Annotated in this window: 888 protein-coding genes, 6 tRNA genes and 11 pseudogenes (2 of these 905 only partly in view); 472 read left to right on the top strand and 433 right to left on the bottom strand. The window is 64.4% G+C overall.

Annotation, left to right across the window (positions count from 1 at the left end; translation table 11 throughout):
• From JQ603_RS07510 to JQ603_RS07470, 9 genes are all read right to left on the bottom strand, one after another.
• Positions 1-547, bottom strand: the 5' portion of a protein-coding gene (locus JQ603_RS07510; protein ID WP_212337789.1) for an NAD(P)-dependent oxidoreductase. 344 nt of this gene lie to the left of the window's left edge; only the first 547 of its 891 coding nucleotides appear in the window; its start codon is at positions 545-547; its stop codon lies beyond the left edge, outside the window.
• Between the two features lie 32 nt (positions 548-579).
• Positions 580-1287 carry an ABC transporter ATP-binding protein gene (locus tag JQ603_RS07505; RefSeq protein WP_212337788.1) on the bottom strand — a complete coding sequence of 236 codons (708 nt, stop codon included), beginning with the start codon at positions 1285-1287 and terminating at the stop codon, positions 580-582.
• Positions 1280-2041 carry an ABC transporter ATP-binding protein gene (locus JQ603_RS07500; RefSeq protein WP_212337787.1) on the bottom strand — a complete coding sequence of 254 codons (762 nt, stop codon included), beginning with the start codon at positions 2039-2041 and terminating at the stop codon, positions 1280-1282. The genes JQ603_RS07505 and JQ603_RS07500 overlap by 8 nt, the downstream gene beginning before the upstream one ends.
• Positions 2038-3024, bottom strand: coding sequence for a branched-chain amino acid ABC transporter permease (locus JQ603_RS07495; protein ID WP_212337786.1), 987 nt, complete (start codon positions 3022-3024; stop codon positions 2038-2040). Before JQ603_RS07495 ends, JQ603_RS07500 begins: the two co-directional genes overlap by 4 nt.
• Positions 3021-3890: a branched-chain amino acid ABC transporter permease gene (locus tag JQ603_RS07490; protein WP_245003501.1), complete on the bottom strand. Its 870-nt coding sequence runs from the start codon at positions 3888-3890 to the stop codon at positions 3021-3023. Before JQ603_RS07490 ends, JQ603_RS07495 begins: the two co-directional genes overlap by 4 nt.
• A gap of 68 nt (positions 3891-3958) precedes the next feature.
• On the bottom strand, positions 3959-5116 hold the full coding sequence (locus JQ603_RS07485; RefSeq protein ID WP_212337783.1) for an ABC transporter substrate-binding protein: 1158 nt from the start codon (positions 5114-5116) through the stop codon (positions 3959-3961).
• Positions 5117-5221: 105 nt separating this feature from the next.
• Positions 5222-6220 carry an MmgE/PrpD family protein gene (locus JQ603_RS07480; RefSeq protein ID WP_212337782.1) on the bottom strand — a complete coding sequence of 333 codons (999 nt, stop codon included), beginning with the start codon at positions 6218-6220 and terminating at the stop codon, positions 5222-5224.
• Positions 6217-7737 (bottom strand): FAD-dependent tricarballylate dehydrogenase TcuA, encoded by a 1521-nt coding sequence (tcuA, locus tag JQ603_RS07475; protein ID WP_212337781.1) that lies wholly within the window; start codon positions 7735-7737, stop codon positions 6217-6219. The genes JQ603_RS07480 and tcuA overlap by 4 nt, the downstream gene beginning before the upstream one ends.
• Before the next feature lie 204 nt (positions 7738-7941).
• A complete protein-coding gene (locus tag JQ603_RS07470; RefSeq protein ID WP_212337780.1) occupies positions 7942-8646 on the bottom strand; it encodes a GntR family transcriptional regulator in 705 nt (234 codons plus the stop codon).
• 239 nt (positions 8647-8885) lie between these two features.
• On the opposite strand from JQ603_RS07470, the gene JQ603_RS07465 reads away from it, so the two are divergent.
• Positions 8886-10064 (top strand): 2-methylaconitate cis-trans isomerase PrpF family protein, encoded by a 1179-nt coding sequence (locus tag JQ603_RS07465; RefSeq protein WP_212337779.1) that lies wholly within the window; start codon positions 8886-8888, stop codon positions 10062-10064.
• Positions 10065-10084: 20 nt separating this feature from the next.
• The gene (gene prpB, locus JQ603_RS07460) at positions 10085-11008 is read left to right on the top strand and encodes a methylisocitrate lyase (protein ID WP_212337778.1); all 924 of its coding nucleotides are present in this window, start codon (positions 10085-10087) and stop codon (positions 11006-11008) included.
• Between the two features lie 81 nt (positions 11009-11089).
• On the opposite strand, the gene JQ603_RS07455 is transcribed toward prpB, so the two are convergent.
• The 3 genes from JQ603_RS07455 to JQ603_RS07445 all read right to left on the bottom strand — a co-directional run bounded on the left by JQ603_RS07455 (position 11090) and on the right by JQ603_RS07445 (position 13870).
• Positions 11090-12076, bottom strand: a complete 987-nt coding sequence (locus JQ603_RS07455; RefSeq protein ID WP_212337777.1) for a peptidyl-alpha-hydroxyglycine alpha-amidating lyase family protein — start codon at positions 12074-12076, stop codon at positions 11090-11092.
• A gap of 39 nt (positions 12077-12115) precedes the next feature.
• Positions 12116-12787, bottom strand: coding sequence for a 4-carboxy-4-hydroxy-2-oxoadipate aldolase/oxaloacetate decarboxylase (locus JQ603_RS07450; protein WP_212337775.1), 672 nt, complete (start codon positions 12785-12787; stop codon positions 12116-12118).
• A gap of 96 nt (positions 12788-12883) precedes the next feature.
• Positions 12884-13870 carry a LysR substrate-binding domain-containing protein gene (locus JQ603_RS07445; protein WP_212337773.1) on the bottom strand — a complete coding sequence of 329 codons (987 nt, stop codon included), beginning with the start codon at positions 13868-13870 and terminating at the stop codon, positions 12884-12886.
• Positions 13871-14056: 186 nt separating this feature from the next.
• Between JQ603_RS07445 and JQ603_RS07440 the strand changes: the two genes are divergently transcribed.
• Genes JQ603_RS07440 through JQ603_RS07415 form a run of 6 tightly spaced genes read left to right on the top strand, consistent with a single transcriptional unit; the run spans position 14057 to position 18710 of the window.
• Positions 14057-14815: an SDR family oxidoreductase gene (locus JQ603_RS07440; RefSeq protein WP_212337771.1), complete on the top strand. Its 759-nt coding sequence runs from the start codon at positions 14057-14059 to the stop codon at positions 14813-14815.
• 47 nt (positions 14816-14862) lie between these two features.
• Positions 14863-15324, top strand: a complete 462-nt coding sequence (locus JQ603_RS38395) for an acetyl-CoA carboxylase biotin carboxyl carrier protein (protein ID WP_212337769.1) — start codon at positions 14863-14865, stop codon at positions 15322-15324.
• Positions 15324-16679 (top strand): acetyl-CoA carboxylase biotin carboxylase subunit, encoded by a 1356-nt coding sequence (gene accC / locus JQ603_RS07430; RefSeq protein ID WP_212337766.1) that lies wholly within the window; start codon positions 15324-15326, stop codon positions 16677-16679. Before JQ603_RS38395 ends, accC (JQ603_RS07430) begins: the two co-directional genes overlap by 1 nt.
• Positions 16676-17338, top strand: coding sequence for a 5-oxoprolinase subunit PxpB (gene pxpB, locus JQ603_RS07425; RefSeq protein WP_212337764.1), 663 nt, complete (start codon positions 16676-16678; stop codon positions 17336-17338). The genes accC (JQ603_RS07430) and pxpB (JQ603_RS07425) overlap by 4 nt, the downstream gene beginning before the upstream one ends.
• Positions 17335-18312, top strand: a complete 978-nt coding sequence (locus JQ603_RS07420; protein ID WP_212337762.1) for a biotin-dependent carboxyltransferase family protein — start codon at positions 17335-17337, stop codon at positions 18310-18312. The genes pxpB (JQ603_RS07425) and JQ603_RS07420 overlap by 4 nt, the downstream gene beginning before the upstream one ends.
• Positions 18303-18710: an acetyl-CoA carboxylase biotin carboxyl carrier protein gene (locus JQ603_RS07415; protein WP_212337761.1), complete on the top strand. Its 408-nt coding sequence runs from the start codon at positions 18303-18305 to the stop codon at positions 18708-18710. The genes JQ603_RS07420 and JQ603_RS07415 overlap by 10 nt, the downstream gene beginning before the upstream one ends.
• Here JQ603_RS07415 and JQ603_RS07410 read toward each other — a convergent pair.
• From JQ603_RS07410 to JQ603_RS07370, 9 genes are all read right to left on the bottom strand, one after another.
• Complete coding sequence (locus JQ603_RS07410; RefSeq protein ID WP_212337760.1) at positions 18703-19470, bottom strand: LamB/YcsF family protein; 768 nt, start codon at positions 19468-19470, stop codon at positions 18703-18705. The two genes, JQ603_RS07415 and JQ603_RS07410, sit on opposite strands and share 8 nt — an antisense overlap.
• 35 nt (positions 19471-19505) lie before the next feature.
• Entirely contained in the window at positions 19506-20483 is a 978-nt protein-coding gene (locus JQ603_RS07405; protein WP_212337759.1) for a biotin-dependent carboxyltransferase family protein, read from the bottom strand.
• The gene (gene pxpB / locus JQ603_RS07400; RefSeq protein ID WP_212337758.1) at positions 20480-21175 is read right to left on the bottom strand and encodes a 5-oxoprolinase subunit PxpB; all 696 of its coding nucleotides are present in this window, start codon (positions 21173-21175) and stop codon (positions 20480-20482) included. Before pxpB (JQ603_RS07400) ends, JQ603_RS07405 begins: the two co-directional genes overlap by 4 nt.
• Positions 21176-21413: 238 nt before the next feature.
• Positions 21414-22508 carry an ABC transporter ATP-binding protein gene (locus JQ603_RS07395; RefSeq protein ID WP_212337757.1) on the bottom strand — a complete coding sequence of 365 codons (1095 nt, stop codon included), beginning with the start codon at positions 22506-22508 and terminating at the stop codon, positions 21414-21416.
• A gap of 11 nt (positions 22509-22519) precedes the next feature.
• Entirely contained in the window at positions 22520-23584 is a 1065-nt protein-coding gene (locus tag JQ603_RS07390; protein ID WP_245003409.1) for an extracellular solute-binding protein, read from the bottom strand.
• A 29-nt stretch (positions 23585-23613) separates the two neighbouring features.
• A complete protein-coding gene (locus JQ603_RS07385) occupies positions 23614-24417 on the bottom strand; it encodes an ABC transporter permease (RefSeq protein WP_212337755.1) in 804 nt (267 codons plus the stop codon).
• The gene (locus JQ603_RS07380) at positions 24417-25349 is read right to left on the bottom strand and encodes an ABC transporter permease (RefSeq protein ID WP_212337754.1); all 933 of its coding nucleotides are present in this window, start codon (positions 25347-25349) and stop codon (positions 24417-24419) included. The genes JQ603_RS07385 and JQ603_RS07380 overlap by 1 nt, the downstream gene beginning before the upstream one ends.
• Positions 25350-25567: 218 nt before the next feature.
• The gene (locus JQ603_RS07375; protein WP_212337753.1) at positions 25568-26770 is read right to left on the bottom strand and encodes a pyridoxal phosphate-dependent aminotransferase; all 1203 of its coding nucleotides are present in this window, start codon (positions 26768-26770) and stop codon (positions 25568-25570) included.
• Positions 26763-27566, bottom strand: coding sequence for an SDR family oxidoreductase (locus JQ603_RS07370; protein ID WP_212337752.1), 804 nt, complete (start codon positions 27564-27566; stop codon positions 26763-26765). The genes JQ603_RS07375 and JQ603_RS07370 overlap by 8 nt, the downstream gene beginning before the upstream one ends.
• A 238-nt stretch (positions 27567-27804) precedes the next feature.
• Here JQ603_RS07370 and JQ603_RS07365 point away from each other — a divergent pair, with 238 nt between their 5' ends.
• A complete protein-coding gene (locus tag JQ603_RS07365) occupies positions 27805-28497 on the top strand; it encodes an SDR family NAD(P)-dependent oxidoreductase (protein WP_212337751.1) in 693 nt (230 codons plus the stop codon).
• A 460-nt stretch (positions 28498-28957) separates the two neighbouring features.
• The gene (locus tag JQ603_RS07360) at positions 28958-30313 is read left to right on the top strand and encodes a tyrosine-type recombinase/integrase (protein WP_212337750.1); all 1356 of its coding nucleotides are present in this window, start codon (positions 28958-28960) and stop codon (positions 30311-30313) included.
• A gap of 399 nt (positions 30314-30712) precedes the next feature.
• Here JQ603_RS07360 and JQ603_RS37985 read toward each other — a convergent pair whose 3' ends face one another.
• Positions 30713-31024, bottom strand: a complete 312-nt coding sequence (locus tag JQ603_RS37985) for a hypothetical protein (RefSeq protein WP_245003408.1) — start codon at positions 31022-31024, stop codon at positions 30713-30715.
• 180 nt (positions 31025-31204) lie between these two features.
• On the opposite strand from JQ603_RS37985, the gene JQ603_RS07350 reads away from it, so the two are divergent.
• The gene (locus JQ603_RS07350; RefSeq protein ID WP_212337748.1) at positions 31205-31357 is read left to right on the top strand and encodes a DUF6894 family protein; all 153 of its coding nucleotides are present in this window, start codon (positions 31205-31207) and stop codon (positions 31355-31357) included.
• A gap of 263 nt (positions 31358-31620) precedes the next feature.
• Here the strand turns inward: JQ603_RS07350 and JQ603_RS07345 are convergent, their stop codons facing one another.
• Positions 31621-31791 carry a hypothetical protein gene (locus JQ603_RS07345; protein ID WP_212337746.1) on the bottom strand — a complete coding sequence of 57 codons (171 nt, stop codon included), beginning with the start codon at positions 31789-31791 and terminating at the stop codon, positions 31621-31623.
• Positions 31792-32528: 737 nt separating this feature from the next.
• Here JQ603_RS07345 and JQ603_RS07340 point away from each other — a divergent pair.
• Entirely contained in the window at positions 32529-32738 is a 210-nt protein-coding gene (locus tag JQ603_RS07340; RefSeq protein WP_212337745.1) for a PRC-barrel domain-containing protein, read from the top strand.
• Positions 32739-33213: 475 nt separating this feature from the next.
• Here JQ603_RS07340 and JQ603_RS07335 read toward each other — a convergent pair whose 3' ends face one another.
• Both JQ603_RS07335 and JQ603_RS07330 read right to left on the bottom strand, forming a co-directional pair.
• Entirely contained in the window at positions 33214-33432 is a 219-nt protein-coding gene (locus JQ603_RS07335) for a hypothetical protein (protein WP_212337744.1), read from the bottom strand.
• Between the two features lie 53 nt (positions 33433-33485).
• Positions 33486-33683 (bottom strand): hypothetical protein, encoded by a 198-nt coding sequence (locus tag JQ603_RS07330; protein ID WP_212337743.1) that lies wholly within the window; start codon positions 33681-33683, stop codon positions 33486-33488.
• 830 nt (positions 33684-34513) lie between these two features.
• Here JQ603_RS07330 and JQ603_RS07325 point away from each other — a divergent pair.
• Entirely contained in the window at positions 34514-35266 is a 753-nt protein-coding gene (locus JQ603_RS07325; RefSeq protein ID WP_212337742.1) for an IS5 family transposase, read from the top strand.
• Here the strand turns inward: JQ603_RS07325 and JQ603_RS07320 are convergent.
• The 3 genes from JQ603_RS07320 to JQ603_RS07310 form a co-directional block, all read right to left on the bottom strand.
• Positions 35263-35409 (bottom strand): hypothetical protein, encoded by a 147-nt coding sequence (locus tag JQ603_RS07320; RefSeq protein WP_212337741.1) that lies wholly within the window; start codon positions 35407-35409, stop codon positions 35263-35265. The genes JQ603_RS07325 and JQ603_RS07320 overlap by 4 nt on opposite strands.
• A 40-nt stretch (positions 35410-35449) precedes the next feature.
• Complete coding sequence (locus JQ603_RS07315; protein ID WP_212337740.1) at positions 35450-35821, bottom strand: hypothetical protein; 372 nt, start codon at positions 35819-35821, stop codon at positions 35450-35452.
• A gap of 265 nt (positions 35822-36086) precedes the next feature.
• Positions 36087-36434 (bottom strand): hypothetical protein, encoded by a 348-nt coding sequence (locus tag JQ603_RS07310; protein ID WP_212338283.1) that lies wholly within the window; start codon positions 36432-36434, stop codon positions 36087-36089.
• A 352-nt stretch (positions 36435-36786) separates the two neighbouring features.
• Here JQ603_RS07310 and JQ603_RS07305 point away from each other — a divergent pair, with 352 nt between their 5' ends.
• The 3 genes from JQ603_RS07305 (at position 36787) to JQ603_RS07295 (ending at position 37695) form a co-directional block, all read left to right on the top strand.
• Positions 36787-37053 carry a hypothetical protein gene (locus JQ603_RS07305; protein ID WP_212337739.1) on the top strand — a complete coding sequence of 89 codons (267 nt, stop codon included), beginning with the start codon at positions 36787-36789 and terminating at the stop codon, positions 37051-37053.
• A complete protein-coding gene (locus JQ603_RS07300; protein ID WP_212337737.1) occupies positions 37046-37342 on the top strand; it encodes a hypothetical protein in 297 nt (98 codons plus the stop codon). The genes JQ603_RS07305 and JQ603_RS07300 overlap by 8 nt, the downstream gene beginning before the upstream one ends.
• Before the next feature lie 74 nt (positions 37343-37416).
• Positions 37417-37695: a DUF1488 family protein gene (locus JQ603_RS07295; protein WP_212337735.1), complete on the top strand. Its 279-nt coding sequence runs from the start codon at positions 37417-37419 to the stop codon at positions 37693-37695.
• Positions 37696-37771: 76 nt separating this feature from the next.
• On the opposite strand, the gene rpsU is transcribed toward JQ603_RS07295, so the two are convergent.
• Entirely contained in the window at positions 37772-38050 is a 279-nt protein-coding gene (rpsU, locus tag JQ603_RS07290) for a 30S ribosomal protein S21 (RefSeq protein ID WP_212337733.1), read from the bottom strand.
• Between the two features lie 425 nt (positions 38051-38475).
• On the opposite strand from rpsU, the gene JQ603_RS07285 reads away from it, so the two are divergent.
• From JQ603_RS07285 to JQ603_RS37975, 3 genes are all read left to right on the top strand, one after another.
• Positions 38476-38685, top strand: coding sequence for a cold-shock protein (locus tag JQ603_RS07285; protein ID WP_061019979.1), 210 nt, complete (start codon positions 38476-38478; stop codon positions 38683-38685).
• Positions 38686-38782: 97 nt separating this feature from the next.
• Positions 38783-39025: a transcriptional regulator gene (locus JQ603_RS37980; RefSeq protein WP_245003407.1), complete on the top strand. Its 243-nt coding sequence runs from the start codon at positions 38783-38785 to the stop codon at positions 39023-39025.
• A gap of 56 nt (positions 39026-39081) precedes the next feature.
• Positions 39082-39297, top strand: coding sequence for a hypothetical protein (locus tag JQ603_RS37975; protein WP_245003406.1), 216 nt, complete (start codon positions 39082-39084; stop codon positions 39295-39297).
• Between the two features lie 724 nt (positions 39298-40021).
• Here the strand turns inward: JQ603_RS37975 and JQ603_RS07280 are convergent.
• Complete coding sequence (locus tag JQ603_RS07280; RefSeq protein WP_212337731.1) at positions 40022-40192, bottom strand: hypothetical protein; 171 nt, start codon at positions 40190-40192, stop codon at positions 40022-40024.
• A gap of 522 nt (positions 40193-40714) precedes the next feature.
• Here JQ603_RS07280 and JQ603_RS37970 point away from each other — a divergent pair.
• The 5 genes and pseudogenes from JQ603_RS37970 to JQ603_RS07260 all read left to right on the top strand — a co-directional run.
• Positions 40715-40911, top strand: a pseudogene (locus JQ603_RS37970) (transglutaminase family protein); the annotation flags it as partial.
• A 302-nt stretch (positions 40912-41213) separates the two neighbouring features.
• Positions 41214-41408, top strand: a complete 195-nt coding sequence (locus JQ603_RS07275; protein WP_212337730.1) for a hypothetical protein — start codon at positions 41214-41216, stop codon at positions 41406-41408.
• Positions 41409-41424: 16 nt separating this feature from the next.
• Positions 41425-41697, top strand: a complete 273-nt coding sequence (locus JQ603_RS07270) for a type VI secretion protein (protein WP_245003405.1) — start codon at positions 41425-41427, stop codon at positions 41695-41697.
• Between the two features lie 320 nt (positions 41698-42017).
• Positions 42018-42212, top strand: coding sequence for a hypothetical protein (locus tag JQ603_RS07265; RefSeq protein ID WP_212337729.1), 195 nt, complete (start codon positions 42018-42020; stop codon positions 42210-42212).
• A 1456-nt stretch (positions 42213-43668) separates the two neighbouring features.
• Positions 43669-44633, top strand: a pseudogene (locus JQ603_RS07260) (IS110 family transposase); the annotation flags it as partial.
• Between the two features lie 565 nt (positions 44634-45198).
• Here the strand turns inward: JQ603_RS07260 and JQ603_RS07255 are convergent.
• Positions 45199-45408, bottom strand: coding sequence for a hypothetical protein (locus JQ603_RS07255; protein WP_212337728.1), 210 nt, complete (start codon positions 45406-45408; stop codon positions 45199-45201).
• A 1232-nt stretch (positions 45409-46640) separates the two neighbouring features.
• On the opposite strand from JQ603_RS07255, the gene JQ603_RS38265 reads away from it, so the two are divergent.
• The 3 genes and pseudogenes from JQ603_RS38265 to JQ603_RS07245 all read left to right on the top strand — a co-directional run.
• Positions 46641-46766 carry a hypothetical protein gene (locus JQ603_RS38265; protein ID WP_271581675.1) on the top strand — a complete coding sequence of 42 codons (126 nt, stop codon included), beginning with the start codon at positions 46641-46643 and terminating at the stop codon, positions 46764-46766.
• Positions 46767-47412: 646 nt separating this feature from the next.
• A complete protein-coding gene (locus JQ603_RS07250) occupies positions 47413-47580 on the top strand; it encodes a hypothetical protein (protein ID WP_212337727.1) in 168 nt (55 codons plus the stop codon).
• Positions 47581-47775: 195 nt separating this feature from the next.
• Positions 47776-48380 (top strand): annotated as a pseudogene (locus JQ603_RS07245) (MFS transporter); the annotation flags it as partial.
• Positions 48381-48788: 408 nt separating this feature from the next.
• Here JQ603_RS07245 and JQ603_RS07240 read toward each other — a convergent pair.
• The gene (locus tag JQ603_RS07240) at positions 48789-49013 is read right to left on the bottom strand and encodes a hypothetical protein (RefSeq protein ID WP_212337726.1); all 225 of its coding nucleotides are present in this window, start codon (positions 49011-49013) and stop codon (positions 48789-48791) included.
• Between the two features lie 361 nt (positions 49014-49374).
• On the opposite strand from JQ603_RS07240, the gene JQ603_RS07235 reads away from it, so the two are divergent.
• From JQ603_RS07235 to JQ603_RS07225, 3 genes are all read left to right on the top strand, one after another.
• Positions 49375-49836: an Hsp20 family protein gene (locus JQ603_RS07235; RefSeq protein ID WP_212337725.1), complete on the top strand. Its 462-nt coding sequence runs from the start codon at positions 49375-49377 to the stop codon at positions 49834-49836.
• Positions 49837-49920: 84 nt separating this feature from the next.
• Positions 49921-50412, top strand: a complete 492-nt coding sequence (locus JQ603_RS07230; protein WP_212337724.1) for an Hsp20/alpha crystallin family protein — start codon at positions 49921-49923, stop codon at positions 50410-50412.
• An 81-nt stretch (positions 50413-50493) separates the two neighbouring features.
• Positions 50494-50823 carry a hypothetical protein gene (locus JQ603_RS07225; protein WP_212337723.1) on the top strand — a complete coding sequence of 110 codons (330 nt, stop codon included), beginning with the start codon at positions 50494-50496 and terminating at the stop codon, positions 50821-50823.
• 136 nt (positions 50824-50959) lie between these two features.
• Here JQ603_RS07225 and JQ603_RS37945 read toward each other — a convergent pair whose 3' ends face one another.
• Complete coding sequence (locus JQ603_RS37945; RefSeq protein WP_245003402.1) at positions 50960-51184, bottom strand: hypothetical protein; 225 nt, start codon at positions 51182-51184, stop codon at positions 50960-50962.
• Between the two features lie 305 nt (positions 51185-51489).
• Complete coding sequence (locus JQ603_RS07215) at positions 51490-52329, bottom strand: efflux RND transporter permease subunit (protein ID WP_433996625.1); 840 nt, start codon at positions 52327-52329, stop codon at positions 51490-51492.
• Between the two features lie 147 nt (positions 52330-52476).
• On the opposite strand from JQ603_RS07215, the pseudogene JQ603_RS07210 reads away from it, so the two are divergent.
• From JQ603_RS07210 to JQ603_RS07200, 3 genes and pseudogenes are all read left to right on the top strand, one after another.
• Positions 52477-53108, top strand: a pseudogene (locus JQ603_RS07210) (3-hydroxybutyrate dehydrogenase); the annotation flags it as partial.
• Positions 53109-53186: 78 nt separating this feature from the next.
• On the top strand, positions 53187-53513 hold the full coding sequence (locus tag JQ603_RS07205) for a hypothetical protein (protein WP_212337719.1): 327 nt from the start codon (positions 53187-53189) through the stop codon (positions 53511-53513).
• Positions 53514-53904: 391 nt separating this feature from the next.
• Complete coding sequence (locus tag JQ603_RS07200; RefSeq protein ID WP_212337717.1) at positions 53905-55323, top strand: tyrosine-type recombinase/integrase; 1419 nt, start codon at positions 53905-53907, stop codon at positions 55321-55323.
• 429 nt (positions 55324-55752) lie between these two features.
• Here the strand turns inward: JQ603_RS07200 and JQ603_RS07195 are convergent, their stop codons facing one another.
• Complete coding sequence (locus tag JQ603_RS07195; RefSeq protein ID WP_349630709.1) at positions 55753-56187, bottom strand: ABC transporter permease; 435 nt, start codon at positions 56185-56187, stop codon at positions 55753-55755.
• Positions 56188-56340: 153 nt separating this feature from the next.
• On the opposite strand from JQ603_RS07195, the gene JQ603_RS07190 reads away from it, so the two are divergent.
• Both JQ603_RS07190 and JQ603_RS07185 read left to right on the top strand, forming a co-directional pair.
• The gene (locus JQ603_RS07190; RefSeq protein ID WP_212337716.1) at positions 56341-57660 is read left to right on the top strand and encodes an alpha/beta hydrolase; all 1320 of its coding nucleotides are present in this window, start codon (positions 56341-56343) and stop codon (positions 57658-57660) included.
• Positions 57661-57678: 18 nt separating this feature from the next.
• Positions 57679-61173 carry a trypsin-like peptidase domain-containing protein gene (locus JQ603_RS07185; protein ID WP_349630700.1) on the top strand — a complete coding sequence of 1165 codons (3495 nt, stop codon included), beginning with the start codon at positions 57679-57681 and terminating at the stop codon, positions 61171-61173.
• A 341-nt stretch (positions 61174-61514) separates the two neighbouring features.
• Here the strand turns inward: JQ603_RS07185 and JQ603_RS07180 are convergent, their stop codons facing one another.
• The 21 genes from JQ603_RS07180 to JQ603_RS07080 form a co-directional block, all read right to left on the bottom strand.
• Positions 61515-61703: a hypothetical protein gene (locus JQ603_RS07180; protein WP_212337714.1), complete on the bottom strand. Its 189-nt coding sequence runs from the start codon at positions 61701-61703 to the stop codon at positions 61515-61517.
• A gap of 72 nt (positions 61704-61775) precedes the next feature.
• Entirely contained in the window at positions 61776-61979 is a 204-nt protein-coding gene (locus JQ603_RS07175; protein ID WP_212337713.1) for a hypothetical protein, read from the bottom strand.
• A gap of 38 nt (positions 61980-62017) precedes the next feature.
• The gene (locus tag JQ603_RS07170) at positions 62018-62191 is read right to left on the bottom strand and encodes a hypothetical protein (RefSeq protein WP_212337712.1); all 174 of its coding nucleotides are present in this window, start codon (positions 62189-62191) and stop codon (positions 62018-62020) included.
• A 218-nt stretch (positions 62192-62409) separates the two neighbouring features.
• Positions 62410-62973 carry a cyclic nucleotide-binding domain-containing protein gene (locus JQ603_RS07165; protein WP_212337711.1) on the bottom strand — a complete coding sequence of 188 codons (564 nt, stop codon included), beginning with the start codon at positions 62971-62973 and terminating at the stop codon, positions 62410-62412.
• Between the two features lie 11 nt (positions 62974-62984).
• Positions 62985-65798 carry an NHLP bacteriocin export ABC transporter permease/ATPase subunit gene (locus tag JQ603_RS07160; RefSeq protein ID WP_212337710.1) on the bottom strand — a complete coding sequence of 938 codons (2814 nt, stop codon included), beginning with the start codon at positions 65796-65798 and terminating at the stop codon, positions 62985-62987.
• 89 nt (positions 65799-65887) lie between these two features.
• The gene (locus tag JQ603_RS07155; protein WP_212337709.1) at positions 65888-68113 is read right to left on the bottom strand and encodes an NHLP family bacteriocin export ABC transporter peptidase/permease/ATPase subunit; all 2226 of its coding nucleotides are present in this window, start codon (positions 68111-68113) and stop codon (positions 65888-65890) included.
• A gap of 12 nt (positions 68114-68125) precedes the next feature.
• A complete protein-coding gene (locus JQ603_RS07150; protein ID WP_212337708.1) occupies positions 68126-69394 on the bottom strand; it encodes an NHLP bacteriocin system secretion protein in 1269 nt (422 codons plus the stop codon).
• A 131-nt stretch (positions 69395-69525) separates the two neighbouring features.
• Complete coding sequence (locus tag JQ603_RS07145; protein ID WP_212337707.1) at positions 69526-70257, bottom strand: sulfite exporter TauE/SafE family protein; 732 nt, start codon at positions 70255-70257, stop codon at positions 69526-69528.
• An 87-nt stretch (positions 70258-70344) separates the two neighbouring features.
• On the bottom strand, positions 70345-70551 hold the full coding sequence (locus JQ603_RS07140; protein ID WP_212337706.1) for a hypothetical protein: 207 nt from the start codon (positions 70549-70551) through the stop codon (positions 70345-70347).
• 199 nt (positions 70552-70750) lie between these two features.
• Positions 70751-72514, bottom strand: a complete 1764-nt coding sequence (locus JQ603_RS07135; protein ID WP_212337705.1) for a hybrid sensor histidine kinase/response regulator — start codon at positions 72512-72514, stop codon at positions 70751-70753.
• Between the two features lie 57 nt (positions 72515-72571).
• Positions 72572-73222, bottom strand: coding sequence for a response regulator transcription factor (locus tag JQ603_RS38390; RefSeq protein ID WP_349630699.1), 651 nt, complete (start codon positions 73220-73222; stop codon positions 72572-72574).
• Positions 73223-74124: 902 nt separating this feature from the next.
• Complete coding sequence (locus JQ603_RS07125; RefSeq protein ID WP_212337704.1) at positions 74125-75135, bottom strand: VOC family protein; 1011 nt, start codon at positions 75133-75135, stop codon at positions 74125-74127.
• A 54-nt stretch (positions 75136-75189) separates the two neighbouring features.
• Entirely contained in the window at positions 75190-76266 is a 1077-nt protein-coding gene (locus tag JQ603_RS07120; RefSeq protein WP_212337703.1) for a branched-chain amino acid ABC transporter permease, read from the bottom strand.
• The gene (locus tag JQ603_RS07115) at positions 76263-77165 is read right to left on the bottom strand and encodes a branched-chain amino acid ABC transporter permease (RefSeq protein ID WP_212338248.1); all 903 of its coding nucleotides are present in this window, start codon (positions 77163-77165) and stop codon (positions 76263-76265) included. The genes JQ603_RS07120 and JQ603_RS07115 overlap by 4 nt, the downstream gene beginning before the upstream one ends.
• Entirely contained in the window at positions 77165-77887 is a 723-nt protein-coding gene (locus tag JQ603_RS07110) for an ABC transporter ATP-binding protein (RefSeq protein ID WP_212337701.1), read from the bottom strand. The genes JQ603_RS07115 and JQ603_RS07110 overlap by 1 nt, the downstream gene beginning before the upstream one ends.
• Positions 77884-78684, bottom strand: coding sequence for an ABC transporter ATP-binding protein (locus JQ603_RS07105; RefSeq protein ID WP_245003397.1), 801 nt, complete (start codon positions 78682-78684; stop codon positions 77884-77886). Before JQ603_RS07105 ends, JQ603_RS07110 begins: the two co-directional genes overlap by 4 nt.
• 53 nt (positions 78685-78737) lie before the next feature.
• Positions 78738-80045, bottom strand: coding sequence for an ABC transporter substrate-binding protein (locus tag JQ603_RS07100; protein WP_212337699.1), 1308 nt, complete (start codon positions 80043-80045; stop codon positions 78738-78740).
• A 181-nt stretch (positions 80046-80226) separates the two neighbouring features.
• Positions 80227-81900, bottom strand: a complete 1674-nt coding sequence (locus tag JQ603_RS07095) for a bifunctional 3-(3-hydroxy-phenyl)propionate/3-hydroxycinnamic acid hydroxylase (protein ID WP_212337697.1) — start codon at positions 81898-81900, stop codon at positions 80227-80229.
• Positions 81901-81931: 31 nt separating this feature from the next.
• Positions 81932-82975 (bottom strand): Ldh family oxidoreductase, encoded by a 1044-nt coding sequence (locus JQ603_RS07090; RefSeq protein ID WP_245003396.1) that lies wholly within the window; start codon positions 82973-82975, stop codon positions 81932-81934.
• Positions 82976-82983: 8 nt separating this feature from the next.
• Entirely contained in the window at positions 82984-83865 is an 882-nt protein-coding gene (locus JQ603_RS07085) for an alpha/beta hydrolase (protein ID WP_212337693.1), read from the bottom strand.
• Positions 83866-83931: 66 nt separating this feature from the next.
• Entirely contained in the window at positions 83932-84834 is a 903-nt protein-coding gene (locus JQ603_RS07080; RefSeq protein WP_212337691.1) for a VOC family protein, read from the bottom strand.
• A gap of 306 nt (positions 84835-85140) precedes the next feature.
• Here JQ603_RS07080 and JQ603_RS07075 point away from each other — a divergent pair, with 306 nt between their 5' ends.
• From JQ603_RS07075 to JQ603_RS07060, 4 genes are all read left to right on the top strand, one after another.
• A complete protein-coding gene (locus JQ603_RS07075; protein WP_212337689.1) occupies positions 85141-85869 on the top strand; it encodes a GntR family transcriptional regulator in 729 nt (242 codons plus the stop codon).
• 193 nt (positions 85870-86062) lie between these two features.
• Entirely contained in the window at positions 86063-87178 is a 1116-nt protein-coding gene (locus tag JQ603_RS07070; RefSeq protein ID WP_212337687.1) for an alcohol dehydrogenase catalytic domain-containing protein, read from the top strand.
• 45 nt (positions 87179-87223) lie between these two features.
• Positions 87224-87760, top strand: coding sequence for a cupin domain-containing protein (locus JQ603_RS07065; RefSeq protein WP_212337685.1), 537 nt, complete (start codon positions 87224-87226; stop codon positions 87758-87760).
• A gap of 20 nt (positions 87761-87780) precedes the next feature.
• Positions 87781-88785: a zinc-dependent alcohol dehydrogenase family protein gene (locus JQ603_RS07060; protein WP_245003395.1), complete on the top strand. Its 1005-nt coding sequence runs from the start codon at positions 87781-87783 to the stop codon at positions 88783-88785.
• 25 nt (positions 88786-88810) lie between these two features.
• Here the strand turns inward: JQ603_RS07060 and JQ603_RS07055 are convergent, their stop codons facing one another.
• The 10 genes from JQ603_RS07055 to JQ603_RS07010 form a co-directional block, all read right to left on the bottom strand.
• Positions 88811-89521 (bottom strand): ABC transporter ATP-binding protein, encoded by a 711-nt coding sequence (locus JQ603_RS07055; RefSeq protein WP_212337683.1) that lies wholly within the window; start codon positions 89519-89521, stop codon positions 88811-88813.
• A complete protein-coding gene (locus JQ603_RS07050) occupies positions 89518-91284 on the bottom strand; it encodes a branched-chain amino acid ABC transporter ATP-binding protein/permease (RefSeq protein ID WP_212337681.1) in 1767 nt (588 codons plus the stop codon). Before JQ603_RS07050 ends, JQ603_RS07055 begins: the two co-directional genes overlap by 4 nt.
• Before the next feature lie 4 nt (positions 91285-91288).
• Complete coding sequence (locus JQ603_RS07045) at positions 91289-92329, bottom strand: branched-chain amino acid ABC transporter permease (protein ID WP_212337679.1); 1041 nt, start codon at positions 92327-92329, stop codon at positions 91289-91291.
• 57 nt (positions 92330-92386) lie between these two features.
• Positions 92387-93538 (bottom strand): ABC transporter substrate-binding protein, encoded by a 1152-nt coding sequence (locus JQ603_RS07040; RefSeq protein ID WP_212337678.1) that lies wholly within the window; start codon positions 93536-93538, stop codon positions 92387-92389.
• A 210-nt stretch (positions 93539-93748) separates the two neighbouring features.
• A complete protein-coding gene (locus JQ603_RS07035) occupies positions 93749-94399 on the bottom strand; it encodes a fumarylacetoacetate hydrolase family protein (RefSeq protein WP_433996624.1) in 651 nt (216 codons plus the stop codon).
• A gap of 283 nt (positions 94400-94682) precedes the next feature.
• A complete protein-coding gene (locus JQ603_RS07030) occupies positions 94683-95888 on the bottom strand; it encodes a patatin-like phospholipase family protein (protein ID WP_212337674.1) in 1206 nt (401 codons plus the stop codon).
• Positions 95889-95937: 49 nt separating this feature from the next.
• Complete coding sequence (locus JQ603_RS07025; protein WP_212337672.1) at positions 95938-97908, bottom strand: MacB family efflux pump subunit; 1971 nt, start codon at positions 97906-97908, stop codon at positions 95938-95940.
• Positions 97909-97910: 2 nt separating this feature from the next.
• Positions 97911-99236 (bottom strand): efflux RND transporter periplasmic adaptor subunit, encoded by a 1326-nt coding sequence (locus tag JQ603_RS07020; protein WP_212337670.1) that lies wholly within the window; start codon positions 99234-99236, stop codon positions 97911-97913.
• Positions 99237-99282: 46 nt separating this feature from the next.
• Positions 99283-100767, bottom strand: coding sequence for an efflux transporter outer membrane subunit (locus tag JQ603_RS07015; protein WP_212337668.1), 1485 nt, complete (start codon positions 100765-100767; stop codon positions 99283-99285).
• A 22-nt stretch (positions 100768-100789) separates the two neighbouring features.
• On the bottom strand, positions 100790-101680 hold the full coding sequence (locus tag JQ603_RS07010) for a DUF3313 domain-containing protein (RefSeq protein WP_212337666.1): 891 nt from the start codon (positions 101678-101680) through the stop codon (positions 100790-100792).
• Positions 101681-102222: 542 nt separating this feature from the next.
• On the opposite strand from JQ603_RS07010, the gene JQ603_RS07005 reads away from it, so the two are divergent.
• Entirely contained in the window at positions 102223-103608 is a 1386-nt protein-coding gene (locus tag JQ603_RS07005; RefSeq protein WP_212337664.1) for an ATP-binding protein, read from the top strand.
• Positions 103609-104024: 416 nt separating this feature from the next.
• On the opposite strand, the gene JQ603_RS07000 is transcribed toward JQ603_RS07005, so the two are convergent.
• From JQ603_RS07000 to JQ603_RS06985, 4 genes are all read right to left on the bottom strand, one after another.
• Positions 104025-104216: a hypothetical protein gene (locus JQ603_RS07000; RefSeq protein ID WP_212337662.1), complete on the bottom strand. Its 192-nt coding sequence runs from the start codon at positions 104214-104216 to the stop codon at positions 104025-104027.
• A 164-nt stretch (positions 104217-104380) separates the two neighbouring features.
• Entirely contained in the window at positions 104381-105199 is an 819-nt protein-coding gene (locus JQ603_RS06995; RefSeq protein WP_245003394.1) for an ATP-binding cassette domain-containing protein, read from the bottom strand.
• Between the two features lie 3 nt (positions 105200-105202).
• Positions 105203-106384: an ABC transporter permease DevC gene (gene devC / locus JQ603_RS06990; RefSeq protein WP_212337660.1), complete on the bottom strand. Its 1182-nt coding sequence runs from the start codon at positions 106382-106384 to the stop codon at positions 105203-105205.
• Complete coding sequence (locus tag JQ603_RS06985) at positions 106381-107538, bottom strand: HlyD family efflux transporter periplasmic adaptor subunit (protein WP_212337658.1); 1158 nt, start codon at positions 107536-107538, stop codon at positions 106381-106383. Before JQ603_RS06985 ends, devC begins: the two co-directional genes overlap by 4 nt.
• Before the next feature lie 250 nt (positions 107539-107788).
• Here JQ603_RS06985 and JQ603_RS06980 point away from each other — a divergent pair, with 250 nt between their 5' ends.
• From JQ603_RS06980 to tnpC, 5 genes are all read left to right on the top strand, one after another.
• Positions 107789-108514 carry a response regulator gene (locus tag JQ603_RS06980; protein ID WP_212337656.1) on the top strand — a complete coding sequence of 242 codons (726 nt, stop codon included), beginning with the start codon at positions 107789-107791 and terminating at the stop codon, positions 108512-108514.
• A gap of 58 nt (positions 108515-108572) precedes the next feature.
• Positions 108573-109934, top strand: coding sequence for a sensor histidine kinase (locus tag JQ603_RS06975; protein WP_212337654.1), 1362 nt, complete (start codon positions 108573-108575; stop codon positions 109932-109934).
• Between the two features lie 113 nt (positions 109935-110047).
• Complete coding sequence (tnpA, locus tag JQ603_RS06970) at positions 110048-110410, top strand: IS66-like element accessory protein TnpA (RefSeq protein ID WP_349630698.1); 363 nt, start codon at positions 110048-110050, stop codon at positions 110408-110410.
• Positions 110407-110754 carry an IS66 family insertion sequence element accessory protein TnpB gene (tnpB, locus tag JQ603_RS06965; protein ID WP_212337653.1) on the top strand — a complete coding sequence of 116 codons (348 nt, stop codon included), beginning with the start codon at positions 110407-110409 and terminating at the stop codon, positions 110752-110754. Before tnpA ends, tnpB begins: the two co-directional genes overlap by 4 nt.
• 73 nt (positions 110755-110827) lie before the next feature.
• Complete coding sequence (gene tnpC, locus JQ603_RS06960) at positions 110828-112399, top strand: IS66 family transposase (protein WP_212337652.1); 1572 nt, start codon at positions 110828-110830, stop codon at positions 112397-112399.
• 235 nt (positions 112400-112634) lie between these two features.
• On the opposite strand, the gene JQ603_RS06955 is transcribed toward tnpC, so the two are convergent.
• The 6 genes from JQ603_RS06955 to JQ603_RS06930 form a co-directional block, all read right to left on the bottom strand.
• Positions 112635-113786: a hypothetical protein gene (locus JQ603_RS06955; RefSeq protein WP_212337651.1), complete on the bottom strand. Its 1152-nt coding sequence runs from the start codon at positions 113784-113786 to the stop codon at positions 112635-112637.
• Positions 113787-113842: 56 nt separating this feature from the next.
• Entirely contained in the window at positions 113843-115765 is a 1923-nt protein-coding gene (locus JQ603_RS06950; protein ID WP_212337650.1) for an ORC-CDC6 family AAA ATPase, read from the bottom strand.
• Positions 115765-116901 carry a phosphoribosyltransferase-like protein gene (locus tag JQ603_RS06945; protein ID WP_212337648.1) on the bottom strand — a complete coding sequence of 379 codons (1137 nt, stop codon included), beginning with the start codon at positions 116899-116901 and terminating at the stop codon, positions 115765-115767. Before JQ603_RS06945 ends, JQ603_RS06950 begins: the two co-directional genes overlap by 1 nt.
• Positions 116902-116903: 2 nt before the next feature.
• A complete protein-coding gene (locus JQ603_RS06940; RefSeq protein ID WP_212337646.1) occupies positions 116904-118838 on the bottom strand; it encodes a hypothetical protein in 1935 nt (644 codons plus the stop codon).
• A complete protein-coding gene (locus JQ603_RS06935; protein ID WP_212337644.1) occupies positions 118835-119464 on the bottom strand; it encodes an NADAR family protein in 630 nt (209 codons plus the stop codon). Before JQ603_RS06935 ends, JQ603_RS06940 begins: the two co-directional genes overlap by 4 nt.
• 187 nt (positions 119465-119651) lie before the next feature.
• The gene (locus JQ603_RS06930) at positions 119652-121040 is read right to left on the bottom strand and encodes a tyrosine-type recombinase/integrase (protein ID WP_212337642.1); all 1389 of its coding nucleotides are present in this window, start codon (positions 121038-121040) and stop codon (positions 119652-119654) included.
• A gap of 296 nt (positions 121041-121336) precedes the next feature.
• On the opposite strand from JQ603_RS06930, the gene JQ603_RS06925 reads away from it, so the two are divergent.
• From JQ603_RS06925 to JQ603_RS06895, 7 genes are all read left to right on the top strand, one after another.
• Positions 121337-121699: a DUF1428 domain-containing protein gene (locus tag JQ603_RS06925; protein WP_212337640.1), complete on the top strand. Its 363-nt coding sequence runs from the start codon at positions 121337-121339 to the stop codon at positions 121697-121699.
• Positions 121700-122052: 353 nt separating this feature from the next.
• Complete coding sequence (locus tag JQ603_RS06920; RefSeq protein WP_212337638.1) at positions 122053-123306, top strand: ABC transporter substrate-binding protein; 1254 nt, start codon at positions 122053-122055, stop codon at positions 123304-123306.
• Positions 123307-123369: 63 nt separating this feature from the next.
• The gene (locus JQ603_RS06915; RefSeq protein ID WP_212337636.1) at positions 123370-124233 is read left to right on the top strand and encodes a branched-chain amino acid ABC transporter permease; all 864 of its coding nucleotides are present in this window, start codon (positions 123370-123372) and stop codon (positions 124231-124233) included.
• The gene (locus JQ603_RS06910; RefSeq protein WP_212337634.1) at positions 124233-125204 is read left to right on the top strand and encodes a branched-chain amino acid ABC transporter permease; all 972 of its coding nucleotides are present in this window, start codon (positions 124233-124235) and stop codon (positions 125202-125204) included. The genes JQ603_RS06915 and JQ603_RS06910 overlap by 1 nt, the downstream gene beginning before the upstream one ends.
• Positions 125194-125961, top strand: a complete 768-nt coding sequence (locus JQ603_RS06905) for an ABC transporter ATP-binding protein (protein WP_212337632.1) — start codon at positions 125194-125196, stop codon at positions 125959-125961. The genes JQ603_RS06910 and JQ603_RS06905 overlap by 11 nt, the downstream gene beginning before the upstream one ends.
• On the top strand, positions 125958-126677 hold the full coding sequence (locus JQ603_RS06900; protein WP_212337630.1) for an ABC transporter ATP-binding protein: 720 nt from the start codon (positions 125958-125960) through the stop codon (positions 126675-126677). Before JQ603_RS06905 ends, JQ603_RS06900 begins: the two co-directional genes overlap by 4 nt.
• A 199-nt stretch (positions 126678-126876) precedes the next feature.
• Positions 126877-127257: a hypothetical protein gene (locus JQ603_RS06895; protein WP_212337628.1), complete on the top strand. Its 381-nt coding sequence runs from the start codon at positions 126877-126879 to the stop codon at positions 127255-127257.
• A 201-nt stretch (positions 127258-127458) separates the two neighbouring features.
• Here the strand turns inward: JQ603_RS06895 and JQ603_RS06890 are convergent, their stop codons facing one another.
• The 3 genes from JQ603_RS06890 to JQ603_RS06880 all read right to left on the bottom strand — a co-directional run bounded on the left by JQ603_RS06890 (position 127459) and on the right by JQ603_RS06880 (position 132399).
• Positions 127459-128019, bottom strand: a complete 561-nt coding sequence (locus tag JQ603_RS06890; protein ID WP_212337626.1) for an invasion associated locus B family protein — start codon at positions 128017-128019, stop codon at positions 127459-127461.
• Between the two features lie 64 nt (positions 128020-128083).
• On the bottom strand, positions 128084-131230 hold the full coding sequence (locus JQ603_RS06885) for a multidrug efflux RND transporter permease subunit (RefSeq protein ID WP_212337624.1): 3147 nt from the start codon (positions 131228-131230) through the stop codon (positions 128084-128086).
• Positions 131227-132399, bottom strand: coding sequence for an efflux RND transporter periplasmic adaptor subunit (locus JQ603_RS06880; protein WP_212337622.1), 1173 nt, complete (start codon positions 132397-132399; stop codon positions 131227-131229). Before JQ603_RS06880 ends, JQ603_RS06885 begins: the two co-directional genes overlap by 4 nt.
• A gap of 379 nt (positions 132400-132778) precedes the next feature.
• On the opposite strand from JQ603_RS06880, the gene JQ603_RS06875 reads away from it, so the two are divergent.
• From JQ603_RS06875 to JQ603_RS06850, 6 genes are all read left to right on the top strand, one after another.
• The gene (locus JQ603_RS06875) at positions 132779-133018 is read left to right on the top strand and encodes a hypothetical protein (RefSeq protein WP_025035676.1); all 240 of its coding nucleotides are present in this window, start codon (positions 132779-132781) and stop codon (positions 133016-133018) included.
• Between the two features lie 228 nt (positions 133019-133246).
• On the top strand, positions 133247-135649 hold the full coding sequence (locus JQ603_RS06870; RefSeq protein WP_212338239.1) for a TonB-dependent receptor: 2403 nt from the start codon (positions 133247-133249) through the stop codon (positions 135647-135649).
• A 2-nt stretch (positions 135650-135651) separates the two neighbouring features.
• A complete protein-coding gene (locus JQ603_RS06865; RefSeq protein ID WP_212337620.1) occupies positions 135652-136341 on the top strand; it encodes a Fe2+-dependent dioxygenase in 690 nt (229 codons plus the stop codon).
• Positions 136338-137339, top strand: coding sequence for a tonB-system energizer ExbB (gene exbB / locus JQ603_RS06860; protein WP_212337618.1), 1002 nt, complete (start codon positions 136338-136340; stop codon positions 137337-137339). The genes JQ603_RS06865 and exbB overlap by 4 nt, the downstream gene beginning before the upstream one ends.
• Positions 137340-137342: 3 nt before the next feature.
• Complete coding sequence (gene exbD, locus JQ603_RS06855; RefSeq protein WP_212337616.1) at positions 137343-137807, top strand: TonB system transport protein ExbD; 465 nt, start codon at positions 137343-137345, stop codon at positions 137805-137807.
• A gap of 8 nt (positions 137808-137815) precedes the next feature.
• Positions 137816-138643, top strand: coding sequence for an energy transducer TonB (locus JQ603_RS06850; RefSeq protein WP_212337615.1), 828 nt, complete (start codon positions 137816-137818; stop codon positions 138641-138643).
• Here the strand turns inward: JQ603_RS06850 and JQ603_RS06845 are convergent.
• From JQ603_RS06845 to JQ603_RS06835, 3 genes are all read right to left on the bottom strand, one after another.
• Complete coding sequence (locus JQ603_RS06845) at positions 138631-139053, bottom strand: hypothetical protein (protein WP_212338238.1); 423 nt, start codon at positions 139051-139053, stop codon at positions 138631-138633. The two genes, JQ603_RS06850 and JQ603_RS06845, sit on opposite strands and share 13 nt — an antisense overlap.
• Positions 139054-139115: 62 nt before the next feature.
• Positions 139116-139796 (bottom strand): site-2 protease family protein, encoded by a 681-nt coding sequence (locus tag JQ603_RS06840; protein ID WP_212337613.1) that lies wholly within the window; start codon positions 139794-139796, stop codon positions 139116-139118.
• Positions 139797-139870: 74 nt separating this feature from the next.
• Positions 139871-140740, bottom strand: coding sequence for a LysR family transcriptional regulator (locus JQ603_RS06835; protein WP_212337611.1), 870 nt, complete (start codon positions 140738-140740; stop codon positions 139871-139873).
• An 89-nt stretch (positions 140741-140829) separates the two neighbouring features.
• Between JQ603_RS06835 and JQ603_RS06830 the strand changes: the two genes are divergently transcribed.
• On the top strand, positions 140830-141741 hold the full coding sequence (locus tag JQ603_RS06830; RefSeq protein ID WP_212337609.1) for a DMT family transporter: 912 nt from the start codon (positions 140830-140832) through the stop codon (positions 141739-141741).
• A gap of 2 nt (positions 141742-141743) precedes the next feature.
• Here JQ603_RS06830 and JQ603_RS06825 read toward each other — a convergent pair whose 3' ends face one another.
• The 6 genes from JQ603_RS06825 to JQ603_RS06800 form a co-directional block, all read right to left on the bottom strand.
• The gene (locus JQ603_RS06825) at positions 141744-142136 is read right to left on the bottom strand and encodes a GFA family protein (RefSeq protein WP_212337607.1); all 393 of its coding nucleotides are present in this window, start codon (positions 142134-142136) and stop codon (positions 141744-141746) included.
• 3 nt (positions 142137-142139) lie between these two features.
• On the bottom strand, positions 142140-143297 hold the full coding sequence (locus tag JQ603_RS06820) for a serine hydrolase domain-containing protein (RefSeq protein ID WP_212337605.1): 1158 nt from the start codon (positions 143295-143297) through the stop codon (positions 142140-142142).
• Between the two features lie 26 nt (positions 143298-143323).
• Positions 143324-144070 (bottom strand): SDR family NAD(P)-dependent oxidoreductase, encoded by a 747-nt coding sequence (locus JQ603_RS06815; RefSeq protein WP_212337603.1) that lies wholly within the window; start codon positions 144068-144070, stop codon positions 143324-143326.
• Positions 144071-144191: 121 nt separating this feature from the next.
• Positions 144192-144923 carry an SDR family oxidoreductase gene (locus tag JQ603_RS06810; protein WP_212337601.1) on the bottom strand — a complete coding sequence of 244 codons (732 nt, stop codon included), beginning with the start codon at positions 144921-144923 and terminating at the stop codon, positions 144192-144194.
• 114 nt (positions 144924-145037) lie between these two features.
• The gene (locus JQ603_RS06805) at positions 145038-146864 is read right to left on the bottom strand and encodes an IlvD/Edd family dehydratase (RefSeq protein ID WP_212337599.1); all 1827 of its coding nucleotides are present in this window, start codon (positions 146862-146864) and stop codon (positions 145038-145040) included.
• Between the two features lie 135 nt (positions 146865-146999).
• On the bottom strand, positions 147000-148100 hold the full coding sequence (locus JQ603_RS06800; RefSeq protein ID WP_212337597.1) for a LacI family DNA-binding transcriptional regulator: 1101 nt from the start codon (positions 148098-148100) through the stop codon (positions 147000-147002).
• A gap of 204 nt (positions 148101-148304) precedes the next feature.
• Between JQ603_RS06800 and JQ603_RS06795 the strand changes: the two genes are divergently transcribed.
• From JQ603_RS06795 to JQ603_RS06730, 14 genes are all read left to right on the top strand, one after another.
• On the top strand, positions 148305-149372 hold the full coding sequence (locus JQ603_RS06795; protein ID WP_212337595.1) for an ABC transporter ATP-binding protein: 1068 nt from the start codon (positions 148305-148307) through the stop codon (positions 149370-149372).
• A gap of 52 nt (positions 149373-149424) precedes the next feature.
• Positions 149425-150744 carry an ABC transporter substrate-binding protein gene (locus JQ603_RS06790; protein WP_212337593.1) on the top strand — a complete coding sequence of 440 codons (1320 nt, stop codon included), beginning with the start codon at positions 149425-149427 and terminating at the stop codon, positions 150742-150744.
• A gap of 100 nt (positions 150745-150844) precedes the next feature.
• On the top strand, positions 150845-151762 hold the full coding sequence (locus tag JQ603_RS06785; RefSeq protein WP_433996632.1) for a carbohydrate ABC transporter permease: 918 nt from the start codon (positions 150845-150847) through the stop codon (positions 151760-151762).
• A 73-nt stretch (positions 151763-151835) separates the two neighbouring features.
• Positions 151836-152681, top strand: a complete 846-nt coding sequence (locus JQ603_RS06780) for a carbohydrate ABC transporter permease (protein WP_433996631.1) — start codon at positions 151836-151838, stop codon at positions 152679-152681.
• Positions 152682-152747: 66 nt separating this feature from the next.
• On the top strand, positions 152748-153734 hold the full coding sequence (gene denD / locus JQ603_RS06775) for a D-erythronate dehydrogenase (protein ID WP_212337587.1): 987 nt from the start codon (positions 152748-152750) through the stop codon (positions 153732-153734).
• A 29-nt stretch (positions 153735-153763) separates the two neighbouring features.
• On the top strand, positions 153764-154720 hold the full coding sequence (locus JQ603_RS06770; protein WP_212337585.1) for a sugar kinase: 957 nt from the start codon (positions 153764-153766) through the stop codon (positions 154718-154720).
• 26 nt (positions 154721-154746) lie between these two features.
• Positions 154747-155397 (top strand): bifunctional 4-hydroxy-2-oxoglutarate aldolase/2-dehydro-3-deoxy-phosphogluconate aldolase, encoded by a 651-nt coding sequence (gene eda, locus JQ603_RS06765; protein WP_212337584.1) that lies wholly within the window; start codon positions 154747-154749, stop codon positions 155395-155397.
• Between the two features lie 60 nt (positions 155398-155457).
• Positions 155458-156627, top strand: a complete 1170-nt coding sequence (locus JQ603_RS06760) for an acetyl-CoA acetyltransferase (protein WP_212337582.1) — start codon at positions 155458-155460, stop codon at positions 156625-156627.
• A 123-nt stretch (positions 156628-156750) separates the two neighbouring features.
• Positions 156751-156957: a hypothetical protein gene (locus JQ603_RS06755; RefSeq protein WP_212337580.1), complete on the top strand. Its 207-nt coding sequence runs from the start codon at positions 156751-156753 to the stop codon at positions 156955-156957.
• 127 nt (positions 156958-157084) lie between these two features.
• Entirely contained in the window at positions 157085-158284 is a 1200-nt protein-coding gene (locus JQ603_RS06750) for a CaiB/BaiF CoA transferase family protein (protein WP_212337578.1), read from the top strand.
• Positions 158285-158433: 149 nt separating this feature from the next.
• Positions 158434-159570 (top strand): thiolase family protein, encoded by a 1137-nt coding sequence (locus JQ603_RS06745; protein WP_212337576.1) that lies wholly within the window; start codon positions 158434-158436, stop codon positions 159568-159570.
• Positions 159567-159926 carry a Zn-ribbon domain-containing OB-fold protein gene (locus JQ603_RS06740; RefSeq protein WP_212337574.1) on the top strand — a complete coding sequence of 120 codons (360 nt, stop codon included), beginning with the start codon at positions 159567-159569 and terminating at the stop codon, positions 159924-159926. The genes JQ603_RS06745 and JQ603_RS06740 overlap by 4 nt, the downstream gene beginning before the upstream one ends.
• Before the next feature lie 485 nt (positions 159927-160411).
• Complete coding sequence (locus JQ603_RS06735; RefSeq protein WP_212337572.1) at positions 160412-160939, top strand: carboxymuconolactone decarboxylase family protein; 528 nt, start codon at positions 160412-160414, stop codon at positions 160937-160939.
• Between the two features lie 26 nt (positions 160940-160965).
• Complete coding sequence (locus JQ603_RS06730; RefSeq protein WP_211403189.1) at positions 160966-161268, top strand: nucleoside triphosphate pyrophosphohydrolase family protein; 303 nt, start codon at positions 160966-160968, stop codon at positions 161266-161268.
• Between the two features lie 5 nt (positions 161269-161273).
• Here JQ603_RS06730 and glsA read toward each other — a convergent pair whose 3' ends face one another.
• The 4 genes from glsA to JQ603_RS06710 form a co-directional block, all read right to left on the bottom strand.
• On the bottom strand, positions 161274-163115 hold the full coding sequence (gene glsA / locus JQ603_RS06725; RefSeq protein WP_212337571.1) for a glutaminase A: 1842 nt from the start codon (positions 163113-163115) through the stop codon (positions 161274-161276).
• A gap of 21 nt (positions 163116-163136) precedes the next feature.
• Positions 163137-165335 (bottom strand): TRAP transporter permease, encoded by a 2199-nt coding sequence (locus JQ603_RS06720; RefSeq protein ID WP_245003392.1) that lies wholly within the window; start codon positions 165333-165335, stop codon positions 163137-163139.
• 43 nt (positions 165336-165378) lie between these two features.
• The gene (locus tag JQ603_RS06715; RefSeq protein WP_212337569.1) at positions 165379-166542 is read right to left on the bottom strand and encodes a TAXI family TRAP transporter solute-binding subunit; all 1164 of its coding nucleotides are present in this window, start codon (positions 166540-166542) and stop codon (positions 165379-165381) included.
• 167 nt (positions 166543-166709) lie between these two features.
• A complete protein-coding gene (locus JQ603_RS06710) occupies positions 166710-166931 on the bottom strand; it encodes an acetyl-CoA carboxylase biotin carboxyl carrier protein subunit (protein WP_194387824.1) in 222 nt (73 codons plus the stop codon).
• A gap of 96 nt (positions 166932-167027) precedes the next feature.
• Between JQ603_RS06710 and JQ603_RS06705 the strand changes: the two genes are divergently transcribed.
• From JQ603_RS06705 to JQ603_RS06685, 5 genes are all read left to right on the top strand, one after another.
• Complete coding sequence (locus JQ603_RS06705; RefSeq protein WP_212337567.1) at positions 167028-168002, top strand: IclR family transcriptional regulator; 975 nt, start codon at positions 167028-167030, stop codon at positions 168000-168002.
• Entirely contained in the window at positions 167932-169491 is a 1560-nt protein-coding gene (locus JQ603_RS06700) for an acyl-CoA carboxylase subunit beta (RefSeq protein ID WP_212337565.1), read from the top strand. The genes JQ603_RS06705 and JQ603_RS06700 overlap by 71 nt, the downstream gene beginning before the upstream one ends.
• A 317-nt stretch (positions 169492-169808) precedes the next feature.
• A complete protein-coding gene (locus JQ603_RS06695; RefSeq protein ID WP_212337563.1) occupies positions 169809-171236 on the top strand; it encodes a TadE/TadG family type IV pilus assembly protein in 1428 nt (475 codons plus the stop codon).
• A gap of 11 nt (positions 171237-171247) precedes the next feature.
• Positions 171248-171808: a TadE/TadG family type IV pilus assembly protein gene (locus tag JQ603_RS06690; protein WP_212337561.1), complete on the top strand. Its 561-nt coding sequence runs from the start codon at positions 171248-171250 to the stop codon at positions 171806-171808.
• Positions 171808-172473 carry a TadE/TadG family type IV pilus assembly protein gene (locus JQ603_RS06685; protein ID WP_212337559.1) on the top strand — a complete coding sequence of 222 codons (666 nt, stop codon included), beginning with the start codon at positions 171808-171810 and terminating at the stop codon, positions 172471-172473. The genes JQ603_RS06690 and JQ603_RS06685 overlap by 1 nt, the downstream gene beginning before the upstream one ends.
• Positions 172474-172570: 97 nt before the next feature.
• Here JQ603_RS06685 and JQ603_RS06680 read toward each other — a convergent pair whose 3' ends face one another.
• On the bottom strand, positions 172571-173530 hold the full coding sequence (locus tag JQ603_RS06680; protein ID WP_212337557.1) for a LysR family transcriptional regulator: 960 nt from the start codon (positions 173528-173530) through the stop codon (positions 172571-172573).
• Positions 173531-173658: 128 nt separating this feature from the next.
• Between JQ603_RS06680 and JQ603_RS06675 the strand changes: the two genes are divergently transcribed.
• From JQ603_RS06675 to JQ603_RS06645, 8 genes are all read left to right on the top strand, one after another.
• Positions 173659-174618 (top strand): hydroxymethylglutaryl-CoA lyase, encoded by a 960-nt coding sequence (locus tag JQ603_RS06675; protein ID WP_212337555.1) that lies wholly within the window; start codon positions 173659-173661, stop codon positions 174616-174618.
• On the top strand, positions 174615-175829 hold the full coding sequence (locus JQ603_RS06670; RefSeq protein ID WP_212337552.1) for a CaiB/BaiF CoA transferase family protein: 1215 nt from the start codon (positions 174615-174617) through the stop codon (positions 175827-175829). The genes JQ603_RS06675 and JQ603_RS06670 overlap by 4 nt, the downstream gene beginning before the upstream one ends.
• 44 nt (positions 175830-175873) lie before the next feature.
• Positions 175874-176872 carry a Bug family tripartite tricarboxylate transporter substrate binding protein gene (locus JQ603_RS06665; RefSeq protein WP_212337551.1) on the top strand — a complete coding sequence of 333 codons (999 nt, stop codon included), beginning with the start codon at positions 175874-175876 and terminating at the stop codon, positions 176870-176872.
• Positions 176873-176875: 3 nt separating this feature from the next.
• The gene (gene leuC, locus JQ603_RS06660; protein ID WP_212337549.1) at positions 176876-178285 is read left to right on the top strand and encodes a 3-isopropylmalate dehydratase large subunit; all 1410 of its coding nucleotides are present in this window, start codon (positions 176876-176878) and stop codon (positions 178283-178285) included.
• The gene (gene leuD, locus JQ603_RS06655) at positions 178282-178905 is read left to right on the top strand and encodes a 3-isopropylmalate dehydratase small subunit (RefSeq protein WP_212337547.1); all 624 of its coding nucleotides are present in this window, start codon (positions 178282-178284) and stop codon (positions 178903-178905) included. The genes leuC and leuD overlap by 4 nt, the downstream gene beginning before the upstream one ends.
• A 176-nt stretch (positions 178906-179081) precedes the next feature.
• Entirely contained in the window at positions 179082-179573 is a 492-nt protein-coding gene (locus tag JQ603_RS06650; RefSeq protein WP_212337545.1) for a hypothetical protein, read from the top strand.
• An 80-nt stretch (positions 179574-179653) separates the two neighbouring features.
• On the top strand, positions 179654-179923 hold the full coding sequence (locus JQ603_RS38485) for a hypothetical protein (RefSeq protein ID WP_433996630.1): 270 nt from the start codon (positions 179654-179656) through the stop codon (positions 179921-179923).
• A complete protein-coding gene (locus JQ603_RS06645; protein ID WP_433996629.1) occupies positions 179824-180090 on the top strand; it encodes a carbohydrate porin in 267 nt (88 codons plus the stop codon). Before JQ603_RS38485 ends, JQ603_RS06645 begins: the two co-directional genes overlap by 100 nt.
• Here JQ603_RS06645 and JQ603_RS06640 read toward each other — a convergent pair.
• The 3 genes from JQ603_RS06640 to JQ603_RS06630 all read right to left on the bottom strand — a co-directional run bounded on the left by JQ603_RS06640 (position 180087) and on the right by JQ603_RS06630 (position 183746).
• Positions 180087-181382, bottom strand: coding sequence for an MFS transporter (locus JQ603_RS06640; protein ID WP_212337543.1), 1296 nt, complete (start codon positions 181380-181382; stop codon positions 180087-180089). The genes JQ603_RS06645 and JQ603_RS06640 overlap by 4 nt on opposite strands.
• Before the next feature lie 110 nt (positions 181383-181492).
• Complete coding sequence (locus JQ603_RS06635; protein WP_212337541.1) at positions 181493-182689, bottom strand: acetyl-CoA C-acyltransferase; 1197 nt, start codon at positions 182687-182689, stop codon at positions 181493-181495.
• A gap of 286 nt (positions 182690-182975) precedes the next feature.
• A complete protein-coding gene (locus JQ603_RS06630) occupies positions 182976-183746 on the bottom strand; it encodes an enoyl-CoA hydratase (protein ID WP_212337539.1) in 771 nt (256 codons plus the stop codon).
• A gap of 157 nt (positions 183747-183903) precedes the next feature.
• On the opposite strand from JQ603_RS06630, the gene JQ603_RS06625 reads away from it, so the two are divergent.
• Together JQ603_RS06625 and JQ603_RS06620 are read left to right on the top strand one after the other, a co-directional pair.
• Complete coding sequence (locus tag JQ603_RS06625; protein ID WP_212337537.1) at positions 183904-184431, top strand: PaaI family thioesterase; 528 nt, start codon at positions 183904-183906, stop codon at positions 184429-184431.
• 70 nt (positions 184432-184501) lie between these two features.
• Complete coding sequence (locus tag JQ603_RS06620) at positions 184502-185122, top strand: TetR/AcrR family transcriptional regulator (RefSeq protein WP_212337535.1); 621 nt, start codon at positions 184502-184504, stop codon at positions 185120-185122.
• 103 nt (positions 185123-185225) lie between these two features.
• Here the strand turns inward: JQ603_RS06620 and JQ603_RS06615 are convergent, their stop codons facing one another.
• Positions 185226-186140, bottom strand: coding sequence for a LysR family transcriptional regulator (locus tag JQ603_RS06615; RefSeq protein WP_212337533.1), 915 nt, complete (start codon positions 186138-186140; stop codon positions 185226-185228).
• Between the two features lie 102 nt (positions 186141-186242).
• Between JQ603_RS06615 and JQ603_RS06610 the strand changes: the two genes are divergently transcribed.
• The 8 genes from JQ603_RS06610 (at position 186243) to JQ603_RS06575 (ending at position 195675) form a co-directional block, all read left to right on the top strand.
• Positions 186243-187739, top strand: a complete 1497-nt coding sequence (locus tag JQ603_RS06610; RefSeq protein ID WP_212337531.1) for a CoA-acylating methylmalonate-semialdehyde dehydrogenase — start codon at positions 186243-186245, stop codon at positions 187737-187739.
• A gap of 121 nt (positions 187740-187860) precedes the next feature.
• Positions 187861-189006, top strand: a complete 1146-nt coding sequence (locus JQ603_RS06605) for an isobutyryl-CoA dehydrogenase (protein ID WP_212337530.1) — start codon at positions 187861-187863, stop codon at positions 189004-189006.
• Positions 189003-190070 (top strand): enoyl-CoA hydratase/isomerase family protein, encoded by a 1068-nt coding sequence (locus JQ603_RS06600; RefSeq protein WP_212337528.1) that lies wholly within the window; start codon positions 189003-189005, stop codon positions 190068-190070. Before JQ603_RS06605 ends, JQ603_RS06600 begins: the two co-directional genes overlap by 4 nt.
• A 26-nt stretch (positions 190071-190096) precedes the next feature.
• Positions 190097-190984 (top strand): 3-hydroxyisobutyrate dehydrogenase, encoded by an 888-nt coding sequence (gene mmsB / locus JQ603_RS06595; protein ID WP_212337526.1) that lies wholly within the window; start codon positions 190097-190099, stop codon positions 190982-190984.
• A gap of 129 nt (positions 190985-191113) precedes the next feature.
• Entirely contained in the window at positions 191114-192832 is a 1719-nt protein-coding gene (locus tag JQ603_RS06590) for an AMP-binding protein (RefSeq protein WP_212337523.1), read from the top strand.
• On the top strand, positions 192833-193312 hold the full coding sequence (locus JQ603_RS06585) for a MaoC family dehydratase (protein WP_027543107.1): 480 nt from the start codon (positions 192833-192835) through the stop codon (positions 193310-193312).
• A 228-nt stretch (positions 193313-193540) separates the two neighbouring features.
• On the top strand, positions 193541-194458 hold the full coding sequence (locus JQ603_RS06580) for an SDR family NAD(P)-dependent oxidoreductase (protein WP_212337521.1): 918 nt from the start codon (positions 193541-193543) through the stop codon (positions 194456-194458).
• Positions 194455-195675, top strand: coding sequence for an NAD(P)/FAD-dependent oxidoreductase (locus JQ603_RS06575; RefSeq protein ID WP_212338236.1), 1221 nt, complete (start codon positions 194455-194457; stop codon positions 195673-195675). Before JQ603_RS06580 ends, JQ603_RS06575 begins: the two co-directional genes overlap by 4 nt.
• 171 nt (positions 195676-195846) lie before the next feature.
• Here the strand turns inward: JQ603_RS06575 and JQ603_RS06570 are convergent, their stop codons facing one another.
• From JQ603_RS06570 to JQ603_RS06560, 3 genes are all read right to left on the bottom strand, one after another.
• The gene (locus tag JQ603_RS06570) at positions 195847-196926 is read right to left on the bottom strand and encodes a D-TA family PLP-dependent enzyme (RefSeq protein WP_212337520.1); all 1080 of its coding nucleotides are present in this window, start codon (positions 196924-196926) and stop codon (positions 195847-195849) included.
• Between the two features lie 109 nt (positions 196927-197035).
• A complete protein-coding gene (locus JQ603_RS06565; protein WP_212337518.1) occupies positions 197036-198847 on the bottom strand; it encodes an ABC-F family ATP-binding cassette domain-containing protein in 1812 nt (603 codons plus the stop codon).
• Between the two features lie 2 nt (positions 198848-198849).
• Entirely contained in the window at positions 198850-199353 is a 504-nt protein-coding gene (locus tag JQ603_RS06560; protein WP_212337516.1) for a YaiI/YqxD family protein, read from the bottom strand.
• Positions 199354-199458: 105 nt separating this feature from the next.
• Between JQ603_RS06560 and JQ603_RS06555 the strand changes: the two genes are divergently transcribed.
• Positions 199459-200259, top strand: coding sequence for a hypothetical protein (locus tag JQ603_RS06555; protein ID WP_212337514.1), 801 nt, complete (start codon positions 199459-199461; stop codon positions 200257-200259).
• Between the two features lie 272 nt (positions 200260-200531).
• Here JQ603_RS06555 and JQ603_RS06550 read toward each other — a convergent pair whose 3' ends face one another.
• A complete protein-coding gene (locus JQ603_RS06550; RefSeq protein ID WP_212337512.1) occupies positions 200532-201389 on the bottom strand; it encodes a tetratricopeptide repeat protein in 858 nt (285 codons plus the stop codon).
• 45 nt (positions 201390-201434) lie between these two features.
• Positions 201435-203807: a xanthine dehydrogenase family protein molybdopterin-binding subunit gene (locus JQ603_RS06545; RefSeq protein ID WP_212337510.1), complete on the bottom strand. Its 2373-nt coding sequence runs from the start codon at positions 203805-203807 to the stop codon at positions 201435-201437.
• Positions 203808-204021: 214 nt separating this feature from the next.
• Here JQ603_RS06545 and JQ603_RS06540 point away from each other — a divergent pair, with 214 nt between their 5' ends.
• Together JQ603_RS06540 and JQ603_RS06535 are read left to right on the top strand one after the other, a co-directional pair.
• On the top strand, positions 204022-205095 hold the full coding sequence (locus JQ603_RS06540) for a Ppx/GppA phosphatase family protein (RefSeq protein WP_212337508.1): 1074 nt from the start codon (positions 204022-204024) through the stop codon (positions 205093-205095).
• A 1-nt stretch (position 205096) separates the two neighbouring features.
• Entirely contained in the window at positions 205097-205777 is a 681-nt protein-coding gene (locus JQ603_RS06535) for an RlmE family RNA methyltransferase (RefSeq protein WP_212337506.1), read from the top strand.
• Positions 205778-205800: 23 nt separating this feature from the next.
• Here JQ603_RS06535 and JQ603_RS06530 read toward each other — a convergent pair whose 3' ends face one another.
• The 3 genes from JQ603_RS06530 to JQ603_RS06520 form a co-directional block, all read right to left on the bottom strand.
• The gene (locus tag JQ603_RS06530) at positions 205801-206739 is read right to left on the bottom strand and encodes a TorF family putative porin (protein ID WP_212337504.1); all 939 of its coding nucleotides are present in this window, start codon (positions 206737-206739) and stop codon (positions 205801-205803) included.
• Positions 206740-206744: 5 nt separating this feature from the next.
• Positions 206745-207446: a VIT1/CCC1 transporter family protein gene (locus JQ603_RS06525; protein WP_212337502.1), complete on the bottom strand. Its 702-nt coding sequence runs from the start codon at positions 207444-207446 to the stop codon at positions 206745-206747.
• Positions 207447-207600: 154 nt separating this feature from the next.
• Positions 207601-209091: an MFS transporter gene (locus JQ603_RS06520; protein ID WP_212337500.1), complete on the bottom strand. Its 1491-nt coding sequence runs from the start codon at positions 209089-209091 to the stop codon at positions 207601-207603.
• 456 nt (positions 209092-209547) lie between these two features.
• On the opposite strand from JQ603_RS06520, the gene guaB reads away from it, so the two are divergent.
• The 3 genes from guaB to JQ603_RS06505 all read left to right on the top strand — a co-directional run bounded on the left by guaB (position 209548) and on the right by JQ603_RS06505 (position 212812).
• Complete coding sequence (gene guaB / locus JQ603_RS06515) at positions 209548-211041, top strand: IMP dehydrogenase (RefSeq protein ID WP_212337498.1); 1494 nt, start codon at positions 209548-209550, stop codon at positions 211039-211041.
• Positions 211042-211310: 269 nt separating this feature from the next.
• Complete coding sequence (locus tag JQ603_RS06510; RefSeq protein ID WP_212337496.1) at positions 211311-212333, top strand: NADP-dependent oxidoreductase; 1023 nt, start codon at positions 211311-211313, stop codon at positions 212331-212333.
• A 170-nt stretch (positions 212334-212503) separates the two neighbouring features.
• Entirely contained in the window at positions 212504-212812 is a 309-nt protein-coding gene (locus JQ603_RS06505; RefSeq protein ID WP_212337494.1) for a hypothetical protein, read from the top strand.
• A gap of 9 nt (positions 212813-212821) precedes the next feature.
• On the opposite strand, the gene JQ603_RS06500 is transcribed toward JQ603_RS06505, so the two are convergent.
• The 10 genes from JQ603_RS06500 to JQ603_RS06455 all read right to left on the bottom strand — a co-directional run bounded on the left by JQ603_RS06500 (position 212822) and on the right by JQ603_RS06455 (position 221269).
• Complete coding sequence (locus tag JQ603_RS06500; RefSeq protein WP_212337492.1) at positions 212822-213886, bottom strand: LacI family DNA-binding transcriptional regulator; 1065 nt, start codon at positions 213884-213886, stop codon at positions 212822-212824.
• Positions 213887-213927: 41 nt separating this feature from the next.
• Complete coding sequence (locus tag JQ603_RS06495) at positions 213928-214956, bottom strand: succinylglutamate desuccinylase/aspartoacylase family protein (RefSeq protein WP_212337490.1); 1029 nt, start codon at positions 214954-214956, stop codon at positions 213928-213930.
• A gap of 62 nt (positions 214957-215018) precedes the next feature.
• Positions 215019-215363 (bottom strand): RidA family protein, encoded by a 345-nt coding sequence (locus tag JQ603_RS06490; RefSeq protein ID WP_018645782.1) that lies wholly within the window; start codon positions 215361-215363, stop codon positions 215019-215021.
• A gap of 59 nt (positions 215364-215422) precedes the next feature.
• Positions 215423-216220 (bottom strand): transporter substrate-binding domain-containing protein, encoded by a 798-nt coding sequence (locus JQ603_RS06485; RefSeq protein ID WP_212337489.1) that lies wholly within the window; start codon positions 216218-216220, stop codon positions 215423-215425.
• A gap of 40 nt (positions 216221-216260) precedes the next feature.
• A complete protein-coding gene (locus JQ603_RS06480) occupies positions 216261-216989 on the bottom strand; it encodes an amino acid ABC transporter ATP-binding protein (protein ID WP_212337487.1) in 729 nt (242 codons plus the stop codon).
• The gene (locus JQ603_RS06475; RefSeq protein ID WP_212337485.1) at positions 216976-217626 is read right to left on the bottom strand and encodes an amino acid ABC transporter permease; all 651 of its coding nucleotides are present in this window, start codon (positions 217624-217626) and stop codon (positions 216976-216978) included. Before JQ603_RS06475 ends, JQ603_RS06480 begins: the two co-directional genes overlap by 14 nt.
• A 10-nt stretch (positions 217627-217636) precedes the next feature.
• Entirely contained in the window at positions 217637-218296 is a 660-nt protein-coding gene (locus JQ603_RS06470) for an amino acid ABC transporter permease (RefSeq protein ID WP_212337483.1), read from the bottom strand.
• 8 nt (positions 218297-218304) lie between these two features.
• A complete protein-coding gene (locus tag JQ603_RS06465; protein ID WP_212337481.1) occupies positions 218305-219600 on the bottom strand; it encodes an amino acid deaminase in 1296 nt (431 codons plus the stop codon).
• 142 nt (positions 219601-219742) lie between these two features.
• Complete coding sequence (locus tag JQ603_RS06460) at positions 219743-220585, bottom strand: metallophosphoesterase family protein (RefSeq protein WP_212337479.1); 843 nt, start codon at positions 220583-220585, stop codon at positions 219743-219745.
• Positions 220586-220654: 69 nt separating this feature from the next.
• The gene (locus JQ603_RS06455; RefSeq protein WP_212337477.1) at positions 220655-221269 is read right to left on the bottom strand and encodes an acriflavin resistance protein; all 615 of its coding nucleotides are present in this window, start codon (positions 221267-221269) and stop codon (positions 220655-220657) included.
• Between the two features lie 156 nt (positions 221270-221425).
• Here JQ603_RS06455 and JQ603_RS06450 point away from each other — a divergent pair, with 156 nt between their 5' ends.
• Positions 221426-221848 (top strand): MAPEG family protein, encoded by a 423-nt coding sequence (locus JQ603_RS06450; RefSeq protein ID WP_026312432.1) that lies wholly within the window; start codon positions 221426-221428, stop codon positions 221846-221848.
• Positions 221849-221882: 34 nt separating this feature from the next.
• Positions 221883-223181, top strand: coding sequence for an RsmB/NOP family class I SAM-dependent RNA methyltransferase (locus JQ603_RS06445; protein WP_212337475.1), 1299 nt, complete (start codon positions 221883-221885; stop codon positions 223179-223181).
• Positions 223182-223451: 270 nt separating this feature from the next.
• Here the strand turns inward: JQ603_RS06445 and JQ603_RS06440 are convergent, their stop codons facing one another.
• The 3 genes from JQ603_RS06440 to JQ603_RS06430 all read right to left on the bottom strand — a co-directional run bounded on the left by JQ603_RS06440 (position 223452) and on the right by JQ603_RS06430 (position 225146).
• Positions 223452-223661: a cold-shock protein gene (locus JQ603_RS06440; protein ID WP_008141931.1), complete on the bottom strand. Its 210-nt coding sequence runs from the start codon at positions 223659-223661 to the stop codon at positions 223452-223454.
• A 268-nt stretch (positions 223662-223929) separates the two neighbouring features.
• The gene (locus JQ603_RS06435; RefSeq protein ID WP_212337473.1) at positions 223930-224262 is read right to left on the bottom strand and encodes a DHCW motif cupin fold protein; all 333 of its coding nucleotides are present in this window, start codon (positions 224260-224262) and stop codon (positions 223930-223932) included.
• Between the two features lie 512 nt (positions 224263-224774).
• Positions 224775-225146: a nuclear transport factor 2 family protein gene (locus JQ603_RS06430; protein ID WP_212337471.1), complete on the bottom strand. Its 372-nt coding sequence runs from the start codon at positions 225144-225146 to the stop codon at positions 224775-224777.
• A gap of 149 nt (positions 225147-225295) precedes the next feature.
• On the opposite strand from JQ603_RS06430, the gene guaA reads away from it, so the two are divergent.
• Together guaA and JQ603_RS06420 are read left to right on the top strand one after the other, a co-directional pair.
• Positions 225296-226894: a glutamine-hydrolyzing GMP synthase gene (guaA, locus tag JQ603_RS06425; RefSeq protein ID WP_212337469.1), complete on the top strand. Its 1599-nt coding sequence runs from the start codon at positions 225296-225298 to the stop codon at positions 226892-226894.
• 224 nt (positions 226895-227118) lie between these two features.
• Complete coding sequence (locus tag JQ603_RS06420; protein WP_212337467.1) at positions 227119-227838, top strand: DUF2971 domain-containing protein; 720 nt, start codon at positions 227119-227121, stop codon at positions 227836-227838.
• Positions 227839-228020: 182 nt separating this feature from the next.
• Here the strand turns inward: JQ603_RS06420 and JQ603_RS06415 are convergent, their stop codons facing one another.
• Positions 228021-229517 (bottom strand): ATP-dependent nuclease, encoded by a 1497-nt coding sequence (locus JQ603_RS06415; protein ID WP_212337465.1) that lies wholly within the window; start codon positions 229515-229517, stop codon positions 228021-228023.
• Between the two features lie 512 nt (positions 229518-230029).
• Between JQ603_RS06415 and JQ603_RS06410 the strand changes: the two genes are divergently transcribed.
• The 3 genes from JQ603_RS06410 (at position 230030) to JQ603_RS06400 (ending at position 234382) form a co-directional block, all read left to right on the top strand.
• On the top strand, positions 230030-231949 hold the full coding sequence (locus JQ603_RS06410) for a Vps62-related protein (RefSeq protein ID WP_212337463.1): 1920 nt from the start codon (positions 230030-230032) through the stop codon (positions 231947-231949).
• A gap of 101 nt (positions 231950-232050) precedes the next feature.
• Positions 232051-233301, top strand: coding sequence for a serine hydrolase domain-containing protein (locus tag JQ603_RS06405; RefSeq protein ID WP_212337461.1), 1251 nt, complete (start codon positions 232051-232053; stop codon positions 233299-233301).
• Positions 233302-233500: 199 nt separating this feature from the next.
• A complete protein-coding gene (locus tag JQ603_RS06400) occupies positions 233501-234382 on the top strand; it encodes an AraC family transcriptional regulator (protein ID WP_212337459.1) in 882 nt (293 codons plus the stop codon).
• A gap of 59 nt (positions 234383-234441) precedes the next feature.
• On the opposite strand, the gene JQ603_RS06395 is transcribed toward JQ603_RS06400, so the two are convergent.
• Positions 234442-235584: an FAD-dependent oxidoreductase gene (locus tag JQ603_RS06395; protein WP_212337457.1), complete on the bottom strand. Its 1143-nt coding sequence runs from the start codon at positions 235582-235584 to the stop codon at positions 234442-234444.
• A 78-nt stretch (positions 235585-235662) separates the two neighbouring features.
• Between JQ603_RS06395 and JQ603_RS06390 the strand changes: the two genes are divergently transcribed.
• The 6 genes from JQ603_RS06390 (at position 235663) to JQ603_RS06365 (ending at position 238958) form a co-directional block, all read left to right on the top strand.
• Positions 235663-236346 carry a TetR/AcrR family transcriptional regulator gene (locus JQ603_RS06390; RefSeq protein ID WP_212337455.1) on the top strand — a complete coding sequence of 228 codons (684 nt, stop codon included), beginning with the start codon at positions 235663-235665 and terminating at the stop codon, positions 236344-236346.
• A 165-nt stretch (positions 236347-236511) separates the two neighbouring features.
• On the top strand, positions 236512-236961 hold the full coding sequence (locus JQ603_RS06385; protein ID WP_212337453.1) for a GNAT family N-acetyltransferase: 450 nt from the start codon (positions 236512-236514) through the stop codon (positions 236959-236961).
• A 131-nt stretch (positions 236962-237092) separates the two neighbouring features.
• Positions 237093-237755, top strand: a complete 663-nt coding sequence (locus JQ603_RS06380) for an SRPBCC family protein (RefSeq protein WP_212337451.1) — start codon at positions 237093-237095, stop codon at positions 237753-237755.
• Positions 237755-238117: an ArsR/SmtB family transcription factor gene (locus JQ603_RS06375; RefSeq protein WP_212337449.1), complete on the top strand. Its 363-nt coding sequence runs from the start codon at positions 237755-237757 to the stop codon at positions 238115-238117. Before JQ603_RS06380 ends, JQ603_RS06375 begins: the two co-directional genes overlap by 1 nt.
• Positions 238118-238261: 144 nt before the next feature.
• The gene (locus JQ603_RS06370) at positions 238262-238690 is read left to right on the top strand and encodes a hypothetical protein (RefSeq protein ID WP_212337447.1); all 429 of its coding nucleotides are present in this window, start codon (positions 238262-238264) and stop codon (positions 238688-238690) included.
• On the top strand, positions 238668-238958 hold the full coding sequence (locus tag JQ603_RS06365; RefSeq protein ID WP_212337446.1) for a hypothetical protein: 291 nt from the start codon (positions 238668-238670) through the stop codon (positions 238956-238958). Before JQ603_RS06370 ends, JQ603_RS06365 begins: the two co-directional genes overlap by 23 nt.
• A gap of 33 nt (positions 238959-238991) precedes the next feature.
• On the opposite strand, the gene JQ603_RS06360 is transcribed toward JQ603_RS06365, so the two are convergent.
• Positions 238992-239489, bottom strand: a complete 498-nt coding sequence (locus tag JQ603_RS06360; RefSeq protein ID WP_212337444.1) for a peptide deformylase — start codon at positions 239487-239489, stop codon at positions 238992-238994.
• 80 nt (positions 239490-239569) lie between these two features.
• Here JQ603_RS06360 and JQ603_RS06355 point away from each other — a divergent pair, with 80 nt between their 5' ends.
• The 3 genes from JQ603_RS06355 to JQ603_RS06345 all read left to right on the top strand — a co-directional run bounded on the left by JQ603_RS06355 (position 239570) and on the right by JQ603_RS06345 (position 243012).
• Positions 239570-240154 (top strand): TetR/AcrR family transcriptional regulator, encoded by a 585-nt coding sequence (locus JQ603_RS06355; RefSeq protein ID WP_212337442.1) that lies wholly within the window; start codon positions 239570-239572, stop codon positions 240152-240154.
• Between the two features lie 100 nt (positions 240155-240254).
• Entirely contained in the window at positions 240255-240845 is a 591-nt protein-coding gene (locus tag JQ603_RS06350; RefSeq protein WP_212337440.1) for a DUF308 domain-containing protein, read from the top strand.
• Between the two features lie 379 nt (positions 240846-241224).
• Positions 241225-243012, top strand: a complete 1788-nt coding sequence (locus tag JQ603_RS06345; RefSeq protein ID WP_212337438.1) for a vanadium-dependent haloperoxidase — start codon at positions 241225-241227, stop codon at positions 243010-243012.
• 85 nt (positions 243013-243097) lie between these two features.
• Here JQ603_RS06345 and JQ603_RS06340 read toward each other — a convergent pair whose 3' ends face one another.
• Both JQ603_RS06340 and JQ603_RS06335 read right to left on the bottom strand, forming a co-directional pair.
• A complete protein-coding gene (locus tag JQ603_RS06340; protein ID WP_212337436.1) occupies positions 243098-243919 on the bottom strand; it encodes a phosphotransferase in 822 nt (273 codons plus the stop codon).
• 124 nt (positions 243920-244043) lie between these two features.
• Positions 244044-244289: a DUF1127 domain-containing protein gene (locus JQ603_RS06335; RefSeq protein ID WP_212337434.1), complete on the bottom strand. Its 246-nt coding sequence runs from the start codon at positions 244287-244289 to the stop codon at positions 244044-244046.
• 145 nt (positions 244290-244434) lie between these two features.
• Between JQ603_RS06335 and JQ603_RS06330 the strand changes: the two genes are divergently transcribed.
• The gene (locus tag JQ603_RS06330) at positions 244435-245988 is read left to right on the top strand and encodes a winged helix-turn-helix domain-containing tetratricopeptide repeat protein (protein ID WP_212337432.1); all 1554 of its coding nucleotides are present in this window, start codon (positions 244435-244437) and stop codon (positions 245986-245988) included.
• Positions 245989-246008: 20 nt separating this feature from the next.
• On the opposite strand, the pseudogene JQ603_RS06325 reads toward JQ603_RS06330, so the two are convergent.
• A pseudogene (locus JQ603_RS06325) lies at positions 246009-246466 on the bottom strand (cupin domain-containing protein).
• 332 nt (positions 246467-246798) lie between these two features.
• Between JQ603_RS06325 and JQ603_RS06320 the strand changes: the two are divergent.
• The gene (locus JQ603_RS06320; protein WP_212337430.1) at positions 246799-248019 is read left to right on the top strand and encodes an MFS transporter; all 1221 of its coding nucleotides are present in this window, start codon (positions 246799-246801) and stop codon (positions 248017-248019) included.
• Between the two features lie 21 nt (positions 248020-248040).
• Here the strand turns inward: JQ603_RS06320 and JQ603_RS06315 are convergent, their stop codons facing one another.
• Positions 248041-248427 (bottom strand): ester cyclase, encoded by a 387-nt coding sequence (locus JQ603_RS06315; protein ID WP_212337428.1) that lies wholly within the window; start codon positions 248425-248427, stop codon positions 248041-248043.
• A gap of 16 nt (positions 248428-248443) precedes the next feature.
• Positions 248444-249334 carry a LysR family transcriptional regulator gene (locus JQ603_RS06310; protein WP_212337426.1) on the bottom strand — a complete coding sequence of 297 codons (891 nt, stop codon included), beginning with the start codon at positions 249332-249334 and terminating at the stop codon, positions 248444-248446.
• Positions 249335-249435: 101 nt separating this feature from the next.
• On the opposite strand from JQ603_RS06310, the gene JQ603_RS06305 reads away from it, so the two are divergent.
• Positions 249436-250161, top strand: a complete 726-nt coding sequence (locus JQ603_RS06305; protein ID WP_212337424.1) for an SDR family oxidoreductase — start codon at positions 249436-249438, stop codon at positions 250159-250161.
• 15 nt (positions 250162-250176) lie between these two features.
• Here JQ603_RS06305 and JQ603_RS06300 read toward each other — a convergent pair whose 3' ends face one another.
• The 3 genes from JQ603_RS06300 to JQ603_RS06290 form a co-directional block, all read right to left on the bottom strand.
• Positions 250177-251049 carry a bifunctional helix-turn-helix transcriptional regulator/GNAT family N-acetyltransferase gene (locus JQ603_RS06300; RefSeq protein WP_212337422.1) on the bottom strand — a complete coding sequence of 291 codons (873 nt, stop codon included), beginning with the start codon at positions 251047-251049 and terminating at the stop codon, positions 250177-250179.
• 52 nt (positions 251050-251101) lie between these two features.
• Positions 251102-251515, bottom strand: a complete 414-nt coding sequence (locus JQ603_RS06295; RefSeq protein ID WP_212337420.1) for a cupin domain-containing protein — start codon at positions 251513-251515, stop codon at positions 251102-251104.
• 77 nt (positions 251516-251592) lie between these two features.
• Entirely contained in the window at positions 251593-251994 is a 402-nt protein-coding gene (locus JQ603_RS06290; protein WP_211403111.1) for an Ohr family peroxiredoxin, read from the bottom strand.
• 103 nt (positions 251995-252097) lie between these two features.
• Between JQ603_RS06290 and JQ603_RS06285 the strand changes: the two genes are divergently transcribed.
• Positions 252098-252601 carry a MarR family winged helix-turn-helix transcriptional regulator gene (locus JQ603_RS06285; RefSeq protein ID WP_433996623.1) on the top strand — a complete coding sequence of 168 codons (504 nt, stop codon included), beginning with the start codon at positions 252098-252100 and terminating at the stop codon, positions 252599-252601.
• A gap of 52 nt (positions 252602-252653) precedes the next feature.
• Here JQ603_RS06285 and JQ603_RS06280 read toward each other — a convergent pair whose 3' ends face one another.
• Genes JQ603_RS06280 through JQ603_RS06260 form a run of 5 tightly spaced genes read right to left on the bottom strand, consistent with a single transcriptional unit; the run spans position 252654 to position 256256 of the window.
• Positions 252654-253391, bottom strand: a complete 738-nt coding sequence (locus JQ603_RS06280; RefSeq protein WP_245003389.1) for an amino acid ABC transporter ATP-binding protein — start codon at positions 253389-253391, stop codon at positions 252654-252656.
• The gene (locus JQ603_RS06275; RefSeq protein ID WP_212337416.1) at positions 253375-254028 is read right to left on the bottom strand and encodes an amino acid ABC transporter permease; all 654 of its coding nucleotides are present in this window, start codon (positions 254026-254028) and stop codon (positions 253375-253377) included. Before JQ603_RS06275 ends, JQ603_RS06280 begins: the two co-directional genes overlap by 17 nt.
• A 4-nt stretch (positions 254029-254032) precedes the next feature.
• Positions 254033-254650 carry an amino acid ABC transporter permease gene (locus JQ603_RS06270; RefSeq protein ID WP_245003486.1) on the bottom strand — a complete coding sequence of 206 codons (618 nt, stop codon included), beginning with the start codon at positions 254648-254650 and terminating at the stop codon, positions 254033-254035.
• 50 nt (positions 254651-254700) lie between these two features.
• Positions 254701-255495, bottom strand: a complete 795-nt coding sequence (locus JQ603_RS06265) for a transporter substrate-binding domain-containing protein (RefSeq protein ID WP_212337412.1) — start codon at positions 255493-255495, stop codon at positions 254701-254703.
• Positions 255495-256256, bottom strand: coding sequence for a GntR family transcriptional regulator (locus tag JQ603_RS06260; RefSeq protein WP_212337410.1), 762 nt, complete (start codon positions 256254-256256; stop codon positions 255495-255497). The genes JQ603_RS06265 and JQ603_RS06260 overlap by 1 nt, the downstream gene beginning before the upstream one ends.
• 107 nt (positions 256257-256363) lie before the next feature.
• On the opposite strand from JQ603_RS06260, the gene JQ603_RS06255 reads away from it, so the two are divergent.
• Positions 256364-257779, top strand: a complete 1416-nt coding sequence (locus JQ603_RS06255; RefSeq protein WP_212337408.1) for an amidase — start codon at positions 256364-256366, stop codon at positions 257777-257779.
• Entirely contained in the window at positions 257776-258519 is a 744-nt protein-coding gene (locus JQ603_RS06250) for a 2-keto-4-pentenoate hydratase (protein WP_349630696.1), read from the top strand. The genes JQ603_RS06255 and JQ603_RS06250 overlap by 4 nt, the downstream gene beginning before the upstream one ends.
• 44 nt (positions 258520-258563) lie before the next feature.
• On the opposite strand, the gene JQ603_RS06245 is transcribed toward JQ603_RS06250, so the two are convergent.
• Genes JQ603_RS06245 through JQ603_RS06230 form a run of 4 tightly spaced genes read right to left on the bottom strand, consistent with a single transcriptional unit; the run spans position 258564 to position 261944 of the window.
• The gene (locus tag JQ603_RS06245) at positions 258564-258926 is read right to left on the bottom strand and encodes an MmcQ/YjbR family DNA-binding protein (protein ID WP_212337406.1); all 363 of its coding nucleotides are present in this window, start codon (positions 258924-258926) and stop codon (positions 258564-258566) included.
• Between the two features lie 44 nt (positions 258927-258970).
• A complete protein-coding gene (locus JQ603_RS06240; RefSeq protein WP_212337404.1) occupies positions 258971-260014 on the bottom strand; it encodes a low specificity L-threonine aldolase in 1044 nt (347 codons plus the stop codon).
• Positions 260014-261264: a dicarboxylate/amino acid:cation symporter gene (locus JQ603_RS06235; RefSeq protein ID WP_212337402.1), complete on the bottom strand. Its 1251-nt coding sequence runs from the start codon at positions 261262-261264 to the stop codon at positions 260014-260016. Before JQ603_RS06235 ends, JQ603_RS06240 begins: the two co-directional genes overlap by 1 nt.
• Positions 261261-261944 carry a GntR family transcriptional regulator gene (locus JQ603_RS06230; RefSeq protein WP_245003388.1) on the bottom strand — a complete coding sequence of 228 codons (684 nt, stop codon included), beginning with the start codon at positions 261942-261944 and terminating at the stop codon, positions 261261-261263. The genes JQ603_RS06235 and JQ603_RS06230 overlap by 4 nt, the downstream gene beginning before the upstream one ends.
• Positions 261945-262097: 153 nt before the next feature.
• Here JQ603_RS06230 and JQ603_RS06225 point away from each other — a divergent pair, with 153 nt between their 5' ends.
• Together JQ603_RS06225 and JQ603_RS06220 are read left to right on the top strand one after the other, a co-directional pair.
• Positions 262098-262733, top strand: a complete 636-nt coding sequence (locus JQ603_RS06225) for a PadR family transcriptional regulator (protein ID WP_245003387.1) — start codon at positions 262098-262100, stop codon at positions 262731-262733.
• Between the two features lie 15 nt (positions 262734-262748).
• Entirely contained in the window at positions 262749-263393 is a 645-nt protein-coding gene (locus tag JQ603_RS06220) for an O-methyltransferase (RefSeq protein ID WP_212337396.1), read from the top strand.
• Here JQ603_RS06220 and JQ603_RS06215 read toward each other — a convergent pair.
• Both JQ603_RS06215 and JQ603_RS06210 read right to left on the bottom strand, forming a co-directional pair.
• A complete protein-coding gene (locus JQ603_RS06215) occupies positions 263374-263607 on the bottom strand; it encodes a tautomerase family protein (protein WP_212337394.1) in 234 nt (77 codons plus the stop codon). The genes JQ603_RS06220 and JQ603_RS06215 overlap by 20 nt on opposite strands.
• Positions 263608-263641: 34 nt before the next feature.
• Positions 263642-264382 carry an SDR family oxidoreductase gene (locus tag JQ603_RS06210; protein ID WP_212337392.1) on the bottom strand — a complete coding sequence of 247 codons (741 nt, stop codon included), beginning with the start codon at positions 264380-264382 and terminating at the stop codon, positions 263642-263644.
• Positions 264383-264486: 104 nt separating this feature from the next.
• Here JQ603_RS06210 and JQ603_RS06205 point away from each other — a divergent pair, with 104 nt between their 5' ends.
• The 7 genes from JQ603_RS06205 (at position 264487) to JQ603_RS06175 (ending at position 270575) form a co-directional block, all read left to right on the top strand.
• Complete coding sequence (locus JQ603_RS06205) at positions 264487-265380, top strand: LysR family transcriptional regulator (RefSeq protein ID WP_212337390.1); 894 nt, start codon at positions 264487-264489, stop codon at positions 265378-265380.
• 159 nt (positions 265381-265539) lie between these two features.
• Complete coding sequence (locus JQ603_RS06200; protein ID WP_212337389.1) at positions 265540-267204, top strand: acetolactate synthase large subunit; 1665 nt, start codon at positions 265540-265542, stop codon at positions 267202-267204.
• Positions 267205-267433: 229 nt separating this feature from the next.
• Positions 267434-267781, top strand: a complete 348-nt coding sequence (locus tag JQ603_RS06195) for a Lin0512 family protein (protein WP_018646107.1) — start codon at positions 267434-267436, stop codon at positions 267779-267781.
• 4 nt (positions 267782-267785) lie between these two features.
• Entirely contained in the window at positions 267786-268478 is a 693-nt protein-coding gene (locus JQ603_RS06190) for a GNAT family N-acetyltransferase (protein WP_212337387.1), read from the top strand.
• Positions 268479-268550: 72 nt separating this feature from the next.
• Complete coding sequence (locus tag JQ603_RS06185) at positions 268551-269735, top strand: serine hydrolase domain-containing protein (protein WP_212337385.1); 1185 nt, start codon at positions 268551-268553, stop codon at positions 269733-269735.
• 112 nt (positions 269736-269847) lie between these two features.
• On the top strand, positions 269848-270057 hold the full coding sequence (locus JQ603_RS06180; RefSeq protein WP_212337383.1) for a YgaP family membrane protein: 210 nt from the start codon (positions 269848-269850) through the stop codon (positions 270055-270057).
• Positions 270054-270575, top strand: coding sequence for an RNA polymerase sigma factor (locus JQ603_RS06175; protein ID WP_212337381.1), 522 nt, complete (start codon positions 270054-270056; stop codon positions 270573-270575). The genes JQ603_RS06180 and JQ603_RS06175 overlap by 4 nt, the downstream gene beginning before the upstream one ends.
• Positions 270576-270648: 73 nt before the next feature.
• Here the strand turns inward: JQ603_RS06175 and JQ603_RS06170 are convergent, their stop codons facing one another.
• Both JQ603_RS06170 and JQ603_RS06165 read right to left on the bottom strand, forming a co-directional pair.
• Entirely contained in the window at positions 270649-271989 is a 1341-nt protein-coding gene (locus JQ603_RS06170; protein WP_212337379.1) for an RtcB family protein, read from the bottom strand.
• Between the two features lie 114 nt (positions 271990-272103).
• Positions 272104-273429 (bottom strand): TROVE domain-containing protein, encoded by a 1326-nt coding sequence (locus tag JQ603_RS06165; protein ID WP_212337377.1) that lies wholly within the window; start codon positions 273427-273429, stop codon positions 272104-272106.
• A 1130-nt stretch (positions 273430-274559) separates the two neighbouring features.
• Here JQ603_RS06165 and JQ603_RS06160 point away from each other — a divergent pair.
• Positions 274560-275225, top strand: a complete 666-nt coding sequence (locus JQ603_RS06160; protein WP_212337375.1) for a DUF429 domain-containing protein — start codon at positions 274560-274562, stop codon at positions 275223-275225.
• 6 nt (positions 275226-275231) lie between these two features.
• On the opposite strand, the gene JQ603_RS06155 is transcribed toward JQ603_RS06160, so the two are convergent.
• Positions 275232-275720 carry a hypothetical protein gene (locus tag JQ603_RS06155; RefSeq protein ID WP_212337373.1) on the bottom strand — a complete coding sequence of 163 codons (489 nt, stop codon included), beginning with the start codon at positions 275718-275720 and terminating at the stop codon, positions 275232-275234.
• A 135-nt stretch (positions 275721-275855) separates the two neighbouring features.
• Here JQ603_RS06155 and JQ603_RS06150 point away from each other — a divergent pair, with 135 nt between their 5' ends.
• A complete protein-coding gene (locus JQ603_RS06150; RefSeq protein WP_212337371.1) occupies positions 275856-276560 on the top strand; it encodes a glutathione S-transferase family protein in 705 nt (234 codons plus the stop codon).
• A 2-nt stretch (positions 276561-276562) separates the two neighbouring features.
• Here JQ603_RS06150 and JQ603_RS06145 read toward each other — a convergent pair whose 3' ends face one another.
• The 3 genes from JQ603_RS06145 to JQ603_RS06135 form a co-directional block, all read right to left on the bottom strand.
• The gene (locus JQ603_RS06145) at positions 276563-277345 is read right to left on the bottom strand and encodes a sulfite exporter TauE/SafE family protein (RefSeq protein WP_212337369.1); all 783 of its coding nucleotides are present in this window, start codon (positions 277343-277345) and stop codon (positions 276563-276565) included.
• 3 nt (positions 277346-277348) lie between these two features.
• Positions 277349-277981 carry a TetR/AcrR family transcriptional regulator gene (locus JQ603_RS06140; RefSeq protein WP_212337367.1) on the bottom strand — a complete coding sequence of 211 codons (633 nt, stop codon included), beginning with the start codon at positions 277979-277981 and terminating at the stop codon, positions 277349-277351.
• A gap of 219 nt (positions 277982-278200) precedes the next feature.
• A complete protein-coding gene (locus JQ603_RS06135; protein WP_212337365.1) occupies positions 278201-278572 on the bottom strand; it encodes a tRNA-binding protein in 372 nt (123 codons plus the stop codon).
• 105 nt (positions 278573-278677) lie between these two features.
• On the opposite strand from JQ603_RS06135, the gene JQ603_RS06130 reads away from it, so the two are divergent.
• The gene (locus JQ603_RS06130; protein ID WP_212337363.1) at positions 278678-279031 is read left to right on the top strand and encodes an ArsC family reductase; all 354 of its coding nucleotides are present in this window, start codon (positions 278678-278680) and stop codon (positions 279029-279031) included.
• Positions 279032-279066: 35 nt separating this feature from the next.
• Here the strand turns inward: JQ603_RS06130 and JQ603_RS06125 are convergent, their stop codons facing one another.
• Positions 279067-279729: a hypothetical protein gene (locus tag JQ603_RS06125; RefSeq protein ID WP_212337362.1), complete on the bottom strand. Its 663-nt coding sequence runs from the start codon at positions 279727-279729 to the stop codon at positions 279067-279069.
• A 328-nt stretch (positions 279730-280057) separates the two neighbouring features.
• Here JQ603_RS06125 and JQ603_RS06120 point away from each other — a divergent pair, with 328 nt between their 5' ends.
• The 7 genes from JQ603_RS06120 (at position 280058) to JQ603_RS06090 (ending at position 286600) form a co-directional block, all read left to right on the top strand.
• Positions 280058-280813, top strand: a complete 756-nt coding sequence (locus JQ603_RS06120) for an ABC transporter ATP-binding protein (RefSeq protein ID WP_008551999.1) — start codon at positions 280058-280060, stop codon at positions 280811-280813.
• Positions 280806-281552: an ABC transporter ATP-binding protein gene (locus JQ603_RS06115; RefSeq protein ID WP_212337360.1), complete on the top strand. Its 747-nt coding sequence runs from the start codon at positions 280806-280808 to the stop codon at positions 281550-281552. The genes JQ603_RS06120 and JQ603_RS06115 overlap by 8 nt, the downstream gene beginning before the upstream one ends.
• A 37-nt stretch (positions 281553-281589) precedes the next feature.
• Positions 281590-282813, top strand: a complete 1224-nt coding sequence (locus JQ603_RS06110) for an ABC transporter substrate-binding protein (RefSeq protein ID WP_212337358.1) — start codon at positions 281590-281592, stop codon at positions 282811-282813.
• Positions 282814-282885: 72 nt separating this feature from the next.
• Positions 282886-283749: a branched-chain amino acid ABC transporter permease gene (locus JQ603_RS06105; protein ID WP_008551982.1), complete on the top strand. Its 864-nt coding sequence runs from the start codon at positions 282886-282888 to the stop codon at positions 283747-283749.
• A 1-nt stretch (position 283750) separates the two neighbouring features.
• Positions 283751-284719 carry a branched-chain amino acid ABC transporter permease gene (locus tag JQ603_RS06100; RefSeq protein WP_212337356.1) on the top strand — a complete coding sequence of 323 codons (969 nt, stop codon included), beginning with the start codon at positions 283751-283753 and terminating at the stop codon, positions 284717-284719.
• Positions 284720-284875: 156 nt separating this feature from the next.
• Entirely contained in the window at positions 284876-285520 is a 645-nt protein-coding gene (locus JQ603_RS06095; RefSeq protein ID WP_212337354.1) for a DUF47 domain-containing protein, read from the top strand.
• Between the two features lie 72 nt (positions 285521-285592).
• Positions 285593-286600: an inorganic phosphate transporter gene (locus tag JQ603_RS06090; protein ID WP_212337352.1), complete on the top strand. Its 1008-nt coding sequence runs from the start codon at positions 285593-285595 to the stop codon at positions 286598-286600.
• Here JQ603_RS06090 and sugE read toward each other — a convergent pair.
• Positions 286593-286907 (bottom strand): quaternary ammonium compound efflux SMR transporter SugE, encoded by a 315-nt coding sequence (gene sugE / locus JQ603_RS06085; RefSeq protein WP_212337350.1) that lies wholly within the window; start codon positions 286905-286907, stop codon positions 286593-286595. The two genes, JQ603_RS06090 and sugE, sit on opposite strands and share 8 nt — an antisense overlap.
• A gap of 159 nt (positions 286908-287066) precedes the next feature.
• Here sugE and JQ603_RS06080 point away from each other — a divergent pair, with 159 nt between their 5' ends.
• The 8 genes from JQ603_RS06080 to JQ603_RS06045 all read left to right on the top strand — a co-directional run bounded on the left by JQ603_RS06080 (position 287067) and on the right by JQ603_RS06045 (position 295944).
• On the top strand, positions 287067-288689 hold the full coding sequence (locus JQ603_RS06080; protein WP_212337348.1) for a peptide chain release factor 3: 1623 nt from the start codon (positions 287067-287069) through the stop codon (positions 288687-288689).
• 255 nt (positions 288690-288944) lie between these two features.
• The gene (locus tag JQ603_RS06075) at positions 288945-289523 is read left to right on the top strand and encodes a hypothetical protein (protein ID WP_212337346.1); all 579 of its coding nucleotides are present in this window, start codon (positions 288945-288947) and stop codon (positions 289521-289523) included.
• A gap of 69 nt (positions 289524-289592) precedes the next feature.
• Positions 289593-290177 carry an NnrU family protein gene (locus JQ603_RS06070; RefSeq protein ID WP_212337342.1) on the top strand — a complete coding sequence of 195 codons (585 nt, stop codon included), beginning with the start codon at positions 289593-289595 and terminating at the stop codon, positions 290175-290177.
• Positions 290178-290250: 73 nt separating this feature from the next.
• Entirely contained in the window at positions 290251-291843 is a 1593-nt protein-coding gene (locus tag JQ603_RS06065) for a class I adenylate-forming enzyme family protein (protein WP_212337340.1), read from the top strand.
• A 169-nt stretch (positions 291844-292012) separates the two neighbouring features.
• Entirely contained in the window at positions 292013-292666 is a 654-nt protein-coding gene (locus tag JQ603_RS06060; protein ID WP_212337338.1) for a tetratricopeptide repeat protein, read from the top strand.
• A gap of 43 nt (positions 292667-292709) precedes the next feature.
• Positions 292710-293258 (top strand): hypothetical protein, encoded by a 549-nt coding sequence (locus JQ603_RS06055; protein ID WP_212337336.1) that lies wholly within the window; start codon positions 292710-292712, stop codon positions 293256-293258.
• A gap of 50 nt (positions 293259-293308) precedes the next feature.
• On the top strand, positions 293309-294691 hold the full coding sequence (der, locus tag JQ603_RS06050; RefSeq protein ID WP_212337335.1) for a ribosome biogenesis GTPase Der: 1383 nt from the start codon (positions 293309-293311) through the stop codon (positions 294689-294691).
• Positions 294688-295944: a TCR/Tet family MFS transporter gene (locus JQ603_RS06045; RefSeq protein ID WP_212337333.1), complete on the top strand. Its 1257-nt coding sequence runs from the start codon at positions 294688-294690 to the stop codon at positions 295942-295944. Before der ends, JQ603_RS06045 begins: the two co-directional genes overlap by 4 nt.
• Positions 295945-296148: 204 nt before the next feature.
• Here JQ603_RS06045 and JQ603_RS06040 read toward each other — a convergent pair whose 3' ends face one another.
• The 7 genes and pseudogenes from JQ603_RS06040 to radA all read right to left on the bottom strand — a co-directional run bounded on the left by JQ603_RS06040 (position 296149) and on the right by radA (position 303527).
• Positions 296149-297372, bottom strand: a complete 1224-nt coding sequence (locus JQ603_RS06040; protein ID WP_212337331.1) for an ABC transporter substrate-binding protein — start codon at positions 297370-297372, stop codon at positions 296149-296151.
• A gap of 167 nt (positions 297373-297539) precedes the next feature.
• Positions 297540-298687 (bottom strand): annotated as a pseudogene (locus tag JQ603_RS06035) (hypothetical protein).
• 80 nt (positions 298688-298767) lie between these two features.
• Complete coding sequence (locus tag JQ603_RS06030; RefSeq protein ID WP_212337329.1) at positions 298768-299508, bottom strand: SDR family NAD(P)-dependent oxidoreductase; 741 nt, start codon at positions 299506-299508, stop codon at positions 298768-298770.
• 67 nt (positions 299509-299575) lie between these two features.
• Positions 299576-299719: a hypothetical protein gene (locus JQ603_RS06025; protein WP_212337327.1), complete on the bottom strand. Its 144-nt coding sequence runs from the start codon at positions 299717-299719 to the stop codon at positions 299576-299578.
• Positions 299720-299734: 15 nt separating this feature from the next.
• Entirely contained in the window at positions 299735-301240 is a 1506-nt protein-coding gene (gene purF / locus JQ603_RS06020; RefSeq protein ID WP_212337326.1) for an amidophosphoribosyltransferase, read from the bottom strand.
• Between the two features lie 42 nt (positions 301241-301282).
• Positions 301283-301912 carry a CvpA family protein gene (locus JQ603_RS06015; RefSeq protein WP_212337324.1) on the bottom strand — a complete coding sequence of 210 codons (630 nt, stop codon included), beginning with the start codon at positions 301910-301912 and terminating at the stop codon, positions 301283-301285.
• A gap of 166 nt (positions 301913-302078) precedes the next feature.
• Positions 302079-303527 (bottom strand): DNA repair protein RadA, encoded by a 1449-nt coding sequence (gene radA, locus JQ603_RS06010; RefSeq protein WP_212337322.1) that lies wholly within the window; start codon positions 303525-303527, stop codon positions 302079-302081.
• A 207-nt stretch (positions 303528-303734) separates the two neighbouring features.
• Between radA and JQ603_RS06005 the strand changes: the two genes are divergently transcribed.
• Positions 303735-304892, top strand: a complete 1158-nt coding sequence (locus JQ603_RS06005; RefSeq protein ID WP_245003384.1) for an ABC transporter substrate-binding protein — start codon at positions 303735-303737, stop codon at positions 304890-304892.
• The gene (locus tag JQ603_RS06000) at positions 304892-306940 is read left to right on the top strand and encodes a putative bifunctional diguanylate cyclase/phosphodiesterase (RefSeq protein ID WP_212337318.1); all 2049 of its coding nucleotides are present in this window, start codon (positions 304892-304894) and stop codon (positions 306938-306940) included. The genes JQ603_RS06005 and JQ603_RS06000 overlap by 1 nt, the downstream gene beginning before the upstream one ends.
• Positions 306941-306950: 10 nt before the next feature.
• Here JQ603_RS06000 and JQ603_RS05995 read toward each other — a convergent pair whose 3' ends face one another.
• The 9 genes from JQ603_RS05995 to JQ603_RS05955 form a co-directional block, all read right to left on the bottom strand.
• Positions 306951-307676, bottom strand: a complete 726-nt coding sequence (locus tag JQ603_RS05995) for a sulfite exporter TauE/SafE family protein (protein WP_212337316.1) — start codon at positions 307674-307676, stop codon at positions 306951-306953.
• A gap of 220 nt (positions 307677-307896) precedes the next feature.
• Positions 307897-308814, bottom strand: a complete 918-nt coding sequence (locus JQ603_RS05990; RefSeq protein ID WP_212337314.1) for a ribokinase — start codon at positions 308812-308814, stop codon at positions 307897-307899.
• A 9-nt stretch (positions 308815-308823) separates the two neighbouring features.
• Positions 308824-309270 carry a ribose 5-phosphate isomerase B gene (rpiB, locus tag JQ603_RS05985; protein ID WP_212337312.1) on the bottom strand — a complete coding sequence of 149 codons (447 nt, stop codon included), beginning with the start codon at positions 309268-309270 and terminating at the stop codon, positions 308824-308826.
• A 68-nt stretch (positions 309271-309338) separates the two neighbouring features.
• Entirely contained in the window at positions 309339-310133 is a 795-nt protein-coding gene (locus tag JQ603_RS05980) for a transporter substrate-binding domain-containing protein (RefSeq protein WP_212337310.1), read from the bottom strand.
• 20 nt (positions 310134-310153) lie between these two features.
• On the bottom strand, positions 310154-310912 hold the full coding sequence (locus JQ603_RS05975) for an amino acid ABC transporter ATP-binding protein (protein WP_212337308.1): 759 nt from the start codon (positions 310910-310912) through the stop codon (positions 310154-310156).
• Position 310913: 1 nt separating this feature from the next.
• Positions 310914-311582 carry an amino acid ABC transporter permease gene (locus JQ603_RS05970; protein ID WP_212337306.1) on the bottom strand — a complete coding sequence of 223 codons (669 nt, stop codon included), beginning with the start codon at positions 311580-311582 and terminating at the stop codon, positions 310914-310916.
• A 7-nt stretch (positions 311583-311589) separates the two neighbouring features.
• A complete protein-coding gene (locus JQ603_RS05965; protein ID WP_212337304.1) occupies positions 311590-312273 on the bottom strand; it encodes an amino acid ABC transporter permease in 684 nt (227 codons plus the stop codon).
• A 10-nt stretch (positions 312274-312283) separates the two neighbouring features.
• Entirely contained in the window at positions 312284-313183 is a 900-nt protein-coding gene (locus JQ603_RS05960) for an NAD(P)-dependent oxidoreductase (RefSeq protein ID WP_212337302.1), read from the bottom strand.
• Positions 313184-313226: 43 nt separating this feature from the next.
• Positions 313227-313967 (bottom strand): FadR/GntR family transcriptional regulator, encoded by a 741-nt coding sequence (locus JQ603_RS05955; RefSeq protein ID WP_212337300.1) that lies wholly within the window; start codon positions 313965-313967, stop codon positions 313227-313229.
• Between the two features lie 272 nt (positions 313968-314239).
• Here JQ603_RS05955 and JQ603_RS05950 point away from each other — a divergent pair, with 272 nt between their 5' ends.
• Both JQ603_RS05950 and JQ603_RS05945 read left to right on the top strand, forming a co-directional pair.
• The gene (locus JQ603_RS05950; protein ID WP_212337299.1) at positions 314240-314608 is read left to right on the top strand and encodes a GFA family protein; all 369 of its coding nucleotides are present in this window, start codon (positions 314240-314242) and stop codon (positions 314606-314608) included.
• Between the two features lie 95 nt (positions 314609-314703).
• A complete protein-coding gene (locus JQ603_RS05945; RefSeq protein ID WP_212337297.1) occupies positions 314704-315519 on the top strand; it encodes a DUF4886 domain-containing protein in 816 nt (271 codons plus the stop codon).
• 138 nt (positions 315520-315657) lie between these two features.
• Here the strand turns inward: JQ603_RS05945 and JQ603_RS05940 are convergent, their stop codons facing one another.
• Positions 315658-316428 (bottom strand): exodeoxyribonuclease III, encoded by a 771-nt coding sequence (locus tag JQ603_RS05940; protein ID WP_212337294.1) that lies wholly within the window; start codon positions 316426-316428, stop codon positions 315658-315660.
• A gap of 40 nt (positions 316429-316468) precedes the next feature.
• On the opposite strand from JQ603_RS05940, the gene JQ603_RS05935 reads away from it, so the two are divergent.
• Positions 316469-316687 (top strand): hypothetical protein, encoded by a 219-nt coding sequence (locus JQ603_RS05935; RefSeq protein ID WP_211408389.1) that lies wholly within the window; start codon positions 316469-316471, stop codon positions 316685-316687.
• Between the two features lie 11 nt (positions 316688-316698).
• On the opposite strand, the gene alr is transcribed toward JQ603_RS05935, so the two are convergent.
• Entirely contained in the window at positions 316699-317958 is a 1260-nt protein-coding gene (gene alr / locus JQ603_RS05930; RefSeq protein ID WP_433996622.1) for an alanine racemase, read from the bottom strand.
• Positions 317959-318038: 80 nt separating this feature from the next.
• Positions 318039-319547 (bottom strand): replicative DNA helicase, encoded by a 1509-nt coding sequence (locus tag JQ603_RS05925; RefSeq protein ID WP_212337292.1) that lies wholly within the window; start codon positions 319545-319547, stop codon positions 318039-318041.
• A 550-nt stretch (positions 319548-320097) separates the two neighbouring features.
• Here JQ603_RS05925 and JQ603_RS05920 point away from each other — a divergent pair.
• Positions 320098-320304: a transcriptional regulator gene (locus JQ603_RS05920; RefSeq protein ID WP_212337290.1), complete on the top strand. Its 207-nt coding sequence runs from the start codon at positions 320098-320100 to the stop codon at positions 320302-320304.
• Positions 320305-320307: 3 nt separating this feature from the next.
• On the opposite strand, the gene JQ603_RS05915 is transcribed toward JQ603_RS05920, so the two are convergent.
• Positions 320308-321558: an SAM-dependent methyltransferase gene (locus JQ603_RS05915; RefSeq protein WP_212337288.1), complete on the bottom strand. Its 1251-nt coding sequence runs from the start codon at positions 321556-321558 to the stop codon at positions 320308-320310.
• Positions 321559-321835: 277 nt separating this feature from the next.
• Here JQ603_RS05915 and JQ603_RS05910 point away from each other — a divergent pair, with 277 nt between their 5' ends.
• From JQ603_RS05910 to JQ603_RS05900, 3 genes are all read left to right on the top strand, one after another.
• Positions 321836-322789: a hypothetical protein gene (locus JQ603_RS05910; RefSeq protein WP_212337286.1), complete on the top strand. Its 954-nt coding sequence runs from the start codon at positions 321836-321838 to the stop codon at positions 322787-322789.
• A gap of 105 nt (positions 322790-322894) precedes the next feature.
• On the top strand, positions 322895-323491 hold the full coding sequence (locus tag JQ603_RS05905; protein WP_212337284.1) for a TetR/AcrR family transcriptional regulator: 597 nt from the start codon (positions 322895-322897) through the stop codon (positions 323489-323491).
• An 11-nt stretch (positions 323492-323502) separates the two neighbouring features.
• Positions 323503-323970: a PaaI family thioesterase gene (locus JQ603_RS05900; protein ID WP_212337283.1), complete on the top strand. Its 468-nt coding sequence runs from the start codon at positions 323503-323505 to the stop codon at positions 323968-323970.
• A 114-nt stretch (positions 323971-324084) separates the two neighbouring features.
• Here JQ603_RS05900 and rplI read toward each other — a convergent pair whose 3' ends face one another.
• The 4 genes from rplI to rpsF all read right to left on the bottom strand — a co-directional run bounded on the left by rplI (position 324085) and on the right by rpsF (position 326585).
• Entirely contained in the window at positions 324085-324684 is a 600-nt protein-coding gene (rplI, locus tag JQ603_RS05895; protein ID WP_212337282.1) for a 50S ribosomal protein L9, read from the bottom strand.
• 46 nt (positions 324685-324730) lie between these two features.
• Positions 324731-325711, bottom strand: coding sequence for a DUF2232 domain-containing protein (locus JQ603_RS05890; RefSeq protein ID WP_212337281.1), 981 nt, complete (start codon positions 325709-325711; stop codon positions 324731-324733).
• A gap of 128 nt (positions 325712-325839) precedes the next feature.
• Positions 325840-326079 (bottom strand): 30S ribosomal protein S18, encoded by a 240-nt coding sequence (gene rpsR / locus JQ603_RS05885; RefSeq protein WP_007592020.1) that lies wholly within the window; start codon positions 326077-326079, stop codon positions 325840-325842.
• A gap of 5 nt (positions 326080-326084) precedes the next feature.
• On the bottom strand, positions 326085-326585 hold the full coding sequence (gene rpsF / locus JQ603_RS05880; RefSeq protein WP_028171082.1) for a 30S ribosomal protein S6: 501 nt from the start codon (positions 326583-326585) through the stop codon (positions 326085-326087).
• Between the two features lie 342 nt (positions 326586-326927).
• Between rpsF and JQ603_RS05875 the strand changes: the two genes are divergently transcribed.
• Entirely contained in the window at positions 326928-327635 is a 708-nt protein-coding gene (locus tag JQ603_RS05875; RefSeq protein WP_212337279.1) for a TetR/AcrR family transcriptional regulator C-terminal domain-containing protein, read from the top strand.
• Between the two features lie 3 nt (positions 327636-327638).
• The gene (locus tag JQ603_RS05870; protein ID WP_212337277.1) at positions 327639-328664 is read left to right on the top strand and encodes a fatty acid desaturase family protein; all 1026 of its coding nucleotides are present in this window, start codon (positions 327639-327641) and stop codon (positions 328662-328664) included.
• On the opposite strand, the gene JQ603_RS05865 is transcribed toward JQ603_RS05870, so the two are convergent.
• Together JQ603_RS05865 and JQ603_RS05860 are read right to left on the bottom strand one after the other, a co-directional pair.
• Positions 328661-329623: a GGDEF domain-containing protein gene (locus tag JQ603_RS05865; protein ID WP_212337275.1), complete on the bottom strand. Its 963-nt coding sequence runs from the start codon at positions 329621-329623 to the stop codon at positions 328661-328663. The genes JQ603_RS05870 and JQ603_RS05865 overlap by 4 nt on opposite strands.
• A gap of 92 nt (positions 329624-329715) precedes the next feature.
• On the bottom strand, positions 329716-329889 hold the full coding sequence (locus JQ603_RS05860) for a hypothetical protein (protein WP_212337273.1): 174 nt from the start codon (positions 329887-329889) through the stop codon (positions 329716-329718).
• A 317-nt stretch (positions 329890-330206) separates the two neighbouring features.
• Here JQ603_RS05860 and fabD point away from each other — a divergent pair, with 317 nt between their 5' ends.
• From fabD to gmk, 7 genes are all read left to right on the top strand, one after another.
• On the top strand, positions 330207-331166 hold the full coding sequence (gene fabD, locus JQ603_RS05855; protein ID WP_212337271.1) for an ACP S-malonyltransferase: 960 nt from the start codon (positions 330207-330209) through the stop codon (positions 331164-331166).
• 67 nt (positions 331167-331233) lie between these two features.
• Positions 331234-331971 carry a 3-oxoacyl-[acyl-carrier-protein] reductase gene (gene fabG, locus JQ603_RS05850; protein WP_211408377.1) on the top strand — a complete coding sequence of 246 codons (738 nt, stop codon included), beginning with the start codon at positions 331234-331236 and terminating at the stop codon, positions 331969-331971.
• A 315-nt stretch (positions 331972-332286) separates the two neighbouring features.
• Entirely contained in the window at positions 332287-332526 is a 240-nt protein-coding gene (locus JQ603_RS05845) for an acyl carrier protein (protein WP_008130699.1), read from the top strand.
• 109 nt (positions 332527-332635) lie between these two features.
• Positions 332636-333901: a beta-ketoacyl-ACP synthase II gene (gene fabF / locus JQ603_RS05840; RefSeq protein WP_212337270.1), complete on the top strand. Its 1266-nt coding sequence runs from the start codon at positions 332636-332638 to the stop codon at positions 333899-333901.
• 125 nt (positions 333902-334026) lie between these two features.
• On the top strand, positions 334027-335310 hold the full coding sequence (mltG, locus tag JQ603_RS05835; RefSeq protein ID WP_212337267.1) for an endolytic transglycosylase MltG: 1284 nt from the start codon (positions 334027-334029) through the stop codon (positions 335308-335310).
• Positions 335311-335424: 114 nt separating this feature from the next.
• Positions 335425-336312: a YicC/YloC family endoribonuclease gene (locus tag JQ603_RS05830; protein WP_212337265.1), complete on the top strand. Its 888-nt coding sequence runs from the start codon at positions 335425-335427 to the stop codon at positions 336310-336312.
• 3 nt (positions 336313-336315) lie between these two features.
• A complete protein-coding gene (gene gmk / locus JQ603_RS05825; RefSeq protein WP_212337263.1) occupies positions 336316-336975 on the top strand; it encodes a guanylate kinase in 660 nt (219 codons plus the stop codon).
• Here the strand turns inward: gmk and JQ603_RS05820 are convergent.
• The 3 genes from JQ603_RS05820 to JQ603_RS05810 all read right to left on the bottom strand — a co-directional run bounded on the left by JQ603_RS05820 (position 336908) and on the right by JQ603_RS05810 (position 340542).
• Positions 336908-338104: a hypothetical protein gene (locus JQ603_RS05820; RefSeq protein ID WP_212337261.1), complete on the bottom strand. Its 1197-nt coding sequence runs from the start codon at positions 338102-338104 to the stop codon at positions 336908-336910. The genes gmk and JQ603_RS05820 overlap by 68 nt on opposite strands.
• A gap of 932 nt (positions 338105-339036) precedes the next feature.
• The gene (locus JQ603_RS05815; RefSeq protein WP_212337259.1) at positions 339037-340254 is read right to left on the bottom strand and encodes an MFS transporter; all 1218 of its coding nucleotides are present in this window, start codon (positions 340252-340254) and stop codon (positions 339037-339039) included.
• A 108-nt stretch (positions 340255-340362) separates the two neighbouring features.
• Positions 340363-340542, bottom strand: a complete 180-nt coding sequence (locus JQ603_RS05810; RefSeq protein ID WP_212338280.1) for a hypothetical protein — start codon at positions 340540-340542, stop codon at positions 340363-340365.
• Between the two features lie 152 nt (positions 340543-340694).
• Between JQ603_RS05810 and JQ603_RS05805 the strand changes: the two genes are divergently transcribed.
• Complete coding sequence (locus tag JQ603_RS05805; protein WP_212337257.1) at positions 340695-341084, top strand: hypothetical protein; 390 nt, start codon at positions 340695-340697, stop codon at positions 341082-341084.
• Between the two features lie 235 nt (positions 341085-341319).
• Here the strand turns inward: JQ603_RS05805 and JQ603_RS05800 are convergent, their stop codons facing one another.
• The 11 genes from JQ603_RS05800 to lptF all read right to left on the bottom strand — a co-directional run bounded on the left by JQ603_RS05800 (position 341320) and on the right by lptF (position 351675).
• On the bottom strand, positions 341320-341541 hold the full coding sequence (locus JQ603_RS05800; RefSeq protein WP_212337255.1) for a hypothetical protein: 222 nt from the start codon (positions 341539-341541) through the stop codon (positions 341320-341322).
• 57 nt (positions 341542-341598) lie between these two features.
• A complete protein-coding gene (locus JQ603_RS05795) occupies positions 341599-341817 on the bottom strand; it encodes a hypothetical protein (protein WP_212338278.1) in 219 nt (72 codons plus the stop codon).
• Between the two features lie 158 nt (positions 341818-341975).
• Positions 341976-342392 carry a phosphonate metabolism protein PhnM gene (locus JQ603_RS05790; protein WP_212337253.1) on the bottom strand — a complete coding sequence of 139 codons (417 nt, stop codon included), beginning with the start codon at positions 342390-342392 and terminating at the stop codon, positions 341976-341978.
• A 203-nt stretch (positions 342393-342595) separates the two neighbouring features.
• Positions 342596-342823, bottom strand: a complete 228-nt coding sequence (locus JQ603_RS05785; RefSeq protein WP_212337251.1) for a hypothetical protein — start codon at positions 342821-342823, stop codon at positions 342596-342598.
• A gap of 82 nt (positions 342824-342905) precedes the next feature.
• Positions 342906-343964 carry an alcohol dehydrogenase gene (locus JQ603_RS05780; RefSeq protein ID WP_212337249.1) on the bottom strand — a complete coding sequence of 353 codons (1059 nt, stop codon included), beginning with the start codon at positions 343962-343964 and terminating at the stop codon, positions 342906-342908.
• Between the two features lie 72 nt (positions 343965-344036).
• The gene (rsmA, locus tag JQ603_RS05775; protein ID WP_212337247.1) at positions 344037-344894 is read right to left on the bottom strand and encodes a 16S rRNA (adenine(1518)-N(6)/adenine(1519)-N(6))-dimethyltransferase RsmA; all 858 of its coding nucleotides are present in this window, start codon (positions 344892-344894) and stop codon (positions 344037-344039) included.
• Complete coding sequence (gene pdxA / locus JQ603_RS05770) at positions 344894-345919, bottom strand: 4-hydroxythreonine-4-phosphate dehydrogenase PdxA (protein WP_212337245.1); 1026 nt, start codon at positions 345917-345919, stop codon at positions 344894-344896. Before pdxA ends, rsmA begins: the two co-directional genes overlap by 1 nt.
• A complete protein-coding gene (locus tag JQ603_RS05765; protein WP_212337244.1) occupies positions 345919-346854 on the bottom strand; it encodes a SurA N-terminal domain-containing protein in 936 nt (311 codons plus the stop codon). Before JQ603_RS05765 ends, pdxA begins: the two co-directional genes overlap by 1 nt.
• Positions 346855-346922: 68 nt before the next feature.
• Positions 346923-349412 (bottom strand): LPS-assembly protein LptD, encoded by a 2490-nt coding sequence (locus JQ603_RS05760; protein WP_212337242.1) that lies wholly within the window; start codon positions 349410-349412, stop codon positions 346923-346925.
• Positions 349412-350509, bottom strand: a complete 1098-nt coding sequence (gene lptG / locus JQ603_RS05755) for an LPS export ABC transporter permease LptG (protein WP_212337240.1) — start codon at positions 350507-350509, stop codon at positions 349412-349414. Before lptG ends, JQ603_RS05760 begins: the two co-directional genes overlap by 1 nt.
• Entirely contained in the window at positions 350506-351675 is a 1170-nt protein-coding gene (gene lptF / locus JQ603_RS05750) for an LPS export ABC transporter permease LptF (protein ID WP_212337239.1), read from the bottom strand. Before lptF ends, lptG begins: the two co-directional genes overlap by 4 nt.
• 338 nt (positions 351676-352013) lie before the next feature.
• On the opposite strand from lptF, the gene JQ603_RS05745 reads away from it, so the two are divergent.
• The 3 genes from JQ603_RS05745 (at position 352014) to JQ603_RS05735 (ending at position 354619) form a co-directional block, all read left to right on the top strand.
• Positions 352014-353513, top strand: coding sequence for a leucyl aminopeptidase (locus JQ603_RS05745; protein WP_212337237.1), 1500 nt, complete (start codon positions 352014-352016; stop codon positions 353511-353513).
• Between the two features lie 4 nt (positions 353514-353517).
• A complete protein-coding gene (locus JQ603_RS05740; RefSeq protein WP_212337235.1) occupies positions 353518-353970 on the top strand; it encodes a DNA polymerase III subunit chi in 453 nt (150 codons plus the stop codon).
• Between the two features lie 166 nt (positions 353971-354136).
• A complete protein-coding gene (locus JQ603_RS05735; RefSeq protein WP_212338225.1) occupies positions 354137-354619 on the top strand; it encodes a hypothetical protein in 483 nt (160 codons plus the stop codon).
• 66 nt (positions 354620-354685) lie between these two features.
• Here the strand turns inward: JQ603_RS05735 and JQ603_RS05730 are convergent, their stop codons facing one another.
• Positions 354686-355012 (bottom strand): hypothetical protein, encoded by a 327-nt coding sequence (locus tag JQ603_RS05730; RefSeq protein ID WP_212337233.1) that lies wholly within the window; start codon positions 355010-355012, stop codon positions 354686-354688.
• Positions 355013-355146: 134 nt separating this feature from the next.
• Between JQ603_RS05730 and JQ603_RS05725 the strand changes: the two genes are divergently transcribed.
• Entirely contained in the window at positions 355147-356112 is a 966-nt protein-coding gene (locus JQ603_RS05725; RefSeq protein ID WP_212337231.1) for a tripartite tricarboxylate transporter substrate-binding protein, read from the top strand.
• A gap of 83 nt (positions 356113-356195) precedes the next feature.
• Here the strand turns inward: JQ603_RS05725 and JQ603_RS05720 are convergent, their stop codons facing one another.
• The 3 genes from JQ603_RS05720 to JQ603_RS05710 form a co-directional block, all read right to left on the bottom strand.
• Entirely contained in the window at positions 356196-358058 is a 1863-nt protein-coding gene (locus JQ603_RS05720; protein ID WP_212337229.1) for an ABC-F family ATP-binding cassette domain-containing protein, read from the bottom strand.
• A gap of 128 nt (positions 358059-358186) precedes the next feature.
• The gene (locus JQ603_RS05715) at positions 358187-358360 is read right to left on the bottom strand and encodes a hypothetical protein (protein WP_212337227.1); all 174 of its coding nucleotides are present in this window, start codon (positions 358358-358360) and stop codon (positions 358187-358189) included.
• A 224-nt stretch (positions 358361-358584) separates the two neighbouring features.
• Complete coding sequence (locus JQ603_RS05710; RefSeq protein ID WP_212337225.1) at positions 358585-358836, bottom strand: sulfur globule protein precursor; 252 nt, start codon at positions 358834-358836, stop codon at positions 358585-358587.
• Between the two features lie 312 nt (positions 358837-359148).
• Between JQ603_RS05710 and ndk the strand changes: the two genes are divergently transcribed.
• Positions 359149-359571: a nucleoside-diphosphate kinase gene (gene ndk / locus JQ603_RS05705; RefSeq protein WP_018645406.1), complete on the top strand. Its 423-nt coding sequence runs from the start codon at positions 359149-359151 to the stop codon at positions 359569-359571.
• Between the two features lie 44 nt (positions 359572-359615).
• Complete coding sequence (locus JQ603_RS05700) at positions 359616-360476, top strand: TerC family protein (protein ID WP_212337223.1); 861 nt, start codon at positions 359616-359618, stop codon at positions 360474-360476.
• Positions 360477-360524: 48 nt separating this feature from the next.
• On the opposite strand, the gene ppx is transcribed toward JQ603_RS05700, so the two are convergent.
• The 4 genes from ppx to JQ603_RS05680 form a co-directional block, all read right to left on the bottom strand.
• Complete coding sequence (gene ppx / locus JQ603_RS05695) at positions 360525-362027, bottom strand: exopolyphosphatase (RefSeq protein WP_212337207.1); 1503 nt, start codon at positions 362025-362027, stop codon at positions 360525-360527.
• A 15-nt stretch (positions 362028-362042) separates the two neighbouring features.
• Complete coding sequence (locus JQ603_RS05690) at positions 362043-364235, bottom strand: RNA degradosome polyphosphate kinase (protein WP_212338222.1); 2193 nt, start codon at positions 364233-364235, stop codon at positions 362043-362045.
• A 142-nt stretch (positions 364236-364377) separates the two neighbouring features.
• Complete coding sequence (locus tag JQ603_RS05685; protein ID WP_212337205.1) at positions 364378-365055, bottom strand: DnaA ATPase domain-containing protein; 678 nt, start codon at positions 365053-365055, stop codon at positions 364378-364380.
• A 92-nt stretch (positions 365056-365147) separates the two neighbouring features.
• Positions 365148-365690 carry a CDP-alcohol phosphatidyltransferase family protein gene (locus JQ603_RS05680; RefSeq protein WP_018645412.1) on the bottom strand — a complete coding sequence of 181 codons (543 nt, stop codon included), beginning with the start codon at positions 365688-365690 and terminating at the stop codon, positions 365148-365150.
• 153 nt (positions 365691-365843) lie between these two features.
• Between JQ603_RS05680 and purM the strand changes: the two genes are divergently transcribed.
• Together purM and purN are read left to right on the top strand one after the other, a co-directional pair.
• Positions 365844-366917: a phosphoribosylformylglycinamidine cyclo-ligase gene (gene purM, locus JQ603_RS05675; protein WP_212337203.1), complete on the top strand. Its 1074-nt coding sequence runs from the start codon at positions 365844-365846 to the stop codon at positions 366915-366917.
• Positions 366917-367570 carry a phosphoribosylglycinamide formyltransferase gene (purN, locus tag JQ603_RS05670; protein ID WP_212337201.1) on the top strand — a complete coding sequence of 218 codons (654 nt, stop codon included), beginning with the start codon at positions 366917-366919 and terminating at the stop codon, positions 367568-367570. Before purM ends, purN begins: the two co-directional genes overlap by 1 nt.
• Before the next feature lie 88 nt (positions 367571-367658).
• Here purN and JQ603_RS05665 read toward each other — a convergent pair whose 3' ends face one another.
• Positions 367659-367865 (bottom strand): cold-shock protein, encoded by a 207-nt coding sequence (locus tag JQ603_RS05665; RefSeq protein ID WP_008551638.1) that lies wholly within the window; start codon positions 367863-367865, stop codon positions 367659-367661.
• Positions 367866-368237: 372 nt separating this feature from the next.
• Between JQ603_RS05665 and JQ603_RS05660 the strand changes: the two genes are divergently transcribed.
• Entirely contained in the window at positions 368238-369410 is a 1173-nt protein-coding gene (locus JQ603_RS05660) for an autotransporter outer membrane beta-barrel domain-containing protein (protein WP_212337199.1), read from the top strand.
• Here the strand turns inward: JQ603_RS05660 and JQ603_RS05655 are convergent, their stop codons facing one another.
• On the bottom strand, positions 369411-370451 hold the full coding sequence (locus JQ603_RS05655; protein WP_212337197.1) for a LysR family transcriptional regulator: 1041 nt from the start codon (positions 370449-370451) through the stop codon (positions 369411-369413).
• 74 nt (positions 370452-370525) lie between these two features.
• Between JQ603_RS05655 and JQ603_RS05650 the strand changes: the two genes are divergently transcribed.
• The 5 genes from JQ603_RS05650 (at position 370526) to JQ603_RS05630 (ending at position 374119) form a co-directional block, all read left to right on the top strand.
• Entirely contained in the window at positions 370526-371137 is a 612-nt protein-coding gene (locus JQ603_RS05650; RefSeq protein ID WP_212337195.1) for a hypothetical protein, read from the top strand.
• Entirely contained in the window at positions 371124-371744 is a 621-nt protein-coding gene (locus JQ603_RS05645) for a GNAT family N-acetyltransferase (protein WP_018645421.1), read from the top strand. Before JQ603_RS05650 ends, JQ603_RS05645 begins: the two co-directional genes overlap by 14 nt.
• Before the next feature lie 25 nt (positions 371745-371769).
• Positions 371770-372333, top strand: a complete 564-nt coding sequence (locus JQ603_RS05640) for an isochorismatase family protein (RefSeq protein WP_212337193.1) — start codon at positions 371770-371772, stop codon at positions 372331-372333.
• 27 nt (positions 372334-372360) lie between these two features.
• Positions 372361-372534: a hypothetical protein gene (locus JQ603_RS05635; protein WP_212337191.1), complete on the top strand. Its 174-nt coding sequence runs from the start codon at positions 372361-372363 to the stop codon at positions 372532-372534.
• A 202-nt stretch (positions 372535-372736) separates the two neighbouring features.
• The gene (locus JQ603_RS05630) at positions 372737-374119 is read left to right on the top strand and encodes an aspartate aminotransferase family protein (protein WP_212337189.1); all 1383 of its coding nucleotides are present in this window, start codon (positions 372737-372739) and stop codon (positions 374117-374119) included.
• Positions 374120-374313: 194 nt separating this feature from the next.
• On the opposite strand, the gene rnd is transcribed toward JQ603_RS05630, so the two are convergent.
• From rnd to JQ603_RS05605, 5 genes are all read right to left on the bottom strand, one after another.
• On the bottom strand, positions 374314-375462 hold the full coding sequence (gene rnd / locus JQ603_RS05625; RefSeq protein ID WP_212337187.1) for a ribonuclease D: 1149 nt from the start codon (positions 375460-375462) through the stop codon (positions 374314-374316).
• 484 nt (positions 375463-375946) lie between these two features.
• Positions 375947-377278, bottom strand: coding sequence for an ABC transporter substrate-binding protein (locus JQ603_RS05620; protein ID WP_212337185.1), 1332 nt, complete (start codon positions 377276-377278; stop codon positions 375947-375949).
• A gap of 11 nt (positions 377279-377289) precedes the next feature.
• On the bottom strand, positions 377290-378159 hold the full coding sequence (locus tag JQ603_RS05615) for a carbohydrate ABC transporter permease (RefSeq protein WP_212337183.1): 870 nt from the start codon (positions 378157-378159) through the stop codon (positions 377290-377292).
• Entirely contained in the window at positions 378156-379106 is a 951-nt protein-coding gene (locus JQ603_RS05610) for a carbohydrate ABC transporter permease (RefSeq protein WP_212337181.1), read from the bottom strand. Before JQ603_RS05610 ends, JQ603_RS05615 begins: the two co-directional genes overlap by 4 nt.
• A gap of 1 nt (position 379107) precedes the next feature.
• Complete coding sequence (locus JQ603_RS05605) at positions 379108-379959, bottom strand: phosphodiesterase (protein ID WP_212337179.1); 852 nt, start codon at positions 379957-379959, stop codon at positions 379108-379110.
• A gap of 193 nt (positions 379960-380152) precedes the next feature.
• On the opposite strand from JQ603_RS05605, the gene JQ603_RS05600 reads away from it, so the two are divergent.
• The gene (locus JQ603_RS05600; RefSeq protein WP_212337177.1) at positions 380153-380686 is read left to right on the top strand and encodes an REP-associated tyrosine transposase; all 534 of its coding nucleotides are present in this window, start codon (positions 380153-380155) and stop codon (positions 380684-380686) included.
• Positions 380687-380828: 142 nt separating this feature from the next.
• Here the strand turns inward: JQ603_RS05600 and JQ603_RS05595 are convergent, their stop codons facing one another.
• Positions 380829-382301: a protein adenylyltransferase SelO gene (locus JQ603_RS05595; RefSeq protein ID WP_212337175.1), complete on the bottom strand. Its 1473-nt coding sequence runs from the start codon at positions 382299-382301 to the stop codon at positions 380829-380831.
• A 197-nt stretch (positions 382302-382498) separates the two neighbouring features.
• Between JQ603_RS05595 and aspS the strand changes: the two genes are divergently transcribed.
• Positions 382499-384271 (top strand): aspartate--tRNA ligase, encoded by a 1773-nt coding sequence (aspS, locus tag JQ603_RS05590; protein WP_212337173.1) that lies wholly within the window; start codon positions 382499-382501, stop codon positions 384269-384271.
• 141 nt (positions 384272-384412) lie between these two features.
• Here aspS and JQ603_RS05585 read toward each other — a convergent pair whose 3' ends face one another.
• Positions 384413-386380: a hypothetical protein gene (locus JQ603_RS05585; protein ID WP_212337171.1), complete on the bottom strand. Its 1968-nt coding sequence runs from the start codon at positions 386378-386380 to the stop codon at positions 384413-384415.
• A 247-nt stretch (positions 386381-386627) separates the two neighbouring features.
• On the opposite strand from JQ603_RS05585, the gene JQ603_RS05580 reads away from it, so the two are divergent.
• On the top strand, positions 386628-388937 hold the full coding sequence (locus JQ603_RS05580) for an NADP-dependent malic enzyme (protein WP_212337169.1): 2310 nt from the start codon (positions 386628-386630) through the stop codon (positions 388935-388937).
• Between the two features lie 302 nt (positions 388938-389239).
• Positions 389240-389692, top strand: a complete 453-nt coding sequence (locus JQ603_RS05575; RefSeq protein WP_212337168.1) for a DoxX family membrane protein — start codon at positions 389240-389242, stop codon at positions 389690-389692.
• 2 nt (positions 389693-389694) lie between these two features.
• Here JQ603_RS05575 and JQ603_RS05570 read toward each other — a convergent pair whose 3' ends face one another.
• The 4 genes and pseudogenes from JQ603_RS05570 to JQ603_RS05555 form a co-directional block, all read right to left on the bottom strand.
• Positions 389695-390252 (bottom strand): dihydrofolate reductase, encoded by a 558-nt coding sequence (locus JQ603_RS05570; protein ID WP_212337166.1) that lies wholly within the window; start codon positions 390250-390252, stop codon positions 389695-389697.
• Between the two features lie 7 nt (positions 390253-390259).
• Positions 390260-391285: a polysaccharide deacetylase family protein gene (locus JQ603_RS05565; RefSeq protein ID WP_212337164.1), complete on the bottom strand. Its 1026-nt coding sequence runs from the start codon at positions 391283-391285 to the stop codon at positions 390260-390262.
• Between the two features lie 165 nt (positions 391286-391450).
• Positions 391451-392021: pseudogene (locus JQ603_RS05560) on the bottom strand (glutathione peroxidase).
• Positions 392022-392100: 79 nt separating this feature from the next.
• Entirely contained in the window at positions 392101-393732 is a 1632-nt protein-coding gene (locus tag JQ603_RS05555) for a L,D-transpeptidase (protein WP_212337162.1), read from the bottom strand.
• A 204-nt stretch (positions 393733-393936) separates the two neighbouring features.
• On the opposite strand from JQ603_RS05555, the gene JQ603_RS05550 reads away from it, so the two are divergent.
• The 3 genes from JQ603_RS05550 to JQ603_RS05535 all read left to right on the top strand — a co-directional run bounded on the left by JQ603_RS05550 (position 393937) and on the right by JQ603_RS05535 (position 395705).
• Positions 393937-394485 (top strand): CreA family protein, encoded by a 549-nt coding sequence (locus JQ603_RS05550; protein ID WP_212337160.1) that lies wholly within the window; start codon positions 393937-393939, stop codon positions 394483-394485.
• Positions 394486-395144: 659 nt separating this feature from the next.
• A complete protein-coding gene (locus JQ603_RS05540; protein ID WP_212337157.1) occupies positions 395145-395309 on the top strand; it encodes a hypothetical protein in 165 nt (54 codons plus the stop codon).
• 33 nt (positions 395310-395342) lie between these two features.
• Positions 395343-395705 (top strand): hypothetical protein, encoded by a 363-nt coding sequence (locus JQ603_RS05535; protein WP_026312261.1) that lies wholly within the window; start codon positions 395343-395345, stop codon positions 395703-395705.
• A 12-nt stretch (positions 395706-395717) separates the two neighbouring features.
• On the opposite strand, the gene JQ603_RS05530 is transcribed toward JQ603_RS05535, so the two are convergent.
• The gene (locus JQ603_RS05530) at positions 395718-395963 is read right to left on the bottom strand and encodes a DUF6719 family protein (protein WP_212337155.1); all 246 of its coding nucleotides are present in this window, start codon (positions 395961-395963) and stop codon (positions 395718-395720) included.
• Positions 395964-396030: 67 nt separating this feature from the next.
• Positions 396031-397500: a PLP-dependent aminotransferase family protein gene (locus JQ603_RS05525; RefSeq protein ID WP_212337153.1), complete on the bottom strand. Its 1470-nt coding sequence runs from the start codon at positions 397498-397500 to the stop codon at positions 396031-396033.
• A gap of 75 nt (positions 397501-397575) precedes the next feature.
• On the opposite strand from JQ603_RS05525, the gene JQ603_RS05520 reads away from it, so the two are divergent.
• The 5 genes from JQ603_RS05520 (at position 397576) to kynU (ending at position 402807) form a co-directional block, all read left to right on the top strand.
• Entirely contained in the window at positions 397576-398301 is a 726-nt protein-coding gene (locus tag JQ603_RS05520; RefSeq protein WP_212337151.1) for a pyridoxamine 5'-phosphate oxidase family protein, read from the top strand.
• 51 nt (positions 398302-398352) lie between these two features.
• Entirely contained in the window at positions 398353-399630 is a 1278-nt protein-coding gene (locus tag JQ603_RS05515; RefSeq protein ID WP_212337149.1) for an ArgE/DapE family deacylase, read from the top strand.
• Positions 399631-399913: 283 nt separating this feature from the next.
• Positions 399914-400723: an alpha/beta hydrolase gene (locus JQ603_RS05510; RefSeq protein ID WP_212337147.1), complete on the top strand. Its 810-nt coding sequence runs from the start codon at positions 399914-399916 to the stop codon at positions 400721-400723.
• A gap of 33 nt (positions 400724-400756) precedes the next feature.
• Positions 400757-401596 carry a tryptophan 2,3-dioxygenase gene (gene kynA, locus JQ603_RS05505; RefSeq protein ID WP_212337145.1) on the top strand — a complete coding sequence of 280 codons (840 nt, stop codon included), beginning with the start codon at positions 400757-400759 and terminating at the stop codon, positions 401594-401596.
• Between the two features lie 8 nt (positions 401597-401604).
• Entirely contained in the window at positions 401605-402807 is a 1203-nt protein-coding gene (kynU, locus tag JQ603_RS05500) for a kynureninase (RefSeq protein ID WP_212337143.1), read from the top strand.
• 24 nt (positions 402808-402831) lie between these two features.
• On the opposite strand, the gene JQ603_RS05495 is transcribed toward kynU, so the two are convergent.
• Complete coding sequence (locus JQ603_RS05495; RefSeq protein WP_212337142.1) at positions 402832-404085, bottom strand: acyl-CoA dehydrogenase family protein; 1254 nt, start codon at positions 404083-404085, stop codon at positions 402832-402834.
• A gap of 260 nt (positions 404086-404345) precedes the next feature.
• Between JQ603_RS05495 and JQ603_RS05490 the strand changes: the two genes are divergently transcribed.
• On the top strand, positions 404346-405296 hold the full coding sequence (locus JQ603_RS05490; RefSeq protein ID WP_212337140.1) for a helix-turn-helix domain-containing protein: 951 nt from the start codon (positions 404346-404348) through the stop codon (positions 405294-405296).
• A gap of 15 nt (positions 405297-405311) precedes the next feature.
• Here JQ603_RS05490 and JQ603_RS05485 read toward each other — a convergent pair whose 3' ends face one another.
• From JQ603_RS05485 to JQ603_RS05450, 8 genes are all read right to left on the bottom strand, one after another.
• Positions 405312-405830, bottom strand: a complete 519-nt coding sequence (locus tag JQ603_RS05485) for a flavin reductase family protein (RefSeq protein ID WP_245003381.1) — start codon at positions 405828-405830, stop codon at positions 405312-405314.
• 14 nt (positions 405831-405844) lie between these two features.
• Positions 405845-407263: an LLM class flavin-dependent oxidoreductase gene (locus tag JQ603_RS05480; protein WP_212337136.1), complete on the bottom strand. Its 1419-nt coding sequence runs from the start codon at positions 407261-407263 to the stop codon at positions 405845-405847.
• A gap of 156 nt (positions 407264-407419) precedes the next feature.
• Positions 407420-407968, bottom strand: a complete 549-nt coding sequence (locus JQ603_RS05475; RefSeq protein WP_212337135.1) for a hypothetical protein — start codon at positions 407966-407968, stop codon at positions 407420-407422.
• Complete coding sequence (locus JQ603_RS05470) at positions 407902-408096, bottom strand: hypothetical protein (protein WP_212337133.1); 195 nt, start codon at positions 408094-408096, stop codon at positions 407902-407904. Before JQ603_RS05470 ends, JQ603_RS05475 begins: the two co-directional genes overlap by 67 nt.
• Complete coding sequence (locus JQ603_RS05465) at positions 408093-409244, bottom strand: PepSY-associated TM helix domain-containing protein (protein WP_433996628.1); 1152 nt, start codon at positions 409242-409244, stop codon at positions 408093-408095. The genes JQ603_RS05470 and JQ603_RS05465 overlap by 4 nt, the downstream gene beginning before the upstream one ends.
• Positions 409245-409277: 33 nt before the next feature.
• On the bottom strand, positions 409278-411575 hold the full coding sequence (locus JQ603_RS05460) for a TonB-dependent siderophore receptor (protein WP_245003380.1): 2298 nt from the start codon (positions 411573-411575) through the stop codon (positions 409278-409280).
• 197 nt (positions 411576-411772) lie between these two features.
• Entirely contained in the window at positions 411773-412696 is a 924-nt protein-coding gene (locus tag JQ603_RS38385) for an AraC family transcriptional regulator (RefSeq protein WP_212337130.1), read from the bottom strand.
• Positions 412697-412765: 69 nt separating this feature from the next.
• A complete protein-coding gene (locus tag JQ603_RS05450; RefSeq protein ID WP_212337128.1) occupies positions 412766-413587 on the bottom strand; it encodes a cobalamin-binding protein in 822 nt (273 codons plus the stop codon).
• Between the two features lie 118 nt (positions 413588-413705).
• Between JQ603_RS05450 and JQ603_RS05445 the strand changes: the two genes are divergently transcribed.
• Both JQ603_RS05445 and JQ603_RS05440 read left to right on the top strand, forming a co-directional pair.
• Complete coding sequence (locus JQ603_RS05445) at positions 413706-414104, top strand: PaaI family thioesterase (RefSeq protein ID WP_212337126.1); 399 nt, start codon at positions 413706-413708, stop codon at positions 414102-414104.
• A 152-nt stretch (positions 414105-414256) separates the two neighbouring features.
• Positions 414257-414862 carry a GNAT family N-acetyltransferase gene (locus tag JQ603_RS05440; RefSeq protein ID WP_212337124.1) on the top strand — a complete coding sequence of 202 codons (606 nt, stop codon included), beginning with the start codon at positions 414257-414259 and terminating at the stop codon, positions 414860-414862.
• A gap of 77 nt (positions 414863-414939) precedes the next feature.
• Here the strand turns inward: JQ603_RS05440 and JQ603_RS05435 are convergent, their stop codons facing one another.
• From JQ603_RS05435 to JQ603_RS05420, 4 genes are all read right to left on the bottom strand, one after another.
• Complete coding sequence (locus JQ603_RS05435) at positions 414940-415245, bottom strand: hypothetical protein (RefSeq protein ID WP_063683963.1); 306 nt, start codon at positions 415243-415245, stop codon at positions 414940-414942.
• Between the two features lie 103 nt (positions 415246-415348).
• Complete coding sequence (locus JQ603_RS05430; RefSeq protein ID WP_212337123.1) at positions 415349-416035, bottom strand: DUF2161 domain-containing phosphodiesterase; 687 nt, start codon at positions 416033-416035, stop codon at positions 415349-415351.
• Between the two features lie 96 nt (positions 416036-416131).
• The gene (locus JQ603_RS05425) at positions 416132-416812 is read right to left on the bottom strand and encodes an SDR family oxidoreductase (RefSeq protein WP_212337121.1); all 681 of its coding nucleotides are present in this window, start codon (positions 416810-416812) and stop codon (positions 416132-416134) included.
• 22 nt (positions 416813-416834) lie between these two features.
• Positions 416835-417593, bottom strand: a complete 759-nt coding sequence (locus JQ603_RS05420; RefSeq protein WP_212337119.1) for a tyrosine-protein phosphatase — start codon at positions 417591-417593, stop codon at positions 416835-416837.
• 70 nt (positions 417594-417663) lie between these two features.
• Between JQ603_RS05420 and JQ603_RS05415 the strand changes: the two genes are divergently transcribed.
• Positions 417664-417990 carry an MliC family protein gene (locus JQ603_RS05415; protein WP_212337117.1) on the top strand — a complete coding sequence of 109 codons (327 nt, stop codon included), beginning with the start codon at positions 417664-417666 and terminating at the stop codon, positions 417988-417990.
• 111 nt (positions 417991-418101) lie between these two features.
• Here the strand turns inward: JQ603_RS05415 and JQ603_RS05410 are convergent, their stop codons facing one another.
• A complete protein-coding gene (locus tag JQ603_RS05410) occupies positions 418102-418305 on the bottom strand; it encodes a DUF2735 domain-containing protein (RefSeq protein WP_172788500.1) in 204 nt (67 codons plus the stop codon).
• A gap of 538 nt (positions 418306-418843) precedes the next feature.
• Between JQ603_RS05410 and JQ603_RS05405 the strand changes: the two genes are divergently transcribed.
• The 4 genes from JQ603_RS05405 to JQ603_RS05390 all read left to right on the top strand — a co-directional run bounded on the left by JQ603_RS05405 (position 418844) and on the right by JQ603_RS05390 (position 422333).
• Positions 418844-419878: a glutamine synthetase beta-grasp domain-containing protein gene (locus JQ603_RS05405; protein ID WP_212337115.1), complete on the top strand. Its 1035-nt coding sequence runs from the start codon at positions 418844-418846 to the stop codon at positions 419876-419878.
• Positions 419879-420075: 197 nt separating this feature from the next.
• Complete coding sequence (locus JQ603_RS05400) at positions 420076-420777, top strand: GrlR family regulatory protein (RefSeq protein ID WP_212337113.1); 702 nt, start codon at positions 420076-420078, stop codon at positions 420775-420777.
• A gap of 18 nt (positions 420778-420795) precedes the next feature.
• Positions 420796-421479 carry a substrate-binding domain-containing protein gene (locus tag JQ603_RS05395; protein WP_212337112.1) on the top strand — a complete coding sequence of 228 codons (684 nt, stop codon included), beginning with the start codon at positions 420796-420798 and terminating at the stop codon, positions 421477-421479.
• Between the two features lie 32 nt (positions 421480-421511).
• Positions 421512-422333 (top strand): tetratricopeptide repeat protein, encoded by an 822-nt coding sequence (locus JQ603_RS05390; protein WP_212337110.1) that lies wholly within the window; start codon positions 421512-421514, stop codon positions 422331-422333.
• 52 nt (positions 422334-422385) lie between these two features.
• Here JQ603_RS05390 and JQ603_RS05385 read toward each other — a convergent pair whose 3' ends face one another.
• Entirely contained in the window at positions 422386-422844 is a 459-nt protein-coding gene (locus JQ603_RS05385) for a hypothetical protein (protein WP_212337108.1), read from the bottom strand.
• A 102-nt stretch (positions 422845-422946) separates the two neighbouring features.
• Here JQ603_RS05385 and JQ603_RS05380 point away from each other — a divergent pair, with 102 nt between their 5' ends.
• Both JQ603_RS05380 and JQ603_RS05375 read left to right on the top strand, forming a co-directional pair.
• Positions 422947-423096 (top strand): hypothetical protein, encoded by a 150-nt coding sequence (locus JQ603_RS05380; protein WP_007591825.1) that lies wholly within the window; start codon positions 422947-422949, stop codon positions 423094-423096.
• A gap of 255 nt (positions 423097-423351) precedes the next feature.
• Positions 423352-424056: a hypothetical protein gene (locus JQ603_RS05375; RefSeq protein WP_212337106.1), complete on the top strand. Its 705-nt coding sequence runs from the start codon at positions 423352-423354 to the stop codon at positions 424054-424056.
• Between the two features lie 63 nt (positions 424057-424119).
• On the opposite strand, the gene JQ603_RS05370 is transcribed toward JQ603_RS05375, so the two are convergent.
• From JQ603_RS05370 to JQ603_RS05360, 3 genes are all read right to left on the bottom strand, one after another.
• On the bottom strand, positions 424120-424338 hold the full coding sequence (locus tag JQ603_RS05370) for a hypothetical protein (protein WP_143109132.1): 219 nt from the start codon (positions 424336-424338) through the stop codon (positions 424120-424122).
• 295 nt (positions 424339-424633) lie between these two features.
• On the bottom strand, positions 424634-424849 hold the full coding sequence (locus tag JQ603_RS05365) for a dodecin family protein (protein ID WP_212337104.1): 216 nt from the start codon (positions 424847-424849) through the stop codon (positions 424634-424636).
• A gap of 142 nt (positions 424850-424991) precedes the next feature.
• Positions 424992-425618, bottom strand: coding sequence for a tetratricopeptide repeat protein (locus JQ603_RS05360; protein WP_212337102.1), 627 nt, complete (start codon positions 425616-425618; stop codon positions 424992-424994).
• Between JQ603_RS05360 and JQ603_RS05355 the strand changes: the two genes are divergently transcribed.
• The 3 genes from JQ603_RS05355 to JQ603_RS05345 all read left to right on the top strand — a co-directional run bounded on the left by JQ603_RS05355 (position 425602) and on the right by JQ603_RS05345 (position 426417).
• Positions 425602-425844, top strand: coding sequence for a hypothetical protein (locus JQ603_RS05355; protein WP_212337100.1), 243 nt, complete (start codon positions 425602-425604; stop codon positions 425842-425844). The genes JQ603_RS05360 and JQ603_RS05355 overlap by 17 nt on opposite strands.
• A gap of 19 nt (positions 425845-425863) precedes the next feature.
• A complete protein-coding gene (locus JQ603_RS05350; protein ID WP_212337098.1) occupies positions 425864-426082 on the top strand; it encodes a hypothetical protein in 219 nt (72 codons plus the stop codon).
• A gap of 95 nt (positions 426083-426177) precedes the next feature.
• Positions 426178-426417: a hypothetical protein gene (locus JQ603_RS05345; protein ID WP_212337096.1), complete on the top strand. Its 240-nt coding sequence runs from the start codon at positions 426178-426180 to the stop codon at positions 426415-426417.
• A gap of 30 nt (positions 426418-426447) precedes the next feature.
• Here JQ603_RS05345 and JQ603_RS05340 read toward each other — a convergent pair whose 3' ends face one another.
• Positions 426448-427341, bottom strand: coding sequence for a LysR family transcriptional regulator (locus JQ603_RS05340; RefSeq protein ID WP_212337094.1), 894 nt, complete (start codon positions 427339-427341; stop codon positions 426448-426450).
• 23 nt (positions 427342-427364) lie between these two features.
• On the opposite strand from JQ603_RS05340, the gene JQ603_RS05335 reads away from it, so the two are divergent.
• Both JQ603_RS05335 and JQ603_RS05330 read left to right on the top strand, forming a co-directional pair.
• On the top strand, positions 427365-427652 hold the full coding sequence (locus JQ603_RS05335) for a GlcG/HbpS family heme-binding protein (RefSeq protein WP_349630707.1): 288 nt from the start codon (positions 427365-427367) through the stop codon (positions 427650-427652).
• Between the two features lie 137 nt (positions 427653-427789).
• On the top strand, positions 427790-429412 hold the full coding sequence (locus tag JQ603_RS05330; protein ID WP_212337093.1) for an ABC-F family ATP-binding cassette domain-containing protein: 1623 nt from the start codon (positions 427790-427792) through the stop codon (positions 429410-429412).
• 161 nt (positions 429413-429573) lie between these two features.
• Here the strand turns inward: JQ603_RS05330 and JQ603_RS37935 are convergent.
• The 5 genes and pseudogenes from JQ603_RS37935 to JQ603_RS05305 form a co-directional block, all read right to left on the bottom strand.
• Positions 429574-430107, bottom strand: a pseudogene (locus tag JQ603_RS37935) (REP-associated tyrosine transposase).
• A gap of 86 nt (positions 430108-430193) precedes the next feature.
• Complete coding sequence (locus tag JQ603_RS05320) at positions 430194-431603, bottom strand: S8 family serine peptidase (protein ID WP_212337089.1); 1410 nt, start codon at positions 431601-431603, stop codon at positions 430194-430196.
• A 37-nt stretch (positions 431604-431640) separates the two neighbouring features.
• Positions 431641-432486 (bottom strand): PA-phosphatase, encoded by an 846-nt coding sequence (locus tag JQ603_RS05315; RefSeq protein ID WP_245003379.1) that lies wholly within the window; start codon positions 432484-432486, stop codon positions 431641-431643.
• Between the two features lie 41 nt (positions 432487-432527).
• Positions 432528-434387, bottom strand: coding sequence for an adenylate/guanylate cyclase domain-containing protein (locus JQ603_RS05310; RefSeq protein ID WP_271583420.1), 1860 nt, complete (start codon positions 434385-434387; stop codon positions 432528-432530).
• 509 nt (positions 434388-434896) lie between these two features.
• Positions 434897-437092, bottom strand: coding sequence for an alkaline phosphatase family protein (locus JQ603_RS05305; RefSeq protein WP_212337087.1), 2196 nt, complete (start codon positions 437090-437092; stop codon positions 434897-434899).
• A gap of 255 nt (positions 437093-437347) precedes the next feature.
• Between JQ603_RS05305 and JQ603_RS05300 the strand changes: the two genes are divergently transcribed.
• Positions 437348-438223, top strand: coding sequence for an MBL fold metallo-hydrolase (locus JQ603_RS05300; protein WP_212337085.1), 876 nt, complete (start codon positions 437348-437350; stop codon positions 438221-438223).
• A 54-nt stretch (positions 438224-438277) separates the two neighbouring features.
• On the opposite strand, the gene JQ603_RS05295 is transcribed toward JQ603_RS05300, so the two are convergent.
• Complete coding sequence (locus tag JQ603_RS05295; RefSeq protein WP_097660813.1) at positions 438278-438526, bottom strand: hypothetical protein; 249 nt, start codon at positions 438524-438526, stop codon at positions 438278-438280.
• Positions 438527-438771: 245 nt separating this feature from the next.
• On the opposite strand from JQ603_RS05295, the gene JQ603_RS05290 reads away from it, so the two are divergent.
• Complete coding sequence (locus JQ603_RS05290; RefSeq protein ID WP_212337083.1) at positions 438772-439230, top strand: cupin domain-containing protein; 459 nt, start codon at positions 438772-438774, stop codon at positions 439228-439230.
• Positions 439231-439237: 7 nt separating this feature from the next.
• Here JQ603_RS05290 and JQ603_RS05285 read toward each other — a convergent pair whose 3' ends face one another.
• Positions 439238-440200 carry an alpha/beta hydrolase gene (locus JQ603_RS05285; RefSeq protein WP_212337081.1) on the bottom strand — a complete coding sequence of 321 codons (963 nt, stop codon included), beginning with the start codon at positions 440198-440200 and terminating at the stop codon, positions 439238-439240.
• Between the two features lie 117 nt (positions 440201-440317).
• On the opposite strand from JQ603_RS05285, the gene JQ603_RS05280 reads away from it, so the two are divergent.
• On the top strand, positions 440318-440995 hold the full coding sequence (locus JQ603_RS05280; RefSeq protein WP_212337080.1) for a nitroreductase: 678 nt from the start codon (positions 440318-440320) through the stop codon (positions 440993-440995).
• A gap of 134 nt (positions 440996-441129) precedes the next feature.
• Positions 441130-441333, top strand: coding sequence for a hypothetical protein (locus tag JQ603_RS05275; RefSeq protein WP_212337078.1), 204 nt, complete (start codon positions 441130-441132; stop codon positions 441331-441333).
• A gap of 28 nt (positions 441334-441361) precedes the next feature.
• Here JQ603_RS05275 and JQ603_RS05270 read toward each other — a convergent pair whose 3' ends face one another.
• From JQ603_RS05270 to JQ603_RS05260, 3 genes are read right to left on the bottom strand one after another with little or no spacing between them, the layout of a single operon-like run.
• Positions 441362-442543: an HD-GYP domain-containing protein gene (locus JQ603_RS05270; RefSeq protein WP_212338211.1), complete on the bottom strand. Its 1182-nt coding sequence runs from the start codon at positions 442541-442543 to the stop codon at positions 441362-441364.
• A complete protein-coding gene (locus tag JQ603_RS05265; RefSeq protein ID WP_212337076.1) occupies positions 442540-442872 on the bottom strand; it encodes a PilZ domain-containing protein in 333 nt (110 codons plus the stop codon). The genes JQ603_RS05270 and JQ603_RS05265 overlap by 4 nt, the downstream gene beginning before the upstream one ends.
• On the bottom strand, positions 442869-443999 hold the full coding sequence (locus JQ603_RS05260; protein WP_212337074.1) for a DUF2336 domain-containing protein: 1131 nt from the start codon (positions 443997-443999) through the stop codon (positions 442869-442871). Before JQ603_RS05260 ends, JQ603_RS05265 begins: the two co-directional genes overlap by 4 nt.
• A gap of 304 nt (positions 444000-444303) precedes the next feature.
• Here JQ603_RS05260 and JQ603_RS05255 point away from each other — a divergent pair, with 304 nt between their 5' ends.
• Positions 444304-445251, top strand: coding sequence for a helix-turn-helix domain-containing protein (locus JQ603_RS05255; RefSeq protein ID WP_212337073.1), 948 nt, complete (start codon positions 444304-444306; stop codon positions 445249-445251).
• 51 nt (positions 445252-445302) lie between these two features.
• Positions 445303-445893 carry an NADPH-dependent FMN reductase gene (locus JQ603_RS05250; protein ID WP_212337071.1) on the top strand — a complete coding sequence of 197 codons (591 nt, stop codon included), beginning with the start codon at positions 445303-445305 and terminating at the stop codon, positions 445891-445893.
• 102 nt (positions 445894-445995) lie between these two features.
• Here the strand turns inward: JQ603_RS05250 and JQ603_RS05245 are convergent, their stop codons facing one another.
• The 3 genes from JQ603_RS05245 to JQ603_RS05235 form a co-directional block, all read right to left on the bottom strand.
• On the bottom strand, positions 445996-448077 hold the full coding sequence (locus tag JQ603_RS05245) for a methyl-accepting chemotaxis protein (protein WP_212337069.1): 2082 nt from the start codon (positions 448075-448077) through the stop codon (positions 445996-445998).
• 216 nt (positions 448078-448293) lie between these two features.
• The gene (locus JQ603_RS05240) at positions 448294-449079 is read right to left on the bottom strand and encodes a 2-keto-4-pentenoate hydratase (RefSeq protein WP_212337067.1); all 786 of its coding nucleotides are present in this window, start codon (positions 449077-449079) and stop codon (positions 448294-448296) included.
• A 14-nt stretch (positions 449080-449093) separates the two neighbouring features.
• Positions 449094-449705 carry a TetR/AcrR family transcriptional regulator gene (locus JQ603_RS05235; RefSeq protein WP_212337066.1) on the bottom strand — a complete coding sequence of 204 codons (612 nt, stop codon included), beginning with the start codon at positions 449703-449705 and terminating at the stop codon, positions 449094-449096.
• Positions 449706-449762: 57 nt separating this feature from the next.
• On the opposite strand from JQ603_RS05235, the gene JQ603_RS05230 reads away from it, so the two are divergent.
• Both JQ603_RS05230 and JQ603_RS05225 read left to right on the top strand, forming a co-directional pair.
• Positions 449763-450290 (top strand): tautomerase family protein, encoded by a 528-nt coding sequence (locus JQ603_RS05230; RefSeq protein WP_349630695.1) that lies wholly within the window; start codon positions 449763-449765, stop codon positions 450288-450290.
• A 35-nt stretch (positions 450291-450325) separates the two neighbouring features.
• Positions 450326-451102 (top strand): crotonase/enoyl-CoA hydratase family protein, encoded by a 777-nt coding sequence (locus JQ603_RS05225; RefSeq protein ID WP_212337064.1) that lies wholly within the window; start codon positions 450326-450328, stop codon positions 451100-451102.
• A gap of 9 nt (positions 451103-451111) precedes the next feature.
• Here JQ603_RS05225 and JQ603_RS05220 read toward each other — a convergent pair whose 3' ends face one another.
• Entirely contained in the window at positions 451112-451546 is a 435-nt protein-coding gene (locus tag JQ603_RS05220; RefSeq protein ID WP_212337062.1) for a DUF1810 domain-containing protein, read from the bottom strand.
• 192 nt (positions 451547-451738) lie between these two features.
• Between JQ603_RS05220 and JQ603_RS05215 the strand changes: the two genes are divergently transcribed.
• From JQ603_RS05215 to JQ603_RS05205, 3 genes are all read left to right on the top strand, one after another.
• Positions 451739-452689: a DUF2778 domain-containing protein gene (locus JQ603_RS05215; RefSeq protein WP_212338207.1), complete on the top strand. Its 951-nt coding sequence runs from the start codon at positions 451739-451741 to the stop codon at positions 452687-452689.
• Between the two features lie 64 nt (positions 452690-452753).
• Complete coding sequence (locus tag JQ603_RS05210; protein WP_018644685.1) at positions 452754-453011, top strand: hypothetical protein; 258 nt, start codon at positions 452754-452756, stop codon at positions 453009-453011.
• Between the two features lie 90 nt (positions 453012-453101).
• Positions 453102-453605: an SMI1/KNR4 family protein gene (locus JQ603_RS05205; RefSeq protein WP_212337060.1), complete on the top strand. Its 504-nt coding sequence runs from the start codon at positions 453102-453104 to the stop codon at positions 453603-453605.
• Between the two features lie 160 nt (positions 453606-453765).
• Here JQ603_RS05205 and JQ603_RS05200 read toward each other — a convergent pair whose 3' ends face one another.
• A complete protein-coding gene (locus tag JQ603_RS05200; protein WP_212337058.1) occupies positions 453766-455622 on the bottom strand; it encodes a tannase/feruloyl esterase family alpha/beta hydrolase in 1857 nt (618 codons plus the stop codon).
• A 475-nt stretch (positions 455623-456097) separates the two neighbouring features.
• Between JQ603_RS05200 and JQ603_RS05195 the strand changes: the two genes are divergently transcribed.
• From JQ603_RS05195 to JQ603_RS05170, 6 genes are all read left to right on the top strand, one after another.
• A complete protein-coding gene (locus JQ603_RS05195) occupies positions 456098-456652 on the top strand; it encodes a MarR family winged helix-turn-helix transcriptional regulator (RefSeq protein ID WP_212337056.1) in 555 nt (184 codons plus the stop codon).
• 175 nt (positions 456653-456827) lie between these two features.
• Positions 456828-457919, top strand: coding sequence for a TRAP transporter substrate-binding protein (locus tag JQ603_RS05190; protein WP_212337054.1), 1092 nt, complete (start codon positions 456828-456830; stop codon positions 457917-457919).
• Between the two features lie 258 nt (positions 457920-458177).
• Positions 458178-458876: a septum site-determining protein MinC gene (gene minC / locus JQ603_RS05185; protein ID WP_212337051.1), complete on the top strand. Its 699-nt coding sequence runs from the start codon at positions 458178-458180 to the stop codon at positions 458874-458876.
• A 21-nt stretch (positions 458877-458897) separates the two neighbouring features.
• Positions 458898-459713 carry a septum site-determining protein MinD gene (minD, locus tag JQ603_RS05180; RefSeq protein WP_212337049.1) on the top strand — a complete coding sequence of 272 codons (816 nt, stop codon included), beginning with the start codon at positions 458898-458900 and terminating at the stop codon, positions 459711-459713.
• Positions 459710-459991 carry a cell division topological specificity factor MinE gene (gene minE / locus JQ603_RS05175; RefSeq protein WP_018644672.1) on the top strand — a complete coding sequence of 94 codons (282 nt, stop codon included), beginning with the start codon at positions 459710-459712 and terminating at the stop codon, positions 459989-459991. Before minD ends, minE begins: the two co-directional genes overlap by 4 nt.
• 179 nt (positions 459992-460170) lie before the next feature.
• Positions 460171-460356, top strand: a complete 186-nt coding sequence (locus tag JQ603_RS05170) for a hypothetical protein (RefSeq protein ID WP_212337047.1) — start codon at positions 460171-460173, stop codon at positions 460354-460356.
• Between the two features lie 18 nt (positions 460357-460374).
• Here JQ603_RS05170 and JQ603_RS05165 read toward each other — a convergent pair whose 3' ends face one another.
• A complete protein-coding gene (locus tag JQ603_RS05165; protein WP_212337045.1) occupies positions 460375-460626 on the bottom strand; it encodes a hypothetical protein in 252 nt (83 codons plus the stop codon).
• A gap of 205 nt (positions 460627-460831) precedes the next feature.
• Entirely contained in the window at positions 460832-461224 is a 393-nt protein-coding gene (locus JQ603_RS05160; RefSeq protein ID WP_212337043.1) for a hypothetical protein, read from the bottom strand.
• 128 nt (positions 461225-461352) lie between these two features.
• Between JQ603_RS05160 and JQ603_RS05155 the strand changes: the two genes are divergently transcribed.
• Positions 461353-462138, top strand: coding sequence for an SDR family NAD(P)-dependent oxidoreductase (locus tag JQ603_RS05155; RefSeq protein ID WP_212337041.1), 786 nt, complete (start codon positions 461353-461355; stop codon positions 462136-462138).
• On the opposite strand, the gene JQ603_RS05150 is transcribed toward JQ603_RS05155, so the two are convergent.
• Both JQ603_RS05150 and JQ603_RS05145 read right to left on the bottom strand, forming a co-directional pair.
• Complete coding sequence (locus JQ603_RS05150; protein ID WP_200494243.1) at positions 462139-462369, bottom strand: DUF6894 family protein; 231 nt, start codon at positions 462367-462369, stop codon at positions 462139-462141.
• Between the two features lie 399 nt (positions 462370-462768).
• Positions 462769-463812: a hypothetical protein gene (locus JQ603_RS05145; protein ID WP_212338205.1), complete on the bottom strand. Its 1044-nt coding sequence runs from the start codon at positions 463810-463812 to the stop codon at positions 462769-462771.
• A 330-nt stretch (positions 463813-464142) separates the two neighbouring features.
• Between JQ603_RS05145 and JQ603_RS05140 the strand changes: the two genes are divergently transcribed.
• The 4 genes from JQ603_RS05140 to JQ603_RS05125 all read left to right on the top strand — a co-directional run bounded on the left by JQ603_RS05140 (position 464143) and on the right by JQ603_RS05125 (position 466341).
• Positions 464143-464739 (top strand): L,D-transpeptidase, encoded by a 597-nt coding sequence (locus JQ603_RS05140; RefSeq protein ID WP_212337039.1) that lies wholly within the window; start codon positions 464143-464145, stop codon positions 464737-464739.
• A gap of 111 nt (positions 464740-464850) precedes the next feature.
• Positions 464851-465837: a hypothetical protein gene (locus tag JQ603_RS05135; RefSeq protein WP_212337037.1), complete on the top strand. Its 987-nt coding sequence runs from the start codon at positions 464851-464853 to the stop codon at positions 465835-465837.
• Between the two features lie 17 nt (positions 465838-465854).
• Positions 465855-466016, top strand: coding sequence for a hypothetical protein (locus JQ603_RS05130; RefSeq protein ID WP_212337035.1), 162 nt, complete (start codon positions 465855-465857; stop codon positions 466014-466016).
• Between the two features lie 109 nt (positions 466017-466125).
• Positions 466126-466341, top strand: coding sequence for a hypothetical protein (locus JQ603_RS05125; RefSeq protein ID WP_212337033.1), 216 nt, complete (start codon positions 466126-466128; stop codon positions 466339-466341).
• Here the strand turns inward: JQ603_RS05125 and JQ603_RS05120 are convergent.
• Together JQ603_RS05120 and JQ603_RS05115 are read right to left on the bottom strand one after the other, a co-directional pair.
• Positions 466338-466772: a COG4315 family predicted lipoprotein gene (locus JQ603_RS05120; RefSeq protein WP_212337032.1), complete on the bottom strand. Its 435-nt coding sequence runs from the start codon at positions 466770-466772 to the stop codon at positions 466338-466340. The two genes, JQ603_RS05125 and JQ603_RS05120, sit on opposite strands and share 4 nt — an antisense overlap.
• Before the next feature lie 116 nt (positions 466773-466888).
• A complete protein-coding gene (locus JQ603_RS05115) occupies positions 466889-467344 on the bottom strand; it encodes a MarR family winged helix-turn-helix transcriptional regulator (RefSeq protein WP_212337030.1) in 456 nt (151 codons plus the stop codon).
• 102 nt (positions 467345-467446) lie between these two features.
• On the opposite strand from JQ603_RS05115, the gene JQ603_RS05110 reads away from it, so the two are divergent.
• The 3 genes from JQ603_RS05110 (at position 467447) to JQ603_RS05100 (ending at position 471015) form a co-directional block, all read left to right on the top strand.
• The gene (locus JQ603_RS05110; protein ID WP_212337028.1) at positions 467447-469369 is read left to right on the top strand and encodes an FAD-binding monooxygenase; all 1923 of its coding nucleotides are present in this window, start codon (positions 467447-467449) and stop codon (positions 469367-469369) included.
• Between the two features lie 152 nt (positions 469370-469521).
• Positions 469522-470565 (top strand): SH3 domain-containing protein, encoded by a 1044-nt coding sequence (locus JQ603_RS05105; RefSeq protein WP_212337026.1) that lies wholly within the window; start codon positions 469522-469524, stop codon positions 470563-470565.
• 171 nt (positions 470566-470736) lie between these two features.
• The gene (locus tag JQ603_RS05100) at positions 470737-471015 is read left to right on the top strand and encodes a hypothetical protein (RefSeq protein ID WP_183239459.1); all 279 of its coding nucleotides are present in this window, start codon (positions 470737-470739) and stop codon (positions 471013-471015) included.
• Positions 471016-471117: 102 nt separating this feature from the next.
• On the opposite strand, the gene JQ603_RS05095 is transcribed toward JQ603_RS05100, so the two are convergent.
• Entirely contained in the window at positions 471118-471309 is a 192-nt protein-coding gene (locus JQ603_RS05095; protein ID WP_212337024.1) for a DUF3551 domain-containing protein, read from the bottom strand.
• Positions 471310-471421: 112 nt separating this feature from the next.
• Between JQ603_RS05095 and JQ603_RS05090 the strand changes: the two genes are divergently transcribed.
• The 3 genes from JQ603_RS05090 (at position 471422) to JQ603_RS05080 (ending at position 473450) form a co-directional block, all read left to right on the top strand.
• The gene (locus tag JQ603_RS05090; protein WP_212337022.1) at positions 471422-471628 is read left to right on the top strand and encodes a hypothetical protein; all 207 of its coding nucleotides are present in this window, start codon (positions 471422-471424) and stop codon (positions 471626-471628) included.
• A gap of 71 nt (positions 471629-471699) precedes the next feature.
• Positions 471700-472020 carry a hypothetical protein gene (locus JQ603_RS05085; RefSeq protein WP_212338204.1) on the top strand — a complete coding sequence of 107 codons (321 nt, stop codon included), beginning with the start codon at positions 471700-471702 and terminating at the stop codon, positions 472018-472020.
• A gap of 212 nt (positions 472021-472232) precedes the next feature.
• Positions 472233-473450, top strand: a complete 1218-nt coding sequence (locus JQ603_RS05080; protein WP_212337020.1) for a hypothetical protein — start codon at positions 472233-472235, stop codon at positions 473448-473450.
• A 105-nt stretch (positions 473451-473555) separates the two neighbouring features.
• Here JQ603_RS05080 and JQ603_RS05075 read toward each other — a convergent pair whose 3' ends face one another.
• The 3 genes from JQ603_RS05075 to JQ603_RS05065 all read right to left on the bottom strand — a co-directional run bounded on the left by JQ603_RS05075 (position 473556) and on the right by JQ603_RS05065 (position 475318).
• A complete protein-coding gene (locus tag JQ603_RS05075; RefSeq protein WP_212338201.1) occupies positions 473556-474125 on the bottom strand; it encodes a TetR family transcriptional regulator in 570 nt (189 codons plus the stop codon).
• Positions 474125-474469: a DMT family transporter gene (locus JQ603_RS05070; protein ID WP_018644652.1), complete on the bottom strand. Its 345-nt coding sequence runs from the start codon at positions 474467-474469 to the stop codon at positions 474125-474127. Before JQ603_RS05070 ends, JQ603_RS05075 begins: the two co-directional genes overlap by 1 nt.
• Positions 474470-474628: 159 nt before the next feature.
• On the bottom strand, positions 474629-475318 hold the full coding sequence (locus JQ603_RS05065) for an O-methyltransferase (protein ID WP_212337018.1): 690 nt from the start codon (positions 475316-475318) through the stop codon (positions 474629-474631).
• 97 nt (positions 475319-475415) lie between these two features.
• On the opposite strand from JQ603_RS05065, the gene JQ603_RS05060 reads away from it, so the two are divergent.
• The 3 genes from JQ603_RS05060 (at position 475416) to pdxY (ending at position 477658) form a co-directional block, all read left to right on the top strand.
• On the top strand, positions 475416-476060 hold the full coding sequence (locus JQ603_RS05060) for a TetR family transcriptional regulator (RefSeq protein ID WP_212337016.1): 645 nt from the start codon (positions 475416-475418) through the stop codon (positions 476058-476060).
• An 89-nt stretch (positions 476061-476149) separates the two neighbouring features.
• Positions 476150-476791 (top strand): FMN-binding negative transcriptional regulator, encoded by a 642-nt coding sequence (locus JQ603_RS05055; protein WP_212337014.1) that lies wholly within the window; start codon positions 476150-476152, stop codon positions 476789-476791.
• Positions 476792-476839: 48 nt separating this feature from the next.
• A complete protein-coding gene (gene pdxY / locus JQ603_RS05050; protein WP_212337012.1) occupies positions 476840-477658 on the top strand; it encodes a pyridoxal kinase in 819 nt (272 codons plus the stop codon).
• Positions 477659-477662: 4 nt separating this feature from the next.
• Here the strand turns inward: pdxY and JQ603_RS05045 are convergent, their stop codons facing one another.
• On the bottom strand, positions 477663-478961 hold the full coding sequence (locus JQ603_RS05045) for a hypothetical protein (RefSeq protein WP_212337010.1): 1299 nt from the start codon (positions 478959-478961) through the stop codon (positions 477663-477665).
• Between the two features lie 245 nt (positions 478962-479206).
• On the opposite strand from JQ603_RS05045, the gene JQ603_RS05040 reads away from it, so the two are divergent.
• The 4 genes from JQ603_RS05040 (at position 479207) to JQ603_RS05025 (ending at position 481301) form a co-directional block, all read left to right on the top strand.
• On the top strand, positions 479207-479410 hold the full coding sequence (locus tag JQ603_RS05040) for a hypothetical protein (RefSeq protein ID WP_212337009.1): 204 nt from the start codon (positions 479207-479209) through the stop codon (positions 479408-479410).
• 150 nt (positions 479411-479560) lie between these two features.
• Positions 479561-479809, top strand: coding sequence for a hypothetical protein (locus JQ603_RS05035; RefSeq protein ID WP_212337007.1), 249 nt, complete (start codon positions 479561-479563; stop codon positions 479807-479809).
• Between the two features lie 309 nt (positions 479810-480118).
• Complete coding sequence (locus JQ603_RS05030) at positions 480119-480265, top strand: hypothetical protein (protein ID WP_212337005.1); 147 nt, start codon at positions 480119-480121, stop codon at positions 480263-480265.
• Positions 480266-480380: 115 nt separating this feature from the next.
• Positions 480381-481301, top strand: coding sequence for a DMT family transporter (locus JQ603_RS05025; protein WP_212337002.1), 921 nt, complete (start codon positions 480381-480383; stop codon positions 481299-481301).
• Positions 481302-481537: 236 nt separating this feature from the next.
• Here JQ603_RS05025 and JQ603_RS05020 read toward each other — a convergent pair whose 3' ends face one another.
• Both JQ603_RS05020 and JQ603_RS05015 read right to left on the bottom strand, forming a co-directional pair.
• Complete coding sequence (locus JQ603_RS05020) at positions 481538-481888, bottom strand: zinc ribbon domain-containing protein YjdM (RefSeq protein WP_212337000.1); 351 nt, start codon at positions 481886-481888, stop codon at positions 481538-481540.
• A 98-nt stretch (positions 481889-481986) separates the two neighbouring features.
• Positions 481987-482181: a hypothetical protein gene (locus JQ603_RS05015; RefSeq protein ID WP_212338277.1), complete on the bottom strand. Its 195-nt coding sequence runs from the start codon at positions 482179-482181 to the stop codon at positions 481987-481989.
• A 167-nt stretch (positions 482182-482348) separates the two neighbouring features.
• Here JQ603_RS05015 and JQ603_RS05010 point away from each other — a divergent pair, with 167 nt between their 5' ends.
• The 6 genes from JQ603_RS05010 to JQ603_RS04985 all read left to right on the top strand — a co-directional run bounded on the left by JQ603_RS05010 (position 482349) and on the right by JQ603_RS04985 (position 486345).
• The gene (locus JQ603_RS05010; RefSeq protein WP_212336998.1) at positions 482349-482750 is read left to right on the top strand and encodes a VOC family protein; all 402 of its coding nucleotides are present in this window, start codon (positions 482349-482351) and stop codon (positions 482748-482750) included.
• A 293-nt stretch (positions 482751-483043) separates the two neighbouring features.
• The gene (locus JQ603_RS05005) at positions 483044-483679 is read left to right on the top strand and encodes a cell envelope biogenesis protein TolA (protein ID WP_212336997.1); all 636 of its coding nucleotides are present in this window, start codon (positions 483044-483046) and stop codon (positions 483677-483679) included.
• Positions 483680-483850: 171 nt separating this feature from the next.
• A complete protein-coding gene (locus JQ603_RS05000; RefSeq protein ID WP_212336996.1) occupies positions 483851-484438 on the top strand; it encodes a hypothetical protein in 588 nt (195 codons plus the stop codon).
• Between the two features lie 16 nt (positions 484439-484454).
• Positions 484455-484943 (top strand): hypothetical protein, encoded by a 489-nt coding sequence (locus JQ603_RS04995; protein WP_245003374.1) that lies wholly within the window; start codon positions 484455-484457, stop codon positions 484941-484943.
• 142 nt (positions 484944-485085) lie between these two features.
• Complete coding sequence (locus tag JQ603_RS04990) at positions 485086-485367, top strand: hypothetical protein (RefSeq protein ID WP_212336992.1); 282 nt, start codon at positions 485086-485088, stop codon at positions 485365-485367.
• A 471-nt stretch (positions 485368-485838) separates the two neighbouring features.
• Complete coding sequence (locus tag JQ603_RS04985) at positions 485839-486345, top strand: hypothetical protein (protein WP_212336990.1); 507 nt, start codon at positions 485839-485841, stop codon at positions 486343-486345.
• A 178-nt stretch (positions 486346-486523) separates the two neighbouring features.
• Here JQ603_RS04985 and JQ603_RS04980 read toward each other — a convergent pair whose 3' ends face one another.
• Positions 486524-487510, bottom strand: a complete 987-nt coding sequence (locus JQ603_RS04980) for a hypothetical protein (protein WP_212338200.1) — start codon at positions 487508-487510, stop codon at positions 486524-486526.
• A gap of 222 nt (positions 487511-487732) precedes the next feature.
• Between JQ603_RS04980 and JQ603_RS04975 the strand changes: the two genes are divergently transcribed.
• The 3 genes from JQ603_RS04975 (at position 487733) to JQ603_RS04965 (ending at position 488794) form a co-directional block, all read left to right on the top strand.
• Entirely contained in the window at positions 487733-488020 is a 288-nt protein-coding gene (locus tag JQ603_RS04975) for a hypothetical protein (protein WP_212336988.1), read from the top strand.
• 18 nt (positions 488021-488038) lie between these two features.
• Positions 488039-488335 (top strand): cytosolic protein, encoded by a 297-nt coding sequence (locus JQ603_RS04970; protein ID WP_211406704.1) that lies wholly within the window; start codon positions 488039-488041, stop codon positions 488333-488335.
• Between the two features lie 165 nt (positions 488336-488500).
• Positions 488501-488794, top strand: a complete 294-nt coding sequence (locus JQ603_RS04965; RefSeq protein WP_212336986.1) for a hypothetical protein — start codon at positions 488501-488503, stop codon at positions 488792-488794.
• Positions 488795-488899: 105 nt separating this feature from the next.
• Here the strand turns inward: JQ603_RS04965 and JQ603_RS04960 are convergent, their stop codons facing one another.
• The 3 genes from JQ603_RS04960 to JQ603_RS04950 all read right to left on the bottom strand — a co-directional run bounded on the left by JQ603_RS04960 (position 488900) and on the right by JQ603_RS04950 (position 495046).
• Complete coding sequence (locus JQ603_RS04960) at positions 488900-489496, bottom strand: phasin family protein (protein ID WP_212336984.1); 597 nt, start codon at positions 489494-489496, stop codon at positions 488900-488902.
• A gap of 267 nt (positions 489497-489763) precedes the next feature.
• Positions 489764-490558, bottom strand: coding sequence for a transglycosylase SLT domain-containing protein (locus JQ603_RS04955; RefSeq protein ID WP_212338197.1), 795 nt, complete (start codon positions 490556-490558; stop codon positions 489764-489766).
• A gap of 717 nt (positions 490559-491275) precedes the next feature.
• Positions 491276-495046 (bottom strand): vitamin B12-dependent ribonucleotide reductase, encoded by a 3771-nt coding sequence (locus JQ603_RS04950; RefSeq protein ID WP_212336982.1) that lies wholly within the window; start codon positions 495044-495046, stop codon positions 491276-491278.
• A 766-nt stretch (positions 495047-495812) separates the two neighbouring features.
• On the opposite strand from JQ603_RS04950, the gene JQ603_RS04945 reads away from it, so the two are divergent.
• Entirely contained in the window at positions 495813-496709 is an 897-nt protein-coding gene (locus JQ603_RS04945; protein ID WP_212336980.1) for a DMT family transporter, read from the top strand.
• A gap of 19 nt (positions 496710-496728) precedes the next feature.
• Here the strand turns inward: JQ603_RS04945 and JQ603_RS04940 are convergent, their stop codons facing one another.
• From JQ603_RS04940 to JQ603_RS04920, 5 genes are all read right to left on the bottom strand, one after another.
• Complete coding sequence (locus JQ603_RS04940; protein ID WP_212336978.1) at positions 496729-498528, bottom strand: cache domain-containing protein; 1800 nt, start codon at positions 498526-498528, stop codon at positions 496729-496731.
• Positions 498529-498536: 8 nt separating this feature from the next.
• Entirely contained in the window at positions 498537-499508 is a 972-nt protein-coding gene (locus tag JQ603_RS04935; protein ID WP_212336976.1) for an ABC transporter substrate-binding protein, read from the bottom strand.
• Between the two features lie 369 nt (positions 499509-499877).
• Positions 499878-502136, bottom strand: coding sequence for a CHASE3 domain-containing protein (locus JQ603_RS04930; protein ID WP_212336974.1), 2259 nt, complete (start codon positions 502134-502136; stop codon positions 499878-499880).
• The gene (locus JQ603_RS04925) at positions 502133-502546 is read right to left on the bottom strand and encodes a response regulator (RefSeq protein ID WP_212336972.1); all 414 of its coding nucleotides are present in this window, start codon (positions 502544-502546) and stop codon (positions 502133-502135) included. Before JQ603_RS04925 ends, JQ603_RS04930 begins: the two co-directional genes overlap by 4 nt.
• A 246-nt stretch (positions 502547-502792) precedes the next feature.
• Positions 502793-503467 (bottom strand): BA14K family protein, encoded by a 675-nt coding sequence (locus JQ603_RS04920; protein ID WP_212336970.1) that lies wholly within the window; start codon positions 503465-503467, stop codon positions 502793-502795.
• A gap of 245 nt (positions 503468-503712) precedes the next feature.
• On the opposite strand from JQ603_RS04920, the gene JQ603_RS04915 reads away from it, so the two are divergent.
• A complete protein-coding gene (locus tag JQ603_RS04915; RefSeq protein ID WP_026312721.1) occupies positions 503713-504120 on the top strand; it encodes an NADH:ubiquinone oxidoreductase subunit NDUFA12 in 408 nt (135 codons plus the stop codon).
• 355 nt (positions 504121-504475) lie between these two features.
• Here the strand turns inward: JQ603_RS04915 and JQ603_RS04910 are convergent, their stop codons facing one another.
• Positions 504476-505195 (bottom strand): DUF899 family protein, encoded by a 720-nt coding sequence (locus tag JQ603_RS04910; RefSeq protein ID WP_212336968.1) that lies wholly within the window; start codon positions 505193-505195, stop codon positions 504476-504478.
• Positions 505196-505276: 81 nt separating this feature from the next.
• Positions 505277-505963: a DJ-1/PfpI family protein gene (locus JQ603_RS04905; protein WP_212336966.1), complete on the bottom strand. Its 687-nt coding sequence runs from the start codon at positions 505961-505963 to the stop codon at positions 505277-505279.
• A 105-nt stretch (positions 505964-506068) separates the two neighbouring features.
• On the opposite strand from JQ603_RS04905, the gene JQ603_RS04900 reads away from it, so the two are divergent.
• From JQ603_RS04900 to JQ603_RS37925, 3 genes and pseudogenes are all read left to right on the top strand, one after another.
• Positions 506069-507007, top strand: a complete 939-nt coding sequence (locus tag JQ603_RS04900; protein WP_212336964.1) for a GlxA family transcriptional regulator — start codon at positions 506069-506071, stop codon at positions 507005-507007.
• Between the two features lie 23 nt (positions 507008-507030).
• Positions 507031-507540, top strand: a pseudogene (locus tag JQ603_RS37930) (methyltransferase domain-containing protein); the annotation flags it as partial.
• Complete coding sequence (locus tag JQ603_RS37925; RefSeq protein ID WP_245003519.1) at positions 507423-507809, top strand: hypothetical protein; 387 nt, start codon at positions 507423-507425, stop codon at positions 507807-507809. The pseudogene JQ603_RS37930 and the gene JQ603_RS37925, both read left to right, overlap by 118 nt.
• Before the next feature lie 7 nt (positions 507810-507816).
• Here JQ603_RS37925 and JQ603_RS04890 read toward each other — a convergent pair whose 3' ends face one another.
• A complete protein-coding gene (locus JQ603_RS04890; protein WP_212336962.1) occupies positions 507817-508824 on the bottom strand; it encodes a Na+-dependent transporter in 1008 nt (335 codons plus the stop codon).
• A 13-nt stretch (positions 508825-508837) separates the two neighbouring features.
• The gene (locus tag JQ603_RS04885; protein ID WP_212336960.1) at positions 508838-509785 is read right to left on the bottom strand and encodes an alpha/beta hydrolase; all 948 of its coding nucleotides are present in this window, start codon (positions 509783-509785) and stop codon (positions 508838-508840) included.
• Between the two features lie 223 nt (positions 509786-510008).
• Between JQ603_RS04885 and JQ603_RS04880 the strand changes: the two genes are divergently transcribed.
• Positions 510009-511037: a DUF2155 domain-containing protein gene (locus JQ603_RS04880; protein WP_212336958.1), complete on the top strand. Its 1029-nt coding sequence runs from the start codon at positions 510009-510011 to the stop codon at positions 511035-511037.
• Positions 511038-511044: 7 nt separating this feature from the next.
• Here the strand turns inward: JQ603_RS04880 and aat are convergent, their stop codons facing one another.
• From aat to JQ603_RS04830, 10 genes are all read right to left on the bottom strand, one after another.
• Positions 511045-511725 carry a leucyl/phenylalanyl-tRNA--protein transferase gene (aat, locus tag JQ603_RS04875; RefSeq protein WP_212336956.1) on the bottom strand — a complete coding sequence of 227 codons (681 nt, stop codon included), beginning with the start codon at positions 511723-511725 and terminating at the stop codon, positions 511045-511047.
• 58 nt (positions 511726-511783) lie between these two features.
• A complete protein-coding gene (locus JQ603_RS04870; RefSeq protein WP_212336954.1) occupies positions 511784-512899 on the bottom strand; it encodes a sensor histidine kinase in 1116 nt (371 codons plus the stop codon).
• Positions 512896-513336, bottom strand: coding sequence for a response regulator (locus JQ603_RS04865; RefSeq protein ID WP_212336952.1), 441 nt, complete (start codon positions 513334-513336; stop codon positions 512896-512898). Before JQ603_RS04865 ends, JQ603_RS04870 begins: the two co-directional genes overlap by 4 nt.
• Complete coding sequence (locus JQ603_RS04860) at positions 513333-514850, bottom strand: sensor histidine kinase (protein ID WP_212336950.1); 1518 nt, start codon at positions 514848-514850, stop codon at positions 513333-513335. Before JQ603_RS04860 ends, JQ603_RS04865 begins: the two co-directional genes overlap by 4 nt.
• A gap of 110 nt (positions 514851-514960) precedes the next feature.
• Complete coding sequence (gene accC / locus JQ603_RS04855; RefSeq protein WP_212336948.1) at positions 514961-516319, bottom strand: acetyl-CoA carboxylase biotin carboxylase subunit; 1359 nt, start codon at positions 516317-516319, stop codon at positions 514961-514963.
• A gap of 60 nt (positions 516320-516379) precedes the next feature.
• Positions 516380-516871: an acetyl-CoA carboxylase biotin carboxyl carrier protein gene (gene accB, locus JQ603_RS04850; protein ID WP_212336947.1), complete on the bottom strand. Its 492-nt coding sequence runs from the start codon at positions 516869-516871 to the stop codon at positions 516380-516382.
• Positions 516872-516906: 35 nt separating this feature from the next.
• Positions 516907-517374 (bottom strand): type II 3-dehydroquinate dehydratase, encoded by a 468-nt coding sequence (aroQ, locus tag JQ603_RS04845; protein ID WP_018646964.1) that lies wholly within the window; start codon positions 517372-517374, stop codon positions 516907-516909.
• Positions 517375-517599: 225 nt separating this feature from the next.
• The gene (locus JQ603_RS04840; RefSeq protein ID WP_212336945.1) at positions 517600-518430 is read right to left on the bottom strand and encodes a DUF1236 domain-containing protein; all 831 of its coding nucleotides are present in this window, start codon (positions 518428-518430) and stop codon (positions 517600-517602) included.
• Between the two features lie 211 nt (positions 518431-518641).
• Positions 518642-519409, bottom strand: a complete 768-nt coding sequence (locus JQ603_RS04835) for a DsbA family protein (RefSeq protein WP_212336943.1) — start codon at positions 519407-519409, stop codon at positions 518642-518644.
• A 95-nt stretch (positions 519410-519504) separates the two neighbouring features.
• On the bottom strand, positions 519505-520905 hold the full coding sequence (locus JQ603_RS04830; RefSeq protein ID WP_212336941.1) for a M48 family metalloprotease: 1401 nt from the start codon (positions 520903-520905) through the stop codon (positions 519505-519507).
• A gap of 206 nt (positions 520906-521111) precedes the next feature.
• Here JQ603_RS04830 and JQ603_RS04825 point away from each other — a divergent pair, with 206 nt between their 5' ends.
• From JQ603_RS04825 to JQ603_RS04815, 3 genes are all read left to right on the top strand, one after another.
• Positions 521112-522299 carry a pyridoxal phosphate-dependent aminotransferase gene (locus JQ603_RS04825; RefSeq protein ID WP_212336939.1) on the top strand — a complete coding sequence of 396 codons (1188 nt, stop codon included), beginning with the start codon at positions 521112-521114 and terminating at the stop codon, positions 522297-522299.
• Positions 522300-522387: 88 nt separating this feature from the next.
• The gene (locus tag JQ603_RS04820; protein WP_212338194.1) at positions 522388-522945 is read left to right on the top strand and encodes a biotin transporter BioY; all 558 of its coding nucleotides are present in this window, start codon (positions 522388-522390) and stop codon (positions 522943-522945) included.
• Positions 522946-523029: 84 nt separating this feature from the next.
• Positions 523030-524364 (top strand): dicarboxylate/amino acid:cation symporter, encoded by a 1335-nt coding sequence (locus tag JQ603_RS04815; RefSeq protein ID WP_212336937.1) that lies wholly within the window; start codon positions 523030-523032, stop codon positions 524362-524364.
• Positions 524365-524392: 28 nt separating this feature from the next.
• On the opposite strand, the gene JQ603_RS04810 is transcribed toward JQ603_RS04815, so the two are convergent.
• The gene (locus tag JQ603_RS04810) at positions 524393-525277 is read right to left on the bottom strand and encodes an SDR family oxidoreductase (protein ID WP_212336934.1); all 885 of its coding nucleotides are present in this window, start codon (positions 525275-525277) and stop codon (positions 524393-524395) included.
• Between the two features lie 92 nt (positions 525278-525369).
• Between JQ603_RS04810 and JQ603_RS04805 the strand changes: the two genes are divergently transcribed.
• Both JQ603_RS04805 and JQ603_RS04800 read left to right on the top strand, forming a co-directional pair.
• On the top strand, positions 525370-526206 hold the full coding sequence (locus JQ603_RS04805; protein ID WP_212336932.1) for a helix-turn-helix transcriptional regulator: 837 nt from the start codon (positions 525370-525372) through the stop codon (positions 526204-526206).
• 49 nt (positions 526207-526255) lie between these two features.
• On the top strand, positions 526256-528352 hold the full coding sequence (locus tag JQ603_RS04800) for a tetratricopeptide repeat protein (RefSeq protein ID WP_212336930.1): 2097 nt from the start codon (positions 526256-526258) through the stop codon (positions 528350-528352).
• Here the strand turns inward: JQ603_RS04800 and JQ603_RS04795 are convergent.
• Together JQ603_RS04795 and JQ603_RS04790 are read right to left on the bottom strand one after the other, a co-directional pair.
• Positions 528349-529581: an NAD(P)/FAD-dependent oxidoreductase gene (locus tag JQ603_RS04795; protein ID WP_212336928.1), complete on the bottom strand. Its 1233-nt coding sequence runs from the start codon at positions 529579-529581 to the stop codon at positions 528349-528351. The genes JQ603_RS04800 and JQ603_RS04795 overlap by 4 nt on opposite strands.
• A gap of 21 nt (positions 529582-529602) precedes the next feature.
• Positions 529603-531099, bottom strand: coding sequence for an amidase (locus JQ603_RS04790; protein WP_212336926.1), 1497 nt, complete (start codon positions 531097-531099; stop codon positions 529603-529605).
• A gap of 209 nt (positions 531100-531308) precedes the next feature.
• Here JQ603_RS04790 and JQ603_RS04785 point away from each other — a divergent pair, with 209 nt between their 5' ends.
• Positions 531309-531989: a helix-turn-helix domain-containing protein gene (locus JQ603_RS04785; RefSeq protein ID WP_212336924.1), complete on the top strand. Its 681-nt coding sequence runs from the start codon at positions 531309-531311 to the stop codon at positions 531987-531989.
• Positions 531990-532055: 66 nt separating this feature from the next.
• Here the strand turns inward: JQ603_RS04785 and JQ603_RS04780 are convergent, their stop codons facing one another.
• Positions 532056-535184 carry an Rne/Rng family ribonuclease gene (locus tag JQ603_RS04780; protein ID WP_212336922.1) on the bottom strand — a complete coding sequence of 1043 codons (3129 nt, stop codon included), beginning with the start codon at positions 535182-535184 and terminating at the stop codon, positions 532056-532058.
• A 702-nt stretch (positions 535185-535886) separates the two neighbouring features.
• On the opposite strand from JQ603_RS04780, the gene JQ603_RS04775 reads away from it, so the two are divergent.
• The 7 genes from JQ603_RS04775 to JQ603_RS04745 all read left to right on the top strand — a co-directional run bounded on the left by JQ603_RS04775 (position 535887) and on the right by JQ603_RS04745 (position 545375).
• A complete protein-coding gene (locus JQ603_RS04775) occupies positions 535887-537182 on the top strand; it encodes an N-acetylmuramoyl-L-alanine amidase (protein ID WP_212336920.1) in 1296 nt (431 codons plus the stop codon).
• 270 nt (positions 537183-537452) lie between these two features.
• Entirely contained in the window at positions 537453-539963 is a 2511-nt protein-coding gene (locus tag JQ603_RS04770) for a penicillin-binding protein 1A (RefSeq protein WP_212336918.1), read from the top strand.
• A 161-nt stretch (positions 539964-540124) separates the two neighbouring features.
• Positions 540125-541256, top strand: a protein-coding gene (gene prfB / locus JQ603_RS04765) for a peptide chain release factor 2 (RefSeq protein ID WP_100234372.1) whose coding sequence is annotated in 2 segments (ribosomal slippage) — positions 540125-540193 and positions 540195-541256 — 1131 coding nt in all. Because the reading frame shifts where the segments join, the coding sequence is not laid out codon by codon here.
• A gap of 2 nt (positions 541257-541258) precedes the next feature.
• The gene (locus tag JQ603_RS04760; protein WP_212336916.1) at positions 541259-542140 is read left to right on the top strand and encodes an NAD(P)-dependent oxidoreductase; all 882 of its coding nucleotides are present in this window, start codon (positions 541259-541261) and stop codon (positions 542138-542140) included.
• A 13-nt stretch (positions 542141-542153) separates the two neighbouring features.
• Positions 542154-543044 carry a DMT family transporter gene (locus JQ603_RS04755; RefSeq protein WP_212336914.1) on the top strand — a complete coding sequence of 297 codons (891 nt, stop codon included), beginning with the start codon at positions 542154-542156 and terminating at the stop codon, positions 543042-543044.
• A gap of 77 nt (positions 543045-543121) precedes the next feature.
• Positions 543122-544033, top strand: a complete 912-nt coding sequence (locus tag JQ603_RS04750) for a DMT family transporter (RefSeq protein WP_212336912.1) — start codon at positions 543122-543124, stop codon at positions 544031-544033.
• Positions 544034-544139: 106 nt separating this feature from the next.
• Positions 544140-545375: an ABC transporter substrate-binding protein gene (locus JQ603_RS04745; RefSeq protein ID WP_212336910.1), complete on the top strand. Its 1236-nt coding sequence runs from the start codon at positions 544140-544142 to the stop codon at positions 545373-545375.
• Here the strand turns inward: JQ603_RS04745 and JQ603_RS04740 are convergent, their stop codons facing one another.
• Genes JQ603_RS04740 through JQ603_RS04720 form a run of 5 tightly spaced genes read right to left on the bottom strand, consistent with a single transcriptional unit; the run spans position 545376 to position 550883 of the window.
• Positions 545376-546656 carry an O-antigen ligase family protein gene (locus JQ603_RS04740; RefSeq protein ID WP_212336908.1) on the bottom strand — a complete coding sequence of 427 codons (1281 nt, stop codon included), beginning with the start codon at positions 546654-546656 and terminating at the stop codon, positions 545376-545378.
• Positions 546653-548047 (bottom strand): glycosyltransferase family 4 protein, encoded by a 1395-nt coding sequence (locus JQ603_RS04735; protein ID WP_212336906.1) that lies wholly within the window; start codon positions 548045-548047, stop codon positions 546653-546655. The genes JQ603_RS04740 and JQ603_RS04735 overlap by 4 nt, the downstream gene beginning before the upstream one ends.
• Positions 548044-548784 carry an ABC transporter ATP-binding protein gene (locus tag JQ603_RS04730; RefSeq protein WP_212336904.1) on the bottom strand — a complete coding sequence of 247 codons (741 nt, stop codon included), beginning with the start codon at positions 548782-548784 and terminating at the stop codon, positions 548044-548046. Before JQ603_RS04730 ends, JQ603_RS04735 begins: the two co-directional genes overlap by 4 nt.
• Before the next feature lie 3 nt (positions 548785-548787).
• Positions 548788-550716, bottom strand: a complete 1929-nt coding sequence (locus tag JQ603_RS04725) for a glycosyltransferase (protein WP_212336902.1) — start codon at positions 550714-550716, stop codon at positions 548788-548790.
• A gap of 8 nt (positions 550717-550724) precedes the next feature.
• Positions 550725-550883, bottom strand: coding sequence for a hypothetical protein (locus JQ603_RS04720; protein WP_212336900.1), 159 nt, complete (start codon positions 550881-550883; stop codon positions 550725-550727).
• Positions 550884-551009: 126 nt separating this feature from the next.
• On the opposite strand from JQ603_RS04720, the gene JQ603_RS04715 reads away from it, so the two are divergent.
• Both JQ603_RS04715 and JQ603_RS04710 read left to right on the top strand, forming a co-directional pair.
• Complete coding sequence (locus JQ603_RS04715) at positions 551010-551906, top strand: DUF6502 family protein (RefSeq protein WP_212338191.1); 897 nt, start codon at positions 551010-551012, stop codon at positions 551904-551906.
• Entirely contained in the window at positions 551903-553099 is a 1197-nt protein-coding gene (locus tag JQ603_RS04710) for a DUF5666 domain-containing protein (protein WP_212336898.1), read from the top strand. Before JQ603_RS04715 ends, JQ603_RS04710 begins: the two co-directional genes overlap by 4 nt.
• Positions 553100-553154: 55 nt before the next feature.
• Here the strand turns inward: JQ603_RS04710 and JQ603_RS04705 are convergent, their stop codons facing one another.
• From JQ603_RS04705 to JQ603_RS04695, 3 genes are read right to left on the bottom strand one after another with little or no spacing between them, the layout of a single operon-like run.
• Positions 553155-556265 carry an efflux RND transporter permease subunit gene (locus JQ603_RS04705; RefSeq protein ID WP_212336897.1) on the bottom strand — a complete coding sequence of 1037 codons (3111 nt, stop codon included), beginning with the start codon at positions 556263-556265 and terminating at the stop codon, positions 553155-553157.
• 11 nt (positions 556266-556276) lie between these two features.
• The gene (locus tag JQ603_RS04700; protein WP_212338188.1) at positions 556277-557401 is read right to left on the bottom strand and encodes an efflux RND transporter periplasmic adaptor subunit; all 1125 of its coding nucleotides are present in this window, start codon (positions 557399-557401) and stop codon (positions 556277-556279) included.
• A gap of 17 nt (positions 557402-557418) precedes the next feature.
• Positions 557419-558918, bottom strand: a complete 1500-nt coding sequence (locus JQ603_RS04695; RefSeq protein ID WP_245003373.1) for an efflux transporter outer membrane subunit — start codon at positions 558916-558918, stop codon at positions 557419-557421.
• A gap of 279 nt (positions 558919-559197) precedes the next feature.
• On the opposite strand from JQ603_RS04695, the gene JQ603_RS04690 reads away from it, so the two are divergent.
• A complete protein-coding gene (locus JQ603_RS04690) occupies positions 559198-559836 on the top strand; it encodes a TetR/AcrR family transcriptional regulator (protein ID WP_212336895.1) in 639 nt (212 codons plus the stop codon).
• A 27-nt stretch (positions 559837-559863) separates the two neighbouring features.
• Here JQ603_RS04690 and JQ603_RS04685 read toward each other — a convergent pair whose 3' ends face one another.
• A complete protein-coding gene (locus JQ603_RS04685) occupies positions 559864-561231 on the bottom strand; it encodes a M23 family metallopeptidase (RefSeq protein ID WP_212336894.1) in 1368 nt (455 codons plus the stop codon).
• A gap of 112 nt (positions 561232-561343) precedes the next feature.
• Complete coding sequence (locus tag JQ603_RS04680) at positions 561344-562018, bottom strand: peroxiredoxin (protein ID WP_212336893.1); 675 nt, start codon at positions 562016-562018, stop codon at positions 561344-561346.
• Between the two features lie 195 nt (positions 562019-562213).
• On the opposite strand from JQ603_RS04680, the gene JQ603_RS04675 reads away from it, so the two are divergent.
• Positions 562214-566032, top strand: a complete 3819-nt coding sequence (locus JQ603_RS04675; protein ID WP_212336892.1) for a YhdP family protein — start codon at positions 562214-562216, stop codon at positions 566030-566032.
• Positions 566033-566058: 26 nt separating this feature from the next.
• Here the strand turns inward: JQ603_RS04675 and JQ603_RS04670 are convergent, their stop codons facing one another.
• The 5 genes from JQ603_RS04670 to tyrS form a co-directional block, all read right to left on the bottom strand.
• Positions 566059-567753, bottom strand: a complete 1695-nt coding sequence (locus JQ603_RS04670) for a methyl-accepting chemotaxis protein (protein ID WP_212336891.1) — start codon at positions 567751-567753, stop codon at positions 566059-566061.
• Positions 567754-568023: 270 nt separating this feature from the next.
• Positions 568024-569718 carry a methyl-accepting chemotaxis protein gene (locus JQ603_RS04665; protein WP_212336890.1) on the bottom strand — a complete coding sequence of 565 codons (1695 nt, stop codon included), beginning with the start codon at positions 569716-569718 and terminating at the stop codon, positions 568024-568026.
• Positions 569719-570081: 363 nt separating this feature from the next.
• The gene (locus JQ603_RS04660) at positions 570082-570525 is read right to left on the bottom strand and encodes a DoxX family protein (protein ID WP_212336889.1); all 444 of its coding nucleotides are present in this window, start codon (positions 570523-570525) and stop codon (positions 570082-570084) included.
• A 220-nt stretch (positions 570526-570745) separates the two neighbouring features.
• Positions 570746-572005 carry an MFS transporter gene (locus tag JQ603_RS04655; protein WP_212336888.1) on the bottom strand — a complete coding sequence of 420 codons (1260 nt, stop codon included), beginning with the start codon at positions 572003-572005 and terminating at the stop codon, positions 570746-570748.
• Between the two features lie 56 nt (positions 572006-572061).
• On the bottom strand, positions 572062-573315 hold the full coding sequence (gene tyrS, locus JQ603_RS04650; RefSeq protein ID WP_212336887.1) for a tyrosine--tRNA ligase: 1254 nt from the start codon (positions 573313-573315) through the stop codon (positions 572062-572064).
• Positions 573316-573480: 165 nt separating this feature from the next.
• On the opposite strand from tyrS, the gene JQ603_RS04645 reads away from it, so the two are divergent.
• From JQ603_RS04645 to JQ603_RS04635, 3 genes are all read left to right on the top strand, one after another.
• Positions 573481-574584, top strand: a complete 1104-nt coding sequence (locus tag JQ603_RS04645) for an anhydro-N-acetylmuramic acid kinase (RefSeq protein ID WP_212336886.1) — start codon at positions 573481-573483, stop codon at positions 574582-574584.
• 96 nt (positions 574585-574680) lie between these two features.
• Positions 574681-575358: a glutathione S-transferase family protein gene (locus JQ603_RS04640; protein ID WP_212336885.1), complete on the top strand. Its 678-nt coding sequence runs from the start codon at positions 574681-574683 to the stop codon at positions 575356-575358.
• A gap of 9 nt (positions 575359-575367) precedes the next feature.
• The gene (locus JQ603_RS04635) at positions 575368-575691 is read left to right on the top strand and encodes a DMT family transporter (RefSeq protein WP_212336884.1); all 324 of its coding nucleotides are present in this window, start codon (positions 575368-575370) and stop codon (positions 575689-575691) included.
• On the opposite strand, the gene JQ603_RS04630 is transcribed toward JQ603_RS04635, so the two are convergent.
• Together JQ603_RS04630 and JQ603_RS04625 are read right to left on the bottom strand one after the other, a co-directional pair.
• On the bottom strand, positions 575688-576335 hold the full coding sequence (locus tag JQ603_RS04630; RefSeq protein ID WP_008143006.1) for an alpha/beta hydrolase: 648 nt from the start codon (positions 576333-576335) through the stop codon (positions 575688-575690). The genes JQ603_RS04635 and JQ603_RS04630 overlap by 4 nt on opposite strands.
• A 332-nt stretch (positions 576336-576667) precedes the next feature.
• Positions 576668-577621 carry a LytTR family DNA-binding domain-containing protein gene (locus JQ603_RS04625; protein ID WP_212336883.1) on the bottom strand — a complete coding sequence of 318 codons (954 nt, stop codon included), beginning with the start codon at positions 577619-577621 and terminating at the stop codon, positions 576668-576670.
• A gap of 44 nt (positions 577622-577665) precedes the next feature.
• Between JQ603_RS04625 and JQ603_RS04620 the strand changes: the two genes are divergently transcribed.
• The 9 genes from JQ603_RS04620 (at position 577666) to JQ603_RS04580 (ending at position 586485) form a co-directional block, all read left to right on the top strand.
• Positions 577666-578877 carry an acyltransferase family protein gene (locus JQ603_RS04620; protein WP_212336882.1) on the top strand — a complete coding sequence of 404 codons (1212 nt, stop codon included), beginning with the start codon at positions 577666-577668 and terminating at the stop codon, positions 578875-578877.
• Between the two features lie 51 nt (positions 578878-578928).
• Positions 578929-580068, top strand: coding sequence for a cysteine desulfurase family protein (locus JQ603_RS04615; protein WP_212336881.1), 1140 nt, complete (start codon positions 578929-578931; stop codon positions 580066-580068).
• 114 nt (positions 580069-580182) lie between these two features.
• On the top strand, positions 580183-581679 hold the full coding sequence (gene sufB / locus JQ603_RS04610; protein WP_212336880.1) for a Fe-S cluster assembly protein SufB: 1497 nt from the start codon (positions 580183-580185) through the stop codon (positions 581677-581679).
• A gap of 61 nt (positions 581680-581740) precedes the next feature.
• Complete coding sequence (sufC, locus tag JQ603_RS04605) at positions 581741-582493, top strand: Fe-S cluster assembly ATPase SufC (protein ID WP_018641709.1); 753 nt, start codon at positions 581741-581743, stop codon at positions 582491-582493.
• Between the two features lie 11 nt (positions 582494-582504).
• Positions 582505-583827 carry a Fe-S cluster assembly protein SufD gene (sufD, locus tag JQ603_RS04600; RefSeq protein WP_212336879.1) on the top strand — a complete coding sequence of 441 codons (1323 nt, stop codon included), beginning with the start codon at positions 582505-582507 and terminating at the stop codon, positions 583825-583827.
• A complete protein-coding gene (locus JQ603_RS04595; RefSeq protein WP_212336877.1) occupies positions 583824-585071 on the top strand; it encodes a cysteine desulfurase in 1248 nt (415 codons plus the stop codon). The genes sufD and JQ603_RS04595 overlap by 4 nt, the downstream gene beginning before the upstream one ends.
• Complete coding sequence (locus JQ603_RS04590; RefSeq protein ID WP_018641712.1) at positions 585068-585439, top strand: SUF system Fe-S cluster assembly protein; 372 nt, start codon at positions 585068-585070, stop codon at positions 585437-585439. The genes JQ603_RS04595 and JQ603_RS04590 overlap by 4 nt, the downstream gene beginning before the upstream one ends.
• Before the next feature lie 49 nt (positions 585440-585488).
• Positions 585489-585887: a HesB/IscA family protein gene (locus JQ603_RS04585; RefSeq protein WP_026311794.1), complete on the top strand. Its 399-nt coding sequence runs from the start codon at positions 585489-585491 to the stop codon at positions 585885-585887.
• 160 nt (positions 585888-586047) lie between these two features.
• Positions 586048-586485 carry a TfoX/Sxy family protein gene (locus tag JQ603_RS04580; protein ID WP_212336875.1) on the top strand — a complete coding sequence of 146 codons (438 nt, stop codon included), beginning with the start codon at positions 586048-586050 and terminating at the stop codon, positions 586483-586485.
• 131 nt (positions 586486-586616) lie between these two features.
• Here the strand turns inward: JQ603_RS04580 and fabA are convergent, their stop codons facing one another.
• The 4 genes from fabA to JQ603_RS04560 form a co-directional block, all read right to left on the bottom strand.
• The gene (gene fabA, locus JQ603_RS04575; protein WP_212336872.1) at positions 586617-587147 is read right to left on the bottom strand and encodes a bifunctional 3-hydroxydecanoyl-ACP dehydratase/trans-2-decenoyl-ACP isomerase; all 531 of its coding nucleotides are present in this window, start codon (positions 587145-587147) and stop codon (positions 586617-586619) included.
• Positions 587148-587349: 202 nt separating this feature from the next.
• Positions 587350-588417, bottom strand: a complete 1068-nt coding sequence (locus JQ603_RS04570) for a GGDEF domain-containing protein (RefSeq protein ID WP_212336870.1) — start codon at positions 588415-588417, stop codon at positions 587350-587352.
• Positions 588418-588580: 163 nt separating this feature from the next.
• The gene (locus JQ603_RS04565) at positions 588581-590089 is read right to left on the bottom strand and encodes a DEAD/DEAH box helicase (RefSeq protein ID WP_212336868.1); all 1509 of its coding nucleotides are present in this window, start codon (positions 590087-590089) and stop codon (positions 588581-588583) included.
• 285 nt (positions 590090-590374) lie between these two features.
• Positions 590375-591367 carry a helix-turn-helix transcriptional regulator gene (locus JQ603_RS04560; RefSeq protein ID WP_212336867.1) on the bottom strand — a complete coding sequence of 331 codons (993 nt, stop codon included), beginning with the start codon at positions 591365-591367 and terminating at the stop codon, positions 590375-590377.
• A gap of 186 nt (positions 591368-591553) precedes the next feature.
• Between JQ603_RS04560 and JQ603_RS04555 the strand changes: the two genes are divergently transcribed.
• Entirely contained in the window at positions 591554-593068 is a 1515-nt protein-coding gene (locus tag JQ603_RS04555; RefSeq protein ID WP_212336865.1) for a caspase family protein, read from the top strand.
• A gap of 33 nt (positions 593069-593101) precedes the next feature.
• On the opposite strand, the gene JQ603_RS04550 is transcribed toward JQ603_RS04555, so the two are convergent.
• Positions 593102-593386, bottom strand: coding sequence for a hypothetical protein (locus JQ603_RS04550; RefSeq protein ID WP_212336863.1), 285 nt, complete (start codon positions 593384-593386; stop codon positions 593102-593104).
• A 106-nt stretch (positions 593387-593492) separates the two neighbouring features.
• Between JQ603_RS04550 and JQ603_RS04545 the strand changes: the two genes are divergently transcribed.
• Both JQ603_RS04545 and JQ603_RS04540 read left to right on the top strand, forming a co-directional pair.
• Entirely contained in the window at positions 593493-594773 is a 1281-nt protein-coding gene (locus tag JQ603_RS04545) for an FAD-dependent oxidoreductase (protein ID WP_212336861.1), read from the top strand.
• Positions 594774-594919: 146 nt separating this feature from the next.
• A complete protein-coding gene (locus JQ603_RS04540; RefSeq protein ID WP_212336859.1) occupies positions 594920-595690 on the top strand; it encodes an outer membrane protein in 771 nt (256 codons plus the stop codon).
• A gap of 93 nt (positions 595691-595783) precedes the next feature.
• Here the strand turns inward: JQ603_RS04540 and JQ603_RS04535 are convergent, their stop codons facing one another.
• The 5 genes from JQ603_RS04535 to parE all read right to left on the bottom strand — a co-directional run bounded on the left by JQ603_RS04535 (position 595784) and on the right by parE (position 601436).
• A complete protein-coding gene (locus tag JQ603_RS04535; protein ID WP_212336857.1) occupies positions 595784-596554 on the bottom strand; it encodes an SDR family NAD(P)-dependent oxidoreductase in 771 nt (256 codons plus the stop codon).
• A gap of 20 nt (positions 596555-596574) precedes the next feature.
• Complete coding sequence (locus tag JQ603_RS04530; RefSeq protein WP_027557870.1) at positions 596575-596760, bottom strand: hypothetical protein; 186 nt, start codon at positions 596758-596760, stop codon at positions 596575-596577.
• A 367-nt stretch (positions 596761-597127) separates the two neighbouring features.
• Positions 597128-597934, bottom strand: coding sequence for an outer membrane protein (locus JQ603_RS04525; RefSeq protein ID WP_245003372.1), 807 nt, complete (start codon positions 597932-597934; stop codon positions 597128-597130).
• 269 nt (positions 597935-598203) lie between these two features.
• Positions 598204-598986, bottom strand: coding sequence for an outer membrane protein (locus JQ603_RS04520; RefSeq protein ID WP_212336856.1), 783 nt, complete (start codon positions 598984-598986; stop codon positions 598204-598206).
• Between the two features lie 404 nt (positions 598987-599390).
• On the bottom strand, positions 599391-601436 hold the full coding sequence (gene parE, locus JQ603_RS04515; RefSeq protein ID WP_212336854.1) for a DNA topoisomerase IV subunit B: 2046 nt from the start codon (positions 601434-601436) through the stop codon (positions 599391-599393).
• Between the two features lie 275 nt (positions 601437-601711).
• Here parE and JQ603_RS04510 point away from each other — a divergent pair, with 275 nt between their 5' ends.
• Entirely contained in the window at positions 601712-602242 is a 531-nt protein-coding gene (locus JQ603_RS04510) for a DedA family protein (RefSeq protein ID WP_212336852.1), read from the top strand.
• Between the two features lie 40 nt (positions 602243-602282).
• Here the strand turns inward: JQ603_RS04510 and JQ603_RS04505 are convergent, their stop codons facing one another.
• Complete coding sequence (locus tag JQ603_RS04505) at positions 602283-603284, bottom strand: MBL fold metallo-hydrolase (RefSeq protein WP_212336850.1); 1002 nt, start codon at positions 603282-603284, stop codon at positions 602283-602285.
• 403 nt (positions 603285-603687) lie between these two features.
• On the opposite strand from JQ603_RS04505, the gene JQ603_RS04500 reads away from it, so the two are divergent.
• The 4 genes and pseudogenes from JQ603_RS04500 to JQ603_RS04485 all read left to right on the top strand — a co-directional run.
• Positions 603688-604356 carry an FMN-binding negative transcriptional regulator gene (locus tag JQ603_RS04500; protein ID WP_212336848.1) on the top strand — a complete coding sequence of 223 codons (669 nt, stop codon included), beginning with the start codon at positions 603688-603690 and terminating at the stop codon, positions 604354-604356.
• Positions 604353-605339: an N-acetyl-gamma-glutamyl-phosphate reductase gene (gene argC, locus JQ603_RS04495; RefSeq protein ID WP_212336846.1), complete on the top strand. Its 987-nt coding sequence runs from the start codon at positions 604353-604355 to the stop codon at positions 605337-605339. Before JQ603_RS04500 ends, argC (JQ603_RS04495) begins: the two co-directional genes overlap by 4 nt.
• 93 nt (positions 605340-605432) lie before the next feature.
• The gene (gene argC / locus JQ603_RS04490) at positions 605433-606482 is read left to right on the top strand and encodes an N-acetyl-gamma-glutamyl-phosphate reductase (RefSeq protein ID WP_212336844.1); all 1050 of its coding nucleotides are present in this window, start codon (positions 605433-605435) and stop codon (positions 606480-606482) included.
• A gap of 16 nt (positions 606483-606498) precedes the next feature.
• Positions 606499-606690, top strand: a pseudogene (locus JQ603_RS04485) (N-acetyl-gamma-glutamyl-phosphate reductase); the annotation flags it as partial.
• Between the two features lie 76 nt (positions 606691-606766).
• Here JQ603_RS04485 and JQ603_RS04480 read toward each other — a convergent pair.
• The 4 genes from JQ603_RS04480 to JQ603_RS04465 all read right to left on the bottom strand — a co-directional run bounded on the left by JQ603_RS04480 (position 606767) and on the right by JQ603_RS04465 (position 610396).
• On the bottom strand, positions 606767-607084 hold the full coding sequence (locus JQ603_RS04480; protein WP_212336842.1) for a hypothetical protein: 318 nt from the start codon (positions 607082-607084) through the stop codon (positions 606767-606769).
• Between the two features lie 138 nt (positions 607085-607222).
• Positions 607223-608089 (bottom strand): ornithine carbamoyltransferase, encoded by an 867-nt coding sequence (locus JQ603_RS04475; protein ID WP_212336840.1) that lies wholly within the window; start codon positions 608087-608089, stop codon positions 607223-607225.
• A 20-nt stretch (positions 608090-608109) separates the two neighbouring features.
• The gene (locus JQ603_RS04470; RefSeq protein ID WP_212336839.1) at positions 608110-608508 is read right to left on the bottom strand and encodes an MAPEG family protein; all 399 of its coding nucleotides are present in this window, start codon (positions 608506-608508) and stop codon (positions 608110-608112) included.
• A gap of 64 nt (positions 608509-608572) precedes the next feature.
• Positions 608573-610396, bottom strand: coding sequence for a PHA/PHB synthase family protein (locus tag JQ603_RS04465; RefSeq protein ID WP_212336837.1), 1824 nt, complete (start codon positions 610394-610396; stop codon positions 608573-608575).
• On the opposite strand from JQ603_RS04465, the gene JQ603_RS04460 reads away from it, so the two are divergent.
• The 8 genes from JQ603_RS04460 to JQ603_RS04425 all read left to right on the top strand — a co-directional run bounded on the left by JQ603_RS04460 (position 610374) and on the right by JQ603_RS04425 (position 617411).
• On the top strand, positions 610374-610586 hold the full coding sequence (locus tag JQ603_RS04460) for a hypothetical protein (protein ID WP_212336835.1): 213 nt from the start codon (positions 610374-610376) through the stop codon (positions 610584-610586). The two genes, JQ603_RS04465 and JQ603_RS04460, sit on opposite strands and share 23 nt — an antisense overlap.
• 65 nt (positions 610587-610651) lie before the next feature.
• On the top strand, positions 610652-610927 hold the full coding sequence (locus JQ603_RS04455) for a hypothetical protein (RefSeq protein WP_212336834.1): 276 nt from the start codon (positions 610652-610654) through the stop codon (positions 610925-610927).
• 214 nt (positions 610928-611141) lie between these two features.
• Positions 611142-612362, top strand: coding sequence for an LL-diaminopimelate aminotransferase (locus JQ603_RS04450; RefSeq protein ID WP_212336832.1), 1221 nt, complete (start codon positions 611142-611144; stop codon positions 612360-612362).
• 28 nt (positions 612363-612390) lie between these two features.
• Positions 612391-613707, top strand: a complete 1317-nt coding sequence (locus JQ603_RS04445) for a homoserine dehydrogenase (RefSeq protein ID WP_212336830.1) — start codon at positions 612391-612393, stop codon at positions 613705-613707.
• An 80-nt stretch (positions 613708-613787) separates the two neighbouring features.
• Positions 613788-614789 (top strand): class II fructose-bisphosphatase, encoded by a 1002-nt coding sequence (glpX, locus tag JQ603_RS04440; protein WP_212336828.1) that lies wholly within the window; start codon positions 613788-613790, stop codon positions 614787-614789.
• Between the two features lie 140 nt (positions 614790-614929).
• The gene (locus JQ603_RS04435; RefSeq protein WP_212336826.1) at positions 614930-615649 is read left to right on the top strand and encodes a haloacid dehalogenase type II; all 720 of its coding nucleotides are present in this window, start codon (positions 614930-614932) and stop codon (positions 615647-615649) included.
• Between the two features lie 21 nt (positions 615650-615670).
• Positions 615671-616222, top strand: a complete 552-nt coding sequence (locus tag JQ603_RS04430; protein WP_212336825.1) for a hypothetical protein — start codon at positions 615671-615673, stop codon at positions 616220-616222.
• 430 nt (positions 616223-616652) lie between these two features.
• Complete coding sequence (locus tag JQ603_RS04425) at positions 616653-617411, top strand: sulfite exporter TauE/SafE family protein (protein WP_212336823.1); 759 nt, start codon at positions 616653-616655, stop codon at positions 617409-617411.
• Here the strand turns inward: JQ603_RS04425 and JQ603_RS04420 are convergent.
• Positions 617399-617911 (bottom strand): TetR/AcrR family transcriptional regulator, encoded by a 513-nt coding sequence (locus JQ603_RS04420; RefSeq protein WP_245003371.1) that lies wholly within the window; start codon positions 617909-617911, stop codon positions 617399-617401. The two genes, JQ603_RS04425 and JQ603_RS04420, sit on opposite strands and share 13 nt — an antisense overlap.
• On the opposite strand from JQ603_RS04420, the gene JQ603_RS37920 reads away from it, so the two are divergent.
• From JQ603_RS37920 to JQ603_RS04410, 3 genes are all read left to right on the top strand, one after another.
• Positions 617901-618083 (top strand): hypothetical protein, encoded by a 183-nt coding sequence (locus tag JQ603_RS37920; RefSeq protein ID WP_245003370.1) that lies wholly within the window; start codon positions 617901-617903, stop codon positions 618081-618083. The two genes, JQ603_RS04420 and JQ603_RS37920, sit on opposite strands and share 11 nt — an antisense overlap.
• A gap of 175 nt (positions 618084-618258) precedes the next feature.
• Positions 618259-619464, top strand: a complete 1206-nt coding sequence (locus JQ603_RS04415) for an efflux RND transporter periplasmic adaptor subunit (protein ID WP_212336819.1) — start codon at positions 618259-618261, stop codon at positions 619462-619464.
• A 5-nt stretch (positions 619465-619469) separates the two neighbouring features.
• Positions 619470-622613 carry an efflux RND transporter permease subunit gene (locus tag JQ603_RS04410; protein ID WP_212336817.1) on the top strand — a complete coding sequence of 1048 codons (3144 nt, stop codon included), beginning with the start codon at positions 619470-619472 and terminating at the stop codon, positions 622611-622613.
• Between the two features lie 6 nt (positions 622614-622619).
• Here JQ603_RS04410 and JQ603_RS04405 read toward each other — a convergent pair whose 3' ends face one another.
• The 4 genes from JQ603_RS04405 to JQ603_RS04390 all read right to left on the bottom strand — a co-directional run bounded on the left by JQ603_RS04405 (position 622620) and on the right by JQ603_RS04390 (position 625899).
• Positions 622620-623042: a cupin domain-containing protein gene (locus JQ603_RS04405; protein ID WP_212336815.1), complete on the bottom strand. Its 423-nt coding sequence runs from the start codon at positions 623040-623042 to the stop codon at positions 622620-622622.
• A gap of 42 nt (positions 623043-623084) precedes the next feature.
• A complete protein-coding gene (locus tag JQ603_RS04400; protein ID WP_212336813.1) occupies positions 623085-623828 on the bottom strand; it encodes an SDR family oxidoreductase in 744 nt (247 codons plus the stop codon).
• Positions 623829-624070: 242 nt separating this feature from the next.
• Complete coding sequence (locus tag JQ603_RS04395; protein WP_212336811.1) at positions 624071-625042, bottom strand: MBL fold metallo-hydrolase; 972 nt, start codon at positions 625040-625042, stop codon at positions 624071-624073.
• Positions 625043-625233: 191 nt separating this feature from the next.
• Positions 625234-625899 (bottom strand): GntR family transcriptional regulator, encoded by a 666-nt coding sequence (locus JQ603_RS04390; protein ID WP_212336809.1) that lies wholly within the window; start codon positions 625897-625899, stop codon positions 625234-625236.
• Positions 625900-626017: 118 nt separating this feature from the next.
• Between JQ603_RS04390 and JQ603_RS04385 the strand changes: the two genes are divergently transcribed.
• The 8 genes from JQ603_RS04385 (at position 626018) to JQ603_RS04350 (ending at position 633808) form a co-directional block, all read left to right on the top strand.
• Entirely contained in the window at positions 626018-626812 is a 795-nt protein-coding gene (locus tag JQ603_RS04385; RefSeq protein ID WP_212336807.1) for an enoyl-CoA hydratase/isomerase family protein, read from the top strand.
• Positions 626813-626821: 9 nt separating this feature from the next.
• Positions 626822-628075, top strand: coding sequence for a CaiB/BaiF CoA transferase family protein (locus JQ603_RS04380; protein ID WP_212336805.1), 1254 nt, complete (start codon positions 626822-626824; stop codon positions 628073-628075).
• A 51-nt stretch (positions 628076-628126) separates the two neighbouring features.
• Positions 628127-629119, top strand: coding sequence for a Bug family tripartite tricarboxylate transporter substrate binding protein (locus tag JQ603_RS04375; protein WP_212336803.1), 993 nt, complete (start codon positions 628127-628129; stop codon positions 629117-629119).
• 14 nt (positions 629120-629133) lie between these two features.
• The gene (locus JQ603_RS04370; RefSeq protein ID WP_212336801.1) at positions 629134-629616 is read left to right on the top strand and encodes a tripartite tricarboxylate transporter TctB family protein; all 483 of its coding nucleotides are present in this window, start codon (positions 629134-629136) and stop codon (positions 629614-629616) included.
• A gap of 12 nt (positions 629617-629628) precedes the next feature.
• Complete coding sequence (locus tag JQ603_RS04365) at positions 629629-631191, top strand: tripartite tricarboxylate transporter permease (RefSeq protein WP_212336799.1); 1563 nt, start codon at positions 629629-629631, stop codon at positions 631189-631191.
• Entirely contained in the window at positions 631188-632186 is a 999-nt protein-coding gene (locus JQ603_RS04360) for a 4-hydroxythreonine-4-phosphate dehydrogenase PdxA (protein WP_212336797.1), read from the top strand. The genes JQ603_RS04365 and JQ603_RS04360 overlap by 4 nt, the downstream gene beginning before the upstream one ends.
• A gap of 136 nt (positions 632187-632322) precedes the next feature.
• Positions 632323-632538 carry a hypothetical protein gene (locus JQ603_RS04355; RefSeq protein WP_212336795.1) on the top strand — a complete coding sequence of 72 codons (216 nt, stop codon included), beginning with the start codon at positions 632323-632325 and terminating at the stop codon, positions 632536-632538.
• A 271-nt stretch (positions 632539-632809) separates the two neighbouring features.
• Positions 632810-633808: a L,D-transpeptidase family protein gene (locus JQ603_RS04350; RefSeq protein WP_212336793.1), complete on the top strand. Its 999-nt coding sequence runs from the start codon at positions 632810-632812 to the stop codon at positions 633806-633808.
• A gap of 3 nt (positions 633809-633811) precedes the next feature.
• Here the strand turns inward: JQ603_RS04350 and JQ603_RS04345 are convergent, their stop codons facing one another.
• Positions 633812-635179, bottom strand: coding sequence for a TAXI family TRAP transporter solute-binding subunit (locus JQ603_RS04345; protein ID WP_212336792.1), 1368 nt, complete (start codon positions 635177-635179; stop codon positions 633812-633814).
• Positions 635180-635397: 218 nt separating this feature from the next.
• Positions 635398-636474, bottom strand: coding sequence for a methyl-accepting chemotaxis protein (locus JQ603_RS04340; RefSeq protein WP_212336790.1), 1077 nt, complete (start codon positions 636472-636474; stop codon positions 635398-635400).
• A gap of 284 nt (positions 636475-636758) precedes the next feature.
• On the opposite strand from JQ603_RS04340, the gene recJ reads away from it, so the two are divergent.
• From recJ to JQ603_RS04325, 3 genes are all read left to right on the top strand, one after another.
• The gene (gene recJ / locus JQ603_RS04335) at positions 636759-638600 is read left to right on the top strand and encodes a single-stranded-DNA-specific exonuclease RecJ (RefSeq protein ID WP_212336788.1); all 1842 of its coding nucleotides are present in this window, start codon (positions 636759-636761) and stop codon (positions 638598-638600) included.
• Between the two features lie 89 nt (positions 638601-638689).
• Entirely contained in the window at positions 638690-639499 is an 810-nt protein-coding gene (locus JQ603_RS04330; RefSeq protein WP_212336786.1) for an SDR family NAD(P)-dependent oxidoreductase, read from the top strand.
• A gap of 96 nt (positions 639500-639595) precedes the next feature.
• Complete coding sequence (locus tag JQ603_RS04325) at positions 639596-640393, top strand: aldolase (RefSeq protein WP_212336784.1); 798 nt, start codon at positions 639596-639598, stop codon at positions 640391-640393.
• 104 nt (positions 640394-640497) lie between these two features.
• On the opposite strand, the gene JQ603_RS04320 is transcribed toward JQ603_RS04325, so the two are convergent.
• Positions 640498-641727: a lytic murein transglycosylase gene (locus JQ603_RS04320; protein ID WP_212336782.1), complete on the bottom strand. Its 1230-nt coding sequence runs from the start codon at positions 641725-641727 to the stop codon at positions 640498-640500.
• Positions 641728-641949: 222 nt separating this feature from the next.
• On the opposite strand from JQ603_RS04320, the gene JQ603_RS04315 reads away from it, so the two are divergent.
• On the top strand, positions 641950-642201 hold the full coding sequence (locus JQ603_RS04315; protein ID WP_212336780.1) for a hypothetical protein: 252 nt from the start codon (positions 641950-641952) through the stop codon (positions 642199-642201).
• An 85-nt stretch (positions 642202-642286) separates the two neighbouring features.
• Positions 642287-642469 carry a hypothetical protein gene (locus JQ603_RS04310; RefSeq protein ID WP_212336778.1) on the top strand — a complete coding sequence of 61 codons (183 nt, stop codon included), beginning with the start codon at positions 642287-642289 and terminating at the stop codon, positions 642467-642469.
• A 6-nt stretch (positions 642470-642475) separates the two neighbouring features.
• On the opposite strand, the gene JQ603_RS04305 is transcribed toward JQ603_RS04310, so the two are convergent.
• Complete coding sequence (locus JQ603_RS04305) at positions 642476-643000, bottom strand: MarR family winged helix-turn-helix transcriptional regulator (RefSeq protein WP_212336776.1); 525 nt, start codon at positions 642998-643000, stop codon at positions 642476-642478.
• Between the two features lie 54 nt (positions 643001-643054).
• Here JQ603_RS04305 and JQ603_RS04300 point away from each other — a divergent pair, with 54 nt between their 5' ends.
• Both JQ603_RS04300 and JQ603_RS04295 read left to right on the top strand, forming a co-directional pair.
• Positions 643055-643534 carry a carboxymuconolactone decarboxylase family protein gene (locus JQ603_RS04300; protein WP_212336774.1) on the top strand — a complete coding sequence of 160 codons (480 nt, stop codon included), beginning with the start codon at positions 643055-643057 and terminating at the stop codon, positions 643532-643534.
• Between the two features lie 19 nt (positions 643535-643553).
• A complete protein-coding gene (locus tag JQ603_RS04295) occupies positions 643554-644057 on the top strand; it encodes a cupin domain-containing protein (protein WP_212336772.1) in 504 nt (167 codons plus the stop codon).
• A gap of 105 nt (positions 644058-644162) precedes the next feature.
• On the opposite strand, the gene JQ603_RS04290 is transcribed toward JQ603_RS04295, so the two are convergent.
• The 3 genes from JQ603_RS04290 to efp form a co-directional block, all read right to left on the bottom strand.
• Positions 644163-645071: an amino acid ABC transporter substrate-binding protein gene (locus JQ603_RS04290; protein WP_212336770.1), complete on the bottom strand. Its 909-nt coding sequence runs from the start codon at positions 645069-645071 to the stop codon at positions 644163-644165.
• A gap of 146 nt (positions 645072-645217) precedes the next feature.
• Entirely contained in the window at positions 645218-646840 is a 1623-nt protein-coding gene (locus JQ603_RS04285) for a M23 family peptidase (RefSeq protein WP_212336768.1), read from the bottom strand.
• A 17-nt stretch (positions 646841-646857) separates the two neighbouring features.
• Positions 646858-647424 (bottom strand): elongation factor P, encoded by a 567-nt coding sequence (gene efp / locus JQ603_RS04280; protein WP_212336766.1) that lies wholly within the window; start codon positions 647422-647424, stop codon positions 646858-646860.
• A 162-nt stretch (positions 647425-647586) separates the two neighbouring features.
• Between efp and epmA the strand changes: the two genes are divergently transcribed.
• Genes epmA through JQ603_RS04265 form a run of 3 tightly spaced genes read left to right on the top strand, consistent with a single transcriptional unit; the run spans position 647587 to position 650025 of the window.
• Positions 647587-648639: an EF-P lysine aminoacylase EpmA gene (gene epmA, locus JQ603_RS04275; protein WP_212336764.1), complete on the top strand. Its 1053-nt coding sequence runs from the start codon at positions 647587-647589 to the stop codon at positions 648637-648639.
• Positions 648636-649730 carry a lysine-2,3-aminomutase-like protein gene (locus JQ603_RS04270; protein ID WP_212336762.1) on the top strand — a complete coding sequence of 365 codons (1095 nt, stop codon included), beginning with the start codon at positions 648636-648638 and terminating at the stop codon, positions 649728-649730. Before epmA ends, JQ603_RS04270 begins: the two co-directional genes overlap by 4 nt.
• A 40-nt stretch (positions 649731-649770) precedes the next feature.
• Positions 649771-650025 carry a hypothetical protein gene (locus JQ603_RS04265; protein ID WP_212336760.1) on the top strand — a complete coding sequence of 85 codons (255 nt, stop codon included), beginning with the start codon at positions 649771-649773 and terminating at the stop codon, positions 650023-650025.
• A gap of 54 nt (positions 650026-650079) precedes the next feature.
• Here the strand turns inward: JQ603_RS04265 and JQ603_RS04260 are convergent, their stop codons facing one another.
• The 9 genes from JQ603_RS04260 to JQ603_RS04220 form a co-directional block, all read right to left on the bottom strand.
• Positions 650080-651165, bottom strand: coding sequence for a 3-deoxy-7-phosphoheptulonate synthase (locus JQ603_RS04260; RefSeq protein WP_212336758.1), 1086 nt, complete (start codon positions 651163-651165; stop codon positions 650080-650082).
• Positions 651166-651396: 231 nt separating this feature from the next.
• Entirely contained in the window at positions 651397-651975 is a 579-nt protein-coding gene (locus JQ603_RS04255) for an HdeD family acid-resistance protein (RefSeq protein WP_212336755.1), read from the bottom strand.
• 68 nt (positions 651976-652043) lie between these two features.
• Positions 652044-653084 (bottom strand): PrsW family glutamic-type intramembrane protease, encoded by a 1041-nt coding sequence (locus tag JQ603_RS04250; protein WP_212336753.1) that lies wholly within the window; start codon positions 653082-653084, stop codon positions 652044-652046.
• A 323-nt stretch (positions 653085-653407) separates the two neighbouring features.
• A complete protein-coding gene (locus JQ603_RS04245; RefSeq protein ID WP_212336750.1) occupies positions 653408-653563 on the bottom strand; it encodes a hypothetical protein in 156 nt (51 codons plus the stop codon).
• A 100-nt stretch (positions 653564-653663) separates the two neighbouring features.
• Entirely contained in the window at positions 653664-653906 is a 243-nt protein-coding gene (locus JQ603_RS04240; protein ID WP_212336748.1) for a hypothetical protein, read from the bottom strand.
• Between the two features lie 138 nt (positions 653907-654044).
• Entirely contained in the window at positions 654045-655043 is a 999-nt protein-coding gene (locus tag JQ603_RS04235) for an acyl-CoA desaturase (RefSeq protein ID WP_212336746.1), read from the bottom strand.
• 122 nt (positions 655044-655165) lie between these two features.
• The gene (locus JQ603_RS04230; RefSeq protein WP_212336744.1) at positions 655166-655792 is read right to left on the bottom strand and encodes a PilZ domain-containing protein; all 627 of its coding nucleotides are present in this window, start codon (positions 655790-655792) and stop codon (positions 655166-655168) included.
• 178 nt (positions 655793-655970) lie between these two features.
• Complete coding sequence (locus JQ603_RS04225; protein WP_212336742.1) at positions 655971-656624, bottom strand: hypothetical protein; 654 nt, start codon at positions 656622-656624, stop codon at positions 655971-655973.
• Positions 656625-656729: 105 nt separating this feature from the next.
• Positions 656730-656804, bottom strand: a tRNA-Glu gene (locus tag JQ603_RS04220).
• A 225-nt stretch (positions 656805-657029) separates the two neighbouring features.
• Here JQ603_RS04220 and JQ603_RS04215 point away from each other — a divergent pair.
• From JQ603_RS04215 to JQ603_RS04205, 3 genes are read left to right on the top strand one after another with little or no spacing between them, the layout of a single operon-like run.
• The gene (locus tag JQ603_RS04215) at positions 657030-657284 is read left to right on the top strand and encodes a PilZ domain-containing protein (RefSeq protein ID WP_212336740.1); all 255 of its coding nucleotides are present in this window, start codon (positions 657030-657032) and stop codon (positions 657282-657284) included.
• 53 nt (positions 657285-657337) lie between these two features.
• Positions 657338-657577: a hypothetical protein gene (locus tag JQ603_RS04210; RefSeq protein WP_212336738.1), complete on the top strand. Its 240-nt coding sequence runs from the start codon at positions 657338-657340 to the stop codon at positions 657575-657577.
• 5 nt (positions 657578-657582) lie between these two features.
• The gene (locus tag JQ603_RS04205; protein WP_212336736.1) at positions 657583-657744 is read left to right on the top strand and encodes a hypothetical protein; all 162 of its coding nucleotides are present in this window, start codon (positions 657583-657585) and stop codon (positions 657742-657744) included.
• A 135-nt stretch (positions 657745-657879) separates the two neighbouring features.
• Here JQ603_RS04205 and JQ603_RS04200 read toward each other — a convergent pair whose 3' ends face one another.
• From JQ603_RS04200 to JQ603_RS04190, 3 genes are all read right to left on the bottom strand, one after another.
• Positions 657880-658518 carry a glutathione S-transferase family protein gene (locus JQ603_RS04200; RefSeq protein ID WP_212336734.1) on the bottom strand — a complete coding sequence of 213 codons (639 nt, stop codon included), beginning with the start codon at positions 658516-658518 and terminating at the stop codon, positions 657880-657882.
• A gap of 389 nt (positions 658519-658907) precedes the next feature.
• Positions 658908-659360, bottom strand: a complete 453-nt coding sequence (locus JQ603_RS04195; RefSeq protein WP_018641785.1) for a VOC family protein — start codon at positions 659358-659360, stop codon at positions 658908-658910.
• 138 nt (positions 659361-659498) lie between these two features.
• Entirely contained in the window at positions 659499-660158 is a 660-nt protein-coding gene (locus tag JQ603_RS04190; RefSeq protein WP_212336732.1) for an NAD-dependent epimerase/dehydratase family protein, read from the bottom strand.
• 469 nt (positions 660159-660627) lie between these two features.
• Between JQ603_RS04190 and JQ603_RS04185 the strand changes: the two genes are divergently transcribed.
• On the top strand, positions 660628-661047 hold the full coding sequence (locus JQ603_RS04185) for a RidA family protein (RefSeq protein WP_212336730.1): 420 nt from the start codon (positions 660628-660630) through the stop codon (positions 661045-661047).
• 62 nt (positions 661048-661109) lie between these two features.
• Here JQ603_RS04185 and JQ603_RS04180 read toward each other — a convergent pair whose 3' ends face one another.
• Entirely contained in the window at positions 661110-661577 is a 468-nt protein-coding gene (locus JQ603_RS04180; RefSeq protein ID WP_245003369.1) for a cupin domain-containing protein, read from the bottom strand.
• Positions 661578-661826: 249 nt separating this feature from the next.
• On the opposite strand from JQ603_RS04180, the gene JQ603_RS04175 reads away from it, so the two are divergent.
• From JQ603_RS04175 to JQ603_RS04165, 3 genes are read left to right on the top strand one after another with little or no spacing between them, the layout of a single operon-like run.
• Positions 661827-662336, top strand: a complete 510-nt coding sequence (locus JQ603_RS04175; protein ID WP_212336729.1) for a site-2 protease family protein — start codon at positions 661827-661829, stop codon at positions 662334-662336.
• A gap of 53 nt (positions 662337-662389) precedes the next feature.
• The gene (locus JQ603_RS04170; protein WP_212336727.1) at positions 662390-662590 is read left to right on the top strand and encodes a hypothetical protein; all 201 of its coding nucleotides are present in this window, start codon (positions 662390-662392) and stop codon (positions 662588-662590) included.
• Positions 662590-662853: a hypothetical protein gene (locus JQ603_RS04165; RefSeq protein ID WP_212336725.1), complete on the top strand. Its 264-nt coding sequence runs from the start codon at positions 662590-662592 to the stop codon at positions 662851-662853. Before JQ603_RS04170 ends, JQ603_RS04165 begins: the two co-directional genes overlap by 1 nt.
• 302 nt (positions 662854-663155) lie before the next feature.
• Here the strand turns inward: JQ603_RS04165 and JQ603_RS04160 are convergent, their stop codons facing one another.
• Together JQ603_RS04160 and JQ603_RS04155 are read right to left on the bottom strand one after the other, a co-directional pair.
• Positions 663156-663650: a hypothetical protein gene (locus tag JQ603_RS04160; protein ID WP_212338181.1), complete on the bottom strand. Its 495-nt coding sequence runs from the start codon at positions 663648-663650 to the stop codon at positions 663156-663158.
• 169 nt (positions 663651-663819) lie between these two features.
• Positions 663820-664092 (bottom strand): hypothetical protein, encoded by a 273-nt coding sequence (locus tag JQ603_RS04155; protein ID WP_212336723.1) that lies wholly within the window; start codon positions 664090-664092, stop codon positions 663820-663822.
• 312 nt (positions 664093-664404) lie between these two features.
• Between JQ603_RS04155 and JQ603_RS04150 the strand changes: the two genes are divergently transcribed.
• Positions 664405-664740, top strand: coding sequence for a GYD domain-containing protein (locus JQ603_RS04150; RefSeq protein ID WP_212336721.1), 336 nt, complete (start codon positions 664405-664407; stop codon positions 664738-664740).
• Between the two features lie 95 nt (positions 664741-664835).
• Here JQ603_RS04150 and JQ603_RS04145 read toward each other — a convergent pair whose 3' ends face one another.
• Entirely contained in the window at positions 664836-665138 is a 303-nt protein-coding gene (locus JQ603_RS04145) for a hypothetical protein (RefSeq protein WP_183239317.1), read from the bottom strand.
• 539 nt (positions 665139-665677) lie between these two features.
• On the opposite strand from JQ603_RS04145, the gene JQ603_RS04140 reads away from it, so the two are divergent.
• From JQ603_RS04140 to JQ603_RS04130, 3 genes are all read left to right on the top strand, one after another.
• The gene (locus tag JQ603_RS04140; RefSeq protein WP_063683643.1) at positions 665678-665974 is read left to right on the top strand and encodes an HU family DNA-binding protein; all 297 of its coding nucleotides are present in this window, start codon (positions 665678-665680) and stop codon (positions 665972-665974) included.
• 642 nt (positions 665975-666616) lie between these two features.
• Positions 666617-666754 carry a hypothetical protein gene (locus JQ603_RS04135; RefSeq protein ID WP_212336719.1) on the top strand — a complete coding sequence of 46 codons (138 nt, stop codon included), beginning with the start codon at positions 666617-666619 and terminating at the stop codon, positions 666752-666754.
• A gap of 845 nt (positions 666755-667599) precedes the next feature.
• Complete coding sequence (locus JQ603_RS04130; RefSeq protein WP_212336717.1) at positions 667600-667797, top strand: hypothetical protein; 198 nt, start codon at positions 667600-667602, stop codon at positions 667795-667797.
• A gap of 11 nt (positions 667798-667808) precedes the next feature.
• Here JQ603_RS04130 and JQ603_RS38250 read toward each other — a convergent pair whose 3' ends face one another.
• Positions 667809-667934 carry a hypothetical protein gene (locus JQ603_RS38250; protein ID WP_271581695.1) on the bottom strand — a complete coding sequence of 42 codons (126 nt, stop codon included), beginning with the start codon at positions 667932-667934 and terminating at the stop codon, positions 667809-667811.
• Positions 667935-668011: 77 nt separating this feature from the next.
• Entirely contained in the window at positions 668012-668242 is a 231-nt protein-coding gene (locus JQ603_RS04125) for a hypothetical protein (protein WP_212336715.1), read from the bottom strand.
• A gap of 295 nt (positions 668243-668537) precedes the next feature.
• Here JQ603_RS04125 and JQ603_RS04120 point away from each other — a divergent pair, with 295 nt between their 5' ends.
• Positions 668538-668822, top strand: a complete 285-nt coding sequence (locus JQ603_RS04120) for a hypothetical protein (protein ID WP_212336714.1) — start codon at positions 668538-668540, stop codon at positions 668820-668822.
• 68 nt (positions 668823-668890) lie between these two features.
• Here JQ603_RS04120 and JQ603_RS04115 read toward each other — a convergent pair whose 3' ends face one another.
• Positions 668891-669055, bottom strand: coding sequence for a hypothetical protein (locus JQ603_RS04115; RefSeq protein WP_164933808.1), 165 nt, complete (start codon positions 669053-669055; stop codon positions 668891-668893).
• Positions 669056-669451: 396 nt separating this feature from the next.
• Between JQ603_RS04115 and JQ603_RS04110 the strand changes: the two genes are divergently transcribed.
• From JQ603_RS04110 to JQ603_RS04095, 4 genes are all read left to right on the top strand, one after another.
• On the top strand, positions 669452-670213 hold the full coding sequence (locus JQ603_RS04110) for an SIR2 family NAD-dependent protein deacylase (RefSeq protein WP_212336712.1): 762 nt from the start codon (positions 669452-669454) through the stop codon (positions 670211-670213).
• A gap of 267 nt (positions 670214-670480) precedes the next feature.
• The gene (locus JQ603_RS04105; RefSeq protein ID WP_433996620.1) at positions 670481-671074 is read left to right on the top strand and encodes a cold-shock protein; all 594 of its coding nucleotides are present in this window, start codon (positions 670481-670483) and stop codon (positions 671072-671074) included.
• A 132-nt stretch (positions 671075-671206) separates the two neighbouring features.
• Positions 671207-671692: a DUF192 domain-containing protein gene (locus JQ603_RS04100; RefSeq protein ID WP_212336708.1), complete on the top strand. Its 486-nt coding sequence runs from the start codon at positions 671207-671209 to the stop codon at positions 671690-671692.
• Between the two features lie 96 nt (positions 671693-671788).
• A tRNA-Pro gene (locus JQ603_RS04095) sits at positions 671789-671865 on the top strand.
• Positions 671866-671917: 52 nt separating this feature from the next.
• Here the strand turns inward: JQ603_RS04095 and JQ603_RS04090 are convergent.
• The gene (locus tag JQ603_RS04090; protein ID WP_212336707.1) at positions 671918-672139 is read right to left on the bottom strand and encodes an RNA-binding protein; all 222 of its coding nucleotides are present in this window, start codon (positions 672137-672139) and stop codon (positions 671918-671920) included.
• A 268-nt stretch (positions 672140-672407) separates the two neighbouring features.
• Here JQ603_RS04090 and JQ603_RS04085 point away from each other — a divergent pair, with 268 nt between their 5' ends.
• Both JQ603_RS04085 and JQ603_RS04080 read left to right on the top strand, forming a co-directional pair.
• A complete protein-coding gene (locus tag JQ603_RS04085; RefSeq protein ID WP_212336706.1) occupies positions 672408-672821 on the top strand; it encodes a hypothetical protein in 414 nt (137 codons plus the stop codon).
• A 780-nt stretch (positions 672822-673601) separates the two neighbouring features.
• On the top strand, positions 673602-673796 hold the full coding sequence (locus tag JQ603_RS04080; RefSeq protein ID WP_212336705.1) for a hypothetical protein: 195 nt from the start codon (positions 673602-673604) through the stop codon (positions 673794-673796).
• 141 nt (positions 673797-673937) lie between these two features.
• Here JQ603_RS04080 and JQ603_RS04075 read toward each other — a convergent pair whose 3' ends face one another.
• Entirely contained in the window at positions 673938-675110 is a 1173-nt protein-coding gene (locus tag JQ603_RS04075) for an OpgC domain-containing protein (protein ID WP_212336704.1), read from the bottom strand.
• 258 nt (positions 675111-675368) lie between these two features.
• On the opposite strand from JQ603_RS04075, the gene JQ603_RS04070 reads away from it, so the two are divergent.
• The 3 genes from JQ603_RS04070 (at position 675369) to JQ603_RS04060 (ending at position 676989) form a co-directional block, all read left to right on the top strand.
• A complete protein-coding gene (locus JQ603_RS04070) occupies positions 675369-675674 on the top strand; it encodes an ETC complex I subunit (protein ID WP_212336703.1) in 306 nt (101 codons plus the stop codon).
• A 309-nt stretch (positions 675675-675983) separates the two neighbouring features.
• Positions 675984-676475 (top strand): Lrp/AsnC family transcriptional regulator, encoded by a 492-nt coding sequence (locus JQ603_RS04065; RefSeq protein ID WP_212338178.1) that lies wholly within the window; start codon positions 675984-675986, stop codon positions 676473-676475.
• Positions 676476-676692: 217 nt separating this feature from the next.
• Positions 676693-676989: a DUF3551 domain-containing protein gene (locus tag JQ603_RS04060; protein WP_212336702.1), complete on the top strand. Its 297-nt coding sequence runs from the start codon at positions 676693-676695 to the stop codon at positions 676987-676989.
• Positions 676990-677085: 96 nt separating this feature from the next.
• On the opposite strand, the gene JQ603_RS04055 is transcribed toward JQ603_RS04060, so the two are convergent.
• Positions 677086-678114: an AraC family transcriptional regulator gene (locus JQ603_RS04055; protein WP_212336701.1), complete on the bottom strand. Its 1029-nt coding sequence runs from the start codon at positions 678112-678114 to the stop codon at positions 677086-677088.
• Between the two features lie 156 nt (positions 678115-678270).
• Between JQ603_RS04055 and JQ603_RS04050 the strand changes: the two genes are divergently transcribed.
• Genes JQ603_RS04050 through JQ603_RS04035 form a run of 4 tightly spaced genes read left to right on the top strand, consistent with a single transcriptional unit; the run spans position 678271 to position 683948 of the window.
• A complete protein-coding gene (locus JQ603_RS04050) occupies positions 678271-679398 on the top strand; it encodes an isovaleryl-CoA dehydrogenase (RefSeq protein ID WP_283817409.1) in 1128 nt (375 codons plus the stop codon).
• A gap of 24 nt (positions 679399-679422) precedes the next feature.
• Positions 679423-681027 (top strand): carboxyl transferase domain-containing protein, encoded by a 1605-nt coding sequence (locus JQ603_RS04045; protein ID WP_212336699.1) that lies wholly within the window; start codon positions 679423-679425, stop codon positions 681025-681027.
• A 4-nt stretch (positions 681028-681031) separates the two neighbouring features.
• Complete coding sequence (locus JQ603_RS04040; RefSeq protein WP_212336698.1) at positions 681032-683035, top strand: acetyl/propionyl/methylcrotonyl-CoA carboxylase subunit alpha; 2004 nt, start codon at positions 681032-681034, stop codon at positions 683033-683035.
• Position 683036: 1 nt separating this feature from the next.
• Positions 683037-683948 carry a hydroxymethylglutaryl-CoA lyase gene (locus JQ603_RS04035; RefSeq protein WP_212336697.1) on the top strand — a complete coding sequence of 304 codons (912 nt, stop codon included), beginning with the start codon at positions 683037-683039 and terminating at the stop codon, positions 683946-683948.
• 128 nt (positions 683949-684076) lie between these two features.
• On the opposite strand, the gene JQ603_RS04030 is transcribed toward JQ603_RS04035, so the two are convergent.
• The 4 genes from JQ603_RS04030 to JQ603_RS04015 form a co-directional block, all read right to left on the bottom strand.
• Positions 684077-685003: a dihydrodipicolinate synthase family protein gene (locus JQ603_RS04030; RefSeq protein WP_212336696.1), complete on the bottom strand. Its 927-nt coding sequence runs from the start codon at positions 685001-685003 to the stop codon at positions 684077-684079.
• Positions 685004-685077: 74 nt separating this feature from the next.
• On the bottom strand, positions 685078-686061 hold the full coding sequence (locus JQ603_RS04025) for a TRAP transporter substrate-binding protein (RefSeq protein WP_212336695.1): 984 nt from the start codon (positions 686059-686061) through the stop codon (positions 685078-685080).
• A gap of 24 nt (positions 686062-686085) precedes the next feature.
• Positions 686086-687351, bottom strand: coding sequence for a TRAP transporter large permease (locus JQ603_RS04020; RefSeq protein WP_212336694.1), 1266 nt, complete (start codon positions 687349-687351; stop codon positions 686086-686088).
• The gene (locus JQ603_RS04015; RefSeq protein ID WP_433996619.1) at positions 687351-687974 is read right to left on the bottom strand and encodes a TRAP transporter small permease; all 624 of its coding nucleotides are present in this window, start codon (positions 687972-687974) and stop codon (positions 687351-687353) included. Before JQ603_RS04015 ends, JQ603_RS04020 begins: the two co-directional genes overlap by 1 nt.
• A 215-nt stretch (positions 687975-688189) precedes the next feature.
• On the opposite strand from JQ603_RS04015, the gene JQ603_RS04010 reads away from it, so the two are divergent.
• Positions 688190-688870, top strand: a complete 681-nt coding sequence (locus JQ603_RS04010) for a GntR family transcriptional regulator (protein WP_212336693.1) — start codon at positions 688190-688192, stop codon at positions 688868-688870.
• A gap of 161 nt (positions 688871-689031) precedes the next feature.
• On the opposite strand, the gene JQ603_RS04005 is transcribed toward JQ603_RS04010, so the two are convergent.
• From JQ603_RS04005 to dctP, 3 genes are read right to left on the bottom strand one after another with little or no spacing between them, the layout of a single operon-like run.
• Entirely contained in the window at positions 689032-690390 is a 1359-nt protein-coding gene (locus JQ603_RS04005; protein WP_212336692.1) for a TRAP transporter large permease, read from the bottom strand.
• Complete coding sequence (locus tag JQ603_RS04000) at positions 690387-690941, bottom strand: TRAP transporter small permease (protein WP_212336691.1); 555 nt, start codon at positions 690939-690941, stop codon at positions 690387-690389. Before JQ603_RS04000 ends, JQ603_RS04005 begins: the two co-directional genes overlap by 4 nt.
• Positions 690938-691960: a TRAP transporter substrate-binding protein gene (gene dctP / locus JQ603_RS03995; RefSeq protein ID WP_212336689.1), complete on the bottom strand. Its 1023-nt coding sequence runs from the start codon at positions 691958-691960 to the stop codon at positions 690938-690940. The genes JQ603_RS04000 and dctP overlap by 4 nt, the downstream gene beginning before the upstream one ends.
• A gap of 333 nt (positions 691961-692293) precedes the next feature.
• Between dctP and JQ603_RS03990 the strand changes: the two genes are divergently transcribed.
• Positions 692294-692536 carry a pentapeptide MXKDX repeat protein gene (locus JQ603_RS03990; protein ID WP_130367076.1) on the top strand — a complete coding sequence of 81 codons (243 nt, stop codon included), beginning with the start codon at positions 692294-692296 and terminating at the stop codon, positions 692534-692536.
• Positions 692537-692675: 139 nt separating this feature from the next.
• Here JQ603_RS03990 and JQ603_RS03985 read toward each other — a convergent pair whose 3' ends face one another.
• On the bottom strand, positions 692676-693023 hold the full coding sequence (locus JQ603_RS03985; protein WP_212336687.1) for a DUF6481 family protein: 348 nt from the start codon (positions 693021-693023) through the stop codon (positions 692676-692678).
• A gap of 267 nt (positions 693024-693290) precedes the next feature.
• On the opposite strand from JQ603_RS03985, the gene JQ603_RS03980 reads away from it, so the two are divergent.
• The 3 genes from JQ603_RS03980 to JQ603_RS03970 all read left to right on the top strand — a co-directional run bounded on the left by JQ603_RS03980 (position 693291) and on the right by JQ603_RS03970 (position 694785).
• Positions 693291-693527 carry a hypothetical protein gene (locus JQ603_RS03980; RefSeq protein WP_212336685.1) on the top strand — a complete coding sequence of 79 codons (237 nt, stop codon included), beginning with the start codon at positions 693291-693293 and terminating at the stop codon, positions 693525-693527.
• A 76-nt stretch (positions 693528-693603) separates the two neighbouring features.
• The gene (locus tag JQ603_RS03975; RefSeq protein WP_212336683.1) at positions 693604-693828 is read left to right on the top strand and encodes a hypothetical protein; all 225 of its coding nucleotides are present in this window, start codon (positions 693604-693606) and stop codon (positions 693826-693828) included.
• A gap of 174 nt (positions 693829-694002) precedes the next feature.
• Positions 694003-694785 carry a hypothetical protein gene (locus JQ603_RS03970; protein WP_212336681.1) on the top strand — a complete coding sequence of 261 codons (783 nt, stop codon included), beginning with the start codon at positions 694003-694005 and terminating at the stop codon, positions 694783-694785.
• Between the two features lie 109 nt (positions 694786-694894).
• Here JQ603_RS03970 and JQ603_RS03965 read toward each other — a convergent pair whose 3' ends face one another.
• A complete protein-coding gene (locus JQ603_RS03965; protein ID WP_212336680.1) occupies positions 694895-695056 on the bottom strand; it encodes a hypothetical protein in 162 nt (53 codons plus the stop codon).
• 284 nt (positions 695057-695340) lie between these two features.
• On the opposite strand from JQ603_RS03965, the gene JQ603_RS03960 reads away from it, so the two are divergent.
• On the top strand, positions 695341-695493 hold the full coding sequence (locus JQ603_RS03960; RefSeq protein WP_018641837.1) for a hypothetical protein: 153 nt from the start codon (positions 695341-695343) through the stop codon (positions 695491-695493).
• A 143-nt stretch (positions 695494-695636) separates the two neighbouring features.
• Here the strand turns inward: JQ603_RS03960 and JQ603_RS03955 are convergent, their stop codons facing one another.
• On the bottom strand, positions 695637-695864 hold the full coding sequence (locus JQ603_RS03955) for a DUF2171 domain-containing protein (protein WP_212336678.1): 228 nt from the start codon (positions 695862-695864) through the stop codon (positions 695637-695639).
• A 122-nt stretch (positions 695865-695986) separates the two neighbouring features.
• Here JQ603_RS03955 and JQ603_RS03950 point away from each other — a divergent pair, with 122 nt between their 5' ends.
• Positions 695987-697249 carry a hypothetical protein gene (locus tag JQ603_RS03950; protein WP_212336676.1) on the top strand — a complete coding sequence of 421 codons (1263 nt, stop codon included), beginning with the start codon at positions 695987-695989 and terminating at the stop codon, positions 697247-697249.
• Between the two features lie 38 nt (positions 697250-697287).
• On the opposite strand, the gene JQ603_RS03945 is transcribed toward JQ603_RS03950, so the two are convergent.
• Positions 697288-697524, bottom strand: coding sequence for a hypothetical protein (locus JQ603_RS03945; RefSeq protein WP_245003368.1), 237 nt, complete (start codon positions 697522-697524; stop codon positions 697288-697290).
• 325 nt (positions 697525-697849) lie between these two features.
• Here JQ603_RS03945 and JQ603_RS03940 point away from each other — a divergent pair, with 325 nt between their 5' ends.
• The gene (locus tag JQ603_RS03940) at positions 697850-698089 is read left to right on the top strand and encodes a hypothetical protein (protein ID WP_212336672.1); all 240 of its coding nucleotides are present in this window, start codon (positions 697850-697852) and stop codon (positions 698087-698089) included.
• A gap of 134 nt (positions 698090-698223) precedes the next feature.
• Here JQ603_RS03940 and JQ603_RS03935 read toward each other — a convergent pair.
• Positions 698224-698300 (bottom strand) — tRNA-Arg (locus tag JQ603_RS03935).
• A 405-nt stretch (positions 698301-698705) separates the two neighbouring features.
• Between JQ603_RS03935 and JQ603_RS03930 the strand changes: the two genes are divergently transcribed.
• The 7 genes from JQ603_RS03930 (at position 698706) to JQ603_RS03900 (ending at position 710395) form a co-directional block, all read left to right on the top strand.
• The gene (locus tag JQ603_RS03930; RefSeq protein ID WP_212336670.1) at positions 698706-703910 is read left to right on the top strand and encodes an alpha-2-macroglobulin family protein; all 5205 of its coding nucleotides are present in this window, start codon (positions 698706-698708) and stop codon (positions 703908-703910) included.
• A gap of 11 nt (positions 703911-703921) precedes the next feature.
• Positions 703922-706132, top strand: coding sequence for a penicillin-binding protein 1C (pbpC, locus tag JQ603_RS03925; RefSeq protein WP_245003367.1), 2211 nt, complete (start codon positions 703922-703924; stop codon positions 706130-706132).
• Positions 706133-706182: 50 nt separating this feature from the next.
• A complete protein-coding gene (locus JQ603_RS03920) occupies positions 706183-707925 on the top strand; it encodes an ArnT family glycosyltransferase (RefSeq protein WP_212336668.1) in 1743 nt (580 codons plus the stop codon).
• 1 nt (position 707926) lies between these two features.
• Positions 707927-708772: a phosphatase PAP2 family protein gene (locus tag JQ603_RS03915; RefSeq protein ID WP_212336666.1), complete on the top strand. Its 846-nt coding sequence runs from the start codon at positions 707927-707929 to the stop codon at positions 708770-708772.
• Between the two features lie 66 nt (positions 708773-708838).
• A complete protein-coding gene (locus JQ603_RS03910) occupies positions 708839-709576 on the top strand; it encodes a glycosyltransferase family 2 protein (protein ID WP_212336664.1) in 738 nt (245 codons plus the stop codon).
• Positions 709573-709911 carry a lipid-A-disaccharide synthase N-terminal domain-containing protein gene (locus tag JQ603_RS03905; protein ID WP_130367048.1) on the top strand — a complete coding sequence of 113 codons (339 nt, stop codon included), beginning with the start codon at positions 709573-709575 and terminating at the stop codon, positions 709909-709911. The genes JQ603_RS03910 and JQ603_RS03905 overlap by 4 nt, the downstream gene beginning before the upstream one ends.
• 43 nt (positions 709912-709954) lie before the next feature.
• Positions 709955-710395 (top strand): DUF3592 domain-containing protein, encoded by a 441-nt coding sequence (locus JQ603_RS03900; protein ID WP_212336662.1) that lies wholly within the window; start codon positions 709955-709957, stop codon positions 710393-710395.
• Here JQ603_RS03900 and JQ603_RS03895 read toward each other — a convergent pair.
• Both JQ603_RS03895 and metC read right to left on the bottom strand, forming a co-directional pair.
• The gene (locus JQ603_RS03895) at positions 710366-712057 is read right to left on the bottom strand and encodes a Na/Pi cotransporter family protein (protein ID WP_212336660.1); all 1692 of its coding nucleotides are present in this window, start codon (positions 712055-712057) and stop codon (positions 710366-710368) included. The two genes, JQ603_RS03900 and JQ603_RS03895, sit on opposite strands and share 30 nt — an antisense overlap.
• Before the next feature lie 133 nt (positions 712058-712190).
• Positions 712191-713375 (bottom strand): cystathionine beta-lyase, encoded by a 1185-nt coding sequence (gene metC / locus JQ603_RS03890; RefSeq protein ID WP_212336658.1) that lies wholly within the window; start codon positions 713373-713375, stop codon positions 712191-712193.
• Positions 713376-713756: 381 nt separating this feature from the next.
• Between metC and JQ603_RS03885 the strand changes: the two genes are divergently transcribed.
• The 6 genes from JQ603_RS03885 (at position 713757) to JQ603_RS03860 (ending at position 722987) form a co-directional block, all read left to right on the top strand.
• Complete coding sequence (locus tag JQ603_RS03885) at positions 713757-714773, top strand: amino acid ABC transporter substrate-binding protein (RefSeq protein WP_212336656.1); 1017 nt, start codon at positions 713757-713759, stop codon at positions 714771-714773.
• Positions 714774-714799: 26 nt separating this feature from the next.
• Positions 714800-716005, top strand: coding sequence for an amino acid ABC transporter permease (locus tag JQ603_RS03880; protein ID WP_212336654.1), 1206 nt, complete (start codon positions 714800-714802; stop codon positions 716003-716005).
• The gene (locus JQ603_RS03875; RefSeq protein WP_212336652.1) at positions 716002-717522 is read left to right on the top strand and encodes an amino acid ABC transporter permease; all 1521 of its coding nucleotides are present in this window, start codon (positions 716002-716004) and stop codon (positions 717520-717522) included. Before JQ603_RS03880 ends, JQ603_RS03875 begins: the two co-directional genes overlap by 4 nt.
• Positions 717523-717533: 11 nt before the next feature.
• Complete coding sequence (locus tag JQ603_RS03870) at positions 717534-718271, top strand: amino acid ABC transporter ATP-binding protein (protein ID WP_245003366.1); 738 nt, start codon at positions 717534-717536, stop codon at positions 718269-718271.
• A 100-nt stretch (positions 718272-718371) separates the two neighbouring features.
• Positions 718372-720612, top strand: coding sequence for a tetratricopeptide repeat protein (locus JQ603_RS03865; protein ID WP_212336651.1), 2241 nt, complete (start codon positions 718372-718374; stop codon positions 720610-720612).
• Between the two features lie 131 nt (positions 720613-720743).
• Complete coding sequence (locus JQ603_RS03860; RefSeq protein ID WP_212336649.1) at positions 720744-722987, top strand: tetratricopeptide repeat protein; 2244 nt, start codon at positions 720744-720746, stop codon at positions 722985-722987.
• 61 nt (positions 722988-723048) lie between these two features.
• On the opposite strand, the gene JQ603_RS03855 is transcribed toward JQ603_RS03860, so the two are convergent.
• The gene (locus tag JQ603_RS03855) at positions 723049-724083 is read right to left on the bottom strand and encodes a cysteine synthase A (protein ID WP_212336647.1); all 1035 of its coding nucleotides are present in this window, start codon (positions 724081-724083) and stop codon (positions 723049-723051) included.
• A gap of 749 nt (positions 724084-724832) precedes the next feature.
• Between JQ603_RS03855 and JQ603_RS03850 the strand changes: the two genes are divergently transcribed.
• The 7 genes from JQ603_RS03850 (at position 724833) to JQ603_RS03820 (ending at position 735276) form a co-directional block, all read left to right on the top strand.
• Complete coding sequence (locus tag JQ603_RS03850) at positions 724833-726317, top strand: efflux transporter outer membrane subunit (RefSeq protein ID WP_212336645.1); 1485 nt, start codon at positions 724833-724835, stop codon at positions 726315-726317.
• The gene (locus JQ603_RS03845; protein ID WP_212336643.1) at positions 726307-727710 is read left to right on the top strand and encodes an efflux RND transporter periplasmic adaptor subunit; all 1404 of its coding nucleotides are present in this window, start codon (positions 726307-726309) and stop codon (positions 727708-727710) included. The genes JQ603_RS03850 and JQ603_RS03845 overlap by 11 nt, the downstream gene beginning before the upstream one ends.
• A gap of 36 nt (positions 727711-727746) precedes the next feature.
• On the top strand, positions 727747-730896 hold the full coding sequence (locus tag JQ603_RS03840) for an efflux RND transporter permease subunit (protein ID WP_212336641.1): 3150 nt from the start codon (positions 727747-727749) through the stop codon (positions 730894-730896).
• Positions 730896-734003, top strand: a complete 3108-nt coding sequence (locus JQ603_RS03835) for an efflux RND transporter permease subunit (RefSeq protein WP_212336640.1) — start codon at positions 730896-730898, stop codon at positions 734001-734003. Before JQ603_RS03840 ends, JQ603_RS03835 begins: the two co-directional genes overlap by 1 nt.
• Positions 734004-734040: 37 nt before the next feature.
• Positions 734041-734784: a tRNA-uridine aminocarboxypropyltransferase gene (locus JQ603_RS03830; protein WP_212336638.1), complete on the top strand. Its 744-nt coding sequence runs from the start codon at positions 734041-734043 to the stop codon at positions 734782-734784.
• A gap of 84 nt (positions 734785-734868) precedes the next feature.
• Positions 734869-734942 (top strand) — tRNA-Cys (locus tag JQ603_RS03825).
• Positions 734943-735129: 187 nt separating this feature from the next.
• Positions 735130-735276, top strand: a complete 147-nt coding sequence (locus JQ603_RS03820; RefSeq protein WP_212336636.1) for a hypothetical protein — start codon at positions 735130-735132, stop codon at positions 735274-735276.
• A gap of 81 nt (positions 735277-735357) precedes the next feature.
• Here the strand turns inward: JQ603_RS03820 and JQ603_RS03815 are convergent, their stop codons facing one another.
• Positions 735358-735552 (bottom strand): hypothetical protein, encoded by a 195-nt coding sequence (locus tag JQ603_RS03815; protein ID WP_212336634.1) that lies wholly within the window; start codon positions 735550-735552, stop codon positions 735358-735360.
• A gap of 263 nt (positions 735553-735815) precedes the next feature.
• Between JQ603_RS03815 and JQ603_RS03810 the strand changes: the two genes are divergently transcribed.
• The 16 genes from JQ603_RS03810 to JQ603_RS03735 all read left to right on the top strand — a co-directional run bounded on the left by JQ603_RS03810 (position 735816) and on the right by JQ603_RS03735 (position 755650).
• Entirely contained in the window at positions 735816-736079 is a 264-nt protein-coding gene (locus tag JQ603_RS03810; RefSeq protein ID WP_212336632.1) for a hypothetical protein, read from the top strand.
• Between the two features lie 468 nt (positions 736080-736547).
• Positions 736548-737432, top strand: coding sequence for an ABC transporter substrate-binding protein (locus JQ603_RS03805; protein WP_212336630.1), 885 nt, complete (start codon positions 736548-736550; stop codon positions 737430-737432).
• Entirely contained in the window at positions 737432-739054 is a 1623-nt protein-coding gene (locus tag JQ603_RS03800) for an amino acid ABC transporter permease/ATP-binding protein (protein WP_212336626.1), read from the top strand. Before JQ603_RS03805 ends, JQ603_RS03800 begins: the two co-directional genes overlap by 1 nt.
• 43 nt (positions 739055-739097) lie before the next feature.
• The gene (locus JQ603_RS03795) at positions 739098-740339 is read left to right on the top strand and encodes an acetamidase/formamidase family protein (protein ID WP_212336625.1); all 1242 of its coding nucleotides are present in this window, start codon (positions 739098-739100) and stop codon (positions 740337-740339) included.
• Between the two features lie 134 nt (positions 740340-740473).
• The gene (locus tag JQ603_RS03790; RefSeq protein WP_212336623.1) at positions 740474-742804 is read left to right on the top strand and encodes an acetamidase/formamidase family protein; all 2331 of its coding nucleotides are present in this window, start codon (positions 740474-740476) and stop codon (positions 742802-742804) included.
• A gap of 13 nt (positions 742805-742817) precedes the next feature.
• The gene (locus tag JQ603_RS03785) at positions 742818-743201 is read left to right on the top strand and encodes a RidA family protein (protein WP_212336621.1); all 384 of its coding nucleotides are present in this window, start codon (positions 742818-742820) and stop codon (positions 743199-743201) included.
• Between the two features lie 1151 nt (positions 743202-744352).
• Entirely contained in the window at positions 744353-745516 is a 1164-nt protein-coding gene (locus JQ603_RS03780) for a PspA/IM30 family protein (protein ID WP_212336619.1), read from the top strand.
• Positions 745517-745526: 10 nt separating this feature from the next.
• A complete protein-coding gene (locus JQ603_RS03775) occupies positions 745527-746189 on the top strand; it encodes an OB-fold-containig protein (RefSeq protein WP_212336617.1) in 663 nt (220 codons plus the stop codon).
• Positions 746190-746209: 20 nt separating this feature from the next.
• Positions 746210-747910, top strand: a complete 1701-nt coding sequence (locus JQ603_RS03770) for a flotillin family protein (protein WP_212336615.1) — start codon at positions 746210-746212, stop codon at positions 747908-747910.
• A gap of 212 nt (positions 747911-748122) precedes the next feature.
• The gene (locus JQ603_RS03765; protein WP_212336613.1) at positions 748123-748491 is read left to right on the top strand and encodes a hypothetical protein; all 369 of its coding nucleotides are present in this window, start codon (positions 748123-748125) and stop codon (positions 748489-748491) included.
• 204 nt (positions 748492-748695) lie between these two features.
• Positions 748696-748770: transfer RNA gene (locus JQ603_RS03760), tRNA-Asn, on the top strand.
• A 213-nt stretch (positions 748771-748983) separates the two neighbouring features.
• Positions 748984-749163, top strand: coding sequence for a hypothetical protein (locus JQ603_RS03755; protein WP_212336611.1), 180 nt, complete (start codon positions 748984-748986; stop codon positions 749161-749163).
• Between the two features lie 141 nt (positions 749164-749304).
• Positions 749305-749967 (top strand): protein-L-isoaspartate O-methyltransferase family protein, encoded by a 663-nt coding sequence (locus tag JQ603_RS03750; RefSeq protein WP_212336609.1) that lies wholly within the window; start codon positions 749305-749307, stop codon positions 749965-749967.
• Between the two features lie 208 nt (positions 749968-750175).
• On the top strand, positions 750176-751561 hold the full coding sequence (locus tag JQ603_RS03745) for a TolC family outer membrane protein (protein WP_212336607.1): 1386 nt from the start codon (positions 750176-750178) through the stop codon (positions 751559-751561).
• Between the two features lie 304 nt (positions 751562-751865).
• The gene (locus JQ603_RS03740; RefSeq protein WP_212336605.1) at positions 751866-752636 is read left to right on the top strand and encodes a PopZ family protein; all 771 of its coding nucleotides are present in this window, start codon (positions 751866-751868) and stop codon (positions 752634-752636) included.
• 137 nt (positions 752637-752773) lie between these two features.
• On the top strand, positions 752774-755650 hold the full coding sequence (locus JQ603_RS03735) for a valine--tRNA ligase (protein WP_212336603.1): 2877 nt from the start codon (positions 752774-752776) through the stop codon (positions 755648-755650).
• 2 nt (positions 755651-755652) lie between these two features.
• Here JQ603_RS03735 and JQ603_RS03730 read toward each other — a convergent pair whose 3' ends face one another.
• On the bottom strand, positions 755653-756255 hold the full coding sequence (locus tag JQ603_RS03730) for a DNA-3-methyladenine glycosylase (RefSeq protein ID WP_212336602.1): 603 nt from the start codon (positions 756253-756255) through the stop codon (positions 755653-755655).
• Between the two features lie 130 nt (positions 756256-756385).
• Here JQ603_RS03730 and lipA point away from each other — a divergent pair, with 130 nt between their 5' ends.
• Together lipA and JQ603_RS03720 are read left to right on the top strand one after the other, a co-directional pair.
• Entirely contained in the window at positions 756386-757342 is a 957-nt protein-coding gene (gene lipA, locus JQ603_RS03725; protein ID WP_212336600.1) for a lipoyl synthase, read from the top strand.
• A gap of 6 nt (positions 757343-757348) precedes the next feature.
• On the top strand, positions 757349-757831 hold the full coding sequence (locus JQ603_RS03720; RefSeq protein ID WP_212336598.1) for a type II toxin-antitoxin system RatA family toxin: 483 nt from the start codon (positions 757349-757351) through the stop codon (positions 757829-757831).
• Here JQ603_RS03720 and JQ603_RS03715 read toward each other — a convergent pair whose 3' ends face one another.
• Genes JQ603_RS03715 through JQ603_RS03690 form a run of 6 tightly spaced genes read right to left on the bottom strand, consistent with a single transcriptional unit; the run spans position 757832 to position 762970 of the window.
• Complete coding sequence (locus JQ603_RS03715) at positions 757832-758647, bottom strand: c-type cytochrome (RefSeq protein WP_212336596.1); 816 nt, start codon at positions 758645-758647, stop codon at positions 757832-757834. It lies immediately after the preceding gene.
• Positions 758647-760269, bottom strand: coding sequence for a b(o/a)3-type cytochrome-c oxidase subunit 1 (locus JQ603_RS03710; protein ID WP_212336594.1), 1623 nt, complete (start codon positions 760267-760269; stop codon positions 758647-758649). Before JQ603_RS03710 ends, JQ603_RS03715 begins: the two co-directional genes overlap by 1 nt.
• Positions 760256-760831 carry a cytochrome C oxidase subunit II gene (locus tag JQ603_RS03705; protein ID WP_212336592.1) on the bottom strand — a complete coding sequence of 192 codons (576 nt, stop codon included), beginning with the start codon at positions 760829-760831 and terminating at the stop codon, positions 760256-760258. The genes JQ603_RS03710 and JQ603_RS03705 overlap by 14 nt, the downstream gene beginning before the upstream one ends.
• On the bottom strand, positions 760828-761004 hold the full coding sequence (locus JQ603_RS03700; RefSeq protein WP_198964245.1) for a hypothetical protein: 177 nt from the start codon (positions 761002-761004) through the stop codon (positions 760828-760830). Before JQ603_RS03700 ends, JQ603_RS03705 begins: the two co-directional genes overlap by 4 nt.
• 8 nt (positions 761005-761012) lie before the next feature.
• Positions 761013-762251, bottom strand: a complete 1239-nt coding sequence (locus tag JQ603_RS03695; protein WP_433996618.1) for a cytochrome c — start codon at positions 762249-762251, stop codon at positions 761013-761015.
• 11 nt (positions 762252-762262) lie between these two features.
• On the bottom strand, positions 762263-762970 hold the full coding sequence (locus tag JQ603_RS03690) for a c-type cytochrome (protein ID WP_212336588.1): 708 nt from the start codon (positions 762968-762970) through the stop codon (positions 762263-762265).
• Between the two features lie 987 nt (positions 762971-763957).
• On the opposite strand from JQ603_RS03690, the gene JQ603_RS03685 reads away from it, so the two are divergent.
• Both JQ603_RS03685 and JQ603_RS03680 read left to right on the top strand, forming a co-directional pair.
• Positions 763958-764137: a hypothetical protein gene (locus tag JQ603_RS03685; protein WP_080138622.1), complete on the top strand. Its 180-nt coding sequence runs from the start codon at positions 763958-763960 to the stop codon at positions 764135-764137.
• Positions 764138-764301: 164 nt separating this feature from the next.
• Positions 764302-765081: a mechanosensitive ion channel family protein gene (locus tag JQ603_RS03680; protein ID WP_212336586.1), complete on the top strand. Its 780-nt coding sequence runs from the start codon at positions 764302-764304 to the stop codon at positions 765079-765081.
• Positions 765082-765087: 6 nt separating this feature from the next.
• On the opposite strand, the gene JQ603_RS03675 is transcribed toward JQ603_RS03680, so the two are convergent.
• Both JQ603_RS03675 and JQ603_RS03670 read right to left on the bottom strand, forming a co-directional pair.
• Positions 765088-765696 carry a CinA family protein gene (locus tag JQ603_RS03675; protein ID WP_212336584.1) on the bottom strand — a complete coding sequence of 203 codons (609 nt, stop codon included), beginning with the start codon at positions 765694-765696 and terminating at the stop codon, positions 765088-765090.
• A gap of 4 nt (positions 765697-765700) precedes the next feature.
• Complete coding sequence (locus tag JQ603_RS03670) at positions 765701-766882, bottom strand: bifunctional 2-C-methyl-D-erythritol 4-phosphate cytidylyltransferase/2-C-methyl-D-erythritol 2,4-cyclodiphosphate synthase (protein ID WP_212336582.1); 1182 nt, start codon at positions 766880-766882, stop codon at positions 765701-765703.
• A gap of 277 nt (positions 766883-767159) precedes the next feature.
• Between JQ603_RS03670 and dusB the strand changes: the two genes are divergently transcribed.
• From dusB to JQ603_RS03635, 7 genes are all read left to right on the top strand, one after another.
• Entirely contained in the window at positions 767160-768161 is a 1002-nt protein-coding gene (dusB, locus tag JQ603_RS03665) for a tRNA dihydrouridine synthase DusB (protein WP_212336580.1), read from the top strand.
• Positions 768158-769333 (top strand): two-component system sensor histidine kinase NtrB, encoded by a 1176-nt coding sequence (locus tag JQ603_RS03660; protein WP_212336578.1) that lies wholly within the window; start codon positions 768158-768160, stop codon positions 769331-769333. The genes dusB and JQ603_RS03660 overlap by 4 nt, the downstream gene beginning before the upstream one ends.
• A 9-nt stretch (positions 769334-769342) precedes the next feature.
• The gene (gene ntrC / locus JQ603_RS03655) at positions 769343-770785 is read left to right on the top strand and encodes a nitrogen regulation protein NR(I) (protein ID WP_212336576.1); all 1443 of its coding nucleotides are present in this window, start codon (positions 769343-769345) and stop codon (positions 770783-770785) included.
• Positions 770786-770965: 180 nt separating this feature from the next.
• Positions 770966-772675 carry a S1 family peptidase gene (locus tag JQ603_RS03650; RefSeq protein WP_212336574.1) on the top strand — a complete coding sequence of 570 codons (1710 nt, stop codon included), beginning with the start codon at positions 770966-770968 and terminating at the stop codon, positions 772673-772675.
• Between the two features lie 122 nt (positions 772676-772797).
• Positions 772798-773571 carry a hypothetical protein gene (locus JQ603_RS03645; RefSeq protein WP_212336572.1) on the top strand — a complete coding sequence of 258 codons (774 nt, stop codon included), beginning with the start codon at positions 772798-772800 and terminating at the stop codon, positions 773569-773571.
• 34 nt (positions 773572-773605) lie between these two features.
• A complete protein-coding gene (locus JQ603_RS03640) occupies positions 773606-773893 on the top strand; it encodes a hypothetical protein (RefSeq protein ID WP_212336570.1) in 288 nt (95 codons plus the stop codon).
• A gap of 20 nt (positions 773894-773913) precedes the next feature.
• The gene (locus tag JQ603_RS03635; RefSeq protein WP_212336568.1) at positions 773914-774714 is read left to right on the top strand and encodes a YiiX/YebB-like N1pC/P60 family cysteine hydrolase; all 801 of its coding nucleotides are present in this window, start codon (positions 773914-773916) and stop codon (positions 774712-774714) included.
• 185 nt (positions 774715-774899) lie between these two features.
• Here JQ603_RS03635 and JQ603_RS03630 read toward each other — a convergent pair whose 3' ends face one another.
• Positions 774900-775046: a hypothetical protein gene (locus JQ603_RS03630; protein WP_212336566.1), complete on the bottom strand. Its 147-nt coding sequence runs from the start codon at positions 775044-775046 to the stop codon at positions 774900-774902.
• 354 nt (positions 775047-775400) lie between these two features.
• Between JQ603_RS03630 and JQ603_RS03625 the strand changes: the two genes are divergently transcribed.
• From JQ603_RS03625 to JQ603_RS03615, 3 genes are all read left to right on the top strand, one after another.
• A complete protein-coding gene (locus JQ603_RS03625) occupies positions 775401-776465 on the top strand; it encodes an AI-2E family transporter (RefSeq protein ID WP_212338167.1) in 1065 nt (354 codons plus the stop codon).
• Between the two features lie 88 nt (positions 776466-776553).
• Positions 776554-777006: a potassium channel family protein gene (locus JQ603_RS03620; RefSeq protein ID WP_212336564.1), complete on the top strand. Its 453-nt coding sequence runs from the start codon at positions 776554-776556 to the stop codon at positions 777004-777006.
• Positions 776999-777688: a MarC family protein gene (locus JQ603_RS03615; RefSeq protein ID WP_212336563.1), complete on the top strand. Its 690-nt coding sequence runs from the start codon at positions 776999-777001 to the stop codon at positions 777686-777688. The genes JQ603_RS03620 and JQ603_RS03615 overlap by 8 nt, the downstream gene beginning before the upstream one ends.
• 13 nt (positions 777689-777701) lie before the next feature.
• Here JQ603_RS03615 and JQ603_RS03610 read toward each other — a convergent pair whose 3' ends face one another.
• Positions 777702-778385: a helix-turn-helix domain-containing protein gene (locus JQ603_RS03610; RefSeq protein ID WP_212336561.1), complete on the bottom strand. Its 684-nt coding sequence runs from the start codon at positions 778383-778385 to the stop codon at positions 777702-777704.
• A 301-nt stretch (positions 778386-778686) separates the two neighbouring features.
• Here JQ603_RS03610 and JQ603_RS03605 point away from each other — a divergent pair, with 301 nt between their 5' ends.
• Together JQ603_RS03605 and JQ603_RS03600 are read left to right on the top strand one after the other, a co-directional pair.
• Positions 778687-779310 carry a response regulator transcription factor gene (locus JQ603_RS03605; protein WP_212338165.1) on the top strand — a complete coding sequence of 208 codons (624 nt, stop codon included), beginning with the start codon at positions 778687-778689 and terminating at the stop codon, positions 779308-779310.
• Between the two features lie 155 nt (positions 779311-779465).
• Positions 779466-779828 carry a response regulator transcription factor gene (locus JQ603_RS03600; RefSeq protein WP_349630692.1) on the top strand — a complete coding sequence of 121 codons (363 nt, stop codon included), beginning with the start codon at positions 779466-779468 and terminating at the stop codon, positions 779826-779828.
• 21 nt (positions 779829-779849) lie between these two features.
• On the opposite strand, the gene JQ603_RS03595 is transcribed toward JQ603_RS03600, so the two are convergent.
• The 3 genes from JQ603_RS03595 to JQ603_RS03585 are packed head-to-tail and all read right to left on the bottom strand — an operon-like array spanning position 779850 to position 783042.
• Positions 779850-780434, bottom strand: a complete 585-nt coding sequence (locus JQ603_RS03595) for an invasion associated locus B family protein (RefSeq protein ID WP_212336559.1) — start codon at positions 780432-780434, stop codon at positions 779850-779852.
• 21 nt (positions 780435-780455) lie between these two features.
• Positions 780456-781343, bottom strand: coding sequence for an alpha/beta hydrolase family protein (locus JQ603_RS03590; protein WP_212336557.1), 888 nt, complete (start codon positions 781341-781343; stop codon positions 780456-780458).
• Between the two features lie 10 nt (positions 781344-781353).
• Complete coding sequence (locus JQ603_RS03585) at positions 781354-783042, bottom strand: aspartate:alanine exchanger family transporter (RefSeq protein ID WP_212336555.1); 1689 nt, start codon at positions 783040-783042, stop codon at positions 781354-781356.
• 137 nt (positions 783043-783179) lie between these two features.
• Between JQ603_RS03585 and JQ603_RS03580 the strand changes: the two genes are divergently transcribed.
• From JQ603_RS03580 to JQ603_RS03560, 5 genes are all read left to right on the top strand, one after another.
• Entirely contained in the window at positions 783180-783860 is a 681-nt protein-coding gene (locus JQ603_RS03580; RefSeq protein WP_212336553.1) for a YoaK family protein, read from the top strand.
• Complete coding sequence (locus JQ603_RS03575) at positions 783857-785560, top strand: SulP family inorganic anion transporter (RefSeq protein ID WP_212336551.1); 1704 nt, start codon at positions 783857-783859, stop codon at positions 785558-785560. The genes JQ603_RS03580 and JQ603_RS03575 overlap by 4 nt, the downstream gene beginning before the upstream one ends.
• Before the next feature lie 150 nt (positions 785561-785710).
• Positions 785711-788464, top strand: coding sequence for a beta-eliminating lyase-related protein (locus JQ603_RS03570; RefSeq protein WP_212336549.1), 2754 nt, complete (start codon positions 785711-785713; stop codon positions 788462-788464).
• An 18-nt stretch (positions 788465-788482) separates the two neighbouring features.
• A complete protein-coding gene (locus JQ603_RS03565; protein ID WP_212336547.1) occupies positions 788483-790183 on the top strand; it encodes an aspartate:alanine exchanger family transporter in 1701 nt (566 codons plus the stop codon).
• 15 nt (positions 790184-790198) lie between these two features.
• Positions 790199-790633: a hypothetical protein gene (locus tag JQ603_RS03560; RefSeq protein WP_212336545.1), complete on the top strand. Its 435-nt coding sequence runs from the start codon at positions 790199-790201 to the stop codon at positions 790631-790633.
• A gap of 68 nt (positions 790634-790701) precedes the next feature.
• On the opposite strand, the gene ppk2 is transcribed toward JQ603_RS03560, so the two are convergent.
• Both ppk2 and JQ603_RS03550 read right to left on the bottom strand, forming a co-directional pair.
• The gene (ppk2, locus tag JQ603_RS03555; protein WP_212336543.1) at positions 790702-791502 is read right to left on the bottom strand and encodes a polyphosphate kinase 2; all 801 of its coding nucleotides are present in this window, start codon (positions 791500-791502) and stop codon (positions 790702-790704) included.
• Between the two features lie 25 nt (positions 791503-791527).
• Positions 791528-791983: a hypothetical protein gene (locus JQ603_RS03550; protein WP_212336541.1), complete on the bottom strand. Its 456-nt coding sequence runs from the start codon at positions 791981-791983 to the stop codon at positions 791528-791530.
• A gap of 166 nt (positions 791984-792149) precedes the next feature.
• Between JQ603_RS03550 and JQ603_RS03545 the strand changes: the two genes are divergently transcribed.
• From JQ603_RS03545 to hflX, 12 genes are all read left to right on the top strand, one after another.
• Positions 792150-792575 carry a hypothetical protein gene (locus tag JQ603_RS03545; RefSeq protein WP_212338159.1) on the top strand — a complete coding sequence of 142 codons (426 nt, stop codon included), beginning with the start codon at positions 792150-792152 and terminating at the stop codon, positions 792573-792575.
• On the top strand, positions 792568-793800 hold the full coding sequence (locus tag JQ603_RS03540; protein WP_212336539.1) for an HlyD family secretion protein: 1233 nt from the start codon (positions 792568-792570) through the stop codon (positions 793798-793800). The genes JQ603_RS03545 and JQ603_RS03540 overlap by 8 nt, the downstream gene beginning before the upstream one ends.
• A 23-nt stretch (positions 793801-793823) precedes the next feature.
• On the top strand, positions 793824-794234 hold the full coding sequence (locus JQ603_RS03535) for a hypothetical protein (protein WP_212336538.1): 411 nt from the start codon (positions 793824-793826) through the stop codon (positions 794232-794234).
• A gap of 236 nt (positions 794235-794470) precedes the next feature.
• On the top strand, positions 794471-796348 hold the full coding sequence (locus JQ603_RS03530) for a sensor histidine kinase (RefSeq protein ID WP_245003363.1): 1878 nt from the start codon (positions 794471-794473) through the stop codon (positions 796346-796348).
• A 110-nt stretch (positions 796349-796458) separates the two neighbouring features.
• The gene (locus JQ603_RS03525; RefSeq protein WP_212336534.1) at positions 796459-797454 is read left to right on the top strand and encodes an ABC transporter substrate-binding protein; all 996 of its coding nucleotides are present in this window, start codon (positions 796459-796461) and stop codon (positions 797452-797454) included.
• A 117-nt stretch (positions 797455-797571) separates the two neighbouring features.
• The gene (locus JQ603_RS03520) at positions 797572-799269 is read left to right on the top strand and encodes a DUF3300 domain-containing protein (protein ID WP_212336532.1); all 1698 of its coding nucleotides are present in this window, start codon (positions 797572-797574) and stop codon (positions 799267-799269) included.
• Positions 799266-800186 carry a DUF2950 domain-containing protein gene (locus JQ603_RS03515; RefSeq protein ID WP_212336530.1) on the top strand — a complete coding sequence of 307 codons (921 nt, stop codon included), beginning with the start codon at positions 799266-799268 and terminating at the stop codon, positions 800184-800186. The genes JQ603_RS03520 and JQ603_RS03515 overlap by 4 nt, the downstream gene beginning before the upstream one ends.
• On the top strand, positions 800170-800634 hold the full coding sequence (locus JQ603_RS03510) for a hypothetical protein (protein WP_212336528.1): 465 nt from the start codon (positions 800170-800172) through the stop codon (positions 800632-800634). The genes JQ603_RS03515 and JQ603_RS03510 overlap by 17 nt, the downstream gene beginning before the upstream one ends.
• Before the next feature lie 204 nt (positions 800635-800838).
• Positions 800839-803247 carry a sensor histidine kinase NtrY-like gene (locus JQ603_RS03505; protein ID WP_212336526.1) on the top strand — a complete coding sequence of 803 codons (2409 nt, stop codon included), beginning with the start codon at positions 800839-800841 and terminating at the stop codon, positions 803245-803247.
• Between the two features lie 17 nt (positions 803248-803264).
• On the top strand, positions 803265-804635 hold the full coding sequence (locus JQ603_RS03500) for a sigma-54-dependent transcriptional regulator (protein WP_212336524.1): 1371 nt from the start codon (positions 803265-803267) through the stop codon (positions 804633-804635).
• A gap of 248 nt (positions 804636-804883) precedes the next feature.
• On the top strand, positions 804884-805132 hold the full coding sequence (gene hfq / locus JQ603_RS03495) for an RNA chaperone Hfq (RefSeq protein ID WP_007591126.1): 249 nt from the start codon (positions 804884-804886) through the stop codon (positions 805130-805132).
• A gap of 11 nt (positions 805133-805143) precedes the next feature.
• The gene (hflX, locus tag JQ603_RS03490; protein ID WP_212336522.1) at positions 805144-806529 is read left to right on the top strand and encodes a GTPase HflX; all 1386 of its coding nucleotides are present in this window, start codon (positions 805144-805146) and stop codon (positions 806527-806529) included.
• 163 nt (positions 806530-806692) lie between these two features.
• Here the strand turns inward: hflX and JQ603_RS03485 are convergent, their stop codons facing one another.
• Positions 806693-807169, bottom strand: a complete 477-nt coding sequence (locus JQ603_RS03485) for a GNAT family N-acetyltransferase (protein WP_271582525.1) — start codon at positions 807167-807169, stop codon at positions 806693-806695.
• Entirely contained in the window at positions 807166-807984 is an 819-nt protein-coding gene (mazG, locus tag JQ603_RS03480; RefSeq protein ID WP_212336520.1) for a nucleoside triphosphate pyrophosphohydrolase, read from the bottom strand. The genes JQ603_RS03485 and mazG overlap by 4 nt, the downstream gene beginning before the upstream one ends.
• A gap of 126 nt (positions 807985-808110) precedes the next feature.
• Between mazG and queC the strand changes: the two genes are divergently transcribed.
• Positions 808111-808824 (top strand): 7-cyano-7-deazaguanine synthase QueC, encoded by a 714-nt coding sequence (queC, locus tag JQ603_RS03475; protein ID WP_212336518.1) that lies wholly within the window; start codon positions 808111-808113, stop codon positions 808822-808824.
• A gap of 104 nt (positions 808825-808928) precedes the next feature.
• Here the strand turns inward: queC and JQ603_RS03470 are convergent, their stop codons facing one another.
• From JQ603_RS03470 to nthA, 3 genes are read right to left on the bottom strand one after another with little or no spacing between them, the layout of a single operon-like run.
• On the bottom strand, positions 808929-809306 hold the full coding sequence (locus JQ603_RS03470; protein WP_212336516.1) for a nitrile hydratase accessory protein: 378 nt from the start codon (positions 809304-809306) through the stop codon (positions 808929-808931).
• Positions 809306-809965, bottom strand: coding sequence for a nitrile hydratase subunit beta (gene nthB / locus JQ603_RS03465; RefSeq protein ID WP_212336514.1), 660 nt, complete (start codon positions 809963-809965; stop codon positions 809306-809308). The genes JQ603_RS03470 and nthB overlap by 1 nt, the downstream gene beginning before the upstream one ends.
• Complete coding sequence (gene nthA / locus JQ603_RS03460; protein WP_212336512.1) at positions 809962-810594, bottom strand: nitrile hydratase subunit alpha; 633 nt, start codon at positions 810592-810594, stop codon at positions 809962-809964. Before nthA ends, nthB begins: the two co-directional genes overlap by 4 nt.
• A gap of 121 nt (positions 810595-810715) precedes the next feature.
• On the opposite strand from nthA, the gene JQ603_RS03455 reads away from it, so the two are divergent.
• From JQ603_RS03455 to JQ603_RS03435, 5 genes are all read left to right on the top strand, one after another.
• The gene (locus JQ603_RS03455; RefSeq protein ID WP_212336510.1) at positions 810716-811522 is read left to right on the top strand and encodes an enoyl-CoA hydratase/isomerase family protein; all 807 of its coding nucleotides are present in this window, start codon (positions 810716-810718) and stop codon (positions 811520-811522) included.
• A 112-nt stretch (positions 811523-811634) separates the two neighbouring features.
• Positions 811635-813107 carry a DASS family sodium-coupled anion symporter gene (locus JQ603_RS03450; protein ID WP_212336508.1) on the top strand — a complete coding sequence of 491 codons (1473 nt, stop codon included), beginning with the start codon at positions 811635-811637 and terminating at the stop codon, positions 813105-813107.
• A gap of 240 nt (positions 813108-813347) precedes the next feature.
• Complete coding sequence (locus JQ603_RS03445) at positions 813348-814487, top strand: methionine ABC transporter ATP-binding protein (RefSeq protein WP_212336506.1); 1140 nt, start codon at positions 813348-813350, stop codon at positions 814485-814487.
• Positions 814477-815142 carry a methionine ABC transporter permease gene (locus tag JQ603_RS03440; protein ID WP_212336504.1) on the top strand — a complete coding sequence of 222 codons (666 nt, stop codon included), beginning with the start codon at positions 814477-814479 and terminating at the stop codon, positions 815140-815142. The genes JQ603_RS03445 and JQ603_RS03440 overlap by 11 nt, the downstream gene beginning before the upstream one ends.
• A gap of 28 nt (positions 815143-815170) precedes the next feature.
• Positions 815171-815944, top strand: coding sequence for a MetQ/NlpA family ABC transporter substrate-binding protein (locus tag JQ603_RS03435; RefSeq protein WP_212336502.1), 774 nt, complete (start codon positions 815171-815173; stop codon positions 815942-815944).
• An 11-nt stretch (positions 815945-815955) separates the two neighbouring features.
• Here JQ603_RS03435 and JQ603_RS03430 read toward each other — a convergent pair whose 3' ends face one another.
• Positions 815956-816945 carry a helix-turn-helix domain-containing protein gene (locus JQ603_RS03430; protein ID WP_212336500.1) on the bottom strand — a complete coding sequence of 330 codons (990 nt, stop codon included), beginning with the start codon at positions 816943-816945 and terminating at the stop codon, positions 815956-815958.
• A gap of 184 nt (positions 816946-817129) precedes the next feature.
• Between JQ603_RS03430 and JQ603_RS03425 the strand changes: the two genes are divergently transcribed.
• Together JQ603_RS03425 and JQ603_RS03420 are read left to right on the top strand one after the other, a co-directional pair.
• Entirely contained in the window at positions 817130-818320 is a 1191-nt protein-coding gene (locus JQ603_RS03425; protein WP_212336498.1) for a serine hydrolase domain-containing protein, read from the top strand.
• A gap of 15 nt (positions 818321-818335) precedes the next feature.
• A complete protein-coding gene (locus tag JQ603_RS03420; RefSeq protein ID WP_212336496.1) occupies positions 818336-820324 on the top strand; it encodes a primary-amine oxidase in 1989 nt (662 codons plus the stop codon).
• Here JQ603_RS03420 and JQ603_RS03415 read toward each other — a convergent pair.
• Positions 820321-820713 (bottom strand): cupin domain-containing protein, encoded by a 393-nt coding sequence (locus JQ603_RS03415; RefSeq protein ID WP_212336495.1) that lies wholly within the window; start codon positions 820711-820713, stop codon positions 820321-820323. The genes JQ603_RS03420 and JQ603_RS03415 overlap by 4 nt on opposite strands.
• A gap of 109 nt (positions 820714-820822) precedes the next feature.
• Positions 820823-821377: a helix-turn-helix domain-containing protein gene (locus JQ603_RS03410; protein WP_212338155.1), complete on the bottom strand. Its 555-nt coding sequence runs from the start codon at positions 821375-821377 to the stop codon at positions 820823-820825.
• 631 nt (positions 821378-822008) lie between these two features.
• Between JQ603_RS03410 and JQ603_RS03405 the strand changes: the two genes are divergently transcribed.
• The 3 genes from JQ603_RS03405 to JQ603_RS03395 all read left to right on the top strand — a co-directional run bounded on the left by JQ603_RS03405 (position 822009) and on the right by JQ603_RS03395 (position 826306).
• A complete protein-coding gene (locus tag JQ603_RS03405) occupies positions 822009-824051 on the top strand; it encodes a TonB-dependent siderophore receptor (RefSeq protein WP_349630691.1) in 2043 nt (680 codons plus the stop codon).
• A 62-nt stretch (positions 824052-824113) separates the two neighbouring features.
• Complete coding sequence (fsrB, locus tag JQ603_RS03400; RefSeq protein WP_212336491.1) at positions 824114-825403, top strand: siderophore utilization protein FsrB; 1290 nt, start codon at positions 824114-824116, stop codon at positions 825401-825403.
• Positions 825404-825490: 87 nt separating this feature from the next.
• Positions 825491-826306, top strand: coding sequence for a hypothetical protein (locus tag JQ603_RS03395; RefSeq protein WP_212336490.1), 816 nt, complete (start codon positions 825491-825493; stop codon positions 826304-826306).
• A gap of 19 nt (positions 826307-826325) precedes the next feature.
• On the opposite strand, the gene JQ603_RS03390 is transcribed toward JQ603_RS03395, so the two are convergent.
• From JQ603_RS03390 to JQ603_RS03370, 5 genes are all read right to left on the bottom strand, one after another.
• Positions 826326-827777, bottom strand: coding sequence for an aldehyde dehydrogenase (locus tag JQ603_RS03390; protein WP_212336488.1), 1452 nt, complete (start codon positions 827775-827777; stop codon positions 826326-826328).
• A 28-nt stretch (positions 827778-827805) separates the two neighbouring features.
• Positions 827806-828537, bottom strand: a complete 732-nt coding sequence (locus JQ603_RS03385; RefSeq protein WP_212336486.1) for an ABC transporter ATP-binding protein — start codon at positions 828535-828537, stop codon at positions 827806-827808.
• Positions 828530-830200: a branched-chain amino acid ABC transporter ATP-binding protein/permease gene (locus tag JQ603_RS03380; protein ID WP_349630690.1), complete on the bottom strand. Its 1671-nt coding sequence runs from the start codon at positions 830198-830200 to the stop codon at positions 828530-828532. The genes JQ603_RS03385 and JQ603_RS03380 overlap by 8 nt, the downstream gene beginning before the upstream one ends.
• Positions 830197-831072, bottom strand: a complete 876-nt coding sequence (locus tag JQ603_RS03375) for a branched-chain amino acid ABC transporter permease (protein WP_212336484.1) — start codon at positions 831070-831072, stop codon at positions 830197-830199. The genes JQ603_RS03380 and JQ603_RS03375 overlap by 4 nt, the downstream gene beginning before the upstream one ends.
• Positions 831073-831133: 61 nt before the next feature.
• Entirely contained in the window at positions 831134-832354 is a 1221-nt protein-coding gene (locus JQ603_RS03370) for an amino acid ABC transporter substrate-binding protein (protein WP_212336482.1), read from the bottom strand.
• A gap of 171 nt (positions 832355-832525) precedes the next feature.
• On the opposite strand from JQ603_RS03370, the gene JQ603_RS03365 reads away from it, so the two are divergent.
• Together JQ603_RS03365 and JQ603_RS03360 are read left to right on the top strand one after the other, a co-directional pair.
• The gene (locus JQ603_RS03365; RefSeq protein WP_245003361.1) at positions 832526-833476 is read left to right on the top strand and encodes a helix-turn-helix domain-containing protein; all 951 of its coding nucleotides are present in this window, start codon (positions 832526-832528) and stop codon (positions 833474-833476) included.
• Between the two features lie 225 nt (positions 833477-833701).
• Positions 833702-836806, top strand: a complete 3105-nt coding sequence (locus JQ603_RS03360; protein ID WP_212336480.1) for an ATP-binding protein — start codon at positions 833702-833704, stop codon at positions 836804-836806.
• 87 nt (positions 836807-836893) lie between these two features.
• On the opposite strand, the gene JQ603_RS03355 is transcribed toward JQ603_RS03360, so the two are convergent.
• Positions 836894-840715 (bottom strand): Dyp-type peroxidase domain-containing protein, encoded by a 3822-nt coding sequence (locus tag JQ603_RS03355; RefSeq protein ID WP_212336478.1) that lies wholly within the window; start codon positions 840713-840715, stop codon positions 836894-836896.
• 969 nt (positions 840716-841684) lie between these two features.
• Between JQ603_RS03355 and JQ603_RS03350 the strand changes: the two genes are divergently transcribed.
• The 5 genes from JQ603_RS03350 to JQ603_RS03330 all read left to right on the top strand — a co-directional run bounded on the left by JQ603_RS03350 (position 841685) and on the right by JQ603_RS03330 (position 849578).
• Entirely contained in the window at positions 841685-842704 is a 1020-nt protein-coding gene (locus JQ603_RS03350) for a TRAP transporter substrate-binding protein (protein WP_212336476.1), read from the top strand.
• 15 nt (positions 842705-842719) lie between these two features.
• Positions 842720-844609 carry a TRAP transporter large permease gene (locus tag JQ603_RS03345; RefSeq protein ID WP_212336474.1) on the top strand — a complete coding sequence of 630 codons (1890 nt, stop codon included), beginning with the start codon at positions 842720-842722 and terminating at the stop codon, positions 844607-844609.
• A 21-nt stretch (positions 844610-844630) separates the two neighbouring features.
• Positions 844631-846292: an acyl-CoA synthetase gene (locus JQ603_RS03340; protein ID WP_212336472.1), complete on the top strand. Its 1662-nt coding sequence runs from the start codon at positions 844631-844633 to the stop codon at positions 846290-846292.
• A 381-nt stretch (positions 846293-846673) separates the two neighbouring features.
• Positions 846674-847921, top strand: a complete 1248-nt coding sequence (locus JQ603_RS03335) for an autotransporter outer membrane beta-barrel domain-containing protein (protein ID WP_212336470.1) — start codon at positions 846674-846676, stop codon at positions 847919-847921.
• Between the two features lie 283 nt (positions 847922-848204).
• Positions 848205-849578, top strand: a complete 1374-nt coding sequence (locus tag JQ603_RS03330) for an autotransporter outer membrane beta-barrel domain-containing protein (protein WP_212336468.1) — start codon at positions 848205-848207, stop codon at positions 849576-849578.
• A 14-nt stretch (positions 849579-849592) separates the two neighbouring features.
• Here JQ603_RS03330 and JQ603_RS03325 read toward each other — a convergent pair whose 3' ends face one another.
• The 6 genes from JQ603_RS03325 to JQ603_RS03300 all read right to left on the bottom strand — a co-directional run bounded on the left by JQ603_RS03325 (position 849593) and on the right by JQ603_RS03300 (position 856290).
• Positions 849593-850390 carry an MBL fold metallo-hydrolase gene (locus tag JQ603_RS03325; RefSeq protein ID WP_212336466.1) on the bottom strand — a complete coding sequence of 266 codons (798 nt, stop codon included), beginning with the start codon at positions 850388-850390 and terminating at the stop codon, positions 849593-849595.
• A 13-nt stretch (positions 850391-850403) separates the two neighbouring features.
• Entirely contained in the window at positions 850404-851180 is a 777-nt protein-coding gene (locus JQ603_RS03320; RefSeq protein WP_212336464.1) for a TatD family hydrolase, read from the bottom strand.
• A gap of 12 nt (positions 851181-851192) precedes the next feature.
• Positions 851193-853184: a methionine--tRNA ligase gene (gene metG, locus JQ603_RS03315; RefSeq protein WP_212336462.1), complete on the bottom strand. Its 1992-nt coding sequence runs from the start codon at positions 853182-853184 to the stop codon at positions 851193-851195.
• Between the two features lie 111 nt (positions 853185-853295).
• Complete coding sequence (locus tag JQ603_RS03310; RefSeq protein ID WP_212336460.1) at positions 853296-854342, bottom strand: DNA polymerase III subunit delta'; 1047 nt, start codon at positions 854340-854342, stop codon at positions 853296-853298.
• Positions 854339-855025, bottom strand: coding sequence for a dTMP kinase (tmk, locus tag JQ603_RS03305; RefSeq protein ID WP_212336458.1), 687 nt, complete (start codon positions 855023-855025; stop codon positions 854339-854341). Before tmk ends, JQ603_RS03310 begins: the two co-directional genes overlap by 4 nt.
• 2 nt (positions 855026-855027) lie before the next feature.
• Positions 855028-856290, bottom strand: coding sequence for a D-alanyl-D-alanine carboxypeptidase family protein (locus JQ603_RS03300; RefSeq protein WP_212336456.1), 1263 nt, complete (start codon positions 856288-856290; stop codon positions 855028-855030).
• 152 nt (positions 856291-856442) lie between these two features.
• Between JQ603_RS03300 and JQ603_RS03295 the strand changes: the two genes are divergently transcribed.
• Positions 856443-857396: an alpha/beta fold hydrolase gene (locus tag JQ603_RS03295; RefSeq protein ID WP_212336454.1), complete on the top strand. Its 954-nt coding sequence runs from the start codon at positions 856443-856445 to the stop codon at positions 857394-857396.
• A 36-nt stretch (positions 857397-857432) separates the two neighbouring features.
• On the opposite strand, the gene JQ603_RS03290 is transcribed toward JQ603_RS03295, so the two are convergent.
• The 4 genes from JQ603_RS03290 to JQ603_RS03275 all read right to left on the bottom strand — a co-directional run bounded on the left by JQ603_RS03290 (position 857433) and on the right by JQ603_RS03275 (position 859736).
• Positions 857433-857951, bottom strand: a complete 519-nt coding sequence (locus tag JQ603_RS03290; protein ID WP_212336452.1) for a GNAT family N-acetyltransferase — start codon at positions 857949-857951, stop codon at positions 857433-857435.
• A 23-nt stretch (positions 857952-857974) separates the two neighbouring features.
• Positions 857975-858523, bottom strand: coding sequence for a phage tail protein (locus tag JQ603_RS03285; RefSeq protein ID WP_212336450.1), 549 nt, complete (start codon positions 858521-858523; stop codon positions 857975-857977).
• Between the two features lie 37 nt (positions 858524-858560).
• A complete protein-coding gene (locus tag JQ603_RS03280) occupies positions 858561-859088 on the bottom strand; it encodes a phage tail protein (protein ID WP_212336448.1) in 528 nt (175 codons plus the stop codon).
• A gap of 105 nt (positions 859089-859193) precedes the next feature.
• On the bottom strand, positions 859194-859736 hold the full coding sequence (locus JQ603_RS03275) for a phage tail protein (RefSeq protein WP_212336446.1): 543 nt from the start codon (positions 859734-859736) through the stop codon (positions 859194-859196).
• A 518-nt stretch (positions 859737-860254) separates the two neighbouring features.
• On the opposite strand from JQ603_RS03275, the gene JQ603_RS03270 reads away from it, so the two are divergent.
• Positions 860255-864478: an IPT/TIG domain-containing protein gene (locus JQ603_RS03270; RefSeq protein ID WP_212338149.1), complete on the top strand. Its 4224-nt coding sequence runs from the start codon at positions 860255-860257 to the stop codon at positions 864476-864478.
• Positions 864479-864520: 42 nt separating this feature from the next.
• Here JQ603_RS03270 and JQ603_RS03265 read toward each other — a convergent pair whose 3' ends face one another.
• Entirely contained in the window at positions 864521-865456 is a 936-nt protein-coding gene (locus JQ603_RS03265) for a septal ring lytic transglycosylase RlpA family protein (protein WP_212336444.1), read from the bottom strand.
• An 807-nt stretch (positions 865457-866263) separates the two neighbouring features.
• Here JQ603_RS03265 and JQ603_RS38245 point away from each other — a divergent pair.
• Complete coding sequence (locus JQ603_RS38245; protein ID WP_271582494.1) at positions 866264-866392, top strand: hypothetical protein; 129 nt, start codon at positions 866264-866266, stop codon at positions 866390-866392.
• A gap of 22 nt (positions 866393-866414) precedes the next feature.
• Here the strand turns inward: JQ603_RS38245 and JQ603_RS03260 are convergent, their stop codons facing one another.
• Positions 866415-866648: a hypothetical protein gene (locus JQ603_RS03260; RefSeq protein ID WP_212338147.1), complete on the bottom strand. Its 234-nt coding sequence runs from the start codon at positions 866646-866648 to the stop codon at positions 866415-866417.
• A gap of 217 nt (positions 866649-866865) precedes the next feature.
• Here JQ603_RS03260 and JQ603_RS03255 point away from each other — a divergent pair, with 217 nt between their 5' ends.
• Together JQ603_RS03255 and JQ603_RS03250 are read left to right on the top strand one after the other, a co-directional pair.
• Positions 866866-867444 carry a TIGR00645 family protein gene (locus tag JQ603_RS03255; protein WP_018641972.1) on the top strand — a complete coding sequence of 193 codons (579 nt, stop codon included), beginning with the start codon at positions 866866-866868 and terminating at the stop codon, positions 867442-867444.
• A 41-nt stretch (positions 867445-867485) separates the two neighbouring features.
• A complete protein-coding gene (locus tag JQ603_RS03250) occupies positions 867486-867956 on the top strand; it encodes a GNAT family N-acetyltransferase (protein ID WP_212336442.1) in 471 nt (156 codons plus the stop codon).
• 19 nt (positions 867957-867975) lie between these two features.
• Here JQ603_RS03250 and JQ603_RS03245 read toward each other — a convergent pair whose 3' ends face one another.
• Complete coding sequence (locus JQ603_RS03245; RefSeq protein WP_212336440.1) at positions 867976-868293, bottom strand: DUF1476 domain-containing protein; 318 nt, start codon at positions 868291-868293, stop codon at positions 867976-867978.
• Between the two features lie 254 nt (positions 868294-868547).
• On the opposite strand from JQ603_RS03245, the gene JQ603_RS03240 reads away from it, so the two are divergent.
• A complete protein-coding gene (locus tag JQ603_RS03240) occupies positions 868548-868772 on the top strand; it encodes a hypothetical protein (protein WP_212336438.1) in 225 nt (74 codons plus the stop codon).
• 51 nt (positions 868773-868823) lie between these two features.
• On the opposite strand, the gene JQ603_RS03235 is transcribed toward JQ603_RS03240, so the two are convergent.
• Positions 868824-869015 carry a hypothetical protein gene (locus JQ603_RS03235; RefSeq protein WP_212336436.1) on the bottom strand — a complete coding sequence of 64 codons (192 nt, stop codon included), beginning with the start codon at positions 869013-869015 and terminating at the stop codon, positions 868824-868826.
• A 912-nt stretch (positions 869016-869927) separates the two neighbouring features.
• On the opposite strand from JQ603_RS03235, the gene JQ603_RS03230 reads away from it, so the two are divergent.
• Positions 869928-870227, top strand: coding sequence for a hypothetical protein (locus tag JQ603_RS03230; RefSeq protein ID WP_212336434.1), 300 nt, complete (start codon positions 869928-869930; stop codon positions 870225-870227).
• 613 nt (positions 870228-870840) lie between these two features.
• Positions 870841-871248 carry a cupin domain-containing protein gene (locus tag JQ603_RS03225; protein ID WP_212336432.1) on the top strand — a complete coding sequence of 136 codons (408 nt, stop codon included), beginning with the start codon at positions 870841-870843 and terminating at the stop codon, positions 871246-871248.
• A 335-nt stretch (positions 871249-871583) separates the two neighbouring features.
• Here the strand turns inward: JQ603_RS03225 and JQ603_RS03220 are convergent.
• The 4 genes from JQ603_RS03220 to JQ603_RS03205 all read right to left on the bottom strand — a co-directional run bounded on the left by JQ603_RS03220 (position 871584) and on the right by JQ603_RS03205 (position 875806).
• Positions 871584-871673, bottom strand: a tRNA-Ser gene (locus JQ603_RS03220).
• A gap of 668 nt (positions 871674-872341) precedes the next feature.
• A complete protein-coding gene (locus JQ603_RS03215) occupies positions 872342-872665 on the bottom strand; it encodes a hypothetical protein (protein WP_212336430.1) in 324 nt (107 codons plus the stop codon).
• A gap of 239 nt (positions 872666-872904) precedes the next feature.
• Positions 872905-874755 carry a dihydroxy-acid dehydratase gene (ilvD, locus tag JQ603_RS03210; protein WP_212336428.1) on the bottom strand — a complete coding sequence of 617 codons (1851 nt, stop codon included), beginning with the start codon at positions 874753-874755 and terminating at the stop codon, positions 872905-872907.
• 181 nt (positions 874756-874936) lie between these two features.
• The gene (locus JQ603_RS03205; protein WP_271582487.1) at positions 874937-875806 is read right to left on the bottom strand and encodes a VOC family protein; all 870 of its coding nucleotides are present in this window, start codon (positions 875804-875806) and stop codon (positions 874937-874939) included.
• 798 nt (positions 875807-876604) lie between these two features.
• Here JQ603_RS03205 and JQ603_RS03200 point away from each other — a divergent pair.
• Positions 876605-878851 carry a TOMM precursor leader peptide-binding protein gene (locus JQ603_RS03200; protein ID WP_212338144.1) on the top strand — a complete coding sequence of 749 codons (2247 nt, stop codon included), beginning with the start codon at positions 876605-876607 and terminating at the stop codon, positions 878849-878851.
• Between the two features lie 94 nt (positions 878852-878945).
• On the top strand, positions 878946-880322 hold the full coding sequence (locus tag JQ603_RS03195) for a SagB/ThcOx family dehydrogenase (RefSeq protein ID WP_212338141.1): 1377 nt from the start codon (positions 878946-878948) through the stop codon (positions 880320-880322).
• Between the two features lie 39 nt (positions 880323-880361).
• On the opposite strand, the pseudogene JQ603_RS03190 reads toward JQ603_RS03195, so the two are convergent.
• The 10 genes and pseudogenes from JQ603_RS03190 to pncA all read right to left on the bottom strand — a co-directional run bounded on the left by JQ603_RS03190 (position 880362) and on the right by pncA (position 891405).
• Positions 880362-881218: pseudogene (locus JQ603_RS03190) on the bottom strand (ABC transporter permease).
• On the bottom strand, positions 881215-882144 hold the full coding sequence (locus JQ603_RS03185) for an ABC transporter permease (protein ID WP_212336424.1): 930 nt from the start codon (positions 882142-882144) through the stop codon (positions 881215-881217). Before JQ603_RS03185 ends, JQ603_RS03190 begins: the two are co-directional and overlap by 4 nt.
• A complete protein-coding gene (locus JQ603_RS03180) occupies positions 882144-883136 on the bottom strand; it encodes an ABC transporter ATP-binding protein (RefSeq protein WP_212336422.1) in 993 nt (330 codons plus the stop codon). Before JQ603_RS03180 ends, JQ603_RS03185 begins: the two co-directional genes overlap by 1 nt.
• The gene (locus JQ603_RS03175; RefSeq protein WP_212336420.1) at positions 883133-884116 is read right to left on the bottom strand and encodes an ABC transporter ATP-binding protein; all 984 of its coding nucleotides are present in this window, start codon (positions 884114-884116) and stop codon (positions 883133-883135) included. Before JQ603_RS03175 ends, JQ603_RS03180 begins: the two co-directional genes overlap by 4 nt.
• A 2-nt stretch (positions 884117-884118) precedes the next feature.
• A complete protein-coding gene (locus JQ603_RS03170) occupies positions 884119-885756 on the bottom strand; it encodes an ABC transporter substrate-binding protein (protein WP_212336418.1) in 1638 nt (545 codons plus the stop codon).
• Between the two features lie 29 nt (positions 885757-885785).
• Positions 885786-886601: a sugar phosphate isomerase/epimerase family protein gene (locus JQ603_RS03165; RefSeq protein WP_212336417.1), complete on the bottom strand. Its 816-nt coding sequence runs from the start codon at positions 886599-886601 to the stop codon at positions 885786-885788.
• A 448-nt stretch (positions 886602-887049) separates the two neighbouring features.
• Positions 887050-887433, bottom strand: a complete 384-nt coding sequence (locus JQ603_RS03160; RefSeq protein ID WP_212336415.1) for a GrlR family regulatory protein — start codon at positions 887431-887433, stop codon at positions 887050-887052.
• Positions 887434-887469: 36 nt separating this feature from the next.
• Entirely contained in the window at positions 887470-889503 is a 2034-nt protein-coding gene (locus JQ603_RS03155; RefSeq protein ID WP_212336413.1) for an NAD(+) synthase, read from the bottom strand.
• Positions 889504-889646: 143 nt separating this feature from the next.
• Positions 889647-890762 (bottom strand): alpha/beta fold hydrolase, encoded by a 1116-nt coding sequence (locus tag JQ603_RS03150; protein ID WP_212336411.1) that lies wholly within the window; start codon positions 890760-890762, stop codon positions 889647-889649.
• A 16-nt stretch (positions 890763-890778) separates the two neighbouring features.
• On the bottom strand, positions 890779-891405 hold the full coding sequence (gene pncA / locus JQ603_RS03145; RefSeq protein WP_212336409.1) for a bifunctional nicotinamidase/pyrazinamidase: 627 nt from the start codon (positions 891403-891405) through the stop codon (positions 890779-890781).
• A 269-nt stretch (positions 891406-891674) separates the two neighbouring features.
• On the opposite strand from pncA, the gene glk reads away from it, so the two are divergent.
• The 3 genes from glk (at position 891675) to JQ603_RS03130 (ending at position 893289) form a co-directional block, all read left to right on the top strand.
• Positions 891675-892652 (top strand): glucokinase, encoded by a 978-nt coding sequence (gene glk, locus JQ603_RS03140; RefSeq protein WP_212336407.1) that lies wholly within the window; start codon positions 891675-891677, stop codon positions 892650-892652.
• Positions 892653-892785: 133 nt separating this feature from the next.
• On the top strand, positions 892786-892989 hold the full coding sequence (locus tag JQ603_RS03135; protein ID WP_212336405.1) for a hypothetical protein: 204 nt from the start codon (positions 892786-892788) through the stop codon (positions 892987-892989).
• Between the two features lie 144 nt (positions 892990-893133).
• Positions 893134-893289 (top strand): hypothetical protein, encoded by a 156-nt coding sequence (locus tag JQ603_RS03130; RefSeq protein WP_212336403.1) that lies wholly within the window; start codon positions 893134-893136, stop codon positions 893287-893289.
• A gap of 108 nt (positions 893290-893397) precedes the next feature.
• Here JQ603_RS03130 and JQ603_RS03125 read toward each other — a convergent pair whose 3' ends face one another.
• Positions 893398-893775 (bottom strand): response regulator, encoded by a 378-nt coding sequence (locus JQ603_RS03125; protein ID WP_212336401.1) that lies wholly within the window; start codon positions 893773-893775, stop codon positions 893398-893400.
• Positions 893776-893887: 112 nt separating this feature from the next.
• Positions 893888-894709, bottom strand: a complete 822-nt coding sequence (locus JQ603_RS03120) for a Spy/CpxP family protein refolding chaperone (protein ID WP_212336399.1) — start codon at positions 894707-894709, stop codon at positions 893888-893890.
• Positions 894710-895215: 506 nt separating this feature from the next.
• Here JQ603_RS03120 and JQ603_RS03115 point away from each other — a divergent pair.
• The 6 genes from JQ603_RS03115 to JQ603_RS03090 all read left to right on the top strand — a co-directional run bounded on the left by JQ603_RS03115 (position 895216) and on the right by JQ603_RS03090 (position 901338).
• Positions 895216-896556, top strand: coding sequence for an ABC transporter substrate-binding protein (locus JQ603_RS03115; RefSeq protein WP_018642027.1), 1341 nt, complete (start codon positions 895216-895218; stop codon positions 896554-896556).
• 142 nt (positions 896557-896698) lie between these two features.
• Entirely contained in the window at positions 896699-897637 is a 939-nt protein-coding gene (locus tag JQ603_RS03110) for a carbohydrate ABC transporter permease (RefSeq protein WP_212336397.1), read from the top strand.
• Positions 897637-898548, top strand: a complete 912-nt coding sequence (locus JQ603_RS03105; RefSeq protein ID WP_212336395.1) for a carbohydrate ABC transporter permease — start codon at positions 897637-897639, stop codon at positions 898546-898548. Before JQ603_RS03110 ends, JQ603_RS03105 begins: the two co-directional genes overlap by 1 nt.
• Before the next feature lie 6 nt (positions 898549-898554).
• Positions 898555-899655: an ABC transporter ATP-binding protein gene (locus JQ603_RS03100; RefSeq protein WP_212336393.1), complete on the top strand. Its 1101-nt coding sequence runs from the start codon at positions 898555-898557 to the stop codon at positions 899653-899655.
• A gap of 35 nt (positions 899656-899690) precedes the next feature.
• Positions 899691-900680, top strand: a complete 990-nt coding sequence (locus tag JQ603_RS03095) for a hydroxyacid dehydrogenase (RefSeq protein WP_212336392.1) — start codon at positions 899691-899693, stop codon at positions 900678-900680.
• A gap of 169 nt (positions 900681-900849) precedes the next feature.
• A complete protein-coding gene (locus JQ603_RS03090) occupies positions 900850-901338 on the top strand; it encodes a hypothetical protein (protein ID WP_212336390.1) in 489 nt (162 codons plus the stop codon).
• Positions 901339-901406: 68 nt separating this feature from the next.
• Here JQ603_RS03090 and JQ603_RS03085 read toward each other — a convergent pair whose 3' ends face one another.
• Positions 901407-901904 (bottom strand): DUF1993 domain-containing protein, encoded by a 498-nt coding sequence (locus JQ603_RS03085; RefSeq protein ID WP_212338138.1) that lies wholly within the window; start codon positions 901902-901904, stop codon positions 901407-901409.
• A 114-nt stretch (positions 901905-902018) separates the two neighbouring features.
• Here JQ603_RS03085 and JQ603_RS03080 point away from each other — a divergent pair, with 114 nt between their 5' ends.
• From JQ603_RS03080 to JQ603_RS03070, 3 genes are all read left to right on the top strand, one after another.
• Positions 902019-902813, top strand: coding sequence for a transporter substrate-binding domain-containing protein (locus JQ603_RS03080; RefSeq protein ID WP_212336388.1), 795 nt, complete (start codon positions 902019-902021; stop codon positions 902811-902813).
• A gap of 231 nt (positions 902814-903044) precedes the next feature.
• Positions 903045-903920 carry a DUF2147 domain-containing protein gene (locus tag JQ603_RS03075; protein WP_212336386.1) on the top strand — a complete coding sequence of 292 codons (876 nt, stop codon included), beginning with the start codon at positions 903045-903047 and terminating at the stop codon, positions 903918-903920.
• 104 nt (positions 903921-904024) lie between these two features.
• Positions 904025-904453, top strand: a complete 429-nt coding sequence (locus JQ603_RS03070; protein WP_349630688.1) for a hypothetical protein — start codon at positions 904025-904027, stop codon at positions 904451-904453.
• Positions 904454-904518: 65 nt separating this feature from the next.
• Here the strand turns inward: JQ603_RS03070 and JQ603_RS03065 are convergent, their stop codons facing one another.
• On the bottom strand, positions 904519-904923 hold the full coding sequence (locus JQ603_RS03065) for a (R)-mandelonitrile lyase (protein ID WP_027573427.1): 405 nt from the start codon (positions 904921-904923) through the stop codon (positions 904519-904521).
• Between the two features lie 17 nt (positions 904924-904940).
• Positions 904941-905639: a ribonuclease activity regulator RraA gene (locus JQ603_RS03060; RefSeq protein WP_212302315.1), complete on the bottom strand. Its 699-nt coding sequence runs from the start codon at positions 905637-905639 to the stop codon at positions 904941-904943.
• A 259-nt stretch (positions 905640-905898) separates the two neighbouring features.
• Between JQ603_RS03060 and pxpB (JQ603_RS03055) the strand changes: the two genes are divergently transcribed.
• The 3 genes from pxpB (JQ603_RS03055) to JQ603_RS03045 are packed head-to-tail and all read left to right on the top strand — an operon-like array spanning position 905899 to position 908467.
• Complete coding sequence (gene pxpB, locus JQ603_RS03055; RefSeq protein ID WP_212336384.1) at positions 905899-906630, top strand: 5-oxoprolinase subunit PxpB; 732 nt, start codon at positions 905899-905901, stop codon at positions 906628-906630.
• Positions 906627-907664 carry a biotin-dependent carboxyltransferase family protein gene (locus tag JQ603_RS03050; protein WP_212336382.1) on the top strand — a complete coding sequence of 346 codons (1038 nt, stop codon included), beginning with the start codon at positions 906627-906629 and terminating at the stop codon, positions 907662-907664. Before pxpB (JQ603_RS03055) ends, JQ603_RS03050 begins: the two co-directional genes overlap by 4 nt.
• A 32-nt stretch (positions 907665-907696) precedes the next feature.
• Positions 907697-908467, top strand: coding sequence for a LamB/YcsF family protein (locus JQ603_RS03045; protein WP_212336380.1), 771 nt, complete (start codon positions 907697-907699; stop codon positions 908465-908467).
• 112 nt (positions 908468-908579) lie between these two features.
• On the opposite strand, the gene JQ603_RS03040 is transcribed toward JQ603_RS03045, so the two are convergent.
• The 3 genes from JQ603_RS03040 to JQ603_RS03030 form a co-directional block, all read right to left on the bottom strand.
• Positions 908580-908732, bottom strand: a complete 153-nt coding sequence (locus tag JQ603_RS03040) for a hypothetical protein (protein ID WP_035666020.1) — start codon at positions 908730-908732, stop codon at positions 908580-908582.
• Positions 908733-909068: 336 nt separating this feature from the next.
• The gene (locus tag JQ603_RS03035; protein ID WP_212336378.1) at positions 909069-910676 is read right to left on the bottom strand and encodes a sulfite reductase subunit alpha; all 1608 of its coding nucleotides are present in this window, start codon (positions 910674-910676) and stop codon (positions 909069-909071) included.
• A protein-coding gene (locus JQ603_RS03030) for a NirA family protein (protein WP_212336376.1) crosses the window boundary here: on the bottom strand, positions 910673-912158 show its 3' portion. It continues 296 nt past the right edge of the window; 1486 of the gene's 1782 nt are visible here — the last part of the coding sequence; the start codon falls outside the window, past its right edge; its stop codon occupies positions 910673-910675. The genes JQ603_RS03035 and JQ603_RS03030 overlap by 4 nt, the downstream gene beginning before the upstream one ends.

The raw sequence follows: 912158 nt of genomic DNA, 5'->3' as shown, positions 1-912158 counted from the left end.
CGACCACGACCATGTTGTTGAGGATCTTCACCACCTGGCCCGATCCGACGTCGCCGCAATGGGTCACTTCGCTGGCAAAACAGCGCAGCAACGGCTCGATGCGCGCGAACACCTCCGCGGTCGCCCCCACTGAAATCGCAAGCGTCCCCGCTTCGGCCGCCGCCCGCGTCCGTGCAACGGGCGCATCGGCATAGTCGGCTCCCTTTGCGCCGAAGGCGCCGGCCAGCTCGCGGGTCAGTTTCAGCGGGCTGGTCGAGAGATCGACGATGGTCTGGCCGGCGCGGGCGAACTCCAGGAGCCCTCCCGGCATCTCGCATATCTTCTTCAGGTGCTCGCCGCTCGGCATGGAAATGAAGACGACATCGGCTTTGGCGAGTCCCGCGATCGAGCCGGCGTCGACCGCGCCGGCTTGAACCAGGCGCGCCACGGGCTCGGTGTTGATGTCGTGGATCAGGACCTTCTGCTTCGTCTTCTGCACGAGGTGCCGGCACATGGGTTCACCCATGACGCCCAAGCCGATGAAGCCGAAAGTCGAAGAGCCAGTCATAACAAAACTCCGGAATTTTTGGACAGACACATTCAGATGCCGAGATAGGCGCGCCGCACGTAATCGCTGGCCAGAAGATCCTTGCCCTTCCCGCTCAGCGCGACCGCGCCGGTCTCCAGCACATACGCATCGTTGCAGAGATTCAATGCAAGCTTTGCATTCTGCTCGACCAGGATGATCGACATGCCGATATCGCGGTTGATCTCGACGATGATGCGCGCGATCTCGTCGACAATGATCGGAGCCAACCCGAGCGACGGTTCATCCAGCAGCAACAGCCGCGGCCTGGCCATCAGCGCGCGGCCGATGGCCACCATCTGCTGCTCGCCGCCCGACAGCGAACCGGCCATCTGGCCCCTTCGCTCCACGAGGCGGGGAAAATATCCGTAAATCTGGTCCAGCGTCTTTCTCTGGTCCGCCTTGTCCCTCTGCGAATAGCCACCCACCAGAAGATTGTCGAGCACACTCATCTGCGGGAACACACGCCGTCCTTCGGGCGACAGTGCGATACCACGCCCAACGCGCTGCGGCGCGGAGGCCCCATCGATGCGCTTGCCGTCGAAATAGATCTCTCCGCCACTCACGGGCTTCAGGCCGATGATGGCCTTCATCGTGGTGGTCTTGCCCGCTCCGTTCGAACCGATGAGGGAGACGATCGCTCCGTCGGCGACGGACAGGCTCAAGTTGCGGACCGCCGTGAGCGGACCGTAGGCGACGTTTATTCCGCGAACGTCAAGCATGGACCGCTTCCTTGCCGAGATATGCCTCGATCACGACCGGGTTCGAGACGACTTCCGCAGGCGTTCCCTGTGCGATCAGCGTCCCGTGATCGAGCACCACGACGCGATTGCAGAGGCCCATGACGGTACGCATGTGATGCTCGACCATCACCATCGTGACGCCACGCTCGGACTTGACCCGGCGGAGAACCGAGGCGAGCTCGGCCGCCTCCTCCGGATTGAGGCCGGCGACCGGCTCATCGAGCATCAGGAGCCTGGGCTCGCTGGCAAGCGCGATTGCGACGCCGAGGCGGCGCTGCTCGCCATAGGACAGTTCGCGTGCCTTCAGGCCGGCGCGGCGTGTCAGCCCGAACAGATCGAGCACACGGTGCGCTTTTTCTTCGGCCGCCGCCCGCCATTTGTTCGAGAGAAACCCTCCCCACAGGCCGGTCAGCTTCGAGGCCAGCGTGCCACGCGCGACATTTTCGATGACCGTCGCCTCCGGGTAGATGGTCGCAGCCTGGAAGGTCCGCGAAAGCCCCTGGCGAACCGTTTGATTGGCCGGCTGCCCGGAAATGTCCCGCCCCAGGAACCGCACGATGCCCGCCGATGGACTGAGAACGCCCGAAATCACGTTGAACAGCGTGGTCTTGCCGGCGCCGTTCGGTCCGATGAGGCCGAGAAAGTCGCCCTCGTTGACCTCGAAGGATACGTTTCGAACGGCGACAAGACCGCCGAAGGAACGCTTCAAGCTATCGACTTCGAGCATGCTCATGGCACTTCCTCGGCCACGCGCGCAGCGCTGGTTGTCGTAGCCCGTTGGCGCGAACGCCAGGTCTGAATGAGGCTCGCGAGCCCGTTCGGAACGAACATCAGGCAGAGCACGAGCACGGCCCCGTAGATGATATGCTGCAGTCCTTCGGTGGAGCGGAGGAGCTCCGGCAGCGGCGTCAGCACGAGAACCCCGACGACCGGCCCCAGCACCCCGTCCCGTCCGCCCACGACCAGCATGGTCAGGTAGGAAACCGACTCCCAGAACGTATAAGAATCCGGCGAAATGAATCGGAGATAGTGCGTCGACAATGCACCGGCGAAGCCCGCGATGCCGGATCCGACCGTGAAGGCAATCACCTGGACGCGATGCGTATCGATGCCGCTCGATTCGGTGAGCCGCTGGTTCTCGGCGGTCGCCGCCATCATCGTACCAAGCGGCGAGCGATAGAGCAGCCAGGTCAACAGCAGCGTCGTCAGCGCACAAAAGAGCGCGAACGGATAGAATTGCGGCTTGGCGCGAAGGACGTAGCCGAAGATCGAAATCGGGGGCACGCCGACGAGGCCGTTTGCACCACCGGTGATCGAGCTCATGTCCAGCGCCAGCAGCACCGCGATCTGGCTGAACGCAAAGGCGACCAGCACGAAATACACGCCGCGCAAACGCAGGATGATCCAGCCAAGGGCCGCTGCGATGACGGCCGAGACGGCCGCAGCGATGAAGAGGGTCAGCAGGGGCGGCCAGCCCTTCATCGACAACAACGCCGAGACATATCCGCCGACCAGCGCAAAGCCGCCATGGCCCATGGACAGCTGCCCCGCCCGCGCGATGATGGCAAGGCCCAGCACGAGCATCAGGTTGATGCAGCCGACGGTCGCCAGATGGATATAGAACTGGTTCGGAGCGAACCAGGGCAGCAGCACGGCGAGACCGACGGCCACCGCAACTCCGACATAGGACATCGGCTTGGTTGTGGGAGGATTCACGCCTCACGCTCCTTTCGCCCCAGCAGGCCTTGCGGACGCAGCAACACGACGGCGATCACGACCAGGAATTGAAGGATCTCGGACAGCGAAGCGCTCACGAATGTGCCGGCGAAGCTCTCGATCAAGCCGATCAGCAATCCGCCCGCCACGGCGCCGGGAACGCTGCCGAGCCCACCGATGACGACGATCACGAAGGCTTTCAGCGTCGGCGCAAGTCCAATGAACGGAGAGACGGACAGGACCGGGGCCATGAGAACGCCAGCGAATGCCGCAAGGCTCACGCCCAGCACGAACGCGACGGGAAAGATGACGTCGACGCGGATGCCCTGCACCTGGGCGATCTCGGCGTCTTGGGCTACGGCGCGCATGGCCCGGCCAATCCTTGTATGGCCGATCAGCAGATTGAGCGACACGACGGCGACGATCGCTCCGATGATGACGACCAGTCGCGACCAGGGGAATACGATGCCGCCAACGGACAGCACCCCTGATACGACCGGCGGCACGGTGCGTGCGGACGATCCCCACATCAGCAGCGCGCTGTTCTGGAGGATGAGCGCGACGCCGACGGACGCGATCATCCCGTTCAGCTCGTTGCCGCGAAACTTGCGGAACACGATCCGCTCCATCAGCAGTCCCAGCAAGGCCGTGGCGCCGATGGCCAGCAGGACACTGATGGAGAACGGCAAACCGTTGCTGCCGTAAAGGATCGCGAACAGGAATGCGCCGGCCATGTAGAACTCGCCATGCGCGAAATTCACGATGCGCATGATGCCAAACACCATGGTGAATCCGATGGCCATCAGCACATAGATCATGCCGACCATAAGGCCGTTCACGATCGTCTGGACCAGGATGATATCCATGCTCACGGGATGACGACTCCAATCGTGTCAGTGAGGCGCAGGCGCACCTCACCTGTTCCAGCGGTCGCTTATTTGCACGCGTTGACGTCGCAGGTTGCCACCTTGGTCACGACGCCGTCTTTCATCTGCCCGACATAGAATGGGAGATCGATCTGGTGCTTGATCCCGTACTTCTGCTCGCCGGTCCAGCCCGCCTTGCCCATCGCCGTGGGTACGTCGGACAGTCCATCGAGCGTCGTCGCGATCTTGGTCGTGTCGTCAACGGTCCCGGCCTTCTTCATCGCCGTGAACAGCATCTGCAGGCCGGCATAGAAGAACGGACTGAACCCGTTCATGTTCGGCCCATACTTGGCCCTGAAGCGGGCGACATAGGCCGCCGTATCCGGCAGGCCGGTATCGATGGGCAGGTGCACGTAGACGCCTTCAGCCGCATCCTTGCCCGCCACCTTCAGCATCTCGGCGGCGACATCGCCGCCCGTGACGAACACCGGACCGCGGTAGCCCAGTTCGCGGGCCTGCTTGAGAATGAGCCCCGCGGTGGTCGGGGAATTGCCGCCAAGCTCTAGCCCGTCGGCCTTGGTCAGAAGGCGAGTCAGAATCGGCACGAAGTCGACGCGCTCACGCTCGAAATACTCGACCTGTAGCTTCGCGCCGGCCTTGGCATAGGAGTTGAAATTCGCCACGCCAATTTGCTGTCCGGTTTCGTCATTGGGAAGCAGCGACACGACCTGCTTGGCGGACGTGTTCTTCATGAGCCAGGCCACCTGCGGATCGGAGAATTCGCCGGTGGTGATGACCGGCCGGTACGCGAAAGGCGCATCAGCGCCAAGCGCCCGCGGCGTGAAGGCCAGCGTCATGGTGATGACTTTTCCGGACGTCGTCTGATCCTTGGTCGCCACGGCCGCAGCCGAGCCCATCGGTCCGACCACGAAGTGAATTCCGTCCTGGATCATCAGGCGATCCATCGCAGTGACCGCGTCGGCAGCGCGGTAGCGGTCGTCATACTGCTTGATCAGGATCTTGTAGCGCTTGCCGGCGACTTCGAGGCCGCCACCCTTGTTGACATCCTCGGCAGCAAAGTCGGTGGCGGCGAGCATGCCCTCCGCAAACGCGGCACCGGCACCGGAAAAACTGGCGTGCACGCCGATCGTGACACTGTCTTCGGCCCTGGCCGCAGAACACATGACCGATGCGGCGAGTACGGCAACCAACTCAAGACGCTTCATTCCAATCTCTCCCCAGATGATATTTTTGTCGGCCTTGCTCTTGTTGTCTCAGGTAAGGCTTTGTCGTTGCGACGCCGCCTGGCCGCGCCGCGTTCATGCGCGGGTTCAGGGAACCCAGGTCGTCTCCTCCGGCTCGTGCGTTCCTCGCGCGGCGAAGACGACTTTCTTCGGCGGCGCCTGAGTGCCGCGCGCTTGCAACAGACGCGAGACCGTCGTGAGGTCCTTGACCTTGTCGATCGTCTCGAGCCGTTCGAACAGCGGAGCGATATAGTCGCGTGGCAGGGCAGCGCCGGCTTGCCGCTCGAACTGCTCCCAGAGATCGGCTCCTGGCGGTGATTGAACTGCAAGAAGATCGAAAGCGGCCTCTCCTGGCGCTCCATCATTCGAGACCAGACCAGGAATCGCCTTTCCTTCGCTCCCGATCATCTCGGCGCAGGACGCTTCGTCCAAGGCTTCGGCGAGCAGAGCGGCCAGCAGGCCGCTGCGAAGGCTCAGACCAACCATGAGCGACGTTGCTCCGACCGGTCCGGCGGCAGGACTGTCGACACTCGCCATCCCTGCCATCAGCAGCGCGGCTGCAATCTTCGGGCGACTCAATTCGAGCACGCGCGCAGCGGCCGCGACGGCGCCGAACAAGGCGGCTCGGAGCTGGTCACCTTCCTTTGACAGCACCGGCACAAGAAGATGAGCGGCCTCCGCGCCCGATATCAGCGCATCCAGCAGGTCTTGCCCGGTTTTTCCGCGCTCCTCGCAAAGCCCGAAGAGCGCCACGATCCAGGCCGAATTCGCAGCATCGCGCGATGCTTCGGCTCCGGCCACCGCAGCTGCGGCATTGATCAACGCAGCATCGACCGCGCTCGTGCGTCGCTCGGTGCCGAAGACGAGCGACGCTCCCCCGCTCATCGCGACGCCGGAGGCACCCAGCAGCGCCTTCGTGATGGCGGCCGACGCGCCGGACAGCGCCCGACCGAACGCTGTGATGACCGCTGCCTTGGCCTTTGCTGCAGCTTTTGCATCTCGCTGCGCTGAATCGAAAGAGCTGATCTGCTCCGCCAGGCGTTCGGCCCAGGCATCAGGTCTCGACATCGTGGTGCCGGCGCTCATCGCGACGCCACCGCTGCGACCGGCGCAACGCCCTGCTGCGCAGCTGCGTTTCGGCCTGCGATCCTGCCGAATGTTGCGCCCGAGACGAGGCCGGTGCCCGCCGGATAGTTGTCGTAGAACAGACCGCCGACGAGTTCGCCGCAGCAGTACAATCCTTTGATCGGACGCCAGTCGGTGCCGATCACCTCGGCGTTCTCGTTGATCTTGAGGCCACCGAACGTGAAGGTGATTCCGCCCGTCGCGCTGTAGGCATAATAGGGCGGCTTGTCGAGCTTCAGGGCCCAGTTGGTCTTTTCGAGATCGAGACCCTTGGTCGAAACGCCGTCCTTCTTCGTGGGATCGAAGCCTTCGTCCGGCGCGCGGGCGTGATCGTTGAACTGCTGGACGGTCCTGAGCGCCTGCGCCTTGTCGTCGATATCGAGCTGCTCGATCAGATCTGCGAGGGAGTTCGCCTTGATGGGATCGCTGGTCGAATAGCGCGGCTCGAGCAGGTGGATCACCTTGCTGTCGAACAGCTGATACGCCTTGGCGCCCGGCTCGGCCAGAATGGCGCGGCCGAATTTGGCGTAGGTGAACAGCGCGCCGTCTTCGCCTTCATCGACGAAGCGCTTGCCCTTGCGATTGATCATCACCGAATAGACGTAGGACAGACGATTGCTGCGGTCGGTCATCTCGCGCGGCGCGAAGTCGCCCCAATCCGCGCTGATCGGCGTTGCATGGCAGCCACTCCACTGTCCCCACGGCATGGCGCCGATGGCGAGCGCCATCCGCAGACCGTCGCCCTGGTTGTGAGGCGTCCCGCGAACCTTCGCGGCGCCGACCAGCGGACCGATGTGCTGCGTGCGCATCTGAACGTTCGCCTCGAACCCGCCGCAGCCGAGCACGACGGCTTTCGCGCCGAGCGAGCGGACGCCTTCGTCGTCCTTGGTCTTGACGCCGACGACGCGGCCATTGTCGTCGACGAGCAGCTCCGAAACGGCGTTGCCGTAGCGAATCTCGATCCCCATGCGCTCGCAGGTCGAAAACCAGCTGCGCGACAGGCCGACACCCTCGTGCGCCGCGCGCACGACGAGGCCGCGCGCCCAGACCATCACGTTGTCCTTCTTGACGGCGGACAAGCTGATCGCCGGCTCCATCTTGATGCCGCCGGTATCCTTCATCCAGCGCACGGTCGCCTGCGAGTTCGACACGAGCAGACGAGACAAGGTCGGATCGGTGCGTCCGTTGGTGACGCGCACGAGATCGCCGTGAAAGTCTTCCTGCGTGTAGGGAGAAATGCCGTCGTAGAAATTCTCGAACTCGTCTTCGATGCCCGGCAGCAGAGCGCCGATCTCGCGCGGCTCGTCATAGGCGAAGCGCAGGACACCGCCGCTCCAATGCGTGTTGCCGCCTCGCATTTCGCGGGGAGCTTTCTCGAGAACGACGACACGATCCGCGCCGTTTTCTTTCGCTGAGACAGCCGCAGCCAGAGCGGCATTTCCCGCGCCAACGACGATCACGTCGAACTCTTCGTTCATTTCGGTTCCTTCCCGCCTACGTCTTCTGAACTTCTGTATTCTGATGGATACCAATGTATACAATGGAATGCAAGATAATTCGAGGCGATCTGGTTTTCCGGGAAAAACCTCGTAAAAACAGCCGGATATGGAAACTAATAAGAGTTAGGAGGCCGAACGAAGCGGCGCTGCAAGCAACAAGATCAGCCTCGCTCGCAGGCCGGTTCAGACACCGTCCTGTTCGCGGCGCGCCTCCAGCTCCCGCTCTTTCGTCAGGATCGCGCGACGGGTCTCGAGCGCATTCAGGACATGGGTGCGCGCCAGACGGTCAGCCTTCTCGCCGTCTCTCTGCGAAATCGCATGCACGATGGCGGCGTGCTCGGCCTGAGCGACAGCGAAACGGCCCTTGTCGGCCAACGTCGTCGGCCCCAGAAGCGCGATCGCATCTTGCAGGGCTGACAAGCTCTTTTCGAGATAGCGATTGTGGGCAGCGACCTGAATGGCGTCGTGCAATTCCCTGTTGTGCCGATAGAGCTTGACCGGCTCGCGATCGAGCTTTTCACCCCCGGCGACAAGTCTGGCCAGTGCGGCCAGATCTTTCGGACTCGCATGCTTTGCGGCCATCGCGGCCGCGGTACCTTCGAGCGCTGCGCGCATCTCGTAGAGTTCTTCGACCGCATCCAGGTCGAGAACGGACACGACAAGCCCGGTCCGCGGGCGAAGATCGAGCAAGCCCTCGAGCTCGAGCCGCGTCAGCGCCTGGCGCGTTGGCGTTCGGCTGATGCCGAGATGTTCCGCCAATTCGACTTCGCGCATGCGCCGCCCTGGAGCAAAGCGCCCTTCGACGATCTCACGCCGCAGCGCCGCGTAGGCGTAGTCGGCAGCAGATGCGAACTTCGTGCGGTCCGGCAACACCATCTCGTCGGTCATGAAGGCTTTCCGATCTCATTCGGCAGGAGCTGCTCGTAAGAGCGTAACGCGCCAAACCATCCATCAATGATCTGCGTCTGGTCCTACGAGGCACGCGAACGACGCAGGATATTCGGCGTCGCGCTGACTGTCTGGAACGAGGCAGCAGGCGTCCACCGAATAGAATAAGGGTAGCAGTCCCGCGCCTTAATGTATACAGTGGTATCCAAAGTATACAATGGTATGCAGAGAGCCACCCAATGCCACAAAGCAAACTCAAGGCGACCTTCATGCGCGGGGGCACGTCGAAAGCCGTCGTGTTCAACAGACAGGACCTGCCGGCAGATCCCGCGCAGTGGGACCCGATCTTCCTGTCCGTCATGGGATCGCCCGATCCCAATGGCCGTCAACTCGACGGAATGGGCGGCGGGCTGTCGTCTCTGTCGAAGGTTTGCGTCGTCGGCTCGCCGACGCGGCCGGATGCCGACATCGACTATACGTTCGCGCAGATTTCCGTGAAGAGCGCCGCGGTCGACTACAGCGCAAATTGCGGCAACATGTCTTCGGCGATGGGCCCGTTCGCCGTCAGCGAAGGCCTGGTGAAGGCGCCGGAGAACGGCGAGGCCGTCGTTCGCATTCACAACACCAACACCGGCAAGATCATCGTTGCACGTTTCCCCATGGCTGACGGGGAGGTCGAGACCGAAGGCGAGATGACGATCGATGGCGTCGGCGGACAGGGAGCACCGGTCCGGCTTGAATTCGTCGATCCGGGCGGCACCAGGACCGGTCGCCTGCTGCCGACCGGTCGCGCCTGCGATCATTTCGACATCCCCGGTCTTGGTTCGATCGAGGCCTCGCTCGTCGATGCCGCCAACCCCTGCGTCTTCGTCGCCGCCGGTTCGCTCGGCAAGGACGGCAGCGAGATGCCCGAGGCACTCGAGAGCGATCCGGTCTTTCTCGAACGGATGGAAGCGATTCGCTGCGCGGCCTCCGTGGCGATGGGCCTTGCGCCCGATGTCGCCGCAGCAGCCGAGATCCCGAGCGTGCCCAAGGTCGCGATGATCGTGGCGCCGCGCCAGATGACGACATTGTCGGGTCGGCGGCTTGAGCCTTCGGACATGTCGCTGGGCATCCGGATGATTTCGATCGGTCAGCCGCACCGCGCGGTCCCGATCACCGGCGCCACCTGCCTTGCCATTGCGGTACGCATCGAAGGCACGCTTGCGAACCGGCTGGCCCGCCCCGGCGATGGCCCGATCACCGTCGCCCATCCCTCCGGCACGACCGTGGTCGATGCAGCCGTGGAACATGCCGGTGATCCCGCAAAGGCGCGGGCCATTCATGGCGCGGTGTACCGCACCGCCAGACGGCTGTTCGAAGGCAACGTGCTCTATCGAACTGCCAAATCCACCGCGCAAGCACGACGCAGCGCGTAACGTTCCCGGAGCTCTCTTAGATGACTTATCTCGTTGCCGCCGACCTTCCCCGCGAATCCGCCGGCCGCCGCTTCCGCGAGCTGTTGAAGCGGCCCGGCATCCTGCAGCTGCCGGGCGCTCACAACGGCATGGCGGCGCTGCAGGCCAAAGCGGCCGGCTTCGACGCGCTTTATCTTTCGGGCGCCGCGATGACGGCGTCGATGGGCTTGCCTGATCTCGGCATCATCACCGTGGATGAAGTCGCCTTCTTCGTCCGCCAGATCGTCCGCGCCGCGGGATTGCCCCTCCTCGTCGACGCCGACACCGGCTATGGCGAGGCGCTGAACGTGATGCACGCAACCCGCGTTTTCGAGGACGCCGGCGCTGGCGCGCTTCACCTCGAAGACCAGATCCTGCCGAAGAAGTGCGGCCATCTGAACGACAAGAAGATCGCCGATGCGCACGATATGGCGGCCAAGATCGCGGCCGCATCGAAAGCGCGGCGCGATCTCGTGATCATCGCCAGGACCGACGCCGCCGCTAGCGAAGGCCTCGACGGAGCGGTCGCACGCGCCAGATTGTACATGGAAGCGGGCGCCGATGCGATCTTTCCGGAAGCGCTCAACACGGCCGAGATGTTCCGTGCCTTTGCGGAGCGCATGCCTGATGTCCCCCTGCTCGCAAACATGACCGAGTTCGGAAGGACGCCGTTCTTCACGGCCGCCGAGTTCGAGGCCATGGGCTACGCGATGGTGATCTGGCCGGTCTCTTCACTGCGCGTGGCGAACAAGGCCCAGGCGGAGCTTTACGCGGCGATTTCGCGTGACGGCGGTACGCATGGGGTCGTCGAGCGGATGCAGACGCGGGCGGAGCTCTACGCGACGATCGGCCTGCACGCCTATGAAGCTCTCGATTCGTCGATCGTACAGACAGTCGTTCCGGCCGGCATGCCACAACGCAACTAGCGTCGCGCGATCGACGTTCCTTCTCGTGATAGGGCAACCAGGCGCAGGGAGGTCGCTACCGGCCGGGGAGGTTCGCCTTACTTAGCGCGGACCGTCGGCCACCCGCTCCAGCTTCTGCAGGCAACGCGAGGTGCGGACCAATTCCGGCATGTCCTCGTCCGGAAAGTTCGTCTTCCAGTCGGTGACGCCGACCTCGCCGACATACATGTCGCCCCTGGAGTCCAGCGCGATACCATGCGGCGCGAGGAACTTGCCGCTCGCAAGACCGGGGCCGTCCTCGCCGCCGAGCCGCGCGATGCGCTTGCCCCTGGCGTCCACGATCGACAGCCGCGGGCCGAGATTGGGCACCTTGCGGTTGACCGGCATGGCGGGACCGAGCTCGCCGATGACGAAGGTGGGGTTCTTAGCCCCGCCGCAGCAGCACAGCGCACACGGCCGGTGCAGATTGTTCCACTGCGTCTCGTACTTGCCGTTGCCGTCGAACACCTGCACGCGATGGTTCTCGCGATCGGCGACATAGACCCAGCCATCGGCATCGGCGACGATATTGTGCACGATATTGAACTGGCCGGGATCGGTGCCAGGCGCGCCCCAGCTCCTGATCAGCTTGCCGTCCGGCGTGAATTTGTGGATGCGGGCGTTGCCGTAGCCGTCGGAGACATAGATCTCGCCCTTCGGCGACAAGGCCGTGTGGGTGCAGCGATGGAAGGGATCGCCGCTCATGAACGGTGCGGGCCTTTCGGGGACGCCGATCGTCAGCAGCACCTTGCCGTCCGTCGTGCATTTTCGCACGGTGTGGTCGCCGTCATCGGTGCAGTAGAGATTGTCGTCGGCATCGATGTGCAGGCCGTGGGCGCGGGAGAACAGCCCCTCGCCCCAGCTGCGCAGGAAATTGCCGTCGCGGTCGAACACCACCATCGGATGGGCGCCGCGGTTGAAGACGTAGATGCGATCCTTGCTGTCGACGGCGACGGAGGCGACGTCGGTGAGCTGCCAGCCATCCGGCAACTTCGCCCAGTTATCGACGACGCGGTAGCGATGCTCTCCAGAGCCGAGAATGGCTGACACCTGATCTCCCATCACTGCGTCCGTGCGGCGCTTGTCCCCTCAGGCGAAAGTGCAGCCCTTGGATTCGAGCACCTTGCCGATGCCGGAGAGCTCGAGAATGTCGCCGCCGGCCTTGAGCGCCTTCATCACGCCGGCTTCCTTGTCCTCGCGCGCCGCCGACTTGGCGCAGACATCGGCGATGTTCTCCTTCGGCACGATCACGACGCCGTCGTCATCGGCGCTGACGATGTCGCCGGGGCGGACGGCAATGCCGCCGATGACGATCGGCTGATTGATGGTGCCGAGGGTCTCCTTGACGGTGCCTTTCATGCAGAGGCCGTAGGAGAAGACGTTGAAGCCGGTGTCACGCACCGCAAGACCGTCGCGAACGCCGGCATCCGTGACCAGCCCGACGATGCCCTTGGCGACGCAGGCCGTCGCCAGCACCTCGCCGAAGCCGCCCTGCTCGGGATGATCGCCCGCGCTCACCACGAGCACGTCGCCGGGCTTGGCCAGCGAAATCGCCGTGATCAGCATGATGTTGTCGGCCGGATGGCAGCTCACCGTCAGCGCCGGTCCGCAGGCGCGCATGCCGGAATAGATTGGCTTGATGCGGGAGGTCAGCGCGCCCGAGCGCCCCTGCGCCTCGTGCAGGGTGGACGGAGGAAACTTCTTGATGCGCTCGACAAGCTCGGCGGCGGGCCGGTCGAATGTCCTGATCACATGCACCATGATAACCTCCTTGCAGTCGCGATCTCCGTTACACCTCCATAACCAACCGCCTTGGGGCGGCAAATTCAGATTTTAGGATTGCCGCATCGTGTTTCGTTATGGCTCGTCCTTCGGCCCATCCAGAGGCGACGTTGGGGCACCCGTGGCGATGGCGGTCGAGCCGAGATGGATACCGAGCGGTCCCCAGGTCTTGACGATGATCTCGAGCAGGATCTTGTAGACGGCGAATGCGGCATCGGACAAAGCAGCGTTATCGGAAATGCAGAGCGACATCTGTTGCGAGGCCGACGGCGCGTCGATCCTCCGAATGCAGAGTTCGTCGAGGTTCGGCAACTCCTTTGCGATCGACATCGGCAGCACTGCCGCCCCCACGCCGGCCGCAATCGCCGAAGAGAGGGTCGATTGGGAATGGATCTCGGCGACGATGCGCGGGCGGAGTCCGACCTCGGCGCAGACCCGCTCGACCGTCTGCCGCAGGAAGGATTCCCGATATGGCAGCAGCAGGTCGAATTGCGCGACCTCCGCCGCCGAAACGTCCTCCGGAGGCATCTGCACCGGATACATGCTGCGGGGTACGACAAGATAAAAGTACTCGCGCATCAGCGGCTTGTAATCGAGACCGGTCACCGGGCGCTCGCCATAGAGGACAGCCATATCCATGCTCCCCTTCAGCATCATCTCGCTGAGCATGACCCCGGAGCTGTCGTAGATGTGCGGCACGATGCCGGGATAGCGTTCGCGTACCTGCATCAGCAGCGGGGTCGCCAGCAATGCCGCCGAGCTGAGCGGGGCCAGGCCGATCGTGACGTTGCCGGTCAGCTCCGGCTTGTTGTCCAGAATGGTGCGCCTCGCCTCTTCGATCTGCCGCTGGATCGACTTGGCATAGCGGTAGAGGATTCGTCCGGCCTCGGTGGGCTTGACCCCGCGGGCGCTGCGGTCGAGCAGCTTGCACTTGAAATCAACCTCCAGGCTCGCAATGTGCTGGCTCAGGGCCGGCTGCGCGACATTCAGCACCTTCGCCGCGCTCGTCATGCTGCCGAGATCCACGACCTTGATGAAGGCCTCCAAGCGTTTCGTATCCAATACGGCGTCTCCGGATATCCCGTCAGGGAGCAATGCAGCAGCGATAGGCTGAAGCTATGGGATCAGAAGGAATTGTTCTTACCACTGGGAACCTGAGGGGCCTATAGCTAGTGCTGAACTCGTCCGCCGCTCGCGTTGCAGCCGACGCCACCAGCGGGTTGGACGGTAGCAGAGGAGCCCTCGCGGATGGGATTTTCGGACTATCGGACGGCCCTGGTGACGGGCGCATCCTCCGGAATAGGAGCTGCGACGGTTCGCCGCCTGAGTGCGGAAGGGCTCGAAGTCTACGCCGTCGCCCGCGACGCCGCTCGCCTGAGCGCCCTGTCGGCGGAGACCGGATGCCGCACCTGCGCCGTCGACATCAGCGACCTCGACGCGCTTGCCTCATTGGCGAAGTCGGCCGAGTTCGACGTCCTGGTCAACAATGCCGGCCAGTCCCGGCGCGGCAATATCCTGGACACCACGGCGGAGGATGTCGACGCCCTCATCGACGTCAATCTTCGCGCGGTCCTGCATCTGACGCGGCTGGTCGTGCCGGGCATGGCGCAACGCGACCGCGGCCATGTCGTCAACATCTCCTCGATCGCCGGCCACTACGCATTCGGCGGCGGCAACACCGTGTATCACGCCACGAAGGCGGGCATTCACTCGCTGTCGCAGCAGCTGCGTGTCGATCTCTACGGGACCAGGGTTCGCGTCACCGAGATATCGCCGGCCCGGGTCGAGACCGAGGTTTTCGGCCGGCTGCTCGGTGACCTCGCCGAAGCCAAGCGTCGCTTCTTCGACGACTATGATTCGCTTCAGCCCGAGGACATCGCCAATTCGATTGCGTTCGCGGTTGGATCGCCGGCGCGCATGAACGTCGCCTTCATGGAAGTCCTGCCGACCCAGCAGGTCGTCGGCGGCCTCAATTTTGCACAGAAGAGCCGGCCGCCTGCGGAGTGACGCATGAACGCCCCGAACTCGACAGGCCTGCAACGCGGAACGTGACTGTGGACCTCGCCAAAATCGAACAACTCGTCGATCTCGTTACGCGCTCCTCCATCGCGGAGCTGGATCTTACGCAAGACGGTACCCGCATCCGTATCCTCAAGCGCGCGTCTGCAGAAGCGCCCCCGGCCTCGGCGCACCATGCAAACCGGGTCACGGTTGAGGCCGCCCCCACGCTCGATCACCAGGAACGCGCTGCTCCCGAGGCCACCGCCGACATTGTCGTGCCCGCGCCGATGCATGGCATCTTCTACCGGGCTGCGGCGCCGGACGAGCCGCCGCTGGTCGAGGTCGGCGCACGGATCGAGGTCGGGCAGAAGATCTGCATCATCGAAGCGATGAAGACCTTCATCGATATTGCCGCCGAGGCGCCCGGCGTCGTGCTCGCGGTTCTCGCGGAGAACGGTGAGGAGATCGCAGCGGGTCAAGCCCTGTTCCGGATCGGTCCTGCGGGTTCATCCTGATGTTCGACAAGGTCCTGATCGCCAATCGCGGCGAGATCGCGCTTCGCATCCAGCGCGCCTGTCGGGCGATGGGTCTCAAGACAGTCGTCATTCACTCGGAGGCGGACCGCGACGCACGCTATGTCGCACTCGCCGATGAGGCACTCTGCGTCGGGCCGGCGCCGGCGAGCAGCACCTATCTCAACGTTGCGGCGATCCTGCTCGCAGCCGAGGTCAGCGGCGCCCAGGCAATTCACCCCGGCTACGGATTTCTCTCGGAGAGCGCGGAGTTCGCCGATCGGGTCGCGCGCGCCGGTCTCACCTTCATCGGCCCGCCTGCGGACTGTATCCGGACCATGGGCGACAAGGTCGCGGCCAAGCGCGCGATGCGGCTGGCGGGCGTGCCTTGCGTGCCGGGGCCGGACAGCGCCCTGCCCGATGATCCGGCCGAGGTGCGCGCGATCGCGCAGGACATCGGATATCCCGTCATCATCAAGGCTGCCGGCGGCGGCGGCGGACGCGGCATGCGGATCGTGCGCAGCGAAGGCGCACTGGACGAGGCGCTGGCGCTGACCCGCGCGGAAGCCAGCAAGGCCTTCAAGAACGCTGCTGTCTATATCGAGAAATTCCTCGAAAAACCCCGCCATATCGAGATCCAGGTGCTGTGCGACCAGCACGACAACCATCTCTGGCTCGGCGACCGCGACTGCTCGCTGCAGCGCAGGAACCAGAAGGTGGTCGAGGAGGCTCCCGCGCCCGGCATCGACCGCGCGCTGATCGAGCGGGTGGGCGCAAGCTGCGTCGAGGCCTGCCGGCGGATCGGCTATCGCGGCGCCGGCACCTTCGAATTCCTTTACGAGGACGGGCAGTTCTTCTTCATCGAGATGAACACGCGCGTCCAGGTCGAGCATCCCGTCACCGAGATGACGACGGGCATCGATATCGTCAAAGAGCAGATCCGGATCGCGCAAGGCGAGCCCTTGGGCATCGCGCAGGGCGACATCGCGCGTGTCGGCCATGCCATTGAATTCCGCATCAATGCCGAAGACCCCGCCAGTTTCGCGCCCTCGCCCGGCACGGTGACGCGCTGGGACGTTCCCGGCGGCATCGGCATCCGCGTCGATTCGCATATCACCGCCGGCGCCACAGTTCCCCGACACTATGACTCGCTGATCGGCAAGCTGATTGCCCACGGCCGCACCCGCGAGGAAGCTATGGCGCGTGCGCGTGTCGCCTTGTCCGAGCTGCGCGCCGAAGGCATCCGAACTAATGTGCCGTTGCATCAGGCGATCCTCGCCGATCCCACGTTCTGCCGTGGCGGCTACGACATCCACCATCTCGAGCACTGGATGAACGCGAAGGTTGCCGCGCCATGACGACGACGGACCGGCCGCGGATCAGCCTGCTCGGGACGTCGGCGCTCCTGTTCGAGGCGCCCGGCGCGTTCGACCTACCGCATCAGCGGCGCATCTGGGCGTTGGCGGCCACCGCGTCGAAATGGCCAGGAATCCGCGAGGCCATTCCCGGCATCACCAACATGATGCTGACTTTCGAGACCCCTCCGCGCGAGCTGGACGCCTTGATCGCCGCTCTCAACGACGGCTGGGACGCGGCGGACAGCCTCGCGATCGGCGGCCGCGAGATCAGGCTGCCCGTCACCTATGGCGGCGAGATCGGATCGTCGCTTCAGTCCGTCGCCGATCATTGCGGCCTGTCCGTCGACGACGTGGTCTCGATCCATGCCGCGCCGCTCTACACCGTGTTCGCGCTCGGCAGCCATCCCGGCTATTGCTATCTCGGCGGCATGGACCCGCGCATCACCATGCCGCGGCGACAGACGCCGCTGCAACGCTCCGCGGGCGGCTCGGTCTCCATCGGCGGATCGCAGACAGGTATCTCCGCATCGCCCGGCCCCAGCGGCTGGCACGCCATCGGGCACACGAGCTGGACGTTCTTCGATCCGTCCTGGCCGACGCCAGCCGCGCTCGCACCGGGCGACACGATCCGCTTCGAGATCGAACGGGTGATCCGGTGATCGAGATCTTGTCAGTCACGGGGCCCGCCAGCGTCCAGGATCTCGGCCGCTTCGACCAGTATCGCTTCGGGGTCGGCACGTCGGGTGCGATGGACGATGTCGCGCTGCGTGCCGGCAACATTCTTGTTGGCAACGACGAGAACGCCGCCGGCATCGAAATCCCGATGCTGCCGTTCAAGCTTCGTTTCGGCCGGGGCATGGCCTTTGCGCTCACGGGCGCCGATGTCGAGGCCGAGATCGCAGGACGCGTGATCCCGCCATGGTGGCGGTCGCACGCCCGTGCCGGCGATATCTTGACCATCAAGGCAATGCCCCGCGGCGCACGGCTCTATCTGACCGTTGGCGGCGGCATCGACGTGCCCATGGTGCTGGGCTCGCGCAGCACGCAGTTTCGCGGCGAGTTCGGCGGCTGGCGCGGACGGCCGCTCCAACCAGGCGACATCCTGCCCTGCGCCGTGTCGACTTCGACCATCGGCGAGCTCGGGGTCGAGCCGGCCGAGATCACGCTGGCGCGGCCGAACACCGGCGCGGACGAGACCATCGTCAGGGTCGTGATTGCCGGCGAGTATGACGGGTTCGACGCCGCCACGCAGGCGCTGTTCTGGTCCAGCAGCTGGAAGATCACGCCGCAGAGCAACCGTTACGGCTACCGCCTGCAAGGCCCCGCCGTGAAGCCGAAGGCACCGATCGAGAAACGCTCGCACGGCATCGTCCCCGGCGTCATCCAGATTCCGCCGAACGGACAGCCGATCATCCAGATGCGCGACGCGCAGACCTCCGGCGGCTACCCGAAGATCGCAACCGTGATCGGCGCCGATCTGTGGCGCGTCGGGCAGGCGCGGCTCGGCAGCAGACTGCGGTTCGAGCAAACCGCTTACGCCGACGCGCTGGCAGCCGAAGCCGAGATGTCGGTCTATCTCGACCGGCTCAGGACCAATGTGCGCCTTGTCGAGGAGAGCAGAACATGCCGATAGAGCTGACCGATATCGCGCGTCTGGCGCAGATCCTCGAAAGGTCCGGGGTCGACACGATCGAGATCGAGGAGCCCGGCCAGTCCTTGAAGCTCGTCGTCGACACGGGACCGCGAATGGCCGTGTCACCGACGCTCGCCGTCCCCGCCGATGATCATTCCGTCGTCGCCAAAGCAGACGTCGCGGGGCATTTCCTCGCGGCTCATCCCTGGCGGGATAAGCCGCTCGTCGCACAGGGCCAGTGCATCGAGGCCGGGGCGATCGTCGGCCTCGTCAAGATCGGGCTCTTGTATGCGCCCATCGTGGCGCCGGCCGCCGGCACCGTCGATGCCGTGATCGCGGAGCCTGGCGCTACGATCGGCTACGGCACACCGGTCGTGCGCATCCGCACGCTCAGTTGAGCAAGACGGTCGCGGGCGTGACTTCGCCGCCGCCCTGCTCGATCACGCGGCGCACGGTCGCGGCAAGGTTGACCGATCCGGGCGTGTCGCTGTGGATCAGGATCGAGCGCGCGTCGACCTTGATCGACTTGCCCTCGATGGTCTGCACGGTGCCGCTGTCCAGAAAACGCTTGACCCGCTCGGCCACCGCTTCGGTCGAGGTGATGACGGAGTTGGGAAGCTTGCGGGACACCAGATGGCCGTGCTCGTCATAGGCGCGGTCAGCCAGGAACAGAGTGAGGATGCGCAGGCCCACCTTGCGCGCGGCGCGCACGATCTCGGCGTCAGGCTGCGAGAACACGATGAAATCGCGGTTGATGGTCGCAATCGCACGGGCAACGACATCGGCCATGTCAGGGGCGGCATTGACCATGTTCCCCATCGCGGCGTGGAAGCTGACATGGGTCACGCGATAGTCCGCATTGGCCGCGATCGCCTGCAAGGCGCCGATCTGATAGACCATATGCTTCTCGAGCTCGGCGGCGTCCATCTGGATCACGCGGCGGCCGAATCCGAGCAGGTCGGGCAGGCCCGGATGGGCGCCGACCTCGACCCCCTTCTGCTTTGCCAGGCGAACCATGCGATCCATGATGATGGGATCGCCGGCGTGGAAACCGCACGCGACGTTGGCCGACGAGATGATACCCATCAGCGCCTCGTCGTCGCAGATGCGATAGTTGCCAAAACCTTCGCCCATGTCCGAATTGATGCCGATTTTCATGTTCGTACCCTGCTCTTGTTATTGTTGACGTCCACTCAAAGCGCTCGATAGAGATCTGCGGTCGCGCGCAGCTTCGCGAGATAGTCGTTGACGGGAGCCATGGCCGCGACCGCGTCCTGATAGCTCACCTCACTGAAGGCGATGACCGATCCCGGTGCCGCCTGGCCGAGGCGCCAGAGGTCGGCCTGGATCACGGCCGCCATCTTCGGATAGCCACCGGCCGTATTAGCATCGCTCATCTGGATGATCGGCTCGCCGGCCGGCGGCACCTGCACGACGCCGGCCACCACACCGTGTGAGCGCATCTCGACCGGCGCGTCCAATGTCAGCTTGCCGCCGGCGAGGCGGTAGCCGCCTCGATCGCTCTGAGCGCTGATCTTCCATCGCGTCGACCAGAACGTCGCCTGCATCGCCTCGGAAAACAGGTCGTACTCGCCTGCCCGCATGACGCGTATCCGCAGCACGCGATCATCCGCTGGAGCGGCGCCTTCGATCGCGACATCCGGCGGCACGACGCCGAAGTCGAAGCGGCCCTCGCCGCTGTGCGACGAACTCCCGATCGGCACGACGTCGCCCGCCTGCAAGGTACGGCCCTCGAGCCCGCCGAAGCCGCCGCGTACATGCGTGCTGCGCGAACCCAGCACGCGCGGAACATCGATACCGCCGCCGAACGTCGTGTAGACCCGCGCACCACGCCGCGGCGCGGTGATCGCGAGAACATCGCCCGCCTTCGCCCGCGTGCACCACCACGGCCGAACGGTTGATCCGGCCAGCGTCGCGTCGTGATCGGCGCCGGTGAGCGCAAATGCGGTCTCGGCCGAGAAGCGCAGGCGGAACGGAAAGGTCTGGATCTCGATGCCGGCCGCATTGTCGTCGTTGCCGAGCAGCGCATTGCCGGCGGCGAGCGCGACGGGATCCATGGCGCCCGAGGTGCTCACGCCGAAACGGCGCGCGCCGTGGCGGCCCAGGTCCTGGATCGTGTTGAAGGCGGGGCTGGTCAGGATCTCGATCACAGCTCGATCCGATCGATCCTGAATTTGACACGGTCGCCCGGCAGCATGAGCGAGGGCCGTTCGGACCGCGGATCGAACATGGCGATCGAGGCCCAGCCGATGGCATTCCATCCATTCGGACTTGTCAGCACCGCAACACCTGTCTGCATTCCGCCGATGGTCACCGAGCCTGCGCGCATGTTGAGCGACGGCACGGATTTGCGCGGCATGGTGATGCGTGGATCGAGGCCGTGGAGGTAGCCGAACCCCGGCGAGCTCGCGATCGCACAGACGGTGTATTCGCCTTCGCTGTGAATCCTGATGACGTCGCGCTCCGGCAGTCCGGCGCGGCTTGCGACTGCCGGCAAATCGAAGCCGAGCTCGCCGCCATAGACCACGGGAATCTCGATGAGCTTGCCGTCGGCCTTGCGGCCGGGCACACGATGCCACAGCTCGACGATCGAAGCGCTGAGCATGCCGATATCCGCCGGCGGCTGCTCGAATACGAGCATCACATTGGTGACGCCAATGACAGCCTCCTGGACGTTGGGCCAGGTGGAAACCGCATCCGCAAGGGCCCAGATGCGGCCCTGCTGCACCAGGTCGAAATCACCCGGTGCCTCGACCAGCATCGCAAGCGTGCCGATCAGGCTGATCTTCGGGCTTTTCTCGATCGTGCCGACAAAAGGAGCGTTGGGCTGATTAATCGACAAAAGGGCCTCGCTGGTCGAACGCCCGTGGCGCTGCCACCCCTAAAGCGCGATGAGATTTGGATGAATCGCCATCGCGCTCCAGGTTGTTGTTACGCATGATCTTTTCGGAAAACCGCTTCGCACTTTTCCGGATCATGCTTTAGATCTAGCCAAGCAGCGCAAGCCGATCCAAGACGATGTTCGTCTGCGGGTATAAGGGATGTCGATTGCCCGCAAGACGCTGCACTCGCCTCCGGCTTCAGTGACGCGCAATGACGTGATTGCTCGGCGACTCCCACCGCGCCACGACTTCCTCGCCCACCGCGTATCGGAGCCCGGCCTGCTGCGACTGGTTCTGCTCGAACACGATGATCTGGCCGCCACTCGGCGTCTTGAGATAGTAGTGACTGACGAACCCGCGATAGATGGCCTGGTCGACGCGCGCCGTCACGCTGTTGGCGCGTTGCGACGCCGGGCTTTGGCCAGCGCGCTCGACCACGATCGCCTCGGGCCTGATCGAAACCATCACGTCGCTGGCCGACGACGGGATCTGATCGACCTGAAGGCTCAATTCGGGCGAGACACGAATGACCGCTCCGCTTCCGTTGCGCTGCTCGACGGGCCCCTGAAACAGATTTGACGCGCCGATGAACTGCGCGACGAATTTCGAGGCCGGACGCTGGTAGATTTCCGTCGCCGAACCGACCTGCTCGAGCTTGCCGTCGCGCATGACCACGATCTTGTCGGCCATCGTCAGGGCCTCGTCCTGGTCGTGGGTCACCATGACGGTGGTCAGGCCGAGCCTGCGCTGAAGCGCGCGCAGCTCGACCTGCATGCTCTCGCGAAGCCCCTTGTCGAGCGCCCCGAGCGGCTCGTCGAGCAGCAGCATGGCCGGCTCGATCACGAGGGCCCGCCCCAATGCGACGCGCTGCTGCTGGCCGCCGGAGAGCTGCGCCGGATAGCGCTTGCCGAAGCTGGAGAGCTGCACGAGGCTGAGCGCCTCGCCCACCTTCCTTGCGGCATCGGCCTTGGATATGCCGCGCATCTCGAGGCCGAAGGCGATGTTCTCCTCGACGGTCAGATGAGGAAACAGCGCGTAGTTCTGGAACAGCATCCCGACATTGCGCCGATGCACGGGAACATCGGTCATCCTCTTGTCGTTCACGAAGACGTCGCCGGATGTCGGGCGGATCAGCCCCGCGATCATGCGCAGGCAGGTCGTCTTGCCGCATCCGCTCGGACCGAGCAGCGCCACCATATGGCCGGGCTCGATCGTGAGCGAGACGTCGTCGACCGCAACGGTGCGGTTATATTCCTTGCTGAGGCGGTCAAGCCTGACTTCGGAAGACCTCATGACAGCCTGTCCTAGCTCGTGAACACCTGATTATAGCGCTCCAGCCACGGACCGCGGCGCGGAACGATGAACTTCCAGTCCGGCGTGAACAGTCCGAGATCGGTTGCCTTGGTGTCGGGATAGGCCAGGAACTTGGCCGTCTCCGGCTTGAAGTCGATGCCGCCGACCGAGGGCGCGCTGAGTGTCTGCTCGGACAGCATCTTGGCGACCGAAGGCTCCAGAATGCGGTTGATCAGGGCACAGGCGAGCTCCGGCTCGGGTGCATTCTTGACCAGCGTCATGCTGTTGATGCCGGTGAAGGCGCCCTCCTTGGGGAAGGTCATGTCGATCGGCATGCCCTTGGCCGTATGCGGATAGATCGCCTTCGAATATTCGATGCCGCCGATCGTTGCCTGGCCCTGGGCCACCTGGAGCACCTGCGCCTCGCTATCGTAGATCGTCAGGACGTTGGGCTTGAGAGCCGCGAGCTTGTCCCAGCCGCTGTCGACCAGGTACTGCGCTTCCTGCAGCGGCTTGCCTGTCGTGAGCGCCGTCGCCACGATGAGCATCAACACGCTCTGGGTGTTCTTGGGCGTGTTCAGCAGGATCTGCTTGCGATATTTCGCGTCGAAGATCTGCTCATAGCTCTCGAGCGGCTTCGTCACCTGCGGATTGATGAACATGGCCGCGCTCGAGATCGAGAAGCCGACGCCGTAGCCATCCTCGAACAGATAGCGCTTATAGACCTTCTCGAGGTTGGGAATTTTCCCGGCATCGAGCTTGTCGATCAGCCCTTCCTGCTTGGCCTGGGGGATGCCGACATCGTCCATCATCATCATGCTGAAGCGCGGCGTATCTCGCGTGGCGCGCAGAGCGGCGATGTTGGAAAGCGTCGCGCCTTCGATCGTGAAGACGCGGCACTTGAACTCGGCCTCGAACTTCGGAATGACCTCCTTCTGGATCAGCTTGCCCAGCGCGGAGTTGTAGACGCCGACGTGCAGTTGCTTGGCGTCCTGCGCCCACGACCGGCTGATGATCGTCGGGAAAGCAACCGCGGATGCACCGGCCTTAATGAGAGTCCTACGTGTCAGCTTCATGGGTCCAATCTCCATCTAACCAATGCACATCAGGCAGCCAGCGCGCGGCGAAGGCCGACCAGTTTCTCCAGCAGCAGCACGCCGACCATCGCCATCAGGATGATGATCGTCGACATCGCCGGCACGGAAGGGTCAAAGACGTTGACCAGTTGCCGCATCAGGACGAGCGGCACGGGCGAGTACTCCGAGTTCGCCAGCCACATCGTGACCGGGTAATTGTCGAAGGACACCATGAAGGCGAACAGGCCGCCGGCGGCGACGCCCGAGGCGATCTGCGGCAGCGTCACGCGCCAGAAGGTCGTCAGCCGGTTTGCGCCGAGGGTGCGCGCGGCATCCTCCAGGTTCTCATCCACGAGCTGAAGGCTGGTGACGACGGTTCGGATGACATAAGGCGACGTCACGACCACGTGCCCGATCAGGAGGTTGAGCCGCGCATCCTGCGAACCGAGCTTGGTCAGCACCTGAAGCAGCGCCAGGCCCGTGACCAGCGCCGGAAAAATCAGCGGCGACAGCAGGAATCCCTTGATCGCCGCCAGACCGAAGAAATGGCCGCGCACCAGCGCGAAGGCCGCAGGCACGCCGAGCAGGAGCGAGCCCGCCGTGGTGCCGAGCGCGAGCAGGATGCTCAGCCGCATCGCCTCGAGGAAGTCGCGGTCCTGCAGAACTTTGGCGTACCATTTCAACGTGAAGCCCTGCGGCGGGAACGTCACGAAATAGGAATCGGAAACCGACACCGCCATGACGAGGAGCAGCGGCGCCAGGATGAACAGCATCATGCCGGCCGTGATGCTGTAGAGGATGAAGGCGCCGAAGCCGGAAAACCGCTCGTCCATCACTCGGGCCTCCTGAGCCGCCGGCCTTCCAGAAGCCACATCGAGACGCCGTTCACCGCAAGGACGAGGCCGACGAGAACGACGGCGATCGCGGCGCCGAACGGCCAGTCGTAGACGACGAAGATCTGCTGCTCGATCAGATTGCCGAGCATCACCGCCGAGGCACCGCCCAGGATCGCCGGAATGACGAAGGAGCCGGCGGTGAGCGAAAAGACCAGGGTAAAGCCCGCGACGAAGCCGGGCATGCTCAGTGGCAGCGTCACCCGAAGGAACACCTTCCACCATGGCGCGCCCAGCATCCGGGCTGCATCTTCGAGGTTGGGATCGATCTTGCCGAGCGCCGAGGCCAGCGGCAGAACCATCATCGGGAAGAACACGTGCAGCGATCCGATGACGACGGCGGCCTCGGTGTAGAGGACCGATATCGGCGCGTCGACGATGTGCAGCGACATCAGGATCCAGTTCAGCATTCCTTTCGGACCGTTCTGGAGCACCAATTGCCAGCCGTATCCGCGAACGACGACGCTGACGATCAGGGGCGCGATGACGATCAGGGTAATGATGCGCGTCACCATCGGACGGCTTTTGACCATCACCAGGGCGACCGGATAGGCGAGCACTGTCGCAAGCACCGAGGTGATGATGCTGATCCGCAGCGTGGTCCAGAGCACGCGCGCGTAGAGCTCGACGTTGACCAGACGGGCGTAGTGCGCCAGCGTAAACGGACGGCCGATGATGCCGCGGCTGTCCTGGGTCTGGATGCTCGAGAGCAGCAGCCCGAGCGCCGGATAGAAGAAGAAGTACGTCAGGAATGCCAGCATCGGGACGGCGAGAAGCCCGACCGGCAGAGCCAGGCGCCACCTCAGTGCCCGCCGGGTTGCCGGTGGAGCTTGAACACCTAAGACTGCCACCGCATCGTCGCTGGTGGTCATCGCTGGCCGTCCTCGACTGCTCGATACCAAGGCAACACCCCTCTTTGCACAAAGCTTATGCGTCGACATCCTACAGGACCAAGAACATCTTCGTTTAGGGGCATTAGGAAGGATTATGACAATTGGTTCGGCATCCTGCTCCGATCTTGGTCGACGAATGCCGCTGGCTGCATCTTTCGTTCTCCGCCGAGGGCCAAGCCTCCTGACATATTGACGCGTCAGCGCAGGCTTTCGCAGAAGCTCGCGATACGCCGGCAGCCCTCCTTCAGCGCTTCGGTATCGGTTGCGTAGGAGATCCGGAAGTACGGGCTCATGCCGTAGGCGCCGCCCGGTACGGCTGCGACATGCTGCTCTTCCAGCAGGGCCGAGATGAAGTCGGCATCGGTTTCCAGCCGCCGACCGCCCTTTGTGATCTTGCCGATGCAGCCGGCGATGTTCGGAAACACGTAGAAGGCCCCTTGGGGCTTGTGGCAGGTGATGCCCGGAATCTGATTGAGGAGCTTGACCACCAGATCGCGCCGATCGCGATAGATGTCGGCGCGCTCCTTCAGGTAGTCCTGCGGTCCATCCAGCACCGCGACGGCCGCTGCCTGGCTCACCGTGCAGATTCCGCCGGTCGCCTGACCGTGGACATTGTTCATCGCCGCAATCAGGTCCTTGGGACCGCCACAATAGCCGACCCGCCACCCGGTCATGGCGTAGGCCTTGGACGCGCCGTTCACGGTCACGACGCGATCCTTCAGCTTCGGCTCGACCTCCGCGATGGTGCAGAACTCGAAACCGTCATAGGTGAGATGTTCATAGATGTCGTCGGTGAGAATCCAGACGTCGGGGTGCTTCAGCATGACGTCGGCGATCGCGCGCATCTCCTCGCGCGTACAGGCAGCGCCCGTCGGATTGTTGGGAAAATTCAGGATCAGCCACTTCGTCCGGGACGTGATCGCCGCATCCAGGTCCGCCGGACGAAGCTTGAACTGGTTGTTCTCCGGGCAAGGCACCGCGATGGGCGTCGCCTCCGCAAGGAGAACGATGTCCGCATAGGTGATCCAGCCCGGCGCCGGAATGACGACCTCGTCGCCGGGATTGCAGGTCGCGAACAGCGCGTTGAAGATGATCTGCTTGCCGCCATTGGCGATCAGGATCTCGTCGAGGGCGTAGTCGAGATTGTTCTCGCGCTTGAACTTGCGCTGGACCGCGGTCCGCAGCGCAACGGTCCCCGGCTGCGCCGGGTACTTGGTATCGCCTGCGAGGGCAGCCCGATGTGCGGCCTCGATCGCATGCGGCGGCGTCGGAAAGTCGGGCTCGCCGGACGACAGGCCCACGATCTTGACGCCGGCATCCCGCAACTCGCGCGCCTTGTCCGTCATCGCCGCCGAGGCCGACACCTTCACGGTCTTGAGGCGGTTTGCGAGTTCAGGCATTGTCAGCTCCACTTCTCATGTCTTTCAAGCGCGCAGCCTCGGATCGGCTCGCAAATCGCAGTTCGCCGACGACCTGGAACGTGGGTACGACCTCGATCATCGCGACGTTCATCCGCGCCGGCGATCCCACCGCGAACGCAATGGCATCCGCGACGTCTTCGGACTGGAGCGTCTCGAAGCCGCCGACGAAGCGGGCATCCGGATTGTCGGCGGCGTTCTGGTTCTGGAAGATGCTCGTCGCCACGCGCCCGGGCGAGACTTCGGTAACGCGAACGCAGGTGCCGTAGAGATCGACGCGCAATTGCTGCGACAACGAATGAACGCCGGCCTTCGTCGCGTGATAGGCCACGGATGAATTGAATGTCGTGGCGTTCTCGCCGAAGGCATAGTGGCCGGCGATCGACGAGACATTGACCACGTGGCCGCGGTTGCGTCGCGCCATGCCTGGTGCGATCAGCCGCGTCAGGTGCAGGACCGCCCGCAGATTGACGTCGACCAGCGTGTCGACATCGTCGGGCGCTGTATCCAGGATATCGCCGCGCCGCGACTGGCCGGCATTGTTGACGAGAACATCGAATTCGGCCGAGCTCGCAAGGCGCTCCAAGGCGTCGCGATCGTTCACATCGACCGCACAGGCGTGACATCCCGTCTCGGCCGACAGGCTGGCCAGCCGGCGAACGTCGCGCGCCAGCGCATGAACCTCGAGCCCCTCGGCGCGGAGGCGCCGAACCGTCGCAGCCCCAATACCTGAGGACGCGCCCGTCACCAACGCCGTTCGGTAGTCCGAAAATCCCATCCGCAAGGCTCTCTTGCAGTCAGCCAGAGCGGCGGAAAGTTACGTGCGGAGATTGGCACGCGCATACAGCGGATTCGTTCTGCCCTCATAAGGACATCCAATATCCCGCCGAAACTCGTCGGGCGCGCGAGCCATAAGCACACCCGATGCAGGCAGAGTGAATTTCTCTTACTCGTCGCCGCGCGCATCCCCTTAGATTTCGCGATGCGCTTCGCTCAGCCATGGGAGACGGACTAGGATGTTGGAAGTCGGCAATCGGATCGTCATGGTCTCCGGGGCTTCGCGCGGCATCGGGCGCGCCGTCGTCGACCGGCTGCTGGCCTCGGGCTTCCGCGTATCGGCGGGGCTTCGCGATCCGAGCCGTCTCGCCGAAAGCGAGAGGCTCATGACCCACCGCTATGATGCCGAAGACGCCAAGAGCCCGATCGCCTGGGTCAACGCAACGGTCGCGCGGTGGGGCGGCGTCGACGCCATCGTCAATGCGGCCGGCATCAATCCGAAGGTCCGTGTCTCCGACGAGGGCGAGAACGAGCTGGATGAAATGTGGCGCGTGAACGTCAAGGGTCCCCTGCGCCTCGTCAGAGCCACCCTCCCTCATTTGGCCGTCTGCGGTCATGGCCGGGTCGTCAATCTGGGATCCCTCGCCGGCAAGCGCGTTGGAAGCAATGTCGGCTACGCCATGACCAAGTTCGCCGTGGTCGCACTCACCCACGGCATTCGCCGGGAAGGACGTGCGGCCGGCATTCGGGCGACGGTGATCTGCCCGGGCTATGTTGCCACCGACATGACGCTGAACGACGACGAGATTCCCCGCCACGAGATGAGCCAGCCCGGCGACATCGCCCGCCTGGTGGAAACTGCACTCATGCTGCCGAACAACGCCTCGGTCTCCGAGATGCTCGTGCACTGCCAGTTCGAGCCGACGCTTTAGGGCTTGGGCGGAAGGAATGCCAAATCACGACGAAGACTGACAGCGACACCGAATCTTCGTTTGCTGATTGAAGAGCTGCGAGATCGTGATGCCGGGTTGTGTCGGCGCGAACGGCCCGTCCACGAGCGCTCGACGTGTTTGGCAAGATCGAGGAGCTTCTGACGCAGCTGGACGTCGAAAACGACCCGTTGAAGAGCCCGTTCTGATACCCAATCGCTGCAAGCAATTGATTTATATGGTGGGCGCACCAGGGCTCGAACCTGGGACCCGCTGATTAAGAGTTCAACACGATCAATTCGCTGCTGTTTCTGAACGCGCGCCACACTACGACGATTTCTCAAATCCCCTTTTGTTTGCAGGCCTTTCTCGCATAGCTTCGCAGTCCTTCGCACTCAAACCTTCAAACACCTCAATTCATCATCACCGTTTGAGAACCGTTTTAGCGCCTCAGGACACTCATATGGCCGACATTCGCATTCTCCTGACCGACAAAACGATTGCCCAATTGCCTACTCCAAAAGATGGCTGGTATCTGGCGCGCGACACCGAGCTCAAGGGCTTCTTCGTCGTCGTCGGAAAGCGAAAACGGACATTTACGGTCCAGGGCGATCTCCGACAGAATGGAAAGCGCGCCTCATCTGTCAGGGTGTCTATCGGGGACACTTCGGAGATGTCGACCCGGACTGCGCGCGCGACAGCGAAGGAATACCTGGCCCAGATCAGTAAGGGGAAGCACCCAAAACCGGCGAAAGAAGAGGTTCGGCCCAACGCTGGTGAAACCGTCCCGAATAGTATGCCCGCGGCCGAAATAACGCTTCGGGAGGCCTGGCAACGATATCTGGAGGCCCATCTCATTAGGAAAGGTCGGAGCGAAAAGACGATAAGTGGCTATCGCGACCACGTCGAGCGGGTCTTTATTGACTGGCTGGACGCTCCGTTGCGGGAGCTCGGAATGGACCCGGCGCGAGTGGCCAAGAAACACGACGAGACCACTAAGAAGAATGGCCCGTACATGGCGAACGGCAGCATGCGAACGCTGCGCGCAATCTACAATCACGCCCGCAAGACTAACCGGTCTCTGCCCCCCGACAATCCCGCAGACGCTGTCGACTGGAACCGTGAGGAGCGCCGCGACACCGGAATGGGCAACCGCGATCTGAAGGGATGGTTCGCGGAGTTGGCTACCCTCGACAATCCAGTCCGCCGCGAATTCCACTTGTTCACGCTGCTTTCGGGGTCCAGACCAACCGCGTTGCAGGAGGTTAAGCCGGCTCACATTGATTTTCGGCGGCGAACGCTGCACATCTCAAAGCCCAAGGGTGGTAGGAAGCGGGCTTTCGACATTCCGCTGTCGCGGCAGATGATCCTGTGTCTCGTTCGCGCAATTCGGTTCGGTATGAAGATGTATCCGACCCAAGCGAAAGAATGGGTATTCCCCGCCGACAGCGAGTCAGGGCACATAGCAGAAACCAAGGAGGATCGAGACACGCTTTCGAAGTGGGGGAACGATCTACGTCAAACATTTCGAACCATCGCCACAGCCGCTGGTGTCTCCGAGTTCGATGCAAAGCTCTTGATGAACCATTCGATCCCCGGCGTTAATGCTGGCTACGTTACTCGACACAAGCTTCTTGAAGATCACCTACGCAGCCAGCAACAAGCGATCAGTAGCACAGTGTTCACCGCTCTAGGGGCATCGTTTACAAATGATCGCGCCCTGCGGAATTGGCTGGGATACGGAGCGGGTCGACGAGCAACCCAGGATTTCGAGACGTCAACCGATCTCGATCGAGAAGAATTTTGGCGGGCAGCCTAGCCTGAGCAGGGTTTATACTCCCGCACGCGATCTTATGGGAGGATTACGATACATCAAGCATCAGAATAGTGGCATGACCTGCGCCCGCCGTCTGCGCTCTCGCCAAACGATGTTTGTTGCCACGCCGGTTTCGTGGCTCGACGATGGCGTGAACGTTACGATCGCCTTGCCGCTACTCAGCCTCGCCCGATAGGCAGGCAAATTGCGTGTCGGCTGCATCGTTGCTTGTGCGCCCCCAAAACATCGCGACTTCAACTGTCAGCGTTTGGGCGCTGACGATGGCCCTCCTCTTCCACTGGAGTGCCTCTCCATTCCAGACGTCGAGTACCGCCGGCGCACGAACGGGTTCCTAATCAGGTCGACGACTCGGTTTGGCCTCGCGAGCCAATCGCTCCGCTTTCAACGCTCGCGGTTTTCATGAAATGACTGTTGCGCTTTTTCGTAGTCACTCACCTCTTTCGTCGCGTCGACCTGCTTGAACAGCTCGTTGGCCTGGCGCAAGGCCCGAGCCGCGTGTTCGTCCTTCATCATCTTGTTGCCCTCAAATTGCACGAACGCGCGCGACTCAAAAGCACCAGTACTGCGCCTGCCGGTCACGTTCGCAGCCTGATTTTCTGAGGCGAATAGCGCGTGCGAACAGATCGATCGATCGTAATGGCTGGCCACCATCACAGTTGCGTCCATTGCTTCGTCGGGCGCAGCTGCTCGCATGCCTGTCCAAATCAATCCGCTGTTCGATCACGAGTTCCCCAGGAAAGCTCTGAGCGAAAAGGAATTTAGCTTGGAACGTCGTCGCCTTACTCATATTGTCAGGCATCACCGACAACAGCCGACTATGGGCGTTGGTGACTGAGAGACAACGCGCGCTCCCGCCTGCAGAGGAGCGCTGTGATGACCCGGTACTACTTCGGCATCAGAGACGGCCAAGACCTCTATCCCGACGAAGAAGGACTCGAGCTCGCCGATCAGAAGGCGGCCGAGATCGAAGCTGCGAGAGCGTTAGGCGATCTAGGCTGTGTAATCATTAAGCGGCTGGCCGCCTGATGTCCGCTCACCCCCTAACAGCGGCGGGAAAGCGGACGTCTCCCGAGGTCGCTGAAGGGGCGGACGCGAAGCAGAAGCAGCGGAACTATTCTTGCGTTCAATCCGACAGAGCGCGAGTGAGGCAAAGGTGTTGCAACGTTCCTTGCACTGATCGTCGCACGCGCTGGGGGCCGTGAATTCGGAGCCGATCGCTCTGCCGAACGAGCGCGATGCCCCTCATGAGTGAGGCAGCCTTGCCAAGGCGTTTTGAGTTACGTTAGCCGCTAGCTACCGGACCGATGCAAAAAGGGATCCACAGACTCGACGAGCGCCAATTGGGCGGCAACGGGCGTGGACTGCTTCTCGGGCGGCAGCGAGCCGACAGAATGGACCGCAAGTCCAGTACCGGCGACAAAGGCCGCTATCGCAATTGCAGCAAGATATTCGATCCTCATGGCGATGGTTCCTCCGTCGACCCCCAGTAACTAACCGGACACGCCGAGAAATGGTTCCGAGAGCCCTATCTAACCCTCGCCTCGGAACGTCCGCTTGCGCGCCGTCCGAAAAGCATCCTCGTCAATCCGTTCGAGCGCGATGAAAGGTCTCCATCTATTCCACGCTGCAAGTTCCTCAATTCGTCGGCTCGGCCGCTCTAATCAATTCCCTCTTCCGCCCAACGCCGTCACGATCAGAAGTCGGGGAACGAAAGCTCCGGTCAATACTTTGGAATCATGAGACCGTCGCTCGCCGTTAAACTACACGGCGCATGTCGCGGATAGCCAAAGGTTCCTATCGCGGGACCCGCTGTTCTCAACAACAAGCGCTCGCACAGATAGCCAAAAGCGGCGGTCTCCGGTTCCATTCCAGAATTGCCAGCCGCGCTCGCGAGCGGGAGAGCTGCGTCAGGGGGGCGCCGATGCTGGCGCTTACCCGAACGAGGCCTCCTATGCGCAACCGCATTGACATAGATCCCAAGCACAGCCGAGCAATTGTTCAAGAGATTGGAGGGAGACTACGCGCGTTCCTGAAGGAAGAGACGGAATTACCGGGGAGCCTTAGAGCGCAAATCGACCGGCTGCGCGAATTGGACGAGCAGTCGCCATCAATCATTCCCAGTTCTGGGCACTGGGACAAGCTTCGCCGTTGAGCCGACCAGGACAGCACGGACGGCCCCACCGAATATGGAGGCGCAATGCCATCGGTGAAGCACCATGCCTCAAATATCTTGAATGAGTACGGTGCGGCGCAATGCGAATTGGTCGGCAAAGCCGTCGCCCTTACCGACGGACAGGCAGGCACCGTCGAGGACGTTTGGCTGGATGAATTGCACGGGCTTCGGATTTCGATCAAGGGCCACGACGGAAGATGGCCGGTCTCAACCATCAAGTTCAGGGAAAACTAGACCTCGGTTCAAATACGGACAGCCCCCCAAGAAGTAGGAACGAACCGCCACCCCGGTACAATTCAGGAACTGCCGCTTGCAGGTCGGCTGCGGGTCAATCTCGACATTCTTGAAGTTGGCCTGCCACGTCCAATCTACCCCCAACTTTCAGACATGTCGCTGCACTGCGCCAACTGAAGTGGCCAACAGGTGACCTCGCAGGCTGGGCCTCTCTTCGCCTACACCTAGACATCTAGTCAACGAACGCGGCCCAGTGGCGATCCTCGCGTATGGCTTTGAACTCCGTACGCAGCATCTGGATCTCGAAAACGCTGAGGCGCAACTTGGCGCGTGCGTCGTCAATCTGGTCCCTCAGCGAGTTGGCCTCGCGCCGCAAGGTGCGATTTTCCAAGATGGCCAATTGGGCCCGTGCAAGCAAGGGATCGAGCATTGGTCCAAGATGAAGTGGTCGCAACTTGGTTCGCCACCACACATGTTAATCAGTCGGATTTTTATCTTCCGATAGATTGAAACCTTGTCGACCGGGCCAAACCTTAGGAGCCGGCGTCGCCAGCAATACGCGCGATTTGGATAGCGCACGTTTGGAGCGCGCCAGCAACTCTTTGGTTAACAAATTGCCAGCCTCAAGTCGGCGCACCATTGAGCGGTATCGCGCAAGCGCCGCAACATAAGTTTCATCAGGGATGAACCTCATCTGCGCCTCACGAGCGCGAGCCGGCGTGGAGCTGTCGCGCGTCAAAGGTGATGCTATTCGGGTGGTTTCAAACCCGGCGATGTCAGCCACTCATTCATATGAGAGGCAGTTTCGGCATGTCGCGCTTTGCGGATGAGTTCGTCGCGGAGAGCGCCGGGCGGATGCAGCTTGGCTTTTTCGCGGAGGCGCTTCGCTTCTTCGGTAAGGCGGGTTTCAAGGGGAAGGGTCTGTTTGAAACGTCGACGCTGCATGACACAACCTCGTGCTTACGGGTCCTAATCCGTAGGGTTCAACAGTTCCAGTCCTAATATGCAGTTGGCTGGGCTTCAGTTCCCTGCGCGAAACGAAATTTTTGGGTATGTCCGTCCCGGGTTATGAGCGCCATTCGGACAGTCGGGCGTCCGCTTCCGGTCTACCCCGATGGAGCCGACAATTTGGCGCGTGGTCCGGACTTCGTCTTTGAGGCCAGCCTTCAGTCGTCCCAAGTAACATCGCAACACTCGCCGCATTGGAAAATGCGGACCGTCTTCCTTGTATGGGTGTCTAGTAGTGTGGCAAGCCAGTGTGCCGGCGCGTTGCAACGAAGGCAGCGGCGGTCCTCCTGGGACGGTTGTGGTGCCAACCTATCGCTGTTCAAAGAGTCCATCGTTCGCTCCATTGCGAACGAAACCGTCCGGTGAGCCTTAGTGGCGGTGTTGTTCCTGTAGTTTGCGCTCAAGGGTGTCAGCCATCTTGCGATACTCCTCGGCCATCTCCTCCATAGCTTTGCGAGCCTCATCATTACTGGTAGCGACGGCCTGTCGCTCGCATATTGACTGCAGGTGGCGATAGTCTGGAACCGTTCGATAGTCGGGAGCCATTAGGCCCAAAGCATCACCTGGCCAATCGTTCCCAACGTTTCAACGAAATTGGGCCGCACGCGATCTACCGATCGTCTGTTGTGGGTCAAACGCTACAAAACTCAATGTGAGCAGAATAGGTCCGCTGTCAGGCGGATAGTGTCCGAACGCCTAGACGGGAAGCTCACATTGAGCCCGCGCTCCGAGCTGTGATTCAAACTCCCAAACTGGGGGCTCGAATCATGCGCTACGAACTCACCGACGGGGAGTGGGCTGCCATAAGGCCAATGTTGCCGAACAAGCCGCGCGGCGTACCGCGGGTGAATGACCGCCGTGTACTCAACGGCATCTTCTGGGTGTTACGATCCGGGGCGCCATGGCGCGATCTACCAGAGGCCTTCCCGTATACGACTTGTTACAATCGCTTCGTTCGCTGGCGACGAGCAGGTGTGTGGGCGGCGATTATGAAGGCCTTGGCAGCCGCCCATGATCCCGCTCTGCAAATGATCGACACGTCGATTGCCCGCGTGCATCAACATGGAGCCTGCATCAACCGGAATAAAAGACAATGCATGGGACGGTCACGGGGCGGATTGACCAGCAAGATTCATGCGGTCGTGGATACAAACGGCCTACCGGTCCGACTTGCGCTGACGCCTGGCGAGGCCCACGACAATCGGCTCGCTGGAAAACTCCTGTCACGTATGAAGCCTGGATCTGCTGGCGGCCGTGGCTACGACGCCGATTGGATTGGAGAACTTGCGATCAAGAAAGGCGCATGGGCCAACATCCCGCCGAAAAGCAATCGCAGCGGACCGATCTGCTTCAGTCCTTACCTGTATCGCGCTCGCAATCGAGTTGAGCGGTTCTTCAACAGGATCAAGCAATGTCGTCGGGTAGCGACACGCTACGACAAACTTGCCGCCAATTACCTCGCCTTCGTCCAACTCGCGTCAATCAGGCTATGGCTCGGCGCTAATGAGTCCACGTCCTAGCCAAAGACCTTCCGCCGCTCGATGAGCGCCAGCACATGGCGATCGAGGTTCGAGCGCTGAGCGGACCACTCTTCCGGGCCGCCTTTGTATTTGAGACTGATCGGCTGAAGCAATGAGACCGGGCGTTTGTCCAGATGGATCAAGTCGTCTTGTCGCGGCAGGCCGGCTTGCCACACCTTTTGCTCAGCTCTTCGTCGCTGTCTTTGCGAGCTCGAGATCGATGGCGCTCACACAGGCCGTAGCCAATGCGTAATCCATGCTCGTGGAGGCCACGTTTTTCACGACCTCGCTAACAAGGCTTTCTTTGGAATAGACACTGGTGGTCTTGAACCTTGCGATCGCCCCGTCCGCGGCCGTGAACTGGGCAACGCACAGGGGTACGAGAACAGACATACGGCCACTGCTCTCCGCCGCGGCTCTCATGATTCTGACGCGCTCGCTCGTGACCCAACCGCCCCAGATGAAACCGACCGTCACGGTCGCGACGGCGCCAAGAGCGATCCCCTGAAGGAGACGGGTTCGCGACTCACCCTGCAACGGGGCGGGAAGTTTCATGCAGGTTGCCTTTCTTGAATGGCTGAATGCGCGTGCAGACGCGGGCTTCCGTCGACGACGCGCCAACCTGTCCAGCATCGAGCGACCGACGAGGAAGAGGTCAAGCGACATCCATAGGCTCAATGGTCAACTTGGACCGACCGCCATCAGGCTACAGACGACGCTACGGCGGCTCATAATCGCCTCACCAAAGCTCCCGGATGCGAAATCCTACCGACTTCGCCGCAAGCCTTGGAAGCCGGCAAGTAGAAGCTCCGATCCTTAGCTACCTCTTCTTCGCCGGCCCGAAATCCGGCTGCCAAGCAGCCTCTTTCCGGCTCGGCGCCGCCGCGATCACCTTGGTTTTTTCCTTCTTCGGCTTCTTGGCTTCGCGATTGCCGCGTTGCTGCCCCTTGGCCATCCCATCAATCTCCTGTTGGGGTTCGAGTTCGTCCAGTTCATCCGACTGCAGAACGCGCCCACGCGGCGTGCAGACGCGGACATCCATGTAGCCATCGCGAAGCAGCTTTCGCGCGAGGCGCAGCGCGACGGTGGCGCTGCCGCGACCGAGATTGGCGCTTCCATACTCGTTGGTCCCCGTGACCAGGTAAGGCACGCGCGTGCCCTTACCCATGGAGGACGGCCGCAGCACACACCAGAAGCAGAAGAAACAGTGGAACGATCACCGGCGGGACGATCCATTCCGAGGCGCGGAAACGCGGCATCGAATGCTCCTGCAGCTCTGTCGGCGGGAGCGCACGTGACCCTCAGTCACCGGTCGATGCCGTTGAGAAGAGCGGTGATCCGATCATCCTACGCCTGCGGCACACCAATAGCGAGAACTAAAACGACGCGCATGGACGACGGCCGCGCTGCCGCGTCAGCGCGCGCGGCAATGACGAATGTGCTGGCTATTGCCGCACGATGGGCGCATGGTCGTCGCCGCCGGTCGGTGGGGACTCCTCTTGCAAAAAAGGTAGGCGCGCATGACCATCCGCTCGCGGCGAGAGACCGTCACCTTCAGGCATCCGTTCCGAATCCGCGGCATCGAGAGGCTGCTGCCCGCGGGCGCTTACGAGGTCATCACCGATGAGGAGACGATCGAGGGTCTCACCTTTTCGGCCTTCCGCCGCATCGCTACGATGATCATGGTGCCCGCGGAAGACGTCCGCGACTCCATGGAGATGCTCTCGATCGGCTCGGTCGACCTTGCCAATGCGCAGGCTGCGGATGCGAGTGCCACCAATGACTGACCAGCCGGTCGATCTCGACAAGCATCGCGGCATGGCGGCGCAGAAGGCGACTGATCTGCGCCGCGCGCTGGCCGAAGTCGAGGCTCATGTAAGGGAACTGCGTGAGCGGGAAGCCGAACTCGAACACCGCATGATGACGGTGCCTGCCGCTTCGTGGCCAGAGGCCGCTGTCAAGGCGCGACATCTGCTCAACCTCTATGCCGCGAGCCTGCCTGTCGAGGACACGAGGCACCGCGCGCTGGTGGCGGCATTGCTCGACGATTTCGTGCGGCTCTCCGGCGAGGAGTAAAGCGATCCGGCGGCACGTAACGACGAGTTGAAAGAACAATTGTGCCAGGAAGCCACCATGCAGAGGAGTCCATCATGACGCTCACGAGCGGCCACTATATTGGTCACGAGTATGACCGGATGATCGTGCTGTTCTCGATGCGGGACGGCGGCAAGGAAATTCCTTGTGCAATCTCGACCTCCGCGATGGATTACCTCGAGCGCGGCCCGCAGGTCCGTCCCGAGCACCGCGAAGCCCAGTTCCTCCGCTTGCGCGACCGCATCGAGGCGCGCGCGGCCGGCAAGTATCGGGCGGCGGAACTTGAGGGCAATCCACGGGGTATTGTGCTGCGCGGCATCGACTTCACACTGTAGGACTATCGCCCCGTCAGCAAGACGCATCGCACGCTTCGGTCGGCGTTCACGTGTCCCGAAACCGACATTCCATTTGCTAAGCGCGTTCCTTGCTGGTGATCTCCGGCAAAGGCGGCTTGCGCTCCGGAAGCTTCTTCTTCGGGGGCGCTGGCAGCAACCCTTCCCTGATGGCCTGCTTCCGAGCGAGTTTGCGGGCCCGGCGAATGGCCTCTGATTTTTCGCGGGTCTTCCTCTCCGAAGGCTTTTCGTAGGAACGCCGCTGCTTCATTTCCCGGAAGACGCCTTCACGTTGCATCTTCTTCTTCAGAACACGAAGCGCCTGGTCGATATTGTTGTCGCGAACAAGTACCTGCAATTGAAATCCTCGCTTGGCTGCGAACGCGGCAAAACCTGCATGCAGCCGATGGCGCAGGAGTTCGACTGTGGTGATGAGAAAGTGAAGCCGGATTCTTTGCCGGCCTCAAACGAGCTGCGCGACCGGTCACGGAAGCCTAGTTAGGACACGCAGCCTGAGCCTCCCGGTCGGTCAAGTCAATCGACAAGGCCTTATCGTGACGTCGGAAGTTCGATACTGCTCGACGGGACCAAAACCAACCTTGCTGAAACAAATTGGCTGCGCTCCTTGTAAAAGGACAAATGGCGTGTATATTGACTTTATTCGATTAGCCGCTGTGCCTTGTTGAACGCGCCCGCGGGCTCCTTTTCCGAAGACATCGACGAAGTTGAAGGTTACCGCGTGATTGTCACGCGGCTCGCGCTCGTGCGCTTTGGAGAATGAAAATGACGACAGGTACTGTTAAGTGGTTCAACGGCCAAAAGGGCTTTGGATTCATCCAGCCGAACGACGGCAGCAATGATGTGTTCGTTCACATCAGCGCAGTCGAACGGGCTGGCCTCGCCGGTCTCGCCGAAGGCCAAAAGGTCAACTTCGAGGTCAAGACCGACAAGATGCGTGGCAAAGTGAGCGCTGAAAACCTCTCGCTGGCCTGATCTTGTGGCGCCGTTTCACGGATGTACTGAAACGGCCGCCCTGCCCGCTCGATTTCCGGATTGAGCGGGTCTTGTCCGTGGCAAAGCGGGAAGAAAAATGAGCGCCAGGAAATCAGCAGAGCCGTCCCCCGAAGTCACCGCACGCTCCAATCGTAGACGATTGGCTGTCGAAGAGGGCGCGCGGGCATTGGCGGATGTCGAGAGGCAGGCCATTGACGTTCGAACGAATATGGCGCGACTTCGGGAGCTCCGCGAGACGAAGGAAGCCGTCGACGCGGCTTTGCTCCCGTCCTTGCCGGCGGTCGCGCCGAAGAAACGCGGAAGTAAGTTGGCGCGATAGTCTATTCCAGCAACCGTCGATCCGTCGTGCGATCAATCACATTTGGTGGGCCAATCATGCGTAGGGCCAGATCAGACGGCGGCGGAACAATCACTTTTTCTCTTGCGCTCGGCGCAGCGCGGCAGATTTGCAGACTCCCAACGACGTTTCAGACGGATAAGCAAGCCTTTAGCTATCTTCATAAATATCGGACCGAGTTCGAGCAAATGGCGCGGGCACGCCTCGCTTCGGGAGAACTCGAAGACGGGATCGTCGTGCTCTCAATGCTCTAGGTTGAGCTGCTCAAGCACCAACGCTTCTAGCGCTCTCCGCTTTGGCGAAGATTGCTGTGCTGTGCCGCAGAGCTGATCGCCTTGCGAGCTGGTTGGATCCCGAGAGCGCTTGGGCATGATCACGGAATCGGCACCTGACATTTCGAGCATTCGAAGCTGCTAGTCTTTGGGTCATTGCAGATGAAGCCGTTCGGCACATGATCGGCGCGGGTAGCGGCGTCGCCCCTCTTGAAGTCGTAGCCATTCGCCTGTGAGAGGCTCGCCACATCGATCCTTCCACAGCGTGGGCACTGAAGGTCTACCGTCCATTTGTCGCGTCCGGTCACTACGGCGTATCCGGTTTGCCGGGCCAGTACTTCGACTTGGTCAAAATCCAATTCTTGGCGTCTTCGTTGGTTGCGAAGTCCCCGACATGCGAATCCGGCCCATGTCCAGTAACTACCGAAACGAACCAGCGACCGCTTGTCATCACCTTAGCTTCAAACCGAGGGAATATGTCCATAGGCGCAATATGTGCCATGGCTGGGCAAATCGCTAGCCGTAACTCTGGCGCGCGACATCATTCAAAATAGCGGGTTGGCGCTCAACATCGTGCGAGTGGCGGAGAAAGTGTCAGTCAATCCCTATTGAAAGGATAAAGCATTTTCTACCTTCCCAGACCAAAACTCACCGTTTGAACTACCGCCGGAAAATGGAATTTCACCTCCGAGCGGCGACAAGCAAGTTAGTCATGCGTGAGCAAGCGACGATATTCCGCCGCTTCCGATATTCGCCGCGCCAGCCGGCTTTGTCCAAACTCGAGCCTAAACGAGCGGCCGCCGTTCAGGCGAAAGAATTGAGCGGTGACCCAAGGCAAGAAGACAAGAACCGTTCCGCATACGACGACGAAGGTCATGGTTCGAGCCCCCAGTTTGGAAGCTTGAATCACAGGGGCTGGCCAGACGCAACGATTCCGGCCGATTGGACGCTTACGGGGTAGAAGCGGACAGCAGCCAACCGATAATTTCCGCTGAAAGCGGTCGAAGATGATCCGAAGCGGACTTGCGACCGACTACTCGCTCTGCCGAGGTATTCATCGAGTCGGCGGAACGCCGGTCGGTGGGGACGTTGACTTCACGGCGACGGAATCTTCGCGAGAGCGGGACAGTCACTATCGCGGCAGGAGCGGCGTAACGCCCGCTCAGCCCGCGATCCGGTCCATCCCCTCGCCGCGAGAGTTTCATGAACAAGCCCAAGCCGACATACTTCCGCAATTAGCTGGATTTGAGAGATAAAGTGCAGGCGCTAGATCCTGCGCAAACGGCTCAGGCTCTCGGATGAGCAGTTTACCAACGTCGTTCGCAAGTCGGGCAGCTCAATCTCGGCCGTTACCAAGGAGGCCTCTACGTTCAATGAGGTCTCCGCCTTGAAGTAACGAGCCACCGACGGCTTTACAGGCTGGTTCAAGGCACATCTTGGCGACCGCTGGTACCCTTCGATCCACGCAACAACACGCCGAGAATTGGCCGCGTCCTGATCGCTCAAGGCCGCGATGCGGCAGACGTTCCGATCACCCAGACTTTTGGACCCAACACGCTCATTCGCTTCAGGGGCTCGGCAGACGAACTTGTGTGAAATTGACCTCGCTAATTGCTAAGAAGACTGCTACACAGTCGGTATCATCGCGCGCTTCGTGGCTGTTATCGGTGACTGAGGGCTTCGCGCTCCCGCCTTACACCAGGAGAAGGCGGTCATATGTCAAATCCCGACAAATTCGACATTCGTGCGTGGCTCGTGCCACCGTTATTGGTACCGCTCTTTCTCGCACTGCTGGTTGGGTTTGCGGCCGTTCTATAGCGACAAGTCCGTTCAATGGCCGTGCGTTAAAAACACGATGCGGGGCGCTGGAGCCAACTTCAGCCATACAGGAATCTGAAATGGCGAACACCGCGATCATCAGGGATGCCTACGGCGTTCCGGCAATCTTCGTCGGTTCGAAGACAGGCCGGGACGATGCGCCCTTTGTATTCGTGAGGGTCGGAGGCGAGGAGCGCCGGATGCGTTGGTCTGAATGGGATTCTCTTCCGGCCTGGACCGGCGAGACGCCGCCCTGGGCCAGCAAAAGCAAATAGTGACGGGATCTTCAGCATGACGACAACTCGACTTGGCATATGGACGCCAGCGCTTTTGCTGGCATCGGCGCTGAGCGCATCTGCCTTTGCCGCGTCCGCTGTGGCTCCGAATTGTCGTGCGATCGAGAGCGCCAATGCGCGCCTCTCCTGCTACGATGCGGCGTTCCCACCAAAAACCCAAAATCCCGCCGAAAAGGGCGTCGACGCGTTCTCAGGATACAAGGACCCATTCCTTGTGGAAGAAGCTCGAACCGCCGCAAAGCTCAAGAATATTTGCCGCGGATGTTGAACTTCGCCGACCGAGCGGGCGTGTCCGATGAGGTGCGCTCCCATTCACAGGCCAGTCGAATGACGAAAGAAGATGATGAAGATCGCGAGTGCTCCGCCAAAGAAGGCGAGCCCTTCGTTTAGCCGGCGCGGTATTGGACGATAGGGCGGACAGTTCCGCGGATTCCGAGCAGCGCGAGACGCGCAAGCAGCGCCTGCTTGACGGGCCTACAGAATTCAGAGCGGTGCGCGTCGATCGTTCAGGGAAGAGGTCTAGTGATGTCGAATAATTGGGGTCCGTCGCTGTGTACGGGGTGGTTCGACACAAAGCTATGATAAGTCATGGAACATCAGGGTATTGAATACACGGTCGTCCAGACGATCAATCCGCCGGGCTGGAAATGGTCGTTCGAGCGAGATGGTCGGTCTCCAAGAACGGGAATCGCCTTAAACCGAGCAGAGGCTATCAGCGCGGCTCAGCGTGCAATCAACCAATCGCTTAAAGATCAGCAGCACCAACAAGCGCGCTCGGTTTAGAGTCTACCTTTATCTGAATTTGGTCTCTCAACATGTTGCTTCTCGATGCCAATGCGGCATCGATGCATGTGTTTGCAAGGGTCTTCGCCGGGGCGAAAAACTCCCGGAGCGTCGCGGCAAGCTCGCATTGCTGACCAGTCAGCCAGCGACTACGCTCAGAAACTCACAGATAGTTTCTCACAGGGACCGAAACAATGTGCTCGCTATCTTCTCGATAAAGGCGCATTGTCCCCACACCACCGAGCGGCCCTCAGCATCTATCGGTGGTGTGAACGCAAGTTGCGCTCCCGCTCAACCCGCAGCGGAGCATAAGCATGTCGGCTCGACGATCCCCAGCACACTTATCGACATTCGAGTATCGCCTTGCGCAAGAGGCAAACAGTCTGCGCTTACAGGCCAAGGGAATGCCCCTGGGCGTCCGGCGTACGGAACTTTTGCGAAAAGCCAGGCAGATCGATATTGCTGGAGAGATCAACAAATGGTTGACCTCGCCGGGACTGCAGCCGCCATCTTAGATTTGGGCGGAGTTCTTGCCCTCCCTGATGAACTCCCGCATGCCACGCCGAGACTAAGCTTTATCGGGATTTTACTCTCTCCCTCCCGGGGCTGGTAAGCCGCCGCCTGCGCTTCGTTTAAGCGGGCGGCGTTTTTGCGTGAGATGGAAAAGCATTGAGTGCGACGTCCAGCGTCCGATACTGATTTTCATGTAACTTTCCCGGCGAAGTCCGTCATCTCTAGCTTTATCGCTCTTTAGTGGACAGCCCCCGCACGGCCCTGAGCGCGAAACCCTCCTCCGAAAAGCCAGACAGGCTGACACCGGATCGCACATGAGCGAATGGCTGAGATCGCCCGGATTGCAGACGCCGAAGTTCTGGCGCAGCCTGCATAGACGCCGGTTCAGATTGAGCCCATGCTCCTCCCTCAATCGCGAGGGGACATCGTGACCGAGCGACTTATTCAAGCGGGCATTGTCACCATAGGCGCCGTCAACACCGGCCTAATCGTCTGGCTGATACTGATGCTCTAAGGCCGCTTCTCGCCTCCACGTGAACCTGGCTTAGCAACCAACCAACATCATCCCGGTTACATCCGCATCACCGGCCGAGATCGCCGAGGCGTCGGTGGCTGAGAGAGACGCGCGCTCCCGCCTTCAAAATGGAGCGGGTCATGGTTCCGATACAACAGCCACCGCGGGAACCGCCAAGCCATTGTCCTCTCTGCGATGGGGTTCCACGACTTTACCTGATGCTCCCCAACACGGCCAAAGGCACCGTGACTTACGTCTATCGCTGCCAAGAGTGCCACAAGCTGATATGGGACGAGTAAGGCGGCCTCAGTTAACGGTCTCTCAACGCTGACTTCCGCTTTTGATGCTGTGGACGGCCCCTCCACCGACGCGAGAGTGCCAAGGTATGGGCGCCGTTCTTGAGGCTCCCACGATTCGGAGGAGCAGCCTATGCAGTCAATTTCGACGGTCGGTCTGGATATCGCGAAGTCGGTCTTTCAAGTGCATGGCGTCGATGCGGCCGGCCAAGTGGTCATACACCGTCAGCTCAAGCGCCGTTTCGTGCTGTCCTTCTTTGAGAAGTTGCCGCCGTGCTTAGTGGGGATCGAGGCTTGCGCGTTATCCCATTATCGGTCCCGTGAGTAGCAGGCATTGGGGCATACGGTGCGATTGATGCCTCCAGCCTATGTGAAGCCGTACGTCAAGCGGCAGAAGAACGACAGCACCGACGCGGAGGCGATTTGCGAGGCGGTCACGAGGCCCAACATGCGGATCATGCCGATCAAGACGATCGAGCAACAGAGCTGTCTGATGCTTCATCGCGTGCGCCATCTCTTCATTCGCCAGCAGACTGCCGTCATCAATTCAATCCGCGCTTATCTAGCGGAGTTCGGGATCGTCGCACCCGTCGGGCGCCGGGGTGTCGAACAGCTGTTGGAAGTCGTCGCCGATCCAGCTGAACACCGACTCCCGGAGGTGGCCCGTGCGTGTCTTGCGGCTCTCGGCAGTCAATTGCGGGCATTGAAGGCTCAGATCCTGAGTTCGACAGGCGCGTTGTCGCCTGGCATCGATCGAACGCGACGAGCAAGCGACTGGATGCGATCCCCGGCGTCGCTCCAGCGCTGGCAACGGCGCTAGTCGGAGCGTTGCCGATGCCAATGCCTTCCGATCGGGGCGGGACTTCTCGGCCTGGGTCGGGCTCGTGCCGAAGCAGAACTCCAGTGGGGGCAAGCTTGGTGGTATCAGTAAGCAAGGCGATCGCTACTTACGCAGCCTGTTCACGGCAGGCGCACTCGCCGTGATCCGGTATGCCAAGATCCATGGCGCGCCGCATCGGCCCTGGCTCACAGCGTTGTTAGCGCGCTCCCACCAAGGTTGCCGCGATCGCGCTCGCCAACAAGCTCGCCAGGATGGCAAAGGAACCAACGCTACAAGGAACCCGCCGCTCTCACGGCGTAAACGCGATCGCAGCCGGATTCGGGTGTGACGTAACGGTTGGAAGGGCGAACAGCACTAATGCAGCGCCGGTCGATCCGGCGATCAGGACGACCCCGTCCTCACCCGGAACGCTGAGAAAGGGGCGGCCCGCCTAGCGTTGCTCAAATCCGGCGGCATCACGCTGGTGCAAAACGCAGACCGTGTCCTTCCGGAAGTGCCCGCGGCCGCCTTGACGTGTTCGCAACCCCAACCTGCCTTGCGGGCACGCCGACGCTGTTCGAAGCTGGCACGGCAGCCCGCCGGTCAGGTCAGGGAGCATCGATTAAGTCAACATCGTAAGCGGCCGCGCTTCAATTCCATGCCAAAGAGTAACTAGTGGATTTCAAAGAGGTTCAAAATCCGGCAGTTCAAGAGCTATCGCCGACTGCCAACCGAAAACGACATTTTTCGTCATCCGCCTACTCAGTTCGAGCAATCGTGTCTGGGACTATCGCAATCGCAAATGAAAGAGGCCGCCAATGAGGCGGCCTCTACTCACCGAGTTCAATGGGTCATGGCAGCCGGTATCGTCTCAATCACGCCGTTGTCGCCACCGCGCACTGTAACGCTGCGCCCAGTCTCTAGAGCGATTTTTCTAGCCACCTTCATAGCGGCATCCTCATCTGTGTATTCGAGCACGATGATGCTGCTTTGCCCCGAGAACGCGGCCGGGTTCGATACGTTGATGACAATCAAAGGCTGCTTTTGGCTCATTGCGGAGTCCGAATGCCAGCGGAGACGAGCCACTCCGTCAAATGAGCGGCGTTCTCATCGTTTTGCGCTTTCCTTAGCAATGCCTCTCGCTCGCGACCCGGGGGAGTTGCTTGGCCCGTTGGCGTAGCTCTCTGGCTTCCTCGGCAAGGCGATCTTCAAGCGAATAAATCTGCTTAAACCGGCGTCGTCGCTGCATGGCTCCTCTCTCCAACTGACGATCCTGCCCCGAAAAACGGATTCAAAAAGCACGAGAGGGCCGCAAAGTTCCCGTCTCCTTTTGGCCTGCGGCGAGTGAATGACGTTTTCCATCTCCGAAAAGTGAGACCCGCTGGAAGCCAGCTTTGCCTTTCGCCGCGCGATACTGGTGCCTGAGTAAGCGTTTGCGTTTCTAAGTCGGTGACGGCTTAACACCCATGCCCAAGAATCCCCGCCCGGTGCGCCGATTCCAGATTTCTCGTTCGAGCGAATATGATCGCGGGCTGGTAGAGCGCGCCCGGGAGGTCTTCAAATTGGCGAAGAAGGTTTTGGCGGAGTTCAATCCATCCATTCTGTTGCGCCGCAGTACCAAGCCGCCTTCAGAGGGCCAGTAAGGCCGTCTCAGTCGGCAGCGCCTTCGGCAGTAGTTCGCAACCGTCCTAAGTTGAGTTTGGCAGTGTCCTGGTTCGCTCTGTCGGGAAACCGTATTACGGTGATAAGGTTCGGTTCATCATCGACCGGCCCTCGGCGATTATCGGTGACTGAGAGCACTTCATACTCCTGCCTGACCTTTAGAGCGGTGAGCCATGTGCGAACGATGCATTGAGGTCGATAATCAGAACGCTCGTTACCGGCGCCTTAAGTCCCGCGTCACCGACCGCCAGAACGAAACAGCGGCGGTTCGATTGCTAGCAGATTTGGTGGCCGAAAAGGCAGCGCTCCATCTTCCAGAGTTGTCGAGGGACTCCGAGCATGATGAATGCATCTGAGTGCCGCGAGGCTGCCATGGAGTACAAAGCACAAGCGAAGGATGCAGAGTTTCCACCAAAAAAGCTCCTCTGCTTAAGAGCATCGCGCGGAGCCTAAACGGCTTGGCAAGTCAGCTCGAAATGCTCGACTCTCACGAGAAGGAACATAGGCGAGGCGTTGATGCGCATCAGTTGGCAGCCTCTTTCATGTGCTTTTCCACACCCACGACGCGCGACCCAAGCGATTGACAATTTGGCGAGTTGTCCCGCCAGCGCTTTGATGTGGGCATGTCCCTCACCCGCCGCTGCAGCAAGGATGATCTCCGCCGCGAGACATGGCTGATCTATTTCGGCAATGTCCTGATCGGCTCGATCAGCCGCCGCGCCGGCGTGCCGAATTCATCGCCGCAATAGGGGCGTGCTTAGTCGCCCCAAGTGACATCGCCGCACTCGCCGCACGAATATACGGACCGTCTTTCCATTAAGGGTGTCTAGTAGCGTGGCAAGCCACTGGGACGGGGCGCTGCAGCGAGGGCAGCGGCGGTCTTCCCGAGATGGTAGTGGCGGCAGCTTATCGCTGCTCAAAGAGTCCATCGTTCGCTCCATTGCGAACGAAACCGTCCCCGTTCTTGACCCAAGTTAGAGCCAGAGGATTAGTTCCCCGGAACCAAGCGAATCGCCAACGTCCAGCGCCGCGCTACGGAACCGAATTGGCTAGACTCCTGGTCACAAAGGGAATCCACTGCATCCATCACCGCTCGGCCCGTGGCTTCTTTCGGTGATGAGAACGCCGGTTGCGCTCCCGCCGCACTCGAACAGGGAGCAGCTCCGTGACAGAGCGTTATCTCGCGCAGACACCCTCACTCGAACAACGGCTCGCTCGAGAGGCCGTTCGCCTCCGCATGAAAGCTCAGGGCACGCCGCCCGGCGTCGAGCGCGAGCGCATAATCCGGAGGTCGCGGCAAATCGAGAATGCTTTGCATATCAACGAGTGGCTGCGATCACCAGGATTACAGCCTCTGAGATAACCCCCTGAATCACCCCTCGCCGCATTGTCTCGATGACCATGACCGAGAACGTTGTAGAACGATTCCGTAAGGAAGCCGAGGAGTGCCGCCAACAGGCGGACAAGACGGTCGCCCCCCTCGACAAGGAGGCATGGCTGAGGCTGGCCGCTGACTGGACCAAGCTGGCTGAGGACACAGAGCACCGACGAAGACGCATTTGACGCGCATCCTGCGGAATCTCGGCAAGGAAACCGTCACCTCTATGTCAGCGACGTTCGCAAGGATCCGTACGACCACAACATGTAACGAGCGCTCCCAGCCCCAGCCCTCGTTGCCGGATGTAACGACCCGGGATCCCCGGTGCCGCCGGGCACGCCGGGCGTCACATCCTCCCTTCGAGCCTAGGAGGTCGTGCAATGACCGAAATGTCCGCCCGCATGAAGTCCGTTGCGATGGAACTCCACGAACATTCTCGAGGCGTCGTGCTTCGCTCGCTTGTGATCGGACTGACGGCATTCCTGACCGTCGTCGACATGTTCGCAACTTAAGCGATCCTCCCTTCCCTGACGCGCCACTACGGAGTGACTGGCGGCAATGGGATTTGCCGTCAATGCCAGCACATTTGGCATGGCAATCGCAGGTCTCGTTGTCGGTTTCTTCAGCCCGCATATCGACCGAAGGGGCGGTATCCTTCTCGGCCTGACGCTCCTCGCAATCCCCACAAGTCTGCTCGCAACCGCGCCTAATATCAGCGTTCTTCACGATACTGCGCGTCGCGCAGGGCCTGTGCATTTACCCTGACGCTTGCGTATCTTGGTGAGCAGTGCAGCGCTACGGACGCGGACGGCGCGCGTTTGCCGCCTCCATCACCGGCAACGTTGCCAGCAATCTGATTGGCCGGCTGGCCTCCGCCGCAGTTGCCGACGGTCTAGGCCTGGCATGGGACTTCTATTTCTCCGCGGCCCTGAATCTCTTTGGCGCCGTCTTGGTTTACTTCTCCATGCATCGCGTGCAGCCAATGCAGTAGATGGCGGCAGGCCGCAAGCGAGAACCGGGGGATCGCCAGTGGCACCTCTCGCCATGCCGCTGATTTTTCGAGAGAATTTTTCCAACCGAGCCAAAATCCAATCATTTGAGATCAATGGCTTACAGCGAAACATCCAACTGCAAGAGCGCGTCGGATTGGCGCAGATCGATATCGGAAACGTCGGGGGTTCGAGTCACTGGTCCGCTACATCGCGAAACCCACTATTTCGGAGGCCCTGCTTTCTTATCGGAGAGCAGCCTAACCCGGAACGTTGTGCTCCAGTCCGCCAAAGGCCGCCGTTCGTGCACGATCCATCGCCGGTTCTTCGAATGAATGCGGTACCGACCGTCGCCGCTGCGTGGGCGCTTCTCGCGCCGCCTATGAGGAGGTCACGGACGTCGCTCATGGTTCGGCTCCGATCCTTGCCGAATCCGGCTGGCCTTTCGCAAGCGCGAAAGCGACGGGGAAGGTGTCGGCGGCCAGAGCATCTAGCGCGGTCTGCTCCTCGGCAAGGCGTCGTTCGATGAACTGACGTTCCAGCTCCGACAGCTTCGTCCGAAGCAGCCGTCGATAGCGGTGGATGTTGTTGCGGTGCGCACGGATGCGGGCCAGATCTTCGTCGAGCATCGTCGTCTCTCCTGACGGTCGTCACAGTCCTTTTCGACGTTGAGAAAGCCGGGAAAGAGATTTCCCGGCGCAAAAATATTCTGACGCGACTGGCTGTCAAGACGTCTCTCGCCGCATCTGCGATCCTTCGAAAAAAGCCGCGCAGGGCGCGCCGAGCGGCGCCGGGCTCGCTGCAAAATTTTTTGCGATCGCCCTCTTGAAACAGCCTTTCGTTTTTCTACGTCATTTTTCGCCGCGAGAGCGGTGTGCCGGACGCCTTCAACGGGTCCGGCACGGGCGCCGGATCGGTGTCTTCGGACCTGTCCGAAAAACCCTCTCCTGCGCTCCTTCGTATCCATCTTGCTCTTTGGAGGACTTGGTTATGAGGACCACGTTTGACTTCGCGCCCCTGTGGCGCTCCACCATCGGCTTCGACCACCTGGCCGGCCTCGTCGAGAGCGCGCTCCGCCAGGCGACCGAGGACAACTATCCCCCCTACAACATCGAACGCTCCGGCGAGGACCACTACCGGATCTCGCTCGCCATCGCCGGCTTCGGCGCCGACGACATCACCGTGACGGCCGAGCAGAACGCGCTCACCATCGAGGGCCGGAAGCCCGAGAAGGCGACGAGCGAGTACCTCTATCAGGGCATCGCCGCGCGCCCGTTCCGGCGCGTGTTCAACCTGGCCGACTATGTCCAGGTAAGAGAGGCCTCCTTCCGCGACGGACTGCTAATCGTCGATCTCGTCCGCGAGGTGCCGGAAGCCATGAAGCCGCGCCGGATACAGATCGGGAGCGTCGCCTCTCGCGCCTCGCAGATCGAGCAGAAGACGGCTGCCTGACGCACGGTTGAAGTTCGACGGCGGTACGCGGCGTGCGCAAGCGCGGCCGCGCTCCCAGCCTCATGCATTGAAGGAGAAGAATCCATGGCAATTCGTGATCTCATTCCCCGGACGCGGAATCAGGAACTCGCGCCGGCGCGCAGCAATTACGATCCGTTCACGACCCTACATCGCGAGATGAATCGTCTGTTCGACGATGCCTTCCGCAGCTTCGGCGGGACTGGCCTTGCGCCCCTCATGGAGGGGCAATTCGGCTGGCCAAAGATCGAGCTCAGCGAGACCGACAAGGCGCTGACGATCTCGGCCGAGCTTCCCGGCATGACGGAGAAGGACGTCCAGATCGAAATCGCGAACGGCGTCCTGACCATCAGCGGCGAGAAGAAAAGCGAGCGCAAGGATGAAGGCAAGTATTTCTCCGAGCGCTACTACGGATCGTTTCAGCGGCAGATCGCGCTCGAGGACGTCGAGGAGGACAAGGCCGAAGCGTCGTTCAAGAACGGCGTGCTGACCATATCACTTCCGAAGACTGAAAACCCGCGAGCGGGCGTCAAGCGCATAGCGATCAGCACACAGTGAAGACCGCCTCGGGCGGCGGTCCCCGCCGCCCGAGACCGCGGAAAACCGTCCCGACGAAAGGAGCGTTAAGGGAGGCAATCGATGTCCAACGCGAACACGAACACCGGCAATCTCAATCCCCTCTTTCATCCGGCCGCGCACTATGCGTCTCCGGAGGACGTCCTGAACGACAACGAGCTCTCGGCGCCAGAGAAGCGAATCATCTTGTCGTCCTGGGCGTCCGACATGTTCGCCGTCGAATCCTGTCCCGCGCTGCGCGAGATCCCCGGCATGGGCCGCACGATCCGGCTCGCGGACATCCTCGCCGCGTTGCGCAAGCTCGATGGCGAAGACGACGACCCACCTCCACCCGGCGGTGTGCCGATGCGGCTGCGGCGGCCTTGGGCCGCCGCACTACGGAGGCCGATATAACGTTCACGAAGGCAATTCTGACTATGGTGCTCTCAAGCACTGCCGCGGCCTGCTGCCTCTCCTCCTCCCTCGGATTTTGCGGGTGACATCCAAGGCCGACGTCGCTCTCCACAAGCATTCGCTATCGGCTTACGGCTCAATCGCACGCCAGGACGCGCCGGTATCGCCTGTAGACGTAGTAGCAGTCACTCTCCGAGGAATAGCCATCGCGCGAGCGGCCATAGGTGTAGCCGGCGGTGGCTCCGGCAGCATAGGCGCCTGCGGCATAGGCGGCACGATGGCCGTATTCGTATCCGCCATAGCGGCCGTGGTCGCCGAAGCGGTTGTAAGTGACCGATATCGCGCGAGCCGAACCCGGCACCGCCAGTCCGCCGCGACTAGCAGGGCCGACACGCCCGGCCGCGGCGAGAGCACCGCGCGGCGCGGGTCCCTCACCTGGATGAGGCGGCGGGCCGCTAAGGCCACCACGGGGTGCACCGCCTGGGCCTAGCGGAGGACGCCCCGCGAAAGCCGGAGGACCTCCGGCCCCAATTGGCGGGGGCCCGGCCATGGGTGGCGGCGGAGGAAACTGCGCGAACGCCGCATTGGGAGACAACGTCATGGCTGCGAACGTCACGGGGATCGACATTATCATCGGGATCTTGCGGGACATGGTCTTCTCTCTTGTTAGAATTGAGTTTCGAGGACGGGCACCGGCTTGGATGCGGAGATCGCCTCGGCGGCTGGCGTGTCGTGCGCAGGCGCGGCGGGCTCATGCATAGATGAGTGATCGTTGTGATCAGGGTGAATGCGGAACCAGGCCACATACAGCGCCGGCAGGAACAGCAGCGTCAGCAGTGTGCCAACGATGATTCCGCCCATCATCGCGTAGGCCATTGGCCCCCAGAAGATCTCGCGCGCGATCGGAATCAGCGCGAGACTTGCGGCGGCTGCGGTCAACAGGATCGGTCGCATGCGATGCTCGGTCGCCTCCACGACGGCCTCCCACGCTGGGCGCCCCTCCTTCCTTAGATGCTCGATCTGCACGTTCAGGATCACGGAGTTGCGGACCAGGATGCCGATCAGCGCGAGCACGCCGAGGATAGCCACGAAGCCCAGCGGAGCACCGCTCGGCAGCAGGGCCATGACGACGCCGATCACGGCGAGCGGCGCAACCGCGAACACCAGGAACAAGCGATGGAAGCTCTGTAGCTGGATCATCAGCACCGTCGCCATGACGAATAGCATGAGTGGAACGACAGCTACGATCGGCGCCTGGCTCTTTGCGCTCTCCTCGACGGAGCCGCCGAGCTTCACCGAATAGCCGGCCGGCAGCTCCTTGCTGAACTCCGCGACTTTCGGCGCAAGCTGATCCACGATCGTCTTGGGCTGCGTGTTGCCAACGATGCCGGCCTTCAACGTGATGGTGGGAAGCCGCGCGCGCCGCCAGATCGTCGGCTGCTCGAGCTCATAACGCAAATTGGCGACGGCACCGAGCGGCACCGATTGACCGCCGAGCCCGGTCAATTGCAGATCGCGCAGGGTGTCGATGGAAGCACGTTCCAGTTGGTCGCACGTCCCGTGACATTGACGAGATAGATGCTGTCGCGCACCTGGGTAATCGGCGTTCCCTCGAGCACGCAGTTCAATGTCGTGGCGATGTCCTCCGAAGTCACGCCGATCGAAAGCGATTTTGGGGTCAAGACGATCTATTCGACCGCGGACATGGCGAAGCCAATCGAAGTCGCCGAGCTGATCGCGCTTGGCGAAACTACTTTCGGCAGCGTGGACGTCCTGATCAACAATGCCGGCATCCAACACGTTTCCCCCATCGAGGAATTTTCGCCCGACAAATGGGATGCGGTCATCGCGATCAACCTGTCCGCCGCATTCCATGCCATCCGTGCAGCGGTTCCTGGCATGAAGAAGCGCGGCTGGGGCCGCATATCACCACGGCCTCGGCTCACTCGCTGGTCGCCTCCCCCTTCAAGTCGGCCTATGTCGCGGCCAAGCACGGCATCTCGGGTCTCACCAAGACGGTGGCGCTGGAGCTCGCCCGATCGAAGATCACCTGCAACTGCATCAGCCCCGGTTACGTCTGGACCCCGCTGGTCGAGAAGCAGATCCCGAATACGATGAAGGCGCGCAATTTGAGGAGGGATGAGGTCATCAGTGACATCCTGCTCGCAGCGCAGCCCACGAAGGAGTTTGTCACGGCCGAACAGGTCGCTTCGCTCGCGCTTTTTCTGTGCAGCGACGATGCCGCGCAGATCACCGGCACCAATCTTGCGATCGATGGCGGCTAGACGGCCGCAAAGGGCTGCCCGTCGTGTACCGGAGAGCGCCAAACAATCGCCGTCGCCCCCCAACACGGAGTGCAAGATATGCCTTCTGACAGAATTGATGGTCACATTGACGAATCCAGCGGCGATCCGATCGTCCGCTTCGGCAAGCGCGATATCGCTCTGCCCGAGGTGCGAGAAAATGACAGACCGCTCGATCTTGCCGAAAATAAGAGCCTGACGGATGCTCTGCGCTGGTGCGAGCACACGTTCAACGAGGACGTGTTGCCGCCCCGTGCCATGCTGGAGAAGCCGCAGGAGTTCTACGCTTCGGCCAACATGGTTACCCTCGGTGGAGAGCAAGAAAGATTCCGCAGCGAACTCTCGTTCCAGTCCATCATTGGACAGATCGCACTGATCATTCGCTGACGCCGACCGGCGGCAAATCGCATCCTGCGTTGGCAGAACAACTCAAGACCGCGAACTCCTGAGCTATGGCAGCATCACGTCGCCAAACGCTGGTGTAGCGCTACTTCGAAAAAGACCGTTTGAAAGATCAGCTGCTCAAACGGTATTTCTCGCTAAGTCATTGAAATGGTGGGCGCACCAGGGCTCGAACCTGGGACCCGCTGATTAAGAGTTCAGTACTATCCCTTCGCCAGAGTTTCTAGATGTACGCCGCGCTACGATGAGTATTGGAGAAGCCCTTTGTTTGTAGGTGTTTCTCGCATAGTTTCGCGCTCCGTCGAACTCAAACCTTCCAACTGCTCAATCCGCCAACACCGTTTGAAAACCGTTTTGGCGGCCGTGGACGCTCGTAATGACCGATATTCGAATTTCTCTCACCGACAAGGCAATCGCTCAATTACCCGCTCCGAAAGAAGGCTGGTACCTAGCGCGTGATACAGAATTGAAGGGCTTTTTCGTGGTCATTGGAAAGCGACGGAGAACCTTTACCGTCCAAGGTGACCTGAGGCGCGGTGGCAAGCGGGCTTCATCCATTAGGGTTTCCATTGGAGACGCTAATGAGATGTCGACCCGAGCTGCGCGCGCCACCGCCAAGGAGTACTTGGCGCAGATTAGCCGGGGACGGCATCCGAAGGACAACAAGCAAACTGAAGAGACGAGTCCGGCTTCGGCGATGGAAAGTGGCGATACAACCGCGAGCATCACTCTCAGGCAGGCCTGGGAGCGGTACCTCGAGGCACATCTGATCCGTAAGAACCGCAGCGGAAAGACCATCGAGGGCTACCGCGATCACGTCGAACGAATTTTTGCGGAATGGCTGGACACCACCCTCCATGAGCTCGCAACCGATCCGGCTCGCGTGGCCAAGAAGCACGATAAAGTTACAAGTGAGAACGGCCCGTACATGGCCAATGGTAGCATGCGGACCCTGCGGGCCATCTACAATCATGCACGGAAGACGAACAGGTCGCTGCCGTCAGATAACCCAGCCGATGCGGTCGACTGGAATGTCGAGGAGCGCCGCAACACTGGGATGGGATCGGTCGACCTGAAGGGCTGGTTTGCGCAGCTCGCCGCCCTCGACAACCCCGTGCGTAGAGAGTTCCACCTCTTCACTCTCCTTTGCGGTTCTCGGCCCACTGCGCTCCAGGAAGCCAAGCCAGAACACATAGATCTTCGGCGCCGGACGCTGCACGTTCCCAAACCGAAGGGTGGCAGGAAGAAAGCCTTCGATATTCCGTTGTCGCGCCAGATGATCCTTTGCCTCATCCGCGCTGTCCGGTTCGGCAGACAAATGTATCCACCGCAAGCACACGAGTGGGTGTTTCCAGCCGACAGCGGATCGGGGCATTTAGCGGAAGCCAAGGAGGACCGGGAAGTGCTATCGAAATGGGGCAACGATCTCCGTCAGACCTTCCGTACGATTGCAACCGCGGCCGGCGTATCCGAAGTCGACGCCAAGCTCCTGATGAACCATGCCATTCCGGGAGTAAACGCGGGCTATATTACACGGCACAAGCTTCTCGAAGATCATCTGCGCATGCAGCAGCAGGCGATCAGCACCGCGGTATTTGCCGCTTTGAGCGGATCGATTGCTCAAGATCATGAGTTGCAGGGTTGGCTCGGAAGAGGCGCGTACCGGCGTGCGGCCCCTGGCATCATTTCCGATGGGATGCAGTGTGGTCCGACCTGTTGCCCTAGTGGAGCAGGGATCGATCTGAAGCTCAGCGCATTTAGAATTCAGCGCACTATGAATCGGTCCAGTCGATAAACTGGCACCCAAACGTACAACTGTGTTCTTGTCTAAGGTCCGGCTCGCTCTGCGATCCTAGCAGCATCAGCAATTCGATCGCTTGGATGCAAGACGATCGCCCGGTGCCATCCCTGAGACCACCTCGGCAAACCTGTTATTCCGGCGCCCTATCTGCACGAGCGCGATCTGGGCCCGGCCATTCTCGTCGGCGAAAACGGCCCACCGGTCTCCTTTCCGGAACAAAGCGCTGACCGGCACGACCACGGCGTCCGGAGCGCTCCAGGTGGTCACGTTGACGACGACCCGATAGTCGTGGCCAAGGGAGGTCCACATCTCGGGCGGGTCCGCGAAGTCGATGGTGACCCTGACCCGCTGCTCCTCAATCCCCAGAGCGGTGTACCGCGTGGCTAGTCACGCGCCTTGAGGACCGCGACGAGGCCCAGGTCGTCAATGCGTTGGCGGATGGCGGCCGCGGAGGCGATGGCTGCCAGCACCACGACGGATGCGGCGACTACGTAGATCGAGTGCTCGACGACGAGGCGGACGCGCATCAGTTCGCCGGCGAGGTTCGTCTTTCATAACCCAAGCCAGCCAGTAGCCCATCAGCCAGCCGGGCGACTGCGCCACCAGCGCCAGGATCGCGAGCTCAAGCAGCTGGATGCGCGGCACCTCGCCGCCCGTGAAGCCGAGCACACGCAGGCTGGCCAGCTCCCGCGCCCGCTCGGACAGCGAGATGCGGGCGTTGTTGTAAACGACGCCGAACGCGATCACGGCCACGAGCCCGGTGTAGATGCTCGTCATCCTGGTGACGAGCAGGGCGACGGTCTTGCGGAAGTTCGCCAGAGAAACGCGCTGTAGCGCCACGCCGCCGACCGTCGGCATGGACTTCACGGCCGCGTAGAAGTCCTCCTTGCGGAGTTTGCCTCAAGCAACCGGTTGGCCTGCCTGCATAGAGGCGCAGGAAGCAACCCCCGTTGCTACCGCTCTTAAGTTGTATATGATCTAGGCTTTCCGCGCTGGTTACTGGAGGCAAAAATGCCGACACGAGACCTTTCGGTCGTAAAAACGGCTTTAATCGACTTTTTCAAGGCACGCCTGACGAACAAAGCGACCAAGATCAGCACCCGCACCGACGTCCGCGCCGCTTGCGGTCTGAAGAGCGACAGCAAATGGCGCGCGTTAGCAAAAGCCATTAACTCACTTCCCTCGATCGTGGCGGCTAAGCTGAGGATAAGCGAAGGTGATCTGCTGGAAGCCAAGTCCGTCGGCGAGATTCTCAAAAGGCTTCGTGCAGCTTCACTTGTTTCAGCAAGATCTGGCAAGCTGACAGTCGCCAAACCAATCTCAACCTCACCCATCGTTGTGAAGACCGACAACGAAGGCGCTCAATATGCTGTCTGGTACGGAACCAACCGCAAGCCCATAGATGCAAAGGCCCCAAATCGCGGCTATTCGAACGAACGCGATGACACCACGCATTACGGAAAGTGCATCGTGTCGGTTCCGAAATCCCACAAGATTGGCTCGATCGGATCATCGTGGTGGAAGCGGCTTCTTAGTCGCACCGACGATCGTCTGAAAATTACTGACGTTAGCGAACTAAACGAGGACGCATTCTGGGCGTCTGCGCGAGAGCACCTGGCAAAGGTCGCACCAGGCCGACGAGACGTTGTTATCTTCGTTCACGGCTACAACGTTTCTTTTTCAGCGGCTGCCCTACGCGCGGCCCAAGTTGGCTTCGATCTGTCGATCGAAGGAGTCATGGCGTTCTTTAGTTGGCCCTCTCAAGGCATACTCAAAGGTTACATCAGCGACGAAGCGACGATTGAGGCGAGCGAGGTCTCGCTCGCCGACTTCATCGAAAAATTTGCTTCCGAAGGACGTCGTGTTCATCTTATCGCCCACAGCATGGGGAACCGAGGAGTTCTACGAGCTGTCAACCGGATCGAGGGCACTGCCAAGCGGCGAAAGGCACTCTTTGGCCAAATCATCCTAGCTGCGGCGGACGTAGACGCCGGCACATTCAAGAACCTGTGCGACAGTTATGTTCGGTCATCGAGCCGAGCCACCCTCTATGTTTCCCCGAAGGACCGTGCTGTCGAAGCATCTCGTTGGCTTCATGACTTCCCTAGAGCCGGCTTGCTCCCTCCAGTCATGATCGTTCCAGGAATTGATACAATAAACGTCGTGAACTCCGATATTTCAATGCTTGGACATGGCTATGTCGCCGAGTCCCGAAACGTATTGCAAGACATGCATGCGTTGATTACCGCCGGCACCCCACCCGAGAAGAGGTTCGCTCTTCAACGAACCAAGACAAGCGACAACGAACCTTACTGGATAATTGGAAAATAAGCCGGGGTTAAAGCAGACATGCGAGTCCAAGCAATTCCCAATCGGATGCTACGTAGCGTCGCAAGCATCGAGAGTGGCGGTCGGTCTGGTACAGCTTTCCTGCTGCAACGCGTTGGCCAGTCGTGCCTGTTTCTTACAGCATTGCACAACGTGTTAGGCAAGAAGGGTCTCCAGGCTGTCAAACTCCATCTCCAACATCGTAAGCCGATCAAGGCAATGATTGTCGACTACAACGAAGCCCGTGATATGGCGCTGCTCGCGGTAGATCTCCCGAAACTCCCGCGTGAAGCACCGGCCTCAGCAGCTGTGAGGCCTGGCTCCATATATTTAGGAATCCCAAGCAGTCAGCTTCAAGTGCTGCAAATGCTCAATCCCGAACTGGGCATCGTTGCACCGTTCGTTGTGCAAGCACCGGTGATCGGTGAAACATCAATTGTCTACGAAATTGGAGGGCAGCAACGCATTATCGAGCGTGTTTTATCTCAACAAAATTTGACAATCCCCGGAGGTGTCAGCGGCGCTCCCGTATTCTCGGCAGAAAATGGTGCTATCGTCGCGATGGCATGCGCCGCAGCAGATCAGCTAGCACAATCGTTCTTTGTTCCCTTGCGCTCTACCAAACCGGCACAACGCAACCCTACGAAGGGAGAGGATAACGGTCAGCAAATTTCGCAGCTGCTCTCTTGGGCTGAGCGTGAATTAACAAGATTGGGATCAGCGCCCAATAGCAAAGGAGTGTCCGCCCTCGCCTGGATACAAACTCGAAGCGCAATACACAGTCTTGCTGATTCAGGCGTTTACGATCCGAAATACATTTTGGAGCGTGACTCGCTGGTCAACAGCTTGGCTTTGTTTCTGAAGAGCGACTCTGACACAGCTGTGCTCGCAGGAACTTCCGGCGTTGGCAAAAGCTCAAGCGTTGCTCGCATCCTCAGAACGCGCACTCTGAAGCGTCCAGTACTGCTATTGCGCGCCGCTCAGATTCGACACACGACGGACACCCTTGTTGATGCCCTCCTCAGCGCGCTCAATATCACCTCATTTGAAAACGTTACGCACTTTGATACAGCATCAACTTCTAGACCGCTGGTAGTAGTCGATGGCATCAACGAGCTCGCAATTCCTGGCGATTGGGACAGCTTCACGAAGAACACGTTGGTCCCATTTGCAACGAACATCGCGCGTCGAGGCTGGAAACTTCTCTTCATCACACGAGAAGATCGCCTAGACGAATTGACTGAATTATCCCGATCTCTCAAACTCTACGAGCCTAATCCTGCGCTGAAAGCCGAAAACAAAGCTCGCTTTCCTTTTATTGCAATCGAAGGCTTCAGTCGCGACGAATTTGACACGCTCGTCTCATTGCATGGACTGCCGGCAAACCTCCCTTTCTCGGATCTTCGACATCCGATCGTCTTTCGGCTCATGGTCGAGGCGAACAAAGGCAAGAAATTAGAGCACGTTCGCATTCGAACATTGCTGTCGCTCTACATCGATGAAGTGATAAGAAAGATACATTTCAGATGCTCAAAGCGAAGTCGCGACCGCATCCGTGGTGCAATCCAGGAATGGACGGAGAGCGATAAAGTCACTCATCGTGGTTTTCTGCCAATTGGCGTATTTGAGGACACCGACGACGAAGAATTGGCTGAGGCCGCTGTCAGCGAAAGTCTCCTCGAACGCGTTCCGGGTGGGTATCGTTATGTCTACGATGAAATCTTCGACTTCGTGGTCTCTCCAAAGATTGCGCGATTTATCAAAAGTCGACTCGACGAAAGCAACTTCTCCCTCATCACAATTGTAAACAATCTAAGCACCGCTGGCACCTCGGCGGGCGCCATCGCACGCTGTCTTGAGCTACTTTCGGAACACGATCCTGAGATAGCTTCTTTGCTGGCAGAACGGCTGGTGCAAGAACTTAACGGCCTGAGACCGCTATCGGAGAGTATCACCGCGCCCAATTCGATCCGAACACTATTTCCACTAATGCGCGTGCTCGGAAGTACGGAAAAAGGCGGACCATTGGATTTGGCGAAAGATGCATTGCCTCTATTCGATGAAGCCGGTTCGGAATTCGATACGACTTGGAACGGCCACTTTAGTATAAGCTACGCTCTTTCTGACGACCACATATCTTACGCGTTCGATGACGATCGGATGTGGCGCATGATCAAGCTTGCTGCCTTCGGCCGGCCTAGAGAGGGCAGCTATCCATTTCGATCCAAAGACGTCGGTAGTAGCGACGGAATTGAGTTAGCTAGGCACCAAATCGATACGCTTTCGCAATACAAAGTAGTTCGGCATTTCTTGACGGTGTCTCCAACTCACGCTCAGGAACGTTTTCTCAATGGCCTTGAGGATCAGAGCCGGATTGGGTCCGAGCATTCATTCAGTTCATTTTGCGCTCAGATTATTTACGTCTTCCTCGAGAAATTCGACTTCGGAACGATCGTCCGCGGATTGGCCAAATCAAGGAGTTCGGAAAGCTTCAATCTCTTCCTCAAACTTACGAAGGCGCATCCGCGCTTGATATTTCCTTACATCAAGAATGGCGACTTGCTCAATGCGCCTGAACTTACAAGCCGGAGCTTGGCGATTATCACGTCGACGAGTTCCGAGTTGAAAACACCTTCGATAAAGTTGGCGTTTTCAATGGTCAGCGTCCACAACCATCCGATATTCGCCTATTCGACTTTCTTTTCAAATTGGGCGTCGCAAGATGTTGGGGTGGACCTCCTTCCCTCAATATTAGCCGCGTGGGATGCCGGCGACGGAACAGAACACGAGATCGCCCTCTCTGCAACGAGCGGATTGCTTTCGCTTGACCGTGTATTGGAGTTGCTCGCATCACGATTGAACACGCAATCGGGGGAAAGAAATCGGCTCGGATTCTATATTTCTTCCTTGGAAGACTATTGGAAAACCGTAGCCGACGATGACAAGAGACTTGATATCGTAGACAAAGTAGTTCGCGTCTTTTGGGCGACGAGGGCCGCCAAAACAATAGAGCAAATTTTTGCGATTGAAGTCCTGTTGCATTGGTCGCTCAGCGCGGGCGCTATACGTGGTCCGCTTTTGGGCGTTCTCGAAAGTAGCTGCAAAGAGTTTCCAACCGAAGTCGGTTTCAACTTTCGATATGTCATTCGCGACAGGGCACGGAGGCTTGACGAAGTCACGCGCGACAATCTCCTTGCGCCGATCTTTAGCAACGCGAGTTGGAGCTCTATCGCTCAAATCGTTGGAGCTACGTTACGTGCAAGACCTGAAAGTGCGGACTCTGTAGATCTTGTCCGACGCGCGATTGCACGCTTTGGTGCCAGACATCTCTTCGAGAGGGTCGTCGAGGATGTTCGAAGGTCTCAAGAACTGGATTTCCTTCTCGACGATGAGGCCGGCGCCCTGATCCAAATCCTTTCGGAGGTAGATCCGGAGATGTTCGAGGAGTACCGCGAGATATTCGACAGTGCTCCCGCGACCATATCGGCGGACGCAAGAAAGGATCGTAGGCGTTGACGCGATCGCTCGTCAGGCAGCGGTCGTGTCGACTTCCGCGCATCTCGACAGACAAGCGCAGGCGGCTTTACCGAACCTTCGCTCTAAGGGAAGCGATCGCGCTCGTACCTTTCGAGAAAACGGACCGTTTGAAAAATCAGCTACTCAAACGGTTTTTCTTGCTAAGTGCTTGAAATGGTGGGCGCACCAGGGCTCGCACCTGGGACCCGCTGATTAAGAGACAGCCACTGGTTAAGAACAATCAATGACTTGCCAATCGCGCACTTGGGCTTATCCGGCCGAAAACGGGCATTTGTCACACAGCCACAGTGGCTTAGTTGCGCTGCGCTTAGGTCCCAAGATCAGATCGTCTTGTTGTATGTGCTACCGGTTGTGACCCGGGGCCAAAGGCCGCCCGACACGTCGTCCAGCGCGTGATCGCCGACGGCATCCTTCCCCGGCGTCGACGAAATTTTGGTCTCCGCGCCGTCCTTGAGGCTCTCGCGAGGTTCGGCCCCCACCTTTGAATTCGCATCCTGCTTGTTGGTCACGTTCAATCTCCACCTTCATCAAGGCTGATTGTTAGCCGCTTCAAGCCGTCGTCGGCTCAGACGCTTTCTCGGTCAACCTCCGCCGCCTGTGGCGCCGATGCTGGCACGCACAGCGTTATTATAGGGCCAAGACCCGCCTGACACTTTGTCCAGCGAGCTGTCGCTGAGCGTATCAGCCGCTGGTGTGATTTGGGATGCCGTGGTCTGAGCGCCGTCCTTGAGGCTGTCGCCGGGTACCGCGTTTGCTGTGGAATTCGTGTCCTGCTGATCGGTCATTCTCAATCTCCAGCTCTGATCGATGCCAAGTGTGGACGTCAGAACCCGCGGGTCGGAGGCACACGGCCGCCGGACACATCGTTCAGGGAGCTGTCGCTCAGCGCGTCCTTTTCCGACGTCGAGATCTGGGATGCCTTGCTCTGAGCGGCATCCTTGCGGCTATCGAGAGACTTGGCTTCCGGCTTCGAATTCGTGTCCTGCTTATTGGTCATGCTCAATCTCCAATTCAAAAGTTGCGACGGTCCGAAGAGGTCATTTCCCGAGAAATCAAGGGCTTAGGAAACCGACTTCCCGGCGTCGCCTTTGTTTCCTGCGCTTGAGGTGAAAGCTACCGCTGGACCGATTTGCCCGCGATACGGCAGATGCCGTATTTCGCCGTTGCTCACGAGGACGTGTCGAAAGCGCCCCTTCGAAAGACCCTGCTTCGATCTCAGGATCTGGCGCCTCGCATCGCGACCTCCTCCACGAGCTTGAGCAGGCGGTCAAACCGCTCGCCCGCGATCGACACCTGGTCGAGCACGGCAGGATCAAGCTCGTCCTTCAACCGCGTCGCTTCGTCCCCGAGGCCGGTTTCCTGCTCGCCATAGGCCATCCTGCGCTCGGTGGCGCGCAGGCGGTCCGACAGCAGGATGGCGAGCGCGCGATAGAAGCGGCTGGCAAAGGCGAAATCGCCCGCGAGCTTGCGCAGCAGGATCTGCTTGTCCAGGAACAGGGCAACCGAGTCGGCCTTTGCGGCCACCGTGGCCGAGGGCGGCACGGAATCGATCAGCGACATCTCACCGACGAAATCCCCCGCTTCCAGCTGGGCGATCTCGCCGATGCCGGCCACGCTCACGCCCATTCGTCCCTGCAACAGCAGGACGATCGACGAAATCGGCACGCCTTCGTCGATCAGGACGTCCTGCCGCCTGATGCCGCGGCGGGAGCCGGCGCGGGCCATCCAGTCGATGTCGGAGTCGTTCAGCACGCCGAATATGAAGAGGACCTTGCGCATGTCGGTGCCCCCTAGATCAGTTGACGTTCGGCGAAACCGGCAAACAGGCCCGGCTGCGCCATCAACTCGGCAAAGCTGCCGGTCTGCACGATCTTGCCGCCGCCCAGCACGACAATCCGGTCCGCCGACCGAACGGTGCTGAGCCGGTGCGCGATGACGATACGCGTCAAATTGAGCCTCGATATCGACTCGCTGACGATGGCCTGGGACCGGTTGTCGAGCGCACTGGTGGCCTCATCCATCAGCAGCAGCCGCGGCCGATGCGCCAGCGCCCGCGCGATCAGCAAGCGCTGGCGCTGGCCACCCGACAGCGTGTTGACGCCCTCTGCAACGAGGGTCTGCATGCCCATGGGCATGGCCTCGAGGTCGCGGTCGAATCCGGCCAGCCGTGCGATCTCCCAGGCCTGGTCAATCGACAGACGGGCTGCGCCACAGATGTTTTCATAGACGCTGCCGGAGGCGAGCCTGGAGTTCTGCAGCACGACACCGACGTCGCGGCGCAACAAGCCGACGTCGATGGTCTCGAGCGACTTGCCGTCGATAAAGATCACGCCGGATTCCGGCTTCTCGAAGCCGAGCAGCAATCGGAACAGCGTCGACTTGCCGCTGCCGGACGGGCCGACAATGGCGAGGTATTCTCCCGTCCCGACGCTGAGGCTGACATCGTCGAGGATCAGCGGCCCGCTGTCGCCATAGCGGAACGACACATTGGCAAACTCGATCGCGCCGCTGATCTCGCCGACCGACTTCCGCTCGTCGCTGATTTCGGTCGGCGTCGCGATGATCGGCTTGATCCGCTCGATCCTGGGGATTGCGACCAAGAGCTCTCCGATCGCGAACGACCACTCGCCGACCGCGGCGAGTGACAGCCCGAACGCCGCATAGAAGGCCAGGAACGTCCCAAGCTCGTGCACCGGCTTCGCACCTGATGTGGTCTGGGCCAGGGCAAAGACGAGCAGCGTCGCCAACGCGGGAAACGCCGCATCGAGGCTCTTCTGGAGGTTTGCCGCACGCTGCGAGGCGATGAAATGGCGCTTCTGCTCGGAAAAGCGCTCGACCCAGATCGAGAGCGCCTGCATGGTCGCGTTCGCAATCCGCAGTTTTCCGACGCCGGTGAGGAGCTGGAGCACCAGCCCCTCCAGCCAGCCCTGAAGGTAGAGGCTCTCGCGCTCCTCCGACAGCCGGACCAGGCTGATCGCGACCACCATTGCGACGCGCAGCACGGCGAGCGCCGCGGCCAACAGGCCCAGCCTGATGTCGAGAGCGAGCATCACGGCAAAACTGAACGCGCAGGACACCAGCGCCAGAAATCCGCGAATGGCGCGGCCGGTGACGATGGTGCGGACGGCTTCGACACCCAGCGTGCGGTCCGCGAGGTCGCCAACGGAGAAGTCGCGGAAAAACGCGGTCGGCATCCGCAACAGGCGGTCGACAATTGCCGCCTGCAAGACAAAGTCCAGCCGGCTTTCGAGCCGGAGCATGGCGATGCCCTGCATCATCTGGAATCCGCCGGCCACCAGCGTCACGACGATGAGCGCGATGGCGCAGATCAGGAGCTGGTCGACCTCCGCGCGCGGCAGCACGGAATCGATCAGCAGCTTGGTCACGAGCGGCGTCGCCAGCGCGAGCAGCCCGAGGCACAGGGCCGCCAGCATGATCCGCAGAAAATCGCCCCGGACGGTCGCCGCGCCGAACTTCAGGAGATCGCGAACCACCAGGCCTCGCGACGGCAGCGGGCGATAGAACATCACCGCCTCCGGCGCCAGTTCGGCGGCGATGGCCCGCGTCAATTCACGGCGCGTGCCGGCGCCGGGGTCGACGATGATGTGGCGGCCGCCGGCCTTGGGAAGGATCGCGACGGGCCGCCGGTCTTCGCCAAGGAACGCGACGAACGGACCGGCACTGTTGGCTTGCCAGTCCGCACGCAGCAGCAGGCGCCGCAGTCGCACCCGCGACGCCTCGGCGATCCTGACGGCACGCGCAAGATCATCATTGTCGAACGCCATATTGGCCGGAGCCTGGAGCGAAATGCCCATGGCTGCTCCGACCTCCCGACAGGCGGCGAGCAGACGGCTGACGCCAACTGCAGCAGGCTGGGATGCTTCGGACCCGGCAGTGATGATACCGGCAAGACGATTGACAATGCTGGTTCTGCGCTGCCGGTTGAGACCACAGCGCAGGCGCAGGTGTTCGGCCTCCGCGAGGGTGTCCTCATCAATCCTGTGACACAGGCTCTCCATGACGCGTACGTGGAATCGATCGAGGGCGGCCCAGATCCCGGCAAGCGAGAATGCCGTGCTGCTTCGAACCTCCAGGGTCGCATCCTCGCGGGCGACGATCCACGTCCCCGGCGGCATCGGCGAAGGACAATCTCCGGGGCCATGGGGCTGCGGCATCTCCATCACGCCGATGGTCCCATGCTCAATCCCGATCCAACCGACCCGCCGGCTGGACAGCCGGAGAACATCGCCGGATGCCAGTAAGTATCGCGAGCCGATCGCCGCCTGCTGCACGACCGCTCCTTGAGGAGACGCTGCGATGATTCCTGACACAACCACGGTCCATGCGTCGATCGCGTCCCGATCTGCAAACTGGCCACGATGATCGATCACGACCTCGGTCTCGAGACCGCCGACCGCAATCACGGCCATCGAATTTCCGTTCCCATCGCTGATGCCGGGCAGGCCGAAGACGACTGCGCCTTGCTCGACCCGAAACAAGTGATGCCGCCGGCTCGGCTCTCCGCCAGCGCTCTCCTTGACGCCAAACAGGTCGACATAACCGCGCACGACGTGCAGCACGAGATCGACGTCATTGACCGGCATTGGTCGATGGCTCCCGAGCGCCATCGGGGCGGACGCCGCGCCTGCTCGCGAGGGCGGGGTTTCGGCGGACGGAGGCTGGTAGGCACGGTTCATTCGCTCGACACCAGCTGGACATATTCGCCGCCCTCGGCGAGCAGTTCCTGATGCGTCCCGCGCTGCACGACCCGCCCGTTGCTCATGACGAGGATCTCGTCGCAGTCGCGAATTGTGCTGAGCCGGTGGGCAACGATGATGCAGGTGCATCCCCTGCGCCGGAGATTGTCATCGATCGCCTTTTCGACGATCGGATCCAGCGCCGCGGTGGCCTCGTCGAGGACGACCACGGAAGGATTACCTGCCAGCGCCCGCGCGATCTCGAGCCGTTGTCGCTGACCGCCACTGAAATTCCTGCCGTCCTCGGCCACGTGGCAATCGTAGTTGCCGGCCCGGACGGCAATCTCCTCGTGGATCAGCGCATCCCTGAGCGCCCGGGACATGCTGGCTTCGGGCACGGTATGGTCCCAGAGCGTGAGGTTGTCGCGGGCCGTCCCTTCAAACAGCAAGATTTCCTGGTCGACATAGGCGACCGAGTTGGTGAAGATCTCCTGGGGAATCTCGGCCATCGACCAGCCGTCAATGCGGATATCGCCGGACCACGGTCGATAGAGCCCGCTAATCAACCGTCCAATGGTGGATTTGCCACTGCCGGATGCGCCGACCAGGGCTACCCGCCAGCCGGGCTCGACGACCAGCGAGAAATCCTCGATCAGCGGCGGTTCGAGCGCGGAATAGCCGAACGAGATGTCCTTCAACTCGACCCGGCCCGACAGTTTTGCGGGCATCGTTGCGGGCGCGCGCTCGATCGGCACCAGGGGACGAGCGGGATAGTTGAAGACGTCCTCGATCCGGAACAAATTGCCTTTGATGGCCAGGAAGACGGCGGCCTGCTGCACGAGTGCGTTGACCGGCTCGACCAGGCTGGTGAGCAGCGCCTGCAGGGCAACAAGGCCACCGATGGTCAATGCGCCGTCGACGATCCGCAGGCCACCCACACCCAGCACAATCGCGGTGGTCAATCCGGTCAGGAAGATCGGACAGGTGTCGAGAAAGGTGGAGTAGACACCGAGATCACGCTCGGCGTTCAGGACTTTAGCCTGGAATCCCGCCCAGCGCGCGAAGGCGTCATCCTCCAGACCGCCGGCCTTGATCGTTTCGATCGTGCGGATGATTTCGATGGTGTTGCCATTCAGCTTGGCACGTTCGATTGACAGCTTGCGGTTGAGATCCTCGCGCTGGCGGGCCACCAGCCTGAGGACGAGGACATTGAGGAGAGCCATGGCGATACTGATCGCCGCCAGGAGACTATCGTAGAACGCCATCGTGGCAGCGATGAAGACGACCGAGATCAGGTTCAGGGCATTGGCAGCCACCCCGTTCGAAAGCAGTTGGGCGATTTGTTCGCTGGCGGCTATGCGGTTGGCAAGGTCACCTGAGTGCCGCTGGGTGAAGAACTCCATCGGAAGGGTCAGGACGTGCCATAGCAACTGGCTGACCATCGTCACCGTGAGCTTGGTCTGGATGCGCAGGAGCAGCGACTGTTGAAATGCTGTCATCAGCGCCCGCGCCACGGCGGTGATTGCCATGCCGATCAGCAAGGGCGTGAACCAGCCCTCGACATGCTTGATCAGGACGTCATCGACAAAGATTTTTGCGAATGTCGGAACCAGGATGGTGGGCACCACCAGCGCCATGCTGAGTGCAACCAGCAGCAGCACCGCCCACAATGAATTCGACAGTCGCCGCGTCAGCAGCGGAAAGAAATCGGGCTCGCGCCCGCCCGGCTTGAATTCGGGTCCCGGCTCCATCGCCAGGACGACGCCGGTGAAGGAGGAGTCAAACTCGTCGTGACCGACCTTGCGGCGCCCGGTCGAGGGATCGTTGACATAGGCGCAGTTGGTGTCCAGCCTCTCCAGCACCACGAAATGGTTGAAGTTCCAGTGGATGATCGATGGCATCGGCAGCTCATGGAGCGTCGCCGGCTCCTTCCTGAACCCCTTAGCCGTCAATCCGAAGCGCCGCGCGGCCTTCAGCACGTTGCTGGCCTTGCTGCCGTCCCGGGACACGCCGCATGCTTCACGCAGCTTTTCCAGCGGCACCCAGAGACCGTGATAGGCCAGGACCATCGCTAGCGAAGCGGCGCCGCATTCCAAGGCTTCCATCTGGAACACCGTTGGAGTGACCCAGCGCCGCCGCACCGGCAGCGGGATGCGCCGGATCCAGTTGCCGAGGCGATCGAGAAGCGGCGGCTGGGCGTCGGTTTGGCGCGATGCAGTCATATGCTGGCGATCCTAGCCGCCGATTCCGCTCAGCCGCTTCATCAACGGGATCACCAGATCGATCGGCGGCTGCTCGCGCGTTGTGACTTCGGCGCGGGTCAACGTACCGCTCGAGAGCAGGATCGGCGGCCCCTTGCCCGAGGTCCAGCGATACCCGCTCAAGGTCGAGGGATCGCGCTCCAGGGTTACCCTCGCCGCATAGGGCGCGCCGTCCTGCGAGAAGCGTTTGACCAATGCATCGTTGTGCAAGTCCGCCAGCATGCCCTGGGGTGTCACAGGAAAATCCGAAACCGCCACTACGTTGCCGACGATCGCGCCGTATTCCTCCCGCTTGATGGTGCTCGGCTCGATACGAACCTCCATACCCGGACTGATGGTCTTGCCGCGGTCCGGCGGCATGTAGACGGTTGCCTCCAGGACCTGTCCTGCAGTCTCGATTTCGATAACCGGCGTACCCAGGGCGAGCACAGCACCGCTGGACACCTTGAGTTCGACGACACGCCCGTCGGCGGGGCTGACAATCCGCGATCCTCGCTCGAGCTCGGCCGCAAGCTGCTCGACCGTCCGTTTGGAATCATTGACCTTGAATTCCGACAGCAGGCGATCGCGCTCACGCTGGCTCTGCAGATCCAGCCGCTGTGCATTGAGCTTGAGAATGTCATTCCTTGCGTCAGTGATGCGCTCCCGGGCATTGTTGAGTTCGACGCGGCGGTCCTCAAGATACCTGCGGGTCACAGTTCCGTTCGCTGCCGCCGGCTCGAGCTTGGCCACCTCGTCCGCGAGATAGGCGGTGCGCTTCTCGGCAGCCACGATCACATTGGCCAGACCTGCCTCCTGCGCCGCATAGTTTGCAAGCTTGGCATCGATTTCCCGCGAGATCGCCCCGGCGAGTTCGGCATGCTCGCGCTCGCGCTCACGCAGGACGTCCCTCGCCTGCTGAAGCCGCTGTTCGGTCTCGGTCTGCACGACCCGCGCAATCACCTGGTCGGCGCGGACGGCATCGCCGATGCCGACCTCGAGCGAGGCCAGCCTGCCGCTGACCGCGGACACGGCGTCGACCAGGCGGCCGCCGCTGCTTAGCAAAATGCCATCGCCGGATACGCGGGTTGGAATGCGGCCGAGCACACTCCAGGCCATCAGCACGACCAGTCCCAGCGCCAGCGCCAGCGCGGCCATCCAGTCGAACGGGCGCGTGACGCCGACAACATGGTCGAGCTGTTCGGGATTCGAAAGCCGCTCGATGGCCGCTTCCCGAAAGATTCGTTCTGTGCCCCGTTTCATGCACCCCCCGCCGTCTTCGACTGGACTTGATTTGGCCGGAATGCTTTTGCTTTTTCAAGCAGATATCGTCTGCCAACGCGGATCGTAGTTTCGGCGACCTCATCGTATGAAAAGGCTACTCCCGCGTCCTGCTAGATCACGAGGCAGAGTCCCGAAAACAGCAACAAGCCCAGGATGACCCGCTTGAAGGCTGCTTCGTTGATCCGACCGAACAGGACGATCCCCACGGCCGTTCCGGCGGCCAAAGCGGGCAGAGAAATGCCAAAGTCGATCAAGACCTTTAACGAGAGGCTTTGGTGCGAAAGCATGAGAGCGAGAGCAGAAAGCTGCATGACCCCGATGTAGGGTTGAACCAGGCCGCGCTGCTGAGTTTTCGGAAGACCATGGATGTCGCACCAGATCGCAGGAAGCGCGCCGGGCATCGCGGTCAAGCCGCCAACCAGCCCGCCGCCAAACCCGACCAGCGCGTTCCTGCTCCGGCTGTCCATCTGACGCAAGTAGGCAGCCGTTGGCCGCAACAAGGCATAGGCCGCGTAAAGCGATACGAGAATTCCAAAACCCAGTCTGAAGATTCCCGTGTCCACATTCTGCAGGAGATAGATCGCGATCGGAATGCCTAATAGCCCCCCGGCGATGAAGACGAGGCTGGTTTTCCATTGCATGGTCTTGCGTAGCGCGAACAGATTGGCGGCCTGTACGGTGATGCTGCAAGCCATCATCAATGGCACAGCTTCCATCGGCGGAAAGACGTGGAGCAGGATGGCGCCGGCGACCGCCGAGAAGGCAAACCCGGAAAGGCCGGAGACGAACGCGCCGGCAAAAACCGCCGTACTCAGCACCAAATAGACCGCTATGTCCGACATGGCATCGCTTCCTGGCGAATGTAATCGCACCCAATAGCCCGACAGCATGGGCGTCCGGACTCACGCAAGTGACCCCAGCCGATCGACCTAGTCGCGGTCGACCGCGATTGCCGCCGTTTCGATGGGCCGGATGCTCGGCGCGTGATCCAGCATGTATTCTCCGACGAGATGCAAAATGCCGAAGCCGACGAGGACAGCGATTGTCCACGCCTTGAGAGGCGACGATGGTCGCCGAGCGTAGGATCTGCCGGTAATTGCCATATCCAAATGACTTTCTTGCACGCTGCCGTTCATGCGCGTTCAGTTCGGGGCAATAGATACCGTCGGGCTCATTGGCGAGCGATACGGCAGATGTCGTATTTCGTCGTCGGCAAGGCGGCTAATGCCGAAAGGCTCGGCACCACCGCGGGTGACAGCGCCGTGGCAGATCCGCACCGAGACACGATCTCAACCGTGGCCGGGGGATCGCCAATGGCGGCAGCTACCCATCCCTTCAGGAATCGACGGATTCCTTGCCGTCAACACAGGCGGCGACGATCGCTTCGTGCAATTCCTCGCCGGAGATCGGCTTGTGCAGAATACGATGACCGCTGGCGGTGGCTTCCTTGATGCGCGAGGGCGAGGTATCGCCGGTCACGATCACGGCGGGGACCGAGCGGCCGACATGGGCGCAAAGAGCCTCGATTGCGTCCAGGGCCGTCGCACCATCTCCGAGGCGGTAGTCGGCGATGATCAGATCGACCGGTGCATCGCCGGCCGCGACCGCTGCTGCATGTACCTGTTGCACCTCGGCGGCGGACCGGCCGGCATAGACGCGATGCCCCTGCAGCGTCAGCAACTGCACCATGACATCGAGAACATCGCGCTCGTCTTCCACGACCATGATGTTGACCGCGATGGCTGCCGGCGATGCCCTGTTGGCCGGCGGAAGAGTTTCCACCGCGTTGGCTTGCGGCACCGTAACGGAAAACATCGAGCCGCGCCCGGTGACGGAAACCAGCTTCAGCGGATGCTCTAGCAGTAATGCGGTGCGGCGAACGATGGCGAGGCCAAGGCCGAGACCTTGCGTACGATCTCTCGCAGAGTTCTGCAATTGAACGAATTCCTCGAAGATCATTGCCTGCTGATCTGCCGGGATGCCGGGGCCGGTATCCCATACCTGGATTTCCACCGACGCGCCGCGCCTGCGGCAGCCAAGCAGAAGGCCGCCGGATAACGTATAGCGAAAGGCGTTCGACAGCAGATTGCCCAACACCCGCTTCAGCATCATGGGATCGCTGTTCACCTGGAGGCGGCTTTCAACAATACGCCAGTCAAGGCCGCGCTCTTTCGCCACGGACGCGAACTCGTTGCCGAGCTGGTCGAACAGTTGGGAGAGATTCACCGTCTCCCGCGCAACAGTGACGACGCCGGCATCAAGCCGGGAGATGTCGAGCAGCCCGTTCAGAAGGGCGCTGAGGTTGCCGACGATGGATTTTGCCTTGCCGGCCAGACCTCGCGCATCGCCGGATTGGACGGCGCCGCGTTGACCCAGCGCCGCGAGCGTGGCGATCAGCAGGCTCAAGGCATGGATCGGCTGGCGCAGGTCGTGACTGGCGGCCGCAAGGAAACGTGTTTTCGCACGATCGGCGGCCTGCGCGCGGTCGCGTTCTTCCTGGAGGTGGCCAACCAGCTCGACGTTTTCCAGGCGCAACCTGATGGTCTCACGCAGCATGCGGTGCGTTGTGCGGCAATAATAGAGGTTGATGGTCACAAGTCCCGTAAGCAGGGCGAGATATGCGCCGGAGGTATCACCTCCATTGATAAAGGCGCGCACCATGACCGGCAGCACCGTTGCGATGATCGAGCCGACCAGAGCCGGCGGAAAGGCCGAGAGCGACGGAACTGTGCCGCAGACCAGACCGGTCAAGGCAACAATGGTGAATAAAAAAGCAACGGGCTGTTCGGGAACGAACCCAACCCAGCCGAGCATTCCCCACAGCAGGCCCGACACGCACGAAAACGCAGCCGCGAGCCACGCCCATCGCAACACAGACGCTGGTTCTCGATTCCGGCTGAAGAACCGGCGCGCCGCCAGGACGCGTATGGCGGTGAGCAGATACAGCGCACCAAGCCATCCGGCCAACCAGCTTGGCGGCACGGTGCTCCTCAGTACGTATGCCGCCGCCAGGGAGATGAGGACGTTGGAAGCCACTACTCCATAGGAATTGCGATACAGGAGCTCTACGAGCGCCTCGCGTATCTTGTCTTCTTGCATCGAAACCTCTCCGCGCGCCGGCAAGTGCGGCGGCTTCGTTTGCGAATTGCCGTTGCGCTACCCCGCTGGAAGGCCGAGACGAACCGCGTAAGCCGTCAATTCCGCACCACTGTGCAGATCAAGCTTCCGCATAAGATTCTCGCGATGCTTCCGGGCAGTAAGCAGGCTAATGCCGAGACGGTTGGCGATGTCGCGGTTGGTGACGCCGTGAGGGATCATCGCCAGTATTTGCCGCTCGCGCCTCGTCAGCGTGACCGGAGATATGATCGCTGCGGAGGGCTCCGGGATTTCGCTCGGGCCGTCATGGTAGTCCACCGCAAAGCGAACCTCCCGGGCCACATAGGTGTTGCCTCTCCTGATGGCATCGATCGCAGCGATGAGTTCGGACGGATCGCCGCTCTTGGTCAAATAGCCGCTCGCGCCCGCGGAAAAAGCCGCCCGTACGGAACGTGGCTCGACATTGGCGGTGAGGACAAGAACCCGCAGCTCCGGCCATGCGGTTCTCAGGTGAGCTATGAACTGAAAGCCGCTCACACCGGGCATGCCGAGATCAAGTATGAGAAGATCGGCGGAGTTTTCGTTCAGCAGGCGATGAACAGCCTCTGCGTCCGCAGCTTCACCGCTGACAATAAGCCCGTCCACGGTCGACAGAAGCTGCTTCAGACCTTCCCGCATAATCGCGTGATCGTCAGCAATGATCGTCCGCACCGGTCCGCACCTGTGTTGCCCGCCAGTAACGGTAGGGTATCAATCAACTCCAATCAAGGATTGAGAGCCGCAAATCCATTGCCGGATGTGGTCGCCTAGGCAATTTTGCGGTGTCGTGCCGTTGCCGTGTTGGACGGCTGGCGGCGGGTGGACGCTGATCCTGGTCGATTCACCGTCGGATTTGAATCTCTTTGGCGACGCTCGCGTTCCGGCCTTCCAAGAGCGGGCTCGTGACCACCTCCCGTTGTGCGTGCCGTGCGAGGCGTGGTTGCCGGATTACGCGGCGGAGTTGGATCTTCGCAGCACAAGGGCCCGACAATGCGTCATGACGGCAATGGCTGTGACACTGGCCACCACGACTGCGCCAGGGCGACGCGCCAGCGCAACGTGCCGGGCTCAGGCCTGTGCGTCCGCTTCCATCCGGACCGCGGAGCCCTTCGCATCATGGGGAGCAGACTGTCCGCTTTGCTCGCCCCGATATCCTATTCTACGACGAGCAGGCAATTGACCTGTATCGTCGGAGCTGCGCGCTGTTTCGAACGGGTGGGTGAAGATACAAGAAATCGCACAACAGGCTGGCCGCGCGACATCCGACCCCATAAGCGTCGCACGAGACGCATTTTGTTCGGATGCCGGAAATGAAAAAGCCCTGCATCAACAGGGGCTTGAAATGGTGGGCGCACCAGGGCTCGAACCTGGGACCCGCTGATTAAGGGTCAGGCTTTTTCTTAGTAAAATCAGCTTACTAACTGTAAAAGGAGGCAATTAAGCTACTAAGCACATCATTGGGTTACGGCGGAATTGTCAATCGAAAGAAGGTGATCCCACAATCTACGGGTAAGCACCCAGCTCAGCCCTGTCGCGTCGGAACGCCAGGAGCCCCATTCAAACCCCGCGTCGCCTCAACTTCCTGCGTTCGATCTTGCGAGATACTTCTCCAACGTCATCGGCGTCGGCTTGAGTTGCGGTTCGCTCACGATGGTCTCTGCAAACATGGTGGCCTCGTCAAACCATGCCTGGCGCGCCGGCAAGCCCCAGGGAAAGGCGAGATTACGGTCAGATGGATCCCAGGCAATGGGCTCGTTCTCGATATCCATCATTTGGTAGTGTGTGTTGAACAGCTCTACACGATGACCGTCCGGGTCGCGCATGTAGACATACATCGCGTGCCCCGGGCCGTGCCGCCCTGGGCCACGTTCGACCGACGCACCGTAGCCGAGTTCTCCGGCGAGATCGCAGGCAAACAGCAGACAATTCACGTCCGGCGCCAGATAAGCGAAGTGGTGAAGACGTGGGCCAACACCGTTGAAGAACACGATGTCGTGCGGATTGCCCTTGCGCTGCAGAAACACGCCACGCAGATCCGATGTCCCGGCAGGGGCTATATACTCACTCAAACGAAAACCTGCGGCCGTGTAGAACTCGCAAGCCTTCCGAACCTCAGGCGTCAGTACCTGGTAGTGATCGAGTCGTAGCGCCGACCCACCGATATGGTTGGTGAACTTTGTGATCATCCGCGGCATCACCGGCATGGTTGCACAAAACTCGAGCGGCGTGCCGACGGGATCAACCGCATGCAGTGTACGACCTTGGTGGGCCACCTCGACCCAGCCAGCCGGACAGCCCCGGGCTGCGAAGAAGGCCTTGAGCAGATAGAGGTCCTCTTCCATCAATACGCGCAACCCCAATCTCGCGCACGAGGCATCATTGGCCTGGCGAAGGACCAAACTGTGGTGACAGGCCTCCTCGACGCCGCGCAGGTAGAGCGCATCACCGTCTTTGGCAGTAACGATCAGCCCGATCACCTTCTCATAAAATTGCCGGCTTGCAGCAAGATCGCGCACTGTCAGAACGAGGTGACTGGCCCTTGTCACACGGAATCCGGGGTCAAAATTGGTCGTCGGGAGCGTCATGATCTCACCTCCTGTTAACGGTTGGCTGAAGTGAAATGTTATGAAACTTGTGCTCTATACGTCGGGTCGAGATGTGGCGGAGAGGGCGGCCGCAACCGGCATGGCTCCGCCGTTCAGCTTCGGGGTCGGCGACGGTTCGATCATTTCCAACCGATAGCCCACAGGGAGCAGGTCAATTGCAAAACGGCCCTGCACATATCCCCAGATCCCGCGGGGGAAAAACAACGAAAACATAAGCGCACTCAGTCCGAGCCCGACCAAATACCATGCTCCTGAGGCGCTAAGCGCCCATTCCAGTGCGAAGAAGATGACCGCACCAATGATCGGGCCCTCGAATGTGCCGATCCCTCCCACCAGGACCATGAAGATCATGTAGGCGGACCACTGGACGCCGAAATAGGTCTTGGGTTGAAAACTGATTGCACTAGCAAGCCAAATAGCGCCGGCGAATGCGGCGCCGAAGGCCGCCACAATGAACAGAACCCGCTTGCTCGACACAACGCGAACGCCAACCGAATCCGCGGCCTCCTCGCTGTCCCGAATGGCCTGGGCGGCGATCCCGAAGCGGCTACGCAAGAGGACAAAGAGCAACAGGATCATCAAGGTCATTCCGCCGAGCGCGAGCCAATAAGTCATCGCGCCACGAACATCCGTAGAATAGGCGTTAAGTTGAATGAGGGAAGTCCCCGTCTCGCCCTGGATCAGGCCATCAAGGTTCACCCAAAGATGCGCGAGTTCGGCCACGACCCACATTCCGATGGCGAATTCTCCCGCCCGCAGACGTAGCATGAAGAGGGACAGCGGAAGTGCGGCGATTGCGACAAGCACCGCGGCAACGAGCAGAGCTGCATACACGTTCACACCGAGATCGGCGAGCCGTATCGCCGCATATGCGCCAAGTCCGAAGAATGCCTGCTGGCCAACTGACACGAGGCCGCCATAGCCTGCAAGCGCATTCCAGGTAACCGCCAAGAGCACATAAGTGAAGAGAGTCGTCAGCTGAGAGACGCCACCAGGTGCCAAGAAAAGCGGACCGAAAGCAAGGCCAACCACGAGCATCCCCGCCGAAGCCGTTGCAGCGATCGAGACGCCCGTCCACCGTTGCACGCGAGCTGGCAAGCTGGCGGTCATGTGGGGCGCCCCATCAGCCGACGAAGCACGTCTGGCCCGATCGGCCACAGATTGGCCATTCGTGCCAACAGGACCATCAGGAACACACTATGTCCCGCGATCAGGAAGCCTTGCGGATTGATCTGGGCACCGAGCGTCTGAGATACCCCGAGAACGATTCCGCCGATCAAGGTCCCCCACAACGACCCGGCCCCACCAATGACTACAGCCTCAAACGCAAAGATGAGTTGGGGCGCGCCGGCGTACGGATCGAACGTTGCCCGCATGGCCAAAGCAGCGCCGGCGAGCCCCACAGTCATTAGCGCGATCGCCGCGGCGAGCGCCTTGGTGAGGCGCGCGTCAATACCGACAAGGCCGGCTGTATCGGGATCCACCGCCGTTGCTCGAATGGCTCGGCCAAGCTGGGTGTGGGATAGCAGCAATTGCAGTCCGCCGAGAACCCCAACGGCCGTGAGGAAGATGAGGACCGCCAGCTGACCGACGCTGATGTCGTCAGTCAATGACCATGACTCGTAGGACAAGGAATCGATGAAGGGGGCGAGCGAGCGCGTGTCGGCGCCGAATTTCTCAAAGAGCAGATTGTCGACGGCGATTGCCAGGCCAAAGGTGGCAAGCACCGGTACCAGCAATCCCGCCCGGCCGCTTCGTTCCAGGACGACACGCTGAAGAACGAATCCGATCGCCGCCATGAGAGGAAGAACGGCAAGAAGTGAGAGAAACGGCGAAATCTCGAACCGCTCGGTCAGCGTCAGGAGTGCGAAGGCCGCAACGACGACGAGGCTGCCATGGGCAAGGTTGATGATTCCCATCACGCCGAGCATGAAGGACAGACCGCAGGCAATGAGCGCATAATAGCCTCCGAGAAGCGCACCCTGGAGCAACTGATTCAGAAAGACCATCATGCAGCAGTCCCGCCGGCCCTCTGTAGACCGAAATATGCGTCCGTGATCGTCTCGCGCGTCAGGTCTCTGGTGCTGCCTTCGAGAACAACACGGCCCTCCAGCATGCAGAGCACACGACCGGCCACCGCCATGGCCCGGGTCAAATCCTGCTCGACCAGCACCACGGTCGCGCCTAGCCTGATCAGGTCGCGGAGCGCATCATAGACGCGGTCCACGGCAAGTGGTGAGAGCCCGAGCGACACCTCGTCCAGCAGCAACAGATCCGGGTTGGTCATTAACGCACGACCGATCGCAACTGCCTGTTGCTCTCCACCGGAGAGATTGCCTGCCTTTGCGCGACGTCGCGGGACGAGCTGAGGAAAAGCCTGCATCACCGTTTCGATGGTCCAGAGGCCTTGGCGGCGCGCAGAGCGCGCCAGCAACAGATTCTCCTCCACCGTCATTTGCCCGAACAGGCGACGGCCCTCCGGCACGAGTGCGATCCCGATGCCGGCTCGCTCATGTGCGGGCAGCAGCGTGACATCGCGCCCTTTGAAGACAATTGTCCCCTTTGCCGGAATATGGGCGCCTGCGATCGCCCGCAGCAGCGTTGTCTTGCCGGCGCCGTTTGCTCCGACGAGAGCGATCACCTCACCCTGATTGATGGCGAGAGAGACGCCGCGCACGGCCTGGAGCAAGCCGTGCCAGACACTGAGCGCCTGCACCGACAAAAGGCTCATGTTGCACTCCCACCAAGATAGGCCTTGACGACGGCGGGGTTGCTCAGCACCTCCCTTGGTGCGCCGTCGGCAATGACCTGGCCGGCGTCCATGCAGATAAGCCGTTCGGCAACCTGCAGCAGAATGTGGACCATATGCTCGATCCAAACGATCGTGATACCCTTTTTCACCAGCAAGCGTATCGCGGCAACAAGTTCCGCGGCCTCCGCGTCAGTCAGACCGCCGCCGATTTCGTCCAGCAGCAGGACAGAAGGATTGGTTGCCAGTGCGCGCGCTAATTCCAGCCGCTTTCGGTCAAGAAGGCCTAGAGTCTCGGCCCGGCGATTGGCCACACGCAGCATGCCGCATAGATCCAAGGAATCGACGCAGCACTGATAGGCGGCTGAGCCCGTGAGGCGTCCTCCATTGGTGGTGGCGACCAGAACGTTCTCGAACACCGTCATTCCGGCAAATGGACGCGGAACCTGGTGCGTTCGAATGATGCCAAGCCGGCAACGATCGGCGGCCGGCATATCCGTCACGTCGACATCCAGAAACGTCAGCTTGCCGGCGCTTGCTGCGAGTGCTCCGGCAAGCACACCGAGCAAGGTCGTCTTTCCAGCGCCATTGGGGCCGACGATACCGACTGCTTGGCCCGCCCGGAGTGAAAGGTCGACGTGATCGACGACTGTCAACGCGCCGAAGCGCTTGACGATCTTGGCGGCCGAGACAATGAATGGTCCCGACGGAAGCCCTGCGAATGGCGGCAAGACTTCTGCCTGCCTTGTCGATCCGATCTCACCCACGATTGCCATCATCGGATTGTCGGCAATTTTCGTTGCGACACGGGCCCGTCCTCGTACTCCACCGCTCAGGAGCTGTAGGAGACTAACGGTGCCCCGATTGGCACGTTCCGATCGCAGGCGTTGTCCACCACATGAGCGTCGACTGAAAATTTGGATTGCTTCGGCTTGCTCCACTGGATGCCGATGATCGGAGTCGAGACGCAATTCGGCACCGGCCCCTTGGTCCAATCGAGCTCGCCCATGGTTGTCGTCAGCCGCAGCTTGCTGATGGCCTTGGCCACCTCTTCCTTGGACGCTGGATTGCCGGCCGCCTTCAAGGCTGCGACACCGACATCGATCAACGCCATGGTCTGCCCAATCTGAAGCGTCCATTGTCGCCCGCTGGCGCTTTCGTAGCCATCGGCAAGTTGCTTCGATGATAGTCCGGTCAGCGGTGAGGAGTAAGGAAAGGCCGGGTGCCAGGGAGCGCCTGCCGTCATGTTGAGACCGAGTGCGCCCATTGCCTGAATTTGCGAAGCAAACAACCCGGTCTTGCCGGTCTCGATGATCTTGATCTTCTTGGTGAGACCTTGTTGTGCGGCCTGACGCCAGAACACGGCAAAATCGGGCGGCAGTGGGAAGGTGTTGATGATCTCGACATTCTCCTGCTTGAAACGGGCGATTTGGGCGGAATAGTCAGTAGTACCGTCCTCATATGCCCCAGGGTCGATCACGATGAAGCCCGCCTTCACCAGCGCGGGCAAGAGATTGGCCCGGACCGCATTGCCGTCCGCATCATTCGGATAGAGCACACCGACCTTGCCGTTGGTCTTGACGGCGCCATTCCACTTCGAGATGTAACACTGTGCAAATTGCGCGGTTCCGAACGCGAAATGGTACGTCCATTTGAACGGCGACGGCGCGCCCGGCTTCGCGCCACGCCCGAAATAGAACGCTTCCCAGGGAACGGTGGTTGAGACGCTGGGGACGCCAGCGGCCTCGCATGCGTCGGCAACGGGGTTGACGGTCTCCGGCGCGGAGCACGACAGCATCAGGTCAACCTTGTCGGACGTAATCAACTGGCGCGCCAGCTCGGCGGCGCGATTTGGATCCGACTGGGTGTCCTTCATCAAGATCTCGATTGCGTAAGTCTGATCGCCGAGCCTGATGCCAGCTTTCAGCGCATCCTGCGCAAGCTTGATCAGATGCGGATTGCATTCGCCAAAGCCGGCGAGCGCGCCTGTCAATGGACTGATGAAGCCGATGCGAAGCGTCTGGGCCGCTGCCGCCGTCGTCCAGAGGGCTGGAGCTGTTCCCGCCACAGCACTCGCTCCGACCAATGTGACGGTGCTCTTGAGGAAATTTCGGCGCGACTGGCTCTTCGGCGTACTCATTGCAGCATTCCTCCCATGTTGCTCCTCATCCAAACCGGGCTGAGGCCAAGCTTTCGAACTTGCTTTGTTGGATCGGCTGGCCGCCGCTGCTCGAAAGCAGCAGCAGAGTCCGCACCAGGTTGGTAAGGCCCAACTTATATTTCGTAATTTTATTATATTTTCGAAATCTAGCAAGCGCGGATTACATGGCCCGCTGCGACGCGGCCTCGCTACAGGAGGCGCCCGGTAAGCTGGGCTGCTCGATCAAACGGAGATGATGATCCAGCATCCCGCTCATCGCGTCGAAATCCGCCACTGTCTTCGCAACAGCGAAGACGTAGTGGTCGGGACGCACCAAGACGGCGATTAGGCCACTATCGCGGAGCCAGGCACTCAGCAATCCGTCGACCTCCGCGATCGACCAGTCCCGAGGGCCCGCAGGCAGTGAGCACGGAACATCGACCAGCGAGATCACCGCCCCGTCAAGCTCGTCGAGTTTGTCGCGTAGGGCGTTGGGGACTGTATCGATGCCGGTGTCTGACGAGAGGACCAGACGGAACGAGGCGCCAACCAGATCATCGAGAAGACACACTCCAGAAGCGGAGGCGATGCGAGGTTGGGGAAACCGCAGGCCGACCGGCGCCCCCTGCGCGGTGCTGAGTGCGCCCTCGACGAGACCTGGGATCAAGCTTTGGCGATATTGCACGGCGGGGGGATCTCCCCTCTCGCTGAGCAGTCGCGCATCCCTTTCCGCCGCCTTCGCCGGATCGAGCTCACATATGATGCGGCCGAGCCCCTTGGCTGTTTCCGTCGTGGCACGGACGTGCGCTCGGCGCTCCTGCTGATAGGTGTCAAGCAAGGCCGCATCGCACCGCCCCCTGATCACCAGCGTAAGCTTCCAGGCGAGATTGGCAGCGTCACGAATTCCCTGACACATGCCCTGCGCCATGAAGGGCGGGGTCATATGCGCGGCGTCGCCGGCCAGCAACACCCGCTCCTTGCGCCATTGATCGGCAACCAGCGCGTGAAAGACGTAAGTTGTGGCGCGCCAGAGTTCGCCGTCCTTGGGCGTCAACCAGCGGCCGAGAAGGCGCCAGATTGCGCTCTCCTGGTTCATTTCTTCGGCGGTCTCGCCGGGAAGGAGCATGAATTCCCAACGGCGATGATTGCCGGATCCCACCACATACGATGTCGGGCGGTCGGGATCGCAATATTGCACGATGGTTTGCGGCAAACTGTCCAGCTTGCTCTCGTCGACGAGAACATCGACGACAAGCCAGGGCTCGTCGAAATCGAGCGACTCCAGGCCAATGCCCAAGAGCTTGCGGACGAGGCTGGTTCCGCCGTCGCAGCCAACGACATAGCGGGCGCGCAGAGTCTCCTCGAGACCTGAGCCGTTTCGAACGATCAGCTCGACATGGTCCTGATGCTGCTCGAGGCGCTCCAGCACAGTGCCAAGACGGAGCTCGAGCGTTGGAAGCTCCAGCAATGACTGCCGGATCGCCCGTTCGAACGGCGGTTGCTTGAACATGAAGCCTGGCTGCCAGCCTTGCGGATACGGCGGGGGCAAGGCTTCGTAACGCGCAATCAGCTTGCCGCCGACGCCGCGATATTCGGTCGGTGGATATGGCACAACATAAGGATGCAGTGTCTCGGCAAGGCCAAGATTTTGAAGGATCCGCATGATCTCGTGGTCGAACGAGACCGCGCGCGGCAACGGAAAGATATCGTCGGCCTTGTCGAAGACGATCGTGTTGATGCCGTATCGCCCGAGCAGCCCTGAGAGAATGGCACCGACCGGTCCCAGGCCGACAATTGCGACATCAACAATTCCGAACATTGCGGTCTCCACCTTGAGCCTGAGCTGGTTCGTCAAACGGCGTCCTGGCTTCGCAAATCACCCACGATCAGGCGAGGCCCTCGGGCACCGGTACCTGCAGTTTCGCGGCAAGCGTCACCAGTCGCGATAGGGTCCCCCGTACGAGCGGTATCCCCGACCGCGATCGCCGCTCCATCTCCTCGAAGCCGCGTTCGCCCGGCAGGTAGACGTCGCCCAACCCATCCGCCGGCGGCAGACTCTTGATTGCAGCGCATAGTCGATCGATTTCAGGCGTAAACCCCTCGCCGAAGGCGGTCGGATCGAGCGCGACCACGACACCGTTGACGCCAGGATCGCCGCCCGCGGTCAGAGCCACGGCGATGAGAGGATTTGTCGCCAGGACGCTGGTGAGCACTTCGATCATGAGCGAGAGGCCCGCCCCCTTGGGACCGGCCATCGGCAGCACCGCCTTGGCCTTGTGCGGGTCGATCGTCTCCTGTCCGTTCGCATCGACGGCCCATCCCGCGGGAATTGACTGATCGGCATCCCTTGCAGCCATGATCTTGCCCAGCGCCACCGCCGCCGTCGACATATCGAGCAGAAGCGGGCGGTCTGGATTGCTGCCCGGCGCGGCTATGGAAATTGGATTTGTCGAGACGCCCTCTGCTCTGGATCCATGATAAATCATCAGAGGCTTCGAAGCGGTCATCACAATTGCGATTTTCCGCGCACGGGCCACTTGGTGCGCATAATACCCAATCGCACCAGCGTGGCTGATGGAGCGAACGGCACACCAGCCGATGCCATGGCTGTCGGCGAGGTCACTGGCCGTGCGCGCCGCGATGTTCATGCCGACAGCGCCAGGGGCGCGTTGCGCGTCGATCAGTGCCACGGCACCCTTGCCTCCGACACGGCGCGGCTGAGCTGCGGGATTGATCAGGCCAAGTTCGACCATCTCGACGTAACGCGGAATCCGCAAGACGCCGTGCGAGTCGGCGCCGCGCAAATTGGCCCAAACCAGCATCGCTGCGGTCTGCTCCGACTGATCGGACGTAAATCCGCCCGCCAGAAGCAGCGCGGCCGCGAAGTCCTGGAGAATGTCAGGAGCAATTGCGACCGTGTCCGACGCCATCCCCACGCTTACTCTCCAAGCGGCGAGGGAAAGAACTTGTCGAGCCATCCCCTGATGATTGCCTTGGTGCGCGGCGCATCCGCCGGCGCGAGCGGGAAATGCGATGTGCCGGTAATCAGAACAAGCTCGGCCGGCTGACCAGCCTTTTCAAACATGCGGATCGACTGCTCGGTGGGCGTGATCGTGTCATTGGCGGTATGAAGGAACAGGATCGGACGGGGCGCGATATTGCCTACGACCTCGTCCGCGCGAAAATTGTACATGCTCCATGCCGTCTCGACCGGAATTTCCATGATCGCCTTCGGCGAGAGGTTCTTGCGTAAATGCTCCGGGATCGGAACGGCATCGAAGCGGGAGATCCACATGCTCTCACCGGTTTCCTGCCGGTGCTTGCGCCCCTGCTCGAGGAGCGAGGTGAATTTCGTCCAGGCGTCGGGCGTCGGATGCTGGCCGCGAAATTTCCGCTCACCATCGCCCCAGCCGCAGGATGAGATAACGCAAGCAAAGCGGTCATCCACGCCGGCCGCATAGACCGAGACGGCAGCACCGAAGCTGTGACCGACCACACCGATCCGCTTGGGGTCGACCTCATCCCGCTCAGCCAGGAATGTCAGCGCATTCTTGGCATCCGCCACCTGATCGAAGCAGCGCACTTGCGCCCTCTCCCCCTCGCTTTCGCCACAGCAGCGGAAATCGAAACGAAGCGCGACGTATCCCATCTGCTCGAGCATCCGCGCCTGGATCTCAGCGTGGGATTCGTCTTTCGAACCGACAAAACCGTGCAAAACGATGAAGGCCGGCAGTTGCTGACCCGGCTTTCGTCCATCCGGCACGTGTATGACGGCGGAAAGGGTAAGCCCGTCAGAGCGGAAGGTAAGCTTCTCTTGCATATGGCATATCTCTCGTACCGCCGTGCGGCCCGCGCAGTGGCGAGCACACCCGGACTGCTGCGTCCGTCAATTGAGGGCCGTGAACGGAAAATGAAACTGGCGCCATTCGAGCGGCGCAGGCGTGCCCCACACATTCATGCAACGCACGTTGCCGGGGCGTTCGAGATTGGTGATCACATTTGGCTCAAAATTGTCGTCATCCGCGATCAGGGCCATTGAGCTCGAGCATTCGATCATCGCGCCGCTGGAATCGGTGTAGTAGGCATAGGTATTGTCGCCCGGCCGGTGACGACCAGGCCCCCACAGCATCTGCCGGTCGAACCGGTCAAGCAGATCGCCGAGCTTCAGATAGTCGCCGAACTCCTTGAACTCGAAGGAGTAGTGATGCAGCCCCACCTTGCCGCGAACGATGCCGACGATGTGGTGCTGCCGATTGCCGCCGTACATCCAGGCCAGACTGTCATCGACCATGCGTTCCGACAGCCGCAGGCCACAGATCGCTTCGAGCTGGCGGCGCGTCGCCAACGGATCCGGCGTTGTCAGATTGAGATGATCCATGCGGTTGGGACCAACGCCGTGAGTTGGATAGCGACGTCCGTAGAGCTGGTCACGCGCGGGAGTGTGTATCTCGAAACGCAGCCCTTCCGGCGTGGCGAAGGTGACGCCGGCAGCCATGCAATTGAGGCTGGGCTCGCGGGAAACGATGCGACAGCCGGCCGCTTCAATCCGCGACTCGGCCGCGCGAACGGCCTCGGTGGTGAGCGCCTCCAATCCAATCGTATGCGTCGAATTCTCGTGCGCTCGGAGTAACACCAGTTCCGCTGCCCGCCCGTTCGAGCTCAGCCAGGTCTGGCCATCGTCGGCATAGGTGACCTGCAGACCGAGGATTTCCGTCGCTTCCCGCACCACAGCCTCCATGGCCGTGGTGTTGATTTTCACGTGCCCGACCGCATGCACGACTTGCGTCATGGCCACCTCCCAAGCTTGGACTATTTGAATCCTGATATCGCATCGCATGAACGGTGGCAACATATTTTCGATTAATATTTACATTTTCGAAATTACGTCGTTTAATGCCGGTCGGGACAGCCTGCGGATGCGGTCGTCCCCCTGGCGTGGAATTGCAGCAAAGACATGATTCGGGCGCGATAATCGCCACCGTGCGGGCTTCGGTTGTTCGCCCCCGACACTGTCGCCCGTTCCGAAACGACCCGAGTTGTTTGATATTCTTTCGAAAATCAACGATACTCGCGCGCGAAGCGAGGATGGTAACAGATGCACGAGAGGCTCAAGCCTGCAGGTGAAACGCGCGCAGCAGACGTGTTGCATCGCATGCGCGCCGACATCATCAGCTGCACGCTCAAACCCGGCGCAAAGCTGCGGTTTGAGGGGCTGCGCGACATCTATGCCGTCAGCTTCTCGACGCTGCGGGAGGCGCTGTCGCGCCTCGTGGCCGAGGGTCTTGTCGTGGCCGAAGACCAGCGCGGCTTCGTGGTCGCGCCGGTTTCGATCGATGACCTCACCGACCTCACTTATGTCCGCGTGCTTGTCGAGCGAGAATGCGTAGCGCTGGCCATCAAACACGGCGATGACGATTGGGAAGCCCAGATCATCGGAGCTTTCCACCGGATGGACCGCCTGCAAAATCGCCTCGGCTCTACCTATTATCTCTCTGAAGAATGGGGCAAGCTTCACGGCGAATTTCACTTCTCCCTTGTCGCCGCCTGCGGTTCGCCCAATCTCCTGGAGATCCGGCAAAAGCTGTTCGAACGCGCGCACCGCTATCGGCGGATGTCATCGCAATTCCGAACCAAATGGCGCGCCAAGGATGTCGAGCACAAGATGATCATGGATGCGATGATCGCGCGGGACACGGCAAGGGCTATGGAGTTGATCGAGCGCCACATCCGCGAGACAACCGAGAATGTCATCAAATACGCCGGTCATCTGTTTGCAGCGCCGGACGAGCAGCCTCGCAAGCGGACCGCTCACGCCGCCGAATAGTTGCCCCCGCATATTCACCCTGACGTTCTTGCATCCGACGGGCAACCGAGCGTGCATCAGCCGCCCGGTCCGGCACGCGGCGTCCGCAATATGTTACGAAAATATATTGCATTTTCGAAAATGACGCCCCACTATCTCCAGTAAGGGCGAACAAGCTGCGGCCCGGCGCCCAATAATGGAAAGGGAGGCACTGATGGTCCTATCTGAAACCATGACCGTCGCGCGATTGCACAAGGTCGGGGGCGAGCTGAAGCTCGAAAAGTTGCCCACGCCCAAGCCGGGGGACACGGATGTCCTGATCCGCGTCAGGGCGTGCGGGATCGTTCCCAATCTCGGCAACATCCTCGCCAACTGGCCGACCTGGTTTCCCCACATGCCGCAACCGCCGCTCCCGGCGGTATTCGGATTGGACCCGGCGGGCGAAATCGTTGCCGTCGGCCGCCAGGTGCACGCCCTCAAAGCCGGCGATCGCGTCTATGTCAATCCCGGCCGCTCATGCGGCACGTGCCGCCACTGCCGCCGGGGTGATGCCATCTCCTGCAAACATTATGCGTTTCAGGGCTATTTCGGCTTCAGCGAACACGCCCTGCAGACCTTCGCCGACTACCCAACCGGAGGCTTGAGCGAATACACGGTGGCGCCAGCCTCGGCAATCGTGACGATCCCGGACAGCATGAGCTACGAGCAGGCGGCCCGGCTCGGTTATCTCGGCACCTGCTATTCGGCATTGAAGAAGGCCAATGCCGGGCCCGGTGATACCATTCTCGTCAACGGCATCAGCGGCACACTCGGCATCAGCGCAGCAATCTTCGCACCCGCCATGGGCGTCCGGAAGATCCTGGGCACTGGACGCGATCGCAAACTTCTGGAGGAGGTCAAGGCATTGGCCCCTTCACGCATCGAGGTCTTCTCGATCGATGAGGGCAGCGTCACCGAGTTTGCGTTGAAGCACACCGACGGGGAAGGTGTCGATGCGTTCATTGACTGTATGGGCCCGGGGGCTCGCCACGAAACGTTCCTGCAAGGTCTCGCGAGCCTGCGCCGCGGCGGGATCGCGGTCGATATCGGCGCCGTGACGGGATCGATCCCGATCGATGTGCACTGGCTGATGGACCACAATCAGCGCCTCTACGGTTCGGTCTGGTTTACCACGCAAGAGGGACAGGAGATGGCCGACCTTGCAGCGGCAGGCATGGTCGATCTGACGATCCTGGAGACGCACGGCCGGCAGCTTTCAGAGGTGAACGAAGCCATCTCCGGCATTGCTGCGCGACATGGCGGATTCTCCAACTTCGTCATCTACCCCTGAAGGCACCGCGATGCGGCCCGTTTGCTGTCGCGAAGGAGAGAACACATGAGTGTCAGGCGTGTGGTTACTGCGAAGAATACCGCCGGCAAATCCGTGGTGGTGAGCGATGGTCCCTCCCCTCGCGAAACCATCTTCACGCATACACCGGGTTTCGCCGCCGCGCCGATCTGGATGAATGCCGCCATGCCGTCGCTGTCGGCCGGCCATGACCCAATGTCCGTCCCCGGAACCAGCCTGTTGCCGGGCCCGGGCGGCACCACATTCATTGTGGTGACCTTTCCGCCTGACAGCGTGATGATGTCGCCCGATTTTGATCCGGCAAAGGCTGGCGCCGAGCATCTGTCGGCCACTCCGGGCATCGCCGAGACCTTCGAACCGGACCATCCCGGCATGCACACCACGCCAACCGTGGACTACGCCGTCGTTCTCGACGGTGAAATCTGGCTCGAGCTCGACGATGGAGCAACCGTCCATTTGAAGCAGCGCGACACGGTCGTTCAGCAAGGTGCACGGCATGGCTGGCGCAACAAAGGCGACAGGCCCGCGACGCTTGCATTCGTTCTCGTCGGAGCGGCGGCCTAGCTGATGCGAGATAGACACCGATGACCGAGCTCATGAAAGCGGTCCTCGTCCGCCAGGTCGGCGGCCCCGAGGCCTTGGAATATGTCGACGTGGCGCGCCCTCACCCGGGTCGCGGGGAGGTGCAGATCCGGGCCGAGGCCTTCGGCGTCGGGCAACCCGATGTCCTGATCCGGCGTGGCGTTTACAAGTGGATGCCCCCTCTTCCGGTCAATCCAGGCAATGATGTGGCCGGTCGCGTGACGGCGGTCGGACGCGGGGTCACCGATATCGCAATCGGCCAGAAAGTGTTGCTCAGCGCGCGCGACCTCGCGCAGCGCGGCGGCTGTTACGCTGAATTCGTGGTGGCGCCAGTGGATGCGATCCATATTCTGCCGGAGAGCGTCGCATTGGAGGAGGCCGTCTGCCTTGCCAATTATCAGGTGGCCTGGGCTCTACTCCACGAGTGCGGGTCGACGCAGCGGCGCGACAGTGCACTGGTCATCGGCGCGGCGGGCGGCGTCGGTACCGCCCTGGTCCAGCTCGGCAAACTCGCCGGCATGAGCGTCATCGGCACCGTCAGCACCGAGGAGAAAGCCGATTTCGCCCGGCAGAATGGCGCCGACCATATCATTTTCTATCGCCATGAGAACGTCGTGGCACGCACGCTGGACTTGACCGGCGGTCGTGGCGTCAGCCTGGTGCTGGATCACATCGGTGGATCCGATTTCGCCGGCTATGTCGCGGCCCTTGGGACGTGGGGTACGCTGGTCTCCTACAATGCCTTCACGGAGCTGCCGCAGAGCAATCTGATGGCCGCGATGCGCGATCATCTCGACGTCTGCCCCGCGATACGCTGCTTCTCGTTTCACATCTTCGATCACGACCGCGAGGGACGCCGCAAACTCATGCGCGACGTGATCGATGCGCTCGCGCAACGTCAGATCCGGCCTGCCATCTCGGCGCGGCTGCCGCTCGCCGAAGTCCGGCAGGCACATCGATTGCTGGAGTCCGGATCGGCTCTCGGCAAGATCGTGATGACGCCGTGACGGCAGGCGACATCATCGCCGCTTGTCAGACACCGAGATAGCTGGAGATCACGCGCGGATCCTGGGCGACGATCGCGGCGCGACCATCGAGCACGAACTCGCCGAGCTCCATGACATAGGCACGGTCGGCGATGCGCAGGGCTGATTGAGCATTCTGCTCGATCAGCAGTACTGAGACACCGGTCTTGCGCAAATCGGCAACGATGGTGAAGATGTCGGCAACGATTTTTGGCGCAAGACCAAGGCTCGGCTCATCGAGCATCAACAGCCTGGGCTGGCCCATGAGGGCCCGTCCCATCGCCAACATCTGCTGTTCGCCCCCGGACAGGGTGCCGGCCAATTGTCGCCGTCGCTCCGTCAGGCGGGGAAACAGCGCATAGATCCGATCCGCTTCTCTGGCTGCTGCAGCTCTACTGATGCGGAACGCGCCGAGTTGCAGATTCTCGGCCACGGTCATCGTGGCAAACAGCTCCCGGCGTTCCGGGACCAGCGAGAGTCCATTTCCGACACGATCCTCGATGTCGAGCCGGCCGAGATCGTTGCCTGCGAAACAGACGCGGCCTTTGAGTGGCAACAGCCCCATCGCGGCGTTGAGCAAGGTCGTCTTTCCCGCACCATTGGCGCCGACGATGGTGACAATCTCGCCCAAATCGACGTGAAGCGAAACGCTTCGTACGGCTTCGACCTTGCCGTAGGAAACCGAGACCCTCTCGATCAAAAGCAGTTTCTCATTCATGCCGCGACCCCGAGATAGGCTCTGATGACCTCGGAATTGGTCTTGATCTCGGCTGGCAGGCCTTCGGCGATCTTGGTCCCGAAATCGAGTACGACGACGTGATCGGCAAGATTCATGACGAAGCCCATATCGTGTTCGACCAGCAGAACGGACATGCCCTCGCCACGCAGCTTGCGCAGCAGCGCCGCCAATTGCTGCTTCTCGTTATAACGCAGGCCGGCGGCAGGCTCGTCGAGCAACAGCAAGATCGGGTCCGCACATAGCGCACGTGCGACCTCGACGATGCGCTGCTGGCCAAGCGCGAGACTGCCGGCGGTCTGGTGCATCTGCTGCGCCAAACCGACGCGTTCGATCTGACGCGCCGCTTCCGCCATCAGCCTAGCCTCGTCTGCCCGGTCGAGACGCAACATGCTCGCAACCGGGCCCGCGCCACCACGCAGATGAGCTCCGATCGCGACATTCTCCAGAACCGTCATGTCAGGGATAAGTTTGACGTGCTGAAAGGTGCGGGCCACGCCGTAGCGAACAATCTCCTGCGGCGGCCTCCCATTGATCGGCCGGCCCGACAAGGTCACCTTGCCGGTGGTCGGCGCCAGCACCCCCGTGATCAAGTTGAAGGTCGTGCTCTTTCCGGCGCCATTCGGCCCGATGAGAGCCGCGATCTGACGCGCGGCAACCTCGAAGCTGACATTGTTGACCGCCGTCACGCCGCCGAATTGCTTGCGTACCCCCTCGACCTTCAGCAGTCCCCCTGCCGAGATCTTCGGTCTGGCGCGCGACGGCAATGCCTTCGCCTGGTCGGGCTTGCGCTGCGGTCGTTCAAATGGGCAGAACGCAGCCAGTCGAGGCCATACGCCGCCGGGTGCGACCTGAAGCAGAAGGACCAGAAGCGCGCCGAACACGATCATCTCGATGTTGCCCTCACCAAAGGTGATCGCCAAATACCCCTGCAGGATCTCCTTCAGCGCGGCCACGATCGCGGCACCTGCTACGGCGCCCCAGACATGGCCGGCACCGCCAACAACGGCGACGAACAGATATTCGATGCCCGCTTGCACGCCGAAGGGCGTTGGGTTGACCGCACGCAGAAAGTGGGCATAGAGCCACCCCGATAAACCGGCCAACAATGCTGCGTAGATGAAGACGAGGAGCTTGGCTTGAGCCGTCTGTATGCCGAACGATTCCGCAGCCACATGGCCGCGTCTGAGCGCACGGATTGCTCGGCCGGTGCGCGAGTCGAGCAGGTTCAAGGTGAGCACGCCGCAGATAATAACACTGGCCCAAATCGCATAGTAGATCGCACCGGCATTCAACATCCGCCAAGGCCCGAGCGACAACGGGGGTATGGCGGATATACCGTCGTTACGGCCGAGAAATTCGAGCTTGCTGAAAAGATAATAGAGGCTCAATCCCCAGGCAATGGTGCCGAGCGGCAGATAATGGCCAGATAGCCGAACCGTAACGAGGCCAAGCAGAACTGCGATCGAGCCGCTCACCAAGAGTGCAGCCGGCAGAGTGAGCCAGGGCGACACGCCATAGCTCGTCGTCAGGACGGCGGTGGTGTAGGCGCCAAAGCCGCAGAAGGCGGCCTGACCGAACGAGGTCAGTCCCCCGACACCGGTCAGCAGCACAAGTCCCATGGCAACGAGTGCGGACAGACCGATATTGTCGAGCAGCACGATCCAGAACGGCGGAATGCCCGGAATTTGTGGCAGCAACGCCATCATGGCCGCAAACAGCGCGATCGGCCACCGCTCCATCATGGCGCTAATCCTTTTCCTCTTCGATCACGGGCGTCGAAAGCGAGCGAACCAGGAGCACGGGAATGATCAACGAGAAGACGATCACCTCCTTGAAGTTGCTGGCGTAGAATGACGCGGCCGCCTCGACGAGACCGACGACCAGCGCCGCCACGGCGGTTATCGGATAGCTCGCAAGCCCTGCGATAATTGCGGCGACAAAGCCCTTCAAGCCGATCAGAAACCCGCTGTCGTAGTAGATCGTGGTCATCGGTACGATCAGGATGCCGGAGATGGCTCCGATCACCGCCGCAAGAAGGAAGGCGATCTGTCCGGACAGCGAGGTCTGAATGCCGACCAGCCGGGCACCGACGCGGTTCACGGCCGTGGCCCGAAGCGCCCGGCCGTAGAGCGTATGGCCGAAGAACATCCACAGGGCGACGATCAAGCTCAAGGCAATGGCATAGATCGCAACCGTCTGACCGGTGAAGCGCAGCGGTCCCGCCGAAAAAACAACATCGGAAATCGGCGGCGCACGGAGCCCCTCGGCGCCGAAGAACAGCAGCCCAAGGCCCTGCAGCGCAAGGTGGACGCCAACCGAGGCGATCAACAGCACCAGCACCGACGCATGCGCGATCGGTTGATAGGCGATGCGGTAGAGGTAGAGGCCGATCAGCGCGACAATCAGGAGCGACAGCACAAAATGGAGCGTCAGGCTTTGCACACGGCCGGCGATCGCGATCGACACCGCAAGGACGATGGCGGGCATGACCACATTCACAGCGAGCGCTCGCAGCACCCGACGGACATCCAATCGCCCGCGCGCAACAAATAATTCGACGCAGAAAGCGGCCACGCCGAGTGCGACGGCAAGGCGGGCCGTTCCGGGCGCCCGTCCGGCTGCCAGCGTCGCATAGGTCAACGCACCGAATGTGATGAACTCGCCTTGCGGGATCAAGATCACGCGGGTGACCGCAAACACGAGCACCAGACCGAACCCGAGCAGCGCATAGAGCGCGCCGCTGGTGATCCCGTCCTGGGCAAGAAACATCAAAACGATCGCGTTCAAGTTCAGGTTTCCTCGAGCTGGGCGTTGCTACACCGGTCTACCGATCTCGCAACATCATCACGGAACGACCACGAACTTGCCGCCCTTGACCGTCAGCAGAATGCGCGAGCGCTCATCGACGCCATAACGGTCTTTCTCGGTGAAATTGTAGACGCCTTGGCTCGTCGCGATCTCTCTCTCACTCAACAAGGCAAGGCGGAGCGCCTCGCGAAACTCCGGCGTGCCGGGCTTGGCCTGCTTCAGCGCGACGGGAACAACGCGTTTGAGGATTTCGAACGCATCATAGGGATGAGCGGCGAACTGACTGCGGCTGCTTGGGCCATATTTCGTCTCATAGGCGGTGTTCAGCGTCAGTCCGGGCTTCTTCGTCAATGCGTCGTCGGGCTGTCCTTCGGGGGCCATCACCGGACCGGCGGCGAGGAACACGCCTTCAGCCGCCTTGCCTGCGATCCGTATGAAATCCATGCTGGCCGCCCCATGGGTCTGGTAGATTGGCCCCTTGTAGCCCCGCTCACGCAATTCGATCTGTGGCAGTGCCGCCGCCGTTCCCGAAGCGCCGACCAGGATCGCATCGGGATTTGCGGCAACAAGCTTCAGCACCTGCCCTGCGACCGAAGTATCCGGACGCGCAAAGCGCTCGTCGGCTGCGACCTGCAATCCCAATGCGCCGCCCTGCGCCTTGAGATCGTTCATCCAGAGGTCACCAAAAGAGTCCGAGAAGCCGATGAATCCGACCGTCTTCGCACCGGTCTTCTTCATATGCTCGTAGAGCACCTTGCCCACCACGGGGATCGGCTGCGGCATTCCAACCGACCATTTTTCGCGGGCGGGCGTGAAAGGCAACGGCGCCAACCCGAAGTGTGGTATGCCGGCCTCATTGGCCACGGTCGACACGGCAATGGTCGGCGGCGTAACGGACGACCCCATGATGACATCGGCCTTGCTTTCGGTGACGAAGCGCCGTGCATTGTTTGTGGCGCTGGTCGGATCACCGCCGTCATCAAGCACGATCACCTTGAGCGGAACGCCATCAATTTGCTTGGGGACGAACTCGAGCGCATTGCGCTCGGGAATGCCGAGAGCTGCCGCAGCGCCGGTCGTCGAGATGGTGATTCCGATCACAATCTCGGCGGTATCCGCAGCGACTGGCGCAGCACCAGCTGGGAAGAGCGCCAAGCCTAGCGCGGCACCAAGAAGCAAGCGTCTCATGTCTTTCCTCCCTCACTCGATTTGTTTGGAGCGCGATGGCGCTCTGCCTCTTTCAGTCTCGTCCAGGTCGTTGGTGTCCGAGGACTAGGACCTAAGCCGTGTCTTCGGCGTTGCCTCGCCGCGCATCCGCCCACATCAATCCACGGCCTCCAATGTCCGAGCTTGTTACCGGGGCACGCGATGATGCGGCTGCTCTTGGGAGTCTGTGCTTCACTCGGCAACAACCGGGTTTCGCAGCACACCGATCTTCTCGATCTCGACCTCGACCACATCACCAGGCTTGAGAAAGACGGGAGGCTTGCGCGCAAAACCGACGCCAGCGGGCGTTCCGGTCGCGATGACATCGCCCGGCATCAGATCGAAGATGGTGGAGCAATAATGAACGAAGCGCGGGATCGAAAAGATCAGTTGCGATGTGTCGGACTGCTGGACAATCTCGCCATTGACCCGAGTCTCAAGCTTGAGTGCGGTCGGATCGCCAATCTCGTCCGGTGTACCGATGACGACCGCGAGCTCGCCTTCCCAATCGAGCTGGTCGGAGACCTTGGGCCGGATCACCGGCGCATTATGACCGACCAGCGAGCGCCAGGCCCGCAGGAAAATCGGCGGAAACTCGGTGATCTCGCGCCTGAGGCCGGATGCCACCGCCTCGTTGTGATGATCAAGATAGTTGCGAACGGCGCAGACGATCTTTTCGGGACGGGGAATCACCGGAAGAACATCGACGTCCGGCAGCTTTTGGCTCCCGATCGCCGATGCGACCAGTGCCTCGCGGCGCTCGAATTCAGCGCTTCCGACGAAGTCGGCCAGTGTCAGATAGTTTGGCAACGTCCGGCCGATGTCGGCAACGTCGTCACCCACGACCGCCCCCCAGCTTTCCCGACCGCCGACCGCGAACGAAAGAAGTCTCACGCGTCGCCCCCACCATAATTTCGTTAATTATAATTATTTTCGAAAACTGTCCGAGATGCAAGCCAAATCCGCGGCGGCGGACCAGACTGAGATTTGGCCAGCTCCTCGGCCGCCGGATCACCTGTCCAAAGAGCTTGCCGCCCTTTTGCCGCCATCGCTTGGTCGAGCGATCTCGCGCGAGCAATCGTCTCAAGCGGGCGCGGAAGGCCGCCGCCGGGGCTACCGCTAGAACTCAATTTTTGGTTGCGAGCAGTCGGGCTAGCTCTGGGCGCAGCGCAGATGGCGTCGCGAGGCCGTTGGCCGGCGGGGATTTGGACCAGAGACGATTGTTGCGCGCGCGATCATAGCCATACTGGAACAGCGCACGCATATAAGCTGTATCGAAGCCCGATGACGGCGATGCAGGTCGGTCGCCCTCGATATAGGTCAGGTTGAATTCAAACTTGTTTCGGCGGGCGAACGCATAGGTACTGTTGATAATGGCGCGCGTTTGAGCCTTGGTCATCGTCGACGACGACCGCGCGGCAATTTCGATCGTGTTGTTGGGAACGATCTGAAATTCACGCTCGACCTTGTTGTTGATCAGCACGAAGAGCTGCAGATCCCCGATCCTTGCGGGCTTGGCGGTCTGGACCAGGAAGGCTTCCGGCAGTGTCAAGACGGGCGCGGATACCCCTCCGTCGACATGCAATTCCTCAAATTGCTTGCCATTCGCTTCGGCGGCCACCGGCATCGGCGGGAACACGACAGGCAAGCTGGCGGAAGCCGTGATAACGTCTCTGAAGAGATGCAGTCCCTCGAGTGAGCGCAAGGAAGCGATCCGTCCCAAGTCCCAAATGACACTACGTTGAGAATCGAGATTCGTGGTCACGACGAAGAGTAGCCGTCCCTTTGCGTACTCCGTCGCCACAGCATCCACCAACTTTGCGTCGATATATTTTGCGACGAGTTCGCGCAGCCGGGTGTTGCCGAAGACGCTCGAGCCAAAGATCGCGTTGAGCGGGTTGGGCGCATCCAGCAGACTTTCGGCAACGCCACTGGTATAGAGATCGCGAAGCGTAGCGTCATAGTCGGAACCGAGAAACGCAAATGGCGCAATCAGCGCGCCGGTGCTGACCCCCGATACGATCGAGAATGACGGGCGCGTGCCAGTTTCCGTCCAACCATTGAGGACGCCCGCGCCATAGGCACCGTCCGCCCCGCCACCGGACAGCGCCAGATAGATCTGGGGACCGCTCAGCATGACCGGGCGCTTATCGCCCCTGGCGCGCGAGATTGGCGCGTCGGCATAAAGGCGCAGATCCGCAAGATTCAAGATCCGGGCGGACGACGCCTCACTCGCGGTATAGGACGTGCGCGGCGAGGTGCATCCAACCAACACACTCAGAACCAACACAACGTACGACAACGGAAACAGGCGATGACAGCTTTGACTCATGACAGGCTCAGAAGCTCGGTGACGCTTCACACTCGGCTTTATCAGGCAGCTATTCCCTCGACAGCGCCGCCACTGGATCAAGGCGTGACGCGTTTCGCGCCGGCCAATAGCCAAACGCAACGCCGATTGCGGTCGAGGACACCACCGCGATGACAATCGCCGTCGTTGAGTAGATAAGCCTGAAACCAACGTCGAATGCGTTAAACAGGACACCAAAACCGACGGCAAAGCCGATTCCGAGTCCGCCGCCGATGAGACACACCAGGACGGCCTCGATCAGGAACTGTTGCAATATGTCCGACTGGCGAGCGCCGACGGCCATGCGCACGCCGATCTCGGAGATGCGTTCGGAGACCGACACCAACATGATATTCATCACGCCGATGCCGCCGACGATGAGCGAAATCACGGCGATCGCAGCCACAAGAAGCGTGAGGACCTGGGCTGTGCTCTGGATCGTACGTCTGATTTCGTCGGTGTTGAGGATGAAGAAGTCCTTGGTCCGGTGGCGTTCGGTCAAGAATCCGGTCACCGCCTGCTCGGCAAGATCCGTCGGCATCGTGTCATTGATCCGCACGCTGATGCTGCGAAGCGTTGGATCGCCAAGAAAACGAGCCTGCACCGTCGTGTAAGGGAGATACACGGTCGGGCTGGCGCTGGATCCAAAGCCGCTCGTCTGCTGACGGGTGACGCCAATGACCCGGCACGGCACGCGTCCGACGATGATGACCTGCCCGACCGGACTCACGGCCCGATCCGGGAACAGCGCCTTGCGTGCGTTGTCGTCGATCACCGCATCCTGGGCGTAACTGCGAACGTCGTCAGCATCGAAGAAGGCGCCTTCGGCGAGTTGCGTGCCTTTGACCTGAAAATAATGCTCGCCAACGCCGCTGATCTGAGCACTGGCCTCGATGGAACCGAACCGGAGCGTGCTCGACGTGGAGACCGTCGGCGTGACCCCAGCAACATAAGACTGCTGCTCCAGTGCGCGCGCGTCGGCCAGCACCAGAGTCTTGATTTTCGTCGATCGCGTATCGCCGAAATCCTTCCCAGGAAAGATTTCGAGCGTATTGGTGCCGAGGCCGTTGATGTTGGCCAGCACCTTCTCCTGCGACCCCGCGCCCAATGCGACCACGCAGACAACCGACGCCACGCCGATGATAATGCCCAGCATGGTCAGAAATGCACGCAGCCGGTGCGCATTCATGGACAACAATGCCATACGCAACGTTTCGCGGAACCGCCCCATTGCCGACCACCAGTGCGACGCCGACCGGGGCGCCGGGGCGTCGTTCGTGCTTGCCTTGTCCGCAGCGGCTGCGGCAGTATCCGGATGATTGGGACGATCCGAGTGCACGACGCCGTCACGCAGCTCGATGATACGCCGGGCGCGCCGGGCCACGGCCATATCATGCGTCACGATGATCACCGTGCGCCCCTCGGCGTGGATCTCGTCCAGGATTCGTAGCACTTCATCGCCACTGCGGCTATCGAGGGCCCCGGTCGGCTCGTCAGCCAGGATGACGTCGGCATTGTTGATCAATGCCCGTGCGATCGAGACGCGCTGCTGTTGACCGCCGGAGAGCTGTCCAGGCGTATGGGTCAAGCGTTTGGCCATGCCCAGACGATGAAGCAGACGCGATGCCTGGTCGCGTCGCTCCGTCGACGAACGGCCGGCATAGACCGCCGGCATTTCCACGTTGCCGATCGCGGTCATCTCCGCAAGCAGATGATAGCGCTGAAAGATGAATCCGAAGTGCTCGCGTCGCAGCTCCGCGAGCTCGTCCATGTCGAGAGAGCCGACGTCACGGCCGGCGATTCGATAACGTCCGGCGGTCGGACGGTCGAGGCACCCCAGGATATTCATCAGCGTCGACTTGCCGGATCCCGATGTTCCCACGATGGCGACCATCTCGCCGGCCATGATACGAATATCGACGCGGTCGAGCGCAACCACGACGGATTCGCCGGAGACGTAGCTGCGACTGACTTTGTCCAGCATGATCAAAGGTTCGGTCATCTTCAGAGTCCCGGTGGTGGCGGCAAGCCCATCGACTTGCCAGTTGCCCCGTCGGCAGCGGCCGTTCCGGTCACGACCCGCTCGCCGGCCGCAAGACCTTCGCGAATCTCGACCAGAATCTTGTTACTGATGCCTACCTTGACGGTTCGATTGACCACGGTCCCGGATGGCTCGACCACCCTCACCCTGGCTGAGCCGTCCGAGCGGATATCGGCAAGCGCGATCGCAGGAACCGTCAGCACGCCGCGTGCCTCGCCGAGCACGATGTGAACCTCGGCCGTCATGTAGGTGCGCAGATCGCCATCTGGATTGGGCACGTTGAAGATGCCATTGTAGTAGATCGCCGATGATGTCGACGACGTCGACGACCCGCTGTTGGATGCCGTGGTCGTGGTCGACGTGAAGCTGCTGTCGGTCTTGACCGATTCGGGCGCGGGCTCGATGGAATCAAGGCGCGCCCGGTAGCGACGACCTGGATCGCCAAGGATGGTGAAATAGATCGCCTGGCCGGGCCGACACCGAACCACATCGGCCTCGGAGATCTCTGCGCGGACGGTCATGGTCTCGAGCTGGCCGATCACGACAATCGTTGGCGCCGACTGGACGGCGTTCACCGTCTGGCCTTCCTGGACAACGATCGACAGCACCGTGCCGTCAATCGGCGCGACAATGCGCGTGTAGCCGACATTGACACGCGCAGTCTCGACCGCAACCTCGGCCTGGACGATCTGGGCATCGAGCTGCGCGATCTGCGCCCGCGTGGTCTTGACGTTGGATTCCGCCGAATCGTAGTCGGCGCGCGATGACGCCTTCTGCGCAAATGTGGTCTGCTGCCGCCCGAAATTCGCCTCGGCGAGCGCAAGAGCTGCCTCCTTCTCCTCGCGCTGTGCCCTGGTGCTCCGCAGTGCCGCCTCGTTGGTACGGAGCGTGTTCTGCTGGGTCAGTGAATCGATCTCTGCGATCAGATCTCCGGCCTTGACCTTCTGACCAAGGGTAACCTTCAACGATGTCACGCGACCGGAAGCTTGCGCTCCCAGTGCCACGAGCCTGACCGGCTTGAGCGTCCCTGTCGCGAGCACGGTCTGGTCGATATCGCCGATCGTGACCGGCGCGGTCACCAGATTGACGGCCGATTTCGGAAACAACATCGTCTTCAGCACGACACCGAGTGCCACCAGGGCTAGGATGGCGACGATGATGAGCGTCCGCCGGGGCGCGGGCCCGCGACGCGGGGGAGCAACCGGTTGCGGGGCCGGACTTGTCGGTCGCGGGGTCGTTTCCGTTCGAAACACCCGGCTTGGGCCTTTGATCTCTGCCGCTTCGCTCATCGTGGGCTCCGATCGATGCTGTCTTATATCCCGGCGCACATGCGTCTCACTGGCCGGTGGCCAGATGTGGCCCCATCTGGGTGTCAATGATTTCCGGCGTGCTGCTGTCGATTGCACCGTCCCAGCCGCCACCCAAAGCTTTCGCCAGAGCCACGTAGTCCCTTGCGACACTGGCTCGGCTCTGAAGCAAGGCGTCGTTTGCGGAGAATTGCGATCGCTCGGCATCGAGCACGTCCAGGAAGCTGCTCGAGCCGCTCTCGTAGAGTGAGCGCGACAACCTGGCCGCCTCGCCATAGCGCGTCGCGGCCTCTGCCAAGCTACGAATCCTGTTCTGCTCCTGAGCCAACGCGACGAGGGCGTTCTCGACGTCTTCCAGCGCGGTTAGCACGGCGCTGCTCCACGCGACATAGTATTCATCACGCTGGGCCTGCGCGACCTCGACAGCGGCGCGCAACTTTCCGCCGTTGAATATCGGAACACTCACCGACGGACCGACCGACCAGCCGATCGTCGAGTTCTTGCCGAGGTCGCCCAATTTGAGCGCGGTCGTCGAGACCGATCCGCTCAAGCTCACATCCGGGTAAAGTGCCGCCTCGGCCTGTCCGATCTTCGCGGTATACTGCGCAAGCTGGCGTTCGGCCTTTCGCACGTCCGGCCGCACCGTCAGCACGTCGGCCGGGATGCCCGTTGGCAACGGAAGACGCGGCGCCGGTATCGGCGTGGCGCGCGCCATTCGGGCGGCGAGGGTCGCCGGGTCGCGTCCAAGCAGCACGCCAAGACGATGCACCGCCGTCTTGTAGGATGCCTCGTAAGTCGGCACATTTGCCTCGGTACTTGCGGCCTGGGCAACCGCCTTTGCAGTGTCGACGGGGGACGCCGAGCCGGCATCAAGCTTCTTCTGGGTCAGTGCAGCAGTCGCTCGTTGCGAGATCGCGGTACGGCGCGCCAGTGCCGCGCGTGCCTGATATCCCCGGGCGTCGGCGTAGTACGACGCGACGTCGCCGATCAGGGTCAGCAGAGTGGCGCGCAAATCGTCTTCGGAAGCCGCCGCATTGTATGCGGCCGCTTCCACCGCGCGCCGATTCGCGCCGAACAGGTCAAGCTCCCAGGCCGAATCGAATCCGGACTGGAACTGGTTGTACGAAGTGGCGCCGACGACGCTCTCGGACGCGACGCCGGCGGCGGAGCGATTGGCGGTCGCCGAACCCGACGCCGATATCTGCGGAAAGAGCGCGCCAACCGATTGCCGCTGCAGGGCCCGTGCCTCACGAATTCGCGCCTTTGCGGCCGCAACATCGAGATTGCCCTGAACCGCCTCCTCGATCAGGCTATTCAGGAGCGGATCGTTGAGCCGCCGCCACCACTGCGCCAGAGGCATCGCGTCCTTTGTCGCCTGCCTTCCTTTCGCGTCGCTCCAAGCTTTCGGCAGTTGGACGGTCGGCCTCGTATAATCGGGGCCAACGGCACATCCGGTGAGCGGTATCGTGAGAAGCAACGCCACGCAACTCGCCGTCCTGACAATGACTTTCATCTCCAATTGACGCGTCTATCGATTATCGGCTGTTCGCCGGCGCGCCCTTGTCCGACCATTCCGGCGGCAAGCCCAGACCGCCCGCTACCATTCCGACGACTCCCGGATCGCGGCCGAACGCTTCGCATGCCTCATATTTCGGCTTGCCGCCAAATGACGAGCCGATCTTGCTGAATGATGGCAAGCTCACCGTCTTTCCAAAGGGCGACTCTCCAGTGACCAGTAACTGGCCGAAATCGCCGGCGAATGAACCCGCCAGATCATAGGCATCGCCGGCGGTCGAGACCGTCGGGGAGTTGGTGAATGAGTTGGCACCGCGCGCCCAGATCATTGCGGCCTGCTGCCGCCCCGCCGGGTCAATTGCTTCGGCCTCCAACGACAGTCCGCCAAGTCCGATCGGAAGTCGTGGCACCGCCGCCGGCACCCCGAGCGCAGCCGGCACGATCGACACCACCTTCGATGCACCAGCCGCCACTTCATTGGTCGGGGCAGCCTGGGTCACGAGCACACGGGTCGTCAGATCGGCCGGCTGGTCCGCACCGACGACGCGAAACCGCTCGCTCAATCCAACACACAGTGCACGATCGACCGCGTTCGCGACCAGTTTGCGCTGCTCGTTCGACAATTTCGGCGATGCGGCCGGCAAGAACGCGGCTGGAACGATGCGCACCGTCTTCGCAGCCAGAACATCGGCCTTGTTGACGTGCACCAGCGATTTCGCCAGCACGCCGTCCGATGGTGTCATGTTGTCGTAGGAAGACAGCGAGCCACCCTTCATCAAAGGAGAGCTGGCACAGCCCGACAAGCACAGGGCAATTGCTACCCCCCTACTCAAGACAAGCACCCGTTGCGCGTCGAGCGCGCGGCGACGCTGCGCGCCAACGGCGCTCGACCGACCGACCCCAACATCCATCACTGGACTCGCTGCGTTACGGCGATCAGGTTTCCAGCCCGCGCCAACAGCCTTGCCGCCTCGCCGGGAGAGGAATGAACGCTCGGAAAGTGCTCACGGTATCCGCCTCGCGCACGCTCAAGGCTTCCGGCCGCAAAGCGGCGTCCGCCCGCAGGCCATATTTCACCCCTGCGACAGCGCAGCCACGCGCTGATCGCAAGCAAACCGGAGCTGACAACCCAGACTTTCATAACGTTCCTCTACCATTGGAACGCTATACTAGGACGGGGCCAAATGACCCTGCATTAAGGGGTGTTACAAAAGATTACAGAGAGCGGACGCGACGGGTTTCGGAAGGGCTCGCTTGATTAACAAAACGAAACATTTTGCGCGCTGCTCTCCGGGTGCGAACGGCCTTAGATTGCGCTGATGCCGCACCTGAATATTACGAATCTCACCTCCGCAACCCGCACTTGTCCCAGGCCATTGTGCGTGCTCACCATGGCGCTTGAAGGCGACGACGTTGCCTGCACAGCGACGCAGGTACTTCTGGGGATCGCCCCATGAGCGAGACTGTGCAGCCGTCCCCCCTCGATCACGCTCGAGCACATTTGGTGATCCGGGTGCAGCAATTGATACCGCAAAGCATCACCGCTCAGCTGACCGGTCTTGTTGCCATTTCAGTGCTCTCGGGCGTCACAGTGTTCGGGGCGATCGTCTGGTTCCTGCTCGATCCTCCGGCGCGCGACGATAGTCCGGTATTTGCCGCTGTGCACGTTACCGAGATTACACGGCTGATGCGCGCGACGACGAGCGCGGCAGAAGCCGACCAGCTCTTGACGACAATCCGACGGAGCGGTCTCGATATCAGGCGCGTCGCCCTCGCTGATCTCGTCCCGAGCACGACCAACCTGCTCTCTTCGCGCCTTGCATTGCATCCCTTAGCGGCAATGCCCGACATAGAGCTTCTAACCGGCTTGAGGGATCCTGCGAGCCCGCCCTCGCAAATTGTCACCCGCTTGGACCAGAGCAACGGGCTGATCTTCAACCTCACCATCAATGCATGGTCCCTGTTCGTCCCTCCGACGGCGCTTGTGTTGCTCATCATGGCCCTTTTCGTGCTGCTCCTGTCGATCTATGCCGTGCGTTGGATCACCGCGCCTCTAGCCGACATTGCAGACGCTGCAGCCTCGTTTGGCCGGTCCCCGCACACCCATGCGGCGCTCGATTTGCGCGGTCCACGCGAAATCACCCAGGTCACTGACGCACTCAATGAAATGCGCGCCCGCATCCGACAGCTACTGGATGATCGCACCCACATGCTGGCTGCGATCAGCCACGATCTGCGAACACCGCTCACGCGGCTAAGGTTGCGCGCCGAGCGCATCAAGAACGACGGCTTGCGCACCCTGATGTTGCGCGACCTCACCAAGGTCGGCCGAATGCTCGACGATACCCTTGAGTATCTACGGGACGATACGAAGTCCGAGTCGTTAACGCGCGTCGACCTGCCGAGCCTGCTCCAAACCATCTGCTGGGACTTTTCCGACATTGGACACGCGGTATCTTATGTCGGCCCTGAACGCTTCACCTATGCCTGTCGCCCGCGCGCATTAACCCGCGCCGTCACCAATATCGTCGAGAACGCCAGCAAGCATAGCAGCGTGGTCAACGTCACGCTTGGCGTTGCTGCCGATAACGCCGTCAGGATCGAGATTTCCGACAACGGTCCGGGCATTCCCGGCGACCTGCTCGAGAAGGTATTCCAACCCTTTTTCAAGGTCGACAACGCACGGAGCGAGAACAAAGCTGGTTTTGGCCTTGGGCTGTCGATTGCGTTGGATATCGTCAAGCGGCACGGCGGCAACATCGAAATGGGCCCGCAGGAGCCGGTCGGCTTGCGTGTGCTGATGGTGCTACCAGCCCCAACACCATTGCAGCCGGTCTGAGATCACCTCGCCACAGACCGTCCCATGGTCGCCGCAAAGAGCCGCGAGACACGTTCCAGAGCGGCTAAGGCGCCGGCAATCATTCGGAGCGGAACGACATCGGACGAACTATGCCGGTGCCGCCAATGCCACAATCGTCGTCGCGTGCGACATGCCCGATACGGCGGTCGATATCGCCTTCAAGATCAGCACCGAGCACTCTTGGTGTCTGCAGCACAACCGATCATCCTTCAAAAGAAATCGACGGCGAGAACGGCACCTGATGAGTTGAACGAGGCCGGGCATTCGGCCTCGAATATTTGTTGAGCGGGGCGGGGCGTATTCGGGTTTGCTCGCATCGCCGCCTCCCGCACCAGTCGCAATTACGGCTTGAAAAGTCGCCAGGCGTTCAACTTTGATCTCACGCTGGCGGCGGGCTACCGCCTAAGCCGCAGTTCCAGTACGCCATCGGTGTAGGCATCCAGCCCACCCGTGGTCTTAGCAAAGCGATGGCATTTGTCGCCGATGATCCGCATTGTAATACAGAAATTCTCTCCCTTGATCGCCCAAGTCGCCGACATCGTCATGGGACCGTCGAAGATTGCCGTACCGTCCGGATTGAAGGTCATCTTGGCAGCCCGGCCGTCCGGTCCAGTGGCGGACCAAGGCTGCGAATCGGCGAGCATCTTTGCGGCTTGGGCCGGACGAAGATACTCTCGCTCCGCCTGCGCCCGCACGATCCCCCCCGTCCCTAGCAGGGCCGAAGCGATTGCCGCCCCGAGACGAAGTGCATCTAGCAGTCTGATTGTTGTCGGTCGCATATTCGATAATCCTCTTGGCTTCTGGGAGTTGGTTGATCGTTGGAGTTATTTCGCTTCGGTTCGCACGTTTCGACATTGACGATTCGCCCGTCTTCCATTTCGACGATGCGATCGGCGATATCGAGGATGCGGCTGTCGTGCGTGACCATAAGGATCGCGCTTCCGCGACGCTTCGCCAGATCGCGCAACAGATCGACGATCTGACGACCATTGGCCTTGTCGAGAGCGGCGGTCGGCTCGTCAGCGAGGACAAGCGCGGGAGACGACACCAGCGCGCGCGCAATGGCAACTCTCTGCCTTTGCCCGCCCGACAGCGTGGCCGGAAGTGCGTCCGCCGAGCCCAACATGCCAACGTCGTCAAGCGCTGCATCGATTAATTCGCGCTCGTTCGAGAATATTGTTGGCCGATGAACCTGCAGCGCCATCGCGACGTTTTCCCGCGCCGTCAGGCTTCCGTGAAGATTGTGAAACTGATAGATGAATCCAATTTGACGCCTCACCGCGATCATTGTCCGCTCATCCGCCTGCCGCAGATCTGTTCCGAGCGTCTGAACCTGACCGGACTGCAAGCTTCGAAGGGCTCCGACCAGCGTCAAAGCAGTGGTCTTTCCGCAGCCCGAGGGGCCCATAATCAGGACGATTTCGCCGTGCGCCACGTCGAGGTTGAAATCGAACAGGATCTGCTTTTCGGCGTCGCTCGCGTCGAAGGCGTAACATAGACCAGCGGCTTGAATAGCCGGCGCATTCTGATTTCTTCGCGTGTCGTTGGGACAAATCGTGGTCATCGGCATTTTCTAGAATACTTCGGCAGGATCGGCTGCCCGAAGGCGCCTGGTCGCCACCGCGCCCGAGAGCAGACACATTGCGACCGTGAGTGCTAGAACGAGCAGCGGCCTGCTCACCGGCATCGTTACGGCGAGTTCGGTTCCGAAAGCCAATACCCAGTAGAAGACGAACGTCAGCAGAATTCCCGGCAAGAACCCCAACGCTGCCAATACGAACGCCTCCTGGAATACGACTCCCAGAAGATAGCGATGGGTGAAACCCATCGCCCTCAACGTCGCATATTCCGACAAATGATCATTCACATCGGCTGACAGGATCTGATAGACAATCGCAAAGCCGATGAAGAGACCAACGATGACGCCGAAAGTGAATATGAATCCGATCGGCGTATTGTCCTTCATATAGCCCTTGATGTAGTTCGCGTATTCTTCCGCAGTCATGACCTTGGTGTCGCTCGCTGGAAGAGCAAGCCTGATGCGCTGGGCAACGGCGGCGATATCCGCACCAGGCGATGTTTTCAGGAGAATAGCGCTCGCTGAGGAAGCAGAATTGCGCGGGAACAGCCGCAAGAACGTCTGGTCGCTTACAATCGCGGAGCCGTCGCTATCAAAGGAAGCGCCGAGAGAAAAAAGGCCAACGATGGAGACGGTCCTTCCGGTGACCTCGACTGGCACGATATCTCCGCGCTCGGCTTCGGCGGCGATCGCGCCAAACGGCCGGCGCGTGAGTTTATCGAGTAGGAGCGTATCGGCCGCGCGCAGCTTCGGCAGTTGGGCCGAGATTTCAGGCCTCGTGAAGCCGTCGAAATCGGGATCTACACCGAATACCATCACGTTGGCCTGGCGGATGCTCTTGGGACTTCGAAATGAGACGGAGCCAATCTGCAGCGTCGATCCATCAGCGACACCTTCGACGCCCAAGGCTTGGTACAATCGTCGTCGTGGCAAGGTGCCAGACTGCCCCAACACGCGCGCTTCCGGACTGAGTAGAACAATATCCGCGTTAAAGATGCGCAGCGGCGTCACGGCCGTCTCGTAGAGCGCCCCCATGATTCCGAGCTGCATGAAGATCAAGATGTCGGCGACCGCAACCCCGGCCAGGGCGACGGCGAGACGTCCCCTGTTGTGGCGCAGCTGCCGCCAGCCCAACGGAATCCGGCTTGTAAGGCGGCGCCTAATTTCCGCGATCATTGCGCGAACACGCCTCTGACCTGAAGACGCGATAGTTTTTCGACGCGCTCGGAGTCTTGCTTCGACAGAGAAACGTAGACTTGTACGACACGCGCGTCGGTTGAGGTGGCAGGATCGTTGTTGATAACCGTCTGCCGTACCACTGCATCGCCGACATAGGTGACGCGCCCTTTGAGGCTTCCCGAGATCGCTTCGGCGCGAACATCGACGGCCTGCCCCAATCGAACGCGCCCGATATCGCTCTGATAGACATCGACAACGACGCGCATGTCGTCCGTCGCCCCCAGCTCGAGCAGCCCATCGTTCCCGACGCGCTCGCCGACGCGCGCCTTGAGGCTCAAGACGCGCCCGTCGAACGGTGCGCGGACGATCGCCTGGTCCAGCGCCGTCTTGGCGACTGCCAGATCCGCCTGCGCAGAAAGCACCTCCTGCTCGGCAATGGCGACGTCGATCGATTTGTCCGTTCCGGGGACCTTCGCTTCAATTCTTTCAAGCGCCGCTTCCGTTTCGGCCTTGGTCGCCTGTGCGGTCTGGAGATCGCGGGCCTTTTTCTCGAGATTTGAGACGGTCGCGTAGCTTCGATCGACCAGCGTCTTCTGGCGATCGTACTCGGACTGGTCCTGGTTGATGTCCGCCCGTGCACGGTCTAGGGCAGAACGTCGGGACTGGATGGTGTAAGCGATTTCCCGGCGCTGGCGCTCCAGCATCAGCTCTTTCAGTTCAACCTGCACCTGAGCGGCGGTAACCTGGGCCCACAGCTTGTCGGCGGTATCCATGATCGCAAGAGGCTCTCCGGCTTTCACCGACTGCCCCTCAGACACGAGCAGAAGGCTGATTCGGGACGCGTCGGGATTGCCGGGAGCACCGAGCCTGACGACTGTCGTGGACGGCTCCAGATAACCGAGACCGACCACCGCAGCAGGCTTCCCTGGCACCGGTGACTGGACCAGATTGGTGCGGGGCGTCTGATTCTGTGCGGCGATCGCGAACCAGACGATTGCTGCCGCCACGGCCAAGCCGAACGCGATCGCCAACGCCATCAAGCCACGCGCGGTGGACCGTTTTGCCTTGGTTCGCGGCAGCGCCCAAGCGTCGGGGTGCAATACTTTGAGCGCCGGCGTCGTTTCGCGCTCTGCCTTAAACTGCTTGTTCATCCCGCGGCTTGTAACGCCCGCACCTGTTGGGACGATAAGCGGCAGGTTTCCGATTATTTCATTCTATGACGACGGGACGGATTGCAGGAATGCAGTTCGGATTTCGTTAACTGGCCATCTGGCTCTGCCGAAGCCGCGGGATCCCGGCGGCAAGGCCCGTAGTTGAATGATGGTAAATGGACTTCTGTTACAATATGTTACGCGAAAGGACTTGAGACGTCAGCAAAACCTCGAAAAGGATGCCCCGGTCATGTCGGTCCTTCCCCATGTCCTTATTGTCGATGACGATCCCAAAATCCGGTCCGGTCTGGCCAAGTTCTTGGGACAGCAAGGCCTGCGCGTTTCCGTTGCAAGCGACGGCAAGCAATTCAGGGACAGGATTGCCACGTCCAAATTGGATCTGATCGTTCTCGACGTCATGCTGCCGGACGAAAACGGACTGTCGCTGCTGAGACAAATGCAGGCAGAGAACCCGATACCAGTCATACTTTTGACGGCCGTCGCCGAGGAGACCGACCGAGTCATTGGCCTAGAGCTGGGCGCCGAGGACTATATTTGCAAGCCATTCGGCCTGCGCGAGCTTCTGGCGCGCATTCGAGTCGTCCTGAGACGCCAAGCAACTGTCGATCAGACCAAATCCGTCCGTCACTCGTCGGTTTTTGCGTTCTCTGGGTGGACCCTGGATATCCGCGCGAGGACGTTGAAGTCGCCATCGGGCGCTCTGGTCGAACTCACCTCCGGGGAGTATGACCTGCTGCAAGCCTTCGTCGAGCATCCAAACCGAGTGCTTAATCGCGACCAGCTCCTGGATCTGGCAAGAGGTCGTACCAGCACTTCGATTGACCGCACCATCGACGTTCAGGTGATGCGTCTACGACGCAAGCTCGAGGAAAACCCGGAAAATCCAGCCATGATCAAAACAGTTCGGAATAGCGGATACATCTTCACACCGGTTGTCGAAAACGATGCCGGCTAAGGGTCGGGCCCTGAGCTGGATCAGGCGTCCGGGAATTGGCCGCCGAATCGCTGGAGCCATGGTGCTCAGCGTTCTGGCAGTTCAGACCCAGGCGGCGTTTCAGGTCTGGCTGTTCTCAGAGCCGGAGATACGATTGACCGGAGCCCGATGGCTCGCCGAGCAAACCACCAACTTCGCCGTCGAAATCTTCGCGCAGCCAGTCTCCGGCCGCAAGCTGAAAGCCGAGCAGATGAGCTCGGTTTTATCCGTGGCTTGGTCGGCAGAAAAACCGATCGAACGATCGAACAGCGATCACGACTTGATGTTTGCGCGGCTGGGCGCAACGATCAAAGCAATGCTTGGCAACACGATTCGGGCGGTAGAACTCCATGACACGGGCTTTTCTGTCATCGCACCGTTTCAGCGGATCAAGACCGATGTCATGCCCGCAACAATCGCTGCCTCGTTGAGCACCCTGCCCCTGAGTTCAAACGAACCGGAAACACTCATACCCGCCAGCCTGCGGATCGCCGTGCAGGGTCGTGATGGCTCGTGGATGAGCGTGTCATTTGCCGAAACAGTTGGCGGCATCGGTTACGCTCTGCCGCTTCTCCCGCTGATTGGTGGCGGCCTGATCATCGCAGCAATCTCTACGCTATTGGCCCGCCGCATCGTCGCGCCGCTGGACAGGCTGGTCGAAGCTGCCGATCAGATCGGCAAGACGCGCGATTTCGTCACGGTGTCCGATCAGGGATTGTACGAATTTGGCGGCGTCGCCAGAGCGTTTGAAGATATGCAGCGTCGCCTCTTGTCGTTTGTGACGGAGCGCACGCAGATGCTTGCGGCCATCTCTCACGACCTTAGAACATCGCTGACGCGAATGCGCATTTGCGCCGAGCAACTCGACGCCGAGGACGATCGCAACGCGATCATGTCGGAAATTTCCGACATGACCGCCATGGTTGACACCACACTCGCGTTCGCAAGCGGCGAGACAAGTGAAGCGACCAATCAGTCAATGGATCTAGCCGCGCTGTTGATCAGCTTGGTTGATGAAGCAACCGACAAGGGGCTTGATTGCAGCTATGTTGGACCTGATCATCTTGAAATTGTCGGACGTCTGATACCACTGAAACGAGCGTTTCGAAATTTGATCGACAACGCCGTGAAATACGGGTCGGTTGCACGGGTTGACCTGAAAGCGAGCCACGATCGCGTCGAAATTGGCATCAATGACAACGGCCCCGGCATCCCCGAGGACAGGATCGAAGAGGCGATGGCCCCGTTTCGGCGGCTGGATCAGTCCCGGAGCGCAGAGATTCCCGGGACCGGATTGGGACTGACGATCGTGCGTGACGTCATTTCAAGCCACGGCGGCGCCATCACGTTCCGCACCGAGCATGGCCGGGGCTTCACAGTGACAGTTCTCCTACCCAAATGAACCGATATGAGTATCCGTCCGGTGAAGGCCGCCTTGCCGAGTGAGGCGTGTTGTTGAGAACTGTCCTTATGGACAGTGATAGGCGCAGTGCCCAAGTCGAACGGCTCGAAGTAGTGGACACAGGCCGACGGCGGCGCTGGTCCGAGGATGAGAAGCTCAAGATCGTCCTGGAGAGCTTACAGGCGCCGCGCCAGGTCGCGGCGACGGCGCGGAGATATGGCGTTTCGCGCTCATTGCTGCTCCGATGGCGACGGTCGTTTCGCCCCGAGCCGAAGGATGCTGCCCATCAAACGGGCTTCGTACCGGCGATGGTGGTCGCGGAATCGGGGCCTACGCCTGGTGCGGTCGGGCCGGCCGGCGGCGGCGCGATCGAGATCGAGTTTGCGGCCGGGGCTCGGATGCGGATCACGGGCACGGTCGACGCGGCGACGCTGAAGGCCGCGGTCGCGGCACTGGCAGATGGACGGCCGCGGTGATCCCCATTCCGTCGGGCGTACGGGTGTGGATTGCGACCGGCCACACCGATATGCGTCGCGGCATGAACTCGCTGGCCTTGCTGGTGCAGGAAGCCATTAGGCGCGACCCGCACGGCGGCGACCTCTACGTGTTCCGTGGCAAGAGCGGCAAGCTTATCAAGATCCTTTGGCATGATGGGCTGGGCATGTCGCTCTATGCCAAGCGGCTGGAGCGCGGCCGCTTTCTCTGGCCGTCGTCGGCTGATGGCGTGGTGACCATCACCCCAGCCCAGCTTGGCTACTTGCTGGAGGGCATCGATTGGCGGATGCCGCAACACACGTGGCGGCCGCAGGCGGCCGGCTGATCGCTGTGATTTGAATCGACGGCACGATCGGCAGTCCGGACAGAGCCGGCGTCTTGTGATTCTCTGGTCGGCGATGAGCGCCGATGATTCTCTCCCTGACGATGTGACCACCCTGAAGGCGATGCTGCGCGCCGAGCGAGCGGCCCGCTTGGCCGCGGAAGCGGAGGCCCAGGCGCGGACATTGTTGATCGAGAAGCTCAAACTCACGATCAAGAAGCTGCGGCACGAGCAGTTCGGACAGTCCTCCGAGCGAGGCGCATTGCTGGACCAGCTCGAGCTACAGCTCGCCGACCTGGAGGAGAACGCGGCGCAAGCCGAGACCGCGACGCAGATGGCAGCCGAGAAGATTGCGGTGCCATCGTTCGAGCGCCGCAAGCCAGCCCGCCGGCCGCTGCCGGAGCATTTGCCGCGGGAACGCCTTGTCTATCCGGTGCCTGCGACCTGCCCATGCTGCGGCGATAGCCGGTTGCGCAAGATCGGCGAGGACGTGACCGAGACGCTGGAGCTCGTTCCGCGCCAGTGGAAAGTGATCCAGCACGTGCGCGAGAAGCTCGTCTGCCGGGCCTGCGAAGCGATCACCCAGCCGCCGGCTCCCTCGCACCCGATTGCGCGCGGGCGTGCAGGGCCCAAGCTGCTGGCCCATGTCCTGTTCGCCAAGTACGGCCTGCACCTGCCGCTTCATCGTCAGAGCGACGTCTACCAGCGTGAAGGCATCGACCTCGATGTCTCGACGCTGGCAGACTGGGTGGGAGGCTCCGCCGCAACCCTGATGCCGTTGGTCGATACGATCCGGAGCCATGTCTTTGCGGCCGAGCGCATCCACGCCGACGACACCACAGTGCCGGTGCTGGCCAAGGGCAAGACCCGAACCGGCCGGCTCTGGACCTATGTGCGCGACGACCGCCCGTTTGCCGGGCCAGATCCGCCGGCGGCCGTGTTCTTCTACTCGCCGGATCGTGGCGGTGAGCATCCGGAGCAGCATTTGACCGGATATGCCGGACTGATGCAGGCCGACGCCTATGCTGGGTTCAGCAAGCTCTACGAGGCCAATCGCAAAGCAGGCCCGATCATCGAGGCCGCGTGCTGGGCACACGGCAGGCGCAAGTTCTTCGATCTCGCGCGGCTCAGCAAGGCGCCGATCGCGGCCGAGGCGGTCAAGCGCATCGATGTCCTGTTCGCCATCGAACGTGAGATCAACGGTCTTGCTCCCGAGGTGCGCCTGCGCGTGCGCCAGGAGCGTAGCCGCCCTCTGATCGTCGAACTGCAGGCGTGGTTGCGCGAACAGCGCGCCAAGCTCTCCAGGAACAACGATACGACCAAGGCAATCAATTACTGCCTCAGCCGCTGGGACGCATTTACCCGCTTCCTTAATGACGGACGGCTGTGCATGTCGAACAATGCCGCCGAGCGCGAGCTTCGGGCTGTCGCCGTGGGCAGAAGAAATTGGACCTTCGCCGGCTCCGATGAGGGCGGCCGGCGTGCGGCTGCGATCTACACCCTCATCGCAACCGCCAAGCTCAACGACATCGATCCACAGGCTTGGCTCGCCGACGTGCTGGCCCGCCTGCCGGATCATCCCGCCAAGCGCATCCACGAACTCATGCCCTGCAATTGGCGACCTCAGAACGTCGCTCACGCCGCATAAGCGCGGTCAGCCATCCCGCTCAAGATGACCTAACCAGGGGCCGTCACCGGACGCGTACCCGGCGAGTGCTGCCAGCCTGAACATCTGCCAACCGATGGGGGCCGGCGAACTGAAACTGAATGTGGCTAGCAAAACTTAGGAGGGCACGGGGGGAAAGCTCGTAGCCGTCGCCACGAGGTGACACCTCAAATTAGTGACCCCTAAAGCAGTTTCTACCGGCGGCTGGAGCCACGGCTTAGCTCGAAGGGGCGGCGACCGAGGCTTCGGAACTAACATCCGTCTGATATGCGTCGCCGGTCAACAAGAGCGCCGAAATGACGGGACGCGACTGTAACACCAGCTCCAGGTCCGCTTCGTATCGTTTTGGCTCCGCGTACGGGATCGCCACGCTGGATTTGTAGTCCATGGAAATAAGTTTCATTTCGAAGCAGGCCAATGCGCTTCCGACGGTGATTAACTTGCTTGCCAGCGGGGTCACCACCAGGCGGCATCTGCCGATTAGGCCAAGAGACTTTCGAAAACGCTGCATGGCTCCTAACAGCTGACGATAAACCTCGAAGGGATGTGTTTCGTTCACATAGAACACGTTGCCGATTGGCGTCGCCCGCTGAGTGAACAACACGCTGTCATATTCCAACAAAAGCTCGTCACCGCGACGGGGGTTCCGCGACGGGTGGGGCAAGATCGGGCAAATCTCTGCAAATTCACGAATACTGGCTTGTATCTTCCTGAGTTGAGCCAAGCGGTTCTCACCAAGAATGGGAAACCATACCATTGGCTCCTCTTGCTGCGACTCCGATTGAAGAGCCTCCGAGTATCCAGGAATCAATGTCAAATCGTTGCTGGGATCTTCCGAACTTATCTTACTGTCTAGTTGTGCATCTTCCGCAACAAGGACCTGTAATGAAACCCCGTTGGCGAACAACCCGCCATTCTTGTTGCCCTCGGGAATGATGCGGGCAAGCAATGAGAGAAGAATGGTCACGTAAGCAACCCGAGGCAAAGAACTCACGTCTAGGACAATGTCCGTCTGGTCCGTTACTGACTTTAGTATCTCGTCAGCTCCCTGCCGAAGGGCAATGTTCGAACTGATGTCGTCCTCTCCCTCTGCGGCGCCACCAATCATTACCGTGTGCGAGGTGCCAACACCTTCGAAATAAGCCAGCATCTCAGCTTCGTTTTTCCGGGTCTGCACCCGCAAATCATTTGATAAATGGTAGCCGGTAAAACCAACGAACAGCAGGTGTGCCCGCTCAACTTCGCATTCCGAAGCCTTCAATCTGTCTACAAACCGCGCTAGGACGCTTGTCGCGCGAACATCAAATCCTCTACCGGTAATGAACAGCAACCGCGTCGGCCGGCCTGCCTGCTTTCGTTCGGTGAACATTTGATCCCAAAGTTCCTCGACATCGGGACCTCTCCGAAAGACATAATTTTCCCAAATCACAGTGCAGCCTCCAAGGTTAACCCTCGGACAGGCTGCAGGCCGGTTTCGATCCACTCAGCCAACTGTTGCACTGTGACATCCTGCCAACCGCCGTATTGCAGCGGCAGTCCAAAATGCGAGCATAGCGTTCGATTCAGATAGAAGACAGTCCCCCCCTCCCGCGAGGTGCTGGCGCTACTCTCTCGTGCGACCAAGAGATTTTCGGCCACGCATTCGTCAATCACCCGCTTGATTACAGTGAACGCAGAGCCAGACGCCTTGGATATCCGCTGGAGCTTGATGATCTCCGACGCAGACAACCTGATCCCCGTAACGCCGGGGGCGTACGGTGCGTTGATGACAAATGTTCGATCCCTGCAAAATGTACCAATGGAATTTAGCAAGCGCTGAGCTAGCAACCCTTCTGTATGGTTGCGCGGAATGAAATCAATCTTCTTGGCCGCAACGTCCTTTAGCCGCCTTTCTTGCTCACGTGGCAGAAGGTACGGCTCGCCTTGGCGACGGAGTGCCTGCTTCGCCCGCATTCCGTCATAGAGGGCCGCAGCTAATGCGAGTAGCTCCTCGACGTTGTTCGTCGACAAGGCGCAAAGGCGTTCCAAGCCAAAGTAGTAAGGCGTCTTTATCTCGTAGTTCATGAAAATCTCCGCTGCAGCTCTAACAGCGGAACTATCTCTATCGTCAAATTCTTCGGGCGCCAGAGGAACCAACTGGAGCGATAACTGACGGTTCGCCTCGTCGCGCGCGATGAGGATTCTGGTCGTGTAAAGCTCAATCGCGTTTTCGTAGTTGTGAGCGGCGGGTCCCGACACAGCTTTGGCGAGCCACTCCGTATATCTCGGATTACGTTTGACTCGTGCCGTTCCTCGATCAAAGCGTTCGCGAGCCTCTCGATAGAGCGACTCTACCTCTTTCGGATCTAGGGCCTCCGCCAAGTATTGTTGGAACGTATTGCCGGGTACAACCGATTGGAGTGCAAAGCGCCTGTCTAGAATGTTCTGAGCGAATGCCACGAACTGACCGCTGCGGCCACCCCACATGTCCTCCAAAGAGTAAAAGTTCACGTCCCGACCAGGGCGCACTCCTTGCGATAAAAATTCTTCGCCAAATGCAATGCTTCTCCCAGCAAGCCACACTGGCATTTGCGGCCTCAACGTAACGATCTCGTCAATCAGCAAAGAACGCTGCGTTTTACGCAATTTCTGTATATCATCGATCATCAAAAGCCGTTTGGGTGCAACGACGCGCCCCTCATGGACGAAACGCACGGACTGCAGCCACAACAAGGATTCAAATCGGACATCTGCCGGCGCGGCGGCTCCCGGCACGTATGCCAGGGAATCCAATTGAGAATAGACCTCGCGCTCCCGCTGCTCCGCCCATCGGATCATTTCTGCTGCAGATTGGTGCAGCGGGATCGAGCCAAGGTTTTGGAGCGTCTCGTCATCGTAATGTAGCTGAAGAGCTTCCATGGTTTGGGCGGAGGTAGACCCAACCAGTTCGCCTAGACTACGGAGACTACGAAGTACGATGCGGCAGTCTAGAAGGGCGCGGAACATGCCCGCACTAATCGCAGAGGCACCGGGCGGGAGATCGGCATATCCAGAAGCGCACGAAAGAAACACGCCTAGCGTCTGCGGTCCAGTTTCGGCATCTATTACGCCACGGTCGACAAGCTGACGATAAGTATCAACGCCCATCGGCCCGCCGTGCCAAAATGCACGAAGTGCGTTTGGGGTGAATGCCCGAAGTATCGTCGTTTTTCCGCCACCAGGTGGGCTACGGAAAATATGTACCCCACCCCGAAGGCAGTCCTCATTCAGCCGCTCCAGCACTTTTGGCGCGAACATTTGAACGAACTCTTGATCAGAGGTCGTGCGCTCCGACATCCTTTCAAGAAATGGATTTGCTCGATAAGCCATTAGCTTGTCCGATGCCTGCTTACCCTCGGGAAGAGCCCAACAAAATTAAACTCTTCGGGTCCCCATAGCGCATAGACGCTGTTGTTGGGAGTGTTATGTGAAAGCACGAGCGGCAATGCACACTTTGCGAAACCGTAGCGCGCATCTTTCGTGCCGCCGATTGCAATATGGGAATCTGATGCCCGATCGTCGTAGTATCCACTCTTCGCGAGCATCGCCATCACAGCCGGATCGGTGGCGGGAGATAGCGACGCATCACGTTCAATGGGGCAGAGAACTCGAACTCGCAGTGGCTTTAGTCCTCGCTCCGATGTAAAGCGCTCAGACCAGTATTCGATGTGATCAATAGCTTGGCGGGTAGCGACGTACAGGAGCAAATAGATCTCGTAGTAGCTCGGGTTAACCAGCCCGCCATCCAAGACCATATCGTAAATCTTCTGTATCTTTCCCGCGAAACGTCGTTGTCCGTCTTCTTCCTCGAATCGGATGTACGTGTTTCCACTTCCGGAAAAGTCGTCGACAAGCCACACAAGATTGAATCGCTCGGAGTCTATGTTGTCGCGGGGAGGTTCTCCCGCTGCTTCCGCTGACTTCCGCAGCGACTTGCGGAGTTTGGCAAGCATATCTTCGGCTTTTGTTTCGCCTAGCTCGTAGGCCTGCCAGATTTGCTCATTGCTGATAGCGCCATTGCTTGCTCGGCGGAGATCGTTCGTATGGGCGCCATCACTTAAACCGAGGTATAACGATTTTTGCCCAAGGCGCTCGAACCGGGGGTGTTGGATAAGTTGCCCGACTTTGAAGGGAGCGATCTGGCTCTCTTCTGCCACAAGCCGAAGGCGTTCTTGAACAATCACATCGGGATAGGCAATGGTTACGAGATGTGCGATCTCTTGCTCAGATATAAAAATCAGTTTCTTCTGGATGAACTCCAGGGCCGTGGTGCGATCGGTCTTATCGAATTGCTCCAGCCAGAGTGCTAAACTCTCAATGAAACGCTGGCCCGGACCGTATCGTTGATAATGATTATACTTATAGTCGGCTAGCAGCTGGAGACTCAGACTGTGTTGCAAGACAGTATCTTGATCGGTCCAGTCCATGACCGTGGCCAACAGCTCCTGTGCAATCTTGTCCTTCATGATCAATCTCGCGACAAATCGAAATAAAAGCGGCGGTGACCAGGCTCGATTTCTAGCCGCTCCAGATACCAAAGAGTTGCATCGACGTCCCGCTTGTAGCGTGGAGCTAATTTCCAGCCGCGGTCAATTCTACGAGAAGGAAGGTCTACGCTTAGCGAAAATCGATGCTGGAGCAGTGAGGCGTCGTTGCCCGGCCACGCACCTAGGTCGCCCATGGTGACAACTTCATACGGATCGACAGACTGTTCTCGAACAATGCTCGCCACCAAGTGTGATTTGCTGACGTCTCGCGACAGCACATCGATGGAATGCTTGCTGCGTACGATCGTACTTGTATCGAGGCCTGCTTGCTTGAATGTATCAACAATCACGAACCACATGTCCTCGGTGCGGACGCCGTTGCGGAACCTAATGCTCAGTTGATATGGGGCCGTTGTCCTCGCTTCCTCGATTGGTACTCCGAGAGACTTTAGCCCAAGGATCAGGCGCTTAGCATGGATGAGGAATTCGCTCAGTGGTTCTGTTGTCTGCGGCTCTTGACCGAGCCCGCCGATCCAGCCTCCGTTGTATAGGCCCAGACGAATGAATGGCCATAGCTCGGGGGCAAGCAGCGATCGCAGATGATCCCTAATAGAGCCGCCACGCCCGGATGCGACGCCGACGATTATCTCAGCGCGTGTGAGGCGCTCCAGCTGGGACACAATAAGTGGCGGAGGCTGCAGGTCGCGATTGTTGGAGCTACACAGAGTGCCGTCGTAGTCGAACACGATTGAACGAAAGCGCTGCGAGTTGAACGCTTCTTCTGTGGCTTGCCTCGCCCGTCGAATAGTTCCGCTGGATCGAGGCGACGGCCAATGGGCGCCCAAGACTTCATACTTTGAATGCTCGCCTCGCAGGCCGACTTCAAGCGGTGGCGGTATAAGCGAGGTCAAGTCCGCATAGTACAACTGACGACCAAGATCGGAGACTGTTGGGCGAGCGATGTTTCTTTGGGATGCATTTGCAACTGCAGATACGAGATGCATGCCAGCTATCAGGCCTGCTATGAGGTCTTTAGGCTCCGCACCAGGTAGCGAAAGGCGGAAGTGCGGAACCCGCGTTGGTACTTTCGTATGCATATCATCCCAAAGCCTAGTAACGGCCGGCTCGGTCAACACAAGCAGAGCAGAATCGTTTGGCCGTTCGGTCAACCATAAATGGCGGCCGTGCGCGAATGATCGAAAGTCCGCTAGCTGGCAAAAAAGGAGCGCAGATTCTGAAAACTTAGATTCTAAATCTTCTGCGATAGGGCGGAGATGAGGAGAGAAGACGATAATCAAACTGCGCCGTGACGCGACCTCTTTTGCGAACTGCTTCGAGTTCTCGATCCAGTCCCGAAGAGGGAGATCATCGAACTGAAGTTGGTCGACATTGAATTGGATCTTCCGCCCTTGCCGGTCCAGCTCTCCGTAAGCTCGCGCAACTAGAGCAGCGTCAAATACGAGGCTGTTGGTTGCTAGGTAGCCATCCTTGTCGGCTAATGGAAATACGTGGGGCGTAACGTCGTGGAGCTCAGAGACGCGCGCCATCAATGGGCTTTCACTTCGATTTGTAACTACGTGGACTGAACGCGAACTGTGCTCGCGGGCCCTTTGGAGCGCTTCGATTACATCTGGGTTTTTGCCCTCGGCGGAGATGATAAATATCGGACTGGTGGAGGCTAATGTAGGATTGCAGATTAGTTCCAAGGGCGTCACAGCTCGCGATACGCGCCCGGTATAAGCTTCGTGCAAACTGCAGAGGAGCGACGCAACAGTGAATGACCCGCCGGACCCAATGGCTATTAGGCTGGCCTCGCTTGCTCCCTCGATTGCAGCCTTCAGTCCGTCGATGTCCGTTTTGCCCGCCTTGTCGACGGTCGACGCAAGGTTAGCCAGCTCCTCTTCGTAAGGCGTCATGCCCGCTTAGCTTTCTTCCGCTTCGAGGCGGCTGGCGGTCGGCTGATGCGATCTTTGCGGGCTCCTTTTCGCTGCGAAGGTGCTCGCGGAGAAGATATAGCCCGGGAGGCGCTGCCCTTCTTCAATTCATCGCGAATCTCCATCAACATCACGCCCAACATATTCATTCCGTTTCCGGCCACTTCGCCCCAAAGACGATTTACTGCGTTGTTTACAGTTCCCGCCTCTACAAGTCGCTTCGAACCTGTCGAGAGGAGTAGCTCAGCGAGGTCAGGGTGCTGTTCAAATTTCGCCTTCAAGACTCGCCGCATCCGATCGAATTTAACTTTCGACCAATCGGGCACGATGTCCCAGGTATACAGGCCATGGGCCGCCATCGCGGCGAGAGCTGGAGTAGGAGCAGCCAGTATCCAATCTCTCACAGCCGGCTTTAGGGCTTTTCCGGCCTGATAGGCGTGCTCAGATGTTGGATAAAGCACGCCGTCAAACTCAACCGGGCGCCGATACAAATTGCTGAAAGGCCCGTATGGCTTTTCGTTGGCTCGATAGAACCTAATGGCATCGTCAGCAGCCGTGTCATTCTTGGCTGAAGTCTCCGTCAGCTTTTTCTTCGTTTGACGCGCCATCACATCCCTCTCGACCGGACCCTTGTGCGGCGGGCCGGCCGCATGATCAGTAGGCGATTCGTGCCGCGCTTGCAGAGCTAAGAAACACCTAGCCTAGGAACAAATCGCAGCCGTGCCAATGAGTTAGCAACAAACTCCTCAGAATTTTTCTCGCTGTTTGCGCTAAGCCCTGTCGCGCTGTGCAGATTTACAGGGCCGGCAACTTGACGGCCTCTACGCAAGCCTTCTTCAGCTGCTTCAGCTGGGCGTTGGAGTACAGCCCAAAGGTGATTCCGACCTGGCTCTCGTGGCCCATAATGTCCGCCACGACGTTCTCCCGGTGGCCCGCATCCTCAGCTTTCGTCGCGAACCAGCGCCTAAAGCTATGAAAGTTGACCTTGGACCGTCGTGCGCCTGGTCTTTTGTCGTGCACGCCAAGTTTCTTGCGGTAGTAAGTGAACCGCTTCGAGAGAGCCATGGTCCGGTTGCCATCCCAGCCGGTGTCCTGAAAGTCGGGAAATAAAAAGGCCGCCGCATCGCGCCTGCCGACAAGTTTCGCGATCATCGGTCGTAGTGCCGAATGGATTGGAATGGTCCGCACGCCCGCCGCGGATTTGCTGCGAGTGACACTGAATATGTTCTCGCGGCAATCACCGACGCGAAGCTGGCCGATCTCATCGAGGCGCATTCCCGAAAGGGCTGAAATCCTCATGGCGTTGGCCATGTCGGTGTCTGCCGGGCCGCCGAGAAGGATTCGAACCTCATCATCTGTGAACGGGCGCTCGGGACCCATCGGGCCGTCCGGAGCGATCCTGTGCGCCTTGGCCTTGGGGAGCGACTTGCGCATCCACGGGTTCGACTTCACGCCGAAGCTCTTCTCCAGCCAAGTCCAATATTGCCGCAGGGCAGATAGCTTCTTGTTGGCCGTTTTGAAGTGCACGCCCGCCTTGACGAAAGCCTCATCGCGGAAGTCGGCGGCGACTCGGTCGGTCGTGGTCTCGATGAAGAAGCCTTGGCTCGCCTTCGTGCACCAGTCCTTGAACTGCTCCAGCGCCGTGCGGGCGTCGGCCTTCGTGCGCTCGCTATAGGTCGAGGCCGCAAGCCACCGTTCAATGTAGAGGTCCGCAGGGGTGACCTTTGCGGACGCCAGTTGAACGAACTCGGTGGCCTCCTTGGTCGCCGCCCGGGGTTCTTCGAAGGGACGGTAGTCATCCCGGGAGCCGCCGGCTGCGAGGTCGATCTCTTCAGCCCGGTCCGTGATCTGATACATAAGGTCATTGCGCCGCGCGGCATCCGCTCGGACAAATTCTTCGCGGAAAGCCATGGCCTCCAAGAGCAACGGGTCCTGATCCTCGCGGCCGGGCGTCCGGTGCTTGGCAATCTCGGATTTTAAATCCGCAACGGCATTCCAGCGGGCAATGCGGGCCACTCGGAGGTCGGTAGTCTCCAGGGACTTCAGGAGCCGCTTCTTGCCCAAGGCCCGCCGCAGTGTCCTGGGAACCTCAGCGACCGCGTACCAAGTCGTCCCTTCGCCCCGGGGCTGGGTCAGGTAGCGCCGATCGCCGCCGCCTTTTTCCGCTCTCAGAATAACGCTCACTCGGCCTGCCCCTAACGGTGCCCCCAACGCATTGCCCCCAACGCTGGGATTGATATAGGCCTATTTTCGCAGTATTTCCAGTGCCCGCGACCCAGTGGCGTAGGGTCCAGGTTCCCCAGCCAGTTCCGGGCGCTTTCTGAAGACTGATTTGTCGGCTCCGGCGCCGTACCATTTTGGAAACCGGCGTGTCGCACTGACACTCGCGACGGTTTGCCTCAGCGGAAATGGCGTCTTCGACGTCGGGCCGCCACGCGCCCAGTCGTCCTTGGGACACGTACAACCCAAGGAGATCGGGAATGCCCTATGTCGATGGTTTCGTGCTGGCCGTGCCGAAGGACAAGATCGAGGCCTACAAGGCCCTGGCGCGAACGGCCTGCGCGGTCTGGATGGAGCACGGCGCGCTCGACTATGTCGAATGCATCGGTGACGACGTTCCCTATGGCGAGTTGACCTCGTTTCCGCGCGCGGTGATGGCGAAGGAGGAGGAGGTCGTGGTGTTCGCCTGGATCGTCTATCGCGACCGGGAGACGCGCGATGCCGTCAACAAGAAGGTGATGGCGGACCCGCGGCTCAAGCACGGCGACATGCCGTTCGACGGCAAGCGCATGATCTATGGCGGCTTCACGACGCTGCTGCGGGCGAGCGACGTAGCGGGCTGAATGCACGCTTCGTAGGGTGGATTAGCGCAGCGTAATCCACCATCTTCGTCCCCGCGGAAACCAAGGAGGTGGGTTACGCGAACTGCGCTTCGCGCAGTCGCACAGCTAACCCACCCTGCGGTTGTTGGTTTGGGTCGTTTTGATCGCGCTAATCGACGCCAGATTGAGCGCTGTTCGTGCCCTTCCGTTATCCCTGCCTGCTCATGCAGCATCGTCGCAAGCCGTTTCACCTTGCCGGTAGCCAGTCGGCATGCCATCCTCCCGCAGCCAGGCATAATCAAACGGAGGCGGGGCGTTTCGCCCAAGCTCTCCAAAAAATCTTGGTTGGGGAAACCCTTGGGAGGTCTGATTTCATGACATTGAAGCAGGTCACGGGGCTGCTTTGCGCGGCCGCGATGTCCGTTGCGCTCGTCTCGGGCGCAACGGCGCAGGACAAGGTCGTCAAGATCGGCGCGATCCTGCCGATGTCCGGCGGCACGGCCTCGATCGGCGCGCACGCCAAGGCGGCGCTCGAGGTCGCCATGGACATCATCAACAACGCCCATCCGGAACTCGGCAGCCTCCCACTGGCGAAGAACGCCGGCCTTTCCGGCCTCGGCGGCGCCAAGGTTGAGGTGGTGTTCGCCGACAACCAGGGCAGCCCGGCGACGGGGCAGAACCAGGCGCTGCGGCTGATCACCGAAGAGAAGGTCGCCGCGATCCTCGGCGCCTATCAGTCCGGCATCACGCTGACCTCGAGCGCGATCGCCGAGAAATACGGCGTCCCGTTCCTCACCCCGGAATCGGTTGCCGCCAATCTCACCGAGCGCGGCTTCAAATGGTTCTTCCGCACCACGCCGATCGCGCCGGACTTCGTCCGCATCTATGACGAATTCCTCACCGACATGAAGGCGGCCGGCGCCAAGACCGACAGCATCGCGCTGGTTCATGACAACACCGAATACGGCACCTCGGTCGCGAGCACGATCGCTTCCGGATTCAAGGCGAAGGAGCGCAACGGGGTCATCGACATCGCCTATGCAGTCAACGCCACCGACGTGCAGGCCCAGGTGCTTCAGCTCAAGGAGAAGAAGCCCGACGTCGTGCTGATGATCAGCTACACCTCGGACGCGATCCTGTTCGCCAAGACCATGCAGTCGCTCGACTACAAGCCGCCGCTGCTGCTCGCGGACGATGCCGGCTATTCCGATCCGTCCTTCATCAAGGCGGTCGGCAAGCTCTCGCAAGGCGTCTTCAACCGCTCGTCCTGGGCGGTGGGTCCGTCCGGATCGCCGTCCGCCATCATCGCCGACATGTACAAGAAGAAGAGCGGCGAGGAGATGGACGACACCGTCGGCCGCCAGATGCAGGGCTTCTTCGTGCTGGTCGACGCCATCGATCGTGCCGGCTCGACCGATCCGGCCAAGATCCAGGCCGCGCTGAAGGCGACCGACCTCAAGCCGGAGCAGCTCATCATGGGCTACAAGGGCGTGAAGTTCGATGACAAGGGCCAGAACATCCTGGCCTCGGCCTACATCATCCAGCTTCAGGACGGCGAGAACTACGTCTCGGTGTGGCCGAAAGCCAATGCCCAGAAGGCGCCGATGCTGCCCTACAAGGGCTGGTGATCATGCGAAGGCGGGACCTTAAGTCCCGCCTTTTTCACAAGGCCTGGTAGAGCAGCGCAGCTCATGTCCTTCGTTCTCGTGCAGGTGATCGTCGGCGGCCTTCTGCTTGGCGCCGTCTACGCCCTGTTCTCCTCGGGCCTCACGCTGGTGTGGGGCATGATGAACATCGTCAATTTCGCGCATGGCGACTTCGTCATGCTCGGCATGTACGTCGCCTATGTCGTCTACACCTTGATGGGAGGAGGGCCGCTGCTCGGCGCTCCGCTGGCGACGCTGGTGCTCGCCACGCTCGGCATCGTGGTCTATTTCGGCCTGATCCGCGACATCATGAAAGGGCCGATGCTGGCGCAGATACTCGGCACCTTCGGCCTCGCGCTGCTGCTGCGCTATTCCGTGTTCTGGTGGTTCGGCGCCAACTTCCTGTCGATGCCGCCGAACATCGTGGGCGGCACCTATGCCTTTGCCGGCCTGCGCATCGAGGCCTCGCGGCTGCTGGCGGGCGTCGTCGCGCTCCTGGTGACGCTCGGCCTGCATCTGTTGCTGACCCGCACCTCGCTCGGCTCGAAAATGCTGGCGGTGGCGGAGGATCAGACCGCGGCCCAGCTGATGGGCATCCGGCCCGACACCATGCAAGCGATCGCCTGGGCGATCGCGGCCGGCGCCACTGGGCTGGCCGGCGCGCTGATCGCGAACTTCTTCTACATCGTGCCGACCGTCGGCGAGACCCTCGGCATCGTCGCCTTCGTCACGGTCTCGCTCGGCGGTTTTGGCAGCGTGCCGGGTGCTCTCGTTGCCGGCCTGTTGATCGGCGTGATCGAATCTCTGTCCGGATATCTCATCGGCGCGATCTACAAGGACATCGTCGTCTACGTCCTGTTCCTGTTCTTCCTCTGGTTCCGGCCGCAGGGCCTGATGGGGAAGATGTGATGCGGCGCTGGATCTGGCTCTCGGTCGTCGCAGCCTTTGCGATCGCCTATCCGCTGCTGCTGTCCTCGCCGTTCCAGCAGCGCCTCGGCGCACTGGTGCTGCTCTATGCGATCGCGGCCTCGGCCTGGAACATCGTCGGCGGCTATGCCGGGCAGGTGTCGGTGGGGCATGTCGTGTTCTTCGGCTGCGGTGCCTATGCCGCGATGGGCGCCTACGCCAAATTCGGCCTGTCGCCGCTGTTCGGCATTCCCGGCGGCATCGTGCTGGCGGTCGGCCTCGCCGCGATCGTCGGCGTTCCGACGCTGCGGCTGTCAGGCCATTATTTCAGCATGGCAACGATCGCGGTCGCCGAAACGATGCGGCTGATCGTGACCAACACCGAATGGCTTGGCGCGGCCGTCGGTCTCTCCGGTCCGACGGTCCCACGCAACATCTTCGATCTCTCGTTCCTGTCGGCGCTGCCGTATTACTATCTCTTCCTCGCCGTTCTCGCGATCACGCTTGCGATCACCTGGTGGATGACCAACAGCCGGATGGGATTTTACCTGCGGGCGATCAAGGATTCCGAGCGCGCCGCGCGCTCGCTCGGCGCGCCCGCGAGCCGCACGAAACTCTACGCCTACATGCTGAGCGCGGCACTGACCAGCGTCGCCGGCGCGCTCTATGCGATGATGTTCGGCTTCGTCGATCCCGAGTCCGGGCTCGGCATCCTGATCTCGGTGAAGATCCTGATCATGGCCGCGCTAGGCGGGGCAGGGCTGCTGTTCGGACCGCTGGTGGGCGCTGCGATCCTGGTGCCGCTGGAGGAGATCTCCAACAGCTGGCTCGGCGGCAAGGGCGCCGGCCTCACCTTCGTGGTCTACGGCGCGATCATCGTGCTGATCGCGCGCTTCCAGCCGGGCGGGCTGCTCAGCCTGCTCAACCGCCGCGCCAAGCCAAAGACCGACGCGGGAGCCGGCCATGCTCCTTGAAGCACGCGGCATCACAAAAGCGTTCGGCAGCTTCAAGGCGGTGGACGATGCCTCCGTGACCCTGGAGCAGGGCGACATCCTCGGCCTGATCGGCCCGAACGGCGCCGGCAAGTCCACCTTCTTCAACTGCCTTACCGGCGACCTCAAGACCACCTCCGGCCGCGTGCTGTTCGAGAGCAGCGACATCACCGACTTTACGCCGGAGCAGCGCGCTGCCCTCGGGCTCGCACGCACCTTCCAGGTGCCGCAGACCTTCGAGGGCATGACGGTGCTGGAGAACGTCATGATCGGCGCCTTCCTGCGCACCGCGCACCGCAAGGAGGCCGAGACCAGGGCACGCGCGGTGCTGGAGCGCGTCGGCATGAGCCGCCTTGCGGAGGCGCCGGCGCGCTCGCTCGGCACGCCCGGCCGCAAGCGGCTGGAGATCGCACGGGCGCTGGCGACCGAGCCAAAGGTGCTGCTGCTCGACGAGGCCATGGCCGGTCTCAACGCGCATGAGGTGAGGCTCGCCATCGATCTCGTCCGCGACATCCACCGCTCCGGCATCACGCTCGTCATCGTCGAGCACATCATGGAAGTGATCATGTCGCTGGCGAGCCGCGTGATGGTGTTTCACCAGGGCAAGGAGATCGCGCGCGGCAGCCCACGCGAGGTCACCTCCAATCCGGCCGTGATCGAAGCCTATCTCGGAAAACGCGCCGCGAAGGCCGCCGCCGGGCATACGCCGGTCGAGCTGATGGGCGGGCCGGACCTATGAGCGGGGCGCTTCTCAGGATCGAGCATCTCGATGTGCGCTATGGCGACCTCATCGGCGTTTCCGACGTGTCGCTGGAGGTGCCGGAGGGCAGCGTCGTCGCGCTGCTCGGCTCCAATGGCGGCGGCAAGACCACGACGCTGAACGCGATCGCCGGCCTCATTCCCGTACATGCCGGCTCGATCAGCTTTCGCGGCGAGGAGATCGCGGGACAGAAGGCCTTTGCGATCGTCCGCAAGGGCCTTGCGCTGTCGCCGGAGGGCTGGCGCCTGTTCGTCCAGCAGAGCGTCGAGAACAACCTGATGTTAGGTGCGACGCCGCTGCACGACAAGTCGCGTCAGACGACGCTGCTCGAACGCGTCTACGAGGTCTTCCCGCGCCTGAAGGAGCGCCGCAACCAGCGCGCCGGCACCATGTCGGGCGGCGAGCGGCAGATGCTCGCGGTCGGCCGCGCGCTGATGAGCGATCCGAAGCTGCTCATGCTGGACGAGCCGTCGCTCGGCCTCGCGCCGGCTGTCGTCGAGTCCATGTACGAGACCTTCGGCCGCCTGCATCGCGAGGGCCTGACCATCCTGCTCGCCGAGCAGTCGATCGAGCTCGCGCTGGAAGTCTCGGACTTTGCGACGGTGCTCCAGGTCGGCAAGAGCGTGCTCTCGGGCACGGCGGCAGCGCTCGCGGAAGATCCGCAGGTGCAGAAGGCTTATCTCGGCGTGGATTGATCGATCTCCGCCTGAAGCAGCAGCGACAGGTGTGAGCAAATGATGCTAGGCTTGCGCAGCTCGCGAGGCCACCGGGAGATTGCATCGTGTTCTCAGACGCGCGTGGCTTCGATGTCGGGACCGCCAGACATCTTTTGAAGCAAGCGCGGAGGGCGAAGGCGTCGCTTATCTCGAGGAGTTCGTCGCGAAAGGCTCGGTCATGGCCATGATCGAGATGGCCGAACATCTGGGTGACGAGGGAGATCAGTCCGCCAGCCTGGCGTTGATGGGGCGAGCCGAGGCATGCGTCGCCGACGATGACTTCGAGGCGCGACTTTATCTTGCTGGCGCCTGGCGAAGAGGGCTCGGCGCTGGGACGGCCAAGGAACGGTACTTCAGGGCCTTCGATCTGAAGGAGCGCGTTGCGGAGGCGGGCCATCTGGGGACCATTCGAGAGATGATCGCGAACTACTCTCATGGCCTCAACGGCGCGTCGAGAGACAGCGAGCGCGCCATCTACTGGCTCAGAAGGCCGCAGCGCTCGAGGATGCGGAGGCGAAGCAGATCCTTCGCGAGGAAGGACTGTCATAGCTCCGCCTGAAGCAGCAACTACAGGCAGCCGGCGAGCCGCGTTTCCATCTCTTTCGACCGAAGCAAGGGGCGTCGCTGCATCCGCGCCGTCATTGCGAGCGTAGCGAAGCAATCCAGACTGCCTCCGCGGAAAGATTGCTGGATTGCTTCGCTACGCTCGCAATGACGAGATGAGAGAGGCGCGCACTCCAACGGGAAACGGGAGCAGCCCTTACTTGATCTTGTCGTAGGCCGCCGCGAAATCGCCGAGCGGCATCGGGATCGCGATCGTCTCCTTGGCCATGTTCTGGAACGAGACCTTCAGCTGCTTGCCCGACCGCAACGCTGCGAGCAGGTCCGCTGCGATCGGTGTCGAGGCGTAGCAGCCGCGGTTCTCGCAGGTCTGGATCTGGAGATCGGCCGTCTTGCCCTCGTCGACCTGGAGCTTGGCGCCGACGGGAAGGTTGAGGCCGAGCGGCAATTGCAGCAGCGCGATGGGCGTGCGGGTGTCGGGCGCGATGCGGATGTTGATCAGGACGACGGTCTGGCCGGTCTTGGTCAGCACCGCGTTCTGCTCCATCGCGCATTCGAGCGGTGCCTCGCGACTGGCGCTGGTGCAGCGGACGATCCAGCCGGGCTGTCCGGGAGCACCTTCAGCCTGCGGCTGCGTCGGGGCAGGCGTGGGCTGCGCCGCGGGAGCAGCATTCTTCTTGGCGCCCTGCTGGGCATGCGCGGCGCCCGTCGACAACAGGAGGGCAGCGGCGAGGGCGACAAGTCTGGATTGCATGGGCATGGCGAAACCGCGTTGGCGTGAACCGGGGGTCTCGCTGTAGCGTCGCGGGAGCCGCGGCGCAAGCTTACTCGGCGGCTTGCTTGACGCTGCCGTGCTCGTGCGTCTCGTGGCCTTCGCCGTCACCCGTACGGCCCCAGCCCGAGAACCAGTTATTGAGCTCATCGAGATAGAGATAGACGACGGGCGTCGTGAACAGCGTCAGCGCCTGGCTGACGATCAGGCCGCCGACCATGGCGTAGCCGAGCGGCTGGCGGATCTCCGCGCCGGTGCCGTGGCCGAGCATCAAGGGCACGCCGCCGAGCAGGGCTGCCATCGTCGTCATCATGATCGGACGGAAGCGCAACAGCGCGGCCTGGCGGATCGATTCCTCCGGCGTCTTGTGCTCGTCGCGTTCGGCGGCAATCGCGAAGTCGACCATCATGATGCCGTTCTTCTTCACGATGCCGATCAACAGGATGATGCCGATCAGCGCGATCAGGCTGAAGTCGAAGCCGGCCGCCATCAGGATCGCGAGCGCGCCGACGCCGGCCGAGGGCAGGGTCGACAGAATCGTGATCGGATGGATGTAGCTCTCGTAGAGAATGCCGAGGATCAGGTACACCACGACCAGTGCCGCGAGGATCAGGAGCGGCACGGTGCCGAGGGACTGCTGGAACGCCTGCGCGGTGCCCTGGAAGCTCGAATTCAGCGTCGGCGGTGCGCCGAGCTCGGCCATCGCCTTTTGCACGGCCTCGGTAGCCTGGCCGAGCGCGACGCCCTGCGCGAGGTTGAAGCTGATCGTGATCGCCGGGAACTGGCCCTGGTGGCTGATCGAGAGCGGGCGGACCGGATCGGTGGTCCAGGTCGCAAAGGTCGACAGCGGCACCTGGTCGCCGGTCAGCGGCGATTTCAGATAGAGCTTGTTCAGGCTGTCGAGATTGCCCTGCAGCTCCGGCAGGATCTCGAGGATCACCTTGTAGGTGTTGAGCTGGGTGAAATACTGCGTGACCTGCCGCTGTCCGAAGGCGTCATAGAGCGTGTCGTCGATCAGCTGCGGCTGGATGCCGTAGCGCGAGGCGGTGTCGCGGTTGATCTTGAGCTGGACCGTGGTGCCCTGGGTCTGCTGGTCGGTGGCGACGTCACGCAGCTCCGGCAGCGTCTGCATCTTGGCGAGGATCTTCGGCGCCCAGTCGTTGAGCTCGGCGAGATCGGCATCCTGCAAGGTGAACTCGAACTGCGTGCGCGTCGGCCGGCCGCCGAGCCGGACGTCCTGGGCCGCCTGCATGTAGAGGCGGGCGCCGGACACCTTCTCGAGCTTGGGACGCAGCCGCGCGATGATCTGCTGCGCCGAGGCCTCGCGCTCGTTGCGCGGCTTCAGCGTGATGAACATGTTGCCGTTGTTGCCGGCGCGGCCGCTGCCGCCGATGTTCATCGCGATCGTGGCGACGTCGGGGTCTTCCATCACGATCTTGCCGAGCTCGACCTGGCGCCGCTGCATCTCCTTGAACGAGATGTCCTGCGAGGCTTCCGAGGTCGCGGTGATCAGGCCGACGTCCTGCTGCGGGAAGAAGCCCTTCGGGATCAGGACGAACAGGTAGATCGACAGGCCGAGCGTGGCGAAGAAGATCGCGAGCGTGGTGCGCCGCCAGGCCAAGGCATGATCCAGCACATATTCGTAGCCGCGCAGCATCGCATCGAAGGCGCGCTCGCTCCATTGATAGAAGCGGCCGTGCTGCACCTCGCCATGGGCGCGCAGGAAGCGCGAGGCCATCATCGGCGTCAGGGTCAGCGACACGAACATCGAGACGAAGATGGTCATCGCCAGCACGACGGCGAATTCGCGGAACAGGCGCCCGATGATGCCGCCCATCAGCAGCAGCGGGATCAGCACCGCGACCAGTGAGATGCTGATCGAGACGATGGTGAAGCCGATTTCCTTGGAACCGCGGAAGGCCGCCGCCATCGGCGATTCGCCTTCCTCGATATAGCGGGTGATGTTCTCCAGCATCACGATGGCGTCGTCGACGACGAATCCGACCGCGATCGTGAGCGCCATCAGTGACAGGTTGTCGAGGGAATAGCCGACGACCCACATCAAGGCGCACGCGCCCAGGAGCGCCAGCGGAACCGTGACGGTGGGGATGACGGTGGCCCAGAAGCTGCGCAGGAAGATGAAGATGACCATGACCACGAGGGCGATGGTCAGCAGCAGGGTGAACTGCACGTCCTCGACCGCGGCGCGGATCGTCGTGGTGCGGTCGCTGATGAGCTCGATCTTGATCGCCGGCGGGATCGCCGCCACGAGGCGGGGCAGGGTCGCCTTGATCCTGTCGACGGTCTCGATGACGTTGGCGCCGGGTTGCTTGAAGATCACCAGGAACACGCCGCGCTTGCCGTTGGCCCAGGCCGCCTGCTTGGCGTCTTCGGCGCCGCTGACCGCCTGGCCGATGTCGCGGATGCGCAAGGGGCCGCCGTTGCGGTAGGCGATGATGACGTCGTTCCAGTCCTTGGACTGGGTGAGCTGGTCGTTGGCGTAGATGGTGTAGGCGCGTTTCTCGCCGTCGATGTTGCCCTTCGGACTGTCGACCGTGGTGATCGCGATCTGGCTGCGCACGTCCTCCATCGACAGGCCCTTGGCGACGAGCTTCGCCGGGTCGACCTGGATGCGGATGGAGGGTTTCTGCTGGCCGCCGATGAACACCTGCGCAACGCCGGAGAGCTGGCTGATCTGCTGGGCGAGCTGGGCGTCGACCGCGTCGCTGACGGTGGTCAGGGGCAGTGTCTCCGACGTCGCCGACAGCAGGAGGATCGGCGCGTCGGCCGGGTTGACCTTACGGTAGGTCGGCGGCGAGGGCAGGTTCTTCGGCAACTGGCCGCTGGCGGCGTTGATGGCGCCCTGCACGTCGTTGGCGGCGCCGTCGATGCTGCGGTTGAGGTCGAACTGGATGGTGATCGACGCCGTGCCCAGATAGCTCGTCGAGGTCATCTGGGCGATGCCCGGGATCTGGGCGAACTGGCGCTCCAGCGGCTGGGCCACCGACGAGGCCATCGTCTCGGGGCTGCCGCCCGGCAAATTGGCGGTGATCTGGATCGTCGGGAAGTCCACCTGCGGCAGCGGCGCGACCGGCAGCAGCGGATAGGCGACGAGACCGACGAAGAGGATGCCGGCCATCAGCAGCGAGGTGCCGATGGGATAACGGATGAAAGGTGCCGAAATCCCGCCCTCGGTCATTCCCGTCGTACCTTGTTCTGTCCCGGATCCGAACTTGCCACCGCCGTCGAGACGAGGCTTCCGGGCTGCACCTTGAATTGACCGCCAGTGATCACCTGCTGCCCGGGCGTGAGCCCTTCGTCGACGACCGAATGGCCGTCGATGGAGTAGCTGACCTTGATCTTGTGCACTTCGGCCTTGTTGTCCTGATTGACGGTGTACGCGTAGAGGCCGTTGGTCGAATGCTGGACCGCGTCATCCGGAACCACGGTCGCATCCTTCAGCGTCCGCACCAGAAGGCGCGTCGACACCGACTGTCCCGGCCACAACGCGTGGTCCTTGTTGTCGAACACCGCCTTGAGCCGAATAGTCCCGCTGGTGGTGTCGACCTGGTTGTTGATGACCGCGAGCTTGCCCTCGGCCAGCGTCTTCTTGCCGTCGGTGGTGAACGCGATCACCTTGAGCGCGCCGGCCTTCTGGCCTTCGCTGATGTAGGGAAGCTGGTCTTCCGGCGCGGTGAAGATCACCGAGATCGGCTCGACCTGCGTGATCGTGACGATGCCGGTCTGTGTCGAGGCGTTGACGATGTTGCCGACATCGACCTGGCGCAGGCCGGCGACGCCGGTGATCGGCGCCTTGACCTGGGTGTAGTCCAGCTGGGTCTGGGCGTTGGCGATTGCGGCCTCGTCGGCGGCGATCTGGGCGGTGAGCTGGGCGACGGTGGAACGCTGGGTGTCGACCCGCTGTGCGGTGGCGAATTCGCCGAGCTTCATGGCGCGCTGGAGCTCGAGATTGGCATTGGCCAGATTCGCCTCGTCCTGCGCCTTCTTGGCCTTGGCCTGGTCGAGTGTGGCTTGATAGGGGCGGGGGTCGATCGAGGCCAGAAGCTCGCCCTCCTTGGCGATCTGGCCTTCGGTGAAGGCGATCTTGTCGATCTGGCCGTCCACCCGGGTGCGGACCTGGACGGTGTTGAAGCCCTGAACCGTGCCGAGACCGGTCAGATAGACCGGGAAGTCGACCTTCTGGACCGGCGCCACGCTCACGGGAATGGCGGGCGCGCGGGGCGGACCTTTCTGCGCTGTCTGGGATTTTCCGGCGTCCGGCGAGCCGTATTTCTGCCAACCATAGTAACCCGCGGAGGCCACGGCCGCGAGGATCAGAATCCAGAGGATCGGCCGTGTTTTTTTCATGTCGGCTCGTGTCGGCTCTTGTGCCCTAGCTTACGAATTTTGGGGCAATCATTGGGTTCCAGGGCGCTTGTATAATACACGCCAAGTTCCAGTGTAAACAGCACTATCCGGTGAGAAATCTAAACAATTGGAAAGCTTTGCACCGTCTAGGCAACTCACTGGCGCGCCGGTGTGCAGTGCTGCATTTTCCCACTGCGGGCGATCAGCGAGTAAGAATAAGGCAATGCTCGCGGGGGATGCGGCGGGACCGGCGCAGCACCCCGGTCGGGCCGTGCGGATGCACATGATGCAAGAACGGTTCTAAATCGCGCTGGTCGCGTTTCGGTTGTCAGGAAAATCGGCATCGTCCATATCGGCGCCGCCACAATGGGAGCGCAGGATGGACGAGTTGAACGGCAAGCTGATCGCGTGCCAGATTCTGATCACGGGATTGATTGCGCGCGTTGCCAACGAGCAGCGCGATCCCTTGCGCTTCCTCACGGACTTCCGCGACGAGATCAAGGCCGTGGTCAATGGCGTCAACATCGCCGGCATGGACAACACCGATCGCGTGCGTGCCGTCGCGCAGAAGACTGTGGACGAATTGTTCTCGCTGATGAAGCCGCCGAGCAGCGATTGATGCTGTGAGCATCGCCGCCGATTTGGCGGTATTTTTCGCGAACGTTTTAGAACGAGTCCAAGTATATCTTTAGAACCGTTTCAAACTTCAGTTTAGAATCGTTTTGATCTGGACTTATTCAAAGGTTCTCGCGGCCTGCCCGCATTGACCCACTATTTTGCCGCCGATACCAACAGCCCGATCGCTCGTCGAAGTGAGTGAGCGAACATGAAGATGGGGCGTGTTGTAATGGGGCAGGTGGTCGCACCGAAGTCGTTGCGTTCGGTCGCAGCATTCGATCCGGTGGATGAAAAGTCTTCGGGTATTTCCGGCAAGAAGGTCTCGGCCGTCGCGAGCTTGATCGCCGTGGCGTCGGTCTCGAGCGGCGCAGAGGCGCAGCAGTCGAACCTGCCGCCGGTGACGGTCGATGCTCCGGTGCAGCGGCCGCGTCCGACGGCGTCGAAGCCGACACCTGACCAGGTCCGCGCGCGCAACGCGCTTCGCCGCGCCGCGCAGCGCCAGCAGGCGGCGCAGACGGCTGCTCCCGCCGCACCGGCCGGCGAGGTGGACCGCAATCCCTATTCCGATCCGGCCGCGCCCTACAAGGTCGACCACGTCCAGGCTTCGGGCAAGTTTCCCGAGCCGATGCTGAACACGCCGAAGACCATCACGGTGCTCAGCAAGGAGGTGCTCCAGGACAAGAATGCCACGACGCTGAAGGAGATCGGGCGATCGACCGCCGGTGTGACGCTCGGCTCGGGTGAAGGTGGCAACGCGTTCGGCGACCGCTTCTTCATCCGCGGCTTCGACGCGCGCAACGACGTCTTCATCGACGGCATTCGCGATCCCGCGGTCTCCATCCGCGAGAATTTCTTCACCGAGCAGATCGAGATCCTGCGCGGCCCGGCATCCTCCTATGCGGGCCGCGGCACCGCCGGCGGCGCCATCAACATCGTCACCAAGCAGGCCGGCGATCGCAACTTCCAGCGCATGGATACCGAGTTCGGCACCGACCGGACCAAGCGCGTCACGATCGACGTCAACCAGGTGGTCGATCCGACCTTCTCGGTGCGCACCGGCGGCCTGTTCCAGGATGCCAATGTCGCAGGCCGCGATTACGTGACCGACAATCGCTGGGGCACCTTCCTCTCGACCAAGTACACCCCGACCAACGACATCAAGATCACGACGAACTACGTCCACACCGACCTCAGCGGCCTGCCGGATTTCGGCGTGCCTTATTACAAGCAGGGCAACGTGCCGGTGACGTCGGCGGGCATTCCGCGCGGCAACTGGTATGGATTCCTCAACCGCGACTTCCAGACTGCGCGGCAGGATTTCGGCACCGGCACGATCGAGTACAAGGTCAACGAGGCCATCACCCTGACCAGCAAGGTGCGCGGCGAGCACTCACTCTTGAACTATATCGGTACGCTGCCGCAGAACCCGAATACGATCAGCGGCAATCCGATGGCTTGGACCACGACGGCGAGCGCGCAGAGCCGCTACCAGAACGTGGACGTGTGGGCCAACCAGAACGAGGCCACGTTCAAGCTCGACACCGGCGGGGTCAAGCACACCGCGGTGTTCGGCGTCGAATATACCAACGAGAATATCTCGATCGACCGCTATGCGGGTCTCGCGTCGGAGTTGGCCGGCAACGCTTTCACGAGCACCGGCGCCGTGACGGGGGTCAATCTCTACTCCCCGCAATACACTAACATCCCCTTCGGCACGCCCTCGCTGGTTGGAAACCCGACGCGCTATGGCGTCAACACCAGCAGCGTCTATGTGATGGACACCGCGAACTGGCAGGACACCGTCATTCTGAATGGCGGCGTCCGCTATGACGGCTACAGCCAGAGCTCGTCCACGAACTCGGCCTGGCTCAAGCAGAACAACGATCTCGTCAATTACAACGTCGGCGCGGTCTACAAGCCGATGTCGATCGGCAGCGTCTATGTGGCCTATGCGACCTCGGCCAATCCGTTCGGGTCGGAGCTCGATGCGACCGGCACCGATTACGGTGGCATTCCGGCCAACACGGCCATCCTGCTGGGGCCCGAGCGCAACAAGGCCGCCGAAATCGGCACCAAATGGGAGCTGGCGGATCGTCACCTGCTGGTCAGCGCAGCGCTGTTCCAGACCACGAAAGACAACGCGCGAGAGACCGTCAACAACCTGCTCACTTCGGGCGCGGCCTACAGGATCCAGGGCATCGACATCGAGGCCGAGGGCAAGATCACCGATCGCTGGAGCATCTTCGGCGGCCTGGTGCTGATGCAGTCGAAGGTCACGCAAAGCGGCATCGCCTCCAACATCGGCCTGCAGCTTGCCAACGTCGCCCATCAGTCGTTCAGCATGCTGAGCAAGTACAAGTTCGACGACGGCTGGGAGATCGGCGGGCAGGCGGTGTACCGCTCGAAGGTCTATGGCGGCACGTTCGCGGCCAACACCGGCAACGAGCTGCCGAGCTACTGGCGCTTCGACGCCTTCGTCGAGAAGAAGATCGACAAGAACTGGAGCATGAGGTTCTACGCGCAGAACCTCACCAACAAGCTGTACTACGACACGCTCTATCGCAGCGCGGTGCCGTTCGTGGCCGTCGCGCCGGGACGGGCGTTCTATCTGACCACGACAGCGAAGTTCTGATCATGTTGACGTGCCTGCCTGGCATCCTGAGCAAAGATGATGTGGCGGATTTCCGCCGCATCATGGATGCCAGCGCGTGGGAAGACGGCCGCTCCACCGCGGGCTCGCAGTCGGCCATGGTGAAGCGCAACGAGCAATTGCCGCCGGACAGCGAGGTCGCGCGCAAGCTCGGCAACCGCATCATCTCGGCACTGACGTCGAACCCGCGCTTCATCGCGGCGGCGATCCCGCTCCAGATCTTCCCGCCGCTGTTCAACCGCTACGCGGCCGACAGCGGCCACCATTTCGGCCTGCATGTCGACAACGCGATCCGCGGCGACCGTCTGACCGGCCTTCGCATCCGCACAGACCTGTCGGTGACGCTGTTCCTGGCCGAGCCGGAGGAATACGACGGTGGCGAACTTGTGATCGAGGACACCTACGGTTCGCACGAAGTCAAGTTGCCAGCCGGCGACTGCGTGCTCTATCCCTCGACCAGCCTCCATCTCGTCACGCCGGTGACGAGGGGAACGCGGGTTGCGTCTTTCTTCTGGCTTCAGAGCATGATACGGGACGATCAAGCCCGGAGCATGATCTTTGACCTCGACACCGCGATACAGGCGCTGGTGGAACGGCTCGGGCGTGACGATCCCGAAACGGTCAAATTGACGGGTATCTATCACAACCTCATTCGCTACTGGGCCGAAGTATGAAGACCATGACCTTCCAAGCCAGCCTTGCCGCAGCCGTCCTTCTGGCGGCCGCCTGGCTCGCATCGCCTGTTTCTGCCCAGACACAAACCCAGCCGGCTGCGCCGGCAGCGGCCCAGTCGAAGGCTCAGCCGGCCGCGCCCGCTCCGGCGGCAGCACCGTCGGCAACGGCGCCTGCGGCTGCGCCCGTCACCGCGCCCGTGGCGGCGCCTGCGGCTCCCTCGGCCGCCACGGCTCCGTCGGCCACCACGGCTCCCACGGCCGCCGCACCGACGGCGGCGAAGTCCGACGTCGTATCCGCTACCCCGGCCATGAAGGAATTGTCGCCCTGGGTGATGTTCATGTCGGCGGACGTCATCGTGAAGGCGGTGATGATCGGGCTCGCCTTTGCATCGCTCATGACCTGGACGGTCCTGATCGCGAAGTCGATCGAGCTGTCGGTCGCCTCGGCCAAGCTTCGTTCGGCGCTGAAGAAGGTCGCGGAGGCGCGCTCGCTCGCCGAAGCCCAGATGGCGCTCGGCGCCAAGGAGGGCATCCTGCCATCGTTCCTGGCGGCGGCCCTGCGCGAGGCGCGGATGTCGGCCGGCCTGTCCAGCGATGCCGGCATCAAGGAGCGCGCAGCCTCGAGCTTCCAGGAGATCGTGCGCGCGGAGGCGCGGCGCATCCGCATCGGCATGGGCGTGCTCGCGACCATCGGCTCCACGTCGCCCTTCGTCGGCCTGTTCGGCACGGTCTGGGGCATCATGAACAGCTTCATCGGCATCTCGAAGTCGCAGACGACCAACCTCGCCGTGGTCGCGCCCGGCATCGCCGAGGCGCTGCTCGCCACCGCGATCGGTCTCGTCGCAGCCATTCCCGCCGTCATCATCTACAATCACTTCTCGCGCGTGACGAAGGGCTATCTCGAACTGGTCAGCCGTGCCTCGGGCGCGGCGGGGCGGCTGCTCTCGCGCGATCTCGACCGTAGCCACGGCAGCGTGCATTCGCGCGCAGCGGAGTGAACCATGGCCGTCTCGCTCGCAGACAATGATGACGAGGACGATTTCTCGGAAACGCATGACATCAACGTCACGCCGTTCATCGACGTCATCCTGGTGCTGCTGATCATCTTCATGGTCGCAGCGCCGCTCTCCACGGTCGATCTGCCGATCGACCTGCCGACCTCGAGCGCGACGCCGCAGAAGAAGCCGGACAAGCCGACCTATCTCAGCATCAAGCGCGATCTGACGCTGGCGATCGGAGAGGACTCCGTGCACCGGGCCGAGCTGATCATGACCCTCGACTCCATGTCCGACATGAGCAAGGACAAGTACCTCTTCCTGCGCGCGGATCGCTCCGTGCCCTATGGTGAGCTGATGGGCGTCATGGAGCTGTTGCGCTCCGGCGGCTACACGCGGGTGAAGCTGGTTGCGCTGGAAGGTCCGGCCGGGCAGGCGGGACCGGCAGCCGCGGGCACGGCGCAGCCATAGGGATTGCCATGTCCGACCCCGAGCACGAACCCAGATCATCCCGGAAGCTGTGGATCCTGGCCGCGATCGCGGCGGTCGCGCTCCATGTGGGTGGCGCTGCGCTCGCGCTCGCAAACCTGCAGGCCGATGACGGTGACGAAGGGCTGGGGGCGGCGGGAGCGGAGTTCGCGGTCGAGATGACGTCGCCGCCGGCGCGAGAGACCGATATGCCGCCCGGGCCGACGGACGCCGACGAGCAGGAAGAGCGCCCGGCGCTGCCTGAGCAAAAGGCCGAGGTCAAGGAAACGGATCTCCCCCAGGACCGGCCGCAAGAGGTCGAGGAGGCCGACCGGATCGTCACCGAGAACAAGCCGAAGAAGGAGCAGGACGACGATCCGAAGCTGGCCGCGGTCGAAACGCCGGCCATGGAAGCATCGCAGAAGTCGGTCGCGATGGAGCGGCAAACCTTCGAGGACGCCGCGCGCGAGGCCGAGAAGGCCATGGCGCCGGTGCTCGGCATCGGCAAGGACCTCCTGAAGCTGACGGCCGACTGGAACCGAAAGATCAGCGCGCATCTTTCGGCGCACAAGGTCAATCCGGAGGGCAAGGAGCCCAGTAACCAGACGGCAAAGGTGAGCTTCGCGCTCAACCGGCGCGGCAACGTGCTGTCGGTCGACGTCGTGCAGTCGTCCGGGGATCCCGCCTACGATGCGGCTGCGATCTCCATGGTCCACAAATCCGACCCGTTCCCGACGCCGCCGGCCGCGCTGACCGAGGACCGGTTCGAGCGCACCGTCGAGATCATGTTCAAGCCGCCGGACGAGAAGAAAAAGAAGAAGTCGGCTCAGCGCCAGTAAAACCGGATCCCGACATAGACCACCACCAGGCAGGCGAAGATCAGCGCCACGGGGAGCGGTCGTTTCTGGGTTCCAGCGGCCGTGCCGGCCCCAAAAAAGTTTATCGTCTTCGGTTTCGGCGCCGGGCGCCGGAAGGCGGTAACATTGTCCGCGGCCGGCTCGGCCTGGCGGGGGCGGACATCGGGCGGAGTTCCGCCGCCACCCATTTCGGCATAGTAGGCCTTGTAGATCGCGGCGATGGTGGCCTCGGTGGCCTCGCCCTCGCTCATCCGGGCCAGCAGATTGTTGTAGCTGCTGAGGAACTCCTGGGCCTCCGCAGGCAGCGCGGACGCCCCGTTGAGTTTGGCCATCATCTTCCAGGTGGCGAAATCGGCGCGGGCACGGGTGTCCGCGCGTCGCGCGATCAGCATATCGGCAGCTTTGACCAAGTCGGCCTCTGGCCCTTCGGCTCGTATTCGGGTGTTCTGTTCAACTACGCATTGCCGGTCAGGAAGAGAACAGCCTGAATCACATAACCGGTCAACGTTCGCAGTATTGCTGAAATAACATCAAGATTTAGACCGAACTGCGAGCCCGCGAGCGGCAGCAGGATCAACAGGCCGATCAGGATCAGCATACCGAACGGCTCGAGCCGGGCCAGCGGCAAAGCGAGCGGTCGTGGCAGCAGCCCGACCGCGACGCGGCCGCCGTCGAGCGGCGGGATCGGCATCATGTTGAAGACGGCCAGGATCGCGTTGATGACCAGCGCATTCTTGAGATTGTCGAAGATCCATTGCGCCGACCCTGCCGGCGCCAAGGGCAGCGCGTGAAGGGCGAGAGCCGCCGCGAGCGCCAGCAGGATATTGGTCGCGGGCCCGGCCAGCGCCACCCAGACCATGTCGAGCCTGGGGTTGTTGAGCTTGCGGAAATTCACCGGCACCGGCTTGGCATAGCCGAACAGGAACGGCGAATGCGCGAACAGCAGCATCGCCGGCAGGATCAGGGTGCCGAAGGGATCGATGTGCCTGACAGGATTGAAGCTGACGCGGCCGAGCTGCCAGGCCGTATTGTCGCCGAGACGGTAGGCGACGAAGGCGTGCGCGGCCTCGTGGAAGGTGATGGCCAGGACCAGCGGCAGCACCCACACCGAAAGATCATAAAGGGAAATGTTCACGGCTCGTCTATCCCGGTTTGCTCGCGGCCTTGCAGCCGTCCCAGCCAAACCCGGTCGTGCAGCAACGCTTCAGCTCAACATAGGGTGGCCGGTTCCGGAATGCCACGCTGCAGATGATCCGCCAGCAGGGCCGCCGGACGCGACAGCTTGCGCGCGCAATGGAGGCGGATGTCCGCGGCCGGCAGCGGCGGCAGGCCGTCGCGCTCCGACAGGACGCGCAGGCGGGGCGGCAGGGTGCCGGCTTTCACGACGGTGATCGCAAGACCCTGGGCTGCGATCGCCTCAACCGCTGCAAGCGTCCGGCTGACAAAGACGAGGCGCCAGGGCCGGCCGGCGGCATCGAGGGCGTCCGCAGCCCATTGCCGGAACAGGCAGCCGTGTGGGTAGAGCGCGATGGGCAGCGCGTCGTGCGGTGCCCCGACTGAATATGATGCGGCCGCGGCCCACACCGCCTGCTCGCGTCGCAGCAGCTCGCCGTCGCCGCGTCCCTCCGGGTGCATGGCGATGACGAGGTCATAGGCCTCGCCGAGCCGGGCCGGCATCGTCGCGGTCAGCCCGGTCTCGATCTCGACCCGGATCTCCGGATGGCTTTTGGCGAATTGCGCCAGCAATGGCGGAATGACGATCGTGCCGTAGTCGTCCATCACGCCGAGGCGGACCACGGCTTCGTGCTTGCGCGCGCGGAGCGCATCGACGGCCTCTGCATTGAGGTCGAGCAGCCGCTTCGCATAGACCAGGAGTTCGTCGCCTGCTGCGGTCAGTGCAACGCCGGCGCTGGTGCGTTGAAACAGTTTCGCGCCGAGCCGTTCTTCCAGGCGCCTGATCTGGACGCTGACCGCCGATTGGGTCCGGTTGAGCGCCGCGGCGGCGCGCGTGAAGGAGCGATGCTCGGCGACGGCGGCGAAGGCCTTCAGCAGATCGGGATCGAGAACGGGTGCGGTCATGACGAAAACTTATCCTGGCATGACGGAAATTCCATTCCCTGTTTGGGCGCGCCTCCTATGCTGCTTTCAAGGCATCAACGGGAGCAAGCGTGGGCGAGATTCTTGGCGTTCTGGCCGCCGTGCTGTCGAGCGCGCTGGGCGGGACTTCGATCGGCGCGACGCGCTACCTCGTCGGCAGCATCGATCCGCTGGCGATCGGCTCGTTCCGGTTCGGCATCGGCTTCCTCCTGCTGTTGCCTCTCACGCTGCTGCGCGGCGATCGCTGGCCGGAGCGGGGCGACTGGGCCGCCGCCATCGCGCTCGGCATCCTGTTCTTTGCGCTGTTCCCGATCCTGTTCAACGCGTCGCTGATCTTCACGACCGCCGCGCGCGGCGCGCTCGCTCTGTCGACGCTTCCTCTGTTGTCGCTCGTGATCGGCGCCGCTCTCGGCGCCGAAGCCCTGACCTGGCGCAAGTCGATCGGTGTCGTGGTCGCGACGTCTGGCGTTGCGGTCGCGCTGCTCTCCGACCTCGCCTCGGCGCCGTCAGGCGCCTGGCGCGGTGATCTCCTGATGATGGCGGCGGCGCTGTGCATGGCGCTCTACGGCATCTGGTCGAAGCCGCTGATCCGGCGCTCCGGCCCAATCGCGTTCACGACCATGAGCATGGCGGCGGGCGCGATCTGCCTGATCCTGCTCTCCTGTGTCCGCGGCAGCTTTGCACCGGTCGCCGGCTTCGGCATGCCGCAATGGCTGGCGGCTGCTTATCTCGGTGCCTTCGGCGCAGCGCTGACCTTCTATCTCTGGGCCTTCGCGCTGGAGCGTACGACACCGACGCGCGTCGCGATCTCGGTGACGGTCAATCCGATCACGGCCTCGCTGGTCGGGGCCTGGCTGCTGAACGAACCGCTGCGCTGGAATCTGGCGGCCGGCATCGTCGCGGTGTTCGCCGGAATCTGGATCGCGACGACGACGGGACGGCGCGCTCAGGCGGCGAGGGCGCCTGTGTCAGGCCAGGCCTGACATCAGGCCGGAATCGTTCCCTGATATTGCGTCAGACCGTCATCGAGCTTCAGCCACGCCAGCTTTTCCGAGACCCAGATGTGCTCGGTCGGCGTAAAGGCGTTGCGGTCGTCGAAGGTCGTGAGCGAAACGCCCGCCAGCGTGCCGTTGCGCCGCCAGGCGAACAGCCGCGTGCCGCAGCGCTTGCAGAATACGCGGTCAATGTTCTCGGACGACGCATAGCGTTCGGTCTCGCCCTCGACCGTCAGCGCGCGCTGGTCGAACTGCGCACGGGCGAAATAGGGCGAGCCCATCGCCTTCTGACAGATGCGGCAATGGCAGATGCGGACGTTGAGCGGCTCGCCCTCCGCCTTGAACCGCACCGCGCCGCACAGGCATCCACCTTCCCGGATCATGGCTCAGGCCACCCGCCATTCGCCGACCTGGCGCGCCATGTTCCAGTTGAGATTGTCGAGATCGCCATCCATGTCGGAATTCCTGCGTCTGGTGTTTGTGAAGGCGGCCCAGCAGAAGCCGCCATGGGTTCTGACCGCAATGGTGCTCGTGCCCGGCAGGCTGCCATTGTGCCACCAATTGCCTGACTTGTTGACGCAAAAACCCTTGGCGTAGTCCGGACTGTAGCTGGGCGCGGTGGTCATGACCTCGATGGTGCGCGGCCGCAGGATGTTCGCCGGCTGCGTGTAGCCGTCGACATGCATCAGGAATTGCACGAGGTCCGCCGGCGTCGCGATCCAGCCGCCATGGGAATCCATCCGCCGGACGTTCATGATGTAGGGATTTTCGCTCTGGCCGTAATAGACGACTTCACCGGCCTGGCGCTGCTCGCGGGTGTTGCCGGCAATCGTCATGTCGGTGACGCCGCAGCGCGCCAGGACGTCGGTGCGGACGTGCTCGGCATAGGGCTGGCCAGTGAGCTTCTCGATCACGCGGCCGAGCACGCAATAGCCGAAATTGGAATAGGCGTAGCGCTGGCCCGGCGGCCGCTCGAGCGGCCGGTTGGCGAGCGTCCAGGCGATCAGCTCGGCATGATCCATCCGCGGATGGCTGAACATGGGATCGCGGTTGTCGTTGCTCCAGCCGCCGGCGGTGTGGGTCAGGAGATGCTCGAGCGTGATCTCGTCGATGCCGGCAGAGTAGGGCGGCTGGCCATAATCGGTGCCGAGCAGCGCGCCCGGACCGAACACGCGATCCGTCAGCTTGAGGCGGTTCTGCTCGATCAGGCGGAAGATCGTGACCGAGGTGATCATCTTGCTGACGCTGGCGATCCGGAACAGATTCCGCGGCGTCACGGCCTCGTTCCGTTCGATGTCGGCAACGCCGAACGCGTCCTCATGGACAACAGTGCCGGCATAACCGATCGCAACGGACAATGCCGGCACGCCGTACTTGTCCATGAAGCTGTGCGCGAGCCGTGCCATGGCGCCGCGCTCGGCCGGCGAGGGAGGGCGGATGCTCGGCGGGTTGGGCGCGAGTTGCGCCAGTGTCGTCGATGACAGCAGCGGCAGCGCGCCTGCGCCCGCTGCGAGCTTCACGAAATCCCGACGACCGAATTGCATGATCCGCCCCCTCGGGCGGCCATGCCTCAGTAGGTCGCCCGTCCGCCGGAAATATCAAACACCGCGCCGGTGGAGAAGGCACAATCTTCGGATGCGAGCCAGCTCACCATCGCGGCGAGCTCTTCGACCAGCACGAAGCGCGCCTTCGGGATTTTCGACAGCATGAAGTCGATATGCTGCTGCGTCATCTGGTCGAAGATCGCGGTCTTCGCGGCCGCCGGGGTCACTGCGTTCACGAGAATGTCGTGCGCGGCGAGCTCCTTGCCGAGCGACTTCGTCAGTGCGATCAGGCCGGCCTTCGAGGCCGAATAATGCGATGCGTTGGGATTGCCTTCCTTGCCGGCGATCGAGGCGATGTTCACGATCCGCCCGTATTTCTGCTTGAGCATTTCAGGCACGATCGCCTTGCAGACGATGAAGGGGCCGTCGAGGTTGATGCGCAGCACCTTGCGCCATTCCTCGAGATCGGTCTCCCAGACCGGCTTGTTGACGCCGGCGATGCCGGCATTGTTGACGAGGATGTCGATCTTGCCGAACGCCTTGAGCGTTGCGTCGCGCGCCTCTTCGACGCCTGCGGTATCGGTGACGTCGACCTTGAAGACTTGTGTTTCGCCGCCAACTTCCTTGGCGGTCTTCTCAGCCAGGCCTGAGTCAAAATCCCAGATCGCGACCTTCGCGCCTGATGCAACGAAGCGCGCGGTGATGGCGCGGCCAAAGCCCTGCGCGCCGCCGGTGACGACAGCGACGCGGCCGTTGAGGTCGATCTTGTTCATCGCGAAACCCTCCCTATCCCTCATGGTGAGGAGCGCGCACTTGGCGCGCGTCTCGAACCATGGAGCCCGTGGCCCATCCCCCAAGACGGCACTTGCGTGCCTCTTGGGGATGAGGAGTTGATCAGAGCATGTAGCCGCCGTCGACGACGAGGTCGACGCCGGTGGTGAAGGCGCTCTCGTCGCTGCCGAGATAGACCGCCATGGATGCGATCTCCTCGGCGGTGCCGAGCCGGCCCATCTTCTGGCGGGAGATGAACATCTCCTTGCCCTGCGGTCCTTGCGCTGCGGCGCGGTCGAGCATCGAAGGCGTCTCGACGGTGCCGGGGCAGATCGAATTGCAGCGAATACCCTTGGTGATGAAGTCGAGCGCGACCGCGCGCGACAGCAGCGACACCGCCGCCTTCGACGAGCTGTAGACGTACCGGTTCGCCGGCGGCCTCAAGGCCGCGCAGGACGAGATGTTGACGATGCTGCCGCCGCCGCCCGCAATCATGTCGGGCAGGAAAGCCTTGATGGTCCGGTGCATCGACTTGACGTTGAGATCGAACGAGAAGTCGAAATCCTCTTCCGAGCATTCGAGGATGGTGCCGTGATGCACGAAGCCGGCGGCGTTGAGCAGGATGTCGATCTTGCCGATGCGCTTGGCAAAGGCGTTGACGTCGGCGGTGTTGCGGACGTCGAGTTTTGCGACCTCGGCGATGCCTTCCTTGGTCAGGTTCGCGATGCCGGCTTCGTTGATATCGGTGGCAATGACGGTCGCGCCTTCGCGCGCGAATGCGATGGCGCAAGCGCGCCCGATGCCTGCTGCCGCAGCCGTGACGACGGCGCGCTTACCCTTGAGGCGGTCTGCCATGTTGTTGTTCTCCTCACCTTGAATTTGATTGCCAATGCCGTAGCCCGGATGAGCGCGTAAGCGCGACATCCGGGAACGGGATGTCCCGGGTGTCGCTTCGCTCACCTGCCTAACTCAGTGATTATCCCGCGCCACACCAAAGGTGCCGGCGACGTTCTGGTAGCGCGTGGCGAGCTCCATGCAGGCGCCGGTCGATTGCTGGCCGACGGTGTTGCGATAGATCTCCTGCCACGGCGTCTGGTTCGGCGGATGCTTGAAGCCGCCGCTGGCCTTGAGCTCGGTGTGGCGCTTCTTCAGCTCCTCGTCCGAGATCAGGATGTTGGCGCTGCCCTTGTTGAGGTCGATGCGCACCTTGTCGCCGGTCTTGAGGATCGCGAGCCCGCCATTGGCGGCCGCTTCCGGCGAAGCATTGAGGATCGACGGCGAGCCCGAGGTGCCGGACTGGCGGCCGTCACCGATGCAGGGCAGGGACAGGATGCCGCGTTTGATCAGCGCCGCGGGCGGCTGCATGTTCACGACCTCGGCGCCGCCGGGGTAGCCGATCGGCCCGGTGCCGCGGATGAACAGCACGCAGTGCTCGTCGATGTCGAGCGAGGCATCGTCGATCCGGTCGTGATAATCCTCCGGACCCTCGAACACGATGGCGCGGCCCTCGAAGGCGTTGAGGTCCTTCGGGTTGCTCAAATAGCGATCGCGGAATTCCTTGGAGATCACGCTGGTCTTCATGATCGCGGAATCGAACAAATTGCCCTTCAGCACCAGGAAGCCGGCGTCCTTCACCAGCGGCTTGTCGTAGGCCCGGATCACGTCGTTGTCGGGCTTGGGCGCATCCTTGCAGTTCTCGCCGATGCCGCGGCCGTTGACCGTGATCGCGTCCTCATGGATGCGCTTGTGCTTCATCAGTTCGCGCACCACGGCCGGCACGCCGCCAGCGCGGTGGAATTCCTCGCCGAGATAGAAGCCGGCCGGCTGCATGTTGACCAGCAGCGGCACGTCATGGCCGACCTTCTGCCAGTCGTCGATCGACAGCTCGACGCCGATGTGACGGGCCAGCGCATTGATGTGGATCGGCGCGTTGGTCGAGCCGCCGATCGCCGAGTTGATCACGATGCAGTTCTCGAACGCCTTGCGGGTCAGGATGTCCGAGGGCTTGAGGTCTTCCCAGACCATCTCGACGATGCGCTTGCCGGTCTCGTAGGCGATCTGGCCGCGCTCGCGATAGGGGGCGGGGATCGCCGCGCAGCCCGGCAGCGAGAAGCCGAGCGCCTCGGCCAGCCCGTTCATGGTCGAGGCGGTGCCCATGGTGTTGCAATGGCCGACCGAGGGCGCCGAGGAGGCCACGATCTCCATGAACTCCTCATAGTCGATCTCGCCGGCGGCGAGCCGCTCGCGCGACTTCCAGACGATGGTGCCGGAGCCGGTGCGCTCGCCGTCGTGCCAGCCGTTCAGCATCGGGCCGCCCGACAGCACGATCGCGGGCAGGTTCACGGTCGCCGCCGCCATCATGCAGGCCGGCGTCGTCTTGTCGCAGCCGGTGGTCAGCACCACGCCGTCGAGCGGATAGCCGTAGAGGATCTCGACCAGGCCGAGATAGGCGAGGTTGCGGTCGAGAGCCGCAGTCGGGCGCTTGCCGGTCTCCTGGATGGGGTGGGTCGGGAATTCCATGGCAATGCCGCCGGCCTCGCGGATGCCTTCGCGGACGCGGTGGGCGAGCTCGATGTGGTGGCGGTTGCAGGGGGAGAGGTCGTTGCCGGTCTGGGCGATGCCGATGATCGGCTTGCCGGACTGCAGCTCGGCGCGGGTGAGGCCGTAGTTCAGATAGCGCTCCATATAGAGCGCGGTCATGCCCGGATTATGCGGGTTGTTGAACCAGTCCTGCGAGCGAAGGTGGCGGCGGGTGCCGTTACCGGGCGCGTGCCCATTGGTTGGCTTTTTTGTCATTGTTTTCTCCTGCAATGCAAACGCACTGGCGTCAGTCACCGGCGTAAATCTTGGGCTGTCGGCTTGTGCGATGCCCAACGGCGTGAGCAATGGTCTGCCTGCCCGTTGGCGGGTCGTTTCCTCACAAGTTCGATACTAGTCATGGCTGCTTGGTAACGCTACCATTTTGTTCGGTGCAGCGCCGCCCGATAGGGCGGGCCTATTGTCCGAGAGCCGCGACGACGAGCTTTGCCGCTCGATCACCTTGAAGCCGAGGTCGAGCACCGGATGCTCCGGGCGCCGCCCCTCGATCGCCTCGATCAGCATGGTGGCGGCCGTCTTGCCCATCTCGTAGCGGTTGGTGCGCACGCTGGTGAGGGTGGGGACGGCGGAGGCCATGAATTCGAGGTCATTGAAGCCGACGATCGCGATCTGCTCGGGGACGCCGATCTCGCGGCGGCGGCATTCGAACAGCACGCCGAGCGCAAGGTCGTCATTGGCGCAGAACACCGCGTCGAGGTCGGGCTCGCGCGCCAGCAGATCGGTGAACAGGGCGCCGCCGAGCGTCACCGAGGTCGGGGTCGCCGTCGTCACGACGAGGCGTTGCTCGAACAGGCCGGCATCCTTCATGGCGGAGACATATCCGTCCAGCCGCCGCTGCACCCTGGGATCCATTCGCGCGCCGACGAAGCCGACCTTGCGGCGGCCTTGCGCGAACAGGTGAGCAATCGCCGCGCGTGCTGCATCGTAGTGGGAAAAGCCGATCATCATGTCGACCGGATTGGGCCCGACCTCCATGATCTGCACGATCGGGCAGTCGGCCGCCTCCAGCATCGCGCGCGATTCCGCGGTCTGGTCGATGCCGGTGACGATCAGCCCGGCCGGCTTCTGCGCCAGAAACAGCCGCAGCAGCTTCTCCTCCTGGAGAATACTGTAGCGTGTGTTGGACAACTGGATCGAGTAACGGCTGCCTTCGGAGGCGTCATAGATGCCGCGCAGCACGTCGGAAAACACGTTGTTGGTCAGTGACGGAATCAAGACACCGATCACCTCGGTGCGCTGCGAGGCGAGGGCGCGTGCCGCAAGGTTGGGCACGTAGCCGAGCTCCTTGGCCGCGCTTTCGACCCGCGTCCGCTTGGCCACCGACAGCGCTTCGGGATTGCGGAAGAAACGGGACGCTGTAATCGGGCTCACGCCGGCAAGCTCGGCGACTTCCGCCAGCCGGATTTTGCCTGACTTGGTGCGTTTTCGACCCATTTGCTGCTCTTAGCATAGCCACTGTCGCAAACAAAGGATCGTTGACAGCGCTACCAGCAACGACTAACCAAAGACAAATTGCCAAAGCCGCGCAAACTGCCGACAATGTCGCCTGCCATGAGTGGGCTTCGTTCGGCGAAGTTCACAAAAACAAGACGGTGGCGGCGCGAAGGTTGCGTCGCCTGAGTCGGAGGAGGGAGCTAGATGTCGTCTGTGCAAATCCGCGACGTGCGGAAATCGTTCGGCAATTTTGAAGTCCTGCACGGCGTCACGATTCCGATCGAAGACGGCCAGTTCGTCGTCCTGGTCGGTCCCTCCGGCTGCGGCAAGTCGACGCTCCTGCGCATGCTCGCAGGCCTCGAGAACATCACCTCCGGCACGATCTCGATCGGCGACCGCGTCGTCAACAATGTCCAGCCCAAGGAGCGGGACATTGCGATGGTGTTCCAGAACTACGCGCTCTATCCGCACATGACGGTCGCCGACAACATGGGCTTCTCGCTGAAGCTGCGGAACGCCGGCTCCGAGGAGATCAACAAGCGCGTCAAGCGCGCCGCCGAGATTCTCGCGCTGTCGCCGCTGCTCGACCGCTATCCGCGCCAGCTCTCCGGCGGTCAGCGCCAGCGCGTCGCCATGGGCCGCGCCATCGTGCGCGATCCCCAGGTCTTCCTGTTCGACGAGCCGCTGTCGAACCTCGACGCCAAGCTGCGCGTCGCGATGCGCACCGAGATCAAGGAGCTGCACCAGCGGCTGAAGACCACGACCGTCTACGTCACCCACGACCAGATCGAGGCCATGACCATGGCCGACAAGATCGTCGTCATGCATGACGGCATCGTCGAGCAGATGGGCACGCCGCTCGAGCTCTACGACAAGCCGGAGAACCAGTTCGTCGCCGGCTTCATCGGCTCGCCCGCCATGAACTTCCTCAAGGGGCATGTGCGGGTCAACGGCGTTGCGACCTTCGAGGGACCGAACGGCGTCAAGCTTCCGCTCAAGACGGCGCCTGCGGCCTCCGACGGCCGTCCCGCCGTCTACGGCGTGCGGCCCGAGCATTTCACCATTGCCGACGACGGTGCCGAGGCCGAGATCATCGTGGTCGAGCCGACCGGCTCGGAGACGCAGGTGTTCGCCAAGCTCGGCGGCGAGCAGGTCGTCGCCGTCTTCCGCGAGCGCCACCAGTTCAATCCGGGCGACAAGGTGCGGCTGAAGCCCGACCCATCGCTGGTCCATCTGTTCGACGATGCGACGGGCAAGCGCATGAATGCCTAGGGCATAAGACGACAAGGCATAAGACAACAAAAAGCATCACAGGGAGGACACCATGCAAGACTTTACCCGCCGGACTCTGCTTCAAGGCGGAACGGCTCTGGCTGCGACCGGCATGCTGACCGGGCCGGCGCTGTTCGACTTTGCCAGGGCCTGGGCACAGAGCGCGCCCTGGAAGGCCGAGCCGGGCGCCAAGCTGACCGTGATGCGGTGGAAGCGTTTCGTGCCGGCGGAAGACGATGCGTTCAACCAGATGGTGGCGGCGTTCAAGGCCGCGACCGGCACCGAGATGAACGTGTTCAGCGAGTCCTTCGAGGACGTGCAGCCGAAGGCCTCGGTTGCGGCAAACACCGGCTCGGGGCTCGATCTTGCCTGGGGTCTGCACACGCTGCCGCAGCTCTTCCCCACCAAAGTCCTGAAGATGAATGACGTCGCCGATTATCTCGGCAAGAAATATGGCGGCTGGACCGATGCGGCGGCCAAGACCTGCAAGCTCGGCGACGACTGGCTCGGCATTCCCGTCGCGACCAACGGCGGTTACATGACCTACCGCAAGTCGGCGCTCGACAAGGCCGGCTTCAAGGAATTCCCGAAGGACTTCCCCGGCTTCCTCGAGATGTGCAAGGCCCTGAAGGCGAACAACACGCCGGCCGGCTTCGCCCTCGGCCATGCCTCGGGCGACGGCAATTCGTGGCTGCACTGGGTGCTCTGGGGCCACGGCGCCTACACGGTCGACCAGAACGACAAGATCATCATCAATTCGCCGGAGACGGCGAAGGCGCTGGAGTATTGCAAGGCGCTGTATGAGAGCTTCATCCCGGGCACGGCGTCCTGGAACGACTCTTCCAACAACAAGGCGTACCTCGCCGGCGAGCTCTATTGCACGGCGAACGGCATCTCGATCTACGTGGCCGCCAAGACCGACCCGACCAAGAAGGAGCTCACCGAAGACACCTATCACGCGCTCTGGCCGGTCGGACCGGTCGGCAAGCCGACCGAGTTGCAGCTCGCGCTGCCGATCCTCGCCTTCAACTTCACCAAATATCCGAATGCGGCGAAGGCCTTCGTTGCCTTCATGCTGGAGAAGGAGAACTACGAGAAGTGGCTGGACGGCGCGCAGGGCTATCTGACGCAGACCCTGAACGCCTACGAGTCGGCGCCGATCTGGACGGCGGATCCCAAGAACGCCGTGTTCTCGCAGGCTTCCAAGCGTACGCTGCCGGCGGCCGGCATTGGCACCGTCGGTGAGAAGGCGGCGACCGCGATCGCCGACTTCATCGTCGTCGACATGTTCGCCAACTACTGCACCGGCGCCAAGGACGCGAAGGGCGCGATGTCGGAAGCCGAGCGCCAGCTGAAGCGAATCTATCGCTAACGGTCACGGGGCGGGCGGCCATCCGGCCGCCTGCTCGTCAACATTTCGATCAGGGATATCGGGCATGGCTGATGTCGCAATTCCCCGGGCCAAGCCTCAGATGAGCGAGGCGAGCGCCTGGAACCAGCTCAAACACAATCGCAACTGGCTCGGCTTCTGGTTCATGGTGCCGGCCATGGCGTTCCTGATCTTCTTCCTGGCCTATCCGCTGGGGCTCGGCATCTGGCTGTCCTTCACGGACACCCGTATCGGCAGGGTCGGGCACTTCGTCGCCACCGAGAACTATGAGTGGCTGTGGGACGATTCCATCTTCTGGCTGTCGGTGTTCAACACGCTCCTGTACACCTTCGTCGCCAGCGCTCTCAAATTTGCGATCGGGCTCTATCTCGCGCTGCTGCTGAACGAGAACATGCCGTTCAAGGCGATGCTGCGCGCGATGGTCCTGATCCCCTTCATCGTGCCGACGGTGCTCTCGGCGCTGGCGTTCTGGTGGATCTTCGACTCGCAATTCTCCATCATCTCCTGGTCGCTGAAGCACCTCGGTCTGATCAACCAGAACATCAACTTCCTTGGTGACACGACCTGGGCACGCATCTGCGTGATCTTCGCCAATATCTGGCGCGGCGTGCCGTTCGTGGCGATCACGCTGCTCGCAGGCCTGCAGACGGTGTCGCCGTCGCTCTATGAGGCGGCAACGCTCGACGGCGCCACGCGCTGGCAGAATTTCCGGCACATCACCTATCCGCTGCTGACGCCGATCATCGCCGTCGTCATGACGTTCTCGGTGCTGTTCACCTTCACCGACTTCCAGCTGATCTGGGCCATGACCCGCGGCGGCCCGGTCAATGCCACCCATCTGATGGCGACCCTGTCGTATCAGCGCGCGATCATCGCCGGCCAGCTGGGCGAGGGGGCCGCGATCTCCAGCGCCATGATTCCGTTCCTGCTCGCTGCGATCATGGTGTCCTGGTTCGGCCTGCAGCGTCGCAAGTGGCAGCAGGGAGAGAGCAATGACTGACCTGCCCACCAGATCCATCGATCTCAAGAATGTGCTGTCGGGCTCGTCGCCTACGGCCGATCACAGCGAAGGCATGAGCTATCTGCAGTCGGTGCCGCGCCGGATCGTGACGCTGTATCTGCCGCTCGCAATCATCGTCGTCATCCTGCTGTTCCCGTTCTACTGGATGGCGCTGACCTCGGTGAAGCCCGACGAGCAGCTGCTCGATCTCGACAGGTACAATCCGTTCTGGACCTGGAATCCGACGTTCAAGCACTTCCACAAGCTGCTGTTCGAGAGCTACTACCCGCACTGGCTCTGGAACACGATGTACGTGGCCGTCTGCGCGACGGTGCTTTCGATCGTCGCGAGCGTGCTGGCCGCCTATGCCATCGTGCGGTTGCGCTACAAGGGGGCCCATCTGGTCGGCGGTCTGATCTTCCTCGCCTATCTGGTGCCGCCGTCGATCTTGTTCATTCCGCTCGCCACCGTCGTGTTCCAGTACGGCCTGTTCGATTCGCCGCTGGCGCTGATCCTGACCTATCCGACCATCCTGATCCCGTTCTCGACCTGGCTGTTGATGGGCTATTTCAAGACCATCCCGTTCGAGCTCGAGGAATGCGCCCTGATCGACGGGGCGAGCCGCTGGCAGATCCTGATCAAGATCGTGCTGCCGCTCGCCATTCCCGGCCTGATCTCGGCCTTCATCTTCTGCTTCACCCTGTGCTGGAACGAGTTCATCTACGCCCTGACGTTCCTGCAATCGACCAGCAACAAGACGGTGCCGGTTGCGATCGTCAACGAGTTCGTGGACGGCGACATCTACCGCTGGGGTTCGCTGATGGCGGGCGCGCTGGCCGGCTCGCTGCCGCTCGTCATCCTTTACGCCTTCTTCGTGGAGCATTATGTGTCGGCGATGACCGGCGCCGTGAAGGAATGATCGCGGGGCTTGCCTGAGGGCGCGTCAGGAGCGGCGCGCTCCGGCCAATAAGAAGGAGTTGAGCTCTTGCACATTCTGGTTCTCGGCGCCGCCGGCATGGTCGGCCGCAAATTCTGTGAACGGCTGCTGCGCGACGGCCGGCTCGGCAAGAGCGACATCACCAAGCTCACCATGCATGACGTGGTCGAGCCGAAGAAGCCGGAGAAGGCCGGTTTCGCCGTCGAGACCGTCTCGGGCGATTTCGCGGTCCCGGGCGCGGCCGAGAAGCTGATCGCCGGCCGCCCCGACGTGATCTTCCATCTCGCCGCGATCGTCTCGGGCGAGGCCGAGCTTGATTTCGACAAGGGCTACCGCATCAATCTCGACGGCACGCGGATGCTGCTCGACGCCATCCGCCTAGTCGGCGGCGGCTACAAGCCGCGCGTGGTCTTCACGTCCTCGATCGCGGTGTTCGGTGCGCCGTTCCCGGAGGCGATCGGCGACGAGTTCTTCCACACCCCGCTGCTCAGCTACGGCACCCAGAAGGCGATCGGCGAACTGCTGCTCGCCGACTATTCGCGCCGCGGCTTCCTGGACGGCATCGGCATCCGCCTGCCGACCATCTGCATCCGGCCCGGCCTGCCCAACAAGGCGGCATCGGGCTTCTTCTCCAACATCCTGCGCGAGCCGCTGGCCGGCAAGGAAGCGGTGCTCCCGGTCTCCGAGGACGTCCGCCACTGGCACGCCACGCCGCGCTCCGCGGTCGGCTTCCTGCTCCACGCCGGCACCATGGACCTCGCCACCGTCGGCCCGCGCCGCAACCTGACCATGCCGGGCCTGTCGGCCACCGTCGGCGAGCAGATCGCAGCCTTGAAGCGGGTTGCCGGCGAAAAGGTCGCCGCCCGCATCAAGCGCGAGCCCGATCCCTTCATCGTCGGCATCGTCGGCGGCTGGCCGCGCAATTTCGACGCAAAGCGGTCGCGTGAGCTCGGCTTCACCACCGCCGAGAAGACTTTCGACGATATCATCCGCATTCACATCGAAGACGAGCTCGGCGGCAACTTCGTCGCCTGACCTAACCGATGAACAGCGTGGATATGACGATGGCGAGCGTTGCTTGCATCGGCGAATGCATGGTCGAGCTCCGGCAGGCCCAAGGGGGGCAGGGCGGTGGGCTCTACTCGCGCGGCTTCGGCGGCGACACCCTCAACACGGCCGTGTATCTCGCCCGGCTCGAGGTCAAGGTCGATTATCTCACCGCGCTCGGCGACGATGCGCTCAGCGATGAGATGATCGCCGCCTGGAATGCGGAGAGCGTCGGCACGCGGCGCGTCGTGCGGCTGCCGGGCAAGCTGCCCGGCCTCTACATGATCCAGACCGATGCCAAGGGTGAGCGCCAGTTCTTCCACTGGCGCGACAGCGCGGCGGCGCGGCAGCTGATGAGCCTGCCGGAGACCGACGAGCTGCTCAACTCGCTGATGAGCTACGACATCGTCTATCTCTCCGCGATCACGCTCTCGATCTACGATCAGGCTGGCCGCGAGCGCTTGTTCGCGGCGATCAAGCGCGCGCGCCTGCTCGGCACCCGCTTCGTGTTCGACACCAATTTCCGCGCACGCGGCTGGCCCGATCGCGACGTCGCGCGCGAGGTGTTTGCCGCGGCGTTTGCGGCTGCCGATATCGTGCTGACCTCGACCGAGGATCTGCTCGCGCTCTGGCCCGGCGAAAGCCACGAGCAGCTGATGGCGCGCATTCCGACGCCCGAGCTGGTGTTCCGGCTGGCCGAGCCGGTGAGCCTCTTGCGCTTCCCCGGCGGGACCCACGAGGTCCGCGCCGAGCCCATGACAAAACCCGTGGTCGACACCACGGCCGCCGGCGACAGCTTCGCCGCGGCCTATATCGCGGCCCGGCTCGCCGGCGCCGAGCCGGTCGAGGCCGCCCAGGCCGGCCATCGTCTTGCCAGCCTCGTGATCTGCTATCCCGGCGCCATCATTCCGGGCTATGCCATGCCGCCGAAGAAACGGCACCGGCCGGCGGCCTCCCGCCAAGCCACCAAGTAACAGCGACCAAGCGAAATCGAGCTCCCATGACCACCGCCGCCCAACAGAACCACCTCGTCGCGCTGTTCAAGGCCGCGACCGTCATTCCCGTCCTCACCATCGAGCGTATCCAGGACGCCGTGCCGCTGGCGCGCGCGCTGGTCGACGGCGGCGTCCGCACGCTGGAGGTGACCCTGCGCACCCCCGTCGCGATCGAGGCGGCGCGGGCGATCATGGCCGAGGTGCCCGATGCGGTCGTCGGCATCGGCACGATCCTCAATCCGGCCGACTTCACCCGTGTCGAGAAGCTCGGCGTCGCGTTCGGCATCAGCCCGGGCCTGACCCCCGATCTCCTGAAGGCCGCGGCCCACAGCTCCTTGCCGTTCGCGCCGGGCATCGCCACGGCCTCCGAATTGATGATGGCGCTGTCCCACGGCTTCGACGTCGCAAAGTTCTTCCCGGCTGAGCAGGCCGGCGGCATCAAGGGCCTGCGCGCGCTCGGCGGCCCGTTCCCGAACGTACGGTTCTGCCCGACCGGCGGGGTCGGCGAGGCCAATGCGGCGACCTGGCTCGCCGAGCCGAACGTGGTCGCGGTCGGCGGTTCCTGGCTGTGCCCGACGGCGGAGATCAGGGCCGGGAACTGGGCCGGCATAACTGCCATCTGCCAGCGCACCCTCCAGGCCCTTAAACCTGCGTGAAGTCTTGCCATCCCTGGGCTAAGACTTAGCTCAGGTGAAAGACCCCAGGGAGAAGAGACCATGACCGCCAGCATCGTCGGATGGGCGCATACGCCGTTCGGCAAGTTCGACACCGAAACCGTCGAAAGCCTCGTCACCCGCGTTGCCAATGAGGCGCTGGCCGATGCCGGCATTTCCGCCTCCGATGTCGACGAGATCGTGCTCGGCCATTTCAATGCGGGCTTCTCGCCGCAGGATTTTACCGCCTCGCTGGTGCTCCAGGCCGACCCGAAGCTGCGCTTCAAGCCGGCAACCCGCGTCGAGAACGCCTGCGCCACCGGCTCTGCCGCGGTGCATCAGGGCCTGCGCGCGATTGCCGCAGGCGCCGCCAAAATCGTGCTCGTCGTCGGCGTCGAGCAGATGACCCGTACCCCGGGCCCGGAGATCGGCAAGAACCTGCTCAAGGCCTCCTACCTGCCTGAGGACGGCGACACCGTCGGCGGCTTCGCCGGCGTGTTCGGCAAGATCGCCAGCTCCTATTTCCAGAAATACGGCGACCAGTCCGATGCGCTGGCGCTGATCGCGGCCAAGAACCACAAGAACGGCGTCGCCAACCCCTTCGCGCAGATGCGCAAGGATTTTGGCTTCGACTTCTGCCGCGCCGAGAGCGAGAAGAATCCTTACGTGGCCGGCCCCCTGAAGCGCACCGACTGCTCGCTGGTCTCCGACGGCGCCGCGGCGCTGGTGTTGGCGGACGCCGAGACCGCCAAGGGCATGAGCAAGTCGATCGGTTTCCGCGCCACCGCGCACGCCCAGGACTTCCTGCCGATGTCCAAGCGCGACATCCTGCAGTTCGAGGGCTGCACGATTGCCTGGCAGCGTGCATTGGAGAAGGCCGGCGTGACCCTGTCCGATCTCTCCTTCGTCGAGACCCATGACTGCTTCACCGTCGCCGAGCTGATCGAGTACGAAGCGATGGGCCTGACGCCGAGGGGGCAGGGCGCCCGCGCCATCAAGGAGGGCTGGACCCTCAAGGACGGCAAACTGCCGGTCAATCCGTCCGGCGGCCTGAAGGCCAAGGGCCACCCGATCGGCGCCACCGGCGTCTCCATGCATGTGATGACCGCGATGCAGCTTGCCGGGCAGGCGCCTGAGGGCATGCAGCTCAAGAACGCCAAACTCGGCGGCATCTTCAACATGGGCGGAGCGGCCGTCGCCAATTACGTTTCGGTGCTCGAGCCACTGAAGTAAGCTCTCGTAGGGCGGGCAAAGGCGCGCTGGCGCCGTGCCCACCTTTTCCTTGCGTTAGATCATGGTGGGCACGCTTCGCTTTGCCCACCCTATGGCTCCTGATTGATTGGCGAGACGCGCATCATGAGCAATGCCTACGAAGATTCACTTTCTCTCGAAGCACTGAACGATCGCATCGCGATCCTCGAGGACAATATCCGCCAGCTCATTGAGCAGGCCGCGGCCGCCTCCGGCGAGCAGAGCGAGTCGCGGATCGCCGACCGCATCAACCAGCAGAATGACGAGCTCGAGCGGCTCTTGAAGATCCGCGAATCCCGCCAGAAGAAATAGCGGCCGATCTCGCCGCGTGGCGCATGCGGCCATACCCCGGCCGCCCTTGCGCGCGCGCCGTCGCCGTCTTTAGCTGGACCGAAATCGCTGGGCCGCTTTCCAGAGCCCGCGCAATCGGGAGCGAACGATGGGGCCGCTGAAGGGCATCAAGGTCATCGACATGACCACCGTGCTGATGGGGCCCTACGCGACCCAGATGCTCGGCGATTACGGTGCTGAAATCATCAAGGTGGAATCGCTCGACGGCGACGTCACCCGTCTGATCGGCCCGATGCGACATGCCGGCATGGGCCCGGTGTTCCTCAACACCAACCGCAGCAAGCGCTCGATCTGCCTCGACCTGAAGAAACCGGCCGGCCGCGAGGCAGTGCTGCGGCTTCTCAAAGACGCCGACGTGCTGGTCTACAACGTCCGTCCGCAGGCGATGGCGCGGCTGCAACTCGGCTACGACGTCGTCTCCGAGATCAACCCGCGCCTCGTCTATGCCGGCGTGTTCGGTTTCGGCCAGGACGGCCCCTATGCCGCAAAGCCCGCCTATGACGATCTGATCCAGGGCGCCACCGCGTTGCCGGCGCTGATGGCGCAGACCGGCGATGGCGTGCCGCGCTATGTGCCGAACGCGCTGGTCGATCGCATCGTCGGCCTCACCGCGGTCGGCGCGATCTGCGCCAGCCTCGTGCACCGCGACCGCACCGGCCGCGGCCAACGTCTGGACATCCCGATGTTCGAGACCATGGCCGGCTTCGTCATGGGCGACCACATGGGCGGGCTGACTTACGAGCCGCCACTCGACAAGGGCGGCTATGCCCGCCATCTCTCGCGCGATCGCAGGCCCTACAAGACCTCGGACGGCTATCTCAGCGTCATCGTCTACAACGACAAGCAGTGGGAGAATTTCTTCAAGGCGACGGGGCGCGACGATCTGCGGGCCGATCCCAAATTCGCAACCTTCGCCGGCCGCGCCGCCAATATCGACGTCGTCTATGCCGAGCTCGCGCGCATTTTTGAAACACGCACGACCGCGGAGTGGATCGAGCTGCTCACCAGGGCGGACGTGCCGGTCATGCCGATGCATGACCTCGCCTCGATCCTGCACGACGAGCATCTGGAGGCGACCGGCTTCTTCCCGGTGGTCACCCATCCGACCGAAGGTCCGATCCGCAGCATGAAGGTGACGGCGACATGGTCCGAGACCGAGGCCGAGCCGGTGCGCCTGGCGCCGCGGCTCAACGAGCACGGCGCGGAGATCTTGGGCGAGATCGGCTACTCCCAGGATGAGATCGCGGCCATGGTTCGCGATGGCGTCACGCGTTCGGCGCCGGAGTAAGGGGGAATGGCGATGACTCTTTCATCCGTCATTCCGGGGCGCGCCCACTTGGGCGCGAGCCCGGAATCCATTCATCCTCCAGTGATGCCGCGCGATGGATTCCGGGCTCGCGACTTCGTCGCGCCCCGGAATGACGAGGAGGAGAGAGCATGAGCTTCATCACCGGCGTCGGCCTCACGCCTTTCGGCAAGCACGAGGGCTCATCCTCGCTCGACCTGATGAGCAAGGCCGCGCAGGCTGCGCTCGACGACGCCGGGCTGAAGCGCGCCGAGGTCGACGGCATCCTTTGCGGCTACTCCACCGTCTCCCCGCACATCATGCTCGCCACCGTGTTCGCCGAGCATTTTGGCATTCGCCCGTCCTACGCCCATGCCGTGCAGGTCGGCGGCGCCACGGGGCTGGCGATGACGATGCTCGCGCATCATCTCGTGGACGCCGGTGTCGCGCGTAACGTGCTTGTCGTTGCCGGCGAGAACCGCCTCACCGGACAGAGCCGCGACGCCTCGATCCAGGCGCTGGCGCAGGTCGGCCATCCCGACTACGAGGTGCCGCTGGGCCCGACCATCCCGGCCTATTACGGCCTCGTTGCCAGCAGGTACATGCACGAATACGGGGTGAGCGAAGAAGACCTCGCCGAGTTCGCGGTGCTGATGCGCAGCCATGCCTGCACGCATCCCGGTGCGCAATTCCACGATCCCATCACGGTCGTCGACGTCATGGCTTCGAAGCCGGTGGCGATGCCCTTAAAACTGCTCGACTGCTGCCCGGTGTCCGATGGCGGCGCCGCCTTCGTCATCAGCCGCGAGCGAACCGGGGAGACGGGCGTCCGCATCCGCGGCTGCGCCCAGGCGCATACGCATCAGCACGTCACCGCCGCGCCCGCGCTCAGCGAGCTCGGCGCCGAGATCTCCATCGCGCGCGCCAAGCAGGCTGCAGGTCTTGCGATTTCCGACGTGCGCTACGCCGCGATCTACGACAGTTTCACGATCACGCTGGCCATGCTGCTGGAAGACCTCGGCCTGGCCGGCCGCGGCGAGGCGGCTGCGCGCGTCCGCGCCGGTCATTTCGGCCGTGACGGCGCGATGCCGCTGAACACCCATGGCGGCCTGCTCAGCTACGGCCATTGCGGCGTCGGCGGCGCCATGGCGCATCTGGTCGAGGCGCATTTGCAGATGACGGGGCGAGCGGCGAATCGCCAGGTGCGCGACGCCTCGATCGCGCTGCTGCACGGCGATGGCGGCGTGCTGTCGTCCCATGTCAGCATGTTTCTGGAGCGGGTGCGATGATTGAACGTCTAGCGGGCTGGACCGAGGGCGAGCAGGCGATCACCTACCAGACCTGCAGCTCCTGCGGCCATGTCCAGTATTTCCACCGCGCCTTCTGCGCGGCCTGCGGCGCATCGGAGCCGCACGAAGCGCGCGCCAGCGGCAAGGGCAGGGTGTACGCAACCTCGCTGGTCTGCCGCGCCGCAACGCCCGAGACACGCGCGCACGTGCCCTATAACATCCTGCTGGTCGATTGCGCCGAGGGTTTTCGCATGATGGCGCATGGTGACAATGGACTCGCCATCGGCGATTCGGTTGTCGCGAGCTTCAAGCCGTTCGCCGGAAAGCTCGTGCCGTACTTTGCCAAGATCAAATAGTAGGATCCGTCATTCGGGGGCGGTCTGAGGGACCGAACCTGGAACGGGTATTCTGGGCCTGGCCTGTGCGAGAGCCACCCCGGAACGACGAAAACACTCAGAACGCTTAACTCAACGCCCGTAGAACAATATGCTGGCGATGACGAGCATCGCCGTCACCGCCAGCATGTGCGCGAGCGCTCCCGAGGCCGCCCCCTTGGTGGCTTCCTTCATGCCTTTTTCTCCCTAGACTTGGGCGTGACTCATCGTTGCGCGGTAAGCGCGCACGACGGCCAATCGTTTTTTACTCGGAACACCCCTTGCGAGTATCCGCCGCGATTTGTCCCCACGCGGCGAATATCGACTGTGTCAGGGTCGATCAGCAATGCGGCGGCATTTTGACTCGATAATGTTGCTCCTGCGTCCGCTCGCAATTACAGTTTCAGGGAACTCTCGCCGATGGCGACAAAAAGCATCAAAAGATCTGGGAAAACTTCAGGAAAATCATGGCCCGCATTCAGTACAGCGACCCGTCCAAGGCATCCGACCGTACCCGCGAAATCCTCGACAAGAACCGCCACGCCAACATCTTCCGGATGATGGCGCACTCGCCGAGCTACTTTGAGCAGTACTGCCGTCTTGGCGGCGCGATCAGGCACAAGGGCGAGCTCGATCCGGTCGTGCGCGAGCTTGCGATCACGCGCACCGGTATCCTGTGCGAGGCACCGTATGAGATCGTCGCGCACAAGCGCATCGGCAAGAATGTCGGCGTCACCGACGAGCAGAACGAGGCGCTCGAGAACTGGCAGGCCGCGACCTGCTTCAACGAGGTGCAGCGCGCAGCGCTCGCCCTCACCGACGAGATCGTGAAACTGAACAAGCCGACGGATGCGACGTTCAAGGCGATCGCATCGAAGCTGACGCCGGCCGCGCTGGTCGAGCTCCAGCTCTCGGTCGGCTTCTACATCATGACGTCAAAGTTCTTGGAGACGTTCGAGATCGATCTCCAGCCCGTCACCGAAGTGGTGGGCTGATCCAAAATCCGCGGAGAGGGATGCTCATGACGATCGACGAATACGCGGCCTGGGCCGCCACCATCGCGAAAGTTGATGAGCATCCCTCGAACGAGCGCCTGTCCTATCTCGGGCTCGGCCTCGCCGGTGAATCCGGCGAGGTCGCCGAGCACATCAAGAAGCTGCTGCGCGACGACTGGCTCGACAAGGCGGGTCTCGTCGAAGAGCTCGGCGATGTCATCTACTACTGGGCCTGCCTGTGCGCCGCGACCGGCCAACAGCCGTCCGAATTGCTGAAGGCCAGCGCCGCCAAGATCAAGCGGCGGATCAGCGAGGCGGCGAGCCGCTAGGCGGCTCACGTCGACGTCAGAATATCCACCTTGGCATTGGCGACGATCAGGCGGTCGGCCAGCAGCCGGGCGAGGTTGCGCATGATGCACTCGCTGGCGCGCGGGTGCTGCTCGCGGAAGCGCTCGAACTCCTTCAGCGGCGCTTCGAACGCCGTCGCCGCCATGTCGGCGAAGACGTCGGCCGAGCGGGTCGGCTCCAGCAGCGCCATCTCGCCGAACGCCATGCCGGCGGTGAGCGTTGCCAACCTCACGCCGTCGGGCAGCGTGACGTGCACGGCGCCGCTGCGCAGGAAGTACAGCGCGTCGGCGGGATCGCCGGTGGTGAGGATTTTTGCGCCGGACTGATAGGTCCCGATGGTGCAGAGCGAGGCGAGATCGGTCAGCTCTTGCTCGCTCAGCCCTGCCAGCAGCGGCTGTTCGGCGAGCTCGGTGGTCTCATGAAAGTCGATCGAGCCGCCATAGCGGTAGACGATCTGGTCTTCGGCCCATTCGATCGCGGTGTCGAGCAGGTAGAAGTCGCGGACGTTCTTCAGCTCCGCCGTCCATTCGCGCAAGCTGTTCCATTCCTTCGAGGCGCGCCGGACACCGGACAGGACCACGGTGACATTGAGTGCGGCGAGCTCCTCGAAGACTTCAGCGACGAGCCGCGCACCGGCGCGCGTGGTCGAGGTCACGCGATGGAGGTCGAAGATCACGAATTGCGGCCGCGGCCGCCCGGCGAGCCGGCGCGAGACGTAGTCGACCGCCGACAACGACAGCGTGCCGACCAGCTCGATGATCCGCACCTCCTGCTCATGCGCGGCGAGGATCTCGCGCTCCTGCGGCCGGCGCACGCGGCGGGACGGACTCTTGCCGATGTCGTAATCGGCGATGACGGCGTTGCGCGCGTCGTCGCTGCGGTTGAGCATGTGCAGGTCGTAGTGCGAGGACAGCGCCTCGCAGACCTTGATGCCGCGCACGCTGTTGCCGTGCTTGTCGAGTTTTGGCGAATAGCTGCCGAGGCCGAGACGCGCGGGCAGCGCGGCCAGAATGCCGCCGCCGACGCCGCTCTTGGCGGGGATGCCGATCCGGTAGATCCATTCGCCGGCATAGTCGTACATGCCCGACGACGTCATCACCGACAGCGTGCGCGAGATCGCATAGGGCGTCAGCACCTGCTCGCCGGTAACAGGGTTGACGCCGCGATTGGCGAGCGTTGCCGCCATCACCGCAATGTCGCGTGCGGTGACCAGCACCGCGCATTGCCGGAAATAGACGTCGAGCACGCCGGCGACGTTGTCCGAGATCACCGCATTGGTCTTGAGCAGATAGCCGATCGCGCGATTACGGTCGCCGGTCTGGCTCTCGGAGCTGTAGACAGCCTCGTCCACGCCGAGGTCGCGGCCGGCGAAGCGGCTGAGGGCAAGCCGGATCTGCTCAAAAGCCTCCGCGCCCTTGCTGTCGTAGATCAGCCCGGTGCAGGCGATCGCGCCGGCATTGACCATCGGGTTGAACGGATGGTTGTCGGAATTGAGCCGGATCGAGTTGAAGGGATCGCCCGAGGGCTCGACGCCGATCGCACTCTCGACCTTCGCCGCGCCCAGGAGGTCCAGCGCCAGCGCGAACACGAACGGCTTTGACATCGACTGGATGGTGAAGGGCACCCGGCTGTCGCCCACTTCATAGACGTGGCCGTCCAGCGTCGCGAGGCTGATGCCAAAATAGGCAGGGTCGGCCTTGCCGAGTTCGGGGATGTAGTCGGCCACATGGCCGGACGTTTCGGCCGAGAATTCGTTGAGGCACGTATTCAGAAACCGCAGCAAAGGCGGGTTCGAGCGGGTCCAGGCGGAGGCGAGAGGCGATGTCATCGCCTCTCTTGTGCAACGCAATCAGGGTGTGCGCAACCCGTTCGGCATCGGCGTTTGCCGCCGGACCAGCAGCAGGGCGATCAAAACCGTGGGCGCGAGGATGGCAAGGCCGAGCAGCGTCACCTGCATCTGGGACAGCGGCATGATGCCGCCGCCGGGCGTGGCGACCACGAAGCCGCCGATCACCAGCAGCACGCGGATCGGCCATTCCAGCATCCCCGCGCCGCGCAAGTCGCCGACGAAGGACTGGTAGCCCTGGATGCCGCCGCAGATGAAGAGGATGCCGAAACAGGCAAGCCCCGTGAGCCCGAACGCCTCCAGATACGGATTGGGACCCTGGAGCAGCAGCGCCGGATTGAGCACGAAGAAGAACGGGATGAAGTAGATGATGCTGCCGACCCACATGCTCTCCCAGCCCGTCTTCATCGCGGGCGCGCCGGCGATACCGGCCGCCGCGAAGGAGGCGATTGCCACCGGCGGGGTGATCGAGGACAGCATGCCCCAGTAGAAGATGAACATGTGCACCGCCATCTTGTTGAGCCCGAGCTTCTCCAGCGCGGGCGCGACCAGAATGGCGAGAAAGATGTAGCAGGAGGTCGTGGTCAGCCCGAGCCCGAGGATCAGGCTGGTGATCGCGCACATGATCAGCAGCAGGAATGCATCGCCGCCCGCGATGCTGAGCAGATCGTTGGCGAGGCTCGAGATCACGCCGGTGAGCGAGAAGGCGCCGATCAACAGGCCGCAGCCTGCGAGGATCGCGATCAGCTCGACGAACGTCTTGCCGTTGAGCTCGAGGAATTGCAGCCAGCGCGCGCCGCCCCAGTTCTTGCCCGGGAAGAATTCGTTCAGCGCCGCCAGGAGGCACATGCCCCACAGCGCGGCGTTGAGCACGCCGAACCAGAACATTGCCGCCGTTGCCGCGATCGAGGCCGCCAGCACCAGGGTGTTGCCGAGCTTCCAGCGCGCCGGACCCGACCATTGGTGCAGGATCACCAGCAGCACGGAGGCATAGAACGGCGCGTGACTCTCGCGCTTGAAGTAGAGCAGCATCACCACGAGCACGACGATCACGAACAGATAGTACCAGCCGTCCTTGAAAGCATCCCAGAACCGCGGCAGCTCGGCGCGCGGCAGGCCTTTCAGCTTGTGGCGGGCGGCATAGGCGTCGACCTGCGCGAACAGGCCGACGTAATAGAGGATCGAGGGAATGGTCGCGGCGAGCGCAACGTCGGCATAGCCCGTGTTCATGAACTGTGCCATGACGAAAGCCGTGGCTCCCAGCACCGGTGGTGCCAGCACCGCGCCGGTCGAGGCGCAGGCCTCGATCGCGCCGGAATAGGACGGCGTGAAGCCGGTCTTCTTCATTGCGGGGATCGTCATCGTGCCGGCGGTCAGCACGTTGGAGACGATGCTGCCGCCGACGGTGCCGAGCAGGCCGGAGGCGAACACGCAGACCTTTGCCGCGCCACCGCGGAAGGTGCCGCACATCGCAAAGGCGATGTTGATGAAGAACTTTCCCGCACCCGTCATCATCAGTGCGGTGCCGAACACCAGGAAGCCGATCACGGTGTCGGCAAAGGCCTGGATGGGAATCCCGAGCAGGCTCTCGCCGGAGAGCATGTGATAGGAGGTGGTCTGCTGCAGCGTCGATTGCGTGCCGCGGAACGGCCCGAGCCAGCTCGAATCCGCGAACAGCGGATAGAGCGTGAAGGGCAGCACGCTGAGCAAGAGGCTCCAGCCGCCGGTGCGGCGCAATGCTTCCATCAGCACGAACCACATCACGAGCCCGGCGGCGATCACGTTGGTGGGCGCGCCGTCGAACTCCCAGCCGAGCTGCGCCGCCTTGCGAATATTGAGCATCAGCCAGATCGCCGAGCCGAAGGTCGCCGCGAACAGCAGAAGGTCGTACCAGGGGATGCGGTCGAGCGGCGCCTTCTCCGATCCCGGGAAGATCAGGAAGGTGAACGGCAGCATCAAGGCGATCAGCAGGTAGAAATATTCGGTGTTGAGCTGGGTGTAGTCGATGAAGAACCGCAGCGAGAATTGCTGGTTGACGCAGAGGAGGATGGTGGCCGCCGTGGCAACCATCAATACCCAGCGCCACGCGCCCTTCAAGGTACGGACGCGCGTGACCTCGGCCTCCTGCAAGTCAGCGGCGGCGCCGAGATGCGGATCCCTAGACTCAATCTTCTTCGCCGGCGCTGCCGCAGTCTCTGACATCGGCGCTCTCCTCAAAACGATCTGCGGCAGGCAAGTCTAACGATCAGTCAAACCCGTTCGGCATGTCGGCCTTGGCCAGTGCCGCGGCGCGCGCCGTCATCCAGCCGTCGAGGAAGGCTTTTTCGTCCGACGGTGGATTGGACTTGCCGTACTCGGTCCAGGCGACAGCTAACACCTCCTGGCGCTTGAACAGCTTGTTGTTGTGCGCGTCCTGCGCATCGCTCCATTGGCCGGCTTCCTTGAGCGCCTTCACGGAGCCCGGATGCACCGGCACCACCCAGTTCTTGGTCTGGCGATCGGCGGCAAGGCCGCCGGCGCCGGGCGCGGAGTCCTTGTAGGCATCGTAGTTCACGATCATCGCCTTGGTGATGGCGTAGACCTGGTCGGCGGGCTGCGAGGCGTAGGCGACGAAGATCGGGTAGGGGTAGTTGCCGAGCTCGACCGGCTTCTCCGGCGAGATGCCGGCGCCGCAGGTCGCGACCTGCGGGAAGAAGAACGAGCCGACCTTCTGCATCCGCGCCCAGCCTTCCTTGTCCTTGGCCGGCAACGGCGGCCAGATCAGGCCGCGCGGCGAGGTCTCGGCTTCCTTGGCGGGGCCGGTGATGGTGGTGCCGAAGGCGGCATCGACGTCGTTGTTGATCAGCCCTTTCCACATCGCGCCATAGCTGGCGAACTCGACGGCCTTGACGTCCTTCTGCGTCAGGCCGGCGAAGGCGAGCACGGCGAGCGAATTCTGGTTCAGCGCGGGCGAGCCGACCACGAAGCCGACGCGCTTGCCTTTCAGGTCTTTCAGTTCTTTCACGCCAGTGTCGGCTGCGACGGCAAGCGAACCGCAATTGCAGTCGACCGTCGAGAGCAGGATCTGGAGCGGCTGCGGCCCCCATTCCTTCGAGCCGAACTCGAACACGCCTTCCTGCGCGAAATAGGTACCCGATCCCATCGCGGCGGAGGCCGCGCGTTTGGCGCGCAGCGGCGCGAGGCGGGCGACGTCGTTGCCCGCGGGCAGCACGCGCACGTCGGTGCTGTATTTGTCCTTCATCATCTTGCCGACGCCGACCGCGATGTTGAAACCGGCGGTGCCGGTGTCATAGGCGGTGAACGTCAATGTCGCCGGCAGCTTGACGTCTTCGGCGAATGCATAGCGTGTAGACGCAAAAGAAATGCCCGCCACCAAGGCAGGCGCGAGCACGAGCAGCCCACGAAGCATGTTTCCCTCCAATGATCCTCGCGTTTGCCGCGAGGACTTTCATTCTTTGTTTGAAACAGATTTTTATTTGAATCGGATCATGTCATCCGCATCAGGCAATGGCAACGCCGTACCGCGCATGCTGGAATGCGACTGACAGATTGTCGCGGAAACCAGGGATGACGCAGTCAGTTCGCGACGATCGCGATCGCCTGTCCCTCGGCAACGACATCGTCGAGCTTCACCAGAAGCGATGTGATCGTGCCGCTGGCAGGCGAAGGCACCGGGATCTCCATCTTCATCGCTTCGACGACCACAACGTCGTCACCATCCGCAACGGTTCCTCCAACCTGCACGGGAGTTGCGCAAATGCGCCCCGCGATTTCAGTGACGATCTTTATTTCTGGCATGCCAATCGCCTTTTTGTTGTCGTCGCAAAATGCCTGAGGTAGCTTCGTCTGCAAGTGGAATTTAATTCCGCAGAGCGGAACACAACGGTAGGGAACATGGGACGACGTTCGGAGCGGTTGAGTAGGCAAGGTGCGCTCGCTGGCGAAGCCGGTGAGGGTGATGTCATCCAGGTGGTGTCGCGCGCGTTCGATGTGTTGCGATGCTTCGAGGGCCACGAGGCAAGGCTCGGCAATCTCGAGATTTCAAACCGCTGCGGCCTGCCGCGCTCGACAGTGTCGCGGCTCACGCACACGCTGACGCGCATGGGGCAACTGGTTTACCTGCCGCGTGACCAAAAGTATCGCATCGGCCCGAGCGCGGTGGCGATGAGCGCCTCGATGATGAAGGGCGCGCAGCTGCGCAGCATGATCCGCCAGCGGCTCCAGGAAGTCGCCGAGCAGCTGCCGGGCACGGTGGGCTTCGTCGTGCCCGACCGCTTCCATCTCGTCTATCTCCAGTTCGCGCGCTCGGCCTCTGCGCTCGGCCTGCACGAGGGCACCGGCAGCCGCATCTCGATGGCCTCGACCGCGGCAGGCGCGGCCTATACCGCGGCGCTGGCGCCGGAAGTCGGCGATGCCTTCATCGCGGAGATGGAGCGCGAGGCGCCCGAGGCTGCGAAGATCCTCAAGCCTCGCATCGAGGCCAACCGGCAGTCGCTGCGCGAGCGCGGCTATGTCGTGGCCTGCGGCCTGTGGAGCCCGCACATCAACGGCCTCGCGATGCCGATCTGGTCGCCGCAGTACCAGACCTTCGTCGTCATCACGATCGGTCTTCTCTCGGCGATGTATGACGAGCAGCGTCTGCATGACGAGGTCGCGCCGCTGATGCTCGCGCTCGGCCGTTCGCTCGGCAGCCTGATGGAGGGCGCGGAAGGCGACGTCTTCAACAATCGTATCTCGCGTAAACCGGTCGCGATGGCCGTGCACAACAATAACAAGCCGATCAATTCGGAGGGAGTGAATGAACTGGAAGCCGGAACTCGACGAGCTCGCCCGGCGCGAAGCCTTCGCGCGGGAGATGGGCGGCGTTGACAAGGTCAAGCGACAGCATGACCAGGGCCGGCTGACTGTTCGGGAGCGTATCGACAAGCTGATCGACAAAGGCAGCTTCCACGAGATCGGTGCCGTCTCCGGCATCGGTGAGTACGATTCCAGCGGCGATCTGAAGAAACTGACGCCGGCGAACTGCGTGTTCGGCCGCGCTCGCGTCGACGGCCGCACCGTCGTCGTGGTCGGCGACGATTTCACCGTGCGCGGCGGCTCGGCCGATGCATCGATCTCGGCCAAGCCGCTGATGGCGGAGGAGATGGCGCACGACTTCCGTCTGCCCATCGTCCGCATCATCGAGGGATCCGGCGGCGGCGGCTCGGTCAAGACCATCGAGACCAAGGGCGCGGCCAACCTGCCGGGCGGCATCGGCGGCACGCGCTGGTATCGCTTCACGACCGAGAACCTGTCGCGCGTGCCGGTGGTCGCGCTCGGCCTCGGCTCGGTTGCGGGCTTAGGTGCGGCGCGTCTCGCCGCCAGCCACTATTCCATCATGACCCGGAAGTCCGCGATGTTCGTCGCGGGCCCGCCGGTGGTGAAGGCGCTGGGCCAGGACCTCTCGAAGGAGGAGCTCGGCGGCGCCGATATCCAGACCCGCGCCGGTGCGGTCGATCATGCCGTCGACACCGAGGAGGAGGCCTTCGCCTGCGCGCGCCGCTTCCTCTCTTATCTGCCGTCGTCGGTCTACGAGCTGCCGCCGACCTTGCCCTGCACCGACAATCCCGAGCGCGGCGACGAGGCGCTGATGAACGCGGTGCCGCGCAACCGCAAGCAGGTCTACAAGATGCGGCCGATCATCGAGTCGGTCGTCGACAAGGGCTCGTTCTTCGAGGTCGCCAAGAATTTCGGCAAGCCGATCATCGTAGGCCTCGCGCGGCTCGAGGGCCGGGCGGTGATGGTGCTCGCCAGTGACAGCTTTCACTATGGCGGCTCCTGGACGGCGGACGCCTGCCAGAAGGTGGTGCGCTGGGTCGACTTCGCCGAGACCTTCCATCTGCCGGTCGTCTATCTCATGGACTGCCCCGGCTTCATGATCGGCCTCGATGCCGAGAAGGCCGCCACCATCCGTCACGGCGTCCGCGCCATGGCCGCGGTCAACCAGACCACCGTGCCCTGGTGCACCGTGATCCTGCGCAACGCCTTCGGCGTTGCCGGCGTCGTGCATCAGCCGGCCGATCGCTTCTCGATCCGCTACGCCTGGCCGTCAGCCTATTGGGGCTCGCTGCCGCTCGAAGGCGGCATCGAGGCCGCCTACCGCGCCGACATCGATGCGGCCGAGGACAAGCCGGGCAAGCTCAAGGAGATCGAGGAGCGGTTGAACAAGCTGCGCTCGCCGTTCCGCTCGGCCGAAAAATTCTGGGTCGAGGAGATCATCGATCCCAGGAAGACGCGGTCGCTGCTGTGCGAGTTCGCGCGGCTGGCCGAGCCGCTGCGGAAAGAAGGGCCGCCGGAGAACATGACGATCAGGCCGTGAGGGCGGATTGACGCGGCGGCGGCTTCGACCTCGGCGATACTGCCGGTCGGGGCGCCGCCCGCCGCGCGCCTCCCGGCACCCCATCGCTGCAATCTCCGGGAACCTGTTTAATTGGCGTTAATGATGCCTTCTCAATAAGACACATCTCAATTTGTTGCAGTCCATGTTTATGGATTGCCCGTAAGCGTTGATTAAGAAGCCCATCCTCATATTCCGCCCGTGATGAGGCGAGGAATGGGCTGAAAACCCCTCAATCCGCCCGATCACCAGTTTCGGATGTGTCGCTGCCGCAACGACGGCAATCAGGGTTAAGGGCAATGCTCCGCCGCGCAATGCTTCGTTTCGCGAGAGACCGGAAGGCCAACGTCGCCATCATCTTCGCCCTGATGATGGTTCCGACCATCTTTCTGCTGGGCATGGCGCTCGACTATACGTTGGCATTGCGCAAGCGGGAGCAATTGAACGCGGCCGCCGACGCCGCCGCAATCGCCGCCGTCAGGCCGGCGATGCTGACGCAGACCGATAGCGCCGTGGTCAAGGCGACCGCGCAAGCCGTATTCGCCGCCAAGGCGAACCTCCCGGGCCTGTCGTCCGTTCCGACGCCGACGGTCACCGTCACCGATTCCGGCCTGGCGCGGACCATCACGGTGTCCTACACCGCGCAGTCCGTGAACAATTTCCCCGGCGTTCTCGGCCGGCAGACCTGGCAGATCGGCGGCTCCTCGACGGCGAAGGCCTCGAGCGCGCCCAACATGAATTTCTACCTGCTGCTGGACGACTCGCCGTCGATGGCGATCGCCGCGACCCAAACCGACATCAACAACATGATCACAGCCACGAAGAACCAGCCTTCGGGGTCGAAGAACTGCGCGTTCGCCTGTCACGAGACAAATCCGCAAAAAGACAGCGGCGCATCGTCCTCGACCAAGGACAATCTCTATATCGCCCGCGCGAACAACATCACGCTGCGCATCGACCTCGTGCAGAATGCCGTCACGCAATTGATGGTCGGACCCTGGACGTGCCCGCAATCGGGTGTGTCGGGCGGCGTCATGCAGTGCATGGCTGCACTCAACAACACGACCTACAACGCCGCCATCTATACCTTCGACTACGGCCTGAACACGATCCAGACGCTGACCACCCCGACCAGCGCCGGCACGAAGATCTCCAACATCCAGCTGATGACGGTCGACCACCAGAACTGCATCATCACCAACAGCTCGGGCAATTGCGTCTACAGCACCGACTACGGCACGGATATCTCGGGCGGGCTCACGGGCGTCAACGCCGTGATGCCGGCGCCGGGCACCGGCACCAACCAGTCGGGCGACACGCCGCAGGAGGTGGTCTTCCTCGTCACCGACGGCGTCGAAGACAAGCTGATGCCGAAGCCGGGCACCTGCGATGCCAATGCGACCTATCCGCTTCCGACGGGCAGCAGCACCACCGTGCGCTGCCAGCAGCCGCTCGACACGACGATCTGCACAACGATCAAGAACCGCGGCATTCGCATCGCGGTCCTCTACACCGAGTATCTGCAACTGACGACCGACAGCTGGTACAACAGCCGCATCGCGCAATTCAACAATCCATCCTCGTCCTCCGGCACGATCGCACAACGGCTGCAATCGTGCGCATCGCCTGGCCTGTATGCGAGTGTGCAGACAGGTGGCGACATTTCCGCGGCGCTGACCAACCTGTTCATCAAGGTCGCGTCCAGCACGGCCAGCCTCGTGCAGTAGGGAAAAGCGCCATGACGAGGCCGGGTGTTGCAACAACGAAGAGACGCCGCAATCGCTGCGCTGCTTTCGCGCGGGACAGCAGGGGGGCCACGGCCGTCGAATTCGCGCTCGTGGCCGCGCCGTTCCTCGCCCTCATCATCGCCCTCATTCAGACGTTCCTCGTCTTCTTTGCCCAACAGCTGCTCGAGAACATCACGCGTCAATCCGCGCGCCTGGTGATGACCGGGCAGGTGCAGTCTTCGCAGATGACCCAGGCCGCCTTCAAGCAGAAGGTCTGCGATCAGATCTCGATCCTGTTCACCTGCAGTGGTCTGATGGTTGACCTGCAGGTGGCCAATTCGTGGTCTGCCGCCAACACGGGCATGCCGACCTTGACCTTCGACAGTTCGGGAGCCGTCACGAACACCTGGCAATACAATCCGGGAGATGCCGGCGACATCGTCGTTCTCCGGGTGATGTACGTATGGCCCGTCACGCTCGGGCCGCTCGGTTTCAACCTCTCGAACCTTTCGACCGGCAACCGGCTGCTGACGTCGTCGGCCGCGTTCCAGAACGAGCCAGGAGCCTCCTGATGATCGCCGCCTTGTCGTCTCGCGCTCGGCGCTTGCTAGCCGATGTCCGCGCTGTTGCAGCGACGGAGTTCGCCATCGTGGCGCCGTTCATGCTGGTGCTCTACATCGGCGGCGTCGAGCTCGGGAACGGGCTGGCGATGAACGTCAAGGTCAGCGCCACCGCGCACAGTGTCGTCGACATGGTCACGCAGAATACGTCAATCAGCACGGCCCGCATGCAAGCCATTCTCGGCTCGGCGCAGGCAATCATGGCGCCTTATCCCGTCAAGGATGGTAGCGGCGTCTCGCTCATTACGATCACGGTGTCCGAAGTCTCTACCGACAGCAGTGGAAACGCGACTGTCCAATGGAGCGAGTCGACCAGTTCGACGGGGGCGAGAAAGAAGGGTGATCCGATGACGTTGTCCTCGTTCACCGCACCTGACCCGAAGAATCCCACTAATGCGAACATCTCGCTCATTCTGAGCGAAGTTTCCTATAATTACACGACGAATCTCGGCTACACCATCGCCGGTACCGTGAAGCTGAGCGACAGCTATTACCTGTTCCCGCGCTGCTCGACGAACAGCCCGGCCGTGTCGACCTTTCCGTACTACGACGTGAAGTATTCGTCGTCGTCGACGACCTGCACATGCATCCAGCATCTGCAGCAAAAGAGCTGCTAAGGGCGTCATTCGGAAAAGCGCACAGCGTTCTCCGGAAAGATCATCCTCGAACAACAAATCAAGGTGCGATGAGAATTGATCTCATCGCGCCTTGGCCTCATGAGGGGCCGGAGCGCCTGCGTTGCCGTTCACTCCGCTTCGCCGGCCATCGTCGTTCGTTCACGGCAGCGCGGACGACCTCCGCTACGGTGTTGCGGACCTCGAGGAAGGCCTTGGTTTGCGGCCGGTCTGTGAGAGCAACCAGCGCAAGCGAACGCGACAGCGGCGGATCGACGATGCGGCGGGCGTGATATTTCTCCGCTGCGATGTCTGCAAGCACCGTGGCGCGGGACAGGATTGCGCATCCGAGGCCGGCTTCGAGCGCCATGCGCAGCGCCGACAGGGAATCGACCTCGAGCGTTGGGCTCGGGACGATCTGGTTGCGCAGGACCTGCGTCTGGATGATGGCGCGGGAGGCCGGCAGCGGCGTCAGCCCGAGCACGCTCTTCTGCGGAATGGCGGAGAAGGGGATCGGACCGGAGGACCGGCCGATCAGGCTCGAATGCCCGACGAGGAAGAGATCTTCCTCGTGCAGCCACTCCACATCCAGCCGGGCATCCCGCGGCGGATTGTACGCCAGCGCGAGGTCGACCGTGCCCGAGAGGACGCGCTCGATCAGCGCCGGTGACAGCGCTTCGATGATGGTCAGGTGCACGCAGGGGGAATGCTTGCGGACCGCCTTCATCAGATCGAGCGCGACCATCGCGATCGCGGTGTGGCTGAGGCCGAGGCTCACCGGTCCCGTCGCCGCCTCGTTATAGCTCCGCACGTCCTCCTCGGCCTTGCCCAGGCTCGCGAGCACCGCGCTGCCATGTTCGTAGAGCCGGCGTCCCGCCGCGGTCAGCGCGATGCCGCGTGGCCGCCGTTCCAAAAGCTTCACGCCGAGATCGGCTTCGAGCGCCGCAACGTGATGGCTGAGCGCGGACTGCGCGATGTTGAGGGTCTCGGCGGCCCGCGACAGCACGCCGGCGTCGGCGATCGCGATGAAATATCTGATCTGCCGCAATCCGAGCGCCATGGCACTTCTCCCCATCGATCGATCTAATAATCAGATCACGTCGATCGTCATATTATATTTGTCAGATGTCTCGGCCTCCGGCAAGCTCCGGCCAGAACCAATAAGAATAGCTCCGGGAGTGTCGCGGCATGGATCTGCCGAACAGGATCGTCATCACCGAGGAGGGACCGCGTGAAGGCTTTCAGATCGAGCCAGGGCCGATCGCGACCGCGGACAAGATCGCCTTGATCGATGCGCTCTCGGCGACCGGTCTCTCGCGCATCCAGGTCGCGTCCTTTGTCAATCCCAAGCACGTGCCGGGCTGGGCTGACGCCGAGCAGGTCGTTGCGGGATTCACCCCCCGCGCAGGTGTCGAGTACACGGCGCTGTGGTTCAACGACAGCGGTTTGCAGCGCGCCTTGGCGTTCAAGGACAAGCTCACGCTCGCGGGGTTCATCTCGCTGAGCGCCTCCGAGCCGTTCGCGCTTCGCAACCTCAACCGCGATCGCGCCGGGCAGATCGAGGCGATGCGAAACTATGTGCGCGCGCACCGGCAGGCGGGCGTGCCGATTGCCAAGGTCATCGTCATGGCCGCGTTCGGCTGCAACTTTGGCGGAGACGTGCCGGCGGCGCGGGTTGTCGAGACCGTGACCGACGGGCTCTCGATCGCGCGCGAAGCAGGGATCGAGGTGCGCGAGGTGTCTCTCGCGGATTCGATGGGATGGGCCACACCGCAGCGGGTCGCCGCGGCCGTCGGGGCCGTCCGCGACCGCTGGAGCGATCTGCGGATCGCGCTGCATCTGCACGACACCCGCGGCCAGGGCATCGCCTGCGCCTATGAGGGGCTGCGACTTGGCGTCACCGCGTTCGATGCCGCAGTGGCCGGGCTCGGCGGTTGTCCGTTCGCGGGACAGCCGGGGGCGCCCGGCAACATCGCCACTGAAGAGCTGGCGCTGCTGTGCGAGGAAATGGGCATCGCAACCGGCCTCGACATCGAGGCGCTGATCGAGGCCGGACGACTTGCCGAGCGGATCGTCGGACACCGCCTGCCAAGCGCCGCGCTGCGATCCGGCACGCTCGCCGCCATGCGGCGGAGGGCCAGCTCATGAGCTCCGCAAAACCGCTCGCCGGACTGAAGGTGCTGGATTTCGGCCATACCATCATGGGCCCGTGCGCGGGCGTTCTGTTCGCCGATCTCGGCGCCGACGTCGTGAAGATCGAGCCGGCCGACGGCGATCCGACCCGCCGGTTGCCGGGCTTCGCAGCCGGATTCTTCGCGACCTACAACCGCAACAAGCGCTCCATCGCGATCGATCTGAAGCGGCCGGAGGGGCAGGCGATCGTGCATCGGCTGGTGAAGGATGCCGATGTCGTGCTGGAGAACTTTGGACCCGGGACGATCGAGCGGCTGAACTGCGGCTGGGACGATCTGCGCAAGATCAACCCGCGGCTCGTGTACCTCTCGATGAAGGGGTTCCTGAAAGGCCCCTACGAGAACCGGGGCGCACTCGACGAAGTGGTGCAGATGCAATCCGGCCTTGCCTACATGACGGGGCCGCCCGGCCGGCCGCTGCGCGCAGGCGCGCCCGTGATCGACATCCTCGGCGGCGTCTTCGGCGTCGTGGCAGCCTTGTCGGCGCTGCGCGAACGCGACGTCACGGGCGTCGGACAGAAGGTCTCGAGCTCGCTGTTCGAAAGCGCGACCTTCATGCTCGGCGCGCTCGTCGTCGGCAGTGCCGTGATCGGCGGTCCGATGCCGCCGATGCCGGCCCGCAAGAATGCCTGGGGCGTGTACGACGTCTTCACCGCATCGGATGGCGGCCAGGTCTTCATCGGGTGCACCTCCGACGGGCACTGGCAACGCTTCTGCGACGCGTTCGGCTTCGACGACTGGCGCGACGATCCGCGGCTCCTCGGCAACGCCAATCGATGCGAGGCGCGCGATTGGATGCTTCCCGAGCTGGAGCGGCGGATCACGCGGCTGCGGCTCGATGAGATTCTTGCCAACTGCGAAACGGCCCGCGTGGCGTATTCGCGGGTCGGGCGGCCGGATGAGCTGTCGGTCGATCCGCATCTGCTGGCCAATGGCGGACTGCTGGCAACGGCCATTGCCGGCTTTGGTGGCGGACCGCTGGTCGGAATTCCGGCGCTGCCCGTCGAGTTCGGCGACGCGCGCGACCGGCCGGGCCTCGAGCGCCAGCCGCCTCGCGTCGGCGAGCACACCGACGACATCCTCGGCGCGGCCGGATATTCGGCGCGCGAGATCGCCGATCTGCGCGCCGCCGGCATATTGGCCGCGTCAGCGAACGTGCCTGCATAAAAAGAAGAGTGGCCGAGCCACCATCTGCAACAGGGAGGAAAGGGATGATGATGTCCCGCATGCTGCTTCAATGGAAGGTGCGTATTCCGGCAGCCACGATCGCGCTGCTTGGGCTGGTTGCGATGGCGGGGCCTGCGAGGGCGCAAGCCTATCCGGCGCGAACGATCACGATGCTGGTCGGCTATTCCGCGGGAGGCCAGGCCGACGCGCTGGCGCGGATCATCGGCAAGCAACTCGGCGACACCTTCAAGATCTCCGTCGTGATCGAGAACAAGACCGGCGCCAACGGCATGATCGCCGCGCAGGCGGCGGCGCGGGCGGAGCCGGACGGATACACGGTGCTGATGGTGACGGATGCGATGCTCACCATCGATCCGCACCTTGCATCCAGCAACCATTTCGATCTTTCGAAGGCGATGGAGCCCGTCGTCAGCGTCGCCTGGTCGCCGCTGTTGCTGGCTGCGGCCAAGGATGTGCCGGCCAATTCCGTCGCCGAGCTCGTCGCGCTCGGCAAGCAGAAGCCGCAGGCGCTGAGCTTTGGCAGCGCCGGCGCCTCGACGCCGCATCGCCTCGCCGGCGAGATGCTGCAGAAGTCCGGCGGATTCACCATGACCCACATTCCCTACAAGGGAACGGCGGCGTCGGTGAGCGACCTTCTTGCCGGGCAGATACCGCTGATCTTCGGCGCGCCGACGGCCGTGGAGCCGCTGGCGACCGCAGGCCAGATCAAGCTGCTCGGCGTCACGTCCGAGCAGCGCTATCCCCTGCTGCCGGGCGTGCCCGCCATCAGCGAGACCTATCCCGGCTTCAAGATCATCAGCTATATCGGGCTGATGCTGCCGAAGCAGACGCCGGCGCCGGTGATCGCGGCCCTCAACAAGGAGATCAACGCGATCCTTGCGACCGAGACGATGCGCACATGGCTCGACAAGCAGGGCATGGTCGCAACGGGCGGCAGCCAGGACGACTTCAGGCGCCAGATCGACATCGACTACAAGGCACGGGGCGAGCTCGTCCGTGCGCTTGGCATCACGGGCGAGTAGGGCATGCCGCGGACGCTGTTCGAGAAGATCTGGCAACCCCACACGGCGAGGACGTACGGGACGCGAGACTTGCTGACGCTGGACCGTGTCTTTCTCCACGACATGACCTCGCTGCCCGCATTCGAGACGCTGCGCGAGCGCAACCTTGCGGTGGCCGATGTCGGGCGCACCCTGGCGGTGATCGATCACACCGTTGCGACCGCGCCGGGCCGGACCGAAGAGACCTATCCCGTCATGGCGCCGACGGTGCGTTCGTTCCGGCGCGAGGTGACCGAACGCGGCATTCCCCTGATCGGGCTCGGCGATCCCGCGCAGGGCATCGTCCACGTCGTCGCTGCGGAGCAGGGCGCCGTGCTTCCGGGCATGACGGCGGTTTGCGGCGATAGCCACACCTGCACCAACGGCGCGCTCGGGGCGATCGCGTTCGGGATCGGCAGCACGGAGATCGCGCATGCGCTGGCCTATCAGGCGCTCTGGCTGCCACGGCCGAAATCACTGCGTGTGACCGTGAACGGCGTTCTCGATTCCTGGGTCAGCGGGAAGGACATTGCGCTGGCGATCATCTCGCGTTTCTCGACGGATGGCGGCACCGGCTGCGCTGTCGAATATGCCGGCAGCGCCATCCGCGCCCTCTCGGTCGAGGAGCGGATGACGCTCTGCAATCTCTCCATCGAATTCGGCGCGCGGGTCGGGCTGGTCGCGCCCGACGATGCGGTCTTCTCCTACCTCGAAGGACGTCCACGAACGCCGAAGGGGGCCGCGTTCGATGCCGCGATTTCCGCCTGGCGCGATCTTGCGAGCGATAACGAGGCGCATTTCGACAAGGAGTATTCCATCGACGCGCGTTCGATCGCCCCCATGGTGAGCTGGGGCACCAGCCCGGAAGATGCAATCCCCGTCGACGGCGCCGTCCCTGATCCCGGGACGGCGAGGGACCGCTCGCAGCGCTCCCGATGGGAGCGGGCGCTGGTCTACGCCAACCTCGAGGCGGGCAAGCCCATCCTGGGAACACCGATCGACGTCGCCTTCATCGGCTCCTGCACCAACGCCCGGCTGTCCGATCTTCGTGCCGCCGCGCGTGTCGTCGATGGGCGCAAGGTCGCGCCGGCCGTGCGCGCGCTGGTGGTCCCGGGGTCATCCGGCGTGAAACGGCAGGCCGAGGCCGAGGGCCTCGACAGGATATTCCGCAAGGCAGGCTTCGAATGGCACGAGTCCGCGTGCTCGCTCTGCGCGGCGCTCGGGCCCGATGTCGTCGGCCGCGGCAAGCGCTGTGCCTCCACCTCCAACCGGAATTTTGAGAACCGGCAGGGCCCGGGATCGATCACGCATCTGATGAGCCCGCCGATGGTTGCTGCCGCGGCGGTCAACGGTGCGATCACGGATGTCAGGACCTTGGCAAGGACCTTGGCATGACGGGCAAGCTCACCGGCCTTGAAGGCGTTGCCGTTCCGCTGCTGTGGGACAATGTCGACACCGACGCGCTTGTCCCGGCGGCACCGCACAAGCGGATCAATGGCGGCGGCCGGGATCGGTTGCGCGAAATCCTCTTCCACGAATTCCGCTTCGACGCTGCTGGGCAGCTCAAGCCGGATTTCGTGTTGAACGAGGTGCAATTCGCGCAAGGGCCGATCCTGCTTGCCGGCGAGAATTTTGGCTGCGGCTCCTCGCGCGAAGTCGCCGTATGGGCTCTGCTGGACTACGGCTTCCGTGCAGTCATTGCCAGGAGCTTTGCCGAGATCTTCGAGCAGAGCGCCTACAAGAACCATCTGTTGCCGGCGACCGTCGATGCCCCGACCCATGCCCGCATCGTGAGCGCGTTGAGCCGCCCCCGGCCGCCGCAAATGTCGATCGACCTCCTCGCGCGTCGCATCGCAATCGACGACCAGAGCATTGGGTCATTCAGCGCAGACGAGATGGGTCTGGAGATGATCGTCCAGGGCGTGGATGAATTCGCGCTGACCGCGCAGTACATCCCGGACATCGCGGCGACGCAGCGTCGCCTGACCGAAGCCTGTCCATGGCTCGCGGGGTGAAGCGGAGCGTGCGGACGGGAAGGCAGCGCGCGGCAGATATCGGTTTCATCACCGAGTGAGGCGCGGATCCCGGCAACGTTCAGGCAAGTGCAGCAATATCCGTAAACATTTTCGCCAACATCTCGCGGCTGTTCGGGCATAGGACGCGCCGGGATTTTACGGATCAGGATTGACACATGCTATTGAAGTCTTTGGCGGCGCGCACCATTGGCGCCGCCTGCCTCGTGCTCGCCGGCATCAATCCGCTGCGCGCCGAGCCGGTGTTCGACAATCTGGGCGGCACATGGTCGGGCACCGGCACGATGAAGCCGTCGGACGGCCCGCGCGAGAAGGTCCGTTGCAAGGTGGCGTACAACATCACGCGGCCCGGACGTTCCGTGAGCCTCGACCTGCGCTGTGCCAGTGACGCGTACAAGATGGTCTTGTCTGCGAATATCGAGCAGAGCGGGACCGATCTCTCGGGCAACTGGTTCGAGAGCGAATACCGTCAGGGCGGCAAGGTCTACGGCACCAACAAGGACGGTTTGATCGAGGCGCGCATTGAAGGAAACACCGTCGCTGCGCTCGTGACGATCCAGACCAAAGCCAATCATCAATCGTTCCTGATGGAAGCGCCGGGCTCCTGGATGTCGGAGGTCGCGATCGAACTGAACAAGGAGACGAAGTGACCGCGAGCGCGTTACGAGCCCTCGGAGGTTTGCTCGTCGCCGCATTCTCTCTTGCCTGGATATCCCAACCTCTTGCGCAAATGCCCCCGGCGGGCACGAGCCCGCCCCGCGCCGATCCCTTTCCCGACGGGCCGCCGATCTGGGACTATGACCATGACGGCACCTACACCTGCGAGGAATGGAAGAGATATATGGACCAGCTGTTCCGGCTTGCCGACCGGAACCGCGACGGGTTTTTGGATGCGGCGGAATTCCCCGCCATCGGATCTCGAACACCGCGCGCAATCTCGACATCGACACGAATGTCTACACCGGCGTCCAGGGTCCGGTGCGCAGCAACGAGACCCTGATCGAGATGATCTACGAGGCGCATATCAAGCCGGGCTGGCTGATCGCGCCTTACTTCCAGTACGTGTTCCGTCCTTCGGGCGGCGTCCCGAACCCGAACGATCCGATAGGCGTTTCGCGGATCGGTGACGCCGCAGTGTTCGGCGTCACCACCACGATCCGGTATTAGGCCATCGCTGGCTTCGGCTCGGCCTTCGGCTGCCGCGACAGCGCCAGCACAATCAGCGCGGCGAACACGCAGAGCGCCCCCGCAATGAAGAAGGCGGGCAGATAGCTCTGATAGACCGTCCGCGAGAAGCCGGCGCCGAACGCGGCCGCGCCGGCGCCGAGCTGGTGGCCGGCGAAGATCCAGCCGAACACGAGGTTGGCGCGCTCGGGTCCGAACTTCTGCGCGGTGAGGCGCACCGTCGGCGGCACCGTCGCGATCCAGTCGAGCCCGTAGAACATCGCGAAGATCGAGAGCCCATAGAACGAGAAATCGCTGAAGGGCAGGAAGATCAGCGAGAGCCCGCGCAGGCCGTAGTACCAGAACAAGAGCCAGCGATTGTCGTAGCGGTCCGACAGCCAGCCCGACATGATGGTGCCGAAGAAGTCGAAGATGCCCATCGCGGCCAGCAGGCTCGCGGCCTGTACCTGCGGGATCCCGAAATCGAGGCACATCGGGATCAGGTGTACCTGCACGAGGCCGTTGGTCGAGGCGCCGCAGACGAAGAAGGTCGCAAACAGGATCCAGAACGCGGTCGACTTCGAGGCGTCACGCAGCGTGCCGAGCGCCACCGCCGTGATCGAGCCGTGGCTCACCGGCGGGGCGGGCAGGGGCTCGGTGCCCTCGTCGCCGAAGGGGCGCAGGCCGACATCGCTCGGCCGGTCGCGCATCGCGAGCAGCACGGCCAGCGCGGAGACACCGAGCATGATGCAGACGAAGCCGAGCGCCAGCCGCCAGCCGAAACGTTCGGTGAGGCTGGCCAGCAGCGGCAGGAACACGAGCTGGCCGGTGGCGACGCTCGCGGTCATGATGCCGACGACGAGGCCGCGCCGGGCCGCGAACCAGCGCGTCGCGATAGTCGCGCCCAGCACCAGCGCGGTCATGCCGGTGCCGATGCCGATCACGACGCCCCACAGCGCGATGAGCTGCCAGATCTCGGTCATGCCGAGCGAGAGCACCAGCGCCGAGACCACGATGAGCTGCGCCGTCAGCGTGACGTTGCGCAGGCCGTAGCGGTTGAGCAGGGCGGCGGCGAACGGCGCCATCAGCCCGAACAGGATGAAGCGGATCGATAGCGCGGAGGAAATCTGCGCCGTGCTCCAGCCGAACTCCTTCTGCAGGGGAACGATGAACACGCCGGGCGCGCCGACCGTGCCGGCGCTGATCAGCGCGGCGAGGAAGGTTACGCCGACCATCACCCAGCCATAATGGATATTGCGGCGGGACAGTGCTGCCGCGAGCCAGTTCGAAATCATTGGGCCTCGATCGTGTTGGCGAGCCCCACGGGACCCGCGTCATCCTTGTTATCTGGCACAGTTGACGGAAGTCTGAAATGACAGAGTTCCCTCAATTTCGGACATTGGCGCTAATGCGCCAGACGCTCCACCGCGATCGCCGTGGCTTCGCCGCCGCCGATGCAGAGCGCCGCGATGCCGCGCCTGAGGTTTTGCGTTTCCAGCGCATGCAGCAGCGTCACGATCAGCCGCGCGCCGGTGGCGCCGATGGGATGGCCGAGCGCGCAAGCGCCGCCGTTGACGTTCAGCTTGTCCCGGGGAATGCCGAGGTCGCGTTGCGCAGCCATCGCCACCACGGCAAAAGCCTCGTTGATCTCGAACAGGTCGACATCATCAGCGCTCCAGCCGACCTTGTCCAGCAGCTTGCGGATCGCCGGGATCGGCGCCGTCGTGAACCATTGCGGCTCCTGGCTGTGGGTGGCGTGGCCCTTGATCTCCGCCAGCACGGGCAGACCGCTCCGATCGGCAAGCGAGCGCTTCGTCAGCACCAGCGCGGCGGCGCCGTCGGCATTGGCGGAGGAGGCCGCCGGGGTGATCGTGCCGTTGGCGCGGAACGCCGGCTTCAGCCCGGGGATCTTTGCGGGGTCGACCTTCAGCGGATGCTCGTCGTTGGCGATGATGCGCGGGCCGGCCTTCTCGGTCAGCGTGATCGGCGCGATCTCGGCCTTGAACGCGCCGCCCTCGACCGCCTTGCGCGCGCGGCTCAGCGTTTCCATCGCATAGGCGTCCTGGTCCTTGCGGGTGAACTGATAGGCCTCCGCGGTCGCTTCGCCGAAATCGCCCATCGAGCGGCCGGTCTCATAGGCGTCTTCCAGACCGTCCATCATCATGTGATCGATGATGCGGTCGTGGCCCACGCGATAGCCGCCGCGCGCCTTGGCCAGCAGATAGGGCGCGTTGCTCATGCTCTCCATGCCGCCGGAAACGACGATCTCGGCCGAGCCGGCACGGATGATGTCGTGCGCCAGCATGGTCGCCTTCATGCCGGAGCCGCAGACCTTGTTGACCGTGGTGGCGCCAGTGGCGTCTGGCAGTCCGGCGCTACGTGCGGCCTGGCGCGCCGGCGCCTGGCCTAGTCCGGCCGGCAGCACGCATCCCATGAAGACCTCGTCCACCTTCTCGGGTGCGAGTGTTGCGCGTTCCAGCGCCGCGCCGATCACGTGCGAGCCAAGCTTGTGTGCGGGGAGCGGCGACAATTCGCCCATGAAGCGGCCGAGCGGGGTGCGGGCGGCGGAGACGATGACGACGGGATCGGCGGCTTCGGCCATGACGGGGCTCCCTGGCGATGACGGGTAAGATTATGGTCATCATATGATGCGGCGCAAAAAATGCAACTGCGGCTGGGATGAGAAAATCTTGCGGTTCGCATGAGATTTGGTCGTGCGATTGGGGGAGGTGCTGCCCACAGCACACTGTCATCGCCCGCGAAGGCGGGCGATCCAGTATTCCAGAGACGGCTGTGATTGAGCCGAGAGGCCGCGGCGTACTGGATGCCCCGGTCAAGCCGGGGCATGACACCTTTGGAGTGGAGAGAGCCTAACTCAGCTAGCGCTCCTACCGCTTCCGGTTGACAAACGCCTGCATCAGCCGCGTCGGCTCGTCCGTCAGGAACGACTCGCCGAACACTTTCACGCTCAAATTCACCGACTCCGTCAGCGGCAGCTCCTCCCATTGGCGGAGCAGGGCCTTCTGCGAGCGCAGCGCCTCGGGGCCGCATTCGAGCAGCGCGGTCACGAGATGCTCGATCTCCGCATCAAGGCCACCCTCGGGGGCGACCTTGTCGACCAGCCCCCAGGCCAGCGCGGTGGCTGCGTCGATGTTCTCCGCCGTCATCACCAGCCAGCGCGCGCGAGCCGAGCCGATCAGGCGCGGCAGCAGCGCGGCGTGGATCACCGAGGGGATGCCGACGCGGACCTCCGGCATGCCGAAATGGGCATCATGCGCAGCGATGCGGAAATCGCAGGCGGCTGCGACCTCCAGCCCGCCGCCGAGGCACCAGCCGGGCATGCGCGCGATCACCGGCGCCGGGAACTGGCGCACGGCCTCGCAGAGATCGCGCAGGCGGCTGATGAAGGCTTCGGCCGATTTTTGATCGAGCTTCGCCATCTCCTTGATGTCGGCGCCGCCGATCATGCTCTTCTCGCTCTGGCCGCGCAGCACCACGACGCGGATGCTGCGATCGGCCGCTAGCTTCCGCAGACCTTCGCGCACCGCGTCGGTCACGGGCGAGCCCAGGATATTCAGCGCGCCGGCGTTGCAGATCGCGACATGAACGACGCCGCGCGCATCGCGCGTCACGCCGCAGTGGTTATTGAGCATTTCCATCGTTGAGTCTCGAAGGTTTCGTGGACGGGCGCGAGGCGCGCCGGTCGACGTTACTTCCGAGCCGAAACGTCCTGCTTGTCAAGCGGGTGGGGGCGGAGAGTTGCCAGGGTGAAGTCCGTGGCATAGTATGATATAGATCATACAAAGAGGCGCCCCCATGACCGACAACGATCAACTCGACCTGTTTTCGCCCGCGCAGCGGCGCGAGCGCGTGGTGGACTGGCAGGTCCCTGCGCCGGTCGCGAAAGTGGCCATGGGCCTGTCAGGCATGGACGCCATGCTGGGCATCCGCGACGGCCGGCTGCCGCCGCCGCCCTTCGCCAAGCTGATCGGTTTCACCATGGCGGTGGTCGAGCCGGGCCGGATCGTCATGGAACTGGAGCCGCGCGAGGATCTCGAAAACACCATCGGCCTGCTGCACGGCGCGACCGCCGCGGCGCTTATCGACACGGCCATGGGCTGCGCGATTTCGACGCGGCTGGAGGCGGGGCAGTCGTCCGTGACCCTCGACCTGAAAATGACCTTCCTGCGCCCGCTGTCGGTGCGTTCCGGGCTGATCTCGGCCGAAGGCAAGATCATCAAGCTGGGACGCCAGACCAGCTATACCGAGGGTTTCGTTCGCGACGGCAAGGGTGCGCTCGCGGTCCATGCAACTGCAACCTTTTCCATGATCGGCAATGTCTGAACATGAATTAATTCACCGCCTGGTCCATTTCTGTGTTATGAGATGATCTTCGACATTCAATGAGACGTCCATGCGCTATTCCCGGGAACACAAGCAGGAAACCCACGACCGGATCGTGAAGAAGGCCTCGGTGCGGCTGCGCGAAAAGGGCGCGCACGGAATCGGCGTCGCCGACCTCATGAAGGAGGCGGGCCTGACCCATGGCGGTTTCTATGCGCATTTCGATTCCCGCGAGGCGCTGGTGATCGAGGCCTTTGCCTACGCCATGGACCGCTCGATGGACCATTGGCGCAAGATCACCGGCGAGGCCTCGCCCGAGAAGCGGCTGGCGCTGATCACGGAGGCCTATCTCTCGACGCTGCACCGCGACAATCCCGGCCATGGCTGCTCGATCCCTGCGCTCGGTGCCGAGATCGCCCGCGAGAGCCCGAAGACGCGAAAGGCGTTTGCCGGCAAGCTCGACGAGATGATCGAGATGATGACCGATTACATCCCGAACGTGCCGCGCAAGGCCGCTCGCAAGCAGGCGATCGCGACGCTCGCGACGATGGCCGGCACCATGCTGCTGGCGCGCATCGCCGGCTCCAGCGAATTGTCGGACGAGGTGCTGAAGGCGGGCAAGGACAGCGCGCTGGGCGGCGCCAAGCGCGAGCCTGCGAAGGCTGCACCGGCGAAGAAGAAGCAGAATTAGGCGAGATGCCGTTGAATGCGTAGGGTGGGTTAGCCGAAGGCGTAACCCACCACTTCTGTCGTCGCGGCATGAACGATGGTGGGTTACGCTTCGCTAACCCACCCTACGAGGTCCGCCCCGCAAACAGCGCCCGGTCCCGCTCCACGATTTCGGAGATGTAATCCGCCACGGCCCTGATCCGCGCCAGGTCCTTGCTGTCGGCGTGCATCAGCATCCAGAACGTCCGCGTGATCGAGATCTCGTCCGGCAGCACGGCCACCAGTTGCGGATAATCGCTCGCCATGAAATGCGGCAGCACGGCGATGCCGAAACCGGAGAGGGTGGCGTTGAGCTGCGCGATCAGATTGGCGCTGCGAAAGCGCGCGGAGATCCGCGGCGACACCTGCGGCAGATAGTCGAGTTCCGGCGTGAACAAGAGCTCCTCGATGTAGCCGACGAAGCGGTGCTGCACCAAATCCTGCCGTGAGGCGATTTTTGGGAAGCGGTCGAGATAGGCGGGGGCGGCATAGAGGCCGAGGCGGTAGTCGAGCAGCTTGCGGCCGACGATGCGGCCTTCCTTCGGCATGGTCAGGCTGATCGCGATGTCGGCCTCGCGCTTGGAGAGGCTGAACAGCCGCGCGGTAGCCACAAGTTGCAGATCGAGGTCGGGATAGCGGTCGGCGAACGGCGCCAGCCGCGGTGCCAGGAACGCGGTGCCGAAGCCATCAGGGGCGCCGATCCGCACCGTCCCGGTCAGCCGGGCCACGGAGCCGCCGACCTGCTCCTGGTTGGCGACGATGGTCGATTCCATGGCTTCGGCGCTGTCGGCGACGCGCTGGCCGGCCTCGGTGAGGAGGTAGCCGGTCTTGCGTCGGTCAAACAGCTTGGCCGAGAGGTGCTTTTCCAGCCGGTCGACGCGGCGGATCACGGTGGCATGGTCGACGCCGAGCTGTTTTGCCGCAGCCGACACCGAGCCGCCCCGCACGATGGCCAGCACGAAGCGAAAGTCGTCCCAGTCGATGTGACCTTGATCCAGCATTTTCGCACATCTATGGTGCATTATCTCAGACTTGAATCCTATAAAATGCAGGTCAATAGGATTTGTCAAAGCGACCACGCTCGGCCTGAAGGAGACCATCCCATGCGTTCAATCGGACATTTCATCGGTGGCAAGGAGGTCAAGGGCACCTCTGGCCGCACCGCCGACGTTTTCGAGCCGATGACCGGCGACGTGCAGGCCAAGGTGGCGCTGGCGTCCAAGGCCGAGGTCCGGGCCGCCGTCGAGAACGCGCGCGCCGCGCAGCCCGAATGGGCCGCGACCAACCCGCAGCGCCGCGCCCGCGTGATGATGAAGTTCGTCGAGCTGGTGCAGCGCGACTACGACAAGCTCGCCGAGCTGCTGGCGCGCGAGCACGGCAAGACCGTGCCTGACGCCAAGGGCGACATTCAGCGCGGCCTCGAGGTCGCCGAGTTCGCCTGCGGCATCCCGCATCTGATGAAGGGCGAGTACACCGAGGGCGCCGGCCCCGGCATCGACATCTATTCGATGCGCCAGCCGCTCGGCGTCGTCGCCGGCATCACGCCGTTCAACTTCCCGGCGATGATCCCGATGTGGAAGTTCGCGCCCGCGATCGCCTGCGGCAATGCCTTCATCCTCAAGCCGTCGGAGCGCGATCCCGGCGTGCCGATGCTGCTCGCCGAGCTCATGATGGAAGCGGGCCTGCCGGCCGGCATCCTCAACGTCGTCAATGGCGACAAGGAAGCCGTCGACGCCATCCTCGACGATCCCGATGTCAAGGCCGTCGGCTTCGTCGGCTCGACGCCGATCGCGCAGTACATCTATGAGCGCGCGGCCCAGACCGGCAAGCGCTGCCAATGCTTCGGCGGCGCCAAGAACCACGCCATCGTCATGCCCGACGCCGACATGGACCAGGCCGTCGACGCGCTGATCGGCGCCGGCTATGGCTCGGCCGGCGAGCGCTGCATGGCGGTCTCCGTTGCCGTTCCCGTTGGCAAGTCCACCGCCGACCGCCTCATGGAAAAGCTGATCCCGCGCGTCGAGAGCCTCAAGATCGGCACCTCGATCGATCCGTCGGCCGATTACGGTCCGCTGGTGACCCGCGAGGCGGTCGAGAAGGTCAAGAGCTACATCGACATCGGCATCAAGGAAGGCGCAACCCTCGCCGTCGACGGCCGCGGCTTCAAGATGCAGGGCTACGAGAAGGGCTTCTATCTCGGCGGTTCGCTGTTCGACAACGTCACCAAGGACATGCGGATCTACAAGGAAGAGATCTTTGGCCCGGTGCTTTCGGTCGTGCGCGCGCACGATTACAAGGAAGCGCTGGCGCTGCCGTCGGACCATGACTACGGCAACGGCGTTGCCATCTTCACCCGCGACGGCGACGCCGCCCGCGACTTCGCGGCCAAGGTCAACGTCGGCATGGTCGGCATCAACGTGCCGATCCCGGTGCCGATCGCCTATTACACCTTCGGCGGCTGGAAGAAGTCGGGCTTCGGCGATCTCAACCAGCACGGTCCGGATTCGGTCCGTTTCTACACCAAGACCAAGACGGTGACCTCGCGCTGGCCGTCCGGCGTCAAGGAAGGTGCGGAGTTCTCGATCCCGCTGATGAAGTAGGGCTGTTGCCCAGCCCGTCATTGCGAGCGTAGCGAAGCAATCCAGTATCTTTCCGCAGAGACAGTCCGGATTGCTTCGTCGCTTCGCTCCTCGCAATGACGAGGAAGGTGAGGAGCCCAGCATGCAGTTCGCTCTGAACGAGGATCAGGTCGCGGTTCGCGACATGGCGTTGGCGTTTGCGGCGGAGAAGATCGCGCCGCACGCGTTGCGCTGGGACGAGGAGAAGCATTTCCCCGTCGACGTCATGCGCGAGGCGGCGACGCTCGGCATGGGCGGCATCTACATCCGCGAGGATGTCGGCGGCTCGGCCATGACGCGGTTCGATGCGGCGCTGATTTTTGAAGCGCTGGCGACGGGCTGCCCGACCACCTCGGCCTTCATCTCCATTCACAACATGGCGAGCTGGATGATCGATGCCTTCGGCAGCGACACCCAGCGCCATCAATGGCTGCCAAAACTCTGCACCATGGAGCTGATCGCAAGCTACTGTCTGACCGAGCCGGGCGCGGGCTCGGACGCGGCGGCCCTGCGCACCCGCGCGGTGCGGGACGGCGACCATTACCTCCTCAACGGCCAGAAGCAGTTCATCTCCGGCGCCGGCGGCACGGATCTCTTGGTGGCGATGGTGCGGACCGGCGGCGATGGTCCGGGCGGCATCTCGACCCTTGTCATCGATGGCAAGACGCCTGGCGTTTCCTTTGGCGCCAACGAGCGCAAGATGGGCTGGAACGCGCAGCCGACCCGCGCTGTGATGTTCGAGAACGCCCGCGTGCCTGTCGCCAATCGCTTGAGCGAGGAGGGCGCAGGCTTCAAGATTGCGATGGCCGGCCTCGACGGCGGTCGCCTCAACATCACGGCGTGCTCGCTCGGCGGCGCGCAGACCGCGCTCGACAAGGCGCGCGCCTACATGAAGGAGCGCAAGGCCTTTGGAAAACGGCTCGACGAATTCCAGGCGCTGCAATTCAAGCTTGCCGACATGGCGATCGAGCTCGAGGCCGCACGCACCTTCCTGTGGCGGGCTGCGGCGGCGCTCGACCGCAAGGACCCCGACGCCACCATGCTGTGCGCGATGGCAAAACGCTTCGGCACCGATGTCGGCTTCGAGGTCGCCAACCATGCGCTGCAGCTTCACGGCGGCTACGGCTACCTCAGCGAATACGGCATCGAGAAGATCGTGCGCGATCTGCGCGTGCACCAGATCCTCGAAGGCACCAATGAAATCATGCGGCTCATCGTGGCGCGCAAACTGATCGAGGGCGCGCGATGAGTGGAGTGGAAGAGGGTGATCTGGTCGCCCGCGTCGAGGGCGCCGCCGGCATCATCCGGCTCAACCGTCCCAAGGCGATAAATGCCGTGACGCTGGAGATGTTTCGCGACATCGAAAAGGCGCTCGACCGCTTCGAGTCCGATCGCGCAGTCGCTGTGATCGTGCTGGAAGGCGCCGGCGAACGCGGCCTGTGTGCCGGCGGTGACATCCGCACGCTCTGGGAAAGCTCCAAGGTTAACGGTGATCTCGGCAAGATTTTGTGGCGCGAGGAGTACATCCTCAATGCCCGGATCAAGAAGTTCCCAAAGCCCTATGTGGCCTTCATGGACGGCATTGTGATGGGCGGCGGCGTCGGGCTCTCCGCGCATGCCAGTCATCGCGTGGTAACCGACCGCACGAAACTCGCGATGCCCGAGGTCGGGCTCGGCTTCTTCCCCGACGTCGGCGGCACTTTTCTGCTGTCGCATTCGCCGGGCGAGATCGGCACCTATTTTGGTCTGACCGGCCAGACCATGAACGGACCGGACGCGATCCACGCGAAGTTTGCCGATTGGGTTGTACCGTCCGCGAGACTCCCGGAGCTGCGCGAGGCGCTGACGAAGCTGCGCTCCGGTGCGACGGCCGCCGAGGTCGGAAAGCTCATCGGCAGCTTTGCAACCGGCGAGACCGCAGGGCCGGTCGCGGCGAAGGAGCCGGCGATCGATGCGCTGTTCGGCTTCGACCGCATGGAGGACATCGTCGCGGCGCTGAAGCGCGACGGTTCCGAGTTCGCACAGGCGACGCTGAAGACGCTCAACGAAAAATCGCCGCGTGGCATGGTGGTGACGCTGAAACTGCTGCGGCTCGCGCGCACATCGTCGAGCCTGGAGGAGTGCCTGGCGCGCGAATACCGCGCCGCGCTGGAGGTCTTCCGCAGCGACGATTTCCGCGAGGGCGTGCGCGCCGCCGTGATCGACAAGGACCGCAATCCGACCTGGTCGCCGCCGCGCATCGAGGATGTGACGTCGGACATGCTTGCGCCGTATCTCGCCGAGATCGGCACTGATGAGCTGAAGTTCAACTAATCAACGCTACAGCGGAGGGAACGACAATGGCCACGATCGCATTCATCGGCCTCGGCAACATGGGCGGCCCGATGGCCGCCAACCTCGTCAAGGCCGGCCACAAGGTGGTGGCGTTCGACCTCGTCGAAGCCTCGCGCGCGCAAGCCAAGGCCGATGGCGCCGGCATCGCCGACAGCGCCGCGGGTGCGGTGAAGGGCGCGGATGTCGTCGTCACCATGCTGCCGGCCGGCAAGCACGTGCTCGGCGTCTGGAACGAGGTCGTTCCTGCCATGGCCAAGGGCGCGCTGATCATTGACAGCTCCACCATCGACGTCGAAAGCGCGCGTCAGGCGCATGCCCTGGCCGCCAACAGCGGCGTGCTTTCGGTCGATGCGCCGGTCTCCGGCGGCACCGGTGGCGCCAAGGGCGCGACGCTCACCTTCATGTGCGGCGGCGACGACAAGGCGTTTGCGGTGGCAAAGCCCGTGCTCGAAAACATGGGCAAGAAGATCGTGCATTGCGGTGGCGCCGGCGCCGGCCAGGCAGCCAAGATCTGCAACAACATGATCCTTGGCATTTCGATGATCGCGGTGAGCGAGGCCTTCGCGCTCGGCGAGAAGCTCGGGCTCTCGCACCAGGCGCTGTTCGACGTCGCCTCGACCTCGTCGGGGCAGTGCTGGTCGCTGACGACCTATTGTCCGGTTCCCGGCCCGGTGCCGACCTCGCCGGCCAACAACGATTACAAGCCGGGCTTTGCCTCGGCGCTGATGGTGAAGGACCTGACGCTGGCGCAGGACGCCGCCAAGGCCGCGGGCGCGGCCACGCCGCTCGGCAAGCATGCGCAGGAGATCTATCAATCTTTCGACGCAGCCGGGCAGGGCGGGGTGGATTTTTCCGGAATTATCAAGCACGTTAGAGCACTGGCCGGAAAATAGCCTTCGCTTGGTGCCCGGATGAAGCGAAGCGAAATCCGGGACAGCTCTTTCAATTGGCGCGACCGGCCCCGGATTGCGCTTCGCTCCATCCGGGCTACGCTCGAACGTCAATCGACGGGCCCGGACACAATGACGACATTTCAGGACGCGCGCGCGTTTCTGCTGGCCAACCGCACGGACTACGAGACCGCGGTCAAAGACTTCCGCTGGCCCGATCCGGTTCCCTTCAACTGGGCGCTCGACTGGTTCGACGCTGAGCTCGCGACCAATGCGGAAAGCAAGGATCGGCCCGCACTCTGGATCGTCGATGCCGCGCAGGACAGGCAGACAAAGCTGTCCTTCGCGGCGCTCTCGAAGCGCTCGAACCAGGTCGCAAACTTCCTCCGCGCGCAGGGTTTGAGGCGCGGCGATCATCTCCTGCTGCTGCTCGGCAATGTGGTTCCGCTGTGGGAGACGATGCTGGCGGCGATGAAGCTTGGCGTCGTGGTGATCCCCGCCACAACGCTGCTCACCGCCGACGAGCTGCATGACCGGCTCGATCGCGGCAAGGCGAGGGCGGTGGTCGCGGCGCAGGATCAGGTCGCAAAATTCGCGAGCTTAGGTGCCGAGAATGTCGTCCGCATCGTGGTCGGCGCGCCTTCCGATGGTTGGCTTGCGTATGACGAAGCGGCAAAGGCTTCCGAAAGCTTTGCGCCCGACGGTGCGACCAACGCCGACGACCCGATGCTGCTCTACTTCACCTCGGGCACCACGGCAAAACCAAAGCTCGTTCGGCACAGCCAGCGCAGCTACCCCGTCGGCCATCTCTCGACGATGTACTGGATCGGCCTGAAGCCCGGCGACGTCCATCTCAACATCTCCTCGCCTGGCTGGGCCAAGCATGCCTGGAGCTGCTTCTTCGCGCCGTGGAATGCCGGTGCGACCGTGTTCGTGGTCAACCAGCCGCGCTTCGACGCCAAGGCGCTGCTCGCCACGATCGGCCGCTGCGGTGTCACCACGTTGTGCGCGCCGCCGACGGTGTGGCGGCTGTTCATCCAGGAGAACCTTGCTTCGTTCAAGGTGGCCCTTCGCGAGGTCTGCGGCGCCGGCGAGCCGCTCAATCCGGAAGTGATCGACCAGGTGCAGGCCGCCTGGGGCCTCACCATCCGCGACGGCTACGGCCAGACCGAGACCACGGCACTGGCCGGCAACTCGCCCGGGCAGACAATCAAGATCGGCTCGATGGGCCGGCCGCTGCCCGGCTATCGCGTGCAGGTCAGCGATGCCGATGGCAATCCCGCGAAGGAGGGCGAGGTGACGCTGGTGCTGGGCGATGACCGTCCTGCTGGCCTGATGCAGGGCTATCAGGGCGACGACGGCAAGCTGTCCGGCGCCGAAGGCGTGCTCTATCGCAGCGGCGACGTCGTGTTTGCGGACGAGGACGGCTATCTCACCTTCGTCGGCCGCTCCGACGACGTGTTCAAATCCTCGGACTACCGCATCAGCCCGTTCGAGCTGGAGAGCGTGCTGCTCGAGCATGAACTCGTTGCCGAAGCCGCGGTGGTGCCGAGCCCGGACCCGATCCGGCTCGCGATCCCCAAGGCGTTCGTGCTGCTGACGTCGGACGCGGAGCGGACGCCGGAGACCGCGCTGTCGATCTTCAAGCACCTGCACACGCGCCTTGCGCCGTTCAAGCGCATCCGCCGCCTCGAAATCGTCACCGAACTGCCGAAGACGATCTCTGGCAAAATCCGCCGCGTGCAGCTACGACGGCTCGAACGCGACGATGATCGGGGCGATCCCTTGCGCGGCCGGGAATTCCGCGAGGAGGATTTTCCGGAGTTGCCGAAAACACGGAGTGAGACCTAAGTGAACGAAGTCTGGAAGAAGCCGCCGATTGCGCTCGAGGCCTATCAGGCCATGGTTGGCAAGGAGATCGGCGTGTCGTCGTGGCACCTGATCGACCAGCCCCGTATCGACACCTATGCCGACGTGATCGAGGATCACCAGTTCATCCATGTCGATCCGGAACGTGCGAAGAAGGAAACCGCCTTCGGCACCACCATCGCGCACGGTTTTCTCACGATGTCGCTGCTGTCGATCATGTCCTATGAGGTGATGCCTGTGATCGCCGGCACCACGATGGGCGTCAATTACGGCTTCGACAAGCTGCGCTTCATCTCGCCGGTCCGTTCGGGCAAGCGCGTCCGCGGCCGCTTCGTGCTGGCGGAAGCCAAGCTCCGCAAGCCCAACGAGCTGCAGTCCCGCACCAACGTCACGGTGGAGATCGAGGGCGAGGACAAGCCCGCGCTGGTCGCCGACTGGCTCGGGTTGATCTATTTCGCCTGACCTGAGGCGTCGTTGCCGGGCTTGACCCGGCAACCCATCGCTGCTCAAAAGCTGACCAAATCGCGCTCGGTGCACCCTCTCTCCTTGTGGGAGAGGGTGGCTTCGCGGAACGCGAGGCCGGGTGAGGGGTATCTCTCCACGAACTCGGCTGCCGAGATATGCCCCTCATCCGGCGCGCGTTGCGCGCCACCTTCTCCCACAAGGGGAGAAGGAAGAAAGGAAACACTCATGGCAATCAGGTTCGACGGACGCGTCGCCATCGTCACCGGCGCAGGCAATGGTCTCGGACGCGCGCATGCGCTGGGGCTGGCGAGCCGCGGCGCCAAGGTCGTGGTCAACGATTTCGGCGGCGCGCGCGACGGCACCGGCGGCTCGCTGTCGCCGGCGGAAGCCGTGGTCGAGGAGATCCGTAAAGCCGGCGGCATCGCGATGGCCGACGGCGCCGACGTCTCCAATTTCGAGCAGGTCACCGCCATGGTCGAGCGCGCCACCAAGGAGTGGGGCAGCGTCGATCTGATGTGCGCCAATGCCGGCATTTTGCGCGACAAGTCGTTCGGCAAGATGGAAGCGGCCGATTTCCAGAAGGTGCTGGACGTGCATCTCGTCGGCACCTTCTATTGCTGCAAGGCCGCCTGGGCCGGCATGCGCGACCGCAACTACGGCCGCATCGTGCTGACGACCTCGTCCTCCGGCCTCTACGGCAATTTCGGCCAGGCCAATTACGGCGCGGCGAAATCGGGCATGGTCGGCCTGATGAACGTGCTCGCCGAGGAAGGCCGCAAGACCAACATCCGCGTCAACATCATCTCGCCGACCGCGGCGACCCGCATGACCGAAGAGCTGCTGCCGCCGCAGGCGCTGCAGTTGATGAAGCCGAACGCGATCACGCCCGCGGTCGAGTACATGCTGAGCGAGGACGCGCCGACCCGCACCATCATGGGCGCCGGCGCCGGCTCCTTCGCCGTGATCAAGATCGTGGAGAGCGAAGGCATCAACCTGCCGGAGCCCGAATGGACGCCCGACGCGATCGCCGCCCACTTCGCCGAGATCAGCGACATGTCGAAGGCGAGGGCGCTGCAGGGCGCGTTCGAGCAGACGCAGAAATATGTGGCGCAAGCCGCAGCGCGGGCGGGGATCAAGCTCTGACTGACGTTGCCGTCATCGGTGCCGGTCCCGCCGGGCTGATGGCGGCGGAGGTGCTGGCGCAAGGCGGTGCCCGCGTCACCGTCTATGACGCCATGCCGTCCGCGGGCCGCAAATTTTTGATGGCGGGCCGCGGCGGCCTCAACCTCACCCACACCGAGCCGCTGCCGGATTTCCTCGCCCGCTACCGTGAGGCGATGCCGCATTTGCGCGCCGCGGTCGAAGCGTTTCCGCCCGATGCGCTGCGTGACTGGAGTGCGGCACTTGGGCAGTTGACCTTCGTCGGCAGCAGCGGGCGCGTGTTTCCAAAAACGTTCAAGGCCTCGCCATTGCTCCGCGCCTGGTTGCGGCGGCTGGATGCGGCCGGCGTGCAATTCGCTTTTCGGCATCGCTGGACCGGATGGGACGGGCAGGGGCGGCTGCAGTTTCAAACCCCCAACGGCACGCTCGCCTTCGCCGCGGACGCAACCGTGCTCGCGCTCGGCGGCGCAAGCTGGCCGCGACTGGGCTCGGATGGCGGCTGGGTCGACATTCTCGCTGCCAAGGGCATTGCCGTCTCGAAGCTTCGACCGGCCAATTCCGGCTTCACGGTCGCATGGTCCGATGTGTTCCGAGACCGTTTCGAGGGCCAGCCGCTCAAGGGCGTGGCGCTGACGATCGGCGCGCACACGGTGCGCGGCGAAGCCATGATCACCCGCAGCGGCCTAGAAGGTGGCGCGATTTATGCGCTGTCGGCGGAGCTGCGTGAGACGGTGCTGGGTCTTGGACAGGCGACGCTGATGATCGCCTTGCGGCCTGATCTCGATACGGCCGCGCTGACCGAGCGCCTGTTAGGCACGCGCGGCAAGCAATCGCTCGCAAACTTCCTGCGGAAGGCCGCGCAATTGTCGCCGGTCGGCATCGGCCTGATGCAGGAGGCGGCGATTGCATCGGGCCGGCCGCTGGCCTCGTTCTCGCCGGCCGAGCTCGCGCGGCTTATCAACGCCATGCCGCTTCAGCTCACCGGAGTAGCTCCGATCGATCGTGCGATCTCGACGGCGGGCGGGATCACCTTCGACGAGTTCGACGACCGCCTCATGCTGCGCAAATTGCCCGGCGTGTTCGCAGCTGGCGAGATGCTGGATTGGGAGGCCCCGACCGGCGGATATCTGCTGCAGGCCTCGTTCGCGACGGGGGCGGCCGCGGGCAGGGGCGTGCTAGCGTGGCTGAAGCGCTCTTAGAACGCCGCCGCCCTTCGAGGGCCGCTGAAGAAGCGGCCACCTCAGGGTGACGGCTACGAGAGAGCGCAATCGCGACGACAGATTGACGAGAGCGTCATCCTGAGGTGCTCGGCCTCCGGTGCGGCTAGCACCGGAGGCCGAGCCTCGAAGGATGCGCGGGTGCTCCGGCGCCTACCGCAGCTTCCCGCGTGCCGCCACCGGCAGCGTGCCGATGATCTCCTCACCGCGGACCATCACCACCTCGTCCATCATGTTGACGACGACGCAGACGTGGTTCGGCACGATGCGGACGACATCGCCGACATTCGGCCTTGTGTTGCTGCGGGAGAGGTCGAGGAAGCCGTGCTCCTCGGCGAATTTTGCGATCTTGGCTTCGGGATGCTCCAGGATCAGGCCGTGGCCGTCGAGCCCGCCGGTGTCCGTGGTCAGCGTCTTCGAGCCGGCGTCGAGAATGCCGCGCTCGGGCGCGGCGCGGCTCACCACCGTCGAATAGATATGCAGCGCGCAGTCGTCCCAGGTGGCGGAGCCGGCTGCGACCTGCATGCGGTCGTTGTAGATGTAGGTGCCGAAACGGTGCTCGGTGCCGCCCTTGAGCTTGCCGATGTTGACGAGGTTCGGCGTGCCGCCGGTCGAGACGATTTTTGCGTCGAGCCCGTGCGCGCGCACGCCGGCCAGCGCTTCGTCGTAGAACTTCTGCGCATCGGCCCAGCCGGTCTCGGTCGGATACAGCATGAAGCCGGCGAACTGCAGTCCCTTGGACGTCGCGATCTCGCGCGCCAGCGCGATCGCCTCGGCCGGCGTCTCGACACCCGCGCGCTTGCGGCCGGTGTCGCACTCGACCACGACCGAGAGCGGACGGCCGGACGCAGCGGCGGCCTTGGGCAGGCCGGCGACGACGGTCGAGTTATCGGCGGCCACCGTCATGTTCGCCTTTGCCTGCAACGCACCGAGCCGCGCCATCTTCTCGTCGCCGAGGAGATTGTAGCTGATCAGGATGTCGTCGATGCCGGCATTGGCCATGATCTCGGCCTCGCCGAGCTTCTGGCAGGTGATGCCCCTGGCGCCGGCCGCGACCTGCATCTTGGCAATCGTCGGGTTCTTGTGCGTCTTGATGTGCGGGCGATTGGCGATGCCGGCGTCGTCGCAGGCCTTCTGGATCCGCGCGATGTTGCGCTCGACCCGGTCCATGTCGATGACGGCGCAGGGCGTGCCGTATTCGCGGGCGATTCTTGCGGCGAGGGGAGTGGTCATATGATCTCTCTATTTCCGGACCCGTAGGATGGGTAGAGCGAAGCGAAACCCATCAGAACCAATTTCCGTTGCGCGATGGGTTTCGCTGCGCTCTACCCATCCTACGAATTCATGCCTGTTCAATCTCTTCGCGAAGCATTTCGAGTTCGAGCCAGCGCTCTTCGGCGGCGGAGAGTTCCTCGTGCGCCTTGGCGATGGCAGCGGACGTATCGTCGAATTTCTTGCGGTCTTTGGCGTAGAGGTTGGGATCGTCGAGCACGCGCTGCAATTTTGCAATATCGGCGTGAAGCGTTTCCATCTTCTTCGGCAGCGTTTCCAGTGCATGCTTCTCGTTGAAGCTGAGCTTCCGCTTCGGCGCCGACGACGGAGCAGCGGCGCGCTCCTCTTTCTTCTCCGCAGGAGCTTGCGCCTTCGTGGTCTCGCGCTTCAGATCCGCGCCGCGCTGCGCCAGCATGTCGCTATAGCCGCCGGCATATTCGATCCACTTGCCGTTGCCTTCAGGCGCGATCACGGAGGTGACGACGCGGTCGAGGAAATCGCGGTCGTGGCTGATCAGGATGACGGTGCCCTCGTAGTCGCCGAGCATCTCCTCGAGCACGTCGAGCGTCTCCAGGTCGAGATCATTGGTCGGCTCGTCCAGCACCAGCAGGTTCGACGGCTTCGCCAGCGCGCGCGCCAGCATCAGCCGGCCGCGCTCGCCGCCGGAGAGCACCTCCACCGGCGTGCCGCGCTGCTCCTGGGCGAACAGGAAGTCCTTCATGTAGCCGACCACGTGCTTCGGCTTGCCGCCGACCATGATCTGATCGCCACGGCCGCCGGTCAGCGCCTCGGCCAGCGTCGACTTGGGATCGAGGCTTTCGCGGTGCTGGTCGAGCGTGGCTGTCTCCAGATTGGCACCAAGCCGCACCGTGCCGGAATCGGGCTCCGTGCCGCCGATGAGCAGATTGACCAGCGTGGTCTTGCCGGCGCCGTTCGGGCCGATGATGCCGAGCCGGTCGCCGCGCTGGATACGCGTCGAGAAATTCTCGACGATCTTTCTCTCGCCATAGGCCTTGGTGATGCCCTTGGCCTCGATCACCAGCTTGCCGGATTGCTCGGCTTCCGCCGCCGCGAGACTGGCGGTGCCGGCGGTGCCGCGATAGTTGCGGCGCTGGTCGCGTAGCGCGTGCAGATTGGCGAGGCGCTTGACGTTGCGCTTGCGCCGGCCCGAGACGCCGTGGCGGAGCCAGTGCTCCTCGTCGACGATCTTGCGGTCGAGCTTGTGCTGGTCGCGCTCTTCTTCCGCGAGCACCTCGTCGCGCCAAGCCTCGAACGAGGCGAAGCCGCGGTCGATCTGCTTGATCTTGCCGCGGTCGAGCCATGCCGTCGCGCGCGAGAGATTGGTGAGGAAGCGGCGGTCATGGCTGATGATCACCAGCGCGCCGCGGCGGCTGTCGAGCTCCTGCTCCAGCCACTCGATGGTGGAGAGGTCGAGATGGTTGGTGGGCTCGTCCAGCAGCAATATGTCGGGTGAGGGCGCCAGCACGCAGGCGAGCGCGGCGCGACGCGCCTCGCCGCCGGAAAGATTATGCGGGTTCTCATCGCCGGTGAGACCAAGCTGCTCGAGAAGGTAGCGCGCCTGGTGATGGTCGTCACCCGGCGCGAGCCCGGACTCGACATAGGCGAGCGTGGTCTTGTGGTCGCCGAAGTCCGGCTCCTGCGGCAAATAGCGGACGGTCGCGCCCGGCTGCACGAAGCGCGTTCCGCTGTCGGGCTCGACAAGGCCCGCCGCGATTCTGAGCAGCGTCGACTTGCCCGAGCCGTTGCGGCCGATCAGGCAGACGCGCTCGCCTGGCGCGACGTTGAGCTCGACGCCCGACAGCAGCGGCGTGCCGCCAAAAGTCAGCCTGATGTCTTTCAGTTGGATCAGCGGCGGCGCCATGATCAGCCTTGACTCAAATTCTGGCTCGTTGCGGCTTGATCGGCGCGGCGGCGCTGGATCCGGCGCAGCGTCTGGTCGAGCGCCGAGAGGAAGGTGGAGCGGTCGCGCGGCGCGAACGAGCGCGGACCGCCCGTGACTTCGCCTGCCGAGCGCAAATCCGTCATCAGGTTGCGCACCGCCAGCGTCATGCCAATCGACTCCTCCGTGAACGGTTTTCCGTTCGGGGCGATGACATCGGCGCCAGCCTTCACGCAGCGGCTTGCGAGCGGGATGTCCGCGGTGATGACGACGTCACCGTGCCGGGCCCGCTCGGCGATCCAGTCGTCGGCGGCGTCCATGCCGGCGCCCGCCGCGATGCGCTCGATCAACGGGTCCTGCGGCACGCGGATGAAATTGCCGGCGACCACGCTCACGGGCACGCCGTGCCGGATCGCGACGCGGTAGATTTCGTCCTTCACCGGACAGGCGTCGGCGTCGACATAGATGCGGGTAGGGGTCTCGGTCATTCCGCCGCGTGGTACCCCATTCGGGCCGCAAAGGCGAGGGGATTGACCGCTGTTCCCCGGTCCCTACGATCGGGCCTGAAATAACAAAAACAGGGAAGGCCCAGCATGCCGAACCGGCTCGAAACCTACCGCGTCGAGGCCTACAACACCGCAAAACAGTCCGAAAACAGGATGCATGACGACACGGTGGCGCGCCGCTTCGGCTTCGAGGGCGGGCTGGTGCCCGGCGTCGATGTCTTCGCCTACATGATGCACGTGCCGATCGCACGCTGGGGCCACGATTTCCTCAGCCGCGGCCTGGTCGAGGCGCGCTTCATCAAGCCGGTTTATGACGGCGAGGCTGCCGATGTCGACGCCACCGAGCACAATGGCCTGCTGACGATCGAGGTCTTCAGCCGCACTGAACTCTGCGCCACCGGGACGGCCGTGTTGCCCGCGGTTGTGCCAGCGGTATCGCTGAGTGACTATGTCGAAGTCCCCGCGATCGCCGAGCGCAAGCCGGTCAGTCCCGCGACGTTCGAAACAGGCAAATGGCTCGGCACAACGCCGCGCCGCTGGGCCGGGCAGGACGCCGCCGATTATCTCGCTGACGTCAGGGAGACCGATCCGGTTTTCGCGCGCGAGGGGCTCGGCCATCCCGGCCTGATCCAGCGGGTCATGAACCGCATCCTCGTCGACAACACGATCCTGGGGCCATGGATCCACGTCGGCAGCCGTATGCAGCTGCTGTCAGCCGCGCGCGCCGGCGACGAGATCACCGCGCGCGCAAAGGTCACTGCAAACTACGAGAAGAAGGGTCACCGCTTCGTCGAACTCGACGCGCTCGTCGTCGCCAACGGCAAAACGCCGATAGCCCACTGCCAGCACACCGCGATCTACCAGCCGCGCGAGCAGGCGGCGGCGTAGCGTTTCGCGCTGTCATTCCGGGGCGGTCCGCAGGACCGAACCCGGAATCTCGAGGTTCTCAGGTGCGCAAAGTGCGCACCGTAGTTCGATGCTTCGCATCGCCCCGGAACGACTTGATCATATTCAGACGCTGTGATGCCCCGGCTTGACCGGGGCATCCAGTACGCCGCGGCCAATCGATCTCAGCCGCGCCGTCTCTGAAATACTGGGTCGCCCGGTCAAGCCGGGCGACGACAGTTGTGGGTTCGGATGCGACAACGTAGCGAGGCCGCTCACCCCAGCCGCTGCAACTCCGCGATGGCGGCGACATGTTCGCTGAACCACGGCGGGCAGGCCTCGGCGGCCGCCTGCAACGCCTTCCTTGCCTCCGCGCGCTCTCCGCGGAACAGGTGCCACTGCCCCAGATAGAATTGTGCTTCGCCGGCATCGTCCGGCGTGCTCGCGGCTGCGATCGTCGCGTCGGCGGAGAGCCGCCCCAGGTAAAGGCCGACTACGGCGGATGGCCAATGCCAGATTCTGACCTTGGCTGCGTCCATCTCCAGCGCCGCTGCCGCATCCTCGCTCGCCCTGGCGCGCGCAAGATGCAGGAACAACAGGGCGTAGGTGTCGTTCGCGATCTCAAAGGCGCGTTGTAGGTCCGGGATCGCAGCCCTGAAATCTCCGCGGCAGAAGTGAGCCAGGCCGCGCTGCTTGAGGCAGTTGGGGTCTTTGGGCGCCAGATCGATCGCCGTCGTCAGGCTACGGACGGCGCTGTCGAAATCAAGTTTGCAGAAATAGGCCGCCCCGAGCTCGGTATGGGCGTTTGCAAGACGCGGGGACAGCGCGATGGCTGCGAGCTGATCCGAAATGACGCGATCGAAATTTCCCAGAAACTTCCAGGAAACTCCACGGCTGCTATAGGCGTTCGCCATGCGCGGGGCGATGGCTATGGATCTGTCGAAGTCGGCGATCGACCCGCGGTAGTCGCCTAGTCCCTGCTGCGCCACGCCCCGGTCATGATAGGCGGCGGGGTTGGCAGGGTCGAGCTCCAGGACCTTGCTCAGCCGTTCCGCAGCGCGATCGAACTGATCGCGCCGCATGGCGGCGTCGGCGCGGAAGTAATGGAAGATGATCTTCAGTCGTCGCAGCATGCCGCCACTGCCAATGGTGTCATGTCGGACGGGAAGATTCTGCCCTTACACCGCCTTGCCCTTCGCGTCCTGGATCGCGCGCCAAACCCGTTCCGGGGTCAGCGGCATGTCGATATGCTTGATGCCGTAGTCCGACAGCGCGTCGAGCACGGCGTTCACCACGGTCGAGAGGCTGCCGGCGCAACCGGCTTCGCCGCAGCCCTTGCTGCCGAGCGGGTTGGTCGTGGCGGGCACCGCATGGTCGCCGACCGTCATGAACGGCACGTCCTCGGCGCGGGGCAGGGCGTAGTCCATCAGCGAGCCTGTGATCGGCTGGCCGCTCTCGTCGTAGCGGACATGCTCCATCAGCGCCTGGCCGATGCCCTGGACCACGCCGCCATGGAGCTGGCCTGCGACCAGCAGCGGATTGATCACCGTGCCGAAATCGTTCACCGCGCTGTAGCGCACGATCTGGACCACGCCGGTCTCCGGGTCGATCTCGACCTCGGCGACATGGCAGCCGTTCGGGAACGCGGAGGCGACCGGATCGCTGGTGTGGTCGACATCGAGCGAGTCAGGCACGCCGTCCGGCACCTTGCCGTCATGCAGCTTCTTGGCGAGCTCCATGATGTCGATGCTGCGGTCGGTACCGGCGATGGTGAAGCTGCCATCGGCGAACTCGATGTCGGCTTCGGACGCTTCCAGCATGTGCGCGGCCGCGCGCTTGCCTTTTTCGATGACGAGCTTGGCGGCCCCCACGATGGCCTGGCCGCTCGCGGTGATCGAGCGCGAGCCGCCGGTGCCGTTGCCGGTGTGGACGATGTCGCTGTCGCCCTGCACGAGCTTCACGCTCTCGAAGGGCACGCCCAGCTGCTCGCACAGCACCTGCGCGAACGGCGTGGCATGGCCCTGGCCGTAATCGAGCGTGCCGGTGATGAGCTGCACGGTGCCGTCAGCATCGAACACGATCTTGCCGAGCTCGGGGCTCGGCGGCGCGGTGACCTCGAGATAGGAGCCGACGGCGATGCCGCGCAGCTTGCCGGTCTTCTTGCTCTCCTTCTTGCGCTTGGCGAAGTTCTCGTGGTCGGAGATGTCGAGCGCCTTGTTGAACACCGCCTGGAAGTCGCCGCTGTCATAGGTGACGCCGGAGGACGCCGCGAACGGGATCTGGTTCGGCTTGATGAAGTTGCGCTTGCGCAAGGTCAGGCGATTGATGCCCATCTCGTCGGCGGCGCGGTCGATCAGCCGCTCCATGTAATAGTTCGCCTCGGGCCGGCCAGCGCCGCGATAGGCGCCCATCAGCGTGGTGTTGGTCAGCACCGTCTTGATGTCGACGCCCATCAGCGGCGTGCGGTAGACGCTGGAGAAATTCTTGCCGGTGTTGAGCGAGAGCGGTCCCGGCGCGACGCCGGTGATGTAGGCGCCGAGATTGCCGTAGCCCGAAAGCTTCGCTGCAAGAAAGTGCCCCTCGGCATCGAGCGCCAGCTCGGCATGGATCTTCTGCGCGCGGCCGTGGCTGTCGGAGAGGAAGCTGGTGGAGCGCTCGTCGAGCCACTTCACCGGGCGTCCCAGTGCCCTCGCCGCGTACAGGATGCACATGTATTCGGGATAGTTGATGTTCTTCATGCCGAAGGAGCCGCCGACATTGGCGGTGAGGATGCGCACCTTCTCGTTCGGCACCTTCAGGTTCTTGGCGAGGTTGGCGCGGTTGCCGGCGACGCCCTGCGTCGGCACCTGAAGCGTGTAGCGCTCGGTCTTCTTGTCGTAGGAGGCGAGCCCAACGCGCGGCTCCATCGAGACCACGGCGACGCGGGTGTTCTCGATGTCGATCTTGGTGACGTGGGCGGCGCCGGCAAAGGCCGCATTGACCTTGTCCATGTCGCCATAGTGGTAGTCGAGCGCGACATTGTTCGGGATGTGGTCGTAAAGCTGCGGCGCGCCGGGCTGGGCGGCTTCTTCGGGATCGGTCACCGCAGGCAGCGGCTCGATGTCGAGCTCGACGGCCTCGGCCGCGTCGCGCGCCTGGGCCAGCGTCTCCGCCACCACGAAGGCGACGGGATCGCCGACGAAGCGCACTTTGTCGGTCGCCAGCGGCTGGCGGTTGGTCTGGAGCAGGGGCGAGCCGTCGCGGCTCTTCAGCGGCAGGCCGCAGGTGAAGGGGCCATAGCCGGCGGCGTCGAGGTCCTTGCCGGTCCACACCCCCAGCACGCCCGGCATTGCCTTGGCGCCGTCGATACCGATGCCGCGGATGACGCCATGGGCATGGGTCGAGCGGACCACCACGGCATAGGCCTGGCCGGGCAGGTTGAAATCGTCGGTGTAGCGGCCCTTGCCGCGCACCAGGGTGTCGTCCTCCTTGCGGCGGACGGGCTGCCCGACGCCATATTTTTGCAGTGCAATAGCGTTTTCGAGCGTGGACGATTTGGTGTGTTCTTGCATGGAATCGACCTGAAAAGCCGGCAATTGCGCGATTTCGCGGGCGCCTGGAGGGGGGCCGGACCCCCATCAGATAACCCACCACCCCGTTCACGACAACGCACGAATGGGCATGGTCCTATGTGATGCGTTGTTGCGCAGGTCTGCCGCGCTGCTAATGTTTCAGGCGAAAAAGCAATTCCAGATCGGCCCGACCGGCCGCGGAAAGACAGTTTGTATGAATGACCACACGCGGCTCCGCGACGGCCATGGGCTGCACGGTGAGCTGGAGGGGTCGATGGCGGCGGTGGCGTTGGCCACCGAACCGGCCGTCCCCGCGCAAGTGGCCGGAACCGGCGTCTATGCGGCGCTGGACCTCGGCACCAACAATTGCAGGCTGCTGATCGCCTGTCCGACCCAGGACGGCTTTCGCGTGGTCGATTCCTTCTCGCGCATCATCCGGCTCGGCGAGGGGGTCTCGGCGACCGGCTCGATCAGCGAGGCCGCGATCGAGCGCGCCATCGCGGCGCTCAGCATCTGCCGCGACAAGATCAATCTGCGCAAGGCGCGGCGGTTGCGGCTGATCGCGACCGAAGCCTGCCGCGCGGCTTCGAACGCGGAGGGGTTCCGCAGCCGCGTCGCGGCTGAGACCGGGATCGAGCTCGAGGTGATCGACCGCGAGACCGAGGCCTCGCTCGCGGTGCTCGGCTGCTCGCCGCTGGTCGACCCGAGGGGGCGCGGCGCCATCCTGTTCGACATCGGCGGCGGCTCGACCGAACTGGTGCGGATCGAGCGCGATCCCAGCAATCCGGAGCCGCGCATCAAAGCCTGGATGTCGATCCCCTTCGGCGTGGTCACGCTCGCCGAGCAGTTCGGCGGCCGCGACGTGACGCCGGAGATCTACGCCGCGATGGAGCGCGAGGTCGCAAATCACGTTGCGCCGTTCGCCGAGGAGCATGGCCGCGATCTCACTGAGATGCATTTGCTCGGCACGTCGGGCACGGTGACGACGCTGGCCGGCATCCATCTCAATCTGCCGCGCTACGACCGCCGCCGCATCGACAGCATCTGGATGAACGATGCCGACATCACCGCGACCATCAACAAGCTGCTCGGCATGAGCTACGAGGAGCGCGCGAACAACAGCTGCATCAGCGTCGAGCGCGCCGACCTCGTGCTGGCGGGCTGCGCGATCCTCGACGCCATCAGGCACGCCTTTCCGCTGCCGCGCCTGCGCGTCGCCGACCGCGGCCTGCGCGAGGGCATGCTGGTCGAGATGATGCGCGAGGACGGTGCGCTCAGGAGCTGGTGAGATGGCGAAAGACACCACCGGCCGCTTGCACGTCCAGGTCAAGACCGGCGGCAAGCGCAAGCTGTCGTCGAAGCTGTGGCTGGAGCGGCAGCTCAACGATCCCTATGTCGCGAAAGCCAAAGCCGCGGGCTATCGCTCGCGCGCCGCGTTCAAGCTGCTCGAGATGGACGACAAGTTTCGGCTTCTGAAGCCAGGCATGGCCGTGGTCGACCTTGGCGCAGCGCCCGGCGGCTGGAGCCAGATCGCCGCCAAGCGCGTCGGCTCGGTCGAAGGCAAGGGCAAGGTCGTCGCCATCGACCTCCTGGAGATGCCGGAGATTCCCGGCGTCGATTTCGCGCAGCTCGATTTCATGGACAATGACGCCCCGAGCAAGCTCACGGCGATGCTGGGCGGCGGCGCCGACGTCGTGATGTCCGACATGGCCGCCAACACCACCGGCCACCGCAAGACCGACCAGCTCCGCATCGTCGGCCTCGTCGAGACCGCCGCGGCGTTTGCCTGCGATGTGCTCAAGCCCGGCGGCGCGTTCCTGGCCAAGACATTCCAGAGCGGCGCCGACGCCGAGCTGCTCGCCCAGCTCAAGCGCGACTTTGCCACGGTGCGCCACGTCAAGCCCGCCGCGAGCCGGCAGGACTCGTCCGAGCGTTACGTGCTGGCGACAGGGTTTCGGGGCGACCGTTAGGATCCGACAGTCACTCCCTTCGCCTAGTTGAGCGCAAACCAGACCTTGGCAACGAATGTCGCGCCGCACCAGTTCGAGACCAGGCCGTCCGGGTTGGTGATCGGATTGGCGCGACCGCCCGGCCGCGCATTTGGATCGCCCGTAAAGACGAAGCAGTTCTCCTTCGACAGATTGGTGTCGTAGTAGCGGAGATCGAGGTTGAGCGCCTTGTGCGTGAAGGTCACGCCCGCTTGCCAGTTGAGATAGGCAGGCAGCGGGAAGCCGCCGAGTTGCAAGGTCTGGTTGCCAAACCAGGAATAGCCGGCGGCGGTGGTGAACGACACGGTCAGGTTCTGCGGAAGAAATCGTTCCGGCACGTCGAAGCCAACTCCCCCCGCCACATATTGGCTCCAGGCGCCGGTGTTCGAGACGTTAGGAGAATAGGCGTAACCGCCGGCGACGCGGACCTGATCGCCGATGCGTCGATCGCCGCGGACAACGATCTCCCAATAATTGATGCCGTTGGTCTCGCCAGGAAGTCGTTCACCGGGATAGGCGAAATAGGTCGCGCCAAGATCAAAGTCGATCGTTGCAATCTGCTTTCGCATGCCGGCGGCAACGGTGAATTCGGCGGCCGGCTGGGTCGGCAGCTTGACGGTCGCGACCGTGGTTCCGGCATAGAGCTGGCCCCATCTTGTTTCGAAGGCGGCGCCGGCCGCGGGGCCATGATCGGAAAGCGTGGTCCCGCGATAGATGTAGTCGGATGCAAGCCCTGCGCGCGCGCTGAATTCGAGCTCGTCGCCAGGCGTTGCGTGGTTGGTGTCGGCCGCCGACCATCCGCGGTTGCCAAGGCCGATCGCGCCGCCCGGACCGGGAGATTCAGCCAGCGCCAAACCGCCGGTCAGTGGCGCAAGCCACAACCCGGCCAATGCGGCAAACGAGGCCCCGCTTGCACCCCGAAACGATGTGTCGTGTCGCCGCAAGTCGATCATCCTCCAAGAGCGACCGCGATGCCAACCAGCGTACTCCCGAGGGCCACCATGGCAAGTCCCGCCGCCAAAGGCCGTAGCCCGCTACGGATCCCGAACACGTAACCGCAACAGAACAGCATCAGGATAGCGACGGCGTAGGAAATGCGCAGCGCCAGTCTGGCGTCGCTCACGAACACAAACGGGATGACCACCGGGAAGGTCGACAGGAAGCTCAGCAGGCAAAGGCCCAGCGCTCCGGTCCAGTCGTGTTTCGTCAGCCCTGGACCGCGAGCCGGTTCCGGCAATTGTTGCAATCGTTGCCGCATCGATTCCAATTGCTCGACGGGCAACATGGTCGACAATTCCGGCGGCAGCGCCTCGGCAATGACGCGGCGTGCTGCTTCGGGATCCGGCGCCTCCCGTATCGCGCGGACTGTCAAAACCTTGTTTCCCCGCTCATTGATGCGCCCCAGCAGATAGAGACCGCCGTCGACAATGCCCCAGGCGAGATTGCAGCCGAGCGCACCGATCAGCATCGTCTGAATGTTGATATTGGTGCCGGTCGCGATACCGAGGGAGCAAATGAAGGTGAGGGCCATGATCAGCCCGAACAAGGTCTCCGAGATCCGTTCCATCGGATCAAGTACGCCCCCGAGGGGAGTATCCGGTCCCAATAAAGCGCCCATGGCCTGGTCTTCGATCACCGTTGCAGGTGCCATCGAGGCTCACGTCCGGCTGTCGCCCTTTGAGCTAAGTCAAAGGCCTGGGCATGAGTGGACTGGGCCGGCTGGGCGTCGCCCGTGCCCTTCAGTCCATCGAGGACGATTTTACGACGTCGGGTTCTGACCGACGTCGCTCCGGCCTCATCGCGCTTTATCCCAGCCGCTGATCCCGCACGTCCTGCGTGTCTTCCGTTGCCGCCTTCACCGCGGCCTTCTCCGCGCCCTTGCCGGCGCCCTTGCGGCTCGCGATCTCGACCGCCTTGCGACCGGAGATCTCGTGGCCGGCGTCGACGGGCATCTGCCAGAAGAACCAGCTCGATGCCGCCGAGGTCAACGCGACCACGACGAAGGCCGGCGCGAACACCGTGGCGTCGATCTCGCTGATATGGTGGAACCACATCGTCGTTTCCACGCAGGCCGCGCCGACGGCGACGCCGGCGGAGACCGCGAGCTGCTGGTTGACGCTGACGAGCGTGGTGGCCCGGCTCATCTGCGCGGTTTCGACGTCGGCGTAGGCGACCGTGTTGATCGCGGTGAACTCCAGCGAGCGGAAGAAGCCGCCGACCACCAGGATGACCATGATGATGAGCAGCGGCGTCGTCACCGTGAACAGCGCGCAGACGGCGAGGAAGAACGCGCTGACGATCGCGTTCACCGTCATCAGGTTGCGGAAGCCGAAGGTGCGGATGATGCGCGCGGCCAGCGTCTTCATGCCCATCGCACCGAGCGAGGAGGCGAAGGTGACAAGGCCGGAATGGAACGGCGACAGGCCGAAGCCGATCTGCATCAAGAGCGGCAGCAGGAACGGCAGCGCACCGATGCCGAGCCGGAACATGAAACCGCCGAACACGGCCGCGCGCAGCGTGGGCAGCTTCAGGAGCGAGAAATCGAGCACCGGCGAGCCCGTGCGCCTTGCGTGAATGACGTAGAGCGTCATCGAGATCGCGCCGCCCGCGATCAGCGCGGCGACGGTGCTCCAGGGCAGGAGGTTGAGCCCGGCGACCGACAGGCCGAAGGCGATGCCGGCAAGGCCAATGCCCGCCAGCACCATGCCGTAGAGGTCGAACGGCTCGCGTTCCTCGCTCTTGATCGGGTCGATGAAGCGCAGCGCCATGAAGATGCCGAGCAGCCCGATCGGGATGTTGATCAGGAAGATCCAGTGCCAGGATGCGTAGGTCGTGATGAAACCGCCGAGCGGTGGGCCGATCACCGGGCCGATCAGGGCAGGGACCGTCACCCAAGCCATGGCGTTGACCAGCGCGCTCTTGTCGACCGAGCGCAGCAGCACGAGGCGCCCGACCGGCGTCATCATTGCCCCGCCCATGCCCTGCAGGATGCGCGCGAACACGAAGTCGGTGACGGAGGTCGACAGCGCGCAACCGACCGAGCCGACCATGAACACCCCGACCGCGATCGCGAACACCATCCGCGCCCCGAAGCGGTCGGCCGTCCAGCCGCTCGCCGGGATGAATACCGCGAGCGACAGCAGGTAGGAGGTGATCGCAAGCTTCAGCGTCAAGGGGCTGGTGCCGATGTCGGCCGCAATCGCCGGCAGCGAGGTGGCGATGACGGTCGAATCCATGTTCTCCATGAAGAGAGCAGTGGCGACGATCAGCGGAATGATGCGTTGCTTGTCGACCATGACGGATTGGTAACGAAAATCGGAAGGAGGGGTGAGGGTTGCGGCTTATCACCGCCACCGGGCCGCGACCATTGCGGATCGACGCATAGCACCTAAATCCCGCGTAACAACGGTGTGACCCTGTCTCGTCATTCCGGGGCGCGCCACCTGGCGCGAACCCGGAATCCATGGGGCCGCGGGGCCCGCTGGCGGATGGATTCCGGCCCCGGGCTTCGTCGCGCCCCGGAATGACGGCGGGTGGGTCGCGCACGGGCGATCCACGCCGAATTTACCCTAAAAAAGCCTGTGCATGGCTGGCCAGCGGCCCGAATTGCTTTGATTCGTCACGCGGGCGTGCTATCGACCCGCGTCAACCCCACCGATGGGCTCCGATTCTTAAGGCGATGCCGCAAGGTACGCCGAGGGCGGCGCTCATCCATAGCTATTTGCGGCAGGGCCGCAGGAAGGAGTTGGCAGATGGCCACGGTGCAACTTCAAGGCATCCGCGAAGCCTTTACGTTCGACGACGTGCTGTTGAAGCCGGGCCTTTCGGACGTCATGCCGGGCGAGGTCGACATCCGCTCGCGCGTCACCCGCGCCATTCCGCTCAACATCCCGATCATGGCCTCGGCCATGGACACGGTCACCGAAGCCCGCATGGCGATCGCCATGGCGCAGGCCGGCGGCCTCGGCGTCATCCACCGCAATTTCGATCCGGAAGGGCAGGCGGCCCAGGTCCGGCAGGTCAAGCGCTACGAGTCGGGCATGGTGGTGAACCCGCTCACCATCAGCCCGGATGCGAGCCTCGACGACGCGCTCAAGCTGATGAGCGATCACGGCATCTCCGGCATTCCCGTCGTCACCGGCGCGAGCAAGACGACGCCGGGCAAGCTGGTCGGCATCCTCACCAACCGCGACGTGCGCTTTGCCACCGACCGCCGGCAAAAAGTCTCCGAGCTGATGACGCATGAAGGTCTCGTCACGGTGCGCGAGAATGTCAGCCAGGACGAGGCGCGGCGGATGCTGCACCAGCATCGCATCGAGAAGCTGCTCGTCGTCGACGAGCAGTATCGCTGCGTCGGCCTCATCACCGTGAAGGACATGGAGAAGGCGGTCGCCCATCCGCTCGCCTGCAAGGACGCGCAAGGGCGCCTGCGTGTCGCCGCCGCCACCACGGTCGGCGACACCGGCTTCGAGCGCACCGAACGCCTGATCGATGCCGGCGTCGATCTCGTCGTCGTCGACACCGCGCACGGCCATTCCCGCCACGTGCTGCATGCGGTGAACCGCATCAAGCGTCTCTCCAACTCGGTGCAGGTCGTCGCCGGCAACGTCGCGACCTCGGAGGGCGCACAGGCGCTGATCGATTCCGGCGCGGATTGCATCAAGGTCGGCATCGGCCCGGGTTCGATCTGCACCACGCGCATCGTCGCCGGTGTCGGCGTTCCCCAGCTCACCGCGATCATGGATGCGGTCGAGGCGGCCAAGAAGTCCGACATTCCCGTGATCGCCGACGGCGGCATCAAGTTCTCCGGCGACCTTGCCAAGGCGCTCGCCGCCGGCGCCGACATCGCGATGGTCGGCTCGCTGCTCGCCGGCACCGACGAGACGCCGGGCGAAGTGTTCCTGTGGCAGGGCCGTTCGTACAAGGCCTATCGCGGCATGGGCTCGGTCGGCGCGATGGCGCGCGGCTCGGCCGATCGCTACTTCCAGCAGGACATCAAGGACTCGCTCAAGCTCGTGCCTGAAGGCATCGAGGGCCAGGTGCCCTACAAGGGTCCGGTCGGCAATGTCATGCACCAGCTCGCCGGGGGCTTGCGCGCCGCCATGGGCTATGTCGGCGCAAAGGACATGAAGGAGCTGCACGAGAAGGCGAACTTCGTCCGCATCACCGGCGCGGGCCTGCGCGAAAGCCACGTCCACGACGTCACCATCACGCGCGAAGCGCCGAACTATCCGGGCGGGGGTTAGTCCTCGGCCGCGCCTTCAACTCCGCTCTCGTGCCCCGGACGCAGCGCAGCACCTCTTCGGTGATGCGCTGCAGAGCCGGGGCCCATGTTTCCACGTTCTGCGGTGTTGCTTTCTGGGTCCCGGCTCTGCGCAGCAACGTTGCACGTTGAAGCGCGTCCGGGACACGAGAGGGGTGCATATCGCCGCGACCATCCACTCCACCGCTTTTGTATTGACGCAGCTTCCTCCCTCCGCTTCCGTTCGCGCCGAAGTAAAATCAGGAGGAAGCCATGTCCCAAGGCAAACGCATCGTTCTCGCCGCGCGTCCCGTCGGCGAGCCCAAGCCGTCCGATTTCCGCATCGAGGAATTCGCCGTTCCAACGCCAGGGCAGGGCGAAGTCCTGCTGCGCACGATCTGGCTGTCGCTCGATCCCTATATGCGCGGTCGCATGAGCGAGGGCCCGTCCTATGCCGCACCGGTGCCGATCGGCGGCGTGATGGAGGGCGAGGCGGTCAGCGAGGTCGCGGCCTCCAACAATCCTGACTTTGCCAAGGGCGACATCGTCCGCATCCGTTCCGGCTGGCAGACGCACGCGATCTCGAGCGGCAAGGGCCTGATCAAGGTCGATCCGAAGCTCGGACCGATCTCGACCTCTATCGGCGTGCTCGGCATGCCCGGCATGACGGCGTACACGGGCCTGCTCGACATCGGCAAGCCCCAAGAAGGCGAGACCGTCGTGGTTGCCGGTGCCTCCGGCGCGGTCGGCTCCGCGGTCGGCCAGATCGCCAAGATCAAGGGCGCCCGCGCGGTCGGCATCGCCGGCGGCAAGGACAAGTGCGATTACGTCGTGAAGGAGCTCGGCTTCGACGAGTGTCTCGATCATCGCGAAACCGATTTTCCGGCCAAGCTGAAATTCGCCTGCCCGAAAGGCATCGATGTCTATTTCGAGAATGTCGGCGGCGCGGTGTTCGAGGCGGTGTTCCCGCTGCTCAATCCGTTCGCGCGCGTGCCGGTCTGCGGCCTGATCGCCCATTACAACGACACCGAAGCCAAGCCGCCGAAATGGGCCGCCAGCATGATGCGCGCGACCCTGACCAAGCGGCTGACCTTCCGCGGCTTCATCGTCTCCGACTTCGCCGCCCGCCATGGCGACTTCCTGCGCGACATGTCGGGCTGGGTCCGCGAGGGCAAGGTCAAGTACAAGGAGTTCGTCACCGAGGGCCTGGAAAGCGCCCCCGGCGCCTTCATGGGCCTGCTGAAGGGGGCCAATTTCGGCAAGCAGCTGGTGCGCGTGGGGCCGGACAAGGCCTAGGGCGACAAGGAATGGGACTCCCGTTGCCCCAGCGCCACAAGCCGGCTGGGGATGGTTAAGAAAGAGTCACCAAATGGTCACACCTGCCCGCAAAAGCCGCAGGTGTGACCGTCTGTTCATTGACGGGCCGGCGAAGGCATTGAATCATCGCGCATATTTCAGGTGCTGCGATGTTAGAGATTGTTCTTTTCTGCGTAATCCTCCTGGCCGCCGGCTATTGGGCGACGATGTTCGTCATGGGCCGCCGCGACGACGTCATCCATGGCAAGTTCGTTCACGCCGAGGAGGAGGGCGATTTCACGCCAGCCGCGATGCCGGCGCCACCGCCATTCCCGAAGCGTCCGGTGAGAGTTGCGCAGCCCGCGAGTGTCCGGACCGCCAGTGTTCAGCCCGCGCTCCCTGAGGCCAAGCCCGTGAACAGCGCAGCGCTGCAATCGCTGCTGGCCGCTATCCAGCAGGATCTCAAGAGCGTCGCTTAAATCTGGCGCTCAAACGCTGCCGCGCTCGATCAGCGACAATTCAACCGCGAGCCGCTGCTCGGCCGCCGGCGCGCCGGACAGCCGCGCCAGGAGCAATTGCCCCGCAATCCGGCCGAGGGCCGCCGCATCGAACGAGATGGTGGTGAGGCCGGGCGTGATCTGATCGGCAACGTCGTTGTCGCCGAAGCCGAGCACGGCGAGATCGCGCGGCACCGAGAGGCCGCGGGCGCGGGCTTCGATCAGCGCGCCGGTCGCGAGCAGGTCGTTGGCGCAGAACACGGCATCGACGTCGCCGCCGCGATCGAGCAGCGCGGTGAAGGCGGCGCGGCCGTCGACGAGGCCCGTGATCTCACCGACACCGATCTCGTGGACGATTTCGAGGCCGAGCTTTGCCGCTGCCGCGCGAAACCCGTCGCGGCGGAGCGCGCCACGGCCGCTGCTGCGGCCCACGAAGGCGAGGCGGCGATGTCCGGCCTCCGCCAGCCTCTGCGCCGCCATGGCGCCGGCATCCGCATTGGGCAGGCCGACGAGCATGTCGATGGGATCGCGCGGAAATGCCCAGGTCTCGATCACGGGAATGCCGAGCTCGGCAAGCGCTGTGCGATTCTCCTCGAGCTCGATCACGCCGGTGAACATCACCGCGGCGGGGCGGATGCCGCGCAGCGACTGGATCATCGCGACCTCCTTGGCGTAGGAGTAGGAGGTCTGGCCGACCAGCACCTCGAAACCTTCCGGCTCCAGCGTTGCGGCGAAGCTGCGCACCGCGAGGCCAAACTGCTGGCTGAGGATGTTGGAGACGAAGGCGACGACGACGTTCGACCGGCCCGAGCGCAGCGCGCGCGCATGCGGGTTGGAGGCGTAGCCGGTCGCCTCGATCACCTCGAGGATGCGCTCGCGGGTCTTGCGATTGACCTTCTCGGGGTGGCGCAGCACCCGCGACACCGTGATCGGCGCGACGCCGGCGCGCTCCGCCACTTCCTCGATGCGCGGCGGCCGTCCGGTCGCATTGCTGCGGCCGGGGGGCGCCGGAATGCGCACCACGTCGTCATAGCCTGGCTTTGCCGGATCGGTCATCGAATCCCGAAGTTACTCGCAGTCGGTATCGTCTCCAAAGTTCAGCGCGCAGGCAACTCCTCGCGTGACAGCGCGCGGCCGACCTGGACCAGGCAGTCGCCGCTCTGGCTGTCGGTGTGCAGACGCTGCGAGATCACGATGCCGTCGGCGGGGAAGCGCAGCACTTCTTCCGCAAGCTCCGGACGCTCAAAGTCGTGATACCAGCCGGCGATATCGCCCGCCTTGACCCGCGCACCGACGGTGACAGCGGGCTCGAACCAGCCACGGCGCGTCGCGAACACCGCCTGGGCGTGGCTCTGCAGGGCCAGCAATTCAGTCGCGCGCTCGACCGGCGCATGGGGCCCCAGCACGGGCGCCTGGACCAAGCCAAGTGCGAGCAGCAACCGGTCGACCGCGCGCGCGGTGAACGCCATGGTCTGCGGCGTCACGGTGCCGCCGCCGCCGAACTCGCCCGACAAGCCGATCGCGCCGGCGCGTGCGGCCGCCGCCATCGAGGTCGGCGCAGCAGCGCCGTTCTCGGCGACGAAGGCGAAGGGCATGCCGAGCCCTTCCATCAGGCGCAGCGCGTGGCCGAACATCTCGGGCGGGCCCTGCCGCTCGATCAGCGCGCAAGGCACGTGCGCCATCGAGGTGCCGCCGGAGTGGATGTCGAAGATGACGTCGTGGCGCGGAAACAGCTCGTGCTCGAGGAAATGCGCCAGGCGGAATGTCGGCGTGCCCGCGGCATCGCCGGGGAAGGCGCGGTTGAGATTGCCTTCGTCGAGCGGCGAGCGGCGGCGCGCCGCCATCACGGCGGGCAGGTTGGCGAAGGGCAGGATGGTGATCTCGCCCTTGATGTCCTTCGCGTCCAACCGGCGATACAGCCGCGTCAGCGTGATCTCGCCCTCATATTCGTCACCGTGATTGCCGGCCATCAACAGCAGCTTTGGACCTGCGCCGTTCTTGATCCGGAAGATCGGGATCTTGAGCTGGAAGTAGGGGGAGCGGTCGATCGAGAAGGGAATGCCGAGATGGCCGGACCATTTCTGGTCCTTCTCGAAATCGATGTCGTGGAAAAGTCCGGTATGCATGGGAGGCCTCGTGGCCGCGCCGTCGCCGGCGCCGGCCGAAGGTTGAAGAAAAAGCGACGCCTTTACAGCAAGGCGACCGCGGTCATCTCGACGCGCAAATCGGGATCGGCGAGGCGGGCTTCGACGCAGGCGCGCGCCGGCGGGTTGGCCGGATCGATCCAGGCGTCATAGACCGAGTTCATGGTGTCGAAATCGGTGATATGCGGCAGGAAGACGTTGACCGCGATCAGCTTGGAGCGGTCCGAGCCTGCCTCCTTGAGCAGCGCGTCGATCTTGGCGAGCACCTGCTGGGTCTGCGACACGATGCCGGCCTTGCGGTCATCGGCGACCTGGCCTGCGATGTGCACCATGCCGCCGGCGGCGACGGCCTGGCTCATGCGCGAGCCGACGACGTAACGTTTGATCATCTGAAAATTCTCCTCGTGTAGGTGGCGCTCCCGCGACGAGCGCGGGAGCGTGTGCCCGATTACAGCGTCGGCAGCGACTGCTCTTCCTTGAACCATTTCAGCTGAAGTGCGCCGAGCTTGCCGTTGAGCTTGTTGAAGAAGATGTCGGTGTTGATCCAGTTGAGCAGGTTCTGCTCGCCCTGGCGCACGCCGACATGAGCCGGCGACTGGCGGATCAGGAATTTCAGCTCGACCTCCTTGGTCGGGTTCTGGTCCTGCACCTTCAGCGCAATGGCGCTGTTCTCCGCAAACGTGTCGGCCTGTCCGGCGAGATAGGCCGCGATCGCGGCCGGGGTGTCCTCGAAGCGCACCAGCTTCACCTTCGGCGCGTTGTCGGTGAGCCAGACGTCGAGCGTCGAGCCCTTGGCCACCGCAACGCTGCGGCCGTCGAGATTGTCGGGCTTCTTGCCGGTGGCGGAGGGAAGCGACTTCGCGCCATAGACGCCGAGATTCACGACCGCATAGGGCTGCGAGAACATCACCTGCTGGGCTCGCTCGGGCGTTGCGCCGAGGCCGGCGATCAGCATGTCGATCTTGTCCGACAAGAGGCTCGGGATGCGCGCGGCGCCCGTCACCGGCACGAGCTCGAGCTTCACGCCCATGTCGGCGGCGATCAGTTTTGCAAGATCGGCGTCAAGGCCGGCAATCTCGCCCTTGTCGTCCTTGAAGCCCCAGGGTGCGGCGTCGGTGAGGATGCCGACGCGAATCTTGCCGGCGCCGAGCACGTCCTGGAGCTTGTCGGCCTTGGCGAGGTTCGGTGCGGCAATGACGGCGAGGGCCGTCGCAGCAATGGTGAAGATGGACTTCAACTTTCTCATGACTCTCTCCTTGAAGGGGAAGGTTCTCACTTGGAAGGTTTCACTTGGCAGATGCGATGAAGCTTGCGAGCTCGGGGGTCTCAGGATTGGCGAACAGTTTTGCCGGCGGGCCCTGTTCCCAGACGCGGCCCTGATGCATGAAGACGATGCGGTTGGCGACGTTGCGGGCAAAGCCCATCTCGTGGGTGACCAGGATCATGGTCATGCCCTGTTTCGCCATCGCCTCCATCACCTTCAGGACTTCGCCGACGAGCTCGGGATCGAGCGCGGACGTCACTTCGTCGAACAGCATGAGGTGAGGGGCCATGGCGAGGCAGCGGGCGATCGCAACGCGCTGCTGCTGGCCGCCGGAGAGCTGCTCGGGCCAGGCGTCGATCTTTTCGGCGAGGCCGACGCGGGTCAGCACATCCGCGGCCAGCGCACGGGCTTTCGCCTTGTCGATGCGGCCCGTGAGCAGCGGGGCCAGCGTGATGTTGCGCTCGACCTTCAGATGCGGAAACAAATTGAAGGCCTGAAACACGATGCCGACGCGCTGACGGAATTTCTTCAGGTCAGGCATTTTGGCGTGGACCTTCTGGCCCTCGACCCGGATCTCGCCGGAATCGACGCTCTCGAGCGCATTGATGCAGCGGAGCAGCGTCGACTTGCCCGAGCCCGAGCGGCCGATGATGGTGACGATCTCGCCTTCCTCGACATCGAGCGAGACGCCCTTGAGCACCTCGACCTTGCCGAATGTCTTGTGCACGTCGCGGATTTCAACGAGAGCCATCGAGGCGGGCCTCCAGGGAGCGGGACCAGAGCGTGAGCGGCAGGCACAGCGCGAAGTAGATCGCGGCGACCAGCGCGTAGGTGAGGAGCGGCTGGAACGTCGCCGCGCTCACCACTTGGCCGGCGCGGGCAAGCTCGACGAAGCCGAGGATCGAGGCGAGCGAGGTGCCCTTGATGAGCTGCACCAGGAAGCCGACGGTCGGCGGCAGCGACAGCCGCAGCGCCTGCGGCGCGATGATGTGGCGGAACTGCTGCCAGGCGGAGAGGCCGAGACAGGCGCCGGCCTCCCATTGCGCCTGCTTCACGGCCTCGAGGCCGCCGCGCCAGATCTCGCCGAGGAAGGCCGCAGTGTAGAGCGTGTAGGCGACGGTCACCGCGATGAGCGCCGGCACCTGGATGCCGAGGAAAACCGGCATGCCGAAATAGAAGAAGAACAAGAGGCCGAGCAGCGGCACGCTCTGGATCACCTGGATGCACGCCGCCATCGCCCAGCGCAGGCCCGCGAACCGGCTGATGCGGCCCAAGGCAAGCCCGAGCGCCAGCGGCGCACCGAAGGCGAGTGCGAGCACGACCAGCGCGACGGTCCAGCGCAGCGCCGCGAACAGCGAGACGAAGTCGATGAGGGAGAAGGATCGCATCGCTTGTCCCTCAGCGCCGCCGCGGCCAGCGGAAGGCCGCGAGACTGATGATGGCGAACAGCGCCTTGAACGACATCGCCATCGCGAAATAGACCGCGCAGATCACCGCATAGACCTCGAAGCTGCGATAGGTGCGGCTCTCGATGAAGCCTGCGACGTGAAACAGCTCGTCGGCGGCGACCTGCGAGGCGAGCGAGGTGCCGAGCAGCAGCAGCACGAACTGGCTGGTCACGGCCGGATAGGCGTTGCGCAGCGCCGGCGGCAGGATGATGTGGCGAAACACCTGCCAGCCTGACAGTCCGAGGCACTGGCCGGCCTCGACCTGGCTGCGCGGAATGGAATCGAGGCCGGCGCGAATGATCTCGACGGAGTAGGCGCCGAAATAGAGCGACAGGGCCACGGCGGCGGCCTCGAAGGCGGGCAGCTTCAGGCCGAAGTTCGGCAGCACGAAGAACACGATGAAGATCTGGATCAGCGACGGCGTGTTGCGGAACAGCTCGATATAGCCGCGCACCAGCCAGCGTAGCGGCGTGATGCGCCCCTTCAGCGCGACCGCGCCGGCGATGCCGATCACGAGCCCGGCCAACGCCGAGATCACCGTCAGCTCCAGCGTGACGATGGCGCCGTCGATGAGCTGGTTCTGATAGCGCCACAGCGGCAGGAAGTTCATCGCCGCCCTCAGCCGAACTGGGTGGGAAGGGCGCGCGTCACGACGCCGTCGGCGTCGAGGCCGAGGATGACGCGCCAGCGGTCGAGGCAGGTGCAGGGATGCGAGATGCCGAAGGCGATGATGTCGCCGACCGCAAGCGCGGCTTCGCCCGCGACCGAGAGGAACGCGTGCTGGTCGTTCAGGCGCGTCACGGTGAGCGCAGCGGTCAGCCCTTGCTGCTCGACGCCGTCGCGGAACACGCGCAGGGGCACGGGCAGTCCCTGGTCGAAGGAGGCATCGCGCATGCCGAAGCCCGCGATCGCAAGCCCGTCTTCGGGCCGCGACAGCACCTCGGCCCAGAGCGTCAGCGCCGGGCGAAAGCCTTCCACGGCGGAATGGTGCAGGCCGTCGACGAGGAGGCCGCCGCGCCGGTCGACTTCCGCGAAGGCGCGCGCATAGATGCCGTGATCGGCGAAGAACAGCGCGCCCGAGCGCAGGATCGCACTGGCATTGCCGTCGGCCTGCGCCACCGGCGCCAGCGCGTGCGCGACGATATCGAAGTAGGCGGAGCCGCCGGCACTCAAGATCAGTGGCCGCTTTGGTGCGGCGGCGCGCACCAGCGCAAACGTCTCGATGGTACGCTCCAGCAGCGCCGCGATCGCGCGCATCGTGGCGTCGGCATCCGGCGTTGCGACCGCACCTTCGTAAGTGGCGACGCCGCCGAGCACGAGACGATCGGCGGCGAGCACGGCGGCAATCGTCGCCTCGACTGCGGCACGATCGCGCGCGCCGGCGCGGCCCGCGCCGAGCTCGACCAGCACCGACAATTCGCGGGGGCCTGCGATCCGCGCAGCCTCGGCGAGCGCTGCGACCGCAGCCGGTGAATCCGCAAAGGCGTGAAATTCGACATCGGGATAGGCGCTCAAGAGCGCGCCAAGGCGTCGGCCGGCCGCGAGCCCGCCGATCTCGTTGGCGAGCAGCAGGCGCCGCTCGCCGCTTGCGAGCAGCACCGCAGCCTGCTGGATATTGGCGACCGTCGTGCCCCAGGCACCGGCTGCGCGCAGCGAGCGCGCAAGCTCCGGCGACATCGGCGTCTTCGCGTGCGGCGCGACGCTGACGCCGGCGCTCTTGCACCAATTCAGGAAGAGGTCGCGGTTGGCCGCGAAGGCGGCTTCATCAAGGGTGAGGGCGGGCAGGGCGAGATCGCCGCGCGACGGTGACCAGCGCTGGCTGCCGATGTCCTCAGTGGTCACGCCGTCGACCAGGGGAATGCCCCGAATGGTCGTCGAAAGGCGTTGGCTATCCCACCGGGACAAGAACTGCATCGTCGCTCCCTCAGCGGCCCCTGACCGCTGGAATGAACGATATGTTCGAATGACAACGTTGTCATTAGCCAAATTTGGCCATTATGGGGACAAGTTCGAGGCAATGAGGTATTCAGATAGGGAATTATGCCCGCGAATTGAGCTAATGCTCGCCGCCCATCTGGGCGAGTATCTCCTCGATATCGATGTCGGCCTGGCCGGCCGCCCTGATGTGACGGACCTCGAAACTGTCCGACCGGAAGCGGTACTCGACGAGGCCGGTCTCCTTGATCGCGATGCGGTCCTGACGGGCGTCGTTGATCCTGAAGCCGACCGACGGCGCCCAGACGTGGCGCGTATGACGATAAGTGAAGTCGCGGCGCTGATGCACGTGGCCGTTGGCGATGAGGCGCAGGTCGACACGTGCAAACATCTCGATCAGCCGCGCCCGCGCCGGCTGCGGCACGTAGCGGATCGAGGTTTCAGGTGTCTCGGGATCGTCGGGCTGGTTGAGAAACAGCGGCTTGTGCAGGAACAGCGCGACCGGCCTGCCGTTCACGCGCGAGATCTCGGCGGCGAGCCAGTCGAACTGCTCGGCCTCGAAGGCGAGGCCTGAATTCATCACCAGCGTGTTGAGGCCGATGAAGCGCCAGCCGGCGGCTTCGAACGACCAATGGTCCTCGCCGATGATCTCGCAGAATCGCCGGCGATGCGCTTCCGCGATCGGCGGCTTCGGCGCAGGTCCGATCGCAGTCGGATTGTCGCCGATGTCGTGATTGCCGGGAATGTAGCGGCAGGCGACGGGCAGGGCGTTATGCAGACCCTTTGCGAATTCGACATCGTCGCGGCTGGTCGGCCCGTCGAAGGAAACGTCGCCGGTGTTGATGACGAGATCGGGCCTGTCTGTGTCGATGTGCTCACTGACGCGATGGAAGTTCGCGATCAGGCCGGGAAAGCGCCGGCCGAGATGGGTGTCGGAAATCTGCGTGAGGCGAAATTCGGACATGAGTTCATCATACCGGCGCTCCCGCGTCGGAACGATGACGGCACGCCACGTTTCACGACCGAACTAAGTTTAAAGCACGCGGTAGCGGATCGTGTAGGCGTCCTGCGGGGCGGCTGCGCCCGCCGCTGGCGAAGCGATGCGATCGGCGAGGTGCCAGGGGCCGAACTCCAGGGAGCGATGCGGCTCGGCGGCAAGGCGGAGGCGGAATTCGAACGTGCCCTTGCCGGGCAGGCTCACGACCAGCACGCGGTCCGCGGTGCGGTGGTTGAGCGCCACCGCGCCGCGCAGCACCGCGCGGCCGTCGGCGAGATCGCGCACGTCGCCAACCAGGGCCAGGGTCTGGTTGCGGTCGGTGTGCAGCTCGATCTGGCTGTCGCTCACCGTCGCCAGCATCTCGCGGGGCATGCGGATCTCGAACTCGACCGCGGGCTTGGACGGATTGAGGCCGAGATAGGCGAGCGCGGCGTGGCGCATGTCGTAGCCAGCAAAGGCGAGCAGGGCGATGGCGGCGAGCGTGGCGAGGCCGTGCCTGACGACGTCGCGCCAGCTCCGGTAGCTCAGGCGGAAATACACCGTCATCGCCAGCGCCACCGCGAGCGCCGTGGCGATGCCTGATAGCGCCGACATCAGGATGCCGAGCCCGCCATCGGCGGATTCGGTCAAGAGGCTGGACAGGGTGTTCATGGCGCTGGCTCGCCTTGCGGCCTAAGGGACCAAAATTGCTTTAACAATCAGCGGTTGGTCGCAAGAGCGGGAACACCGGTTCAACTCGCTGATTGTCAGCGTGAGAAGTCGCGGCTAATGACGGTCCGCGGCGATCCGCCTTACGGGAAAGTTCCGATGTCCGTCCAAATGGTCCTGCTGCCTGTCTTCGTGCAGGTCGGTCTCACCTTCGCGCTCTTGATCGGCATGGTTTTCGCGCGCCGCAAGACGCTGGTTTCGGGCGAGACCAAGATCCGCGACATTGCGCTCGGCGAGCCGAACTGGCCCAAGGACGCCACCCAGATCGGCAATTGCTACCGCAACCAGTTCGAGCTGCCGGTGCTGTTCTACGCCCTGATCGCGCTGGCGCTGCCCTTGCGCCATGCCGATCTCTTCATCGTGCTGATGTCCTGGGTGTTCGTGGTGGCGCGTTTTGCCCATGCCGGCGTGTTCGTCTCCTCTAACGATCTCGGCCGCCGCTCCACGATCTGGCTCGCCGGCGTGCTCGTGCTGCTCGCGATGTGGATCTACTTCGCGCTGAGAATGCTCCTGGTGATCTGACGCTTAGCCGTCGCATCCAATCTGAAAGATTCAAATGACCCCCGCTGCCCGGCTGTCCGCAGCCATCGAACTGATCGACACCATCGAGAGAGACCGCGTGCCTGCGGCCAAGGCGCTGAAGGAGTGGGGCACCGCGCACCGCTTTGCCGGCTCCGGCGACCGCGCCGCCATCGCCGGCCTCGTCTGGGACGTGCTGCGCCGCTACGCCTCGAGCGCGTACCTGATGGACGCCGACACCGCGCGCGCGCGGCTGATCGGCATGCTCCGCCTCGAACGCGACATGGACACGGCCACCATGGCCGCGCTGTTCGACGGCAGCCGCTTCGCTCCGACGCCGCTGACCGAGGCCGAAGAGGCGGCGCTCAGCCATCGCTCCCTGAAGGACGCGCCGGCTTCCGTCGCCGGCGACTACCCGGAATGGCTCGATCCGCACTTCGCAAAAGTGTTCGGCGAGGACCGCGCCGCGGAAGCCGCCGCGATGGCGAGCCGGGCGCCGCTGGATTTGCGCGTCAACACGCTAAAATCCAATCGCGACAAGGTGCTGCGCAATCTTGCTCATCTTCATGCGAAACCGACGCAATGGTCGGCAACGGGTTTGCGCATCGAGCTTTCGGCTGATGCGCGCAACCCCGGCGTCCAGGCGGAAGAGGATTTCATCAAGGGCGCAATTGAAGTGCAGGATGAAGGATCGCAGCTTGCGGCCCAGTTCACCGCGGCAAAACCCGGCGAGCAGGTGATCGATCTCTGCGCCGGCGCCGGCGGCAAGACGCTGGCGCTCGCCGCCCTGATGCAGGGCAAGGGCCGGCTGATCGCGACTGACCGCGACAAGCGCCAGCTTGCCCCGATCCACGAGCGCCTGTCGCGCGCCGGCGTCCACAATGCCGATATCCGCACGCCCAAGGGCGAGGCCGATCCGCTGGCCGATATCCGCGGCTCAGCCGACCTCGTCGTGATCGACGCGCCCTGCACGGGAACCGGAACCTGGCGCCGCAACCCCGACGCCAAATGGCGCATGCGGCCGGGGGCGCTGGAGATCCGCCTGCGCGACCAGGCCGAGGTGCTCGCGCGTGCGGTTCCCCTGGTGAAGCCGGGCGGCCGCATCGCCTACATCACCTGCTCGGTGCTGTCCGAAGAGAACGGCGAGCAGGTGAGGGCGTTCGTCGGCCGCCATCCCGAGTTCGCGGTGGTGCCGCCCGAGCAGACCGCGAGCGTGCTCTGGGACAAGGCCGAGGCTTTTGCCGACGCCGCGCTGCAGTCGGCCGAGGGCTGGCTGATGACGCCGCGGCGGACGGGAACCGACGGGTTCTTCGTCTCGGTGTTGAAGAAGACGTAGCTCTCGTAGGGTGGATTAGCCGGCGGCTGCGCAAAGCGCAGACGCTGGCGTAATCCACCTTCTTCTCTGTCCGGGGAAGCATGCGTTGGTGGATTACGCCGAGCGGTTTGCGCTTCGCGCAATCCGCAGGGCTAATCCACCCTACGGCACCGATGATCGACGTTGTCATTCTCCCCAAAAGCAAAAGCCCCGCAGACCGATCCCGGTCGCGGGGCTTTCTTTTTCTAGCGTTCTGCCGGTACGTCCGCGGTCAGAACGTTGCGCGGGCGATTAGCCGACGCGGAGATTGTCAGCCGACGACTTGCCGCTGCGGCGGTCGGCGACGATGTCGAACGAGACCTTCTGACCCTCGTTGAGGGACGAGAGGCCGGCACGCTCGACGGCGCTGATGTGGACGAAAACGTCCTTCTGGCCGTCGTCCGGCTGGATGAAACCATAACCCTTTTGGGTGTTGAACCACTTCACGGTGCCCATAGCCATGGGGAACTTCCTTTAGTTAGTTAGAGACGGTACGCACGTGGGCCGGTACGCGTCGCTGCGCCCATAGCCCTGATGAGTCGATGTTTTGGAGAAATCATCTGAAGCGTGCGCGCCTGTCTAAAGACGAGGCGAAGCGGCCCAGTCGTTCGGCCAAGTATCGATGATCACAATATAGCGAGATAATTGGACTTCTTCAAGGCACCACCCGTGGCCCGGCACGTTCCGGGACTTTGCTATTTTGCGGTGCAAATGCACCGCAAATCAGCCCTCAGTCGACGATAAACAGCGTCGCGCCTGACGCCGTCGAGGACCGGTGCGCGGCGTCGCCGAAGTCCGAGACCTGGTAGCTCATCCCCGCCGTCAGCTTGAATTTGCGGCCGTCGCGCAGCTCCGAATCGAGCTCCCCCTTGACCACGAAGATGACGTGGCCGCGGTCGCACCAATGGTCGGCGAGATAGCCCGGCGAATACTCGACCATCCGCACCCTGAGGTCGCCGATATTGAGCGTGCGCCATGTGGCCTCGCCGGCCTCGCCGGCATGCCTCGTCGGCGCAACCTTGCTCCAGTCGGTGACGGTGAAGGGGGAGGTCGGGAGTTTCATCGGGGAATCCTGTGTCAGAGCCGGCGGTGCCGTTGTTAGCGCACGCACGTGCCGCAGTCTCCGTCATTGCGAGCACAGCGAAGCAATCCAGTAATGCATCCGCAGCGACAGTCTGGATTGCTTCCGCCTTCGCCAAGGCTTAGGCGGACAAGTCGCTGCGCTCGCAATGACGCCTGTGGTCCAGCGCGCTCCATTTCCATCACCGTCACCCTGAGGTGGCCGCTTCTTCAGCGGCCCTCGAAGGGCGACGGCCCGGCTGCAGCTCGGCCGTGCATCCTTCGAGGCTCCCGGCGCGATGCGTGGCATCGCGCCACTCGCACCTCAGGATGACGGGAAATGAGCGAAATCGCTGCTCAAAAAGCGCAAGTCCGTAGGGTGGGCAAAGCATCCGGCTTCGCTCGAAGAGCGAAGGCGGAAGCGTGCCCACGATGTCTCGGCGATCCCGAAGAGATGGTGGGCACGGCGCAAGCGCGCCTTTGCCCACCCTACGAATGCTCATCGAGAGGCGGCACTCACCCCACCAAATGGTTCGCCGATCCCTGTACGATCAGCCCCGCATCGTTCACCCGCAGATACTCGCAGATCTTCTTGCCCCGCTCGTTCGCGTAGAACACCACGACGCTGTCGGGGCTGACGAACACGTCGATCAGCGAAAAGTGCAGCTCCGGCAGCAGCCCCAGCGCCTTGCCCCAATAGGCCCGCAAGCTTTCCTTGCCGCGCACCGTGCCGCTGGCGTCGAACCCCATCACCGGAATCCGGTCCGAGGTCATCACCGCCGCCTCGTCATAAAGCGCGAGCACGCATTCGAGATCGCGCGCGTTCCAGGCCTCGACCCAGGTCCGGCCGAGCGCGGCGAGCGTTGCTGGCTGATGGTGCTGTGACACGAGCGTTTCTCCCTGATCGGCCCCTGTTTGCTGGTGGGCAATTAGGTCAATAATACTTACCTATATCGATTTGTCCATGCCCAAAGAAGAATGTGGGCGCGCGGGCCAGCGCGGTTGCGGGCAGGGGCGCGGTCGCGTATCTGCTTGCCATGACAGCAGCACAGAACGACCGCTCCGCGTCGACGCCCTCCGTGGCCTCGGCGCATGACAAGATTCTCATCGTCGACTTCGGCAGCCAGGTGACGCAGCTGATCGCGCGTCGCGTGCGCGAGGACGGCGTCTATTGCGAGATCGTCCCGTTCAACAAGGCCGAAGAGGCCTTCAAGGAGATGAAGCCGAAGGCGGTGATCCTCTCCGGCGGCCCGGAATCGGTGCACGAAGCCGGCTCGCCCCGCGCCCCGCAATTGATCTTCGATTCCGGCGTCCCCGTGATGGGCATCTGCTACGGCCAGATGACGATGGCGGCCCAGCTGGGCGGCGAGGTCGAGGGCGGCCATCACCGCGAATTCGGCCGCGCCGATGTCGAGGTGAAGGCGCCGAGCAAGCTGTTCGAGGATGTCTGGTCGCCCGGTGGCAAGAACCAGGTCTGGATGAGCCATGGCGACCGCATCACAAAAATGCCGCCGGGCTTCTCCGTCGCCGGCACCTCGCCGAACGCGCCCTTTGCGATTATCCAGGACGAGAAGCGCAAATATTACGGCCTGATGTTCCACCCCGAAGTGGTGCACACGCCCGACGGCGCCAAGCTCATCCGCAACTTCGTGCGCAAGATCGCCGGCCTCACCGGCGACTGGACCATGCGCGCCTTCCGCGAGGAGGAAATCGCAAAGATCCGCCAGCAGGTCGGCAAGGGCAGGGTGATCTGCGGTCTCTCCGGCGGCGTCGATTCAGCGGTCGCGGCCGTGCTGATCCACGAGGCTATCGGCGACCAGCTCACCTGCGTGTTTGTCGATCACGGCCTGATGCGCCTCAACGAGGCCGAGCAGGTCGTCGACCTCTTCCGCCACCACTACAACATCCCGCTCGTGCACGTGGATGCCTCGAAGCAATTCCTGGGCGAGCTCGAAGGCGTCACCGATCCCGAAACCAAGCGCAAGACCATCGGCCGCCTCTTCATCGAGGTGTTCGAAGCTGAGGCCAAGAAGATCGGCGGCGCCGATTTCCTCGCGCAAGGCACGCTCTACCCCGACGTGATCGAGAGCGTCTCCTTCACCGGCGGACCTTCGGTCACGATCAAGTCGCACCACAATGTCGGCGGCCTCCCCGAGCGCATGAACATGAAGCTCGTCGAGCCCTTGCGCGAGCTGTTCAAGGACGAGGTGCGCAAGCTCGGCCGTGAGCTGGGCCTCCCCGAAATCTTCGTCGGCCGCCACCCGTTCCCGGGCCCGGGCCTCGCCATCCGCTGCCCCGGCGACATCACCAGGGACAAGCTCGACATCCTGCGCAAAGCGGACGCCGTCTACATCGACCAGATCCGCAAGCACGGCCTCTACGACGAGATCTGGCAGGCTTTCGCCGTGCTGCTCCCGGTGAAGACGGTCGGCGTCATGGGCGACGGCCGCACCTACGACTACGTCGTGGGCCTGCGCGCCGTCACCTCCACCGACGGCATGACCGCGGACTTCTACCAGTTCGACATGAAATTCCTGGGCGAGACCGCCACGCGCATCATCAACGAGGTGAAGGGCGTGAACCGGGTGGTGTACGACGTGACGAGCAAGCCGCCTGGGACGATTGAGTGGGAGTGATGAAAGGGCGCGGTGTCGGACGGCGAGTGCGTCCGCCAAGAGAGCTCGTGACAGGAGTTCACACTGCCTATGATAGGGGGCTAAGGGCGCTTCATGGGCGACGGGCACTTCCGAGATTAATCTATCACTACTGCGACGCCACTGCCCTTCTTGGTATCCTTCAGAACCGCCAGATTTGGGCGACACATACAGATTATCTCAACGATGAGGACGAGTTAGCGTCATTGTTCAAGAACGTCGCGAACCACCTCGGTGCGCGACACTCCAAAGGATCCGAGTTCCTCGTTGAGCAATTCCGGCAGACCTCCGAGGTGGGAGCAACCTTCCGCCGAACGCTAATTGGACTCGGCGTTTACGTAGCCTGCTTTTCTGAAGATGGAGATGTGCTCAGTCAGTGGCGAGCATATGCGGCGGACGGAATGGGCTTTGCCATAGGCTTCGATCCGAGCAAGCTTCGAGTCTTATCCGATCATGAGGCTAACCTTAAGCGGATGATCTATGGTGGATCCGCTGAGGAGCAAATAGTCACTGGATACTTCTCGGACTTTGCTTCTGCGCTCGCACCGTTCGCAAGTCGGCTTCATACCTATGGATGGCCAGAGACGACTTTCGAGAGTTGGGTGCAATTGAGGATCAGCGAGTTTCTGCATGAAGTCGCGTTCGAATGTAAGCATCCGGCCTTTCACGAAGAGCGAGAGTGGCGAATCATGGCCCTCAGAGGCGAGGTGCGATACAGAGCTTCGGCTAATCGCTTGGTTCCTTATCGAGTGCTCGATATGACGAGCGCTCAGGATGAGAAACTTATGCCGATTGAAGAAATTGTAATCGGACCGCGCGCCCCCGCAATGGAGAGCACGCGCGTTCTTACATATCTCGCGGATTCATTGGGGTATGGCCACTCTGGCATCACGTTTCGTCGTTCAAGCGCACCATATCGCAAGTAAGCGTGCTTGCTTGCGGTCAGCTCGTCGGCCAAATAATTCGCGACGGACCTACCGAGATCTAGACAAGTTCGTCATGCACTTCACTGACAGAGTGTCGCCTTAACGTCCGCCCGGATACTGAACGGGTTTCCGATTCTCTGGTTCGGACAAGCTTTCATCATCTTGCTCGGCGTCTGTCTATTTCAGGCGAGTTTGGCCTTTCCGGCTCCGCTGAATTCGATGATGCTGGTCGCCAATTTTTCGACGGCCTGCTTGTTATTCTGCGCCCAAATAGTGGTGAAGGCCAAGCTCACCGTTTGTGCGGGTATTAATCCCAACTTCGCGCCGAGTTGCGAAAAGAGCAAGTGGGTATCTTTGTTTGATAAGCGAACTTGCTTGCAAGCCTCGAGGACGCGATCGCTTTCAGTAAATTCTTGGAGGAGAGCAACGGACAACTTGCCGCCGATCGCTGGCCACGACTCTACGCAGCTATCGAACACGAATGCTTCGGGTGCATTGCCTGGAAGACGAAATACGCCTTTGGAGGGATTCTCGTCTTGCTTCGAATCCCCGTCTATCACGCATACCGAAGGGACGCTAATTGCTGGATTAGCATTATGATAGCTGTTCATTGCCGCGGCTGCTCCGTCGCCGGCCATCGCGTGCACCTGAAAGTGTTCGATAGGGCGATTGGTGCCCTGCCGGAGTATTGATTCCACCCAGGTTTTTGCGAAATCGTCCTCAACGAATACCACCGATGAAGTTTCGATCTGCCCAGTAATTGCCCGTAGGGACGCAATATCGAGTTTTCCCTGAAACAGCTTGTCTTTTGTCGCCGCCCAGATTGCTTTGCTTGGTAAGGGTTGAAGGGCTTCATTCGAATGTGTCGTGAAAATGACTTGGATCTTTTTGCGCTCAGCAGCCCAAATCAGATATTCGACCAGCCGAATTGTGGCGACCGGATGCAATCCATTCTCGATTTCTTCGATCAAAACTAAAGTCTGATCCTGTGCCGTTTCGATGGCCGCAACCATGCGGATGATGCTCGATTCCCCGGCGCCAAAATGAAACTCGGAGTATTGGACGCCGTTCAATGTCTGTCCTGTTAGCAGAGTGACGTCGCCGGATGCGTGGATTTTCAGTTGCTTGAATCCACTTACGTCCTTATCCAAAATTCGAGAAACTGCTTGATTTAGATCCTGCGAAAAGCCGACTATCTGACTCTCGGGTACAGAAAATTTTCGAGAAGTACAGCTTAGCAGTTCCCTTCGCTCGCTTGCAGGCACGGTTCGAGAGACGCCGAAGACGAGAACTTGCCTATCCATGGCGTCACGATTCCATTTAAGGCTCTTAAAGCTAGCGGTTCGCCTGATGTGATCTTTGGGGGCAACCTTTCGATCAATGAGCTCGTACTCAATTGACCAATCTTGCATCCCAGCGTCGTACTTCCCGCTCTTCGAGAAGAACGTACGAGGTGCAACATCTTTGTAGATGATGCCCGCAGCACCCAAGACAGTGGTTTTGCCTCCGCCGTTCGGGCCTATGATCGCAGTGACAGGAAAATCGAAAGAGATGGGCTCATCGCTAAATCCGCGAACCTTCTTGAGGACCATCTTTGCCAGATATTGTCCGTAATTTCGCTCTCTGGCCTTGTCGAGTAAGGCATTAATTGTGCTGTCGCGCACTTCGCTCTTGAACACGGCTCGCTCCCCGGAATCATTGCATCTTATGTCAAATGGATTGGTGCGATGAGTTAGACGAAGGCGTATTGCACCACATTATGATAGTGATGGTCATAAACCAGTTTGCCTCCGATATGGCGCGACGAAATTGTCGGGATGGGTCTCCTCCACAACCTTCGTAATGTCCCAAGCCAGCCGACCATCCTTGCGTCCCGAAGTCTCGCGATTGGTCTCGCTTCCCGTGGCTCCCACAGAAGGCCGATGAGAGCTATGGAGACACCATGGCTGGCACGCACGGACTGAGCATGGTTGGCCGCGCGCCGTCACCTCCACCGACGCAATGACGGCAATGTGAAATTCCCCACGTATGCCTGCTCCAAATTTCAGCATCAAGTTAGTTCGCTTTAAGGGTGTATTGTCTTAGACTGTCGCCCGCGAGGGCGGGGCTGCTTCGTGCCTGATATCGCTTGCTGGAAGCTCCCGGCCGTCGATCCAAAACCCGTCGATCCACGACCTGCAGGGAGCAAATCATGGCCTGGCCTACGCTTGCCGAACTCGTGTCGAACTTCGCGCCGATGCTTCATCTCGACAAGGACGAGGTCAATCTGCCCTCGTCGACCGACTGGTACATCAACCAGGTCGGCTACCAGGCCGCCGGCGGCATCTATTCCGGTCCCGGTCAGTGGAATTGGGGGACGGTCGAGCAGAGCAGTCCCGACGACTATCTGGTCGCGCCGCAGGTCATATGGGCCTCGCTGATGAAGGGCTATCTTCCCAGCGCCACCAGCTATGTCCATGTCCTGCCGGTCGACGACCGCACCGACTTGGTCGATCTGCAGTACTGGCTGTTCTATCCCTATAACGGGCAGGAGATCTGCGAGGTCACCGGCTGGACCGGCTCCACCGGTCGGGCCTTGATGCCGCTCTCGATCCATTGGGGCGACTGGGAATGCGTCGTCGTACGCGTCAATGTCGCCCAGCAGGTCGTCGGCGTGTTCTTCTCGCAGCATTCGGGCGGACAATGGTGCTCGCCGAACGACGGCTTCCTGACGTTCAGCAGCGGCACGCATCCGAACGTCTATGTCGCGAGCGGATCGCACGCCAACTATCCGGCCTCGAGCAACGACACCTATGAGATCGACGGCGTCGACGTGTGGGATGTGCGCTTCGCGGTCGCCGATTACGCGCGGGGCGGCGGTCCGAACGTCAATCTGGCGACGCCCAACCCGCCGGTCGTGATCCAGAACGATGCGCAGGCGATCCTGCCGACTCCCGTGACCCCGCCGCCCTGGCTTGCCTTCAAGGGGCGCTGGGGACAGCCGCTCGAGCCCACGCTGACCGATGCGCAGATCGGCTCAATGGTCGCCGCCGCCGCAAACGGCATGCAGCTGAACTCGGCGGTCGAGGATGCCGTGCAGTACGTCGCGAACTCGACGACGCTGCAGGCCTGGCTCTCCGAAGTGATATTGCCGATCGTGAAGGGCGACCTGACCGGCCCGACGACCCCGTCGCAGAGGGGCTCCTGGGCCGTCACGCCGACCTTCCTGCCGTTCGGCACCGACACGCCGATCAAATCGAGCGCCAGCCTCGTTCCGGTGGCGCTGGCGACGATGCCGGGATCGGAGATCATCTGCATCGGCATGGGGCTTCTCCCGCCGATGATGGGTGCGTGGAGCTTCAATCAGGGCCAATGGACCAAGGCACCGTCGCCGACGATGAACCAGCTCGCAGGACTGGCCGCCTGCGCGACGCCCTCGGGCGGCCTTGCGCTGCTCGGTCTGCTCAATCAGAAAAGCCTCGTCGCCTACACCTCCTCGACAGGGTCCGGAGGACCATGGAGCGTGCCGGGGCTCTGGCCCGCGCCGGCGGCCAAGACCGGGGCCAGCATCGGACAGTACAACGGCGCCTGGTACATTGCCTGGGGCGGCAGCGACGGCACCATCCAGTATCTCAGCACGACCGACTGGGTGCACTTCAGCTCGCCGCAACGCGTGATGCTCCCCGGCGACAACGGTCCGGTGGCTGCGACGATCGCGGGCGATGCGCTGGTCGCGCCCGCGGTGGAGTGCTGCGGCGGCTCGCTGGTGATCGTGGCGCCGGTCGCAGGTCTCGAGAAGGGGATGCCGACCGTGCTCGGCGCCTATGTCTCGCCCGACGGATCGAACTGGACCGGCCCCAACCTCTTGCCGAGCATGTCGCTCTATTCGGATTCGAGCGGCGCGCTCGCGGGAGGGCCGAACGGAACGCTCTATTGCTTCTACGCCGACAGCAACAAGAAGGTGCGCTACGCGGTCACCAGCGACGGCGCGGACTGGAGCGATTCAGGCACCATCGCCGGCGCGCTGTCCATACGGACGCCCAGCGTGATCCCCTGGCAGGGCGGCTTTCTGGTCGTGCATCCCGGCAAGGGGTCACCGACGCTCTACTGGAACAGCGCGACGTTCGAGTGAAGCGCGGCGGATCGCTGCACAGCAGCCCGGCACAAACGCGGGATGTCGGCTGCGCTGTCCCATGATAGCCAGCCACATCGTCCCCCCCGGAGCCCGTGTTCATGTCTGCTGCTATTCAAGCGCCCGCCACCGCGACCGAGACCGACCCTGAATCGCTCGGCTGGATGAAGGGTTTTCCGCCGGCGGCGGAGCGGACGATCACCTTTCAGAACGGCTCGTTCCGCAGCTTCCCCGAGCTGCGATGGGCCTGGAGCAATGTGCGCCAACTGGTGCCGACGGTGAACGTCTGGCGCGGGCCGGGGCCGGCCTCGGTGCTGCCGCGCGCGGACCGCGACATCGGCGCGGTCGCCTCCACCACCATGGACGGCCGTCCGATGACCTTCGCAAACATGCTGGAGGAGACGTATACGGACGGCATCGCCGTGCTGCACCGGGGCAAGCTGATCTACGAGCGCTACTTCGGTGCTTTGAAGCCGCACAAGCCGCATATCGCGATGTCGGTGACGAAGTCGTTCACCGGCGTGCTCGCGGGCATGCTGGTTGCCGAGGGCAGGATCGATCCGCAGGCGCCCGTCACGGACTATGTGCCGGAGCTGAAGGCCGGCGCGTTCGGCGACGCGCGCGTGCACGAGGTCATGGATATGACCACGGGGCTCGAATACACGGAAGTTTACACCGACAAGAACTCACACGTCTGGGGCCTCAGGCGCGCCAACGGCATGGCGCCGATCCCGCCCAGCTATGACGGTCCGACCAATATTTTCGATTTCCTCGTCGCGCAGAAGAAGCAGGGCGAGCACGGCAAGGCCTTTGCCTACAAGACCGTCAACACCGACGTGCTCGCCTGGATCGTCAGGCGCGCCAGCGGCATGACGCTGTCCGATCTGCTCTCCGAGCGCATCTGGCAGCCGATGGGTGCGGAGGAGGACGCGTATTACCACGTCGACCGCATCGGCACGGAAAGCGGCGGCGGTGGTCTTTCAACGACACTGCGCGATCTCGCCCGCTTCGGCGAGACCATGCGCAATCACGGCCGCTTCAACGGCCGGCAGATCGTGCCGTCGACAGTGGTCGAGGACATCGCCCGCGGCGGCGACCCCGAAAAGTTCAAGCCGGCCGGCTATACGACGCTGCCAGGGGCCTCCTATCGCAATCAATGGTGGGTCACGCACAATGAGCACGGCGCCTACATGGCGCGCGGCGTCTACGGCCAGGGCATCTATGTCGATCCCAAGTGCGAGATGGTGATCGCGCGCTACGCCTCGCACCCCGTCGCCGGCAACGCCGCCAACGACCCCGTGACGCTGCCGGCCTACATGGCGCTGGCGAAGCAACTGATGGCGGGCGGGTAGGGAGGCTGCGTAGGGTGGATTAGCCTGCGGCTGCGCGAAGCGCAGTCCGCCGGCGTAATCCACCAGTTGTGCCGTGCTGTTAGGTGGCGGATTACGCTTCGCTAATCCGCCCTACGAGCTATGGTTTGCCAAACCGCAAGATCGGTCGAGCGTGTTCCGGCCATCTGCCGCTAACTGCAGCCGCCACGGAGGAGGGACGATGAAGACGGCGCTGCAAAACTATCAGGCCCGGATGCGGCGGGTGCTGGAGCATATCGACCGGCATCTCGACGATGATCTGGACCTGGACAGCTTGAGCGCTGTCGCAGCCTTCTCGAAATTCCATTTCCACCGGCAGTTCACGGCGACCTTCGGTCTATCCGTGCATCGCTATGTCCAGCTGGCCCGCATGAAGCGCGCGTCGCGTCAGCTGGCCTACAGTGACGCCCTGAGCGTCACCGACATCGCGATGGACGCCGGCTACGACGCACCGGATGCCTTCGCCCGCGCCTTTCGGCAACGGTTCGGGCAATCGCCGTCGTCGTTCAGGAAGTCTCCCGACTGGGAGCCGTGGCTTGCGGCCTTCGGGCCTCTCGACAACGCGAGGAGCAAGCTCATGCAGAAGACTTTTTCCACCGACGACGTGACGATCCGCGATGTGCCCACCACGAAGGTCGCCATCCTGGAGCATCGAGGCGACCCCGCGACGCTTCCCGCCACCATCCAGCGCTTCATCGTCTGGCGCAAGAAGGTCGGCCTGCACCCCAGCACGAGCCCGACCTTCAACGTCTGGCGCTCCGAGCGGCGCCCCCTGACGCCAGCCGATTACAGCGTGGATCTCTGCGTCGGCACCGATCAGCCGATCGCGGGATGCGACGACGCGATCAAGGCCGGCGAGATCCCCGGCGGACGCTGCGCCGTGCTGCGCGTCGTCGGCTACACCGACAATCTCGAGCCCGCCGCGCTCTACCTCTATCGCGACTGGCTTCCGGCCAGCGGCGAGGAGGCCCGCGACTTCCCGATCTATTGCCAGCGCCTGAGCTTCTTCCCGGAGGTTCCGGAGCATGAGACGGTCGCGGAGTTGTTCCTGCCGCTGAAGTAGATGCGTAGGGTGGATTAGGATGCGGCTGCGCAAAGCGCAGTCCGCGTCCGTAATCCACCCTACAAATCCCGCGCCGTTTCGTGCATGCCGGTAAAGAACTCCACCAGGCTGAACGGCGCGCGTTCGCCGAGGCAGAGCTCCAGGACCCCATGCGCGCCGACCGCGGCTGCTCCGCTGCGGGAGAACATCGCATCTTCGTAAGCCGCGAGCGCGGCTTCGATGTCGTCGGGGCGCGCGGCGATGGCCTTGCCGAGCTCGGCGCCGTCGAGCATTGCGAGGTTCGCGCCGTCGCCGGCCGGCGGCATCACATGCGCGGCGTCGCCGAGCAGCGTGACCCCGGCCACACGGTCCCAGCGATGGTCGTTCGGCAGCGCGTGGATCATGCGCGGGACCGGCGGGGTGTCGGCATCGGTGATCAAGGCGGTGAGGGCAGGCGCCCAGCCGTCGAACTCGGCCACGATGCGTGCCGTTGCGGCGGCAATGTCGGCGAAGTCGATGGCGGCGATCCAATCGGCGGGCTCGTTCAAGGCGATATAGGCGTGAAGCACGCTTCCCGGCTCGCGATGCGCAAAAATCCCTCTGCCCGGCGCGACCGCGAACAGTGCACCACCGCCGACCGCTTCCGCCGCCGCCTTGTGCCGCGCGTCGGCGTCATGGAGATACATCTCGATGAACGAGGTGCCGACATAGTCGGGCACTGCTCTCGACAGCAGCGGCCGCACCTTCGACCAGGCGCCGTCCGCTCCCACGAGCAACGTCGTGCCCACGCTGGAGCCATCCGCGAATGTCAGCTCGTGCCGCCCGTCGCCGCGTGCGATGACGCCGGTGAGCTTCTTGCCCCATCGGATCGTGTCCGCGGGCAGCGAGTCCAGCAGCATGCGCCGCAGGGCGCCCCGTTGCACTTCTGGCCGTCCGCCCGTGCCGCTATCGGGCTCGTCGAGCAGCACCTGCGCGTGCCGGTCGAGCACGCGCGAGGCCTGGCCGCCCTCGTGGATGAGATCGCGGAATTCCTCGAACAGGCCGGCCGCCTGGATTGCGAGCTGTCCGCTGTCGTCGTGGATGTCGAGCATCCCGCCCTGCGTGCGGGCCATCGCCGAAGCGTCCGCCTCGTAGATCACTGCGCCAATGCCGTGAAGGTGCAGCACGCGGGCGAGGGTGAGGCCGCCGAGGCCTGCACCGACAATCGTGACCGGCGTCGTCATCGGGGGAGCCTTTCGGAAGTTGACTGGAACGTCGTTCCATTCTATTGGAACATCGTTCCATTCATGTCAAGACGAGGCATGGCGACCAGAACCCGAACGAAGACCCACCGGACAGAACGGCGCACCGACGCACTCTCGCGGGAGCGGATCATTGCCGCTGCGATCGAGCTCCTCGACAGCGGCGGCGAAAACGCCCTGACCGTCCGTGCGCTCGCGGCGCATCTCGCGACGGGAAGCGGGGCGATCTACTGGCACGTTGCCGACAAGGGCGAGCTGCTGGCTGCGGCGACCGACGCAGTGATCGCGCGTGCCATGGGCGGGATCGTCAGCGGCGCAAAGCCGCGCGAGGCAATCCGCGCGGTCGCCCGCGGCGTGTTCGACGCGATCGATGTCCATCCGTGGGTCGGCGCCCAGCTGTTCCGCGAGCCATGGCGGCCGGCGATGCTGGAGATCATCGAAAGCGTCGGTGGCCGGCTCCAGGCGCTCGGCGTGCCCCAGGCCGCGCAGTTCGATTCCGCATCCGCGCTGGTGCACTACATCCTCGGCGTCGCCGGACAGAACGCAGCGAACGCACGCTCTCATGTCGCCGGCATGGATCGATCGACCTTCCTCGCCTCCGTCGCGGCGCAGTGGGAGGAGCTCGACCCTGCAAAATATCCGTTCGTGCGACAGATGGCGCCGCAGTTGCGCGATCACGACGACCGCGCGCAATTCCTCGCCGGCGTCGATCTCATCCTGGCCGGTATCAAGACCGTTCGATAGGCAGCGCGCAGGGTGGATCAGCCCGCGGCTGCGCGAAGCGCAGTCCGCGTGCGTAATCCACCATTCTCTCGTTGCGCTGTGCTCAAACTGGTGGATTACGCTTCAGCTGACCCGCCCTCCGATTCGATGGTATCCCTGCAAAACCATGATCCGCGGTGCCGCCACATGACCGAAGCCACGATCCGCGCAGCAGCGGAGCACGAGCTGTCCGAGCTGCTGGACCTTTACCGGCACCTCCATCCGCACGATCCTCCTCTGGAGCCGGCGGCCGCCGAGCGCGTCTGGTCGACATTGCTGAGATCGACCTTCATGACCGTGATCGTGGCGCAGGCGGGAAAGCGGCTCGTATCCTCGTGCACGCTCGCGATCGTGCCCAACCTGTCGCGGGGCGGTCGATCCTATGGGGTGATCGAGAATGTCGTCACGCGCGCCGACCACCGCCAACAGGGGCTCGGCCGACGGGTCCTCGCGCACGCGCTCGATCTTGCCTGGCAGGAAGATTGCTACAAGGTCCTGCTGGCGACGGGGTCGAAGCGGGAGGCCACCCTGCGCTTCTACGAGGGCGCGGGCTTCCAGCGCGGCGGCAAGACCTATTTCGAAGTGCGCCGTCCCTAGAGCGTAGAGTGATCCTGCCGTCGACGCGGAACTCCGCGCAGCGCCAACGCCGTCCCATCATAATATAAGTGTTGACTTATATTAGTGTACGCCGATATTCATGCTTGTGCGAAACAAGAGGGAGAAGCGCAATGCAGATCGACGTCGCCAGGGTCCTGGGGCTTGTCACGCGCTCGGTGATCAATTTCGAGAAGGACGGAAAACCGGCCAGCGCAGTGACGCTGACGCGGCTTTACGACACCAGCGTCGACGATCTCTGGGATGCGGTGACGGGCAGGGAGCGCATTCCGCGCTGGTTTGCGCCGATCGAGGGAGAGCTCCAGCTCGGGGGAAGGTACCAGGTCAAGGGGAACGCAGGCGGCACCATCACGGCGTGCACGCCGCCAACTCATTTTGCTGCGACATGGGAATTCGGTGGCGCGACGAGCTGGATCGATGTCAGGCTGACATCGGAGCGAAATCAGGCGCGTCTGACGCTTGAGCACACCGCGATGATTGAGGATCATTGGAATCAGTTCGGTCCAGGTGCGGTTGGGATCGGTTGGGATCTCGCTCTTGCGGGACTGGAGCGATATCTTGCGACCGGAGCATCGGTCGATCATGAGACGGCCGAGGCGTGGATGGGCTCGCCTGAGGGCAAGGACTTCATGACGACAAGCGGCGAATATTGGCGCGCGGCGCACGTTGCGAGCGGGGTGGACCCCGCTACGGCAAAGGAGCGCTCGGACCGCACCATCGCATTCTATCGCGGTGAGGTGCCGCCCGGCACCGCGCATCCGGGCACGGGAAGCTGATGCACGTCTTCGAGGTCCTCGCCGATCCCGTGCGCCGTCGCATCCTCGAGCTGCTTGCGCCCGGGGAGATGGCGTCCGGTGAGGTCGTCGGGGTGATCGGGAGCGAGTTCGGGATCACCCAGGCCGCCGTGTCGCAGCACCTCAAGGTGCTGCGCGAGAGCGGCTTTGCGACGGTTCGCGCGGAGGCGCAACGGCGCCTCTATTCGGTCGACGCCGCGGGGCTTCAGGCGGTGGACGCGTGGATCGGCCGGTTCAGGAATTTCTGGGAGCCGAAGCTCGACGCGCTGGCGACCGAGATCGCACGCGGCAAACGGGAGCGCCGCAACGCGCCGATCACCAAGCGGGGCGGGAAGAGGGCGTGAGTTCGTAGCGTGGGTAGAGCGCAGCGAAAGCCATCATCGTAGCGAACGGCTGCGCTGAAGGCGGCCAACTTTTCGAAGGCGACGATAGCGCTTGAATGCTATTGTTGGCGCCAGTTGTTTTGAGCGGACGGGGGCGATGCAAGATTGAGCGAGCTTGAATCCAACGCTGCGGCGCGTGTGGTCGCGACCCCGATTGAAAGCGAGGAGTTCCGGCGAGGCGAGCAGGCCTCGCTGTTCGTCGCAGGCCGTCTTTCGCAGTACTTCAGTGCGACTGGAGAAGGAGCGTTCAACGCACCCTATGGTTTCCTCGATGACGTGGGCTTTGCTTCGCGCTGGGCTGATCCGCTCTCTTCGCTGCCACCGCGCAATATGGTCTTTTGCCGTGATTTCATGGAAGACCGCTTCTTCTGGGTGCGGTCCGGCGATTGCGGGCCCTGTCTGGCAAGCGTGGAGATCAACGAACATCTGGTCGAAGATTACCAGATGCGAGGGCCGGTCGACTACACGGGCTTCCAGGTGATCCTCGGCTGCGGAGCGGTTCTATGCGGTGTTGACCAAACTTGTGGGAATTGATGGATCCAGGGCTTTCGGCGATTATCTGCATTTCGTCTTCTGCATTCCGACGCCGCCCTTTGCTTTTCCTGCGCAACGCGGCAGGCCGACGGATCTCTACGCGCGGATCAAATCCGTAAAAGACCTCCAGCCGATCAAGCGGCTTGAGGTCTCCGACATGATCGTCGCCATTGTGAACCGCCGCACTCTCGCGCGATCCGATGGTGCGCCGATTCTCGACCGCTACGAGATACTGTCCGCAATGAGGCTTGTCCTGGTGAGCGGTTGAAGCGGGCCAGCTCATCCGCGCTACGGAGCCAACTTACCCCCGCGCCATCTTCTCATACTTCTTCACCAGCCGCTCGCGCTTCAGCCGCGACAGCCGCTGGATCCAGAACAGGCCGTCGAGCTGGTCGATCTCGTGCTGGTGACAGACGGCGCGCAGGGCCTCGGACTCCTCGGTCTGCATGTTGCCGTCGAGATCCTGGTAGCTGATCCGCACGCGGGCGTGGCGCTGCACCTCGTCGTTGACGCCGGGCATCGAGACGCTGCCTTCCTTGTGCATGATCATGTCGGGCGAGGCCCATTCGATCGCCGGATTGACGTAAGTCTGCGGCCCCGCCTTGGGGTCGAGCTCGAGCACCACGACGCGCAAGGGCACGCCGATATGCGGGGCGGTGATGCCGATGCCGGGCGCGGCGCGCATGGTGTCGAGCAAATCCGCCGCAAGCTCGCGCAAGCCGTCGTCGAATACGGTGACGGGGCGGGCCGGCATTGCGAGACGGCGGTCGGGGTAGCGGACGATTGGGCGAATGGTCATGGAAGGGGCTCCTACCACTCACGGATGGTTGAAGCACCCCATTCTTGACCACCTACCAACTGGAAGGTAGTTAATCGGCCATGACCAATTTTCCCTCGACCGCCGACGACATCCTGGCCTGCGCGCGCAGCCTGATCATCGCGGGCGGCTACAACGGCTTCAGTTATGCCGACATCGCCAACGTCGTCGGCATCCGCAAGCCGAGCATCCACCACCATTTCGCCAGCAAGGTCGATCTGGTCCGCACCCTCGTGTCGCGTTACCGCGAAGAGGCGGAGGCGGGATTGGCTGCCCTGGAGCGCAATATCCCCGATCCGCGCGACCAGCTCAAAAGCTATGTCGGATATTGGGAAGCGTGCATCACGGACGCGACGGCGCCATTCTGCGTCTGTGCGCTGCTTGCCAGCGAGCTTCCGATGCTGCCGGAGGAGGTGGCGCTTGAAGTCCGCGCGCATTTTCGCGCACTGGCGTCGTGGCTGATTTCGGTGATGGAGCGCGGCAAGCGGAAGGGGCGGCTTCACCTCTCCAACTCGGCCAAGGTCGAAGCTGAAGGATTCATGGCAACCATTCACGGTGCGATGCTGTCGGCGCGCGCCTATGGCGATCCGAAAATGTTCGGCGTCATCACCGGCCCGCTGCTGGAACGGCTGTCCACCAGGCACTGAAGACATCGGCGAGATCATGAAGCGCCCGGCGCAGGCGAGCCGGGCGAGGGCCTCTTGCTGCGTACAGAGACTACCAACTAGTAGGTAAAGGAGACCTGAAGTGACGCAACATCAACTGGATCTGGTTCGTGCCGATCGCGAACGGTGGCTGAAGCAATACTATTTCTTGCGCGCGGCGTTCTCCGTCGCCTGGGTCGTTGCCGCGTTCGCGGTCGGGCCGTCGTCTGCCGCGATCGCCGGCGCCTTGCTGGTGCTCTATCCGGCATGGGACGCCGCGGCCAATTTCGTCGATGGCCTGCGCAGTGGTGGGCTCGATCAAAACCGCACGCAGATGTTGAACGTCGTGGTCAGCCTTGCGACCGCGATCGCGGTCCTTCTCGCGTTGCAGGTGAGCATGAATTGGGTCCTTGGTGTGTTCGGCGCCTGGGCGATCCTGTCCGGATTGCTCCAGTTGGCGACAGCCGTGCGGCGCTGGAAAAGCGACAATGCGCAGTGGGCCATGGTGCTCAGCGGTGGCCAGTCGGCCCTGGCTGGCGGCTTCTTCATCTTTCAGGCCACGACGCCGATGTCTCCATCGATCACGACGGTCACGGGCTACGCTGCGGTCGGTGCGGTCTACTTCCTGGTCTCCGCCGTCTGGCTCACCGTCGGCGAATGGCGGCGTCGCGCCAGAAGGGCTCAGCTGGGATGATGCGATAGGGGCTGGAGCACTAGGGCGAGGACTCATCAAGCGAAGCTTGAATCACAGGCGTCTGGCCGGATGCAGCGTGTCCGGCAAGCGCCGATGAATGTTCAAGGGGTAGCAGCGGACATCAGCCAGCCGACAATCTCCGCTGAACCCTCGAAAATGACCCAAAGGCGACGTCATTGCTCCGGTGGGCACTGCGTTGTGCAAAGACACGGCGGGCGATGGTCCCCGCCGGTGCCCAATTGGTCTGCTCGACTCACCATTGATCTGAGTCAATCTCGTCAGAGTCCTGCCGGTGAAATGATTTCGGCTGCAGCATGCAAGTAATCGGACGGCTCCGGCGCAATCCTGCCGAAACTTTCCCGCGAGGGAGGAGGCCTCCATGGCTGACCATTCCACCGTTCCAACTGAATCCTGCCTGGCGTCGCCGGGCCCGTCGACCGCGATCACTCGCCGCTCGCTGCTTGGCGGGACCGGCATTGCGGTTGGCGCCGCCGTGCTTGCGTCGCCGCCGAGCCTGCCCGGGTTCGCCCCGGCGCTGGCGCAGCCTGTGAGCGCGGACCCGCGACCGCTCGACGCAGCGTTCAAGAGTCGCGCCTTCGAGGTCCGCGGGGTCTGTGCGGGCAACAACGAGAAAATGCCCATCGCGCCCCACCCGGCGAATGGTGATGAGGCGCGCTACACAAACAAGATCGGTTCCGATTCACGGGGCCTGCCGCACGACAAACGCGGCGAAGTTGAACCAGAGGCATGGCAAACGCTTTATGCCGCTTGCCAGTCGGGCGAGCCCGCGGATTTCGAGAAAATCCGGCTCGGCGGCACTCGCAAGCTGGTCAATCCCTTGGGCACACTGGCCGTCAGTCTCAGCGGCATAAACCCTACTCAGATTGGAATACCCCCGGCACCGGCTCTTGCAAGTGCGGAGCGCGGCGGCGAGGCGGTCGAGGTCTATTGGCAATCCCTGCTTCGTGATGTTCCGCTGACCGAGTTGCGCGACGACACCGCCAATCGGGACGTGCTTATGGCAACCGAGGAGATCAACAAGCTTGCCGATTTCCGAGGGCCGAAGTCTGGTGGGCGGGTCACGCCCGGCACACTGTTCCGCGCCAATGCGCTTTATTTCGACGCAGGCGACCCGAAGGGCCGGTCCGTCACGCCTCCAGGCGTTTTGGACGGTCCGCTGATCTCGCAGTTCCTGCTCAGGGACGCGCCCTATGCCGCGCAGTGGATCAGTGCCCAAGTTCGCACCGTGTCGCCCGCCAGCGAATTCCTGACCGACTACGAGGAGTGGCTGGCGATCCAGAACGGCGTCGCACCGAAACGCCAGTTGCAGTTCGAGGCGGCACCGCGATACATCACGACAGGGAGGGATCTCGCGGAGTATATCCATACGGGTCCTGCACTTGGGTGGGCGGCAGCATTGATCCTTGCGACACCCGGTGGCGGGGCGGACAAACGCTACTCCGGGATCTATCCACCGGCAGAGCCCGTGTCCTACCCCTCGAACCCGTATCGGAAATCGAAAACCCAGGTCCCTGCGGGTGCCACCTTCGGGTTGCAGTACGTGCAGGCACTGCTCGCCACGGGGATCAGTAACTCCGTTCGCGCGTCCTATTGGCAGAAGTATTTCGTGCACAGGGCTGTGAGACCGGAAGCCTACGGCGCTCTGGCGCACCATCGCCTCGCCAATGGCGTGAGCGACTACCCGCTGCATGATGATTTCCTGAAATCGGAAGCCCTCGCTCGCAGCAAGGCCAAATACGGCACTTATCTGTTGTCGCAAACCTATCCGGAGGGCGCGCCCTTCCACTCCACCTATCCCGGCGGGGCCACGAGCGTTGGGGCCGTCACGGCTACGATATTGAAGGCGTTCTTCGACGAGAGCCGCGTCATCGCCAACCCGGTGCAGCCCGATCCGGCTGACCCGACAAGGCTTGTGCCCTATGACGGCCCACCGCTCACGGTCGGCGGAGAGTTGAACAAGCTCGCCGTGAATTTCGGTTTCGGACGGAATTGGGCGGGCATCCACTGGCGTTCCGACGCCTCCGCCTCGATGGCGATCGGTGAGGAAGTGGCTATCTGCATGTTGCGGGACGAGCGCGCTACCCTTCGCGAGCCGTTCGACGGCTTCTCCTTCACGCGTTTCGACGGCAGCCGCGTGACGATCTGACGGCAGACGGGCGGCGCGCCTGCCGTGAGGCTCGCGCGCGACACCGCGCAGCCGCATCGACGGCCACGCGCGCGCGATGAAGGATTCAGTCCTGCGAGCGCAGGGCCGCTTCGGCGCGCTGCATCATCCGCCGCCATCGCTCGCTTGTCGGCCCGCCCATAATCAGGAAGTAGCGGACGATCGCGATCGGCAGCCAGGGCTCCATCGCCTGCCTCAGCGCCGCTACCGGCTTGCCGGACAGCCGCGCGTATTCGGATTGAGCGGCCGCATTGACCGCAGGCGGCCGCTGCGGATTGTCGGTGACGTCGAGGGCAAGCTCGGTCAGGCCGATGTGAGTGAGCCCATGATCGAGGGCCGCAGGCGCGCGGATCGCAAAGGTCCAGTCGATCAGCCGCGGACCGTCCGCCGTCATGATCACGTTGTTGGGATGGAGGTCGCCATGGCACAGCCCGTCCCCCGGCCGTTGCAGGCGGTCGATCAGCGCGAGGATGCCGGAGGCGATGTGCTTGGGCACGATGTCGCCCGAGCGCCTCAAGGCGCGGTCCATCCAGTCGCGTAGATGGAAGGCCTCCGGCGGCGGCGACATCCTGTGAACGCACAGGCCGAGGGACGCAAGGATCGCACCCGCCTGGGCGAACGTCACGGTGCCGCTGCGCGTTGCTTGCAGCAGTGTCGGTCCGTCCAGGCGGGCGAGCACGATGCCGAAGCGTCCGTCGAGCGTTACCTCGCCGAACACCTGCGGCGCAGGCAAGCCGGCGGCAAAGACGGCCTGGGTCATCCGCGCCTCTCGCTGGCCGAGCCGCGGGGGGAAACCTTCCCTGAACAGTTTTACGACCTGACCTGGCGCCCAGGCGTGGATGTCCGCCGTGCCGCCCTGGTTGATCTTCTCCCCGAGGGATCCCCGCATCGCCCGTCTCCCGCCAGCCGCAATCAAACACCGACGGCGGACAAAAGAGAACGCTCCCGCAATCTCGGCTGCCAGCCATGATCGTGGCTTGTCCCCGGCCGCGGCGTTTGCCAGAATCGCGAAGCTATCCGCCTCCGCCGGATAGGATGCCTCGCGGATCGCAATCTCGATGCGAAGCGAGATGGTCGATTTCGCTGCGCGCAATACCGATATCCATTAGCTCCCTGTCACTTAGGTCGCGCAAGTTGGCCGCTGATCTCCGGCGTTTGCGCCACTCCTGAAATGCATCCCAATATATTTCGAGAGGGCTGTAGACCTGCCGCCTTGCGGTTGCCGGTCCCGGCTCGGTCGTCCCGCGGATCGTGCTCATGAGGGTGTGTCTTGTCTGGATTGTTCACTATGCAGAAGTTGCCGCAAGATGCGCGGGCGCGCTTGACTGGTGTCTTACATTTCTCTTACCGGCGGCATATTCTTGATGCGCTGGTACAGAGACGCTCCCGAGAAGGAATGGCAGCTTGCGCTATCTTTTCGAGGAATTCGCATTCGACACCGACCGCCGCGAGCTGCATCGGGGGACCGATGCGGTGTCGATCACACCCCAGGTTTTTGACCTGCTCGATTACCTGATCCGCAACAGGGAGCGGGTTGTCAGCAAGGACGACCTCATCAAGGCCATTTGGAATGGGCGCACCGTCTCCGACGCGGCGCTGACAACCCGCTTGAATGCCGCCCGCGGTGCAATCGGCGATTCCGGCGAGCAACAGCGCTTCATCAAAACACTGCCGCGCAAGGGCTTTCGCTTCGTCGGACAGGTGCGGGAGGCGCGAGGAGTTGCGAGCCCAAATCCGGGCGATGCGCTGGAGAGCGCTCCTGCAGTTCCCGACAAGCCCTCCATCGCCGTGCTGCCGTTCGCGAATATGTCCGGCGATCCCGAGCAGGAGTACTTCGCGGACGGGATGGTCGAGGAGATAACGACCGCGCTTTCGCGGTTCAGATGGTTGTTCGTGATCGCTCGCAATTCGAGTTTCACCTTCAAGGGCAAAACCGTCGACATCAAGGAAGTCGGGCGCAGGCTTGGAGTCCGCTATGTCCTCGAGGGAGCCGTGCGCAAGGCGTCGGGGAAAGTTCGCATCACCTGCCGGTTGATTGAAGCGGCCACGGGCGCACACATTTGGGCGGATAGGTTCGAGCGTGACCTGACGGATATTTTCGCGTTGCAGGACGACGTCACGGTCGCGGTTGTCTCAGCCATTCAGCCGAAGTTGTTTCAAACAGAAATTGCGATGGCAACGCGGCGGCGACCGGAAGACCTCACCGCGTATGATCTTTTTCTCCGGGCGATCCAGCAAGCCGTCCGATCGACCCGCGAAAGTTTGGCAGAGGCACTCCGACTGGTCCAGCGCGCCCTGGAGCTTGACCCTGGGTTTGCTGCTGCGGCAGCTTTGGCAGGCGACTGTCATATGGAAAACGTGTTTAGGAGCTATGCGATCGACCCACAATTCGAACGCAGGGAAGCCGTTCGGCTTATGCGCCTGGCATTGAGCCTCGACGGTCATGATCCAGACACGTTAGCAACTGCTGCATCAATCTCGGCCTTGTTGGTCGGCGATTGTGAGGCTGAGATTGAGATGGCCGATCGGGCGGCCGCGCTCAACCCAAATTCATATCACATATGGAACCGCAGAGGCTGGGTCTGTAAGATTGCGGGGCAGCCGGACGAAGCGATCCGGAGTTTTGAACGTGCCATGCGCATGAGTCCGGTAGACCCGCAACTATACTCAACGTTTACTGGGATGGGATTTGCCTTTATCGAGCTTCGTCGCTTTGACGAGGCCATCGTTGCAGCGAAGAAAGCCCTGCGTCAGAACCCTTTCTATCCAGGACCATACCGCTGCCTCGCGTCCGCTTTCGCCCATCTCGGACACGATGCTGAGGCCCGTGAGGCGGCGGCTCGTGTGCTTGAGATAGATCCCGCTTTCACGATATCGGCGTGGATCGCTCGGAGCCAGGTATCAAAGAATGCGAAGCTGATGATTGAGGGCTTTCGCAAAGCGGGGTTGCCCGAGTAGCTCTCCGATGTCCACAAGGCCTAGTCCGGGTAGGGCGTGCCGTCCTTGTGCACGAACCGGCCGTCGGAATTGGCGCTCATCATGTCGATGTCGGAGCATGTCGTGAGATCGTCAGGCGAGCGGGAGCCGACTTCGAGATAGATCGCCGTCACATCCGAGCGGTTGACCATATGATGGCCGTTGCCGCTTGCCTTCGGGAAGGCGGCGCAGTCGCCCGCGCGCAGCACGGTTTCGCCCTCGTCCTCGATCAGCACCACTTCGCCTTCGAGCACGTAGACGAACTCGTCCTCATGCGAATGCCAGTGCCGCTGGCTCGACCAGTTGCCCGGCGGCAGGCGCATCAGATTGACGCCGAAATCGGCAAGACCGCCGGCATTGCCGAGCCGCTTGCGGATGCGCTCGGCGCACGGGGCGGCAAAGGGAGCGGATAGCCCGAGCCCTTGCGGGCAGGGACGGTGGCGATATCGATCTTTGGCATGGGAACGTTCCGTTCAAGATCAGCACGTTGAAGCGCACCGGGTCGGCGACCGTGCGCCATGATCGGCGAGCGTCCGAACGTGCTGCGACTATGCTGGCGGGAGGATGACATCATGCCAGTGTTTTGCCCGACGGGTCAAATCGCTTCCGGTCATCGCAGGTCACTGGCCTCGTAAGTCATTGATCCCGCTATAGCCGGCTACTGTGCATGGGGTTGTTTTCGCACTTTTTGCTGGCGGCTCACAAAAGCGTGCGGCAAAAATGACATGCCGCTGTCGGCGAGCGTGGTTCCCATTCGTCTTCCACCCAGACAGACCTGACGGGAGACCAAAGATGCTTCGTTCCCACTATCGCTGGGTGATCGTCGCCGCAGGCGGCCTGCTCGGCTGCGTCGCGATCGGCGGCATGTTTTCGTTGCCGGTGTTCCTGCAGCCGATCGCCAAGGACACCGGCTGGTCGGTGACCGGCATCTCCAGCGCGATGACGATCGGCTTCCTGGCGATGGCCTTCACCAGCATGGCCTGGGGCACGGCGACGGACAGGTTCGGGCCGCTGCCGGTGGTGCTGACGGGATCGACCGTGCTGGCGCTGAGCCTGTTTGCCGCGAGCCATGCGACCTCGCTGATCGTGTTCCAGTTCGTGTTCGGCCTTCTGGTCGGCGCGTCCTGCGCGGCGATCTTCGCGCCGATGATGGCGACCGTCACCGGTTGGTTCGACACAAACCGCAGCCTCGCGGTGTCGCTCGTCTCGGCTGGCATGGGCATGGCGCCGATGACGATGTCGCCGCTCGCGGCCTGGCTGGTCTCAGGCCATGACTGGCGCACCTCGATGCAGATCATCGCGCTGGTGGTTGCCGCCATCATGATCCCGGTCTCGCTCCTGGTGCGCCGTCCGCCCGCGCTCGCGCAGGCCGCGGCCGCACCAATGGCGGAGGGGGCGGCGCGAAACGAGATGTCGATGGGCGAGGCGCTGCGCTCGCCGCAATTCTTCATCCTGCTTGCCACCAACTTCTTCTGCTGCGCCACCCATTCCGGCCCGATCATCCATACCGTCTCCTATGCCGTGAGCTGCGGCATTCCGCTGGTCGCGGCGGTGACGATCTACAGCATCGAGGGTTTTGCGGGCCTCGGCGGGCGCATTGCCTTCGGCCTGATGGGCGACCGCTTCGGCGCCAAGCGCGTGCTGGTCTCGGGCCTGCTGCTGCAGGCATTCGGCGCGCTGGCCTACGTCTTCGCGCAGCAGCTTGCGACCTTCTACGCGGTCGGCGCCGTGTTCGGCTTCATCTATGCCGGCACCATGCCGCTCTATGCCGTGCTGATCCGCGAGAACTTTCCGCTGCGGATGATGGGCACGGTGATCGGCGGCACGGCGATGGCCGGCAGCCTCGGCATGGCGACGGGCCCGCTCGCCGGCGGGCTGATCTATGACGCGTTCTCCAGCTACGCCTGGCTCTACATCGCCTCCTGGGCGATGGGCCTTGGCGCCTTCCTGATGGCGATGACGTTCCGGCCGTTCGCGAAGCCGCAAGGGGAGGTGGCGCCGGCGGCGGCATGAACGTGAGATCGAGGCGCGGCGTCAGAGCTGCGTCTCGATCGCTGTCTTGTCGATGATCGACCACACCTGCCGGATCCTTCCCTCGCGGAATTCGTAGAACACGTTTTCGCAGAAGGACACGCGCCGCCCGTTGACGGCAAGTCCAAGGAAGGTCCCCACCGGCGTGCAATCGAACCTCAGCCGCGCCGCGATCCTGGGTGGGGCCGACACCAACAGTTCGACGTTGAAGCGCAGGTCCGGAATCTCGCGAAAATCCCGTTCCAGCATCGCGCGATAACCGGTGAGCCCGAGCGGCCGCGCGTTGTGCAGGACGTCGTCGTGCACAAACTGTCCGAGCGCCGGCCAATCCTGCCGGTTCAGGCAGGCGATGTAGTCGTGATAAATGGCGGCAAGCTCGTCCCTGGTCACGGCGGGTTCCTTCGGCTCATGCGCGCCGCTGCACGTGCTCGATCAGCGCGCGCAGTTTCGGCGCGACGTTGCGGCGGCTCGGATAGTAGAGATAGAAGCCGGCGAAGGAGGGGCAGTAGTCCTCCAGGATCGGCAGCAGCTCGCCGCGCGCGATCGCAGGCCGGAAGCTCGCCTCCATGCCGAAAGTGATGCCGGCGCCGGCGACCGCGAGCTTGATCATCAAGGCCATGTCGTTGGTCGTGATCTCAGGGGCGACCGCGACGCTGTACTCCTTGCCGCCTTCGGCAAACTCCCAGCGATAGGGCGTGACGTTCGGGGCCGGACGCCAGCCGATGCAGCGAAAGGACGGCAGCTCGGATGGGTGCGACGGGACGCCGAAGCGATCGCGAAAGGCCGGCGCGCAAACCGCGAGCTGGCGTTCGTCGCCGGCGATCGGCAGCGCGATCATGTCCTGCTCGATCACCTCGCCGAGCCGCACCCCGGCATCATAGCCGGCCGCGACGATGTCGAACTCCGCGTCGGTCACGGTGATGTCGAGCTGCACTTGCGGATTGGCTTCGGCAAAGGCGGCGAGGAACGGACCGGACAGGAAGTGCTCGGCGATCGAGGAGACCGCGAGCCGCAACAGTCCGCGCGGCCGCCCGCCCAACGCCTCGGTGTTGCCGAGCGCGGCGCGCATGTCCGCAATGGCAGGGGCAATCTCCGCATGCAGCCGTTCGCCGGCCTCTGTCAGGCTGACGCTGCGCGTCGTGCGCTGGACCAGCGCGATGCCGAGCGTCTCCTCCAGCCGCCGGATGGTCTGGCTCACGGCCGAGCGCGTCACGCCGAGACGTTCGGCGGCGGCGCGGAAATTCCGCTCTTCGGCGACCAGCGTAAAGACGGCGAGGGCGTTGAGGTCGGTTTCCATCGGTTAGCGCGGCTTGCCAGCGTGGTTAGATATGATCGTCTTATCACAGCAAAGGCGTCGGTCCATCTTCCCGCAATCATTCCGAAAGAACGGGAAGTCTCATGGCAATCGACAAAGTCATTCTCATCACCGGCGCCTCCAGTGGCATCGGTGCAGGCATCGCGCGCGAGCTGGCCGCGGCCGGCGCCAGGGTCTTGTTAGGCGCGCGGCGCACCGACCGCCTGAAGGATCTCGCGTCCGAGCTGAACGCGGCCGGCGGAACGGCGCTCGCCCATCCGCTCGACGTCACCGACCGCGCCAGCGTCGCCGCCTTCGCCGATGCCGCGCGCGGCGTCTGGGGCCGGGTCGACGTCATCGTCAACAATGCCGGCGTGATGCCGCTGTCGCTGATGGCCTCGCTCAAGGTCGAGGAGTGGGACCGGATGGTCGACGTCAACATCAAGGGCGTGCTCTACGGCATCGCCGCGGTGCTGCCGGAGATGGCGGCGCGCGGCTCCGGCCATGTGATCAACATCGCCTCGATCGGCGCCTTGGGCGTGTCGCCGACGGCGGCTGTCTACTGCGCGACCAAATATGCGGTGCGGGCGATCTCCGACGGCCTGCGCCAGGAGCATGACAATATCCGCGTCACCTGCATCCATCCCGGGGTGGTCGAGAGCGAGCTCGCCGATACCATCACCGACCCCGTGGCCGCAGCGGCGATGAAGACCTATCGCGCCATCGCGCTCCAGCCCGACGCGATCGCGCGGGCCGTGCGCTTCGCCATCGCGCAGCCCGACGATGTCGATGTCAACGAGATCGTCGTGCGTCCGACGCGGACGCGATGACGATACCCCGCCGCATCAGATGCGTTTCTCGAAGAACAGGTCCGGGTAGGGATCGTCGTTGAAGCGCGGAATCTCGCGCCAGCCGGTGGTGCGGTAGAGCTGGGCGGCCTCGGGCAGTGCGCTGTTGGTGTCGAGCCGCAACAGCGTGATGCCGAGCTCGCGCGCTGCAGCTTCAGTCGCGTCCATCAGGCGCCGGCCGAGCCGCAGCCCGCGCGCGGCGGGGGCGACCCAGAGCCGCTTGATCTCGGCGTAGCCGTGGTCGGTTCCCTTCAAGCCCACGCACCCGATCGGCAGCGTGTCCGACATCGCGACGATGAAGCTGCCACGCGGCCGGCGCATATCCTTGGCATCGGGGTCGCGCGAAAGCGAGACGTCAAAGCCCTGCTTGAAGCGGCGGCCGAGCTCGGCATAGTACTCAGCGAGGCAATAGCGTGCCTGTTCGGATTGAGGATCGATCTCATCCAGCGAAACGCGCTCTCGCGTCAATGCCGAGGCGATCAAGTCCATCGCCGCAAGCAGCGCCTCGGCTTGCGAATGCTGCGCGAGGAAGCCCTCGGCCTGCGCGTTCGACAGCGCCTCATAGGCTGCGAACTCGCGCCGGCCCGTGCGCGTCAGCTTCGCCACGCGGCGGCGGGCGTCGTCCGCATGCGCGGTGGTCTCGACCAGTCCCTCGTCCTCGAGACTGCGGAGCAGCCGGCTCATCAGCCCGGAATCGAGACCGAGATAGTCGCGGATCTCGGCGACGTCCGAGCGCCCGTGCCCGATCGCGTTGAGCACGCGCGCGGCCCCCAGTGGCCGCCCGCGCCCAAGAAACGAGGTATCGAGCGCGCCGACGGCGGAGGTGACGGCGCGGTTGAAGCGGCGGACGCGGGAGACGGGGTCGAGCATGATGTCTGACTTTAGTCAGATATCATGCGCAGGTCAATCGGAACGGCCGGCCTCACTGCGCCAGCGTCAAGAGCGGCTTGTCCTTGGCGACGATATAGGTCGCAAGCTCGCTCGCGGTCTCGGCGCCGACATTCGTCGCCGCATGCACCGTGCCGGCGGGGATGAACAGCACGTCGCCGGCTTTCAGCGTCACCGGCGGCTTGCCGTCGACATCGTATTCGATGGCGCCCGTGAGCACGTAGACGATCTCTTCGCCAGGATGAGTGTGCCGGCCGAACGCCACACCGGGAGCGAGGTCGACGCGCACCTGCACTGCCTCGCGCCCCGGCGTGCTGAGATCGTGGCGCTGGAGATCGGTTCGCGTGACGCCGGCCTGCGCCGCCGCGGCCGGCAGGGTGAACAGGTTTGCCGCGAGCAGGACCGCACTCGACAGCACGCGCAGGGTTCGCAGATGACGATGGCTCATGGTCGGCTCCTCGTGGTCATTGGCTCGTCGGCGCCGCGCGAGCCCGGCCGATGCCGGCCGGTCCGCGCCGTGCGGTTTCAGACGAGAGTGGTGGTCACCTCGATGTTGCCGTGCACCGCCTTGGAGTAGGGGCAGATGCCGTGCGCGGCCTCGATCAGTTCCTGCGCGACCGCGCGATCGACGCCGGGGACGCTGACGTCGAGACGGGCACGCAGGAAGAAGGCGCCGCCGGCGTTGTTCAGGTCGATCGCGGTGTCGACCGACGGCTCGCTCGGCAGCTTGACCTTGCGCTGCGCAGCGGCGAGCCCGAGCGCGCCGAGATAGCAGGCCGACCATGCGGCGGCGAACAGGTTTTCGGCGGCCGGGTGCGGCTGGGCCAACTTGACGTTCAGGAAGCCGTCGCTGGAGTGCGCAGCGCCATCGGCGCCCGAGGTGACGTGGGTCTTGCCGGTAAAGAGAACCTTTGCAGCGGAGGTCATTGTCATATCCTTCGGTTGAATTATTAATCGTATCCGATCTAATCGGATGCGCGTCGAAATAATCCCGCTGAAGGCCGCGGTCAAGCTCTTCCGATTTAATCGGATGCGATTTATATGGGACGGCAGATCACGAATTGCGGAGGTTCCCGTGGCCCGTTCCCCCAAAGCCGCCGGCAAAGGCCGGAAACTGTCGAATTTCCTCTGCTTTGCGATCTATTCGGCCAATCTCGCCTTCGGCCGGGCCTATAAGCCCCTGCTGGACAAGGTCGGCCTCACCTATACCCAGTACATCGCCCTGGTGGCGTTGTCGGACGAGGACGAACAGACCGTCAGCACGCTGGGCGAGAAGCTGTTCCTGGAATCCAACACGCTGACGCCGATCCTGAAGAAGCTCGAGCAGATGGGGCTGATCAAGCGCCACCGCGATCCCGCCGACGAGCGGCAGGTGCGCCTCAGCCTGACGCCTGCGGGGCGAAAGCTGATCGAGCAGGATCTCGGCGGGTCGCTGATCGAGGCGACAGGTCTTGGCGACGATTTTCCGGTGGTGCAGAAGACGGTGAGCAGATTGCGTGACAATCTGCTGCGTGCGACCAAGGCCGATGACTAGCGCATCGAGAAATTAGATAGTGCAACAGTCGGCGGGTGCTTTCGCTCAGACATCAACTGTGGAGCGATGACAGGAATTGCCGAAGCTCGGGAGTCCCGGGATTGGCAAAGAGCTCCTCGGGCGGCCCCATCTCGTGAACCTTGCCCTCATGCATGAAGATGAGGCGATCGGCGATCTTGCGTGCGAAGCCGATCTCATGGGTCACCATCATCAGTGTCATGCCATCCTTGGCGAGACTTTCAACGACGCGCAGCACTTCGCCGACGAGTTCCGGATCGAGCGCGCTGGTGATCTCGTCGCACAGGAGCACGGCCGGCTCCATCGCAAGCGCACGCGCGATGGCGACGCGCTGTTGCTGGCCCCCCGACAGGCGGTCGGGCATTGCGTCGAATTTCTCCTCCAGGCCGACGCGGGCGAGCAGGGCGCGCGCCTGCTCTTCGCCTTGCCGCTCCGCGCGCTTCTTGACGAGCTTCGGGGCGAGCATGATGTTGCGCCCGACATTCAAATGGGGAAACAGGTTGAAGCTCTGAAAGATCATGCCGACCTGCTGACGCAGCTCACGCATCGCAGCCGCGCTGTCATGATCGATCTGCTTGTTCTTGATCAGGATCGCGCCGCTGTCGAAGCGCTCCAGCCCGTTGATGCAGCGCAGGAGGGTCGATTTGCCCGAGCCGCTTCTGCCGATGATCGCGATCACTTCTCCGGGCTCCACGTTCAGGTCAACGCCCCTGAGGACCTGTGTGTCCCCAAAGGACTTGTAGAGCGCGGCGATCTCAACGATGGGCGGCATGGAGCGTCCTTTCGAGCGCGCGGGCGGTGAGGCTGATCGGATAGCACAGGGCGAAATAGATCAGGGCGACTGCGGCATAGACCGTGAAAGGCCGGAAGGTCGCGTTGGTGATCATGCCTCCGGCCTTGGTCAGCTCGACGAAGCCGATGACGGAGGCGAGCGCCGTGCCCTTGATGACCTGGACCAGAAAGCCGACGGTTGGCGGAATCGCGATGGTCAGCGCCTGAGGGAGGATGACGTGACGCAACTGCTCCCCAAACGTGAGAGCCAGGCTCCGCGCTGCCTCCCATTGACCGCGCGGAACGGAGGCGACGCAGCCGAACCAGATCTCGCTCAGAAAGGCACTCGTATAGGCGGTCAGCGCCAGCGCCGCGGCGGTCCACGCCGAGGTCTGGACGCCAAACAGCGCCAAGCCGAAATAGGCGAGAAAGAGCTGGATCAGGAGCGGCGTGCCCTGGAACAACTGGACATAGAGGGAGACGAGACGGCGAGCGCCGTTCGAAGGCGTCAGGCGGGCAATCAGGAGAGCAAAACCGACCAGGCCCCCGCCAATGAAAGCCATCAGCGACAAGCCCACCGTCCAACGCGCGGCGAGCAGTAGGTTGCGCAGAATGTCCCACGGCGTGAATTCGACCATGCCCTCAATCTCCAAACAGGAAGCGTGGGCCGAGCCAATTGAGCAGTCGCCGCAGAGCGATCGACAGAGCGAGATAGATCAGAGCGGCGACGATGAAGGCCTCGAAGGCCCGGAAGTTGCGGCTCTGGATCAGATTGGCGGCGAAGCTCAGCTCCTCGGTGGATATCTGCCCGCACACCGACGAGCCAAGCATGACGATGATGATCTGGCTGACGAGCGCAGGCCAGATCTTGCGCAGGGCCGGCGGCAGCACGACGTGAAAGAAGGTCTGCATCGGTGACAGCGCCAGGCTCAGCGCAGCCTCGACTTGGCCGCGCGGCGTCGCCTCGATGCCGGCGCGGACGATCTCGGTCGCGTAAGCGCCGAGATTGACCACCATCGCGAGGACGGACGCGGCTTCCGGCGATAACCGGAAGCCCGCCGCCGGCAGGCCGAAGAAAATGAAGAAGAGCTGCACGATGAACGGCGTGTTGCGGAACAGTTCGACATAGGCGCCCGTCACGGCCTTCAACCAGACAGGTCCGTGGATGCGGGCCCAGGCGCATCCGATGCCGAGCGCAAGCCCCAGGGTTGCGGAAACTGCGGTCAATCCAAGCGTCCATGCGACGCCCTTGGCGAGCATGCGCCAGTCAACAAGGATGGCCCCGAAATCGAGATTGACCACGGCCCGGCTTACTCCGGAAGGTCGCCGGTGGACCTGCCGAGCCATTTCCGCGAGAGCGCCTCGAGGGTGCCGTCGGCCTTGGCTGCGAGGATGATCTCGTTGAGCTTGGCGCGCAGCGCGTCCTCGCCCTTGCCGACGCCGATGAAGTTCGGGCTGTCCTTGAGCAGGAATTTGTATTCGGCGCCGAGTTGCGGGTTCTTGGTGATCATCGCCGCGGCGACCTGCGCGCTGGTGGCGACCGCCTGGGTCTGACCGGCGACGAAAGCGGAAATCGTGGCGTTGTTGTCCTCGAACCGGCGGATCTCGGCGGCGGCAGGTGCGACCTTTGTCAACTCCGTGTCATCCACCGAGCCACGTGTCACGGCGATCGATTTCCCGGCCAGCGCGTCGGGTGCCTTCAGCTCCATCGTCTTGGAAGCGAACACGCCGATGAAGAACGGCGAGTAGGCGACGGTGAAGTCGATGACCTTCTCGCGATCGGGATTCTTGCCGAGGGTCGAGATGACGAGATCGGCCTTCTTGGTCTGAAGATAGGGAATACGGTTGGCGGTCGTGACCGGGATCAGCTCAACCGTTGCGCCAAGCTTCCCTGCGATCAGCCGCGCCATGTCGATATCGAGGCCTTGCGGCTGCATGTCGGAGCCGACGAAGCCATAGGGCGGGAAGTCCGTCGGAATGGCGATGCGGACTGCCTTGCTGCGGGTGATGCCGTCGAGCGCCGTCTGTGCCGAGGTCTCCGTGGCGGCAAATACCGAGAGAAGGACGACGAAGCCGATCGAAAGACTGCGCCTTGAAACTTGCATCACGATTTCTCCTGACTGACTGGACGAGGCCTGGCGGGGCGGCGAATGGATCGCGTTTCCTTGCTCGATCTTGTATGCAAGCCTTGTTCCACAGTGGCGATCGGCGACAGGGCCTGCCGCAACGTCGCCAGCGGATCGCTGCCGGAGGCGAGGCGGAGCTTTTCCTTCCAGGTGCGCAGATGGACGCCCATGCGCCGTTCCGCGAGCGGCATGTCCTCTGCTTCCAGGGCCGCAACGATCCCGACATGCTCCTCGAAAGATCGCCTGGCTTCGCTTTGCGTCTGGTGGTGCGTGGCGATCAGCGCGGTGCGAACGGTGAGGTCGCGCAGAGTCTGGGCAAGAAGCTCGTTTCCGAGGCAGCGAGCGAGGCAAACATGGAAATCGCCGAGGATGAAGCTTCGCAGTCCGACGTCGGTGCCCTTGATTGCCCTTGATTGATGGCGCAAATGATCCCTCAGCAAGCGAAGCTCAGCAGCACCGAGCGGGCGGGCGCCGCGCAGCAACCCGGTCTCGATCACGAGCCGCGCCTCAAACGCTTCCCGGGCCTGTCTTTCCGTCGGCTCCAGCAGGTACCATCCGCGGCGAGCGCTGACCGAGACGAGGCCTCGGGTTTCGAGCCGCACCAGTGCTTCGCGTACGATGGTGCGGCTGCAGTCGAACAATTCGGCCAGTTGCTGCTCGCCAAGACGGCTTCCAGGCTCCAGCTTCTTCGCCAGGATGGCGTCCAGCAGGCGATCGCTGATCTGCAGGGCTGAGGTCATCGCTTGTCTCGAATTGGAGCCTTATCCTTGCACGAATGCAGTATGCTTGTATACAAGATTGGCTGGATATGCTATCGCCCGTGCAGCCCCTGGAACGATAGTCCCGCATGACCCATTTCTGGCATCTCGACGTTGCGCAACTGATCCAGGGCTATGCGAAGCAGGCCTTCACGCCGGTCGATGTCATTGAAGACTGTCTGGCTCGCGCACGGATTTGCGATCGATCGCTCAACGCCTTCTTGCACTTCAGTGAGGCCGACGCGCTGCAGGCGGCCGAGGCGAGTCGCAGGCGGTGGGCCGAGGCAAGGCCACTTGGCGTACTTGATGGGGTCCCGGTCTCGGTGAAGGACAACCTGCATGTGGCCGGCATGCCGACCACATGGGGCAGCCCGCTGATGCGCGGCTTCGTCGCGACTGAGGACGAGGCGCCGGTGGCGAGGATACGGGCGGCGGGCGCGGTGCTTTTCGCAAAGACCAGCCTGCCGGAGTTTGCGATGCAGGGCTATACCGCAAACGCCCTGAAAGGCACGACCTATAATCCCTTCGATGTGTCGCTGACGCCCGGCGGTTCGTCGGGCGGCGCGGCAGCCGCTGTCGCCGCGTTCTGCGGACCGCTGGCGCTGGCGACCGACGGTGGCGGTTCAATACGCCGGCCGGCCTCGCATTGTGGCCTCGTCGGCTTCAAGCCGTCCGCCGGGCTCGTGAAGCGGCACGGTGGTCTGCCTGAGATATTTCTGAGTCACGAGGTGGCGGGCGGAATTGGACGAAACGTCGCGGATGTTGCCGGCTTCACGGAGATATTGGCCGGGCAGCAGCTCGCCGCCGCTTCGAACAAGGTCAGGATCCTGTACGTGTCCAGCTTTTCGGATGCGCCCGTCGATCCCGGCATCGCCGACGCCGTCGCGCGCGCGGCGCAACGCTTCGAGACAATGGGACATATCGTCGAGACTCGAGCGTCGTTCGATCTCTCGGACGAGATCAACGGCTTGTGGCCGCAGCTCTCCGCGATCGGTCTGGCCTGGCTGTTTGAAGATGGCGCACGCTGGCCGGAACTCGGACTTCGCGGCGGGGCGCAACCAGACCCGATGATGTGCGGCGAGGCGGCCCGCGCTGCTCTGCAGGAGGGCCGCTCGGCCGCAGCCACCGTGCTGTTCGATCTTGTCGGTGCGATCGAGCGTCTCAAACGACGGTTGGATACGCTCTTCGCTTCCTATGACGCGATCCTGACGCCCGCCACCGCGGCTTTGCCCTGGCCCGCCGATCGAGCCTATCCCGAAACGATCGCCGGTCACGCGGCCGGGCCGCGAGGGCATGCCGTCTTCACGGGCATCGCCAATGCCGCCGGCTTGCCAGCGCTGGCGCTGCCTTGCGGATGGGTGTCGAAACTGCCCACCGGATTCCAGTTGCTCGGCCCGAAGCGGGCCGACGCCGCCGTGCTGGCATTGGGTCGGGAATACGAGCAAAGCTTTCCGCTTGAGGCGCCTGTCGCCGAGGCCGGACCACACTCTGGGAGGACATCGTGAGCAACGCGAGTGAAGCGGCGGACCGGTTGATCGCAGCAAGAAGCAGCGGACAGGCGGTCGACTGGCGCGACGTTCTCCCGTCGGATCGTGCCGGCGCCTACGCGATCCAGGATGCCACGCTTGCCCGGCTCGGTCCGTCCGGCGGCTGGAAGGTCGGCGCGTCGGGCCCGGATGCCGAGCCCGTCTGCGCGCCGCTGCCGGCGTCTGGCCTGCTTGCCTCCGGTGCGCGGCTCGGTTCGGAATTCCGCCTGCGCGGTGTCGAAGTGGAAGTCGCGCTCCGGGTCGGGCGAGCGCTCGCGGCTGACGATGCCGCGTTGCCCGATCGCGAACTGGCACGTGCCTTCGACGCCGTCTACCCCGCCATCGAGGTGGTCGAGACGCGCCTCGAGGATTGGAAGAACAGCGCCGCCCTGGCCCAGCTTGCGGATTTGCAGAGCCACGGCGCGTTGGTGCTCGGAGCAGCCGCGACGGTCAGTCCTGCTTCCATCGATCTCGGGAGCGTCGAGGCGGATCTCTCCATCGGCGAAGACATCAGCCGTCGAACCATTGGAGGCAATCCCGCAGGCGACATCTGGCGTCCGCTGCGCTGGCTCGTCCGCCATTGTGCGGACCGGGGTGCGCCTCTTTTGCCGGGCCAGATCGTCACGACCGGCTCGTGTACCGGCATGGTCTTCACGGAAGCGGGGACCAGCGCCCGTGCTCGCCTTGCGGGTTTCGGCGAGGTTGCCGTCGACTTCTGAGGCGGGAAGAATGAAGGTCAGCGTCGCCGCGAGCGCGGGGACGGTCATGCCGGCGGGGCGAGCCCCAGCGCCTTGCGGGCCTTGCGCGTCAGCTTGGCCACGATCAGCGCATGGGCCTGCACCAGATAGGCCGTGAGCTCGGCATCGGGCAGGGCGTTGTTGCTGACGAGCTGGACCCATTTGGCGCGGGCGAGATACGGCGCCGGCCGCGCCAGGCCGTGCTCGATCAGCATCCCATAGGCCATGTCCGAGACCTTGAACATGTAGCCGCCGGAGCCTGCGGCAAAGCCGCCGCCGAGCGCGAACATCTTGCCGCCGACCTTGAACACGGAGGTGCCCTCCCATTGCACTACCTTGGTGGCGGCGGGCAGGCGCAGGCAGCGTGCTTCGAAGGTTTTCGGCGTCATGGCGCGAGCGATAGCACGCCAAACGCGGCTTGCAAGGCCGCGAGCTAGCGGGCGAGCGCCGCGAAGACGGCGATGGTGCGGTCGACTGCGCCCTCGTCGATGTGGCGATGGGTGACGAGCCGGAGCTGCGAAGGACCGCTCGCCTGCACCAGGATGCCGTGCGCTTTCACGCCTTCGGCCCATGCCGCGGCCTCGCGTCCGCTTGCTGAGACATCGACGCGCAGGATGTTGGTCTGCACGTGGTCGGGATCGGCGAGCGCCGGGTCGAGCCAACTCAAGGCCGCGGCGAGCCGCTTCGCGGCCGCATGATCCTCGGAGAGGCGGTCGATCATCGTCTCCAGCGCCACGAGACCGGCGGCTGCAACGACGCCGGACTGGCGCATGGTGCCGCCGACGAGTTTTCGCAAGGCTCTTGCCCTTGTGATGACATCGTTGGAGCCGCATAGCAGGCTGCCGACCGGCGCGCTCAGTCCCTTGGAGAGGCAGACCATCACGCTGTCGGCGTGCGCGGTGATGTGCGCGGCCGGGACGCCGAGCGCGACCGACGCATTGAACAGGCGCGCGCCGTCCAGATGCACGGGAATCCCGCGCGCCTGTCCGAGCGCATGAATTCGCGCCATGTGCGCCAGGGGCAGCACGGTGCCCCCGGCGCCATTATGCGTCGTCTCCATCGCGATCAGGCCGGGGCTCTCCGACGAGCGGATCGCGTCCGCGAGCGCCGTCTCATCCATTGCGCCGCGGCGGCCCGGCATCGGTTTGGGCAGAAGTCCCGCGATCGTCGCGACGCTGCCGAGCTCGGAGTTGAGCAGATGCGCACCGCCATCTGCGAATGTGTCCGCGCCGCGCTCGGCATGGGCGAGCATCGCCAGCAGATTGCCCATCGTGCCGCTCGGCACGAACAGGGCGGCCTCCTTGCCGGTCAAGGCGGCGCCGCGCGCCTCGAGCGCGCGGACCGTCGGATCGCCCTCGCGGCCGTCGTCGCCGAGCGGGGCGCGCTGCATGCGCTCCAGCATCGCCGCGGTCGGCAGCGTGACGGTGTCGCTGCGCAGATCGACGATGCCGTCGCTGCCGCTCTGTTGCGTCGTCATCAGGCGTCCTGCACCTGCAGGCCGGCCGGCGCCGGCTGGGTCTCATCGGCGGCCACGTCGCCGGCAAAGCGCTCCACCAGCTTCACCGCAACCGTGTTGCCGAACACATTGATTGCAGTGCGGCCCATGTCGAGGAAGGCGTCGACGCCGGCGATGATTGCCAGTGCCTCGATCGGCAGCCCGATCGCCGACAGCACCATGGCAATCGCAACGAGCCCGCCGGAGGGAACGTTGGCGCTGCCCTTGCTCGCGATGGTCGTGACCATCACGATGGTGAACAGCGTCGACCAGGTCAGCGTCACGCCATAGGCCTCCGCGAGGAAGGTGACGGCGAGGGCGAAATACATGATGGCGCCGTCGCGGTTGAAGGCATAGCCGAGCGGCAGCACCACCGAGACGATGCGTTCGGAGGCACCCATCGCCCGCAGCTTCTCCATGTGCAGCGGCAGCGTCACTTCCGAGGAGCGGGTGGAGAAGGCGAGGATCATCGGCTCCATCACCGCTTTGGTGACGGCAATCGGCTTCTCGCCGATCGCAAGCAGCATCAGCCAGAAGATCAGAACCATGATGGCGAGGCCGAGATACATGACGCCAACGAGCTTGGCGAGCGCGACCACGGTGGCGAGGCCTTGCGTCGCGAACAGCCAGGCCATCACCGCGAAGATCGCGATCGGGGCCAGCGAGGTGATCCATTTGGTGATCTTGAACATCGCCGCCATCACCGCTTCGAGCACGGCGACCATGGGCTCGCCGACCTTGCCGACGGAGGCGAGGGCGAGGCCGAACAGGATCGCAAAGACCAGCGTCGGCAGGATCCTCTGCTCGGCCATCGCAGCGACGATGTTGGAGGGGATCATGTCCATGAAGAACTTGATCCAGTCTACTGACACCGCAAGGTTTTGCGGCACCTTGCCCGTTGCGGCCAGCGGCGCGCCGGCACCCGGATGGAAGGCGGCGTTGAGCAGGAGGCCGATCAGGATCGAGATCACGGTCGCGAGGTAGAAATAGCCGAGGCTGATCGCGGCGACGCGGCCCAGGACCTTCAGCTCGCTGCCCATGCGGTAGAGGCCGAGCGTCACCGCCGCAAACACCACGGGAATGACGATCATCTTCACAGCCTCGACGAAGGCGGTGCCGATCGGCCGCAGGCTTGCGCCGACATCCGGCCAGAGCAGGCCGACGCATAGACCCAGCACCAGGCCCAGCAGCATCTGGACCACGAGCGGCAATCTGAGCAGCGGCCGGATCATGCGTGATGGTCTCCTTGTCCTGGATATTGCGTGCGGATGGCGCCGAGCGCGGTGAGGCGTGCCTCGAAGGCTGACGACAGGTGCCGCCACATGCGTTGCTGCGCGGCATCTGGGTCGTGCGCTTCGATGGCTGCGTAGATATCGAGGTGCTCGCTGACGGCCTGGCGCGTACGCTCGACGCTGTATTGCCGCATCTTCTGCAGGGCGAGGCCGCTCTGCGCGCGCAGACTGTCGTAGGACTGCGCCAGCCGGCCGTTGCCGGTGGCGCGAAACAGCTCGTCGTGGAATGCCCAGCCGACCTGCTGCGCTTCCTCCACATCGAGATTGTCGCGCGCCTGAATGCTGCGCAGCTCCTCGGCGCATTGGCGCAGCGGCTCCGTCGGCCCGCGCGTCGCGGCGAGATAGGCGGCCATGCCTTCGAGCGCGAGCCGCAATTCGTGGATCTCGCGGAGATCATCGAACGACATCTGGCGTACGAAGGTGCCGCGCATCGGATGGATGGTGAGAAGGCCGTCCTTGGCGAGCGCCTTCAGCGCCTCGCGGATCGGTGTGCGGCCGAGCGCCAGCCTGCTCGACAGGCTGCGCTCGGAAAGAGGTTCGTCGGGCCCGAACTCGCCTGACGTGACGAGGTCGCGGAGCAGCGAATAGGCGCGATCGCGCTCGAGGGAGGTTATGGGCATAACTGACATACCAGCGGTATGTCATCGATATGTCAAGCTTGGCGACTGATTTTGCTGGTGAAACCGAGCCGGAAACAAGATCACGGGCTTGTGCCTTGCGCCGGACATCTCAAAACATATCTTACGATATATCTAACAATGGAGATGCAAGATATGTTTCGAGACAAGCACCACAACAGGCACGGCCGAGAGGAGCACGAGTTTCGGTTCGCCTTCGCCATGGGCCGGCACGGCGGCGGACGTCATCGCTTCGGCCGCGGCGGCCACGGCTTCTTCGGGCGCGGTGGCGACGATTTCCCGGGCGCGCGGCGGCTGTCGTCGCAGGATCTCCAACTGGTGATCCTGGCGCTGCTCGCCGAAAAGCCCGCCCATGGCTATGAGCTGATCAAGATCATCGAGGAACGTTCCGACGGCTTCTACACGCCGAGCCCCGGGGTGATCTATCCGGCGCTGACCTATCTCGAAGAGGTCGGCCACAGCAGCGTCCAGCAGGACGGCGGGCGCAAGCTCTACAGCATCACGCCGCAGGGCGAGGCGCATCTTGCCGAGAACCGTTCGACCGCCGATGCGATCCTACAGGCATTGTCGCGGATCGGACGCCGCATGGACGAGGTGCGCGAGGCCTTTGCCGGCGTCAGCGATCTCGATCCTGGTGCCTCCGATGAGCTGCACCGGGCACGCCACAATCTCAAGCGCGCGCTGCGCTCGAAGCACGGCAGCGACTCCGCCGAGGCGCGTCGCATCGCCGCGATCCTGGATCGCGCTGCCGCGGAAATCCTCGGCAAGTGATGGAGGACGCAACGTATGAATGATCGGCCCCACAGTCCGATTCAAGATCCGCGCGTCAATGCCGTGATCGCGCGCCTGCAAGGCGCGCGGCAACGTCCATCAGGCGGCGGGCCGCGCGGCTCCTCTGGCAGCCGCGATCCCCACGCCTATGCCGAGCAGGGATTTTCGATCCATCCCGAGCAGGGCGAATTGATCTATCTGCTCTGCCGCGGTCTGGGCGCGACGCGCGTCGCCGAGTTTGCGACCTCGGTCGGCATGTCCACGCTCTATTTCGCGGCGGCCCTGCGCGACAATGGCGGCGGCACCGTGATCGGCTCGGAGATCGTGCCGGCCAAGGTCGAGACCGCCAGGCGCAATCTCGCGGAGGCTGGCCTTGCCGACTACGCCGAGATCCGCGAGGGCGATGCACGAGAGACGTTGCGCAATCTCGGCGGTCCCGTCGACTTTATCCTGATCGACGGCTGGCCGGGCGAGGGAGGTCCTTCGCTGGCGCGGGAGGTGATCGAGATCGTCGCCCCGCAACTGCGGGTCGGCGGTTACGTCATGAACGACAATGCCGAGCCCGACTATCTCGACTTCATCCGCGATCCCCAAAACGGCTTCGTCTCGATGACGCTGCCGCTCAAGGGTGGCACCGAGCTCAGCCTGAAGCTGACGTGACGGAATCGCTGGCGCGATAAGCGTCGGGAACGATGAACACCTCGTCGGCGCGGCCGTAGCCGCCGTCGCCGACTTCCTCGATCAGCACCATCGTGTGCAGCCGCGCTGCTTCGCCAAAATAGTGGACGAACAGTGCGGTGAGGTTATGCACGATCTCCGCCTTCTGCGCCCGCGACAATGCGGCCTGGGGGATCTTGATATTGGCGAATGGCATGATGAATCTCTCCGTGTGAAATTTGTGCCGGCTATCAGACCACGCCGCCATTGGCGCGGATGATCTGGCCGTTGACCCAGCCGCCGTCGCTCCCGGTGAGGAAGGCGACGACGCCGGCGATGTCGTCGGGCTGGCCGAGGCGGCCGAACGGGTTCATGGCGGCAACGGCGCGTACCTGCTGCTCGCTCTTGCCCTCGAGGAACAGCCGCGTCTCGACCGGCCCGGGCGCGACCGCGTTGACGGCGATGCGGCGGCTGCCGAGCTCCTTGGCGAGGATGTGCGTCATGGCTTCGACCGCGGCCTTGGTCGCGGCATAGACGGCGTAGCCGGGCTGATAGAGACCAACGACGCTGGACGAGAAGCTGACGATGCGGCCGCCGTCGCGGAGCCGCCGCGCCGCTTCGCGCAGGGACCGGAACACGCTGTCGAGGTTGATCGAGATCTGCCGCGCGAACGCTTCATCGGTCACCTCCGCGAGCGGCCCGAGCTCCATCACGCCGGCATTGTTGACGAGGATATCCACGCCGCCGAAGGCGCGCTCGGCCGCATCGAACAACCGCGCAGGAGTTGCCGGATCGGCGAGATCGGCCTGCACGGCGATGGCACGTCCGCCGGTGGATTCGATTTCGGCAACGAGTTCGTCGGCTGCCGTCTTGCCGCTCGCATAGTTGATCGCGACCGCGATCCCGTCCTGCGCCAGCCGGCGGGCGATGGCTGCGCCGATGCCGCGGGAACCGCCGGTCACGATGGCGGCGCGCTGGGATGGATTGGTCATGGCAGGTCTCCTCAGTGTGGTCCCAGGGAGAGATACCTGATCACTACGGCCGGATAATCGCCGCGGACTTGCCATCACTTGTCGGCTGTGGTGAACAATCAGCCATGGACCGCTTTGACGCCATGCGCCTGTTCGTTCGCCTCGTCGAACGGCAGAGTTTTACGGCCGCGGCAGCCGACCTCGGCATTCCCCGCTCGACGGCGAGCGAGGTCTTGCGCGATCTCGAGGCGCATCTGGGGACGCGGCTGCTCGAGCGAACGACGCGTCATGTCACCCCGACGCTCGACGGCGAGGACTATTACCGCCGCTGCGTCGCCATCCTGGCCGAGGTCGAGGAAGCGGAAACCGCGATGCGCGACGCGCGGCCGCGCGGCCTGCTTCGTATCGATGCGCATCCCTTGCTGACCCGCACCTTCATCCTGCCGCATCTGCCGGCATTCCTCGCGCGCTATCCGGAGCTCGATTTGCAGATCGGGCAAGGCGATCGCCTGGTCGATCTCGTGCGCGAGGGCATCGATTGCGTGATCCGGTCGGGCGAGCCCGAGGACAGTGGCATGATCCTGCGCCGGCTCGGCACGATTGCCGAGATCACGGTGGCGAGCCCGGCCTATCTCGCCAAGCACGGCATGCCGATGGCGCCTGATGCGCTCGACGGCCATCAGATGGTGGCTTTCGTCTCCTCGCGCACCGGCGATGTGCTGCCGCTGGAATTTTCCGTCGCCGGCGCGCTGCGTCACGTCGTGCTGCCGAGCCGCCTGCGCGTCAACAATTCCGACACCATGGCCGATCTCGCCCGGCTCGGTTTCGGTCTCGTGCAGGCGCCGCGCTATCGCTTCGCGGATGATCTCGCCAGCGGTGCGCTGGTCGAGGTCCTGGCCGACTATCCGCCGTCGCCGACGCCGCTCTCCGCGCTCTATCCGCAAAACCGTCAGCTCGCGCTGCGCCTGCGCGTCTTTCTCGACTGGATCTCGGGCATCTTTGCGGAAGCGAAGCTGTGAGGGGCTACGAAGCGAGTTGGTGAGAAGGGCGTTTCCACTCGCTCGCAATGACGATTTTGATGCAATTGCGCGCCTCTTTGTGAGTTGTGCCGGGGCTGCAGACCGCTACCATGCGCCCGCTTCAGCAAGATGCGGGGCCAGCACGGCGAGGGAGGCGACATGAGCGGGCAGGACCACAAAGTGAAGGGATCGGACCTCTTTGTCGCGGCGCTGGAGAACGAAGGCGTCGATCGCATTTTTGGTGTGCCCGGCGAAGAAAACCTCGATCTGGTCGAATCGCTGCGCAACTCCCGGATCGAGCTGGTGCTGACCCGCCACGAGCAGGCCGCCGCCTTCATGGCGGCGACGCATGGGCGGCTGACCGGCAAGCCCGGTGTTTGTCTCTCGACGCTCGGCCCCGGTGCGCTCAATTTGTCCACGGGCGCTGCCTATGCGCATCTCGGCGCGATGCCGATGATCCTGATCACCGGCCAGAAGGCGATCATGAGCAGCCGGCAGGCGCGCTTTCAGATCGTGGACGTGGTCGCGACCATGAAGCCGCTGACAAAACTGTCGCGGCAGATCGTCAGCGCCTCCAGCATTCCCACCGTGGTGCGCGACGCCTTCCGCGTGGCGATGGAGGAGCGGCCGGGCCCGGTGCATCTCGAGCTGCCCGAGGACATCGCGGGCGACGAGGTGCCCGCCATCCCCGTGATCCCGATCCATCCGATCGAGATCCCGGTCGCCCATCGCACCGCGCTCGACCGCGCCGCCGAGATGATTTTGGCCGCGAAGCGCCCGCTGGTGATGATGGGCGCGGCAACGAGCCGGCCGCGCTCGACGCACGGCATCGCGAGCTTCGTGCGGCGGACCGGCATTCCGTTCTTCACCACGCAGATGGGCAAGGGCACCGTGCCCGGCGGCACCAATCTCTATATGGGCACCGCCGCGCTGTCAGAGCGCGACTATGTCCACGATGCCATCGACGCCGCCGATCTGATCGTGGCGATCGGTCACGACCCGATCGAGAAGCCGCCCTTCATCATGGGGCCGTCGGGGCCGAAGGTCATCCACGTCAGCTACACCTCGGCCAGCGTCGAGCAGGTCTATTTCCCCGACGCCGAGGTCGTCGGCGATGTCGGACCGAGCCTGGAACTGCTCGCCGATCGACTCGAAGGCAAGCTGCCGCAGGCCGCGGCGCTGTTGCCGCTGCGCGAGGAAATTCTCCGCCATATCGCTGATCGGGCCACCGAGGCGCGTTGGCCGCCGACGCCGCAGCGCATCGTGCACGACATCCGCCAGGTCATCCCGGAGAACGGCATCGTCGCGCTCGACAACGGCATGTACAAGATCTGGTTCGCGCGCAACTACCGGACCCGCGTCGCCAACACGCTGCTGCTCGACAATGCGCTGGCGACGATGGGCGCGGGCCTGCCGTCGGCGATGATGGCCGCGATGCTCTATCCCGATCGCCGCGTGCTCGCGGTCGCCGGCGACGGCGGCTTCATGATGAACAGCCAGGAGATGGAGACCGCGGTTCGCCTCAAGCTCAACCTGGTCGTGCTGGTGCTGGAGGACAACGCCTACGGCATGATCCGCTGGAAGCAGGCCGTCGATCACTTCGCCGATTACGGCATGACCTTTGGCAATCCGGATTTTGCCATGTACGCGAATTCCTACGGAGCCAAGGGGCACCGCATCGCGAGCATCGACAGCTTTGGCCCGACGCTCGATGCCGCCTTCAAGGAAGGGGGCGTGCACCTGGTCTCGATCCCGATCGACTATTCGGAGAATGTGCGGGTGCTGGTCGACGAACTCCGCGCGCATGAGAAATCGAAGGCGTGATGGACAATGGTCTCGTGCCCCGGACGCAGCGCAGCGCTCCTTCAGCGGTGCGCTGCAGAGCCGGGGCCCATGCATCAGCGAGCCCTGTCGCCTCCTGGGTCCCGGCTCTGCGCAGCAACGCCAAGAGCGTTGCAGCGCGTCCGGGACACGAGAGGTGCACTTGTCTCGCGATCCCATATCATCGACACTCCCAATCATCCGATCACTCCACCAACCACAGGACTATGAAATGACTCGCGTTCGTTGTGTCACCGAGATGGGCATGGGCGTCGACGTCCACGGCAGGGACGCCACCAAGGCGGCAAAGCGGGCGGTGTCGGATGCCATCAGGCATTCGAGCCTCGGCTTCTTCCGCATGATCGGCAAGACCGCGAACGACATGTTCGTCGATGTCACGATCGGCGTGCCCAACCCCGAGGCGGTGGACAAGGAAGCCGTTGCCAAGGAGCTTCCTTACGGCACCGTGACTGTGACTGCGGTCAAGGGCGGTCTGGAGATTCCCTCGGCCACGGAAGTCGCCAACGACCCGATCCTTATCGCGAATGCGGCTGTCATCGTCAGCTTCGACAAGGACTAGGCCGGTGTCCGACAGTGATGTGGCGCTGCTGGATCGCCCGATCTGGAGCGCGTTGACGACGAGCCAGAAACACCTGGCCGAGGGTGGCCCGCAAGCGCTGCGCTATCCCGTGGACATGACACCCTTTGCCGACATGGTCGACATGTCCGCGGCAAGCTTTGCCGCGCTCGGTGATCTCATATCGGGCTCGCAGGTCGCCGCGCTGTTCACGCCGGAGCCGGTTGACGTTCCCGCCGGCTTCAAGGTGGTGCTCGCCGAGACCGGCGAGCAGATGATCGGCTCGCCTGCCGACAGTGCGCTTCGCGACGCCGAGATCGTCACGCTGGGAGCGGCCGACGTGCCCGCGATGATGGCGCTGACGGAGCTGACCAAGCCCGGGCCGTTTGCTGCGCGGACGCATCAGCTCGGCACCTTCCTCGGTATCCGGGCCGGCGGGGAACTGGTCGCGATGACGGGCGAGCGGATGAAGCCGGGAAAGTTCGTCGAGATGACGGCGGTCTGCGTGCATCCGGACTATCGTGGGCGTGGCTTTGCGCAGGCGCTGCTCGCGGCGGTCGCGCGCCGGATCGAGGCGCGCGGCGAAATTCCGTTCCTGCACGTGTTTTCGAACAACACGTCGGCGATCGCGCTGTATCAGCGGCAGGGCATGCGGATTCGCCGCCGCCTGCACGTCACTGCGCTAATGAAGCAGGGATGAGCGTTGCTCGGCGGGGCTTCATATCCGCCGAATTCGCGCTATATCGATCCCAACCATAATTGGGGGAAACAGATGGACGCCAGAACGACAGATTTTTCCGCCGTGCGGACGGCGATGCAGCGCTACGTCGATCAGGAGATCATTCCGGGCGTATCCTGGGCGGTGCTGCGCGGGCGCGAGGTCGTCGACCAGCAATGCGTGGGCTTCGCCGACCGCGAGACGAAGACGGCGCTCCGGCCCGACCACATCTTCCGTGCGTTTTCCAACACCAAGATCTTCGTCACCTGCGCGATCATGCTGCTGGTCGAGGAAGGCCGCATCGGGCTTGATGACCCCGTCGGGAAGATCCTGCCGCAGCTCGGCAATCGCAAGGTCCTGAAGCAGGGCGCGACCAGCCTTGCCGATGTCGAGCCGGCGAGGGGGCCGATGACGATCCGCCAGCTCCTGACCCACACCTCCGGCCTCAGCTACGGCATCTTCGATCCTGGCACGGTGCTGTTCAAAGGCTACAACGAGGCGCGCGTGCTCAATCCGCTGACGCCGCTCTCCGACATGATCGACAGGCTCGCCGATCTGCCGCTGTCCTATCATCCCGGCGCCGGCTGGGAGTATTCGGTGGCGACCGACGTGCTGGGCCGCATCGTGGAAGTCGTCTCGGGCAAGTCGCTCGATGCCTTCCTCAAGGCGCGCATCTTCGATTCTCTCGGCATGACCGACACCGGCTTCTACGTCCCGGAAGCGCAGCAGGGCAGGCTGGTCGCGCTTTACAATGGCGCCGACGTGCTCGACCCGATGAAGCCGGGCCTGACGCGCGCCGACAATCTGCCCTTTCCGCAGGCCTATCGGCGGCCGTTCCCGCGGCTGTCGGGCGGTGGCGGTCTGGTCTCGACCCTGCCTGATATGCTCGCGCTGGTGCGCGCGCTGCTGCCCGGCTCGGATGCGCTGCTGAAGCCGGAGACGCTGCGGCAGATGATGACGAACCAGCTGCCCGCAGGCCAGACCATCCGCTTCGCCACTCTCGGCCCGATCCCCGGCAAGGGCTTTGGTCTCGGCGGTGCCGTCACCTTTGCGCCGACGCCGTTCGATCCGCCGAACTCCACCGGCGAATTCCAGTGGGGCGGGCTTGCGGGAACCCATTGGTGGATCTGCCCGGAGGCCAATACCGCCGGCGTCCTGATGGCCCAGCGCTACATGGGCTTCTGGAATCCGTTCTTCTTCGAGTTCAAGCGCCTGGCCTATCAGGCCGTCCAAAGCTGACCTCGAAAAGAGGCTGACCGCGAAAAAATTCCCCGCGCCCGCGAATCCTTTTCGGCCGGCGCGCCCTCTTGATGGTCGAGGCATTCAGCCTCGGCTCATCTCGGAGGATGCGATGGCATTTTACAGGAAGAACATCGGCAGCCTGCACCAGGCGGTGCGGATTGCCGCGGGGGGCGCGGTCGCGGGGGCGGCATTGGTCTATCTGGCGGGCGCGACGGCGTGGCTGGTTGCGCTCGGTGGCGCCGGCTTCGCGCTAACGGGGCTCGTCGGCTATTGCCCGATGTGCGCGATGGCGGGGATCGGGCGAGGAGACGTGTCGTGAGTGCGGCTGCGATCTCGCCGAACCTGTTCGAGGCGGCACGGCTCGGCGATCCCCATGCGATCGCCTCACTGCTCGAGACGGCACAGCCGGACATCCGCCGCTATGCGCGCGCGACCTGCCGCAGTTCGGCGGATGCCGAGGATGCGACGCAGGAGGCGCTGTGGATCCTGTTCCGCCATATCGGCACGATCCGTTCGCTGCTGGCGTTTTCGGCCTGGCTGTTCAGCGTCGTCCGCCGCGAATGCCTGCGGCTCGCGCGCCGGGCCGGCCTTGTACCGGCTGTCGATGAGAGCGAGGCGGAAGCCGCACTGCTGTTGCGGCCTGAGGCCGATCTGCGGCTTGACGTGGCCGCGGCCTTCGAGGCGCTGCCGCCGCACTATCGCGATGTCGCGCTGATGCGCGACGTCAAGGAGATGACGATCGACGAGATTGCCGCCGCGCTCGGCGCGACCAGGCAGACCGTGAAGGCGCGGCTGCATCGCGCCCGCGCCTTCATGCGCGAATATCTGACGAGATGAGAGACGATCGAATATCAGAGAGGAGCATGAGAAAATGCGGACGGGAGGCCAAGCCTCCCGTCCGTTGCTTGCGTTAGTCCTTCCACGGATCGAACTCGCCTTCGCCGGCCATGGCGACGGCGAACGGCCGCAGCGTGTGCAGCACCCGCACGGTGCCGGCGTGCTGGGCGAGCACGTCGGGCAGGCGGCGATAGGCCATCGGGCTCTCGTCGAGGTCGGCACCGATCAAGGTGACGCCGCGCTCGTTGAGCCAGCGGTCCATCTCCGCGCGCGAGAAGCGGCGCTTTGCTTCCCTCCGTCCGAACATGCGGCCGGCGCCGTGCACGGTCGAGTAGAGCGAAGCCCGGGCTTCCGGACTGTCGACGCCTTCGAGAATGACGGCATCGTCGCCCATCGAGCCGCCGACGAATCCCTTCTGGCCGGGAAACGCCGGGGTCGCGCCCTTGCGCACCACCCACAGATCCTTGCCGCCGTGGGTCTCACGCCAGGCATAGTTGTGGTGGTTGTGCACGCTCTCGGTCACGCTGCCGCCGATGATCTGGCGGACGCGTTCGACCACCCACTCGCGGCCCGCATAGGCATAACGCCCGGCGAGCTGCATCGCCGCGATGTAGCGGCGGCCGAGCTCGGAGTCCTCGTCGACCACGGCGGGCGGGACGTTCATGCCGTCCTTGCCGCCGGCGGCCTTGAGGTAGCGCGTCGCGGAGGTGTGCCCGAGACCGCGGCTTCCGAAGTGGACGCCGATCCAGACAAAGCCTTCCTCGTCGCGCATGAGGTCGACATAGTGGTTGCCCGAGCCGACCGTGCCGAGCTGAGCCACCGCCTTCTGACGGTAGGCCTCCATGTCGCTCTCGCGCCAGGCGTCGCCGTCGTCGAACAGCTCGTGCTCGGCCCGCTCGGCGTTGGCACGGCCGACGCCGAACGAGATCACCTTGGCGACGTCGCGGATGATCGTGGGTGCGATCTCCGCAATGTCGTCGAAGCGGGTGTCGAGCCGGGCCGCCATGTTGCCGCAACCGATGTCGAAGCCGACGCCGGAGATGCTGATCTGCTTCTCATAGGCGATGACCCCGCCGACCGGCTGGGCGTAGCCGAGATGGCCGTCGGCGCAGATCACGCCGGATACGACGTTGCCGACCGCCATGCAGTTGCGCATCTGCGCGATGGTCGCCTCCTCGTGCGGGCCGAACACCTTCAGCGGCGCATTCTGGAAGCGGGCGTCCTGCGTTCGGAACTCGGCGATCGAGCTCGCGGTCGCATTGGCCTCGCGGGCAAGATGCTCCTTGCGCGCGGCATCCCGGTACGAGCACCAGGCCGGCTGGCCGCGTCCTTCGCCGACGCGCGAGTCGGGATCGACGCCGGCGGCAAGGCAAAGCTCGCGGGCGCGCTCCATGTAGGGATCGGATCGTCGCATGGTCCTGTGTCCTGCTTTCCAGTCCGCACGCACCTTAGCCGGCTTGCGCGGATCATTTCAGAAATTTCGGAGGCCCCGGGCGCGTCTCGCGTCCGGGGCCGTTGTCGTTGCGCATCAGTTCAGCGCGGTCTCCGACGCTGCGATCCACGCGACCACGGCCTCGGAGAAGCCGTTGACGCGGGTCCAGTCGCCGTGGCCGACACCGTGCTGATACGAGGCCACGTTCACCATGGTGCCGCGCGCCTTGGGCGCGGGCACGGCGTCGTGGCTCTGCTCATCGGTGAAGACGATCAGGCGATCGCCCTTGCGGTCGATCTCCGTCACAGCCTTGCCGAGATACGTCCCGCCATGGGCTTGCGAGTTGATGATCGCATCCCGCAGCGCGAAGCTGCGGCGGGGCGGGACCTTCACGACTTCATTGCTGAAGGTGAAGATCTCGACCTCGTCGCAGATCTCGCGGGCGAGAATGGCAAGGCCACACGCCGCCTCCGCGCGCGTCATTTCCGACTGCGCGGAGAGGGTTGCGAACATCGAGCCCGACACGTCGATCAGAAGCCGGGTGCGGCCCGGGAGCCGCACATGGTCCTTGACCGACTTGAGCATCGCAGCCTCGAGCTCGGGCTCGAAGTCCGGCGCATAGCGCGCCGCCGTGATGAAGCGATAGGGAAGGATACGATCCGTCCGCATCGCCTCGATCGCGCCTGCGATGGTCTCGCGCGGGACCTGCGCAGTCTGCATCAGCCGCAGATTGCGCAGCAGTGCCAGGCCGCCGAGCTTCTTCCCGGCGATGAGCCGCTCGAAGGTCTCGCGCTTGCTTTTGCCGGCCGAAAGCGAAACCTCCCAGGTGTCGGGGGAGACGAGCTCGCCGTCGACGAGCTGCTTCCACACCCTGGCCTGGTCGGCATCCCTAGGCTTGGCGTGCACCAGGAACAGCACGTCCCTGATCCGCACCGCGCCGTCGCGGTCCCACTTGGCGAGCTGGTAGGCGTCGAACTTGGTCAGCGCGCGGGCAAGGCCCTTCTTGACCTGCGCCGAGACCGGCTGGCGCTTGCGCTGCTGCATCGGCCCCAGCGCATCCGCCCAGTAGATCGCGAGCAGCTCCGTCATCTCGTCGGGCCGCTGGATCACCTGGGCGAGCGTGTCGGCAACGAGGGCGCGATGCTTCTCGCTCCGCGCCATCTCGCGGATGACGAGCAGCGGCGCGTGCCGCAGCTTCATCACCTCGCGTGCCTCGATCGCAAGCTGCGCGACGCGCTCCGGCGCGACCTTGGGCACGAGCGCCTTGATGCGGTCGGCGATGGAGACGCCGTCCTCGTAGAACTGGTCCTCCCACAGGAGGCAGTTCATCAGCGCGCGCTTCAGCTCCATCTCGGGCGTGAAGCGGGTTGCGCGCGCACCCTCACGCGTGAAGGCGCGAGCGATCTTGTTGAGCCTGACCATGACGGCCTCCTCTTGCGTTGACAGTGAGTTGGAAACAGGTGCCGGGGAACAAGCGAGGCTGATCGTGCTCTACCAACTGAGCTACGGACATGCGTCCGGGAGGGTTCGAACCTCCGACAGCGAAGTAACAGCGCTCTTCACCACCGGCGGTGGGGACGAGAAAGTCACGATCCGGGAACAGGCGATTGCTGAGATCCAGCGGGCAAAAGCCTGCCGGAAAGCGCTCTGGCCACTGAGCTACCGGTGCACAATACACCGGGCGGGCTTCGAACCCGCGACCTCTCGCGTGATAGGCGAAGTAACAGCGATCTTCACCACGGACCGTGATGGGGTTGGCGGGGAACGGGCGATGCTGTTGCTGCCCTTGTTGGGCAAACTGAGCTACGGCATTTCAGCCGGCGGGATTCGAGCCCGCAACCTCCGTTCTGGAAAGCCAGGACGGTGCTCTACCGAAGTAACAGTCATCTTCACCACCGCCAGGCGCCGTTCTTGCGAACGGATCCTGCGCCGGGCCGCGTGCAGGCCCTCTCGAGGCCCGCATCCCGGTGCGTGTGTCAAGGGCGGGATTCGAACCCACTTTACCGTGAGAAGTATCCGACATCTTCACCACCAGCGTCGGTTGAGCCGCGATCTTTGCGGCAAACCAACTTCAAGAAAATTCTATCGCGGCGCTGTCGACGCGCCGCTGTTTGCGAACCTACTGGGTTCGCTCTGCCATCGGTGTCCGGCTCATCGCCTCGTTCCCTCCGGCAGGCCCCGCGCGCTTGGGCACGCGCCTCTCCAGCGCGAGCCCCGAGATCCGGGTCTCTCGTTCCGGCGATTGCCGGGATGTTCGATGGGGCCGCGCGGAAGGCAACAAAAAACCCTCCGGAGCGGCAGGCTCGGGAGGGTCCGTGAGAAGCGGACTGTCGATCTTGCGGTCAGGCAAGATCGCTCCCATGAGCCGGGCATGCGACATCGATTGGCCGTAGGCCATTCGACAGTTGCGCAAATATTTCGTAGCGGTGCTTCATCACTGGGTTCATGGTTTTCGCAAACAGAAGTGCTCGCGAGGCGGCGGGACATACGCCTGCAACCTGCGGATGTCAAGCGAGGCGCGTGTGAAAATCGCAGAGCGAAAGGCGAGCGACGTGCCAAACTATCTCGGCCTCGACGGATTCCGCTTCGGCTGGGTCGCGGCCTGGATCGACGAGCGCGGCGATCACGGCTTCGACTATTCACCGGGCTTGATCCGCCTGCTCGCGATCCCGCACGCACGCGCGATGATCGACATGCCGATCGGATTGAAGGCGAGCGGCTATCGCGCCTGCGATCTGCGGGCGCGCGAACTCATCGGGCCTGCCGTGTTTCTCGGCGCGCGCCGTGACCTCTGGGCTTTCCCGGACATGGCTGCGGCCAATCGCCATTACTGGGAGCACGAAGGCAAGGGCAGGGGCGTGTCGGCGCAGCTCTGGAACATCAGGGACAAGATGAGAGAGGTCGACGACATCATGACGCCGGCGCGGCAGGCGGCGATCGGCGAAGCGCATCCGGAGTTGATCTTCTGGAATCTCGCGGGCCGCGTCCATCTCGCGAAGAAAACGTCGGCGCATGGTCGCGAGCAGCGCATCGCGCTGCTGGAGCAACGCGGCTTCACGCGTCTGCCGAAATGGTTGACGCTGCGTCACGGCACGGGCATCGGCCGCGACGATCTCATCGATGCCTGCGCCTGCGCGGTTGCGGCGCGCGACAGTACGCAGCGAGTCGGCGGGGAGGAGGTCGATCCGCGCGGATTGCGGATGGAGATCAATTTCTGAGGCTGATCAGCCCTCCCGATTGCCTTGTCGATTACCTTGGCCTTCGAGGTAGCAGCGACTATTGCGGCCCGGAGTCGAGGAGACGCTCTCGTCCAGTCTCGTTGCTCGCGCTTCATACTCGTCGGCCATCGCCCGCAACCGTTGCGCGGCTTCGCGATGAGCGAGCTCGTTCGCGACGCGGCGACAGCGTTCAGCGTGGTCGAGCAGGGCGCGCTTCTCGATGTTCATCCAGCGACAACGCGCGAAGGCGCCATTGGTCCCTGCGCGGGCCGCCGGAACAGCGCGATGGCTCCGCTGCGGAGTCTCGGGAAAAAATAGCAATATTTTCACGTCGCCTCGGAACGTGGGGCCCGAGCCGACGTTTACGCCAAGGCTGTCGAGGGACAAAATACCATGAACGACGTGTGCCAATTGGCGACTGCGATGCTTGCGATTGCGTTTACGGGCCTGCTGTTGATCACGGGTCAGCGGTTCATCGAGTATCGACTGCAGCATGAAGCCATGATCCCGATCGTGGCGATGGCAACGCTGCCGCGATAAGCGCGGGGTTCGCCGGGACGAATAGTGACTTGCGCGGTGCGGCATCTAGCCTAGATTGAGCACGCCTCAGTCCATGCACCAAAGGTCCCGATGTCCGATCTCTCCGTCTTCCCCATTACCAAGCGTTGGCCGGCCAAGAATCCCGAACTCCTCCAGCTCTATTCGTTGCCGACGCCGAACGGCGTCAAGGTCTCGATCATGCTGGAGGAGATCGGACTTCCTTACGAAGTCCATCTCGTCGATTTCGGCAAGGACGACCAGAAGACGCCGGAATTCCTCTCGCTCAATCCGAACGGCAAGATCCCGGCGATCCTCGATCCCAACGGTCCCGGGGGCAGGCCGCTGCCGCTGTTCGAGTCCGGAGCAATCCTGCAGTATCTCGCGGAGAAGACCGGCAAGCTGCTGCCGCAGCATGCTGCGCGCCGCTACCAGACCATCCAGTGGCTACATTTCCAGATGGGCGGCATCGGGCCGATGTTCGGCCAGGTCGGCTTCTTCCACAAATTCGCCGGCAAGGACTTTGAGGACAAGCGGCCGCGCGACCGCTACGTCGGCGAGTCCAAGCGACTGCTCGGCGTGATGGAGACGCATCTTTCCGGCCGGCAATGGTTCATGGATGACGACTACACCATCGCCGACATCTCCATGCTGGGCTGGGTGCGCAATCTCATCGGCTTCTACGGCGCGGGCGATCTCGTCGCGTTCAGCCAGTTCAAGTCGGTCGGTGCCTGGCTCGAGCGGGGACTTGCGCGTCCGGCGGTGCAGCGCGGGTTGAACATTCCGAAGCGGCCGTAAGCTCAGCTCAACGCCTTGTAGGTCATGTAGAGCGCCATCAGCGAGACGAGGGCGATCACGGCCCGGCGCAGCACCGATTTGCTGACGCCATTGGCCGCGCGCGCGCCGAGGTCGGTGCCGACCCAGAGGCCGGCCAAAATGCCTGTTATGGCCGGCCAGCCGACCACCAGCCCCTTGCTCCAGTAGATCGAGGCGGCCGGAATGCTGGTCGGGATCACCGAGAAGATCAGGCTGACGAGTTGCGCCTGATGCTGCGGCACGCGCAGGCCGGCGGCGAGGCCGACGGTGATCGCGAGGCCGCCGCCAATGCCCATGAAGCCGGAGGAAAATCCGGCCAGCGTGCCGATGAGAAATAGGGGGAGCCACGGCAATTCGGCGGGACCGTCGGCCTTGCTGCCGTCGTCCTTGCGGTCGCGGCGCAGCAGCAACATTGCGATCAGCGCGACGAGATAGACGACATAAGTCCATTGCAGAAACGCGTCGGAAACCGCGGCTGCGGCATAGCCGCCACCGGCGCCGCCGATGAGAAATCCAATGCCGATCCAGACGATCCACGGCAAGGGGCTGCGGTTGCCGCTCTGCCAGTAGCGGCGTGCGCCGGCAAGGCCCGTCGGCGGAATCTGCGTGATCAGGGACGTCCCCTGTGCGACGTGTTGTTCTGCCCCGAGCAGCAGCACGGAGAAGATGACGAGGCCGCCACCCGGGCTCGTGCCCGTGAAGCCCGATGCCAATCCTGCGACAAGACCGACGCCGGCGCCGGCGAGGAGTTCATACATCCAGGTCATCGTTCATGTTCTGGTTCGTCGCTTGGCGTCCGCCTTCGACGCGCGCAGGCCATCGATCACGCCATCGACGGCCGCCATGCAGGCCGCGACGTCAAAATCCTCGCCCCAGCATTTCTGCAGCACGAAGCCCTGGAAGATCGCGATCAGCACGCGCGCGACGGCCTCGGCTCCGATGTTGCGCCTGATGAGCCCATCGTGCTGGGCACGCTCGACCAGCGCCACGATCAACGCGCGCGGCATGTCGATGCCTTCGACGACGCTGCTGCGGACGCGGCGGTTGCGCAAGGCCTCGGCCCAGCCATGGATGCCGACACGGCGGCGGGCTTCGCCGGCGGGATCGGTGAGCCATTGCGCGTAGACGCGAACCAGCGCGTGAAGCCCTTCAATCGGATCGCCCGATCCCTGCGCGACCGAGTTGAGCACGGCCTCGCGGCGATGCCGGTCGTCGGCCAGCGCTTCGATCAGATCGTCCTTGCTCTGGAAGTAGAGATAGACCGCGCCGTGGCTGAGCCCCGATCGTTTCACGATGTCGGCCATGCCGGTCTGGTGAAAACCGTCTTCCGCGAAGCAGGCGAGGGCGGCCTCGAGGATCTGCTGCCGCCGGCCTTCGCGCTGCTTGTCGCTGATCTTGGGCATCGGCTGTCCCTAAATAGCTGACCGGTCGATCGTTTTAGTTGTTGGCAAGTAGTGGCTGCCTTCCCGGCCATTAAAATAAAAAACGATCAGTCAGTCATTTTTATTGCCAAAGAGGATTTTGGTCAAGTCCTGGTCGCCCGAGACGAGAAACAGGCGGGGATTATGCCGTTGCGACCGCGCCGGGCCGGAGCGGGGCCACGGTCCGCGGTCGCATTGCGGCTAGAACAGCCGTCCGCCGTTCGGCACGGGCTTGCTCGGCTGCACCAGCACGACCCTGCCGTCGGCATCGGGGAAGCCGAGCGTCAGCACCTCCGAGACAACGGGTCCGATCTGGCGCGGAGGAAAATTGACCACCGCAGCGACCTGTTGTCCCACCAGCGTCTCGAGCGGATGGTTCTCGGTGATCTGCGCCGAGCTCTTGCGTACGCCGATCGCAGGTCCGAAGTCGATCCAGAGACGCCAGGCCGGCTTGCGCGCCTCCGGGAACGGTTTGGCGTCGACGATGGTGCCGACGCGGATATCGACCGCGAGGAAGCTGTTGAAGTCAATGGTCGGCGAGGCGGCGGCCGCGGGATCATGGGTGACGTGCATAATGTGTCCGTTTTGCAGAGCAGGCTTCGTTTGCAATATTGTCGCGCGAAGCGGAGTTTCGTACAACGCCGCAGCCGAAGCATCACGCATGCGCAAGGAGTGGTCTTGCCCAACATCATCTACGGCATCAAGAACTGCGACACCATGAAGAAGGCGCGCACCTGGCTCGACGGTCATGGCGTGGCCTACGCGTTTCACGACTACAAGGCCGCCGGCGTCGAGAAGGACAAGCTCAAGCAGTGGAGCGACAAGGTCGGCTGGGAGACGCTGCTCAATCGCGCCGGCACGACCTTCAAGAAGCTCCCCGATCCCGACAAGGAAGGCCTCACCGAGAAGAAGGCGCTGGCGTTGATGCTGGCGCAGCCGTCGATGATCAAGCGGCCGGTGCTGGAAGTCGGCGGCAAGCTGCTGGTCGGCTTCAAGCCCGACATCTATGCCAAGGAAGTCAAGGCCAAGTAAGTCAGGCCAAGTAAGTCGGGCCAAGCAGGTCGGCTCTAGTTCAGCTCGACGGTCTCGGTGGCCTCGCCCGGCTGATCGGCGAACTCGACGACGTCCGCGGCCGCGATGCGGCCGGGAACGCGATGAAAGAGTTCGCGGTCGATCACGGCGGACAGTTTGGGACGCGGCAGCGCGTCATTTCCGCGCATCAGATTCCTGATCTCGAAGCCGCCGTCCTCGCAGAAGGTCTTGAGCGAGGCGATGACGTGACAGACCTTGCCGTCGGTCAGGAACGGCAGCAGCAGGCGTTCGTAGGCGACGACGCGCCCATAGATGTCGTCGACGTCGGCCACGCTGTAGACCGGAAGCCCGCGCGCGACGCATTCATGGTAGACGGGCATCACCAATGGCACGAGCCGCGGTCCGATATATTCATCGAGCGACACGCCCTTTCCGGTGTGCCCGTAGGCGCGCGAGATCCGCGTGCCTTCGCTCTGGATGATGAGGCGCGGGAGGGCAGCCGAATTGTCCACGGTATAATAGATGAGATCGGACAGCTCTTCCTCGAGTCGTGCCGGCTGGTACTCCCAGATCGCCGGTGCGAGCTGCTGCCGCGCATAAAGTCGCAGCCACGTGTTCAGCAGATCTCGCTGCCTGATCGACTTGACGATTGAGGGAGCGGCGCTTGCAAAATCCAAGACAATATTCCCGGCAGACATACCCGCAGCATGATGTCGTTTGCGGGGAAATTTTTGATGAAGGCTGGCGCGCGGGGCGAAAGACCGTTAACGACGACTTGATGGCCGGTGCTTTTGCGAACCGGGAGGCCGGGCAGGCACGACATCAAACGTCTCCGACTAAGGGAGCATTTGTATCCCAGCCGGAGGCCTGATCTGCTCAGCTTTCCGCCTTGCCTAACCCCCGTCACCTCCGGCATATTCCGCGCCCGGAGGCGGCGTTCCGGATGGGCTCCAAGACCTCCGGAATGCCGAAGCAACAAGGACAGCCACGCGCGACGGCGCGTTGCGCGGGCAGGGGGAAATCTGTTTGGCCGATGAGTTCATTCTCGAAACGGAAGGCTTGACCAAGGAGTTCGCGGGATTCTTCGCCGTCCGCGACGTTGCGCTCAAGGTTCGCCGTGGGAGCATTCATGCGTTGATCGGCCCGAACGGCGCCGGCAAGACGACCTGCTTCAATCTTCTGACCAAGTTCCTCAAACCGTCTGCCGGAAAGATCCTGTACAAGGGGCAGGATATCACCGCGATGGCGCCGGCCGACGTGGCGCGCATGGGACTGGTCCGTTCGTTCCAGATCTCGGCGGTATTTCCGCATCTCACCGCGCTTGAAAACGTCCGTGTCGCGCTTCAGCGCCAGCACGGCAGTTCCTTCGATTTCTGGCGCTCGAAATCGGTGCTCAACCGCTTCAACGATCGCGCGCGCGAGCTGCTGAACGATGTCGGCCTCAGCGAGTTTGCCAACACGCCCGCGGTCGAGATGCCCTATGGGCGCAAGCGTGCACTTGAGATCGCAACCACGCTCGCGCTCGACCCCGAGATGATGCTGCTGGACGAGCCGATGGCCGGCATGGGCCATGAGGACATCGACAAGATCGCGGCGCTGATCAAGCGCATCTCCGCGAAATACACCATCCTGATGGTCGAGCATAATTTGAGCGTCGTGGCCAATCTCTCCGACATCATCACCGTGCTGACGCGCGGGCAGGTGCTCGCGCAAGGTCATTACAGCGAGCTCACCAAGGACGAGCGCGTCAAGGAAGCTTATCTGGGAGCCGGTCATGCCTGACACTGCGATCGCCGAGGCTCCGGCAAGGGCTGCGACCGGCGGAAACATCCTCCAGATCCGCAACCTCGAAGCATGGTACGGCGAGTCCCACATCCTGCACGGGATCAACTTCGACGTGAATGCGGGCGAGGTGGTCACCCTGCTCGGGCGTAACGGCGCCGGCAAGACCACCACGCTGAAGTCGATCATGGGCATCATCGGCAAGCGTGCCGGCTCGGTGAAGTTCAACAACCAGGAGATCATTCGCGCCACCTCCGACAAGATCGCGCGGATGGGCATCGCGTTCTGCCCGGAAGAGCGGGGGATATTCGCCAGTCTCGACGTCCGCGAGAATTTGATGCTGCCGCCGGTCGTGCGCGAAGGCGGATTGCCGCTGGACCAGATCTTCGATCTGTTTCCGAACCTGAAGGAACGGCTCAACAGCCAGGGCACGAAGCTGTCCGGCGGCGAGCAGCAGATGCTCGCGATCGCACGCATCCTGCGCACCGGCGCTAGCTTCCTGATGCTGGACGAGCCGACCGAGGGCCTCGCGCCCGTCATCATCCAGCAGATCGGCCATACCATTGCGCGGCTGAAGAAGGAGGGCTTTACGATCCTCCTCGTCGAGCAGAACTTCCGCTTCGCATCCACCGTCGCCGATCGTTATTATGTGGTCGAGCACGGCAAGATCATTGACGGGTTTTCCAATTCGGAGCTTGCCGCCAACATGGACAAGCTCCACGCCTATCTCGGCGTCTAGAACTGCCACAGAGAAGACTTCAAAAAAGGAAAGTTGCATGAAGACCAGGTCGATCGCGTCATTGCTGCTGACCACCGCGCTCACCTTCGCCGCAGCAGGCGTCGCGTCCGCGCAGGACAAGACCGTGAAGATCGGCGCGTTGTCGGATCAATCCGGCCTGTACGCCGACCTCGGCGGCCCCGGCTCGACGCTCGCGGCGCAGATGGCGGTTGAAGATTCCGGCCTTGTCGCGAAGGGCTGGAAGATCGACATCATCTCCGGCGATCACCAGAACAAGCCGGACATCGGCACCGCGATCGCGCGGCAGTGGTTCGACGTCGACAAGGTCGACGTCATCGTCGACGTGCCGAATTCCGGCGTGGCGCTCGCCGTCAACAACGTCATCAAGGAAAAGAACGGCGTCTACATCAATTCGGGCGCTGCGACCTCGGACCTCACCAACGCGCAGTGCTCGCCCAACACCGTGCACTGGACCTACGACACCTACATGCTGGCCCACACCACGGGCCAGGCGCTGGTGAAGGCCGGCGGCGACAGCTGGTTCTTCCTGACCGCGGACTACGCCTTCGGTGCGGCGCTCGAGCGCGACACCACGGCCGTCGTCACCGCCAACGGCGGCAAGATCGTCGGCGGCGTCAAGCATCCGCTGAACACGCCGGACTTCTCGTCCTTCCTGCTTCAGGCGCAGGCCTCCAAGGCCAAGATCATCGGCCTCGCCAATGCCGGCGGCGATACCACCAACACGATCAAGCAGGCGGCCGAGTTCGGTATCGTCAAGGGCGGCCAGAAGCTTGCGGCGCTGCTGCTGTTCCTCACCGACGTCAAGGCGATCGGTCTGGAGACGGCGCAGGGCCTAAACTTCACCGAGACCTTCTACTGGGACATGGACGACAAGACCCGCGCCTTCTCCAAGCGGTTCTCCGCGAAGATGAAGAACAGCGCTCCGCCGACCATGGTGCAGGCGGGCGTCTATGCGGGCGTGCGCCACTATCTCAAGGCGCTGGAAGCCCTCGGCGGCAATCCTCATGACGGCGTCAAGATCGTCGAGAAGATGAAGTCGATGCCGACCGAGGACGATCTGTTCGGCAAGGGCGAGATCCAGCCCAACGGTCGCACCATCCACAACGCCTACCTGTTCGAGGTGAAGAAGCCCTCGGAGTCGAAGGGGCCGTGGGATTTCTACAAGCTGGTCGGCACGGTGTCGGGCGATCAGGCCTTCACGCCGCTGTCCGAAAGCAAGTGCGCGCTGTTGAAGAAGTAAGATAACCGCCCGCAGGCCAACGCGCCTGCGGGCGACTTTCAGGGAACGCCGAAGGGACCGGGTGCGGGATCGATGCAGGCTCTTTATGCTCAGCTACTGGTGGGACTGATCAACGGCTCGTTCTACGCGCTGCTCAGTCTCGGGCTTGCCGTCATCTTCGGCATGCTCAACATCATCAACTTCGCCCATGGCGCGCTCTACATGATGGGCGCCTTCGTCGCCTATTTCCTGCTGAACCTCGGCGGCATCAACTACTGGTGGGCGTTGCTGCTGGCGCCGATCATCGTCGGCATCTTCGGCATGATCCTGGAACGGACCATGCTGCAATGGCTGACCGGGCTCGACCATCTCTACGGCCTGCTCCTGACCTTCGGCATCGCGCTGATCGTGCAGGGCGTGTTCCAGAACTATTTCGGCTCCTCCGGCCTGCCTTACGCCATTCCGGATCAGCTCAAGGGCGGCATGAATCTCGGCTTCATGTTCCTGCCGATCTATCGCGGCTGGGTCGTCGTGTTCTCGCTGGTGGTATGTCTTGCCACCTGGTTCCTGATCGAGAAGACGCAGTTAGGTGCTTACCTGCGCGCCGCCACCGAAAACCCGACACTGGTGCGTGCCTTCGGCATCAACGTGCCGCGCATGATCACGCTGACTTACGGGCTCGGCGTCGGCCTTGCCGCGCTCGCCGGCGTGCTCTCGGCGCCGATCAACCAGGTGCGCCCGCTGATGGGCGCCGACCTCATCATCGTCGTGTTCGCCGTCGTCGTGATCGGCGGCATGGGATCGATCATGGGCTCCATCATCACGGGCTTCGCGCTCGGGGTGATCGAGGGCCTGACCAAGTATTTCTACCCCGAGGCCTCCAACACCGTCGTGTTCGTGCTGATGGTGCTGGTGCTGCTGGTGAAGCCAACGGGATTGACGGGAAGGGCGGCCTGATATGACAACCCTGACGGACGATACGCTGCCTGCAAGCCCGCGTGCGGTACGTGACGAGATGATCGTATTCGTGGTGATGGCGCTGCTGCTGGCGGCGGTGCCATTCACGGGGGTCTATCCGTTCTTCGTGATGCAGGCGCTGTGCTTTGCGCTGCTCGCCTGCGCCTTCAATCTTCTGATCGGCTATGGCGGCCTCCTGTCGTTCGGCCACGCGATGTTCTTGGGGACCGCGGGCTATTGCAGCGCGCATGCGCTGAAGGTGTGGGCGCTGCCGCCGGAACTGGGCATCCTCGTCGGTATCGCCGCGGCCTTCGTGCTCTCGATCATCACCGGCTACATCTCGATCCGCCGCCAGGGCATCTATTTCTCGATGATCACGCTGGCGCTGTCGCAGTTGCTGTACTTCATCTACCTCCAGGCACCGTTCACCCATGGCGAGGACGGCATCCAGGGCATTCCGCAGGGACGCATGTTCGGCGTCCTCGATCTCTCCAAGCCGACGGTTCTGTATTACGTCGTGCTGGTCGGCTTCCTCGCCGGCTTCCTGCTGATCTTCCGCATCATCAATTCGCCGTTCGGCGAGGTCCTGAAGTCGATCCGCGAGAACGAGCAGCGCGCCATCTCGCTGGGCTACCGGACCGACCAGTACAAGTTCCTGGCCTTCGTCCTGTCGGGCACGCTTGCCGGCTTCGCGGGCGCGCTGAAGGTGTTCGTGGCCCAGAATGCCTCGCTCACCGACGTGCACTGGTCGATGTCGGGCGAGGTCGTGCTGATGACGCTGGTCGGCGGTCTCGGCACCATCTTCGGCCCCGTGGTCGGCGCCTTCGCGATCATCGCCATGCAGCAATATCTGGCGAGCTTCGGCCAGTGGGTGACGGTGATCCAGGGCTCGATCTTCGTGATCTGCGTGCTCACCTTCCGCCGCGGCGTCATCGGTGAAATCGCGCATTACTTCAGGCGCTCGCTCTAAGCGATTGATTTGACGTAAGATTAACCGCCTCCCGAAAGCGGTGGATGATCCGGCTCCGCGGGCGTGAGATGACACGCGCGCGGATCGGAAATGGTCTATGACAGTTTCATGACGGCCCATCCGGGCCGGGCCATTTCCAACCGGTAGCCTATCCCCATGATGCGATGGTTTCGCGCGTTCCTGCCCAAGGAAGAACGGTTCTTCGACCTGTTCGACCGCCATGCCCAGACTGTGATCCAGGGCGCGATCGCGCTTCAGGGCGTGCTCAACGGGGGCGAGGAGACGCCGGTCTATTGCCAGCGCGTCAACCAGTTCGAGAACGATGCCGACAACATCACCCGCGAGGTGCTGACGGCGGTGCGCCGCACCTTCATCACCCCGTTCGATCGCGGCGACATCAAGAACCTCATCACCTCGATGGACGATGCCATCGACCAGATGCAGCAGACGGCCAAGGCCGTGATGCTGTTCGAGGTCCGCACTTTCGAGCCGCCGATGCGGGAGATCGGCGCCCTTCTGATCGAATGCGCCAATCTGGTCGGCCGCGCGCTGCCGCTGATGCAGTCGATCGGCCCGAACGTCGCCATGCTGACCGCGATCACGGAAGAGCTGACCAAGCTCGAGGGGCGGGTCGACGATCTCCACGACATCGGGCTGAAGGAGCTGTTCCTGAAGCACCGCGAGGGCAACGCGATGGATTTCATCGTCGGCGTCGAGATCTACGATCACCTCGAGAAGGTGGCCGACCGCTTCGATGACGTCGCGAACGAGATCAACAGCATCGTCATCGAGCAGGTGTAGCGCATGATCCGGAAAAGTGTGCAGCGGTTTTCCGCTCAGATCATGCGCAAGCTTTAAGGCAGGGGCCTCGCCGTGGATGCTGCGTTGGGCTTTCCCGTCCTGGTCGGCTTGATCGCCGTCGCGCTGCTGTTCGACTTCCTGAACGGCCTGCACGATGCCGCCAATTCGATCGCGACCATCGTCTCGACCCGCGTGCTGCGGCCGCAATTTGCGGTGTTCTGGGCCGCGTTCTTCAATTTCGTCGCCTTCATGGTGTTCGGGCTGCACGTCGCCCAGACCATCGGCACCGGCATCATCGATCCCTCGATCGTCGATGCCCAGGTGATCTTCGCGGCCCTGGTCGGTGCCATCGTCTGGAACCTCGTGACCTGGGCGCTCGGCATTCCCTCTTCGTCCTCGCATGCGCTGATCGGCGGCCTCGTCGGCGGCGGCATGGCCAAGGCGGGAATTTCGGCGGCGGTGTGGAGCGGTCTGTCCAAGACGGTGCTGGCGATCGTGCTGTCGCCGCTGGTCGGCTTTCTGCTCGCGATGATGCTGGTTGCGATCGTGTCCTGGGCCTCGGTGCGCTCGACGCCCTTTGCCGTAGATCGCGCCTTCCGCATCCTGCAATTCGCCTCCGCCTCGCTCTATTCGCTCGGCCATGGCGGCAACGACGCGCAGAAGACCATGGGCATCATCGCCGTGCTGCTGTACTCGCAGGGCCATCTCGGCAGCGAGTTCTCGGTGCCATTCTGGGTGGTGCTGTCCTGCCAGGCGGCGATGGCGCTGGGCACGCTGATGGGCGGCTGGCGCATCGTCCGCACCATGGGCCTGCGCATCACCAAGCTGACGCCGATGCAGGGTTTTTGCGCCGAAACGGGAGGCGCGGCGACCCTGTTCATGGCGACCTTCCTCGGGGTTCCCGTCTCGACCACCCACACCATCACCGGCGCCATCGTCGGCGTCGGCGCGGCCCGCCGCGTCTCGGCGGTGCGCTGGAACGTCGCAAGCTCGATCGTCTATGCCTGGGTGATCACCATCCCGGCCTCCGCGGTCGTGGCTGCGCTGACCTGGTGGGCGGTCAAGATCTTCGTCAGGTGACGAGCTTCAGCCCGACGATGCCGGCGACGATCAGTCCGATGCTGGCGAGGCGAAAGGCCGTGGCCGGCTCCCCGAACAGGACGATGCCAAGCGTCGCGGTGCCGACCGCGCCGATCCCGGTCCAGACCGCATAGGCGGTCCCGACCGGCAGCGATTTGAGCGCGAACCCAAGCAGGATGACGCTGCCGGCCATCGCCGCGAGCGTGATGACGGAGGGAACAAGCCTGCTGAAACCCTCGGTGTATTTCAGGCCAATCGCCCAGGTGATCTCGAGAAGACCGGCGACGAACAGGATGCTCCAGGCCATGACGACCCTCCATTCACGGCAGGGTCGTCCCCGCGGCTGATATGCTGGTGGGAAAGGAGGGCCGTCCCTCCCAAACGGCGATATGGGGCTGGCCGGAGGGCTCCGCAATCACCAAATCAGGCTTGATCCAGCCCATTTTCCCTGCCAAACGCTCCCGCCATGTCCGACATCGCCACCACCGCAGCCGAATCGCCGGCCCGTTCCCCGCTTGCCACCGAGGTGGCGCGACGGCGGACCTTTGCGATCATCTCCCACCCCGACGCCGGCAAGACCACGCTGACCGAAAAGCTGCTTCTGTTCGGCGGCGCCATCAACCTCGCCGGTCAGGTCAAGGCCAAGGGCGAGCGGCGCAACACGCGTTCGGACTGGATGAAGATCGAGCGCGAGCGCGGCATCTCGGTCGTGACCTCGGTCATGACCTTCGAGTTCGAAGGTCTCGTGTTCAACCTGCTGGACACGCCGGGCCACGAGGACTTTTCGGAAGACACTTATCGCACGCTCACCGCGGTCGATTCCGCCGTGATGGTGATCGACGCCGCCAAGGGCATCGAGGCGCGCACGCGGAAGCTGTTCGAGGTGTGCCGTCTGCGCGACATCCCGATCATCACCTTCATCAACAAGATGGACCGCGAGAGCCGGGACGTGTTCGAGCTGCTCGACGAGATCGAGAAGACGCTGGCGCTCGACACCACGCCGATGACCTGGCCGGTCGGCCGCGGCCGCGACTTCCTCGGCACCTACGACGTCGTCAATGGCGGCGTGCGCCTGCTCGAGGGTGGCGGCGCCAAGACGGGCGCTGCGCAGCAGATCGAGATCGCCGAACTCGCCAAGCTCAACGCCAATCTCGACGTCTCCGCGGTGAAGGACGAGCTCGAACTCGTCACTGAGGCCTCGAAACCGTTCGAGCTCGGCGCCTTCCGCGAAGGCCATCTGACGCCGGTCTATTTCGGCAGCGCGCTGCGCAATTTCGGCGTCGGCGATCTCCTCGAAGGTCTCGGCAAGTTCGCGCCCGAGCCGCGCGCGCAAGAGAGCGACCAGCGCAAGGTCGAGGCCACCGATCCGCGCATGAGCGCCTTCGTGTTCAAGATCCAGGCCAACATGGATCCGAACCACCGCGACCGCATCGCCTTTGCGCGCCTGTGCTCGGGCAAGCTCAGCCGCGGCATGAAGGCCAAGCTGGTGCGCACCGGCAAGAGCATGCCGCTGTCGAGCCCGCAGTTCTTCTTCGCGCAGGATCGTTCGGTTGCGGACGAAGCCTTCGCCGGCGACGTCGTCGGCATTCCCAACCATGGCACGCTGCGCATCGGCGACACGCTGACCGAGGGCGAGGATTTCACTTTCGTCGGCGTGCCGAGCTTCGCGCCGGAAATCGTCCGCCGCGTCCGTCTCACTGACGCGATGAAGGCGAAGAAGCTGAAGGAAGCGCTGCAGCAGATGTCGGAAGAGGGCGTGGTGCAGGTGTTCCGTCCGCGCGACGGCGCTCCGGCGCTGGTCGGCGTCGTCGGCGCGCTGCAGCTCGACGTGCTGAAGGCGCGGCTGGAGGCCGAATATTCGCTGCCGGTCGAGTTCGAGGTCAGCGAGTTCCAGCTCGCGCGCTGGGTCTCCTCGGAGGACCGCAAGAAGCTCGACACTTTTATTGCCGCCAACACCTCGAGCATCGCCGACGACGTCGACGGCGATCCCGTGTATCTGGCGCGGAACGAGTTCTATCTCGGCTACACCAGGGAACGCGCCGAGGGCATCGAGTTCGCCAACGTCAAGGACGTCAAGAAGAAGGGGTAGGGGCGTTCGTTCTGCCCACCGCCGCGCAGGCCACACACTGCGCAGCCACACCCTCCGCTGTCATGCCCCGGCTTGACCGGGGCATCCAGTACGCCGCAGCCCATCGATTCAATCACTGCCGTCTCGGAGTACTGGGTCGCCCGGTCAAGCCGGGCGACGACAGTGTGCCTGAACGCAAGCATGTGAACGATCGCAGGCTTGACGTCATCGGGAGCAATGCCACGTTTCAGCTATGTGACCCTGCGAGTTCGCATCATGTGGCGCGGCATCCTCGTTTTCCTTCTGCTGGCAATATCAACCGCGGCCGCCGACGCGCAGCGCCGCCAGATCAATCCGATTCCGTTTTCGCACGAGCCGTGCAGCGTGCTCGACTATCGGCCCTGCACGCCGTACTATTGCAGTCCGCTCGAGCCCGGCCCCTGTATTCCCGAGATCGATTACCCCTATGGGCAAAATCTCCAGCTGACGATCGAGAGCGTGCCGTCCGAGGCCGATCGCGCCAAATACCGGAAGCCGGATCACGATCTCGACACGATCGGCGACCTCTTCGCCGAGTTGCGCACCTGCTGGTCGCCGCCGTCGGACAATGCGCGGGCGGGCATGCAGATGGCGGTGCGCTTCAGCTTCAACAAGGCGGGCGGCCTGATCGGGCCGCCGCGATTGACCTTTGCGACCGCGGGCGTGCCGGCAGATATCCGAACCACCTATCTCAACGCGATCAATTCATCGCTGAAAGCCTGCCTGCCGCTGAAATTCACCAGCGGTCTCGGCGGCGCGTTGGCGGGGCGGCCGATCGCGATCCGCTATGTCGATAACCGGCAGATCGGTCAGTAGCGCATCAGTTGCGAGCGGCAGCCAATCGATGATACCTCAGGGGCGGGGGCTGTTTGAGGGGAGGATGTCATGGGTCTGCTGGTCATGATCCTGGGGCTCGTGCTGTTTTTCGCGGCCCATGTTTTCACCACGAAACGCGAGGCGCGCGCAGAGGCCATCGCAAGGCTGGGCGAGGGGACCTACAAGCTCCTCTACTCGGTGGTCTCGCTCGCGGGCCTGGCGCTGATCATCTGGGGCTTTTCGCATTATCGCAGCTCCGGCTGGATCGACGTCTGGTATCCGCCGAAGGCGCTGAAGCACATCACGCTGGCGCTGATGCTGCCCGCCGTCATCCTGGTGGTGGCCTCGTACTTGCGCGGCCGTATCTATGCGACGCTGAAGCACCCGATGCTGGCCGGCATCAAGCTGTGGGCGGCGGCGCATCTGCTCGCCAATGGCGATCTCGGCTCCATCATCCTGTTCGGCTCGTTCCTGGGCTGGGCGGTCTATGACCGCATTTCGCTGAAGCATCGCAAGGATGCCGGCGGCCCGCCGATTCCGGTGGGCGGCGTCACCAACGATCTGATCGCAGTTGCAGTCGGCGTCGTTGCCTATCTGGCGCTGGCGTTTGCCTTCCATCCCGTCGTGATCGGTGTTCCCGTCGTGGGGGTCTAGCCGATCGGCACAAGACAGGACCCTCACGTCCGTGCGCGGAAGATAACAAGAGCAACAAGCCGAGGGCATTTGGATGGACTGGTCGCAATCTCAGATTCCGCCGATGCGGTACGAGGCGCGCTTCGGCGATCGGGTTGTCCCGGCGTTCTGCGATCGGCCGGCAAGTCTCTGGGCGATGATCGCGGACGCCCGCGCCCGCAATGCGGACGGCGAAGCGCTGATCGCAGGCAATGTCCGGCTGAGCTGGCGGCAGGCGGTGGAGCAGGCCGCGCGGATCGCGGCGGGCTTGCGCAAGCTCGGCCTGCAGCGCGGCGATCGCGTCGCGATCCTGCTCGGCAACCGCGTCGAGTTTCCGCTGCTGCTGTTTGCCGCCGCGCATGAGGGCCTCGCCACGGTGCTGCTCAGCACGCGCCAGCAGAAGCCGGAGATCGCCTACGTCCTCGCCGATTGCGGCGCGAAGATCCTGATCTATGAGGCGGCGCTCGCCGAGCGGCTGCCCGAGGCGCCTGACGTCCCCGATGTGATCCACCGCATCGCCGTCGACGACGATCCGCATTTGTCGCGCTTTGCGGTGCTCGCCGACAATCCGCCGGCGCCGGTGCCGGTCGAGACGAGCGAAGAGGACACCGCGATGATCCTCTACACCTCGGGCACGACGGGCAAGCCGAAGGGCGCGATGCTCGCCCATTGCAACATCGCTCATTCCTCGATGGTGTTCGTGTCCTGCCTGCAATTGACGCAAGCGGATCGTTCCATCGCAGCCGTGCCGCTCGGCCATGTCACCGGCGTCGTCGCCAACATCACCACCATGATCCGCTGCGCCGGCGCGCTGATCATCATGCCGGAATTCAAGGCTGCCGATTATCTCAGGCTCGCCGCGCGCGAGCGCGTCACCTACACGGTGATGGTGCCGGCGATGTACAATCTCTGCCTGCTCCAGCCCGATTTCGACAGCTATGATCTGTCGAGCTGGCGCATCGGCGGCTTCGGCGGCGCGCCGATGCCGGTCGCCACCATCGAGAAGCTGAAGGCGACGATTCCCGGCCTCAAGCTGATGAACTGCTACGGCGCGACCGAGACGACGTCGCCCTCGACCATCATGCCGGGCGAATTGACGGCAAGCCATATCGACAGCGTCGGCCTGCCGTGTCCCGGCGCGCGCATCGTCGCGATGGATGCGGACGGGCGCGAGCTGCCTGCTGGCGAGATCGGCGAGCTCTGGATCCAGAGCGCCTCCGTCATCAAGGGCTACTGGAATAATCCGAAAGCCACCGCCGAGAGCTTCACGGCCGGCTTCTGGCATTCGGGCGATCTCGGCTCGGTCGACGCGCAAGGCTTCGTCCGCGTGTTCGACCGGCAGAAGGACATGATCAATCGCGGCGGGCTGAAGATCTATTCGGCCGAGGTCGAATCCGTGCTGGCGGGCCATCCCGCGGTGATCGAGAGCGCGATCATCGCCAGGGCCTGCCCGGTGCTGGGCGAGCGCGTCCACGCCGTGGTGGTGACGCGCGCACCGGTTGCCGACGCCGACTTGCGCGTCTGGTGCGCCGAGCGGCTGTCCGACTACAAGGTCCCCGAGACCATGGCGATCACCTCCGAGCCGCTGCCGCGCAACGCCAATGGCAAGGTGCTGAAGCGGCAGCTGCGGGAGCGCCTCGGAACCTGAGCCGGGCAGGCGGCTTTCCGGGCTTCTGCCGGGTGGTTAACGCCTTGATCGGGCTCGCTTTGCCTTGCCACCGCCATATCGTTAGGGTACCTCGCCGCCACACGGGGGACGGGATTCCTGACGCGAACGCCTTGGCGCGCGCACCCGGACGGGCATGGGATTAGCATAAGTGTCTGAATTATTTGACGAAGTCGACGAGGAAGTACGTCGCGAACAGCTCAAGAAGCTGTGGGAGAAGTATTCGATCTACTTCATTGCCCTGATGGTGCTGGTCGTGGCCGCCGTCGGCGGCTGGCGCGGTTACCAGTATCTGGAGGCCAAGAAGGCCGCCGAGGCCGGCGCAGTCTTCGAGAAGGCCGTGGAGCTGTCCGAGCAGGGCAAGCACGCCGAGGCCGAGACCGCCTTCACCGAGCTCGCCGCCAAGGCTCCCTCCGGCTATCGCACGCTGGCGCGGCTACGCGCTGCGGCCGAGGCTGCCAGCCGCGATCCCAAGGCGGCCGCCAAGCTGTATGACGACATTGCCGCCGACCGCGGTGTCGGCGGCGAATGGCAGGATCTGGCCAGGATCCGCGCTGCGGGCCTCCTGGTCGACAGCGCCCCCTACGCCGACATCCAGCAGCGGCTGGAGGCCTCGGCCACCCCCAAATCGACCTTCCGCCATACTGCGCGCGAGATGCTGGCGCTGTCGGCTTGGCGCAACAACGACATGACCGCGACCCGCAAATGGCTCGACGCGATCGCCGAGGACGGCGAGACGCCGCCGGGCCTGCGTTCCCGTGCCGAGGCGCTGGCGGCTCTGTTGCCGCCCGTCGCCAAAAGCTGACCAAGAGCTGACCGACGGGCTCTCTGACCTGACGAGATACGATATGCGCCGTACGCCACGCTTGATCGCAGCCGCCGTCCTGATCGCCTTCACCGGCGTCCTGGGCGGCTGCTCCAGCTTCGATCCAAGCGACATGCTCGACTTCCTCGACACCAAGAAGAAGCTGCCGGGCGATCGCAAGCCGGTCTTCCCCGAGGGCGTTCCCGGCCTCGAGCAGGGCGTCCCGAGGGAGATGTACAAGGGCGCGCAGCAGCAGCCGGATCCGAACGCGCCCGCCGTCGCGGCTCTGCCCGCCGAGCCGCCGCCTGAGCCGGCCAAACCGGCCAAGGGTGCCAAGGCGAAGAAGTCCCATCAGCCGGCCGCCGCGGCTGCACCGGCTGAGGCGCCTGCCGGCGAGGTCGATGGCGAGGCCCAGCCGGAGGCCGCGCCGCCCACCGCCGCGCCCCCGCCCAAGCAGAAGATCGTGCGCAAGCGCACCACCGCGCCGCCGCCGGATCAGCCGGTCCAGCAGGCGCAACCGACCCAGACCACGCAGCAGCAATCGCAGGGCGGCTTCCCGGCGCCGCTGCCGAGCGGCAGCTTCTCGCGCTAATAATTCCACCTGCATTGACAGGCGCAGCCCCGGCAGCGCACGAATGACCGATGTCCTTCACGATCGCCATCATCGGCCGGCCCAATGTCGGCAAGTCGACGCTGTTCAACCGCTTGGTCGGACAGAAGCTCGCGCTCGTCGATGACCTGCCGGGCGTCACCCGCGACCGCCGCGAGGGTGAGGCCAGGCTCGGCGACCTCCAGTTCACCATCATCGACACCGCCGGCCTCGACGAGGGCGCCAGGGGCTCGCTGACCGCGCGCATGCAGGAGCAGACCGAGACCGCGATCGCGCAGGCCGACGCGCTGTTCTTCGTGATCGATGCCCGCATCGGCCTCACGCCCACCGATCGCGCCTTCGCCGATTTCGCCCGCAAGGCCAACAAGCCGGTGCTGCTGGTCGCCAACAAGAGCGAAGGCAAGCATGGCGATGCCGGTGCGATGGAATCCTTCGCGCTCGGCCTCGGCGATCCCATCCAGATCTCGGCCGAGCACGGCGAGGGCATGGGCGAGCTGTACGATGCGCTCGCACAGCTTATGCCGGAGCCTGTCGAGGACGATGAGGTCGAGGACGACGAGCCGCTCTCCGAGGAGGAGGCCGCAACGCGCCCGATCCGCGTCGCCATCGTCGGCCGGCCCAATGCCGGCAAGTCGACGCTGATCAACCATCTGCTCGGCGAGGAACGTCTGCTCACGAGCCCGGAGGCCGGCACCACGCGCGATTCCATCGCGGTCGAGATCAACTGGAAGGGCCGCGATTTCCGCGTGTTCGACACCGCCGGCCTGCGCCGGCGCTCGCGCATCGAGGAGAAGCTGGAAAAGCTCTCGGTCGCCGACGCGCTGCGCGCGGTGCGCTTTGCCGAAGTCGTCGTGCTGATGATGGACACGCAGAACCGCTTCGAGGAGCAGGACCTCCGGATTGCGGATCTGATCGAGCGCGAGGGCCGCGCGGTCGTGCTCGCGGTCAACAAATGGGACCTGATGGAGACCAAGGGCGGCGGCGCGATCTCGGGCCTGCGCCGCGATGCCGATCACTGGCTGCCGCAGGTCAAGGGCGTGCCGATCGTCGCCGTCTCCGGCCTGATGGGCGAGGGCATCGATCGCCTGATGCAGGCGATCCAGGACGCCTACGCGATCTGGAACAGGCGCGTGCCGACCGCGGCGCTCAATCGCTGGTTCGAGCAGGCAATCCAGGCCAATCCGCCGCCCGCAGTGTCCGGCCGCAGGCTGAAGCTGAACTACATCACGCAGACCAAGGCGCGGCCGCCGAGCTTCGTGCTGTTCTGCTCGCGCGCGGACGCGGTGCCGCAGTCCTATTTGCGCTATTTGACCAACTCCATGCGCGAGACCTTCGAGCTGCCGGGCACGCCGGTGCGCATCACCCTGCGCGAGAAGGCCAATCCCTTCGCGCACAAGCGCAAGCGGCCGTCGTGAGCGACGGCGCCGGCGAGGCGACAGCGCAGGGCGCTGCGCCGGTCCGGCGCGGCGCGGTCGCCTTCATCTTCGTCACCATCCTGCTCGACATGGTCGCGCTCGGCGTGATCATGCCGGTCCTGCCAAAGCTGATCGAGGGCTTCGTCGCCAACGACACTGCGCATGCGGCGCGCATCTTCGGCGTGTTCGGCACCGCCTGGGCGCTGATGCAGTTCGTGTTCTCGCCGGTGTTGGGTGCGCTGTCGGATCGCTTCGGACGGCGTCCGGTGGTGCTGACGTCGAATTTCGGGCTCGCCGCCGACTACGTGCTGATGGCGCTGGCGCCGTCCTTGACCTGGCTGTTCATCGGCCGCGTGATCTCGGGCATCACCTCGGCCAGCATCTCGACCGCCTTTGCCTATATCTCCGACATCACGCCGCCGGAGCGCCGCGCGGCGGTGTTCGGCAGGATTGGCGCGGCCTTCGGCGCCGGCTTCATCCTGGGCCCGGCGCTGGGCGGCCTGCTCGGCGACATCGATCCGCGCCTGCCGTTCTGGGCCGCGGCGTGCCTAAGCTTTGCCAATGCGCTCTATGGCTTGCTCGTGCTGCCGGAATCGCTGGCGCCGGAAAGACGCGCGCCGTTCCGCTGGACGAGCGCCAATCCGGTCGGCGCGCTGCGTCTGCTCCGCAGCAACGCGGTCCTGGCCGGGCTGTCGATCGTCAATTTCATCGCGCAGGTCGCGCATGTCGTGCTGCCCTCGACCTTCGTGCTCTATGCGACCTATCGCTACGGCTGGGATTCCAAGACGGTGGGACTGACGCTGGCGATGGTCGGCATTTGCGCCATGGTGGTGCAGGGGCTCGCCATCGGCCCGATCGTGCGCGTGCTCGGCGAGCGAAAGGCCCTGTTGCTCGGCCTGTGCTGTGGCGCGATCGGTTTCGTGATCTTCGGGGCTGCGCCGACCGGGCCGCTGTTCTGGATCGGCATTCCCGTGATGTCGCTGTGGGGCATCTCGGGCGCCGCCATGCAATCGCTGATGACGCGGCTGGTCGCGCCCGATCAGCAGGGCCAGCTGCAGGGCGCAACCGCCAGCGTGCAGAGCGTGTCGCAGCTCGTCGGCCCGTTCCTGTTCACGCTGACATTTTCCTATTTCATCGGCGCCGGCGCGCCGCTGCATCTGCCAGGCGCGCCGTTCCTGCTCGCGGCGGTGCTGATGGTGATCTGCGTGGCGATCGCGGTGCGGGCGCTGGCCGCAACGAAGGCGGTCTCGTAGGGTGGGCAAAGGCGCGCAAGCGCCGTGCCCACGATCTGTCCATGATGCCAAGACGTGGTGGGCACGCTTCCGCCTTCGCTCTTCGAGCTACGGCGGACAAGTCGCTTTGCCCACCCTACGGCGGTTGTTCCTGAGCCAATAACGAGAATGCCCGGGACAAGCCCGGGCATGACGTCGTTGGGGCTGAGTGCGACCGCTACGCGGTCACTTCTTCACCAGCGGGCAGTCGCTCGCCTCGAGCGGCTTGGCCGCGTCTTCCGGCGCGATGGTAGCGACCAGCTTGTAATAGTCCCACGGTCCCTTCGACTCCTCCGGCTTCTTCACTTCGAAGAGATAGGCCGGGATGAGACGGCGGCCGTCGGCGCGGAGCGGGCCCTTGCCGAACAGCGGATCGTCGGTCGGCAGCTCCTTCATCTTGGCGACGACCTTGGCGCCGTCATGCGGATTGCTGCCGATCGCTTCCATCGCCTTGAGATAATGCAGCACGCCGGCGTAGAGGCCTGCCACGGTCATCGACGGCATGGCGTTCTTCGGCGACACCTTCTGGAAACGCTTCGACCATTCACGGGTCTTGTCGTTGAGATCCCAATAGAAGGATTCGGTGAAGGTCAGGCCCTGCGCGGTCTTCAGGCCGAGCGAATGCACGTCGGTGATGAAGAGCAGCAGCGCCGCGAGCTTCTGGCCGCCCTGGACGATGCCGAACTCGGAGGCCTGCTTGATCGCGTTGGTGGTATCACCGCCGGCATTGGCAAGCCCGATCACCTTGGCCTTGGACGATTGCGCCTGGAGCAGGAACGACGAAAAATCGGAGCTGTTGAGTGGATGCTTGACGCCGCCGAGCACCTTGCCGCCATTGGCGGTGACGACTGCCGAGGTGTCGCGCTCGAGGGCGTGACCGAAGGCATAGTCGGCGGTCAGGAAGAACCAGCTGTCGCCGCCGGCCTTGGTCAGCGCCTTGCCGGTGCCGTTGGCGAGCATGTAGGTGTCGTAGGTGTAGGAGATGGTGTTCGGCGTGCAGGCCTTGCCGGTGAGATCAGCGGTGGCCGCGCCCGAATTGAGCAGCACCGAGTTCTTTTCCTTGACGAGGTTGTTGACCGCGAGCGCCACGCCGGAGCTCGGCGTGTCCGAGATGACGTCGACCTTGTCGTTGTCGATCCATTGGCGGGCGATGTTGACGCCGATGTCGGGCTTGTTCTGGTGGTCGCCGGAGAGGACCTCGATGGTCCAGCCCTTGGCCTTCAGGCCGGAATCCTCGACCGCCATTTTCACCGCCGCGACCGAGTTGGGGCCGCCGATGTCGGCGTAGAGGCTCGACATGTCGTTGAGCACGCCGATCTTGACGGTCTTGTCCTGCGCGTAGGCGGATGTTGCAAAACCGAAGGTGGCGCATGCCAGAAAAGCCGCAGTGCGGCGCGCGAGCGTCGTCATAAAAGGTCTCCTCCATTGTCAAATATTCGGATGGCTCTCTTGCGGAGCCTTGTTCCTGTCGATGGCTCTACCGTGTCCCACGGCCGGCCGCAATGCACCTAAATGCGGATGACGCTGCGTCGTAGCGTCATCCGTCGGTTAACTTTTGGGCAAAATGCGTTGAGACGCTATTTCAGCGCGTCCGATGTCAGCTTGAATTTCTGGATGCGTTTTCCGGTATCGACCTCGGCGGTATAGACGTTACCTTGGCGTCGATCGCCATGGCATGCACCCAGTGGAACTGGCCGGCGTTGCGGCCGCTGTGCCCGAAGCTGCCGACGACGCTGCCGTCGTCGCGCTTGATGACCCTGATCTCGTTGTTCTCGCCGTCGGCGCTGAGCAGCCAGGTCTGCTTCGGATCGGGCCAGATCGCGATGTCCCATACCGCGCCGTTGCCGAGCGTGTTCTTCTCGAAGAAGAACTCCTTCACGAAGGTGCCGTCCTTCCTGAACACCTGGATACGGTTGTTGATGCGATCGCAGACATAGACGAGGCCGTCATTGGCGAGCTTGACGCAGTGGACGGGGTTGCCGAATTGCTGCGCGACCGGGGCCTTGGGATCGTAGGGACCCTGCTTGTCGTCGCTGGGCTTGTTGCCGTAGGCGCCCCAGTGCCGCTTGTAGGCGAGCGTGGTCGCGTCGAACACGATGACGCGGCGGTTGCCATAGCCGTCGGCGACGTAGATCTCGTTTGCCTCCTTGTCGATCGCGGTCTCCGCGGGCTTGCCGAGCTGCGTCGTGTCGTTGCTGCCGAGGCTCGGCGCGATCTTGCCGATCTGGGCGACGAACTTGCCGTCGAGCGTGAACTTCAAAATCGCGTTGTCGTTGTCGGCGTTGCCGCCGATCCAGACGAAGCCGCGCTCGTCGACCTCGATGCCGTGCTCGCGGCCGACCCATTCATAGCCTTCGCCCGGACCGCCCCATGAGCGCAGCAAATTGCCGTCGCTGTCGAATTCGAGGACGGGCGGCGCCGACACGCAGCATTTCGAACGCGGCGGGTTGAGGCTCGCACCCTTTTCGTCATCGGTGAGCGAGCGCGGGCGGTGGATCACCCAGATGTGGCCCTGCCAGTCGACGGTGATGCCGCCGACCTGGCCGAGAATCCAGTTGTTCGGCAGCGGCTTTGGCCAGGAGGGCTCGACCGCGAAGGTCGGCACGTCACCTGCAGTCGCGGTGCCAGGAAGCATGAACGCGATGGCTGCGATCAGGATGGAAAAGGCGTGAGAGACATTCGCGAGCGCACGCGAAAAACCTGCGCGATCATGCCATGGCGCCATGGCAACCTCCCTTTTTGTTGGCTTGCGGCTTGCTGCCGCTTAAGCGCAGGCAGTCAATCGCGGGGAGGTGCTCGAGTCAATCAGGCCGGCGAGCGGAAGCCCATCAGGGTCCGGGTCTTGTAATCGTAGAACTTGCCGGTCTCGGTCCAGCCGGGCGCGCACAGCGGCACGATGAACTCGGCGACCTGCTCGGGCGTGTCCAGCGTCGCCGGATCCTCGCCCGGCATCAGGGTGGCGCGCATGCGGGTGCGGATCGGCCCCGGGTTGAACAGGTTGACGCGCAGAGCCGTGTTCGCGGTCTCCTGCGCCCAGGCGCGCGCCAGCGTTTCCAGCGCTGCCTTGGAGGCGGCGTAGGGGCTGACATAGGCGGTCGCCTTGTTGGCGGCGCCCGAGGTGATGAACACGGCGCGCCCGGCATCGGACTGCTTCAGCAGCGGCTCCATGCAGCGGATCAGCTGGAAATTCGCGGAGACGTTGATCGCCATCACGTCGTTGAAGGCCTTCAGCTCGATATGGCCGATTGGCGAGGAGGGGCCGAGCACGCCGGCATTGCCGACGAGGATGTCGAGCTTGCCATAGCGCTCGTGCAGGCCGGCGCCGAGCCGCGCGATGCCGTCGGAATCGGTGAGATTGAGCGGCACAAGCGTGGCGTTGCCGCCCTCTTTACGGATCTCGTCGTCGAGCTCTTCCAGCCCGCCTTGCGTGCGCGCCGTCGCCACGATATGCGCACCGGCCTTGGCCAGCGCCTTTGCGGTGGCGAAACCGATGCCGCGCGAGGCGCCGGTGACGAGAGCGATGCGGTCGGCGAGGGGCTTTGTCATGGCGGGGTTTTACAGGCGTGGACGGCCGGGACAAGCCCGGCCATGACGGAATTTTGCTCTGCGCGCCTTAGCTGCCGCCGCCCGACTGGATATTGTCGCTGTTGGTTCCGTTTCCCGAGCCGTCGGGGGTTACCTTCATGCCTTGCCTGAAGGCGAAGACAATAAAGCCGACCAACACCACTCCGCAGAGAATGGCGATGGTCAGCTGCATCGGCGTGCCCTTGCGTCAGCTCGCTTCCGCCAGCAGGGACAATTGCCGCGGCTGCGGCTCGGTCTGGGTCTGGTCGGTGAGGTGGGTCGGATAGGCCCCGGTGAAGCAGTGGTCCGAGAACTTCGGATTGGCGGGGTCGCGGCCGGGCTCGCCCATGGCGCGGTACATGCCGTCGATCGACAGGAAGGCGAGCGAGTCGGCGCCGATGATCTCGCGCATCTCCTCCAGCGAATGCGTCGCCGCGAGCAGGCCGCCGCGGTCGGGCAGGTCGATGCCGTAATAATCGGGGTAGAGGATCGGGGGCGAAGCGAGACGGAAGTGGACTTCCTTGGCGCCGGCATCGCGCATCATGCGCACGATCTTCTTCGAGGTGGTGCCGCGCACCAGGGAGTCGTCGATCAGGATGATGCGCTTGCCTTCGATCGCGGCGCGGTTGGCCGAGTGCTTCATGCGCACGCCGGATTCGCGGATCGCCTGGGTCGGCTGGATGAAGGTGCGGCCGACATAGTGGTTGCGGATGATGCCGAGCTCGAACGGCACGCCGGAATACTGGCTGTAGCCGACCGCGGCGGGCACGCCGGAATCCGGCACCGGCACGACGACGTCGATCGGCACGTGGCTCTCGCGCGCGAGCTGCGCGCCGAAGGCCTTGCGCACCTCGTAGACCGAGCGGCCGTGGACGATGGAATCCGGCCGCGAGAAGTAGATGTATTCGAAGATGCAGGGGCGCGGCGCCATCGGCGGGAACGGCTTGTGGATGTCCTGGCCGTTCTCGTCGAACACGATGACTTCGCCGGGCTCGATGTCGCGCACGAAGCGCGCGCCGATGATGTCGAGCGCGCAGGTCTCCGAGGTCAGGATCGGGCAGCCGTCGAGCTCGCCGAGCACGAGCGGGCGGATGCCGCGCGGGTCGCGCGCGCCGACCAGCTTCTTGTTGGTGAGCGAAACCAGCGCATAGGCGCCTTCGATCTCGCGCAGCGCGTCGATGTAGCGCTCGATGAAGCGGGCGCGCTTGGAGCGCGCGACCAGGTGCAGGATCACCTCGGTGTCGGTGGTCGACTGCATCATCGCGCCGTGCTTCACGAGCTCGCGGCGCAGGGTCAGGCCGTTGGTGAGGTTGCCGTTATGGGCGACCGCAAGGCCGCCGGCGTTGAGCTCGGCGAACAGCGGCTGCACGTTGCGCAGGATGGTGGCGCCGGTGGTGGAGTAGCGGACATGGCCGACCGCGACATTGCCGGGCAGGCGGTCGATCACCTCGCGGCGGGAGAAGGTATCGCCGACGAGGCCGAGACGGCGTTCCGAATGAAAGCGGCTGCCGTCGTAGGAGACGATGCCGGCGGCTTCCTGGCCGCGGTGCTGTAGGGCGTGGAGGCCGAGCGCGGTGATGGCGGCCGCGTCGGGGTGACCGTAGATGCCGAAGACGCCGCACTCCTCGCGCAGCGTATCCCCTTCCAGATCGTCCTGAAGCTCAACCGCGGCTGAGCCGAGATCACGTTGGGCGTCCTGGTCAGGGTGTCGCATCTCGTCCGTGCCTCTCTGTTGTTCAGTCAACCTTGGGCTCTATCAACGCACCGCGGGCTTCTCGATCAGCTTCTTCATGCCGTCACGAGCAGATTTACTGTATCCGTCGCCACTGCCCGAAGGCTGCTGCTCGGAATCAGCTTGATCATCATCTGGTTTGTTTTTCTTGAATCTCTTCAAGATGGTGTTCTCGGGGTCGTCAGGCAAGAGGGCCATTAGCCAATCCCCGGTTCCCTGGAGCACGACACGGGATTTTGCCCCCGTGACCCAGTCCGGGCGCTGCTTGTCCGGCACCAGCCAAGTGAAGAACAGGAACGCGACCACGACGATCAAAAGCCCGCGAGCGAGGCCAAACAGGAAGCCGAGGGTGCGATCCAGCGCACCGATACGCGAATCCAGGATCATGTCGGAGATCCGGACCGTGATCACGGACACCACGACGAGGGTACCGACGAACACGCCGGCCACCACGACGACGCTCGCCACCGTGTCGTTGTTGAAATAGGTCTTTGCGGTCGGCAGCAGCTTCGAGAACGAGTACAGCGTCACAATCGCGGCGGCGCCCCAGGCCGCGATCGACAGGATTTCGCGCATGAAGCCGCGGACCATCGCGAGCAGGCCCGAGATCAGCATCACACCGAGCAGGATCAGGTCGAGGAGTGTTACTGGCATCGGCTGGTCTGGTCCGCTCGTACTTCAAAGGTGCTCAGCGAATCGGTGTTTGGCCGCCGCCCTAAAAGAGGGGCAGACGGCGTTCCCGGCAAGGCCGCAACCACGCAATCCCATGCTGCTTTTGTGACGGCTGTATAGCGGCGGGGGCCTCCGACGTCACCTCCGGCTACCCCTCTCCACGGCGGAATCTTGCCGGTGTGGCATTTTTCTCTGCGGATCCGCCGGATTCGCCCCGGCGGGAGCCCTTGGCTGCGATCTCGGCCACCAATGTGGTCAGGCTGTTGACCGCGTTCAGGGACAGTCCGGCGTCGCCGCCAGCATCGCCGCCACGGGCCGATTCGGGCAGCACAGCGCGTTTGAAGCCGAGCTTGACCGCTTCCTTGAGCCGGGCGGGGGTCTGCGCCACCGGGCGGATGACGCCGGAGAGCGAAATCTCACCGAAATAGACCGCATCGGTGGGTAACTGCGCATTAACCAGGGACGAAACCAGCGCGGCCGCAGCGGCCATATCGGCCGCTGGCTCGTGGATACGCAGGCCGCCCGCGACGTTCAGATAGACGTCATGGCCGGACAGCTTGACCCCGCAATGGGCCTCCAGCACCGCCAGCACCATCGAGAGCCGGCTCTGATCCCAGCCGACCACGGCGCGGCGCGGGGTGCCGAGCGAGGTCGGGGCGACCAGTGCCTGCAATTCGACCAGGACGGGCCGCGTGCCCTCGATGCCCGCGAAGACTGCGGTCCCGGGCGTGCCGAGATCGCGCTCGGACAGGAACAGCTCGGACGGGTTGGTGACTTCGCGCAAGCCCAAGCCCGTCATCTCGAACACGCCGATCTCGTCGGTCGGGCCGAAGCGGTTCTTGACGGCGCGGAGGATGCGGAATTGCTGCGAGCCTTCGCCCTCGAACGACAGCACCGCATCGACCATGTGCTCGACCACGCGGGGGCCTGCGATCTGGCCGTCCTTGGTGACATGGCCGACCAGGATGATCGCAGCGCCCGTCTTCTTGGCGAAGCGGATCAGGGCCTGCGCCGAGGCGCGTACCTGGGTCACCGTGCCGGGCGCGGATTCCACCGTGTCGGTCCACATGGTCTGGATCGAGTCGATCACGATCAGCCGGGGCACCGCGCCTTCCGACAGCGTCGAGACGATGTCCTCGACCGAGGTCTCGGCGGCGAGCTGCACCGGCGCATCCGAAAGCCCGAGCCGCTCGGCACGCAGCCGCACCTGCGCCACCGCCTCTTCGCCGGAGATGTAGACGATGCGATGGCCCGCGCGCGCCATCATGCTGGTTGCCTGCGTCAGCAATGTCGATTTGCCGATGCCGGGATCGCCGCCGACGAGCAAAACGGAGCCGCGGACAAAACCGCCGCCGGTGACGCGGTCGAGCTCGGTCATCCCTGAGGACAGGCGCGGGGCATCCGGGCTCTTGCCGGCAAGGCTCTCGAGCGCAAACGTCCGGCCCTTGCGCTTGGAGCGGATCGAGACCGGCACGCTGCCGCTGGTGTCTTCTTCGGCGAGCGTATTCCACTCACCGCAGGACTCGCACTTGCCCTGCCAGCGGTTATAGGCCGCGCCGCAGTTCTGGCAGACGAAGGAAAGCGTGTTCTTGGCCATCGGGGGGACGGTTGAGTCGGAGGTTTCAGGGGTCTGCTGATAGCACGGAATGGCGGGCTTTGAGGCTGCTCACCCGGCGCCCAATACCGCAATTCATCGCAACCGATACACCCTTTGTTAGCTCTAGGAAGCCGCGCCGCGCCGGACTTTGCCAAATGTTAGCGGACATAGGCCCAATTTCGGAACCGATACGGGATGGCGCCAATAATGACGATATTTTTGCGGATAGTGCTCGCCGTGGGCATGGCCTGCGGCGTCCTGGCGTCGGCCGGCCATATCGCGGCGGCTGATGCCAAGTCCCTGAACATCGTCTTCGTGAGCCCCGGCAAGACCGGTGAAGTCTACTGGGACATGGTCGCCCAGACCATGCGGGTCGCCGGCCGCAAGCTCGATGCGCAAGTCGAGGTGCTGACCAGCGAGCGCAATTACCGCACCATGCAGGAACTCGGGCTCGGCGTGGTCGCGCGTGCCGACAAGCCCGACTTCCTCATCCTCTCGAACGAGGAATCCGCCGCCGTTCCGATCCTGGAGGCGGCCGAGGCCGCCGGGGTCAGGACGCTGCTGCTCTCGAACACGCTGATCGGCGAGGACGCAGTGCGCCTCGGGCCGCCGCGCCAGAAGCTCAAGACCTGGCTCGGCGACATCACGACCGATCTTCAAACCGCGGGTGCGCGGATGGCGAACGCGCTGATCAGCACGGCGCGCGCCGAGAAATGGCAGAGCCCGGACGGCAAGATTCACATTCTCGGCATCGGCGGCGACGAGATCACGCCGGCCTCGATCGCCCGCAACGCCGGTCTCAAGCTTGCCGCGGACGCCGCGCCCGACGTGGTGGTGGACCGGATGCTGTTTGCCAATTGGACGCAGTCCGAGGCCGAGCAGGTCACGGCGAATTATCTGGGCTGGGCTGCGCGCAAGGAGATCCGGCCCGCCGGCATCTGGGCCGGAAACGATCCGATGGCGCTCGGCGCGCTCCGCGCGATCAGCGCGGCCGGCCTCGTGCCCGGCCGCAACATCGAGGTGGTCGGCCTCAACTGGTCGGAGGAGGCGCTGCGCGAGATCAAGGCCGGCCGTCTGCTGTTGAGCGACGGCGGGCACTTCCTGCTCGGCGGCTGGTCGATCGTTCTGCTCCGCGACTACGCCGATGGCTGCGATTTCGCCGACCTTTCGCCCCGGGTCGAGGTCAAGACATCCGCGATCACACGCGACAATCTCGGCTCGGTCGGCGACCTCATCAAGACGCGCGCCTTCGACCGGATCGATTTCTCGCGGTTCAGGGCGAAGGCAGGACATTGCGGCCAGTATGACTTTTCCCTCGATGCGCTCATCTCGTCCCTGGCGCTTCCGGACGGCGCCGGCGACTGATGCGCGAGGATGAGGCGATGACCGATCCGGATCGCAACGCGCAAGGTGCGCCACGGCGCTTGCGCTCGGTGGTCCGCGCGATGATCTGGGCCACCGTGCCGGTCCTGCTGCTGGTGCAATTGCTCGCCTCCGCCGGCGTCGAGGCTACGAACTTCTGGTCGCAGATACGGCAGCTCGACGCCCGCATTGCCCGCACCGCCGAGAGCCGCGCCGAGCTGATCGCCGAGCCGCTCTGGAAGATGCGTTACGACCAGGTCACGGGCGTGCTCAACGAGATCATGCACGACGAGACCATCGCGGCGGCGGCCGTCTATGACGACACCGGCGTTGCGATTGCCCGCGTGGTGGCGCGCCCCGCGGACCAGGTCGCGGAAATCTCGCGCCCGATCAAGTACAGTAACGGCAACATCGCCGTGCAGGCCGGACGCATCGCGATCGCCTATTCCTATGGGACCGTGTATGCCGACACCGGCAGTCGGCTGATGTTGCTTCTCGTCGTCGGCCTGCTCGCAACGCTCGCCACCATGGTGGCGATGCGCATCTCGGCCAATATCTTCATCGGCAAGCCGCTCGCCGCGATCATGTCGGCGATCCAGCGCAGCAAGCAGGATGGCCGCGCCTATCCGGCCGATATCAGGTCGTCGAACGAATTCGGCCAGCTCGCGCAGGCCTTCAACGCCATGCAGCACACGACGTCGGGCGCGCTCGACCGGCTCGGGCACATGGCCTCGCACGACCCGCTCACGGGCCTGCCCAACCGGCGCTCGCTGTCCGAGCGCCTGGTGACCCTGAGCGGCGATGCCGGTTCGCCGGACTCGCTGATCGCCTTTTGTTTCATCGACCTCGACGACTTCAAGGGCATCAACGACACCTTCGGCCACGATGCCGGCGACAGGTTCCTGGTCCACATCTCCGAGCGTCTTCGCGAGGCGGTGGAGCCGCAGGATTGGGTCGCGCGGCTCGGCGGCGACGAATTCGTGGTGATCCGCCCCGAGGTCAGCAACGAAGCGACCGCGCAGGCCTTCGCACGCCAGCTGCTGGATGCGATCTCGGAGCCGATCCGGCTGCACGACAAGCAGGTGGTGCCGCGCGCCAGCATCGGGCTTGCCGTCCGTCGCGCCGGCGATCCCGAATTGTCGCATCTGCCGGCGCTCGCCGACATCGCGCTCTACCATGCCAAGAGCAAGGCGCCCGGCACCGTCGCGGTGCTGGACGAAGCGCTGCAGCGCGACTACCGCCGCCGCAGGGAGCTCGAGCTTGCCATTCCCGCAGGGTTTGCCGAGGGACAGTTCGAGGTCTGGTATCAGGGCCAGGTCGACCTCGACAGCGCGGCCGTCGTCGGCCTCGAGGCGCTCATTCGCTGGCGCCATCCCGACCATGGCGTGATCGGCCCCGGCGAATTCCTGCCGCTGATCGAGCGCAGCGGCAACAATGCCCGCCTGACGCGCTATGTGCTGACCGACGCCTGCCGCGCGCTGCAACGTCTGGCCGCCGCCGGCAGGCCGGATATCAGGATCGCGATCAATCTGCCGCCGTCCGAGCTTGCCGACCATTCGCTTGCCGCCGAGCTGCGCGCGACCTGTGCGCGTTTCGATGTCGCGGCATCGATGCTCGAGCTCGAGATCACCGAGGGCTCGCTGATCAACAATATCGCCAGCGCCTCCGAGACGTTGCATCGCCTGCGGCGGCTCGGAGCCACGATCGCGCTCGATGATTTCGGCACCGGCTACTCTTCGCTCGCTCATCTCAGGCGCTTTCCGCTCGACAAGGTCAAGATCGACAAGGCGTTCATCAGCGAGATTCCCGATAGCGCCGAAGACAAGGCGATCGTCGGCGTCATTGCCTCGCTTGCGGGCACGCTGGGACTGACCCTGGTTGCCGAAGGCATCGAGCGGGCCGAGCAGGCCGCGGCCATGCGCGAGATGGGTGTGACGCTCGGGCAGGGCTATCTCTACCACCGGCCACAGCCGCTCGCGGCTGTGCTGCAAGGGCTCGAGGGCCGCGTTCGCGTCGACAGCCCGTCGATCGCGCCTGAGTTCGCCGCCTGAGCGCCGTTCGTTACGGCTGCGCCGCGTTCCAGAGCATCGAGAGCCCGGCCGCGATCATGATCGCGTCCATCAAGAGGCGGAACACGTCCGGCTTCAGGTGCAGCACGAAGCGCTTTGCGATGAAGGCGCCGGACATCAGCGAGGCCCCCGCGATCAGGCCTTTGACGAAGACGTCGCCCGTGAGCGCGCCGAAACGCTCGAAGGTCACGGACTTTGCGAAATAGAGCCCGAGCGAGGAGGCGGCCTCGGTGGCGAGGAAGGCGCCCTTGGAGAGGCCGTAGAACAGGAACAGCGGCACGCTGAGCGGGCCGGTCGAGACCACGATGCCGGTGAGATAGCCGATGATCGCGCCGCCGATGGCGAGATGCCAGAGATTGGCCTTGAGGTCATGCCGCGCCAGCCAGTGCCGCACCGGCACCATCACGATCAGGAAGGTGCCGATGGCGAGATCCACGGCGTGCGAGGGCAGGGCCAGCAGCGTCCGCGCTCCGAGCGCGGCGGCCGGAATGCCCGTGACCGAATAGGCCGCGCAGGCCCGCCAGTCGACCTCACGCCACCAGGCCAGGATCCGCGAGAAATTCGCCATCACGGAGGCGACCGCCATGATCGGCACGGCCTCCTTCGGCCCATAGGCATAGACCAGCACCGGCATCAGCATGATCGACGAGCCGGTGCCGACGATGCCTGAGATGGTGCCGGCGAGCAGGCCGACGGTGAGGACGAAGAGAAAGGCCAAGGGCAGGGCTCCGGGAATCGGGCGAGTGTAGCCGGGGCAGGCGTTGTGCGCGAATGCAGTTGCTGCACACCCGGTGTCGTCCCGGCGAAGGCCGGGACCCATACCCCCCGAGCGAAGTCGCGGCCCGAACCGGTAACTCCAGGTCTTCGCAAAACTATTGCTGCGGCGTATGGGTCCCGGCCTTCGCCGGGACGACATTGGAAGGCGATGCTTAGGCCGTCTAGGTCAGCGATGAGATCGCGCCACGCGTCGGCATGCCAGTCTGCGCACCGGGCTTGAGGCACTTTTGGGCCGCCGCTTCGCATCCGACCTGGAGGGCGATTTGCAGTGGAACCTTCTCGCTGAGCATCGCCGCAAACGCGCCGGCGAAGGTGTCGCCGGCCCCGGTCGTGTCGACCGGCGTGATGCGCAGGGCGGACGCGCGCAAACGGGTTCCGTCCGCTGTGACAGCCAGGGCACCTTGCGCGCCGGCGGTCACGATGCAGGTGAGGTCGCCGGCCTTCGCGAGGTCCGCGGCTGCGGCTTCGTAATCGACCGTCGCAAGGCCAATGGCCATGGCGGCATCGAGCGCCTCGTGCTCGTTGACGAGGAGATAGTCGGTCACGGCGAGAATTTCCGTCACCATCTCACGCGTCATCTTCTCCGGGACCGGCGCGAGATTCCAGATCACGGTCCCGGAAGCCGTATTTGTCCGACGCGCCGCTGCCAGCGCCTGTGCGAACGGCACCTCCATCTGCAGCACGAGCACCGTGTCGGGCCTGAAAAGCTCGGCCGGCAGGTCACCGGCGCTAGCAGTCAAGTTGGCGCCGCTGGCGACCGTGATTGCGTTCTCGCCGGATTGGTCAACCGTGATGAAGGCGCAGCCGGTGGGCTCGTCGCCCCCGACGACGAAAGTCGTGTCGACGCCGTTCGTCCGGAGGTTCTCGATCGCGCTGTCGCCAAATCCGTCCCGGCCGACGCGGCCCGCCATCCGGACCGGTCCTGCTCCAGCGATCCGCGCCGCGGCGACGGCCTGGTTGGCGCCCTTGCCGCCGAAATGCGTCTGATAGGACGGTGCGAGCACCGTCCGGCCGGGCCCGGGGATGACCGGGACCTGCGCGACCAGATCGATATTGAGCGACCCGAACACCAGGATCATGAGGGGATGTCAGCCTTGCTCGTCCATGACGCGCAGCTTCTCGACGCGGCGGCGGAAATCCTCGTCGGTGGAGAACTCGGCAGAGAGGTAGGACGAGACGAGGTCGACCGCGAGCCAGGCGCCGACGATCTGCGCGCCGATGCACATGACGTTCACATCGTCATGCTCGACGCTCTGATGCGCCGAATGCACGTCGTGGCAGACCGCGGCACGGATGCCCTTCATCTTGTTGGCGGCGATCGAGGCGCCGACGCCGGTGCCGCAGACCATGATGCCGCGCGCGGCTTCGCCCGAGGTCACCTTCTGCGCCACCGCCCGCGCGATATCGGGGAAATCCACTGGCTTGTCGTCATAGGAGCCGACGTCGACGATCTCGTGGCCGAGCTTGCGGATGTGGTCGATGACAGTCTGTTTGAGCGGCCAGCCGGCGTGGTCGGATCCGATGACGAGACGCATGTGATGTCCTTCTTGATTTGGCAATGGCCGTGACAGCCGCAAAACGGCTGTCACGGGTCTCCTTGGTTTCAGCTACGCATGTCCGCCGGCAGATCGACGCCGTGGAATTTCTTGTAGATCGCGTTGAGCTTGCCGTTCTTGACGTTCTCGGTGATCCAGGCGTTGAGCTTGTCCATCAGGCGCTGCTCGCCCTTCTTCAGGCCGATGGCAAGGTCGAAGGTCGCCAGCGGAATCCGGGACTCGAACACGCGCGAGGGATTCTTCACGCCGATCTGGTTGATGATCGTCGCGGACGAGCCGACGCAATCGACCTGGCCGGACACGGCCGCCGTCACCATGGTGGCGTCGTCGTCGTAGCGGGCGATCTTGAGATCCTTGTCCTTCATGTTGGACAGGGTGGTGTCCTGCGTGGTGCCGCGCGAGACGCCGATCGACTTGTCCTTCACGTCGGGCCAGTCCTTGACGGTCGACGACTTCAGGCAGCCGACGTCGGATTGCAGCGTCGCATAGCGCTTGGTGAAATCGATCACCTTGGCGCGCTCGGGCGTCACCGACAGGGTCGAGATGATGATGTCGGCCTTTCCGGTGAGGACGTTGGGGATGCGGGTCGCGCCCGTGGTCTGGATGAACTCGAGCTCGAGCCCCCAGTCCTTGGCGAGCAGCTGCGCAACTTCCACATCCGAGCCGGTCGGCTTCATGCTCGAGTCCATCATGCCCGAGGGCGGGATGGCGAGGTCGGTCGAGATGCGGATCTTCTTCGCCTGGGTGATGTCGTCGAGCAGATCGGCCGATGCCGGCGTGGCCGCCATCATGATGAGGCCGCACAACGCGGCGGCGGTGCCCAGCAATGTCCTATTTGTCATTCTTGGTTCTCCTCTCCCTGTTATGATTTTAGATTTCCCGTCCCCACGAATTGCGTGAGTTCGGGCGTGGTCGGCGACGTCAGGATCGAGGCGGGTCCGGTCTCGTGGACCTTGCCGCGATGCATGAAGACGATCCGGTCGGCGATGCCCTTGGCAAAGCCCATCTCGTGGGTGACCATCACCATGGTCATGCCGTCGGCCGCGAGTTGCTCGATCACCTTCAGCACCTCGGCGGTGAGCTCGGGATCGAGCGCGGAGGTGACCTCGTCGAACAGCATGACCTTCGGCTGCATCGCCAGCGAGCGGGCAATCGCCGCGCGCTGCTGCTGGCCGCCGGAGAGTTGCTCGGGATAGGCGTGCAGCTTCTCCTCGAGCCCGACCTGCGCCAGCACTTTTCGCGCGAGATCCCTGGCCTGGGCCGTCGCAATGCCCTTCACCGCGCAAGGTGCGAGCGTGATGTTCTGCTCGATCGTGAGATGCGGAAACAGATTGTAGCTCTGGAACACGATGCCGACGTCCTGGCGCAATGCGCGCAGGTCGACGTCGGGACGGTCGACGCGGTGGCCGCAGACGACGATCTCGCCGCCGTCGACCTTCTCGAAACGGTCGATGCAGCGCAGCGCCGTGCTCTTGCCGGAGCCGGAGCGGCCGATCAGCGCCAGCACCTCGCCGCGTTCGACGGCAAAGGAGACGCCGTCGAGCACCCTGAGCGGGCCGAAGCTCTTCTGCACGTCGCGGAGCGACACGATGGGTTCGGAGGAGATAGCGTTCTGCTGCATGTCAGGCCGGTGCGAGGTTGGACCTGCCGCGCCCCATCCGCCGCTCCAGCCTCTGGCTGAACAGCGACAGCGGATAGCACATGGCGAAATAGGTGACGGCGATGATGGCGTAGATGGCGAACGGCTCGAACAGCGAGTTGTTGACGATCTGGCCCGAGCGCATCAGCTCGACGAAGCCGACCACCGAGGCGAGCGAGGTGTTCTTGATGATCTGCACCATGAAGCCGACAGTCGGCGGCGTCGCGATGCGGATCGCCTGCGGCAGGATCACCTTCATCATGCGCTGGGTCCGGGTCAGCGCGAGGCCTTCGGCGGCCTCCCATTGCGGCTTCGGCACGGACTGGATGCAGCCGCGCCAGATTTCGCCGAGATAGGCGGCGACGTAGAGCGTCAGCGAGGCGCTTGCGGCCGTGAGCGGCGAGACCTTGAGGCCGATAGCGGCGAGGCCGAAATAGCCGAGGAACAGGATGACGAGCAGCGGCGTACCCTGAACGAGCTGGACATAGGTTGCGCTGGCGAGCCGCACCGACTTCAGCGGCGAGATGCGCGCGAGCGCGATGACGAAGCCGACGATGCCACCGCCGATCAGCGCGATCACCGACAGGCCGATGGTCCAAAGCGCGCCCTGGCCGAGGAACATCAGATGATTGATGTTGAGATGTCCGCCCATGCTCATCTCACAGCGGCGTGCCGAGCTTGCGCCGGCGCGGGAACAGCACGAGGCCGAGGCCCCAGAAGCCCGCGCGCATCACCAGCGACAGGATGACGTAGAGCACGGCGACGATGATGTAGGTCTCGAACGCGCGATAGGTGTCCGACTGGATGTAGTTGGCGACCGCGGTGAGCTCCTCGGCCGAGATCTGCGAGCAGACCGAGGAGGCCAGCATCAAGAGCACGAACTGGCTGGTCAGCGCCGGATACACCTTCTCGACTGCCGGGAGCAGGATGATGTGCCAGTAGATCTGGAGCCGCGACAGCGCCAGCCCTTCGGCCGCCTCGATCTGTCCGCGCGGGATCGCCTCGAAGCCGGCGCGCATGATCTCGGCGGTGTAGGCGCCGACATTGATGGTCAGCGCGGCCACCGCGACCGCGAAGGCGGAGAACTTCAGCCCCAGGCTGGCGAGGCCGAAATAGACCAGGAAGATCTGCACCAGGAGCGGCGTGTTGCGGATGGTCTCGACATAGGCCTTGCAGGCGCCTGCGATCAGCGCGTTGTGCGTGCCGCGCCCGACCGCCGCGAGCGTGCCGAGCAGGGCGCCGAGCACCGTCGCGAAGGCCGCCAGCTCCAGCGTGAGGACGGCGCCGGCGAGAAAACTCGGCCAACGCTCCAGCACTGCGGGAAAGTCGAGTTGCAGGCTCATCGCCGTTGCTTCAGCCGGTGGTCTGGTTGGTCATGCGGTCATAGACACGGAACAGCGCCTGGTTGCCGTTGCTGCCTTCGCCATGGGCGCGCGCATCGACATATTGGCTGGTGACCAGCGCGGTGCCGGGCAGCGGCACGTTCAATGCCTGCGCGTGCTCCTGCACCAGGCGCAGGTCTTTGAGCTGCAGATCAATCCGGAAGCCGGCGGATACGTCGCCCGCGATCATCGCCGGGCCGAGCTTGTCCAGCATCCAGGAGGCGGCGGAGCCGCCGAGCAGCACATGGCGCAGCAGGTTGAGATCGAGGCCCGAAGCGCGTCCGAGCGCCAGCGCTTCGCAGATCGCCTGGATGTTGATGCCGCAGATCAGCTGATTGCAGAGTTTCACGGTCTGGCCGGCGCCTGCCGCGCCGACATGGGTGATGGTGGTGCCCATCGCGCGGAAGAACGGCTCGGCCTGCGCGAAGGCAGCCGCATCGCCGCCGGCCATGATCGAGAGCGCCGCGTTCTTGGCGCCCACGGGCCCGCCTGAGACCGGCGCGTCGATGAAGCCGACGCCGACCTTCTGCAGGTCGGCATGGATGCGGCGGACCGCGACCGGTGAGATCGTGCTCATGTCGACGATGAGCTTGCCTGATGGAGGAGACTTCAGCAGGCCGTGCTCGCCGTAAATGGTCGCCTCGACATGCGGCGTGTCGGGAAGCATGGTGATGACGATGTCGGCGCTTTCAGCGGCATCGGCGGGACTGTTGGCGCGCGTCGCGCCGTCCTTGACGCTATCGGTGAGTGCGGTCTCGTTAAGATCGAAGGCGCGCACGGCGTGGCCGGCCTTGAGCAGGTTGCGCACCATCTCCCGGCCCATCGTGCCGATGCCGATGAAGCCGACAATGCCCTTGTCGTTCCGTCCCATGTTATCGATCCGTTTCTTGGTTAGTTTCTTGGTTCGTCAGCGATCAGCGCGAGGCGCTGGTCTTGTCGATGTCGCCGACGACGGCGCGCCGCCGGTATTCGTCGCCGATGGCAAAATGCTTGCGCAGCGTCGCGTCCGCGCGCTCGGGATCGCGCGCGATGACGGCTTCGAAGATGCGGCGGTGGTCGTCGATCAGATAGGTCTTCATCGACGGGAAGGCCTGCACCAGCTCGCGGCGGCTGCGATGCGAATGCGTCAACAGGCCCGCCATCGAAGAGTGCAGCACCGTCAGCGTCTCCGAATGCGATGCGACGACGATGGCGCGATGGAATTCGAAATCGGCCATGCCGCCGGCATCGGCTTCGTCGATCGTCTCCCCGATCCTGGCGAGCGCGCGCTGCAGGCGCTCGAAATCGGCAATGTTGGCGCGCTCGCAGGCGAGCCGGATCGCCTGGCATTCGATCGCGACGCGCGCCTGCATGACGTCGTCGAGCATGTCGGCCTGCTGGGCCAGCGCGAAGGTGAAGAAGTCGTTCAGCACGGAGACATCAGGCCGGGTCACCACGGTGCCGATGCGATCGCGGATCTCGACGATGCCGAGCACGGTGAGGGCGCGCAGCGCCTCGCGGACGATCGGTCGGCTGACGCCAAGCAGGGTTGCCAGCTCGCGTTCGGAGATCAGGCGGTCGCCCGGCTTGAGCGAGCCCGCAAGCAGGCGCTCGCGCAGGAAGGCGAACACCTTCTCGAACCCTTTTTCGCCCTCAGTGGTCCGCTTGAGCTCCATCCCAATCCCGTTTGGTCTGATCTTGGTCAGACCAGTATGCTAACCAAGCGGCCGAGGTCAAGGGGTTCGGTCGCTTGGCCGGGAGGCGGGCGAGGGCTTCAACAAGTGCTGCTAAGGCATTGAATCGCCTAGGGCCGGCTACTGTGCATGGGGTTGTTTTTCGTGTTTTTGTTGGACCGACCAAGGAAGCCGCCGACGAGCCTTGCTGCTGACAGCATGTTGGCAGCAGCGGCCGGCTACGACCATCTCCTGACAAACGGGGAGAGCGGGTCATGCCGATCGAGGCAAGCTGTCATTGCGGTGAGACGGTGTTCGAGGTGACGGAGGCGCCTTCGGGCGTCACGCGCTGCACCTGCTCGCTCTGCGCCAAGCGCGGCGCGCTGTGGGCCTATTACACGCCGGCGCAGTTTCGCCTGCTGTCACCGGCGGACAATGTCGCGACCTATCTCTGGGGCAGCCGCACGGTCAAACATCACTTCTGCGCCAATTGCGGCTGCGGCACATATTCGGAATCGCCGGACTGGTCGAGCGGCAAGCCCGACTTCGACAATCCCAAGGTCGCGGTGAACGCGCGCCTGTTCGACGATTTCGATCTCGATGCGGTGGCGGTGAACATGATCGACGGTAAGAATTTGTGGTGAGCGTGAAAGGCGCGCCTCTCTGCTGCGCGACCTCCTCTTGAGGTCGTTTTGAAAAGCTGGTTTGTTTCCGGCTCTAGAAAAACGGGAGGAAATCCATGATGCGTCTCTTTGCGCGAGTGGTGCTTGCAATGTGTCTGGCCGTTGCAACCGGCTTCAATGCACAGGCGCAGACCAAGCCGAAGGTCACGTCGCTCGGACCTGACTTCCCCAAGGCGGCGCTGTTCGTCGGCAACAGCTTCTTCTACTACAACAACGGCATGCCCGGGCATCTCACCTTCATGGAGCGGGCAGCCGATGCCGCCAACAAGGCGGCCTATCGCAACACCATGGTCACGATCGGCGGCTCCGGCCTCGACTGGCACGACATGGAGAATCTGCTGCGGCCGGCCGGCATCGGCGCCTATTCCTTCGACGAGCAGAACGTCGTGATCTTCAACAAGCCGGGCAGGCAGTACGACGCCGTCGTGATGATGGATTGCAGCCAGTGCCCGATCCATCCGCAATTGAAGGACGCGTTCACGACCTTCGCGAAGAAGGACAGCGAGATCGTCCGCGCCCACGACATGCGGCCGGTGTTTTTTATGTCCTGGGCCTATGCCGACAAGCCGGAGATGACGGAAGCGTTGGCCGAGGCCTATACGCTCGCCGGCAACGCCAATGATGCGCTCGTCATTCCCGCCGGTCTCGCCTTCGCGCGCGTGCGCAAGCTTGTGCCCGAGCTCAATCTCTATGCGCCGGACAAGCGGCATCCGAGTCCGGCAGGCACGTATCTGGCCGCGTGCGTGACATTCGCCGCGCTGAGCGGCCGCACGCCGGTCGGCAATTCCTACAACATGGGGCTGCATGCGGAGACGACGCAGCTGCTGCAGAAGGCGGCGTGGGACACGGTGCAGGACTATTACGGGCGGTGATCCGATCTCGGCCGTAGGGTGGATTAGCGAAGCGTAATCCACCCCTGTTCAGATCCGCGGAGATAGAAGTGGTGGGTTACGCTTTGCGGTCTGCGCTTCGCGCAGTCCGCAAACCTAACCCACCCTACGAGATCGTCGTTATTTCAACACCAACCACGCCGGCGCGTGATCGCTCGCGCCATCCTCGGCACGCACCTTCTTGTCGACACCGGCTTTCGCGAGGCGTGAAGCCAGGGCAGGGCTGAGCAGCAGATGATCGAGCCGGAGCCCCGCATCGCGAGGCCAGCGGTTTCGCTTGTAATCCCAGAACGTGTAGATGCGCTTGTCCGGATATAGCGCGCGGATCGCATCGCACCAGCCTTGTTCGACCAGCGAGGCAAACGCCGCGCGGCTTTTCGGCTGGATCAACGCATCCTTGTCCCACGAACGCGTCGGATAGATGTCGATTTCAGTGGGCGCGACGTTGTAGTCGCCGGCGAGCACCACGGGCAGGTCCTGCTTGATGAAGCTTTTCGCGTGGCGCCTGAGGCGTGCGAACCAGTCGAGCTTGTAGTCGAATTTCGGTCCCGGCTGCGGATTGCCGTTCGGCAAGTAGATGCTGGTGACGATGATGCCGCGCACCGCGGCCTCGATGTAGCGCGCCTCGTGATCGTCGCGGTTGCCCGGCAGGTGATCGCGTGTGAGCACCGGCTCGGCGTTGCGGGCGAGGATGGCGACGCCGTTCCAGGTCCTTTGTCCACACCACACTGCGCCGTAGCCGGCCTTTTCGATGGCTGCGGCCGGAAATTCGCCATCACTTGCCTTCAACTCCTGCAGCGCGACGACATCGGGCTTTGCCGCGCGCAGCCATGCCAACAGATTGGGCAGGCGGCGGTTGACGTTGTTGATGTTGAATGTCGCGATCTTCATGTAGAGCTACCGGCTCCTGCCTTCCGTCTCCGGAGAAACAATGTCCAAGTTGAGCTTTGCCGCTATTGCGTTCGTCGTCGCGTTCTCCGGGGCCACTTCGGCACAGTCAGCCGAAACGCGCGGCGCGTGCAAGGCGGACTATGACAAATTCTGCGCCGGCATCGCGCCGGGCGGCGGCATCGTCGCCTGCCTCAACGCCAAGCGCGACCAGCTCAGCGCCACCTGCAAGGCAGCGCTGGACAGCAGGAAGAAGAAGTAGGCGCGGGTGGTTTAGCTCGGCAGCGGCGGCGGGGCCGCCGGCTGCTCGATCGGCGGCGGTGAGGGCGGCTGCTCGGCTGCCGTCGCCGGAGCCGGCTTTGCCAGCGGCTCGACCACATTGCCGCCCTTGTAGACGCGGGCATAGCGATGGCCGAGGCTGGTCAGCACCTCGTAGCCGATGGTGCCGAAATGATGCGCGAGCTCGTCGACGGTGATGCCTTCGCCGAGCAGCGTCACCATGTGGCCGCGACGTACGGCGTTCGGCGGCAGATCCGTGATGTCGATCGCAATCAAATCCATGGAGACGCGGCCCGCGACGGGGCAGCGTTTGCCCGCGACGATCACCTCGGCTCCGCGGGTGCCGTCGTTGGAGCTGGCGGCGCGGAAATAGCCGTCGGCATAGCCGACCGCGATGATCGCCAGTTTCGTCGGCCGCCGCGCGGTCCAGGTGCCGCCATAGCCGACGCCCTCGCCGCGCTCGACATTGCGGATCTGCACGATGCGCGCCTTGAGGTCGACCACCTGTTGCATCGGATTGTCGGCCTCCGGCGTCGGGTTGACGCCGTAGAGCGCAGCGCCCGGCCGCACCAGATCGAACTGGAAGGGTGCGCCAAGGAAAATACCGGACGAGTTGGCGAGCGCCGCCGGCACGCCGGAGAATTCGCTGGCGATGCCGCGAAAGGAAGCGAGCTGCTTGGCGTTGACCGGGCTGTTGAGCTGCTCGGCCGAGACCAGATGGCTCATGACGAGCGTGATGCCGTGATCGCCGGCATTGATGCGGGGGATGATCGCCTGCGCTTCCGATAACGTCAGCCCGAGCCGGTTCATGCCGGTGTCGATGTGGATCGCGGCGCCGCCGTTCCAGCCGGTGCGGCGGCAGAACACGTCCCATTCGGCGAGCTCGTTGAGATCGCCGATCACGGGCCGGCAGTTGATCTGGGCGTAGTGCTCGCCGGTGTTCTGGAAATAGCCGCCGAGCACGTAGATCGTGGGCTCCGGCACGGCCGCGCGCACCTTGCGCGCTTCCTCGATGGTGGCGACGAAGAAGGTCTTGCAGCCGGCCTTGCTCAGCGCGCGCGCGACCTGCTCGGCACCGCAGCCATAGGCGTCGGCCTTGATCACCGCCGAACATTCGGCCGGCACCGCGGTCTTCTCGAGCTTGCGCCAGTTGGCGATGATCGCGTCGAGATCGACGGTGAGCACGCCGCCGTAAGCAGCGAGCGCGGCAGCCTGGTTGGCTTCCGCGGAGAGAAGGCCGGATTGCGGGTTCATTTTCGGATCGGACGCCATTGTCATGGCGTCGTTTTACGCAAGAGACCCGCGCGGTTCAACCCAAGGAAACTGAGAAGCACTCAGTAGTCGTTGCCGCTGCGAGCCGGCAGCTGACTGTCAGGCGCGAGGTCGCCGAACCGCGTGACCGAGGCTTCGAACGCCAAATCGACGGTGCCGGTCGGGCCGTGGCGCTGCTTGCCGATGATGACTTCGGCCTTGCCGTGCGCAAGACTCATGTCAAGCTGCCACTTCTCGTGTTCAGGCGTGCCTGGGCGGGGCTCCTTCATCGCGAGGTAATATTCCTCGCGGTAAACGAACAGGACGACGTCGGCGTCCTGCTCGATTGATCCGGATTCACGCAAGTCGGAGAGCTGCGGCCGCTTGTCGTCGCGGGATTCGACCTGGCGCGATAGCTGGGACAGCGCGATCACGGGAACGTTGAGCTCCTTGGCGAGCGCCTTCAGGCTGGTCGTGATCTCCGTGATTTCCTGCACGCGGTTGTCACTCCGCTTGCCCGAGCCCGACAGCAGCTGGATGTAGTCGATCACGAGCAGGTCGAGGCCCTTTTGTCGCTTCAGTCGGCGCGCGCGCGCCATCAGTTGCGCGATCGACAGGCCACCAGTCGCGTCGACATAGAACGGCAGCGACTGCAGCTCGATCGAGACTTCCCGGATCTTGTCGAAATCGGCTTCCGAGATGCCGCCGCGGCGGATGTGGGAGGAGGGAACGCCGGTGCGCTCGGCCACGATACGCGTGGCGAGCTGGTCGGCCGACATTTCACAGGAGAAGAAGCCGATCACGCCGCCATTGGCGGCCTTCGTGGTGCCGTCGGCCTGGAGTTCCGGAACGTAGGCCTTGGCGACGTTGTAGGCGATGTTGGTCGCCAGCGACGTCTTGCCCATGCCGGGACGTCCCGCGACGATGATGAGGTCGGAATGCTGCAGGCCGCCCATCTTGGTGTCGAGGTCGCGCATGCCCGTCGAGATGCCGGACAGCTTTCCGTCGCGCTGGAACGCTTTTGCAGCGAGGTCGACTGCGACCGCCAACGCCTGCGAGAATTTCTGGAACCCGCCGTCATAACGGCCGGACTCGGCGAGTTCGTAGAGCTTGCGCTCGGCGTCCTCGATCTGGGCCCGGGGCTGGAAGTCGACCGGCGCGTCATAGGCGACGTTGACCATGTCCTCGCCGATGCCGATCAGGTCGCGCCTGAGCGACAGGTCGTAGATGGTGCGGCCGTAGTCCTGGGCGTTGATGATGGTGGTCGCTTCGGCGGCAAGCCGCGCCAGATATTGCCCGATGGTCATGCCGCCGACATCGGTATCGGCGGGCAGGAACGTCTTCAGCGTGACGGGTGTGGCGATCTTGCCCATCCGGATCAGGCTGCCGGCGGTCTCGAAGATGGTCTGGTGCAGCGGCTCGAAGAAATGCTTCGCCTCCAGGAAGTCGGAGACGCGGTAAAAAGCATCGTTGTTGACCAGGATCGCGCCCAGAAGGCTCTGTTCCGCCTCGATATTATGCGGCGCGCTCCGATAGGCGGGAGTTCCGGCTTCGGGCGCGAGTTTGAGGACGTTCGAATCAGTCAGGGCCATGATCGCGCGTGCTTAGCAATTTTCTTGGGCAGATGCGGGGCCGGGATAAAGCGCCGCCTCACGCCAAAGCGGAAGCGAAAGCTGTCCGCTATCAACCGCTCAGTTAAAATGGTGGATGATTAGCAGCCGCAGCATGCGCCGCGCTTGACGGATTTTGGCGGAACTCGCCCGTCCCAAGGCGGCCGGGTCCCACGCCATGGAAAAATCCTGAAACCGTGAACCTCGGGGATGGGCGCGCAGACCTATTCGGGAAGCGCGCGGAATGACGCGCGCGCTGGCCGCCTTGGGCTCGGCTTCAGACCAGCAGGAGGTAGACCAGCGCAACCAGCGCCGCCCCGACGCCCGTGGCGATCAGGGCGTAATCGGTGCGGAGGTCGTCCTGCACGTCGAATGAGGTTTGGGTCTCTTTGCTCATGGCGACGGTCTAGGCCGGACCCGACCAGACTTATGTGAAACAGATCACATCTCCCCGGATTCTTTCGGGGTAGGGCCGGAACAGGCAGGCGGGCAGGGAATTGTCCCAACCCGCGACGGGAAGACGAGGCAGGCGATGCGGCCAGAACGGCAGCAACAGATCTGGCGGAGCGAGGCAGGCAGCCGGCTTTGGCTGTCCGGGCTGATTGCGGCCATGCAGCACGCCGAGCGCCCCGAAGTGCGCCGCCAGCCGGTCGCGCCCGAGATCCTGGCCGAACTGCGGGCGCAATTGGCGTTAACGGCCTCTTTCCGCGCGTCCCCGATATCGACGCTGCGTCACTAGAACCTATTCACCTGCGAGTTTCAGCCTTGTCCTGGCGCCGCCTTCGATGGCGCGCAGGCGGGCTTCATTGCGTGCGATGTAGTCACGGGTTATCGGGACCACGCCCTGGCGCTTGGTGAGCTGGACCTGGAAGTTCATCATGGCCTGCTTGCGGAACGTCATCTCGCAGGCCGCCAGATAAAATTCCCACATCAGCGCGAAGCGCTCGTCATAGAGCTGCACGGCCTCCTCGCGCCGGGCCATGAAGCGCGTCCGCCAGGCTTTCAGCGTCTCGGCGTAATGCAGACGCAGGATCTCGATGTCGCAGACCAAGAGGCCCGCACGCTCGATCGCCGGCAGCACCTCGGACACAGCGGGGATGTAGCCGCCGGGGAAGATGTATTTGGCAATCCAGGGATTGGTCGAATCCGGCCCTTGCGAACGGCCGATCGAGTGCAGCAGCATGATGCCGTCCTCGCTCAGCAGTTCGGCGCAGCGCTGGAAGTAGGCATCGTAGAACCTCGCCCCGACGTGTTCGAACATGCCGACCGAGACGATGCGGTCAAATGGCCCGTCGATGTCGCGATAGTCCTGGAGCAGGAATCTGGCCGATCCGGTCAGGCCCTTTTCGATCGCGCGCGCATTGGCGATCTGCAGTTGCTCGGTCGACAGCGTGACGCCGGTGACGTCGGCGCCTGCGATCTCCGCGAGATAGAGCCCGAGCCCGCCCCAGCCCGAGCCGATGTCGAGCACGCGCTGGCCGCGCTTGATGAGCAGCTTAGCGGCGATGTGGCGCTTCTTGGCGAGCTGCGCATCGTCGAGCGTCGTGTCCTGCGTCTCGAAATAGGCGCAGCTATATTGCTTGTCGGCGTCGAGGAACAGCGAATAGAGCCGGGCGTCGAGATCGTAGTGATGGGCGACATTGGCGCGGGAACGCGAGCGCGGATTGAATTGCTTCAGGTGTCGCGTCAGGTAGCGCAGGTGCCACCAGGGTTTTGCCCACTGCGGCAATAGGTCGGGTTGATCGAGCAGGATCGCGAGGGCATCAGCTATGGTGCCGCGTTCGACCACGAACTCGCCGTTCATATAGGCCTCGCCAAGCCCGAGCTCGGGGTTGACGAGGATCTTCCGCTCCGCCTCAGGGGTGACGAAGCGCACTGCGACCGGCTCGCCAGAGCCGTCGCCGACAGTGAACTTCGATCCCGCCGCCGTGGTCACCGTCATCGACCCGCGACGGATGAATTGAGACAAGAATCGACGCAACAAACGGTCCATCGACACCTTCCTCTCGAGCGAACCCGAAGAGATGCGATCAAGCCGGCTTTTCACATCTGACGCCCAGGTCCCGCTCGGGTTCCTATGCGTTTGCATCTAAATTTAGGGAGGCTGTTCCGGACCCGCTATTGCGTTGTGTTCAATGCGGATATTCGAAAAGCGCTTAACCACACCTTGCGTGCGGAGCCTGCTTCCATTCGCGGCTCAATCCGCTAAAAGGTGACCCGCCCGCGCGCCGGATTGCCGGCTGTGTGGAAAATCAATGGAGATGATGGGAATGTCGAGCCGAGCGCTTAGCCTCGCGACGGTATTGCTTCTGATCGGCTTCGGCGCGACCGATGCCGTCCTTGCGCAGGCGACGAACCTCGAGGCCGGCAAGACCCCGTCCCAGCTCTTCGCGCAAACCTGCAATGCTTGCCACAAGAGCCCGCGCGGGCTGCTGAAGTCCGTCGCGCCGGGCTCGCTGCCGGGCTTCCTGCGCCAGCACTACACCACGAGCTCGGACATGGCGGGCATTCTCGCCTCCTATCTCGTCTCCAACGGCGCCACCGACACCCGCTACCAGGCCAAGGACGGCAAGAAGGACGGCGCCAAGGAGAAGGAAGCCGCCACCGCGCCTGGCCAGGCGTCCGAACATCAGGGCCGCCGTCAGCGCTCCCAGGAAGCCGCCAAGCCGGAGGGCGAGGGCGCAGCTCCGCCTGCCGAGGGCCGCCAGAAGCGCGCCGCGCGGCCAGCCGAGGAGAGCGCAAGGCCCGAGGGCCAGCCGGCGCCAGAGGGACGCAAGGGCAAGCGTCGCGGCAAGCCCGGGACCGAGGATGCGCCGAAGGTCGACGCCGCCGCGCCGGCCACTGAAGACAAGAAGAGCGAGCCGAAGCCGGAGGCCAAGCCCGAGACCGCGAAGGTGGACTCCGGTGAAGCCAAATCCGAAACCAAGCCGTCCGAGAAGCCCGCCGAGGCCAAGCCTGATACCGCCAAGGTCGAGCCGCGCGGCAGCGAAGCTCCGGCGCTGCGGCCCGATCCGGTGCCGCAGGTGAGCCCGGCTCCGCCAGCCGCCGCAAAGCCCGCCGAGCCGGCCGCGCCCAAGGCGGCGGAAGAGGCGGCTCCCAGGCCGGCTGCGCCTGCCGCAAGCTCCGAACCGACGGCCAAGCCGCAGGAGGCGGCGCCCGCGACCGCTGCGGCCCCGCCGCCGGCGGAATCCTCCGGCCCGCCGACCCCGCCGATCTCGCGGTAAGCCCACATTTTCCGATCGATTTGCGAAGGCCGCCTCATCGCGGCCTTCGCGTCGTCTTGACCGCAATTAGAGCTATGCTCTAGAGTATCACTCTAGGAGGTCCGGATGACTGCGAGTGTACGTGACGATTTGTTGGCCGCGGGGCTCGCCGTGTTCGATCGCGTCGGCTTCGAGGGCGCGACCGTGGCGGCGATCCGCACCAAAGCTCGCGCCTCCAACGGCAGCTTCTTTCATGTATTCGGATCGAAGAAGGAGCTTGCGGGCGCGCTGTTCCTCGAGGTGCTCCGGCACTATCACGCTGCGGTGCTGGCGGCGCTCGACCCTGTTCCCGATGCCGAGCAGGGCATCGATCGCCTGATCCGGGCACATCTTGACTGGGTCGTCTCGAGCCGGCGCGAGGCGCGCTATCTCTTCGAGATCTCGCGCAACGAATGGGGCGAGGACGTCCGCGACGCCCAGCGCGCGCAGAATGCGCGGCTCGCTGAAGGCATCGAGCGCTGGCGCGCGCCGCTGGTTGCAAATGGCGAGCTGCTGCCGATGACGCCGGTGATGTTCGTCAGCCAGCTGATCGGCCCGGCGCAGATTTTTTGCCGTGCCTTTCTGTCGGGCCGTGATCGCGCCGATCCACGCGGCGAAGCGGCCACTCTGATTGCCTGCGCCATCCGCGCGCTGCGCCCGGCCGATCGCATCAACAAGCAATAAGGAGAGGCCTCATGCCAGCCGAAGCAGATCCCGAGTTCGAGCCGATCGCCGCGCGCATCCACGCCAATGTCGGCCGGCAGGGATTTATGAACCTGGTCGGCGCCGAACTGTCGGATCTGTCGCGCGGTACCTGCACCATCGCGGTGGAGCGGCGGCCGGAGCTGTTGCAGCAGCACGGTTTCTTCCACGGCGGCGTCACCGCCTTCCTGGTCGACAATGCCACGACGATCGCAGCGGCGACCTCGCGCGGCCAGCCGGCGCTGACGGCCGAATACAAGCTCAATTTGTTGTCGCCCGCGGTCGGCGAGAAGCTGATCTGCCGTGCTAGGGTGATCAAGCCGGGCCGTCAGGTCTCGGTGGTCGCCGCCGATGTGTTCTGCGTCAGTGACGGCGTGGAGAAGCATACGGCAACTGCGCTCGCCTCGATCGCGATGCTGAGCGAGGACGTCGGTGCCAAAACGAAAAGCCCGGCCGCCTGAGGCGACCGGGCTGATCTAGATCTCGTCATTCCGGGGCGATGCGAAGCATCGAACCCGGAATCTCGAGATTCCGGGTTCGGTCCTGCGGACCGCCCCGGAATGACGGTATTCGGCTTACTTCTCTTCCGCAGCCGGGGCAGGCTCGACTTCGTCGTGCTGGGCTTCCGGATCGAAGAACTCGCCAGCGGCGGCGATCGCCTCGGCGGCCGCGTCGCGGTCCTCGTTGCGGGTCGAGATGTCCTCGCCGCGGTTGATGCGCTCGGCCTCGTCCTGGCTGCGCGCAACCGTGACGGTGACCTCGACCTCGACCTCGGGGTGAACGGCGACGGTGATTGCGTGCTTGCCGATGGTCTTGATCGGAGCGTCGAGCTGCACCTGCGGACGGGCCAGCGAAACGCCGTCGGCCTCGAAGGCGGAAACCACGTCGCGCACCGTGACCGAGCCGAACAGCTGGCCGGCTTCAGAGGCCTGACGGATCACGATGATGTTCTTGCCCTCGATCTTCTCGGCAACCTTGGACGCTTCGGCCTTGGAGGCGAGGTTGCGGGCCTCGAGGTCGGCCTTCATGCCGTCGTACTTGGCCTTGTTGTCGGCGGTGGCGCGCAGCGCCTTGCCACGCTTGAGCAGGAAATTGCGGGCATAGCCGTCGCGAACCTTCACGACTTCGCCCATCTGGCCGAGCTTGTTGACGCGTTCCAGCAAAATGACTTCCATATTCGTTCTCCTTTGAAGTGCTCTGGTTTCAGTTTCGGGGTTGGACTTAAGGGGTTGGCAGCGGCGGCGGCTGCCGGTTGCGCAGGAAGCGCTCGCGGAAGCCGAACACGGCGTCCGCAAGACCGAGGATGACCATCGCGATGACGGGCCATCCGAACACGACCACGACGGCATAGGTCGAGCCGAGCCAGAAGGTGCGGCTCTTCAGCGCCAGCGTCAGCGTATGCAGCACGGCAAAGCCGGTTAGCGCGTAGCCCATCATCAGCGCGGCCGTCGTGATCTGCGCGACGATCGCGAGCAGCCCGCCGGTGAAGCAGAAGGCGAGCGCGATGCAGAGCGCGACCAGCGTCATCGGTGGCAGCTCCGCCGTCTTCAGATCCGGCCAGGGACGGCGTAGCCGGCCCGATGTCGCCGTGACCTTGGCGCTGAGCCAGAGGTTGAGGGTGAGCGTCATCATCGCGACGATGGTCGCTGCGGCCGGCGCGATGCGTACCAGCGCGTCGACGAGCTGGCTGGCCTCGGCGGAGGTCTGCGGATCGGTGGAGCGGAGGATGCGCAGCAGGCCGCGCTGCAATGTGCCGGTGATGGTCTCGGCGTCGGTGCCGAGCGTGAGCAGGGCCGCGATCGTGGTCAGCGTGGCGAAGCCGGCGATCCACAGCAGCAGACGTCCAACCGGATACCACTCGAGTTCGGGCTCGACTGGCGGCTCGGCGGCGGAAGCGTCCAGCGCGACCGGGCCGACCTGCCGGCTGAGCAGGACGAGATGGCCGAGCCACCAGGCCGGCAGCGCGACGGTGACGGCGAAAGCGATGCAGTAGGGCAGGCCGAACAGGGCGCCAAGGCCGATCGCAGCCGTGATGCCGCCAAGGCTCGCGCAGAGCGGTCCCCAGCCGATCGAAGCCACCATCAAAGGCAGCGGTGCGAGATAGAACAGGACGAGCGAGATCAGCGCGCCCGACACGATCGAGGCGAACATCAGGGCCGACGCAGCGCCGGCGATCAGGGCTATCAGTCCAAAGGCCATCATCAGCTGTCCCGCTCCCCTTGAGCGGTTAGAGGCGTCTTGCCCCAACCATCGGCGACCGGACGACCCGGAAGCCTTATGAGTTCAAAAGAGTGCGGCCGGCGGCGATATCGCCGCCGACCGAATTCGTCTTAGCGAATGACGTAGGGCAGCAGGCCCAGGAACCGCGCGCGCTTGATGGCGCGGGCGAGCTCACGCTGCTTCTTCGCGGACACCGCCGTGATGCGGCTCGGCACGATCTTGCCGCGCTCGGAGACGTAACGCATCAGCAGCTTGGAGTCCTTGTAGTCGATCTTCGGAGCATTGGCGCCCGTGAACGGGCAGCTCTTGCGACGACGGAAAAACGGACGGCGTGCACCAGCTTCAGCCATTGATCTTACTCCCCATCCGTCGTGGTTTCAGCTTCTTCGCGCGGACGGCGCGGGCCGCGATCACCGCGGAAGCCACCACCGTCACGATCACCGCCACGGAAACCGCCCTCGCGGTCGCCACGGAAGCCGCCTTCGCGCTCGCCGCGGAAGCCGCCGCCACGATCGTCGCGCTCGCGGTCACGGTCGGCCTTGCGCATCATCGCGGACGGGCCTTCCTCCAGCTCTTCGACGCGGACGCTGAGATAGCGGATCACGTCCTCGCTGATGCGCTCCTGGCGCTCGATCTCGGCGATCGCCGCGGACGGCGCGTCGATGTTGAGCAGCACGAAGTGCGCCTTGCGGTTCTTGTTCATGCGGTAGGTGAGGGAGCGAACGCCCCAATTCTCGGTCTTGGTGACCTTGCCGCCGAGCCCCTCGACGATACCGGTCATCTGCGCAGTCAGCTCTTCGACCTGCTGCGGGCTCGCGTCCTGACGCGCGAGAAAAACATGCTCATAGAGAGCCATGGTGGTCCTTTCCTCATGTTGGCGCATCGCCCGGCGTCAAGCCCTTAAGAGGCCTTCGGAAAGGACTCTGGGATTAAGCTCAGAAGGCGGAAACACGGGACGACGGGCCGACTGGCCCTGCCACACCAAAATCACGAATGATTTGTTGAGACCGTCCGTTCAGCTCCCGGCCGGGGTCTGCGGATGCGCGCTTTATACGGATTTTGACCGGCTTTGCAAGGTTCGGGGGCGCGTTTTCGGCCCGGACAGTCCCGGTCCCGGCGAGTTTAGTCGGCTCTGGATACCAATCTGGCTTGATTTATTTGTTTGTATAGCATACAAATAAATCGACGGGAGGATCCAATGGCAGACAAATCTGCCCACGCGCCATCCGAGTCGGCCGCCGGCGACCCCAAGCACGCGGCGCGCGCCACGCGCTCGGCCGGCCGCAAGATGCGCTCGTTGCTGCTGGACGCGGCAAGCCCGCTGTTCCGGGAGCGGGGGCTGTCGGGCGCCTCGATCACCGACATCGCGGCCGCCGCGAACGCATTCCCGAGCCAGATCACCTATTATTTCCGCACCAAGGAGGCGCTGTTCGTCGAATGCGCCTGCCGCGACCTCCTGTACCTGGCCCGCGCGACCGAGCAGGCCGCGCTGACGGCGCGCACGCCGCGGGAGTACACCCATGCCCTGGCCGAGACGGTGACGGCGAGCGATTCGGTCGCTTTCTTCGCCGAGGCCCTGACCCTGACACGTCGGCGCCAGGATCTGGCGCCGCTGGTCGAGCGCACCATCGAGCGCCTGCACGCCGAGGGCGCGCGGGCCTATGCCGGCCAGGTCGCGCGCCACGGCTGGCGCTCCCTGCGTGCGCCCGACGAGAGCTCGCGGCGGTTCTGGGCCGTCGCGATCGGCGTCATTCTCGAAGGCTATGCCATGGGCCGCTCGCCGGACGAGCTCTGCGCCGAGATGCTGCGCGTGCTTGGTGAGCAGGCGAAGTCCACCGGCGAGGCTGCGCGCCTGCGCCTCGTCGACGACGGCAATGCATCGACCCCTACGGATGAGGAGAGCTAGGCCATGACCGCGCTTCGCATGCGTGCCCGTGATTTCCTGACCGACGATCAACTGGCTGACGTGCGCCAGCGCGTGACCTGGAAAGGCGTCGCGCTGATCGCGCATGCCTGGGCGCTCATCATTGGCGCGATTGCGCTGGTTGCCTGGTGGCCCAATCCGCTGACTTACATTTTCGCCGTCGCCGTCATCGGCTCGCGCCAGCTGGGCCTCGCAATCCTGATGCATGATGGCGCGCATGGCTGCCTGTCCGCCGACGAGAACACCAATCTGACGCTGAGCCAATGGTTCTGCGCCTATCCCATCTTTGCGGAGACACGCGCCTATCGCCGCTACCATCTCCAGCATCATGCGCGCACCCAGCAGGAGGACGATCCCGATCTCGTGCTGTCAGCGCCGTTTCCGATCACGAAGCTGAGCTACCGCCGCAAGTTCATTCGCGACATCACCGGACAGACCGGTTACCAGCAGCGCAAGGCGCAACTGCTCAATGCGCTCGGCCCGAAGGACTGGCCGTGGCGGCAGCGTCTTTCGCATTTCTGGGACAAGCTCGGCCCGCAATGCATCGTCAATGCCGTGATGTTCGCTGGCCTCGCGGCGGCCGGCGTGTGGTGGGCCTATCCGCTGCTATGGCTGGTGCCGTTGCTCACCTGGATGATGGTCATCACCCGCATCCGCAACATCGCCGAGCATGCCGTCGTGCCTGACAGCAGCGATCCCCTGCGCAACACCCGCACCACGCATGCCAATTTTCTCGAGCGGTTGTTCATCGCGCCGTATTACGTGAACTACCACCTCGAGCATCATCTGTTGTTCTACGTGCCCTGCTACAATTTGCCGAAGGTGCATCGCCTGCTCAGCGAGAGCCGGCATGCAGGCCGCATGGAGGTGCAACCGAACTATGCCGCCGTGCTGCGGCTTGCGACGGCCAAGCCGAACCGCGACGACCGGCCGGGACAATTGGCGAGCAGCGCGCGCCGGGCGCGGGCCGGCGCCGAGGTCGGTGCGGATCAGAAGGCAGGTGGATTCTAGCAGGCCAGCGCTGGAGCCTGGGCGACGGGGGCGAGAGGCACGACCTCGGCAACGAACGCGACGTTGCGGTGGATCACGAAAGCACCTTTGCCGCCGCGCTTGGCTTCGTACATCGCGCGATCGGCGGCGCTCAGCAGTTCGTCTGCGGTCGTCCCGTCGCGCGGCGCCGATGCGAGCCCGATGCTGGCTCCGACGCGGACCGCTGGTGCAAATTCGAATGGTTCAGAGACGCTCGAGATGATCCGCTGCGCCACGATGGCGGCTTCGCTCTCCGTGATGTGAGGCAGCAGCACGACGAACTCGTCGCCGCCGAGCCGGCATACGACATCGGCGTCGCGCACGCTGGCGCGCAGGCGCTTCGCCACCGCGACGAGAACGGCATCGCCCGCGGCATGTCCAAACCTGTCATTGACGCCCTTGAAGCCGTCGAGATCGACGCAGAACACGGTGAGCTTCGATGCGGCAGAGGCTGCATCCGGCCACGGGCCGTCGAGCATCTCGGCGAACAGTTTCTGGTTGAGGGCGCGGTTGGGCAGACCGGTGAGCAGGTCGTGATGCGCCATCAGGCGGTTGTTGCGCTCGGAATGGTGAAGGTCGAGCAGAATCTTGTGGTTCTCCAGCAGCAGGAAGATCATTCCCGCCGTGTAGACCGGCGTTTGCAGGCCGATGATGAACAGGAACGGTACCGGCGACATGATCGTCGCGAGCGCGAAAGGCAGCGTCAGGATGCAGATCAGGAGGATGCCGTAGCGCGGTGTGCCGGCGTTGCGCGACGCGATGCCGCCGACGAGGTTCGCGAGGCCAATGCCGGCCATCAGGATCAGAGGCATGACGCCCGAAGCGACGCATTGATAACAGCCGGCCGAGATCAGGATGACCGATGCGAGCCCCGCCCAGATCGGCGAGACGTTCACCGGCGCCCGCCGGTCACGCTTCGCCTTTGCAAGGGCTCTCATCATCAGCGAGATACGTGTGCTCCCGAGGACGATTTCCGCCAGCACCCAGGCATAGGCCCAGGCAGCGCCCGTCAGCGCCGCCGATAGCGAGGCGATCAGCAGCGATGCCCCACCGCCACCACCAGTGTCCTGGTCTTGTTCGTCCGCTGCTGCAGCAATTCGTTGTGGATGTCGTCAGGCTGCGGGCGTGGCCCTGCGAGCAGCCAGTCGACGCAGGCCTGCAATGGAAGCCACGGCTGCCGGGTTTGCCCGGCAGAAGCTGAGGCCATCGATCTCTGTGGGACCATTGTTGCCATGGCCGCAACCTAAGGCGGCCGGTATTTAAGGCCGCTTAAGTCCGGGAACCAAGTTCCCGACAGCGTAAACGCTTTGCAGCGAAGCGGCTGGCAGGCCCGATTGGTGCAGGGCAACGAACGGGTTTTGGGGCGGGATGCCTGTCCCGGAGGGCCCGTCGCGGCTTGACAGCGCGGCCCCGGTCGTTGTCTACGGCCCCCTTCGGAGCATGATCGGGAACCAAGGCTTGGGGCCGGACGTAGTCGGCTGCCGGCTCTCGATACAACGGCTCAAGTGATCCAGGGGAGCGCCGATGACGGCAGCATTCACATTTCCAGGGCAGGGGTCCCAGGCGGTTGGCATGGGCAAGGCCCTGGCCGACGCCTTTCCGGCGGCGCGCGCTGTGTTCGACGAGGTCGATGCCGCGCTTGGGGAGAAGCTGACGGCCACCATCTGGGATGGCCCGGCCGAGACCCTCCAGCTCACCGAGAACGCCCAGCCGGCGCTGATGGCGGTGTCCATCGCCACCCTCCGCGTACTGGAGGCTGAAGCCGGTTTTTCCGTGGGGCGGGACGCAGCCTTCGTCGCCGGCCACTCGCTCGGCGAATATTCGGCGCTGGCTGCGGCCGGCAGCCTGACGCTCTCCGATACTGCCCGGTTGCTTCGCACCCGCGGTCTTGCAATGCAAAAAGCCGTGCCGGTCGGCGCCGGTGCGATGGCCGCACTGCTCGGCCTCGACTACGAGGCCGCCATGGAGGTCGCAGGCGAGGCGGCGCAGGGCCAGGTCTGCCAGGCCGCCAATGATAATGGCGGCGGGCAGGTGGTGGTCTCCGGCGACAAGGCGGCGGTCGATCGCGCCGTGGAGATCGCCAAGGGCAAAGGCGCCAAGCGCGCCATGCTGCTGCCGGTGTCCGCGCCGTTCCATTGCAAGCTGATGCAGCCGGCCGCCGATGCGATGGCCGAGGCGCTAGCGAAGGTCACGATCAAGGCGCCGGCCGCGCCGCTGGTCTCGAACGTGCTGGCGACCGCCATCACCGATCCCGACGAGATCCGCCGACGCCTGGTCGAGCAGGTCACCGGCACCGTGCGCTGGCGCGAGTCGGTTGCCTATATGGCCGGGCAGGGTGTCACCCGTTTCTTCGAGATCGGCGCCGGCAAGGTGCTGACGGGACTCGTCAAGCGTATCGCCGATGGTGCCGTCGGTGTTGCCGTGGGCGGACCGAACGACATTGCCGCCGCCAAGGATGCATTGGCCGCTGCGAAGCAGGCTTAAGTTTACGCACGATCTTTCCGGAAAACCGCTGCACACTTTTCCGGATCGTGCTTTGGAGGAGTTTTCAATGTTCGATCTGACTGGCAAAAAGGCGCTCGTCACCGGCGCGACCGGCGGCATCGGCGGCGCGATCGCGCAGGCGCTGCATGCGCAGGGTGCCACCGTTGCGATCTCGGGAACGCGCAAGGAGGTGCTGGATGAGCTTGCCGGCAAGCTCGGCGAGCGCGTTCACGTGCTGCCCTGCAATCTCTCCAAGGCCGACGAGGTCGAGGCGCTGGTGCCCGCCGCGGAAGCCGCGATGGGGCAGGTCGACATTCTCGTCGCCAATGCCGGCATCACCCGCGACAACCTCTTCGTGCAGCTTCGCGACGAGGACTGGGAGGAGGTCATCAACGTCAATCTGACCGCGACCTTCCGCCTGGCGCGTGCCGCCACCAAATTGATGATGCGCAAGCGCTTCGGCCGCATCATCGCGATCACCTCGGTGGTGGGCGTCACCGGCAATCCCGGGCAGGGCAATTATACTGCATCGAAGGCGGGCCTGATCGGAATGATCAAGACTCTCGGTGCCGAATACGCCAAGCGCGGCGTGACCGCGAACTGCATCGCGCCCGGCTTCATCAAGACGCCGATGACGGATGCGCTGAACGACAAGCAGCGCGAGACGATCCTGACCAAGGTTCCGGCTGCCCGCCTGGGTACGCCCGAGGACATTGCCGCCGCCGCCGTCTACCTGAGTTCGAACGAAGCGGCCTATGTCACCGGCCAGACCATTCACGTCAATGGCGGCATGGCCATGATCTGACGCCCTCGTTCTGCACCGCCCACATGGGCGGTGCGGGATGCGGCAAACGGCCGTTTCCGGAGCGAAATGAGGCTTGTAGTCAAGGCAATTGAAGTATGATAACCGGACCTTCAACGGATGGGCAAAGAACGCCATTGCAGGTTTTTGAAACCCTGTATATTGGCGATGCGGTGCCTTGGCCGTCGTTCGCCGGGCCCTGCATCGGTTGAGATGGGGCCAAATCTAAAGTTCGTAAGCAAAGGCAAGTAACACGACCACGACGGCTCGTATCGTCCCGGGGGGTCGGGTCTACAGGGAACAACACGAGGTTAAGCAATGAGTGACATTGGCGAGCGGGTTAAGAAGATCGTGGTCGAACACCTTGGTGTTGAGCCCGAGAAGGTTGTCGACGCTGCGAGCTTCATCGACGACCTCGGCGCCGACAGTCTGGACACCGTCGAGCTGGTGATGGCGTTCGAAGAAGAATTCGGTTGCGAGATTCCGGACGACGCTGCGGAAACGATTCTCACCGTCGGCGACGCCACGAAGTTTCTCGAGAAGAACGCGAAGAGCTAAGGCTCTTCATTTTCGCGGGGACAACAGTTGAAACCGGACGGGCCGCTTCGCAGCGGCCAGCCGGTTTCTTGTTATTGGCCGTGAATCTTTCGATGCGGAGTTTTCGGATATGAGGCGGGTTGTCGTCACTGGTCTCGGCATGGTGTCGCCGCTCGGCTGCGGCGTCGAACCGACCTGGAAACGCATCCTCAACGGCGAAAGCGGTGCGCGCCCGATCGAGAGCTTCGATGTCTCCGATCTTCAGACCAAATACGCATGCACCGTCGTGCGCGGCGACGGTACCAACGACAGCTTCAATCCCGACAAATGGATGGAGCCGAAAGACCAGCGCAAGGTCGACGACTTCATCGTCTTCGCCATGGCCGCCGCGGGCCAGGCGCTCGACGATGCCAACTGGCATCCGGAATCCGAAGAGGACAAGTGCGCCACCGGCACCATGATCGGGTCGGGCATTGGCGGCCTCAACGGTATCGCCGACACCGCGATCCTGCTGAAGGAGCGGGGACCGCGCCGGGTGTCGCCGTTCTTCATCCCGGGCCGCCTGATCAATCTTGCCTCCGGCTACGTCTCGATCGCGCACGGGCTGAAGGGGCCGAACCATTCGGTGGTCACGGCCTGCTCGACCGGCGCCCATGCGGTCGGCGATGCCGCCCGCCTGATCGCGCTCGGCGATGCCGACGTCATGGTCGCCGGGGGCGCCGAATCGCCGATCAGCCGCATCGGCATTGCCGGCTTCAATGCCGCGCGCGCGCTCTCGACCGGTTTCAACGACACGCCGGAGAAGGCCTCGCGGCCCTACGACAAGGACCGCGACGGTTTTGTCATGGGCGAGGGCGCCGGCGTTCTGGTGCTCGAGGAACTCGAGCACGCGCAGCGCCGCGGCGCCAGGATCTACGCCGAGGTGATCGGCTACGGTCTGTCGGGCGATGCCTATCACATCACGTCGCCGTCGCCCGATGGCGATGGCGGTTTCCGCAGCATGTCGGCGGCGCTGAAGCGTGCCGGCCTGACGCCGTCCGATCTCGACTACATCAACGCGCACGGCACCTCGACGCCGCTCGGCGACGAGATCGAGCTCGGCGCGGTCGAGCGGCTGCTCGGCAACGCCGCCTCCAAGATTGCGATGTCCTCGACCAAGTCGTCGACCGGCCATCTCCTCGGCGCGGCCGGCGCAATCGAGGCGATCTTCGCCATTCTCGCGATTCGGGATAATGTCGTGCCGCCGACCATCAACCTGGACAATCCGTCGGTCGAGACTGCGATCGATCTCGTGCCGCACACGGCGAAGAAGCGTGAGGTCAACGTCGCGTTGTCGAACTCTTTCGGTTTTGGCGGCACCAATGCGTCGGTGATCGTCCGGCGTTTGGCCAGTTAGTTTGCGTTTGAGACGAATCCACCGTTTTGCCGCATTCGGCGATAGTCATAGAAGTGGGCGCGTGCATTTGGCTGGGCAAGCGATTGTCAGGCCGCGGTTGAACCGGCAGGATTCAGGTTGCTTCGATGAGTGAAAGGCCGCCCATTTCGCCCCGGAGTCCGCGGGCAGCGCTCGAGCCCGAGCAGGTTCCGCCGCCGCCGAAGCGATCGGAGCGCGCGCGCAACCCCTTCGTGGTCGTCGGCAATGCCATCATCACCCTGCTGCTGATCGCCATGCTCGGCGCCGGCGGCGTGTATTATTACGGCCGGCAGGTGTTGGAAGCACCCGGGCCGCTGAGGGAAGACAAGATCGTCAACATCCCGCAGCGTGCCGGCAAGCGCGACATCGCCGAGACGTTGAACAAGGAAGGCGTGACCGACGTCAATCCGTGGGTGTTCATCGCCAGCGTCGCGGCGCTGAAGGCGAGCTCGGACCTCAAGCCGGGTGAGTATTCGTTCCAGAAGAACGCATCGCTGCGCGACGTTATCGCCACCATCGTCGAGGGCAAGGTGGTGCAGCACGCCGTGACGATCCCGGAAGGCCTGACCTCCGAGCAGATCGTGGCGCGGCTCTCCGACAACGACATCTTCACCGGCAGCGTGCGCGAGCTGCCGCGCGAAGGCACGCTGCTGCCCGAGACCTACAAATTCCCGCGCGGCACCACGCGCGAGCAGGTGATCCAGCGCATGCAGCAGGCGCACAAGCGCGTGCTGGCGGAGATCTGGGAGCGCCGCAATCAGGACGTTCCGGTCAAGACTCCCGAGCAGCTGGTGACGCTGGCCTCGATCGTCGAGAAGGAGACCGGCAAGCCCGACGAGCGCAGCCGTGTTGCCGCCGTGTTCGTCAATCGCCTGAAGCAGAAGATCAAGCTGCAGTCCGATCCCACGATCATCTATGGTCTCGTTGGCGGCAAGGGCACGCTGGGACGTCCGATCAAGCGCAGCGAGATCACGCAGCCTTCGCCCTACAACACCTATGTGATCGACGGCCTGCCGCCGGGCCCGATCTCCAATCCCGGCCGCGCCTCGCTGGAAGCCGCCGCCAACCCGGCCCGCACCCGCGACCTCTATTTCGTCGCCGATGGCACCGGCGGGCATGCCTTCACCGAGACCTACGACGCGCACCAGAAGAACGTCGCCAAGCTGCGGGCGATGGAGAAGCAGATCCAGAACGACACGGTCGAGCCGGCCGAGGATGCGCAGTCCCCGGCGGGCGCCGCGCCCGGTGCCGCCGACGCGCCGACTGCGACCACGCCGGCGCGGCCCAACCAGCAGAAAAAGCCGCCGGCGACGCGCCCGGCCAATCCAGCCAATCCCGCGCCGGCCCGGCAGGGCGCGGTGCAGTCCTCGCCGCCGGTGGTCCAGCGTTAGGCAGCTCATACCTGCCTACGGGACTTTGCGGATTCCACTTTCCTGCAAAATAGTCTTAAGATTCGCGTGGCTTGATGCCTCGCGAATCCTTTTGTTCCTGGAGAATCTGACCTGATGGCGCTGTCGTCCATGACCGGCTTTGCCCGAAGCCACGGCGCGAGCGGGCCGTACACGTTCGAATGGGAATTGAAGTCGGTCAACGCCAAGGGTTTTGACCTCAGGGTGCGGCTGCCGCAGGGGTTCGATGAGCTCGAGGCCCATGCCAAGAAGCGCGCCGGCGAGCTGCTGTCGCGCGGCACGGTCTACGCCAATCTCAACGTCAAGCGCACCAACGCGGCCGCCACGGTGCGCGTCAACGAGGACGTGCTCAATGCGGTGCTGAAGGCCGCCGCGCTGATCTCCGGCAAGGTCGACGCCGTGGCGCCGAGCATCGACGGCCTGCTCGCCATCAAGGGCGTGGTCGAGGTGGCCGAGCCCGAGGGCGACGAGGAGGAGGACAAGGCGGCCCGTGCCGCTGCCGCGCAGGCCTTCGACAAGGCGCTCGACGAGCTCGTCGCGATGCGCAAGCGCGAGGGGATTTCGCTCGGGCAGATCCTGACCCAGCGGGTCGACGAGATCGAGCAGCTGGCGAAAAAGGCGGAAGCATCGCCCGGCCGCAAGCCGGAGGCGATCAAGGCGAGGCTCGCCGAGCAGATTGCAACCCTGCTCGACACCTCCGACCGTTTCGATTCCGACCGCCTGATGCAGGAGGCGATCCTGATCGCGACCAAGGCCGACATCCGCGAGGAGCTCGACCGCATCGCCTCGCATGTCGCGCAGGCGCGCGAGCTGATCGGCAAGGGCGGCCCGATCGGGCGCAAGCTCGACTTCCTGGCGCAGGAGTTTCACCGCGAGGTCAACACCTGCTGCTCGAAGTCGAACGACATCGAGCTCACCAATACGGGACTCGCCATGAAAAACGTGGTCGAGCAGTTCCGCGAGCAGGTCCAGAATCTGGAGTGATCGATGGCGACGGGCGGTCACGGAACTGACGGTGTCGAGCGGCGCGGCTTGATGTTCGTGCTGTCCTCGCCCTCGGGCGCGGGCAAGACGACGCTGTCGCGCATGCTGCTGGAGCGGGAGCCCGGCTTGAAGATGTCAGTGTCGGCGACCACGCGTCAGATGCGGCCGGGAGAGGTCGAAGGGCGCGACTATTTCTTCGTCAGCAAGCCCAAGTTCGAGACAATGGTGGAGCAGGGCGAGCTGCTCGAATGGGCCACCGTGTTTGACAATCTCTACGGGACGCCGCGCGCTCCGGTGGAGGCGGCACTATCGGCCGGGCAGGACGTGCTGTTCGACATCGACTGGCAGGGCACGCAGCAACTGCACCAGAAGGCGAGCGTCGACGTGGTTCGCGTGTTCATCCTGCCGCCCTCGGCCGCCGACCTCGAGAAGCGGCTGCATTCGCGCGCGCAGGATTCCGACGAGGTGATCCGCAAGCGCATGAGCCGCGCCAGTGACGAGATGAGCCACTGGGCCGAGTACGACTACATCGTGATCAACCACGATGTCGACGCGGCCTTCGCCGAGGTGCAGTCGATCCTGAAGGCCGAACGCCTCAAGCGCGAGCGGCGGACGGGCCTCGTCGGCTTTGTGCGAGGGCTGCAAGCTCAGCTTCAGGGCTAGGCTGCGACAGTCGCGGCCCTTCGTTCAGCAGCCGTTCCAGCATCGTCGTGATGATGTCGATGTCGACCGCGTCCTCATTGCGGCCATCATGCTGTTCAGCGGTCTCGTTATCGGCCTCGTTCGCAGCCAATCGGGGCGCGGGGGTCTCGATCTCGAACTCCCGGTCGAACACCGGGATATTGTCCGCATCGGGCTGCACGGCTTCGGAGGCGGCCGGCGGCTCGTGCGCTTCGATCACGTCGATCTCGCGGTCGATCGCGGCAAGTTGCACGGCCTGCGGACGCACGGCATCGAAGTCGATCGGGCGCCGCTGCCGCGCGCGCGGCGTGGCCGGCATCTCCTTGAGCCAGGGTGCGCGGTCCTGATTTTGGTGCTCACGATCGTCCCAGTTCACGCGGCGGTGTTCGCTCGCCTGGACGCGGACGCGCGCGCCGCCGAAGCGGTAGATAAGGCTGGCGAGGATGCCGGCGAGCGCCAGCGCGCCGCCGACGACGAGTAGCAGCATCTGGAGCGAGCCGGTCGGCTTGTCGAGGGGAATTTCGGCCGTAGCGAGGGCCACCGGCGCCTTCGCCGGCTTTGTGCTCGGCTGCGGGGCTGCCGCGTCGGGAGCGGGCATCGGCTGCGACGCAGCGGACGTTGCCGGGGTATCAGGCCAACGCGTGGCAACGGAGGGCTGTTCTGAACTGGTTGCGGTGACGGCGTTCGGCGGTTGCTGTGCGACCGGCGGCGCAGTCGCTGCGGCCGGCGCGGGCGCGGTGATGCTCGGCGCGCCCGATGTGGCGCCGGTCTGCGGCGCAACGTATTCGGCACGCGCATTCTGCACTGATGGCGGCGCGGCCGCATCGGCATTTTGTCCGTCGGTCGTCGCCTGGGCGCTTCGCGTCGCCTGTGCGCTCGGCTTGCTGCCTTCGGCACGCAGATACCAGCACTGCCGCTTGGTCCCGCGCTCGACGCGATAGTGCCAGTGCTGCCCCTGCGGTGCGGAACCCTTCGGCGAGGCGAGGCAGTCGCTCGCGCTACCGGCGGTGCTCGATGCAACAGGCGCGTTCTGCGACACGGCGGCGAGTGGTGCGCCGGCAATGATGCTGCCAACAAGCGCAGATACGAATTTCGCGGTTCGGTTGCCCATCCTGGTCTCCCGGTTACGCATTACGCAACTCTTAACCATCCCTTTCTCGTCAAAGACTTGGGTGGCAATGAGCCGCAAATCCGGAGAGGATGTGGCTTGAATTGGGCCCGCGGCGCGTTCGTTCCGCCGCGCTGCGGGCCTTTTTCGGCCAGACTTTTACGACGTCAGGTCCAGGTTCCCGAGAACCGGAAGGTCGCCACAAGTTCTGCTCGCATGAGAGTTCCCCATGGCAATGCGCTTCTCGCGGCAACTCCTGCCCGAGGCGTGCTGTCGTTTGTCGCCCGTTGGATGCCAAAGGGCGCAGGGAAGGCCGGGTGCCGGCTGGCACCGGCAGATCCGTGCGCTACGGAAGGTGCACACGGGGTGGATCACAGGTCTCGCCGGATCGCCCGGCCTTCCCTGCGCGGATGGTTTTAACGGTGTCCTTCGTGCTCTCCCCGGGGAGCGATGCACTATTGCCCCCGTCGCCTTGCAGGATCACTGATGCGCGCACCCGGTCGGGCCGCCACATCACCGCAAGCCTTGACGCACGGACCCCGGGCGTCAGGACCACACGACTTCTCCGTCCGTGGGCGGTCTTGCCGGATCATCAGGGGCTGGCGCGTGCTCACTCCTGACGACCGGCGAGGCCGCTGCAACTGCGCCGTGTCGTACCGCGTCGCGTGAGAACTCACGGTTGCCCGCCCCGTCGTCACGCAAAATCGCGTCGACGCTGCCGCGTCCACCGCCGCCCGGCCCGTATCTCGTGACGGTCGCGAACGCCCCTTTGGCAGGGCCGGGATGACGGCGCTTATGCCATAAATCCGAAATTCGGGAAAGTGGAATATTTTTGCGCGGAGGGATTGACGGGTGTTTTGCCCGACGGGAGGCGAGGGCCGCTTTGAACTCCGGCCCATTCCGGCGTCACCCCGAAGCCCGGCGATAAGCGTGCCTCATGAGCGCGCAGCGCTGGTGCATCCGTCGTGAGCCGCATCGGCAGGTTTCGGAGCTTGGCGACGCGTGCCGAGAAAGATGGCGCCGGCCGACAAGCACAGGGTGAGGGCGCTGAACAGGAAGGTGGCCCGATGACCGATGCCGTCGAAGAGCAGGCCGCCGAAGGCGGCGCCTGTCGCGATCGCCAGCTGGACGACCGCAACCATGAGGCCGCCGCCGGCCTCCGCATCGTCCGGCAGGGTCCGGGCCAGCCAGCTCCACCAGCCCACGGGCGCTGCAGTTCCGATCAGGCCCCACAACGCCAGCAAAATGGTCGTCGCGATGAGCGAGGATCCGAAGGTCACGAGGCCGATGGCGATGGCCGCCATGGCGAGCGGCATGGCGATCAGCGCGGCATGGAGGTGCGGCCTGAGGATGAAGCCGATCAACGATGTGCCAACGAGTCCTGCGACGCCCAGGATCAGAAGCAGTGCAGAGAGGGTGGACACGCTTGTGTGGGTGACAGTTTCGAGGAACGGGCGCAGATAGGTGAAGAGCGAGAACTGCCCGAGAAAGAACAGCGCGGCGGCGAGCATGCCGTAGGCCACCTGCGGCCGGCGCAAGACACGGAACGTGGCCGCAGCGTCGGACCTGTTTCGATCGGGCATTGCGGGAAGGGTGAGGAATTGCCAGACGAGCGTCGCGGCCGCAATCGGCACGACGCAGAAGAATGCGCCACGCCAGCCGATATATTGGCCGAGGAAGCTCGCCAGCGGCGCTGCGACAGTGGTGGCCAGCGCATTGCCGCCGTTGAGGATGGCAAGCGCCCGCGCCACATCGCCGGCGGGGACGAGGCGCATCATGGTGGCCGCCGACATCGACCAGAAGCCGCCGACCACGATCCCGATCAACGCCCGGCCAGCCATGAGCATCACGTAATCGGGAGCCGAGGATACGACGCTGCCGGACAACAACATCAATGCGGTCAGTGCGAGCAGCAGGGAGCGGCGATCGACGCCGCTGGTCACGGCCGCGATGAACAGGCTCGTGAGTACGGCGAACAGGCCGGACACCCCGATCGCCTGCCCAACCTGACCCTCACTCAGGTGCAGGTCGGTCGCGATCGGCGTGAGCAGGCTCACGGGCATGAACTCGGAGGCCACCAGCGTCGAGGCGCACAGCGACAGTGCAAGAACCGCGCTCCAGGGCGCGGCTGGGGAGGAGGATTGAATGGTCATGCCGCAGAGCTAGCGGCGCGGCGTTGATTTGATTAGCCGATAAATCCGACTTGGAGTTATCGGGATAAGCCATGAATATCCGTGACGAGGACGGTCTATCGCGAGCACCTATCTCCACACCCGCGCCAGCATCAGCGCCAGAAGCCCCAGCACGGCGCCGATGAGTCCCACCATCGCGTAGGATTGCGCGAACACACCGGTCTGCACAAAGACTTGTGCCGCGATGGCGAAGCAGCCTGTAGGATGGGTTGAGCCCTTGCGAAACCCATTGCCTCGCGCGAATGTCACATTAATGGGTATCCACGCATCCTAGGGACTGCGGACTAAGCGAACTCACCTGTGCGGAATGAAGGGGGCGAGCAAGCGGATCATGGATGTTGTCGCGCCGTTTGGAGATGAGGGGGAGATGTGGGCAGATCAGTGGCGAAAACGGTGTGACCATGAAGAGGCTTGCGATCGTTCGCTTTCTTGTGGCGTTCCTCGTCGCCTTGGTGGTGTTGGTCACTTGGCATGTATCGGCTGAAGCACAGCAACTCTCTCTTCGAGTCAAAGAAGCAAGTCTCACAAGCACGATCGATAATCATCAAGCGCTAAATATCCGTCTCGATGAACATTCGAAGGCGGACTATGCAGAATTTACCGCGCGATACGTCGGTCGGCGAATTGAATTCAGCGTTCAGGGGCGTCCCTTGATGACTGCTCGCATGATGACCTCGGTTCTAAGTGGCGAGGTTCAAGTGTTGGTAGATCGCAAGGCTCTCGCGGAAGAACTGGCTGTCAGCCTAGCCACGGGAAAAACGGCTCTGGACGTACGAGTTCTTGGTGAATGAGGGGATGGAAACGTGAATGAGCCCGTAGGATGGTCTCGCTCTTGCGAGACCCATCGCCTTGCGCGAATGCCGTATTGATGGGTATCGCTTCGCACCACCCACCCTACGCAACTATCCCGTGGATTGGACGGGCGATCAGTTCGAGAAAGGTCATGAATACGGAGAGCGACGTGGGGTAAGTGATGGGTTTCGCAAGGGCTCAACCCATCCTACGGACTACCGACTTCGCAAGCACCTACTTCCACACCCGCGCCAGCATCAGCGCCAGAAGCCCCAGCACGGTGCTCACGAGTCCCACCATCACGTAGGATTGCGCAAAGACGCCGGTTTGAATGAAGACCTGTGCCGCGATGGCAAAGCAGATGGTGGCGAGAAGCAGGCAGGCGCAACCGACGATGATCGACAGATAGCGTATCGCAGCCGCGATCGGCCGTGCGGGGAGTGCGGGATCGCTCATGCAAATGACAACGGCATTGCTGACTGGAGGTTCCGGTTTCGACGCGTACGGCGAATGTCAGTCGCGTGCGCAGCAATCGACCAGTGCGCGCCAGATGCGCTGCACTTCGACGGTCCTCTCGAGCTCGAGGACGTGGTTCTCGCTCACCCGGGACGATGTTGTCTCCTGGCGCGGTTCGCGCGGCGCGATCCAGCGCTCGGAGATGGGGTCGTACCACTTGCCCAGATTGATCAACTCGCTTCTCCTCTTTTCGATCCCCCATGCGTGATCGTTCATCCCACGCTCGCTATCGATGTTTTGCGTGTTCTGCGGAGCAGGCTGCGCCTGCTGTTCGGCTCCGACGTGGTCGTTGCCTTGGTGGAAGGCCAACGGCGGAAGGCGCGCGACGTTCCAATGTCGCGAGCGAAGTGGAATCTGCGAAGAGAATCTAAGCGCTAGCGCTTCGGCGCGTTCCGATCATCGGTCGAGGATTCGCCGGCCGTCGTGCGATTCTCGCGCGTGCGGAGGTCTTCAGACACCGTCTCCAACGAGCGTTCGCTGTCCGCGGCTTCGGGCGGCTCGCCGGACTTGCGGTACTTCCCGACCAGCCGCTTGATGTCGTCGATCGCCTGCAGTAGCGGCGGCGTCAGCGAGAACAGCGCGCCCATCGCAATGGCGATGATGGTGTGACGAAGCGAGACCTTCTCGTCCTCGTCGAAAGGATAGGCGTTGGGCTCGATGGCTGCAGGTGCGAGGCCCGCCGATGAGCGCGGACGATCCGGCTTCCGCGGCTTGCGCGGCGGCATCATGATGACGACGAAGAGCACGTTGATCAGCAGCCAGATGCCGAGAATGATGAGAAAAGTTCGCATTCCAGAAAACCAAAAAATAGCGCGGCGTCGGCCTAAACCGCCATTGAACGGCCATTCATGGGCCGATGCAAGTTGTGCTTTTCCCGGCGGCAAGTCCCGGTCGAGTGAGGCACGACGAAATCGCTATCGGAATCCGGCAAAACCCTGGGGTGTCCAGTGGAAAGCGATGGCTGCGTGGCAGACCGGGACGATGCCGCCGTCGGTCATCCGAAGCGCGCCTCATGCGGCCGGCGCGTGGCCGCGTGCGCGCGCCAGGCGTCGATCGCCCGGTTCGCGAGCATCAACTGCCGGCGTTCGCCCTTCCTGAGCTGGGCTTCGATGGTGTCGAGAAGAAAGTTTGCGGTCTCGTCCGGCGTGCCGAGCTCGCCGCTCTGCTCCAGGCAGCTCCAGGCAATGAAGAATGCGCTCTCGACGGTGCAACGTATGGACATGTGCTGCCAACGCAGCGTAGCCGCCGGTGTTCCGCGGCGAGACATTCGATCTCGCCGCAGGGAGCTTCAGGTTCCTCGCACCCTAGTTCTTCAGCACGATGCGGCCGACGACCTTGCCGGCGCGAAGCTCGTCGATCCATTTCTGCACGTCGCCCATCGGCTCCTCGCGCATTGGCGTCGGCTTGATCTTGCCGGCGCGGGCGAGCGCCATCAGCTCATGGCCTTCGGCGAGCGTGCCGACCATGAAGCCTTCGACGGTCAGGCGCTTGTAGACCCATTGCACCATCGGCAGCGTGAACTGGCCGCCCATCAGGCCGGAGACCACCACCTTGCCGCCGCGTGCGGCGACCGCGACCGCAAAGGCCATCGACTTCTCGTTGCCGGCGAAATCGACGACCTCGTCGAAGCCGCCCTCGGTCTCCTTCAGGATGCGGCGGATCACTTCCGGCTCGGCCGGATCGTAGGCGACGGCCGCGCCGTTCTTCAGCGCGGTCTCGCGCGCGGCCGGCGAGAGGTCGGCGACCGTGATCGGCTGCTTGAACATCGCCTGCGCGAACGACAGGCCCATCATGCCGACGCCGCCGAGGCCGATCAGCAGCAGGTTACGCTGGCGCGGACGATCGACCAGGCGCTTGAGTGCGCCGTAGGCGGTGACGCCCGAGCACATCAGGGTCGCGGCCTGGTTGACGGGAAGGGGATCGTAGTCGAGCAGGTATTTTGCGTCGGGCACCAGCACATGGGTGGCAAAGCCGCCATCGATGGAGACGCCGAGGAAGCGCTGCTTGGCGCAGAGGTTCTCGTCGCCATTGGCGCAGTCGCGGCACTGGCCGCAGCCGATCCAGGGAAACACGGCCTTCTTCGCGCCGACCAGACCGGCGGGAACGTCAGGGCCGACCTCGTCGACGACGCCCGCGATCTCGTGGCCGAGCGTGAAGGGCAGCGTCATGCCGCGCGTGGTGTCGAGCTTCTTGCCGCCGCCGAGATCGGCATAGCCGTCCTGGATGTGCAGGTCGGAATGGCAGAGGCCGCAGCGCTCGATGCGGACGAGGACCTCGCGGCCTTGCGGCTTCGGCGTGTCGACGATGGTCTCGCACAGCGGCGCATCGAACTTGACCAGGGATTGCCGACGCATCAACGCCATATTCCTTCCTCCGAAATTAGCTCATTGTTTGAGCATGATCTCTTTCGGAAAACCGCTTCGCACTTTTCCGGATCATGCTTCTTCGTTGCGTATATCCGCCAATTCACGGGCCATGGCAACAAAGCCTGAAATCGGAATCGTCTCGGCGCGCCGCGTCGCATCGACGCCGGCGGCAGCGGCAAGTCGCGCGGGATCGACGCCCAGCGATTTCAGGCTCTGGCGCAGCATCTTGCGGCGCTGGCCGAAGGCGGCGGCCGCGACCTGCTCGAGCAGCCTGCGATCGCACGGGAGCGGCTCCGCGCGCGGCTTGAGGCGCACGACGGAGGAGGTGACCTTCGGCGGCGGCACGAAGGCGGACGGCGAAATATCGAACAGGATCTTGGTCTCACAGCGCCAGTTGGCGAGCACGCCGAGACGGCCATAGGCCTCTTCATCCTCACGCGCGACGATGCGCTCGCCGACCTCGCGCTGGAACATCAGCACCATCATGTCGTACCAGGGCGGCCAGGGTTCGATCGTGAGCCAATTGATGAGAAGCTGGGTCGCGATGTTGTAGGGCAGGTTGGCGACGATCTTTGCGCGTTCGCCCGAGAGCAGCGGACGCGGGTCGAACGTCATGGCATCGCCATGCACGATCTCGAGCCTGTCAGGATAGCGGGCGGAAATATCCCGCAAGGCCGGGATCGCGCGCTCGTCGTGCTCGATCGCGATGACGCGCCGGGCGCCGAGCGCGAGCAGGGCGCGCGTCAGCCCGCCGGGGCCCGGGCCGATCTCGACGATGGTGGAGTCTTCGAGCGGCGCGGCCGCGCGCGCAATGCGCGCGGTGAGGTTGAGGTCGAGCAGAAAATTCTGACCGAGCGATTTCCTGGCCGACAGCGCGTGCTGGCGAATGACCTCGCGCAGCGGCGGGAGGTCGTCAATCGCGCTCATCAGGTTTTCGCAGCCGCCATGCGGCTTGCAAGCTGCAGCGCCGCGATCAGGCTGGCCGGATTGGCCTTGGCGGTGCCGGCGATGTCGAAGGCGGTGCCGTGATCGGGCGAAGTGCGGATGAAGGGCAGGCCGAGCGTGACGTTGACCGCGTCGTCGAAGGCGACGGTCTTGATCGGGATCAGCGCCTGGTCGTGATACATGCAGACCGCGCAGTCATAGAGGTTGCGCGCAGCTTCGTGGAACATGGTGTCGGCTGGCAGCGGCCCCCTGGCCTCGATGCCGTCATTGCGTAGCACCTTGAGCGCCGGCGCAATCACCGTCTGCTCCTCATGGCCGAGCGAGCCGTCCTCGCCGGCATGCGGATTGAGGCCGGAGATCGCGATGCGCGGCCGCGCGATGCCGAAGCGGGATTTCAGCTCGCTCGCGACGATGCGCACGGTCGAGACGATCAATTCGCTGGTGAGCTGGCTCAGCGCCTCCCGCAAGGAGACGTGGATGGTTACCGGCACCACGGCGAGCCGCGGCGACCACAGCATCATCACCGGCTGCGGCACGCGGCCGTCCTCGGCGGCAAGCTCGGCGAGGAATTCGGTGTGGCCGGGATGACGGAAGCCGGCGCGGTAGAGCACGCTCTTGGCAATCGGATTGGTGACGACGGCGCCGGCGCGCCCCTCGCGCACATCCGTGACCGCCTGACGGATCGAGGCGAGCGCGGCGGGCGCGCTGGTGGCGTCGGGCTTGCCGGGCTCGGCCGTCGCGCGCACGCCGGTCGCGACCACGGGCAGGGCATCGGCGAAAGCGGCCGCGGCCTCAGCGGGGCTCACCGAGGCGATCCGGATCCCGGCGCCGAGCGCCTTGCCGATGACCTCCGCGCGCCGCGCGACGAAGGCCTCATCGCCGAGCAGGTAGAAGGCGGGCAGGTTCAACTCACGGCGCCGCAGCCAGGCTGCAATCGTGATGTCGGGGCCGATGCCCGCGGGCTCTCCCAGGGTCAGGGCGAGGGGCTTGATCGGGGCGTCGGCCATCAGCGGTTGCGATATTCGATCATCGCCGCCTTGCGGAGCTCTTCGAGATAGGCCTTCTGGGTCTTCTCGTACTTCTCCTGGTACATCTTCTCGCGGACCTCGCGCTTCTTCGGCGTGTCGATCATGGTCGGCTTGCGCGAGCACAGCACCACCATCTCGATGCCCGCCTTGGTCACCTCCGGCGCGGTCAGATGGCCGATCGGAGTGTCGTCGAGCACCTTGCGCAGCGCCTCGGGCAGGTCGGCCGTCGTCTTGGTGACGGCCTCGCGGATGGTGGCGTTCGGCGTCGAGCGGAACAGCGAATTGGCTTCCTCGCAGCTTCCGACGCGGGAGCGATACTGCTCGGCTTCCTTCAGCCGCGTCTCCTGGAAGGCCGGGGACGAGCCGCGCGGCACGATCAGCACGATGGGCTGCATCTTGTATTCGGTGCCCTCGACCTGCAGCTTGTCGCCGGTCTGGGCCTGGACGGCCTGGGCGACGTCGCGCTCGCCGACCAGCAGCTTCTCCTTGAAGCGGCCGCGCACGAGGCTGGTCCAGACCATCTCGGCCTTCATGCGGCCCTTCAGGGTTTCAGGTCGGACGCCCTTGGCTTCGAGGGACTTGGTCAGCTGATCCGGCGAGATGCGCATGCGTTGCGCCATGCCCTCGTAGGACTGGTTGATGTCGCTGACACCGGGATCGACGCCGTATTTCTTGCCCTCCTTGAGCTTCACCCTGTCGTCGATCAGCTCGTTGATGACCTCCTGCCGGGCCGGAGCCTTCTGCGTCGTCAGCTGGTCGAGCTTGGCGCGCTGGTCGATGTCGAAATCGGTGATCGGATCGCCGTTGACCATGACGACGATGTTCTGCGCGCGCGACGGCGCGGGCAGGCCGGTCAGGACCAGCCCGGCACCGATGGCGAGGAGGACGCGGAAGGCAGGCAATGGAGTAGTCATTGTTGTCGCTCGTATGTCAGCCGCGGTGAACCTGCGATCGGGACCGCGCGGCCGTCACTTCAAACCGTTCACTGGAAGCCGCCGGCGGAACTGCTGGTCGTCGACGAGGTCGCCAGCGTGCGCAGACCGATCTGGAACATGAACGCGTGGCTCAGCGTGGGCGGGGTCGTGCCCGCGGAGTAGCTGTACGAGGTTACATAGTTAGCCGCCAGCACGAAGCAATCGTCGACATAGCCGGCGCCGAGCACATACTGGTTGATCTTGTTGGCCTCGAGGTCCCAGCGCGCCGAACCCGTCACCACCCAGTTGGTCGCGACCTTCAGCGAGCCCGAGGTCAGGATGCCCTCGCGGCGCGTCAGGTAGCCGAGCTCCGGCTGCGCCGCGTAATTGCCGTACAGCATGCTGATCGACCACCGATCGAAATTGGCGCGGCCTTCGGCCTCGAAGCGCTGCACGTTCCAGGTCTGCTCGTCCATGCGGGAGCGGACGCTGAAGGTGTAGGTGCGGTTGGGCGAGTAGCTGGCGCTGGCGACGTAATCCGAGCGCGGCTTGTCGAGACCGGAATCCAAGCCCGTGTTGATGGAGTCCCGGACCGCGAAGGAGTTCAGGCCGAACAGCTGGTAGGACTCGCCGAACAGCACCTTGACGGCGCCGCCCCTGTCGAACTGCGTGGTGGACTGCACGCCGACATTGGCGCGGCCGCCGCCCTCGACGCGGTCGTAGCCGGAGAACTTGTCGACGCTGAACAGGTTCGAGGCGTCGAACACCATGCTCTGCGCGTCCTCGTTCGGCAGCTTGCCGGCATAGGTCTCGTTCGGGCGGATGATGATCTGCGCGATCGGCTCGATGGTGGTCGAGCCCCAGGGCTGAACGTTGATGAAGGGGTAGCGGTATTCGAGGCCGACGGTCGGCATCAGGCGGAATGCCTGGGTGTCGCCGACGGGCAGATAGTTCGACACGCCCGGCTGGTTGGAGACCGAGGAATTGATCGCGTCGGCGCGCAGGCTGGCGAACGGCGTCCAGATCTGGCCGAACGGATCGGTATAGGACTTGCGCCACTGCGCTTCGGCGGTGAGGCGAGTGTAGGTGCCGGGGAAGCCGCGCAGCAGGCACTGCGACGGCGTCCGCGCGAGCGGATCGGCCGAGGTGGTGGTGCACAGGCCGTTGGTGTTGGCGAGCGTCGTGATCGGATCGAACACCGCGGTCTCGCGCGACAGGTTCACGAAATTGGTCTTGTAGCTGAACTCGCCGCCGAACACCGGATAGTTGAGCACGTTCGAGTAATCGATCACGGGATAGACGACCGGCACCTGGCTCTGGTTGCCCGAGAAGCTCAGCCAGTACATTGTCCGCGCGTCGAAGAAGCTGCGATTGCCGACGCCGGTCAGATAGAGCTGCGACAGCGCGTCGGTCGGCAGGTTCAGGAACGAGCCGAGCGGATCGCGGTACTGCGCGAGGCGGTAATCCGACATGAAATAATAGTCGGACAGCAGGACGCCGTCCCAGCCCCAGACCCATTTGTCGTTGAGCGCGAACTGGCCCTTGGTCTCGACGCCGCCGCGGAACTGGCGGTCACCGGGCAGGCCGGAGAACTGCTTCTGATCGAGCTGGTCGATGCCGTAGAGGCGGATCTGGTAGGCGCCGTCCATCAGGCGCTGGCGGAATTCGGTCTGGAACAGCACGCCCTGCTTGGACGTGATGCGCGGGCTGAAGGTCATGTCCATGTCGGGCGCGATCGCCCAGTAGAACGGGACTTCCACGCCGTAGCCGAACGTCGTGTAGGAGGTGAAGCCCGGCATCAGGAAGCCGGTCTTGCGCTTCACGGTCGGGTCGGGCGTCGAGAAGTAGGGCATGTAGGCGAGCGGCACGCCGAAGAACTCGAGCTGCGCCGTCTCGAAATACAGCATCTTCTCCTGCTGGTCGTGGATGATGCGGGCACCCTTGACCTGCCACAGCGGCGGCTTCTTCGGATCGTCCTTACACGGCGCGCAGGCCGTGTAGACGCCGTTCTCGAACACCGTGTAGTTGCCGCTGGAGCGGTCGGCGCGGCTCGCGGCCATGCGGGTCTGGTCGGCGGTGTCCACGCGCAGCGAATCGACGAAACCGTCGCGGTAGTCGTCGGAGAGATCCATGATCTCGGCATAGGTGATCTTGCCGTCGGCATCCGTCATGCGGATGTTGCCTTCGGCATGAAGCCGCTTGGTCTTCTGGTCGTAGATGACCCTGTCGGCCTCGACGCTGGTGCCGTTGTAGAACAGCTGGACGTTGCCGACCGCGGAAACGCGCGAATTGTTGTAGTCGTAGTCGACCTCGGTCGCCTGAACCAGCATCTGGTTGTCGTTGGCGACCTTCGGCGGCTTCGGACGCGGCGGCAGCGGATTGTAGGTGAAGCTCTGGGCAGAGGCGGGGGCCACGGCGGCAACGTCGATCAGCCCGCCGAGCGATGCCACGGCGGCAACAGCCAGCAGGAGCCTGCGAATAGACAAGCCACCCCCGTTCGCGCGCACCAAAGTACGCCGCGTCAAACGAGACACGCGCCCTCGTTGGACGGCAGTCACTAACCGTCCTCCTGATAGAGCAAGGCCAAAAAGCCGGTGAGGCCGCCCACAACAACGGGCAACCACGCCGCAGCGATCGGATGCATTAACTCAGCCTTGCTCAAGTCCTCAGTTACTTTCGACAGAACGTAGAGCAGAAAGCCTGCGCCCACGCCACTCAAAACCATCTTCTGCACGCCGCCCATCCGGAAGAAGCGCAACGACACGGAGGCCGCGAGCATCACCATGGCGGCGAGCAAAAACGGCTGCGCCAGGAGCTTCTGATACTGGAGTCGATATCCGGCTGTCGCGAAGCCTGAGCTTTCGGAAGAGCGGATGTAGCTCGGTAGTTGCCAAAAGGACACAGTCTCGGGTGTGGAAAAGCTGTTACGGACCTGGGCCTCGGTCAGCGTCGTCGGAATCTCCAGGCTGGCCTGGTCGACCGGCGGCCCGTCCAGCGTGAAGCGGCGGACGCCCTTGAACAGCCAATGGCCGGCCTCGAGCGTGGCTTCGCGCGCCTCGACGCGCTCCTTGAAGTGCTGCTGTGTGTCAAACCGGAACAGTGTGAGACCGGTGAGTCGGATGCCCTGCTGCTCGCTGCGCGCGGCGTTGATGATGGTCTGGCCGTCGCTGGTCACCTGATTGAGCCAGAAGCCGGAGGCGTCCTGGATGCCGCCGCCGGGTGCCGAACCGAACAGCTCCGCTTCCATGCGCTTGGAGAGCTCGCGCAGATTGGCCGACATCGGATTGTACGCGACGGTGGCGATGACCCCGATCACGAGCGCGCTCCCGAGCGCCGGCGAGATGAACTGCCAGGCCGAGATGCCGGCGGCGCGCGCCACAACGAGCTCGAGCCGGCGGGAGAGGGCGAGATAGCAGGTCATGGCGCCGATCAGCATGCAGAACGGCGTCAGCTTCTCCAGAAGCTGCGGCACCCGGAAGAGCGAGGTCTCGGCCACCATGATCGCGGAGGCGGATGCAAGGCCGGAAGTCTTGCGCACCATCTCGATGTAGTCGACCAGCACCAGCAGCAGGAAAATGCTCGCGAACACGCCGAGCGCCGCGACGACGAAGCGGCCGGCGAAATAGCGCCCGAGTGTGTTGGTGAGCATGCTCATGCTGTGGCCGGCCGTCCGAACAGCCGCGCAATGCGTGCGTTGGACCTGTTGATGGCCTCCACGAGGCGGGGAGGCGGTTCGACCACGATGCCGCCGATGATCATCCACAGCCCGATGCCGATGGCGCCGATGACCATCGCGTATTGAACGAGCACAGCCCCCGGCGATTTCACCGCCATCACCGAGCAGGCGAAGCCGGCCATGCGCAGGCCGAACACCGCGAAGATCGAGGAGCCGATCGAGAAGTTGCGGCTCTGGCGGGTGGTGCGAGGCGCACCCAGGAAGGCGAAGGTCAGCACCGCAAAGGCAAAGGGATAGACCGGCGCGAGCAGGCTGTCGTGCAGGGCTGAGCGGAACTGCCCGGGAATCTGCTTGTAGACGGGATCGTCCTCGGATGGCGAGAACAGCTCCCAGAGATAGCGCTCGCGGATGCCGAGGGTGACGTCACGGCCCTGATTGCCGAACTTCGACATGTCGAAGCCGTAGCGCCCGAACGCCACCAGCGCGGGATCGCGCTTGCCGGCCTCGAAGCGCTGCAGGTTGCCGTCCTTCAGCACCAGGAACGAGCCGTTCTCGTTCTTCACGACCTCGCCCTGCTCGGCGACGATCGAGACGCGCTCGTTCGGATCGCGGCGGTCGTCGATGAAGATGCCGGCCAGGATGCCGCCGGGCTGCCGCTCGCGGATCCGGATCGTCAGGTTCTTGTCGAGCTGGGCGAAGCGGCCGGGCTGGAGGATGTTGGTGAGCACGTCGGCGGTGATCTCGGCGTCCCACTGCTTGATCCGCCGCATGCCGTCGGGCGCCAGATAGGCCGCGATGAAGGCGACCAGCGCCGCCACCACGCAGGTGGCGTAGAAGAACGGATAGAACAGCCGGAACGGCGAGAAGCCGGCGGCATTCATCACGATGATCTCGGAATCGGTCGCGAGCTTGTTCAGCGTGTGCGAGATCGCGATCATCAGCGCGATCGGCGAGATGATCAGGACCAGCGCCGGAATGACGAGGCTGGTGATGCCGAGGAAGGTAAGGATGGTCTGACCTTGGCTCGTCATCAGGTCGATGCCGCGCAACGCCTGCGTAATCCAGATCACGCCGGTGAGGCTGACCAGGACCAGCGCAAACGACGCCAGCGTCGTGCGGAAAATATACCTATCGATCGACCCCATGCGCTACCGCACGAATCCCACCAAGCCCCACTGCAGGCCGCAACTCCGGCTGTCCGACCAATCCCGGTCAGGGGATCCCCAAGGTCGGCCAACCACCGCTTCCACCGGCTTACTCTCTCACTACCATCCCGTTGATCCGTCAACAAAATGGCTGCCCCGTGGCACCCTCAATATATGGTTAATATTTCGCTCGATGTGGCCTGGCGGCCACGGCGGTGCTTGGCATCTGCCGGGCCGGTGGCCCATAGTGGGTAAAGTCCAGTGAATCGTCGTTCAGCTCCGGCCTGTGGCCGGGACCGCAGAACGGCAAAAAGCCCCATGTTTTGGAGGAGTTACCCATGTCCGATGCCATCAAGGTCGGCTTCGTCCCGTTGTCTGCTGCCGCCCGTGGCATCCTGGTCGTGTTCTGCGACGACGGCCTGAAGCTCGGCCCGGCGACGGCCAAGGCGCTCGGAAGCGCTGTCGACCTCGTGAAGCGGGCGGCCTCCGCCTCCGGCTTTAGAGGTAAAAGCGGGGCGGCCCTGGACATCCTGGCGCCGGAGGGCGTGAAAGCCACCCGTCTGGTGGTGATCGGGGCCGGCAAGCCGGCGAGCCTGAAGGCGAGCGATTTCCTCAAGTTCGGCGGCGTGGCGGCGAGCAAGCTCACGGCCGGTACAGCTGCCATGACCATCATGGCGGAATTGCCCGGCGGCGCGATGACGAGCGAGCAGGCGGTCGCGATCGCCTCGGGCCTTCGCTTACGCGCCTACAAATTCGACCGCTACAAGACCAAGAAGAAGGACGGCGAGGAGGGCGGCTCGCGCGCCGACATCTCGCTGGCGGTTGGCGACGCAACTGCTGCGAAGAAGGCTTTTGCCTCGGCCGGCCACGTCGTCGACGGCGTGGTCATCGCCCGCGACCTCGTGAACGAGCCGCCGAATGTGCTGTTCCCCGAGGAGTTCGCGCGCCGCGCCGGTCAGCTCCGCAAGCTCGGCGTCAAGATCGAGGTGCTCGACGTCAAGGCGATGCAGAAGCTCGGCATGGGCGCGCTGCTCGGCGTCGGCCAGGGCTCGGCGCGGCCGAGCCGCACCGTGATCATGCGCTGGGACGGGGCCAAGAAGGGTGAGGCGCCGGTCGCCTTCGTCGGCAAGGGCGTCTGCTTCGACACCGGCGGCATCTCGATCAAGCCGGCCGGCAGCATGGAGGACATGAAGGGTGACATGGGCGGGGCGGCCTGCGTCGTCGGCCTGATGCACGCGCTGGCGGCGCGCAAGGCCAAGGCCAACGTGGTCGGCGCCATCGGCCTCGTCGAGAACATGCCCGACGGCAATGCACAGCGGCCGGGCGACATCGTCACCTCGATGTCGGGCCAGACCATCGAGATCATCAATACCGACGCCGAAGGCCGCCTCGTGCTCGCCGACGTGCTCTGGTACGTCGCCAAGAAGCTGAAGCCGAAATTCATGGTGGATCTGGCGACGTTGACCGGTGCGATCGTGGTCGCGCTCGGGACCGAGCATGCCGGCATGTTCTCCAACAACGACGAACTCGCCGAGCGCCTGCTCGCGGCCGGCCTCGAGAGCGGAGAGAAGGTCTGGCGCCTGCCGCTCGGGCCGGAATACGACAAGCTGATCGATTCCCAGTTCGCCGACATGAAGAACACCGGCGGCCGCCATGGCGGCTCGATCACGGCCGCGCAGTTCCTGCAGCGCTTCGTCGACGGCACGCCCTGGGCGCATCTCGATATCGCCGGCACCGCCATGGGCGCGCCGAAGACCGACATCAACCAGAGCTGGGGAAGCGGCTACGGCGTCCGCCTGCTCGACCGGCTGGTCGCCGACCATTACGAGCGCAAGTGACCAAATGACCGAAGTGCTGTTCTACCATCTGCAAAACATGACGGTAGAGAACGTGTTGCCGCCGCTTCTCGAGAAATCGCTCGAGCGCGGCTGGCGCGTCGTGGTGCAATCGACCTCGGAGGAGCGCGCCGACGCGCTCGACGCGCATTTGTGGACCTATCGCGACGATTCCTTCCTGCCGCACGCGACGTGGCGGGTGAACGATGCCGCCGATCAGCCGATCGTGCTGGCGATCGAGGAGGGCAATCCCAACCGCGCCAATGTCCGCTTCCTGGTCGACAACGCCGCACTGCCGGAGGACGCGCAGGGCTATGAGCGCATGGTGCTGCTGTTCAACGGCGACGATCCGGATGCGCTCGCTTTGGCCCGCACAGCCTGGACGGATTGCAAGGCGCGGGGATTTGATGTCACCTATTGGCAGGCCGACGAACGGGGCCGGTGGCAGCGTCGGAATTAGCCCTCCAACGCAATTAATGATAATTTGTACTTTCCGGGCGATGCTGGCTTTGGCCACCTTCGTGCCGCAAAGTGATGTTGGGACAATCGCTTAGGGCTGGTCCTTCACGCGGGGAATTTAGTTTATCGTGCGACATCAAAAGCTTCCCGGCTCGCTCATAGTTGCGTTGGCCGCCGTAGCGCCGCTGCTCGCGGGCTGCTCGGGGACCGATCTGCTGTCGAAGGATGCCGAATGGTTCCAGAGACCGGGGCGTCTCTTCATCAAGAACATCTCGATCGAATCGCCGCCGCTGACCCCGGACAAGCCGGTGGGCGCCGAGGATCTGGTTAGCGCCGACGGCGCCTGTCCCGGCATGGCGCCGCCGCCCGGGCCGGCCGACGCCAATGCATCGACGACGGCGCCCGTGGGCGGCACCGTCGCGCTGGGCCACACCGAGTGCGACGTGGTGCGCGGCATCGGCGCGCCCTCGACCGTCAATCTCTCCAATGACGCCGCCGGCCGTCGCGTCGCGGTGGTCACCTGGACGAGCGGGCCGCGCGCCGGCATCTACACGTTCACGTCCGGACGCTTGTCCTCGATCGAGGGCACGCCGGAAGCGCCGGTCATGCCAAAGACGGCCAAGCCGAAGCCGAAGAAGAAGTCGGCGTAAGGCGAGCTTGCGGGACGGGCTATGGCCGTCCCTTCGTTGCATCTTCGAACGACAGGACCTGACCGCTCAGTCCCCGGAACGTGGTTTTCTGGGGCCACATCTTCTCGATCTCACGAGGAGTTGGCGGGTGAGCGGTTTCCAGTTCGAGTCCGGCTTGAGCGAATAGACGCTGAGCGTCATGCCTTCATCGGCACGAGGCGAGTGAACCTGCGCGAGCCAAGGCTCATCGGATAGGTTGATGCCGATACCCGCCTCGTTGCGCAGGTCTGTTGCGCGCCATGTGCTACGTCTGTTTCGAAGCTGTTCGTCGTCGCGAATTGACAGCGCATGCGCGTGACCAAAATCAGCGAATGTTTGCTCGAGCCTTTTCAAGCGGTTTTCCGGAGAGACCATGCGCAACCGATATCCACCCGCGTCGGATGCGCGATCATGATCGTGATTGCGACACTTTTGCTGAAATCGCTTTCGTGATGGCGGTGCGGCCGAGAATGCGCTCATATGGCGTGAGAAAAAAACTGGAGGAAATCGTGCGGTTCATTGCCCTCGTATCGGCTCTGCTCATGTCGCTCGGCTCGGCGGTTGCCCAGGACTATCCGTCGCGGCCGATTACCGTGCTGGTGCCGTACGCCGCGGGCGGACCGACGGATACCATCGCGCGCCTGACCGCGGCGGCGATGGGGAAATCGCTCGGCCAGCAGATCATCGTCGAGAACGCGACCGGCGCCGGCGGCACGATCGGCACCACCCGCGCCGCGCGTGCCCAGCCGGACGGCTACACGCTGCTGGTCCATCACGTCGGCATTTCGACCGCGGCCACGCTGTACCGCAATCTGAGCTACGACACGAAGACGGCCTTTGCGCCGATCGGGCTTGTGACCAATGCGCCGATGACCATCATCGCGCGTCCGGATTTCCCGGCCGACACGCTCAAGGAACTGGTCGCCTACGCCCAGCAGCAGGGCGACAAGCTGACTTATGCCAATGCCGGGTTAGGTGCGGCATCGCATCTCTGCGGCATGCTGTTCATGACGGCGATCCAGAAGCAGCTCACCACGGTGCCCTACAAGGGCAATGGTCCGATCATGAACGATCTGCTCGGCAAGCAGATCGATCTCACCTGCGACCAGGCGACGAACACGACCGGCCCGATCACGGCCAAACAGGTCAAGGCCTATGCGATCACCACCAAGGAGCGGCTGAAGAGCCTTCCCGATCTGCCGACCGCTGACGAGGCCGGCCTCAAGGGTTTCGAGCTCGGCGTCTGGCACGGCCTCTATGCTCCCAAGGGCACGCCGCCCGCGGTCGTTCAGAAGCTGACGGCGGCGCTTCAGGCCGCGCTGAGGGATCCTACATTGATCGCCCGGTTCAACGACATCAACACCGAGCCGGTCCCGCAGGACAAGGCGACGCCGGAGGCGTTAGGTGCGATGCTGGCCAGCGAGGTCGATCGCTGGGCGCCGATCATCAAGGCGGCGGGGCAATATGCGGATTGAGTAAAGATCACGCGGTTCAGTGACTTGCGGCTAGGTGATTCATTACCTGTACTGTGCATGGGGTTGTTTTCGAGGTTTTGAATCTACCCCGCCGCCTCGTCGAACTGCGTGCTCGCCTCCAGCCATTGCTCTTCCGCGCGCGCCAGCGCGTCGGCGGCATTGGCGCGCGCTTTTGACAATTGCGCGGCCTGCTTGGGATCGCGCGTAAAAATGTCGGGCAGGGCGAGCGCCGTGTCGATCTTGGCGATGATGTCGCCGACGCGGGCGATCTCGGCTTCGGCCTCCGCGATGCGCTTCCTCAGCGAGCCGCGATTGTCCGACTTCGGACGCTGCGGCTTTTCGCTTGGCGCACTGCGTTCGCGCGGCGCGGGTTCCGCATTGCGCGCCGATAGCACCAGGCGGCGGTATTCGTCGAGGTCGCCGTCGTAATTGGTGACGGTGCGGTCGGCGACGATCCAGAGCCGATCGGCGCAGGCCTCGATCAAATAGCGGTCGTGCGAGACCATGATCACCGCGCCGGGGAACTCGTTGATTGCCTCCGCGAGCGCGCCGCGGCTGTCGATGTCGAGATGGTTGGTGGGCTCGTCCAGGATGATCATGTTGGGGCCGAAGAAGGTGGCAAGGCCGAGTAGCAGCCGCGCCTTCTCGCCGCCCGACAATTTGCCCGCCTTGGTGTCGGCGGCCTTGCCGGAGAAGCCGATCGCGCCGGCGCGCGCCCGGACTTTTGCTTCGGGCGCATCGCCCATCAGCTTGCGGACGTGGTCGTAGGCGGAGGCGTCCTCGTTGAGCTCGTCGAGCTGGTGCTGCGCGAAATAGGCGATCGACAGCTTGTCCGCGCGCGTCACTTTGCCCGAGAACGGCGCCAGGCGCCCGGCGAGCAGCTTGACCAGTGTCGACTTGCCGTTGCCGTTGGCTCCCAGCAGCGCGATGCGGTCGTCATTGTCGATGCGCAAGGTCACGCGGCCCAGCACGGGACTCGCCGGATCGTAGCCGACCGAGGCGTTGTCGACGGCGATGATCGGCGGCGACAGGATCTTCTCCGGCGCGGGAAAGCTGATCTCGCGCACGTCCTCGGTGACGAGCGCCGTGATCGGCTTCAGCCGCTCCAGCATCTTGACGCGTGACTGCGCCTGGCGGGCCTTCGAGGCCTTGGCCTTGAAACGGTCGACGAAGGCCTGCAGGCGGGCGCGCTCGGCCTCTTGTCGCTTGACCGCTTTGGCATCGAGCAGCTCGCGCGCGGCGCGCTGCTCCTCGAACGAGGAATAGCTGCCTTTGTAGAGCGTGAGCTTGCCGCGCTCGAGGTGCAGGATCTGGTCGACCGAGCTTTCCAGGAGGTCGCGGTCGTGGCTGATCACGATCACCGTGCGCGGATAGTGCGCGAGGTGATCCTCCAGCCACAGCGTGCCTTCGAGGTCGAGATAGTTGGTGGGCTCGTCGAGCAGCAACAGATCGGGGGCGGCGAACAGCGTCGCGGCGAGCGCGACGCGCATCCGCCAGCCGCCGGAGAATTCGGCGCAGGGACGGAGCTGATCGGCGGCGGAGAAGCCGAGGCCGGAGAGGATCGCAGCCGCGCGTGCGGGCGCCGAATGCGCGTCGATGTCGACGAGCCGGGTCTGGATCTCGGCGATCCGATGCGGATCGGTCGCGCTCTCTGCTTCGTGCAGCAGCGCGTCACGTTCGAGGTCGGCCTTGAGCACGACCGTGATCAGGCTTTCGGGACCATTCGGAGCCTCCTGCGCCAGGCTGCCGACGCGCCAGCGCGGCGGCAGGGTCACCGTGCCGTGCTCGGCCGCCAGCTCACCCCGGATCACCTTGAACAGGGTCGACTTGCCGGTGCCATTGCGCCCGACCATGCCGACGCGGGATCCGGGCGTGATCTGCACGGAACTCTGGTCAATCAAAAGGCGTCCGGCGAGGCGGATGGAGAGGTTGGTGATGGAAAGCATGCGGCCTTGTCACCGCAAGGCGCGTCGAACGCAACTCGTTTTTCCGCAAGACTATTGTTTGAGCATGATCTTTCCGGAAAACCGCTTCGCACTTTGCGCTGGCGCGGCCCTTCGGGTCCGGATCATGCTCAGTGCGACTCGCGCTCGCGTCGCTTCAGCTCGTTCAGGAGCTGCTCGAGATGCGTCGGCAAGTGGGGTTCGGGGCGCAGGCTCTGCTGGAGCCGTTCGCCCACCGCATCGCAGATCGAACGGCTGGTGCGCCGGTCGATCTGTTCGCTGTCATTGGCGAGAAGGCCAGTCATGACCGGTTCCATGTTGCAGAGTAACGATACGGTACCAAGTCATTGGCCCCCCAAATGGTTTCGCCATTCTTTGGGGATGTCCGGCGTTCTAGCAAAAATTGTATGAATTGGACGCAACCGCCCAAAAACGAGGCCCCGGCGGGGGGATCACCGGGGCCTCTCTAGGAGGTACCTTGGGGGGCTTAGGTACCGTCGGAAGGTGCTTTAAGAAGGTGCTGTCGGGCTCAGTAGCAGCGGTTGATCAGTCGCCAGCGGGGTCCCCAGGGGGTCGGGACCAGCCGGCGCACATAGCAGCCGCCATAACCGTAGGAGACGGGGGCATAGACGCGCGGGCCACCCCAGCCGTAGCCGTGATGCCAGCCGCCGCCGTGCCAGCCCCAGCCGCCGCCATGCCAGTGCGCGGAGGCCGAGGTCGGTGCCAGCGCGGCACCCAGCGCGACCGCGGCGACGGCGGCAAGCGAAAGTTTCCTCAACATGGTGATCTCCTCAAGACTGCCGGCGCGGGGCTATCGCGTCGATGGAAAGGCCGCCGAAACGTTCCGCCTGTCGATCAGGCTTCGGTTTCGATAGGCCCGACCTTACGCCGGCGAGGCTGAACCAAACCCTGAATGGGGGCTTCAGATTCGGTTCATCTGGGTGAAATCTCGGTAATCCCCGTCTTGATCCGCCCGGATCAGCCTGCGGCGAAGCGCCCGTGAGACGGCTCTGGCGGTCGCTTGCCGTCCGGCAACGGCGCCGATATAAGCCCCGCAACTCCGAACCACCGCTTTCTTCCCAAGGACAAGATTATGGCCATCGAACGCACTTTCTCGATCATCAAGCCCGACGCGACCGCGCGTAACCTGACCGGTGCGGTCAACGCCGTGATCGAGAAGGCGGGCCTGCGCATCGTCGCGCAGAAGCGCATCCGCATGACCAAGGAACAGGCCGAGACCTTCTATGCCGTCCATAAGGCCCGCCCGTTCTTCGGCGAGCTCGTCGAGTTCATGACCTCGGGCCCGGTCGTCGTCCAGGTCCTGGAGGCCGAGAACGCCATCGCCAAGTATCGCGACGCGATGGGTGCGACCGATCCGTCCAAGGCGGCGGAGGGTACCATCCGCAAGCTCTACGCAAAGTCGATCGGCGAGAACTCCGCACACGGCTCGGATGCGCCGGAGACCGCCGCGATCGAGATCGCGCAGTTCTTCTCGGGCAACGAGATCGTCGGCTGATCGATCAGCTGAAGAGTTAAGGCGACTGGGCGAAAGGACTTATTGTGAGCTGGCTCTGGCAGATCTTCGATCCCGCTACGATCGGGGCGTTCTTCACCCAGTTCCGCAATGAGATGGCCGAACCGACCTTCTGGATTGCGGTCGGCAAGATCATCTGGATCAACATCCTCTTGTCTGGCGACAACGCGCTGGTGATCGCGCTCGCCTGCCGCGGTCTCTCGCCGCGGCACCGGCTGTGGGGCATGATCTTCGGTGCGGGCGCGGCGGTGATGCTGCGCATCATCTTCACCGGCATCGTCGCGACCCTGATGGAGCTGCCGTACCTCAAGCTGGTCGGCGGTCTCGCGCTGATCGTGATCGCGGCCAAGCTCTTGGTGCCGGAGAACGAGGACGAGGACGACGTCGAGTCCGCCTCGCATCTGTGGCAGGCCATCCAGATCGTCGTGGTCGCCGACATCGTCATGAGTCTGGACAACGTCATTGCGGTCGCCGCTGCTGCCAATGGCAGCGTGCCGCTGCTGATCCTCGGCCTTGCCATCAGCGTTCCCTTGATCGTCGCCGGTGCGGCGCTGATCATGGCCCTGCTGGCCAAGCTGCCGGTGCTGGTGTGGGCCGGTGCGGCGCTGCTCGGCTGGATCGCGGGCGAAGTGATCGCGACCGATCCAGGCATCGCGCCGAGGCTGCACACGCTGTTCGACGGCCCGCTCGGCGCCTCGCTGGATTCGATCCTCGGCGCGTTCCGCATCCCGCCGCAATTCGGCCATGGCGGGGGAGGCGGCGAATATCTCTGCGCAGCGCTCGGCGTCGTCGTCGTGCTGGTCGTCGGCACCATCTGGCGCCGGCGCAGTCTGAGTGCGGCAGCGCTCGAATCCTCCGAGCGCCACGCCAAGGCGTCGGCGGAGTAAGCTTTTCGAGGGGGCGCCCGCGTCACCTCTCCAACAGGGAGAGGTGAATTACCGCCTTACGATCGACCCCGAACGGCCGACCAGGCGGGCGAGCTGCTTGAAGCGGCTGCCGACGCGGTCGGCGACGAGGTCGACGAGCCGATGCTCGAACACCAGCATCAATTTGCGGCCCTGGGTGCGGAAATGCGTGGCGGGCAAGACGCCTGGGCGCGCCGCCGAGATCAGATGCGCGACACGGAATGCCGCGCCGAGCAGGCGGGCGCGTTCGAGCTGCGCCGGGGTCAGCAGCTCCTGCGTGGTGACCGGCGGCTGGTTTTCCTCGCTGAGGCCAGCGTAGCGATAGAACACCGACAGGCCGACGAAGGCGCGCTCGGTGTGGGTGATCGCGCCGAAATTGCCGTTGACGACGAGGCTCAGCGTCTGCTCGCCGCGGTGGTCGGGATGCACGCGCCAGCCGATGTCGGAGAGCAGGCACGCGGTGTGGCGCAGGCGGCGGTCCTCCTCGGTCTCGCGCAGCTTCACGACGCGCACCAGGCGGTCGGTCCAGGCGATCAGCTCGCGGGCGTGCTTGGCCGAGCGTGACAGCAGCTGGTTGAGCTCCTCGGCTGCGCAGATCAGGCCGTCCTTGTTGCGCTCGGCCTCCGGCAGCTTCTCGTGCAGCAGGCCCTCGCGCACGCCGAAGGTGGAGAACACGATGTTCTTGGGTTTTGCGACGCGGATGATGTGCTCGAGCACCAGCGCCGCATAGGTGAGGAGAGGGCGGCGCGCGTCGGCGACGATCTCGATGTCGGCGAGCATGTCGGCGGCCGCAAGCCGGCGCAGGCGGCGCGAGAAGTCGAGCGCCTCAGCCGCGGAAATCGAGTAGCCGTGCATCACCTGGAGCGGATAGCCGCTCTGGATGATGTGGATGCGCGCGAGCGCGCGCCAGGTGCCGCCGACGGCGTAGAAGGTGCGGCCGCGGCCGGCAGCGAGCAGCTGCACCTCGTCGATCTCCGCGCGCACGATGCGGTCGGCGCGCTTGAGCGATTTGTGCGCGAGATCCTGCAGCGCAAGGCCGCCGAGCGGCAGCGTGACGCCGCTGCGCACGCTGTTCCTGCGCACGTCGATCAGCTCGAGCGAGCCGCCGCCGAGATCGCCGACGATGCCGTCGGGATGGTGGATGCCGGAGATCACGCCGAGCGCCGACAGCCGCGCCTCGCGCGGGCCCGACAGGATCTCGATCTTGACGGCGCAGATGCGCTCGGCTTTCGCGATGAAGTCGGGGCCGTTGGAGGCATCGCGGCACGCTGCAGTGGCGATCGCGAACACGCGCCCGACCTGCATCACCCGGCACAGCGCGCGGAAGCGCTTGAGCGAGGTCAGCGCCTTGTCGACGGCGTCGGGGGCGAGCAGGCCCGTGCTCTGCACCTCGCGCCCGAGGCCGCACAGCGTCTTCTCGTTGAAGATCGGAATGAGGCTCCGCGCCAGCGCCTCGTAGACGACGAGACGGACCGAGTTGGAACCGATGTCGATGACCGCGACAGTGGCGCCGCGCTTGCGCGGCCGCGTCACGTCAGGGATCCCGGATCAGGATTGATGACGTTCATTCCGGCGCGTGAGGCGGCGCGGCGAGGATTCCTTGAGCGACTTTCCACGGCCAGACAGACTCGGATTTGTCATGAAATAGTTGTGGACGTTGAAAGGCTCCTCGCCCTTCGCGGCCTTCATACGCGTTGAGGACCCGTCCGGCAACAACTGCCAGCTTTGCTCATTGTCCTTCAGATTCGCGACCATGATCTGTTCGAGAACCTGCTGATGCACCGTGGGATTTTGCAGCGGACACAGCACCTCGACGCGGCGGTCGAGGTTGCGCGGCATCATGTCGGCCGAGGAGATATACACAGCCGCTTTCGCGCTCGGCAGGCCCTGGCCCATGCCGAAGCAGTAGATTCGGCCGTGTTCCAGGAAGCGTCCGATGATCGACTTGACGCGGATGTTCTCCGACAGGCCGGGAATACCAGGACGCAGGCAACAGATACCGCGCACCACGAGCTCGACCTGCACGCCGGCCTGCGAGGCCTCGTAGAGCGCGTCGATGATGTCGGGGTCGACCAGCGCATTCATCTTCATCCAGACCGCGCCGGGACGGCCGTGCCGCGCATGCGCGGTCTCGCCCTGGATGTGCTCGATGATGCGCTTGCGCAAGGTGAGCGGCGAGACCGCCATCTTTTCCAGATCGCTCGGCGCCGCATAGCCGGTGATGAAGTTGAACACGCGCGCGGCATCGCGCCCGATGGTCGGATCCGAGGTGAAGTAGGAGAGGTCGGTATAGATACGCGCGGTGACCGGGTGGTAGTTGCCGGTGCCGGTGTGGACGTAGGTCGTGAGGCTGCCGCCCTCGCGGCGTACCACCATCGAGAGTTTCGCGTGCGTCTTCAATTCGAGGAACCCGTAGACGACCTGCACGCCGGCGCGCTCCAGGTCGCGCGCCCAGCGGATATTGGCCTCCTCGTCGAAGCGCGCCTTGAGCTCGATCAGCGCGGTGACGGACTTGCCGGCCTCGGCAGCCTCGGCGAGCGCGCGCACGATCGGCGAGTTGTTGGAGGTGCGGTAGAGCGTCTGCTTGATCGCGACGACATCGGGGTCGCGCGCGGCCTGCTGCAGGAACTGCACGACGACGTCGAAGGACTCATAGGGGTGGTGGACGATCAGGTCCTTCTGCCGGATCGCGGCAAAGATGTCGCCGCCATGCTCGCGCACCCGCTCGGGGTGGCGCGGCACGTAAGGAGTGAATTCGAGGTCGGGCCGGTCGAGGCGGGTGAGCTGCGAGAGCTCGTTCATCGCCTGCACGCCGTCGACCAGAAACACCTCGTCGTCGGCGGCCGAGAGCGCGTGCTGCACGAAGCTGCGCAGCTCTTCCGGCATCTTGGCGTCGATCTCGAGCCGGATCACCGATCCGCGGCGGCGGCGCTTCAGCGCGGTCTCGAACAGGCGGACGAGGTCTTCGGCCTCTTCCTCGATTTCGAGTTCGGAGTCGCGGATGATGCGGAAGGCGCCCTGGCCGTGCAGATTGTAGCCGGGAAACAGGCGGTTGATGAACAGCCCGGTGGCCTGCTCCAGCGAAATGAGCCGGACGGTCTTGCCTTCGGACGGCAACCGGATGAAGCGGTCGATCTTGCCGGGCATGCGGATCAGCGCGTTCATCTGCCTGCCGTCGGCGGCGCGGGTGAGCTGGAGCGCGATGGTGAAGCCGAGGCTCGGAATGAACGGGAAGGGGTGGGCCGGGTCGATCGCCAGCGGGGTGAGCAGCGGGAAGACGTTGTTGAGGAAGTAGTCCTCGACCCAGGTCCGCTCCGCCTTGGTGACGTCCTTGCCGTCCACCAGAACGATGCCGACATCGGCCAACGTGCCGCGCAGATCACGCCAGATCGCCTGCTGGTCGGAGGCAAGCTGGGACACCGTGCGGTTGATCAGCGCGAGCTGCTCGGACGGCGTCAGGCCGTCGGGGCTGCGCTCGGCGATGCCCTCGCGCACCTGGGCCTTGATGCCGGCGACGCGGACCATGAAGAATTCGTCGAGGTTGTTTGCCGAAATCGACAGGAATCGCACCCGCTCCAGCACGGGATGGCTGGGATTGACCGATTCCTCGAGGACGCGGCGGTTGAAATGCAGCCAGGACAGCTCGCGGTTGATGAACCGTTCGGGGCTCGATGCGATCGCCGGAAGGCCCTCGGTTTCCGGGGCTTTTTCTTTTGTTTCAACGGCTTGCGCTGAGTCCATGAGAAGTCGATCCATCCAGTTCACCCCAATTTGCGAGCTATGCGCAAAACCGGCGGGAGCATGTGTTAGAGCGATGACGTTTCGATGACATTGATGTTCCGCGGTTCCGCGCAGTCAAGCGGCGTCGGGACCCGGGCGGGGGTCAGGCGTCCCGCAGCAGCTCGGCGGCCAGCGCCCTTGTGACCGGGCGGCCGAGGCGCAGGGCCTCGCTGTCGAGCAACTCCACAGCCTGCCGGGCCGCCGCCGAGGACCGCTCCAGCCGGGTGGCGAGGTAGCCGACCACGCTCTCGTCCACGGTGAGCTGGCGATCGGCGCAGAATTTGACGATCAGGCCGCGGAACAGCTGGTCGTCGGGCGGCAGCAGCGCGACCACGGGCACGGTGCGCAGCCGCGAGCGCAGATCGCGGAGCTCGATCTCGAGCGAGGCCGGCGCGTCGCGCCCGGTGAAGAGCACGTAGGCGCCGTCCTCCCGGGCGAGGTTCATCAGGTGGAAGAGGGCGCGTTCGTCAAAATCCCCGGCCTTGAGATCCTCGACCACCAGCGCGCCGGTGGCGAGCGCGGCCGGAACGCCTGGGGCGGTCAGTCCATTCGCCGTCGTCGAGCGCGCGCCGGCTTCCTCCGCCCAGATCGCGGCCAAATGGCTCTTGCCGCTGCCTTCGGGGCCGGCCAGCCACATGATGCGGTTCGGCCATTCCGGCCAGCCGTCGATCAAGGCGAGGCCGGCGGCGTTGGCGGGTCCTTCGAGGAAATTGTCCCGGCTGAGGCTCTCCGCATGCGGAAGCGAAAACGCCAATTGTCGGGGTTGAACGCGGCCTGCCACGCTAGCTTTGCTCCATGCCGGCGCGCCGGCTTCGCTTTGAGAGATTCGACTTGATCGCGCGGGAGTTGGCCTTTGCGGGGCCGCCTCCCAGCTCATTTGGCCTCGATCGTGCTCATGTGCCGCAGCCACTCCACGAGATAGAGCGACACGGAGGAGAGCGTGAAGACCGTGACGAGGCCCATCATGATCATATCATAGGGCGCAGGCTTGAAGCCGAAGGCAAGAGATGCCAGCACCAAGGCGGCGTAGGCGACCTGGGCGGCTGTGTTTAGCTTGGATACTTTCGACGGCTTCATCTCGACCGGCTTGTCGAACAGCCAGGACACGATCACCGCAGTGACGATCATGATGTCGCGCGACACCACCAGGATCACGACCCAGCGCGGGATGTCGCCCCAGATGCCGAGGGCGAGATAGATCGAGACCAGGAGCGCCTTGTCGGCGAGCGGGTCCAGCAGGGCACCGAGCTCGCTGCGCATGTTGAAGCGCTTGGCCAGGAAGCCGTCGACGGCGTCGCTGATGCCCGCGATCAGGAAGACGGCGAATGCCACCTCCATTTGGCTCGACACGATGGCCCAGACGATGATCGGGACCAGCATGATGCGGCCCAGGGTAATGATGTTCGGAATACTCACGCGGCGCTTCCCGGCACCCGGCCTGACCTCGAATCCGGCCCCTTGGAGGCTGAACCGGTTGATATCTACATAGTACGCCCGGGAGCGCCATGCGAGCCATTGCGCATCCCCGGAATTCGACGTAACCAGCCGCAAACCCACTGGAAATCGGGCATGACCGACCGCAAAAACGGCCTCACTTACGCCGATTCAGGCGTCGATATCGATGCGGGCAACCGCCTGGTCGACCTGATCAAGCCGATGGTGCGCGCCACCGCGCGCCCCGGCGCCGACGCCGAGATCGGCGGCTTCGGCGGCCTGTTCGACCTCAAGGCGGCCGGTTTCAAGGACCCAGTCCTGGTGGCCGCCACCGACGGCGTCGGAACCAAGGTCAAGATCGCGATCGAGACCGGCCTGCATGGCGGGATCGGCATCGACCTCGTCGCCATGAGCGTCAACGACCTCGTGGTGCAGGGCGCCGAGCCGCTGTTCTTTCTGGACTATTTCGCCTGCGGCAAGCTCGACCCGGAGGCCACCGCCGCGATCGTTGCCGGCGTTGCCGAAGGCTGCCGTGAATCCGGCTGCGCCCTGATCGGCGGCGAGACCGCCGAGATGCCCGGCCTCTACAAGGACGGCGATTACGACCTCGGCGGCTTTGCCGTCGGCGCCGCCGAGCGCGGTACCCTGTTGCCGCGCAAGGATATCGCCGCGGGCGACGCCGTGATCGGCCTCGCCTCGTCGGGCGTGCACTCCAACGGCTTCTCGCTGGTGCGCAAGATCGTGGAACAATCCGGCCTTGGCTTCGGGGCCCCGGCGCCGTTTGCGCCCGTCATGACGCTCGGCGGCGCGCTGCTGACGCCGACGAAGCTCTACGTCAAATCCTGCCTGCGGGCGATCCGCGAGACCGGCGCGGTGAAGGGGCTCGCCCATATCACCGGCGGCGGCTTCACCGACAACATTCCGCGCGTCCTGCCGAAGGATCTCGGCGTCGGCATCGATCTCGCGCGCCTGCCGGTCCTGCCGGTGTTCAAATGGCTCGCCGCGCAGGCCGGCATCGCCGAGCTCGAGATGCTGCGGACCTTCAATTGCGGCATCGGCATGATCGCGATCGTCGAGCCGGACAAGGTCGACGAGGTCGTGCGGGTCTTCACCGACGCCGGCGAGACCGTGGCGCAGCTCGGCACCGTGATCCCGGCTGAGGGCGAGCACCGCGTCGTCTATAACGGTCACCTCGATCTGGCGCTGTGATGAAGCGCCGCGTCGCAATTCTGATCTCCGGTCGCGGCTCCAATATGGCCGCGCTGATCAAGGCAGCCGCTGCCGCGGATTTCCCGGCGGAGATATCGCTCGTCATCTCGAACAAGGCCGATGCGCTCGGGCTCGAACGGGCCAAGGCAAGCGGCGTCAACACGCTGGTGATCGAGAGCAAGCCGTTCGGCAAGGACCGCGCCGGCTTCGAAAAGGTGCTGCAGGCAGCTCTCGACCAGCACGGCATCGAGCTGATCTGCCTCGGCGGCTTCATGCGCCTGTTCACGGCCGAGTTCACAAAAGCCTGGTACGGGCGGATGCTCAACATCCATCCCTCGCTGCTGCCGTCGTTCCCCGGCCTCGACCCGCACGGCCAGGCCCTGCGCGCCGGTGTAAAGCTGTCCGGTGCGACGGTACACTTCGTCATTCCCGAGACCGATGCCGGCCCGATCGTGATGCAGGGCGCGGTTCCCGTCGGCGACCACGACACGGCGGACACGCTGTCGGAGCGCATCCTCGAAGTCGAGCACCGCATCTATCCCGAAGCGCTGCGGCTGCTGGCGACCGGCAAGGTCCGGATCGAGGGCGATGTCTGCAGGACGGCGGGCAGCTCCGCGTCGGAGAATTTTTTGGTTGCGCCGGTGGTGAGCTGAGGCGTCGCCTTCGTTTCGTCTCCCCCAAACGAAATCCCCCGGCAGAGCCGGGGGCAACGTCATGATCTCTCGCTTGTGGTGAGAGAAGTCAGGAGACCTTGAGGTTCTCCGCGGATGATTTGCCGCGGTTCTCCACGAGGTCGTATTCAACCACCTGGTTCTCGTTGAGGGTGGAGAGTCCGGCACGCTCGACGGCGGAGATGTGGACGAACACGTCCTTGTCGCCGCCGTTCGGCTTGATGAACCCATAGCCCTTGGTCGGGTTGAACCATTTGACGGTGCCCTTTTGCGGCATCGCTAGTCTCCTCCACTAGATAAAAAAAGACGCGGCCGCTTTTTCGCGTGCCACGCCACAAACGGGCTTCCGGAAGTCTGTTCGAGTCTCATCGTCGCGAAACGCACAGTCGAGCGGCCAATTCCGATTGTGTCGGATATTGCAACATGAAAATCGCGCGTTAGCAAGCCGCGCGCGAATTTCAAGACCGGGGCCGGGGCTATCGTCTGCTATTTGCGACCTGTGGCCGCGGAACCACAATCGAGGGCAATAGCCTCGGTCACAGCGTGCCAACCGGTTGACCCTCCGTGGCAGTTCGGCACAAATCGCCGCACACGCGAGCCGCCCGTGTTGCATTTTTGCGGACCGCCCTTTGCTTCGGGATTAGTCGTCATGCGCTGCACCTCGCAGCCGTCAGGGATACGGCAGACGATCGGGCTGGACCGCGTCCGCCGGATCGCGACGGCCATTATGATGGCGTGCGCATTCGCCGTGATGATGTCGGCCACGCCGGTTCTGGCGCAAACGCCAACGCCAACGCCGACACCAACGCCAACCCCCACGCCGACCCCAACGCCCACGCCGTCACCGACCCCGACCTCGACCTCGATCAATTACGACCAGTCGATCGGCAGCAGTGCGCTCAATCTCGGCTCGAATTTCCTGGAGCGGCTGGGCAACCAGGCATCGGGCGGCGTCAACCGCGCCTTCCGCACCAATCCCGGCGGGGGCGGGGCGTCCGCAGCTACGGAAGATCCGCGCTACCGCACGTGGTTCGAGGGCTACGGCATCTCGGTGCGGACTGATCCGCAAGGCGACTTCGTCGGCGACAAGCGCAACACGTTTGGCGGCGTTGCCGGCTTCGGCGCGCGGGTCGCGCCGGGTGTCAATCTCGGCTTCTCGGTCGACCAGAGCCATACCGACGTTGACGTGCCGCTGGCGCTGCAGTCGGCGACGATGGACCTGACGCAGATCGGCTTCAACGGCTCGGTCGACAAGGGCCCGTGGACCTGGGCCTTCGCGGTGGTACACGGGTTCGGCAAGGTCCATTCCAGCCGGGATACCGGCGTCGGCTTCGCGACGGCCGGCTATCGTGCTGCGGTCGATGGCGCGCTGACCGAGGTCAGTTATTACTGGACCAAGGATCAGATGCGCATCGTGCCCAAGGGGGCGCTCGAATATGTCCGCGCCACCAGCGCGGCGTTCCAGGAGGCCGGCGGGCTCGATCCGCTCAACGTCGGCTCGACGGCGCTCTCGCGCGCACGTGTCATGATCGGCGCCGAGATCGGGCGCTACTTCGTCTTCGATCAGAAGATCCTGGACCTGTCGGCCTACGGCAAGTTCGTCGACAATTTCTATCAGAACCTGGGATCGGTGCAGGTCAGCCTCGGGACCCAGAGCATCGTCGTCCCCGGCATCGGCGAGAGCCGTTACGGCATGGATGCGGGCGGCTCGGCCTCGCTTAGCCTGACCAACACTGCGCGGCTCTACATCAATTACGACGGCAAGTTCCGCAACGAGCTCACCTCGCACCAGGGCACGGTCGGTTTCGAATATCGGTGGTAATCACGTCGGCGTTGCCGCGACGTAGCCGGTCAATCCGAACCCCTCGCGCGCGGCCGTCATCATCGGCACCAGCGCGTCCGGATGGATGAACTCGTCGCGGAAGCAGGGATAGGTCCTGGGATCGAAGATCTTCTTCAGCCACTCGACCACGATCTTGTGGCGCTCGGAGGCGCGAAACTCTCTGTGATAGGTGAGCCAGAGATCGGCGTGGTGGCTCACGCCGAGATCCACGGCAACGAGCGGTGCGCCGAGCGCGATCGACACGGTCGGCAGGAAGCCGATGCCGGCGCCGCGCTCCACCGCATAGAGCACGCCGACGGAGGAATTGGTCTTGATGCCGACGATGCCCTCGAGCGATTTCAGTCCGAGCACGCGGGCATAGGCGCCGTCGTCGACCTGCGGTGCACTCTGCTTGATGATGCGATGGTCCTGCAGATCGGCCAGGGTTGCCGGCAGGCCGTACAGTTTCTCGTACTCCTTGGAGACGAACGGATAGATGTGCAGGCGGCCGAGCTTGGCGACGATCAGATCGGGATTGGTCGGCGGCTCGAGCTGGATCGCGATATCGGATTCGAGCCGCGCGACGTCGGCCTGCTCCATCGCGCAGCGCAGGTCGACGGTGATCTTGCGATAGGTCTTCTGGAAGTCGATCAGCCGCGGCAGGATCCAGAAGTTGCCCGGACCTTCCGTCACCGCGACGCGCACGGTGCCCGACGTATCGTTCGACGAGCGCGAGGCGCGGCGGAAGACGTTGAAGGCGTGACGCTCCATGTGCGCGACGTCGGCAATCATCGCAGTGCCTTCGTCGCTGAGCGTGAGCCCGCTCTGGTCGCGCAGGAACAGCTTGCAGCCGATGCTCTCTTCGAGGCGATCGATCCGGCGCATCAGCGTCGTCGAGGTGAGGCCGAGCTCTTCGGCGGCGTTGCGGAAACTTTTATATTTTGCGCACGCTAAAAACAGCTTCAAATCATCCCAGGACGCGCCCAGGGCTTCTTCACGGTGCTGCATCATCGCAGCACCCCGGTGCAATAACTGCTGCATACTCCTGATCCCCAACCGCTAAGCTCGTGATAGCGGGGCCTGAAAGCCGCAAACGATAGAGGGGCGATCTGCGTATGAAAAGGGGCTCGTTTGCCGCAAGGCATGATTTCGACGCGCTGCCGCTCAGTCCCGAGGTCGATGTCCGTTGCGCGCAATTTTCCGAAATTGCAGCGCTTTCGGAGATGGCGCACCGGCTGGTGCCGGGCGTGCAGATCGGGACCGCGGAGCTTGCGAAATATTACACGTTCGATCCCCAGAGCATCCTGACATTCAGCCGGAACGGCCGTCTGCTCGGTGGCATGGCCTTCCTGTTTCTCAACGACCGCGGACACGATGCGCTGCTGCTCGACGAGATCTGCCTCACCGCGCCCGAGACGCATTATCTCGCTTCCGCGAGGGAAGACGTTGCTGCGATCTATATCTGGGCGATCGCCGCGACGGGGCGCGGCATCGCGGGTCTCGGCAAGGCCGCGGCTCATCTGCGACAGGTAAGATTTCGCGGCGCGGATTGCTATGCGCAACCATCAACCGTGGCCGGACGCGACATCATGAGAGCGACCGGCTTCGAACCGATCGCGAGCTTTCAAGCAGACCTGTGGTGCTACGAACGCCCCTGGCATCGGCAGTCGATGCGCATGCCCGGTGCGATCATCCAAGCAAGGAGTTTTGCAGATGCACGGCACTAGGATTCCCCTCGCCAAGCCCGACTCCCGCGCCATCACCATCCGCCTCGCGCGCGATCCCAGCGATCTCATGCTGGTCACCGCCATTCGCTCGGCGGTCTATCTCGCCGAGCAGGATTGTCCGTTCGAGGAGGAGTTCGACGGCAACGACATGGTCGCTGCGCATTTCATCGGCTATGTCGGCAACGAGCCTGCGGGCTGCCTGCGGGTGCGCTTCTTCGGCGATTTCGCCAAGGTCGAGCGGCTCGCGGTGCGGCACCAATACCGGCGCTCGCGCGTCTCCTTCAAGCTGGTGCAGGCGAGCGTCGACTATGTGAAGCGCAAGGGCTTTCGCAAGATCTACGGCCAGGCGCAGGACCGGCTGGTCGATTTCTGGGCCCATTTCGGCGCCAAGCCGCTCGGCCACAACCGCAAGATCACCTTCTCGGATTTCTCCTACACGGAGATGCTGCTGGAGATCGAGCCCGGGCCGGACGCCATCACTCTGGACAGTGATCCTTACGTAATCATCCGTCCCGAGGGCGATTGGGACCGGCCGGGGGTGCTCGATGCCTCGGCGGGGCGGGCAGTGACCTCGCCGCTGCGGGACCTCGCACTCGCCGATCGCTGAAACTGGTGCAGCCAAACGCAAGACAATGCTGGCTTCCATCACCGACGACCTGCCGATCCTGGTCTGTGCAGACCTCCAGGTCGAATATCTGACCCCCGGGCGGCGCCACGTGATCCTCGACGGCGAGGCCGCCACCATGCGCTGCCTGGAACTCCTGACGCTATGGCGCGACAAGCTCTGGCCGGTGATGCATCTGAAGCGCATCGCCCAGGCCGCCTGGTTCAATCCGGCATCGAGGCTGACCGATTGGATCGCCGAGGCGAAGCCGCGGCCGGGCGAGATGACGTTCGAGCACCCACTGCCCTCGGCCTACAGCTCATCGCGGTTCGTGGACTACATGTCCAATATCCGCAATGGCCGCTTTGTGGTGATCGGCTTTTCGCTGGACGAGACCATCCTGGCCACCGCCGTCGACGGGTTTCACCGCAGCCATCGCTACCAGGTGGTCGCCGATGCCGTGGCCTGCCGGCAGCCGGGGATGGGCGAGGCCGCCGCCTACAAGCAGGCGGTGGTGAATGTTGTCGGAAACTTTGCTACAATCCAATCCAGCGCCGAACTGATCAAAACCAGCGGCGCCGTTGCGGTGTAGGCCGCGATCGGCGGATGGGGTGGGACATTGTCACGGGGAGAAGAGCTCAAGGAGCTGGCGAGCGAGCTGTCGCACGCAGCCGAGAGGGCGCGCCGCATCGGCTTGCCCACGACGGTCTATCTGCTTTCGATGGCGCTCGTCGAGGTGAGGGAGGCCGCTGCTGCCGCCGCCGACGATGGCAATGACGACAGCGCGGCGTGAGAACTGCCAAGTCTGCAAACTACAAGTCTGCAAGCTACAAGTCTTGCAAGCTGCGTGTGTGCGGCTTTCTGCAACGCTGCTGAGCGCTTGCTGCCGACGAATTGGCGTTGCAAGTTTTCCCTCGCCGCAATAGCCAGATAACTCGATCATCAGTGACGAAGCTGGCCGCGCCGGCGACGCGACTATTCGAAGGATTTCGCAAATGTCCATGCTGCCCAATTCGCAGGAGGCCCGGGATGTGGCCTACCAGCTCCATCCCTACACCAACGCGCGCACCCATCAGCAGGCCGGTCCCCTGGTAATCGAGCGCGGCGAGGGGCCTTACGTGTTCGATGCGACGGGCAAGCGCTATTTCGAGGCGATGGCGGGTCTGTGGAGCGTCGGGCTCGGCTTCAACGAGAAGCGTCTGGTCGAGGCGGCGCACAAGCAGATGCAGGCGCTGCCGTTCTATCACACGTTCTCCGCCAAATCGCACGGGCCCTCGATCGATCTCGCCGAGAAGCTGGTGGCGCTCGCGCCTGTTACGATGAGCAAGGTGTTCTTCACCAATTCCGGCTCGGAAGCCAACGACACCGTGCTGAAGCTGATCGCATATCGCTCCAACGCGCTCGGTCAGCCCCAGCGCAAGAAGGTGATCAGCCGTCTGCGCGCCTATCACGGCGTCACCATCGCGTCGGCCAGCCTCACGGGCCTGCCGAACAACCATCGCTCGTTCGACCTGCCGCTGCCGAACATCCTGCACACCGGCTCGCCGCATTTCTACAACGACGGCGCGCCCGGCGAGAGCGAGGAGGCGTTCGCCACCCGCCGGGCCGAGGAGCTCGACGCGTTGATCCAGAAGGAAGGCCCGGACACGATCGCCGCGTTCTTCGGCGAGCCGGTGATGGGAGCGGGCGGCGTCATCGTGCCGCCGGCGACCTATTGGGACAAGATCCAGAAGGTGCTCAAGAAGTACGACATCCTGCTGGTCGCCGACGAGGTGATCTGCGGCTTCGGCCGCACCGGCAAGATGTTCGGCTGCGAGACCTACGGTATCAAGCCCGACGCGATGGTGGTCTCCAAGCAGATCACCTCCAGCTATTTCCCGCTGTCGGCGATCATGCTGAACGATCGCATGTTCGAGCCGATCGCGGACGAGAGCAACAGGATCGGCGTGCTCGGCCACGGTTTCACCGCGGGCGGCCATCCCGTCGGCTCGGCGATCGCGCTCGAGAACCTCAAGATCATCGAGGAGCGCGGCCTGGTCGCGCATGCCGCCGAGCTCGGCGGTTACATGCAGGGCAAGCTGCGCGAGCTCACCAGCCACCCGCTGGTCGGCGAGGTCCGCGGCGTCGGCATGATCGCGGCGATCGAGCTCGTGCTCGACAAGGGGCGCAAGACGGCAGCGACAACGCCCGGCGCGGTCGGCGGCATCGCCAGTCGCATGCTCCAGGAGCGCGGCGTGATCTCCCGCAACATGCTGGATGCCATCGCCATCTGTCCGCCGATGATCGCGACCAAGGCCCAGATCGACGATCTGGTCGCCGCGATCGCGGGCGTGCTGAATGACATGAAGGGCGAAGTGGCGAAGCTGACGCCGGCGTAACTGCGCGCGTGTCGGTGTGGCCGGAGCAGCCGACCACATCCACCGGCGTCGTCCCGGCGAAGGCCGGGACCCATACCGCGTGATCTGTCGATTGAGCGCGGTAGGGGTACCGAACGACGAGTCTTCGCCAAACCACTCCCTGTGGTTATGGGTCCCGGCCTTCGCCGGGACGACCGCAGGGAGAGATCGCGGGACTACGCCCGCTGAACCCCGACCACGCGGCCCTTCTCGATCGCCAGCGCCAGCTCGCCGCGCTTGAGCTTCAAGGCGGCCTCGCCGAACAGCTCGCGGCGCCAGCCGCGCAAGGCGGGGACGTCGGCGGCGTCGTCGGCTGCGATCTCTTCGAGGTCGTCGACGGTGGCGATCACCTTGCTCGCCACCGCATGGCGCTCGGCGGTCATGCGCAGCAGCACCTTAAGCAGCTCGACGATGGCCGCGCCGTTGGAATTGTTGCGCGGCTTCTCCAGCTTCGGCAGCGTCGAGAAATCCCGCGCCAGCCCGCGCTCGACCGCGGCAACGATGTCCGCACCCCATTTGGATTTCTCGAACCCCTTCGGCACCGAGCGCAGATGCGCAAGCTTCTCCAGCGTGTTCGGCGCGTGGGTGGCGATGTCGGTGATCGCCTCGTCGCGCAGCACGCGGCCGCGCGGCACGTCGCGGCTCTGCGCTTCCTGCTCGCGCCAGGCGGCGACCTCCATCAGGACGGCGAGGTCCTTCGGCTTGCGCACGCGCGTCTTCAGCCGCTCCCAGGCGCGCTCGGGGTGGAAGTCGTAGGTCCTGGGCGAGGTCAGGATCTCCATCTCGATCGAGACCCATTCGCTGCGGCGGCGCTTCTTGAGGTCGGCATCGAGCGCCGCGAAGACGTCGCGCAGATGGGTGACGTCGGAGACTGCGTAATGCATCTGCTCCTTGGTCAGCGGCCGGCGCGACCAGTCGGTGAAGCGGTGGGTCTTGTCCGGGCGGTGGCCGGTGACCTTCTCGACCAGCTGGTCGTAGGCGATGCTGTCGCCGTAGCCGAGCACCATCGCCGCGACCTGGGTGTCGAACACCGGGTGCGGGATGATGTTGGCCTGATGCCAGATGATCTCGATGTCCTGCCGGGCGGCGTGGAAGACCTTCAGCACGGCCTCATTGGCCATCAGCTCGAAGAACGGCTTGAGGTCGATGCCCGGGGCGAGGGCGTCAATGACCACGGCTTCCTCGGCGCTGGCCATCTGCACCACGCATAGCAGCGGGTAATAGGTGGTTTCGCGCAGAAACTCGGTATCGACGGTGATGACGGGGTGCTTGGCCAGCCGGCTGCAGGCAGCCGCGAGGTCAGCGGTGGTGGTAATCAAATCCATGAACGGCCCATGACACTTGATATCAGCCGTTCTGCCGAAAGTGCTGTGATGTCAAGGGGCTCTAAGCAAATTCGAGCCTTGCATCGGGCCGGAATCGTCGCTTTCCGACGAAATTCCTATTCGTAACGGATCCGGTGCGAGGATTTGCGGGCGCAGGGCAGCGCCACCACGACCACGCACATGGCGACCAGGGCCAGTCCCAGGAACTCGAAAACCAACAGATCCACGGCGAAATCTCCAGAAACATTGATAGATTTGTCGGGGGTGCGTTGAGGGTCTGTTAATTGCAATGGTTACCGGCGGCGGGGCGGGCCGGATGGTGGACGGGGGGTTAATGGGGGGCGGGGGAAGGGTGTAGGGTGGATTAGCCGAAGGCGTAATCCACCAGTATCCACCTTCGAAGACGCAGACGAGGTGGATTACGCCTGCGGACCGCGCCTTCGCGCAGCCGCAGGCTAATGCACCCTACGAAGCGACAGAGGCCTTACGGCAGCTTCAGCGACGTCTCCGCGTTGTACGGCTTGAGCGTCTCATCCGCGGCCTTCTGGGCGGCGGCGAGGGCTTCCTTCGGCTGCTTCTTGCCGTTGAGGACCAGCATCACCTCGTCCTCGAGGTTCTTGCGGACAGGGACGGTCTTGTAGGTGGCGAACCAAGGCTTTGCGACGTCGAGCTGCTCGACGGCGGTCTTGGCGTCCGGGTTCTTGTTGAGGAAGTCGACCATGTCGGGCGTCTTGTAGGCGGCCATGTTGGGCGCGAAATAGCCGGTGGCGCGGCTCCACCAGCCGCTCTTCTCGGGCGAGGTCATCCACTTGATCAGCGTCCAGGCGGCCTTCTGCTTGTCGGCCTCGAGCCCGGCCGGCATGATCAGCGAGGCGCCGCCGATCGGCACCGCGTTGCGGACGTTGCGCGGGATGAAGGCGACCTTGTAGGCGAACTTGGCGTTGTCGCGCACATAGGTGAGCGAGCCCGTCGACAGCATCATCATCGCGGCGTTGCCGGAGATGAAGGAGGTGCTGACGGCCGGACCGGGCGTGGCGCCGGGCGGATGCACCTTGTGCTTGGCGATGAGGTCGTTCCACCAGGAGAGTGCGCCGAGCATCGAGGGCGTGTCGTAATAGACCTCGCCGCCGAACTCCTCGTTGTAGTAGCGCCCGCCATTGCTCATGGTGAGCGTTTCCATCATCCAGCCGCAATAATCGTAAGCGCAAGGGATCGCGATGCCCCATTGGGTGACCTTGTCACCCTCGCGCTTGGTGAGCTTCTTGGCCCAGTCGGTGAGCTCGGCCCAGGTCTGCGGCGGCTTGTTCGGATCAAGGCCCGCTTCCTTGGCCTTGTCGGCGTTGATGTAGAGCAGCGGCGTCGAATTGTGGAACGGCACGCCGTACACCGAGCGGTTGATCACCGCGTTGCCTTGCAGCGCCGGGAAGAACTGGCCCAGGAACTGGTCCTTGGTGGTGCCGTCGGCGGCGATCAGGGGATCGAGATTGGTGAGCTCGTTCTCGATCTGCATGTCGAGCAGGAAATTCGCCGACATGATCACGGCGGCCGGCGGCTTGCCGGCCTTGATCGACGCGCGCGTCTTGATCAGCGTGTCGTCATAGGAGCCGGTGTAGACGGCGGTCGCCTTGACGTCCGGATGGGTCTCGTTGAACTCCTTGATCAGGCTGCCCATGTCGCGGGCGAGCTTGCCGTCGACGGGAACGGGGAAGAACAGATCGATCTCGGTCGGACCTTCGGCCATCGCCGGGACGGCGAGGGCGCCGGCCATAGAGCCTGCCATGGCAAGGCCGAGCATGAGCCTGCGGGAGAACAGCATCGGAAAATCTCCTATTTGATGCCTGAGGTGACGAAAGAGCTGATGAAGCGCTTCTGGAAGATCAGGAAGGTCACGAGCAGCGGCGCGATCACCATCAGCGTGCCTGCGGCGATGGTGCCCCAGGCTTGCGTTCCTTCGGCGGTCTTGGTGAACACCGAGAGACCGACCGTGAGCGGCCGCTTGTCGGGCGAATTGATCACCATCAGCGGCCACAGGAAGTCGTTCCAATGGCTGGTCACGGAGATGATGGCGAAGGCGGAGAAGCTCGGCATCGACAGCGGCACATAGATGTGGCGGATGCGCTGGAACAGGCTGGCGCCGTCGATCAGCGCTGCGTCTTCCAGCTCGGTCGGGATCGCCTCGAAGGCCTGCCGCATCAGGAAGGTGCCGAAAGCCGAGGCGAAGAACGGCATCATGACGCCGGCGAGCGTGTCGTAGAGGCCGAGCTGCGCCACGAGCTTCAGGTTCGGCACGATCAGCAGCACCGGCACCAGCATCAGCTGCATCAGGAACAGATAGAAGATCAGCGTCTTGCCGGCGAAGTTCAGGCGGGCGAAGGCAAAACCCGCCAGCGTGATGGTGAAGAACTGCACCAGCAGGATGCCGGTGCAGATGATCGTGGTGTTGAGGGTGTAGCGCGGGAAATCGCCGATCTCCCAGGCGTCCCTGATATTGTCGAGCGTGGGCTTGAGGCTCGGCATCAGCTCGGCCATGGCGTTGATGCCGTCGGAGGCGGGGCGCAGCGTTGCCACGCCCATCCACAGGAACGGGATCAGCCAGACGATCGCGAGCAGCACGGTCAGGAGGAAGCCGAGCTTGGGCGTGATCTCGCCACGGGTGGCGAGCGGGGCGTCCTTCCACAGCGCATCGAACAGCTTCATGGTCCGCCCTCGCGGTTCGCCATGGTGCGGAAGGACAGTGCGGTGAGCCCCATCAGCGCGGCGAGGGTCAGCAGCGTCGCCGCCGAGGCCTTGCCGACGTCGTAGTGCTCGACCGCCTGCTGGTAGATGTAGAACAGCACGAGGTTGGTCGAGTTGGACGGCCCGCCCTGGGTCATGACGAAGACGTGGTCGACCTGTGTCACCGCGTTGAGGATTGCGATGACGGTGACGAACAGGAAGGTGGGCTTGAGCTCCGGCAGGATGATGTGGCGCAGGCGCTGATAAGGCCCCGCGCCGTCGAGATGCGCCGCCTCCATCACGTCCTCGGGCACGGCCTGGAGGCCGGCGAGGAAGAACAGCATGTAATAGCCGGCGTTCTTCCAGACCGTGATGACCATGATCGCGTAGAGCGCGATGTCGGAATCGCCGAGCCAGTTCGGCAGCACCGCAAGCAGCCGGCCGATGTAATAGTCGAGCAGGCCGACATTGGGCAGGAAGATGAACAGGAACAGCGCGGAGGCCGCGACCATCGGGATCAGCACCGGCAGAAACAGCGCGGCGCGCAGCGCGCTGTTCACGGCATGGGTGCGTGACAGCGCCAGCGCGAACAGCAGCGCAAGTCCGATGCTCGGCACCGCCGTGCCGACGGCGTAGATCAGATTGTTGACGACGGCGCCGGTGAAGGCGGGGTCGGCGAGCACGGCGCTGATATTGTCGAGGCCGACGAAACGCACCGGCGCTTTCGGTGTGGCGCGCTGATAGAGCGCGTCGATGAGGACGCGCCCCATCGCGCCATAGGTGAACAGCGCGAGGAAGACGAGCGAGGGCAACAGCAGCAGATAGGCAGGCAGCGAGGCTTTGAAGCGGTGCGAGAACCGCTTCAGGACGTGCAGACGCGGTGCCGCCGACGTCGCGACCGGGAGAGCCGCGGGTTCAGCGAGGCTCATCTCATCGCGCCGGGAAATTGAGCGCATAATCGCGGCCGTCCACTCCTGCCGGTGGCTCGAAGGGGAAGCGCAGACTGGTGTCGAGGAAGTCGTGGCTGTGCACGACCAGGTTCTCCTGGTCGATCAGCACGACGCCATAGGCCGGCGGCTCGTGGCTGGCGAGATGCTCGGCGGCTGCAGCGTCGAGCTCGAACCAGACCTGGTGGTTGGTGCCGCGCAGCGTCGAGAACGGGATCTTGCCGTAGCTGCCGAAGATCGGCCGGTGCACATGGCCGAAGAACAGGTGGCGGATGCGCGAGCGGTAGGGCGCGATGACTTCCGCGAATTCGGCGCTCTGCTTCAGCGCGATCTCGTCCATGGCGTGGACGCCGACCGGGAAGGGCGGGTGGTGCATGAACACGACGAACTGCTGGTCGGCCGGCGCGGCAGCCAGTGTGCTCGCGAGCCAGCCGAGGCGCCTTTCGCACATCTCGCCGGCATGGCTGGTCTCGTCCAGCGTATCCAGGAAGATGAACAGGCCGTGCTCGGTGGTGCGGGTGCCCTGCACGAAGCCGTTGGCATCGCGCGGGGCGGCTTTCAGGCTGTCGAGGCAGGTCACGCGCTTGTCGTGATTGCCGACCATGGCGATGTACGGAATTTTCAGCGCGGCCATCGCGTCGGCGAAATTGGCGTAGGATTCCGGCTCGCCCCAATGGGTGAGGTCGCCGGTCACCACAGCAAACGCAGCGTCGGACTGGTGCTTGTTGATGTCGGCGATCGCCGCGTCCAACCGCGCGCGCGGATCGAGCCCGTAGAGCTTCAGCCCGGGGTTCGCGAGATGCGTGTCGGTGATGTGGATGAATTTGAAGGGCATGGCGCGCTTTGTCGGGACTGTGTTGGAGGATGGGCGCCTCCGGCAGGACGGCCCTGCCAGCCCGTTAGAGCGCGTGTGTTTCAGTTTGATGACAGCGGTTCCCGTGTCCACAACGGCCAAGGCCGTAGGGTGGATTAGCCGAAGGCGTAATCCACCGCTGTAAGCCAACTTCAAGTTGTGCTATTCATTTCGAATGTCCGACTATCGCCGCGCATTCGTTCCCGGAGGATGCTGGTTCTTCACCATGAACCTGCTCGATCGGCGGCAGTCTCTCTTGACCGATCAGATCGAAATCTTACGCGGCGCGGTCGCCGCAACACGCCAGAGCCATCCTTTCAAGATCGTTGCTTTCGTAGTTTTGCCGGATCATCTCCACGCAATCTGGAAACTGCCGTCAGATGACGCTAATTTTTCGGTGCGCTGGCGGTTGATCAAGTCACGTTTTGCCAAGGCACTCCCGGCGAATGAGCGGCTGAGCGCAGTCCGTGCCTCACGGAACGAACGCGGTATATGGCAGCGCCGGTTTTGGGAGCATTTCATTCGCGATGAGGCCGACTACGCGCGCCACGTCGAGTATTGCTATTACAATCCCGTCAAGCACGGGCATGTCTCGAAGGTGTGTGACTGGCCGTACTCGTCGTTTCACCGCGATGTGCGCGCCGGGCTGTTTCCCGAGGATTGGGGCGGTGACACCAAGATCGCAGGCGAGTTCGGTGAGCGGGCGTAACGCCAGCATGGTCCGTAGGGTGGATTAGCGAAGCGTAATCCACCTCTTTACTTTCCGCTTGTTGCGAGAAGTGGTGGATTACGCCTGCGGACTGCGCTTCGCGCATCCGCGGGCTAATCCACCCTACGCACCGCGCTTGTCGCTACGTCCCGCAGAACGTCTGCAGCACCCGCTGATCCGGCAGCGGCGGATCGGCGTAGGCCGCATACTCCGGCTGGTCCTCGTACGGCTTGCCCAGCACCTTCACCAACTCCTCGAACGGCGCGTAGTTGTCATCGTTCACCGCGGCCTGGATCACGGCCTCGACGCGGTGGTTGCGCGGGATGAAGATGGGATTGACGGCGTGCATCGCGGCCTGCCGTTCCGCTGCGCTCTGCGGCTCCAGCGCGATGCGCGCGCGCCAGCGGCCGGCCCACTCGTCGAAGGCTGCGGGCTCCATGAACTGCGCGCGCACGTCCGCGCCGTCATCGGCTGCAGCGTCGCCGAGCTTGCGGAAGGTGAGGGTGAAGTCGGCCTGGTTCTTCGCCATGGCGTCGAGCAGGTCCTGGATCAGCGCCTCGTCGCCGTCGCGCTCGGTGAACAGGCCGACCTTCTTGCGCAGACCGGCCTGATAGGCGTCGCTGAAGATCTCGGCGAAGGCGCCGAGAATGTCCTGGGCTTCGGCCACCGCCTTCTCCTGATCGTCGGAGAACAGCGGCAGCAGGCATTCGGCGAGGCGCGTCAGATTCCACAAGCCAATACGCGGCTGGTTGGCGTAGGCGTAGCGGCCCATCTCGTCGATCGACGAAAACACCTGCGCGGGATTGTAGGCGTCCATGAAGGCACAGGGGCCGTAATCGATGGTCTCGCCCGAGATCGATGAGTTGTCCGTGTTCATCACGCCGTGGATGAAGCCAACCAGCAGCCAGCGCGCGACGAGATCGGCCTGGCGCGCGACGACGGCCGCGAGCAGGTCGTGATAGGGCCGTTCGACGTGGAGCAGCTCCGGATAGTGCCGGACGATGACATGATCGGCGAGCCGGCGGATGGCCTCGGTGTCCCGGCGGACTGCGAAGAACTGGAAGGTGCCGACCCGGATATGGCTGGAGGCGATGCGGGTCAGCACCGCGCCGGGCAGCGCGGTCTCGCGGATGACGTGCTCGCCGGTGACGACGGCGGCGAGCGAGCGGGTGGTCGGAATGCCGAGCGCGTACATCGCTTCGCTGACGATGTATTCGCGCAAGACCGGCCCTAGCGCCGCACGTCCGTCGCCGCGGCGGGAGAACGGGGTGGGGCCAGATCCCTTGAGCTGGATGTCGCGGCGGACACCGTCTTTGTCGATGACCTCGCCGAGTAGGATGGCGCGGCCGTCGCCGAGCTGGGGCACGAATTGCCCGAACTGGTGGCCGGCATAGGCCATGGCGATGGGATCGGCCCCGGCGGGAACCGTCTTGCCGGCCAGGATCTCGGCCCCCTCCGGGGTCTCCAGCAGGTCCGGATCGAGCCCGAGCTGGACCGCCAGCGACCGGTTCAGCTTGATCAGCCGGGGGGCGGCCACGGGGGTCGGCGCGACGCGGGCAAAGAAGCTGTCCGGCAGCGCCGAATAGGAGTTCTGGAAGGGGAAATGGACGGTCATGGAGGTAAAGATAGGCGGGGAACGCCGGATGGCAAAGACGTGAGGCCGGATCGGCCAAAAATGGGCCTTCCGGGCTCAAAACAGCCCGTTCCCTTGGTTGCCGCCCCGGGCCTCGTCGGGTAAACCCTGCCGCAACTTCGGACCGGCCGTTTGAGGCGGTCCGATTCGCTTCCTCCGACATTGATTTTGGGACGACCATGCATCGCTACCGGTCACATACATGCGGCGCGCTCCGCGAGAGCAACATCGGCGAGACCATCCGCCTCTCGGGTTGGGTCCATCGCGTTCGCGACCATGGCGGCGTGCTGTTCATCGATTTGCGCGACCATTACGGCCTCACCCAGTGCGTGGTCGACCCGGACTCGCCGGCGTTCTCGCTGGCCGAAAAGCTGCGCTCCGAATTCGTGGTCAAGATGGACGGCAAGGTCCGCCGCCGCCCCGAGGGCACCGACAATGACGACCTGCCGACCGGCAAGGTCGAGGTCTATGTCAGCGAGATCGAGGTGCTGGGCCCGGCCGGCGACCTGCCGCTGCCGGTGTTCGGCGACCAGGAATATCCCGAAGACATCCGCCTGAAGTACCGCTTCCTCGACCTGCGGCGCGAAAAGCTGCACCAGAACATCATGACGCGCGTCGAGATCATCAAGTCGATGCGCCGGCGGATGGAGGGGCAGGGCTTCTTCGAGTTCAACACGCCGATCCTGACCGCGTCCTCGCCGGAAGGCGCTCGCGACTTCCTGGTGCCCTCGCGCATCCATCCGGGCAAGTTCTACGCGTTGCCGCAGGCGCCGCAGCAGTACAAGCAGCTGCTGATGATGTCGGGCTTCGACCGCTACTTCCAGATCGCGCCCTGCTTCCGCGACGAGGACCCGCGCGCCGACCGTCTGCCCGGCGAGTTCTACCAGCTCGACGTCGAGATGAGCTTTGTCACGCAGGAAGACGTCTTCGCGGCGATGGAGCCCGTCATCACCGGGGTGTTCGAGGAGTTCGCCAAGGGCAAGCCGGTGAGCAAGAACTGGCGCCGCATTCCGTTCGCCGAGGCGCTGCGCAAATACGGCAGCGACAAGCCGGACCTGCGCAACCCCATCGAGATGCAGGACGTCTCCGAGCACTTCCGCGGCTCCGGCTTCAAGGTTTTCGCGCGCATGCTCGAGGATCCCAAGAACCAGGTCTGGGCGATCCCGGCCGCTGGCGGCGGCAGCCGCGCGTTCTGCGACCGCATGAACTCGTGGGCGCAAGGCGAAGGCCAGCCCGGCCTCGGCTACATCATGTGGCGCGAGGGCGGCGAGGGCGCCGGTCCCCTCGCGAACAACATCGGGCCTGAGCGCACCGCCGCGATCCGCGCGCAGCTCGGCACCAAGGAAGGCGACGCCGCCTTCTTCGTCGCCGGCGATCCCGACAAGTTCTGGAAGTTCTCTGGCCTTGCCCGCAACAAGGTCGGCGAGGAATTGAACCTCACCGACAAGGAGCGGTTCGAGCTCGCCTGGATCGTCGACTTCCCGATGTACGAGTACAACGAGGACGACAAGAAGGTCGACTTCTCGCACAACCCGTTCTCGATGCCGCAGGGCGGTCTTGAAGCGCTGAAGGGCCAGGATCCGCTGACCATCAAGGCGTTCCAGTACGACATTACCTGTAACGGCTACGAGATCGCCTCGGGCGGTATCCGCAACCACGTGCCGGAAGCGATGGTGAAGGCGTTCGAGATCGCAGGCTACGGCGAGCAGGAAGTGGTCGACCGCTTCGGCGGCATGTACCGCGCCTTCCAGTATGGCGCACCGCCGCATGGCGGCATGGCTGCGGGCGTCGACCGCATCGTCATGCTGCTCTGCGGCACCACGAACCTGCGCGAGATCTCGCTGTTCCCGATGAACCAGCAGGCCATGGACCTGCTGATGGGCGCGCCGTCGGAAGCCACCACAAAACAGCTCCGCGAGCTGCATGTGCGGGTGAACCTGCCGCAGAAGTGATCTCGTGCCCCGGACGCAGCGCAGCGCTTCTTTAGCGGCGCGCTGCTGAGCCGGGCCCATGTTTCAGCGAACCACAAACTTTCTGAGTCCCGGCTCAGCGTCGCAACGCTTACGCGCTGCGCCGCGTCCGGGACACGAGACCTACAGCCCCGTCGACGCCTCGATCCTGAACTGCGCCAGCGCGCTCTGCGGGTCGGTTTGCAGAAGCTGCATCAATTGCATCAGCGGTGCCTTGGCGCGGGGTGTGAGCTTGATGACGAGCGTCTGGCCCGGCGTCTCGACAAAGCTCGCGATCGCATCCACCGCCGTGCCCGCGTCCGGATTGGCGGCGGCGACGTCCGCCCGGTGCACCCGAACGCTGTCTGCGAGCGCCTGACGCGCGGCGTCTCGGCTCACATTCTTGCCGCGTGCATATTGCGTCGCCGCGGAATCGACGCCGCCATTGTCGCGCAACGAGAACTCGAGCGCGCCGGCCTCGATCCGGGCCGCCTGGCCCATGAGTTGGGCGGGATCGGCCGAAAACACCTCGCGCGGCACGTTGCCGAGAGCGACACGCAATTGAGCCCTTGCGATCCCTCCGATGTCGAGCGTCGCCGGCGTCAGGGAGAAGCTGTTGGACTGCTCGGCCCACGCCGCGCCGAGATCGAGGTCGATCGCGAGCTTGTCGATCCCGCTGGCAATCAATGGGAGCTGCTTCGGATCGGACGGATCGGTTGGCGTGACGAATTTGGCAACCAGATGCGCCTTGCTCGGAATCGGGCCGACCAGTTGCCCCCAGTCCAGGCTCAACGTGTCGATCGTGACGAGCTTCTTGGTGGCCTTGTAGGGGGCCGCCACGCCCTTGATCTCCGCGCCTGCCAGCACGCCGAACAGGCCCAGCATCTGATCCGGCGAGGGGGGCCGCCCGACGTTCTTCGTGAGGTCCGCTGCCCAGCGCATCAGGTTCGTGACGCTGAAGGATTTCAGCGCGAAGCGCTCCATCTTGAACTGACCTTGGGGCGAGGGCGCATCGAGGCCTTCCAGCGCGAACTCGCCCTGGGAATATCTGATGGCGTTGAGCTTTGCGGCGCCCTGCGGTGTGTCCATCGACAAATCGGCGATTGTCACCTTGCCGACCCGCGCGCCGTCATAAAGGTTTGCGACCTTCTCCATCAATTCGCGTATCTGCGCCGGGCTCTGAGATGCAGACGGGTCCTTCGGCAGAACGGCCAGCAGCTCTGCAGGACGAAATTTCGACGGCTGATATGCAATGTCCTCGACCAGGATGCGTCCGATTTTCGCGCCGATGCCGGAAGTCGAAGTCATGGCGTATGCGGTTGATATCTGCCGATAAACACGGTGATAGCTGTCGTCGTTTGCCTTTTCCGGATTGAGCGCGGCGATCACGACGTTTGCGTCGAAATCGTCGATAGTCACGTCGGAGAAGCCCGTGGTGACTTTATCTGGACGTGGCTGTTGCACATTGATGGCGACAACAGCGCGGTCCATCTTTACCGCTTCAATCTTGCCGCGATTGATATTGCGGAACATCAGTCCCGAATAGGTAACCTCGCCGGTTCCTCCCCCGGTCACTCCGGTCATTGCGGCGGTTATGGTTGGCACGTTGAGCGAGGCGGCCGCAACGTTTGCAAATTGCTCGAGCCCAAAACGGTATGCGTCGAGAATGGAGTCCGAGGCCGGCGCGCCCTGCATGCGGGCGGGCCCGGAATAATCAGTCAACGTGAGCTGCGGGATCTTGTAAGTCATCTTCATGCCCGCCGCACCCACGGCGCCGTCGATCGCCAACTCCACGCCATCGATCGCGACATTGTCGGCCGCAATACGGGCCTCGTCGACTTGACGAACGCCGACGGCCTTGAAGCTCGCAGCCTTGATGCCGGCCAGGGGGCCTCGGCCCGGCTCGACATTGACCTCCTCGATGGTGAGGGTGCGGCTCGGCAGATCGAACCCGATCTTGCCGTGGCTCGCCTTGCCGCCGCCGGCACGCACCTGTTCGAACGCCGCCTCGATCTCGGCAATGGCCCGGTGCTGGACGTAGAGGTTGACGCCGAACCATCCGCCCGTGGCGAGCACGGCCGCCACGACCAGGCCGATCAGGATGCGCTTCATTCCCAGCTCCAGTTGCTCGTTTTGCACTGCGCAACCTGCCATATTCGCGAAATGCCGTGCGGTCCAGGGAAAGCTATGGTTTTCAAATATTTGACCGTGCGCCCTGTTGATGGGGGCGCAATCCGATGTTGCCACCGGGGCTTCGGCCGTGCTTCATCCCGTTTCCACGACCCGGAAATACCGTCCGCTTGGACGGCCGCTCCGGATCGTGCATTTTTGAGGCCGGTAACGCGAGGCGAGACACCGCATGTCGTCCTATTCTGATGATCTCCACCAGGCGGCGCTCGCCTACCATCGTCTGCCGCGCCCCGGAAAGCTCGAGATCCAGGCGAGCAAGCCGCTTGCCAACCAACGCGACCTCGCGCTGGCCTATTCTCCGGGCGTTGCGGCTGCCTGCACCGAGATCGCCAAGAACCCGGCCGAGGCCGCCACGCTGACCACGCGCGCCAATCTGGTCGCCGTGGTCTCGAACGGCACCGCGGTGCTCGGCCTCGGCAATATCGGCCCGCTGGCCTCGAAGCCGGTGATGGAGGGCAAGGCCGTCCTGTTCAAGAAATTCGCCGGCATCGACGTGTTCGACATCGAGATCGCCGCCGACACCATCGACCGCGTGGTCGAGACGGTGGCGGCGCTCGAGCCGACCTTCGGCGGCATCAATCTGGAAGACATCCGCGGGCCGGAATGTTTCGAGATCGAGGCGCGGCTGAAGGAGCGCATGAAGATCCCGGTATTTCATGACGACCAGCACGGCACCGCGATCATCGTCGCCGCCGCCATCACCAATGGCCTCCGCCTGAACGGCAAGAAGCTGTCCGACGTCAAGATCGTGGCATCAGGGGCAGGGGCCGCGGCCATCGCGACGCTCAATCTGCTGGTGTCGATGGGCGCGCAGCGCAAGAACATCTGGGTCTGCGACATCGATGGTCTCGTGCATGAGGGCCGCAACACCTCGATGGACCGCTGGAAGGCGGTCTATGCGCAGGAGACCGACAAGCGCACGCTGGGCGACGTCATCGGCGGCGCCGACATCTTCATCGGGCTGTCGGCACCGGGCGTGCTCAAGCCCGAGATGGCGCAGGCGATGGGCGAGAAGCCGCTGATCATGGCGCTCGCCAATCCGACTCCGGAGATCATGCCGGAGGAGGCGCGCAAGGTGCGCCCCGACGCCATGATCTGCACCGGTCGCTCCGACTATCCGAACCAGGTCAACAACGTCCTGTGCTTCCCCTTCATCTTCCGCGGCGCGCTCGATGTCGGCGCCAGCGCCATCAACGAGGAGATGAAGCACGCCGCGGTCGAGGCCATCGCACAGCTCGCGCGCGAGGCGCCGTCCGATGCGGTCGCGCAGGGCTTTGACACCGGCGAGGCGGGCGGCTTTGGTCCGGGCTCGCTCATTCCGAGCCCGTTCGATCCAAGGCTCATCCTGCGCGTGGCGCCTGCGGTTGCGAAGGCCGCGATGGAGTCCGGCGTGGCGACGCGTCCCATCACCAATTTCGACGAATATGCTGCGCTGCTCGAGCGCTTCGCCTTCCGCTCCGGCCTCGTCATGAAGCCGATGTTCGCCAAGGCCAAGACCCAGCCGGTGCGTGTGATCTACGCCGAAGGCGAGGACGAGCGCGTGCTGCGCGCGACGCAAGTCGTGTTGGAGGAGAAGCTGGCGACGCCGATACTGGTCGGCCGCCCGTCGGTGGTGGAGGCGCGCATCAAGCGCTTCGGCCTCTCGATTAAGGCCGGCCGCGATTTCGATCTCGTCAATCCCGAGGACGATCCGCGCTACCGCTCCTATGTGCAGTCCTACGTCGAGGTCGCCGGCCGCCGCGGCGTGACGCCCGATGCGGCCCGCACGGTGGTGCGCACCAACAACACGGTCATCGCCGCGCTCGCGGTGACGCGCGGGGAGGCGGATGCGATGCTCTGCGGCGTCGAGGGCCGCTACATGAGCCATCTGCGCCATGTCCGCGAGATCGTCGGATTCTCGCCGGGGATCAGCGACTATGCGGCGCTGGCGCTGCTGATCACCAGCAAGGGCGCCTTCTTCATCGCCGACACGCAGGTCCGCCCCAATCCGAGCGCGGAGGAGCTTGCCGAGATCGCCTCGCTCGCCGCGGTCCACGTCCAGCGCTTCAACATCAAGCCGAAGATCGCCTTCGTCTCGCATTCGGATTTCGGCAGCTACGACACCGAATCCTCGCGCAAGATGCGCCGGGCGACGCAGCTTCTGAAGGAGAAGCATCCGGAGATCGAGGCCGACGGCGAGATGCAGGGCGACACCGCGCTCTCCGCCGCCGCCCGCCGCATGGTCCTGCCGCATTCCAAGCTCGAGGGCGAGGCCAACATCATGATCATGCCGACGCTGGACACCGCCAACGTCGCCTATCAGATGATCAAGTCGCTGGCGGACGCGCTGCCCGTCGGCCCGATCCTGGTCGGTCCGGCCCGCCCGGCGCACATCCTCACGCCCTCGGTGACCGCGCGCGGCATCCTCAACATGACCGCGGTCGCGGTCGTGGAGGCGCAGGAACGCGCAGCCCGGCAGCAGCCGACGCTGTTTACGTAAGGGGCGATCTTACCCTCTCCCCTTGTTGTGGGAGAGGGCGGCTCGCCGCGTCGCGGCGAGACGGGTGAGGTGTATCTCTCCGCGAGTCCCACTATCGTTAAATTCGCGGAGAGATACCCCTCATCCGGCGCTCCGCGCCACCTTACTCCCGCAAGGGGAGAAGGGGACCGCACCTGTGGCGTGCTTTTGAATTGCTTTCAGTTCGCCATTTCCCCGTTTGTAAACGGGCGAACGACTCATCATAATCCCTCGCGCTTTCGTCCGAGTTCCGATTTCAAAAAGCCTGAGCCAAGAGGCCGATCATGCCAGCGTTCGTGACTTTCGGGCGGATCCTGTTCGCCGTGCTGTTCATCTACACGGGCGCCACCAAGCTGTTCGCCATCCAGGCGACCGCCGATTTCATCGCCACCAAGGTCGTGGTGCCTGACGCGATTGCGCCCTACGCCAAGCAGGTCGAGACGGCGACCGCCATGACCACGCCGCAGCTGCTGGCGATCGCGGTCGGCGGGCTCGAGGTCATCGCAGGCCTGATGATCGCGCTGAACTTCGGCGCGCGCTTCTTTGCGATGCTGCTGATCATCTACGTCGCGGTCGCAACCGTCCTGTTCTACGACTTCTGGAACCAGGTGCCGCCCGACAACGCCAAGATGCTGGTGGATGCGCTCAAGAACCTCTCGATCATCGGCGCGCTCTGCATGATCATCGGCTATGGCCGCACCACGCGACCGGCCGAGGCGGCCTACGGGGACGTGTAGGGCTAGTCCGCCACCCTACGCCACGGCGTCACCGTGACATCGTACGCCGCATCGAGCAGGTAGGGCGCGCCCGGCCTCATCCCGTGCGACGCCAGCACCTGGTGCGGCGTCCGCTCGGGCACGCCGACAAAGCAGCCTTCGCCGCCGGGGAGCCGCACGTGGGGGGCTTCCGACAGCCAGAACGTGTCGTAGCGGTCCATGAACATGTCGAACACGACGGGGCCGCCGATGATCGCGACGGTGCCGGCGGCGACGTCGGCGAAGGCGCAGGCCTCCTCGAAGCTGGCGTGATCCGGATTCCACAGCGTCGCGTTCGGCATCTCCGGATCGACGGTGAGGGGCTTGATCTTGCGAGTGAGGATCAGGCGCTTGCGCTTCGGCGAATTCGGCTGTTGCTCGTGCGAATGCCGGCCGTGCACGATCAGCGCAGCGCGATCGAGCGCCTGCTCGAAGAACAGCTTGTCGCCTTCGAATTTCAACGTCTCAGGCATGATGTGCGACGGATCGGCGAGCATGCCGTCCGCGGAGACGATGACGTAGCCTTCGATACGGAAAGACAAGTGCAGGCTATTCGGAAACGGTCGTCACCACGGAATTGACCGGACGCTGGCTCACCGTCGGCAGCTTGACGTCCTTGAGCAGCTCCTGGTCGTATTCGGGCAACGTCGATGCCGGGAATTTCGCGCGCATCGCCACCACCTTGTAGCCGCCGGCCTTCAGGCGCTTGAGCAGCTCGGGCAGGGCTTCGGCGGTGTGCTTCTGGAAGTCGTGCATCAGGATGATGCCCTTGCCCTTGGCGTCGAGCTTCTTCATCACGGTCTCGATCACCTTCTCGGGCTTCGAGGCCTTGAAGTCGAAGGAGTCGATGTCGCAGGAGAAGATCGCGGTGTTGCGGTTGCCGAGATAGGTGACCATCTCCGGCGGATGCTGGAGCGCGGGGAAGCGGAAGAACGGCGAGGGCGAGATGCCGCCGAGCGCCCACTTCACCGCGGAAAGGCCCTTCTCGATCTCTTCCTTGCGCTGCGCTTCGGTGAGCTTCTTGTTGTTGAGGTTGGCGTGCGACCAGGTGTGGGTGCCGACGGTGTGGCCGGCCGCATAGACCTGCTTCAGGATCTCAGGCTCGTAGGTGGCGTGCTTGCCGATCGAGAAGAAGATGCCGGTGGTGCATTCGTCGGCAAGCGCCTTCAGCACGGCGGGCGTGTTCTTCGGCCAGGGGCCGTCGTCGAAGGTCAGCACCACCTCCTTGTCGCGCAGGAAGTCGAGCTCCTTGAAATGCTCGAAGCCGAAGCCGGGACCGCCGGTGGTGTCGATCTCGACGGTGCGGGCGACACCGAGCGCGCCTTGCGTGTTGCAGGCCGCGCGCGCCGGCTGCGGCGCCTGTTTCGGCGGCGGTGGATTGACGAAGCCTGCCGGCGCGGCGGCTGCCGCGGGTGCAGCTGCCGGAGCCGCAGCGGGCGCTGTGGCGGCCGGTGCTGCCGCCGGTGCGGCTTGGGGGGCGGTGGCGGGCTTGGCGGCCGGCGTCTGCGACCATGCCGCGCCCGTCATCGCTAGAGACATCGCGCTTGCCAAAATCAGTCCTGCCGCCACGCGCATGGTGTTATCCTCGAGATTGATCCCGTTGTTCCGCCGCGGCTTTTCGCCTCCGGCCAAACCTTCCCGCCCCAAACGATCCTAGCCTAGATGGTGGGCCCTCGCCATTGCAACGGCTGTTTGGCATCCCGCCACAATTGTGCCCAACCCGATTGGGCCCGTGTCGTGTCAGCTGGCGGCCAGTGCCTTGGCGACGGCCGTTTTGATCCGCGTGTCGGTCGGCTCGACCGCGGAGGGAAACACATCCGCGATATAGCCGTCACGGCCGATCAGGTACTTGTGGAAGTTCCAGCGCGGAACTTCGCGGGGGGCGCGCCTCAGCCGCCCATTTATAGAACGGATGCGCCTTGGCACCGACCACCACCGCCTTGCCCGTGATCGGGAAGGTAACGCCATAATGGTGGTGCGCGGTCTCCGTGATCTCGCCGGCGCCGCCGGGCTCCTGGCCGCCGAAGTCGTTGGAGGGCACGCCGATCACGGTCAGCCCGCGCTCGCGAAACTCGCCCCAGAGCTCCTGCAGGCCCGCATATTGCGGGGTGTAGCCACAGAGCGAGGCGGTGTTGACCACCAGCAGCGGTTTCCCGGTGAAGGCGGCGAGGCGGATGTCATCGCCGGACAGGGCCGGGAAGGTGAAGGCATAGGCCGAGATCCGGCTCATGCCGGCATCGGCGTAGGCGCGCGTCATCGGCGCGGCTGCGCCTGCCAGCGCCGCGATGAGCAATGTCCTGCGGTTCATCATGACGGCGTCCCCCGAAATGATCCGCGCGGATGTTACTCCGCCGGCGTGACCGGGTCGCTCAACACCGCGTTATCGCGTGCTAGTACAGACGAACTATGAAATCCGTGCCTTCGCCGGTCTCGCCCTGGTTGATGCCCTGGTCGGAGACGATGATCGAGCCGCCGGAGGTCAGCATCTCGTTGATCTTCACCATGGTGTCGGCGGGGACCGAGATACGGTCGAGCGCCTCAGTCGGGTTGTCCGGCGTCACCACCGGCTTTGCAGCGACGGGGATCACGGCGGCGCCACCCCGGCGGCGCGCGACGCGGCCGTCATCCTCGCGCGCGGCGGAGCGAGCGGTGACGGGCAGCGACACCACCGACCAACGCAGCGCATTGGAATCGGCCTTGTCGACTTCGGCGGTGAAGACATGCGTGCCGAGCGGCCGGTCGCTCGCGGCGATCGTCACGGGCACCTCGAACAGCGGCGCAAAGTTCTGCCGCGCATAGAGCTTGGAATCCTTGCGGCTAATGAAGACGGCGATCTGACCGGCCCGTTTGGGCGCGTCCGGCTTTGCCGCCGGTGCGGGATCGGCGAGGCGGGTCTCGTCCTTCTTGGCGTCCGGTGCGGGCGCCGTAGCCGTCACGGCGGCGTCGGGCTTCTTGGCGGAATCGGCAGCTTCAGTCTTCGCCGTCTCGGGCTTCGCCGCTTCTGACCTTGGCGCGTCAGACTTCGGTGTGTCGCTCTTGGCAGCTTCGCCCTTGTCGCCGGCTGCCGGCTTCGCCACGTCTTCCGACCGCGGCTTGGCCGCATCGGATGCCTCGGCGGTCTTCGTCTCGGACGTCGCAGGCACGTCAACCTTGTCGGTCGATGCGGCGGCTTCGTTGCGCGCGGCTGCGTTGCCCGTTGTGATGTCCGACATGACAGTGTGGCCGACCGATGAGCGCAGCTCCAGCGCTGCATCGGCGCTCGCGGTCTTGGTCTCGACCGGCTTGGCATCAGTGACCTTCGCAGCCGCGCCCTTGTCGGCCTTGTCGCCGACATTGGTCTGCGGCTCCAGGCTGGCCGCGGGCTGCGGCGGCACGCGCACCGAGGCGAGCAGCGGATGCTGGAAGCTGTGCGGTGTCATCTCGCCGGGCGCGACGATGACGCGCGCACCCATCTTGGTCCAGTTCCACATCTTCACCGCGAACGCCATCGGCATGCGGATGCAGCCGTGCGAGGCCGGATAGCCCGGCAGCACGCCGGCATGCATGGCGACGCCGGACCAGGTGATCCGCTGCATGTACGGCATCGGGGCGCCGCTGTAGATGTTGGAATGGTGGAATTTGTGCTTCTGGATGACGCTGAACACACCCATCGGCGTCGAATGGCCCTTCATGCCGGTCGACACCGGGGATTCCGCGAACACGCCCTTGCTGTCGTAGATCGTCACCTTCTGCCGGTCGATCGAGACGACGATGACGAGGGGACCTTGCGGCTTGGCGCCGGCCTCCTTCTCGGCAACGATCTCCTTCTTGCCGGCCGTGCCGCGCTTCTGCGGCTTCTGGCGCGGTATTTCGGGATGCCGATCCTGCCGGGCGTAATAGGACCCGTCGGAATAATCCGTCCAATAATAAAACGCAGCGTCAGCCTGGCTTGCCGTTCCGATCACGCCCGCCGCCGTCAAGATGGCGACCTGCCAAATCCGCGCTGGTTTGGCGGCAAAACCGGACTCGTTCACGCTATTCATCCTCGAATCCATAATCCAAATCATTAGTCTCGCAGAGGGGATACGCGTTCAACAGCATGGCGGTTCTGCCATCAGCTACTTTTGTCCAAGACGTAACAAAAAAGCCTCACGGAGGGGTAAACGGCGGCCGCGCCCGGCTTGCCGTCGTCTTCCTGACCGGCCAGCCGATACCTACATTGCGGGGACTTGTTACCGGAGAACTTCATGTCATCTCGTTTCCCCGGTCTTTCCGGCATCCGTTTGAAAGGCCTCGCTTTATTCCTCCTGGCCATGGTCGCCCCGCTGGCTTCTGCATCCGCCGCCGATGAGCCCGATCTGATCTTCCGCCGCTCCACCGTGTTCAAATGGATGAGCCCGAACGACAAGCTCGCGACCTATGGCCTCGACGACCCCGAAGTCGAGGGGGTCGCCTGTCATTTCACCGTGCCGGAGAAGGGCGGTTTCAAGGGCTGGCTCGGCCTTGCCGAGGAAGTCTCGGACATCTCGCTCGCCTGCCGCCAGGTCGGTCCGATCAAATTCAAGGCCAAGATGGAGCAGGGCGACGATATGTTCCGTCAGCGTCGCTCACTGTTCTTCAAGAAGATGCAGATCGTGCGCGGCTGTGACACCAAGCGCAACGTGCTGGTCTACATGGTCTATTCGGACAAGCTGATCGAGGGCTCGCCGAAGAACTCAACATCGACCGTGCCGATCATGCCGTGGGGACCGGCTGACGCCAACGTCCAGAAGTGCGGTGAATTCTTCACTCAGTGACGCTCTTGCGTTCACTCCAGTGACGCCTTCGCGTTCACTCAGTGACGCCTTCGCGGCTGACGCGCGGTTTTGCGAGATGCGAGCCGGTCAGCCGCACGAACATCTGCGGTGCGGCTTCGAAGCCGCGGCTCGATTGCAGCGCCATTTCGTTCGCCGAAGTGGCGCGGCTGCGAACCGGTCGTTGATCTCCGCGGTCCGTCCGTTGGTCCGCCTCGCGCGGCGTTGCGCGATCTTGCGCCATCATGATGGCCATTCCTCACGTGGATGCGGCCGGTGATCCCGGCGTCTCGGCTTCGATGGCTTGGGTCGCGGCCGAAGCGTCCCCGGTTCGACGGGACCCAGTCTTCGTTTGGCTTCTCTTCAGCAGAAAAACGTAAAACGCATGTGAAGCGTGCAAGGCGGGCGCGTGACGATGCCCGCGTCCGGTACCGTTGCGCACTGCGACAGCGCTTGCGAGGCCGCCTTGAGCCGCCGAGCGACGTGACTGAAATGATTGGCATTTTCCGAGAATTGTTTCGTCGCCTCGGACGGGACGAAACAATTCGCACGCGGATGAAACCATTTTCCGATTTTGGCGCATCACGCGCGAAACCGCCCATGGTTATCAGCTTCGCAACGACGACGGCGTACCGCCGGCCGCGGAATTGAGGGACAAGACCATGCGCGCGCTCAGCTTTATCCTTGCGTTCGGCTTTGTGCTCGCCGGTTCCTCGTTCGCGGGCATGCCCGATGGCAATCTTCCTGGCATCGGCACCTTCCAGTACTCCGGCTCGCCGGTCATGACGCCGGCGCCGCAGCCGATCGTGGTCGCTGCCCGCTTCTGATCGCCAACCAGAAATCAGCCGGCAATGGCCATCATGTTGCTTCGATTCTGCGCCGCGGCGTTCATCGCCCTTCTGACGATCAATTCCGTGCAGGCGCAGGTGCGCGCGCCGTCGCGACTGCCGGATCCACGCAGCGAATTCGTGCGCCAGTGCGCGCCGCGCATGCTCGGACGCTGGGAGCATCCGGAAGAAGTCTGCGGTTGCCTGCATGACCATGCCGCCGCGGTCGTCGAGGACCGCGATTTGCGCGAAGCGCTGCTGCGCGGCATCAGCGAGACCGGCGTGCCGACGATCGAGACCGATTGGGTGCCGACGTCGAAGCAAAGCGAGATCGGCCCGACCTTCACCAAGATCGCCAAGCCGACCTTGCAGTGCATGTTCGATCCGGCGAAGTAGCTTCTCAGATCATCATTTCGTTTTCGGCCCGTGCCGCGGCACGCAGGAGCTTGTGCGCGTGACGCCCTTGTCGGTCATCTTCGCGCCGCGCACTTCCTTGACCTGACCGGCGGGGCAGGTTCCGTCGTCCACGAGCACGCGCTGGCCGAGCTTCAGATCCACGATGTCCTGTTCGCGTCCGATGGTGGCTGCGCGTGCCGTCGAGGCAAACGCAATCAAGAACAGGAGCGAGAGGCAGGTCGCGTGGCGCAGCGGCATGATGTGAGGTCCCAGCATCGATGCCGCAATCTAGGGAGCGACGGGCGATTCTCATAGTGAAGCTTCGTCACGCCCGGCGGGCCGACTTGCCCTTTGCGCGCAAGGCGGCGCACGATTCCCGCGCGAGCCGCTCGGCGGATGCCACGAGTTGCGGAACCGCATGCCCGGAAAATCCCAGCACGAAGCCGGGCAGGGGCCGTGCGCGCGAATAGGTGTCGGCCAATAGCCAGCCTTCCGCGCCGGCGGCCTGCTTCGCCTCGGCTGCGACCGCCAGTTCGACCGATGGATCGAACCGGGCGACAAGATGCAGGCCCTGCGATGGCACCGGCACGGACAATAGGCCGTCGGACCTCGCCTCCAACGTCGCGGCCAGCGCATCGCGCGCTTCGCGATAGAGCTTTCGCACCCGTTTCAGGTTCGCGGCGAAGGCGCCGGAATTGAGCATGTCGGCCACCGCGCCTTCCATCAGCGTGCCGGGAAAGCGGTCGAGCGCGGCGCGTGCGGCGGTCACATCGCCGATCAGGCGCTCGGGCAGGGCGCAATAACCGATGCGCAAGCCGGGAAACAGCGTCTTGGCGAACGTGCCCATGTAGATCACGCGCTGGAGGTGATCGATGCCGGCAAGCGACATCAGCGGGGCGCCGTCATAGCGAAACTCGCTGTCGTAATCGTCCTCCAGCACGAAGGCGCCGGCTTGCCTCGCCCAGTCCAGCAGTTCCAGCCGTCGCGGCATCGACATCTGCACGCCCAGCGGAAACTGATGCGACGGCGTCACATAGGCCGCGCGCGCGGAGGCAGCCGCGGTGCGACCCCTGGCGACGCGCATGCCGTGCTCGTCCACCGGAACGGGCACGGCGCGATAGCCGCAATGCATGATGGTTTTTCGCGCGGCAGGGTAGCCTGGGTCTTCGCACCACACTTGATCGCCCGCCTTCAGGATCGCGCTCAGCACGATGCGCAGCGCATGCAGCGTGCCTGACGTCAGCATGATCTGGTCGGGATCGCAGCGCAGCCCGCGCGCCGACAGCAGATGATCGGCGATCGCGGCGCGCAGCTCGCGGCTGCCGCGAGGATCGCCATAATGCAGATGCTCGGACCCGAAGGCGCGCATGCGCCGGCCGACGAAAGCGCGAAAACGCTGCACGGCGCGTTCGTCGATATGGGTGCAGCCGAGCGCGAACGCGCCTTGTCCTGGCGTTTCCACCTTCACTTTCGGCTTCTTCGGCCCGGTCGCGCGCGCCGGAATCAGCGCGGCGACGAAGGTGCCGGAGCCGACGGTTGCGTCGGCAAAGCCGTCGGCGATCAGCCGCTCATAGGCGGTGACGACGGCGTTGCGCCGGAAGCCTGTTTGCTTCGCCAGCGTGCGGGACGGCGGCAGCGGCTCGCCGGGCTTGATGAGGCCTGAGACGATCATCTCGCACAGCGCCTGGTAGAGCCGGTGCGCGGCGGAGGCGCCAGCCGTGATGTGCGGGCCGGTGAGATCGAGCGGCAGCTCCGCCTTGGCGGGCGCAGGAGAATTGGTCGGAATTTTTTGCATGGAATTGGCACTATCGCAGACCAAATCCGCGGCTACAACTGGCCTGGAATTGTTCCAAGCCCGACAGGAGCGGCCGTGAGCCAGACCGAAACCTCGAATTCGTATCCGACGTCAGCGCGCAACCAGGTCAAGCGCCGTCACGACCGCGGCTTCTACGATCACGACACGGTCCATCGCATCCTGGATTCCTCGATGCTGTGCCACGTCTCCTATGTGATCGACGGCCAGCCCTATTGCACGCCGACCTTCTTCTGGCGCGAGGGGACGAGGCTCTACTGGCACGGCTCGAGCGCGAGCCGCATGCTGCGCAACCAGACCAAAGGCGAGCGTGTCTGCCTGACGGTTGCCCATCTCGACAGCCTTGTGCTGGCGCGCTGCGGCTTCAATCATTCGGCCGATTACCGCGCGGTGATGGCGTTCGGCACCGCCTATCTCGTCACCGACGCGGACGAGAAAGAGCGCGCCGTAATCGCCATGGTCGACCGCTTCTTCCCGGACCGCACCGCGAGCCTGCGGGCGAGCACCACGCAGGAGATCAAGGCGACCTCCTTCATCGCCATGGAGATCGAGGAGGCATCGGCAAAAGTCCGCGCCAAGGGCGTGGCCGATGACGACGAGGATTATACGTTGCCGATCTATGCCGAGCGCATTCCTGTGCGCACCGTGCTCGGCGCGCCGGAACCTTGCCCGCGCCTGCTCGACGGCGTGAGCCGGCCTGCGACGCTCGATGGCTATTCGGAAGGCCGACTGCTCGAAGATGCATTGCGGGATGCTTATTTTGTGGAGTACCCGAACGGCTGAAATCGGCTAGCTTGCGCGCTCCCTGAGGATTGAAATGCCCGGAGTTGCCTGATGAATGCCGAAACGCAGCAAAGGATTCTCGACGCCGTCGACGCCGGCTTCGAAGCCCAGCTTGCGACCACCCGAGACTTCGTCGCGATCCCCTCGACCCGCGGGGCGGAGGGGCCGTGCCAGGACATGATCGGCGACCTCTTGCGCGAACGCGGCTACGAGGTCGACGACTGGCACATCAATGTCGATGATTTGAAGGATCTGCGCGGCTTCGGCCCGATCGAGCACGATTTCTCCAAGGCGCGCTCGGTGGTGGGCACCTACCGTCCGCAAACCAATGGCGGCAAATCGCTGATCCTCCAGGGCCATTGCGACGTGGTGCCGGCAGGGCCTCTGGAATTGTGGGACACGCCGCCGTTCTCGCCTGTCATCAAGGACGGCAAGATGTTCGGCCGCGGCGCCTGCGACATGAAGTCGGGCACCATCGGCGCGCTCTATGCGCTCGATGCAATCAAGGCCGCCGGGTTCAAGCCCACGGCGCGCATTCATTTTCAATCCGTGATCGAGGAGGAGAGCACCGGCGTCGGTGCGCTTTCGACGCTCCAGCGCGGCTATCGTGCAGATGCCTGCTTCATCCCGGAGCCGACCGGCGGCAAGATGGTGCGCTCGCAGGTCGGCGTGATCTGGTTCCGGCTGCGCGTGAAGGGACACCCGACCCACGTTGCCTTTGCCGGATCGGGCTCCAACGCGATCATGGCGGCCTATCATCTCGTCCATGCCCTGCAAAAGCTCGAGATCGAATGGAACGAGCGGGCCAAGGCCGATCGCCATTTCAAGACGCTGAACCATCCCATCAACTTCAACCCCGGCATCATCAAGGGTGGCGACTGGGCCTCCAGCGTTCCGGCCTGGTGCGACGTCGACTGCCGCATCGCGATCCTGCCGGGCTGGTCGGTCGCCGATCACCAGAAGGAGATTGCGGCCTGTGTCGCCGCAGCCTCGCGCAATCACCGCTTCCTCGCCAACAATCCGCCGGAGATCGAATGGTCGGGCTTCCTGTCGGAGGGCTATGAACTCACCGGCGCGGCGGAGCCGGAGGCTGCGTTCGGCAAGGCCTTCAACAAGGTCTATGGCGGCATGCCGGAAGATCTCGTCTTCACTGCGCTGACCGATACCCGCTTCTACGGTCTGAACCACGGCATCCCCAGCCTGTGTTTCGGCGCCAGCGGCGGCGAGATGCACGGCTTCAACGAATATGTCGACCTGGATTCGCTGAAGAAGACCACCAAGGCGATGGCCCTGTTCATCGCGGAGTGGTGCGGGGTGGAGAAGGCGTAGCGGTCGCCTCAGGCACAGCTCTCGTAGGGTGGGCAAAGGCGCACTAGCGCCGTGCCCACGAGTACTACCCGACATGACCAAGTACGTGGGCACGCTTCCGCCTTCGCTCTTCGAGCTACGGCGGACAAGTCGCTTTGCCCACCCTACGGGATCTCGGCTGGAGCCCCTTTGCCCGAAACACGAGCGGATCCAAATCCTTTAAGCTTAAAATAAAGACTAGGATGCCGGCCGCGCCGGTGGCAGACTGGCGTCCTGTTCGCCGGCCGAGTCCTCGGGAGCCACGATGCGCGATTGGGATGATGCTTACGCCAATTCGGCCCATATCCCGGGCTCGGACAAGATGCCCGCGCAATGGGCCGAGCGGGCGGCGGCCTACCGCGCCGGGCTGAAGAATTTCCGCGCCGACATCGCCTATGGCGCCGGTGAGCGCCAGACGCTCGACCTGATCCTGCCTGACGGCGACAGCAAGGGCCTCGTCGTGTTCGTCCATGGCGGCTACTGGATGCGCTTCGACAAGTCGACCTGGACCGATCTGGCCGAAGGTGCACGGCATCATGGCTGGACCGTCGCGCTGCCGGGCTACACGCTGGCCCCCGGCGCACGCATCTCCGACATGACCGCCGAAATCACCGCCGCGATCGCCAGGGCCGCCTCGCTCGTCTCCGGCCCGATCCGGCTTGCCGGGCATTCGGCCGGCGGCCATCTCGTCACCCGAATGCTGTGTGACGACAGCCGGCTTGAACCTGCCGTCTTCAACCGCATCGCCGGCACGCTCTCGATCAGCGGCCTGCACGATCTTCGTCCGCTGCTCAAGACGAAGATGAATGACACGCTACACATGACCATGGAAGAGGCGAGCCTCGAAAGCGCGGCGCTGCATCTGCCGCGGGGACATTCGCCTGTGACCGCCTGGGTCGGCGGCGGCGAGCGGCCCGAATTCATCCGCCAGTCCGACCTGCTGGCCAATGTCTGGACCGGTTTCGACGTGCCGACGCGCCTCGTGGTCGAGCCTGCGCTGAACCATTTCACCGTCATCGACGGGCTCAAGGATCCGTCGTCGCAGATCACCGCGCGCCTGATCGGCCTCGATTGACGAGGCCGGGATGATGGATCGGGAGGGCCAGCCATGACGTCCAACGATTACGATCCCGCAAGCGAAGGCGCCGCGACCGATTTCGCCCGGCGCATGTCCTATGGCGATTATCTCGCGCTGGATTCGATCCTCGGCGCGCAGCATCCACTGTCGGAAGCGCATGACGAGATGCTGTTCATCATCCAGCATCAGACCACGGAGCTGTGGATGCGCCTCGCCATCCACGAGCTCAGCGCCGCGCGCCGCGCCATCGCCAAGGACGAGGTTGCTCCTGCGATGAAGATGCTGGCGCGGATGTCGCGGATCTTCGAGCAGCTCAACAACGCCTGGGACGTGCTGCGCACCATGACGCCGAGCGAATATACGCGCTTCCGTTCCCAGCTCGGCCAGTCCTCGGGCTTCCAGTCGCGTCAATACCGGCTGATCGAATTTTTGCTCGGCAACCGCAACCATGCGATGCTCAAGCCGCACGCGCATGACGTGGAGACGACGAAGCTGCTCGAAGCCGAGCTTGCGACGCCCAGCCTCTATGACGAGGTGCTCAGGCTTGCCGACCGCAACGGGCTGAAGATGCCGGCGGCGGTACTGTCGCGCGACGTCCGCGAGACCCACAGTTTCAACGAGGGCGTGCTGCAGGCCTGGCGTATCGTCTATGAGGCGCCGGAGACGCATTGGATGCTCTACGAGCTCGCCGAGAAGCTGGTCGATTTCGAGGACTACTTTCGGCGCTGGCGCTTCAACCATGTGACCACGGTCGAACGTGTCATCGGCTTCAAGCGCGGCACCGGCGGCACCGGCGGCGTCAGCTATCTCAAGCGCATGCTCGAGGTTGAGCTGTTTCCCGAACTCTGGCGCGTCCGCACCATTCTGTAGAAATGCTCATGACCAGATATCGCGTCTACGACGATACCAAGGCCCTGTTCCACCTGCCTGACGGCGTGATCTATCTCGACGGCAACTCGCTCGGCGCGCTGCCGCTGGGCGTTGCCGAGCGCGTCAATCGCGTCATCACGACCGAATGGGGCAACGAGCTGATCCGCGCCTGGAACACCGCAGGCTGGTACGCCCAGCCGCGTCATGTCGGCGATCGCATCGCCCGGCTGATCGGCGCGGAAGCCGGCTCGGTGATGGTCGGCGACACGCTGTCGCTCAAGGTCTACCAGGCACTTGCCGCCGCGCTCGACATGAACGCATCGCGCAAGATCGTCCTGTCGGACACCGGCAATTTCCCGACCGATCTCTACATGGCCGAGGGCCTGATCGCGACGCTCGGGCGCGGCCATCAATTGCGCCTCGTGGCGCCGGAGGACATCGAGGCGTCCTTGTCGGAGGAGATCGCGGTTCTCTACATCACCGAGGTCGACTATCGCACCGGCCGCCGCCACGACATGGCGAGGCTGACGGCCAAAGCGCATGCGCTCGGCATCGTCACCGTCTGGGATCTCGCGCATTCGGCCGGCGCGTTGCCGGTCGATCTCGCCGGCTGCGGCGCCGATTTCGCCGCGGGCTGCACCTACAAATACATCAACGCCGGCCCCGGCGCGCCGGCCTTCCTCTACGTCGCGCCGCGCCACGCCGACACCGCGCGCGCCGCGCTGTCGGGGTGGATGGGCCACGCAAAACCGTTTGCATTCGAGCTCGCCTATGCCGCCGCCGGCGGCGTCGAGCGCATGCGTGTCGGCACCCCGCCGGTGCTGGCAATGGCAGCCCTGGAGGCCTCGCTCGACATCTGGGACCGCGTCGACATCGCCGAGGTCCGCGCCCGCTCGCTGGCGCTCGGCGATCTCCTGATCGCCGAGGTCGAGCGCCGCTGCCCGTCCTTGAAGCTCGTCACCCCGCGCGCGCATGAGCGCCGCGGCTCGCAGGTCTCCTTCGCCTTCGAGGGCGGCTACGCCGCCATGCAGGCCCTGATCGCCCGCGGCGTCATCGGCGATTTCCGCGCGCCCGACATCATGCGGTTCGGCCTCACGCCGCTCTATATCGGCGAGAGCGAGATCATGAAGGCGGCCGAGATCATCGAGGACGTGATCGCGGGCGAGGTGTGGCGCCGGCCGGAGTATCAGGTCGTGAATGCCGTGACGTGAGCGGCGCGCCGATCCTCCCCGCGTTCATGCACCGAGCGTGCCGTAAGGCGCGAAATGCGGGTCGTAGGACGGGCTCTTGATGATGCTGTGGAGCTGCCGGCGGCGAGCTCCCATGTTGCCGCCGTCATAGAGCGGGAAGCACATCGCGTCGTTCATGAGTTCGGCCAGCGGGTGCATGTCGGTGTAGCTGTCGACCCCGACCAGGCGCATGCAGTCGTAGACGACGTCCACGCAGGTCTCCGAGCAGAACACTTTCGTCATCACGGCGAGTTCATGCTCCTTTCCGCCCGATAGATCGTATTGCTGGCAGGATTTCCAGGTCAGGTAGCGGCAGGCCTCGATCTTCATCTTGATATCGGCCAGCATGTAGCCGACGGTCGGATAGTCGATGATGGGGTGGGGCCCGGAGCGGGCATCCTTCCTGGCGAAGGCGAGCGCATGATCGAAGGCGGCCCGCATGACGCCGACGCAGGCGGCGCCGATCAGCGCGGCGGTCCAGGCGAAATTGGTGGAGACGATCTTGATCCCGTCACCGGGCTTGCCGATAATGTTGTCGGCGGGAACGCGGACATTCTCGAACTTCATTCGCGGCGAGATTGTCGCACGGTGGCCCGCCGTGTCCAGAATTCCCGTCACCTGCACGCCGGGCAGGTTGCCCGGCACCATGATGACGGCAAGCGACTCCTGCGCACCCTTGCTCGGATCGGTTCGGCACACCACGGCGTAGAGATGGCAGTTCTTGCCGTCCCAGCCGGTCCCATTCGTCGTGTAGTGCTTCTCGCCATTGATGACCCATTCGTCGCCCTCGCGCCTGGCAAAGGTCTTCACGCCGTAGCGCGGATCGGGCGCATCGAAGTTCGCGCCGCCCGTCACCTCGGTGAAGGCGAGCGCGCCGAGGCGCGTTCCATCCGCGATGAAGTCAGGCAGGAAGCGTTGCTTCTGTGCCTCGGTGCCGAAGAACACGATGGGTTTGACGCAGAGGCCGGTCCCGAGCAGCGTGCTCGGCACGTTGACATCGACCGCGGCCAGCTCTTCGGCAGCGATGGCGAAGTCGAGTGCGGGAACGTCGGTGCCGCCGACCTCCTTCGGAAACAGTCCCTTGACGAAGCCGGCTTCGACCGCCTTCTTGTGAAACGGCCGCGTCGCGTAGAAGCGCTCGTCCGGCTTGCTGTACTGGCGGATCGTCGCGCGGACGTCCTTGAGCACCGTGTTGGCGAAGCTGCGCGCGCCTTCGCGAAGCGCGGCCTGATCCGGGCTGAGCGTGAAATCGATAGGCATGGCTTCCTCCTCAAGACGTCGAGACGTATCGGCGCGACGCCGTCCCATGGCGCCCCTCGATTGACGGAAGGAAGGCTATGCGCGGGCGCAACGACAGTCTTGCCCGACAGCGCCCGGGCTTTGTGCTGACAGTGAACAGACCGTATTGGGCAATCGTTCTGTCCCATCCGTTGCCGAATGTTTGTGCTGTAGGCCGGTGCCGTTCTGGCATGGAAAGTGCTTTTTCAGAGGCCAGTCTCACTCTGTGTCGAGGATTTGCCATGGAGACCTGGACCACGAACGATCTGCCCGAGCGGGATCAGTTCAGCTATTGGAGAGAGGTCCTCTGCGAGGCCTATATCGCGCTCAATCCGGTGCGTGAGCCCGCGGCGGGCGGCTTTGCCGGGCGTGTCACCGCCCATCCGCTTTCGACGATCAACGTCACCACCATCTCGTCCGGCCGTCAGAAGATCTATCGCGGGCGCTCCGAGATCAGCCGCATGCCGACCGAAGTCTATTTCCTCAATCTCCAGCTCCGGGGGCAATGCTGCATGCAGCAGGGCGGTCGTGCCGCGCTGCTCAATCCCGGCGAGTTCTCGATCGTGGACTCGACGGAGCCTTATCTCAACGACTATTGCAGTGATGACTGGGAGCAGTACTCGTTCCGGATTCCGCGGCATCTGCTGCGTCCCTTGCTGCGCAATCCCGACAAGGCGACGGCCACGATCGTCGCCGACAACGGTGGCGTCGGCACCGTCGCCATCGATCTGCTCAAGTCGATCGTCCGCAACGTGGAGGGGCTGTCGCCGACCGGTGCGACGTTAAGCGGCAGCATGGTCGAGCTCGTGGCCATGTCGCTCGGTGCGACGCAGGCGACCCAGGAGATGGCGAAAGGCTCCGCGCGGCAGGCGCTATGTGCCTCGCTGGTCTCTCACATCGAGACCAACGTCGCCGATCCCGAGCTGGCGCCGGCCAAGGTCGCCGCCCATTTCGGCATCTCCGTGCGCTATCTGCACAAGGTGCTGGAGGAGGGTGGTCGGTCGTTCGGCCGCCTCGTCCTGGAGCAGCGCCTCGAGCGTTGCGCCAGGGATTTCGTGAAGCGGAAGGCGGACAGTGAGACGGTGACCGAGATCGCCTTGCGCTGGGGCTTCAACGACCTCTCGCATTTCAGCCGGACATTTCGCCAGCGGTTCGGAAAGACGCCGCGGGAATATCGCAGCGAGGGCGCGTGAACCGCCGGCGTTTCGTCAGGCGGCCCGCTCCAGCCGCCTGAATGCGCTGTCCATGTAGAGCAGGGGATCGACGTCCTGCTCGGCGAGGGAGACCTGCAAGACCTCGCCCAGGAAGATGGTGTGGGTCTCGTAGGCCAGCCGCTGCACCACCTTGCAATCGAACGCGGCGAGCGCCGTAGCCAGCACGGGCGCGCCTGATATCAGCGCCTGCCAATCGCCGGACGTGAACCGCTCTGCGCGGCGCGCCGATTTTGAAAAGACATCGACGAGTTCGAGGTCGGCGGCGGCCAGCAGGTTGACGGCGTAGACGCCGGATCGATCGATGACGTCATGCGCCGAGGCGCTCCTGTTGATGCAGACCAGCAGGGTCGGCGGCGCCGTGCTGACCGAGCTGATTGCGGTCGCGACCAGCCCGGCGCGCTGTCCGGCGGCGGCGCTCGTGATGAGCGCGACGCCGGAGGCAAATCTCCGCATGCCCGACTTGAAGGCGTTGGCCCTCGACATCGCGTCGAAGGGCGGCTCGGAACGATCCATGACAGTCTCGTTCCTCATGCGCGTTCCGTCTGCCACTTGACGCCGGTGCTGCCCGCGCTCTTCTCGCCGCCGCCCTTGAAGGCGCCGCGATAGCGCGCGGCGGGGTGGCGGTCGTTCAGCCGGCCGCCGCTGCCGGGGAACATCTTCTCGCGCAACGTGCCCGGCGCGTATTCGCGCTGGGCCAGGCCGCGCTTCTGCAGCACCGGGATGACGTGCTCGATGAAGTCGCGATAGGAGCCTGGAAAATACTGGCAGATCATGTTGATGCCGTCGACGCCCGCATCCTGCCAGGCTTCGAGCTGGTCGGCGATGCTCTCGGGCGTGCCGACGATCCGGCTGTTATAGGACAGCGCGTAGGCGAGGTCCTGGACGCGCGCCTTCTTGCCGGGATTGCTGGCCTCGAACATGCTGATGAACCCGCGCAGGCCCTCGATGTTGGCCTGTTCGATCGGCATGTCGCGGTCGAGCATGCCGAGGTCGATGCCCATGTCCCGGCTGATATGTGCGGCGAGGCCGTCATAGCTGACGCCCTTGTCGATCTCGTCGGACTTGCGCCACGCTTCCTCCTCCGTGCTCCCCACGACGAAGGAAAAGCCCTGGATGAATTTCAGGTCCTCCGGCCGCCGTCCGTTGGCTGACGCGACGGCGCGGGTCGCTGCGATGCCTTTGCGCGCGCCTTCGATGGTCGGATAGAGCACGAAGGTCCCTTCGGCATTGCGCGCGGCGAAGGACTGGCCGACCGGCGAGGCGCCGGCCTGGTAGAGCACCGGCGTACGCTGCGGCGAGGGCGAGCAGAGATGCGGCCCCAGCACCCGGTAACGCTCGCCGGAATGGTAGATGCGGTGGATCTTGCTGGCGTCGGCATAGACGCCGTTCTCCCTGTCGCCGAGCACTGCGCCTTCGTCCCACGAGCCTTCCCAGAGCTTGTAGACGACCTCCATGTATTCGTCGGCGCGGCGGTAGCGCTCGTCATGCGGAATGATCTCGTCGAAGCCGAAATTCTGCGCGGCGTTGTGGCTGACGCTGGTGACGATGTTCCAGCCGATGCGCCCATTGCTGAGATGATCCAGCGTCGACAGCCGCCGCGCGAAGCTGAATGGATGCTCCGACATGATGGAGCTGGTGAAGGTGAGGCCGAGGTTCTCGGTGACGCCGATCAATACCGCGGAGAGCGCCGCGGAATCGTTGCAGGGGATCTGCAAGCCTTCCCTGATGTAGGTGTCCCACGATCCCTTGTAGGCCGGGTCGATGCCGATGACGTCGGCGAGGAACAGCGCGTCGAAGCAGCCTTGCTCGAGCAGCTTGGTCAGCTCGATCCAGGTGCTGAGCTTGTCGAAATGCATCTGCGTGCTGTCGGGGTGGCGCCACAGTCCATGATAGATGTGGGAGACGACGTTCATCGAGAAGCAGTTGAGGATCAGACGATTGCGCATGGACAGGCCCCTGGGTTGCGAAGGTTTCGTCGGATCAGAGGCTAGCGACGCGGCAATGGGGCGTCTTGCTTACGCGCGCCCGGCGTTTGTGCTGGGAGGGAACACGGGATGAGGTGAAGGTCGACGCCTATGTGCGCGACGCGGCGACGATGAATGTCAGATCGCCAATGCGGTGACGCGATCGGTTGCCGGCAATCGTTTGGCGCGGCGGCGGCGCTCCGGAAGCCTTGAAGCGACGAACAGACCGCGGAGCGGATCGGGAGCTCCTGCCTCGAGGGCGTCCTTTGCAAGCAGGGGTAACAGGGCGGCGGCCTGTTGTGACTCCCGTCGGAGCGGCAGGTACGACAATTTGGCGCCGTGGCGCGGCAGCACGAACTGCCGCCCGAAATAGGCGGGATCGCCCGCGAGCTTGTTCAGGAATGCATCATGGCCCTTCGCCGCGCTGTAGCGCAGCATGCGCCGGATGACGCTTTCGGGCCGTTGATAGCAGCGTGCGACGGCTGCAACGAACCAGGCCCAGGCGTCGTGCGCGGGGCCGCCCATCTGGATGTGTCCGGTCACGTCGATGTCCTTGATTGCCACGTTGCGAAAGACCATTGCAGCACGACTCTGTTCCGGAACGGTGGCGCTGCCGCGGTTCAGCGCGGTTTCCGCCGCCAGAGGAAAACGAGATAGAGCAGCGGCGGAATGCCGAGTGCCGTCCATGAGATTGCGTCCCACCAGCCGTCGCCGACAAGTGCGCTGATCAGGCCCGCGGTGCTGACCAGGGCGACGATGGTCGGCGCGGCAAAGATTTGCGCCAACGAGCGATGGACGACCCGATGTGTACTCATGGGGATGTCAGTGCCGCGTTTTCGACGCTGGAAGCGCTTGCGATGCTTCGCTCCACCGTCACGCCCGCCTTGCGCCGGCGCAGCCACAGATACACGCCCGTGCCGAGGATGATGATGGTGAGCACGTCGAGCACGGCCCAGATGATCTTGAGCGGCATCCCGCCATAGTCGCCGAAATGCAGCGGCTGCGAGATGAAGAGAGCGGAGACATACCAGGGCATGTCGCGGGTGTCGGTCAGCTTTCCGGTCTCGGCATCGATCAATGCCGGCTTGAGCAGCCGCGACGTCAACGGCGTGTCGCCATGCAGGAAGACCGCATAGTGGCTCTTGCTGCTGAAGATCGTGCCGGGGAAGGCGACGAAGCTCGGTGTCATTCCCGGGACGGCCTGAGAGGCGACCTCGACCGCGGCATTGACAGGGGTCAGCTTTGCCGCAACCGATCGACCGCTGTATTGAGCCGTCATTTCGGACAGCTGCCCGAACTGCCAGAGCTTCAGGACGAGATCGGCCCAGGTGTTGATGACGCCGGTGAAGCCGACCACCAGCGTCCAGGCCACCAGCAGGATGCCGGCGAGGTTGTGGATGTCGAGCCAGCGGACGATGCGGGTCCGGCGTGCGCGATAAGTGCCGAAGCTCAGCTTCCGCATCGATGGGGCATAGACCACGATACCGGAGATGATCGCGACGCAGAACAGGATCCCCATCAGGCCGAGAAACAGTTTCCCGGGCAGCCCTGCAAACATGTCGGTGTGCAGCTTCAGCATGATGTAGGTGAAGCGGCCGGTAACGTCGGGAGCATCGAGGTACGCGCCGGTGTGGAGGTCCATCCGGACCAGCGTATTCTTCGACGGGTCGGAGGTGATCGACGGGCCCACGCTGACGAACATGGCATTGGGATCATCCCGATCCCAGACCAGGAAATGCGGCACCTTGCCGGGCGCGCTGGCGAGCGCATTGGCGAGGAGGGAATCGAGGTTGGCCTGCGGTGTCCCGGGCGGCACCTCCGCTGGCTTGACCTGATCGTGCAGGAGATCGTCGATCTCGTCGTGAAAGATCAGCGGCAGCCCGGTAACGCACAGGATCAGCATGAACAGGGTGCAGATGAGGCTCGACCATTTGTGGACGAAGCCCCATCGTCGGAGAGATATTGTCGCTGCCGTCAAAGCCAGTTCCAGCTCTTCTCAGTTCCACGTGTATTTCAAGGTACCGAGCACCGTGCGCGCGTTGCCGAAACCGCAATAGGCCAGACCTGTGAAGCACGAGGCGACATAATACTTGTTGGCCAGGTTTGTCACGTTGATCTGGGCCTTCCAGTTCTTCCAGTCGGGCCGGAGATAGGCGAAGTCGTAGCTCGCGCTTGCATCGATCAGTGTGTAGGACGGGACGATGAATGTGTTGAAATTGTCGCCATAGGTGTCTCCGACATAGCGGACGCCGGCGCCTATGCCGAAGCCTGCGAGCGGGCCGTCATACCAGGTGTACTTGCCCCAAAGCGAAGCCTGGTCCAGCGCCGTATTGATCATGTATTTGCCGGCATAGCCCGCGATGCTCTGGGTGACCTTCGGATCGAGATGGGCGTAGCCGCCGGTGATTTCGAACTCGCGGGTGAGATTGCCCTTGACCTCGAGCTCGAAGCCGCGGACCCGTACGGCGTCGGTCTGAACGCTGAAGAAGGGATTGATCGGGCTCGTGGTCAGCACGTCCTTCTGCTTGGTGTCGAAGATTGCTGCGGTGACCATGAAGTTCGATCCGACCGGCATGAACTTGACGCCGCCCTCGATGTTTTCGCCCGTGGTCGGCTTGAACGAATTGCCCGTGAGGTCTGCGCCCAGATTGGGGGTGAACGACGTCGAGTAGCTGACGTAAGGCGCAAGCCCGATGTCGAACAGATAGCTCAAGCCGACGCGCCCGGTCTGCGCGGAGTCGTCGCGATTGTAGATGCCGGCCGGCGGATAGAATGCCAGGCTCTGGAAACCTGAACTCGTCCAGTCCTGCCGCCCGCTCAGGGTCAGGGTGAAGCGGTCGAGCTTGACCTGATCCTGGATATAGAGACCCGCCTGCTTCAGGCTGTCGCTGCGCAGAATGAAGGGCGCCAGGGACGAGAACGACGGCACGGCCGCGCCATAGGCGGGGCTATATGCGTCGATCGGAGCGATAACGGTCGTGCGATAGTCGGTATTGGACCAAAGGTTGAAATAGTCCATGCCGAGCAGGACCTTGTGGGTGAGCGGTCCGGTCGCGAAGTCGGCCTGGACCTGGTTGTCCACTGCGACATTGGCGGCGCTCGCCTTGACGTAGTTGTAGGTCCGGGCAACGAGGCGATCGGTCACCATGCCTTCGGTGCGGACCGAAGCGAGATCGTTGGTCACCTCCGTGTAACGCAGGTTCTGCCGGATCTGGAACATGTCGTTGAAGCGGTGCTCGAACGCGTAGCCGAGCATGAATTGCTCGAGATGATAGCCGTCGATCGAGGGCTCGCCGAGATAACGGCTGTAGGGGATGTGGCCGTTCGGATTGGGCAGGAACGAGACCTGTCCGGTCACGTATTGCTGATAACCCTTGTTGTCGACCTTCTGGTACTGCGACAACACGGTGAAGCTCGTGTCCGCATCCGGGCGATAGGTGAAGCTCGGTGCAATGAACAGCTTGTTGTCCTGAACGAAGTCGGTCTGCGTGTTGCTGTCGCGGCCGAGGCCGACGATGCGGTAAAGGTACTGTCCGTCCTTGTCGATCGGGCCGCCGATATCGAACGCGCCCTGGAAGCGCTCGAACGATCCGAAGCTTCCGACGATCTCATTCGTTGGGGTCGCGGTCGGGCGCTTGCTGACCATGTTGAGCAGGCCGCCCGGATCGGACTGGCCGTAGAGACCGGACGAGGGGCCTTTCAGGACTTCGAGGCGCTCCAGGCCATAGGTCTCGATGCGCGGCACGGCGAAAGTGGTGGTGTCCGCCGGCAGGCGGAGGCCGTCGAGGTAGCGCGGCGCTTCGAACCCCCTGAGCTTGAACGTGTCGAAGAAGGCGTTGGCGCCGAAACTCACCACCGTGACCCCCGGCGTATAGCGCAGCGCCTCGCTGACGTTCTGCGCGCCCTGCGCCTCGATCTGGTCCTTGGTCACGACCGAGATCGACTGCGGGGTCGACAGGATCGGCGTGTCGGTCTTGGTCGCGGTCATGCTCTGACTTGCGAGATAGCCGGTCACCGGACCATTGCCTTTCTCGCCTCCGGAGACGGCAGGCACGGCCTGTTGCGTGGCTGCGGGGGCGCGCCGCGCGACGGTGCGCGTTGCGCGAGCCGGGCTCGTCGATCGGACCGGCTTGGCGCGGGCGCGCTCGGGCTTGGGCGCGTCGACCGTGACGGGCGGCAGGGTGCCTCCGGCATTCTGAGCCTGCGCGGGCGATTTCGTCATTGCCACCATCGCAAGTCCGGCAAGCGTCATTGCAGTCAGCCGCTTCTCATTCTTCAGCGTTCGAAATTCCATTGCCCCAAACCTGTCCACGCCATTCCAAGTCCGGGGCGATTAGGTGCCGAATCCGTGCAGTGCCGCCTTTGCGTGTGCGCAAAAATCCTTTGATCGCTTGTCGACAAGTTCCAGATTGGCCGGCAAGACATTTCGTCGCAGCACCGGGCTGGCTGGATCGATCTGCAGCCTCGCGGCATCGGGAGGGCGAATGCCGATCAATGCTTCAGCGCGCGAATGCGACTTGGAGCCTGCCCGAAATGTTTGCGAAAGGCGGTCGCGAAATTGGCCGGGTTGCCGTAACCGGCAAGATAGGCTGCCTCGTTGATCGAGACACCTTGCTCGATGATCGCGTCCTTGGCCGCTTCGAGACGCCGCGTCCGCAAATAGTCCGCAGCGCTCATGCCAAAGACACGGCGGAAGTGCGTGTTGAAGGAACGGCGGCTGATGCCGGCCTCGCGTGCCAGTTGCGGGATCGTCCAGGACCGCCGCAGATCTGCGTCGATCGCGTCGCGCACGGCGCGTAGGCGCCGCCGCTTGATGTCGCCCACGGGGTCTGCGATCGCGCGGGCTCCGGCCATGGAAATCACCCTCACAAGGATTTCCAGCGCATGTGCGGACAGCAACAGTTCTTCCACGCGCCCACGCACCGTTGGAGTCAGCATTTCCGTCGCCATCGCCAGAATTCGTGCGGGGGCCTTCAACGAAATCGCGAACTGGTCGGAGCCGGCCTGCGCGAACAGGTCAAGGAATTCGCGCTGCAGCCCCAGCCGTTCGATCGAGGAATAGGGAAAGGCGAGGCCGGCCGCGAACATGTACGTCCCCCGGGCCGCCTGTCCACCGCAGTGCGACGGTGTGCGCAGGCCCATCACGACGATCGAATTATCCGAGTAGCGCGTTCGCTCGACGCCGTTGAGCGGTCCGCCCATGCCGGCGCCCTTCAGCACGACCGAAACGTACAGCCCGGGCTTGATCACGCCCTCGGAACGTATCTCGCTATCGAGAACGAGATCGTTGCGCTGGAACAGGCATCCGGGAAACTCCAGCCACCGCACGATCTTGGCAAACTCGTCCGCCCGCGATGTGTTCGTCGCGTCGAGAATGCTGAATTCGTCGAAGATGCGATGATAGATGTGCGTCACGTGCCATTCCAGGAAACGGTCGGCGCAGGGCAGCACGCTCTATTTGTCGTCGATCAGAATGACCCGCAACTAGAATGCTTCCAAGAACCCCGCGGTCTGGTCGGACATGCGCTCGCCCCACAACGCCGTCACGATTGCGTCGAGCCCGTCCGTCAGTGCCGCCGGTCCCGGCTGCAGGATGATCGGCGACTTGATCTCGACGATGCGGTCGCTGCGTACGGCGGGGATCGCGCTCCAGCCATCGCGTGCGCGGATGCGGGCAGGGACGACCTTCTTGCCGCACCATGAGGCGAGGATGATGTCGGGTGCGGCTTCGCGCACCGCCTCCGTCGAAACGATTCGATCCTTTGCCGCCTGCCGATGTCGCAGTTCCGGGAAGACATCCACGCCCCCGGCGATCTCGATCAGCTCGGACACCCAGCCGATGCCCGAGATCAACGGATTGTCCCATTCCTCGAAATAGACCCTTGGTCGAGGCGAGGGGCGAGGCGTTGCCGCGATCGTCGCCAGGCGTTGCTCGAAGCCTTGCGCGAGCTGGTCCGCGCGTTCGGCCACGCCGACCAGCGCGCCCAGCATCCGGATCATCGCCAGGATTCCGGCGACATCGCGCTGATTGAAGACGTGGACGTCGATGCCGGCGCGGACGAGATCGGCGACGATGCCGGCCTGAAGATCGGAGAAGGCCAGCACCAGATCCGGCTCCAGCGCCAGGATCTTCGGGATGTCAGCGGAGACGAAGGCCGACACCCGCGGCTTCTCACGGCGCACCTGGGGCGGACGGACGGCGTAGCCGGAAACGCCGACGATGCGGTCCTGCTCGCCGAGCAGGTAGAGTGTCTCGACCGTCTCTTCGGTCAGGCAGACGATGCGGCGGGGTGGGTAGTGGCGCATGGTGCACCATATGCGCAAACGTTGCAGGCGATGTCACGGCGGCCATTACCTCGGACGTCATTGCTTTGCCGCGCGAAGCAATTCACCCTGACAACACAAGGAATTGGGAGGAGATCCGATGACGCCGCTCGAGAAACTTAAAGCGATGAAGATGCCGTTCGCCGAGCTCAAAGGCGTCGAATTCGTCGAAGCCGAGAAGGACCGCGTGGTGGCGCGGATGACGGTCCGGCCTGATCTCTGCACCCTGCACCACACCATCCATGGCGGCGCGGTGATGGCGCTGGCCGATTCCGTCGGCGCCGCGGCGACCGTGATCAATCTGCCCGAGGATGCCAAGGGCACCACGACGTTGGAGAGCAAGACCAATTTCATCGGTGGGGCCAGAGAGGGGGCCACGGTGATTGCCACTGCCACCCCGGTCCACCGGGGCCGGCGGACCCAGGTCTGGACCACCCGGCTGGAGACTGAGGACGGGAAGTTGGTGGCTGTGGTGACCCAGACGCAGCTGGTCCTGTAAGACTACGGGGCCTTGATTTTGTTAACGAAATAGTCGCTTCCGATGCCACTAAGTTGGGCAGGTTCCCGTCTTGAAAATCATATTGCGATGCACAATATAGGGGGCCTAGGGATTCGAACGCCTCCTCGAGGGACACCAAGAGGAGTTTTGACGTGGTACTTCAAGCGACCGTCCGCACGGCTCCGGGCTATGTGCGGACCCTGATCCAGCAGGAAGAATTGCCGCTTCTGCGCGATCACCTGCTGAGACTCGATGCCGAAAGCCGGCATGACCGTTTCAACGGCTTTCTCGACGACAGCTTCATCGAGCGTTACGCCGCCCGCTGCGCCGAGGATGGCACTGTCATCGTCGCCTATATCGTCGACGGCGTGGTTCGCGGTGCGGCGGAACTGCATCCGCCGGAAGATGGTTCACTGCCCGAGGTCGCTTTCAGCGTGGAAGCCTCCGCACGCCGCCAGGGCGTCGGCACCGTGCTATTCCGCCGCTTGATCGCGGAGGCGCGCTGGAAGGGCTACAAGCAGCTGCGCATCACCACCGGTGCCGAGAATCACGCGATGCGGGCACTGGCCAAGAAGTTCGGCGCGCATCTGGCCTTCCGTCACGGCGAATCGACCGGAACGATCGATCTCGCCAAGACGCCCGAGGCCGAGCTGGCGGATCTCGCGGCAGCGCCGTTCACGGCGGGCCGCGCGCTGCTTAGCTTCAACTCGACCTGCTGGAAGATCATCTCCAGCATGTACGGCAATCGCGCCGCCTAGTTCAGAAGCGGACTGGAATCAAAAAGCGGACCGGCAAAACCGGTCCGCTTTTGTATTTCGGATCGAAAGATAAACGCTCAGGTACCGGTGCGCGTAGCGGTGCTGAAGCGGCGAACGACGCGGCGTTCGACCACCACCGAGCGCTGCGCACCCTGCTCGCCGGCAATCACGCGCGTGGCGGTGATGCGGCTGTTGGTGCGGGCCTGCTTCTTCACCTCGGCCTGGACGACATCGAGCGGCATCCCCATCAGAGCTGCGGCGATCTCGGCCTGCTGCTCCTGGTCGTCGGTAATTCCGACGGCGGCGAAGATCGCCTCGTCCAGGGTCGGCGGATCGTGACGCACGCGCCGCGTGCCGTATTTGGTATTCCAGTCTGCGCTCATGGTAGCCTCATTTCGATCCGGGATACCTAGTGCTGCATATGTTGCATTGCAATATGAATTTGGTGTGGCATCTCAGCTATTCACCACTTGCATCCATCCGGCGTCAGGGTGGTGACGGAGCACCGGCATCGGCCTCGACCCTTTGCTGCGGCCAGCGCTTCAGCGCGGCGTGTCCGGCCTCGGTGAGCCCGTAGATTCCCCGTTCGGCGCGCTCAAACCAGCCATACACATTGTTAAGCAAGATCTTGCCGGCATCGGGACAGCGCACACGCAGCTCGCGGACGGGCCGCGGGCCTGTCGCGAGTTCCGATGCGCAAGCCAGTGCCTGCTGCCGGTAGGCCGTCATGATCGGCGCGCGCGTGCTGCCGCCGAGCACCGGATCGCCCTGACGGCGCTGATGCTCGGCAACGAGCCGTGAGCGAATTTTCGGTTCCCGACGCGGGGCCGCCGTCGGCGGCTTGACCAGCACCTCGACCTGGCCGCGGTCGGTCACCCCCAGCATGCCAAAGCCGAGGCGGCGGCAGAGATTGCGGTAGCGCGCATCGCTCTCGCGTCCCTTGCCACGCGCGGACATTTTTGCGGCGATCCAGACCTCGTCGCCCGCCGGCGCGCGGTCGACCGCCTGCAGGATCAGCTCGAGATTGAAGGCGAGCTTGAGCTCGCCGATCACCACGACAGGCGGATCGCCGGCGCTGAGGCCGACGAGATCGCAGCCGCCGATCTCGCCCTTGACGGTGAAGCCGAGCTCTTCGAGGAAGCGTTTGACGGGCAGGTAGAGCGCGGTTTCCACGGGTGGTCCGATCGGAGAATCAGTTGCGTGCAGTCTAGAGCCTTCTCGGCTCCGATTGAATCCGAGCCGGCCCCGGACGATTCGATCTGAACGCGGCTACACCCGCCCGCCGACCGGGATCAGCGCGCCGGTGACGCCGCTGGCGGCATCGCTAGCGAGGAACAGGATCACCTCCGCGAGCTCCTGCGGCGTCACCCACCTGGAAAAGTCCGCCTTCGGCATGTCGACGCGGTTGGCTTTGGTGTCGATGATCGAGGGCAGCACCGCGTTCACGGTGACCTTGCCCTTCCACTCATTGGCGAGCGCCTCGGTGAGGCGATGTACGCCGGCCTTTGAGGCGGCATAGGGGCCCATGCCGTTGCCGGCCTGGAGCGCGCCCATCGCGCCGATGTTGACGATGCGGCCGACGCTGGAGGCGGCGAGATGCGGCAGCGCTGCGCGCGAAGTGTTCAGCGCCGTCAGCACGTTCAGCGCATACATGCGTTGCCACGTCGTGATGTCGCCGTCGCCGACGGTCTCGAAGGCGAAGCCGCCGGCGATGTTGATCAGCCCGTCGAGCCGACCGAAATGCTTCGCCGCGGCATCGATCGCGGTCTTCGCCTGCGCTGCGTCGGACAGATCGACGTCGCCGATCTCGATGCGCCCGGGCGTCGCTGGCAGTTGCGAGGGCGCATGATCGATCCCGGCGATGAGTGCGCCGCGAGACTGTGCGACTTCGGCAACCACTTTGCCAAGCGCGCCGAGCACGCCGGTGACGACCAGAACCTTGCCTTGCATCATCGTTCTCCCGGCGCAGCCGCTACGCTTGCAGATAGAGCGCCTTCAGTGCGGTTCGCTCTGCTGTGCCGAGCTTGAGCCCATCGCGCAAGTAGGTTTCGAGATCGCCATAGTCGCGCCCGACGGCTTCGAACGCTGCCGCCAGGTACGAGGATTCGACGGAGCCGATCGCGTCGAGAACGTCGGCGGGAAGATCGGCGGCGTTCGATGGGTCGCGCCTGTAGTGGCGGTTGGTCAAAAGGTAATCCTCGGCAATGACGTCGTCAGGCACGCCCAGCGCATGCAGGATCAGCGCGCTGGCAAAGCCGGTGCGGTCCTTGCCGGCGGTGCAGTGGATCACGAGCGGCGCGCGGTCTTCGAGCAGATGGCTGAACAGCGCGCGAAAGCTATGCGTGTTGTGGCGAACATAGTTGCGATAGGATTCGCGCATCAGCTCGAGCGCGACCGGTGCGGTCAGCGTCCCCCTTGCGATCTCGGCGCGCAGCGCGGCGACGACGGTTGGCTCGATCGGCAGCGAATAAACCGTGATCTCGTTCACGACGCAGACGCCGGCCGCGCGCTCCTCGACACCGCGAAAATCGAATGCGCTTCTGACACCGAGCGCGCGGACGATCTCGACATCGGCTGCGGTGAGCTGCCCGAGATGATTGGAGCGGAAGATGTGCCGCCAGCGCGTGGTGCGGCCGTCGGCGGTCCGATAGCCGCCGAGATCGCGAAAATTACTGGCGCCTTGCAGGGCGAGGTGGCGGGCAGGGGAGTCTTTTAGGGAAGAGTCTTGCATCAGATCGGCTTGGGTTATGGTTCCACTGGACGCACTACGGCGTCCTTCAAGTCCATTACAGGGGGCGATCATGGGCCGGCACAAGGCCATTGTTTTGACGATCACCACGCTGGCGGTCGGAATTCTCAGTGCGCGGCAGGCCGATGCGCAGACCTTCCGGACCTATCGCTGCGCCGATGGTACCCAGTTCATCGTGGGATTTTATGACTACGACAAGCGCGCCTTCCTCCAGATCGACGGCGAACCCGTCACGCTCGCCAAGCGGCTGTCGGTCTCGGGCGCGCGCTATTCGGGGGCAGGGATCACGCTTGTTATCGGCAAGACCGGAACGACCACGGTCAAGCATCTGAAGCGGCCGGTCACGGCCTGCGCGGTGATCGAAAAGCCCGGGATCTAGCTGGGGGGCCAACACGAATCAAAAAGGGCCGAAACACCGTTGTTTCGACCCTTTTTTAAACTGCTACCGGCTGCTTGCGAGAGCCCGGCGCTTTCAAACCAGCAGCTGGCATTAGCGTTCCCATTTGGGCTTGGCTTCGTCGACCGCGTCCTGGTGGTACCAGCTGTCGCTGCAGATCGAGACGTTCGCGGGAAGCGAAGCCTGATCGGCGGGGAAGCGGGTCTCGCCATAGCGGCGTCCGGCGAGAGCCGCGCGGCCCCCGACAGGGAATTGGTAGATCTTTGCAGATCCGTGACTCAGACCATTGTTCATCATTGCGATTCTCCTTGGTCGAAGCGCCTTGGCCTCCATGGTGCGCCCGACTCGTTCGATTGTGGTTACTGGAATCCCCATATCGGCCGCGCATCCCGAATTGGAAAGTGCTGAAAAGGAGATCAGTTGCGGCCTATTTTGTAGGCAGGCAGCCGTCTGCATCCCCCAAGGCACCGTGCAGATGACTAACGCCTAGGCCATTCCAAAGGTTGCTAGGCAGGGGCGGAATGCTTTGCGAAAATTACTCGACGTTGATGCGCGTTTCATCGGCAAGTTCGGGCACCCTGGTTGCTGCTCCAGAATCAGGCGTTTTTCGCGGGATTTTTGCGGTGCATCTTCACGCGAAGGTGCGCGGCTATGACGCAGGCCGCTGTGGATGGTTTGCCGGTGTCGGGGAGGGGCCGGCTGCCGTGGAACACCCCCGGTACTGCGGCCTTTTGGCACGTTAAATGCTTGTAAAGCGCCGGCCGATGATGGCCGGGTACAAACGTGCGGGGGCCCCAGGGCCCCCAACCTTTCGCATCATCTACAGAGAGGCTCAATGACCAAGTATAAGCTCGAGTACATTTGGCTCGACGGATATACGCCGACTCCGAACTTGCGCGGCAAAACTCAGATCAAGGAATTCGCGTCGTTCCCGACGCTCGAGCAGCTTCCGCTCTGGGGCTTCGATGGCTCCTCCACCCAGCAGGCCGAAGGCCACAGCTCCGATTGCGTGCTGAAGCCGGTCGCCGTCTTCCCGGACGGCGCGCGCACCAACGGCGTGCTCGTGATGTGCGAAGTCATGATGCCCGATGGCAAGACCCCGCACGCCTCCAACAAGCGCGCCACCATCCTCGACGACGCCGGCGCCTGGTTCGGCTTCGAGCAGGAATACTTCTTCTACAAGAACGGCCGCCCGCTCGGCTTCCCCGAGGCCGGCTATCCGGCTCCGCAGGGCCCGTACTACACCGGCGTCGGCTACTCGAACGTCGGCGACGTCGCCCGCAAGATCGTCGAAGAGCATCTCGACCTCTGCCTCGCTGCCGGCATCAACCATGAAGGCATCAACGCGGAAGTCGCGAAGGGCCAGTGGGAATTCCAGATCTTCGGCAAGGGCTCCAAGAAGGCCGCTGACGAAATGTGGATGGCCCGCTACCTGATGCTGCGCCTCACCGAGAAGTACGGCATCGACATCGAATTCCACTGCAAGCCGCTCGGCGACACCGACTGGAACGGCTCGGGCATGCACGCCAACTTCTCCACCGAGTACATGCGTACGGTCGGCGGCAAGGAGTACTTCGAGGCGCTCATGGCTGCCTTCGACAAGAACCTGATGGACCACATCGCCGTCTACGGCCCGGACAACGACAAGCGTCTGACCGGCAAGCACGAGACCGCGCCGTGGAACAAGTTCAGCTACGGCGTTGCCGATCGCGGCGCTTCGATCCGCGTTCCGCACTCCTTCGTCAACAACGGCTACAAGGGCTATCTGGAAGACCGCCGTCCGAACTCGCAAGGCGACCCCTACCAGATCGCTTCGCAGATCCTGAAGACGATCTCGTCCGTGCCGACCGACAAGAAGGCCGCGGCCTAAGATCTCCCGGCCCGGGCTTGGGGGGCTGGCCCGGGTTGGCGCTCAATCCGCCGGAGCTGCAAGGCTCCGGCGGATTTTTGCATTCTGATGACAGCAATCCCGTGACGTGCGGGGCTGTGCCACGCGAAACTTGTCCGCCGCCGTCGAAAGCGGGATACAGTACCCCTGGATGCGCGCTGGGGCCGGGGACACGGCTGGTGTTTGAGGGTTTCTACAAGGTGCGGTTTCAGCTCGGCGACGCCGTCGGCCGGAGCGTCATGCATGCCGGCAACGGCAAGATGCTCGGCGGCAATTCGGCCTTCGCCCATATCGGCACCTACGAGAAGACCGACGCGGGCGTCGACGTCGTGATCAAGACGGTTCGCCACAACCCCGACCCGAACTACCGCGCCATGGCCGGCACCGATGATGCGACCCTGCTGGCGAAGGGCTGGGCCGATGGCGATCTCTATCGCTTCAAGGGTGAGCTGAAAGAGCTGCCGGGCGTGCCGTTCCAGTCGGTGATGACGCCGATCACCGAGGACGAGGTGCCGATCGCGGGCGGCCTCGGCGAAGGCGGTATCGCCGATGGTCTCTACTCGGTGCATCTGCGCATGCTCGATGGCATCGACGGCGGCCTCACCGGCGTGATCCTGCTCAACCAGGGCCGCATCCTCGGCGGCGATGCGGCGTTCTACTATCTCGGCAGCTACACCGCCGCGAAAGGCCGCTGGAAGGGCCAGATCCTCAACCAGGAGCACACGCCGGCCAAGGACGATCCGATCTTCGGCGGCCATGAGGTCGGCATCGGCTTTTCCGGCTCATATGATGGCGAGCAGGCTCTGCTGGAGGCGACGGCGCTTGCCGGCAAGCGCAGCCTTCGCCTGACGGCCGCGCTCAAGCTGATGCACCGCGCCTGAACGCTACAGGAATTGCACATGGAAAACGTTCGCATGCTCTCGACGCTCGGCCTGGCGGGCGCGATGCGCAGCCTGTCCTCTGCCTTCGAGACCGCCAGCGGCATTCATGTCGATGCGGACTTTGCGCCGACCCTGGCCCTGCTCAAGCGACTGCGCGGCGGCGAGCCCGCCGATCTCGTGATCCTCACGCGCGAGGGGCTCGACGAGATGATCGGCGAGGGCCGCGTGGTTGCGGAAAGCGCGGCCGATCTGGCGCGCTCCTATGTCGGCATTGCCGTGCGGGCAGGGCAGCCGCATCCTGATATCGGCACCGAAGCCGGTCTGCGCCAGACGCTGCTCGCGGCGCGGTCCGTTGCCTATTCGCGGCTGGGCGCGAGCGGCGTGTACTTCGCCCAGCTGATCGTGCGGATGGGCATCGCGGCCGAGATCAACGCCAGGGCAACCATCGTCGAGCAGGGTTTTACGGCGGAGCGGCTCGTCAGCGGCGAGGCCGATCTTGCCGTGCAGCAGATCAGCGAGCTGAAGCAGGTCGGCGGCATCGAGGTGGTCGGCCCGATCCCGCATGATTTGCAGACACCGGCCGTCTTTTCCGCCGGCTGCATGGCGCGCGCGAACAATGCCGTCGCGGCCGATCGGCTGCTCCGCTACCTGGCCTCGCCGGAGGTCGTACCTGTCCTCCGCCAATCCGGTCTCGAGCCTTGAATTTGCCGGGGCGGGGACGCAACGTGTCGTCCATGCGAACTCATCTGCTTGCCATCATCTTCGCGCTCGCCGCGTCTCTCGCGGCGCATGCGCAATCGGCCGATCTCGTCCTGTGCGACCGCGTTGCGGCCGATCCCAGCGATCCCGACAAGCCGGCCGACGTGAAGGGCGTTGCGGAGATCGCTGCGTCCGACGTCGCGACCGCGATCAAGTTCTGCAAGCAGGCCGCGCCATCATCGCGCCGCGCGATGTTCGCGCTGGGACGCGCCTATGCAGCCAATCGGCAGACGGCGGAGGCGATCGCGGCCTGGCGCAGGGCGGCCGACAAGGGATCGAGCGCGGCGATGGTCGAGCTTGGCGTGCTCTACGGCACCGGCGCAGGCGTCGCCAAAGACGAGGCACAAGCGCGAAAGTTGTTCGAGAAGGCAGCGCAGGCCGGCAATCCCCGCGGCGTCAGCAACCTCGCCGCGATCGGCAGCGCAGGTGGCGCCGCGCCGGCCGATCCCGCGCAGGCCCGCGCGCTGCTGGGCAAGGCCGCCGAGACCAATGCGGAGGCGCAGTACCAGCTCGGCCTGATGCTGTCTGAAGGCGATGGCGGCGCAAAGGACGACGTCGCGGCGCGCGCGCTGTTCGAGAAGGCGGCGGCGCAAAATCATCCCGGCGCGCTCGAGCGGATGGGTGCCTTCGCCCAGGAAGGCCGCGGCGGGCCCAAGGACAAGGACGCCGCAAAGGCCTATTACGAGCGCGCGGCAGCGCTCGGCGATGAGGACGCCAAGAAGGCGCTGGAGCGCATTCGCTGCCCGTATGCGATCAAGGACAAGCAGGGCAAGCTCGTCACCACGCTGTGCTTCTGACTCACATCTCCCGAAGGGAGAGGTGAGAATGCCCGACAACGTGGCACGCAGCTCACTTCATGTAGTAGGCGAGATTGTTGCGAGCGTCGCGATAGGTCGTCTCGAGAAAATCGGGATACTCGGCGGCGGCCTGCGCCACGGCGCGCACGATGCAGGCCCAGAAATCGCCGTCCCATTTGAAGTGCGCTTCAGTCGCGCCCTCGAACTTGACGGCGGTGATGATGGCCTGCCGGATCGCTTCATCGTCGGCACGCGGATGGGCGCGCTTCACGTAGCCGAACATCGGCCCCTCATGGGCATGGTCGCGGTCGTAGCGATATTTCGCGGTCATCTGCTGCGGGGTGAGGGTGCGATTGATGCGAACCTCTTCGGCGGTCGGACGCCCTTCGATCGAATTCAATCGGTAGCGCCAGCGCCAGAGTTCGAAGGCGGCATCGAGCAGCGGCTGCTTCGCCGCGCTTGTGACGAATTCGGCGATCTGCTCTTCGGGTGATGGCTCTGTCTGGTTCATGCCCCTTGGTCGCGCGCTTGCTCCGGCGGGTTCGAAAGGCCTCTCAAGCAGGAACCAGCTCCAGCACCGGTCGTTGAACCCCGACAAGCGGGAGGCCCGATCATGATCCGCAAGCTGGCATCCGGCGAATATCGCCTCTATTCACGCAAGGTAAATCCGAAGACCGGCAAGCGCCGCAACCTCGGCACGTTCAGGAGCCGTGCGGCGGCCGAGAAGCACGAGCGCGAGGTGCAGTACTTCAAGCGTCACTGAGGCGCCGGGAAGGCCCGCCAAAACAAAAAGTCGAAAAACAACCCCATGCACAGTAGCCGGGGCACTGAAATCACGCCGAAATCCCGTTCTGCTGATTTTACGAAATCTGTTTGACCCGTCGGGCAAAACAGGGGCATAATGGCAACATGGCAGAGCGAGGTCTCTAAGGGGCCTGCGCGGAAAAGCCGGGTGGAACCGGGGCGGCAGCAATGCTAGGTAACCCGCGATTCCTTTTGATTTTGCGGGCGAATTGCATTGCTGGACGGACTCTACAAGGTTGAATACGGCGTCAACGATGCGTTCGGCCGCAGCATCATGTGCCTGCATGACGGCAAGATGCTGGGCGGCAATTCGGGCTTTGCGCATCTTGGCACCTATGTGGAGCGTGACGGCGAGATCAGCGCCGAAGTGATCACCGAGCGGCATAACCTCGATCCCACCTATAAGCCGCTGATGGGGGCCGACGTCGCCTCGATCGGGGCGCGCGGCCGGTTGTACGGCAACGAGATACGTCTTCAGGGCGGTGCGAACACGATGCCGGGCGCTCATTTCTGGGCCAACATGACGCGGCTCGACGACGGGGCGCTGCCGCCGCGCGGCGCGATCGGGCCGGGCGGCATCGCCAACGGGCTCTATGGGATGAGCCTGCGCGCGCTCGACGGGGTCGAGGCCGGGCTCTCCGGCGTGATGCTGCTGATCGACGGCCGCATCCTCGGCGGCGATGCGTTCTTCTACTATCTCGGCTCCTATTCCTCGGCGGACGGCCGCTGGAAGGGCGAGATGCTGAACCAGGAGCACACGCCGGCGAAGGGCGAGAACCCCGTGTTCGGCGGCTATGAGGTCGGGATCGGTTTCTCCGGGACCTGTACGGAAGACAGCGGCGAGCTCGAAGGCATCGCGCTCGCCGGCAAGCGCAGCCTGCGCCTTGCGGCTTCGCTCAAGCTGATGCGGCGGGCGTAGGACATGTACTCATATACGTCGGATGTCCGCTTCCCGACGTGAAGCAGGCCCCGCGTTTTGCGTTCAGGACCACGGCGGCTCTTCGCTCGCCCCGGCTGCCTCGTGGCGGATCGTGACATCCGCCGAACGCAACCCGGTCAGCAGTACAGTTCTCACAGAGGCAGCATCAAATCCAATATCCTTGGCATTTGGTGGATGTGCCTCGCTGTTCTTCAATCGGAGCGCCAGGTGCAATTGCTCGCAAAGGTGCTGAACGACGAGATTGACCTGATCGTCAGTCATGATCGGCTTCTCCTGCGACCATTCTGCTACCCAACCAGGTAGCGCACTTAAGAATCGGACGGTACGCGATTGAACCGCCCAAAGGATCACTCTGTGCGATGACCATGGGCGGATGAATGAGACGCATTCCGTTCGCTACAACGCGCGAGTCCGAAATTCGACGACATCACATAGGCCCTAGTCGGACTAGGGCCTACTTCGGGATGGATCACACCGCCCGGTGGGGCGGGCCGCGCAACGCGCCCTTTCCAATCAGCCATCCTCGCCCCCGCAAGCGGGGGCGAGGTGCTGAGGTTCAGGAGCCCTCGAACTTGAACGATACGTTGATCTTGGCGCGATAGGCCTCAACTTTTCCCTTGTCATCCAGTTGCATATCGAGCTTGACGACCTCTGCAACGCGAAGATCCCGGAGAGATTTTGCAGCTTGCTCGACCGCATTGGCGGCCGCTTTCTCCCATGAGTCGCTGCTGGTACCGACCAGTTCTATGACCTTGTAGACGCTATCAGGCATATCGTCCTCCCGTTCGGTATGACCCGGGAAATCTAGCATCAGGATCTCGGCGCTGATACCGTTTCGGGGATACCCCCGGAGCCGAGAGGGAACAAACTGCATTTCGCAGAGGGCGGCTCTTGGCACCGAATTAACTGCCGGATCAGCCGGTTGGCATTCCGGCCTCTTGCAGGCCGCTGTAGATTCGGTCCCGAAGAGCCAAATAGGCGGGGTGCTGCGAATAAGCCATGCGCCGCCAGCCTGCGACGGTATTGATGCGCGTGTCCGGTAGCGCAAGGTAACGCGCCAATTGCTCACGCGCTTCCATGGTGTTTCCATTGAGCGCAAGGGCGGCAACGAGGTAGCCCGACGCGGCCGGGAATTCCGGATTGTTCGCCACTGCCTGACGAAGACAGGCGACCGCGAGATCGTCCTCGCCCAGCATGATCTGCGCCAGTCCCTCCTGAGTGTGGAATACGTAGAGGTAGGGATCAGGCGGGCTCAGCCGCTTCACCCTTCGCGCATGTTCAATGGCATTCGTGGCCAACCCAAGCATGAGGTTCGCCTGGCAGAGCACAAGATAGCTCGGAATGAAGCCGGGATTCAGCCGCAGGCTCCGCTCCGCCTCGATCAGCGCCTCCTCGGCGCAGCCTTGCGCGACGAGGAGGCGCGCCTTGGCATGACGTGCATGATAGGAATTCGGGTCGGCGACGAGTGCACGGGTCACGAGCTCTTCGCTGCTCCTGATGTCGGCATCGCGATCGACGCTCTGCATGCCGGTGACCCGCATCGTCGTCCTTTCCGCCAGGATCGCCGACCCGCAGCGCGGCGTCGCCGAATTCCATCGGGTCCTTCGTCGCGGCGGGCGCACCGCTGTTTCAGTCAGCACGGTGCCGGAACGATCCTATAATACGCGCATCAACCATGCGGTTGCCCGCTACCTGCCATCGCTGGCGGAGGCCGCCGCTCGCGTATTTGCGCTCGGTGATGAGATGAAATTAAGATCGCTTTTTTGAGGACGCAAATTTCCGGGATGTGGAGATCACTCTGCAAGCCAGGGTTTTCACGCTGCCTTCGTTCGACACCTATTTCGAACCGGTCGAGCGAGGCGCAGGATCGGCCGGGCAAGCCTTCATATTCCTGCCGGCGGCCGCCCGCCGCGCCGTGCGCGAGAAGCTCCGCCGCGAACTCGGCGATGCCGGTGGACCCATCGAGCTGGAAGTCGAATACGGATTTGCAAGCGGACGACGCTAGACGACCCGCACTGCGGGAGGTCACGATAGCAGACCACGGCATCACTCTTTGACTTCGGCGCGCCTCTCAAGTTTGCAGGCTGGAGGAGAATCGCGATGATCGAGGGACCTCAGCGGCAGCCACAAACATCTCTCGTTCGTGATGCGGCGGGCGACGAAGCTCCATCTGCGGACTCGGCGGATGAAGATCAGAACTCGTTCTATTATGCGAATTGTTGCCTTGGTCTCTTTCCTGTTGACCCGGTCAATCTTCACGATTTCGCAAAAGGGCAATTGTTGGCTTTGGCGATTTTCGTTCCGGTCGCGATCGCGCTTTTCGTATTTTCTGCCTGGTAAGGCCTCCGCCTGACGGGCGCGTGACTGTCATCATATCCGCTGGGCGGACAGCCGCGCCACGACGAATTCGATGGCGGTGCGGACCCGCCGAGGCATCGCGCCGGCCCCTCGCTTGGGCCAGACGATCTGGAGCGGGATGGGTGGCGGCTCGTGGCCGACAAGGATCTGCTCGACGATGCCTTGATCGATGAGCTTGCGGACCTGCCAAAGCGGGGCGATCCCTATGCCAAAGCCGGACGCGACGGCCGCGTTGCGTGCCGCGGCGCTTTCCGACCGAATGCGACCATGGACTTCGATATGCTGCCTGTCGCCGCCGAAGGCCCATCTGTCATCGTCGCCGGCTCGCAACACGCATTCATGCCGGGACAGTTCTTCCGGATGCTCGGGCCGACCATGGGCCGCGAGATAGACCGGCGAAGCGAACACGGCCCAGCTCAGTCCACCGAGGCGGCGAACCCGCAAGTTCGAGTCCGGCAGATGGCCGATGCGAACGGCAAAATCGAGCTTCTCGGCGACGAGATCGACACGCTCATCGGACAGGACGAGTTCGAGGTCGATCTCCGGATTCCGCGTCAGGAATTGGCTCAGCACGGGCGTCACATATTCGGGGCCGAACAGGCTCGATGTGCCGACGCGGATGGTGCCGGCAAGCCGCCGGTTGCTGGCGAGCAGGTCTTCACGCGCGGCGTCGATGGTTGTCAGCGCGAGGCGGATGCGATCGGCAAATTCGAGGCCCGCTTGTGTTGGATTTAGGCGCCGCGTCGTTCGCGATACGAGCTCCACGCCAAGGTCGTCTTCGAGACGCGCAAGCGAACGGCTCACCGATTGCAGCGATCTGCCAAGACGCGTCGCGGCGGACGTCAGGCTTCTCTCGTCGAGGACAGCCAGAAATACCGCGTAGTCTGCAAGCGAGGCCAACGTCATTCTTCCGAAAAGTGAGATAATATATCCTGCTGTACCGTCTCGATCAGGCGCAGCATGGCAGTGTGCTCGTCGCGCAGCAGAAGGCGAAGACCGCCGTCGATTTCAGGCGGCCGACCGGGGCGTCCGAATCCGCGCTGGCGGACGGCGGCCTTCACTGGCGATTGCTGGGCATGACCAACCTGACGCCTCTGGAGGGCGGCCTTCCAATCCTGCGCGACGGCAGGGTGATCGGAGCCATCGGCGTCTCGGGCATGCAGTCAACCCAGGATGCGCAGGCCGCCGCGGCGGGCGTTGCGGCGTTCGGAGCGTGACGGCTCCGGCGCGGGGGCGCGGCGCGGAACTACCGCTACGCGCGGTTGGGGATAGCGGAATCCGTACCCCGCCGGGCTTCCCCTGGCGGGCCGTATGGCCTATGACGCTGCAACGCAAAAATCCCCCAAAAGACCCCATGATCCGCCTCGACAACGTCAGCAAGCAAGCCGGCCACCAGATCCTGTTCATCGAAGCCTCCGCGGCCCTCAACAAGGGCGAGAAGATCGGCCTTGTCGGCCCGAACGGCGCCGGCAAGACCACGCTGTTCCGCATGATCGCCGGCGAGGAGCTGCCGGACGAGGGGCAGGTCTCGACCGATCGCGGCATCACCATCGGCTATTTCAACCAGGACGTCGGCGAGATGTCTGGCCACAGCGCCGTGGCCGAGGTGATGAATGGCGCGGGTCCCGTCAGCGAGGTCGCGGCCGAGCTGCGCGAGCTCGAGGCAGATATGGCCGATCCTGACAAGGCCGATCAGATGGACGAGATCATCGCGCGCTACGGCGAGGTGCAGCACCGGTTCGAGGAGCTGGACGGCTATGCGCTCGACGGTCGTGCGCGCGAAGCGCTGTCCGGCCTTGGCTTCAGCCAGGAGATGATGGACGGCGACGTCGGCAAGCTCTCGGGCGGCTGGAAGATGCGCGTGGCGCTGGCGCGTATTCTCCTGATGCGCCCCGATGTCATGCTGCTCGACGAGCCGAGCAACCATCTCGATCTCGAAAGCCTGATCTGGCTGGAGAAATTCCTGCACGACTACGAAGGCACGCTGCTGATGACCTCGCACGACCGCGAGTTCATCAACCGCGTGATCTCCAAGGTGATCGAGATCGACAGCGGCTCGCTCACCACCTACACCGGCGACTACGAATTCTACGAGCAGCAGCGCGCGCAGAACGAGAAGCAGCAGCAGGCCCAGTTCGAGCGCCAGCAGGCCATGCTCGCCAAGGAGATCAAGTTCATCGAGCGCTTCAAGGCGCGCGCCTCGCATGCGGCGCAGGTGCAGAGCCGGGTGAAGAAGCTCGACAAGATCGAGCGGGTCGAGCCGCCGCGCCGGCGCCAGAGCGTCGCGTTCGACTTCCCGCCGGCGCCGCGCTCGGGCGAGGACGTTGTGGCGCTGAAGAACGTTTACAAGGGCTATGGCGCCAAGCGCATCTATGACGGCCTCGACTTCATGATCCGCCGCAGGGAGCGCTGGTGCGTGATGGGCGTCAACGGCGCCGGCAAGTCGACGCTGCTCAAGCTGATTGCCGGCGCGAGCGAGCCGGACGAGGGCACGGTGGCGTTAGGCGGCAGCGTCAAGATGGGCTATTTCGCCCAGCACGCGATGGACCTGCTCGACGGCGAGCGCACCGTGTTCCAGTCGCTGGAAGACCAGTTTCCGACCGCGGGGCAGGGCTCCTTGCGCGCGCTTGCCGGCTGCTTCGGCTTCTCCGGCGACGACGTCGAGAAGCGCTGCCGGGTGCTGTCGGGCGGCGAGAAGGCGCGCCTGGTGATGGCCAAGATGCTGTTCGACCCGCCGAACTTCCTGGTGCTGGACGAGCCCACCAACCATCTCGACCTCGCCACCAAGGAGATGCTGATCACCGCGCTCGCTGATTTCGAGGGCACCATGCTGTTCGTCTCGCACGACCGCCACTTCCTGGCGACGCTGTCGAACCGCGTGCTGGAGCTGACGCCGGAGGGCATCCACCAGTATGGCGGCGGCTATACGGAATATGTCGCGCGCACCGGGCAGGAAGCGCCGGGGTTGCGGTCGTAGGGGTGGCCTGTAGCCCGGATGGAGCGCAGCGCAATCCGGGATTCCTGCCACGCGGTCGTTCGATGCGGACGGTCTGACCCCGGATTGCGCTGCGCTTCATCCGGGCTACAAGAGCGCCGACGGGATCCGTAGCCCGGATGGAGCGCAAGCGTAATCCGGGATCACTCTCCGCGTTCACCGAAATTGCCGGTGATCTTGCCGTTGCCACCCCAATCGGCGGGCAGGATGCCGGCACGAATGTAGCGATGGAGCGAAGAGTAGGGCCAGTCGATCGGTGACGCGACGAGGCCGTGCCTGACGGGATTGAAATGGATATAGTCGGCGCATCGTTCGAAATCCGCGTCGTCGCGAATGGTGTGCTCCCAAAATCGTCGCTGCTACAGGCCGAACTCGCCGCGATGATTGCGAGCGACTGGTACGCCGGAAGTGACCAGCCGGTGCGTGAACAGGCTCTTGATGCGTCGCCATCGACCGGAGAAGTCCGAGTCATTTTCGGGCAACGTCATGATGACGTGGAGATGGTCGGGCAGGATCACGATCGTGTCGATCGTGAACGGTTTTTCGGTCCGGGCCGTCCTAAATGCCGCGCGCAGCTGCCCGACGTGGTCGATCAACGCGGACGATCTCCGATCGTCCAGCGTCGCGGTGAAGAAGTAGGCGCCGCCGGGTATCAAATTTCGCCGATAGCGAACCATGCGAGAGTTTCCCGGATTGCGCTTCGCTTCATCCGGGCTACAACCAAATCGAGAGAGTTGCAATAAACTCGCTCGATGTGCGTGCTTCAGTGAATGATGCCGAGGCTTAGCCCCGCCGCCACCGGCCGGACGATGCCGTAGCCGTAATCGTAGTTCGGCACTGCGCTGCCCTGGGGCCGCGCCGTCGCCTTCAAGACCGCAATCATGGTTGCCGGATCCGTCGCCATCGGCGGCCGCAGGGTTCGCAGCGCCGCGATGCAGCCGGATGCGACGCCGCATGACGTCGACGTTCCCGTATCCGGCTCGAAGCCGCGCGGGCCGCGCTGGACCTTCGAGCCGAGAAACTGCGTATAGGCGGTGATGTCCGGCTTCTGCGGCGACAGGCCCGCGATGGACGGTCCTTGCGAGGAATAACAGACGCGCACGTCGCGAATGTCGCAGCCGGCGATCGTCAGCACTTCGTCATAGGCGTTGGCGCCCATGATCATTCCCTCCGTCCGCTGCAGACACACGGCATTGGGGCAGCCGTCGCCGCAGTTACCGGCGGCAAAAACCACGTCGGCTCCGAATGCCGTGAGCAACCAGATGTACAGCCTGAAGGGGTGGTCGGGATTGTCGATGTAGCGCCTGGGATCACCGGGCGGAAAGTCGTCGAGGCTCGGATGGAAGATGCCCCAGCTATTGTTGACCACGAGCGAACTCTGCGGAATGGCTCCAGTGACCGCCCAGCGCCAGATCAGGATCAAGTAGCCGCGCATCATTTCCCCGATCGTCGCACTGACGGTGTGCTCCCCGGCCGGACGCCCGAGCAGCAAGGGATAATCGAGCAGCGTCACGTTCGGGGCCACCGCGAGCACGCCATAGGCGCACATCGTTCCGTGTCCGATGCGATGGAGCCCCGGCTTCGTCGCCACGGTCGGTGGCGTCCACGAATTGCCGACATTCAGGTCCGGGTCGAAGCCGAACCGCGTCGCAAGATGTGACTTGCAGATCCCGGTATCAACGATAGCGACGGCAACACCCGCACCGTAGAGGCCGTTGTGCTGCAGCGTCGCGGTGTTGAGATCCTGCCGAACCGTCTCGGTATTGCCCGTGGCCTTGTTGGCAGGGGGTAAAGCAAGCTGGCCGCGCACGTCGGGATCCAACCACACCGGCTCGCCATTGTTGAAGCCCGGCTTGGCGAGGCTTTCGGGAGCAACGTAGGCGCGGATCAGGAATTTCTTCGATTTATCGAGCGCGAGGAGTGAGGACGCGTTCTCGCCCTTGTCGTTGATCGAGACTGCAGGTCGCTGATCGGCGCCATCCCAGATCGGCAAGGCGCCGAACTCGCCGTCGACCAAAAAGTCGGACGCCGCATTCTCGTGGACGTAATCGCGCATCGTGCCAACCGGACTATCGCCCTTGAGCAGGTCGTTCGCCGCCTGGACGAAGACGCGGTTCTGATTACGCTGCATCAGCACCCGCACATAGCCGGTGCGCAATTCCCAGGGCGTCATGGCTGCCTCCGCTGCCGTGGTCAGGTTGCGCGTGGTCTCACTGCCATTCGGTCTTCGCGAGTTTGAGCGTGGCCACGTAGAACGGGCAAGCCGTCAGATAGGGTTTCAGGGCGACCGCGGCCCTGGCGCCGGCGTCGATGTCCTCGCGATAGTGCAATCCCGCGATCACCCGGTTCATCCCGACCCGCGCGGCCAATGCGCGCAACGCCTCCTTGTATTGAGGCAGCAGGTCGGCCAGGCATTCGGAGGTGAGCGTGCCGATCAGCGCGTGTCCGGCCGGATAGGCCGGGTGCCCCGGGACCTGGACCGGCGGATACAGCGTCGGGCAGACCTGGCTTGGTCGCGGCTGGTACCAATAGGGCGGTGGGCCGGCACCAGCCGGGTTCGGATATTGGAGCTTGAGCTCGACCATCGCGAATTCGCCGACCCGGGCCATGATCTTCATCAGCAGGAACGTGTGCGGGTGGGACGTGGCGCTGATGTTGAGAAGCTGCAGCCAGCGCAGCTGAAAGTTCTGGTTCTCCTCCACGATCTCGCCAAGCGCTTCCGGCCGCTCCGCGACAGCCAGCATCAGGACCTCGTCGATCATCTTCGCAGTGACGGGGTAGGTCGGCGGCGGCAGCGCGACTGCCGCCTGCCATTGCTTTTTGTCGATGGTCTGCGACAGAAATTCCGGCAGGATTGCGATGGCGCGCAGATCCGGATCCCATTCCGCGTCTCGAAACTTGGCGCTGTAGTCCCGCGTGATGGCGATCTCGGCAAGCGGCCGATCGGCCCGCATTGCGAACACGGGCGATCCACCGCCGCCGCCCGAGCCGCCTGACCAGTTTCCTCCGAACCAATTGCCACCAAACCAGTTGCCTCCGAACCAATTGCCCCCCATGACGGGATCCTCCTGTGGTTCGCTGCAAATGCAGCATGGGTTCAATCCGGCAAGCCTGCCTCTCGCAAATGTTCGATGAAGCGTTCCCGCAAACCTATCTTGAAGGGGCAACGCTCGCGATAAGCCGAAAGCTTGAATCGAGGTTGGATGTCCAGAATCATCTTGGTGACGCTCCGGGCCTCCTCGTTCTGGCCCTTCGCAATATAGGCGGCTGCCAGCACACGCAGATTGGCGGACAGCCGTCCGTTCAGAGCTGCGGTCTTGCGGGCCCACACGACCGCCTCGTCGTAATTGCCATTGATGTAATGCGCTTGGCCGAGGAACATCAGGTAGAAATATGCCTGTGTATCGGCCGGCGACAGACGCAATCCCTGTTCAGCGCGCGTGATCGCTGATTGGCCCTCCTCAAGGTAGCCGTACACGCCACTGCTAAGGGTCCAAGCCATAGCATTTCCGGGCGACGCGCTCAACGCTCTGTCAAAGAGGTCGAGCGCCGCGTCGTAGTCCTTGAACAACAGCGCCTTGGCGTGTCCGAGAACGGCCAGCGCGAAGCCGTCCGCCGGCGCACGATCGACCGCCGCGGTGGCAAGGCGCGCCGCTTCCGCCGCATCGGGTCCGCCTTCGGCGCCCCAGCCTTGCGCGACATTGTGGATGTGCCAGAGCGCTGCATAGGCATAGGGCGTAGCATAGCTCGGATCCGAAGCGATCGCGGCCTGCAACAGCTCGCCCGCCCGGCCGAAGTCGAAGAAGTTCATGCGATACATGAAGTCGATCGCCTTCATGAGCAGCTCGTAGGCATTGAGATTGTCCGAGCGCTTCTGCAGCGCGCGCTTCAGCTCTGCCTCGCGGACCTGGGGAGCGATGCTCCATACGATGCGCGTCGCAATGCGGCTCTGAAATTCGAACAGTTCGGAGACGTCGCCATCATAATGATCCGCCCAGAGCACGATCCCGGCTTCGACGTCCTTCAATTCCACGCCAATGCGAAGCCGCTTGTCGGCGCGCCGGATGCTGCCGCTCAGGACGTATCGGACGCCGAGCTCCTGGCCGATCCTCTGGCTGTCGATCGGTCCGCTGCGATAGGGCGACGTGGACATGCTCGAGATGACGAACAGCCCGCGGAGGCTCTGAAGCGCCACGACGATCTCGTCGGCCGTCCCATCGCCGAAGTAATCGTCGACCGGGTTCGCTCCCTGGGTACGAAACGGCAGGACCGCGATGTAGGGCACCTTGGCCTGGCGGCTCGCCTTGCGGCCACCGCTCGACGGCAAGCGTTCGGCCTCCGGCAGCAGGAGAGAGTAAGCGTGAACGGGGCGTGCAAGGTGCTTGAGCCGGAGGACGCCCAGGTCCTGGACCGGTACCTCGATGCGGTCCTTGATCTGCTGAAACATCTCGTCCGAAAGCACCACGCCGCCGGCCGGCGCCGACTGCTCGAGCCTCGCCGCGATGTTGACGCCCTTTCCGAAGATGTCCTCGGATTCGACGATGGTCTGCGCAACGTTCAGACCCATTCGAAACTGTATTTTCCGGTCGAATCCTTCCCGGGTCTGTGCCGCCGCGACTTCGGCCTGCAAGGCGACCGCACAGCGCGCAGCATCAAGGGAGGAATCGAAGGAGGCGAGAAAGCCGTCCCCCGTATTCTTCACGATTCTGCCGCGGAAGGAGACGATGCACGGGTTGATGACGCCGAAACGAAGCGCTCGCAGGCGGATGTGGGTGGCTTCCTCCGCCACCTCGGTCAGGCGAGCATAGCCCACGACGTCGGCGGCCAGAATCGCAAGCACGCGCCGCGATGGCGGGGCATCTGCAACATCGATCCCCGGATGGTTCACCTTGCCCGCCCCGCTGCTTTGCAGAACGGGGGCAGGATAGCAGAACGTGACGCTATTGACAGCGCGCACCGGGCACCTCGTGCTCCAAACAACGTCAACGCCCGCTTGCGCGCGCGCCGACATCTTGCTGAATGACGCGGCCCCCAAATCATATACAACGAACCTCCCTTCCGGTGAGCGCCATGTCAGACGAGGCACGGTGGTCGTGTCCGCGAACATGGGAAACGCGCTCCCCGAAGCGGGTGGTGGGCCTGATCCTGGCGGCCTTTTCAGCCCTATCTGCATAGAGCCACAAATCAACTCGACCGCAAAGCGGAAGGCCTGAGAGCCACCGCGTTGCGCAGTGGCATTTTACAGCCAAACCGGAAATGCGCTGTGAATTAAATCATACATAAATACGTAAATTCGTGCGATCCGCCTCAGCGGTTGTGTTTCGCCGATTTGCTCGCATCGGCTCGGTGCATATTTACCGCGCGGCAGCTTTGCAATGTGGTCTACGGTGAAGAACTAGCTCCCGCCGCGAACAGGATTGCTCAGGGATGGGCGCTGATCGGCGCCCATCCGCTCGGCCTCGGTCGTCAGCGTAAAATCTCGCGCAGCACCTCGCCGTCGACCTGGTGCGGCCTGACGCCCAGGAGTTGCATGATGGTCGGGGCCACGTCGAGATTGCGCATGCGGCGGATCGTCGTGTTGTTGCGGATTTGCGGGCCGGCGGCGATGAAGGTCGCGCTCATCACCGGCAGTTTTGGATCGTGGCCGTGGGCGCCGTAGAAATTCGGCATCGACAGCGTGGTCGTTGCCGCGTTGAACGGCGCATCGCCGAGCCGGGCGACGCCGGGGTTTTGGATGCCGTCGAAATTGTAGCCCGGCGCCATCAGCGCGAACACATCGCCGAAATCCTGGCCGATGGTCTTGCTGGTGCATTGCCCGATCCCGGCTTCGCATTGGAGCGGACGGGTCTCGACCACGGTGAAGAGGCGTCCGCCCTCGAGCGAGAAGTTGAATTTTGGATTTGGATCGGCTGCGTTTTTCACGGCGTCGGTGATCTGCGTCACCAGCGCTGTGTAGGTCGCGGGATCGACGGTGCCGCCCTGTTCGCGCTGCTGCAGGTTGACGTAGATATTGACCGCCGGACCCGAGGTGCGGATCGCCACCTTGCTGGTGTCGATGCCGGCATTCTTCAGGATGTTGGTCATGCTGACCGAGGTGTGGAACGGTGCGAAGCCGTGGTCCGACACCACGATGATGTTGCTGTCCGGCCCCGCCGCCTCGATGATCTGCTTCACCGCCTTTTCGGCGGTCTGATAGGCGAAGCGGATGTACGACTTGTAGCGGGCGACCTTGGCGGCGTCCTGGCCGGCGCCGATCGAGCTCGGGTCCTTCGGATTGGTGCCCTGGCGCGGATCGGTGAGCAGGAACTGATGCTCGGAGCCGTCCGGTTGCTCGATATAGATCATCACCAGATCGGCATCGGGATGGTTCTTGATCGCGCGCTCGCCGATATCGGCCTGGTAGCGCACGAAGGTCTTGACCATGTCTTCGTACATCGCCTCGATCTCGATGTCGGGGAAGTCGGTGAAGCCCGGGCTGAGCCGCTCCGGAATGCGGAAGTCGGCCTGCGGGCGCCAGAACCCGATGCTGTTGTTGATGTCGTCGACGTCGGCCAGCACGGCCGCGTTGCGCGGGATGTAATTGGCGCCGTAGCGGGCAAAGCGCACCACCGACAGATCGGGCGCGAGCTGCGAGACGAAATAGGCGGCGCCGACCCTGGCTCCGCTGCCCTCGAAGAAGAACGGCGCGTTCTCGCCGCCGAACTTCGCATAGGCAGGTCCGGTCGCCGGCGGCTTGAACGGCCCGGCCGTGATGCCGCGCGTGGCGTCGAAGAACACGAGGGTGTCGTAGTTGACCTTGTTGTCGTTGGTGGTGTCGAGCGCCGCAACCCGGATCGCGTATTTGAGGTCCTGCGTGGCCGCGCTGGTGCAGGTCGCGGTCTGCACTGATGCGCACGAGAAGGTCTCGATCGGCGTCGGTGTTGCCAGCACCGGGCTGAACGAGAAGCGGCCGGCCGCCTGGAGCGCCGCGGCCACCGCCGGATCGGGCGCGAAGTTCGCCTGGGTCAGGGAAAAGCCCTGCGCGCTGAGCCCGCCGAACGCGCCGAACGGCACGGTGTAGTCGGTGACGCGGATCGGCTGGGCCGGCTGCACCACGGTGCCGTTGATCGAGATGTCGGCGCCGTCGCCGCCCGGCCAGGTCGCGGTGACCACCTTCTTTCCCTGCTGGCGCAGTTGCACCCAGAGCGGCGCCGCGGTCGGCTGCGGCGAGGGCCCAAGCGGGCTCTCGCGATAGCCGCCGATCGGCGCCGCAAAGCCGCTGAGGCTCGATGTGATCGGGCCGACGATGGCCTGGAAGGTGTTGGAGGGAATGTCGTTGTGAACGGCGGTCGAGCCGGTCGCGATCTCGATATGGGAGACCGCGGTGAGCGAGGGCGAAGCCGTGATGTTCTGCAGCGCCACGGCACCATGGCGGCTCAGCCGCGCCAGCCCGCCGTCGCGCGGCAGCACGCCTTCGTCGATGAATTGCTGGATGAAATCGGGCTTTGCCCCGTCGAGCGAGATGAGGACCACCGGCGATCTGCGGCCGTGGTGATGGCCCCGATCGCGGGCATTGTCGAAACCGCGGCCGTTGTCATCCTGATCGGCGTGTGCCGCCACTGCAACGCCAGTCAGCGTTGCGGCGAGCGATAACGAAGAGATCAGGGAGAAGAGCTTTTTCACGTGAACGCCCCATGTATTTGTTGCGCAACCTGTGCGCGCTTAATCTGAAATGACACGAAGATTATCGAGCGTGGCTGACGACGCGCGTGTGACGCTAGAGCGACGCATGTGCGTCGCTGCGTGAGGGTCGTCGCGAGAGTCCAACTCAACGCCCTGTCGAGTCAGTGATGGGAACTCGCCGGTGCAAGCACGCGCTCACGCGTCTTGTACGCCGCGAACTCGTTCGCTACGCTTGAGAAAATCTGGAGGGGACGCGTGAAACAGCTCAGGATCGGCGACATCACCATCGATGCGGTGATCGAGCGGGAAGGGCCTTGGCGGCGACCGCAAGATTTTTTTCCGGCTTATGACGACGGCGTATTCAAGCGTCATCTGCCGACGATGGAGCCGGAGGTGTTCGATGCCGCGCGCGGCATGATGGTGATCACCTACCAGACCTTCGTCGTGCGCACGCCGCGCTATACCATTTTGGTCGACACCTGCACCGGCGAGCACAAGGGCCATCCGCCACCGTTCGATTTTCCCGGCAAGGAGCGCTGGCGCAACGAACTGTTCGCGCTCGGCATCGGCTTCGAGCAGATCGACTACGTGTTCTGCACCCATCTGCACATCGACCACACCGGCTGGAACACGACCTTGCGCGACGGCCGCTGGGTGCCGACGTTCCCGAACGCCAAATACGTCTTTCACAAGGGCGAATATGCGGCCTGGGAGGCCGAGAACGCCAAAGGTAACAACCCGCCCGGCACGGTCTTCCGCGACAATTGCCTGCCGATCGTCGAGGCCGGGCAGGCGCTGCTGGTGGATGACGATTACGCGCTGGATGATACCGTCACGCTGACGCCGACACCGGGGCATTCGCCCTGTCATTGCTGCGTGAATATCTTTTCAAAGGGCCAGCGCGCGGTGGTCGCCGGCGATCTCATGCATCACCAGATCCAGTGCCGCGAGCCGGACTGGTCGGCGCGGCCGGATTGGGATCCGAAGCAGTCGGCGGTGTCGCGGCGAAAGTTCTTTGCCTCCGTCGCGGATACGGACACGCTGATCCTGCCGATCCATTTTCCGGCGCCGACGGTAGGTCTGATCAAGCCGCTGGATGGGGCGTTCGATTATCGGTTCAGGCGGGAGTGACGCTCTGCACCTCGCCCCGCTTGCGGGGCGAGGTGCATAGGCATCGCAGCGCCCTTACGCGCTGACTTCGCACTTCTTCATGAAGCTGTTCTTGGCGGCGCCGGCGAGCGGCTTGCCGTCGGCGCTGACGGCCTTGGGCGTGCAGGCGTCGGCCTTGCACTTCTTCAGGAACGAGGTCTTGGCGGCGCCGGCCAGCGGCTTGCCGTCCTTGCCGACCGCCTTGCTTTCGCAGGTGTCCTCTGCGAAGGCCGAGCCCGCTGCAAAGGTGGCAACGATCGCAGCCAGGAAAATCCGCTTCATCATGGGTGTCTCCCTAAACCAAAAAGATGGCGCGTGAATTGGAGACTGGAATCGTGGCGCAATCAAGCAGGATCGGGCCGCGGCAGGTCGACGTTGCGGATATTTTCCGGCGCGCGATGAATGCATCTCGTCTTGACGCGTACGGCGTGCTGCCTTGGGATTCGCGCGGATGCTTGCTGCACTGCGCGCAGACCGGGCGGCGCGGACCTGCTAGGCTCATCTCATTACAGCAGGAACGGAGCGTTGCCATGGACGCCGTGTCGAGCCCGCAGTCCGCCGACCAGCATTCCCATCTGGTTCAGCCGCAGGCCATGGAATGGCAGAAGACGCGCTTTCCCGGCTGCGAGGCCAAGACCTTGCTGTTCGATCGCGGCACCGGCCTGATGACCGCCCTGATGCGGTTCGCACCGGGATCGGTGCTGCCCGATCACGAGCATGTCGGCATCGAGCAGAGCTATGTCATCGAAGGCGCGCTTGTCGACAAGGAAGGGCTCGCCCAGGGCATCGCCTGCAAGGCCGGCGAATTCATCTGGCGCGAGGCGGGCAGCCGGCACGCCGCCTGGTGCCCGGACGGCGCGCTGATCCTCGCGATCTTCCAGGTGCCGAACAAGTTCTTCGAAGCCGACGGCCGCGTGGTCGATGCCGCCGGCCAGGACTGGGACGAGGCCTGGGGGCACACGGCGGCGCAGCGGGCGCGCCGCGTCTAGCTGGCCCTTATACGCCGCGCGTGAGCAATGCCTTGAAGTCGGCCCGCGCGCGCCGCGCTTCGGCGCGCGCGACGTCCGAGGCGTCGCCCATGCCGAAATAGCCATGGATCAGTCCGGGCCCCTCGTGGTGTTTGACGCGCACGCCGGCGGCCTCGAGCGCCCGCGCATAGGCGGCGCCCTCGTCGCGCAGGGGATCGAACCAGGCGGTGGTGACGACCGCCGGCGCGAGGCCTTTGAGCGATGCGGCGCGCAGCGGCGAGACGCGCCAGTCGGTCGCGTGAGCGGCATCGGCGAGATAATGCCCGCAGAACCACTCCATCGTGGCGCGCGTCAGGAAGTAGCCCTCGGCATTCTCGGTGCGTGAGGGAAAGCGCACGTTCTCGCCCGCATCGGCGTAACCGCCGACCACGTCGGTCACGGGATAGACCAAGAGTTGCGCAGCGAGCCTGATGCCGGCATCGCGGCAGGCGATCGCGGTGGTGGCTGCGAGATTGCCGCCGGCGCTGTCGCCAGCAACGCCGAAGCGTTTTGTGTCGCCGCCAAATTCCGCGACACGGCCAAACACGTCGCGCACCGCGGCAAAGGCATCCTCGAAGGCGCCGGGAAAGCGCGTTTCCGGCGGACGGCGATAGTCGACGGAGACGACGACCGCGCCGGTCTCGATCGCGAGATTGCGCGCCTGCCGGTCATGGGTCTCGAGATCGCCCGCGACCCAGCCGCCGCCATGGAAGAACACCACGGTGGGAGCGGGCGTCATGCCGACCCGATAGACACGCGCATCGAGCGGGCCGGCGCCGCCCTTCACCTTGATATCGGCGACAGTGTCGATCGGCGGCGGCGGGATGGCGGCGCGCGAAGCAGCCAGTGCGCGCAAGGAATCGCGGGCGCTCTGTGGCGTCATGACCGCGGGATCGCGCATCGGCATGAGCGGGATGATCTGGGCGATGACGGGATCGAGCGGCGCGGGCATGAGGTCCTCACAGGGTTCTTGGTCTTGCTTGCGGGTTAGCATAGATTTTGCGCGCCGCATCGGCAACCGGCCACGTGTTGTGATGCTGCGGGGATGAACGGGCAGGGAGGCCAAGGAGTGGAATTCGAGACGCTGGTCCAGTCGCGCCGCAGCGTGCGCGGTTTCAGGAACGAGTCGGTGCCGCGCGCGGTGATCGAGGCGATCATCGAGAGCGCCAAGCGCGCGCCGTCGTCGATGAACACCCAGCCCTGGCACGTTCACGTGCTCACGGGCGCGCCGCTCGAAGAAGTACGCCGCCGCAACATGGAGGAGATGGTCGGCGGTGCCAAGGTCAAGCGCGACATCGTCAGCCACGGCGAGTATCAGGGCGTGCATCGCACGCGGCAGGTCGACGTCGCCAAGAAGCTATTCGGCGCGATGGGGATCGCACGTGACGACAAGCCGATGCGCCAGGACTGGGTGCTGCGCGGCTTCCGCCAGTTCGACGCGCCGGTCTCGCTGGTCTTGACCTATGACCGCGTGCTCGATCCCGGCGCGGTCTGCCATTTCGATCTCGGCGCGCTCTGCTACGGCATCGTGCTCGCAGCCTGGGACCGCGGCCTCGGCTCGGTCATCAACGGGCAGGGCATCATGCGCTCCGACATCGTGCGGGAGGTCGCTGATATCCCGGAGGACGAGGTCATCATGACTTGCGTCGCGATGGGTTATCCCGACGACAGCTTTGCCGCGAACGGGGTTCGCTCGGACCGCGAACACAACGACGAGTTCGTGCGTTACGTGGGTTTTGCCGATTAGCACGGCAAAGAGGAGATTGTTCTCCGGCAAAAATTTTTTTGGTGCGGAGTCGTCAGCAAACTCTTGCAATCTCGAACGTGCGGGAGGAACAATATCCGGACTGAAAGGTTTGTTGCTGGCGCGAGGGAATTGATATGCGGCGGCTGGCTAGCCTGGTGCGACGGTTGTTCGGCCCGCGAGTGCGGCGTCCAATCGATGACGATCCCAATCTTCCTTTCACATCCGACGAGTTCGGGCGGTTGATCCGGAGCGGCAAACGCGAGGACATGAAGCTGCTGGCCGAGGGTCTGGCCTGCAATTCGATTCCCCGCCGCGCCAAATACCGCGCCACCCACTAGGGCAGGTGTTCGAGGGGAAGGGCGGCGTTTACCGCGTGAGGGCGACCTGCTTGAACGAGGCGACTAGCGCGTTCTCCAGCTTGCCATTCATCCCGCAGAGAATGTTGTAGGCCTCTGCGCGCGGCATCGTCGGTTTGTAGTGGCGGTGCTCGATGAGCGCCGCGAAGATGTCCGAGATGGTGAGAATTCGCACGATATCGCCGATGCTTTCGGCGCACAGCCCGTCCGGATAGCCGCTGCCGTCGAGATATTCGTGATGATGCAGCACGGCATCGAGGATCTCGGGCGAAATTCCCTCGTGGTCCTTCAAGAACCCATAGCCCGCCGCCGGGTGCGTTTCGATCAGAGCGCGCTCTTCGGCATCGAGACGACCCGGCTTGTCGAGAATGGCGAGCGGGATCTGGGCCTTGCCGATGTCGTGAAACATCGCGGCCGAGTAGAGGCGCTCCAGATCGGCTTTACCCACGCCGAGGCTGAGACCGAAGTCGATGGTGACGCCGGTCACCAGCAGGCAGTGCTGATAGGTTCCCTCGTGGTGGCGGCGTACCGTCGTCAACCACTCGGACAGGCCATGCTCGATAATGCGATCGGCAATCTGGCGCCCGGCTTCCCTGGTGCCGTCGACGTCGAGCGGCTGGCCAAGGGTGACGGACGTGAACATCGAGGCGATGGCGGTCGCTGCGGTCTCGACCGCGTCGACCTGCTGCGCTTCGCCGCCCGGTGAGGCGGTCACCGGCGCGGCATGATCGGACAGCGCCGCCAGCAATTTGATCCGGTTGATCGTGCCGGGAAGCACGAGCGTGGCCCCGAGCGCATAGGCTTGCGAAATGCCGACGTGAGAACTGTGCTCGAGCAGGAAGACGCGCTTCCTGGCCTTTGCCAGCTTGCCGGCGCGCTTCTTGATGGCCGTGATGTTGTCGACGTCGCGCAACTCCGCGCGGACGACGATCGCGTAAGGCACCTGCGCGAGCTTGGCATCGGCGTCGAGGCGTTCGCCCGCGACAGTGAACTTCTCTTCAAGGATCGAGCGGATGCCGGATAGCTTGCCGGACGTGTCGGCCAGCACCTGGACGAGTGGGCGCGCCGTCTCTGCCGCCCGGACACCGCCGTCGCTCTTGACGGCGGGTCTTGGGATCGTTCGCGCGCTCTCACGGTCTGACCTAGAGTTACGCCACTGGACTTCAATGCGTGGAACGGAGTCTCGGATCATCTGGTTTGGGACGAGCCCGGCGCGGTGGCTGCCGATGCGCTTGCAGTTCTCTTCTTGCCGTCTGCAGTGATGAAGTGAACGCCGGCCGTGGAGCCGTCGATCCACACCAGCTCGCAGCGCCGATAGGCGAGCCCCGTCGACGACAGCACCATGAAGAATTCCTTCGCCTGCAGCACGTCGAGCGTACCCTCGACCTCGACTTTCGCGCCGGTCTGCGACACGTCGAGCAGAACGCAGCTGCGCCGCCAGGTGCCGTCCGAGCCCATCAGGTTGACGGGCTGCCGGTGATCCATCTTCACGCGAGACGCCTTTCGACCGTCGAACCTCATCGGCTAACCCCCACTTTTGCGCTGCGATGTCCCGGATCGCTTGAGCCTGCCCCTGCTGCGATTTCTCCCCAGCGCACCGTCCATTGGCTGGTCGACAAGAGCAGTGTTTCAAAGATGAGCTGCGCGCGTTCGCGCTGTGCGAAAGAGATTCGAACGCCGCTGCGGCTGCTGAGGATCGCGAGCGTGGTCGCCCAGTTCAGCCGCGAGGCACGGCAGGCCATGACCAGGCCCTCGCAATTCTCGTCGGTCATGACGTGCTCGATGATCTCGATCGGAGCCCCCGAGAGTACCGACAGCGCGGTGACCAGATTTGCAGTCTCTCCGCGGATCGCAAAGCGGTTCACGGTGGAGTCGTTGAGCTTGCCGACCCGGGCGAGGGCGACGATCTCCGGCCTTGCGTTCGCATAGGCCGCCGCACAGGGTAGAGCGGGTGTTGTCGGACCGGATGCCGCATCGTGCGTCGGCGGCACGGCGGAAGCGTCGGGCTTGGCCGGTGGTGTCTTGTCGGGCAGCGTCTTGCCGGCGGGAGCGGACAACAACTTCCTGACGATGAGGTCGGGGGTATCAGGCCTGAGCGCCAGCGCCTTGATAATTTCGTCATCCTGCCCGGCCCCGGCGATCAGTGCGGCATAGGCCGCATCGGAGAATTTCGTCCCCGGGTTCTTGATCAGCGCGGGATAAACCGGCCGGCCACCGTGCCTGATCAGCGCCTCGGTCACATCAGGCGGGATGCTGTCGCGGGCGCAGATCGCGCGTTGCTGCCGTTCGCCGCGCGAGCTCGCAATAGCAACGAGATCGGGCGCGGAAAGTGCCTGCGATTCGAGCAGGATCGGACAAGCGACGTCCGGATCCTCGTGCAAGGCCAGCCGCAGCAGTGTCCCCTGCGGCGCCACGCTCAGTTCAGCGAGCGCCTTGCTGAGCTGCATCAGTGCGTCAACCGCGACCCGTTCCGTCAGGCGTAGCAGGACACCATCGACCACACCGATCAGCATCTGCTGGGGGTGATCGCGGTTCGTGGTAAGCAGGTGGGTGATGCCTTCGAGAACGCGCGTGCAACGCTCCGGCGGGCAAGTTGCGACCGCGTCTTCCAATTCAACAAGACTATCGGCAGGCAAATTTGCCATCATGGCAGGAGCCTGAATTTAAAATAGTTTTGACGATTTAACGACCATCATTGCGCCTGACAGACGTTAATTTGAATTTGAGATTATGAACGCCCAGGTATAAAATGACCGGAGCTACAACCTAAAACGCTATCGAAATTCGGCAGAACGAGTTGCCGCAGCTTGTCCCTTCAACGGAACGCTCGCCAATTGATGCGGGCGGGGTAGAGTAATTCTTTCGGTCTAACGGGGCCTCGAAAGGGGGACTTCAGATCGGCGCTATTGCCGGACGCGCGTCGTTTCAGGGCGCGGCTTTTTTTCATTTGTCATGAGCAACAATGATGATGCGCCAGGATTGGCGCCAAAGATATTTCGTTTCTCCGATGTCGACGAGTTTCGCAGTTCGATACGCGGGTTGAACATCGAGTTTACGCCGTTCGCGCGACGGATTGCGACCGAGCAGGTGATCTTGCGCCTGCCGGGCTGCGACGTGAACGTGACGCGGACGTTTCCGCGCGTGGTGGACGCGCAGCTGGTTGCCGACTGCACGGCGGTCGGTTTCGCGATGGACGATCTCGACGTTCCCATCCGCTTCAACGGCGCGCAGCGCGACCGCGCGGTCGTCGTCATCGGCAGCAGCGGCGCTGCCTACAACACCATCGAGGAAGTGCAGAGGCAGATCGGCTCGGTCGTGTTTCACCCCGAGGTGAAGGGACGCGGCTGGCCCGAGACGAATACCAGCTTCAAGATCTTCGAGACCAGCATGTCGGCGCTGCTCCGGCTGCGGAAGGTGGTGCGGGAGGTGGTGGCGGCCGCGTCCGAGCCGATTGATCCCGCCGAAGTTCCGTTGAAGGGGACGGCGATGAAGGAGTCCCTGTTCGGTGCGGTCGACAGCGTCTTCGCTAACCTCGTCGCCGCACGATGGACAGTGCGGCCGAACGACGGGCGGCAGTTCAAGATGTTCCAGGACATCCGCGCGCTGCTGTCCGAGGACCTCTCGCAGCCGATCTACAGCGAGGAAATCGCACGCAAGCTCGGCCTGTCCGTGCGCACCATGCACGACGTCGTGCGCCGCTATCGCGGCATGAGCCTGCACCGTTATCTGCGCCTGCGCCGGCTGTGGCTGGTGCGCCAGCGGCTGCTCGCCGGCGCCGACAGCGTCAAGGCTGTCGCGCTCGCCTTCGGCTTCTGGCATCTCAGCGATTTCTCCAGAAGCTATCGCGATCAATTCGGCGAGACGCCTTCGCAAACGCTGGACCGCGGCCGCGGGCGATAACGCGACAAATCGATCGGGCGCGCCGCCTGCTTTCGTGCTAGCCTGCCGGCCATGAGCAATCGCATCCTCGTCCTCTACGGTTCCTACCGTTCCGACCGCATGGGCATCCGCCTTGCGAACTTCGTCATCGATCGCCTGCGCAGCCGCGGCGAGGAGGTCGAGTTGATCGACGCCAAGGCCATCGGCCTGCCGATGCTCGACCGCATGTACAAGGAATATCCCAAGGGCGCGGCCCCCGAGGCGCTGGAGAAGCTGGCCGGGCAGATCCGCGGCGCCGACGGTTTCGTCTTCGTCACCGGCGAATACAATTGGGGCATTCAGCCCGGATTGAAGAACCTGACCGACCACTTCCTCGAAGAGTGGTTCTGGCGCCCGGCCGCGGTCGTGAGCTATTCCGCCGGCCGCTTCTCGGGCGCGCGCGCGGCGACCGCCTGGCACGGCACGCTGTCGGAGATGGGCATGGTGGTGGTGTCGAGCACCATCGGCGTCGGCCCGATCGCGCAGAGCTTGTCGGCGGATGCCGAGCCGATCGGCGAGGGCGGAAAGGCGCTGGAACGCGCATTCCCGCGCTTTGCGGATGATCTCGCCTGGTGGATCGAGGCGGCCAAGGCGCAGCGGGCACGCAAGGCGCCGCCGTATTGACGTCCCGTAGCCCGGATGAAGCGAAGCGCAATCCGGGGTCTTGCGCGTCAACGGCACCGTCCCGGATTACGCTACGCTCCATCCGGGCTACGAATCTGCGCCTTACGCGGCCCTGACCTCGCCGAGGAAGCGGTCGAACTGACCGGCGAGATCGCGCGACTGGGTCGAGAGCTGCTCGGCCGCGCCAAGCACTTCCCGGGCCGCAGCACCGGTGTCGTCGGCGGCGCGCTGCACGCCTGATATGTTGGTGTTGACCTCCTGGGTGCCGCGGGCGGCTTCCTGGACGCTGCGGGCGATCTCCTTGGTGGCCGAGCCCTGTTCTTCGATCGCAGCCGCAATCGCGGTGCCGATCTGGTCGATCTCGGCGATGACGTCGGCGACGTTGCGGATCGCTGCCACAGTCTCGTCGCTCGCGCTCTGGATCGCGGTGATCTGCTCGGAGATCTCGGTGGTGGCCTTCGCGGTTTGGCCCGCGAGCGATTTCACTTCGGAGGCGACCACGGCAAAGCCGCGGCCGGCATCGCCGGCGCGGGCGGCCTCGATGGTCGCGTTCAGCGCCAGCAGATTGGTCTGCTCGGCGATGCTCTGGATCAGCGTGACGACGTCGCCGATCTTCTGCGCGCCATCGGCGAGCGCACGCGCGGTGTCGCCGGTGCGGCGGGCATTGTCGACGGCGCGGGCCGCGATCTCGGTGCTCTGGGCGACCTGACGGCCGATCTCGGCGATGGAGGAGGTGAGCTCCTCCGTGGCGCTCGCAACCGTCTGCACGTTGGTCGAGGTCTGCTCGGAGGCGGCGGCGACGACCGCGGCCTGGCTGTTGGTCTGGGCCGCGGTCGAGGTCATCGACTGCGCCGTGCTTTCCATGGTGGAGGAGGCGCGGGACAGGCCGCCGACGAGCTCGGTGACCTTGGCCTCGAATGTGCGCGTGAGCTCGTCGAGCGCGTGCGCGCGGCGCATCTTGCCGTCGTTCTCGGCCTGCTTCTCCGCCGCGAGCCGCTCGGCCCGGATCATGTTGTCCTTGAAGACCTGGACGGCCGCAGCCATCGCGCCGATCTCGTCGGAGCGCTCGGCGCCGGGGATGGCTTCCGCAACCTCGCCGTCGGCCAGCCGCGACATCCGCGTCGTCAGGCCGACGATCGGCGCGCAGACGCGGCGGCGGACGGTCACGACGAGGCCGATGCTGGCGACCAGCACGGCGGCGAGGCCGAGGAGGGCGATGATGAAGCTGGTGCGCGCAGCCGACGAGGCGCCGGCGAGAACCTGCTCGGCATTGTCGTAGAAGGCATCGCGGACCTCGATGATGGTGCTGAGGCCACGCTGTGTGGCGGCGTAATAGGTGTCCATGTCGTGTTCGTACTTGCCGGTGACCGCTCCGTCCTTGACGAGCTTGAGCTCGCGGCCGAACTCCTCGACATAGATCGAATTGAATTTCTCCAGCGCTGCGGCGACGTTTGCCGGGGTCGCCGGATTGCCGCGCAATTCCAGCAGCGACATCACGATCTGGTCGTTGCGGCCCTGCGAACGGCTGATGTCTGCCTTCTCGGCGTCGGTCGCCGGCTTCTTGCCGCCGACGAGATTCTTGTGCAGGCTGGAGTTGAAGCCGCCGACATCGCGCAGCGTCATCGCGATGTTGGCGTAGCTGGCCTGCCGGTAGGCGTCGCCGTTGAGGATCGCCATGCGGCGGACCTGCTCGTTGAGCAGCGCGGTCACGCCGCCGTTGAGCACGGCATTGTCGGCGACGATCTTCTTGGCGGCGTCCTTGCGCGCCTCGGCCGGCCCGGCCAGCGCCTTGTCGATGGCATCGCGTAAGCCGGTGAACTTGGCATTGATGCCGTCGATGTTGCTGCCGATGGTGGTGCCGTCGTCGAACGGGCCGGGCAGCTCCTTGCGCAGCGCATTCATCTTGTCGCGCGCGCCGTCGGTCTGCTTGCGCAGCTTGTCCTGCTCGACGAGCAGCGCGGGGTCGATGGTCGCAGGCCCGTAGAGGATGTTGGTGGAGAAGCCGCGCTCGGGATTGAGATAGCGCGGGATGTCGCTGACGGCGCGGACGATCGCGAGCCGCCCCTGCGCCTCGGTGATGCGGTCCATCGTCTGGTATTTCGTCACGGCGACGTAGACGGCAAGTCCCCCGCCGACGGTCGAGAGCGAGACGATGGCGGTGGTCAGGAGCGTACCGATTTTCATGGGCAGTCCGGCAATTGGCGCGGGAGGATAATTATTTTGCCCGAAGGTTAGGCAGCCGGTGTTAATCGGGAGTTTACGCTGACGGCCGCCATGCTCCGCCTGCATGCGTCCATTCGTCTAGCGCCCCGTTCCGATGGGATCGGAACGGGGCGCTAGAGTCTTTGGTTTGACGCGTTTTCTTGACGCGAACCGGTATCCACTTCGCTCGAAAACGCTCTAGGCGTAGGTCGCGCTCACGGTTCCCAGTGGGCCGAAGTCGGCGACGTAGGTTTCGCCTGCCTTCGGCCGCAGCATGCCGGTCAGCGTGCCCGTGCTGATGGTTTGCCCGGCCTTGAGACCGATGCCGGTCCGCGACAGCTCGTTGGCAAGCCAGGTCAGCGGCACCAGCGGATGATCGATGGCCTCCGCGGCACTGCCGCGGCGCCGTTCCGCGCCGTTGCAGTTCAGCACCACCTCCTGATTCGCGACGTCGCGGCTGCGCCAGTCGGCGATCGCCTCGCCGAGGACGATCGTCCCCGATCCCGCGCCGTCGGCCAGGATCGCCGGCATCGGCGGAAACGCCGCATCGTGGATGAAGCGGCATTCGGCAAGCTCGATGCCGGGATGCAGCGAGGCGACGGCATCGCCGATCTCTTCGACGGTGTAGGGTTTTGCGCGCGGCGGCAGATCTGCGCCGAGGCGTGCCTGATACTCGACCTCCGGGATCGGGCTGCACTGCCTGGCGTGCTCGACAGTCGCGGGCGAGTCCTTGATCAGCGGCGCGAACACCCGCCCATAGATCGGCGAGGAGGTGCGAAGCTGGCGCTGAAGCCCGGGCTTCATGCCGGCAATCTTCCAGCCGACGACATCCCAGCCCAGTTCCTCTTCCACCATCAGCGCGATGCGATAGGCCGTGTCGGCATCCGGCGGCACGAGATGCGCATCGAGGCCGCTTTGTCGCCGGCTCTCGCGACGGAGATTGGCGAGATGGCGTGCAAGCTCGCGTTGTCGGGACAGATCCATCGGGCGTATCCAATCTATTTGCTGGTGCGGGCGAGGGCGGCGGACAGGACTGTCTCCAGCTCTTCCTGAACCTGATCGAGCGCATCGGCGCTGCGGCTGGCGCGGCACATCGCGACCGTGCCTTCGATCGAGGCGACGACGAGCGTTGCAAGCCGCTCGGCGCGGTCGGCGGCCAGTCCTTCGCGCAACAAGGCAGCGTGCATGATCCGCCGCCAATCGGCGAACACGCCGTCGGCCAGATCGAGCAGGTGCTGCTGCGCCGCCGCGTCGTCCTTCTCGCCGGGCTCGCCGACATAGCGGTCGACGGCGACGGCGAGCACGGGGCAGCCGGCCTCGAAGCCGGTTGCTGTGAACTGGCGGCGCCATGCTGCGACGAAAGCCTTGAGACCGCCGATCACGCCGCGTTCGTTCATGGCTTTCTCCAGGGGAATGGACACCTGCCGGCCGGCGAAGGTCACGGCTTCGGCAATCAATTGCGGCTTGCCGTCCGGGAAGTGATGGCTGATCGAGCCGCGTGGCGTCGCGGTGTGGCGGACGACGTCGCGCATGCTGGTGGCGTTGACGCCGCGGCGGCTCATCAGGTCGGCGGCGCCGGCGATCATCTTGTCGCGTGTGGTGGTGGTCATCGGAATCCCGCGATTGGCTGCGCTCATCTGCACTATGACGCTTGACATAGTCAAGTCGTGCTGAAATATGACGACCGTCATATCCATGGATTGGGTGCCGAATTGACCATCATCACCGTGACTGCACCGGCCGGACGGCTCGGCCTGCCGCAACGCCGGCTGCTCGCGGAGAGCCTGACCGACGCCGTGCTCGTGCCGGAGGTCGGCCAGCCCGCGCCGGCGGCGCGAATGGGTTTTCAGGTGCACTTCCATGACCTGCCGGCCGACCGCATGGCGATCGGCGGCCGGTTGCTGGCCGACCAGGACACGCCGCGCGACATCATCACCGTCAATATCGCGGTCATGAGCGCGGCCTGGCCTGCGGAGGTGCGCGCCGAGGTGATCCGCAACGTGCTGGCGCGGCTTGCGGAAGCCTGCGGCATGCCGGCGCCGTCGCCGACCTGGTGGGTCAATTTCGAGATCATCGACGAGGGAAGCTGGGGATCGCGCGGCGGGGTGCTCTCGATCCTTCAGCTTCTGGACTCCGGCGTGTTCACCCCGGCGCGGATCGCGGCGATCCGCGCGGCGATTCAGCCGCCGGCCTGATTTTCTGCCAACAGCAACAATCTGGAGAGCGACACATGAGCGAAGGTCAGATCCGCACCGAGGTGCACGGCCACGTCTTCAAGATCATCATCGACAATGCCGCGAAGAAGAACGCGTTCAGCCCGGCGATGATGGAGCAATTGTCCGATGCGCTCACCGAGCTGCACGACAACGAGGCCTATCGTGTCGGTGTGGTCTGCGCAGAGGGCAGGGACTTCACCGCCGGCCTCGACATGCCGAAATTCTTCGGACCCACCGCGGAAAAGCGCAACATCAAGGAGGGCAATGTCGATCCGTTCGCGCTCAACAAGCGTTGCCGCAAGCCGATCGTGACAGCAGTGCAGGGCATCGTCTTCACCATCGGTATCGAGCTGATGCTCGCCGGTGACATCGTGGTTGCGGCCGATGATGCGCGCTTCTGCCAGATGGAGGCGAGGCGCGGCATCGCACCGCTCGGCGGCGCGCATTTCCGCTTCCTGTCTCGCGCGGGCTGGGGCGATGCGATGTATCATCTGTTCCTGTGCGACGAGTTTACCGCGCAGCGCGCGCATGCGATCGGCCTCGTCCAGGAGGTCGTGCCTGCGGGCGAGCAGATCGAGCGGGCGATGGCGCTCGCCGCCATCATCGCGTGCAATGCGCCGCTCGGCATTCAGGTGACCAAGGAAGCGGCGGCGAAATATGTCGAAGCCGGCGAGGCGGCCGCGATCGCCTACATCCCGAAAATTCGCGACCGCGTGCTCGGCAGCGCCGACGCGAAGGAGGGCATTCAGTCCTTCATCGAGCGTCGCGCGGCCGTCTTCCAGGGGCGCTGATCGTAGACGCTACGGCCGATCGAGCTTCGCCAGGATCGCCAGCGTCGCGCCGTCGCGCTCGCCTGCGAAATAGCGGGCGAGCGCCTGATCGAAGACGGGCTCGTCGGACACCGCGCCGAACAGCGTCATCGACGAGCGGAACTTGGCGTCGTCGGGCGCGCCGAGGATGGCGTTGATGGTGCGCCCTTCGACGGCGAGCACGAGTCTCGTGCATGCGATCAGGCGCGGGCCGAGGACGGGATGGGCGAGGTAGGCCACGGCCTCGGCGCGCGAGCCGATGGCGTAGCGCTGCGACATGGCGCTGAAGCCGAGGCCGGCTACTTGCGGGAAAACGAACCACATCCAGTGGCTCTGCTTCCGGCCCCGGGCCAGCTCCCCCTGGACGTCGCGAAAAACCGGGTTTTGGGCCTGGACGAACCGTTCTAGGTCGAAAGGATCGGTCATTGGATACCCCGGGAGTGCCTCACCGGCCGCGATTATGCCTAACTTTTGGCTCCCAATGTGGTAGCTGGTATAGAGTCTCTCCGGGTGGGGGTTGGGTCCCCCGGGGGTCGATTTGGGGATCTGATGGTTTCCGACGCAGCGCACGCCGAGAGGCTGTTGTCGCGCCGCCGTATTGGGCGAGCCGAGACGGTATTGCTGTCCTTGGCTGCCGTTGCTTTGGCGCTGGGCGCTGCCGCCTGGGTCGCCGATCTCGGCGATTCGACGCCGCTGGTCACCGCCGCCCTGCCGCCGGCCAATACCCCTTCGTTCGAGGACCGTTTCGCGTCGGCGTCTGCCAACCCGCCGGCCCGCGACCTCGGCCTGCGGTCGCTGGAGCGCTCCGCGGTGAACGCGGTCCAGCTCAAGCTCCGCGACGCCAAGGCGATGCTCGCCCAGAGGCTTCAGGGCGACGAATGGCGCTCGACCCTGACCGATGACGATCGGACCGCAGTCGAGGAGCCGCGCCCCACGCAGCGTGCCGATGCCGTCCCGATGCCGCGCTCGCGCCCGGTCCAGGCGGACTTCTCGGCCCAGATCGCCTCGAGCCAGTCCTATGCCGAGACCAATCCCAGGGTCGACAACCGCAACTTCTTCGAGAAATTCACCGACAAGATCAAGCTCGCCTCCCTGACCCCTGGCGACGGCCTGCTCGCCAAGGCGCCGGATCTCGCCGCGCTCGGCTATGATTCGCGCACGGCGGTCTACGACATCTCGGCCAAGGCGCTGTACCTGCCGAGCGGCGTCGCGCTGGAAGCGCATTCGGGCATGGGCGCGCTGATGGACGACCCCCAGCATGTCGACCAGCGCATGGTCGGCGCAACTCCGCCGGCGACCTACGATCTGAAGCCGCGCGAAAAGCTGTTCCACGGCGTCCGCGCGCTGCGCCTGACCCCGACCGACGGGACCAGCGCGCTCGGCCGCGTCGGCCTGCTCACCCACAACTACATGCTCGGGCCGCGCGGCGATTCCAACGGCTGCGTCTCGATCAAGGACTATGATCGCTTCCTGAAGGCGTACGACAATGGCGAGTTCAACCGCCTGATCGTGGTGCCCAGTCTGAGCGGATCGGCGACCGCCTCGCAGCGCGCCAGCACAGCCTCCTGATATTTACCGGACGGCGGGGCTGCCGTTTCCCCTTCGTTAAGCCGTCATCGTCCAGAAGCAGCCCATGAGTGATCCAGCAAGCTCCGAAACCCCGTTGCGCACCACGTTCAAGATCAAGCTGAACGGTGACACGCTGGCGATCGCGACCGTCGGGCAGGCCTATCAATTCCTGACCAATTTCAAATCGGTCGAGTGGATGGAATTCCGCTCGCTGCATGAGGACGCCGTCGCGGCCCTCGAAGGCGCGGCCGGCAATGCCATGCTGGCGGTGCAAGCGACCAACGCCGTGCGCGCCCTGTTCGTGAGCGCCAAGCTGCTCTGAGCAGGCGTTCCTCCTTCTCCAATCCTCGAACCCGTTCCAGGGGCGTTGCGACCAAGCTTGGCGCGTTTGGCGCGAAGGAAACAGGGTCGCATGGATATCTCGGAATTCATTGCAGGCGTCGATCGCGCCGGCACCAACCAACCGACGCCCGCAGCGCTCGAGGCGTTCGAGAAATCGATCGGCTGCCGCCTGCCGGATGAGTATCGTCAGTTCCTGCTGGCCTGCGCCGGCGGCTATTTCCAGGGCTCGGCCGAATTCAACTGGCCGCAAGGGCATTGGGCGGGCGCAGTCCAGGAGGTGCTGGGATTGCGGCACGACAAGTGCTCGCTGGTCCTGACGCGTCAGACGCCGCAATGGCCGACAATCGACGAGCTCCTGTGGATCATGGGCGACCACGGCGGCAACCCGATCTGCATGACGATCGACAAGACGCATTTCGGCAAGATCTGGTTCGTCGATCACGAGGTCGCCAACTACGACGAGGGCTGGACCCTCACGGAGGCGATGTCGGACCAATGGGGCTACGTGCTGCCGCTTGCGCCGACGTTCGGTGACTTCATGGCCGGCTTGTACGAGGAGGCTGAGGCCGCGTGAGAGCCTGCTTGTGTCCCGGACAAGCCACGCCGCGACAGCGGCGCGGCGCAGATCCGGGACCCAGGGGCTTAACATCCGGTCGATGCATGGGCCCCGGCTCTGCAGCGCATCGTCGAAGGGACGCTGCGCTGCGTCCGGGACACGAGAGACGGGCGACGTCTCACTGCCTGTTGTCGCTGCGTCCGTCGTCGTCGTCATTGAAGTCGTGGTCGCCGCCCGGCCTGAAGCCTGGTTCGATGCAGGCGAAGCTGCCGGCGTCGTTGGTCAGGCCGCTACCCTTGTAGGATGCGATCTTCGGATAGACGCAGAGCGGCCGCGTGCCGCTGGCCGGGAAGTTCTGGGCGATGCGCGGATCGAACAGGCCGCCGGTCGGATAGGGCGAGGTGGCGTTGGTGTTGGCCGCGACGATGCGGTCCGGCGCGGTGCCTTTCTCGACCCAGTCGGTGATGGCCTTGAGCTGGTTCCCGGCGAAGCTCGCGGTTGCCGCGCCGCCGCCGCAATGGGCCATGTTCGGCACCATGAACAGCCGCGCGAAGTCGCTCGCCCGCCCGCCCATCTGCCGGTCCATGCTGCGATACCAACGGGCGATCGCAGCGCCGGAGAAGATGCCGTCATTGACGGATGAGGAGATGATCAGCTTGTTGCCGCGCGCTCTGAACGGACGCAGGTCGGTCGAGACTGCGGCCATGAAGTCCATGCTGCTTTCGGGATAGGCCGCCGTCTTCGTGAAGATCTTCGGCGCGTCGGTGTCGAAGTTGAACTTGAACACGAAGGCTTCCTGGCCGTTCGGCCCGTTGACGGGCGTGACGACCGGCGGGGTCTGGAAGATCATCGGGATCGCGCCCGCGCCGAGCGTCAGGTTGATCGCGGTGTTGACGCCAGGCACCGGCGCGGTGACGACGTTCCAGAATTGCCAGCCCGCGCCCGGCGCGGTGGGCGGCGTCCAGATTCCGGCATCCCAGAACCAGTTCGAATAGAGCCGCTGGCCTTTCGAGTTGACCGGTCCGGCATAGATCTTCTTGAGCGCGCCCACTTGCGCGGAGGTGAGGCAGGTGCCGCCATGCGGCGTGCTGCCGTGCGAGCCGGTGCCGCAGGTGTAACTGGCGAGCGCCGGATACACCTTCTTTGCCGTGCAGGCGTGATAGCTGTCGATGATGCCGTCGACCAGACCATCGAGGGCGTCGCAGGCGCTCAGGATCGCAGCCGAAGCCACCTGGAGATCCTGCACGGGAAACGTTTCGGGAATGAACGGCTGCCCGTTGACGTCCGTGCTGGTTGCGAGCGTGCCGAGCACCTGCTCGTTCCAGGCTTCGGCAAGACCCGCCTGCGGCAGGTTGAAGCCGGGATTTTGCGAGATCACGCCGTCGAACAGCCAGGGGAAGCGCTGCGAGGCCATCATGGCGTCACGTCCGCCGTTCGAGCAGCCCATGATGTAGGAATAGACGGTGTCGAGGCCGTAGAAATAGGAGATGATCTGCTTGGAGATCGTCGCGGTCTTCTCGATGCCGTTGTAGCCGTAATCCCTGCGTGCCTGCGCGTCGATCGCGAAATGCGCGGAGCCGCCGGCATTGGGATCGTCGTCCTGATGTCCGCCGACGACATTGTTGGCGTTGTCCTCGTGCCCGCCGTCATTGGCGGCCACGGCCCAGCCCTGGCCGAGCTCGACGCCGGCGGCGCCCTGCGGGTCGGCATTGAGGCTGCCGTCGGTGCCGCCACCGCCCATCATCTCGAAACGGCCGTGCCAGGTGTTGGGCAGGTTGAGCGCAAAGCCGATGCCGTAGGTGAAGTGATCGGGGTCCTGCGTCGAGACGCGCTTGTTGATGATGCCGATCACGGTGCAGTAGCCCGATTTCTGGGTCGCGCTCAGGATCTGCGTGTTCGGCAGCGTGAGGCCGGTGAGGGCGGTGCAGGACGCGCGCGGCGCGACGCCGCTCGGCGGAAATTGGTGCGCGACGGCCTGCGTGCCGAGAGCGGCACAGCCGGCCACGATCGTCGATGCGAGAAATAGGCGTTTCATCTCAGTCCCTCCCAGTTTCATCATTGATGGTCGAACGAACGCGCCTCACGAGGCGCGTTCGTTCGGTCGGTGTCGTTGACGATGTCGTAGCCAAAGCAGCGCTGATGGTGCGATCGCCGGGCGCGACTGCGCTATTCGGCAGGCAACGCGCAGAAGCGTGCTGCGCAAGTCGATCGCGCCGCGATGCGTGATCGCACGCAACTCGGCGCCCATCTCTGATGGAAGCACGGACGTCATCCCCCTTGGCCCCGCTCGTGTCACGGCGGGCTTATTCGATCCTAGGGCGGCCGATGTTGCCGTGTCAACATGACGCGGCGCGCGAGTGCGCAGCGCAACCTGTCGTAGAAGCTGTGCTCGCAAAGCGCGCGATTCCGCTCGGCTTCTCGATCCGGCCAGGCTGCGATAGACTTGCAGCGTCGAATCCCGGATGGCCGGGCCGGATGCCGCAGCAACGGCTAGTGAAAGATCATCGTCGATGGAGCCGGAGAAGGCGGGCGTCAGGAAGCGATCGTCCAAGGGCGCGCAACGCCGGGCGCCGGTCGCAAAGCCGCAGCGGTCCGCGCCGCGGGCAGCAGCGGCCGCAAAGCCCGCCCGGCGCAAGCTGCTCGCCTCCGACGATCTGTCCCGCTCGCTCGGCTATCGCATCCGGCGCGCCCAGCTCTGGGTGTTCAAGGACGTCAGCCGGCGGCTCGCCGCCTTCGACATCAGCGCGGCGCAGTTTTCCGTCCTGTCGGTGATCGAGGCCAATCCGGGCGTCAATCAGCTCGCCATCGCGCAATCCCTGTCGATCGAGCGGGCCGGGCTCGGGCGCCTCGTGGATCATCTCGAGCGGCGCGGTCTGGTGCAGCGGTCGGCCTCCGCGATCAATCGCCGTTATTACGTGCTGTATCTGACGCAGGCCGGGGCCGCGCTGCTGGGCCGTTTGCGCCCGGCGATTGACGAGAGCGAGAAGACGCTTGCGGCCAAGATCGGGCCGCGCGCGTTCAAGGAATTGCAGCGGGCGCTCTCGGTGTTTCTCCAGGACGCCTGAGGCTTTCGGCAGCCCCTGGTTCGGTGCGCCGTTCTGACGGCCGATGGCCGCGGCGCCATGCGTTCTGGCAGCTTGAACTCCGCGCCAGGAACAGGCAAACGGTCCGCCAAGGACGTGGCCAAAGCCGGTTCACAAGGCCACCCATTTCGAGCCTGACTTCAAGGAGAGCCCCATCATGAAACGCCGGACATTCCTCAAGGGCGGCGCGGTCGCCGGTGCGACGACGCTGGTTGCAGCACCTGCGATTGCGCAGAGCGCGCCGGAGATCAAATGGCGCCTGACCTCGAGCTTCCCGAAATCGCTCGACACCATCTACGGCACGGCGCAGACCTTCGCGAAATATGTTGCCGAGGCCACCGACAACAAATTCCAGATCCAGACCTTCGCGGCCGGCGAGCTCGTCCCCGGCCTGCAGGCGCTCGATGCCGTCAGCGTCGCCTCGGTCGAGATGGCGCAGACGCCGCTCTATTTCTACATCGGCAAGGAGCCGGCGCTGGCTTATGCCACCGGTGCGCCGTTCGGCATGAACCATCGCCATCAGGAGTCCTGGTGGTATTTCGGCGGCGGCGCCGATCTCACCAACGAGGCGCTGAAGCCGTTCAAGGCGCACGCCATCCTCTGCGGCAATTCCGGCACTCAGATGGGCGGCTGGTTCCGCAAGGAGATCAAGACCGTCGACGATCTCAAGGGCCTCAAATTCCGCATCGCCGGCATGGGCGGCCATGTGCTGGCCAGGCTCGGCATCGTGCCGCAGCAGCTCGCGGGCGGCGACGTTTATGCGGCGCTGGAGAAGGGCTCGATCGACGCGGCCGAATTCGTCGGTCCCTATGACGACGAGAAGCTCGGCTTCCAGAAGGTCGCGAAATACTACTACTTCCCCGGCTGGTGGGAAGGCGGCGCCATGCTGCACATGATCGTCAACGACGAGAAATGGGCGAGCCTGCCGAAGCACTATCAGGCGATCGTCAACCAGGCCGCGTCGGCCGCGGGCGCCTGGATGCTCGAGAAATACGACAGCGTGAATCCGGCTGCCTTGAAGCGGCTGATCGCCAACGGCGCCGAGCTGAAGGCCTTCCCGCAGCCGGTGCTGGAAGCCTGCTACAACGCGACCCAGGAGCATCTGAACGAGCTCGCCGGCAAGAGCGACCTGTTCAAGCGCACCAAGGACAGCCACGACGCCTATATGAAGGAGCTGCTGTTCTACACGCAGATCGCCGAGAATTTTTACGACAACTACCTGCTCAGCAAGATGCGCAACAAGAGCTGAGCGTAAGAAGGGCGCGGTGCCGCGAGCACCGCGCTCTCGTAGGGTGGGCAAAGGCGCACATGCGCCGTGCCCACGATTTCTTGACGGTGGGCACGCTTACGCTTTGCCCACCCTACGAGGTCAGAGCGCTTGGCTGGCGCGCTTCCTCACGCCGCCCAACCGGCCCATTCCCCACGTAACCTACGGAGAAATTAACCGGCCGTTAACCATCTCGGCGGCATCGTTAACCATTCAATAACGGGGAACGAGTCGGCCGCTATGGAGGCTGCAGCAAAAGTCCAACGTCAGATGGTGCGCCTGCGCGGGCGCTCCTATGTCGCTTTCGTGTTCGTGCCGACGGTTCCGATCCAGGACTGGCTCCAGGAGATCGACGCCACGATCGCACGGTCGCCGGGCTTCTTCGCCGGCCGGCCCGTGGTGATCGACCTGTCCTCGGTTGATCTCAGCCAGGCCGGCATCGGCCATCTGCTCGCCAGCCTGCAGGACCGCAACATCCGCGTCCTCGGCATCGAGGGCGTGGAGGAGGAAAGGCTGACGCCGGCGATGCCGCCGCTGCTGTCGGGGGGACGCAGCTGCGTGGTCGAGCCGACCGCGCCCAAGAAATCTGAGGCGAAAGCCGAGACCAAGCCGACTTCGCTGCTGCTGGAGGCTCCCGTGCGCTCGGGCCAGACCGTGATCTTTCCCGAAGGCGACGTCACCATTCTGGGCTCGGTCGGATCCGGCGCCGAGGTCGTCGCCGGCGGCTCCATCCACATCTACGGCGCGCTGCGCGGCCGCGCCATGGCCGGCGTGAACGGTCACACCAGCGCGCGCATCTATTGCCAGAAGATCGAGGCCGAACTGCTTGCAATCGATGGGTTTTACCAGACTGCGGACGACATCGACGCCGCCCTGCGCGGCAAGCCGGCGCAGGCCTGGCTGCAGGGGAATACCATGCGAATTACAGCACTGAACTGACCAGCAAAGGAGACATTTCAGATGAGTAAGGTACTGGTCGTGACATCAGGCAAGGGGGGCGTCGGCAAGACGACGACGACTGCCGCGCTGGGGGCTGCGCTGGCGCAACGCGGCGACAGGGTTGTCGTCGTCGATTTCGACGTCGGCCTGCGCAACCTCGACCTCGTAATGGGCGCCGAACGCCGCGTCGTGTTCGACCTCATCAATGTGGTGCAGGGCGTGGCCAAGCTGCCGCAGGCCCTGATCAAGGACAAGCGGCTCGAGAACCTCTGGCTGCTGCCGGCGTCGCAAACCCGCGACAAGGACGCGCTGACGGAAGAGGGCGTCGGCAAGGTCATCGCCGATCTGCGCAGCCGTTTCGACTGGGTGATCTGCGACAGCCCGGCCGGCATCGAGCGCGGCGCCTCCATGGCGATGCGCTTTGCGGATGAAGCCGTGATCGTCACCAATCCGGAAGTCTCCTCGGTGCGCGATTCCGATCGCATCATCGGCATGCTCGATTCCAAGACCGTGCGGGCCGAGAAGGGCGAGCGGGTCGAGAAGCACATTCTCATCACCCGCTACGATCCCTCCCGCGCCGCGCGTGGCGAGATGCTGACGATCGACGACATCCTCGAGATCCTCGCAACGCCGTTGCTCGGCATCATCCCCGAGAGCCAGGACGTGTTGAAGGCCTCCAACGTCGGCACGCCGGTGACCCTGTCGAATGCGGATGGAGCGCCGGCGCGGGCCTATATGGACGCGGCCAAGCGCCTCTGCGGCGAGAACGTGACAATGCATGTTCCTGCCGAGCGCAGAGGTCTGATGGATCGTCTGCTGCGACGGAGGGCTGCATGAGCATGGGTCTGCTTCGACTTCTCCGTGGCAACAAGGCCTCGGCACCGGTCGCGCGCGAACGGCTGCAGATCCTGCTTGCCCATGAACGCGGAATGCGCGGCCAACCCGATCTGCTCGGTGTGCTGCGTGAGGAAATTCTCGCCGTCGTGTCCAAGCATGTGACGCTGGACCCGACCAAGGTCATCGTGCGGCTCGAACGCGGCGACGAGGTGTCGACCCTGGAGGTCGATATCGAGGTGCCCAACGACATCGAGCGCAAGAAAGTGGCGGTTGCGTAGGGGACGCGGCCGACGACCCGCAGTTTTGGGGTGGGTGAGAAGGCGGTCCGCCGGGCATGGCGGGCCGCCTTTGTCATGTGTGCGGATATGGACGGAACGGGGCCCGGGACTCCGTCGTTCTAGGGAATGCGCGGGGGCGATCGAGCCAACCCCGTGGTTCGTCAAGCGGGAGAGCGTCCATGATGTCCGAGGTCCAGGTCCATACCGTCGCGCGGCAGATGCTCGAACGGCACGGTTTTGCTGCGATTGCGAAGGCCGCGGAGCAGGCCCAGGCCTGCGAGGGCCGCGGCGAGGCCGATGAGGCCAAGGAGTGGCGCCACATCGAGGCCGCCATGAAGATCATGCGCGGTCCCACCCAGGGCTGACCGCGGAAACGGGAGCGCTCAGCGCTCCCAGTGATCCGTTCCCTGTGCCGGGGCGCGGTGTTGCGTCTGCGGCTGCGCGCGTTCGCCGGTTTCCTTGCAGGGGAGCTGTTCCCATGTTCCGTCCGGCGCCTGCTGATAGGCGCTGCACGATGACGACGAGCTCGATTTGTCCTCGCCTTTCTGGGTGTCGGAATTCCTTGCCAGCGCCGGGGCGGTCAGCACGGAGCCGGCCACGAGAGCTCCGGCGAAAACGAGATGGGCAATCCGCATGGGGTTCTCCTGTTCGAAGAGGCCGCATGCTGGCGATGATTGTGACGATTATTTGCCGGCGCGCACGGTTCCGCCACGCGATGCTTAGCGCCTGGGAAAACCGGGTGGAGCCCCGTTCTGATCGAACCGGAACGGGGCTCCAAGCTTGTTATTTTTGACGCGTTTTCTTGACGCGGATCGGTGCCTGCTTGGCGCGAAGGCGCTTCTAGCCGCCCTTGCTGCGGATCAGGCCTGCGAGGTTAGTCTTCTGCGCCTCGCACCAGCCGGGCATGCCGAGACGGCGCTGGTCCATATCGGTCGCCTGGGTCGCGACCGCGACCTCGGCCATCAGATCATCGTCCTGCTTCTCGCCCATCTTGCCGCCGGTGTGCATCCAGGCGATCGCCTTGCGCACCTTCTCGGTGGTGCCGTCGGGCAGCTGCATCTGCTGCGCCTTCTGTACGAGGTCCTGATAGACGAGATCCGTGCCCGGACATTCGACCTTGGCGGCGAAGGCCTGCAGGACCATCGTCACATAGGTCGCCCGCGGCGGCGCGTCGCCCGCCTGGGCCGGCGCGGCAAGCAGCAACAGGCCCGTCATCAGAAAACCAGTGCGCATTCTTGGGTCCTCCTCGATTTTTTGGGGAGGCTAGCGTCCGGCGCGCCGCTCCGCAATGGTGCCGGGACGCAATTGTCGCGCCTCGTTGCTGCGCGCTAGATTGGCGGCAGAGGACCCCGGAGAGCGACATGAGCCTGTTCAATGCGCCGTTCGATCCCGCAACCGACACGGCGCTCGTCACCGGCGCGGGCAACGGCATCGGCCGCGCGATCGCGCAGGCCCTGGTCGGGGAAGGCGTGCGAACCGTGTTTGCCGATATCAGCGCGGAACGGGTGAACGCCGCGATCAGCGCGAGCGAGAGGCCCGAACGCGCCGTGCCCTGGGTCGGCGATCTCGCTGGGCTCGAGGCCTGCGATGCGCTGCTTGCCGCCTCTCATGCCGCGCTGGGGGAGGTGACGCATTTCGTGCACAGCGCCTCGCCGCCTCGGCGCGAGGCCGATCACGCGCTCGCGGTCGATCGCAGGACTTGGGCGGAGATGCACGCCGTCAATCTCGATGCCGGCTTTCATCTGGCGCGCGGACTCGCAAAGCGGCTGATCGCAGCGAAGCGGCCCGGCTCGTTCCTGTTCCTCACCTCGCTGCATGCGGGCACGCCGCGCAACCTGCCGCATTACTCGACGGCAAAGGCGGGAATGGCGATGCTGGTGAAGGAACTCGCGAAGACCTTCGGGCGGCACAACATTCGCGTCAACGCGCTGGTGCCGGGTGCAATCGCAGCGGGCGGGTTCGTCGCGGACGCGTCCCTGGCGAGACACATTCCGCTCGGGCGTCTCGGCGAGGCTAAGGATCTCGCGCCGATGGCGCTGAGCGTGCTGTCGAACAAGCTCTCGGGTTACGTCACCGGCGCGGCCTTCGTGGTCGACGGCGGGCTGTCGCTGACGAACTGGTTCGAACCGCCGATGCTTGAAGAGTAGCTAGCGCTGCCAGGCCGGCACGGGATCGAGCGGCGTGCGATAGACCTCGTTGTGATCGCGATCGGTGACGCGCACCGCGCAGCCCTTCTGCTGCAGCTCCGGCTTCACTTGCGACAGCTCGCATGCGAGCTGATCGGCGCGATCGGAGGCAACCTCGATGTCCTCGAGGATGATTCCGCCCTGGTTCTTGAACTCTTCACCAACCACGAGATCGAAGGAGTAGTAAGGCATCTGAAGTCCCCCGGTGTGACGACCAAGTCTCAGTTGCAAGTCTTGAAAACAAGTCTTCAACGGAAGTCCCGACACATCTCGGATGGTACCACTGAGTCGATCTTTCTCGAATGAACAAGCCGCACAATCTCTGTGCCTATGGCGCAGAAATGATGTGCAGCACGCGAGCCCGTTAAGGTTTTATTAAATATGTTAACGCGATCATGAGGCATGGAATTGCAACAGAACCGGGCTCCGGGAACCGGGAGTTGCAAGAGAAGGCCGGCGGCATAAATCCCGACGGCCTTTTCTCATGATGGATGACGATCGATATATCGTTTCCCGTAGTAACCCGGACTCAACGCATCCCATCGACTCCGACAGTGTTCGTGACGTTGTTGCGCTAAAGCGCGATGAGATTTAGCGCAGCGGCATCGGCGGACGCACGACCGGTCCATCGTCATCGGCAACCGCTTGCGTCGTTGTGACCGGCGGAGCCGCGGCAGCTTGCGAGGGCGCTGGCGGCGGTGCGAGCGGCGCAGGTGAATAGGCCGGCATGTAGGTGTGCGACACGGCCGGCTTCGGCTTGCGAACCGGCGGCGGCGTTTGAGCCGGAGCGCGCGGCGGCAGCGCGGACACGCGGGCGCGCGGATCGACGGGCGGCTTCGCCTCGACGACCGGCTTCGGTGCGGGCGGCTTCGCCAGCTCGCGTGCCATCTGCTCCTGGCCGGCCTTCAGCTCGGCGATGTTGGCCTTGAGTGTTTCGATCTGCTGCGCCATGGCCGCGAGATCGCGCGTCATCGATTGTACCGACTGTGCTGTGTCGGTCTGTGTTGCCGCGGGCGCGGCTGCTGCAACCTGAACTGCAGGCGGACTTGCAGGTTGATCGGCCGCAGCTTGCGCCGCCGGTTGATCGACGGGTTGATCCGTTGCGGCTTGCGGCGCGGACGGGACCGCCTGCGCGGCGGCGACTGGCGTGGTCTGCGACGTCGAAGGCAGCAACGCGGTCAAGACCGGTGTCCACTCGGCAAGCATGTGCCTCGCGGTATCGCCATGCTTCTCCCAGGCAACCGCGGCGGCCGCGCTGCCGCCCGCAAACAGGAACGTGAGGAAGGCGCCGCGCAGCAACTTGCCGGCGGCCGAACGCCTGGGCCGGCCAGCACCATCGCCGGCCGCGACGCGCACGGCGGTATCGACCGAGGGCACTGCCGTGGGCGGCTCCGCAACAGGACTGAACCTCGGCTCGGCACTGAACTTCGGCTCAGGACTGGCTTTGGGCTCCGGCGCGAATTTCGGCTCCGGGCGGGGCGTGGCCTCAGGCGCCAGGGCGGGCGCAACGCTAATGGGGCGCGAGGCCATGACGATCTCGGGCGAGATCTGAATCGCGTCGTGCGGATCGTTGTCCTTGACCGTGTCCTTCACGATCTCATCGACGATTTGCTTGCTGTTCAGCGTGGCGAGCATCGCAGCTCCTTCGAAGCCTTCGTCGTTTCGCATTGGCGCGAGCCGATCTGTTGAGGTGGGCCCCTTCACGGGCAGATGACGCACGAGTCCAGCCGGGTTTGACCAAAGCAAGGCGAGGGGATGGAGATGATGCGACGCTCTTCCGCCGTTTGTGGTGATGGAACCCGGCTGATCAAACACGCGCAATTGTTCCGGTCTGCCTTGTTTTCAGCACGATTTGGGCAGCATCTGGTGCTGTTGGGGGTGCCGCTATTTGCTATCGGGGGGCCGGTGGTGCCAAGATCTGTTTTCGCTTTCTTCGTCGTTGCCTTGCTGCCGCTGGGCGGTTGCATGCAGACAACGCTTTCGCCGTCGACCAACGCGAGCATGACGCCGCGCGACCGGCAGTTGCTCGCGCACACGCCTTACGCCCAGGCCAAAGTGCCCGAGCAATATCTGCGTCACATCGTCGATTATCCGCGCAAGGAGCAGCCGGGCACGATCCTGGTCGATACCGACGCGCGCTATCTCTATTTCGTGCTGCCCGACGGCAAGGCGATCCGCTACGGCGTCGCGGTCGGTGAGGAGGCGATGGCCTTCTCCGGCGTTGCGCGTGTCGGGCGTCTGGCGGAATGGCCCGACTGGGTGCCGACGGCGGACATCCAGGCGCGGCTTGGACCATATCCGGCGCGCGTGCCCGGTGGTGCCGCCAATCCGCTGGGCGCGCGCGGCATCTATCTCTATGTCGGCAACAAGGACACGCTCTACCGCATCCACGGCACCAACCAGCCCGAATATATCGGGCAGGCGATCTCGTCGGGCTGCATCCGGATGCGCAACGAGGACGTGATCGACCTCTACGACCGGGTGAAGCTCAATTCGACCGTCGTGGTGCTGCCGCCCGGACAGAGCGCGCAGGTCCAGTCCGGCCGGAGCTGGCGCGGATAGGGGCGTTCGGCGAGGAAGCGCTGGGGCGCTGCTTGCCGACAATTTTATCCATTGTCTTGCGCGGGCCGTAACGCTTCGCGTCTAGCGTGCAGCGAGCAAGGGGTTGCTCGCATGTATCTCGTCAAGAATTCGCCGCGCGCGCTGTTCGCCGCGCTGATTCCGCTCGCCATCGTCGAAGCTGTGCTGATGGTCTTTGCCATCGCGGGCGGGCAGGTGACCGATCCCGCAGGCACACCGGCGCCGGACCAGATCCTGGTGCTCTTCGCGGGCCGCATGGCCATCAATGCGGCTTTCCTGTTTGCCGGGCACGTCGTGCTGAGGCAATGGACCATCTCGAGCCGGCTCGCCTATGGGCTGATGGGCGGCGTCATGGCCGCGGCGAGTTATGCCATCGCCATCCGCAACCACATCCAGCTGGCCGCACCCGGCGACGGTACGGTGGTGACGATCGGCCTGTTGCCGACGATCGCGGGAATGATCGGCGGATTCCTCTATGGCCAGTTTGCCGGTCTCAGTCCGGTAGCACGCGCGGCCGGCGCGATTCCCGCCGCTGACGCACCGGCTGCGGCGCCGCCGGTCGTATTCGACGGACCGGTCCGGGTCCGTACGTCGATCGCCGGCATCGCGATCGCGGCCCTGATGCCGACCGTGCTCGCAACGCTTCTGCCTTACACGCTGGTGCCGCTCCTGATGAACGGTTTCGCGGACAAGAGCACCGCTCATATCTTCGCGGCCGTGATCCCGGCGCAAACCTTCATGGTCATGATGGTGATCTCGGTTATTCCTTCGAGCATCTTCATGCTTTGCGTACATCATATCGCGCGCGCCATGAGCCGCCGCAGCGCGTGGGAATACGCGGCGATCGGAGGCGTGGCAGCGTTCGCCTGCGTGCTGCTGCTGGTATTGGTCGTGCCGATCCTCGCTGCTCTCCTGGTGCCGGCGGCATTTTGCGGCGCCATCATGGGCGCGCTCTATCGCCGCTTCGCCGGCCTCGAGCCGGTGCCGTTGCCGGAAGCGGTGATCGCAACCGATCCGAACGCGCTGGTCGGCGCCGATCATCCGTCGCGGCACCAGCACGGCGTCATCCTCAGCAACTGATCACCAGGAGCGGAAACATGAAAGAGATTGCGGCGCTCGGTGCGGGAATAGTGATCGCGGCCGTCGCAGCGGCCTGGTTCATGACCGGACCCGTGGTGGTCAACGCAGAAGTCAAGCCGCTGCAGGCAAACGCGAACATGCCGGTGTTCAAGCCGGTGCCGTCGGAGCTGGCGCGCTAGTACGCCGCCAACGATCACATCGTTTTGAAGCGGTGACGGGTGAACGGCTTCACAGCGGATCCGCTCCGATTACGCTAGGCCTTGATGGCTCGCTGCCATTGGAGGCATCATGCAAAAATACTTTGATCCATTGAATGAGAACGACCGCCGCATTGTGCGGACATGGCGCCTGGCCGCGTTCGGTTTTTGTGGCTCCATCCTGGCCGGAATGATCCTGTACGTCGTGCTGCACTGGAATCCGGAGGTCAATTATGCCTCTGCCGATTCCGCCGCACACGCCAAGCTCGTGGGCAGGCCTGGTGGAGGCGCGCCGTTCTCGCCCTAGTTCTCAGGCCGCGCGATGCGCCATTGCAGGGTCGTGGCCGTGCCGTTGGCGTCGCCCGGCGCCTTGTCGGCCGGCGAGGTGTAGAGCGGGCGGTAGCGATAGGCCCACATCTTGCTGCCGTCGTTGCGGTCGATCACGGTGAAGTCGCCGACGGCCCTGGCATCGGCGGTTGCGGCCAGCGGCACCCAGCTCTCGGTGCACTTGCCGTTGCAGTTCGAGCTCTTGCCGGTCGTATCGCGCTCGTAAGTGTAGAGCGTCATGCCCTTGAGATCGACCAGCTTCGGGCCCTGCTTGGTCAGGACCACCTTGGCCGGCGCGGTCGTCGCCTCAGGCTTGGGCGGAGGAGGGGCATCGCCGCCGCCATGGCCGTTCGCGAGTGCAGGGACGGTCGAGAATGCGATGGCCGCCGCGACGATGATGAACCTGGACATCCAAAACTCCCGAACGGCAAAGTTAATCGCGCGTTAAGCGCCGAATGAAGCCGACCGTAGCAGCCGAAGGTTAGTTCCAGGTTTCGCCGCACTGCGACGATTACGCACAAACATGCTCATTCGCGCAGCGGGGCGCGGCTGAGCTCGTTGCCGGCGGCGATCGCCTTGCGCAGCAGTCGCATCAATTCCTCGCCTTCCTTTGCGCTGAGTCCGCGCAGCATGATGCGCTGCGCGGCCTCGACCGCCGGCGTGATCTTGCGCAGGGCGCGCCGGCCTTCGTCGGTGATCTCGAGCTCGCGGGCGCGGCGGTCGCGGGGACTGGCACGGCGCTCGATGAGACCCTTCTGCACCAGGCGGTCGATCACGCCGGTGATGGTGGTGCGGTCGTAGGCGATCAGGCCCGCGAGCGTGACCTGGTCGAGCCCCGGATTGGCCTTGATGGTCGCGAGCGCGGCGTATTGCACCGGCGTAAGATCGAAGCCGGCATCCCCGACCTCGGCCAGGAACACCGCGACCGCGATCTGCTGGAACCGGCGCGCCAGATGCCCGGGCATGTCGTTGTTGTCTTTCACCGAATTCTCCTTGAGCGCAGGGACGGTGCGGATCATTGACAAGTATACTGATAGTCAGCATACTGAGCAATATCGAAGAAGACGTTGACGGGAGAGGTCCTCATGCAATTCCATCTGAATGGATTTCAGCCGGGCGACCCCGAGATTGCCGATCCCGCCGAGCGGGTTCAGGCAGCAGGCGCAGCGGGTTCGGTGCCCGCCGAGGTCGATGTGCTCATCGTCGGCTGCGGCCCCGCCGGCCTGACGCTCGCGGCGCAGTTGGCGCAATTTCCTGACATCAAGACCTGCATCGTCGAGCAGAAGCCGGGCCGCCTGCTGGTCGGTCAGGCCGACGGCATCGCCTGCCGCACCATGGAGATGTTTCACGCCTATGGCTTCAGCGAGCGCGTGCTGAAGGAAGCCTATTGGGTCAACGAGACGACGTTCTGGAAGCCGGACGAGCGCACGCCGGAGAAGATCGTCCGCAGCGGAAGGGTGCAGGACGTCGAGGACGGGCTGTCGGAGTTTCCGCATGTCATCCTCAACCAGGCCCGCATCCATGACGGCTTCCTCGATGCCATGCGCAAGGCGCCGGGCAAGCTCGATCCCTATTACAGCCGCCGCCTGATCGACCTCGCGGTCGATCCGGCCGCCGGTCCCACTGGCCATGCCGTGACTGTGCGGCTCGAACGCGTCGATGCCGGAAGCGAAGGCAAGGTCGAGACGATCAGGGCGCGTTATGTCGTCGGCTGCGACGGCGCGCGCAGCACGGTGCGCAAATCGATCGGCCGCGAGTTGCACGGCGATTCCGCCAACCATGCCTGGGGCGTGATGGACGTGCTGGCGGTGACCGATTTTCCCGACATCCGCTTCAAGTCCCTGATCCAGTCGGCGAAGGACGGCAGCCTGCTGATCATTCCGCGCGAGGGCGGCTACATGGTTCGCATCTATGTCGAGCTCGCCAAGCTCGATGTCGGCGAGCGCGTCGCCAATCGCAACATCACCGCCGACGACGTGATCGCAAAAGCGCAGCGGATCCTGAAGCCGCATACGCTTGACGTGAAGGAGATCGCCTGGTGGTCGGTCTACGAGATCGGCCAGCGCCTGACCGACAAGTTCGACGACGTGCCGGAGGCGGAGATCGCAAGCCGCCAGCCGCGCATCTTCATCGCCGGCGATGCCTGCCACACCCATAGCCCGAAGGCCGGGCAGGGCATGAACGTCTCGATGCAGGACGCTTTCAATCTCGGCTGGAAGCTCGCTGCCGTTCTGCGCAAGCAATGCGCGCCCAGCCTGCTGCACTCCTATTCGGCCGAGCGGCAGGCGGTTGCGAAGGAGCTGATCGATTTCGATCGCGAGTGGGCCGGCATTCTCGCGTCGGCCGCCAAGGCCGGCGGCGCGGATGCGGCCAAGACGCAGGATTATTTCGTCCGGCACGGCCGCTACACCGCGGGCACGGCGACGCATTACAAGCCTTCGCTTCTCACCGGCGCGACGTCGCATCAGCATCTCGCGCAGGGGCTCGTGATCGGCAAACGCTTCCATTCCGCGCCGGTGATCCGGCTGGCGGATGCGAAGCCGGTGCATCTCGGCCACGCCGCGCAGGCCGACGGCCGCTTCCGCATCTACGCGTTCTCTCCGGCTGAGAATCCCGCAGCGTCGGGCTCGGCCATTCGTGCCTTGTGCAATTTCCTCGCTGAATCCCGGAAATCTCCAATCCGGCGATATACGTCCAGAAGCGGCGATATCGACGGCGTGATCGATCTGCGCGCGGTGTTTCAGCAGGATCATCGCGAACTCGCCATCGAGGCGATGCCGCCGATGTTGCTCCCGAGCAAAGGCCGTTACGGCTTGTACGACTACGAAAAGATGTTCTGTCCGGATCTCAAGAGCGGTCAGGACGTCTTCGCCACGCGCGGCATCGATCGCAAGGTCGGTTGCATGGTCGTGGTGCGACCGGACCAGTATGTCGCGAGTGTGCTGCCGTTCGACGATTTTGCCGGGCTCGCCGCGTACTTCGACGCCTTCATGCTGCCGGTGAACTGACGCTTCAATCGATACGCTTGCCGCGCCGATGAACGGCGGATGAACATTGAACTCCCTGCGCGGCGCGCTCTCAAACTTTCGGCTGCTGAAGTGATGACAGGCGGAACGCTCGTTCCGCCTGCGCGTTCCGTCTCGCAGAGGAGGAACACGCCATGAGACTCAGAAGCATTCTGGTTGCAGCATTGCTGCTCGCCCCGACGGCCGCGCTGGCCGCGCCGGGCATCGTCACCGTCTCGACCGGCCTGCGCGCCGGTCCAGGCTCCGGCTTTCCCCTGGTCGATCGCGTCCCCGGGGGCGCCCGCGTCACCATCCATGGCTGCCTGCGCGGCAATGCCTGGTGCGACGTGAGCTTCTCCGATGATCGCGGCTGGGTATCGTCGCAATATCTCGAATATCTCTACCGCAATCGCTACGTCTATCTCCCCGATTATGTCGACGTGATCGACGTGCCCGTCGTCCCGTTCGTGCTGACCTCGTACTGGTCGAGCTACTATGAGGGGCGGCCCTGGTATCGCCGCCACGCCTACTGGAATAACTACTGGACCTCGCATCAGCGCTTCGCGACGCGGATGACGATCGACCCGGGCGCAGCCCGCATCGGTCGTGCGGCGACGCGTGACGCGACGATCGCACTGGAACGCCAAGGCGTGCGTGGCAAGGGTGCTGCCGCGATCTCGGGACGTGACGCCGCCATCACGACGAAGCGTGACGCCGCGATCACGACGCGTGACGCGGCGATCACGAGGCGTGACGCGGCGATCGCAAAGCGCGACGCGGCGATCACGAAACGCGACGCTGCGGTTGCCGCCGACCGGACGCGCGCCGGACGGAGCGAGCGCATCGCGCATGAGCGGACCAATGTGCAGACTCGCAACCCGCGCGATGCTCAGGCACGCATGATGCACGAACAGGCCGCGAGCCGCGCTGCTGTGCGTGCCCAGCCGATGGCACGTGCGCATGAAGCACCGCGTGTGTCGGCTGCACCACCCGCCGCGCGATCCGCGACGCCGCATGTCGCCCAGCCGAATGCGAGCCACGGCTCGCCGATGAATGCCCGCGCGCAGATGCCGGCGCCGCGTGCTGCTGCGCCTGCAACACCGCACGGCGGTGGCGGCGGCGCTCCGCACATCAATGCCGCGCCACGTGGTGGCGGTGGCCCGGCCGGCGGCCCCGGCGGCGGTCACGACAAGCGCTAGCATGGCCTGAAGGAAAGCCCGGCCCTCGCGCCGGGCTTTCTGCTGATTTGATCCGGGTTCCCTGCGCGTACAATTTAAGAAAGTTCTTCGCGGGCAGATTTCATCGATCGTAAGATGTGTACCCAAAGATGCAATCATCCACTCGGGGCAGCGGGGCACGGGAGGATGACGATGAGACAGAGTCAGGCGGAGACGCGCCGCCAAAATGTCGCGAAGCGGTCGATGACCAAAGAGGCCAAGCAGCTGGCCGGCCTGATCGCCGGACTGCGCAAATCCCTCGATGGGATTCACAAGGAGCGGATGAGCAAGAAGCTGACCGGTGCCGAGATGGGCATGCTCGACGAGCGCCGTAACAATTTGCTGCTCACCATCGCAGCCCTCGACGATCGCCTCTCGGCGGTGCAGGGGCTGATCGATCTCGGCCGTCCCCACATCATCCGTGTCCACTGATCGGGCGCGGGCTTAAGGCTATCGGTTTCGTCGCGGCGGCGACGAGGCCAGGCTTTGCTGCCTTCTCTGGGTGGCATTGGGATTGGCGTAGCACTGCGCGGACTACCCGGATGCCGTCGCGGCGCACTGCGTGATCGTCGTAAAACTGCAATCGATATGGCTGCCGTCGATGGTGTAGACCTCGATGCAGACGGGATAGCGCGGATCGCAGGTCTGCGCCGCTGCCGGCGCGCCGACCAAGGCGATGCCAAGCAAGCCCGTGACAAGCTGAATCGCATTCATGATCGGGCGCATGATCGACCTCCGTTCGGCCCGCCGGAGCCGAGCACAATGCTGCCTGCGGATGGCACCAAATTGCCACGCTCCCGGCGAATTGCCGCCAAAGCCCGCTGCCACGAGGGAGCGGGTGCAGGGCAACGCAAGGGGATGCGCATTGGCCTACAAAATGGTCGCAGAACGCGACAATGAGAAGTACAGTTTTGCCCGCGAGAGCCGGCTGCTCATCGTGGCGAAGGCGAAAGTGTGGGCGAGCGAGGGCTGGCGGGTCGTCATCACCGACCAGGACGGCAAGGCCTACGCGCCGGCCGAATTCGATCAGTTGCTGGCGGCGTGACCGCAGGACGGGGCGAGGGGAAGACGTTGATATCGCCATTCCAACCGGGGCGCGGTTTGATCGCGCCCTTGGTGATTCTTGCCGCGGCCGCCGCACTGACGGTGACGGTTGCCTCCGCGCAAAACCTCGATGCCGGCAAGTCGCCCGAGAAGCTGTTTGCCGACGGTTGCGCGACCTGCCACCGCAGCCCGCGCGGCCTGGCCAAGGGACGCTTCAGCTTGACGCTGTCCTGGTTTCTGAAGGACCATTACGCGACCAGTTCCGACTCCGCCAAGGCACTTGCCGCGTATCTGGAGTCCGTCGATACGCCGCCGCCGCGGGCCGCGGCCAAGCCTGGCACAAAGCCGTCCAAGTCCGCGCCACGTCCCCCCAAGCCGGTGACCAGCCACTAGTCACGGACAAAGCCGATCCCGCGCGATTGCACTCTCAATCAAAAATAGAATGAGATTGTCTGAGCTGCCGTGAGGTGGTATTAAACCTGAAGTAGTTTCAGTATCTAAAACAACCGAGATGTCCCGTCGGACCTGTCTCGGGATTTGGTCGCACATCACATTTGAGCTCGGCGAGGGCGGGGCGGTTGAGCTCGCATCCGTGAGGACCTCCCATGAAGCATTGGCAGTCTTTGGCCTTGGTGCCGCTGGCATTCGCCACGGCGCTGGTGGTGGCACCACTGCGGCCGGCCGCGCAGGCGCAATCGCCGCAAGCGGCACCGCCCTATATTCCGCAGGCCAGGTTCTGCGCCAATGGCAGCAATGGGCTGTGCGCCATCGTGCCGGCCTATATCGGCCCCGATCCGGGCCTTGCGGAAACACAGGGCTATAACGGTCTCTACGGTCAGCCGCCGCAGAGCGAGAAGGCGGACGTGCAGTCGCCGTTCGACAACATGGCCTGGCAGATGTTCGTCGCGCTCAACTGGGCGGCGAGCGGTGTCAAGGAGCCGCCGGCGCAGGGACTGACGCAGCCGGGGCGGCGAGTCTGGCAGACCTATCCGACGGTCTCCTCGCTGTTCGGCAACGCGCCTGTCATCGTCGGCTGCCCGCAGGCGCTGGCACTTCCGATCTTCCATATCGGCTCGAACGGCAAGGGCCAGCCGATGCCGAACAATGAAGAATATCTGCAGGCCGCAACCAACAAGCCGCTGATCGACGTCAACGGCAACTGGACCCTGTTCGAGCGGCGCGTCAACGAGATCGAGGCGCAATATCTGCGCGCGCCCGGCGGACAGAAGTCGCAGACGCTGACGACGAGGGCGGGCCAGCAAGAGTTCATCAATAAAAATCCTGGCGGCGCCGACTTCACGTCGTCGGCGACGGTCCCTGATGGCACCAACGGTTCGATCGAGATCAAGGCGTCCTGGCGCATCCTCGATCCGTCCAAGGACGATCCGTCAAAGTTCTTCACCCAGAACATCCTGCTTGCGGTCTCAGGCGATAGCGCAACCGCGCAGCCGCAGGCGGTGCGCTGCTGGCGGATCTATCCGACGACGAGTACTCTCAACGAGCAATGGCGGATGGCGCTCGGCTCGCTCAAGAGTGTGTTCGGGAATTACATGCTGGTCGGCACGCAATGGGGCGGGAACGTCGAACCGCCGACCCCGCCAAATCCGATTCCATCCAACGCCGTGCCGGGCATGCTGTCCAACATGACATTGGAGACCTACATCCAGAATTATCTGAGCAATGGTCCCGCGGGCCCGGGTTCATGTGTCAGTTGCCACAACTTCGCGACGCTGGTCGATGGCAAGACCTCGGCGAATTTCAGCTTCCTGCCGGGGATCGTGGAACCGGCATCGCTGCGCGCGAAGATCAAGACGGCGCCGTGAGGTGACCTGTAGCCCGGATGGAGCGCAGCGCAATCCGGGATTAGTAGTTGCGGAAAGACTGTCCCGGATTACGCTTCGCTCTATCCGGGCTACGCAACAGAGCCGCTACGCTCGCCGATAGGTCTGCGCGATCAGCCGGTCGTGCACGGCGCGCAAGTCGGCGTTCATGCGTGTCTGTCCGGTCGTGACAAAGGTCAGCCAGGCGCCGTCGGCGGCGAGACGCACGATGTGCAGCTCGGGCGTGCCGTCGGTCGCGCGGTGGCGCTTCAGCCGGGCCTTCATCCAGTCGTTCCAGAGCCGGCGCAGTGACGGATCGGTGACGACGACCATGCTCAGCGCCGACCATGGCGTCGCAAAGCCGAAGGCCTGGCCGGTGAACACGGCATTCACGTAGGCGCGCGTAAAACTGCCGCGCGGCTTGAGATCGGCTTCGATGGCGGCGTCGATCTCGGCGTCGACGCGGCCGAGCAGATCGGCGAACAGACCCTCGATCAACGCCTGCTTGCTGCCGAAATGGTGAAACAGTCCGCCCTTGGTGACGCCAGCCGCCGCCGCCACCGCCTGCACGGTGACGCCGGCGACGCCATGGTCCATGGCGATGGAAGCGGCGTGATCGAGCAGGGCGCGCCGCACCTGCTCGGGCTGCTTGGCGCGGGTATAGGCGCTTCCCGGCATCAATGCACCGTCGTTTCCGAGAACAGGTTGATGATCACGACCCCCGATACGATCAAGCCGATGCCGACGAAGGCCGCGGCGTCCAGCATCTGCCGGAACAGCACGAACGAGACGGTCGCGGTCAGGATGATGCCGACCCCGCCCCAGATCGCATAGGCGATGCTCAAGGGGATGACCCGGATCGCGACCGACAGCGCATAGAACGAGGCGACATAGAACAGCACCATGGCGAGCGTCGGCCACGGCCGCGTGAACTGCGCGGACTGCTGCAGGAAGGCGGACGCGGTGACCTCGAAGACGATGGCGAGGGCAAGCGCTGCGTAGGCGTTGAAGGCGGAGGTCATGTCTGGCTCGGGCATGGCGGCAAGAAAGATACCGCGCGGTAGGTATGTTTAGCATGCGGAGCGCGGCCTTTGCCTTCAACCGTTATCACGTGTCAGTGACGAGCCTGCGACATGTCGGGAGCGCACTGAAACCGCCGCGCGGCGAATCGTGCGGCGGCTTCAAGCTCTTGTGGTGGTTCCGGGAGCGGCGCTGTTGATCCGCACGGAGAGTTCGACGTCTTCGGCAAAGGGCGTGGACATGTAGCCGCTTCCGGGGGCGCGCACTCGCGCCAGATAGTCGGGGCTGTGGTCGGCGTTATCGGCGACGATGATCGCACCCGGCCTGAGATGGCCTTCGACCAGATCCAGGATTTCAGGGTAGAGCGCCTTGGCGCCGTCGAGCAGCACGAGATCGATCGTATCCGGCAGATCGGCACCCAGCGTTTGCAGCGCGTCGCCTTCGCGGATTTCGACGAGGTCGATCAAGCCGCCGGCCGACAGGTTCTCCCGCGCCCGCGCGGCCTTCGACGGCTCGAACTCGCTGGTGATGAGGCGACCGCCGCCATTGTCGCGCAGGCCTGCGGCAAGGTGCAGGGTCGAGAGGCCGAACGAGGTGCCGAACTCGACGATCGCTTTGGCGCTGGAGCTGCGCGCCAGCATGTAGAGCAGGTGACCCGTCTCGCGCGAGACCGCGAGCGGCGCGTCCTTCAGGCGTCGATAGAGATCGCGGTAGTCGGTCTTGCTCCGCAGCATCCGTTCCCGCTCGGCGTCGGACAGATCGGCGACGGCGGCGTGCGTTGTGCCGCTTGCGGCCTCGGCCTCGAGGAAGAGGCGATCCAGCAGCGGCGCAAGCGATGTGATGGTGGTCATTTCCGGTCTCCAGAGATCGCGAACAAGCGCGTGCTTGCGCGGAAGCTGAAATACGACTAATTCGTCGCATTCGCTATTCGCATTGTCCAAGGGCGCGATGGCCGATCGTCGAAGCCGTTCAGTTTCCTCGCGAAAACAGCCGCAGCAGGCGCGCTCCACGGAGCTGGTTGCGGCCATTCTGGATGCGGCTGTTCAGGTTCTGGCGAAGGAGGGTGCGCAGCGTTTCACCACGGCGCGGGTGGCGGAGCGGGCCGGGGTCAGCGTCGGGTCGCTCTATCAATATTTTCCGAACAAGGCGGCGATCCTGTTCCGCCTCCAGAGCGATGAGTGGCGGCGCACGAGCGACATGCTGCGCGGCATCCTCGCGGACGGTGCGAAGGCGCCGCCGCTGCGGCTGCGCGCGCTGGTCCATGCCTTCATCCGCTCGGAGTGCGAGGAGGCCGCGATCCGCACCGCTCTCAGCGACGCCGCGCCGCTCTATCGCGATGCCCCCGAGGCGCAAGAGGCGCGCGCTGCCGGAAGGGGAATCGTCGCGGCGTTCATGCGGGAGGCGCTGCCCAAGGCAACGGATGCGACGCGCGCTCTCGCCGGCGAGTTGATCACGACGACGCTGAGCGAGGTCGGCAAGCGGTTCTCGGAGGCGCCGCGCATCGAAACGGAGATCGCGCGCCAGGCCGACGGACTGGCCGACATGTTCTGCGCCTATCTCGGCGAGCTTGCGCGGCGCCGAATTCATTCCTGACATCCGCCTTTTGCAAGGCGATATCGTTTCGGCCTTGGCCGGATGATGGAGTAGCATCGTCCTTCGTTGAGCCAATCGAGCACCGCGCCATGCATGTCCTCCGTCCCCAATTCCGCATCGAGGAGCAGGCTGCGCTGGAATTCGCCGGGCAACGCGGCTTCGGCGTGGTCGTCGCGGTGGACGAGCGCGGGCCGCGCGCGTCCCATGTGCCGTTCGTGCTGAACAAGCACGACGAGGGCGCGATCGTGCAGATCCATCTCACCGCGAAGAATCCGCTCGTTCCGCTGGCGGATGGCGCGAGACGATTCCTGCTGATCGTCGCCGGCGACGATGCCTACGTCTCCAATGACTGGTATGCCTCGCAGGATAACGTCTCGACCTGGCTCTACGAGGCCGTGCACCTGTCAGGCGTGGCGCATCTGCGGGGGATGGGTGAGAACCGCGGGCATGGCGATGCGCTGCTCGCGGTCGCCGAGGCGCGGTTGCCAAAGGCGCCCTGGGACCTCGTGCAAATGGAGCCAGAGAAGCGCGAGAGCATGCTGGCGGCGATCCGCGTCATCGATCTTGTGGTCGATACCGTCGAAGGGCAGGCCAAGCTCAACCAGCACAAGAGCGATGCGGATCATGTCGCCGTTGCGGGCCGACTGGCGCGGTCGGAGGAGACGGGGCATCGGCGGCTGGCGCGGAAGATGCAGGCGCTTCGCCCGGGGCTCGGGTACGATTTTTCGTGATCCGGGCTGCGCTTGCCTTGCACCGCGATTGACCTTACGGACCTCCACATGCTCGTCATCTCCATTCAAAGCCAGGTGGTCCACGGCCATGTCGGCAACAGCGCGGCCGCCTATGCCATGCAGGCGGAGGGCGTGAACGTCGCGGCGGTGCCGACGACGCTGCTGTCGAACCATCCGCGCTATCCAACCCTCCGCGGCCGCGTGCTGGAGACCGAGCTCGTCGCCGATCTGCTCAAAGGCGTCGAGGAGCGCGATCTCGTCGACGAGGCCGCGGTGCTGGTCACCGGCTATCTCGGCTCGCCCGGCAATGCGGCTGTCGTCGCCGATTTCGTCGAGCGGGCGCTGATCCGCAATTCCAAACTCATCTATCTCTGCGATCCCGTGATCGGGGACGATGGCCGGGTCTATGTCGCCGACGGCATCCTCGATGTGGTGCGGCACCGGCTGCTGCCGGCCGCGAACCTGACGACGCCGAACCAGTTCGAGCTCGAACTGCTCGCGGGTGTTGCGATCGCGGATACGCAGGGCCTGCGCGCGGCGTGCGCGGCGCTGGCTGGCGAGGGCCGCATCGACGTCGTTGCGACCGGCTGTATGCTCACTGACACGCCTGACGGGCAGGTGGAGACAATCCTTTGCGCTGACGGCCAGCTGTCACGCTTTGCGACGCCGCGCCTGCCGATCCGTCCCTATGGCACCGGCGATCTGCTCACCGGCCTGATCGCGGCGCATCTGGCCAAGGGCAAGGCGATGGAGGCTGCGGTGCGGCTCGCGGTCGAGACCATCTTTGCCGTGCTGGTGCGCACGCAAGAGGCCGGCACGGCCGAGATGCGGCTCGTGCCGCTGCCCTCGGTGGGGCGCAAGCCGTAACGGTTCAGGTCGCGCGCTTGCCGGCCGATTGCGCCGATTTCTGCGGCTTGGCCGAGCCTTTCTGCTCGCGCGCGGCTTGCGCCTTTGGCAGCTTGGCATGCGCCACGGCCCGCGCCTTCTTCGGCTTGGCGCTGGCAACGTCCTTGCGGTCCGCGGTGCCACGCTTCGAGAGGTATTCGGCGCCGTCGATCGGGCCGACATGCGGCGGATCGCGGCCGAGATAGGGCCGGCCGATGCCCAGCGCCTTACCGTTGGCGTCGACCCATTTCCACAACACTTCAGTCGAGACCCAGCGCTGCGCGCGGTTGTTGCCGGCGGTCGAGACGATGTCGGCCGCCATGCCGTGGCCATAGCCGCCGCGCGTGCTGCCGCCGTGATAGGAGCGGTCGGAGGCGGCCTTCAGGCCGCTCGCGATCGATTGGCGATAGTCGTCGCGGAACGCGCTGGTGATGCCCGGCGACAGGCCGGCGGCTTCGGCGGCGAGCAGCGTGCGAAACAGTTTTCGCTTGAAGCTCTTGTCCATGCCGCCGATGACGTAATCCATCATCGACATGCGGGCGTGCTCGGCTGCTTTCGGATCCTTCCAGCCGAAATCCTCGTCGACCAGCTTCGTGAAGCTGCGCATGACCGTGACCATCTTGCCCCTGCGCTTGACGGTGACGGCACGGCGCTCCTGCACCTTGATCGAGTCCTCCTTGGGCGTGCGCTGGTAGAGCGCCCAGAGATAGCGATCGATGCAGGCGTCGATGACGAAGCATTCGTCGAGCACGGCGATGGTGTCGGCCGGTGGCGACGCCTTGCTTTCGGTGGTGGCTGCCGGCCCGGTCGCAAGCGCTGCGGGCGACAGCGCGTCGGTAGCCACGATCTCGGCGGGATCGGCGGACGCAAGCTTGACCGGCTCCTGCACGGGTGCGGCCTCGCTGGTGGCGGGCGCCGGCTCGGGCAGAATCTGCGGTGCGGGTGGCTCGCTCGGCAGGATCAGCGCGGGATCGGCGGATGCGAGCTTGAGGGCAGGGGTGGGCACTTCGGGCGCCGGTGCCTCGGTGACCACCGGAACCGGTGTCGCGGCAGCAGCGGCGGCGATGTCAGCCGTCAGCGCAATGCCATCCTCGATCGTCGCAGCGCGCGGAATATCGGCGAGATCGAGACGGCTGAGGTCTTTCGCACGCGAGATTGCGGACACGTTGGCGCCGCTGTTCTCGATCACGGCAGGGGCATAGGCGGACAGAGAGAGCGCCAGCCAGCCGGCCATGACGGCAGAGGGGCACGCGACTGCCACCAGAAGAGACCGCCGATCATTCATGATCCCTGCCTCCAAACGGTTCTGTCCGAACCAGTCTTCTCGGACAGTCTTGCACAGAAAGGCACGCAGCACGTCAATTGTTCGGGGGACCGTGTGGCGGCGCAATGGCGTAAATCGGCGAAAACGGGCTTTTTGGGGAAGTGTGGCCTCGGAGCCACGCGCGGGTTCCCGTCACCGCCGATTTCGATAAATACGAATCGGACGGGTTGCGGCAACTTTCCAGAGGGGCATGGCGTTTGTCGGCCATGACGCATTCCTCGCTTCGTCCCATGGACGCCTTCGATCCCACCGAGCCCGCCATCCTGCACGATCGTGTTTCCGGCAGGATCATCACCTGGACCGCCGATCAGGCCGAGGATTATCGGCGGGCCAGCCGCCTTCGCGGCGATGGGACCGTGGCCTGGAAAACCTATGTCTTCGACGGCTGGGGCGACGTCCTCGGCGGCTGAGCCCGCCGAATCAGGAATTCCGTCCAAGGTGTTGGGCGCGTTAAACATATTGCCATGCGCCGGGCGCGATATTGCGTTGCAACAACGCATGTCGCAATGCAGCAAATCAGGCTTAGATGTGCTCCGAAACTTCCTTCTGGAGCATCACCAATGAACAAGAAGACTTTGTCGATCGCAGCCGCCGTCCTCGCCATCGCGGGCTCGACTGCCACCTTCGCCGCCGAGCTGCCGGCCTATGAGGCCAACGGCATTCCGGCTTCCCCCCTGCAGGTTCGTGTGCTCGGCGCCAACAAGCTCGAGCAGCAGGTGTCGGCGCCCGCCACCAGCGTGACGGCGCTGCAGGCCAGCGTCCTCGCGCCGCGCACGGTCAAGACCGCGACGGTGGGATCGGTCCGCTAAGCTTCCGCGACAAGCACGGTGCGCGCGCATCGTGCCTATCGCAAGATTCGGGTTTTAAGAAGGCCTCGTATCAGGTTGGAACCGCGCTCCCTTGGGAGCGCGGTTTTTCTTTATGGCAGGAGCCGCGCTGTTTTGCGCGTGTGCGCGGATCGAGAAGACGTGACTGAAAAAGAAGCGCGCGAGCCGGGCGTTGTGTACGGCGGTTCAAGACGCGTGTGATCTTCTTAATAGTTGTTTCGCAGATCGCGGCGCCTGATGCGCGCGCCGCATATTGAGCGGCCAATTCTGGACTCATACTGGAGGTCGTTCATGCCCGTTGCGCAGAAAGCCGCTGTTGCCGGCACCTCGACGCGTGAATTCATTCTCAGGCATCTCGCGCTGTTCGCGGCCGCCGCGCTGTGCGTGTTCGTGCTGAGCCTGACCTACGGCCTCGATCTGAGCCCTGGTTTTTTCTGATGCCGCTGTTTGAGCGGCGTGCAAATCGGGCTACGCGCCTTCGTCACGACGTTGCGTGCCAGCCCTGCGCCTACGTGGGTTGAGCCGCGGCGTCTGCCGACATATCGCTTGATCCATGGATCAGCGGACGAGCGGCGCTGACGCTCTCACTCAGAACAACGATGCGGCACCAGCGCTTCTCGGCGTGGTCTGCGGCCTGTCGGCGGCGCTGTTCTGGGCGTTGGGTTTTGCCGGCACGCGGCATGGGCTGAAGGTCGGCTTCACGCCGGTCGATCTCCTCGTGCATCGCTATGTCTGGTCGGGAATCGCGTTCCTGCCGCTGGTCCTGCGCGCCGGCATCTCCGATCTCTGCGGCATCGGCTGGGGCAGGGGCCTTGTGCTGATGGTGCTCGGCGGCCCCGTGATGTCGCTGATCTCCTACACCGGCTTTTTGTTCGTGCCGCTCGGCCATGGCAGCGTGATCCAGCCCTCCTGCGCCACGCTCGGCGGCCTCCTGCTCGCAGCATTGCTCCTGAAGGAGCGGATCTCCGCCTCGCGGCTCGCCGGGGCCATCATCATCGTCGCCGGTCTCGGCATCATCGGCGCGGAATCGATCGGCCATATCGGCACCGAAGGCGTGCAGGGCGACCTGATCTTCGTGCTGACCGGATTGATGTTCGCCGGCTTCGGTGCGGCGCTGCGGCACTGGCGCGTCTCGGCCGTGTCGGCGGCGCTCGTCATCAACGTGCTGTCGCTGCTGCTGCTGCCGCTCTACATCGCGACCGGCGGGCTGGCTCACGTCGCGGCGATCGGCGTGTGGGAGAACGCAATCCAGGCGCTGGCGCAGGGCGTGCTCGCAGGTCCCGCCGCGCTCTATCTGTTCGCCGTCTCGGTCCAGCGCCTCGGCGTCGCCCGCGCCGCGGTGTTTCCGGCCTGCGTGCCGGCGCTGACGCTGCTGACCGGCTGGCTCCTGCTCGGCGAGCCGCCGACGCTGTTGCAGACGGCCGGCCTCGTGACGGTGCTGTGCGGATTCTACCTGGCGCAGCGGCAGCGCTAGGCTGGACCCCGAAAACGGGAAGGCCGCCCCTAGGGGCGGCCACTCAAGTCTCAAAGCTGTGATGCAATCAAACGCGTCGTCGAAATGCCAGCCCCGGGTCGATAAAATAGCTACGCGATACAAAGGCCTGCCCGGCAGGAGCCAGATTACACATTTTTCCCGATTGGATAAGAGGAATTGTGCGTTCCGGGGAAGGAACCGGCGTTAGCGTTACCGCGCGGGTCCGCTGGCCCTCCTTAGGCCTTCCTCACGAACTCCGACTTCAGGTTCATCGCGCCGATGCCTTCGATCTTGCAGGCGATGTTGTGTCCGTCGCTGGCGTCCTGGAGGCGGATGTTGCGCACCTTGGTGCCGCCCTTCACGACCGAGGAGGAGCCCTTGATCTTGAGATCCTTGATTACGATGACGCTGTCGCCGTCGGCGAGGACATTGCCGTTGGCGTCGCGCACGCCGGCGTCCGGCGCCGTGTCCGCAGCCGCATCCGCCGCACCGCTCCATTCGTGGCCGCACTCCGGGCAGACCCAGAGGTCGCGGTCCTGATAGGCGTGCTCGGAGCTGCACGCAGGGCATTTCATCGTGTCGGTCATATCTGTCTCGTTGAGCGCTTCATTCGCGGCGCGACCGTAGGGGCGGGAACCGGGAAAGCAAGCAAAAGCTCAAGGACGCGCCGCCTGCCGGTGCGATATCACCGGAACAGCGCCACGAAGATCACGTAGAGCCAGCCCAGGATGCCGTGGATGATCGCCCACAGGATCGAATGGTTGTTGGTGTAGGAGATCGCGATGGCGAGCGCCGAGCCGAAGCCCACGCCGTATTTCGCACCCTCGACGCGGACGCCGTAATAGCGATTGCCGTTCATGGTGATCCTTCCGTTGTTCATGCCGTGATTCGTCGCTCGGCGGCGGACACTTCGTTTTCTATGGTCCGATGTGTCTCACGCCAGCCCCTTGACGCCAATCAATTTGGAGGAACGTGCGGCACCATCCCGGATTGCACGCAGCTTGGTCCGCGTTACGCTCGCCCTGCAAATCGCGGAGCGAGCCCGCCATGACCTTCCTGCTCAACATCGACGTCCCCGATGTCGCGCAAGCCACGACCTTCTACACCGCCGCCTTCGGCCTGACTGTCAGCCGCCGCTTCGGTGGCGACTTCGTCGAGCTGCTCGGCTGGCCGGCGCCGGTCTATCTGTTGACCAAGCAGGCCGGCACGGTGGGCGCCGGCGGCGATCGCCGCCGCTACGAGCGGCACTGGACGCCGCTGCATATCGACGTGGTCGTCGATGATGTCGACGCCGCGGTGGCGCGCGCGCTTGGCGCCGGCGCGATCCTGGAGATGCCGGCGCGCGATGCGCCCTATGGGCGGATCGCCATGCTGGCCGATCCGTTCGGGCACGGGTTTTGTCTGCTGGCGTTCAGTGCGAAGGGATATGACGCGCTGCTCGAGAGATAGCCGGACCACGCGCCCGGCACCTCGCGGAATTGCCCGTCAAACAAAAAACATCGAAAACAACCCCATGCACAGTAGAAAACATCAGGGATTTCAGAGTTCTGCGATACCGAAAATTGCGTGACCCGTCGGGCAAAGCCGCCCCATGGGGACGAGCGAGACTCGAGAGCCTGCCGTTCGGTGCGACTTCGGCGATACCGAACAGCATTTGACCCGTCGGGCAAAACAGGGGCATGATGGCATTGTGGCGCCGTGCGACGACCGGGAGCTGATGCGTCGCGAGGCCGCGGGGCGAGATGCCAAAACAACTCAAGAGAAAACTGAGGACCTACCAGACCTCGCTCGGCTTCTACGACCAGGCTGTCGCGGCCCCCTCGATGAAGGCGGCGCTCGAGGCCTGGGGCGCCAGCTCCAATCTGTTCCACCAGGGCGTTGCCAGAGAGAGTGACGATCCCGACGTCGTCGCCGCGACCATGGCCAAGCCCGGCGTCGTGCTCAAGCGTCCGGTCGGATCGGACGGCCCGTTCGCCGAGAGTGCGGAGCTGCCGACCGCTCTCGCCGACGCGGAGAACAAGCCCAAACGTAAGCCCAAGCCGGGCAAGCGTGCCGCCAGGACGGCACACAAACCATCCCGCAAGCGCGACGATCAAGAGGCACGCAAGTCCGCCGCGGCGTTCGAGAAGGAGGAGCGGCGGCGCGAGGCCGAGCGCCGCAAGGAGGATGCCGCCCGCGCCAAAGAGCGCGCGCGCCGCGACAAGGCGGTCGCCGCGGCCGAGGCGGCGCTGGACGAGGCGAGGCAGGAGCACGCGGCGCGCACCGAGGAGATCGAAGCCGCGCGCGCCGCTCTCGACGAGCGCGCCGAGGCCGAGCGGTCCCGATGGGACAAGCAAAGGACGAAGCTGGCGGAGGCGGTGCGCCGGGCGCGCGCGTAGGGGCGCGCAATCCTGGCTACGGCGACAAGCCGCTCATCCGGGTCAAGCTTGCTGCCATAATCGTCGAAGAGTCGAGATCGGTACGACGCCCCCGGTCCTCGGTACATTTCCCGATGGCGGCAAGCGATCGGTTGCGACACGTTGGCACGGCCAAACGTGACGATGGATGCCATGGCCATGCCGACCGGCCGCATCGAGCTGAAGCTTCGGAAGGTGTCGCAGCTCTTCAACACGCTGGATCCGTCGCCATTCAGGGAAAGTGAACTTGCGCTCGACGCCGAAGACTACATCGTGGGCCGTGCGCAGGAATTGCCGATCGATGCGCCCATCGCGATCGTCATTCACCTGCCGCCGGACGAGCTTGCGCAGCCGTCCGCAAGCGACATCGTCATCGCGGTGAAGGATCATTTCGACCTTAGAAGCCAGGCGATGACCAGAGAGATGCGGGAGCTGTTCAAGACCGGGCGGCTCTCGCTTGCGGTTGGCCTTTCCATCCTGTCGTTATGCCTGGTGCTCGGCTGGCTCGTGTCGCTAAAGCTGGACGAGAATCCCGTTTCCCGGATCCTGCAGGAGAGCTTCCTGATATTCGGCTGGGTTGCGATCTGGAAGCCGTCCGACATCTTTCTTTACGCGTGGCCTCCGATTGCCCGCCGCAGGGCGCTTTTCCGCCGGCTCGCGGCTGCGGATGTGGTGCTTGATAGCGATGTTCCCTGGCGTTCCCGTTCATCGAAGGAGGAGAAGGATGTCGAGGCCATGTAAATTCGAGTCCAGCATCTTGAACCATGACGAGCAGCAGATTGTTCTGACGTCGCACCATCCCGCGATCGGAGACGTCGATCGCGCGGCTTTGGAGAAATTGCGCAAGCTCCTGCGTGACCTTCGCGACAAGGAACGAACGCTCGCGCACCGCCAACGACGCGTCGCGAAAGGTTCGGCTGATCCTGCTGGACGCCGCACACCGGGGGCGGGAGCAAACACGTTCCGGCGCAAGGAAGTTTTTGTTGCCGCCCTCAAGCGCGTCAACAAGGAGCTGAGACGAGTCCAGAACTTCGAAGCACGGCGCGAGCTGGGAGAAGCGGCCCGACGGGCGCTGGCGCTGCGCCGGGCGAGGCAATTCGCGCGCCCGGAAAATCATCCGACGCCAAGTGACGGCATGCGTGCGCTGCCGAGCCGTCGTCGGATCGTCAAGCTTCCTCCCTCGAAGATTGGTCGGGTTTCGCAGGCCAACAAGAGGGCACAGGCCAGGCGGGACTCACGGCGCTGACCGGATGGCGCCGGCCGCTGCGACGACCTCTGATGGCGGCATGTCGCCAGTCGCAGCGCAGGCGGTGCGTCGGGCGTGAGGAAGCGAATTCGCTTGCCTTGCCGTGAGTCCTTTTGCACTCTGGTGGCAGGGAGGCCAACGCATGACAAAAATGACGCTCGCCTGTGCGCTCGGAACGGCCCTGGTGCTGTGCAGCCAGGGGATATCGGGTGCTGAAGCCCGGACGCGGAAGGCGCAAGTCGTTCGCGCACCGCAGGAGAGGCTGATCGTCACCGCGCCTGTGCTGAGGCCGACGCCGTGGGATTACAATATCGTTCCACGCTATCGCTATCGCCCTGAAGACGACCGGGTCGATCCCTACGGCCCGCCGCTGGTGCCGTCATATATTCGCTACGAGGCGTGGCGCTGGCCGTATTGGTGGTAATGATCGACAATTCGTAGGGTGGGCAAAGCGACTTGTCCGCCGTAGCTCGAAGAGCGAAGGCGGAAGCGTGCCCGCCAACGCTCCCTCAACAGAAAATGGTGGGCACGGCGCAAGTGCGCCTTTGCCCACCCTACGGCACTGTAGCCCGGATGAGCGAATCGATATCCGGGACGTTGTGCCGAGGCATTCCCCGGATGTCGCTGCGCTCATCCGGGCTACGCTCCTTTGCCAATCCCCGTCCTCCGCCGCACGCGCAAAACTGCGGCTTCATCGCGTTGACCCTGGCGGCATAGCCCGCAACCATGGGAGGTTGCGCGATGATGAACCCCTCATCGCTGCGTGCGGCGTCAACGATCGGGAAAAAATGGCAAAGCTGCGACTGTCAAGTATACATCGGGGTGGAATGCCACTTACCCCCGTAATAAACCCAATACTGTTTGGGGTTCTGGGTGCGTATTGGGAGGACCAATCATGGCAAGTGTTGAACAATTGCGCAGACGGGAAGGCGTGAATCTGGTTCAGCTCGAGGCCGACATTTCGTCGGTACGCTCGGGAAGCTCTCTCACTTCCATTGCATTGCCTGATTACGTCGAGCACACCGCGGGCGTCACGCGCGTCGGCGCGCTCAGTGCAGAGGCGGTCATTCGCGACTATGAGTCAGCCGCAAAAGAGATCGAGGCCATGGGCACCGAGTTGATCGACGCCGCGCAAAAATGCGAGGCGCTGACGGCCCAGGTCCATGATGCGATCGCCTTCATGCGGGAAACGGCGGCGGGGTATCGTGAAGAGGGACGGAAGATCTTCAAGCGCATCGAAGAATGCGCGCTGTTCACCGAGGACGTCCGCAAGACATGCGAACACGTCAAGCGCAGAATGGCGGAAGTCTCGGTAGGCCCGTCTCCCGATGAGGAGCTTGCACCGGAAGATTCCGAGATGACCGGGATCGCCGCCACGGTGTCGATGACCGAAGTCCGGTGAGGCGGGCGTAGGTCCGTAGAGTGGGTTAGCTTCCCGCGACTGCGCAAAGCGCAGCTCGCGCAGCGTGACCCATCACTTCTGCCTCCGCGGAAATCAAGAGGTGGGTTACGCCAGCGGACTGCGCTTCGCGCCGCCGCAGGCTAACCCACCCTACGGCACTGTCTCCGCGCCTTTCGGGCTACCAATCCGGATCGTAGGGGTCGTAGGGCGGAGGCATCCAGCGGCCGCGCGGCGGCGGCCTGAACCGCCGGGGTGCGGCGTCAGGCACGTGCGGCCGGGCGCGCGCTTCGTTGTTCATCACGCTGCGCACGACGGGCTTGGCGGCTGCAGGCGCGGATGACGTGGTCAGTTGCGTTTGCAGCGCCTGGACCTGCGCGGCGAGGCGCGCCTTGTCTGCCGCATCCTTCTCCTGCGCCGCCTTGAGCTGTTGAATGGTGGCGGCCTGCTCGCGCAGGGTCTGCTCGTTGCTGCTTTTCAGCTGCTCGAGCTTGCCGCTGATGCTCGCAAGCTCGCTCGTGATGGCCTTGAGCGATTGCGCGAGTTCGGACGATGACGCCTCGGGCGCCGTGGCGCCGGGCTTCGGGGCGCTTTCCGTGTCCTTAGGCACCGGCGGCGCCGGCACCGGGCTCGGCTCACCCGCAGCAGCCAGCAGTACGGCCTGCGGCTGCGCCGGGCTTTCCACCGCGGCCGCTTGCGGGGAACTGTTCGCGGCCGGCGGGGCCCATCGTGCGATGATCGACTGGCTGATCGATTTTGCCTCATCGCGATATTGCGAAGCGAAGGCAGCGCCGAGAAGGCCGATCGCCAGCACGAGGCCGACCAAAGCGCGCATCATGGTCCGATCTCCCTTCAAGCCTTGATCGCGAACCGCGACCTTCGGAACCTTCGCATCCGGCGTCGACGCCTTGTTTCCGGGAGTGGCGGCTGCCGTCGCACCAGGGCTTGCGTGCGAGGCTCGCTTGCCTTCGCTGTCGCGTTCCATTCCGGAAACCAGCCGGTCCAGCCGCGCAAGGTCTTCCTCTGCGCTCTTGATCCGGTCATAGGCCCGCGCCAGCCCTCCCTCGGCGCGCGCCTCGTCCGGCTTGGCGGCATCAGGCTTGGAAGTATCAGGCTTGTCGGTATCAGGTTTGGGGTCGTTCGTTTCAGGCACCGATGCGCTCTCCATCCGGTCGGGCGTCAATGGGAGGCAGTCCGATCATGGGAAGGATAGGTCTCGCCGCTATCAGACACAACGCGTGTGCCAAGGAAAAATTATGGCGGGCTCGGCACACGATGCGCGACACGGCGTTGTCGCGCGATCGCTTTGAATTTTCCGGCACTGAAACAGCCGGCGGCTGCTACCCCAGGCATCCCTGCGACGTGCTATGCTGTCGCGGGAGGAATCGCAATGAAGGTCCCTGCCGCGATACTCGCCCTGCTTCTTTCAAGTCCGGCCGCCGCCCAGGAGTGCCAGACATGCTCGATGGCCGACGCCTGCATGAAGGAATACGCCAAGACGACGGCGGAGGCCCAGCGGGCCACCAGGCAAGGCATCCGTGATTGGAAGCAGAATCTGGACAGAAAGGCCTCTGCAGAATTGTCCAGCAGGGGCATCCTCGCATTGCAAGACGCCATGGAGGCACAGGTCCGTACGGAGCTGGAGCGCCTGAAGGAGTGCCTGGCGAAGATCAGGTAGGGTGCAAAGGAGGATCCGATGAAATCGCTTTTGCTGCTTACGGCGAGCGGTCCGCTGCTTGTTCTCACCTCGCATCAGTCCCTGAACGACCTGAAGCTTCTTGGAGTGCTCAGGCAAAAAGGTATCGGCAAGTTCGTCGCGTTCGAGGTTCCCTTGTCGCTGGCCAGGGAGCGCTACGGCGGGCACTTTCATGCGGTTGAAAGCAACCTGCACGAGACCGATGATTTGAGAGTGCTCGACTTCAATGGCCAGCGGGTGTTTCAGCTGTTTCGTTTCGAAGAGCTCGGTTCACCGATCCTGATCGAACAGTCGTGATCGGTTTTGCCCTGCGGCATGATCCGTTGCGAAAAACCTGTTCATAGGGTTGCGGCGCCGAGAGGAGCCAGTTGAGCAGCGCTGTTCTCACCATGAACGTTCCCTTGGAGGAACGGGCGCTGGTTCATTCCGTTTCCTCGAGGGGGCTTTTCGGAGGAGGACAACATGAAAGCAAGGATCATCGCGCTTGCGGCTGCCGTTGTCATGGCTACAGCGCCAGCCGTGTTTGCTCAGGGTGTATCGAGCAAGACGCCAGGTCATGAGATGCAGAAAATGGGTTCCAAGACGGGCGAGCCGGGCGCTTCCAGCTACGCTCCTGGGCATAAGAAGAAGCATCACGCGAAGTCCGCGAAGAGCACCAGCCCCGGCGCGTCGAGCTACGCCCCGGGTCAAACCACAGGTCAAACCACCGGCGCGAGCACGAGGCCGACCACCGGCTCGAGCAAGTCAGGGTACTGAACGCCAGGCGGTTCTTAGGTCCAGGCACTGACGGGACACAACGACCGGTCGGACGCAGGATGGGTTGAGCCCATCACGTCAAATGGTGGGCAGGGCTTCCGGTCGTTAGTGACGAGTCGCGCGGATTTCGAGCGTCGTCTGCGTGAGCTTGGCCACGAACCCCTCAAGATGCATGACCCTTTGTTTGGTCATTTGTTCATGCAACACGGCGATCTTCTGGGATTCGGTGACAAAGGAGTCGCACACCTGTTTCGCGTACTCCATCTGAAGCTCAAAGGCCTCGACGGGTGAGCGCGCCGTCGCGAGCTTTTCCAGGAAGGTCCAGGCGTGCTCAAGCGACGTCTTGATGTAGCCGCTATAGGCATCGGCAATCGCCTGCGTGCCGGCCAGGGAGGGTTCCACCGGTGCGACGGGCGCGCTGGCAGCGATCTCTGTCCCGGACGGCAAGGCTGCGGGCGAGGGTACCTGCGCACTGATCGGTGGGCTCGTCTCTACCTCTTGCTCGGTCTCTTGCCTGTTCTCTTGCTCGTTCTCTTGCCGTTTCTCTTGCTCGTTCTCTTGGCTGATCTCCACCGAGGCATCCGGCAATGGATGCGCTGCAGTTGCGTGTTGCTCGCCGGCCCCGGTCCGCTGCCCGGCCTTCTTCTTCCCGCCGCGCCGGCCGGATTTTCCCGTTGGCTTATTTTCTATCCTACTCAACATTGCAAATGGCTCCTGAATATCGCTGAAGCCCGCAAGCCTCCGTCGCGTTTGCGCTGAAATCGCGATTGTGGGTTGTCGCTTGCGTGGCGGCCATGTGGTGAGATTTTGCCGGGCATCGGCAGGGCCGTAGGGTGGGTTAGCTCCGCGATTGCGCGGAGCGCAGTCCCTCGGCATAACCCACCTCTTTCATCTCGGCGCGCGCAGAGGTGGTGGGTTACGCCAGCGGACCGCGCTTCGCGCGACCGCCAGCTAACCCACCCTATCGATCTACGGATCTTCCGCCGCCAGCCGCAGAAACTGCCGCTTCATCGCGTTGACCTTCCCGACATAGCCCGCGACGAGGTGATCGCCGCAGCGTGTCCCCGCGATCATCTGAAACTTGCGACGCGTGAAGGCTGTGGCGGGACCTGCGCCGCAGAGATGGATGAAGGCGGCCAGATCCTGCTTCTGCTCGCGGCTCGCCTTCACATCGCCCGCGAGGCCGAGAACCATGGCCACCTGGCGGTCCAGATACACCGACGTCAGCTCGATGGCGTGGCTCGGGATCGCGCGGATGTAGAAGCTTGTGAAGCCGCACCCTGTCTCCGTGACCGCGTTGCCGCGAACACAGAACCGCGCGGCCTCGCGGTAGGCCGGATCGGTCATCTGGAAGAGCCCGACGGCGCTGGAGGCCGGCCGGTAGATCGCCAGCGGATTGAAACTCCACCGCCAGCGCCAGTAGGTGCGCGCCACCGGGTTGCCCGAACTCTCGACCTGCGCCAGCGCGGCCAGCAATTCGGGGGTGATGGTGGTGGTGGAGTAGGTGCGGAAGAGGGGGGCGTATCTCGCCCAAGTCTCTGCCGGCTCCTTGTCGAGGGAATTGCCGACGAGGACGAAGAGTTCGGTTGGCTTGCGGATGACGTGATAGGCGAGGTTCAGGAGGGCGAGGGCTGCGAGCAGGATAGCCAGGCCGGCCGCGATCCGAACCATCCGTGGTGCGCGCGAGAACTTCTTTCGTGCCCACTGGGCGCGCCGCCTAACGCTGCGCAGTCGAGGGAGGAGTGGACGATGGGAAGTGGACATTCTGGCTGACTGTGCGGGCTTTGGTTGGCGCAGCGGCAGGGCCAATCGCCGTGCGCCAAAAGAGTCATACCGCAATTGTGAATTACTCCACAGACGGCGGCCGTCCAGTCTGTTTATCTGCCGCCAACGGGCCTCTCGTGCGCGCGTTTGGCATTGCGCATCTGGCGCCTTCGCATTTCGAAATTTCTGGGTGATCGCTATGGGCGTTTTTCATCGCACAGCCATGCTTTGCAGCTGGTTCATCGAGTCCACCATGAGCGGGTGTACCGAGAGATTTCGTGTGCGCTGAACAGGGCGCACAGAGATTTTTCCGAGGCCCCGCCGGTGACGGACGGGGCTTTTTCATGTTCGCAATCTGCCCATTCCGCCCGGCGGAGCCTTCGCGAGAAGGAGGCAGGGTCATGTGGGAGTATTTTGGACCCGATTTCGCTTTCGACGTGGTGAAAGGAGTGGTCGCCGGAATAGCCTCAATGGCATTTCAGGTCGTGGCACCACGAACCTTTCGTGCCGCAAAGCAGCTTCGTGCGCGCTGGGTTGCGAGGAAAGCGGCGAGGCGCGCTACGAGACGGGTACGCAGCAATGCGGTGGCCAATGACGAGCGTTGAGGAGCGAGGGGCCCGACGCATTAAGCGATGAGGTTGCTGAAATAAAAAGGGCGGCCGAAAGGCCGCCCTTCGCATTGTCCGGATCTAACGATCCTCGAGACGCTCTACCGCCTCACGAACACCCTGTCGTGCTGCCGCAAGTATCGCACTTCATGCAGGTCCCATTCCGCACCAGCGTGAAGTTGCCGCACTCCGAGCACATCTCGCCCTCGTAGCCCTTGGCCTTGGCTTCGGCGCGGCGCTCGGCCTTGGTGGGGACGATGGTTTGCGCGGTGCCAGCCTTGCTCCATTGCAGCTGTTCGAGCTTCTCCGTGGGGGAGAGGTCGTGCTGGACTTCCTGCTTCAGAGCGACGGCGCCTTCGAGGGCGTCGCCGACACGGGCTGACGCACCGTGCGAGGCGAGGGCCGTGACCTTGCTGCCGCCGGCGGGGGCGCTGTCGTTGCCTTGGGCGACCGCGGTCGAGCCACCGCGCATCACGACGAGGTTGTCGGTCCGCGAGCGGGTGAGGCCGCGCGAGACCAGCCTGGTCGCGTGGTGGCCGCCGTCCTCGTCCGGCTCCTTGCCTTCCTCGACGCCCTTGCCGAGCGCGTCAAAGCCGGTCTCGTTGGGATCGACGTGCGCGAGGTCGAAGCGCGACATGTAGCTCACCGCCAGTTCGCGGAAGACGTAGTCGAGGATCGAGGTCGCGTACTTGATGCTGTCGTTGCCCTGCACGGGGCCCGCCGGCTCGAAGCGGGTGAAGGTGAAGGCGTCGACATATTCATCGAGCGGCACGCCGTATTGCAGACCGAGGGAGACCGCGATCGCAAAATTGTTGATGAAGGAGCGGAGCGCGGCGCCTTCCTTGTGCATGTCGATGAAGATCTCGCCGAGACGGCCGTCATCGTACTCGCCGGTGCGCAAGTAGACCTTGTGGCCGCCGACGACCGCCTTCTGGGTGTAGCCCTTGCGGCGATCCGGCATCTTCTCGCGCTCGCGCATCACGATGATGCGCTCGACCAGCTTCTCGACGATCTTCTCCGAGACCTGGGCGGTGCGCGCCGCCATCGGCTTCTCGTAGAGATGGTCGACCGCATCGTCCTCGTCCTCATCGTCGCTGATGAGCTGCGAGTTGAGCGGCTGGCTGAGCTTGGAGCCGTCGCGATAGAGCGCGTTGGCCTTCAGCGCCAGCTTCCACGACAGCATGTAGGCGGACTTGCAGTCCTCCACCGTGGCGTCGTTCGGCATGTTGATGGTCTTGGAGATCGCACCCGAGATGAAGGGCTGGGCCGCCGCCATCATGCGGATGTGGCTCTCGACCGAGAGGTAACGCTTGCCGATCTTGCCGCAGGGATTGGCGCAGTCGAACACCGGATAGTGCTCGGCCTTGAGGTGCGGGGCACCTTCCACCGTCATCGCGCCGCAGATGTGGACGTTGGCCGCCTCGATCTCGCGCTTGGTGAAGCCCACGGCCTGGAGCAGGTCGAAGCCCGGAGCCGCAATGGCTTCCGCGCCGATGCCGAGCTGGTCGCGGATGAAATCCTCGCCAAAGGTCCACTTGTTGAAGGCGAACTTGATGTCGAAGGCGGTCGGCAGCGCCTTCTCGACCTTGGCGATGGCTTCATCGGTGAAGCCTTTTGCCTTCAGCGTCGAGGCGTTGATGCCGGGGGCGTTGGAGAGCGAGCCGTGGCCGACGGCATAGGCCTCGATCTCCGCGATCTCGCTCTCGCGATAGCCGAGCGCGCGCAGCGCGGAGGGCACCGCACGGTTGATGATCTTGAAGTAGCCGCCACCGGCGAGCTTCTTGAATTTTACGAGCGCGAAGTCCGGTTCGATGCCCGTCGTATCGCAGTCCATCACAAGGCCGATCGTGCCGGTGGGCGCGATCACCGTGGTCTGGGCGTTGCGATAGCCGTGCTTCTCGCCGAGCTCGAGCGCCGCATCCCAGGCCGCCTTGGCATGGGTGATGAGGTCCTGTTGCGGGCAGGAGGCGTGGTCGAGCGGCACCGGGTTGACGCTGAGCGCCTCGTAGCCGGACGCCTCGCCATGCGCGGCGCGGCGGTGGTTGCGGATGACGCGCAGCATGTGCGCGGCGTTCTTCTTGTAGCCGGGGAAGGTGCCGAGCTCGGCCGCGATCTCGGCCGAGGTCTTGTAGGTGATGCCGGTCATCACCGCGGTCAGCGCGCCGCAGAGCGCACGGCCTTCCTTGCTGTCATAGGACAGGCCCATGGTCATCAGCAGCCCGCCGATATTGGCGTAGCCGAGGCCGAGCGTGCGGAACTCGTAGGAGAGCTCGGCGATCGCGCGCGAGGGGAACTGCGCCATCATCACCGAGATTTCGAGCACGATGGTCCAGAGCTGGCAGAGGTGCTCGTAGCCGGCGACGTCGAACTGCTTGGTCGTGGTGTTGTAGAACGTCAGCAGGTTCGCCGAGGCGAGGTTGCACGCCGTGTCGTCCAGGAACATGTATTCCGAGCACGGATTGGACGCGCGGATGTCGCCGGACGCCTTGCAGGTGTGCCAGTCGTTCATCGTGGTGTTGAAGTGCAGGCCCGGGTCGGCCGACGCCCAGGCGGCGTAGCCAATTTTTTCCCAGAGGTCGCGGGCCTTCAGCGTCTTCGTCACCTTCTTGGAGGTGCGGGCGTTCAGGTTCCAGTCGCCATCGGTCTCCACGGCGCGCAGGAAGTCGTCCTTGAGCGAGACCGAGTTGTTGGAGTTCTGGCCGGAGACCGTGAGATAGGCTTCGCTATCCCAGTCCGTGTCGTAGGTGTCGAACTGGATGTCCTTGTAGCCTTGCTTGGCGAACTGGATGACGCGCTTGATGTAGTTGTCAGGCACGAGGCTGCGGCGCGCGAGCTTGATCTCGCGGCGGAGTGCCGGGTTCTTCTCGGGATCGAAGCAATCGTCGCCCGAGCCTTCGCAGTTCACGCAGGCCTTCAGCACCGCCTTGAGGTGCTTCTGGTTGATCTTCGAGCCGGTGACGAGGGCGGCGACCTTCTGCTCCTCCTTCACCTTCCAGTCGATATAGGTCTCGATGTCGGGGTGATCGACGTCGACGACGACCATCTTGGCGGCGCGGCGCGTGGTGCCGCCCGACTTGATCGCGCCGGCAGCGCGGTCGCCGATCTTGAGGAAGCTCATCAGGCCGGACGAGCGGCCGCCGCCGGAGAGTTTTTCACCCTCGCCGCGCAGGCGGGAGAAGTTGGAGCCGGTGCCGGAGCCGTATTTGAACAGGCGGGCTTCGCGGACCCAGAGGTCCATGATGCCGCCTTCGTTGACGAGGTCGTCACCGACGCCCTGGATGAAGCAGGCGTGCGGCTGCGGGTGCTCGTAGGCCGACTTGGACTTGGTCAGCTTGCCGGTGAAGGGGTCGACGTAATAGTGGCCCTGGCCGGGGCCGTCGATGCCATAGGCCCAGTGCAGGCCGGTGTTGAACCATTGCGGCGAGTTCGGCGCGACCATCTGCATGGCGAGCATGTAGCGGAGCTCGTCATAGAAGGCCTGGGCATCCTCGTCGGAGGAGAAATACTTGCCCTTCCAGCCCCAATAGGTCCAGCAGCCGGCGAGGCGGTCGAACACCTGTTTTGCGCTGAGTTCGCTGACGAAACGCTCTTTCTCCGGGAGCGCGGCGAGGGCTTCGGTATCGGGCACGGAGCGCCACAGGAAGGAGGGGACGGATTCCTCCTCGACCTTCTTCAGGCGCGCGGCGACGCCGGCTTTGCGGAAGTACTTTTGGGCGAGAACGTCGGAGGCGACCTGCGACCATTCGGTCGGCACCTCGACGTTATCAAGCTTGAACACGACCGAGCCGTCGGGATTGCGAATCTCCGACGTGGTCAGGCGGAATTCGATTCCCGCGTAAGGTGACTGTCCTGAAGTGGTGTGGCGCCGCTCAATCCGCATGGTCTTGCCCCGTCCTTATCTTTGACCGGTCCCGCCCCTCGTTGAGGGCGTGCCGGGTCGTCATTTCGCTTCGCGCTTCCTCGAGAGCCTCATCGGCCCAAAGGCTTCGCAGTTCAGCCGGTGGATTCCGGCCCAGTTTCTCCCGACGCGATTCCTCGATGCGTGCATCGATCATCCGCCGGCATGTCCACGCTCATCCGCCCCAACGGGATGCGCGCGACATGCGTTCAACGCCCCACAACGTCACTTCTTCAACCGATGCCATTCGAGCCTTTTGCCGGCCCGTTCTGGCGCCCGAAAAGTCCCTTTCACAGGGCAGACAAGCCCTTATTCCGCTGCCTTTGGCTGGCCGGCGGAGTGGTGATTTGCGAGACCCTTTGGGGGAGTGCCGGCGGGACGCAAACTCACTCGCGCCGAACGGACCGAAAGCTAGGACTCTCCGTTGCGCCCGTCAAGAACTAGTGCGAGTTCCTGAATCAAATACTAAATATGGTGGATTGCGGGGGATAACAGGGGGCATGCCCGCGCCTGTTGTTGTGCCAAGTATCAGTGAGTCCTCAGGGATTCCCAACTGAAAAAATTTGCATTCCGTGACGATGCGGACCTTCATCCCGCTGTTCACAGGGCAGCTATATTTTTGAGCAATGGGATTGCGTCACCAGGACTCACGTAGCCCTACGGAGGGTGAGGGCAGGCATGCCCGCCGAGGTGGTGGTCGGAGGTGCGAATCCGGGCCAAGCTGAGCCCGATTTGCCGGACTACCCACATGCATGATTCGACTCGCCGGGATGCGCGACCGCGCATCGCCCCGGCCGGCCTGATGTTCCTTGCGATTACCTCGATCGGCTGGGGCTTCAATTGGCCGGTGACCAAATTCCTGCTCGCCGAGCTGCCGCCGCTCACCCTGCGCGGGGTTACGGGCGTGCTCGGGGCCGTGCTGCTGGCGGCGCTGGCGCTCGTCCGCCGGCAGAGCCTGAAGGTGGAGCCGGGGGTCTGGCCCCGCCTGCTCACCGCCGCCATGCTCAACGTCACAGGCTGGATGGTGCTGATGGGCCTGGCGCTGCTCTGGCTGCCGGCGAGCGAGGCGGCGCTGATCGCCTACACCATGCCGGTCTGGGCCTCGATCATCGCATGGCCGGTGCTCGGTGAGCGGCCCACGGTCTTGCGCACGCTGGGGCTGGTGATGGCCTTTGCCGGCCTTGCGTCGATCATGGGCGGCAACGGCATTGCCGCCAGCGCGGAGAAGCTGCCGGGAATCATCATGGCGCTGGGCGGCGCGTTCGGCTTTGCCGTCGGCACGGTGTTTTCGAAGAAGTACCCGATCCATCTGCCGCCGATCACGGCCGCGGCCTGGCAGATCGGGATCGGCTGCCTGCCGATCTCGGTCATCGGCCTCCTGGTCGAGACCACGCATCTGGACAAGGTGACGCCGGTCGGCTGGTGGCTGCTGGTCTACTCCACCGTCGTGCAGTTCTGCATCGCCTATGTCAGCTGGTTCGCCGCGCTGGCGCGTTTGCCGGCGTCCGTCGCCGCGATCGGCACCATGGCGGTGCCGGTGATCGGCGTCGTCGCCTCCGCCATTGCGCTGGGCGAGCCGCTCGGGGCAGGGCAGATCGCGGGGCTGGTCTTCACGCTGGCCGCGGTGGTGCTGGCGACGCGCTAGCCGTCCGGACGCCGGGGTATCAGTGGTCCTGAGGCTCTTTCTCTCGCCGGCGTTGTCCCGAGCCCGGCGGTTTGAACGGCAAGTCAGCAGGTGCGACAGCAAAGACTTCGAGGGCCTCGTCGTAGCCTTTGATGGTCCGCTGTCCGAGCGATGCCAACGGAACGCTATCCCTTACCCTTCCAGCGATAGTGGGATCAGCCAGGATCTGCGCGTCCTTCGCGAGATTGCAGAGCCGCGACGCCAAATTCACCACGGCTCCCATCGCCGTGTAGTCGAGCCGACCGTTATAACCAACCGTTCCGACCGTTGCCGGTCCCATGGCAACGCCCACACCAAAGCCGATCGCGTGGCCGGCGTCGCACCATTTGCCGGCAAGGGACTGCACCGTCATTTGCAGGTCGATCGCGAGTCGGACCGCTTGAGTTGCCGGCTGTTCGCATGCGACCGGGGCATTGACCAGGAGCATGACTCCGTCGCCATCAAAGCCGATGAGCGTCGCCTCGTGACGAGTCGTCACGGCGCCGACGGCCTCGTAGTACTCGCGCATGACGGCCATGATGACATCGGGTTCATTGCGCGTGGAGAACGCCGTGAAGCCGCGCAAGTCGCCAAAAATGACGGCCACTTCACGTCGCTGCCCTTCGAGCAGTTCATGAGAATGCTCGACCAATTCGGCGACCTGTGATGGCAGGAACTGCTTCAGCCGTTCGATCCGCGCAGATTTCTGCTGCGAGATCGCCAGTTCAGAAGCCATTTCATTGAAGCGCAACGCCAGTTGCTGCAACTCGTCACCGCTGAAGATTTTGATGCCATGCTCGAATTGTCCGGTTCTGATCCGCTCCACGCCCTCTTCCAGTTGCTTGATCGGGCCGGACATTCTGTGCGCGCGCCAATAGGCGAGCGCCAGCGCGATAAGAACACCAAAGACAATGAGAATTGACGAGCGCCACAACGCCGCGCGAATTGATGCAAAGGCTTCCGAGGCCGGCTGCATCGCGATCACCGTCCATCCCACATCGGCGGCCTGAACGGATAGCGCCACCACCGGCTTGCCTTGGTCCCCGGTTATCACCGCCGCTCCGCTCGCCGCGCCAACGAGATGCTTGATCCGGCCGAAACTGTCCGAGCTGGCGCGGCCGCGCAGAACCAGACTGATATCGGGATGTGCGATCAGATGACCGGAGTCATCGACAACAATGGCGTAGCCGGTCTCGCCAATTCTAATGGCTGCGATGACATCCCAGATCAGCTTCAGATTGACCTCGGCGATCGCAACCCCCGCGGCCGGCAGGCTCCCGGCAACCGCTATCCTCATGTAGGGCTCTGAATCTCGCTGGTACTGAACCGGTCCGTACCAAACCTTGTTGGCGCGTGCGCCCATAACAGCGGGATCCGTAGACATATCAATGCCGCGCCCGGTCCTGTTCAAAAGCAGCCTGGAAACAAAGACCCGTTCGGTGCCGGTCTCATCCAGAAGCGAAACCGAAACGATTGCAGGCACCTGCTGGAGGAGGCGCAAGGCATCGATCTTATGTTGCGCATCGTCTCCGGCAGACCAGGGAAGCTGCACCATCCAACCCAGCTGATCTCGGATGCCATCGGTGAACGCCTCGATCCTGTCGGACGCCGCGCGAGCATCGGCGTGCAGCACCGCGCTGATCTGGCGACGCTGGTCTCGGTAACCGAAAGAAGCCTCGACGGCCGCGCCGAGTATCAGAGGCACGACCGCGGCGACAAACAACGTCGCGAAGTACTTGCAGAACAGTGAGCGACGCGGGGGCATCGTACACAATAAGGACTGCGCAGCACCGTCCGTCATGACTGCTCTCAGGAGATCACCTTGCTGGCGCGAAACAGGATCGACGACACATCCAGGTCGATACCCAGAAGCCTGGCTGTCTTCAGATTGACTGCCAGTTCAAACTTCTCGGGGCGCATCACCGGAAGATCTGACGGATTTTCACCGCGCAGGATGCGGTCGGCATAAGTCGCAAGCCGAAAATAGGTCGTGCGCTGGTTTGCGCCGTAACTCAAGAGACCTCCAGCGTCACAATATTCAGACCAGCCAAACATCGAAGGCCGCCGGTGCGCGATTGCAAACTCCGCAATCCTCGCACGATGCACCAGCGTCACAGCATCGGGAAACACGAGGAGAGCATCCGCGTCCACCTTGCCGGCAGTCATCAACGCATTCTCGATTTCGCGAGCGCCACAGAACGGAACGTAGGCTGACTCAATGCCGAGATTCCGGCACGACTCCAAGGTCGCACGCCATTCCAGTGGCTCTCCCGGATGATCCGTGTTCGAGAAGACCGCCAATTTTCGCAGCCTTGGATAAATGTCCTTGAGCAGCTCAACGCGCTTTCCTGCCAGCTCGAGCGACAGGAATGTGCTGCCGGTGAAATTGGTGCCGGGGTGAGCAAGGCTCTTCACCACACCCAAAGCGACGGGGTCACCGCTCAATGCAAACAGCACGGGGATGTCGGTGACCGCGGTCATGACGCGTGTCGCCGGACCACTCGAGACCACAAGGTCGATATCCCCTCGCTGCAACTCGGAGACGATCTTGCGCAGTGCCTGCGGATTGCCAGGGGCATAATGCGTCTCGAAGCTTACCGTCTTGCCCTCGACGTATCCCAGCGCGCGCATTCCCTCGCGAAGGCCGTCCAGGAAAGGATCCGGTTCGGACTGAGTCGAGACCCAGAAGATACGATGCAGCTTGGCTCCGCCCTGCGCCCGTGCGATCGCAGGCCAGGCCAGTCCTCCACCAATCAACAAGATGAATTCTCGTCTTTTCATGCGAGCACCTGTCGAAGCTGCGTCGTCAATGCCGGCCGCAGATCAAGGTCCTGGCTGTGCATCTGGTGACTGCGCTCGGTATCGCGCTCCGCAAGCGGACCGTCGCGACACCGGCTCACACATTTGTCGGCGAGAGCATGCTCAGAGATTGGGCTGGCGAGGCGATTTGTCCTTGAGATGCGCTTGTTTTTTGCTTGAGACTGGCTCGATCGAGATCAAACGGCTTCAGTCGTTGCATGGCGCGGTGTCGGAACACCTCCGGCGCGGATCCGAGCCAGCTACGGCGTTTCAAGAGGACAACCGGAACTCGCATCCTGAGCCAGTGCCCTCATATATGGTGTGACTGCAGCGCCTTCGGCAGTTCACGCGCTAGCCAGCCACCATCCCTCCGCCGCCCAGCGCCTTCCGGATCATCTCGGCGAGCTGGTTGCGGCGATAGGGCTTTGTCAGCAGCAGCACGCCGTCGTCGAGCTTGCCGTGGTGGACGATGGCGTTGTCGGTGTAGCCGGAGGTGTAGAGCACCTTCAGCCCGGGGCGGAGCGTTGCCACCTTATCGGCGAGCTCGCGCCCGCTCATGCCGCCGGGGATGACGACGTCGGTGAACAGCAGGTCAAAGGCCTGGCCGGCCTCGATCATTTCCAGCGCCACCCGGCTGTCGGGCGCGGAGACCGTCTCGTAGCCGAGGCTCTGCAATTGCGCGGTGACGAAGTTGCGCACCAGCGGATCGTCCTCGACCACGAAGATGGTCTCGGCACCGCCTTCGGCCTGCGGCGCGACGGTCGCGGCCGCGTCCGGCGTGCCTTCGCCCGGCGGCAGATAGAGCTTGATCGTGGTGCCGTGGCCTTCCTCGCTGTAGATCTTGATGTGGCCGCCGGACTGCTTGACGAAGCCGTAGACCATGGAGAGGCCAAGGCCCGATCCCTTGCCGACTTCCTTGGTGGTGAAGAACGGCTCGAATGCCATCTGCTGGGTATCGGCCGACATGCCGGTGCCGGTGTCGCTGACCGCGAGCATCACGTAGGGGCCGGGCCGAACCTCCGCATTGGCCTGCGCATAGGCCTCGTCGAGCACGACGCGGTGGGTCTCCAGCAGCAGCTTGCCGCCGTTCGGCATGGCATCGCGGGCGTTGATCGCCATGTTGAGCACGGCATTGGTGAGTCGGGACGGATCGATATGGGCCGTCATCGGCCCCTGTTCCAGCACCGTCTCGATCTGGATCTGCTCGCCGAGCGTGGGGCGCAGCAATTTGGCGATGTCCGTAATCGCGGCGTTGATCTCGACGTTGCGCGGCTGCAGCGGCTGCCTGCGCGCGAACGCAAGCAGATGCTGGATCAGCTCGGCGCAGCGCTCGGCGGCATCGTCGATCAGGCGCGCCACGCGCTGCAGCTCCGGCTGCTGCTTCAGGCTCGCGACCAGCGTCTCCGTGTTGCCGGAGATGACGGTCAGCATGTTGTTGAAGTCGTGCGCGACGCCGCCGGTCAGCTTGCCGATGGCATCCAGCTTCTGCGACTGGTGCAGTTGCCGCTCGGTCTCGCGCGAAGTGGTCGCGTCATGATAGACCAGCACTGCGCCCGTGATGTCGCCTTGCCCGTCCAGCATCGGTCGGCCGCTGATCATGAGATGGCGGATCTGATTGCCGCTGTGCGGGCGGACGATCATCTCCAGATCTTCGAACTCCTCGCCGCTCAGCACGCGCGCCGAAGGCAGCTCCCTGGCCTTCATCGGCGTGAGGCCGTCGCCGTGAAAGACGTCGGACAGCGCCCGCAGATTGCCGAGGTTCATGCCAGCGCGATGCAGCAGCATGCGTTCGGCGGCCGGATTGGACAGCAGGACGTTGCCCTCGGCGTCGATGACCAGCACCGCCTCCGCCATGCTGCGAAAGGTGCTCTGGAGCACGTTGACCGACAGCCGCAGCTCGTCATGCGCGGTGACGAGGTGCTCGGTGCGCTCGGCGACCGCGGCCTCGAGCTGCTCCTTGGCGGCCGTGGTCTCCAGCAGCGTGCTCTTGAGCACGAACTGGGTGCGCTGACTCTCGCGCATCACCATCACGACCAGCAGCAGGATCACCAGCGCGCCGGCGACATCGATGCCGAGCAGCACGATGCCGGTGCGGCGCGAATCCTGGGAGCGCGCGGCGAGCACGCGTTCCTCCTCTGCGCTCAATTGGTCGAGATTGGCCATCACCGTGTCCATCAGGCCGCGGCCTTCGGCCTTGCTGTTGAGCGCGGTAATGCCGGCCTGGTCGTTCATGGCGCGCAGGCGCATCGCCTCGGCGGCGATTTCGACCCGGCGCAGCGCCAGCGGCTCGGTGCCCTCCAGCAGCGCGACCTGATCGGGATTGTCGCGCACGCCGCGCTTGAGATCGGCGAGCGCCGGCGCGATCTGGGCGTGCACCGTCTCGAACTCGTCCTTGAAACCCGGGCTGCGATAGAGCTCGTAGCCGCGCGCGGCACTCTCGGCGCGACGCAGCAGCACGCGCAGATCGGAGACCTTCTTCTGCACCTGGACGGTGTGATTGACCCACGCGGCCTCGGACCGCGACTTCACGTCGAGGGCGATCGAGGCTGCGGTGATGATCAGGAGGATTGCAAGTCCAGCACCGAGAATGACGCGCTGCGTTGGAATCAAGGGGCTTCTTTCTTGTCCTTCGGTGCGCTCTCGCCGGCGAGGCATTCCCGGATGCTGGTCAGCAGCGCTTCCGGCGTGAATGGCTTGCGCAGGCAGCGGCTTGCGCCGAGCTCCAGCGCCATGCGCAGGAAATCGGGAGAGGGCGAGGCGGACGAGGCGAAGGCATAGCCGGACATCGCGATCAGCGGGATCGCCGGCGCGCGCTCGTGAAAGATGCGGATGGATTCGAAGCCGCGCATGTGCGGCATGAAGATATCGACCAACATCACGTCGTAGGATTGCGTTTCCAGCGCAGCCAGTCCCGCTTCGCCGCCGTCAGCCAGCGTGACGTCGAAGCCCTGACGTTGGAGGAGGACCTCGATGGTCGCGCCGACCATCGGATCGTCATCTACCACGAGGATACGCGGCATGACATTTCCCAGTAGATCGAAGTCCCCACAGGCAATGGTGATATCCGCGAATCGTGGGTCGGGTCAATTTTGGATTGGATCAGGGTAGATATGCACGGCGGGGTGAATAGAGGTCCGTTTGCATCAACTTGTACACAACGTCGCAAGCACGAGGCTGGTGCACGCGGCACAGGTGAGGGGCGCGATACACACGAAAGAGGCGTCGCATCGCTGCGACGCCTCTTCCTTCAAACCTGTTCGGTCCGCTTACGGGCAGGGATGACGCTGCCCGTCATAGCCGAGATATGTGCCGGAGGCCGGATCATACGATCTGTAACGCTGCGCGCAGTAGGCCGCGGAATCGCCGCCACCGTCGGGCACCACCGCCACTGATGGCTCATCGTAGTAACTGTCGCCATAGTAGTAGGGGTCATCGTAATACCCGCCGCCGTAATAGGCGTACGAGCCGAGGCCGCCGATCGCGGCGCCTGCCGCGAAGCCGGGCCAGAAGCCGCCGCGACGATGCCAGTGACGGCCGCTCCAATTGCCGCTGCCGCCCTGCCAGTTGCCCGCAGTTGCGACGCTGCGCGTCCCGCTGAAGGACGGCGAGACGGTGGGACGGCTCGCCATGCCACCTACGAAACCGCTGCCGCTTGGACGTGCCGCGCCGGCCGCGAAACTGCCCGCGCTGGGACGCATGGCCCCGCCGGCCGCGAAATTGCCGCCGCTCGGGCGCATCGCGGCGCCGGCTCCGAAATTGCCGCCACCGCCGTGGAAGGCCGCGCCGCCACCGCCGATCCGCGCGCCGCCGCCACCGCCGCCGCCAATATGGGCACCACCGCCTCCGCCCGCTGCGGGACGATTCTGTGCGAAGCTCGGGCTCGCCATCGGAAGAACCAACGCCACAGCCGCGACGGCACTGAGAACTTTCAGACTTTTCATGTCAAAACTCCTTTCCCGGGAGGCAAACCCTGTGCAGGGGTTGAAGTTCCGGGATCACGCCGGTTTGCGCGTGCCGAGAGCGTCTCACCGGACCGCTGTACCCGGCATGAACGGATCGCGTCCGATTTGCGGCGGGAAGCGGTTGTCCGAGGCACGCATTTGCGGCGGGTGCGGCCGCACCCGGCGAACTGGACATTTTGCCGTCCGGATGGCATCAGGGCCGGACGAAGCAGGGCCCTTGCCGCATGAAACAATTCTTTCTGAAGTTCTTCACCTGGTGGAGTGGCCAGACGTTTGGCACCCAGCTCTGGACCAAGCGGTACGGGGAGCTGGTTGGCCAGGACGAGCAGGGCAACCTCTATTATCGCACCCGCGGCGGGGAGATCGATCCGACCCTCGGCTTCGAGCGGCGCTGGGTGATCTATAATGGCTATGCCGAGGCGAGCCGCATCCCGCCGGCCTGGCATGGCTGGATCCATCACGTCGTCGACACCCCGCCGACCGAGATCAACTACCAGCCGCGTGAGTGGGAAAAACCGCACCAGCCGAATCTCACCGGCACGGCCAAGGCCTACCGGCCCTCCGGCTCGACGCTCGCCAGCGGCAAGCGCCCCAAGGCGACCGGCGACTACCAGCCCTGGACCCCCGGCTAGCTGCCAGCGATCTTCCATCGTTCGACTGGATGCATCCGCATCCGCATCACGCCGCTGTGGACAACGGGAACAGCGGGGATGCCGCTTGCGCGGTCGTTGCGTTGACGCGGGCGATGCGGCTCAATGATCCCATCTTACGGAGATGGGAAACCATCGCGTTCGGTTCGGGCAACAGCTCGCGACTGTCCCGAAATGCAGCGGCCGCCGACCAGGACTCGATCGGGAGATAGGCCCCCGGTCTGGAAGGTCCGAAATCGCCCGATGTGAATGTGCAGCCGCCGTAAGACAGGAAAGGCCGCTTGGGAAACCGAGCGGCCTTTTTCTGTGAGGCACTTCGTCGGCCGGTTTGTGCGCCTCAGTCGTAGCGCACCTTCGGGAAGAAGTCGCCGCGGCCTTCGGGCGTCATGTCGAAAAGGCCCCAGAGCGGATCGACCAGATCACCGGCGCGATGATGCTGCTTCGGCGCGGGCGGCGCGAAGCTCATCTCCGAGCCCCAGAAGTGCCTGATCTTGCCATTCGCTTTCCTGAAGACGTTGAAGATCGTCTCGTCCCAATTCTGCCCGTCGGGAACGTGGTGCTGCGCGCGCATCCCCTTGGAGAACTTCGAGGTGTCGCCGAAGTAGTCCGCATCAAAGGTGTTGCCGGCCGTGGAGAGCAGCGACAGATGTTCCCAACCTCGTTCGTGGGCCCAGGCGGCGAGGCGCGCGATCGGCGATTTCGCAACGATGTGAAGCGCTGCACGCTCGCCGACATGCCGTGCGGCGCCGTCGAGCCCGTCAAGCAAATGGGTGCAGCCGGGGCAGGGCAGCTCGCGCTCCGGCCCATACATGAAGCTGTACAGGATCAGCGTGTCATGAGGGCCGAACAGCTCCGACATCCTGACCTGTTCCGGCATGCTCGTTTTGCCGATGCGTTCGAAGACGTAATCTTGCGGCACCTCGCCGCCGAGCGGTAGCGCGCGACGCCCGGCGGCAACGGCCTCAATCTGAGCTCGGAGGGCAATCTCCTCGTTCAGCAACGCATTTCGCGCGGTACGATACTCAGTGCTTTCGTTGGGGTAGTGGAGATGCTCCATGATTGCGCTCCGGATGCCGTGAGTTTCGTGCGGGTTCAACTCGTCCCCCGAAACCTCAGTTCCAGACCGAAGGTGGAATGCCTACATCACACGCGCCGCCGCGCGTTCGACGGCATCGAGGCGGTAGGCCTGCAGAGGCTCAATGCGCTGCTTGACGAAAGCGAGCACTTCGGCGGGCGCGGTGTCGGGCGAGCCGGAATTGAACGGCGGCGCCGGATTGTATTCGATCCCGAGCTGGATCGCCTCCGCCGCGGTGCGGCTGACCAGGATCGACACCAGCGTCAGCGCGAAATCGATCCCGGCGGTGACGCCGCCGCCCGTCACGCGATTGCGATCGACGCAGACGCGCGTCTTGGTCGGCGTCGCCCCGAACTGGCTGAGCATCTCCATCGCGCTCCAATGGGTGGCGGCGCGGTAGCCCTTCAACAGGCCGGCGGCGCCGAGCGCCAGCGAGCCCGTACAGACCGAGGTGACATATTTGGCGTCCTCCGCCTGCCGGCGCAGGAATTCGAGCACCTCCTCGTCATTGAGCAGATCGTCGGTGCCGCGACCTCCGGGCACGCAGATCACGTCGAGTTGCGGGCAATCGGCGAATGTCGTGGTCGGCGTCACGATGAGCGCGGAATCGCTCGGTACCGGCTCGATCCGCTTCCAGATCAGATGCAACTTCGCGCCGGGGACGGCGGAGAACACCTGCAACGGGCCGGTGAAGTCGAGCTGGGTGACGCGCGGGAACACCAAAAGTCCAATCTGCAGCGGCGCCGACATGAGAACCTCCAATGAAGTGCTTGACGGGCGCAAACTGGCATGATGCCCTTCTGTCCAAAATGGCGTAATTCCCTCACTTTCGGACATATCATTCGGAGCTGGCCCATGATCGGCATCCTGATCTTCCCCGACTTCCAGCTGCTCGACGCAGCCGGTCCGATCTCGGCGTTCGAGATCGCGGCGCGTGCGTCCGGCAAGCCGCTTGCGCTGCGGGTGCTGGCGGTGAAGGCGGGGCTCGTACGCAGCTCGTCGGGTGCCGAGATGATGGCGCGAGATCTCAAGTCGGCGAATGCCATCACGACGCTGGTCATCGCGGGCGGTGCCGGCGTTGCGGAGGCCGCGCGCTGCGAGATCACGCGCGCCTTCGTGCAACGCCTGGCGAAGCGCGGCGCGCGGGTCGCGAGCGTCTGCTCGGGCGCCTACGTGCTGGCCGAAGCGGGCCTGCTCGACGGCCGCCGCGCCACGACGCATTGGGGCCGGACGCGCGATTTCGTCGCGCGCTATCCCAAAGTGAAGTTCGAGCCGGACCAGATCTTCACCCGCGACGGCAATGTATGGACCTCGGCGGGCATCACGGCCGGCATCGACCTTGCGCTGGCGATGGTCACCGAGGACCAGGGCGAGGAGATCGCGCAGGCGACGGCGCGCCAGCTCGTGCTCTACCATCGCCGCAGCGGCGGCCAGTCGCAATTCTCTTCGCTGCTGGAATTGAAGGCGCCGAACGGCCGCTTCGGCGCGCTGCTATCCTGGGCGCGCGAAAATCTCGACGCGCCGCTGACGGTGGAGGAGCTTGCCGATCGCGCCGGCATGAGCGCGCGGCATTTCGCCCGCGCCTTTGCCGCCGAGACCGGCACGACGCCATCGAAGGCGATCGAGCGGCTCCGCCTCGAAGTCGCGCGCGAGCGCGTGCAGTCCTCGCGCGAGGCGATCGAGCTCGTCGCGGAGACGACCGGGTTCCGCGACCCCGAACGCATGCGGCGCGCCTTCATCCGCGCCTTCGGCCAGCCGCCACAGGCGCTGCGGCGCGCGGCGCGGGCGGGATAGGACATCTCACTTGCCGTGCGACCATGGAGGCGATGATGAGCGGAATGGAGTACAGCAATGAGAACGCGAAACGGCTCCAGAGACTCTATCTCACGGGCGATGTGAAAGCCCAGCGCGCGGAGACAATCCGGCAGCTCGGTCTGTCTGCCGGCGAGCGCGTTCTCGATATCGGATGCGGTCCGGGCTATCTCTGCGAAAGCATGGCTGAGCTCGTCGGTCCCCATGGATCTGTCGTCGGCATCGATGTGTCGACCGACCTGATCGCCGTCTGCGACCGGCAGAAGGCGTCGGAGTGGATTTCATATGCCATCGGCAACGCGACGGAGTTGGGTCAGCCCGATGCGTCGTTCGACGCCGTCGTTTGCACCCAGGTCGCCGAGTACGTGCCCGATGTCGACCGCGTCCTGATCGAAGCATGTCGCGTGCTGAAACCGGGCGGCCGAACGATTTTCGTCGCAACGGATTGGGACGCGGTGGTCTGGCATTCCGACAACCGGGAACGCATGGCCGCCGTCATGACATCATGGGAGGCGCATTGCGCCCATCCGCGTCTGCCGCGATCGATGGCCTCGAGACTGATCAGTGCCGGATTTCATCTGGACGGAGCATCGATGACGAGAGCTACAGCAAGGGACTGGCACAGGGTATCAGGGATTTCGTCAGCCGCACGAACGACGTCTCCGCTGATGATCTCACTGCATGGCACAGCGAGTTCGAGCGCCTCGCCGAGGCGGAACAATATTTCTTCAGCACCAACCGGTATATCTTCAAGGCGTCGAAATCTGCGGGGGCGCCGACATGAGAGCGTCCTAACTCGAGCTGCCTGCAACCGTCGCCCTGGCCGTGTCCGCGCGCGCCGTCAGTCGCCGCGCGATCGGCGTCAGCAGATAGGGCGCAAGATGGATCGGAAACTGCGTCAGCGCGAAATAGAGCCAGGTCGCCGGCGGCAGCGCGCCCGCGGTCGCCGCCAGCATCAGGCCGAGATTGCGCTGTGACACCATCAGCCCGACGGCGAAGGCGCGCTCATAGCCGGCGCGGCGGAAGATCAGCGTCGTGACAGTGAGCAGGGTGAAATAAACCGCGAAGGCGAGCAGTGCGACGCCGATCGTGAACACGGGATCGGCGACGAAGTCATGCGCCACGTCGCCCATCACGGCGGACGCGAAGACCAGCAGGATGAGGATGTTGAAACCGTCGATCGGCCGCTTGTGGCGCTGGATGGCTTTGGCGCCGACAATCCAGCGGATCGCCGTCGCGCCAATCAGCGAGACCGCGAGGATGCCGAGCAGCTTCAGGCCGAGCGTGAGCGGAGAGATGCTGAGCATGTCGCCGAGAAACAGGCTCGCGAACAACGAGGCCGTGAACGGCACGAGCGCGGTCGCGGTGACCAGGGTGACCAGCGGCAGCGTGGCATCGAGGCCGATCAGTGCGGCGAGCGCCGGCGCTGCCATCATCGGCGAGGCCATGGCCTGCAGCATCAGCGCGAGGAACAGTCCCGGCGAGCTTCGGTCGAGGCCGCTGCCATGGGCCACCAGCCCGACGACCAGCGGCACGCCGATCGTGGTCCAGGCCGTCGTGCTGGCGATCAATGCCGGCCGGCGGAGATGGCCGTAGAGCGCGGCTAGGTCGACCCGCATGAAGGAGATGCAGAGCAGAAGGAAAATCGCCTCGGTGACGTAGGGGCGCAACAGCGTGCCGAGCGGCGGCACCGCGACGGCGATGAATGCGATCGCCGCCACGGCGCGCGTGCCCTGGTCGCCGAGCCAGGTCAGGGCGCGCAGGGGGAGGGCGAAGAGGGTTTGAAGGATGGAAGGCATGGAGGAAGGCGCGTTACCCCAATCCCTTCAACCACGCGCCGATCTCGCCGACGGCGACATTGGCCTGCTGCAACAATTTGCCCATGGTGAAGAAGCCGTGGAATTGGCCGGGATAGTGCTTGTACGTGACTGATACGCCGGCCTGCTTCAGGCGCGCGGCATATTCATCGCCTTCGTCGCGCAGCGGATCGGCGCCGGCGGTCAGCACATAGGCCGGCGGCACGCCGGCGAGGTCTTGCGCGCGCGCCGGCGAGGCGCGCCAGTCGTGGATGTCGGCGGTGCCGGTCAGGTAGTGGTCGCGAAACCAGCGGATCACCGAATGGGTCAGCAGCACACTGGTTTCGGGCTCGCTGTGCGAGCCATGCGTCATGGCGAAATCGGTCGCCGGGTAGATCAATAGCTGGCCGGCGATCGCGGGGCCGCCGGCGTCGCGGGCGGCGAGCGCGACGACCGCGGCGAGATTGCCGCCGGCGCTGTCGCCGCCGATCGAGAGGCGCGAGGCGTCGATGCCGAGCTCGCGCGCATGGGCGGCGATCCATCTGGTTGCGGCGATCGCGTCATCAGCGGCCGCCGGAAATTTGTGCTCGGGCGCGAGGCGGTAGTCGACCGAGATCACGATCAACGCGCCCGAGACCGCAAGCTGGCGGCAGACGACGTCATGGGAGTCGAGATCGCCGATCACCCAGCCGCCGCCGTGAAAGAACACCAGGGCCGGCGACAGGCCGTCATGCCGGCGAGGCTCCTTCGGCACATAGAGGCGGGCGGGGACGTCCCCGTGCGGCGCCGGGATCGCGAGCTCTGCGATGCGGGCGAGTTCCGGCGGCTCGGGATTGGTGGCAAAGCGCGCCTGCAAATAATAAGCGCGCGCCTCAGCTGCGGTCAGGGTCTCGTAGGCGGGCCGGCCGGCCTCCTGGAACGCCCTGTAGACGGCGGCGGCGTCGGGATCGAGGACAACGGGCATCGGGGGCGACCTCTTTAGGCTTCTGGTTATGGTTGGACGTCGTTTCCGGGGAGGCGAATGTCCGCCTTATGCCCGCCTTGGGGCTCCGAGAGGAGGTATCCGACTATCCCATCCTGGAGCCGGTCTGGCCAGACGGCGCCGGGAAGGGCAGGGATGCCGCCCTTCCCCCGCCGTATTCGGCGTGTTAACCGGAGGGCCTGCGAGCGGCGGTATCCCCTGTAGAATGTCCAACAAGCCCGATTCGCTGTTGAAGCCGCGCGAGATGTTCAAAACCTTTACCCTGACAGGCCTTGCGGCGCTTTTGGCCGCCACCGCGCTGACGGTTGCGACGCCTGCGCAGGCGCAGATCGGCACGATCTTCTCCGATCCGCCGCCGCGGCCGCCGGGCAGCATTCCGCGTGGCCAGCCGCAGCCGCAGCTCCCCGACGACGACGAAGAGGTCCCCGAGCTGCCGCCGCAGGGCCGCGTGCTGCCCTCGCGCCCGATGCCGCCGCCTCAGGGACGTCAGGGTAACGTCATGCCGGGACCGGTGGAGACCCAGCCTTTGGCGCCGCCGCCAGGCTCGACCGTCGCGCCGCCAAACCAGCCGCCCTCCGCCGCGATCACGCCGCCCAATCAGCCGGGTGCGCCCGGTCAGCGCCAGCCCCAGCAGAAGGGCGGGCCGGGCGGTGCCGTGCCGCAGACGCCGGCGAGCCTGCAGCCGGGCGACGAGGTCGTGACCGAGCCGCCGGCCCAGAAGATCGTGAACAAGAAGGCGACCTTCTCCGGCCTCGACAAGATCACCGGGCGCATCATCAATTTCGACGAGGAGATCGGCGAGACCGTCCAGTTCGGTGCGCTTCGCGTCAAGACCAATGCCTGCTACACGCGGCCGGCGACGGAAGCCGCCAACACTGACGCCTTCGTCGAGGTCGACGAGATCACCTTGCAGGGCGAGGTGAAGCGGATCTTCTCAGGCTGGATGTATGCGGCAAGCCCCGGCCTGCACGGCGTCGAGCATCCGATCTACGACATCTGGCTGACCGACTGCAAAGAGCCGCAGCAGACCATTGCGACCGCGGCGCCGGATCCCGCGAACAAGCCTGCGCCTCCGCCGCCGCCCGCGCAGAAGAAGGCCGCGCCCAAGCAGGCGGTGCAGCAGCGCCCGCCGCAGCCGTTGCCGCCACCGCCGCAAGCGCAGCCGGCGCCGCCACCCCCGCCGCCGGAGCAGCGGCCGGGTTTGTTCGGGATCCCCGGGTTCGGCAGCCGATAAACCTGATCTATTGCCGCGAAGCGATGATCTCGAGTGCGCGCGCACCCGGGATCGCTTCACCGGGCGAGAGCCTCAGGAATTCGCCGGGGTCGCCGGCAAGCGCCTTGTCGAGCAGTCCGGTGTAGCGGCGCCGCGAAATCTCGACGGCGCCAAAGCTCTTCAGATGTTCTGTGACGTATTGCGTGTCGAGCAGCTCGAAGCCGCCATGGATCAGCCGCGCCACCAGATGCACCAGCGCGACCTTCGAGGCATCGCGCGCGGTGTGAAACATGCTTTCGCCGAAGAAGGCCCGCCCCAGACTCACGCCATAAAGCCCGCCGACGAGGTCGTCGCCCTCCCAGGCCTCGACGCTGTGGCAGTGGCCGAGCTCGAACAGGCCGCCATAGAGATCTCGGATGCGCTTGTTGATCCAGGTGTCCTCGCGTCCGGCCTGCGGCGCGGCGCAGCCGGCGATCGTGGCCTTGAAGGCGGTGTTGACGGTGACGCGAAAGGTATCCGAGCGCACGGTGCGCGCGAGCCGCGAGGCCACGCGAAAACCGTCGAGCGGGATGACGCCGCGCATTTCCGGCTCGACCCAGAACAGGGTCGGATCGTCGGCGCTTTCGGCCATCGGAAAGATGCCGCAGGCATAGGCGCGCAGCAGCACGGCCGGCGTGATCTCAGACGAGGCGGAATCGCGCGAAGTCATGGCCTGTGACAATAGCAGGATCGCAATGCGGTTGCGATGGGGGGAGGCGAGGTGCGGGTCAGCTCGCGGCGGCGTTATTGGCTTTGCCGGGCGGTTCGGGCGTGCGCTGGAACCTCAGCACGATGCGGGTTCCGCTGTGGGCGGGGTCGCGCTCGACCGAGGCGTCGAGCTTGGTGGCCATGGCCGCGACGATGCGCTGACCCATGCCGGTGGAGCGCGGGTCGGCCTTGACGTTGTCGCCGACGCCGTCGTCGGCGATCGTCAGCAGCAGATCCTCGCCCTGCGAGGTCAGCTCGACATGGATCGGGCCGGCGCCGTCGGGATAGGCGTATTTCACCGCGTTCATCACCAGCTCGTTGACGATGATGCCGACGGCGACGGCTCGGTCCGGATCGATCTCGATTGGCTCGGCCTTCAGCGTCAGGCGCGACATCCGGTTGCCTTCGGCCGAGCGCCTGAGATCCTCGAGCAGCGAGTCCAGATACTGGTTCAGCACCACGCTCTTCAGGTCCTGCGAGGTGTAGAGGCGGCGGTGCACCTGTGCGACCGCGGCGACGCGACCCATTGCGTTGGTCAGCGCGGCCTTGACCTCGTCCTGCGCGGCGGAGCTGGCCTGAAGGTGCAGCAGCGAGGCGATGATCTGGAGCGAGTTGCCGACGCGGTGGTTGACCTCGCGCAGCAAGAGCTCGCGTTCGGCGGCAAGTGCGGCGTAGCGGTCGCGTGAGGCGTGAATCTCGGCCTCCGCCTCCTCGCGTGCCTTCTGCAACTCGGCCTGACGCAGCGCGCCCTCGGCGGCGACGTGGAGCAGGGGGATGAAGTCGCCCTTAACGTCCTTGACGAGATAATCGGCCGCACCCGCCTTCAACGCGGTGACCGCGATGCTGGAATCCTGCGACGCCGTGACGAACACCACGGGAGGAGCGTCCGGGATCGCCATGATCTGCTCGAGCGTCTCGAGGCCGTCGAGGCCCGGCATGTACTGGTCGAGCGCCACGACGTCGATGCCGCCTTCGATGCCGTCTTGGGCGGCGGCCTTACGGATGTGCTCGAGGCCTTCTTCGCCGCTGGCGGCATGAACGACCCTGTAGCCGCGCCGGGTCAGGCCGCGTTCGACCAGGCGCGCCAGCGCGTCGTCGTCGTCGATATAGAGCAGTGTCGGCGTTCTCTGGTTCATGGGGCGGCGGGCGGGACCTGGATGACCGAGAAGAACAGCCCGAGTTGCCGGATGGCGTTGGCGAAATTCTCGTAGTTGACGGGTTTGGTGATGTAGACGTTGCAGCCGAGCTCGTAGCAGCGCTTGATCTCCTGGGAGTCGTCGGTGGTCGTGAGTACGACCACCGGCGAGGCCTTGAGATATTTGTTCTCCTTGATCCGCTTCAGGATGTCGATCCCGCTCATATCGGGCAGGTTGAGGTCGAGCAGGATCAAGAGGGCATTGCCCTTCTGGGGCAGCCCGCTGCCGTCGGCGCCGAACAGGTGCTTCACCGCATCGGTGCCGTTGGCAAACGATATGATCTCGTTGTTGACGCCGGAACGGCGAATGTTGCGCTCGATCAGTCGGGCGTGCCCCTCGTCGTCCTCGATCATGATGATGGTGACTGGTTGCGTCATCGATCTGGGTTCCGGGTGCTGGCGTTCCACGCGACGGGCAGCGTGATGGTGAACGTGCTGCCCGCGTTGAGTTCCGACGATACCGACATGGTGCCGCCGAGACGACGCACAAGTGCACGCACATGTGCAAGACCTATGCCCTGTCCCGGCTTGTCCTGGGTTCCCGCACGGCGGAACAGGTCGAATATCCGCTGATGATCCTTCGGATCGATGCCGCGGCCGTTGTCGCTGATCTCGAAGATAGCGTAGCCGAGCTTGGTCCGCCCGCGAATTCTGATCTCGCCGGGCGCCCCGCTCTTCAGATATTTGATCGCGTTGTCGATCAGGTTGGAGAAGATCTGCTCCAGCGCAAGGCGGTCGCTGACGATATCAGGCAGCGGCTCGACGTGGATCGTGGCCTGCGCTTCCACGGCCTGATGCGCCAGCGTCGACACGATGGCCTCGACGAACTCGCGTATGTCGATCTTCTCCGGCTGGAATTCGCGCCGGCCCTCGCGGGTGAGGTTGAGGATCGCCGAGATCAGCCGGTCCATCTTGGCGATCGACGATTTGATGAAGCCGAGCGCCTCGGAAAAATCCTCGGAGAGCTGCTTGTCGGGACCTTCGAGCGTGATCTCGCCGGAGGCCAAGGGCGGCCCGTCGGCCGGGACGTGGGTGAGGCTGCTGACGCGGCGGAAGATGTCGCCGCCGAGCTCCTCGAGCTCGCTGGTGAAGCCCATGATGTTGACGAGCGGCGAGCGCAGATCGTGGCTGACGATATAGGCGAAGCGCTGGATCTCGTTGTTGGCCTCGCGCAGGTCGGCCGTGCGTTCGTCGACGACGGCCTCCAGATTGAGGTTGGCATCGCGCAGGCGCGTCTCGGCCTCGTCACGGATGCGCGCCGAGCGCCGCAGCAGCCAGATCGAGATCAGGGCGAGCACCACCACGAGACCGGAGCCGATGCCGGTGAGGGAGGCGGCCAGCGTCTGGCTGCGGTCGGCATTGACGGAGCGCTGCCGGAACAGCCGTTCCTCTTCGCGGATCATCGCGTTGGCGAGGTTGGTGATCGTGGTGGTCGTGGTGCCGCCGGCGGCCTCGCGCACGAGTGCCTTGGCATTGTCGGGTTGACCTTGTTTGACGAAGTCCATCTCGCGCGCGAACTGGCCGAGCCGGACCTCGATCGCGGCGCTCAGCTTCTCGACGCTGTCGCGCTGCGCCGGACTGTCGCCGATCTGGCGCGTGAGCTTGTCGAGTGCCGGAATGATCGCTGCGACGGCCCTCTCGTGATCCGACTGGAAATCCGGTCCCTGCGTCAGGAGAAAGCCGCGGGCGCTGCTCTCGGCACGTCGGACCTCGAGCAACAGCGTATTGACCTGGTTCTCCACCTCGATGGTGTGGAGCACCCATTTGCTGTCGTCTCTTGCCTTGTTGACGAGGTAGACCGAGCCGGCGCTGATCACGGTCAGCACGAGCAGGCCCGCTGCGAACAGCAGGATCTGCCAAAATGCGCGCCGCCGCTGCGCTTCAGCCTTCACGACGGTGTCGCCCCGCGCAGACCAATGGAAAATCCAACGCCCCCTTTTTCAAATAGCTCCCAGCTGCTCAAAACGCCCGTAAAGGCAACGGGTTCCCCCGGGCGCGGGATTTATTTGGGGGTGGGTTCCGCCTTGCCGGCCAGATACTGTTCCAGCCAGTGGATGTGATAGTCGCCGTTGATGATGTCGTCCTCGCGCACCAGCGCGCGGAACAGCGGTAGCGTGGTCTCGATGCCTTCGACCACCATCTCGTCGAGCGCGCGGCGCAGCCGCATCAGGCATTCGGCGCGTGTCTTGCCGTGCACGATCAGCTTGCCGACGAGCGAGTCGTAATAAGGCGGGATCGTGTAGCCCTGGTAGACGGCCGAATCGATCCGGACGCCGAGCCCGCCGGGCGGATGGTATTGCTGGATCCGGCCGGGCGAGGGGCGGAAGGTCTGCGGATGCTCGGCATTGATGCGGCACTCGATCGCGTGGCCGATGACCTGGACTTCCTCCTGCTTCGCCGGCAGATCGCCGCCGGCGGCGATGCGGATCTGCTCCAGCACGAGGTCGATGTCGGTGATGCTCTCGGTGACGGGATGCTCGACCTGGATGCGCGTGTTCATCTCGATGAAGTAGAACTCGCCGTCCTCGAACAGGAATTCGATGGTGCCGACGCCGAGATATTTCATCTCGCGCATCGCTTTCGCGCAGGTCTCACCGATCTTGGCGCGCGCGGCGGCGGCCAGCACGGGCGAGGGGCCTTCCTCCCAGACCTTCTGGTGGCGGCGTTGCAGCGAGCAGTCGCGTTCGCCGAGGTGAATCGCGCCGCCGCGGCCGTCGCCGAGAATCTGGATCTCGATATGGCGCGGCTTCTGGAGATATTTTTCCAGGTAAACGGAGGCATCGCCAAAGGCGGATTTGGCCTCGTTGGCCGCCGTGGACAGCGCCAGCTGGAGGTCGGCCTCGCTGTGCGCGACCTTCATGCCGCGGCCGCCGCCGCCCGCCGCCGCCTTCACCAGCACGGGAAAGCCGATCTTCTTCGCGATCGCCATGGCGTCATCGTCGGGACCGACCGCGCCGTCGGAGCCGGGCACCACGGGGATGCCGAGCCGCTTGGCGGTCTTCTTGGCCTCGATCTTGTCGCCCATCAGGCGGATGTGCTCGGCCTTCGGGCCGATGAAATGCAGATTGTGCTCGCCGAGGATTTCCGCGAAGCGCGCGTTCTCGGACAGGAAGCCGTAGCCGGGATGCACGGCATCGGCGCCGGTGATCTCGCAGGCCGCGAGCAGCGCGGGCACGTTGAGATAGCTGTCCTTGGACGCCGGCGGCCCGATGCAGACGCTCTCGTCCGACAGGCGCACATGCATGGCGTCGGCATCGGCGGTCGAGTGCACGGCGACGGTCGCGATCCCGAGCTCCTTGCAGGCCCTGAGGATGCGAAGGGCGATCTCGCCGCGGTTGGCTATGAGGATCTTGTCGAACATGGTGCCCTTGAGGGACTGGCGCGCGGAAGGCTGCGAGGGTGGGCTGGCCGCCCCCAACAATTACTCGATGATGACGAGCGGCTCGCCGTACTCGACCGGCTGGCCGTCCTCGACCAGAATCTGCGTCACCGTGCCGGCGCGCGGCGAGGGGATCTGGTTCATGGTCTTCATGGCTTCGATGATCAGCAGCGTCTGGCCGACCGAGACCTTGGTGCCGACGTCGATGAACGGCTTGGCGCCGGGCTCCGGCGCCCAATAGGCGGTGCCGACCATCGGCGAGGTTACGGCGCCCGGATGCTTGGACAAATCGGCTGCTGCGGCTGCGGGCGCTGCTGCGGCTACGGCTGCCGGCAGGGCAGGAGCAGCCGCGAGCGGCATCGGCATCGTCGCGGCGACGCTGATGTTGCGGGCGACGCGCAGGCGCAGGCCCGCGCGCTCGATCTCGATCTCGGTGAGGCTGGTCTCGTCGAGCAGAAGAGCGAGCTCGCGGACGAGCGCGGAATCCTCGCTGGAAAACTTTGCGGCTGCTTTGTCGTCTGGCTGGCGCGCCATGTTGCTTGATCCGAATGTTCTGTTGGAAGGGAGCGTCAGGCTTTGGGCTTGATGCCGAGCTTGGCGGCAAGGCCCTGGATGGCGAGGCGGTAGCCCTCGATGCCGAAACCGCACAGCGAAGCGAACGCCGCGCGCGCGGTGTAGGAATGGTGACGGAAGCTCTCGCGGGCGTGGATGTTGGTCACGTGCACCTCGACCGTCGGAATCTGCACCGCGAGCAGTGCATCGTGCAGCGCGATCGACGTGTGCGAGTAGCCGCCGGCATTGATGATGATGCCCTTCATCTTGCGCGCATGCGCCTCGTGGATGAAGTCGATCAGCTCGCCCTCGCGGTTGGACTGCCGGCAGTCGGCCTTGAGGCCGAACGTCGCCGCCGTCTCGCGGCACAGCGCCTCGACGTCCGCCAGTGTCGCATGACCATACTTTTCAGGCTCGCGCGTCCCCAACATGTTGAGGTTCGGCCCGTTGAGAACGAGGATCGTGTCGGTTGCTGGTTCTGCCATTCCAATCCCGGAAGAGGTGCTTCGGCGTGGCGGGGTTATAGGTAACAAAGCGCCCTAGGGGAAGCCTTGAAGGACCTCCCAAGGGGCTTCAGGCACCTCATCCTGGGTGCAAAAACCTGTGCGGAAGCTACGGAAATTGCTTGTTAACCAGTCCAAAGCATGGCTGCCGGCCAAACGCAAGGAGGCGGGCATTGCTGCCCGCCCCCGGGATAGTTGTCGTCAACCCTAGACGTCGAGAACCGCGATGATCTCGTAGGTGTTCGGATCGATGATCACGATCTGCTCGCGGACCATGACATAGCGGTAGCTGCGCCACTCCGGATAGATCGTCGCAACCCGGGACGGCAGGGCGTGCAGCTCGATGCCCTCGCGCGGAATGCGGGTGCCCACCGAGATCGCGAAGTTCACATTGGTCACGGGGGCCACGCGCTGCTCGCGGATCACCGAGGTGATCTGGGTCCGCTGCTCGGTCGAGAGCTTGGCGCCGGCGCCAGCCTGGCCGACCGTCGTGTTGGTGCCGGTCTGGCCCTGGGCGTTCTGGTTGGTGCTCGTGCCAGTACCCTTCTGGGTCTCGGCATTGTTGGTCGAGGTGCCGCTCTTGCTGCCCTCAGCCTTCATGTCCTTGTCCTTCTGGCCGGACTTGGTGGTGTCCTGACTCATGCTCTTGGACTTGTCCTGCTGAGACTTGTCCATCTGACCTTGCGCGCGTTCATCGGTGCGCTGGCCCTTGGTCGCGCCGGCCTTGTCCTCGGCGGCGTTCTTGTTCATCTCGCGACCACGGTGCTCGTCCTTCATCGCGCCGGACGACTTGTCGTCGGCGGCCCGATCGGACTTCATGCTGCCGGCACCACCGGCCTGCCCAACGGTGCCCTTCTCATGAGCGGAGTCACGGCCCATCGAGCCGCGCTCAGCGGCGCCACCGGACGGCTGCGAATGCTGCATCTGCTGTTGCGAGCCAGCGCCGCCACTGTCGCGGCCCTTGTCTTGTGCGTTCGCCAGACCGGTGCCGGCGACGAGCGCCAGTGCGGCAACCGAGATCATAAAGCGGTTCAACATCGAAATTCTCCTCACGTGTTTCTTTGCGCGTCATTGCCCGCGCCGACAACGAAAGGAGATTTGAGTTGTTCCGGAACTTCGCCTGTTCCGTGGTATTTGTTTGTTGAATGCCGGATGAATGAGTTGGCAGGATTGCGCCAAGGTTTCGTGTAAGAAAAAGGCCGGCTTTTCAGCCGGCCTTTTCGCGCCTTCAATATCGAAAAACGTGCAATCAGCAGGTCGCCTTGCCGCAGCGGGCAATGCCGATCTTTTCCTTCAGGCCTTCAACGCCGACCGCGCCGATCACGATCTGCTTGCCGATCACGTAGCTCGGCGTGCCGTTCATGCCCATCGCCTCCGCGAGCTTGAAGTTCTCCTCGATCGTGGCGCGCACCTCGGGGCTGGCGATATCCTTCTCGATCTTCGCGGTGTCGAGCCCGGCTTCCTTGGCCGCCTGCATGGCGCGCGCCTTGTCGGCCGCGCCGCGGCCGCCGAGCAGCTTCTGGTGGAAGTCGAGATATTTCTTGCCGGTGGGATCCTGCATGCGCACGGCGACGGCGACCTGCGCCGCTTCCACCGAACCCTGGCTCAGCACCGGAAACTCCTTCAGCACGACCTTCAGCTTCGGATCGCTCTTCATGAGGCTGAGCATGTCGTCCATCGCGCGTTTGCAATAGCCGCAATTGTAGTCGAAGAACTCGACGAAGGTGACGTCGCCGTCCTTGTTGCCCAGCACGACCTGGCGCGGCGAGTTGAAGATCGCCTCCGCGTTCTGCGCGATGCTGGCTTCGTGCTTCTGCGTTTCGGCCGCGGCCTGGCGCTTGCTGAGCTCGGTCATCGCCTCTTCGAGCACCTCGGGGTGGGTGACGAGATAGTTCTTGATGATCGCCTCGATGTCGGTGCGCTGGGCATCGGAGAAGCTGTCGGCCGACGCGGGCGCGGCTGCGCCGAACATGGCGAGCGCAAACAGCGCGGGGGCAAGCAGACGCAGCGAAGGCATAGGCAAATCCTCTTATCCAAAGCAGGTTTCGGAAAACGTCCCGGCGGACTCAAAGCTCGGTGTCGTGACGTCGTGGTCTCAAGGCGTCGTTCTGGTCAGTTGCGCGGCGGCTTGGCCGCCACGATGTCGTCGGCCTTGACCCATCCGGGCGTGCCGACGGCGAAACGGGTTTTCGCGCGCGTTGCGAGCTCGCGGGCGGTCTTGTTGTCGCCGCGCAGGTAAGCGGCCTGCGCCGAGGCGAGATCCGCCTCGGCATAGTCGCCCTTCCGGCCATAGGCCATCGCGAGCTGGGTATAGCCGAGCACCGCCTCGGGCTCCCGCGCTACCGCGGCGCGGAGAATCCGAACGGCATCGTCGGTGTAGGCTTTATTATCGGTTCCAACCAGAGCCTGCCCAAGTAACATCTCGATGAGGGGCGAGTTGTTGGAGAGTTGTACCGCCTTGCGCAAGGGAGCGATGGCCTCGGCGGGCTTGCCGCTCTCGAGCAGGGCCTGGCCGCGTACCTCGTAGAAGTACGGGTTGTTGGGCTGGACCTGGATCAGCGCGTCGATCTGGGCGAGTGCGCTGCGCAGATCGCCGTGCAGATAGGTGCTGATGGCCCGGGCATAACGCGCCGGCATGCTGTCATTGGTCTGCGGATAGCGGCGATACACCGTCTCCGGCCGTTCCATGAACGCCGAGATCTTGGCGCGCACCATGTCGTGACGGAGCTGGAGCGCCGGATCGTCCTTCTTGTCCCAATAGGGACTGCTGCTGGCGAACTCCTGCAGTGCCGCGACACGCTCGGCAGGCATCGGATGTGACTGGAGATAGGGGTCGGCGCCGCGCGAGGCGAACAGGCTCTCGCTGGTGAAGCGCTTGAAGGTCTCGTACATGCCCTTCGGCGACTGCTGGGTCGCGGTCAGGAATTTCACGCCGGCACGGTCGGCGTTCTCCTCTTGCTGGCGCTGATAGGACAGCAGCGTGCGGCGGATCATCTCCTGGGGACCTGCGATCGCGGCAGCGCCCGCATTGGCAAGGCCGTTGTTGCCGGCGCTGGAGCTGCGGGTGCTGCCGGCGGCGATCGCGCCGGCGCCGAGCAGCATCGCGATGATCATCTGGGTCTGCGCGTTGGCGAGCTGCTCGCGCAGCTTGGACAGATGGCCGCCGGCCAGATGCCCGGTCTCGTGGGCGAGCACGCCGATGATCTGGTTCGGCGTCTCCGACTGGAGGATCGCGCCGTAATTGACGAAGATGCGGCGGCCGTCCGCGACGAACGCGTTGAACGAACCGTCGTTGATGATCACCATCTGGATGTTCTGCTTTTCCAGACCGGCGGCGCGCAGGATCGGGCGGGTGTATTCGCGCAGCAGCTGTTCGGTCTCGGTATCGCGCAGGATCGGCGGCCCCTTGCTCTGCGCACGTGCCGCCGGGAGCGGCGCCAGTGCGATCGCCGCGGCCGTGACGAGGGCGGTGAGGGCGGAGGCCTTCTTGCGCAATGCGGTCTGGAGCAACATCAAGCGGTCTGGGTCAAACGGTCTCGGCAAAGGGACCTGGAATGCAGTTTTCGTGATTGGTTTTGGCGATTGGCGGCGGACTGGATACGCGATATGGCCTATGAGCCGTACCCCTTATGAGCCGTACAATGCGGCCAGTCTGGGGCGCAAGCGCCCCGTTTTGAAGGACCGGACGGACCGGTCCGCCAGCGAAATAGCAGAAATCGATGCAGGATGCGACATTGAGGAACCGGTTGGGGCAGTGGCTCGAGCCCTCCCGCCGCAGCGACGTTCCCCCCTTCATGGTGATGGACGTGATGGCCGCCGCGGCCCGAATCGAGGCCGCCGGCGGCCATGTCATCCACATGGAGGTCGGCCAGCCCGCGGCCGGCGCGCCGAAAACCGCGATCGCGGCCGCCCATGCCGCGCTCGAGGCCGGCCGGATCGACTATACCTCCGCGCTCGGCATCCCCTCCTTGCGCGAGCGGATCGCGCGGCACTACCGCGACGTCCATGGGTGTGACGTCAGCCCCGAACGGATCGTGGTGACGACGGGCTCGTCCGGCGGATTCATCCTCGCGTTCCTGTCGATGTTCGAGCCCGGGGACCGCGTCGCCGTGACGGTGCCGGGCTATCCGCCGTACCGCCACATCCTGACCGCGCTCGGCTGCGAGCCGGTGCTGATCGAGACCACGAACGAGACGCGTCATGCGCTGACCGGCGAGGCGCTGCTCGCCGCGCATCGCAAGGCGCCGCTGAAGGGCGTGCTGGTCGGCAGCCCCGCCAATCCAACGGGAACGATGATGTCCCGCGAGGCGCTCTCCGGCCTGATCGCGGCGGCGGAAGACGCAAAAATCCGCTTCATCTCCGACGAGATCTATCACGGGCTGGACTACGCGTTTCCGGCGGTGACGGCAGCGGCGCTGTCGGACCACGCACTCGTGATCAACTCGTTCTCGAAATATTTTTGCATGACGGGCTGGCGCGTCGGCTGGATGGTCGTGCCCGAGGTTCTGGTGCGCCCGATCGAGCGGCTCCAGCAGAACCTGTCGATCTCGGTGCCGTCGCTGTCGCAGATCGCGGCCGAGGCTGCCTTCGACGGCGCGGCCGAGATGGAGGAGATCAAGCACGGCTATCAGGAAAACCGGCGCATTTTGATCGAGGGACTGCCCAAAGCGGGCCTCAGCAAGTTCTTGCCGGCCGATGGTGCGTTCTACCTCTATGCCGATGTGTCGGACTTCACTTCCGACAGTTTCGAATTCGCCAAGCAGATGCTGGAACAGGCCCATGTGGCGGCGACGCCGGGCGTCGATTTCGATCCCATCCATGGCCGTTCATTCATACGGTTCTCCTATGCCCGTTCGGCAGAAGAGATGCGGGAGGCAGTTGACCGGATCGCTCACTGGCTTAAATAGCCGCCAGTTTTCGCCAGCCTTTTCGGAGTGCAACTTGTCTGACCGTTCCGCGCCCATCGCCGCCACGCATTCTCCTCTCGCCGCATTGATGTGGCCGACCCGTCCGGGCGAAGCTGTCGGCGCACTGCGCGCTGTCGTGCTGGTCGCGCTCGGCACCGCCTTGATGGCGCTGTCAGCCAAGGTGAATCTGCCGCTGCCTTACGTGCCGATGACGTTGCAGACGCTGGTGGTGCTGATGATCGGCGCCGCCTATGGCTGGCGCCTTGGCAGCGCAACCATGATCGCCTACCTCGCCGAGGGTGCGCTTGGCCTGCCGGTGTTCGCCGGTCCCGTGGGTGGGATTGCACCGCTGGTCGGCCCGACTGCGGGCTATCTGTTCGGCTTCGTGCTCGCTGCCTTCGTGACCGGCTGGCTCGCCGAGCGCGGCTGGGATCGCAGCGTGGTCTTGCTGTTCGCCGCGATGGCCGTCGGCCACATCGTCATTCTGGCGGCCGGCTTCGGCTGGCTGGCCTTTGGCCTCGGTCTTGGCGTCGCCAAGGCTTGGCAGGTCGGCCTTGCGCCGTTCATCGCGGCGTCCCTGGTCAAGAACGCGCTGGGCGCGACGCTGATGCCGGCGGCGCGCCGGCTCGTCGACCGTCGCGGGTAAAGCGCACCATTCCGAGTGGTTCCAATTGACAGGGCCGGCCAAGTTGATCTTGGCTGGCCCCAATGTTTGAGGGGGAGTGAAACGATGACGACGACAACGATGGCGGGGGCGCCGGTCGCGCCGGCCGCAGCCAAGCCGTGGTACAAAATTCTCTATGTCCAGGTGCTGATCGCCATCGTGCTCGGCGCCATCGTCGGCTGGCTCTGGCCGACGTTCGCCACCAACGACTGGATCAAGGCGATGGGCGACGGCTTCATCAAGCTGATCAAGATGGTGATCGCCCCGATCATCTTCTGCACCGTGGTCTCGGGCATCGCGCACATCCAGGACGCCAAGAAGGTCGGACGCATCGGCGTCAAGGCGCTGGTCTATTTCGAGGTCGTCTCGACCTTCGCGCTGGTGATCGGCCTCATCGTGGGCAATCTCGTCAGGCCGGGCGCAGGCTTCGGCAACGCGGCGGCGAGCGAAGCGGCCGTTGCGAACTACGCCAAGCAGGCCGCCGGCCAGAAGTCGGTCGACTTCGTCCTGCACATCATTCCGGACACCGTGGTCGGCGCCTTCGCGCAAGGCGAGATCCTGCAGGTGCTGCTGTTCTCGGTGCTGTTCGGCTTCGCCATCATGAGCCTGGGTGAGCGCGGCCACACCATCCGCAGCTTCATCGACGATGCCGCGCATGCGGTGTTCGGCGTCATCTCGATCGTGATGCGCGCGGCGCCGATCGGCGCGTTCGGTGCGATGGCCTACACCATCGGCAAGTTCGGCACCGGCGCGATCCTCAACCTGATCGGCCTGATCGCGACGTTCTACGTCACGGCTGCGCTGTTCGTGTTCGTCGTGCTCGGCATCATCGCACGCATGGCCGGGTTCTCGATCTTCAAGTTCCTCGCCTACATCAAGGACGAGCTGCTGATCGTGCTCGGCACCTCATCGTCGGAAAGCGCGCTGCCGTCCTTGATGGAGAAGCTGGAGCGGCTCGGCTGCTCGAAGTCGGTGGTCGGCCTCGTGGTGCCCACGGGCTATTCGTTCAACCTCGACGGCACCAACATCTACATGACGCTGGCGACGCTGTTCATCGCCCAGGCGCTCGGCGTCGATCTCTCCTTCGGCCAGCAGCTGACCATCCTGGTGGTGGCGATGCTGACCTCGAAAGGCGCCTCCGGCATCACCGGTGCGGGCTTCATCACGCTGGCGGCAACGCTCGCGGTGGTGGATCCGCGCCTCGTGCCGGGCATGGCGATCGTGCTCGGCATCGACAAGTTCATGAGCGAATGCCGCGCACTGACCAACCTGTGCGGCAACGGCGTGGCCTGCGTGATCGTCGCCTGGTGGGAGGGTGAGCTCGACCGCGACAAGCTCAACGCCAATCTCTCCAAGCAGATCGATCCGACCGACATGGAAACGGCGATCACGACCGACTGATCCGGATCGGACGGCGCGAGCCGCGCCGTCAGACCTTGAAGTAATGGGGCTGGTCGAGATCCTCGATCAGCCCTTTTTCTTTCGGCTCCCAGCCGAGAGCTGCGCGCGTCTTCGCGCTCGAGGTGGGGACATCGATGCCAGCGAACCGCGCAAACCAGCCGAAATGCTGCTCGGCTTCGTCAGCGGATTTCGAGACCACTGATACGGCGAGCCTTTTGCCGATCACCTCCGCAATCTCCTTGAACGGCACGCCTTCCTCGGCGATGGCGTGATAGCGGCGGGCGGATGCGCCTTGCTCCAGCGCGAGCCGGTAGACCCGCGCGGCATCGATGCGGTGCGCGGCCGGCCAGCGGTTGCTGCCATCGCCAATATAGGCCGCGGCGCCTTTTTCTCGGGCGATCGCGATGAGGCGCGGGACAAAACCGTGGTCACCCTCGCCATGGGTCGTGGGCGGAAGCCGCACGATGCCGGCGCGGACGCCTTGCTGCATGAGGTCTTCGGCGGTCGCTTCCGAAACGCGGGGAAAGTGGCGGGCCGCCGCGTCATCCTCGGTCGCGAGCCGTCCCGGCGCGAGCAGGGCCACGCCTGACGTGACGATCAGCGGCCGATCGGAGCCTCTGAGCTCTTCGCCGATGGCCAGGATAGCGCGGCGGTCGAGCTCGCAATTCTCGGTGAATTTCGAGAAGTCGTGGTTGAAGGCGAGATGAAGCACGCCGTCGGAGGCAGCCGCGCCGCTGCGCAAGGAAGCATGGTCCTCCAGCGAGCCGCGATGGACCTCGGCGCCCATCGCCGCGACGGTCGCCGCGCCGGCGTCGGTCCGGGCGAGGCCGGTGACAGTGTGGCCGGCGGCGATCAGGTCCCGCACGACGGCGGAGCCGACAAAGCCGGTGGCGCCGGTGACGAATACACGCATGAGATATCTCCTCGGGGTTGGTGGAGACGACCATCTACGCTAGGATTATCCGGGTAAAGTAGTGACATTATCAGGGTATAATAGCTAACAGGATGAGCGAGACCGCGACCGCCGAAAACCTGCTCGGGACCTACCTGAAGGACCGCCGCACCCGGCTCGATGCCGCCGCGTTCGGCCTCAGCGGCAGCCGCAGGCGCACGCCCGGGCTCCGACGCGAGGAGGTGGCCCAGCGCGCCAATATCAGCCCGACCTGGTACACCTGGCTGGAGCAGGGCCGCGGCGGGGCGCCATCGGCCGACGTGCTCGACCGTATCGCCCGCGCCTTGATGCTGACCGATGTCGAGCGCGAGCACCTGTTCCTGATCGGTCTCGGCCGGCCGCCCGAGGTGCGCTATCAGGCGGCGGAAGGCGTCTCGCCGCGGCTGCAGCGCGTGCTCGACGCGCTCGCGTTCAGCCCCGCCTTGGTGCGCACCGCGACCTGGGACGTCGTCGCCTGGAATCGGGCCGCAAGCGTGGTGCTGACCGACTACGGCGCCATCCCGCCGGGCCAGCGCAACATCCTGCGCTTCATCTTCTGCGATCCGCGCGTGCGCGCCGCGCAGTATGACTGGGACAGCGTCGCCCGCTTCGTGGTGGCGGCGTTCAGGGCGGATGCCGCGCGCGCCGGCGCCGTCTCGCACGTCGCCGATTTCGTCGACGAGCTGTGCCGCACCAGCCCGGAATTCGCGGCGCTGTGGCGCGACAATGACGTCCGCCATCATGGCGACGGCACCAAGCGGCTGCGGCATCCCGTTCACGGCACCATGTCGTTCGAATATTCGAGCTTCAATGTCGAGGGCCGGCCCGATCTCAGCATGATCGTCTACAACCCGGCGACGCCTGATGACGCCGACCGGATCAGGACACTGCTCACTGAGCGCGCCGACTGACGGAATTTTCGATCTCGCGCGTTTAACCCGCATCTCGGAGCTCGAAGGGGTGGGTGGCATCGTGGGCAATGCGGCTGTGAATCCGATTGTGTTGCAGGCGGCGGAGCATTTTGCGGCGGGGCGGCCGGATGAGGCGGATGCACTCTGCGCGGAGGTTCTGAAGGCCGACCCGGATCACGTCCCGGCATTGCATCTGGCCGCCGTCGCCGCCTTCGTCAGCGACCGTGCGGCAGAGGGCGCCGCGCTGCTCGGCCGCATCTTCAGCGTCGATCCCGAGCACGCGCCGGCGCTCGTCACGCTCGGCGATGCGCTCGCGGTGAAGGGCGAGCAGGAGGGGGCGGTCGCCGCATTCCGGCGCGCGCTGGTCCGGCGGCCTGATGATGCCGGCCTGCACAACAAGCTCGGCGTGGCGCTCGGCGAGCTCGCGCGCTTCGACGAGGCCGAGGCCGCCTATCGCCGCGCGCTGGCGCTCGATGCGCATCTGACGCGGGCCTGCTTCAACCTCGCCGTCGTGCTTGCGGAGCAGGGGCGGCTCGCGGAGGCCGAAGAGGCTTATCGCGCGGTGATCGCGCGGGAGCCTTCATATCGCGGCGTCTGGCTCAATCTCGGCAATCTCCTTGTGGACCAGGCGCGCCTCGACGAGGCGGAGGCGGCCTATCGCCGCGCGCTCGACGAAAACCCCGATGATCCCAGGCTGCTGTGCAATCTCGGCGAGGTGCTCTATCGGCGAGGATTGCTCGAGGACGCCATCGTCCAGTACCGCCGCGCGATCGCGCTTGCGCCGGATAATGCTCCGGCGCTGCGCCTGCTCGGACTCGTCCTGCACGAGGCAGGTCGCCTGCAGGAGGCCGCCGAGATCTACAGGCGGAGCTTTGCGCGTGATCCGTCGGATCACGTGATCGCCAGCAATCTTGGCGCCTGTCTCTCCGAGCTCGGCGCGCTGGACGAGGCGATTGCATCTTGCGAGCACGCGCTGCTGCTGAAGCCGGATCATGCCCCGGCCTGGACCAATCTCGGCATCATCTTCGAGAAGCAGGAGTGCGCTGCCGATGCGGTCGCGGCGCACCGCTGCGCGGTCGTCGCCGATCCCAACTATGCCAAGGGCCACGCCAATCTCGCGGTCGCGCTGCGCAATGCCGGCGAGATCGACGAGGCGCTCGCGGTTTCGCATCGTGCGATTGCGCTCGATCCGGAGCAGCCGCTGGCGCAGTACAACCACGCGCATTTCCTGCTGATGAACGGCCATTTCGCTGAAGGTTTCGATGCCTATCGCTGGCGACGGAAGTGCAAGATGCTGTCGGACGGCGATCCCGTGTTCGCCGAGCCGGAATGGCAGGGCGAGCCGCTCGAGGGGCGTACATTGCTGCTGTTCGCCGAATACGGCCTCGGCGACGCCCTGCATTTCGTGCGCTATGTGCCGATGGTGACGGCGAAGGGCGGACGGATCATTTTGCAGGTCCAGCCCGCGCTCGCCGTGCTGCTGCGGCAGCTGCCCGACGTCACCGTGATCCCGCGCGGCGCGCCGCTGCCGCCGTTCGATCTGCAACTGCCGCTGATGAGCCTGCCGCGCATCTTCGGCACCACGCTCGACACCATCCCGGCGGACGTTCCCTACCTGCATCCCGATCCCGCAAGACTGTCACGCTGGCGCGCGGCGCTTGGGGAGGTGACGGCGCTGAAGGTCGGCGTGGTCTGGGCCGGCAATGCCAGGCACAAGGGCGACCGCCAGCGCTCGCTCTCCGCGGAGGCCATGCTGCCGCGCCTCGCGATGCCTGGCGTGCAGCTTTACAGCCTGCAGAAGGAGCCGCGGCCGGAGGATGCTGCGGTGCTCGCGGCCCTCGGCCCTGACATCATCGATCTTGCGCCCGCGCTCGGCGATTTCGCCGACACCGCGGCGGCGGTCGCGGCGCTCGATCTCGTCGTCGCCGTCGACACGTCGGTCGCGCATCTCGCCGGCGCGCTGGGACGCACCGTGTGGATGCTGACGCCTTACGCGCTCGACTGGCGCTGGCTGCGCGATCGCGATGACAGCCCGTGGTATCCGACCATGCGGCTGTTCCGCCAGCGCAGCCCCCGCGAATGGGACGATCCGTTGCTGCGCCTCTCGGCTGCGCTCGCGGTGCTTGCCGCAAGCGCGGAGGGCTAGAACCGTTCCGGCCGGTACGGCGCGGGATCGATCGACGGCGTCTCGCCGCTCATGATCTCGGCGAGCAGGCGCCCGGTCGCAGGCCCCAGAGTAAAGCCCTGGTGGCCGTGACCAAAGTTCATCCAGAGGCCGGGATGGTGCGGGGCCTGTCCGAGCACCGGGAGCATGTCAGGCGTGCAGGGGCGGGTGCCGAACCACGGATCGGGCTCGACGCGCTTGCCGAGATCGATCAGCTCGCGCGCGGAGGCTTCGGCGCTGGCGAGCTGCACCGGTGTTGCGAGCGCATCGGGACCGGTCAGCTCGGCGCCGGTGGTGATGCGGATGCCCTTGGCCATCGGACCCATGGCGTAGCCGCCGCCCTTGTCGACGAGCGGCAGATCGAGCGAGGCACCGCCGCTGTAATGCATGTGGTAGCCGCGCTTGCGCACCAGCGGGATGCGATAGCCGAACTTGAACAGGAGATCCGGCGACCATGGCCCGAGCGTCACGACGGCATGGGCGGCGTCGATGCGCCCCTGATCGGTGTCGACCGACCAGCCGCTCGCGGTCTGCTGCAGCGACTGCGCATCACCGAGCACGATTCTGCCGCCGAGGCGCACGAACAGTTCGGCATAGGCCGTCACCAGCGCGCCCGGATCGGACACCGTCCAGGTGTCGAGCCAGTGGATCGCGCCGGGCAGATCGTCGCGCAGGATCGGCTCTGCCTTTGTCAATTCGCTGCCTGACAACACGCGAAAGTTCACGCCGAATTCGCGCTGGTCTTGCTCCGCGTCCTTGATCGAGTGCTCCAGGGCGGCGGCGTCGCGGTACAACGCGCGATAGCCGGCGCGGCGGATCAGATTGTCGGCATGGGCCTCGCGAATGAGGGTGTCGTGCTCGCTCGTGGCGTAGCCGATCAGGCGCGCCCAGCCGACGATGGCTTCGCGATGTCGCTTCGGCGCCGAATGCCACCAGTAGCGCAGCAGCGGCTCGATGTGGCGATGAAGCGAGGACAGGCTGTAGCGCACGTCGTTGGTGCGGCCGGTCGCGATCTTCACGAGCGAAGCGAGGTCGCGCGGCATCGGGTAGGGGCGCACGGCTTCGGCCTGGATCATCCCGGCATTGCCATAGCTGGTCTCGCGGCCCGGCTCCCTGCGGTCGACGAGCGTGACGGCCCAGCCGCGCCGCTGCAGGTGCAGCGCCGCACCCACACCGACCATGCCGCCGCCGAGAACGATCGCGCTTTGCATCGGACAAATTCTCCTGTCAGGTCATTCCCAGGTGAGAAAATCGGGCGCGGCCGACAGCGGCGGCGCCGCGGCGAGCCGTGCGAGGTCGGGCACGGGCCGGCACAATTGCGCATCGTTCGCGAACGCGGCCTCGATGCTGGCGGCAACCGAGAGCACGATGGCATCGCCGCCGCGCGGACCGACGATTTGCAGGCCGAACGGCAGGCCGCCCTCGTCGAGACCGAGCGGAATGCTGATCGCGGGATGTCCCGCAAGCGTGACGGCATAGGCGAGCGCGAGCCAGTGGAAATAGGATTTGGTCGGCACGCCGTCGATCTCGGCGGGATAGAGCTCCGACCAGGGACGCGGGCTCAGCGTGATGGTCGGGCTGATCAGCACGTCGCAATTTGCGAAGAAGGTCTGGTAGGCGCGATAGATCCGCGTCTGCGTCGTGGCCGCGCGGGCGTAGTCTTCGAGTGCATAGCCGAGGCCTTCCTCGACATTGGCGCGGACGTTCGGTCCGAGCATCCCGGGACGCTCCTTGTAATTCTTGCCATGCGTCGCCAGGAACATGCCTGCGCGCAGCACGGCGAAGGTGTCGTCCGCACCGGTGCAGTCGGGGCTCGCCTCGCGGCGTTCGGCGAACAGCGGCGCAAGCTTGCTCACGCGATGGCGGAATACGCGGCGGATCGCCTGCTCGGTGGGTGCGAAGCCGAAATCTTCGGTGAAGGCCAGACGCAGCTTGCCGAGATCGGCGGGGCGCGGCGCGGCCCAGCGCTCGGCGCGCGCACGCATCGGCTCGCCGGGCAGGGTGTAGGCGAGCGGATCGCGGGCATCGTCGCTTGCCATCACCGACAGCATCAGCGCGGCGTCAGCGACGTTGCGCGCCATCGGTCCGTCGGTCGAGAGGTTCGACCAGCCGAAGATGCGTTTTTCACTTGGTACGAGACCGTAGGACGGACGCATGCCGACGATGCCGGAGAAGCCGGCCGGATTGCGCAAGCTGCCTCCGGTGTCGGAGCCCGAGGCGAGCGGGGCCATGCCGCAGGCGAGCGCGACCGCCGAGCCGCCGGAGGAGCCGGCCGCCGAGCGCATGGGATCGAACGGATTGCCGGTCGCGCCGAACACGGGATTGCGGGTATTGCCGCCCGCCGCCCATTCCGGCGTGTTGGTCTTGCCGAAGATGATGGCGCCGGCCGCGCGCAAGCGAGCAACCGAGCCCTGGTCGGCGACGGGCACGTTGTCGCGCAGCAGCGGGCTGCCATAGGTGGAGCGCATCCCGGCGGTGTCCTGGGTGTCCTTGATCAGGACCGGCAGGCCGTGCAGCGCGCCGCGATCCTCGCCGCGCATGATCTCCGCCTCGGCCGCCTTCGCAGCTGCGCGTGCGCCAGGCTCGTCCAGCGTCACAACGGCGTTGACGGCGCCGTTGACCGCGGCGATGCGCGCCAGGCAGGCGTCGAGCAGCTCGACAGGCGAGATCGTCCGCGCGGCCAGCAGGCGGCGCAGCTCAACGGCACTGGAATCGCACAGTTCGGTCAACACCCGCTCCCTTTCAAATTATGAAAACGATTTAGCATATCGGAAAGCAGAGTGGCGCACCAATATTCGTCAGACCGAGCTATTTCATACGCCAGTGGCTCCCGGGTTGCCCAGTCAGCTGCCAACTAGGACCGTTTCGGACTGTTTCGGTCGAAAAGATTAGGTCGATCGATCAACTATTTTTCTTCCGTCGTGCTAGCATCGTGATCATGAGTGAAATCACGACGCCCGAAATTGCCAATTCGCAGCTCGGCCAGTGCCTCAAGGCCGCCCGCCAGACGCGCGGGCTGACGCTGAAGCAGGTGGCGGAGCGGACCGGGATGGCGCTCTCGACCTTGTCCAAGGTCGAGAACGGCCTGATGTCGCTGACCTACGACAAGCTGCTCCAGCTCACCTCGGGCCTGAAGATGGAGATCGCCGAGCTGTTCAATCCGGCGGTCGCGGCGCCAGCACAGGGGCGGCCGGTGACGGCGCGGCGCAGCATCAGCCGGGCCGGGCAGGGCCAGGTGATCACCACGAAGTTCTATACCTACACCTATCAATGCACAGACCTGATCGGCAAACGCATGGTGCCGATCGTGGCCGAGGTTCGCGCGCGCTCGCTGGAGGAGTTCGGCCCGCTGCTCCGCCATAGCGGCGAGGAGTATTTCGTGGTGACGCGCGGACGCGTCGCCGTCCACACCGAGTTCTACGCGCCGGAGATCCTGGGCGAGGGCGACGGCATCTATCTCGACAGCACCATGGGCCACGCCTACCTCAACGCCGGCGAAGCGGCTTCCGCAACAGGCGTCTGTCTCTGCACCAGCGAGGCGCCCGATCTCTACGACCAGCTTCGCCAGATCGCGGCGCGCGACGTCGCGCCGCTCGGGGATGACGAGCTGCCGTCGTAGCGCTTGAGCTAGTCCCGAAACGAAAAACGCCCGGCCAGGCCGGGCGTTTTTTATTTTGTGTCGGGCCTATTCGCCGCCGCCGAAGCGGCGGGACCACCAGCCGGCGCGGCGCGGCGCGGCCGGCGTTTCGGTTGCCGCTTCCGGCGCGGGCTCAGGGGCCGGTGCCGGCGGAGCGACCGGCTCCGGCGCTGCGGCAACTGGCGTTGCCGGCTCGCTCGTGCTGCTCGACAGGAAGCTCACCTTTTCGCGGACCGTGGAGCGGCGCCGCGCGGTCTTGTCGTCGGCGGGCTCTTCGTCCGCTGCAGCGACAGCCGGCTCAGGCTGCGCCGGTGCCTCAGCCTGCACCTCGGCGCGGGGCTCGGGGTCGGTCACGTATCGAGTGACTTGCGGCTCGGCGGCGGGTTCGGCCTCTGCGATCGAGGGCGCAGCCTCGCCGTCATTGCCGTCGAAATCGGCAACCGCATCGCTCGCTTCCGGCGGCGCACTCGCAGCGAACTCGTCGCTGATGGAGCCGGCAAGACCTTCTTCGCTTCCGCCGCGACGGCGGCGTCCACCACGGCGACCACGCCGACGCCGGCGCTCGCCGCCGCCCTGCTGCTCGCCACGGGCTGCCTGTTCGTCGCCTTCCTCGCCGTCCTGCTCGGCCTCGGCCTCTTCCTCGCCTTCGCTCGCGATCATCGCCGGCTCGGGCAGGGTCGGTGCCGCATCCTCACGCAACTCGCCGTCGCGCTGGCCACCGCGGCCGCGCCGGCGTCGGCGGCGCTTGCGGCGCTGGCCGTCCTGCTCGGCGGCTGCCTCGCCGGCAGCCTGCTCCTCGGTGAGACCTTCGGTCTCCTCGGACTCGATCTCGGATTCCAGCTCCGGATCGAACTCCTCGTCGTCATAGGCTTCTTCAGCCTGGGGCGGTGGGCTCGCAGCGGCCTGCGCCGCGAGCAGCGCCTTGGCGGCTTCCAGCGTGTGCACCTGCTCGCCGCGGTCGATGAGGTAGGCCTGCGGGCCGCTGACGCTGGGATCGGCAATCACCGCGAGCGTGACCTTGAAGCCGTTTTCGAGATCGCGCAGATGGCCGCGCTTGTGGTTCAGGACATAGAGCGCGACGTCGGTGCGGGTGCGGACCACGAGATTGTGGGTCGCGCCCTTCATCAGGATCTCTTCGAGGCCGCGCAAGAGCTGCAGCGCCACCGAAGACACCGAACGGACATGGCCGGTGCCGCCGCAATGCGGGCAGGGATCGGTCGAGCTCTCGAGCACGCTGGCGCGGATGCGCTGGCGCGACATCTCCAAGAGGCCGAAATGCGAGATGCGGCCGACCTGGATGCGCGCGCGATCCTGCCTGAGGCAGTCGGACAGCTTGCGCTCGACCGCCCGGTTGTTGCGCTTCTCGTCCATGTCGATGAAGTCGATGACGATCAGGCCGGCGAGGTCGCGCAGTCGGAGCTGGCGGGCGACCTCTTCGGCCGCCTCCAAATTGGTCTTGAGCGCGGTATCCTCGATATGGTGCTCGCGGGTCGAGCGTCCCGAGTTGACGTCGATCGAGACCAGCGCCTCGGTCTGGTTGATCACGACATAGCCGCCGGAGCGAAGCTGCACGGTCGGCGAGAACATCGCGTCGAGCTGGCTCTCGACGCCCATGCGCGAGAACAGCGGCTGGCCGTCGCGATACTGCTTCACCGCGCTGACATTGGCGGGCATCAGCATCTTCATGAAGTCGCGCGCTTCGCGGTAGCCGCCTTCGCCGGCAACCTGGATCTCGTCGATCTCCTTGTTGTAGAGGTCGCGCAGCGAGCGCTTGATCAGCGAGCCTTCCTCGTAGACGAGGGTCGGGGCCTGCGACTTCAGCGTCAGATCGCGCACCGTCTCCCACATCCGGATCAGGTACTCGAAGTCGCGCTTGATCTCGGGCTTGGTGCGGGAGGCGCCTGCGGTGCGCAGGATGATGCCCATGCCCTCGGGCACGTCGAGATCCTGCACCACTTCCTTCAGGCGCGAGCGGTCCTGCGCGCTGGTGATCTTGCGGCTGATGCCGCCGCCACGCGCGGTGTTGGGCATCAGCACGGCGTAACGGCCGGCGAGCGAGAGGTAGGTCGTGAGCGCTGCGCCCTTGTTGCCGCGCTCTTCCTTGACGACCTGCACCAGCATGACCTGGCGGCGCTTGATGACTTCCTGGATCTTGTACTGGCGGCGCGGGCGGAAGGTGCGCTCCGGCACTTCCTCCAGCACGTCGTCGCCGCCGACGGATTCGACGACTTCCTCTTCGGCTTCCTCGCCGTCTTCTTCGTCCTCGTCGTCGTCTTCGCCGGCTGCTTCCGCGGCTTCGGCATGCGGCGCTTCAGTGTTCTCGCCGGCGGCGTAGACGGCATCTGCCGGCTCCGTGGCCGACGTCACGGCTTCGGCGAGGGCCTCGGCATGTGCTTCGAAGGCATGTGCTTCGGAAGCGTGAGCCTCGACGGCGTGACCTTCGAAGGTTTGGGCCTCCTGCGGCTCGGCAACGGGCTCGCTGGCCACGACAGGTTCTGCGCCAACCGCGGCGACGGGCGCGGGCGTCTCATCGGCATGGTCACGGTCGTGATGATCGTGTTCGCCGTCATGACCATGGTCGTCATGATCGTGAGGGTGATCATCGTCATGGGCGTGGTGATGGTCGTCGTGCCCGTGGTCGTCGTGATCGTGCTCGCCGTGCTGCTCCGCCTCGGCGTGCAGATGCTCGCCCTCGAGCGTAGCGCCTTCCGTGTACTCCGGCAGAGACGCACCCTCGAGCGGCTGGGCGGCGGGATCGGCGCCGGCGTCGAGGCCCTCGACGATCTCGCTGCGTACGCGCTCGCCGTGACCGCGGCGGCGGGCATTACGGTGGCGCGAACGGCGGCGGCCGTGGGAGCGGTTCTCGCTCTCTTCCTCGGCCTCGCGATGGGCCTGCTCCTCGGCCTCGATCAGCGCCTGCCGGTCGGCGACGGGGATCTGGTAGTAGTCGGGATGGATTTCGCTGAAGGCGAGGAAGCCGTGGCGGTTGCCGCCATATTCAACGAAGGCGGCCTGGAGCGAGGGTTCGACCCTTGTGACCTTGGCGAGGTAGATGTTTCCGCGCAGTTGCTTGCGTTGCGCGGTCTCGAAATCAAACTCTTCGACGCGATTGCCGCGGACCACGACGACCCGGGTCTCTTCCGGGTGGGTGGCATCGATCAACATCTTGTTGGGCATGTCTTAACTCTTGGCGGCGGCGGGCGCGACTCACCGTGGGCGCGATCTGCGCTGCCGGGTGACGCGACGGTCCACCTGATTCGGGGGTGAGGGGAAGGCCGAAACACCGTCTCTCGCGCCTTGCCGAACCGGAAGCCTCAGGACCACAGCGGCGCGCGGGATTGTCACTCCGCAGCGTCGCGAATGGTCCTTCAGAGTTCGTCGGCACAGTCTGGCGCATCAAGCGTCGGCCCGTATGAAACACTGGGCGGCGGGGCCGCCCCTCAATCAGTTGCTGCTGGCCAGGCATGGCGCGAGCGCGCTCGCCCTGGGGGATCACGAACCGTCCCCTTGGGATCAAGGGACCGGGTAATGGGTTACGCCGCTGTCAGAACCGTCCCGGAAACGTGGTAACCGGGAACCGTCCGCCGCCGGAGCTTGGCCCGCTCCGCCTCGCTGCCGCGCACCGCGCTGGTCTTAGAGGGGAACGGAAAACGCTGGAATTCCCAAACCTTGGGAGCTCCGGCGCTGCACCGGGAGGCTGAATGCGACACAACCGGAAATATCGGCCGTCAGCATTCCGTACATACGAGGAATGGACCATCGGTGCAAGGGAGCGTCGCACGGCGGTCACAGTCAGGGAGTTTCGTGTTTTTGCCATTAAGGATCGATTAACCCTGTGGTTCTATTGCGTTAAAAAAGCTGCTCGGAGGCACGGGATCGGTGGCGAGCCGCGCAAAACAAAGGGTCTTGCTGGGATGCGTGCTGTTGTGCGCTGCAGCATTGCCATGCGCCGATTCCTCGCGCCTGAGCGCGGCGGAGAGCCGGCCGCAGCCCGCTGTTGCGGCGGCAAATTTTCCAATCGCCTCGGGTGCCCGGCTGGCTGGTGATGGCAAGCAGACCCGCTTCATCCTCGACATCGACCAGACCGTGACGTTCCGCGCCGTGACGCTCGCCGACCCGTACCGGGTGGTGGTGGACGTGCCGCAGGTCAATTTTCAGCTTCCCGCGGGGACCGGGGCGGCGGGACGGGGCCTGGTCAAGGCCTTCCGCTACGGGCTCGTCATGCCCGGCGGCTCGCGAATCGTGTTCGATCTGACCGGGCCGGCCAAGATCGCCAATTCCTATGTGGTCGAGGCGGCCAACGGCCAGCCCGCCCGGCTCGTGCTCGAGCTGGAGGAGGTCGACCGCGCTGCCTTCGTGCAGGCGCTCGCCCCGGAAAACCGCCCCGAGCTGCGGCCTGCGATCGCCGAGGCGCCGCCTGCAACCGTTCCCGCGGCGGCCCCGGAAACGGCGCAGCAGCAGAAGGCGGACGGCCGGCCGGTCGTCGTGATCGATCCCGGCCATGGCGGTATCGACAATGGCACGCAGTCGAGCGGCGAGAGCGAGAAGAACCTGGTGCTGGCCTTTGCGCTGGCGCTGCGCGACCGGCTGGACAAGGCCGGCAAGTACCGTGTGGTGCTGACAAGGGATGACGACACCTTCATCCCCCTCAATGACCGGGTCAAAGTCGCCCGCAACCTCAAGGCCGCGCTGTTCGTCTCGATCCATGCCGATGCGCTGCCGCGGGCGGAGGGCGATGCGCAGGGTGCCACCATCTATACGCTGTCCGACAAGGCCTCGGACGCCGAGGCCCAGCGTCTGGCCGACGCGGAAAACCGCGCCGACGCGATCGCCGGCTTCAACCTCGCGGAGGAGCCGACCGATGTCGCGGACATCCTGATCGACCTGACGCAGCGTGAAACCCGCACGTTTTCAAACCGTTTTGCCCATTTGCTGATGGGCGAAATGAAGTCGACGGTACGGATGCACAAGCATCCCCTGAAATCGGCCGGTTTCCGGGTGCTGAAGGCGCCCGACGTGCCCTCGGTGCTGGTCGAGATCGGCTATGTCTCCAACAAGGGCGACCTCGAGCACCTGGTGTCCGAGGGCTGGCGGTCCAAGGCCGTGGGCTCGATGGCGCAGGCGATCGACGGGTTCCTGGCCAAACGGCTGGCGACCGCCCGATCGTCGAACTGACGACCCCGGGATTGTCAAATTGAGGAAGGGTTTTTCCGTCCCGCCGCAAAGGCCCTAGTTTGGCCACAGCGGACGCTTTATAAAAATGCCGCAGGGGGTTCCGGAATCGGAGAGAATCCCGCTCGGCAAGCGTCTTTAGGCCCAGTCTTGATGTGATTGCGTAGGCCGTTGAATTCGCGACGTGAGGTTGGCGCCAGTTTGGGGTGCCAGTTTTTGGGTCCTATGGGGCTGATACTGGGCTGATCCAGAGTTTGAACGGATAAACACATAATGCGCTTGCTGGTGCGGTTCATGGGCTTCCTGTTCGCCGCGGGAACAGTGGTGTTCCTTGTCGGTGTCGGAGCCGTGGCAGGCCTGATCTGGCATTTCTCCAAGGACTTGCCGGATTACTCTCAGCTTCAGGATTACGAGCCGCCGGTGATGACGCGCGTGCACGCGGTCGACGGCTCGCTGCTCGGCGAATACGCCAAGGAGCGGCGGCTGTACCTGCCGATCCAGGCAGTGCCGAAGCTCGTGATCAACGCCTTCCTCGCGGCCGAGGACAAGAATTTCTACGAGCATGGCGGCATCGACTACACCGGCATGGCGCGCGCCGGCGTGCTCTATCTGCAGAACTTCGGCTCCAACCGCCGTCCGCAGGGCGCTTCCACGATCACCCAGCAGGTCGCCAAGAACTTCCTGCTGACCAACGAGGTCTCCTTCTCCCGCAAGATCAAGGAAGCCTTGCTGGCGATGCGGATCGAGAAGACCTACTCGAAGGACAAGATCCTCGAGCTGTACCTGAACGAGATCTATCTCGGCCTCGGCGCCTACGGCATCGCGGCTGCCTCGCTGGTCTATTTCGACAAGTCGGTGAACGAGCTGACGGTGGCGGAAGCGTCCTATCTGGCGGCGCTGCCGAAGATGCCGGCGACGCTGCATCCGGTCCGTAACCGCGACCGCGCCATCGAGCGCCGCAACTACGTCATCGACCGTCTCCTGGAGAACGGCTGGATCAAGCAGGCCGACGCCGACAAGGCGCGCAAGGAGCCGCTCGCCGTCACCAACCGTTCGGGCGGCGCCCACACCTTCGCCGGCGAATATTTTGCCGAGGAAGTCCGCCGCGACATCTTCGAGCGTTACGGCGAGAAGAAGCTGTACGAGGGCGGTCTCTCCGTCCGCACCACGCTCGATCCCAAGATCCAGGTCATGGCGCGCAAGACCATGGTCTCGGGCCTCGTGAACTACGACGAGCAGCAGGGCTATCGCGGGCCCATGAGCAAGCTCGATATCTCCGGCGATTGGGGCGTGAGGCTCGCCGAGATCAAGTCTCTGTCCGACATCTCGCCGTGGCGCATGGCGGTGGTGCTGGAGACCAGCGACCAGTCGGCGCGCATCGGCTTCCAGCCGAGCCGCGAGCTCGGCGGCGCTGTCAGCAAGCAGCGCGAGACCGGCCTCGTCACCCTCGACGGCGTGCGCTGGGCGAGGGCGGCGCAAGGCAATGCCAAGGGCAGGACGCCGACCTCCGTGGCGCAAGTGCTGGCGCCCGGCGACGTGATCTATGCCGATCCGCTCTACAGCAAGGAAGGACAGCCGGTCGAAGGCCAGTACCGGCTGCGCCAGATCCCCGAGGTCTCCGGCGCGATGGTGGTGATGGATCCCTGGACCGGCCGCGTGCTCGCGATGGTCGGCGGCTTCTCGTTCGACCAGAGCCAGTTCAACCGCGCCACGCAGGCCTACCGGCAGCCGGGTTCGTCCTTCAAGCCGATCGTCTACTCGGCCGCGCTCGACAACGGCTACACGCCTTCGACCGTCGTGCTCGATGCGCCCATCGAAATCGACCAGGGCCAGGGCGCCGGCGTGTGGCGGCCGGAAAACTTCTCCTCGGGCAAGTTCCAGGGACCGGTGACGCTGCGCAACGCGCTGCGGCAGTCGCTCAACACCGTCACCGTGCGCCTCGCGCAGGACATCGGCATGCCCCTGATCGGCGAATATGCCCGCCGCTTCGGCGTCTATGACGAGTTGCCGAACTATCTCTCCTACGCGCTCGGCGCGGGCGAGACGACGGCGATGCGCATGGTGACCGCCTATTCGATGCTCGCCAATGGCGGCCGCCGCGTGAAGCCGACCCTGATCGACCGTATCCAGGACCGCTACGGACACACCATCTTCAAGCACGACCAGCGCGAATGCCGCGGCTGCGACGCGCCGGGTGGGTGGAAGAACCAGCCCGAACCGCAGCTGATCGACCGTCGCGAGCAGGTGCTGGACTCCATGACCGCCTATCAGATCACCGAGCTGATGGAAGGCGTGGTCCAGGCCGGTACCGCGACCGTGGTCAAGGAGGTCGGCAAACCGATCGCCGGCAAGACCGGCACCACCAACGAAGCCAAGGACGCCTGGTTCGTCGGCTTCTCGCCCGACGTCGCCGTCGCCATCTATATGGGCTACGACAAGCCGCGCGCGCTCGGTAAGGGCAACGCCGCGACCGGCGGCCATCTGGCCGCGCCCATCGCGCGCGATTTCCTCAAGCTCGCGCTCGCCGACAAGCCCGCCGTTCCGTTCAAGGTGCCGGCCGGCATCAAGCTGGTGCGCGTCGTCGCCAAGACAGGCATGCGTGCCGGCCCCGGCGAGACCGGCGGAACCATCCTCGAAGCCTTCAAGCCGGGCACGGCGCCGCCGGATAATTATTCGGTCATCGGCGTGGCCGACGCCGACGCGCGCGGCGGCATGCCGGCCTCGCAGCAGCAGCAGCCGGATTCCGGCTTCCTCATTCGGCCGGGCACCGGCGGACTGTGGTAGCGGATAACACCTGATACGGGCGAGGGGGGCGGTTGCGCTTTGGCGCCGCCGCCGTTACATCCCCCAACGCGCGATGAGTTATCGCGCTTTAGTTTTTGTGCAGGATCTTTCGGGAAACCGCTGCGCGCTTTCCCGGATCATGCGCCAGACCAGAGAACGACATGCGCGCCGAAATCGAACGGTTGGTAGAAGAGATCAAGCAGTCAGTCGGGCTGCTGAGGAGGCATCTTTGACGTCGAGAAATCGACGGCACGCCTCGCCGAGCTGAACAAGCTCGCAGAAGATCCCAACCTCTGGAACGATCCCCAGAAGGCCCAGAAGCTGATGCAGGAGCGCACCTCGCTTGAGGATTCGCTGTCGGGTATCGGCAAGGTCGAGCAGGAGCTCGAAGACGACATCGGCATGATCGAGCTCGGCGAGGCCGAGGGCGATGACGGCGTCGTTGCCGAAGCCGAAGCTGCGCTGAAGAATCTGAAGAAGGAAGTCGCTCGGCGCGAGCTCGAGGCGCTGCTGTCGGGCGAGGCCGATCGCTTCGATTCCTATCTCGAGGTCCATGCCGGCGCCGGCGGCACCGAGAGCCAGGACTGGGCGCAGATGCTCCTGCGCATGTACACGCGCTGGGCCGAGACGCATGGCTTCAAGGTCGAGTACCTCGAAGAGTCCGAGGGCGAAGAAGCCGGCATCAAGTCGGCGACCATCCAGGTCTCCGGGCACAATGCCTATGGCTGGCTGAAGACCGAAGCCGGCGTGCACCGCCTCGTGCGCATCTCGCCGTTCGATTCCAACGCGCGGCGGCACACCTCGTTCTCGAGCGTGCAGGTCTTCCCTGTCATCGACGACAGCATCAAGATCGACATCAAGGAATCCGACGTCCGCACCGACACCATGCGTTCGGGCGGCGCCGGCGGCCAGCACGTCAACAAGACCGAATCCGCGGTGCGCCTGACGCACATCCCGACCGGCGTCGCCGTGGTCTGCCAGGCCGGCCGCTCCCAGCACAAGAACCGGGCGCAGGCCTGGGACATGCTGCGCGCGCGGCTCTACGAGATCGAGCTGAAGAAGCGCGAGGAGAAGGCCGCCGCCGACCAGGCCGCCAAGACCGATATCGGCTGGGGTCACCAGATCCGCTCCTACGTGCTGCAGCCCTACCAGATGGTGAAGGACTTACGCACCGGCGTGCAGACCTCCGACACCTCGGGCGTGCTCGGCGGCGATCTCGACGAGTTCATGGCCGCGACGCTGGCGCAGCGCGCCTTCGGCACCACCGCGGGCGACGTCGAGGACGTGGACTAGCCATGCCCCGCGTCGCCTTCATCGGGCTTGGACGGATGGGCCATGGCATGGCCGGCCGCTATCTCGATGCCGGCTTCACGGTGACGCTGTGGAATCGCAGCAAGGCCAAGGCGGAAGATTTGATCGCGCGCGGCGCGCATTGGGCGACCTCACCCGAGGATGCCGCGATCGACGCCGATGCGGTCGTGACCATGGTTGCCGACGACGAGGCCTCGCGCACGGTCTGGCTCGGGCCGGAGGGCGCGGCCAAGACGGCCAAGGCCGGCACCATCGCGATCGAATGCTCCACCGTCTCCTATGACCACGCCCGCGAGATGGGCCGCGAGCTCAACGGGCGCGGGCTGATCTATGTCGACTGCCCTGTGACGGGATTGCCGGATGCGGCGGCCGCCGGAAAACTGACGCTGCTCGTTGGCGCCGACGCCGCCGATCTCGAACGCGCGCGCCCGTTCCTCGAGCCGATCGGCTCGACCATCCGCCATTTCGGCGCGGTCGGGTCCGGCACGGTCTACAAGCTCATCAACAATCTGATGGGCGCGATCCAGATCGCCGGCCTCGCTGAAGGCCTTGCCATCGCCGAGCAGGCCGGGCTCGACATGAATCTGGTGCTGGAGTCGATCCAGGCGGGCGTGGCCGCCAGCCCACAGGTGCAGCGTCATTCCAAGCGCATGGTCGCCCGCGATTTTTCCGGCGCGACCTTCACGGCAGCGCTGCGCCACAAGGATGCGGCCTATGCCGTTAAGCTCGCCGAGAGTCTCCTGGCCGGCAAGCCCCTGGTCGCGCGCGCCGCGGTCGAGGCCTACGCGCAGGCGAAAGCGGCGATGCCGGATGACGATGAAGGCAGGATGATCGAGCTGGTGTCGCGGCCGAAGAAGCCATCCTAGCCGGTACATCGACATGGGGCAGCCACGTTCGGAACGCGGTCTCGGCATTGCCCTCGTCGTCGCCGCCGCGGTTGCCTGGAGCACCGCGCCGTTCTTCACCCGGCTGCTGCCGTTCGATCCCTGGACCATCCTGTTCTGGCGCGGCCTGTTTGGCGGCAGCCTCATCACGGTGTTTCTCGTCCCGATGCAGGGGCGCGGTGCGCTCCGGCAATTGGTGGCGCCGGGGCGCAGCGGCCTGCTCGTCGCCTCGTTGTCGACGATCGGCATGGTCTCCTTCATCCCCGCGCTTCAGATGACCAAGGTGATGAACGTCGCCGTGCTGATCGCCACGCAACCGTTTGTCGCTGCGGCGCTTGCATGGCTGTGGCTCGGTGAAGCCGCGACATGGCGGACGCTGGTCGCGAGTCTTGTCGCCTTCGCCGGCGTGGCCATCACGGTCGGCGGCATCGCGGCGGGAGCCGATATCGGCGGCGTCGCGCTCGGCTGTCTGATGGTGCTCGCCATTTCGGCCATGACGGTCGTCGTTCGGCGCCACAGGGAGACGTCGATGGTGGCGGCAGCTGCACTCTCGAACTTCCTGGGAAGCCTCGTCAGTCTTCCGTTCGCGCACGACATCGTCCATGTCGGCGGCAACAATCTCGCGATCCTCGCGATGTTCGGCTGCCTGCAAGTCGCCCTCGGCCTGACCTTCTACATGCTCGGCTCGCGCCTGCTGCCGTCAGGGCAGGCCTCCCTGATCGCGACGCTGGAGACGCCCTTGATGCCGTTCTGGATCTGGGTTGCCTTCCGCGAGGTGCCTGCCGTTCACGCGCTCATTGGCGGCGCTTTGGTGATCGCCGCGGTGGTTGCCGATGTCGTCGGCGACGCGCGAAAGCATGACGGGAGCCAGAGCGCGGGACCTTAGGGTCCATCTCGGAAATCGGGTGGCGCGCTCCGCTCCGCTGTACTAGGCGGCAGGTCGGATCGACAATGTGAGACGCCATGCCTGCGAAAGACAACCGCATCGATGCGCGAGACTGGTCGCTGCTCGCGGTGCTCTCCGTCCTCTGGGGCGGCTCGTTCTTCTTCAATGGCGCGGCCTTGCGGGAATTGCCGCCGCTGACGCTGGTGTTTTTGCGCGTCGCGCTCGGTGCGGCCATTCTGCTGCCGCTGCTCCGCATCCAGGGCATCGGCCTTCCCAGGGGGACGGCCGGCTGGAAGCCGTTCGTCGCAATCGGTCTGCTCAACAACGTCATCCCGTTCTCGCTGATCGTGATCGGCCAGACCTTTATCCCGAGCGGGCTCGCTTCGATCCTGAATGCCACCACGCCGCTGTTCACGGTGCTCGTCATGGCCGCGGCTGGCGAGGAAGCACTGCAGATGCGGCGAGTCGCCGGCGTGGTTCTGGGTGTCGTCGGCGTGGTCATCCTGCGCGGATGGGGCATCGAGACGCGGCCGGGGCAGGGGCTCGGCATCCTGCTTTGCCTGGGCGGCGCCCTCAGCTACGGCTTTGCGGCACTGGCCGCGCGGCGGCTGTTGAAGGACTCTCCGCCGCTTGGCACCGCAACATTCCAACTGATGGCATCGACGGTCATGATGGCCATCGTCGCCGGTGCGATGGAGCAGCCGTGGCATCTGCCGATGCCGGGCGTCGCGACCTGGCTTGCGGTCCTTGGCCTCGCCGCGCTTTCAACGGCGCTGGCCTACATCGTGTTCTTTCAGATCATCCGGCGCTCGGGCGCAACCAACGTCATGCTGGTGACGCTGCTCATTCCCGTCACCGCCATCCTGCTGGGCTGGCTGGTGCTGGGCGAGCCGATCTCCGCGCGCGAGATTGCGGGGGCGATCGTCATCGGCAGCGCGTTGCTGTTGATTGACGGGCGCGTGCTCGGCTTGCTGCGTCGCGTCGCGTAAGTTCCGTACCAACGTTTCACCGCGCGGAAAATCGTGGCGCTTGCCAGCCGCTATCCTCCTTGCGACACTCTCTGCAAAACAAGACTACAAAATAGGGGAGAGAACGATGCCGGGTCGTTGCAAGAATCTCGCTGCCCTCGCCATGCTTGTTGCCGGAGCGCTCGCCGCGACACCGGCCTCGGCGCAGAAGGGATACGACCCCGGCGCTTCCGACACCGAAATCAAGATTGGCAACATCATGCCCTATAGCGGGCCGGCGTCGTCCTATGGCGTGATCGGCAAGACCGAGGCCGCCTTCTTCAAGATGATCAACGACCAGGGCGGCATCAACGGCCGCAAGATCAATTTCATCAGCTATGACGACGCCTATTCGCCGCCGAAGGCGATCGAGCAGGCGCGCAAGCTGGTCGAGAGCGACGATGTCCTCCTGATCTTCCAGTCGCTCGGCACGCCCTCGAACTCCGCGATCATGAAGTACATGAACGCGAAGAAGGTGCCGCAGCTCTTCGTCGCCTCCGGCGGCACCAAGTTCGGCGACCCCAGGAGTTTCCCGTGGACCATGGGTTTCCAGCCCAACTACCAGAGCGAAGGGCGGATCTACGCAAAATACATCCGCGACAATTTTCCGAACGGCAAGATCGCGGTGTTCTGGCAGAACGACGATGCCGGCAAGGACCAGTTCAAGGGCCTGAAGGACGGGCTCGGCGACAAGGCGAGCATGATCATCGCCGACAAGTCCTACGAGGTCAGCGATCCCTCGATCGACTCGCAGATCGTGGCGCTGCACGATTCCGGCGCCGACATCTTCTTCTCCTGGGCCGCGCCGAAGGGCTCGGCGCAGGCGATCCGGAAAGTGGGCGAGCTCGGCTGGAAGCCGAAATTCTTCCTCGCCAACACCGCAACCTCGGTCGCCTCGGTGCTCAAGCCCGCCGGGCTCGAATACGCCAAGGACATCATCTCGACGGTCTATCTGAAGGACCCGACCGATCCGACCTGGGACAAGGATCCCGCCGTGATCAAATGGCGCGCGTTCATGGACAAGTATTACCCCGACGGCGACAAGGCCAACGCCAACAACATCTATGGCTATGTGCAGGCCGAGGCGATGGCCCAGGTCCTGAAGCAATGCGGCGACAATCTCACCCGCGAGAACGTCATGAAGCAGGCCGCCAACCTGAAGAACTTCCACACCGACCTGATGCTGCCGGGCATCATGGTCAACACCTCGCCCGACGATTACTTCCCGATCGAGCAGATGCAGCTGATGCGCTTCAACGGGCAGGCCTGGGAATTGTTCGGCGACGTCATCACCGGCGAGGTCGGCCACGAGCGCAGCCAGTAGCTACGCCGGGCTGCTAGCCTTGGCCTTCAGGACCATGCCGCCGGCAACGCCGACGCCGAGCACATACATCCAGCCCTCGTGGAAATCGAACAAATGCGAGTTGAGCAGCGAGCTCGCGATGTTCTGCACGACAGCGGCGAGGCCGATCCAGGCGGCAAGGCCTTCGCCGAGGAACAGGCAAAGATGGGCGATCCACATGGCGTAGAGGAGGACGACGCCCAACAGGCCCCATTGCATCGCGACGTTGAGTGTCTGGTTGTGCGGATTGCTGACGATTTCCGCGGTGAGGCTGCTTTCGCTCGTGGCGGCGCGCTCGAACTGGCGCTTGATCGAGCCAGTGCCGTGGCCGATCAGGGGCGCTTCGGCGAAGGCATGAAGCGCCTTGCGCCAATAGGTCAGCCGCTGCGCGGTGGAGGCGCGGCTGATGTCCTCGTGGCCGTGGCGGTATTCGATCGCGACGTCGGTGATGCGCTGACGCAGATAGGGCGACGTCGTCCAGGCCAGCGCACTCGCGGCGACTGCGCCTGCGAGCAGGACCAGCGCCGCCCGGTGGCTTAGATGTTTCCAGGCGAACAGGGCCAGCAGCACCGCGATGCAGAGCAGGGCGGTGCGCGCAGAGGCGACGAACACCATGTTGGTGACGAACAGCAGGATCAGTGCCAGGCAGAGGGTCGCCGCGACCGCGCGTCCGCCGCGCCAGAAGGTCAGTACCGGCAGCGCAAGCGCAAAGGCGCACAGCGTGAACTCCTGGCTCTGGTCGATGTAGTTCTTGACGGGAACGCCTGATGACGCCGTGGCCGTGATCTTCCAGCCCGGGTTGAGCAGCACGATCCAGGAGAACGCGGCAAGCAGCGCGCAGGAGGCGAGAAAGGCGATGCAGACGTGCAAGCCGCGCTCCGACCGGCTGAAATGATAGAGCAGCGGCGGAATCAGCACGAGCTTTGCGACTGGCTTGATCGCATGCAGCCGGTCCGCCCAGGCCCCCTCCGACCACAGCGTGCCGAGAAGTGCGAGCAGCAGGAGCGCGAAGGGCAGGGCAAACGCCGGGCGCGTGAGCTCGCGCGCATAGTCGCGCCAGGCGATGGTCGGCGTCACCGCGAGCAGCCAGAGTCCGACGAAGATCGAAGGCGCCGTTGTCGACCATGGCAGCGACGCCGCGATCAGGATGACGAGCACATCTGCCGCCCGGAGCAGCGCGGCCGGGTTGCGCCAGCTCTGCCATCCCTTCCGGCCGCCCTGCTGGTCGGCAGGACCGGACCACGTCTCGGATTCGGCCGTCATCCGTACGATGCGACTGGCGTGGCGACGAGCCTTTCCGCAGGCAGCTGGCGGCCGAGGAAATCGCGGGCCTGGGTCTCGTAGCCGAAGCGGTCGGCGAGCTCGTGGCGCCGGGCCCGGATCTTGCCGCGCCACTCCTCCTGCCGCGTCAGCACGCGGGTGACGGAGGCGGCGATCGAATCCGTCGAGTACGGGTCGAAATAGTCGGCAAGCTCGCCCGCGACCTCGCGGAAGACCGCGATGTCCGAGCACAGCACCGGCGTGTTCGCGGCCAGCGCCTCGATGATCGGCACGCCGAAACCTTCGGCAAGGCTCGGCATGATCAGGCCGTGCGCCTCCGCGATCAGGGCGGCCTTCTCGTGCTCGTCGACATAGCCGGCGAAGCGGACGTTTTGCGGGAGGTTGCGCATCCGGCTGATCTCGCCGGCATAGCCGATCACGACGAGCTCGGCCTGGGGCACGCCACGGAAGGCGCGGATGACGGCGGCGACGTTCTTGCGCGGCTCGTTCGAGACGATGACGACGAAGCTCGGCCGCCCCGGACGCCCCGACGGGGCTGGAAGGTGCAGGACATCCGGGGCGTCGAACCGGGTGCGGGGATACACGACCCGCGCCGGTAGGTGCGCAAATTGCGGCAACAGTTCCCTGAACCGCATCATGCTGTAGTTGGAAACGAAGGCGAGCTCGTCGGCCTGACGCAGGCTGGTGCGGATTCGCGCCAGGAACTGCCGCGTGGCGATGTCGCTGAGCTTGAGATCGGTGAGCGGCAACAAGTCGTGGACGACGCAGATCACCTTGGCATCCGGCCTGCGCTTGATCGCCACGCGGGTCGGCGTATCGACGACGATCACGTCGTAGTCGCGCGCGTCGATCCGCGGCGGTGGCAGCAGGAAGAAGGCCGAGGAGTCCTGGTAGTTGAAGAATCCGGGCTCGAGCTGAAACTCGCCGAACAGCTCGAGATGGCTCAGATCAGGCGGAATGTATTCGAGCGCGGCGGGCCGGTTCTCGATCAGTCGCGCATTCAGGCCACGCAGGCCGATCGCGCGCAGGAGGCAGAGGATGTTGTCCCGCGACAGCAACATGCCGACCCTGTGGCGGAGCCAGTCGAACTTGCGGCGCGTGCCGCTGAGCGTCACCGGCCCGCTCACGTTGATCTCGTCAAGGAAGCGGTAGAGAGCCAGCAGCTCGATGTTGCGTGCCTGCGCCGCGAACAGCTTCGTGCGCCGCTCGCGCCGGCACAGCTTGCGATAGCGCTTCGAGGTCTCCACCAGCAGCGTGAGCTCGTGCCCCTCCGAGGCGAGCGAACGGACCAGCTCGCGGGTGAAATGGAAGATGCCGCGCTTGTGGTTGGGTTGTCCGAGCGACTCGGAGACGACGAGGATGTTCTGTTTCATGCGCGTTTCTCGCGGAGCTCAAAGGTGTGCGTTGCCGGCGGCTCGACACTGACGGTCGAGGCGATGCGGCCGTGATCGAGGTTGATGATGCTGGTGCAGGTGCGGCGCAGCAGCGGCTGGTCGTGCGAGGCGATGATCACGATCGCCGCCTGCGACACCATGTTCAGCAGCCGCTCCTGCGCCTTCTCCGCAAAGTGCTCGTCGACGACGCTGAGCCATTCGTCGAGCAGCAGGATGTCGGCCGGAAAGGCGGTCGCGGTCGCAAACAGCACCCGCATCAGCATTCCCGAGGAGAACATCCGAAGGGGCAGCCGCTGCATGCGGGGCTCGAGCTCGGTGAAGGCCCAGATCTCGTCGATCACCGCGCGGGTCGGCTTGCGGCCGCTGATCCGCAGCAGCAGCGCGATGTTGTCCTCCGCCACGAAATCGAGGTTGACGCCGGCGTTGAGGCCGAGCAGGGGCACGACGTTGCCCTGCAGCGCAATGCTGCCGCTGCTCGGCGGATAGACGCCGGCGATCAGCCGCAGCAGCGTCGACTTGCCGGAGCCGTTGGGACCGGCGAGCCCGATGCGGGCGCCCGCTTCGGCCTCGATCGTGACATTGTCGACGGCCCGGATCATCCGCATCTCGCCCGGCTCGCGGACGAGGTGCCCGAGCAGCCGCCGCTTCAGCGAGAAGTCGTAGGCACCGTAGAGCGGATAGTCGAGACAGACGTTGCGAAGACTGACCGAGACCATGCGTCAGATCCAGAATGCGGCTTTGCGCAGGTGGACCAGCGTCAGCGCGCTCGCAAAGACCAGGAGCGCCAGCGCGACGAGGACGTAGACGATGCTGACGGGATCGACAGCGCCGCCCGCCAGCGGCTCGCGCCACACCGCGAACAGATGCGTCAGCGGATTGAGCCGCATCACGGTCGAGCGGTGGTTGATCATGTCGGACGACCAGATCACCGGCGAGGCGAGAAAGGCGAGCATCAGCGTGGATTCGATGATCGGCTTGAGGTCGCGATAGCGCGTCGCCATGGCGCCGAGAACGAGGCTCAGGGCGAAGGTGCAGGCCACGAACAGCAGCAGGCCGGGCAGCGCCGCCAGCGCGTGAGAGAGGTCGTGGGGCGAGAAGGCGAGCCACAGCAGCAGCGGAACACAGGCGTTGTGGAGTGCGAACAGCGCCTGACGGAACGTGCATTGCAGCAGGAAGATGACGGGCGGCAGCGCCCGGTCGCGGATCAGGCTCGCGGAGTTCTGCAGCGCCGTGGTCGCGTCCAGCACCACGCCGTTGAGGAAGGTCCAGGCCGTCATCGACAGCGCCAGCATCGGCAGGCGCGCCAGCATGCTGGTGTTCGACATCTGGCCGATCACCGAGCCCAGCACCACGACCACGATCGCCATCTGGAGCGACATCCAGAACGGGCCGAGCAACGAGCGCACGTAGCGGTGCCGCATGTCGGACCAGGCCAGCGCCGCCGCGATTCGGACCGTGTCCAGCCAGCCGGTCGCCTGCGGCGGCTCGGTAGTCGTCGATCGCTCCTCGCTGGAGGCGGCGACGGCGTTGCGGTAGACGGTCTCCATGCCCTGCTTGAAGGCCGTGGCCGAATAGCGGGAGAGGGCGCGCGTGCGCGCCGCAAGTCCCATGTGGCGGCGCCGCTCGGGATCGCGGATCAGGGTGTCGATGGCCTCACCCAGCTTCTCGGCATCGCCCGGCGGCACGGTGATCGCTTCGATGCCGTGGCGGGCGACGCGCGGCACCGCCGTGTCGAGCGCCGTATTCACGACCGGGCGGCCGGCAGCCATGGCCTCGAGCTGGACGAGGCCGAAGGTCTCGGCATTGGTCACTGACGGCATCACGAAGACGTCGGCGAGGCACATCAGCTTGATGCGCTCGCAATCGCTGACCGAGCCGATCAGGCGAACGCGGTCACCGAGGCCGAGCTCCTCGATCAACTGCTCGAGCCGCGGCCGCTCGACTCCCTCGCCGATGATCCAGGTCTCGAAATTGTGCGCAGCCGCGGCGCGGATGAGCACGTCGAAGCCCTTGTAGGGAACGAGCCGCCCGCAGGCGAGCACGAGTCGGCCGCGGTCGTTGATGTGGTGTGGCTCGATCTTCGGCCAGTCATAGCCCGAGGTGTCGATGCCGAATGGCACGACGTGGCATTTGTCCTCGAATTCGCGCAGCAGCGGCGTGTTGTCGACCAGCACGTGGTCCGAGACGATGATCGCCTTGGCGCGTCGCAACGTCCGCCGCATCAGCGGCTGGATGAACCAGCGCAGGCCGGCATGGGTGACGATGTCGGCGTGCCAATGCACGACCAGCGGCCGCTTGGCGCCGAATCCGAAGGCGAAGACGAGGTCCGCCAGCGGGAAGGGGGCGTGGAGCGCAAGCAGATCGTGCTCGGCGATCTTGCGCCAGAGACGCCAGGGATAGGTCGGAGCGGCGGGCAGCGACAATATGTTGCCGAACGAGCGCACGCGCTCGACCGGCACGTCGTTGACGACGATCTCGCGCCGCTCGGCCGATTGCGAACAGACCAGTACGGCGGAGGCGAAGGCTTCCTTCAGGCTCGCGCAGATGTCGCGGATCACCGTGAGCGTGCCGCCGAACAGGTCGGGATAGTAGATCTTGAAGATGTGCAGCACCGACGGACGGCGCGGGGGTTCGCTGGTGCGATGCATGGTCGGGGTCAGCCTGCGAGAAGCGCTGCGACGAACGGTGCGGCCAGCACCGAGATGAAGATCACGCCGCGCAGCAGCGCAGGCAGCATCGGCTCGATTGCGCCGTGCCCCCAATCGGGAACCGGCACAGCACGCGGTGAACTGGAAATGACCAAGCGGTCAGCCATGGGTTTAAGTCCCTCTACGTCGCGCCCTCAGTGGCGTCCGGTATATGTGGGAAAATTTACCACGTCAATCCGCAATCAGGAAAAAGTGGGATTGTGTCCCACGCCGTGGATCGCTACAATTCGGACATGAATGCCAAGTCCGGGTCGAAAGCAGCGGCTCCGCAGCCGAATGCCGCCGCGAAGCTGCACGCGCCGCTGGCGCGGCTGCTGCGCCCGCTGGTGCGGCTCTGCATCCGCAGCGGCATGACCTTTCCGGCGCTGGCGCAACTGCTTCGCGAGCTCTTCGTCAACGTCGCCGAGCACGATTTCGCGCTGGAAGGAAAGGAGCAGACCGACAGCCGCGTCAGCCTGCTCACCGGCATCCACCGCAAGGAGGTGGCGCGGCTGCGCGGCGCGGGCGCGCCCGTGCACGAGGCGCCGGCCGCGGTGTCGCTGACCAGCGCCGTAATCGCGCGCTGGCTCGCCGCGCCCGAGTTCACGGACGCGAAGGGCGAGCCGCTGGCGCTGCCGCGCAACGCCGAGGGCGATGCGCCGTCATTCGAGCAGCTCGTCGCCTCCGTCACCAAGGACGTGCGCCCACGCGCGGTGCTCGACGAATGGATCGACCGCAAGCTCGTCACGATCAACGAAGCCGACGAGATCGAGCTGGTCGAGGCCGCGTTCGTCCCGAGCGGCGAGGACGACAGCAAGTGGCACTATCTCGGCCGCAATCTGCACGACCACATCGCGGCCGCCGCGCAGAACGTCTCGGATGGGCCGCGCTTCCTCGAACGCGCGGTGCACTACAACAACATCTCGCCCAAGCTGGCGCGGCGTCTCGAGGCGCGTTCGCGCGAGCTCGCCATGGACGCGCTGAAGACCGCCAACCGCGAGGCTAACCGGGCGCTCGCCAAGGACAAGGGCGGTGACGCCCGCTGGAATTTCGGCATCTACATCTACAGCGAGGACGCCGACGAGCAGAGCGAGACGAAGGAAGGCGGCAAGGACGGTGCAAAGGACGCCGGCAAAGAGGGCGGTTCATGAGCCGGCCGCCGCTGATCTCCCGCCGCCTGCTGCTGATGGGTTTCTGGCTCGCCGGCACGGCGATGGCCCGCGCACAGGTCAAGCGCGGCACCGATCAGGGCATCGGCGGCACTGGAATCACCCGCGGTGATGATCACGGCATCGGCGGCACCGGCATCGTCGGCGTGATCCAGCGCTTCGGCAGCATCTACGTCAACGGCGAGCGCGTGACCTATGCCAGCGACGTCCCGGTCCGCATCGACGGCGAGCCGGCCAGCACGAATGCCTTGCGCATCGGCCAGCTCGCGCGCGTGGTCGCGACGCGTCAGGCCGACGGCACACTGGTCACGCGCAACATCGCGATCGCGAGCGAGGTCGCAGGGCCGGTCGAGCAGGTGAAGGGTAACGAGCTGACGGTGCTCGGCCAGAAGGTCGTCACGGGCGACAAGGAGAGCAAGCTCCGTGCGGGCGCGCAGGTCGCGGTCTTTGGTCTGCGCCGCACCGACGGCGTCATCGTCGCTAGCCTCGTCGAACCCCGGCGCGATGCGGCCTCGCGCGTCACGGGCCTCGTCGAGCGCGGGCCCGATGGTCTGCGTATCGGCGGGCTCAAGCTGAACGGCGTCGATCCGCTGCTGGTCGGCCAGCGCGTCCAGATCGAGGGCAGCGCCAGCCAGGGCACGATGCAGGCCGCGCGCACGCGGATCGACGATTTCTCGGATCTCGTCGGAGCGAGCCGGCTGTCGATCGAGGCTTATGTGCAGCGGTCGGGCGCCAACCTCCAGCTTGGCTCGGGGCTGATCGCCCGTGACGGCTCGCGCTTCGGGCCGGCGGCGGGCGAAGCACGCATGGTGGTCAACGGCGTGTTCGATCGCTCGCGCGGCCTCCAGCTCGATTCGGCCCAGGCGGTCAGTCAATTCCCGGGCGCGCCGCGGCAGGCGCCCGGTGGCACTGGGAGTCCCAACCGCTCGCCCGGTGGCTCGATCCTGCATCCGAACAGCGGCACGCCGAATCCGACCGGCGGTCAGCCCGGTGCCCCCGGTGCGCCTGCGCCGGGATCGCCCCCCGGTGCGAATCCCGGCTCTGCGCCATCAGGGCCGAGTGGTCCGTCAGGTCCCGGCGGTTTTGGCGCGCCCGGTGGCAACCCGATGGGACCCGGCGGAATGGGTGGCGGTGGCTTCGGAGGTCCCGGCGGCGGAATGGGCGGCCGCCGCTAAAGGTACCGAGGTTGGTCGCAGTGCGTGGTGATCCGCGTTTCATGATCTGCTTCCATCACCGGGCGGCGCTTGGCTCGCCGTTCGCTCCGAGCCCGGACCGATCTGGTTTCACCGCGTCATCGCCCGTCGCCGCGGAATGGTCAGCCGCAAGCAGAATGTAGAACGCCGGCACCACGAACAGCGTGAACAGCGTGCCGATCGAAAGTCCGGAGGCGATGACCAGCCCCATGTTGAAGCGCGAGGCTGCGCCGGCGCCGGATGCGGTGATCAACGGCATCACGCCGATCACCATGGCCGCGGTCGTCATCAGGATCGGGCGCAGCCGGATCGCGGTCGCTTCGATGACGGCCTCGCGCTTGGAGCGGCCGGCATGCTGCAATTCGTTGGCGAATTCGACGATGAGAATGCCGTGCTTGCTGATCAGGCCCATCAGCGTCACGAGGCCGACCTCGGTGTAGATATTGAGGCTCGCGCCCTTGATGCCCAGCATGATGAAGATCAGCGCGCCGGCAATCGACATCGGCACCGAGACCAGGATGATCAGGGGATCGCGGAAACTCTCGAACTGCGCCGACAGCGCCAGGAAGATGATGATCAGGGCAAATCCGAAGGTGGCGGCGAAACCGGATGATTCCTGGATGAACTGCCGCGACTGCCCGCCATAGTCGATAGTGTAGCCTTTGGGCAGCGTGCGGTCCGCGATCTCCTTCAGCGTCGCGAGCGCTTCTCCGGTGATCACACCAGGCATGGCCACGCCGGAAATGGTGGCGGCATTGATCTGCTGGAAATGGTTCAGCGATTGCGGAACCGTGGTCGTTTTCAGCGACGCTACCGTCGACAGCGGGACAGACGTGCCGTCCGAGGTCTTGATGTAGTAATTCAGCACCTGATCGGCGTTCAGTCGCTGGCGCTGCTCGACCTGGGGAATGACCTTGTAGGAACGGCCGTCCAGGCCGAAATAGTTGACATAGCCGCCGCCCAGCATGTTGCCGAGCGCGCCGCCGACATCGCTGAGCTTCAGCCCAAGCTGTGCGGTCTTTTCGCGATCGATCACCATCGAGGTTTGCGGCTGGTCGACCTTCAGGTCGTTGTCGAGGAAGATGAACTTGCCGCTTTTCAGGGCCTCTGCGGTGAACGCCTTCGCGATGCCGTCGAGCCGGTCGAACGGGTCCGTGGTCTGGATCACGAATTGGATCGGCAGGCCGCTCGCCCCGGGCAGCGGCGGCAATTGGAACGCCACGATCTTGGCGCCGGCAATCCCCGTCATCTCCTGCTGAAGCACCGGTTGTAGTTCCGCCGCCGTCTTGTCGCGTTTGTCCCACGGCTTGAGTACCCAGCCCGCAATCGAGCTGCCGGTGAGATCGAGCTGAAACACGCCCGCGGTTTCGGCATAGGCGGAGATGCGCCGGTAAACCTCGGCGGAATACAGCAGCTTCTGCTGCAGCGTTGCGTTCGGTGCCAGCGTCGACTGCATCAGGATCGCACCCTGATCCTCCTCCGGCGCCAGCTCATTCTTGGAGTTCGTATAGAGCCAGTAGATGCTGCTCAAGATCAAGGCGGCGAACACGACCGTGACCGGAATTGTGGTCAGGCTGGCGGCGAGCAGGCGCCGATATCGATGTTGCAACGTGTCCATCCGCGCATCGATGAACGCGACGATGCGGTCGTCGAGCGTCGGCTTTCCGGTCTTCGGCGGCTTGAGGATGAAGGCGCAGCACATCGGCGTGAGCGTCAACGCGATGACGGCCGACACCGCAACGGCGCCAGCAAGCGTAAAGGCGAATTCGGTGAAGAGCGCTCCGGTCAGGCCGCCCTGAAATCCGATCGGCACGTAGACCGCGATCAGCACGACGGTCATGGCCACGATAGGACCTGAAAGTTCCCGTGCGGCGATGATCGCCGCCTGCAGCGGCTTTGTGCCCTCGGCCAGATGCCGGTTGACGTTCTCGACGACGATGATGGCGTCATCGACCACGAGACCGATTGCGAGCACCAGCGCCAGCAGCGTCAGGAGGTTGATCGAGAAGCCGAGCGCCAGCAGCATGGTGAAGGTGCCGACCAGCGACAGCGGTATGGCGATCACGGGAATCAGCACTGAACGCCATGAGCCGAGGAACAGGAACACCACCACGGTGACGATCAGAAGAGCTTCGAGCAAGGTATGGATCACCTCGTCGATGGAGCTGTTCACGAATTCGGTGGAATCGTAGATGATCTCGGAATTCAGCCCCTCCGGCTGCTGCGCCTTGATGTCGGGATAGACGGCGCGGACGCCTTTGATGACGTCGAGGAGGTTGGCGTTTGGCGCCACCTGGATGCCGATATAGACCGCGCGCTTGCCGTTGAATCCGACCGACGATTCGTAATCCTCGGACCCCAGCGTGACATTCGCGACGTCGGACAGCTTGACGTTGGAGACGCCGGCCTGCTTGACCACGAGGTCGCGAAACTCCTGCAACGACTTCAGATTGGTCGCGGCCGTCAGGTTGACCTGCACCATCTGGCCCTTGGTGGTGCCAAGCCCGGCGATGTAGTCGTTGCCGGACAGCGCGGTCGATACATCGGACGCGGTCAGCCCGTACGCCGCAAGCTTGATCGGATCGAGCCAGGCGCGTAGCGCGAAAGTCTTGTTGCCGAGCAGTTCAGCGGTCTGCACGCCGGGCACGGCCTGCAGTTTGGGTTGCACCACACGGATCAGATAGTCGGTGATCTGGTTTGGCGCCAGCACGTCGCTGCTGAAGCCGAGATACATGGCATCGATGGTCTGACCGACCTTGACCGTCAGCACCGGCTGCTGGACGCCGCTCGGAAGCTGATTGAGCACCGAGTTCACCTTGGTATTGATCTCGGTCAGCGCCTTGCCGGAATCGAAGTTGAGCCGCAGGTTGACCGTGATGGTCGAGGTGCTGGGCCGGCTGCTCGACGTCATGTAGTCGATGCCATTGGCCTGGGCGATGGCATTTTCGAGCGGCGTGGTGATGAATCCTGCGACGATCGCCGGATCGGCGCCGTAGTACGTCGTCGTGACGGTGACGATCGCATTCTGTGTTCGCGGATATTGCAGGATGGGCAGCGAAGTCATCGACTTCAGACCCAGCACCAGGATCATCAGGCTGACGACGATGGCAAGCACCGGCCGGCGAATGAAGATGTCGGTAAAGGACACGTTCTGCCTCCTCAGTGATCGGCGGGGGCGGGATTGGGATCGTTCGCCAGGGGAATGGAGTTGTCGACCTTCAGCAGGGTGCCGTTGCGCAGCTTGATCTGGCCTGCGGTGACGACGGTTGCGTCCCGATCGAGACCCGAGATCACGGCCACCTGATCGCCACGGGTGGCGCCGGTCTTGATGAAGGTCTGGCGGGCCACCAAACCCTGCTTGCCCGGTGCCTCGCTCTTGACGGCGAGGAACACCGACTCGCCATACGTGTTGTAGACGATGGCGGTCTGCGGCAGCGTGAGATAGCTCGCGGTTTGGCCGACGCGCACATCGATCCGTGCGAACATGCCGGGCAGGAGCTTGCGGTCCGTATTGTCAAAAAGTGCGCGGACCTGAACGTTGCGGCTGGCTTGATCAACCTTGGAGTTGAACGCTTGCACGACGCCCTTGAAGCTGAGGTCCGGAAAGGCGTCGACGCGCGCGACGACCGTCTGTCCGACCTTGACCTGATCGATCGCCTGCTGCGGCAGGGTGAAATCGACGAAGAGACGGTCGAGAGCCTGCAGGGTGACGATGGTGGTGCCCGCGGTCAGATATTGGCCGACATCGACCTGACGCACACCGAGACGGCCGGCGAACGGCGCCCGTAATGTCTTTTGATCCACCAGCGCACGCTGCTGAGCGACCAGGGCCAGCGCGTTGCGCTCGTTCACGGCGTCGCTGTCGACGGTGGCCTGGCTCACCGCATTGATCTTGAGCTGGCCCTGGTCGCGCCGCAACGTGATGCCGTAGCCGTCGGCGGTGGCCTGGAGCGATTGCAGCTTGGCGACGTCGTCCTCCATCCGCAGATCGAGCAAGGCGTCGCCGGCGGCGACGTCCTTGCCGGATTCGAAATGAATGCTGTCGACGATGCCGGGCTGTTGCAGCGAGAGATCGGCGCCGTTCACGGCGCGAAATGTGCCGATGGCGGTCAATGCCGACTGCCAGTCGCTGAACTGCGCAGCGGTCGTCGACACCGTCTGGGGCGGATCGGCGAGCGAGGCCATGACCTGGCTGATCATGCCGGCGCGGAAATTGACGAACCAGGCGAGGGCGGCAAACACCGCTCCGATGACACACAGCATGATGATCATGCGCTTGAACATGGCTTTGAGCTTTCGCATCAGTTGGCTGGCGGGGGCGGTGGTGCCGGCAGGGCCCCGGCGGGAACGAATATCGCGGCAATGCCCGCGGGCCTTACCTCGGCTGCGGGAGTCTCATCGACGCGATTCCACCAGCCGCCGCCGAGGGCCTGGTAAAGCGCCACGGTGTCGGCATAGCGCGAGGCCTGCGCCTTCACACGGTTGAGCCGCGCCGTCAGCAACGTCTGTTCGGCGTTGATGACGGTGATGAACGTGGTGGAGCCGGCCTTGAACTGGGCCTGGGACATTTTCAGGCTTTCGGCTGAGGTTTTCTCAGCCTCGACCTGGGCCCTCAGCAGCGCAGCGTCCGACTGGATCGCGCGGAGCGCGTCGGCCACGTTCTGGAATGCGGTGATCACGGTCGAGCGATACTTCGCGGCGGACTGTTCCATCGCCGCGACCTTGGACTCCTTGGTGTGGAACAGGTTGCCGGCATCGAAGATCGGTCCCGTGACGCTCGCGGCCACGCTCCAGGCGGCTGACTGCGGGCCGTAAAGTCCTGACAGCGCCAATGCCGAACTGCCCCCCGAGGCCGACAGCGTGACGTTCGGAAGCATGTTGGCAGTGGCAACGCCGACATTGGCGCTGGCCTGATGCACTTGGCTTTCCGCCGCACGGATGTCCGGGCGCTGCCGCACCAGCAGCGACGGGACACTGACCGGAAGGTCGCGCGGCAGGCGCAGATTTGCCAGCGGGACCGCCTCACCTTTGTCCTGGCTCGGCAGCCGGCCGAGATAGGCCATCAGCTGGTTGCGGTTTTGCGCGCGCGACTTCTGCAACGGCGGAAGAGTCGCGACGGTCTGTGCAAGCTGGGCCTTCTGGGTCAGGACGTCGCTGTTGGAGACGGCGCCGAGTGCGAATTGCTGTTCGAGCAGCGCGACCAGCTGACGCTGCCCCTCGATCTGCTCCTCGGTGACGCGGATTTGAGCCGCATAGGAGGCATCGCTGATCGCCGTCGTCACGACATTCGCGGTCAGCGTCAGGTAGGTCGCTTCGAGTTGGAAGCGCTGGTATTCGGCATAGGCGAGGTCGGATTCTATCCCGCGCGCCTTGCCCCCGAAGATGTCGGGCGTAAACGAAACTGGCACCGACGTCTTGTAGAGGGTGTAGGGAGACGACGAGCCGGCCTGTCCGGACTCTGCCGCGGGCACCTGACTGCGAGTCGCACTGTCGCTCCCGGTGATCGACGGCAGCAGCGCGCTGGTGTCGGCTGCCGCGACTTCGCGGGCCTGGCGGAGCGCTGCTTGCGCGGCGGCAAGATCAGGGTGGTTGTCGATCGATTCGCGGACAAAGGCTGCGATCTGCCGTGAGCGAAACACCTGCCACCAGACTGCCGGCACGTCCGAGCCGCTCACGAAGCGTTGCGCTGTGCCGCCGGGGCCGCCCGCGGCCGGGGTCGCGGGCAGTCCGTCCGCCGTGTAGCCGTTGACCGCCGGCGCAGCTGGCGTTTCGAAATCCGGGCCGACCGCACAGCCGCCCAAGGAGATCGTGGCCTGAACCAGAGGAATTAAGCCGCCTATGCGGAGAAATGTTCTGAACGACATCCGGGCCCTGGATAAAACTGAACCGTTCAGTACTTGTCGCGGTCGCGGGGTCTTGTCAATGGTACTGAACTGTTTAGTTTTATGACAACCGTGTGAGTGCTATGGCGCCCGGGGCCACGTCCGGACTGCCTCATTGTTCTTTCAAGTTGTTGATGCGCGGTCATTGTGCACCTCGATACCGACCACACCGATTCTCGAGCCGACGGAGAGCTGACATTGATCGACACGATCGCCCCTGCTGCTCCTGAGCAGTCGAGCGTACCGGCGGGCCGCAAGATGGACATCGTCACCCGTGCGGCGTGGCAGATGTTTCTCGACCAGGGATTTTCCGCGACCAGCATGGACGCCATCGCGAAAGCCGCTGGCGTCTCGAAGGCCACGCTCTATGCGTACTTTCCGAGCAAGGAGGCCTTGTTCGCTTCTTTAATCGTTGCGGAGTGTGAGAGCCTGCAACGCGACTTGCCGCTGCCCCAGCTGTCGGCTGGATTGTCCGAGGCGCTGCGCGCATTCGCCAAGCAGTACCTGAGCGCCTTCATTCATGGAAAGGACTTCGCTTTCGTCCGCATCATCGCCAACGAGAGTGGCCGGTTTCCCGTGCTCGCCCGGCTCTTCTATGAAAGCGGACCGCAGGCGACGATTCGGCGACTATCCGGATTTCTCGAGGAAGCCAGGGCCCAGAAGCTGCTCGAATTCGACGATCCGATGGAAGCCGCCACGCAATTCCTGTCGCTGATCCGCGGCGAACTGCCACTGATGATTGTCCTCGGCCTCAGCGAACTCACCGAAAAAGCGGTCGAGGAGGGAATCGAGGCTGGGCTCAAATTCTTCCTGAAGGCGTGCCAGCCTCGTGTCTGATGCGTGTTCGCACGGTAGAGCCCGGACCTAGCCCGCGCTGAGGCGCACGCCGGCGCGCAAAAATTTCTGCGGATCGACCGCTTCGCCGTCGATGCGGGTCTCATAGTGCAGATGCGGACCGGTGGAACGGCCGGTCGAGCCGACGAGACCGACGACCTGGCCGATCTTCACGATCTCGCCGACCTTGACGTTGATCTCGGAGAGATGGCCGTAGCGGGTCGAGAGCCCGTTGCCGTGGTCGACCTCGATCATGCGGCCGTAGCCGCCGGACCAGCCCGCCGAGACCACCTTGCCATAGGCGGTGGCGCGGACGGGATCGCCGGTCGCGGCGCGGAAGTCGAGGCCGGTGTGCATCGCGGGCCGGCCCAGGAAGGGATCGCTGCGCACGCCGAAACCGGAGGTGAACTCGACCTCGCCGATGACGGGCTTGCGATACGGCACCAGCGCCAGCGTGCGGTTGAGCCTGTCCATCTCGGCACGGGTCGTGTTGATGCGATTGAGCTGCTTCTCGAACGGCCCGGCGTTGGCCGTCAGCTTGACCGGGACGAACGGTCCGCCCATCGCGCTGCGCGGCACGGCGGCTTCGAGACTGGCGAGGTTGAGGCCGAGATCGCTGACGACGCCGCGCATCCGGCGCATGCGCGAATCCATGCCTTCCTCGACAGCGCCGAGGGCTGCCATCTGGCGGCGTTCGACCTGATCGAGCGAGGTGGTGAGGCGAACCAGGACGTTGTCGAAACCCTGGTTCTTGGCGAACTGGCTGGTCGGCGGAGCCAGGGTGGCGGGGGCGCGCGATTCGAGTCGCGCTTCGCGATCCGGCGGTGCCACGAAGATCACGGTGTCGCTGATCGGCGACGGTTTTGGCGTGCCCTGGGTCGCGCCCTGACCGGCGTCGCCACGCTGCGGCGCCGCGCGGGGGATCGATCCGGTCACGTCAGGCATGGCGCCCAGCGCCGTCGCCCGGGACTCCAGCGCCGTCTGGCGCTTCATGATCTGGTCGAGCTTCTGGTCGAACTGCTCCTGGTCGAGCAGCTGGCGGCTGGTGGTGCGATCGACCTTGGCACGCAGTTCGGCGATGCGGTCCTCATAGGCGTACTGCATCTCGGCCTGGCGGGCGATCAGCCGGGTCAGCACGTCGTCGCGGAAAGCGAAATAGGTGGCGGTCGCGGCCGACCACAGGCCGAGCAGCACGATGGTGCCGACCACGATCCAGAACACGACTGGGCCGAGGCGAACCTGCTTGCCGTGATGGACGATGGTGTAGGCGTCGTCGGCGTCGGGAAGGGGGATCGCGGCGGCCGCCGCGACAGGGACGGGACGCCGATGGAAGGCCCGTCCGTGGTCGTGGGGATGATGCTGGGGGTACTGCGAATATTGGGCAGAACTTTTCGACATCGGCACTCCCGGCGCCGGTCGGATGGGTTCCTTGCGGCCTAATTGCCGCAGCAATCTGGGCCGGTCATGGTTAATTTTCCGGAAACGGAACCGCTAGAACTTAACGGGCTGGTTAAAGACTTCTTGCCGCTTCCAGCACCTGGTCGGCATGGCCGTCGACCCGGACGTTGCGCCAGACCCTGGCCACTTTGCCATCGCTTCCGACCAGTACCGTGGTACGAAGAATCCCGAGGAAGCTCTTGCCGTACATGGATTTTTCGCCCCACGCGCCATAAGCCTCCAGCATCTCGTGCTTCTCGTCCGAGATCAGGGGGACGCCGAGGCTGTGCTTGTCACGGAACTTCTCCTGGGCCTTTAACGAATCCGCGGAGACGCCGAGCACGGCGGTGCCGGCGTCGGCGAAGGCACCTGCAAGGCGCGTGAAGTCGATGGCTTCCCGGGTGCAGCCGGGAGTGTCGGCGCGGGGATAGAAGAACAGGACGAGCTTCCGGCCGGCATAGTCCGACAGCGTCGCCACACCGCCGCCATCGCGGGGCAGGCGGAAGGCGGGCGCCTTCTGACCTTCGGTCAGCTTCGCCGCAGAGGTCGATTTGGAGGAATTTAACTGTTTCGATGCGGCCCCATGCGATGCTGTCTTTGCTATGGTCGCGGTTGATTTGCTGGCCGGTGCCCGCTGTGTTTTCGCGGCCTTTGTTTGAGTTGTTGCCCTGGTTTTCGGGGCCTTCTTTTTAGCTGTTGCACTGCCGGAGGGCGTTTTGGACGATTTCTTTCGGGATTTCTTGGACATACGCCTTCCTTTCGACGCTTTCGACGGGTCAACCGAAGCGGTATTGCAGCTCTCGTCCGGTGTGCCGGAATCGCGCCCTTGGCTGGGCAAGTCTGACGACGCCGGAGTATGGTTACAAGGAATTCCACGCACCACCCCACTGCTCGTTGAACGCGCTCCCGGGGCGAAATGACGAACAGCAGGAATATTCGAGGTATGGCGGCAGTGCCGGCGCAGGGGGCTTCGCGTCCCGTGGACGGCTGCGGTCCCGGCGGCGTTCAATCTTACGATGGGCGCCTGTATCGAGAGGCAATGGCAAGGAATACGTCGCCCCAGGATTACAATCGGGATTTCGATCGGCGCGGCGGCCAACCTGAGCCGCAGGAATGGGACGAGGCCGACTGGGATCCGGATCAGGAAGCGGCGGCGGGCCATCGGGCGCGCCGGCTGTTGTCGCGTTCCAATTCGGGCCTCCATCGCTTTGGTGACGGATTCGGGTCGCTGCCCCGCTGGCTGGGCGGCGGTCGCTGGCTGAAGCGGCTGGCCGTCGTCGTCGGCGCGCTCATCGTCATCTTCGTCGGTTGTTTCGGCGCGCTGTGGTGGCGGCTCGGCGCCGGCCCCATCAATCTCGACATCGCGACGCCCTGGCTTGCCGCCGCCATCGAGGACAATATCGGCCACGGCAACACGGTCGAGGTCGGCGGCACCCAGATCGAGCGCGCCGGGCGGGTCCGTATCGCCGTGCGCATCCGCGACATCATCGTGCGCGACCGCGACCATGCCATCGTCGCCAGCGCCCCGAAGGCCGAGGTGAGGCTGTCGGGCGCCGGCCTGCTGATGGGGCATTTGCGCGCGGAAAGCCTCAATCTCGTCGATGCCGAGCTCGCGATCCGCATCGCACCCGACGGCACCGTCACGGTCTCGGCCGGCGACACCGCAAAACCGCTGGCAACCGGCGTTGCCTCCAAGAAGGATGCGGGCCTGCCGCCGACGTTTCCGCGCAACGGCGTTCCGCCGCCGCCATTCGCCACGGCGCCGGCGGGCCAGGATCCATCTCAAGCCGCATCGCAAGGCGCGCCTCAGGCGAGCGCACAGAGCGGGATCCTCCAGGGCCTCGACTGGCTCGACAGTCTGAGCATGACCGGCCTCGACGGTCAGAATCTCAACGAGATCGGTCTGAAGAACGGCAATCTGATCGTCGACGATCAGCAGCGTGGCAGCAAATGGAGCTTTGAGAACATCACGCTCAGCCTGCGCCGGCCGAGCCACGGCGGCGTCGCGCTCAGCCTCGGCGAGGAGGGCGCGCGGCCCTGGATGCTGCGCGCCACGATCGGTCCCGCCGAGAATGGCGTGCGCTCGGTCGACATCAAGGCCGACAAGGTCTCGACCTCCAACATCCTCCTCGCGCTGCGGGTGAAGGATCTCACCTATACCGCCGATTTGCCGCTGACCGGCGAGCTCAAGGGCGAGCTCGGCCGCGACGGTGTGCCGACCTTCTTCCGCGGCAAGATCGCGGTCGGCGCGGGCAACATCATCGACACCGACACGCCCGACTATCCGATGGCGATCGATTCCGCCGAGATCAACGTCGAATGGGACGCCAACCGGCGGGTGCTGGTGGCACCCTTCAAGATCCTCTCCGGCGCCAACCGCCTGACGCTTCTGGCCCATGTCGAGCCGCCCAACGGCAACATCAACGACTGGCAGCTCGGCTTCAGCGGCGGATCGATCCTTCTTGGCGGTATCGACAACGAGCCGCCGCTCGTCTTCAACCGCATCGCGATCGGCTTCCGCTTCGACACCGACCACAAGCGCCTGTTGCTGACGCAGGCCGATGTCTCCAACGGCGAGATCGGCGTCGCCGGCACCGGCGCCATCGACTATTCGGGCGAGCCGCGGCTCACGCTTGGCTTTGCGGGAACGCCGATGTCGGCCTCCGCGCTCAAGCGGATGTGGCCGACGCTGATCGTCCCCGAATTGCGTGAATGGGTGATCGAACGGATCGAGCGCGGCACGCTGCAGCGCATCGAGATCGGCATCAACTCGCCGGTCAAGAACCTTCCACGCAAGGGACCGCCGATCCCCGACGACGGCCTGTCGGTCAACATCGTCGCGAGCGGCGTCGCAGTCCGCCCGGTGGACGGCATGCCTGTCGTGCGCGATGCCGACCTCAAGGCGCGCGTGACCGGACGCACGGCGACGGTGAATATCGGGCAGGGCATTGCCGACACGCCGGCCGGTCGCAAGATCACGATCTCCGACTTCACCTTCGAGGTGCCCGACATGGCGCCCAAGCCGTCGCCCTCGCGCACCAGGTTCCGCGTCGACGGTCCGGTGCCTGCGGCGGCCGAAATGCTCTCGAACGATCGACTGAGCGATCTGTCGGCCACCGTGGTCGATCCCAACACCAGCAAGGGTACGTTCTCGGCGAGCATCCAGCTCGGCATGCCGGTCAAGGGCGAATTGACCAAGGCCGACACGACCTACGCCGTGACCGCCGATCTCAATGGCTTTGCCGCCGACAAGCTGGTGATGAACCAGAAGCTCGAGGCCAACAATCTGAAGATCGCCGCCAATAACCAGGGCTACCAGGTCAAGGGCGACGTCAAGATCAACGGGCAGGCCGCCTCGCTCGACTATCGCAAGCAGGCCGAGGGCGATGCCGACGTCAGATTGCAGGCGACGCTGGACGATGCGAGCCGCGCGCGCCTCGGCTTCGATCTCAGCCCCGCCGTCAGCGGCTCGCTGCCAATCAAGCTGTCGGGCAAGATCGCGAGCAGCGCGGACCAGACGACCAAGCTCGGCGTCGAGGCCGACCTGACCTCGGTCAAGCTCGACAATATCCTGCCCGGCTGGGTCAAGCTGCCGGGCAAGTCCGGCAAGGCCAGCTTCAAGGTGGTGCCGACGGCGCAGTCGACCCGCTTCGAGGACATCGTCATCGAAGGCGGCGGCGCCTCGATCAAGGGCTCGCTCGAGGTCGATCCGAATGGCGATCTCCTGAACGCGAACTTCCCGACCTATGCGCCGTCCGACGGTGACAAGGCGTCGTTGAAGGTCGAACGCAGCCAGGATGGCGTGGTGCGCGGCACCATGCGCGGCGACGTGTTCGACGGCCGCGGCTTCCTGAAGTCGGCGATCTCAGGCAATTCCAAGGACGACAAGAGCAAGCTGAAGAACATCGATTTCGACATCGACGTGAAGCTCGGCGCGGTCGCCGGGTTCAACGGCGAGGCGATGCGCAGCGTCGATGCCAAGATGTCCAAGCGCAGCGGCGCCATCAAGGCTTTCACGCTGAGCGGCAAGATCGGCCGCGACACGCCCGTTGCGGCTGATCTGCGCGGCGGCCGTGCCCAGGGCAATCGCGAGGTGATCTACCTCCAGACCAACGATGCCGGCGCGCTGCTGCGCTTCACCGACACCTACACCAAGGCGGTCGGCGGTCAGATGGTGGTGGCGATGGAGCCGCCGACGTCGGAGCCGAACACCTCGCGCGAGGGCCTCATCAACGTGCGCGACTTCACCGTGAAGGGCGAGGCGCAGCTCGAGCGCGTCGCCGCGGGCGCGCCCAACGGCACCGGCAACGGCGTCTCCTTCAGTGCGCTCCGCGCCGAGTTCACCCGGCAGAACGGCGCGCTCACGATCCGCGACGGCGTGGTCAAGGGCCCGATGATCGGCGCCACCATCGAAGGCTCGATCGACTATCCCGGCAACCAGGTGTGCATGAGCGGCACCTTCGTGCCGATGTACGGCGTCAACAACATCTTCGGCCAGATTCCGCTGTTCGGCATCTTCCTCGGCGGCGGCAACAATGAGGGCCTGATCGGCGTCACCTATGAGGTTGTCGGCACGCCGGCCGCGCCCGTGATGCGCGTCAATCCGATCTCGGCGATGGCGCCCGGCCTGTTCCGCAAGATCTTCGAGTTCAACACCGGCAAGCAGAACTCGCCGTTCGAGGAATTCCCGTCGCAGTCCAGCGACGGCTCGACCGGCTCGACGCGTCAGCTGTCGAGCGGCTGTAACCTCGCGCGGCGATAGAAGCGGGGGACGTTGTAGTTCGTCCCCTACGCCGCGCGCACACCCTTCAGGAACGTCCCGACTTCGCCGGAGAGCTGCTCGGCCTGCTTGGAGAGGTTGGAGGCGGCGGCGAGCACCATGCCGGCGGCGTTGCCGGTCTCGTTGGCGGCGGTCGAGACGCCGCCAATATTGGTGGTGACCTCCTTGGTCGCCTCCGCGGTCTGCGAGACGCTGCGGGCGATCTCGGCGGTGGCGGCGCCTTGCTCCTCGATGGCCGCGCCGATCGAGGTGGCGATCCGGCTGACCTCCTCGATGGTGGCGGTGATGCCGCCGATGGCGTCGACGGCCTCCTTGGTCGCGCCCTGGATCTGCGCGATCTTGTCGCCGATCTCGCGGGTGGCTTCCGCAGTCTGGCTCGCCAGCGACTTCACCTCGGAAGCGACGACGGCAAAGCCGCGGCCGGCTTCACCGGCACGCGCGGCCTCGATGGTGGCGTTGAGCGCGAGCAGGTTGGTCTGAGCTGCGATGCTGGAGATCAGCTCGGCGACGTGCTCGATCTGCTGGGCGCCGTCCGAGAGCGCGCGCACGATGGTGTCGGTGCGCCGCGCGCTGTCGACGGCGCGCCCCGTCACTTCGGCCGATTGCGCGACCTGGCGGCTGATCTCGGTGATGGAGGAGGAGAGCTCCTCGGCGGCGGCGGCGACGGTCTGGACGCGCTGGCTGGCCTCATTGGCGGCCGAGCCGACCACGGCGGCGCGGCGGTTGGTGCCTTCGGCGGTCGAGGACATCGACTTGGCGGTGGTCTCGAGCTCGCCGGAGCCGGAGGCCATCAGGCCGACGAGCTGGCCGACGGAGGCATCGAAGCGGTCGGCAAGCGCGATCAGGGCCTCGCGCTTCTCCTGCTCGCTGCGGGATTTGGCGGCAACCTGCTCGGCTTCGAGCGTGCGGGCCGTCAGCGCGGTCTGGCGCAGGACTTCGAGCGTCTCGGCCATGCGGCCGATCTCGTCGCCGCGGTCGGTCTCCTCGACCGGCTTGTCGATGGCGCCTTCGGAGATCGCCTGCATGCGGTTCTTCTGGCGGTCGAGCGCGCCGAGCACGTCGCGGGCGATCAGCCAGGACAGTGTCGCCATCAGCAGCATCAGGCCGACGCCGATCGCGGCTAGCTCCAGCGTCAGCGCACGCACGTCGGCGTCGATGTCGTCGACATAGAGGCCGTAGGCAATTGCGACGTTCCAGGGCGCAAAGTAGCGGGCGAACACCAGCTTGCGAACCGGAACGGTCTCGCCCGGACGCGGGAAAAGATAGGACAGGATGGCGCCTTCGGGAGCTTGCCTCGCCGTGTTGACGGTGGCATCGCCGATCACGATGCCATTGGCATCCTTGATGCCGTTGTTCTTGCCCTCGAGCTGAGGCGCGCCGCCGTTCATCATGACGGTTGAATCGGCGGTGTAGACGACGGGGTAGCCCTGGCCGCCGCCAAACTTCATCTGCCGTCCGCGCAGCTTGAACTGGGCCTGCGCGTCGGCGAGCGTCATCTTGCCGGCCGCGACCTCGTCATGGAGCGATTGCGCAAAGCCGTGCAGCAGATCGACCGCCGTCTGCATCTGGCGCGCGCGATCGTCGAGCATGCGGGTCTTGCTGAGATAGGCGGATGCCACGATGAGCGCGGTGACCGTGAGCGCCGCGAGACAGACCATGCTGGCGAGCTTGGTGCGGATCTTCAGGTGACTGAGCAGCGTCATGACGGCCTCGGGAACGGTTGTAGAATGCTTGTTCTCGCGCAGCCGTATCAGGAAGTTCTTACCATTCCTGAACGCAGGGGATGGCGTGTTCGAGCGCACCGCAATCCGCGCAGCCATGGACACGCATATGCAGGCGAGACGCCAACGCCTGCGGCGACGTGTCCGGAAAAATATGGATTGTGATCGTGTTTGCGCGCTCGAGCGCTGGCATCAATCGATGCATCGATTCGTCGATGCATCGTCGTGTTCGAGCCACGGATGTCGCGCGGCTCACGCCGCGCGCACGCCCTTCAGGAACGTTCCGACTTCGCCGGTGAGCTGCTCGGCCTGCTTGGAAAGGTTGCTAGCTGCGGCGAGCACCATGCCGGCGGCGTTGCCGGTCTCGTTGGCGGCGGTCGAGACGCCGCCGATATTGGTCGTGACCTCCTTGGTCGCCTCCGCCGTCTGCGAGACGCTGCGGGCGATCTCGGCGGTGGCGGCGCCTTGCTCCTCGATGGCCGCGCCGATCGAGGTGGCGATGCGGCTGACCTCCTCGATGGTGGCGGTGATGCCGCCGATGGCGTCGACGGCCTCCTTGGTGGCGCCCTGGATCTGCGCGATCTTGTCGCCGATCTCGCGGGTGGCTTCCGCAGTCTGGCTCGCCAGCGACTTCACCTCGGAGGCGACGACGGCAAAGCCGCGGCCGGCTTCACCGGCACGCGCGGCCTCGATGGTGGCGTTGAGCGCGAGCAGGTTGGTCTGAGCTGCGATGCTGGAGATCAGCTCGGCGACGTGCTCGATCTGCTGGGCGCCGTCCGAGAGCGCGCGCACGATGGTGTCGGTGCGGCGCGCGCTGTCGACGGCGCGCCCCGTCACTTCGGCGGACTGCGCGACCTGGCGGCTGATCTCGGTGATGGAGGAGGAGAGTTCTTCCGCGGCGGAGGCCACGGTCTGGACGCGCTGGCTGGCTTCGGTGGCGGCCGAGCCGACCACGGCGGCGCGGCGGTTGGTGCCTTCGGCGGTCGACGACATCGACTTGGCGGTGGTCTCGAGCTCGCCGGAGCCGGAGGCCATCAGGCCGACGAGCTGGCCGACGGAGGCATCGAAGCGGTCGGCAAGCGCAATCAGGGCCTCGCGCTTCTCCTGCTCGTTGCGGGACTTGGCGGCGACCTGCTCGGCCTCCAGCGTGCGAGCCGTCAGCGCGGTTTGTCTGAGCACCTCAAGCGTCTCTGCCATGCGGCCGATCTCGTCGCCGCGGTCGGTCTCTTCGACCGGCTTGTCGATGGCGCCTTCGGAAATCGCCTGCATGCGGTTCTTCTGGCGGTCGAGCGCGCCGAGCACGTCACGGGCGATCAGCCAGGACAGCGTCGCCATCAGCAGCATCAGGCCGACGCCGATCGCAGCGAGCTCCAGCGTCAGCGCGCGCACGTCGGCGTCGATGTCGTCGACGTAAAGGCCGTAGCTGATCGTCACGTTCCAGGGGACGAATTTGCGCGTGAACACGGTCTTGCGCACGGGCTCGGTCTGGCCGGGGCGGGGATAGAGATAGGAGGCCACGCCGCCCTGCGCATTCTGATTGGCCGCGTTGAGGATGGCGTCGGCGATGAGAACGCCGTTGGAGTCGGTCGCGCCGGTGATCTTGCCTTCAAGCTGCTGGTTGGCGCCGTTCACGAACAGCGAGGTGTCGGGATTGTAGACGACGGGGTAGCCTTGCCCGCCGTTGAAGCTCATGCGGCGGCCGCGCTGGTGGAACTGGGCCTTGGCCTCGGCCTGCGTCAGCTTGCCGGCGGCAACCTCGTCCTGGAGCGATTGTGCGTAGTTGTAGAGCAGCTCCACCGCGGTCCGCATCTGCTGGACGCGGTCCTCCATCATGCGGCTCTTGCTGAGCACGGTCGATACGCCGATGATGGCCGTCACCGTGAGCGCCGCGAGGCAGACCATGCTGGCGAGCTTGGTGCGGATCTTCAGATGGCTGAGCAGCTTCATCGCGGCCTCTACAAATGGTTGTTATTGCTCGCGTCGGTAGCATGAAGTTCTTACCAATCATGAATGGACGCGTGCGGCGCGCTGCCGCGCGCAACACCTTTCGCAGCCCGATGCACAATTCTGCAGGCAAATCGCCGCGTTTCGGCGTCTGCCGATGCGGACTGTCCGGGAAAATCGATGTTGGATTCTGGTAGCTACGGAGCAGGGCAGGACCGGCAATGAATCGATTCGTTCATCGCATCATCATGTCCGCGCTGCTGGTCGCGGCCCTCGTTCTGATCTGGAACGTGCTGGGGGCGCGTTGATGCGGCACCGGCGAATCCGCCGGTGCCGCGTTGCTTGCGAAGTGATCCGGGGGGCGCCTCAGCGCCGGGCGAACGCGCCGCCGGCTGCGCCGCTCTCCTTGCCCATCGCGGCATCGACGCTGATCGGACCGCCGCCGGCGGCCGACAGGTAGAGGCAGGCGAAGCAGAACAGGATCGCTGCGGTGCCGCCATTGAGCAGCGGCAGGAACACCGGCGCATCGCCCTTGAACATGTGACCCATGAAGTAGGCGAAGGCCATTTCACCCGAGAGGATGAAAGCGGCGAGGCGCGAGAACAGGCCGATCATCAACAGCCCGCCAACCACCAGCTCGATCGTCCCGGCCGCGCCGTAGAGTGACATCAGTTCGACTTTTGCGAACATCGGCACAGGCGGGAACTTGAACAGCTTTGCGATGCCGTACTGGAACAGCAAGAGGCCGGTGATGAAGCGAAACAGGCTCAGAAGAACCGGTTGAAAGCGAGAGAGAAAAGAAAAGTCCATTGGTTTTGCCCTCCATCCAATCTAGCGACTTGGACCGCATTCGGTTCCTCCTCGCAAGCCACCCAGGATAAATTCCGCGCTGACATTTTTGTCATGTCGGACATAACACCGCAGGCTGGGGTTTCAGCCGCGTGCAGCCCGTATTTTTTGCGCGTATTCGCACCAGTCCCGTCCGTAATTTTCCGGTGGCGCGAATGCGATCAGGTTACCCCTGAGATACCTATCGGCGCAAGGCGGGCACAATCAGGAATGGAATCATTCCGAGGACGACGCTCGCAAGTGCGAAGGCGAGCAGTGCGTTGTAGCCGTGGGTCGCGTCGTGGATCAGGCCGCCGCTCCAGGAGCCGAATGCCGAGCCGAGCCCACTGCCGATCGAGATCGTGCCGTAGATGGTGCCGACGCGCTTGCCCTGGAAGATCCGCATCGCGGTCGCGCTGATCAGCGGGCCGCGCGAGCCCATCATGCTGCCGAAGCAGACGACGAAGCCGGTGAGCAACAGAATGTTCGGCGAATATTGCAGCAGCCAGAGCAGGACGATACCGAGGATCGAGATGGCGTAGCTCAGCAGCACGGACGGCCGCCGTCCGATCAGCCCATCGAGCGCGGAGACGCCGAGCATCCCGAACACCAGCACGACGCCGGAGAAGCCCCAGGCGGTCGCGGCCTGGAGCGGCGGAAAGCCGGCATCGATCAGATAGGCCACGATCTGGGCTGCGATCGCATACATGCCGACGGCGGTGAAGAAGAAGGTCGAGAACAGCGCCCAGAAGGCGTGGTGACGCATCGCGCCGAGAAGCGTCCAGCCGTTGTCGACGAAATCAGGATCGGTCCTCTTCACGACATGCGGCGAGCCCGCGGCGAACAGCCGCCACGGCAAGAGCAGGAGCGGTACCAGCAGGCCCAATGCGGCGAAGCCGAACAGTTGGTAGGTGTCGCGCCAGCCGATGTGATCGATCAGCAGTTGCGAGGCCGGCAGCAGCGCCAGCACGCCGCCGCCCATCGCCGAATACACCACCGACATCGCGGTCGGCAGGCGCGGCCCGAACCAGCGGCCGAGCAGGATCGAGTTCGGCACGATGCCGATGAAGGCGATGCCGATGCCGACGCAGAGGCCGATCGAGAGCTGGAATTGCCACAGATGCTGCGCGTGCGCGGCGATCAGGAAGGCGGCGCCGAGCAGCAGCAGGCCGAGTGCATAGACGATGCGCGGTCCGGAATGATCGAACAGGCGTCCGACGAAGGGGGCGGTGAGGCCGCTCGCGAGCCAGGTGAGCGAATAGACCGAGACGATCTGCGCGCGGTCCCAGCCAAAGCTTTCCGAGATCGGCTTCAGGAACACCGTGAAGCTGTCGCCGAGCCCGCGGCCCAGCACGGCCAGCGTGAAGCAGAGCGCAAGCACGGTGAGCGCGATGCGCACGGCGCCTTGCGGTGTCGCCGCAAGGCCGTCCTTGTTCGTCTCCCTGGGCGTGTTCTGGTCCATTGCCCGTCAGGGAGCGCGCATCGACGCGCCCTGACAAGCATCAAAAGCTCATACGCCTATGCAGGCTTGATCAGGACGTGCTTCTTCTTGCCGAAGGACAGCTTGACCACGCCTTCCGGCGTCAGATTGGCCACTGACAGCGCCATCTTCTCGTCGGTGACGGGCGCATCGTTGACGCGAAGGCCGCCGCCCTTGATCTGGCGCCTCGCTTCGCCATTGGAGGCAACCAGGCCCGCCTTGACGAAGGCGTTGAGCACGCCGAGCCCTGCGTCGAGTTCGCCGCGCGGAATTTCCACGGTCGGGAGACTCTCTGCGAGCGCGCCTTCCTCGAAAGTGCGGCGCGCGGTTTCGGCTGCTTCGTTTGCTGCGTCGCGGCCGTGCAGCAGCGCGGTCGCCTCGGTCGCGAGCACCTTCTTGGCCTCGTTGATCTCGGAGCCGCCGAGCGCCTCGAGCTTCTTGATCTCAGCGATCGGCAGCGTCGTGAACAGTTTCAGGAACTTGCCGACGTCGGCATCCTCGGTGTTGCGCCAGTACTGCCAGAAATCATAAGGCGAGAACTGGTCGGCGTTGAGCCAGACCGCGCCTTGCGCGGTCTTGCCCATCTTGGCGCCCGACGCCGTCGTCAGCAGCGGCGTCGTCAGCGCGAACAGCTGATGGGTGCCCATGCGGCGACCGAGATCGACGCCCATGATGATGTTGCCCCACTGGTCGGAGCCGCCCATCTGCAACTTGCAGCCGGTACGCTTGGCGAGCTCGACGAAGTCGTAGGCCTGGCAGACCATGTAGTTGAACTCGATGAAGCTCATCTCCTGCTCGCGCTCGAGACGCAGGCGCACGGAGTCCATGGTCAGCATGCGGTTGACCGAGAAGTGCCGGCCGACGTCGCGCAGCATCTCGATCCAGTTCAGCTTGGTCAGCCACTCTGCATTGTCGAGCATGATGGCGTCGCTCTTGCCTTCGCCATAGCGCAGCACCTTCGCGAACACGCCGCGGATCGATTCCTTGTTGGCCTCGATCTCGGCGACGGTGCGCATCGCGCGCGTCTCGTCCTTGCCGGAGGGATCGCCGACCATGGTGGTGCCGCCGCCCATCAGCGTGATCGGCTTGTTGCCGGACTGCTGCAGCCAGTGCAGCATCATCATGGTCAGGTAATTGCCGATGTGCAGCGAGCGGGCGGTGCAATCGTAGCCGACATAGGCGGTCGCCTCGCCCTTGGCGGCGAGCGCATCCAGCCCCTCGAAATCGGAGCATTGATGGATGAATCCACGTTCCTGCAGGGTGTTGAGGAAATCCGATTTAAATGCAGTCATCTGTCGGCGTGCCTGACAATTCTTGGTTTACTGTTTTGGGAGCAATTTAAGGGTCTTTAGTGGGAACTCGGTTGCTGCCCGCCACTTGGCGCTGTGGCATTATAAGATGTGTCCCTCTGGCACAAGATCGGCATGCCGGAGGGGGGCTGTTGAGGACGCTGATCCATGATGTTGACGGCACTCGGTTTGATGAGCGGCACCTCGCTGGACGGGGTGGACGTCGCGCTGATCGAAACCGACGGGAAGCAGGTGAAGGCGTTCGGGCCGTCCGGCTACCGACCCTATAGCCCGGCCGAGCGTAACCTGCTGCGCCTGGCACTCTCCGAGGCGGTACACCTGTCGCAGCGCGATGCCCGGCCCGGCGTTCTGGCCGAGGCCGAGCGCGCGGTGACGCTGGCCCATGCCGAGGCGGTCGCCGCCTTCGTTGCCCAGAACCGGATGAGGCCGGAGGACATCGACATCGTCGGTTTCCATGGCCAGACCGTGCTGCATCGCCCCGAGAAGCGGCTGACGGTACAGATCGGCGATGCGCCGGCGCTCGCCAGGGTGATTCATATTCCTGTCATGCACGACTTCCGCGCCGCTGACGTCGAGGCCGGCGGGCAGGGCGCGCCGCTCGTACCCGTCTACCACCGGGCGCTGGCCAATTCGCTGGAGCGCGAGGGTCCGATCGTCGTGGTCAATATCGGCGGCGTCTCCAACATCACCTATATCGACGGCAACGACACGCTGATCGCCTGCGACACCGGGCCGGGCAACGCGCTGCTCGACGACTTCATGTACCGCACCATGAACCAGGCCTTCGACGCGGAGGGCAAGTTTGCAGCGCTGGGCAAGGCGGATGAAGGCTGGATCGCTCGTGCGCTGGAATTGCCGTTCTTCGCGAGCCCGCCGCCGAAATCGCTCGACCGCAATGACTTTACCGCGCTCAAGCTCGGCGACGTGGCGCCGGCCGACGGCGCGGCCACACTCACGGCCTTCACCGCTGCTGCGATCGCCCGGGTCATTCCGCTGCTGCCGCGCCGGCCCCGGAGCTGGATCATCTGCGGCGGCGGCGCCCGCAACCTCACCATGCTGCGCATGCTTAGGGACCGCGTGGGCTCGGCCACGGTCGAGGCCGCCGAGACCCTCGGCTGGGCCTCCGATGCCATCGAGGCGCAGGCCTTCGGCTTCCTCGCCGCGCGTGGCCTGAAAGGCCTGCCGCTGTCCTATCCGGCGACCACGGGCGTACCGATGCCGATGACCGGCGGGGTGATCGCGCGGCCTTGAGGCGAGGCGGGTTGATGCAGGTGCATGGATCTTGACGGGTGAATGCAGATGCATCTATATTGGATGCAGTTGCATCGAACCGCCGGGATCGCCGCCATGACCGCTTCACTGAAACTGATCAGCCACAAGCTTTGTCCTTACGTACAGCGTGCCGTGATCGCGCTGAAAGAGAAGGGCGTGCCGTTCGAGCGGGTCGACATCGATCTCGCCAACAAACCCGACTGGTTTCTCAAGCTGTCGCCGCTCGGCAAGGTGCCGGTGCTGGTGGTGACGACGGAGCAGGGCGACGTCGCGCTGTTCGAGAGCAACGTGATCTGCGAGTACATCGAGGAGACGCAAGCCGGTGCGAAGCTGCATCCGGCGGACGCCCTAAAGCGCGCCGAGCACCGCGCCTGGATGGAGTTTGGCTCGGCGATCCTCGGCGATCTCTGGGGACTGGAGACGACGACCGATCCGGCGACGTTCGACAGCAAGCGCCAGGCGCTTGCGGCGAAATTTGCGCGTGTCGAAGCGGCGCTTGGCGCGGGGCCTTATTTTGCAGGCGAGGTGTTCAGCCTGGTCGATGCCGTGTTCGCGCCGATCTTCCGCTATTTCGACCTGTTCGACGAGCTGACCGAGCACGGCATCTTCCGCGATGTGCCGAAGGTGCGGGCGTGGCGGACAGCGCTCGCGATACGCCCGAGCGTGAGCACCGCGGTCGGCGCGGACTATCCGCAATTGCTGCGCGCCTTCCTCGTTCGCCACGACGCGCATCTGCTCAAGCTCGCGGCCTGAGCGTACGTCATGTCGCAATCCTTGGCCTGGCTGATGCTGGTGGTCGCCGGCGCGCTCGATGTCGGCTGGGCGATCTCGATGAAATACGCTGAGGGCTACACGCGCGTAGGCTGGAGCATCGTCTCGCTGGTGTTGCTCGCCGCCTTCGTCTTCCTGCTCGGGCGGGCGCTGAAGGAGCTCGAGGTCGGCGTCGCCTATTCGGTGTGGACCGGCATTGGAGCTGCCGGCACCTTCGTCATGGGCGTCGTGCTGTTCGGCGAGACCTTGAGCGCGATGAAGCTTGCCGGCATCGCGCTCGTCTTGATGGGAATCGTCGCACTGAAGCTGGCTTAGCGCACGTTCGCCAAGCGCATGTCCAGATACGCCGTGATGGTTTCCATCAGCGGCTCGAGCTTGGCGTCGAAGAAGTGGTTGGCGCCGGGGATGACCTGCTGGTCGATCACGATGCCCTTCTGCGTCTTCAGCTTCTCGACCAGCGTGTTGACGTCCTTTGGCGGCACCACCGCGTCCTTCTCGCCATGCACGATGAGCCCAGAGGACGGGCAGGGCGCGAGGAACGAGAAGTCGTAGAGGTTGGCCGGCGGCGCGATCGAAATAAAACCCTCGACCTCGGGACGGCGCATCAGGAGCTGCATGCCGATCCAGGCGCCGAAGGAGAAGCCGGCGACCCAGCAGGCGCGCGCTTCGGGATTGATGGTCTGCGCCCAGTCGAGCGCGGCCGCCGCATCCGACAATTCACCGGTGCCGTGGTCGAACGAGCCCTGGCTGCGACCGACGCCGCGGAAATTGAAGCGCAGCACCGAGAAGCCGCGATGGGCGAAGGCGTAGTAGCACTGGTACACGATCTGATGGTTCATCGTGCCGTGGAACTGCGGATGCGGATGCAGGATCATCGCGATCGGCGCGTTTTTCTGCTTGGCCGGGTGATAGCGGCCTTCGAGACGGCCGGCGGGGCCGGCGAAAATGACTTCAGGCATCGATGGTCTCTTGATTGATGTGCTGGAGCGAGGATCCTCGGCAATCAACCGATTGTGGCTTCATCGGCGGATGCCGACGAAAGCGCGAATGAAGGGTGAGAAGGCGTGCGCCTCGCGGTGATGCGCAAACGGCGCGCGGTGACTTGACGGCCGCGTTCTAACATGGGCCGAGGGGCAAAAAGCAAGCATCTTCGACATCTCTCAATGTGCTCAAGACCTTAGCGGGTCATTCCGGTGTCACGTGCCGGCTCGCTCGCCGCTGCCTGGCGCGTATGCTGTGCCGTAACCAATTGAAACAACGACGTTTTATCGGTTGATGGCGCGGGAATGATTCACGCAGGGGCGGTGCGGCCTCCGAGCGCGGCGACCGAGGGGCGGTAGCGGCGGCTGCCGCCAAGCGTCTGCCCGTTGTCGAATGTGAGCTCGAAGTCTCCTGACGGCTTGAACTCCACACCGCTCACCCGGCCCAGATTGGCAAGCCTGGTTCGGTGAACGCGCACGATGGCGAAGCGGGCCAGATCGCTTTCGGTCGCCGCAAGCGTGCCGCGGATCAGGTGCTGCGTTCCGTCGGCGAGGCTGTATTCGATGTAGTTGCCGGCAGAGGCGACCCACAGGATGTCGCGAGGGGCGACGCGAATGCGGCTTGTACCGTCCCGAAGCCAGATCAGATCGGGGGAGGGTTGCTCCGGCGGAGCGCCCTGCATGGATGTGGCCGCGAGTGCGGCCTTCCTGAACTCGCGCCGGCTTTCGATCAGCCATAGCGTGGCGCCAAGCAGGAAAGCGGTCACGGCATCCTTGCGGAACTCGTACAGGACCGTCGCGAGCGAGAAATGGAAGTCGTAGGCACTTCCCGCGAGCCAGAGCGCCAGTTTCCGGATCCACACCATGCCGGCGATGTGGATGGCGGAGAAGCCGAGCAGGGCGATCGCCCCGATTCCAGCACGCGCTACCAGGCTTGGTGTCTGCCGCATGCGCCGGACGGCCAAAATCAGGATTGGCACCAGCAGCAGGATGACGATGATGCTCGACAGTTCCCAGAACAGCCGCCGGCCGACATCGGAGCGGTCGCCGCGCCAGGCGGCGTCCTGCGCGCCGGAGAGCGCATTGACGATGCCAATGGCGAGCGCAACCGCCGCGATCGCTCCGAACATCGTCCAGTCGCCACGACTGATCACGCCGCGCCAACCGCTCGTCCCAGCGGCCGACGCCTCGTCCCCGCGCGCCCGGTCCTGATCCCAAGCCGTCTCGACGCGCTCCGTATCAGGAGCATTTTGGCTCTCAGCCATGGCCCGAAAACCGGGTTTGTCGTGCCGTCAGGGAGCAGAGAACCATGTCAACACCGCAGCAATTTGCAGCCCAGGAACGACGCATCGATCTGGATTGGGTGCGGATTTTAGCCTTCGGGCTCCTGATCTTCTACCATGTCGGCATGCTCTACGTGTCCTGGGGATTTCACATCAAGAGCGTGCATCGGCTGGTCTGGCTCGAGCCGGTGATGCTGCTCCTCAATCCCTGGCGGCTGTCACTGCTGTTCCTGGTCTCCGGCGTCGCCAGCCGCTTCATGCTGGGAAAGTACCAGCTCGCGGCCTTCGCCCGCGCTCGATCGGCGCGGCTCTTGATCCCGCTGGCCTTCAGCATGCTCGTGATCGTGCCGCCGCAGTCCTATCTCCAGATCGTCGAGAGCCTCGGCTACCCCCAAAGTTCTTATCTCCAAGGTTTTGCCGATTTCTACGTCCAGCACTACCTGGCGTTCAGCGCGCAGTTCTGCCCAGCTCCCTGCATCGTGCAGCCGACCTGGAACCACCTTTGGTTCGTGGTCTATCTCTGGGTTTACACAATGGCCTTGGCTGGCGTGCTGGCGTTGTGGCCGGCTGGCGCAGACTGGGTTGGTGAGAGGCTCGGGCGCGTGCTCGCCGGACCGCGGCTGCTGGTGCTGCCGTGTCTGCTGTTCGCAGCCTGGCGGCTGTTTCTGTTCCCGACCTTTCCGTCGACGCATGCGCTGTTCGGCGATTGGTACAACCATGCGGACTATGCGACCGCGTTCCTGATCGGCTTCCTGCTTGCGCGCCAGGAAAGTGTCTGGCGCGATATCGAGCGTCAGCGCTGGGTGGCGCTGGCAATGGCGGTCGCTTGCTTTGCCGCCTTCATCCTCGTTTATGCCGGCTTGTTTCCGCGGTCGCCGATGCTGAGATGGTTCGCTGGCTTGGTCTATGGCTGTTACCAATGGGCCGCGATGGCCGCTGTGCTCGGCTTTGCGCGGCGCCATTTGATGACGGCAGACGGTCCCGTGCGCCGCTATCTCACCGATGCGATCTTTCCCTATTACATCGTGCATCAGACCGCGATCATTGTGATCGCGCACGCGCTGCGGGGCAGCGGCCTGTCGGCCGGAAGCGAGGCCGCCCTGGTGATATCGGGCACCGCGCTCACTTGTATCGTCACCTACGAGGTCGCGCGGCGGATCGCATGGCTGCGGCCGCTGTTCGGGCTGCGGATGGAGGCCCGATCGTCGGGCAGGATCGCGCAGCGGCAACCGGCCTGATGCGCGCCGGGGGCCGATTGGCGCGAAGGCAAAAGGTGCTAAGAGGGCGCCATGCCGAGCCGCGTTTATCTCGATTGGAATGCGACCACGCCGCTGCGCCCCGAGGCGCGGGCTGCGATGATCGCGGCGTATGATCTCGTCGGCAATCCATCCTCGGTGCATGCTGAAGGGCGGGAGGCGCGGCGGCTGGTCGAGGACGCCCGCGCCGCGCTCGCGGCTGCGGTCGGTGGGGTGCCGCGCAATGTCGTCTTCACCTCCGCTGGAACCGAGGCCAATGCGCTGGCGCTGTCGCCCGGACTGCGGGGACCGGCCGGTCGTCCCGTCGAGCGGCTGCTGGTCTCTGCCGTTGAGCACGCCTCGGTGCTGTCAGGCGGCCGGTTCCCCGCGGACAGGATTGGCCAGATTCAGGTTACGCGCGCCGGCGTGGTCGACCTCGACCATCTGAAGTCGCAGCTCATGAACGGACCGCCTGCGCTGGTCTCGATCATGGCGGCCAACAATGAGACCGGCGCGCTCCAGCCGGTCGCCGAGGCGGCACGGATCGTTCACGAGGCGGGCGGGCTCCTGCACGTCGATGCGATCCAGGCGCTCGGCAAAATCACGTTTAATATTAACCAGGTAGGCGCGGACCTTGCGACCTTTTCTGCGCACAAGATCGGCGGCCCCAAGGGCGTCGGCGCGCTGGTCGTGGCGGAGGGGATTGCGGGACTGGAGCCGTTGCTGCGAGGGGGCGGGCAGGAGTTCAGCCGCCGCGCCGGAACCGAGAATGTCGCGGGTATCGCCGGCTTCGGCGCTGCCGTGAAGGCCGCGCTTCAGGCTCTGCCGGAGGATGCGGAGCGGATGGCAACCCTCAGAGATCGCTTGGAAAACGGCATCGGGGCGATCGCCGGGGCGACGGTTTTCTCGGGCGACGTGGCGCGGTTGCCGAATACCACTTTGTTCACCGCGACCGGTCTCAAGGCCGAGACCGCCGTGATCGGCTTCGACCTCGAAGGGGTCGCGGTGTCCTCCGGCTCGGCCTGCTCCTCGGGCAAGGTCCAGCCGTCCCACGTGCTGTCGGCCATGGGGTACGACCCCGCGACGGCGCAGGGAGCAGTGCGCCTCAGTCTGGGCTGGTCCACGGAACCCGAGGATATCAATAGGGCGTTAGAGGCTTGGCGAAAGCTCGGTAATACCCTACTTAAGGGATAAGGTGACGAAACACTGCTTGAACGGTTCTAAGCACGTGCTTTCCGCCCAGAAACATCGTAATACTCGTCCGAGTTTGATCCACCGCGGTCCTTGAAACCGCGAGCGGAGGATGGAATGCCAGCCGTACAAGAGACGGTCGAGCGCGTGAAGCGCATCGACGTCGACCAGTATCGTTATGGGTTTGAGACCCTGATCGACTCCGAGAAGGCCCCCAAGGGGCTGTCGGAAGAGATCGTAAAATTCATCTCGCAGAAAAAGAACGAACCCGCCTGGATGCTCCAGTGGCGGCTCGAGGCGTATCGCCGTTGGCTGACCATGACCGAGCCGACCTGGGCCCGCGTCGACTATCCCAAGATCGACTTCCAGGATCTCTATTACTACGCGGCGCCGAAGCCGAAAAAGTCGGTCACCTCGCTCGATGAGATCGATCCGGAGATCCTGAAGACCTACGAGAAGCTCGGCATCCCCTTGCGGGAAGTCGCCATGCTCGAAGGCGTCGAGCCGAAGCCGGGCGAGGAAGATCCGGCGCGCCGCAAGATCGCGGTCGATGCCGTCTTCGATTCGGTCTCGGTTGCGACCACGTTCAAGGCCGAGCTGAAGAAGGCCGGCGTGATCTTCATGCCGATCTCGGAGGCGATCCGCGAGCACCCTGAGCTGGTGCAGAAGTATCTGGGCTCGGTGGTTCCGACCTCGGACAATTTCTATGCGACGCTGAACTCGGCGGTGTTCTCCGACGGCTCGTTCGTCTACGTGCCGCCGGGCGTGCGCTGTCCGATGGAGCTGTCGACCTATTTCCGCATCAACGAGCGCAACACCGGCCAGTTCGAGCGTACGCTGATCATCGCCGACAAGGGCTCCTACGTCTCCTATCTCGAAGGCTGCACCGCGCCGCAGCGCGACGAGAATCAGCTGCACGCCGCCGTGGTCGAGCTCGTTGCACTCGATGACGCCGAGATCAAATATTCGACGGTGCAGAACTGGTACCCGGGCAATTCGGAAGGCAAGGGCGGCATCTACAATTTCGTTACCAAGCGTGGCGACTGCCGCGGCGCCAACTCCAAGATCTCCTGGACCCAGGTCGAGACCGGTTCAGCGATCACCTGGAAATATCCGAGCTGCATTCTCCGCGGCGACAACTCGCGCGGCGAGTTCTACTCGATCGCGATCTCGAACGGCTTCCAGCAGGTCGATAGCGGCACCAAGATGATCCATCTCGGCAAGAACACGTCGAGCCGCATCATCTCCAAGGGCATCGCCGCCGGCAAGTCACAGAACACCTATCGCGGTCTCGTCACCGCGCACCGGAAAGCCACCGGCGCGCGCAATTTCACCGCCTGTGACTCGCTGCTGATCGGCGACAAATGCGGCGCGCACACCGTGCCGTACATCGAGGCCAAGAACTCGTCCGCGACGTTCGAGCACGAGGCGACGACCTCGAAGATCTCCGAGGACGTGCTGTTCTACTGCATCCAGCGCGGCCTCAGCCAGGAAGAAGCTGTCGGCCTCGTCGTCAACGGCTTCGTCAAGGACGTGCTGCAGCAACTGCCGATGGAATTCGCGGTGGAAGCGCAGAAGCTGATCTCGATCTCGCTTGAAGGGTCGGTCGGCTGATCGCTGGCCCTCGCGGCGCGCTCCGGCGCTCCAACATCAATTGAATAGACTGGATACCAAGATGGCTTTGCTTGAAGTGAAAGACCTGAAGGTTCGTGTCGAGGAGCGTGAGATCCTCCACGGGCTGACGCTGACCGTAAACGAGGGCGAGGTGCACGCGATCATGGGGCCGAACGGCTCCGGCAAGTCGACGCTCTCGCACGTCATCGCCGGCAAGCCCGGCTATGAGGTCACCGATGGCCAGATCCTGTTCAAGGGTGAGGACCTCCTGGAGATGGACCCGGACGAGCGCGCCGCCAAGGGCGTGTTCCTTGCGTTCCAGTATCCGGTCGAGATTCCCGGCGTCGCCACCATGACCTTCCTGCGCACCGCGCTGAACGCGCAGCGCAAGGCGCGCGGCGAGAGCGAATATTCGACGCCGGACTTCCTGAAGAAGGTCCGCGAAGTCTCGAAGTCGCTGAACATCCCGCAGGACATGCTCAAGCGCGGCGTCAATGTCGGCTTCTCCGGCGGCGAGAAGAAGCGCAACGAGGTGCTGCAGATGGCGCTGTTCGAGCCCAGCCTGTGCATCCTCGACGAGATGGATTCCGGCCTCGACATCGACGCGCTGCGCATTGCAGCCGACGGCGTCAACGCGCTGCGCTCGCCGGGGCGCGCGATGGTCGTCATCACCCACTATCAGCGGCTGCTGAACTACATCGTGCCTGATTTTGTGCACGTGATGTCGAAGGGCCGCGTCGTGAAGAGCGGCGGCAAGGATCTGGCGCTGGAGCTGGAAGCGTCCGGCTACGCCCAGTTCGAGGATGCCGCGTAAGGAATTTTGCGATGAACGTTGCAGTGGCAAAGACCGGGAACGGCCGCGCGGTGAGCGATCTCTTCGCCAGCGCTGAAGGCCGCCTGCCGGGTTCGCCGGCCGTGGCAGCAGTGCGCCGCGAGGCGTTCGAGACCTATGAGCGTCTCGGCCTGCCGCACCGCCGGATCGAGGAATGGAAATACACCGATCTGCGCGCGCTGGTCGGCGAGGTGTTGCCGCTGGCAGCCAGCCCCGATGCGGCCGCGCTGAAGCGCGCCGCGGAGACCGTGAAGGCGCATGCGATCGCGGGCGCCCGCAAGCTGGTGCTGGTCGACGGCGTGTTCGTGGCCGATCTGTCTGACCTGAAGGCGCTCGCGTCCGAGGTCAGCGTCAAGACGCTGCGCGAGGTCCTGGCGAACGAGGCCAATCCCGCCGCTGGCGATCTCCTCCAGACTGCGTCGACCGATGCGGTCATCTCGCTCAATGCGGCCATGGCGACCGACGGCGTCGTGGTCTCGGTGGCTGACGGCACCCATTTGTCCGCGCCGATCCAGGTCATCCATGTTGCGACCGCGGCTGGTGCGTCCGCCTTCACCCGCTCGCATCTGCGGATTGGCAAAGGGGTGCGTGCCACTGTCGTAGAGAGCTTCGTCGCAGCCGGAAAGGCCGGCGGCTATCAGGTCAACGACGCGGTGGTCCTCTGGGTCGGTGACGACGCCGATATCGCGCATATCCGCCTGATGGACGATGCGCCCGACGCGGTGAACGTCTCGTCGCAATTCGTCACCGTCGGCGCCAATGTGAAGCTCAACTTCTTCAACATGACGACCGGTGCGGCGGTCAGTCGCCTGCAAGGCTTCATTATGCTCTCGGGCGAGGGCAGCGAGCTCTTGGCCAACGGCGTCAACCTGCTGCAGAAGACCGAGCATGGCGACACCACGCTGGTCGTCGACCACGCCGTGCCGAACTGCGTCAGCCGCGAGGTCTTCCGCGCCGTGATCGACGATCGCGCCCGTTCGGTGTTCCAGGGCCGCATCATCGTCCGCCCCGACGCGCAGAAGACCGACGGCAAGATGATGACGCGTGCGCTGCTGCTCTCGGACGAGGCCGAGGCCGACAACAAGCCCGAGCTGGAAATCTTTGCCGACGACGTCTCCTGCGGCCACGGCGCCACCGCCGGCGCGCTGGACGACAGCCTCTTGTTCTATCTGAAGGCGCGCGGCCTGCCGGAGAAGCAGGCCCAGGCGCTGCTGATCCAGGCCTTCGTGGGCGAGGCGATCGAGCAGATCGCCGATGACGGTTTGCGCGAGCACGTGATCGGCATCGCCGAGCGCTGGCTGGAGCGTCGGTCATGAGCACGCATCCGGCAGTCAAGAACGGCGCCTATGACGTTGCGCGCGTGCGCCAGGACTTTCCGGCGCTCGCCATGCAGGTCTACGGCAAGAAGCTGGTCTATCTCGACAACGCAGCCTCGGCGCAGAAGCCGAGCGCCGTGCTCGAGCGCATGACGCAGGCTTATCAGTCCGAATACGCCAACGTACACCGCGGCCTGCATTACCTCGCGAACGCTGCGACCGAGGCCTATGAAGGCGGCCGCACCAAGGTGGCGCAGTTCATCAACGCTTCGCGCACCGAGGAAGTGATCTTCACCCGCAACGCGACCGAGGCGATCAATCTGGTGGCCTCGTCCTGGGGCGGGCCGAATATCAAGGACGGCGACGAGATCGTCATCTCGATCATGGAGCACCACTCCAACATCGTGCCGTGGCATTTCCTCAGGGAGCGCCAGGGTGCGGTGATCAAGTGGGCGCCGGTCGACGACGAGGGCAATTTTCTCATCGACGAATTCGAGAAGCTGCTGACATCGAAGACCAAGCTGGTCGCGATCACGCAGATGTCGAACGCGCTCGGCACCATCGTGCCGGTCAAGGACGTCGTCAAAATCGCCCATGCCCGCGGCATCCCCGTGCTGGTCGACGGCAGCCAGGGCGCGGTGCATCTGCCAGTCGACGTCCAGGACATCGGCTGCGACTTCTACGTCTTCACCGGCCACAAGGTTTATGGTCCGACCGGCATCGGCGTGCTCTGGGCCAAGTACGACCACCTCGTCGCGATGCGCCCCTTCAACGGCGGCGGCGAGATGATCCGCGAGGTCTCGCGCGAGGTCGTCACCTATGGCGATCCCCCGCACAAATTCGAGGCGGGCACGCCCGCGATCGTCGAGGCGGTCGGCCTTGGTGCCGCGATCGACTACGTCAATTCGATCGGCAAGGAGCGCATCGCAGCGCACGAGCACGATCTCACCACCTATGCCCAGGATCGCTTGCGCGAGATCAACTCGCTGCGGCTGATCGGCACGGCGCGCGGCAAGGGCCCGGTGATCTCCTTCGAGCTCAAGGGCGCCCATGCCCACGACGTCGCCACCGTGATCGACCGCCAGGGCATCGCGGTGCGCGCCGGCACGCATTGCGTGATGCCGCTTTTAGAGCGGTTCAACGTGACCGCGACGTGCCGGGCTTCGTTCGGCATGTATAATACGCGGGAAGAAGTCGATCATCTGGCACAGGCGCTGCTGAAGGCGCGGGATTTGTTCGCATGAGTGACACGGCCGAAATCAAAGCCAATCCGATGGAGACCCATTCGGCGTTGCCGCCGGAGGAGACCGAGCGGCTGACCCGCGAGATCATCGCCGGACTCAAGACCGTGTTCGACCCGGAAATCCCCGCCGACATCTACGAGCTTGGCCTGATCTACAAGGTCGAGATCAAGGACGACCGCTCCGTCGATGTCCAGATGACGCTGACGACGCCGAACTGTCCGGCCGCCGGCGAGCTGCCGACCATGGTCGAGAACGCGGTCGCCAGCGTCCCCGGCGTCGGCGTGGTCGACGTCAAGGTGGTCTGGGAACCGCCGTGGTCGCCCGAGCGCATGAGCGACGAGGCCCGCCTCGTGCTCAACATGTGGTGACGGTCTCAACGCGCATTGAATTCGTTCTGGAACGGACCACATAGATAACATGACCCAGGCAACACCAGCATCCTCACCAAAACCCCGGCGGCCGCGCCCGCAGGTGATGCGGCTGACGGATGCCGCCGCCCAGCGCATCACCGAGCTGACCCAACGTGCGGACTCGGAGATCGTGGGCTTGCGCGTCGGCGTGAAGAACGGCGGCTGCGCCGGTCAGTCCTACACGGTCGAATACGCCCACGAGATCCGCCCGACCGACGAGGTCGTCGAGGACAAGGGCGTCAAGATCCTGGTCGATCCCAAGGCCGTGCTGTTCCTGCTCGGCACCGAGATGGACTACAAGGCCGACAAGATGCAGGCCCAGTTCGTCTTCAACAATCCCAACCAGGTCTCCGCCTGCGGCTGCGGCGAGTCGGTCGAGCTGCGGCCGGCCAAGATCGACGGGTAGTTTCTTCCCAATACCTCGTGTCCCGGACGCGCTGCAGCGCCCTTGCGCTGCTGCGCAGAGCCGGGACCCACGCTATAGTCATCGGTGCAAAGGCTGGGCCCCGGCTCAGCAGCGCACCGTTGCACGCTGCGCTGCGTCCGGGGCACGAGAGAGCGTGCCCATGGACCGCGAATTCCTGATCGACCTGTTCGCCGATTTCGGCCCCGTCACCATCCGAAAGATGTTCTCCGGCTACGGCATCTCCGCCGACGGCACCAACTTTGCTCTGTCTCTACGTGCCGGCCTGTTCTTGCGCGCCGACGAGGTGACCATCCCGGACTTCGAGGCCGAAGGCTCAAAGCCGTTCCAGTATTCGACCCGCGCCAAGACCGTGGTGGTCAACTCCTACTGGGAACTGCCCGCGCGCCTGTTCGACGATTCTGCCGAGCTGGCACAATGGGCGAGGGCGGCGCTGGCCGCCGCGCAGCGCGCCACGGTGACGAAGCGGCCGAAGGCGAAGAAGGCTGCGGCGAAGAAGCCTGCGAAGAAGGTCGCGCCAAAGAAAGCCGCAGCGAAGAAGCGGTCGGCCCACAAGGCAGCCAAGAAGACGGTGCGGTAGGGTGGGCAAAGCGGCTCGTCCGCCGGAGCTCGCAGAGCGAAGGCGGAAGCGTGCCCACGATTAGGATTGTCATCGCGAGAAGTCGTGGGCACGGCGCGATGCGCCTTTGCCCACCCTACGGGACCTGAGAACTAGTCCGCGGCCTTTGTCAGGCCGACCCTCATGTCCTTGGCGGTGAAGACGCAGACGCCGTCCGCAAGCACGCGGCCGTCGGCGATCCCGAGCACCAGCTTGCCGCGCCGGACCATGCGCATGGCGACCTCGTAGCGCACGCGTTTTGCGTTTGGTGTGATTTCGCCCGTGCACTCCACGTCGCCGACGCCGATGGCGCGGCCCTTGCCCGGCGAGCCTGACCAGCCGAGCCAATAGCCGATCATCTGCCACATGGCGTCGAGCCCCAGAGAGGGCGGCATCATCGCGTCGCCGAGATAATGGCAATCGAAGAACCAGTGGCCGGGCGCGACATCGAGTTCGCCGACGATATGGCCTTTGCCGAACTCCCCGCCGTCGAGGCTGATCTCGGTGATGCGGTCCATCATCAGCATCGGCGGTGCCGGCAATTGCGCATTGCCGGGGCCGAAATAGCCGCCTTCGCTCGACCTCAGCAGGTCGTCCTTGCTGTAGGACGGTTGCGGCGTGTGAAAATCATGGGGATTGGGCACGACGACAAGTCCTTTGCGGGCTCGGGTGCAGGCGGCCACTGTTGTCGCGTCAAATGTTGTTTGCCACCGAAGAAGTCAAGCGACGGTGCCGTAGGGTGGGCAAAGCGAAGCGTGCCCACCAACGGACATGGAGCCGTCGGAAGCATTGCTGGTGGGCACGGCGCTATGCGCCTTTGCCCACCCTACGGCAGTTGATGAAAGCCTACGCCACCCGGCTGTGGCTCTCGACCGCGAATTCCGGATCGGCTTCGCAGATCACGCGGTTGCGGCCGTTGCGCTTGGCGGCGTAGAGGCAGGCGTCCGCACGCTCGATCAGCGCGTCGGTGTCGTCGCCCTGCTTGAGCATGGAGACGCCGACCGAGATGGTGACGCGCCCGAGAATCTCGCCGGTCGACTTCTTCTTCAACTCCTTCGCCATCACCGCGCGGCGGATGTGATCGGCGACGGTGAGGGCCTGGCGCAGCGCGGTGTTGGGCAGCACCACCGCGAACTCCTCGCCGCCGTAGCGCGCGGTGATGTCCTGGCCCTTGATGGTCTGCTTCAGCGACAGACCGACGAGCCGCAGCACCTGGTCGCCGGTGAGATGGCCGTAGGAATCGTTGAACGACTTGAAGTGGTCGATGTCGAACAGCAGCAGCGACAGCGGCTCGCCCGAGGCGAGCGCGTTCTGCACGGCCATGCCGATCATGCGATCGAAATATTTGCGGTTGCCGAGGCCCGTGAGCGGGTCGGTCAGGCTCTCGGCGCGGATCGCCTCGAGGCTCTGCTGGAGATTGCTGATCTCGGTCTTGGACAGTGTGAGGCGATCTTCCAGCGCCTTGTTGGTCTCGCGCATCTCGTTGGTCGAGCGCATCAGCGACTCGACGATCGCCTTGATCTGCTCGCGGCTCTTGGCCGACGAGAGTTTCTCGGACGCGCCCGACAGGCTGGCATCGTAGGAGCCGGCCATCCCGAGCGCGTCGCTGAGCACCCGCATCACGTCGTCGATCTCGCCGATGACGCGCGCGCCGACCTTGTCGATGCGGTCGGTGGTCTTGATGTGGGAGAGATAGGTCTCGTAGATCTGCTCGAGATCGGCTTCGGTCAGCTTGCCGTGGCGGGCCAGCGTCTCGTTGACGATCTTGTTGAGCGGTGCGTTGTAGCCGGTGGCGTAGACGTACCAGATCTCGTAATTGCGGGGGATTGCGGTTTGGCGGAGCGAGCGGATCTGACCGAGTGCCACTTCGGCGAACGCCATCGTGCGTTCGTGTTCGTCGAGAACCTTGACCACGGAACATACCCCACAGCGGTCGGTGCGCCCTCGACCGCAGTAATGCTTAAATTATGTTCGTAGGCTAACGGACGATCGTGAACGCCCCGTAAATATACGTTCACGAATGCGTCTGAAAAATTGTGCGGCAGTCTGTCTCAACCGGCCTGAAGCGCGTCGCGCTTCAGGCGCCGGCGGGGGAACGAACCGGCCGCAACAGGAACGCCGGCAGGTGCGAGTGATCGCCCGGCTCGGTGTCGACCTCACGCTGGCGGCGCGGCTCGGGACGGCCGATCGACGGCACATGTGAATTGTTGGCTTGGGCCCGCGCGCCATGGCGCGGCTCGGATGATTGCCTGGGTTCGCGCGGAGGCCTTGCCTCGCGTGCAGGCCTCGCCTCGGCGGCGGGCCGTGCCTCGCCACGCGCTTCGCGCGGCTCGTGGCTGCGCTCACGGTCGTGACCGCGCCGCTCGCCGCGTTGCGGCTTGCCGCGTCCGCCGCGCGACCGCTCACGGCCGCGCTGCTCGCGCGGACGCTCGGCCGCATCGCCGGCTTCGGCGTGGACTTCGTAGTCGCCTTCGGCGCGCGGAATGCTCTGGCCGATCAGCTTCTCGATCGCGGCCATCGACTTCTGGTCGAGCGGCGTCACGATCGAGATCGCGGTACCGGTGCGGCCGGCTCGGCCGGTGCGGCCGATGCGGTGGACGTAGTCGTCGGCGTGATGGGGGACGTCGAAATTGAAGACGTGGCTGACCTCGGGAATGTCGAGGCCGCGGGCCGCGACGTCGGAGGCGACGAGGAGCGGCAGCTCGCCCTTGCGGAACTGGTCGAGCGCGGCCATGCGGGCCGGCTGGTCCATGTCGCCGTGGAGGGCACCGACGCTGAAGCCGTGCTTCTGAAGCGATTTGTGAACGATCGCGACCTCGCGCTTGCGATTGCAGAAGATGATCGCGTTCTTGAGATCCTTGGCCTCGCGCAGCAGGCGGCGCAGCAATTCGCGCTTTTCGTGCGCCTCGCGTCCGGCGGGCACCTGGGCCTGCGTCACGGTCACGGCGGTGGTGGCGGGGCGGGAGACCTCGACCTTCTGCGGATTGTGCAGGAAGGCTTCGGTGATGCGCCGGATTTCCGGCGGCATGGTCGCGGTGAAGAACAGGGTCTGCCGGGTGAAGGGGACGAGCTTGCAGATGCGCTCGATGTCGGGGATGAAACCCATGTCCAGCATGCGGTCGGCTTCGTCGATGACGAGCAGCTCGACGCCGGTGAGCAGCAGGCCGCCGCGCTCGGTATGGTCGAGCAGGCGGCCCGGGGTGGCGATCAGCACGTCGACGCCGCGCATCAGCTTGGCATCCTGGTCGCCGAAGGAGACGCCGCCGATCAGGAGGGCGACGTTGAGTTTCTGGCCGGCGCCGTAGCGGTCGAAGTTTTCCTTCACCTGCGCCGCGAGCTCGCGGGTCGGCTCCAGGATCAGCGTGCGCGGCATGCGCGCCCGGGCTCTGCCCTTTTCGAGGATGGTGAGCATCGGCAGCACGAAGGCCGCGGTCTTGCCGGTGCCGGTCTGGGCGATGCCGAGCACGTCCTTGCGTGCGAGGACGTGGGGAATCGCCTGTTCCTGAATGGGGGTGGGGTTGGTGTAACCGGTGGCCGCCACTGCGGCGAGGACTTTTTCGGACAGTCCGAGATTTGAAAAGGACATTGAGCCTCTGGTCGAAACCGCCGTTCGGAATCGAGGGTAATAAGGCTGGTCGCGTTCCACCCCGAAACGGCGCGCTCTCAAAGAAGCTGGGGGTGCTGACTCACGCGAACAAAGCGCAAGGCCCAGGAATCGCTCTTCGATCTGAGCCGCGTCGACCCGGAACATAGGCGGGAATTGGCCAAAGTCAATGGAGCAGGCGCGGGAAGGCCCTAAAAACCCTTAGCTTTTTACCAAATCTCGGGCCCGGCTGGGATTTTCCGCCTCGCCCCTAAGCCGGGTGGGCGGTCACCGGGGGGCGGGCGAAGGCCCCTGGGAACCCTGGGCCCGGAAGTCTCCGGGGGCCATGCCGTAGGCGGCGTTGAAGACCCGGTAATAGGTCGCCAGACTCTCGAAGCCGCAGGCGGTCGCGATGTCGGCGATCAGCCGGTCCGGGGCCTCGCGCATCAGGCGGCGGCTCTGCTTGAGCCGCTCGTCGGTCACGGTCTGCGAAAAGCTCTTCTCGGCGGCCTCGAACAGCATGTGCAGGTGCCGCAGGGACACGCCGAGCAGATCGGCCACCATTGCCGGAGCGAGATCGGGGTTTTGCAGGTGGCGCGCGATCAGGCGCCGCGCCTGCGACAGGCGGGCTGTCCGCAGGGCAGCCTGTCCGAGCCGGCTGCCCGGCCGCACGATGCCGCGCTCGATCAGTGCCAGATGCGCCAGGGCTTGAACCAAGGAGGCTTGGGAGGCCTGGGCGCCGTGGGCCCCGTGGTCAGCTGCGGCAGCCTCTTCGAGGTCGGCAAAGCACGCCCCAAGCAGGGGCGTCAGGCCGGGATCGTTGAACGTCCGGGCCGACAGATCGCGCATGCGCTTGTCCTGCGCCGGGATGCTGCTGACGGGGATCTTCAGGATCCGCAGGTGGAAGCCGCCGTCCCCGAGCGGGACGGTACGATAGGGCAGGTCGGTATGGCTGGTGGCGAAGCTGCCATTGGCGATCGAAAAATCGCTGCCGCGCATGCCGCCGAACCAGCCGCCGCTGCCGAGCTGCTGGTAGACGCAGATGCTGTCGCTGGGCGCGTGGGCGATGTCGGAGGTGCTGCGCTCGACCGTGTAGTGCGAGGCCTTCAGCTCGACGAGGCCGGCGCCGCCGAGCTGGCGCAGCGAGAATTCGCCGTAGAAGTCCGCGCGTCGCTCGCGCGCGAGCTCGGCGGTGACGCCGAACAGGCCCTTGGACCGGACTTCGCGCCAATAATCGAAGCGGTCATGCGGCTCGACCTCGTCGGTACACCAGCGATACACGGCACCCCTCGCGTCCGGTACGATTGCCCGGGAAAACTAAGAAAAAGCAGATTCCGATGGAATCTGCCATAGGCCATACGATGGAACCGAAGACGCGGCTGTTGAACCGTCGCTGCGGCTGGGCCGACTATCACAGCAACGGCTGGGGTTCCGATCAACGAGGCCGCTTCCAACGGGATGTTTTCGATGACGCGTCGGCTTTTCAGAATTCTGGTGGCCCTCAGCCTCGTGGCGGGCGCTTGCGGCATCGCGCTGCCCGCTCATGCGGAAAAGCGCGTCGCGCTGGTCGTCGGCAACAACGATTACAAGAACGTTCCGAAGCTGCTCAAGGCGGTCAACGACGCCCGCACCATGGGCGACACGCTGCGGCAACTCGGCTTCACCGTGATGCTGGCCGAGAACCAGAATCGGCTGGCATTTTCCGAGACGCTCCTGGCCTTCGACAAGGCGATCGAGCCGGGCGACACCGCGTTCTTCTTCTACGCCGGCCACGGTTTCGAGATCGCGGGCCAGAACTATCTGCTGCCGACCGACGTGCCGGCGGCGACGGAAGGACAGGAAGAGCTGGTGCGCGACGCCTCGATCCTGGCCGACCGCATCGTCGAGCGTCTCCAGAACAAGAAGGCGCGGACCTCGATCCTGGTGTTCGACGCCTGCCGCAACAATCCGTTCGAACGATCGGGCACGCGCGCGGTCGCCGGCGGCGGCGGGCTCGCGCCGATGGTCCAGCTGCCCGAAGGCGTGTTCTCGGTGTTCTCGGCCGGTCCCCGCCAGACCGCGCTCGATCGCCTGTCCAATGACGACGCCAATCCCAATTCGGTGTTCACGCGCACCTTCGCCAGGGAGCTGCTGCAGCCCGGCGAGAACCTGGTTCAGGTGGCACAGCGCACCCGCCGTCTCGTCAGCGAAATGGCCGATACCGTGAAGCACAGACAGGTGCCTGTTTATTTCGACCAGATGGTTGACGACGTGTTCCTCAGCGGCACCGCGAAGGATGCTGCCGCGCGTCCCGCCGATCCGCCGCCGCAGAAGGTGGCGGCGCTGCCGCCGGTGTCGGTGCCGCGCGTGCCGAAGGAGGAGACCACCAACGCGCCGATCGCGAGCTTCTCCCGCCATAACGGCGGCTGGAGCGTGGTGTTCTCCTTTGCCGATCCGACGCTCGGCATTTCCTGGCGCATGGCCGGCAATGGTGACTTCCGCGAGACCGGATTCATCGACACGCTCGATCCGCGCACGCGCAAGCGGATGCCGAACCCGTCGATCGAGCTGCCGCCGGATGCGCAGGCCGGCACCATCGAGGTGCGCTATGTCGATCAGTCCGGCGACATGCAGGGGCCGTTCCCGATCAAATTCGATCCCGAGGCTGCGCTGATCCGCGACCAGCGCAAGATCCTCGACATGACCGCGACGAGCTGGCTGTCATTCCGCGAGTTCAACGGGCTGCTGGTCTATTACACGCATCTCGTCTCGTATCGCTGCGCGATCCGCGAGGTGCGCATTGGCATCGATACCGCCGTGCCCAATCAGGTGCTGAAGATGCCCAATTGCGACATGCGCGACCCCAGCGCGATCTCCGCCGGCATGCCGCTCTACATGAAGCTCGCCCCGGCCACGCAGTTCGTCTCGGTGGAGCTGACCTATCGCGATGGCAGCGTGTCGGAGATCAAGAGTTTTCGCACGGCGAACCGCAGCAACAATTGATGATGCAGGCGGAAGGCGTCGAGCGCGCGTCCGCTACGCGCGCCGCTTTCTGAACAGGCGCTTGATGGACTCAACGGCCTCCATCAACGGCGGCGCCAGCGAGAAGAACGCGCCCATCGCGATCGAGATGACGACGTGGCGCAGCAGGAGCTTCTCCTGCTCTTCGAACGGATAGCCGTTCTGGTTGATGGGCACCGTCGCAAGCGTGCCGGTCGGGCCCGGGTCGGGGGTCCGCGGCTTACGCGGCGGGATCATGATCACGACGAATAGCACGTTGATCAAGATCCACACGCCGAGCAGTATAAGGATCGTCTGCACTGCAATTTCCTGAAAGAAATCGAACTTTGCTGCAACGCTAACGGGCATTCACAGCTGCGGCAAATTAAACCTGCTTGCTGCACCGCACAGAAAACTTAAGTCGTAAATGAGGGCGGCCTTGAACCCGAGTTCCTCCGTAAAAGTCCGGTGCTGTGTCGTCGGCGGTGGGCCCGCCGGCATGATGCTCGGCTATCTCCTCGGGCGTGCCGGCATCGACGTCGTGGTGCTGGAGAAGCACGCGGACTTCTTCCGCGACTTTCGCGGCGACACCGTGCATCCCTCGACGCTTCAGGTGATGGATGAGCTGGGCCTGATCGACGGCTTCCTGAAGCTGCCGCATCAACGCTTGCAGAAGATGGATGGGCTGTTCGGCGGCACGCCGGTGCGGATCGCCGATCTCAGCCGGCTGCACACCAAGTACCCGTTCATCGCCTTCATGCCGCAATGGGACTTCCTGAATTTCCTGCGCGAAGAGGGCCGGCGCTTCGCCTCGCTCAAGGTGATGATGAACACCGAAGCCGTCGATCTGATCCGCCACGGCGACACCATCGCCGGCGTGCGGGCGAAGACGCCGGACGGCGCCATCGACATCGAGGCCGATCTCACCATTGCCTGCGACGGCCGGCATTCGACGGTGCGCGAGCGCGCCGGCCTCGAGGTCGAGGAGATCGGCGCGCCGATGGACGTGCTGTGGTTCCGCGCCGGCCGCAAGGCGGACGAGACCGAGAACCTGTTTGCGCGCATCGAGCCCGGCAAGATGATGATCACCTTCGACCGCGGCGACTACTGGCAATGCGCCTATGTCATTGCCAAGGGGCAATACGAGGCGGTGAAGGCGAGGGGATTGCCGGCGCTGCTCGACGAGGTCGTGCGCATGGCGCCGGTCCTTCGGTCCGGCATCGCCGACGTGAAGAGCTTCGACGACGTCAAGCTGCTCACCGTCGCGATCAATCGCCTCAAGCGCTGGACGCGGCCGGGCCTGCTTCTCATCGGCGATGCCGCGCACGCGATGTCGCCGGTCGGCGGCGTCGGCGTCAATCTCGCCGTGCAGGATGCGGTCGCGACCGCGAACCTTGTCGCGGACAAGCTTCAGCGCGGCTGCCCGTCCGAGGATGAGCTCGACGCCGTGCGCCGCCGGCGCGAATTCCCGGTGAGAATGACGCAAGCGATGCAGGTGGTCGTGCAGAACAACATCATCAGCGGCGCCCTGCAGGGCGGCGACCGGCCGCTGAAGGTGCCGCTGATCGTGCGCCTCATCACAGCGCTGCCTTGGCTGCAAGGCATTCCGGCGCGGCTGATCGCGCTCGGTGTGCGGCCCGAGCATGTGCAGTCGAAAGCGGCACCGGCATCGTCGGCGCCGAATTCGGTAGGGCTAATGTCGCGTTAAATCGCGCGCAGCGCGTTGCGTGCGCGCAACAGCGCCGACGGATTCACGAGCCGCAATTTGCCAATCCGGCGTCTTAACTTTCTTGATTCAAATTTGAGTAAGGGTTGCGTGTGAGCGTGCGCCCATCAAAGGACACGGGGTGTACCATGCGTAACAAATTGATTGCTGCCTTCGCCTGCACGACCGCTCTGGTTTCGACCGGCGCTGCGTCCGCCGCCGATCTCGGTGCGCGCTACACGAAGGCACCCGCCTATGTCGAGCCGCTGTTCAACTGGACCGGCTTCTATGTCGGCGGCCACATCGGTGGCGCATGGACCAACGAGCAGTTCATCAACAACGGAATCGGTGCGCCGTTCGGCGATTTGCTTCCGGGCGAGGGCTATCGTCAGCGCGGCTCCGGCATCATGGGCGGCGCCCAGATCGGCTACAACTGGCAGGCCAACAACTACGTGTTCGGCATGGAGGGCACGATCTCCGGCCTCGACAACAAGGGCTCGTTCACGAACACCGCGTTCGGCGCGGGTGACGACGTCTTCTCCTGGCGCGCCAACGTGCTCGCGACCGTGGTCGGCCGCGCCGGCTTCGCCGTGCAGAACAATCTCTTCTACATCAAGGGCGGCTATGCCGGCGTGAACAATCGCCTGTCGGTAGTCGACAACGTCGCGAACCCGTCCACGGGCTCGGGCGGTCAGACTCACTGGGCCAATGGCTGGACCGTCGGCGCCGGCTGGGAGTACGGCGTCACCCGCAACTGGATCGTCGGCCTCGAATACAATTACGCTGCCTTCGGCAGCCAGACCTATCAGCTCGGCGGCACCTCCGGTAACTACACCTTCGATGCCAAGCCGCGCGACATCCAGTGGGCCGTCGTGCGCGCGAGCTACAAGTTCGACGCGCCGGTCATCGCGCGCTACTGAGCAACGACCAATCAGCAAAAGAAGACGATCTCTGCCAAATTCAAAGCCCCGGCAATGCCGGGGCTTCTTTTTTGCGTGCAGCGAGCGCGCGTCTCAGGCCATCACCGAGAACCCGCCATCGACCGGGATCGCGGTGCCCGTGACGAAATTGGACGCCGGCGAGGCGAGGAACACCGCGATGCCGGCGAAGTCATCAATGTCGCCCCAGCGGCCTGCAGGCGTGCGTGCCAGAACCCGCTCGTGCAATCCCGCCACCTGCTGCCGCGCGCCGCGGGTGAGGTCGGTGTCGATCCAGCCCGGCAGGATGGCGTTGACCTGGATGTTGTCGGGTGCCCAGGCATTGGCGCAGGCACGCGTGTACTGCACGATGCCGCCCTTGCTCGCCGCATAGGCAGTCGCAAAGCTCGCGCCGAAGATCGACATCATCGAGCCGATATTGATCACCTTGCCGTTGCCGGACGCCTTCAGCGCCGGATAGGCCAGCTTCGAGCACACGAAGGCGCTGGTGAGGTTGGTGTCGATCACCTTGTTCCACTCGTCGAGCTCGAGCTCGTGCGGCGGCTTGCGGATGCTCATGCCGGCATTGTTGATGAGAATGTCGATGCGGCCGAATTCCTTGACGACGCGATCGATCATGGCGGCGACTGCCGCCTTGTCGGTCACGTCGGTGGCGACCGCAATCGCCTGCACGCCGCGCTGCTTGAGATCGGCAACGGCCGCGGCCGACTTGGTTTCGTTGCGTCCGACCACGGCGATATTGGCGCCTGCGTCGGCAAGTCCGTGCGCGAGGCCAAGCCCGATGCCGCCATTGCCGCCTGTGACGATCGCGACCTTGCCGCGAAGATCGAACCGGTTGGATGTCATGCTGTATTCCCTGGTTTCTTCTATTGGTTGCTCTGCCAGATCAGCACCAGCCCGAAGCCGGCCATGGCTGCGCCATAGCCGGCCCATTGCAACTGGTTGACCATGAAGCTCGATCGCGGCCAGGGCACCGTGCCCGTGCCCTGTCCGATCCAGAGCAGCCCGACGGCGAGCGCGAACAGGCCTGCTACAAGCAGAAATCTGCGCATGCATTCCTCCCGTCGGTCTGCTTCTGTCGTGGTCCACGGCATCAAAGATCGCCGCAGTCACGAAAACTTAGGCCAGACTAGCCGTAGCTTCGGTTCGGATACAATGGGCCGCAGCTGCAAGGCTGAAGGAGGACGCATGTCCGTGCGCAAGCATTGGCACGGGGCGATTCGGCATCTCCCGGGCGGAAGCCATGGCCTTTCGCGATGCACGGAGTGAGGCGATCACCGATGCCGACTCGGCCGCGATCGAGGCCCGGCTCGCCGGCGCGTATGGGACGCCGAAGGCGAGCGTCGTGCGCTAATGCACCCCACAACGAAAAAGCCCCGGGCGATGCCGGGGCTTTGACATTCGAGACGTTGGCTGCGATCAGTACTTCGCGACCAGCGGAGCGCCCCAGTTGAAGCGATAGACGAGCTCGCTGCGAACGCTGTGCTCGCGGAATTTCTGGGTCTCGCCAAAGCCGGTGGCCGGGCCGCCAAAGCCGGTATAGTTGATGACCACATCGGCGCGGTCGAATTCGGAATAACGATACTCGGTCTTCCAGAACAGGCCGGGCAGGAAGCCCGTCAGAGCGTATTCGTCGCCTGCGCCGATGAACCAGCCCCCTTTGGTCGCTCCACCCAGGCTTGCGGTTCCCCCAGGAAAGGCGAGAGAGGTCAGAGCGGTGCTCTTCCAGTGCGCTTGCGTGTAACCGGCCGACACGTAGGTCAGCAATTGCGGGGCGATGAGATAGCCTGCACGGGCGCCGACGGCCCACTGCTGATCCTGCTTCTGGCTTCCGGTCGAGCGCGGGACGAGAATACCGTCGATGCCGATATCGCCTTTCACGTCCATGAAGTCATAGTCTGCGAACGCGCCAACCACCCAGTTCTGAAGCTGGTAATCGCACCCTACCTGCACCGTGCCGAACCATCCCCGTGCACCCGATGTGACACTGGCGTTGCTCGCAATGGGCGAGAACGTTGTGGGACCGTAGGTCTCGTTATGGTCGTTGTTGGTCATGGCACCGCCGCCGCCGGCGCCGATGTAGCAGCCGGTCCAGTTCACCACCGGTGCGGCGGCAATCGGAGCCTTGGTGTAGGGGCGAGCCCCCAGATCAGCGGCCGAAGCCGCGCCCGTCATCGCTGTGACCGTCGTCAACGCGAGTACGATCGTCTTGATGTTATTCTGCATTTCCAGTTCAGCCTTTTGAACGCCCGTTCGATTCCGTCTGTGCGGGAACCGTATGTCGCCAACGTGCTTATGGCTGTAACCGGAGGGACACAATCTGAAATTGATTGAACGGGGCAACAAGACTGGGGGTGTATTGTGGCGCCATTTCACGGCGCCACACGACATCGCCGTCCAACAGCGAGCGGAAGGCCACCGTCAAAAACGAAAAAGCCCCGGACGATGCCGGGGCTTTGACGTCTGAACTTGCGTTCGGATCAGGACTTGGTGGCTCAGTACTTGGCGACGACCGGACCGGTCCAGTTGAAGCGGTAGACCAGCGAAGTCGAGATCGTCTGGTTCCAGGTGTTGGCGCGGATGCTGTTGCCGACCTGGAGATTGCCAACGTCGGTCAGGATGTCCTGGGTCTTGGCGTTGTAGAAGGCCGAACGATACTCGGTCTTCATGAACCAGCCGGGCGAGGAGATGCCGAAGATGTTCAGGTTGTTCTCGACGCCGCCGCCGATGAACCAGCCGTTGCGGTTGTAGCTGTTGAGATGGACACCGGCGGGAACGCCAGCCAGGGTCATGAAGTTGGTCTGGCCGAAGTGAGCGCCGGAGTAACCGCCGTTGACGTAGGAGAGAACGTTCGGGGCGACCAGCCAGCCGAGGCGAACACCAGCGGCCCAAGAGTCTTCCAGCTTCTGGTTGCCAGTGATGCCGAGGGTCGGATCCTGCACGGTGGCGCGGATGCTGCCGAACTGACCGTCAGCGAACACGCCGGCGACCCAGGTGCCGCTGAACTGCCAGTCGTAGCCGAGACCGACGGTGCCGAACCAGCCCGAGCCACCCTGGCGCTGGTCGATGGTCAGCGGAATCGCGCCGACCGTGGTCTGAACGTGTTGGTCGGAAGCCGAGAGTCCGCCGCCGCCGCCGCCGAAGATGTAGAAGCCGGTCCAGTTGGCGACAGGAGCCGCAACCGGGGCCTTCACGTAGGGACGGGCAGCAAGGTCGGCCGCCGAGGCCGAACCGGTCATCGCCGCAACCGCGGTCAGAGCCAGCAAAATCTTCTTCATGATAAAATCCCCAACCTTGGTAGCAGGCGCGAGCGCACTGAAGTCCGTGTCATCTGATGCCCGGACTATAGACGTTTCCTGCCCAAATGCTGTTGCAGGGCAGGCACAGTTGCCGGAAAACGCCCGCTGATCAGGCTAAAAGGCGGTAGCGCCGAGTGTTCTGATAGTTAAACAATATCAGTATGTTAGATTGATATTCGAATTCCGGTGGCGGGTAAGTTTTCGTTAGCAAATTCGGTTTTGTCCGAAACGGAGGCAATCCTGCCTCGGCCTTGATGCCGCTGAGTCGCTGGCCGAGTCGCGCTTCGGCAGGAATCGCCGGGGGGGCGCGGTATCGCCTCCCATATGAAGAAAGCCCCCGGTCCTGACGGAGCCGGGGGCTTTTTTGACGGGAGCGTACGACGTCAGACGTCGAGCAGCTCCTCGCTGGCAAATTCGGCCTTGTCCGAGATGAAGGCGAAGCGCGCTTCGGCCTTGGTGCCCATCAGCCGCTCCACCGAATCCGCTGTCGTGTCGCGGTCGTCGGCGAGCAGCACCACCTTGAGCAGCGTCCGCTTGCTCGGATCCATGGTGGTTTCCTTGAGCTGCGCCGGCATCATCTCGCCGAGACCTTTGAAGCGGTTCACCTCGACCTTGGCGTTGGCGTTGAACGCGCTCTTGAGCAGCGCCTCCTTGTGCGCGTCGTCGCGGGCGTAGACCGACTTGGAGCCGTGGGTCAGCTTGTAGAGCGGCGGCACCGCGAGGAAGAGGTGGCCTTCGTCGATCAGCCGCGGCATCTGCCGGTAGAAGAAGGTGATCAGGAGCGAAGCGATGTGGGCGCCGTCGACGTCGGCGTCGGTCATGATGATGATGCGCTGATAGCGCAGATCCTCTTCGCGATAGTGCAGCAGCTGTCCGCAGCCGATCGCCTGCACGAGATCGGAGAGCTGCGCGTTCGCGGTCAGCTTGTCCTTGCCCGCCGAGGCGACGTTGAGGATCTTGCCGCGCAGCGGCAGCACCGCCTGGGTCTTGCGGTCGCGCGCCTGCTTGGCGCTGCCGCCTGCCGAGTCGCCCTCGACGATGAAGAGCTCGGAGCCTTCGGTGCCGGCATCGGTGCAATCGGCGAGCTTGCCGGGCAAGCGCAGCTTCTTGCCGGCGGTCTTGCGCGCCGTCTCTTTCTCCTGACGGCGGCGCAGGCGCTCCTCGGCCCGGTCGATGACGAAGTCGAGCAGGCGGTTGGCCATGTTCGGATTGCCCGACAGCCAATGGTCGAACGGATCCTTCATCGCCTGCTCGACGATGCGCTGCGCTTCGGCGGTGGCAAGACGATCCTTCGTCTGGCCCTGGAATTCGGGCTCGCGCACGAACACCGAGAGCATCACGGCCGCGCCCACCATCACGTCTTCGGAGGTGACGGAGGCGGCGCGCTTGCCCTGGCCGACGCGCTCGGCGTGGTCCTTCAGGCCGCGCAGCAGGGCGCTGCGCAGGCCGGATTCGTGCGTACCGCCATCCGGAGTCGGCACGGTGTTGGTGTAGGAGGACAGGAAGCCGTCGGCATCCGCGGTCCACGCCACGGCCCATTCGCAGGCGCCATGCGCGCCGTTGCGGCCCGACTTGCCCGAGAAGATGTCCGGATGCACCAGCGTGTCGGCGTGGATCGCCGCGGCGAGATAATCCTTGAGGCCACCGGGGAAGTGGAACGTCGCCTCCGCCGGCACGTCCTCGACGCCCTTGAGCAGCTCGGGCGCGCAATTCCAGCGGATCTCGACGCCGCCGAACAGATAGGCTTTCGAGCGCGTCATCTTGAACAGGCGCTGCGGCTTGAACGCGGCCTTGGCGCCGAAGATATCCGTGTCGGGCTTGAAGCGCACGCGCGTGCCGCGGCGGTTGTTGATCTTGCCGAGGTCCTCGAGCTTGCCCTTGGGATGGCCGCGCTCGAACGTCATGCGGTAGAGCTTCTGGCTGCGCGCGACCTCGACCTCGAGTAGCGAGGAGAGGGCGTTCACCACGGAGATGCCGACGCCGTGCAGACCGCCCGAGGTCTCGTAGACCTTGGAGTCGAACTTGCCGCCGGAATGCAGCGTGCACATGATGACTTCGAGCGCCGACTTCTTCGGGAATTTCGGGTGCGGATCGATCGGGATGCCGCGGCCATTGTCGGTGACGGTCAGGAACCCGTCTGCGCTCAGCTCGACTCCGATGAAGGTCGCGTGTCCTGCCAGTGCTTCGTCCATCGAGTTATCGATGACTTCGGCGAACAGGTGATGCAGCGCCTTCTCGTCGGTTCCGCCGATATACATGCCGGGCCGGCGCCGCACCGGTTCGAGGCCTTCGAGCACCTCGATGTCGGCTGCGGTGTAGTCGGCTTCCCCGCCGCTTCCGCGCGGCGCCGCCTTGGCGGCGGCGCGGGGCTTCGGCTCATCACCGCCGAAAAAGTCGTCTTTTGCTTTTGGCTTCAACTGCTTGGACATATATCTTGATGTTGCTTAGGGGGCCGCATAAGCGGCGAATCGGTTAAGCGGACTATGCCACTTCTGGCTTCGAAAGGTTACCGCCAGGCCGGTCAAGCGGGGTGGATTGGGAGCCAATCCCGGCGATTTTACGCCGCCTTACCATTAGTTCCCGGCAATTTGACGTCCCGGGCCGGTTTTGACGGGCTTTTGTGACTTGATGTCACACAAGTCCTTGGCTTACCAGTCGTTTTCATCGAGCAGCACCTTGAGCGAGCGGGAAGGCTATTTTCGGAATGGAGCAGTTTGCGCACGCCCTGGCCGATTTCGTGCGCGCTCACCAGGCTTGGGCAGCTCCGATCGTCTTCCTGCTGGCTTTCGGGGAGTCGCTCGCCTTCATCTCGCTGTTGGTTCCGGCCTGGGGCGCGCTGGTGGCGATCGGTGCGCTGATCGGGGTGAGCGGCATCAACTTCTATCCGGTCTGGATCGCTGGCGGCCTTGGGGCGGCGCTGGGCGACTGGGTTTCCTACTGGTTCGGCTACCGCTACAAGGAGCACGTCGCCGAGATGTGGCCGCTCTCGCGCTATCCGGAACTCCTGCCCCGGGGCGAGGCCTTCGTGCGCAACTGGGGCATACCCAGCATCTTCATTGGCCGCTTCTTCGGGCCCTTGCGGGCCTCGGTGCCGCTCGCAGCCGGTATCTTCGAGATGCCCTATTGGAGCTTCCAGATCGCCAATTTCGTCTCGGCCCTGATCTGGTCGGCGGCACTGCTGCTGTTCGGCGACGTGATCGCCAAGATCATGGAATGGATCTGGCGGCTGATCTGACCGGGCAGCCAGGCCGCCCGGTCAGGACGACAGGCGAGGCCTACAGCGAGGCGTTCCAGATCGAGGGGATCCAGCGATAGCCGGAGCCGTCCTTTTCCTTTTCGACGCGGACGAGGCCGGGGAAGGCGGCGTGGAAGGCCTGGATCGGCATCTTCTCGGCAATTGCCATGTCGTAGAGCTTGCGTCGGGTTTCCTGTGCAAGCGGCTTGTCGACATCGGAGGCGATGTTCCATTCGGGATGCCTCACGAACAGGAACGCCGCGCCTGCGGTGATATCGACCTGCACCAGCACCTTCTCGGCGCCGGAGGCGACGATAAAGGAATTGTGGCCTGGCGTATGGCCCGGGCTCGCCACCGAGGTGATGCCGGGCGCGACCTCCTTGCCGGCCTCGTATTGCGTCACCTTGCGGCCGAGCGCGTCGAACACGCGGCGGATGTTCTTGAAGTTGTTCTCGAGGATCGGATTGCCCATCCCCTTGCTCATCTCGCCGTCGTCCATCCAGAACTTCCATTCCATCGCCGGCACCATGATCTCGGCATTGGGGAAGGCGGGCTTGTTCTCGGCTGCCAGCAGGCCGTTGATGTGGTCGCCATGGAAGTGGGAGATGATGACGGTGTCGACCGCCGCGCGGTCGATGCTGGCGGCTGCAAGGTTGTTGTGGAACTGGCCGACCTTGCCCTTGGTCTGCGTGAACTGGTCGGGCCCGAGACCGGTGTCGATGACGACGAGCTTCGGTCCGGTGTTGACGACCACGGGGTTGAATGTGTGGGTGACCTTGTCCGTCGGCAGGTGATGTTCGGCGAAGACCTTGTTGATGTCGTCCTTGCTGGCGCCGGCCGCGTAATTGTCGGTCAGATTGACGGTGGCAACGCCGTCGCAGACCACCGTGACCTGGTGGGTGCCGACGTTGTAGCGGTAGAAGCTCGCATTCTGCGCGGTCGCAGGGGGCGCGGCGGCGCTCGCGGGCGAGGTCTTCACGAAAGGCAGGAGCGCCGAGGCGGCGGCGCCGGCCAACGTTGCGCGACGGGTGATCTCGGTCATGACGATGTCCTGAGGCTGGGTTGCGAAAGGCACGGACCCGGCGAAGTTGCGGCCCGCCGGTCATTCTCGGGAACCCCTATGCTTAAGGGAAATTCCGCTAAACGCCGAGGTCATCAGTGCGGCATCGTGCCGTCACGAGCTGCGGCATCGTGGAGTCCGCCCCGGCATCCCGCGAGCCGATTTGGACTTGACCCTGGAACCCGCTGGCCTTATAGCCGCGCGCCATGATCAACGCCGCGACCATCCTGTTCGCCCGTCGCCGCCGCCGCAGCTTTGCGGTTTGGGCGGTCGATCGCGTTTGAGATCATCGTCTTTGCCGCTGGACCCGATCCGCGGCATCCTCTCTCCTGTCAGCGCGATCTGATCCGGCGGCTCCCACAAGGAGGCCCAGCAGGAGACCACGATGTACACGCCACCCTTTTTCAAGCAGGACCGCGCCGCGAGCCTCAAATTTGCGGAAGAGCGCGGCTTCGGCACCATGTGCGCCTTCGACGGCAAGAGGCCGATCGCCTCGCCGCTGCCGTTCTATTTGACCTATGCCGCGGACGGCACGCCGCAGGCCGCCTTTCATGTCGCCCGTCACAATCCGCTGCTAAAGCTGGCGGACGGCGCGGCCTCCTGGCTGCTCGCGGTCAACGGCCCCGATGCCTATGTATCGCCGGACTGGTACGTCTCGCCGGATCAGGTGCCGACCTGGCTGTACCAGTCGGTGCATCTGAGCGGGCCGGTGCGGTTGTTGTCTGACGCGGAGCTGTCGGTCCAGATCGATACGCTCAGCGACAAGTTCGAGAACTGGCTCTTGCCGAAGAAGCCGTGGACGTCAGGCAAGATGACGGCCGGCCGGCTCGAGGCCATGAAGAAGGGGATCGTGGGTCTGCTCATGACGGTTGAAGAGGTCGAAGGCAGCTTCAAGCTCAACCAGCACAAGTCCGACGCCGATTATATTGCGATCGCCAATGCGCTCGGCGCGCAGCCTACCGCCGATGCCAGAGAGATTGCACAGCTGATGCAGGACGTGAGGCCGGAAGCCTTTGCGGCCGAAACCGACAAGCTCGAAAGGAGCGTACCATGAGCCTCACGGAGACCACGAAAGCCCCGACCACCGGCGCGGCCAAGAAGCCCGCCACCGTCTTCGTCGACGGCGGCTCCGGCACCACCGGCCTCGGCATCAACGAGCGGCTGAAGCTCCAGAACGATGTGATCGTGAAGACGATCGCCGACGACAAGCGCAAGGATCCTGCCGCCAAGAAGGCGCTGATGGAGGAGGTCGATCTCGTCATCCTCTGCCTGCCCGACGATGCCGCAAAGGAAACGGTTGCCCTGGTCGACAGTATGGGCGCCTCGGCGCCGAAGGTGCTGGACGCCTCGACCGCGTACCGTGTCGCGCCCGATTGGGCCTATGGCTTTGCCGAACTGACGCCGGACCAGGCCGGCAAGATCAAGGCGGCGAAGAAGGTCTCCAACCCCGGCTGCTATCCGACCGGCGGCATCGCGCTGCTGCGGCCGATCGTCGATGCCGGCCTGCTGCCTCCTGACTATCCCGTCACCATCAACGCGGTGAGCGGCTATTCCGGCGGCGGCAAGTCGATGATCGCGAGTTTTGAAGACGGCAGTGCGCCGGCCTTCGAGCTCTACGGTCTCGGCTTCGAGCACAAGCATCTGCCGGAGATGCAGCTCTATTCGAACCTGACGCGGCGGCCGATCTTCATTCCTTCGGTCGGCAACTACCGGCAGGGCATGCTGGTCTCGGTGCCGCTCCAGCTCGACACGCTGCCGGGCAAGCCCGGCGGTGCCGACCTTCAGGCCGCGTTGACCAAGCGGTATGCCGGTTCAAAATACGTCAAGGTGATGCCGCTGCAGAACGAGGCGACCAAGGGCGGCCGGCTCGAGCCGGAGGCGCTCAACGAGACCAACATGCTCGAGCTCTACGTCTTTGCCAGCGACAAATATCACCAGGCGGTGCTGGTCGCGCGGCTGGACAATCTCGGCAAGGGCGCATCTGGCGCGGCCGTGCAGAACATGCGGCTGATGCTGGGCCTTGCCGACAATAGCTGATCGAACATTGCTCGCGAGGCCAACCCGGTGGACGGAGCGACGCTGCGACTTTCTACCCCGGCAAGACGATCAAATGACGCCTGAAAGGTACACGTGACGAGTTCGAAGAAGATCGGCATTCTCGGCGCCTCCGGTTACACCGGGGCCGATGCAGTGCGCCTGTTGGCCCGGCATCCGAATGCCGAGATTATCGCGCTCACCGCCAACACCCACGCCGGCAAGTCGATGGGCGAGGTGTTTCCGCATTTCTTTATGCTCGACCTGCCGAAACTCGTGGAATGGGAAAAGGTCGACTGGAGCAGGCTCGATGCGGTGTTCTGCGGACTGCCGCACGGCACCACGCAGGAAATCATCGCCGCGGTCCTCAAGGCAAATCCCAAAATCAAGGTCCTCGACATGTCCGCCGATTTCAGGCTGCGGGACAAGAACACCTATGCGCAATGGTACGGCCATGAGCACCGGGCGCTCGAACTGCAGGGCGAAGCGGTCTATGGTCTCACTGAATTCTATCGCGAGAAGATCACCTCGGCGCGGCTGGTCGCCTGTCCCGGCTGCTATCCGACTGCTGCGCTGCTCGCGCTGGTGCCGCTTGCGAAAGCCAAACTGATCGACGTCGACGACATCGTCATCGACGCGAAATCGGGCCTCACCGGCGCCGGCCGCGGGCTGAAACAGAGCACGCTGTTCAGCGAGGTGGGGGAGGGGCTGTCGCCTTACTCGGTCGGCACGCACCGGCATGCGCCCGAGATCGAGCAGGAGATCGGGGTTGCCGCTGGCCACGCTGTGACCGTCAACTTCACCCCACATCTCATTCCGATGGCGCGGGGCGAGCTTTGTACGTCCTACGTCAAGCTCAACGGCGCGACGCCGGACGATTTGCGAACAGCGCTGGAGAAGGCCTACAGCAACGAGCCGTTCGTCCATGTCGCGAACAAGGGCGTGATGCCGCAGACCCAGAACGTGCGCGGTTCGAACTACGTGCAGATCGGCGTATTCCCCGACCGCATCAAGAACCGGGCGATCGTGATCTCGGTGCTCGACAATCTGGTGAAGGGGTCGGCGGGGCAAGCGATCCAGAACATGAACCTGATGTTCGGCTTCCCCGAGACCGCGGGCCTGGAGCAGATCGCGCTGTTTCCGTAAGTGGGATGTAGTTGTGGACGAGGCGACCAAGGGCGGCAAGCTCGAGCCGGGGGCGCTGAACGAGACCAACATGCTCGAGCTCTACGTCTTCGCCAGCGACAAATATCACCAGGCCGTGCGGGTCGCCCGGCTCGACAATCTCGGCAAGGGCGCCTCGGGCGCGGCCGTGCAGAACATGCGGCTGATGCTGGGACTGCCGGAGGAGTAGGGCGAGGGTCTATCCGCCGTCATTGCGAGCGAAGCGAAGCAATCCAGATCTTTCCCCGGCGACGGGCTGGATTGCTTCAGCGCAAAATCACGTCCGCCGGAAACGGCCGAACGGGGCGGCCGGCGCAGACATTGTTACGCGCCACCACCGCGTCATGGTGAGACTTTTCGATGTCACCGAGCGAGCGGCTGGAGATGTCGCACGCCTCCTGATGGTCTTGCGCGTAGGCGCGCAGGGAGCCCCAGGCGAGCGATGCGCGGATGTACGCGTCACAGCGGTCCGGCATCAATCCACGGTTCATCGGCTTGGTGGCCTCGACGGCTTCGCTGCGCAGGCGCGTCAGTTCGGGGCATTGCGCCTGCACCTGGCCGCCAAATCCGGCGAGCGCGATCATTGCGATGGCAGAAAGAAGGGACCGCATACGGTTTCCTCGCTTCGCTTGCCTCAGCCCGGGCGACAGTATCGCCGATTGCAGCGGCCTGCAGTATCCTTTTCGGATGCTCAAGGCACTTTGAAGATCGTCCGGCCCTGACTATGCGGCGATCCATTCCAGCAGGGCGTTCTGCGCGTGCAGAAGGTACGCCTTCGCCACTGTGCTCTGGCAAGTGGCGTGGCTCATCGCATCGGTCGTGACTTCCTGGCCCCGGGTCACCGGCGGGCAGGGGAGGAAGATCGCATCCGGGCGGCACTTGTCGAGGAGCGCGGCAGATATCCGGTATCTTGCGAGTTGATCGTGATGCGCCCCGACAGGCCAGCAGTCCGTGATGATCACATCCGCATCGTACATTGCGTCCAGATCCGTGCTTGCGGTGAAGTTCGGACTTGCGATGTCCCTGACGTGCCAATCCGCCGGATAGGCCTGGGTGAGCTTGATCGGCAGAGCGATGGACGCTTCAACCCAGGAGCGGAGGATGTTGGCATCGGGTGCTACGCCTGCCACCTTCAGGCCTTCGAGCGATCCACGCCTGCTTCTGACATAGGCGAGGTCACCGAGCGTCTCGCAAGGGTGATTTGACCGCGTTCTCGCGTTGACGACCGGCGCGGTCGCGTTCGAAGCCAGCTCGTGCAACGTCGACAATTCCCGGGTGCGCACGACCAGGATGTCGAACCAGTTGTCGAGATATCTGGCGAGATCAGCCGTCGTTTCATGGACATTGAACTTGATGGGAGGCTGCACCGAGATGCCTCCCATGGCCCTCACCCCGAGATCGAATGCGGTCGTATTCCGCCACCCGCTGTCGTCGGCGATGACAGCCACGCGTTTTCCGGCGAGGCTTTGCGGCATGGCGTGGCCGTTCCATGCCGTCGCCATGGCTTGCGCGCGATCAACGATGGACACGATCGTGCCCGCATCGAGATCCTGAAACTGGAGAAAATCCCGGCTGGAGTCGTTAGGCATGAGCCCGCATCCGGGCGCGCCTAGACCACCCTGAAGATCGCCAGCGCCAGCACGGCCTGTGCGAGGAAGCCGACGGTGAAGGCGAGGGTGCGGAACACCGGCAGGCCGAGCGCGTAGACGATCAGATGGGCGACGCGGGCCCAGAAATAGACGGCACAGGCGAGCACGGTCCATGCCGTGGAATAGTCGATCGCGTTCAGGATCAGCACCAGCGGCGCGAAGATGACGAGGTTCTCGACCGCGTTGTCATGCGCGAACATCAGCCGGTTCGCCCATTCGGCATGGGGCTTGTCGTTGCGCGACGGGTTGGCCATGGCGCCGGAGAGGCCGCGGACCTGAGCGCGGTTGATGATGTAGGGAATCCAGAGGATCCCGGTCAGGATCACCGTCAGTGTCAGCCAGAACAATTCGCGCGTCATAGTCCGGTCCCCTCTGTCGTCGCCGTGGTGAGAGCGAGTCTATACAAGAGCGCGGCAGAGTCCGCTACGCGCGAACCCTGACATAGCTGCCGGGCGCATCCTCGATCGGAGGCAGCGCCCCGCTGCCGACGCTGCGCGCCGGGACTTCCTCGGGATCGAGGCTGCCCAGCCATTCGCGCCAGTCCGGCCACCATGAGCCCTTGTGCTCGACCGCACCCTTCATCCAGTCCGCGACGCTGACGTCCTTGATGTTGTCGTTGGTCCAGTACTGGTACTTGTTCGAGGCAGGCGGATTGACCACGCCCGCGATATGGCCCGAGCCGGACAGCACATACTTCACCGGGCCGCCGAAGAACTGCGAGCCGTACAGCACCGATTCCGCCGGCGCGATGTGGTCCTCGCGGGTGGCGAGGTTGTAGACGGGCACCTTGACCTTGGAGAGGTCGAGCAGGGTGTTGTCGAGCACCATCGTGCCGGTCGAGAGCCGGTTCTCCAGATAGCAGTTGCGCAGGTAATAGGAATGGTTCGCCTGCGTCATCCGCGTCGCATCGGAATTCCAGTGCAGCAGGTCGAACGCGCTCGGCTGCTGGCCCTTCAGATAATTGCTGACGACATAGGACCAGATCAGATCGTTGGACCGCAGCATGTTGAAGGCCATCGCCATCTTCGAGCCTTCGAGCACGCCGGCCGCCTTCATGTCATGTTCGAGCGCGGCGATCTGCTCCTCGTCGACGAAGACCAGCAGATCGCCGGCATGGGTGAAGTCGACCTGCGCCGCGAAGAACGTCGCGGAAGCAACGCGCTGGCGGCGCTTCTCGGCCAGCCAGGCCAGCGTGGTCGCGAGCATGGTGCCGCCGACGCAATAACCGGCGGTGTGGACCTTCATCTCGCCGGTGACCTTCTCGATCACGTCCATCGCCGTGAGCGGGCCTTCCTTCATGTAGTCTTCCCAGCTCTTGTTGCCGAGCCGCTTGTCGGGATTGACCCATGAGATCACGAACACGGTGATGCCCTGGTCGACGCACCACTTGATGTAGGATTTATCCGGCTTGAGATCGAGGATGTAGAACTTGTTGATCCAGGGCGGCACGATCAGGAGCGGGGTGCGCAGCACCTTCTCCGTGTTCGGCGAATACTGGATCAGCTGCATCATCTCGTTCTGGTAGATCACCTTGCCCGGCGTCGTCGCCATGTTGACGCCGACGACGAGGTTGTCCGGGTTGGACTGCCGGATCTTCAGCATGCCCTTGCCGGCCGCGATGTCCTCGGCCAGCATCTTCAGGCCGCGCGCCAGGTTGCCGCCGCTGCTTGCCATCGTCTCGCGCAGCACTTCCGGATTGGTCAGCACGAAGTTCGACGGCGAGATCGCGTTGGTGACCTGCTGGACGTAGAACTCCGCCTTGCGGCGGGTGTGCGCGTCGAGGCCGTCGGCATCGCGCACCAGCTCCTGCGCCCATCTGGTCGTGAGCAGATAGAGCTGCATCATGAAATCGAAGAACTGGTTCGACTTCCATTCCGGGTCGGCGAAGCGCTTGTCGCGCGGCGAGGGTGCGATCGCCGGCTCGGCGTCCTGGCCGGCCATGCGGCGCGCCGCCGAGCCCCAGAGGTCGAGATAGTCCTTGGCGAGCTTGGTCTGCAAATCGGACGAGCGCGACGAGTCCGACAGCCAGTATTCGGCGACCGCGGTGAAGGTCTTGACCATCTCGGTGAGCTCCGGCGGCGGGCGGTCCTGCACCTCGCCGCTCTCGCGCGGCTTGAGGTAGGCGGCGAGCGCCTTGCCGCCGCTTTCCATCGCCTGCGCGACATTCATCGCGAAGGCTTCCGCATCGAACTTCGTCTCGGACTTGGCTGTCCCGGAGCCGGGCTTGTCGGTCGTGGCGGTACTCATGGGCAGAACAGTAACGATTCATTCCGTATTCGTCACCGCGAAGCTCGCAGGTTTGGCGTTAAACACGCTGCAAGATGTGCTGCACTGCGACAAGTTTCCTTGGTTCCGTCATAATCAAGCCGCACCGGCCGGTTTGGTAGTGACCGGGGCTGTATTCTCGCTCGCACCATTTCGGGCAGCAATGGTTTGAGCTTGGGCGCGGTGTCGGGTAGGCTTGCCCGGGGCCGTGCTTTGGGACGAGTAGGGGATTCCCAAGTGTTGGCGTTAAGGGACCTGCAAAAGACGCGGCCGATCTGCGGCGCGCTGCTGATGGTGGCGCTCGCCCTGGGCGGCTGCTCTAGTCAGCTTGCCGATCTCACGCCTGCGGATACGCAGGCACATCCAAAGGAGCCCGGCACCTATTTGCCGGTGCACGACCTGCCGCCGGATCGCGATCAGGCAGTCATCCCGCCGGATCAGCGCGCCAAGATCGAGGCCGAGCTTGCCGCCGCGCGCGATCGCCAGGCCGTTGCCGCAAAAGACGCCAAATGAAGCGGTGCAAGGTAATCGCTGGCGCCCCCGTCTTGCCGTGCTAAAAGACCTGAGTTCAGCCGAGAGTCAGGGCGAACGACTTCAGCCTCCGCCGTCGAAAATTGCTCTAAGTATCTGATTTTGAGCCATTTCGCGGCCGGGCCGGGCGCTTTTGCGATCGGCGCTCGCGGCCAGTCGATTCTGTCCTGACCGGTTGCCCGGAGCCCAGAGAGCCATGGAAGAATTTTACCGCATCCGCCGCCTTCCGCCTTACGTGTTCGAGCAGGTCAATCGGGCCAAGGCGGCCGCGCGGAATGCAGGCGCCGACATCATCGACCTCGGCATGGGCAATCCGGACCTGCCGGCGCCGCCGCATGTGCTGGAGAAGCTCAAGGAGACGCTCGGCAAGCCGCGCACCGACCGCTACTCGGCCTCCCGCGGCATCCCCGGCCTGCGCCGGGCCCAGGCCGCCTATTACGCCCGCCGCTTCGGAGTGAAGCTCAACCCTGATACCCAGGTGGTGGCGACGCTCGGCTCCAAGGAGGGCTTTGCCAACGTGGCGCAGGCGATCACCGCGCCCGGCGACGTCATCCTCTGTCCGAACCCGAGCTACCCGATTCACGCCTTCGGCTTCTTGATGGCGGGCGGCGTGATCCGCTCGGTGCCCTCGGAGCCGACGCCGCAATTCTTCGAGGCGGTGGAGCGGGCGATCGTGCATTCGATTCCGAAGCCGCTGGCGCTGGTGGTCTGCTACCCGTCGAACCCGACCGCCTATGTCGCGAGCCTCGACTTCTACAAGGACCTCGTCGCCTTCGCGAAGAAGCACGAGATCCTGATCCTGTCCGACCTCGCTTATGCCGAGGTCTATTTCGACGAAGGCAATCCGCCGCCCTCGGTGCTCCAGGTGCCGGGCGCGATGGACGTCACGGTCGAGTTCACCTCGATGTCGAAGACCTACTCGATGGCCGGCTGGCGGATGGGTTTTGCGGTCGGCAATGAGCGCGTGATCGCCGCGCTCGCACGCGTCAAATCCTATCTCGACTACGGCGCCTTCACGCCGGTGCAGGTCGCCGCGACAGCTGCATTGAATGGCCCGGACGATTGCATCAAGGAGATGCGCGACACCTATCGCAAGCGTCGCGACGCGCTGGTGGAATCGTTCGGCCGCGCCGGCTGGGAGATTCCGCCGCCGGAGGCCTCGATGTTCGCCTGGGTGCCGCTGCCGGAAGCCTTCCGCAGCGTCGGCAGCATGCAGTTCGCGACCCTGATGGTGGAGAAATCCGGCGTCGCGGTGTCGCCCGGCGTCGGCTTCGGCGAGCATGGTGAAGGATATGTCCGCATCGCCATGGTGGAAAACGAGCAACGGATCAGGCAGGCCGCGCGCGGCGTGCGCCGCTTCCTTGAAAGCGGCATCGAAACGTTGCACAACGTCGTTCCGCTCGCCAACCGGCGCTAATTCTCTTCGACAGGTTTTCTGAAGCATCATGGTCGCACCCCTGAAAGTGGGCATAGCGGGGCTCGGCACCGTGGGTGCCGAAGTCGTCCGTTTGATTGAAACGCAAGCGCGCGTGCTCACGGGGCGCAGCGGCCGCGGCATTCGTGTCGTTGCTGTGACTGCGCGTTCAAAAGCGAAGAAGCGCAGCATCGACCTGCGCGGCGTCGAATGGGCAAAGGATCCGCTTGCCCTGGCCACTCATCCCGAGGTCGACTGCTTCGTCGAGCTGATGGGCGGCGCGGGCGATCCCGCGCTCTCCGCGGTCGAGGCTGCGCTCAATTCCGGCAAGTCCGTCGTCACCGCCAACAAGGCGCTGCTCGCCAAGCACGGCATCAAGCTGGCGAAGGCCGCCGAAAAGCACGGCGGCGCGCTGAATTTCGAGGCAGCCGTTGGCGCTGCGATTCCCGTCATCAAAACGTTACGCGAGGGTCTTGCCGGAACCGGCATCAACCGCGTCTATGGCATCCTCAACGGCACCTGCAATTACATCCTGACCCGGATGGAGCAGGAGGGCCTCTCCTTTGCCGAGTGCCTGAAGGATGCACAGCGGCTCGGCTATGCCGAGGCCAACCCGTCCTTCGACGTCGACGGCCACGACACCGCGCAAAAACTCTCGATCCTCGCCAGCCTCGCTTTCGGCACGAAAGTTGCTCAAAGTGCGGTGTATGTCGAAGGTATCTCATCCATCGCGCCGGAAGACCTGCGCGCCGCCGACGATCTCGGTTACCGGCTCAAGCTGCTCGGCGTTGCCGTTCGCACCGCCAAGGGCATCGAGCAGCGCGTGCATCCGACCATGGTTCCCAAATCCTCCTCGATCGCGCAGGTGATGGGTGTCACCAATGCGGTCACGATCGATGGCGAGGGCATTCCGCCGATCACGCTGGTCGGCCCGGGCGCAGGCGGCGCCGCGACCGCATCGGCCGTCGTCGCCGACATCGCTGATGTCGCGCGCGGCATCCGCGCCAATCCGTTCGGCCGGCCGATCGCGCACTTGCGCGACACCAAGAAGGCGCCGATGGAGCGGCATGAAGGCGGCTACTACATCCGCCTGCTGGCGCGCGATTTCCCGGGCACTGCGGCTGCGATCGCGACCCGGCTTGCAGAACAGAAGATTTCGATCGAGTCGATCGTGCAGCGTCATCCCAATGGCGGCGCTGCGCCTGCCGACGGCAAGGCGGTGCCTGTGCCCGTCATCCTGATCACCTATGCCACGCACGAAGACGCCGTGCGCCGCGCGCTCGCCGCCGTGCAGAAGGACAAGGTGATCAGCGGACGGCCGCAGGTGATCCGGATCGAGAAGAACTGAGGCGGTTCGAACGAACCGTGGGCGTTGCGAGTTAAAGCGGACGGAGATTCCGTCCAGAACTGTTTCGAAGGAGCTAGCCGATGTCGACCCATATTGAAGTCCCTCCGCATGCGTTGCTCGAGCGCATTCTCACGCTGGAGATCGTACGGGTGACGGAGCGGGCGGCGGTGTCGTCGGCGCGGCTGCGCGGGCACGGTAACGAGAAAGCGGCCGACCAGGCCGCCGTCGACGCCATGCGGCGCGAGCTGAACAAGCTGCCGATCCAGGGCACCATCGTGATCGGCGAGGGCGAGCGCGACGAGGCGCCGATGCTCTATATCGGCGAGCAGGTCGGCCTCAAGGCCGGCCCTCAGGTCGATATCGCCGTCGATCCGCTCGAAGGCACCACGCTGTGCGCCAAGAACATGCCGGGCTCGATCGCCACCATGGCGATGGCCGATGGCGGCACGCTGCTGCACGCGCCCGACGTCTACATGGAGAAGCTCGCGATCGGCCCCGGCTACGACAAGGGCGTTGTCGAAATTGATGCCTCGCCCGCTGACAACGTCCGCCGCCTCGCCAAGGCCAAGGGCGTCAAGCCTGAAGGCATCACCGTTCTCGTGCTCGACCGGCCGCGCCATGCCAGCATCATCGAGAGCGTGCGCTCGACCGGCGCGGCCGTGCGCCTCATCACCGACGGCGACGTCGCAGGCGTGATCCACTGCGCCGACCCCGACAACACCGGCGTCGACATGTATCTCGGCACCGGCGGTGCGCCGGAAGGCGTGCTTGCCGCTGTGGCGCTGCGCTGCATCGGCGGCCAGATGCAGTGCCGCCTGATCCTCGATTCCGAGGAGAAGCGCGAGCGCGCCGCCAAGATGGGCGTCAACGATCCCAAGATGATCTACGGCATCGAGGACATGGCGCGCGGCGACTGCCTGTTCGCTGCCACCGGCGTCACCACGGGCTCGCTGCTCTCGGGCGTCAAGTTCCGCAAGGACGGCGTGATCGAGACCGAGACGGTGGTGATGCGCTCCGTCACCGGCACCGTGCGCTACATCAAGGCCGAGCACCGCGAGCTCGCGAAGTTCCACCTGGATTAAGCTGCTCGGTCATTCCGGAGCGACGGGGCCGCGCAAAGCGCGGCCCGGAGAACCCGGAATCTCGTGCCACAACTTCTGGATTCCGGGTTCGCGCTCCGCGCGTCCCGGAATGACAACAAGAACAATCAGAGGAAGCGCACATGTCCGACCTTTCCGCCGTCAAAGCCCTCGTGTTCGACGTCTTCGGGACGGTCGTGGACTGGCGCACCAGCCTGATCACCGACTTCATGTGGTGGGCGAAGGGCCGCGGAATCAATGCCGACTGGACCGCGTTGGTCGACGGCTGGCGCGGCATGTATGTCGCGTCCATGGACGACGTGCGCAAGCATCCCGAGCGCGGCTATGTCATGCTCGACGATCTGCACCGCCGCTCGCTGGAAAAGCTCGTCGAGAAATTCGAGATCAAGGGCCTCACCGACGCCGATCTCGATCATCTCACCAAGGGCTGGCACCGCCTCAATCCCTGGGCCGACAGCGTCGCCGGCCTGACGCGTCTGAAGACGAAATTCGTGATCTCGCCGCTCTCGAACGGCAATGTCGCGCTCCTCACCAACATGGCGAAGTTCGCCGGGCTTCCCTGGGATCTCATCATGTCGGCCGAGCTGTTCGAGCACTACAAGCCCGATCCCGAGACCTATCTGGGCGCCGCACGCCTGCTTGGCCTCAAGCCGGAGGAAGTGATGATGGTCGCCGCCCACAACGGCGATCTCGCAGCCGCGCAGAAGAACGGGCTCAAGACCGCCTTCGTGGCGCGGCCGACGGAGTACGGACCGCTGCAGAAGGTGGACTTCGAAGCGACCGGCAACTGGGACATCGTCGCGAAGGACTTTGGCGGCATCGCCGACAGGCTGGGGTGCTAGAGGCGGCCAGGGCATAACCGAATGAGCCGACCCGCCGCCATCACTGCCGCCGACGCGATCAGCACCTACATTCTGGCGAAGGATGGCAACCGTCCGCAGTTGATGACTCGCGCTTTCGCTGATGACTGCGAGCTCGAAATGATCGTCAAGACCGACGCCATTTCGTTTCCGAGCTCGGCACATGGGCTTGAGCAGGTGACCCAGGTGCTGGTTACTGGCTTCGGCGGGCAGTACGAGAACGTGCGCACATTTTGCCTGTCGCGTCCCGGCTCGGATCACTTGCCGCACGTTCGCTGCGACTGGTTGGTCGGGATGTCGGCGAGGCAGGACGGCGCCGTTCGCGTTGGCTGCGGACGTTATGACTGGCATTTCGGCTCCGGCGATGGCCGCGTGACGAAGCTGGTGATCGAGATCGGGGCCATGTGCGTGCTTCCTCCCGAGGACTCCGGGCCGATCATGCGCTGGCTAGCGGCGTTGCCGTATCCCTGGTGCTCAGGCGTCCAGGCTGGCGCGACTGTTCCCGAAATCGATGCGCTGCGGCCGATCGCGCGCTTCCTTGGCGGCCGGAACTGAACCGAGCGACAATCCTCTCAGGACGACGACGGGCGACGAACACTCACCTCCACCCGGAGGCGAGGGCTGCGGTCTGGCATGAGTGGGGACATGCCTCAGATGGGCGGTCCAGAGCGCCGGTTAACATTGCACCGAGAGCAATGTTCTTATTGTACCGAGCTATATATCGGATCATATTCCGGGCAATGAGCAAATTGCACCGGGCGCGCCCGGTGCCAGCGGAGTGACGACATTGCCACTGAGTTATCTCGATCTGTTTCTGGCATTCCTCGGATTGACCTTTGGACTGCCCTCTGTATTGCCTGGCCTGTTTTTCCGAAACAAGGACGGTCGGCCCCCGAGGTCGTAAGCGGAGTGACGGCGCTATCCGGACGCGTCTGACGGACTTGCACGCGCCGGACTTGCTCGTGACGGATTTGGAGACACTCAGATGGCACTGACGGTCACCACTGTCCTCATCGCCTTTGCAGGCGTGTTCCTGATCTGCTTCATGAAGGGCGCGTTCGGTGGCGGCTTCTCCATCGTCGGCATTCCACTGCTGTCGTTCGTGATGGATCCGGTCACGGCCGGCGGCCTGCTGGCGCCATTGTTCATCGCGATGGACTTGTTCGCGCTGCGCTACTGGAAACCCTCGACCTGGTCGAAGCCGGACCTCGTGCTGCTGTTGCCCGGGCTCGTGATCGGCATTGCGCTTGGCTATCTCCTGTTTCGCGTGCTGGACCATCGCGCCGTCGCGATCGTGATGGCGCTCGTCACCCTGGTCTTCGTCGGTCTGTGGCTTGTGAGCGACCCGAAGGTCGTCATTCGTCCGCGCTCTTCACCGAAGGCGGTCGCCGCCGGTCTTGCCTCCGGTGTCACGACCATGGTCGCGCATTCCGGTGGACCGCCGCTGGCGATGTATTTGCTGCCGCTCGGTCTCAGCAAGGAAATCTATGCGGGCACGACCAGCCTGTTCTTTACGGTCGGCAATGCGACCAAGGCGGTGCCGTGGCTGCTGCTGGTGCGGCCGACTGGAAACGTCTGGATCGTCATGGCCGCGTGCCTGCTCGCCATTCCCACCGGCGTCTGGCTCGGCTGGCGGCTGCATGGAAGGCTGGACCAGCAGCAGATCTACCGGGCCTGCTATGGCTTGCTGGTGGTCACGGCGCTGAAGCTCTTGTGGGACGGCGCTTCCGGCTATCTCGCCTGATCCTCCGCCGCACAGAACGTCGCAATCGCAAGGTCGATCCGCCGATCCAGTACGCGGCGGTTGAGCCGGAATTCGGTATCGGTCAGCAGCCTGAAATGATCGTGGCCGAACACCATACCGAACAGCATCTCGGCGATGAGGCGCAGCGGCACGCTCTCGAAGCGAGGTTCCAGGCGAATCGTCTTGAGCAGGCTGACGATATGCTCCGTGCCGCTCTCCATGATGACTTCGGCGAACATGCGCCCCAGCTCCGGCGAGGCCTGGCGTTCGCCGATGATCAGGCGCTGCAGGGCGATCTCGCCCGGCGACAGGGCCACGTCCGCCGCCTCCCGCAGCATGTTTCGAAGCCGGGTCACTGGCGATCCTTCCGAAGGCGTGTCTGCATAATCCGCCTCGGGCAGGCTGCGCAGCAGCATGGCGCGGAACAGCTCGGTCTTGCTCGCGAATAGCTTGTAGAGCGTCTTCTTCGACATCCCGGCGGCACCGGCGATGTCGTCCATCGTCGTCGCGGCAAAGCCCTTGCTGGTGAACGTCTCCTTCGCGGCGGCCAGCAAATGCAAAAGGCGCGCATCGGGCGCGGGAAGGGCGACGTCGCGTTCGGGGGGCGGACTGCCGCTGGCTTGTCTGCGGCTGACGGATTTCCTCGCCATGCAAAACCTGTCGTTCAGTTGAGGTCGGTTCACGACTGCTTGAGCGGACGCATCAGGACAGCCTAGCACTTGACTTCAGGTAAGGAAACTCCCAAGTTTCCTGATGGAAACTGCATAGTTTCCAGATGTGTCAATGTAAATGGCCTCTCCGGGAGGCCCGCAACCTCATCCCAAACCTCATCCGATGGATCGTCATCATGCGTCCCCCGATCGTTCGCGCTGTTCCGTTACTCGCTCTGCTGTCGCTCGCAGCCTGCGGCGAGCAGAGCCAGCAAGCGGGACCAAGCCAGATGGTGCCGGAGGTCGGCGTTCTGACCCTGAAGCCGCAGGAGGCGAAGATCTCGACGGTCCTGCCGGGGCGGGTGGTCGCCTACCAGGTCTCCGAAGTGCGGCCGCAGGTCACCGGCATCCTGCTCAAGCGCGATTTCGTGGAGGGCGCCGAGGTGAAGGAGGGCGATCTGCTCTATGAGATCGACCCGGTGCAGTACAAGGCCGCGCTGGCGAGCTCGGAAGCCGCGGTGCAACGTGCCGAGGCAACGCTGGTCAGCGTCAAGCTGAAGGCGGCGCGCAAGACCCAGCTGCTCCAGACCAACGCGGCGAGCCAGCAGGACGTCGACGACGCGGTGGCCGCCTACAAGCAGGGCGAGGCCGACCTGAAGGCGGCCGAAGCCAACCGCGACACCGCCACGATCTCGCTCGACCGCACCAAGGTCACCGCGTCGATCTCGGGCCGGATCGGCAAGTCGTCGATCACACCAGGCGCGCTGGTCACCGCCAGCCAGGCGACAGCGATGACGACGATCCAGCAGCTCGACCCTGTCTACGTCGACCTCGACCAGTCGACCTCGGAGATGGAGCGGCTGCGCAACCAGATCGCCAGCGGAAAGCTCAAGCGCCCGGCCGAGGGCGTGCAGGTCGAGCTGCTGATGGAGAGCGGCAAGACCTATGGCCACAAGGGCAAATACGGCTTCACCGATGCGAGCGTCAACGAGAGCACCGGCTCGGTCTCCTCGCGCGCGATCTTCGCCAATCCCGAGCGGGCGCTGCTGCCGGGCATGTATGTGCGCGCCCGCGTTGTCGCCGGCGTCGATCCGAACGCGATCCTGGTGCCGCAGCGGGCGGTCTCGCGCAATCCGCTGGGGCAGGCGGTGGCGATGTTCGTCGACAAGGACGGCAAGATCGAGCAGCGCACGCTGGATCTCGGCGAGGACGTCGACGGCAACTGGCTGGTGCGATCGGGCGCCAGGCCGGGCGATCGCCTCGTCGTCGACGGAACGCAGAAGGCCCGTCCCGGCGCGCCCGTGAAGACCGTCGAGGTCGCGGTCGATCCGGCAACCGGCCTCACCGTGAATTCGACGCGGCAGGCCGATGCGCGGCCCGCGCCCGCCACAACCGAGCAGTAATCGTCATGTCGCATTTCTTCATCAAGCGGCCGATCTTCGCCTGGGTCATCGCCATCCTGATCATGCTGGGCGGCGTGCTCGCGATCATGCGGCTGCCGATCGCGCAATATCCGCAGATCGCGCCGACCGTGGTCACGATCACGGCGACCTATCCCGGCGCCAATGCGGAGACCGCCGAGAACTCGGTGACCAAGGTCATCGAACAGAACATGACCGGCCTCGACTATCTCCAGTACATGTCGTCGTCGAGCACCTCGACCGGCGTCGTGCAGATCTCGCTGACCTTCACCAACGAGGCCGATGCCGACATCGCCCAGGTGCAGGTGCAGAACAAGCTCCAGCTCGCAACCCCCTTGCTGCCGCAGGTCGTGCAGCAGCAGGGCATCAAGGTGGTGAAATCGTCGGCGAGCTTCCTGATGGTGCTCGGCTTCGTCTCCGAGGACGGAAGGCTGGCCGCCAGCGACATCGCCGATTATGTGGCCTCGTCGGTCAACGATCCCATCAGCCGCGTCGCCGGCGTCGGCCAGGTCACGCTGTTCGGTGCCGAATACGCCATGCGCATCTGGCTCGATCCGGACAAGCTGACGAAATACAATCTGATGCCGGGCGACATGATCGCGGCGATCCAGACCCAGAACACCCAGGTCACGGCCGGCCAGCTCGGCGGACTGCCGTCCGTCGGCGGCCAGCAGCTCAATGCCACCATCACCTCGCAGAGCCGCCTGCGGACGGTCGAGCAGTTCAAGGACATCATCCTGCGCACGGCGTCATCGGGCCAGACGGTCCGCATCGGCGATGTCGCGCGCGTCGAGCTTGGCTCGAAATCCTACGATTCCACCGCGCGCTACAACGGCAAGCCCGCCGCCGGCATGGGCATCAGCCTTGCGACCGGCGCCAATGCGGTTGCAACCTCGGAAGCGGTGAAGGCGCGGGTTGCCCAGCTCGGTGCCACCATGCCGGAGGGGCTCCGCGTCGTCTATCCCTACGACACCACGCCGTTCGTCAAGCTGTCGATCGAGAAGGTGATCCACACGCTGTTCGAGGCGATCGCGCTCGTTTTCGTCGTGATGTTCGTGTTCCTGCAGAGCTGGCGCGCCACCATCATTCCGACCATCGCGGTGCCGGTGGTGCTGCTCGGGACCTTCGGCGTGCTCTCGCTCGCGGGCTATTCCATCAACACGCTGACGATGTTCGCGATGGTGCTGGCGATCGGCCTCCTGGTCGACGATGCCATCGTCGTGGTCGAGAACGTCGAGCGCGTGATGGTCGAGGAGCATCTGTCGCCGCGCGGGGCGACCGAGAAGTCCATGCGCGAGATCACCGGTGCGCTGGTTGGCATCGGCGTCGTGCTCTCGGCGGTGTTCATCCCGATGGCGTTCTTCAACGGCTCGGTCGGCATCATCTACCGGCAGTTCGCGCTGACCATCGTCACGGCGATGCTGCTGTCGGTGCTGGTGGCGCTGGTGCTGACGCCGGCCCTGTGTGCCACCATCCTGAAGCCGCCGAAGCATCACGGCGCGCAAGCCGGCTTCTTCGGCCTGTTCAACCGCGGCTTCGACCGCATGGCCGACGGCTACCAGCGCACCGCAGGCGCGGCGATCAGACGGATGGCCGGCGTGATCATCGCCTTCGTCGCGATCGTTGCCGCCATGGTCGTCCTGTTCCAGCGGTTGCCGAGCTCGTTCCTGCCCGAGGAGGACCAGGGCACGATCATGACCCTGATCCAGCTTCCGGTCGGAGCGACCTCGGCGCGCACGCTCGACGTCATCAAGCAGGTCGAGCACCAATATCTCGACAACGAGAAGGACGCGGTGGAAGGCGTGTTCGCGGTCAGCGGCTTCAGCTTCGCAGGCCAGGGGCAGAATGTGGGTCTCGCCTTCGTCAGCCTGAAACCGTTCGACGAGCGCAAGCACCCGGGGACCTCGGCGCAGGCCGTGGTCGGCCGCGCCATGGGCGCGTTCATGAAGATCCGCGACGCCATGGTGTTCGCGGTGCTGCCGCCCTCGATCCCGGGCTTCGGCAATGCCGGCGGCTTCGATCTCTATCTCCAGGACACCGGCGGCAACGGCCACGAGGCGCTGATCCAGGCGCGCAATCAGCTGCTCGGCCAGCTCGCGGCGGACCCGCGCGTCGCGCAGGCGCGACCGAACGGCCAGGACGACACGCCGCAGTTCAATCTCGACGTCGACCAGGCCAAGGCCACCGCGCTTGGCGTGAACCTCAGTGACCTCAACACCACGCTGTCGGCGGCCTGGGGCGGCGCCTATGTCAACGACTTCATCGACCGCGGCCGCGTCAAGCAGGTCTACGTGCAGAGCGATGCGCCGTTCCGCATGGACACCAGCGACATCGGCCGCTGGTATGTCCGCAATGCCTCAGGCTCCATGGTGCCGTTCTCGGCACTGGCGACCGACCGCTGGAGTTTTGGCTCGCCGCGCCTCGAACGCTACAACGGCGTTGCCGCCGTCGAACTCCAGGGCCAGGCCGGGCAGGGCGTCAGCTCGGGCGTTGCGATGCAGGCGGTGGAGGAGCAGATGGCGAAGCTCCCCAAGGGTTACGGCCACGAATGGACCGGCCTGTCGTTCCAGGAACGCCTCACCGGCAGCCAGACGCTGTACCTCTATTCGATCTCGCTGCTGATCGTCTTCCTCAGCCTCGCCGCGCTCTATGAGAGCTGGTCGGTGCCGTTCGCGGTGATGCTGACGGTGCCGATCGGCGTTCTCGGCGCGCTGCTCGGCGCGACGCTGTTTGGCCAAGCCAACGACGTCTATTTCCAGGTCGGCCTTTTGACCACCATCGGTCTCGCCTCCAAGAACGCGATCCTGATCGTCGAATTCGCGCTGGAGCAGATCGCGGCCGGCCGCAGCCTGGTCGAGGCCACGCTGCACGCCGCGCGCCAGCGTCTGCGCCCGATCCTGATGACCTCGCTCGCCTTCATCCTCGGTGTGTTGCCGCTGGCGGTGGCCACGGGGGCGGGTTCGGCGAGCCAGAATGCGGTCGGCATCGGCGTTGCCGGCGGCATGATCGCGGCAACCGTGCTCGGCATCTTCTTCGTGCCCGCGCTGTTCGTGCTGGTCCGGCGGATGTTTCCGGGCAAGCGGACGGACGCCGCCGCGAACCCCGCCGCGGTCGCGGAGCCCGCGGAATAGCCCGCTCTACTTCACGATCGGCGTCGTCAACTCGGTATCGGCCGTGTCCACCACGAACACGGCGAGCAGCTTCGCAGGCTCGGTGTCGCTGGCGTTGGAGCTGACGGCGTGGCGATCGCCGGGCTTCTCGAAGAAGTTCTCGCCCTTCTGATAGACTTTTGCGGGCTCGTCATTGAACTGGCTTCGGATCGCTCCCTCCAGCACCGTCGCATAGATGAATGCGGAGCGCGCGTGGATGTGGGCCGGCGAGAAGCCGCCGGGGCCATACTCGACCAGCACGCCCTTCATGCTCTTGCCGGGCGCGTTCGGCAGGGCATGGTCGAACACCACGGTCACCTTGGCCGATTTCGCGGTCGGCTGCGCCTCGGCGGCCTGTGCCATCAGGAACAATGCGGCGCACGCCGCCGTCGCGATCAACAGTCTGCACATGAGATGTCCTTCATTGCCGTGGCTGCAGTGACCTGAGGATCCTCAAGCCGTCGCCAGCCATGCCGCGAGCGGCGTTTTCCCAAGCCTGGCCTCGCCGAGCGGGACCAGCGAGGTGTCCTCGATGGGGGAGCCGTAATATCCGGCCTTGGCGTCGCCCACGACGGGGCGGCTGTCGCCGGCCGCTTTCAGACGGCGTGCAACGAACTCGTTGAACGGCGCCTTTTCCGGGCCCGCGATATCGATGGTGCCGTTCAGCGGCCGTCCGGTTGCGACCTCCGCGAGGCAAGCGGCCACGTCGTCGGATGCGATCGGCTGAAATGCCGCCGAGGGAACGACGACACGCCCGTCAGCCGCACCCGTCTCCGCGATGGCGCCGAGGAATTCGAAGAATTGCGTGGCGCGCACGATCGAGTAGGGCACTGGCGATGCCTTGACGATGCTCTCCTGCGCGAGCTTGGCCCGGAAATAGGCGATGTCGGGCGAGCGATCCGTTCCCACGATCGACAGCGCGACGTGATGCCTGACGCCCGCCGCGGCCTCCGTCGCCGCGAGGTTCTGGCTCGAACGCTGGAAGAATTCGAGTACGGCGGCCGGCTCCCAGGACGGCGCGTTGGCGACGTCAACCACGACATCCGCGCCGGCCAGCGCGGCCGCGAGGCCTTCTCCGGTGACGGCATTCACGCCCGACTTCGGCGAGGCAGCCACGGCCTCGTGGCCCTGCTGCTTCAGCCTCGCCACGAGCTTGGATCCGATCAAACCGGTACCGCCGATCACGACGATCTTCATGGCATGTCTCCTCGGCATTTCGAACGCGAGCAGCTAAGGGCGTTGCGCACGCGCGTCGATGAATGATGCGAGCAGAGTCTTAGCCGAGCAATGAGGCCAGCTCTTGCCTGGAACGGGCCTGCCTTGTCGAAAAATGCTGCAGAAGTGTCGGGCGAGGGAGTTGGTCAGGGATCATTCCCTTTGTCGCAGATCAGACGATCGGCCCGGGCCGCAGCTGTGCGACCCGGGCTTGATGTCACCGGCTACAGCGTCATCTGCATCGGCTCGGGATAATAGTGGAATCCTTCACCGGCCTTGGCGACGTGGCCGTAGCCCGGCCAGGCGAAATGATAGGACATCACCGGCGTCTTGTTGGCCGCGAGCATGGTCAGCAGCTTCACGCGCGATTCCGCCGCCTGCTTCGGGTCGGTGTCGTAGGAGAATTCCATCCGCGGCCGCTCCAGCAGCAGCACCGAATGATGCGAGAGGTCGCCGAGGAAGGCGAACGACTTGCCGGCCGAGGAGACCATGAAGATGGTGTGGCCGACGGTATGGCCGGGCGCCGCGATCGCCTGCACGCCGGGCAGGAATTCCTGACCATCCTTGAAGAACACGATGCGGTCGCGCACCGGCAGCAGGTTCTTGCGGGCGTGCACGACGAAATCCTTGGCCGCGCTCCCCATCTTGCCTTCGTCGGTCCAGAAGTCGAAATCGCTCTGGGAGATGTAGATCTGCGCGTTCGGAAACAGCGGCTTGCCGCCTTCGTCGACGATGCCGCCGATATGGTCGATATGGGCGTGCGAGCAGACCACGGCGTCGATATCCCCCGGCTTGATGCCGGCCTCGGTCATGCTCTTCTGCTGCCGGCCGGTGGTGGTGCCGAACATCCTGGAGGAGCCCATGCCGGTGTCGAACAGGATCAGCTTGTCGCCGGTGTTCACGATCGGCGAGTTCTGCTCGAGCACGACATTGTCCGGCGACAGGAAATTGTCAGCCAGCATCTTCTTCACTTCTTCCTTGGGAACGCCGGTGAAGGTGCCGGAGGGATCGCCGAGCGGCAGCGGTCCGTCGGACACGACGGTCACTTCGGCATCGCCGAGAATGAAGCGGTGCCAGTAGGGCGTCTGGGTGCCGAGCTTGGGCGCGCGCGCCATCGCGCTACCGCCAAGCAGCGCGCTGGCGCCGAGGCCGGCTCCGAGTGCGAGTAGGGACCGACGTGAGACGTCGAGTGTCATTCGTATCCTCCGTTTTCTGTTTTGATCCGCGCGATTTTTCGCGCGTGATGCGGCCTTGCGCCGGCACTGCGATGCTGCGCCGGTTCAGACAGGCTCGCAAGAGGAAACGGATTGGCGGTGATCGCGGGATGCGTAAGAATCAATCAAGGATTGTGTCGCGATTGTGCCTCTGAATAGTCGCTGCGGAAATGTCACGCGATCCGCAAGCCGAGGTCGTTTGCCTCCGTCTCGGCAAAGCCGGCCTGCAAGACCTCCTCGCGCTTGTGGCGCAGATGTGCACGCAGGATGTGCGAGAGGCCGGCGCCGTCGCGCCGCTGCAGCGCGTTCAGGATCGCCTCGTGCTCCTTCACCGCGAGCGCCCAGCGCTGCGGCGTCATCGGCGTGACGTAGCGCGCGCGGCGGATGCGCGCGGTCACCGACGCATAGAGCCCGGTCAGCGCGGGATTGCCGGCCGCGGCGACGATGGCCTCGTGGATGGCGCGGTTGCCGCGATAATACTGGATCAGATCGCCCTCGCGATAATGCCGCACCATCTCGTCATGCGCCGTGCCGATCGCGCCGATCTCGGCGTCGCTGATGCGCTCGCAGGCGAGCTCGCCGGCGAGCGCCTCCAGGCCCTGGCAAACCTCGAACAGGTCGCGCATGTCCTTGTCGGTCAGCTTTGCCGCGCGCGAGCCGCGATGCGGCAGCAGCTGCACCAGGCCTTCTGCGGCGAGCACCTTGAGCGCCTCGCGCAGCGGCGTGCGCGAGATCTGCAGCCGCTCGCACAGCTCGCGCTCGGGAATCCGCGCACCCGGCGGGATTTCACCGTCGAGCAGGATGGCGCGGATGCGGCCGACGACGTCTTCGTGAAGCATGGCACCGCCGCTCCAGTTTGAATGCAAAAATGAAGTAATCAGTCGAAATCTGGAAGTTCCAGCTTGCTAATCCCAAATTTTGCATTCAAAAATGTAAAAAACAAGAGGACATGAGGAAATGGACCTGGCTGCGGAGGCGAACGACCTCGTTTTTGAATGCAATGACGGTATCGGGCGGATCACCTTCAACCGCCCGCAGGCGCGCAACGCTTTCACCTTCGCCATGTACGAGCGCCTCGCGGCGATCTGCGAGGAGGCCAATGGCGATCAATCGATCAAGGTGCTGGTGCTGCGCGGGGCCGGCGACAAGGCCTTCGCCTCCGGCACCGACATCAACCAGTTCCGTGAATTCAGGACGCCGCAGGACGCGATCGACTACGAGAACCGGATCGATCGGGTGCTCTCGACGCTGGAGCAGTGCCGCGTGCCGACCATCGCCGCAATCCACGGCTTCTGCACAGGCGGCGGCGCCGGCATTGCCGCGGCCTGCGATCTCCGCATCGGCACCAAAGCTGCGAAAATCGGGTTTCCCATCGCCCGGACGCTCGGCAACTGCCTGTCGATGTCCAATGTCAGCCGTCTCACCGCGCTGATCGGCGCCGCCCGTGTCAAGGACCTGATCTTCACCGCGCGCCTTGTCGAAGCCGCGGAGGCCGCCAGCGTCGGGCTGCTCGGCGAGGTCGTCGATGACTTGGCCGCGCTGGAGAAGCGCGTCGATGAGGTCGCCCGGCTGCTCGCCGGTCACGCGCCGCTGACGCTGAATGCGACCAAGCAGGCGGTCGCCCGCCTGCAACGGCGGCTGACCCGGGACGAGGGCGAAGACCTCATCCTGATGTGTTACACGAGCCAGGATTTTTGCGAAGGGCTCGATGCTTTCCTCAACAAGCGCGCGCCGCAGTGGCGCGGCCAATAGGACGCCCCGATGCAAAGTTCACAATCCACCTCTCGCCGTTCGGGACCGCTGGCCGGCCTCAAGGTCATCGATCTCACCCATGTCATGGCCGGGCCGACCTGCACATTGATGCTCGCCGACATGGGCGCCGATGTCATCAAGATCGAGAAGTGGCCGAACGGCGATGACACCCGCCATTCCGTGCCGCCGAAGATCGGCGAGGAGGCGGCCTCCTTCCTGATGATGAACCGCAACAAGCGCGGCATCGTGCTGGACCTCAAGACCGACGGGGGCAAGCAGGTGCTGCGGAGCCTGATCGCGGATGCCGACGTGCTGGTCGAGAATTTTGCCCCCGGCGCCATGGAGCGCCTCGGCTTCGGCTACGAGGAGCTGCACAAGCAGTATCCAAAGCTGATCTATTGCTCGCTGTCCGGCTTCGGCCGCACCGGTCCCTACAAGCACCGCCGGGGATTTGACCTCGTCGCCCAGGCCATGAGCGGCATCATGAGCTTTACCGGCGAGCGCCCCGATGGTCCGCCCGTGAAGTGCGGCCCGCCGCTGTCCGACATCACCGCCGGCCTGCTCGCGAGCATGGGCATTCTCGCCGCCTATACTCATCGCTTGAAAACCGGCGAAGGGCAGTGGGTCGAGACCTCGCTTTATGAGGCCGCGCTGGTGCAGACCTATTGGCAGTCCACCATCGCGCTCGCCGCGGGTACCGCGCCGCGCGCAATGGGCTCGGCCCATCCGCTCAACGCGCCGTATCAGGCGTTCGAGGCCTCGGACGGCTGGCTCGTGGTTGGCGGCGCCAACAAGAAGCATTGGCTGTTGATGCTGGAAGCGCTCGGGGCGAGCGAGCTCGCCGCCGATCCGCGCTTCGTCAACGGGTCCGACCGCATGGCGAACCTGAAGGAGCTCGAAGCCGTCCTGAGCGAGCGTTTCCGCACCAGGTCGCGGGCGCATTGGCTCGCGGCGCTGGACGAGAAGGGCGTGCCGTGCGGCCCCGTGCACGACATGCTGGAAGCCCTGAGCGACCCGCAGACGCTGGCGCGCGAGATGGTCGTCGAGGTCGAGCACTCCACGCTCGGCCCGGTGAAGACGATCGGGCTTCCCGTCAAGTTTTCGGAGACCCCAGGCAAAGTGCTGTCAGGGGCGCCGGTCTATGGTGAGCATACGCGCGAAGTGCTGGCCGAGCACGGGTTCGACCAGACGCAGATCGAAGCGCTCGAAAAAGAAGGCGCAATCGTTTCGGCCCTGGAAAGACGCGAGGAACGCGTCGCCTGACCGGACGTCGATACGACAACAACAAAAGACAAAAATCAGCTGGAGGAAATCATGGGTCGGACGTCAACATTTCTGCTCTCCGCAGCCGCAGTCGTGCTCGCCGGCACCATGCCGGCGCTCGCCGCCTGGCAACCGCAAAAGCCGATCGAGTTCGTCGCCACTGCCGGCCCCGGCGGCGGCACCGACAATCTTGCGCGCGCGGTGCAGAACATCATCACCAAGCACAAGCTGACGGAGCAGCCGATCGTCGTCGTCAACAAGGGCGGCGGCAGCGGGGCCGAAGGTTATGTCTACGGCAAGGCCTCCGCGGGCGACCCCTACAAGGTGATCTTTGGCACGTCCAATGCCTGGCAGCAGCCGCTCGTGTCCAAGGTCGCCTTCAACTACACCGATCTCACCCCGATCGCGGCGATGGCGCAGGACGAGTTCCTGCTCTGGGTCAAGCAGGACGCGCCCTACAAGAATGCGGGGGACTATCTGAAGGCGGCTGCGTCCGGCGAATTCAGGATGGGCGGCGCGCAGTCCAAGGACACCGACGAGGTGCTGACCCGCATGATCGAGAAGGCCGGCAAGGTCAAGCTGACCTACATCCCCTTCAAGAGCGGTGCCGAGACCGCCGTGCAGCTCGCCGGCGGGCACCTGGATTCCCACGTCAACAATCCCAGTGAAAGCCTCGGACAATGGCGCGGCGGCACGCAGCGACCGCTCTGCGTTTTCAGCCCGAAGCGATTGCCGCTAGGGCCCAAGGTCACCGCGACCGAAGGCTGGAGCGATGTTCCGACCTGCGTGGAGCAGGGCCTCGACATCAAGCAATACGAGCAGCCGCGCACCGTGTGGCTGCCCGGCAAGGTCACGCCGGACCAGGCCGCGTTCTATGTCGATCTGATGAAGAAGGTGCAGGCAACGCCGGAGTGGAAGGACTACATCGAGAAGACCTCCCAGGTCGACACCTTCCTGACCGGCGTCGAGTTCGACAAGTTCATCAAGGAGGACCTCGAGCACGTCAAGCAGGTCGCGGGCGAGCAGGGCTGGCTGGTGAAGTAAGGCAGGATCACGCCATGATCTCGCGCCGCGCGCTTGAGCTTGCGACAGCCGTCCTCACCGGCAGCTTCGGTGTGGCCGTCGTCGTCTCCAGCCTCGACAATGGCATCGGCTGGTCGAGCGCGGGCGTCGATGCCGGCACGTTCCCGTTCCTGACCGGCATCATCGTCGTGCTCGGGAGCCTCTACAATCTGGTGCGGGGCCTTGTGCCGGCGGCGTCGCTGGCAAACGTCCCCATCGCGATCACGCCGATCGAGCTGCGCCGGCTCGCCGGCCTGTTCGTGCCGGCTGCGATCTTCGTTGCCGCGATCCCGCTGCTCGGCATGTATCTCGCCTCAAGCCTCTATGTCTTCGCGGTACTGGCGATCCCCAGGCACCAATCCGTGCCGCGTGCGCTGGCCATGTCGGCGGCCACGGCGCTCGCGCTCTATGTCGTGTTCGAGCGCATGTTCCAGGTCAGCCTGCCGCACGGCGCGCTCGCCGCTGCGCTCGGATACTGAGGGAGCAGGCCGTTGGACAATCTCCAGGAGCTCCTGCACGGCTTCACCATCGCGGTCACCGTGCCGCATCTGGTGCTCATGGCGGTCGGCGTGCTGCTCGGCATTCTCGTCGGCGTGCTGCCGGGGCTGGGCGCGCCGAACGGGGTGTCGCTGCTCCTGCCGCTGACCTTCGGCATGCAGCCGGTCTCGGCGATCATCCTGCTCTCCAGCATGTATTGGGGCGCGCTGTTCGGCGGCTCCGTCACCTCGATCCTGTTCAACATTCCGGGCGAGCCGTCGTCGGTTGCGACCACCTTCGACGGCTATCCGATGGCGCGCGATGGCCGGCCGACCACGGCGCTCGCCACCGCCTTCGGCTCGGCAGCCTTCGGGGCGCTGATCGGCGTCATCCTGATCACGTTCCTCGCATCCTGGGTGGCGCAGGTCGCGCTTGCCTTTGGGCCACCCGAGTATTTCGCGGTCTACTTCCTGGCCTTCGCCAGCTTCGTCGGCATGGGCGGCGCGGCGCCGATCAAGACCGTGGTGGCGCTCGCGATCGGCTTTGCCATCGCCGCCATCGGCATCGATACCGTCTCCGGTAGCGTCCGCCTCACCATGGGCATCGACGAGCTGGTGAAGGGGGTGAACTTCGTCGTCGCAGTCATGGGCCTGTTCGGCATCGGCGAGCTCCTGGTCGCGGTCGAGGAGGAGTTTCATGCCCGTGCGGTCTCCTCGAAGATCGACTGGCGCGAGGTGTTTCGTGCCGTCGGCCGCCTGCCACGCCACAGCGTCGCGCTGTTGCGTAGCGCCGCAATTGGCTGCTGGATGGGGATCACGCCGGGCGGTCCGACCGCAGCCTCCTTCATGAGCTACGGCATCGCCCGCCGCTTCTCCCGCCGCGGCCGCTACTTCGGCACCGGCGAGGTCGAAGGCATCATCTCGCCGGAGACGGCCGACCATGCCGCCGGCACCAGCGCGCTTCTGCCGATGCTGTCGCTCGGCATTCCCGGCTCCGCGACCGCCGCCGTGATGATGGGCGGGCTGATGATCTGGGGCCTCAATCCCGGGCCGATGCTGTTCGTCGACCAGAAGGATTTCGTCTGGGGCCTGATCGCCTCGATGTATGTCGGCAACATCGTCGCCGTCGCGCTGGTGCTGCTGACCGTCCCGGTCTTCGCCGCCTTGATGCGGATTCCCTTCGTGGTGATCGCGCCGCTGATCGTGATCATCTGCGTCGTCGGTGCCTATTCGGTGTCGAACTCCTATCTCGACGTCGTCATGATGCTCGGCTTCGGCATTGTCGGCTATCTCTTCAAGAAGCTGTTCTATCCGCTGGCGCCGCTCGTGCTTGCGATCGTCATCGGCGACAAGGCCGAGGATGCGTTCCGGCAGTCGATGCTGCTCTCGAAGGGGTCCCTGGGAATCTTCTTCGCAAACAAGCTGGTGACGTGCCTGATCCTGGGCGGCATCGCGCTGCTCCTGCTGCCGCTTGCATTGCAGCTCGCGCGCTTGCTGCGCAAGCCCGCGCCATCCGCCGATGGAACGGCAGTCCAAGAGACAGTTCAAGAAACAGCTCGAGAGAAGGTGATCATATGACCGCAAAGCCGCTCATCGCACTGGCGATGGGAGATCCCGCGGGCATCAGCCCGGAGCTGACGGCGAAACTCGTGGTGCAGGACGACATCCGCGCGAGTTGCCGCCTCGTCGTGATCGGCGACCGCCGCATCTTCGACGAGGGCGCGCGCGTTGCGGGTGTCAAGCCGGACTTGACCATGGTCGAGCAGGGGGCCGACCTTCGCGCGACGCAGGGCGATGCGTTGTTCATCGATCTCCGCCATCTCGCTCTTCAAGAGGTCGAGCCGAAGACCGCGACCCTTGCCGGCGGCAAATTCGCACTCTCCAACTACCGGCACGCGCTCGAACTCGGCCGCGACGGCCGCGTCGACGCGGTCTGCTTCACCCCCTTCAACAAGCAGGCGATGCGGCTTGCCCGCGCCGAATATGACGACGAGATCGCGTTTTCCGCGGAGGTGGTCGGACTCAAGACCCCGGCGAGCGAGTTCAACGTGCTCGACCGGCTCTGGAACGCACGGGTCACCTCGCACATTCCGCTGAAGGACGTCGCTGCAAACCTCTCCAGCGAACGCATCGATCGCGCGCTCAAGCTGACCGATGCCTGCATGCGCAACGCTGGCTTCGCGCGGCCGCGCATTGCGGTCGCCGGCCTCAATCCCCACGCCGGCGACGGCGGCAATTTTGGCCGCGAGGAGATCGATGTGATCGCGCCCGTGGTCGCGGCCGGGCAGGCGGAGGGCATTGCTGCCGAGGGGCCGTTCCCGGCCGACACCGTGTTCCTGCGCGCCAAGGGCGGCGCCTTCGATGCCGTGCTGACGATGTATCACGACCAGGGCCAGATCGCGATGAAGCTGATGGGGTTTGACCGCGGCGTGACCTTGCTCGGCGGCTTTCCATTCCCGATCTGCACGCCTGCGCACGGCACCGCCTACGACATTGCGGGACAAGGCATCGCATCGATCGGCGCCAGCCGCGCCGCATTGCTGCTCGCGGCGGAGATGGCTGTGCGCCGCTGATTTGCACGTACCAGGGGAGCGCGTGCTGACTGCGCTCGCCTTGCGGGCAGGGATTAGACTTTCGGGAAATACTGGAAACTTCCGCCGCCGCGACGAGTTGGCGTGCCATGGACATCTCCACGTTGGAGCTGGGAACATGGTCGACGACGGCCCGCTACGGACAGCGGTTGATACCGCATGGTGCGTGTACCGCGCCCGGCATCGCGATGTCGATGCTGCGGATGGCCGTCGCTGTCTCCTCGAGCGTCATCTGCAGGGGAGGCGGGAAGCGCGCGAGAGCAACGGTGATGCCCAGGAACTCGCAGGGTTCGGGCTGGCCTATCTCGAGCGGCTTTCCGATGACGAATGTTAGGGATCATTGAGAGCCTTGCGCGCCGCCTGGCGAGCGGAAGCGCTAGGCCGAATTGGACGTTGCTTGCGATTTCGAACCTTCTGTCCGCAGCCATCGTGCTGATCCTCCGTTCAGTGTAGCAGGCTCTCATGCGCATCGCTCAGCTCGTTCCCCTCGCCGAAAGCTTCCTCCGAAGCTCCGGCACGGAGCGGGAAGCGAGGCCGTTTCCGGAGGCAGGCTTCGCGTCCGTTTCCGACGACGCAACTGTCGAAGACGTGAAAGGGAGGCGGCGATGTTGCTGACGAAGGCGGGGCAGATTTGCATCTTTCTTGTCTTCACCCTGGCGACGTTGCCGGCGTTCGCTGCCGAGATGACCGCGGATGCCATCAATTCCGCCGAGCCATCGAAGAAGACGCTTTCGAACGAGAAGCCGACGCCGGCGGGCGTGCGGCTGCAGGTGCTGCTGGACAGGGCGCATTTCTCGCCCGGCGAGATTGACGGCAGGTTCGGCGAGAACGCGAAGAAGGCGCTGCGCGCCTATGCGGAAGCCCGACAGTTGCCGGGCTCGGACACCCCAACAGATGAGGTCTGGAAGGCGCTGCGGGCGGACGACCGGCCGGTCACGCTGACCTATGCCATCACCGAGCAGGACGTGGCGGGTCCGTTCCTGAACAAGCTGCCCTCGAAGATGGAGGACATGAAGGACATCCCGAAGCTCGGCTTTGTCAGTCCGCGCGAAGCCTTGGCCGAGAAATTCCACATGAGTGAGCAACTCCTGGCGGCGCTCAATCCCGGGCGCCGTTTCGAGCGGGCCGGCGACTCCATCGTCGTCGTCGACACCGCGGGCGCAGGCGAGGGGGCGCCTGCCAAGGCCGACAGGGTCGAGATCGACAAGGTCAGGCAGACCGTGAAGCTGTTCGACAAGTCGAATGCGCTGATCGGATTCTATCCGGCAACCGTCGGCAGCGAGGACAAGCCGTCGCCGTCAGGTACGCTTAAGGTCACCGAGGTCAGCAGGAATCCGTTCTATCGCTATAATCCCGCCTATCGCTTCAAGGGCGTCCATTCGCGCAAGCCCTTCACCATCAAGCCCGGTCCGAACAATCCGGTTGGCACGGTGTGGATCAATTTGTCCGCCGAAGGCTACGGCATTCACGGCACGCCTTCGCCGGACAAGATCTCCAAGGCTGAATCCCACGGCTGTGTGCGTCTCACCAATTGGGACGCCGAACGTGTCGCTGGCAGTGTCTCGAAAGGCACGCCGGTCGGGTTCGTTGCGAGCGCGATGTGATGCCTAGACTTGCGATTGGCTCTGGGCGGGGGGCGTTGACTGCGAGTGGCCAGCGTTCAGGGCGGCCTTACGATCATGGATGAGATTTTCGAGACGGTGCGCCGCAACGTTCAACGTGGCTGCGTCCAGCGTGTTTTCATCCCCATCGGACTTCGCGCGCTGTGCGCGGAGCACGTTGTCGATCTGGTTTTCGATCTCTGAAAGTTCCGCCTCGTTTTGCGAGCTTCGTATCTTGCCGCCCAGCGCATAGAGCGCGTCGAGTGCCGGCTCACGCGGCCCGGCTTCGCCGGACCTGAGAAATTGCCAGAGTGCGGCCGCGATCGACGCCAGTGCGCCCAGGGCCATCGGTGCCAGGAAGATCGCGTTGCTCCACTTGTCGAGGAAGGACAGCTGGCTGCCGTTGTAGAACTCCGCGGCGCCGGGATGAACCGGGAGATAGGCGCCCGCGTCGGTATCGGGCGACTTGAATTGCGAGAGAATCGGCCAGTCCGGCAAAATGTCCCTGCGCGCGGCCGTGAGAGCCTGTGTGAGGTCGGCGATCGTGTCGTTATCGAGATCTTTCTTGCCGACCACATAGTAGGACACGCGCAAGGTGGTCACGTCATCGCCGGGGATTGGAGGCGACCCGCGCAACGTTCCCTTGGGAATGTCGAAGCTTTCATAGGCGCGCTCTTTCTCCGCGATCGCTCCCGCGTTCTCGATCGGGATCAGCACCGGCGCGGTCTTGGCGTTCTGCGGGAACAGTCCCCGCACCAGCGACAGATATTTCTCGCTCAGCGGCATGACGAAAAGCACCGCACGCACCTCCTTGCTCTCGAAGGCGCGGCGGACCTCGTCCAGTGCAAGGTTTTTGAACACGACGTTGGCGCGGTCAAGATCATAGGATTTGGTGAGGACATGGACGACCCTCTGATTGGTATCCCCGGCGACAACGCCCACGGTCGCGCGCTTCAGACCAGCGACATCCGCGATGGTCGACCCGGGGGGCGCAACAAGCATGGCCACGGCCTCGGCGAGAACGACGATGGCCTGCGCCTGCGACAGGTCGCCGACGTCGCCGCGGACCACGGCGAGATCGGTCTTGCCGGACGAGAAGGCGGTCGCCGACTCGAGCGGGCCGCTGGTCTCGACGACCTTGAGCCGCACCGGCGCCTTGTTCACGACAAGGCGGCTGGCAAGCGCGGACACGATCTTGGGGGCGTCGCCATCCAGCGAGCCCACCGCAATCGACAGCGTGACCGGGTGGGCGTACCAGCGATAGGCCAGCAAGCCCGCACCGGTGGTGAGCACGACGAGCGCCACGACCGCGACGATGCGAAGCCAGATCGGCAGCCTGCCGGCATCAATGCCAAATTTCGACAGCTCGTCCATGGCGCCGCTCGTCCGGGAAGGTTACCCGTCTGCACGAGCATCATTTGCCGGATGGCAGTCCCGTGTTGATTTGCATCAAGACGCCGGCCGACCGGAGCGCGAGGGCTGGCCTCGTCGAAGCTGCTTCGATGAACGAAAAACACGAGCAAAAACAACCCTCCGCCTACTGTGCATGGGGTTGTTTTCGTCGTTTTGTTTCGGCGCGGCTGGCTCTCGCCTCACGCCCCGCAGACGATCACGCCGTACCAGCCAAGGCCCCGATAGGTCTCGTAGCCGGGCGTCGCATGGAAGGCGACCATCGTTCCGGAGCGGTCCTGATAGAAGCCGGAGCGCTGGCCGTTCAGTGACAGCGAGATGCGCTCGCTGAGGATGCCCTGGCCGTCGGAAGCGGCGATGACGCGGAGATTGGAGTCGACCAGCAGCACGCGGGCCTTGTCGGTGTCGCCGACGCGCACGCCCTGCACAATGGCGCGGGCCTGCGGCTCCCAGTCGAAATGGATGGCGAGCACGCCGATCGGCGCGCCGTTGGCCTGGCCGCCGGCGCGGACGCTGGCGCAATAGGTCGCGACCTGCGCGTTGCCGAGCAGAGGCTGGTTCTCGACGTCGCCGGCGACGTAGTCGTCACCGGAGCGCAAGGTGCGCGCCTCGCGAAACCATTTGGTGTGGGCGACGTTCTGGCCGACCACGCGGAAGCGGTCGGCGCGGCCGTTGGCGATGACGTTGCCGTCGAGGTCGCAGAGCCAGAGGTCGAGATAGACCGTGTAGGCGCCGAGGATCACGCCGAGCCGCTGCGAGGCATAGGTGACCGCTGCCGGCGCGGGCGAGGCCGCGCAATCGACCACGGCGGAATCGGTCGCCCACCAGCGCACGTCGCAGGTGCGCTCATAGAGGTTGCGGTCGATCAACTCGACCGCATTGAGGGACAGATCGACCATGCGCTCGCCGCGCGAGCGCTGGCTCATGCGGTCGATCGAGGCGACAAGGTCGCCGGTCCGTTTCGTCAGCTGGGTCTCGAGTTCGCGGGCGATGGTCTCGACCTGCTGGCCGACGCCGCGCACCTCCTGCGCCACCACCGCAAAGCCCGCGCCTTGCGCGCCGGCGCGCGAGCTTTCGATCAGCGCGTTCAGCGCCAGCATCTTCATCTGGTTGGTGATCTGCTGGATCGCCTTGGTCTTGTCGACCGCGATCTGGTTGACCTCCGCGGTGAGGCGATTGATCAGCGCGGAGATGTCGGAATCATCATCAGTGGGTTCGGAGGCGATCGGCTTGGCTTTGAGACCCAGCGCAGCAGACATCGGGGACTTCCCTTGGCAATGAGGCCTGATCTGCAATGAACCCGGAACAACAACTTACAGATCGAATACGATTCTTTTTCGAGGATTCCGCCTAACGCCTGCTTAATTTGCTATTCGGCGGAATGCCTAAATGATAGTCACTCCGGCCTGCCGGCCGGCCATCCACCGCTTTGTGCGGCCCGGCCGTTGCAAATCGCCGGAGTTTCCCGGCCAATCCCCTAAAGCCAGTACCGGGCCGCCAGCGTGATCGCCCGGACCCGAGTTCCCCAACCGATAGCCTCGTCATGACGCCGCCCGCCACAGCCTTGCCCGTCGAACTGCCCCAGGCGTTCCTGGGGGTGGCGCGCTCGCTCACCGACAAGCTCTGGCGCGACCGGCTGGACGCTCGCGGGGCAGCTCAGGCGCTCGCCATCGTGCAGCGGCACCAGTTGCCGGAGCTGCTGGCGCGCGTGCTGGCGGGCCGCGGCGTCGATATCGACGCCGTGGCCGACTTTCTCGATCCGACCATCCGCAAGCTGCTTCCGGACCCGTTTACGGTGACGGAAATGGAGGCCGCCGCCAGGCGCATCGCGGATGCGGCGGTGAGGGGCGAGAAGGTCGCGGTCTTCGGCGACTACGACGTCGACGGCGCGACCTCGGCGGCGCTGCTGGCCTGGCACCTGCGCCATTGCGGGCTCGATCCGCTGATCCACATTCCCGACCGGATCTTCGAGGGCTACGGCCCGAACGTCGAAGCGGTTCGCGGCCTGGCGGCAAAGGGCGCGACGCTGCTCGTCACCGTCGATTGCGGCACCACCAGCATCGAGCCGCTCGCGGAGGCCAAGCGCCTCGGCATGTCCGTGGTTGTGATCGACCACCACCAATGCGGCCTCGATCTTCCCGAGGTGGATGCGCTGGTCAACCCGAACCGCCCCGACGATCTCTCCGGCCTCGGCCATCTCGCCGCCGTCGGCCTCGTGCTGGTCACGCTGGTCGCGGTCAATCGCGAGCTGCGCCAGCGCGGCTTCTGGAGCACTGAGATGCCCGAGCCCGATCTGCTCGGCATGCTGCATCACGTTGCGCTCGGCACGGTTGCCGATGTGGCGCCGCTGATCGGTCTCAACCGCGCCTTCGTCGCAAAGGGGCTGATCGCGATGCGGCGGCGCGACCACATCGGCCACACCGCGCTGATGGACGTGGCACGGCTCAACGGCCCGCCGGAGGCCTGGCATCTCGGCTTCATGCTGGGCCCGCGTGTCAATGCCGGTGGCCGCATCGGCCGCGCCGATCTTGGCGTGCGGCTGCTGCTAGAAGGCGACAGCGTCGAGGCGGCGCGGATCGCGGCCGAGCTCGATCGCCTCAACAGCGAGCGCCGCGTCATCGAGCAGGCGGCTGAAGCCCAGGCCGAAGCCGAAGCGCTCGCCTCGATCGGGTTGGAGGACAAGCTCGGCGTCATCGTCACGGCGTCCGAAGGCTGGCATCCGGGCGTGGTCGGCCTCGTTGCCTCGCGCCTGAAGGAGAAGTTTTCGCGACCCGCTTTCGCCATTGCGCTCGAACCCGGCGGCATCGGCACCGGCTCGGGCCGCTCGATTGCCGGCGTCGATCTCGGCAAGGCGGTGCGGCAGGCGGTCGCCGACGGGATTTTGTTGAAAGGCGGTGGCCACGCGATGGCCGCCGGCGTGACGCTGCGCAAGGAAAAGCTCGCCGAATTCCGCGCCTATCTCGAGAACGCGCTGGCGCAGGACGTTGCGGAGGCGCGCCACGTCAACGAGCTCTATATCGACGGCGCGGTCTCCGCACGCGCGGTGACGACGGAGCTTGCGACCACGCTCAATCGCGCCGGTCCCTTCGGCAGCGGCAATCCGGAGCCAGTGCTGGCGCTGCCGGGGCATCAGCTCGTGTTCGCCGACGAGGTCGGGCAGGCGCATCTGCGCCTGCGCTTCAAGTCGGGCGACGGCTCCATCGTCAACGGCATCGCGTTCCGTTCGGTCGGCCAGAAGCTCGGCAATGCGCTGCTCGCCAACCGTGGCCAGCAGATGCATGTCGCGGGCTCGTTGTCGGTCGATCGCTACCAGGGCGCCGAGCGCGTGCAATTCCGCGTCATCGATGTCGCCCTACCGGACCAGGGGCCATCCGTGATTAGATAACGCAAGATCCCTCGCGACAAACGCGATACGCGTTTGCGCGGAGATCATGCGTCAAGAATAAGCCGCTCAAACAAAAAAAGGGAGTGAACATGGCAGGGCAGGTTGAGGGCAAGGTCGCGCTGGTGACGGGCGGCGCTTCGGGCATCGGCGAGGCCATCGTCGAGCTGTTCGCGCGCGAGGGCGCGACCGTTGTCATCGCTGACATCGACGAGCTGCGTGGCCCTGAGCTCGTCAAGCGTGTCACAAACGCCGGTGGCAAGGCGATCTTCCTGGAGCAGGACGTCACCAGCGAGGAACGCTGGATCGAGATCGTTGCCGAGGTCGGCAAGCGCTATGGCCGGCTCGACATCATGGTCTCCAATGCCGGCATCGGCATTGCCGTGCCCTCGATCGTCGATATGACGCTGTCCGACTGGCACAAGCAGAATGCGATCAATCTCGACGGCGTGTTCCTGTCGGTCAAGCACTGCCTGCCGTTGATGCGCAAGACCGGCGGCGGCTCGATTGTCATGATGTCCTCGCTCGCAGGCCTGCGCGGCTCGCCAGGGCTGTCGGCCTATTCGCTGACCAAGGGCGGCGTCCGGCTGTTCGCCAAGTCGATCGCGATGGAGTGTGCGGCCGCCGGCGACGGTATCCGCGTCAACTCCGTCCACCCCGGCATCATCGACACGCCGATCTGGGGCAAGATCCCGACCGGGGCGAGCGGCGCCGGGCAGAACGCCCCGATCGATCCGGAAGAGCGCGCGCGGATCGTTACGCCTTTGGGCCGTGCCGGGCAGGCCGCGGAGATTGCCTCCGGCGTGCTGTATCTGGCCTCCGACGGCTCGCGCTACGTTACCGGCAGCGAGCTCGTCATCGATGGCGGCATGAACGCCGGTGGTGTGCCGCGGCGCGCCTGAACGGCGCAGGGCAGGGTGGCGGTCGCAGGGGCTGACGCGCAGGCGCAGCCCCTGTACAAGGCGGACAGCTTCCGACCGACAAAGGTGTCCTTCGCCATGGCGCACAGCCTTCATTCGTCTTCTTCCTCGCCCGCGCCATTCCGCTCGAACCGGCCGGACCTTGCCAGCGATGCGATCCGCACCGCGCGCGAGGACCTCGCCGCCTGCTTCCGCATGGCCGCGCGCAACGGTTTTGAGGAGGGCATCTGCAACCACTTCTCGGCCGTCGTGCCGGGCCATGACGACCTGTTCCTCGTCAATCCCTATGGCTACGCCTTCCGCGAGCTGACGGCATCAAAGCTCCTGATCTGCGACTTCCACGGCAACGTTCTCGACGGGGATGGCGCGCCCGAGGCGACGGCCTTCTACATCCATGCCGAGATGCACAGGCTCCTGCCGCGCGCCAAGGTCGCCTTCCACACCCACATGCCCTATGCGACGGCGCTGTCGATGACCGAAGGCGATCCGCTGATCTGGGCCGGGCAAACCGCGCTGAAATTCTATGGCCGCACGGTGGTCGACCGCGACTACAACGGCCTCGCACTCGATAACCGCGAAGGCGCGCGCATCGCCTCCGCCGTCGGCGATGCCGACATCGTCTTCATGAAGCATCACGGCGTGATGGTGCTGGCCCCGACCATCGCGGAAGCCTGGGATGATCTCTACTATCTCGAACGCGCCGCCGAAGTGCAGGTGCTCGCGATGTCGACGGGGCGGAAAGTGCTGCCGGTCGATCCGGCGATCGCGGCCGAAACCTACCGGCAGATGCGCGAGGGCGATTCCGAATCCGCGCGGCTGCATCTCGCTGCGATCCGCCGCCAGCTCGACGCCGAGGAGCCGCAATACAGGCATTAGCGATGATCGCGTAGCCCGGATGGAGCGAAGCGTAATCCGGGGGCGGCAACCGTGGAAGCAAAGTCCCGGATTGCGCTTCGCTCCATCCGGGCTACGGGCTCGCGCTACGACCCCTGCCGCAGCTTCGCCAGCACCTTCAGGCCACCATAGCCATCCGCCGGCGTGATCCCGGCGCGCTGCTGGAAATCCTTGATTGCCTTCATGGTGTCGTTGCCGACACGGCCGTCGGTGCCGCCGGTGTCGAAACCGGCCTTCGTCAGCCGCGTCTGCATCTCCTGCACCTCGGCCAGCGTCAGCGCACGCTCGGAGCCGGGGAAGGGCTGGATGAAGGGCGGCGCGCCGAGACAGCGGTCGCCGAGATGGCAGATCGCCAGCGCATAATTCATCGAGGGATTGTAGCTCTTCACCGAGTAGAAGTTCGGTCCCAGCAGGAATGTCGGTCCGCCCGCAACCGGCGTCCACATCTGCGCCGAGGCGTTCGGCTGCGGAAACGGCTGGCCATCGGCGCGGGTGACACCGGCCGCCTGCCAGGCCGCGTAGGTCCGGCTGCCGCTCAACTCGCCGGACGCGCGCACCTCGTAGCCCCAGTGCTCGCCGCGGTGCCACTTGCCGCGATTGACGAGATATTTTGCGGTCGAGCCCAGCGCATCATCCGGCTTGCCGAACGGCGAGACCTTGCCGTCGCCGTCATAGTCGATGCCGACATTGAGCCAGACCTCCGGCATCCATTGCGAATGCCCCATCGCGCCGGCCCAGGAGCCCTTCATCTCCTCCGGCGTGCTCCAGCCCTTGTCGACGATGCGGAGCGCGTTGATCAGCTCGGTCTCCCAATAGGCCTTGCGGCGCGGCTCGTTCCAGGCGAGCGCGGCGAGCGAGGGAAACACCGGCGTCATGTGGTTCTGCTGCACCAGGGGATCGCCATAGGCGGACTCGACGCCCCACAGCGCCAGCAGCGTGCCGCGCTCGACGCCGAAATCGCGCTCGATGCGCGCGAGCAGCGCCTCGTTGTTCTTCAGCGCGATCTTGCCGTTGATGATGCGCCAGTCCGAGACGCGGCGGTTGATGTATTGCCAGACCTGCTCGTGGAATTCGGGCTGGTTGCGCATCTGCTTGAACACGCTCATGTCGGGCTCGACCCGCCCCATCGCGCGCTGCCAGGTCACAGCCGAGATTCCCTTGGACATCGCGCGTGCGCGAAAGCTCTCGCGCCATTCGTCGAAGCCGGCAGGCGCGGCGAGGACGCGCGTCGGGAGCGCCAGCAAAGCGGCCGCACCGAGTGTCGACTGGAGCAGGGCGCGGCGGGTATGTCGGGGCGAGGAATCAGCGTGCTTCATGGGCACATTCTAGCCGGAAACATGGCCCGTGTGAGTCGGTTCCAGGAACAGTAACGAGGTCCGAATTCTGCCCGATCGCCTCGCCCGTTCCCAGCGGAACAAGTGTCGCACTGCCGCATTCCACCACTGTGATCAAAAAGGAAGATGAATTCGGCAATCGCAGCAAAGCCGTGATTCATCACGACACCGACTGACGGAACGTCGTCGAGAATGCGGGGTGGAATGAAGATACGCGCACATGCGGAAAGCCACGTCGTCGAACTCGACGACGGATCGCAATGGCAGATTTTCCCCGGCGACCTCGCGACCACGCTGAGCTGGAAGCCCGAGACCGATTTGCGCCTGGAGCCGAGTGGCGACCGGGTAAGTTCGCATGTGCTGGTGAATGGCACGGACCAAACCCGCGTGCGGGTGATCGCCGCCGGCGAGACCTGGCCCGACGGCGAGGTTAAGAAGGTATTGAAGGGCGATTAGGCCGCCCTTGCACGAGCCTGCTTATCCCCAAATTTGTACCTGGAGCTTTACGGTCGGTTCGCTTCCGTCTGCGCAAGATGCGCACATGCGGGAGCTGCTCGAGATCATCCGTGCCAATCCCTGGCCCTTCGGCGCCGGCTTGTTCGTGGTGATCCTGATGATCGTCGCCGAGAACTTTGGCCGCGGCATTCAGGGCGATGGCGCCGGCGGCGACCTCCCGGATTTCGACGGCGGCGGAGGATGCGGCGACGGAGGCGGTGGCGACTAGGCCCGCCTAATCCTCCTGCAAATCGGCGGCGATGCCGGCAAGCCAGCGCCGGACGGCGGTTTCCGCCTTGGCATCCAGAGTCCGGGCAAGGCGCTTCTCCAGCGCGATCACGCGTTCCCTGCAGGCCTTCAACAGCGTTGCCCCGCGCGGCGTCAGCGTCCATTGCTGGATACGGCCATGGACCGGATGGGGCGTCATCACGATCGCGCCGTCGCGCTCGAGATTGCGGATGATGACGCCGACGGTCTGCGGCGTCAGGAAGGTGAGGCGGGCGACGTCGGCGCCGGATAGTCCGGGATAGGCATTCAGCATCGTCAGCACCGCGAATTGCGGCGACGTCACGCCGAGATCGGCGAGCGTGCGTTCCATCGTCAAGCGCACCGCGGCATGGGCCTGACGCAAGAGGTAGCCGAGATAGCCTTCTTCGCCCCGCTTGCCTTCGCCGGGGGCGGGAACGCGTACCGCGCCGTCATCGGCAGGCGCCTTCCGGGAGGTTTTCGATCTTGTGATGCCGGACGACTTGCGCAACATATAAGAGCTCTTATAATGTATCAGTGCTCTTACAATAACACGAGGTGCAAGGCAATGTCACACGCCCGCAGCGAATACGAGGATTTCAAGCGGATCGCGCCGGACGCGTATGATCTGGTGCTGGCGCTGGGCCAGCTGGCGGCCAAAGCAGGCCTCGACAAGCAGCTGCTCGAGCTGGTCAAGCTGCGCGCCTCGCAGATCAATGGCTGCGCCTTCTGCGTTCAGCACCACGTCCTGTTGTCGGAGCGCATCGGCGTGCCCGTCGACAAGCTCCATCTGGTTGCGGTCTGGCGCGAGGCGCCGATCTTTTCCGCACGCGAGCGGGCGGCCCTGGCCTGGGCCGAGGCGCTGACCTGCCTGCCCGACGGCGTCAGCGAGGAGGTCTACGCGGAAGCATCTCGCGAATTCTCCGAGACGGAGCTGACGTATCTGACATCGGCGGTCGCCTCGATCAATATCTGGAACCGTTTTGGCGCAGCGTTTCGCTGGACGCCTGCGAAGCGGCCGGCCGCTGCGGCCACCGCTGCATCCTGATGGAACAAGGGAGATCACGATGACAGCCATGAGCTTTTCTGCCGTGCAACATCCGACGCCGTCCCGTTCGGCGGTGCTCGCGGTCGTCGCAGGGCTCGCCTGCGCGTTTGCGATCGGCAAGGCGCTGCCGCTGACGATCGACACTGTCTCCGGCGCGCTGGCGCCGCTCTGCGCGACCGCGGCGGAGAGCTCGCCGCTCGACAAGGTCGAGCCGATCGGTTCTTACGCACTGCCGAACGTCCCGGGCAAGCGCGTCACCATCGTGCGCGTGTTCTACGGCCCCGGCGGGTTTTCGCGGCCGCATCGCCACGCGGGCTCGGTGACCGCCTACATCACCAAGGGCGAGATCCGCTCCCAGCTCGGCGGCGGCCCGGTCGAGACGTTTGGTGTCGGCCAGTCGTTCTTCGAGCCGCCGGGCTCGACGCATCTGGTGTCGGCGAACGCGAGCGCGACAGAGCCGGCGGAATTGATCGCCGTGTTCGTGGCGGACGAGGGCGCGCAGCTGACGACGTTGCTAGAGTAGCCGGTAGCCCGGATGGAGCGAAGCGCAATCCGGGACCGCTGCATCTGCGCAAGAGGACCCCGGATTACGCTGCGCTCCATCCGGGCAACGCAGCGGAGGTTTTCGTCAGCCCCCGTACGAGGCCGGATCGGGATTGTCCGAGGGGTGCTCGAACGACTTCTTCATCGACACGGGCATGGGCACGTGGAAGTTAAGGCCGCGCGGCGGCACCGGCTCCATGAACCATTTGTTGTAGATCTTCTCGATCTCCGGGCTTTTGTAGAGTCTTGCGGTGGCCCGATCGACCACGGCCTTGAATGTTGTGTCATCCTTGCGCAGCATGATGCCGTAGGGTTCGGGATCGGAAAAAGCGCCGGTGCTGATGGCGTAGAGCGACGGATCCTTCGCCGAGGCAATCATGGACGCAAGCTGGATGTCGTCCATGACGAAGGCTACCGCGCGGTCGGTCTCGAGCATCAGGAACGCCTCCGGGACATCCTTGGCATTCATCACGGTGATGCCGAGCGACCGGGCCGCGTTGGCCTTGTTGAGCTGGGTGATGTTGGTGGTGCCAGAGACCGAGACGACGGCCTTGCCCTTGAGGTCATCGATCTGATCGAGCTTTGAAGCCTTCTTCGACACGAAACGGCTCGCCGTGAGGAAATGGGTGTTGGTGAACCAGACCTGCTTCTGGCGCTCGGCGTTGTTGGTGGTTGAGCCGCATTCGAGATCGATGGTGCCGTTGGCCATCAGCGGAATGCGGTTGGACGAGGTGACCAGGTTCTCGTTGACCGCAAGCTTGTCCAGCTTCAGCTCGGCCTTGATCTCTTCGACGATCTTCATGCAGATGTCGATGGCGTAGCCGACGGTCTTCTGCTTCTCGTCGATGTAGCTGAAGGGTACGGAACTGTCGCGCACGCCGAGCGTGATCGCGCCGGTGTCCTTGATCTTCTTCAGCGTGCCGGTCAATTCCTCCGCACCAGCCGGCACGGCAAATGCAACGGCCAGAACGACCGCCGTGGTGAGACAACGCATGTGCTTCCCTTCTTCCAGTTTGCCTGGTGAGAGCAAAGCAATTCCGGGGCCAGAGAAGGCGCGATGTTTCGGGAAGGTCCTGACGTCGATCCGGTCAGTCTGCGCGCGCATGGGGCGGGGAGCTGCGCGTTGAGGCGGTAACTGCCTCAATTCTCCTCGCTGCTCGATCCCTCGCGCAGGTCCGGCTTGATCACGTCCTCCGGCAGCGCATGCGCCACCGGCTGGGCCGTGACGGCGATCTCCGGGCCGATCTCGCGGCCGCGGGCGCGGATCAGGCGCTCATAGGCCGAAACGAGCGTGACGTAGGGGCTGACCCAGATCCAGCCGTCGCGGGTGAACACCTGGACGTCGAAATGCAGGTGCATCGACGTGCCGGCGGGATGGTCGAGATAGTTCGAGACCACGCCGATCTTCTCGCCTTCGGCGACGAGGCGACCGTTGAGCAGGCCATCGGCATTCATCGCCTGCGGATTCATGTGCATGTAGCGGAAGCGGATGTGCTCGGTCCGGCTGTTGACCTGAAGCGTTGCAGCCTGGTCCTTGGAGGCGCGGATCACGACAGCATCGCGCACCGCGACCACGGCGCGCTGCTTGCGATCGCAGGGTTCGCGGCCTTCGCCGGGCGGCGGGCACTCGGCCGCGCGGATGTCCTCGCCCTGGTGCCCGTAACCGCCGGCGCATTGCCAGACTTCGAAGCTGCGGGACTCGCAGAAATTGTCACGCCAGGGAAAGGCGGTCGGACCGTCGTTCCTGTCGCGCTTGGCATAGGACTGCGAGCGCACGAAGGCGGGCGCCTTCTCCAGCGGAAAGCGGATCTGCGCATAGGCCATCGCATCAGGATGGCCGCTCTTGTTGCGGTAGCCGGTGTTGGGGATGATGTCGCCGCTCGGACGATAGCTGAAATCGGGTGAGCGCGCCGCGGGACGATCGAGAACGTTGGAGGTGACGTCCATCAGCGGCCGCATGCGCTGGCCGCCGGCGACGCGCAGGGCCCTCAGGAAGCGCTCGGCAACCGGATAGGCCTCCTTGCAGGCGAGCCGCCGCGGTTTTGCGACGCTGTCGAGACACTGGATCGACACCACGTAGGCGACGCCGAAGCGCGTGAAGGCGTAGCGGACGTAACCTTCGCGGATGAACCGGCGCAGGTCCGGATAGGTTGCCGCGAGCGGCTTGACCGGCTCGCCCTTGCCGCCGGTGGGATCGGCGATGTCATAGAGCAGCGCCGATCCCGTGATCTGCACCTCGACCGGCCTCGTAAAGACCCGCGAGGGCATGCCGTCGCCGGCGCCGGGCTCGAGTGAAAAGGTCGCGCTGTAACCGGCGGGACCGGCATCGAACATGTCGACGGGATTGAAGTCGGCCTGGTAACGCGACAGCGACAGGCTCGACGGCGCGCCACTGCGCCGGGCCTCGAGATAGGCGCCAGCGTCGAACGGCAGCAGCACGGGCACGGCACTGCGGGCAATGCCGGTGAAGAATTGCGAGGAGACCCCGTTGAGCTGCACCAGGGCCGGCGTTGCGCGCGGATCGTAGCGCGGCACCGAGCGGCGGGGCACGAAGATGAAATCGCCCGCGATCTGCGGACGGCTGTTGATCTCGGCGCGGAGCTGGTCGAGCGCTGCGCGCCAATCGACGCGCAGGGCCGTGAGTGAAGCGCTGCGGAACTCGTCCGCGGCGAGCGGTGTGGCAATGAGGAGCGACAGCGACGCCACGAGAAGCGAGACGAAGCGGAAACTCTTCCCAACCACTGTCTCGCCCCCCGGCGGCACCTGTTCTGATCCCTCGCTTAGTCCTTGGCGCGCTCGGAGTAGGAGCCGTCTTCGGTCATCACCACGATGCGGGTGCCGACCGAGATGTGCGGCGGCACGGCGGTGCGGATGCCGTTCGAAAGCACCGCGGGCTTGTAGGAGGACGAAGCGGTCTGGCCCTTGGTCACCGGCTCGGTCTCGACCACTTCCAGCGTCACGCGCTGCGGCAGGGCGAGCGAGACCACGTTGACATCGTGGGTTGACAGCTTGACGGTCATGTCCGGTTGAAGATACGCGGCTGCATCGCCGACGACGTCCTTGGACACCTGGACCTGATCGTAGGTCTCGGGGTTCATGAAGTGGAAGCCGTCGCCATCTTCATACAGGAAGGTGTAGTTGCGCTCTTCGATCGTGGCCTTCTCGACCTGGTCGGTGGTCTTGTAGCGTTCGGAGATCTTTACCCCGTCCGAGATTCGGCGCATTTCGATCTGGCTGACCGGGGTGCCCTTGCCGGGATGGATGTTCTCGGCGCTCACGACGACATAAAGCTTGCCGTCTTGCTCGATCACGTTGCCCTTGCGAATAGAACTGGCGATGACTCTCAAAGCTGTATTTCCTGCTTGCTTGGCCCGGCTGCGGCCAGGACGTGGTCAAATTGATGGGGGACTTGGGGCCTCAAATCGGACCTCGGCGCCCGTTTCGGGCCGCAACATACTGATTTTGCCGCTGGATGCCAGCTTTTTGCTGGACTGCGGAGCGGTCCGCTAATGGCTGGGGACAAGCCGATCTCGCCGTTCTGGTCGCCCTCGCGGCACCTGGACCGGCGGCCGTTCCTCCAGGCCAGGGGTGCCGTGACCGGAGCTTTACGGGGCTTTTTCGCCGAACAGGGCTTCGTGGAGGTCGAAACTTCGGTCCTTCAGGTCTCCCCGGGGAATGAGACCCATCTTCACGCCCCCCGGACCGAGATCATGCGGCCCGACGGCAGCCGGGCCAGCCGCTACTTGCGGACCTCGCCCGAATTCGCCTGCAAGAAGCTGCTGGCGGCGGGGGAGCCCCGAATCTTCGAGTTCGCACGGGTGTTCCGCGACCGCGAGCGCGGCGACCTGCATCTGCCCGAATTCACCATGTTGGAATGGTACCGGGCCAACGCCCCATATGCCGCCATTATGGCCGACACCGTCGCCGTCATAGTCCGGGCGGCGCAGGCGACCGGAATCGGGACGTTCTCCTTCCGCGGCCGCACCGCCGATCCTATCGCCGAGCCGGAGCTTCTGACGGTCGCCGGCGCCTTCGAGCGGTTCGCCGGGATCGATCTGGTGTCGACAATCTCCGCCGGCGAGGGTAACCGTGCCGCGCTCGCCGAAATGGCCGGCGGCAAGGTCCGCGTGGCCGAGGACGACACCTGGTCGGACATCTTCAGCAAGGTCCTGGTCGAGCATGTCGAGCCGCATCTGGGGCAGGGACGTTTGACCATCCTGTTCGAATACCCATCTCCAGAGGCGGCGCTGGCGCGCGTGAGGGCTGACGATCCCAGGGTCGCCGAGCGGTTTGAGGTCTATGCCTGCGGCGTCGAGCTCGCCAATGGCTTCGGCGAACTGACCGACGCCGAGGAGCAGCGCCGCCGGTTCACGGACTCGATGGCGGAGAAGCAGCGCCGCTATGGCGAGGCATACCCGCTGGACGAGGATTTTCTGGCTGCTGTCGCCGCAATGCCTGAGGCGAGCGGCGTCGCACTCGGATTCGACAGGCTGGTGATGCTGGCGAGCGGCGCAATACGGATTGATCAGGTGGTGTGGACGCCGCCTGCGGGTGAGACATGACGAAGACCAATCTTGCACGCACCTTGCGCGAGCCAGCCGGGCTCGTGGCCGAGGGCCTCGCGCCCGCCGCGGCGCTGCCTGCCCTCGAGCGCGTCGCCGCGCGCTATGCCGTTGCGATCACGCCGGCGCTGGTCGAGCTGATCGACACCTCCGATCCCGACGATCCCATCGCCCGGCAGTTCGTCCCGACGGCCGCGGAACTGGAGATGCAGCCCGGCGAGAACGCCGATCCGATCGGCGATCATCCCTATTCGCCGGTTCCCGGCATCGTGCATCGCTATCCCGATCGCGTGCTGTTCAAGCTGGTTCACGTCTGCGCGGTCTATTGCCGCTTCTGCTTCCGCCGCGAGATGGTCGGGCCCGGCAAGGAGAACGCGCTGTCGGACAGCGCCTATCGCACCGCGATCGACTACATCCGTTCGCACGGCGAGATCTGGGAGGTGATCCTGACCGGCGGCGATCCCTTGATGCTGTCGCCGCGTCGCATGAGCGAGATCATGGCCGATCTCGCTGCAATCGATCACGTCAAGATCATCCGCCTCCACACCCGCGTGCCCGTGGCCGATCCCGCGCGCGTCAGCGAGGAAATGGTCGCCGCGCTGAAGGTTCCAGGCGCGACCACTTGGGTCGCGCTGCATGCCAATCATGCGCGCGAGCTGACGGAAGGTGCCCGCACCGCCTGCGCGCGGCTCGTCGATGCCGGCATTCCCATGGTCAGCCAGTCCGTGCTCTTGCGCGGCGTCAACGACAATGTGGCCGCTTTGTCGGATTTGATGCGAGCTTTCGTCGAATGCCGGATCAAGCCCTACTACCTGCATCATGGCGATCTCGCGCCGGGCACCGCGCATCTGCGCACGACGCTGGCGGAAGGACAGGAGTTGATGCGGCAATTGCGCGGGCGGGTGTCAGGACTGTGTCAGCCTGACTATGTCATCGATATTCCCGGCGGCGCCGGCAAATCGCCGGTTGGGCCGAGTTACGTGTTGGCGGCACAAAATACCGCACCCGACGCACGTGATGCGGAAGCCGAAACACGCTATCGTATCGTCGATTATTGCGGCGGCGTTCATCTCTATCCGCCCGAGACCTGAGCGGTTGGTGGGAGCGCCCGTTGAGAACGGAGGAACGGACATGAAGAAGATCATGCTGGCAGCATCGCTCGTGGTCTTGCTCGGCGGCACGGCGGTTGCTCAGACCGGCGGCTCCAAGGGATCGACATCAAGCGGTGCGTCCTCCGGAACGGTGTTGCCGGCGCCTGTCGGTCATCGCCAGCCGCGTGCAAGCGATGTGCCGAGCGAGAAGAACCTCAGCGATCCGAACAATCCCGTGAACAAGGAAGACGCTCTGCTCGACAAGAAGATCAAGAGCATCTGCCGCGGCTGTTGATCGCAATAGCGGGCAGGGCGCGAACAGCATCGCCCCGCCCGCATTGGCCTTACCTCAGGCCGATCGCTCGTGCAGTCCCGCGCGCTGCGCGTTGCGCCGGATTTCGACCGCGTCGGCGAGCTGTTCCAGCACGGTTGCGGTGGTCGCCCAGTCGATGCAGCCGTCCGTGATGCTCTGGCCGTAGACGAGCGGCTTGCCCGGCGCGACGTCCTGGCGGCCGGCGACGAGATTGCTCTCGATCATCACGCCCATGATGCGGTTCTCGCCGCCGGAGATCTGGCCGGCGATGTCCGCCATCACCAGCGGCTGGTTCTCCGGCTTCTTGCTCGAATTGGCGTGGCTCGCATCGACCATCACCAGCGGCGCGACGCCGGATTTCGCCAGCTCGTTGCAGGCCGCCGCAATGCTTGCCGCATCGTAGTTCGGCTTGCTGCCGCCGCGCAGGATGATGTGGCAGTCCTCGTTGCCCGCGGTCGAAGCGATCGCCGAGCGGCCGAGTTTGGTGACGGCCATGAAATGATGCGGGTGCGAAGCCGACTTCACCGCGTCCGCCGCGATCCGCACATTGCCATCGGTGCCGTTCTTGAAACCGACAGGGCATGACAGCCCGGAAGCCAGCTCACGATGGATCTGGCTCTCGGTGGTGCGCGCGCCGATCGCGGCCCAGGACACGAGGTCGGCGATGTATTGCGGCGTGGTCATATCCAGGAATTCGGCGCCGGCAGGTAGGCCGAGATTGTTCACCGCCGACAGCACGTTGCGCGCCAGCCGCAGGCCCTTGTTGATGTCGAAGCTGCCGTCGAGATCGGGGTCGTTGATCAGGCCCTTCCAGCCGACCGTGGTGCGCGGCTTCTCGAAATAGACCCGCATCACGATCTCGAGCTGGTCGGCGAGGTCCTCGCGCAGCTTTGCGAGGCGCTCGGCGTAGTCGAGCGCGGCTTTGGGATCGTGCACCGAGCAGGGGCCTACCACGACCAGCAGGCGGTCGTCCTGGCCGGTGAGGATGGCATGGATGGCGTTGCGCGCGGCCATGACCACTCGGGTCGCCGTGAGCGTGCGCGGGACTTCCCCCATCACCTCATCGGGCGTGCTCAGCTCTTTCAGTTCGCGGATACGAAGATCGTCTGTCGTGCTCAGCACGGCGGGCTCCTGTTTGTTTGAACCTGCCGGCAATAAAAAAGCCGCCAGGTCTGGCGGCTGTTCGGACGTTTGCTTCAATATTTTAGATTGAGCGCGATCCTCCTGCCGCCAGCAAGCTGTCGTAGCTAAAGTACCAAAAATAGCTGGTGGCGACGGTGATCATGGCAGGCCATATAGCGTGCCGTCGGCGGGTTGTCACCCCCCAATCGGCCTGCCGGGCGACGAGAGCCCTCAGGTGTTGCTGTTGCGTGCCGCCAGCGCCATGCCGATCAGGATGGCGCCGCCGAACAGCAGGTTGATACCGACGAGGACGCCGATCGCCCATTCCGCCGAGCTCGGCAGCCCGGTGATCACCATGAAGGAGATCGCGATGTCGACCAGGCCCGAGATCAGGAGCCACGACCAGCGGCCGTTGAGCTCGCGGCGGTGCTCCAGTGCGTACATGATGGTGGCGACGCCTTCGGCGAGGAAATAGGCGCCGAGCACGATGGTCAGCGTCAGCACGGCCTGCATCGGCCGGGCCAGCAGCAGCATGCCGGCCAGCACGGCCAGCGCAGCCGAGATCAGCGACCACCAGAAGCCCGGGGAGGTGCGTGCCCAGTAGGTGACGATCAGCCCGCCGATGCCGCTGATCAGAAGCACCCAGCCGAGAAAGATCGCTGTCGCAAGGCTCGCGAGCGGCGGCACGATCAGCGCGGCAATGCCGAGCGTCGCGAGCAGGATGCCTTCGAACAGGAAGGCCTTCCAATGCGCTCTGACCGTCTGGCTCATCGCGGCCTGCAGCCGTGAAAAATCCTCGGGCGATGTCATGGTGACCCCTAACGTGACGGCTGGTGCGTCCAATCTACTATGCGCGCAGCGTACTCGCTATCCCGTCCTCAACCGCCGCCGTGCACCGACGAAAAACCTTCGCCGCTGGTGCGAACGCGGTTGCGGCCGAGAATGTAGATCGCGATCGTGACGATCAGAAGCGCGAGGCCGAGCAGGATCGAGACGAAGCCGATCGGGATCAGGGCCAGGGTCAGATTGCGCTCGGGATTGATCAGCCAGTGATGGATCGAGGTCAGCACGAAGGCGAGGCCGAGGAAGCCGACGCCGCCGCCTGCCAGCAGCAACGCCCACATCCGCCGCAATTGGCTGAGCCGCTCGCGCGCGACGTCGGTGCGGGGCGCGTGGTGGCGCGCGACGCGCCGGACGAGGCGGATGGCGAAGGCGATCGAGCTGAAGCCGATCAGGAGGCTCGCGCCGCCCAGCCACATCCGCAGTGTAGGATCGAGATCCGGCATTCTCTGCAAGGTCAGCAGCGGGAAGTCGAAGGCCGAATGCAGCGCGAGCGGGCCGGCGAAGATCAAGAGGCGGCTGGACAGACGGGCCCAGTCGCGATGGTGGCGGTTCGCACCCAGTGCCGTGCCGGCCCGCGCGATGGTCAGGTAGGCGCCCGCGATGATGCCGAGCGCGCCGTGGAACGGCACGGTCAGCACGCTGCGCAAGGCGGCCAGCGAGCGCCACATCTCGGCATGCTGGACCAGATAGGCGAGATTCTCGTAGGCGGCGAAGCCGAGGCCGACCGCGGCGCCATAGACGACGGTGTCCATCGGATTGGCAAAGGTCCGCCGCTTGGTCGAGGAGACCAGCACGATCGCGATCACCTTCACGGCTTCTTCCGGCAGCGCGACGCCGAACACCGAGTGCATGGCCAGCGCCGCCCAGGGATTGTCGGGGGCCGCAACCATCTTGGCGAAGGGGGCGCGGGCGAGGCCCAGCAGGGAAATGCTGGCTGCGCCGAGCAGGAACGCGGTCCAGACCTGGGCCGGCGGCCCCGGGCGTTCCTCGGCGGCAATGACGAGCCAGAGCATCAGCAGCGCCGGGGCGATGGCGGCAGTTCCGATGACGGTGGGTAACGCTTCAATCAGGTACATCGGCGCCGAAAATAGGTTCCCTTGGTCCGCTTATCTACGTCTCCCGATGCGACCATGTGTCATGCGCTTGCTGTCGCCTCGCTTAACGCGTGTGACAGCCGCCGTTCATCAGGGCCGCCGCGTGTAGAACACGAGTACATTCAATTGCATGACGGAACCGCTTCGCGATCGATGGCAACGGCGGCGCCTCGCGGCCGAGGTGCGAATTGGCAAGTCAGATCAATGGAATGCGCAGGTTTCTTCGATTCACGATGCACGTGCGCTGACGCCGAGTCCAGAGGCGAGGCGGCATCCGTCCCGACAAGGCACGGACAAGCGGCGGCCTAGCCACGCTTCCTTGGGCGGCCGCGCGGCGATGATGCGATCCGGCGGGCCCGCACCTGCTCCAGCTCCCAGAACGCGCGCACGAGGCACGTGCCGAGGCAGAAGACGATGAGCAGCAGCAGGAAGGCCTGGTCGACGGCAGGGATGTGTATCATGGCGCAGAATAAGCAACGCGCATGCCATGCGTTCCCGCATTGACCCGCGCTGGGTGCAGCAGGGCCGTTCGCAAAGTGGCTGGAGCCCGGGGTCCCAGCCTCAGTGCGTGGTGAATGGCGGCGGCGCTTCGGGGGCGATGTCGAAGGCGCCGAGATGGAACTCCTCGCCGATGAACGCGCCCGCCTCGGCATGGTGCGCGAGCAGCGTGAATGCGGCGTTGGGGTATTGCTTCCAGATATCGAGATCGTCGGCGGTGATGGTGAGCCAGCCGAACGTGTACATGTAGCGCCCGGGCTCGGTGACCCGGCCGACCCTGTCCCAGGTGATCTTGTTGACTGGCATCCGGTCCCCCGATCGCAAGTCCGCAAATAACGTCCGGCATGAGGCTCGGACCGTCAAAAGCTGATCCCGCAATGGGGCCGCGATAGGGCGACGATGCGGAGGCAAGACGGCCGCAACGCGCGGCCGCCGCCTGCCGGTTCAGCGCGCCGTCGAGGCCGCCTGCGCTTCGGCCCGCTCCAGCTGACGGTGCGAGGCGTGGAAGACGTCGTGGACGAGGCCGATCTTTTCCAGGCCCAGGATGATCAGGCCGTTGAGATCGATCTCCCACCAGGCGTGCGAGATATAGGCGTCCCGCGGGAAGCGGTGATGGTTGTTGTGCAGACCCTCGCCGAAGGTGAGGATCGTGGTCACGAACTCGTTGGTCGAGGCGTCGTCGACCTCGAAGCGGCGGTAGCCGTAGGCGTGGCAGACCGAGCCGGTGAGCTGGCTGGTGAGGATCAGCAGATAGGCGCGGAGCAGGCCGGAGAACAGCACGCAGCCGATCATGGTGTGGACGCCGCCGAAGGTGTAGCCGACAACGCCGGGGATGAAGACGGCCGACATCCCGTACCAGACCCAGCGGGTGCGCACGAAGAACATCGCGATCGGATCGGCGAGGATGTCCTTGGCATAGTACTCGTTGTCAGTGGTCGCCTGGTCGAACACCCAGCTGCCCTGGGCATGCAGGAAACCCTTGAGCGCGCTGACGTAGCGGTTGCCGAAGCCGTCGAATTGCGGGCTGTGGGGATCGCCGACGTCGTCGGCATAGAGGTGATGGCGGCGGTGGTTGGCGACCCATTTGGCGATCGAACCCTGCACCGCCATCTGCGCGATGGCGCAGAAGAAGACGCGCATGATCGGGCCGGTGCGGAAGCTGCGATGGACGAACAGCCGGTGCATGCCGGCGCCGATGCCGAACGTCGTCAGCGCGAACATCCAGGCGAACGTAAACAGCTCGACCTTGCCGACGCCCTGCGTGACGGCCCAGACGATGCCCGCGACCGCGCCGACATAGAGGATGCCGAGCAGCAGATAGCTCTCGCGCAGCTTGGCCTGGACCAGCGGGCCTTCGGTGACGACGCCGGGCGGAAGCTGCGGCTTGGCAGCGGCGACGGTGGCTTTCGCGATTTCGGCCGGGGCGGACTCGGCGAGGGACATTCCGGGACTTCCAAACCTTAAGGCCCGCAATGATTGCGGACGTACTGGGTCACACCCTATCGCGCAGGGGCCTCCGCCTCCAGCATTTAGTTAAGAAAGAGTTAAGATTGGTCTGGCCGGTATCAGGCTGACTGCGCCAGCGACGAGCGCACGATCAGGCGGACGAGGTCGTCCCGCGACTGCTTCTCGGCGAATTTGACCGCAAAGCCGTTGTCGAATTTGCGGATGACGCGCCCGACACAGGCACCGACCGCAAGCGCGGTTCCGACCGGCGGGTCGTATTCGCAGGAGATGGCAACGCCGGCCGTCGAGACGTCGATGATGAAGCAGGGATGGATGCTGCCGTCGGCGAGCGTCAGCAGGGTGTGTGAGACCTGCGGAACGAAGCGGGCGTCACGCCGCAGCTCCTGAACGCTGGCGTCCTTCTGCTTCTTCTCGAGCCAGGTCAGCTTTTCCGACATCCAGGCCCGCCGCGCCCGCGTCATCTCGAGCTCCATCAGGAAGCCCGCTTTCAGAGTCGCGCTGATGGTGCACTGGAATTCGCCGAAATCCTGGAAGTAGGAGGTCACGCGCTCGCCGACCTTGCCGACGACGGGCACGTCCACGATCATCCGGAACGGCGAGACGCGCTTGGTCCGGCAGGCGAAGGTGCGCAGCTGGCCCTCGCAATCGTACCAGCGCGGCAGCGAGTAGCTGCCGCTCACGGTGACTTCCACTGCTCGCTGCCTGAGGAATTCTGCGACGGACATGAGGCCAATCGGTTGCGGATGATTTCCGTAATTCCACGGTAGCCATCAATTTCTAAGCAAATGATACCGTCGCTCAGGAGCAGGGCTAAATTTCCGGTAAACGCGCGGGGCGCTGTGCGCCGTGATGCTCTCACAACATCGTCATTGCCGAGAGCTGCAGAAGCAACGGCTGCGGTGCCTATCCGAGCAGCACCACCAGAGCCAGCAGGCCGAGCCCGATCAGGAATTTGATCGTCGTCCAGGTCAGACCATCCGACCGGTGCTGCAATCCGCACCACGCCAATGCGCGCCGGATCGCGAGCGAGCCGAACACTTCGAGGCAGGCGAACAGAAGGGCGATGCCGGCGATGAACGACCATGACTCGGCCGGGGGCATCCATCGCGCGATCAAGGCAGGGACAGAGCCTTTCAGTGCGCCGAGCAGCGCGAACCATCCGAACCAGGATGCAAAGCCCTTGACGATATCGGGCCCGATCGCACCGGGCTCGAACCGGATGCCGGTCGCGGCGAGGATGCGTTCGATCCGCTCGTCATCGGTCAGGAACAGAAATGCGCCGAGGTAGAGCGGAATGCGCGACATGCAGAGAATGGCGATCACGCCGAACAGGACGACATGGGCGATGATGTCGACGAGGATCTCGAGGATCTCAATGCCAATCGTGCGCGATGGCTTCGGCGCGGCCTGCCGCTGCGGCAGCGATCTGGCGCGCGCCATGTGCTCCAGCATTTTGGCGCGCCGCTCCGGCGCGTAGGGGGCGGCGCGGTGCATCCAGGGTGGCGGCTGCGCGGCAACGCCGGCCTGGCCGTCCGAGGGGGATTCGCTCTGCTCCATGGGCCTGCACCGGTTCCAATCGAGGATTGGTCGGAGGCCGGGGGCGGGGAGGTTCACGAACGAGGACGGTAAATTCGCCGCCGCGTCCGCACGCTGTATCGCATGTGGCGCTCCCTAGCGGAATCGAACCGCTCTCTCCACCGTGAAAGGGTGGCGTCCTAACCGATAGACGAAGGGAGCAAACGCAGGGCCCCGCCGCTTGTGGCGGCACGGCCGCCGACCACCTGACTCGGCCCGGCGGCTTGCAGCGGGCGAACGTATAGTGGCCTTTGCGGCCGCGGGCAAGCCGTTCGGGAACGTCTTTTGGAACCGGTGGACAGTGCCGCTCCGGACATCATTCGGAGGCGATTTCAAGGGTTTCTTAGGGTTCCCTGAGCTAGCGTCGGAGGGGGAGAGTTTTAGCCGATGCCACAACCCAAGAAGCGCGCGGCCCGCAAGCTGCTGTCGCGGCACGCCTGGATCACGCTCGAGGGCGGATTCGCGGCGCGGCATTGCCTGGTCGAGGACATCTCCGACACCGGCGCCAAGATCATGATGGACGACGACGCGAGCCAGCTGCCGGGCGTGATCCGGATGGCGTTTGCGCGCGATGCCCGCACCGGACGGAGCTGCCAGGTGATCTGGCGCCGCGGCAAGTCGGCCGGCGTCAGGTTCATCTGACCTCACGCGCCGGCCGGATGGCGCGCGGCGTCGGTCCGGGCTAGAACGTCGGCATGCGTGCGTCGCTCCTCATCCTGATCTCGTTGCTCATCACCTCCGCGGCCGAGGCGCTGCGGCTTCCGGCATCCGAGCCGTCGCGGGCGGGCAAGGCATTGCCGTTGAAGGGCGCATCCGCCAGCGCGAAGGCGAATGCCTGCGCCTCGTATGGAGCCGGCTTCCGTCTGGTCGAGGCGACCGGGACCTGCGTGAAGATCGGCGGCGCGATCAGCGTCGACGCCGGCGTCAGGCGCTAGGCCGCATGCCGCCGGATCTGTTGCGGCTCGATATCGTCGTCCCCGTGCTGATGTATTGCGCGCTGCTGTGGTGGGTCGGCCGCGGCCTGAGCTGGACGGCAAAGCTTGCCACCGCGGCGGTGACGCTGCTGCTGATCATCTGCGTGGTGCTGGTCGAGCGGCGCTAGGCGCGAAGGTCAAAATAAAAAACTGCGAAAACAACCCCATGCACAGTAGCCGTCAAGTCGTGCGGCCACAGTGAAAGTTCGCGCGAGAGCGGCGATTTCGCGTGCGCGCGTCGCGCTTTAAGCGGTGCCGCCGCGTCACGACATCGGCGGTGCGACGAACTGTGCAAATCCACCTCGCTTGCCGAGCTCGGCGAGCCAGCGCGTCAGGTTCGGCTGGGCCGGCCGGCTGATGCCCTCGACGCCGAGCCAGCGCCGCGCGTAGGAGCCGATCGCGATATCGGCGAGGGTGAACTGGTCGCCCTCCATGAAGCGGCGCGAGGCGAGCAGGCGGTCGGCGATCGCCCAGACCTCGGCGGCGGCATCGGCATCGCGCTGCACCTGGATCATGTCGCGCTCGGCGGGCGCCGTGCGCACGATGCCCCAGAACACCGGACGGTCGACCGGCTGCACCGCCGACAGCGTCCAGTCGAGCCAGCGGTCGACGCTGGTGCGCAGCTTCGGCGCCTCCGGATAGATCGGCGTGCCGCGACCATGGGCGAGGCAGAGATAGCGCATGATGGAGTTCGACTCCCACAGCACGAAGTCGCCCTCGACCAGCGTCGGGATCCGCGCATTGGGGTTCATCGCGAGATAGTCGGCCTCGCGGGTCTTGCCGTATTGCATGCCGGCGTCGATGCGCTCGTAAGCGAGGCCGAGCTCGGTGAGGCACCACAGCACCTTCTGCACGTTGACCGAATTGGCGCGGCCCCAGATCGTCAGCTTGGTCTCAGGCATGATGCTCCTCCCGCGCGTTTTTCGGTGTCGTCGTGTCGTAGCCCGGATGGAGCGAAGCGTAATCCGGGACAGTCTCGCCGCACGAACAGACCCCGGATTGCGCTGCGCTCCATCCGGGCTACGCGTCCGCCGCGTGATAGCGGAATTTCGCCGCGCCAGCGTCGGCGATTGCGCCGAGCCCCTCATGCAAAAAGCTCCGCCCGGGGCGGAGCCTTTCATCGCAAACTGAGCCTGAGATTAGTGGCCGAAGAACAGCCACAGCAGGATGATCACCGGGATCGGCACGCCCAGCATCCACAGCAAGATTCCGCGTCCCATCGCGTTCTCCTCCAATCGCATTGTCCTGGGGTGAACGCCGGGGGCAGGGGCTTGTTCCTGTCGCGCGGGGCCTACCAATGGCCGGTATTCGGCATCGAAACCCACGGCTCCTGCGGCGGCTTCGGCTCGCCCTTTTGCAACAGCTCGATCGAGTGCAGGTCCGGCGAGCGCACGAAGGCCATGTTGCCGTCGCGCGGCGGACGGTTGATGGTGACGCCGGCCTTCTGCAGCTTCTCGCAGGTCGCGTAGATGTCGTCGACCTCATAGGCGAGATGGCCGAAGAAGCGATCCTCGCCGTACTTCTCCTCGTCCCAATTGTAGGTGAGCTCGACCAGCGGCGCGCCGCGCGTCTGCGGCTGCTTCTTCAGCGCCTCGAGATCGTCGGCCGAGCACAGGAAGAGAAGCGTGAACCGCCCCTTGTCGTTCTCGATCCGCCGCACCTCCTTCAAGCCCAGCGCATCCTGGTAAAACTTCAGCGCGACATCGAGATTGCGCACGCGCAGCATGGTGTGGAGATAACGCATGGTTGTTGCTCCCTTTGACAGTCGGAGGGTTTTGCTTTGGGCCGGGACGGCGGGGGTAGGAGATAGCAGGAAACGGGGAGGAGGGGCAGGGGGCGGGGGCAAATGTGCGTGAGGGCTGTTCGTTCGATTCAGACTGCGTCACGTCCGAAGCAGCGCGGTCATCTCCTTCCAATGATAGATCCGGACCTTCTCCGCTTGATGCCGAGCGGCCCTGGCGATGGCGTGCGCGATCTCGTTGCCGGTGAGCCCGCGATACCGGTCGGCCGGGCCAACGAGCAGCGGGTTGATCACGTTCCATATCGCGATGATGAGACGTTCACGCGGGCGGTCCTCGTCGCGCTCGCCGAGGATCTGCGACGGGCGGAAAATATGCGTGTGCTCGAAATCGAGCGCGAGAATGTCCCGCTCCACCTCACCCTTGGTCCGGACATAGAACACGGAGGAAGCCGTATTGGCGCCGACAGCCGTGACCAGAAACACCGACTGCGCGCCGTTCGCCTTGGCAATCTCGGCCGCGAGCAGCGGATAATCATGATCGATCTTGTAGTACTCGGCCTCGTCGGGCGTGTGCTTGCGCGTCGTTCCCAGCGCGATGAAGACCTCGTCCGCGACCAGCTGCGGCTTCAGCGCGGGGAGCGAAGCGAGATCACCGATCAGCACCGAGAGCTTCGGATGGCTCGTCGCCAGCGGCTTGCGGGCCACCGCGATGACCCGCGAATAGTCAGGACTGTTCAACAGGTCGCGCAGCAGATGCGAGCCGATGAAGCCGGTCGCGCCGAAAAGGAGTGCGGTTTTCATTCAAACCACCGTTTTAGGTTGATTGCCTGACTGCGTATCATCGCATGAACGAGCGAAATCCGGAAAGTGAGTACGAGTCACCGGATCATCGCAACGACCATCGCTATGAATCTGCATCCATCGTCGTAGTTTTTGCCGCTTCCAATTTGCGATGTTGCAAACATCAACTAGCGGATTTCGCTAGGAATTATGCGTTACGCATTTTTCTGGAAGTGTTTTTCGACTTTGTCCCCGCTTCCCCCAGTTTACCTCTTGCGCGTGAGTCACGCTTTGGGTCACATATTTCTGTCCTCGGCAATTCAGCTCTCAAGTGTTCAAATAGAGAGCTATGCCATGTCCGACCATAAGTTCGAGATCAGTTTCTGGCGCAATATGTAGTGAAGAGCCATAAGCCGATTTTCCGCCTGCTGGCTTTCTGCTCTACTAGTGGCGGCGCCGCTGACTGGTGCTCTGGCCAAAGGGAGCCTTCATGAGGCGATCGGTGCATGTTCCTGTCGGGATCGTCGATAGCTCGCGCTACGGCTTCGCGCAGGTTGCTACAGTCCCCACACCGTTTGGCGAGTTTGTGTATGTGTCCGGCCAGGTTGCTTGGGACGCAGAACAGAACGTCGTTGGTACTGGTGACATCGGTCGTCAACTCAGTAAGAGCCTTGAAAATCTTAGCGTTGCGCTGGCGTCGGTTGGTGCGAAACTCGATCAGGTTGGCGCGTTGCGGCTCTACATCAAGCAGAGCCACATACACGAGGGCAAAGCCATTAGCGTCGCTCTCAAAGCGGCGTTCGGCGATAATCCGCCGTGTACAACCTGGATTGGAGTGCCAAACCTCGCCAAGGAGGAGTTCCTCATCGAGGTGGAGCCTTCTGCAGTTTTCCTAGCGCGAAACGGCTGATTGCTGCTCTGGGCGATGCTCGACCGATAAACCCCGTCACGACGAGATCGATCGCTCTCCCTCTACTTCTCCTCCGCCCCCGTCGCTGTCGCCGGCCCTTCACCCATGATCAGCAGCACGGCGTCATCGTCCTTGGCGCCGTCCCAATGCACCTGCTTGCCGGTGTGGGTGACGAAGCTTCCCGCGGGCATCGGCACGGTGCCGTTGTCGGGATCGAACTTTGGGCCTGAGCCGACCCACCAGGTGCCTTGCAGCACCACGATGTAGCGGTCGTTGGGGTGGAAGTGCGGGCGGCTGAAGTGATTGCCCTTGGTCCACTTGTTGTAGACCATGTAGAAGCCGGGCTTGCTGGGATCGCCGACCACGACGGCGGTCTGCGCGCCGCGCGCGTCGACCGGGCCCCAGGGGATCTGGTCCGGCAGTTTGTAGGTGACGGCGGCGGGATTGAGCTCGGCGGCGGAGGCGACGCTCAGCGTGGCGGCGAGGGTGAGCGGCAACAGCAAAAGGTGCCGGGCGCTGCTGATCGTCATGATGACCTCCCTCTTATCGGGCGTCCGTTGAGTGCGCCCTGTGGTTGCAGGAGATGCTAGCCCGTCCAGCCGCCAACGCAAGACGCGTGGCGCGCATGCGTGATCGTCTGCGATGATCGTCTTAGATGTCTTGCCGACGAGAGGCCGGGATGGCCGGCATCATGAACCCGGGTGGAGTTCGCGGCGACGAAGGCCTGAATCGAGGGTCTTGGCATCGCGTCACATGGGGCCAATTTTTGAGAAACATTCATGAATTGGGAATTGATCGCCCAGGGCCTCCTTTCAACCTTGACGGTGCGGATGGTACTGGCCGCTTTTTCCGCCGTCGTGCTGCATGAGTTTGGTCACCTTCTGTTTGGTCGAATTGCCGGCGTCCCAATTCTGGGCGTTGTCATCGGGGAAGGGCGACGACTGTTCGGCTGGCGAATTGGCGCGACCACATTCGCGGTCCACGCCATCCCATTCAGCGGCCATGTCGAGCATGACGAATATGACGGCGGCCCGTTGACGACAGCGGTGCTCGCCGGCGGGGGAATAGCCGTCAATCTTCTCGTCGGCATGTCCAGTCTCGCGTTCTACCTGTCAGGCGAGCCGCATTGGCTCGACAGGATGCTTTGGGCCATCGCACTCGCCCATCTCGGGCTGGCGGCATGGAATCTCGTTCCGCGACAGTTCGAGGACGGCAACAAGTCCGATGGACTGCTCATGTGGGATGCATGGCGCGCGGCGAGGCGGGACAAAGCAGCCGCCGGACAATAGACCGTCAAACCCTCGGCAGTTGAACCCCGCCAGAGGCGGGGCGACTAAACGCCATGGCCGCTTTCCTTGCAGAACTCCTGTTTGATCTCGTCAGAAGCCTCATTGGCAGCTGGCTGAGAGAGGCTGCGGTGGCCGTTTGTGCGTGGCTGGACACGAAGATTCACGGCCGCGCTGCACGCTTTGTCGTGGGCGGCCTGCTCGGGGTCGCCGCCTATTTCCTCATTCCTGTTATCGCCGGGCTGCTGGGTCTCTGATGCCCTCCGTGAAGACGAACCTCATCATTGCATTGGCCATCGGGGCGCTCGTCTCGGGGCTGCTCCTCGCCATCGAGCCGCTGACCGACTTCGCTTATCTTTCGCTGGAGTGGCCCGGCATCACCGTTGCGTATTTTGTCTGGGGAGCGGTCGGAGGACCGACCTTCCTCGGCATCGCCATTTCCTGGCTTGTGAATGCGCTCATCTATGGCTTCGGTGCTTTCGCCATTCTCAGCGCCGTGAAGGTGCTGAGGGAGGCATGAAGCGCTGGCTTCAGAGGTTGGGTAAGGTTGCGAGGGTTGCAGCGATTTGCGGCACCGTCGCCTGGCTCGTGCTTTTGACGAGTTCTCCGCAAGCGCCCGATGCTGCACATCCCGAGCGTTACGCGCACCGGCACGACGTCAGGTATGTGAGCGGGGGGACAGAACTGGCTCTGCAAATCCTGCTCGGCTCATCGTTCACTCTGGCCTTGGTGGCGTTTGGATGCCACTTCGCGACCAGGGACATGCGAGAGTGAAGTAATCCGGCGGATTTCGATGGCATCGGCGACTTGGATGAGTGCCGTCTAGCGCCTCGATCCGCCCTTGCTGCGCCGGGCCTCCTCGGCCTCGTCCACGAGCTTGAGCGCCGTGCCGTCGTAGCTCAGCTTCAAGCCACGGCCGACCATCCATATCCATCCCTCGCGGGCGGCCCTGGTCGGCTGGGCGTTGAACTGGCCGGAGATCGATTTGACGGCGGCGTCTTGCGGCCCCGGATTGTTCAGCTCCGCATGGACGCGCCAGATCGGATGCCTGGCGTCAACGTCGTCGCTGTCGATCGTGACCTTGGCGCCATCGACTGCGCATTCGAGGGTGAAGGAGTCGCGAAGCTGGCGGCACCGGTAGCGGCGTTGCGTGACGACCTTGTTTGTCTCCTCGAATGTCATCCCGGGCGAGAAGCCGAGGATGTCGGACTTTTTCAGATTGGCCAGCGCTGTCGGCTTCAAGAAGCCTGGCTGGATCGCCACGAGGGCGGCAATGGCAACAACGATCAGACCGGCGACAACAATGGCAATCTTCATCAGCCCCTCGCGAGAAACATCCGACCATACAACAGCCGGAGCATCCTGCCAGTCGGGCCTGGCGTCATCATCATGGGATCGACGCGTGACAGTGCGCGCAATTGACAATGGCCGCGCCGCCTTGCGGGGAGCGACGCGGCTGGGCAGCAAGCCTTACAGGAGACCCGGCTTACTTCATGTTGCTGCGCGTCTTGGTGCCGCCCTGGTCGCTGCCGGGGCCGGAGCCGCCCTGGCCGGATGCATCCGGCCGCACCATTCCGCTCTTGTCCATGCGGTCGCGGCTCATGCCCGTCGTGCCGGTGCTGGTCGAGCCCTTGTGCGTCTTGGTCATGCCGGGCTTCTGCATGTTGTCGGACTGCGGGGCAGGGCCGGTCTGGGTCTGGGCGAGGGCGGAGCCGCACATCAGGCCGAGCGCGGCGGCGACAGCGAGGATCTTCTTCATCTCGAACTCCCGGTTGGTTGTGTTGGCCAACGGGAATAAGGAAGCCGCGTTCCTAACAGCGGGCCTTCAAGCGCAAGAAATTCTCGGGAGGTTTGTGGACACCATTTTGGGGCGACCTTCGAAACCGCCTTTCACAGGCCTGCTCGCTGAGGTATGTTCCATGCGAGCCGCCAACGAGGTGTGCCGAAACCTCGTCAGTACCTGGCGGCGTTTATGCCCACGGCGGGCAATGTACTCCATCCATTTTAGATCCACCGTCGCGACGATCAGCTCGTCACGATGCGCGTCTTTAATTTCAGAACGGAGTAAGCCATGCATTTCTGTCTCACAGGGCAATATACGCCGCGCGCGCTCAATGCCATTCTGGAAAATCCCACGACCAATCGCCAGGAAGCGGCGAGGAAGCTGATCGAAGCGGCCGGCGGAAAGCTGGTCTCGATGTACAGCGTCGCGGCCGACGGCCCCGGCGTTCTCGTGATCTTCGACGTCCCTGATCCCAGCGCGGCGCCGGCTATCTCCGGCCTCACCGTCACGGCGGGCACCTTGCAGAACGTGAAGCTGATGCGCCTGTTCACGCAGGACGAGATCAAGCAGGTGCGGCAGAACGCGGCGAAGCTGCGCTCGTCCTACAGCGCACCCGGCAGCTGATCGTTCGCACTGCCTTGCGCACCATGCGAGGCCGCGGACCGCCGCGTCGAGCGGCGGTCTCGCGAACTCATTCTCATGTCTGCCTCGCGCCGCAGCTACGCGGCAATCCGCTGCGCGACGGGGGTGGTCAGGTATTTGAGCGCTTTCGCATGTTCGAGATCGGGAACCGCGATGGCCGTGTGGCTGTAGATCGCATGGGTCCGCGAAGTCGCGATCCTGTCCAGGATCTCCTTGCCCTTGATGACGTGCAGGCCCATGCCTTCCGCGGACGGGAAGATCGCCAGCACCACGTCATAAGCCGCGATCACGGTTCTCAGCGCCTCGGCCTTGTCCTCGGCGACATCGACAAACACGCGAACATCGGCTGCGAGTTCACGCAGCTCGTCAAAATTCAGCACTGTGGGGATACTCCAACGCAACGATACCTAATGAAGCTTGGATGCGTTGGGTTACTGAAGTCTCAACAACGCGCAGCACATCACAAGTTTCACGGTGAGGTGACTCCTTGGAGGCATCGGTGGACAGCTCGCCCGCAGCCCATCCTTCGAGACGCCCGCCGATGGCGGGTCCTCAGGATGACGGCGGGGTACGCGGCAGCAATTTCAACGGGGCCGACGCTGCTTAGCCTCATCCTGGGGAAACCGCGAAGCGGCCTGAAAGTCATCACATTGCTCGCGGCGGCGGCGATGTTGCCGGACGCATCATCGCCGTGTCGCGGCTGATATGGCGCGCGAGCTCTCGACCAACGGGGGGCGGGCGGCAGCAAAAAGTGACGGGATTCACGTGAAACTGCAGCTTGCGTTTTCGGCCTCGATGGGTTCTAAGCCCCGTGACTTCCTGACCTCCGGCATGAACACGAAGCGCGCTGCGCGGCTTTGTCATGTGCCCGGCAAGTGACCTCACAGCTCACGCCCACCCAATCCAGAGGATTTTTGACATGGCGAAGATGACCAAGACTCAATTGATCGATGCGATCGCCGAGGGCACGCAGCTTGCGAAGAACGACGTGAAGTCGGTCATCGAGTACATGGCCACCGTCGGATACAAGGAGCTCAACGAGTCCGGTGAGTTCGTTATTCCCGGTTTCGTGAAGATGTCGGTCGTGAACAAGCCGGCGACCGAAGCGCGGATGGGCATCAATCCCTTCACCAAGGAGCCGATGCAGTTCGCGGCCAAGCCGGCGAGCAAGTCGGTCAAGGCCTCGCCGCTGAAGGTGGCCAAGGACTCCGTCTGATCCGGCGCTGACGCGCTGCCTTGCGTGCCGGACGAAACGGCACGCGGGACGGCGGCGCGATCACCCTCGCGAAAAGCGAAAACCCCGCCTGGGGGAAGCGGGGCTTTCTGGTGGGGGGAAGCTTGGGGGAAGCTTCAACTAGTTAGACGCGCCAGCCTGCCAAAGGTTCACGGTCTGACGGAAAGACTGTGCTCGGCGAACCGCGATCGCGAACAGTCCCGCGAGCGCGAGGATCATCCACAGCATTTGAGAAGCGCGCAGAAGGAGCTTCACGGCGCCTGCGCGCAATTCGGCGTGGGACGGCGTGAGCCGCGTTTCAGGGCGCTTCGCGTCAGCCGGCGGTGCAAAAGAAAAACCCCGCGCGATGCGCGCGGGGTTTTCCAAACTGACGGCGATGGGATTTCAGCGCCTGGCCGTCAGTCATACCTCTAACTTAAGGTTGAAAATCCAAAATGCAACAGCGCCGCGGCGACGGAGTATGTTCGTCACGCGGCGCTGCTATGTGACTGGGCGCTGAAATCCCCAGCCTTCATGAGTCTGCGCAGCGCCCGGAAGGTTCAAGACTATTGCGCGGAAATCTCGCGGAAGGGCTGGACTTACCGTTCTCTTTTTGTTCTAGTCAGGTCACCTTGGAGGTGACTCATGACCGTCGAAAAGCAGCGCGAAGTGATCAGGCTCTGGAACAAGCTCCGGAAGGTCGAAGGCCCCGCCGCGGAGGAACTCCGCATCCAGATCCTCGAATGCTTTTCGCAGAAGGGCACAGGCAAGCAAGCGGCTTGACGTAGGTTCGGCCGGCATCGACGACATCCAGCAGGCGCGGCCCCGTTCTGGCGCACGCTCGATCGGTATCGTGCGAGGGCGCGCGCGTTGAGTTTTGATCGGAGAACCGGTCGCGGGCCGTGTCGCTGCGCGTCCGTTTGCTCGCTGCCCGTCGTTTAGGAACGATCATCCTGCACCAGCGTTCGCGCGACATGACATGCCCGCGATGCGCAAGGCCGATGACGGCAAGCTCGGCCAACAGCTTTCGATGCGAGCCCTGCCGCGAGATTCGTCATCGTGTTTGCGGTCGTCTCGACATTCGTGCCGCCGAAGATGTCCGCCACGGACGCAGCGACGCCGCGCGACTTCATCGATCGTTAGCAAACGCTTCGCACTGATTTTCTCGACTCCGATTCGTTCTTCGAGAACGAAATGGAGTCGGATGCAGAACAAGTCGCGGCTGCCCGGATTTCCATGCGAAAGCCAAGCCGGCCGCCAGTCTTGCATTCAGTCTTGTCAGTCTTGCATGTGGGGCCGCGAACGCGAATGGGTCGCCGCGGTCGGCATCGCCGCGCGTAATCCACACCTCTTGTTAAGAGTCGCTGCGCGCCGATTTCTTCGATTCCGATTCGTTCTTCGAGAACGAAATGGAGTCGAAGCTGGAACAAAGCCGGATGGCAAATGCGGGACGTCGCAGAGCTCGCAGGGCAACGGCGCGTGCTGCCCAAACAGCTAACGAAAGCTTGCGCGCAAGCCGATAACCCTATTCGGTTAGGTTAAAAGCCCAATCGCGTTGCGATTACTGCTGCTTGGAGTAGGTGTTCTTGCAAGGACAAGAACGACTTTGCCAAGAAGCAGCTTTTGACATGACGCCATTTTCAGAACCATCCTTTTATCAGGGCGATCGGCACACCTACCGGCGGGTCGCCATCGTCGGCTCGCTGTTCTGCCTCGCTTTCGCGGTGATCAGCTTCTCGCTGCGGCCGCAAGCCGAGGACATCCGCGTGGCGGTCAAGGCCGACAGGCTGGTGCGCACGGCGGGCCAGGCGCCGCGCGCCAATTAGCGCTCGGCCAATTATCGCTCGTCAGTGTGGATCGGGTCGGTCCCGGACGCATCGCTGGACGAAGCGCCGCAGGTCGCAAGCGCCACGAAGCCGGCGAAGCCGGACAGGTTGAGCAGAACTTCGAGCCAAGCGGGCATGTCGGGCCTCGCATTTCGTCAAGACAACCTCAACGTGCGCGAGGGGCGCTTGTTCCGCGCGCGCGAAAAAAATCCGGCTAGAGCCGGGAGGAGGGGTCGAGCCGCCGGCCGAGGGTCGCAACGGACTCGGATGAGGGCTGCTTCCTCAGGAACTCGGCGATGGCCCGCGCAAGCTCGCCGTCGCTCATCGGCGTCGGAGGCGGGCGCAGCGTGCCGACACCGAAATTGCGCACGATCTGCTCAAAGTGCTGAGCATCGGATTTGGGAACGAGCCTGCGGATACGGGCCAGCAATGCGGATATGGGCAATCCTTCCTCCTCGGCATCCGCCCCGCTGGCAGTCGTTATCGTCCGCTGCCATTTGCTCCCGTGGAACTGTGCTCCCGTGGAACTGAAAACCCCGCCAGCATCGCGGAGGATACTGACGGGGCTTCCGTGCTTTTGCCTCTACCGGATAGCGGAGGCTCTGCACTTGCAGACTTAATACCAGCGACGGGATTTCGTTCCGCCTTCATGGCCATTTTTTTGACGGCCCCCGGTTCCGCCCCGCGCGCAACTATCGCAGGCGGCCTGCGTTGTGCTTCCTGTTGCGAAGGAGGAGATCATGAAGAAGACACTGGCAGTTCTCGCCACCGTCGCAGCCGTCGGCGTGACCGCGATCGCGGCGCCTGCACCCGCCGAGGCGGGCGGACGCGGCATCGGGCCGGGCCTCGCATTCGGCCTTGCCGCCGGCGCGATCACCGCGGGCGCAGTCGCCGCCTCGCGTCCGTACGGCTATTACGGTCCGGGCTACGGCTATTATGACGGGCCGGCCTATTATTACGGACCGGGCCCGTACGCCTATTACGGCGGACCGTACTACCGGCGCCACTACTATCGCCACTGGTAACGGTCCAACAACGCGAAAAGCCCGGAGCGATGCTCCGGGCTTTTTCATGCGTATCGATCAAACATGCCTTACGGCCAGAGCGAGGGCCGTTCCACCTTGCGGGCATTCTCGAGCGTCGAGACGAAATACTCTTCGCGTTCGCGCTTGAACTTCTCCTGGGTGGCACGGAAGGCGGCGACACGGGCGGCGATCTCTTCGCGTTCGCGGATCTTGCGTTGTTCGTCTTCGGTCATGTCCATCCCCTCTGTTCGCACTTGGACTTCGTCTACGGGACTCAGTTTACATGCGGACTCAAGCGCTGCCGCCGCATCGCACGCTGAGTCGCATTCACATATGCATTGGCGCTTCTGATTGGGGCGTCAATGGGGAGGAGGCATTGCAGGATTGTGATAGGCGATGGTCGGAAATAATTGCCGAGTGCGTCTCTCTCCGCAGGCTGCTCCACGCGTTTGTTCGCTGTTGATAAGAGCGTCAACAATCTTGCCGCTTGGCTGCGCGCAGCTGGCGAACGGCAGCTTGACGCACACCGAATCTGCCGCAGGGCAGGGGCGCGCCTGACGAGAGACGATGGCAACCTCCGGCGCGGGCCATGCTATAGAGCCGTGCTCGAAAGTCAGGATGGCTGGCCCATGATTGCATCAGATCTTCGCAGCGGCGTCGAACGGTTAGGCGACATGATCGCCGAGGCCAGGACCATCGTGCCGTTCACCGGTGCCGGCATCTCGACCGAATGCGGTATCCCCGACTTCCGCTCGCCGGGCGGAATCTGGACGCGCTACCGTCCGATCGAGTTCGGCGAGTTTGTCGCGAGCCAAGAGGCGCGCGACGAATCCTGGCGCCGCCGCTTTGCGATGGAGGAGGTTTTCGCGGCGGCAAAGCCCGGCCGTGGCCATCGCGCGCTCGCCGCGCTCTACCGTGCCGGCAAGATTCCGGCGGTCATCACCCAGAACATCGACAATCTGCACCAGGCCTCGGGCTTCGCCGCCGAGAGCGTGATTGAACTGCACGGAAATACCACTTATGCGCGCTGCATCGGATGTGGGCAGTCGTATCAGCTCGACTGGGTGAAGCGACGATTCGACGAGGACGGCGCCGCACCCAACTGTACCGTGTGCGACGAGCCGGTGAAGACGGCCACGATCTCGTTCGGCCAGATGATGCCCGAGGATGAAATGCAGCGCGCAACCGAGCTGTCGCAGCATTGCGACCTCTTCATCGCGATCGGTTCCTCGCTCGTCGTATGGCCGGCGGCGGGCTTTCCGATGATGGCGAAGAACTCCGGTGCACGTTTGGTGATCATCAATCGCGAGCCGACCGAGCAGGACGACATCGCCGATCTCGTCATCCGCCACGACATCGGCGAAACCCTCGGCCCCTTCGTCGGTAATTAAGGCGTTAGTTTGATTCGCGGCTGTGCAAGCTGTTCATAGGTTCCGGCGAATCTCTTTTTTGTCTATGCGCCGCAACCGGGAGTGTTATCTTTTGAGTCGAAAGATTCGCGTCGCGTCGAATTGAGAACATTCTCTTAAGACGCGTGATTCGGGCGCCGCCAATTTGGCGGGTTGCATGGCAGTGTGGGGTCCGGGGTTATGGGGTCGTCGGACGGATTTGAGTCGAAAAAACTTGGAGTTCCCGGACAGGGCACTTCGCCGGGGCGCATGACGCCGGGCGAGCACGGCGGCGCTGGCCGCGACAGTGCACTCAGCCCGTTCACCGGACTGGGTGAGGCCAGCGCCAATCTCGTCGAGGTGAACGGCGTCATCAAATGGTTCGACGCCTCCAAAGGCTACGGTTTCATCGTTCCCGACAACGGCTGGCCCGACGTCCTCCTGCACGTTACCGTGCTTAGGCGCGACGGCTTCCAGACCGCCTATGAGGGCGCGCGCATCGTCGTCGAGTGCATCCAGCGCGCCAAGGGTTATCAGGCATTCCGCGTGGTCTCGATGGACGAGTCGACCGCGATCCATCCGGCGCAGATGCTGCCGCCGCGCACCCATGTCACGGTCACGCCGACCAGCGGGCTGGAGCGAGCCCAGGTCAAATGGTTCAACCGGTTGCGCGGCTTCGGCTTCCTGACCTGCGGCGAGGGCACGCCCGACATCTTCGTGCACATGGAGACGCTGCGTCGCTTCGGCATGACCGAATTGCGCCCCGGCCAATATGTGCTGGTCCGCTTCGGGCCCGGCTCCAAGGGCATGATGGCGGCCGAGATCCATCCCGAGACCGGATCGCCGGGCTTGCAGTCGCACTAGCAGGGCACCAATTCCCGCAATCGTGAGCAGAGGCGCGCTGGCAGGCCGGCGCGCCTCTGGCTTTTCCGGCGGTCGCCGCGTAGGACTGTTCCATTCCCCACGCCTCGAGTGCCATCCCCCATGCGTTCCGCCATGAATTTCAATCGACGGCCGTTCCGGTTGCTGGCCGGGACCTGGCTCGCCGCCATCCTCGTCATCGCCGGCTTTGCCGTCGCGAGTGCACCCGCCGGCGCCGCGAGCTTCCAGCCGCTCGAGATCGTCACCAAGAACGGCGTGCAGGTGTTCTCGGTGGAGATGGCGACGACCGAGGAGGAGAAGCAGACCGGCCTGATGTACCGCAAGGAGCTCGCCGACGGCAAAGGCATGCTGTTCGACTTCAATCCCGAGCAGGAAATCTCGATGTGGATGAAGAACACCTATGTCTCGCTCGACATGATCTTCATCCGCGCCGACGGCCGCATCCTGCGCATTGCGGAGAACACCGAGCCCTTGTCGACCAAGATCATCTCGTCCCGGGGACCCGCCCGGGCGGTTCTGGAGGTGGTGGCGGGAACGGCGCAGAAATACGGCATCCGCCCCGGCGACCGTGTCGGCCACCCCCTGTTCGGCAGCAAATAGGGTCGCCTAGGAGGGCCTTTGCCAGCCTTGCTGGCGCCGGTTTGTAAGCTTGCTGGCGCCTTTGGAAGCGTGTATCGACGGGGCTCGCCGGACATTCGGGGTATAGCGCAGCCTGGTAGCGCGGCAGTTTTGGGTACTGCAGGTCGTTGGTTCGAATCCAGCTGCCCCGACCAGTCCCGGTGTCGATGCCTCGAAGGGAGGGCCTGACGGCCCGCTAGCGTCCCATCAGAACAGCATCCAATCGAAGAGCCGCCAGGCGATCCAGGCGAGGGCGCAGATCCAGCCCAGCATGACGATCCCCGCGATGCCGAGGCCACAGAGCGCGAACAGTGAGCTTCCGCTCTCCGATGCCTCGGAGAGTTTCTCGGTCGTATCGATCTGGCTCACTGCGCCCCCTTGCCTTGCGGCCTTCTCTTCATTGGTCTCTGCTCGGTCGAAGAAATTCACCGGCCGCGCTCCAGCTCACACGGACGTGAGACGAGATGACTATCTATCCATGAGAGCGCGCGGCTGATCGCAGCCGCTCGCGGGTCCCGGACAGGTGGGAAGAAGCTGCAACGCGTATGGCGGCGTTTGGTTGCTGCGTCCGCGGCGGGAAAATGCGTGGCGCGCCGAATTTTTCACACATCCAGCGCCTGCTTCGCCGCCCCGCCGCGTTGAAGCGGAGAGGCGGTTGCGTAACCGGCGTTGCGTCCGAGGTTCCTTCGAGGTTTTCATGTCGATCAGTGCGATTGCATCAGCCAGCGCGGCGGTGACGACGACCCCGTCGACCGCCACGGCGTCGTCCTCAGCGGCTTCTTCGACATCGGCGGCTTCGTCGACTTCGGCCACGTCATCGACGTCGGCGACATCGTCGTCGCAATCGGCGGGCGGAAGCTCGGGATCGGGAGGCAGTGGCGGCTCGGCCAAGACCATCGTCAGCGAGGTCTCGATCACCATCGATGGAGTCACCACCACCACGATCACCTATTCCGACGGCACGACGGAGGTCGAGACGTCCGCGAGCGCGCAAGCTGGTCAAAGCGGTCAGGCCGGACAGACCTACAACGCGCAAGGCGCGCTCGGCGCCAATGCCCAGAACGCATCTGGCAGCGCGTCGTCCAGCGCCGCCGCCGGCGCTGCGGTTTAGCCCGGGTTGATCGCTGAGGCAGGGCTGGCGCCCATGGTGTCCTGAAGCGCTCGCACCAGGCATGTCCGAAGCCGGCCAACGCCCTGGTGCTCATTGTGTGCATGGCACGACTTCGGCGCGACTTTTCAGGGTGTTGGCGCGGGATTGCCAAAGATTCATCGAACCTTTGGCTGGCGCCACAGACATATGGGTGTTGGGGATTTCAGCGCCCAATGCCTAAACGGACGCCGCCAAGCGATGATATTCCGCTTGTGCGGCGTTGCGCTTTTCAGACCTCACTCATTTGGATGCCGCTCATTTCGGAGCAGTCCAATCAGCTCGACGCGTGCCAGCCGGGCGGAAACGGCACGAGCGGCCAGACCATCTGGTTGTCGTTGGCGGGCTTTGGCGGTTCCTGAACGGACGCCCTGAGTAGTGGGGCAGGCGGTACCAATCGCACCGCCAGGCGCAAACATACACAATGCAAGCTCATCGCGGTCGTCCCCGCCGGTAAGTCATTTTTCAAAATGCAATGTCAGTTCAAAATCACCGCACGTCCGAAAAGGCGCGCTCATCTCAAATCGCGCATGCATTCTAGAAAAACCCGCGTCGGGTTTCAACCGGTCCGGTAATCCGTCCGCGGCAGGTAAGGTTGATCGGTTAGGTTAAGGGCGGGCGGTTGTTGCGGCCGTCTCAGTGGGCGTTATCAGATCAGTCCCGGCTCGCGATGGGCTGCCTGAAACTCGTGCTCACACAAGATCACAGTTCGTCGCGGCACGCGCATCTTGTGAGTTTTGCGTCATGTCTTTCGATCGCAACTTAAAATCGGTCAGCACGCAGTCGAGCTGGACCGAAATCTGGCACCTCTGGACCGTGATCGTGCCACGCCGCTCGATCAACGGGCAGCTCGTTTACGGCAAGGTCTGGCGCCGGCACGACGGCCGCGACTGGATCTACAAGAAATTCACCGAGTTCGACGGCGAAGAGGCGGCCTAAAGCATGATCTGGAAAAGTGCGAAGCGGTTTTCCGGAAAGATCATGCGTAAACAACAATCCAAAGCGCGATGACGATTCATCCAAATCTCATCGCGCTTTAGCCGTCGTCTCTCTCAGGCAGCCTCTCTCAGGCAGCCTCTCTCAGGCCGCCTTGGCCTCTGCGGCCGGCTTGGCCGGCGGCGGCTTCAGCGGCTTGTCCTGCTTCTTCGACCACGAGATGTAATAGGCCACGGTCGTCATGATCGCGATGCCGGCGATGCTGACGAAGAGCTGCGCGAACAGCGAGCCCGAGCTCATCGACAGTTCGAAATGGCCGACGAACGACAGGAATACGCCGACGCAGAACACCGCGAGCGACTGCTGGCCGCACACGATCAGCGGGTCGAACACCTTCCATTCCAGGCCCGGCCAGTCCTTCGGCACGAAGCGGATCACCAGGATCACGATCACGACGAAATGGAGGAAGCGGTAGGGCGCGAGGTTGGTCTTGTCGTTGGGGTTGAAGGCCGAGAACAGCCATTCCGGGAACATGCCGCCGAAGGTGGGGAAGCGGCCGGCCATGGTCATGACCAGCGCGAACAGCATATAACCGAGGCAGAGCCACAGCGTGATCGGCGAATTGATCAGCGTCATCGAGCGCCGCGCGCCGCCCATCGCGCACCAGGCGCCGAACACGAACAGCACCTGCCAGCAATAAGGGTTGAAGTACCACTGACCGGCCGGATAGGCCGTCAGATTCCAGCCGAACTGGCGTGCGGCGAGCCACAGCACGATCGACAGCGCCATCGTCAAATCGGGCTTGCGCAGCATGAACCACAGCACCGGCGGAAACAGGCCCATCAGCACGATGTACAGCGGCAGCACGTCGAGATTGAGCGGCTTGAAGCGCAGGAACAGGCCCTGGCGCAACGTCTCGGTGGCGTTGTCGACGAGGCCGGCGACGTTGAACTCGTTGATCATCTCGGAATCGCCGAAGCGCAGCGCGAGATAACTGATCGAGGCGATGTAGATCACGAACAGGATGATGTGGGCGACGTAGAGCTGCCAGACCCGCTTGGTGAGGCGGGTGGCGCCGACGATGAAGCCGCGTTCCAGCATCATCCGCGCATAGACGAAGGAGGCGGTGTAGCCGGAGATGAAGACGAACAGGTCGGCGGCGTCGGAAAAGCCGTAATTGCGCGTCGTGATCCAGTTCACGACGTTGTCGGGAATGTGGTCGAGGAAGATCGCCCAGTTGGCGACGCCGCGAAACAGGTCGAGCCTGAGGTCGCGGCCTTTCTCGGGGAGCGTTGCGCTGACGTTCAGGAAGGCCATGCGACGGGAGCTTTCGAAGGAGGCGGACAGGCTGAGGTCAGGGATGCAGTGCCGCCGGGTGGGATCCCGGCGCGGAGGGCGGGTACGCAATTGTCACGGTGCAGCATAATGACTATACCGTCCTGAGGGTCGCCGGGGGCCGGAATCACCGATCAGTTACCGACTGGTGTCTCTATACTATCCCTGAGGTTTCCACCAACTGCCACCCTGACGCAGCGAAATCGAACGAAAAGACGAAAAACGAGGCCCGGACCACCCATGACCGCACGCATTTTCAAGCCCGCCAAGAACGCGATGCAATCCGGCCGGTCCAAGACGAAGGAATGGCAGCTGGACTACGAGCCGGAGCAGCCGCGCGCGGTCGAGCCGCTGATGGGCTGGACCTCGTCGGGCGACATGAACCAGCAGATCACCCTGCGCTTCCACAGCAAGGAAGAGGCGATCGCCTATTGCGAGCGCAAGGGCATCGCCTACCAGGTCATCGAGCCCCAGGATTCGATCCGCCGGCCGGTCGCGTATGCGGACAATTTCTCGTTCCGCCGCGGCGAGCCCTGGACGCACTGATCCTCGGCAAGCTCTGTCGGCACGTCATGCCCGGGCTTGTCCCGGGCATCTGCGTTTTGGGACCTCATGAGCTCGGCCTGCATGGTTCGAGACGCCCGCTGTGGCGGGCTCCTCACTATGAGGGTCTGAAATCTCGCCGCGAAGCGTGACCTCGTCCTGAGGGCCCGCCGGAGGCGGGCGTCTCGAAGGATGGGCCGCAGGCAAGCTTCCCGCCACGCTTTTCCAGCCTCCGGGAAGCCCAAGGTGGTTGGCACCAATCTCACTCCGTGCTTCGCTGCCTCGCATGACACGACCATGGCGGGGTGGGGTATGGCGGGGCGTGACCAGCTCGACGGCGTCGATCTGAAGATACTTTCCGAGCTGCAGCAGGACGGGCGGGTTCGCAACAACGAGCTGGCGCTGCGCGTCGGCGTCTCCGCGCCGAACTGCCTGCGGCGGCTGAAATCGCTGTTCAGCCGCGGCGTGATCCGGGCAGTGCGCGCCGTGATCGACGAGCGGCTGCTCGGCTATGAGGTGGTGTCGTTCGTCTCGATCCAGCTCGGCAGCCAGGCGCAGCCGGTGCTGGAGGCGTTCGAGAGCTCGATCGCCGCGATCCCGCGCATCCAGCAGTGCTGGCGGATTTCGGGCGACACCGACTATCTCCTCAAATGCGTCGCGCCGAGCGTCGAGAGCATGCGCCAGCAGCTGCTGCATTTCGCCGCGATGCCTGACGTCAAGAACGTCCGCAGCTTTCCGGTGCTGGGCGTCGCCAAGGACGTGCCGCTACCGCTGCAAGAGGCGGCGGTACCGGCGATCAGTTGATTCGAATTCTCCCGGACCGATCGATCGGCGATTTCACAAAAGACGAATTATAACACTGAGTAACTCACCTAACTGTGACATGTGATTTGGGAAGTCCTGCAATGCGCTGAGCCGTGATTGTCGGGTCCTGTGCGCCGCCTAGATGCAAGGTGTGACCCTCAGCCTGCGTCGCATGCCGAGGACTCTTTTGTGGGACCCTGAAGCAGGAAAAGACAACATGACATCGAACTCGAAGACGTTCGCGGCTTCCGCTGCGACGCTGTTTGCGTCTGCGTTTCTGGTTCTGACCGCGCCGGCTGCGCAGGCAGAGGACTACTGCATCACCAACGGCGCCCAGGCCGCTCACGGCTGCGGCTATCCGACGATGGAAGCCTGCCGGGCTGCTGCCGGTGGCATCGGCGGCATGTGCTCGCAGAGCGGCGGCGCCAAGGCCACCAACGACGCGCTCGCTTTCCAGCCGAAGCAGGCCAAGCACCCCAAGCTTCGCGCGGGCGCGCAGACCAACTCGAACTGACGCCTGACATCAGGAGTTTCGAAAAGTTGCGGCCTCCGAGGTTGATCTCGGGGGCCGTAAGTTTGTGATAGCGAGGCAACGTCGCTCGCCGGCGCGTCACCGATAGCGCCCTCGAAACTCGCGCGGGGAGGCGCCGGTCCAGGTCCGAAAGGCCCGCGAAAAGCTCTTTTCGTTGCGGAAGCCGGCGATCTCCGCGATCCGCTTGATCGGGGTGCGGCCGCGCATCAGCTCCTGTTTGGCCAGCTCGAACTTTGCTTCTTCCTTGAGATCGCGCAGCGAGGTGGACTCCTCGCGCAGGCGGCGATGCATGGTGCGGGTCGAGAGCGCGAGCTCGCTTGCGACGTCCTCGGCACCGAGAACCCGTCCGCGCGCATTGCGCAGCACGCGCCGCACGCGTTCGACCAGCAGGCGGTCGCGCCGGTAGGGCAGCACGGTCAGCCTGAGCGCGCCCTTGAGCATGTTGTCGAGATCGGCGGCGCTGCGGGTCAGCGGCAGCGACAGATAATGCTTGTCGAAGACGATGCGGGCATGGGGCGCGTTGAAGCGGATGGTCCGGGAGAAGATGGTCGGATAGACCGAGACGTGGCCGGGCTCGGGAAACGGAAATTCCGCGGCGCGGAGCGCGATCCTGGAATCCACCGCCCAGCAGGAAAAGCCGAGCACGTAGCGGAGCAGGGTGACCAGGCAGAATTCGCGGAAAGCCCTGAGGTCGCGTAGCTCGCAAATGGTCACGGTCGCGGTTTCCTCGCCGACGGCGAGATCGAGCAGGACGTCCTCGGTGAGCAGGCGGTGATGCCGGCACCAGCGCTTGAGCGCGACCTCAAGCGTTGGCGCCGTGATCGAGGCGCGGCACAGCATGCCGTAGGTGCCCCATGGCAGCCGGCGCGAGAACCAGCCGAGCGCCTCGTCGTCGAGCTCGCGCATGGCGTGGCCGGCGAGGGCCTCGAACTGGGCCGCGGTGACCCGCCCGTCCGGAGAATTGACAAGGTCCGGCGCTACCTGGCCCCGGCTGAGGGCCTCGGCCGGATCGCGGCCGTATCGCTCATAGGCGGCCACCACGCCGCGAACAAAGGCGGCGGGGGTCACGGCGCGGCGCGGGACCGCGGTTGCGGCTTGAAAAGTCATTGGAACTCCGTCCGGAAAATCCTCGCCAAGTTTGGCGGAAAATGCAACCTTTTCGACCGCAAGAGGGCCCGCTCCCCGCTAGGTTCGGTCTCAAATTACGGAGGAATCGCCTTGAACATCCCGAGCATCGATTTCGATCTGGGCGAAGACATCGGCATGCTGCGCGACACGCTCCGCGCCTTCGTGGAGGCGGAGATCACCCCGCGCGCGGCCGATATCGAGAAGGCCAATCTGTTCCCGGCGGACCTGTGGAAACGCCTCGGCGACCTCGGCCTGCTCGGCATGACCGCCCCGGAGCAATATGGCGGCTCCAACATGGGCTATCTCGCCCATATCGTCGCCATGGAGGAGATCTCGCGCGGCTCGGCCGCTGTGGGGCTATCCTACGGCGCCCATTCCAACCTCTGCGTCAACCAGATCCGCCGCAACGGCAACGACGCCCAGCGCCAGCGCTACCTGCCCAAGCTGATCTCCGGCGAATATGTCGGCGCGCTCGCGATGTCCGAGCCCGGCGCCGGCTCCGACGTGGTCTCGATGAAGCTGCGCGCCGACAAGCGCGGCGACCGCTACGTGCTCAACGGCTCCAAGATGTGGATCACCAATGGCGGCGATGCCGACGTGCTGGTGGTCTACGCCAAGACTGATCCGGAGGCCGGCCCGCGCGGCATGACCGCCTTCCTGATCGAAAAGGGTTTCAAAGGCTTCACCCACGGCCAGCATCTCGACAAGCTCGGCATGCGCGGCTCCAACACCTATCCGCTGTTCTTCGACGAGTGCGAGGTCCCCGAGGAGAACGTGATGGGCAAGGTGGGCGAGGGCGTCAAGGTGCTGATGTCCGGCCTCGACTATGAGCGCGCAGTGCTCTCCGGCGGCCCGCTCGGGATCATGGCGGCGTGCATGGACGCCGTCGTGCCCTACATGCACGAGCGCAAGCAGTTCGGCCAGCCAATCGGCGATTTCCAGCTGATGCAGGGCAAGCTCGCCGACATGTATGCGACCTGGCAGGCGACGCGCGCCTATGTCTATGCGGTCGGGCGCGCCTGCGACCGCGCCGACCATGCGCGCAGCTTACGCAAGGACGCGGCCGCCGCGATCCTCTATTCCGCGGAGAAGGCGACCTGGATGGCCGGCGAGGCGATCCAGGCGCTTGGCGGCGTCGGCTACACATCCGAATTCCCGGTCGGCCGCCTCTGGCGCGACGCAAAACTCTACGAGATCGGCGCCGGTACATCCGAGGTGCGCCGCATGCTGATCGGCCGTGAACTGATGGCCGAGACGGCTTAAATCTTTCACCTCATTGGAATCAACATGCCGCTCCATTCCAGCATCGATCCTTCTTCGTCGGACTTTGCGCGCAATTCCGAGGCCATGCGCATCCTCGTCGCGGACTTGCGCGAAAAACTCAGCCAGGTCGCCGGCGGCGGCGGCGAGGCCTCGCGCAACCGCCATACGTCGCGCGGCAAGATGCTGGCGCGCGAGCGCGTCGACCTCCTGGTAGATCCCGGCACCTCGTTCCTGGAGCTGTCGCCGCTCGCGGCCTACGGCCTCTATGGCGGCGACGTGCATTCGGCGAGCGTCGTCACCGGCGTCGGGCGCATCTCGGGCCGCGAATGCGTGATCGTCGCCAATGACGCCACCATCAAGGGCGGCACCTATTACCCGATGACCGTGAAGAAGCATCTGCGCGCGCAGGACATCGCGCGGCAGAACAATCTGCCTTGCGTCTACATGGTCGATTCCGGCGGCGCCTTCCTGCCGCTGCAGGACGAGATCTTCCCGGACGAGCGGCACTTCGGCCGGATCTTCTACAACCAGGCGCAGATGTCCTCACAGGGCATTCCGCAGATCGCGATCGTGATGGGCTCCTGCACTGCCGGCGGCGCCTATGTGCCGGCGATGTCGGACGAGAGCATCATCGTGCGAAATCAAGGCACCATCTTCCTCGGCGGCCCGCCGCTGGTGAAGGCTGCGACCGGCGAGGTCGTAAGCGCGGAGGAGCTCGGCGGCGCCGACGTGCATTCGCGGCAGTCGGGCGTGACCGATCATTACGCCCAGAACGATGCCCATGCGATCGGGATCGCCCGGCGCATCGTGGGCACGCTGAAGCCGTCCACGCGGCCGAACCTCAATATGCATCCGCCGCGCGATCCGCTGTTTGCGGCAGAGGAAATCTACGGCGTGGTGCCGGTCGATGGCAGAAAGCCGTTCGATGTGCGCGACATCATCGCCCGCGTCGTCGACGGCTCCGAATTCGACGAGTTCAAGAAGCTCTACGGGACGACGCTGGTCTGCGGCTTCGCCCATATCTGGGGCTATCCGGTCGGCATCATCGCCAACAACGGCATTTTGTTCAGCGAGAGCTCGCTGAAGGGCGCGCATTTCATCGAGCTGTGCTGCCAGCGCGGCATTCCCCTGGTGTTCCTGCAGAACATCACGGGCTTCATGGTCGGCAAGAAGTACGAGGCCGGCGGCATCGCGCGCGACGGCGCCAAGCTGGTGACGGCGGTTGCGACCGCCTCGGTGCCGAAATTCACCGTGGTGATCGGTGGCTCCTACGGCGCCGGCAATTACGGCATGTGCGGCCGCGCCTACTCACCGCGCTTCCTCTGGATGTGGCCGAACGCGCGCATCTCGGTGATGGGCGGCGAGCAGGCTTCGATGGTGCTGAGCCAGGTCCGCCGCGACAATATCGAGGCCAAGGGCGATAGCTGGTCGAAGGAAGAGGAAGATAAATTCCGGGAACCCATCCGCGCGCAATATGAGAGTCAGGGGCATCCCTATTACGCGACCGCGCGCCTGTGGGACGACGGCGTGATCGATCCGGCCGACACGCGCCTCGTGCTCGGCCTTGGCCTCTCGGCGGCGTCGAATGCGCCGATTGAACCGACGAAATTCGGCCTGTTCAGGATGTGATGCGATGGACCGCTCAAAGCTCTACCGCCGTTTTCGCACCCTCCTGATCGCCAACCGCGGCGAGATCGCCTGCCGCGTCATCCGAACCGCCCGCGCCATGGGCCTGCGCACGGTCGCGGTCTATTCCGAGGCTGATCGCGATGCGATGCATGTCGCGCTCGCCGATGAGGCCGTGCTGCTCGGGCCCGCACGCGCCCGCGACAGCTATCTCAATGTCGAGCGGTTGATCGAGGCCGCGAAAAAAACCGGCGCCGAGGCCGTGCATCCCGGCTACGGCTTCCTGTCGGAGAATGCCGAGTTCGCGCGGGCCTGCCTGGACGCCGGGTTGGTGTTCGTCGGCCCGACCGCCGGGATGATGACGGCCATGGGCTCGAAGTCCGGCTCCAAGGAGCTGATGGAGAAAGCCGGCGTGCCGCTGGTGCCCGGCTATCACGGCGAGGCCCAGGACGAGGCGACGCTTTCGAAAGCCGCCGACAAGATCGGTTTCCCCGTTCTGGTGAAGGCCTCCGCCGGCGGCGGCGGCCGCGGCATGCGCATCGTTCGCTCGGCCGCCGAGCTCGGGCCTGCGATCGTCAGCGCCAAGCGCGAAGCCCTGGCAGCGTTCGGTGACGACCGCATGCTGATCGAAAAATATGTCGACAATCCCAGGCATATCGAGGTGCAGATCATCGGCGACAGCCACGGCAATCTGCTCTCGCTGTTCGAGCGCGAATGCACGCTGCAGCGCCGCCACCAGAAGGTGATCGAGGAAGCACCGTCGCCGACGCTCAACGCCGCCCAGCGCGAGACGGTCTGCGCCGCTGCGCGCAAGGCCGCCGGAGCGGTGGACTATGTCGGCGCCGGCACCATCGAGTTCGTCTCCGACGGCAAGGACGTGTTCTTCATCGAGATGAACACGCGCCTGCAGGTCGAGCATCCCGTGACCGAGCTAATCACCGGGATCGACCTCGTCGAATGGCAGCTGCGCGTCGCCTTCGGCGAGGCACTGCCCTTGAAGCAGGAGGAGATCAAGCTCAACGGCCATGCGATCGAGGCGCGCGTGTACGCGGAGAACCCGACCAAGAACTTCATGCCGTCGGTCGGAAAGATCTCGACCTGGCGTCTGCCCGCGGAGACCGGGGGCTTGCGCATCGATGCCGGCTATCGCGAGGGCGATCTAGTCTCGCCTTACTACGATGCGATGCTGGCAAAGACGATTGCGTGGGCGCCGACGCGGGACGTTGCGATCGACCGCCTCAACCGCGGCCTGGAAGAGTCCGATGTCCGCGGCATCGTCACCAATATTCCGTTCCTGTCGGCGCTGATCACACACCCGAAGGTGCGCGCGAATGCGATCGACACCGGGTTCATCGAGCGCGAGCTGGCGGTGCTGACGTCCGCGGCGCCGGCGCCGGGCGAGCTTGAGCTGTGCGCTGCGGTCGCTGCGATCGTCAACGAGGAACGGCAGGCCGCGCAGGTCGAGGCGAGCTCTCCGTGGCAGACCTTTGGCTGGCAGCCGGTCGGCCGCCGCCAGCGCAGCTTTGCCTTCCGCGTCGGGCATGGAACGGAGCAGAAGATTGTTCTGAACTACGGCGGCGGGCTGTCCACGCTGGTGATCGGTGAGCGCGAGCTGGCGTTCACGATCGCGGCGAAGGACGGGGGCTTCGATCTTACGCTCGACGGCGTCAAATCGTCAGTTGCAGCCGTGATCGATGGCCATGAGCTGTATTTGCGCACGCGCAACGGCCGCTTTGACCTGCACTGGGTCGATCAGTTCGGCGGCGAGACCGAGGAGCATGTCGGCGAAGACAAGATCGCCGCGCCCCTGCCGGGAACCGTCGTCGCCGTGCTGGCCGAGGAGGGCGCCAAGCTGGAGAAGGGCGCGCCGATCCTCACGCTTGAAGTGATGAAGATGGAGCAGACGCTGCGCGCACCCTATGCCGGCGTGCTGAAGTCGATCAGGTGCAAGGTCGGCGACATCGTGCAGGAGGGCGTCGAGCTCGCCGTGGTCGAACCTACGGGGGAATGAGATGAGCGATCCCGTCCGCATCATCGAGATGGGGCCGCGCGACGGCCTCCAGAACGAGAAGACGCCCGTCAGCGTCGAGGCCCGCATTGCCTTCATCGAGGCGCTGGTCGGGGCAGGGCTTGATACGGTCGAGGTCGGCGCCTTCGTCTCGCCCAAGGCAATCCCGCAAATGGCGAGCTCGGATGCCGTGCTGCGCGGCGTGAACCACATCAAGGGCGCCGAATTCCACGTGCTGGTGCCGAACGAGAAGGGCTATGACGCCGCGCGCGCCGCAGGCGCCAAGGTGGTCTCCGTGTTCGCGGCGGCCTCGGAAGGGTTTTCGCGCGCCAACATCAACTGCACGGTCGCCGAATCCATCGAACGGTTCAAGCCGGTGCTGGCCCGCGCCAAGGCCGATGGCGTGAAGGTGCGCGGCTATATCTCCTGCGTGCTCGGTTGTCCCTTCGACGGCGAGATCAAGCCGAAGGCCGTCGCCGATCTCGCGAGCACGCTGTGGGATCTCGGCTGCTACGAGATCTCGCTCGGCGACACCATCGGCGTCGGCACGCCTGATAAGGCGAAGGAGATGCTGCGGGCGGTAGCCACCAACATCCCGCCTGCAAAACTCGCGATGCATTTCCACGACACCTACGGTCAGGCGCTCGCCAATCTCTATGCCGGCCTGGAGGAGGGCGTCCGTGTCATCGACGCCGCCGCCGGCGGCCTCGGCGGCTGTCCCTATGCGCCGGGCGCGACCGGCAATGTCGCGACCGAGGATGTCGTCTACATGCTCGAAGGCATGGGCGTCAGGACGGCCGTCGACATGGAGAAGCTGCTGGCGGCGACGAACGCGATGAGCGTCGTGCTGGGCAAGCCGCCGGTGAGCCGTGTTGCATCCGCGCTGAACGCGAAGAAGAAGCGAGTGAGCTCGTAAGCTTCGTAGGGTGGGTTAGCGAAGCGTAACCCACCTCTTTGGTGTCCGCGGAGACGAAAGTGGTGGGTTACGCCCAGCGACTGCGCTTTGCGCAGCCGCAGGTCTAACCCACCCTACGCCCTAAGCGGTCACGCCGCCTTCAGCCCGACATCCGGAAGCTGCGGCCGGTTCTTCAGCGCCTTGGCCATCATGGCCTCGACCTCGGCCTTCTCCTGCGGCAGCAGCGCAAGGCGCGGCGGGCGGGTCAATGCGGTGCCGCGGCCCATGATGTGCTCGCACAGCTTGATGCACTGGACGAGGTCCGGGCGTGCATCGAGATGCAGGAGCGGCATAAACCATTCGTAGAGCGGCATCGCCTCGGCGAAGCGGCCGGCCCTGGCGAGGCGGAACAGCGTCTCGCCCTCGCGCGGGAAGGCGTTCGACATGCCCGAGACCCAGCCCACCGCGCCCATGGCGACGCTCTCGACGATGACGTCGTCGAGACCTGCGAATAGCACGAAGCGGTCGCCGACCATGTTCCTGGTGTCGATGAAACGCCGCGTGTCACCCGAGGAGTCCTTGAAGCAGACGACGGTCTCGACATCGGCGAGCGAGGCCAGGATGTCGGGGGTGACGTCGTTCTTGTAGATCGGCGGGTTGTTGTAGAGCATCACCGGCAGGTCCGTCGCGCTGGCGACGGCGCGGAAATGCGCAGCCGTCTCGTGCGGCTTGGACGAATACACCAGCGCCGGCATCACCATCACGCCGTCGATGCCGACGCGCGCGGCTTCTTTCGCCGTCTCGACCGCAAACGCCGTCGTGAATTCGGCGATGCCGCATAGCACGGGCACGCGGCCTTTCGCGACCGACTTCGCCGTCTCCATGATCGCGACCTTCTCCTTGCGCTCCAGCGAGGTGTTCTCGCCGACCGAGCCGCAGACGATCAGGCCGGACACGCCATCGCGGATCAATCCATCCATCACCTTGGCGGTCGCATCGATGTCGAGCGAGAGATCGTCGTGGAATTGGGTGGTGACGGCCGGGAAGACGCCTTCCCAGGATACGCGGCGGGGCATGGTTTTTCTCCAGATGAAAAAGGCCGGCGGGGGGCTGGGGCCGCCGGCAGTTGTGAAAGGGATGGCGGGCGGGATCAGAGCGTCGCGCCGACCTTGCGCAGCTCGGCGAGAACGGGTGCCTTCGGCAGCCAGATCTTGTCGAACTCGGCGATGACGGCTTCGGTGTCGCCGGCCGGGACCTGACGGATCGGGATCGGCGCGTTCTTGAAATTCTCGATCAGCGCCGGCTCGTTGCCTGCGAGCTCGTCGATCTGCGCGTCCAGCGTCGTCTTGATCGTCTTGGTGATCAGCTCGCGGTCGGCCGCCGAAAGCGACTGCCAGACCCGGCCGGAGACGACTGCCGCCATCGGCATGAAGACGGCGTTCATCTGCAGGATCACCTTCGAGACCTTGTCGAAGCGCTGGTTCCAGGAGAACTCGAGATCGGCCTCGAGACCGTCGACCTGGCCGTTGGCCATGGCGTCGAACACCTGCGGCGTCGGGATCGGCGTCGGCGCAGCGCCCAGCGAGGAATAGAAGTCGCGATAGACCGGCGTCGGGTTGATGCGCAGCTTCATGCCCTTGATGTCGGCGAGCGAATTCAGGTCCTTGGACGAGAACACCGCGCGCATGCCGGTGATGCCCCAGCCGAGCCCGATGGTGCCGGTCTCCTGCGGCAGCACCTCGAACAGCTTCACCGCCGCCGGATGCCGCACGAATTTCGCCACCGCCGGCGTCGAGCGCACGATGTAGGGCGCGTTGATCGCGGCGATATGCGGCACGCGCGAGCCGAGCTCGGCGGCCTGGATGAAGCCCATGTCGAGTGCGCCGGACTGCAATTGCTGCATCATCGCGGGCTCGTTGCCGAGCTGGCCGGAGTGGAACACGGTCAGGGTCAGGCGGCCGTTGGTGGCGGCCTTGAGTTCGTCGCCGAATTTGAGCGCGGCCTTGTTCCAGGAATGGCCGTTGGGCGTGATCAGGCCGAGGCGGAATTCCTTGGCCTGGGCGAGCGCCAGCGACGGCGCGAACACCGAAGCGGCGGCACTGGCGGCGAGAAAGCGGCGGCGTGAAAGCGGCATGGTCGGGCTTCCTTTTGTACGGGCCTATTTGACGAGGATCAGCGAGAGCGAGGGGTAGAGCGAGAGCAGCACCAGCAGGACGCAGGAGATGACGAAGAACGGCAGCGTCACCATGAACATCTTGCCGGGCTTGGCGCCGGTGACGGCGGCCGCGACGAAGAAGCAGAGGCCGACCGGCGGCGACAAAAGGCCGAGAACGAGATTGATCACCACCACGACGCCGAAATGCCGGGGATCGATGTGATAGATGTCGGTCGCGACCGGCAGCAGGATCGGCACCGTCATGATCAGGCCGGGAATGCCGTCGATGACAGTGCCGATGATCAGCAGGATGACGTTGCAGATCAGCATGAAGCTGATCGGGTCTTTTGCTGCGGTCTGGATCCAGGCCGCGGTTTCCTGCGGCACCTTGCCGAAGATCAGCACCCAGGAGAACACGGCAGCGGCCGCGACGAGGAACAGCACGATCGCCGAATAGATGCCGCTGCGCAGCATCATCTGCGGTAGCTGCGAGAACTCGAATTCCTTGGTCCAGTATTTGCCGACGAGGGCGGCGGCGACGGCGCCGACGGCGGCGGATTCCGTGGCGTTGGCGAGACCGCTCAGAATCGTGCCGACGATGACGATCGGGATCAGCAGCGTCGGCGAGGTCCGCAGGATCGTCATCAGACGCTGGCGCGGCGTCTGATAGTCGGCGCGCGGATAGTTGTACATGTATCCCATCAGCGCGATGACGAGGCAGAACATCACGGTGAGGATGACGCCCGGCACGATGCCGGCGATCAGCATGTCGCTGACCGAGACCTGCGCCAGCACGCTGTAGACCACGAACATCACCGAGGGCGGAATGATCGGGCCGAGCATGCCGCCATAGGCGGTGAGGCCCGCCGCAAAGGTCTTGTCGTAACCCTTCTTCTCCATCTCCGGCACCATGATCTGGGCCATGATCGCGACCTGCGCGGTCGCCGATCCCAGGATGGATGAGATGAACATGTTGGCGAGGATGTTGACGTAGGCGAGCCCGCCCTTGAGCGAGCCGACGAACGCCATCGCCATGTCGACGATGCGCCGCGTGATGCCGCCGCCGTTCATGATCTCGCCGATCAGGATGAACAGCGGAATCGCGATCAGGCCGTAGCTGTCGACGCCGCCGAACAGCTGCAGCGGATAGGACTGGAACAGCACGGGATTGCCTGAGGCGGCGATGTAGACGAGGCCGGCAAGGCACAGGCAGAGCCCGATCGGCACGCCGACCAGCATGAACGCGACGAAGGCGGCGGACGTGACCATCAGTTGACCCCGTCGAGCTCGGAGAGCTGAAAACCCTTCGGCGGCGTGCGCGGGACCAGCTCGAGATCTTCCAGCAGATTGGCGAGGCCGTGCACGGTCATCGACACCGCGAAGATCGGCAGCGTCAGATAGAGCACCCAGGTCGGCCAGTTCAGGGTCTGGGTGTGTTCTGTGTAGAGGAAGTTGAAGGTTTCGGCCGCGAGCTTGCGCCCGTCGAAGCCGGCGAGCGCCAATCCGATCGGGTCCATCCAGAGCACGCAGGTGACGGTCAGGGCAACGCCGAACACGACGACCATGCCGGTCGAGATCACTTTTGCGATCTTCTGGCACTGTGGCGAAAGCCGCTCCGTCAGCATGGTGACCGCGAAGTCAAGCCGCAGCCGGGTCATCGCGGACGCGCCGATGAAGGTCAGGCAGACCACGCAATAGACTGCGGATTCATCGATCCAGTAGATCGGGAAACGCGCGTAGCGGGTGACGACGTTCACCAGGATCAGGCCGGTGAGCAGGTACATCAGGCCCATCAGCGCCAGACGCTCGAAGGCGAGCAGGGCGCTCGACATCCGCACGACCGTACGTCGGAGGCTGAGCGCGCGAATGGCCGGCATGGTCTGCTCGATCATGAAGAGGCCCCAACCCCCGAAAATTTGTCGTGCGATTGCCAAATGTATAATTTATACATTTTGGGAGTCAAACGGAGATTGCGGTCAATTCGGCGGCAGGGCGCGCTTTTGCTGGGCACCGGCTTTTGCGGAGTCACGGCTTTTGCCGGGCGTCTCAACATGCAAGAGAGGGACCGCCTCGCTCCGACGAGTCGGCAAGCAGGACGGAAGGTCAGATGAAACAGCCTCTGAAGCATCGCACCCTGTCGGCTGCGATCGTCGATCAGCTCCGCCAGGCGATCCTCGACGGCACCTATCCCGCCGGATCGCAGCTGCGTCAGGATGCGCTTGGGGATGCCTATGGCGTCAGCCGCATCCCGGTGCGCGAGGCGTTGTTCCAGCTCGAGGCCGAAGGGCTGGTGCGGATCGTGCCGCAGAAGGGCGCCATCGTCTCCGAGCTGTCACTGGACGAGATCAACGACGTGTTCGACCTGCGGCGCATCCTGGAGCCACGATTGCTGGCGCAGTCGGCCCCGCGTTTCACTGCCGACGATTTCGAGGGGCTCGACGACATCCACAAGAGTTTCGAGAAGGCGATCAAGGCGAGGAACGTCAGCGAATGGGGGCAGCTCAACGCCGACTTCCACATGGCGCTGTACGTGCACGCGCCGCAGCCGCGCACGCGAGCGATCGTGCTGTCGCTGCTGCAGACCAGCGATCGCTACACCCGCCTGCAGCTCTCCAACACCAAGGCGATGGGCACTGCCGAGAAGGAGCACGCCCAGCTGATCGCGCTCTGCCGCGCGCAGAAGGTGGAGGACGCCTGCCGGTTCCTAGAGCGGCACATCGAGGCCGTGCGCAAGGATCTGCTGCAGGTGGTGGCGAACGCGCCGAAGGCGCGGCGGAAGAGCGAGTAGATTTCGTAGGGTGGGTTAGCCCTGCAGATGCGCGAAGCGGATCTGAAGGGCGCAACGCACCACTATGTGTCTCCGCGGAAGCAGAAGAGGTGGGTTACGCCCAGCGACTGCGCTTCGCGCAGCCGCTGGTCTAACCCACCCTACGGCAGTTGTGGTTTTCGCTACCTGCTCCCGTCCGGCCCCATCACGAGATCCGGCAGCCAGGTCGAGATCCCCGGCACGAAGCACAGCAGCAGCACCGCGAGCATCATCAAGAGCACGAAAGGCAGCGTGCCCCATATCACTTCGCGCAGGGGGATGTCCGGCGCGACGTTGCGGATGACAAAGATGTTGAGGCCAACGGGCGGATGGATCAGGCCCATCTCCATCACGATGGTCATGACCACGCCGAACCAGATGATGTCGAAATTGGCGGCGCGGAGCGGCGGCAGGATGATCGGTGCCGTCATCAGGATGATCGAGACCGGCGGCAGGAAGAAGCCGAGCACGACCACCATGACGAGGATCGCGAACAGCAGCTCCCAGCGCGGCAGGTGCATTGCGACGATGGATTCGGCGACCGATTGCGAGATGTGCAGATAGCTCATCACATAGGAATAGAGCAGCGACATGCCGATGATCATCATCAGCATGGTCGATTCCCGGATCGTCGACTTCATGATGGGGGCGAGGTCGCTCGGCCGCCACACGCTGTAGATCGCTGCGATCAGCGCCAGTGCCAGGAGGCCGCCGAGGCCCGCCGTCTCCGACGGCGTGGCGTAGCCGCCGTAGAGGGCGATCATGACGCCGGTCAGCAGCAGCACAAACGGGATCACCCGCGGCAGCACGCTGAAGCGTTCGGCGAGCGTGTACTCGTCGCGGGCGAGGATCGCAGCCTCCGGACCGCCGTTCTTGTAGATCGCCTCCGCCGCGGCATATTCCTGGCGGAAGCGGAACACCGCGTAGAAGCCGAACAGGGTGACCAGCAAGAGGCCTGGCCCGATGCCGGCGAGGAACAGCCGTCCGAGCGACTTTTCGGCTGCGACCGCGAACAGGATCATGGTGATGGACGGCGGCAGCAGGATGCCGAGCGTGCCGCCGGCGGCGATGATCCCTGCGGCAAAGCCGCCGGAATAGCCGCGCTTGCGCATCTCGGGGATGCCGGCCGAACCGATCGCCGAGCAGGTCGCCGGGCTCGAGCCCGCCATTGCCGCGAACAGCGCGCAGGCGAACACGTTGGCGACGCCGAGCCCGCCGGGGACGCGGTGCAGCCAGGCGTGCAGCGCCGAGTAGAGATCCTGGCCTGCGCGCGACTTGCCGATCGCGGCGCCCTTCAGGATGAAGAGCGGGATCGACAGCAGCGTGATCGAGGCCATTTCCTCGTAGACGTTCTGCGTCACCGTATCGAGCGAGGCCGATGGCATGTAGATGCCCATGAACACGACCGCGACCGCGCCGAGCGCGAACGCAATCGGCATGCCCGAAAACATGATGACCAGCGTCGCGATGCCGTAGGCGAGGCCGATCCCGAAAACGCTCATGGCCGCCGGCCTCCAGCAAAGGGCAGCGCGAGCTGCACGAGAATCTGGACGCAGAGCAGGCTCATGCCGAGCGCCATCAGTGAATAGGGGATGGCGAGCGGCGGCGACCACATCGAGTTCGAGACCTGGCCGTCGACATAGGCCTCATGTGCCAGCGTCCAGGACTTCCAGGTGAAGAAGGCGCAGAACAGGAATGTCGCGGCGTCGACCAGCCAGAGCCTGACCCGGTTCGCCAGCGGCGAGAGCAGGCCGACAAAGGCCTCGATGCCGATATGGCCGCGGTTCTGTTGCACATAGGCCGCCGTCATGAAGGTGGCGCCGACCAGCAGGAACACGGCGGCCTCGTCCTGCCAGTAATTGGCCGCCTTGAACAGCGCGCGGCTGAGCACGCTGTAGCTCAGGATGGCGCAGGCCGCGACCAGCGCGATCGCGGCGAACACGACGATGATGCTGTTGAGGATGGCGAGACCGCGATCGATCGCCGCCGCAGGGCCTGTGCCTGCGGCAGCGGTTGCGTGGTCGTCACGATCCGGAAGCGGACCGTGGCTCATGCCGCGACGTCGGTGGCGAGCTTGAGCAGGTTCGCGGAGGTCGCGGTCTTGGCGCCGTAATCCTTCCACGCGGTGTCGCGGGCGATGTCGCGCCACTTGCCGACGGTCGCAGCATCCAGCGCCGAAACTTTTGCGCCGGCCTTCTCGTAGACCTTGGCGACCTCGACGTCGTCGTCCTGCGCGCCCTTGCGGCCGAAGGCTTCGAGCTCCTGGCCCACTGTGAGCAGCACGTCCTGCTGGTTCTTCGGCAGCTTGTCGAAGATTGCCTTCGACATCATCAAGGGCTCGAGCATGAACCAGTAGGAGGCGCCTGCGCCCGATGTCAGCGACTTCGCGACCTCTTCGAGGCGGAACGAGATCAGGCTGGTGGAGGAGGTGATGCCGGCATCGCACGCGCCGGTCTGCATCGCCGCGTAGATCTCGTTCGACGGCACCGACAGCACCGAGGCGCCGGCGGTCTGCAGCACCATGTCCATCTCGCGCGAGCCGCCACGCACCTTCATGCCCTTGGCATCCTCGGGCGCGACGATCGGCTTGGAGCGGCTGGCGACGCCGCCGGCCTGCCAGACCCAGGTGAGCAGGATGATGCCCTTGTCGGCGAGGAAATCGGTCAGCGCCTTTCCGACCGGTTCCTTCTTCCAGCGCAGGCCCTGGTCGTAGGTGGTGACGAGGCCCGGCATCAGGCCGATATTGGTCTCGGGCAGCTCGCCGCCGGCATAGGGCATCGGATAGAGCGAGATGTCGAGCGCGCCCTTGCGCATCGCGGAGAACTGCGCGTTGGTCTTGATCAGCGAGGAGTTCGGATAGATCTCGGCGGCGATGTCGCCGTTGCTGCGCTTGCTGACTTCAGCGGCGAACATGCGGCAGAGACGGTCGCGGAAATCGCCCTTGTCGATGGTGCCTCCAGGGAATTGATGCGAGATCTTCAGCGTGGTGGCGGCATGCGCGGTGCCGGTGCCGAAGCGCAAGATGGCGGGCGCGGCGACGGCGGTCGCGATCAGATGGCGGCGCGTAATCATGGTGTAATCCCCTTGAACGTTTCTGTTCTTGTTGATGTGATTTGGGTCGGGTCTTGTCAGACCGGCTTCAGGCCCATCCTAGCCGGTCTTTGAGGCGATGTTCTCTCATCTGATAGTTCGAGACCGAATGCCGCGGCAAGTGCCGGTCGTGTTGCGCTGCACACTTGCCATCAACCCTCCGAATGGAGGTCGGATATCGCGGACGTGATTGCGGCGAATGCGCGGCCTGGAAAAATTTGGCGGCGAGGCCGTAACAAGCCCGCACCTCGATCCGTCGAGACCAAGTAGCGGCGTCCGTCGCTGACAAACACCATCTCGAAGGGAAGATGATCCATGACCATTCGTACCCGTATCGCGCTCGGCGTCTCGGCTGCCGTTCTCTCGCTTGGCCTCGCGCTGTCGCCGGCCGCTTTTGCCCAGGACAAGATGGGCAAGGACGACGGCATGATGAAGAAGGACACGATGTCCAAGGACGGCATGAAGAAAGATGCCATGTCCAAGGACGACGGCATGAAGAAGGATCACATGTCGAAGGACGGGATGAAGAAAGACGACGGGATGATGAAGAAGAACTGATCTTCTGTCGTCGCCGGCGCGCGTGCAAAAGGCAGACGCGCGCCCGGGAGAGTCCGGGGGCGGTCACATGGACCGCCCCGAATAGATGTCTCCGTTCAATTTCAGTTGAACGTGACCTCTGAACGCCACGTCGTGAACGCTACTTCCGCTTGGCCTTGCGCGCTGCGTAGCGGGCGTCACGCTTGGCCTTCTGCTCGGCCTCGAGCGCGGCTTGCCTTTCGGCGGCTTCCTCAGCCTCACGCGCGATCCGTGCGGCTTCGGCGGCCTTGGCTTCCTCCTCGAGGCGCTTCTGCTCGGCCTTGTCCGCCTCGCGCGCTGCCTTTGCCTCGGCGCGCTTGGCCGCGAGGGCCTCGCGTTCGGCGCGGCGAGCCGCTACCGCCGGATCATCGTGTCCCGGCTGCGACTTGAACTTGTTCAAAAGATTTTTGCGGGCGTCCTGCGCCGCCTTTTGCCGGTCTGCAAAACCGGGTTCCCTGAATCCACTCATCGACGAGCCTTGTCTTCCTCGCTTTCAATCCTACATCAGTGCCTGTTGGTACGTCGGCTGGGCATAGCAGGCGCCACGCGACGCAGAAGCGTGTACATCGGCGCGCGTCGCGAAGCCACCCATAATCGCAGCCGATCAGGTAGACGAAAAATCGCTCCCCCGACGATCTCTCGTAGCCCCGAAAAACTGCCGAATTGTGATGTCCCTCATAGTGGGCGTCCTGACGCAACGCCTAGCGTCCGCCCCAATACGAGACGGAGCACGGGCATGACCATCTTCCGGCTGAGCCTCAAGGCGCTCGCGGTCATCCTCGTGGTGGCGGTGCTGGCGGGTGCCGCATTGCTGTTTGCCCGTCCGCAACCGATCGAGAACGCCGTTCTGGGCGCCGACTGGGAGTGCAGCCAGACCGCTTTCGTGCTCACGACCTGCGCCCCGCGGGCTCGCGAGGCGGCCCCCGCTGTCGAGACCTCGCGCAAGGATGCGATCCACCAGACCCGGGGCTGAACCGGAAGGGCCGGCCGGGATGTGACGCCACGCCGCAGAGGTGATAAAGCCGGCTCACCCGTGCGATCAGGTTGTCATGTCGAGCCCCGCGTCCAAGCCCGAACCGGGCGAGAAGCCCAAATCCGCGCCAAGGCCTCAACCCGGCGACAACCGCCGCGGCGCCTTTGCCGGCCTGATCATCGCGCTTCTGATCCTCGGCATCGGCTGGTGGCTCGCCCGCGATCTCACCGCGGCCAGCAAGATGCAGGACTGCCTGATGTCGGGGCGGAGCAATTGCAACGTCATCGAGCCGGCCCGCTAGCGGCGCTCCGGCGCGGCCCCTTGGGGCCGAAAAATTGCCGTGATCTTAATCATTTGTAACGGGACTTAGCCGATCAAGCAGGTCAGTTATGTCAGCCGGCATCACCCCGGCGCGAGGCGAATCGTCTATCGCGTGCGGGACACGGCAAGCGAGAAAGTAGGGGGTCAAGCACGCATGAGTGCGTCCAGCCGCAAGAAGATCATCATTCCCTTGGTTTCGGCCATGTCTTTGCTCGCGCTTTCGGCGCAGGCGCAGGAGGCCAGGCCGCCCAGGGACGCGAGCCCGCCACCGGCCGGGCAGGGCGCCGGCGCGCCGCCCCAGACCAATCAGAACATGCGCAAGGGCCCTCCGCCGCAGCAGGCGGCCCGGCCCGCGCAACAGCCCGGCGGCCAGCCGCACGCTGGCGGCCCCGGTCCCGGCCCGCACAATGCGGGCGGCCCGCCGCCCGGCCGCAACTACGCGCGTGGCCCCGCGCCGGAGCGCGACTGGGGCGGGCACGCCTATCGCGGCAATCGCGCCTGGGATGGCGGGCGCTGGCGCCACGAGGTCCGCAACGGCCGCTCCGGCTGGTGGTGGGATGTCGGCGGCGTCTGGTATTATTATCCGCAGCGGATGGCCGGTCCGCCCGCCTACATCTCGGATGACTATTACGACGACGTGCCGGTCGCCTATGCCCCGGCGCCGCCGCCGGTCGCCTACGAACCTCCGCCTCCGCCGCCGCCGGCCGATCCCGGCGCGAGCGCGCTGGGTGGAGCCATTGTCGGCGGCGTGCTCGGTGGCCTGATCTCGGGCAACGCCTCGGGTGCAGCTGCGGGCGCCGTGATCGGCGGTGCCACCGGCGCGATCGCCGGCGCAACGGCGGCCTCACGCCCCGGCTACTACGTGGCCCAGGGCAATTGCTATTACCGTTATCCGAACGGGCAGTATGTGCAGGCCGATCCGCGCGCGTGCTACTGAGCTTCTGCGTAAGGATCTGAAACCGAAGAGGCGGGCGAAAGGCCCGCCTCTTTTGTTTTGGTGCGGGTCGATCCAGTTGCGCGCGGATGAGGGCCGATCGTCTCGCGCGTCAGGCTACCAGCCAGTTGAAGAATGCCATCGCGCCCCAGACCAGGCCTGCGATCCAGGCCAGCGTCACGAGACCGATCGTCGCAAGACACGCGATGCCGAACAGGTCGGACCGCTGTCGTTGTGTCGGGACCCTGGCTTCGGCGGTTGCTTCCTGTGTCATGACGGGAAAGACCTCCCACGCCGTCTCGCGCTCCCCTTGGAAGCGCTGAGGTGCTGTTTAGCGCGAGACGCCGTGCGCAGGCTGTGACGCAATTCACAGATCGCTTGGAATGAGGCCGGGCCTCTCTTTCGCTTGCGCCGCGGAGCGTTTGAAACCGCGAGTGCAAATCCCTTGGTGCAACAACCAAAGGGTGTTTCAATCTCTTATAACAACGTCGGTCCTCCGCAATCATACGGACGAAATTGCCACGCACTTGTCCAGATCGAGCGGCTAAAATAGGACTCATGTGCAACAAGTACGACCCGCAGCACGAAGCCGAGGCCGCAATGAAGCGCGCCGCAGCGGCCGAAGGCGCCGACCGGCAACGCCTGATCGAGCTCGCCATCGCCTGGCATCAGCTTGCCCGCGAGCGTCGCGACGATGAGCCGACCGAGTAGCGGTCGCGCGCGCAATCAGCGCTACGGCAATTCCCTGTTAACATTTGCGCAGCGCTGATTTTCGCGATTGCGATTCGTGCTTTGCGAACGAAGCGGAGTCGGACCGTGAACAAACAAAAAGCTCCGAAGGGGCTTTGGTGTTGTTACGCAGCTTCGCTCTTCGGGACCGCATCGGCATTGACCGAGAGCTTGACGGTATCGCCCTCGACCGCGCCGACATATTTCGTGTCGATGTAGTGGTGGTGGTCCTTGTGGCCCTCCGGACTGTCCTTGCGCGTCAGCTTGATCCGGTTGCCCTCGAGGCGGTCGACGGTGCCGACATGCGCGCCGTTCTTGCCGATGATTTTCATGTTTTCCCTGATTTTCGGCATGATGTCCTCCTAGCGCAGTCTCAACTATGCAGACGGCTCTTCGTTGCAAGGCGCAGCGCGCCGCAGTTGGACCCCAAAGGCGCGCCGGACGTTGAAGGAGAGTTGCAGCTGACAAGCGTCGTATGGAGACCATCGAGGCCTATCTTGAGCGGAAGCACAGGGAGATCGGGCTGCTGAATGGCTGCCTGACCAGCCCGCGGCACGTGCCGTGTCCGCGCTCGGTGGACGAGGTCATCAGGACGAAATTCCAGCTGACTGCCGCGTTGCGCGCCGAGCACGCACTGCAGGACTGGAAGGCGACGGAGACGTCGTGGTCGGCCACGGCCTCTCCAACCAGCGGTCCGTTCACCTTCAGCTACGACTACCAGCGCGCGGATCTGAAGGTGAACGGGCCCTCGTTCTATGAGCGCGAGCCCGGCTGCGGCAGCGAGACGATCTATACCGCCTCCGGGATGGCCGCGATCTCGGCGCTGCTGTTGGCCGCCACCCGGATCTTCGCCAAAGCTGACATCCTGGTCCTGCCGGGCTCCTACGGCGAGACGCTGGAGCTGATCGACCGCTTCGTCCCGGATTTGCGGCTCGTCACCTTGAGGCTGCCGCTGGACGGTGCGTTGGCTGGCGCGGGTGCGCCGCGAATTCTCTTGCTGGATTCCTGCGTCGCCGCCGGCGCGTTCGAAGCGGCGCTGCGCTGCGATGGTTCTGGTGTCGACCTCCTGATCTTCGACACGACATGCTTTGCCGGCCGGTCGGGCCGCATCCGGCGTGTCCTGCGTTGGGCAAGGCGAAGCGGAATCCCCGTGGTGATGGTGCGAAGCCACACCAAGCTCGATTCGCTCGGCGCGGAATACGGCCGGCTCGGCTCCGCGGTGTTCGTCAGTTGGAGCGAGGAGGGCGTCGGGCATTCATTGCCCGAACGCCTCGCAGCAGAGACGCGTGACGCTGTGCGCCTCCTCGGCGGCGCGGCGCTGCCGGCGCATTTTCCGCCCTTCGTGGGCACGGCGGATTATTGGGCCTTAACGAAGCGGCGCGTCGCAGCCATTTTGCGCAATGGCCGCCACGCGGCCAGGCGCTTTGCCCGTGAGCTCGCCTCGCTGTCGGCCGAGCTCCACTTCACCCACGGCCTCTACGTCACGCTGCGCAGCCGGCGTCCCCTCGATGAGGCCAGCGCGCGGCAGGCTGCAGACGCGATGAGCCGCGATCTCGGCCGGGATGGCCTCCCGATTCGCCACGCCGGCAGCTTTGGCTTCGACTTCGCCGCGACGGAATGGTTTCACAATGCGACCACGGACGAGTACAGCGTCCGGGTGGCGGTGCCGGATCTGCCGACCGAGCTGTGGAATGATCTGGCGGCAGCAATCGCGAGGTGGTGGAGGGCGCACCAGTAAGCGGACGGGGAATGATGCGCTGGCCGCCGCGCCTTGGATCAATCGATCGCCAGGCATTGCTCCAGGTGTGGCTTCTCCGAGAGCGGCTTGTCGTGTTGGCCGCGCGACCACGCCTGAACGGCGAAGGCGAGCTCATGCTGGCGCGCCACCGCGTCCGTGATGGACGCCCGCGCCGTCTCGACACGTTTTACGATCGCGCCGGTGTTCACGTCGACGCCGGCGTCAATTGCCAAAAATGATATTGCGATCACGGCCACGGCTGATGCGATGGCCATTCCCGTCCACTCGGATGGTGGCATCGAGGTCCTTATCGGGCGCACGTCGCCCAGCGCATAGATAGGATTGATGCGCCCGGTTCAAAGGCCCGGTGCGGGGTTACCCACGCGTTCGTGAAGAGAAGGAGCGAAAGGTTCTGACGCTCAACTTAGCTGGTTGAGGATGGCGCCAACGTCCAACGGCTACCGAGTCGGGAAAAAGTGGCAATCGCCGAATTAACCTTGGTAAGATGCGAGGGACTGCCACGCCGGTGTTGGGCTCCTGCCCAGCGGACAGGATCAACGAGAAGTCATTTTGGAAGAAGTTTTTGAGGGATCTCGGATAGTGGATAACGAAAACCTTGAGACGCGCGTCGCGCATCTTGAAGGGCAGCTTTATCGGTTGTTAGTTGCCCTCTGCTGCGCGCTCAGCACCATTCTCGTGCTCATCTTCTACAACAGGCACCCGTACTTCAGCGAACAGGACCTCGGCGCCTTGGTAACGCGAGTAGTCGGCACTGCTGCATCAGCTTTCGTGGTGGGATGGCCGATCGTTAGATGGGTTGTCGGCAAGAAGTCCGAATAGACTTCGAATGCACGCCGAGGGTGGAGATGCGAATGAAGACCTTCTCCTCATTGCGGAGAAGGATCTGCAAAGTGTGTGTAGACGCGTCTGATACGGGTTTTGCAAGAGACGAACGTCCATCATCTTGAAAACACTGGCGATCCCGGCAGGACTCGAACCTGCAACCCGCGGAGTAGAAATCCGCTACTCTATCCAGTTGAGCTACGGGACCGTCTTGGGCCGGCCGGATTGGGCGGCTGGCCGTTCATCTAGCATGCCAATATGAAAAATTGGGTGTTTCGCCAAGTCTGAACCGAACCGTTTTCCTCATTGCCGCGACAAAGCGGAACGGTGGGGTGTCAGGGTGCCGGGTTGAGCGGCAGCGGACTGGACGATGGATTACATCGCCGGGAACGCTGAACAGCTTCCGGGACACGGCCGCCGGACGATTGGCTAGGTGTTGCTGCGCCATCAGGACGGCGTGCGCGGCGGTATCTGGACCGGTCTCCTCTGGGCCTGCCTTTGTCATGGCGAATGCGACGTTTTGCACCTCTGGTTCCATCGCCTTGAGTCCGTCACCTTTCCACGCATTTCATGCGACAAGCGGCGTTCGTCCGCGATTTCCGGGAGTCCATCCATGATCGGTCTTGTTCGCGCCGTCACAATCTGCGCCGCGCTGGCGCTCGGTCTTAACGCGGCGCAGGCCGCCGACAAGGCCTTCAAACGCGACGATCTCGCCGATTCCGCCATCAAGCTGGAGGCGCAGATCAAGAGCGAGGCGGGGCCGGTCGCCAAGACCAACGCGACGCTGCGCACGGATGCCGACGCCGCCTTCAAGCGCAACGATTACCGCACCGGCCTGTCGGTGCTCGGCCAGATTGCGGCCACCACGCCTGAGGATGCCGGCAACTGGCTGCGGCTCGCCAAGGTGATCTTCCAGATCTGGCCGAAGAACTCGAGCGAGCAGACCTTCCTGCTGGAGCGCGCCTCGACCGCGGCCTACATCGCTTACATGCGCGCCGGCAATCCGGGCGAGGAGGCGGACGCGCTCGCCGTGCTCGGCAAGTCGCTGGCCGAACGCAAGCTGTGGCGGCCGGCACTGGATTCGCTGCGGCTGTCGCTCGACCTGCGCGAGGTCGCCGATGTCCGCGGGCAATATGAGAAGCTGCGCGACGAGCACGGCTTCCGGCTGCTCGACTACACCGTGGACTCGGATTCGGCGAGCCCGCGCGCCTGCTTCCAGTTCTCGGAGGAACTCGCCAAGCGCACCGACTTCGCGCCGTTCCTGGCCCTCGCAGGGCAGGACAAGCCGGCGCTGTCGGCGGAGGGCAAGCAGCTCTGCGTCGACGGGCTGAGGCATGGCGAACGCTACAACATCAATTTGCGCGCCGGCCTGCCGTCGACAGTGAAGGAGGGGCTGCCGAAATCGGCCGAGTTCAATATCTATGTGCGCGACCGCAAGCCGTTCGTGCGCTTCACTAGCCGCGCCTATGTGCTGCCCAGGACCGGCCAGCGCGGCATTCCCGTGGTCAGCGTCAACACGCCCGCGGTCAACATCAACGTCTTCCGGATCGGCGACCGCAATTTGATCAACACGGTGGTCGACAGCGATTTCCAGAAGACGCTCACCAAATATCAGCTGAGTGATCTCGGCGATGAGCGCGGCGTCAAGGTCTGGTCGGGCGAGCTTTCGACCGCGATGACGCTGAACCAGGACGTCACCACGGCATTCCCGGTCGACCAGGCGCTCGGCGAGCTCCAGCCCGGGGTCTACGTGATGACCGCGGCGGCCAAGGGCCCGGGCTCGGACGACGAGTACCAGCTCGCCACGCAATGGTTCATCGTCTCCGACCTGGGTGTCAGCGCCTATTCCGGCAATGACGGCATCCACGTCTTCGTCAACTCGCTGGCGTCGACCGATCCGGTCGGCAAGGCCGAGGTGCGGCTGGTCGCCCGCAACAACGAGATCCTGGCGACGCGCAAGACCGACGAGACCGGTCACGTGCTGTTCGAGGCAGGCCTTGCGCGCGGCGAGGGCGGCCTGTCGCCGGCGATGCTCACGGTCACCGGCGAGAAGGCGGACTATGCCTTCCTCAGCCTGAAGACGTCGGCCTTCGACCTCTCCGACCGCGGCGTTGCGGGGCGCGCCGTGCCCGCCGGCGCCGATGCCTTCGTCTATGCCGAGCGCGGCGTCTACCGCTCCAGCGAGACCGTCTTCCTCACTGCGCTCTTGCGCGACGGGCAGGGCAATGCCGTGACCGGCGGGCCGATGACGCTGGTGGTCGAGCGCCCCGACGGCGTCGAATACCGCCGTGCTGTGCTGTCCGACCAGGGCGCCGGCGGCCGCACGCTGTCCGTGCCGCTCAACTCGGCCGTTCCGACCGGCACCTGGCGCGTGCGCGCCTTCACCGATCCGAAGGGCGCGTCGGTCGGCGAAACCACCTTCATGGTCGAGGATTACGTTCCTGATCGGATCGAATTCGATTTGTCTGCCAAGGACAAGCTGATCAAAGCTAACGCTCCAGTGGAGCTTAAGGCGGACGGTCATTTCCTTTATGGCGCGCCGGCCTCGGGCCTTGCGCTCGAAGGCGACATGCTGGTCGCGCCTGCGGCCGGACGCCCGGGCTTTGCCGGCTATCAGTTCGGCGTCGCCGACGAGGAGACCACCTCGAACGAGCGCACGCCGCTCGAGAACCTTCCCGAGGCCGATGCCAATGGCGTTGCGACCTTCCCGGTGACGCTGGACAAGCAGCCGGCGTCGACGCGTCCGCAGGAGGCGCAGATCTTCGTGCGCATGGTCGAGACCGGCGGCCGCGCCGTCGAGCGCAAGATCGTGCTGCCGGTCGCGCCCACTGCTGCGCAGATCGGCATCAAGCCGCTGTTCGGCGACAAGAACGTCGCCGAGGGCGACAAGGCCGAGTTCGACGTCGTGTTCGTCTCGCCCGAGGGCCAGACCCTTCGCCGCGATGGCCTGCGCTACGAGCTCCTGAAGATGGAGTCGCGCTACCAGTGGTACCGCCAGAACAATTACTGGGAGTACGAGCCGGTCAAGTCGACCTCGCGCGTCGCCGACGGTGACGTCACCATTGCAGCCGACAAGCCGTCGCGCATCTCGCTCAGCCCGCAGCCCGGCCGTTATCGGCTGGACGTGAAGTCCAACGATGCCGACGGCCCGGTGACCTCGGTGCAGTTCGACGTCGGCTGGTACTCCGACGGCAGCGCCGACACGCCGGACCTGCTGGAAACCTCGATCGACAAGCCGCAATACGCCTCCGGCGACACCATGACGGTGTCGGTCAATGTCCGCAGCGCCGGCAAGCTCACCATCAATGTGCTCGGTGACCGCCTGCTGACGACGCAGACCGTCGACGTCAAGGAAGGCACCGCCCAGGTCAAGCTCCCGGTCGGCAAGGACTGGGGCACCGGCGCCTATGTGGTGGCGACGCTGCGCCGTCCGCTCGATGCGGCGGCCCAGCGCATGCCGGGCCGGGCGATCGGCCTGAAATGGTTCGGCATCGACAAGCAGACCCGCACGCTTGCCGTGAAGCTGACGCCGCCGGCGCTGATCCGCCCCAATGCGATGCTGAAGATCCCGGTCAGGCTCGACGGGCTCAATCCGGGCGAGGACGCCAAGGTGGTGATTGCCGCGGTCGATGTCGGCATCCTCAACCTCACCAATTACAAGCCGCCGGCGCCGGATGACTACTATCTCGGCCAGCGCCGCCTGAGCGCGGAGATCCGCGATCTCTACGGGCAGCTCATCGACGGCATGTCGGGCACGCGCGGCCAGATCAAGTCCGGCGGCGACGCCGGTGCCGCGGAGCTGCAGGGCTCACCGCCCGCGCAGAAGCCGCTGGCGCTCTATTCGGGCATCGTCACGGTCGCTGCCGATGGCACGGCGGAGGTGAGCTTCGATATTCCGGAGTTCGCCGGCACCGCACGTGTCATGGCGGTGGCGTGGACTGCCACAAAACTCGGCCGCGCCAATACCGATGTCGTGATCCGCGACCCCGTGGTGCTGACCACGACGCTGCCGCGCTTCCTGCTCAACGGCGACCACGGCACGGTCAACCTCGAGATCGACAATGTCGAGGGCCAGGCCGGCGACTACGTCATCAACGTCAAGACCGGCGGCCCGGTGAAGATGACCGGCAATCCCGCAACCACCGTGAAGCTCGCCGCCAAGCAGCGCAACGCGTTCACGCTCGCGCTCGATGCGACCGCGGCGGGGCAGGCGACGCTCGACGTCGACATCAAGGGGCCGAATGGCCTTGCGCTCGCGCGGCACTACGCGTTCGACGTCAAGGCGGCAACGCAGGTGCTGGCACGGCGCTCGATCCGGACACTGGCGAAGGGCGAGAGCCTGACGCTGACCTCGGACATGTTCTCCGATCTCGTGCCTGGCACCGGCAGCGTCTCGGTCTCGGCCAGCCTGTCGACCGCGCTCGATGCGGCGACGATCCTGAAGGCGCTCGACCGCTATCCCTATGGCTGCTCGGAGCAGATCACGAGCCGTGCCATGCCGCTGCTCTATGTCAACGAGCTCGCGGCCGGCGCGCATCTCGCCATGGATACCGAGGTCGACCAGCGCATCCGCGATGCGATCGAGCGTCTCCTGGCCCGTCAGGGCTCCAACGGCTCGTTCGGCCTGTGGTCGGCCGGCGGCGATGATGCCTGGCTCGATGCCTACGTGACGGACTTCCTCACCCGGGCCCGTGAAAAGGGCTTTGCGGTGCCGGACGTGCTGTTCAAGAACGCGCTCGATCGCATCCGCAACTCCGTCGTCAACGGCAACGAGCCCGAGAAGGACGGCGGCCGCGATCTCGCCTACGGCCTCTACGTGCTCGCACGTAACGGCGCAGCTCCCATCGGCGATCTCCGCTATCTCGCCGACACCAAGCTGAACAACCTCGCAACCCCGATCGCGAAGTCGCAGCTTGCCGCAGCGCTGGCCCTGGTCGGCGACCGCAACCGCGCCGAACGCGTCTATGGCGCGGCGCTCGACAGCCTCGCGCCCAAGCCGGTGCTGGAGTTCGGCCGCACTGACTACGGCTCGCAGCTGCGCGATGCCGCAGCGCTGGTCTCGCTCGCCAGCGAAGGTAATGCGCCGAAGGCGACGCTGACGCAGGCGGTGTCCCGGGTCGAGACCGCCCGCGGTCTGACGCCCTACACCTCCACGCAGGAGAATGCGTGGCTGGTGCTGGCGGCGCGGGCGCTGGCCAAGGAGAACCTCTCGATCGAGGTCGACGGCCAGCCGGTCAAGACCGCGCTCTACCGCAGCTACAAGGCGGACACGGTGAGCGGCAAGCCGCTGAAGATCACCAACACCAGCGATGCTCCGGTGCAGGCGGTGGTCTCGGTGTCGGGCTCGCCGGTGACGCCGGAGCCTGCGGCATCGAACGGCTTCAAGATCGAGCGCAGCTACTACACGCTCGACGGCAAGCCCGCCGACATCAGCAAGGTCAAGCAGAACCAGCGCTTTGCGGTGGTGCTGAAGATCACCGAGGCCAAGCCCGAATACGGCCACATCATGGTGTCCGACTATCTGCCGGCGGGCCTGGAGATCGACAACCCGAAGCTGGTGTCGTCGGGCGACAGCGGCACGCTGGACTGGATCGAGGACGGCGAGGAGCCTGAAGACACCGAGTTCCGCGACGACCGCTTCACGGCGGCGGTTGATCGCGCCTCGGATTCCAAGTCGGTGTTCACCGTCGCCTATGTCGTCCGGGCGGTCTCGCCCGGCAAATACGTGCTGCCGCAGGCCTATGTCGAGGACATGTACAATCCCTCGCGTTATGGGCGGACGGGCACGGGGACTGTCGAGGTGCGGGCGGCGAAGTGAGTGGTGGCGCGATGAGCGAAGGCGATAACAGCTCTCGTCATTCCGGGGCGATGCGCAGCATCGAACTACGGCGCGCAATTGCGCGCCTGAGAATCTCGAGGTTCCGGGTCTGGTCCTTCGGACCATCCCGGAACGACAGCAGCGGAGGAAGGGGCAGGGGCCATCGCCTCCTCTCCGCCGCCGCCTTCACGCTCATCCTCGCCATCATCGGCTTCGTCGGCTGGGTCTACTCTCTCGGCCCGCTTCCGCTCGACGAGGCGCGTCAGGTCTCCACCACCATCGTCGATCGCAACGGCAAGCTGCTGCGTGCCTATGCGATGGCGGACGGGCGCTGGCGGCTGCCGGTCGATGCCAAGACCAATGTCGATCCGACCTATCTGAAACTGCTGTTCGCCTATGAAGACCAGCGCTTCCACGCGCACAACGGTCTCGACCCGCTCGCACTTGGCCGCGCCGCCTTGCAGCTTGGAACGCGTGGCCACATCGTCTCCGGGGGCTCGACCATCACCATGCAGCTCGCCCGGCTGATGGAGCCGCGGCGGCAGCGCTCGCTCTACGCAAAACTGCGGCAGATCGTGCGTGCGATCGAGATCGAGCGCAGCATGAGCAAGGAGCAGATCCTCGATCTCTATCTGGCTCTCGCGCCTTACGGCGGCAACCTCGAAGGCATCCGCGCCGCCTCGATCGCCTATCTCGGCAAGGAGCCGAAGCGGCTGTCGCTGGCCGAGGCCGCATTGCTGGTCGCGCTGCCGCAATCGCCGGAGACGCGCCGGCTCGATCGCTTTCCCGAGGCGGCGCGCAAGGCGCGCGATCGCGTGCTCGATCGCATGGTCGAGGAGCATGTGGTCAGCGCCGACGACGCGGCGCAAGCCAAGTCCGTGCCGGTACCGACACTGCGCAAGCCGATGCCGATCCTGGCGCCGCACGCCTCCGACACCGCGCTGTCGACCGTGAAAGACAACCCGGTCATCAAGCTGACGCTGGATGCGACCTTGCAGAAGGTGCTGGAGCCCTTAGCGCGCGACCGCGCCATCGCGCTCGGGCCCAACATCTCGGTCGGCATCATCGTGGTCGACAACGAGAGCGGCGACGTGCTCGCGCGCGTCGGCTCGGCGGATTATTTCGACGAGACCCGGGCAGGGCAGGTCGACATGACCCGCGCCATCCGCTCGCCGGGCTCGACGCTCAAGCCGTTCATCTACGGGCTCGCCTTCGAGGACGGCTTTGTCCATCCCGACAGCCTGATCGACGACCGGCCGGTCCGCTTCGGCTCCTACGCGCCGGAAAATTTCGACATGACCTTCCAGGGCACGGTGCCCGTGAGGAAGGCGCTGCAATTATCGCTGAACGTTCCCGCCATCGTGCTGCTCGACCGCGTCGGATCGAGTCGACTGGCCTCGCGGCTGCGGCAGGCCGGTGGCAATCTCATCTTGCCGAAAGACGAGGCGCCGGGCCTTGCCATGGGCCTCGGCGGCGTCGGCGTGACGCTGCAGGATCTCGCGCAGCTCTATGCCGGCTTCGCTCGTCTTGGAACCACCAAGCCGCTGCGCGAGATCGTCACCACCAAGGACGATCGTGAGCCGTTGCGGCTGCTGGATCAGGTCGCCGCCTGGCAGGTCGGCAACGTCCTGCTCGGCACGCCGCCGCCGGAGAGCGCGGCCCACAACCGGATCGCCTTCAAGACCGGCACCTCCTACGGCTATCGCGATGCCTGGTCGGTCGGCTTCGACGGCCGCATGACCATTGGCGTCTGGGTCGGCCGGCCCGACGGTGCGCCGGTTCCCGGCCTGGTTGGCCGCATGGCTGCTGCTCCGATCCTGTTCGACGCCTTCGCCCGGAGCGGCAAGACGCTGAGCCCGCTGCCCAAGCCGCCCAAGGGAACCCTGGTCGCCAGCAACGCGAAGTTGCCGTTGCCGCTCAAACGGTTCCGCCCGGTCGGGGAGCTCGTGCGGACCGGGGGCGAGCAGGCGCTGCACATCCAGTTCCCGCTGAACGGCTCGCGGATCGACGTCGATCGCTCGGGGGGGCCCGAGGGCGCCGCCATGCCCGTCAAGGTCGCCGGTGGCGTTCTGCCCATGACCGTGATGGTTAATGGAACCTCACTCGGTGAGATCGACGGCCGACGCCAGCGCCTGATCGATCCGCCCGGCCCGGGCTTTGCACGGCTCACCGTGATCGATGCCACGGGCGCCGCGGACACAGTTGTCATTCGAATTCAGTGACCCTGCCTTAAGCGGTTGTGGCGATGGCGGTTTCAGCGTAAGCGGAACCAATGGCCGAGACCTACCCAAGCCCCCGTTTTGGAGCGCCCCGTGAGCCGAAATCGCCCGTGAATCCGGGTAGCCGGCTCGTGACCATGCTCGATATCGCCACGGCCAGCCACGCCCGCGCGGTCGCTTTCCTGCTGCTGTGCGCACTGCTGCTGTTCCTGCCGGGCTTCTTCACCATCCCGCCCGTCGATCGCGACGAGGCGCGGTTCGCGCAGGCGACCAAGCAGATGGTCGAGAGCGGCGACTATGTCGACATCCGCTTCCAGGAGGACGTCCGCTACAAGAAGCCGGTCGGCATCTACTGGTTGCAATCGGCCGCGGTTGAAGCCGCATCTGCACTCAGGCTGCCGAAGGCCGAATTGCGCATCTGGGTCTACCGGCTGCCGTCGCTAATAGGTGCGATCGGCGCGGTGCTGATGACCTATTGGGCCGCGCTCGGCTTCGTCACGCGGCGCGCCGCGGTGCTCGCGGCGCTGCTGCTGTGCGCCTCCGTGCTGCTCGGCGTCGAGGCGCGGCTCGCCAAGACCGACGCGATGCTGCTGTTCTGCGTCACCGCCGCGATGGGCGCGATGGCGCGGGCCTACCTGTCGTGGCAGCGCGCCGAGGACGAGACCCGTCCGCCCTGGAGCTGGCCCGCGATCTTCTGGACCGCGCTCGCGGTCGGCATCCTGATCAAGGGCCCGCTGATCCTGATGTTCGCTGGGCTCACCATCGTCGCGCTCGCGATCCTGGACCGCGATGCCTCCTGGCTGTGGAAGCTGCGCCCGGTCTGGGGCCTGATGTGGATGCTGGTGCTGGTGCTGCCCTGGTTCGTCGCGATCTTCTGGCGCGCGGGCGAGACCTTCTTCGCCGATTCCGTCGGCGGCGACATGCTCAGCAAGTTAGGGGCGCAGGAATCCCATGGCGCACCGCCCGGGATGTACCTGGCGCTGTTCTGGATCACCTTCTGGCCGGGAGCGCCGCTGGCGGCGATGGCGGCACCCGCGGTTTGGCGAGCCCGGCGCGAGCCCGGCGCGCAATTCCTGCTGGCCTGGCTGATCCCGTCCTGGATCGTGTTCGAGGCGGTGCTGACCAAGCTGCCGCACTACGTGCTGCCGCTGTATCCGGCGATCGCGATCCTCACCGTCGGCGCGCTGGAGCGGCGCGTGCTGTCGCGGTCCTGGCTGATGCGCGGCTCGGCCTGGTGGTTCGCGATTCCGGCGGCGGCCTCGATCATCGCGGTGGTCGGCGCGGTCATGCTGACCCGGCAGCCGGCCTTCGTAGCCTGGCCGTTCATCGCGGCCTCGCTGATCTTCGGCCTGTTCGCCTGGTGGCTCTACGACAACAACCGTGCCGAACGCTCGGTGCTCAACGCGCTGGTTGCGGCCCTGATGCTTGCGGTCGTGGTCTACGGCATCGTGCTGCCGTCGCTGACCCCGTTGTTCCCGAGTATCGAGATCGCGCGCGCGCTTCGCAACGTCAGCTGCGTCGGGCCCAAGGCGGCCGCTGCCGGCTACCACGAGCCGAGCCTGGTGTTCCTGACCGGCACGCAGACGCTGCTCACCGACGGCTCGGGCGCGGCGGACTTCCTGCGGCAGGGCAGCTGCCGCTTCGCGCTGATCGAGCAACGTTCGGAGCGCAGCTTCGTGCAGCGCGCCGAGGCGATCGGGCTGCGCTACAAGGTCGGCGCGCGCATCGACGGCTACAATTTCTCGCAAGGGCGCGCGATCTCGATCTCGATCTTCCGTTCGGAAGGCACCGAATAGGATGTCGGCCCCGACCCATAGCGCGCCGCGCCCGGGCTATCCCGCGCAGTTGCTCACCGTGACGGGGCATGCGCTGGGGCAGCTCGTGCGCTCGCCGTCGCATTCGCGCCGCGCCGAGGCCGCACGAAAGCTGGCGCGACATTCGCTCTGGCTCAGCGCTGTCGGCGCGGCCGCGGTCATCGCGCTGATGCTGGCGTTCGACCTGACCGAGATCCAGCTGATGCCGGCGCGCGGCACACCAAGCCTGTGGCCGATCCGCATCCTCACCGATTTCGGCAAGGACGAGTATGTGCTCTCGGTGCTGGGCGTCGCGCTGGTGATCGTGGCACTGATCGCCGCGGGACTTCACGGCACTCGACGCACGTTGCTGCTGGGCTTGGGCACGCGGCTGCAATTCCTGTTTCTGTCTGTTGCCTTGTCCGTGTTCGTCGGCGAGATCCTGAAATTTCTCATCGGTCGCGGGCGTCCGTTCGTCGGCGGCAAGGCCGATCCGTTCAACTTCATCCCGTTCGAGGGCTCGGGAGCCTATGCCAGCCTGCCGTCGGGCCACGCGATCACAGCGTTCGCGCTGGCGTTTGCGGTCTCGGCGTTGTGGCCGCGGCTGCGGGTGTTCATGTTCACTTACGCAATCGTGATCCTGCTGACGCGTCTGGTGCTGCTCGCGCATCACCCCAGCGACGTCACCGCCGGGGCCCTGGTCGGCATCGTCGGTGCCATGACCGTCCGCTACTGGTTTGCGGCGCGCCGGCTCGCGTTTGCCATCCGTGCCGACGGCACCATCGTGCCGCTTCCGGGGCCGGTCACAGCGCGCCTCAAAAGGGTTGCCCGCGGAGCGTCCGCCCCATAAAAGCGGCTGCCTGCCGGGGTCGCCGGTTCCCCGAGGGGCAGGCCAATTCCAACCACGAGTCTCGATTTGTCGACGTCCCAGCCATCGGTTTCCATCGTCGTTCCCGTGCGCAACGAAGCCGACAACATCGCGCCCCTGATCGAGGAGATCACGACGGCGCTCGACGGCCGCTGGGATTACGAGATCATCTACGTCAATGACGGTTCGACTGATGCGACCGGCGAGCGGCTCAAGGCCATCATGGCGGAGCGGAGCAATCTGCGTCAGCTCCGCCACGCCAGATCAGGCGGCCAGTCGGCTGCGGTGCGCAGCGGCGTACGCGCCGCGCGCGGGGTGATCGTGGCAACCCTCGACGGCGACGGCCAGAACAATCCGGCCTTCCTGCCGGACCTGATCGCTGCGGTGGAAAAAGGGGCGGGGCGGGTCGGCCTCGCCGCGGGACAGCGCGTCGGGCGCAAGGACACCGGCTTCAAGAAATTCCAGTCGCGCGTGGCCAACAAGGTCCGCAATGCGATCCTTCAGGACGGCACGCGCGACACCGGCTGCGGGCTGAAGGCGTTCCGCCGCGACGTGTTCCTGATGATGCCCTATTTCGATGGGCTACATCGCTTCCTGCCGGCGCTGGTCCGCCGCGAGGGCTACGACATCGCCTATGTCGACGTGATCGACCGGCCGCGCCGTTCCGGCGTGTCCAATTATGGCTTCTTCGACCGGCTGTGGATCGGCATCATGGATCTCGCCGGCGTGTGGTGGCTGATCCGCCGCAAGAAGTCGACACCAGATGTGACCGAGGTGAACGCATGATCATTCAATACGGTCAGGCGCTGAGCAACTATCTCTACGACGTCTTCGTCGCCAAGTTCGACTTCTGGCTCGCATTCGGCCTGGTCGCGCAGCTGTTCTTCACCGCGCGCTTCCTGGTGCAGTGGATCGCGAGCGAGCGCGCCGGCAACAGCGTGGTGCCGATGGCGTTCTGGTTTTGCTCGATGGGCGGCGGGCTGATGACGCTGGTCTATGGCGTCGTCAAGCGCGAGCCGGTGATCATCCTCGGACAGGCGCTCGCGACCATCATCTATGTCCGCAACATCATGCTGATCGTCAAGAACCGCGGCCGCGCCTCGAAGACGCTGGAGCGCTGACCAGGGACCGAGGGCGGCAGGGCATCCAGACTTCCCGATTGGCATGCGCAAGTCACCGATAGTTCTGTTCGTATCGGTTGTTCTGGTCGGCCTGGTCTTGCTCGGGCTCGGCCTTGTCGAACTCGGCGGCACCATCGCATTTCTCGCGAGGGCCGAGCAGACCGATGCGCGTTTCGCCGGCGCCGTCGCGCGCAGCGGTGGAAATCATGGCGGGACCTTTCTCTATCCGACGTTTCGATTCACGACGCGCGAGGGGCGCGTAGTGACGTTCACGTCCTCATCTGGATCAACCGGGCAGCCCTATGCGGAGGGCGAGCGGGTCAGGATCGCCTACGATCCCGGGCGGCCCGAGGATGCGCGGCTGCTGTCGTTCCTGACATTGTGGATCGTGCCTGGCCTGCTCTGCGGCGCCGGCCTGCTTCTGGCCGGAGGCGCTGTTCTCGTTCGCGTCGCCCTAGCGCGGCAGCGCCGAGGCCGCGCCTGAAGCGGGCAGGGCGGCCGTCTCCGCCTCGTGCCTGCGATAGGGCTCGCCGGCGGCATCCAGCACGGGATAGGCGACCGAGCAGATATGCGAGTGGATGCGGCGCAGATCGCGCAGCACGTCGAGATGCAGCGAGGTGGTCTCGATGGTCTCGGGCCGGCCCTCGCGCAGGCGGTCGAGATGGCGCTCGACGGCGGCAAGCTCGGTGTTCTTCAGCGTGGTCTTCTCCACCAGCAGCTTGCGCGCCTCGTTGGCATCGCCCGACATGAACACGCCGAAGGCGATCCGCAGCGATTCCATGGTGCGCTTGTGGAAGGCGGCGAGCTCCTCGGCGCCCTCGGCCGAGAACTGGAAGCGGCGCTTGATCTTCTTGGTCGCAAGCTCGCTCAGGCTCTTGTCGATGATGTCGCCGATATGCTCGAGGTTGATGGCGAAGGAGACGATTTCCATCGCGCGCCGTCCCTCGCTCTCGTCGAGGCTGCCGCGCATCAGCTTGGTCACGTAGAGCTTGATGGCCTCGTCGAGACCGTCGACGGCATTGTCCATCTTCGAGACCTGGTCGACCAGCCCGCGGTCGCCCGTCATCATCGCGGTCATCACCTTGCGCAGCATGATTTCGACGAGATCACCCATCCGCAGCACCTCGCGGGCGGCGTCGGCCAGCGCCAGCGACGGCGTCTCCAGCGCGCTCTCGTCGAGATAGCGCGGCCTGGCCGGGTCGGTTTCCTGCACGCGATCGGGGAGAAGGCGGGTCAACAGACGCGACATGGTGTCGAGCAGTCCGATGAAGATGATGGCGGTGCCGACGTTGAAGGCGATGTGGAAGGCCGCCGTCATCTTCGCGAGATCCGGCTGCCAGGCATGCATGTGCGCAGCGATCACGCCCAGGAACGGCAGCACGAGCGCGATCCCGATCACGCGGTTGACGAGATTGCCGACCGGCAGGCGATAGCTCGCGGGATCGTCGCGCCTGGCGCCTTCGAACACGGGATTGATGGCGCTGCCGAGATTGGCGCCCAGCACCAGCGCCAGCGCTGCCTCAGGCGAGATGAACTGCGAATAGGCCAGCGACATGATCAAGAGCACGCTGGCGACGCTCGAATGCACCGCCCAGGTGACGAGCGCGGCGATGACGATGCATAGCACGGGATCGCCCGTGATCGCCGACATCACGACGCGCATGCCGGGTGCGTTCTCCGCCGGGGCCAGCGTGTCGAGCAGGATGTGCAGCGACAGCAGCATCAGGCCGAGGCCGATGCAGACGCGGCCGATGTCCTTGATCCGGGAGCGCGGTCCCGAGCGGAAGGCGACGAGGCCGAGCACGAACAGGACGGGCGCGACGGCGGCGATGTTGAACGACAGCACCTGCACGATCAGCGTCGTGCCGACATTGGCCCCCAGCATGATGGCGAGCGCGGCTGCGAGGCTGACGAGGCCCTCGGCCGCGAACGAAGAGGTGATCAGGGCAGTCGCCGTGCTGCTCTGGAGCAGCGCGGTGAGCGAGAGCCCGGCGGCGAACGCGCTGATGCGGTTGCCGAGCGCCTTGCCGAGCAGCCGCCGCAGGTCGGGACCGAACGCGCGCAGGATTCCGCTGTGGACCATGTGCAGGCCCCACAGCAACAGCGCAACGCCGCCCATCAGATCGAGCAGAACCAACGTTCCCATTCTCCGTGTCCGGATTGGAGTCGATTGGTGAGGCTAGCGCCAAATGCTTGAGGATCAAACCATTTGTTGGCGCGTCGGCGTTAACGTTTGCGCCGGTTGCTCGTTCCCGCGGCGCGATGCCTTGTGAGCAGGCTCACATTGCCGCCTTGAGGGCAGCGAAGCCGCGATCGAGATCGGCCTTGAGGTCGTCGACGCTCTCGAGGCCGATGTGGAGTCGCAGCGTCGGCCCGCCGGGCGCCCACTTGGTCGCGGTGCGATAGTCGCTGCAGTCGAAGGGAATCGCGAGGCTCTCGAAGCCGCCCCAGGAAAAGCCCATGCCGAACAGCTTGAGCGTGTTGAGCATGGTGTCGACCGCCTGCTGCGGCGCCGGCTTCAAGACGATGCTGAACAGGCCCGAGGCGCCGGTGAAGTCGCGCTTCCAGATCGCGTGGCCGGGATCGGTCTCCAATCCGGGATGCAGCACGCGCGCAACCTCGGGACGCCCCGCCAGCCAGCGCGCCATGTCGAGCCCGGAGCGATGGTGCTGCGCGAGCCGCACCGACAACGTGCGCAGGCCGCGCAGCGCCAGGAAGACGTCGTCGGGGCCAGCGCAGACGCCGAGCAGGCGGATGCCTTCGGACACCATCGGCCAGGCCTTGGCATTGGCCGAGATGGTGCCGAACATGATGTCGGAGTGACCGCCGATATATTTGGTGGCGGCCTGCATGCTGATGTCGACACCCTGCTCGAGCGAGCGGTGATAGAGCGGCGTCGCCCAGGTGTTGTCGTCGATGACGAGCGCGCCCTTCGCATGCGCGACCTCGGCGATGGCGCGGATGTCGGGCATTTCGAACGACTGCGAGCCCGGCGCCTCCACCAGCACCGCGCGGGTGTTGGGCTTGAACAGCTTGTCGATGCCGGCGCCGATCAGCGGATCGAAATAGGCGGTCTCGACGCCATAGCGGGTCAGCATGCCGTTGCAGAAATTGCGCGAGGGCCGATAGACGTTGTCGACGACCAGAATGTGGTCGCCGGCCTTCAGCACCGAGAGCAGGGTGGTGGAGATCGCCGCGAGCCCCGACGGCACGATGCCGACGCCGGCGCATTGCGGCCCCTCCAGCGCCATCAGCGTGTCCTGGAACGCCCTGGTCGTCGGGGTGCCGTGGCGGCCATAGGTGAACTCGCCGCGATGGGCGTGCAGGTCCTCGGCGGTCGGATAGAGCACGGTCGAGCCGTGGAACACCGGCGGATTGACGAACCCCTTCTGCGCCTTGGTGTCGCGGCCGGAGGTGACCAGCCGGGTCTCGGCCTGCTGCTGGGAGGGGTGCGAGGAATCCATGCGCCTGCTTTCAAAACCGCGTTTCCGCCGGGGCGCCTTGCGCCGTGGGGGCCGGCCGAAAGGCCGCTGTCGTTAATAACAGAACACAGAAGAGTCCCGTCAACCCCTTGACCCGGCTCGCCAGTCGTTCTGTGATGCGCAGGTGCTGTTCAGTCGCCGCATGTTGAGGGGCCTGCCGCGACCTTCGATCCATCGTCTGACCGAACCTGGCGCCACGGCCATCATGGCGGGCGCCTGCGGCGGGGATTAAGGTATGGCCTCCCGGGATCGGCGAGTGTTCGGCAAGGTTTCCCAGCATGACTCTTGCAAGGCTATCCCTGGCAGAGACGATCCTGAGACAACATTCCTGACCTTGAGACGACTTTGAAAGGCCTTCAGCCCATGAAACGCGTAACCCTGGCTCTCACTCTCGCTCTCGCCGCCGGCCTGTCTGCCCAGGCCGCCGATGCGCAAACGCTCAAGACCATCAAGGACCGGGGCACGCTGTCCTGCGGCGTCAGCCAGGGCCTCCCGGGTTTCTCCTCGCCCGACGACAAGGGCAACTGGACCGGCCTCGACGTCGACCTCTGCCGCGCGATCGCGGCCGCCATCTTCAACGACCCGACCAAGGTCAAGTACGTGCCGACCTCGGCCAAGGACCGCTTCACCGCGCTGCAATCCGGCGAAATCGACGTTCTCTCGCGCAACACCACCTGGACCATCTCGCGCGACACCTCGCTCGGCGCCAACTTCACCGGCGTGACCTATTATGACGGGCAGGGCTTCATGGTGAAGAAGTCGCTGAAGGTGAATTCGGCGCTCGAGCTCAACAGCGCTTCCGTCTGCGTGCAGACCGGCACCACGACCGAGCAGAATCTGGCCGACTACTTCAAGGCCAACAACATGAAGTACGAGGTGATCGCGTTCGGCACCAACGACGAAACCGTCAAGGCCTATGAAGCCGGCCGCTGCGACGTCTTCACCACCGACCAGTCGGGCCTCTACGCCAATCGCCTCAAGCTCGCCAATCCCAACGACCACATGGTGCTCCCCGAGATCATTTCGAAGGAGCCGCTCGGCCCGATGGTGCGCCACGGCGACGACCAGTGGTTCGACATCGTGAAATGGACGCTGTTCGCGCTCGTCACCGCCGAAGAGCTCGGCATCACCTCCAAGAACGTCGACGAGAAGGCGAAGCTGGAGAGCCCGGAGCTGAAGCGCGTGCTCGGCAGCGACGGTAATTTCGGCGAACAGCTCGGCCTGACCAAGGACTGGGTGGTGCGGATCGTGAAGGCGACCGGCAATTACGGCGAGGTGTTCGATCGCAACGTCGGCGCCGGCTCGCCGCTCGCCATCAATCGCGGCCTCAACAATCTCTGGAACAAGGGCGGTCTCCAATACGCACCGCCGATCCGCTGATCCTGCTTGATCCGCGGCACGCGGCGATGAGCACCGAGGCTCGAAAACCGCCGGCCCAGATCGCGCTGAAGATCAGGCGCATTCTGGGCGGCAAGGCAGGCTGGAACGGCGTCGCCGTCCAGTTTGCCTTCGCCGCGATCCTGGGCTGGATCGGCTACGAGATCGTCTCCAATGCGCGCGCCAATCTCGAGAACCAGCATATCGCCGCCGGCTTCGGCTTCCTCAGGAACAATGCCGGCTTCGACGTCAACCAGACGCTGATCTCCTATACCGGCTCGGACACGTTCCTGCGCGTGTTCGTGGTCGGGCTTCTCAACACGCTCGTCGTCTCGGTGGTCGGTATCTTCTTCGCCACCGTGATCGGCTTCATCATCGCGCTGTGCCGACTGTCGCCCAACTGGCTGCTGTCGCGCGTCGGCGAGATCTATGTCGAGATCATCCGCAACCTGCCGCTGCTGTTCCAGATCCTGTTCTGGTACCTGGCGGTGCTCGCGGCCCTGCCCAATCCGCGGCAGAGCATTTCGCTGCTGGGCATCGCCTTCATCAGCAATCGCGGCCTCGTCATTCCCCGTCCGATCGGCGAGAGCGGGTTCGAGCCGTTCCTGGCGATGCTGGCCCTCGGCATCGTCGTCTCGCTGGGATTGCGCTTCTACGCCAGGCGCGCGCTGTTTGAGCGGGGGCAGGTGATCCGCATCTGGCCCTCTGTGCTGGCCTTGCTGCTCGGACTTCCGCTGGCCACGATGCTGGTCTTCGGTCTGCCCTTCACCTTCGAGCTGCCGCAGCTCAAGGGGTTCAATTTCGCCGGCGGCTCGCGGATCATCCCGGAATTCGTGGCGCTGACGGTGGCTCTGTCGACCTATACCGCCGCCTTCATCGCCGAGATCGTACGCGCCGGCATCCTGTCGGTCCACAAGGGACAGATGGAGGCGGGGTCTTCGCTCGGCCTCAGCCGCGGTGCCACGCTCCGGCTGATTGTCGTGCCGCAGGCCATGCGCGTTATCGTGCCGCCGCTGACCAACCAGTATCTCAACCTCACCAAGAACTCCTCGCTGGCGGTCGCGATCGGCTATCCTGACCTCGTCTCGGTGTTCGCCGGCACCTCGCTGAGCCAGACCGGGCAGGCGATCGAGATCATTGCGATGACGATGGGCGTCTATCTCCTGATCTCCCTCATCACCAGCGCCGTCATGAGCGTCTACGGTTGGCGCGTCAGCCGGAGCCTTGGCGCATGACCGATATCGCCTCATCCTCCTTCGTCCGGCACGATCTGGTGAACGAGCGTCCCGCGCCGGTGAAGACGACGGGCTTCATCGGCTGGGCGCGGACCCGCCTGTTCAACTCGCCGACCAACATCCTGCTCACGATCCTGGGCGCCTTGCTGCTCTGGTTCACCATCGTTCCCAGCGTCAAGTTCCTGATGGTCGATGCGGTCTGGAGCGGCAAGGACCGCACGGCCTGCCTCACCGAGAACGTCGGTTTCGCGGTGGGCGCCTGCTGGCCCTACATCCAGGCCAAGCTGCCGCAACTGATCTACGGCTTCTATCCCGAGGCCGAGCGCTGGCGGGTCAACCTCACATTCGTCCTGGCGGCGGTCCTGCTGGTGCCGCTGCTCGTTCCGCGCCTGCCGGCGAAGGGCCTCAGCGCCGGCCTGTTCTTCTTCGCGTTTCCGGTCGTCGCATTCTTCCTGCTGCGTGGCGGCGGCATCACCGGCTTCGGCCTGAGCTGGACGGCCGGCGTGCTGCAATTGTTCGACGAGAGCATCATCGGCGCCGGCCAGGTGCTGCTCAATCTCAGCAAGACCTCGGCCATCGCACCCCTGTTGTGGGTCGTCGGCAACCTGATCGTGCTGATTGGCACCGCGATCCACTGGCTGATCTTTCCGTTGACCTGGCTGCGCGACCAGATCCAGGCCTCGGGGCAGGCGGTCTGGACCGATTTCGCCGTCACCACGGTCGTCGTTTCTCTGATCGCCTTCTTTCTCGCAGGCGGCCTGCGGACTGGCTGGCGCGCTCTGGCGTCGAGCTTCGCAACTTTCGTCGCCATCGCGATCGTCATCAAGCTGATGGGGCTCGACCACGGCGGACTGCCGATCGTGTTGACCAATCTGTGGGGCGGGCTGCTGGTGACGCTGGTGGTCTCCGTCACCGGCATCGTCACCTCGCTGCCGATCGGCATTGCGCTCGCGCTCGGCCGCCGTTCGACCATTCCGCTGATCCGGATCTTCTCGATCGCCTTCATCGAGTTCTGGCGCGGCGTACCGCTGATCACCGTGCTGTTCTTCGCCACCTACATGCTGCCGCTGTTCCTGCCCGGCAATTTCACGGTCGACGGCCTTGTCCGCGCGCTGATCGGCATCGCGCTGTTCACCGGCGCGTATCAGGCCGAGAACGTCCGTGGCGGGCTTGCCGCGATCCCGCGCGGGCAGGGCGAGGCCGCTGCGGCGCTGGGACTGTCCTGGTGGAAGACGACCTCGTTGATCGTGCTGCCGCAGGCGCTGCGCCATGTCATTCCGAACCTCGTCAACAGCTTCATCTCGCTGTTCAAGGACACCTCGCTGGTCTCGATCGTGGCACTGTTCGACCTCCTGGGCTCGCTACGCGCCTCGTTCTCAGACCCGAAATGGTCGACGCCGTCGACCGCGTTCACCGGCTTTGCCTTTGCCGGGATCATCTATTTCATCTTCTGCTTTGGAATGTCGCGCTACTCGCTGTTCGTCGAGCACCGCCTCAACGCCCACCGCCGCAACTGATCGAGGCCATCATGTCCGACCCCATCGTCAAGATTTCCGGCCTGAACAAATGGTACGGTGAATTCCACGTCCTGCGCGACATCGACCTCGAGGTCAAGAAGGGCGAGCGCATCGTCATCTGCGGGCCCTCCGGCTCCGGCAAGTCCACGCTGATCCGCTGCATCAATGCGCTGGAAGAATTCCAGGAGGGCGAGATCGTCGTCGACGGCATCGAGCTCGGGCCCAATCTCAAGCACATCGACGCCGTGCGCCGCGAGGTCGGCATGGTGTTCCAGAGTTTTAATCTGTTCCCGCACCTCACAGTGCTCGACAATTGCACGCTGGCGCCGATCTGGGTGCGCAACATCCCCAAGAGGGACGCCGAGGCGACCGCGATGAAATTTCTGGAGCGGGTCAAGATCCCGCACCAGGCCAACAAGTTTCCGGGCCAGATGTCCGGCGGCCAGCAGCAGCGCGTCGCGATCGCGCGCGCGCTGACCATGAACCCGAAGGTGATGCTGTTCGACGAGCCGACCTCGGCGCTCGACCCCGAAATGGTCAAGGAGGTCCTCGACACCATGGTCGATCTCGCCGAGGAGGGTATGACCATGCTGGTCGTCACCCACGAAATGGGCTTTGCCCGCGAGGTCGCCAACCGCGTCGTGTTCATGGACGCCGGCCAGATCATCGAGGCCAACACCCCGAACGAGTTCTTCGCCAGCCCGCAGCACGCCCGTACAAAGCTGTTCCTGAGCCAGATTCTGCGGTGAGCGCCTGCAGTCCGGCGGCCTCGCCGGTCTGACGGACACACAAGCTTGGCACCATGCGAATCGGCTGGGCTCTCTTCGGACCATCCTCCGGAGAGAAACCTTGCAGAGCAGTCTCGGCGCGCGCGCCTACCAGAACGCGCGATTGCAGAAGAAGTTGAGGAAGCAGGCGGACGCCGTCATGTCCTTCGCCATCGAGGCGCTGGGGCAGGGCAGACGTGACGAGACCGAGAATCTCTGCCGCGAGATCCTGAAAGAGGTTCCGGATCATTTCCACGCCACGCACCTGCTTGGCCTGCTGGCGTTCGACGGCGGGTGGCTTGAGGACGCGCAATTCCTGCTCGAGCGTGCAACCATGCTCGATCCGCGTTCACCCGATGCCCACAGCAATCTCGGCGCCGTGTATTTCGCGCTCGAGAAATTCAAGGACGCCCGCGCATGCCAGGAGAAGGCCCTTGCGCTGAAGCCGAATTGTCCGATCACCCTGACCAATCTCGGCAATACGATGCTGCACCTCGGCGAGGCCAAAGAGGCAATTGCGCTGCATGAGCGCGCGATCAGGCTGAAGCCGGACTATGCCGACGCATTCTGCAACCGCGGCATGGCGGAACTGATGATCGGCCAGTTCGAGCGTGCCGGAAAGAACTTCGAACGGGCCCTATCGTTGCAGCCGCGTCATGCGGAAGCGATTGCCGGCAGGGGTATGGTGAGCCTCGAACTCCGGCACTTCGAGGAGGCGGAAGCCGCGCTCGATACCGCGCTGGCGCTCAAGCCGGGCTCGGCCAGAATTCTGGTGCAGCGCGGACGCCTCTATCTGACTGTGTCCCGGCTGCAGCAGGCGGCAGCGGATTTCGACGCCGCACTGGCGCAATCGCCTCGGAATGAGCTCGCGCTGTGCTGGCGGGCGCAAGTCGACATCATGGTACGGAACACGGCGGGCGCGATGGCGGGCGCCAAAAAGCTGCTCGAAATCAATCCGCAATCCGAGGCGGCCATGTCGCTCCTGGCCTCTTGCTATGCGAACCAGGGAGACATCGCGACGGCGCTCGAGTATCTCGATGCGGCGCTGGCGATCGCGCCCGACTTTCCCGAGGCCATCGGATACAAGATATTCGTGCTGGATTACCTGCAGGAGGCCGATTTCGTGGTCCAGCAGGCGGCGCGAAAATACTGGTGGGATCAGATCGGCGCCAAGCTTCCTCAACGGACCTTGGCGCCGCGCGATCTCGATCCGGACCGACAGATCGTGGTCGGATATGTCGCTTCCGAATTCAGGCAGCACTCGGCGGCTTACTCGCTGATGCCGGTGCTGCGCCATCACGATCGTGCCGCGTTCAAGATCGTCTGCTATTCCTGCTGGCCGCTGCAGGACGAGATGACCGGGAAATTCAAGTCTTGCGCAGACGTCTGGGTCGAGGCCGCGCAGTTCTCGGACGACGAACTGGCCGATCGCATCCAGGCCGACGGAATCGATATTCTGATCGATGTGTCCGGGCATACGACCGGCAGCAGGCTCCATGTGTTCTCGCGGAAGCCGGCCCCCATCCAGGTCACGGGTTTCGGGCACGCCACCGGCACCGGCCTGCAGACCATGGACTACGTGCTCGCGGACCCGACCTTCATTCCGCAATCGGCACGCCATCTGCTGGCCGAAAAGGTCTATGACCTGCCGTGCCTGATCACGATCGATCCCATCCTGGACGTGCCGCCTTCGGAGCTGCCCATGCTCCGCAACGGCTATGTGACTTTCGGCGTGTTCAACCGCATCTTCAAGATCTCGGACGAGGCGATGCGGGTGTGGTCGAAGGTGATGCGCGAGGTGGCGGGATCGAAGATCATCATCAAGAACGGGCTGCTCGACGATCCCTTGTTGCGCGACGGCCTGATCGCGCGGTTCGTGGCACACGGCATTGCCGAGGAGAACGTCATCTGCATGGGCACGACGCCGCGCAACGAGCATTTGCGGGCCTTTGCCAACGTCGACATCTCGCTCGATACGTTTCCGCAAAACGGCGGCATTAGCACCTGGGAATCCCTGTACGCCGGCGTTCCGGTTGTCGCCAAGCTCGGCAACGGCTCGTCATCGCGCGCCGGCGGGTCGATCGTGGCGGCCGTGGGCCTTGACGACTGGGTCGCCGAGGACGAGGAGGGCTATGCCGCGATCGCGATCAAGTATGCCGCCCAGCCTGCGCATCTGGCAAAGCTGCGCGCGGAACTGCCGGCCCAGATCGCCGCTTCGCCCGCCGGCAATGTCGAGATCTACACGCGCAGGGTCGAGGCGGGGTATCGCCAATTCTGGCGCGACTACTGTGCCTCGGCCTCCGAAGGCGGCGAGGTTGCGTAGGCAGATCGACCGCGCCGGATGAGCATACGCGAACACCGGGAAATCACGGAGGCGTTGCCAGTCGAGCCGGCCGGCTGGCCGGGCTTGCGAATCAGCTAGACTCTCCCTGGGCCATCCTCCGGAGAGCAACCTTGCAGAACAGCGGCGCCGGCGCACGCGCATTCCAGAACGCGCGGTTGCAGAAGAAATTGATGAAGCAGGCGGGCGCCGTCACCTCCGCCGCAGCCGCCGCCTATGGCCAGGGAAAATATGCCGAGACGGAGGCGCTCTGCCGTGAGATCCTGAAAGCGCTTCCGGACCATGTCGACGCCATGCACCTGCTCGGGATGTGCGCGCATGACGGCCGGCGCCTTGAGGAGGCGAAGGAGCTGCTCGAGCGCGTGATTGCGCTCGATCCACGTCTGCACGATGCCCACAACAACCTCGCGACCGTGCATTTCGACCTCGGCAATTTCGAGGAGGCGCGGCGGTGCCAGGAGAAGGCGATCGCGCTGAAGCCGAATTTCGCAGTGGCGCTGACCAATCTCGGCAATACGCTGATGCATCTGGGGCAGTACGAACAGGCGCTCGAACTGCACGAGCGCGCAATCAAGCTCAAGCCGGATTACGCCGATGCATTCTGCAATCGCGGCATGGTCGAGATGTTGCTCGGACTGATCGAGCGCGCCAAGCAAAGTTTCGATCGCGCCCTGCTGTTTCAGCCGCGGCACGCCGAGGCGATCGTCGGCAACGGCATGATCAGCATGGAGCTCCGGCATCACGAGGAGGCGGCAGCCAAGTTTGCCATGGCGCTCGCGATCAAGCCGGGCTCGCCCAGGATTCTCGCCCAGCGTGGGCGGCTCAGTTACGAGTTGCAGCGCCTGGAGCCGGCGCTTGCGGATTTCGAGGCCGCGCTTGCGATTTCGCCCAAATTCGAACTGGCTCTCCAGGGCAAGGCACAGGTCTGTCTCGTGATGGGAAGGACCGCGCAGGCGATGGCGGCCGCAACGGCCCTGATCGAGCAGAATCCGCGCTCCGAGCTTGGCTTGGCGCTGATGGGTTTCTGTTATTCGAACCAGGGAGAGATGGACGCCGCGATCGAATATCTCGATCGCGCGCTGGCGATAAAGCCGGCCTACGAGGATGCGATCAGGGGCAAGATCTTCTTGCAGGACTACCTCCCCGAGGCCGATTTCGCGCTCCAGCAGGCAGTGCGACGAGATTGGTGGGACTTGATCGGCTCCAAGCTGCCGCGGCGGACACTGCCAAAGCGGCCGCTCGATCCGGACAAGCAGATTGTGGTCGGCTATGTCGCTGCCGAATTCCGGCAACACTCGGCGGGACTGACCTTGCTGCCGGTGCTGCGCCATCACGATCACGCCAACTTCAAGATCATCTGCTACTACACTTGGCCGGGAGCGGACGAGTACACCGCCATGTTCAAGCAACAGGCGGACGTCTGGGTGGACGCCTGGCAGCTTTCGGACGACGAACTCGCCGATCGCATCGAGGCCGACAATGTCGACATCCTGATCGACGTTTCGGGCCACACGAACACCAACAGGCTGCGGGTTTTCGCGCGGAAGCCGGCTCCGATCCAGGCCACCGGCTTCGGACATGCGACGGGCACGGGCATGCAGACCATGGACTATGTGCTCGCGGATCCCGTTTTCATTCCGCCATCGGTCCGGCATCTGTTTCCCGAAAAGATCCACGATCTGCCGTGTCTGATCACGATGGAGCCCGTCTCGGATCTGCAGCCGTCGGAGCTGCCGATGCTGCGCAACGGCTACGTCACCTTCGGCGTGTTCAACCGCATCTACAAGATTTCGGATGATGCGATCCGTGTGTGGTCGCGCCTGATGCGGGAGCTGCCGGGGTCGAGGATCATCCTCAAGAATGGTTTGCTCGACGAACCCTTGTTGCGCGACGGCCTGGTCGCACGCTTCGTGGCGGAAGGCATTGCCGAGGAGAACATCACCTGCCTGGGCTTCACCTCGCGCAACGACCACCTGCTGGCCTTTGCCAATGTCGATATTTCCCTGGATACGTTTCCGCAAAATGGCGGCATCAGCAGCTGGGAATCGCTCTACACGGGTGTTCCCGTGGTGACCAAGCTCGGCAACGGCGCCCCCTCGCGGGCCGGCGCCTCGATCGTGGCTTCTGTTGGTCTCGGCGACTGGGTCGCGGAACATGACGAGGGCTATATCGAGATCGCCCGGAAATTTGTCTCGCAGCCTGAGCTTCTGGCGAAGTTGCGCGCAGGCCTGCCGGCTCAGATCGCAGCCTCGCCCGCCGGCAATGTCGAGATCTACACGCGTGAGCTCGAAGCGGGTTATCGCAAGTTCTGGCGCGACTATTGTGCTGCGGCCTCGGAAGGCGACGAGCGGGCGTAAACCGGCTGCCCCGGCGCGAACTCGTGGACGCCCGTCCCCGACGTGAGGAGGCCGCTGCCGATCAGACGAACGGCGGCTTGATGTTGCTGCGCTTCTCCAGCCATTCCGGCACTGGAAGATTCTTGGCGCGCATGAAATCCGCGTTGAACAGCTTGGACTGATAGCGGCTGCCGGAATCGCACAGCACGGTGACGATGGTCTTGCCGGGTCCGAGCTGCTTGGCGAGGCGAATTGCGCCCACTATGTTGATGCCGGTGGAGCCGCCGAGGCACAGGCCTTCGTGCAGGAGCAGGTCGTAGATCACCGACACAGCTTCGGCGTCCGGAATCAGGAAGGCATCGTCGACCTTGGCGGTTTCGATCACGGGCGTGACGCGGCCGAGGCCGATACCCTCGGTGATGGAGTCGCCCGGGGTCGATTTGGCCTGGCCGTTCTTGAACAGCTCGTACATCGCAAACCCCTGCGGATCGGCGCAGGCATTGACGATGCCGGGGTGCTTCTCCTTGAGATAACGGCTGGTGCCGGCCAGCGTGCCGCCGGTGCCGACCGAGCAGATGAAGCCGTCGATCTTGCCGCCGGTCTGCTCCCAGATCTCGGGGCCCGTCGACTCGTAATGCGCCTTGGCGTTGTCGAGGTTGTTCCACTGGTCGGCGAACAGCACGCCGTTCGGTTCGGTCTTGCGCAGCTCGTCGGCGAGCCTGCGGCCGACATGTTGGTAATTGTTGGGATTGGCGAAAGGAAGGGCCGGGACCTCGATCAGCTCGGCGCCGCACAGCTTCAGGAAATCCTTCTTCTCCTGGCTTTGGGTCTCCGGGATCACGATCAGCGTGCGGTAGCCGCGGGCGCTGGCGACGACCGCCAGGCCGATGCCGGTGTTGCCGGCGGTCGCTTCCACCACGAGGCCCCCGGGCTTGAGCTCGCCGCGCTTCTCCGCCTCCAGGATCATCCATTTGCCGGCCCGGTCCTTCACCGACTGGCCGGGATTCATGAACTCGGCCTTGCCCAGGATGGTGCAGCCGGTCAATTCCGAGGCGCGCTTGAGCTTGATCAGCGGGGTGTTGCCGATGGCTTCGACAACGTTGGTTCGAATGGTCATGTCGGGGGAAATCACTGGCAAAGGGTTGATCTGGCTGGCCAGAACCTAGTGCCTGGGAGGGCAAAGGGGAAGGCTTTTGCGCTGCGGCGAAAGTGGTGGAAGCGACCCGCAGAGCGGCGACATTCCCGAGCAAAGAACAGCGCGAATAATGCCGGGATACGGTCTCGGATAGCGGCGGAACGAATATGCCCGGTGACCTCAGGGACACGGAAGATATCGGTCGTCGCAACCACCGCTCACAGCCCATCTCTACCGCGTGCATGCCGGCTTGGCCGCACGTGGTTCCCGGACGAGTTGAATTGCACGTGGGGAAGCATGTGCGAGCGGGGTGCTCGTGCCCGATCCTTGACGGCCTTGTGAGAGCTGCCCGCTGCGTCTTGAGACGGAGCCGAGGCCGCATGCAGCTCGCTGCTGACCGGTGCAGCCGGATCAAGCCGCTCTCGCCTGGGTGTGGCGCCAATATCACATGAAATCTTGGTAAGCTTGAACGTGCTTTCCGGCGCCATGAAAAATCGAGAAGTAACTGCAAGACAGGCATATCTTGCATTTGTTTGGTCGTGATGGGATGGCGCGGGGACTGCCATCTCGCACCTGCGGGACTGTCCCGCTGTTCCGCGCCCGGCTAGTATGAAGTTCAAGGTTCCGCAGAAAGCATCGCCTGTGAACGAGTTGCCAAAAGCCCCCCGACCGTCCGGCCGCGAATCGGTTAATCCGGCTGCGCGGTGGCGGCTCGATCTGCCCGGCGGGGGGTGGATGTGACACAGCATGTTCCGGCGATTGCCGTGCGGCGGTCTTTCGGGTCTGCGTCCCGGACGCGTCGTGCAGCGCGCTGGCTTGCCGTGCTGTGCGTGGCTGCAAGTTCAGGCGCATGCGTGCTGACGCAGGATCTTCCGGATCCCGCGCTCGATGTTCCCACACAATACAAATATGCCGGGAAGGGCGATGCGCCGCCGTCCCTGGATTGGTGGCGCGGCTTCCGTTCCTCCGAGCTGACTCAGCTGATGGAGGAGGCCCAGACCGTCAACCTCGACATCGCCGCCGCCGTGGCGCGCATCGTCCAGGCCGACGCGCAGGCGCGACAGGCGGGTGCAGCGCTGCTGCCGAGCCTGTCGGGGAGCGGATCGGAAACCTATTCGCGCACCTCGGGCTCCTCGTCATCAGGTCTCACCAATGGCGGGCGCGAAGTCGTCAACTATTCGGCCTCGCTGAGCGCGAGCTACCAGCTCGATTTCTGGGGCCAGAACCGCGATGCGCTGCAGACGGCGGAGGAGACGGCGAACGCCAACCGTTTCGATCGCGACACCGTCGCGCTGACGACGCTGGCCGCCGTCGCCAATGCCTATTTCCAGGTGCTGGCTTCGCAGGACCGGCTGCGCACCGCCCAGAGCAACATCGCCAGCGCGCAGCGCATCCTTGATGCCATCCGCGAGCGCCGCAAGGCCGGCACCGGCACCGATCTCGATGTCGCCCAGCAGGAGAGCGTGCTCGCCAACCAGAAGGCGCTGGTGCCGCCGCTGCGCCAGACGCTCGACCAGAACCGAAACGCGCTCGCCGTGCTGGTATCTCGCCCGCCGGAAAGCGTGCGCATCGCCGGCGGTTCGCTGAACAGTATCGCCATCCCGCGCGTGACGCCCGGCCTGCCGTCGGAAATTTTGACGCAGCGGCCCGACATCCGCCGGCAGGAGGCGCAGCTCGCCTCGGCCACCGCCAATATCGGCAACGCGCGCGCGCAATTCTTCCCGACCATCCAGCTCACCGGCAATGGCGGCTATCAGAGCTCGGCGCTGGTGTCGCTGTTCCAGCCGCATGCTGCGTTCTTCCAGCTCGTCGGCAGCGCGACGCAACCGATCTTCGACGGCGGCAAGATCCTCGGCAATTTCGAATTCGCCAAGGCGCGGCAGGACGAGTTGCTTCAGACCTACCGCAAGACCATCATCCAGTCGTTTGCGGACGTCGACAACGCGCTGTATTCGATCAAGCAGACCACCATCAAGCTACAATTGCAGCGCGATGTCGTTACCTCGTCGAAGCGCGCCTTCGATCTCGCCGAGCAGCAATTGCGCGCCGGCACGGCCGACATCGTGACCGTGCTGAACGTCCAGCAGACACTATTTCAGGCCGAAGACGCGTTGTGGCAGGCCCAACTCGCACGGCTTCTCGCCATCGTCAGCCTGTATCAGGCGCTCGGCGGCGGCTGGGAGCCGCGAATGGAGAAACCGGTCAATGCTCTTTAAGCCGGACATGAAGCAAGGCGCGAAGGAGGGCACGGCGACCAGGTCGCGCGGCCGCGGCTTCGTCATGACCCTGATCACGCTCGCGATCCTCGGCGGCCTCGGTTATGTCGGCTGGACCGTCATGCACCAGCAGCAGGCGAACAACCGCAACCAGCGGCCCGATCTGCCGGTGCCGGTGCTGGCGGCGACGCCGCGCATCCAGGACGTGCCGGTCTACCTCGACGGCGTCGGCGCGATCCGTGCGCTCAACACCGTGACCGTGCGCTCGCAGGTCGATGGCAAGCTGATCGCGGTCAACTTCACCGAGGGCCAGGACGTCAAGAAGGGCGACGTGCTCGGCGAGATCGATCCCGCGCTCTATCAGGCGACATACGACCAGGCGGTCGCCAAGAAGGCGCAGGATCTGGCCCAGCTCGCCAACCAGCGCATCGACCTCGCGCGCTACGAGCAGCTCGCTGCCTCCAATGCCGGCTCCAAGCAGCAGGCCGATACCCAGCGCGCGCTGGTCGCGCAGACCGAGGCGCTGGTCAAGGCCGACCAGGCCGCGATCGACAATGCCGCGGCAACGCTGAGCTATACCAAGATCGTGGCGCCGCTCTCGGGTCGCGCCGGCCTGCGCCAGGTCGACCAGGGCAACATCATCCACGCCGCCGACACCACGGGCCTCGTGGTGATCACGCAATTGCAGCCGATCGCGGTGTGGTTCAGCCTGCCGCAGCAGCAGATCATGCGGGTCAACGCGGCTGCCGCCAAGGGGGCGCTTGCCGTCGACGTGTTCGGCAATGACGGCATCACCGTGATCGACACCGGCAAGCTGACCGGGATCGACAACCAGGTCGACCAGACCACCGGCACGCTCAAGCTCAAGGCCGAATTCCCCAACGCCAACTACCAGCTCTGGCCCGGCCAGTTCGTCAATGTCCGCCTCAAGGTCGAGACCTTGACGCAGGCGCTGGTGGTGCCGACATCGGCGGTGCAGCGTGGTCCGGTCGGCACCTTCAGCTATGTCATCGGCGAGGACAACGTCGTCTCGGCCAAGCCCGTGACGGTGACGCAGCAGAACGAACATGACGCGGTGATCGCCAGCGGCCTGTCGGCGAACGACAAGGTCGTCACCACCGGCTTTGCCAACCTCTCCGACGGCTCCAAGGTGGTCGTCGGCCGCGACGACCAGACGCCGTCGGCCGATCTCGCCCCGCGCAAGCGCTCGCGCGGTCCGGATGCTCAGAAGAAGGATGGGGCCAAGGACAGTCAGAAGGATTCGCAAAAGGACGGACAAGCCAAGGACGGCGAGTTCCGCGCCAAGCGAAACAGCAGCGAAGGCGACCAGAAGGGACAGACCGGTCCGGCACCGGGGCCGGGGGCATCGGGATCTGGAGCCAAGCAGCCATGATCACGACAACAGCCGCCTAGGCGGCAGGCGTAAACCATGGGAGTCTCCGAACCCTTCATCCGCCGGCCCATCGCGACCTCGCTGCTCGGTATCGCGCTGCTGATCGGCGGGCTGCTCGGCTATTTCGCGCTGCCGGTCTCGGCGCTGCCGCAGGTCGACTTCCCGACCGTGCAGGTGACGACGCAGCTGCCGGGCGCTAGCCCCGATGTGATCGCTTCGCTGATCACCGCGCCGCTGGAGCGGCAACTCGGCCAGATCCCGTCGCTGTCGGCGATGAACTCGACGAGCTCGTTCGGCGTCAGCCAGATCTCGCTGCAGTTCGACCTCAACCGCGATATCGACGGCGCAACGCAGGACGTGCAGGCCGCGATCAATGCCGCCGCGGGAGTCTTGCCAAAAACCCTGCCTTATCCGCCGACCTACGCCAAGGTGAACCCGGCCGACGCGCCGGTCATGACGCTGGCGCTGCGCTCGGACACGATCTCGCTGCGGGCGATGAGCGACATCGCGGACACGCTATTGGCGCAGCGGCTGAGCCAGATCTCCGGCGTCGGCCGGGTCTCGGTGCTGGGCGGGCTGAAGCCGGCCGTGCGCATCCAGGCGGATCTGGCGCGCCTTGCCGCCTATGGCATCGCCATGGAGGATCTGCGCACCGCGATCGCCAATGCCAATGTCTCGGGGCCGAAGGGCTCGCTCGACGGCGCCCAGCAATCCTACATCATCGCCGCCAACGACCAGATCGCTGCCGCCGAGGCCTACAAGCCGATCATCATCGCCTACCGTAACGGTTCGCCTGTTACGATCGCGGACGTCGCGCAGATCGTCGATGGCCTGGAGAACGACCGCACCGGCGGCTGGTACCAGGGCTCGCCGGCCGTCATCATCGACATCCAGCGCCAGCCCGGCGCCAACGTCATCGACGTCGTCAGCCAGATCCGCGCCGAGATCCCCAAGGTCCAGCGCGCCATTCCGGCCGGCGTCAACCTCACCATCGTCTCCGACCGCACCGTCACCATCCGCGCCTCGGTACGGGACGTGCAGTTCACGCTGATCCTCAGCGTCGTGCTGGTCACGCTGGTGGTGTTGCTGTTCCTGCGCTCGCTGCGCGCCACGCTGATCGCGGGCGTCGCGCTGCCGCTGTCGCTGATCACCAGCTTCGGCATCATGTATTTCGCCGGCTTCAGTCTCGACAATCTGTCGCTGATGGCGCTGACGATCGGCACCGGCTTCGTGGTCGACGACGCCATCGTCATGATCGAGAACATCGTCCGCCACATGGAGAACGGCGACGGGCCGATGGAAGCTTCGCTCAAGGGCGCGAGCGAAATCGGCTTCACCGTGATCTCGCTGACGGTGTCGCTGATCGCGGTGTTTATCCCGCTGCTGTTCATGTCGGGCCTCGTCGGCCGTATGTTCCGCGAATTCGCGCTGACGCTGACCATCGCGGTCGTGACCTCGGCCGTGGTCTCGCTGACGCTGACGCCGATGATGTGCTCGCGGCTGCTCAAGCACGCACACGAGGAGCTGGCGGTGCCGGGCCTTGCCGCGATCAGCCGCTTCATCGACCGCACCGTCGAGTTCTACCACCGCACGCTGCTTGTGGTTCTGCAGCACCAGCGCCTCACGCTGGTCGTGACCTTCGCGACGCTGATTGCGACCCTCGTTCTCTACGTCGTCGCGCCAAAAGGCTTCCTGCCACTTCAGGACACCGCCTCGATCACGGCGGTGACGGAGGCCGGCCCCGACGTCTCGTTCGCGGAGATGCAGAAGCGGCAGGCCGAGGCCGCCGACGCCATCAAGGCCGATCCTGACGTGGTTGGCGTGGTCTCGGTGATCGGCGCGGGCTCGGTCAACCCGACCACCAATGTCGGCCGTCTCGTCATGACGCTGAAGCCGCGCGGCGAGCGGCGTGACGATGTCGGCGTGGTCGTGACCCGGCTGAAGGAGCGGGTGGCGGGCATCCCCGGCATGACTGTCTATTTTCAGCCGGTGCAGGACGTCCAGATCTCGACCCAGTCGAGCCGCTCGCAATACCAGTACACGCTGACCGGCACCGATGCGGCGCTGGTCTCGGAATGGGCGCGCAAGCTGGTTGCGGAGATGCGGCGCGATCCCCTGTTCCGCGACGTCTCCTCCGAGGCGCAGGAGGGCGGCCTGCGGGCGCAGCTCGATGTCGACCGCACCCGCGCCGGCCAGCTCGGCGTCAGCCTGCAGGCCATCACCGACACGCTGAACGATGCCTTCGCGCAGCGGCAGATTTCGACCATCTACGGCCAGGCCAACCAGTACCGCGTCGTGCTGGAGGCGCTGCCGATGTACCAGCGCGATCCCTCGATCCTGTCAAAACTCTATCTGCCGGGCGCCGCGAGCACGACCGTCGGCGCGCCGAGCGCCCAGGTGCCGCTCTCGGCCGTTGCGACGCTGAAGCGCACCACGGCGCCGCTCGCGATCTCGCACCAGGCGCAATTCCCGTCGATCTCGCTCAGCTTCAACCTCGCGCCGGGCGCCGCGCTCGGAGATGCGGTCGAAGCCGTCAAGGCGATCGAGACCCGGATCGAGATGCCCAACAGCATCGTCGGGGTCTATGCCGGTGACGCCGCCGAATTCGCCAAGGCGCTTGCGGGACAGCCCTGGCTGCTGCTCGCCGCCGTGATCACGATCTACATCGTGCTGGGCGTGCTCTATGAGAGCTATATCCACCCGATCACGATCCTGTCGACGCTGCCCTCGGCCGGCGTCGGCGCGATCCTGGCGCTGGTGCTGTGCGGGCAGGACCTCTCGGTGATCGGCCTGATCGGCATCATCCTCTTGATGGGCATCGTCAAGAAGAACGCGATCATGATGATCGACTTCGCGCTGGAGGCCGAGCGCGGGCAGGGGATGTCGCCCAACGAGGCGATCGTGCAGGCGTGTCTCTTGCGCTTCCGCCCGATCATGATGACGACGCTGGCGGCGCTGTTCGGCGCGCTGCCGCTGGCGATCGAGAGCGGCACCGGCGCAGAGCTGCGCTTTCCGCTCGGCATCTCCATCATCGGCGGCCTGCTGCTGAGCCAGTTGCTGACGCTCTACACCACGCCCGTGATCTACCTCGCGCTCGACCGCATCAACCGCCGCCTCGAGCAGGCGCTGCCGCCGGCCGAATCCGGCGGCCCGCCGGTCGCGGGCGCAACCGAGGGGATGCAGTGATGGCATCGATCTCGGAGCCCTTCATCCGCCGTCCGGTCGCAACCACGCTGCTGTCGATCGGGCTGTTCCTGCTGGGTGTCGTCGCCTACGAGTTCCTGCCCGTCGCCTCGGTCCCGAACGTCGACTTCCCCGCCATCTTCGTCTCGGCCAGCCGTCCGGGCGCTGATCCCTCCGTGATGGCGGCGACGGTGGCCTCGCCGCTGGAGCGGCGGCTAGGGGAGATCGCCGGCATCAACCAGATCACCTCGACCTCGTCGCTCGGCACGACCAACATCCAGCTCCAGTTCGACATCGGCCGCAACATCGACAAAGCCGCCCGCGACGTGCAGGCGGCGATCAACGCCTCGCTGGTCGACCTGCCGAGCGACCTGCCGACGCTGCCAAAATTCCGGAAGGCGAACACCGCCGGCGCGCCCGTCTTCGTGCTGGCGCTGACCTCGAAGACGCTGTCGGCGAGCGCGATCTACGACGTGGCTGATACCGTACTGGCGCAGCGCATCTCGCAGGTGCCGGGCGTCGGCGACGTCACCGTCTCCGGCGCCGACCAGCCGGCTGTGCGGGTGCAGCTCAACCCTGTGGCGCTGTCGAATGCCGGCATCGCCACCGACGACGTCCGGACCGCGATCATCAACGCCAATCCGCTTGGACCTGTCGGCATCTTCAACGGCGAGCGCCAGAGCGAGACGCTGTCGCTGAACAAGCAGATGCGCACGGCGAAAGAGTTCCGCGACATCGTCATCAAGAGCTCCAACGGCAATTTCGTCCGCCTCTCCGATGTTGCCGATATCGAGGATTCCGTCCGCAACGCCCGCTCGATCGCCTGGTTCAACAAGCAGCCGGCGGTGCTGATCCAGATCACCAAGCAGGGCGACGCCAACGTCATCGATACCGTCGACCGGGTGAAGGCGCTGATCCCCGAACTGAAGCAATGGATTCCGGCCGGCGTCGAAATCTCCACTTTGGTCGATCGCACCGGCACGATCCGCGCCAGCGTGCTGGACATGCAATGGACATTGCTGGCGACGGCCGTCCTGGTGATGGTCGTGGTGTTCGTGTTCCTGCGGCGGCTGACGCCGACGATCGCGGCCGGCATCTCGGTGCCGCTGGCGCTGGCCGGCACCTGCGCCGGCATGTGGGTCGCGGGCTTCTCGATCGACAATCTGTCGCTGATGGCGCTCGCCATCTCCGTCGGCTTCGTGGTCGACGACGCCATCGTCATGATCGAGAACATGTTCCGCAATCTCGAGCACGGCATGCGGCCGTTCCAGGCGGCACAGGAGGGGGCGAAGCAGATCGGCTTCACCGTGGTCTCGATCAGCCTGTCGCTGATTGCGGCCTTCACGCCGCTGATCTTCATGGACGGCATCGTCGGCCGCCTGCTGCGCGAATTCTCACTGACGCTGACCTTCGCGATCCTGGTCTCGACCCTGGTGTCGCTGACGGTCACGCCGATGATCTGTGCGCATTACATCCGGCAGACCACCTCCGGCACCGCGACGCTGTTCGACCGGATCATCGAAGGCTCGCTGTCGCGCATCGTCGCCTTCTACGCGCGAACCTTGCGGACCGTGCTGGAATATCCGTTGCTGACGCTGCTGGTGTTCTTCGCCACCATCGGCCTCACGGTGACGCTCTACATCAAGGTCCCCAAGGGTTATTTCCCGACCGACGATTCCGGATTCATCATCGGCGCGACGCGCGCCTCGGCCGACATCTCGTTCCAGTCCATGCTCGGCCTGCAGCAGCGGCTCGCCGACATCGTGATGCAGGATCCGGCCGTGGCCGGCATCGGCTCGACCGTCGGCAGCGGAGGCGGGGGGCCGGGGGCGGCGACCTCGAACCGCGGCACCATGTTCATCAGCCTGAAGCCGCCGGAGGAACGCGACCACGTCTCGACGCAGGTCGTGATCGATCGTCTGAGGCGCGCATTGTATCCCGTGCCCGGCATCCGCCTCTTCATGTTCGCCGCCCAGGACGTGCGCGCCGGCGGACGGCAAAGCGATTCCGACTACCAGTACACGCTCTCCTCGACCGATCTCGACCTGTTGCAGAAATGGGCGCCGATCGTGGCCAAACGCATGGAAAGCGTCGACGGCATCACCGACATCTCCAGCGACCGCGACCCCGGCGGGCTCCAGCTGACATTGTCCATCGACCGCAAGAAGGCCTCCGCGCTCGGCGTCAATGTCCAGGACATCGATAACGCTTTGAACAATGCGTTCTCGCAGCGGCAGATCTCGATCATCTACACCCAGCGCAACCAGTACATGACCGTGCTGGAGATCGATCCGAAATTCCAGGTCGATCCCTCCAACCTCGACCGCATCTATGTCGCCGGCGCCAACGACGTGCAGGTGCCGCTATCGGCCGTGGTGCGCGCGACACGCGGCCTTGCCGCGCTCGCGGTCTATCACTCGCAGTCGTTTCCCTCGACCACGGTGTCGTTCAACCTGTTGCCTGACGTGCAGCTCCAGACTGCAACGCAGAACATCCAGCGCGCGGTCGAGGAACTGCATATGCCGGAAGGAATCCGCGGCAGCTTTGACGGCAATGCCGGCGATTTCGCCAGGACCAGCGGTCGCCAGCCGCTCTTGATCCTCGGCGCGCTGGTGGCGATGTATATCGTGCTCGGGGTGCTCTATGAGAGCCTTGCCCATCCGCTCACGATCATCTCGACGCTGCCCTCGGCCGGCCTCGGCGCGCTGCTGGCCCTGCAGATCACCAACACGCCGCTGACCGTGATCGCCTTCGTCGGCATCATCCTGTTGATCGGCATCGTCAAGAAGAACGGCATCATGATGGTGGACTTCGCGCTCGATGCCGAACGCCAGCGTGGGCTGTCCTCGGCGGAGGCGATCTTCGAGGCCTGCCAGGCGCGCTTCCGTCCGATCCTGATGACGACGATGGCGGCGCTGTTCGCGGGCATTCCGCTGGTCATCGCAACCGGGCCGGGCACTGAGCTGCGGCGCCCGCTCGGTATCACCATCATCGGCGGCCTGTTCGTCTCCCAAATCCTGACGCTCTACACCACGCCCGTGATCTACCTGCTGATCGACCGCCTGCGGCGCCGGTCCGAGCCGCGTCCGCTCCCTGCGCCGGCGGAATAGGTTGTTGCAGCGCCGCGCGAAGCGTATAGCGGCGACCATGTCGAACCCATCCGAGACGACGGCCGCCGCGCCTGAGGCGATCCCCGAATGCCCGCACTGCCAGAAGCCGATGCCGCTGTGCATCTGCGACAGCGTCACGCCGATTGAAAACCGGCTTTCGCTGCTGATCCTGCAGCATCCGCAGGAGCAGGACAGGGCGCTCGGCACCGCGCGGCTGCTTGCGAAGCACTTTGCCGATGCCACGGTGCGGGTCGGCCTGTCCTGGCCGAGCCTGTCCAAGGCGCTAGGACGGCCAGTCGAGAATGCCGCGCGCTGGGGCGTGCTCTATCTCGGCTCGGCCCGCGCGGCCGATCTCGAGGCCGAGGACGAGATCGTGGCGCTGACCCGCAAGGGAGACGTCGCGGAGAACCAGCGCGCCATCCTGGGCAGGCTCGAAGGCGTCGTGCTGCTCGATGGCACCTGGAGCCAGGCCAAGGCCTTGTGGTGGCGCAATCCCTGGATGCTGAAATGCCAGCGCGTGATCCTCAACCCGCAGAGTCCCTCGCGCTACGGACGCCTGCGCAAGGAGCCGCGGCGCGACGGCCTCTCGACCATCGAGGCGGCCGCGACGATCCTGGCCGGCCTCGAACTGCGTCCCGACATCGCCGAGACACTGTATGGCAGTTTCGAACGGATGCTGACCCGCTACCGGGAGGTCCAGGCCGAGATGCCGGAACTGGCACCAAAGCCCGCGCCCAAGAAGGACCGTCGGCGCGACTTCCGGCGCGGCAAGCGCACCTGATTCCGGCCGGACATTTCGCTGTGCGACCGGCGGACCGTGGGGTTGCCTAAGCCATTGATCCCCTATATTGGTCCGGCCTTACGGGGCCACGTGGCGGAGTGGTTACGCAACGGTCTGCAAAACCGTGTACACCAGTTCAATTCTGGTCGTGGCCTCCATCACAAGTCTCTGATCTTTCAGCGCAAATTTCATCATCGCGAGTGCCGCCGAGCGCGCGGATGAGGCTTGCCGAGCCTTGGCCACCGGGTTTGCCCGGGGCTTGGCGGAAGGGTGCGATTCAGGCCCTCTGGCATAGACTTCGCATCTGCGAAGGGACGCATCCGAACCCCTGAAGCTGGAGAGCACGTGGGCGACGTCGTTCGATTTGTCCCGAAATCCGAGCTGGAGCGCGCGCGCCTCATCCGCGAGGCCCGCGCGATCTATGACAGCATCTTCCCGCCGGCTGCACCCGACCGGGCGCCGCAGGACGGCGAAGAGCGCGTCAAGACGTGATCGGGGCTGCGCCGGTTCCCGGCGCGCGGTGATGCCGAACCGCCCGCAAGGCGGGCGCATCATTTCGCGGCAGGGCGGGCCTCAGCAGGCCGCGTACCAGCCGTCCGGAAACGGCAGCAGGGGCCAGGCGCCCTCATTGTCATTGGCAGCCTTGGGTGTTGCGGCGTACGACCAAGAGCGGGGCACGAATTCCTCCTCCGGCGCGGATGCGAAATCTTCAACGATCATCGCGTCCCGGACGGCATCCAGCAGCAAGTTGAATTCGGCTTCGCTCATCACACCCTCGCAGAACGCGGATGGCGCAATGTCGCAAAGCCGGTTTGTTACCCGATTGAGCCGATCGTTCGCATTTTAACGATCCGGCGATCGGGTCCCGTTTGGTTAGCGATTCCTGAAAAAATCCCCGCGGGAACCTAGGCGTCGGTGGCCCGGCGCCAGTGTGAAAGAGATCACATTCTCGGCGATTTATTTCTCCTACCCCTTCGCAACGACCGGCCAACGCGGGCCGGGAGCGGGCGGGCAGAACGGGAGACTTGGTCATGAAGACAAGGTTCTTGCGGTTTGCGGCTATGAAGAGCCGGGCGCGCCGGGCCTCGACCGTCGGGCTGTTCCTGACGCTGTTTGCCTCCGCCGCTCACGCGCAGCAGGGAACACCCGAACAGCGCCGGGCCTGCACCCCCGACGTCTACCGGCTCTGCGCCGGCGAGATCCCCAACGTCCGTGCCATCACGGCGTGCCTGCGCCGTAACCGATCAAGCTTGAGCGAGGCTTGCCGCACCGTGTTCAACCAGGCCGGCGGCTGACATGCCAGCCCTGTGAATTTGTGCGCAGCAAGTGGTCGGTGCTGTCTCGCGAATCCGACATAGTGAGGCTGTGGATATGCTGCGGACAGGCTGTGAAGTGCTGTGGATGACGGCCGCAGATCCGTTCGCCCGGCGTCGTATCTGTGCCAGCAGGCGTCATATCTCTGTCAAATCGCCTCAGCAGATGGTTCCGGAATCGTACTGATTGCTGCGCCATCCAGGCTGATTTGGTTCCGCCGAATTCGGAATCCCGCGTCTGCATCGGCTTGCGACCTGCGAACAGTTTTTGTGCAGCCGCTTGCCCAAATCGCGGGCCGCCTCCGTCCAATTTTTTGTACGCCCGCGGACAAGCTTTTCCGTGCGCTCTGCACCTAGGCTGACCTTCGAGTTCAGCAACATGGCCATGGCCATGCCAATTCGAAGGAGCAGCACATGGACAGACGGGATTTGCCCCAGGCGCGGCGGGGGATGGCGCGCACATCGATGCCGTGGCGCAAGGCCGCGCTCGGCGCGGCCGTCGCTTTCGGCCTCGTCGCCGCCGCGCCGCTGAGCGCACAGGCCGCAGCGCCCGCCGCCTGCGCCGCGCTCCAGGAGAAATATCCGGACTGGAAGGGCAAGACGCTCGTCAACGCCATCAACCCGCACACGCCGGGCTATGAGACCATCGATCCCAAGGATCCCAGCAAATATATCGGCTTCGACATCGATCTCGGCGAAGCCATCGGTGAATGCCTCGGCTTCAAGCTGACCTACAAGCCCGTGGTGTTCGCAGCGCTCCTGACCACGCTCGCCGCGGGTCAGGCCGACATCGTGATCTCCGACATCTACGCCACCAAGGAGCGCGCCAAGGCCGCCGACTTCATCACCTACTCGAAGGTGTTCGACGGCGTGCTGGTCGCCAAGGGCAATCCGAAGGGCATCAACGGCATCAACATGTCGATGTGCGGCGCGGCCGCCGCCGAGAACACCGGCTATGTCGAGGTGCCCCTGATCCAGGCGCTGATCCCGGAATGCAAGAAGGCCGGCAAGGCGGAGCCGACCATCCAGCTCTACGACAACAACGCCAACTGCATCCAGGCGATCCTCGCCGGCCGCGCCGACACCTATGTCAACGACGTCAACACGGTCGACAGCGCGGTGAAGGCCTATCCGGACAAGCTGGAGAAGGCGATCGCGGTGACGATCCCGTATTCGGTCGGCATCGCCGTTCCCAAGGACAAGCCGAAATTCCGTGACGCCGTGCTCGCAGCTCTGATCGAGGTGCAGAAAGCCGGCACGCATATGGAGCTTCTGAAGAAGCATGGGCTCGATGTGAACAACTTCAAGGAACCGGACATCCTGACGGCCGACTGATGTCGCTGTTCCTCCATTACCTGAGCATGCCGTATCTGCTCGAGGGCATCGAGCTCACCCTCGAGGTGACTGCCCTCGGGCTCGGCGGCGGATTGATCCTCGGACTGATCCTCGCCAGCATGCAGCTCTCGCGCTTCTGGCCCCTGGCGGCGATCGCCCGGGGCTACACCGTGATCTTCCGCGGCACGCCGCTGATCCTGCAGATGGTGTTCGCCTACGACGCGTTGCCGCATATCGGCATCAAGCTGCCGGCGGTGCTGGCGGCCGGTCTCGCGCTTGCCTGCAACGAGGCTCCGTTCATCGCCGAGATGCTGCGCGCCGGCGTGCTCGGCGTCGATCGCGGGCAGGTGACGGCCGGGCAGGCGCTCGGCATGACGCCGTCAGTGCTGATGCGCAGGGTCATCGCGCCGCAGGCGATCCGCACCATGATCCCGGCCTTCGGCAACGAAGCCGTGAGTGCGCTGAAGAATTCCTCGCTCGCCTCCGTCGTCGCGGTGCAAGAGTTGACGCTGCGCTCGACCCAGCTGGCGTCCTCCACATTCGACTTCTTCTCGATCTTCTTCGCTTCGGGCCTGCTCTACCTCGTGCTGACCGCGACCATCAGCGGCATTCAGCTTTTCGTTGAATGGCTGCTCGATCTCGACCGCGCGAAGGGGCGTGAGCGCAAGCTTGCCGATTATCTGCCCTGGCGCCGCGTTGACCTCGTCACCAGGCTCGAACTTGCCGATGCGACCGCGATCGATCCCGAGCCCGCGCAAGCAGAGCTCACGGACACGCCGCCGCTGGCCCTGACCCGCGAGGAACGCGCCCGCCGCACCGCGACGATCGCGCGCAACAACATCGCGGTCGAGGTCAAGGATCTCACCAAGAGCTACGGTCCGCAAAGGGTGCTCGACAGTCTCGATCTCACGGTCCGCGTGGGCGAGGTGGTGGCGCTGCTCGGTCCGAGCGGCTCGGGCAAGAGCACGTTGCTCCGCTGCATCAACCATCTCGAAAACTGGGATGCCGGCACCGTGCGCGTGGGCGGCCGGCGCCTCGGCTTTGGCGAAGACGGCAAGGCGCTGTCGCCGCGCGCCATCGCCAACGAGCGGGCGAGCGTCGGCGTCGGCATGGTGTTCCAGCAGTTCAATTTGTTCGCCCATCTCTCGGCGAAGGAGAACATCGCCGGGCCCTTGCGCTGGGTCCACGGCATGACCCGCATCGACGCCGACCGCCGCGCCACCGAGCTGCTCGATCGCGTCGGGCTCTCGCATCGCGCCGATGCGCTGCCGCGGCATCTCTCCGGCGGCCAGCAGCAGCGCGTCGCCATCGCCCGCGCGCTCGCGCCAAATCCGAGCGTGCTGCTGCTGGACGAGCCGACCTCGGCGCTCGACCCCGAGCTCGTCAACGAGGTGCTGGAGGTGATCCGGCGTCTCGCCATCGACGACGGCCTCACCATGATCATCTCGACGCACCAGATCCGTTTCGCCGACGAGGTCGCCGACCGCGTCGCGTTCCTGAGCGGTGGCGCGATCATCGAGGAGGGGCCGGCGCACGAGGTGCTCTCCAACCCGCGCCATACGCTGACGGCGCGTTTCCTCAGCGTGATGGAAGCCGACAAGACTCCGGAGGCGGTGCGATGAGCGCTCTCTCCACGATGTTTAAGACCCCCGAAGAGGCCACCTCATGAAACATGTCACGCTGCCGGTTTCGCCGAAAACCGTCCACTGGGGCTATTTCTCCAAGAAAGTCACCCCGGCGCTGACGCTGCGCTCGGGAGACCGTGCCACCATCGAGACGCTGACGCATCATGCCAATGACGATTACGAGCGCATGATCCAGGGCGATCCCGGCGCCGAGAGCGTGTTCCAGTGGACGCGCGAGCACAAGGCCGTGGCGCGCCGCGGTTCGGGCCCGATCGAAGGCCCCTTCATCCGCGGCGCAGGCGAGGGGATCGGCGTGCATCTTCTCACTGGCCCGGTCGCGATCGAAGGCGCCGAGCCCGGCGACATTCTCGAAGTGCGCATCCTCGATATCAGGCCGCGGCCGAGTTGCAGCGCCTGCCATGCCGGCCGCTGCTTCGGCTCCAACGTCGCCGCCAACTGGGGCTTTCACTACCACGACCTGATCGAGGAGCCGAAGCCGCGCGAGGTCGTCACCATCTTCGAGCTCGATACGTCAGGGGAGCCCTATGCAAAGGCGGTCTACAACTACGTCTGGACGCCGCAGACCGACCCTGACGGCATCGTGCATCCGACCATCGACTATCCCGGTGTCCGCGTCGATCACGCCACGATCAAAAAGCGCGAGAACATCCTCTCCAGCGTGAAGGTGCCCGCGCGATTGCATTTCGGCACCATGGGCCTCGCCCCGTCGGAAGCCGATTTCGTCAGCTCGATCCCGCCGGGCTACACCGGCGGCAATATCGACGACTGGCGCATCGGCAAGGGGGCGCGGATGTTCTATCCGGTTGCCGTGCCCGGAGCCTATTTCTCGGTCGGCGATCCCCATGCCGCGCAGGGCGACAGCGAGCTCGGCGGCACCGCGATCGAGACCTCGCTGACCGGCGATTTCGAATTCATCCTGCACAAGAGGGCTGATCTGGCCGGCACCCATCTGGAAGGCCTCGACCATCCCATGCTGGAAACCGACCACGCCTGGTCGTTCTACGGCTTCACCTATCCGAACTATCTCGCAGCGCTCGGCGCCGATGCCCAAACCGAGATTGCCAATCACAGCAGTCTCGACCGTGCGATGCGCGATGCGTTCAGAAAACTCCGCCGGTTCCTGATGACCGTGCATCGCCTCAGCGAGGACGAGGCGATCTCGCTGATGTCGGTCGGCGCCGATTTCGGCGTCACCCAGGTGGTCGATGCCAATTGGGGCGTCCACGGCACGATCCGCAAGAACATCTTCCGGTGCGACTAATGCGTTGAGGCGCGGTCTGTTTTCGGGATGAGCAGGTGACAAGCGGAGACCATTTGCGGCCCGTCGCAGCGACGGATGACCGCGTTCGTCTGGCACAGAGGTTGCTTCGATCGACCGCAATCTGGGTCGATCCGATGAGCTTCCGGCCGTTCACGAGCGAGTCCTACGCGCAAGACGACCGTCCCGAAGCCTGGCGGGACGTGCTGGCGGCGGTCGGCCTGCAGCCGGCAGGCGGGCATTCCTTCTTCGATGGGCACGCAACCGCCTCGCATCGCCATGCCGCAGGTGTTGCACTGACGCGCATGGCCGCGGGCGCGCAGAGCGTCGCGCCCCTCTCGCAGGCCAACGAAGACCTCCCCATCGCGCTGATGCCGGTCGAGGACGGCATGGTGCTCAGGAGCGCCGGCGGTCATCGCATCGTTCCCGTCGGCCATCTCGTGCTGCTGCCGCGCAGCGGCGACTGGAGCATCGTGTTCCAGCGCGACATGCGCGCCATCGTGCTGTCGGTGACGTCAGAGGCGCTGCACGGACGCCTGTCGGGCAAGCCGAGGCTTGGCGAGCCCCGTGTCGTTCCGCCGGGCGGCTTTGCCGACGTGTTCTCGCGCCTGCTGGACGCGACCGCGCGCACGCTCGATAGTCTGAGCGATGCCGAATGGAATTCGCTCGCGCAGTCGCTGGTCGATCTGCTGCTGACGCTCGCGCATCAACTGGCGGCATCGACGTCCGACGCCGGGTCGAGCGCGACGCAGGCCGCGCTGCTGCATCGGATCTGCCAGACCATCGAGCGTCGGCTCGACGATCCCGACCTCGTGCCGGCGCGTGTCGCGCAGGCCGAGGGGATTTCCGAGCGTTACTTGCAAAAGCTGTTCGAGACGGTCGGCGATAATTTCACCCACTATGTTCGCGAGCGTCGTCTCCAGCGTGCCTGGGCGGATCTCTCCAACCCGGCCGAGGCGCATCGCTCGATCTCGGAGATCGCCTACGCCTATGGCTTTGGCGACTCCGCACATTTCAGCCGCGCCTTCCGTCATCGCTTCGGCCTGCCGCCGCGCGAGTTTCGCCAGCAGGAGGCGGAGCGGGCGACCTCGCAGCATGGCGTCGCGGGCCAGCGCGGCTGGCCACAGGAAGCGCTGGCGCAGCTCCGCGCACATCAGAGCGTCGAGGCGCGCAGCAACGTCGCCTGTGCCGGCGCGGAGGAGCGTACGACCACGGAGTGCAGGCATCATCATCTCCCGGTCGAGGCCCGCCGCGTTCATTGGGGCTATTTCAGCCGCTCGCTGCCGCCGCAAATCGAGATCGCATCGGGCGACACCATCACCATCGAGACTCTGACGCAGCACGCCTCCGATGCCCCCGACATGATGATCGCCGGCGATGCCGCCGCCGAGAGCGTGTTCGGCTGGACACGGAACAAGAAGAACGTCGACCGCCGCGGCGCAGGACCAATGGATGCCAGCGTGTTCGGCCGCGGTGCCGGCGAGGGGTTTGGCGTACATATCTGCACCGGGCCCGTCGCCGTGAAGGACGCCCAGCCCGGCGATGTGCTGGAGGTGCGCATCCTCGACATCGTGCCGCGGGCGAGCCGGAGCCCGAACCATGCCGGGCGCGTGTTCGGCTCCTCGGTGGCGGCCTGGTGGGGTTATCACTACAACGAGTTTCTCGGCGGGCCCAAGCCGCGCGAAGCCGTGACCATCTATGAGATCTTTGACGATGCGGACGCGCCGCATGCCCGCGCGCTTTATTCCTATCGCTGGGAGCCGCAGACCGATCCGTTTGGCGTGGTGCATGCCACCTACGACTATCCCGGCGTTCCCGTCGCACCCGGGACGATCAAGCGCCGGCACGCCGTGCTCGACGGCATCCGCATTCCCTTGCGGCCGCATTTCGGCGTGATCGCGGTGGCGCCGCGCGAGGTCGATTTCGTCGATTCCGTGCCGCCGTCCTATTTCGGCGGCAATCTCGACAATTGGCGGCTGGGGAAGGGAGCAACGGTCTATCTTCCGGTCTCCGTGCCCGGCGCGCTGTTGTCGGTCGGCGATCCCCACGCCGCGCAAGGCGACGGCGAGCTCAGCGGCACCGCGATCGAGTGCTCGATGACCGGCACTTTCGAGGTGATCCTGCACAAGAAGGCCGATCTCGCCGGCCGGCCCTTCGCCGATCTCTCCTATCCTCTGATTGAAACCGCCACCGATTGGGTGCTGACCGGCTTCAGCCACCCCAACTACCTCGCCGAGTTCGGCGCGCAGGGCCAGAGCGAAGTCTATGCAAAATCCTCGCTCGACCTCGCCATGAAGGATGCGTTCCGCAAGATGCGGCGCTTCCTGATGAACACCAAAGGGCTCAGTGAGGACGAAGCGATCGCCTTGATGTCGGCCGCCGTCGATTTCGGCGTCACGCAAGTCGTCGACGGCAATTGGGGCGTGCACGCCATCCTCAGCAAGCGCCTGTTCCCAGACGCGACTTAACAAGGACATCCAAGTGAAATTCCACATGATCAGCGGCGGACCGAAGCCGGTCGCGCCCTTCAGCCACGCCGTCGAGACCGACGGCTTTGTCTTCGTCACCGGCCAGATGCCGGATACGCCGCAGGCCCCGGGCGTGCTGCCCGACGGCATCGTCGCGCAGACCCGCGCGGTGATGGAGAATTTGAAGGTCGTTCTGGCGGGCCTCGATCTCGGCCTCGAGCACGTCGTGATGGCGCGCATCTATCTGACGCGCTTCAAAGAAGACTACGCCGCGATGAACGAGACCTATCGCCGGTTCTTCGCACCGGATCGCCTGCCGGCCCGCACCTGCGTCGGCGTCACCGGCCTTGCCTATGACGCGTTGATCGAGATCGACCTGGTCTGCCGGCGGCCGTGACTGTTCGTAGCCCGGATGGAGCGAAGCGCAATCCGGGATTCGTCCCCGCAGACACAGGGCCCCGGATTACGCTTCGCTCCATCCGGGCTACAAGACCTTGCGTTGCCCGACGGGCAAAACACGCTAGCCATGGGGCAATGCGCTTGCGCGAAAATATTCCACTTTACCGAAATTCGGCTTTCGCGTATTTGTGCGCCACCTCATCCCGGTCAGAGGGGCGTATCGCGATCGTCACGAAACGTGGGGTGAGCGGCGGTGGACGCTAGTCACATCGGCGCGAGAAGGCATCGCAGGGCGGGCAACCGTGAGCGAAGACCATCGCGCACACGACCGATGTGACCCGCGTACGGCAAAACCGTGTCGTCCTGGCGCCCGGGGTCTGTGCGCCAAGTCTTGCGGTGATGTGGCGGCCCGACCGGGCACGCGCATCAGTCATCTGCAAGGCGACGGGGGCAATAGTGCAACGCTCCCCGGGGAGAGCTCGGCATAAGCCGTCAAACCACTGCGCAGGGAAGGCCGTGTGTTGGGCTTCACCTGTATGCCGCTGTGCAAATCTTTGTAGCCACCTTTCGCACAGTGGACCGTGGGTGCCCGGCCGGCACCCGGTCTTCCCTGCGCCCTCTGACATTGAGGGTGACATGACCAGGCACGGCTCGGGCAGGAACTGCCGCGAGGATGCGGAGCTGTGTCTGCTTGCTCTGTCATTGCGAGGAGCTCTTGCGACGAAGCAATCCAGACTGTGTCCGCGGAAAGATTTCCTGGATTGCTTCGCTGCGCTCGCAATGACGACGTGGCGACAGCAGCGCATCCACTTCACTCTCGTGCACCGGACGCAGCGCAGCGCTTCTTCAGCGGTGCGCTGCAGAGCCGGGGCGGCCTTCTGGTCCCGGCTCTGCCGCAGCAGCTCTTCACGCTGCAGCGCGTCCGGGACACGAGACTGGAGCGCGCAGCAAACGGCGAGGCTGAACACTCCTTGCATTTCATCTCAAATTGCAACCCGCGCGTGCAAGAAGTCTTGATCGGCGGTGATCTAGGAGTGATCCGCAACCTTGAACGCGCCGCACGCCGGCAGCGACTAACCAACAGAGTGCCCAAGGATCAGTGGAACGTGATCAACCTTTCTCTTCCTAAAGCACCAAAATGGTGCTTTAGTGCTTTCCATGAGCCAGTCGCCCCGAAACGCGCCGTCCGCGCTGCGTTACAGGCTTGCCCCTGACCCGGCCGCCAAGGCCGCCATCGAGGCGACATTCCAGGCCTATGCCCGCATGATGGAGATCCTCGACGAGGTGGCCCGGACCCACAATGTGGGTTCCAACGTCGTTCTGCTCCACGCCCACGCCTATGAGCCGATCCGGAAAGAAACCGCGCTGCCCTCGCGCCTGGTGACTCTGGGCCTGCGCGACCGCACGGAGTATCGCGCCGCGCAAGGGCGCCGCCTCCCGCTCGATGACAAGCTCGCCAAGATCAAGGGGCCTGCCACCATTTCGATTGCGACCGTGCAAGGGCGCTTCAGCGTGCCCTTCGACTACGTCGGCTATGCGGAGGGCTGGGGACAGAGCGTCCCCGCGCATCTCATCCGCACCGACGACGGTTTCGAAGTTCACTACGGCGTCACGCCGAACAGCCTGCCAGAGGAGGAGAACGCTATGGATACCATCGCTGCCGCCCCCGACAACTTCCTGTCCCGGGTCGGGCGCCTGATCGCCGGGATCGCCTATGACGCGATCGAGCAGGCGGAAGGCAAGAACAAGCTCAAGGTGGTCGGACAGGCCATCCGCGAGATCGAGCGTGCCGAAAGCGAGGCGCGCGACGCGCTCGCGGCCGCACGCGCCGAGGAGTACCGCCTCAACGCGCGCCGCACCGAGATCGAGCGCGAGATGACCGATCTCGCCGCCAAGATCGAGGGCGCGATCACTGAGGGCCGCGACGATCTCGCCCGCGCCGGCATCGCCCGGCAGATGGACCTGGAGGCGCAGTTCGAGGTGCTCTCCCGCGCCATCGACGAGAACAACGAGAAGATCGAGCAATGCGTGACCTCGCTGCGCGCGGTGCTGTCGGCGCTCCAGGATGCCGAGCAGCGCCGTGCCGATCTCGAAAAGAGCGAGGCACATGCCAGCCATCAGGCCGCGACGTCGCCTCGGAGGTCCGGCGGCGCCTCGGCCGCAGCGAAGGCCTTGCGTGCGGGCAGGGCGGTGGCGCGTGCGACCGGCGTGCCGCAGGGCATCCCGTATTCGAGCGACATCGATGAACTGAGCGCGCTTCATCGCGACAAGGAGATTGCGGCGAGGCTCGCGCGGTTGAAGTCGCGCTCCTGAGTGCCGTGTCATGAGCGCATTGCTCGAACACATCATGTCGCCCGAGGTCAGGCCGTTCGCGATCGCGGCGGCCATGATCGTCATCGTCGGCACGCTCGAGGTGATCACGATGCTGGTCGGGGCTTCCTTGAGCGAGATGCTCGGCACCAGCATCGATTTCAGCCACCCCAGCGACAACGGCGTGCTCAACGCCATCTCCTGGATCAATGTCGGCGGCGTGCCGTTGTTGATCTTCCTGTTGCTGGCGCTCGGCGCCTTTTCCATCACCGGCTTCCTGATCCAGGACATTGCGCGGATGGTCGCGGGTCCCTTGCCGGCGACGGTCGCCTCGATCGGGGCCGTCGCGGTGTCGGTACCGCTGGTGCGCGCCGCCAGCGGCGCCATCGCGCGGATCATTCCCAAGGACGAGAGCTATGTCGTCGGCCTCGGCGATCTCGTCGGCCGCGTCGGTGAGGTCGTCGTCGGTCCGCTCGACCAGGGGCCGCCCGGCCGGGTCAGCGTCGCCGACGTCCACGGCAACCGTCACTTTGTCCTGGCGGTCGCAGCACCTTCGTCGTCGCCCCTGCCGCAGGGAACCCTGGTCCTGCTGGTCGATCGCGATGGCACCCGCTTCGTGGCGGTGAAGGCCGAGGATGAACTCAAACCGTCCAAGCCACCTCTAAGCAGCAGCTAAGTCATTCATTGGAGAAAGTCATGTTCGACATCGCAGTCCCGGCCATGATCGGCGTCGCGCTGATCGTCGTCCTGGGGATCGTTTTCACCATTCTCTACAAGCGCGCCACGCGTGACGAGGCGTTCGTGCGCACCGGCCTCGGCGGCAAGAAGGTCGTGCTCGACGGCGGCGCCATGATCCTGCCGATCTTCCACTCCTATGCCAGCGTCAATCTGAAGACGCTGCGCCTGACGGTCGAGCGCAAGGAGCGGGAATCCCTGATCACCAAGGACCGCCTGCGCGTCGACATCGTCGCCGAGTTCTACGTGCGCGTCCGCCCGGACGAGGAGAGCATCGCGCTCGCCAGCCAGACCCTGGGCGCGCTGACCAACGATGCCGAGGCGCTGCGCAACCAGGTCGAGGCGAAATTCGTCGACGGCCTGCGCTCGGTCGCGGCGACCATGAGCATCCTGGAGCTTCAGGAGAAGCGCTCGGACTTCGTCAAGCACGTGCAGTCCACCGTCGAGTCCGACGTGAAGTCGAACGGGCTCGAGCTTGAATCGGTGTCGCTGACCAAGCTCGACCAGACCGACGTCAAATTCTTCAATCCGGAGAATTTCTTCGACGCCGAAGGTCTGACCCAACTCAAGACCGTCACCGAGACCCGCCGGCGCGACCGCAACGCCATCGTGCGCGACAACGAGGTGGCGATCGCGCAAAAGGACCTCGAGGCGCGGCAGCAGACCCTCGGAATCGAGCGGACCAAGAAGGAGGCCGAGCTGTCGCAGGAGCGCGACATCGCCAACAAGACCGCCAGCACCCGCGCCGAGGTCGCGACCGCCACGCAGACCGCACGCCTGACCGAGGAGAACGCCCGCATCGACACCGACCGGGCCGTCGCCGAGAAGGAGGCGGGCGCCAAGCAGGTCAAGGAGACCGCGGTCATCGAATCCGATCTCGCCATCAACAAGCGCAAGACCGACGCCCAGCGCGAGATCCAGATCGCGACGCAGGAGAACGAGATCCAGATCGCGGCCAAGAGCAAGGAGACTTCGGAAGCGGTGACCGAGGCCAAGACCGCCGAGGCGCTCGCGGTCTCCGCGGAAGAAAAGGTCGTGACCGCCCGCGCCGTCGAGGTCGCCGACCGCGCCCGTCTCACCCAGGTGCTCGCCGCGCGGACCGAGGCCGAGCGCAAATCGACCGAGCTGATCGTCGCGGCCGAAGCCGAGAAGAAGGCCTCGCTCGATCGCGCCGAAGCCGTGAAGACGCTGGCCACCGCCGAAGCCGAATCCAACAAGATCAAGGCAGTCGGCGTCCGTAATATTGGTGAGGCCGAGGCCGCCGTCATCACCATGAAGAACGAGGCTCAGAACAAGCTCGGCAGCAACGTCATCGATTTCGAGATCGCCAAGAAGCGGATCGAGACCATGCCCTCGGCGCTGGCCGAGATGGTGAAGCCGATCGCCAACCTGAAGGATGTCCGCATCCTGCACACCGGCGGTGCGTTCGGCAGCAATGGGAACGGCGCTGCGGGCGGTGGCGTCGGCTTCGGTGAAGGCCTTGCCGGCGAGTTGCTCAAGGTGCACGCGCTGCGTCCGATGATCGACGAGATCCTGCGTCAGAGCGGCTTTGCGCCGGGCGACGATCCCGTGAAGGCGCTGGTCGGCGCCGTGACGGGCAAGAGCAACGGCGCCGCAGTGCCGGCGCCCGTGCCGGAGAAAACAAACAGCGCCGATCTATGAATGCCGGTTCATTGCTGCTGAGAATTCGAAACGATAAGAACAGGCTCGTTGCGCGTCTCGCGTCGCGCAACGCGCCGGAGTGCTGATCGGATCGTGTTGAACCTTCGATCGCACCCCGGCCGAATCTCGGGAGGCAACGTTATTTGTTGCCGCGGCGCCTGCGCCGATCGACGTCAGGCGCTTACAGCCTGTTTCGATCGGGAGAATTTCACATGAAGTATTTTCTGTCCGGACTGATCGCGATCGGTCTTTCGATCGCGGCCACGGCATCGTTCGCCGCCGACGCCCGCAACGTCACCGTCGTCAACGAGACCGGCTATGCCATCAAGTTCCTCGGCTTCAATGCGCCGGACGATGGCCTCGACGAATGGGAGAACGAGCTCGACAAGGTTTTGCAGAACCAGGCGAGCACCTATGTCGAGTTCGACGAGGATGACGAGGGCTGTGTCTGGAACATCCGCGTCGACTGGCAGAACTACGACGAGGCCGTACTCTGGAAGAACGTCAACCTCTGCAAGATCACCGCGCTCCGGCTGCGCTACGACTCCGGGACCAAGACCACATCCTTCGTCGCTGAATAGTTGTTGCCCGACTGAGAGCGTTTTCGAGCGAAGTGGATACCGGTTCGCGTGAAGAAAACGCGTCAAACCAAAAACCTTGAGGCCCGGAGGAGGGACCAGCGCAGGCCCTTCCCAAAGCGCGTTGCGGAAGATGACGAATTCGTCCTTTGCAAGCGCAACCGGCTTTGTTATACGCACCCGCGCGCGGACGACAGTTCGCCCTTTTCCTCGGTAGCTCAGCGGTAGAGCATCCGACTGTTAATCGGATGGTCGCTGGTTCGAATCCAGCCCGGGGAGCCAAATTCCGCCGTAAATTCATAGGCTTGTGAACGATCGCTGATGTGGCGCGCGATGCTGCTCGAGTCGTCCCTCAAGGGTCTGGCGGCCCGATCCACGCAGAATCGCGTTCAAGTAGATGTGTGCGGCAGCACCATCGCAGCCGCCGGCACGGCACCAAATCGACTTAATTCAAATTGAGCTTCCCAGAGCCGGACTCTTACGGAGCTGATTCCCATGCCCGACATTCAGATCGCCCGCGCCCAACTGGCTCCCTCGATTCTGCCGGCCGACGTTCCCGAGCTCAGCGACGACGAATGCCTCGCCCGCCTTGCGCGTGCGGTCGAGACCCCCGATTCGGCGCGGCTGGATGAGGTCGCCGCCCTGATCGGCCGCCTCGCGGTGACGATCGAATAATATGTCCTGATCCCTGGTGCGGTGAGTTGCGGCAAGCCTTGGCCGGCCAAGGCCAACGGCCATGTTGCGTTTTCGCCGGGCATGTTCCAAAGATGCCGCCAACTTCCGTCCGCGGCATCGTCCGCATTTCAGGGTCCGCAAATGTCCGGTTTCTCGACCGCGCGCCTCAAAATGGTCGATGGCCAGGTGCGCACCAATGACGTCACCGATCGTCGTATTCTCGATGCCATGCTTACGGTTCCGCGCGAGGCCTTCGTGCCGGCCAGCCGTCAGGCCTTGGCCTATCTCGACCTCGACCTCGATGTGAGCGAGGGGGCCGCCAAGCGGTTCCTGATCAAGCCGCAGCTCACCGGCAAGCTGCTCCAGGCCGCCGAGATCGGCGAGGGCGACAGCGTCCTGGTCGTCGGCTGCGCCACGGGCTATCTCGCCGCGCTGGCGGCCAAGCTGGCGCGTCAGGTCACCGCGACGGAATGCGATTCGGCCCTGGCGGCGAAGGCCAAGGAGGCCTTTGCCGCCCTTGGACTCGCCAATGTCACCTGCAAGGCCGCTGCCTGCACCGAGGGCGACCCGTCGGCCGCCCCCTATGACGTGATCATCCTCAATGGCGCCGCCGAGGTGACCCCGGAGGGGCTGTTCGGGCAGCTCAAGGAGGGCGGGCGTCTGGTGGGCGTGTCGGCCGAATCGCGGCCGCCGCGGGCGATGATTGTGACCCGTACCCACGGCGAATTCGGCCATCGGGCGCTGTTTGACGCCGCAGCACCGGTCCTTCCCGGGCTGGAACGGGCCGCCGCCTTCGTCTTCTGACGGCCCAAAGCCCGTTAAAATCCCGTTCTGAATCAGAAGTGTGGCCGGGATGCTGCACGTGAAGAGTTTCCACCGAGAACTACCTTGAGGTAGTTCCGTCGCGGCAATCCGCGTCCTATGTTGCGGCGGGGCAACGACTCCACTCGGTAGACGCTAACCCGGCTCGCGGGCACGAGCCGGGCGTTAAAAATGAAACGGAAATTTTGGGATGCATGGGGTGAAGCTCTTCACCGGAGCTGCGGTTTCGGTCCTGCTGCTGGCGCTGGCCGGGCCGACGCCTGCCTTGGCGGATACGATCGAGGCCGCCTTGGTGCGCGCCTATCAGAACAATCCGCAGCTCAACGCGCAGCGCGCCCAGGTGCGCTCGACCGACGAGAACGTGCCGCAGGCTTTGTCCGGCTATCGCCCAAGGGTCGCACTGACCGCCAGCGGCGGCTATCAATATACGGATTTGCAGAGTGGCGTGGGGAGTAGCTCAATCCACGGATCCACCTCACCTCGCAGCGTTGGCGTTACCGCTACGCAGACGCTCTACAATGGCAACCAGACGGCCAACAGAACGCGGGCGGCGGAGAGCCAGGTGTCCGGTGCACGCGAAGCGCTGCGCAGCCTCGATCAAAGCGTGCTGCTCCAGGCCGCCACGACCTACATGGATTATCTGCGCGATGCCGCCACGCTGGAAGTCCAGCGCAGCAACGTGCGCGTGCTCGAGCAGACGCTGAAGCAGACCCGTGACCGCTTCAACGTCGGCGAAGTGACGCGCACCGACGTCGCGCAATCGGAAGCGCAACTGGCGGCCGGCAAGACGCAGGCGCTCACCGCGGAGGCGAACCTCACCACGACGCGGGCGAACTTCCGCCGCATCATCGGCAACGAGCCGGCCAACCTCGCACCGGGCTCGCCGGTCGACCGATTCCTGCCGTCAACGCTCGCTTCGGCCGTTGAGCTCGGCCTGATCGAGCATCCCAACGTCACGGCCGCAATGTATGGCATTGACGTCAATTTCTTGCAGGTCAAAGTCGCCGAAGGTGCATTGCTGCCGACGGTTACGATCCAGGCAGCGGCCACGCAGTCCAACGAACAGTCCTTGATTCAGTTGCGCTCGTTCAACGCATCCGCGATCGCGCAGCTCTCGGTGCCGATTTATCAGGGCGGTAGCGAATATTCGCTGATCCGCCAATCCAAGGAAAACCTGGCGCAGCAGCGTCTCAACCTAGAAACCACGCGCGACCAGACTCGTGCGAACGTGGTGCAGTTCTGGGGGACGTTGCAGGCCGGCAAGGCGCAGGTGCAGTCTGCGCAGGCGCAGGTGACGGCGTCCGAGATCGCACTCAACGGTGTGCGCGAGGAAGCCAAGGCCGGTCAGCGCACCACGCTCGACGTGCTCAACGCGCAGCAGGCGCTGGTCAATGCGCGCGTCGCGCTGGTGACCGCGCAGCACGACCGGGTGGTGGCGTCCTATAACGTCCTTGCCGCCGTCGGCCGTCTGGCGCCGCAGGTGCTCGGCCTTGCGACCACGGTCTACGATGCCAGCGTTCACTACCATCAGGTCCGTGACAGCTGGGGCGGCGTGCGTACGCCTGACGGGCGCTGATTCCCGTCGTCATCCGGTCGGCCTCGCGAATAATTGCGGCCGACCGGTGCTTTGCTTGCAATCATCAAAATCCCTGACATAGCCTTGCCAAGAAGATGCGGGTCGATTCGCTCCGCATTCGATGTCGTATGCGTAAAGCTTGAGTGCCGAGGGCAGGGGCGCGCCGCCGCACGTTGAGCCGTGATCTGGGGACAAGTCGGGCTGCCGCGGCGAAAATGTCGGGGGCTCGTTGCGGAACCGGCCAATCCTGTCGTGCTTGGTGTAAAACAACGCATGCGAGGGCGTTGATGATGTGGAGTCGGAGATGACGCAGCCTGCAAAGGTCACAGAACCCTCCATGGAGGAGATTCTGGCCTCGATCCGGCGCATCATTGCCGACGACGAGGCCAAGCCGCCGCCGGCCGAAGCTGCGAAGCCCGAGAAGGCTGCGGCGCCCGCCGCGCCGCCCAAGCCGATGAACGATATTCCGCCATCCAAGGTCGCACCGCCCAAACCTGCCGCCGAGAAGCCCGCGCCATCTCCGGCTGCGAAGCCAGCTCCGGCACCGCCGCCGCCCGCTCCCGCCGCAGATGCGGGTCCGAACAGCCAGGACGATATCGATGCGCTGCTGGCCGGGCTCGACGCGGCCACGCCTGCGCCCGAGGTCCGTGCTCCAGAGCCGGAGCCTGAGCCCGACGTGCTCGAACTGACAGACGAAATGGCGATGGACCCGGCGCCAACACCGTCTCCGCCGCCGCCAAGCTTCCGCAAGGTCGAGCCGCGCGACGATCTCGAATTCGCCGAATCGCCGCCGCCGCGTCCGGCGCCTGCGCCGTCCTACGAGCCGTTGGACTTCGACGCGCCGCCGCTGCCGCCGCAGCAGCCGATCTTGGCGCAATCGACGGTCTCCGCGGTCGAATCCGCCTTCAACTCCCTGGCCCATACGGTCCTCAGCAGCAATGCTCGGACGCTGGAGGATCTGGTCAAGGAAATGCTGCGTCCGATGCTGAAGTCCTGGCTCGATGACAACCTTCCGGGCCTAGTTGAACGCATCGTGAAGGCGGAAATCGAGCGGGTCTCGCGCGGCGGCCGCTGAGAGCGGCCGGAGGCCCTCATAAAGCCCGGCTTGTATGCCATATCCGGCCCCGGACCGGGCCGGAAAGCGCTGTGCCGCCTCGCTTTCCGCTGACTTTTCGTTGACTTGGCCCCCGCGCGCGGCTTTCTAGCAGCCCCATGATCGAGAAAAATTACCAGCCCGCCGATATCGAAGCCCGCATGTCCGTCGTGTGGGAGGACAGCCTTGCCTTCAAGGCCGGCCGCCCCGACCGCCGTGACGCAGTGCCCTTTACCATCGTGATCCCGCCGCCGAACGTGACGGGCTCGCTGCACATGGGCCACGCCCTCAACAACACGCTGCAGGACATCCTGTGCCGGTTCGAGCGCATGCGCGGCCGCGACGTGCTGTGGCAGCCCGGCACCGACCATGCCGGTATCGCCACCCAGATGGTGGTCGAGCGCCAGCTGATGGAGCGCCAGCAGCCCGGCCGCCGCGAGATGGGCCGCGAGAAGTTTCTCGAGCGGGTCTGGCAGTGGAAGGCCGAGAGCGGCGACACCATCATCAACCAGCTCAAGCGGCTCGGCGCTTCGTGCGACTGGTCGCGCGAGCGCTTCACCATGGACGAGGGCCTTTCGAAGGCCGTCATCAAGGTGTTCGTCGAGCTGCACCGCGACGGTCTGATCTACAAGGACAAGCGGTTGGTGAACTGGGACACCAAGCTGCTCACCGCGATCTCCGATCTCGAAGTGCAGCAGACCGAGGTCAAGGGCAACCTCTGGTATCTGCGCTATCCGATCGAGGGCAAGACGTTCAGCCCCGAGGATCCCTCGAGCTTCATCGTCGTCGCCACGACGCGCCCGGAAACGATGCTCGGCGACACCGGCGTTGCCGTGCATCCGGAGGACGAGCGCTACCAGAAGCTGGTCGGCAAGAACGTCGTCCTGCCGCTGGTCGGCCGCAAGATCAAGATCGTCGCTGACGAGTATTCCGATCCCGAGAAGGGCTCGGGCGCGGTCAAGGTGACGCCGGCGCACGACTTCAACGATTTCGAGGTCGGCAATCGCCACGGCCTGCGCCGCATCAGCGTCATCGACAAGGAAGGCTGCCTCGATCTCGTCGACAACGAGGATTATCTGCGCGACCTGCCGGAAGGTGCCGCGCAATTCGCCGAGGAGTTCAACAAGGTCGACCGCTTCGCGGCGCGCAAGCGCATCGTCGAGCGTTTGGAGGCGTTCGGCTTCGTCGAGCGGATCGAGCCGCACACCCACATGGTGCCGCACGGCGACCGCTCCAACAGCGTGATCGAGCCCTATCTGACCGACCAATGGTACGTTGACGCCAAGACGCTCGCAAAACCCGCGATCGCGGCGGTGCGTTCGGGCGAGACGACCTTCGTGCCGAAGAACTGGGAAAAGACCTATTTCGAGTGGATGGAGAACATCCAGCCCTGGTGCATCTCGCGCCAGCTGTGGTGGGGCCATCAGATCCCGGCCTGGTATGGGCCTGACGGCAAGGTGTTCGTCGCCGAGACCGAGGAGGAGGCGATCAGCCACGCGCTCGGTTATTACGTCGAGCAGGAGGTCATCACGGTCGAGCAGGGCCGCGAGATGGCGCTCGACCGCAACAAGCGCGAGGGCTTCATCACGCGTGACGAGGACGTGCTCGACACCTGGTTCTCCTCGGCACTGTGGCCGTTCTCGACGCTCGGCTGGCCCGACGATACGCCGGAGGTGCAGCGCTACTACCCGACCAACGCGCTGGTCACCGGCTTCGACATCATCTTCTTCTGGGTTGCCCGCATGATGATGATGGGCATGCACTTCATGAAGGAGATTCCGTTCTCGACGATCTACATCCACGCCCTCGTCCGCGACGAGAAGGGCGCCAAGATGTCGAAGTCGAAGGGCAACGTCATCGATCCGCTCAACCTGATCGATGAATATGGCGCGGACGCGCTGCGCTTCACGCTGGCCGCGATGGCGGCGCAGGGCCGCGACATCAAGCTCGCCACCAGCCGCGTCGAAGGCTACCGCAATTTCGCAACCAAGCTCTGGAACGCCTGCCGCTTCGCGGAGATGAACCAGTGCGCGGTGCCCGACGGTTTCGAGCCGGCGAAGACGAAGGAGACGCTGAGCCGCTGGATCGCCCATGAGACCGCGCACACCACGCGCGAGGTGACCGAGGCGATCGAGGCCTATCGCTTCAACGATGCCGCCGGCGCCATCTATCGGTTCGTCTGGAACGTCTATTGCGACTGGTATGTCGAGCTTGCCAAGCCCGTGCTGCTCGGCCCCGATAGCCCCGCCAAGGACGAAACCCGCGCCATGGTGGCCTGGGCGCGCGACGAGATCCTGAAGCTGCTGCACCCTTTCATGCCCTTCATCACCGAGGAGCTGTGGGAGGTGACGGCCAAGCGCGAGGGCCTGCTCGCGCTGGCGTCGTGGCCGCTGAAGCCGTCCGAGCCTTCGCCGGAGCAACTCGCGATGCTTGCAGCTGCCGCCGGGCCGACCGATCCGCTGATCTCGCCGGCCCTGGTGTTGCCGATCTTCGACCATGCCGACTTCACCGATCCCAAGGCGGAAGCCGAGATCGGCTGGGTCATCGACCTCGTCACGCAGATCCGTTCCGTGCGCGCCGAGATGAACATTCCGCCGGCGACACTGACCGCACTGGTGCTCGCGGGCGCCTCCGCCGAGACGAAGGAACGCGCGCCGCGCTGGACCGAAATCATCAAGCGCATGGCGCGGCTGTCCGACATCTCCTTCGCCGATCGTGCACCGGATGGTGCCGTTCAGCTGCTTGTGCGCGGCGAAGTGGCCGCGCTGCCGCTGAAGGGCGTGATCGACGTCGCTGCTGAGCGGACGCGCCTCGACAAGGAAATCGGCAAGGCCGACGCCGACATCAAGCGCGCCGAATCCAAGCTGGCGAACGAGAAGTTCGTCGCCAACGCGGCCGAGGAGGTGGTCGAGGAGGAGCGTGAAAAGCGCGAGGCTGCGCTGGCCCGCAAGGCCAAGCTGCTGGAGGCGCTGGAGCGGTTGAAGCAGGCGTCGTAGGGCTACTTCGGAAACGGCTTGCTCAAAAACTTCGAGCCCCTGACGCCGTAGCGCCAGGGTAGCTCGACGGCCTTGGTGATGCCGATCCGGATGCCGGTTGCGACCTCCAAATCCTCCGTGCGCGCATGCAGCGCGATCGGCGGTCGATCCAGGGGCAGCGAGTTGTGCGCGATGGTGATGCCGAGCGCCTCGGTCAGCTTGCCCGGGCCCGAGCACAGCGTGTGCACTTCTTGGAGATGACGGCGACGGCGCATCGCGGCGAGGCCATGCGTCGGCTCCAGCGCGCGGATCAGGACGGCGCTGGCCGAGCCTTCCTCCTCGCAGACGAAGTTCACACACCAGTGGATGCCGTAGGAACGGTAGACATAGGCGTAGCCGGGCGGGCCAAACATCACCTGGTTCCGCGGCGTCGGGCCATTGTAGGAATGCGCCGCCGGCTCGGTATGATGATAGGCCTCGACCTCGACAATGATCCCGCCGACGCCGTCGACCAGCATGGTGGCCCCGATCAGGTCGTGGGCGACCTCGCGCACGTTGCGCGCGAAAAAGGCACGCTTGAGGGCCTTTCCAAGCCGGGGTGTGGAAGGTTTCGAGACTGGAGCCATTCGAGGTGAGAATCGCCTGAGAACAGAGCAGGATATTGCCCATATCTGCCATGTTCCCTGAAGTGGTGCGAGCCGGGTTGCGATGCCGGGCCAGACCGACTAGGTAGGACCTGAACAGACCGGATACCCAATGGTCGTTATTGTCGATACCATCTCGAACCCGCTGCGCCCGCGCCACCCTGAAAAGGTGAATCGTCCTGATTCCGCTTCGCCGCCGAAGCCGGACTGGATTCGCGTGCGCGCGCCCAATACCCGCGGCTATGCCGACACCCGCAACATCGTGCGCGCCAACGGCCTGCACACGGTGTGCGAGGAGGCGGGCTGCCCGAACATCGGCGAGTGCTGGGACAAGAAGCACGCGACCTTCATGATCATGGGTGACACCTGCACCCGGGCCTGCGCCTTCTGCAACGTCAAGACCGGCCTGCCCAACGCGCTGGATGCGGCCGAGCCGCAGAACGTCGCCGAGGCCGTGGCCAAGCTGGGCCTCGCTCACGTCGTCATTACCTCGGTCGACCGCGACGACCTCGCCGATGGCGGCGCCGAGCATTTTGCCCAGACCATCCGCGCCATCCGCGCCGCATGCCCCTCGACCACGATCGAGATCCTGACGCCGGACTTCCTCCGCAAGGAAGGCGCGCTGGAGGTCGTCGTCGCGGCGAGGCCCGACGTGTTCAACCACAATCTCGAGACGGTGCCATCGCGCTATCTCACGGTGCGGCCCGGCGCGCGCTATTTCCACTCGATCCGGCTGTTGCAGCGGGTCAAGGAACTCGACCCTACCATCTTCACCAAGTCCGGCATCATGGTCGGCCTCGGCGAGGAGCGCCACGAGGTCCAGCAGGTGATGGACGATCTGCGCTCGGCGGACGTCGACTTCCTGACCATCGGGCAATATCTGCAGCCCACCCGCAAGCATCACGCGGTGATGCGCTACGTGCCGCCGGACGAATTCTCGTCCTATGAAAAGATCGCCTACACCAAGGGATTCCTGATGGTGTCGGCGAGTCCGCTCACCCGCTCGTCGCATCATGCCGGCGAGGATTTCGCAAGACTGAAGGCTGCGCGGGCAGCTCACGCCCGCTGACGTACCATGCATCGAGTTTCGAGCAAGCACCGCGTCAACCACAGCGCGTCCGAGATGTTTGATCTGGTCGCCGATGTCGAGCGCTACCCGGAATTCGTGCCGCTGTGCAGCGCGCTCAAGGTCCGACAGCGCATGGCGAAGCCCGACGGCACCGAGGTGCTGATCGCGGACATGACGGTATCGTTCAAGCTGGTCAAGGAATCCTTCACCAGCCGCGTGACGCTCGACCGCGCCAATCTGAAGATCCTGGTCGAATATCTGCAAGGTCCGTTCAGGAATCTGGAGAACCGTTGGACGTTCGAGCCCAAAGGCCAGCAAGACGGCAAAGACGTCTGCGACGTCGGCTTCTTCCTCGCCTATGAATTCAAGAGCCGCATGCTGGCGATGCTGATGGGCTCGATGTTCGACGCCGCCTTCGCGCGGTTCTCGACCGCGTTCGAGAAGCGTGCGGACGCGATCTACGGACGGCCGAAGCTGGCGCCGACCTGATCAATCCACCGCCTTCACGACATCAGGCGGCTGCGAGGCATAATACGCTGCGGCCTGCTCGATCTCCTGCGGCGTCATCGCGCGCGCGACGTTGCGCATCTGCTGGCTGATGTCGTTGCGGCGGTCGCCTGAGGCGAAGGCCTGCAGCTGCGCCTTCATATAGGCTTCCGACTGGCCTTCGAGCCATGGGCTGCCGGTCTTGTTGTCGAGGCTGCCGTGACAGGAGCCGCAGGGCGCGATCCCGCGCATCGGCGCGCCATAGATGACGATGTTCGGCTTCGGCAGTTGCGGCGTCGGGTGATAGGCGGGCAGCCGCGGCAGGTAGGCGTAGTAGAGCGAGAGATCGGCGATCTCCTGATCGGTCAGATTGACGGCAAACGGCGACATCACGGCATTGGTGCGGGCGCCGGAGCGGAAATCGTGCAGCTCCTTGTAGATCACCGCCGCGTATTGCCCGGCGAGGTTCGGCGAGTCCGCGCGGCTGATTCCGGTCGGGCCGTGGCAAATGGCGCAGCGCTGCGCCAGCGTGGCGCCGCGACCGATCGCCTCCTGGCTCGGGCGTGACAGCGTGTTCGACGTGAGCACGACCGCGGACAGCCGCTTTGCCTGTTCAGGCGCCGCAACGGTCGCCGCGCGCTGCGGCACGCCGGCGGCGCTGCAGATCGCATCCCAGACATTGGCGAACTGGACCCAGGGCTGGGCGAAAGGCAGTATGATGAAGCCCACAATCGCCGTCACGATCAGGATCGCGGCGGTGATGCCGACGCCCCGTGTGAAATGCGGATTGCTGAAGGTGAAGAGGTCGCGCGCGCTCATCACTGCGCTCCCACATAGACGGCCGGCACCGACGTGCCCTCGGTCAGCGCCAGCGTCAGGATCGGGTAGCCGTAATTGGTGAGGGTGAGCGCGATCATCAGCGCCACCCAGAGGGCGTGGGTGTTGAGCGCAATCGGCACGGTCGCGGGCTGATGCACGGCCAGCGCAAAGCGATAGGGTCCGGCGTCTGCCTGAGGCGCGCGCATGCCGCGGGCGAGGATGACCAGGAACAGGATGCCCGAGGTCAGCAGGATGAAGCCGCCGATCGCGGAGAGCGTGACCGATAGCGCCTGCGGCGCAATCGCGGGATCGCCGAAGTCGAAATAGGCCATGCGCCGCGGCATGCCGAGGATACCGACCCAGTGCCATGGGAACGTGGTGACGATCATGCCGACGAACCACAGCCAGAGCTGGGTGCGGATCAGCCGGAGGTCGATCAGCTCGCGCCCCGTCAGATGCGGCCATAGATCATAGGCGATCGCGAAATACATGATCACGATGGCGCCGCCGAAGATCAGGTGGAAGTGTCCGGTGATCCACTGCGTGTTGTGGATCGACGCATCGAGCTGGTAGCTCATGTTGATGAGGCCGCCGGCGCCGCCGAAGCCGAGCATGACGAAGGAGAAGGCCAGCGCCAGCATCATCGGATTGTCCCAGGGCAGGGCCCTGATCCAGCCGAACAGGCCGCGGCCGCCGCGCAGGCGTGCCGCGATCTCGACCGAGGCGCAGATCGTGAACACGGTCAGCAGCGTCGGCAGCGCGACCAGTGCGGTGAAGGCCGAATGGATGAACTTGAATCCGGCGCCGACCTGCGGATCGGCGAAGGTGTGGTGCATGCCGATCGGCATCGCCACCACCAGGAACAGGATGAAGGAGATCCGCGCCATGGAGTCGGAATAGACCCGGCCGCCGATCGCGCGCGGCACGATGGTGTAATAGGCGATGTAAGTCGGCATCAGCCAGAAATAGACGATGGCGTGCAGCGTCCAGGAGAAGAAGACGCGCGCCAGGCCGGCATCGATGGTGGCCTTCAGGCCCGCCGCCACGGGAATGATCTGGAGCAGCAGCTCGAGCGCGGCGCCGACGGCGGTCCACGCCCACAGATAGGAGCCCGCGACATTGGCGTACATGGCGAGCGGCACGGGCGCGCCGGGATGGGCCTTGCGCCAGACGCGCAGATTGACCGACATCAGCGCGACCCAGATCCAGGAGCCGACCACGACCAGCACGACGCCGAGATAGTAGAAGACGTTGCCGATCAGCGGCGGATAGAAGGTGTAGAGCACCGAGGCGCGCCCCAGCGCGACCGGGATCACCGCCATGATGCTGCCGGCGACGATCAGCCAGAACCCGGCCCAGGCCCAGCGCACGCCGACGAGGCGCTGCTCCAGCGCGGACTCGCTGATGGCATAGCCAAAACCCATCGCGACCAAGGTCGGGAAGACGTAACCCATGACCGTGCCGTGCGCGGTCAGCGAGCGGTAGTAGAGCTCGGGGTTGGACAGCCAGGTGCCGATCGGACTGCGGATGAACATCTGCCAGGCACCGAGCGCCAGCGCGACGCCGAACACCGCAAAGGCGAGCCAGAAATGGGCGAGGATGAGCTTCCTATTGACCAACACAGCTCAGCCTCCCGCCGCCCTTCGCACGATCAGCGAATTCGGTCTTGTCGATCACCTTGACCTTGCCCCACATGCCCTCGTGGCCGAAGGAGCAGAACTCCTGGCAGGGCATCAGATAGTCGCCAGTCCTCGCAAAGCGCATCAGCTGCTCGGAGATGTAACCCGGCACCAGCATGGTGTTGATATTGGTGCCCTGGATCAGGATGCCGTGCACGACATCGGCGCTGGTGGCGCGCAGCGTGATCGGCGTGTCCACGGGCACCACGATGCAGGCCGGCGTGAAGGAATATTGCTGGCCGATCGCACGCACCGTCACATTGCCGTTGGCCTCCAGCACGCTGCCGAGATTGCTCTCGACGAACTCGCCTGACAGATGAATCCGCGAGGGATCGGTGGTCTCGACGCGCGGCTGCGGCATGGTCGCGCGATGAATGCCGGCGAACGCCGCAAGCAGCGCCATCGCCACGATGATGATCACGGCAATGGTCGCCCAGCGCCGCTCGACGCGGGCGGCGACCTCGGCGCTGGCGCTGCCGTTTCCATGGGTGTCTTCGGCGCTCATTGCAGCGGCCCGCGCGGCAGGAAGACGAACAGGTAGAAGGCAAGCCACATCGCGACGACGCAGGCTGTCGCAATGCCGGCGAGCAGAAGCGCGCCCGAGGGGCCTTGCGCCACGACCTCCTCGACGGCCTGATCGGCGGCGGCTGGGCTGGTCGGCGGATCGGAGTTGATCATGACGTTTCTCAGTTCAGCGGTGCGGAGCGCAGCTCGTTGGCCTCGCGCGCCGAGACCGGCGTGCCGCGATTGCCCCAGGCGGTGCGGATGTAGGAGACAACGGCGGCGACCTCGTTGTCGGACAGGAGGCCCGCGAAAGGCGGCATGCCGTAGGGCATCGGGTTGCCCTTGGTGCCCGGTGGATAACCGCCATTGAGCACCATGCGGATCGGGTTGACGGCCGACTCCATCTCGATGGACTGGTTGTTGGCGAGCGGCGGCCAGTGCGGCGGCTTGCCTTCACCCTGCGTGCCGTGGCAGCTCGCGCAGCTCTTGTCGTAGACGGTCTTGCCGAGGCTGATCAGCAGGCTGCTCTCGGTGGTCGGCAGCGCCGAGCTTGGCGGCGGCGCAGGGGAGGGCTCCGCGATGCTTTTGAGGTACACCGCCATCGCGCGGGTATCCTCGTCGCTGAGATATTGCAGGCTGTTGTGCACGACCTCGGCCATCGGGCCGTAGACCACGCCCCGCGCCGAGACGCCGGTCTGGAGCAGGTCGGTAATGTCCTTGATGCTCCAGTCGCCGAGCCCCGCCTCGCGGTTGGAGGTGAGGGACGGCGCGTACCAGTTCTGCATCGGGATCAGGCCGCCCTTGAAGGCGTCCGATTGCGAGGTGCCGCCGAGCGCGTTGATCGGCGAATGGCACATGCTGCAATGGCCGAGGCCTTCGACGAGATAGGCGCCGCGATTCCATTCTGCCGATTTGGTCGGGTCGGGCTTGAACTCGCCTTCGCGGAAATACAGCGTGCGCCAGCCGAGGATGAGCTGGCGGTTGTCATAGGGGAAGCGCAGGTCGTGCGGCCTGTTCTTCTGGTTCACCGGCGGGATCGAGCGCAAATAGGCGAAGATCGCGTCGCTGTCGGCGCGCGTGACCTTGGTGTAGGAGGCGAATGGCATCGCCGGATAGATCAACCCGCCATCGGGGAAACGGCCGCTGTGCATGGTCTTGTAGAAATCGTCGGCGCTCCATTTTCCGATTCCGGTCTCCGGATCGGGCGTGATGTTGGAGGTGTAGAGCGTGCCGAACGGCGTCGGCATGGCGCGGCCGCCGGCGAACAGGCGTCCCTCAGGCGCGGTGTGGCAGGCGGTGCAGTCGCCGGCGCGCGCGAGATATTCGCCGCGCGCGATGATGTCGCTGCTCTTGTCCTGCGCTTGCGCGAGCGTGGTGAGCGCGGCGAGGGCGAGAAGCGTGATCCATGGTCTCGAACCCATCATCCGCCTCGTCAGTTGGGCTGGCTGCCGCAGCCGAACGGCAGCGCGTAGGTGCCTTTCGGCACGGGAGCCGGGTTGGTGGGGGCGGGACGCGTCGCGAGCCAGGCTGCAACGGCCGTGACATCCGCCTCGGTGAGGTGACCGGCGACGAGCTGCATGCAGTCGGGCGATTTCGCCGTGCGCGTGCCGTAGCGCCAGGCGCCGAGCTGGGCGCTGACGTAAGCGGCGCGCAGGCCAAGCAGGCCGGGGATGCCGGGCTGCATGCCCGTGAGGCCCGGACCATGGCAACTCACGCAGGCCGGAATGTTGCGGCCGGCATCGCCGCTGGTGGCGAGCAACTCGCCCTGCGCCAAAACTTCCTTGCTGACCTCGCTCGGAGCCGGCTGCGGCAGCGGCGGATGCTCACCGGCAAAATATTCGGCCATCGCCTCCAGGTATGGGTCAGGCAGAAACTCCAGCAGATAATTCATCGGCGGGTATTTGCGCCGGCCGCTGCGGAAGGCGAGGAGCTGGTTGTAGAGATAGCCGGCGGGCTTGCCGGCGAGGCGCGGAAAATAGACGTCGCTCGTGCCTTCGCCCTTGTTGCCGTGACAAGGCGTGCACGCCTCCACCCGCGCCGCCATCGTATCGGGCGGCTGGTTGGCCGTTTGTGCGGCCGCACCATCAAACGCGGCCAAAGTGACGATGACGGCGGCCGAGGCCGCGGTGCGAGCGAACACTTTCGTCGCCCTCCACAAGGCTGGTCCGGTTGATTCCGGATCACAAGGTAGAGCGGCATTATTGCGCCAATATTTTCCTGCGCAAGATCAGGCACGTGTGATGACGTTTGGTCGCGCCTGCACATTTATGATCCCGATCGTTTTCGACAAGAATTGCGTGCTTTTTGAAAAGCAGACATGACGCTGCAATCTCGCGACGTGTTTCGTCCGAGCTTTGCTTCGTCGTATCGCGCTCTCTTGTCAGAGGGCGCAGGGAAGGCCGGGTGCCGGCTGGGCACCCACGGTCCACTGTGCGGAGATTGCGCTAGAGGAAGCTGCACAGCGGCATACAGGTGAAGCCCGAACACACGGCCTTCCCTGCGCGATGGTTTGACGGCTTATGCCGAGCTCTCCCCGGGGAGCGATGCACTATTGCCCCCGTCGCCTTGCAGATGGCTGATGCGCGTGCCCGGTCGGGCCGATGCATCACTGCAAGACTTGGCGCTCAGACCCCGGGCGCCAGGACGACACGGTTTTGCCGTACGCCAGATCACACCGGTCGTATGCGCGATGGCGCTCGCTCACGGTTGCCCGCCCTGCGATGCCTGTCGCGCCGACGTGACTAGCGTCCACCGCCGCTCACCCCGCATGTCGTGACGATCGCGATACGCCCCTCTGACCGGGATGAGGTGGCGAAACGAATACGCGAAAGCCGAATTTCGGTAAAGTGGAATATTTTTGCGGGCGCGGATTGACCGCCCGCTGGGTGTTTTGCCCGCCGGCAACACAAGGATTGGTAGGGATGGGCGGGCACCCGGCGTGCCCTGCGCACAACCAACAATTCAGACTCGTGCGACCGAAGGTGACAAGTGCAGTTTGTGCCAAAACGCAAAACCGTGACGGAACACCCCTTGCCGCGCAAGGTACACCTGCAAGGGCTGTATTTCATGGGGAATTCAACTAAAGTCTGAGTCGGGCGCTGGGGCTTGTTGGAGTGGGACTGGAGACATGGCGCGCTGGAAGCAATCGTGGAGCGAGGACGACCTGAACCGGCTCAGGAAGCTCGCAGGCACCAAGCCGATCACGACGATCGCGAAAGAGCTCGGACGGACCACGGGAACGGTGCTCGCGAAGGCGATCGAGCAAAAGCTTCCCGTCATCTGTCGGATCGAGCGAACGGCGCAATGACAGGCCGCCGGGGCTGAACGGGGTATTCCCGCCGGGCCAAGCGCCCGGGTTTCACGCTGCTCCCACCTATGCAGTCCAGCGGCAGGCGCTTGAGGATTGGCAAGCCCCGGAAGGGATCATTTTCCGCGACAGCGAGTTCTCAACCGATCGTCGTTGGAGCCGCCATGACCGTCAATTTCGACACGCTGAAAGCGTCGCTCGTCCTGTACGGGCTGAATGCGATCTACGCGATCCTGCTCCTCGCCATCGGCTGGTATCTGTCCGGCGCGATGCAGCGTTTCGTCACGCGCTTGCTGAGCGTTACGCACCGCGTCGATCCGCTGGTGACGTTGTTCGTCGGCAGCCTTGCGCGCTATGGCGTGCTCGCGGTGGTCGGCATCGCCGTGCTGCAGCTGTTCGGCATCCAGACCGCGAGCCTCGTCGCCGTGCTGGGGGCGACGTCACTCGCGATCGGCCTCGCGCTCCAGGGCACGCTGTCCAATCTCGCCGCCGGCGTGATGCTGCTGCTGTTCCGGCCGTTTCACATCGGCGACGACGTCGAAGTCGCCGGCAAGGCGGGCAAGGTGAGGTCGCTGTCGCTGTTCATGACCGAACTGGTCGCGCCCGACAACACGCAGATCCTGCTGCCGAACGGACAGGTGTGGGGTGCAGCGATCGTCAACCACAGCGCCTATCCCGGCACGGGCGAGGTCAAGGTGGCGTTTCCGGTCCCGGCCGGCGCGGCCAACACGCTGGCCGATCGCATCCTGAGGGAATTGCGTGGCGACTCCCGCATCGACGATCAGGCGCAACCTGCCGTCTCCGTCACCAAGGTCCTCGATGTCGCCAATCCTGCGGCGCCGATCCTCGAATTGACGGTCAGCGCGAAAGCAAAACCGTCGGAAGCCGATGCGGTCAAGCAGTGCGTGCTCGATCATGCGAGCGCGTTGCTTGCGGCGGCGTGAGGGGCTTCAGCCCCTGGGCGAGCGCGGCGGGCGGCGCTTCACCGCATGCCGGCGCGGCGAGCGGGTCACGCGCGGGCGCAGGCGGCTTGTGGCGGTGCGCTGCGGCTTGGCGGCGACTTGCGGGCCGCGGGCGAGGTCCATCAGCATGCGCAGCGCCTCGACCACCGAGCGGGCGCGCACGGCGCTGCGGCCGATGGCGCCAAAACGGTGCTCGCGGTGGATGATGCGGCCGTCGCGCGCGGCGGCGGCAAAGTGCACGAGACCGACCGGCTTGCCGGGCGTGGCGCCGCCGGGGCCGGCGATGCCGGTGATGGCGACGGCGAGATCGACATCGGCACGCTCCAGCGCGCCGATCGCCATCGCGGTTGCGGTTTCCTTGCTGACGGCGCCGAAATTCGTCAGCGTACCCGCTTCGACGCCAAGCATCGCGCGCTTGGCCTCATTGGAATAGGTGACGAAGCCGCGGTCGATGACGTCGGAGGAACCGGGGATGTCGGTCAGCGCGCCGGCAACCAGGCCGCCGGTGCAGGACTCCGCGGTCGCGATCGTCAGCTTGCGCATCCGGCACAAATCCAGCAGCGAGCGGGAGAGGGCGCGTGCGTCGCTGCCGCCCATGGCCTTATACGCTCCAGGGAAGACGGATAGTGGCGCTCGCGGTGGCCGCGATGCCTTCCTCGCGGCCGGTAAAGCCGAGCCGCTCGCTGGTGGTCGCCTTCACCGCGACGCGCGAGATGTCGACGCCGGAGATCTCGGCGATGCGCGCGCGCATGGTGTCGCGCAAGGGGCCGATCTTCGGCCGCTCGCAGATCAGCGTCACCTCGAGATTGGCGACGCGGCCGCCGCGCTGGGCGACCCGCTCGATGGCGTATTTCAGGAACTGGTCGGAGGAGGCGCCCTTCCACTTGGCGTCGCTCGGCGGGAAGTGCGAGCCGATGTCGCCGTCGGCGAGCGCGCCGAGGATGGCGTCGACCAGCGCATGCAGGCCGACATCGCCGTCGGAATGCGCCAGGAAACCCTTGCTGTGCGGCACGCGCACGCCGCAGATCATGACATGGTCGCCTTCGCCGAAGGCGTGCACGTCGTAGCCGGTGCCGGTCCTGATGTCGCCGAGCTGGGCAGCCAGGCGCGCTTCCTCGCGCACGAAATCCTCGGGGGTGGTGAGCTTCATATTGGCAACATCGCCTTCAAAGGTTGCAACCGTCAATCCCGCCCATTCGGCAATCGCGGCATCGTCGGTGAAATCGGAGCGCCCGTCCTTCGCGGCGCGACGATGCGCCTCGAGGATGACGTCGAAACGAAAGGATTGCGGCGTCTGCGCGATCCGCAGGCGCGACCGGTCCGGCGTGTCCTCGACATTGCCGCTCGCGCCGGTGACCTTGATGGTGTCGGTGACGGCAACGGTCGGGATCGCAGCGCCGGTGCGGCTCGCCGCCTCGATCGCGCGCGAGATCACGCCTTCCGAGACGAAGGGCCGCGCGGCGTCGTGGATCAGGACGATGTCCGGCTTGTGCTTGGCCAGCGCTTCGAGGCCAGCAAGCACCGAAGCCTGACGGGTGGCGCCGCCATTGGTCGGCGCCTCGTGCTTCAATCCTGCGACCGCTGCCGTGAACATGGCGCTGTCGTCGGGGTTCACCACCGGCTGCACCGCAAATACATCGGCGTGGCGGCTGAAGGCTTCCATGGCGCGATAGATCACAGGCACGCCGCCGATCTCGCGATATTGCTTCGGCGCGCCGGCGCCGGCGCGCAGGCCGCGTCCGGCCGCCACGAGGACGACAGCGGTACGTTGTGATTTCGCCATAGGACTCAAATACTCAGTTGCTAATGAAAGAGCAGGGGGTGATGTGCCGGCATGCCTCTAGCACGGCAGGCCCGCAAAAAAAGGGGGTTTCCCCGGATTGTGGGAAACAGCATTTTGCTGCACTGCACTTGAAAGATCTGCAGAACTGTCTAAACTGTAGGCATGACGCTTGACTGCACAAGAATTGTGCGCAAGATAGGTCATGGCCAGCGCGATGAGGCGCTGCTGAGTTGACGAGACCCCTGTGACAGGCCCGGCAGTATCCGGCTCTAAGCCGTTGAAAATAGGCGATATTGAAGTCGCCACCCCGGTCTTCCTGGCGCCGATGTCGGGGGTGACTGACTCGCCCGTTCGGCGGTTGGTGGCCGAGCTCGGGGCCGGCTTGGTCGTGTCCGAGATGACTGCGAGCGATGAGCTTGCCAACGGCCACCGGATGTCGCGGTTGCGCTGCGAAGCGACGGGAATCGGCCCGCACGTGGTCCAGCTTGCCGGCTGCGAGACGCACTGGATGGCCGAAGGCGCCCGCATCGCGGAAGCCGAGGGCGCCGACATCATCGATATCAACATGGGCTGTCCGGCCCGCCATGTCACCGGTGGCCAGTCCGGCTCGGCCCTGATGCGCGATCTCGACCACGCCGTCAGCCTGATCGATGCGACGATCGCCGCGGTAAAGGTTCCGGTGACGCTGAAGATGCGGCTCGGCTGGGACGACCACAGCCGCAACGCGCCGGAACTGGCGCGGCGCGCCGAAGCCGCCGGCATCAAGCTCGTCACCGTTCATGGCCGTACCCGCTGCCAGTTCTACAAAGGCGAGGCCGATTGGGATGCGATCCGCGCCGTGCGCGAGGCGATCTCTCTCCCGCTCATCGTCAATGGCGACATCACCTCGTACGAGAAGGCGCTTGCCGCGCTCGAGGCCTCCGGCGCCGATGCCGTGATGATCGGCCGCGGCGCGCAGGGCCAGCCCTGGCTGCCGGGCCAGATCGGCCGGCGCCTGAAGGGCGGGGCAGTGGAAGCCACGCCGTCGCTTCAGACGCAGCTGCATTATGTCCGCACCCTCTATGAGGGCGTCTGCGCGCTCTATGGTCTGCGCGTCGGTCTCAGGCATGCGCGCAAGCATCTCGGCTGGGCGCTCGACGTCGCGGCCGATGTGAGCCGCGCGCCGGCCGAGAAGCTGAAATCCTGGCGCCAGAAGATCCTCACCTCCGAGGATCCGCGCCTCGTTCACGGTTCACTGCAAGATGCCTTCGACGACTTCGCATGGAGCGCTGCTGCATGAGCTCAGCCGCTGAACATCGTCGGCCGCTTCCGTCCGACAGCGACGCGATCCTGGATGCGCTTCCCAATCCCGTGCTGATGATCGGGCCGGACGGCAAGATCGTCGGCGCCAACATCGCAACCGAAGCCTTTTTCGAGATCTCAACGCAGTTCCTGAAGCGGCAGTCGTTGAAAGAGCTGGTGCCTTTCGGCAGCCCCTTGCTGGCGCTGATCGACCAGGTGCGCTCCTCGAACTCGCCGGTCAATGAATACAAGGTCGATCTCGGCACGCCGCGCATGGGCGGCGACCGCCAGGTCGACCTGCACGTGGCGCCGCTCACCGAGCGGCCCGGCTACATCGTGGTGATGCTCCAGGAGCGCACCATCGCCGACAAGATGGATCGGCAGCTCACCCATCGCAGCGCGGCGCGCTCGGTGATAGCGCTAGCAGCAATGCTCGCGCATGAGATCAAGAATCCGCTTTCGGGCATTCGCGGCGCGGCGCAGCTGCTGGAGCAGCAGGCCTCGTCCGAGGACCGCATGCTGACGCGGCTGATCTGCGACGAGGCCGACCGCATCGTGACGCTGGTCGACCGCATGGAGGTGTTCGGCGACGAACGCCCCGTGGTACGCGGCCCCGTCAACATCCATTCGGTGCTCGACCACGTGAAGCGGCTGGCGCAGTCGGGCTTTGCCCGCAACATCCGCTTCATCGAGGATTACGATCCCTCGCTGCCGCCGGTGCTGGCGAACCAGGATCAGCTGATCCAGGTGTTCCTCAATCTCGTGAAGAATGCCGCCGAAGCCTTGATCGACGTGCCCGACGCCGAGATCCAGCTCACCACCGCGTTCCGCCCCGGCGTGCGCCTGTCAGTCCCCGGTCAAAAATCCCGGGTATCCCTGCCGCTCGAATTCTGCGTGAGGGACAATGGACCTGGCGTGCCCGATGATCTTCTGCCCAACCTGTTCGATCCCTTCGTGACCACCAAGCAGACTGGCTCTGGTCTCGGTTTGGCGCTGGTCGCAAAAATCGTCGGCGATCACGGGGGCATCATCGAATGCGAATCTCAGCCGCGCAAAACCACCTTCCGCGTGCTGATGCCGATGTATTCCACATCGGTGAAACATGCCGATCAAAGCAGTCGCGACGGCTCTGCCGGGAAGTCGTCGTCTGCGTCACAGGGGGCAAAATGAGGATTAACGATGCCCGCAGGTAGCATTCTCGTCGCTGATGACGACACCGCCATCCGCACGGTTCTCAATCAGGCACTTTCCCGCGCCGGCTATGAAGTCAGGCTCACCGGCAACGCCGCAACGCTGTGGCGCTGGGTCAGCCAGGGGGAGGGCGATCTCGTCATCACCGACGTGGTGATGCCGGACGAAAACGCCTTCGACCTGTTGCCGCGGATCAAGAAGATGCGGCCGAATTTGCCCGTCATCGTCATGAGCGCGCAAAACACCTTCATGACGGCGATCCGCGCCTCCGAGCGCGGCGCGTATGAATATCTGCCAAAACCCTTCGACCTGAAGGAGCTGATCGCCATCGTCGGCCGCGCGCTGGCCGAGCCGAAGGAGCGGGTCTCGACGCCGGACGAGGACGCCGAGATGGAGGCGATCCCGCTGGTCGGCCGCTCGCCGGCGATGCAGGAAATCTACCGCGTGCTGGCGCGCCTGATGCAGACCGACCTCACCGTGATGATCACGGGCGAGTCCGGCACCGGCAAGGAGCTGGTGGCGCGCGCGCTGCACGATTACGGCAAGCGCCGCAACGGCCCGTTCGTCGCCGTCAACATGGCGGCGATCCCGCGCGACCTGATCGAGTCCGAGCTGTTCGGCCATGAACGCGGCGCCTTCACCGGCGCCAACACCCGCGCCTCCGGCCGGTTCGAGCAGGCCGAGGGCGGCACGCTGTTCCTCGACGAGATCGGCGACATGCCGATGGAGGCGCAGACCCGATTGCTGCGCGTCCTGCAGCAGGGCGAATACACCACCGTCGGCGGCCGCACCCCGATCAAGACCGACGTGCGCATCGTCGCGGCCTCGAACAAGGATCTCCGCGTCCTGATCCAGCAGGGCCTGTTCCGCGAGGACCTGTTCTTCCGCCTCAACGTCGTGCCGCTGCGCCTGCCCCCCTTGCGCGAGCGCATCGAGGATCTGCCCGATCTCGTGCGGCACTTCTTCTCGCTGGCCGAGAAGGACGGTCTGCCGCCGAAGAAGCTCGACGCCCTGGCGCTGGAGCGGCTCAAGCAGCACCGCTGGCCCGGCAACGTGCGCGAGCTCGAGAACCTCGCCCGGCGCCTTGCCGCGCTCTATCCGCAGGACGTGATCACGTCCTCCGTCATCGACGGCGAACTGGCGCCGCCCTCGGTCAGTCCGGGCGCCGCGGTCCAGCAGGGTGTCGACAATCTCGGCGGCGCGGTCGAGGCCTATCTGTCCTCGCACTTCCAGGGTTTTCCGAACGGCATGCCGCCGCCGGGCCTCTACCACCGCATCCTCAAGGAGATCGAGGTTCCGCTGCTCACGGCAGCGCTCGCCGCCACCCGCGGCAACCAGATCCGCGCCGCCGATCTGCTCGGCCTCAACCGCAACACGCTGCGGAAGAAGATCCGGGATCTCGATATCCAGGTGTATCGGAGCGGGGGGTAGTTTTGGTCCTTCGCACCAATCATCCGCATCGGTGCGAACTGAGACCAACTGAGCGACGAACACAGAGAGCGCGAGCATGTCGAGCTCTCTGACAGTTTTTTCGCGACTGCCACCTTGTTTGCCGTTTCCTAAAATGCCATCATAGGTTGATACAGGCCGCCGGAATTGGGGATGCCGGTGATGGGGATGTTGGTCGGCGCACGCGCGCGCGCTGCAGCAATTTCTGCTGCGTGTTTGACTGTTTTTTGCCTAAACTTCAGCTCGGCGGACGAGCTGAAAGCGCCTGATCCATTCAAGGCTGCGTCGATCAGGCTCAAAGATCTCTCGTCCTTCGTCGACAATCATCTGCAGACTGTCGAGAGCGTGAATAAAGCGGCCAGCACCAAGCTTGCCGGCAGCAAAAGCCAAACACTGGACGTGAGCGCCTTTAGCCAGATCGCTGGCAAGGGAACGGGAGCGAACATTCGGGCTGTCGAGAATACGCTTCGCTTCCAACAACTGGATTCGGCACCGAACATTCGCAAGCTCGATTTCCTGCAGGATCATCAAACGCAGCTCCGCGATTTCTCGAGCAAGCTTCATCAGGCGCAGACGGACCTCCAGACTTTGGCTCCTGCCGAAGCCAAGCAACGTTTCGACGCCATCATTGTCCCGACCGATATGCAGGAGATTCTCCAGCTCGGCACGGATGGTCGCACGCTTCCTTTGCCGCCCCACCTCCAGGGGCTGGGTGGACTGAGGCCAAGCACGCTTACGCCGTATGTCGTCGGCCCCGGCTCCGCTGCTACGGTCGACTATCCCTCTGTCGTCGAGATAGCTTATGCTTGGGAGGGATTTGGCTCTTCAGCTTTGTGCACCGGCACGCTGATCTCGTCGACCTCCGTCCTCACGGCAGCGCACTGCTTTTGCGAGCAGGTCAACTCGAAGACTGCGAAGGACTGTCTTTCCGCGACCTACAAGCGAGGCCAGGAGGACGTGAAGATCGACGACAAGCGGTTCGTCTCGGTCTTCTTCCATGATCGCGGCGTGGTTGCCGTCGACCAGATCGTTATCCATCCAAATTATGCATTTCCCAAAAAGGACCTGGCGATCTTGAAGTTGGCAAAGGAGATCACCGATGTGATGCCCGCGCCACTCAACACGGTACGCTCGATCAAGCCCGGGGAGTTTGCGACGATTGTCGGCTTCGGTGTGCATAGCCCCTTGAAGGCCAACGGGTCCCCGCAGCCGGGGCCACCCGTCGACGGTTCCGAAGGTATAAAGTTGTGGGCGACCATTCAGGCTTCCGCGTGCAAGGACGCCGGCTTCGATGAGGATTTTTGCTGGAGCTTCAAGCTCCGCAACGAAAACAAGATCCTTGGCAGTACATGTCACGGAGATTCCGGCGGCCCCGCCTTCGCCACCATAGACGGTGCTGTGAGGCTCGTAGGTGTCACGTCGGGCGGTCCGGACGACTGCCGGGCCGGGAAAGGCGGCCCAACCTACGACGTCGAAGTATTCAAGAACATCTCCTGGATCACATCAGTCGCCGGTCCTAACGCGAATCCGGCCTTCGCAGCCAATCCAAACGCGTTCGTCAAGAACCCGGGCGTGCGAGCCTACGGTGCTCCGTATCATCTTTTCATCAACACGCCGGATCATCTGAACGGCTCCTTCTCGATCGTCAACGCGAGTGGCTTCCTCACCGTGAGCGTCAACACGACGCCAACGTTCGCCACGCTGACCCTCGAATTGACGGCACCAGGCGCGAGCAGTCCGGCCTGCACCTCGTCGGTTGCGGACGCGTTTGCGACATGCACCGTGCCATCGCCGGCGATAGGCAGCTGGAACGTTCGCGTCACCGGCGCGAGCCCTCAAGAATCACAGGTTGTCGCAGCCATCAGTCGTTAGCGTTCGGATTGCAGATAGTCCTGTTACTTTGTTTGTGTGGGGTGGTTGGTATGCGAATAGCCAGTTGCGCAATTGTCGTCGCGAGTGGTGCATGGATAGGCGGCTGCAGCATCATCCCGCCCATGCCGGACGACACCAGTCTGCCCGTTCGGGAGATCCTCCAGCACACGGCCTGCGAATTGCGCTATGCCTTCGTCAGGCTCAGCGCGCCCAAGTATAGCTCGTTCAAGGCCAACAAGTGGCTTGTCGCAATCAAGTTGTCGCCGAAGATGGACGCCGAGATCAACGGAGGCGTGGGCTCGACAGGCAGGAGCACGACACTCTCCGCGGCCAAATATTTCAATAATTGGGCGTTCGGATCGGTCGGCTCTCCCGGCGGCGCCGTCGATGCCAAAGGGACCCGTGACGTCTCCATCACATTCAAGACGAGTTCGAAGGAGCTGATTTCGAATCCCAAGAATCAGCTGATCTGCCCGGTCGACAGCCCGCGCGCTCACGTTCTGACAGAGCATCTTGGAATTGGTGAATGGCTCATTCGCCTTGTCGAGGCGAAGGATACGGCCATGGGGGCGCTCGCCAAGCTGGATTCGCCCACCTACAGCTCGCAGATATTCGTCAAATTCAATGGCAACGGAAGTTTCACCTATAGCTTCCCGTTTGGCACCGCATTCGGTGCATTGTCGGGATCGTACGATATGGACGAGATCCTGCTCATAACCTTAAGCCCCGATACCAGCAGCAGCACTCTTGTTGTCCAGACCCTGCCGGTCGGCGGCAACTTCAAGGATGGTCCGGACCGCGTCACCGTCACCAGCCGCGTCAATGCGCAAGAGAAGCTGGATACCACGACCAACCAGCAGAGCATCATCAACGCTATTCGTAACCTTCCTCGCTAGTGCAGGGTGTACAATGTCGGGATTTATTCTCTTTATGATGTTCTTCGTCTCGCCACCCGCGGCGCCAGGAAAGCAGGTCTGGAGCCTCCACAATACCGATCACCTCGAATTTGGGTCGATGGAGGCTTGCAAGAAGTATGGGCTTCTCATGCAGGCCAGGTTTCAGAAGGTCGACACGATCAAGATCCGGGGGTGGTGCGTCAGCCAAGCATCCGGCAACAGCACATACGATGTTAGGAATCCGCATCTTCCGGTGGCGAAGGGGGACATCTATGAGATCCCGACCGACCTGAACGACCAAGGTTCCAAGGAAGGCTACTAGGCTGGCTTGAGGAGCGATCGATGCAGGACCGTCGCGACTGTCTTCGACTTGTCGGCACAGCATTCACTCTGGCGCTCCTAGCGCGATCCGGGCCGACACATGCGGCCACGGGTCAGCCTCCGATGCCGGACCCAAAACAGTTTCAGAGTGGTGACTTCCTCTGGCCGAAAAAGCCGGGCGTCTTTGTGCCCTATGACGCCGGGCCGCCGCGCCCGGTGGATGCCGACAAAGCCAAATGGTATGAGGAGCGCGATCGCTTTATCGCCAATGTTGCGACAAAGGCGCCTTACTTCACCCCGGCTCAAATCGAACGCATGCGTAAGCTCACTTACGAGGAATTTCGCGCGCAATACACGGGAACCCGCAAGCCGGGAAACGCGACGTACTCGGTCGGCAGCCCGTTCTATGTGGGCCATGTTGCGATCATCGACGTTGACCAAGCAGGCGCTCCCTGGATCATCGAGGCGCTCTGGGGCAAAGGCGTCGTTCGCCGACCTTACTCGGACTGGGCGACCGAGCGGGCCGGCGAGGTGGTATGGCTCGGCCGCCTTGCCAAGCTCTCAGCTGCTGATCGCGTCCGAATTCCGGACCAAGCGAGAAAGTACGTTGGAAGGCCGTACGATTTTTGGAATTTCGACCTGAACGACGATGCCGGATTCTACTGTTCGAAGCTCGCTTGGATGGCGACATTTCGCTCGCTCAATATCGCGGTCGACGACGACCCCAATCCAAAGCGCGTCTTCTGGTTCTCGCCCAAGCAATTCCTCTATGTCGCTCGCATGGCTCGTTTGATCGATCCCGGTCCCTATGGGCGTAGGTAACAATCGTTCAATTTGCCCGTGCGGACGCCGACGGTGGCTCAGCTCCCCCTACCACAGCGGAGCTGAGCCTGTCCGGATCGCGCTGGCCGTTGTGGCTGGCGCGGTGAGCAGAAGTCGGAATCGGGCCGAAATGTTCCGTCGGAACCATCGAAATCGGTCATTCGGCCGCAAGACGCGGCGTCGCACTATCTGAACAGGCGCGGCGGCACCGGCACCACGTTGGCCAGTTGCGTCGGCGGCGGCTGCAGGCCGACGCCGTTGACCAGGAGGTCGGCAGCCACGATCAGCAGCAGCACGGCCGAAACCATCGTCGCAAGGAAGAACCTATCCATCCCGGTCAATCCGGAGGCAGGGGAATCCGTTCCCGCCAGCAAGTGCCGATCAGCTTCCCCCTGTGGATTGCGCCATCCGGGCAGCGCCGAAATTACTATAGCCATTACAACGGGTTGCCGAATGCGGGCTTGCCGGGATTCGATCGTCCGCGCGCATGTCCTGACCGGCATTCTTCGCGTGCATGCCGCGTGAGATCGGCGAGGAGCGACCGGTCGTCGCGGTCGCTTGATCTGGATCAAGAATGCCGGGCGGCGGAGGCCGCTACGTCCATCGGGTATCCGCACTCCCGGAAGGACAGCGTCGTCTTGACCCCACTTCGCAAGCTTCTCTCCGCGGAGCAGATCGTCCAGCTCATGATCCGCCTCGGATTGCTGGCGCTCCTGATCGCATGGACGTTTCTGATCATCCGCCCCTTCGTGCCGATCCTGACCTGGAGCGCGGTGCTAGCGGTCGCGTTCTATCCCGCCTTCAGCTGGCTCGCCAAACGCCTCGGCGGTCGTCCCCGGACGGCGGCGATCATCCTCACGCTGATGATGCTTGGCATCGTTATCGGTCCGGCGGCATGGCTCGGGCTGAGCGCGGCCGAAGGCATCAAGGATCTCGCGAGCCAGATCGGCAGCGGCGATGTCGTGCTCCAGGCGGCACCGGAATGGCTCAAGGACTGGCCCCTGATCGGCCAGCAGCTGTTCGATTTCTGGACGCTGGCCTATACCAACATTCGTGCCGTTCTGCGCGAGGTGGCGCCATATCTGAAACCGCTGGCCGGGGTGATGCTGTCGTTCGCCGGCAGCGCCGGTGTCGGCACGTTGCAGTTCCTGCTGTCGGTGCTTGTCGCCGGCTTCCTGTTCCCGTACGGACCGCAGCTCGTTGGCGCGGTCCGCGGTTTCCTGTTCCGCATCGTGCCGGAGCAGAGCGAGCATTTTCTCGAGCTGGCGGGCGCTACGATCCGGGCGGTGTCGCAAGGCGTGATCGGCGTTGCGATCATCCAGGCGCTGCTCGCCGGCATCGGCCTCAAGCTTGCGGGCATTCCGAGCGCCGGCTTGCTCGCCATCCTCGTTCTGCTGCTGTCGATCGTGCAGATCGGTGCTGCGATCGTCCTCGTGCCCGTGGTGATCTGGATCTGGATGGACAAGGAGGTGACCACGGCGGTGCCTCTGACGATCTTCCTCGTCGTCGTCGGACTGCTCGACAATATCCTCAAGCCATTGGTCATGGGCCGCGGCCTGAGCACGCCGACGCTCGTCATCCTGATCGGGGTCATCGGCGGCACATTGGCGCACGGCATCATCGGCCTCTTCATCGGCCCGATCATCCTGGCGGTCGCCTGGGAACTCGCGGCGGCCTGGATCCAGATCGACCGTTCCGCAGCGCTGCAGGCGCAGGATCAGGCCGAAATTTCCACTGCCGTCCAACGATGACTTCACGCTCGCAGGCGACCTCCGGCGCTGCTGTTGAGCGGCTTCCGTCGCACCGAGATTGGCCCGAAAGGCAAGAAGGTCGGTCCTGATGCTGCTCCAGGTCCTTGTCGGCGCGCTGGTCAGCGCGATCAATATCGGGATGCACGCGCTGGCAACGGTCATTGCCGTATCGATCGCGCGAGCGGCCGGCTTGAGGCAGACCGATAGTCCGCGGCTGCATTTGATGGGCGTGATGGTCGCAACGGCCGCAGCGTTGAGCGTCGCGCACACCGTGGAGGTCCTGGTCTGGGTCTGCACGTATTGGCTCGTCCAGGCGGCGCAGCCGGGGAGCGACCTGCTGTATTTCGCCTTCGTGAACTACACCACGCTCGGCTATGGCGACATCACGCCGGTGCCCCAATGGCGCCTGATCGGGCCGTTGACGGCCATGAACGGCATCCTGCTGTTCGGCTGGTCGGCGGCCATCCTGTTCGAGGTCCTGCGCAAGACGATCGAGCATCTCGAGGCGATCAAACGGCTCCCGAGTCAAGACAATGCTTGAATTGACCGCGTCAAGATGGGTTGCCGATTTCCTGTTCGGCTTCGGCGCGCTGTTTGCGATCATCAACCCGTACGGACTCGCCTTCATCTTCCTGGACAGGACAATCAGCCTGTCCGAGGCCGAGCGTGCCCGTGTCGCGCTGCGCGTCGCAGCCTATGCGTTCGCGGTCCTGCTGGTGTCGCTGTTCCTCGGAAGCCAGATCCTGAATATCTTCGGGGTCACGATTCCCGCGCTGCGAATCGCCGGCGGGCTCGTGGTGGCGGCGGCGGGCTGGTCCATGCTGCATGCGACGCCGACCTCCGCCAGCGCGCACGCGGCCGCGTCGGCCGATGTTGCGACAATCCAGCGCATGGCCTTCTTTCCGCTGACCATCCCGCTCACGACGGGGCCGGGGACGATCGCGACCGCCATCGCGATCGGCATCAGCCGATCGGACAGTCTGGATGGCATGTTCGCATCGTCGATCGTGTCGCTGGTCGTCGCGCTGGCCGTGACCGTCACGATTTACCACGCCTACCGGAAATCCAGCGCCATGGCGCGCCTGTTCGGGCAGGAGGGAACGAGCGTCGTCACGAAGCTGTCGGCGTTCCTGCTGCTCTGCATCGGCGTGCAGATCATCATCACGGGCACTTCGGAGGTCGCGCGGTCCATCCTGGAGGCGGCCTCGCACGCGGTTCGATAGGACCTGGCGCCGCTCAGGGCTGAAGATCGAGGCTCGCGAGCTGCTCCCGGTCCAGGAGCACGATCTGGCGCTGCGTGTTGCCGATGAATCCGAGGATGCCGAGCTCGTGCAGTCGCGAGAGGGCGCGAGAGACGGTTTCCAGCGTCAGGCCGAGATAGTCGGCGATATCGCGCCGCGACATCGGCAGCGCCAGGACACCCGCAGCGGTCAGCCTCTTGTCCATTTCCAGCAGGAAAGCCGCGACCCGCTCCAGCGAGGTCTTGCGGCCGAGCAGCAGCATGTGATCTTCCGCATGCTGCAGATTGTTCGTGGTCATGCTGAGCAGGTTTCTGGCAACCATGGCATCGCTCTCGGCCACGATCTCGAGGCTTTGCCGCCGCACGAGGCGAACCGTGGTGTCGACGATCGCCTCGGTCGTGAAACGATGCTCGTTCCCGTTCTCCAGACCGAAAATGTCGCTGGTCAGGTGAAACGCGCCGATCTGCCTGCGGCCGTCGGACAACAGCTTGTAGCTCCGCACCGCGCCAGACTTGACCTGGTAGACATATTCGGCGGGTTCTTTCTCGCCGTAGATCTCGGCGCCCTTCTTGTAGGAAAACTCGATTAAACTGACGAGCGCATTTGAATCGCTCGTCAAGCCGAGGTCGCGAAGAGAGTTGGGACGCAGCGCGGAATCCGTCGTGACGCGAACGAACATGGGCCAGCTCCTCAGCTTACCGTCGAATTGGCCTTTGAGACAAAATCTCTCGCAGCGGAAATTCGCCGCGCAATCGCACTCCCGCCGAGGTTGATTTACGACTAACGAGGTATTTCAATCCATTGTCCCAAGGGTCAATGTCCCAAGGGACAGCGGGGGGCGTTCGCTGCGCGGACTGAGAAGACCTCGATGGAGACCGGAAAGTATTTTGTTGCGAAGCATATGTTTCGGTTTTTGAACCGTTGGCAACCACGCGGCCACGGTTAAAGATTGCTTTATTGAATTTTACGCGAGGTAAATGGTGCCCGGTCTTGTCCATGTTGTCGATGACGACGCATCGTTCCGGACGGCGATCGAGCGCCGGCTGAAGCTTGCAGGTTATGACGTCGTCACTTACGCATCGGCGCAGGACTTCCTGAACGCAGCGCTGGACGACGAGCAGCCGGGATGCATCCTGCTCGACGTGCGTATACCGGGCTTGAGCGGCCCTGAACTGCAGAACCGCCTGATCGCCTCGGGCTCGACGTTGCCGATCATATTCCTGACGGGGCATGCCGACACGCCGACGACCGTGCAGGCCATCAAGGCGGGAGCGGAAGACTTCCTGACCAAACCTGTGTCGTCAGAGCTGTTGCTCGACGCGATCGCGCGTGCACTGGCAAGGCAGGATGCCGCGCGCAGCCATCGTGGCAGGCTCGAAGCCTTTCGTGCGCACCTTGCGACGCTGACGCAGCGCGAACGGCAGGTGTTCGATCTGATCGTCCGCGGCAGGATCAACAAGCAAATCGCCTACGAGCTCGGGACGACCGAGCGTACCGTGAAGGCGCATCGCCATCAGGTGATGGAGAAGATGCAGGTTCATTCGCTTGCCGAGCTCGTTTCTATCGCGGAGCGGCTTGGAATGTTGGATTCGAATGGCGGTTAGCTATTCCGTCGCTTCGAATCCAGTTCCTGCCGTGTCACTGCCCCAAAGGACAATATGAAGCGCGTTGACGTGGTGCTGCCATGCGCGTGTGGCACGTGTTGATTGCAGCCGCCGCGTCAGCATCGTGCCTAGTCCGAAAGGTCGCTTTCCTGCCGATGCGCGAATCAGTCTTCATCGTCGACGACGATCCCTCCATGCGAGTCAGCATGAACAGGCTGCTGCGCGCGCATGGATTCGCCGTCACGCTGTTCGATTCCGCGGCGGCCTTGCTTGATCACGACGATTTCGACAAGGCGATCTGCATCGTCCTCGACATCAATCTCGACGGCAAGTCGGGTGTCGAGTTGCGCCGCAAGCTCGCGGAGGAGGGGGTTACGGCCCCAGTGATCTACATCACTGGCAACGACAGCCCGGTGAACCGTAGTGCCGCGGTTGCGTCGGGCTGCGTCGCCTATCTGACAAAGCCGTTCACGGCGCAATCCCTGATCGATTCCGTCACGCGTGCCGCTGCCGCATAGCACCGAAACGCGAAACGCCGATCACTCCTCGACATATTGCTCGAGCATTTTCGTGGGCGCACCCTTGTGGACCGTGCCGAACTGCGCCAGCGGCACCTGGGTCGTCAGCGCCAGCAGATTCGAATCGACAACCTCGAGCGCCAGCGCCTTCCCGGACTCCATCTCCTTGATGATGCCGGCAGGCGCGACGTCAGCGGCGATGCAGGTATTGGTCAGACACCAGCTATAGGGAACACTGAAGGCGCTGCCCCGATCGATCGACAGCTTGACCGGTTGCTGCAGGTACATGCCGACCGGCACGAAGAGCTGCAGCCGGGCCGTCGGCGTGCCCTCGCGTTCGATCAGGTCGACGCGCACAGCTACCTGGCCGGTCGGGAATGTCCCGCTGATGGTCGTCCGGCACAGCATCGGCGCGCCGCCGGCTTTGAAGCAGAATTTCTGCCAGTCACCGTAGGTGACGTCCTTGACTTCGCGCTGACCGCGCGTTGCCACCTCGGCAGGCTTGTCTGCGCGCGCGGCTTTTGGCGCGGCGATGGCAGGATATGTCGCGGCGCCCAAGACCGCGACGATCAGCAGGCCACAGAGCCGTTTATGGATAGCTGACATGGTTGCGCCTCCAGGGCAGGTCTATTTCTGTGCCTCGAGAAATTTTGCCACTAACGGTGACCAAAGCGGGATCGCATCGGGCGAGCCGATGAAGAAATGCCCCTCATCGCCGAACGGCGGCATCAGGTGATACTCGGCGCGGCCGCCGGCGGCGGTGAACGCCGCATGCATGCGCTTCGAGAGATCGGGCCCGAAGAACGTGTCGTTCTCGATGTAGATCCACAGCATCGGCACCCGCGAGGTGCGGCCGAAATCCGCGGTGGCCTCGACCAGCCTGTCGGGCGCGCAATTGTTGTTGGGCTTGCCGCCGACCCGGCCGCCGCGGCCGGCAGCGAAGGTGATGATGGCCTTCACTTGCGGTGGATTGACGCTCGACAGGGCGATGGAAGCCCAGCCGCCGGCGGACTGCCCGACCACGATCACATCCTTGGGGATGATGCGCTTCTGGGCCGCCAGGTGGTCGATGATCCAGAGATCGACCTGTGCGACCGCAAGGCCCGCATCGCGGAAGTTCGGATTGGTGCACTTGCCGACCTTGGAGAAGAACGGTCCGTAGAGCGCGCGCTCGGGAATGTCGATGGCGGCCGCGCCATAACCGCTGCCGACCGGCGCGACCACGAGGTAGCCGCGCCTGGCGAACCATTTTGCGGCGTCACGGAATTCCACCAGTGGAAAGAAGCTCCGGTCCCTCGGGTTGAGCGAGACGCCGTGGTTCATGATCACCAGCGGGAAGGGGCCGTCGCCCACCGGGCGCACCAGGTAGGCGAACATCGGCAGTGGCAGCGACAGCGCCCAGATCTCCTCCTGAATGCGAACTTCGTCCTCGGCGCGGGCCGGCGCCATGAGCCCGGCGAGAAGGAGCAGGACGGTTGCAAGGAGGCGACGGATTGCGGGGAGATCAAAGCACATCCTGGCCTCCTCAACCCGTGAACGTGGCGGCCACCACGATCGGACCGAGCACGGTGAGGACGACATTGCCGACCGCGTAGGGGACGGCGACGCCGAGCACCGGGGTCTGGCTCTCGGCAACGTCGCAGGCACCGGTGACGGCGGCATCGACCGTCATGGCGCCGGCGAGCGCACCGCAGGTCACGACCGGGTTCATGCGCAGCAAATAATAGGCAACGAGCGTTCCGACCGTCATCGGAACCAGGGTGACGACGATGCCCATGCCGACCAGCAGGAGCCCCTGCGTCTGGATTGCCGACCAGGCGGCAAGCCCGTTGCCGAGTCCGACGGCCGCGATGAACCCGCCGAGCCCGAGATCGCTGAGCGTTTGCTGTGCGGCCGGCGGCATCGCACCGATACCGGGCTTGCGCGTCCGCAGCCAGCCGCAGACGAGCCCTGCGATCAGCGCGCCACCACCGCCTCCGAGCGTCAGCGCGACAGTGCCGACCTTGAAGCTGGCAAGACCGGCCAGAAGACCGGCGGCGATACCGACCGCAAGGAAGGCGATGTCGGTCCGTTCGCTGGTATTGAGGGCATGTCCGACTTGCGCCGTGGCCCGCGCGATATTGCCGGTGCTGCCGACCAGGGTCATGACGTCGCCGATATAGACGCGGGTGTCGGGACCGAGCGGTACCTCCCGGCCCATGCGTGTGAGCGCACGCAGGAAGACACCGCGCGCATTGTCACCCAGCCGCTCGACGATCTCGCGGAGCGAGCGGCCATGCAGGTCGCGGTTCTCGACCAGCACCTCGATCACATTGCCGGGCAGGCTGCGCAGCAGTTCCCCCGCATCGATCTCGGCCCCGAGGATGGGCTTGGCTGAAACGATCGCCGCGGTCGGGCCGGCAATGACGATGTCGTCGTCGGCCTCGAGCACGAGGTCATGCTGCAGCTTGACGTCGGCTCCGCCGCGCACGATCCGTTCCACCACCGTACGGCTGCCGATCTCGGCCTCGATCGCCGCGACGGTGCGGCCTGCGCCGGCGGACACGCGATAGGCCCGGGCCTGGAATTTGCGATAGGACAGGTTTTCCGTCTTCGGCGGCGCACCACCGGCGAGTTCGGCCTCGAGCTTCTTGGCCTCCGCCTTCAGATCGATGCGCATCAGCCGCGGCGCGACGAACGGCACGAACAGGAGCGTGAGGATGTAGCCGAGCACGTAGGTCACGGCATAGCCCGCCGCGATGTTGGCTTCCTGCTGCTTCAGCACGTCGCTGGGCAGGCCGAGCTGCGCCAGCGCACCCGAGGCCGTACCGATCACGGAGGATTGGGTCAGCGCACCGGCGGTCAGCCCCGCCGCGGTGCCTGCATCGAGCTTGAAGGCATGGGCGAAGGCGAGCACCAGGACGAGCCCGGTAGTTCCGATCACCAGCGCCAGCACGACCTGCGCCAGGGTTCGAACGCTCAAGGAGGCGAAGAATTCCGGCCCCGAGCGATAGCCGATGGTGAAGACGAACAGGCTGAACAGGATCGCCCTGAGGATCGGCGGGAACGTGAAGTGCCCGAGTTGTCCGATCAGCACCGCGACGATCAGGATGCAGGCCGTGGTCCCGATCGAGAAGCCACGGATCCTGATGCGGCCGAGGAGGGTGCCGATCGCCATCGCCAGCAGCAGGAAGATTTCCGGTGCGGTGGTGATGATCCACCTGACGGTATCCATGGTCGCATTTCCCCCGGCGTATTGCGGCAGATTTGATTGGGTGCGTCGGAACATTGCTTGATCCAGATCAAGCCTTGCCGAGGGGAAGCCGCGGCCAATGATCTAATGAAGAGTTCGCGACAGCCGCTATCGCCGACATGAGTACGCTGGACGTCGCAGCCGGCGCGATCCGCCGCGATGAGACGGTCGAAATCGTGATGCTGCTCGCTTTCGCCGGCGGATATATCGACGCCTATACCTGGATCATCCACGGCGTGATGGCCAATGCCCAGACTGCCAATGTGATCTTCCTCTGGGTCTACGCGATGGCCGGCGATTGGATGCAGGCATTGCACTTCGTGCCGCCGATCGTGGCCTTCACCGTCGGCATCGTGATCGCGGCCTGGCTGCGCCGTGTGGCCGGCGACCGGGCCGGCGCACTCAGCATCCTCGTCGAGATCGTGTTCTTGATCACGGTCGGCATCCTGCACAACCGGCTCCCGGATCTGGCCGGCACGCTCGGCATTTCCCTGGTCGCGGCGATGCAGGCGGCAATGTTCGTCAAGGTCGAGGGCTCCGTCTGCAGCACGGTGATGATCACCGGCAACATGCGTCAGTCGGTCGAAACCATTTTTGCGGTCGTCTACGGAGGGGCGCCGCTCGGGACACTGCGCAAATCGGTCATCTTCTTTGCGTTGTGCGCGGTGTTCGGCTGCGGCGCGGCTGCCGGCGCCTTCGTCACCAAGGTCTTTCCCGACCTCGCGCTCGGCATTCCCGTGGTTGCGCTGCTGATAGTCCTCTTGCGCTGCGAAGCGACACCACGTGAGGTGATCAGATGAACGCGCCGCCTGACGCAAGCTGGATGCGGTTCTTTCCGCCGGCCGGCTGGCTTGCTGCCTATCGGAGCGAATGGCTGCCTGCCGACGCAGTCGCGGGCATCACGCTCGCCGCGTACGCGATCCCGGTCTCGCTGGCCTATGCGGCGCTCGCCGGCCTGCCGCCGCAGGTCGGCGTCTACGGCTACATGCTCGGCGGCCTCGGCTATGCCTTGCTCGGCTCGTCCAGGCAGCTTGCGATCGGCCCGACCTCGGCGATCTCGCTGATGATCGCCGGCACTGTCGGCGCGCTCTCGGGCGGCGACGCGGTGCGCTATGCGCAGATCGCGAGCCTTGCGGCCTTTGCAGTGGCGGTGCTGTGCTTCATCGCCTGGCTGTTCAAGCTCAGCGTGCTGGTCCGCCTCGTCAGCGACAGCATCCTGGTCGGCTTCAAGGCCGGGGCAGGGCTCACCATCATCATGAGCCAGTTGCCGAGCCTGCTCGGCGTCGCCGGTGGCGGTCACAATTTCTTCGACCGGGCCATCAAGCTGATCGGGCAGCTCGGTCAGATCCATCCGCTGGTGCTGACGATCGGCGCGGTCGCGCTGCTGCTTCTGCTGCTCGGGGAACGGCGGCTGCCGGGCAAGCCGGTCGGCATCACCATCGTGGCGCTGGCGATCCTGGTCGCGACGATGCTCGGCTTTGCGGCAATGGGTGTGCCCGTTACCGGGAAGATACCGGAGGGGCTGCCGGCGGTGGCGATGCCGACGTTCGGCCTGCTGGAGTTCGACGATCTGTTTCCGCTTGCAGCCGGCTGCGTGCTGCTGGCCTACATCGAAGGCGTCTCCGCCGCGCGCAGCTTTGCCGCCAAGCACGGCTATGCGCTCGACGTGCGCCAGGAATTCCTGGGGCTAGGTGCCGCGAACCTGGCTGCGGCCTTCGGCCACGGCTATCCCGTCGCCGGCGGCCTGTCGCAATCCGCCGTCAACGACAGCGCCGGCGCGCGAACACCGCTGGCGCTGGTGATCTGCTCGGTGACCCTTGGGCTCTGCCTGCTGTTCTTTACAGGATTGCTGACCAATTTGCCCAAGGCGGTGCTCGCGGCCATCGTCTTTGCCGCGGTCTACAAGCTCGTCGATATCGCCGCGCTCAAGCGAATGTGGCAGGTCAGCCGGATCGACTTCCTGGCCGCGTCCATTGCGTTGGTCGCGGTGCTGCTGCTCGGCATTCTCCAGGGCGTGCTGCTGGCGGCGATTGCCTCGATCTTCCTGCTCCTGGCGCGGGCCTCCCGGCCGAACGTGGCATTTCTCGGCAGGCTGCCGGGCAGCGGCCGCTATTCCGACAGCGCCAGGCATGAGGGCGTCGAGCCGCTGGTCGGCGTCATAGCGTTCCGACCCGAAGCCTCGCTGCTCTACATCAATGCCGAGACAATCCTCGATGCTGCGCTGGCCGCGCTGCGCGGCTCCGCCGGCATCAGGCTGGTCGCCTGCGACCTTTCGGCATCGCCCTATATCGATCTCGCCGGTGCGCGCATGCTGCATGAGCTGAGCGATGAGCTTGCCGCGCGCCGGATCAGCTTCTGCATTGTCGGCGCGCACGCGCAGCTGCGCGATCTGCTGCGCGCCGAGGGATTGGCGGAAAAGACCGACAGCAGCCAGTGGCTGCGCTCGCTCGACAGCGTCCTTGGCGAAGATCGTGCCGGGGTGGCGCAACGCTCCGCCTGACAGGCATGCTGCATTGCAAAGAGCGTCAGTCGCGGGACGTGCGTCCACCATAACGCGCGACCGTTGACTTGGATCAATGGCGCCTCGGCCTCCGTACTCACGATCCGCCATCACCTTCGCCCACTGGCCGGCACCGATCGGGAGAGAGACATGTCCAAGGACACCAAGCTCGCACAGAAGCGCATCGATCAGTTCTTCTCCGGCCCCGGCGCGCGGGCGGACGACTGGCGTGACCTGGTGGAGGCCGCGAAAGTCTGGGCTCGCGTCGGCAATCGCGCGGCCTATGACGCGGCGCTGGCCGAGCTTTCGGTCACGGAGGAGTATCACGGTTATCCCGGTCTACAACTGATGGCGGCGCTGCGCGAAGCAGCAGTCGCCGGGGACGGTGCGACATCGTTCGCCCTTGCGACGAGAATTGCCCAGGCGCTGGCGACGCGATCCTTCCGTCAGCATGCCGGCGACTGGAGCGCAAAGGATGACGGCAATGGCGATGCACCCGAGCTGGTGCCGCCGAGCTTCGGCGCGCATACGGCGCGCCGGCCTTATTTCGAGACGCTGATTGTCACTGGCATATCATCCAGCCAATGGCCGGCACTGGCCGCCGAATGGCGCAAACTGCGGCGGCCTGTCGACGGCTTCATCTATGAGCCCGTCATCGTCGGCAGCCTCGAGGATGCCTTCTGTGCGACGTTGCTCAATCCGAACATCGGCGCCGTCGTCATCAACGAGGGCTTTGGGCTGCGTTCGCGGCACAATGCGCCGGTGCTCCGCTCGATCATGGCCGCGGCCGGCCTCAACGACGAAACCGACGCGTCCGCCCTGCGGCTCGCGCAGATCATCAAGCGCATCAGGCCCGAACTCGACCTTTACATGATCTCGAACCGCGACGTGGAGGAGCTCGCTGGCGATCCCGAGGCCAGCGTCGTCCGCCGCATCTTCTATTCGATCGAAGAGCTGCTGGAGCTGCATCTATCGATCCTCGAAGGCATCCAGGACCGCTACGACACGCCGTTCTTCGACAATCTCAAGAAATACGCCCAGCGTCCGATCGGCACCTTCCACGCGCTGCCGATCGCCCGCGGCAAGTCGATCTTCAAGTCCGACTGGATCCGCGACATGGGCGAGTTCTACGGCCCGAACCTGTTCCTGGCCGAGAGCAGCGCCACCACCGGCGGCCTCGACAGCATGCTGGAGCCAACCGGCAACATCAAGAAGGCGCAGGAGAAGGCGGCGAGGGCGCTCGGCGCCGATCGCGTCTTCTTCGTCACCAACGGCACCTCGACGTCCAACAAGATGGCGGTGCAGGCGCTGCTCGCGCCCGGCGACATCGCGATCGTCGACCGCAACTGCCACAAGTCGCATCACTACGGCATGGTGCTGGCCGGTGCGCAACCGCTCTATGTCGAAGCCTTCCCGATGACGGAATATTCGATGTATGGCGCCGTGCCGCTGAAGACGATCAAGCAGGCGCTCCTGAACGCCAAGGCCGACGGCCGGCTCGACCGCGTCAAGATGATCGACCTGACCAATTGCACCTTCGACGGCCACATCTACAACACCCGGCGGGTGATGGAGGAATGCCTCGCCATCAAGCCCGACCTGATCTTCCTGTGGGACGAGGCCTGGTTCGGCTTCGCGCGCTTCTCGCCGTTCCTGCGCCGCCGCACTGGCCTCGGTGCCGCCAACGAGATCGAGGCGTGGATGCGCGATCCCAAGTCGGTCGCGGCCTATGAGAAGCAGCAGGCCGAGCTCGGCAAGAACCCATCCGACGAGACGCTGCTCAAAGTCCGGCTGATCCCCGATCCCAGGCAGATCCGGCTACGCGTCTACCAGACCAACTCGACCCACAAGTCGATGTCGGCGATCCGCCAGGGCTCGATGCTTTCGGTCAAGGACGTCGAATTCCACACGGTCGAGCAGCAGTTCAAGGAGGCGGTGTTCACCCATGCCTCGACCAGTCCGAACCAGCAGCTGATCGCCAGCCTCGATATCTCGCGGCGGCAGATGGAGCTGGAAGGCTATGGCCTCGTCGCCAATGCGATCGAGATCGCGTTCGCCATCCGCCAGGCGGTCAACAACAATCCGCTGATCTCGAAATACTTCCGCATCCTCGGTGCCGACGCCATGGTGCCCGCCCAATACCGCCAGACCGGCTTCACCGACTTTCTCGCCGCCGGCGCGAACTGGGCGAATATCCTCAAGAGCCTGGACGAGGACGAGTTCTGCCTCGACCCGACCCGCATGACGTTGGTCTGCGGGACCGCAGGGTTTGATGGAACCCAGTTCAAGGGCGTTCTGGCCAGCGAGTACAACATCCAGGTCAACAAGACATCGCGCAATTCGGTGCTGGTCCAGTCCAACATCAACAACACCCGCAGCGACGTCGCGCATCTGATCCGCGTGCTCGCCGAGATCGCGGGCGAGATCGACCGCGGCCTTGCCCAGGGCGGCGCCAATGCCAGGAAGACCTTCGAGGCACGGGTCACGAGCCTGATGAAGGATGTGCCCGATCTGCCGAACTTCTCGCACTTCCACCCGAGCTTCCGCGGCGACGCCGGCGGCAAGACCAACGAAGGTGACATCCGCACCGGCTTCTATGCGGCCTATGACGTCGCCGGCTGCGAGCACATCCGGCTCAACGATGCCGAGATCGACCGGCGCCTGAAGGCCGGGCCCGAGCTCGTCTCCGCCAATTTCGTGATCCCGTATCCGCCGGGCTTCCCGATCATGGTGCCCGGCCAGGTCATCACCCAGGAAACCATCGACTTCATGCGCAAGCTCGATGTGAAGGAGATCCATGGCTACGACGCCAAGGAAGGATTGAAGCTCGTGCGCACGGAAGCCTTGGCGAAACTAGGCCGGCCGAAGCCCGGTGCTCAGCCGAAGCTGAAGGCCGCGTCATAAGGCTTGGAGGGGACGAACATGCAGGCGTTCTTCACGTTCCTGCAGCAGAATCCGTATCTGCTGCTGTTCTTCGTCGTCGGGCTCGCCGTCTATATCGGGCGGGCCAGCATCAAGGGCTATGGCCTCGGCATGGTCGCCGGCGCCATCGTGGTGGGCGCCGGTCTGTCGGTGTGGGCCTCCACCTATGGGGTGAAGCTCGAGCTGAACAATTTTGCCAAGAGCCTGTTCTACTATCTCTTCATGTACGGCGTGGGCCTGCGGGTCGGTCCGTCCTTCCTCAACAGCCTGAAGGGCGACGGCCTGAAATTCTGTCTGCTGGCCGTGGTATCGAGCGTCATCGGCCTCGCGCTCGTCGTGATCGGCGCCAAGATGTTCTCGCTCCCGCCCGGTGCCGCCGGCGGCATGCTGGCGGGGTCGCAGACCATGTCGGCGGCGATCGGTTCGGCCGAGCAGGCCGTCACCTCCGGCGTCGTCAAACTGCCTGATGGGATGAAGCCCGAGGAGGCCTCGGGCATGATCGCGCTGTCCTACGGCATCACCTATATCTGGGGCACCGTCGGCATCATCCTGATCTGCAAATATCTGCCGCGCTGGTGGGGCGTCGATGCCAAGGCCGCCGCCAAGCAGTATGAGACGGAATTCGGCGTCAAGGATCTCGAGGGCGGCGGCCTGACCGGCTATCGCCAGTTCGGCCTGCGTGCCTACCGGCTGGAGAACCCGGCGACGGTCGGCATGAGCATCGCGAAATTCCGCGCGGTCAATCCGGAATACCGCATCGTCAATGTGGGACGGAACGGCGTGCCGCAAGGGGCCGATCCCGAATTCGTGCTGCAGAAAGGCGACGTTGTTGCGCTCGGCGGCTCGACGGAACATCTCACCGAGAAGATGGGCCTGATCGGCCCGGAGGTCGCAGATGCCAAGACGCTCGGCATTCCCATGGACCAGGCGGAGATCCTCATCACCAACAAGGAGATGGTGGGGCGCACCTTCGAGTCCTTCCGCGATACCGCGATCGCCGGCCAGCTGCAGGTCACCAAGGTCGAACGCGGCGGCGTGCAGATTCCGGCCGGTCTCAAGACCAAGCTGGAGCGGATGGACATCGTCTCGGTGGTTGGCCTCAAGTCCGCCGTCAACGAACTCGGCGAGATGTGGGGGCGCATTGCGCGGTCCAACACCTCGACCGATCTGCTGACGCTCGCCGTCGGCATGATCATCGGCTTCCTGATCGGCAAGATCGAATTCCCGGCATTCGGCGCCAAGATCGGTCTCGGCAATGCCGGCGGCCTCCTGCTGTCCGGCGTGATCGTGTCCTCGGTCGTGTCGCGGCTGCGCTTCTTCGGCAATACGCCGAATGCGGCGCGGAACGTGCTGGAGGATCTCGGCCTCGTCGTCTTCGTGGCCATCGTCGGCGTCAATGCCGGCGCGGGACTTCTGGCACAACTCACCGGCGCGGTTGCCTTGAAGATCTTCCTGGTCGGCTTCATCGCCTGCACGATCCCGCCCTTCATCGTCTGGGCGATCGGCTACCACGTCTTCAAGATCAATCCTGCAGTGCTGATGGGCGGCGTCGCCGGTGCCCGCTCGCATTCAGGACCGTGCCGCGAGGCGGCCGTCGAAATCCAGAGCTCGGTACCCTGGATCGGATTCCCGGTCGGCTATGCCGTCTCGGGCATCCTGCTCACCGTGTTTGGCTACTTCGCCATGATCCTGGCTCAATAGGGGGAAGAAAACGTCATGAGAAAGTTCACCATCGGCGCCGTCCTGATCGCCTCGCTCGCAGCCATTGCCGGCTTCAGCACGCCCTCGCGTGCCGAGACCGGCGACGTTGCGGTGGTCTTCACCAAGGGCGGGTTCGTCGTCGGCGTCGGCGGCGGGGAGGGCGTGCTGCTTCTGAGGGGCAAGAAATATCCCTTCACGGTCTCCGGCATGAGCGTCGGCCTCACCATCGGCGCATCGACCAGCAAGTTCGTGGGCAAGGCCCTCAATCTGAGGGGGCCCGCGTCGATCGAAGGATCCTACGCGGTGGGCGGAGCCGGCGGTGCGGTCGCAGCTGGCGCCGGTGCCGTCCAGTTGCAGAACAGCAATGGCGTGATCCTTCAGCTCACCGGTCCAAGGGTCGGCGCGGAGGTGTCGGCCGCGGTCGGCGGCGTGACGATCCGCCTGAAATAGGCCCAATGGCCTCAAGGCGAACGGGCTGCGTCACCGCAGCCCGTTCGGCTTTTCACTACCCGCGCGTTTCAGTATCGCTCCTCGACGAACTTCAGTCCGCGCAGGCTTGCCTGGTCGTTGTAGCGTCCCTTGTGCGACCGCGACGGCAGCTTGATCTTATCGCGCTTGACCTTCTTGTAGGGGATCGTTCTCAGGATGTGCGAGATGACGTTGAGCCGCGCGCGCCGCTTGTCGTCGGAGCGGATCAGTCGCCACGGCGCATGTTTGGTGTCGGTCGCCTCGAACATCATGTCCCGCGCGCGCGAATAATCGTACCAGCGCCCGAACGACTCGGTGTCCATCGGGCTCAGCTTCCACTGCCGCAGCGGATCCTCGATGCGCGCCATGAAGCGGCGTTCCTGCTCCTCCATCCCGACCTCGAGCCAGAGCTTGATCAGGATAATGCCGGCGTCGACGGCGAATTTCTCGACCAGCGGACACAATTCCAGGAAACGCTTGTGCTCGGCCGGCGAGCAGAAGCCCATGACATATTCGACGCCGGCGCGGTTGTACCAGCTGCGGTCGAAGATCACGATTTCGCCGCCGGCCGGGTATTGCTCGATATAGCGCTGCAGGAACAGCTGGGACTTTTGCCGGTCGGAGGGCGCGGGCAGGGCGCAGACACGAAACACGCGCGGACTGACCTTTTCGGTCAATGCCTTGATGGTGCCGCCCTTGCCGGCGGCATCGCGTCCTTCGAAGATGATGATCACCTTCAGTTTCTGGGCCCTGACCCAGTCCTGGAGATGGCACAGCTCCACCTGGAGCTTTTCCAGCTCCTTCTCATAGTCCTTGCGCTTCATCCGCTCGGCAGAATCGTCCTTGGCCATGCCCCGTCCTTCCGCTGCTACGGCGCTACTCGTCGCCCCATGAAATGGTCACGCCGATGTCGCCGGGCACGCCGCCAGGAAATTCGATGATCTGATAGGCGATGCGATAGCCGCGCGGTTTCAGATAGTCGGTCCAGAGCTGAAAGATCTCCTTGGGGATGCCGGTCAGCGTATTCTCCCAGCCCTTTTCCATCTGGTTGATGGCGCGTCCCTTGTCGGTGCAGAGCGTGTTGGGGAAGCGATAGACCATGACCTCGGACATTCCGTTTCGCACCGCACGCTGGATGATCGTCGAGGCGAGCTTGATCTTCTCCTCCTCGGTCTTGCCGGAAGGCTTGCTCAGTCGCTCGATCAGGGCGCGCTTCTCGGCCTCGGCCGCCGCAGCGAGGCGGACATACTCTTCCGCCTTCTCGGCCTCCTTGAGCGCGGCCTCTTTGCGGATCTGCGTGGCATTGGGAATAAGATCGTCGAGGCCGGGCATGGCTGCGGCTCCCTTGGATTGTGCAGTGTGGTTCCGGGGACGCTATGTCCAGCAGCAGGCGTTCCCTTGATTCAAATCAAGCAAATTGGGAAGCAGCCTGAACACAGTGCTTGCCAAGTGCACGTTCGTTGACCGGGAGAGATGATTGAGCGACCAGCTTCATCCGATGGCCCCGCACCATCTGCCGTTCTATCTCGCGCCGGGAAGCGGCACCGATACGCTGATGGTGGTGATGGGCATATTCCTGATCGGCACCGTGCTCTGGGTCGGCACGCTCTATTGGAAGCTGCACAGCTTGCCGGAACGGATGGCGCACAAGTCGCAGAAGCTGCAGTTCGAGCTCGTCGCCGTGCTCGGCCTGATCTCGCTGTTCACGCACATGCACATCTTCTGGGTCGCGGGCCTCCTGCTCGCTTTGATCGATCTGCCCGACTTCGGCACGCCGTTGCGCAGCATAGCCGGGTCCGTCGAGAAGATTGCCGACGCGACGCCGACAGTCGTCGATGGCGGCGACGTCCCGGCCGAGGCTGCGGCGGCGCCGCATCCGGCAGACAAGCCGGAGCCCGCCAAGAAGGAGCACAGCCATGTTTGAGCTGATGTTCTGCTCGCTGCTGACGATCCTGCCCGACTACCTCTACCGCCGCTACGTCCAGGGCAAGCGCTTCGGCAAGGAGATCACCTTCTTCTCGGTCTGGTACGAGCTGCGCTGGGGCATCACCGGCTGCCTGATGCTGACGGTGTCGCTGATCACGATGATCTTCTACTTCCACCCGTCGACGTCGTCGGCGACGCTGTATTTCCGCACGGTGCCCATCCTTCCCGAAGGCTCGGGCCGTGTTGCCGAGGTCAAGGTCGGCTTCAGCGCGCCGGTCAAGAAGGGCGACGTGCTGTTCACGCTCGACACCTCGAGGCAGCAGGCTGCATTCGAGACGGCCAAGCGAAAAGTTGCGGAGGTCGATGCCGCCATGCAGGCGGCGGAGGCCGACGTGGCCAAGGCCGAGGCGCAGATCGCGGAAGCGAAGGCCAATTACCAGCAGGCCAAGGACGAGCTCGAGGTCAAGAGCGAGCTGCAGCGACGCAACCCCGGAATCGTTCCGCAGCGTGACATCGAGAAGCTCCAGGTCCTCGTCGATCAGCGCCAGGCTGGTGTCGATGCCGCAACCGCCGCCAAGCAATCCGCATCCTTGCAGATATCCACTCTGTTGCCGGCTCAAAAGGCCAGCGCGGCGGCCGCGCTCGACCAGGCCCAGGTTGATCTCGACAAGACTGTCGTCCGTGCCGGCGTTGACGGGCGGGTCGAGCAGTTCTTGGTTCGCTCCGGCGACGTCGTCAACCAGCTGATGCGCCCGGCCGGCGTTCTGATTCCGGAAGAGGCCGGCCGAAAGCTTCTTCAGGCCGGCTTCGGCCAGATCGAGGCGCAGGTGATGAAGACCGGCATGGTGGCGGAGGCGACCTGCATTTCCAAACCGTGGGTGATCATCCCGATGGTGATCACGACCGTGCAGGACTACATCGCAGCCGGACAATTCCGGTCCGGCGAGCAATTGCTGGAAGCGCAGAATGCCGTCCGTCCCGGTACGATCCTCGTCTTCCTCGAGCCGCTCTACAAAGGCGGGCTCGAGGGTGTGACGCCCGGCTCGAGCTGCATCGTCAATGCCTACACCAGCAACCACGAGGAAATCTCCGCCAAGGATACGCCGACCAGCCGGAAGATCGCACTTCACGTCGTGGATGGCGTCGGCCTCGTTCACGCGCTGCTGCTGCGGATCCAGGCTCTGTTGCTGCCGATCCAGACACTCGTGCTGAGCGGCCATTGAAGAGCGAGAGAAGGACGGATCACATGGGTTCACGGAAATTGATCACGCTCGGCGCGACGTTGATCTCGCTGATCGTTGCGGCCGCCAGCGCCGAGGCTCTCGACCTCAACGGCGCCTGGGTCGGCGATGCCGACAATTGCAGCAAGGTGTTCGCGCGCAAGGGCGCGCAGCTCGGTTTCACCGACATGTCGGACGTCTATGGCGGCGGCTTCATCGTCGACGGAGATCAGATCGTCGGAAAATTCGCGCGCTGCCGGATAAAGGCGAGAAAGGACAACGGTCCGAACGTCAACCTGGTTGCGGCCTGCGCGACCGACATCATGCTCTCCAGCATTCAGCTGAGCCTGAAGGAGCTGGATGCAAATAGCATCATTCGGTTGTTCCCGGGCATGGAGGACATGGAGATCCGCTATTTCCGGTGCCCGGCCTCCTAGCGACGGATTGTGCCTTTGCCGCGGGACTGTCCTGGAACGGCACGCCCATTTCGGCGTCCTCGCGGAGACGCACGCGAGGGCAGGACGTCCGCTCACGCCGATCAGCTATGCTTACGGACGCGTCACCACCAGCCGCCGAGGCGTGCTCTCACGGGCTGTCCGTGCGTGACGATTGCCGCTAGAATTGTCGGGAAAGCAGCCACCGGAAGCTGCGGGAATTGGAGCTGAGCGGACGCATGTCCTCTGACCCGGTCAGGTCGTGGCCTGCCGTGCTGTTCTGCCTGGGCTTGTTCGTCGCCGCGTGCATGTCGCCGGACCAGGCAAGTGGCGTCGAGCGAAGCCTGCGCGGCGAGCTCAAGCGCGTGCTGGTGCTGCATTCCTTTGGCCGCGAGTTTCGGCCGTGGAGCGAATACGCACGCGACATCAAGGCCGAGCTCGAGCGGCGATCGCCATGGCCGCTCGACATCCAGGAGCACGCGCTGCTCACGGCGCGGTTCAATAATCCAGGTCCCGAGGCGCCTTTCGTCGAGTATCTGCAATCGCTCTACCAGGGGGCGTTGCCCGATATTGTGTTGACCATTGGCGCGCCTGCCGCCCGGTTCGCGCAGAGATACCGCGCGAGACTGTTTCCCGATACGCCGTTGGTTCTTTCCGCGGTCGAGTACCGGCTGATCGACCGCGCGGATCTCACCGACAATGACGTCGTCGTGGCGATCCGCAACGATTTCACGGCTGCATTCGCCAACATCCTTCAGCTGCTGCCGGACACCAGGGCGGTCGCGATCGTGATCGGTGCCTCGCCGCTCGAGAAGTTCTGGATGGAGGAGGTGAAACGCGAACTGAAGCCTCTGGGCGGGCGGCTGGAGCTGATCTGGTATTCGGACCTGTCATTCGAGGAGATCCTGAAACGGGCTGCAACGCTCCCCCCGCACACGGTGCTGTTCTGGGGTCTGATGTCGGTGGACGCAGCCGGGATCGTCCACGAGAGCGATATCGCCCTGCGCAGCCTGCACGCGGTTGCGAATGCACCGATCTTTTCCTACCAGGACCCGTTCTTCGGGGGCAGTACCGTCGGCGGACCGATGCATTCGGTTGCGGAAACCAGCTCAAGGACGGTCAGCGTCGTGATCCGCGTTCTCGGAGGCACCAAACCTTCGAGCATCACCTATGAGCCGCTCGGCTTTGCGGCGCCGAGATATGATTGGCGGGAATTGCAGCGCTGGGGCATCAGCGAGAGCCGCTTGCCTCCCGGCAGCGAAATCCTGTTTCGCGAACCGAACATCTGGGAGCGCTATCGCTGGCAGATGCTGATGATCTCGGCCGTATTCCTGGTGCAGGCCGGGCTCATCAGCGGGCTGCTGCATGAGCGTCGCCGCCGCCGGCTCGCCGAAGTGGAATCGCGCCAGCGGTTGGCGGAACTTGCCCACGTGAACCGGTACTCGGCCGTTGGCGAACTGACGACCTCGATCGCGCATGAACTGAACCAGCCGCTCGGATCCATCCTGACCAACGCCGAGACGGCGGAGCTCATGCTCAGGGCCACTCGGCCCGATATCGACGAGATTCGCCAGATCCTTGCCGACATCAGAAGGGACGACCAGCGGGCGAGCGAGGTGATCCGCAGGCTGCGCAGCGTCCTGAAGAAGACTCCGTTCGAGGTCAGGGATATCGAGCTGAACGACACGGTGCGGGAGGCGATCGGGCTGGTGTCCGCCGTCGCCGATGGACGGCGCATCGCGCTGAGCTACATGCCCGCGTTCGCGGATCTGCACGTCAAGGGCGATCCCGTGCAGCTTCAGCAGGTCGTGCTCAACCTGATCATCAATGCGATGGATGCCGTCTCGGACGCAGACACGAAAAAGCGCGAAATCAGCGTGTCGACCATGCGCGCCGGCAACCAGGCCGAGATCAGGATTTCCGACACCGGTCCAGGCATTGCCTCCGCGGATCTCGCAAACGTCTTCAATCCGTTCTTCACGACCAAGCCGCAAGGAATGGGAATGGGACTTGCGATCGTGAAGACCATCATCGAGGCCCATCACGGCACGATCGCCGCCGAGAACCAGGCGTCGGGCGGTGCCCTGTTCACGATCAAGCTGCCGCTCATTCGCTGACGGCGGTGTCTTGATCTCGATCAAGCCTTCAGCCCACCAAGGCCGTTTCCTTTCGCGGTTGCGTCATGGCCGGGCTGGGCGCGGGCATGGTGGGGGATAGTGGTTTGATCATGAAGCGCCGCGAGTTCATGGCTCTGCTTGGCGCTGCGGCTGCGTTTCCGGTCTCCGCGCGGGGGCAGGATAGGGCACCGTGGCAGTCGATGCCTTCGGTGGGCGTGTTGACCGGCAATGTTGCGGGCGATCCCGGTGCCCAGATGCGTGTCGATGCGTTCCAGCAGGGGCTGGCCGATCGCGGCTGGATCGCCAACCAGAACTATCGGCTCGAAATACGCTGGCCGGGCCCCAATCCGGCGCGGCAGAAACTCGAGGCGCTCGAGCTCGTCGCCGCCATGCCGGACGTCTTGTTTGCGACCAGCACGGGCACGACCCGGGCACTGCGCGATGCGACCCAGCGAATTCCGATCGTCTTCGTCGGGCTCTCCGATCCGGTCGGGACCGGCCTGGTCGCCAATCTGGCACGACCGACCGGCAACCTGACCGGCTTCTCGCTCTACGAGCACTCGATGAGCGGGAAGTGGCTCAGCCTGCTCAAGGACATGGTGCCCGGCATGACTCACGCCGCGGTTCTGTTCAATCCGGACTCGGCACCCTATGCGCCATTCTACATCGAGGCCGCGCACCAGATGGAAAGCCGTCTCGGCATGAAGGTCACTGGTGCGAGCGTTCGGAGCGGAGCCGACATCGCGGGGGTGATCGAGGCGGCGGCGCGCAATGGAGCCGGCCTCGTCGTGTTGCCGGATGGCGGCTTCTTCAGCGCACAGAGCGCGATGACGATTCCCTTGCTGGCACAGCGCCGCGTGCCGGCCATTTTCGCGGTCCGCTTCTACGCCGCCAATGGTGGCCTGATGTCGTACGGTGCCGACCTGACCCAGCAGTTTCGCGAAGGTGCCGGCTATGTCGATCGCATCCTGCGAGGCGCGGACATCCGCACGCTACCGGTGCAATTCGCCAGCAAGTTCGAGCTCGTCATCAACATGAAGGCGGCCAATGCGCTTGGGCTGACGGTACCGGGCCGGCTCCTGATGGAGGCCGAGCTGATCGAGTGAATTCATCGCTCTCGCGTTGCAACAGGAACGGCGGCTCCCGGTTTCGTTGATCTCGATCAACAAACGCCCATGCCGCGGCCCCGATCTTCGCGATCGGAAAGTTGGATGGAGGGTGGAATGTCTCGCTGCGGCAAGACCCTGATGGCAATTGCGCTGATGCTGGCGATGCCAGTCGTGGCAATTGCGCAGACGGCTGACAAGCCGACGACGCCGAGCACGCAGGCACAGCCGGCTCCCCCGCCGGCGCCGGCAGCAGAGCTGCTGAAGCCGGAGCAGCTCGAGGCACTGGTCGCACCGATCGCGCTCTATCCTGACGAGCTGCTCGCCAACGTGCTGGCCGCCTCGACCTATCCGCTCGAAGTGGTGCAGGCCGACCGCTGGCTGAAGGAGCACAAGACCCTGAAGGGCGAGGCGCTGAAGACGGAGGTCGACAAGCAGGCCTGGGACGACAGCGTCAAGGCGCTCGCGAGCACCGCCGAAGTTCTTTCCATGATGAGCGACAAGCTCGACTGGACCCAGAAGCTGGGCGACGCCTTTCTCGCCCAGCAGCCCGACGTGATGGATGCGATCCAGCGCCTGCGCAACAAGGCCTATGACAACAAGAAGCTGGTGACCACCAAGCAGCAGAAGGTCAGCGTCCAGTCGCAGGAAGGCAAGCAGGTGGTCGTCATCCAGCAGGCCGATCCCGAGACGATGTATGTGCCGTACTACGATCCGGCGACGGTCTACGGCACCTGGCCCTATGCGGAATATCCGCCGTATTATTGGGGCTATCCCTCCTATATCGGCGCCGGCGTGGTTGCCGCCGGGCTCGCGTTCGGCACGGCCTGGGCGATCGGACGCTGGGGCAATTACTGGGGCGGCGGCTGCAACTGGGGCAACCGCAACGTCTACGTCAATCATCGCAACACCAACATCAATACCGGCTGGCAGCACAATCCGGCGCATCGCCAGGGTGTGCGCTACAACAACACGAACGTTCAGCAGCGCTTCGGCAACAACAATCTGAAGGCGGGTGCGTCCGACCGGATGGATTTCCGCGGCCGCGACGGCAATCAGGTGCTGCGTCCAAACCAGGGGGCTGGAGACCGCGCAGGCGATCGTGCAGGCGATCGCGGCGGCCCCGGTGATCGCGCCGGCAATCGCGGCGATCGTCCTGGTGCCGGGGATCGTCCCAGCGCAGGAACGCGCGACCGGCCGGGCGGCGGCGATCGGGCCGGTGCGGGCGATCGGGCCAAGGGTGGGGGTGACCGTGCCAAAGGTGGCGGAGATCGTGCCAAGGCTGCGAACCGTGCCGGCGGCGGTGCGGGCAACCGTGGCGGTGGCGGCAATCGCGGCGGCGCGATGAACGTCTCCTCCGGCCGGGCGGCTGCTGCAGCCTCGGCGCGCGGTCGCTCCAGCATGGCGAGCATGCCCCGCGGTGGCGGGGGAGCGAGCTTTGCCGGTCGCGGCGGCGGTGGCGGAATGGCGATGCGCGGTGGCGGAGGTGGCGGCTTCCGTGGTGGAGGCGGAGGTGGGGGGGGCCGCGGTGGCGGCGGTGGTGGCCGGCGCTCGGACATCGCACTGAAGCACGACATCGCGCTGCTCGGCCATCTCGGCAATGGCCTCGGCTATTATCGCTTCAGCTATATCGGCAGCGACAAGGCCTATGTCGGCGTCATGGCGCAGGAGGTCGAGAGCGTGATGCCTGATGCGGTGACGCGCGGCAGCGACGGCTATCTGCGCGTCCATTACGAAAAGCTTGGTCTGAAGTTCCGCACCTACAGCGATTGGCTCGCCGGCGGCGCGAAGATTCCTGCGGAGGTCGCGCCATGAACGGTCTGATGTCGCTTTGTCGCGCGGTCCTGCCGGCAATCATGGTTCTGACGCTTCTGGGATCGGTGACACAGGCGCAGGAATCCTACAAGACTCCGGAGGACGCGGCCGCGGCGCTGGCCGCGGCCGCCAAGAGCGGTCCGCGCGACCTCCTGAAGGTGCTGGGCAGGGCGGCGGACGACATCGTCTCGTCCGGCGACGAGATCTCCGACGCCGACATCCGCGCGCGGTTCGTCTCGATGTATGACGCCAAGCACGCGATCAAGGCCGAGGGCAACAAGAAGGCCACGCTGCTGCTAGGTCCGGACGACTTCCCGTTCCCGATCCCACTGGTCAACACCAAGAACGGCTGGGAGTTCGACACCGACGAAGGCCGCATCGAGGTGCTTCGCCGCCGCATCGGCCGCAACGAGCTCGACGCGATCCAGACCGCGCTCGCCTATGTCGACGCGCAGAACGAATATGCCGACAAGGATCGCGGCGAGGGGGCGGGCGTCTACGCGCAGCGCTTCCTGTCCACGGCCGGCAAGAAGGACGGCCTGTTCTGGCGTGATGATGCCGATCCCAGTCCACTCGGGGCGCTGGTCGCGGAGGCCACGGCCGAAGGCTACAAGCAAGGCGCTGGCGACGGGCCGGCGCCCTATCACGGCTATTACTTCCATATTCTGAAGGGCCAGGGCCCCAACGCGCCCGGCGGCGCGCTCAACTATGTCGTCAAGGACAAGATGATCGGCGGCTTCGCGCTGATCGCGTGGCCCGCCGAGTACGGCAATTCCGGCGTGATGACCTTTCTGGTCAACCATGCCGGCACCGTCTACCAGAAGGATCTCGGCACGCGGACCAGCTTCATCGCGCCGCGCACGACGCTGTTCGATCCAGACCAGACGTGGAAGAAAGTCGATGCCGAGAAGCCCTAGGCTGGAACGCGTCCTGCGTGCCGTCGCAATCGGCTTCGCGGCGCTGATGCTCGTCCTGCTCGCGATGCCAGCCACGCCATCGTTTGCACAGGCGAGCGGCGACGTTCGCGTCAAGATCGTCAAGGCCGGCCTTCTGGTCGGCGGCGGCGCGGGCAGCGGCGTGTTGACCTATCGCGGCAGGAACTATCCCTTCAGGATCGCCGGCCTCAGCTTGGGCATCACTGCCGGCGCAAGTGTTGGCCGGTTCGGGGGGCGGGCGTCGGGTATCCGGGACGTCGCTGACTTTGCCGGGACGTACAGTTCCGTCGGCGGCGGCTTCGCCCTGGTCGGCGGCATCAATGGCGTTCAGTTGCGCAACGAAAAGGGCGTGACCCTCGTGCTGCAGGGCCCAAAGGCGGGCCTGGAGCTCGCGGCCAACATCAGCCAGATCACGATTTCGCTGAAGTGAGACAGTCGCGGACCTCGTCGAGCGACCGGCGATAGTCGAATCCGGTCCCGTGCGATTTGGTAAATCGTGGCTAAAAGAAGAAGTTGAATTCGGTAAGGTATTGAGATCGCGTGGCTAATTGACACTGTAGTGTCTCAGCAACAATGTGGTACGAATACATCAGTCGCCGCCCGCCGCGGACCCGTTTTCAGCACCATTGCCGGAATGACCAGCGCAGATACCTCGGCCGCATCCTTTGACACGGCCCCAGCCGAAGAGCCGCGACGCTGGTCGCCGCGACGCTGGCTGGCGCCCTTTGCCGTGGCGCTGGCACTGCTGTCGGGCCTTTTGACCTTCCTCGTCTTGACCGGCCTGACCCGGATCGATCCGACGCCGGAGGTGGTCCGCTCGTTCTACCTGATCAATGCCGGCACCATCCTGCTGCTGGTCGGAATCATCGTCCGCGAGCTCTGGCAGCTGATCCTGGCGCGGCGCCGGGGCAGGGCGGCGGCGCGCCTCCATGTCCAGATCGTCAGCCTGTTCTCGATCGTGGCCCTGTTGCCGGCGGTGCTGGTCTCCGTCGTCGCCAACGTCACCCTCGAGCGCGGCCTCGACCGGCTGTTCTCGGGGCCGACCAAGGAAGTCATCCAGAACTCGCTGAACATCGCGCGCGCCTACATGCAGGACCACGCGCAGCTGATCCAGGGCGACATTCTCGGCATGGCCAACGACATCGCCCACGCCAGGCCGCTCTACGACCAGGACCGCCGCTCGTTCCGCGAAATGCTGACGGCCAGCGCCAGCTCGCGCAACCTGCCGGGCGCGATGATCATCGACAAGAGCACCAACATCCTGGAATCCGCCGACACGGGCATGCGGCTGGCTTATTCGCCGCCGGCGCCGGACTTTCTCAGCAATGTCAGCGAGAGCCAGCCGGAGATCGCGATCCTTCCGGACGCGAGCTACGTCGCGGCGGTGATCCGCCTGCGCGCCTTCAACGACACCTTCCTCTACGTCGCGCGGCCGCTCGATCCCAACGTGGTCAACCAGCTGAAGCAGACCGAGGTCAGCGTCGCCGAATATGCCCAGATCGAGTCGCGGCGGCTCGGAATCCAGGTCGCTTTCGCCCTGATGTTCGCAGTGATCGCGCTCACCATCCTGATGGCCTCGGTGCTGATCGGGCTGAACTTCGCCAACTCGCTGGTGGCGCCGATCCGGCGGCTGATGAACGCGGCGCATACGGTTTCGACCGGCGACCTGCACGTGAAGGTGCCGGTGCATCAGTCTGAGGGCGACCTCGCCCAGCTCGGTGAGACCTTCAACAAGATGACGCAGGAATTGCGCAGCCAGCGCGACGAGCTCGTCAACGCCAGCGACCTCATCGACAGCCGCCGCCGTTTCATCGAGGCCGTGCTGTCCTCGGCGAGCGCCGGCATCATCGGCGTCGACACATCGGGCAGCGTCGGCATCCTCAACCGCTCCGCCGAGAAGCTGATCGGGCACTCCGAAGCGGAGACGCTGGGCCATCCGCTCTCGGACGTTCTGCCCGAGCTCGACGAGATGATGAAGACCGCGCGGGAAGGGACCCAGCGCCTGGTGCAGGGCCAGATCACGATCACCCGCGACGGGCAGGAACGCAATCTCTCGGTCCGCGTCAGCGCCGAGAAGAACCAGCCGCACGACAGCTACATCATCACCCTCGACGACATCACCGAGCTGGTCTCGGCGCAGCGCACCTCGGCCTGGGGCGACGTGGCGCGCCGCATCGCCCACGAGATCAAGAATCCGCTGACGCCGATCCAGCTCTCCGCCGAGCGCATCCGCCGCAAGTTCGGCAAGACGATCACCGAGGACAAGGACAAGCAGATCTTCGACCAGTGCACCGACACCATCGTGCGCCAGGTCGACGACATCAGGCGCATGGTCGACGAGTTCTCGCGCTTCGCGCGGATGCCCAAGCCCGTGATGGAGGGCGAAGACGTCGCCGACACGGTGCGTCAGGCGGTGTTCCTGATGAAGGTCGCCCATCCCGAAATCGACATCGAGGCCGACTTCAAGCAGGATCCGCTCCGGGCCCAGTTCGACCGCCGGCTGATCTCGCAGGCGGTCACCAACATCGTCAAGAATGCCACCGAGGCGATCGAGCAGGTCCCGCCGGAGGAGCTCGGCAAGGGGCGCATCGACGTCGTGGTGTCGCGCGAGGGCGAGGACGTGCTGATCGACGTCATCGACAACGGCATCGGCCTGCCCAAGGTGGCGCGCTCGCGGCTGCTCGAGCCCTACGTGACGACACGCGCCAAGGGCACCGGCCTTGGCCTTGCGATCGTCGGCCGCGTCCTGGAAGACCATGGCGGGCGCATCGAGCTGAAGGACGCCTCCGATTTCCGCGAAGGCCAGCGCGGCGCCTGGATGCGCATGCGCTTTGCGATCTCCGGCCAGCCTGCGAAGGCACAGGGAGCCGAGCAGGCGCCAGCGCTTGAGCCCACGGCCAGGCCGGACATCAAGGACACGTCCCCGGAATCCATCAAGGAATCCGGCAAAGACTTGGAAACAAAAGAGCCGGCGGACGGAACCAAAGAGCCGGACGAAAAGACCAATGATTCAACGAAAATCGAAGCCTCAACAGGCAGCTGAGCAGACAGGCGCGACCCATGGCTAGTGAAATTCTGATTGTCGATGACGAGGCCGATATTCGGGATCTCGTCGCGGGCATTCTCGAAGACGAGGGGTTCGTCACCAGGACCGCACGCGACAGCGATACGGCGCTCGCCGAGATCGCCAATCGCAGGCCGCATCTGGTGTTCCTCGACATCTGGCTGCAGGGCTCCAAGCTCGACGGCCTGCAGCTGCTGGAGCAGGTCAAGAAGGACAATGCCGACCTGCCGGTCGTGATGATTTCCGGCCACGGCAACATCGAGACCGCCGTCGCCGCGATCAAGCGCGGCGCCTATGACTTCATCGAGAAGCCGTTCAAGGCCGACCGGTTGATCCTGGTCGCAAATCGCGCGCTGGAGAACTCGCGGCTCAAGCGCGAGGTCAAGGAGCTGAAGCAGCTCGCGCCGAGCGCCAGCCAGCTGGTCGGCCGCTCGCCCAGCATGAACCAGCTGCGCCAGACCATCGAGCGCGCGGCCAAGGCCAACAGCCGCATCCTGATCGTCGGTCCCGCCGGCGCCGGCAAGGAGCTGACCGCGCGCACGCTGCATGCGGCCTCGGGCCGCGCCGACGGTCCCTTCGTCGTCATCAACGCCGCCGCGATCACGCCCGAACGGATGGAGCACGAGCTGTTCGGCATCGAGCAGTCCAACGGCGAGCAGCCGCGCAAGCCCGGCGCGCTCGAAGAAGCGCATGGCGGCACGCTGTTCATCGACGAGATCGCGGACATGCCGCGCGAGACCCAGAACAAGATTTTGCGCGTGCTGGTCGAGCAGTCGTTCCAGCGCGTCGGCGGCACCGCCAAGGTGCAGGTCGACGTGCGCATCATCTCCTCGACCGCGCGCAATCTCGAGGAAGAGATCGCCGCCGGCCATTTCCGCGAGGACCTCTATCACCGCCTCTCGGTGGTGCCGATCCGCGTGCCCGCGCTGTCGGAACGGCGCGAGGACATTCCGGAGCTGATCGACTATTTCATGGAGCAGATCTCGGCCGGCAGCGGCCTGCCCAAGCGCCAGATCGGGCAGGACGCGATGGCGGTGCTGCAATCGCATGTCTGGCCCGGCAATGTGCGCCAGCTCCGCAACAATGTTGAGAGGGTCATGATTCTGGCCGCCGGCGGCCCGGAGGTCATCATCACCGCCGACATGTTGCCCCAGGACGTCGGCTCGATGGTGCCGGCGATGCCGACCAGCAACAATGGCGAGCACATCATGGGCCTGCCTCTGCGCGAGGCACGCGAAGTGTTCGAGCGCGACTATTTGATTGCACAGATCAGCCGTTTTTCAGGAAATATTTCTCGTACGGCCGAGTTCGTTGGCATGGAACGGTCGGCGCTGCATCGGAAGCTGAAGGCACTCGGCGTCGGCTGACGCTGCGACGTTGCGGCGGCATCTCGGGAATAGGCAAAGAAAATCATCGATTTCCGTAGTTTTTCGGGGCAATAGGGCGCCGGCTGCCGCGTGAAGCGGCTTGCCTAATAACCCGACCTGTCTTCTAATCGAACCGCTGTTCCTCCGAGGGGGATCTCATGAGGAACGGCAACCGGAAGAGGCCCCGAATTTCACAAAGAGGGCAGCAACCGGCGCAATAAAAAGAAACTCAAAGTGAGAAAAAAACAATGGCGGCAGACCGCGCACAAAACCTACAGGACACCTTCCTTAATCACGTTCGCAAAACCAAGACGCCACTGACGATCTTTCTGGTCAACGGAGTGAAGCTCCAGGGCATCGTGACCTGGTTCGACAATTTCTGTTTGCTGCTTCGTCGCGACGGTCACTCGCAGCTGGTCTACAAGCATGCGATCTCGACCATCATGCCGGGCGCGCCCATCCAGTTGTTCGAAGGCGGCGAGGATCAGCCGGCTTGAGAGTGATCTGATTGGAACCCCGGAATTTCGACGGGGAAGCCGACCGTCCGCGGTCGGCAGGGGCTAAGCAGACGGGGCGGGTGCTTGTCATCGGCCCCTATTTGCGGGTGCGCGCGGGAAGTCCCGACGCGCAATCGGAGAGCCATGTCGTGCGAGATGCCGAGGCGCGGCTCGATGAAGCCGCCGGCCTTGCGCGCGCGATCGACCTCGTCATTGCCGATGCCATCATCGCGCCGATCAGCCAGATCCGGCCCGCCACCTATATCGGCAAGGGCAAGGTCGAGGAGATCGCTGCGCTGGCCAAGAGCCTCGACGTCGAGCTCGTGGTGATGGATTGCGCGCTGGCGCCAATCCAGCAGCGCAATCTCGAGAAGGAACTGCACGCCAAGGTGCTCGACCGCACCGGTCTGATCCTGGAAATCTTCGGCCGCCGCGCCAAGACCAAGGAGGGCTCGCTCCAGGTCGAGCTCGCGCATCTCAACTACCAGCGCTCGCGTCTGGTTCGTTCGTGGACCCATCTGGAGCGCCAGCGCGGCGGTTTCGGATTCATGGGCGGTCCCGGCGAGACCCAGATCGAAGCCGACCGCCGCCTGATCCAGGAGCGCATCACCAAGCTCGAGAGCGAGCTGAAGAAGGTGCAGGCCACGCGTCGCCTGCATCGCGCCGGCCGCCAGCGCGTGCCGTACCGCGTCGTCGCGCTGGTCGGCTACACCAATGCCGGCAAATCGACGCTGTTCAACCGCCTGACCCGCGCCGACGTGCAGGCGGCCGACATGCTGTTCGCAACGCTCGATCCGACCTTGCGCGCACTCAACCTGCCGCATGGCGGCAAGGCGATGCTGTCCGACACCGTCGGGTTCATCTCGAACCTGCCGACGCAGCTCGTCGCCGCCTTCCGCGCCACGCTGGAGGAGGTGCTGGAGGCTGACGTCATCCTGCACGTCCGCGACATCTCGCATGAAGACGCCGAAGCACAGCAGAGCGACGTCGACGCGGTGCTGCGCCAGCTCGGCATCAACCCCGATGACTCAGGCCGCATCATCGAGGTCTGGAACAAGATCGACCGTTACGACCCAGAGCAGCGCGAAGAGCTGTTGAACATTGCCGCACGCAGGCCCGAAGATCATCCGGCGATGCTGGTCTCGGCCGTATCAGGCGAGGGCATCGATGCGCTGCTCGCCGCGATCGAGGAGCGGTTAGCGGCCAAGCGCACCACGCTCGATCTCTCCATCGACGCCGCCGACGGCGCCGGCATCTCCTGGCTGCACCGCAATTCCGAGGTGCTGGCAAAAGAGCTGCACGACGGCCGCTTCGACATGACGGTGCGGGTCGATGAGACCAAGCGGGATATCGTGGTGAACAGGTTCGACGCCGTGCCGCATCTGTCAGCCACATAACATCCGTCGTCCTGGCGAAAGCCAGGACCTATACCGCGTGATCTATCGAGGCCGCGAGATCTGGGTACCGACGAACGTTTAACTCCGAGTCTTCGCCAAACTGCTTTGTGGGGTAATGGGTCCTGGCTTTCGCCAGGACGACGGTGGAGGCGCACGCCCAAGATCACCTCGACAGTTCGAGGCTCATGAACTGGTTGTGCGGGCTCGCCTGATAGTCGGCGAACGGCTCGCAGGATACGAAGCCGGCGCTGCGGTAAAGTGCGACGGCCGGCACGTGCAGCGGCGCCGTGCCAGTCTCCAGGCTGAGACGCGCATAGCCGCGGTTGCGGCCTTCGGCGATGATGTGGCTCAAAAGCGCGCGTCCGGCCCCAGTCCGCCGTGCAGTAGGCGCGGCGCGCATCGACTTCACCTCGCCATGTGTTGCATCCAGCTGCTTCAGGGCGCCGAAGCCTGCCAGCGCGCCGTCCTGCCAGGCGGTCCAGAACGTCACGTCAGGAGCTGACAGGCCGCTCGCGTCCAGCGCTTGCGCGTGCTCGCCCATGACGCTGCGGAGCTCCTCCAGATGATACGCCAGCAACTCGGCGACGTGTGGCGCCCTTGGATCGTCCTGCCTGATGTCCACGGTGAGCCCTCGCGTCACGTCGCGGTCTTCGCGGCATTCCACAGCGCATCCATCTCCGCCAGCGAGGCCTGCTCGAGCGTCCGCCCCTGCGCCTCCAGCGCCCGCTCGATGAACGCAAATCGCCGCTCGAATTTTGCGTTGGTCGCGCGCAGCGCAGCTTCCGGATCGGCATCGACATGGCGGGCGAGGTTGACGAGGGCGAACATCAAATCGCCGGTCTCTTCGGCGATCTCCTGCTTGTCGTTGCGATCGAGCGCGGCCTCGATCTCGTCGGCTTCCTCGCGGATCTTTTGCAGCACCGCGCGCGGGTCATTCCAGTCGAAGCCGACGGTGGAGGCCTTGCGCTGCAGCTCCATGGCGCGCGTCAGCGCCGGTTGGCCGGCCTTGACGCCTGATAGCAGTGACTTGTGCGCCGGTGTCTCCTCCGGCGGCCGGCGCGCGGCACGTTCGGCCTTTTCCTCGGTTTTGATGCGGTCCCAGACTTCCTTGACGTGCGAGGAGGCGAGGTTGCCGTCCTTGTCGGCGAAGACGTGCGGATGGCGCCGGATCATCTTGCGGGTGATGGCCTCGACCACGTCCCCAAATGCAAACGCGTTCTGCTCCTCGGCCATCTGGGCGTGGAACACGACCTGGAGCAGGAGGTCGCCGAGCTCCTCGCGGAGGTCGTCGAGATCGCCCCGGGTGATGGCGTCCACCACCTCATAGGCTTCCTCGATCGTGTAGGGCGCGATCGTCGCAAAATCCTGCTCGAGGTCCCAGGGACAGCCGGTCACCGGCGTGCGCAGCGCCGCCATGATCTCGATCAGGCGGGAAATGTCGCGGGAAGGGGTCATTGCGGGCCGTTCTCCTGGGTCCAAAGCCTTATGCCAAAAGCGGGCTGCCGATCCCAGCGCAAGGCGCCGGAACAGGCCGATTTCCACCGATTGGCTGATACGTTCCGCAGTGCTAAAGCGCGGGCCATGAATGACGCATTTTCCTCCGAAACCGCGCTGGTGCTGTTCTCCGGCGGCCAGGATTCCACCACCTGCCTCGCCTGGGCGCTGAGCCGCTTTGCCCGCGTGGAGACATTGGGGTTCGAGTACGGCCAGCGCCACGCCATCGAACTTGCCTGCCGCGACCGCCTGTTCGACGGCATCAAGGGCCTGCGCGCCGATTGGGCCGCAAAACTCGGCGAGAGCCATACGCTGTCCATCCCGACGCTGGCAGCCGTGTCCGAGACGGCGTTGACCCGCGACGTCGCGATTGCGATGGGGGCCGACGGTTTGCCCAATACCTTCGTGCCGGGCCGCAACCTGGTGTTCCTGACCTTCGCCGCCGCCCTGGCCTACCGGCGCGGCATCACCCACATCGTCGGCGGCATGTGCGAGACGGATTACTCCGGCTATCCGGACTGCCGCGACGAGACCATCCGCGCCATGCAGGCCGCGCTCTCGCTCGGCATGGCGAGGCCCTTCGAGCTGCACACGCCGCTGATGTGGATCAACAAGGCCGCGACGTGGAAGCTGGCGCATGATCTCGGCGGCGACGGGCTGGTCGACCTCATCCGCGAGGAGTCCCACACCTGCTATCTCGGCGAACGCGGCGCGCAGCACGATTGGGGCTATGGGTGCGGGGAGTGCCCGGCGTGCAGCCTGCGGGCGAAGGGGTGGCAGGAGTATGTGGCGGGGAGGTAGGGCCGCCGTCATTGCGAGGAGCGAAGCGACGAAGCAATCCAGAGACCTCTGCGGTGGGATTCTGGATTGCTTCGCTGCGCTCGCAATGACGGGTGTGGCGACAGCTAGCCAAAATCCTCCGGCCTGAGTTCGATCGGCGTGCCATGCGGCGTACGATCCGCCGCGTGGTCCCAGGCGTCGCGGTAGCGGTGCAGCGTTTCCGTCGAGGCGACGCCTTTCCTTGCGACGAGCCCCTCGAGCGTTGCGAGCCAGTGCAGATAGTAGGTCTCGCCCGTGTCAGGATCCCCCGCAGCCTGCGCGCGCTTGATCTCGTCGGCTAGCGCTGCGGCCCATTCCGGCCAGGTGAACACGCCACGCTCGTGCAGGGTCAACGCCATCGCGAACGCATGCGCCTCCCATGGTGCGCGAAACACCGGGCCTTCGTCATCGCGGGGAATGCTCGGAATGGCCGCCGTCGCGGCGGCAGCAGCCGTGCTACTCATCACGCCGGGTCCAGGTAAGGCTCGAACGCGTCGATCGACACTTTCAGCGTCGGATCACCATCCTCGCCCCAGAGATCGCGTCCATCGAACACTACGGTGTAGAGCCATTGCGGATTCTCGCCGAGCTCCATCGCGGCCGTGTCAGGAAACACGTGGCAGCCATGGTTGAGCTCGACCACGCCGACATGCCCACGCACATAGCGCGGCAGCCGCGTGTGCGTCGCCGGATGGATGTTCTTGGTACGCACGCGATCGCCGATGTTGAATTTCGCCGGGGTCGGAGCAGGGCGGGCGAACTTGCCGCGCACCATGATGCGCTCGACCTGGGCGAGATCGAACTTGCCGTGCTTGAGTGCCTTGGCAGGCTGCATCGCGTGGCCGGCAGCAACTTCCTCCCGCGTGAGGTAGCCCTTCTCGATCAACATCTCCTCGAGCCCGAGAAACCATTTCTTGTAGTAGGAGCTCGACAGGTAGACATGCGGCGGCAGCGTCTCGCGATAGAAGCGCGAGGTGTCGATGTTGAAGGCGCCGGCTGCGCCCATCGCGCGCACCATGGCCAGCACGCGCGACTCCCACTCCTCGTGAAACATCGGCTCGTTCGACTCGGGCTCGACCTTGCCGAACCCGTCCATGCCGCCCATGTCGTGCACGCCGTTCACGACGGAGCTCCCGGCGTCCTGGGGAAACCGGTGCCGATCATGGAGTCGCGCGTGACGAGCTCGGCGAGCTGCTCCTCGCTCCAGCCTTCGGTGCCCGCGGGCCGCATCGGCAGCACCAGGAAGCGGGTCTCGGCTGTGGAGTCCCAGACCCGGATCTCCATGTCCTTCGGCAGGCTGACGTCGAAATCGGCGAGCACGCCGCGCGGATCCTTCACCGCGCGCGAGCGATACGGCGCGGCCTTGTACCAGACCGGCGGCAGGCCCAGCATTTCCCAGGGATAGCAGGAGCACAGCGTGCACACGACCATGTTGTGCCGCTCCGGCGTGTTCTCGACCACGACGAGATGATCGCCGACGCGGCTGACATGGCCGAGCGTGCCGATCGCCTTGGAGCCGTCCTCCAGCAACGCCTGCTTGAACGCCGGATCGGTCCAGGCCTTGGCGACGACGCGCGCGCCGTTATGCGGGCCGATCTTGGTCTCGTAGGCCTGGATGATCGCGTCGAGCGCGGCCGGCTCGACATAGCCTTTTTCGGTCAGGATCGTCTCGAGCGCGCGCACGCGCAGCTCGGTTTCGGACAGCTCCGAATGATCGTGATCGTGGTGATGATGGTCGTGATCGTGGCTCATGGCGCGAAGATAGGCGCAATGGTCCCCGCCTGTCGAGTAGCCGTTACCGCGCGACCGGGTCCCATATTCGTGAGGCCGGGTGTAGGGTTAGCGCCGCAGCAAATGCAGATTGGAGATGCCGGTGACGGAGTTCGTGACAATCGAGAAGGGCCTTGGGCCGGAAGGACGGATTGCGGTGGTGCGGTTCGACCGCAATGACGGCATCAATGCGCTGTCGCCGGAAGCGCTGCGCCAGCTCACCGCGGCGGCCCGCAGCTTCGAAGATGACGCGACAACCTCGGTCGTGGTGCTGACGGGCAGCACCAGCGCCTTCAGCGCCGGCTTCGATCTGAAGGACGCCGAGGGACGCTCGCGCAAGGAGATGGATCTCGGCACGCTGCGCCGGCACCTCAAGCTCGGACCGCGTCTGACGCACGCCTGGCAGGAGATGGAGCAGATCACGATCGCGGCGATCGAGGGCTTCTGTGTGGGCGGCGGCGTGGCCCTCGCCGTTGCGCTCGACTTCCGCATCATGGGCCGCGATGCGCATCTGCGCGTGCCCGAGATCGGGCTCGGCATGAACATGAGCTGGCAGAGCATCCCGCGCATGCTGCACCTGATCGGGCCGGCCCGCACCAAGCAGGCGGTGATCCTGGCCGACCAGCGCATCAGCGCGGACGAGGCCTATGAGTGGGGCCTGGTGGAAGAGGTGACCGATCCCGGCCACGCGCTCGATGCCGCCATGGAGCTTGCCCGCAAGGTCGCCGCGCAGCCGCCGCTTTCGGTCGCCATGACCAAGCTGACCGTCAACCGCCTCGCGCATGCGCTGGACGATCTCGCCAGCCACATGGACGTCGACCAGTTTGCGCTCGCAAGCCTCAGCGAGGACCACAAGGAGGGTGTCGAAGCGTTCCTGACGCGCCGCAAACCCCGCTTCAGGGGACGGTAAAACCTGACGTCAGACCATTGATCGCACCGCGGACAATCCGTATACGCCGCGCTGGGACAAAAGCAGCCCGGCCAACGGGCGCACGATGTGACGGCAATCGAGGGGAGGGCTTATGGCCGCTGGTTCGCAGGCGCCTGAGGCAGAAGGATTTCGCTGGAAGCTGATCGCGCCGCTCGTGGTGTGGCTGGCGATCTATCTGTGGCCCGTTCCCACGGGGCTCAATGTCAATCAGTGGCACTATTTTGCCGTTTTCGCGGCCGTCATCACCGGGCTCATCCTGGAATCGATGCCGGTCGGCGCGGTCGGCTTCATCGGCCTGACGGTCGCAGGCGTGGCCGGCTATATCGACCCCGATCCCGGCAAATCGCTGCGCTGGATGCTGGCGGGCTTTGCCGAGAGCACGGTGTGGTTGATCGTCGGCGCCTTCGTGTTCTCGATCGGCTACCGCAAGAGCCAGCTCGGCCGGCGCATCGCGCTGGTGCTGGTGCAGCGGCTCGGCCGCAACACGCTCGGCCTCGGTTATGCGGTCGCGATGTCCGACTTCCTGCTCGCGCCGGCGACGCCCTCCAATACCGCGCGCAGCGGCGGCATCGTCTATCCCATCATCAGCAACATCCCGCGCATCTACGGCTCGGAGCCCGGACCGACCGCAGGCAAGATCGGCACCTACGTGATGTGGACCGCCTTCGCGGCGACCGCGATCACCAGCTCGCTGTTCTTCACCGCGCTCGCGCCCAATGCGGCGGCGCTGGCGATCGCCAAGAAGACCGTCGGCGTCGAGGTGAGCTGGGGCCAGTGGTTCCTGGGCTTCGCGCCGCTCGGCATCCTCCTGATGGTGGTCGTGCCGCTGCTCAGCTATCTGGTGTGCCGTCCCGAGGTGAAGCGCAGCCCGGAAATCTCCGAATGGGCGGCGAACGAGCTCAAGGCGATGGGCCCGATGTCGCGCAACGAGTGGATCATGCTGGCGCTGATCGTGCTCGCGATGTTTCTGTGGATCGCCGGTTCCAGCCCCGACATCCGCGTCCCGGTGCTCGGCTCGAACTTCGTCAACGCCACCACCGTCGTCTTCATCGTGATCTCGCTGATGCTGATCACGGGGGTGATCGAGTTTGCCGACATCGTCAGCGAAAAAAGCGCATGGGAGGTGTTCTTCTATTTCACCTCGCTGCTGACGCTGGCCTCGGGCCTCAACGAGATCGGCTTCATCAAATGGTTCGCGACCGAATACGCAAAACCGCTCGCCGGGCTCTCGCCCTTTACCGCGATGCTCCTCCTGGTCGCGCTGTTCTTCTGGATCCACTATTTCTTCTCGAGCATCACCTCGCATGCCGCCGCCGTGCTGCCGGTGGTGCTGGCGGTCGGCTCCGGCATCGCCGACCTGCCGGTCACGACGCTGGCCATGCTCTGCATGTACTCGCTCGGCCTGATGGGTGTGATCTCGCCTTATGCGACCGGGCCGGCGCCGATGTATTTCGGCAGCGGCTATATCGGGAAGGGGCAGTTCTGGGGCTTTGGGCTGATCTTCGGGCTGCTCTATTTCGCCGGCCTGCTTTTGATTGTGCTGCCCTGGTTGCAGATGCGGTGAGCCGGGCAGGAGGCTGATACCCCCGGCGGAGGAATATTCTTCTCCGGGGAGGGATCGGGAAATCTTCGTCCAACTCCCGCCAAATATCTGAAATTGCAAGAAAGACCGGAAAAGGCGATGGTGCGTGCTGCGGTGCAGCGCGTTCCTTCCGGGCCCTCACCGCTGTTTATCTCCCCGTCGCTCGATGCGACCTGGTTCCCGTGCGCTGCTGGGGCACATGGGGACAGCGAACTATTGTGCATGAAGGCCGCCTCCATGAATGCCCACCAATCGCTCGCGATCGGACAGCCGATCGAAACGCTTGAAGCGGTTTCACCCGCTGCGACCGAGCCGGACGCGATGGTCCGTTTCGAAGGCATCTCGAAGACCTATCCGGCCTATCGCGGCAAGCCCGGCGTCAATGCGCTTGAGAATATCGACTTCGCCAGTCCGCGCGGTTCCATCACCGGCGTGATCGGCCGCTCCGGCGCCGGCAAGTCGAGCCTGGTGCGCCTGATCAACGGGCTGGAGAAGCCGACCACGGGCCGCGTCATCGTCGACAACAGGGACATCTCGGCGCTCGCGGGCCGCGAGCTGCGGCTGGCGCAGCGCTCGATCGGCATGATCTTCCAGCACTTCAACCTGCTGTCCTCGCGCACCTCGGCCGACAACATCGCGCTGCCGCTCGAGATCGCCGGCTGGGCCAAGGCCGATATCAAGGCCCGCGTGACTGAGCTGCTCGCCCTCGTCGGCATCGCCGACAAGCACGACCGCTATCCGTCGGAACTGTCCGGCGGCCAGAAGCAGCGCGTCGGCATTGCGCGAGCCCTCGCCACGCGGCCGGACGTGCTGCTGTCCGACGAGGCGACCTCCGCGCTCGATCCGCAGACCACCCGCGCGATCCTCGACCTGCTTGCGAACATCAACCGCGAGCTCGGGGTGACCATCGTGCTGATCACCCACGAAATGTCCGTGGTGCGCCAGCTCGCCAAGGAAGTGGTCGTGCTGGATGCCGGCCACGTGGTCGAGAGCGGCCATGTCGCCGACATCTTCACGCACCCGAAGCATCCGATCACGCAATCCTTCCTGGCCGAGGTGATCGGCGACAGCCTGCCGGTCTCGCTGGCGAGCCGGATCGTTTCTGAGCCGTCCGCAGGCGGGCAGGCCGTGATCCGCGTCCAGGTGCGCGGGGCAGGGGCCGGCGACACCGTGGTGGCGCGGCTCGCGCGCGAGCTCGGCCTCGACGTGTCGCTGCTGTCGGCGCGCATCGACGAGATCGGCGGCCAGCATGTGGGTTCGCTGACATTAGGCATTCCGGGCGGCGAGGACGCGGTGACGCGGACGCTCGCCTGGCTCTCTCAATATCAATTCTCGGCGGAGAGTCTCGGCTATGTCGCCTGAACTCATCAATCTCATCATCCAGGCCACGGGCGAGAGCCTGTACATGGTCGGCATCGCGGCGCTGCTGGGCACCGCCTTCGGACTGCCGCTCGGCGTCTTCCTCGCAACCAGCCGGAAGGGCGAGCTGTTCGCGGCGCCCATCGTCAATCGCGTGCTCGGGGCCGTCGTCAATGCGACACGCTCGACGCCCTTCATCATCCTGGTCGTCGCCATCATCCCGTTCACGCGGCTCATTGCGGGGACCTCGATCGGCTCGACCGCGGCGATCGTGCCGCTGACCATCGCCTCGACGCCGTTCATCGCGCGCCTCGTGGAAGCTGCGATCCGCGAGGTCGATGGCGGCCTGATCGAGACGGCGTCCTCGTTCGGGGCATCCCCGATCCAGATCGTGCTCAAGGTGCTGATCCCCGAAGCGCTGCCGGGCCTCTTGCTGGCGCTGACGCTCGCGGTGGTCAGCCTGCTCGGCTACTCCGCCATGGTCGGTGCCGTCGGCGGCGGAGGTCTCGGCGATCTCGGCATCCGCTACGGCTACCAGCGCTTCATGCCGGAGATGATGCTCGCCGTCGTCGTCGTGCTGATCGCGCTGGTGCAGCTGGTCCAGAGCGCGGGCGATTATCTGGCGCGCCGGGTCAACCGCCGGCTTCGGCACCGCTGAACCAACTCTTCTGAAACTGGAGACTTCAATGCGCTTTCTCGCAACCCTTGCGGCTGCAGCCTTGCTTGCGACCTCCGCCCAGGCCGAAACCATCCGCGTCGGCGTCACGGCGGGGCCCCATGCCGAAATCCTCGACATCGTGAAGAAGGTCGGCGCCGAGCGCGGCCTCGACATCAAGGTGGTCGAGTTCACCGATTACGTGATCCCCAACCAGGCGCTGGCGCTGAAGGACCTGGAAGCCAATTCGTTCCAGCACGAGCCCTACCTCAAGAACCAGATCTCCAAGACCGGCTGGAAGATCGTCAAGGTCGCCAACACGATCGGCTCGCCCCAGGGCGTCTATTCGCAGAAATACAAGAAGCTCGCCGATCTGCCGGAGGGAGCGCGCGTCGCCATCGCCAACGATCCCTCCAACGGCGCGCGCGGCCTGATGATCCTGGCGTTGCACGGCGTGATCAAGCTGAAGGATCCGAACAACGTCTCCTCGACCATCGCCGACATCACCGACAACCCGAAGAAGCTGCGCTTCGTCGAGCTCGATGCCGCCCAGCTTCCGCGCGCGCTGCAGGACGTCGACGTCGTCTCGATCAACAACAACTACGCGGTACAGGCCGGCCTCAATCCGGCGACCGATGCGATCGCCCGCGAAAACCCCGATGGACCCTGGGTCAACATCCTCGCTGTGCGCGAGGAGGACAAGGACAAGCCGTGGGTGAAACAGCTGATCGAGGCCTATCACTCCGAGCCCGTGAAGGCGTTTCTGGAGACCCGCTTCAAGGGCACGTACCTGCCGACCTGGTAAGAAGACGCGCGTCAGGCCGCCAGCCTGGCGCGCCGCAGTGTCTCCGAGGGCTTTTCGGAGAAGTGGCGCCTGTAGTCGAGCGAGAACTGGCTGAAGTGCCAGAAGCCGTGCTGCACGGCGATGTCGTAGATAGAGGTCTCGGCGCCGCCGGCGCGCTTGAGATCGCGCCGCACCCGGTTCAGCCGCATCGCGCGCCAGTAATGCATCGGGCTCGTGCCCAAAACCTCCTGGAAGCAATAGCCGAGCTTGCGCGGGCTGGCGCCGACCGCCTTGCAGACCTCCAGCAGCGACAGGGAGCGCTCGCCGCTGCCATGCATCAGCTCGCGGGCGCGATCGACGGTGCGCTTGCGCGCCGCCGAGCTGCGGCCGGGATCGCTCGGCCGCGCTGTCGGCAGCATGTCCATGATCTCGACGAGGAGGGCATCCTCCAGCGCCTGGCGTGCCGCGGGATCGTCGAACTGCTCCGGCGCCGTCGTGATGGTCTCGTGAATGGCGGCGAGATGCGCGCGCAGCCGCGCGACCGGCGCCTCCGCCATCTCGATCACCCGCAACTGGTGCCAGACGCCGCGCGGCAGCGCGATGTCGAGGCGGCCGGCAAGCTCCTCGATCAGCGCCGCGCTGGCGACGACGCCGCGCAGCTCGAACGCCTTCGGCGTGCACATGTCGACCTCGGCGTCGATGCAGGCGATCACCTGGGCACCCGCGACGCTGCTCCCGTTGCAATTGACCTCGCCATCACCGTCCCAGGGCAGGCCGATGCCAAAACTGTCCGCGCCAAGCTGGCCGTATTGGCGGACCTGCTGGCTGGTGATCTCGCGGAAGACTTCGACGCGGGGCAGGGAGAGCTGGGTGAAGCTGCCTCTGAAGGCTCCTGCGCTGATCTGGTCGTAGCTCAGGTGCCAGCGGCCGAGCGAGGCGCAATGCTCGTCGACATCCGTGCTCCTCGCCTGAAGCAGGATGGCAGCCGAGTCTTGAATCGGAAGAGTTGCGCTTAAGGCCATGACAATACGTCGGAATTTTCCAGCCATGAGGCCGGCAGGAGCTACGTCAAGACTGGCACGCCCCGCGCCCCTGTCCAGCAAAATATTGCGGGATTTCGATAACACCTGACCGCGCCGCCATGCAGGCTTCCCGCTCAGCCGTTCCGACATCGCAGCCGGAATGGCGCTTCGCGGAGGGATCGAAATGCGACCGACTGACGTCATGCGCGGCAGCCCGCCGGCGCCGGAGGCCCAGGTGACCCGCGCCAACTGGCGCAGCTTTCCCGCGATCCGCTGGGGCTTCACCCACACCCGTGAAGTGCTGCCGACGGCCGAGGTCCGCCGCTCCGCGCATCCGTCACCGATGCTGAGCGCGCCGCGCGAGCTTCAAAAGCTTGGCTTCACCGCGCCGGACGGCAAGCCCACCACGATCGAGGCGACATTGCGCGAGACCTTCGCCGATACGCTGCTCGTCATGCACCGGGGCACCCTGATCCACGAATGGTACGGCGACGGCATGAGCGTAACCACGCCGCATCTGATCTGCTCGATCAGCAAGGCGATCGCGGGCACGCTCGGCGGCATTCTGGCTGCGCGCGGGCTACTCGATCCCGAGGCGAGAGTGGTGCGCTACGTGCCGGAGCTGGAGACGTCCGTCTATGGCGGCTGCACCGTCCGTAACTTGCTCGACATGGCCGTCGCCATCAAGTTCGAGGAGGATTACGAGGACCCCGCCGGCGACGTCGCGCGCTATCGCTTCTCCTCGGGCTGGGATGTGCCGCCGCCGGGCGTCGATCCCAGTCATCAGCGCGCCTATCTCACCACGCTGCGCGGGACGGGCAAGCCGCACGGCAAGGTGTTCCACTACGTCTCGCCCAACACCGAGGTGCTCGGCTGGGTCTATGAGCGCGCCTGCGGCATGCCCTACCACCGCATCCTTTCCGAATATCTCTGGCAGCCCCTGGGCGCAGAGGAGGACGGCTCGCTCACGCTCGACAGCCACGGCATGGGCCGCATCGCCGGCGGCCTCTCGGTCACCGCACGCGACCTCATCCGCTTCGGCGAGATGATCCGCTGCCGCGGCGTGGTCGAGGGGCGGCAGGTGGTGCCCGGCTGGTGGATCGACGACATTCGCGAGAACGGCGATCCCAAGGCCTGGGCCGACGGCGACCTCGCCGAGTTCTTCCCGGGCGCGCGCTACCGCAGCAAATGGTTCACGATCGATCCGTCACGCAACGCGCTCACCGCGATCGGGATTCACGGCCAGCACCTCTATGTCGATCTCGATTCGGATACCGTCATCGTCAAGCTCGCGACGCAGCCCAAGGCGATGGACGTGCCGATCGACCAGCGCTGGTTTGTCGCCTTCAGCGCCATCACTGCGCATCTCGCCTGACTTTTGGACATCGCCATGCTCGACACCGTCAAAGCCCAATCGCCGTCGCAGTCCGCGACGCCGCATGCGCTCGATCCGCTGACGGCTGAAGAGATTACCGCAGCCTGCACGCTCGTGCGTGCGGCGGCCACATCGCCCGAAAACTGCCGCTTCCCGACCGTGCGGCTGGAAGAGCCGACCAAACAGGAGCTTGCCGCGGGTGGGGCAGGGCGCCGCGCCTTCGTGCTGACGCTGGACGTGACCACGGGCGAGGCGATCGAGCACGTCGTCGATCTCGCCCGCGGTGAGATCGTCACGCGAAGGACCATCCCGAACCGCGAAGCGCCCTACGGGCAGCCGCCGGTGATGCTGGAAGAGTTCTTCAAGTGCGAGGCCGTGGTGAAGGCCGACCCTGGCTGGCGCGCGGCGATGGTCCGGCGCGGGCTCTCCGACAAAGATATCGATCTGGTCCAGGTCGATCCGTTCTCGTCGGGTTTCTTCGACAAGGAGTTTGAGCGCGGCGCGCGCATCGTGCGGGCCGTCAGCTATTTCCGCGAGCACCTCCAGGACAACGGCTATGCCCATCCGATCGAGGGCGTTGTCGCCGTCGTCGACCTGATCGGCGGCAGGGTGATCGACCTCACCGACGAAGACCCGATCGTGCCGATCCCACGCAAGAAGCGGAATTACGGCGCGCATGAAGTCCAGAACCCGCGCACCGACATCAAGCCGCTGCATATCGAGCAGCCGGAAGGCGCGAGCTTCAAGGTCGGTGGCTGGAAGGTCGACTGGCAGAAATGGAGCTTTCGCGTCGGATTCACCCCGCGCGAGGGCCTGGTGCTGCACCAGCTCGCCTATCAGGACGGCGCGCGCAAGCGCGCGCTGATCCATCGCGCCAGCGTCACCGAGATGGTGGTGCCTTACGCCGATCCGACCGCGAACCATTTCTGGAAATCGGCGTTCGATGCCGGCGAATACGGGCTCGGCATGCTCGCCAATGCGCTGGAGCTCGGCTGCGACTGCCTCGGCAATATCCACTATTTCGACGTGCCGGCCGCCGACAACAAGGGCGAACCTTTCGTCATGCAGAACGCTATCTGCATGCATGAAGAAGATTATGGAATTGCCTGGAAACATTACGAATTCCGTAATGGTCTGTTCGAGGTGCGGCGATCGCGGCGTCTGGTGATCTCGTTCTTCGCCACCGTCGGCAATTACGATTACGGCTTCTACTGGTACCTCTACCAGGACGGCACGATCCAGCTCGAGACAAAACTCACCGGCATCATCCAGACCGCCGCCGTGCCATCAGGCGAGAAGTACAAATGGGGCGGCATGGTCGACGACAATCTCGGCGGGCCGACGCACCAGCATTTCTTCAACGTGCGCCTGCACATGGATCTCGACGGCGGCGGCAACACGGTGACGGAGCACGATTTCGTGCCGCGGCCCTGGGGCCACGACAATCCCCACGGCAACGTGTTCGACACCACGACACGCGTGCTGTCGCGCGAGCGCGACGCCGCGGCGGTCGCCAATGGCGAGACCGGCCGGTTCTGGAAGATCAGCAATCCCAACGAGACCAACTCGGTCGGCAACGCGCCGGCCTACAAGCTCATGGTCAATCCGAGCCCGCTGATGCTGGCGCAGGAGGGCAGCTATGTGCGCAAGCGCGGCGGCTTTGCCACCAGGCACGTCTGGGTGACCGCCTTCGACAAGGACGAGAAATACGCCAGCGGCGACTATCCCAACGTCCATGCCGGCGGCGACGGCCTGCCGCGCTATGCCGCGCAGAACCGCAGCATCGAGAATGCCGACATCGTGGTGTGGCACTCCTTCGGCCACACCCATGTCTGCAAGCCCGAGGATTTTCCGATCATGCCGGTCGAATATGCCGGCTTCATGCTGAAGCCGACCGGCTTCTTCGCGGCCAATGCCGCCTTCGACATTCCGCCGGAGCGTAACAGCCGCAGCGTGCTCGCGGGCGAAGGGAAGGGCGGCGGCAGTTCGTGCTGCAAGAGCTAGGCAGCCGGTGGGTAGTAGAGAAACTCGATCATCAGGCAGCCGTCGCGGGTGAAGAACGGTCCATGTTCGACATGGGCCGGTCTCACGGCATAGGTACCGGCCTCGAGCCGTTGCGTCTCCTGTGCCGCCGTGCCGATCGACAGCGTGCCCGAGATCAGAAACACTTCCTCGCACCAATCGTGCGAAACCGCATGCTCCACCGACGCACCGGCGGCCCAGCGCGACAGCCGCGTCACGGCCCCCGTTTGCGTCGGGTGATCGAAACGGCCGGACAGGATCTTTTCCTCGACCCCGACATAGCCGGGCACGGCTCGCCATCCATCTTCCGCCAGCGCGTTGAAAAACTCCCGGTGGTCCTTCATGAACCGACCGAAGCCCGGCTCCGCCATGAACATCATCTCCTGCGCCGACACTGACACAGGGACGACCTTACAGCAGGCAAACGGCGTTTCCCATTTGGAGCCGCAGGGCAGGAATGTCCCGGAGAGGGGGGCGCCTTCAGCCCGCCGCCAGTTCGGCGTCGCTCGCCGGCACTTCGATCGATGCCGGGCCGGCAACCAGGCTGTCGAGATCGACCAGCAACAGGTCGGCAATGTGCGTGAGCTGATGCAGTGGGATGCTGATCTCGCCGCGCTCGGCACGCGACACGAACGCGGGCGAGACGCTGATGAGGTTCGCAATCTGCAGCTCGGTATAGCCACGCGCCGCGCGCGCGGCCTTGACCTGCGCGCCGATGTGCTGCCGGTGCAAGGCCTGCTCTTCCTCGGTCATCATGAGCGCCTGCTCGTCCAGGCTTGCCACGCCATCGGCGAACGCGACGCCGAGCAGCCGCCGCTTCTGCCAGGCCACACGACAGGACTTCCGCAGCCCGTCGGCAAAGATCAACGTGGCCTGTTGCGGCAACGACAGCGACCAGTCGAGCTTCAGCCGCGCTCCGGTGCCTGATACGTCTGCGATCGTGCAGGGGATGCTGACGGTGCCCCTGGCGCCGTCAAATTCGATAAGGCCTGTTCTTGCCGTGGATTGCCTGGTCGCAGCGCGCAATTCGCTCATGGACGTCGACCCCTGGATGCCCAGCATGCGCTGGCAAAGAACGTTGCGGCACGGCCTGCAACGCAAATGAAATATCCCGCAACAGATTCTACCCCCGGGGTTCCTCAGGCTCAATCGGGCGCCGGGACCATGGTAAAGGATTCGTTCTCCGCGCCGGCTTTCGATGTCGCAGGCGGTCGCGCCTCGTCGGTTGACACGGTCATCTAGAAAGATTCCAGATCCACGCGCCTCTCACCGCGCCTGAGCGCATTCGCCGCACGTGCTGCGCACAGGTCTGGAGAAGTTCTAACCCGGTTCCTATCGCTCTCCGAAATCGCCTGCGTTAGGGCGGGGCATCAAAAATGATACCGGCGAAGCCGGCAGTGCGTGGGGCTGCTAAGACGTGACTGACTTCCAACTTTCTTCGCGTTTCCAAACGTGCCATCGACAGCTTCAGGTGCTCTTCTTCGGAGCCGTCAGCTCAGTCGCTCTCATCCTTCCCTTTGGTCCCGTGCAGGCGCAGACGCAAATTCCCTCGGTCACCGTTGACGCGCCGGCCCAGCGCGCACGTCCGGCGGCGAACGCCGTATCGCGACGATCGGCATCGACGCGCACCTCCCGCGCCAGCCGTCGCGCGCCCGCGCAGCAAGCCGTGCCGACCCAGTCGGCGTCGAATGGCGCGACGGGTGAACGCGCCGGCGGACCTGTCCGCGGCTTCGTCGCCACGCGCAGCGGCACCGCCACCAAAACCGACACGCCGCTGATCGAGACCCCGCAGTCGGTGTCCATCGTCACCACCGACCAGATCAGGAACCAGGGCGCAGTCTCGATCGGCGAGGCCTTGCGCTACACCGCCGGCGTCAGCGGCGACGTCAATGGCGGCTCGGACACCCGCTTCGGCGGCCTCCAGATCCGCGGCTTCGACATGACCATGCCGGGCCTGTACATCGACGGCCTGCGAATCCCATCCAGCAATTACGTGCATTTCAACGGGCTCGATCCCTACGGCGCCGAGCGCCTGGAAGTTCTCAAGGGCCCGTCCTCGGCGATGTATGGCGGCAGCGGCACCGGCGGCCTGCTCAACTACGTGACCAAGCTGCCGACAGCGCAGCAGTTCGGTGAGGTCTCGATCTCCGGCGGCAGCTTCAACCGCTATCAGGGCCAGTTCGACATGGGCGGACCGGCCAACAAGGAAGGCACCGTGCTGTGGCGCCTGACCGGCGTGGTGCGCGACGGCGAGACCCAGGTCGACTTCAGCAAGGACAACCGCGTCTTCATCGCGCCCGCCGTCACCTTCAAGCCGAACGAGGACACCACCCTCACCGTGCTCGCCGCCTATCAGAAGGACCGGGCAGGGTGGGGCCTCCAGTTCCTGCCGGCCTCGGGCACGGTATGGCCGAACAACGGCCGCACCATTCCGGTCTCGTTCTTTGCGGGCGTACCGAGCTTCGACGCCTTCAACACCGAGATCGCAACCGCCGGCTACCAGCTCTCGCACGATTTCACCGACAACATCACGTTCCGGCAGAACCTGCGCTACGCCTACCAGCACAACGAGGAGAAGGTGTTTTACGGCGGTGGCTATACCGACGAGGCCGCGGGGCAGCTCGCGCGCTACGGCAGCTATAGCAACTCCTACATCAACTCCTTTGCGGTGGATAACCAGCTCCAGGGTAAGTTCACGACCGGCATTCTCAACCACACCACGCTGGTCGGGATCGATTATCGCAACACCACGTTCCGCGACACCGCGTTCAGCGTCACGACGTCGGCCCCCGAGATCAACGTCTTCAATCCGGTCTACAGCTACGACTGGACCATCGGCGGCATGAGCGACAACACCGGCGTCAAGCAGTCGCAGGTCGGCCTCTACGCGCAGGATCAGATCAAGCTCGGCCGGCTGTCGTTCCAGCTCGGCGGCCGCCAGGATTTCGTGACGACGCAGGTCGATAGCGGCATCTCCAATACGACGGTCTCAAAGGATGCATCGGCCTTCACCGGCCGTGCCGCCGTGATGTACAATTTCGACAACGGCATCGCGCCTTACTTCAGCTACTCGGAATCGTTCCTGCCGGTGCTGGCGACGGGACCGGGCGGCCAGATGCTCAACCCTGAAACCGGCGTCCAGTACGAGGTCGGCGTCAAGTACCAGCCGCTCGGCTGGAACGCACTGTTCACCTTTGCGGCCTTCGATTTGACGCGTGACAACGTCGTCGTCTACGCGCCGCCGAGCTATTCCGCCGAACAAATCGGCCAGGTCAAATCGCGCGGCATCGAGCTCGAAGGCACGATGTCGCTCGCGGACGGCTGGAACCTGCGTGCGGCCTATGCCTATGTCGATGCAGAGCTCTCGCGGGATCCGGTGAATCTCGGCAAGGCGCCGCCCACGGTGCCGCTCAATCGCGCCTCGTTGTGGAGCGACTACACGCTCCAGAACGGGCCGTTGGCGGGCGTGCAGTTCGGCGGCGGCATCCGTTATGTCGGCGCGACCTGGGGCGATGACGCCAACACGTTCAAGGTGGGAGCCTCGACTGTGCTGGATGCTCTGCTCGCCTACACGAGGGACAATTGGCGCCTGTCGCTGAACGTCACCAACCTCGCCGATACCCGCTACGTCGCCGCCTGCTACAACCTGTCGGGCTGCTTCTACGCGGAGGGACGCAAGGCCATCGGCAAGCTGACCTATCGGTGGTGAGTTCAACTTGAAGACCCGTCCGGCAATGGGGAGCCGGACTTGCTGGACGAGAGTGGAAGACGATGAGAGCTATATTCGGTCGGCTGCATCGCTGGGCGGGACTGCTGACTGCCGGATTCTTGTTCTTCTCCGGCATCACAGGCGCGATCATCTCCTGGGACCATGAGATCGACGACGTCCTGAACAGCCATCTGTTCGATGTCTCGACCAAGGGCCCGGCCATCCCCTCGATCGAGCTCGCCAAGATGATCGAGCAGCGCGACCCACGGGCGCGCGTCGTTTATCTCTTCATGACGCCGGAGGAGGGCCACTCGCTGTGGTTCTTCATCATGCCGCGGATCGATCCGGCGACCGGCAAGCGCTATCCGCTCGACTACAATCAGGTGTTCCTCGATCCCAACACGGGCGTGGAGCTCGGACGCCGCTATTGGGGCGCGGTGTGGCCGGTTACGCGAGAGAACCTCGTCTCGTTCCTCTACAAGCTGCACTACACCATGCACATCCCCGAATTCTGGGGTAGCGACCGCTGGGGCATGCGCGTGCTCGGCATCATCGCGATCATCTGGACCATCGATTGCTTCGTCGGCTTCTATCTGACGCTGCCCTCGCGGCGACGCGCCAAGGCGGCGCGCCCGCCCGAGGTCACGCGACAGCTCGATCGCGGCTTCTGGGCGCGCTGGGCGCCGGCCTGGACCATCAAGACCTCGGGCAGCGCCTACCGGATCAATTTCGACATCCACCGCGCCTTTAGCCTGTGGACCTGGGGTGTGCTGTTCGTCATCGCCTTCACGGCGTTCTCGCTGAACCTCTATTTCGAGGTGTTCTCGCCGCTGATGAAGATGGTGTCGAACTACACGCCGACGCCCTATGAGCAGCGGCCCTATCGCGATCTCGACGACCCGATCGAACCCAGGATGACGTTCGCCGAGATCGCCGCCCGCGCGGCCGCCGACGGCAAGGCGCGAGGCTGGACCACCCCGGTCGGCGCGCTCAGCTACGGCCCGGCCCATGGCGTCTACGCCGCCGCCTACTTCCACCCCGGCGACGATCACGGCGCCGGCGGCGTCGGCCCGGCGCAGCTCTATTACGACAGCGAGGACGGCCGTCCGATCGGCGAGCGGCTGCCCTGGGTCGGCACCGCCGCCGACATCTTCGTCCAGGCGCAGTTTCCGCTGCATTCGGGCCGCATTGTCGGGCTGCCTGGCCGCATCCTGATCTCGATCATGGGGCTGGTCGTGGCCGCGCTCTCAGTGACCGGCGTCGTGATCTGGTGGCGCAAGCGCCGCGCCCGTGTCCGCGTGCGCGAGACCGCTGCGCTGCGCCTGAACCGGCAGCTCACGCCGGCGGAGTAGGGCGTCCGCGGGCCCGTCGGCGGATGAACCTTCGCGCCCGGCGCCGGCACAAAGACTGGAGGTCGTTCCAGTCTTTCGGATATTGCAATGAGATCGCTCGCCTTGCTCTGCCTGCTCGCCTTCGCGACGCCTGCCCATGCAGCCGCGCCCGAGCAGCACTATCTCGACCTGCGCGACCGCTACATCGCAAAGTTTTCCAAGGCCAAGGAGAACGACGAGACCTTCAAGCAGCATGACGCCGCGCTTGACGAGTTGACGCGTGTCCTGCGTGGCCTGGTCGGTGCGGCCACGATCAAGGGCCTCCCGGCTGACGGCAAGTCGAACGTCGATACCCTGTTCAAGGGCGATTCAGGCTTCGGCCATCTCGATGGACTCGGCTTCGCTTCCGAAGGCGACAAGATGCAGGCCGTGGTGACGACGACCGGGCTGCTCAAGCACTGGTTGGGTGAGCATCGCGAGGATGGCATGCCGCAGGAGATCGGCGCGGCGATCAAGTCGGACCGCTTCTACTATCAGGCCATCCAGGACGCAGCCTTCGCCAAATATGCGGAGCTGCCGGTTACAAAACCCGCAGGCGCGAGCGCCGCGGTCGCAGTGCTCGGCGTGCGCGGCAACGGCGATTTGAAGGGCCCGCCGAGCGAAATCGGTGTGGTCGCGATCCAGGGCGAGAAGGTCTTCTTCCTTGCCGCCACCAACGCCGTGAAGACGGCTGAAATCCCGGCCTGCGAGAAGGTCTGGAAGCAGATGATGGCCAGGAAGACCCCGCAGGACGCCATGGCCAAGGAAGACCAGGCCATGGACGCCTACACAAAATGCTTCGCCAAGGAAGCGCCGAGCCAGAGCTGGTTCGCGGCGGCAGTGAAGAAGGCGCAGAGCCAGCTGGACCTGCTGCCGCTGCGCTGAGGCGAGCTCAGGCCTCGCTTCAGAACGGATAATGGCGAGGCCCGGTCTGCACGGTGATCCAGCGCAGCTCGGTGAACTCGTCGATGGCGGCCTTGCCGCCGAAGCGCCCGTAGCCTGACGCCTTGGTGCCGCCGAACGGCATCTGGGGCTCGTCATGCACGGTCGGCGCATTGACGTGGCAGATGCCGGCTTCGATCCGCTTGGCGACGCCGAGGGCGCGCGCGATATCGCGGCCGAACACGGCGGAGGACAGGCCATATTCGGTGTCATTGGCAACCCGCACCGCCTCATCCACCCCGCTGACCCGCACGACGGTCACGATCGGCCCAAAGCTTTCCTCGCCATAGATGCGCATCGCCGGGGTGACGTGATCGACGATGGTGGCCGGCATGATCGTGCCGCTGCCGTGGCCGCCTGCCGCAAGCACGGCCCCCTTGGCGACGGCATCGTCGATCAGGCCGCGGACGCGGTCGCAGGCAGCATCACTGATGAGCGAGCCGAGCACGACATTGCCCTTGCGGGGATCGCCGTGGGGCAGGCTCTTGGCCTTGGCCGCGAACTTGGCGATGAAGGCGTCCGCCACCTTGTCGTCGACCACGATCCGTTCCGTCGACATGCAGATCTGCCCCTGGTTCATGAAGGCGCCGAAGGCCGCCGCATTCACGGCGGCATCGAGGTCGGCATCGTCGAGGATGACGAGCGGGGCCTTGCCACCGAGCTCCAGCAGCGCGCGCTTGAGATGCTTGGCGCAAGCGAGGGCGATGAGACGGCCGACCCGGGTCGAGCCGGTGAAGTTGACGCGGCGGATGGCGGGATGGGCGATCAGCGCCTCGACCACGGCCTGCGCATCCTCCGGCGCGTTGGTCACGACATTGACGACGCCGTCGCCGAGCCCGGCCTCCGCCAGGCAGCTTCCGATCAGGCGATGCACGCCGGGGCTCATCTCGGAGGCCTTCAGCACCACCGTATTGCCGCAGGCAAGCGGCATCGCGACCGATCGCACGCCGAGGATGACAGGCGCATTCCACGGCGCAATTCCGAGCACGACGCCGACCGGCTGTCGATAGGCCATCGCGAGATTGTCGGGCTTGTCGGACGGGATGACCTCGCCCGAGATCTGCGTCGTCATGGCGGCGGCCTCGCGCAGCATGCCTTCGGCGAGGTGCACGTTGAAGCCGGCCCAGCCCGCGGTGGCGCCGGTCTCGGCGACCATCAGCGCGGTGAACTCCGCCGCACGGCGCGCGAGGATGTCGGCGGCCGCGCTGAGCCGCTTGCGGCGCTCGGAGGGGCCGAGCTGCGACCAGGCAGGAAAGGCGGCGGCCGCGGCATCGGCGGCGCGCATCGCATCGTCGATCGAGGCCGCCGCCACGATGGTCGCGACCTCGCCGGAGATCGGATTGCGGCGCTGGAAGGTGCGCTGGTTGCTGGCCGTCTGGGCCTTGCCGCCGATGAGAAGGTCGATTGCGTTCATGGCGCTCTCCGTGATGGGCTGGGGGTGATCAATGTGGGGACGATGTGGCGCGCGCCTTGCCGAGATAGGCGCGCTGGATCTCGGGATCGTTCTTCATGGCGCTCGCGAGCCCGCTGCCGGCGTTGCGGCCGGACTCGATCAGGTAGACGCGGTCGGCGATGTCGAGGCTGGCGCGTGCATTCTGCTCGACCAGCAACACGCCGACGCCGTCGGCGCGGATCTGCGCCAGCGCGCGGAACACCTCGCGGCTGAGCAAAGGCGACAGGCCGAGCGAGGGCTCGTCGAGCAGGAGCAGCAGCGGGTTCGACATCAGCGCCCGGCCGATCGCCACCATCTGCTGCTCGCCGCCGCTCATGGTGCGGACGGCCTGGGTCATGCGCTCGGCAAGGCGCGGGAACAGCTTTAGGATCCTTGCGAGCCGGTCCGCTTCGCCTTCGCGGGCGCGCGCGGGATAGGCGCCGAGCTGCAAATTCTCGGCAACCGTTAGTTCGCCGAAGACGCCGCGTCCCTCAGGTACCAGGGCAATGCCGCGCTCCACGATCAGATGGGCGGGCAGCTCGCCGATGCTCTGTCCCTCGAACCTGATCGTCGCGCCCGGCGCAGGCCTGACCAGCCCGGCGATGCTCTTGAGCAAGGTGGACTTGCCGGCGCCGTTGGCGCCGAGGATCGCGACGATCTCGCCCTGCTTGATGCCGAGCGCAATTTCGGCGAGCGCCTGATGCTTGCCGTAGAAGTGGGAGAGGGCGGCGACCTCAAGCATCGTCACCTCCGAGATAGGCGGCAACGACCTTCGGATCGGTAAGGACATCGTCCGGCGTGCCGCGCGCGATCACGCTGCCGGCGTTCATGACGATGCAATGGCCGCACAGCGCGCGGATCGCATCCATGACATGCTCGACCATGATGATGGTGAGGCCGCGGTCGCGCAGTTTCGCGATCAGGGCGATGCCGGTCTCGAGCTCGCTCGGATTGAGGCCCGCCAGCCATTCGTCAAGCAGCACGAGGCGCGGCTGCAGCGCCAGCGCGCGGGCAAGCTCGAGCCGCTTCTGGTCGATATAGGTCAATTCGCTGGCGGGGGCTTCGTGCATGGTGCCGAGTCCGACCAGATCCAGCAGCTCGCGTCCCGTTGCGTCCGAACCGCTTGACGTCGAGAACAGTCGCGCCGCCGCGACGTTCTCGGCGACGGTCAGGTCCGGCATCACCCGCACCAGCTGGAACGTGCGCGCAAGCCCCAGGCGCGCGATCTGGTGCGCGCGCAGGCCGTTGAGGACGGTGCCGCTGAAGCGGATCGTGCCCGACGAGGGGCGCAGGGCCCCGGACAGCGTATTCAGCAGCGTCGTCTTGCCGGAGCCGTTCGGGCCGATGATGCCGATGATCTCGCCCGGCGCGACCGTGAAGCTGACGTCCTCGACGGCGCGCAGCCCGCTGAACGATTTGCTGACGCCGTCGACCGCGAGCAGCGTTGCATCCGTCTTACGGACGGAAGCGGCGGCGGGATGCCCCGCCGGAACGCGCCAGCGGCCCGCCCCGAACAGGCCGATCACGCCGTTCGGCAGCACCATGACGATGAGGACGAAGATGATGCCGAGCACGATGCTGAAATGGTTGGGCAGCGCCGCGGTCAGCACCTCAAACAGCAGCACCAGTGGAACGACGCCGAGCACGGGCCCGAACAGCGAGCCGGCACCGCCGAGCAGGGCCATGATCACGACCTGGAAGGAGATGGTCGGGTTGAAGGCGATCGCGGGATCGATATAGGTCCAGCGCGGCGCCATCACCGCGCCGGTCATCGCCATGAACGTCGCGCTCAGAATGAAGACGCCGAGCTTGATGCGCGTCGCGTCGATGCCGGAATGGCTGGCCGCGGTCTCGTCGGCACCGATGGCGCGCAAGGCCAGCCCGTAGCGCGAGCGTCCGAGCAGCCAGCCGACCAGGAAGACGATCGCGGTCAAGCCCAGCAGCTGCCAGTAGAGAATGTCCTGCGTCACCGCGCTGAAGAGATAGCGCCCGACCGATTTATGGATGTTGACCTCGTACCAGATCACGAGCTGCCGGATCAGCTCGGCCAGCCCGAAGGAGAAGATCACGAAATAGATGCCTGACAGCCGCAGCGTCGAAAGTCCGGTGATGGCGGCGGTGAGGGCGCCGACGCCGGCCGCGGCCAGCAGCACGACCGGCCAGGGCATGGTCTCACCCAACACCGCGGCCGTGTAGGCGCCGAGGCCGAAGAAGGCGACGGTCGCAAGCGAGATGTAGCGGGTGGGACCCGAGAACATCGCCCACGCCGTCGCAAGGATCGTGAAATAGAGGACGCTGATACCGAGCGCGAGATAATAGCCGTTGGCATAGAGCGGATAGGTGACAACAGCCGCAGCCAGGGCAAGGGCGGCACACCACAGCACTGCACGCATCGGCCCGGTCACGACGCAGCTCTCCCGAACAGGCCGGTCGGCCGGATCAGCAGCACGCCGAGAAACAGCGCGTAGGTCGCCGCCAGCGTCAGCCCGGGATCGACCAGCCGCGCCACCGCGGTCTCGACCACGCCGAGCAGCAGCCCCGCAACCAGCGCGCCCAGGACGTTGCCGACGCCGCCCATGATGACGACCACCAGCGCCTTCATGGTGAAGACCACACCCATCGCCGCATTGAAGGTGAGGAACATGCTGACCAGCACGCCGCCGACGGCGACGAGGCCGCCGCCAAAGGCAAACGCCAGTCCGGACAAGGCCGCCACGTCGATCCCGACGAGGCGCGCGGCGTTGGCATCGACCGCGATGGCGCGCACCGCGGTGCCGATGCGCGTGCGGGTGAGGGCGAGATAAACGGCGCCGCCGACAACGGCCGCAAACAGCAGTGCGACGAGGCGATTGACCGCAAGCGTCGAGCCCATGATCGTCAGCGGGATGGAGAGATAGCTGTAGCTGTAATACTGGCCGCCGAAGGCGACCAGCATGGCGCCCTGGATCACGAACAGCACGCCGAAGGTCACGAGGATGCTGTCGATCTCCTGCGCACCGCGGTCCTTGCCTCGCCGCATCAGCCGCTCGAGCAGGAAGCGATAGAGCAGCCAGTTCAGCAGCATCGCGATCGGGACTGCGAGCAGCAGTGCGGCCAGCGGGCTCAGCCCCAGACCGCTGTAGAGCGAGAACGCGCCGAAGGCGGCCGCGACCAGCGACTCCCCGTAGGACAGGTTCATGATCCGCGCCACGCCGTATTGCAGCGTCAGCCCGAGCGCGATCAGCGCGTACATGCCGCCGAGCACGAGGCCCGGCAGGATGATGTCGACAAGCAGCATGAAACGGAGCCCTTCGAGCGGACGGCAGGCAGGCCTCGCAGCGCAAGGCCTGCCAACGGCCTTACTGCCACTGTGCCTTGGGCACGACCGGCGCACGTGCACCCGGCAGCGAGGCCGGCGCGAGTGCGTAGAACTCGCCGTTCTGCCACTGGCCGACGCTCCACACTTCCTGGAGCAGCCCGTCCTTCAGCTTGACCTTGCCGATGATGGTGTCGAACGTGCCCGAGCGGATTTCCGCCGCGACCGCGGCCCGATCGAGCTTGCCGACCTTTTCGATTGCCTGCTGCAGCACCTGAAGGCTGGCATAGGTGATCGAGCTCGCCCAGCGATCGGGCTCCTTGCCGGTCGCGGCCTTGTGGCGCGCGAGATAGTCCTTCAGCTGGGGCGAGTCCGCGTTCCAGCCGCCGATCCCCATCACGCCGTCACTGTTGGCAGCGAACTTGCCCTTGTAGAGCGGGAAGGCGGTGCCAACGCCGACGTAGAAGACCTTCGGATTGAACTTCAGCAGCTGCGCCTGTTCGGTCAGCGCGATCGTATCCGGCGGATAGCTGAAGGCGATGAACGCATCCGGGTTCGAGGCGACCGCGTCCTTCAGCAGCGGCTGGAGATCCTGCGCTCCCATCGGATAGGTCTTGTCATAGGTGAGGGTGAAGCCGTGCTTCTTGAAGGCTTCGCGGCCGGCGGCGGAGAGCTCGATGCCGAACTGATCGGCGACGCTGACCATCGCGACATTCGCGCCGATCTTGCCTTCGCTCTTCAGCTTGCCGAGCAGGTCCGCCAAACCCTCGGAGATCTGCGCCGACGTGCCGAGCCAGAACGTCGCGTTCGACCAGCGCTTGGCGAGCTCCGGCGCCTTGTCGGTCACCGAGGTCACCGCGAGGTGAGGGTAGCCGAGACGGTTCAGGGTCGGACCGACCGCAAGGTTGAGGCCCGTGCTCCAGGGCGGAAGAATGAAATCGACCTTGTCCTGGTTGGCGAGGCGCTCGATCGCCTTGACGGCTTCCTCCGAGCTGCTGCGGTCGTCATATTCGACCACCTCGATCGGCAGCTTCTTGTCGCCGAGCTTGATGCCGCCGGCGGCATTCACGTCCTTCACCCACAGCTCGTAATTGGGCAGGGTGGTGATGCCGGCGCCGCCGGCATAGGGACCTGTCTTGGAAATGGCATAGCCGATCCGGATCTTCTCCTGCGCATCGGCCGCGGACGCAAAGCTCCCCAGCGCCGTGGCGACAGCCAAAAGGCCGGTGACGCGCAGCAACGTTCGACGGTTCGCCGAAAACATGTCGATCCTCCCTCGTGTTTCACTCAAGCGGTTGTTCGCTACGTGTGAGTGGGTCGTTCCTCTTGGTCCCGGCTTCTTTTCGGCGCCGCTTCATGAAGGCGGCCGCGACCAGGACTTGACCTAGCAAGCACCGAGGGGTTTGTTCGCACAATGGACAAATCCGGCGAAAGATTGGACGTTTCTGGTCGCGACGGCCAGGTGCGTCGAGGCGTCGCGGGCACCGGTCCAGCGGCCGCGAGCGGCGCTGCGCCTGTCGGCGCCGAGCTGATCGCCCCGCACTACGTTGCGCGGCGCTGGATGCTCTCGTCCAAAACAGCCCGGCCGTTCATTCATCTGCTCTGCCTGCACGCCGGAGCGGCCGCCGAAGTCGGCAGGCCCGGCAAGACGATGACCTTCACTGGCCCGGCCATTGTCTGGCTGCCGGCGGGATCAGCCGAATGGCTCGAGGTGTCGGCCGGCGCGACTGCCGAGCTGCTGCAGCTGCGCGCGGGCGTGTGGCATCGCTATCTGCCGCCGTCGGCCGAGCCTGCCTATCTCGCGCTCGAAGCCGCCGGCGGCATCATGGCGCTGCCGGTCGAGGCCGGGCTCGTGACCACGATGTCCCGGTCGATCGCGGCGATCGCCGCCGAGATCGCATCGCCTGCCCGCAGTGGTGCGGCGTCGATCATGTCGGCCGAGCTGACTCTGTGCGTGCTGCGCTTCTGGCGCCTATTCGCCGGCGATAGCGACCGCGACGAGGAGGGGAGCAGTACCGAGATCCTGAGCCGCTTCCGCCGGCTGCTAGAGGAGCGCTATCAGCAGCATCTGCGCGTCAGTGACTATGCCAACCTTCTCGGCATGACGCCGGATCGACTGCACGCGCTGTGCAGCCGCGAGCTGAAGCGCTCGCCGAGCGAGCTGATCCAGCAGCGTCTCGTCCAGGAAGCCGCGACCCGGCTCGAGGCCGGCACCGTGGCCGTCAAGCAGATCGCCTTTGCGCTGGGCTTCAAGGATACAGCTTACTTCAGCCGCTTCTTCCGCAAGCACACCGATGAGGCACCGGGTGTCTGGCGCCGGCGCGTCGCGGCGCGCGTGCGAGCGGGCCGATCCAGGCCGACGCTCAACTTTGCCGACTGGCCGTGAGGGCTTGGCAAGACACCAAATGCATCAGTTTTTGAATGGGTTAGGTATCCAAATGACGACGCCGAGACCGATCTGCGCCAACCACGTTCGCGTGAAGATTTACTCCAATATTCGCTAAGGCTAGCCGGAGTTCCAAGGGCGTGTATGATGCCCTGCGGCATCCGGTCTGGCGCCAGCTGGGGACCGTGCTTGCTGTGCGGGAACGGGCTGGCCTCGACAGCGACCATGAAGACGCAGACCCGCGAACCGAAAGGCGAACGTCATCGATTGACGGTGCTTTTCTCTGACCTCGTCGGGTCCACCGTTTTGGGCAGAGATATGGAGTCGGAGCACCTTTCCGAACTCCTGAGCCAACTGCGGGAGATCTGGCATCGCGCGGTAGCCAGGCACGAAGGTCGCATCATCAGAACGCAAGGTGACGGCGCGCTCGCCGTGTTCGGCTATCCCAGGTCCGGCGAGGATGACGGTCGTCGTGCCGCGGAAGCTGCAATCGATATTCACCAATGGGTCGAGCAGGTGCGCCACGATGGCGTGTCGCCGGCGCTGATGCCGCTTCGCATGCATTCCGGTATCCATGCCGGCACCCTGCTCCTGACGGAAGGGGACATCGAGTCCGGCCGCTATGACCTGATCGGCGACGTCGTGAACACGGCGGCGCACCTGTCGCGCTACGCCGCCCCTGGCCAGATCCTCGCCAGCGTTGATGCCCTGGGGCCGAATGCCAATTTCTTCGAGCTCGGCGAACATCTCCAGACGGTGGGTGCGGGATCCGGAATGCCGCCGGCACGGGTGGTGCTGGGACGAAGCACGGCGACGCGCAGATTTGAGGCGACGTCTCGCCGCGGCCTGACGCCCTTCATTGGCCGCGACGAGATATTCAGCTTTCTGACTGGCTTTCTGCGCGAGACCCAGCCGGCCACGCAACGTTGCGCGATCGTCGTCGGCGGTCCCGGGCTCGGAAAGACGCGCCTGCTGGAAGAAGTGCTGCACCAATTCGGCACCGATCAGTTCAGGCTGCTGCGGGGCAATTGCGAGAGTTATGTCGGTGCCGAAGTCCTGCAGCCGTTCCTGCAGATGTTGCGCGCCTGCCTGGGAATACGACCGGACGCTTCCATCGCCGAGGCCGAAGAGACGGCCCGCATCGCTCTGCAGCCATGGGCCGCGCAGCTCGGTCCGCGCGCAGAAACGATCCTCGGGCTGGCGTCGACCGGCGCCGATGCACGCGGCGGCCGGATGACCGTCGATGGCGTGGTCGGTGACCTCCTCGGATTCTTTACGGCCCTGGCTGCGCGGGGCGCGCTGGTGCTGGTGATCGACGACTGGCAGTGGTCCGATGACGCGAGCCGGCAGTTGCTGGAGGCACTGCTGCAATTGCCCAATGGGCCGCGCATCATCCTCGCCAGCCGGCCGCGCGACGACGGCACCGAATGGATTTCCAGCGCGCCGCACATGCCGTTGGAGCCGTTTCAGGGGCCGGAAACCGACCTTGCCGTCAGGCGCTGGGTGCCGCAGGCCGATCCCTTCCTGGTGGCCCGCATTCATGCCTATGCCGGCGGGGTGCCGCTGTTCATCGAAGAGCTGTGCCATTCCGTTGCGGCCAACGATCCTAACTCGTTCGAAATGCGCAGCAAGCAAGGATGGATCGCGACGCTGGTCGCCTCGCGCCTGGCGCGCCTGCCGCCGGATCAAGCGAACGTGGTGCGTGCCGCGGCGGTCATCGGAAACACGGTGCCGAACGGCTTGCTGGTTGCGGCCTGCGGCAGCGAGCCCGACCCGACGACGATGCGGGCATTGGCTGACTCGGATTTTCTCTTTGCCGATCCGGCGGGCGGTGTGCTTCGCTTCAAGCATGGCATCACGCGGGACGCGGTGTACGACACGATCGGCCTGCACGAGCGTCAGGCGTTGCACAAGCGTATCGAAACCACCTTGTTGTCGCGATCCGAGCAGGCCGATCGCGAAGACACGCTGGAAGCCCTCGCTTACCACGCGCGCGGCGCAGGTCGTTGGGAAAGCGCGGCCCATTATGCCGAACGCGCCGGCGACAAGGCCATGGCTGCGTTCGCGCTGGACCGTGCCCGTGTCCAGTATCAGGTCGCCATGGAAGCGCTGGATCGCGTGCCGGACCGCTCGCGCGAGCAATCCCTGCGCTGGTGCTTGCTGACCAACAAGTTAGGTATGGTCACGATATTCGACCCGCTATCGCTGACTGACGATGTCACCGTGTTCGAGCGGGCGGTTGCGATTGCGTGCTCGCTCGGCGACACCGTCGCGATGGTCAGTTCATATGAATGGCTCGGCTGGATGTGCTATGCGTTCGGCCGATTTCGCGCTGGTGTGACACACACAAGGACAGCACTGGAGCTCGCGCGCAAGCTCGGTGACCACCGCCTGATTGCCCACATCGAAGCCACGCTGGGCCAGATTCTCGCCGCAAGCTGCCAGTACGACGAAGCCATCGCCTTGATCGACGCTGCCATCTCGACCAAGCAGCAACGCAGCCGGCGGCACGGCGCCATCTCCATCGGCTCAGCCTACGCGCTGTCGTGCAAGGGCGGCGTCCTGGCGGATCGCGGCGATTTCGACGGCGCTCACGAATGTTTCAGCGAAGCCATGGCCCTGGTCGAAGGCTCGACCCACCCGGTCGTCAATTCGGTGCGCAACTGGATCTCGGTCGCGCTGGTCTGGCAAGGCCGCTGGCAGGAGGCGGAGCGATTAGCCGTCGAAGGCGCACGTGTTGCCGAAAACACGCGCAGCCTGCTGCTGTTGGCGGATTGCCGCGCCGCGTCCGGATTTGCCCGCTGGTCCGCGACCGCCGATGCCGATGGGTTGCAGCAATTGCGCAACGCCGCGCAGTGGATGGAAGCGCGAAACTTCCACTTCTACACGTCGGTTCAATACAGCTGGCTGGTCGAGGCCGCCGCGGCCGATGGCGACGTCGACACGGCACGGCGGTACGCCGCTTATGTCCTGGGCCGCGCGCGTGAAGGCGAACGTGTGGGCGAGGCGATGGCCTGCCGCTCGCTTGCGAGGCTTGCAGCCTCGCGCCGGGAGTTTGGACGAAGCCAGCGCTGGTTGCAGCGCGCCGAGATCTCCGCAGGCTGGCGCGGATCACTGCGCGATGCGGCCCTGAACCTCGCCCTGCGCGGCGAGCTTCTCGCGGGGCAGGGGCAGGGTGACGCGGCCCGCCAGACCATTACGGAAGCCGCCGAGAAACTGCAGGCGCTCGGCATGCACTGGCATGCGGAGCAGGCGAGCCGGCTCGTCATCGGCACGCCCGTCATCCACGCCAGCGATCAGCTCGGTAGCGGTCAGCATTTTGCTGTCTAGCCAAAGCGCAACGCGATCAGGATGAACCGTCATCGCGCTTTGTATGATTGTCTGGGCATGCGCAAATCCATTCCGCGTCATGCGGCTCTAGGGTGAAGGCGGGCTCGGCGGCGCGGGAACCCTTCCGTTCATCGTCAGGCTCATTGGAATGGGGCCGGCGCGCAAGGGTAGCGGCGTCTCCACCAGTGCGCTGAAGAAACCCAGCATCACTGCCAGTGCCGGGTCTGCTCCGGGACATGAATGCGTGGGATGCCCCTCGACCCTGCGGTTGCCGCCGAAGGCGTGATAGATGTCCTGACGACCTTCGGCGAGACTTTGCTGGGTGGCGGAGACCGCGCCGGCGACGATGACGTCTCCCGGCCTGATCTCGACATCTCCGATGGTGTGCGACACGATGGCTGTCCGCCAGATCAGTTCGGGCACCGCGCGGAGTTGCATGGCCGGGATGAAGTCGTCTCTCAGCCGGTTCAGGGCGTCGGTGTAGTTCTCCGCCACCGTGCCGGCATAGCGAGCGCGCAACGCCCACAGCGTCCCTTCACGCAGCCATTCGTTCAATATCCTGCGCAGGTTTCCGTCGACGGTCGGAATGAAGCCCATCATGGCGCCGGCGATCGTACGCGCCACGAAGGGTATGTCGCCGGTGCCCCGCGGCGAGTTGTAAACCGCCTTCGTGACTGGTCCGTTGGTCGGCCCGAACTGCGTCAGGAAACTTTCCATGGCACTGCGCGCAGCCTCGCCATGTGCCGCGCCGACCGCCTCCACTGTCTTGTTCGGATGAGGCTGGAAGATGTAGCGCGAAGGGGAGAGGAAATGGCCGGGATAACCGGGCGCCTCGCCTGGCTTCCAATCCCAGCGATAGCCGACGCGGCGGAAATACCCCCCGTCTTCGCTCAACCCGAACCACTCTTCGCAGAAGGCGGCGAGCAGCGGATCCACCAGTTCGTGCACGTCGACGGTCAGTTCCCAGCTCGCTTCGCCGTCGTCGGCGGCATAACCAATGGTCTGCTTGACCATGAAGCCCAGCACCTTCTGTGTGACCGCGCGCGCCAGCTCGAATGCGGCGGGTTGGTCGAGGGCCATGATCGCAGCGTTGCAGGCTGCGGATTCCTGCTCGTAGACCTTGTCTGGCTGTCCGGCGTCGCGGCCAAGATAGAGGATGCCGAACGACCGCAGCATGCGGGGAAGATAGCCGGTGATGGTCAGCTTGGTGTCGGAATCGGCAAAGACCTTAGAGACCATGTCGCGGTCGGCCACCAAGACCCCGAAGGGCGTGCGGAGCGCGCCGTAATGGCGCTCGCGGATCGCAGCCCAGATCGACGCGTTGACGAAATGCGAGGCTGAATCCGGATCTTCGAGCGCCGTCTTCCACGCGGCCATCGCCGCGGCTTCACCCTGCCGGCTCTCGATCAGGCGCAGACGCGCGATCTCTTTTTCGCCCTCATCCGCGCTCCACGTCACCGCCGGTTTGCGCCCCTGGCTCGCCGCCCATTGCTGCAGATCGGCAAGCGCCTTTTTCGATGGCGCAAAGAAATACGCGCCCCATTCCAGACGTACGAACGGACGCGGTTCGTCGTGGAGCCGGTCCGAGCCATCCAGCGCGACGCGAACGGTCTGGCCGCCATGCTCGAAACGGAAATGTCGAAGCCGGCCGGGTTCGGCGAGGCCGAGGAAAGGATCGCTTTCCCCGGACGAGGATCCCGAACTGTTGCCGCCGGCCAGCCAGCTCTGCACCACCTCGAACTGCTCGCCGAGGCTGGCATTGTAGGCCATGAAAACCAGGCCGCGCTCTGGCTGCGGGGCGGATTTGGCGGCTTGCGGGTCGACGGGCGGACCGTAGGACATGCCGCGCCTGACGATCCGTGGGGGCCGGGCACCGGCATCCGCCTTGGTGATCGAGACGCGCGGATTGGCGCGCCGTATGTGCGCGTGGAACGGGCACAGTTGGGCCTGCTGATCTGCGTCGTAGTTGAAGTCGTTGTAGCCCTGGTCAGGGGGCGGAGTAGGGGTCAGGGGTTGGCCGGCCTGGGGATGGCCCGTCGGCCAGCGTCCCATCATCTTGGCCATCAGCGTCTCGCGCGTCAGGGCAGGTGCGTCCGGTCCGACCGTCTCGGTCGCCTGTCGCGTAGCGCGGGACAGGACGTCCTCGAGCTGCTCAACATCCTGTCGCAGCTTGCGCAGCGCCATGAAGCTGCCGTCGCGGAGCATCGCGTGAGCACGGTTGGTCGCATCGCCGAGCGGCGCCGTCACGTCGGCGAGGTTCGGGTAGCCGCACAAGATCTCGCCGAGATGCACCCGATTGGAATAGATCTCGCCGGCCTGGTCCTCGTACAGCACCGGGTTCGAACTGCCGTCGGCGAAACCAAAATGGTCCTTCATGTTCTCGGAGGACCCAACACGTTGCCGCTGCATCCACTGGATCGAGAGCGGCCTGACGCCTGGATCCACCTCGACCAGGCGGTTCATTTCGGCCATCAACGGTTTTCTCGCATCCGCCGTCGTTTGCGGGTCCTTGTTCGGGTCCTTGGTCAGCAGGCGAAGCTGAAGGACGGCATGGACGGAGCTCATGCTGATGCGCGCCGCAGGATCGTTTTCGCTCAGGTCCGGCGCGTCGATGCCGCGCGCCCAGTTGCTTGCCGGAAGGCGCCAGCGCTGGGGATGATTCCAGCGCACGTCGCCGAGCAGGCCGGCGCGTCTTTCCATGCCCTGCAAAAACTCTTCCGGCAGTGTGCGGACCTCTGCGTCGGTCAATCCGGCGTGACGCAGCCCCTCGACCGTGAATGCGATGTTGGTGACGATCTGCCCCGGGGTGAGCTTGTCAGCTTCGGACGTCACCTGCAGGACGTTGAGAAACGCAGCCAGTGCCGCTGGATTGGCGAACTGCAGCAGCAGAAGGCAGCCGTGATCCGAAGCGGGGTAGGCGGAGAGAATCCCGCCTTGCACGTTGCTGCGATCCTGCAACGGCGGTTGGGGCGGCAGGACGAGCGGCAGGTTTTGCCTTACCGGCGCCACGTCGGGCGGGGTCAGCAACCAGTTCAGCGCCTCTTCATAGCGCCGGCGGGCGCGCTTGACGCCTTCCGCATAGGCGGGGGCGTTGATCATGGTGACGAATTCCGGCAGCAGCTCGTGGGCGGCCCGATGCAGCACCACCCCGTCATGCGTCCCCGGCGGATAGAAGTCGGCCAGATGGTAGAGCCCCGCCAGCGCTAATATGCCGTGGCGAAAGGCAGGTCGGCCGGCCGCTTCGGGGGTGAGCGGTTTGCTGAATCCGGCATTGGTCGGATCGACGCCGCCCTGGAATATCGAGCCTCGCGCAATCTCTTCCGGCGACGGAACCCTGATCCGCGTGACGATCTGATCGGCGCCGGCGCCCGAGGTGCGCCGATAAACCCGCTCCTCCATCCGCAGGAAGCGCGTGTCATCCACGGTCAGGTCGGGGGTGGCATAGAGGAAATAGGCTTCGGTCTGCATGCTCTTGAGCCAGATGCCCCAGTTTTCGTATGTGCTCTCGTGACCGAGCGGATAGTGATCGGTATTGCAGAAGATGAGGTCGAGCAGCCGCGCGGCCTTCTGCCAGATGACGCGGACATAGGCTTCCCAGGAGCCATCGAATGTCGCGGTCAGCAGCACATAGTCCACGGCGTCCACGGAGTCGTCTTCGGGTTCGAGCACGGCGATGCCCACCGAGTGGATGCGTCCGACGCGGTCCACGGAGTCGGACAGCACGCGGGCGAGCTCGTATTCATATGCGTTGGCGCGTCCGCCATTCAGCGCCCGCAACACGTATTTGACGCGCGTCTTGTACGTGGTCGCATCCAGGGACGGCACGAACCCCTTCTTGATCGGAGCCATCACCCTGAAATCCGATGTGCCGGCCATGCTGCCGGTCTTGATGGTCAAATCACGACGCATCTTTTTGCCTCCCTGGCGGTTGGCGGCTGAACCTCGGCGTGTTTCAGCCTGTAATACTGCTTTTGCGTGCTATTCTTCGGAATGCAATTCGAGTCGGAATGTCGAAGGCTTTTGGTCGCAATGGTCACGGGAGCTAGCTTCGGCGTCGGCCACAACCTGCACGGCTGATCGACCGATGACGTCGCTCAACTCTGCCGGTTCCCCATGCTTGCTTCTATGAACTGGCCCACAATTCCCGACCTTTCCTTCGGCGGCGCGCCGAACAGTCCCGCGAGCCCGACAGCCTCTGCCGCATCGGGACCCCTTAGCGGTCCAGGACCAACGAGCGCTGGGGAGGGCGCCTCACCTCGGATCAAGCCGATCTGCGACGCCGCGCTGTCTCGGTCCGGGCCGAGCCTTCCCGGCAATCAATCGCGCGAGTCCAGCCATTGCACGCGCCGCGCCCACGATCCGCTCCGCATGTCGCGATCCAGCTCCGCATGTGGTTGGGCGGCGAGCTGCTGGGACCACCAGCGGGTATGCCTCGACCTGGCGGTCTGGATGGCCGCACGCAGCGCCAGCCGCGCAGACGGGGCAGGTCCTGCGAGCGCCCGGAAGCTCTACGAACACGCAAGGAGGCTGCCGCCGCCCGGATCTGCACCACCATATCCACAATTCGCATAAGGTATATTATGGAATATCTTTATATACAATTGGATCAGATATTTAGACAGAATTCCTGCCACCGCACCTTCGCTTCAGCGTCATTTCCGGCCCGGCGTTCCACCATCGTCCCAGCTCTTGACGGCTACTGTGCATGGGGTTGTTTTCGCATTTTTTGTCAGGCCCCATGTGGCGAAAGCCGATATTGCCGTGGCGTTGTCCGGCTGCAATAAGCGAGCTTCGCGAGATCGCAGATGACCTTCTGACGTGACGTCCGTATAGGTTTGCATCTCAGAACAAAAACAATCCTTCCGAGGAAGCAGACCCATGAGCTTTTCCCGACGCACGCTTCTCAAGGCCTCCGCCGCGACCGCGGTCCTGGGCAGCATTGGCGCGCCCCATGTGGCCCGCGCCCAGAGCGCCGAGTTCACCTACAAATATGCCAACAACCTGCCGGACACCCATCCGCTGAACGTGCGCGCCAAGGAGATGGCGGCAGCGATCAAGAGCGAGACCAACGGCAAGTTCGACCTTCAAATCTTCCCGAACAACCAGCTCGGCTCCGACACCGACATGCTGAGCCAGATCCGCTCCGGCGGCGTCGAGTTCTTCACTTTGTCGGGCCTGATCCTGTCGACCCTGGTGCCGGCGGCCTCCATCAACGGCATCGGCTTTGCGTTCCCGGACTACGACACGGTCTGGAAGGCCATGGACGGCGACCTCGGCGCCCATGTCCGCGGCGAGATCAAGAAGGCCGGCCTCGAGGTCATGGACAAGATCTGGGACAACGGCTTCCGCCAGACCACGTCCTCGACGAGGCCGATCACCGGTCCTGACGACCTCAAGGGCTTCAAGATCCGCGTCCCGGTGTCGCCGCTGTGGACCTCGATGTTCAAGGCGTTCGACGCCGCGCCCGCCTCGATCAATTTCAGCGAGGTCTATTCGGCGCTGCAGACCAAGATCGTCGAGGGCCAGGAGAACCCGCTGGCGATCATCTCGACCGCCAAGCTCTACGAGGTGCAGAAGTACTGCTCGCTGACCAATCACATGTGGGACGGCTTCTGGTTCCTGGCCAACCGCCGCGCCTGGAACGCGTTGCCGGAGGACGTGCGCACCATCGTCGCCAAGAACATCAACGCCGCCGCCGTCAAGGAGCGCGAGGACACCGCCAAGCTCAATGCCAATCTGCAGCAGGAGCTCGCAGGCAAGGGCCTGGCCTTCAACCAGCCCACTGTCGCGCCGTTCCGCGACAAGCTGCGCTCGGCCGGATTCTATGCCGAGTGGAAGGGTAAATATGGCGACCAGGCCTGGGACCTTCTGGAAAAGGCCGTCGGCAAGCTGTCGTAACGCGTTGGGGCCGTCATGGCTCATATCGAGGTCGAGGTGATCGAAGTGGCGGGCCAGGCGGCTGTACAGTCCCCTCGCCGATCCTCTCTGCTGGCCTCGACGGAGCGCGCCCTCGGCCTTCTGGTCGAAATCCCGGCGGCCATTCTGGTGGTCGCCGAGATCGTGATCCTGTTCGCGGGCGTAGTCGCGCGCTACGGCCTGCACCGGCCGCTGATCTGGTCGGACGAGCTCGCCTCGATCCTGTTCCTGTGGCTGGCCATGCTGGGCGCGGCGGTCGCATTCCGCCGCTCCGAGCACATGCGCATGACGGCCGTCGTCGCGAGCGCCGGCCCCGCGATGCGTGCCTATCTCGACGTCGTCGCGACCTGCGCGGCGCTGGCGTTCCTGGCGATGATCGTCTGGCCGTCCTGGGACTACGCCTACGAGGAAAGCTTCATCACCACGCCGGCGCTCCAGATATCGAACATGTGGCGCGCCGCGGCACTGCCGGCCGGCATCTGCCTGATGGCGGCGTTCGCGCTGCTCCGGCTGCTGCGCGCCGCCGACTACCGGATGGTGCTTGCGGCCGTGATCTCGGTTGCCGTGGTGGTCGGCCTGTTCTGGCTGGCGCAGCCTTACTTGCGGCCGCTCGGCAATATCAACCTCATCATCTTCTTCGTCGGCGTCGCCGGTTTCTGCGTCTTTGCCGGCGTTCCCATTGCGTTCGGCTTTGGCCTCGCCATCTTCGGCTATCTGGCGCTGACCACGCGCACGCCCGTGATGGTGCTGGTGGGGCGGATGGACGAGGGCATGAGCCACCTCATCCTGCTCTCGGTGCCGCTGTTCGTGTTCTTAGGGTTGCTGATCGAGATGACCGGCATGGCGCGGGCCATGGTGGCGTTCCTGGCGAGCCTGCTCGGCCATGTCCGCGGCGGCCTGCATTACGTCCTCGTCGGCGCCATGTACCTGGTCTCAGGCATATCAGGCGCCAAGGCTGCCGACATGGCCGCGGTCGCGCCCGTGCTGTTCCCGGAGATGAAGCAGCGCGGCGCCAAGCCCGGCGATCTCGTCGCGCTGCTCGCGGCAACCGGCGCCCAGACCGAGACCATTCCGCCGAGCCTTGTGCTGATCACGATCGGCTCGGTCACCGGCGTCTCCATCGCCGCGCTGTTCACCGGCGGCCTGCTGCCCGGCGTTGTGCTCGCAATCACGCTCTGCATGCTGGTGTGGTGGCGATACCGCCACGAGGACATGAGCCACGTCCGCCGCGCCACGGGAAGCGAGATCGGCAAGACCTTCGTCGTCGCCCTGCCCGCGCTCGCACTGCCCTTCGTGATCCGCTACGCCGTGGTCGAGGGCATCGCCACCGCGACAGAAGTCTCCACCATCGGCATCGTCTATGGCGCCCTGGTCGGCCTGCTCGTGTACCGCCGCTTCGACTGGCGACGGCTGTTTCCGATGCTGGTCGAGACCGCGGCGCTGTCGGGCGCGATCCTCCTGATCATCGGCACGGCCACCGGCATGGCCTGGGGCCTGACGCAATCCGGCTTCTCGCGTTCGCTGGCATCCGCCATGACGGGATTGCCGGGCGGGCCTGCGACCTTCATCGCCGTGTCCATCCTGGCCTTCACCATCCTCGGCAGCGTGCTGGAGGGCATTCCGGCGATCGTGCTGTTCGGCCCGCTGCTGTTTCCGATCGCCCGCGCCGTCGGCGTGCACGAGGTGCACTATGCGATGGTGATCATTCTGGCCATGGGTATCGGGCTATTCGCCCCGCCCTTCGGCGTCGGCTATTATGCCGCCTGCGCCATCGGACGCGTCGATCCGGCCGAAGGCATCAGGCCGATCTGGGGCTATCTGCTGGCGCTGCTCGTGGGATTGATCATCGTTGCAATCTTCCCCTGGATCTCGATCGGATTTCTTTGACGCGGTTTAAGGAGGGTGTCGATGAGTGAGCGACAGAACCCGTACAATACCGGCCTCGACAAGACTCCCGCCAACTACGTGCCGCTGAGCCCGCTGAGTTTCCTCGCGCGGAGCGCGGCGGTCTATCCCGATCACGTCAGCACCGTCTATGAAGGCCGCAGCTTCACCTGGGCGCAGACCTACGAACGCTGCAAGCGCTTTGCGTCGTATCTCGCCGGCAAGGGTATTGGCGTGGGCGACACCGTGGCGGCGATGCTGCCGAACATCCCCGCCATGAACGAGGCGCACTTTGCGGTGCCGATGACCGGCGCCGTGCTCAACGCACTCAACATCCGCCTCGATGCGCCCTCGATCGCGTTCCAGCTCGATCATGGCGGCGCGAAAATCATTCTTGTCGATCCAGAATTTTCCGGCGTGATCACCGATGCGCTGGCGCAGATGAGCGGGCCAAAGCCATTCGTGATCGATGTCGACGACGCCGCCTTCAAGGGCGGCAAGCGCATCGGCGAGATCGAGTATGAGGCTGCCGTCGCGCAAGGCGATCCCGGCTTCGCGGCGATCCCACTGAGCGACGAATGGGACGCGATCGCGCTGAGCTACACCTCGGGCACGACGGGCAATCCCAAGGGCGTCGTCACCCACCATCGCGGTGCGTATCTGAACGCCGTCAGCAACATCCTCGCCGGCAATCTCGGCCAGCATCCGGTCTATCTCTGGACGCTGCCGATGTTCCACTGCAACGGCTGGTGCTTTCCCTGGACCATCGCGGCCGCGGCTGGAATCAATGTCTGCCTGCGCAAGGTCGAGCCGACCAGGATCTTCGAGCTGATCAGGCAGCATGGCGTCACCCACATGTGCGGCGCGCCGATCGTCTACAATACGCTGATCAACGCACCCGATGCGCCCAAGGAAACGTCAACCGGCAATGCCGTCCGCCGTGTCATCGGCCTGATCGCCGGCGCCGCACCGCCGGTGGCGGTGCTGGAAGGTGCCGAAAACATCGGCATCAAGCTGACCCATGTCTACGGCCTGACCGAGGTCTACGGCCCCGCCTCCGTCTGCGCCGAGCAGCCAGGCTGGGACGAGCTTCCCGCGCCCGAGCGCGCAAGCATGAAGCGGCGGCAGGGCGTTCCCTACCCACTCGAGGAAGCCGTCACCGTCATCAATCCGCAGACCATGCAAGAGGTGCCGCGCGACGGCGAGACCATCGGCGAGGTCATGTTCCGCGGCAACATTGTGATGAAGGGCTATTTGAAGAACGAGAAGGCAACGAAGGAAGCCTTCGCCGGCGGCTGGTTTCACACCGGCGATCTCGGCGTGCTCGACGAGCACGGCTATGTCATCATCAAGGACCGCTCCAAGGACATCATCATCTCCGGCGGCGAGAACATTTCTTCGGTCGAGGTCGAGGACATCCTCTACAAGCATCCCGCCGTATTGTTCGCCGCCGTGGTCGCCAAGCCCGATCCGAAATGGGGCGAGGTGCCCTGCGCCTTCGTCGAGCTGAAGGACGGCGCCAGCGCGACCGAGGCCGAGATCATCGCCTTCTGCCGTTCGCACATGAGCGGCTTCAAGACGCCGAAGGCGGTCGTGTTCGGACCAATCCCCAAGACCTCCACCGGCAAGATCCAGAAATTCCTGCTGCGCAACGAAGTGGGCTCTGCCAAGGCGATCTCGGCTTGATCGGCCAGCCTCGCGGGATTCCCGTGAAACTCCGGACATCGCGGGAAAAGATTTGAAAAACATGCCGCTCCCCCTTTAGGGTTCCAACGCTTTTGGGGTCGCCGAATCTTGAACGGCGCACCGCGCGGTCGGTCGCCAGCGCGGTTGGGGCGCTTCATGCGATTGATCACGCGCGCAGCCGCATCCTTGCGGCTCGCACCGCTATTGATGATTGGATTGTTGTCGGGCACCGCGAATGTTCGCGCCGCCGCGACGACGCCTGCCAGCGCCTCCCCGGCGCCCCAGAGCGTAACTGCCCCAGCTCCGACCCAGACCAGTGCGGCGGCCGTCGTCCCGGCGCCATCGTCACAGATTTCCACGGCAACGAGCGTGAGTGCCGCAGTGACCAGTCCGGCCCCCGCTGCCTCAACCACGTCCGGCAGCGCGGCGAGCGGCAGCGGCACGAGCTCGCCCGCGTCCGCGCCCACGACAGCGACCAGTCAGCAGAGCTCTGTCACAACGCCAATCGCGACCACCCCGACCGTCACCGCAAACGCTGGCGCCGGCGCGGCGCTGGCGGCCGGCGGTCCGCTGGCACTGTCGCAGGCCGAGACCGCGCAGGCCACGTTCCAGGCGATGACACAGTTCACACAGACCCTGCTCGACCCTGCGATCGAAGGTCGCGGATCCGGCGCGACGCCCGCCCTGACCGGTCAGGCGCTCGAGGCCTATGCGATGGCCCCGTCAGATCGAACGCGCGGCGGGGTTGGACGCGATGTGTATGAAGCCTTCTATGGCAAGATGAGTCCCACCGGCTCGTCCCACACGCCGCGTTGGAACGTCTGGGCCTCGGGATTCGGCGGCTCGCAAGTCTCGAGCAGCAATGCGGCGCCGGGCTCCAGCTCTTCGAGCCGCATCTTTGCAACCGTGGTCGGCGCTGATTATTCGCTGTCGCCGCAAACGCGACTGGGTTTTGCAATGGCGGGTGGCGGCACCAATTTCAGCGGCAGCAGCGGAAGCGGCCGATCCGACCTGTTCCAGGCCGGCGCGTTCGCCCGCCATGAGATCGGGCGGGCTTATGTCTCGACCGCGCTGGCCTATGGCTGGCAGGCGATGACCAGCGATCACCCGGGCATCGAGCAGCTCAATGCCGCCTTCAATGGCAACGCATATTCTGCCCGCATCGAGAGCGGCTATCGCTTCGCCACACCCTGGCTCGGTGTGACCGCCTATGCCGCAGCCCAATTCATGACCTTCAACCTGCCGACCGTCGCGGCGCAGCCTGCCTCCGCGGCGAATGCGCTCGCCACGGCTTTCGGCAGCGATCGCATCAACGATAGCCGGAGCGAGCTGGGCTTTCGCACCAGCACGTCCCTCGCGATGCGCGACGGCACCGTGAATCTGCGCGCACGTGTGGCCTGGGCGCATGATTTCACTGCTGCAGACACAATGCCGGCTGCTCTTCAGGCGCTGCCAGGACTGGGCTACGTCGCCAGCGGCGCGGCGCTGGCGCCGAATTCGGCGCTCGCCGGCGGCACGATCGAATTGAAATGGCTGAACGGCTGGGCTGCGGCCGCCACCTTCGACGGCGAACTCTCGAGCCAGGTGCGATCTTACACCGGCAAAGCCACCATGCGCTACGCCTGGTAGATGTCCCGGCAGTTTCCGCCGCAGCATCCGTCACATTCACCCTGGTTACATCGACGTCGAAGCGCGGAGCGACGCGGATCGTGTATTGCGGCTCATCTCGAAACCGACCGCGCATATTCGAAGATATCGGGACACACCAGGAAAAGATTGGAAAACGTTAGAGACACATTTACGATTCAGCTTCGTCGGATTCGCTGCTGTCAGCTGATTCGCCGCGCGGGCTGCGCGGCCGGCGTCCGGCGCGGTTGGGGCGCTTCATGCGGTTTGTGTCTTGAGCGCAGACGTGCGTGCGCGTCTGGCGCTGCTGCTATTGACGGCCGGATTGCTGCTCCCGCGCACGGCGGACGCGCAGACCACGCGCGAGTTCGGCGCGTTCGGGGGCGCCGAGAATTTCGGTCCCCCTGGTCCGACCGCGCCCGGCAACGGTTTCAATAATTTCGGCGGCATGAATGGCCCCATGTTCGGCGGCCCGCCGGCGTCCGGTTTTGGCGGAGCGCCGTTCGGCAACGGCAATGGCGGCGGCATGCCACCGAACTACGGCTGGAACAGCGAGCCGCCGGGACTTGCCGGTACGGCACGGTTCGGCATGCGGCATGCCTTCGGCGGCAGCTCCGACAGCGCTGCGCGCGGCGAGACGGCGCAGGCCACCTTCCTGGCCATGACGCAGTTCACGCTCGCCCTGCTCGATCCCGCCCTCGATGGCCGCGGCATCGGCCCGGCCGAATTGGACGCTGAGCTGGCGGCCTACGCCGATATCGGAAACGACCGGACGCATGGTGGTATCGGACGCGAGGCCTATGGGGCGATCTACGGCAGGCCAGCGCTCGCGGCTCCGCACTGGAGCGTCTGGGCTGCGGGTTTCGGCGGCTCGCAGGTATCGACCGGCGGCGCCGGATCGGCCAGCCGCAGTTTTGGGACCGTGGCCGGAGCCGATTATTCGCTCTCGCCGCAGACACGGATGGGCTTCGCGTTGGCCGGAGGCGGCACCGGCTTCGCCAACAATTTTTCGAGCGGCAGCTCCGATCTGTTTCAGGCCGGCGCGTTCGTCCGGCACAGCGTCGGATCGGCCTATGTTGCCACAGGCCTCGCCTACGGCTGGCAAGCCATCACCAACGATCATCCGGTGACGCCGGCCGGCTCCGGACAGTTCGCCGCCGCGATCAACGCCAACGCTTATTCCGGCCGCGTCGAAGGCGGCTACCGTCTTGCCACGCCCTGGCTCGGCATCACGCCCTATGCGGCGGCGCAGGTCACCACCTTCCGCCTGCCCTCCTCAAGCGGGACACAGCCGCCCGAGGCGGCCAACGCATTTTCGACCGGCCCCGGCAGCGACAGCTTCACCGACAGCCGCACCGAGCTCGGCCTGCGCACGAGCACGCAGCTAGCGTTGCCGGGAAGCGTGGTGAGCTTGCGCGGGCGGCTCGCCTGGGCGCATGATTTCAGTGCAGGGCAATCGATCCCGGCGGCGCTCCTGTCCCTGCCTGGTCAGGGCGTTACCGCGAGCGGTGCGGCCTTGGCACCGAACGCAGCGCTCACCGGCCTTGCGCTCGAGCTGCGCGCCGTGAACGGATGGTCCGCCTCGGCAAGCTTCGACAGCGAAGTGTCGAGCCTGATACGTGCCTACACGGGCAAGGCCGCGCTGCGTTACGCCTGGTAGGCCGCGTCCGGCGCTCAGCGCGTCTCCAGCCGCAGCCCGTCATAGGCCGGCACCACGCCGGCAGGCAGCGACTGCCGGATAACCTCGTAATCGACATCGGCCGTCATATTGGTGATGACCGCGCGCTTCGGCCTAAAGCGTTCGATCCAGGACAGCGCGTCGTTGATGCTGAAATGGCTGACATGGCTGGTGTAGCGCAGGCCGTCGACGATCCACAGGTCGAGATTTTCCAGCGCGCCCCAGCTCTCGCGCGGGATGTCATTGAGGTCCGGCGTGTAGGCGGCATCGCCGATGCGGTAGCCGAGCGCAGGAATGGCGCCGTGCTGCACCAGGAAGGCCGTCATCGTCACGGCGCCACCCTTCCCCAGGATGGTCTGGCTCTCGCCCGCCTCGATCGAATGCCGGGTCAGGATGGGCGGATAGTCGCTGCCCTCCGGCGAGATGAAGCAATAGGAGAACCGCGCCATGATGTCCTTGGCGGTCGACAGGTTGAAGTAGGTCGGAATCCGCCGTCGCATGTGCATCACGACCGAGCGCAGATCGTCCATGCCGTGGGTCTGGTCGGCGTGCTCGTGGGTCAGGAACACCGCGTCGATGTGGTCGACATTGGTCGAGAGCAGTTGCTCGCGCAGATCCGGCGAAGTGTCGATCACGATCCGCGTGGTGCCATGCTCGGATTTCCGTTCGACCAGCAGCGAGCAGCGGCGGCGGCGGTTCTTCGGATTGTTGGGATCGCAGGCGCCCCAACCGAGGGCCGGGCGCGGCACGCCGGCGGAGGAGCCGCAGCCGAGGATCGTCAGCGTCAGCGTCATGCGGCTTCCAGTCTCAAGCTTTCACCTTGGAGAACAGGCGGAAGAAGTTTTCGCTTGTTTGACGTGAGATCTCATCGAATGACACGCCGCGCGTCTCGGCGAGCACTTTGGCGACCTCGACCACATAGGCCGGCTCGTTGCGCTTGCCTCGAAACTTGCCCGGCGCAAGATAGGGCGAGTCTGTTTCAACCAGAATACGGTCAGCCGGCAGCTCGGCCGCAAGCGCACGCAAGGCCTCCGACTTCTTGAAGGTCAGGATGCCCGTGAAGCCGATATAGAGACCCAGCGACACCGCCTTCAGCGCCAGCTCGCGTCCGCCGGTGTAACAATGCAGCACCGCGCGAAACGATCCACGCGCCACCTCCTCTTCCAGGATGCGCGCGCAATCCGCATCGGCCTCGCGGGTGTGGATCACCAGCGGCAAGCCGGTGGCGCGCGCCGCGGCGATATGGGCACGAAAGCCCCTCGCCTGCGCTTCCGGCGAGCCATTGTCGTAGAAATAGTCGAGCCCGGCCTCACCGAGCGCGACGACCTTGGGGTGCTGTGTCAGCGCGATCAGCTCGTCCGGCGTGATGCCGTCTTCCTCATCCGCGTTGTGCGGATGGGTGCCGACCGAGCAGTAGACATCGTCGTAGCGCTCGGCGATGGCGAGCAGCTGGTTGAGCTTCTTCACCCGCGTCGAGATCGTGACCATGCGCGTGAGGCCAGCCGCACGCGCGCGCGACACGATCCCGTCGAGATCTTCCGCAAAGTCCGGAAAATCCAGATGGCAGTGACTGTCGACCAGCATCGAACGAACGCCTTATGCCGCCGGCTCGATATAGCGCGGGAACGCCGGCGTCGGCGCCGGCAGCGTCGAACCGGGCGCGATGCGCCTGGCGCCGCCGAGTGTCGCAAAATTGCGCTCCTCCGCGGGAACGCCGAGGCTGTCGAGCAGCAACCCCGAAGCAGTCGGCATCGCCGGCTGGGCCAGGATCGCGATCTGGCGCACGACCTCGGCGGTGACATAGAGCACCGTCTTCTGCTTGGCCGGGTCGGTCTTGGCGAGCGCCCACGGCGCCTCGCCCGCGAAGTAGCGGTTGGCCTCCGCGACCACGGCCCACACGGCGTTGAGCCAGTGATGGATCTGCTGCGTCGCCATCGCCTCACGCGATGCGGCAATCATGCCGTCGGCCATCGCCAAAATCGCCTTGTCGCTGTCGCTGAACTCGCCCGGCTCCGGCAGCACGCCGCCGAGCTGTTTGGCGATCATCGACAGCGAGCGCTGCGCAAGGTTGCCGAGATCGTTGGCGAGGTCGGCATTGATGCGCGCGACGATGGCCTCGTGGTTGTAGTTGCCGTCCTGTCCGAACGGCACCTCGCGCAGGAAGAAATAGCGCATCTGGTCGACGCCGTACTGGTCGGCGAGGTTGAAGGGGTCGACGACGTTGCCGACCGACTTCGACATCTTCTCGCCCCTGTTGAACAGGAAGCCGTGGGCATAGACCCGCTTCGGCACGGGAATGCCGGCCGAGATCAGGAACGCCGGCCAGTACACGGCGTGGAAGCGGATGATGTCCTTGCCGATGATGTGCACATCGGCCGGCCAGTAGCGCCAGTTCCCGTCGCTCTCGTCGGGAAAGCCGATGCCGGTGATGTAGTTGGTGAGCGCGTCGACCCAGACATACATCACGTGCTCCTCGTCGCCGGGCACCTTGACGCCCCAGTCGAACGTGGTGCGCGAGATCGAGAGATCGCGCAGGCCACCCTTGACGAAGCTCACCACCTCGTTGCGGCGCGAGTCCGGGCCGATGAAGTCGGGACTGTCCGTGTACAGTTTCAGGAGCTTGTCCTGATAGGCGGACAGACGGAAGAAATAGCTCTTCTCCTCGACCCACTCGACCGGCGTGCCCTGCGGACCGAGGCGCACGCCGTCGTCGTTCAGGCGCGTCTCGTCCTCGGCGTAATAGGCTTCGTCACGTACCGAGTACCAGCCGGAATAGGTATCGGCATAGATGTCGCCGTTCGCCTCCATACGCCGCCAGATCTCCTGGGTCGAGCGATGGTGCTGCTCCTCGGTGGTGCGGATGAAGCGGTCGAACGACACGTTCAGTCGCTCGTCCATCTCCTTGAAACGGCCGGCGTTGCGGGTTGCGAGCGCGGCCGGCGTCAGACCTTCGTTCTGCGCGGTCTGGACCATCTTCAAGCCGTGCTCGTCGGTGCCGGTCAGGAAGAACACGTCCTTGCCGTCGAGCCGCGCAAAGCGCGCCAGCACGTCGGTGGCGATTGCTTCATATGCGTGGCCGATATGCGGGCTGCCGTTGGGATAGGCGATCGCGGTCGTGATGTAGAAGACGTTGTCGCGCGCGGGAGCGGCGACGGGTGCGGCGGCTTGCGGAGTTGCGACGGGCTTCGGCGCAGGCGGCGCCTTCGGCTTCGACACCTTTGGCTTCGAGACCTTGGGCGTCTCGGCCTTCGGGGGCGCAGCGACAGGAGCCGGCGCGGCGGCAGCGGCAGGCGCAGTTGCCTTTTTCGCGACCTTCTTCGCCGGAGCCTTGGCCGGCTTTTTGGCGACTGATTTCTTTGCGGCCTTCTTTGCGACGGCCTGCTTCTTCGCAGCCTTCTTGCCAGCCTTCTTCGCCGTCTTCGCAGCGCTCTTCTTCACGCCCTTCTTGGCGGCGGCCTTCTTGGTCTTCTTGGTGGCCTTAGACGCACGCGCCTTCGTAGCCTTTTTCGCGGCTTTCTTCACGGCCTTCTTGGCAGCCTTCTTCTTGCTGCTCTTGGCTTTGACGGTTTTCTTAGCTCGCGTTGCCACGACGAATTCCTTTACCCGGCTGTATCAAAATTTGGAAACGAACCTGCGTTAGGTCATTGTTTTGAGCACGATCCTCTCGGAAAACCGCTCCACACTTTTCCGGATCATGCTCTAGCGCGTTGCGTCCGCCAGCCAGCCGAACACCGAGAAAACCAAGGGTTTTCGTTCCAGATTATAGGTTTCGGTGTCGCGCGCGGCGCGGACGATCTTTTCCCATACCTCAGCTAGGCGCGCAAGGCGCGGCAGGTTCTGGTTGGCATTGGCTTCGTCCGCATGCAGACGTTCCGCGATCCAGCGGTCGATGCCGTCGATGAAGGCCGCGAGCGCGACGCGGTCGCTGGTGCCGAGCGAATCGCCGAGCGTGTGCAGTTCGCGCGGATCGACCTGCGGCAGTCGCGCCAGCAGCGCCGCCGTGCGCTGCTGGAGTTTCAGCGCGTCCCCCCCAAGCAGCGTCAGGGCGCGCGCGACACTGCCTTCGGAGGCCTCCGCGGCCTCGCGCAGCGCCAGATCGGTCGGAGCAAGGTCGGCGGCTGCGGCCGCAGCCGCAATCACCTCGTCCGTTCCGAGCGGCCGCAGGCGCAGCTTGCGGCAGCGCGACTGGATGGTGGCGAGTACCCGCGCAGGCGCGTGGCTCACCAGAAGAAACAGCGATTGCTGCGGCGGTTCCTCCAGGATCTTCAGCAGTGCGTTGGCCGCATTCGGATTGAGCTCGTCGACGGTGTCAACGATGCAGACGCGCCAGCCTTCCGCCGCAGCGGTCGAGCCGAAGAAGCCGATCGTCTCGCGCGTCTCGTCGACGGTGATCACCGTGCGCATCACGCCGCGGTCGTTGGCGGTGCGCTCCAGCGTCAGCAGCCCGCCATGCGAGCCGGCCGCGACCTGCCGCGCCACGCCGTCATCGGGATCGATCGCGAGGCTTTCGGCGCTCTGCACGGCAGGTGAAAGCGGCTGGCCGTGCGCCAGTACGAAACGCGCCATGCGATAGGCCAGTGTCGCCTTGCCGATGCCCTGCGGTCCGCCGATCAGCCAGGCGTGCGGAATTCGCCCGCTGCGATAGGCCGTCAGCAGCGCCGTCTCGGCCTCGCGATGGCCGAACAGCATCGATGTCTCGCGCGGATGCGGAAGGGCGGTCTCACGCTCGGCCTGACGCGGGCTCATGCTGAGATCACCGAGGCGGTCGTGGGAAGGAGACGCTCGCGTACCGCGGTCCATACGCGTCCTGCGACGGTGTCGGGATCGGAATCGGCGTCGATCAGCACACAGCGCGCGGGCTCTTCCGCGGCGATCTTGCAATAGGCTTCACGCAGGCCCTGATGAAAGCTGAGCTGCTCACTCTCGAACCGGTCGGGCGTGCCGGTGCCGCGGCGGACGGCGGCACGCTGCAGGCCGATCTCGACCGGCAGGTCGAGGATGAGGGTGAGATCCGGCTTGAGATCGCCGATCGTGACCCGCTGCATCGCGTTGATCAGCCCGATCGGGACGCGGCCGAGGCTGCCCTGATAGGCCCGCGTCGAATCGGCAAAACGGTCGCAGAGCACCCAGGCGCCCTGGTTCAGCGCGGGCTGGATCACGGTGCGGACATGATCGTCGCGCGCGGCGGCAAACAGCAGCGTCTCGGCCTCGGGCCCGAGCAGCTTGCCCATCCCCGACAGCACCAGATGACGCATGATCTCGGCGCCCGGCGATCCCCCCGGCTCGCGCGTGACGAGGATGCGCATCCGTGCCGCCTTGAGGCGGTCGGCGAGCTTCTTGATCTGGGTCGACTTGCCCGTCCCCTCGCCGCCTTCAAAGGTGATGAAGCGTCCGCGTCCGGACGGTCGCTGTACCGCATTGTCACTCATGATCAGAGCTTCTCGGCGCCCGCGCGGAACATGCCGATCACGAGCTCGCTGGCGCCGTCGATCGCGCGCCGCATGGTCGAGCCGGTGCCGATCGCTTCGCCTGCATAGACCGGCGTCTCCACCGCGATGTTGCCGCTGCGCCAGACCTTGACCACGCCGACCTGCTGACCGGCCTCGACCGGCGCCCGCACCGGCCCCTTATACACGACGCGCGCGATCAGCTTGTCGCTGCCGTTCTTGTGAACCATCACCTTCACGGGCGTCTTGGCGACCAGCTTCACCGAACGGCTCTCGCCGCCGAAGACTTTTGCGTATCCGACCGGTTGATCGGCCGCGATCAGGGTGCGGGTCTCGAAATTGCGAAAGCCCCATTCCAGCATCTTCTTGGCTTCGGTGGCGCGATCCTCGGGGTCCTCCAGCCCGTTGACGACGACGATCAGCCGGGTGCCGTTCTGCACCGCCGAGCCGACCATGCCGTAGCCGCCCTCCTTGGTGTAGCCGGTCTTGAGGCCATCGGCGCCTTCCATCGAATTGAGCAGCGGATTGCGGTTGGGCTGGCGGATCTTGTTCCAGGTGTACTCCTTCTCGCCGAACAGTTTGTAGAACTCCGGAAAGTCCAGGATGATGTGCCGGGCGAGGATGCCGAGCTCCCGCACCGTCATCTTGTTGGCGGGGTCGGGCAGACCGTTGGAATTGCCGAAGGTCGACTTCGTCATGCCGAGTTCGCGGGCGCGCTTGGTCATGAAGTCGGCGGCGAAGATCCGCTCGTTGCCGGCCATGCCTTCGGCCAGCGCGATGCAGGCGTCATTGCCGCTCTGGATGATCGCGCCATGCAGGAGATCGTCGACCGAGACCTTGCTATTGATGGCGGCGAACATGGTCGAGCCGCCGGAGGGCGCGCCGCCCCTGCGCCAGGCATTCTCGCTGATCCGGTACTCGTCGGTCAGCTTCATGTCGCCCTTCTTGATGGCGTTGAACACGACCTCGGCCGTCATCAGCTTCATCATGCTGGACGGCGCGCGCAGCTCGTCGGCGTTCTTCTCGAACAGCACGCTGCCGCTGGAGGCCTCGATCAGGATCGCGGTGGGCGCATCGCCGTCGAAACCGGCGTCTTCCGCCTTCTTGGCGCCCTGGACGCTCTGGTTGGCCGCATAGAGAGTCCCGCCCCAGCCGATCCCCGCCACCAGAACGGCAGCGATCAGCCCGCGCGCCATCGCTCCGGCGGTGAACCGGGTGCGACGGAGCGAAAAAAGACGAAATGCCATGGCGAAGCCCTGAGAGCGGCGTTCTAACAGCTGGAACCGGTGCGAACAACACGAGGCTGGCGCCCGCGCCCGAGTTTGCATGATTCTCGTCACGACCCTATCGTGACACCTTATATTTATCGACCAAACCCCTGAAACAAGGCGGAAAAGCGATGTCCTCCCGCATGATCAAGGCCAACGGGATCGACCTGTACATCCGCGAAGCCGGTCAGGGTCCGCTGGTCGTGCTCTGCCACGGCTGGCCGGAACTGTCCTACTCCTGGCGCCACCAGATCCCGGCGTTGGCGGACGCCGGGTTTCACGTCGTCGCCCCCGACATGCGCGGCTACGGCCAGAGCGCGGCGCCGGCCGACGTGAACGCCTACTCGATCTTCGACACCGTCGGTGACGTCGTCGGCCTCGTGCAGGCGCTCGGCGAGAGCAAGGCCATGGTGGTCGGCCACGATTGGGGGGCGCCGGTGGCCTGGCATGCGGCGCTGTTTCGGCCCGACATCTTCACGGCGGTGGCAGGCCTGAGCGTGCCGCCGCCGTTCCGCGGCCGTGGCAAGCCGCTCGACCTGCTGCGCGAGGGCGGCGTGACCAACTTCTACTGGCAGTATTTCCAGGCGCCGGGCGTCGCCGAGGCCGAACTCGAGCGAGACGTTGCCCGCACCATGCGCATCGTGCTCGGCGGACGCGGCCTCGCCGATCCCACCGCCGCCATGTTCGTGCAGGAGGGCAAGGGCTTTCTCGGCCACGCGACCGCCGGAGAGCCGCTGCCCGCCTGGCTCAGCGAGGCTGACCTCGCCTATTTCACCGAGGCCTTCCGCAAGTGCGGCTTCCGCGGCGGGCTGAACTGGTATCGCAACCTCGACCGAAACTGGGAGCTGACGGCGCCCTGGCAGAATGCACAGATCCACCAGCCGTCCCTCTTCATTGCCGGTTCGAAAGACGCCGTCATCACCGGGCTGATCGGGGCCAAGCGCGTCAACGAGCTCGAGCGCGTGCTCCCCAATCTCAAGCGGAAGCTGATCATCGAGGGCGCCGGCCATTGGGTGCAGCAGGAGCGGCCCGAAGAGGTGAATGCGGCGCTGGCAGGCTTCCTGCGCGAGGCGGCGGCGCGCTGAAGCATGATCCGGAAAAGTGCGAAGCGGTTTCGCACTCTATGCCGCGAGATCCTTCCGCATCGCGACGTGTGTGCCGCCCACTGGTCCGATGTCGGCAAATCCTTGCCGCTGGTAGAACCGGCGCGCGGCCTGGTTGCCTGCGAGCACCGTGAGCGTCAGCGCCGGGACGCCCTGCCTCCGCGCGCCCGTTCCGAGAGCCTCGACGATCTTCGTCCCGGCACCTCGACCGCAATCGGCCGGCAGCAGCGCAATGTCGATGATGTGCCAGCGCTCGCGCGCGCAATGAAGCAGCAGCCGGCCGATCGCGGCCCTGTCTCGCGTGACGATCAGTGAAATCGCGCCTGGAAATTGCGCGGCGTACCCGGCCATCTGGCTGCGGAACTGTTGCGCAATGATCTGCCTGACGATCGGTCCGGACAAGCCCGTCGCGGTAAATTGGGCTGTCCTCACCTCCTCGAACAGATGCCGGATGAACGGCGCGTCGATCGGGCTATCGGACCGAATCCGCAGAGCCGGATCGTCCGGGGCGATGTCGAGCGAGATTCCGTCGATCATACCGTCACGCAGCGCCGCGCCGTTCAGGAGCTGCCGAAGGACGGAAAGATTCCCGCATAGGCGATACACCAGATGATGGCCTGGGTCGGCTGCATGTTGTCGTGGGGGAGCCCCTGCCCGGTCAGCGTGACGGCATTGGCCGCCAAGGTGAGGTTGCCGGGCGGAGCGATGAAGCCATTGAACTGGGGATCGATCGCAACCATGTTCGCCGACGTTCCGGGACCCGGGACGGCGTTCGTTGCGTTGCCAGCGCCGAGTTGCAGGGCGTGCGTGTGGATCGCCATCTCGCCCGAGATCAGGTTGACCGTCGGACTGCCGACGACCTCGCCGATGTCGTAGTTCTGCAATCCCGGACCCTGGCCCTGGCTGATCGCGATCGAACCGTTCAGATTCGGCAGCGCGAAATTGGTCGTGCCATTGCCGCCGTAATAAGTACCGATTAGCGAAAATAGCGGGCTGTAACCCTGAATTGGCATGAGCTGGCCAAAGCATGGCAACCAGGCATAGTTGAATCCGCTTGTGGCAAACTGAAACGTAAAGGCCTGTATTTCGCCAATATACGGATCTGACATGGTGTCTCCTCGAGACTGAATACGGAGCCGGCGCAGGCTAGCCGGGCGAAGGGAAGATGCCGTCGTTGCAGATGCAGTAGTTGGCAACGACGGTCGGCATCATGTTGTTGTGCCCGATGCTGTTGCCCGCCGGGGTGACGCAGGCGGCCATCGTCGCGTAGGGCGCTGCGTTCGCAACGGGCGCGTAGAGATTGCCCGTTGATGCAGTGGCAAGATGGACCGTCTGTCCGGGCGCAGACGTCTCTCCCGTCCCTGTCGAGGACATCAGCGCATGACTATGGGTCGGCATTTCGCCTTCGATCAGCGTATGCGTTTCCTCTCCTCCGATCTGGCCCAGCACATAGAACGGGAAGCCTTGCCCCTGTCCCTGTCCGATCGGAACGCGGCCGCGAAGATCGGGAAGATTGAAGGTATTGACGCCATCGCCGCCATAGGTGGTGCCGATCACGGTGTAGAGCGCCTGATATTGCGAAATCGACATCGCCTGACCATTGCACGCGAACCAGCCAGTGGGCACCCGCGGAAAGCCGAACAACCTGATCTCGCCAACAAACGGATCTGACATTGCCTCTGATCCTCTGCCCGGGCGCCCCGATACGATCGGGGAATGCGCCAGCTTCGAAATTGATGTGAAAAGAATTCGGCCGCGAAAGTGTCGCTGTGCAGCCGCCTAGTTTCGTGTCGGATAAATTCCCTGCGTCGCGATCAGATAGCTGATGGCGAGATAGGGCTGCATGTTGTTGTGCGGCTGGCCTCCGCCTTCGTTCACCAGATTGGTGCCGGACGCCAATGGCGTGTCCCCGCTCCCGGCTGTTCCAAAAATCTTCTTCGGATTATCGGATGGGAGCGTGTTCGTGCCGAAGATGTTGCCGGCAGCCGGAGCACCGCGTCCACTTCCCTGCGTCGCAATCACCTGGATCAGATGGTTGTGAGCGGGCAATTGAGGCGCGGTGAGCGTGACCGACATCGATCCGCCGATCATACCCAGGGGATATTGGCCGCTACCGCCTGACGAGCCGAGGATGGCGCGGCCCCGAAGATCCGGAAGCCCGAAGGTTCGCACGCCGTCACCGCCGTAATACGTGCCGAGCAGCGAGAACAGCGCCTGATTGGTTGGGATGGCTAGCAACGCACCGTTGCATTGCGCCCAGCCTCTGGGAACGATGGCGCCCGCAAAAGGCATGATCTGGCCGATAACTGGCTGGTACGGCATGACCCCTCCCAAAAAAAGATCAGGCGTCCCGTCGTGTCGCGATGCGACGACGACAGCTTCTAAATTAAAAAATGAACGACAGACGATCTACTCGCCAAGATTGTTAATCAGCTCGCGGCAACAGTCAAGCTCCTGCGCAACCTGAAATACACTCGTTATCGCATAGTGTATCTTTACACGATCACGCTTTTGTTGCCGTTGCGCAACGGTTCGCTGGAAAGTTGCGTTACGGGCAAGGCCTTCAACGGTTTGGCCCGCTCACCGCTTGCGTTCTGCACCGCGTCTCAGCCAAATGCACGCAACGATATACGTGAAAATTTACACAATCAGGGATTTCAGGGCGGAACTCTTTGAAAGGGTGCCGCGAAGGGGGGCCGGTGAGTCACGCAATTGCGGTGGCCGTGCCAGAAATGAGCGGGGAATCGGCAATCACCGCGCGCAATGGCGGAGCCGTGTCCCTGCACGTCTTGCAGACTCTTTGGCGCGCGGTTCAACGCATCTGCATCGCGGTCGTCCTGATGCTCGGCGCCATGGTCGCGGCGAACGCGGCGTGCAATTTTTCGTCAGCCTCGCCGACCGGCGGCACGATCACGATGACCGGGACCGGGGGCGGCAATGCGGTCGGTCTCTGCGTGAGCGACGATACGGTACGCTGGGGTCTCTACGGCTCCTCGAACGGCACCAATCCGAGCATTGATGCCTTCAACAACTATCCGATGACCGCCGGGGGGTTGAGCCTCACGAACCTGAGCTACACGACAGCCAAGGCCACATACACGCTGGTCCCCGTCAACAACGGGGTCAACAACCAGCACACCGATGAATACGACATCCAGATCAATACACTTTCCGGATCCGGCACCGATACGATCACCCTCTGGTACACGAGCTCCTGTTCGCAGAGCGTGCCTTGTACCTCCGGCGTCCATCTCACCGACACCTCGTTCACGATCACGGTCAATCTGCCCAACCCGCCGACCGTGACTTCGATATCGCCGACAGCCGGCCCAACCACCGGCGGCACAACGGTGATCATCACCGGCACCAATCTCAGCACGACCACTGGCGCCGGCGGCGTGAAGTTCGGCGCCACCAATGCGGCGAGTTACACCGTCAACTCCAATACCCAGATCACGGCGACCTCTCCGGCCGGAGCGGCAGGGACCGTCGACGTCACGGTCACGACGTCAGCGGGAACGTCGGCGACCTCAGCGGCCGACCAGTTTACCTATGTCGCCGCGCCGACGGTCACGTCGATCTCGCCGACGTCGGGTCCGAGCGCAGGCGGCACGACGGTGACGATCACCGGCACCAATTTCTCGGGTGCATCGGCAGTGACCTTCGGTGCGACGGCTGCGACTGGCTTCACCGTCAATTCCGCGACCCAGATCACCGCGACCGCGCCGGCGGGGACCGGCACCGTCGACGTCAGGGTGACGACAACCGGCGGCACATCGGCCACGTCGGCGGCGGACCAGTTCACCTATATCGCCGCCCCCACGGTCACCTCGATCTCACCGACGGCCGGCCCCACAGGCGGCGGCACATCGGTGACGATCACCGGCACCAATTTCACCGGCGTCACGGCCGTAACCTTTGGCGCGACGGCGGCGGCCGGCTTCACGTTCGTCAACGCGACGACGATCACCGCGACCTCGCCTGCGGGGGCGGCCGGAACGGTCGACGTCAGGGTCACAACGCCGGGCGGCACGTCAGCAACCTCGGCAGCTGACCAGTTCACCTATTTCGGCCCACCGAGCGTGACCTCGATCTCGCCGACGTCAGGTCCGCAAACCGGCGGCACGAGCGTGATCATCACCGGCACCAATTTGTCTGGCGCGACGGCGGTGACATTCGGCGCAACGGCGGCAACAGGCTTCACCGTCAATTCCGCGACCCAGATTACCGCGACGTCGCCTGCGGGCACCGGCACTGTCGACATCACCGTCACGACGCCTGGCGGGACGTCGGCGACCTCGGCCGCCGATAAGTTCACCTATGTCGCTGCACCAACGGTCACCTCGATTTCGCCGACCGCAGGTCCAGGTACCGGCGGCACCACGGTGACCATCACCGGCACCAATTTCACCGGTGCGACCGCGGTGACGTTCGGCGCGACGGCGGCGACGGGCTTCACCGTCAATTCCGCGACCCAGATCACCGCGACCTCGCCGGCCGGGGCCGGCACCGTCGACATCAGGGTGACGACAGCCGGTGGCACGTCGGCGACCTCTGCGCCGGACCAGTTCACCTATGTTGCGACGCCGACCGTCACCTCGATCTCGCCGACCCTCGGCCCGCAGGCTGGCGGCACGACAGTGACCATCACCGGCACGAATTTCACCGGGGCAACCGCCGTGAAATTCGGCGCGGCGGCTGCGACAGGCTTTACGGTCAATTCCGCAACACAGATCACCGCGAGCTCGCCGCCCGGGACCGGCGTCGTCGACGTCAGCGTGACGACCACCGGTGGCACATCCGCAACATCGGCAGCGGACCAGTTCACCTATTTCGGCACACCGACGGTGACGTCGATTTCGCCGACGGGCGGCCCCCTGGCCGGCGGCACGCCGGTGACGATCACCGGGACCAATTTCACCGGTGCGACCGCCGTCAAGTTCGGAGCGACAAATGCGGCGGGTTTCACCGTCAACTCGGCAACGCAGATCACCGTGCCCTCGCCGCCCGGAGCGGGCACCGTAGATCTCACCGTCACGACGCCGGGCGGAACGTCGGCTACCTCCGCCGCGGATCAGTTCACCTACGCCGCCGCTCCGACAGTGACGTCGGTGTCGCCGAATGCAGGCCCGACCACGGGCGGAACGTCGGTCACCATCACGGGCACCGGATTGTCCGGTGCGACCGCCGTCAAGTTCGGCACGACGAATGCGACGGGTTTCACCGTCAACTCGGCGACCTCGATTACGGCGACCTCCCCTGCCGGCGCCGGCACCGTCGATATCACCGTGACGACACCAGGAGGGACATCCGCCACATCCGCGTCGGATCAGTTCAACTACTCGCCGGCGCCCGCCGTCACCTCAATCTCGCCGACATCCGGCCCCGCAGTCGGCAACACGAGCGTGGTGATCACCGGCTCTGGCTTTACCGGCGCCACCGCCGTGAAATTCGGCGCCAACAACGCAACGGGCTTTACCGTGAATTCGGCGACGTCGATCACGGCGACCTCGCCGGCCGGCTCCGGCACGGTGGACGTCACGGTGACCACTGTCGGCGGCACGTCGCCCACCTCGGCCGCTGACCGGTTCACCTATCTGTCCTCGACGACGGCGACCGAGTTGACGTCGTCACAAAATCCGAGCAGCTACGGCCAGTCCGTCACCTTCACCGCCAAGGTAACCAGTCCGGGCGGAACGCCGACCGGAACGGTCACATTCAACGACGGCGGCGCGGCGATCGGGACGTCGACATTGTCGGCGGGCCTTGCGACTTTCGCGACGACCACGCTTGCCGTCGGCAATCACACGATCACCGCGACCTATAGCGGCTCGCCGGCGTTCAATACCTCGACCTCGCCTGCCCTGACCCAGTCGGTGGATATTCCTGCCGACAGCGCCAGGCTGCGCGCGCTTCAGGTCAACGTCACCAAGGTCGTCGCGCAAAACTCGGGACAGGCGATCTCCGGCGCCATCGACACCGCGATCTCCGAAGGTTTCAGCAACGGCGGACAATACATCACGCCGGGCGGCGGCAGCGTTCGCGTCAACTTCGCCGCCGCGCCCGATGGCGACGATGAGTCGCCGGCCGGCCGTCCTATCGATCCTCAGGGCGCCAATGCCTATGCCGGCGACGGACGCTCCGGCAGAACCGGCCGGGCCGCAGGGGCTTCCCGGATCGACGACGCCTTCGCCGCGATCGATCGGGCGGCGCCGACCAAGGCACCGCCCGCGCGGTTCAAGCCGCAGAAGGACTGGCTCTTCTGGATCGACGTACGGGGCACCGGCATCGACCGCTGGGGCTCGTCCGGCAATATCGGTCAAGGGGCAACCCAGGCCACGCTCTACGGCCAGCAGGTCAACCTGCTCTCCGGGCTGACCTACCGGGCCGCTCCCAATCTTCTGGTTGGCGTCGTCGGCGGCTACGAGAATTTCAGCTACACCGAGACCGACATCAACGGAAAGCTGAAGGGCGACGGCTGGACCGTCGGCGCCTATCTCGGGTGGAAGATCATCCCGACGCTGCGTTACGACGCGGCGGTGACCTATTCCGGCATCGGCTATGACGGCATCTCCGGCACGGCGCAGGGCAATTTCAACGGCAATCGCTGGATGTTCGCGACCGGCTTCACCGGCAGCTACAGCTGGGCCAATTTCAACATCGAGCCGTCGGCCAAGGTGTACGCGCTGTGGGAACGGGAAAACGCCTATGTCGATTCGCTCGGCACCCCGCAGGCCGCCCGGACGTTCTCGAGCGGCCGCGCCTCGGCGGGCAACAGGGTCTCCTACCCCGTGCCCTGGCTCGATAGCGTGCTGCTGCTGCCCTATGCCGGCGTCTATGCCGACTACTACTTCACCCAGGACGATGCCGCCGCAATCATTGCCGCGGGCGGCATCCCGCTGGCTTCGACGCCGCTGCTCCAGGGCTGGTCAGCGCGTGTCACGGGCGGTATCGGCGCAAGGCTTGCCGGTGGCGCCACGGTCGGCTTCGGCGCCGAGCTCGGCGGCATCGGCGGCAACACGCAGATCTGGACGTTCACAGGACGCGCACGCATCCCGTTCTGATCGGCCAGGCAATGCCGCAACGCGTCGGCTGGATTTGCTTGCTTAGTAGAGGCCGCGGCCGCTGAGGATGCTGCGGGCTTCGGCGGCGCCGTCCGAGGCATAGCCGGCGGACGGCGCGCTCTCGCTCGCGTAGCGGCCGTCCTCGTCATAGGACACGGCGCGGGCGTTCTGGAGCGCCCGGCCCCGGCTGCGGCTCGAGGCCGACATTTCCGAGGTCGCATTGAGCGAGGCCATGTCGGCCGAGGTATTGCCGAGATTGTAGGGCCGCCCCTCCGGCATCGGAACCTCGCCGCGAATGGCGCCGCGGGTCGATGACGGTAGCTCGGGAACGAAGGGCTTCGCCGAGGCGACACGGACCATCGAGGGCGACGGCGCCGGGATCCCGGTACGCAGGGTGGCCATCAGCTGGCGGTCGTCGGAACCTTCGAGCGGCGCCCGGCCGACATATTCGACGCGGACCTTGGCGACACCATTACCTTTGAATTCAAGCAGTTCGGCGGCTTTGTTCGAGACGTCGATGAGCCGGTTGCCGTGATAGGGCCCGCGGTCATTGACGCGGACGATCAGCGACTTGCCGTTCGACACGTTGGTGACCCGCGCATAGGACGGCATCGGCAGGGTCGGATGCGCCGCCGTCAGCGAGCCCATGTCGAACACTTCGCCGTTGGCGGTCAGGCGGCCGTGGAAATCATCGCCGTACCAGGACGCCATGCCCTCGGCGCGGTAGTTGACGTCCTCCTCCGGCACGTAGGTCTTGCCGGCCACCACATAGGGCTTGCCGACGCGATAGGTGCCGCCGCCCTTCGGGACTGGATCGCCCCAGGCCACGACCCGGGGGCTCGAGGACACGCCATATTTCGGATCGACGCGGCTGGCGAATTTGCTGGAGGACGCGCAATTGGCGAGCGCGAGGCAGGTCGCGGCCGCCGCAACCCCACGCGCGGCCCGCAAAACCGAATCTGACCGTCGGATCCCCATTCGCCCCAAATACCATTCCGCCGGAGGCGTACCCAACCCGCTTTGGGTGACGAGCGCGCGCTGTCCGGTCCTTTGCTCCGAAGCGGCCCACCACCGCATCGGACGTGGTAACGATAACGCAACCCGAACACGGCGGAAATGGGGAGCCCGCGGCGATCACGCCGGGATGGTAAACGCCACGTTCGTTTGTCCCCGTTGATCTACGGAGCGCAGCCGCCCCGCTCTGTGCCACTCCTGGACATTCTGTTGCGCCAAATCCTCACTCCACCCCCATTGTCACGCCGCTCACTGGAATTCTTTTGACTGTGCAAGGCCGCACGCGTTCTGTCGCATGCAAGGGCGGGATTTGGAATTTAACGATGATCGAGACGGTTTCGGCACTGATGGGTCTGGTAAGCGCGGGGATCTTCCTGGCCCATGCGTTCGAAGGTTACCGGACGAGGGCCTGAAGGCACTCGCGAGGTCGGCAAGCATCACCTCTTTCAAGGCGGCACGTTCGGACAGTTTTTGATCGATCCGACCGAGCATCGAAGACGAGAGCGGCAGGTGTCCCATGCGTAACCATGACCTCGTATCCGATGGCTTCCTGGCATTGACCGCAGGCGGCTTGGTGCTGTTGTGCTCGAGCCTGGTGGCACTGGCCTTCGGCTGAGCACCACCACACCTTTCCTCATCTCTAACCACAACTACACCGCGATGCAGCGTGCCGTCCGTTTCGGATTGCACCGCTCCCTTTTAGTTGATTGAATTTCTGCGTTCGGCGCCTCGACTTATTTCAAGAGGCCATCACCAACGAAGGTGACGCAAATGCTTGCCGAGAAATTTTTTCTGGTTCTGGAATCGCTGATCCGCGGCGACCGCACCTATCCCGACGGGAGCCCCCGCATCATCAGCACCGCCCCGCACGTACCGGTGAAGCTGCCGGGCAAGAAATAACCGGTGCCCTGAAGTCACGCGCTCAGCGCAGGCCGAGCAGTGACCGGCGATAGCGACTCTCGCGGGCTTCGCCGAGGCAGACGAAGCTGCCGTCAAACCCCTGGCCGTAGCGCTTCTGGCCCCTGGCGTAGTAGACGCCCTTCCTGAAATCCAGCCAGACCACCTTGTCATGCGGACAATGGCGCTGCGCCTGCGCCTCGTAGCGAAACGGCGTCAGCGGCGTCGCCGACACCTCGCCGGCGCCGGCGCCGAGCATGATCGCCACAACAAGCGCGGTTCTCCCAAGCCCGCCGCCAAAGTCGCTCCGCACCTCACGCCTCCCGATCCGGCCGTCGCACGACGGCCGCGCCCAGGCTAGCACGAAACCGCGCGATCGCCGGAAGCCCCGCCAGGTGCACCGCACGTCTTCCGCCGGCCATCTTGTCGGGGTAGAGAAAAGCGAGATCGTCTCTGCTCGCGAGGATGCTGCCTGAATGTCGGTTGAGCCTGAGCCAAGGACCGAACCCCGCCTGCCCTCGCCGCGCCTTGGCGTGCTGCCGATGATCATCTTCGGCTCGCGCTGGCTGCAACTGCCGCTCTATCTCGGGCTGATCGTGGCGCAATGCGTCTACATCGTGCTGTTCCTGAAGGAGCTCTGGCATCTCTCCTGGCACGCGATCGATCTCACCGAGCAACAGATCATGATGAGCGTGCTGGCGCTGATCGACGTCGTGATGATCTCCAATCTGCTGGTGATGGTCATCGTCGGCGGCTACGAGACGTTCGTCTCGCGGCTCGACCTCCAGGGCCACCCGGACGAGCCGGAATGGCTCGGCCACGTCAATGCCAGCGTGCTGAAGATCAAGCTCGCCATGGCCATCATCGGCATCTCCTCGATCGCGCTGCTGCGCACCTTCATCGAGGCCGGCAATCTCGGCTCGAGCCGCGCCGGCTTCACCGAGACCGGCGTGATGTGGCAGGTGCTGATCCACATCACCTTCATCGTCTCGGCGCTCGGAATTGCCTATGTCGACAAGCTCAGCGATTCCGGAATGCGCAGACACGCCGAGTGAGGCGTTCAATTCGCGATACCCCGTCTGGATCCGGAGTCCCCATGCCCGCTGACGACATCTCCTTCAGGCCGGCGTGCCCTGATGACGCGGAGACCGTGTTCGACATCACCAAGGCCTCGATCGCGGGTCTGTCGCGGGGATGCTATTCACCGGCCCAGATCGAGAACTGGATGGGCGAACGGACGCCCCGGTTCTACGAAGAGCTCATCGCCAAGGGCCGAATGACGGTCTGCGTTCGCAACGAAATCATCGTCGGTTTCGTCGATGCCGAGCCCGGCGAGCTCACCCGATTGTTCGTGCTGCCGGCGGCGGCCGGCTCCGGTGTCGGGCAACGCCTGCTCGACATCGGCGTGGCCCAGGCCCGGCGCGGCCATAGCGGGCCGATCCGCCTTGAAGCCACGATCAACGCCGAAGCCTTCTACCGACGTTACGGCTTCAGAAGCACGGGTCGAGGACAGTTCTCTCACGGCCTCGGCGGCGAGCCCATCGAGATCATCCATATGGAGCTGTGAGCACCACGCCGCGCGGCGCTCACTCCTTTGCTTCGAGTTGCTTCATGGCCTGGTGCAGGCATTCCTGGAGCTTCTGGGCGACCTGCTCACGCGCCACGCCCTTGCCGGCAAGATCGCCCGACACCTTGTCCAGGACCTCGTCGATCGTCCGGCTCTCCAGATGCTCCGTCACCAGCGCCGCCGCGTAGCCTGCCGCGGCATCGCCGCTGAGGCCGAGCTGGTTGGCGGCCCAGATTCCAAGCAGCTTGTTGGACCGGGCCGTCACCTTGAACATGAGTTCCTCGTCGTGGGCGAATTTGGCCTCGAAGCCCTGCTCGCGCTTGTCGAACGTGGTCATGGTCAGCTCCATTGCGTTGTCACTGAACGGGATCGGATTAGCTGAAAGCGAACGTCTCCGTATTTCGCGTCACTTGAGGATCATTTGAAGCTTCCGGCGGAAGGCACACGCCGTCAAGCCTGCCGCTTGCGGCAGGCTTGGGGAGTTCACCGTAGCCGCCAGCTCCGTGCCAGCCAGATCGGCTACGGGGAGATGTTTACCGTTTGTTAGGCAGACTCAGCGCCGCATGGCCGGGGGACATCGAGAGCTGACGCATGAACAGAGATCTGCGCGAGTTTCGACGGCTTGAACGCCTCTGCCTGGAGCAGGCCGCCCTTTCCACCATGGACCTGACGCGAAGCGGGTTGCTCAAGGTCGCCAACGATTGCCGCATCGCGGCCGAAGCCATCGAGGCACGCTCGCCCCGCGGGGCATTCGCGGAAGCCGTCCAGGCGCTCAAGCTGGCCTTGAGCGTGAAGGGGATGTCCAAGCGGCACTAGGCCGCCGGACGATCGATCCTGCCGATATTGGTGCGCTGCGACCGGACGCGGTCAGCCCTTTGCGGCCGCAGCTTCACGTGCGAGCCGCTCGGCCTTCAGCCGTTCCTTGTTGGCGTAAAACGCCTTCTGCGCCGCTTCGTGATCGCGCATGGCCTTTTCGGCCTCGATCCGGCGAGCCGCATCGCGCGCCTGGCGCTGTTCGGGGGTCAGGGGTTTGCGTCGATAGGACAGGTCTTCAGTCATGGCGAGACAACGCGGAGGTGAGGAATGAGTTCCGCCTGCCGGATCCCGCGTGGGGCTGCGGCCAGCCGAAATGCCCGTTTATTCAGGCTCTTACCGGCAGAATCTGTCGCGCCGACCGGCCGCCTGCCCGAAGCGAAATTCGGAGCCCTCCGCCCTGCCTCGAGGCCGCTCCAACAAAATGTCGAAAAACAACCCCATGCACAGTAGCCAAGTCGTGCTGCCGCAACGACTTTTCCTCATCCGCGAATGGCCGTTTGACCCGTCGGGCAAAACAGTGGCATTCTGCGACTTTCGGAAAATCCGTCGCCGGAGCCGGCTCCGTCAAACCGGGGCTCGCAGGGACGCTGCCAGGGACGAGCGCCGATAACGGTTCGGTGAATGAAACGACTTACCGCCCCGCTCGAAGCATCCCGGAAACATACCATTGCTAATTTTTCCCGGAATTTGAGGGGAGACTGAAGATGATTGCTCTGAAGGTGATTGCGCTGACGCTCGGTGCTGGAATTGCTCTCTGGATGTATTCGGGCGAACTCAGCGCCGACGTGGTGCTCGCCATCGTGGCCTGCTTCGCATGATGAGAAAGATCCGCCGGTGCGGGCCGGCGGGTCTTCCGGGGACCTCATTCGGATCGCCGGCCATATCGTCCGCCGGCACGAGGTGAGCGACGGGCCGCCACAGATCGGGGTCCTCCCCTGGTCAAACGCGTGATCATCACCGGCGCGTGGCGAAGCTACTCAGCAAATCGAACGTCTTTGGTGCGCGGTCTGAGCGCGCGGGATTGCGCGCGAGCTCGATCGCGCAGCCGCCGTGCGGGCCTCAATCTTGTGCAACAGCTTCCTGTTTGGGCACGCGGAAATACACTGCGCAAACTATGCTGCGCCGGTGACCATTTAGCTGAGAGGATTGCAAGCCATGAGAATTGCTGCCGCACTATCGATCGTTTTTCTGAGCGCGTTCAACTTTCCGGCCCAGGCACAGGACCTGCCAGAGCATACTGTCCTGGCCTTCAACCTGCCGAGCTGTCCGAAAGGATGGCAGGAGTACACGCCCGCTGCCGGAGCCTTAGTTGCCGGGGTCGGCAACACGTTCCAGCTTGGCGCAAACGGAGTAAGCCCGAGCTTTACCGTTGCAGAAGCTGGAGGCGGAGCAAGTGCGCCGAAGTCAAAAGTCGCGGGCCTTCTGTTCTGCGAGAGAAACAAGAACCGTCGATAGAAGCGAGACAAATTCCCGCTAACGGGAACATCGCTTCATACTTGAAGTGGGCCGCCGGCTCTCCACTCAATATCGCCGGCGGCCCGTCGTACCACTTCCAATTGCCCTGCCTCAGCAGAAGCGACGGCAATTTTGACGACGCAAGTTATCTCTGCTTGCTCGAAATGCGACGCAGCAATTCACGACCGATCAGCCCCGAACGATCATGAGACTCGTCGATTTTGCTGCGCCCATTGCAAGACGATCGTCCACGAACGGCAGGACAAGTTTGATTTTGTGAAGTGGCGACCCACGTCGCAACCGGACTAGCGTCTCGCGCGGTCCCCAAGCGGTCTCCATCATGAAAACGGCCCTGCTCTCTCCGGGCAGAGAAAGCAAGGCCGCGCATTCCCAGATTTGCGGCCGATAGGGGCTTCCAAATGGACAACGGCCGCACCGTGGAGCTTACATGATTCGCGGTCGAAACTTTCCGCTTTTTCCCGGAATGCTTGCACCGGCAAGGACTGCGCTCTACGCTTCCTTCTTTAAGGACAGCCGCCATGACCCATGACGTCATCGCGCGTCGTCATGATCTGCAGTGATTTCATCAACAGTGACTTATAGGGGAAAGCCAATGAGACGATCCGAGTTGCTGCTGTCGCTCGTGCTGATCGCCGGCCTTTGCGCGCCGACGCCCCTTCTCTCGCAAGACGCCCCTAAGCTGAAGATCACGCCGGTGCAAAAGGAGCCCCTGACCGGCCAGCCTGACAAGGAGGTCGTTGCGCTCATTGTCGAGTGGCCTCCCGGCTCCGGAACGGGGCTTCACACGCATCCTGGTGACGAATACACGACCGTCCTCGAAGGCGAAGTGGTCGGCCGGAAAGAAGGCGCGGAGCCCAAGACCTACGCGGCGGGCCAGTCCTATCACAACGAGCCCGGTGTCGTTCACGAGGCCAACAACAAAGCGGCCTCCCCTGCGAAGACATTCAACGTTTTCGTCGTCGAGAAAGGCAAGCCCATTTCCGAGCCGGTCAAGAAGTAGGATCAAGTTCGCCAGTTGCACGTGACGGACATCGCGTCAGCCCACGCAGTGCACAACGTGGCGCGCTGCCGGATGCCGGGACCGGACTCGTCAGGAACCTTGCCCACGCACTCGAATTCACAGGCGATGAGGCGTCTGGTTTTTGGGCTCGCGGCGCTTTGCGGCACGCTGCTTTTGGCGCTGATCTGGCTTGGCCAGCACGAACGCCAGGCAGCCATCGAGCGATTGGAGAGGTATGAATTCTCGCCTCGCTGAGGCCTGCCTCCGATGATTGTACTCTCGTTTGCGCGCTGGCTGGCGCCGATCGACCTAAGCTGTTGATTTCGTTTATGTCTTGGCGGAAGGGGTGGGATTCGAACCCACGGTACCCTTGCGGGCACGCCGGTTTTCAAGACCGGTGCCTTAAACCACTCGGCCACCCTTCCGAGACTTGAAATTGCTGAGCTTTTCGTCGCGTCGCAGAGAACGTTTCGTCGCCTCTGCTACGTTTTGCTACCCGAGTCGGCTCGCTTGTTTATGGCGGCGCGCAGGGCGCCGTCAACCGCCGCGGCGGCTTCTCCCTGCATGTTCGGCATCAGATGGCTGTCGGGGAGAATTACGGGTGGTGGCCGTCCGCTGTGGGCTCGCTTTGGAGGGCTTCGATCGCTTTCCGATAATACTCGGCCACCTTGAGAAGACCCTCACGCTCAAGGTCGAAGGAAGCAATGGCCGCATGCTCTCTGCAAGCGCGTTCGAGCCTACGGAACTCCTTTAATTCCCGGTTCAACGACAGCTCCCCATACCCACGGACCTACAGGCGATGACACGGCAATGTACCAATTGCCGAAAGTTCCCGAAATATCAAATGTCAACCTGCAGGCGAAACTTTGTGCGACGCGGCGGCCGCCCTCATTCTCAAGGAAATCGCTTCGTCAGGCGCGTGTCAGCCTGTTCCCCTAGGCTTGGTGGCACCGTCGACACCGCCCAGGGCGTTGCCGGTTGCGGGGCCCGGCTGGAGTTTCTGCTCCAGGTCCGGGCCCCGTTTGCTTGCGGCCAAAGAAAACGCGGCGCCCCGAGGGAGCGCCGCGCCAAATTCGTTCGTGTCGTGTGGGCGTCAGTAGCCGCAGGAGGCGCAGCCCATCTGCACCGGGGCGTAATAGGAATAACCCGGCGAGACCATTTCGACGCGCTGGCGCGTGGCATATTGCGGCGGGATGCGCTCGTACTGGACGCCCGGCGGGGCGACCATCACGGTCTGCGGCACCATCACGGTGCGGTACTGCGCCGGCGTGCGATGCGCGACGACGGAGCCCGGCGAGACCATGACGGTTTCATCGACGGTGCGATACTGCGGCGGCGCATATTGCTGCTGATAGCAGGTCGTGCAGGGCGGCGGCGTGTAGCAATTGTAGCAGCCGGCAGAGGCTGCGCCCGTCATCGAAATCGCGGCGACGGCAGTCGAGAAAACGACAGCAAGAGTACGAGACATTATGCGTGGTGCCCCAGTTGCCCGAAATGGATTTGCGAAAGGTCGATCGCAGTATACGCCGCAAAATCCGAACTTGCTGAAGTTCGTGGAGGCATCCTTAATGCGAACGGCCGGCTTTCGCCGGCCGTTCAGAACTCGTTGACCATGTGCGACCGCGGCGTTCGCGGTCACGTCCGTGCAAGAGGCGCTCAGTTCGAGCGACGCTTCACCTCGCGCACCGCGCCGCGCGCGGCGCTGGTGGTAAGTGCAGCGTAGGCCTGCAGCGCGGTCGAGACGTTGCGCTTGCGGCCCACCGCCTGCCAGGCGGAATCACCCTTCGCCTCTTCCGCTGCGCGGCGGCTCGCAAGCTCCTCGTCGGAGACCTCCAGCGTGATGCTGCGGTTCGGGATGTCGATGGCGATGATGTCGCCGGTACGCACCAGACCGATGTTGCCGCCTTCGGCGGCTTCCGGCGACAGATGGCCGATCGACAGGCCGGACGAGCCACCGGAGAAGCGTCCGTCGGTGACCAGCGCGCAGGCTTTGCCGAGGCCCATCGATTTCAGGTAGCTGGTCGGATACAGCATCTCCTGCATGCCGGGGCCGCCGCGCGGGCCTTCATAGATGATGACCACGACCTCGCCGGCCACGACCTTGCCGCCCAGAATGCCTTCGACCGCGGCGTCCTGGCTTTCGAATACGCGCGCGGGACCGGAGAATTTCAGGATCGAGGCGTCGACGCCGGCGGTCTTCACGATGCAGCCGTCCTGCGCGAGGTTGCCGTAGAGCACGGCGAGACCACCGTCCTTGCTGAAGGCGTGCTCGATGTTGCGCACGACGCCCTTCTCGCGATCGGCATCGAGCTCGTCGTAGCGGCGCTCCTGGCTGAAGGCGACCTGGGTCGGGATGCCGCCGGGCGAGGCGCGATAGAAGGTGCGCACCGCCTCGCTCTTGGAGCGCTTGATGTCCCAGCGCTCCAGGGCCTCGTTCATGGTCGGTGCATGCACGGTCGAGACCGAGGTATCGATCAGGCCGGCGCGGTCGAGCTCGCCCAGAATGCCCATGATGCCGCCGGCGCGATGCACGTCCTCGACATGCACGTCGGCGACGGACGGCGCGACCTTGCAGAGCACGGGCACGCGGCGCGACAGGCGGTCGATGTCGCGCATGGTGAACTCCACCTGCCCTTCATGGGCCGCGGCGAGCAGATGCAGCACGGTGTTGGTCGAGCCGCCCATGGCGATGTCGAGCGTCATCGCGTTCTCGAACGCCTTGAAGTTCGCGATGTTGCGCGGCAGCACCGAAGCATCGTCCTGCTCGTAATAGCGGCGGACGAGGTCGACGATGGTGTGGCCGGCCTCGACGAACAGGCGCTTGCGGTCGGCATGGGTTGCGACCACCGAGCCGTTGCCAGGGAGCGCGAGACCCAGCGCTTCGGTGAGGCAGTTCATGGAATTGGCGGTGAACATGCCCGAGCAGGAGCCGCAGGTCGGGCACGCCGAGCGCTCGATCACCTTGACGTCCTCGTCGCTGACCTTCGAGTCGGCCGCAGCGACCATCGCGTCGATGAGGTCGACGGCCTTGGTCTTGCCCTGCAGCTTGACCTTGCCGGCTTCCATCGGCCCGCCCGAGACGAACACGGCGGGGATGTTGAGCCGCAGCGCGGCCATCAGCATGCCGGGCGTGATCTTGTCGCAGTTGGAGATGCAGACGAGGCCGTCGGCGCAATGGGCGTTGGCCATGTACTCGACGCTGTCGGCGATCAACTCGCGCGACGGCAGGCTGTAGAGCATGCCGTCATGGCCCATGGCGATGCCGTCGTCGACCGCGATGGTGTTGAACTCCTTGGCGACGCCGCCGGCCTGCTCGATCTCGCGGGCGACGAGCTGGCCGAGGTCCTTCAGATGGACGTGGCCGGGCACGAACTGGGTGAAGGAGTTGACGACGGCGATGATCGGCTTGCCGAAATCGCTGTCCTTCATGCCGGTCGCGCGCCAGAGGCCGCGGGCGCCCGCCATGTTGCGGCCGTGGGTGGTGGTGCGGGAGCGATAGGCTGGCATGGCGGTTTCCGTCCTCGGGGTTTGACCGGCCGGGCGGGGAAAATGTGGAGCCGCCTCAGGCCTTTCCGGCCGGATAGCGCACGGGCCGGGCCGGCGCAACGGGAACTTGGCCCGGACAGGGCTCCCCTGCTCCCGGCGCGGGCTATTGCAAGGTCGCGTCAGCTCCGGGCAGACGCTGTAGCTAGGGCTTCGGCTTGGGCAGCACAATTCTCCCCTGGGAGGCAATGCCACCCCACTTGGCGGACCAGCCGATTTCCGAGGCCGAGGATGGCTCAATGCCTGTCTGACCTCGGGCGCCCTGCAATGCAAACAGGGCCCCCTGGGGATCGACACATCGCGCGATCCAGCAGCCATCGGGCAATTCAATCGGACCCTGGAGGATCCGGCCACCGCCGGCATTCACATGTTTCGTGGCAGCACCGATGTCGTCGACATTGAAGTAATGCAGCCAACTCGGCTGCGTCACGCTCGGAAGTTTCGTGAGCATTCCGCCGACCGTCTGCCCACCCGCCGAAAACAGTTGATACCAGGCCGCTGGTTCGCTTTGAGCCTCGGCCTTCTGCCAACCGAATAGTTCGCTGTAGAAATCGAAGATCAGGGTCCGGTCGGCGGCCAGTAACTCATGCCAGCCTACGCGCCCAGGCTCATCCAGCCGGCCCGGTTTCCGTCGGCCATATGGCGGTTCTTTGATCAGCCCGAAAGTCGCCTCCTGCGGATCGGCAACGACTGCTATGCGGCCAATATTGGTGTCGGTCGGAGGCACAAGGATCGTACCTCCAAGACGTCTGATCTGCACGGCGGTCGCGTCGAGGTCGTCGACGGCGACGTATCCCATCCACCGCGGCGTCGCCCCCAATCTGCGCCCCTCTTCCGGGATCTCCATAAGTCCGCCCAGCGGAGCGCCGCCGCTACGAAGCACCGTATAAGGCAGTTCAGGGGTCGATTCATCCTTCACGCCCCAGCCGACGGCCTTACGGTAAAAAGCGCCCGCCGCCGCGACATCCGTGGTCAGGAGCTCATACCAAGCGAAACGCCCTGATCGATCTGCCACGGCGATCTCTCCGTTCAAGATTCGATACGCTTGCGGCACTGCACCAAGCTGCGCGCACCAACAGCGTGGATCGTTGATGCGTTGTATCACCCGGCCGTGCCGATGCCGTTCAGGAAGATGAATACATCCTGACCGTGCGGCACCGCGCTTTTGTGCGCGAAATTGTTGCTCGCGTGACTTCCTGGGCGTAGGCTTACCGCGGCTGGGACGCTTCTTGCAATGCTCGGAGGTTCGACCATGCGGCAGGCGAAGAAGACTTCTAAAGGGAAGAAGCGAGTAACCAAAGTCGCCGTGCCGGCGTTCGGAGCCGCAGGGTTGACGTTCTCGCTGGCGGGAGGCGCATCGGCGTCGGCGGTGCCGACATCCGACCTGCAGCAATTGCCCCACCTGGGAGTCGATCAAGCAATCACGCTCGATGAAGAGGAAATGGCTGACGTCAGCCTGGCCACCTTCCATCTCTTCGACAAGGAAAACGCCGGCAGCCGCGTGCAGCTGGCATGGCGCGGATGCGGCGGTTGCCGCGGCTGCAGAGGCTGTCGGGCTTGCCGTGGTTGCCGATGTGGCGTTGGTTGCCGATGTGCGGGGTGTGCCGTCGGCTGTGCCGTGGTGGGATGCGGCGTATCATGCGCGGGTTGCTGCGCATCGTGGGGCCGTTGCCGCCTGTGCTAGGCCCCGGCGCCTTGCGAATGTCAAATTCACGGGTTGATAGGTCATTGGCCGGCCTCCAGAGAGGGGCCGGCCAATCGCTTGATTTCGCTACGGCGCTTGTATCGGCAACAGGATCAGCGTGCTGACTCAATGACTGCAACTCGCAAGACCCGCGCTGCGCGGCTGACCCGCAAAGACATTCTCCGATTTGCACCGAACTTTACCGCTTACGTACTGCCTCCCGATGCGGTCTGCCTTTATTCCGAGGACCGCAAGTTCTTCCTGCACGGCGAGCTCTACTGTGCCTTGGCCACCGCGATCGGAAAACATGGCAAGGCTTGGCCGGAGATCATCAGCCAGCTTTCGAAGCAGTTTCCGGCCAACAAGATCGAGGAAGCGATCAGGCGGCTCCTCGATCGCCGATATGTCGTTGCGCGGAACCCGAAAGCGTTCGACGGCGCCGTCGGCGGCTTCCTGGCGAGCCTCGGCATCCCTTTGGAGATCGCGGAACAAAATCTCCGCAATAGCCCCGTGCAGGTCGAGTCGATTGACGTCAAGGGCGCCAAGGAGTTGACCGCGGCGTTGAGCAAGCTCGGTGTTCAAATCGCCAAGCGAGCGCCGAAGTTCACGATCACGCTGACGAACGACTATCTCGACAGGCGACTTGCTGAACTGAACCAGGAACGTGTGGCCGGCAAGACGCCCTGGTTGCTGGTACAGCCATCCGGCCCGTTTCCACTGGTCGGGCCCGTGTTCAAACCGGGCGAGAGCGCCTGCTGGACCTGCCTGTTCGATCGCATGATCCGCAACCGGGAGATCAAGGGGTTTCTTGACCGGGGACCGGCGCGTGCGGTCGCCACATCGCCGCTCGTCAGAGAAAGCGTCGGCCAGGCTGGAATCCATTTTGCGGCCGTCGAGATCGCCAAGGCAATCGCCTCGGATTTTCGCACCGATTTGTGCGATCACATCGCAAGCCTCGACCTGACCGGCGCCGCCATCGCCAAGCACTACGTGACGCGACGTCCGCAATGTCCGACCTGCGGCAGCAGGAAGCTGAACAACCCGCGCCGATCTCCGGCCCTGGTCGAGATTGCCGAGGGCAAAAGGCTCGTCATGACCAGCGGTGGATATCGCACCGTGACGTCGCGCGCGACGGTGTCGCGCTTCCGCAAGCATGTGAGCCCACTGACAGGGGTGGTGACCAGGCTCGAACGAATCGACGTCGATCTGCCGATGAACACCAACTACTTCGCCCAGCATAATTTCTCCGCGCCCGCCCACAGCATCGACCAGCTCAGGTCCGGATTGAGCGGGGGCAGTTTTGGCAAGGGATCGACCGCCGAGCAGGGCGAAGCCAGCGCGCTGATGGAATCGATCGAACGCTATTCGGGCATTTTCCAGGGCGATGAGATCAGGACGACGCGTCGATTTGCCGATTTCGCGCCTGGCGATGCCTTTCTTCCCAACGATGTCCAGCTCTTCAGTGAAACGCAGTTCAAGAACAGATTTCTCCAGCAACCGGACGATTCCCATCCGGTTCCCGAGCCGTTCGATCCTTCGACGAGGACCGAGTGGTCGCCCGTCTCATCGTTACGCGACAAACGCTTCAAATATCTGCCGACGGGCCTCCTGTACTTCTTTTATGGCGGCTTTCATACGGATTCCAACGGCTGCGCGGCCGGCAACACCCGCGACGAAGCGATTGTCCAGGGCTTCCTCGAACTGATCGAACGCGATGCCTACGCGATCTGGTGGTACAACCGGGTGCAGCGCGCCGAGGTCGACCTCGAGCAGTTCGACGATTTCTATGTCCGCGATCTCCAGTCTCAATTTGCGGAAGCCGGGCGCAAGCTGTGGGTGCTCGATGTCACCACCGAGCTCGGCATTCCGACCTACGTGGCAATCATGCACTGGATGCAGGATGGACACGAGCATATCGAGTTCGGTTCCGGCGCGCATTTCGACCGCCGCATAGCCCTGCTGCGCTCCCTCACCGAGCTGACCCAATTCATGTCCGTCAGCATGATGGGCGGTGCGAGCGGCGAGAAGCCGACCCTCGACGGCGTTACGCCGCTGCGTCTGGAAGACTACCCGTTCCTGACACCGAGCGATCGCCCGATCGTCCCCCCGGCGCCGAGCCTCAAGCTTCACGACAACACGCGGGACCAGGTCATCGCCTGCGTCGAGATCGCCGCCCGTGCAGGCTACGATTTCCTCGTCCTCGACCAGACGCGTCCCGACGTCGAGGTTCCGGTCGTCAGAGTGCTCGTTCCCGGCTTGCGTCATTTTTATCGCCGCTTCGCACCGGGCCGCCTCTACGACGTGCCGGTGAAGCTCGGATTGTTGGACCGGCCGCGACCGGAAAGCGATCTGACTTCATTCCTTCCACACACCTGAAGGCCTGCTTTTCGTGCGCGCTCTCCGGAAAAAGCCGACCAGGAAGATCGCGCCGGACATCGCGGCCCGATTGAGCCAACGCTTCTCCCTCCAGATGCAGCCGGACGGAAACATCGCCGCCTCTCTCGGCGACTATTGCGTCAACCTCGGACAATTCAGCGCGGCTGCGATGGACCGTGCGCGACATCTCAGTATCGGTCTTCCGCTCGCTTCGTTCGCAGGCAAGAGCAGCCTCGCCAGGGACATCGACGCACTGGTGCATCGCCTGGCCCGGCAGGGGCTTCTGGAATACCGCCTCTCCTCCTCGCATGACGAGCGGGACCTCGTGGTCATCGAGCCCCAAGTCCCCGAATACTGGCCGCGGCGCGCCAAGCTGGGCAGTCGTGACACCATTGTGCTATCGCGCTTTGCCTATCTGCGCCGGCGCGGCAATGAGATGGTGCTGGAATCGCCACTCGGCGGCGCGCTGTTCCGGATTGGCGATCCCGCCATCGCCGCCACCCTTGCTGCGCTATCGCAGCCTCAGAAGATCGGCAAGCTCAAGGCGAAGGTGCCCAACTTCAATCTCCTTCTCCTGGAGCTGCTGGTGGACAACCAGATTCTGCTCAAGCTCGATGCGAAAGACGGCGACGGCTTGCGAGTGGATGAAGGCGACGGCAATCTCGTTCTCTGGGATTTCCACGATCTGGTGTTTCACACGCGAAGCACGGAGGGTCGGCAAGCCAATCCGGTCGGTGCCGCCTTCACCTACGCGAGCGTCGTTCCGCCGCCGCCCGCAGTGCGTCCGCGCTGGCCCGGCAGCAAGATCGACCTGCGCAAATTCCCCGCCCCGGAGCCGAACTCCCGCTTCCCGAAGCTGTTGCGCGAACGCCATTCAACACGGGATTTCGACGACAAGCATCCGGTCACACTCGGCGAACTCGCGCAGTTTCTCGACACCACCGCGCGCGTCGTGTCCGAATGGAAGAGCGAGCCGTATTTCGAGGGCGGTTCCGACGTCACCTACAGCACAAGGCCTTATCCGTCGGCGGGCAGCGCATACGAGTTGGAATTGTACCTTACCGTCGCGAACTGCGACGGGCTTGCGCGCGGACTCTACCACTACGATGCAGGGAGCCACGCGCTAGTCGCAATCAGCGCTTCCCCCCAACAACTCCAGGCGCATTTGGCGGCTGCCCAGTTCGCCATGGACGCGCCGGGTCAGCCACAAATCCTGATCACGATCGCGGCGCGTTTTGGGCGGGTCTCCTGGAAATACAGCTCAATCGCATATTCGTTGATCCTGAAGAATGTCGGCAGCCTGATTCAGACGCTTTACCTGGCGGCGACCGATATGGGCCTCGGCGGCTGCGCCATCGGGACGACCGACATCGATCTGTTCGCAAAAATGACGGAGCTGGAATTACATATCGAGGGCCCGGTCGGTCAATTCGCGCTCGGGCGCGGCAGGACGCCGGAGGCCCAAGGCTAGAAGCGGCGGCAAACCGGCTCGCGACTCAAGCCAGTCGCGCTATTGCAACGTCGGATCGAGCCGGTCGCGCAGCCAGTCGCCGATGACGGAGACCGCCAGCGTGGTCACGACGATGGTGGTCGCCGGCGCCAGCATGATCCAGGGTGCCCGGGTCAGGTACTCGCGGCCATAGCCGACCATGTTGCCGAGGCTGGTCATCGGCGGCTGCACGCCGAGGCCGAGGACAGGCCGGATTCCATCAGGATCACCTCGGGAAAGACCAGCGTGGTCGAGACGATCAGGGTCGAGGCGATGTTAGGCAGGATGTGCCGGAGGTAAATCCGCGACGGCGTCGCCCCTAACTGCCGGACGGCTGCGGCGTAGCCTTGCGCATTGGCGGAGATGGCAAGGCCCCGCGCGATGCGGGCATAGCGCTCCCAGCCGAACAGGCCCATCAGGCCGATCAAGAGCGGCAGCGAATTGCCGAAGAAGGCGAGCACGGCGAGCGCCATGATCAGGAAGGGCATGCTGGCCTGGAAATCGGTCAGCATCAGCACGAGCTGCTCGACGGCGCCACGGAAATGCGCGGCGAGGAAGCCGAGCGTGGTGCCGACGATCGCGGAGATCGCGGTGGCGCCGAAGGCGATCAGCAGTGAGATGCGGATCGAGACCAGGAGGCGCGACAGCACGTCGCGGCCAAGCTCGTCCGTGCCGAGCCAGTGCGCGACATTGCCGGGCGCGGCGAGCCGGTTGCGCAGGTCGAGCTGGGTGAAGCCGTAAGGCGCGATCTTCTCGGCGAAGGCCGCGATCACCAGCATCGCGACGATCCACGTGATCGCGAGGGCGACGGAGACAGGAATTGCGGGAAGGTTGATGCGGCGGCGCGCGGCCGTATCCTTCAACGTCGCATCCGTCATGCATGCGCTCCTTTGGCGCGCAGGCGCGGATCGAGGAAGCCGTAGAGGAAGTCGACGATCAGATTGGACGTCACCATGGTCATCGCCACCAGCAGCAGGATGCATTGCACGACCGCGAGGTCGCGGTTGGCAACCGCAACGACGAGCAGGCGCCCTACTCCTGGCCAGGCGAACACGCTCTCGACCACGACCGCACCCGCAATCAGCGTGCCCACCATGAAGCCCAAAATGGTGACGGTCGGGATCGCCGCGTTCGGCAGCGCGTGCGACGTCACCACCTTGCGCCACGGCACGCCCTTGGCCGAAGCCGTGCGGATGTAGGGCTGGCCGAGCACCTCCAGCATCGCGCTACGGGTGAAGCGCGCCAGCACGGCGGCGCCGCCGAGGCTGAGCGTTGTGATCGGCAAAATGGCGTGGCGCCAGCTGTCCTGTCCGCCCGACGGCAGCCAACCGAGCTGCACGGCAAAGACCAGAACCAGCAGCAGCGCGAGGACGAAGCTCGGCACGGTGAAGCCGGCGACCGCCGTCATCATCACGGCGCGGTCGATTCCGGAGCCGCGATGCAGCGCCGCATAGATGCCGGCGGGAATGCCGAGCGCGACCTTGAAGAAGAAGGCCGGCAGCGTCAGCGCCAGTGTGGCCGGAATGCGCTCCAGCACGAGCTCGATCGCGGGACGGCCGTCGCGCATGGAGCGGCCGAGCTCACCCTTGGCGATGGCGCTGAAGTAATCGAGATACTGGAACCAGATGGGATCATCGAGGCCCCATGCCTTGCGGAACGCGGCGATCACCTCGGGCGGCGCTTCCGGTCCCAAAATCATCAGGGCGGGATCGCCGGAGAGACGCAGCACGACGAAGGCGAAGGTGACGACCAGGACGATCGTCAGCGCCGCGCGTCCGATGCGAATGGCGAAATAGCGTCCCATCAGGCCGCGTCCCGCGTTTCGGCCTGCGGCCCGGTGACGAGATGGCAGGCGACCTGTCTGCCGCCGCCGACCGTCGAGAGCGCCGGCACCTCGCTCGCGCAGCGCGCAATCGCCCGCGGGCAGCGCGGATGGAAGGCGCAGCCTTGCGGACGCGCCGCCGGGTTCGGCGGATCGCCTGCGAGCACGATGCGGCCGGCGCTGCGGCGGCCCGGCGCGGGCGAGGCCGAGACCAGCGCCTGCGTATAGGGATGCTCCGGCCGCGCGAACAGATCGTCGGCGCTGCCGACCTCGACGATGCGGCCGAGATACATCACGGCGACGACAGTGCTGATCTGCCTGATAACGCGCAGATCGTGGCTGATGAACAGCAGCGTCAGGCCAAGCTGCGCCTGGAGATCGCAAAGCAGGTTCACCACCTGCGCCTGGATCGAGACGTCGAGCGCACTGACCGGCTCGTCGCAGACGAGGAAATCGGGTTTTGTCGCAAGCGCCCGGGCCAGCACGATGCGCTGGCGCTGTCCGCCCGAGAGCGCGCCGGGATAGCGTGCGCCGTGCGCCGGCGTCAGCTCTACTGCGCGCAGCAATTCGCGCACCCGCTCCTCGCGCTCGGCTGGTGTGCCGACGCCGTGAATGTCCAGCGGCTCGCGGATCTGCGTTGCGACCGGCAGGCGCCGGTCCAGCGCCCCCAGCGGGTCCTGGAAGATCATCTGCATCCGCGCCCGCTCTGTGCGCCATGCGGCCGTTCCCGGCGCGGCCATGGGCTTGCCGCCAAACCGCACCTCGCCGCGGTCGGGCGGCTCGAGGCCGAGCACGATGCGGCCCGTGGTGGATTTGCCCGAACCGGACTCGCCGACAAGGCCCAGCGTCTCACCTTTGGGAATCGTCAGCGACACGCCGTCGACCGCATGTACGGCCGTAGCTCGCCCGAACATTCCGGAACGCATGCTGTAGCTGCGGGAAATCGCGGAGATTTCGACGAGCGGCGCGCTCATTCGGCGGCGATCCCGAGCAGCGCGCGGCGCGACGCCTCGGCGCGGATACAGGCCACGGTACGGTCGTCGCTGATGAGCGCGAGGCTCGGCGCGGCAAGGCCGCACGGCTCGGCCGCCAGCGCGCAGCGCGGCGCGAACGCGCAGCCGCTGGGCATGTGCGCGGGATCGGGCACCGTCCCTGATATGGCGGTGAGACGGCGGCGCGGTCCGTCGAGCGGCGGCAGCGCGCCGATCAGGCCCTGCGCATAGGGATGCACGGGATCGGCGAAGAGCTGGTTGCTGGGCGCCTGCTCGACGATGCGGCCGGCATACATCACGGCGACGCGGTCGCAGTTTTCGGCAACGACGCCGAGATCGTGGCTGATCAGCACCATCGCCATGCTCATCTCGCGACGGATGGTGGAGAGCAGCTCCAGGATCTGCGCCTGGATGGTCGCATCGAGCGCCGTGGTCGGCTCGTCCGCGATCAAGAGGTCCGGATTTCCGGCGAGCGCCATCGCGATCATGATGCGCTGGACCTGCCCGCCGGAGAATTCGTGAGGGTAAGCGGAGAGCCGCCTGCCTGCATCGGGAATGCCGACGAGGTCGAGCAGCCGCTTCGCTTCCGCCTTCACCGCCTCGCCCTGGAGATCGCGATGCAGCGCCAGTGCCTCACAGAGCTGCCTGCGGATGGTCAGCACCGGATTGAGCGCGCTCGCCGGATCCTGGAAGATCATGGCGACCCGCCCGCCCCTGACGCGGTCGAGTTCGGCGGCCGGCGCGCCAAGGAGTTCGCGTCCGTCGAGCCGTACAGAACCCGAGACCTTCGCGTGCCGCGGCAGCAGGCCGAGCGCGGCGAGCCACGTCACCGACTTGCCGGAGCCGGACTCGCCGACGAGGCCGACGGCCTCGCCCTTGCCGAGAGCGAGGTCGACACCACGCAGCACCGGCACGCCATTGAAGGCGACGCTCAGGCCTTCGATGCTGACCAGCGGCGACACCTTCAGGCCTCGAAATTGCCGGCGCGGAAATCCATCGCGAAGGCGGGCGAGGCCTTCCACTTGATCGATTTCGGCTTGGCCGTGAAGGTCGCGTTCTGGTGCAGCACCGTATAGGCGGGATCCTCGCGCTCGGCGATCTCCAGCATGCGGCGGAACGCCTTCTTGCGCGCCGCGCGATCGGTCGAGGTCTCCAGGAACTCCGAGAGCGTGTTCAGCTCGGCGTTGGTCCATTCGCCGATCTGCTGCTGCTGGCCGTTCGGCCCGTGCTGGGCGACCAGCGAGGAGACCGGATCGTTGAAGGCGGCCGAGTTCGACCAGTCGCGCACGGCGCGCGTGGGCGCACGCTCCATGATCTGCGACCAGTTCTCCTTGGTCTCGATCTGCACGTTGAGGCCGACCGACTTCCACATCTCGACCAGGATCTGCGCGGTCGCGACCTGGTTGGTGTAGTAGTTGTTGAGCAGGCGGTACGGGATCGGATCGCCCTTGTAATTGGCCTGCTTGAGCAGATCCTGCGCGAGCTTCGGATCGTAAGCCGGCACGCTCCAGTCGGCGTTGAACATGTCGCCGTAGAACTCCCACTGCAGGCCCTTCGGCACGCGGGTGCGGCCGGCCCACAGGCTGTCGACGATGGCCTGGCGGTCGATCGCATGGGTGAAGGCGCGCCTGACAAGCGGATTGGCGAGCACGGCGTGGTTCTTGTCGAACACGGTCAGGCGATGATTGAGGATGGTGCCGCCCTGCACTTCGAAGGCGGCATTCTTCTCGATGCCGGCGATCTGGTCCGGCGGGATGTCGCAGGCGAACTGGTATTCGCCCGAGAGCAGCCCGTTGATGCGGCTCGCGACTTCAGGGACTTCGAGGAAGCGGATGCGCTTGAGCGGCGGACGGCCGCCCCAATATTCGTCATGCGCTTCCAGGGTCAGCGACACGTCGGGCTTGAGCTCGACGACCTTGTACGGACCGGTGGTGATGGGCTTGCGCGCCCAGTCGAGATAGCTGGCGGATTCTTCCCAGGCGCGGCGGTTCATGATGTCGGAGCCGTAGCGCGACAGCCGGCCCTCGATGGTGACGTCGGGCGTCGCGTTGTAGAAGCGCACGGTGTACTTGTCGACGGCATCGACGCGCACGAGGTCCGGCCAGATGCGGCGGGCAACGGCGGGCACGTCGGGCGGCAGCTCCTTGCCCGGCCGCGGCGTCGGGATCTTCTCGAAGGCCTGGATGGTGGAGCGGCTCTTGGCCTCGGTCTCGCCGAACATGCGCTGACGGCTGAAGGTGAAGACGACGTCTTCGGCCGTGAGTTCGTCGCCGTTGTGGAACTTGACGCCCTGGCGCAGCTTCACCTCGACGGTCTGATCGTCGATCCGGCGCCACTCGGTGGCAAGCCCCGGCACGGCCTCGAGGCTGCCGCGCCAGTTCTTGGAGATCAGGCCTTCCCAGATCGAGGAGAAGAACACGCGCTCGCCGACATTGGACTGCTCGCGCAGCACGTCGAGCACGTTCGAATTGGTCACCTTCTGCACGGCGATCGTCACCGACGGCCGATTGTCGCTCTGCCCGATCGCAAAGCGCGGCAGCAGCAGCGTGCTTGCGGCCGCGCCGCCGGATTTCAGGATGGTGCGACGGGTAAGTTTGCTCATGATGATAAGCCCTGCCCTCTGTGATCTGGTTATTCGGCGAGACCGAGCGCGGCGAGATGCGCTGCGCCCTTGCGGACGTCGTCGTGGTTGCGGAGCTCGAGGATCAGCCGCGGGTTCGAGGTCAGGCGGCCCAGCGCGCGGAACACGGCGACCCACGGAATATTGCCTTCGCCCGGCGCCCAGTGCCGGTCGGCAAAGCCGTCGGTGTCCTGGAGATGGACATGCGTCAGCATGTCGCCGGCGGTCTCGACGTAATAGTCGACCGGCGGCGCGCCGGTGGAGACATGCGCGTAGTTGGCGTGACCGGTGTCGAGCGAGACGCGGACCTTGTTGCTTTCGAGCGCCTTGGCGAGACGGACGCGGTCGCGCGGGTCCTTGTCCTCGATGTTCTCGATCACGATCTCGCAGCCGATCGTCTCGGCGCGCGCGATCACTTCGGCGAGCGTCGCCTTGACGCGCTCGACGATGTTGGCGCGGTTATCAGGATAGAGATCGAGATTGTTGTGGTCCCAGGTCGTGAACGGTGAATGGATCACCATCTGCGTCGCACCGAGGAACTCGGCGGCCTCCAGCCCCTGCAGCAGGCGCTTGGTCACAGCCTGGCGGATCATCGGATCGTGGCTGTCGATCTTGAAGCCCCAGAACGGCCCGTGAATGCCGAGCCGGCCGGTATGGCCCGCGAGCATCTGCTTGATCTCGCCGGCCGCGCTACGCCAGTCGCCGTCGAGCAGATCGGCGCGGAAGAAATCCTGGATCTCGAGATCGCGCTGCCGTTCCAGGAGCCAGTCGCGATGCGCGGGGATCGATCTGATCGACAATGCGGCGCCCAACACCGGCTTCGACATGGCTTGCTCCTTCAACCGTCGACGATGACGTGAGCAGCGCTAGACCAGTTCAATGACAGGCCCGTGAAGCCAAGGTCCCGCGGCGTCGGGCAGATGTGGACATCCCGCGCATCGCATCGATGTTGTGCAGCGGCGCTGCCGTCGATGCACGCACGTGCAGCTTGCCGCAGAAGCAAGCTGAATCGTGTCCGTAGTGATCCGGAATGGAATCCTATTTCGATCTCGCGTACATCGCGCGACATCGATCGGCGGCCAGTTCCAGGGGCATCACCCTCTGATCGCGCACCAAGGGGTTGGGGGACCACATGGGGCGGGGGATCGAAGGCTGGGGCAAGGTGACGAGGTCCGGACTCCTAGGCACTCCGGACCTCGCGCTTTCCATCAGCGCGAGTACGCCAGCATATCCCTAATCCAGATGTGATTGCTGCGACGAAGCTCGCGCGTCAGCTCACATCGTATCCTTCAGCGTCAGCCGTGCGGTGAACGTCACGCTGATCTTGCCAACCAGCGCCATGCCCTCGACTTCGGCGCCGCCGGGGAAATAGTCGCCGGAAAAGCCGCAGGTGACCTCCCTGCCCCCGAACACAAGCGTCCGGCCGACCGCTTCCGTGTGCTGATTGACGATCATGTCACCGCGCCACTTCCCGTTCCGGAACGTGTAGCTGCCGGTGTAGTAGAAATAGCTGTCGCCGCCCATGATCCGACCGTCGCAGAGCACGACCACGCCTCGCGCCTGCCCGCGCTTGCCCTCGCGCATTTCGATGTCGAAGATGTAGAGGCCGTTGACGACGCTGGCCCCTTCACCCGCTTCTGAGCCTTCCCCGGCCGACATCAGAACGCTCCCAGCAATATCGATCCGCCGCGCCAATCAGTTCGGTACGTTGCGATCGAGATCCTCGAGCCAGGGCGCGGCGCTCGAATCAGACGGCGCGCGCCAGTCGCCGCGCGGCGACAATGAGCCGCCCGCCGACACTTTCGGGCCGTTCGGCATGGCCGAGCGCTTGAACTGGCTGAAGGCGAAGAAGCGGCGCAGGAACACCTCTAACCAGCGCCGGATCTCGGGAAGATCATAGGCCCGGCGCTTGTCGTTTGGGAACGCCGGCGGCCATTCGCCCTTGCCGACGTCCCTCCACGCCTGGAGCGCCATGAAGGCGATCTTGGACGGCCGCATGCCGAAGCGCAGCGTGTAGAACAGGTTGAAGTCCTGCAGCTCGTAGGGCCCGACGGAAGCTTCCGTGCTCTGCGGCTTCTCGCCGGGCTGCACGGGTACCAGCTCAGGCGAGATTTCGGCGGCGAGGATCGAGCCCAAGGTCCGGTTCACGTCGCCGCTGAACTGCTTCGAGGCGATCACCCAGCGGATCAGATGCTGGATCAGCGTCTTCGGCACGCCGGCGTTGACGTTGTAATGCGCCATCTGGTCGCCGACGCCGTAGGTGCACCAGCCCAGCGCGAGCTCGGAGAGATCGCCGGTTCCGATGACGATGCCGCCGTGATGATTGGCGAGGCGGAACAGATAGTCCGTGCGCAGGCCCGCCTGCACGTTCTCGAAGGTGACGTCGTAGACCTTCTCGCCCTTGCCGAAGGGATGGCCGATGTCCTTCAACATCTGCGTCGCCGTGGTGCGGATGTCGAGCTCCTGACTCGTCGTCTGCAACGCCTTCATCAGCGCCAGCGCATTGGTCTTGCTCTCGCTGCCGGTGGCAAAGCCCGGCATGGTGTAGGCAAGGATGTTTTCACGCGGCAGACCAAGCAGGTCGACCGCCTTGGCGGCGACGATCAGGGCGTGGGTGGAATCAAGACCGCCCGAGACACCGATCACGACGCGTTTGGTGCCGGTCGCGCGCATGCGCTGCACGAGGCCGGCGACCTGGATGTTGTAGGCCTCGTAGCAATCCTGCTCGAGCAGGCTCTCATCGCTGGGCACGAACGGGAAACGCTCGACCTTGCGCAGGAAACCGATATCGGCGGCCGGCGGCTTCAGGGCGAACGTGACCTTGCGGAAGAACGCCTCGCGCTGGCGGCGGTTGTCGTCGAACGTGCCCATCAGGGCGCGCTCCTGCCGGAGCAGATCGAGGTCGACGTCGGCATAGGTGATCTGGCCGCCCTGGCGGAACCGCTCGCCTTCGGCCAGCAGCACGCCGTTCTCGTAGATCGAGGTCTGGCCGTCCCAGGCCAGATCCGTGGTCGATTCCCCTGCCCCGGCGGCGGAATAGACATAGGCCGCGAGACAGCGCGCGGAGGTCGATTGGCACAGCAGCGCGCGCGAGCGGGCCCGGCCGATCGTGATCGGGCTGCCCGAGAGATTGATCAGCACGCTGGCACCCGCCAGCGCGAGCTCCGAGGCCGGCGTCACCGGGATCCACATGTCCTCGCAGATCTCGACGCCGATGGTCAGGCCCGGGACGTCCTCGGCCGCGAACAGCAGGTCGACGCCGAACGGGGCGTGCAGACCGCCAAAGGAAATGGTCTCGCCGGCGATCCCGGCGCCGGAGGCGAAATGGCGTCCCTCGTAGAATTCGCGGTAAGTCGGCAGGTAGGACTTCGGCACGACGCCAAGGACGTTGCCGCGATGGATGACGACGGCGCAATTGTAGATGCGGTGACCAAAGCGCAGCGGTGCGCCGACGATCAGTACGGTCATCAGCGCGGCGGAGGCCTCGACGATGGTGGCGAGCCCGCGCTCGACCGCATCGAGCAGCGGATCCTGCTTCACCAAATCCTCGATCGCATAACCGGACAGGCACAGCTCGGGAAACACGGCAACCGCCACCGACTGCTCGTGGCAGGCGTTGGCCGCCGCCAGGATCGCCTTCGCATTGGCCGCGGGATCGGCCACATGGGAGGTGGTCACGCAGGCCGCCACGCGCGCAAATCCGTGGGTGTAGATCGAGTGAAAAGTCATCGAGCGCAGTACCTTTAAGTCTTCTCCCGGCGGCCACCGCCGTCAGCTCCGATCATATGTAGCCCATCGATCTGGCCCCGTGCAGGCCATCCGCCATCATGCATAACGGATTTGCGCCCCGGCCGGTCCTGCGCCCGGCGACCTCAAGCGCTGCGGGCCAGGACCCCGGACAGATCGTTCCGCAGCCACTCGGCAATCCGGGGCCAGGCATGCAAGTGGGTCCGTGCGCCCATGAACAGGCCGAGATGATTGCTCGGCTCGGAGGCCGCCGCAATGAAGGCCGGCGGTGTACCGACGAGCCCGGCGGTGGCGAGCGCCTGCGTCGCCGGCACCACCTCGTCGTCGAGCCCCGCCAGCAGGAAGACCGGCGCCTTGACGTCCTTGAGACGAACCTTTTGGCCGAGCGCGACGAAGTTGCCGGCGGCAATCCGGTTCTCCCGGAATATCCAGTTGACGATCTCCAGATAGTAAGTGCCGGGCAGATCGAGAGGCTCCACATTCCACTGGTCGAAGCGCGCGAGCAGCGCAGCGCCTTCCTCGTCGGAGAGCTCCTTCTGCAAAGCGGCTGCGATATCCTCGCGGCTTGGCGCCTTCGACCAGACGCGCAACATCTCTTTGCCGCTGACATTGCCGCCGCCGCGCGCGACGAGCTGGTCGTAGACCATGCCGGGCGCGTTGCGGGCGAGCCGCGACATCGCCGAGTCGATCGACAGGTCGACCGGCGCGCCTGCCAGCACCAGGCGCCGCACCTTGGCCGGAAAGCGCGCCGCATAGAGCAGCGACAGCCAGCCGCCCTGACACAGACCGACGAGGTCCACCGGCGCGCCGATCTCGTCGATGGCGACGTTGAGATCCGAAAGATAGCTGTCGATCGAGAGATAGCGCATGTCTGATGTCGCCGACCGCCAGTCGGTGAGATAGACCCGGTCGATGCCGCCATTCTGCAGCGACTGCACCACGCTGTGGCCGGGCGCGAAATCGGCGATCAGGGCCCGGTGCAGCGCATAGGGCGCACAGACCAGCGCCGGCCGGCCGGACCGGTCCGTCGGGCATTCGCGCAGGCGCATGGTTGCAAGCTCCAGCGCCACCGTGCTCGGCGTCGTCCACGGCAGGCTGCTGTCGGCCGGCTCGGCCGGCCCGCGCTCCATCCACCAGAAGCAGGCATCCATGGCGAGCCGCGCCGTTGCAAACGGCCACAGCAGCGGGTCGTCGGGCATGTGATCCGGTCTGCCCGGCTGTTTGCCTGTCTTGTCCACCACGTCTATCTCGCGCTCCTCACAAGAACGCCTCGAAGCTGATGACGGAAATGCCGAGCTCGCCAAAGCTCCGATGGGCCGCAGCCATGGAGCCGTCGAGGTCGATGCCGCGGCAAGCGTCCTCGATCACCGCGACCTCGAACCCCGCCTTGCGGGCATCCTCCGCCGAAAAGCGGACACAGAAGTCCAGCGCTAAACCCGCGACGAACACCGTCTTCAGCTCGCGCTCGCGCAGATAGCCGAGGAGGCCCGTCGGCGTCCTGTGGTCGTTCTCGAACAGCGCCGAATAAGAATCGATGCCACGGCGAAAGCCCTTGCGCACCACCAGGCTCGCCCTTGTGACGTCCAAGCCCTCGTGGAATTCGGCGCCGGCCGTGCCCTGCACGCAATGCGACGGCCAGAGCACCTGGGTGCCGTAGCTCAGCTCGATGGTCTGGAACGGCTGCTTGCCCGCATGGTTTTGCGCGAAGGAGACATGATCAGCCGGATGCCAATCCTGGGTCAGCACCACGTTGGTGAATTTTTGGGCGATACGATTGATGGCCGGCACGACTTTCTCGCCGCCGGGCACGGCCAGCGCCCCGCCGGTGCAGAAGTCGTTCTGCACGTCGATCACCAGCAGCACGTCGCGGTCGGCAATCTTCATCGCAAGGCTCCACTCCGTCCGCCCGGCGCCGGGCACCGAAGACTCCCTCCAATGTCGATCTTCCGGCGCAGCTTCGCAACCACCGACAGCGTGTGGCTGCACCGCTCTGGTGGCCAAACAGTCTGCAGGAATGCAACGGTTTGCCTCTGTCCGTGTTGACTAGGCACAATCAAGCGAGGATTCTCGGACGGTCCGCGCGGTTGCGGATCGGATCAGGAACGGAGGCAGGGGTTCCCGAGGGCCGGCAAGGCCGCGGCAGCCGCAGAGCCATGGGTATCGGCAGGACAGGACAAATTCTTCTCGCCGATATCGGCGGCACCAATGCGCGCTTTGCGCTGAGCCAGAGCGATGGCGACCAGACCGGGCCGATCGACTACGTGAAGGTCGCCGACTTCCCGACCGTCCGGGAAGCCATTGCCGATGTGCTGGCACGTAAATCCAGCGGCGAGCCACCCCGACGAGCCGTGCTGGCCGTGGCAGGCCCCGTCACCAACAACCGCTGCGTCATGACCAACAGCCCCTGGGTCATCGACGGCAACGAGCTGCAGCCGGCGCTCGGTTTCGACAGCGTCCACGTGCTCAACGATTTCGAGGTTGTGGCCTGGTCGCTGCCCGCCTTGCAGCCGGCCGATCTGATCCCGCTCGGCGGACAGGACGGCCTGCCCGGAGAGCCGCTGCTGGTGGTCGGGCCTGGAACCGGCTTTGGCGTCTCCTGCCTGGTCGAGCGCCATGGCGCGCGCCTGGCCGTCGTAACCGAAGCCGGGCATGCGACGCTGCCGGCCGAGAACGAGCGCGAGGAACGCGTGATCGCCTGCTTGCGCCGCCGCCTCGGCCATGTCTCGATCGAGCGTGGCGCGCTGTCGGGCTCGGGCTTGCAAAGCCTCTACGAAGCGCTGGCGGAGGTCGACGGCGCCCAGATGCCGCAACGCGATGCCGCTGCCATCACCAAGGCGGCCCTGGACGGCAGTTGTGCGCACAGCCGCGCGACGCTGGAGATGTTTTGTGCCACCCTCGGCTCGGTCGCCGGCAATCTCGCGGTGACCTTCGGCGCTCGCGGCGGTGTCTATATCGCCGGCGGGATCGTCCCGCGCTTTCCCGAATTCCTGGCCGCCTCGGCCTTCCGCGCCCGCTTCGAGGCCAAGGGACGCTTTCAGGATTACTTGCGCAACATCCCGACCCGGCTGGTCACCAGGCCCGATGCGAGCTTCCTCGGCTTGAAGATGTTCGCCGACCACAATCCGGATTAAGGCGGCAGGTCCGTTAACTAATTCACAGCTGATTGCACCCAAAGCGCGGTTCCACGCAGGATCGTGCTTGCCCGATTGTTTCCCATGGGAAACAATCCGCCAAGTGTGTGGCGTTGGTTGCGGGGGGCGTGACATGCGTAAGCAGGACGTTGGATTCGACTATCACCGCTATCACCGCCTGCTGACCGAGGCGGACGACGAGGACAAGCGGCTCGCCTTGATCGAGCTCCTGATCGAGGAGAAGGCGCGAGACCGGCTGGCTGCCCAGCGCGCCTCGGATCGCGCCGCCATGACCGCCCAGACCATCGCCAACGTGTTGAGGAACGGCCGCAGCTGAGACGTGCGATCCCGGCACGGCACGCGCGTCGGTACGCCCCGGTTGCGATTCCGTTAGGGATCCCTCGCAATCTCACGTCAAACTTTTTGCTCTAGGAGTTCCCTCACCTGATGCAATTCAGGATCAACAAAGGGGGGAATGAACATGAGCATGATTTCGCTCGCCGCGATGCCGGCCGTTGCCGAAACCCGTTTTGCCGGTTCTTCGTTCAAGACCATCTGGCTGTTCTGCTGCGCGGGCCTCCTCGCCTCGTTCGGCCTGATGGCGCGCGGCATCGATCTCAGTGCCGGCCTGATCTGAGGCCGCGACGGATTTCTTCGTGAAATGACCGCCCCACCGGCGGCCATTTTCGTTTGCGCTCCCAGCGCGGCGTCTTCGCCGTCGCCAGCGCGGCCTCTTCGCCGCCGTTCAGCGCGGCGCCTCTGCCGTGGCTTTGGGAAACAACGACTCGATCATGCCCTTGAGCTGGTCGATCGAAATCGGCTTGCGCAGGATCGGCCTGCGGCGGAGCAAGGACGGCAGCAATTCCGGCCCGTAGCCGGTGGCGAACAGGAACGGCTTGCCGCGGCGCTCGATCAGGTCGGCGACGGGATCGACGTAGAGACCCTTGAGATTGATGTCGAGGATCGCGAAATCGTATTGCGCGGTCATCGCAAAGGCGCTGGCGTCCCGGACATTGTCCGCCTCCGCGACGACGCGGTGGCCGAGCTCCACCACCATGTCGGCGATCATCATCCGGATCAACGCCTCGTCTTCGACCAGGAAAACGGAGAGTCCGTCCGCCATATCAACCCCGCAGTCAGCCTCGCGAAGCTAATCATAACCGAATTGCGCAGAGGATTCACAAATTCGTAGCGAGCGCCGTTAATTCAGGCGCCCGCAATCCGATTCAACTTGATCAATCCAGTCCGCGCTCGTGGCTGAGGCGCACCATCTCCTGGATGAAGACCTGCTTCTGCTTGTCATCGAGGCTCGAATAGAGCGGCTCGGCGGCGTCGGCGACATTGCGCTGGTCGGCGGCCCGGTCGATCAGGAATTGCGCCTCGTTGCGCATCTGCTCGATGATGTCGTCGGGCGGATCGCGCTTGGCGCGCGCAACCCGCAGGTTGAGCCGCTCTGCACCATTATGCCCCAAGTAGTGCATGGCGCTGGAGAAGCCGTACCAGTGCTTCTCCTGGTCGGGCGTGAGGTTCAGCTCGGTCTTGATCCGCTCGATATAGGAATCGCTGTTGGCCACGATCTGCTCGGCGGTCTGTTGCGGCGCGCCGGGCTGGGTGAGGACGGTAACGTCCTTGTCTTTGTTGTCCTGCTGAACGTTTGGCGCGTTCTTGGCTTCCTTGCTCGCCTTGGCGCCCTTGCCCGCCTTGGCGTTCTCCTTGGCGCTCTTGGCGTCCTTGTCCTTGCCTGCGCCCTGCTGCTGCTTGGCGTCCTTGCCCGCATCCTTGTTCGCATCCTTGGCGGCCGGCGCCTGGTTGGCATTGTTATTGTTGCCGACGCCAAGCACGCCTGTGAAGACGCCGACCACACCGCCAATCGCGCCGCCGAGCACGCCACCGACCGGGCCGGCCGCCTTGTTCCCGGCCGCCGCCCCTTCCTGGACGCCTTTGACCAATCCTTGAGCGTTCGCAACCGCGGCGACGCCGAGCAACAACGCGAGCAGAGACCCGAGCGCGAGCGAACGTCGCAAGTAATGTCGCGCTGGCGGCGCCGGGTGGATCATTCTCGTCTCCATCGTCGAACTGATTGGTCTCGGTCGGGGTAAGAGCCACCCCGCTGGTTGCAACTCTATCGTTTTCGTCGCTTCGAGGTCCAGACGCAGCCGATTGCTGTCCACGCCCGAAAAGTGTTTCGCGCGAAGCGGTTATGGAGGCTTATTCGGAACTGCGGCGTAATTGCGCACGGATCGTTCCCGACCGGCTTACGAGATGTGTGCGTCGCAAAAAACGAGGGAGCGCGTTTCACCTGCGGCGCGCGATGCCAGAGGCACTGCCGCACATTCGGGCACAACGTTAGTTCTAGACGAAGCGCGTTCGGCTTTCTCGACAGACGCGGTCAATCATGATCTGATCGCGCTACCAATTTGGCGCACGGCGCACGATCCGGATCGACGCTGACGGCACCGACAGAAACGACCAACAAGAAACGCCAACAAGAAAATCAAAAGCAAAACTCGGAAGAGTTCAGAGGAAACACCAGAACAATAAAACACCCAAGCGAGGAAACGAGATGTCACGCAAGACACTGACGCGACGTCAATTTGTGGCTGCCACTGCAATGTCCTCCGCGGCGCTGATCACGGCGCCCTACGTCCGGGGCGCCTATGCTGCCGGCAAACTCTCGATCGGCTTCTGGGACCACTGGGTGCCCGGCGCCAACAAGGCCTCGACCGATCTCGTCAATGAATGGGCTGCGAAGGAGAAGGTCGAAGTCTCGATCGACTACATCACCAGCAACAACAAGAAGATCGAGCTGACCGCCGCCGCCGAGGCCCAGGCCAAGTCGGGTCATGACATCCTGCAGATGCCGAGCTGGTGGCCGCAGGCCTATTCCGAGAATCTCGAGCCCCTCAACGACATCATGGAGCCGCTTCTCAAGCAGAATGGCGAAGTGAACGGCACCGTCAAATATCTCGGACAGTCGGGCGGCAAATGGCTCGCGGCGCCCGCGACACCGGGCAGCCAGATCAAGGGCCCCTGCTCTCGCATCGATCTGATGAAGAAGCATGCCGGCATCGACGTACAGGAGATGTATCCAGCCGGCGGCCCGCCCAAGGTCGAAAACTGGACCATGGAGACCTTCCTGAAGGCAGCCGAGGCCTGCCACAAGGCGGGCTTCGCGTTCGGCATCGGTATGGGCGAGACCACCGACAGCGTGGACACCGCCGGCGCGATCTTCCAGTCATTCGGCGCCGAGCTCGTCAATGCCAAGGGCGACATCACGGTGAAGACCGATCAGGTTCGCCAGGCGATGGAGTTCTACAAGAAGCTGATCGCCTTCCTGCCGCCGGACGCACCGTCCTGGGACGACGCCTCCAATAACAAATGGCTGATCTCCGGCCGCGGCGCGATGATCCTCAATCCGCCGAGCGCCTGGGCCGTCGCCAAGCGCGATGCGCCGCAGGTCGCCGAACAGTGCTGGACGCACGGCTTCCCGTCCGGTCCGAAGGGACGGTTCGCACCGTACCTGCCCTACTTCTGGGGCGTCTGGAGCTTCGGCAAGAACAAGGAGGCTGCCAAGAGCCTGCTCGTTCACCTGTCCTCGCCATCGTCGATCGAGAAGTTCGTTGCGGTGAGCGGCGGCTACGACCTGCCGGCCTACGCGAACATGTCCAAGTTCCCGACCTGGGCGGAAGAAGGCCCGCCGAAGGGAACGCTCTTCCACTATCCGGACCCCTACAAGCACCAGACGCTGTCGATCGCCGCTTCGCCCGCGCCGCCCAAGATCGCGCAGCAGATCTACTTCCAGGCGACGCTGACCAAGATGGCGCTGCGTTTTGCGCGGGGCGAGACGATGGAGCAGGCGCTCGCCTGGGCCGAAGGCGAGTGCGAAGGCTTCATGCGGAGCTAGGCCGGGATGCGCCAGGGCGGCTCGCGCCACGCGCGTGAGCCGCCAGGGCTCCGCCCTCCCATCCGCAAGATTTGAGGCCGACCGCTGTGGCCGGCTCCAAGGTTGGACTGCTGACAAGAAGACTGACCCTAAGGATTCTGACATGGCCGATGTCGTCGTTGAGCGAGGTCGCGTCGCCCGTGCGACGGGCGCGCGCAAGGGAAAGAGTCTGCGCAATGCGCTCGGGCGAAAATCGACGGTTGCGTTCTTCCTGACGTTGCCGCTGATCCTCCTGATCGCGATGCTGGTGCTCTATCCCGCCTTCTATTCGCTCTATCTGGCGACGCTGAACAAGGCGATGACGAAATTCGTCGGCCTCGGCAATTTCACCTTCCTGTTCAAGCGCGAGACGTTCTGGATGGTGGTGCAGCAGTCCTGCATCTTTGCGATCACCGCCGTCATCTTCAAGGCACTGATCGGCTTCATCGTCGCGCATTTCGTCCACAACATTCCCGGCAAGAAGCAGCGCAAATGGCGCGGCATGCTGCTGGTACCCTGGGTGATTCCGCCGGCGATGAGCACGCTGGCCTGGCTGTGGCTGTTCGATCCGTCCTACAGCGCCTTCAACTACACGCTCTCCTTCTTCGGCGTCGGTCCGATCCCGTGGCTGGGTGACACCTTCTGGGCGCGCTTCTCCGTCATCCTCGTCAACGTCTGGTACGGCGCGCCGTTCTTCCTGATCATGTATCTCGCCGCGCTGAAGTCGGTCCCCGATCAGCTCTATGAGGCCGCCGCGATCGACGGCGCCAATTGGTGGCAGAAGATCTGGCATATCACCTTGCCGATGATGCGCAATATCATCGCGATCACCACCTTGTTCTCGCTGATCGTCACCTTCGCCAATTTCGACATCGTGCGCATCCTGACATCAGGCGGTCCGCTGGATACCACGCATCTGTTCGCCACCTGGGCTTTCCAGGTCGGCATCCAGAGCAGCGACATTCCGCTCGGCGCCTGCGTGTCGCTGTTCATGGTGCCCATCCTCGCCGTCGCAGCGATCTTCATCCTGCGCGACGTCAACAAACGCGGGAACGAAGCCTGATGAGCACGCTCACAATCGACAAGGCCGGACCGTCCCGCAAGGTCAAGTATGGCAGCATGAGCCGGGACCGCACCTGGGCACTGCGCTGGTCCTACTTCTTCCTGGTACTGTTCGCGATCTTCTTCCTGACGCCGCCGATCTACATGCTGATCACCTCGCTCAAGAGCAGCGCGGAGATCTCTGCCGCCACCAATCCCTGGTGGGTGTTCCATCCGACGCTATCGAACTATGTCGAGCTCCTGACCTCTAACCAGTTCCTGCGGTTCTTCTGGAATTCGTCGATGATCTCGATCATCGTCGTGATCGTGACCATGCTGATCAGCATCCCCGCGGCGTTCGCGCTGGCGCGGATGAAGTTCTGGGGCTCGGCGACCTTGGCCACCGGCGTCTTCCTCACCTATCTGATCCCGGACAGCCTCCTGTTCATCCCGCTGTTCAAGATGCTCGGCGTGGTCCAGGAGTACACCGGCATCACGCTGCTGAACCGATGGTACGTGCTGCTGTTCATCTATCCGACGCTGACCGTGCCGTTCTGCACCTGGATCATGATCGGCTATTTCGCCTCGATCCCGAAGGAGCTCGATGAAGCCGCCCTCATCGACGGCGCGTCCTGGCTGCAGACCCTGACGCGGATCTTCATCCCGGTCGCGTTGCCCGGGCTGATCGCCGCGACCATCTTCGCCTTCACGGTGTCCTGGGCGCAGTTCCTCTATCCGCTGGTGTTCACGACGTCGGTCGATCAGCTCGTGCTGCCGGTCGGCATCACCACCACGCTGATCAAGGGCGACGTGTTCAACTGGGGGCAGATCATGACCGGCGCGCTGCTCGGCGCCGCGCCGCCGCTGATCATCTACGCATTCCTGATGGACTACTACATTGCCGGCCTGACCGCCGGTGCGACAAAGGGTTGATGACTCATGGCTGACGTAGCTTTGCGGAAGGTAGTCAAGCGTTACGATGACGTCGAAGCCGTGCGCGGCATCGACCTCGACATCGCCGATCATGAGTTCATCGTCCTGGTCGGCCCCTCCGGCTGCGGCAAGTCGACCACGCTGCGCATGATCGCCGGGCTCGAGGACATCAGCGACGGCGACATCATGATCGGGGGCGACGTCGTCAACGACGTGCCGCCGAAGGACCGCGACATCGCGATGGTGTTCCAGAACTACGCGCTCTACCCGCACATGACGGTCGCCGAGAACATGTCGTTCGGGCTGCGCCTGAAGCACTATCCCAAGGCGGAGATCAAGGCGCGGGTGACGGAAGCCGCCCGCCTCCTGGACATCACCGACCTGATCGACCGCAAGCCGAAGCAGCTCTCCGGCGGCCAGCGCCAGCGCGTCGCCATGGGACGCGCCATCGTGCGCAACCCCAAGGTATTTTTGTTCGACGAGCCGCTGTCCAATCTCGACGCCAAATTGCGCGTGCAGATGCGGATCGAGATCAAGAAGGTGCACCAGAAGGTGCGCACCACCACGGTCTACGTCACCCACGACCAGGTCGAGGCGATGACGCTGGCCGATCGCGTGGTGGTGATGAACAAGGGCCGCATCGAGCAGATCGGCACGCCGAACGAGCTCTACCACAAGCCGGCGACGCGCTTCGTGGCGGGCTTCATCGGCTCGCCCGCGATGAACTTCATCCCGTGCCGGCTCGAGGATGTCGGCGGCACGCTTCAACTCCGCCTCACCGACCGCATCGCCTTTGCGCTGCCGCCGGCCCGCGCCGCGCGCTACAACGCGCTGCCGCGCACCGACAAGCTGCTGCTCGGGCTCCGTCCCGAGCACCTCACCGAGTCGCATGCGCATCTTGCGCCGGGCGTCGAGACCTTCGACACCGTGCTCGATGTCACCGAGCCGATGGGGATGGAGACGCTGGTCTATTTCGGGCTCGACGGCACGCCGGTCTGCGGCCGCGTCGATCCCAATGCCGGCGCTACGGACGGGGCACCCATGCGTTTGGCGATGGACCTCAACAACATGCACCTGCTAAACGAAGAAACCGGCGTCGTGCTGTGACGCCGGCCTAAGAAACGCGAGCAGGCAGGGGAGCGATGGCGACCAACAAGAAGAAGATTTTCGTTACACAAACTTTGTCGCAAGGGGCACGCGCTCTCCTCACCCAGCGGGACGATATCGAGCTCGTCGAATTTTCCAACCTGATCTCCGCCAAGGACTTCGAGGCCTTGCTGAAGAGCCATGCGCCGGTCCATGGCGTGGCGTTAGGTGCCACCGCCTTCGGCGAGACCGAGCTCGAGGCCTCAAGAGACATGAAGGTGGTGACCCGCATCGGCGTCGGCTACGACGCCGTCGACGTGCCCGCCCTCTCCCGCCGCAAGGTGCCGCTGATGGTGGCGGGCAGTGCCAACTCGCCCTCGGTCGCGGAAGCGGCTCTGTTCATGATGCTGACGCTGGCCAAGCGCGCGCAGGAGCTGCATGCTTGCGTCAGGGACGGCACATGGGCCGAACGGCTCGGCATGCTGCCGTTCGACCTCTACGGCAAGACCGTGCTCGTCATCGGCTTCGGCCGCATCGGCAGCCGCACCGCCAAGCGCTGTTCGGCGTTCGAGATGAAGGTGCAGGTCTACGATCCCTATAAGCCCGCGGCCGAGATCAAGGCGGCCGGATGCGAGCCGGTCACCGACCTCGACGCCGCACTGCCTCACGCCGACTTCGTCACCATCCACTGCCCGAAGACGGCGGAGACGGTCGGCCTGTTCGACGCAGCTCGGATCGGCCGCATGAAGCCGAAATCCTACCTCATCAACACCGCGCGTGGCGGCATCGTGAAGGAAGCGGCGCTGTACGACGCGCTCACGTCCGGAAAGCTCGCCGGCGCCGGCATCGACGTGTTCGAGGTGGAGCCGCCGCCGGTCAGCAACGCGCTGTTCGCGCTGCCCAACGTCATCATGGCTCCGCACGTCGCCGGCGTCACGGTCGAGGCGGTCCAGCGCATGAGCGAGCAGACCGCGCGCAACATCCTGAGCGCCCTGGACGGCGATCCCATCAGGCAGAATGTGATCAATCAGGACGTGCTGGGCTGAGGCCAAGCGAAGGCGGGCCGCCGATCGGCCCGCCTTCGGGACGCCAGAAAGCGTCCCATTTTGGTGCAGATCGGGCCCCAACTCAGCCTTAATCAAACGCGCCTAATGTTCCCGGCCGCGGCGGCAGTGGGACAGACTTGCCGGCCGCGTCGAGCTGGAGGATGGACCCTTGTCAGAGATCGACCCGACCGACCATGCGCTGGCGACCATCGCCAGCATCCTGGAGAACCCCGAGCCCGTTCTCGTCGTCCGCGACACCGAGACGGCGACCGGTGAAGAGGATTCGGCCGACAGCGAACATTCAGCCACCGCTGACGAGGAGCCGGTCGTCGCCGAGCACGAGCATCCCGTCGTCGAGGAACAGCCGCTGGTGCCGGAGCACACCGATGCCGACGGCTACAGCAAGGTCGGTCCCGGACCGATGGTGGCGATCCGTCTCAAATGGACGGTGCATCGCGGCGATGACGGCCAGTACTACGTCCACGAGACCATCGGCGAGCAATCGGCGCCCGTGATCAGCGGCCCGATGACGGGTGAAGCCGCGGTGCATTTCGTCGACGCGCACGAGCACGAGGCACATCGGCGCTTCGAAGAGCTGCGCAGCGAGATCGCCGGTCGCAGCTCGCTCGCCGATTACGAGCGCAGGGGCGAAGCCTAAGCGTCACCTCTGGCGAATATCTCCGTCCACTTCGCCCCGTCGGGGAGAGGTGGACATCGAGCCTGCCGCTACTTCCTCCCGAGGAAATCCTTCTTCACAAGCTCGACGCCTGCATGCCGCAACAGGTCGTAGGCCGTCGTGACGTGAAAGAAGAACTGCGGAATGCAGTTGACGAGCAGCAGCGTCCGCCCGGTAAAGGGCAGCTCGGTCCCGTTCTTCAGCCTCCAGACGACCTTTCGTTCCGCAGCCGCGTCGATCTCGGCATGCGGCAGGCTCTCGATGAATTCAAGCGACGTCGCGATCCGCGCCTGTAGGCCGGCCATGTCGTGCTCCAGCGCCGGCAGCGCGACCGGTTCGCGACCTGCCAGCAAGGCCGAGGTGACCGTGGCGTGGCGGCAGGCCTCGCCGACCTGCTGTGCCAGATCGTACATGTTCGGCGCGAGACGCATGCCGAGCAACACCGCCGGATTGAACTTGCGGGCCTCGGCATAGGCCACGCCCTTGTCCAGCAGCGCGGACAGATTGCGCAGATAAGGCACGAAGAGGCCAACCGAGGCCTCGTACATCGAAATCGTCACCCCAAGCTTCCTTTCAATTCTGCCTCGCCAGCGACGGGCATCTGGTCTAAATCCAGATCGGAGGAGCTGTACAATGACAGCTCGGGCATGGGTGGAAAAGAGATGATCGTTCGAATATCCGTTCGCGTGTTGGCGGCTTTGGCCGTGGCGCTGCTGATGAACCTTTCGGCCCATGCACAGCAGGCCGCGCCCTCTCGCCTCGACGAGATCATGAAGCGCGGCACGTTGCGCGTCGGCATGACCGGCGACTACAAGCCCTTCACTTATCTCGACAAGGCCACGCAGCAGTTCTCTGGCTTCGACGTCGACATGGCGGAGGCGCTCGGCAAGGCGCTCGGCGTCAAGGTCGAATTCGTGCCGACAGCCTGGCCGAAGCTGATGAAGGATTTCGAGGCCGATCAGTTCGACATCGCCATGGGCGGCGTGTCGGTGACGCTCGACCGGCAGAAGAAGGGCTTCTTCTCGACGCCGATCATGCGCGAGGGCAAGACGCCGATCACGCGCTGCGCCGACGTCGGCAAGTATCAGACGCTCCCCGACATCGACAAGAAGGGCACCCGCGTCATCGTCAATCCCGGCGGCACCAACGAGCGCTTCACACGCGCCAACATCAAGGATGCCGAGATCACGGTCTTCCCCGACAACACCGTGATCTTCGACGAGATCGCCAAGGGCAACGCCGATCTGATGATGACCGACGCCTCCGAGACTCGCTACCAGCAGAAGCAGCATCAAGGCGTGCTCTGCGCGGTGCATCCGGACAAGCCGTTCGACTTCTCCGAGAAGGCCTATTGGCTGCAGCGCGACACGGCGCTGAAGGCCTTCGTCGATCAATGGCTGCACATTTCCATGGAAGACGGCAGCTACAGGAAGATCTACGCCACTTGGTTCGACTAGCGCGTTTTTCGCGCGTTTTGATCGCCGGTCCCGTTCCGATTCCATCGGAACGGCGCGTGAGGCCGCGTCCTCCTGTCGCCTGCCTCTGCCAAACTTTGGACCGGCCCCAGGCCTATTGAACCGGGAACAGCGCGACGACGACTCATACCGAGACAGTGATCTAGATCACGTTTCGGAATGGAGCCGGCGCGTAAGCGTTAGTGCGGGGACCACCTGTTCAGGAGATGCGAAATGAGGAAGCTGTTGGCCACGGCCGCATTCCTTTTGTTGGCGAGCACCGCTGCGCAAGCGCAGTACACCTTCGAATATGGCGGGCGCACCATCCGCATCGATCCGGACCGCGGCACGGTGCAGATTCCCGGCGTGTACGACAACACCGGGCAAGGCAAGGCCAAGAAGGCCAAGAAGAACGAGACGAGCCCAGGCCAGCAGGCGCCGCAGGATGCCAAGGCGGATCCGCAGCCGCCGATTGCACCGGCGCCTCCACCTGCCGCCGCAGCAGCGCCTCCCGCAGCCGTGCAGGCTCCCGCGCCCGTCGTGGCTGCACCGCCTCCCGCGCCGCCTGCACCGCAGCCGGCGACTGCCACGGTCGCACCGGCCGCTCCGGCTGTCGCGCCTCCTCCTGCACCGCCACCAGCCCCCGCTCCCGTCGAGCAGCAGGCAGCTCCCGCGGCACCGCCCCCGCCGCCGGCCGCTGCGGCTGCTGCGCCGCCGGCGCCACCTCCGCCGCCGGCTCCGGCCCCAGCTCCGGTCCAGTCCGCCGCGGTCGCCCCGCCCGCTCCGGCAGCCGCGCCCACGCGTGATCTCAATTCACCGCTCGGCGTCTGGCTCACCGAGGAGAAGGAAGGCAAGGTCCGCATCGAGCAGTGCGGCAGCAATCTCTGCGGCTATTCGGTCGACAGCAAGTCGAACCAGAACGGCGAGCAGGTTCTGATCAACATGAAGCCCGGCAAGGACCAGAAATGGTCCGGCCGCATCCTCGATCCCAACTCCGGCTCGACCTACGATTCAACGATCGCGATGAAGGGCACCGACCGGCTGCGCGTGCAGGGCTGCGCCTTCGGCGGCATGTTCTGCGGTGGCCAGACCTGGACGCGGGTGAACTGAGTCCGGCTTCAACGCTCTGACCACAACAAGGGGCCCGTGATCCGGGCCCCTTTGCTTTTCCGCGCTGTCAGGATGTGCGCCACCTCACGGAGCCTGCCGCCGGCGTGACGCCTCTCACATCGCCGGTTCCGCGCGCGGTGCCATGGTCCCCTGCATGGTCAACCACAGAGGCGTGCCATGAACGGCATTCGCAAAGGACCTTCGCCGCCCTTGTCGCCATCACCTTCCCGCTGACGCAGGCCGGCGCTGCGACGAGCACTTTCGACGGCACATGGAATGTCCGCATCTCGTCATCGAGCGAGACCTGCGGCAACGGCGCAACCGTCGCCATCGGCATCAACAACGGCCAAATCGCATCGAGCAGCGCGGCCGTGACGGCGTCGGGCCGCGTGGCCGATGCCGGCAGCATCAACGTCACCTTGAGCAGCGGCATCAAGCGCGCGGTCGGCTTCGGCCGGCTCAGCGGCACCTCGGGCTCCGGCACCTGGCGCGGCACCATGTGCACGGGCACGTGGACGGCGCAGAGGATGTAAGTCGCCGTGTCCCGGCTCGGCGACGCACCGCCTTCAGGCGATGCGTCTTGTCCGGGGCGCGCGGATCAGCCGACCGCCGCGCCGTACTCCGCGTCCGTCACCGGCTCCAGCCAGGTCGAGTAGACGCCGTCGAGCGCTTCCTGCATGGCGATGTGGCACATGCCGTTGGTCGGCGATGCCCCGTGCCAGTGCAGTTCGCCCGGCGGAATCCACACGGTGTCGCCGGGGCGGATCTCGCGGATCGGCCCGCCCTTGGACTGGACGCGGCCAACGCCGGAGATGACGTAAAGCGTCTGCCCGAGCGGATGATGGTGCCAGTTGGTGCGTGCGCCCGGCTCGAACGCGACGCGGGAGCAGTTCAGCCGCGCCGGCGCGGGCGCCATGATGACGGGGTCCTGCCACACGGTGCCGGTGAAGTTTTCCTTGGGCGCGCGGCGGGTCGGCCGCGTGCCTGCGACGGTGATCTCCATGGGGGTCCTCGCTTCCGTTACTTCTTGCTGGCGGCGTAGCGCGCCTTGGTCTCGGCGTTCATGGGATAGAGGCCCGGCAGCACCGCGCCGTTGTTCACCTCGTTGACGATCCAGGCTTCCATCCGCTCCTGCTCGACGCCCTCATTGAGCACGTGCTCGAGCATCGCCTGCGGGATCAGCACGCAGCCGTCCTGGTCGGCGACCACGATGTCGTTCGGGAACACGGCAACGCCGCCGCAGCCGATCGGCTCGCCCCAACCGACGAAGGTCAGGCCCGCGACCGACGGCGGCGCGGCATAGCCGTCGCACCACACCGGCAGATTGGTGCCGAGCACGCCCTCGACGTCACGCACCACGCCATCGGTGACCAGCGCAGTGACGCCGCGCTTGACCATGCGCGCGCAGAGGATGTCGCCGAAGATGCCTGCATCGGTGATGCCCATGGCGTCGACCACGGCGATGCAGCCATCCGGCATCGCCTCGATCGCGGTGCGGGTCGAGATCGGCGACGACCAGGATTCCGGCGTCGCCAGATCCTCGCGCGCCGGCACGAAGCGCAGTGTGAAGGCAGGTCCCACAAGGCGCGGCAGGCCCGGGCGCAGCGGACGCGCACCGCGCATCCACACGTTGCGCAGGCCCTTTTTCAGCAGGACCGTGGTGATGGTGGCAGTGGTGATGCCGGCGAGGGTCTTGCGGGCTTCGGGGGATAGCGACATGGACGAGAACGAGCTCCGGATAGGCGGGAAAAGAACGCGCGCATCTTGCGAGCCGCAAGCCTTGCGTCAAGGGCCAAAAGACCCACAAGAATGCAGGGCCGCAGCGCCGTTATGCGACGCGATAACAAGGCTTTATCGAGAACCCCTGCATTAATTTATTGGACTTGCTGGCGCATTTACGCGAAGCAGGGACAAGCGGAACTCAAGGGCGAGCCCGCGTTTCCTGAGAAGCCCGATTTCGACAGCTCTTCGACAGCTCATGGCCGCGACGCTTCCCCCGCCCCGCCTTCTGCCCAGTGGCGACAGTGCCGTCACGGTCGAGTTCAGCCGCACCATCGACGATACCGCCAACCAGCGCGTGCTGGCGCTCGACAAGGCACTCGCAGCGAGCCCGATCGACGGCATCACCGAGACCGTGCCGACCTATCGGTCGCTGCTGGTGCACTACGACCCCGGCAAGATCGGCTTCGACGCGCTCGGCGAAAAGATCCTCCCGATCGCGACCCGGCCGCTGCCGCCGGCCACCAGGGCGCGCCGCTGGCGCATTCCCGTGGCCTATGGCGGCGAGCACGGCATCGACCTCGAGGATGTCGCCAAGGCACTCAGCACCACGCCCGACGACATCGTCGCCCGGCACGCGGGCGGCGATTACAAGGTCGCCATGATCGGATTCACGCCGGGCTGGTCCTATCTCAGCGGGCTCGACAAATCCCTGCACATGTCGCGGCGGCAGTCGCCGCGGCTGCTGACGCCCGCCGGAACGATCTCGATCGGCGGCATCCAGGCCGGCATCCAGTGCCTGGCCGCCCCGAGCGGCTGGCACCTGCTCGGCCGCACGCCTGTCAGAACCTATCAGCTCCACCGCAATCCGACCTTCCTCACCGAGCCCGGTGACCGCGTGACGTTTTTTGCCATCGACCACAAGACGTTCGAGGACATGGACCGCGCCGCCGAAGCCGGCGAGATCGTCGCCGAGCAGGTGGACGCATGAGCCGGCTCGTCGTCACCAGCATCGGGCCAGCCAGCTCCGTCCAGGACGGCGGACGCCACGGCGCGCAGCGCTACGGCCTGACGGTCAGCGGGGCGATGGACCGTCTCTCGCTCGCGGCGGCAAACACGCTGGTCGGCAATGAGCCGCTCGCGGCGGCTGTCGAGATCGGCCCCTTCGGCGCGACGTTCACCGCGAAGGATGGCGCCGTGCGCGTGGCAATCGCCGGCGCACCGCGCAATGCCGATGTCGCCGCGCGGCCGGTCGCGATGGATACATCGGTGACGCTGAAGAACGGCGAGACGCTGACGCTGGGCTTTGCCCGCGGCGGCGCGTTCACCTATCTCGCCATCGAAGGCGGCATCAAAGGCGAGCTCGTGTTCGGCAGCCTGGCGGTGAATGCCCGCGCCGGCCTCGGCAGCCCCTACCCGCGCCCGCTCCAGGCCGGCGACGAGTTCAGCGTCGATGCTGCGAGCGGCGCTCCAGAGCTGCGGATCGAATTGCCGAAGCCGGTGAGCGGTCCGATCCGCGTGCTGCTGGGGCCGCAGGACGACGAATTCGACGATGCCAACAAGGCGCTGTTCCTGGACAGCGAGTGGAAGATCTCGGCGACGTCGGACCGCATGGGCTACCGGCTCGAAGGCCCTGCGATCAAGCACCTGCACGGCCACAACATCGTCTCCGACGGCACGGTCAACGGCAGCATCCAGGTGCCCGGCAACGGCTCGCCGATCGCGCTGATGATGGACCGCGGCACCTCCGGCGGCTATCCGAAGATCGCGACCGTGATCACGGCCGACGTCGGCCGCCTTGCCCAGACCTCGGCGGGAACAGCGTTCCGCTTCAAGCAGGTCAGCATGGCGGAGGCGCAGGACGAGGCGCGCAAGTTCGCGCAGTTGATCCGCACCCTCCCCGATCGCCTCCGCTCCTCCGACACCGTCGAGCTCAACATCGAGGCGCTCAGCGATGCTAACGTTGCCGGCTACGCGGTGAGCGCGGTCGACGCCGGAACCTGGCAGGTGACGGCGGAACCGTAAGCGGCAGCAAGACCAGAGGCGGAGAGCACCCCATGAAGACGATCGATCTCAATTGCGACCTCGGCGAAGGTTTTGGCGCGTGGGAGATGGGCAACGACGCCGCAATGATCGAGCTGGCGAGCTCGGTCAACGTCGCCTGCGGCTTCCACGCCGGCGACCCCGACATCATGCGCCGGACGGTGGAGCTGGCGAAAGCGCGCGGCGTCTCGGTCGGCGCGCATCCCGGCTATCGCGACCTGCACGGCTTCGGCCGCCATCCGATCGCAGGGCTGAAGGCTTCCGAGATCGAGAACCTCGTCGCCTACCAGATCGGCGCGCTGCAGGCGATCGCAACCGCGGCCGGCCACAAGGTCACGCATGTGAAGGCGCATGGCGCGCTCTCCAACGTCGCCTGCGAGGACGACATGACCGCGAAGGCGATCGCCGCCGGCATTAGGGCGGTCGACCCCAATCTCATCTTCGTCGTGCTCGCCAATTCGAAGCTGGTGAAGGCCGGCGAAGCGGCCAATCTGCCGATGGTGCACGAGGTGTTCGCCGACCGCGCCTATGAGGACGACGGCAACCTCGTCTCGCGCAAGAAGCCCGGCGCGGTGCTGCACGATGCGAAGGCGATCGCGGAGCGCGTGGTGCGCATGGTGCAGGACGGCGCGGTGGTGTCGGTCACCGGCAAGGTGATCAAGATGCGCACGGATACGGTCTGCATCCACGGCGACACGCACGGCGCGGTCGAGATCGCGCGCACGCTGCGTCAGGCGTTGAAGGAAGCGGGGATCGAGGTTGCGCCGTTCAGGCGCGGAGCGTGAGGCACGCTCGGTGCCGTAGGGTGGATTAGCGAAGCGTAATCCACCATGCTTCAGCGAGTGCAGAACGAAGTTGGTGGGTTACGCCTCCGGCTAACCCACCCTACAAAGTCCGCTAGAACGGATGCACCGATAGCGTGCCGAACACGATCGCTGCGATCACGGCAAAGGCGCTGTAGAGCGCCAGATGATGGGCGCTCGCCCCGGTGCGACGCGAGAGCGAGCGCGCGTAGAAGTGCAGTCTGGCTTCCGCCGATAGTTCGCGCATGGTCGATCTCCAACGCCCCATTTGCGGGAGTATGAAGGATCAACCCTGGCGGGAGGCAAGATGGCGGCGGAAATAGCGATGGTGGTTCTTAGAAGGAGCCTCGGCGCAGATGCAAATTCTCCCCAGGCCCGGGTTCCGAGAATCTTATTCGTTAGGATTCGAGCCAGTTGGAACTGAAGCGATGACGGCCGGATGACAGCTCTCGCAGGGTGGGCAAAGCGAAGCGTGCCCACCACTTAGGGATGGTGGGCACGGCGCGCGAAGGGCGCGCCTTTGCCCACCCTACAGCACCGAGCAACGCGGCAACGGGTTTCCTCGCCCTGGTCCCGCCGAAGCCTAGTAGACGTCAGCCTGGAAGCGGCCGGTCTTCTTGAGGTCGGCGACAAAGCTGACGGCCTCATCGGTCGAACGCGCGCCGAACTGGGCGACGATGTCGACCAGCGCGCGCTCGACGTCCTTGGCCATGCGCTTGGCATCGCCGCAGATGTAGAGATGCGCGCCTTCGGCGAGCCAGGTCCACAGCTCACGGCCGACCTCGCGCATGCGGTCCTGCACGTAAAACTTCTTCTCGCCGTCGCGCGACCAGGCCAGCGACAACCGCGTCAGTTGGCCCGAGGTCTTCATCGCATTGAGCTCTTCCTGATAGAAGAAATCGCAGTCGCTGCGCTGATGGCCGAAGAACAGCCAGTTCTTGCCGGCCGCGCCGGTCGCCTTGCGATCGAGCAGGAAGGCGCGGAACGGCGCGATGCCGGTGCCGGGGCCGACCATGATGATGGGCGTCTTCGGGTCCTGCGGCAGGCCGAAATTGTGCGCCTTCTGCACATAGACCTTGAGCTTCTCGCCCTCATTGATGCGCTCGCCAAGGAAGGTCGAGGCAACGCCGATGCGCTTGCGCTTGCCGATCACGTAGCGCACGGAATCGACCGTCAGCGACAGTTTTCCCGGCGTCGCATTGTGCGAGGACGAGATCGAATAGAGCCGCGGCTGCAGCGGTTCCAGCGCCTCGACGAATGCTTCGGGATGCGGACGCGTGCCGGAAAACTTCTGCAGCGCCGCCATGACGTCGAGGGTCGCGGCATCGCCATCGGGATCCTCGCCCTGCGCCAGCGCCCGCGCCTTCTCGCGCTGCGCGCCGCCGGTGATGAAGGAGATCAGCTCGAACAGCGAGTCCGGCGCCGGCGACAGCGAGACGTCGTCGATCAGCACCTCGCGCAGTGTCTTGCCGTTCACCTTGGTGGTGTGGGAGGCGCCGAGCAGCGCGATGATCTGGTCGACGAGGCCGACGTCGTTGCGCGCGAACACGCCGAAGCTGTCACCCACCACGTAGTCGAGCTTGCTCGCGGAGAGATCGAACTCGATGTGGTAGGTCTCCTTCTCCGACTTCCCCTTGTTGAGAAGACGGCGCGACAGGAAGGTCGCTTCCGTTGGATTGTCGCGCGAACGGCCGGGCTCGGCGATGGTCACGGTCACGGCGGGCGCGGCAACCGTGTCCGTCTTCTCGGGTGCTTTGGCCGCGGGCGCCTTATCGAGCTCCTCGTAGAGCGACTTCAGCATCCGCGCGGTTTCCTTGCCGCCGGGAACGCAGAGATTGAGCCGCGCTTCGCTTTTGCCCGCGATCGCTTCCGAATAGTCGTGGCAATTGTAGCCGCACTGGCCGCAATCCTGCTGCGCCATCGCCGCCATCATCTTGCGGCGAACGGGACGGCCCTCGGCGAGCTTCATCCGATCGGCGATCGGCATGGTCTGGTCGTGCCATGGCGCTTCGCCGTCGTCGCCGTCGCCGGCCTGCATGACGGCAGCGCCCTGCTCCGCCGACAAGGGCGTTGCCACGTCAGGCGACAGCAGTCCGGCAAAGAAGCCGTTCAGCCAGGAGCGCTGCGCGTCGGAGAACGGCGCGCTGGCGGGAATGATGTCGAGTTTCGGCGGAGGCGTGATCTGGTTCATGCGGACACCTGTGCATCGGCAAGCTTGCGCAGCGTTTCGCCGTCGTGGCGGCGCGCAAAGGAGAGGAAGGTTTCATCGGGCGAGGCGCGATGGGCGAGGTAGGCCTTGAGCAGCGCCTCGACCGTCTTCGGCGCGTCCTCGGCCTTGAGGTCGTGATAAACCTCCTGCCCGACATCAGCGTCGGGACCGAACCCGCCGCCAGTGAAGAGGTGATAGCCTTCGACCGTGTCCTCCTCGTTTACGGGGACGCGCGCCCCGATCAGGCCGATGTCGCTGATGTAGTGCTGCGCGCAGGAATGGTGGCAGCCGGTCAGATGGATGTTGACCGGCTTGTCCATGGCGACGCGCGGCTCGCACCAGTCGCCGATCTCGGCGGCATTGCGCTTGGTGTTGGACGCCGCGAAACGGCAGCCGGCATTGCCGGTGCAGGCGATGAGGCCGGCGCGAATGTGCGAGGCTTCGACCGCGAGCCCGATCTGCTTGATCGCGGCAATGGCGAGCTCGACATTCTCGTCGCGCACGCCCGAGATCAAGAGGTTCTGCCAGACCGTCAGGCGGATCTCGCCGTCGCCGAGATCACGCGAAACTTTGGCGAGGCCGCGCATCTGATCGCAGCTGAGCTTGCCGAGCGTCAGCGACACGCCGATCCAGTTGAGACCGTCCTGCTTCTGCTTGTGCACGCCGATATGGGCCATGCGATCCGCGGCGGGCCGCGCGACAAACGCCTCTTCAGGCACGCGCGTGAACGGCGTCTTCAGCCGCTCCTCGACCAGCTTGAGGAAGCCGTCGTGGCCCATGGCATCGAGCACGTATTTCAGCCGCGCCTTGTTGCGGTTGGTGCGGTCGCCGTGGTCGATGAAGACGCGCACGATGGCATCTGCGACGGCGGTCGCCTGCTCCGGCTTGACGATGATGCCGGAATATTTCGCAAAATCCTTGTGGCCGGTGATGCCGCCGAGGCCGAGCCGGAACCAGATTCCGGGCTCGACGCCGAAACCATCCTTCACCTCATAGGCGGTGAAGGCGATGTCGTTGGTCTCTTCCAGCACCGCAATCTTGCCGGCGCCGTCGAAGGCGACATTGAACTTGCGCGGCAGGCCATAGAGCGAGCGGTCGTTGAGGATGTGGTAGTGCCACTCGCGCGCATAGGGCCGCGTGTCGATGATTTCCTGCGGATCGATGCCGGCGGTCGGCGTCCCCGTCACGTTGCGGATGTTGTCGGCGCCGGAGCCGCGCGAGCACAGGCCGAGATCCTGGATGCCCTCGATCATTCTGATCGCGTGCTTCGGCGGAATCTCGCGCAGCTGCAGATTGGCGCGCGTCGTGACGTGGCTGTAGGGACCGCAGAGCTCGTCGGCGAGATCGGCAAGACCCGACAGCTGCCAGTGCTTCATGATGCCGTTCGGAATACGAAGGCGGCACATGTAGGAGTCCTGCGTCGGCGCGACGTAGAAGATGCCGTAATAGCGCCAGCGGAAATTG

Origin of the sequence: Bradyrhizobium liaoningense, from assembly GCF_018130825.1 — a bacterium.
GTDB classification, from domain to species: Bacteria; Pseudomonadota; Alphaproteobacteria; order Rhizobiales; family Xanthobacteraceae; genus Bradyrhizobium; species Bradyrhizobium liaoningense_B.
The sequence above is the reverse complement of the archived record's forward strand: the minus strand, read 5'-3'. Positions and strand labels throughout refer to the sequence as shown.

Coding starts and splice junctions, on each gene's coding strand:
- JQ603_RS07505 (WP_212337788.1), bottom strand. CDS start 1,287: ATGCTTGACGTTCGCGGAATAAACGTCGCCTACGGTCCGCTCACGGCG.
- JQ603_RS07500 (WP_212337787.1), bottom strand. CDS start 2,041: ATGAGCATGCTCGAAGTCGATAGCTTGAAGCGTTCCTTCGGCGGTCTT.
- JQ603_RS07490 (WP_245003501.1), bottom strand. CDS start 3,890: ATGGATATCATCCTGGTCCAGACGATCGTGAACGGCCTTATGGTCGGC.
- JQ603_RS07485 (WP_212337783.1), bottom strand. CDS start 5,116: ATGAAGCGTCTTGAGTTGGTTGCCGTACTCGCCGCATCGGTCATGTGT.
- JQ603_RS07480 (WP_212337782.1), bottom strand. CDS start 6,220: ATGAGCGCCGGCACCACGATGTCGAGACCTGATGCCTGGGCCGAACGC.
- tcuA (WP_212337781.1), bottom strand. CDS start 7,737: ATGAACGAAGAGTTCGACGTGATCGTCGTTGGCGCGGGAAATGCCGCT.
- JQ603_RS07470 (WP_212337780.1), bottom strand. CDS start 8,646: ATGACCGACGAGATGGTGTTGCCGGACCGCACGAAGTTCGCATCTGCT.
- JQ603_RS07465 (WP_212337779.1), top strand. CDS start 8,886: ATGCCACAAAGCAAACTCAAGGCGACCTTCATGCGCGGGGGCACGTCG.
- prpB (WP_212337778.1), top strand. CDS start 10,085: ATGACTTATCTCGTTGCCGCCGACCTTCCCCGCGAATCCGCCGGCCGC.
- JQ603_RS07450 (WP_212337775.1), bottom strand. CDS start 12,787: ATGGTGCATGTGATCAGGACATTCGACCGGCCCGCCGCCGAGCTTGTC.
- JQ603_RS07440 (WP_212337771.1), top strand. CDS start 14,057: ATGGGATTTTCGGACTATCGGACGGCCCTGGTGACGGGCGCATCCTCC.
- accC (WP_212337766.1), top strand. CDS start 15,324: ATGTTCGACAAGGTCCTGATCGCCAATCGCGGCGAGATCGCGCTTCGC.
- pxpB (WP_212337764.1), top strand. CDS start 16,676: ATGACGACGACGGACCGGCCGCGGATCAGCCTGCTCGGGACGTCGGCG.
- JQ603_RS07415 (WP_212337761.1), top strand. CDS start 18,303: ATGCCGATAGAGCTGACCGATATCGCGCGTCTGGCGCAGATCCTCGAA.
- JQ603_RS07410 (WP_212337760.1), bottom strand. CDS start 19,470: ATGAAAATCGGCATCAATTCGGACATGGGCGAAGGTTTTGGCAACTAT.
- JQ603_RS07395 (WP_212337757.1), bottom strand. CDS start 22,508: ATGAGGTCTTCCGAAGTCAGGCTTGACCGCCTCAGCAAGGAATATAAC.
- JQ603_RS07390 (WP_245003409.1), bottom strand. CDS start 23,584: ATGAAGCTGACACGTAGGACTCTCATTAAGGCCGGTGCATCCGCGGTT.
- JQ603_RS07385 (WP_212337755.1), bottom strand. CDS start 24,417: ATGGACGAGCGGTTTTCCGGCTTCGGCGCCTTCATCCTCTACAGCATC.
- JQ603_RS07380 (WP_212337754.1), bottom strand. CDS start 25,349: ATGACCACCAGCGACGATGCGGTGGCAGTCTTAGGTGTTCAAGCTCCA.
- JQ603_RS07375 (WP_212337753.1), bottom strand. CDS start 26,770: ATGCCTGAACTCGCAAACCGCCTCAAGACCGTGAAGGTGTCGGCCTCG.
- JQ603_RS07370 (WP_212337752.1), bottom strand. CDS start 27,566: ATGGGATTTTCGGACTACCGAACGGCGTTGGTGACGGGCGCGTCCTCA.
- JQ603_RS07365 (WP_212337751.1), top strand. CDS start 27,805: ATGTTGGAAGTCGGCAATCGGATCGTCATGGTCTCCGGGGCTTCGCGC.
- JQ603_RS07360 (WP_212337750.1), top strand. CDS start 28,958: ATGGCCGACATTCGCATTCTCCTGACCGACAAAACGATTGCCCAATTG.
- JQ603_RS37985 (WP_245003408.1), bottom strand. CDS start 31,024: ATGCGAGCAGCTGCGCCCGACGAAGCAATGGACGCAACTGTGATGGTG.
- JQ603_RS07350 (WP_212337748.1), top strand. CDS start 31,205: ATGACCCGGTACTACTTCGGCATCAGAGACGGCCAAGACCTCTATCCC.
- JQ603_RS07345 (WP_212337746.1), bottom strand. CDS start 31,791: ATGAGGATCGAATATCTTGCTGCAATTGCGATAGCGGCCTTTGTCGCC.
- JQ603_RS07340 (WP_212337745.1), top strand. CDS start 32,529: ATGCCATCGGTGAAGCACCATGCCTCAAATATCTTGAATGAGTACGGT.
- JQ603_RS07335 (WP_212337744.1), bottom strand. CDS start 33,432: ATGAGGTTCATCCCTGATGAAACTTATGTTGCGGCGCTTGCGCGATAC.
- JQ603_RS07330 (WP_212337743.1), bottom strand. CDS start 33,683: ATGCAGCGTCGACGTTTCAAACAGACCCTTCCCCTTGAAACCCGCCTT.
- JQ603_RS07325 (WP_212337742.1), top strand. CDS start 34,514: ATGCGCTACGAACTCACCGACGGGGAGTGGGCTGCCATAAGGCCAATG.
- JQ603_RS07315 (WP_212337740.1), bottom strand. CDS start 35,821: ATGAAACTTCCCGCCCCGTTGCAGGGTGAGTCGCGAACCCGTCTCCTT.
- JQ603_RS07310 (WP_212338283.1), bottom strand. CDS start 36,434: ATGGGTAAGGGCACGCGCGTGCCTTACCTGGTCACGGGGACCAACGAG.
- JQ603_RS07305 (WP_212337739.1), top strand. CDS start 36,787: ATGACCATCCGCTCGCGGCGAGAGACCGTCACCTTCAGGCATCCGTTC.
- JQ603_RS07300 (WP_212337737.1), top strand. CDS start 37,046: ATGACTGACCAGCCGGTCGATCTCGACAAGCATCGCGGCATGGCGGCG.
- JQ603_RS07295 (WP_212337735.1), top strand. CDS start 37,417: ATGACGCTCACGAGCGGCCACTATATTGGTCACGAGTATGACCGGATG.
- JQ603_RS07285 (WP_061019979.1), top strand. CDS start 38,476: ATGACGACAGGTACTGTTAAGTGGTTCAACGGCCAAAAGGGCTTTGGA.
- JQ603_RS37980 (WP_245003407.1), top strand. CDS start 38,783: ATGAGCGCCAGGAAATCAGCAGAGCCGTCCCCCGAAGTCACCGCACGC.
- JQ603_RS37975 (WP_245003406.1), top strand. CDS start 39,082: ATGCGTAGGGCCAGATCAGACGGCGGCGGAACAATCACTTTTTCTCTT.
- JQ603_RS07280 (WP_212337731.1), bottom strand. CDS start 40,192: ATGACCTTCGTCGTCGTATGCGGAACGGTTCTTGTCTTCTTGCCTTGG.
- JQ603_RS07275 (WP_212337730.1), top strand. CDS start 41,214: ATGGCGAACACCGCGATCATCAGGGATGCCTACGGCGTTCCGGCAATC.
- JQ603_RS07270 (WP_245003405.1), top strand. CDS start 41,425: ATGACGACAACTCGACTTGGCATATGGACGCCAGCGCTTTTGCTGGCA.
- JQ603_RS07265 (WP_212337729.1), top strand. CDS start 42,018: ATGGAACATCAGGGTATTGAATACACGGTCGTCCAGACGATCAATCCG.
- JQ603_RS07255 (WP_212337728.1), bottom strand. CDS start 45,408: ATGAGCCAAAAGCAGCCTTTGATTGTCATCAACGTATCGAACCCGGCC.
- JQ603_RS38265 (WP_271581675.1), top strand. CDS start 46,641: ATGTCCCTCACCCGCCGCTGCAGCAAGGATGATCTCCGCCGCGAGACA.
- JQ603_RS07250 (WP_212337727.1), top strand. CDS start 47,413: ATGACCATGACCGAGAACGTTGTAGAACGATTCCGTAAGGAAGCCGAG.
- JQ603_RS07240 (WP_212337726.1), bottom strand. CDS start 49,013: ATGCTCGACGAAGATCTGGCCCGCATCCGTGCGCACCGCAACAACATC.
- JQ603_RS07235 (WP_212337725.1), top strand. CDS start 49,375: ATGAGGACCACGTTTGACTTCGCGCCCCTGTGGCGCTCCACCATCGGC.
- JQ603_RS07230 (WP_212337724.1), top strand. CDS start 49,921: ATGGCAATTCGTGATCTCATTCCCCGGACGCGGAATCAGGAACTCGCG.
- JQ603_RS07225 (WP_212337723.1), top strand. CDS start 50,494: ATGTCCAACGCGAACACGAACACCGGCAATCTCAATCCCCTCTTTCAT.
- JQ603_RS07205 (WP_212337719.1), top strand. CDS start 53,187: ATGCCTTCTGACAGAATTGATGGTCACATTGACGAATCCAGCGGCGAT.
- JQ603_RS07200 (WP_212337717.1), top strand. CDS start 53,905: ATGACCGATATTCGAATTTCTCTCACCGACAAGGCAATCGCTCAATTA.
- JQ603_RS07195 (WP_349630709.1), bottom strand. CDS start 56,187: ATGCCGACGGTCGGCGGCGTGGCGCTACAGCGCGTTTCTCTGGCGAAC.
- JQ603_RS07190 (WP_212337716.1), top strand. CDS start 56,341: ATGCCGACACGAGACCTTTCGGTCGTAAAAACGGCTTTAATCGACTTT.
- JQ603_RS07185 (WP_349630700.1), top strand. CDS start 57,679: ATGCGAGTCCAAGCAATTCCCAATCGGATGCTACGTAGCGTCGCAAGC.
- JQ603_RS07175 (WP_212337713.1), bottom strand. CDS start 61,979: ATGACCGATCAGCAGGACACGAATTCCACAGCAAACGCGGTACCCGGC.
- JQ603_RS07170 (WP_212337712.1), bottom strand. CDS start 62,191: ATGACCAATAAGCAGGACACGAATTCGAAGCCGGAAGCCAAGTCTCTC.
- JQ603_RS07165 (WP_212337711.1), bottom strand. CDS start 62,973: ATGCGCAAGGTCCTCTTCATATTCGGCGTGCTGAACGACTCCGACATC.
- JQ603_RS07160 (WP_212337710.1), bottom strand. CDS start 65,798: ATGCCGGTCAATGACGTCGATCTCGTGCTGCACGTCGTGCGCGGTTAT.
- JQ603_RS07155 (WP_212337709.1), bottom strand. CDS start 68,113: ATGACTGCATCGCGCCAAACCGACGCCCAGCCGCCGCTTCTCGATCGC.
- JQ603_RS07150 (WP_212337708.1), bottom strand. CDS start 69,394: ATGAAACGGGGCACAGAACGAATCTTTCGGGAAGCGGCCATCGAGCGG.
- JQ603_RS07145 (WP_212337707.1), bottom strand. CDS start 70,257: ATGTCGGACATAGCGGTCTATTTGGTGCTGAGTACGGCGGTTTTTGCC.
- JQ603_RS07140 (WP_212337706.1), bottom strand. CDS start 70,551: ATGAACGGCAGCGTGCAAGAAAGTCATTTGGATATGGCAATTACCGGC.
- JQ603_RS07135 (WP_212337705.1), bottom strand. CDS start 72,514: ATGCAAGAAGACAAGATACGCGAGGCGCTCGTAGAGCTCCTGTATCGC.
- JQ603_RS07125 (WP_212337704.1), bottom strand. CDS start 75,135: ATGACGCTCCCGACGACCAATTTTGACCCCGGATTCCGTGTGACAAGG.
- JQ603_RS07120 (WP_212337703.1), bottom strand. CDS start 76,266: ATGACCGCCAGCTTGCCAGCTCGCGTGCAACGGTGGACGGGCGTCTCG.
- JQ603_RS07115 (WP_212338248.1), bottom strand. CDS start 77,165: ATGGTCTTTCTGAATCAGTTGCTCCAGGGTGCGCTTCTCGGAGGCTAT.
- JQ603_RS07110 (WP_212337701.1), bottom strand. CDS start 77,887: ATGAGCCTTTTGTCGGTGCAGGCGCTCAGTGTCTGGCACGGCTTGCTC.
- JQ603_RS07105 (WP_245003397.1), bottom strand. CDS start 78,684: ATGATGGCAATCGTGGGTGAGATCGGATCGACAAGGCAGGCAGAAGTC.
- JQ603_RS07100 (WP_212337699.1), bottom strand. CDS start 80,045: ATGAGTACGCCGAAGAGCCAGTCGCGCCGAAATTTCCTCAAGAGCACC.
- JQ603_RS07090 (WP_245003396.1), bottom strand. CDS start 82,975: ATGGCGTCGGACACGGTCGCAATTGCTCCTGACATTCTCCAGGACTTC.
- JQ603_RS07085 (WP_212337693.1), bottom strand. CDS start 83,865: ATGCAAGAGAAGCTTACCTTCCGCTCTGACGGGCTTACCCTTTCCGCC.
- JQ603_RS07080 (WP_212337691.1), bottom strand. CDS start 84,834: ATGACGCAAGTCGTGCATGCGGTCGGGCACGTGAAAATCAACACCACG.
- JQ603_RS07075 (WP_212337689.1), top strand. CDS start 85,141: ATGCACGAGAGGCTCAAGCCTGCAGGTGAAACGCGCGCAGCAGACGTG.
- JQ603_RS07070 (WP_212337687.1), top strand. CDS start 86,063: ATGGTCCTATCTGAAACCATGACCGTCGCGCGATTGCACAAGGTCGGG.
- JQ603_RS07065 (WP_212337685.1), top strand. CDS start 87,224: ATGAGTGTCAGGCGTGTGGTTACTGCGAAGAATACCGCCGGCAAATCC.
- JQ603_RS07060 (WP_245003395.1), top strand. CDS start 87,781: ATGACCGAGCTCATGAAAGCGGTCCTCGTCCGCCAGGTCGGCGGCCCC.
- JQ603_RS07055 (WP_212337683.1), bottom strand. CDS start 89,521: ATGAATGAGAAACTGCTTTTGATCGAGAGGGTCTCGGTTTCCTACGGC.
- JQ603_RS07050 (WP_212337681.1), bottom strand. CDS start 91,284: ATGATGGAGCGGTGGCCGATCGCGCTGTTTGCGGCCATGATGGCGTTG.
- JQ603_RS07040 (WP_212337678.1), bottom strand. CDS start 93,538: ATGAGACGCTTGCTTCTTGGTGCCGCGCTAGGCTTGGCGCTCTTCCCA.
- JQ603_RS07030 (WP_212337674.1), bottom strand. CDS start 95,888: ATGAGTCAAAGCTGTCATCGCCTGTTTCCGTTGTCGTACGTTGTGTTG.
- JQ603_RS07025 (WP_212337672.1), bottom strand. CDS start 97,908: ATGACCGAACCTTTGATCATGCTGGACAAAGTCAGTCGCAGCTACGTC.
- JQ603_RS07020 (WP_212337670.1), bottom strand. CDS start 99,236: ATGAGCGAAGCGGCAGAGATCAAAGGCCCAAGCCGGGTGTTTCGAACG.
- JQ603_RS07015 (WP_212337668.1), bottom strand. CDS start 100,767: ATGAAAGTCATTGTCAGGACGGCGAGTTGCGTGGCGTTGCTTCTCACG.
- JQ603_RS07010 (WP_212337666.1), bottom strand. CDS start 101,680: ATGGATGTTGGGGTCGGTCGGTCGAGCGCCGTTGGCGCGCAGCGTCGC.
- JQ603_RS07005 (WP_212337664.1), top strand. CDS start 102,223: ATGAGCGAGACTGTGCAGCCGTCCCCCCTCGATCACGCTCGAGCACAT.
- JQ603_RS07000 (WP_212337662.1), bottom strand. CDS start 104,216: ATGACCTTCAATCCGGACGGTACGGCAATCTTCGACGGTCCCATGACG.
- JQ603_RS06995 (WP_245003394.1), bottom strand. CDS start 105,199: ATGCCGATGACCACGATTTGTCCCAACGACACGCGAAGAAATCAGAAT.
- devC (WP_212337660.1), bottom strand. CDS start 106,384: ATGATCGCGGAAATTAGGCGCCGCCTTACAAGCCGGATTCCGTTGGGC.
- JQ603_RS06985 (WP_212337658.1), bottom strand. CDS start 107,538: ATGAACAAGCAGTTTAAGGCAGAGCGCGAAACGACGCCGGCGCTCAAA.
- JQ603_RS06980 (WP_212337656.1), top strand. CDS start 107,789: ATGTCGGTCCTTCCCCATGTCCTTATTGTCGATGACGATCCCAAAATC.
- JQ603_RS06975 (WP_212337654.1), top strand. CDS start 108,573: ATGGTGCTCAGCGTTCTGGCAGTTCAGACCCAGGCGGCGTTTCAGGTC.
- tnpC (WP_212337652.1), top strand. CDS start 110,828: ATGAGCGCCGATGATTCTCTCCCTGACGATGTGACCACCCTGAAGGCG.
- JQ603_RS06955 (WP_212337651.1), bottom strand. CDS start 113,786: ATGTTCACCGAACGAAAGCAGGCAGGCCGGCCGACGCGGTTGCTGTTC.
- JQ603_RS06950 (WP_212337650.1), bottom strand. CDS start 115,765: ATGGCTTATCGAGCAAATCCATTTCTTGAAAGGATGTCGGAGCGCACG.
- JQ603_RS06945 (WP_212337648.1), bottom strand. CDS start 116,901: ATGAAGGACAAGATTGCACAGGAGCTGTTGGCCACGGTCATGGACTGG.
- JQ603_RS06940 (WP_212337646.1), bottom strand. CDS start 118,838: ATGACGCCTTACGAAGAGGAGCTGGCTAACCTTGCGTCGACCGTCGAC.
- JQ603_RS06935 (WP_212337644.1), bottom strand. CDS start 119,464: ATGGCGCGTCAAACGAAGAAAAAGCTGACGGAGACTTCAGCCAAGAAT.
- JQ603_RS06925 (WP_212337640.1), top strand. CDS start 121,337: ATGCCCTATGTCGATGGTTTCGTGCTGGCCGTGCCGAAGGACAAGATC.
- JQ603_RS06920 (WP_212337638.1), top strand. CDS start 122,053: ATGACATTGAAGCAGGTCACGGGGCTGCTTTGCGCGGCCGCGATGTCC.
- JQ603_RS06915 (WP_212337636.1), top strand. CDS start 123,370: ATGTCCTTCGTTCTCGTGCAGGTGATCGTCGGCGGCCTTCTGCTTGGC.
- JQ603_RS06910 (WP_212337634.1), top strand. CDS start 124,233: ATGCGGCGCTGGATCTGGCTCTCGGTCGTCGCAGCCTTTGCGATCGCC.
- JQ603_RS06905 (WP_212337632.1), top strand. CDS start 125,194: ATGCTCCTTGAAGCACGCGGCATCACAAAAGCGTTCGGCAGCTTCAAG.
- JQ603_RS06900 (WP_212337630.1), top strand. CDS start 125,958: ATGAGCGGGGCGCTTCTCAGGATCGAGCATCTCGATGTGCGCTATGGC.
- JQ603_RS06895 (WP_212337628.1), top strand. CDS start 126,877: ATGGCCATGATCGAGATGGCCGAACATCTGGGTGACGAGGGAGATCAG.
- JQ603_RS06890 (WP_212337626.1), bottom strand. CDS start 128,019: ATGCCCATGCAATCCAGACTTGTCGCCCTCGCCGCTGCCCTCCTGTTG.
- JQ603_RS06885 (WP_212337624.1), bottom strand. CDS start 131,230: ATGACCGAGGGCGGGATTTCGGCACCTTTCATCCGTTATCCCATCGGC.
- JQ603_RS06880 (WP_212337622.1), bottom strand. CDS start 132,399: ATGAAAAAAACACGGCCGATCCTCTGGATTCTGATCCTCGCGGCCGTG.
- JQ603_RS06875 (WP_025035676.1), top strand. CDS start 132,779: ATGGACGAGTTGAACGGCAAGCTGATCGCGTGCCAGATTCTGATCACG.
- JQ603_RS06870 (WP_212338239.1), top strand. CDS start 133,247: ATGGGGCAGGTGGTCGCACCGAAGTCGTTGCGTTCGGTCGCAGCATTC.
- JQ603_RS06865 (WP_212337620.1), top strand. CDS start 135,652: ATGTTGACGTGCCTGCCTGGCATCCTGAGCAAAGATGATGTGGCGGAT.
- exbB (WP_212337618.1), top strand. CDS start 136,338: ATGAAGACCATGACCTTCCAAGCCAGCCTTGCCGCAGCCGTCCTTCTG.
- exbD (WP_212337616.1), top strand. CDS start 137,343: ATGGCCGTCTCGCTCGCAGACAATGATGACGAGGACGATTTCTCGGAA.
- JQ603_RS06850 (WP_212337615.1), top strand. CDS start 137,816: ATGTCCGACCCCGAGCACGAACCCAGATCATCCCGGAAGCTGTGGATC.
- JQ603_RS06845 (WP_212338238.1), bottom strand. CDS start 139,053: ATGCTGATCGCGCGACGCGCGGACACCCGTGCCCGCGCCGATTTCGCC.
- JQ603_RS06835 (WP_212337611.1), bottom strand. CDS start 140,740: ATGACCGCACCCGTTCTCGATCCCGATCTGCTGAAGGCCTTCGCCGCC.
- JQ603_RS06825 (WP_212337607.1), bottom strand. CDS start 142,136: ATGATCCGGGAAGGTGGATGCCTGTGCGGCGCGGTGCGGTTCAAGGCG.
- JQ603_RS06820 (WP_212337605.1), bottom strand. CDS start 143,297: ATGCAATTCGGTCGTCGGGATTTCGTGAAGCTCGCAGCGGGCGCAGGC.
- JQ603_RS06815 (WP_212337603.1), bottom strand. CDS start 144,070: ATGAACAAGATCGACCTCAACGGCCGCGTCGCTGTCGTCACCGGCGGC.
- JQ603_RS06810 (WP_212337601.1), bottom strand. CDS start 144,923: ATGGCAGACCGCCTCAAGGGTAAGCGCGCCGTCGTCACGGCTGCGGCA.
- JQ603_RS06805 (WP_212337599.1), bottom strand. CDS start 146,864: ATGACAAAAAAGCCAACCAATGGGCACGCGCCCGGTAACGGCACCCGC.
- JQ603_RS06800 (WP_212337597.1), bottom strand. CDS start 148,100: ATGGGTCGAAAACGCACCAAGTCAGGCAAAATCCGGCTGGCGGAAGTC.
- JQ603_RS06795 (WP_212337595.1), top strand. CDS start 148,305: ATGTCGTCTGTGCAAATCCGCGACGTGCGGAAATCGTTCGGCAATTTT.
- JQ603_RS06790 (WP_212337593.1), top strand. CDS start 149,425: ATGCAAGACTTTACCCGCCGGACTCTGCTTCAAGGCGGAACGGCTCTG.
- JQ603_RS06785 (WP_433996632.1), top strand. CDS start 150,845: ATGAGCGAGGCGAGCGCCTGGAACCAGCTCAAACACAATCGCAACTGG.
- JQ603_RS06780 (WP_433996631.1), top strand. CDS start 151,836: ATGAGCTATCTGCAGTCGGTGCCGCGCCGGATCGTGACGCTGTATCTG.
- JQ603_RS06770 (WP_212337585.1), top strand. CDS start 153,764: ATGGCGAGCGTTGCTTGCATCGGCGAATGCATGGTCGAGCTCCGGCAG.
- eda (WP_212337584.1), top strand. CDS start 154,747: ATGACCACCGCCGCCCAACAGAACCACCTCGTCGCGCTGTTCAAGGCC.
- JQ603_RS06760 (WP_212337582.1), top strand. CDS start 155,458: ATGACCGCCAGCATCGTCGGATGGGCGCATACGCCGTTCGGCAAGTTC.
- JQ603_RS06755 (WP_212337580.1), top strand. CDS start 156,751: ATGAGCAATGCCTACGAAGATTCACTTTCTCTCGAAGCACTGAACGAT.
- JQ603_RS06750 (WP_212337578.1), top strand. CDS start 157,085: ATGGGGCCGCTGAAGGGCATCAAGGTCATCGACATGACCACCGTGCTG.
- JQ603_RS06745 (WP_212337576.1), top strand. CDS start 158,434: ATGAGCTTCATCACCGGCGTCGGCCTCACGCCTTTCGGCAAGCACGAG.
- JQ603_RS06740 (WP_212337574.1), top strand. CDS start 159,567: ATGATTGAACGTCTAGCGGGCTGGACCGAGGGCGAGCAGGCGATCACC.
- JQ603_RS06735 (WP_212337572.1), top strand. CDS start 160,412: ATGGCCCGCATTCAGTACAGCGACCCGTCCAAGGCATCCGACCGTACC.
- JQ603_RS06730 (WP_211403189.1), top strand. CDS start 160,966: ATGACGATCGACGAATACGCGGCCTGGGCCGCCACCATCGCGAAAGTT.
- glsA (WP_212337571.1), bottom strand. CDS start 163,115: ATGACATCGCCTCTCGCCTCCGCCTGGACCCGCTCGAACCCGCCTTTG.
- JQ603_RS06720 (WP_245003392.1), bottom strand. CDS start 165,335: ATGTCAGAGACTGCGGCAGCGCCGGCGAAGAAGATTGAGTCTAGGGAT.
- JQ603_RS06715 (WP_212337569.1), bottom strand. CDS start 166,542: ATGCTTCGTGGGCTGCTCGTGCTCGCGCCTGCCTTGGTGGCGGGCATT.
- JQ603_RS06710 (WP_194387824.1), bottom strand. CDS start 166,931: ATGCCAGAAATAAAGATCGTCACTGAAATCGCGGGGCGCATTTGCGCA.
- JQ603_RS06705 (WP_212337567.1), top strand. CDS start 167,028: ATGGGACGACGTTCGGAGCGGTTGAGTAGGCAAGGTGCGCTCGCTGGC.
- JQ603_RS06700 (WP_212337565.1), top strand. CDS start 167,932: ATGAACTGGAAGCCGGAACTCGACGAGCTCGCCCGGCGCGAAGCCTTC.
- JQ603_RS06695 (WP_212337563.1), top strand. CDS start 169,809: ATGCTCCGCCGCGCAATGCTTCGTTTCGCGAGAGACCGGAAGGCCAAC.
- JQ603_RS06690 (WP_212337561.1), top strand. CDS start 171,248: ATGACGAGGCCGGGTGTTGCAACAACGAAGAGACGCCGCAATCGCTGC.
- JQ603_RS06685 (WP_212337559.1), top strand. CDS start 171,808: ATGATCGCCGCCTTGTCGTCTCGCGCTCGGCGCTTGCTAGCCGATGTC.
- JQ603_RS06680 (WP_212337557.1), bottom strand. CDS start 173,530: ATGGCGCTCGGATTGCGGCAGATCAGATATTTCATCGCGATCGCCGAC.
- JQ603_RS06675 (WP_212337555.1), top strand. CDS start 173,659: ATGGATCTGCCGAACAGGATCGTCATCACCGAGGAGGGACCGCGTGAA.
- JQ603_RS06670 (WP_212337552.1), top strand. CDS start 174,615: ATGAGCTCCGCAAAACCGCTCGCCGGACTGAAGGTGCTGGATTTCGGC.
- JQ603_RS06665 (WP_212337551.1), top strand. CDS start 175,874: ATGATGATGTCCCGCATGCTGCTTCAATGGAAGGTGCGTATTCCGGCA.
- leuC (WP_212337549.1), top strand. CDS start 176,876: ATGCCGCGGACGCTGTTCGAGAAGATCTGGCAACCCCACACGGCGAGG.
- leuD (WP_212337547.1), top strand. CDS start 178,282: ATGACGGGCAAGCTCACCGGCCTTGAAGGCGTTGCCGTTCCGCTGCTG.
- JQ603_RS06650 (WP_212337545.1), top strand. CDS start 179,082: ATGCTATTGAAGTCTTTGGCGGCGCGCACCATTGGCGCCGCCTGCCTC.
- JQ603_RS38485 (WP_433996630.1), top strand. CDS start 179,654: ATGCCCCCGGCGGGCACGAGCCCGCCCCGCGCCGATCCCTTTCCCGAC.
- JQ603_RS06640 (WP_212337543.1), bottom strand. CDS start 181,382: ATGATTTCGAACTGGCTCGCGGCAGCACTGTCCCGCCGCAATATCCAT.
- JQ603_RS06635 (WP_212337541.1), bottom strand. CDS start 182,689: ATGGCCGAAGCCGCCGATCCCGTCGTCATCGTCTCCGCCGCCCGCACC.
- JQ603_RS06630 (WP_212337539.1), bottom strand. CDS start 183,746: ATGGAAATGCTCAATAACCACTGCGGCGTGACGCGCGATGCGCGCGGC.
- JQ603_RS06625 (WP_212337537.1), top strand. CDS start 183,904: ATGACCGACAACGATCAACTCGACCTGTTTTCGCCCGCGCAGCGGCGC.
- JQ603_RS06620 (WP_212337535.1), top strand. CDS start 184,502: ATGCGCTATTCCCGGGAACACAAGCAGGAAACCCACGACCGGATCGTG.
- JQ603_RS06615 (WP_212337533.1), bottom strand. CDS start 186,140: ATGCTGGATCAAGGTCACATCGACTGGGACGACTTTCGCTTCGTGCTG.
- JQ603_RS06610 (WP_212337531.1), top strand. CDS start 186,243: ATGCGTTCAATCGGACATTTCATCGGTGGCAAGGAGGTCAAGGGCACC.
- JQ603_RS06605 (WP_212337530.1), top strand. CDS start 187,861: ATGCAGTTCGCTCTGAACGAGGATCAGGTCGCGGTTCGCGACATGGCG.
- JQ603_RS06600 (WP_212337528.1), top strand. CDS start 189,003: ATGAGTGGAGTGGAAGAGGGTGATCTGGTCGCCCGCGTCGAGGGCGCC.
- mmsB (WP_212337526.1), top strand. CDS start 190,097: ATGGCCACGATCGCATTCATCGGCCTCGGCAACATGGGCGGCCCGATG.
- JQ603_RS06590 (WP_212337523.1), top strand. CDS start 191,114: ATGACGACATTTCAGGACGCGCGCGCGTTTCTGCTGGCCAACCGCACG.
- JQ603_RS06580 (WP_212337521.1), top strand. CDS start 193,541: ATGGCAATCAGGTTCGACGGACGCGTCGCCATCGTCACCGGCGCAGGC.
- JQ603_RS06570 (WP_212337520.1), bottom strand. CDS start 196,926: ATGACCACTCCCCTCGCCGCAAGAATCGCCCGCGAATACGGCACGCCC.
- JQ603_RS06565 (WP_212337518.1), bottom strand. CDS start 198,847: ATGGCGCCGCCGCTGATCCAACTGAAAGACATCAGGCTGACTTTTGGC.
- JQ603_RS06560 (WP_212337516.1), bottom strand. CDS start 199,353: ATGACCGAGACCCCTACCCGCATCTATGTCGACGCCGACGCCTGTCCG.
- JQ603_RS06555 (WP_212337514.1), top strand. CDS start 199,459: ATGCCGAACCGGCTCGAAACCTACCGCGTCGAGGCCTACAACACCGCA.
- JQ603_RS06550 (WP_212337512.1), bottom strand. CDS start 201,389: ATGCTGCGACGACTGAAGATCATCTTCCATTACTTCCGCGCCGACGCC.
- JQ603_RS06545 (WP_212337510.1), bottom strand. CDS start 203,807: ATGCAAGAACACACCAAATCGTCCACGCTCGAAAACGCTATTGCACTG.
- JQ603_RS06540 (WP_212337508.1), top strand. CDS start 204,022: ATGAATGACCACACGCGGCTCCGCGACGGCCATGGGCTGCACGGTGAG.
- JQ603_RS06535 (WP_212337506.1), top strand. CDS start 205,097: ATGGCGAAAGACACCACCGGCCGCTTGCACGTCCAGGTCAAGACCGGC.
- JQ603_RS06525 (WP_212337502.1), bottom strand. CDS start 207,446: ATGGCACCTGCAACGGTGATCGAAGACCAGGCCATGGGCGCTTTATTG.
- JQ603_RS06520 (WP_212337500.1), bottom strand. CDS start 209,091: ATGGTCGACAAGCAACGCATCATTCCGCTGATCGTCGCCACTGCTCTC.
- guaB (WP_212337498.1), top strand. CDS start 209,548: ATGGCCACGGTGCAACTTCAAGGCATCCGCGAAGCCTTTACGTTCGAC.
- JQ603_RS06510 (WP_212337496.1), top strand. CDS start 211,311: ATGTCCCAAGGCAAACGCATCGTTCTCGCCGCGCGTCCCGTCGGCGAG.
- JQ603_RS06505 (WP_212337494.1), top strand. CDS start 212,504: ATGTTAGAGATTGTTCTTTTCTGCGTAATCCTCCTGGCCGCCGGCTAT.
- JQ603_RS06500 (WP_212337492.1), bottom strand. CDS start 213,886: ATGACCGATCCGGCAAAGCCAGGCTATGACGACGTGGTGCGCATTCCG.
- JQ603_RS06495 (WP_212337490.1), bottom strand. CDS start 214,956: ATGCATACCGGACTTTTCCACGACATCGATTTCGAGAAGGACCAGAAA.
- JQ603_RS06490 (WP_018645782.1), bottom strand. CDS start 215,363: ATGATCAAACGTTACGTCGTCGGCTCGCGCATGAGCCAGGCCGTCGCC.
- JQ603_RS06485 (WP_212337489.1), bottom strand. CDS start 216,220: ATGAGAAAGTTGAAGTCCATCTTCACCATTGCTGCGACGGCCCTCGCC.
- JQ603_RS06480 (WP_212337487.1), bottom strand. CDS start 216,989: ATGGCTCTCGTTGAAATCCGCGACGTGCACAAGACATTCGGCAAGGTC.
- JQ603_RS06475 (WP_212337485.1), bottom strand. CDS start 217,626: ATGCGATCCTTCTCCCTCATCGACTTCGTCTCGCTGTTCGCGGCGCTG.
- JQ603_RS06470 (WP_212337483.1), bottom strand. CDS start 218,296: ATGAACTTCCTGCCGCTGTGGCGCTATCAGAACCAGCTCATCGACGGC.
- JQ603_RS06465 (WP_212337481.1), bottom strand. CDS start 219,600: ATGCAGTTCTTGTCCCGGTGGGATAGCCAACGCCTTTCGACGACCATT.
- JQ603_RS06460 (WP_212337479.1), bottom strand. CDS start 220,585: ATGTCCGAATTTCGCCTCACGCAGATTTCCGACACCCATCTCGGCCGG.
- JQ603_RS06455 (WP_212337477.1), bottom strand. CDS start 221,269: ATGAACACCCTGTCCAGCCTCTTGACCGAATCCGCCGATGGCGGGCTC.
- JQ603_RS06450 (WP_026312432.1), top strand. CDS start 221,426: ATGTCCGTCCAAATGGTCCTGCTGCCTGTCTTCGTGCAGGTCGGTCTC.
- JQ603_RS06445 (WP_212337475.1), top strand. CDS start 221,883: ATGACCCCCGCTGCCCGGCTGTCCGCAGCCATCGAACTGATCGACACC.
- JQ603_RS06440 (WP_008141931.1), bottom strand. CDS start 223,661: ATGGCTATGGGCACCGTGAAGTGGTTCAACACCCAAAAGGGTTATGGT.
- JQ603_RS06435 (WP_212337473.1), bottom strand. CDS start 224,262: ATGAAACTCCCGACCTCCCCCTTCACCGTCACCGACTGGAGCAAGGTT.
- guaA (WP_212337469.1), top strand. CDS start 225,296: ATGACAGCAGCACAGAACGACCGCTCCGCGTCGACGCCCTCCGTGGCC.
- JQ603_RS06410 (WP_212337463.1), top strand. CDS start 230,030: ATGGCCTGGCCTACGCTTGCCGAACTCGTGTCGAACTTCGCGCCGATG.
- JQ603_RS06405 (WP_212337461.1), top strand. CDS start 232,051: ATGTCTGCTGCTATTCAAGCGCCCGCCACCGCGACCGAGACCGACCCT.
- JQ603_RS06400 (WP_212337459.1), top strand. CDS start 233,501: ATGAAGACGGCGCTGCAAAACTATCAGGCCCGGATGCGGCGGGTGCTG.
- JQ603_RS06395 (WP_212337457.1), bottom strand. CDS start 235,584: ATGACGACGCCGGTCACGATTGTCGGTGCAGGCCTCGGCGGCCTCACC.
- JQ603_RS06390 (WP_212337455.1), top strand. CDS start 235,663: ATGGCGACCAGAACCCGAACGAAGACCCACCGGACAGAACGGCGCACC.
- JQ603_RS06385 (WP_212337453.1), top strand. CDS start 236,512: ATGACCGAAGCCACGATCCGCGCAGCAGCGGAGCACGAGCTGTCCGAG.
- JQ603_RS06380 (WP_212337451.1), top strand. CDS start 237,093: ATGCAGATCGACGTCGCCAGGGTCCTGGGGCTTGTCACGCGCTCGGTG.
- JQ603_RS06375 (WP_212337449.1), top strand. CDS start 237,755: ATGCACGTCTTCGAGGTCCTCGCCGATCCCGTGCGCCGTCGCATCCTC.
- JQ603_RS06360 (WP_212337444.1), bottom strand. CDS start 239,489: ATGACCATTCGCCCAATCGTCCGCTACCCCGACCGCCGTCTCGCAATG.
- JQ603_RS06355 (WP_212337442.1), top strand. CDS start 239,570: ATGACCAATTTTCCCTCGACCGCCGACGACATCCTGGCCTGCGCGCGC.
- JQ603_RS06345 (WP_212337438.1), top strand. CDS start 241,225: ATGGCTGACCATTCCACCGTTCCAACTGAATCCTGCCTGGCGTCGCCG.
- JQ603_RS06340 (WP_212337436.1), bottom strand. CDS start 243,919: ATGCGGGGATCCCTCGGGGAGAAGATCAACCAGGGCGGCACGGCGGAC.
- JQ603_RS06335 (WP_212337434.1), bottom strand. CDS start 244,289: ATGAGCACGATCCGCGGGACGACCGAGCCGGGACCGGCAACCGCAAGG.
- JQ603_RS06320 (WP_212337430.1), top strand. CDS start 246,799: ATGCTTCGTTCCCACTATCGCTGGGTGATCGTCGCCGCAGGCGGCCTG.
- JQ603_RS06310 (WP_212337426.1), bottom strand. CDS start 249,334: ATGGAAACCGACCTCAACGCCCTCGCCGTCTTTACGCTGGTCGCCGAA.
- JQ603_RS06305 (WP_212337424.1), top strand. CDS start 249,436: ATGGCAATCGACAAAGTCATTCTCATCACCGGCGCCTCCAGTGGCATC.
- JQ603_RS06300 (WP_212337422.1), bottom strand. CDS start 251,049: ATGCTCGACCCCGTCTCCCGCGTCCGCCGCTTCAACCGCGCCGTCACC.
- JQ603_RS06295 (WP_212337420.1), bottom strand. CDS start 251,515: ATGAGCCATCGTCATCTGCGAACCCTGCGCGTGCTGTCGAGTGCGGTC.
- JQ603_RS06290 (WP_211403111.1), bottom strand. CDS start 251,994: ATGACCTCCGCTGCAAAGGTTCTCTTTACCGGCAAGACCCACGTCACC.
- JQ603_RS06285 (WP_433996623.1), top strand. CDS start 252,098: ATGCGATTTATATGGGACGGCAGATCACGAATTGCGGAGGTTCCCGTG.
- JQ603_RS06280 (WP_245003389.1), bottom strand. CDS start 253,391: ATGCCGCCCATCGTTGAGATCGCCGCGCTCTACAAGTCCTTTGGGGAC.
- JQ603_RS06275 (WP_212337416.1), bottom strand. CDS start 254,028: ATGGTCGAATTCACGCCGTGGGACATTCTGCGCAACCTACTGCTCGCC.
- JQ603_RS06270 (WP_245003486.1), bottom strand. CDS start 254,650: ATGCTCGCCAAGGGCGTCGCATGGACGCTTGGATTGACCGCAGTTTCC.
- JQ603_RS06265 (WP_212337412.1), bottom strand. CDS start 255,495: ATGCAAGTTTCAAGGCGCAGTCTTTCGATCGGCTTCGTCGTCCTTCTC.
- JQ603_RS06260 (WP_212337410.1), bottom strand. CDS start 256,256: ATGACCTCAGCCCTGCAGATCAGCGATCGCCTGCTGGACGCCATCCTG.
- JQ603_RS06255 (WP_212337408.1), top strand. CDS start 256,364: ATGACCCATTTCTGGCATCTCGACGTTGCGCAACTGATCCAGGGCTAT.
- JQ603_RS06245 (WP_212337406.1), bottom strand. CDS start 258,926: ATGACGCCGAAAACCTTCGAAGCACGCTGCCTGCGCCTGCCCGCCGCC.
- JQ603_RS06240 (WP_212337404.1), bottom strand. CDS start 260,014: ATGACGACGCAACAGAGCGGCAGCGACGGCATCGTCGATCTGCGCAGC.
- JQ603_RS06235 (WP_212337402.1), bottom strand. CDS start 261,264: ATGATCCGGCCGCTGCTCAGATTGCCGCTCGTGGTCCAGATGCTGCTG.
- JQ603_RS06230 (WP_245003388.1), bottom strand. CDS start 261,944: ATGCCCATAACCTCCCTCGAGCGCGATCGCGCCTATTCGCTGCTCCGC.
- JQ603_RS06225 (WP_245003387.1), top strand. CDS start 262,098: ATGTTTCGAGACAAGCACCACAACAGGCACGGCCGAGAGGAGCACGAG.
- JQ603_RS06220 (WP_212337396.1), top strand. CDS start 262,749: ATGAATGATCGGCCCCACAGTCCGATTCAAGATCCGCGCGTCAATGCC.
- JQ603_RS06215 (WP_212337394.1), bottom strand. CDS start 263,607: ATGCCATTCGCCAATATCAAGATCCCCCAGGCCGCATTGTCGCGGGCG.
- JQ603_RS06210 (WP_212337392.1), bottom strand. CDS start 264,382: ATGACCAATCCATCCCAGCGCGCCGCCATCGTGACCGGCGGTTCCCGC.
- JQ603_RS06205 (WP_212337390.1), top strand. CDS start 264,487: ATGGACCGCTTTGACGCCATGCGCCTGTTCGTTCGCCTCGTCGAACGG.
- JQ603_RS06200 (WP_212337389.1), top strand. CDS start 265,540: ATGAGCGGGCAGGACCACAAAGTGAAGGGATCGGACCTCTTTGTCGCG.
- JQ603_RS06195 (WP_018646107.1), top strand. CDS start 267,434: ATGACTCGCGTTCGTTGTGTCACCGAGATGGGCATGGGCGTCGACGTC.
- JQ603_RS06185 (WP_212337385.1), top strand. CDS start 268,551: ATGGACGCCAGAACGACAGATTTTTCCGCCGTGCGGACGGCGATGCAG.
- JQ603_RS06180 (WP_212337383.1), top strand. CDS start 269,848: ATGGCATTTTACAGGAAGAACATCGGCAGCCTGCACCAGGCGGTGCGG.
- JQ603_RS06170 (WP_212337379.1), bottom strand. CDS start 271,989: ATGCGACGATCCGATCCCTACATGGAGCGCGCCCGCGAGCTTTGCCTT.
- JQ603_RS06165 (WP_212337377.1), bottom strand. CDS start 273,429: ATGGTCAGGCTCAACAAGATCGCTCGCGCCTTCACGCGTGAGGGTGCG.
- JQ603_RS06155 (WP_212337373.1), bottom strand. CDS start 275,720: ATGCTGCAGTCGATACTCGATGAACCGCTGACCCGTGATCAACAGCAG.
- JQ603_RS06150 (WP_212337371.1), top strand. CDS start 275,856: ATGTCCGATCTCTCCGTCTTCCCCATTACCAAGCGTTGGCCGGCCAAG.
- JQ603_RS06145 (WP_212337369.1), bottom strand. CDS start 277,345: ATGACCTGGATGTATGAACTCCTCGCCGGCGCCGGCGTCGGTCTTGTC.
- JQ603_RS06140 (WP_212337367.1), bottom strand. CDS start 277,981: ATGCCCAAGATCAGCGACAAGCAGCGCGAAGGCCGGCGGCAGCAGATC.
- JQ603_RS06135 (WP_212337365.1), bottom strand. CDS start 278,572: ATGCACGTCACCCATGATCCCGCGGCCGCCGCCTCGCCGACCATTGAC.
- JQ603_RS06125 (WP_212337362.1), bottom strand. CDS start 279,729: ATGTCTGCCGGGAATATTGTCTTGGATTTTGCAAGCGCCGCTCCCTCA.
- JQ603_RS06115 (WP_212337360.1), top strand. CDS start 280,806: ATGCCTGACACTGCGATCGCCGAGGCTCCGGCAAGGGCTGCGACCGGC.
- JQ603_RS06110 (WP_212337358.1), top strand. CDS start 281,590: ATGAAGACCAGGTCGATCGCGTCATTGCTGCTGACCACCGCGCTCACC.
- JQ603_RS06105 (WP_008551982.1), top strand. CDS start 282,886: ATGCAGGCTCTTTATGCTCAGCTACTGGTGGGACTGATCAACGGCTCG.
- JQ603_RS06100 (WP_212337356.1), top strand. CDS start 283,751: ATGACAACCCTGACGGACGATACGCTGCCTGCAAGCCCGCGTGCGGTA.
- JQ603_RS06095 (WP_212337354.1), top strand. CDS start 284,876: ATGATGCGATGGTTTCGCGCGTTCCTGCCCAAGGAAGAACGGTTCTTC.
- sugE (WP_212337350.1), bottom strand. CDS start 286,907: ATGGCCTGGAGCATCCTGTTCGTCGCCGGTCTTCTCGAGATCACCTGG.
- JQ603_RS06080 (WP_212337348.1), top strand. CDS start 287,067: ATGTCCGACATCGCCACCACCGCAGCCGAATCGCCGGCCCGTTCCCCG.
- JQ603_RS06075 (WP_212337346.1), top strand. CDS start 288,945: ATGTGGCGCGGCATCCTCGTTTTCCTTCTGCTGGCAATATCAACCGCG.
- JQ603_RS06070 (WP_212337342.1), top strand. CDS start 289,593: ATGGGTCTGCTGGTCATGATCCTGGGGCTCGTGCTGTTTTTCGCGGCC.
- JQ603_RS06065 (WP_212337340.1), top strand. CDS start 290,251: ATGGACTGGTCGCAATCTCAGATTCCGCCGATGCGGTACGAGGCGCGC.
- JQ603_RS06055 (WP_212337336.1), top strand. CDS start 292,710: ATGCGCCGTACGCCACGCTTGATCGCAGCCGCCGTCCTGATCGCCTTC.
- der (WP_212337335.1), top strand. CDS start 293,309: ATGTCCTTCACGATCGCCATCATCGGCCGGCCCAATGTCGGCAAGTCG.
- JQ603_RS06040 (WP_212337331.1), bottom strand. CDS start 297,372: ATGACGACGCTCGCGCGCCGCACTGCGGCTTTTCTGGCATGCGCCACC.
- JQ603_RS06030 (WP_212337329.1), bottom strand. CDS start 299,508: ATGACAAAGCCCCTCGCCGACCGCATCGCTCTCGTCACCGGCGCCTCG.
- JQ603_RS06025 (WP_212337327.1), bottom strand. CDS start 299,719: ATGCAGCTGACCATCGCCATTCTCTGCGGAGTGGTGTTGGTCGGCTTT.
- purF (WP_212337326.1), bottom strand. CDS start 301,240: ATGCGACACCCTGACCAGGACGCCCAACGTGATCTCGGCTCAGCCGCG.
- JQ603_RS06015 (WP_212337324.1), bottom strand. CDS start 301,912: ATGCCAGTAACACTCCTCGACCTGATCCTGCTCGGTGTGATGCTGATC.
- radA (WP_212337322.1), bottom strand. CDS start 303,527: ATGGCCAAGAACACGCTTTCCTTCGTCTGCCAGAACTGCGGCGCGGCC.
- JQ603_RS06005 (WP_245003384.1), top strand. CDS start 303,735: ATGACGATATTTTTGCGGATAGTGCTCGCCGTGGGCATGGCCTGCGGC.
- JQ603_RS06000 (WP_212337318.1), top strand. CDS start 304,892: ATGCGCGAGGATGAGGCGATGACCGATCCGGATCGCAACGCGCAAGGT.
- JQ603_RS05990 (WP_212337314.1), bottom strand. CDS start 308,814: ATGATCCTGGTGTTCGGGTCGCTCAATATCGATCTGGTCGCGCAGGTC.
- rpiB (WP_212337312.1), bottom strand. CDS start 309,270: ATGCGTCTCGTCATCGGATCCGACCACGCCGGCTGGCCGCTCAAACAG.
- JQ603_RS05980 (WP_212337310.1), bottom strand. CDS start 310,133: ATGACAAATAGGACATTGCTGGGCACCGCCGCCGCGTTGTGCGGCCTC.
- JQ603_RS05975 (WP_212337308.1), bottom strand. CDS start 310,912: ATGCAGCAGAACGCTATCTCCTCCGAACCCATCGTGTCGCTCCGCGAC.
- JQ603_RS05970 (WP_212337306.1), bottom strand. CDS start 311,582: ATGGGCGGACATCTCAACATCAATCATCTGATGTTCCTCGGCCAGGGC.
- JQ603_RS05965 (WP_212337304.1), bottom strand. CDS start 312,273: ATGAGCCTGCAACTCGACTTTCCCGCAGTGCTGGAGCGTTGGCCGAGT.
- JQ603_RS05960 (WP_212337302.1), bottom strand. CDS start 313,183: ATGGGACGGAACGACAAGGGCATTGTCGGCTTCATCGGCATCGGCACG.
- JQ603_RS05955 (WP_212337300.1), bottom strand. CDS start 313,967: ATGGAGCTCAAGCGGACCACTGAGGGCGAAAAAGGGTTCGAGAAGGTG.
- JQ603_RS05950 (WP_212337299.1), top strand. CDS start 314,240: ATGCCGATCGAGGCAAGCTGTCATTGCGGTGAGACGGTGTTCGAGGTG.
- JQ603_RS05945 (WP_212337297.1), top strand. CDS start 314,704: ATGATGCGTCTCTTTGCGCGAGTGGTGCTTGCAATGTGTCTGGCCGTT.
- JQ603_RS05940 (WP_212337294.1), bottom strand. CDS start 316,428: ATGAAGATCGCGACATTCAACATCAACAACGTCAACCGCCGCCTGCCC.
- JQ603_RS05935 (WP_211408389.1), top strand. CDS start 316,469: ATGTCCAAGTTGAGCTTTGCCGCTATTGCGTTCGTCGTCGCGTTCTCC.
- alr (WP_433996622.1), bottom strand. CDS start 317,958: ATGAACCCGCAATCCGGCCTTCTCTCCGCGGAAGCCAACCAGGCTGCC.
- JQ603_RS05925 (WP_212337292.1), bottom strand. CDS start 319,547: ATGGCCCTGACTGATTCGAACGTCCTCAAACTCGCGCCCGAAGCCGGA.
- JQ603_RS05920 (WP_212337290.1), top strand. CDS start 320,098: ATGCGGCCAGAACGGCAGCAACAGATCTGGCGGAGCGAGGCAGGCAGC.
- JQ603_RS05915 (WP_212337288.1), bottom strand. CDS start 321,558: ATGGACCGTTTGTTGCGTCGATTCTTGTCTCAATTCATCCGTCGCGGG.
- JQ603_RS05910 (WP_212337286.1), top strand. CDS start 321,836: ATGTCGAGCCGAGCGCTTAGCCTCGCGACGGTATTGCTTCTGATCGGC.
- JQ603_RS05905 (WP_212337284.1), top strand. CDS start 322,895: ATGACTGCGAGTGTACGTGACGATTTGTTGGCCGCGGGGCTCGCCGTG.
- JQ603_RS05900 (WP_212337283.1), top strand. CDS start 323,503: ATGCCAGCCGAAGCAGATCCCGAGTTCGAGCCGATCGCCGCGCGCATC.
- rplI (WP_212337282.1), bottom strand. CDS start 324,684: ATGGAAGTCATTTTGCTGGAACGCGTCAACAAGCTCGGCCAGATGGGC.
- JQ603_RS05890 (WP_212337281.1), bottom strand. CDS start 325,711: ATGATGGCCTTTGGACTGATAGCCCTGATCGCCGGCGCTGCGTCGGCC.
- rpsR (WP_007592020.1), bottom strand. CDS start 326,079: ATGGCTGAAGCTGGTGCACGCCGTCCGTTTTTCCGTCGTCGCAAGAGC.
- rpsF (WP_028171082.1), bottom strand. CDS start 326,585: ATGGCTCTCTATGAGCATGTTTTTCTCGCGCGTCAGGACGCGAGCCCG.
- JQ603_RS05875 (WP_212337279.1), top strand. CDS start 326,928: ATGGCAGACAAATCTGCCCACGCGCCATCCGAGTCGGCCGCCGGCGAC.
- JQ603_RS05870 (WP_212337277.1), top strand. CDS start 327,639: ATGACCGCGCTTCGCATGCGTGCCCGTGATTTCCTGACCGACGATCAA.
- JQ603_RS05865 (WP_212337275.1), bottom strand. CDS start 329,623: ATGATGAGAGCCCTTGCAAAGGCGAAGCGTGACCGGCGGGCGCCGGTG.
- JQ603_RS05860 (WP_212337273.1), bottom strand. CDS start 329,889: ATGGCCTCAGCTTCTGCCGGGCAAACCCGGCAGCCGTGGCTTCCATTG.
- fabD (WP_212337271.1), top strand. CDS start 330,207: ATGACGGCAGCATTCACATTTCCAGGGCAGGGGTCCCAGGCGGTTGGC.
- fabG (WP_211408377.1), top strand. CDS start 331,234: ATGTTCGATCTGACTGGCAAAAAGGCGCTCGTCACCGGCGCGACCGGC.
- JQ603_RS05845 (WP_008130699.1), top strand. CDS start 332,287: ATGAGTGACATTGGCGAGCGGGTTAAGAAGATCGTGGTCGAACACCTT.
- fabF (WP_212337270.1), top strand. CDS start 332,636: ATGAGGCGGGTTGTCGTCACTGGTCTCGGCATGGTGTCGCCGCTCGGC.
- mltG (WP_212337267.1), top strand. CDS start 334,027: ATGAGTGAAAGGCCGCCCATTTCGCCCCGGAGTCCGCGGGCAGCGCTC.
- JQ603_RS05830 (WP_212337265.1), top strand. CDS start 335,425: ATGGCGCTGTCGTCCATGACCGGCTTTGCCCGAAGCCACGGCGCGAGC.
- gmk (WP_212337263.1), top strand. CDS start 336,316: ATGGCGACGGGCGGTCACGGAACTGACGGTGTCGAGCGGCGCGGCTTG.
- JQ603_RS05820 (WP_212337261.1), bottom strand. CDS start 338,104: ATGGGCAACCGAACCGCGAAATTCGTATCTGCGCTTGTTGGCAGCATC.
- JQ603_RS05815 (WP_212337259.1), bottom strand. CDS start 340,254: ATGACCATTCAATCCTCCTCCCCAGCCGCGCCCTGGAGCGCGGTTCTT.
- JQ603_RS05805 (WP_212337257.1), top strand. CDS start 340,695: ATGAAGAGGCTTGCGATCGTTCGCTTTCTTGTGGCGTTCCTCGTCGCC.
- JQ603_RS05800 (WP_212337255.1), bottom strand. CDS start 341,541: ATGAGCGATCCCGCACTCCCCGCACGGCCGATCGCGGCTGCGATACGC.
- JQ603_RS05795 (WP_212338278.1), bottom strand. CDS start 341,817: ATGAACGATCACGCATGGGGGATCGAAAAGAGGAGAAGCGAGTTGATC.
- JQ603_RS05790 (WP_212337253.1), bottom strand. CDS start 342,392: ATGCGAACTTTTCTCATCATTCTCGGCATCTGGCTGCTGATCAACGTG.
- JQ603_RS05785 (WP_212337251.1), bottom strand. CDS start 342,823: ATGTCCATACGTTGCACCGTCGAGAGCGCATTCTTCATTGCCTGGAGC.
- JQ603_RS05780 (WP_212337249.1), bottom strand. CDS start 343,964: ATGGCGTTGATGCGTCGGCAATCCCTGGTCAAGTTCGATGCGCCGCTG.
- rsmA (WP_212337247.1), bottom strand. CDS start 344,894: ATGAGCGCGATTGACGACCTCCCGCCGCTGCGCGAGGTCATTCGCCAG.
- pdxA (WP_212337245.1), bottom strand. CDS start 345,919: ATGGCCGACGCCCCGATCAAGCCCCTCGCCCTGACCCTGGGAGAGCCC.
- JQ603_RS05765 (WP_212337244.1), bottom strand. CDS start 346,854: ATGACTACTCCATTGCCTGCCTTCCGCGTCCTCCTCGCCATCGGTGCC.
- lptG (WP_212337240.1), bottom strand. CDS start 350,509: ATGAGCATGCTCACCAACACACTCGGGCGCTATTTCGCCGGCCGCTTC.
- lptF (WP_212337239.1), bottom strand. CDS start 351,675: ATGGGGTCGATCGATAGGTATATTTTCCGCACGACGCTGGCGTCGTTT.
- JQ603_RS05745 (WP_212337237.1), top strand. CDS start 352,014: ATGTCCGATGCCATCAAGGTCGGCTTCGTCCCGTTGTCTGCTGCCGCC.
- JQ603_RS05740 (WP_212337235.1), top strand. CDS start 353,518: ATGACCGAAGTGCTGTTCTACCATCTGCAAAACATGACGGTAGAGAAC.
- JQ603_RS05730 (WP_212337233.1), bottom strand. CDS start 355,012: ATGGTCTCTCCGGAAAACCGCTTGAAAAGGCTCGAGCAAACATTCGCT.
- JQ603_RS05720 (WP_212337229.1), bottom strand. CDS start 358,058: ATGCTTTCCATCACCAACCTCTCCATCCGCCTCGCCGGACGCCTTTTG.
- JQ603_RS05715 (WP_212337227.1), bottom strand. CDS start 358,360: ATGACTGGCCTTCTCGCCAATGACAGCGAACAGATCGACCGGCGCACC.
- JQ603_RS05710 (WP_212337225.1), bottom strand. CDS start 358,836: ATGTTGAGGAAACTTTCGCTTGCCGCCGTCGCCGCGGTCGCGCTGGGT.
- ndk (WP_018645406.1), top strand. CDS start 359,149: ATGGCCATCGAACGCACTTTCTCGATCATCAAGCCCGACGCGACCGCG.
- JQ603_RS05690 (WP_212338222.1), bottom strand. CDS start 364,235: ATGGACTCAGCGCAAGCCGTTGAAACAAAAGAAAAAGCCCCGGAAACC.
- purM (WP_212337203.1), top strand. CDS start 365,844: ATGACCGACCGCAAAAACGGCCTCACTTACGCCGATTCAGGCGTCGAT.
- purN (WP_212337201.1), top strand. CDS start 366,917: ATGAAGCGCCGCGTCGCAATTCTGATCTCCGGTCGCGGCTCCAATATG.
- JQ603_RS05665 (WP_008551638.1), bottom strand. CDS start 367,865: ATGCCGCAAAAGGGCACCGTCAAATGGTTCAACCCGACCAAGGGCTAT.
- JQ603_RS05660 (WP_212337199.1), top strand. CDS start 368,238: ATGCGCTGCACCTCGCAGCCGTCAGGGATACGGCAGACGATCGGGCTG.
- JQ603_RS05655 (WP_212337197.1), bottom strand. CDS start 370,451: ATGCAGCAGTTATTGCACCGGGGTGCTGCGATGATGCAGCACCGTGAA.
- JQ603_RS05650 (WP_212337195.1), top strand. CDS start 370,526: ATGAAAAGGGGCTCGTTTGCCGCAAGGCATGATTTCGACGCGCTGCCG.
- JQ603_RS05645 (WP_018645421.1), top strand. CDS start 371,124: ATGCACGGCACTAGGATTCCCCTCGCCAAGCCCGACTCCCGCGCCATC.
- JQ603_RS05640 (WP_212337193.1), top strand. CDS start 371,770: ATGCTGGCTTCCATCACCGACGACCTGCCGATCCTGGTCTGTGCAGAC.
- JQ603_RS05630 (WP_212337189.1), top strand. CDS start 372,737: ATGTCCATGCTGCCCAATTCGCAGGAGGCCCGGGATGTGGCCTACCAG.
- rnd (WP_212337187.1), bottom strand. CDS start 375,462: ATGGATTTGATTACCACCACCGCTGACCTCGCGGCTGCCTGCAGCCGG.
- JQ603_RS05620 (WP_212337185.1), bottom strand. CDS start 377,278: ATGCTGTTCTCCCGCAGGCTCATGCTCGGCCTTGCCATGGCAGGCTCT.
- JQ603_RS05615 (WP_212337183.1), bottom strand. CDS start 378,159: ATGAAGCTGTTCGATGCGCTGTGGAAGGACGCCCCGCTCGCCACCCGT.
- JQ603_RS05610 (WP_212337181.1), bottom strand. CDS start 379,106: ATGAGCCTCGCTGAACCCGCGGCTCTCCCGGTCGCGACGTCGGCGGCA.
- JQ603_RS05605 (WP_212337179.1), bottom strand. CDS start 379,959: ATGCCCTTCAAATTCATCCACATCACCGACACGCATCTCGCGAACCCC.
- JQ603_RS05600 (WP_212337177.1), top strand. CDS start 380,153: ATGTCCGACTATCGCCGCGCATTCGTTCCCGGAGGATGCTGGTTCTTC.
- JQ603_RS05595 (WP_212337175.1), bottom strand. CDS start 382,301: ATGACCGTCCATTTCCCCTTCCAGAACTCCTATTCGGCGCTGCCGGAC.
- aspS (WP_212337173.1), top strand. CDS start 382,499: ATGCATCGCTACCGGTCACATACATGCGGCGCGCTCCGCGAGAGCAAC.
- JQ603_RS05585 (WP_212337171.1), bottom strand. CDS start 386,380: ATGAAGCGCATCCTGATCGGCCTGGTCGTGGCGGCCGTGCTCGCCACG.
- JQ603_RS05580 (WP_212337169.1), top strand. CDS start 386,628: ATGTCGTCCTATTCTGATGATCTCCACCAGGCGGCGCTCGCCTACCAT.
- JQ603_RS05575 (WP_212337168.1), top strand. CDS start 389,240: ATGCCAGCGTTCGTGACTTTCGGGCGGATCCTGTTCGCCGTGCTGTTC.
- JQ603_RS05565 (WP_212337164.1), bottom strand. CDS start 391,285: ATGCGCGTGGCGGCAGGACTGATTTTGGCAAGCGCGATGTCTCTAGCG.
- JQ603_RS05555 (WP_212337162.1), bottom strand. CDS start 393,732: ATGAATAGCGTGAACGAGTCCGGTTTTGCCGCCAAACCAGCGCGGATT.
- JQ603_RS05550 (WP_212337160.1), top strand. CDS start 393,937: ATGTCATCTCGTTTCCCCGGTCTTTCCGGCATCCGTTTGAAAGGCCTC.
- JQ603_RS05540 (WP_212337157.1), top strand. CDS start 395,145: ATGCGCGCGCTCAGCTTTATCCTTGCGTTCGGCTTTGTGCTCGCCGGT.
- JQ603_RS05535 (WP_026312261.1), top strand. CDS start 395,343: ATGTTGCTTCGATTCTGCGCCGCGGCGTTCATCGCCCTTCTGACGATC.
- JQ603_RS05530 (WP_212337155.1), bottom strand. CDS start 395,963: ATGCCGCTGCGCCACGCGACCTGCCTCTCGCTCCTGTTCTTGATTGCG.
- JQ603_RS05525 (WP_212337153.1), bottom strand. CDS start 397,500: ATGCAAAAAATTCCGACCAATTCTCCTGCGCCCGCCAAGGCGGAGCTG.
- JQ603_RS05515 (WP_212337149.1), top strand. CDS start 398,353: ATGAATGCCGAAACGCAGCAAAGGATTCTCGACGCCGTCGACGCCGGC.
- JQ603_RS05510 (WP_212337147.1), top strand. CDS start 399,914: ATGCGCGATTGGGATGATGCTTACGCCAATTCGGCCCATATCCCGGGC.
- kynA (WP_212337145.1), top strand. CDS start 400,757: ATGACGTCCAACGATTACGATCCCGCAAGCGAAGGCGCCGCGACCGAT.
- kynU (WP_212337143.1), top strand. CDS start 401,605: ATGACCAGATATCGCGTCTACGACGATACCAAGGCCCTGTTCCACCTG.
- JQ603_RS05495 (WP_212337142.1), bottom strand. CDS start 404,085: ATGCCTATCGATTTCACGCTCAGCCCGGATCAGGCCGCGCTTCGCGAA.
- JQ603_RS05490 (WP_212337140.1), top strand. CDS start 404,346: ATGGAGACCTGGACCACGAACGATCTGCCCGAGCGGGATCAGTTCAGC.
- JQ603_RS05485 (WP_245003381.1), bottom strand. CDS start 405,830: ATGGATCGTTCCGAGCCGCCCTTCGACGCGATGTCGAGGGCCAACGCC.
- JQ603_RS05480 (WP_212337136.1), bottom strand. CDS start 407,263: ATGCGCAATCGTCTGATCCTCAACTGCTTCTCGATGAACGTCGTCTCC.
- JQ603_RS05475 (WP_212337135.1), bottom strand. CDS start 407,968: ATGGACGGCACTCGGCATTCCGCCGCTGCTCTATCTCGTTTTCCTCTG.
- JQ603_RS05470 (WP_212337133.1), bottom strand. CDS start 408,096: ATGAGTACACATCGGGTCGTCCATCGCTCGTTGGCGCAAATCTTTGCC.
- JQ603_RS05460 (WP_245003380.1), bottom strand. CDS start 411,575: ATGGAATTTCGAACGCTGAAGAATGAGAAGCGGCTGACTGCAATGACG.
- JQ603_RS05450 (WP_212337128.1), bottom strand. CDS start 413,587: ATGCGCCACTACCCACCCCGCCGCATCGTCTGCCTGACCGAAGAGACG.
- JQ603_RS05445 (WP_212337126.1), top strand. CDS start 413,706: ATGACGCCGCTCGAGAAACTTAAAGCGATGAAGATGCCGTTCGCCGAG.
- JQ603_RS05435 (WP_063683963.1), bottom strand. CDS start 415,245: ATGAGCGCAGACTGGAATACCAAATACGGCACGCGGCGCGTGCGTCAC.
- JQ603_RS05425 (WP_212337121.1), bottom strand. CDS start 416,812: ATGCAAGGCAAGGTTCTGGTCGTCACCGGCGTGCTCGGCGCGCTTGGC.
- JQ603_RS05420 (WP_212337119.1), bottom strand. CDS start 417,593: ATGCAAGACTCTTCCCTAAAAGACTCCCCTGCCCGCCACCTCGCCCTG.
- JQ603_RS05415 (WP_212337117.1), top strand. CDS start 417,664: ATGGGCCGGCACAAGGCCATTGTTTTGACGATCACCACGCTGGCGGTC.
- JQ603_RS05410 (WP_172788500.1), bottom strand. CDS start 418,305: ATGATGAACAATGGTCTGAGTCACGGATCTGCAAAGATCTACCAATTC.
- JQ603_RS05405 (WP_212337115.1), top strand. CDS start 418,844: ATGACCAAGTATAAGCTCGAGTACATTTGGCTCGACGGATATACGCCG.
- JQ603_RS05395 (WP_212337112.1), top strand. CDS start 420,796: ATGGAAAACGTTCGCATGCTCTCGACGCTCGGCCTGGCGGGCGCGATG.
- JQ603_RS05390 (WP_212337110.1), top strand. CDS start 421,512: ATGCGAACTCATCTGCTTGCCATCATCTTCGCGCTCGCCGCGTCTCTC.
- JQ603_RS05385 (WP_212337108.1), bottom strand. CDS start 422,844: ATGAACCAGACAGAGCCATCACCCGAAGAGCAGATCGCCGAATTCGTC.
- JQ603_RS05380 (WP_007591825.1), top strand. CDS start 422,947: ATGATCCGCAAGCTGGCATCCGGCGAATATCGCCTCTATTCACGCAAG.
- JQ603_RS05370 (WP_143109132.1), bottom strand. CDS start 424,338: ATGACTGACGATCAGGTCAATCTCGTCGTTCAGCACCTTTGCGAGCAA.
- JQ603_RS05365 (WP_212337104.1), bottom strand. CDS start 424,849: ATGCCTGATAGCGTCTACAAGGTCATAGAACTGGTCGGTACCAGCAGC.
- JQ603_RS05355 (WP_212337100.1), top strand. CDS start 425,602: ATGCCGGTGACCCGCATCGTCGTCCTTTCCGCCAGGATCGCCGACCCG.
- JQ603_RS05360 (WP_212337102.1), bottom strand. CDS start 425,618: ATGCGGGTCACCGGCATGCAGAGCGTCGATCGCGATGCCGACATCAGG.
- JQ603_RS05345 (WP_212337096.1), top strand. CDS start 426,178: ATGATCGAGGGACCTCAGCGGCAGCCACAAACATCTCTCGTTCGTGAT.
- JQ603_RS05340 (WP_212337094.1), bottom strand. CDS start 427,341: ATGACGTTGGCCTCGCTTGCAGACTACGCGGTATTTCTGGCTGTCCTC.
- JQ603_RS05330 (WP_212337093.1), top strand. CDS start 427,790: ATGATCCGCCTCGACAACGTCAGCAAGCAAGCCGGCCACCAGATCCTG.
- JQ603_RS05320 (WP_212337089.1), bottom strand. CDS start 431,603: ATGACGCCCTGGGAATTGCGCACCGGCTATGTGCGGGTGCTGATGCAG.
- JQ603_RS05315 (WP_245003379.1), bottom strand. CDS start 432,486: ATGGGGGGCAATTGGTTCGGAGGCAACTGGTTTGGTGGCAATTGGTTC.
- JQ603_RS05295 (WP_097660813.1), bottom strand. CDS start 438,526: ATGATGAAGCGGATTTTCCTGGCTGCGATCGTTGCCACCTTTGCAGCG.
- JQ603_RS05290 (WP_212337083.1), top strand. CDS start 438,772: ATGGACGCCGTGTCGAGCCCGCAGTCCGCCGACCAGCATTCCCATCTG.
- JQ603_RS05285 (WP_212337081.1), bottom strand. CDS start 440,200: ATGCCCGCGCCGCTCGATCCCGTCATCGCCCAGATCATCCCGCTCATG.
- JQ603_RS05275 (WP_212337078.1), top strand. CDS start 441,130: ATGCGGCGGCTGGCTAGCCTGGTGCGACGGTTGTTCGGCCCGCGAGTG.
- JQ603_RS05270 (WP_212338211.1), bottom strand. CDS start 442,543: ATGATCCGAGACTCCGTTCCACGCATTGAAGTCCAGTGGCGTAACTCT.
- JQ603_RS05265 (WP_212337076.1), bottom strand. CDS start 442,872: ATGAGGTTCGACGGTCGAAAGGCGTCTCGCGTGAAGATGGATCACCGG.
- JQ603_RS05260 (WP_212337074.1), bottom strand. CDS start 443,999: ATGATGGCAAATTTGCCTGCCGATAGTCTTGTTGAATTGGAAGACGCG.
- JQ603_RS05255 (WP_212337073.1), top strand. CDS start 444,304: ATGAGCAACAATGATGATGCGCCAGGATTGGCGCCAAAGATATTTCGT.
- JQ603_RS05250 (WP_212337071.1), top strand. CDS start 445,303: ATGAGCAATCGCATCCTCGTCCTCTACGGTTCCTACCGTTCCGACCGC.
- JQ603_RS05245 (WP_212337069.1), bottom strand. CDS start 448,077: ATGAAAATCGGTACGCTCCTGACCACCGCCATCGTCTCGCTCTCGACC.
- JQ603_RS05240 (WP_212337067.1), bottom strand. CDS start 449,079: ATGGATCTGTCCCGACAACGCGAGCTTGCACGCCATCTCGCCAATCTC.
- JQ603_RS05235 (WP_212337066.1), bottom strand. CDS start 449,705: ATGACCACCACCACACGCGACAAGATGATCGCCGGCGCCGCCGACCTG.
- JQ603_RS05225 (WP_212337064.1), top strand. CDS start 450,326: ATGAGCGAAGGTCAGATCCGCACCGAGGTGCACGGCCACGTCTTCAAG.
- JQ603_RS05220 (WP_212337062.1), bottom strand. CDS start 451,546: ATGACCGATCCTTTCGACCTAGAACGGTTCGTCCAGGCCCAAAACCCG.
- JQ603_RS05210 (WP_018644685.1), top strand. CDS start 452,754: ATGAGTGATCCAGCAAGCTCCGAAACCCCGTTGCGCACCACGTTCAAG.
- JQ603_RS05205 (WP_212337060.1), top strand. CDS start 453,102: ATGGATATCTCGGAATTCATTGCAGGCGTCGATCGCGCCGGCACCAAC.
- JQ603_RS05200 (WP_212337058.1), bottom strand. CDS start 455,622: ATGAAACGCCTATTTCTCGCATCGACGATCGTGGCCGGCTGTGCCGCT.
- JQ603_RS05195 (WP_212337056.1), top strand. CDS start 456,098: ATGGAGCCGGAGAAGGCGGGCGTCAGGAAGCGATCGTCCAAGGGCGCG.
- JQ603_RS05190 (WP_212337054.1), top strand. CDS start 456,828: ATGAAACGCCGGACATTCCTCAAGGGCGGCGCGGTCGCCGGTGCGACG.
- minC (WP_212337051.1), top strand. CDS start 458,178: ATGGAGGCTGCAGCAAAAGTCCAACGTCAGATGGTGCGCCTGCGCGGG.
- minD (WP_212337049.1), top strand. CDS start 458,898: ATGAGTAAGGTACTGGTCGTGACATCAGGCAAGGGGGGCGTCGGCAAG.
- minE (WP_018644672.1), top strand. CDS start 459,710: ATGAGCATGGGTCTGCTTCGACTTCTCCGTGGCAACAAGGCCTCGGCA.
- JQ603_RS05170 (WP_212337047.1), top strand. CDS start 460,171: ATGATGTCCGAGGTCCAGGTCCATACCGTCGCGCGGCAGATGCTCGAA.
- JQ603_RS05165 (WP_212337045.1), bottom strand. CDS start 460,626: ATGCGGATTGCCCATCTCGTTTTCGCCGGAGCTCTCGTGGCCGGCTCC.
- JQ603_RS05160 (WP_212337043.1), bottom strand. CDS start 461,224: ATGCGCACTGGTTTTCTGATGACGGGCCTGTTGCTGCTTGCCGCGCCG.
- JQ603_RS05155 (WP_212337041.1), top strand. CDS start 461,353: ATGAGCCTGTTCAATGCGCCGTTCGATCCCGCAACCGACACGGCGCTC.
- JQ603_RS05150 (WP_200494243.1), bottom strand. CDS start 462,369: ATGCCTTACTACTCCTTCGATCTCGTGGTTGGTGAAGAGTTCAAGAAC.
- JQ603_RS05145 (WP_212338205.1), bottom strand. CDS start 463,812: ATGCTCGCCACGCTGAACAGCAAGCAAATCGTCGATGAGATCGTGAAG.
- JQ603_RS05140 (WP_212337039.1), top strand. CDS start 464,143: ATGCAGACAACGCTTTCGCCGTCGACCAACGCGAGCATGACGCCGCGC.
- JQ603_RS05135 (WP_212337037.1), top strand. CDS start 464,851: ATGTATCTCGTCAAGAATTCGCCGCGCGCGCTGTTCGCCGCGCTGATT.
- JQ603_RS05130 (WP_212337035.1), top strand. CDS start 465,855: ATGAAAGAGATTGCGGCGCTCGGTGCGGGAATAGTGATCGCGGCCGTC.
- JQ603_RS05125 (WP_212337033.1), top strand. CDS start 466,126: ATGCAAAAATACTTTGATCCATTGAATGAGAACGACCGCCGCATTGTG.
- JQ603_RS05120 (WP_212337032.1), bottom strand. CDS start 466,772: ATGTCCAGGTTCATCATCGTCGCGGCGGCCATCGCATTCTCGACCGTC.
- JQ603_RS05110 (WP_212337028.1), top strand. CDS start 467,447: ATGCAATTCCATCTGAATGGATTTCAGCCGGGCGACCCCGAGATTGCC.
- JQ603_RS05105 (WP_212337026.1), top strand. CDS start 469,522: ATGAGACTCAGAAGCATTCTGGTTGCAGCATTGCTGCTCGCCCCGACG.
- JQ603_RS05100 (WP_183239459.1), top strand. CDS start 470,737: ATGAGACAGAGTCAGGCGGAGACGCGCCGCCAAAATGTCGCGAAGCGG.
- JQ603_RS05095 (WP_212337024.1), bottom strand. CDS start 471,309: ATGCGCCCGATCATGAATGCGATTCAGCTTGTCACGGGCTTGCTTGGC.
- JQ603_RS05080 (WP_212337020.1), top strand. CDS start 472,233: ATGAAGCATTGGCAGTCTTTGGCCTTGGTGCCGCTGGCATTCGCCACG.
- JQ603_RS05075 (WP_212338201.1), bottom strand. CDS start 474,125: ATGCCGGGAAGCGCCTATACCCGCGCCAAGCAGCCCGAGCAGGTGCGG.
- JQ603_RS05070 (WP_018644652.1), bottom strand. CDS start 474,469: ATGACCTCCGCCTTCAACGCCTACGCAGCGCTTGCCCTCGCCATCGTC.
- JQ603_RS05065 (WP_212337018.1), bottom strand. CDS start 475,318: ATGACCACCATCACATCGCTTGCGCCGCTGCTGGATCGCCTCTTCCTC.
- JQ603_RS05060 (WP_212337016.1), top strand. CDS start 475,416: ATGGCCGATCGTCGAAGCCGTTCAGTTTCCTCGCGAAAACAGCCGCAG.
- JQ603_RS05055 (WP_212337014.1), top strand. CDS start 476,150: ATGCATGTCCTCCGTCCCCAATTCCGCATCGAGGAGCAGGCTGCGCTG.
- pdxY (WP_212337012.1), top strand. CDS start 476,840: ATGCTCGTCATCTCCATTCAAAGCCAGGTGGTCCACGGCCATGTCGGC.
- JQ603_RS05045 (WP_212337010.1), bottom strand. CDS start 478,961: ATGAATGATCGGCGGTCTCTTCTGGTGGCAGTCGCGTGCCCCTCTGCC.
- JQ603_RS05040 (WP_212337009.1), top strand. CDS start 479,207: ATGACGCATTCCTCGCTTCGTCCCATGGACGCCTTCGATCCCACCGAG.
- JQ603_RS05035 (WP_212337007.1), top strand. CDS start 479,561: ATGAACAAGAAGACTTTGTCGATCGCAGCCGCCGTCCTCGCCATCGCG.
- JQ603_RS05030 (WP_212337005.1), top strand. CDS start 480,119: ATGCCCGTTGCGCAGAAAGCCGCTGTTGCCGGCACCTCGACGCGTGAA.
- JQ603_RS05025 (WP_212337002.1), top strand. CDS start 480,381: ATGGATCAGCGGACGAGCGGCGCTGACGCTCTCACTCAGAACAACGAT.
- JQ603_RS05020 (WP_212337000.1), bottom strand. CDS start 481,888: ATGACCGACACGATGAAATGCCCTGCGTGCAGCTCCGAGCACGCCTAT.
- JQ603_RS05015 (WP_212338277.1), bottom strand. CDS start 482,181: ATGAACAACGGAAGGATCACCATGAACGGCAATCGCTATTACGGCGTC.
- JQ603_RS05010 (WP_212336998.1), top strand. CDS start 482,349: ATGACCTTCCTGCTCAACATCGACGTCCCCGATGTCGCGCAAGCCACG.
- JQ603_RS05005 (WP_212336997.1), top strand. CDS start 483,044: ATGCCAAAACAACTCAAGAGAAAACTGAGGACCTACCAGACCTCGCTC.
- JQ603_RS05000 (WP_212336996.1), top strand. CDS start 483,851: ATGGCCATGCCGACCGGCCGCATCGAGCTGAAGCTTCGGAAGGTGTCG.
- JQ603_RS04990 (WP_212336992.1), top strand. CDS start 485,086: ATGACAAAAATGACGCTCGCCTGTGCGCTCGGAACGGCCCTGGTGCTG.
- JQ603_RS04985 (WP_212336990.1), top strand. CDS start 485,839: ATGGCAAGTGTTGAACAATTGCGCAGACGGGAAGGCGTGAATCTGGTT.
- JQ603_RS04980 (WP_212338200.1), bottom strand. CDS start 487,510: ATGGAGAGCGCATCGGTGCCTGAAACGAACGACCCCAAACCTGATACC.
- JQ603_RS04975 (WP_212336988.1), top strand. CDS start 487,733: ATGAAGGTCCCTGCCGCGATACTCGCCCTGCTTCTTTCAAGTCCGGCC.
- JQ603_RS04970 (WP_211406704.1), top strand. CDS start 488,039: ATGAAATCGCTTTTGCTGCTTACGGCGAGCGGTCCGCTGCTTGTTCTC.
- JQ603_RS04965 (WP_212336986.1), top strand. CDS start 488,501: ATGAAAGCAAGGATCATCGCGCTTGCGGCTGCCGTTGTCATGGCTACA.
- JQ603_RS04960 (WP_212336984.1), bottom strand. CDS start 489,496: ATGTTGAGTAGGATAGAAAATAAGCCAACGGGAAAATCCGGCCGGCGC.
- JQ603_RS04955 (WP_212338197.1), bottom strand. CDS start 490,558: ATGTCCACTTCCCATCGTCCACTCCTCCCTCGACTGCGCAGCGTTAGG.
- JQ603_RS04950 (WP_212336982.1), bottom strand. CDS start 495,046: ATGCGGATTGAGCGGCGCCACACCACTTCAGGACAGTCACCTTACGCG.
- JQ603_RS04945 (WP_212336980.1), top strand. CDS start 495,813: ATGCATGATTCGACTCGCCGGGATGCGCGACCGCGCATCGCCCCGGCC.
- JQ603_RS04940 (WP_212336978.1), bottom strand. CDS start 498,528: ATGACGGACGGTGCTGCGCAGTCCTTATTGTGTACGATGCCCCCGCGT.
- JQ603_RS04935 (WP_212336976.1), bottom strand. CDS start 499,508: ATGAAAAGACGAGAATTCATCTTGTTGATTGGTGGAGGACTGGCCTGG.
- JQ603_RS04925 (WP_212336972.1), bottom strand. CDS start 502,546: ATGCCGCGTATCCTCGTGGTAGATGACGATCCGATGGTCGGCGCGACC.
- JQ603_RS04920 (WP_212336970.1), bottom strand. CDS start 503,467: ATGAAAAGTCTGAAAGTTCTCAGTGCCGTCGCGGCTGTGGCGTTGGTT.
- JQ603_RS04915 (WP_026312721.1), top strand. CDS start 503,713: ATGAAACAATTCTTTCTGAAGTTCTTCACCTGGTGGAGTGGCCAGACG.
- JQ603_RS04910 (WP_212336968.1), bottom strand. CDS start 505,195: ATGGAGCATCTCCACTACCCCAACGAAAGCACTGAGTATCGTACCGCG.
- JQ603_RS04905 (WP_212336966.1), bottom strand. CDS start 505,963: ATGTCGGCGCCGCTGCAGATTGGACTTTTGGTGTTCCCGCGCGTCACC.
- JQ603_RS04900 (WP_212336964.1), top strand. CDS start 506,069: ATGATCGGCATCCTGATCTTCCCCGACTTCCAGCTGCTCGACGCAGCC.
- JQ603_RS37925 (WP_245003519.1), top strand. CDS start 507,423: ATGTCGCGTGCTGAAACCGGGCGGCCGAACGATTTTCGTCGCAACGGA.
- JQ603_RS04890 (WP_212336962.1), bottom strand. CDS start 508,824: ATGCCTTCCATCCTTCAAACCCTCTTCGCCCTCCCCCTGCGCGCCCTG.
- JQ603_RS04885 (WP_212336960.1), bottom strand. CDS start 509,785: ATGCCCGTTGTCCTCGATCCCGACGCCGCCGCCGTCTACAGGGCGTTC.
- JQ603_RS04880 (WP_212336958.1), top strand. CDS start 510,009: ATGTCCAACAAGCCCGATTCGCTGTTGAAGCCGCGCGAGATGTTCAAA.
- aat (WP_212336956.1), bottom strand. CDS start 511,725: ATGACTTCGCGCGATTCCGCCTCGTCTGAGATCACGCCGGCCGTGCTG.
- JQ603_RS04870 (WP_212336954.1), bottom strand. CDS start 512,899: ATGAACCAGAGAACGCCGACACTGCTCTATATCGACGACGACGACGCG.
- JQ603_RS04865 (WP_212336952.1), bottom strand. CDS start 513,336: ATGACGCAACCAGTCACCATCATCATGATCGAGGACGACGAGGGGCAC.
- accC (WP_212336948.1), bottom strand. CDS start 516,319: ATGTTCGACAAGATCCTCATAGCCAACCGCGGCGAGATCGCCCTTCGC.
- accB (WP_212336947.1), bottom strand. CDS start 516,871: ATGGCGCGCCAGCCAGACGACAAAGCAGCCGCAAAGTTTTCCAGCGAG.
- aroQ (WP_018646964.1), bottom strand. CDS start 517,374: ATGGCAGAACCAGCAACCGACACGATCCTCGTTCTCAACGGGCCGAAC.
- JQ603_RS04840 (WP_212336945.1), bottom strand. CDS start 518,430: ATGTTGAACCGCTTTATGATCTCGGTTGCCGCACTGGCGCTCGTCGCC.
- JQ603_RS04835 (WP_212336943.1), bottom strand. CDS start 519,409: ATGCCTTCGCTGCGTCTGCTTGCCCCCGCGCTGTTTGCGCTCGCCATG.
- JQ603_RS04830 (WP_212336941.1), bottom strand. CDS start 520,905: ATGTTGCTCCAGACCGCATTGCGCAAGAAGGCCTCCGCCCTCACCGCC.
- JQ603_RS04825 (WP_212336939.1), top strand. CDS start 521,112: ATGCAGGATGCGACATTGAGGAACCGGTTGGGGCAGTGGCTCGAGCCC.
- JQ603_RS04820 (WP_212338194.1), top strand. CDS start 522,388: ATGTGGCCGACCCGTCCGGGCGAAGCTGTCGGCGCACTGCGCGCTGTC.
- JQ603_RS04815 (WP_212336937.1), top strand. CDS start 523,030: ATGACGACGACAACGATGGCGGGGGCGCCGGTCGCGCCGGCCGCAGCC.
- JQ603_RS04810 (WP_212336934.1), bottom strand. CDS start 525,277: ATGCGTGTATTCGTCACCGGCGCCACCGGCTTTGTCGGCTCCGCCGTC.
- JQ603_RS04805 (WP_212336932.1), top strand. CDS start 525,370: ATGAGCGAGACCGCGACCGCCGAAAACCTGCTCGGGACCTACCTGAAG.
- JQ603_RS04795 (WP_212336928.1), bottom strand. CDS start 529,581: ATGCAAAGCGCGATCGTTCTCGGCGGCGGCATGGTCGGTGTGGGTGCG.
- JQ603_RS04785 (WP_212336924.1), top strand. CDS start 531,309: ATGAGTGAAATCACGACGCCCGAAATTGCCAATTCGCAGCTCGGCCAG.
- JQ603_RS04780 (WP_212336922.1), bottom strand. CDS start 535,184: ATGCCCAACAAGATGTTGATCGATGCCACCCACCCGGAAGAGACCCGG.
- JQ603_RS04770 (WP_212336918.1), top strand. CDS start 537,453: ATGCGCTTGCTGGTGCGGTTCATGGGCTTCCTGTTCGCCGCGGGAACA.
- JQ603_RS04760 (WP_212336916.1), top strand. CDS start 541,259: ATGCCCCGCGTCGCCTTCATCGGGCTTGGACGGATGGGCCATGGCATG.
- JQ603_RS04755 (WP_212336914.1), top strand. CDS start 542,154: ATGGGGCAGCCACGTTCGGAACGCGGTCTCGGCATTGCCCTCGTCGTC.
- JQ603_RS04750 (WP_212336912.1), top strand. CDS start 543,122: ATGCCTGCGAAAGACAACCGCATCGATGCGCGAGACTGGTCGCTGCTC.
- JQ603_RS04745 (WP_212336910.1), top strand. CDS start 544,140: ATGCCGGGTCGTTGCAAGAATCTCGCTGCCCTCGCCATGCTTGTTGCC.
- JQ603_RS04740 (WP_212336908.1), bottom strand. CDS start 546,656: ATGACGGCCGAATCCGAGACGTGGTCCGGTCCTGCCGACCAGCAGGGC.
- JQ603_RS04735 (WP_212336906.1), bottom strand. CDS start 548,047: ATGAAACAGAACATCCTCGTCGTCTCCGAGTCGCTCGGACAACCCAAC.
- JQ603_RS04730 (WP_212336904.1), bottom strand. CDS start 548,784: ATGGTCTCGGTCAGTCTTCGCAACGTCTGTCTCGACTATCCGCTCTAC.
- JQ603_RS04725 (WP_212336902.1), bottom strand. CDS start 550,716: ATGCATCGCACCAGCGAACCCCCGCGCCGTCCGTCGGTGCTGCACATC.
- JQ603_RS04720 (WP_212336900.1), bottom strand. CDS start 550,883: ATGGCTGACCGCTTGGTCATTTCCAGTTCACCGCGTGCTGTGCCGGTT.
- JQ603_RS04715 (WP_212338191.1), top strand. CDS start 551,010: ATGAATGCCAAGTCCGGGTCGAAAGCAGCGGCTCCGCAGCCGAATGCC.
- JQ603_RS04710 (WP_212336898.1), top strand. CDS start 551,903: ATGAGCCGGCCGCCGCTGATCTCCCGCCGCCTGCTGCTGATGGGTTTC.
- JQ603_RS04700 (WP_212338188.1), bottom strand. CDS start 557,401: ATGTTCAAGCGCATGATCATCATGCTGTGTGTCATCGGAGCGGTGTTT.
- JQ603_RS04685 (WP_212336894.1), bottom strand. CDS start 561,231: ATGTCGAAAAGTTCTGCCCAATATTCGCAGTACCCCCAGCATCATCCC.
- JQ603_RS04680 (WP_212336893.1), bottom strand. CDS start 562,018: ATGTCCAAGAAATCCCGAAAGAAATCGTCCAAAACGCCCTCCGGCAGT.
- JQ603_RS04675 (WP_212336892.1), top strand. CDS start 562,214: ATGGCGGCAGTGCCGGCGCAGGGGGCTTCGCGTCCCGTGGACGGCTGC.
- JQ603_RS04670 (WP_212336891.1), bottom strand. CDS start 567,753: ATGACGCTGCTCAGTCACCTGAAGATCCGCACCAAGCTCGCCAGCATG.
- JQ603_RS04665 (WP_212336890.1), bottom strand. CDS start 569,718: ATGAAGCTGCTCAGCCATCTGAAGATCCGCACCAAGCTCGCCAGCATG.
- JQ603_RS04660 (WP_212336889.1), bottom strand. CDS start 570,525: ATGGACTTTTCTTTTCTCTCTCGCTTTCAACCGGTTCTTCTGAGCCTG.
- JQ603_RS04655 (WP_212336888.1), bottom strand. CDS start 572,005: ATGGACCAGAACACGCCCAGGGAGACGAACAAGGACGGCCTTGCGGCG.
- tyrS (WP_212336887.1), bottom strand. CDS start 573,315: ATGACTGCATTTAAATCGGATTTCCTCAACACCCTGCAGGAACGTGGA.
- JQ603_RS04645 (WP_212336886.1), top strand. CDS start 573,481: ATGATGTTGACGGCACTCGGTTTGATGAGCGGCACCTCGCTGGACGGG.
- JQ603_RS04640 (WP_212336885.1), top strand. CDS start 574,681: ATGACCGCTTCACTGAAACTGATCAGCCACAAGCTTTGTCCTTACGTA.
- JQ603_RS04635 (WP_212336884.1), top strand. CDS start 575,368: ATGTCGCAATCCTTGGCCTGGCTGATGCTGGTGGTCGCCGGCGCGCTC.
- JQ603_RS04630 (WP_008143006.1), bottom strand. CDS start 576,335: ATGCCTGAAGTCATTTTCGCCGGCCCCGCCGGCCGTCTCGAAGGCCGC.
- JQ603_RS04625 (WP_212336883.1), bottom strand. CDS start 577,621: ATGGCTGAGAGCCAAAATGCTCCTGATACGGAGCGCGTCGAGACGGCT.
- JQ603_RS04620 (WP_212336882.1), top strand. CDS start 577,666: ATGTCAACACCGCAGCAATTTGCAGCCCAGGAACGACGCATCGATCTG.
- JQ603_RS04615 (WP_212336881.1), top strand. CDS start 578,929: ATGCCGAGCCGCGTTTATCTCGATTGGAATGCGACCACGCCGCTGCGC.
- sufB (WP_212336880.1), top strand. CDS start 580,183: ATGCCAGCCGTACAAGAGACGGTCGAGCGCGTGAAGCGCATCGACGTC.
- sufC (WP_018641709.1), top strand. CDS start 581,741: ATGGCTTTGCTTGAAGTGAAAGACCTGAAGGTTCGTGTCGAGGAGCGT.
- sufD (WP_212336879.1), top strand. CDS start 582,505: ATGAACGTTGCAGTGGCAAAGACCGGGAACGGCCGCGCGGTGAGCGAT.
- JQ603_RS04595 (WP_212336877.1), top strand. CDS start 583,824: ATGAGCACGCATCCGGCAGTCAAGAACGGCGCCTATGACGTTGCGCGC.
- JQ603_RS04590 (WP_018641712.1), top strand. CDS start 585,068: ATGAGTGACACGGCCGAAATCAAAGCCAATCCGATGGAGACCCATTCG.
- JQ603_RS04585 (WP_026311794.1), top strand. CDS start 585,489: ATGACCCAGGCAACACCAGCATCCTCACCAAAACCCCGGCGGCCGCGC.
- JQ603_RS04580 (WP_212336875.1), top strand. CDS start 586,048: ATGGACCGCGAATTCCTGATCGACCTGTTCGCCGATTTCGGCCCCGTC.
- JQ603_RS04565 (WP_212336868.1), bottom strand. CDS start 590,089: ATGTCCTTTTCAAATCTCGGACTGTCCGAAAAAGTCCTCGCCGCAGTG.
- JQ603_RS04555 (WP_212336865.1), top strand. CDS start 591,554: ATGACGCGTCGGCTTTTCAGAATTCTGGTGGCCCTCAGCCTCGTGGCG.
- JQ603_RS04545 (WP_212336861.1), top strand. CDS start 593,493: ATGAGGGCGGCCTTGAACCCGAGTTCCTCCGTAAAAGTCCGGTGCTGT.
- JQ603_RS04540 (WP_212336859.1), top strand. CDS start 594,920: ATGCGTAACAAATTGATTGCTGCCTTCGCCTGCACGACCGCTCTGGTT.
- JQ603_RS04535 (WP_212336857.1), bottom strand. CDS start 596,554: ATGACATCCAACCGGTTCGATCTTCGCGGCAAGGTCGCGATCGTCACA.
- JQ603_RS04530 (WP_027557870.1), bottom strand. CDS start 596,760: ATGCGCAGATTTCTGCTTGTAGCAGGCCTGTTCGCGCTCGCCGTCGGG.
- JQ603_RS04525 (WP_245003372.1), bottom strand. CDS start 597,934: ATGCAGAATAACATCAAGACGATCGTACTCGCGTTGACGACGGTCACA.
- JQ603_RS04520 (WP_212336856.1), bottom strand. CDS start 598,986: ATGAAGAAGATTTTGCTGGCTCTGACCGCGGTTGCGGCGATGACCGGT.
- parE (WP_212336854.1), bottom strand. CDS start 601,436: ATGTCCAAGCAGTTGAAGCCAAAAGCAAAAGACGACTTTTTCGGCGGT.
- JQ603_RS04510 (WP_212336852.1), top strand. CDS start 601,712: ATGGAGCAGTTTGCGCACGCCCTGGCCGATTTCGTGCGCGCTCACCAG.
- JQ603_RS04505 (WP_212336850.1), bottom strand. CDS start 603,284: ATGACCGAGATCACCCGTCGCGCAACGTTGGCCGGCGCCGCCGCCTCG.
- JQ603_RS04500 (WP_212336848.1), top strand. CDS start 603,688: ATGTACACGCCACCCTTTTTCAAGCAGGACCGCGCCGCGAGCCTCAAA.
- argC (WP_212336846.1), top strand. CDS start 604,353: ATGAGCCTCACGGAGACCACGAAAGCCCCGACCACCGGCGCGGCCAAG.
- JQ603_RS04480 (WP_212336842.1), bottom strand. CDS start 607,084: ATGATCGCGCTCGCCGGATTTGGCGGCCAGGTGCAGGCGCAATGCCCC.
- JQ603_RS04475 (WP_212336840.1), bottom strand. CDS start 608,089: ATGCCTAACGACTCCAGCCGGGATTTTCTCCAGTTTCAGGATCTCGAT.
- JQ603_RS04470 (WP_212336839.1), bottom strand. CDS start 608,508: ATGACGCGCGAATTGTTCTGGCTGACACTGACGGTGATCCTGACCGGG.
- JQ603_RS04465 (WP_212336837.1), bottom strand. CDS start 610,396: ATGAGTACCGCCACGACCGACAAGCCCGGCTCCGGGACAGCCAAGTCC.
- JQ603_RS04450 (WP_212336832.1), top strand. CDS start 611,142: ATGGAAGAATTTTACCGCATCCGCCGCCTTCCGCCTTACGTGTTCGAG.
- JQ603_RS04445 (WP_212336830.1), top strand. CDS start 612,391: ATGGTCGCACCCCTGAAAGTGGGCATAGCGGGGCTCGGCACCGTGGGT.
- glpX (WP_212336828.1), top strand. CDS start 613,788: ATGTCGACCCATATTGAAGTCCCTCCGCATGCGTTGCTCGAGCGCATT.
- JQ603_RS04435 (WP_212336826.1), top strand. CDS start 614,930: ATGTCCGACCTTTCCGCCGTCAAAGCCCTCGTGTTCGACGTCTTCGGG.
- JQ603_RS04430 (WP_212336825.1), top strand. CDS start 615,671: ATGAGCCGACCCGCCGCCATCACTGCCGCCGACGCGATCAGCACCTAC.
- JQ603_RS04425 (WP_212336823.1), top strand. CDS start 616,653: ATGGCACTGACGGTCACCACTGTCCTCATCGCCTTTGCAGGCGTGTTC.
- JQ603_RS37920 (WP_245003370.1), top strand. CDS start 617,901: ATGTCGTCCATCGTCGTCGCGGCAAAGCCCTTGCTGGTGAACGTCTCC.
- JQ603_RS04420 (WP_245003371.1), bottom strand. CDS start 617,911: ATGGACGACATCGCCGGTGCCGCCGGGATGTCGAAGAAGACGCTCTAC.
- JQ603_RS04415 (WP_212336819.1), top strand. CDS start 618,259: ATGCGTCCCCCGATCGTTCGCGCTGTTCCGTTACTCGCTCTGCTGTCG.
- JQ603_RS04410 (WP_212336817.1), top strand. CDS start 619,470: ATGTCGCATTTCTTCATCAAGCGGCCGATCTTCGCCTGGGTCATCGCC.
- JQ603_RS04405 (WP_212336815.1), bottom strand. CDS start 623,042: ATGTGCAGACTGTTGATCGCGACGGCGGCGTGCGCCGCATTGTTCCTG.
- JQ603_RS04400 (WP_212336813.1), bottom strand. CDS start 623,828: ATGAAGATCGTCGTGATCGGCGGTACCGGTTTGATCGGATCCAAGCTC.
- JQ603_RS04395 (WP_212336811.1), bottom strand. CDS start 625,042: ATGACACTCGACGTCTCACGTCGGTCCCTACTCGCACTCGGAGCCGGC.
- JQ603_RS04390 (WP_212336809.1), bottom strand. CDS start 625,899: ATGCTTCACGAAGACGTCGTCGGCCGCATCCGCGCCATCCTGCTCGAC.
- JQ603_RS04385 (WP_212336807.1), top strand. CDS start 626,018: ATGGACCTGGCTGCGGAGGCGAACGACCTCGTTTTTGAATGCAATGAC.
- JQ603_RS04380 (WP_212336805.1), top strand. CDS start 626,822: ATGCAAAGTTCACAATCCACCTCTCGCCGTTCGGGACCGCTGGCCGGC.
- JQ603_RS04375 (WP_212336803.1), top strand. CDS start 628,127: ATGGGTCGGACGTCAACATTTCTGCTCTCCGCAGCCGCAGTCGTGCTC.
- JQ603_RS04370 (WP_212336801.1), top strand. CDS start 629,134: ATGATCTCGCGCCGCGCGCTTGAGCTTGCGACAGCCGTCCTCACCGGC.
- JQ603_RS04360 (WP_212336797.1), top strand. CDS start 631,188: ATGACCGCAAAGCCGCTCATCGCACTGGCGATGGGAGATCCCGCGGGC.
- JQ603_RS04355 (WP_212336795.1), top strand. CDS start 632,323: ATGGTCGACGACGGCCCGCTACGGACAGCGGTTGATACCGCATGGTGC.
- JQ603_RS04350 (WP_212336793.1), top strand. CDS start 632,810: ATGTTGCTGACGAAGGCGGGGCAGATTTGCATCTTTCTTGTCTTCACC.
- JQ603_RS04345 (WP_212336792.1), bottom strand. CDS start 635,179: ATGGACGAGCTGTCGAAATTTGGCATTGATGCCGGCAGGCTGCCGATC.
- JQ603_RS04340 (WP_212336790.1), bottom strand. CDS start 636,474: ATGTCTGCTGCGCTGGGTCTCAAAGCCAAGCCGATCGCCTCCGAACCC.
- recJ (WP_212336788.1), top strand. CDS start 636,759: ATGACGCCGCCCGCCACAGCCTTGCCCGTCGAACTGCCCCAGGCGTTC.
- JQ603_RS04330 (WP_212336786.1), top strand. CDS start 638,690: ATGGCAGGGCAGGTTGAGGGCAAGGTCGCGCTGGTGACGGGCGGCGCT.
- JQ603_RS04325 (WP_212336784.1), top strand. CDS start 639,596: ATGGCGCACAGCCTTCATTCGTCTTCTTCCTCGCCCGCGCCATTCCGC.
- JQ603_RS04320 (WP_212336782.1), bottom strand. CDS start 641,727: ATGAAGCACGCTGATTCCTCGCCCCGACATACCCGCCGCGCCCTGCTC.
- JQ603_RS04315 (WP_212336780.1), top strand. CDS start 641,950: ATGAAGATACGCGCACATGCGGAAAGCCACGTCGTCGAACTCGACGAC.
- JQ603_RS04310 (WP_212336778.1), top strand. CDS start 642,287: ATGCGGGAGCTGCTCGAGATCATCCGTGCCAATCCCTGGCCCTTCGGC.
- JQ603_RS04305 (WP_212336776.1), bottom strand. CDS start 643,000: ATGTTGCGCAAGTCGTCCGGCATCACAAGATCGAAAACCTCCCGGAAG.
- JQ603_RS04300 (WP_212336774.1), top strand. CDS start 643,055: ATGTCACACGCCCGCAGCGAATACGAGGATTTCAAGCGGATCGCGCCG.
- JQ603_RS04295 (WP_212336772.1), top strand. CDS start 643,554: ATGACAGCCATGAGCTTTTCTGCCGTGCAACATCCGACGCCGTCCCGT.
- JQ603_RS04290 (WP_212336770.1), bottom strand. CDS start 645,071: ATGCGTTGTCTCACCACGGCGGTCGTTCTGGCCGTTGCATTTGCCGTG.
- epmA (WP_212336764.1), top strand. CDS start 647,587: ATGGCTGGGGACAAGCCGATCTCGCCGTTCTGGTCGCCCTCGCGGCAC.
- JQ603_RS04270 (WP_212336762.1), top strand. CDS start 648,636: ATGACGAAGACCAATCTTGCACGCACCTTGCGCGAGCCAGCCGGGCTC.
- JQ603_RS04265 (WP_212336760.1), top strand. CDS start 649,771: ATGAAGAAGATCATGCTGGCAGCATCGCTCGTGGTCTTGCTCGGCGGC.
- JQ603_RS04255 (WP_212336755.1), bottom strand. CDS start 651,975: ATGACATCGCCCGAGGATTTTTCACGGCTGCAGGCCGCGATGAGCCAG.
- JQ603_RS04250 (WP_212336753.1), bottom strand. CDS start 653,084: ATGTACCTGATTGAAGCGTTACCCACCGTCATCGGAACTGCCGCCATC.
- JQ603_RS04245 (WP_212336750.1), bottom strand. CDS start 653,563: ATGATACACATCCCTGCCGTCGACCAGGCCTTCCTGCTGCTGCTCATC.
- JQ603_RS04240 (WP_212336748.1), bottom strand. CDS start 653,906: ATGCCAGTCAACAAGATCACCTGGGACAGGGTCGGCCGGGTCACCGAG.
- JQ603_RS04235 (WP_212336746.1), bottom strand. CDS start 655,043: ATGTCCCTCGCCGAGTCCGCCCCGGCCGAAATCGCGAAAGCCACCGTC.
- JQ603_RS04230 (WP_212336744.1), bottom strand. CDS start 655,792: ATGTCCGTCGCAGAATTCCTCAGGCAGCGAGCAGTGGAAGTCACCGTG.
- JQ603_RS04225 (WP_212336742.1), bottom strand. CDS start 656,624: ATGGAGCAGAGCGAATCCCCCTCGGACGGCCAGGCCGGCGTTGCCGCG.
- JQ603_RS04215 (WP_212336740.1), top strand. CDS start 657,030: ATGCCACAACCCAAGAAGCGCGCGGCCCGCAAGCTGCTGTCGCGGCAC.
- JQ603_RS04210 (WP_212336738.1), top strand. CDS start 657,338: ATGCGTGCGTCGCTCCTCATCCTGATCTCGTTGCTCATCACCTCCGCG.
- JQ603_RS04205 (WP_212336736.1), top strand. CDS start 657,583: ATGCCGCCGGATCTGTTGCGGCTCGATATCGTCGTCCCCGTGCTGATG.
- JQ603_RS04200 (WP_212336734.1), bottom strand. CDS start 658,518: ATGCCTGAGACCAAGCTGACGATCTGGGGCCGCGCCAATTCGGTCAAC.
- JQ603_RS04195 (WP_018641785.1), bottom strand. CDS start 659,360: ATGCGTTATCTCCACACCATGCTGCGCGTGCGCAATCTCGATGTCGCG.
- JQ603_RS04190 (WP_212336732.1), bottom strand. CDS start 660,158: ATGAAAACCGCACTCCTTTTCGGCGCGACCGGCTTCATCGGCTCGCAT.
- JQ603_RS04185 (WP_212336730.1), top strand. CDS start 660,628: ATGAGGCGATCGGTGCATGTTCCTGTCGGGATCGTCGATAGCTCGCGC.
- JQ603_RS04180 (WP_245003369.1), bottom strand. CDS start 661,577: ATGACGATCAGCAGCGCCCGGCACCTTTTGCTGTTGCCGCTCACCCTC.
- JQ603_RS04175 (WP_212336729.1), top strand. CDS start 661,827: ATGAATTGGGAATTGATCGCCCAGGGCCTCCTTTCAACCTTGACGGTG.
- JQ603_RS04170 (WP_212336727.1), top strand. CDS start 662,390: ATGGCCGCTTTCCTTGCAGAACTCCTGTTTGATCTCGTCAGAAGCCTC.
- JQ603_RS04165 (WP_212336725.1), top strand. CDS start 662,590: ATGCCCTCCGTGAAGACGAACCTCATCATTGCATTGGCCATCGGGGCG.
- JQ603_RS04160 (WP_212338181.1), bottom strand. CDS start 663,650: ATGAAGATTGCCATTGTTGTCGCCGGTCTGATCGTTGTTGCCATTGCC.
- JQ603_RS04155 (WP_212336723.1), bottom strand. CDS start 664,092: ATGAAGAAGATCCTCGCTGTCGCCGCCGCGCTCGGCCTGATGTGCGGC.
- JQ603_RS04150 (WP_212336721.1), top strand. CDS start 664,405: ATGCATTTCTGTCTCACAGGGCAATATACGCCGCGCGCGCTCAATGCC.
- JQ603_RS04140 (WP_063683643.1), top strand. CDS start 665,678: ATGGCGAAGATGACCAAGACTCAATTGATCGATGCGATCGCCGAGGGC.
- JQ603_RS04135 (WP_212336719.1), top strand. CDS start 666,617: ATGACCGTCGAAAAGCAGCGCGAAGTGATCAGGCTCTGGAACAAGCTC.
- JQ603_RS04130 (WP_212336717.1), top strand. CDS start 667,600: ATGACGCCATTTTCAGAACCATCCTTTTATCAGGGCGATCGGCACACC.
- JQ603_RS38250 (WP_271581695.1), bottom strand. CDS start 667,934: ATGCCCGCTTGGCTCGAAGTTCTGCTCAACCTGTCCGGCTTCGCCGGC.
- JQ603_RS04120 (WP_212336714.1), top strand. CDS start 668,538: ATGAAGAAGACACTGGCAGTTCTCGCCACCGTCGCAGCCGTCGGCGTG.
- JQ603_RS04115 (WP_164933808.1), bottom strand. CDS start 669,055: ATGACCGAAGACGAACAACGCAAGATCCGCGAACGCGAAGAGATCGCC.
- JQ603_RS04110 (WP_212336712.1), top strand. CDS start 669,452: ATGATTGCATCAGATCTTCGCAGCGGCGTCGAACGGTTAGGCGACATG.
- JQ603_RS04105 (WP_433996620.1), top strand. CDS start 670,481: ATGACGCCGGGCGAGCACGGCGGCGCTGGCCGCGACAGTGCACTCAGC.
- JQ603_RS04100 (WP_212336708.1), top strand. CDS start 671,207: ATGAATTTCAATCGACGGCCGTTCCGGTTGCTGGCCGGGACCTGGCTC.
- JQ603_RS04085 (WP_212336706.1), top strand. CDS start 672,408: ATGTCGATCAGTGCGATTGCATCAGCCAGCGCGGCGGTGACGACGACC.
- JQ603_RS04080 (WP_212336705.1), top strand. CDS start 673,602: ATGTCTTTCGATCGCAACTTAAAATCGGTCAGCACGCAGTCGAGCTGG.
- JQ603_RS04075 (WP_212336704.1), bottom strand. CDS start 675,110: ATGGCCTTCCTGAACGTCAGCGCAACGCTCCCCGAGAAAGGCCGCGAC.
- JQ603_RS04070 (WP_212336703.1), top strand. CDS start 675,369: ATGACCGCACGCATTTTCAAGCCCGCCAAGAACGCGATGCAATCCGGC.
- JQ603_RS04065 (WP_212338178.1), top strand. CDS start 675,984: ATGGCGGGGCGTGACCAGCTCGACGGCGTCGATCTGAAGATACTTTCC.
- JQ603_RS04060 (WP_212336702.1), top strand. CDS start 676,693: ATGACATCGAACTCGAAGACGTTCGCGGCTTCCGCTGCGACGCTGTTT.
- JQ603_RS04055 (WP_212336701.1), bottom strand. CDS start 678,114: ATGACTTTTCAAGCCGCAACCGCGGTCCCGCGCCGCGCCGTGACCCCC.
- JQ603_RS04050 (WP_283817409.1), top strand. CDS start 678,271: ATGCTGCGCGACACGCTCCGCGCCTTCGTGGAGGCGGAGATCACCCCG.
- JQ603_RS04045 (WP_212336699.1), top strand. CDS start 679,423: ATGCCGCTCCATTCCAGCATCGATCCTTCTTCGTCGGACTTTGCGCGC.
- JQ603_RS04040 (WP_212336698.1), top strand. CDS start 681,032: ATGGACCGCTCAAAGCTCTACCGCCGTTTTCGCACCCTCCTGATCGCC.
- JQ603_RS04035 (WP_212336697.1), top strand. CDS start 683,037: ATGAGCGATCCCGTCCGCATCATCGAGATGGGGCCGCGCGACGGCCTC.
- JQ603_RS04030 (WP_212336696.1), bottom strand. CDS start 685,003: ATGCCCCGCCGCGTATCCTGGGAAGGCGTCTTCCCGGCCGTCACCACC.
- JQ603_RS04025 (WP_212336695.1), bottom strand. CDS start 686,061: ATGCCGCTTTCACGCCGCCGCTTTCTCGCCGCCAGTGCCGCCGCTTCG.
- JQ603_RS04020 (WP_212336694.1), bottom strand. CDS start 687,351: ATGGTCACGTCCGCCGCCTTCGTCGCGTTCATGCTGGTCGGCGTGCCG.
- JQ603_RS04015 (WP_433996619.1), bottom strand. CDS start 687,974: ATGATCGAGCAGACCATGCCGGCCATTCGCGCGCTCAGCCTCCGACGT.
- JQ603_RS04010 (WP_212336693.1), top strand. CDS start 688,190: ATGAAACAGCCTCTGAAGCATCGCACCCTGTCGGCTGCGATCGTCGAT.
- JQ603_RS04005 (WP_212336692.1), bottom strand. CDS start 690,390: ATGAGCGTTTTCGGGATCGGCCTCGCCTACGGCATCGCGACGCTGGTC.
- JQ603_RS04000 (WP_212336691.1), bottom strand. CDS start 690,941: ATGAGCCACGGTCCGCTTCCGGATCGTGACGACCACGCAACCGCTGCC.
- dctP (WP_212336689.1), bottom strand. CDS start 691,960: ATGATTACGCGCCGCCATCTGATCGCGACCGCCGTCGCCGCGCCCGCC.
- JQ603_RS03990 (WP_130367076.1), top strand. CDS start 692,294: ATGACCATTCGTACCCGTATCGCGCTCGGCGTCTCGGCTGCCGTTCTC.
- JQ603_RS03985 (WP_212336687.1), bottom strand. CDS start 693,023: ATGAGTGGATTCAGGGAACCCGGTTTTGCAGACCGGCAAAAGGCGGCG.
- JQ603_RS03980 (WP_212336685.1), top strand. CDS start 693,291: ATGACCATCTTCCGGCTGAGCCTCAAGGCGCTCGCGGTCATCCTCGTG.
- JQ603_RS03975 (WP_212336683.1), top strand. CDS start 693,604: ATGTCGAGCCCCGCGTCCAAGCCCGAACCGGGCGAGAAGCCCAAATCC.
- JQ603_RS03970 (WP_212336681.1), top strand. CDS start 694,003: ATGAGTGCGTCCAGCCGCAAGAAGATCATCATTCCCTTGGTTTCGGCC.
- JQ603_RS03965 (WP_212336680.1), bottom strand. CDS start 695,056: ATGACACAGGAAGCAACCGCCGAAGCCAGGGTCCCGACACAACGACAG.
- JQ603_RS03960 (WP_018641837.1), top strand. CDS start 695,341: ATGTGCAACAAGTACGACCCGCAGCACGAAGCCGAGGCCGCAATGAAG.
- JQ603_RS03955 (WP_212336678.1), bottom strand. CDS start 695,864: ATGCCGAAAATCAGGGAAAACATGAAAATCATCGGCAAGAACGGCGCG.
- JQ603_RS03950 (WP_212336676.1), top strand. CDS start 695,987: ATGGAGACCATCGAGGCCTATCTTGAGCGGAAGCACAGGGAGATCGGG.
- JQ603_RS03945 (WP_245003368.1), bottom strand. CDS start 697,524: ATGGCCATCGCATCAGCCGTGGCCGTGATCGCAATATCATTTTTGGCA.
- JQ603_RS03930 (WP_212336670.1), top strand. CDS start 698,706: ATGATCGGTCTTGTTCGCGCCGTCACAATCTGCGCCGCGCTGGCGCTC.
- pbpC (WP_245003367.1), top strand. CDS start 703,922: ATGAGCGAAGGCGATAACAGCTCTCGTCATTCCGGGGCGATGCGCAGC.
- JQ603_RS03920 (WP_212336668.1), top strand. CDS start 706,183: ATGGCCGAGACCTACCCAAGCCCCCGTTTTGGAGCGCCCCGTGAGCCG.
- JQ603_RS03915 (WP_212336666.1), top strand. CDS start 707,927: ATGTCGGCCCCGACCCATAGCGCGCCGCGCCCGGGCTATCCCGCGCAG.
- JQ603_RS03905 (WP_130367048.1), top strand. CDS start 709,573: ATGATCATTCAATACGGTCAGGCGCTGAGCAACTATCTCTACGACGTC.
- JQ603_RS03900 (WP_212336662.1), top strand. CDS start 709,955: ATGCGCAAGTCACCGATAGTTCTGTTCGTATCGGTTGTTCTGGTCGGC.
- JQ603_RS03895 (WP_212336660.1), bottom strand. CDS start 712,057: ATGGGAACGTTGGTTCTGCTCGATCTGATGGGCGGCGTTGCGCTGTTG.
- metC (WP_212336658.1), bottom strand. CDS start 713,375: ATGGATTCCTCGCACCCCTCCCAGCAGCAGGCCGAGACCCGGCTGGTC.
- JQ603_RS03885 (WP_212336656.1), top strand. CDS start 713,757: ATGAAACGCGTAACCCTGGCTCTCACTCTCGCTCTCGCCGCCGGCCTG.
- JQ603_RS03880 (WP_212336654.1), top strand. CDS start 714,800: ATGAGCACCGAGGCTCGAAAACCGCCGGCCCAGATCGCGCTGAAGATC.
- JQ603_RS03875 (WP_212336652.1), top strand. CDS start 716,002: ATGACCGATATCGCCTCATCCTCCTTCGTCCGGCACGATCTGGTGAAC.
- JQ603_RS03870 (WP_245003366.1), top strand. CDS start 717,534: ATGTCCGACCCCATCGTCAAGATTTCCGGCCTGAACAAATGGTACGGT.
- JQ603_RS03855 (WP_212336647.1), bottom strand. CDS start 724,083: ATGACCATTCGAACCAACGTTGTCGAAGCCATCGGCAACACCCCGCTG.
- JQ603_RS03845 (WP_212336643.1), top strand. CDS start 726,307: ATGCTCTTTAAGCCGGACATGAAGCAAGGCGCGAAGGAGGGCACGGCG.
- JQ603_RS03840 (WP_212336641.1), top strand. CDS start 727,747: ATGGGAGTCTCCGAACCCTTCATCCGCCGGCCCATCGCGACCTCGCTG.
- JQ603_RS03835 (WP_212336640.1), top strand. CDS start 730,896: ATGGCATCGATCTCGGAGCCCTTCATCCGCCGTCCGGTCGCAACCACG.
- JQ603_RS03830 (WP_212336638.1), top strand. CDS start 734,041: ATGTCGAACCCATCCGAGACGACGGCCGCCGCGCCTGAGGCGATCCCC.
- JQ603_RS03815 (WP_212336634.1), bottom strand. CDS start 735,552: ATGAGCGAAGCCGAATTCAACTTGCTGCTGGATGCCGTCCGGGACGCG.
- JQ603_RS03810 (WP_212336632.1), top strand. CDS start 735,816: ATGAAGACAAGGTTCTTGCGGTTTGCGGCTATGAAGAGCCGGGCGCGC.
- JQ603_RS03805 (WP_212336630.1), top strand. CDS start 736,548: ATGGCGCGCACATCGATGCCGTGGCGCAAGGCCGCGCTCGGCGCGGCC.
- JQ603_RS03800 (WP_212336626.1), top strand. CDS start 737,432: ATGTCGCTGTTCCTCCATTACCTGAGCATGCCGTATCTGCTCGAGGGC.
- JQ603_RS03795 (WP_212336625.1), top strand. CDS start 739,098: ATGAAACATGTCACGCTGCCGGTTTCGCCGAAAACCGTCCACTGGGGC.
- JQ603_RS03790 (WP_212336623.1), top strand. CDS start 740,474: ATGAGCTTCCGGCCGTTCACGAGCGAGTCCTACGCGCAAGACGACCGT.
- JQ603_RS03775 (WP_212336617.1), top strand. CDS start 745,527: ATGAGCGCATTGCTCGAACACATCATGTCGCCCGAGGTCAGGCCGTTC.
- JQ603_RS03770 (WP_212336615.1), top strand. CDS start 746,210: ATGTTCGACATCGCAGTCCCGGCCATGATCGGCGTCGCGCTGATCGTC.
- JQ603_RS03765 (WP_212336613.1), top strand. CDS start 748,123: ATGAAGTATTTTCTGTCCGGACTGATCGCGATCGGTCTTTCGATCGCG.
- JQ603_RS03755 (WP_212336611.1), top strand. CDS start 748,984: ATGCCCGACATTCAGATCGCCCGCGCCCAACTGGCTCCCTCGATTCTG.
- JQ603_RS03750 (WP_212336609.1), top strand. CDS start 749,305: ATGTCCGGTTTCTCGACCGCGCGCCTCAAAATGGTCGATGGCCAGGTG.
- JQ603_RS03745 (WP_212336607.1), top strand. CDS start 750,176: ATGCATGGGGTGAAGCTCTTCACCGGAGCTGCGGTTTCGGTCCTGCTG.
- JQ603_RS03740 (WP_212336605.1), top strand. CDS start 751,866: ATGACGCAGCCTGCAAAGGTCACAGAACCCTCCATGGAGGAGATTCTG.
- JQ603_RS03735 (WP_212336603.1), top strand. CDS start 752,774: ATGATCGAGAAAAATTACCAGCCCGCCGATATCGAAGCCCGCATGTCC.
- JQ603_RS03730 (WP_212336602.1), bottom strand. CDS start 756,255: ATGGCTCCAGTCTCGAAACCTTCCACACCCCGGCTTGGAAAGGCCCTC.
- lipA (WP_212336600.1), top strand. CDS start 756,386: ATGGTCGTTATTGTCGATACCATCTCGAACCCGCTGCGCCCGCGCCAC.
- JQ603_RS03720 (WP_212336598.1), top strand. CDS start 757,349: ATGCATCGAGTTTCGAGCAAGCACCGCGTCAACCACAGCGCGTCCGAG.
- JQ603_RS03715 (WP_212336596.1), bottom strand. CDS start 758,647: ATGAGCGCGCGCGACCTCTTCACCTTCAGCAATCCGCATTTCACACGG.
- JQ603_RS03705 (WP_212336592.1), bottom strand. CDS start 760,831: ATGAGCGCCGAAGACACCCATGGAAACGGCAGCGCCAGCGCCGAGGTC.
- JQ603_RS03700 (WP_198964245.1), bottom strand. CDS start 761,004: ATGATCAACTCCGATCCGCCGACCAGCCCAGCCGCCGCCGATCAGGCC.
- JQ603_RS03695 (WP_433996618.1), bottom strand. CDS start 762,251: ATGGGTTCGAGACCATGGATCACGCTTCTCGCCCTCGCCGCGCTCACC.
- JQ603_RS03685 (WP_080138622.1), top strand. CDS start 763,958: ATGGCGCGCTGGAAGCAATCGTGGAGCGAGGACGACCTGAACCGGCTC.
- JQ603_RS03680 (WP_212336586.1), top strand. CDS start 764,302: ATGACCGTCAATTTCGACACGCTGAAAGCGTCGCTCGTCCTGTACGGG.
- JQ603_RS03675 (WP_212336584.1), bottom strand. CDS start 765,696: ATGGGCGGCAGCGACGCACGCGCCCTCTCCCGCTCGCTGCTGGATTTG.
- JQ603_RS03670 (WP_212336582.1), bottom strand. CDS start 766,882: ATGGCGAAATCACAACGTACCGCTGTCGTCCTCGTGGCGGCCGGACGC.
- JQ603_RS03660 (WP_212336578.1), top strand. CDS start 768,158: ATGAGCTCAGCCGCTGAACATCGTCGGCCGCTTCCGTCCGACAGCGAC.
- ntrC (WP_212336576.1), top strand. CDS start 769,343: ATGCCCGCAGGTAGCATTCTCGTCGCTGATGACGACACCGCCATCCGC.
- JQ603_RS03650 (WP_212336574.1), top strand. CDS start 770,966: ATGGGGATGTTGGTCGGCGCACGCGCGCGCGCTGCAGCAATTTCTGCT.
- JQ603_RS03645 (WP_212336572.1), top strand. CDS start 772,798: ATGCCGGACGACACCAGTCTGCCCGTTCGGGAGATCCTCCAGCACACG.
- JQ603_RS03640 (WP_212336570.1), top strand. CDS start 773,606: ATGATGTTCTTCGTCTCGCCACCCGCGGCGCCAGGAAAGCAGGTCTGG.
- JQ603_RS03635 (WP_212336568.1), top strand. CDS start 773,914: ATGCAGGACCGTCGCGACTGTCTTCGACTTGTCGGCACAGCATTCACT.
- JQ603_RS03630 (WP_212336566.1), bottom strand. CDS start 775,046: ATGGATAGGTTCTTCCTTGCGACGATGGTTTCGGCCGTGCTGCTGCTG.
- JQ603_RS03625 (WP_212338167.1), top strand. CDS start 775,401: ATGATCCGCCTCGGATTGCTGGCGCTCCTGATCGCATGGACGTTTCTG.
- JQ603_RS03620 (WP_212336564.1), top strand. CDS start 776,554: ATGCTGCTCCAGGTCCTTGTCGGCGCGCTGGTCAGCGCGATCAATATC.
- JQ603_RS03615 (WP_212336563.1), top strand. CDS start 776,999: ATGCTTGAATTGACCGCGTCAAGATGGGTTGCCGATTTCCTGTTCGGC.
- JQ603_RS03610 (WP_212336561.1), bottom strand. CDS start 778,385: ATGTTCGTTCGCGTCACGACGGATTCCGCGCTGCGTCCCAACTCTCTT.
- JQ603_RS03600 (WP_349630692.1), top strand. CDS start 779,466: ATGCGCGAATCAGTCTTCATCGTCGACGACGATCCCTCCATGCGAGTC.
- JQ603_RS03595 (WP_212336559.1), bottom strand. CDS start 780,434: ATGTCAGCTATCCATAAACGGCTCTGTGGCCTGCTGATCGTCGCGGTC.
- JQ603_RS03590 (WP_212336557.1), bottom strand. CDS start 781,343: ATGTGCTTTGATCTCCCCGCAATCCGTCGCCTCCTTGCAACCGTCCTG.
- JQ603_RS03585 (WP_212336555.1), bottom strand. CDS start 783,042: ATGGATACCGTCAGGTGGATCATCACCACCGCACCGGAAATCTTCCTG.
- JQ603_RS03580 (WP_212336553.1), top strand. CDS start 783,180: ATGAGTACGCTGGACGTCGCAGCCGGCGCGATCCGCCGCGATGAGACG.
- JQ603_RS03575 (WP_212336551.1), top strand. CDS start 783,857: ATGAACGCGCCGCCTGACGCAAGCTGGATGCGGTTCTTTCCGCCGGCC.
- JQ603_RS03570 (WP_212336549.1), top strand. CDS start 785,711: ATGTCCAAGGACACCAAGCTCGCACAGAAGCGCATCGATCAGTTCTTC.
- JQ603_RS03565 (WP_212336547.1), top strand. CDS start 788,483: ATGCAGGCGTTCTTCACGTTCCTGCAGCAGAATCCGTATCTGCTGCTG.
- JQ603_RS03560 (WP_212336545.1), top strand. CDS start 790,199: ATGAGAAAGTTCACCATCGGCGCCGTCCTGATCGCCTCGCTCGCAGCC.
- ppk2 (WP_212336543.1), bottom strand. CDS start 791,502: ATGGCCAAGGACGATTCTGCCGAGCGGATGAAGCGCAAGGACTATGAG.
- JQ603_RS03550 (WP_212336541.1), bottom strand. CDS start 791,983: ATGCCCGGCCTCGACGATCTTATTCCCAATGCCACGCAGATCCGCAAA.
- JQ603_RS03545 (WP_212338159.1), top strand. CDS start 792,150: ATGGCCCCGCACCATCTGCCGTTCTATCTCGCGCCGGGAAGCGGCACC.
- JQ603_RS03540 (WP_212336539.1), top strand. CDS start 792,568: ATGTTTGAGCTGATGTTCTGCTCGCTGCTGACGATCCTGCCCGACTAC.
- JQ603_RS03535 (WP_212336538.1), top strand. CDS start 793,824: ATGGGTTCACGGAAATTGATCACGCTCGGCGCGACGTTGATCTCGCTG.
- JQ603_RS03530 (WP_245003363.1), top strand. CDS start 794,471: ATGTCCTCTGACCCGGTCAGGTCGTGGCCTGCCGTGCTGTTCTGCCTG.
- JQ603_RS03525 (WP_212336534.1), top strand. CDS start 796,459: ATGAAGCGCCGCGAGTTCATGGCTCTGCTTGGCGCTGCGGCTGCGTTT.
- JQ603_RS03520 (WP_212336532.1), top strand. CDS start 797,572: ATGTCTCGCTGCGGCAAGACCCTGATGGCAATTGCGCTGATGCTGGCG.
- JQ603_RS03515 (WP_212336530.1), top strand. CDS start 799,266: ATGAACGGTCTGATGTCGCTTTGTCGCGCGGTCCTGCCGGCAATCATG.
- JQ603_RS03510 (WP_212336528.1), top strand. CDS start 800,170: ATGCCGAGAAGCCCTAGGCTGGAACGCGTCCTGCGTGCCGTCGCAATC.
- JQ603_RS03505 (WP_212336526.1), top strand. CDS start 800,839: ATGACCAGCGCAGATACCTCGGCCGCATCCTTTGACACGGCCCCAGCC.
- JQ603_RS03500 (WP_212336524.1), top strand. CDS start 803,265: ATGGCTAGTGAAATTCTGATTGTCGATGACGAGGCCGATATTCGGGAT.
- hfq (WP_007591126.1), top strand. CDS start 804,884: ATGGCGGCAGACCGCGCACAAAACCTACAGGACACCTTCCTTAATCAC.
- mazG (WP_212336520.1), bottom strand. CDS start 807,984: ATGACCCCTTCCCGCGACATTTCCCGCCTGATCGAGATCATGGCGGCG.
- queC (WP_212336518.1), top strand. CDS start 808,111: ATGAATGACGCATTTTCCTCCGAAACCGCGCTGGTGCTGTTCTCCGGC.
- JQ603_RS03470 (WP_212336516.1), bottom strand. CDS start 809,306: ATGAGTAGCACGGCTGCTGCCGCCGCGACGGCGGCCATTCCGAGCATT.
- nthA (WP_212336512.1), bottom strand. CDS start 810,594: ATGAGCCACGATCACGACCATCATCACCACGATCACGATCATTCGGAG.
- JQ603_RS03450 (WP_212336508.1), top strand. CDS start 811,635: ATGGCCGCTGGTTCGCAGGCGCCTGAGGCAGAAGGATTTCGCTGGAAG.
- JQ603_RS03445 (WP_212336506.1), top strand. CDS start 813,348: ATGAAGGCCGCCTCCATGAATGCCCACCAATCGCTCGCGATCGGACAG.
- JQ603_RS03440 (WP_212336504.1), top strand. CDS start 814,477: ATGTCGCCTGAACTCATCAATCTCATCATCCAGGCCACGGGCGAGAGC.
- JQ603_RS03435 (WP_212336502.1), top strand. CDS start 815,171: ATGCGCTTTCTCGCAACCCTTGCGGCTGCAGCCTTGCTTGCGACCTCC.
- JQ603_RS03430 (WP_212336500.1), bottom strand. CDS start 816,945: ATGGCCTTAAGCGCAACTCTTCCGATTCAAGACTCGGCTGCCATCCTG.
- JQ603_RS03425 (WP_212336498.1), top strand. CDS start 817,130: ATGCGACCGACTGACGTCATGCGCGGCAGCCCGCCGGCGCCGGAGGCC.
- JQ603_RS03420 (WP_212336496.1), top strand. CDS start 818,336: ATGCTCGACACCGTCAAAGCCCAATCGCCGTCGCAGTCCGCGACGCCG.
- JQ603_RS03415 (WP_212336495.1), bottom strand. CDS start 820,713: ATGGCGGAGCCGGGCTTCGGTCGGTTCATGAAGGACCACCGGGAGTTT.
- JQ603_RS03410 (WP_212338155.1), bottom strand. CDS start 821,377: ATGAGCGAATTGCGCGCTGCGACCAGGCAATCCACGGCAAGAACAGGC.
- fsrB (WP_212336491.1), top strand. CDS start 824,114: ATGAGAGCTATATTCGGTCGGCTGCATCGCTGGGCGGGACTGCTGACT.
- JQ603_RS03395 (WP_212336490.1), top strand. CDS start 825,491: ATGAGATCGCTCGCCTTGCTCTGCCTGCTCGCCTTCGCGACGCCTGCC.
- JQ603_RS03390 (WP_212336488.1), bottom strand. CDS start 827,777: ATGAACGCAATCGACCTTCTCATCGGCGGCAAGGCCCAGACGGCCAGC.
- JQ603_RS03385 (WP_212336486.1), bottom strand. CDS start 828,537: ATGCTTGAGGTCGCCGCCCTCTCCCACTTCTACGGCAAGCATCAGGCG.
- JQ603_RS03375 (WP_212336484.1), bottom strand. CDS start 831,072: ATGCTGCTTGTCGACATCATCCTGCCGGGCCTCGTGCTCGGCGGCATG.
- JQ603_RS03370 (WP_212336482.1), bottom strand. CDS start 832,354: ATGTTTTCGGCGAACCGTCGAACGTTGCTGCGCGTCACCGGCCTTTTG.
- JQ603_RS03360 (WP_212336480.1), top strand. CDS start 833,702: ATGAAGACGCAGACCCGCGAACCGAAAGGCGAACGTCATCGATTGACG.
- JQ603_RS03355 (WP_212336478.1), bottom strand. CDS start 840,715: ATGCGTCGTGATTTGACCATCAAGACCGGCAGCATGGCCGGCACATCG.
- JQ603_RS03350 (WP_212336476.1), top strand. CDS start 841,685: ATGAGCTTTTCCCGACGCACGCTTCTCAAGGCCTCCGCCGCGACCGCG.
- JQ603_RS03345 (WP_212336474.1), top strand. CDS start 842,720: ATGGCTCATATCGAGGTCGAGGTGATCGAAGTGGCGGGCCAGGCGGCT.
- JQ603_RS03340 (WP_212336472.1), top strand. CDS start 844,631: ATGAGTGAGCGACAGAACCCGTACAATACCGGCCTCGACAAGACTCCC.
- JQ603_RS03325 (WP_212336466.1), bottom strand. CDS start 850,390: ATGACGCTGACGCTGACGATCCTCGGCTGCGGCTCCTCCGCCGGCGTG.
- JQ603_RS03320 (WP_212336464.1), bottom strand. CDS start 851,180: ATGCTGGTCGACAGTCACTGCCATCTGGATTTTCCGGACTTTGCGGAA.
- JQ603_RS03310 (WP_212336460.1), bottom strand. CDS start 854,342: ATGAGCCCGCGTCAGGCCGAGCGTGAGACCGCCCTTCCGCATCCGCGC.
- tmk (WP_212336458.1), bottom strand. CDS start 855,025: ATGAGTGACAATGCGGTACAGCGACCGTCCGGACGCGGACGCTTCATC.
- JQ603_RS03300 (WP_212336456.1), bottom strand. CDS start 856,290: ATGGCATTTCGTCTTTTTTCGCTCCGTCGCACCCGGTTCACCGCCGGA.
- JQ603_RS03295 (WP_212336454.1), top strand. CDS start 856,443: ATGTCCTCCCGCATGATCAAGGCCAACGGGATCGACCTGTACATCCGC.
- JQ603_RS03290 (WP_212336452.1), bottom strand. CDS start 857,951: ATGATCGACGGAATCTCGCTCGACATCGCCCCGGACGATCCGGCTCTG.
- JQ603_RS03285 (WP_212336450.1), bottom strand. CDS start 858,523: ATGTCAGATCCGTATATTGGCGAAATACAGGCCTTTACGTTTCAGTTT.
- JQ603_RS03280 (WP_212336448.1), bottom strand. CDS start 859,088: ATGTCAGATCCGTTTGTTGGCGAGATCAGGTTGTTCGGCTTTCCGCGG.
- JQ603_RS03275 (WP_212336446.1), bottom strand. CDS start 859,736: ATGCCGTACCAGCCAGTTATCGGCCAGATCATGCCTTTTGCGGGCGCC.
- JQ603_RS03270 (WP_212338149.1), top strand. CDS start 860,255: ATGCTCGGCGCCATGGTCGCGGCGAACGCGGCGTGCAATTTTTCGTCA.
- JQ603_RS03265 (WP_212336444.1), bottom strand. CDS start 865,456: ATGGGGATCCGACGGTCAGATTCGGTTTTGCGGGCCGCGCGTGGGGTT.
- JQ603_RS38245 (WP_271582494.1), top strand. CDS start 866,264: ATGCTTGCCGAGAAATTTTTTCTGGTTCTGGAATCGCTGATCCGCGGC.
- JQ603_RS03260 (WP_212338147.1), bottom strand. CDS start 866,648: ATGCTCGGCGCCGGCGCCGGCGAGGTGTCGGCGACGCCGCTGACGCCG.
- JQ603_RS03255 (WP_018641972.1), top strand. CDS start 866,866: ATGTCGGTTGAGCCTGAGCCAAGGACCGAACCCCGCCTGCCCTCGCCG.
- JQ603_RS03250 (WP_212336442.1), top strand. CDS start 867,486: ATGCCCGCTGACGACATCTCCTTCAGGCCGGCGTGCCCTGATGACGCG.
- JQ603_RS03245 (WP_212336440.1), bottom strand. CDS start 868,293: ATGACCACGTTCGACAAGCGCGAGCAGGGCTTCGAGGCCAAATTCGCC.
- JQ603_RS03240 (WP_212336438.1), top strand. CDS start 868,548: ATGAACAGAGATCTGCGCGAGTTTCGACGGCTTGAACGCCTCTGCCTG.
- JQ603_RS03235 (WP_212336436.1), bottom strand. CDS start 869,015: ATGACTGAAGACCTGTCCTATCGACGCAAACCCCTGACCCCCGAACAG.
- JQ603_RS03230 (WP_212336434.1), top strand. CDS start 869,928: ATGAGAATTGCTGCCGCACTATCGATCGTTTTTCTGAGCGCGTTCAAC.
- JQ603_RS03225 (WP_212336432.1), top strand. CDS start 870,841: ATGAGACGATCCGAGTTGCTGCTGTCGCTCGTGCTGATCGCCGGCCTT.
- JQ603_RS03215 (WP_212336430.1), bottom strand. CDS start 872,665: ATGACGGGCGCAGCCTCTGCCGGCTGCTACAATTGCTACACGCCGCCG.
- ilvD (WP_212336428.1), bottom strand. CDS start 874,755: ATGCCAGCCTATCGCTCCCGCACCACCACCCACGGCCGCAACATGGCG.
- JQ603_RS03200 (WP_212338144.1), top strand. CDS start 876,605: ATGACTGCAACTCGCAAGACCCGCGCTGCGCGGCTGACCCGCAAAGAC.
- JQ603_RS03195 (WP_212338141.1), top strand. CDS start 878,946: ATGCAGCCGGACGGAAACATCGCCGCCTCTCTCGGCGACTATTGCGTC.
- JQ603_RS03185 (WP_212336424.1), bottom strand. CDS start 882,144: ATGGGACGCTATTTCGCCATTCGCATCGGACGCGCGGCGCTGACGATC.
- JQ603_RS03180 (WP_212336422.1), bottom strand. CDS start 883,136: ATGAGCGCGCCGCTCGTCGAAATCTCCGCGATTTCCCGCAGCTACAGC.
- JQ603_RS03170 (WP_212336418.1), bottom strand. CDS start 885,756: ATGAGCAAACTTACCCGTCGCACCATCCTGAAATCCGGCGGCGCGGCC.
- JQ603_RS03165 (WP_212336417.1), bottom strand. CDS start 886,601: ATGTCGAAGCCGGTGTTGGGCGCCGCATTGTCGATCAGATCGATCCCC.
- JQ603_RS03160 (WP_212336415.1), bottom strand. CDS start 887,433: ATGTCGGCCGGGGAAGGCTCAGAAGCGGGTGAAGGGGCCAGCGTCGTC.
- JQ603_RS03155 (WP_212336413.1), bottom strand. CDS start 889,503: ATGACTTTTCACTCGATCTACACCCACGGATTTGCGCGCGTGGCGGCC.
- pncA (WP_212336409.1), bottom strand. CDS start 891,405: ATGAAGATTGCCGACCGCGACGTGCTGCTGGTGATCGACGTGCAGAAC.
- glk (WP_212336407.1), top strand. CDS start 891,675: ATGGGTATCGGCAGGACAGGACAAATTCTTCTCGCCGATATCGGCGGC.
- JQ603_RS03135 (WP_212336405.1), top strand. CDS start 892,786: ATGCGTAAGCAGGACGTTGGATTCGACTATCACCGCTATCACCGCCTG.
- JQ603_RS03130 (WP_212336403.1), top strand. CDS start 893,134: ATGAGCATGATTTCGCTCGCCGCGATGCCGGCCGTTGCCGAAACCCGT.
- JQ603_RS03125 (WP_212336401.1), bottom strand. CDS start 893,775: ATGGCGGACGGACTCTCCGTTTTCCTGGTCGAAGACGAGGCGTTGATC.
- JQ603_RS03120 (WP_212336399.1), bottom strand. CDS start 894,709: ATGATCCACCCGGCGCCGCCAGCGCGACATTACTTGCGACGTTCGCTC.
- JQ603_RS03115 (WP_018642027.1), top strand. CDS start 895,216: ATGTCACGCAAGACACTGACGCGACGTCAATTTGTGGCTGCCACTGCA.
- JQ603_RS03110 (WP_212336397.1), top strand. CDS start 896,699: ATGGCCGATGTCGTCGTTGAGCGAGGTCGCGTCGCCCGTGCGACGGGC.
- JQ603_RS03105 (WP_212336395.1), top strand. CDS start 897,637: ATGAGCACGCTCACAATCGACAAGGCCGGACCGTCCCGCAAGGTCAAG.
- JQ603_RS03100 (WP_212336393.1), top strand. CDS start 898,555: ATGGCTGACGTAGCTTTGCGGAAGGTAGTCAAGCGTTACGATGACGTC.
- JQ603_RS03095 (WP_212336392.1), top strand. CDS start 899,691: ATGGCGACCAACAAGAAGAAGATTTTCGTTACACAAACTTTGTCGCAA.
- JQ603_RS03085 (WP_212338138.1), bottom strand. CDS start 901,904: ATGTACGAGGCCTCGGTTGGCCTCTTCGTGCCTTATCTGCGCAATCTG.
- JQ603_RS03080 (WP_212336388.1), top strand. CDS start 902,019: ATGATCGTTCGAATATCCGTTCGCGTGTTGGCGGCTTTGGCCGTGGCG.
- JQ603_RS03075 (WP_212336386.1), top strand. CDS start 903,045: ATGAGGAAGCTGTTGGCCACGGCCGCATTCCTTTTGTTGGCGAGCACC.
- JQ603_RS03065 (WP_027573427.1), bottom strand. CDS start 904,923: ATGGAGATCACCGTCGCAGGCACGCGGCCGACCCGCCGCGCGCCCAAG.
- JQ603_RS03060 (WP_212302315.1), bottom strand. CDS start 905,639: ATGTCGCTATCCCCCGAAGCCCGCAAGACCCTCGCCGGCATCACCACT.
- pxpB (WP_212336384.1), top strand. CDS start 905,899: ATGGCCGCGACGCTTCCCCCGCCCCGCCTTCTGCCCAGTGGCGACAGT.
- JQ603_RS03050 (WP_212336382.1), top strand. CDS start 906,627: ATGAGCCGGCTCGTCGTCACCAGCATCGGGCCAGCCAGCTCCGTCCAG.
- JQ603_RS03045 (WP_212336380.1), top strand. CDS start 907,697: ATGAAGACGATCGATCTCAATTGCGACCTCGGCGAAGGTTTTGGCGCG.
- JQ603_RS03040 (WP_035666020.1), bottom strand. CDS start 908,732: ATGCGCGAACTATCGGCGGAAGCCAGACTGCACTTCTACGCGCGCTCG.
- JQ603_RS03035 (WP_212336378.1), bottom strand. CDS start 910,676: ATGAACCAGATCACGCCTCCGCCGAAACTCGACATCATTCCCGCCAGC.